General features: G+C 60.8%; 847 protein-coding genes, 13 tRNA genes, 2 other RNA genes and 18 pseudogenes (2 of these 880 cut by a window edge). 442 read left to right on the top strand and 438 right to left on the bottom strand.

The window, feature by feature from the left end; genetic code table 11:
* The 10 genes in view from R1T40_RS08505 to R1T40_RS08460 are tightly spaced (at most 40 nt apart) and all read right to left on the bottom strand, a layout consistent with a single transcriptional unit that may run on beyond the window.
* A protein-coding gene (locus R1T40_RS08505) for a hypothetical protein (RefSeq protein ID WP_317386596.1) crosses the window boundary here: on the bottom strand, positions 1–15 show its 5' portion. It extends 606 nt beyond the left edge of the window; only the first 15 of its 621 coding nucleotides appear in the window; the start codon lies at positions 13–15; its stop codon lies off the left edge, out of view.
* Between the two features lie 40 nt (positions 16–55).
* A complete protein-coding gene (locus tag R1T40_RS08500; protein ID WP_317386595.1) occupies positions 56–490 on the bottom strand; it encodes a hypothetical protein in 435 nt (144 codons plus the stop codon).
* 32 nt (positions 491–522) lie between these two features.
* Positions 523–921: a hypothetical protein gene (locus R1T40_RS08495; RefSeq protein ID WP_317386594.1), complete on the bottom strand. Its 399-nt coding sequence runs from the start codon at positions 919–921 to the stop codon at positions 523–525.
* Entirely contained in the window at positions 918–1328 is a 411-nt protein-coding gene (locus tag R1T40_RS08490; protein ID WP_317386593.1) for an ASCH domain-containing protein, read from the bottom strand. Before R1T40_RS08490 ends, R1T40_RS08495 begins: the two co-directional genes overlap by 4 nt.
* On the bottom strand, positions 1328–1630 hold the full coding sequence (locus R1T40_RS08485; protein ID WP_317386592.1) for a hypothetical protein: 303 nt from the start codon (positions 1628–1630) through the stop codon (positions 1328–1330). The genes R1T40_RS08490 and R1T40_RS08485 overlap by 1 nt, the downstream gene beginning before the upstream one ends.
* Positions 1627–1986: a DNA methyltransferase gene (locus R1T40_RS08480; RefSeq protein ID WP_317386591.1), complete on the bottom strand. Its 360-nt coding sequence runs from the start codon at positions 1984–1986 to the stop codon at positions 1627–1629. The genes R1T40_RS08485 and R1T40_RS08480 overlap by 4 nt, the downstream gene beginning before the upstream one ends.
* Positions 1922–2380: a hypothetical protein gene (locus R1T40_RS08475; RefSeq protein WP_317386590.1), complete on the bottom strand. Its 459-nt coding sequence runs from the start codon at positions 2378–2380 to the stop codon at positions 1922–1924. The genes R1T40_RS08480 and R1T40_RS08475 overlap by 65 nt, the downstream gene beginning before the upstream one ends.
* The gene (locus tag R1T40_RS08470; RefSeq protein WP_317386589.1) at positions 2377–2886 is read right to left on the bottom strand and encodes a DUF1937 family protein; all 510 of its coding nucleotides are present in this window, start codon (positions 2884–2886) and stop codon (positions 2377–2379) included. Before R1T40_RS08470 ends, R1T40_RS08475 begins: the two co-directional genes overlap by 4 nt.
* Positions 2886–3242: a hypothetical protein gene (locus R1T40_RS08465; RefSeq protein ID WP_317386588.1), complete on the bottom strand. Its 357-nt coding sequence runs from the start codon at positions 3240–3242 to the stop codon at positions 2886–2888. Before R1T40_RS08465 ends, R1T40_RS08470 begins: the two co-directional genes overlap by 1 nt.
* Positions 3239–3688 (bottom strand): phage regulatory CII family protein, encoded by a 450-nt coding sequence (locus tag R1T40_RS08460; RefSeq protein ID WP_317386587.1) that lies wholly within the window; start codon positions 3686–3688, stop codon positions 3239–3241. Before R1T40_RS08460 ends, R1T40_RS08465 begins: the two co-directional genes overlap by 4 nt.
* Positions 3689–3800: 112 nt before the next feature.
* Here R1T40_RS08460 and R1T40_RS08455 point away from each other — a divergent pair, with 112 nt between their 5' ends.
* The gene (locus R1T40_RS08455) at positions 3801–4070 is read left to right on the top strand and encodes a hypothetical protein (RefSeq protein WP_317386586.1); all 270 of its coding nucleotides are present in this window, start codon (positions 3801–3803) and stop codon (positions 4068–4070) included.
* A 248-nt stretch (positions 4071–4318) separates the two neighbouring features.
* Here R1T40_RS08455 and R1T40_RS08450 read toward each other — a convergent pair whose 3' ends face one another.
* Complete coding sequence (locus R1T40_RS08450) at positions 4319–4510, bottom strand: hypothetical protein (RefSeq protein WP_317386585.1); 192 nt, start codon at positions 4508–4510, stop codon at positions 4319–4321.
* 134 nt (positions 4511–4644) lie between these two features.
* Here R1T40_RS08450 and R1T40_RS08445 point away from each other — a divergent pair, with 134 nt between their 5' ends.
* From R1T40_RS08445 to R1T40_RS08370, 16 genes are all read left to right on the top strand, one after another.
* Complete coding sequence (locus R1T40_RS08445; RefSeq protein ID WP_317386584.1) at positions 4645–4980, top strand: helix-turn-helix domain-containing protein; 336 nt, start codon at positions 4645–4647, stop codon at positions 4978–4980.
* Positions 4981–5260: 280 nt separating this feature from the next.
* Positions 5261–5536, top strand: coding sequence for a hypothetical protein (locus R1T40_RS08440; protein WP_317386583.1), 276 nt, complete (start codon positions 5261–5263; stop codon positions 5534–5536).
* Between the two features lie 125 nt (positions 5537–5661).
* Positions 5662–6039 (top strand): hypothetical protein, encoded by a 378-nt coding sequence (locus tag R1T40_RS08435; protein WP_317386582.1) that lies wholly within the window; start codon positions 5662–5664, stop codon positions 6037–6039.
* On the top strand, positions 6039–6344 hold the full coding sequence (locus R1T40_RS08430; RefSeq protein WP_317386581.1) for a hypothetical protein: 306 nt from the start codon (positions 6039–6041) through the stop codon (positions 6342–6344). The genes R1T40_RS08435 and R1T40_RS08430 overlap by 1 nt, the downstream gene beginning before the upstream one ends.
* The gene (locus tag R1T40_RS08425; protein WP_317386580.1) at positions 6344–6757 is read left to right on the top strand and encodes a hypothetical protein; all 414 of its coding nucleotides are present in this window, start codon (positions 6344–6346) and stop codon (positions 6755–6757) included. The genes R1T40_RS08430 and R1T40_RS08425 overlap by 1 nt, the downstream gene beginning before the upstream one ends.
* 14 nt (positions 6758–6771) lie before the next feature.
* Complete coding sequence (locus tag R1T40_RS08420) at positions 6772–7095, top strand: hypothetical protein (protein WP_317386579.1); 324 nt, start codon at positions 6772–6774, stop codon at positions 7093–7095.
* Complete coding sequence (locus tag R1T40_RS08415) at positions 7085–7630, top strand: LabA-like NYN domain-containing protein (RefSeq protein WP_317386578.1); 546 nt, start codon at positions 7085–7087, stop codon at positions 7628–7630. The genes R1T40_RS08420 and R1T40_RS08415 overlap by 11 nt, the downstream gene beginning before the upstream one ends.
* Positions 7631–7663: 33 nt before the next feature.
* Complete coding sequence (locus R1T40_RS08410) at positions 7664–8086, top strand: hypothetical protein (RefSeq protein ID WP_317386577.1); 423 nt, start codon at positions 7664–7666, stop codon at positions 8084–8086.
* Between the two features lie 32 nt (positions 8087–8118).
* On the top strand, positions 8119–9111 hold the full coding sequence (locus R1T40_RS08405; protein WP_317386576.1) for a DUF2303 family protein: 993 nt from the start codon (positions 8119–8121) through the stop codon (positions 9109–9111).
* A 69-nt stretch (positions 9112–9180) separates the two neighbouring features.
* On the top strand, positions 9181–9480 hold the full coding sequence (locus R1T40_RS08400; RefSeq protein ID WP_317386575.1) for a hypothetical protein: 300 nt from the start codon (positions 9181–9183) through the stop codon (positions 9478–9480).
* Between the two features lie 18 nt (positions 9481–9498).
* Positions 9499–10116, top strand: a complete 618-nt coding sequence (locus R1T40_RS08395; RefSeq protein ID WP_317386574.1) for a hypothetical protein — start codon at positions 9499–9501, stop codon at positions 10114–10116.
* Between the two features lie 262 nt (positions 10117–10378).
* Complete coding sequence (locus R1T40_RS08390) at positions 10379–10627, top strand: hypothetical protein (RefSeq protein WP_317386573.1); 249 nt, start codon at positions 10379–10381, stop codon at positions 10625–10627.
* The gene (locus R1T40_RS08385) at positions 10627–10953 is read left to right on the top strand and encodes a DUF4031 domain-containing protein (RefSeq protein WP_317386572.1); all 327 of its coding nucleotides are present in this window, start codon (positions 10627–10629) and stop codon (positions 10951–10953) included. The genes R1T40_RS08390 and R1T40_RS08385 overlap by 1 nt, the downstream gene beginning before the upstream one ends.
* Complete coding sequence (locus tag R1T40_RS08380; protein WP_317386571.1) at positions 10889–12004, top strand: phage Gp37/Gp68 family protein; 1116 nt, start codon at positions 10889–10891, stop codon at positions 12002–12004. Before R1T40_RS08385 ends, R1T40_RS08380 begins: the two co-directional genes overlap by 65 nt.
* Complete coding sequence (locus tag R1T40_RS08375; RefSeq protein WP_054462459.1) at positions 11992–12177, top strand: hypothetical protein; 186 nt, start codon at positions 11992–11994, stop codon at positions 12175–12177. The genes R1T40_RS08380 and R1T40_RS08375 overlap by 13 nt, the downstream gene beginning before the upstream one ends.
* Entirely contained in the window at positions 12155–13150 is a 996-nt protein-coding gene (locus tag R1T40_RS08370; protein ID WP_317386570.1) for a tyrosine-type recombinase/integrase, read from the top strand. The genes R1T40_RS08375 and R1T40_RS08370 overlap by 23 nt, the downstream gene beginning before the upstream one ends.
* Before the next feature lie 116 nt (positions 13151–13266).
* Here R1T40_RS08370 and R1T40_RS08365 read toward each other — a convergent pair.
* From R1T40_RS08365 to R1T40_RS08350, 4 genes are all read right to left on the bottom strand, one after another.
* Positions 13267–13340 (bottom strand) — tRNA-Cys (locus R1T40_RS08365).
* A gap of 345 nt (positions 13341–13685) precedes the next feature.
* The gene (locus R1T40_RS08360; protein ID WP_317386569.1) at positions 13686–14231 is read right to left on the bottom strand and encodes a YaeQ family protein; all 546 of its coding nucleotides are present in this window, start codon (positions 14229–14231) and stop codon (positions 13686–13688) included.
* 319 nt (positions 14232–14550) lie between these two features.
* Complete coding sequence (locus tag R1T40_RS08355; protein ID WP_317386568.1) at positions 14551–16263, bottom strand: thiamine pyrophosphate-binding protein; 1713 nt, start codon at positions 16261–16263, stop codon at positions 14551–14553.
* 217 nt (positions 16264–16480) lie between these two features.
* Positions 16481–17224, bottom strand: coding sequence for a CbiX/SirB N-terminal domain-containing protein (locus R1T40_RS08350; RefSeq protein ID WP_317386567.1), 744 nt, complete (start codon positions 17222–17224; stop codon positions 16481–16483).
* Between the two features lie 181 nt (positions 17225–17405).
* On the opposite strand from R1T40_RS08350, the gene R1T40_RS08345 reads away from it, so the two are divergent.
* From R1T40_RS08345 to R1T40_RS08330, 4 genes are all read left to right on the top strand, one after another.
* Positions 17406–17479, top strand: a tRNA-Gly gene (locus R1T40_RS08345).
* Between the two features lie 179 nt (positions 17480–17658).
* Positions 17659–19461, top strand: coding sequence for an ABC transporter transmembrane domain-containing protein (locus tag R1T40_RS08340; protein ID WP_106162895.1), 1803 nt, complete (start codon positions 17659–17661; stop codon positions 19459–19461).
* A gap of 179 nt (positions 19462–19640) precedes the next feature.
* On the top strand, positions 19641–21533 hold the full coding sequence (locus R1T40_RS08335) for an acyl-CoA synthetase (RefSeq protein WP_106162894.1): 1893 nt from the start codon (positions 19641–19643) through the stop codon (positions 21531–21533).
* Positions 21534–21661: 128 nt separating this feature from the next.
* On the top strand, positions 21662–22588 hold the full coding sequence (locus tag R1T40_RS08330) for an alpha/beta hydrolase (protein ID WP_317386566.1): 927 nt from the start codon (positions 21662–21664) through the stop codon (positions 22586–22588).
* A gap of 162 nt (positions 22589–22750) precedes the next feature.
* Here the strand turns inward: R1T40_RS08330 and R1T40_RS08325 are convergent, their stop codons facing one another.
* The 13 genes and pseudogenes from R1T40_RS08325 to R1T40_RS08265 form a co-directional block, all read right to left on the bottom strand.
* Complete coding sequence (locus R1T40_RS08325) at positions 22751–23587, bottom strand: alkaline phosphatase family protein (RefSeq protein WP_106162892.1); 837 nt, start codon at positions 23585–23587, stop codon at positions 22751–22753.
* A gap of 176 nt (positions 23588–23763) precedes the next feature.
* Positions 23764–25401, bottom strand: coding sequence for an ABC transporter ATP-binding protein (locus R1T40_RS08320; RefSeq protein ID WP_106162891.1), 1638 nt, complete (start codon positions 25399–25401; stop codon positions 23764–23766).
* Positions 25398–26213, bottom strand: coding sequence for an ABC transporter permease (locus tag R1T40_RS08315; RefSeq protein ID WP_106162890.1), 816 nt, complete (start codon positions 26211–26213; stop codon positions 25398–25400). Before R1T40_RS08315 ends, R1T40_RS08320 begins: the two co-directional genes overlap by 4 nt.
* 10 nt (positions 26214–26223) lie before the next feature.
* A complete protein-coding gene (locus R1T40_RS08310; RefSeq protein WP_317386565.1) occupies positions 26224–27180 on the bottom strand; it encodes an ABC transporter permease in 957 nt (318 codons plus the stop codon).
* Between the two features lies 1 nt (position 27181).
* Positions 27182–28766 (bottom strand): annotated as a pseudogene (locus tag R1T40_RS08305) (ABC transporter substrate-binding protein).
* 192 nt (positions 28767–28958) lie between these two features.
* A complete protein-coding gene (dtd, locus tag R1T40_RS08300) occupies positions 28959–29429 on the bottom strand; it encodes a D-aminoacyl-tRNA deacylase (protein ID WP_106162887.1) in 471 nt (156 codons plus the stop codon).
* Between the two features lie 21 nt (positions 29430–29450).
* A complete protein-coding gene (locus tag R1T40_RS08295) occupies positions 29451–30131 on the bottom strand; it encodes a nitroreductase (protein ID WP_317386564.1) in 681 nt (226 codons plus the stop codon).
* Between the two features lie 70 nt (positions 30132–30201).
* The gene (locus R1T40_RS08290) at positions 30202–31305 is read right to left on the bottom strand and encodes a TFIIB-type zinc finger domain-containing protein (protein ID WP_317386962.1); all 1104 of its coding nucleotides are present in this window, start codon (positions 31303–31305) and stop codon (positions 30202–30204) included.
* A gap of 113 nt (positions 31306–31418) precedes the next feature.
* Positions 31419–32603, bottom strand: a complete 1185-nt coding sequence (locus R1T40_RS08285; RefSeq protein WP_317386563.1) for an SPFH domain-containing protein — start codon at positions 32601–32603, stop codon at positions 31419–31421.
* 153 nt (positions 32604–32756) lie between these two features.
* Positions 32757–33707 carry a DUF2927 domain-containing protein gene (locus tag R1T40_RS08280; protein WP_317386562.1) on the bottom strand — a complete coding sequence of 317 codons (951 nt, stop codon included), beginning with the start codon at positions 33705–33707 and terminating at the stop codon, positions 32757–32759.
* A gap of 10 nt (positions 33708–33717) precedes the next feature.
* Positions 33718–34908, bottom strand: a complete 1191-nt coding sequence (locus R1T40_RS08275) for a toxic anion resistance protein (RefSeq protein WP_106162882.1) — start codon at positions 34906–34908, stop codon at positions 33718–33720.
* A 21-nt stretch (positions 34909–34929) separates the two neighbouring features.
* On the bottom strand, positions 34930–35844 hold the full coding sequence (locus R1T40_RS08270; protein ID WP_317386561.1) for a 5-bromo-4-chloroindolyl phosphate hydrolysis family protein: 915 nt from the start codon (positions 35842–35844) through the stop codon (positions 34930–34932).
* A gap of 165 nt (positions 35845–36009) precedes the next feature.
* Positions 36010–37200, bottom strand: coding sequence for a pseudouridine synthase (locus tag R1T40_RS08265; protein ID WP_317386560.1), 1191 nt, complete (start codon positions 37198–37200; stop codon positions 36010–36012).
* Positions 37201–37301: 101 nt separating this feature from the next.
* Here R1T40_RS08265 and R1T40_RS08260 point away from each other — a divergent pair, with 101 nt between their 5' ends.
* The 5 genes from R1T40_RS08260 to R1T40_RS08240 all read left to right on the top strand — a co-directional run bounded on the left by R1T40_RS08260 (position 37302) and on the right by R1T40_RS08240 (position 40150).
* Positions 37302–37754: a nucleoside deaminase gene (locus tag R1T40_RS08260; protein ID WP_317386559.1), complete on the top strand. Its 453-nt coding sequence runs from the start codon at positions 37302–37304 to the stop codon at positions 37752–37754.
* Complete coding sequence (locus tag R1T40_RS08255) at positions 37751–38575, top strand: aminoglycoside phosphotransferase family protein (protein WP_317386558.1); 825 nt, start codon at positions 37751–37753, stop codon at positions 38573–38575. Before R1T40_RS08260 ends, R1T40_RS08255 begins: the two co-directional genes overlap by 4 nt.
* An 81-nt stretch (positions 38576–38656) precedes the next feature.
* On the top strand, positions 38657–39229 hold the full coding sequence (locus tag R1T40_RS08250; protein WP_317386557.1) for a TetR/AcrR family transcriptional regulator: 573 nt from the start codon (positions 38657–38659) through the stop codon (positions 39227–39229).
* Between the two features lie 28 nt (positions 39230–39257).
* Positions 39258–39551, top strand: coding sequence for a YciI family protein (locus tag R1T40_RS08245; protein WP_317386556.1), 294 nt, complete (start codon positions 39258–39260; stop codon positions 39549–39551).
* The gene (locus R1T40_RS08240; RefSeq protein ID WP_317386555.1) at positions 39548–40150 is read left to right on the top strand and encodes a DNA-3-methyladenine glycosylase I; all 603 of its coding nucleotides are present in this window, start codon (positions 39548–39550) and stop codon (positions 40148–40150) included. The genes R1T40_RS08245 and R1T40_RS08240 overlap by 4 nt, the downstream gene beginning before the upstream one ends.
* 208 nt (positions 40151–40358) lie before the next feature.
* On the opposite strand, the pseudogene R1T40_RS08235 reads toward R1T40_RS08240, so the two are convergent.
* Both R1T40_RS08235 and R1T40_RS08230 read right to left on the bottom strand, forming a co-directional pair.
* Positions 40359–41529, bottom strand: a pseudogene (locus tag R1T40_RS08235) (M24 family metallopeptidase).
* Positions 41529–42221: a metal-dependent hydrolase gene (locus R1T40_RS08230; RefSeq protein WP_106162873.1), complete on the bottom strand. Its 693-nt coding sequence runs from the start codon at positions 42219–42221 to the stop codon at positions 41529–41531. The pseudogene R1T40_RS08235 and the gene R1T40_RS08230 overlap by 1 nt, the downstream one beginning before the upstream one ends.
* 320 nt (positions 42222–42541) lie before the next feature.
* On the opposite strand from R1T40_RS08230, the gene gatC reads away from it, so the two are divergent.
* From gatC to R1T40_RS08195, 7 genes are all read left to right on the top strand, one after another.
* Positions 42542–42829, top strand: a complete 288-nt coding sequence (gene gatC / locus R1T40_RS08225; protein WP_106162872.1) for an Asp-tRNA(Asn)/Glu-tRNA(Gln) amidotransferase subunit GatC — start codon at positions 42542–42544, stop codon at positions 42827–42829.
* Between the two features lie 3 nt (positions 42830–42832).
* Positions 42833–44320, top strand: coding sequence for an Asp-tRNA(Asn)/Glu-tRNA(Gln) amidotransferase subunit GatA (gene gatA, locus R1T40_RS08220; RefSeq protein WP_317386554.1), 1488 nt, complete (start codon positions 42833–42835; stop codon positions 44318–44320).
* 40 nt (positions 44321–44360) lie between these two features.
* Positions 44361–45122: a hypothetical protein gene (locus R1T40_RS08215; protein ID WP_317386553.1), complete on the top strand. Its 762-nt coding sequence runs from the start codon at positions 44361–44363 to the stop codon at positions 45120–45122.
* Between the two features lie 12 nt (positions 45123–45134).
* Entirely contained in the window at positions 45135–45794 is a 660-nt protein-coding gene (locus R1T40_RS08210) for an N-acetylmuramoyl-L-alanine amidase (protein WP_317386552.1), read from the top strand.
* A 113-nt stretch (positions 45795–45907) separates the two neighbouring features.
* Positions 45908–46338: RNase P RNA component class A (gene rnpB / locus R1T40_RS08205), an RNA gene on the top strand.
* A 158-nt stretch (positions 46339–46496) separates the two neighbouring features.
* Positions 46497–46664 (top strand): 50S ribosomal protein L33, encoded by a 168-nt coding sequence (rpmG, locus tag R1T40_RS08200; protein ID WP_050927593.1) that lies wholly within the window; start codon positions 46497–46499, stop codon positions 46662–46664.
* A gap of 229 nt (positions 46665–46893) precedes the next feature.
* Positions 46894–47019: a hypothetical protein gene (locus R1T40_RS08195; RefSeq protein WP_317386551.1), complete on the top strand. Its 126-nt coding sequence runs from the start codon at positions 46894–46896 to the stop codon at positions 47017–47019.
* An 87-nt stretch (positions 47020–47106) separates the two neighbouring features.
* Here the strand turns inward: R1T40_RS08195 and R1T40_RS08190 are convergent, their stop codons facing one another.
* The 3 genes from R1T40_RS08190 to R1T40_RS08180 form a co-directional block, all read right to left on the bottom strand.
* Positions 47107–47586 carry a GNAT family N-acetyltransferase gene (locus R1T40_RS08190; protein WP_317386550.1) on the bottom strand — a complete coding sequence of 160 codons (480 nt, stop codon included), beginning with the start codon at positions 47584–47586 and terminating at the stop codon, positions 47107–47109.
* A 135-nt stretch (positions 47587–47721) separates the two neighbouring features.
* Positions 47722–48501, bottom strand: a complete 780-nt coding sequence (locus tag R1T40_RS08185; RefSeq protein WP_317386549.1) for a Bax inhibitor-1/YccA family protein — start codon at positions 48499–48501, stop codon at positions 47722–47724.
* A 230-nt stretch (positions 48502–48731) separates the two neighbouring features.
* Positions 48732–48944, bottom strand: a complete 213-nt coding sequence (locus R1T40_RS08180) for a DUF1127 domain-containing protein (protein ID WP_317386548.1) — start codon at positions 48942–48944, stop codon at positions 48732–48734.
* Positions 48945–49069: 125 nt separating this feature from the next.
* Here R1T40_RS08180 and R1T40_RS08175 point away from each other — a divergent pair.
* Positions 49070–49988: pseudogene (locus R1T40_RS08175) on the top strand (LysR family transcriptional regulator).
* On the opposite strand, the gene R1T40_RS08170 reads toward R1T40_RS08175, so the two are convergent.
* Entirely contained in the window at positions 49957–50931 is a 975-nt protein-coding gene (locus R1T40_RS08170) for an NADPH:quinone oxidoreductase family protein (RefSeq protein ID WP_317386547.1), read from the bottom strand. The pseudogene R1T40_RS08175 and the gene R1T40_RS08170 sit on opposite strands and share 32 nt — an antisense overlap.
* Positions 50932–51295: 364 nt before the next feature.
* On the opposite strand from R1T40_RS08170, the gene R1T40_RS08165 reads away from it, so the two are divergent.
* The gene (locus R1T40_RS08165) at positions 51296–51667 is read left to right on the top strand and encodes a helix-turn-helix domain-containing protein (protein ID WP_106162864.1); all 372 of its coding nucleotides are present in this window, start codon (positions 51296–51298) and stop codon (positions 51665–51667) included.
* Positions 51668–51962: 295 nt separating this feature from the next.
* On the top strand, positions 51963–52745 hold the full coding sequence (gene hisN, locus R1T40_RS08160; protein ID WP_317386546.1) for a histidinol-phosphatase: 783 nt from the start codon (positions 51963–51965) through the stop codon (positions 52743–52745).
* An 11-nt stretch (positions 52746–52756) separates the two neighbouring features.
* Here hisN and R1T40_RS08155 read toward each other — a convergent pair whose 3' ends face one another.
* Positions 52757–52981, bottom strand: coding sequence for a hypothetical protein (locus R1T40_RS08155; protein ID WP_106162862.1), 225 nt, complete (start codon positions 52979–52981; stop codon positions 52757–52759).
* Between R1T40_RS08155 and R1T40_RS08150 the strand changes: the two genes are divergently transcribed.
* Positions 52980–54332 (top strand): 8-oxoguanine deaminase, encoded by a 1353-nt coding sequence (locus tag R1T40_RS08150; RefSeq protein WP_317386545.1) that lies wholly within the window; start codon positions 52980–52982, stop codon positions 54330–54332. The genes R1T40_RS08155 and R1T40_RS08150 overlap by 2 nt on opposite strands.
* Before the next feature lie 5 nt (positions 54333–54337).
* Here R1T40_RS08150 and R1T40_RS08145 read toward each other — a convergent pair whose 3' ends face one another.
* Positions 54338–54871: an NADPH-dependent FMN reductase gene (locus R1T40_RS08145; RefSeq protein WP_317386544.1), complete on the bottom strand. Its 534-nt coding sequence runs from the start codon at positions 54869–54871 to the stop codon at positions 54338–54340.
* A gap of 169 nt (positions 54872–55040) precedes the next feature.
* Positions 55041–56330 (bottom strand): guanine deaminase, encoded by a 1290-nt coding sequence (guaD, locus tag R1T40_RS08140; protein WP_317386543.1) that lies wholly within the window; start codon positions 56328–56330, stop codon positions 55041–55043.
* A 137-nt stretch (positions 56331–56467) separates the two neighbouring features.
* Between guaD and mgtE the strand changes: the two genes are divergently transcribed.
* Both mgtE and R1T40_RS08130 read left to right on the top strand, forming a co-directional pair.
* Positions 56468–57856 (top strand): magnesium transporter, encoded by a 1389-nt coding sequence (gene mgtE / locus R1T40_RS08135; RefSeq protein ID WP_317386542.1) that lies wholly within the window; start codon positions 56468–56470, stop codon positions 57854–57856.
* A gap of 20 nt (positions 57857–57876) precedes the next feature.
* Complete coding sequence (locus R1T40_RS08130; protein WP_317386541.1) at positions 57877–58461, top strand: 5-formyltetrahydrofolate cyclo-ligase; 585 nt, start codon at positions 57877–57879, stop codon at positions 58459–58461.
* Between the two features lie 87 nt (positions 58462–58548).
* Here the strand turns inward: R1T40_RS08130 and R1T40_RS08125 are convergent, their stop codons facing one another.
* The gene (locus tag R1T40_RS08125; protein ID WP_106162857.1) at positions 58549–59388 is read right to left on the bottom strand and encodes a 2OG-Fe(II) oxygenase; all 840 of its coding nucleotides are present in this window, start codon (positions 59386–59388) and stop codon (positions 58549–58551) included.
* A gap of 307 nt (positions 59389–59695) precedes the next feature.
* Between R1T40_RS08125 and R1T40_RS08120 the strand changes: the two genes are divergently transcribed.
* From R1T40_RS08120 to R1T40_RS08110, 3 genes are all read left to right on the top strand, one after another.
* A complete protein-coding gene (locus R1T40_RS08120; protein ID WP_106163103.1) occupies positions 59696–60508 on the top strand; it encodes a TIGR00282 family metallophosphoesterase in 813 nt (270 codons plus the stop codon).
* 574 nt (positions 60509–61082) lie between these two features.
* Complete coding sequence (locus R1T40_RS08115; protein ID WP_106162856.1) at positions 61083–62861, top strand: SLC13 family permease; 1779 nt, start codon at positions 61083–61085, stop codon at positions 62859–62861.
* A 128-nt stretch (positions 62862–62989) separates the two neighbouring features.
* The gene (locus R1T40_RS08110; RefSeq protein ID WP_317386540.1) at positions 62990–63454 is read left to right on the top strand and encodes an META domain-containing protein; all 465 of its coding nucleotides are present in this window, start codon (positions 62990–62992) and stop codon (positions 63452–63454) included.
* A 70-nt stretch (positions 63455–63524) separates the two neighbouring features.
* Here R1T40_RS08110 and R1T40_RS08105 read toward each other — a convergent pair whose 3' ends face one another.
* Both R1T40_RS08105 and R1T40_RS08100 read right to left on the bottom strand, forming a co-directional pair.
* Entirely contained in the window at positions 63525–65198 is a 1674-nt protein-coding gene (locus R1T40_RS08105) for an FAD-binding dehydrogenase (RefSeq protein ID WP_317386539.1), read from the bottom strand.
* Positions 65199–65514: 316 nt separating this feature from the next.
* Positions 65515–67290, bottom strand: coding sequence for an SLC13 family permease (locus tag R1T40_RS08100; protein WP_106162854.1), 1776 nt, complete (start codon positions 67288–67290; stop codon positions 65515–65517).
* Positions 67291–67705: 415 nt separating this feature from the next.
* On the opposite strand from R1T40_RS08100, the gene R1T40_RS08095 reads away from it, so the two are divergent.
* Entirely contained in the window at positions 67706–68446 is a 741-nt protein-coding gene (locus R1T40_RS08095; RefSeq protein WP_106162853.1) for a YebC/PmpR family DNA-binding transcriptional regulator, read from the top strand.
* 79 nt (positions 68447–68525) lie between these two features.
* Here R1T40_RS08095 and R1T40_RS08090 read toward each other — a convergent pair whose 3' ends face one another.
* The gene (locus tag R1T40_RS08090; RefSeq protein ID WP_317386538.1) at positions 68526–69326 is read right to left on the bottom strand and encodes a COG3904 family protein; all 801 of its coding nucleotides are present in this window, start codon (positions 69324–69326) and stop codon (positions 68526–68528) included.
* Between the two features lie 125 nt (positions 69327–69451).
* Positions 69452–70342 (bottom strand): LysR family transcriptional regulator ArgP, encoded by an 891-nt coding sequence (locus tag R1T40_RS08085; protein WP_317386537.1) that lies wholly within the window; start codon positions 70340–70342, stop codon positions 69452–69454.
* Positions 70343–70438: 96 nt separating this feature from the next.
* Between R1T40_RS08085 and R1T40_RS08080 the strand changes: the two genes are divergently transcribed.
* Together R1T40_RS08080 and R1T40_RS08075 are read left to right on the top strand one after the other, a co-directional pair.
* Positions 70439–71068 carry a LysE/ArgO family amino acid transporter gene (locus R1T40_RS08080; RefSeq protein ID WP_317386536.1) on the top strand — a complete coding sequence of 210 codons (630 nt, stop codon included), beginning with the start codon at positions 70439–70441 and terminating at the stop codon, positions 71066–71068.
* Positions 71069–71162: 94 nt separating this feature from the next.
* Positions 71163–72104, top strand: a complete 942-nt coding sequence (locus R1T40_RS08075) for a pirin family protein (RefSeq protein ID WP_317386535.1) — start codon at positions 71163–71165, stop codon at positions 72102–72104.
* Here R1T40_RS08075 and R1T40_RS08070 read toward each other — a convergent pair.
* On the bottom strand, positions 72082–73701 hold the full coding sequence (locus R1T40_RS08070) for an ABC-F family ATP-binding cassette domain-containing protein (protein ID WP_317386534.1): 1620 nt from the start codon (positions 73699–73701) through the stop codon (positions 72082–72084). The genes R1T40_RS08075 and R1T40_RS08070 overlap by 23 nt on opposite strands.
* 232 nt (positions 73702–73933) lie before the next feature.
* Between R1T40_RS08070 and R1T40_RS08065 the strand changes: the two genes are divergently transcribed.
* Together R1T40_RS08065 and R1T40_RS08060 are read left to right on the top strand one after the other, a co-directional pair.
* The gene (locus R1T40_RS08065; RefSeq protein ID WP_110684116.1) at positions 73934–74857 is read left to right on the top strand and encodes a DMT family transporter; all 924 of its coding nucleotides are present in this window, start codon (positions 73934–73936) and stop codon (positions 74855–74857) included.
* Between the two features lie 113 nt (positions 74858–74970).
* Positions 74971–75978 carry a DUF1036 domain-containing protein gene (locus R1T40_RS08060; protein ID WP_317386533.1) on the top strand — a complete coding sequence of 336 codons (1008 nt, stop codon included), beginning with the start codon at positions 74971–74973 and terminating at the stop codon, positions 75976–75978.
* Positions 75979–76010: 32 nt separating this feature from the next.
* Here the strand turns inward: R1T40_RS08060 and betI are convergent, their stop codons facing one another.
* Positions 76011–76601, bottom strand: coding sequence for a choline-binding transcriptional repressor BetI (gene betI / locus R1T40_RS08055; RefSeq protein ID WP_106162846.1), 591 nt, complete (start codon positions 76599–76601; stop codon positions 76011–76013).
* A gap of 194 nt (positions 76602–76795) precedes the next feature.
* Between betI and R1T40_RS08050 the strand changes: the two are divergent.
* From R1T40_RS08050 to betA, 3 genes and pseudogenes are all read left to right on the top strand, one after another.
* Positions 76796–78005, top strand: a pseudogene (locus R1T40_RS08050) (BCCT family transporter).
* A 224-nt stretch (positions 78006–78229) separates the two neighbouring features.
* On the top strand, positions 78230–79687 hold the full coding sequence (gene betB / locus R1T40_RS08045) for a betaine-aldehyde dehydrogenase (RefSeq protein ID WP_317386532.1): 1458 nt from the start codon (positions 78230–78232) through the stop codon (positions 79685–79687).
* Positions 79688–79831: 144 nt separating this feature from the next.
* The gene (betA, locus tag R1T40_RS08040) at positions 79832–81487 is read left to right on the top strand and encodes a choline dehydrogenase (protein WP_317386961.1); all 1656 of its coding nucleotides are present in this window, start codon (positions 79832–79834) and stop codon (positions 81485–81487) included.
* A gap of 98 nt (positions 81488–81585) precedes the next feature.
* On the opposite strand, the gene R1T40_RS08035 is transcribed toward betA, so the two are convergent.
* On the bottom strand, positions 81586–81978 hold the full coding sequence (locus tag R1T40_RS08035; RefSeq protein ID WP_317386531.1) for a hypothetical protein: 393 nt from the start codon (positions 81976–81978) through the stop codon (positions 81586–81588).
* Between the two features lie 383 nt (positions 81979–82361).
* Here R1T40_RS08035 and R1T40_RS08030 point away from each other — a divergent pair, with 383 nt between their 5' ends.
* Complete coding sequence (locus R1T40_RS08030; RefSeq protein ID WP_106162843.1) at positions 82362–82601, top strand: YdcH family protein; 240 nt, start codon at positions 82362–82364, stop codon at positions 82599–82601.
* Between the two features lie 57 nt (positions 82602–82658).
* On the opposite strand, the gene R1T40_RS08025 is transcribed toward R1T40_RS08030, so the two are convergent.
* On the bottom strand, positions 82659–84047 hold the full coding sequence (locus tag R1T40_RS08025) for a helix-turn-helix domain-containing protein (protein WP_317386530.1): 1389 nt from the start codon (positions 84045–84047) through the stop codon (positions 82659–82661).
* A 257-nt stretch (positions 84048–84304) separates the two neighbouring features.
* Positions 84305–85498, bottom strand: a complete 1194-nt coding sequence (locus R1T40_RS08020; RefSeq protein WP_317386529.1) for a multidrug effflux MFS transporter — start codon at positions 85496–85498, stop codon at positions 84305–84307.
* A gap of 352 nt (positions 85499–85850) precedes the next feature.
* Between R1T40_RS08020 and R1T40_RS08015 the strand changes: the two genes are divergently transcribed.
* The 8 genes from R1T40_RS08015 to R1T40_RS07980 all read left to right on the top strand — a co-directional run bounded on the left by R1T40_RS08015 (position 85851) and on the right by R1T40_RS07980 (position 92994).
* Positions 85851–87383 carry an acyl-CoA carboxylase subunit beta gene (locus R1T40_RS08015; protein WP_317386528.1) on the top strand — a complete coding sequence of 511 codons (1533 nt, stop codon included), beginning with the start codon at positions 85851–85853 and terminating at the stop codon, positions 87381–87383.
* Positions 87384–87395: 12 nt separating this feature from the next.
* Positions 87396–87743: a hypothetical protein gene (locus R1T40_RS08010; RefSeq protein ID WP_317386527.1), complete on the top strand. Its 348-nt coding sequence runs from the start codon at positions 87396–87398 to the stop codon at positions 87741–87743.
* A gap of 365 nt (positions 87744–88108) precedes the next feature.
* Complete coding sequence (locus tag R1T40_RS08005; protein WP_243394945.1) at positions 88109–88513, top strand: DUF6497 family protein; 405 nt, start codon at positions 88109–88111, stop codon at positions 88511–88513.
* A gap of 214 nt (positions 88514–88727) precedes the next feature.
* Positions 88728–88871 carry a hypothetical protein gene (locus tag R1T40_RS08000; protein WP_165798096.1) on the top strand — a complete coding sequence of 48 codons (144 nt, stop codon included), beginning with the start codon at positions 88728–88730 and terminating at the stop codon, positions 88869–88871.
* A 69-nt stretch (positions 88872–88940) separates the two neighbouring features.
* Entirely contained in the window at positions 88941–89288 is a 348-nt protein-coding gene (locus tag R1T40_RS07995; protein WP_317386526.1) for a hypothetical protein, read from the top strand.
* A 561-nt stretch (positions 89289–89849) separates the two neighbouring features.
* Complete coding sequence (locus R1T40_RS07990) at positions 89850–90053, top strand: hypothetical protein (RefSeq protein WP_106162837.1); 204 nt, start codon at positions 89850–89852, stop codon at positions 90051–90053.
* Positions 90054–90196: 143 nt separating this feature from the next.
* Complete coding sequence (locus R1T40_RS07985) at positions 90197–92230, top strand: acetyl/propionyl/methylcrotonyl-CoA carboxylase subunit alpha (RefSeq protein WP_317386525.1); 2034 nt, start codon at positions 90197–90199, stop codon at positions 92228–92230.
* Between the two features lie 236 nt (positions 92231–92466).
* Positions 92467–92994: a hypothetical protein gene (locus R1T40_RS07980; RefSeq protein ID WP_317386524.1), complete on the top strand. Its 528-nt coding sequence runs from the start codon at positions 92467–92469 to the stop codon at positions 92992–92994.
* Positions 92995–93070: 76 nt separating this feature from the next.
* Here R1T40_RS07980 and R1T40_RS07975 read toward each other — a convergent pair whose 3' ends face one another.
* Entirely contained in the window at positions 93071–93604 is a 534-nt protein-coding gene (locus R1T40_RS07975; protein WP_317386523.1) for a DUF4174 domain-containing protein, read from the bottom strand.
* A gap of 157 nt (positions 93605–93761) precedes the next feature.
* On the opposite strand from R1T40_RS07975, the gene R1T40_RS07970 reads away from it, so the two are divergent.
* Positions 93762–94718 (top strand): hypothetical protein, encoded by a 957-nt coding sequence (locus tag R1T40_RS07970; RefSeq protein WP_317386522.1) that lies wholly within the window; start codon positions 93762–93764, stop codon positions 94716–94718.
* On the top strand, positions 94681–96810 hold the full coding sequence (gene scpA, locus R1T40_RS07965) for a methylmalonyl-CoA mutase (RefSeq protein WP_106162833.1): 2130 nt from the start codon (positions 94681–94683) through the stop codon (positions 96808–96810). Before R1T40_RS07970 ends, scpA begins: the two co-directional genes overlap by 38 nt.
* Before the next feature lie 189 nt (positions 96811–96999).
* Here the strand turns inward: scpA and R1T40_RS07960 are convergent, their stop codons facing one another.
* Positions 97000–97470 (bottom strand): VOC family protein, encoded by a 471-nt coding sequence (locus R1T40_RS07960; RefSeq protein WP_317386521.1) that lies wholly within the window; start codon positions 97468–97470, stop codon positions 97000–97002.
* A gap of 225 nt (positions 97471–97695) precedes the next feature.
* Here R1T40_RS07960 and R1T40_RS07955 point away from each other — a divergent pair, with 225 nt between their 5' ends.
* The 5 genes from R1T40_RS07955 (at position 97696) to R1T40_RS07935 (ending at position 101300) form a co-directional block, all read left to right on the top strand.
* Positions 97696–98307 carry a VOC family protein gene (locus R1T40_RS07955; RefSeq protein ID WP_317386520.1) on the top strand — a complete coding sequence of 204 codons (612 nt, stop codon included), beginning with the start codon at positions 97696–97698 and terminating at the stop codon, positions 98305–98307.
* A 120-nt stretch (positions 98308–98427) separates the two neighbouring features.
* Positions 98428–99135: a molecular chaperone DjiA gene (locus R1T40_RS07950; RefSeq protein WP_106162830.1), complete on the top strand. Its 708-nt coding sequence runs from the start codon at positions 98428–98430 to the stop codon at positions 99133–99135.
* Positions 99116–100126: an endonuclease/exonuclease/phosphatase family protein gene (locus R1T40_RS07945; protein WP_317386519.1), complete on the top strand. Its 1011-nt coding sequence runs from the start codon at positions 99116–99118 to the stop codon at positions 100124–100126. The genes R1T40_RS07950 and R1T40_RS07945 overlap by 20 nt, the downstream gene beginning before the upstream one ends.
* 185 nt (positions 100127–100311) lie before the next feature.
* The gene (locus R1T40_RS07940) at positions 100312–100725 is read left to right on the top strand and encodes a hypothetical protein (protein ID WP_106162828.1); all 414 of its coding nucleotides are present in this window, start codon (positions 100312–100314) and stop codon (positions 100723–100725) included.
* Between the two features lie 128 nt (positions 100726–100853).
* Positions 100854–101300, top strand: a complete 447-nt coding sequence (locus R1T40_RS07935; RefSeq protein WP_317386518.1) for a VOC family protein — start codon at positions 100854–100856, stop codon at positions 101298–101300.
* A gap of 94 nt (positions 101301–101394) precedes the next feature.
* On the opposite strand, the gene R1T40_RS07930 is transcribed toward R1T40_RS07935, so the two are convergent.
* The 4 genes from R1T40_RS07930 to R1T40_RS07915 all read right to left on the bottom strand — a co-directional run bounded on the left by R1T40_RS07930 (position 101395) and on the right by R1T40_RS07915 (position 106884).
* Complete coding sequence (locus tag R1T40_RS07930) at positions 101395–103044, bottom strand: Ppx/GppA family phosphatase (protein WP_317386517.1); 1650 nt, start codon at positions 103042–103044, stop codon at positions 101395–101397.
* Positions 103045–103153: 109 nt separating this feature from the next.
* The gene (locus R1T40_RS07925; protein WP_106162826.1) at positions 103154–103840 is read right to left on the bottom strand and encodes a P-loop NTPase family protein; all 687 of its coding nucleotides are present in this window, start codon (positions 103838–103840) and stop codon (positions 103154–103156) included.
* A gap of 34 nt (positions 103841–103874) precedes the next feature.
* Positions 103875–105017 carry an AI-2E family transporter gene (locus tag R1T40_RS07920; protein WP_317386516.1) on the bottom strand — a complete coding sequence of 381 codons (1143 nt, stop codon included), beginning with the start codon at positions 105015–105017 and terminating at the stop codon, positions 103875–103877.
* A gap of 121 nt (positions 105018–105138) precedes the next feature.
* Positions 105139–106884 (bottom strand): ATP-binding protein, encoded by a 1746-nt coding sequence (locus R1T40_RS07915; protein ID WP_317386515.1) that lies wholly within the window; start codon positions 106882–106884, stop codon positions 105139–105141.
* Positions 106885–107756: 872 nt separating this feature from the next.
* Here R1T40_RS07915 and proS point away from each other — a divergent pair.
* Positions 107757–109112 (top strand): proline--tRNA ligase, encoded by a 1356-nt coding sequence (gene proS / locus R1T40_RS07910; RefSeq protein WP_317386514.1) that lies wholly within the window; start codon positions 107757–107759, stop codon positions 109110–109112.
* A gap of 115 nt (positions 109113–109227) precedes the next feature.
* Entirely contained in the window at positions 109228–110004 is a 777-nt protein-coding gene (locus tag R1T40_RS07905) for a hypothetical protein (protein WP_317386513.1), read from the top strand.
* Positions 110005–110132: 128 nt separating this feature from the next.
* Here R1T40_RS07905 and R1T40_RS07900 read toward each other — a convergent pair whose 3' ends face one another.
* Positions 110133–111404 (bottom strand): calcium-binding protein, encoded by a 1272-nt coding sequence (locus R1T40_RS07900; protein WP_317386512.1) that lies wholly within the window; start codon positions 111402–111404, stop codon positions 110133–110135.
* 441 nt (positions 111405–111845) lie between these two features.
* Between R1T40_RS07900 and R1T40_RS07895 the strand changes: the two genes are divergently transcribed.
* From R1T40_RS07895 to R1T40_RS07885, 3 genes are all read left to right on the top strand, one after another.
* Positions 111846–112358: a DUF2937 family protein gene (locus R1T40_RS07895; RefSeq protein ID WP_317386511.1), complete on the top strand. Its 513-nt coding sequence runs from the start codon at positions 111846–111848 to the stop codon at positions 112356–112358.
* A gap of 88 nt (positions 112359–112446) precedes the next feature.
* Entirely contained in the window at positions 112447–113730 is a 1284-nt protein-coding gene (locus tag R1T40_RS07890) for a lipoprotein-releasing ABC transporter permease subunit (protein ID WP_317386510.1), read from the top strand.
* Complete coding sequence (locus tag R1T40_RS07885) at positions 113723–114406, top strand: ABC transporter ATP-binding protein (protein WP_317386509.1); 684 nt, start codon at positions 113723–113725, stop codon at positions 114404–114406. Before R1T40_RS07890 ends, R1T40_RS07885 begins: the two co-directional genes overlap by 8 nt.
* Positions 114407–114437: 31 nt before the next feature.
* Here R1T40_RS07885 and R1T40_RS07880 read toward each other — a convergent pair whose 3' ends face one another.
* The 6 genes from R1T40_RS07880 to R1T40_RS07855 form a co-directional block, all read right to left on the bottom strand.
* A complete protein-coding gene (locus R1T40_RS07880; protein WP_317386508.1) occupies positions 114438–114875 on the bottom strand; it encodes a DMT family transporter in 438 nt (145 codons plus the stop codon).
* Between the two features lie 130 nt (positions 114876–115005).
* Complete coding sequence (locus R1T40_RS07875) at positions 115006–115689, bottom strand: hypothetical protein (RefSeq protein WP_317386507.1); 684 nt, start codon at positions 115687–115689, stop codon at positions 115006–115008.
* A complete protein-coding gene (locus tag R1T40_RS07870; protein WP_317386506.1) occupies positions 115682–115975 on the bottom strand; it encodes a hypothetical protein in 294 nt (97 codons plus the stop codon). Before R1T40_RS07870 ends, R1T40_RS07875 begins: the two co-directional genes overlap by 8 nt.
* A gap of 945 nt (positions 115976–116920) precedes the next feature.
* Positions 116921–117871, bottom strand: coding sequence for a DUF4238 domain-containing protein (locus R1T40_RS07865; RefSeq protein ID WP_317386505.1), 951 nt, complete (start codon positions 117869–117871; stop codon positions 116921–116923).
* Positions 117868–119826 carry a DNA topoisomerase IV subunit B gene (gene parE, locus R1T40_RS07860; protein ID WP_106162813.1) on the bottom strand — a complete coding sequence of 653 codons (1959 nt, stop codon included), beginning with the start codon at positions 119824–119826 and terminating at the stop codon, positions 117868–117870. Before parE ends, R1T40_RS07865 begins: the two co-directional genes overlap by 4 nt.
* A 126-nt stretch (positions 119827–119952) precedes the next feature.
* Positions 119953–120561, bottom strand: coding sequence for a hypothetical protein (locus R1T40_RS07855; protein WP_317386504.1), 609 nt, complete (start codon positions 120559–120561; stop codon positions 119953–119955).
* Positions 120562–120673: 112 nt separating this feature from the next.
* Here R1T40_RS07855 and R1T40_RS07850 point away from each other — a divergent pair, with 112 nt between their 5' ends.
* The 5 genes from R1T40_RS07850 to R1T40_RS07830 all read left to right on the top strand — a co-directional run bounded on the left by R1T40_RS07850 (position 120674) and on the right by R1T40_RS07830 (position 126155).
* Complete coding sequence (locus R1T40_RS07850) at positions 120674–122089, top strand: pyridoxal phosphate-dependent decarboxylase family protein (RefSeq protein WP_317386503.1); 1416 nt, start codon at positions 120674–120676, stop codon at positions 122087–122089.
* 77 nt (positions 122090–122166) lie between these two features.
* Positions 122167–122775: a peroxidase-related enzyme gene (locus R1T40_RS07845; protein WP_317386502.1), complete on the top strand. Its 609-nt coding sequence runs from the start codon at positions 122167–122169 to the stop codon at positions 122773–122775.
* Between the two features lie 97 nt (positions 122776–122872).
* Positions 122873–123511, top strand: coding sequence for a DUF1007 family protein (locus tag R1T40_RS07840; protein WP_317386501.1), 639 nt, complete (start codon positions 122873–122875; stop codon positions 123509–123511).
* 1 nt (position 123512) lies between these two features.
* Positions 123513–124580 carry a nickel/cobalt transporter gene (locus R1T40_RS07835; protein ID WP_317386500.1) on the top strand — a complete coding sequence of 356 codons (1068 nt, stop codon included), beginning with the start codon at positions 123513–123515 and terminating at the stop codon, positions 124578–124580.
* A gap of 159 nt (positions 124581–124739) precedes the next feature.
* Complete coding sequence (locus R1T40_RS07830) at positions 124740–126155, top strand: MATE family efflux transporter (RefSeq protein WP_317386499.1); 1416 nt, start codon at positions 124740–124742, stop codon at positions 126153–126155.
* Positions 126156–126228: 73 nt separating this feature from the next.
* Here R1T40_RS07830 and R1T40_RS07825 read toward each other — a convergent pair whose 3' ends face one another.
* Together R1T40_RS07825 and R1T40_RS07820 are read right to left on the bottom strand one after the other, a co-directional pair.
* Positions 126229–126645: a hypothetical protein gene (locus tag R1T40_RS07825; RefSeq protein ID WP_317386498.1), complete on the bottom strand. Its 417-nt coding sequence runs from the start codon at positions 126643–126645 to the stop codon at positions 126229–126231.
* 246 nt (positions 126646–126891) lie between these two features.
* Positions 126892–128094: a pyridoxal phosphate-dependent aminotransferase gene (locus R1T40_RS07820; RefSeq protein ID WP_317386497.1), complete on the bottom strand. Its 1203-nt coding sequence runs from the start codon at positions 128092–128094 to the stop codon at positions 126892–126894.
* 84 nt (positions 128095–128178) lie between these two features.
* Between R1T40_RS07820 and R1T40_RS07815 the strand changes: the two genes are divergently transcribed.
* From R1T40_RS07815 to R1T40_RS07805, 3 genes are all read left to right on the top strand, one after another.
* Positions 128179–128580, top strand: coding sequence for a helix-turn-helix domain-containing protein (locus tag R1T40_RS07815; protein WP_317386496.1), 402 nt, complete (start codon positions 128179–128181; stop codon positions 128578–128580).
* Positions 128577–128852: a succinate dehydrogenase assembly factor 2 gene (locus R1T40_RS07810; protein WP_106162804.1), complete on the top strand. Its 276-nt coding sequence runs from the start codon at positions 128577–128579 to the stop codon at positions 128850–128852. Before R1T40_RS07815 ends, R1T40_RS07810 begins: the two co-directional genes overlap by 4 nt.
* A 79-nt stretch (positions 128853–128931) precedes the next feature.
* Positions 128932–129429 carry a MarR family winged helix-turn-helix transcriptional regulator gene (locus R1T40_RS07805; RefSeq protein WP_207796894.1) on the top strand — a complete coding sequence of 166 codons (498 nt, stop codon included), beginning with the start codon at positions 128932–128934 and terminating at the stop codon, positions 129427–129429.
* 980 nt (positions 129430–130409) lie between these two features.
* On the opposite strand, the gene R1T40_RS07800 is transcribed toward R1T40_RS07805, so the two are convergent.
* Positions 130410–130838 carry a VOC family protein gene (locus R1T40_RS07800; protein ID WP_317386495.1) on the bottom strand — a complete coding sequence of 143 codons (429 nt, stop codon included), beginning with the start codon at positions 130836–130838 and terminating at the stop codon, positions 130410–130412.
* 147 nt (positions 130839–130985) lie between these two features.
* Between R1T40_RS07800 and R1T40_RS07795 the strand changes: the two genes are divergently transcribed.
* Entirely contained in the window at positions 130986–131819 is an 834-nt protein-coding gene (locus tag R1T40_RS07795; RefSeq protein WP_317386494.1) for a thymidylate synthase, read from the top strand.
* A gap of 27 nt (positions 131820–131846) precedes the next feature.
* A complete protein-coding gene (locus R1T40_RS07790) occupies positions 131847–132329 on the top strand; it encodes a dihydrofolate reductase (protein ID WP_317386493.1) in 483 nt (160 codons plus the stop codon).
* Positions 132330–132428: 99 nt separating this feature from the next.
* Here R1T40_RS07790 and R1T40_RS07785 read toward each other — a convergent pair whose 3' ends face one another.
* Positions 132429–132635, bottom strand: coding sequence for a cold-shock protein (locus tag R1T40_RS07785; protein WP_106162800.1), 207 nt, complete (start codon positions 132633–132635; stop codon positions 132429–132431).
* A gap of 223 nt (positions 132636–132858) precedes the next feature.
* Between R1T40_RS07785 and R1T40_RS07780 the strand changes: the two genes are divergently transcribed.
* Positions 132859–133176 (top strand): ArsC/Spx/MgsR family protein, encoded by a 318-nt coding sequence (locus R1T40_RS07780; RefSeq protein WP_317386960.1) that lies wholly within the window; start codon positions 132859–132861, stop codon positions 133174–133176.
* Positions 133177–133257: 81 nt separating this feature from the next.
* On the opposite strand, the gene R1T40_RS07775 is transcribed toward R1T40_RS07780, so the two are convergent.
* The 5 genes from R1T40_RS07775 to thrS all read right to left on the bottom strand — a co-directional run bounded on the left by R1T40_RS07775 (position 133258) and on the right by thrS (position 138054).
* The gene (locus R1T40_RS07775; protein WP_317386492.1) at positions 133258–133821 is read right to left on the bottom strand and encodes a DoxX family protein; all 564 of its coding nucleotides are present in this window, start codon (positions 133819–133821) and stop codon (positions 133258–133260) included.
* A gap of 8 nt (positions 133822–133829) precedes the next feature.
* Positions 133830–134576 carry a DNA-binding domain-containing protein gene (locus tag R1T40_RS07770; protein WP_317386491.1) on the bottom strand — a complete coding sequence of 249 codons (747 nt, stop codon included), beginning with the start codon at positions 134574–134576 and terminating at the stop codon, positions 133830–133832.
* Entirely contained in the window at positions 134576–135448 is an 873-nt protein-coding gene (gene bufB / locus R1T40_RS07765) for an MNIO family bufferin maturase (RefSeq protein ID WP_317386490.1), read from the bottom strand. Before bufB ends, R1T40_RS07770 begins: the two co-directional genes overlap by 1 nt.
* Before the next feature lie 133 nt (positions 135449–135581).
* Positions 135582–135887 carry a BufA1 family periplasmic bufferin-type metallophore gene (locus R1T40_RS07760; RefSeq protein WP_106162796.1) on the bottom strand — a complete coding sequence of 102 codons (306 nt, stop codon included), beginning with the start codon at positions 135885–135887 and terminating at the stop codon, positions 135582–135584.
* A 220-nt stretch (positions 135888–136107) separates the two neighbouring features.
* Positions 136108–138054, bottom strand: coding sequence for a threonine--tRNA ligase (thrS, locus tag R1T40_RS07755; RefSeq protein WP_317386489.1), 1947 nt, complete (start codon positions 138052–138054; stop codon positions 136108–136110).
* 247 nt (positions 138055–138301) lie between these two features.
* On the opposite strand from thrS, the gene R1T40_RS07750 reads away from it, so the two are divergent.
* The 3 genes from R1T40_RS07750 (at position 138302) to R1T40_RS07740 (ending at position 140577) form a co-directional block, all read left to right on the top strand.
* Complete coding sequence (locus R1T40_RS07750; protein ID WP_317386488.1) at positions 138302–139048, top strand: alpha/beta hydrolase; 747 nt, start codon at positions 138302–138304, stop codon at positions 139046–139048.
* A gap of 99 nt (positions 139049–139147) precedes the next feature.
* Positions 139148–139573 carry a VOC family protein gene (locus R1T40_RS07745; protein ID WP_317386487.1) on the top strand — a complete coding sequence of 142 codons (426 nt, stop codon included), beginning with the start codon at positions 139148–139150 and terminating at the stop codon, positions 139571–139573.
* A gap of 122 nt (positions 139574–139695) precedes the next feature.
* Entirely contained in the window at positions 139696–140577 is an 882-nt protein-coding gene (locus tag R1T40_RS07740; protein WP_317386486.1) for an alpha/beta fold hydrolase, read from the top strand.
* Between the two features lie 233 nt (positions 140578–140810).
* Here the strand turns inward: R1T40_RS07740 and R1T40_RS07735 are convergent, their stop codons facing one another.
* Together R1T40_RS07735 and phaZ are read right to left on the bottom strand one after the other, a co-directional pair.
* On the bottom strand, positions 140811–141389 hold the full coding sequence (locus tag R1T40_RS07735; protein WP_317386485.1) for a DUF6151 family protein: 579 nt from the start codon (positions 141387–141389) through the stop codon (positions 140811–140813).
* Between the two features lie 14 nt (positions 141390–141403).
* Complete coding sequence (gene phaZ / locus R1T40_RS07730) at positions 141404–142681, bottom strand: polyhydroxyalkanoate depolymerase (protein ID WP_106162790.1); 1278 nt, start codon at positions 142679–142681, stop codon at positions 141404–141406.
* Positions 142682–142829: 148 nt separating this feature from the next.
* Between phaZ and R1T40_RS07725 the strand changes: the two genes are divergently transcribed.
* The 3 genes from R1T40_RS07725 (at position 142830) to phaR (ending at position 146407) form a co-directional block, all read left to right on the top strand.
* A complete protein-coding gene (locus R1T40_RS07725; RefSeq protein WP_317386484.1) occupies positions 142830–144647 on the top strand; it encodes a PHA/PHB synthase family protein in 1818 nt (605 codons plus the stop codon).
* A gap of 314 nt (positions 144648–144961) precedes the next feature.
* Positions 144962–145408, top strand: a complete 447-nt coding sequence (locus R1T40_RS07720; RefSeq protein WP_106162788.1) for a phasin family protein — start codon at positions 144962–144964, stop codon at positions 145406–145408.
* A 447-nt stretch (positions 145409–145855) separates the two neighbouring features.
* Positions 145856–146407 carry a polyhydroxyalkanoate synthesis repressor PhaR gene (gene phaR, locus R1T40_RS07715; protein ID WP_106162787.1) on the top strand — a complete coding sequence of 184 codons (552 nt, stop codon included), beginning with the start codon at positions 145856–145858 and terminating at the stop codon, positions 146405–146407.
* A gap of 282 nt (positions 146408–146689) precedes the next feature.
* Here phaR and R1T40_RS07710 read toward each other — a convergent pair whose 3' ends face one another.
* From R1T40_RS07710 to R1T40_RS07645, 14 genes are all read right to left on the bottom strand, one after another.
* A complete protein-coding gene (locus R1T40_RS07710) occupies positions 146690–147928 on the bottom strand; it encodes a DegT/DnrJ/EryC1/StrS family aminotransferase (RefSeq protein ID WP_317386483.1) in 1239 nt (412 codons plus the stop codon).
* A 288-nt stretch (positions 147929–148216) separates the two neighbouring features.
* The gene (locus tag R1T40_RS07705; RefSeq protein ID WP_317386959.1) at positions 148217–149527 is read right to left on the bottom strand and encodes an NAD(P)/FAD-dependent oxidoreductase; all 1311 of its coding nucleotides are present in this window, start codon (positions 149525–149527) and stop codon (positions 148217–148219) included.
* Positions 149528–149642: 115 nt separating this feature from the next.
* The gene (locus R1T40_RS07700; protein WP_317386482.1) at positions 149643–151010 is read right to left on the bottom strand and encodes a glutamine synthetase family protein; all 1368 of its coding nucleotides are present in this window, start codon (positions 151008–151010) and stop codon (positions 149643–149645) included.
* Positions 151007–151690: a type 1 glutamine amidotransferase gene (locus R1T40_RS07695; protein ID WP_317386481.1), complete on the bottom strand. Its 684-nt coding sequence runs from the start codon at positions 151688–151690 to the stop codon at positions 151007–151009. Before R1T40_RS07695 ends, R1T40_RS07700 begins: the two co-directional genes overlap by 4 nt.
* Positions 151691–151746: 56 nt before the next feature.
* The gene (locus tag R1T40_RS07690; RefSeq protein WP_106162782.1) at positions 151747–153066 is read right to left on the bottom strand and encodes a glutamine synthetase family protein; all 1320 of its coding nucleotides are present in this window, start codon (positions 153064–153066) and stop codon (positions 151747–151749) included.
* Positions 153067–153279: 213 nt separating this feature from the next.
* Positions 153280–154086: an ABC transporter permease gene (locus tag R1T40_RS07685; RefSeq protein WP_106162781.1), complete on the bottom strand. Its 807-nt coding sequence runs from the start codon at positions 154084–154086 to the stop codon at positions 153280–153282.
* On the bottom strand, positions 154083–154988 hold the full coding sequence (locus tag R1T40_RS07680) for an ABC transporter permease (RefSeq protein ID WP_317386958.1): 906 nt from the start codon (positions 154986–154988) through the stop codon (positions 154083–154085). Before R1T40_RS07680 ends, R1T40_RS07685 begins: the two co-directional genes overlap by 4 nt.
* 112 nt (positions 154989–155100) lie before the next feature.
* Positions 155101–155808, bottom strand: a complete 708-nt coding sequence (locus R1T40_RS07675) for a transporter substrate-binding domain-containing protein (RefSeq protein WP_106162780.1) — start codon at positions 155806–155808, stop codon at positions 155101–155103.
* Between the two features lie 37 nt (positions 155809–155845).
* Positions 155846–156625 (bottom strand): ABC transporter ATP-binding protein, encoded by a 780-nt coding sequence (locus R1T40_RS07670; protein ID WP_317386480.1) that lies wholly within the window; start codon positions 156623–156625, stop codon positions 155846–155848.
* A 195-nt stretch (positions 156626–156820) separates the two neighbouring features.
* Positions 156821–157591 (bottom strand): phosphate/phosphite/phosphonate ABC transporter substrate-binding protein, encoded by a 771-nt coding sequence (locus R1T40_RS07665; protein WP_317386479.1) that lies wholly within the window; start codon positions 157589–157591, stop codon positions 156821–156823.
* Positions 157588–158028, bottom strand: coding sequence for a tellurite resistance TerB family protein (locus R1T40_RS07660; protein WP_165798095.1), 441 nt, complete (start codon positions 158026–158028; stop codon positions 157588–157590). The genes R1T40_RS07665 and R1T40_RS07660 overlap by 4 nt, the downstream gene beginning before the upstream one ends.
* Complete coding sequence (locus R1T40_RS07655) at positions 158028–158498, bottom strand: tellurite resistance TerB family protein (protein WP_106162776.1); 471 nt, start codon at positions 158496–158498, stop codon at positions 158028–158030. Before R1T40_RS07655 ends, R1T40_RS07660 begins: the two co-directional genes overlap by 1 nt.
* Positions 158499–158520: 22 nt before the next feature.
* Positions 158521–158814: a DUF1330 domain-containing protein gene (locus R1T40_RS07650; RefSeq protein ID WP_106162775.1), complete on the bottom strand. Its 294-nt coding sequence runs from the start codon at positions 158812–158814 to the stop codon at positions 158521–158523.
* 216 nt (positions 158815–159030) lie between these two features.
* Positions 159031–162132: a valine--tRNA ligase gene (locus R1T40_RS07645; protein ID WP_317386478.1), complete on the bottom strand. Its 3102-nt coding sequence runs from the start codon at positions 162130–162132 to the stop codon at positions 159031–159033.
* Positions 162133–162665: 533 nt separating this feature from the next.
* On the opposite strand from R1T40_RS07645, the gene R1T40_RS07640 reads away from it, so the two are divergent.
* Both R1T40_RS07640 and R1T40_RS07635 read left to right on the top strand, forming a co-directional pair.
* The gene (locus tag R1T40_RS07640; protein ID WP_317386477.1) at positions 162666–164975 is read left to right on the top strand and encodes a xanthine dehydrogenase family protein molybdopterin-binding subunit; all 2310 of its coding nucleotides are present in this window, start codon (positions 162666–162668) and stop codon (positions 164973–164975) included.
* Entirely contained in the window at positions 164953–166038 is a 1086-nt protein-coding gene (locus R1T40_RS07635; RefSeq protein ID WP_317386476.1) for a DUF2235 domain-containing protein, read from the top strand. The genes R1T40_RS07640 and R1T40_RS07635 overlap by 23 nt, the downstream gene beginning before the upstream one ends.
* A 7-nt stretch (positions 166039–166045) precedes the next feature.
* Here the strand turns inward: R1T40_RS07635 and R1T40_RS07630 are convergent, their stop codons facing one another.
* The 3 genes from R1T40_RS07630 to metF form a co-directional block, all read right to left on the bottom strand.
* Positions 166046–166672, bottom strand: coding sequence for a GNAT family N-acetyltransferase (locus R1T40_RS07630; RefSeq protein ID WP_394805037.1), 627 nt, complete (start codon positions 166670–166672; stop codon positions 166046–166048).
* A gap of 118 nt (positions 166673–166790) precedes the next feature.
* On the bottom strand, positions 166791–167273 hold the full coding sequence (locus R1T40_RS07625) for a PaaI family thioesterase (protein ID WP_106162770.1): 483 nt from the start codon (positions 167271–167273) through the stop codon (positions 166791–166793).
* Between the two features lie 58 nt (positions 167274–167331).
* A complete protein-coding gene (metF, locus tag R1T40_RS07620; RefSeq protein WP_317386474.1) occupies positions 167332–168201 on the bottom strand; it encodes a methylenetetrahydrofolate reductase [NAD(P)H] in 870 nt (289 codons plus the stop codon).
* A 166-nt stretch (positions 168202–168367) separates the two neighbouring features.
* On the opposite strand from metF, the gene R1T40_RS07615 reads away from it, so the two are divergent.
* Positions 168368–169273: a LysR family transcriptional regulator gene (locus tag R1T40_RS07615; RefSeq protein ID WP_317386473.1), complete on the top strand. Its 906-nt coding sequence runs from the start codon at positions 168368–168370 to the stop codon at positions 169271–169273.
* Positions 169274–169365: 92 nt separating this feature from the next.
* On the opposite strand, the gene R1T40_RS07610 is transcribed toward R1T40_RS07615, so the two are convergent.
* Positions 169366–170388, bottom strand: a complete 1023-nt coding sequence (locus R1T40_RS07610) for an NADP-dependent oxidoreductase (protein ID WP_317386472.1) — start codon at positions 170386–170388, stop codon at positions 169366–169368.
* 217 nt (positions 170389–170605) lie between these two features.
* Here R1T40_RS07610 and R1T40_RS07605 point away from each other — a divergent pair, with 217 nt between their 5' ends.
* The gene (locus R1T40_RS07605) at positions 170606–171391 is read left to right on the top strand and encodes an inositol monophosphatase family protein (protein WP_106162766.1); all 786 of its coding nucleotides are present in this window, start codon (positions 170606–170608) and stop codon (positions 171389–171391) included.
* A gap of 147 nt (positions 171392–171538) precedes the next feature.
* Here R1T40_RS07605 and R1T40_RS07600 read toward each other — a convergent pair whose 3' ends face one another.
* The 4 genes from R1T40_RS07600 to putA all read right to left on the bottom strand — a co-directional run bounded on the left by R1T40_RS07600 (position 171539) and on the right by putA (position 176859).
* A complete protein-coding gene (locus tag R1T40_RS07600) occupies positions 171539–171835 on the bottom strand; it encodes an antibiotic biosynthesis monooxygenase family protein (protein WP_106162765.1) in 297 nt (98 codons plus the stop codon).
* A 170-nt stretch (positions 171836–172005) separates the two neighbouring features.
* Positions 172006–172383, bottom strand: a complete 378-nt coding sequence (locus R1T40_RS07595; RefSeq protein WP_317386471.1) for a GFA family protein — start codon at positions 172381–172383, stop codon at positions 172006–172008.
* 11 nt (positions 172384–172394) lie between these two features.
* Complete coding sequence (locus tag R1T40_RS07590) at positions 172395–173165, bottom strand: rhomboid family intramembrane serine protease (RefSeq protein WP_106163092.1); 771 nt, start codon at positions 173163–173165, stop codon at positions 172395–172397.
* Between the two features lie 286 nt (positions 173166–173451).
* Complete coding sequence (gene putA, locus R1T40_RS07585; protein ID WP_317386470.1) at positions 173452–176859, bottom strand: bifunctional proline dehydrogenase/L-glutamate gamma-semialdehyde dehydrogenase PutA; 3408 nt, start codon at positions 176857–176859, stop codon at positions 173452–173454.
* Positions 176860–176971: 112 nt separating this feature from the next.
* Between putA and R1T40_RS07580 the strand changes: the two genes are divergently transcribed.
* The 6 genes from R1T40_RS07580 (at position 176972) to R1T40_RS07555 (ending at position 182095) form a co-directional block, all read left to right on the top strand.
* Positions 176972–177448: an Lrp/AsnC family transcriptional regulator gene (locus tag R1T40_RS07580; protein ID WP_106162762.1), complete on the top strand. Its 477-nt coding sequence runs from the start codon at positions 176972–176974 to the stop codon at positions 177446–177448.
* A 78-nt stretch (positions 177449–177526) separates the two neighbouring features.
* Positions 177527–178096 (top strand): tetratricopeptide repeat protein, encoded by a 570-nt coding sequence (locus R1T40_RS07575; RefSeq protein ID WP_317386957.1) that lies wholly within the window; start codon positions 177527–177529, stop codon positions 178094–178096.
* 98 nt (positions 178097–178194) lie between these two features.
* Positions 178195–178278 (top strand) — tRNA-Leu (locus R1T40_RS07570).
* An 812-nt stretch (positions 178279–179090) separates the two neighbouring features.
* On the top strand, positions 179091–180428 hold the full coding sequence (locus tag R1T40_RS07565) for a DNA cytosine methyltransferase (RefSeq protein ID WP_106164864.1): 1338 nt from the start codon (positions 179091–179093) through the stop codon (positions 180426–180428).
* The gene (locus R1T40_RS07560; RefSeq protein WP_317386469.1) at positions 180421–181215 is read left to right on the top strand and encodes an endonuclease; all 795 of its coding nucleotides are present in this window, start codon (positions 180421–180423) and stop codon (positions 181213–181215) included. Before R1T40_RS07565 ends, R1T40_RS07560 begins: the two co-directional genes overlap by 8 nt.
* 4 nt (positions 181216–181219) lie before the next feature.
* Positions 181220–182095, top strand: a complete 876-nt coding sequence (locus R1T40_RS07555; protein WP_317386468.1) for a DNA adenine methylase — start codon at positions 181220–181222, stop codon at positions 182093–182095.
* An 80-nt stretch (positions 182096–182175) separates the two neighbouring features.
* Here R1T40_RS07555 and R1T40_RS07550 read toward each other — a convergent pair whose 3' ends face one another.
* Positions 182176–182934, bottom strand: coding sequence for an alpha/beta fold hydrolase (locus tag R1T40_RS07550; RefSeq protein WP_317386467.1), 759 nt, complete (start codon positions 182932–182934; stop codon positions 182176–182178).
* A 127-nt stretch (positions 182935–183061) separates the two neighbouring features.
* Between R1T40_RS07550 and R1T40_RS07545 the strand changes: the two genes are divergently transcribed.
* A complete protein-coding gene (locus R1T40_RS07545; RefSeq protein WP_317386466.1) occupies positions 183062–183427 on the top strand; it encodes a hypothetical protein in 366 nt (121 codons plus the stop codon).
* On the opposite strand, the gene R1T40_RS07540 is transcribed toward R1T40_RS07545, so the two are convergent.
* Complete coding sequence (locus R1T40_RS07540; RefSeq protein WP_317386465.1) at positions 183381–184298, bottom strand: DUF817 domain-containing protein; 918 nt, start codon at positions 184296–184298, stop codon at positions 183381–183383. The two genes, R1T40_RS07545 and R1T40_RS07540, sit on opposite strands and share 47 nt — an antisense overlap.
* 184 nt (positions 184299–184482) lie before the next feature.
* Here R1T40_RS07540 and R1T40_RS07535 point away from each other — a divergent pair, with 184 nt between their 5' ends.
* The 3 genes from R1T40_RS07535 (at position 184483) to R1T40_RS07525 (ending at position 186230) form a co-directional block, all read left to right on the top strand.
* A complete protein-coding gene (locus tag R1T40_RS07535) occupies positions 184483–185079 on the top strand; it encodes a TetR/AcrR family transcriptional regulator (protein ID WP_106164838.1) in 597 nt (198 codons plus the stop codon).
* A gap of 97 nt (positions 185080–185176) precedes the next feature.
* On the top strand, positions 185177–185851 hold the full coding sequence (locus R1T40_RS07530) for a PspA/IM30 family protein (protein WP_317386464.1): 675 nt from the start codon (positions 185177–185179) through the stop codon (positions 185849–185851).
* A 91-nt stretch (positions 185852–185942) separates the two neighbouring features.
* On the top strand, positions 185943–186230 hold the full coding sequence (locus R1T40_RS07525) for a hypothetical protein (protein WP_106164863.1): 288 nt from the start codon (positions 185943–185945) through the stop codon (positions 186228–186230).
* Between the two features lie 124 nt (positions 186231–186354).
* On the opposite strand, the gene glyA is transcribed toward R1T40_RS07525, so the two are convergent.
* Positions 186355–187650: a serine hydroxymethyltransferase gene (glyA, locus tag R1T40_RS07520; protein WP_317386463.1), complete on the bottom strand. Its 1296-nt coding sequence runs from the start codon at positions 187648–187650 to the stop codon at positions 186355–186357.
* A gap of 175 nt (positions 187651–187825) precedes the next feature.
* Here glyA and R1T40_RS07515 point away from each other — a divergent pair, with 175 nt between their 5' ends.
* Entirely contained in the window at positions 187826–188581 is a 756-nt protein-coding gene (locus R1T40_RS07515) for an NAD kinase (protein ID WP_317386462.1), read from the top strand.
* 144 nt (positions 188582–188725) lie between these two features.
* Here the strand turns inward: R1T40_RS07515 and R1T40_RS07510 are convergent, their stop codons facing one another.
* Positions 188726–190159, bottom strand: coding sequence for an amidase family protein (locus tag R1T40_RS07510; protein ID WP_317386461.1), 1434 nt, complete (start codon positions 190157–190159; stop codon positions 188726–188728).
* 151 nt (positions 190160–190310) lie between these two features.
* On the opposite strand from R1T40_RS07510, the gene R1T40_RS07505 reads away from it, so the two are divergent.
* Both R1T40_RS07505 and R1T40_RS07500 read left to right on the top strand, forming a co-directional pair.
* Complete coding sequence (locus tag R1T40_RS07505) at positions 190311–190856, top strand: hypothetical protein (protein WP_317386460.1); 546 nt, start codon at positions 190311–190313, stop codon at positions 190854–190856.
* Between the two features lie 125 nt (positions 190857–190981).
* On the top strand, positions 190982–191179 hold the full coding sequence (locus tag R1T40_RS07500; protein WP_106164832.1) for a CsbD family protein: 198 nt from the start codon (positions 190982–190984) through the stop codon (positions 191177–191179).
* Positions 191180–191256: 77 nt separating this feature from the next.
* Here R1T40_RS07500 and prpE read toward each other — a convergent pair whose 3' ends face one another.
* Both prpE and R1T40_RS07490 read right to left on the bottom strand, forming a co-directional pair.
* Positions 191257–193146: a propionate-CoA ligase PrpE gene (prpE, locus tag R1T40_RS07495; RefSeq protein WP_317386459.1), complete on the bottom strand. Its 1890-nt coding sequence runs from the start codon at positions 193144–193146 to the stop codon at positions 191257–191259.
* A 374-nt stretch (positions 193147–193520) separates the two neighbouring features.
* Complete coding sequence (locus R1T40_RS07490) at positions 193521–195800, bottom strand: NADP-dependent malic enzyme (protein WP_317386458.1); 2280 nt, start codon at positions 195798–195800, stop codon at positions 193521–193523.
* 310 nt (positions 195801–196110) lie between these two features.
* On the opposite strand from R1T40_RS07490, the gene R1T40_RS07485 reads away from it, so the two are divergent.
* From R1T40_RS07485 to R1T40_RS07465, 5 genes are all read left to right on the top strand, one after another.
* The gene (locus R1T40_RS07485) at positions 196111–196530 is read left to right on the top strand and encodes a cytidine deaminase (RefSeq protein WP_317386457.1); all 420 of its coding nucleotides are present in this window, start codon (positions 196111–196113) and stop codon (positions 196528–196530) included.
* 4 nt (positions 196531–196534) lie between these two features.
* The gene (locus R1T40_RS07480; protein ID WP_317386456.1) at positions 196535–197839 is read left to right on the top strand and encodes a thymidine phosphorylase; all 1305 of its coding nucleotides are present in this window, start codon (positions 196535–196537) and stop codon (positions 197837–197839) included.
* Complete coding sequence (locus tag R1T40_RS07475; RefSeq protein WP_317386956.1) at positions 197839–199050, top strand: phosphopentomutase; 1212 nt, start codon at positions 197839–197841, stop codon at positions 199048–199050. Before R1T40_RS07480 ends, R1T40_RS07475 begins: the two co-directional genes overlap by 1 nt.
* A gap of 86 nt (positions 199051–199136) precedes the next feature.
* Entirely contained in the window at positions 199137–199769 is a 633-nt protein-coding gene (upp, locus tag R1T40_RS07470; protein WP_106164827.1) for a uracil phosphoribosyltransferase, read from the top strand.
* A 183-nt stretch (positions 199770–199952) separates the two neighbouring features.
* Positions 199953–201191 (top strand): SPOR domain-containing protein, encoded by a 1239-nt coding sequence (locus tag R1T40_RS07465; protein ID WP_317386455.1) that lies wholly within the window; start codon positions 199953–199955, stop codon positions 201189–201191.
* 130 nt (positions 201192–201321) lie between these two features.
* Here the strand turns inward: R1T40_RS07465 and R1T40_RS07460 are convergent, their stop codons facing one another.
* Positions 201322–202332: a hypothetical protein gene (locus tag R1T40_RS07460; RefSeq protein ID WP_317386454.1), complete on the bottom strand. Its 1011-nt coding sequence runs from the start codon at positions 202330–202332 to the stop codon at positions 201322–201324.
* Positions 202333–202446: 114 nt separating this feature from the next.
* The gene (locus R1T40_RS07455) at positions 202447–204075 is read right to left on the bottom strand and encodes an AMP-binding protein (RefSeq protein WP_317386453.1); all 1629 of its coding nucleotides are present in this window, start codon (positions 204073–204075) and stop codon (positions 202447–202449) included.
* A 164-nt stretch (positions 204076–204239) separates the two neighbouring features.
* On the opposite strand from R1T40_RS07455, the gene R1T40_RS07450 reads away from it, so the two are divergent.
* Both R1T40_RS07450 and R1T40_RS07445 read left to right on the top strand, forming a co-directional pair.
* Positions 204240–204905 carry a sulfotransferase family 2 domain-containing protein gene (locus R1T40_RS07450; RefSeq protein ID WP_317386452.1) on the top strand — a complete coding sequence of 222 codons (666 nt, stop codon included), beginning with the start codon at positions 204240–204242 and terminating at the stop codon, positions 204903–204905.
* Between the two features lie 127 nt (positions 204906–205032).
* Positions 205033–205725, top strand: a complete 693-nt coding sequence (locus R1T40_RS07445; RefSeq protein WP_317386451.1) for a Hint domain-containing protein — start codon at positions 205033–205035, stop codon at positions 205723–205725.
* 63 nt (positions 205726–205788) lie between these two features.
* On the opposite strand, the gene R1T40_RS07440 is transcribed toward R1T40_RS07445, so the two are convergent.
* The 11 genes from R1T40_RS07440 to R1T40_RS07390 form a co-directional block, all read right to left on the bottom strand.
* Complete coding sequence (locus R1T40_RS07440) at positions 205789–206334, bottom strand: AAA family ATPase (RefSeq protein ID WP_317386450.1); 546 nt, start codon at positions 206332–206334, stop codon at positions 205789–205791.
* A 189-nt stretch (positions 206335–206523) separates the two neighbouring features.
* Positions 206524–208725, bottom strand: coding sequence for a 3-hydroxyacyl-CoA dehydrogenase NAD-binding domain-containing protein (locus tag R1T40_RS07435; RefSeq protein WP_317386449.1), 2202 nt, complete (start codon positions 208723–208725; stop codon positions 206524–206526).
* Entirely contained in the window at positions 208722–209207 is a 486-nt protein-coding gene (locus R1T40_RS07430; protein ID WP_317386448.1) for a cupin domain-containing protein, read from the bottom strand. The genes R1T40_RS07435 and R1T40_RS07430 overlap by 4 nt, the downstream gene beginning before the upstream one ends.
* On the bottom strand, positions 209207–210418 hold the full coding sequence (locus R1T40_RS07425; protein ID WP_317386447.1) for an acetyl-CoA C-acetyltransferase: 1212 nt from the start codon (positions 210416–210418) through the stop codon (positions 209207–209209). The genes R1T40_RS07430 and R1T40_RS07425 overlap by 1 nt, the downstream gene beginning before the upstream one ends.
* A 10-nt stretch (positions 210419–210428) precedes the next feature.
* Positions 210429–211061, bottom strand: a complete 633-nt coding sequence (locus R1T40_RS07420; protein ID WP_317386446.1) for a glutathione S-transferase family protein — start codon at positions 211059–211061, stop codon at positions 210429–210431.
* Between the two features lie 285 nt (positions 211062–211346).
* Positions 211347–212510: an acyl-CoA dehydrogenase family protein gene (locus R1T40_RS07415; protein WP_317386445.1), complete on the bottom strand. Its 1164-nt coding sequence runs from the start codon at positions 212508–212510 to the stop codon at positions 211347–211349.
* Between the two features lie 44 nt (positions 212511–212554).
* Positions 212555–212767, bottom strand: a complete 213-nt coding sequence (locus R1T40_RS07410; RefSeq protein ID WP_317386444.1) for a hypothetical protein — start codon at positions 212765–212767, stop codon at positions 212555–212557.
* Between the two features lie 93 nt (positions 212768–212860).
* Positions 212861–214642: an acyl-CoA dehydrogenase C-terminal domain-containing protein gene (locus tag R1T40_RS07405; RefSeq protein ID WP_317386443.1), complete on the bottom strand. Its 1782-nt coding sequence runs from the start codon at positions 214640–214642 to the stop codon at positions 212861–212863.
* A gap of 65 nt (positions 214643–214707) precedes the next feature.
* Positions 214708–215109 carry a MerR family transcriptional regulator gene (locus R1T40_RS07400; protein ID WP_106164814.1) on the bottom strand — a complete coding sequence of 134 codons (402 nt, stop codon included), beginning with the start codon at positions 215107–215109 and terminating at the stop codon, positions 214708–214710.
* Between the two features lie 355 nt (positions 215110–215464).
* Positions 215465–215629, bottom strand: coding sequence for a hypothetical protein (locus tag R1T40_RS07395; RefSeq protein WP_317386442.1), 165 nt, complete (start codon positions 215627–215629; stop codon positions 215465–215467).
* Positions 215630–215828: 199 nt separating this feature from the next.
* Positions 215829–216200, bottom strand: a complete 372-nt coding sequence (locus R1T40_RS07390) for a MerR family transcriptional regulator (RefSeq protein WP_317386441.1) — start codon at positions 216198–216200, stop codon at positions 215829–215831.
* 124 nt (positions 216201–216324) lie between these two features.
* Here R1T40_RS07390 and R1T40_RS07385 point away from each other — a divergent pair, with 124 nt between their 5' ends.
* Genes R1T40_RS07385 through R1T40_RS07375 form a run of 3 tightly spaced genes read left to right on the top strand, consistent with a single transcriptional unit; the run spans position 216325 to position 218606 of the window.
* Positions 216325–216747, top strand: a complete 423-nt coding sequence (locus R1T40_RS07385; protein WP_317386440.1) for a PaaI family thioesterase — start codon at positions 216325–216327, stop codon at positions 216745–216747.
* Positions 216744–217262, top strand: a complete 519-nt coding sequence (locus R1T40_RS07380; protein WP_317386439.1) for a PaaI family thioesterase — start codon at positions 216744–216746, stop codon at positions 217260–217262. The genes R1T40_RS07385 and R1T40_RS07380 overlap by 4 nt, the downstream gene beginning before the upstream one ends.
* A gap of 18 nt (positions 217263–217280) precedes the next feature.
* Complete coding sequence (locus tag R1T40_RS07375; RefSeq protein WP_317386438.1) at positions 217281–218606, top strand: MATE family efflux transporter; 1326 nt, start codon at positions 217281–217283, stop codon at positions 218604–218606.
* A 200-nt stretch (positions 218607–218806) separates the two neighbouring features.
* Here the strand turns inward: R1T40_RS07375 and R1T40_RS07370 are convergent, their stop codons facing one another.
* Both R1T40_RS07370 and R1T40_RS07365 read right to left on the bottom strand, forming a co-directional pair.
* A complete protein-coding gene (locus tag R1T40_RS07370; RefSeq protein WP_317386437.1) occupies positions 218807–219865 on the bottom strand; it encodes a quinone-dependent dihydroorotate dehydrogenase in 1059 nt (352 codons plus the stop codon).
* A gap of 33 nt (positions 219866–219898) precedes the next feature.
* Entirely contained in the window at positions 219899–220237 is a 339-nt protein-coding gene (locus tag R1T40_RS07365; protein WP_106164807.1) for a DUF952 domain-containing protein, read from the bottom strand.
* A 188-nt stretch (positions 220238–220425) separates the two neighbouring features.
* On the opposite strand from R1T40_RS07365, the pseudogene R1T40_RS07360 reads away from it, so the two are divergent.
* Positions 220426–222008 (top strand): annotated as a pseudogene (locus R1T40_RS07360) (bifunctional metallophosphatase/5'-nucleotidase).
* 81 nt (positions 222009–222089) lie between these two features.
* Here R1T40_RS07360 and R1T40_RS07355 read toward each other — a convergent pair.
* The gene (locus tag R1T40_RS07355) at positions 222090–222563 is read right to left on the bottom strand and encodes a GNAT family N-acetyltransferase (protein WP_317386436.1); all 474 of its coding nucleotides are present in this window, start codon (positions 222561–222563) and stop codon (positions 222090–222092) included.
* A gap of 192 nt (positions 222564–222755) precedes the next feature.
* Here R1T40_RS07355 and R1T40_RS07350 point away from each other — a divergent pair, with 192 nt between their 5' ends.
* Positions 222756–223058: a DnaJ family domain-containing protein gene (locus R1T40_RS07350; RefSeq protein ID WP_317386435.1), complete on the top strand. Its 303-nt coding sequence runs from the start codon at positions 222756–222758 to the stop codon at positions 223056–223058.
* A 99-nt stretch (positions 223059–223157) separates the two neighbouring features.
* Here R1T40_RS07350 and R1T40_RS07345 read toward each other — a convergent pair whose 3' ends face one another.
* Positions 223158–223631 (bottom strand): MarR family winged helix-turn-helix transcriptional regulator, encoded by a 474-nt coding sequence (locus tag R1T40_RS07345; RefSeq protein WP_317386434.1) that lies wholly within the window; start codon positions 223629–223631, stop codon positions 223158–223160.
* A 119-nt stretch (positions 223632–223750) separates the two neighbouring features.
* Between R1T40_RS07345 and mnmH the strand changes: the two genes are divergently transcribed.
* Entirely contained in the window at positions 223751–224809 is a 1059-nt protein-coding gene (gene mnmH, locus R1T40_RS07340; protein ID WP_317386433.1) for a tRNA 2-selenouridine(34) synthase MnmH, read from the top strand.
* Positions 224810–224951: 142 nt separating this feature from the next.
* Here the strand turns inward: mnmH and selD are convergent, their stop codons facing one another.
* From selD to R1T40_RS07305, 7 genes are read right to left on the bottom strand one after another with little or no spacing between them, the layout of a single operon-like run.
* A complete protein-coding gene (gene selD / locus R1T40_RS07335) occupies positions 224952–227114 on the bottom strand; it encodes a selenide, water dikinase SelD (protein ID WP_317386432.1) in 2163 nt (720 codons plus the stop codon).
* A 42-nt stretch (positions 227115–227156) separates the two neighbouring features.
* The gene (locus tag R1T40_RS07330; protein WP_317386431.1) at positions 227157–227537 is read right to left on the bottom strand and encodes a Na+/H+ antiporter subunit G; all 381 of its coding nucleotides are present in this window, start codon (positions 227535–227537) and stop codon (positions 227157–227159) included.
* 10 nt (positions 227538–227547) lie between these two features.
* The gene (locus R1T40_RS07325) at positions 227548–227817 is read right to left on the bottom strand and encodes a K+/H+ antiporter subunit F (RefSeq protein ID WP_317386430.1); all 270 of its coding nucleotides are present in this window, start codon (positions 227815–227817) and stop codon (positions 227548–227550) included.
* A complete protein-coding gene (locus tag R1T40_RS07320; protein ID WP_317386429.1) occupies positions 227814–228311 on the bottom strand; it encodes a Na+/H+ antiporter subunit E in 498 nt (165 codons plus the stop codon). The genes R1T40_RS07325 and R1T40_RS07320 overlap by 4 nt, the downstream gene beginning before the upstream one ends.
* A complete protein-coding gene (locus R1T40_RS07315) occupies positions 228311–229957 on the bottom strand; it encodes a monovalent cation/H+ antiporter subunit D (RefSeq protein ID WP_317386428.1) in 1647 nt (548 codons plus the stop codon). The genes R1T40_RS07320 and R1T40_RS07315 overlap by 1 nt, the downstream gene beginning before the upstream one ends.
* Positions 229954–230307: a Na+/H+ antiporter subunit C gene (locus R1T40_RS07310; protein ID WP_106164796.1), complete on the bottom strand. Its 354-nt coding sequence runs from the start codon at positions 230305–230307 to the stop codon at positions 229954–229956. Before R1T40_RS07310 ends, R1T40_RS07315 begins: the two co-directional genes overlap by 4 nt.
* A 4-nt stretch (positions 230308–230311) precedes the next feature.
* Complete coding sequence (locus R1T40_RS07305) at positions 230312–233173, bottom strand: monovalent cation/H+ antiporter subunit A (RefSeq protein WP_317386427.1); 2862 nt, start codon at positions 233171–233173, stop codon at positions 230312–230314.
* 294 nt (positions 233174–233467) lie between these two features.
* Here R1T40_RS07305 and R1T40_RS07300 point away from each other — a divergent pair, with 294 nt between their 5' ends.
* Together R1T40_RS07300 and R1T40_RS07295 are read left to right on the top strand one after the other, a co-directional pair.
* Positions 233468–233941: a rhodanese-like domain-containing protein gene (locus R1T40_RS07300; protein WP_317386426.1), complete on the top strand. Its 474-nt coding sequence runs from the start codon at positions 233468–233470 to the stop codon at positions 233939–233941.
* Positions 233938–234786, top strand: a complete 849-nt coding sequence (locus tag R1T40_RS07295; RefSeq protein WP_317386425.1) for an alpha/beta hydrolase family esterase — start codon at positions 233938–233940, stop codon at positions 234784–234786. Before R1T40_RS07300 ends, R1T40_RS07295 begins: the two co-directional genes overlap by 4 nt.
* A 73-nt stretch (positions 234787–234859) precedes the next feature.
* On the opposite strand, the gene mdoH is transcribed toward R1T40_RS07295, so the two are convergent.
* From mdoH to R1T40_RS07255, 8 genes and pseudogenes are all read right to left on the bottom strand, one after another.
* A complete protein-coding gene (mdoH, locus tag R1T40_RS07290) occupies positions 234860–236737 on the bottom strand; it encodes a glucans biosynthesis glucosyltransferase MdoH (RefSeq protein WP_317386424.1) in 1878 nt (625 codons plus the stop codon).
* A pseudogene (locus R1T40_RS07285) lies at positions 236738–238265 on the bottom strand (glucan biosynthesis protein).
* The gene (locus tag R1T40_RS07280) at positions 238262–239536 is read right to left on the bottom strand and encodes an OpgC family protein (protein WP_317386423.1); all 1275 of its coding nucleotides are present in this window, start codon (positions 239534–239536) and stop codon (positions 238262–238264) included. The pseudogene R1T40_RS07285 and the gene R1T40_RS07280 overlap by 4 nt, the downstream one beginning before the upstream one ends.
* A gap of 22 nt (positions 239537–239558) precedes the next feature.
* Positions 239559–240923, bottom strand: a complete 1365-nt coding sequence (locus R1T40_RS07275) for a tetratricopeptide repeat protein (protein WP_317386422.1) — start codon at positions 240921–240923, stop codon at positions 239559–239561.
* A 264-nt stretch (positions 240924–241187) separates the two neighbouring features.
* On the bottom strand, positions 241188–242375 hold the full coding sequence (locus tag R1T40_RS07270) for a CaiB/BaiF CoA transferase family protein (RefSeq protein WP_317386421.1): 1188 nt from the start codon (positions 242373–242375) through the stop codon (positions 241188–241190).
* Positions 242359–243972 carry a thiamine pyrophosphate-binding protein gene (locus R1T40_RS07265; protein WP_317386420.1) on the bottom strand — a complete coding sequence of 538 codons (1614 nt, stop codon included), beginning with the start codon at positions 243970–243972 and terminating at the stop codon, positions 242359–242361. The genes R1T40_RS07270 and R1T40_RS07265 overlap by 17 nt, the downstream gene beginning before the upstream one ends.
* 33 nt (positions 243973–244005) lie before the next feature.
* Entirely contained in the window at positions 244006–244512 is a 507-nt protein-coding gene (locus R1T40_RS07260; protein WP_106164787.1) for a DUF302 domain-containing protein, read from the bottom strand.
* Between the two features lie 131 nt (positions 244513–244643).
* Positions 244644–245651: a GlxA family transcriptional regulator gene (locus R1T40_RS07255; RefSeq protein WP_317386419.1), complete on the bottom strand. Its 1008-nt coding sequence runs from the start codon at positions 245649–245651 to the stop codon at positions 244644–244646.
* Between the two features lie 287 nt (positions 245652–245938).
* Between R1T40_RS07255 and R1T40_RS07250 the strand changes: the two genes are divergently transcribed.
* The 8 genes from R1T40_RS07250 to R1T40_RS07215 all read left to right on the top strand — a co-directional run bounded on the left by R1T40_RS07250 (position 245939) and on the right by R1T40_RS07215 (position 251177).
* A complete protein-coding gene (locus R1T40_RS07250) occupies positions 245939–246571 on the top strand; it encodes an ATP-dependent Clp protease proteolytic subunit (RefSeq protein WP_106164785.1) in 633 nt (210 codons plus the stop codon).
* Between the two features lie 153 nt (positions 246572–246724).
* A complete protein-coding gene (gene clpX, locus R1T40_RS07245; RefSeq protein WP_106164784.1) occupies positions 246725–247990 on the top strand; it encodes an ATP-dependent Clp protease ATP-binding subunit ClpX in 1266 nt (421 codons plus the stop codon).
* 130 nt (positions 247991–248120) lie between these two features.
* A complete protein-coding gene (locus tag R1T40_RS07240) occupies positions 248121–248831 on the top strand; it encodes a dienelactone hydrolase family protein (RefSeq protein WP_317386418.1) in 711 nt (236 codons plus the stop codon).
* A gap of 109 nt (positions 248832–248940) precedes the next feature.
* Complete coding sequence (locus tag R1T40_RS07235) at positions 248941–249306, top strand: RidA family protein (RefSeq protein WP_317386417.1); 366 nt, start codon at positions 248941–248943, stop codon at positions 249304–249306.
* 10 nt (positions 249307–249316) lie between these two features.
* A complete protein-coding gene (locus R1T40_RS07230; protein ID WP_317386416.1) occupies positions 249317–249715 on the top strand; it encodes a glyoxalase superfamily protein in 399 nt (132 codons plus the stop codon).
* A 113-nt stretch (positions 249716–249828) separates the two neighbouring features.
* Positions 249829–250215, top strand: coding sequence for an NADH:ubiquinone oxidoreductase subunit NDUFA12 (locus R1T40_RS07225; protein ID WP_317386415.1), 387 nt, complete (start codon positions 249829–249831; stop codon positions 250213–250215).
* 69 nt (positions 250216–250284) lie between these two features.
* Positions 250285–250740: an outer membrane lipid asymmetry maintenance protein MlaD gene (gene mlaD / locus R1T40_RS07220; protein ID WP_317386414.1), complete on the top strand. Its 456-nt coding sequence runs from the start codon at positions 250285–250287 to the stop codon at positions 250738–250740.
* Positions 250740–251177: a DUF2155 domain-containing protein gene (locus tag R1T40_RS07215; protein WP_317386413.1), complete on the top strand. Its 438-nt coding sequence runs from the start codon at positions 250740–250742 to the stop codon at positions 251175–251177. Before mlaD ends, R1T40_RS07215 begins: the two co-directional genes overlap by 1 nt.
* Here the strand turns inward: R1T40_RS07215 and aat are convergent.
* From aat to R1T40_RS07170, 9 genes are all read right to left on the bottom strand, one after another.
* Entirely contained in the window at positions 251141–251773 is a 633-nt protein-coding gene (aat, locus tag R1T40_RS07210; RefSeq protein WP_317386412.1) for a leucyl/phenylalanyl-tRNA--protein transferase, read from the bottom strand. The two genes, R1T40_RS07215 and aat, sit on opposite strands and share 37 nt — an antisense overlap.
* A 72-nt stretch (positions 251774–251845) precedes the next feature.
* On the bottom strand, positions 251846–253189 hold the full coding sequence (gene accC, locus R1T40_RS07205) for an acetyl-CoA carboxylase biotin carboxylase subunit (RefSeq protein WP_317386411.1): 1344 nt from the start codon (positions 253187–253189) through the stop codon (positions 251846–251848).
* A 9-nt stretch (positions 253190–253198) separates the two neighbouring features.
* A complete protein-coding gene (gene accB, locus R1T40_RS07200) occupies positions 253199–253693 on the bottom strand; it encodes an acetyl-CoA carboxylase biotin carboxyl carrier protein (protein WP_317386410.1) in 495 nt (164 codons plus the stop codon).
* Between the two features lie 173 nt (positions 253694–253866).
* On the bottom strand, positions 253867–254403 hold the full coding sequence (locus R1T40_RS07195) for a PAS and helix-turn-helix domain-containing protein (protein WP_317386409.1): 537 nt from the start codon (positions 254401–254403) through the stop codon (positions 253867–253869).
* A 159-nt stretch (positions 254404–254562) separates the two neighbouring features.
* Entirely contained in the window at positions 254563–255318 is a 756-nt protein-coding gene (locus R1T40_RS07190) for an ABC transporter ATP-binding protein (RefSeq protein WP_106164773.1), read from the bottom strand.
* A 15-nt stretch (positions 255319–255333) separates the two neighbouring features.
* Positions 255334–256089 carry an ABC transporter ATP-binding protein gene (locus R1T40_RS07185; RefSeq protein WP_106164772.1) on the bottom strand — a complete coding sequence of 252 codons (756 nt, stop codon included), beginning with the start codon at positions 256087–256089 and terminating at the stop codon, positions 255334–255336.
* Between the two features lie 12 nt (positions 256090–256101).
* A complete protein-coding gene (locus tag R1T40_RS07180) occupies positions 256102–257301 on the bottom strand; it encodes a branched-chain amino acid ABC transporter permease (protein WP_106164771.1) in 1200 nt (399 codons plus the stop codon).
* 4 nt (positions 257302–257305) lie between these two features.
* Positions 257306–258328, bottom strand: coding sequence for a branched-chain amino acid ABC transporter permease (locus tag R1T40_RS07175; RefSeq protein ID WP_106164770.1), 1023 nt, complete (start codon positions 258326–258328; stop codon positions 257306–257308).
* A gap of 158 nt (positions 258329–258486) precedes the next feature.
* The gene (locus R1T40_RS07170) at positions 258487–259833 is read right to left on the bottom strand and encodes a substrate-binding protein (protein WP_317386408.1); all 1347 of its coding nucleotides are present in this window, start codon (positions 259831–259833) and stop codon (positions 258487–258489) included.
* A 237-nt stretch (positions 259834–260070) separates the two neighbouring features.
* Between R1T40_RS07170 and R1T40_RS07165 the strand changes: the two genes are divergently transcribed.
* The 5 genes from R1T40_RS07165 (at position 260071) to R1T40_RS07145 (ending at position 266353) form a co-directional block, all read left to right on the top strand.
* On the top strand, positions 260071–261402 hold the full coding sequence (locus tag R1T40_RS07165; protein WP_317386407.1) for a helix-turn-helix domain-containing protein: 1332 nt from the start codon (positions 260071–260073) through the stop codon (positions 261400–261402).
* Positions 261403–261498: 96 nt separating this feature from the next.
* Complete coding sequence (locus R1T40_RS07160; protein WP_106164767.1) at positions 261499–261912, top strand: response regulator transcription factor; 414 nt, start codon at positions 261499–261501, stop codon at positions 261910–261912.
* Between the two features lie 10 nt (positions 261913–261922).
* Positions 261923–262324 carry a hypothetical protein gene (locus R1T40_RS07155; protein WP_317386406.1) on the top strand — a complete coding sequence of 134 codons (402 nt, stop codon included), beginning with the start codon at positions 261923–261925 and terminating at the stop codon, positions 262322–262324.
* The gene (locus tag R1T40_RS07150) at positions 262321–265011 is read left to right on the top strand and encodes an ATP-binding protein (protein ID WP_317386405.1); all 2691 of its coding nucleotides are present in this window, start codon (positions 262321–262323) and stop codon (positions 265009–265011) included. The genes R1T40_RS07155 and R1T40_RS07150 overlap by 4 nt, the downstream gene beginning before the upstream one ends.
* A 76-nt stretch (positions 265012–265087) precedes the next feature.
* Entirely contained in the window at positions 265088–266353 is a 1266-nt protein-coding gene (locus R1T40_RS07145; protein WP_317386404.1) for a FliM/FliN family flagellar motor C-terminal domain-containing protein, read from the top strand.
* A 139-nt stretch (positions 266354–266492) separates the two neighbouring features.
* Here the strand turns inward: R1T40_RS07145 and R1T40_RS07140 are convergent, their stop codons facing one another.
* Positions 266493–266915, bottom strand: coding sequence for a TIGR01244 family sulfur transferase (locus R1T40_RS07140; RefSeq protein WP_317386403.1), 423 nt, complete (start codon positions 266913–266915; stop codon positions 266493–266495).
* 571 nt (positions 266916–267486) lie between these two features.
* On the opposite strand from R1T40_RS07140, the gene R1T40_RS07135 reads away from it, so the two are divergent.
* Positions 267487–267702 carry a hypothetical protein gene (locus R1T40_RS07135; RefSeq protein WP_317386402.1) on the top strand — a complete coding sequence of 72 codons (216 nt, stop codon included), beginning with the start codon at positions 267487–267489 and terminating at the stop codon, positions 267700–267702.
* A 72-nt stretch (positions 267703–267774) separates the two neighbouring features.
* Here the strand turns inward: R1T40_RS07135 and R1T40_RS07130 are convergent, their stop codons facing one another.
* Positions 267775–267990 (bottom strand): hypothetical protein, encoded by a 216-nt coding sequence (locus R1T40_RS07130; RefSeq protein ID WP_317386401.1) that lies wholly within the window; start codon positions 267988–267990, stop codon positions 267775–267777.
* Between the two features lie 207 nt (positions 267991–268197).
* On the opposite strand from R1T40_RS07130, the gene R1T40_RS07125 reads away from it, so the two are divergent.
* From R1T40_RS07125 to preA, 3 genes are all read left to right on the top strand, one after another.
* Positions 268198–268464, top strand: coding sequence for a DUF2312 domain-containing protein (locus R1T40_RS07125; protein WP_106164760.1), 267 nt, complete (start codon positions 268198–268200; stop codon positions 268462–268464).
* 284 nt (positions 268465–268748) lie between these two features.
* Positions 268749–270083 (top strand): NAD(P)-dependent oxidoreductase, encoded by a 1335-nt coding sequence (locus tag R1T40_RS07120; RefSeq protein ID WP_317386400.1) that lies wholly within the window; start codon positions 268749–268751, stop codon positions 270081–270083.
* A gap of 64 nt (positions 270084–270147) precedes the next feature.
* Positions 270148–271452 carry an NAD-dependent dihydropyrimidine dehydrogenase subunit PreA gene (gene preA, locus R1T40_RS07115; protein WP_317386399.1) on the top strand — a complete coding sequence of 435 codons (1305 nt, stop codon included), beginning with the start codon at positions 270148–270150 and terminating at the stop codon, positions 271450–271452.
* A 198-nt stretch (positions 271453–271650) separates the two neighbouring features.
* Here preA and R1T40_RS07110 read toward each other — a convergent pair whose 3' ends face one another.
* The gene (locus R1T40_RS07110) at positions 271651–272289 is read right to left on the bottom strand and encodes a TetR family transcriptional regulator C-terminal domain-containing protein (protein ID WP_317386398.1); all 639 of its coding nucleotides are present in this window, start codon (positions 272287–272289) and stop codon (positions 271651–271653) included.
* 281 nt (positions 272290–272570) lie between these two features.
* Here R1T40_RS07110 and R1T40_RS07105 point away from each other — a divergent pair, with 281 nt between their 5' ends.
* From R1T40_RS07105 to R1T40_RS07075, 7 genes are all read left to right on the top strand, one after another.
* The gene (locus tag R1T40_RS07105; protein WP_317386397.1) at positions 272571–273821 is read left to right on the top strand and encodes a Zn-dependent hydrolase; all 1251 of its coding nucleotides are present in this window, start codon (positions 272571–272573) and stop codon (positions 273819–273821) included.
* A 138-nt stretch (positions 273822–273959) separates the two neighbouring features.
* Positions 273960–275414 carry a dihydropyrimidinase gene (hydA, locus tag R1T40_RS07100; protein WP_317386396.1) on the top strand — a complete coding sequence of 485 codons (1455 nt, stop codon included), beginning with the start codon at positions 273960–273962 and terminating at the stop codon, positions 275412–275414.
* A 52-nt stretch (positions 275415–275466) separates the two neighbouring features.
* A complete protein-coding gene (locus R1T40_RS07095; RefSeq protein WP_317386395.1) occupies positions 275467–276294 on the top strand; it encodes an ABC transporter ATP-binding protein in 828 nt (275 codons plus the stop codon).
* A 24-nt stretch (positions 276295–276318) separates the two neighbouring features.
* Positions 276319–277236: an ABC transporter permease gene (locus R1T40_RS07090; protein WP_317386394.1), complete on the top strand. Its 918-nt coding sequence runs from the start codon at positions 276319–276321 to the stop codon at positions 277234–277236.
* 82 nt (positions 277237–277318) lie between these two features.
* Entirely contained in the window at positions 277319–278167 is an 849-nt protein-coding gene (locus tag R1T40_RS07085; protein ID WP_106164752.1) for an ABC transporter permease, read from the top strand.
* Positions 278168–278366: 199 nt separating this feature from the next.
* Positions 278367–279353: an ABC transporter substrate-binding protein gene (locus R1T40_RS07080; protein WP_317386393.1), complete on the top strand. Its 987-nt coding sequence runs from the start codon at positions 278367–278369 to the stop codon at positions 279351–279353.
* A gap of 171 nt (positions 279354–279524) precedes the next feature.
* On the top strand, positions 279525–280220 hold the full coding sequence (locus tag R1T40_RS07075) for a 4Fe-4S dicluster domain-containing protein (protein WP_317386392.1): 696 nt from the start codon (positions 279525–279527) through the stop codon (positions 280218–280220).
* 10 nt (positions 280221–280230) lie between these two features.
* On the opposite strand, the gene R1T40_RS07070 is transcribed toward R1T40_RS07075, so the two are convergent.
* The 4 genes from R1T40_RS07070 to R1T40_RS07055 form a co-directional block, all read right to left on the bottom strand.
* Entirely contained in the window at positions 280231–280731 is a 501-nt protein-coding gene (locus tag R1T40_RS07070) for a flavin reductase family protein (protein ID WP_317386391.1), read from the bottom strand.
* A gap of 153 nt (positions 280732–280884) precedes the next feature.
* On the bottom strand, positions 280885–281568 hold the full coding sequence (locus tag R1T40_RS07065; protein ID WP_106164859.1) for an adenylate kinase: 684 nt from the start codon (positions 281566–281568) through the stop codon (positions 280885–280887).
* 5 nt (positions 281569–281573) lie between these two features.
* Positions 281574–283532, bottom strand: a complete 1959-nt coding sequence (gene acs / locus R1T40_RS07060) for an acetate--CoA ligase (protein WP_317386390.1) — start codon at positions 283530–283532, stop codon at positions 281574–281576.
* A gap of 806 nt (positions 283533–284338) precedes the next feature.
* The gene (locus R1T40_RS07055; RefSeq protein ID WP_394805036.1) at positions 284339–285715 is read right to left on the bottom strand and encodes a methyl-accepting chemotaxis protein; all 1377 of its coding nucleotides are present in this window, start codon (positions 285713–285715) and stop codon (positions 284339–284341) included.
* A 318-nt stretch (positions 285716–286033) separates the two neighbouring features.
* Between R1T40_RS07055 and R1T40_RS07050 the strand changes: the two genes are divergently transcribed.
* Positions 286034–287836 carry a diguanylate cyclase gene (locus R1T40_RS07050; protein WP_317386388.1) on the top strand — a complete coding sequence of 601 codons (1803 nt, stop codon included), beginning with the start codon at positions 286034–286036 and terminating at the stop codon, positions 287834–287836.
* A 13-nt stretch (positions 287837–287849) separates the two neighbouring features.
* On the opposite strand, the gene R1T40_RS07045 is transcribed toward R1T40_RS07050, so the two are convergent.
* Both R1T40_RS07045 and R1T40_RS07040 read right to left on the bottom strand, forming a co-directional pair.
* A complete protein-coding gene (locus R1T40_RS07045; protein WP_317386387.1) occupies positions 287850–288470 on the bottom strand; it encodes an exopolysaccharide biosynthesis protein in 621 nt (206 codons plus the stop codon).
* Positions 288471–288707: 237 nt separating this feature from the next.
* Complete coding sequence (locus R1T40_RS07040) at positions 288708–290273, bottom strand: O-linked N-acetylglucosamine transferase, SPINDLY family protein (protein ID WP_317386386.1); 1566 nt, start codon at positions 290271–290273, stop codon at positions 288708–288710.
* A gap of 493 nt (positions 290274–290766) precedes the next feature.
* Between R1T40_RS07040 and R1T40_RS07035 the strand changes: the two genes are divergently transcribed.
* Positions 290767–291873 carry a Hint domain-containing protein gene (locus tag R1T40_RS07035; RefSeq protein WP_317386385.1) on the top strand — a complete coding sequence of 369 codons (1107 nt, stop codon included), beginning with the start codon at positions 290767–290769 and terminating at the stop codon, positions 291871–291873.
* Positions 291874–292175: 302 nt separating this feature from the next.
* On the opposite strand, the gene R1T40_RS07030 is transcribed toward R1T40_RS07035, so the two are convergent.
* Positions 292176–294176 carry a bifunctional metallophosphatase/5'-nucleotidase gene (locus tag R1T40_RS07030; RefSeq protein ID WP_317386384.1) on the bottom strand — a complete coding sequence of 667 codons (2001 nt, stop codon included), beginning with the start codon at positions 294174–294176 and terminating at the stop codon, positions 292176–292178.
* Between the two features lie 442 nt (positions 294177–294618).
* Between R1T40_RS07030 and dusA the strand changes: the two genes are divergently transcribed.
* Together dusA and R1T40_RS07020 are read left to right on the top strand one after the other, a co-directional pair.
* A complete protein-coding gene (gene dusA, locus R1T40_RS07025) occupies positions 294619–295629 on the top strand; it encodes a tRNA dihydrouridine(20/20a) synthase DusA (protein ID WP_317386383.1) in 1011 nt (336 codons plus the stop codon).
* A 5-nt stretch (positions 295630–295634) separates the two neighbouring features.
* The gene (locus R1T40_RS07020; protein WP_317386955.1) at positions 295635–296429 is read left to right on the top strand and encodes a hypothetical protein; all 795 of its coding nucleotides are present in this window, start codon (positions 295635–295637) and stop codon (positions 296427–296429) included.
* Positions 296430–296619: 190 nt separating this feature from the next.
* On the opposite strand, the gene R1T40_RS07015 is transcribed toward R1T40_RS07020, so the two are convergent.
* Genes R1T40_RS07015 through ccmI form a run of 3 tightly spaced genes read right to left on the bottom strand, consistent with a single transcriptional unit; the run spans position 296620 to position 298580 of the window.
* Positions 296620–296853: a DUF1289 domain-containing protein gene (locus R1T40_RS07015; protein ID WP_317386382.1), complete on the bottom strand. Its 234-nt coding sequence runs from the start codon at positions 296851–296853 to the stop codon at positions 296620–296622.
* 3 nt (positions 296854–296856) lie between these two features.
* Positions 296857–297330, bottom strand: coding sequence for a Holliday junction resolvase RuvX (gene ruvX, locus R1T40_RS07010; protein ID WP_317386381.1), 474 nt, complete (start codon positions 297328–297330; stop codon positions 296857–296859).
* Positions 297327–298580 (bottom strand): c-type cytochrome biogenesis protein CcmI, encoded by a 1254-nt coding sequence (gene ccmI, locus R1T40_RS07005; RefSeq protein WP_317386380.1) that lies wholly within the window; start codon positions 298578–298580, stop codon positions 297327–297329. The genes ruvX and ccmI overlap by 4 nt, the downstream gene beginning before the upstream one ends.
* 243 nt (positions 298581–298823) lie before the next feature.
* Between ccmI and R1T40_RS07000 the strand changes: the two genes are divergently transcribed.
* The 9 genes from R1T40_RS07000 to R1T40_RS06960 all read left to right on the top strand — a co-directional run bounded on the left by R1T40_RS07000 (position 298824) and on the right by R1T40_RS06960 (position 306624).
* Complete coding sequence (locus tag R1T40_RS07000) at positions 298824–300068, top strand: sarcosine oxidase subunit beta family protein (RefSeq protein ID WP_106165313.1); 1245 nt, start codon at positions 298824–298826, stop codon at positions 300066–300068.
* A 109-nt stretch (positions 300069–300177) separates the two neighbouring features.
* Entirely contained in the window at positions 300178–300369 is a 192-nt protein-coding gene (locus R1T40_RS06995) for a hypothetical protein (RefSeq protein ID WP_106165301.1), read from the top strand.
* 201 nt (positions 300370–300570) lie between these two features.
* Positions 300571–300903 carry a sarcosine oxidase subunit delta gene (locus tag R1T40_RS06990; protein WP_106165300.1) on the top strand — a complete coding sequence of 111 codons (333 nt, stop codon included), beginning with the start codon at positions 300571–300573 and terminating at the stop codon, positions 300901–300903.
* Positions 300904–300976: 73 nt separating this feature from the next.
* The gene (locus R1T40_RS06985) at positions 300977–304012 is read left to right on the top strand and encodes a sarcosine oxidase subunit alpha family protein (RefSeq protein WP_317386379.1); all 3036 of its coding nucleotides are present in this window, start codon (positions 300977–300979) and stop codon (positions 304010–304012) included.
* Entirely contained in the window at positions 304005–304574 is a 570-nt protein-coding gene (locus R1T40_RS06980; protein ID WP_317386378.1) for a sarcosine oxidase subunit gamma, read from the top strand. Before R1T40_RS06985 ends, R1T40_RS06980 begins: the two co-directional genes overlap by 8 nt.
* A 110-nt stretch (positions 304575–304684) precedes the next feature.
* Positions 304685–305095 carry a hypothetical protein gene (locus R1T40_RS06975; RefSeq protein ID WP_317386377.1) on the top strand — a complete coding sequence of 137 codons (411 nt, stop codon included), beginning with the start codon at positions 304685–304687 and terminating at the stop codon, positions 305093–305095.
* A gap of 115 nt (positions 305096–305210) precedes the next feature.
* Positions 305211–305810: a superoxide dismutase gene (locus R1T40_RS06970; RefSeq protein ID WP_317386376.1), complete on the top strand. Its 600-nt coding sequence runs from the start codon at positions 305211–305213 to the stop codon at positions 305808–305810.
* A 158-nt stretch (positions 305811–305968) separates the two neighbouring features.
* Complete coding sequence (locus R1T40_RS06965; RefSeq protein ID WP_106165295.1) at positions 305969–306169, top strand: hypothetical protein; 201 nt, start codon at positions 305969–305971, stop codon at positions 306167–306169.
* A complete protein-coding gene (locus tag R1T40_RS06960) occupies positions 306169–306624 on the top strand; it encodes a host attachment family protein (protein WP_106165294.1) in 456 nt (151 codons plus the stop codon). Before R1T40_RS06965 ends, R1T40_RS06960 begins: the two co-directional genes overlap by 1 nt.
* A gap of 158 nt (positions 306625–306782) precedes the next feature.
* On the opposite strand, the gene R1T40_RS06955 is transcribed toward R1T40_RS06960, so the two are convergent.
* A complete protein-coding gene (locus R1T40_RS06955) occupies positions 306783–307322 on the bottom strand; it encodes an LOG family protein (protein ID WP_106165293.1) in 540 nt (179 codons plus the stop codon).
* Between the two features lie 151 nt (positions 307323–307473).
* Here R1T40_RS06955 and R1T40_RS06950 point away from each other — a divergent pair, with 151 nt between their 5' ends.
* The 4 genes from R1T40_RS06950 (at position 307474) to R1T40_RS06935 (ending at position 312826) form a co-directional block, all read left to right on the top strand.
* Positions 307474–309399, top strand: coding sequence for a LysM peptidoglycan-binding domain-containing protein (locus tag R1T40_RS06950; protein WP_317386375.1), 1926 nt, complete (start codon positions 307474–307476; stop codon positions 309397–309399).
* A gap of 102 nt (positions 309400–309501) precedes the next feature.
* Entirely contained in the window at positions 309502–311310 is a 1809-nt protein-coding gene (locus R1T40_RS06945; protein WP_317386374.1) for an ABCB family ABC transporter ATP-binding protein/permease, read from the top strand.
* 454 nt (positions 311311–311764) lie between these two features.
* Positions 311765–312013 (top strand): EF-hand domain-containing protein, encoded by a 249-nt coding sequence (locus R1T40_RS06940; RefSeq protein ID WP_106165290.1) that lies wholly within the window; start codon positions 311765–311767, stop codon positions 312011–312013.
* 570 nt (positions 312014–312583) lie between these two features.
* Complete coding sequence (locus R1T40_RS06935) at positions 312584–312826, top strand: hypothetical protein (RefSeq protein WP_106165289.1); 243 nt, start codon at positions 312584–312586, stop codon at positions 312824–312826.
* A gap of 173 nt (positions 312827–312999) precedes the next feature.
* Here R1T40_RS06935 and R1T40_RS06930 read toward each other — a convergent pair whose 3' ends face one another.
* Together R1T40_RS06930 and R1T40_RS06925 are read right to left on the bottom strand one after the other, a co-directional pair.
* Positions 313000–316830: an efflux RND transporter permease subunit gene (locus R1T40_RS06930; protein ID WP_317386373.1), complete on the bottom strand. Its 3831-nt coding sequence runs from the start codon at positions 316828–316830 to the stop codon at positions 313000–313002.
* Entirely contained in the window at positions 316827–318077 is a 1251-nt protein-coding gene (locus R1T40_RS06925) for an efflux RND transporter periplasmic adaptor subunit (protein ID WP_106165287.1), read from the bottom strand. The genes R1T40_RS06930 and R1T40_RS06925 overlap by 4 nt, the downstream gene beginning before the upstream one ends.
* A 359-nt stretch (positions 318078–318436) precedes the next feature.
* Here R1T40_RS06925 and R1T40_RS06920 point away from each other — a divergent pair, with 359 nt between their 5' ends.
* The 6 genes from R1T40_RS06920 (at position 318437) to R1T40_RS06895 (ending at position 324803) form a co-directional block, all read left to right on the top strand.
* A complete protein-coding gene (locus tag R1T40_RS06920) occupies positions 318437–319105 on the top strand; it encodes a hypothetical protein (RefSeq protein WP_106165286.1) in 669 nt (222 codons plus the stop codon).
* A gap of 69 nt (positions 319106–319174) precedes the next feature.
* Positions 319175–320497, top strand: coding sequence for a PQQ-like beta-propeller repeat protein (locus R1T40_RS06915; protein WP_317386372.1), 1323 nt, complete (start codon positions 319175–319177; stop codon positions 320495–320497).
* Between the two features lie 224 nt (positions 320498–320721).
* Complete coding sequence (der, locus tag R1T40_RS06910; protein ID WP_317386371.1) at positions 320722–322200, top strand: ribosome biogenesis GTPase Der; 1479 nt, start codon at positions 320722–320724, stop codon at positions 322198–322200.
* A gap of 42 nt (positions 322201–322242) precedes the next feature.
* Positions 322243–322893 carry a MarC family protein gene (locus R1T40_RS06905; RefSeq protein WP_317386370.1) on the top strand — a complete coding sequence of 217 codons (651 nt, stop codon included), beginning with the start codon at positions 322243–322245 and terminating at the stop codon, positions 322891–322893.
* A 188-nt stretch (positions 322894–323081) separates the two neighbouring features.
* Entirely contained in the window at positions 323082–324035 is a 954-nt protein-coding gene (locus R1T40_RS06900) for a fatty acid desaturase (RefSeq protein WP_317386369.1), read from the top strand.
* 99 nt (positions 324036–324134) lie between these two features.
* Positions 324135–324803: a helix-hairpin-helix domain-containing protein gene (locus R1T40_RS06895; protein WP_317386368.1), complete on the top strand. Its 669-nt coding sequence runs from the start codon at positions 324135–324137 to the stop codon at positions 324801–324803.
* A gap of 112 nt (positions 324804–324915) precedes the next feature.
* Here the strand turns inward: R1T40_RS06895 and serS are convergent, their stop codons facing one another.
* Positions 324916–326208 (bottom strand): serine--tRNA ligase, encoded by a 1293-nt coding sequence (serS, locus tag R1T40_RS06890; protein WP_317386367.1) that lies wholly within the window; start codon positions 326206–326208, stop codon positions 324916–324918.
* 258 nt (positions 326209–326466) lie between these two features.
* Here serS and yajC point away from each other — a divergent pair, with 258 nt between their 5' ends.
* From yajC to R1T40_RS06845, 9 genes are all read left to right on the top strand, one after another.
* Positions 326467–326751: a preprotein translocase subunit YajC gene (gene yajC / locus R1T40_RS06885; protein ID WP_106165281.1), complete on the top strand. Its 285-nt coding sequence runs from the start codon at positions 326467–326469 to the stop codon at positions 326749–326751.
* Between the two features lie 34 nt (positions 326752–326785).
* Positions 326786–328450 (top strand): protein translocase subunit SecD, encoded by a 1665-nt coding sequence (secD, locus tag R1T40_RS06880; RefSeq protein WP_317386366.1) that lies wholly within the window; start codon positions 326786–326788, stop codon positions 328448–328450.
* Between the two features lie 4 nt (positions 328451–328454).
* Positions 328455–329423, top strand: coding sequence for a protein translocase subunit SecF (gene secF / locus R1T40_RS06875; protein ID WP_106165279.1), 969 nt, complete (start codon positions 328455–328457; stop codon positions 329421–329423).
* 237 nt (positions 329424–329660) lie between these two features.
* Complete coding sequence (locus R1T40_RS06870) at positions 329661–330014, top strand: Mth938-like domain-containing protein (RefSeq protein ID WP_317386365.1); 354 nt, start codon at positions 329661–329663, stop codon at positions 330012–330014.
* An 87-nt stretch (positions 330015–330101) separates the two neighbouring features.
* Positions 330102–330713, top strand: coding sequence for a heme ABC exporter ATP-binding protein CcmA (ccmA, locus tag R1T40_RS06865; RefSeq protein ID WP_317386364.1), 612 nt, complete (start codon positions 330102–330104; stop codon positions 330711–330713).
* A complete protein-coding gene (gene ccmB, locus R1T40_RS06860) occupies positions 330710–331366 on the top strand; it encodes a heme exporter protein CcmB (RefSeq protein WP_106165276.1) in 657 nt (218 codons plus the stop codon). The genes ccmA and ccmB overlap by 4 nt, the downstream gene beginning before the upstream one ends.
* 45 nt (positions 331367–331411) lie before the next feature.
* Positions 331412–332146, top strand: a complete 735-nt coding sequence (locus tag R1T40_RS06855; protein WP_317386363.1) for a heme ABC transporter permease — start codon at positions 331412–331414, stop codon at positions 332144–332146.
* Positions 332139–332294, top strand: a complete 156-nt coding sequence (gene ccmD / locus R1T40_RS06850; protein WP_317386362.1) for a heme exporter protein CcmD — start codon at positions 332139–332141, stop codon at positions 332292–332294. Before R1T40_RS06855 ends, ccmD begins: the two co-directional genes overlap by 8 nt.
* Positions 332287–332823 carry a DsbE family thiol:disulfide interchange protein gene (locus R1T40_RS06845; protein ID WP_317386361.1) on the top strand — a complete coding sequence of 179 codons (537 nt, stop codon included), beginning with the start codon at positions 332287–332289 and terminating at the stop codon, positions 332821–332823. The genes ccmD and R1T40_RS06845 overlap by 8 nt, the downstream gene beginning before the upstream one ends.
* Positions 332824–332838: 15 nt before the next feature.
* Here the strand turns inward: R1T40_RS06845 and R1T40_RS06840 are convergent, their stop codons facing one another.
* Positions 332839–333210 (bottom strand): winged helix-turn-helix transcriptional regulator, encoded by a 372-nt coding sequence (locus tag R1T40_RS06840; protein ID WP_317386360.1) that lies wholly within the window; start codon positions 333208–333210, stop codon positions 332839–332841.
* 105 nt (positions 333211–333315) lie between these two features.
* On the opposite strand from R1T40_RS06840, the gene R1T40_RS06835 reads away from it, so the two are divergent.
* Positions 333316–333933 (top strand): NAD(P)-dependent oxidoreductase, encoded by a 618-nt coding sequence (locus tag R1T40_RS06835; protein WP_317386359.1) that lies wholly within the window; start codon positions 333316–333318, stop codon positions 333931–333933.
* A gap of 6 nt (positions 333934–333939) precedes the next feature.
* On the opposite strand, the gene R1T40_RS06830 is transcribed toward R1T40_RS06835, so the two are convergent.
* The 3 genes from R1T40_RS06830 to acnA all read right to left on the bottom strand — a co-directional run bounded on the left by R1T40_RS06830 (position 333940) and on the right by acnA (position 337999).
* Positions 333940–334644 (bottom strand): SDR family NAD(P)-dependent oxidoreductase, encoded by a 705-nt coding sequence (locus tag R1T40_RS06830; protein ID WP_317386358.1) that lies wholly within the window; start codon positions 334642–334644, stop codon positions 333940–333942.
* Positions 334645–334762: 118 nt separating this feature from the next.
* Entirely contained in the window at positions 334763–335113 is a 351-nt protein-coding gene (locus R1T40_RS06825) for a hypothetical protein (RefSeq protein ID WP_317386357.1), read from the bottom strand.
* A gap of 138 nt (positions 335114–335251) precedes the next feature.
* Entirely contained in the window at positions 335252–337999 is a 2748-nt protein-coding gene (gene acnA, locus R1T40_RS06820) for an aconitate hydratase AcnA (RefSeq protein ID WP_317386356.1), read from the bottom strand.
* Between the two features lie 218 nt (positions 338000–338217).
* Between acnA and R1T40_RS06815 the strand changes: the two genes are divergently transcribed.
* Positions 338218–338925, top strand: a complete 708-nt coding sequence (locus R1T40_RS06815; protein WP_317386355.1) for a DUF1223 domain-containing protein — start codon at positions 338218–338220, stop codon at positions 338923–338925.
* A 5-nt stretch (positions 338926–338930) separates the two neighbouring features.
* Here the strand turns inward: R1T40_RS06815 and R1T40_RS06810 are convergent, their stop codons facing one another.
* The 5 genes from R1T40_RS06810 to R1T40_RS06790 form a co-directional block, all read right to left on the bottom strand.
* A complete protein-coding gene (locus tag R1T40_RS06810; RefSeq protein WP_317386354.1) occupies positions 338931–339854 on the bottom strand; it encodes a lysophospholipid acyltransferase family protein in 924 nt (307 codons plus the stop codon).
* 152 nt (positions 339855–340006) lie between these two features.
* Positions 340007–341113 carry a flagellar motor switch protein FliG gene (locus R1T40_RS06805; protein ID WP_106165266.1) on the bottom strand — a complete coding sequence of 369 codons (1107 nt, stop codon included), beginning with the start codon at positions 341111–341113 and terminating at the stop codon, positions 340007–340009.
* 78 nt (positions 341114–341191) lie between these two features.
* Positions 341192–341737, bottom strand: a complete 546-nt coding sequence (locus R1T40_RS06800) for a tetratricopeptide repeat protein (RefSeq protein ID WP_317386353.1) — start codon at positions 341735–341737, stop codon at positions 341192–341194.
* Positions 341738–341876: 139 nt separating this feature from the next.
* Positions 341877–343181, bottom strand: a complete 1305-nt coding sequence (purB, locus tag R1T40_RS06795) for an adenylosuccinate lyase (RefSeq protein WP_317386352.1) — start codon at positions 343179–343181, stop codon at positions 341877–341879.
* A 108-nt stretch (positions 343182–343289) separates the two neighbouring features.
* Entirely contained in the window at positions 343290–344552 is a 1263-nt protein-coding gene (locus tag R1T40_RS06790; protein ID WP_317386351.1) for a bifunctional alpha/beta hydrolase/OsmC family protein, read from the bottom strand.
* Between the two features lie 114 nt (positions 344553–344666).
* Here R1T40_RS06790 and R1T40_RS06785 point away from each other — a divergent pair, with 114 nt between their 5' ends.
* Together R1T40_RS06785 and R1T40_RS06780 are read left to right on the top strand one after the other, a co-directional pair.
* Positions 344667–345227 carry an NUDIX hydrolase gene (locus R1T40_RS06785; RefSeq protein ID WP_317386350.1) on the top strand — a complete coding sequence of 187 codons (561 nt, stop codon included), beginning with the start codon at positions 344667–344669 and terminating at the stop codon, positions 345225–345227.
* Positions 345224–346132 (top strand): endonuclease/exonuclease/phosphatase family protein, encoded by a 909-nt coding sequence (locus R1T40_RS06780; RefSeq protein ID WP_317386349.1) that lies wholly within the window; start codon positions 345224–345226, stop codon positions 346130–346132. Before R1T40_RS06785 ends, R1T40_RS06780 begins: the two co-directional genes overlap by 4 nt.
* Positions 346133–346186: 54 nt before the next feature.
* Here R1T40_RS06780 and dddP read toward each other — a convergent pair whose 3' ends face one another.
* Positions 346187–347530 (bottom strand): dimethylsulfonioproprionate lyase DddP, encoded by a 1344-nt coding sequence (dddP, locus tag R1T40_RS06775; RefSeq protein ID WP_317386348.1) that lies wholly within the window; start codon positions 347528–347530, stop codon positions 346187–346189.
* A 180-nt stretch (positions 347531–347710) separates the two neighbouring features.
* Here dddP and R1T40_RS06770 point away from each other — a divergent pair, with 180 nt between their 5' ends.
* Positions 347711–348481 (top strand): heme-dependent oxidative N-demethylase family protein, encoded by a 771-nt coding sequence (locus R1T40_RS06770; protein WP_317386347.1) that lies wholly within the window; start codon positions 347711–347713, stop codon positions 348479–348481.
* Between the two features lie 51 nt (positions 348482–348532).
* Here R1T40_RS06770 and R1T40_RS06765 read toward each other — a convergent pair whose 3' ends face one another.
* The 3 genes from R1T40_RS06765 to R1T40_RS06755 all read right to left on the bottom strand — a co-directional run bounded on the left by R1T40_RS06765 (position 348533) and on the right by R1T40_RS06755 (position 351961).
* Positions 348533–349510 (bottom strand): hypothetical protein, encoded by a 978-nt coding sequence (locus R1T40_RS06765; protein WP_317386346.1) that lies wholly within the window; start codon positions 349508–349510, stop codon positions 348533–348535.
* 289 nt (positions 349511–349799) lie between these two features.
* Positions 349800–350612 (bottom strand): lytic murein transglycosylase, encoded by an 813-nt coding sequence (locus tag R1T40_RS06760; protein WP_317386345.1) that lies wholly within the window; start codon positions 350610–350612, stop codon positions 349800–349802.
* An 86-nt stretch (positions 350613–350698) separates the two neighbouring features.
* Complete coding sequence (locus tag R1T40_RS06755; RefSeq protein ID WP_317386344.1) at positions 350699–351961, bottom strand: Hsp70 family protein; 1263 nt, start codon at positions 351959–351961, stop codon at positions 350699–350701.
* 166 nt (positions 351962–352127) lie between these two features.
* Between R1T40_RS06755 and R1T40_RS06750 the strand changes: the two genes are divergently transcribed.
* Entirely contained in the window at positions 352128–352574 is a 447-nt protein-coding gene (locus R1T40_RS06750; protein ID WP_317386343.1) for a hypothetical protein, read from the top strand.
* 116 nt (positions 352575–352690) lie between these two features.
* Here R1T40_RS06750 and glnA read toward each other — a convergent pair whose 3' ends face one another.
* Entirely contained in the window at positions 352691–354097 is a 1407-nt protein-coding gene (glnA, locus tag R1T40_RS06745) for a type I glutamate--ammonia ligase (protein WP_106165256.1), read from the bottom strand.
* Positions 354098–354165: 68 nt separating this feature from the next.
* Complete coding sequence (locus tag R1T40_RS06740; RefSeq protein ID WP_106165255.1) at positions 354166–354504, bottom strand: P-II family nitrogen regulator; 339 nt, start codon at positions 354502–354504, stop codon at positions 354166–354168.
* A 169-nt stretch (positions 354505–354673) separates the two neighbouring features.
* Here R1T40_RS06740 and R1T40_RS06735 point away from each other — a divergent pair, with 169 nt between their 5' ends.
* Positions 354674–356287: an NAD(P)H-hydrate dehydratase gene (locus R1T40_RS06735; RefSeq protein ID WP_317386342.1), complete on the top strand. Its 1614-nt coding sequence runs from the start codon at positions 354674–354676 to the stop codon at positions 356285–356287.
* A gap of 291 nt (positions 356288–356578) precedes the next feature.
* A tRNA-Leu gene (locus R1T40_RS06730) sits at positions 356579–356662 on the top strand.
* Positions 356663–356960: 298 nt separating this feature from the next.
* On the opposite strand, the gene R1T40_RS06725 is transcribed toward R1T40_RS06730, so the two are convergent.
* On the bottom strand, positions 356961–359072 hold the full coding sequence (locus tag R1T40_RS06725; RefSeq protein WP_317386341.1) for a methyl-accepting chemotaxis protein: 2112 nt from the start codon (positions 359070–359072) through the stop codon (positions 356961–356963).
* A gap of 480 nt (positions 359073–359552) precedes the next feature.
* Between R1T40_RS06725 and R1T40_RS06720 the strand changes: the two genes are divergently transcribed.
* The 5 genes from R1T40_RS06720 (at position 359553) to R1T40_RS06700 (ending at position 366134) form a co-directional block, all read left to right on the top strand.
* Positions 359553–360539 (top strand): TAXI family TRAP transporter solute-binding subunit, encoded by a 987-nt coding sequence (locus R1T40_RS06720; protein WP_317386340.1) that lies wholly within the window; start codon positions 359553–359555, stop codon positions 360537–360539.
* Positions 360536–361006, top strand: coding sequence for a DUF1850 domain-containing protein (locus R1T40_RS06715; RefSeq protein WP_317386339.1), 471 nt, complete (start codon positions 360536–360538; stop codon positions 361004–361006). Before R1T40_RS06720 ends, R1T40_RS06715 begins: the two co-directional genes overlap by 4 nt.
* Positions 361006–363018 (top strand): TRAP transporter permease, encoded by a 2013-nt coding sequence (locus R1T40_RS06710; RefSeq protein ID WP_317386338.1) that lies wholly within the window; start codon positions 361006–361008, stop codon positions 363016–363018. Before R1T40_RS06715 ends, R1T40_RS06710 begins: the two co-directional genes overlap by 1 nt.
* Positions 363019–363087: 69 nt before the next feature.
* Positions 363088–364818, top strand: a complete 1731-nt coding sequence (locus tag R1T40_RS06705; RefSeq protein WP_317386337.1) for a sensor histidine kinase — start codon at positions 363088–363090, stop codon at positions 364816–364818.
* A complete protein-coding gene (locus R1T40_RS06700) occupies positions 364815–366134 on the top strand; it encodes a sigma-54-dependent transcriptional regulator (RefSeq protein WP_317386336.1) in 1320 nt (439 codons plus the stop codon). Before R1T40_RS06705 ends, R1T40_RS06700 begins: the two co-directional genes overlap by 4 nt.
* A 94-nt stretch (positions 366135–366228) precedes the next feature.
* Here R1T40_RS06700 and R1T40_RS06695 read toward each other — a convergent pair whose 3' ends face one another.
* Positions 366229–366450 carry a DUF2798 domain-containing protein gene (locus tag R1T40_RS06695; protein ID WP_317386335.1) on the bottom strand — a complete coding sequence of 74 codons (222 nt, stop codon included), beginning with the start codon at positions 366448–366450 and terminating at the stop codon, positions 366229–366231.
* Positions 366451–366452: 2 nt separating this feature from the next.
* Entirely contained in the window at positions 366453–366773 is a 321-nt protein-coding gene (locus R1T40_RS06690) for a putative quinol monooxygenase (protein ID WP_317386334.1), read from the bottom strand.
* 105 nt (positions 366774–366878) lie between these two features.
* Here R1T40_RS06690 and R1T40_RS06685 point away from each other — a divergent pair, with 105 nt between their 5' ends.
* The 3 genes from R1T40_RS06685 to R1T40_RS06675 all read left to right on the top strand — a co-directional run bounded on the left by R1T40_RS06685 (position 366879) and on the right by R1T40_RS06675 (position 373545).
* On the top strand, positions 366879–367793 hold the full coding sequence (locus R1T40_RS06685) for a LysR family transcriptional regulator (protein ID WP_317386333.1): 915 nt from the start codon (positions 366879–366881) through the stop codon (positions 367791–367793).
* A 250-nt stretch (positions 367794–368043) separates the two neighbouring features.
* Positions 368044–370833, top strand: a complete 2790-nt coding sequence (locus R1T40_RS06680) for a bifunctional aconitate hydratase 2/2-methylisocitrate dehydratase (protein WP_317386332.1) — start codon at positions 368044–368046, stop codon at positions 370831–370833.
* A 294-nt stretch (positions 370834–371127) separates the two neighbouring features.
* Positions 371128–373545, top strand: coding sequence for a methyl-accepting chemotaxis protein (locus tag R1T40_RS06675; RefSeq protein WP_317386331.1), 2418 nt, complete (start codon positions 371128–371130; stop codon positions 373543–373545).
* 456 nt (positions 373546–374001) lie between these two features.
* On the opposite strand, the gene R1T40_RS06670 is transcribed toward R1T40_RS06675, so the two are convergent.
* On the bottom strand, positions 374002–374769 hold the full coding sequence (locus R1T40_RS06670; RefSeq protein ID WP_317386330.1) for a substrate-binding periplasmic protein: 768 nt from the start codon (positions 374767–374769) through the stop codon (positions 374002–374004).
* A gap of 390 nt (positions 374770–375159) precedes the next feature.
* Between R1T40_RS06670 and R1T40_RS06665 the strand changes: the two genes are divergently transcribed.
* The 3 genes from R1T40_RS06665 to R1T40_RS06655 all read left to right on the top strand — a co-directional run bounded on the left by R1T40_RS06665 (position 375160) and on the right by R1T40_RS06655 (position 379277).
* Positions 375160–376278 (top strand): porin, encoded by a 1119-nt coding sequence (locus tag R1T40_RS06665; protein ID WP_317386329.1) that lies wholly within the window; start codon positions 375160–375162, stop codon positions 376276–376278.
* A gap of 305 nt (positions 376279–376583) precedes the next feature.
* Positions 376584–377915, top strand: coding sequence for a trigger factor (gene tig / locus R1T40_RS06660; protein ID WP_317386954.1), 1332 nt, complete (start codon positions 376584–376586; stop codon positions 377913–377915).
* 318 nt (positions 377916–378233) lie between these two features.
* The gene (locus R1T40_RS06655) at positions 378234–379277 is read left to right on the top strand and encodes a GGDEF domain-containing protein (RefSeq protein ID WP_317386328.1); all 1044 of its coding nucleotides are present in this window, start codon (positions 378234–378236) and stop codon (positions 379275–379277) included.
* Positions 379278–379334: 57 nt separating this feature from the next.
* On the opposite strand, the gene R1T40_RS06650 is transcribed toward R1T40_RS06655, so the two are convergent.
* Positions 379335–381293, bottom strand: coding sequence for a bifunctional 2',3'-cyclic-nucleotide 2'-phosphodiesterase/3'-nucleotidase (locus R1T40_RS06650; protein ID WP_317386327.1), 1959 nt, complete (start codon positions 381291–381293; stop codon positions 379335–379337).
* 148 nt (positions 381294–381441) lie between these two features.
* The gene (locus R1T40_RS06645) at positions 381442–381909 is read right to left on the bottom strand and encodes a lytic transglycosylase domain-containing protein (RefSeq protein WP_106163504.1); all 468 of its coding nucleotides are present in this window, start codon (positions 381907–381909) and stop codon (positions 381442–381444) included.
* A 450-nt stretch (positions 381910–382359) separates the two neighbouring features.
* Between R1T40_RS06645 and R1T40_RS06640 the strand changes: the two genes are divergently transcribed.
* Both R1T40_RS06640 and R1T40_RS06635 read left to right on the top strand, forming a co-directional pair.
* Entirely contained in the window at positions 382360–383205 is an 846-nt protein-coding gene (locus R1T40_RS06640; protein WP_317386326.1) for a flagellin N-terminal helical domain-containing protein, read from the top strand.
* A 304-nt stretch (positions 383206–383509) separates the two neighbouring features.
* Positions 383510–384361, top strand: a complete 852-nt coding sequence (locus R1T40_RS06635; protein WP_317386325.1) for a flagellin N-terminal helical domain-containing protein — start codon at positions 383510–383512, stop codon at positions 384359–384361.
* Positions 384362–384465: 104 nt separating this feature from the next.
* On the opposite strand, the gene rplI is transcribed toward R1T40_RS06635, so the two are convergent.
* The 3 genes from rplI to rpsF are packed head-to-tail and all read right to left on the bottom strand — an operon-like array spanning position 384466 to position 385712.
* Positions 384466–385089, bottom strand: coding sequence for a 50S ribosomal protein L9 (rplI, locus tag R1T40_RS06630; RefSeq protein ID WP_106163507.1), 624 nt, complete (start codon positions 385087–385089; stop codon positions 384466–384468).
* 13 nt (positions 385090–385102) lie between these two features.
* The gene (gene rpsR / locus R1T40_RS06625) at positions 385103–385330 is read right to left on the bottom strand and encodes a 30S ribosomal protein S18 (RefSeq protein WP_005982441.1); all 228 of its coding nucleotides are present in this window, start codon (positions 385328–385330) and stop codon (positions 385103–385105) included.
* A 28-nt stretch (positions 385331–385358) separates the two neighbouring features.
* On the bottom strand, positions 385359–385712 hold the full coding sequence (rpsF, locus tag R1T40_RS06620) for a 30S ribosomal protein S6 (RefSeq protein ID WP_106163508.1): 354 nt from the start codon (positions 385710–385712) through the stop codon (positions 385359–385361).
* A gap of 318 nt (positions 385713–386030) precedes the next feature.
* On the opposite strand from rpsF, the gene R1T40_RS06615 reads away from it, so the two are divergent.
* The 4 genes from R1T40_RS06615 (at position 386031) to R1T40_RS06600 (ending at position 389294) form a co-directional block, all read left to right on the top strand.
* Entirely contained in the window at positions 386031–386564 is a 534-nt protein-coding gene (locus R1T40_RS06615) for a hypothetical protein (protein ID WP_317386324.1), read from the top strand.
* A gap of 255 nt (positions 386565–386819) precedes the next feature.
* Entirely contained in the window at positions 386820–387395 is a 576-nt protein-coding gene (locus tag R1T40_RS06610) for a YceI family protein (RefSeq protein WP_317386323.1), read from the top strand.
* 159 nt (positions 387396–387554) lie between these two features.
* Entirely contained in the window at positions 387555–388340 is a 786-nt protein-coding gene (locus R1T40_RS06605) for a carbohydrate ABC transporter permease (protein ID WP_317386322.1), read from the top strand.
* Positions 388341–388508: 168 nt separating this feature from the next.
* Entirely contained in the window at positions 388509–389294 is a 786-nt protein-coding gene (locus R1T40_RS06600; RefSeq protein WP_317386321.1) for a type 2 periplasmic-binding domain-containing protein, read from the top strand.
* A 91-nt stretch (positions 389295–389385) separates the two neighbouring features.
* Here the strand turns inward: R1T40_RS06600 and R1T40_RS06595 are convergent, their stop codons facing one another.
* Positions 389386–390618 (bottom strand): cytochrome b/b6 domain-containing protein, encoded by a 1233-nt coding sequence (locus R1T40_RS06595; RefSeq protein ID WP_317386320.1) that lies wholly within the window; start codon positions 390616–390618, stop codon positions 389386–389388.
* Between the two features lie 248 nt (positions 390619–390866).
* Between R1T40_RS06595 and fabD the strand changes: the two genes are divergently transcribed.
* The 24 genes from fabD (at position 390867) to R1T40_RS06475 (ending at position 411776) form a co-directional block, all read left to right on the top strand.
* Entirely contained in the window at positions 390867–391802 is a 936-nt protein-coding gene (gene fabD, locus R1T40_RS06590) for an ACP S-malonyltransferase (protein WP_317386319.1), read from the top strand.
* A 20-nt stretch (positions 391803–391822) separates the two neighbouring features.
* A complete protein-coding gene (gene fabG, locus R1T40_RS06585) occupies positions 391823–392560 on the top strand; it encodes a 3-oxoacyl-[acyl-carrier-protein] reductase (RefSeq protein ID WP_317386318.1) in 738 nt (245 codons plus the stop codon).
* A gap of 382 nt (positions 392561–392942) precedes the next feature.
* Complete coding sequence (locus tag R1T40_RS06580; RefSeq protein ID WP_005645147.1) at positions 392943–393176, top strand: acyl carrier protein; 234 nt, start codon at positions 392943–392945, stop codon at positions 393174–393176.
* 183 nt (positions 393177–393359) lie between these two features.
* Entirely contained in the window at positions 393360–394103 is a 744-nt protein-coding gene (locus R1T40_RS06575; RefSeq protein ID WP_317386317.1) for a 1-(5-phosphoribosyl)-5-[(5-phosphoribosylamino)methylideneamino]imidazole-4-carboxamide isomerase, read from the top strand.
* Between the two features lie 480 nt (positions 394104–394583).
* Complete coding sequence (fabF, locus tag R1T40_RS06570; RefSeq protein WP_106163516.1) at positions 394584–395852, top strand: beta-ketoacyl-ACP synthase II; 1269 nt, start codon at positions 394584–394586, stop codon at positions 395850–395852.
* A gap of 1 nt (position 395853) precedes the next feature.
* Positions 395854–397008, top strand: coding sequence for an endolytic transglycosylase MltG (mltG, locus tag R1T40_RS06565; RefSeq protein ID WP_106163517.1), 1155 nt, complete (start codon positions 395854–395856; stop codon positions 397006–397008).
* A 317-nt stretch (positions 397009–397325) separates the two neighbouring features.
* Complete coding sequence (locus R1T40_RS06560; protein WP_317386316.1) at positions 397326–397679, top strand: ubiquitin family protein; 354 nt, start codon at positions 397326–397328, stop codon at positions 397677–397679.
* Positions 397606–398949 carry a DNA-packaging protein gene (locus R1T40_RS06555; protein ID WP_455569310.1) on the top strand — a complete coding sequence of 448 codons (1344 nt, stop codon included), beginning with the start codon at positions 397606–397608 and terminating at the stop codon, positions 398947–398949. Before R1T40_RS06560 ends, R1T40_RS06555 begins: the two co-directional genes overlap by 74 nt.
* Positions 398950–399148: 199 nt before the next feature.
* Entirely contained in the window at positions 399149–400354 is a 1206-nt protein-coding gene (locus R1T40_RS06550; protein ID WP_317386315.1) for a phage portal protein, read from the top strand.
* Positions 400347–400571, top strand: coding sequence for a GTA head formation protein, RCAP_rcc01685 family (locus tag R1T40_RS06545; protein WP_106163521.1), 225 nt, complete (start codon positions 400347–400349; stop codon positions 400569–400571). The genes R1T40_RS06550 and R1T40_RS06545 overlap by 8 nt, the downstream gene beginning before the upstream one ends.
* 35 nt (positions 400572–400606) lie before the next feature.
* A complete protein-coding gene (locus tag R1T40_RS06540) occupies positions 400607–401179 on the top strand; it encodes an HK97 family phage prohead protease (protein ID WP_317386314.1) in 573 nt (190 codons plus the stop codon).
* Positions 401180–401199: 20 nt separating this feature from the next.
* The gene (locus R1T40_RS06535; RefSeq protein WP_317386313.1) at positions 401200–402396 is read left to right on the top strand and encodes a phage major capsid protein; all 1197 of its coding nucleotides are present in this window, start codon (positions 401200–401202) and stop codon (positions 402394–402396) included.
* A 175-nt stretch (positions 402397–402571) separates the two neighbouring features.
* Positions 402572–403174, top strand: coding sequence for a head-tail connector protein (locus R1T40_RS06530; RefSeq protein WP_317386312.1), 603 nt, complete (start codon positions 402572–402574; stop codon positions 403172–403174).
* On the top strand, positions 403171–403509 hold the full coding sequence (locus tag R1T40_RS06525) for a head-tail adaptor protein (protein WP_046002126.1): 339 nt from the start codon (positions 403171–403173) through the stop codon (positions 403507–403509). Before R1T40_RS06530 ends, R1T40_RS06525 begins: the two co-directional genes overlap by 4 nt.
* A complete protein-coding gene (locus tag R1T40_RS06520) occupies positions 403506–403913 on the top strand; it encodes a DUF3168 domain-containing protein (protein WP_317386311.1) in 408 nt (135 codons plus the stop codon). Before R1T40_RS06525 ends, R1T40_RS06520 begins: the two co-directional genes overlap by 4 nt.
* Positions 403914–403948: 35 nt before the next feature.
* Complete coding sequence (locus R1T40_RS06515) at positions 403949–404362, top strand: phage major tail protein, TP901-1 family (RefSeq protein WP_317386310.1); 414 nt, start codon at positions 403949–403951, stop codon at positions 404360–404362.
* A 3-nt stretch (positions 404363–404365) separates the two neighbouring features.
* Positions 404366–404689: a gene transfer agent family protein gene (locus tag R1T40_RS06510; RefSeq protein WP_317386309.1), complete on the top strand. Its 324-nt coding sequence runs from the start codon at positions 404366–404368 to the stop codon at positions 404687–404689.
* Entirely contained in the window at positions 404686–404901 is a 216-nt protein-coding gene (locus R1T40_RS06505; RefSeq protein WP_317386308.1) for a rcc01693 family protein, read from the top strand. Before R1T40_RS06510 ends, R1T40_RS06505 begins: the two co-directional genes overlap by 4 nt.
* Positions 404902–404904: 3 nt before the next feature.
* Positions 404905–405564, top strand: coding sequence for a phage tail tape measure protein (locus R1T40_RS06500; RefSeq protein ID WP_317386307.1), 660 nt, complete (start codon positions 404905–404907; stop codon positions 405562–405564).
* A gap of 13 nt (positions 405565–405577) precedes the next feature.
* The gene (locus R1T40_RS06495) at positions 405578–406210 is read left to right on the top strand and encodes a DUF2460 domain-containing protein (RefSeq protein ID WP_317386306.1); all 633 of its coding nucleotides are present in this window, start codon (positions 405578–405580) and stop codon (positions 406208–406210) included.
* Positions 406210–407088 carry a DUF2163 domain-containing protein gene (locus R1T40_RS06490; RefSeq protein ID WP_317386305.1) on the top strand — a complete coding sequence of 293 codons (879 nt, stop codon included), beginning with the start codon at positions 406210–406212 and terminating at the stop codon, positions 407086–407088. The genes R1T40_RS06495 and R1T40_RS06490 overlap by 1 nt, the downstream gene beginning before the upstream one ends.
* Positions 407085–407513 (top strand): NlpC/P60 family protein, encoded by a 429-nt coding sequence (locus R1T40_RS06485; protein ID WP_317386304.1) that lies wholly within the window; start codon positions 407085–407087, stop codon positions 407511–407513. The genes R1T40_RS06490 and R1T40_RS06485 overlap by 4 nt, the downstream gene beginning before the upstream one ends.
* A 58-nt stretch (positions 407514–407571) precedes the next feature.
* Complete coding sequence (locus R1T40_RS06480; protein WP_317386303.1) at positions 407572–411492, top strand: baseplate multidomain protein megatron; 3921 nt, start codon at positions 407572–407574, stop codon at positions 411490–411492.
* Positions 411492–411776, top strand: a complete 285-nt coding sequence (locus R1T40_RS06475; RefSeq protein ID WP_317386302.1) for a DUF7742 family protein — start codon at positions 411492–411494, stop codon at positions 411774–411776. The genes R1T40_RS06480 and R1T40_RS06475 overlap by 1 nt, the downstream gene beginning before the upstream one ends.
* A gap of 88 nt (positions 411777–411864) precedes the next feature.
* On the opposite strand, the gene R1T40_RS06470 is transcribed toward R1T40_RS06475, so the two are convergent.
* A complete protein-coding gene (locus tag R1T40_RS06470; protein WP_106163534.1) occupies positions 411865–412071 on the bottom strand; it encodes a cold-shock protein in 207 nt (68 codons plus the stop codon).
* Between the two features lie 360 nt (positions 412072–412431).
* Between R1T40_RS06470 and cysE the strand changes: the two genes are divergently transcribed.
* Positions 412432–413238 (top strand): serine O-acetyltransferase, encoded by an 807-nt coding sequence (cysE, locus tag R1T40_RS06465; protein WP_106163535.1) that lies wholly within the window; start codon positions 412432–412434, stop codon positions 413236–413238.
* Between the two features lie 154 nt (positions 413239–413392).
* Here cysE and R1T40_RS06460 read toward each other — a convergent pair whose 3' ends face one another.
* From R1T40_RS06460 to R1T40_RS06430, 7 genes are all read right to left on the bottom strand, one after another.
* On the bottom strand, positions 413393–414910 hold the full coding sequence (locus R1T40_RS06460; RefSeq protein ID WP_317386301.1) for a class I SAM-dependent methyltransferase: 1518 nt from the start codon (positions 414908–414910) through the stop codon (positions 413393–413395).
* Positions 414911–415240: 330 nt separating this feature from the next.
* Positions 415241–416566 carry a pyruvate dehydrogenase complex dihydrolipoamide acetyltransferase gene (locus tag R1T40_RS06455; protein ID WP_317386300.1) on the bottom strand — a complete coding sequence of 442 codons (1326 nt, stop codon included), beginning with the start codon at positions 416564–416566 and terminating at the stop codon, positions 415241–415243.
* Positions 416567–416578: 12 nt separating this feature from the next.
* On the bottom strand, positions 416579–417955 hold the full coding sequence (locus tag R1T40_RS06450; RefSeq protein WP_317386299.1) for a pyruvate dehydrogenase complex E1 component subunit beta: 1377 nt from the start codon (positions 417953–417955) through the stop codon (positions 416579–416581).
* A 17-nt stretch (positions 417956–417972) separates the two neighbouring features.
* Positions 417973–418986 (bottom strand): pyruvate dehydrogenase (acetyl-transferring) E1 component subunit alpha, encoded by a 1014-nt coding sequence (gene pdhA, locus R1T40_RS06445; protein ID WP_317386298.1) that lies wholly within the window; start codon positions 418984–418986, stop codon positions 417973–417975.
* Positions 418987–419261: 275 nt separating this feature from the next.
* Positions 419262–419561, bottom strand: a complete 300-nt coding sequence (locus R1T40_RS06440; protein WP_106163540.1) for an FtsB family cell division protein — start codon at positions 419559–419561, stop codon at positions 419262–419264.
* Between the two features lie 327 nt (positions 419562–419888).
* Positions 419889–421667 (bottom strand): methyl-accepting chemotaxis protein, encoded by a 1779-nt coding sequence (locus R1T40_RS06435; protein WP_317386297.1) that lies wholly within the window; start codon positions 421665–421667, stop codon positions 419889–419891.
* A 233-nt stretch (positions 421668–421900) separates the two neighbouring features.
* Complete coding sequence (locus R1T40_RS06430; RefSeq protein ID WP_317386296.1) at positions 421901–423091, bottom strand: phosphoglycerate kinase; 1191 nt, start codon at positions 423089–423091, stop codon at positions 421901–421903.
* A 212-nt stretch (positions 423092–423303) separates the two neighbouring features.
* Between R1T40_RS06430 and R1T40_RS06425 the strand changes: the two genes are divergently transcribed.
* Positions 423304–423810 carry a peptidylprolyl isomerase gene (locus R1T40_RS06425; RefSeq protein ID WP_106163543.1) on the top strand — a complete coding sequence of 169 codons (507 nt, stop codon included), beginning with the start codon at positions 423304–423306 and terminating at the stop codon, positions 423808–423810.
* On the top strand, positions 423803–424351 hold the full coding sequence (locus R1T40_RS06420; protein ID WP_317386295.1) for a peptidylprolyl isomerase: 549 nt from the start codon (positions 423803–423805) through the stop codon (positions 424349–424351). The genes R1T40_RS06425 and R1T40_RS06420 overlap by 8 nt, the downstream gene beginning before the upstream one ends.
* A 212-nt stretch (positions 424352–424563) precedes the next feature.
* Here the strand turns inward: R1T40_RS06420 and R1T40_RS06415 are convergent, their stop codons facing one another.
* The 4 genes from R1T40_RS06415 to R1T40_RS06400 form a co-directional block, all read right to left on the bottom strand.
* Positions 424564–425106 carry a bactofilin family protein gene (locus tag R1T40_RS06415; protein WP_317386294.1) on the bottom strand — a complete coding sequence of 181 codons (543 nt, stop codon included), beginning with the start codon at positions 425104–425106 and terminating at the stop codon, positions 424564–424566.
* The gene (locus R1T40_RS06410) at positions 425096–426427 is read right to left on the bottom strand and encodes a DUF5930 domain-containing protein (protein ID WP_317386293.1); all 1332 of its coding nucleotides are present in this window, start codon (positions 426425–426427) and stop codon (positions 425096–425098) included. Before R1T40_RS06410 ends, R1T40_RS06415 begins: the two co-directional genes overlap by 11 nt.
* 230 nt (positions 426428–426657) lie before the next feature.
* The gene (locus tag R1T40_RS06405) at positions 426658–427500 is read right to left on the bottom strand and encodes a ferritin-like domain-containing protein (RefSeq protein ID WP_106163547.1); all 843 of its coding nucleotides are present in this window, start codon (positions 427498–427500) and stop codon (positions 426658–426660) included.
* A gap of 429 nt (positions 427501–427929) precedes the next feature.
* Entirely contained in the window at positions 427930–428391 is a 462-nt protein-coding gene (locus R1T40_RS06400) for a peroxiredoxin (protein WP_317386292.1), read from the bottom strand.
* A gap of 61 nt (positions 428392–428452) precedes the next feature.
* Between R1T40_RS06400 and R1T40_RS06395 the strand changes: the two genes are divergently transcribed.
* The 4 genes from R1T40_RS06395 (at position 428453) to R1T40_RS06380 (ending at position 435269) form a co-directional block, all read left to right on the top strand.
* A complete protein-coding gene (locus R1T40_RS06395; RefSeq protein ID WP_317386291.1) occupies positions 428453–431875 on the top strand; it encodes a YhdP family protein in 3423 nt (1140 codons plus the stop codon).
* 70 nt (positions 431876–431945) lie between these two features.
* Complete coding sequence (gene queA, locus R1T40_RS06390) at positions 431946–432995, top strand: tRNA preQ1(34) S-adenosylmethionine ribosyltransferase-isomerase QueA (RefSeq protein ID WP_317386290.1); 1050 nt, start codon at positions 431946–431948, stop codon at positions 432993–432995.
* A gap of 271 nt (positions 432996–433266) precedes the next feature.
* Positions 433267–434541: an MFS transporter gene (locus R1T40_RS06385; RefSeq protein WP_106163551.1), complete on the top strand. Its 1275-nt coding sequence runs from the start codon at positions 433267–433269 to the stop codon at positions 434539–434541.
* Between the two features lie 149 nt (positions 434542–434690).
* Positions 434691–435269 (top strand): DUF924 family protein, encoded by a 579-nt coding sequence (locus tag R1T40_RS06380; RefSeq protein ID WP_317386289.1) that lies wholly within the window; start codon positions 434691–434693, stop codon positions 435267–435269.
* Positions 435270–435383: 114 nt separating this feature from the next.
* Here the strand turns inward: R1T40_RS06380 and R1T40_RS06375 are convergent, their stop codons facing one another.
* A complete protein-coding gene (locus tag R1T40_RS06375; protein WP_317386288.1) occupies positions 435384–435842 on the bottom strand; it encodes a pyridoxamine 5'-phosphate oxidase family protein in 459 nt (152 codons plus the stop codon).
* Positions 435843–436141: 299 nt separating this feature from the next.
* Between R1T40_RS06375 and lpdA the strand changes: the two genes are divergently transcribed.
* The 3 genes from lpdA to uvrA all read left to right on the top strand — a co-directional run bounded on the left by lpdA (position 436142) and on the right by uvrA (position 441862).
* Positions 436142–437536, top strand: coding sequence for a dihydrolipoyl dehydrogenase (gene lpdA / locus R1T40_RS06370; RefSeq protein ID WP_317386287.1), 1395 nt, complete (start codon positions 436142–436144; stop codon positions 437534–437536).
* A gap of 156 nt (positions 437537–437692) precedes the next feature.
* Positions 437693–438877 carry an MFS transporter gene (locus R1T40_RS06365; protein WP_317386286.1) on the top strand — a complete coding sequence of 395 codons (1185 nt, stop codon included), beginning with the start codon at positions 437693–437695 and terminating at the stop codon, positions 438875–438877.
* Between the two features lie 93 nt (positions 438878–438970).
* Complete coding sequence (gene uvrA / locus R1T40_RS06360; protein WP_317386285.1) at positions 438971–441862, top strand: excinuclease ABC subunit UvrA; 2892 nt, start codon at positions 438971–438973, stop codon at positions 441860–441862.
* Positions 441863–441956: 94 nt separating this feature from the next.
* Here uvrA and R1T40_RS06355 read toward each other — a convergent pair whose 3' ends face one another.
* Complete coding sequence (locus R1T40_RS06355; RefSeq protein WP_317386284.1) at positions 441957–442406, bottom strand: excinuclease ABC subunit A; 450 nt, start codon at positions 442404–442406, stop codon at positions 441957–441959.
* Positions 442407–442535: 129 nt separating this feature from the next.
* Here R1T40_RS06355 and R1T40_RS06350 point away from each other — a divergent pair, with 129 nt between their 5' ends.
* Positions 442536–443297, top strand: coding sequence for a helix-turn-helix domain-containing protein (locus R1T40_RS06350; protein ID WP_317386283.1), 762 nt, complete (start codon positions 442536–442538; stop codon positions 443295–443297).
* Here the strand turns inward: R1T40_RS06350 and mmsB are convergent.
* The 3 genes from mmsB to R1T40_RS06335 are packed head-to-tail and all read right to left on the bottom strand — an operon-like array spanning position 443294 to position 446383.
* Positions 443294–444166 (bottom strand): 3-hydroxyisobutyrate dehydrogenase, encoded by an 873-nt coding sequence (gene mmsB / locus R1T40_RS06345; RefSeq protein WP_317386282.1) that lies wholly within the window; start codon positions 444164–444166, stop codon positions 443294–443296. The two genes, R1T40_RS06350 and mmsB, sit on opposite strands and share 4 nt — an antisense overlap.
* A 4-nt stretch (positions 444167–444170) precedes the next feature.
* Positions 444171–445211, bottom strand: a complete 1041-nt coding sequence (locus R1T40_RS06340; protein WP_317386281.1) for an enoyl-CoA hydratase/isomerase family protein — start codon at positions 445209–445211, stop codon at positions 444171–444173.
* A 26-nt stretch (positions 445212–445237) separates the two neighbouring features.
* A complete protein-coding gene (locus R1T40_RS06335) occupies positions 445238–446383 on the bottom strand; it encodes an acyl-CoA dehydrogenase family protein (RefSeq protein WP_317386280.1) in 1146 nt (381 codons plus the stop codon).
* 293 nt (positions 446384–446676) lie between these two features.
* Between R1T40_RS06335 and R1T40_RS06330 the strand changes: the two genes are divergently transcribed.
* Positions 446677–448527 carry an O-linked N-acetylglucosamine transferase, SPINDLY family protein gene (locus R1T40_RS06330; RefSeq protein WP_317386279.1) on the top strand — a complete coding sequence of 617 codons (1851 nt, stop codon included), beginning with the start codon at positions 446677–446679 and terminating at the stop codon, positions 448525–448527.
* Positions 448528–448615: 88 nt separating this feature from the next.
* Here R1T40_RS06330 and R1T40_RS06325 read toward each other — a convergent pair whose 3' ends face one another.
* Both R1T40_RS06325 and R1T40_RS06320 read right to left on the bottom strand, forming a co-directional pair.
* Positions 448616–449233, bottom strand: a complete 618-nt coding sequence (locus tag R1T40_RS06325; RefSeq protein ID WP_106163561.1) for a L,D-transpeptidase — start codon at positions 449231–449233, stop codon at positions 448616–448618.
* 229 nt (positions 449234–449462) lie between these two features.
* Complete coding sequence (locus tag R1T40_RS06320; protein ID WP_317386278.1) at positions 449463–450962, bottom strand: CoA-acylating methylmalonate-semialdehyde dehydrogenase; 1500 nt, start codon at positions 450960–450962, stop codon at positions 449463–449465.
* A 155-nt stretch (positions 450963–451117) separates the two neighbouring features.
* Here R1T40_RS06320 and R1T40_RS06315 point away from each other — a divergent pair, with 155 nt between their 5' ends.
* The 3 genes from R1T40_RS06315 (at position 451118) to coaD (ending at position 453115) form a co-directional block, all read left to right on the top strand.
* Positions 451118–452014 carry a LysR family transcriptional regulator gene (locus R1T40_RS06315; protein ID WP_106163563.1) on the top strand — a complete coding sequence of 299 codons (897 nt, stop codon included), beginning with the start codon at positions 451118–451120 and terminating at the stop codon, positions 452012–452014.
* A 54-nt stretch (positions 452015–452068) separates the two neighbouring features.
* Positions 452069–452503, top strand: coding sequence for a CBS domain-containing protein (locus R1T40_RS06310; protein WP_106163729.1), 435 nt, complete (start codon positions 452069–452071; stop codon positions 452501–452503).
* A gap of 117 nt (positions 452504–452620) precedes the next feature.
* Entirely contained in the window at positions 452621–453115 is a 495-nt protein-coding gene (coaD, locus tag R1T40_RS06305) for a pantetheine-phosphate adenylyltransferase (protein ID WP_106163564.1), read from the top strand.
* A gap of 129 nt (positions 453116–453244) precedes the next feature.
* Here coaD and R1T40_RS06300 read toward each other — a convergent pair whose 3' ends face one another.
* Positions 453245–453388 (bottom strand): hypothetical protein, encoded by a 144-nt coding sequence (locus R1T40_RS06300; protein WP_165798116.1) that lies wholly within the window; start codon positions 453386–453388, stop codon positions 453245–453247.
* A gap of 101 nt (positions 453389–453489) precedes the next feature.
* Complete coding sequence (gene gap / locus R1T40_RS06295) at positions 453490–454491, bottom strand: type I glyceraldehyde-3-phosphate dehydrogenase (protein ID WP_106163565.1); 1002 nt, start codon at positions 454489–454491, stop codon at positions 453490–453492.
* A gap of 256 nt (positions 454492–454747) precedes the next feature.
* Here gap and R1T40_RS06290 point away from each other — a divergent pair, with 256 nt between their 5' ends.
* Positions 454748–455698 (top strand): DUF808 domain-containing protein, encoded by a 951-nt coding sequence (locus R1T40_RS06290; RefSeq protein WP_317386277.1) that lies wholly within the window; start codon positions 454748–454750, stop codon positions 455696–455698.
* 122 nt (positions 455699–455820) lie between these two features.
* Here the strand turns inward: R1T40_RS06290 and tkt are convergent, their stop codons facing one another.
* A complete protein-coding gene (gene tkt, locus R1T40_RS06285; protein WP_317386276.1) occupies positions 455821–457842 on the bottom strand; it encodes a transketolase in 2022 nt (673 codons plus the stop codon).
* Between the two features lie 324 nt (positions 457843–458166).
* Between tkt and R1T40_RS06280 the strand changes: the two genes are divergently transcribed.
* The gene (locus R1T40_RS06280) at positions 458167–459093 is read left to right on the top strand and encodes a coiled-coil domain-containing protein (RefSeq protein ID WP_317386275.1); all 927 of its coding nucleotides are present in this window, start codon (positions 458167–458169) and stop codon (positions 459091–459093) included.
* Positions 459093–459503: pseudogene (locus tag R1T40_RS06275) on the top strand (cell division protein ZapA); the annotation flags it as partial. The gene R1T40_RS06280 and the pseudogene R1T40_RS06275, both read left to right, overlap by 1 nt.
* A 227-nt stretch (positions 459504–459730) precedes the next feature.
* On the opposite strand, the gene grxD reads toward R1T40_RS06275, so the two are convergent.
* The 5 genes from grxD to R1T40_RS06250 form a co-directional block, all read right to left on the bottom strand.
* Positions 459731–460093 carry a Grx4 family monothiol glutaredoxin gene (gene grxD / locus R1T40_RS06270; protein WP_106163570.1) on the bottom strand — a complete coding sequence of 121 codons (363 nt, stop codon included), beginning with the start codon at positions 460091–460093 and terminating at the stop codon, positions 459731–459733.
* A gap of 35 nt (positions 460094–460128) precedes the next feature.
* On the bottom strand, positions 460129–460377 hold the full coding sequence (locus R1T40_RS06265) for a hypothetical protein (RefSeq protein WP_317386274.1): 249 nt from the start codon (positions 460375–460377) through the stop codon (positions 460129–460131).
* A complete protein-coding gene (locus R1T40_RS06260) occupies positions 460374–460610 on the bottom strand; it encodes a BolA/IbaG family iron-sulfur metabolism protein (protein ID WP_317386273.1) in 237 nt (78 codons plus the stop codon). The genes R1T40_RS06265 and R1T40_RS06260 overlap by 4 nt, the downstream gene beginning before the upstream one ends.
* A 295-nt stretch (positions 460611–460905) precedes the next feature.
* Positions 460906–463071, bottom strand: a complete 2166-nt coding sequence (purL, locus tag R1T40_RS06255) for a phosphoribosylformylglycinamidine synthase subunit PurL (protein WP_317386272.1) — start codon at positions 463069–463071, stop codon at positions 460906–460908.
* A gap of 485 nt (positions 463072–463556) precedes the next feature.
* The gene (locus tag R1T40_RS06250) at positions 463557–464462 is read right to left on the bottom strand and encodes a LysR family transcriptional regulator (RefSeq protein ID WP_317386271.1); all 906 of its coding nucleotides are present in this window, start codon (positions 464460–464462) and stop codon (positions 463557–463559) included.
* Positions 464463–464612: 150 nt separating this feature from the next.
* On the opposite strand from R1T40_RS06250, the gene R1T40_RS06245 reads away from it, so the two are divergent.
* From R1T40_RS06245 to R1T40_RS06195, 11 genes are all read left to right on the top strand, one after another.
* Complete coding sequence (locus R1T40_RS06245) at positions 464613–468050, top strand: indolepyruvate ferredoxin oxidoreductase family protein (protein WP_317386270.1); 3438 nt, start codon at positions 464613–464615, stop codon at positions 468048–468050.
* A 139-nt stretch (positions 468051–468189) separates the two neighbouring features.
* Complete coding sequence (locus R1T40_RS06240; protein WP_317386269.1) at positions 468190–469068, top strand: lysophospholipid acyltransferase family protein; 879 nt, start codon at positions 468190–468192, stop codon at positions 469066–469068.
* A gap of 27 nt (positions 469069–469095) precedes the next feature.
* A complete protein-coding gene (murI, locus tag R1T40_RS06235; RefSeq protein ID WP_317386268.1) occupies positions 469096–469905 on the top strand; it encodes a glutamate racemase in 810 nt (269 codons plus the stop codon).
* An 86-nt stretch (positions 469906–469991) separates the two neighbouring features.
* Entirely contained in the window at positions 469992–471020 is a 1029-nt protein-coding gene (gene argC / locus R1T40_RS06230) for an N-acetyl-gamma-glutamyl-phosphate reductase (protein WP_317386267.1), read from the top strand.
* A gap of 13 nt (positions 471021–471033) precedes the next feature.
* The gene (gene ccmE / locus R1T40_RS06225; RefSeq protein WP_106163577.1) at positions 471034–471477 is read left to right on the top strand and encodes a cytochrome c maturation protein CcmE; all 444 of its coding nucleotides are present in this window, start codon (positions 471034–471036) and stop codon (positions 471475–471477) included.
* A gap of 88 nt (positions 471478–471565) precedes the next feature.
* Positions 471566–472174, top strand: coding sequence for a holin-associated N-acetylmuramidase (locus R1T40_RS06220; protein WP_317386266.1), 609 nt, complete (start codon positions 471566–471568; stop codon positions 472172–472174).
* Between the two features lie 9 nt (positions 472175–472183).
* Complete coding sequence (locus tag R1T40_RS06215; protein ID WP_317386265.1) at positions 472184–472723, top strand: holin family protein; 540 nt, start codon at positions 472184–472186, stop codon at positions 472721–472723.
* A 76-nt stretch (positions 472724–472799) separates the two neighbouring features.
* A complete protein-coding gene (locus R1T40_RS06210; RefSeq protein WP_317386264.1) occupies positions 472800–474764 on the top strand; it encodes a heme lyase CcmF/NrfE family subunit in 1965 nt (654 codons plus the stop codon).
* Complete coding sequence (locus tag R1T40_RS06205) at positions 474761–475228, top strand: cytochrome c-type biogenesis protein (protein WP_317386263.1); 468 nt, start codon at positions 474761–474763, stop codon at positions 475226–475228. Before R1T40_RS06210 ends, R1T40_RS06205 begins: the two co-directional genes overlap by 4 nt.
* A gap of 165 nt (positions 475229–475393) precedes the next feature.
* Positions 475394–475963 (top strand): DUF2087 domain-containing protein, encoded by a 570-nt coding sequence (locus tag R1T40_RS06200; protein ID WP_317386262.1) that lies wholly within the window; start codon positions 475394–475396, stop codon positions 475961–475963.
* A gap of 72 nt (positions 475964–476035) precedes the next feature.
* A complete protein-coding gene (locus R1T40_RS06195; protein ID WP_317386261.1) occupies positions 476036–476815 on the top strand; it encodes an enoyl-CoA hydratase-related protein in 780 nt (259 codons plus the stop codon).
* Positions 476816–476900: 85 nt separating this feature from the next.
* Here R1T40_RS06195 and R1T40_RS06190 read toward each other — a convergent pair whose 3' ends face one another.
* The 3 genes from R1T40_RS06190 to gltX form a co-directional block, all read right to left on the bottom strand.
* The gene (locus R1T40_RS06190) at positions 476901–477965 is read right to left on the bottom strand and encodes a calcium-binding protein (protein WP_317386260.1); all 1065 of its coding nucleotides are present in this window, start codon (positions 477963–477965) and stop codon (positions 476901–476903) included.
* A 276-nt stretch (positions 477966–478241) separates the two neighbouring features.
* Entirely contained in the window at positions 478242–479537 is a 1296-nt protein-coding gene (gene gltA, locus R1T40_RS06185) for a citrate synthase (RefSeq protein ID WP_106163584.1), read from the bottom strand.
* 139 nt (positions 479538–479676) lie between these two features.
* The gene (gene gltX / locus R1T40_RS06180) at positions 479677–481077 is read right to left on the bottom strand and encodes a glutamate--tRNA ligase (RefSeq protein ID WP_317386259.1); all 1401 of its coding nucleotides are present in this window, start codon (positions 481075–481077) and stop codon (positions 479677–479679) included.
* 79 nt (positions 481078–481156) lie between these two features.
* Between gltX and R1T40_RS06175 the strand changes: the two genes are divergently transcribed.
* Positions 481157–483187, top strand: a complete 2031-nt coding sequence (locus R1T40_RS06175) for a ComEC/Rec2 family competence protein (RefSeq protein ID WP_317386258.1) — start codon at positions 481157–481159, stop codon at positions 483185–483187.
* A gap of 100 nt (positions 483188–483287) precedes the next feature.
* Here the strand turns inward: R1T40_RS06175 and lexA are convergent, their stop codons facing one another.
* The 7 genes from lexA to R1T40_RS06140 form a co-directional block, all read right to left on the bottom strand.
* Positions 483288–483986: a transcriptional repressor LexA gene (gene lexA, locus R1T40_RS06170; protein WP_317386257.1), complete on the bottom strand. Its 699-nt coding sequence runs from the start codon at positions 483984–483986 to the stop codon at positions 483288–483290.
* 137 nt (positions 483987–484123) lie between these two features.
* Complete coding sequence (locus tag R1T40_RS06165) at positions 484124–485296, bottom strand: molybdopterin molybdotransferase MoeA (RefSeq protein ID WP_317386256.1); 1173 nt, start codon at positions 485294–485296, stop codon at positions 484124–484126.
* Between the two features lie 2 nt (positions 485297–485298).
* Positions 485299–485769: a cyclic pyranopterin monophosphate synthase MoaC gene (gene moaC / locus R1T40_RS06160; RefSeq protein WP_317386255.1), complete on the bottom strand. Its 471-nt coding sequence runs from the start codon at positions 485767–485769 to the stop codon at positions 485299–485301.
* A gap of 12 nt (positions 485770–485781) precedes the next feature.
* Positions 485782–486591, bottom strand: coding sequence for an indole-3-glycerol phosphate synthase TrpC (gene trpC, locus R1T40_RS06155; RefSeq protein WP_317386254.1), 810 nt, complete (start codon positions 486589–486591; stop codon positions 485782–485784).
* The gene (locus tag R1T40_RS06150; protein ID WP_317386253.1) at positions 486584–487288 is read right to left on the bottom strand and encodes a uracil-DNA glycosylase; all 705 of its coding nucleotides are present in this window, start codon (positions 487286–487288) and stop codon (positions 486584–486586) included. Before R1T40_RS06150 ends, trpC begins: the two co-directional genes overlap by 8 nt.
* The gene (gene trpD / locus R1T40_RS06145; RefSeq protein ID WP_317386252.1) at positions 487288–488310 is read right to left on the bottom strand and encodes an anthranilate phosphoribosyltransferase; all 1023 of its coding nucleotides are present in this window, start codon (positions 488308–488310) and stop codon (positions 487288–487290) included. The genes R1T40_RS06150 and trpD overlap by 1 nt, the downstream gene beginning before the upstream one ends.
* Positions 488307–488888: an anthranilate synthase component II gene (locus R1T40_RS06140; RefSeq protein WP_317386251.1), complete on the bottom strand. Its 582-nt coding sequence runs from the start codon at positions 488886–488888 to the stop codon at positions 488307–488309. The genes trpD and R1T40_RS06140 overlap by 4 nt, the downstream gene beginning before the upstream one ends.
* Before the next feature lie 194 nt (positions 488889–489082).
* Between R1T40_RS06140 and R1T40_RS06135 the strand changes: the two genes are divergently transcribed.
* Positions 489083–490594: a divergent polysaccharide deacetylase family protein gene (locus R1T40_RS06135; protein WP_317386250.1), complete on the top strand. Its 1512-nt coding sequence runs from the start codon at positions 489083–489085 to the stop codon at positions 490592–490594.
* Between the two features lie 84 nt (positions 490595–490678).
* Here the strand turns inward: R1T40_RS06135 and trpE are convergent, their stop codons facing one another.
* The 5 genes from trpE to fabI form a co-directional block, all read right to left on the bottom strand.
* Positions 490679–492190, bottom strand: coding sequence for an anthranilate synthase component I (gene trpE, locus R1T40_RS06130; RefSeq protein ID WP_317386249.1), 1512 nt, complete (start codon positions 492188–492190; stop codon positions 490679–490681).
* A 26-nt stretch (positions 492191–492216) separates the two neighbouring features.
* Positions 492217–494052 carry a peptidylprolyl isomerase gene (locus R1T40_RS06125; protein WP_317386248.1) on the bottom strand — a complete coding sequence of 612 codons (1836 nt, stop codon included), beginning with the start codon at positions 494050–494052 and terminating at the stop codon, positions 492217–492219.
* 181 nt (positions 494053–494233) lie between these two features.
* Positions 494234–495409 carry an aminotransferase gene (locus R1T40_RS06120; RefSeq protein ID WP_317386247.1) on the bottom strand — a complete coding sequence of 392 codons (1176 nt, stop codon included), beginning with the start codon at positions 495407–495409 and terminating at the stop codon, positions 494234–494236.
* A gap of 154 nt (positions 495410–495563) precedes the next feature.
* Entirely contained in the window at positions 495564–496094 is a 531-nt protein-coding gene (gene gpt, locus R1T40_RS06115) for a xanthine phosphoribosyltransferase (RefSeq protein WP_106163597.1), read from the bottom strand.
* Positions 496095–496100: 6 nt separating this feature from the next.
* Entirely contained in the window at positions 496101–496907 is an 807-nt protein-coding gene (fabI, locus tag R1T40_RS06110) for an enoyl-ACP reductase FabI (RefSeq protein WP_106163598.1), read from the bottom strand.
* Between the two features lie 140 nt (positions 496908–497047).
* On the opposite strand from fabI, the pseudogene pdxH reads away from it, so the two are divergent.
* The 9 genes and pseudogenes from pdxH to R1T40_RS06065 all read left to right on the top strand — a co-directional run.
* A pseudogene (pdxH, locus tag R1T40_RS06105) lies at positions 497048–497659 on the top strand (pyridoxamine 5'-phosphate oxidase); the annotation flags it as partial.
* Positions 497660–497786: 127 nt separating this feature from the next.
* On the top strand, positions 497787–498329 hold the full coding sequence (locus R1T40_RS06100; protein ID WP_317386246.1) for a cold-shock protein: 543 nt from the start codon (positions 497787–497789) through the stop codon (positions 498327–498329).
* Positions 498330–498803 (top strand): DUF192 domain-containing protein, encoded by a 474-nt coding sequence (locus R1T40_RS06095; protein ID WP_317386245.1) that lies wholly within the window; start codon positions 498330–498332, stop codon positions 498801–498803.
* 43 nt (positions 498804–498846) lie between these two features.
* Positions 498847–498923, top strand: a tRNA-Pro gene (locus R1T40_RS06090).
* An 823-nt stretch (positions 498924–499746) separates the two neighbouring features.
* Positions 499747–503400, top strand: a complete 3654-nt coding sequence (locus tag R1T40_RS06085) for a vitamin B12-dependent ribonucleotide reductase (RefSeq protein ID WP_317386244.1) — start codon at positions 499747–499749, stop codon at positions 503398–503400.
* 561 nt (positions 503401–503961) lie between these two features.
* Positions 503962–504513, top strand: a complete 552-nt coding sequence (locus R1T40_RS06080; RefSeq protein ID WP_317386243.1) for a hypothetical protein — start codon at positions 503962–503964, stop codon at positions 504511–504513.
* A gap of 250 nt (positions 504514–504763) precedes the next feature.
* Positions 504764–506137, top strand: a complete 1374-nt coding sequence (gene cysS, locus R1T40_RS06075) for a cysteine--tRNA ligase (RefSeq protein WP_317386242.1) — start codon at positions 504764–504766, stop codon at positions 506135–506137.
* Entirely contained in the window at positions 506134–507762 is a 1629-nt protein-coding gene (gene cimA, locus R1T40_RS06070; RefSeq protein ID WP_317386241.1) for a citramalate synthase, read from the top strand. Before cysS ends, cimA begins: the two co-directional genes overlap by 4 nt.
* Positions 507752–508528, top strand: coding sequence for a squalene/phytoene synthase family protein (locus R1T40_RS06065; RefSeq protein WP_317386240.1), 777 nt, complete (start codon positions 507752–507754; stop codon positions 508526–508528). Before cimA ends, R1T40_RS06065 begins: the two co-directional genes overlap by 11 nt.
* 23 nt (positions 508529–508551) lie before the next feature.
* Here the strand turns inward: R1T40_RS06065 and R1T40_RS06060 are convergent, their stop codons facing one another.
* Positions 508552–509775, bottom strand: a complete 1224-nt coding sequence (locus R1T40_RS06060; RefSeq protein WP_106163733.1) for an MFS transporter — start codon at positions 509773–509775, stop codon at positions 508552–508554.
* Between the two features lie 78 nt (positions 509776–509853).
* Between R1T40_RS06060 and R1T40_RS06055 the strand changes: the two genes are divergently transcribed.
* Positions 509854–510486 (top strand): DNA-3-methyladenine glycosylase family protein, encoded by a 633-nt coding sequence (locus R1T40_RS06055; protein WP_317386952.1) that lies wholly within the window; start codon positions 509854–509856, stop codon positions 510484–510486.
* Positions 510483–511148, top strand: a complete 666-nt coding sequence (locus tag R1T40_RS06050) for an alpha/beta hydrolase (protein ID WP_317386239.1) — start codon at positions 510483–510485, stop codon at positions 511146–511148. The genes R1T40_RS06055 and R1T40_RS06050 overlap by 4 nt, the downstream gene beginning before the upstream one ends.
* Before the next feature lie 2 nt (positions 511149–511150).
* Here the strand turns inward: R1T40_RS06050 and R1T40_RS06045 are convergent, their stop codons facing one another.
* On the bottom strand, positions 511151–511834 hold the full coding sequence (locus R1T40_RS06045; protein WP_317386238.1) for a pseudouridine synthase: 684 nt from the start codon (positions 511832–511834) through the stop codon (positions 511151–511153).
* Positions 511835–512092: 258 nt separating this feature from the next.
* Here R1T40_RS06045 and R1T40_RS06040 point away from each other — a divergent pair, with 258 nt between their 5' ends.
* Entirely contained in the window at positions 512093–512677 is a 585-nt protein-coding gene (locus tag R1T40_RS06040; RefSeq protein ID WP_317386237.1) for an HNH endonuclease, read from the top strand.
* Positions 512678–512734: 57 nt separating this feature from the next.
* On the opposite strand, the gene R1T40_RS06035 is transcribed toward R1T40_RS06040, so the two are convergent.
* The 3 genes from R1T40_RS06035 to rocF are packed head-to-tail and all read right to left on the bottom strand — an operon-like array spanning position 512735 to position 515633.
* Entirely contained in the window at positions 512735–513781 is a 1047-nt protein-coding gene (locus tag R1T40_RS06035; RefSeq protein ID WP_317386236.1) for an ornithine cyclodeaminase, read from the bottom strand.
* Positions 513778–514707: a citrulline utilization hydrolase CtlX gene (ctlX, locus tag R1T40_RS06030; RefSeq protein ID WP_317386235.1), complete on the bottom strand. Its 930-nt coding sequence runs from the start codon at positions 514705–514707 to the stop codon at positions 513778–513780. Before ctlX ends, R1T40_RS06035 begins: the two co-directional genes overlap by 4 nt.
* Positions 514704–515633, bottom strand: a complete 930-nt coding sequence (gene rocF, locus R1T40_RS06025) for an arginase (RefSeq protein WP_106163613.1) — start codon at positions 515631–515633, stop codon at positions 514704–514706. The genes ctlX and rocF overlap by 4 nt, the downstream gene beginning before the upstream one ends.
* Positions 515634–515742: 109 nt before the next feature.
* Between rocF and R1T40_RS06020 the strand changes: the two genes are divergently transcribed.
* Complete coding sequence (locus R1T40_RS06020) at positions 515743–516174, top strand: Lrp/AsnC family transcriptional regulator (protein ID WP_317386234.1); 432 nt, start codon at positions 515743–515745, stop codon at positions 516172–516174.
* 3 nt (positions 516175–516177) lie between these two features.
* Here the strand turns inward: R1T40_RS06020 and R1T40_RS06015 are convergent, their stop codons facing one another.
* Together R1T40_RS06015 and R1T40_RS06010 are read right to left on the bottom strand one after the other, a co-directional pair.
* On the bottom strand, positions 516178–516642 hold the full coding sequence (locus R1T40_RS06015) for a disulfide bond formation protein B (RefSeq protein WP_317386233.1): 465 nt from the start codon (positions 516640–516642) through the stop codon (positions 516178–516180).
* Positions 516639–517217 carry a YqaA family protein gene (locus R1T40_RS06010; protein ID WP_317386232.1) on the bottom strand — a complete coding sequence of 193 codons (579 nt, stop codon included), beginning with the start codon at positions 517215–517217 and terminating at the stop codon, positions 516639–516641. Before R1T40_RS06010 ends, R1T40_RS06015 begins: the two co-directional genes overlap by 4 nt.
* Before the next feature lie 167 nt (positions 517218–517384).
* Between R1T40_RS06010 and R1T40_RS06005 the strand changes: the two genes are divergently transcribed.
* A tRNA-Leu gene (locus R1T40_RS06005) sits at positions 517385–517470 on the top strand.
* A gap of 364 nt (positions 517471–517834) precedes the next feature.
* Complete coding sequence (locus tag R1T40_RS06000) at positions 517835–518587, top strand: hypothetical protein (RefSeq protein ID WP_317386231.1); 753 nt, start codon at positions 517835–517837, stop codon at positions 518585–518587.
* 2 nt (positions 518588–518589) lie between these two features.
* Here the strand turns inward: R1T40_RS06000 and R1T40_RS05995 are convergent, their stop codons facing one another.
* From R1T40_RS05995 to R1T40_RS05970, 6 genes are all read right to left on the bottom strand, one after another.
* Complete coding sequence (locus tag R1T40_RS05995) at positions 518590–519342, bottom strand: hypothetical protein (RefSeq protein WP_317386230.1); 753 nt, start codon at positions 519340–519342, stop codon at positions 518590–518592.
* A 194-nt stretch (positions 519343–519536) separates the two neighbouring features.
* Positions 519537–519854 (bottom strand): hypothetical protein, encoded by a 318-nt coding sequence (locus R1T40_RS05990; protein WP_106163618.1) that lies wholly within the window; start codon positions 519852–519854, stop codon positions 519537–519539.
* A gap of 268 nt (positions 519855–520122) precedes the next feature.
* On the bottom strand, positions 520123–521172 hold the full coding sequence (ugpC, locus tag R1T40_RS05985) for a sn-glycerol-3-phosphate ABC transporter ATP-binding protein UgpC (protein WP_317386229.1): 1050 nt from the start codon (positions 521170–521172) through the stop codon (positions 520123–520125).
* Between the two features lie 12 nt (positions 521173–521184).
* On the bottom strand, positions 521185–522093 hold the full coding sequence (locus R1T40_RS05980; protein WP_106163620.1) for an ABC transporter permease subunit: 909 nt from the start codon (positions 522091–522093) through the stop codon (positions 521185–521187).
* Between the two features lie 13 nt (positions 522094–522106).
* Positions 522107–522988, bottom strand: coding sequence for an ABC transporter permease subunit (locus R1T40_RS05975; protein WP_106163621.1), 882 nt, complete (start codon positions 522986–522988; stop codon positions 522107–522109).
* A 78-nt stretch (positions 522989–523066) separates the two neighbouring features.
* Positions 523067–524374, bottom strand: coding sequence for an extracellular solute-binding protein (locus tag R1T40_RS05970; RefSeq protein ID WP_106163735.1), 1308 nt, complete (start codon positions 524372–524374; stop codon positions 523067–523069).
* A gap of 358 nt (positions 524375–524732) precedes the next feature.
* Between R1T40_RS05970 and R1T40_RS05965 the strand changes: the two genes are divergently transcribed.
* Positions 524733–525719, top strand: coding sequence for a TAXI family TRAP transporter solute-binding subunit (locus tag R1T40_RS05965; RefSeq protein WP_317386228.1), 987 nt, complete (start codon positions 524733–524735; stop codon positions 525717–525719).
* Here R1T40_RS05965 and R1T40_RS05960 read toward each other — a convergent pair.
* The 3 genes from R1T40_RS05960 to R1T40_RS05950 are packed head-to-tail and all read right to left on the bottom strand — an operon-like array spanning position 525716 to position 529831.
* Positions 525716–526777 (bottom strand): lipocalin-like domain-containing protein, encoded by a 1062-nt coding sequence (locus tag R1T40_RS05960; protein WP_317386227.1) that lies wholly within the window; start codon positions 526775–526777, stop codon positions 525716–525718. The genes R1T40_RS05965 and R1T40_RS05960 overlap by 4 nt on opposite strands.
* Positions 526767–529172, bottom strand: coding sequence for an ABC transporter permease (locus tag R1T40_RS05955; RefSeq protein ID WP_317386226.1), 2406 nt, complete (start codon positions 529170–529172; stop codon positions 526767–526769). Before R1T40_RS05955 ends, R1T40_RS05960 begins: the two co-directional genes overlap by 11 nt.
* Positions 529169–529831 carry an ABC transporter ATP-binding protein gene (locus tag R1T40_RS05950; RefSeq protein WP_317386225.1) on the bottom strand — a complete coding sequence of 221 codons (663 nt, stop codon included), beginning with the start codon at positions 529829–529831 and terminating at the stop codon, positions 529169–529171. The genes R1T40_RS05955 and R1T40_RS05950 overlap by 4 nt, the downstream gene beginning before the upstream one ends.
* 126 nt (positions 529832–529957) lie before the next feature.
* Here R1T40_RS05950 and R1T40_RS05945 point away from each other — a divergent pair, with 126 nt between their 5' ends.
* The 3 genes from R1T40_RS05945 to R1T40_RS05935 all read left to right on the top strand — a co-directional run bounded on the left by R1T40_RS05945 (position 529958) and on the right by R1T40_RS05935 (position 531615).
* Positions 529958–530404, top strand: coding sequence for a potassium channel family protein (locus tag R1T40_RS05945; RefSeq protein ID WP_317386224.1), 447 nt, complete (start codon positions 529958–529960; stop codon positions 530402–530404).
* A gap of 33 nt (positions 530405–530437) precedes the next feature.
* Positions 530438–531301, top strand: coding sequence for a YihY/virulence factor BrkB family protein (locus R1T40_RS05940; protein ID WP_317386223.1), 864 nt, complete (start codon positions 530438–530440; stop codon positions 531299–531301).
* A gap of 113 nt (positions 531302–531414) precedes the next feature.
* A complete protein-coding gene (locus R1T40_RS05935; RefSeq protein WP_106163626.1) occupies positions 531415–531615 on the top strand; it encodes a hypothetical protein in 201 nt (66 codons plus the stop codon).
* 2 nt (positions 531616–531617) lie between these two features.
* Here the strand turns inward: R1T40_RS05935 and R1T40_RS05930 are convergent, their stop codons facing one another.
* Positions 531618–532334 (bottom strand): RlmE family RNA methyltransferase, encoded by a 717-nt coding sequence (locus R1T40_RS05930; protein ID WP_106163627.1) that lies wholly within the window; start codon positions 532332–532334, stop codon positions 531618–531620.
* Between the two features lie 108 nt (positions 532335–532442).
* Positions 532443–533555: a Ppx/GppA phosphatase family protein gene (locus tag R1T40_RS05925; protein ID WP_106163628.1), complete on the bottom strand. Its 1113-nt coding sequence runs from the start codon at positions 533553–533555 to the stop codon at positions 532443–532445.
* A gap of 297 nt (positions 533556–533852) precedes the next feature.
* On the opposite strand from R1T40_RS05925, the gene R1T40_RS05920 reads away from it, so the two are divergent.
* The 3 genes from R1T40_RS05920 to R1T40_RS05910 are packed head-to-tail and all read left to right on the top strand — an operon-like array spanning position 533853 to position 536176.
* Positions 533853–534149, top strand: a complete 297-nt coding sequence (locus R1T40_RS05920; protein ID WP_106163629.1) for a virulence factor — start codon at positions 533853–533855, stop codon at positions 534147–534149.
* A 29-nt stretch (positions 534150–534178) separates the two neighbouring features.
* Complete coding sequence (locus tag R1T40_RS05915) at positions 534179–535111, top strand: methylenetetrahydrofolate reductase (protein WP_106163630.1); 933 nt, start codon at positions 534179–534181, stop codon at positions 535109–535111.
* 3 nt (positions 535112–535114) lie between these two features.
* Entirely contained in the window at positions 535115–536176 is a 1062-nt protein-coding gene (locus tag R1T40_RS05910; protein WP_317386222.1) for a methyltetrahydrofolate cobalamin methyltransferase, read from the top strand.
* A gap of 268 nt (positions 536177–536444) precedes the next feature.
* Here the strand turns inward: R1T40_RS05910 and R1T40_RS05905 are convergent.
* A tRNA-Ser gene (locus R1T40_RS05905) sits at positions 536445–536534 on the bottom strand.
* A gap of 121 nt (positions 536535–536655) precedes the next feature.
* On the opposite strand from R1T40_RS05905, the gene R1T40_RS05900 reads away from it, so the two are divergent.
* The 7 genes from R1T40_RS05900 (at position 536656) to R1T40_RS05870 (ending at position 543071) form a co-directional block, all read left to right on the top strand.
* Positions 536656–537531 carry a DUF2059 domain-containing protein gene (locus R1T40_RS05900; RefSeq protein ID WP_317386221.1) on the top strand — a complete coding sequence of 292 codons (876 nt, stop codon included), beginning with the start codon at positions 536656–536658 and terminating at the stop codon, positions 537529–537531.
* A gap of 235 nt (positions 537532–537766) precedes the next feature.
* On the top strand, positions 537767–538369 hold the full coding sequence (locus R1T40_RS05895; protein ID WP_106163633.1) for a 50S ribosomal protein L21: 603 nt from the start codon (positions 537767–537769) through the stop codon (positions 538367–538369).
* A 12-nt stretch (positions 538370–538381) separates the two neighbouring features.
* On the top strand, positions 538382–538651 hold the full coding sequence (gene rpmA / locus R1T40_RS05890; protein ID WP_106163634.1) for a 50S ribosomal protein L27: 270 nt from the start codon (positions 538382–538384) through the stop codon (positions 538649–538651).
* 210 nt (positions 538652–538861) lie between these two features.
* Positions 538862–539398, top strand: a complete 537-nt coding sequence (locus tag R1T40_RS05885; protein ID WP_106163635.1) for a GNAT family N-acetyltransferase — start codon at positions 538862–538864, stop codon at positions 539396–539398.
* 174 nt (positions 539399–539572) lie between these two features.
* The gene (gene obgE / locus R1T40_RS05880; protein WP_317386220.1) at positions 539573–540619 is read left to right on the top strand and encodes a GTPase ObgE; all 1047 of its coding nucleotides are present in this window, start codon (positions 539573–539575) and stop codon (positions 540617–540619) included.
* Positions 540607–541713, top strand: a complete 1107-nt coding sequence (gene proB, locus R1T40_RS05875; RefSeq protein WP_317386219.1) for a glutamate 5-kinase — start codon at positions 540607–540609, stop codon at positions 541711–541713. Before obgE ends, proB begins: the two co-directional genes overlap by 13 nt.
* 92 nt (positions 541714–541805) lie before the next feature.
* The gene (locus tag R1T40_RS05870) at positions 541806–543071 is read left to right on the top strand and encodes a glutamate-5-semialdehyde dehydrogenase (RefSeq protein WP_317386218.1); all 1266 of its coding nucleotides are present in this window, start codon (positions 541806–541808) and stop codon (positions 543069–543071) included.
* Between the two features lie 74 nt (positions 543072–543145).
* Here R1T40_RS05870 and R1T40_RS05865 read toward each other — a convergent pair whose 3' ends face one another.
* A complete protein-coding gene (locus R1T40_RS05865) occupies positions 543146–543742 on the bottom strand; it encodes a histidine phosphotransferase family protein (RefSeq protein WP_317386217.1) in 597 nt (198 codons plus the stop codon).
* 29 nt (positions 543743–543771) lie between these two features.
* Here R1T40_RS05865 and R1T40_RS05860 point away from each other — a divergent pair, with 29 nt between their 5' ends.
* The 5 genes from R1T40_RS05860 to tsf all read left to right on the top strand — a co-directional run bounded on the left by R1T40_RS05860 (position 543772) and on the right by tsf (position 547559).
* Complete coding sequence (locus tag R1T40_RS05860; protein ID WP_106163640.1) at positions 543772–543954, top strand: DUF3553 domain-containing protein; 183 nt, start codon at positions 543772–543774, stop codon at positions 543952–543954.
* A gap of 108 nt (positions 543955–544062) precedes the next feature.
* Positions 544063–544824, top strand: a complete 762-nt coding sequence (locus R1T40_RS05855; RefSeq protein ID WP_106163641.1) for a GNAT family N-acetyltransferase — start codon at positions 544063–544065, stop codon at positions 544822–544824.
* Positions 544821–545666, top strand: a complete 846-nt coding sequence (locus R1T40_RS05850) for a lysophospholipid acyltransferase family protein (protein WP_317386216.1) — start codon at positions 544821–544823, stop codon at positions 545664–545666. The genes R1T40_RS05855 and R1T40_RS05850 overlap by 4 nt, the downstream gene beginning before the upstream one ends.
* Before the next feature lie 169 nt (positions 545667–545835).
* Positions 545836–546603, top strand: a complete 768-nt coding sequence (rpsB, locus tag R1T40_RS05845; protein ID WP_106163643.1) for a 30S ribosomal protein S2 — start codon at positions 545836–545838, stop codon at positions 546601–546603.
* Positions 546604–546683: 80 nt separating this feature from the next.
* Positions 546684–547559, top strand: a complete 876-nt coding sequence (tsf, locus tag R1T40_RS05840) for a translation elongation factor Ts (RefSeq protein ID WP_317386215.1) — start codon at positions 546684–546686, stop codon at positions 547557–547559.
* A gap of 413 nt (positions 547560–547972) precedes the next feature.
* Here tsf and R1T40_RS05835 read toward each other — a convergent pair whose 3' ends face one another.
* Both R1T40_RS05835 and aroQ read right to left on the bottom strand, forming a co-directional pair.
* Positions 547973–548728: a LuxR family transcriptional regulator gene (locus tag R1T40_RS05835; protein ID WP_106163645.1), complete on the bottom strand. Its 756-nt coding sequence runs from the start codon at positions 548726–548728 to the stop codon at positions 547973–547975.
* Positions 548725–549174 carry a type II 3-dehydroquinate dehydratase gene (aroQ, locus tag R1T40_RS05830; RefSeq protein WP_317386214.1) on the bottom strand — a complete coding sequence of 150 codons (450 nt, stop codon included), beginning with the start codon at positions 549172–549174 and terminating at the stop codon, positions 548725–548727. Before aroQ ends, R1T40_RS05835 begins: the two co-directional genes overlap by 4 nt.
* Before the next feature lie 564 nt (positions 549175–549738).
* Between aroQ and R1T40_RS05825 the strand changes: the two genes are divergently transcribed.
* The 3 genes from R1T40_RS05825 (at position 549739) to R1T40_RS05815 (ending at position 551885) form a co-directional block, all read left to right on the top strand.
* Positions 549739–550776 (top strand): phosphotransferase family protein, encoded by a 1038-nt coding sequence (locus R1T40_RS05825; protein WP_317386213.1) that lies wholly within the window; start codon positions 549739–549741, stop codon positions 550774–550776.
* 138 nt (positions 550777–550914) lie between these two features.
* Positions 550915–551616 (top strand): enoyl-CoA hydratase/isomerase family protein, encoded by a 702-nt coding sequence (locus tag R1T40_RS05820; protein ID WP_317386212.1) that lies wholly within the window; start codon positions 550915–550917, stop codon positions 551614–551616.
* An 80-nt stretch (positions 551617–551696) separates the two neighbouring features.
* Complete coding sequence (locus R1T40_RS05815) at positions 551697–551885, top strand: hypothetical protein (RefSeq protein ID WP_106163649.1); 189 nt, start codon at positions 551697–551699, stop codon at positions 551883–551885.
* Positions 551886–552114: 229 nt separating this feature from the next.
* Here the strand turns inward: R1T40_RS05815 and R1T40_RS05810 are convergent.
* Together R1T40_RS05810 and R1T40_RS05805 are read right to left on the bottom strand one after the other, a co-directional pair.
* Positions 552115–552191, bottom strand: a tRNA-Arg gene (locus tag R1T40_RS05810).
* 189 nt (positions 552192–552380) lie between these two features.
* Positions 552381–552947 carry a YcbK family protein gene (locus tag R1T40_RS05805; RefSeq protein WP_106163650.1) on the bottom strand — a complete coding sequence of 189 codons (567 nt, stop codon included), beginning with the start codon at positions 552945–552947 and terminating at the stop codon, positions 552381–552383.
* 360 nt (positions 552948–553307) lie between these two features.
* Here R1T40_RS05805 and R1T40_RS05800 point away from each other — a divergent pair, with 360 nt between their 5' ends.
* Genes R1T40_RS05800 through R1T40_RS05785 form a run of 4 tightly spaced genes read left to right on the top strand, consistent with a single transcriptional unit; the run spans position 553308 to position 557595 of the window.
* A complete protein-coding gene (locus R1T40_RS05800) occupies positions 553308–554930 on the top strand; it encodes a L,D-transpeptidase family protein (protein ID WP_317386211.1) in 1623 nt (540 codons plus the stop codon).
* 37 nt (positions 554931–554967) lie between these two features.
* Complete coding sequence (gene lpxD / locus R1T40_RS05795; RefSeq protein WP_317386210.1) at positions 554968–556041, top strand: UDP-3-O-(3-hydroxymyristoyl)glucosamine N-acyltransferase; 1074 nt, start codon at positions 554968–554970, stop codon at positions 556039–556041.
* A gap of 50 nt (positions 556042–556091) precedes the next feature.
* Positions 556092–556352: an acyl carrier protein gene (locus tag R1T40_RS05790; protein WP_317386209.1), complete on the top strand. Its 261-nt coding sequence runs from the start codon at positions 556092–556094 to the stop codon at positions 556350–556352.
* Positions 556353–556386: 34 nt separating this feature from the next.
* Positions 556387–557595 (top strand): beta-ketoacyl-[acyl-carrier-protein] synthase family protein, encoded by a 1209-nt coding sequence (locus R1T40_RS05785; RefSeq protein WP_317386208.1) that lies wholly within the window; start codon positions 556387–556389, stop codon positions 557593–557595.
* A gap of 75 nt (positions 557596–557670) precedes the next feature.
* Here the strand turns inward: R1T40_RS05785 and R1T40_RS05780 are convergent, their stop codons facing one another.
* Positions 557671–558318 carry an invasion associated locus B family protein gene (locus tag R1T40_RS05780; protein ID WP_106163655.1) on the bottom strand — a complete coding sequence of 216 codons (648 nt, stop codon included), beginning with the start codon at positions 558316–558318 and terminating at the stop codon, positions 557671–557673.
* A gap of 518 nt (positions 558319–558836) precedes the next feature.
* Between R1T40_RS05780 and R1T40_RS05775 the strand changes: the two genes are divergently transcribed.
* On the top strand, positions 558837–560381 hold the full coding sequence (locus tag R1T40_RS05775; RefSeq protein WP_317386207.1) for a helicase HerA-like domain-containing protein: 1545 nt from the start codon (positions 558837–558839) through the stop codon (positions 560379–560381).
* Between the two features lie 57 nt (positions 560382–560438).
* On the opposite strand, the gene R1T40_RS05770 is transcribed toward R1T40_RS05775, so the two are convergent.
* The 5 genes from R1T40_RS05770 to R1T40_RS05750 all read right to left on the bottom strand — a co-directional run bounded on the left by R1T40_RS05770 (position 560439) and on the right by R1T40_RS05750 (position 565577).
* Positions 560439–561764: a branched-chain amino acid ABC transporter permease gene (locus R1T40_RS05770; RefSeq protein ID WP_317386206.1), complete on the bottom strand. Its 1326-nt coding sequence runs from the start codon at positions 561762–561764 to the stop codon at positions 560439–560441.
* Positions 561761–562771 (bottom strand): branched-chain amino acid ABC transporter permease, encoded by a 1011-nt coding sequence (locus R1T40_RS05765; RefSeq protein ID WP_106163658.1) that lies wholly within the window; start codon positions 562769–562771, stop codon positions 561761–561763. Before R1T40_RS05765 ends, R1T40_RS05770 begins: the two co-directional genes overlap by 4 nt.
* 3 nt (positions 562772–562774) lie before the next feature.
* Entirely contained in the window at positions 562775–563488 is a 714-nt protein-coding gene (locus R1T40_RS05760; RefSeq protein WP_106163659.1) for an ABC transporter ATP-binding protein, read from the bottom strand.
* Positions 563485–564276 carry an ABC transporter ATP-binding protein gene (locus R1T40_RS05755; protein ID WP_317386205.1) on the bottom strand — a complete coding sequence of 264 codons (792 nt, stop codon included), beginning with the start codon at positions 564274–564276 and terminating at the stop codon, positions 563485–563487. The genes R1T40_RS05760 and R1T40_RS05755 overlap by 4 nt, the downstream gene beginning before the upstream one ends.
* Before the next feature lie 107 nt (positions 564277–564383).
* A complete protein-coding gene (locus tag R1T40_RS05750) occupies positions 564384–565577 on the bottom strand; it encodes an ABC transporter substrate-binding protein (RefSeq protein ID WP_106163661.1) in 1194 nt (397 codons plus the stop codon).
* A gap of 139 nt (positions 565578–565716) precedes the next feature.
* Between R1T40_RS05750 and R1T40_RS05745 the strand changes: the two genes are divergently transcribed.
* On the top strand, positions 565717–566823 hold the full coding sequence (locus R1T40_RS05745) for a PQQ-dependent sugar dehydrogenase (RefSeq protein ID WP_317386204.1): 1107 nt from the start codon (positions 565717–565719) through the stop codon (positions 566821–566823).
* Positions 566824–566826: 3 nt separating this feature from the next.
* Here the strand turns inward: R1T40_RS05745 and R1T40_RS05740 are convergent, their stop codons facing one another.
* Complete coding sequence (locus R1T40_RS05740) at positions 566827–567831, bottom strand: GlxA family transcriptional regulator (protein ID WP_317386203.1); 1005 nt, start codon at positions 567829–567831, stop codon at positions 566827–566829.
* 199 nt (positions 567832–568030) lie between these two features.
* Between R1T40_RS05740 and R1T40_RS05735 the strand changes: the two genes are divergently transcribed.
* The gene (locus R1T40_RS05735) at positions 568031–569401 is read left to right on the top strand and encodes a class II 3-deoxy-7-phosphoheptulonate synthase (protein ID WP_317386202.1); all 1371 of its coding nucleotides are present in this window, start codon (positions 568031–568033) and stop codon (positions 569399–569401) included.
* 206 nt (positions 569402–569607) lie between these two features.
* On the opposite strand, the gene R1T40_RS05730 is transcribed toward R1T40_RS05735, so the two are convergent.
* A complete protein-coding gene (locus R1T40_RS05730; RefSeq protein ID WP_317386951.1) occupies positions 569608–570561 on the bottom strand; it encodes a PAS domain-containing protein in 954 nt (317 codons plus the stop codon).
* A 240-nt stretch (positions 570562–570801) separates the two neighbouring features.
* On the opposite strand from R1T40_RS05730, the gene R1T40_RS05725 reads away from it, so the two are divergent.
* From R1T40_RS05725 to phoB, 11 genes are all read left to right on the top strand, one after another.
* The gene (locus tag R1T40_RS05725) at positions 570802–571698 is read left to right on the top strand and encodes a YicC/YloC family endoribonuclease (RefSeq protein ID WP_317386201.1); all 897 of its coding nucleotides are present in this window, start codon (positions 570802–570804) and stop codon (positions 571696–571698) included.
* Positions 571699–571713: 15 nt separating this feature from the next.
* The gene (gmk, locus tag R1T40_RS05720; RefSeq protein WP_317386200.1) at positions 571714–572367 is read left to right on the top strand and encodes a guanylate kinase; all 654 of its coding nucleotides are present in this window, start codon (positions 571714–571716) and stop codon (positions 572365–572367) included.
* On the top strand, positions 572364–572885 hold the full coding sequence (locus R1T40_RS05715; protein ID WP_317386199.1) for a gamma carbonic anhydrase family protein: 522 nt from the start codon (positions 572364–572366) through the stop codon (positions 572883–572885). Before gmk ends, R1T40_RS05715 begins: the two co-directional genes overlap by 4 nt.
* A 26-nt stretch (positions 572886–572911) precedes the next feature.
* Entirely contained in the window at positions 572912–574069 is a 1158-nt protein-coding gene (locus R1T40_RS05710) for a trans-sulfuration enzyme family protein (RefSeq protein ID WP_317386950.1), read from the top strand.
* A gap of 54 nt (positions 574070–574123) precedes the next feature.
* On the top strand, positions 574124–575164 hold the full coding sequence (locus R1T40_RS05705; protein ID WP_317386198.1) for a sensor histidine kinase: 1041 nt from the start codon (positions 574124–574126) through the stop codon (positions 575162–575164).
* Between the two features lie 313 nt (positions 575165–575477).
* Positions 575478–576518 (top strand): substrate-binding domain-containing protein, encoded by a 1041-nt coding sequence (locus tag R1T40_RS05700; protein WP_317386197.1) that lies wholly within the window; start codon positions 575478–575480, stop codon positions 576516–576518.
* Positions 576519–576612: 94 nt separating this feature from the next.
* A complete protein-coding gene (gene pstC / locus R1T40_RS05695) occupies positions 576613–578085 on the top strand; it encodes a phosphate ABC transporter permease subunit PstC (RefSeq protein ID WP_106163739.1) in 1473 nt (490 codons plus the stop codon).
* Entirely contained in the window at positions 578082–579410 is a 1329-nt protein-coding gene (gene pstA, locus R1T40_RS05690; protein WP_317386196.1) for a phosphate ABC transporter permease PstA, read from the top strand. Before pstC ends, pstA begins: the two co-directional genes overlap by 4 nt.
* A gap of 14 nt (positions 579411–579424) precedes the next feature.
* Positions 579425–580222, top strand: a complete 798-nt coding sequence (pstB, locus tag R1T40_RS05685) for a phosphate ABC transporter ATP-binding protein PstB (protein ID WP_317386195.1) — start codon at positions 579425–579427, stop codon at positions 580220–580222.
* Between the two features lie 17 nt (positions 580223–580239).
* Positions 580240–580950, top strand: coding sequence for a phosphate signaling complex protein PhoU (gene phoU, locus R1T40_RS05680; protein ID WP_106163673.1), 711 nt, complete (start codon positions 580240–580242; stop codon positions 580948–580950).
* A 3-nt stretch (positions 580951–580953) separates the two neighbouring features.
* Positions 580954–581643 carry a phosphate regulon transcriptional regulator PhoB gene (gene phoB, locus R1T40_RS05675; protein WP_106163674.1) on the top strand — a complete coding sequence of 230 codons (690 nt, stop codon included), beginning with the start codon at positions 580954–580956 and terminating at the stop codon, positions 581641–581643.
* 53 nt (positions 581644–581696) lie between these two features.
* Here the strand turns inward: phoB and R1T40_RS05670 are convergent, their stop codons facing one another.
* Positions 581697–582608: a LysR family transcriptional regulator gene (locus R1T40_RS05670; RefSeq protein WP_317386194.1), complete on the bottom strand. Its 912-nt coding sequence runs from the start codon at positions 582606–582608 to the stop codon at positions 581697–581699.
* Between the two features lie 97 nt (positions 582609–582705).
* On the opposite strand from R1T40_RS05670, the gene R1T40_RS05665 reads away from it, so the two are divergent.
* The 4 genes from R1T40_RS05665 to R1T40_RS05650 all read left to right on the top strand — a co-directional run bounded on the left by R1T40_RS05665 (position 582706) and on the right by R1T40_RS05650 (position 588845).
* The gene (locus R1T40_RS05665; RefSeq protein WP_207796913.1) at positions 582706–583929 is read left to right on the top strand and encodes an acyl-CoA dehydrogenase; all 1224 of its coding nucleotides are present in this window, start codon (positions 582706–582708) and stop codon (positions 583927–583929) included.
* An 804-nt stretch (positions 583930–584733) separates the two neighbouring features.
* A complete protein-coding gene (locus tag R1T40_RS05660; RefSeq protein ID WP_317386193.1) occupies positions 584734–585702 on the top strand; it encodes a TAXI family TRAP transporter solute-binding subunit in 969 nt (322 codons plus the stop codon).
* Between the two features lie 111 nt (positions 585703–585813).
* Positions 585814–588414, top strand: coding sequence for a TRAP transporter permease (locus R1T40_RS05655; protein ID WP_317386192.1), 2601 nt, complete (start codon positions 585814–585816; stop codon positions 588412–588414).
* On the top strand, positions 588414–588845 hold the full coding sequence (locus tag R1T40_RS05650; RefSeq protein WP_317386191.1) for a universal stress protein: 432 nt from the start codon (positions 588414–588416) through the stop codon (positions 588843–588845). The genes R1T40_RS05655 and R1T40_RS05650 overlap by 1 nt, the downstream gene beginning before the upstream one ends.
* 170 nt (positions 588846–589015) lie before the next feature.
* On the opposite strand, the gene R1T40_RS05645 is transcribed toward R1T40_RS05650, so the two are convergent.
* From R1T40_RS05645 to iscR, 10 genes are all read right to left on the bottom strand, one after another.
* The gene (locus tag R1T40_RS05645) at positions 589016–590236 is read right to left on the bottom strand and encodes a cysteine desulfurase (protein ID WP_317386190.1); all 1221 of its coding nucleotides are present in this window, start codon (positions 590234–590236) and stop codon (positions 589016–589018) included.
* A complete protein-coding gene (locus R1T40_RS05640) occupies positions 590229–590807 on the bottom strand; it encodes a YIP1 family protein (RefSeq protein WP_317386189.1) in 579 nt (192 codons plus the stop codon). Before R1T40_RS05640 ends, R1T40_RS05645 begins: the two co-directional genes overlap by 8 nt.
* The gene (locus R1T40_RS05635; RefSeq protein ID WP_317386188.1) at positions 590807–591292 is read right to left on the bottom strand and encodes a YIP1 family protein; all 486 of its coding nucleotides are present in this window, start codon (positions 591290–591292) and stop codon (positions 590807–590809) included. The genes R1T40_RS05640 and R1T40_RS05635 overlap by 1 nt, the downstream gene beginning before the upstream one ends.
* An 8-nt stretch (positions 591293–591300) precedes the next feature.
* Complete coding sequence (locus R1T40_RS05630; protein WP_317386187.1) at positions 591301–592581, bottom strand: SufB/SufD family protein; 1281 nt, start codon at positions 592579–592581, stop codon at positions 591301–591303.
* Positions 592581–593336: a Fe-S cluster assembly ATPase SufC gene (sufC, locus tag R1T40_RS05625; protein ID WP_317386186.1), complete on the bottom strand. Its 756-nt coding sequence runs from the start codon at positions 593334–593336 to the stop codon at positions 592581–592583. The genes R1T40_RS05630 and sufC overlap by 1 nt, the downstream gene beginning before the upstream one ends.
* A gap of 61 nt (positions 593337–593397) precedes the next feature.
* The gene (locus tag R1T40_RS05620; protein ID WP_317386185.1) at positions 593398–594162 is read right to left on the bottom strand and encodes an FkbM family methyltransferase; all 765 of its coding nucleotides are present in this window, start codon (positions 594160–594162) and stop codon (positions 593398–593400) included.
* A 20-nt stretch (positions 594163–594182) separates the two neighbouring features.
* Complete coding sequence (locus R1T40_RS05615) at positions 594183–594497, bottom strand: heavy metal-binding domain-containing protein (RefSeq protein WP_106163699.1); 315 nt, start codon at positions 594495–594497, stop codon at positions 594183–594185.
* A gap of 38 nt (positions 594498–594535) precedes the next feature.
* Positions 594536–596056: a Fe-S cluster assembly protein SufB gene (gene sufB, locus R1T40_RS05610; protein ID WP_317386184.1), complete on the bottom strand. Its 1521-nt coding sequence runs from the start codon at positions 596054–596056 to the stop codon at positions 594536–594538.
* Between the two features lie 15 nt (positions 596057–596071).
* Complete coding sequence (locus tag R1T40_RS05605) at positions 596072–597115, bottom strand: cysteine desulfurase family protein (RefSeq protein ID WP_317386183.1); 1044 nt, start codon at positions 597113–597115, stop codon at positions 596072–596074.
* A gap of 71 nt (positions 597116–597186) precedes the next feature.
* Positions 597187–597645, bottom strand: coding sequence for a Fe-S cluster assembly transcriptional regulator IscR (gene iscR / locus R1T40_RS05600; protein WP_106163742.1), 459 nt, complete (start codon positions 597643–597645; stop codon positions 597187–597189).
* Between the two features lie 187 nt (positions 597646–597832).
* Between iscR and R1T40_RS05595 the strand changes: the two genes are divergently transcribed.
* The 5 genes from R1T40_RS05595 (at position 597833) to typA (ending at position 602280) form a co-directional block, all read left to right on the top strand.
* On the top strand, positions 597833–598486 hold the full coding sequence (locus tag R1T40_RS05595; protein ID WP_106163702.1) for an alpha/beta hydrolase: 654 nt from the start codon (positions 597833–597835) through the stop codon (positions 598484–598486).
* On the top strand, positions 598486–598734 hold the full coding sequence (locus R1T40_RS05590; protein WP_106163703.1) for a hypothetical protein: 249 nt from the start codon (positions 598486–598488) through the stop codon (positions 598732–598734). Before R1T40_RS05595 ends, R1T40_RS05590 begins: the two co-directional genes overlap by 1 nt.
* Positions 598731–599897 carry an HD domain-containing protein gene (locus R1T40_RS05585; RefSeq protein ID WP_317386182.1) on the top strand — a complete coding sequence of 389 codons (1167 nt, stop codon included), beginning with the start codon at positions 598731–598733 and terminating at the stop codon, positions 599895–599897. The genes R1T40_RS05590 and R1T40_RS05585 overlap by 4 nt, the downstream gene beginning before the upstream one ends.
* Positions 599898–600003: 106 nt before the next feature.
* Positions 600004–600333: a DMT family transporter gene (locus tag R1T40_RS05580; RefSeq protein ID WP_106163705.1), complete on the top strand. Its 330-nt coding sequence runs from the start codon at positions 600004–600006 to the stop codon at positions 600331–600333.
* A 126-nt stretch (positions 600334–600459) separates the two neighbouring features.
* Positions 600460–602280: a translational GTPase TypA gene (gene typA / locus R1T40_RS05575; protein ID WP_106163706.1), complete on the top strand. Its 1821-nt coding sequence runs from the start codon at positions 600460–600462 to the stop codon at positions 602278–602280.
* A 57-nt stretch (positions 602281–602337) separates the two neighbouring features.
* Here typA and R1T40_RS05570 read toward each other — a convergent pair whose 3' ends face one another.
* The 6 genes from R1T40_RS05570 to recA form a co-directional block, all read right to left on the bottom strand.
* Complete coding sequence (locus tag R1T40_RS05570) at positions 602338–603114, bottom strand: class II glutamine amidotransferase (protein WP_317386181.1); 777 nt, start codon at positions 603112–603114, stop codon at positions 602338–602340.
* Between the two features lie 120 nt (positions 603115–603234).
* A complete protein-coding gene (locus tag R1T40_RS05565; protein WP_106163708.1) occupies positions 603235–603522 on the bottom strand; it encodes a DUF1330 domain-containing protein in 288 nt (95 codons plus the stop codon).
* A gap of 5 nt (positions 603523–603527) precedes the next feature.
* Positions 603528–606179, bottom strand: a complete 2652-nt coding sequence (gene alaS / locus R1T40_RS05560; RefSeq protein ID WP_317386180.1) for an alanine--tRNA ligase — start codon at positions 606177–606179, stop codon at positions 603528–603530.
* A 121-nt stretch (positions 606180–606300) separates the two neighbouring features.
* Positions 606301–606846, bottom strand: coding sequence for an MOSC domain-containing protein (locus R1T40_RS05555; protein WP_317386179.1), 546 nt, complete (start codon positions 606844–606846; stop codon positions 606301–606303).
* A gap of 74 nt (positions 606847–606920) precedes the next feature.
* Positions 606921–607802 carry a bifunctional helix-turn-helix transcriptional regulator/GNAT family N-acetyltransferase gene (locus R1T40_RS05550; RefSeq protein WP_317386178.1) on the bottom strand — a complete coding sequence of 294 codons (882 nt, stop codon included), beginning with the start codon at positions 607800–607802 and terminating at the stop codon, positions 606921–606923.
* 114 nt (positions 607803–607916) lie between these two features.
* Positions 607917–608993, bottom strand: coding sequence for a recombinase RecA (gene recA / locus R1T40_RS05545; protein ID WP_106163710.1), 1077 nt, complete (start codon positions 608991–608993; stop codon positions 607917–607919).
* A 195-nt stretch (positions 608994–609188) separates the two neighbouring features.
* Between recA and R1T40_RS05540 the strand changes: the two genes are divergently transcribed.
* Complete coding sequence (locus R1T40_RS05540; RefSeq protein WP_317386177.1) at positions 609189–609785, top strand: sulfotransferase family protein; 597 nt, start codon at positions 609189–609191, stop codon at positions 609783–609785.
* Here R1T40_RS05540 and R1T40_RS05535 read toward each other — a convergent pair.
* From R1T40_RS05535 to guaB, 3 genes and pseudogenes are all read right to left on the bottom strand, one after another.
* Positions 609775–612096 (bottom strand): annotated as a pseudogene (locus R1T40_RS05535) (ATP-binding response regulator). The gene R1T40_RS05540 and the pseudogene R1T40_RS05535 overlap by 11 nt on opposite strands.
* Before the next feature lie 96 nt (positions 612097–612192).
* Positions 612193–613368: an RsmB/NOP family class I SAM-dependent RNA methyltransferase gene (locus R1T40_RS05530; RefSeq protein ID WP_317386176.1), complete on the bottom strand. Its 1176-nt coding sequence runs from the start codon at positions 613366–613368 to the stop codon at positions 612193–612195.
* A gap of 39 nt (positions 613369–613407) precedes the next feature.
* On the bottom strand, positions 613408–614856 hold the full coding sequence (gene guaB / locus R1T40_RS05525; RefSeq protein ID WP_106163714.1) for an IMP dehydrogenase: 1449 nt from the start codon (positions 614854–614856) through the stop codon (positions 613408–613410).
* Positions 614857–615044: 188 nt separating this feature from the next.
* Here guaB and R1T40_RS05520 point away from each other — a divergent pair, with 188 nt between their 5' ends.
* The 5 genes and pseudogenes from R1T40_RS05520 to R1T40_RS05500 all read left to right on the top strand — a co-directional run bounded on the left by R1T40_RS05520 (position 615045) and on the right by R1T40_RS05500 (position 621812).
* Positions 615045–616193 carry a CaiB/BaiF CoA transferase family protein gene (locus tag R1T40_RS05520; RefSeq protein ID WP_317386175.1) on the top strand — a complete coding sequence of 383 codons (1149 nt, stop codon included), beginning with the start codon at positions 615045–615047 and terminating at the stop codon, positions 616191–616193.
* Positions 616194–616315: 122 nt separating this feature from the next.
* Positions 616316–618362 (top strand): annotated as a pseudogene (locus R1T40_RS05515) (ASKHA domain-containing protein).
* 67 nt (positions 618363–618429) lie between these two features.
* A tRNA-Gly gene (locus tag R1T40_RS05510) sits at positions 618430–618503 on the top strand.
* Between the two features lie 740 nt (positions 618504–619243).
* A complete protein-coding gene (locus R1T40_RS05505) occupies positions 619244–619951 on the top strand; it encodes a DUF6998 domain-containing protein (RefSeq protein ID WP_317386174.1) in 708 nt (235 codons plus the stop codon).
* Positions 619952–620309: 358 nt separating this feature from the next.
* Positions 620310–621812, top strand: a complete 1503-nt coding sequence (locus R1T40_RS05500; RefSeq protein WP_317386173.1) for an LA2681 family HEPN domain-containing protein — start codon at positions 620310–620312, stop codon at positions 621810–621812.
* A gap of 275 nt (positions 621813–622087) precedes the next feature.
* Here the strand turns inward: R1T40_RS05500 and R1T40_RS05495 are convergent, their stop codons facing one another.
* The 26 genes from R1T40_RS05495 to R1T40_RS05370 all read right to left on the bottom strand — a co-directional run bounded on the left by R1T40_RS05495 (position 622088) and on the right by R1T40_RS05370 (position 646841).
* Positions 622088–623503 carry a DUF4365 domain-containing protein gene (locus R1T40_RS05495; protein ID WP_317386172.1) on the bottom strand — a complete coding sequence of 472 codons (1416 nt, stop codon included), beginning with the start codon at positions 623501–623503 and terminating at the stop codon, positions 622088–622090.
* A 624-nt stretch (positions 623504–624127) separates the two neighbouring features.
* Positions 624128–624424, bottom strand: coding sequence for a hypothetical protein (locus tag R1T40_RS05490; protein WP_317386171.1), 297 nt, complete (start codon positions 624422–624424; stop codon positions 624128–624130).
* Complete coding sequence (locus R1T40_RS05485) at positions 624414–625520, bottom strand: restriction endonuclease (protein WP_317386170.1); 1107 nt, start codon at positions 625518–625520, stop codon at positions 624414–624416. Before R1T40_RS05485 ends, R1T40_RS05490 begins: the two co-directional genes overlap by 11 nt.
* A 744-nt stretch (positions 625521–626264) precedes the next feature.
* Positions 626265–627212 carry an IS110 family RNA-guided transposase gene (locus R1T40_RS05480; protein WP_317386169.1) on the bottom strand — a complete coding sequence of 316 codons (948 nt, stop codon included), beginning with the start codon at positions 627210–627212 and terminating at the stop codon, positions 626265–626267.
* Between the two features lie 155 nt (positions 627213–627367).
* A complete protein-coding gene (locus R1T40_RS05475) occupies positions 627368–627913 on the bottom strand; it encodes a hypothetical protein (RefSeq protein ID WP_317386168.1) in 546 nt (181 codons plus the stop codon).
* A gap of 749 nt (positions 627914–628662) precedes the next feature.
* A complete protein-coding gene (locus tag R1T40_RS05470) occupies positions 628663–629010 on the bottom strand; it encodes a hypothetical protein (RefSeq protein WP_317386167.1) in 348 nt (115 codons plus the stop codon).
* 45 nt (positions 629011–629055) lie between these two features.
* Complete coding sequence (locus tag R1T40_RS05465) at positions 629056–629832, bottom strand: peptidoglycan-binding protein (RefSeq protein ID WP_317386166.1); 777 nt, start codon at positions 629830–629832, stop codon at positions 629056–629058.
* Positions 629833–629904: 72 nt separating this feature from the next.
* Positions 629905–630231, bottom strand: coding sequence for a hypothetical protein (locus R1T40_RS05460; RefSeq protein ID WP_106163722.1), 327 nt, complete (start codon positions 630229–630231; stop codon positions 629905–629907).
* 9 nt (positions 630232–630240) lie between these two features.
* Positions 630241–630648, bottom strand: coding sequence for a DUF4376 domain-containing protein (locus R1T40_RS05455; protein WP_317386165.1), 408 nt, complete (start codon positions 630646–630648; stop codon positions 630241–630243).
* Positions 630645–630980 carry a hypothetical protein gene (locus R1T40_RS05450; RefSeq protein ID WP_317386164.1) on the bottom strand — a complete coding sequence of 112 codons (336 nt, stop codon included), beginning with the start codon at positions 630978–630980 and terminating at the stop codon, positions 630645–630647. Before R1T40_RS05450 ends, R1T40_RS05455 begins: the two co-directional genes overlap by 4 nt.
* A 14-nt stretch (positions 630981–630994) precedes the next feature.
* Positions 630995–632038 (bottom strand): hypothetical protein, encoded by a 1044-nt coding sequence (locus R1T40_RS05445; RefSeq protein WP_317386163.1) that lies wholly within the window; start codon positions 632036–632038, stop codon positions 630995–630997.
* An 88-nt stretch (positions 632039–632126) separates the two neighbouring features.
* The gene (locus R1T40_RS05440) at positions 632127–633032 is read right to left on the bottom strand and encodes a hypothetical protein (RefSeq protein ID WP_317386162.1); all 906 of its coding nucleotides are present in this window, start codon (positions 633030–633032) and stop codon (positions 632127–632129) included.
* Positions 633032–637834, bottom strand: a complete 4803-nt coding sequence (locus R1T40_RS05435; protein ID WP_317386161.1) for a phage tail tape measure protein — start codon at positions 637832–637834, stop codon at positions 633032–633034. The genes R1T40_RS05440 and R1T40_RS05435 overlap by 1 nt, the downstream gene beginning before the upstream one ends.
* A complete protein-coding gene (locus R1T40_RS05430) occupies positions 637835–638083 on the bottom strand; it encodes a hypothetical protein (RefSeq protein ID WP_317386160.1) in 249 nt (82 codons plus the stop codon).
* 68 nt (positions 638084–638151) lie between these two features.
* On the bottom strand, positions 638152–638508 hold the full coding sequence (locus R1T40_RS05425; protein WP_317386159.1) for a hypothetical protein: 357 nt from the start codon (positions 638506–638508) through the stop codon (positions 638152–638154).
* A 3-nt stretch (positions 638509–638511) separates the two neighbouring features.
* Positions 638512–638955, bottom strand: coding sequence for a phage tail protein (locus R1T40_RS05420; RefSeq protein WP_106164118.1), 444 nt, complete (start codon positions 638953–638955; stop codon positions 638512–638514).
* Between the two features lie 47 nt (positions 638956–639002).
* Positions 639003–639365, bottom strand: coding sequence for a tail completion protein gp17 (gp17, locus tag R1T40_RS05415; RefSeq protein WP_317386158.1), 363 nt, complete (start codon positions 639363–639365; stop codon positions 639003–639005).
* Positions 639362–639841 (bottom strand): HK97 gp10 family phage protein, encoded by a 480-nt coding sequence (locus R1T40_RS05410; protein ID WP_317386157.1) that lies wholly within the window; start codon positions 639839–639841, stop codon positions 639362–639364. The genes gp17 and R1T40_RS05410 overlap by 4 nt, the downstream gene beginning before the upstream one ends.
* Positions 639841–640179, bottom strand: a complete 339-nt coding sequence (locus tag R1T40_RS05405) for a head-tail adaptor protein (RefSeq protein ID WP_317386156.1) — start codon at positions 640177–640179, stop codon at positions 639841–639843. Before R1T40_RS05405 ends, R1T40_RS05410 begins: the two co-directional genes overlap by 1 nt.
* Positions 640179–640751, bottom strand: a complete 573-nt coding sequence (locus R1T40_RS05400; protein WP_317386155.1) for a head-tail connector protein — start codon at positions 640749–640751, stop codon at positions 640179–640181. Before R1T40_RS05400 ends, R1T40_RS05405 begins: the two co-directional genes overlap by 1 nt.
* 3 nt (positions 640752–640754) lie before the next feature.
* On the bottom strand, positions 640755–642038 hold the full coding sequence (locus R1T40_RS05395) for a phage major capsid protein (protein WP_317386154.1): 1284 nt from the start codon (positions 642036–642038) through the stop codon (positions 640755–640757).
* A gap of 68 nt (positions 642039–642106) precedes the next feature.
* Positions 642107–642700, bottom strand: a complete 594-nt coding sequence (locus tag R1T40_RS05390; RefSeq protein ID WP_317386153.1) for an HK97 family phage prohead protease — start codon at positions 642698–642700, stop codon at positions 642107–642109.
* 11 nt (positions 642701–642711) lie between these two features.
* The gene (locus R1T40_RS05385) at positions 642712–644025 is read right to left on the bottom strand and encodes a phage portal protein (RefSeq protein WP_317386949.1); all 1314 of its coding nucleotides are present in this window, start codon (positions 644023–644025) and stop codon (positions 642712–642714) included.
* Positions 644025–645860, bottom strand: a complete 1836-nt coding sequence (locus R1T40_RS05380; RefSeq protein WP_317386152.1) for a terminase large subunit — start codon at positions 645858–645860, stop codon at positions 644025–644027. The genes R1T40_RS05385 and R1T40_RS05380 overlap by 1 nt, the downstream gene beginning before the upstream one ends.
* Positions 645857–646336 carry a P27 family phage terminase small subunit gene (locus R1T40_RS05375; RefSeq protein WP_317386151.1) on the bottom strand — a complete coding sequence of 160 codons (480 nt, stop codon included), beginning with the start codon at positions 646334–646336 and terminating at the stop codon, positions 645857–645859. The genes R1T40_RS05380 and R1T40_RS05375 overlap by 4 nt, the downstream gene beginning before the upstream one ends.
* A gap of 142 nt (positions 646337–646478) precedes the next feature.
* Positions 646479–646841: an HNH endonuclease signature motif containing protein gene (locus R1T40_RS05370; RefSeq protein ID WP_317386150.1), complete on the bottom strand. Its 363-nt coding sequence runs from the start codon at positions 646839–646841 to the stop codon at positions 646479–646481.
* 376 nt (positions 646842–647217) lie between these two features.
* Between R1T40_RS05370 and R1T40_RS05365 the strand changes: the two genes are divergently transcribed.
* Together R1T40_RS05365 and R1T40_RS05360 are read left to right on the top strand one after the other, a co-directional pair.
* Positions 647218–648009 carry a hypothetical protein gene (locus R1T40_RS05365; protein WP_317386149.1) on the top strand — a complete coding sequence of 264 codons (792 nt, stop codon included), beginning with the start codon at positions 647218–647220 and terminating at the stop codon, positions 648007–648009.
* Positions 648006–648578, top strand: coding sequence for a hypothetical protein (locus R1T40_RS05360; RefSeq protein WP_317386148.1), 573 nt, complete (start codon positions 648006–648008; stop codon positions 648576–648578). The genes R1T40_RS05365 and R1T40_RS05360 overlap by 4 nt, the downstream gene beginning before the upstream one ends.
* A gap of 160 nt (positions 648579–648738) precedes the next feature.
* On the opposite strand, the gene R1T40_RS05355 is transcribed toward R1T40_RS05360, so the two are convergent.
* The 5 genes from R1T40_RS05355 to R1T40_RS05335 all read right to left on the bottom strand — a co-directional run bounded on the left by R1T40_RS05355 (position 648739) and on the right by R1T40_RS05335 (position 651461).
* Complete coding sequence (locus R1T40_RS05355) at positions 648739–649476, bottom strand: hypothetical protein (RefSeq protein WP_317386147.1); 738 nt, start codon at positions 649474–649476, stop codon at positions 648739–648741.
* Positions 649473–650057, bottom strand: coding sequence for a hypothetical protein (locus R1T40_RS05350; RefSeq protein WP_317386146.1), 585 nt, complete (start codon positions 650055–650057; stop codon positions 649473–649475). The genes R1T40_RS05355 and R1T40_RS05350 overlap by 4 nt, the downstream gene beginning before the upstream one ends.
* Positions 650058–650236: 179 nt before the next feature.
* Positions 650237–650875, bottom strand: a complete 639-nt coding sequence (locus R1T40_RS05345; protein WP_317386145.1) for a hypothetical protein — start codon at positions 650873–650875, stop codon at positions 650237–650239.
* A complete protein-coding gene (locus R1T40_RS05340; RefSeq protein WP_317386144.1) occupies positions 650875–651141 on the bottom strand; it encodes a hypothetical protein in 267 nt (88 codons plus the stop codon). The genes R1T40_RS05345 and R1T40_RS05340 overlap by 1 nt, the downstream gene beginning before the upstream one ends.
* A complete protein-coding gene (locus R1T40_RS05335; protein ID WP_317386143.1) occupies positions 651138–651461 on the bottom strand; it encodes a hypothetical protein in 324 nt (107 codons plus the stop codon). Before R1T40_RS05335 ends, R1T40_RS05340 begins: the two co-directional genes overlap by 4 nt.
* Positions 651462–651662: 201 nt before the next feature.
* Between R1T40_RS05335 and R1T40_RS05330 the strand changes: the two genes are divergently transcribed.
* The 7 genes from R1T40_RS05330 to R1T40_RS05305 all read left to right on the top strand — a co-directional run bounded on the left by R1T40_RS05330 (position 651663) and on the right by R1T40_RS05305 (position 656193).
* A complete protein-coding gene (locus tag R1T40_RS05330) occupies positions 651663–652379 on the top strand; it encodes an XRE family transcriptional regulator (RefSeq protein ID WP_317386142.1) in 717 nt (238 codons plus the stop codon).
* Between the two features lie 159 nt (positions 652380–652538).
* Complete coding sequence (locus R1T40_RS05325; RefSeq protein ID WP_317386141.1) at positions 652539–652820, top strand: hypothetical protein; 282 nt, start codon at positions 652539–652541, stop codon at positions 652818–652820.
* Positions 652821–653153: 333 nt separating this feature from the next.
* Positions 653154–653543 (top strand): hypothetical protein, encoded by a 390-nt coding sequence (locus R1T40_RS05320; RefSeq protein ID WP_317386140.1) that lies wholly within the window; start codon positions 653154–653156, stop codon positions 653541–653543.
* On the top strand, positions 653536–654276 hold the full coding sequence (locus R1T40_RS05315) for a hypothetical protein (RefSeq protein ID WP_317386139.1): 741 nt from the start codon (positions 653536–653538) through the stop codon (positions 654274–654276). Before R1T40_RS05320 ends, R1T40_RS05315 begins: the two co-directional genes overlap by 8 nt.
* The gene (locus R1T40_RS22275) at positions 654273–654575 is read left to right on the top strand and encodes a helix-turn-helix domain-containing protein (RefSeq protein ID WP_394805018.1); all 303 of its coding nucleotides are present in this window, start codon (positions 654273–654275) and stop codon (positions 654573–654575) included. The genes R1T40_RS05315 and R1T40_RS22275 overlap by 4 nt, the downstream gene beginning before the upstream one ends.
* Positions 654494–655507, top strand: coding sequence for a tyrosine-type recombinase/integrase (locus tag R1T40_RS05310; protein ID WP_394805035.1), 1014 nt, complete (start codon positions 654494–654496; stop codon positions 655505–655507). Before R1T40_RS22275 ends, R1T40_RS05310 begins: the two co-directional genes overlap by 82 nt.
* A gap of 287 nt (positions 655508–655794) precedes the next feature.
* Positions 655795–656193 (top strand): acyl-CoA thioesterase, encoded by a 399-nt coding sequence (locus tag R1T40_RS05305; protein WP_317386137.1) that lies wholly within the window; start codon positions 655795–655797, stop codon positions 656191–656193.
* A gap of 24 nt (positions 656194–656217) precedes the next feature.
* On the opposite strand, the gene pgl is transcribed toward R1T40_RS05305, so the two are convergent.
* On the bottom strand, positions 656218–656889 hold the full coding sequence (pgl, locus tag R1T40_RS05300) for a 6-phosphogluconolactonase (RefSeq protein WP_317386136.1): 672 nt from the start codon (positions 656887–656889) through the stop codon (positions 656218–656220).
* A gap of 119 nt (positions 656890–657008) precedes the next feature.
* Complete coding sequence (locus R1T40_RS05295) at positions 657009–657278, bottom strand: usg protein (RefSeq protein WP_317386135.1); 270 nt, start codon at positions 657276–657278, stop codon at positions 657009–657011.
* Between the two features lie 191 nt (positions 657279–657469).
* Here R1T40_RS05295 and gyrA point away from each other — a divergent pair, with 191 nt between their 5' ends.
* Together gyrA and R1T40_RS05285 are read left to right on the top strand one after the other, a co-directional pair.
* Entirely contained in the window at positions 657470–660208 is a 2739-nt protein-coding gene (gene gyrA / locus R1T40_RS05290; RefSeq protein ID WP_207796926.1) for a DNA gyrase subunit A, read from the top strand.
* A gap of 129 nt (positions 660209–660337) precedes the next feature.
* Complete coding sequence (locus R1T40_RS05285) at positions 660338–660688, top strand: DUF6614 family protein (protein ID WP_106164092.1); 351 nt, start codon at positions 660338–660340, stop codon at positions 660686–660688.
* A 52-nt stretch (positions 660689–660740) separates the two neighbouring features.
* Here R1T40_RS05285 and R1T40_RS05280 read toward each other — a convergent pair whose 3' ends face one another.
* The 3 genes from R1T40_RS05280 to R1T40_RS05270 form a co-directional block, all read right to left on the bottom strand.
* Complete coding sequence (locus tag R1T40_RS05280; RefSeq protein ID WP_317386134.1) at positions 660741–662210, bottom strand: carboxypeptidase M32; 1470 nt, start codon at positions 662208–662210, stop codon at positions 660741–660743.
* A gap of 4 nt (positions 662211–662214) precedes the next feature.
* A complete protein-coding gene (gene ctaA, locus R1T40_RS05275) occupies positions 662215–663360 on the bottom strand; it encodes a heme A synthase (RefSeq protein WP_317386133.1) in 1146 nt (381 codons plus the stop codon).
* Between the two features lie 63 nt (positions 663361–663423).
* Entirely contained in the window at positions 663424–664173 is a 750-nt protein-coding gene (locus R1T40_RS05270; protein WP_317386132.1) for an RNA methyltransferase, read from the bottom strand.
* Positions 664174–664328: 155 nt separating this feature from the next.
* On the opposite strand from R1T40_RS05270, the gene R1T40_RS05265 reads away from it, so the two are divergent.
* From R1T40_RS05265 to R1T40_RS05250, 4 genes are all read left to right on the top strand, one after another.
* On the top strand, positions 664329–664961 hold the full coding sequence (locus tag R1T40_RS05265; protein WP_317386131.1) for a thiamine phosphate synthase: 633 nt from the start codon (positions 664329–664331) through the stop codon (positions 664959–664961).
* Positions 664962–665286: 325 nt separating this feature from the next.
* A complete protein-coding gene (locus R1T40_RS05260) occupies positions 665287–666195 on the top strand; it encodes a PfkB family carbohydrate kinase (protein WP_317386130.1) in 909 nt (302 codons plus the stop codon).
* A complete protein-coding gene (locus tag R1T40_RS05255; RefSeq protein ID WP_317386129.1) occupies positions 666192–667100 on the top strand; it encodes a pseudouridine-5'-phosphate glycosidase in 909 nt (302 codons plus the stop codon). Before R1T40_RS05260 ends, R1T40_RS05255 begins: the two co-directional genes overlap by 4 nt.
* Before the next feature lie 86 nt (positions 667101–667186).
* Positions 667187–667885 carry a DUF502 domain-containing protein gene (locus R1T40_RS05250; RefSeq protein ID WP_106164085.1) on the top strand — a complete coding sequence of 233 codons (699 nt, stop codon included), beginning with the start codon at positions 667187–667189 and terminating at the stop codon, positions 667883–667885.
* 10 nt (positions 667886–667895) lie between these two features.
* Here the strand turns inward: R1T40_RS05250 and R1T40_RS05245 are convergent, their stop codons facing one another.
* Both R1T40_RS05245 and R1T40_RS05240 read right to left on the bottom strand, forming a co-directional pair.
* Entirely contained in the window at positions 667896–668924 is a 1029-nt protein-coding gene (locus R1T40_RS05245) for a patatin-like phospholipase family protein (RefSeq protein ID WP_317386128.1), read from the bottom strand.
* A 70-nt stretch (positions 668925–668994) separates the two neighbouring features.
* Positions 668995–669768 carry a 3-hydroxybutyrate dehydrogenase gene (locus tag R1T40_RS05240; RefSeq protein WP_317386127.1) on the bottom strand — a complete coding sequence of 258 codons (774 nt, stop codon included), beginning with the start codon at positions 669766–669768 and terminating at the stop codon, positions 668995–668997.
* 349 nt (positions 669769–670117) lie between these two features.
* Here R1T40_RS05240 and R1T40_RS05235 point away from each other — a divergent pair, with 349 nt between their 5' ends.
* Together R1T40_RS05235 and R1T40_RS05230 are read left to right on the top strand one after the other, a co-directional pair.
* Positions 670118–671944: an extracellular solute-binding protein gene (locus tag R1T40_RS05235; protein ID WP_317386126.1), complete on the top strand. Its 1827-nt coding sequence runs from the start codon at positions 670118–670120 to the stop codon at positions 671942–671944.
* A 247-nt stretch (positions 671945–672191) separates the two neighbouring features.
* Positions 672192–672410 carry a hypothetical protein gene (locus R1T40_RS05230; RefSeq protein ID WP_106164081.1) on the top strand — a complete coding sequence of 73 codons (219 nt, stop codon included), beginning with the start codon at positions 672192–672194 and terminating at the stop codon, positions 672408–672410.
* 33 nt (positions 672411–672443) lie between these two features.
* On the opposite strand, the gene R1T40_RS05225 is transcribed toward R1T40_RS05230, so the two are convergent.
* The gene (locus R1T40_RS05225) at positions 672444–673067 is read right to left on the bottom strand and encodes a helix-turn-helix domain-containing protein (protein ID WP_106164080.1); all 624 of its coding nucleotides are present in this window, start codon (positions 673065–673067) and stop codon (positions 672444–672446) included.
* 374 nt (positions 673068–673441) lie between these two features.
* Here R1T40_RS05225 and R1T40_RS05220 point away from each other — a divergent pair, with 374 nt between their 5' ends.
* A complete protein-coding gene (locus R1T40_RS05220) occupies positions 673442–674143 on the top strand; it encodes a DsbA family oxidoreductase (RefSeq protein WP_317386125.1) in 702 nt (233 codons plus the stop codon).
* A 193-nt stretch (positions 674144–674336) separates the two neighbouring features.
* Positions 674337–675560, top strand: coding sequence for a multidrug effflux MFS transporter (locus R1T40_RS05215; protein WP_317386124.1), 1224 nt, complete (start codon positions 674337–674339; stop codon positions 675558–675560).
* A gap of 62 nt (positions 675561–675622) precedes the next feature.
* Here R1T40_RS05215 and mfd read toward each other — a convergent pair whose 3' ends face one another.
* Together mfd and R1T40_RS05205 are read right to left on the bottom strand one after the other, a co-directional pair.
* A complete protein-coding gene (mfd, locus tag R1T40_RS05210) occupies positions 675623–679078 on the bottom strand; it encodes a transcription-repair coupling factor (RefSeq protein WP_317386123.1) in 3456 nt (1151 codons plus the stop codon).
* A 31-nt stretch (positions 679079–679109) separates the two neighbouring features.
* Entirely contained in the window at positions 679110–679631 is a 522-nt protein-coding gene (locus R1T40_RS05205) for a component of SufBCD complex (protein ID WP_317386122.1), read from the bottom strand.
* A 180-nt stretch (positions 679632–679811) separates the two neighbouring features.
* Here R1T40_RS05205 and hemB point away from each other — a divergent pair, with 180 nt between their 5' ends.
* Both hemB and R1T40_RS05195 read left to right on the top strand, forming a co-directional pair.
* Positions 679812–680810, top strand: a complete 999-nt coding sequence (gene hemB / locus R1T40_RS05200) for a porphobilinogen synthase (RefSeq protein ID WP_317386121.1) — start codon at positions 679812–679814, stop codon at positions 680808–680810.
* 134 nt (positions 680811–680944) lie between these two features.
* The gene (locus tag R1T40_RS05195) at positions 680945–681517 is read left to right on the top strand and encodes a lipid-binding SYLF domain-containing protein (RefSeq protein ID WP_317386120.1); all 573 of its coding nucleotides are present in this window, start codon (positions 680945–680947) and stop codon (positions 681515–681517) included.
* 83 nt (positions 681518–681600) lie between these two features.
* Here the strand turns inward: R1T40_RS05195 and R1T40_RS05190 are convergent, their stop codons facing one another.
* Entirely contained in the window at positions 681601–682473 is an 873-nt protein-coding gene (locus tag R1T40_RS05190; protein WP_317386119.1) for an NAD(P)-dependent oxidoreductase, read from the bottom strand.
* Positions 682474–682587: 114 nt separating this feature from the next.
* On the opposite strand from R1T40_RS05190, the gene R1T40_RS05185 reads away from it, so the two are divergent.
* Positions 682588–685059, top strand: a complete 2472-nt coding sequence (locus R1T40_RS05185; protein WP_317386118.1) for a penicillin acylase family protein — start codon at positions 682588–682590, stop codon at positions 685057–685059.
* A 22-nt stretch (positions 685060–685081) separates the two neighbouring features.
* Here the strand turns inward: R1T40_RS05185 and hflX are convergent, their stop codons facing one another.
* From hflX to dusB, 9 genes and pseudogenes are all read right to left on the bottom strand, one after another.
* Positions 685082–686353, bottom strand: coding sequence for a GTPase HflX (hflX, locus tag R1T40_RS05180; RefSeq protein ID WP_106164072.1), 1272 nt, complete (start codon positions 686351–686353; stop codon positions 685082–685084).
* Positions 686353–686592 (bottom strand): RNA chaperone Hfq, encoded by a 240-nt coding sequence (gene hfq, locus R1T40_RS05175; RefSeq protein WP_317386117.1) that lies wholly within the window; start codon positions 686590–686592, stop codon positions 686353–686355. The genes hflX and hfq overlap by 1 nt, the downstream gene beginning before the upstream one ends.
* A gap of 132 nt (positions 686593–686724) precedes the next feature.
* Entirely contained in the window at positions 686725–688263 is a 1539-nt protein-coding gene (locus R1T40_RS05170) for a TrkH family potassium uptake protein (protein WP_317386116.1), read from the bottom strand.
* Position 688264: 1 nt separating this feature from the next.
* Positions 688265–689641 (bottom strand): Trk system potassium transporter TrkA, encoded by a 1377-nt coding sequence (trkA, locus tag R1T40_RS05165; protein WP_317386115.1) that lies wholly within the window; start codon positions 689639–689641, stop codon positions 688265–688267.
* 102 nt (positions 689642–689743) lie between these two features.
* Positions 689744–691168 carry a nitrogen assimilation response regulator NtrX gene (gene ntrX, locus R1T40_RS05160; RefSeq protein WP_317386114.1) on the bottom strand — a complete coding sequence of 475 codons (1425 nt, stop codon included), beginning with the start codon at positions 691166–691168 and terminating at the stop codon, positions 689744–689746.
* Positions 691165–693444, bottom strand: coding sequence for a sensor histidine kinase NtrY-like (locus tag R1T40_RS05155; RefSeq protein ID WP_317386113.1), 2280 nt, complete (start codon positions 693442–693444; stop codon positions 691165–691167). Before R1T40_RS05155 ends, ntrX begins: the two co-directional genes overlap by 4 nt.
* Before the next feature lie 100 nt (positions 693445–693544).
* A pseudogene (locus R1T40_RS05150) lies at positions 693545–694925 on the bottom strand (response regulator).
* Positions 694926–694943: 18 nt separating this feature from the next.
* Entirely contained in the window at positions 694944–696029 is a 1086-nt protein-coding gene (locus tag R1T40_RS05145) for a two-component system sensor histidine kinase NtrB (protein WP_317386112.1), read from the bottom strand.
* The gene (gene dusB / locus R1T40_RS05140) at positions 696026–697012 is read right to left on the bottom strand and encodes a tRNA dihydrouridine synthase DusB (RefSeq protein ID WP_317386111.1); all 987 of its coding nucleotides are present in this window, start codon (positions 697010–697012) and stop codon (positions 696026–696028) included. Before dusB ends, R1T40_RS05145 begins: the two co-directional genes overlap by 4 nt.
* 195 nt (positions 697013–697207) lie before the next feature.
* On the opposite strand from dusB, the gene R1T40_RS05135 reads away from it, so the two are divergent.
* From R1T40_RS05135 to R1T40_RS05125, 3 genes are read left to right on the top strand one after another with little or no spacing between them, the layout of a single operon-like run.
* Positions 697208–698356, top strand: coding sequence for a bifunctional 2-C-methyl-D-erythritol 4-phosphate cytidylyltransferase/2-C-methyl-D-erythritol 2,4-cyclodiphosphate synthase (locus tag R1T40_RS05135; RefSeq protein ID WP_317386110.1), 1149 nt, complete (start codon positions 697208–697210; stop codon positions 698354–698356).
* Complete coding sequence (locus tag R1T40_RS05130) at positions 698353–698850, top strand: phosphatidylglycerophosphatase A family protein (RefSeq protein WP_317386109.1); 498 nt, start codon at positions 698353–698355, stop codon at positions 698848–698850. Before R1T40_RS05135 ends, R1T40_RS05130 begins: the two co-directional genes overlap by 4 nt.
* Positions 698851–698852: 2 nt before the next feature.
* Positions 698853–699332: a CinA family protein gene (locus R1T40_RS05125; protein ID WP_317386948.1), complete on the top strand. Its 480-nt coding sequence runs from the start codon at positions 698853–698855 to the stop codon at positions 699330–699332.
* A 35-nt stretch (positions 699333–699367) separates the two neighbouring features.
* Here R1T40_RS05125 and R1T40_RS05120 read toward each other — a convergent pair whose 3' ends face one another.
* Positions 699368–699814, bottom strand: a complete 447-nt coding sequence (locus R1T40_RS05120; RefSeq protein WP_106164061.1) for a type II toxin-antitoxin system RatA family toxin — start codon at positions 699812–699814, stop codon at positions 699368–699370.
* 74 nt (positions 699815–699888) lie between these two features.
* Here R1T40_RS05120 and hpt point away from each other — a divergent pair, with 74 nt between their 5' ends.
* On the top strand, positions 699889–700425 hold the full coding sequence (gene hpt / locus R1T40_RS05115) for a hypoxanthine phosphoribosyltransferase (RefSeq protein WP_106164060.1): 537 nt from the start codon (positions 699889–699891) through the stop codon (positions 700423–700425).
* A 141-nt stretch (positions 700426–700566) separates the two neighbouring features.
* Complete coding sequence (locus R1T40_RS05110) at positions 700567–700893, top strand: RcnB family protein (RefSeq protein WP_317386108.1); 327 nt, start codon at positions 700567–700569, stop codon at positions 700891–700893.
* 3 nt (positions 700894–700896) lie between these two features.
* On the opposite strand, the gene R1T40_RS05105 is transcribed toward R1T40_RS05110, so the two are convergent.
* From R1T40_RS05105 to R1T40_RS05090, 4 genes are all read right to left on the bottom strand, one after another.
* Positions 700897–702039, bottom strand: coding sequence for an amidohydrolase (locus R1T40_RS05105; protein ID WP_317386107.1), 1143 nt, complete (start codon positions 702037–702039; stop codon positions 700897–700899).
* A complete protein-coding gene (gene lipA / locus R1T40_RS05100; RefSeq protein WP_106164057.1) occupies positions 702036–702989 on the bottom strand; it encodes a lipoyl synthase in 954 nt (317 codons plus the stop codon). The genes R1T40_RS05105 and lipA overlap by 4 nt, the downstream gene beginning before the upstream one ends.
* A gap of 168 nt (positions 702990–703157) precedes the next feature.
* Positions 703158–703346: a hypothetical protein gene (locus R1T40_RS05095; RefSeq protein ID WP_317386106.1), complete on the bottom strand. Its 189-nt coding sequence runs from the start codon at positions 703344–703346 to the stop codon at positions 703158–703160.
* Positions 703346–704386, bottom strand: a complete 1041-nt coding sequence (locus tag R1T40_RS05090) for a DUF6456 domain-containing protein (RefSeq protein ID WP_317386105.1) — start codon at positions 704384–704386, stop codon at positions 703346–703348. The genes R1T40_RS05095 and R1T40_RS05090 overlap by 1 nt, the downstream gene beginning before the upstream one ends.
* Before the next feature lie 240 nt (positions 704387–704626).
* Here R1T40_RS05090 and R1T40_RS05085 point away from each other — a divergent pair, with 240 nt between their 5' ends.
* A complete protein-coding gene (locus R1T40_RS05085; protein WP_317386104.1) occupies positions 704627–704938 on the top strand; it encodes a DUF6477 family protein in 312 nt (103 codons plus the stop codon).
* A gap of 54 nt (positions 704939–704992) precedes the next feature.
* Here R1T40_RS05085 and R1T40_RS05080 read toward each other — a convergent pair whose 3' ends face one another.
* Positions 704993–706537, bottom strand: coding sequence for a trimethylamine methyltransferase family protein (locus R1T40_RS05080; protein ID WP_317386103.1), 1545 nt, complete (start codon positions 706535–706537; stop codon positions 704993–704995).
* A 247-nt stretch (positions 706538–706784) separates the two neighbouring features.
* Here R1T40_RS05080 and guaA point away from each other — a divergent pair, with 247 nt between their 5' ends.
* The 9 genes from guaA (at position 706785) to R1T40_RS05035 (ending at position 716228) form a co-directional block, all read left to right on the top strand.
* On the top strand, positions 706785–708347 hold the full coding sequence (gene guaA, locus R1T40_RS05075; protein ID WP_106164053.1) for a glutamine-hydrolyzing GMP synthase: 1563 nt from the start codon (positions 706785–706787) through the stop codon (positions 708345–708347).
* Positions 708348–708686: 339 nt separating this feature from the next.
* Positions 708687–709487: a hypothetical protein gene (locus R1T40_RS05070; protein ID WP_317386102.1), complete on the top strand. Its 801-nt coding sequence runs from the start codon at positions 708687–708689 to the stop codon at positions 709485–709487.
* Between the two features lie 61 nt (positions 709488–709548).
* On the top strand, positions 709549–710442 hold the full coding sequence (locus R1T40_RS05065) for a DMT family transporter (RefSeq protein ID WP_317386101.1): 894 nt from the start codon (positions 709549–709551) through the stop codon (positions 710440–710442).
* Between the two features lie 131 nt (positions 710443–710573).
* A complete protein-coding gene (locus R1T40_RS05060; protein WP_317386100.1) occupies positions 710574–711677 on the top strand; it encodes an OmpP1/FadL family transporter in 1104 nt (367 codons plus the stop codon).
* 173 nt (positions 711678–711850) lie between these two features.
* Positions 711851–712714, top strand: a complete 864-nt coding sequence (locus tag R1T40_RS05055; protein WP_106164050.1) for an ATPase — start codon at positions 711851–711853, stop codon at positions 712712–712714.
* A gap of 60 nt (positions 712715–712774) precedes the next feature.
* Entirely contained in the window at positions 712775–713713 is a 939-nt protein-coding gene (gene metA / locus R1T40_RS05050; RefSeq protein WP_106164049.1) for a homoserine O-acetyltransferase MetA, read from the top strand.
* 9 nt (positions 713714–713722) lie between these two features.
* Positions 713723–714688: an alpha/beta fold hydrolase gene (locus tag R1T40_RS05045; protein ID WP_317386099.1), complete on the top strand. Its 966-nt coding sequence runs from the start codon at positions 713723–713725 to the stop codon at positions 714686–714688.
* A gap of 60 nt (positions 714689–714748) precedes the next feature.
* Positions 714749–715618 carry a polyphosphate kinase 2 gene (gene ppk2 / locus R1T40_RS05040; protein WP_317386098.1) on the top strand — a complete coding sequence of 290 codons (870 nt, stop codon included), beginning with the start codon at positions 714749–714751 and terminating at the stop codon, positions 715616–715618.
* Positions 715611–716228, top strand: coding sequence for a TetR/AcrR family transcriptional regulator (locus tag R1T40_RS05035; protein ID WP_106164046.1), 618 nt, complete (start codon positions 715611–715613; stop codon positions 716226–716228). The genes ppk2 and R1T40_RS05035 overlap by 8 nt, the downstream gene beginning before the upstream one ends.
* A 200-nt stretch (positions 716229–716428) precedes the next feature.
* On the opposite strand, the gene R1T40_RS05030 is transcribed toward R1T40_RS05035, so the two are convergent.
* The 4 genes from R1T40_RS05030 to R1T40_RS05015 all read right to left on the bottom strand — a co-directional run bounded on the left by R1T40_RS05030 (position 716429) and on the right by R1T40_RS05015 (position 720109).
* Entirely contained in the window at positions 716429–717205 is a 777-nt protein-coding gene (locus R1T40_RS05030) for a class I SAM-dependent methyltransferase (RefSeq protein ID WP_317386097.1), read from the bottom strand.
* A 366-nt stretch (positions 717206–717571) separates the two neighbouring features.
* The gene (gene rpsI / locus R1T40_RS05025) at positions 717572–718057 is read right to left on the bottom strand and encodes a 30S ribosomal protein S9 (RefSeq protein ID WP_106164128.1); all 486 of its coding nucleotides are present in this window, start codon (positions 718055–718057) and stop codon (positions 717572–717574) included.
* Positions 718058–718062: 5 nt separating this feature from the next.
* The gene (gene rplM, locus R1T40_RS05020) at positions 718063–718521 is read right to left on the bottom strand and encodes a 50S ribosomal protein L13 (protein WP_106164044.1); all 459 of its coding nucleotides are present in this window, start codon (positions 718519–718521) and stop codon (positions 718063–718065) included.
* A gap of 172 nt (positions 718522–718693) precedes the next feature.
* Complete coding sequence (locus R1T40_RS05015) at positions 718694–720109, bottom strand: aminotransferase-like domain-containing protein (RefSeq protein WP_106164043.1); 1416 nt, start codon at positions 720107–720109, stop codon at positions 718694–718696.
* Positions 720110–720201: 92 nt separating this feature from the next.
* On the opposite strand from R1T40_RS05015, the gene R1T40_RS05010 reads away from it, so the two are divergent.
* From R1T40_RS05010 to speE, 3 genes are all read left to right on the top strand, one after another.
* Positions 720202–720432, top strand: a complete 231-nt coding sequence (locus R1T40_RS05010) for a DUF1127 domain-containing protein (RefSeq protein ID WP_317386096.1) — start codon at positions 720202–720204, stop codon at positions 720430–720432.
* Positions 720433–720648: 216 nt separating this feature from the next.
* Complete coding sequence (gene speD, locus R1T40_RS05005; RefSeq protein WP_317386095.1) at positions 720649–721155, top strand: adenosylmethionine decarboxylase; 507 nt, start codon at positions 720649–720651, stop codon at positions 721153–721155.
* On the top strand, positions 721152–722006 hold the full coding sequence (gene speE / locus R1T40_RS05000) for a polyamine aminopropyltransferase (protein WP_317386094.1): 855 nt from the start codon (positions 721152–721154) through the stop codon (positions 722004–722006). The genes speD and speE overlap by 4 nt, the downstream gene beginning before the upstream one ends.
* Before the next feature lie 51 nt (positions 722007–722057).
* Here speE and R1T40_RS04995 read toward each other — a convergent pair whose 3' ends face one another.
* Positions 722058–722480 (bottom strand): PaaI family thioesterase, encoded by a 423-nt coding sequence (locus tag R1T40_RS04995; RefSeq protein WP_106164039.1) that lies wholly within the window; start codon positions 722478–722480, stop codon positions 722058–722060.
* A 402-nt stretch (positions 722481–722882) separates the two neighbouring features.
* On the opposite strand from R1T40_RS04995, the gene trmFO reads away from it, so the two are divergent.
* Both trmFO and gluQRS read left to right on the top strand, forming a co-directional pair.
* Positions 722883–724223, top strand: coding sequence for a methylenetetrahydrofolate--tRNA-(uracil(54)-C(5))-methyltransferase (FADH(2)-oxidizing) TrmFO (trmFO, locus tag R1T40_RS04990; RefSeq protein ID WP_317386093.1), 1341 nt, complete (start codon positions 722883–722885; stop codon positions 724221–724223).
* Positions 724224–724409: 186 nt separating this feature from the next.
* The gene (gluQRS, locus tag R1T40_RS04980; RefSeq protein ID WP_317386092.1) at positions 724410–725267 is read left to right on the top strand and encodes a tRNA glutamyl-Q(34) synthetase GluQRS; all 858 of its coding nucleotides are present in this window, start codon (positions 724410–724412) and stop codon (positions 725265–725267) included.
* Positions 725268–725272: 5 nt separating this feature from the next.
* Here gluQRS and hisI read toward each other — a convergent pair whose 3' ends face one another.
* Positions 725273–725662 carry a phosphoribosyl-AMP cyclohydrolase gene (hisI, locus tag R1T40_RS04975; protein ID WP_317386091.1) on the bottom strand — a complete coding sequence of 130 codons (390 nt, stop codon included), beginning with the start codon at positions 725660–725662 and terminating at the stop codon, positions 725273–725275.
* Positions 725663–725721: 59 nt separating this feature from the next.
* Here hisI and R1T40_RS04970 point away from each other — a divergent pair, with 59 nt between their 5' ends.
* The gene (locus tag R1T40_RS04970) at positions 725722–726174 is read left to right on the top strand and encodes an iron-sulfur cluster assembly scaffold protein (RefSeq protein ID WP_106164035.1); all 453 of its coding nucleotides are present in this window, start codon (positions 725722–725724) and stop codon (positions 726172–726174) included.
* A 277-nt stretch (positions 726175–726451) separates the two neighbouring features.
* On the opposite strand, the gene R1T40_RS04965 is transcribed toward R1T40_RS04970, so the two are convergent.
* The 5 genes from R1T40_RS04965 to sciP form a co-directional block, all read right to left on the bottom strand.
* Entirely contained in the window at positions 726452–726574 is a 123-nt protein-coding gene (locus tag R1T40_RS04965) for a hypothetical protein (protein ID WP_279327911.1), read from the bottom strand.
* A 146-nt stretch (positions 726575–726720) separates the two neighbouring features.
* Positions 726721–728811, bottom strand: coding sequence for an ATP-dependent DNA helicase RecG (recG, locus tag R1T40_RS04960; protein WP_317386090.1), 2091 nt, complete (start codon positions 728809–728811; stop codon positions 726721–726723).
* Between the two features lie 13 nt (positions 728812–728824).
* Positions 728825–731038: an NAD-dependent DNA ligase LigA gene (ligA, locus tag R1T40_RS04955; protein WP_317386947.1), complete on the bottom strand. Its 2214-nt coding sequence runs from the start codon at positions 731036–731038 to the stop codon at positions 728825–728827.
* 176 nt (positions 731039–731214) lie between these two features.
* Entirely contained in the window at positions 731215–731934 is a 720-nt protein-coding gene (gene ctrA / locus R1T40_RS04950; protein ID WP_106164032.1) for a response regulator transcription factor CtrA, read from the bottom strand.
* A gap of 125 nt (positions 731935–732059) precedes the next feature.
* A complete protein-coding gene (gene sciP / locus R1T40_RS04945; protein WP_106164127.1) occupies positions 732060–732338 on the bottom strand; it encodes a CtrA inhibitor SciP in 279 nt (92 codons plus the stop codon).
* A gap of 157 nt (positions 732339–732495) precedes the next feature.
* Here sciP and mnmA point away from each other — a divergent pair, with 157 nt between their 5' ends.
* Positions 732496–733641 carry a tRNA 2-thiouridine(34) synthase MnmA gene (gene mnmA, locus R1T40_RS04940; RefSeq protein WP_317386089.1) on the top strand — a complete coding sequence of 382 codons (1146 nt, stop codon included), beginning with the start codon at positions 732496–732498 and terminating at the stop codon, positions 733639–733641.
* A gap of 81 nt (positions 733642–733722) precedes the next feature.
* Here the strand turns inward: mnmA and lpxB are convergent, their stop codons facing one another.
* The 13 genes from lpxB to pyrH all read right to left on the bottom strand — a co-directional run bounded on the left by lpxB (position 733723) and on the right by pyrH (position 746117).
* Positions 733723–734886, bottom strand: a complete 1164-nt coding sequence (gene lpxB, locus R1T40_RS04935) for a lipid-A-disaccharide synthase (protein WP_317386088.1) — start codon at positions 734884–734886, stop codon at positions 733723–733725.
* Between the two features lie 4 nt (positions 734887–734890).
* Complete coding sequence (locus R1T40_RS04930) at positions 734891–735679, bottom strand: LpxI family protein (protein WP_317386087.1); 789 nt, start codon at positions 735677–735679, stop codon at positions 734891–734893.
* Positions 735680–735693: 14 nt separating this feature from the next.
* A complete protein-coding gene (gene lpxA, locus R1T40_RS04925; protein WP_106164028.1) occupies positions 735694–736479 on the bottom strand; it encodes an acyl-ACP--UDP-N-acetylglucosamine O-acyltransferase in 786 nt (261 codons plus the stop codon).
* Positions 736479–736961 (bottom strand): 3-hydroxyacyl-ACP dehydratase FabZ, encoded by a 483-nt coding sequence (fabZ, locus tag R1T40_RS04920; RefSeq protein WP_317386086.1) that lies wholly within the window; start codon positions 736959–736961, stop codon positions 736479–736481. The genes lpxA and fabZ overlap by 1 nt, the downstream gene beginning before the upstream one ends.
* Positions 736962–737024: 63 nt before the next feature.
* Positions 737025–737606: an OmpH family outer membrane protein gene (locus R1T40_RS04915; RefSeq protein ID WP_317386946.1), complete on the bottom strand. Its 582-nt coding sequence runs from the start codon at positions 737604–737606 to the stop codon at positions 737025–737027.
* Between the two features lie 49 nt (positions 737607–737655).
* A complete protein-coding gene (gene bamA, locus R1T40_RS04910; protein ID WP_317386085.1) occupies positions 737656–739992 on the bottom strand; it encodes an outer membrane protein assembly factor BamA in 2337 nt (778 codons plus the stop codon).
* 209 nt (positions 739993–740201) lie between these two features.
* The gene (locus R1T40_RS04905; protein ID WP_317386084.1) at positions 740202–740330 is read right to left on the bottom strand and encodes a hypothetical protein; all 129 of its coding nucleotides are present in this window, start codon (positions 740328–740330) and stop codon (positions 740202–740204) included.
* Between the two features lie 145 nt (positions 740331–740475).
* A complete protein-coding gene (gene rseP / locus R1T40_RS04900) occupies positions 740476–741828 on the bottom strand; it encodes an RIP metalloprotease RseP (RefSeq protein WP_317386083.1) in 1353 nt (450 codons plus the stop codon).
* Positions 741829–741832: 4 nt separating this feature from the next.
* On the bottom strand, positions 741833–743005 hold the full coding sequence (gene dxr, locus R1T40_RS04895; protein WP_317386082.1) for a 1-deoxy-D-xylulose-5-phosphate reductoisomerase: 1173 nt from the start codon (positions 743003–743005) through the stop codon (positions 741833–741835).
* A 48-nt stretch (positions 743006–743053) separates the two neighbouring features.
* Complete coding sequence (locus R1T40_RS04890) at positions 743054–743851, bottom strand: phosphatidate cytidylyltransferase (RefSeq protein ID WP_317386081.1); 798 nt, start codon at positions 743849–743851, stop codon at positions 743054–743056.
* On the bottom strand, positions 743848–744618 hold the full coding sequence (locus R1T40_RS04885; protein WP_207796924.1) for an isoprenyl transferase: 771 nt from the start codon (positions 744616–744618) through the stop codon (positions 743848–743850). Before R1T40_RS04885 ends, R1T40_RS04890 begins: the two co-directional genes overlap by 4 nt.
* A 9-nt stretch (positions 744619–744627) precedes the next feature.
* Positions 744628–745191, bottom strand: a complete 564-nt coding sequence (frr, locus tag R1T40_RS04880) for a ribosome recycling factor (RefSeq protein ID WP_106164021.1) — start codon at positions 745189–745191, stop codon at positions 744628–744630.
* 176 nt (positions 745192–745367) lie between these two features.
* Positions 745368–746117: a UMP kinase gene (gene pyrH, locus R1T40_RS04875; RefSeq protein WP_106164020.1), complete on the bottom strand. Its 750-nt coding sequence runs from the start codon at positions 746115–746117 to the stop codon at positions 745368–745370.
* 142 nt (positions 746118–746259) lie between these two features.
* On the opposite strand from pyrH, the gene miaA reads away from it, so the two are divergent.
* From miaA to R1T40_RS04845, 6 genes are all read left to right on the top strand, one after another.
* Positions 746260–747123 (top strand): tRNA (adenosine(37)-N6)-dimethylallyltransferase MiaA, encoded by an 864-nt coding sequence (gene miaA, locus R1T40_RS04870; RefSeq protein ID WP_317386080.1) that lies wholly within the window; start codon positions 746260–746262, stop codon positions 747121–747123.
* A 134-nt stretch (positions 747124–747257) separates the two neighbouring features.
* Positions 747258–748088, top strand: coding sequence for a helix-turn-helix transcriptional regulator (locus R1T40_RS04865; RefSeq protein WP_317386079.1), 831 nt, complete (start codon positions 747258–747260; stop codon positions 748086–748088).
* A gap of 250 nt (positions 748089–748338) precedes the next feature.
* The gene (locus R1T40_RS04860; RefSeq protein ID WP_106164017.1) at positions 748339–750003 is read left to right on the top strand and encodes an ABC transporter substrate-binding protein; all 1665 of its coding nucleotides are present in this window, start codon (positions 748339–748341) and stop codon (positions 750001–750003) included.
* 159 nt (positions 750004–750162) lie between these two features.
* Entirely contained in the window at positions 750163–751215 is a 1053-nt protein-coding gene (locus R1T40_RS04855) for an ABC transporter permease (RefSeq protein ID WP_106164016.1), read from the top strand.
* A gap of 15 nt (positions 751216–751230) precedes the next feature.
* The gene (locus tag R1T40_RS04850) at positions 751231–752667 is read left to right on the top strand and encodes an ABC transporter permease (RefSeq protein ID WP_317386078.1); all 1437 of its coding nucleotides are present in this window, start codon (positions 751231–751233) and stop codon (positions 752665–752667) included.
* 95 nt (positions 752668–752762) lie between these two features.
* A complete protein-coding gene (locus tag R1T40_RS04845) occupies positions 752763–754850 on the top strand; it encodes an ABC transporter ATP-binding protein (protein WP_317386077.1) in 2088 nt (695 codons plus the stop codon).
* A gap of 145 nt (positions 754851–754995) precedes the next feature.
* On the opposite strand, the gene R1T40_RS04840 is transcribed toward R1T40_RS04845, so the two are convergent.
* The 4 genes from R1T40_RS04840 to R1T40_RS04825 form a co-directional block, all read right to left on the bottom strand.
* Positions 754996–756411, bottom strand: coding sequence for a tetratricopeptide repeat-containing sulfotransferase family protein (locus R1T40_RS04840; RefSeq protein WP_317386076.1), 1416 nt, complete (start codon positions 756409–756411; stop codon positions 754996–754998).
* 128 nt (positions 756412–756539) lie between these two features.
* A complete protein-coding gene (locus tag R1T40_RS04835; RefSeq protein ID WP_317386075.1) occupies positions 756540–757685 on the bottom strand; it encodes a cytochrome-c peroxidase in 1146 nt (381 codons plus the stop codon).
* A 151-nt stretch (positions 757686–757836) separates the two neighbouring features.
* On the bottom strand, positions 757837–758211 hold the full coding sequence (locus R1T40_RS04830) for a hypothetical protein (protein WP_317386074.1): 375 nt from the start codon (positions 758209–758211) through the stop codon (positions 757837–757839).
* A 139-nt stretch (positions 758212–758350) separates the two neighbouring features.
* Positions 758351–758926 (bottom strand): lytic transglycosylase domain-containing protein, encoded by a 576-nt coding sequence (locus R1T40_RS04825; protein ID WP_106164011.1) that lies wholly within the window; start codon positions 758924–758926, stop codon positions 758351–758353.
* A 258-nt stretch (positions 758927–759184) separates the two neighbouring features.
* Between R1T40_RS04825 and ssb the strand changes: the two genes are divergently transcribed.
* Entirely contained in the window at positions 759185–759715 is a 531-nt protein-coding gene (ssb, locus tag R1T40_RS04820; RefSeq protein WP_106164009.1) for a single-stranded DNA-binding protein, read from the top strand.
* A gap of 137 nt (positions 759716–759852) precedes the next feature.
* On the opposite strand, the gene aroB is transcribed toward ssb, so the two are convergent.
* Positions 759853–760968 (bottom strand): 3-dehydroquinate synthase, encoded by a 1116-nt coding sequence (gene aroB, locus R1T40_RS04815; RefSeq protein WP_317386073.1) that lies wholly within the window; start codon positions 760966–760968, stop codon positions 759853–759855.
* On the bottom strand, positions 760968–761558 hold the full coding sequence (locus R1T40_RS04810) for a shikimate kinase (RefSeq protein ID WP_317386072.1): 591 nt from the start codon (positions 761556–761558) through the stop codon (positions 760968–760970). The genes aroB and R1T40_RS04810 overlap by 1 nt, the downstream gene beginning before the upstream one ends.
* Positions 761559–761641: 83 nt before the next feature.
* On the opposite strand from R1T40_RS04810, the gene R1T40_RS04805 reads away from it, so the two are divergent.
* The 6 genes from R1T40_RS04805 (at position 761642) to R1T40_RS04780 (ending at position 769226) form a co-directional block, all read left to right on the top strand.
* Positions 761642–761791 carry a hypothetical protein gene (locus tag R1T40_RS04805; protein WP_165798130.1) on the top strand — a complete coding sequence of 50 codons (150 nt, stop codon included), beginning with the start codon at positions 761642–761644 and terminating at the stop codon, positions 761789–761791.
* Complete coding sequence (locus R1T40_RS04800; protein ID WP_317386071.1) at positions 761781–763310, top strand: hypothetical protein; 1530 nt, start codon at positions 761781–761783, stop codon at positions 763308–763310. The genes R1T40_RS04805 and R1T40_RS04800 overlap by 11 nt, the downstream gene beginning before the upstream one ends.
* Before the next feature lie 6 nt (positions 763311–763316).
* Positions 763317–764270: a tyrosine recombinase gene (locus R1T40_RS04795; RefSeq protein WP_317386070.1), complete on the top strand. Its 954-nt coding sequence runs from the start codon at positions 763317–763319 to the stop codon at positions 764268–764270.
* A 124-nt stretch (positions 764271–764394) separates the two neighbouring features.
* Positions 764395–765708, top strand: a complete 1314-nt coding sequence (locus R1T40_RS04790) for an HlyC/CorC family transporter (RefSeq protein WP_106164004.1) — start codon at positions 764395–764397, stop codon at positions 765706–765708.
* Between the two features lie 263 nt (positions 765709–765971).
* Positions 765972–768386, top strand: coding sequence for a GcvT family protein (locus R1T40_RS04785; protein WP_317386069.1), 2415 nt, complete (start codon positions 765972–765974; stop codon positions 768384–768386).
* 234 nt (positions 768387–768620) lie between these two features.
* Positions 768621–769226 (top strand): nucleotidyltransferase family protein, encoded by a 606-nt coding sequence (locus R1T40_RS04780; protein ID WP_317386068.1) that lies wholly within the window; start codon positions 768621–768623, stop codon positions 769224–769226.
* Between the two features lie 19 nt (positions 769227–769245).
* Here R1T40_RS04780 and R1T40_RS04775 read toward each other — a convergent pair whose 3' ends face one another.
* From R1T40_RS04775 to R1T40_RS04765, 3 genes are all read right to left on the bottom strand, one after another.
* Positions 769246–769923 carry a Hint domain-containing protein gene (locus R1T40_RS04775; RefSeq protein WP_394805017.1) on the bottom strand — a complete coding sequence of 226 codons (678 nt, stop codon included), beginning with the start codon at positions 769921–769923 and terminating at the stop codon, positions 769246–769248.
* A gap of 552 nt (positions 769924–770475) precedes the next feature.
* Positions 770476–770658, bottom strand: a complete 183-nt coding sequence (locus R1T40_RS04770; protein ID WP_317386067.1) for a Clp protease/crotonase-like domain-containing protein — start codon at positions 770656–770658, stop codon at positions 770476–770478.
* 103 nt (positions 770659–770761) lie between these two features.
* Positions 770762–771499, bottom strand: coding sequence for an inositol monophosphatase family protein (locus tag R1T40_RS04765; RefSeq protein WP_317386066.1), 738 nt, complete (start codon positions 771497–771499; stop codon positions 770762–770764).
* Between the two features lie 306 nt (positions 771500–771805).
* Between R1T40_RS04765 and R1T40_RS04760 the strand changes: the two genes are divergently transcribed.
* A complete protein-coding gene (locus tag R1T40_RS04760; protein WP_317386065.1) occupies positions 771806–772294 on the top strand; it encodes a hypothetical protein in 489 nt (162 codons plus the stop codon).
* Positions 772295–772498: 204 nt separating this feature from the next.
* Here R1T40_RS04760 and R1T40_RS04755 read toward each other — a convergent pair whose 3' ends face one another.
* The 14 genes from R1T40_RS04755 to R1T40_RS04690 form a co-directional block, all read right to left on the bottom strand.
* Positions 772499–774283: a TRAP transporter permease gene (locus R1T40_RS04755; protein ID WP_317386064.1), complete on the bottom strand. Its 1785-nt coding sequence runs from the start codon at positions 774281–774283 to the stop codon at positions 772499–772501.
* Between the two features lie 68 nt (positions 774284–774351).
* Positions 774352–775305, bottom strand: coding sequence for a TAXI family TRAP transporter solute-binding subunit (locus R1T40_RS04750; protein ID WP_317386945.1), 954 nt, complete (start codon positions 775303–775305; stop codon positions 774352–774354).
* Between the two features lie 597 nt (positions 775306–775902).
* Positions 775903–776484, bottom strand: a complete 582-nt coding sequence (locus R1T40_RS04745) for a hemerythrin domain-containing protein (RefSeq protein ID WP_317386063.1) — start codon at positions 776482–776484, stop codon at positions 775903–775905.
* Positions 776485–776729: 245 nt separating this feature from the next.
* Positions 776730–777134 carry a hypothetical protein gene (locus tag R1T40_RS04740; RefSeq protein WP_317386062.1) on the bottom strand — a complete coding sequence of 135 codons (405 nt, stop codon included), beginning with the start codon at positions 777132–777134 and terminating at the stop codon, positions 776730–776732.
* A 328-nt stretch (positions 777135–777462) separates the two neighbouring features.
* Positions 777463–777552, bottom strand: a tRNA-Ser gene (locus tag R1T40_RS04735).
* A 251-nt stretch (positions 777553–777803) separates the two neighbouring features.
* The gene (locus R1T40_RS04730; RefSeq protein WP_317386061.1) at positions 777804–780347 is read right to left on the bottom strand and encodes a DUF3772 domain-containing protein; all 2544 of its coding nucleotides are present in this window, start codon (positions 780345–780347) and stop codon (positions 777804–777806) included.
* Between the two features lie 5 nt (positions 780348–780352).
* Positions 780353–781387: a cysteine synthase A gene (locus tag R1T40_RS04725; RefSeq protein WP_317386060.1), complete on the bottom strand. Its 1035-nt coding sequence runs from the start codon at positions 781385–781387 to the stop codon at positions 780353–780355.
* Positions 781388–781699: 312 nt separating this feature from the next.
* Entirely contained in the window at positions 781700–782140 is a 441-nt protein-coding gene (locus tag R1T40_RS04720) for a TrgA family protein (protein WP_317386059.1), read from the bottom strand.
* Positions 782141–782277: 137 nt separating this feature from the next.
* Positions 782278–783702 (bottom strand): cryptochrome/photolyase family protein, encoded by a 1425-nt coding sequence (locus R1T40_RS04715; protein ID WP_317386058.1) that lies wholly within the window; start codon positions 783700–783702, stop codon positions 782278–782280.
* A gap of 30 nt (positions 783703–783732) precedes the next feature.
* Positions 783733–784950 (bottom strand): aminotransferase class V-fold PLP-dependent enzyme, encoded by a 1218-nt coding sequence (locus R1T40_RS04710; RefSeq protein ID WP_317386057.1) that lies wholly within the window; start codon positions 784948–784950, stop codon positions 783733–783735.
* Positions 784951–785106: 156 nt separating this feature from the next.
* Entirely contained in the window at positions 785107–786102 is a 996-nt protein-coding gene (acuI, locus tag R1T40_RS04705; protein ID WP_317386056.1) for an acryloyl-CoA reductase, read from the bottom strand.
* 14 nt (positions 786103–786116) lie between these two features.
* Positions 786117–787232, bottom strand: coding sequence for a dimethylsulfoniopropionate demethylase (locus tag R1T40_RS04700; protein WP_317386055.1), 1116 nt, complete (start codon positions 787230–787232; stop codon positions 786117–786119).
* A 69-nt stretch (positions 787233–787301) separates the two neighbouring features.
* On the bottom strand, positions 787302–787961 hold the full coding sequence (locus tag R1T40_RS04695) for a DUF1326 domain-containing protein (protein WP_106164120.1): 660 nt from the start codon (positions 787959–787961) through the stop codon (positions 787302–787304).
* Positions 787962–787995: 34 nt separating this feature from the next.
* Entirely contained in the window at positions 787996–788769 is a 774-nt protein-coding gene (locus tag R1T40_RS04690; protein ID WP_317386054.1) for a DUF2182 domain-containing protein, read from the bottom strand.
* 124 nt (positions 788770–788893) lie between these two features.
* On the opposite strand from R1T40_RS04690, the gene R1T40_RS04685 reads away from it, so the two are divergent.
* The 5 genes from R1T40_RS04685 to R1T40_RS04665 all read left to right on the top strand — a co-directional run bounded on the left by R1T40_RS04685 (position 788894) and on the right by R1T40_RS04665 (position 792748).
* Positions 788894–789625, top strand: a complete 732-nt coding sequence (locus R1T40_RS04685) for a FadR/GntR family transcriptional regulator (RefSeq protein WP_106163978.1) — start codon at positions 788894–788896, stop codon at positions 789623–789625.
* Between the two features lie 58 nt (positions 789626–789683).
* Positions 789684–790060, top strand: a transfer-messenger RNA (tmRNA) gene (ssrA, locus tag R1T40_RS04680).
* 204 nt (positions 790061–790264) lie between these two features.
* A complete protein-coding gene (locus R1T40_RS04675) occupies positions 790265–790699 on the top strand; it encodes an ester cyclase (RefSeq protein WP_317386053.1) in 435 nt (144 codons plus the stop codon).
* A 160-nt stretch (positions 790700–790859) separates the two neighbouring features.
* Positions 790860–792146 carry a chromate efflux transporter gene (gene chrA / locus R1T40_RS04670; protein ID WP_317386052.1) on the top strand — a complete coding sequence of 429 codons (1287 nt, stop codon included), beginning with the start codon at positions 790860–790862 and terminating at the stop codon, positions 792144–792146.
* A 116-nt stretch (positions 792147–792262) separates the two neighbouring features.
* Positions 792263–792748 (top strand): SspB family protein, encoded by a 486-nt coding sequence (locus R1T40_RS04665; protein ID WP_106163975.1) that lies wholly within the window; start codon positions 792263–792265, stop codon positions 792746–792748.
* Positions 792749–792847: 99 nt separating this feature from the next.
* Here R1T40_RS04665 and R1T40_RS04660 read toward each other — a convergent pair whose 3' ends face one another.
* Positions 792848–793399, bottom strand: coding sequence for a hypothetical protein (locus tag R1T40_RS04660; RefSeq protein ID WP_317386051.1), 552 nt, complete (start codon positions 793397–793399; stop codon positions 792848–792850).
* Between the two features lie 278 nt (positions 793400–793677).
* On the opposite strand from R1T40_RS04660, the gene fumC reads away from it, so the two are divergent.
* From fumC to R1T40_RS04645, 3 genes are read left to right on the top strand one after another with little or no spacing between them, the layout of a single operon-like run.
* Positions 793678–795075, top strand: a complete 1398-nt coding sequence (gene fumC, locus R1T40_RS04655) for a class II fumarate hydratase (RefSeq protein ID WP_317386050.1) — start codon at positions 793678–793680, stop codon at positions 795073–795075.
* Complete coding sequence (locus R1T40_RS04650) at positions 795075–795260, top strand: DUF4169 family protein (protein ID WP_106163972.1); 186 nt, start codon at positions 795075–795077, stop codon at positions 795258–795260. The genes fumC and R1T40_RS04650 overlap by 1 nt, the downstream gene beginning before the upstream one ends.
* A gap of 41 nt (positions 795261–795301) precedes the next feature.
* Positions 795302–795532 (top strand): ribbon-helix-helix domain-containing protein, encoded by a 231-nt coding sequence (locus R1T40_RS04645; protein ID WP_317386944.1) that lies wholly within the window; start codon positions 795302–795304, stop codon positions 795530–795532.
* A 6-nt stretch (positions 795533–795538) separates the two neighbouring features.
* Here R1T40_RS04645 and R1T40_RS04640 read toward each other — a convergent pair whose 3' ends face one another.
* From R1T40_RS04640 to R1T40_RS04630, 3 genes are all read right to left on the bottom strand, one after another.
* The gene (locus R1T40_RS04640; RefSeq protein ID WP_317386049.1) at positions 795539–796897 is read right to left on the bottom strand and encodes a cytochrome P450; all 1359 of its coding nucleotides are present in this window, start codon (positions 796895–796897) and stop codon (positions 795539–795541) included.
* Positions 796894–798141, bottom strand: a complete 1248-nt coding sequence (locus tag R1T40_RS04635) for a hypothetical protein (RefSeq protein WP_317386048.1) — start codon at positions 798139–798141, stop codon at positions 796894–796896. Before R1T40_RS04635 ends, R1T40_RS04640 begins: the two co-directional genes overlap by 4 nt.
* 80 nt (positions 798142–798221) lie before the next feature.
* Positions 798222–798974 (bottom strand): cytochrome c biogenesis CcdA family protein, encoded by a 753-nt coding sequence (locus R1T40_RS04630; RefSeq protein WP_106163968.1) that lies wholly within the window; start codon positions 798972–798974, stop codon positions 798222–798224.
* A gap of 94 nt (positions 798975–799068) precedes the next feature.
* Between R1T40_RS04630 and R1T40_RS04625 the strand changes: the two genes are divergently transcribed.
* Positions 799069–799305 carry a sulfurtransferase TusA family protein gene (locus tag R1T40_RS04625; protein ID WP_317386047.1) on the top strand — a complete coding sequence of 79 codons (237 nt, stop codon included), beginning with the start codon at positions 799069–799071 and terminating at the stop codon, positions 799303–799305.
* A 75-nt stretch (positions 799306–799380) separates the two neighbouring features.
* On the opposite strand, the gene R1T40_RS04620 is transcribed toward R1T40_RS04625, so the two are convergent.
* The 7 genes from R1T40_RS04620 to purC all read right to left on the bottom strand — a co-directional run bounded on the left by R1T40_RS04620 (position 799381) and on the right by purC (position 808484).
* Positions 799381–802218, bottom strand: coding sequence for an Rne/Rng family ribonuclease (locus R1T40_RS04620; protein ID WP_317386046.1), 2838 nt, complete (start codon positions 802216–802218; stop codon positions 799381–799383).
* Between the two features lie 592 nt (positions 802219–802810).
* On the bottom strand, positions 802811–803500 hold the full coding sequence (locus tag R1T40_RS04615) for an HAD family hydrolase (protein ID WP_317386045.1): 690 nt from the start codon (positions 803498–803500) through the stop codon (positions 802811–802813).
* A gap of 16 nt (positions 803501–803516) precedes the next feature.
* Positions 803517–804854 carry a sigma-54-dependent transcriptional regulator gene (locus tag R1T40_RS04610; RefSeq protein WP_106163964.1) on the bottom strand — a complete coding sequence of 446 codons (1338 nt, stop codon included), beginning with the start codon at positions 804852–804854 and terminating at the stop codon, positions 803517–803519.
* Positions 804855–804878: 24 nt separating this feature from the next.
* Entirely contained in the window at positions 804879–806681 is a 1803-nt protein-coding gene (locus tag R1T40_RS04605; protein ID WP_317386044.1) for a sensor histidine kinase, read from the bottom strand.
* 36 nt (positions 806682–806717) lie between these two features.
* Positions 806718–807386, bottom strand: a complete 669-nt coding sequence (gene purQ, locus R1T40_RS04600; protein WP_106163962.1) for a phosphoribosylformylglycinamidine synthase subunit PurQ — start codon at positions 807384–807386, stop codon at positions 806718–806720.
* Complete coding sequence (gene purS, locus R1T40_RS04595) at positions 807386–807616, bottom strand: phosphoribosylformylglycinamidine synthase subunit PurS (protein WP_005607046.1); 231 nt, start codon at positions 807614–807616, stop codon at positions 807386–807388. The genes purQ and purS overlap by 1 nt, the downstream gene beginning before the upstream one ends.
* A 106-nt stretch (positions 807617–807722) precedes the next feature.
* The gene (purC, locus tag R1T40_RS04590) at positions 807723–808484 is read right to left on the bottom strand and encodes a phosphoribosylaminoimidazolesuccinocarboxamide synthase (RefSeq protein ID WP_106163960.1); all 762 of its coding nucleotides are present in this window, start codon (positions 808482–808484) and stop codon (positions 807723–807725) included.
* Between the two features lie 439 nt (positions 808485–808923).
* Between purC and R1T40_RS04585 the strand changes: the two genes are divergently transcribed.
* The 3 genes from R1T40_RS04585 to bmt all read left to right on the top strand — a co-directional run bounded on the left by R1T40_RS04585 (position 808924) and on the right by bmt (position 812351).
* Positions 808924–809241, top strand: coding sequence for a DUF1476 domain-containing protein (locus tag R1T40_RS04585; protein ID WP_317386043.1), 318 nt, complete (start codon positions 808924–808926; stop codon positions 809239–809241).
* Positions 809242–809355: 114 nt separating this feature from the next.
* Complete coding sequence (locus tag R1T40_RS04580) at positions 809356–811263, top strand: phosphatidylglycerol lysyltransferase domain-containing protein (protein ID WP_317386042.1); 1908 nt, start codon at positions 809356–809358, stop codon at positions 811261–811263.
* 65 nt (positions 811264–811328) lie between these two features.
* Positions 811329–812351, top strand: a complete 1023-nt coding sequence (gene bmt, locus R1T40_RS04575; protein WP_317386041.1) for a betaine--homocysteine S-methyltransferase — start codon at positions 811329–811331, stop codon at positions 812349–812351.
* Positions 812352–812433: 82 nt separating this feature from the next.
* Here bmt and R1T40_RS04570 read toward each other — a convergent pair whose 3' ends face one another.
* Positions 812434–813516: a PA0069 family radical SAM protein gene (locus R1T40_RS04570; protein WP_317386040.1), complete on the bottom strand. Its 1083-nt coding sequence runs from the start codon at positions 813514–813516 to the stop codon at positions 812434–812436.
* Positions 813517–813734: 218 nt separating this feature from the next.
* Here R1T40_RS04570 and R1T40_RS04565 point away from each other — a divergent pair, with 218 nt between their 5' ends.
* Together R1T40_RS04565 and R1T40_RS04560 are read left to right on the top strand one after the other, a co-directional pair.
* Positions 813735–814433: a corrinoid protein gene (locus tag R1T40_RS04565; protein ID WP_106163956.1), complete on the top strand. Its 699-nt coding sequence runs from the start codon at positions 813735–813737 to the stop codon at positions 814431–814433.
* A gap of 1 nt (position 814434) precedes the next feature.
* Complete coding sequence (locus R1T40_RS04560) at positions 814435–815175, top strand: DUF1638 domain-containing protein (RefSeq protein WP_317386039.1); 741 nt, start codon at positions 814435–814437, stop codon at positions 815173–815175.
* Positions 815176–815235: 60 nt separating this feature from the next.
* Here R1T40_RS04560 and R1T40_RS04555 read toward each other — a convergent pair whose 3' ends face one another.
* Positions 815236–815646, bottom strand: a complete 411-nt coding sequence (locus R1T40_RS04555; protein ID WP_317386038.1) for a SufE family protein — start codon at positions 815644–815646, stop codon at positions 815236–815238.
* Between the two features lie 133 nt (positions 815647–815779).
* Between R1T40_RS04555 and R1T40_RS04550 the strand changes: the two genes are divergently transcribed.
* A complete protein-coding gene (locus R1T40_RS04550; RefSeq protein ID WP_317386037.1) occupies positions 815780–816295 on the top strand; it encodes a hypothetical protein in 516 nt (171 codons plus the stop codon).
* An 80-nt stretch (positions 816296–816375) separates the two neighbouring features.
* Here the strand turns inward: R1T40_RS04550 and rnd are convergent, their stop codons facing one another.
* The 4 genes from rnd to rmmL all read right to left on the bottom strand — a co-directional run bounded on the left by rnd (position 816376) and on the right by rmmL (position 820402).
* Positions 816376–817533 carry a ribonuclease D gene (gene rnd / locus R1T40_RS04545; RefSeq protein WP_106163952.1) on the bottom strand — a complete coding sequence of 386 codons (1158 nt, stop codon included), beginning with the start codon at positions 817531–817533 and terminating at the stop codon, positions 816376–816378.
* 102 nt (positions 817534–817635) lie between these two features.
* On the bottom strand, positions 817636–818241 hold the full coding sequence (gene purN / locus R1T40_RS04540) for a phosphoribosylglycinamide formyltransferase (protein WP_317386036.1): 606 nt from the start codon (positions 818239–818241) through the stop codon (positions 817636–817638).
* On the bottom strand, positions 818238–819284 hold the full coding sequence (purM, locus tag R1T40_RS04535; protein ID WP_317386035.1) for a phosphoribosylformylglycinamidine cyclo-ligase: 1047 nt from the start codon (positions 819282–819284) through the stop codon (positions 818238–818240). Before purM ends, purN begins: the two co-directional genes overlap by 4 nt.
* 149 nt (positions 819285–819433) lie before the next feature.
* On the bottom strand, positions 819434–820402 hold the full coding sequence (gene rmmL / locus R1T40_RS04530; RefSeq protein ID WP_317386034.1) for a quorum-quenching N-acyl-homoserine lactonase RmmL: 969 nt from the start codon (positions 820400–820402) through the stop codon (positions 819434–819436).
* 121 nt (positions 820403–820523) lie between these two features.
* Here rmmL and R1T40_RS04525 point away from each other — a divergent pair, with 121 nt between their 5' ends.
* Entirely contained in the window at positions 820524–821453 is a 930-nt protein-coding gene (locus tag R1T40_RS04525; protein ID WP_317386033.1) for a LysR family transcriptional regulator, read from the top strand.
* A gap of 155 nt (positions 821454–821608) precedes the next feature.
* Positions 821609–821684: transfer RNA gene (locus tag R1T40_RS04520), tRNA-Ile, on the top strand.
* 76 nt (positions 821685–821760) lie between these two features.
* On the opposite strand, the gene R1T40_RS04515 is transcribed toward R1T40_RS04520, so the two are convergent.
* A complete protein-coding gene (locus R1T40_RS04515; RefSeq protein ID WP_317386032.1) occupies positions 821761–823089 on the bottom strand; it encodes an ATP-binding protein in 1329 nt (442 codons plus the stop codon).
* A gap of 57 nt (positions 823090–823146) precedes the next feature.
* Here R1T40_RS04515 and R1T40_RS04510 point away from each other — a divergent pair, with 57 nt between their 5' ends.
* Positions 823147–824070, top strand: coding sequence for an MBL fold metallo-hydrolase (locus tag R1T40_RS04510; RefSeq protein WP_317386031.1), 924 nt, complete (start codon positions 823147–823149; stop codon positions 824068–824070).
* A 67-nt stretch (positions 824071–824137) separates the two neighbouring features.
* A tRNA-Asn gene (locus R1T40_RS04505) sits at positions 824138–824212 on the top strand.
* A gap of 326 nt (positions 824213–824538) precedes the next feature.
* Here R1T40_RS04505 and R1T40_RS04500 read toward each other — a convergent pair.
* The 3 genes from R1T40_RS04500 to R1T40_RS04490 all read right to left on the bottom strand — a co-directional run bounded on the left by R1T40_RS04500 (position 824539) and on the right by R1T40_RS04490 (position 827616).
* Positions 824539–825498 carry an NAD(P)-dependent oxidoreductase gene (locus R1T40_RS04500; protein WP_317386030.1) on the bottom strand — a complete coding sequence of 320 codons (960 nt, stop codon included), beginning with the start codon at positions 825496–825498 and terminating at the stop codon, positions 824539–824541.
* Between the two features lie 198 nt (positions 825499–825696).
* Positions 825697–826842: a TauD/TfdA family dioxygenase gene (locus tag R1T40_RS04495; RefSeq protein ID WP_317386029.1), complete on the bottom strand. Its 1146-nt coding sequence runs from the start codon at positions 826840–826842 to the stop codon at positions 825697–825699.
* Between the two features lie 21 nt (positions 826843–826863).
* Entirely contained in the window at positions 826864–827616 is a 753-nt protein-coding gene (locus R1T40_RS04490; protein ID WP_317386028.1) for a class II aldolase and adducin N-terminal domain-containing protein, read from the bottom strand.
* Positions 827617–827781: 165 nt separating this feature from the next.
* On the opposite strand from R1T40_RS04490, the gene R1T40_RS04485 reads away from it, so the two are divergent.
* Positions 827782–828669: a LysR family transcriptional regulator gene (locus R1T40_RS04485; RefSeq protein ID WP_317386027.1), complete on the top strand. Its 888-nt coding sequence runs from the start codon at positions 827782–827784 to the stop codon at positions 828667–828669.
* Positions 828670–828920: 251 nt separating this feature from the next.
* Here R1T40_RS04485 and R1T40_RS04480 read toward each other — a convergent pair.
* The 3 genes and pseudogenes from R1T40_RS04480 to R1T40_RS04470 all read right to left on the bottom strand — a co-directional run.
* Positions 828921–829484, bottom strand: a pseudogene (locus tag R1T40_RS04480) (hypothetical protein).
* A gap of 197 nt (positions 829485–829681) precedes the next feature.
* Positions 829682–831508 carry a methyl-accepting chemotaxis protein gene (locus tag R1T40_RS04475; RefSeq protein WP_317386026.1) on the bottom strand — a complete coding sequence of 609 codons (1827 nt, stop codon included), beginning with the start codon at positions 831506–831508 and terminating at the stop codon, positions 829682–829684.
* 343 nt (positions 831509–831851) lie between these two features.
* Positions 831852–832142, bottom strand: a pseudogene (locus tag R1T40_RS04470) (integrase core domain-containing protein); the annotation flags it as partial.
* A 465-nt stretch (positions 832143–832607) separates the two neighbouring features.
* On the opposite strand from R1T40_RS04470, the gene R1T40_RS04465 reads away from it, so the two are divergent.
* The 5 genes and pseudogenes from R1T40_RS04465 (at position 832608) to R1T40_RS04450 (ending at position 836971) form a co-directional block, all read left to right on the top strand.
* Positions 832608–832682, top strand: a tRNA-Asn gene (locus R1T40_RS04465).
* Positions 832683–832806: 124 nt separating this feature from the next.
* On the top strand, positions 832807–834672 hold the full coding sequence (locus R1T40_RS04460; protein ID WP_317386025.1) for a site-specific integrase: 1866 nt from the start codon (positions 832807–832809) through the stop codon (positions 834670–834672).
* An 853-nt stretch (positions 834673–835525) separates the two neighbouring features.
* Positions 835526–835819 (top strand): hypothetical protein, encoded by a 294-nt coding sequence (locus R1T40_RS04455; RefSeq protein ID WP_317386024.1) that lies wholly within the window; start codon positions 835526–835528, stop codon positions 835817–835819.
* A pseudogene (locus R1T40_RS22270) lies at positions 835819–836163 on the top strand (relaxase/mobilization nuclease domain-containing protein); the annotation flags it as partial. The gene R1T40_RS04455 and the pseudogene R1T40_RS22270, both read left to right, overlap by 1 nt.
* 472 nt (positions 836164–836635) lie before the next feature.
* Positions 836636–836971, top strand: a complete 336-nt coding sequence (locus R1T40_RS04450; RefSeq protein WP_317386023.1) for a hypothetical protein — start codon at positions 836636–836638, stop codon at positions 836969–836971.
* A 679-nt stretch (positions 836972–837650) separates the two neighbouring features.
* On the opposite strand, the gene R1T40_RS04445 is transcribed toward R1T40_RS04450, so the two are convergent.
* Entirely contained in the window at positions 837651–838256 is a 606-nt protein-coding gene (locus R1T40_RS04445; protein ID WP_317386022.1) for a hypothetical protein, read from the bottom strand.
* A gap of 546 nt (positions 838257–838802) precedes the next feature.
* Between R1T40_RS04445 and R1T40_RS22265 the strand changes: the two are divergent.
* The 3 genes and pseudogenes from R1T40_RS22265 to R1T40_RS04430 form a co-directional block, all read left to right on the top strand.
* A pseudogene (locus tag R1T40_RS22265) lies at positions 838803–838901 on the top strand (DDE-type integrase/transposase/recombinase); the annotation flags it as partial.
* A pseudogene (locus R1T40_RS04435) lies at positions 838895–839419 on the top strand (transposase); the annotation flags it as partial. The pseudogenes R1T40_RS22265 and R1T40_RS04435, both read left to right, overlap by 7 nt.
* 220 nt (positions 839420–839639) lie before the next feature.
* Entirely contained in the window at positions 839640–839786 is a 147-nt protein-coding gene (locus tag R1T40_RS04430) for a hypothetical protein (RefSeq protein WP_317386021.1), read from the top strand.
* A 24-nt stretch (positions 839787–839810) separates the two neighbouring features.
* Here the strand turns inward: R1T40_RS04430 and R1T40_RS04425 are convergent, their stop codons facing one another.
* Positions 839811–842687: a hypothetical protein gene (locus R1T40_RS04425; RefSeq protein WP_317386020.1), complete on the bottom strand. Its 2877-nt coding sequence runs from the start codon at positions 842685–842687 to the stop codon at positions 839811–839813.
* Positions 842688–842709: 22 nt separating this feature from the next.
* Between R1T40_RS04425 and R1T40_RS04420 the strand changes: the two genes are divergently transcribed.
* Positions 842710–843393 carry a hypothetical protein gene (locus R1T40_RS04420; protein WP_317386019.1) on the top strand — a complete coding sequence of 228 codons (684 nt, stop codon included), beginning with the start codon at positions 842710–842712 and terminating at the stop codon, positions 843391–843393.
* 2409 nt (positions 843394–845802) lie between these two features.
* On the opposite strand, the gene R1T40_RS04415 is transcribed toward R1T40_RS04420, so the two are convergent.
* Positions 845803–846951, bottom strand: a complete 1149-nt coding sequence (locus R1T40_RS04415; RefSeq protein WP_317386018.1) for a P-loop NTPase family protein — start codon at positions 846949–846951, stop codon at positions 845803–845805.
* Positions 846952–847402: 451 nt separating this feature from the next.
* Between R1T40_RS04415 and R1T40_RS22260 the strand changes: the two genes are divergently transcribed.
* Complete coding sequence (locus R1T40_RS22260; RefSeq protein ID WP_394805016.1) at positions 847403–848179, top strand: TIR domain-containing protein; 777 nt, start codon at positions 847403–847405, stop codon at positions 848177–848179.
* Positions 848180–848392: 213 nt separating this feature from the next.
* Here the strand turns inward: R1T40_RS22260 and R1T40_RS04405 are convergent, their stop codons facing one another.
* The 4 genes from R1T40_RS04405 to R1T40_RS04390 are packed head-to-tail and all read right to left on the bottom strand — an operon-like array spanning position 848393 to position 851344.
* On the bottom strand, positions 848393–849088 hold the full coding sequence (locus R1T40_RS04405) for a uracil-DNA glycosylase (RefSeq protein ID WP_317386017.1): 696 nt from the start codon (positions 849086–849088) through the stop codon (positions 848393–848395).
* Between the two features lie 5 nt (positions 849089–849093).
* Positions 849094–850236: a nucleoside triphosphate pyrophosphohydrolase family protein gene (locus tag R1T40_RS04400; RefSeq protein WP_317386016.1), complete on the bottom strand. Its 1143-nt coding sequence runs from the start codon at positions 850234–850236 to the stop codon at positions 849094–849096.
* Entirely contained in the window at positions 850233–850850 is a 618-nt protein-coding gene (locus tag R1T40_RS04395; protein ID WP_317386943.1) for an Nmad2 family putative nucleotide modification protein, read from the bottom strand. Before R1T40_RS04395 ends, R1T40_RS04400 begins: the two co-directional genes overlap by 4 nt.
* A gap of 20 nt (positions 850851–850870) precedes the next feature.
* Entirely contained in the window at positions 850871–851344 is a 474-nt protein-coding gene (locus R1T40_RS04390) for a TIR domain-containing protein (RefSeq protein ID WP_317386015.1), read from the bottom strand.
* A 106-nt stretch (positions 851345–851450) separates the two neighbouring features.
* Here R1T40_RS04390 and R1T40_RS04385 point away from each other — a divergent pair, with 106 nt between their 5' ends.
* The 3 genes from R1T40_RS04385 (at position 851451) to R1T40_RS04375 (ending at position 856423) form a co-directional block, all read left to right on the top strand.
* Positions 851451–852704 (top strand): hypothetical protein, encoded by a 1254-nt coding sequence (locus R1T40_RS04385; protein WP_317386014.1) that lies wholly within the window; start codon positions 851451–851453, stop codon positions 852702–852704.
* Between the two features lie 2 nt (positions 852705–852706).
* On the top strand, positions 852707–853582 hold the full coding sequence (locus R1T40_RS04380) for a hypothetical protein (RefSeq protein WP_317386013.1): 876 nt from the start codon (positions 852707–852709) through the stop codon (positions 853580–853582).
* 777 nt (positions 853583–854359) lie between these two features.
* Positions 854360–856423: a J domain-containing protein gene (locus tag R1T40_RS04375; RefSeq protein WP_317386012.1), complete on the top strand. Its 2064-nt coding sequence runs from the start codon at positions 854360–854362 to the stop codon at positions 856421–856423.
* Between the two features lie 411 nt (positions 856424–856834).
* On the opposite strand, the pseudogene R1T40_RS04370 reads toward R1T40_RS04375, so the two are convergent.
* Positions 856835–857035: pseudogene (locus R1T40_RS04370) on the bottom strand (phage integrase N-terminal SAM-like domain-containing protein); the annotation flags it as partial.
* 283 nt (positions 857036–857318) lie between these two features.
* Complete coding sequence (locus R1T40_RS04365; RefSeq protein WP_227431651.1) at positions 857319–857504, bottom strand: ribbon-helix-helix protein, CopG family; 186 nt, start codon at positions 857502–857504, stop codon at positions 857319–857321.
* A 121-nt stretch (positions 857505–857625) separates the two neighbouring features.
* Here R1T40_RS04365 and R1T40_RS04360 point away from each other — a divergent pair, with 121 nt between their 5' ends.
* The 3 genes from R1T40_RS04360 (at position 857626) to R1T40_RS04350 (ending at position 861725) form a co-directional block, all read left to right on the top strand.
* Positions 857626–858147, top strand: a complete 522-nt coding sequence (locus R1T40_RS04360) for a hypothetical protein (protein WP_317386011.1) — start codon at positions 857626–857628, stop codon at positions 858145–858147.
* 295 nt (positions 858148–858442) lie between these two features.
* Positions 858443–859255, top strand: a complete 813-nt coding sequence (locus R1T40_RS04355) for a GIY-YIG nuclease family protein (RefSeq protein WP_317386010.1) — start codon at positions 858443–858445, stop codon at positions 859253–859255.
* A gap of 238 nt (positions 859256–859493) precedes the next feature.
* On the top strand, positions 859494–861725 hold the full coding sequence (locus R1T40_RS04350; RefSeq protein ID WP_317386009.1) for an AAA family ATPase: 2232 nt from the start codon (positions 859494–859496) through the stop codon (positions 861723–861725).
* Between the two features lie 284 nt (positions 861726–862009).
* Here the strand turns inward: R1T40_RS04350 and R1T40_RS04345 are convergent, their stop codons facing one another.
* Positions 862010–864490, bottom strand: coding sequence for a hybrid sensor histidine kinase/response regulator (locus R1T40_RS04345; protein WP_317386008.1), 2481 nt, complete (start codon positions 864488–864490; stop codon positions 862010–862012).
* Positions 864491–864555: 65 nt separating this feature from the next.
* The gene (locus R1T40_RS04340; RefSeq protein ID WP_317386942.1) at positions 864556–865029 is read right to left on the bottom strand and encodes an oxidoreductase; all 474 of its coding nucleotides are present in this window, start codon (positions 865027–865029) and stop codon (positions 864556–864558) included.
* A gap of 345 nt (positions 865030–865374) precedes the next feature.
* Between R1T40_RS04340 and R1T40_RS04335 the strand changes: the two genes are divergently transcribed.
* Positions 865375–865989 (top strand): response regulator, encoded by a 615-nt coding sequence (locus tag R1T40_RS04335; RefSeq protein WP_106164591.1) that lies wholly within the window; start codon positions 865375–865377, stop codon positions 865987–865989.
* Between the two features lie 326 nt (positions 865990–866315).
* Here R1T40_RS04335 and R1T40_RS04330 read toward each other — a convergent pair whose 3' ends face one another.
* Complete coding sequence (locus R1T40_RS04330; protein WP_317386007.1) at positions 866316–867608, bottom strand: glycosyltransferase family protein; 1293 nt, start codon at positions 867606–867608, stop codon at positions 866316–866318.
* A 346-nt stretch (positions 867609–867954) separates the two neighbouring features.
* Between R1T40_RS04330 and R1T40_RS04325 the strand changes: the two genes are divergently transcribed.
* On the top strand, positions 867955–868290 hold the full coding sequence (locus R1T40_RS04325) for a TfoX/Sxy family protein (protein ID WP_317386006.1): 336 nt from the start codon (positions 867955–867957) through the stop codon (positions 868288–868290).
* 114 nt (positions 868291–868404) lie between these two features.
* On the opposite strand, the gene ndk is transcribed toward R1T40_RS04325, so the two are convergent.
* The 3 genes from ndk to R1T40_RS04310 form a co-directional block, all read right to left on the bottom strand.
* Positions 868405–868827, bottom strand: a complete 423-nt coding sequence (gene ndk / locus R1T40_RS04320) for a nucleoside-diphosphate kinase (RefSeq protein WP_106164589.1) — start codon at positions 868825–868827, stop codon at positions 868405–868407.
* Between the two features lie 156 nt (positions 868828–868983).
* Positions 868984–870204 carry a multidrug effflux MFS transporter gene (locus R1T40_RS04315; protein WP_317386005.1) on the bottom strand — a complete coding sequence of 407 codons (1221 nt, stop codon included), beginning with the start codon at positions 870202–870204 and terminating at the stop codon, positions 868984–868986.
* Between the two features lie 154 nt (positions 870205–870358).
* Positions 870359–871948 (bottom strand): phospholipase effector Tle1 domain-containing protein, encoded by a 1590-nt coding sequence (locus tag R1T40_RS04310; protein WP_317386004.1) that lies wholly within the window; start codon positions 871946–871948, stop codon positions 870359–870361.
* A gap of 183 nt (positions 871949–872131) precedes the next feature.
* Here R1T40_RS04310 and R1T40_RS04305 point away from each other — a divergent pair.
* From R1T40_RS04305 to R1T40_RS04295, 3 genes and pseudogenes are all read left to right on the top strand, one after another.
* Positions 872132–873992 (top strand): annotated as a pseudogene (locus tag R1T40_RS04305) (ABC-F family ATP-binding cassette domain-containing protein).
* Entirely contained in the window at positions 873917–874615 is a 699-nt protein-coding gene (locus tag R1T40_RS04300) for a MarC family protein (protein ID WP_317386003.1), read from the top strand. The pseudogene R1T40_RS04305 and the gene R1T40_RS04300 overlap by 76 nt, the downstream one beginning before the upstream one ends.
* Before the next feature lie 50 nt (positions 874616–874665).
* Positions 874666–875247 carry a retropepsin-like aspartic protease family protein gene (locus R1T40_RS04295; RefSeq protein WP_317386002.1) on the top strand — a complete coding sequence of 194 codons (582 nt, stop codon included), beginning with the start codon at positions 874666–874668 and terminating at the stop codon, positions 875245–875247.
* A gap of 78 nt (positions 875248–875325) precedes the next feature.
* Here the strand turns inward: R1T40_RS04295 and R1T40_RS04290 are convergent, their stop codons facing one another.
* Both R1T40_RS04290 and R1T40_RS04285 read right to left on the bottom strand, forming a co-directional pair.
* The gene (locus tag R1T40_RS04290) at positions 875326–875790 is read right to left on the bottom strand and encodes a DNA polymerase III subunit chi (RefSeq protein WP_317386001.1); all 465 of its coding nucleotides are present in this window, start codon (positions 875788–875790) and stop codon (positions 875326–875328) included.
* Positions 875791–875798: 8 nt separating this feature from the next.
* Entirely contained in the window at positions 875799–877271 is a 1473-nt protein-coding gene (locus R1T40_RS04285; protein WP_317386000.1) for a leucyl aminopeptidase, read from the bottom strand.
* A gap of 224 nt (positions 877272–877495) precedes the next feature.
* Between R1T40_RS04285 and lptF the strand changes: the two genes are divergently transcribed.
* From lptF to rsmA, 6 genes are all read left to right on the top strand, one after another.
* On the top strand, positions 877496–878629 hold the full coding sequence (gene lptF, locus R1T40_RS04280; protein ID WP_317385999.1) for an LPS export ABC transporter permease LptF: 1134 nt from the start codon (positions 877496–877498) through the stop codon (positions 878627–878629).
* A complete protein-coding gene (gene lptG / locus R1T40_RS04275; protein ID WP_317385998.1) occupies positions 878626–879732 on the top strand; it encodes an LPS export ABC transporter permease LptG in 1107 nt (368 codons plus the stop codon). The genes lptF and lptG overlap by 4 nt, the downstream gene beginning before the upstream one ends.
* Entirely contained in the window at positions 879716–881914 is a 2199-nt protein-coding gene (locus R1T40_RS04270; RefSeq protein WP_317385997.1) for an LPS-assembly protein LptD, read from the top strand. The genes lptG and R1T40_RS04270 overlap by 17 nt, the downstream gene beginning before the upstream one ends.
* Complete coding sequence (locus tag R1T40_RS04265; protein ID WP_317385996.1) at positions 881899–883176, top strand: peptidylprolyl isomerase; 1278 nt, start codon at positions 881899–881901, stop codon at positions 883174–883176. The genes R1T40_RS04270 and R1T40_RS04265 overlap by 16 nt, the downstream gene beginning before the upstream one ends.
* Positions 883173–884153 (top strand): 4-hydroxythreonine-4-phosphate dehydrogenase PdxA, encoded by a 981-nt coding sequence (pdxA, locus tag R1T40_RS04260; RefSeq protein WP_317385995.1) that lies wholly within the window; start codon positions 883173–883175, stop codon positions 884151–884153. Before R1T40_RS04265 ends, pdxA begins: the two co-directional genes overlap by 4 nt.
* A gap of 143 nt (positions 884154–884296) precedes the next feature.
* A complete protein-coding gene (rsmA, locus tag R1T40_RS04255) occupies positions 884297–885142 on the top strand; it encodes a 16S rRNA (adenine(1518)-N(6)/adenine(1519)-N(6))-dimethyltransferase RsmA (RefSeq protein WP_317385994.1) in 846 nt (281 codons plus the stop codon).
* 101 nt (positions 885143–885243) lie between these two features.
* On the opposite strand, the gene R1T40_RS04250 is transcribed toward rsmA, so the two are convergent.
* The 3 genes from R1T40_RS04250 to prfA all read right to left on the bottom strand — a co-directional run bounded on the left by R1T40_RS04250 (position 885244) and on the right by prfA (position 888029).
* Positions 885244–885912 carry a DUF4167 domain-containing protein gene (locus R1T40_RS04250; RefSeq protein WP_106164576.1) on the bottom strand — a complete coding sequence of 223 codons (669 nt, stop codon included), beginning with the start codon at positions 885910–885912 and terminating at the stop codon, positions 885244–885246.
* A 231-nt stretch (positions 885913–886143) separates the two neighbouring features.
* A complete protein-coding gene (gene prmC, locus R1T40_RS04245) occupies positions 886144–886980 on the bottom strand; it encodes a peptide chain release factor N(5)-glutamine methyltransferase (RefSeq protein ID WP_317385993.1) in 837 nt (278 codons plus the stop codon).
* Complete coding sequence (prfA, locus tag R1T40_RS04240) at positions 886977–888029, bottom strand: peptide chain release factor 1 (protein WP_317385992.1); 1053 nt, start codon at positions 888027–888029, stop codon at positions 886977–886979. The genes prmC and prfA overlap by 4 nt, the downstream gene beginning before the upstream one ends.
* A gap of 72 nt (positions 888030–888101) precedes the next feature.
* On the opposite strand from prfA, the gene R1T40_RS04235 reads away from it, so the two are divergent.
* Entirely contained in the window at positions 888102–888410 is a 309-nt protein-coding gene (locus tag R1T40_RS04235) for a hypothetical protein (RefSeq protein ID WP_317385991.1), read from the top strand.
* Between the two features lie 99 nt (positions 888411–888509).
* Here the strand turns inward: R1T40_RS04235 and speB (R1T40_RS04230) are convergent, their stop codons facing one another.
* The 3 genes from speB (R1T40_RS04230) to R1T40_RS04220 form a co-directional block, all read right to left on the bottom strand.
* Positions 888510–889457: an agmatinase gene (gene speB, locus R1T40_RS04230; RefSeq protein ID WP_317385990.1), complete on the bottom strand. Its 948-nt coding sequence runs from the start codon at positions 889455–889457 to the stop codon at positions 888510–888512.
* Entirely contained in the window at positions 889454–890419 is a 966-nt protein-coding gene (speB, locus tag R1T40_RS04225) for an agmatinase (RefSeq protein ID WP_317385989.1), read from the bottom strand. The genes speB (R1T40_RS04230) and speB (R1T40_RS04225) overlap by 4 nt, the downstream gene beginning before the upstream one ends.
* Before the next feature lie 90 nt (positions 890420–890509).
* Entirely contained in the window at positions 890510–891673 is a 1164-nt protein-coding gene (locus tag R1T40_RS04220) for a M20 aminoacylase family protein (RefSeq protein ID WP_106164570.1), read from the bottom strand.
* A 63-nt stretch (positions 891674–891736) separates the two neighbouring features.
* Between R1T40_RS04220 and mazG the strand changes: the two genes are divergently transcribed.
* Positions 891737–892564 carry a nucleoside triphosphate pyrophosphohydrolase gene (mazG, locus tag R1T40_RS04215; RefSeq protein ID WP_317385988.1) on the top strand — a complete coding sequence of 276 codons (828 nt, stop codon included), beginning with the start codon at positions 891737–891739 and terminating at the stop codon, positions 892562–892564.
* 27 nt (positions 892565–892591) lie between these two features.
* Here mazG and R1T40_RS04210 read toward each other — a convergent pair whose 3' ends face one another.
* Positions 892592–893035: a hypothetical protein gene (locus tag R1T40_RS04210; RefSeq protein ID WP_317385987.1), complete on the bottom strand. Its 444-nt coding sequence runs from the start codon at positions 893033–893035 to the stop codon at positions 892592–892594.
* Positions 893036–893116: 81 nt separating this feature from the next.
* Between R1T40_RS04210 and R1T40_RS04205 the strand changes: the two genes are divergently transcribed.
* The 3 genes from R1T40_RS04205 to R1T40_RS04195 all read left to right on the top strand — a co-directional run bounded on the left by R1T40_RS04205 (position 893117) and on the right by R1T40_RS04195 (position 894991).
* On the top strand, positions 893117–893455 hold the full coding sequence (locus R1T40_RS04205) for a hypothetical protein (protein WP_317385986.1): 339 nt from the start codon (positions 893117–893119) through the stop codon (positions 893453–893455).
* Between the two features lie 148 nt (positions 893456–893603).
* Complete coding sequence (locus tag R1T40_RS04200; RefSeq protein ID WP_317385985.1) at positions 893604–894545, top strand: nucleoside hydrolase; 942 nt, start codon at positions 893604–893606, stop codon at positions 894543–894545.
* On the top strand, positions 894542–894991 hold the full coding sequence (locus R1T40_RS04195) for a GNAT family N-acetyltransferase (protein WP_317385984.1): 450 nt from the start codon (positions 894542–894544) through the stop codon (positions 894989–894991). The genes R1T40_RS04200 and R1T40_RS04195 overlap by 4 nt, the downstream gene beginning before the upstream one ends.
* 50 nt (positions 894992–895041) lie before the next feature.
* On the opposite strand, the gene R1T40_RS04190 is transcribed toward R1T40_RS04195, so the two are convergent.
* The 3 genes from R1T40_RS04190 to eno form a co-directional block, all read right to left on the bottom strand.
* On the bottom strand, positions 895042–895452 hold the full coding sequence (locus R1T40_RS04190) for a hypothetical protein (RefSeq protein WP_317385983.1): 411 nt from the start codon (positions 895450–895452) through the stop codon (positions 895042–895044).
* A 304-nt stretch (positions 895453–895756) separates the two neighbouring features.
* Positions 895757–896356: a GNAT family N-acetyltransferase gene (locus R1T40_RS04185; RefSeq protein WP_317385982.1), complete on the bottom strand. Its 600-nt coding sequence runs from the start codon at positions 896354–896356 to the stop codon at positions 895757–895759.
* Positions 896357–896491: 135 nt separating this feature from the next.
* Positions 896492–897769 carry a phosphopyruvate hydratase gene (eno, locus tag R1T40_RS04180; protein ID WP_317385981.1) on the bottom strand — a complete coding sequence of 426 codons (1278 nt, stop codon included), beginning with the start codon at positions 897767–897769 and terminating at the stop codon, positions 896492–896494.
* 246 nt (positions 897770–898015) lie between these two features.
* Here eno and R1T40_RS04175 point away from each other — a divergent pair, with 246 nt between their 5' ends.
* The gene (locus R1T40_RS04175) at positions 898016–899254 is read left to right on the top strand and encodes an MFS transporter (RefSeq protein WP_317385980.1); all 1239 of its coding nucleotides are present in this window, start codon (positions 898016–898018) and stop codon (positions 899252–899254) included.
* Between the two features lie 2 nt (positions 899255–899256).
* Here R1T40_RS04175 and R1T40_RS04170 read toward each other — a convergent pair whose 3' ends face one another.
* Positions 899257–900150 carry a DMT family transporter gene (locus tag R1T40_RS04170; RefSeq protein WP_317385979.1) on the bottom strand — a complete coding sequence of 298 codons (894 nt, stop codon included), beginning with the start codon at positions 900148–900150 and terminating at the stop codon, positions 899257–899259.
* A 143-nt stretch (positions 900151–900293) separates the two neighbouring features.
* Positions 900294–900710: a Fur family transcriptional regulator gene (locus R1T40_RS04165; RefSeq protein WP_317385978.1), complete on the bottom strand. Its 417-nt coding sequence runs from the start codon at positions 900708–900710 to the stop codon at positions 900294–900296.
* 429 nt (positions 900711–901139) lie between these two features.
* On the opposite strand from R1T40_RS04165, the gene R1T40_RS04160 reads away from it, so the two are divergent.
* Complete coding sequence (locus tag R1T40_RS04160; protein ID WP_317385977.1) at positions 901140–902474, top strand: DEAD/DEAH box helicase; 1335 nt, start codon at positions 901140–901142, stop codon at positions 902472–902474.
* 198 nt (positions 902475–902672) lie between these two features.
* On the opposite strand, the gene R1T40_RS04155 is transcribed toward R1T40_RS04160, so the two are convergent.
* Complete coding sequence (locus R1T40_RS04155; protein WP_317385976.1) at positions 902673–904091, bottom strand: protein adenylyltransferase SelO; 1419 nt, start codon at positions 904089–904091, stop codon at positions 902673–902675.
* Between the two features lie 67 nt (positions 904092–904158).
* Between R1T40_RS04155 and R1T40_RS04150 the strand changes: the two genes are divergently transcribed.
* Positions 904159–904596 (top strand): cupin domain-containing protein, encoded by a 438-nt coding sequence (locus R1T40_RS04150; protein ID WP_317385975.1) that lies wholly within the window; start codon positions 904159–904161, stop codon positions 904594–904596.
* A 76-nt stretch (positions 904597–904672) separates the two neighbouring features.
* Here the strand turns inward: R1T40_RS04150 and R1T40_RS04145 are convergent, their stop codons facing one another.
* Positions 904673–905800, bottom strand: coding sequence for an anhydro-N-acetylmuramic acid kinase (locus tag R1T40_RS04145; protein WP_317385974.1), 1128 nt, complete (start codon positions 905798–905800; stop codon positions 904673–904675).
* A 142-nt stretch (positions 905801–905942) separates the two neighbouring features.
* On the opposite strand from R1T40_RS04145, the gene tyrS reads away from it, so the two are divergent.
* The 3 genes from tyrS (at position 905943) to R1T40_RS04130 (ending at position 909305) form a co-directional block, all read left to right on the top strand.
* Complete coding sequence (gene tyrS, locus R1T40_RS04140) at positions 905943–907196, top strand: tyrosine--tRNA ligase (protein ID WP_317385973.1); 1254 nt, start codon at positions 905943–905945, stop codon at positions 907194–907196.
* 349 nt (positions 907197–907545) lie between these two features.
* Positions 907546–908469, top strand: coding sequence for a GNAT family N-acetyltransferase (locus R1T40_RS04135; RefSeq protein ID WP_317385972.1), 924 nt, complete (start codon positions 907546–907548; stop codon positions 908467–908469).
* An 80-nt stretch (positions 908470–908549) separates the two neighbouring features.
* Positions 908550–909305, top strand: a complete 756-nt coding sequence (locus R1T40_RS04130) for an SDR family NAD(P)-dependent oxidoreductase (RefSeq protein WP_317385971.1) — start codon at positions 908550–908552, stop codon at positions 909303–909305.
* A gap of 176 nt (positions 909306–909481) precedes the next feature.
* Here the strand turns inward: R1T40_RS04130 and R1T40_RS04125 are convergent, their stop codons facing one another.
* From R1T40_RS04125 to R1T40_RS04115, 3 genes are all read right to left on the bottom strand, one after another.
* Complete coding sequence (locus tag R1T40_RS04125; RefSeq protein ID WP_317385970.1) at positions 909482–911293, bottom strand: ABC-F family ATP-binding cassette domain-containing protein; 1812 nt, start codon at positions 911291–911293, stop codon at positions 909482–909484.
* Positions 911294–911439: 146 nt separating this feature from the next.
* Positions 911440–912216 carry a GNAT family N-acetyltransferase gene (locus R1T40_RS04120; protein ID WP_317385969.1) on the bottom strand — a complete coding sequence of 259 codons (777 nt, stop codon included), beginning with the start codon at positions 912214–912216 and terminating at the stop codon, positions 911440–911442.
* 141 nt (positions 912217–912357) lie between these two features.
* A protein-coding gene (locus R1T40_RS04115) for an outer membrane protein assembly factor BamE (protein ID WP_106164554.1) crosses the window boundary here: on the bottom strand, positions 912358–912371 show its end. Its footprint extends 457 nt past the window's final position; 14 of the gene's 471 nt are visible here — the last part of the coding sequence; the start codon falls outside the window, past its right edge; its stop codon occupies positions 912358–912360.

The raw sequence follows: 912371 nt of genomic DNA, 5'->3' as shown, positions 1-912371 counted from the left end.
CACAGGGCTGTTCATTGGACCGCCCCCTGCACAGAAGTAGTGTTGAATGCCGCTGTCAGCCCGGCGCGCGCCCCGCATCCGGCGGTGAGCCGCGTTTCCGGTCTACAGTTCCACGCTGGCGCAGCTTGCTGGCCTTCACGGCCTCTTCCAGACCTTCCAACAACAGCGGGTGCGTCAGCCGAACCTCTTCGCCGCACTGGATTTCTACCCAGCCGTGCAGCGGGTTGATTTTGCGCTGCAAAAGAGTTCGCCATTCGTCCGGCTGCATCCGCAGGTACAAGGCATGCAGATCCGTGTTCAACGGCAGCGTTGCGGGCGGGCACATCTCCATCGCCTTGGCCATCAGGTTGAATGCAGCGCCCTGTACATCCATGTCGGCCAGCACCCCAAATTCGCCTTGCAAATGCCGCCGAAAATAGACCGGGAACCACTGGATGTGGTTCCATCGGAGATTCAGCGGATAGGGATACTGCAATACATCGCTTCGCATGTGTGCATGAAAATCGCGATTGGATCAAAAAATCAACCTGCATAATACTTCCCCTGTTTGGACGCGCGGGCCATGCGGTCGCGATACCATTCCGACTGCAGCCGGGTGACATAGTTGCGACCGGCGCGGGACAGTGCCCGCAGCGCTGCGTCTTCTTTTTCGTATTTCCCCATGCGCCATGCCAGCAGGGCGGGCGCGGCTTTCTGACCGATGCGGCGCATTTCGGCTTCATCCATCTTGCGGCAAGTTTCGCAGCAGTAGCGCTGCCAGCTGCGCGATGGCGCGAAGACGCGCGAACACATCGGGTTCAGACAAACGCCCGGCGCGACCAGCGGAAAATCCGCCAATTCGTGATGCGCCGTGACGTGAAAGGGTTCCAAATCAAAATGCGCCGCCGGTGCATTCGCAAGGCGTGGTGCCGGAAGGGTCACGGTGCGGACCCTTCTTCTGTGGTGCTTTCTGCGACGAAAATTGCGGCGGCGAAATCCCACCGGATTTGGGTAAAACCGACTGCCGGAAGGCCATAGCGGTTGTCGAACCAAGCTTGCATATTGCCTGCGCTGGCGAAGCCTTCGATGCCCGCCAGTTTTTCCATGTTCGCCCCCGTACAGCCCACACCGTCGATGTCAGCGCCCCAATGATGAATTTCGATGGGCTTTGAATAGATGCACGGCACCCGGAGCAGCAGGCGGCAGGATTGAGTGCGCATGCCAACATACTGCTGTAGTTCATCGCCAGCGACCGCATGACGGCGCTTGCCATTCGGACGGATGGTGGACAGCTTCCGGCCCAAGAGGATGTCAGGCTCGAACTCTTGCTGGAAGTTATAGGCGACCATCACCGCACCCCGCAGTCGAATGCATAGGGCTGCGTAGACAGGCCGTATTCTTCCAGCAGCCTGTCGATGCACGGGATGACCCGCAGCCGGTGCCAGCGCTGTTCCACCGCCCGGCGGTCGCGCATCAGGCCCACTGCGATGCGATCAAAGGAAATGCCCTTGTCCCGCGACGTGACCAGCTGGTGGTCATCACGCGGCGACCAGCGGGGATGAAAGATGGATTCCAGTCGCTTCGCTGCACGCGCCTTCACCTCTGCCTTGGAGGGTGTGCGCCGGGTCCTGCCTGTGCCGCCAGTCGTCATTGCCGTGCCTCATGGTTTTCTTCTGAAGTCTGCAGCCCCGCCGCCACGGTCTTGCGCACGCGGCTTTCGGCAATTGCGAAATATTCGGGGTTCTTTTCGATCCCGACCGCGCGTCGGCCTGCCTGCGCCGCTGCCACCAGCGCTGCGCCCGAACCCATCATCGGGTCCAGAACGGTATCGCCCTGATTTGTGGAATTCCGGATGTAGTGGTCACACAGCGCCACCGGTTTTTCGGTGGGGTGCGCAGTCTCCCTCTTGGCGTTCAGCGTGAACAGCTGCTTTGACCCGCAGTCATTGATGCCCTTCTGATCTGCGCGGCCTTTCCACATGTAAATCGTGAATTCGAGGTTCTTCATGTACCAGCGGTTCCGAGTTCGCCCGCACCTTGTCCCAGACCAGCAGGTTGTGGAATTTCCACCCCGCTCCCTCAAACGCCAGCCCGGCGCGGAACAGGTTCTTGTCATTGGTCATGATGTAGGCGTCGGCATCCGGCTTGCAGGCCCGGAAGAACGGCCCGCCGAGTTCTTCCCAATCGGGAACTTCCATCAGCAGACCGTCATTTTGATAGTTGGTTTGGGCAAAGATGCCGCCCATCGACTGATGCGCATTGCCGCCGGATGTCAGTGAATAGGCCACATCGCAGAACAGGAAGTCCGCGATGCCTTCCAGTTCCGGAAGAACATCCCGGCAGTCGCCCAGGATCAAGCGGCATTTGCCGATGGTCACGTCTTTCAGGATGGCACGGGTCATGCGGCACCCCCGAATTCCGACCCTTCGGCCACCAGATACACCGGCACATTGTGCAACAGCGCCCAGCAGGCTTCGCGCCAGACGCCGCGCGACACATCCCAGCCATCCATCGCCGGGATGACCACGGCACCGCAGGCCGACAGCATTGGCTGACACCAGCGCGACCAGAACGCATCATCCAGCGGGTCCAAATGACCTTCGACATCCGCATGACAGATGGCGCATGACATCACGATAGGCGAAACGACCGTGACACCCTCAATGGCGAAAGACCGCGACCAGCGGGCGCTACGGACCTCGATGTCAAACGAAAGGCCGCGATCCCACTGCAGGTCATCGTTCAGCACAGCCTTGGTGTAGGGCGTGGCCAGATAGGCCATCCGGCCACCGACGCGGCGCACTACTTCCATGAACGGGCAGTCCACGTGCAACAGGATGTTGCCGGGATAGCTGGCCTTCAGCCAAGGCCAATCGGGCTGTCGCGGGAAATCAAAATCAAGGCCCATCAGGCACCCCCGCACAGGGCAGCATGCAAGTCGGGCCAGCGGGTGCGGGACAGCGGGAGGAGGTGCCGCCCCGCACCACTGGCAGCGCCGGAAATCGCGGCACTACCCCCAGAGCCAGCCCCGCCAGTGGCAGGACCGACCGCGCCTTGCGCCTGTTTGGCGTGGCCGACCAACTGGCCCACCACGCGCTTTGTCACCGATTGCACGGCAGACCGGTGACCGGAGACCGTCAGAAAATCGGGATGATTGCGGAACGCATCGACCACGGCCCCTTCGACCAAACGCCAAAGCCGCCCATGGTCGCGATGCTTCAGGACGGCGGGATGGCGGGCAGTGGGGCGGCGCAGCGTGGTCATGCTGCACCCCCGTTCCCCATCGACCTTTCCAGCCGCGCCCGCGCTTGGCGCAGGGCGAACATAGCTTCATCGACTTCCTTGATGGCCTGCGCACATTCATCGGCGCAGGTCGATTGCTCTGCCGCCAGAATGGCTGAAATCGCTTCGCCGCTTTCCTTGGCGATGCTGGACCCGTCCTGCAGCAAGCTACCGCCTTCGGACACCGGGCGGTTTTCCAGCCGCCGCGCCATCATGCGGGTGACGGGGTAGCGGCCAGCCGCATCTTCCAGCGCAATGACATCTGCCACCGTCCAGTCCAGATTGCCGCTAACCTTTTTGCTGACCGTGCCCTTACTGGCACCGCCGCCCCACCGGGCGTTGAAGGTTTCGGCCACCGCGTCATAGCAGCCAAACCAGTCCACAAGGGACTTCATGTTCGCGCGAACGATTTTGCGGAAGTCAGGCATGGGAGGCTTCCTTCTGCACAGCCTCTACGCTAACGCTGGTGCCGGATTTTAAAGCGATCATTCGTCGGCTCACGCCGCAGCAACGTGCTTTTCGGAGAAGGGGAAAAAGCCCATGAACTGGGATACTCATTTCGTGCAATTCAGAACCCGTCACGGCACTTGGAGCATCGACCGCATCGACCGCATCGACCGCATCGGCGGCTGGTACCGTGTGTTTTTTGAAAAGGAAAACCTTGGCCACTACGCATCCCCGTTTGTTGCACTGGACGAACTGACAGGAGGTAGCTGCGAATGGCCCGGCGTCTTGGACCCTTCGGAATGCGGTATCTCAGACGACTTTGAAGACTGGACGGCTGTACCCAAGCGCCCAGCCCGTCGATAGTACGCCATAGTCTCGCAAAGGGCCTGATAGCATTTCGGCTGCAGCAGCAACTCCAGCACAGTCCCGTCTTCACAGTCGAACAGGATCTTATCCCGCGTGGTACCCCGCCACGTCACTTGCAGTGACTGGCGCGGAGCGCTCACCCTCTTGCCTGCGACTTCCTCAACCACGGGAAACCTCGTTTCCTGTGCACGCGCGGGAAAGCGGTGCAGGGTGAAGCCATGAAACGCAAAGCACCCATCCCCGCATCAGCTGGCCCTCTTCATCGGTTCGCCAGCATCGCCACCGGCAGGTTTTATGAAATTGAACAGTTCATCAGGGCATTCGATGCTGTCAGTGCGGCAAAGCTTCTTCACCACCGCATACCACTTGGCAGGAAAGACGCCGGACACTGCGGCGTTGCTGATGGTGGTCACGCCAACGCCAAGGCTGTCTGCCATGCGCTTCCGACCAAGTTTATCACAGACTTCTGATGTGTTTGTCATGATATCAAGTGATAATCCATAAATTATGGACTGTCCACATCCATCTCGACCCCGGTTCATTTTTTCTGGACAAAGCGTAGAACTAAGCCATGGACATTGAACGCAAAGAACACCTCGCCCACCGTGGCGACATGGGCGTGAAAGCAAGCGCTATTCGCGTGAAGGCGGCGCGGTACTCGAGCGGCTTCGAGAAGCAGCATGAATTCGCCCGCGCCTGCGGAATCTCAAAGACTTCTTACAATAATATCGAGAAAGGACTTCAGTTTCCGAACAGGGACGTGATGAAATACTTGTACCGCGCGCACCGGATTGACTTTAACTTTATTATTAACGGCGATTTCGCCCAACTTCCCGCTGATGTTCAGCAGAACCTTTTCGACGCGCTCGAACGCGCAAATAGTGAATGGGATCAAACACAAGGTTAAGGTTCACGCCGAACCAGTTTGCAACCCTTGCCAATCTGTAAGCGAGCGGTTTTCGCATCTAGCCCTCCATAGTTAGAACATTGAGGGAACAGGCGCGCGGCGCAACTGAAAAACTCCGCGCCGATTGTCCCCGACCGGCGTTCGCCACAGGCACAACCGGGGCACCCGCAACCAACCGTCCCACCATCGGCTCAGCTGGAAATAGATAAAGCGATATGAGACAATGCCTTACGGTCGCGGATGCGGCACCAAAACGACAGGAGCGATAATGACGGGAAACATGGTAATCATTGCGATGGTCAGCGCGATCATCTTGGCGGCTATCGGGATGCGAATTGCGGGTGGCGAACCTTGGAAAGGCGCAGTTCTGGCCGTGGCCTTTATCATCGGCAGCATTGGCGCAAGCGTTGTCGCTCAAAGCCTCGTTCTGGCGTTCATTGCAGGTGCGGTGGTCGCATCCATCGTCGCAGGGGCGATGAAGGTTCCGACGAAGCAATCCGCCAATGCCTTGCTTGGATGTATTATCGGCCACCTTGTCCCCCTTGTCCTTATGTAACGCACATCAGACCCCACCGCCCGGCGCACCCCTTGATCTGGTGTAAATCCATATAATTTGGATTTTTTTCTTGCAAGTCCATTTTTATTGGATAGTTTGCCTTCATCAAACCGATGGAGGCAACCATGCTTGCAACAGAAGTCCAGCCGCTTGTCGGCGATGATCTGTTGGCCGAACTGGCCAGCCCCGACTATCACCAGCAATGCGGAGAGTTCGACGCGGAAACCCGCGCGATGCTGGCAGTCGCCTTGCCCGAAATCTGCAGTGAGTTGCTGCGCTGGCGGCAGACCGCCGCGAACCGCCCCTTTGCCTTGGCGCTGGCCCTGCGGTCAGCAGCCATTGAAGCCCGGCTGACCGATGCCCGCCGCGCCATCCGTGCCCCGGACCCGATTCACCCCCGCGCCCTGACCGCTGCCTGCGAAACCCTGCTTCGCCATTCGGCCGACGCCGCTGAACGTGCCGCCGCATCCGATGCGCTAGCGCAGATGCAGGAGGCCGCGTGATGGACGTCCTGCACCACCGCCTTCCAGCCTTCCTGATGAACTTGGAATGCCTTGATGTCCAAGGACAGCAGGACGCCTTTGTGAATGAGGTGATGGAAACCTTCGGGCGCTTCGATCCACCTGCAGGCGACCGCACCCATCAGTGGGAAGTGGAGTTGCACGGTATCAGCGCCAACGGTGCGACCATCGAAGAGGCGATGGCCATTTGGAAGCGCTCGGCCCGCCAGACCTGCAAACTGGACGGCAGCGAAGATGACGGGTTCATCACGGCGCACCCAGCCCTGAAACAGATTGGGGCCGCGTGATGACGATGCACACACGCCCCACACCCTTGCCGTATGAAACCGGCACCACTGCCGGGGGCGGACTGCTCGCTGCTCTCGGCTCTTTTTTCCGCCGGTTTCGCAAAGGCACCGCAGGCGGCACGGTCCAGCCCATGCGCCCGCAGTCGCTGTTTCCCGATCAGCAATGGCTGGTGACCCACATGCGTCCAAATGGCGACGTGGCCACCGAAGCCGTTCTAATAAACGGCGGCAACCTGCAGGCCGACATCGACACGCTGGCGCGGCTGGCGCTGCGCCACCAGCGCGGCACCGACTGCGCCACCATCATCCGTATCAGCATCGACTACCGCGCCACTCCGGCGCGGATCGAACTGCTCGACCGCATCACCCGCGACTACAACGCCCGCCGCCGCTTCGAAGCGGAATGCGGCTGATTTCAGGAGGCACCATGAGCGAACAAATTCATTTTCCGACCGAAGCTGCAGCGCAGACCGCGCTGAAAAAAACCGGCTTCAGCCTTGGCACCAGCCAGCGCGATGACCCGCGCGGCATCATGCATGGTGACTTTTGCATCATGAAATGGCGCAACCTTGACGCCAAGGACAAAGAAGACCTGCACGGGGCGCATGTCCGCAAATTTCGCGATGGCCCCGTGACGATCACCCTGAAGCCGAATTGCCCGTCACGCGCGGCAACTGCCCTACGCCGCGCGGCAGCTGAAGCCGTGGCCGCGCAACCCACCGACCACGAAAGGATTGCCCGTGTTCTATAAAGACGAAAATTTGGCCCTGTTCATCGACGGCCCCAATTTCTATTCCACTGCCCGCGCGTTGAATTTTGACGTGGACTATAAGCGCCTGCTGGAAGCCTTTCAGACCAAGGGGCGGTTGCTGCGGGCAAGCTACTTCACCCCGCTGGCCGACACCGATGACCACGTGGCCATCCGCCCGCTGGTGGACTGGATGCAGTACAACGGCTGGAATGTGGTGACCAAGCCCGCGAAGGTCTTTGAAGGCGAAGACGGGCGCAAGCGTATCAAGGGCAACACCGACATCGAAATGACGGTGGAAGTGATGAAGCTGGCACCGGCCATTGCCCATGCGGTGCTGTTCACCGGCAACCGCGACTTCGCCCCGCTGGTCGGCTTCCTTCAGGAACGCGGCACGCGGGTGACCGTGGTGTCCAGCATCCGCACGCAACCCCCGATGGTTGCCGATGACCTGCGCCGCGCAGCTGACGCTTTCGTGGAACTGGACACCCTGCGCGATGCCATCGCCCGCAAAGCCCGCGACGGCGCAGCAGCCTAACGATCCCCAAACCCTGAAAGGAGTGCGACCTTGATGACCAAGCGCAAAGAACCGCCCGCAGCGCCCACTGCGGACCCACATGACCCCTACAAGATGCGGACGCTCGAACAGATTCTGATGCTGTTTGATGGCGGCGACTTCATGGGTGAAGTCATGTCCGGGCACCAGAATCTGATGCAGGACTTGCTGGAACACAACGCCGAACACGGCCCCAAGGGCTGCAACGGAACCATGACCCTGCAGCTGTCCTACGCGGTCGGCAATTCTGGCGATGTCGGCATGGGTGCAACCGTCAGCTTCAAGGCCCCGAAAAAGCCGCCATCCAGCGCGGGCGCATACATCAACGATGCAGGGGAATTGACCCTCTACAGCCCGATGATGAAGCGGATGCACCAGCCTGTGCGCGACGTCGAGGCCTTCGACCCCGTGACCGGCGAAATCCGCGACGCAGACTGACCCTTCACTGACCACAATAGAGGAACACGACAGTGACAAACGAAACCAACCTTGCGACCATGGAAAATCCCGCCGTCACCATGCGAGATATGATGGAGAAGCTGGGCCACCACGATGAAATCGAAACGCCTGAAGGCTTGGACCTAACCAAGCCGCATCTGGTGACGGTGCCCTCACACCGGAAGATCGAAGACCTCACGGCCAAGCATCTGGCGGCGGCGGAACACCTGAAACCGACCCGCCGCAAAGGCACTGCACGCTTTGACGACCTGCAAAGCCTTATCGACTGGACCAACCGAAACAAGGGCGAAACATCTGTTCTGTTCGCCAAACCCGACCTGCAGGCACCGACCATCACTTGCGTTGCAGACTACCACGCCGGTGGCGCTGCAGACCCTCTGAACCCGGACGGGGACCCTTCCGCCCGCCACTGCCACCACCGGGCAATCTATGACTTCCCGCTGTCCGAAGAATGGAAAGCATGGACCGCCATTTCCGGCGAACCGATGCTGAAGGACGAACTGGGCGAGTTCATTGAAGCCAATGCCAAAGACATCATGGACCCGACGCCGGCCATCATTGCCGGTAAAGAAGGCGATAAAAATCAGACGTGGGAAAACCGCCTGATTCAGACCGCGCAGCAGATCGAAGGGCGCTATGGCCAGCTGACCCAGCTGTTACAGATGTCGCGCCAGTTTCAGGTTTATGAAACCAGCGACCTGAAGGTGGTCAGCAATCGCGACACCGGCGAAAGCGAAATCCAGTTCCTGAACGAACACAAAGGGCCTGATGGCCAGCCACTGAAGATCCCGAACCTAATTATCATCGCGATCCCGGTCTTCATGGGCGGCGCGGCGTACCGCATGCCGGTGCGGTTCCGCTACCGCAAGGCGGGCAGCACCGTCCGCTTCATCCTGTCCGTCTACAACCCGGAAAAAGCATTTGAAGCCGCCTTCAAGGAAGCCGTCGAAGAGGCGACCGAACAGACCGGCCTACCGACCTTCCGTGGCACACCGGAAGCCTGATGCCTGATTTCTCTTTCTGGCCCTTGGAGACAGGGGTCAGCGACGGAAACCAACGCCCCGGAGGATCTGATGAACCCCATGACCGAACCACCGCGCGATGCGACCCGCGTGCCACGCCCGCTCAATGAATGGCACGAAGATCACGGCGACGTGGTCTGGTGGTGCTGGGGGTGGGATGGCGAACGGTGGCTGGATGAGACGCCATATGTCGGATCACCACTGGACACGGGGCAGACGGTCGAGGTGCACACGGACCGCGAGAAGGGCGAAGCGCCAGCCGCCCGCATCTTCGTCGGCGGCTGGCCCGGATACCACACCCACTGGACGCCGCTGCCTGCGCAGCCCCACGCGCCAGACCAGCCCATCTAACCCCGAAAGGAAAATCAAATGAGCCTAGAAGCTTGGGGTGATGAGAACCCAGACGACGCCCACTATGATAGCTGGTCAGATGCCGCCTCTGAGGCGGGCTGGATTGATCCAGACGATCTTTCGCAAGCGTCTCTCGACATCATTCAAGAGCGCGACCGCCAGCAACATGAAGAAGGCTGGACACCAGAGCATGACGACAGTCACGCGCCGGGGTCGATGTCGCGAGCGGCAGCTTGCTACGCCTTCGCGACCTTCCATGACGCCCACTATCGTGATGATGGGACGCCAGTGGGCTGGCCTTGGGAAGCCACATGGTGGAAGCCGAAAGACGCCCGATCAAACCTCATTCGCGCAGCCGCGCTAATCACAGCTGAAATTGAGCGCATCGACCGCGCAGCAGCATGCCAAAAAACAACTCAGGCAACTACAGAATTTGATTTGGCACTTGACGAATTCACAGAGGAATTCGTGAAGGAACTGGTTCGCCTTGGGGGTGAAACCTTCGCGGACGGGTCAAGCGTAGAGGATTATGCCCGCGAAATCGCGCCGAGCTACTATGCCGAAAAATTCCAGCGCGAAGACGGGCCAGAGGCATGCGCCGAAGCCGACTTCGATTGCTGGGAGCGCGTCGGCTAAAGGCGAGGATTGCTCATGCCCATCTACCCCAACAAACCCGAACCCTTCAGGTGCGCAATCTGCAGAAAGGCACGGCCTGCGCGCTGGCAGTCTCCACAGCATCAAGACCGGCCCCCGCTATGCTGGGGCTGCGAACAGGAATTTGGTACCGGCCAATATGGCGACACCAACCCCGACCGCCGCACAATCAAGCAAATCAGCGCCCTGATTTGCGCACTCGAAATTGACGCCCACAGAATTCAGATTGGAGAGGGACCGCTTTATGGCTGAACGTGACTATGTTTCCACGCCTGCATCCGACGAACTGAATTTGAAGGACACCATCCTTGGGCTGTCACGTGATTTGCAGGACTTGCGGGCGGGCAAAATCAGCCCCACCGAAGCGCACGCCCGTGCGGCGGTCGCCAAGCAAATCTGGAATGGAGCACGGATTTACCAGCAGGCCATCAAAACCATGATGGGCAATGCCAAGCCGGTGCAGGAAACCGACAAGCCGAAACAGGTGCCCTGATGGCCGTCTATGTCGATGCACCCCGTCACCGTGTCGGTCGGATGGTCATGTGTCACATGCTGGCCGACAGCATGGAAGAACTGCTGGTGATGGCCGACCGGATTGGTGTGGCCCGCAAGTGGTTCCAGCCCGCCAGCCATCCACACTTCGACATCTGCAAAGCGATGCGGGCCAAGGCGGTCGCCGCCGGGGCCATCGAAGTGGACCGCCGCCAGCTGGTCGATGTGATGAAGCGATACCGCAGCAAGTGGTTCGCAGACCTTGACGAACGCGCCGCAGTCGAAGCGGCGAAAGCCGCCTGCGCGAAAGGACAAGCCCATGGTTGAACAGTCGAAAATCGAATGGACAGACCACACGTTCAACCCATGGGAAGGATGCCAGAAAGTCGCCCCAGAATGCGACCACTGCTATGCCGAAAATCGTGACCAGCGGTTCACCGGCGGCATCCATTGGGGTCCAAAGGCCCCACGGCGCAGGACCAGTGCACAGAACTGGAACAAGCCGCGCCGGTGGAACGCGCAGGCCGAAGCCTTCCATGCCACCCATGGGCGGCGACAGCGGGTTTTCTGCGCATCGCTTGCCGATGTCTTCGACAATGCAGTGGACACCAGCTGGCGCGATGATCTTTGGGCGCTCATTCGGGAATGCAACCAGATGGATTGGCTGATGCTGACCAAGCGCCCACAGAACATCGCGAAGATGTTGCCGCCGGATTGGGGTAATGGCTGGCCCCACGTATGGCTTGGCACCAGCGCTGGGACACAGAAAACGGCAGATCAGAACATTCCGCATCTTCTGTCAGTTCCAGCACGCATGCGCTTCCTATCCTGCGAACCGATGCTTGGCGCGATGAAGCTTCCGCGCGTCGATTTCCACTGCGACCTTTGCGGCGGGACAGGTATTTTGGCCAGATTTCCAAAAGGCAAATGCCATCACTGCAACGGCAAGGGATATATTCCCGCAATTAGTACCGATCCCAAATTTGGAACGCCGTCGACTCCAATGCGGTCAATTGATTGGGTCATATGCGGAGGAGAGAGTGGCCCGAACGCTCGCCCGATGCACCCCGATTGGGCACGAGACCTACGCACCCAGTGCACCACAGCAGGTGTCGCATTCTTCTTCAAACAATGGGGGAACTGGACCGCCGAAATCGACCGCGACAAAGATGACCCGGACTGGCGTGCGAACTATTCAAAAGCCAACCGCGACGGATGGGCCATCCTGAACGCTGAAGGCGGCACAGGGTTTCACGGCGACCGCGTGCACCTGATGAAGCGGGTGACAAAGGAAGCCGCCGGGCGATCACTGGACGGGCAGCAGTGGAACGAGGTGCCGCGCGGCCCGCTGGAAGGGGACGCGCCATGCCAGCCATGACCGCCGAAAAGAAAGCCCTGAACTACCTGAAAGCGTTCGAGGCCGAAGGGCGGGTTGTCAAGCGCGTGGTGATCGAGGGAAAACGAATCGAGTTAGAATTAGAAACGGAACCGGAAAATCTTTCGGAGTTTGACAAAGTGGATATGCGATATGACAAAGCGGGAGCTTCCTAAATTCATATACCGACAACGCAATGGGCTATATTTTCAACGGCGCGGCTGGCCTTCGCAAAAGATCAAATCGGACTTCGGAACCCCTGAATTTTGGGCCGAATATGCCACCATCCTGAAGGGTGAAGAACAGCCCAAAGTCCTGCGCCGCAGCTTTTCCGCGCTTATTCGCAGCTACCATAAGTCGCCGCGCTATCGGAATTTGAAGCCGCGCACGGCGATGGATTATGACAAATACACCGCCTTCATTGACGAACGGTTTGGGCCGCTGAACCCAGCCAACCTGCAGCGCAAGGATGTTATCCGCCTGCGCGACCAGAACGCCGAAAAGCCGTATTTCGCGAACTATGCGGTGAAGGTCCTCCGCATCCTGATGGAACACTGCATCGACGTTGGGTGGCGCACCGACAACCCCGCCAAGGGGGTGTCGCTGCTGAAGGTGGACACTGACCCACGCCTGCCGTGGCCGCAAAGCCTGATAGACGACTTCCGCGAAGCCGCGCCCCTTGGCACGCGCGAACGCTTGCTGATGGAATTGTGCCTTGGGTCCGGTCAGCGCATCGGTGACGTGCTGGAAATGCGGTGGGGCGACATCCAGGACGGGGGAATCACGGTCAAACAGAACAAGACCGGGAAACGGCTTTGGGTGCCCATCGTGCCCGCGCTTCAGGAAGCGCTGGACGCGGCACCGCGCCGGTCGCTGTTCATGCTGACGAACCACCGTGCGACCAATCGCTGGTCATATCGCGGCGCTTCGCAGGCCATTCGGAAGATCAGGGAAGACATCGGGGCGCTGGAATTCGACATTCACAGCTGGCGCTACAACGCGGCATGCGAACTGGTCGAAGCGGGATGCAATGACGAACTGGTGGCCGCAGTCACCGGGCAAAGCCCCAAGATGGTCGCACACTACACCCAGCAAATCCGTCAGCGCGTGCGGGCAATCGAAGCCCAAAGCCGCCGGAAAAAGCCATGACACCACGCTCTGTTTTTGGTTCGCAAAACGAACAGAACAAAAACAGAATGTTTAGACATTTGCTTAGACGCGATTTCAAGATAAAGCGAAAAATCCGCTAAGTGCTTGAAATTAAATGGAGGCGAGTACCGGAATCGAACCGGTGTACACGGATTTGCAATCCGCTGCGTCACCACTCCGCCAACTCGCCTAAGCCGCTGTGGTTGCGACTAGTTAGGTGATTCCGAGAGGAAGCGCAAGAGGCCTAGCGCACTGTTTGCCATACATTCCCTCGCAGCAAAGAGGGGTCGTTAAGCGCCCAGCGACGTTGGGCCTGTAGCCATCCCGTGACGGGCGGGACATGTGTCCGCTTCAGTTCCTCGACACCGCGACAGACCACACGCTCACAGCGCGCCGCCGTGCTCAAGAACACGGTGAAGCGACCTTACACGCCTCTCTGCAGGCACGGCGATCATTGCGACGCAGTGCAGACCGGCGCGCTGTCGAGCGTGGCGCGCAGCTTGGGTGGTTTGATCTGTCGGTGAGCGCAGCGAACCTAGGCTGCGCCTTTCCATGTGACGGGGGTCAGATAGACGAGGCTTTCATCGCAGCTGACCATGACTTCACCATCCTGAATATTGACCTGCAGCTTCATCGACCGGCTGGCCAGCTCTGCCAGTGCAGCGGTGTCGGCCTCCGAAAGATTGATGACGTGCAGGTTATCGAAACGGGTGGTGCCGTTCTTGACCTTGTCCCACCACACTTCGGCTGTCCGGCCGCCGTAGGGGTAGACAATCACACTCGACGCCTTGCTGCAGGATTGCCGCATGACCTTCTCGCTGGGCAGCCCAAGCGCCACCCACAGATCGATTTCACCGCTCAGGCTTTTTTGCCAGATGTCGGGCTCGTCATCCGTGGACAACCCTTTGGTCAGTTCCAAATGCTCATGTGCATTCAGAGCAAAGGCGACAAGGCGGATCATCAATCGCTCATCGGTCTCCGAGGGATGCTTGGCCACCGTCAGTTTATGGGTCTCGTAATAGTGGCGATCCATGTCAGAGACCGACAACTCTATTTTGTAGATGGTGGCATTTTGCGCCATGATTTTTCTCAATACGTTCTGAAATCGGGCTGCGTACCCCGGAGTGCGCTGCGTATCCCGTCCGGCCCTCTATGGGAAGCCGATATCACGGTGGTAGTCGACAAAGCATGCGGAACTGTGGCGAGAGGGGCCGGCTGCGTTTAGTGGTGCGGATAAAGAGGGAGCTGCTTGGGGAGACTCAATTTATCCTGCCGAAGGAAATTCTGGTCCTGCGTGGTGTCGCTGCTCAGCCTAGGGGGCGAATACGGCGCACATGACGCGGCACGGCGTGCCACGTCATGCGAGTGTTCAAAGTCAAGCAGGGCATTCAGCCGGATGCTTACCCAGCTGATTTTGCTTCACCTTCTGCACGCACGGCAGACAGAGACTGGTTCGGCGTCAGGGCCTCAGGGTCGACGACGATCTCGATCAGATAGCCGCCCTTTGAACTCCGCGCCCGCTCCAGCGCGGCTGGGAAGCCGTCGGTGGACAAGACCCGCTCTCCGGCAATGCCGAACGCGGCGGCATAGGCGACAAAATCCGGGTTCACCAGCTGCGTTGCCATCACCTTGCCCGGATGGTGGCGCTCCTGATGCATGCGGATTGTGCCATACATGCCGTTGTTGACCACCACATAGATCACGTCGGCGCCGTGCTGGGCGGCGGTCGCCATCTCCTGCGAGGTCATCATGAAACAGCCGTCCCCGGCCATCGCCACCACTGTCCGCTCCGGGTGCTGCAGCTTGGCCGCCACCGCCGCCGGCACCCCGTAGCCCATGGAGCCGCTGGTGGGGGCAAGCTGGGTGCGATAGGCGCGGTGCTGATGGAAGCGATGCAGCCAGACCGTGTAGTTGCCCGCGCCATTGGTGTAGATCGTGTCCTGGGGCAAGGCCTCGCTCATGTGGCGCACCACTTGCCCCATGTTCACATCCCCCGGCACATCGGTCGGCGTCTGGAAGGCCAGGTAGTCGGCCCGCTGCGCCTGTCGCCAATCGGACCAGACATCTGCTCCATCCGGACCGGTGATGGCGTCCGCGGCATCAAAGAACAGCTCGGGATCGGATTGGATCGAAAGGTCTGGCTGGTAGACCTGGCCGAGCTCTTCCGCGCCGGGATGCACGTGCACGAACGTCATCTGCGGATGCGGAATATCGATCAGCTCGTAGCCCTGTGTGGTCATCTCGCCCAGCCGCGGACCCACCGCGATCAGCAGATCAACCTCTTCGCGCAACCGCTTGCGAAGGTTGGGAACCGGGGCAATACCGACCGCTCCGACGAAATTGTCGTGCCCGTTGTCGACGTAGTCCTGACTGCGAAAGGACGTGGTGACGGGAAGGCCCAGTCGCTCCGCAAAGGCCAGCGCCTTGTCAGCACAGCTTTTGCTCCAGGACGGGCCGCCCACCATCAACATCGGTCGCTTTGCTTCAGCGATCATGGCTTGCAGGGACGCGATGTCCTGTGCGTGTGGCGCGGGCCGGGGCCGGGGTGTCGGGCGCAGATCCTGTGCATGGACCTCATCGGTCAACATGTCCTCGGGCAGGGCCAGCACCACGGGGCCGGGTCGCCCCGATTGCGCGATTTTCCACGCGCGGGCCATGTATTCCGGAATGCGCGCCGCATCATCAATCTGGGCCACCCATTTGGCCATTTCGCCAAACATGCGACGATAGTCGATCTCCTGAAACGCCTCGCGGTCCATCATGTCGCGGCCGACCTGACCGATCAGCAGGATCATAGGCGTCGAATCCTGAAACGCGGTGTGCACCCCGTTGGAGGCATTAGTGGCCCCCGGACCGCGCGTCACCGCACAGATGCCGGGGCGCCCGGTCAGCTTGCCATAGGCATCTGCCATGTTGGAAGCACCGGATTCGTGGCGGCAGGTCACGACATTGATCGCGTCCTGATGGGCATGGAGCCCGTCGAGCAACTCCAGGTAGCTTTCTCCGGGGACGCAATAGATCGTGTCCGCTCCCAGGATCTGCAACTGGTCCGCAAGAAGTCTGCCACCGCTGCGAAGGGGGGTGGCGTTGGGCTGTGCTCTGTCGCTGGACATCTGTTGGTCTTCCTCTCCTGATCGCGGCGATCATATCCAAAGCGCGCTCGAGGCAAAGGCCTAGTCCTTGAGAAAACGACAAATTCACGGCTGGTCAGTCAAATTGACGCAAAGCCTTGGTCGCGCCCGTCAAAGCCCGCGGGCGGTCCGGCAGCACAGGCACGATGTTCGAGGATTTTCATCACGGCACAGACCGCGCGGCCGCGCGTCGGCCGGTTCAGGGCAGTTCGGTGTCCGTTTTTGCGGGGGACGCCGACAGCTCCGCCGTCTCAGCCCGGCAAATGGCCTGTGCAATCAATGCAGGCACGCCGGGCAATGCGCCGAGAACCGGCAGAAGGTCGCCTTTGAACTCCGCCTGTGCCAGCGCCTCCGGGATGTCATGCCGGACATGCGCCCCGGATTGCGCAAAAAACGGCAGGCAGAGGGATCGCGGCCCAAGCGGGCGCGCTGCGGCGTCGACAAAGGGCGCCTGTTCCACAAATCCTGTCGTCAGTCTCAATCCGGGGAGGGAAGGGCGCAGGGTTGCCGCGAATGTTTCTGCCGCTTCGGCCGCTTTTGGGCCACGGGCAGAGCCATGGGCCGCAAGCAGTACATCGGTGTCGGTGACGTCCCAGCCGCGGGTTGCGATCGCGTCTTGCAGCGCAGTCACCGTGAGCGCGGGCAATGCAGGATCAAGTCCGAAGGGCGTGGCCATACGATAGCGCCAGCCCGCCAGACGTTTGGGCAGCACCTTGCCGGTGAACCAGCCGCGCGCCATGAAGAACGGATAGATCACCGCACCGTCCTCTGGCATTGCGGCCTCCAGAAACCCTTTGGACGACAGCGTGGCAGAGCGCACCTCCCAGCCCGGCAGGTGATCCTGCACCGCGGCGGCAACTGCGGCGAGATGGATCTCCGGCGGGGGCGGGGCGGAGGGCTGACCATGCGAGGTCAGAATGGCGATGCGCGGATGTGCTGTCATAGGCTCCGTGGGAAAGGCGTTGGCGTCAGAGGTCTGAACCTAGGGCGGGCGGCAGCCGCAGGGAAGGGGCAAGTGCGGGTCTCTTGTCCTGGCGAAACATGTGTCATGCCATCTGTCGCAGAAAATCTCCGCATAAGTGGTTGACGGCAAAAAGTCCTTCACATAGACCACACGATACGAAGCGGGTATGGTGAAATGGTATCATAAGAGCCTTCCAAGCTTAAGGTGCGGGTTCGATTCCCGCTACCCGCTCCAAATTCTCTCCCCACTTGCTAAATCATCGTGGTTTCAAATGGTTGTCGCGCGCTCCTGCGGCGATTGTTCCCACTGTGCGACCCAATGCAGCCTTGACCTGCCTGTGAGGCAAGGCCATGACACGAGGCGGCAATGGCGCAATGCGCGCCAGACTTCAGGCGGCGAGCAAAGGAGCGCTCATGGCACGACGTGCGGTGAAAACCCAAGGCGGCAACGAAGAGCGTGAAGGCTCCCGCAAGATCGGGGTGCTGAAGGCACTCTGGCCGTTCATGCGCCCCTACAAGACCATGATCTTCGCGGCACTGGCGGCCCTGACCCTGACTGCGGGCGTCTCTCTGTCGCTGCCGCTGGCGGTGCGCCGGGTGGTGGACAATTTCCGCATCACCGATGCCGCGCTGCTGAACCAGTATTTCACCGCCGCGATGGTGATGGCGGCATTGCTCGCGGTTGGCACCGGTCTGCGCTACGCGTTGGTCACCAAGCTGGGCGAGCGGGTGGTGGCCGATATCCGCAAGGCGGTGTTTGATCGCATCATCGGCATGAGCCCGGCCTTCTTTGAGCGGATCATGACCGGCGAGGTGCTGAGCCGGATCACCACGGATACCACTCTGATCCAGTCGGTGCTGGGCTCTTCTGCCTCGGTCGCGCTGCGCAACCTGCTGATCTTTCTCGGTGGTCTCGTTCTGATGCTGCTGACCTCGGCGAAACTGACGGCGCTTGTTTTGCTGATCGTGCCTGCGGTGATCGTACCCATTCTGGTGCTTGGACGACGTCTTCGGGTGATCTCGAAGGAGAATCAGGACTGGATTGCGGCCTCCTCCGGCAACGCGGGCGAGGCGCTGAGTGCAGTGCAGACCGTGCAGGCCTTCACCCACGAAGACATGAGCCGTGCGCATTTCTCGGATATGACCGAGACCGCATATGACGTGTCGCGCCGGCGTATCCAGACCCGCGCCTGGCTGACGGTGATCGTGATCTTCCTGGTGTTCTCTGGCGTGGTAGGCGTGCTGTGGATCGGCGCCAACGATGTGCGCTTTGGCGACATGACCGAAGGCGCGCTGGTGCAATTCGTGATCTATGCCGTGATGGTGGCAGGCTCTGTCGCGGCGCTGTCGGAAATCTGGAGCGAGCTGCAACGCGCCGCAGGGGCGACGGAGCGTCTGGTAGAGCTATTGCAGGCCGAGGACAGCGTGACGGACCCCGCAGCCGCACAGGTGCTGGCCGAGCCGGTGCGCGGCGAGCTGACCTTTGACAACGTGTCCTTCACCTATCCGTCGCGTCCCGACACCTCTGCACTGGATCAGGTGCAGCTGACCATTCAGCCCGGCGAAACCGTGGCCTTTGTTGGTCCTTCGGGGGCGGGCAAGACCACGATCATCCAGATGATCCAGCGGTTCTATGATCCGCAGTCCGGCGAGGTGCGCCTGGACGGCGTGCCGCTGACGGCGCTTTCGCGCGGTGAGTTCCGGCGTCATATTGCCATGGTGCCTCAGGATCCGATCATCTTTGCCGCCACCGCGCGCGAGAATATCCGTTTCGGCCGTCCGGACGCCAGCGATGCCGAAGTTGAGGCCGCCGCAGAGGCCGCGGCCGCGCATGACTTCATCATGAAACTGCCCGAGGGCTATGACGCCTATGTGGGTGAGCGTGGCGTGATGTTGTCGGGTGGGCAGAAACAGCGGATCGCGATCGCACGTGCCATCCTGCGCGACGCACCGGTCTTGTTGCTTGACGAGGCGACCTCGGCACTGGACGCCGAGAGCGAAGGTCTGGTGCAGGCCGCCTTTGAGGATCTGAGCCGTGACCGCACCACCATCGTGGTGGCGCATCGCTTGGCGACCGTGAAGAAGGCGGATCGCATTGTGGTGATGGATCAGGGACAGATCGTGGCGGTGGGCACCCACGACAGCCTTGTGGCCGAAGGAGGGCTCTATGCCCGTCTCGCGCGGTTGCAGTTCACCGATGGTCAGGCCGTGGCCTGAGCCCGGATTTGCCTGCGCGCCGTCTCCCTGACAACGCGCGCAGGCATGAAATTGCGCAGCGTCATATCTGAACTTCCTTTACGTGAACCTCGTGTCTTGCTTGCACGGCCAAGGTATTCCAATCATCGTGGCCCTGAGGAACAATCAAGATCCGTGGGACGGGCTAGGGGAGGAAGAACATGGCTTTTGCAACGACCGCGGATGTCGCGGCGATCGAACAGGAATGTGCCTGGGCGGATCGCGACGTCCCCAAGACGCTATATGGTCTGCTGTCGCGCACTGCGGGCAACTTTCCAAACAACCGTGCCGTCAGCTACCAGATCTTTTCCGGTCCGACCGACAAGGCAGAAACGCTGACGTGGTCCGAGTTGAAAGACAAGACCACGCAGGCGGCCAATCTGTTCCGGTCCCTGGGCGTGGGCGAAAAGGACGTGGTCGCCTACGTGCTGCCCAATGCCAACGAGACGCTGATCACCATGCTGGGCGGCGCGGTGGCAGGGATCGTGAACCCGATCAACCCGCTGCTGGAACCAGAGCAGATCGCGTCCATTCTGCGCGAGACCGGCGCCAAGGTTGTGGTGACGCTCAAGGGCTTTCCCAAGACCGACGTGCCGCAGAAAGTGGCCGAGGCGGTGGCCCATGCGCCCAGTGTCAAGACCGTGCTGGAGGTGGATCTCAACCGCTATCTGACGCCGCCGAAATCCTGGATCGTGCCGCTGATCCGGCCCAAGGTGAACAAGGCCCACGCCCATGCGGACTACAAGTGTTTTCGCAAGGAAATGGCCAAGCAACCGACCGAGCTGACCTTCCCTGACAGCGACGGCGACCGGGTGGCCTGCTACTTCCACACCGGCGGCACAACCGGCATGCCGAAAGTCGCACAGCACACCTATCAGGGCATGATCTACAATGGCTGGCTTGGGCACACGCTGCTGTTTACCGAGGAGGACAACATCATGTGTCCTCTGCCGCTGTTCCATGTCTTTGCCTGCCATGTGATCGTCATGGCCGCTGTCGCGTCTGGCGCGCATGTGGTGTTTCCGACGCCGCAGGGATATCGCGGGGATGGGGTTTTCGACAATTTCTGGAAGCTCTGCGAGCGCTGGAAGATCACCTTTATCATCACGGTCCCCACGGCGATCTCTGCCAAGATGCAGCGCCCGGTGGACGCGGATGTCTCTACCATCAAGACCGCGTTCTCCGGCTCGGCCCCGCTGCCGCTGGAATTGTTCCGCCGCTTTGAAAAGGCCACCGGGGTCACGCTGGTTGAGGGCTATGGCCTGACCGAGGCCACCTGCCTCGTCTCCTGCAACCCGGTAGAGGGCGAGAAGAAGGTCGGCTCCATCGGCATTCCATTCCCCTATGCCGACGTGAAAATCATCAAGGGCACGCCCGAGGGGCTGAAGGAATGCGGCACTGACGAAATCGGCGAGATCTGCGTCTATACGCCGGGTGTGTTCCCCGGCCATACCTACACGGAGACCGACAAGAACATCGATCTCTACTATCAGGACAAATACCTGCGGACCGGGGACTTGGGGCGCGTGGATCCGGACGGCTATCTCTGGATCACGGGCCGGGCGAAGGATCTGATTATTCGCGGCGGCCACAACATTGACCCGGCGGAGATCGAAGAAGCCCTGCTTGGCCATGATGCGGTGGCCTTTGCCGGTGCGATCGGCCAGCCGGATGCCCATTCGGGCGAGCTGCCCTGCGCCTTTGTCGAGCTGGTCGATGGGGCCTCCGTCACCGAAGAAGAGCTTCTGGCGCATTGCAAACGCCATATTCACGAACGGGCGGCGATCCCAAAGCATATGACCATTCTGCCGGAGCTGCCCAAAACCGCTGTCGGTAAGGTCTTCAAGCCGGATCTGCGCCGTCACGCGATCATTCGCGTCTATGACGCGGCGCTGGAGAAGGCAGGGTTGGACGCGCGCGTGACCTCTGTCATCGATGACAAGAAGCGCGGGCTGGTGGCTCAGGTCACATTGCACGGCAGTGGCCCCGAGGACGTCGGTAACGTGCTGTCTGCCTTCACCCGGCCCTGGGACGAAGCCAAGCCCGCTGCCTGACATCTGCGATCACGCCGTATCACTGGAAAAGCACGCCACCTTTGGTGTGCTTTTTCCATTTTACCGTTTCCAACCCGGACTTGCGGTCCTAGGCTCGACGTGACTGAGGACGCCGATGGGTGGACACTATGGATTATGAAAAGCAAATTGACGAAGAAACCTGGGCCTTTATCCGGGAGACGGGTCGTCATTACCCCGAAGACACCGTGGATCTGAGCATCGACGAACAACGCGCGGTCTACAACAAGATGGCCGCGGCCTTTCGCAAACCGCGTTCCGAGGTGGTCGAGGTCACCGAGAAGACGGTCGAGACGGTTTCGGTGCGCATCTACGAGGCCGGAGATCCCACCCGTACGGTGATGTACTGTCATGGCGGCGGCTTTGTCGTCGGTGATCTCAACAGCCATGATGATGTGTGCTCCGAAATTTGCGAGCAGACCGGCTACCGTGTGGTGGCCGTGGACTATCGGCTTGCACCTGAAAACGAGCACCCGGCGCAGTTCGACGACGCCTGGACGGTGCTGCAATGGATCGCCACGACATATGACGGGGGCGTGGTTCTTGCAGGTGACAGCGCGGGCGGGACGCTCAGTGCCTCAGTGGCACATCACGCGCGTGGTCGCGTTGATGCGGTCTTGGGCCAGGTGCTGATCTATCCGGGGCTTGGCGGTGAACACACTCTGCCCTCCTACAACGAACATGCTCACGCGCCGATGCTGACGCTGGAGGATGTCAAATTCTATGCAGACGTGCGCAGCGGCGGCACACCGGTCAGCAATGACCCCACCTATGCGCCGTTACAGGACAGCGATTTTGCAGGACTGCCGCCGACGGTGATGTTCTCTGCCGATTGCGATCCGCTGCGCGATGATTGCCGCGCCTATCGCGATGCCATCCACGCGGCGGGCGGGGTCGCGGAATGGATGAATGAGACGGGTCTGGTGCATGGATATCTACGCGCCCGTCACAGCGTGGGCCGTGCGCGCGACAGTTTCGAACGTATCGTGCTGGCGATTGAGGGGCTGGGACAAGAAATCTGGCCCTACGACGAGTGACCTCAGACGAAGAGTGACCTCAGCGAGGGGGGCCAGCTCTTGACCTGATAGCGATGTGGACCGGGGCGAGGACGTGTCGCGCAGGTGACCGCGTGACGTTGAGCGGATCGGGCTTGCCCGTATGAATAGGCCGCCGCGGAGACGCGGCGGCCTATTGTTTCCTCAGCGCAAGAATGCCCCGGCTTTCATGCTGTCTGCAACCGGCGCGCCAAGGCGGTTCAGGATCGTCGGCGCCAGCTGCCGCTGGTCGATCACGTCGTCCTGCGCCGGCCCCTCAGCCTCGCCAAAGTAATAAAGCGCGGTTTCCTGTTGCAGCGGGTGGTGTCCGCCGTGGTGGCCTCGGTCGTCCTGGCCATGGTCGGCCGTCACGATCACCTCATAGCCCATGGCACGCCAGCGCGGAATGAAGGGGGCCAGCATTTCGTCCATCACGAAACAGGCTTTGTCCATCTCGGCGCTTTCGTGAAAGAACCGGTGCCCCATGCTGTCCAGCGTGCAGGTGTGCAGCATGCCGTAGTTGAGATCGAAGCGACCGCAGAGGTTGGTCAGCGTCGCAAAGAGATCCACATCCGAGGGGGTCATCTGATTGTCGTGGCCGTAACCGGTCATGGAGTGAAACCGGCCATGGTTGATGGTGGCGCTTTCGGGTTCGTCATACTCGATGTCGCGCACGTAATCGAAGGGCGAGCGGTTGAAGAACTCTGACCAGAAGCTGTGCGCCACCGCCCCCGTCGTGCCGCCGCCCTTGCGGACCTGCGAGAACACATCGTCCTCCTTCAGGCGGAACACATTGCCGTTGCCGGTGCAGCCATGCACCTGCGGCGAAACGCCTGTGTGGATCGAGGCGTAGCAGCTGGCCGAGATCGACGGCAGCACGGCGCGGTGTTTCCAGACGCGCGCCTCGCCCGACTGCACCCAGCCTTCGAGGTTGCCGAACAGGCGGCGGAAATTGCGGTAGGGCACGCCATCAAGGATGATGAGCAGGAGTTTGCGGTCCATGTGAGAGGTCCTGGGCTGGGGGTGGTCTGTTGGTGCTCAGGACAGCGCCTGAGCTTAGGTTGGGCGTGAAGCGCCCTCACTGGGGGGAGGGCGCTGTCCGGCCTTGCGGCCGAACAGGGCTTTTGTTGTCTTGCGCCCGCATCGAGCGGACGCTGCCGGTTGGCAGGAGGCGGGCATCAGTTGCCCGCGCTCTCCATCTTGCGATTGGCGATGACCTCTTCCAGCCAGCCCAGCTTCATCTCCGGCACGGAGCTGAGCAGGAGGTCGGTGTAGTCATCAAACGGCGGGCTCAGCACCTCCGTCTTGCCGCCGTAGCGCTGCACCTTGCCCTTGTACATCACCGCGATGTTGTCGGAGATCGCCTTCACCGTCGCCAGGTCGTGGGTGATGAACAGATAGGCCACATCCTCGATCTTTTGCAGGTTGAGCAAGAGTTTCAGGATGCCGTCCGCCACCAGCGGATCCAGCGCCGAGGTGACCTCGTCGCAGATGATCACCTTGGGCTTGGCCGCCAACGCGCGGGCAATGCAGACACGCTGCTTCTGACCGCCCGACAGCTCTGCCGGGTAGCGGTCGATGAAACCGTCGCCAAGCTCAATCTCATCCAGCAGCTCCTGGATCCGCTTGCGCTTTTCCGCGCCGCGCAGACCGAAGTAAAACTCCAGCGGCCGACCGATGATGGTGCCCACGGTCTGACGCGGGTTCATCGCCACATCCGCCATCTGGTAGATCATCTGCAATTCGCGCAGATCCTCGCGGGTGCGGTTCTTGAAGTCCGGCGACAGGGTGCGACCGGCAAATTGGATATCGCCTTCGCGTGGGGGCAATAGCCCGGTGATCACCCGCGCCAGCGTCGATTTGCCGGAGCCGGATTCACCGACCACCGCCAGCGTCTGGCCGGGGTAGAGGTCGACGTTGACGTTGTGCAGCACATCGAACTTGGTGCCGGAATAGCGCGCGGTGACATTGCGCGCCGACAGCACCGGCTCCTCGGTGGGGGCCTTTTCCTCGTGATCGATGGAGCGCACCGAGACCAGCGCCTGGGTGTACTCCTCCTGCGGCTCATTGATGATCTGGTTGACGGGGCCGTATTCCACGGTCTCGCCCTGACGCAGCACCATGATGTCATCGGAGACCTGTGCCACCACCGCGAGGTCGTGGGTGATATAGAGCGCCGCCACCCCGGTGTCGCGGATCGCTTCCTTGATCGCCATCAGCACGTCGATCTGGGTGGTCACATCCAGCGCCGTTGTGGGCTCGTCAAAGACCACCAGATCGGGTTCGGGGCAGAGCGCCAGCGCGGTCATGCAGCGCTGCAGCTGACCACCGGAGACCTGGTGCGGATAGCGCTCACCGATGTTGTCCGGATCGGGCAGGCCCAGCTTGTCAAACAGCGCCCGCGCCCGGGCCTCGGCATTCTTGCGAGAGAATTTACCCTGCTCGACCGCAGCTTCGACCACCTGTTCCATGATGGGTTTGGCCGGGTTGAAGGAGGCGGCGGCGGATTGCGATACATAGGTCACCTCGCCACCGCGCAGCTTGCGGATATCGCTGAGTTTGGACTGCAGGATATCGCGGCCGTTGACCCAGACTTCGCCGCCGGTGATCTTCACGCCGCCACGGCCATAGGCCATGGAGGACAGACCGATGGTGGACTTGCCGGCGCCGGATTCCCCGATCAACCCGAGCACCTTGCCCGGCATCAGGTCAAAGCTGACTCCATGCACGATCTCGATATCATGGGGCTTTTCGCCCGGCGGGTAGACCGTGGCGCCGATTTTCAGGTCGCGGACCTTCAGAAGTGGTTCGCTCATCCGCGGCCTCCTTTCAGCGATGTGGTTCGGTTCAGGACCCAATCGGCCACCAGGTTCACCGAGATCGCGAGGGTCGCGATGGCGAAGGCGGGGATCAGGGCGGCGGGAATGCCATAGACGATGCCGTCCTTGTTTTCCTTCACGATACCGCCCCAGTCAGCTTCGGGCGGTTGCACGCCAAGGCCGAGGAACGACAGGGTGGAGACAAACAGCACCATGAAGATGAAGCGCAAGCCCATCTCGGCCACCAGCGGCGAGAGGGCGTTGGGCAGGATCTCGCGAAAGATGATCCAGACCGTGCGCTCACCGCGCAGGCGGGCAGCTTCTACAAAGTCCATCACCTCGATGTCCACGGCGACCGCGCGGGCCAGTCGGAACACGCGGGTGGAGTCCAGAAGACCCATGACGAGGATCAGCATCGGCACGGTGACAGGTGTCACCGACAGCACCACCAGTGCAAAGATCAGCGTCGGGATCGACATGATCAGATCGACGAAACGCGACAGCGTCTGATCCACCCAGCCACCTGCCACCGCGGCAAAGATGCCGAGGATGGAGCCGGTGGTGAAGGAGATGATGGTCGCCACGGTGGCGATGAAGATGGTGGTCCGGCCGCCATAGATCATGCGGCTGAGGAGGTCGCGACCGATGTTGTCGGTGCCCAGCAGATAGTCGGCGCTGGAGGGCTCCCAGACATCGCCGACCACTTCGGCCATACCATAGGGCGCGAGCAGGGGCGCAAAGATCGCGCCGAGGAAATAGAGGGCCGTGAAAAACAGGCCGATGAGGGCGGATACGGGTATATTTTTCATGTCCGTGTCCTTACTTCGGGTGCCGCAGGCGCGGGTTCGACAGGATCGAGACGATATCGGCAACCATGTTGAGCCCGATGTAGACGGCGGCAAAGATCAGACCACAGGCCTGCACCACCGGCACGTCGCGTTTCGACACGTGATCGACCAGATATTGCCCCATGCCCGGGTAGACGAAGACCACTTCGATCACCACGACGCCGACAACCAGATAGGCGAGGTTCAGCATCACCACATTCACGATCGGAGCGATCGAGTTGGGGAACGCGTGACGCCAGATCACCTTGAAGGTCGAAAGCCCTTTCAGTTCAGCGGTCTCAATATAGGCGGACTGCATCACGTTCAGGATCGCCGCACGGGTCATGCGCATCATGTGGGCAAGCACCACAAGCGTCAGCACCGCAACGGGCAGGGCGATGGAATTGAGCTTCTGCCACAGGCTCATGCTGTCGTTGATCATGGCGACAGAGGGAAACCAGCGCAGTTTCACGGCGACCAGATACATCAGGACGTAGCCGATCAGGAATTCAGGGATGGAGATCGACGCCAGCGTGACGCCGGAGATCAGCTTGTCCGGCCAGCGGTCCTTGTAGCGCACCGACAGAAGGCCGAGAAAAATCGCCAGCGGTACGGCGATCAGCGCGGCCCAGAAGGCGAGGAACAGCGTGTTCGACAGGCGTGATCCGATGGCGGATGTGATGTCCTGCCCAGAGGTCAGAGCAGTGCCAAGGTCTCCCTGCAGGGCGCCAAAAAACCATTGGAAGTAGCGGGTGACAGGCGGATCGTTCAGGCCCAATTCAGCGCGCAAATTCTCCAGCGCCTCGGGCGTTGCGGACTGTCCGAGGATGGACTGGGCGACATCGCCTGGAAGGATCATGGTGCCGGCAAAGATCAGCACGGAGATCATCAACAGGAGAATGAGACTCAGCGCAATGCGCTGAGTCAGTAGTTTTAGGACAGGGTGCATATCAGGCTTTGACCCACATTTTCAGCGGGGCATATGCGTTCATCAGGGCGTGGCCTTTCACGCCGTCAACCCAGCCGTCTACCTTGTCGGATGTGGCATCGACGAAGTCGTTGAACATCGGGCAGATCAAGCCGCCTTCGTTGCGCACCATGTCGGACATGTCCGCATACATCTGCGTCCGCTTGGCATTGTCCAGCTCGCCGCGCGCGGCGATCAGCATCTGGTCGAACTGCTCGTTGTTGAAACGGGTGTCGTTCCAGTCTGCCGTGGACAGATAGGCGGTGGTGAACATCTGGTCCTGAGTTCGGACGGCCACCCCAGTAGGAGGTGCAGAAGGGCTGCTTGTTCCAGACTTCGGACCAGTAGCCATCATTCGGCTCGCGCTTGATTTCAAGCTCGATACCGGCTGCCGCCAGCGATTGCTGGAACAGAGCCGCCGCATCCGGCGCACCCGGGAAGGAGTTGTCGGAGGTCCGCAGAAGAATGGAGCCGTCATAGCCCGACTTCTTCATGTGGAACTTCGCCTTGTCCGGGTCATATGTGCGCTGCTCGGCCGCGGTGAACAGCGGGTAGGAGGCGTTGATGGGGCTGTCGTTGCCGACGGAGCCAAAGCCGTTGAGGATCTTGTCGACCAGTTCCTCACGGTTGATGCCGTATTTCAGCGCCATCCGAACGTCGTTGTTGGCAAAGGGATCCGTGTCGCAATGAGCGATGAACACATAGTGGCCCGGACCTGCGGTGGAATGCACGGTGATGTTGGGCGCGCGGTCCACCAGTTTGGCGGTGCGGGGCGGCACACGGTCGATCATATCCACCTGACCGGCCTGCAGCGCGGCGACGCGCGCGGTGTTGTCGTTGATGACCACGTATTCGATGGTTTCCGCGTTGCCCAGATCGCCCCAGTAGTTGGGGTTTTTCTCGGCCACGAAACGCACGCCCATGTCGACGGCCTTCATCACGTAGGCGCCGGTGCCGATCGCTGCGGCTGGGTCGTCCTTGCCGCCATTGGGCTGGATCACAAGGTGGTAGTCGGTCAGCAGATAGGGCAGGTCGGCGTTCGGGCTGTCGAGTTCGAACACCACGTTGTCGCCGTCAGCCGATACTTTGGTGATCGACCGCATGATGCCAAGCGCGCCGGATTTTGTGTCTTCGCCGGAGTGGCGCTCCATGGTGGCAACCACGTCTTCTGCGGTCACGGCTTTGCCATTGGAGAAGGTGATGCCGGAGCGGATCTTGAAGGTCCAGGTCTTGGCGTCGGCAGATGCTTCGAAACTCTCTGCAACCATTCCGTCCAGACCGCCGTCTTCGGCCAGTTCGACCAACGGCTCGCCCCAGAGGCGGATCACCGAAAGCGCAACCTGATTGGTGGCCAGCGCCGGATCCATACTGTCGGTGGTGGAGCCACCCTGCAGGCCGACACGCAGCGTGCCACCGGCCTGAGGACCGGCCGCCTTTGCAGCGGATGCCAGCAGCGTGTTTGCACCCAATGCGGTGACACCCAGCGCCGCGGCGCGGCCGAGGAATTCGCGTCGGCCCATACGGCCCAGAGCGGCTTCCTGTGCGAGGTGTTTGAGATAATCGTTCATGCGTTGTCTCCCTATCGAGGTTACGAGTAGGCCCCGGTTTTTTCTTGAATGGTGGTACAAGATTTGCCGATTTGGCACACTGGGGCAAGGAATAATGCCAGAAAATTGCGTCGGACTTGCTGGGAGTGCCGGGATAACCGGCCCTTGAGAGCTCCCATCATGGCCTGCAAATGCTCTGGCTGAGCGGGGGTGTTACCCCGGTCTTGCGGACTTGTTAGGACGATCATCGGTGTCCAGCCAGACTGTAACAGGACCGTCGTTTACAAGTGAAACTTTCATGTCAGCTCCAAATGCACCGGTCGCAACGGGCAGGCCCGTAGCCCGCATTTTGTCGCAAAAACAATGATAAAGCTCTTCTCCTTTTGCTGGTGGCGCGGCTTTGGAAAAACCGGGCCTTGTGCCGCTGCGGGTGTCTGCGGCCAGCGTGAACTGGCTGACGACCAGCACTGAGCCACCGACATCCGCAACCGAGCGGTTCATCTTGCCCGCGTCATCGCGAAAGATGCGCAGGCGTGAAATCTTGTGCACCAAATGTTCGGCCTCGGCCTCGCTATCGCCCTGCATCGCGCAGATCAGGACCAGTATTCCGGGGCCGATCTCGCCGATGGTGGCAGAGTCGACGGTGACGCTTGCCGCGCTCACACGTTGCAACAGGGCGCGCATGGCTGTCCTTCCTGCGGCGGTTCAGGCGCCGCGCCAATCGGTGAAGTCTTCGATTGCGGCCCGAGTGGTGCGAAACCCGTTGGCGGGATGGTCCGGATCCTCGTAGCCGAAGCTGATCGCACAGAGGATCAGCCGATCCTCCGGTATATCATAGAGCTGGCGCAGCAGCGGCGCATGGGACGCGACGGCGGCTTGCGGGATCGTTGCGACCCCCAGTGCCTGCGCCGCAAGGGTAAAAGCGGCGACAAAACCGCCGCAATCCATTGCGCCATAGGAGCCCAGTTCAGCCGGGCTCGACAGGATCGCGCAATGGGGGGCACCAAAGAGGGAGAAGTTCTCCATCATCTGTCGCGCGGCCCCCTCCCGGTCGCCCTTTTGCACGCCGACCGCCTCATAAAGCGCCCAGCCGCAGGCGCGTCTGCGGGCCTGATAGGCGCCGGAATACCGCGTGGGAAAGGCAAGGTCAGGTTCATGGTCACCGGCAGTGGCAGCCTCGGTCAGAGCCGTGCGCAGCCGGTCGGTCTCCGCGCCGCTGGTAATCGTGAGCCCCCAGGGTTGAGCGTTGCACCAGGAAGGCACTTTGCAAGCGGCGTCCAAGATCTGGGTGATCACCGCGCGGGGGACTGGATCGGGCCTGAACCCGCGGCAGCTATGCCGCGTGCTTAGCAGCTGGTCTAACTCGCTCAAAGCGCTGTTGGACAATGTATCGTCTCCCCGGAATTTGGCGCGAACATGCAGGGGGAGTCGCGAAAAGGCAAGCAGGTGTCGGAATTTAACTCTGTGACGCGAGGTAGGCCACGCCAGCCGCCACGATCAAACCCAGCACAACGGCGCCTGCGATCTTCCATGCGGAATAGGGGCGTTCGCCCTGCACCCGGCCCGACTGCCCGTTCACCACAAAGCGATAGCTTTGACCGCGGTATTTATAGGCTGCCATCCAGACCGGCAGCAGCACATGTTTGAACGTCACCGCGCTCACATCGGTATCGACCGAGCTGATGCGCTGGCGGTCGCCGCCGATATCGAACTTGATGTCGCGTTCGATCACCCGGTCCATTTTCCGGCTGGCATCGGCAAAGCCGGGCTCAAGGTCGATGGTATAGGCCTCAGCCCGGAACCCGGCCAAATATTTGGGCTGATAGGGGGCAAGCTGCGACAGATCCCAAGGCTCCAGCCCTTCGGTATATTTGCGCGGCAGGCTTTTGGAGGCGAGCACCAATACGTCGTCAAAGAACCGCTGCACGCGCCCACGGACATTGGACCAGCGCACGCGAATTTCGGTGCGCACCTGCGGTTTGCCGTCGACCATGACGGTGCGGCTGACGGTATATTCCGTGCCGCGCTGGCCGGTGTATTGGCTGTGGGTCTGGGCGTCATAGGTCCAGTAGGGGACGTAGATCCCATCCATCTTGCGCCCTTTACGGGCATATTCCTTGAGGCCATTTGGCGCAAACCACAGCCCGCCCAGCCAGTCTTCCATCGCCGTGTGCGCGGCGCGTTCGTCGAACTGAAAGGGCAGGACACCCTTGGGTTTGATGTGACGGTTCTCGCCGGTGTCCGCCACCACGGGAGTGGCGCAGAAGGGGCATTCCAGCGCATGCACCGAGGGGTCAAACTCCACCTGCGCGGCACAATTGGGGCAGGAGGAAACGCGGGTCACTTCCATCTCGGCGGCAGGAAGCTGTTCGCGCAACGCAGATAGGAAATCTAGCTCCTTCAGGGCGCTGCCGCCCCATGGGCTCTCTGTCAGGTCTTTCTGGTGGCCACAGTGATCACAGATCAACGCGCCTTCTGCTGGCGCAAAGCGATAATCGGCACCGCATTGTTCACAAGGAAAGCGGTGCGTTTCCTCTGCTTCCTGGGGGGCTGTGTCCATTGCGGGCGGGGGCGGCGGTGTCTGGGTCACGGCGATGGGGCTCTTTGAACACGGTCAGGGCAAAAATGGCCGGGCACCAAAGCGCCCGGCCAGAATAGGGATCGGCGAGTGGGTCAGCTGCCAGCAGGCGGCGGAGGCGGCGGGGGCAGGATGGTGAAGAGCTGCGCCAGCTCAGTCACGTCGCCTGCGCGCATCCAACCGTCTTGTCCCGGGGTCCAGACATGGGTGTCACGTGTCAGCTGGCCTTCCTGCGCCATGCGCCCCATGCGCGCCTTGGAGAATGGCCCGGAGGTTTTGCCATTTTCAGCAGTATGCCAGACATGCTCCACCGGCGGGGGCGGCGGGGCCATCGGGGCGGCCTGCGCTGGCGCCTGCGAGGCAGCGGGTGCGGGCCGTGTGCCCCAGGGGCCGGTGGTCTGACCCGCTGCTGCCGGGGACTGCGCCTGGTGCAAGGTCTGACCCATCTGCTGTGCCATCGCCATGCCCATTCCCATGCCAAGGCCCGCGCCCATACCGCTGTTGGGGGTCTTGGCGGCGGCTTCCATGGCTTCGGCGGCCTTGAACTGCGTATAGCGGCCCAGGTCGCCGATGATGCCCATCTGGGTGCGCTTGTCCATCGCCTGCTCCACCGCCGGCGGCAGCGAGATATTTTCCACATAAAGCTCCGGGATGGCGAGGCCGTATTCCGCCACGACGGGGCCAATCTCGGCCGCCACCAGCTTGCCCAGGTCGGCGGTGTTGGCCGCCATGTCCAGCACCGGGATGCCCGATCCTGCAATGGCGCGCGAGAACTCCTGCACGATGATATTGCGGATCTGATAGGAGATCTCGTCCATGGTGAACTGACCATCGGTGCCGACGATCTCGGTCAGGAAACGCGCCGGATCAACCACCCGCACCGAGTAGCTGCCAAAGGCGCGCAGGCGGACCGGGCCAAACTCCGGGTCGCGGCACATGATCGGGTTCTTGGTGCCCCATTTGAGGTCATTGAACCGCGTTGTCGCGACAAAGTAGATCTCGGATTTGAACGGCGACTGAAAGCCGTGGTCCCAGTGCTGCAGCGTCGTCATCACCGGCATATTGTTGGTCTCAAGCATGTAAAGACCGGGCGTGAACACATCCGCCAGCTGGCCTTCATGCACAAAGACCGCCGCCTGACCCTCGCGCACCGTCAGCTTGGCGCCGTATTTGATCGCATGGCCTTCGCGTTCAAACCGCATGACCATGGTGTCGCGGGTGTCATCGGTCCAATGGATGACGTCGATGAATTCGCCTTTGAGAAAATCGAAAATGCCCACGCTGTGTCCTCCCACGGCTGTTTCCCAAGATGTAGCAACCCCGTTGCCTCGAAACCAGAGGGCAGGGCGTGGAACTTGCGATTCTGCCGGAGACATGGCGCTTTTCCCCGCAACCGTATGGTGTACTTGCCGAGGGGGTGCAGGGATGGCGTCCTATAGAGACAGGTCGCCCATGATCTCTTGGGCGATACGCGCGACGGTCGGTCGGGCTTCATCCGCGCTCATGGCCACGCGCAGACGGGAATCATACAGGATCTGCAGCAGTTTCTCGTCGTGGCTGGTCAGGCGGGCGAATTCGTCATCATCGTTGAAGATGGAGGGCCGCGCCCTGGGGCTGTCGTTGCGCAGGCCAAGGCCTTGCGCGATTTCTTCGTGAATGCAACTGTCGCGCATCAGCTCAGATTGCTCGGCCCGGATCAGCGCAACCCCGCGGGAGTAATTCAGCGGGTCGCGCTGCGGGCCGCCTGCAAAGACCAGGCAGTAGAACTTGCGCGGCGGGGTCGCAAACAGGGCGACGTCACTGGCCGAAAGATTGGGCAGGAGCTGTCGTACCTTGCTTTCAACATAGTCAGCGTCATCAATGCCTGCAAAGATCACGGTGAAATTGCCGCTGGCGCCGACCGTGACGGGATGCCCGGTTATGCGCGCGAGACGGGCGGCATATGCAGCAAGTGTGGCGCGATCCCGTTTGGCCTGCGCCGCGGACACCGAGGGGCCAAAGACCGGCACCAGACGCACCGGTTGCTCCCAACGCCCCAGGCCCCCGGCACCGCCATCAGAGGCCGTGGCGTATTCATCGTAAAACGCAAGGGTTTCAAAGTTTTCCGCCAGGTCCTCGGCGTCATACGGCGTTTCCGGCCCGCCGCCATCTGTGCGCAATAACCCGCGGGTCAGCAGATCCTGTTCAAGATCAGCGTAGTACTTCGTCAGGGCCTGTGCCTCGACCGACGGGGTGTAGATCGGTTTTTCCGGCCGTGGCGTTGGGCGCGGCGTGTCCTTGGGGCCGGGCGCAAGCGCCAGACACCCGCTGAGCACGACAGACGCGCCCAGCGACAGAACCGCGCCAAGGCGGCGGTTCCGGGTCTTTTTGTGTCGAGGCGTCACGCGCCCATGCTCACTTTGGCACGGCGGTGCCGGCATTGTCGCCGACACCATCCTTGCGCGCCTTGGCGGAGGCCAGCGTGTCGCGCAGTTCGGTTTCCATCTTCTTCAGCTCGGTCTCTGCCTCGGCGCGCTTGCGCTTGCCCTCGTCGGCGATCTGAAGGCTTTCCTCGATGGTGCCGATCAAATCCGCATTGGCCTGTTTTACGGCCTCGATGTCAAACACGCCGCGTTCCATTTCCTGCCGGATCACCTTGTTGCTTTCGCGCAGGTTGGAGGCATTGGCAGTCAGCAGCTCGTTGGTCAGGTTGTTGGCGTCGCGCACCGCATGCGCCGCCTCGGCGGAGCGCTGGATGGTGACCGCCTGCGCCAGCTGGGTTTCCCACAGCGGCACGGTATTCACGAGGGTGGAATTGATCTTGGTCACCAGCGACTTGTCGTTTTCCTGCACCAGGCGGATCGAGGGCAGCGACTGCATGGTGACCTGACGGGTCAGCTTGAGGTCATGCACCCGGCGCTCCAGATCGTCGCGGGCCGCACGCAGATCGCGCAGCTCCTGCGCCTTGATGACCTTGTCGTCTTCTGGCGCCGCCTCGACGGCAGCCTCCTTTTCGGGAATGTCTGTGGCGTCTAGCTCTGCCAGCTTTGCCTCACCGGCGGCAATATAAAGCGCCAGCTCGTCGTAGAAGTTCAGCGTCTTCTCATAGAGCACATCAAGGGATTTGATGTCCTTCAGCAGCGTGTGCTCATGGCCCAGGAGATTGTCGGTGATCCGGTCGATCTGGCCCTGAATGGTCTCGTATTTGGCGGTGAACTTGGCAAAGGGTGCGGCCCGGCCCAGCAGCCGTTCCCAGAAGGTGGGCTTGCGGCGCACATCCAGTTCGGAGACCGAAAACCCCCGGATGGTGGTGACGATATCGCGCAGGGAATCGCCGGCGGGGCCGACATCCTTGTTGCGTACATCCGTCAGCATCGCTTGGCTGATCTGCTGCAATTCGCCCTGTGCGGCAGAGCCGAAGGAGATGATCGAATTGGTGTCACCCATGTCGATCTCGCCGATGCGGCGACGGATCGCGGTGGTGGTCTCCGGGTCTGCGGCCTCCAGCGTGGCCAGCTCGCCCTTGGGCTCAGCCAGGGCAACCTCGGTCACTTCCTTCACCAATGTTTCGGCTTCGACGGCTTTTTTCTGAATGGTCTCGGACATGGGCCAGGCCTTTCTGTCAGGTTAAGAGGGGCGGTCCATCTGGACGCCTTCGCGCTCCAGCCGGGCGCGCAATACATCAATTTCAATCGTCAGGTCGCCACGGTCCTCCAGCAGGAGTTTTTCGGTCCGGGCGGCAAAATTCTGTTCCAGATCGTCAAGCAGCGCCAGATAGTCGGCGCGGGCCTGTGCGTCGCCACTGCGCGCAAAGATATCGGCAAACTTGATGGACGCGTCGCGGGCCCCCATGAGGTAGACGGTCAGATACTTGCGCGCGGCGGTCAGATCGCGCGGGTCTTCCTCCACCGTGCGGCAGAGGTCACGGGCCACCGCCTGAAACTGGTCCACGCGCAGCTCGACCTGACGATCCTTGGCACGCAGAACGGCATCCTTCATCGCGGCCAGATGGGTTTCGGCCTCATCCACCACGCGGGCCACGCGGGAACTTTGGAATTCGTCCACCCCCGCGACGCCCTTGTCGCTGAGCGGGTCAACACCGAAGGCGGCGAAATGCAGCCCGCTACAGGCCAGCCCATAGAGCGCAGCTGTGATCACGCCAGGCTCGCTGGCCCAGGCACCGACCGCGCCGCCGAGACCACATAGAAGCGCGGCGAGGATTTTGCGGGGAAGGGCGGGGCGACGCGCCACCTTGCGCGCAGCATAGGCGGCTTCGGCCTTCAGCCCTTCGCGCAGCATCACAGCGGAGCCGACCCAGAGACCTGCGCCGATCAGTCCGATCACCAGGGCCGAGGCACCGGCGCCAAGGGAGAACAGCATCAGAACAGCAGCAGGTACGAACATCAGGTTGGCGCGCAGGCCCACGGGGTTCACCTGTGCGTTTGCCATCATCCGGGAGGAGCTTGAGGTGCTACCGTCCGGACGGCTGCCGGAGGGGTCGTTGCCCGAGGGGCTGAATTTGCCACCAAAACGCTGTGCCATGTGTCTAGACCCCAACGATCCAGCCGGTCCCGATGCCCAGCATCAGGATCAGCAACGCGACATAGGCGATGGATTTCACCGTTTTGGCCCCCAGACTTTCCTCAACGCATTGAAACCTAGGAGATCTCAGGCCCGCGTACTAGGGGGAAGTCCGCTCAAGGGCGCTCAACCTTGCGGTTTTTTGCCAAAACGCCCTGATTTGCCACTTGGTTTGCCGCTGGGTCTACCGCCTGTGGCGGGGCCGGACTTTCCGGGACGTGTGGCGCTGCTGGAGGTTTTGCTGCCAAAGGTCTTGCCACGGCCCATGCTCGCGCCGCCATCCTTGCCACCGCCGCCCTTGCCCGTGGGCTTGCCTGCCGGGGCCTTGCCCGCTGGGCGACCCTCAGACCTGCCACCGGGCTGGTCAGGGCGACCCTGCGGTTTGCCGGGGGCATTGCGTGGCCCGCGCGAGGGGCGCTGCGGTTTCTTTTTCGCTTCGCCATCCCCTTCGGGCGCTGGCAGGCCAAGCTGGTCACGGACAACCCGCGACCGCAGCTCTTCGACTTCGCCTTCTTTCAGCGTGCCAAGTTGGAAAGGACCGTAGGACACACGCAAAAGCCGGTTGACCGGATATCCCACCTCATCCATCGCACGACGGATTTCGCGGTTCTTGCCCTCGCGCAGACCGATCGTGAGCCAGGCATTGGCGCCCTGCTGGCGATCAAGGGTCACGGTCATCGGCTGGAACCGTTCGCCGTCGATCACCACGCCCTTGCGCAGGATCTCGAACTCATGGTCCTGAGGGCGGCCATTGATGCGCACCCGGTAGCGGCGCAGCCAGCCGGTGGAGGGCAGCTCCAGCTGGCGTTTGACGCCGCCGTCGTTTGTCAGCAGCAACAGCCCCTCGGAATTGATGTCGAGCCGTCCGACGGTCATCACCCGGGGCAGATCCTCGGGCAGTTCGTCGAAGATCGTGCGACGGCCCTTTTCGTCCGAGTTGCTGGTCACCAGCCCGGTGGGTTTGTAATAGAGCCACAGGCGCGGGGCCTCGGCCTCGGGCAGGGGCTTGCCATCCACGACGATACGGTCGTTGTCGGTCACATTCAGCGCCGGGCTGTCGATCACTTTGCCGTTCACCGCCACGCGGCCCTCGGCGATCATCCGCTCTGCCTCGCGACGGGAGGCAACGCCAGCACGGGACAGCACCTTGGCGATACGGCCGCCTTCGGACGCGGGTTGTGCGCTGGCCGACGCATCACCCTGCGGGCCTTGCGGCGCGCGCGGCTTTGCCGACGGTTTGGCCTTTGGCCGGGAGCCGGGCGCGGCACCGGTGGCTGCGCGATGCTTGGAAGGGGCGGATGGGGTTTTCTTGCTCATGGCGCTGCCATAGCCTATTCGCGAGACCTGCGAAAGCACCCATTGCAGGGTAAGGCTGCCCCGGATCTCGGCGGCATCGGCGACAAAGGAGCACCACAGGGATGGAGTTTCGATCCTTCATGGCAGAAGCGCTGATTGAGGCGCGCGCCGCCGCCGCGCGCGGCGAGGTGCCGGTGGGCGCGGTGCTGGTAGGCCCCTCGGGCGAGGTGGTCGCGCGGGCTGGCAATCGCACACGGGAACTCAACGACCCCACTGCCCATGCAGAGGTTCTGGTGATCCGCGCGGGGTGTGCGGCATTGGGGAGTGAGCGGCTCCTGGGGCACGATCTCTACGTGACGCTGGAGCCTTGTGCGATGTGCGCGGCTGCCATCGCCGCCGCCCGTGTGGCGCGCGTCTATTACGGCGCGTCCGACCCGAAATCCGGCGGTGTGGCCCATGGCGCTTGCGTGTTCGACCATCCGCAGGCCCATCACGCGCCGGAGGTCTATGACGGCTTTTCCGCGACACAATCTGAGGCGCTGTTGCGGGACTTCTTCGCGAAACGGCGCGGATGAGCCTGCCACCGACAGACCTGTTGCAGCGCTTTGGCGTGAGCGCGCCCGAGCTGGTTGCAGAGACCGCGCGTGCGAAGGTCTGGCGCGTACGCCGGGGGTCGGGCGCATGGGCGGCGCTGAAGTACTATCCCGCCGGTCATATGGGGAATGAGGCAAGCGGCCTTGACTATCTCGAACGCTGCGAGGGCGCGGTAGCCGTGCGGGTTTTCGAGCGCAGTGCAGATGCGGTTCTGATGGAGTGGCTTGAGGGGCCATCATTGGGGGATCTGGCGCGTGCGAAGGGGGCAGAGGCGGCGGATCATGGGGTGACTGACGTGGCCGCTCGATTGTGTGCCACCCGCATCTCAGGCGCCGGATTGCTGCCAGTATCAACGGTCATGTCGCCCCTGCGCGACGCCAGTTTCACCTCGCCCGAAGCGCAAGACGCGCAGGGGGTTGCGCGGGCCTGTCTGGATCAGTTGCAATGCGGTGTGGGGGTGGACGTCGCCCTGCACGGCGATCTGCACCACGACAACATCATCCAAACGGCTCAGGGCTTGCGGGCCTTTGACGCCAAGGGGTTGGTGGGGCCGCGCGCCTATGAGTTGGCCAATGCGTTTCGTCATCCGCGTGGATGTCGCGCCCATGCCGCAGACCCGCAGGTGATCCGGCGTCGCGCGATGATGTGGGGGCGTGTGGCGGGCTGCACTGCGCGGGAGCAACTCCATTGGGCAATTGCGAAGCTGCTATTGTCGATGCTCTGGTCCGGGCAAGAAGCCCTGGATGACCGTATGCTCTTGCGGCACATGCTCCGCGTTGCGAAATCGGGCTTGCAGATCTAGGTCAAGTGACCTAAATATGAGTTAGGGCAATTGACCTAATCGTCAAACCTGCTCGGGTTTCACACGTGGATGGAGAGACCAATGACCCGCACGAGAGATCGAATTGTCAGTCAGGCGGATGTGCTGTTTTACGAGCGCGGGTTTGAGGCCACGTCCTTGGCCGATATTGCCGGAGGGCTGGGCCTGTCGCGCGGGAATTTCTACTATCATTTCAAGACCAAGGATGAGATTTTGAATGCGGTCATAGACCTGCGCTTGTCTCGCACGGCGGCGATGTTGACGGCGTGGGAAGCAGAGAGCGACACGCCGCTTGCGCGCATCACCTGTTTCATCCGCATCCTGATCCGCAATCGCGCCAAGATCATGTCCTGGGGCTGCCCGGTGGGCACATTGGTCAGCGAGTTGTCAAAGCTCGAACATGCCGCACAAGGTCGCGCGGCGGAGCTGTTCACCCTCTTCATCGACTGGCTCGCAACGCAATTTCGCAGCGCTGGTATTGAGCAAGATGCGAAGGCACTGGCCACCCATCTGATGGGGCGCAGTCAGGGCGTTGCGGCGCTGGCGCAGGCCTTTGGTGACGAGGCGCTGATCGAGGCAGAGGTTGCGCAGATGACAGATTGGGTCGAGCAGCAAATTGCGACGCAGGCCCCGTAGTCCATTCAAAACAGGAGAGAGGGTCGCGATGTTTGTGATCTATTTGAAATTCACTGCAGAAAAGGCGCACGCCGCGCAGGTCATGGAGGCGCATAAGGCGTGGCTGGCGCAGGGGTTTTCCGACGGCGTTTTCCTCGTGGCCGGGTCACTGGAAGAGGGGCAGGGCGGGGCGATCCTTGCATCGGGAGAGGACCGTAGAGCGTTAGAGGCCCGGGTCGCCGCAGACCCCTTTGTGGTTGAAGGAGTTGTCGTGGCGGAGATTACCGGGTTCACGCCCGCCCGCACCGATGCGCGGCTTCAATTCCTGAAGGTGGCCGCATGAGCCGGATTGTCACCGGCGCGGACGGACGTGACCGCTGCGCATGGTCGGCCTCCGCGCCGGAGTTCGACGCCTATCACGATTCGGAGTGGGGTTTTCCGGTGGGCGAGGATCGGCGGCTGTTTGAAAAGATCTGTCTGGAAAGTTTCCAGTCCGGCCTGAGCTGGCGCACCATCCTGTCAAAGCGCGAGAACTTTCGCGTGGCCTTTGATGGCTTCGATTATCACGCGATGGCGGGCTACGGGCCGGAGAGGGTTGCGGCCTTGTTGCAGGACGCAGGTATCATCCGTCATCGCGGGAAGATCGAAGCGGTCATCAACAACGCCGCACTGGCAATCGAGATTGAAGCGCGCGAAGGCTCTCTGGCTGCGTTTTTCTGGCGCTATGAGGTCAAGACACCGCCAGAGCCGCAGACGGTCTCTACCTGTCCCGAGTTGGTGGCGTTGTCGAAGGAATTGAAAAAGCGTGGCTGGAAATTCGTCGGACCGACCACCTGCTTTGCCTTCATGCAGGCGATGGGGTTGGTCAATGACCATGCCGAAGGCTGTTTTTGCCGCCCGTTGGCGGCTCAGGCGCGTCGAGCGTTCACAGTCCCGGTCTGACTTTCGGAGCTGTCCCGACTGACTTTTGATTTGATGGCAGATGTCTTGTCTGAGCTGTTTCGCTTTGGGCTGTGCCCAAAGCGATCGGCGCCGCGCGCCCGAAGGGCGCGCGGCGCTCGGCCCAACGGAAGGTGTGGTTTTTAATAAACCATGCCGACGGGCGGGAGCTCCCCCGCCCGGCAGTGTGGTACGCGATTGACCTGCGGTGTTACTTCACCACGATTTCGCGCGGCACATCCACCAGCGGCTCGCCGCCGTTGGGAGTCACAACAAAGGTCTCGGTGATCGCCATGCCCCAATCCGGTGTCCACAGGCCCGGCATCAGGTGGAAGGTCATGTTCTCCTCCAGCTTGGTGGTATCACCGGGGCGCAGCGACATGGTGCGCTCGCCCCAGTCCGGCGGGTAGCTGAGACCCACCGGGTAGCCGGTGCGGTTGCCCTTGATATAGCCCGCGCGGCCAAAGCTCTCGTAGACGCAGGCGGCGACTTCCTCGCAGGTCACACCCGGCTTGGCGACGGCGAAGGTGTCCTCGATCGCCTGCAGGATTGCCTTTTCACCACGGCGGATGTCCTCGGGCGGGCTGCCGAGGAACAGCGTGCGGCTGATCGGGCAGTGGTAGCGGCGCACACAGCCGGAGATCTCGAAATACGTCGCCTCGCCGGGGGCCAAGGGGCGGTCGTTCCACGTGATGTGGGAGGCGGAGGCCTCAATCCCCGAGGGCGCAATGGGTGAAATCGCCGGATAGTCCCCGGCCAGGAGCGGCAGGCCTTCGATGCCGGCGGCCTGCACCCGCGCGACCAGCGCGTTCTTTGCGATGCCCTCGTTGAAGGAGGCACGCAGCACCCCGTGCATATGCGCCGAGAGCTTGCCTGCGGCCTCCATCAGCTGCAGCTCCTGCTCGCTCTTGACCGCGCGTTGCCAGTTCACCAGGCCGGTGGCATCGGCCAGGGCGTCGCGACCAAGGGCGGTTTCAAGGATCTCATGGCTGCGGGCGGAGTAATAATAGTTGTCCATCTCCACCCCGATGGCCTCGGTCCAGCCGAAGTCGCGCAGCAGCTCCACCAGCGAGTTCGAACGGATGGTGGTCCGGGTGCTGCACATGCTCTTCGGGCCAGTCGAACAGGTGATCGGCCTCCAGCCAGGTGGTCAGCGCGGCGCCCGGCTTGTCCTGGGTGCGGCCCCACCACATCGGCATGCCGGTCTCATGCAGAATCACCGCCTGCGGAACATAGAAGCTCCAGCCGTCATAGCCGGTGAGCCAGGCCATATTGGAGGGATCGCAGATCACCAGTGTTTTAAAGCCCTGCGCGGCCATGGCGCGGCGGGTCTTTTCCAGTCTGCGGGCGTATTCGGTGGTGGTAAAATCGTTGGCTGGCATTAGAACTCGATTTCTTTCAGAACCTGTGGCTCGATGACGTTGACGCCGGGAAGCCCGTCAATCAAGTCCTGTGCGCTCTGTTCCAGTAATGGAAAAGTGCGATAGTGGCATGGAATGACCGTTTTGAAGGCAAAATAGCGCTTTGCGGCATAGGCGGCGGCCTTCATGTCCATGGTGAAATGACCGCCAGCGGACAGAATGCCGATGTCGGGCCGGTAGTAATCCCCCATCCAGTCCATGTCGGCCATGATGTCGGTATCGCCCGAGACATAGATCATATGCCCCTCGGCCTGGATCATATACCCAACCTCGCTGCCGGCGGTGCGCAGCCCGTCGCGGGTGGAAAACGTGTTGGAATGCGAGGCCGGCACCATGGAGACGCGGGTGTCGCCAACCTCGACCGTGCCGCCCTTGTTAAAGCCGAGGGTCTCTACGCCCTCGGTCTCGCCCCAAAACCCCATCAGGTCGTATTGGCCGATGATCGGCACGGAGAGATGCTTGGCCAGACCGAGCACATCCGCAACATGGTCAAAATGCGCATGGGTCAGCAAGATGTGGGTGGTGCCAGCTGTCGCAGCCTCGTGCTGGTGGTCCTCCAGCATCGGGTTGCCAGTCAGCCAAGGGTCGATGAGGATCGTGGTGTCGCCGGTTTGCAGGCGGAAGCCGCCATGACCAAGCCAGATCAGTTTCATATGCGCTCTCCCTGTGGGTGGTTCATGCAGGATGCCTTTTTTGCGACCCTATCAGGGGTTTCGGAAAAATCCATTGATCTAACGCGCAAGATTGAGTGCCGGTCAAACACGTCCGGTGCAGCAAGATCCTGTGGTTCAGGGCGTGGCGCGCGCGGCGCGGTCTTTACGAGAGGCTTCTCGACTGCGGCGACCCGGACCAAGCCAGCAAGCGCCCTGGCGCAGCACTTCATTTGGCCTTTGGGCGGAGAAATCCCAAGGCAGGCTTGCGGCGCGCAGGCGCGGGCGGTAAATGCGGGGGCAACACGAGATGAGGGTTATTGATGTCGATTGACCAAAGCACAGCCGCGAAGGTGGCCAAACTGGCCCGGATCAAGGTCGAGGAGGACGCTCTGCCCGCGCTGGCAGAGGAGTTCAACACGATCCTCGGATTCATCGAGCAACTGAACGAAGTGGATGTCGAAGGCGTCGAGCCGATGACCTCGGTGACCCCGCAGCGCCTCGCGCGCCGCGTCGACGAGGTTACCGACGGCAACCAGCAGGACAAGGTGCTGGCCAATGCCCCCGATGCCCGCGAAGGCTTTTTCGCCGTGCCCAAGGTTGTGGAGTAAGACATGTCTGACCTGAACAAACTGGGCCTTGCAGAGGCCCGCGATCTGCTGCGCAAGGGCGAGACCACCTCTGTCGAGCTGACTGAGAGCTGCCTCAAGGCCATCGACGCGGCAAATGCCCTCAACGCTTTTGTGCACAAGACGCCTGAGATCGCACTGGAACGCGCCAAGGCGGCGGATGCGCGCATCAAAGAGGGCGACGCGCCCGCGATGTGCGGCCTGCCGATCGGCATCAAGGATCTGTTCTGCACCAAGGGCGTGGACAGCCAGGCGGCTTCGAACATCCTCAAGGGCTTCAAGCCGGAGTATGAATCCACCGTCTCGCAAAAGCTGCAGGACGCCGGATCGGTGATGCTCGGCAAGCTGAACATGGATGAATTTGCCATGGGGTCGTCTAACGAGACCTCCGCCTATGGCAATGCGATCAGCCCTTGGCGGCGCGGCGCGGATGAGACCGCGATCACCCCCGGCGGCTCCTCCGGTGGCTCCGCCTCTGCGGTGGCGGCTGACCTGTGCCTTGCGGCGACCGGCACCGACACGGGCGGTTCGATCCGTCAGCCTGCGGCTTTCACTGGCACCGTCGGCATCAAACCCACTTACGGGCGTTGCTCGCGCTGGGGCATTGTCGCCTTTGCCTCCTCGCTGGATCAGGCCGGCCCGATGACCAAATCGGTGCGCGACGCGGCGATCATGCTGGAGGCCATGTGTGGCCATGACGCGAAGGATTCGACCTCCGCAGACCTCGCGGTGCCGAACTTCGAGGCGATGCTGACTGGCGACATCAAGGGCAAGAAGATCGGCATCCCGCGCGAATACCGCATGGACGGCATGCCTGCCGAAATCGCCAAGCTCTGGGATGATGGCACGGAGATGCTGAAGGCGGCGGGTGCGGAGATCGTCGACATCTCCCTGCCGCATACGAAATACGCGCTGCCGGCTTACTACGTGATTGCCCCGGCAGAGGCGTCGTCGAACCTGGCGCGCTACGACGGGGTTCGCTTCGGCCACCGTGCCAGCCTCGACGTCGGCGACGGCATCACCGAGATGTATGAGAAGACCCGCGCCGAGGGCTTTGGCTCCGAAGTGCAGCGCCGTGTCATGGTCGGCACCTATGTGCTGTCGGCAGGCTTTTACGATGCCTATTACAACCGCGCCCGCAAGGTCCGTACCCTGATCAAGAAAGACTTCGAGGATGTCTTTGCCGCCGGTGTCGACGCGATCCTGACTCCGGCGACCCCCTCCGCGGCCTTTGGCCTGGGCGAGATGAACGACGCCGATCCGGTCAAGATGTACCTGAATGATGTCTTCACCGTCACCGTGAACCTCGCCGGCCTGCCCGGCATCTCGGTGCCGACCGGGCTGGATGCACAGGGACTGCCGTTGGGTCTGCAGCTCATCGGCAAACCTTGGGACGAGGGCGATCTGCTGAACACTGCCTATGCGCTGGAGCAATCGGCGGGCTTTGTGGCCAAACCGGCGCAGTGGTGGTAAGACAAACGGCAAAGCAAAACTGAGCAGACAGGTGAGACCTATGCGAGTTCTGGGAACCATGGTGGCGGTGAGCGTGATTGCGCTCGCAGCCTGCAGCCCGCAAGTGCCCGACAGCGCCGCAGGGATCGGGGATGACACGAGCCCCTTCAATGCGCCGCCCGCGGTCGAGCCGGGGCAGACACTGAACGGCGACCCGCTGGTGTCTCCCACGCGCCTGTCTGACGAGAACGCCTCCAACACCGCCAACTGGCAAGATCCACGCCCCTCTGGCGCCGTCTCTGCGGGCAATGACGACATTGCCCGCGAAGCTGCCGCTGCGATCAGCGCATCCGGTCAGAATTCGGGCCGGGCACCGCTTGAGGCCAGCCCGTCCAACCCGGCGCCTGCACTTGTTGGTAATCCGACGATTTCGGATGAAAACAACTTTGAAGCGGTGGCTTCCCGGCAGACCATCGAAAGCGATGCGGAGCGGCTTGCCCGGCAGCGCGCGCAATATGAAGTTGTCACGCCTACAGCGGTGCCGGACCGTCCACAGGATCTGTCGCCGAACATCGTGCGCTATGCCCTGTCGACCTCGAACCCCCGGGGGCAGCGCATCTACAGCCGCACCGGCCTCAATCTGCAAGCCCGGTCCCAGCGTCATTGCGCCGAATACGCTTCGCCAGATCTGGCGCAAACAGCCTTCCTTGAGCTGGGAGGGCCGAAACGGGACCGCAAGGCATTGGATCCCGATGGCGACGGCTATGCCTGCGGCTGGGATCCGGCCCCCTATCGTGCCGCCGTGCGCGCTCAGAGCCAGTAAGGGCCCTGCTTCTTGACCGGCTGTGCGCCTCTCTGGCACCCGAGCCCCAACTTCGGGCCGCGGCGCAACGGTCTGCGTCCGCAGCTGATCGTATTGCACTACACCGCGATGGCCAGCGCAGAGGCGGCATTGAGCCGACTGTGTGATCCCGCGCATGAGGTCTCGGCGCATTATCTGATTGGCAGTGATGGGACCCTTTGGCAGATGGTGCGTGAAGATATGCGCGCTTGGCATGCCGGGGCTGGCGAGTGGATGGGTCACACAGACATCAATTCGCGCTCGATCGGGATCGAGCTGGACAATCGCGGCGATCACCCGTTCCCAGACCCGCAGATGCAGCGCCTGGAGGCGCTGCTGCCGCGCATCATGACGCGGTGGAGTATCGCGCCAGAGGGGGTGATCGGTCACTCCGACATGGCGCCTGGCCGCAAATGTGATCCGGGGCCGCGCTTCGACTGGCAGCGGCTTGCGACCCTCGGGTTTGCGCGGCCCGCCCGCCGGTCAAATGCCGCCACCGCCGCCACGCCGCAGAGTTTTCGCAAGGCCGCGCGGGCCTGCGGGTTCACCGCCGAGGTTGACGATGCCACGCTTCTTGAAGCCGTTCGTCTGCGCTATCGGCCCTGGGGGGAGGGGCCATTGTGCCCCGACGACCTCACTCCACTCCTGGATTGATTTCACCTTTTCACAAATACGTTGGGGTGAATGCGCATCAGCGCAGAGGGGCAACGCCCCTCACCTCCGTGCCACCTTGACGCACCGCCCACGCAGGCGTAGGCAGACCGCGCGCAGAGAGCCGGATGGCCGCGTTGGGGCGCAAGCCCCCGCGAGGAAAGTCCGGACTCCCTGAGACGACGGTGCCGGGTAACGCCCGGGCAGGGCAACCTGACGGAAAGCGCCACAGAAATGAAACCGCCTCGCCAAACCGGAGGTTCGCCGAAGGGGACGTTGCGGGGTAAGGATGAAACGGTGGGGTAAGAGCCCACCGCGCCGCTGGCAACAGGGGTGGCACGGCAAGCCCCACCGGGAGCAATGCCAAATAGGGCCTCCGCGCGGGCCGGTCGGGGCAACCCGATACCGCCGCTAGGGATGTTTCACCCGAGAGAGGCCGGGTTGGCAGCTACAGGCGTCCGGCAACGGGCGTCGCAGAAGAATGGTCATCGAACCTTGTCCTTCGGGGCAGGGGGAACAAGATCCGGCTTACAGGCTCTCTGCGCAAATCATAGTGGTCGGCCCGCAAGGACCGCCATTTCAACGGGCAGCACATTTATCCCGGCGAATCCTATTGACACTCGCCACGACAAGGGTAAAACCGCACGCTCATATAGGAATTAGACCCGAGAGGCCCCCTGCCTTTTCGGACGCAGGAGAAGCACAATGGCGAAGCCGACCACCATCAAAATCCGCCTGAACTCGACCGCGGGCACGGGCCACTTCTACGTGACCAAGAAGAACGCACGCACCATGACCGAAAAAATGTCCGTACGTAAGTACGACCCGGTCGCGCGCAAGCACGTCGAGTACAAAGAAGGCAAAATCAAGTAAGGCTTTCGGGATCAGACAAGATCTTTTGATTTGAAAAGGGTCACGCATATCGCGTGGCCCTTTTTTCTGTGGACCCTGCAAAAAGGGCCACGCCACGCGTGCTCAGGTCTGTCGTAGTTTTCTAAAATGCGCGACGAGCTGCCATTTGACGCCGCCGCGCTCACACATTCCAACCACATTCTCCCTGCAGAAAAGACCTCTGAGTGGTGTGTTGATCGGGGTGTTTGATATGAAAAAAGTATTGGGACTATCGGCGCTCATTCTTTTGCTTCCTGCGGTGGCCGTGGTGAAAGAGAGGGACGACACCGCCGAGGTGATGGGACCGCCCTCACAGATCGTCGTAGAGCTGCTCTGAGGGCATATCCCGAGCTCTCTGGCCTCTTCTCCACACCGGCGAGCCAGAGGACGTGACAGCACGGCCCGCGCATGTCACGCATCGCTATCAGCCCTCGAGGCGCCATTCCGCAACGGTTGTGACCGGTTGCAGCCCCATGCTCTGCATCAGCCCGGCTGACGCGGTGTTGAACGGCGCATAGGTCACGCCGATCACCGTTGCCCCATCGGCGAGCGCGCGGCGTTTCATCTCCGCCATCAGGGTCTTGCCGACACCGATGCGACGGAACGGTTTTGCGACGGCGATGTGGTGCACCATGGCGCGTCGTTCTGCGGCGCGGACGGGCAGCGCGGCGCGATCCTCAACCTCGTAGATCAGATAGCCCATCACCGCGTTCTGCGGGCTGAGCGCCACCAGAGCGACAGTCTGCGGCTGTGCCAGCCACTCCTGCAGCCAGAGCGTCAGCGCATCGGGTGCGGGGTCTGCGGGATAGCGGGCGGGCTGATGCGCGACATGTATCGCGTGCAAGTCTTGCAGGAGCGGGACAAGGCGCGGGGCCTCATGTGGATCAAGTGGTGAAATCCTCATGTGATAATCCTCATTTCTGATGTCGGTTCAAATGGCTGTCGCAAAATGGGTTTGGCGAACAAAAGGGATAGGCGAACAAAAAAGGGGCGGATCTGAAAGATCCGCCCCGGCTGTCATATGGTATGGGAGAGTGCGTTATTCGCGGTTCCCAAACAGCTGGAGCAAGAACATGAACATGTTGATGAAGTCCAGATAGAGGCTCAGAGCGCCCATGATCGCGGACTTGGCCAGCCACTCCTGGTCACCGGCATGTACCATCTGCAGATAGTCGTTCTTGATACGCTGGGTGTCATAAGCGGTCAGACCGGCAAAGATCAGAACGCCAAGCACCGAAATCGCAAACGCCATGGCCGAGGAGGCCAGGAACATGTTCACGATGGACGCGGCGATCAGGCCGATCACACCCATGATCAGGAAGGAGCCCATGCCGGAGAGGTCTTTCTTCGTGGTGTAACCCACCAGAGACAGACCCGCAAAAGCGACGGAGGTGATCAGGAAGACCTGAGCGATGCTCTCGCCGGTGAAGACCACGAAGATCGAGGAGATCGACAAGCCCATCAGCGCGGCAAATGCGTAGAATACCAGCTGCACGCCGGACGCGGGCAGGCGTTTCGCTGCGGCACCAAAGCCGAAGAAAATAAACGCCAGCGGCGCGAACATGATCACCCACTTCAGCGGCGAAGCGTAGATCGCGTAGCCAAAGTTGGTCAGGTAGTTGTCACCGCTCAGCTGAGCGACCGCGTTGGCCGGATCAGAGGTGACCGCGAGGCCCGCGATCGCCCAAGCGGCGAGGAACGTGATGAGCGTGCCCACGGACATCGTGCTGTAGACTTTGTTCATGTGGGCGCGAAGCCCTGCGTCGATCTCGGCGGTACGTGCGCCGGCAGCAGACCGAATGCTGTCAAACTGTGCCATATGTCATGGTCTCCGTCTAGAATTCTCCCTCAGAGCACATCCGCGACGCGGACCTGCCTGTTGTGCCAAATATTGGCCTTTGGGCCCTCATGTTCAAGGGGTTCCGGACTGCAAACCAACGAAAAGCGACGCGACAAAGACATGTTTTTTAGCGGAACCGGCACGGCAGGTGATGGCAGGCCGGTTCCAATGGTTTTTTCGGCAATATCAGAGAGATCACTGTGGCGACCTCAACCCTGCCAGTGATGGGGCGCATCCCATGGCTTGCGACGGACTTCGGCGTCAACTTCTGACCGGCTGAGGCCGATGTCCTTCAGCTGGGTGTCGGACAGTGACGCCAGGGCGCGGCGCTGCCGACGAAGCGCAACGACAGCGTGAAGGCGCGCAAGCAGTGAGGGGCGGTTGCGGGGGAGTGGGGTGCTTTGGGATATGCTGCAGGTCATGATGGGCTCCATAGTATCGTTTGTGATGAGTGAGCTTTCTTGCATCACTTCTGTTGATATATAGAGGCGAATAAGTGTATTCTCAAAACGAATGATTTTGAAGTAACCCATCAAGAGGTGTGATGATGCGAAATCTGGACATAACCACGCTGCGCTCGTTTGTGGCCGTCGCCGACACGGGCGGCGTGACACGCGCCGCCTCCTTTTTGCATCTGACGCAATCGGCGGTGTCCATGCAGCTCAAGCGGCTGGAAGAGATGCTGGGCGAGGAGTTGCTGGACCGCAGCGGGCGCAGTATCGGCCTGACCGCAGCCGGAGAGCAGCTCTTGGGGTTTGCGCGCAAGATGCTCAGCCTCAATGACGAGATCATTTCCCGCCTGACGGATCAGGCGTTCGAGGGCGAGGTGACGCTTGGGGTGCCGCATGACGTGGTGCATCCGGTGATCCCGATGGTCTTGCAACGCTTTAACGCACAGTTTCCGCGGGTGAAGGTGAACCTTTGCACCTCTCACACCCGGGGCCTGAGGACGGATTTTGACCTCGGGCGGTTCGACCTGATCGTCACGACCGAAAGCGTGGCCGGGGCCGGTGGTGAGACCATCCACCAGATGCCGCTGCGCTGGATCGGGGCCCTCAATGGGCAGACCTGGCGTCAGCGCCCGTTGCGCATTGGGTTTTGCCGCAACTGCATCTTCCGCGGGCTGGCCACCGCGGCGCTCGACGATGCGGGCATCCGTTGGGAAATGGCCGTCGACAGCGAGTTCGGATCGCACGGTGGAGGCCACCATCAGCGCGGATCTGGCGGTGGGCGTGCTGCTGGAAGGCACCCAGCCCGCGCATCAGCAAGCGATCGACCACGGCGGCGCCCTGCCATCGCTGCCGGGGCAGCACATCAACCTCTATGGGGCAGAGCGGGCGCGTGCCCAATACGTTGAGCACCTGGCCGGGTTGATCCGGCAGGGGTTTGCCGGGCTGTCCCAACCCGGCCTGCGTATGGTCGGCACCGAGGTCGTCAGCCCGTCGTCTCAGGTCGGGGTTGCATGATCACCTTGCCCGTGGCTTTGCGGTTGCGGATCAACTCCAGTCCCTGTGCGGTCTCGCTCAGGGGCAGGCGGTGGCTGATGTGCGGGGTGATCCGCCCCTCGGCCAGCCAGCGCATCAGCTTGTCAAAGGTTTCGCGCCCCAGCTCCGGGCGCAGGCTCACCAATCCGCCGAGGTAGAAGCCGATCACGGTGAGGTTCTTGACCAGCAGGTGATTGGCCGGGATCTGCGGCACCTCGCCACCGGCAAAGCCGATCGGCAGCAGCCGCCCGCCTGGATTGGTGGCCCGGAACGCCGCCTTCCAGGTCTCGCCTCCGACGGCATCATAGACCACATCTGCGCCACCCAGCGCCTTCACGCGCAGGCGTAGATCCTCGGAGGCGTCAATAAGGTGATCTGCGCCTGCAGCTTTTGCCACTGCGAGCTTCTCCTCACCGCGTGCCTGCGCGATGACCGTCGCCCCCAGATGTTTCCCGATCTCGACTGCCGTCAACCCGACGCCTCCAGCGGCGCCGGTCACCAGCAGCGTCTCGCCCTTCTGCAGCCGGGCCTGCTGTTCCAGCGCCAGCAGGCTGGTGCCATAGGCGATCAAGGATGCCGCCGCCGCGTCGTAGCCCACCGACGCGGGCAGGGGGACCGCCCGCGCCGCATCGAAGACGCCGAACTCGGCCAGACCACCCTGGCCCCCAAAAACTGCGACCCGATCTCCGATTTGGAATTCCGAAATGTCATCGCCCACTGCGGTGACCCGCCCTGCGCATTCCAGGCCCGGAGTGAAGGGCAGGGGCGGTGTATCCTGATAGCGCCCCTCCACCATCAGAAGATCGGCGAAGTTGAGCGCACATGCATGGATTTCCAAACCGATCTGACCGGGGCCAGGAGCGGGGGTGTCAATTTCCATCAGATTTCCGCAGGACCCCTGTTTTCCTATACGAAAGGATAGCATAGATGTTTTACTCCCTGATTCTTGCGCTAGCGATTCGGCATTGATGCAAGCGCATATACAACGATTTACAGCCTCGCTATTTATGGCGGGTGGCTGGAAACCGTATTTGCGGTATTAACCATTCTAAATTTTGATGCATAAAATCATATATTTGCTTGGCCCGGCCCGTTGCGCGCGTGTTGCTTTACTTGAATTCAACCACGAAGAGCGTACACTTTCCACATAACTGAACCTCTGACTCTAACCAAAAGATACCGATGACGGTTTGTGCGCCATCGGCCTGCGGGTCCGGAAATAGAATTGTGGGCCTTGTGAAGGCTGCACCGCCAGCATTCTGGGCTACCGTAACTGGGAGATACTTTAAATGGCACATCCCGTCGACACTCACGTTGGCAAACGCATTCGACATCGCCGCTGGCTGATTGGAATGACGCAGCAGCAATTGGCTGAAAAAGTTGGAATTAAATTTCAACAGATCCAGAAGTACGAAACCGGCGCGAACCGCGTCAGCGCGTCGCGGCTCTGGGACATTTCTGATGCGCTCGGCGTGAACGTCAGTTTCTTTTTCGAAGGGCTGCAGGATGAGGACAAGGCCGTCGCTGAAAAGGCGCGTGTGCCTGCGGACCTCATGGGCGACAAAGAAGCGCTTGATCTGGTGCGGTCCTACTATGCCATTCCGGAAAACCAGCGCCGCCGTCTTTTTGAACTGGCGCGTGTTCTGAGCGACGTCGCCTGACAAAAACTAGATATGTTGGACGTGTCTGTTCCGAACATATTCGCTTTACACATCCGCATACCCGAGGAGGCCGCAATTGCGGCCTCCTTTTCGTTGGGATGTATCCATCGTTTCATCACGGCGATGTGTTTTCATCGCTTTGCAGCATCGCTCTGTGCCTTCCGTTGGGCGGATTGGCGGAATTGCATTCGTTTTTTCTGCAATGGGTTTGCCTCGGGCTTTTCTCTTGAAAGCATCCGCGCGCCATGGCACCCGCAGGACACCGCTATCTTTTGATTTGACCGGGACCCTTGCCATGACGATGTCTGACCTCGACGTTGCGCGACAGCTTGCCGATGCGGCGCGCGCTGTCATCCTGCCGCATTTCCGCAATGCCAATACGACCGCTGACAACAAGCTGCATGACGGCTTCGACCCTGTCACCATTGCAGACCGCGCCGCAGAGGAGGCGATGCGCTCTGTCTTGGGCGACCTGCGCCCGGAGGATGGCATTCTCGGCGAGGAATTTGCCCCGAAATCGGGAACAAGCGGGCGTACCTGGGTGCTGGACCCGATCGACGGCACCCGCGGTTTCATCAGCGGCACGCCGACATGGGGGGTGTTGATCGCCCTGTCGGATGGGGATGGTCCGATGTTGGGCATTGTCGATCAGCCCTACATCGGTGAGCGTTTCGAAGGCACTCGTGACCACGCCCAGGTCGTTGGCCCGCATGGCACCCGACCGCTGGTCACGCGCCGCACGGACAGTCTTGCGGATGCGATCCTGTTCACCACCTTTCCCGAGGTTGGCACCGAGGCCGACCGCGCCGGGTTTGAGCGGGTGGCACGTGAGGTCAAGCTGACCCGCTATGGCATGGATTGCTATGCCTATGCGCTGCTGGCGGCGGGCACGGTGGATCTGGTGATCGAGGCCGGGCTCAACGCCTATGACATTCAGGCCCCCATCGCGGTGATCGAGGCGGCAGGGGGGATCGTCACCAATTGGGAAGGCGACCCCGTGCACAACGGCGGTCGCGCGCTTGCGGCGGCCAACCCGCAGATTCACGCCGCCGCTCTGGCTTTGCTCAAGGCGGGCTGACCGGAACAGCATCAGACAAAGCGCGCCGCGATCCTGTTCCGGTCCAGTGCCCATGATGCGGCCATGTCAGGGTTGATTTTCAGGATTTCGGCAAAACGCTTATGCGGGTTGCCGAACTTGCCCCATCGCGGCAGCGGTTGTACCAATAGGGGCGCGCCGAGTCCTTTGCCCCTGTTCTGTCGGCGCATCATCACCTCCACACACCGAAACGGGCGATAGATGGAGCGTGAAATCATGTCTGCTTTTTTGATCAAGAACGTTGAAACCCTGCTCACCATGGATGACGCACGGCGGGTGCTGAAATCCGTCGATATCCGGGTTCGCGACGGGGTGATTGCCGAAATCGGCACCGGGCTTCGAGGCGAGGAACCTGTGGTGGAGGCCCGCGGCACGGTGGTCACCCCGGGGCTCGTCAACACCCATCACCACCTCTACCAGAACCTGACCCGCGCGGTGCCGGGCGGCCAGGATGCGCTGCTGTTCGGTTGGCTCCAGACGCTCTACCCGATCTGGGCGCGCATGGGGCCTGCGCATCTGCAGGTCTCCACCCAGCTGGGGCTGGCAGAGCTGGCACTCTCGGGCTGCAGCCTGACCTCGGATCACCTCTACCTCTTTCCCAACGGTGGACGGTTGGACGATACCATCCATGCCGCCGCCGAGGTGGGGCTGCGCTTTCATCCCACCCGCGGCGCCATGAGCATCGGCGAAAGCGATGGCGGCCTGCCGCCCGACAGCCTGGTGGAGCGCGAAGCGGACATCCTCGACGACATGATCCGGGTGGTGGACGCCTTTCACGATGCGAGTGAAGGCTCCATGTGCCGGGTTGGCCTCGCGCCCTGTTCGCCGTTCTCGGTCAGCCGCGAGCTGATGCGCGACACGGCGGTTCTGGCCCGCGACAAGGGGGTGATGCTGCACACCCATCTGGCGGAGAATGGCGAGGATGTCGCCTATAGCGAGGCGCAGTTCGGCTGCCGCCCGGGTCAATACGCCGAGGATCTGGGCTGGACCGGCGAGGACGTCTGGCACGCCCATTGCGTGAAACTCGACGGGCAGGAGATTGATCTCTTTGCCAGAACCCGTACCGGCGTGGCCCATTGCCCCTGCTCGAACTGTCGCCTCGGCAGCGGCATCGCGCCGGTGCGTCAGATGCGTGATGCCGGCGTCAAGGTCGGCCTCGGGGTCGACGGTTCCGCCAGCAACGACATCGCAAACATGTGGGAAGAGACCCGTCAGGCCATGCTCCTGCAGCGGGTCGCCAATGGCGCCGATGCGATGTCCGCCTACGAGGCGCTGGAGATGGCCACACGCGGTGGCGCCGACGTGCTGGGGCGGGTGGATTGTGGCCGCATCGCGGTTGGCAAACGCGCCGATCTGGCGATCTGGGATGTCTCCGGTCTGGCCTCCAGCGGCAGCTGGGATCCAGCGGCGCTGGTGCTGGCCGGGCCACGCCAGGTGCGCGACCTGTTCGTCGAGGGGCGTCAGGTGGTCCGCGACGGCGCCGTCACCACGCTGGACCTGCCGGGGGTGATCCGCCGCCATGGCGAGATGACCCGCGCGCTGGCCAACGGAGAGGCCAACGGCGGCTAGCCGTCTCAGGCGGATGTGCAGCGGCTGCGAAACAACTCCAGATACTCCGCGACCGCCGCGCGCATCTCATCTGCCCGCATCTGCGTCACGATCTCTTCCGGGCTGCGCTTCAGCAGGTCTAGGCGCAGAAACGGCTCCGCCATGAAGCCGCTGCTCACCGTTGACAGCACCCGGCGCAATTGCGCCAGCATCTCATCGCCCCGATGCGAGCCATGCATCAGGGCGATGGGTTTGGCGATGATCTCCTCGCGCGACACCAGCCAGTCGATGGCGTTCTTCAGCCCGCCGGGCAGGGCGTGCACATATTCCGGACTGGCGAGGATCAGCCCGTCCGCCTCGGCGATCTGATCGGCAAACGCCTGCACCGCGGCGGGCAGCGGCGCGGCCTCCAGATCCGGAGAGAACACCGGCAAGCCCGCGAGCCCTGCAAAGACGGAGATATCGAAAGCGGGCGGCGCAACCTCTGCCACCGCCCGCAACAGCGCGGTATTGCTGGAGGCCTGCCGGGCGCTGCCGGAAATCGCCAAGAGTTTCATCATCTTGCTCTTTCTGCGTCGCTTGGGGGTGCCCTCAAAGGGGCAAACCCCGGATGCCTACGTCTTTTGACCGCAGATATCCCGGGGGTGAGGCCCGTCAGGGCCGAGGGGGCAGCGCCCCCTGCAGGCTCGGGCCCCTTGGGGCCTGAGCCACCGGACATCCACGCCGCACTCACACCACCTTGCGACCGGCAATGCGCACCTCCGATATGGCACGGTCATCGCCCATCATCACGGTGGCAAACAGCGCCTCCCAGAGGTCATCTGCCCGCGCCACCCGCTGAGCGATCGCCGGGGTGGATGCCAGGTCGAGCACCACGAGATCCGCCTCCATGTCGACCGCGAGGTTGCCGACCTTGTCCTGCAGCCGCAGCGCGCTGGCCGAGCCTTGGGTGGCCAGCCACAGCAATTGCGCCGCATGCAGGGGCGTGCCGCGCAGCTGCGCCACCTCATAGGCGGCAGCCATGGTGCGCAGCATCGAGAAACTCGACCCGCCGCCGGTATCGGTGGCCAGCCCGATCCGCTGTCCCTCCGCCATCAGGCCGTGCAGATCAAACAGGCCTGAGCCGATGAAGGTGTTGGAGGTCGGGCAATGCACCAGGCTTGCACCGCTTTCGCGCAGCCGGTCGCGCTCGCGCGGCTGCAGGTGGATGGCATGGCCAAACACCGCCCCTTCGCCCAACAGGCCAAAGCCCTCGTAGGTGTCGAGATAATCGCGCGCCTGCGGGAACAGCCCGCGCACCCATTCGATCTCGTCCAGCTGCTCGCTCAGATGGGTCTGCATCAGGCAGCTCGGGTGCGCCGCCCAGAGTGCGCCAAGCGCCTCCAGCTGTTCCGGCGTCGAGGTGGGCGAGAACCGTGGCGTGATCGCATATGTCAGCCGGTCGACCCCGTGCCAGCGCGCGATCAGCGCGGCACTCTCGTCATGGGCCGTTTGGGGCGTGTCGCGCAGGCCCTCGGGCGCGTTGCGATCCATGCAGGTCTTGCCCGCCACCACGCGCTGGCCGCGTGTCTGAGCGGCGGCAAAAAGCGCCTCGACGCTTTCGGGGTGGATGGTGCAGTAGCTGGCGACCGTGGTGGTGCCACAGGCGGTGGTCAGGTCCAGATAGCGCGCCGCGATCTCTGCCGCATAGCCCGCATCGCCAAACCGCATCTCCTCGGGAAAGGTATAGGTGTTCAGCCAGTCGATCAGCCGCTTGCCCCAGCTGGCGATAATCGCGGTCTGCGGATAATGCACATGCGCGTCGACAAACCCGGGCAGGATCACCTTGTCCCCATGGTCCAGCAACTGCGCCCCCGGCAGCGCCTTCACCAGCGCCGCCCTGGTGCCAAGCGCCACGATTCGACCACCGCGCAGGGCAATGGCCTCATGCTCCTGCACCGCGGCCTCCGGTCCGGTCTCGGAAAAGGGAGAGGCCACAAAGGACAGCACCCGGCCCAGAAGAATGAGATCTTGTTCCATCGACGCATCACACCTGTTGTAAAATCATGCAGACACAGGATAGGCCTCCCACAGCCGAGGGTAAATCGCTGACGAACCGTTGCGTTCTCCCGGCACCTTCCTTTAGGCAGATGGTTCAGAAAACCGGAGGGCTGCGGATGACCACAGGCGAGGACACCCCCGACGTCGAAGCCACGGGCGAGGACGCCTACGAGCTGGACCGCAAACGGGTCGCGCAGATCCTCTTTGCGCTCGATCGGGATGAGCGCGAAACGCTCGTCGAGCTGATGGAGCCGCTGCACCCGGCCGACATCGCCGACCTTCTGGAACAGATCAATGCCTTTGACCGGGGGCGGTTGATCCGCCTCTATGACAAGGAATTCGACGGCGACATCCTGTCGGAACTGGACGAGTCGATCCGCGAAGAGGTCATCGCCGCGCTGACACCACAGGTGCTGGCGGATGCGGTGCGCGACCTCGACAGCGATGATGTGGTCGACCTGCTCGAGGACCTCGAGGAGCCGCAGCAGGAAGCCATCCTTGACGCGCTGGAAGACAGCGACCGGGTCGCGGTGGAACAATCGCTGGCCTACCCGGAGAACTCCGCCGGCCGTTTGATGCAGCGCGAGGTGGTCACCGCCCCCGAACACTGGAGCGTCGGTCAGGTCATCGACCACATGCGCGAGGCCGAGGAGCTGCCGGAACAGTTCTACCACGTGGTGATCGTCGACCCGCGCATGCACCCCGTAGGGCAGGTGACGCTGGGTCGGCTGATGAGCTCGCGCCGGACCCTGCCGTTGCTGGAGATCATGGAGGAGACCTTTCAGGTCATCCCCGCAGATCAGGACGAGGAAGACGTCGCCTATGCCTTCAATCAGTATCACCTGATTTCCGCCCCGGTGGTGGATGGCGACGGTCGACTGGTCGGCGCCATCACCATCGACGACGCCATGGTGGTGCTGGACGAGGAACACGAAGAAGACATCCTGCGCCTTGCCGGTGTCGGCGACGGCAGCCTGTCGGACAAGGTGTCGGAAACCACCAAGCAGCGCTTTCCCTGGTTGGCGGTGAACTTGGTGACGGCGATCTTCGCCTCACTGGTGATCGCCCAGTTCGAGGCCACCATCGCGCAGTTTGTGGCGCTGGCCGTGCTGATGCCGATCGTCGCCTCCATGGGCGGCAACGCAGGCACCCAGTCGCTGACGGTGGCGGTGCGCTCACTTGCCACGCGCGACCTGACCGGCGCCAACGTCTGGCGGGTGATCCGGCGCGAGGTGCTGGTGGGGCTGATCAACGGCGTCATCTTTGCCGTCGTCATGGGCATCATCGGCGTGATCTGGTTCGGCACGCCCATGTTGGGCGTCGTCATCGGTGCCGCAATGGTGATCAACCTTGTCGTGGCGGGGCTCGCAGGCACGGTGATCCCGGTTATTCTGGATCGTATCGGCGTCGATCCGGCGCTGGCCTCCGGCGCCTTTGTGACCACGGTGACGGATGTGGTTGGCTTCTTTGCCTTCCTCGGTCTTGCCGGAGCGATATTGCTGTAACAGGTCGGCAGGAGCAGGACATGAGCGAGACGGATCAGGACGCCAGCGCATTGGCAGCGATCAAGGCGGCGGCGCGCAAGGCGGCCTTCGTGCGCCGCAAGGGCGCGTTTGAGGCGCAGCATCCAGGCGCGGCAGGCCATCTGGCTGAGGTGCTGGCCGGCTATCGCGGCGTGCCGCTGGCCGGTTACATGGCGATCCGCACCGAGATCGACCCGCTCGCGGTGATGGCCGAAGCCGCCGCCCATGGCCCCGTAGGCGTGCCGGTCATTCAAGGCGCGGGCTTGGCCTTGGAGTTCAGCCGCTGGCACCCCGAGGGCGCGCTGCGCGACGGACCCTTTGGTGCCAAGGTGCCGGAGGTGGACGATTATTTCGATCCCGAGATCCTGATCGTGCCGCTGGTGGCCTTTGATGCTGCGGGCAACCGTCTGGGCTATGGCGGCGGCTTTTACGACCGCACGCTGGAACGGCTGCGCAGCCGTCGTGCCACGCTGGCCATCGGTTTTGCCTTTGACGCGCAGGAGGCCGAGCAGCTGCCGTTGGAGCCCACCGACCAGCCGCTCGACATGATCGTGACCGAAAGCCGGATCCTGGATTTCAAACGCTAGGAACACCCCGTACGGACCCGAACGGGCCGCCAGCCGGTGCATATATGTTCGGCGCCGTCAGCGGTCCGTGTCGGCAGCCCCGAGAGATCAGAACCCCAGCTTCTCCAGCCGCCACGCCAGTTTGCGGTGGATCACCGGCGGCAGAAGATCCTGCAGCAGCTCGCGCCGTGCCACCTGCCGGTCACGCTGGTCCTTGCTGCCGGGGCGGGGCTTGAACAGGGTGGTGTGGCTTTTGCGGGTGCTGTCCCAAGTCGCGGTATAGTAATACAGCGCGATCGACATGCGCGGTTCGCCATCGGGGTGGTTCACCGGCTCCGGGTTGCCGTGCCAGCTGTCGGAGGAGGTGGAGAACATGCACATCCGGTTGAACTCCGGCACGTAACTGCCGAGCTTGTTGGACATATTCTCATCCCAGACCTCGAAGGAGCCGCCATACTCCGCGCGCCAATCCTTGTTGAGATAGATCAGCATATTGACCCGTCGTTCGAGGTTCAGCCCGGCGTGGTGGTTGAAATCCGCATGGATGTCCAGATGGCCGCCATTGGCCACCACATGCACGCCGCCACCGGCGAAATAGGGATCGGGGATCAGCCCCTTGATGCCGGTCAGCTCTTCCACAAACGCCAGCACGGGACGCGAATTCAGCGCGTAGAACAGCTGTCGGGTGTACATCGGCAGGCGCTCCGGCACATAGGAGGTCTTCAGCCGTTCCTGCGGGCGGTCATAGCTGTTCTCCGCCTCCGGCAGCTGTTTCAGCTCCTCGCGCACGCGCTCCAGGATCTCCGGGTCGAGAAAACCGTCGTAGCCACCGTAGTTGAAGGGGCCGCGCGATTGGTATTCCGGCGCCAGCGCAGTGGCCGCAGAACGGGCATCCTTGGTGGACATCAAAAGCGTGTCGGGGTCGAGGCTCAGAATCGGTGTGGACATGATAAAACTCTCGCAAACGGCGGATGCAAAGGGGCGGCAGGCGGATCTGCTCTTGCTAAGGCTCGTCGCCTCGGCTCCATCTCGCAACCAATTTATCTAAAAACTGTAATTTTTGCAGGGTGAACCGGATAAAGCTCGCGGCAATCTCCTATGGCATGCAGGATTGTTTGCCGCATCGCAACAGTTTCCATGCAAGGGCGCGCGCGTCGAGGGGCAGGACTGCGCCACCGGTTGAGAGCCGTGGTGCAACATCGCAGCGGCAGCTTTGGCTCTTGTGGCGCATCGCGACAGCGCCTATTCGGGGACTATGCGAATTCTGTTTCTTGGCGATGTCATGGGCCGCGCGGGACGTGCGGCGATTTCCGAAAACCTGCCGCGTCTGCGCGACGACTGGCGGCTCGATTTTGTCGTGGTGAATGGCGAGAACGCCTCCAACGGCATGGGGCTGTCGGGCGAACACGCCAAGCTGCTGTTTGATGCGGGGGCCGATTGCGTGACGCTGGGCGACCATGCCTTCGATCAGAAGGACATGCTGCAGTATATCGAACAGGACAGTCGGATCGTGCGGCCTTTGAACTTTGCCAAGGGGGCACCGGGGCGCGGGCACCGGCTGTTCACGGCGCGTGGCGGCCAGAAGGTTCTGGTGCTGCAGGCGCTGGGGCAGGTGTTCATGAAACGCGCCTTTGACGATCCCTTTGGCGCTGTGGAAGGCGTGCTGAAATCGCACCCGCGCGGGGGCTTGGCACAGGCGATCATCGTCGACATGCATTGCGAAGCCACCTCGGAGAAGATGGCCATGGGGCATTTCTGCAATGGCAAGGCCTCGCTGGTGGTGGGGACCCACACCCATGTGCCGACCGGCGATGCGCAGATCCTCGAGGGCGGTACCGCCTATCTGAGCGATGCGGGCATGTGTGGCGACTACAATTCGGTGATCGGCATGGACAAGGCGGAGCCAATGCGTCGCTTCCTGACCGGCATGCCCAAGGGGCGGTTTACACCGGCCTCGGGCGAGGCGACCTTGTCCGGCGTCTATGTGGAAACCGATGATCGTACCGGGGCTGCCAAACGCATCGAAATGGTGCGCCAGGGCGGTTTGCTGCAACAGGCGGCGCCCTGAGGCAGAGGGATCTGTTTCGCCTCTCCTGAGACGATGACTGCCCGATCTTTTCAAAGCAAGTTCGCCATTGGAAAGGGTGTGCCCTGCGCACTTCGTTCGCGTTGCTGAAGATTGCCTAGTCGCTGTCTCACCTGTGTTTAGTCCGGGTCACGCAACGCCCGACGCGGGGCGCGAAATGAGTATTGGCCGGACCGGTGGCACCCTCCGGGCCGGGGGCTCCCGCCCGTCGTCATGTTTTTTGACAAAAACCCTCCTCCCGTTGGGCCGGGCACCGCACGCAAGCGTGCGGTGCCCGGCCCAACCGAGACCGTTTCTCTGGCGCAGGCCAGAGCAGCGTGTCTTGGGCGGGAGCATCCCCGCCAGTTGGTCCGGGGCAGCAGGTCGCGAAACCTTTGCCGACGCTCGGCGACCAGCAGCGCGTGTCGCATCCGCGACGTCTGCGTTGATCATACTGCGTTTACTGCATTTTTGCTGCGACAATCGCTTGCTGTGCGACGCGGGATCGGTGAAACTGACCGCCAGCTGACACGCCCTCGCGGAGTGCGGCGGGATAACCCTGGCATAGTGGATCTACATGTTTCTCTTTCAATCGGGTGACACATCGAGCGCCATTCTTGCGCTGTTGATCGTTCTTGCGATGTTCGTGGCGTTCCTGCGCGAATCCTATCCGACCGAGGTGGTCGCCATCTGTGGCGTGTCTGTTATGCTTGTCACCGGCGTGCTGCCGTATAGCGAAGCACTGCCGGTCCTTGCCAACCCGGCGCCTTGGACCATCGCCGCGATGTTCGTGATCATGGGGGCGATGGTGCGCACGGGTGCGTTGAATGCCTTTACGGCTGTGGCGCGCAAAAAGGCCGAGGTCAGCCCGAGACTCGCCGTCGCCCTGCTGATGGGGTTCGTGGTGATTGCCTCTGCCTTTGTGTCCAACACGCCGGTTGTTGTCGTGATGATTCCGGTGTTCATCCAGATCTCGCGCACGCTCAATGTGTCGGCCTCCAAGATGCTGATCCCATTGTCCTATGCCGCTGTGCTTGGCGGGACGCTGACGCTGATTGGGACCTCGACCAACCTGCTGGTGGATGGTGTCGCGCGCGCGCAGGGGCTGGAGCCGTTCTCGATCTTCGAAGTGACCCCGCTGGGGATCGTGGTTGTGATCTGGGGCATGCTCTACCTGCGCTTCATCGCCCCACATCTTCTGCCGGAGCGCGACAATCTGGCGATGATGCTGTCGGATCGTTCCAAGATGAAATTCTTCACCGAGGCGGTGATCCCCCCGGACAGCAACCTGATCGGGCGCGAAGTGACCGGCGTTCAGCTGTTCAAACGCCCCGGTGTGCGTTTGATCGACGTGATCCGTGGCGATGACTCGCTGCGCCGCAACCTCGAAGGCGTGCAGTTGCAGGTGGGGGATCGGGTGGTCCTGCGCACCAAGATGACCGAACTGCTCAGCCTGCAAAGCAACAAGGAGCTGAAGCGCGTCGATCAGGTCTCCGCAGTGGAGACCAAGACCGTCGAAGTCTTGATTACGCCCGGCTGTCGTCTGGTTGGCCGCAGCCTTGGCGCAATGCGTTTGCGGCGGCGCTACGGCGTCTATGTGCTGGCAGTGCACCGGCGCAATCAAAACATCGGCGTGCAGCTGGATGATCTCGTCGTGCGCGTCGGTGACACGCTGCTGCTGGAGGGGGCCCCTGGCGACATTCAGCGGCTCGCGGCGGAAACCGACATGGCTGACGTCTCGCAGCCCACGCAACGTGCCTATCGCCGCAGTCATGCGCCGGTCGCTGTGGCCGCGATGGTCGGCATCGTGATTGGCGCGGCCTTCGGGCTTGCGCCGATCTTCATGCTGTCGATCCTTGCTGTGGCGCTGGTGCTGGTCACCCGTTGCATCGATGCGGACGAGGCCTTCTCGTTTATCGACGGGCGCTTGTTGGCCTTGATCTTCTCCATGCTGGCCATCGGTGCGGCACTGGAAAGTTCTGGCGCGGTGCAGCTGATCGTGACGGCAATCGGGCCCTCGCTTGCAGACCTGCCGCCATTCTTCCTTGTCTGGGCGGTCTATCTTCTGACGTCCGTGCTGACCGAGCTGGTCTCCAATAACGCGGTCGCCGTTGTTGTCACGCCGATCGCGGTGGGGTTGGCGCAGTCTATGGGGCTCGATCCCCGCCCGCTGGTGATTGCGGTGATGATCGCGGCGTCAGCTGCCTTCGCGACACCGATCGGCTATCAGACCAACATGCTGGTCTATGGGCCCGGCGGCTACAAGTTCTCGGACTTCCTGCGCGTTGGCATCCCGTTGAACCTGTCCATGGGGCTGCTGGCCTCGGCGGTGATCCCGCTCCTGTGGCCGCTCTGACGGGGATCAATTGGCAGCAACTGCGCGTCTTTCCGCGCATCGCTGCGTCGCGCCCAACGGCGCCTCTTGTGGTGGCCTGATTGCAGTCCCACATTTGATAAGTGAATTAGAAATTGGGAATGGGACCCATGCAAACAACCCGACGCGCATTTATCGCAGCAATTATGATTTCGGCGTCCGCCATTGTCATCGGGGTGCAGACACGTGCCACCGAAGTGGGCCACTCTGCGCTCACCGAGACGGACTGGACCCTGAGCCAGATCGAGGGCGCCGAACCGCTGGAGGGACGTGGTCTTGATCTCAGCTTTGCCGAGGATGGACAGTTCGGAACCAGCGCTGGCTGCAACCGGTTCATGGGCGAGGCGGAGATCGACGGCGAGGCGATTAGCTTCCCGGACAAGATCGCGGGCACCATGATGGCCTGTCCGGAAGGGCTGGCGGAGCAGGAGGAAACAGTGCTGGCGCTGCTGGCCCGGGTGACCTCCTACCAGATCGAGCCGACGGCGCTGATCCTGCTGGATGAGGAGGGCACCGAGCTGCTGCGCTACAGCCGCGACGCCGAGGAAGAGAGCTTGCTGGAGACCGGCGGCTGACCTATCCGGACTGCGCGCGCCTATCGAGAGCATGCTTGGCCTGTCAGTGATGCTGCCCGGATGCGGTGGCTCAGGCGATCTTGTTCGAGCGTCCCGCCTGTCGGCCTGAAAACAGGCACCCGCCCAGAAAAGTGCCTTCCAGTGCGTTGTAGCCGTGATAGCCGCCGCCACCAAAGCCGGCGGCTTCTCCCACCGCAAACAGGCCGGGCAGGGGCTGGCCATCTGCGCCCACCATCTGACTGTCGAGGTTGGTTTGCAGCCCGCCCAGCGTTTTGCGCGTCAGGATGTTGAGCCGCACGGCGATCAGCGGTCCGTTTGCGCGGTCCAGAATGCGATGCGGCTTGGCGGTGCGAATAAGCCTGTCACCGCGGTAGTTGCGCGCCGCATGTATCGCCTGGATCTGCCGGTCCTTGGCAAAGGGATTGTCGACCTGCGCATCCCGCGCCTCGATCTGGGCGCGCATATGGGCTTCGTCCACCGCAACATCGCCAATATCGTTCATGCCCCGGATCAGTTCCGACAGCGTGTCGGCGACCACAAAATCGGCGCCATGTTTCTTGAAGGCCTCCACCGGCCCTGGTGCCTGTCCGCGCGACAGCAGGCGGGCGCGCAGCACCTCGCCCCATTTGCCGGAGGTCAGGTCCGGGTTCTGTTCAGAACCGGACAGGGCGAATTCCTTCTCGATGATCTTCTGACTGAGGATGAACCAGCTGTAGTCCTGTCCGGTGGCGAGGATCGCCTTCAGGGTGCCCAGCGTGTCGAACCCCGGCAGCGCCGGGTCGGGCAGGCGGCTGCCATGAGCGTCGAACCACAGCGACGAGGGGCCGGGCAGGATGCGGATGCCGTGGTTGGGCCAGATCGGATCCCAGTTGCGCAGGCCCTCGCAGTAATGCCACATGCGGTCGTTGTTGATGATATGGCCACCCGCGGTCTGCGCCACCTTCAGCATGCGCCCGTCGACGTGGAAGGGCACGCCAGAGACCATGCGGTTTGGCGCGGGGCCCAGACGCTCCACCGGCCAGTTGGCACGCACCATCTCCAGATTGCCGCCAATGCCACCCGAAGCCACGATTAGCGAAGGGGCATAGACCTCGAACTCACCGACCTCCTGGCGGCTGGTCTGAGCGCCGATCGGGCTGGCGTCCTTGGCGAGGATTTCTCCCGACACCCCCTTGATGAGGCCGCCCTGCTGGATGACGTGGCTGACCTGATGGCGAAAGCGTGCCTCAATGCGCCCAGCCGCGATATGCGCCTCGACCCGTTGGGCGAAGGGCGCAACCACGCCCGGCCCGGTGCCCCAGGTGACGTGAAACCGCGGCACCGAATTGCCATGCCCCTCGGCGCGGCCATCGCCGCGCTCGGCCCAGCCGACGACCGGAAACCAGCGCAGGCCCAACCCGTGGAGCCACTGGCGCATGTCGCCTGCGGCAAACTCCAGATAGGACTTGGCCCATTGGCGCGGAAAGTAATCCTCGTCGCGGTCGAATTGCGCGCTGCCGGCCCAGTCACGCCGTGCCAGATCGAGGCTGTCGCGAATACCCATGCGGCGCTGTTCCGGCGTGTCGACCATGAACAGCCCGCCAAGGCTCCAATGCGCCTGCCCACCGAGGAAATGCGGCGGTTCCTGCTCCAGCAGGATCACCCGCTTTCCGCGGTCGGCCAGCTCGTTTGCCGCCACCAGCCCGGCCAGCCCGGCGCCAGTCACGATGACATCTGCGCTGTTGTCTCTCTGCGCGGCGGCCATGGCGTTCCTCCCCGGTTCGCGGTGTTCTTCTGTCTGAGCCTAGGCGCAAGGGGGCGCGCCGCGCAATCCTTGCGTGTGGCGCTGCCGTGAGGGCAGGTGCCGCGGCGCGGTAGTGCCGAGCCTCTCGTCCGTGCGACATGAAAGGTCAGCGCCACAGAGGTGTTGCGCCGCACCCTGTGCGTCGCGAGGGGGCGGGGGCCGCGCCTTCGGCGCGGCCCCCGCCCGGCCCAACGCTTTTGATGGTGGCTCTGCCGCAGGCAAAAGGGGCGGGAGCACCCCCGCAGTATTCAGCTGTGCGGCTGTGTCAACGACCGGTCTAAAGCGGCCAGAACAGCAGGATCGCGGGGATCGAGACGGTGATCACCAGGATCTCCAGCGGCAGCCCCATGCGCCAGTAATCGCCAAATCGATAGCCGCCAGGGCCCAGAACAAGCGTGTTGTTCTTGTGCCCGATCGGAGTAAGGAAAGCCGCCGAGGCCGCCACCGCCACCGCCATCAGGAATGGATCGGGCGAGACATCCAGCGCATTGGCCATCGAAATCCCAACCGGCGCCGCCACGATCGCCGTGGCGGTGTTGTTCAGCACATCCGAGAGGGTCATGGTCACCACCATCAGCACCGTCAGGATCGCCCAGGCGGGTAGCCCCTGGGTCAGATCGACCAGCGCCGTAGCGAGCAATTCTGTGCCGCCGGACTTTTCCAGCGCCTGCCCCAGCGGGATCATCGAGCCCAGCAACACAATCACCGGCCATTCCACATGGTCGTAGATCTCCGCCACCGGCAGGATCTTCAGCAGCACGTAGCTGATCGCCACCAACCCCAAGGCGATCGGCAGATACACCAACCCGAAAGAGGCCGCCGTCACCGCCGCCGCGAAGAGACCGATCGCCCACCAGGTCTTGTCATTGGCCGTCACCGACAGGCCTCGTGCGGCCAGCGGCAAACAGCCCAGCCAGTCGGCCACTTCGGTGCCGCGATCACGCGGGCAGAGGATCAGCAGGATATCACCGGGAGCGACTTCGGTCTGGCGCAGATGCTTCTTCAGCCGCTGGCCCTGTCGCGCGATGCCCAGCAGCACCGCGCTCTGCCGCCAGGCCAGCCCCACCGCCTGCGCACTGCGCCCGGCAATGCGGGAATGTTCGGGCACCACCACCTCGATCAGCTCCAGCCCGTCGCCCGCCGCCTTCAGTTTCTCCTCGCGCGCAGCATCGGAGAAGTCGAGCTTGAGGGTCGAGCGGAACTCGTCCAGCGCCTCCGGCGTGGCCTCCAGCACGATGGTGTCGCCGGCCTGCAGGATCGCCCCCGCCGAGCGACCATACCGCCGCTGGCCGCTCCGCATGAGCCCGAGAATGGCCACATCGGCCTTCTCTGCCTCCGGGTCCAGACCGCCCAGCCGCTGGCCGATCAGCTCCGACTCTTCCGGCACCGTCAGCTCCGCCACGTAAGGAGAAAGCTGGCTCTCCGTCGCGCCTGCCGCGCCGGAGCGGTCCGGGATCAGCCGCCAGCCCACAAGGGCGACAAAGGCCAGACCGGCCGCGGCAGCTGCAAGGCCCACGGGGGCGAAATCGAACATCTTGAACGGTTCGCCCAGCGTGTCATGGCGGATACTGGCGATGATGATGTTGGGGGGCGTGCCGATCAGCGTCGCCATGCCGCCAAGGATGGTGGCAAAGGACAGGGGCATCAGGCTTTGGCCCGGCGCGCGCCCCGCCTTGCGCGCAGTCTGGATGTCCACCGGCATCAGCAGCGCCAGGGCCGCCACATTGTTCATGAAGGCCGACAGCACCGCGCCGACGCTGCCCATCATGACAATATGTGCCCCCAGCGAACGGCTCTGATCCACCAGGGTGCGGGTGATCAGATGCACCGCCCCGGATTTCACCAACCCGGCAGAGACGATCAGCACCAGCGCCACAACCAATGTGGCCGGATGACCAAAGCCCGCGAAGGCGTCCTTGGTTTCCACCAGCCCCAGCACCACGGCCACCATGAGCGCGCCAAAGGCCACCAGATCATAGCGGAATTTTCCCCAGAGGAGCAGGCCGAATACGGCGGCAAAGAGGCTGAAAAGCAGGGTTTGGTCCAATGTCATCGTTGGCTCCGGGGTTTTTAGTAGGCATCACCTCAGCACCTTCGGCAATGCTCTGGTATTACAGCTGTGAACAATCAGTCGAGGAAAATCAATTGGCTACGTGGGGTTCATGTTCTAGGGGCGTACTCGTGGACCGGATGGGTCGCTATGTTTATGCGCTCATTGATCCACGCAAGAACGAGATGTTCTACATCGGTTTCGGCATAGGAAGACCAGGTCTCGGGCTATGTTGCCGTGGAACAGGTTCTTGAGGAGGTGCGCTCCGCAAGAAATGCAGAATGCCATACACACTCTGTACCGGATGTGACGCGTTCGAACCCTCCTCGTGGCAAAGAAAAACAGCCCCGGCTTGAATGCCTGCACGCTCCGGGGCTATATGAGCGCCAGTTTCTGAAATCAAAACATAGGATGCACCATGGCAGGCCATTCCAAATGGGCGAACATCCAGCACCGTAAAGGTCGCCAGGATGCTGCGCGATCCAAGCTGTTCTCCAAACTCTCCAAGGAAATCACCGTCGCCGCCAAGATGGGCGACCCGGATCCGGAAAAGAACCCGCGCCTGCGTCTGGCCGTCAAGGAGGCCAAGTCGAACTCCGTGCCCAAGGACGTGATCGACCGCGCCATCAAGAAGGCCACCGGCGGTGACGCGGAGACCTATGACGAGATCCGCTATGAGGGCTATGGTCCCAGCGGCGTCGCGGTAATCGTGGAGACGATGACCGACAACAAGAACCGCACCGCCTCCACCGTGCGCTCGACCTTCTCCAAGAACGGCGGCAATCTGGGCGAGACCGGCTCTGTCGGCTTCATGTTCGAACGCAAGGGCGAGGTCGCCTATCCCGCCGAAGTTGGCGATGCGGACACGGTGATGATGGCGGCGATCGAGGCCGGCGCCGAGGATGTGGAAAGTTCCGAGGACGGTCACATCGTCTATTGTGCGGACACCGATCTGAACGACGTGTCCAATGCGCTGGAGGCCGAGCTGGGCGAGAGCGACAGCACCAAGCTGATCTGGAAGCCCACCACCACCACCGAGCTGGACCTGGAAGGCATGCAAAAGCTGATGCGGCTGGTGGATGCGCTGGAAGACGACGACGACGTGCAGCGGGTCACCACCAACTTCGAGGCCTCCGACGAGGTGATGGCGCAGCTCTGAGCGGCCCCTGACAAAGTAACCCGAGAACGGCCTCGCCCATCTGGCGGGGCCGTTTGTCGTTTGGGGCGTTTGGGATCGTCTAGTCGCGGAGCCAGCCGGCGGCTCTGAGCACGCTCAGGTCCGGAAACCACATGTCCTGTGCCGGGGTGTCATACATGCGCGCGACAAACATCGGGGCGATCCCATGAGACAGGAAAAACGCGCGATCCTTGTCCTGTGCCGCCTCGATATCATAGCCGGGCAGATGCACCACCGTCGCAAACCCGTAGCCATGAAATCCAAGCCGCGCATCTGGGGCGAGGCTGCGGCGCTGTCCGGCTGCGAACAACAATGTGCAGGCCGAGGTGCAGTCCCCCTCCACGTAAGTGTCTAGCCCTGCCGCAGAGATCACCTGAGCCGTGCCACGGGCCTCGAAGACATGGCCGCCGGGGCTGGTCAATGACATGCGGCGCAGGTTCGGATGTGCCACAAGAAGGCCCGTGAGCCGTGCTTTCAGCCCATAGGTGATTTCGCCCTCAAACCGCAGTTCGATGCCGTCTGAAGCGACCTCCAGCACATAAAGCTGCTCTCTCTCGCGCCGCATCTGCTGGTCGAATGTTTCTTCCACGGGCGGGCGCGTTGCGATCAGAACCAGATCCCACCACAGCGTTGCCGAGGCGAGCAGAGCCAGAAAACAGGCGAAATACCCGCCCCAGCTTGCCACCATTGCGCCGGTGTCGCGGATATGGGCGTCGGCGCTGTGATGGTAACGTGTGATCTGCCATATCAGCACGAGCGCATCACTGGCGATCACCGCAGAGGCCAGCGTCAGCGGCATGTCAGCCAGGTGGGTCAAACCCCAAAGCATCGCAATCACCAGCGCACGCGGCATCGCCAGCATGAGCCAGAAGGTCCACCCGAACGACCGGGGCGATGAAAGAAGGGCGCGCCGCATGCAACCAGCCTAGCACTGTCCGGCGCGCGCTCGCTAGCGGCAGGTGAGCGGCCGGTGGGTTGCGTGCTCGCCTAGGCGTCTACAGGCGTCAGCGTCCTCGCCGCCGCACGGCGCGCGGCTTGGGTGATGTCGCGCAGGGCGGGGGCCATGATCCGGCTCACCTGCCAGTAGAGCGGCGTACCAAGCGTGCTGCCCGGCACCAGTTCCACCAGATCCCCGCGCTCCAGATAGGGGCGGGCCAGTTGCACCGGGTTCATGCCCCAGCCGAGGCCCGCAGTCGCTGCATCCAGAAAGGCCTGTGTCGACGACAGGTAATGGGCGGGCGGCACGACATCCGGGGTCACATGGGTCGCCAGCCAGCGGTGCTGCAGGCGATCCTTGGTGTTGAAGATCATGCAAGGCGCGCGTCCTGCGGCCTCCGGCGTCAGCCCGTCTGCGAACCAGCGCGCCATGAAGGCGGGGCTGGCGGTGGCCACATAGTCCAGCTGCCCAAGCGCAAAGGCATCGCAGCCCGCCACCGGGCGTGCCTCGGCGGTCACGGCGGCAGAGACCTCGCCGCGGCGCAACCATTCGGTGCTATGGTCCTGATCGTCGATCACCAGTTCGAACAGCACATCGCCCGCCGCCACCATGGCCTCGACAAACCAGGTGGCAAGGCTGTCGGCGTTCACCGCAACCTTGAGCCGGGCGGGCGTGCTGGTGGTGTCCAGCGACAGATCCCGGCTCAGCCTTTGCTCCAGCAGGGCGACATCTTCGGCATGTTTGGCGATGCGCAGGCCGGTTTCGGTGCCAGTGCAGGGGCTGGTGCGGTTCACCAGCGGTGTGCCGATGCGATCCTCCAGCGCCTTGATCCGCTGCGAGACGGCCGAGGGCGTCACCCCAAGCAATGCGGCAGCTGCGTCAAAGCTGCCAAGATGGAGGACCGCCGACAACGCGGCCAGTTGAGGGGGATCAAATCTCATTAGTTGTGCTTAATCCAGATGAGTATCTTTAATTGGATTACCGAAATGCATCGGGGTAGTCAAAGTGACATTGACCCAGAAAGAAAGAGCCACGCCATGTTTTCGCCCCTCGCTGCTGTCGATGCCTTGCCGACCCTGATGGCGGGCTTTGGCCTCGCCTTCAGCCTGATCCTGGCCATCGGGGCGCAGAACGCCTTTGTGCTGCGGCAAGGTATCCGGGGCCAGCATGTGCTGCCGGTCGTGCTGACCTGCGCTGTGTCGGACGCCGTGCTGATCACCGCCGGGGTGGCCGGATTTGGCAGGCTCACCACTGCGCTGCCGTGGTTTGAGACCGTGATGCTGATCGGCGGTATTCTGTTTCTGACGTGGTATGGGCTGCGCGCTCTCAGGGCGGCCTGGACGGGCGGTGCCGCGCTCAGAACCGAAGGGCAGGGCGCCCAGATGGCGCTCTGGCCCGCAGTTCTGACCTGCCTGGCGTTCACGTGGCTCAACCCGCATGTCTATCTGGATACGGTGGTCCTGCTCGGGGCGATCTCGGCGCAATATACGCCGGCGTGGATTTTTGGCCTTGGGGCGGTCACCGCGTCCTTCGTGTTCTTTTTCACGCTAGGCTATGGCGCGCGGCTCCTGGCGCCGGTCTTTGTCCGACCGCGCGCGTGGCAGGTGCTGGATGCGCTGATTGGCGTGGTGATGCTGGCGCTGGCGCTGAAACTCGCCCTGATGTGAGGCCGCGCGCAGGGCCTGTGCAGAACCAACAGGCTGTCAGACGGTCTCGCATGGTCTATCTTAAAAGGCAGAGTTGCGAGGAAAGGACAGGCCCATGAGCTGGAACCCGACACTGGAACCAAAATGCCCCGATGCGGGCAGCCTCGACAGTATCGAGACGCTGATCATTCCCCGTGCCCGCGATATCGGTGGGTTTGAGGTCCGCCGCGCCTTGCCCGCGCCGCGCCGCCAGATGGTGGGGCCGTTCATCTTCTTCGACCAGATGGGCCCGGCAGAGTTCCTCACCGGCGGCGGCATCGACGTGCGCCCGCATCCCCACATCGGCCTTGGCACCGTGACCTATCTCTATCAGGGCGAGTTTGAGCACCGCGACAGCCTCGGCACCCATCAGATGATCCATCCGGGCGCGGTCAACTGGATGGTGGCCGGCAAGGGCGTCACCCACTCCGAACGCACCTCGGAAGCCACCCGCAAGGGCCAAAGCAGCCTCTTTGGTATCCAGACATGGATCGCCCTGCCCGAAGACAAGGAAGACATGGCGCCGGTGTTTGAACACCACGGCAAGGAGGCGCTGCCGTACCTGACGGGTGAGGGCAAGGAGGTGCGGTTGATCCTCGGCACCGCCTGGGGAGAAACCGCGCCCGTTACCATGCAGTCAGAAGCCTTCTATGCGGACGTGATCCTTGAGGCCGGGGCCAAGCTGCCGATGCCCGACAATCATGAGGACCGCGGGCTTTATATCACGCAGGGTGCGGTAGAGGTGGCGGGCCAGACCTTTGAGACCGGCCAGATGATGGTGTTTCGCCCCGGCGATGCCATCACCGTCACCGCCGGGCCGGAGGGCGCGCGGCTGATGGCGCTGGGCGGCGAGACCATGGGCGGCCCCCGCCATATCTGGTGGAACTTCGTCGCCTCCTCGAAAGAAAAGATCGAAGAGGCGAAACAGGCCTGGGCGCGCGGCGATTTTGCCAATAATCCGCGCTTTCATCTGCCGCCGGGGGATGACAGCGAATTCATTCCGTTGCCAGACCGCTGAGGCCCTTGTCCGAAAGCGAAATGCGGCGGGTCAGGTTGATGCGCTCCAGAAACGGCTGGTCGTGGCTCACCACGATCAGCGCCCCGGTGTAAGCCCGCAATCCGGCCTCCAGCGCCTCAGTCGCGTCCAGATCAAGATGGTTCGTGGGCTCGTCCAACACCAACAGCTGCGGCGGTGAGGGCCGTCCCAAAGTGCAAGCCAACCCCGCCCGCAGCCGCTGTCCACTGCTGAGGGCCCCGGCCTTGCGGTCGCCGTCGCCCGCCCGGAAGCGAAACCGGGCCAGCGCCGCGCGGGCGTCGGTTGCGGTGGCCTCCGGGTTCAGGCGGTGGTAATTTTCCGCCAATGTCTGATCCTGCGCCAGAAGGCTGACGTGTTGATCCAGCAGCACCGGATCCACGGTCAAGGCGATGTCTCCCGCAGTTGGTACCAACTGGCCAAGGATCACCGACAGCACTGTCGACTTGCCACAGCCGTTGGGACCGGTGAGGGCGATCCGCTCCGGGCCGGTGATCTCCAGCGACACGTCCCGCAGGACCGGCGCGGCCTCGGCATATCCCGCCGTCACATTCGCCATTTGCAGCACCCGTCGCGTGGCCGACAGGCCGGTGTCGGCGATCTCCATCCGGATAGGCTCCAGCACCTCGATCCGCGCCCGGGCCTCCGTCAGCGCGTCCTCGGCAGTCGCAAGACGGTCTTCATGCAGCCGCGCCGCTGCCCCTTTGGAGGCCTCGGCCCGTTCCTTTGCCTTGTCGAGCAACATCTTGGGCTGACTGCCAGAGGCCCGCGCGGCCTTGCCCGCCTTGTCGCGCCGTGCCTTGCGCTCTGTCGCCTCTTGCACCCGACGACCGAGCTGCTTGCGGGTTTTCTCGGCCTCCGCCAGATCATGATGCGCCGCCGCCAGGGCCGCCTCCCGCTCGATCCTGAAACTGCTGTAGGGACCGGTGTAGCGCGTCGCGCCAAGCGCGGTCAGTTCGACAATGGCGTCCATCTCCTCGAGGATATCGCGGTCATGGCTGACCACCAGCGCGGTCCCGCGCCAGGTCCGAAGGATGTCACGCACCGCCGCGCGCCCCTCGATATCGAGCGTATTTGTCGGCTCGTCCAGCAACAGGATGTCGGGGGACTGAAACAGCAATGCCGCCAGCGCGGCGCGCGTGCGCTGGCCACCGGACAGGCCGGCCAGCGTGGCCTCCGGCGCAATCTGCAAGCCGCAGGTCGCAAGGGCGGTCGCCATGCGGGCGGGCAGGGTCCAGTCGGCCTCGGCTAGATCCATGGTGGTGGCCGTGCCTGCTTCCGCCCGGTTCAGCAGGTCCAGATGCGGGGCGACGCCAAACAGCTCTGCCAGACTCAGCGTCTCATCAGAGGCCACGTCCTGTTGCATCCACCCCAATGACCCGGTGGTGATGACCCGCCCCGACGCGGGGGGCAGCCGCCCTGCGATCAGGCGCAGCAGGGTCGTCTTGCCGGTGCCATTGCGACCGACAATCCCGGTACGTCCGGGGCCAAATGAGAGGGAAAGATCGTCGAAAAGCGGCCGGGCGTCAGGCGCGGACCAGCAGAGGCTTTCGAGAATGACGGAGGCGGAGGGAGACGGCATGATAAAGAACCACGTGCAGCGACACAAAAAGGGCGAGTGCGGCAAGGGTCTGGATCATGGATGCGGTCTTCCTCTGTTACCTATCCCTCAAACATAGAGAGCCTGGAGCCAATGGCAAGGGGGCGACCGGGTAGGGCGGGCCGCTTGTACCCGTGACGCGGACGTAAAAGGGGTACAATATTTCACAAGTGAAGGGTTGTCTTGCCCCGGCAATGGGTGTCTGTTTTGCGCCATGACCGATGCAACGACCCTGACAAGCGAGCCGACCTCCAACCCTCTGCGTGGTGTCTTCTGGATGCTGGTGACGGGGCTCAACTTCGTGGCGGTGACGGCGCTTGTGAAATACATGGGGCCGCGCATCCCGCCAGCCGAGAGCGCCTTTCTCCGCTACCTCCTGGGGCTGGTGTTCCTGATCCCGATGATCGGCTCGCTCAGGGCGGTGAACTGGACGCGGCAATTGCACGGGCTTTTTGCGATGCGGGGCGCGGTGCATGCGCTTGGGGTCATAATGTGGTTCTTTGCCATGACGCGCATCCCATTGGCCGAGGTCACGGCGATGAATTACCTCTCGCCGGTCTATGTCACGCTGGGGGCCGCGCTCTTCATGGGCGAAAAACTGGCGTTTCGCCGCATCGCGGCCATCGCGGTGGCGCTGCTGGGCGTGGTGGTGATCCTGCGCCCCGGCTTTCGCGAGGTCTCGCCGGGCCATTTGGCGATGCTGGTCACCGGATTTGCCTTCGGCCTGTCCTATCTCCTGGCTAAAACCATGGTCGGGCGGACAAATCCCACCGTGGTGGTGGCGATGCTGTCGCTTTGGGTGACTCTTGGCCTCGCGCCCTTTGCGCTGATGAATTGGGTCACGCCGACACTGGCGGAGCTGGGTCTGCTGTTCTTGGTCGCCTGTTTTGCAACCGCCGGCCACTACACCATGACGCTGGCCTTTGCCGCCGCGCCCCTGACGGTCACGCAGCCGGTGACCTTCCTACAGCTGATCTGGGCGACGCTTCTCGGGGCGCTGGCTTTTGGCGAAGGGGTCGATGCCTGGGTGGTTCTGGGCGGCACCATGATCCTCGCGGCCGTCACCTTCATCACCTGGCGTGAGGCGATGCTGAAGCGGCGCACGGTCACGCCAGCGCCATATGCGATGAAATCCTGACCGGGCGAGGTCTGGCCAATTCGGAATTTTGAAATATTTTGCGCTCCGCCTGTCGTCAGGGCGTTACACTTGTGTGATACGCCTGACTGCGGAAATACGAAGTCAGTGGTGCCATGCTTCATCATCTCTTGAGACGGCTACTCTGGCTGGTGCCCGCTCTGGCGGTGTCTTCCGGCGCGCAAGCGGCATTGGATGTTTGCAACGACACCGCTGCCAGTCACAACGTCGCCATCGGCTATGAGAGTGAGCAGGGCTGGATCTCGGAAGGGTGGTGGCAAGTGCCCGCAGATGGCTGTGCGCGCGTCGTCTCCGGCGATTTGCCGCGCCGCTTCTATTACCTCCGGGTTGAGACCGAAGGCTGGGGGTTTCTCGACGACAAACTGGGATTTTGCGTTGATGACAAGGCCTTTGCCATTGCGGACGACGACAATTGCGCCCGGCGGGGATATCGGCAGGAAGAGTTCGCCCGCATCGACACGGGACCGGACACACCAGATTTCACATATGCCCTGAGCGCCAACCTGAAACGCGATTTCCTCAACTCCGCCCCAGGTGCTGCATCATCGCAGCTCAGGCATATCGCTGTGTTTCAGGGCTGTTTGCGCGAAGTGGACCCCTACGTGAGTTTCTGCACCTTCATCGGCGAAGGGCGGCGTTTCGTGGTCTATGATGACGGTCGGACACCAGATGCGCTGCTGCAGCAGATGCATTCGCTCCCGCAGGGGCGCAGCGTCGCGCTGACCGGGCAGCGTGAAGATGTGTTTGATACCACGTCGGAATTGATCCTCAGCAACATCGAAGTGCTGCCGATGGACCGCTTTGATCGTCTGTTGGCACGGCTGCAGGGCCGCTGGCAATCGGTCGATGACCCCAATGACAGCTTCCGCGTGACCGGCGCAGAGCGCGTGAACACCTATGCCGGTGCGGAAACATCAGTGGAGTATATCTCGATCCAGACGCAATGCGCCGGCAGTAAAGACGAACAGGGGATGTATCTGTTCACCTGGGACCGCAATGCCGGGACCAGCCTGTGCTATCGCATTGCACAGGCGTCCGACGAACAGCTGTCGCTGGTCTATCTGCCGATCGGGACCCAGCTGACCTATCGACGCGAGAGTTGAGGGGGGGGCAGGGGCCTGCGCCGGGTGGCGGTTCAGGCGACCAGCTCTCGAGAGGTGACCAGATCCACCACCCGATGCGCGGCGCGGCGGGCGCTGGCGCTGTCGAGTGGGTCGTCCGACTGCGCCGCCTGAAGCCAGACACCATCCATATAGCTTTGCAGCGCCAGGCGTGCGGTTTCGATCTGGTCGGCGGGGACAAGCTGGCTCAGCTCGGCCACAAAGTGGCTCCGCACCCGCGAGCGGTTGATGCGGTGCAGGCGGGCCAGTTTTGACGAATAGGGCGCGCTGGCCCAGAACTGCATCCAGATGCTGCATTGCGGCACAGTAAAGAGCGAATCTGAGAAGTTCGCATCCATCAACGCATAGAGCCGTTCGTGTGGCGATTCGGCCTGTCCGTAGCCCGCCACCATGGCGTAGCGCAGCTTGCGCAACAGATGCCGCATGGTGGCCTCCATCAGCCCTTCCTTGGAGCCGAAGTAATAGCTGATCGAAGCGGCGGAGGTGCCAGCTTCTTGTGCGATTTCCGCCATTGTTACAGTGCCATAACCCCGTTTGTGAACGGTGACGATGGTGGCTTCAATCAGTTCTTCGTTGCGGATGTCGCGGATGCGTTTTCGTGCCATGAAATAAGAGTGCGTCAGCCCGGATGAGTGTTCAAAAATTGGCGTCCAAAAACCAAAACTTGAATGACCATTCAAAATTTGGTTAGGTTATGCAGACCCTGATTATCACGATCACGGTCTCCAACAACAATAACATCGCCCCGCCGGGACGCCAGTGTGTGTTCCTGCGACCAATTCACTGGGAGGTGAAATTCATGACCTATTTGATCTCAGCAGGTATTCTTCTGGCGTTCGCGCTGGTGGCATTCTGCGTCATCAAGTGGTGGAACCTGGAGGTGGTCGGCGTCACTCCCGTGCCGCTGTTCACGTTCATCGCAATCCTGTTTACATCCGGTCTCGACGTGGGGCTGATCATGTTCCCGCTGGCCTGGGACTTCCCGCTTTATGCGGATGTGGAAAACAATCCCGCCTATGGGTTCACCAACCCGCTGGCGCTGGAGTTCGGTTTCTGGGGCTTCCTGATCTGGGGCTTCTACTTCCTGACCACCTTCTATTTCTGCGTCATCGAACCGCGGGTGAAGTTCTTCGAGATCCCGGTGGTCAAGTGGATCAACAACATCGTCATCATCGGCACCTGTGCCTTCACCGGCGCATTGTTCCTGATCTATCTGCCCTATTACGCCACCTTCATGGGCGACGGCGAGACGGTGATCCCGGCCTTCTATGTCATCACCTTCCTGGTGATCCTGTTTGCCGCCTTCTCCTCGACCGACATCAAATACGTGCGCATCCTGTCGCTGGGCTCCACCGGCCTGTTCATGGTGCTGATCCTGGGCATGTGGGCCTATTCCGGCATGGGTCTGGGTGAGTTTGCGGGCACCGCCGGCAACATCGGCGGCTACTTCTCCAATATCCACAAGTTCGTGCTGCCGCTCACCGATTACCATGAATTCTACCTGTTCTGGTGGTTCGCCTGGTCGATCATGATCGGTCAGTTCACCTCGCGCTTTGTCGGCGGTCTGAAGACCTGGCAGGTGCTGGCCGCGCTGCTGATCTTCCCGTCGATCCCGCTCGGCGTGTGGTTCTCGGTGCTGTACTACTACCACCTGAACGAGATCCCGACGACGCTGTTCATCAATGTCTCGATGATGGTTGTGGGCGTTGTCTTTGTGATCAACTCGTTTGAACTCGCTGATCCGCCTCTATACCGACAACCTGAACCTCACCACCAAACGCTTTGGCAAGCTGCCCTATGTTCTGGGCAACGCGGTTGTGCTCTTTGCGCTGACCGTCGCCTTCCAGAGCCAGTGGCTGCAAATCCAGTGGATCGGTGCCGTGGTGATCGGGCTCTACGTGAGCTGCCTGATCTACATCTTCGCGGTCAAGCGCAACGAGGTCATGGCCATCGAGGCCAGCCCGGATGAGAACGATCTCGATTTCTCCAAGATCGAAGCCGTGCACTAAGACGCACCTCGGTGTCGCCCTGCCTGTGCCCGCAGGCCGGGCGGCACCACCCCGGGTCCGCTACCGACCCATGCACGATCGACGCCTCCTGCGCCCATCCTGCATGTGCCGGTCCCCGAAAAACCGCACAGCTTCGTGTTCCGCATCTGCGGGCACGAAGAATCCCACACCTTCCCGCGCCCTGCGGGACACCACGCTGACCTGAGAAGGAAAGAGGCGAGACCATGACACATCCGGCCCAGCCCAAAGCCAGCCATTTCATCAATGGCGAATATATCGAAGACACCTCCGGCACCCCGATCCCGGTGATCTATGCCGCCACTGGCGAAGAGATCGCCCGCGTGTATGCTGCCACCCCCGCCATCGTCGATCAGGCGCTGGCGTCTGCGCAGGCGGCACAGAAGATCTGGGCGAAGATGTCCGGCACCGAGCGTGGCCGGGTGCTGCGCCGCGCCGCCGACATCATGCGCGAGCGCAACCATGATCTGTCGGTGCTGGAGACCTATGACACTGGCAAGCCGTTGCAGGAAACTCTGGTGGCAGACGCCACCTCGGGCGCTGATGCGCTGGAGTATTTCGGTGGTCTGGCGGCAAGCCTGACGGGCGAACATATCCAGCTGGGCGAGGATTGGGTCTATACCATCCGCGAACCTCTGGGGCTCTGCGTCGGCATCGGCGCCTGGAACTACCCGACGCAGATCGCTTGCTGGAAAGGCGCGCCTGCATTGGCCTGTGGCAACTCGATGGTGTTCAAACCCTCCGAGACCACGCCGCTCTGCGCGCTGAAAGTGGCTGAGATCCTGATCGAGGCCGGTGCGCCTGCGGGGCTGTACAACGTCATTCAGGGCATGGGCGAAGTGGGCGCTTCTCTGGTCACCGATCCGCGCGTCGACAAGGTCTCGCTCACCGGCTCCGTGCCCACCGGAAAGAAAGTCTATGCCGCCGCCGCCGAAGGCATGAAGCATGTGACCATGGAACTGGGCGGTAAATCCCCGATGCTGGTGTTTGAGGACGCCGACATCGAAAGCGCCATCTCCGGCGCGATCAACGGCAACTTCTACTCCTCCGGTCAGGTCTGCTCCAACGGCACCCGCGTCTTTGTGCACAAGGACATCAAGGAGAAATTCCTCGCCCGTCTGGCCGAGCGCACAGCGACCGCCAAGCTGGGCGACCCGATGGATGAAGAGGTGAACTTCGGCCCGATGGTGACCGAAAACCAGATGAACATCGTGCTGGGCTATATCGAGAAGGGCAAGGCAGAGGGCGCACGGCTGATCTGCGGCGGTGCGCGCGCCGAGATGGACGGCTACTACGTGCAGCCCACCGTCTTTGCCGATGTCACCGACGATATGACCATCGCCCGCGAGGAGATCTTTGGCCCCGTCATGTGTGTGCTCGACTTCGAAACCGAAGAAGAGGCGATCACGCGCGCCAATGACACCGAGTTTGGCCTGTCCGCCGGTGTCTTCACCAAGGACTTCACCCGCGCCCACAGGGTGATCGGTCAGTTGGAAGCGGGCAGCTGCTTCATCAATTCCTACAATGACGCGCCGGTCGAGGCGCCGTTTGGCGGCGTGAAGGCCTCTGGCGTGGGGCGTGAAAACTCCAAGGAGGCGATCAAGCACTTCAGCCAGGTGAAGTCGGTCTATGTGCGCATGGGCGATTGCGAAGCAGCCTTCTGAGGTCTGCACCTAAACGATAGGGCGCGTCCTTTTGGGCGACGCCCACCCACCCACCCCGTCGCCCAAAAGGACGCGCGGGACCAGAGAAGCTATGCCTTTTGGTCAGCCCCGACGGGTCGGCCCTGTGACAGGAGAATGGACGCGATGAACGCGGATTACGTGATTGTTGGGGCCGGCAGCGCAGGCTGCGCCATGGCTTACCGTCTGAGCGAGGCGGGGAAATCGGTGCTGGTGATCGAACATGGCGGCACCGATGCAGGCCCGTTCATCCAGATGCCGGGCGCCTTGAGCTACCCGATGAACATGGCGATGTATGACTGGGGCTACAAATCCCAACCCGAGCCGCATCTGGGCGGGCGCGAGTTGGTCACCCCGCGCGGCAAGGTCGTCGGCGGGTCGTCCTCGATCAACGGCATGGTTTATGTGCGCGGCCACGCCGGCGACTACAACCACTGGGCCGAAAGCGGCGCGACAGGCTGGTCCTATGCCGACGTGCTGCCCTATTTCAAACGCATGGAGACCTGGGACGACCGCGGCCATGGCGGCGATCCCGACTGGCGCGGCAAAGATGGCCCGCTGCATGTCACTCGCGGCCCGCGCGACAACCCGCTGCATGATGCCTTTGTGAAGGCCGGGCAGCAGGCGGGCTATCCGGTCACCAAGGATTACAACGGCGAGCAGCAAGAAGGCTTTGGCCCGATGGAGATGACGGTCTACAAGGGTCGCCGCTGGTCCGCCGCCAACGCCTATCTGAAGCCTGCCCTGAAACGCGACAATTGCACCATGATCCGCGCGCTGGCCCGCAAGGTGGTGATCGAAGACGGCCGCGCCGTTGGTGTCGAGGTCGAGCGCGGTGGCCAGATCGAGGTGATCCGTGCGGGTGCTGAGGTGATCCTCGCAGCCTCCTCGCTCAACTCGCCGAAACTCCTGATGCTGTCGGGCATTGGTCCCGCCGCGCATTTGGCAGAACACGGGATCGAGGTGATCGCAGATCGCCCCGGCGTTGGGCAAAACCTGCAGGACCACCTGGAGTTCTACTTCCAGTTCGCCTCCAAGCTGCCGATCACGCTCTATAAATACTGGAACCTCTTCGGCAAGGCGCTGGTCGGCGCGCAGTGGCTCTTTACCAAAACCGGGCTGGGGGCCTCCAATCAGTTCGAAAGTGCGGCCTTCATCCGTTCCGACAAGGGTATCGACTACCCGGACATTCAGTATCACTTCTTGCCCATCGCAGTGCGCTACGACGGTCAGGTTGCTGCTGAGGGGCACGGGTTCCAGGCCCATGTCGGCCCGATGCGCTCCGCCTCGCGCGGTGAGGTCACGCTGGCCAGCGCCGATCCCAACGCTGCGCCAAAAATCCTGTTCAACTACATGTCGACCGAGCAGGACTGGATCGATTTCCGCAAATGCGTGCGCCTGACGCGTGAGGTCTTTGCCCAGGATGCGATGAAGCCCTACCTCAAGCATGAGATCCAGCCCGGCACCGACCTGCAAACCGATGAGGAGATCGACGGTTTCCTGCGCGAACATGTCGAAAGCGCCTATCACCCCTGCGGCACCTGCAAGATGGGCGCGGTGGACGACCCGATGGCGGTGGTCGACCCGGAATGCCGGGTGATCGGCGTCGAGGGGCTGCGGGTGGCGGATAGTTCGATCTTCCCGCGCATCACCAATGGCAACCTCAACGGTCCCTCGATCATGACCGGCGAGAAAGCCTCCGATCATATCCTGGGGCGCCGTCTGCCGTCCTCAAATGCAGAGCCTTGGTTCAATCCGGATTGGGAGACCTCGCAGCGCTGAGCCCTGCACTGTCAGTCACGCCTAGCCGCCCCCTGCATCCGCAGTGGGGCGGTTTTTTATGGACGTGTCTGAAAGTCCTGTTGGTCGAAAAGCGAGATTTAGTTGCCGTTGGGCGAAATGGCCCGAAGCTCTGTTACGACCCCTCTTGCCACGATCTGGCCCCCTTCATAGCAATTGAATTTTAGACCAACCGATATCCGTTTCTGGTGGTAGCACACCATTTCTCTCACCAGGATGTGCATCCGAGCCTTGTATGTTCCTACAAGCGGGATGCCCTTCTGCATAGGTGTGCCTTCGGTATCCAGAAAATTTGGCCAAATCATGTAGATTTCTGCATCCAGATAGCGCTCTCGCTCTAGAGGATTGTCCTCTGCATAGCCGAAATCCCAGCGAATGTAGTTGTGTGGAGGCGCCCGGCGCCCTCGCTGCTCTTCGGTAAGGATCGTAATCTCAGCTTCGAAGTCAGGCTCGGTCAAATACAGGTCGGTCATGGAAGAAATGGGTCGCATAATCAGAGCCAGCGAACAACGCTTTATGGCAGTGAAGGGCTCAAAGCAGACCAGCCTGATTTGAAGGCTGTCTTTATTCCTCTCCCTATGCCCGATCAGACAGCTGCTCCGTGTCGGAGTGGGGTGGAGCAGGTGAGCAGTTCCTCACACGGTTCTAAACCTCTGCCACCCTACGGCACACAATGTTGCAGCGCTTCAAATCGGGCGCAGGTGCGGCACCTTGACTTGAGGGCCGGATATCGCGGCGATGCCGGCCGCACGTCATTCGGGGGTTTTGAATTCCTCCAAAACTTGATCCCGGTCAAAGTGTGCCTGCGAGTCATCTTCTAAGCTCTTGTCAAACAACACAGACAAGGAGCGAACAGATGTCGCATACCCCGCATGAACTGGCCGAGGAATTCCCCGAAAAAGCCGCGCTGATCAGCGATCTGAAGCAGTCGGACGCTCATTTTGCAAAGCTGGCGGATGAATACCACGACGTGAACCGCGCCGTGCACCGCGCCGAAACCAATGTGGAGCCGGTCTCGGAGCAGGCCGAGAGCGAGCTGCGCAAGACACGCGCGACGCTCAAGGATGAGATCTGGGGTATCCTGTCCAAGGCCTGAGGGCCGAGGCAGCGGTGAACCACGACGGGCCGCAGCAAATCTGCGGCCCGTTTTGCGTCAATTCACCCGGTAGGGCAGCACGCTGCGTTCATTGGTGTCCACCGTGAGGCGGCGTTCCAGTGGTGGCACCGAGCGTTGATGGCAGTGCTGGCGCTCGCAGATGCGGCAGGAAATCCCGATCGGCTCAAACGCCGAGGCCTGCGTCACATCCAGCCCGTCTGCAAAGACCAGCGCATCCGCGTGGCTCACCTCGCAGCCCAGCGAGATCGCATAGCGCCGCACCGGTGCCCCGAAAGATCCGCCCGGTTTCGACACATCCCGCGCCAGCGAGATATAGCGCACCCCGTCCGGCGTCTCGGCCAGTTGCCGCAGGAAGCGGCCCGGTGTCTCAAAGGCACGGTGCACGTTCCACAAGGGGCAGGCACCACCAAAACGTGCAAATTGCAGCCGGGTGGCAGAGTGGCGCTTGGTGATGGTGCCGGCCTGATCGACGCGCACAAAAAAGAACGGGATGCCCTTTGCGCCCGGGCGCTGCAGGGTCGACAGCCGATGCGCCACCTGCTCGATCGAGGCGCCAAAGCGGATCGCTAACAGCTCCAGATCGTGACGGCAGGCCTGTGCAGCCTCAAGGAAGCGGGTGTAGGGCATCAGCGCCGCACCGGCGAAATAGTTGGCAAGACCGATCTTTGCAATCGACCGGGCTTCTTCGGTCTGGAACTTTGCAAAATCCAGCGTTGCATCCAGCAGGTCGCCGTAGCGCAGGAGCGCCAGCTGCAACAGCATCTGGAACAGTCGGGTCTGCGGCGCGGAGCGATGCGACAGCGCCAGCACCTTGGTTTCCGGATCATAGGCACGCAGGCCTTCCATGTCGCGCAGGGTCAGGGTGACGCCCATCTCCTGCAGGGCGGTTTCGGCGTTGAGGCGGGTGTCGCCGCTGCCCGAAAACCGCTCGGCCGCGCGGTCGACCGCGTCGATGTAATTGTCGCAATAGTGAAAGAAATCGCGCACCTCCTCCCAGGGGCTGGCCTGAATGCGCGCATCCTCGCGCCCCAAGGCTTCGTCCAGCGACGCAAGCCGCTCGTGGGTCTGGCGATAGGCGCGGTGCAGGCTGAGAAAGGCGCGCGCCAGTGCTGGCGCGTTGGAGGCAGTAAGGCGCAGATCCGCCAGCGGCGGCACGTCCTCGGCAAAGACCGGATCGGCCATGGCCTCGCGCATGTCGGAGATCAGCCGCTCGCTGTCCCCGGATGACAGCTCCGTCACATCCAGCCCGAACTCCTGCGCCAGCGCCAGCACCACGGTGGTGGAGACGGGGCGGTTGTTGTTCTCCATCTGGTTCAGATAAGGCAGGGACACGCCGAGCTTGGCGGCGAAATCCTTCTGGGTGAGGGCGAGGCGGGTGCGCATTTCGCGCAGCTTCGCCCCGGCATAGAGCTTTTGGGTGGCCATGCGGCATGCCTTTGCAAATAGGATCCGCTAAAACTGTAGAAGTGCAAAGTCGGGCTGGCAAGTCGTGGAATGTCGCCAGCGTCTGCGTTGCGTCTGACGCGAGGCTCCCGCCTGCGACGCCCAGCTTTAAAAAGCTGACGTTGCAGTTGGGCCGAGCGCGTCGCGCGCCCCGAATGGGGCGCGCGACGCGCGGGTCGCTTCGGGCGCAGCCCGAAGCGAAACACCAGCCTTCGGCGTGGCGTTAGGCCGGAAAAGGCTTAGACCGTGAGGCCAAGCTGACGTTCTCGTTTTATCACGTAAAGGATGGCGATCAGCCCGAAGATACTGCTGGCAAACATGATTTCCAGCAGTGGTGAGGCATTGGAGCCCGGCGCCAACAGCCAGCTTGCGGCCGCCGACAGCGCAGCCCCGGCGCCAATCATGATCGCCGAAGACAGACCCGCCGCCGTGCCCGCCAAGTGCGGGCGGACGCTGATGGCGCCGGTGGTGCCATTGGGGATCGCCATGCCGTTGCCAAGGCCGACAAAACACATCAGGCCAAAGAAGCTCCACACCGTGTCCCAGCCGACCAGGGTGATTGTCAGCGACAATCCGACCCCGAAGATGTTCACGATCGCGCCCCAGAATACCATGGCGTTGATCCCGACGCGCTCCGAATACCGGCCTGACAGGAAATTGCCCATGAAATAGCCGAGGGCCGGCGCAGAGAGGTAGAAGCCCAGTTCGGCACTGTTGAGCCCGTAGACTTCGCTGCCCACAAACGGGCTGCCACCGAGGTAGGCAAAGAAGCTGCCCGCCGACAGGCCTGAAGCCAGCGAATAGCCCCAGAACCGCGGCGAGCGCAGCAGCTCCGGGTATTCGCGGAACTGTTGCAGCAGTGTCTTGCCGCTCTTGGTTGCGGTCTCGCCAAAATCGGCGTGAAAAATCGCGAGTGTTGCGACGCCGCTGGCAAACAGCAGCCAAAAGCTGGAGTGCCAGCCAAAGGCCTGATCCAGAACCCCGCCAAGCGCCGGACCGATCATCGGAACCACGGTCATTCCCATGGTGACATAGCCGATCATGCTGGCCGCCTTGGGGCCATCGTGCATGTCGCGAATGGCGGCCCGGCTCAGCACCATGCAGGTGGCCACCACCGCCTGCGCCATGCGGAACGCGAGAAAGATGGGCGCCGTGGGCGAGAAGATGCAGCCCAGCGTCGCCAGAAGAAACAGGATCAGCGACGCCATCAACACCGGCCTGCGACCCATCTTGTCCGAAATCGGGCCGATGAAGATCTGCACCACGGTACTCGACGCGAGGTAGAGCGGCACGGAGAGCGCGATCATGCGATACTCGACCCCGAAATATGCTGCCATGCTGGGAAGTGAGGGCTGAAAGATGTTCATGCCAAGTGCGGACAGGCCGGTGAGCAGGATCAGCGTCCAGATGGTCGGGGGCGTGGTGCGGGTCACTATACGTCTCGGTTTAGTTTGCGTGTTAATCGTCTAGTCCGGCGCTTCGTTAAAGTCCAACAAAGCTGCCGGTGTGGTACAATTTTGCCGAGTGGCGACACCCGTTGGCCAAAGGCCTCGCGGGTCGTGGGCGCCGGAGCCACATTGCATCTTCCATAGATGCGGCGCCGAGGATCGATTTCCACAGCTGGTTTGCGAATTTGCTGCTTTGCACTCGGGGTATGCATTGCATTTGCAAATTTGCGATATTTGCCTTGGGCTGATGCTGGCTGCGCGTTAGGGTCGCCGATAACGAACCCGGTTCAAAATACGTTCGAAACATTGGGCCCAAACTGATCAGGGGGCATTTGCCATGAAGGATATCCTTGCCGAACTCGAAGAGCGCCGCGAAGACGCGCGCCTTGGCGGCGGACAGAAACGCATCGATGCACAGCATGCCCGCGGCAAGCTGACCGCGCGCGAACGCATCGAACTGCTGCTGGACGAGGACAGCTTTGAAGAGTTCGACATGTTCATCAGCCATCGCTGTACCGATTTCGGCATGGAGAACAACAAACCTGCAGGCGACGGCGTGATCACCGGCTGGGGCACCATCAATGGCCGTCAGGTCTATGTGTTCTCTCAGGATTTCACGGTGCTGGGTGGCTCGGTCTCCGCGACACATGCGCAGAAGATCTGCAAGATCCAGGACATGGCGATCCAGAACGGCGCGCCGATCATCGGTCTCAACGATTCTGGTGGTGCGCGCATTCAGGAAGGCGTCGATGCGCTCGCCGGCTATGCCGAGATCTTCCAGCGCAACATCATGGCCTCCGGCGTTATCCCGCAGATTTCCGTCATTATGGGGCCTTGTGCGGGCGGCGCGGTCTACAGTCCCGCAATGACCGACTTCATCTTTATGGTGAAGGACACATCCTATATGTTCGTGACCGGCCCGGACGTGGTGAAGACCGTCACCAACGAACAGGTCACCGCCGAGGAACTGGGCGGCGCGTCCACCCATACCAAGAAATCCTCCGTCGCCGATGGCGCTTTTGAAAACGATGTCGAGGCCCTGGCCGAGGTGCGCCGTCTGGTGGACTTCCTGCCCGCCAACAATCGCGAGAAATCTCCGGTGCGCCCGTTCTTCGATGATCCGGCCCGGATCGAGGACAGCCTTGATACGCTGATCCCGGAGAACGCCAACACGCCGTATGATATGAAGGAACTGATCACGAAGGTCGCCGATGAGGGTGATTTCTACGAGATCCAGGAAGACTTCGCCAAGAACATCATCACCGGCTTTGTGCGCCTTGAGGGGCGGACCGTGGGCGTGGTGGCAAACCAGCCGATGGTGCTGGCCGGCTGTCTGGACATCGACAGCTCACGCAAGGCCGCGCGGTTCGTGCGGTTTTGCGATGCGTTTGAAATCCCGATCCTGACCTTTGTCGATGTGCCGGGCTTCCTGCCGGGCACCTCCCAGGAGTTCGGCGGCGTCATCAAGCACGGCGCCAAGCTGCTGTTTGCCTACGGTGAGGCGACGGTGCCCAAGGTTACGGTGATCACCCGCAAGGCCTATGGCGGCGCCTATGACGTGATGGCCTCCAAGCATTTGCGCGGCGATTTCAACTACGCCTGGCCGACGGCAGAGATCGCGGTGATGGGCGCCAAGGGCGCGACCGAGATCATCCACCGCGCCGACCTGAAGGATGCGGAGAAGATCGCAGCGCATACTGCGGATTATGAGGACCGTTTCGCCAATCCCTTTGTGGCGGCAGAGCGCGGCTTTATCGACGAGGTGATCCAGCCGAAATCGACCCGCCGCCGGGTGGCGCGCGCCTTTGCCTCTCTGCGCAACAAGAAGCTGCAGAACCCGTGGAAGAAACACGACAACATCCCGCTTTGATCCCGGATCCCCATGGCACCTCGCTGGCACATATCCCGCGCTGAGGGGGAGCTGACGCTCTCCCGACAGCTGCCCGCCCGGTTTGACGTGGTGGCCACCACCACTCTCCCTGTGGGTGATCCCATGCGGCTGGCACATCAGATCCGTCAGGACATGTGGCGGGCGCTGCAGCGGGTGCGGGGGTTCTCTCCAGTGGTGCGGCTGACCCGGCAGGGCGAGGTGATTCGCGTTGAGGCGGGCGGGCGAGTCGTGGCCCCGGTGGCGCCGGGTCTGGCGTCGGAGATCGGGGCGGTTTTGGCGTGCCCGGCGCGGCGCGCCCGTTGGGTGGCTCAGGCGCAGCGCTCCGGGAGGACGCTTTGATGGCGCTAGAACAGCGCAATAATAGGGGAATGTTCGGGCAAATTGCATCCGGGGTGACGCAATTGCGCCTGTATGCCGCCCGCATGTTCCCAAACAGATCGCAGGTTGGGCGGGATCACATGGTTTTGCACAAATTTGTAACAGGGTTTAACTCAGAGGCCGAATCGGTTGCATGCTCTGCCACAGCCGAATTGAGTTTAGCGCGCGCCCTAGGCGCAGCGCCCGCAGCCCCGGCAGGAGGAGCCCGATCTGATTGGGGTCGGGGCTGCGGCAAATTTGGATCTTTCCCACAATTTCCAGCACAAGCAGTGGTTGAAGTTACGCCCGTCAGTCGGCGCTCTGCGCCTGTGCAACACCTGTGTGCCGTGGCTGTTTCATGCGTCGCGCTGGTGCTCGGCAGCGGCGCGGACGCCGCATCGGGGCAGGGCGAGGCACCGGCTGCCAGCGCAATCACAGTTCCCTCTGGCCAGCCTGTGACCCTCTCCGAGGTGCTGCTGGACACGGCGCCCGGTGCGCTCTGGGCGCGGTTTCGCTTTGTCGCGCCGCAGATTGCGGAGCAGACCACGCAGGAGGCCAGCGCCACTGATATTGATTTCCTCTGTGCCAAGCTGGCCGTGCCATACCTGACACACCACGCGCTGGCGCCGGACCGCGTGGTGATTTCACTGGCGGATCGCGATCTGCCCTTTGGCAGCACCGCACCCGAAGCGACGCAGTTCTTCGAGACCTACCGCGTTGATGATGGTGTTTGCGTCTGGGAGGGGTTCTGATGCTGCTGCCAGAGACACCACATCGGCATTTTTCTGCGATTTTCGCGCCACAGCCCGCTGGAGACGCGGAATTTTCATATAACCTTGAAACCAATGCCGCTATGCTGCGCGCAGGACGCAAAAATGCGCCTCGGTCGGGTGGGTTTTCCGCTAGGCTGACAGAGGTACGGGCACGCGCCCGTGCAGGTTTCATCAATGATCTTAGGAGACTGACATGTCCAAGAGCATCAAACTTCTCACTCTCGCCGGTCTCGTGGCCGCCGTTTCCGCATGCGCAGGCCAGCGCGAAGAAGAATTCGTCGTGGTCGAGCCCGAGCCGATCTCGCAAGAACCGGTCTACACCGGCAAATACAAGTAATCACTTCAGGGGTCCGGCCCTGTGGCCGGACCTTTCCGACCTGCGGGGTGCCGGACCGGAGGCACACCCATGCTAAAACATCGCGGCTTTCCGGGCCGTCTTCCGGGCACAGATTTCCAATATATCATCCGCCGCCCCAATCCCAAGGGCGTCACACCGATCACCAAGCGCGAGCGGTATCGTGATCGCAGGCCTGCGGACAAGCGGGCCGATGCCGGTTTCATGAAAGCGCTGTGGGAATGCTTCGGCGACCAGCCGTTTGAGCGCGGCAATCTCGACGCAGGGCGGCTGAGTTGGCTGTTCGGGCGCGAGGTGGTGGCCGTGGATGACCCCTTCGATCCTGAAAGCTACGACTCGCTGCTGGTGATTGACGTCGAAGTGGCGCGCAGGTCCTTTCCCGAGGCCTTTGAGGGCTGATCGTATGCGGGATATGCGCCATATCGCCCGAATGCCCCTCTTGTTGCAGCAAAAAGCTGCGCATTCAGAGGTATGTCCGGGCCTGATCGGCGCATTCCCGCTCTCACATTTGGAAAGTGCGCGGCCTGCTGCCCAAAAAATCCATACGCTTACGATTTGGTTTTCAGGCCTGCAGATGGCTGTAGGGTCAAATCAGCCGTCACAGCCATTTCGTCCCTTCTGGTTGCTGTTCTGGCCCCAAAACCTGACTGGGCAGCTGTGTGCATCCCCGCGCCAGCTGCCCATTTTTGGTCCCCACTCTCTCTCCCTGTTTGCCGCGGTTCGCAGTCTGCCTGCGCCGCGAAAAACCCTGACGGGGCAGGGCGGTAGCGCTTCTGTTCAACTCGACATCGACCCTAAGGGCGGCTGTCGGCGCAGATGGGCGAAACCTTGCCATTTGCGCCAGTTTCACGGGCGATCCGTCGCCCATCGCAACGCTATGCATGGAACATATCTGGACGCTCCGCGTTGTCCGGGCAAAGTGAGACGCAATCTAGCAGTCCCTCCCAAAGGAGCATTTCGATGCGCAAATCTATCATTGCCGCCCTCATTGCAGGCACCACGGCCCTTGCCGCATGCGGCGACACCACTGGCGAACAGGCGCTCTATGGCGCGGGTGCAGGTGCGGCCGGTGCCGCGCTGCTCAACGGCAGTCTGGTCACCGGTGCCGCCGTTGGCGTCGCAGGCAACCTCATCTACTGTCAGGAAAATCCGGGCCGCTGCTAAGGGCGCCCGGGGTGCGGAGCTGATCCGCGTCCCCCTGACCGTTTTCCACGACGCTGGCACGCCGCCGCCACGGATGATCTCCGTGCGCGGCGGTTTTGCGTGCGCGCGTCCGACATCTCAACACCGACCACAAGGGACAGCCCATGTTTGACAAGATCCTGATCGCCAACCGGGGGGAAATCGCCTGCCGCGTCATCAAGACCGCGCGCAAGATGGGCATCCAGACGGTCGCGATCTTTTCCGATGCCGACCGCCAGGCGCTGCATGTGCAGATGGCGGATGAGGCGGTGCATGTGGGGCCGGCGCCGGCCAACCAATCCTATATCGTCATCGACAAGGTGATGGAGGCGATCCGGGCCTCCGGCGCGCAGGCGGTGCATCCGGGCTATGGCTTCCTGTCGGAAAACTCCAAATTCGCCGAGGCGCTCTCGGCCGAGGGCGTTGCCTTTGTCGGCCCGCCGGTGGGCGCGATCGAGAAGATGGGTGACAAGATCACCTCGAAGAAGATCGCTCAGGAGGCCGGTGTCTCCACCGTGCCCGGCTACATGGGGCTGATCGAGGACGCGGACGAGGCGGTGAAGATCTCCGGCGAGATCGGCTATCCGGTGATGCTCAAGGCCTCCGCCGGGGGCGGCGGCAAGGGCATGCGCATCGCCTGGAATGACGAAGAGGCCCGCGAAGGCTTCCAGTCCTCAAAGAACGAGGCTGCTAGCTCCTTTGGCGACGACCGGATCTTCATCGAGAAATTCGTCACCCAGCCGCGCCATATTGAGATCCAGGTGCTCTGCGATGCGCATGGCAACGGCGTCTATCTGGGCGAGCGTGAATGTTCGATCCAGCGCCGCAACCAAAAGGTTGTCGAAGAAGCGCCCAGCCCCTTTCTCGATGAAGAGACCCGCCGCGCCATGGGCGAACAGGCGGTCTCGCTGGCCAAGGCGGTGGGCTATGCCTCGGCCGGGACGGTGGAATTCATCGTTGATGGTGAGCGGAATTTCTACTTCCTTGAAATGAACACGCGCCTGCAGGTGGAACACCCGGTGACCGAGCTGATCACCGGCGTCGATCTGGTCGAGCAGATGATCCTCGTCGCGGCAGGCAAGGAGCTGTCGATCACTCAGGATGACGTCAAACTCACCGGCTGGGCGATCGAGAACCGGCTTTATGCCGAGGATCCCTATCGCAACTTCCTGCCCTCGATCGGCCGTCTGACCCGCTACCGCCCGCCAGCGGAAACCGCCGCATATACCCCCGGCGTGGCGCCGGGCGAGGCGGGCCCCGTGGTCGTTCGCAATGACACCGGCGTCTACGAAGGCGGCGAGATTTCAATGTATTACGACCCTATGATTGCTAAGCTCTGCACCTGGGCGCCGACCCGGGAGGCGGCGATCGAGGCGATGCGCATCGCGCTCGACAGTTTCGAGGTCGAGGGCATCGGGCACAACCTGCCGTTCTTGGCAGCGGTGATGGATCATCCAAAGTTCATCTCCGGCGACATCACCACCGCCTTCATCGCCGAGGAATATCCCGACGGCTTTAGCGGGGTGGAGCTGCCCGAGGGCGATCTGCGCCGCATCGCCGCCTCCTGTGCCGCCATGCATCGCATCGCCGAGATCCGCCGCACCCAGGTGTCGGGCCGGATGGACAACCACGAACGCCGTGTCGGAAACCATTGGGTGGTGGATCTGCAGGGGCAGACCTTCAAGACTCATGTCGCCGCCGATCCCGAAGGCGCCACGGTGACCTTCGAGGAGGACGGCGCTGCCATCCGCGTGACCTCCGACTGGACGCCGGGCGACCTGCTGGCGCATGTGGAGACCGATGGCGCGCCGCTGGTGCTCAAGGTCGACAAGATCACCCAAGGGTTCCGCGTACGCAGCCGTGGGGCAGAGCTGAAGGTGCATGTGCGCCGTCCTCGTCAGGCGGAACTGGCCGCCTTGATGCCGGAGAAGCTGCCGCCCGACACCTCCAAGATGCTGCTGTGCCCGATGCCGGGTCTGGTGGTGAAAATCGACGTCGAAGTGGGGCAGGAGGTGCAGGAAGGCCAGCCGCTCTGCACGATCGAGGCGATGAAGATGGAAAACATCCTGCGTGCCGAGAAGCAATCCGTGGTCTCCAAGATCAACGCCGCCGCCGGTGACAGCCTTGCCGTCGACGACGTGATCATCGAATTCGAATGATCTGATGACCCCGCGCGCCCGGATATTCCCTGATCCAACCCGGTGGCCGCACGGCCCCGGCAGGGCGTACGCGCGCGGGTCAAAAATACCGCAAAATCCTGCGCTTGCGCGGGGTGTGTTAAGGCTTTCTGAACGCCCGCGCCATAGGGTTGGCACATCCAGCTTGCCGGGTCGCTCTGCGCCCCGGTCTCAAGTGCGCGCCAAAGTTTCTGAAGGTCTTGCCCGTGGTCCTACCTATGTCCTTGCCCCGTTCCAGTCGCCTTATGCGTGCCACTGTTTTGGCTCTGCTGAGTGCCGCGCTGATTGCGGCCTGCAGCCTCGACCAGGAGGAGAAGGTGCGCGCGCAGGTGGAAGACTGGGTCAAGCTGGGCGAGACGCATTATTTCTTTTCCCGCGTGAACTGCACCGCCGCATTGTTCGAGGTGAAGGCCACCCGCATCAGCTCCATGGTGAAAAAGGTCCGCGATGTCGAAACCGGCATGCGTATGATCACCGAGGGCACCGCGGTTGCATTCGAGATCGACGGCATGTCACCCACCGTGGTCACCGAGCAGATCATGACCCGCGATCTGCCGCAGGGCATCGGGGTTCTGTCTTCGGGCACCAGCGGCAAGGACTGCATGGCAGTAGAGATGGAAGAGGCTTATTTCAACGCGCTTCTGGACCCGACTTCGGTGCTGATCTTCGAGCCGGAAGAGAAGTTCATGGCCGTCTTCGACCGGCGCAACCGGCGCCTGTTCTACTCGCGCGGCCGCACCTCCTAACGGATCACGCCCACGGATGGCAGGTTCGGCAGGGTTGGTCGGGCCGCTACGGTTGGCAGGGCAGGGCGCGCAGCGCTCACCCGCCCCGTCGGTCTTCGACTTCGCGCTGCCGCATCGGCATCTTGTCGATGGTGCGGCTCAACTCCCGCACGCTCCATGGTAGCGGTTTGCGCAGCTTCACGCCGCCATCCTTGCCGATCAGCACCAGCATGAACCCGCGTGGCCGCAGCTTCTTGCGCAGGGCGGATTTGGCGTCCGGATCGGTGTCGACAAACACCAGAACATCGCGGGTCATCAGGGCCGGGATGTCCTGCAGGAATTCGTCGATCTGCTCCTGGTACCGCGGATCTGCCGGGCTGTCGGCAAAGACCACCACCGGGCGGTGGGTCCACCGGTATTCGCCGATCTCCACCTCATACCCGTCGCGGATCTCGAAGGCGGGCGCTGCCTCTTCTGCGGTCAGATCGACCGGGGAGGCATCATCGCTCAGGCCCGCCACCGAGGGAGCAGGCGGCTGCGGGCTTTCCTGTGCGGCCAGAACGGCAGGCGCGAGGGCCAGCGGCAGGGTGGCAACTGTGGCAAGCAGGGCCAGTGTATTCAATTTGTTCATACGCTCTCCTATGAGCATAAATATATGTGGTCCAAGCTTAAAAGCGACCTCTGAAACCGTGGAAGACACAAAAAAATCATCTTCTGTTAAGCGCGATGGAACACCTGACGCGCCATGCTGTCTCCGATGCCCCCCGCTGGCGCAAGGAGAACCTGCGATGAAAGTCATTCTGCATATCGGTGCGCACCGCTGCGCAACGCGCAATTTTCAGAACTACATGACCCGGAAAGGCGATCAGCTGTCGCAATACGGCATTGCCATGATGGGACCGGACCGCACGCGCAAGGGGTTGCTGCACGGCATCCAACCCGGCGCATTGTCGGTGACGGGCCGCGACCCTGTGACACGTGCCAAGGGGCGTATTGCGCTGCAGCTTTGCGCATTGCGTGACGCCGGGACCGCATCGCTGGTGGTGTCGGATGCCAATATGATGGGCAAGCTGGAACAGAACCTCTCTCTCGGGCAGCTGTATCCCGGTGCGGGGGAGCATCTGTCGCGCCTGGACCATGCCTTCGGCGGCGCGGTCACCGATGTGATGCTGAACATCCGCAGTCCCGAAAGCTATTGGGCCTCCGCCATGGCCGTGCGCCTGGAACAGTCCTTGCGGATGTCCAATGCCCGTACGCTGGAACGCATCGCCGAGGCGACGCGCAGCTGGCGCGACGTCATTCATGACATCTATTGCGCCATGCCGGGGGCCCGCATCAGGGTCTTTGCGCATGAAGTCTTTGCCAGCCAGCCCGAGGCGCAACTTTCTGCGGTGACCGGTGTGAATTGTCCCGCTGTACGGGGGCGATTCCGGCTTAATTCCAGCTCCAGATTGCCGGAGCTGCGCGCCGATCTGCCGGAGCGTTTTGCCCGGCTGCTGCCTGAGGGCGATGGGCGCTGGATGCCGTTTTCCGAGGCTGAAACCGCCAGCCTGCGGGAGAGTTACTACGACGATATGATGTGGCTGGTCGGCGGTGCCGACGGGCTCGCAGAACTGGTTGAAGATCCGAACAAATCGGACGTCAAACCCGACAATAACACTGCGGCGGACCACATGCCGCAGGACGATCTGACAAGAGGACCATTGCATGACCCAGACACCGGAAGACTGGCGGGCGCTGGCTGAAAAAGAGCTGCGCGGCCGTGCGTTGGAGGATCTCACCTGGCAGACCCTCGAAGGCATCGACGTAAAACCGATCTATACCGCCGAGGATACCGCAGACCTCGGCCATATGGGTACCTTGCCGGGCTTTGGCCCCTTCACCCGCGGCGTCAAGGCGACCATGTACGCCGGTCGCCCCTGGACCATCCGCCAATACGCCGGTTTCTCCACCGCCGAGGATTCCAACGCCTTCTACCGCCGCAACCTCGCCGCCGGTCAGCAGGGCGTCTCCGTCGCCTTTGATCTGGCCACCCACCGCGGCTATGACAGCGATCATGAACGGGTCATGGGCGATGTGGGCAAGGCCGGTGTCGCCATCGACAGTGTCGAGGATATGAAGATCCTGTTTGACGGCATCCCGCTGGATCAGGTCTCGGTCTCGATGACCATGAATGGCGCGGTGATCCCGATCCTGGCAAGCTTCATCGTTGCGGGCGAAGAGCAGGGCCATGACAAGTCCCAGCTGTCGGGGACCATCCAGAACGACATCCTCAAGGAGTTCATGGTCCGCAACACCTATATTTATCCGCCGGAACCCTCGATGCGGATCATCTCCGACATCATCGAATATACCTCGGACGGGATGCCGAAATTCAACTCGATCTCGATCTCCGGCTACCACATGCAGGAGGCCGGCGCGAACCTGGTGCAGGAGCTGGCCTATACGCTCGCGGACGGGCGCGAATACGTCAAAGCCGCCATTGAGGCCGGCATGGACGTGGACAAATTCGCTGGACGACTGTCGTTCTTCTTTGCCATCGGCATGAATTTCTTCATGGAATCCGCCAAGCTGCGCGCGGCCCGCACCCTGTGGCACCGGGTGATGACCGAATTTGGCGCTGAGAGCGACCGCTCCAAGATGCTGCGCACCCATTGCCAGACCTCCGGCGTGAGCCTGCAGGAGCAGGACCCCTACAACAACGTCATCCGCACCGCTTATGAGGCGATGAGCGCTGTTCTGGGCGGCACGCAAAGTCTGCACACCAATGCGCTGGACGAGGCGATCGCCTTGCCGACCGATTTCTCTGCACGAATTGCGCGTAATACGCAGTTGATTTTGCAGGAAGAAACCGGTGTCACCAATGTGGTCGACCCGCTGGCGGGCAGCTATTATGTCGAAAGCCTCACCGCCGAGCTGGTCGATAAGGCCTGGGCGATGATGCAGGAAGTGGAAGAGATGGGCGGCATGACCAAGGCCGTCGCCTCCGGCATGCCGAAACTGCGCATCGAGGAAACCGCCGCCCGCCGTCAGGCGATGATCGACCGCGGCGAAGAGGTGATCGTCGGCGTCAACAAGTACCGCAAGGACAAGGAAGACCCGATCGACATCCTCGATGTGGACAACGTCAAGGTGCGCGATAGCCAGATCAAGCGGCTCGAGAGCATCCGTGCCAGCCGCGACACGGAGGCTTGCGAGGCGGCGCTGGGTGAACTGACCCGCCGCGCGCGTGAGGGTGGCAACCTGCTCGAGGCCGCGGTCGAAGCCGCCCGTGCCCGGGCCTCTGTTGGGGAGATCAGCATGGCTATGGAAAAGGAATTCGGTCGCCATCGCGCCGAAGTGAAGACCCTCGCCGGAGTTTATGGCGCTGCTTACGAGGGCGACGAGGGTTTTGCCGCGATCCAGAAGTCGATCGAGGACTTCGCCGAAGAAGAGGGGCGCCGCCCACGTCTTCTGGTGGTCAAGATGGGCCAGGACGGGCATGATCGTGGCGCCAAGGTCATCGCCACCGCCTTTGCCGACATCGGGTTTGATGTCGACGTCGGGCCGCTGTTCCAGACCCCAGCGGAAGCGGCGCAGGATGCGATCGACAACGATGTGCATGTGATCGGCATCTCGTCCCAGGCGGCAGGTCACAAGACGCTGGCGCCGCAACTGATCGCCGAGCTGAAGGCGCAGGGTGCCGAGGATATTATCGTGATCTGCGGCGGGGTGATCCCGCAGCAGGACTACGACTTCCTGACCAAGGTTGGCGTCAAGGCGATCTTTGGTCCCGGCACCAATATCCCGACGGCTGCTCAGGATATTCTGGAACTGATCCGCGCGGCGCGTGGCTGAGGTCTGAAGCTATCCGGTGGCAGCCGACCCTCAATGAGGGTCGGCTGCGCGCGTTTCCCCATCTGGGGCAACGCGCCACGCCCAACGGGCGTGGTGGCATGTATCATGCCACCGGGACGGGCGGGAGCCCGCCCGTCGTTTTCCACGATGCCGTGTGCCCTATGATGATGGCTTCAGCTGATGATGGCTTCAGCGGTTCTGCCAGTCCGAGTAGCTGCGCACACCGAATGCCGCATCGGGCGCCTCATCGAGCATATTCAGCATCTCGATAGAGTGGCCATCCGGATCCTTGAAATAGATCGACACCGCTGGCATCCATCCCAGCACCACCGGCTCCTGCACCGGTTCGCCTGTGAACCCCAGCGGCGTGATCCCGCGTTTCGCGAGCGTCTGGCAGCTGTGCAGCACCGCCGACCGGGTAGCCCGAAACGCGAAATGCAGCTGCAATCCCATCGGTGCGCTGCCGACCTCCCAAAGCCCCAGCATGCCGGTCTCCTTCGGTCCGACCCAGAGAAAGGCGACCTTGCGCTCCGGCAGTCGGCGCGCCAGCGTCAGGCCCAGTTTATTGGTGTAAAAGTCCAGCGCCCGATCTAGGTCGCGGACTGTCAGGTGAGTTTCATACAGGCCAAGTAAATCGTCGGGCGACCAGTCTGAGTGCATTTTCTGTCTCCGGGTTGTCTGGTGGGGAATGCCCCGCGACTCGCACTGTAATTGCTCAAGTTAACTTGAGATCAAGCAGATATGCCCCGATGTTTCGACCCTCTGGACACAGGCACCGCAGGCATGGGGTTTTCTTCTGAGGCTAGGGCGTTACGCTATGCAACAGCCCGGAAAGTTTGGGTAAATGACTGAGCGAAACACGCGCGGCTGCCAAAGGATACGCATATGGAACTTGATCACTTCGCCGTTGCCGGGGACACGCTTGAGGAGGCCACCGCGCATGTGGAGCAGGCGCTAGGTGTGCCGCTGCAGCCCGGTGGGCAGCATCAGGTGTTCGGTACCCATAACGCGTTGCTTGGCCTGGAGGGCGGGCTGTATCTGGAGGCGATCGCCATTGACCCCGATGCCACGCCAGAGCGCAGCCCACGCTGGTTCGACCTTGACCGGTTTAGTGGTCCGCCTCGGATCGGCAACTGGATCTGCCGCTGCGATGATCTCGACGCCACGCTGGCCACGTTGGCCGCGCAGGAGGTGGATGCCGGTCAGCCGGTGTCGCTGACACGCGGCGATCTCAGCTGGCAGATGGCGGTGCCCGAAACCGGGATTCTGCCCTTTGACAATTGCTGTCCTGCGTTGATGCAATGGCAGGGGCCGCATCCGGCCACGCGGCTGACCCAGCAGGGCTGCGGCCTCCGGCGCCTTATAATCTGCCACCCGGAGGCGGACGCGCTGCGTGCCATGCTGGCGCTCCCAGATGCGCGTGTCGTGTTTGAGGCGGGACCGGCTGACATCCGCGCTGAGATCGACACACCGCATGGGGTGCGAACACTTGCATGACGGGTGTGCGCGGACGGGCCGCCGGGCCAATGGCGCGATCCTGTGCGATCGTGGAAAATTCTCCGTGAGGAGGGACATGCCCCGCCTGACACCGGCGCCGATCGCAGGTAAACTGTCCTCATGTCACTTTGGACTCGCATAACCGAAGCGCTCTCCGCGCTCGCCAATGGCGAAAGCCTGAGCCAGGTTTTCGACCGCTTGCGCACGCCGCCGGAACGCTCGGTGGCCTTTACCATTGCGGTGATTGCCTTGGGGGCAAAGATGGCCAAGGCGGACGGGCAGGTGACCCGCGACGAGGTTGCCGCGTTTCGGGATGTGTTCCAGATTGCAGCCGAGGATGAGGTGCAGGCCGCACGGGTGTTCAACCTCGCGCGACAGGACATTGCAGGCTACGATGATTATGCCCGCCGCATCGGGGCGATGTTTGCCGATGACCCTGGAACCCTCTGCGATTTGATGGAGGGCTTGTTTCATATCGCCATTGCCGATGGCTTTTATCACCCGAATGAAAATGCGTTTCTTGAGGATGTGAGCCGGATCTTCGGGCAGTCAGACGCGCAGTTTCGGTCATTGCGGGCGCGGTTTGTCGAGGGCGCGCCGCGTGATCCCCATGATGTGCTTGGCGTGCAGCCCGGCACACCGCTGGAGGAGATCCGGCGCATCTGGCGACGGCTGGTGCGCGACAATCATCCGGATGCGATGATCGCCCGCGGTGTCCCGCCCGAGGCGATCCGACTGGCAGAGAAACGCATGGCCGATATCAACCGCGCCTGGGACGATATCAGCGGCACGGCGCAGGCCCGAGATCATGCGCCTGAGCACGTATAACATCGAATGGTTCGCCAACCTCTTTGATGACGCGGACGGGCTGCGGCTTGATGAGGGGCCATCGGGACGGCACGGCATCAGCCGCAGGACGCAGGCCGACGCGATTGCATCTGTGCTGCGGGCGATCAATGCGGATGGCATCGTCGTGGTGGAGGCCCCCAATAGCGGAAAGCGCCAGAACACACTGCGGGCGTTGGAGAATTTTGCCAATTGGGCCGGGTTGCGCACCCGTGACGTGGTGATGGGCTTTGCCAATGACACCCAGCAGGAGATCGCCTTCCTCTATGATGCAGCGGTGCTGGAGGCGGTCCATGCACCAGTCTCCTCGCCCCAGGCGCCGCGCTTTGACGGCAGTTTTGAGATCGACCTCGATGTGGATGCGAGGGCGGATCTGGTGCGCTTTTCCAAACCGCCGATGGAGCTGCAGATCACCCCGCGCGCAGGCCTGCCCTTTCGCCTGATCGGCGCGCATCTGAAATCCAAGGCTCCGCATGGCGCACGGACGCCCGAGGATGCCCGCGCGATTTCCATCACCAACCGGCGCAAGCAGCTGGCACAGGCAGTCTGGCTGCGGGCGCGGATCGAGGATCATCTGCAGGCAGGTGTGCCGCTGGTGCTGATGGGCGATCTTAACGATGGTCCCGGCTTGGATGTCTACGAGGCTCTGTTTGGCCGCTCTTCGGTGGAAATCATCATGGGGGCCGAGCTGGTGGACCCCCATGCCCGCCAGTTACTGCGGCCCAATCGGCAGGGGCTCCCTACATCAGCCCGTTTCTATAACCATCTGGATAAGCGATATTTTCAGGCGCTTCTGGACTACGCAATGGTGTCGCCGGAGCTGATGTCGTTTGATCCGCAATGGCGCATCTGGCACCCGTTTGAGGATGCCGGCTGCTATGGCACGCCGGATCTCTGCCAGGCCCTGCTGGCGGCTTCGGACCACTTTCCCGTCACGCTAGATCTGGACCTCACCCGTCCGTCGGGCGGGTGACTGCGCGGGCCTGCGCCGCCGTGTCTGATACACAGTCGCGCAGCCAATCCAGTAGCGTATTTCGTATGGATGCGCGCTGGTGGACGTGAGCCAAGGTGCGGCAAGAGATTGCCATATGCCCGTGACGGAGGGGACCGCGCCACGCGACCTCTATACCTGTTACACAGGCGCGCTATACTTCGGGTATGACACATGCTCTCTCGTTCTCTTCGCTGCGCCGATTGCCCCGCGTTCTGGGGTTGGCGCTGATGTTGCCCGCACTGCCGGTGCTCGCGCAGGATCAAACCACCCCAGATAGCGATGGCGCGCCGTCGCTAATGGAGCGCGGGGCGGAGCTGTTCTTCGAGGGTCTGCGCCGCGAGATGGAGCCAACCCTGGAGGAGGCAGCGCGTCTCTTTGCCGAAATCGGCCCCTCCATGCGCAGTTTCCTGACCGAGATGGGTCCGGCGCTGGCGGAGATTGCCGATCAGGTGGAGGACTGGAGCGTCTACGAGATGCCGGAGATCCTGCCCAACGGCGACATCATCATCCGTCGCAAGGAGCCGCTGCCGGAGGGGGAGGCGCCAAAGGCGGATGAAGACGGCAGTATCGAATTGTAAGGCGTGCGCCAATGCGTCGGCCAGTGAGGTCGTGAGGTGAGGCGTCGCGAGAGGCGGATGCGCTGATCGCCCATAGCAACGCAACAGGCGCGTCGGACTGATTGATCACGTGGAGCGAAACGCCAAACATGATTGCCTATGTCACAGTTGGTGCGGATGACATCGCACGTGCAAAACGGTTTTATTCGGCGATCCTGCCGGCTCTGGGCTATACGCTGAAAGAGGAGGGTGCTGAGGGGTTGAGCTACGCGCTGCCCGTTGCGCCGGGGCAGTCTGCGGTCTTGCCGGATTTCTACGTGAAGCCGACATTCGACGGGGGTCCGGCCTCGGCTGGCAATGGCTGCATGGTCGCATTCGAGGCGCGTACTCAACAGCAGGTCCGCGAGCTTCACGCCGCCGCATGTCTTGCGGGTGGTGGCTCCGCGGGCCAGCCGGGCTTTCGCGCCTCTTACGGGGCTCACTTCTATGTCGGCTACCTTCGCGACCCGCAAGGCAACAAGATCGCCATTTTCTCCTGCGATCCGAATGAGCCGGGACGGGACGACCCGCACGCTGGCGGCACCGCCGCGTCGTAATGGCGCGAAGGGTCGGTATGCCCCGGTTTGCGCGCTGAACTGGCACCACATCCGAAGATGCCCAATCGCAAGGGACCTGGTCCGGGGAGCTTGATTACTCCCGCGAGTCCTTTTGCAGCAGCGCGCCGCGCTTGCCTTCGACAGTGACGCGCACCTCAGCCTCCAGTGCATTGACCAGTGACATCAGCCGCGATTGCGCCACCTCGCCAAAGAGCGGCGCGCTGGCGGCGGGCAATTCCACATGCAGGATGCGTTTGCGCGGCTGCCAGCGCAGGCTGCCGATGTCCTGATCCTCGCCCACCATCAGCATGGCGCCAAAGCGCATGGCCTTGCCGAGGATCTCTGCCTCTTTCTGCTTTTCCGGGGCCAGCAGATCATAGAGATGCTCGAAATGGGTGCCCTGACGCTTGTTGCGATAGCGATGCAGCAGCGCCATGCCGAGAAAGATCCGTTCGGAGTGTTTCAGCCCGCCCAGATTGGCGCGGGTGGCATTGTCGAAACAGACTTCGGCGCGGTAATCGGGATGCGCGCGCCAGCTGACATCATGCAGCACGCAGGCCGCCTTCACCAATCGCAACTTGGCATAAGGCGCGCCGGAAAACAGGGGTTTCACGAACGTATAGAGCGTCTTGCCAAAGCCCGGAACCCGCGCGTCCTTCGCCTCGGCAAAGCGCGCCGCCTCGATCAGCGGGTCGCGCTGGCGCAGACGCTCGGGCATCTGTTCATAGAGCAGCCCCTCGCGGATACCATAGCTCGAAATCGCGATGTCCTTGGGGCGGAAGGTCTTCACCAGCCGGGCCAGCACATCCACCGCATAAGGAACCAAGGCCATCCGCGCCGAGGAAATGCCGCAGTCGCTGCGGATCTTGTCGAGGTCGTTCTTTTCGATGAATTTCGCGGTTTCGCGCACGTCCTTGGCGGTCATGCGGTATTCATGCTGCACCGTCAGCGGGTAGTTGCGCCGCAACATGTCGACGCGGGCGATGGCCCGCCAGCTTCCGCCGACCAGGAACAGCCGGTCGCGCTGATCGCCCATCTGGTCACGCAGCCCGGTCATCACCTCATCGATGTGTTTCTTGCGCCCGCGCCGTCCGCCCGTGATGTCCTTCAGTTTCAGCGGGCCGAGGTTGGAGGTTACGCATTTGCCGACCTCGCCGTCATGGATCTCCGCCAGCTCCATCGAGGAGCCGCCGATGTCGCAGATCAGACCATAGGCGCCGGGCCAGCCCAAGAGCACACCCTGCGCTGACAGCCGCGCCTCTTCGGCGCCGGTGATGACCCGGATGCGCAGGCCGGTGGCGGCCTCCACCTCGGCGCAGAATTCCGGCCCGTCGCTGGCGTCGCGCACCGCTGCGGTGGCCACCACGGTCAGCGGGTAGGGCAGCAACCCGTCCGCCAGCATCTGAAAGCGCTGCAGCGCCGCCAGCGCGCGGGCGCGGCCCTTCGGGTTCAGCTTGCCGGTTTCCGACAGGCCCGCGCCGAGGCCGCACATGATCTTTTCATTGTAGAAATAGGCCGGGCTGCGGGCGGCGCCGTCAAACACCACCAGACGCACCGAGTTCGAGCCCACATCGACCACGCCGACTCGCTTTAGTGCGCGCGCGTCCGGGTCGTCAAACAGCGGTCGGCCATAGGGGCCCCAGTCCTCGCCCTGTGCATCGGGCTGCGGGGCCTCGGGACTGTCCAGCCCGGCGGATGTGATGTCCGAGGCGGCGTGTGTCGGGGCGTCAGACTGGATTGTCATGCAGACTCCGGGGCGTTTTGGCTGTGGGAAGGATGGTCTATCAGGGCGATCAGGTCAATTCGGCAGCGGCGGGATCCGGGGCGCAGGCGATATCCTGTCACGGGGCGTTTCATCCGTCTTCACGCTCTCGGTCGTTGGCCATCATGCGGATGGCCAGGGCGCGGCTCAGGGTGCGCTGCTCCGCCAGCGCCAGCCGGTCGAGCTGATCCACCACCGCCTGTGCGGCGGCAAAGCTGCGGTCCATACGCCCCACCAGATAGGGGATCACGTCAGGCTTCGGGGTGATTTGACGGTCGTTGAACAGTTTGGCCAGAACCACCGCCAGCAGTGCGTCATCCGGTGCATCCATCGCGGCATGGGTGGCGGCCTGCACCCGGCTTTGCAGATCGGCAAGGCCAAGGCCCCAGAGGTTCGGCGCCGGGCGTCCGGTCAGCATCAGACGATGGCCATGGGTCAGCACCATGTTGTGCAGGTGAAACAGCGCCTTCTGAGCCAGCGCGTCCTCGGCGATCTCCGGCACGTCCTCGATGGCGACGGGGCCGCTTGCCAGCATGGGAACATCGGCTTCGGTCAGTGTCTGCGCGGGCACCACGCGGGCGCCGCTTTCCTTGGCCCACACATGGGCAAGGTGGGTCTTGCCGGATCCCTTCGGCCCGCTCAGCACCAGTTTGCCCGAGGGCCAGGCAAAGGCGGGGTCGATCAGCGCCACGGCCATCGCGTTCGATGGCGCCACGAAGAAATCATCCCGCCCCAGCGCCGGTTTCGCCGGGAGATCAAAGCTCAGCTGTTCGGACATCGTCAGTCTGCTTGTTCTGTGCCTGGTGTCTGGATCAAATGTCGGAGCGCGGCTCGTCCACGGAAAGGGTCGCAGCATCCCGATGGCTTTGGCCCTGATAAAGTCGACTGTCGAGATACTGCTCCACGGCAAAACGTGCAACCACCCCGATGACCGCCGCCACCGGCACCGCGATCAGCATGCCGACAAAGCCGAACAGCGCACCAAAGACCGACAGCGCCAGCAGGAGCCACACCGGGTGCAGCCCGACGGAATTGCCGACCAGTTTCGGGGTCAGGAAATTGCCCTCGACCATCTGGCCGATCATGAAGATGCCCGCGACCAGCGCGATGCGGATCCAGTCGGTGCCCTGGCGGATCATCTCGCCATCGGCGCCTTCAAGCGCGCCCCAGAACTGGAACAGCGCCAGACCGATCGCCAGCACGCCACCGATGATCGCCCCGAGGTAGGGGATGAAGGTCACCAGACCTGCGACGAACCCCACCGCAAGGCCAAAGTTCAGCCCCACCAGCATCAGCGCCACCGCGTAATAGGTGCCGAGAATCACGCAGACCATGCCCATGCCGCGAACGAAGGAGGACAGGACGTTGTCGATGTCGCGCGCCAGGCGGCGCACCACCGGTGCGTGATCGCGGGGCAGCAAGGCGTCGATGCGCGCGACCATCCGGTCCCAGTCCACCAGCAGGTAGACCGATACCACCGGCACGATCACGATCAGCACCACAACGTTCAACAGGGACAGGGCCGAGCCGACAAAGGTTTGCAACAGCCCCATGCTCTTGTCCTGCAGGATTGACCACAGCCCTGCGAGCGCCTCGCGCACGCGGCTGTTTTCCTCGAACAGATCCGGGAAGCGGTCCTGGGCAAAGTCGCGCAGATTGGACAAGGCCTGAGGCAGGGTTTGCACCAGATCGATCATCTGGTTCGCCAGCATGGGCACGATGAGCAGCAGCATGATCAGGAAAATCAGAACCGCAGCCACAGTGATCACCGCGGTTGCGCCTTCCCGGCTCAGCCCGGCGCGCTCCAGCCGGTCGGCGAGGGGGTCGATCATATATGCGATTGCGCCACCAAGGATGAAGGGCAGCAGCACATTGCCGAGCGCCCACATCACCACGGCGAAGAGGACTGCGGCAACGCCCCAGTATTTCAATTGCTTGCGCGCGGGCAGTGCCATGATCCGGCATCCTCGTTCTGGCTGTTCTCCGATGCCTATGTGATCGCCCATGGCACATGCAGTTGCAAGAGAGAGTTACGCCGATCCGAGTGCACAGGATGCTGCTGCGCGGCGGCCTGTGTCATTCCGCAACGTAGCGGTTGGTCAGAGAGCGCCCGGGGACGGGGATGTCCTTCATGAGTGGGGCCAGGACCCGGATCAGATCAGACTGGCGCAGTGGTTTGCCAAGCCAGGCGTCAAACCCCGCATCGAAATAGGCCGTGACCTGTTCGCGTCGGGTGTTTCCGGTCACCGCCACACAGAGCGCCGCATGTGCAAGATGGCGAGGGTGGGCGCGCAATTTGCGCACCACTTCAATGCCGTTGTGACCGGGCATGTGAATATCCAGCAAGATCACGTCATAGCGGTTGGTCACCGCGCGCGCAAAGGCATCCCCGCCGTCAAAGGCCTTGTCGACGCTGGCGCCGAGGTTCTCCAGCATCCTTTGCAGGACCATCCGGTTGCTGGGGCTGTCATCTGCGATCAGAATACGCTTGCCCTGAAGGGGCTCTGCGGGAGGTGTGCGCATGTCATCGCAGTCATACAACGCTGGCGTGGCATGCGCGGTGTGCGGCTGGGCCTGGGTCACAGGCAGCGGCAGTCGCATACGGAATGTGGTGCCCTCGCCGGGCGTGCTTTCAGCTCGGATGCGCCCGTCCATCAGCGCCACCATCTGCTGTACGATCGTCATGCCGAGACCCGTGCCGCCCCGTTCGCGCGCAACGCTGGCATCCGCCTGGATGAAGGGTTGGAACAATTGATCCAGCTGTTCCGGCGCAATGCCGCAGCCACTGTCACGCAGGGTGATGAACAATGCCTCCGGCGTTCCACGCAGGCAGAGGTTGACCCCTCCATGATCGGTGAACTTGATCGCATTGCTCAGTAGATTGCCGAGGATCTGGCTTAGTCGAAATGCATCACCGTAGCGCAGTTCCTGCACTTCGATGCCGGCAAAACTGTGGCTGAGGTCGATGCCCTTGTCGCGGGCCTGCGCCGAAAACAGCTGGATCGCGTCATCCACCACTTCACGCAGGTCAAAGGGCGCGGAGGCGAGTTCCAGCTTTCCCGCGTCGATCTTGGCGATGTCGAGGGCGTCGCTCAGCAGGCGTTGCAGGCTCTGTGCGGAGCGGCTGACGGTGCGCAGCAGCTCTGTCTGATCCTTCTGCATTTGCGTCGGTCCCAACCCGTTGCGCATCAGCAGGTCGACGGAGCCGATGATCCCGTTCAGCGGTGTGCGGATCTCGTGGCTCATATGCGCCAGAAAGGTCTTGCGGGCGTCGGCTTCCCGCAGGGCGTCAGCCTGCGCCTCCTGAGCCGTGTCGCGCGCGCGCCGGAGGGCGATCATGTCGTCAACACTGCGCGCGAGCTGCCGAATGGTCTCCAGATCCTCTTCGCTCCAGCGTCGCGGCACCGTGTCGATGACGCAGAGCGCCCCGATGGGGGTACCATCCGGCAGATGGATTGGAGCGCCAAGATAGGCGACCAAGCCCAGATCCACCACCGCCGCATTGTCTCTCAGCTCAGCATCGCTGCGGCTGTCTTCGATCACCAGCGGTTGGTTGGTGGCCTGCACATACTGGCAGAAGGAGTAGGACAGTGAGGTCTGGCGCAGTTCGACCGCCAGCTTGGGAAGGCCGATGCAGCTCTTGAAAAATTGCCGGTCAAGGCTGGGCTGCACCACCGAAAACAATGCGGTGGGGGCCTTCAGAACCCGGGCTGCCAAAGCGGTGAGATTGTCGAAACCAGCGTCGTATTCATCTTCCACCAATCCAAGTTCGCGCAGTTGCACATCATAGGAGTCGGGGGTGAAATTGGCAGCTTGGTTCATCAACAACACATCTTTTAAACTAAACAAGGACTGGCCTGAAATTCGGCGGCAGAAAACCTATAGTGCCGAAATTCCATTCGTTGAATACGCGCATTCGGCGACAATGTGTCAAAAAACTGCGTCGAATTAAAACTATTTCTGTCGGGCACGCGCCACATCTCGCAACGAGGTCGAAACAGGTGCGATCAAAAACACTGACGGGCCCGTTGCTTACACAGTTTGCGGTTGGACGTCGACGCAAAATCTCCTGTGCGGTGGCTGTGAACCGATCCGGGGCTGCAACCGGTTGGGCTGTGGAGTGCGCGCTGTTTCGTGCCGGATCGAAGGGGCGCGCAGCGGGGGCAAGGGGGAATCGCTTTGGCGTTTCGAAGGTCGCGAATACAGCCTGCTAAGGGTTTAGTAGTCCGACTGCCGTGCAGGGCATGTCAGGGCCGCTCCCCTGCAGACGGATCGACCTGCATGCTGCGATGTCCAATCTTGCAGCGAGGCCAAGCGCAGACGGCAGATCATTCGCTTCGTTGGGCATGTCACGACACCGGGCTGTGCTGATGTCGAATGGGCGGAGGCTTTGCACGGTTTGACCGATTCACACGGGCAGAGGTATTCAATTGTCTTCGGGCCAGTATCGCTGGCCAATTGTGATCGGCCAATTTTCACTGGGCAATTGTGGCAGGTGTGATGCGCCGCATATCGGCTTTGCGTGAAGGCGAGTAATAAAATTACCTTTGCGTGCATTGGGTCATTGGGAGGGCGGTGTGTGATCCGGTTTGTGGATGAGCGCGGGCGCCAGATCCTGCAGGCATCTCAACTCTTGTCCACGCGGGTTCCAGCCACTACACCGGGCAAAACACCTCTCACCGCATGGAGCCATTATGCGCCTGTCCCGCTATTTCCTGCCTGTCCTCAAGGAAACCCCCTCCGAGGCCCAGGTCGTCAGCCACCGTTACATGCTGCGCGCCGGCATGATCAAACAGTCCGCGGCGGGGATCTACACCTGGCTGCCGCTGGGCTATCGCGTGCTGAAGAAGATCGAAGGCATCGTGCACGAAGAGCAGATGCGCGCAGGCCATATCCCGATGCTGATGCCCACGATCCAGTCCGCCGACCTCTGGCGCGAGTCCGGGCGCTATGACGCCTACGGCGAGGAAATGCTGCGCATTCGGGACCGCCACGACCGCGACATGCTGTTCACCCCCACCGCCGAGGAGCTGATCACCGATGTCTTCCGCGCCAATGTGTCCAGCTACAAGGACCTGCCGCTGACGATGTATCAGATCCAGTGGAAGTTCCGCGATGAGATCCGGCCGCGCTTTGGCGTGATGCGGGGGCGTGAATTCTACATGAAGGACGGCTACAACTTCGACCTCTCCAAGGAGGCGGCGCTGCACGCCTACAACCGCCATCTGGTCACCTACCTGCGCACCTACGAGCGCATGGGCCTGCAGGCGATCCCGATGCGTGCCGATGGTGGCCCGATTGGTGGCGACTACACCCATGAGTTCCTGGTGCTGGCCGACACCGGCGAATCCGAGGTCTTCTATGACAGCGAGATCACCGATCTGAAATTCGGCGACCGCGAGATCAACTATGATGACGTGGCGGAGTGCCAGGCGGTGCTGGAGGAGTTCACCTCTCGTTATGCCCGCACCGACGAGACCCACGAAGAGACCCTGTTCAACGAGGTCCCGGAGGATCGTCGCCGCGTCGCACGCGGCATCGAGGTCGGCCAGATCTTCTACTTCGGCACCAAATACTCCGAGGCGCTGGGCGCCACCGTGCAGACCGCCGAGGGCGACAGCGTGCCGGTGCACATGGGCTCTCACGGGATTGGCGTCTCGCGTCTTCTCGGCGCCATCATCGAGGCCAGCCACGACGACAAGGGCATCATCTGGCCCGAAGGCGTGACGCCCTTCCACTGCGGGATCGTGAACCTCAAGCAGGGCGACGATGAGGCCGACGCGGCCTGCGAGCAGCTCTATGCTGCCCTCACCGGCATTGGTCTGGAGCCGCTCTATGATGATCGCAAGGAACGGGCAGGCGGCAAGTTTGCCACCATGGATCTGATCGGTCTGCCATGGCGCATCACCGTCGGCCCGCGCGGCCTGAAGAACGGTGTGGTCGAACTGACCTCGCGTCGCAGCGGCGAAAGCGAAGAGATGAGCCCGGAAGAGGCAGTGAAAAAGATCGCCGCGATCTACGCCAACCACCCCACGCCGCGCGGCTTCTGAAGCCACCGGCACATACAGAATTGAGAACCCCGCCCGACAGACTCGTTGGGCGGGGTTTTTCTGCGCCGAATGTTATGTAACAGTCTGGCCAGATTTCAGTTCGGATATTACCACGATGCAACTTTCACTTGATGATCCGCTTTGGGACCATTTGCCTGGCGCTTACGGCGTGGAGGATGTGCGGGGACCTCTTTGTAGCCTCCTGGAGCAATGGGACCCGGAGCTGTGCAACACGTTGCTGTGGGATCGCCTGTATCATCAGGAATCGCTCTACCCGGCCACTTGGGCGGCACTGCCGTGGCTCTGGCAGATCGCAGGTCGCTATGAGGATGCGGTGGCACCGCTCTTTGATTTTTTCGCCCATCTTCTCGCCTTGGCCAAACGTGCGCCTGCAAGCTACTGCGCCTACGAAGGATTGCCGCTCTCGGGGGCGGATCTGGATCATTGGCATGTCTCGATTCCACCCGCGATGATCCCGCCTGCGGATGCGCTGTTTGAGGCGCTGGTGGTTTGGATCGAACCATGGGCCGTGCAGGTTTGTCGTGCGTTGAACACGTTGATCGAGGGCGCAGATCGCGCGCAGGCTGCCCACTACTTGCGCGGGATTATCGCTTGGGCGCATCCCGAGCATGAGAGTTTTGAGCGGGCACTCGGGTTTCTATCCGATGGCTGGTCGATCAAAGAGATGCTCGAAACCTTGGAGGCAGATGAGGATGTCCCGTTTCACATGAGCGCGCGCGAATTCAGTTTTGCATCGCAGGAGGCCGCGCGTCTGCAAGAGCTGTGCCCGGACTTGGCCAGAGACCTCCGCGCGTTGGTTGATGCAGTCCGTGCGGACAACCCTGCGACACCTACGCAGCCGCATCCAGATCAGATGTCTTTGTTTGAGTGATACGCGCAACGCCGGTGAAGGGCGCGCAGCCCGATGCGCGAGTGCGCCCACTGGGTACCTACCAATACTCATGTCTTCCGGGGGGTATCTGAAGGCGCGGCAACCGTGGCCTCTGTCAGATCCGAACGTCAGACCCTCAGATCGACACCAGTGGCGTCTGCCGCCGGGATTTGCAGCGCTACAGGATCATCGCCGCGGGCATTGGCGAGGGAAATCTCTCCCGCCTGATCAATCCCGCTCAGGGTGAGGCTGCCGCCATCGGCATAGCGCAGGAGCAGTTTGTCGCCTTCGCGGGTGATGCTGGTGGGCGCGGCAGAGGCGATGGTCAGGTTTGCCCCAGGTGCCAGCATGGCAATATCATCGCCGTCCCCATCGTTGCGCGACAGGGTGACGGTGCCACCGCCATTGCGCACTTCGATCATGTCATTGCCACGTCCACCGCTCACTGTGACGGCCTCGGTTGCGGAGATGCGGATCAGGTCGTCGCCCTCACCACCATCCACAGAGCCCCGCGCGGCCGTGACATCAATCGCATCGGCCCCGTCGCCGCCGCTGATGCGCTCGGCAATTGTCGCGTGTAAGCTGATGATATCATTGCCTGCACCTGCATTGATGCCCTGCGCATAATCGGCTGAGATCCGCAGCCCGTCGTTCCCGTCCCCGGCGGAGACACTGTAGAGGTTATCCGCATCAATGCGGAGGCTGTCATCGCCGCCACCGGTGCTGATGGCCCCCGCAGTTTCGGCCTGAATGGTCAGCCTGTCATCGTTGGCAAAGGTTTGCGTGCTCATCCAGGTTTTGGAGCCTTCCGTGTCGGCAACCGTGACGGCAATGGTGGGCGTGGCATCGGTGCTGACGTCAAAGACCTGCGCGCCGCTGAGGGAGACCACATCGGCCCCGTCGCCGGTCTTGACGCCAAAGATCATACCCTCGGTTTCCACCGAGACCTCATCCGCGCCTGCGGTGCCCACCGCATCCGGCATGGCGAATTTGGCGCTCAGGAAGGTGTCATCCGTCGCGTCACCGCCCACGATCGACATCAGGATCGTGTCCGCCATCGTGTCACCGGTGCTGACTTGCCCGAGGAACTGCATGGCGACAGTGGTGGCGTAATCTGCGTGGTCGGGATCCTCGTTCCGCAGTTTGGCGATGGCGACGCGCATGTCCGCGGCCTGCTGGCGGTAGCGTTGGGCGGTGAGGTTGATATCGCCGACGCCCATGCCTTCCTTGACGGTGATGCCATCCTCTGCCCGCATCTGATATTCGGTGTGCATGGCCGCCTGGCCGCGTTTGCCTGCCTGTTCGACCTCATCGGCATCCTTGAGGGTGCGTTTGTTGCTGGCCATATCCTGAAAAATCTGTGCGATCCGGGGGTCTTGGCCCGGCAAAATAGCTGTCATGATATCAATCTCCTCATGGCGCGATCCATGCGGCAAAGGTCTAAATCCACCTATGGGAGAATGGCTGCTGATAGTTTACCAAAGGGTTGCATTTCATACCGATTGTCTGGTGCGCCTGCGGTTTTTGCGCTGTTTTTTGCAGATCGCTCCGTATCGGTGCGTGCTGTCAGGGCTCCCGTCCGTCTTGCGGGCATGAAACATGCCCTGATCCGGTTGGGCCCTGTGGGTTGGGGGGGGCGCCGGGCCAGAGGCCCGGCGCCCCCCCCAACGCCTTTTCGGCGTTTTGCGACTGCAAAACACCAAAAGGGGGCGGGAGCGCCCCCCTTTCCCCTTCACAGGGGAGGGTTGCGCGGGTTTGATAGCGCGCTCATGCTGAGGGGTGCACCCGGCGGGCGCATGGGGGCACCTGTGCGGCGACGGGCGGAGAGAAGGACAACGAACATGATCACGCGGATGGTGTCTCTGCTGGGCGGTCTGGGCGCGGGCGTTGGTCTGTCGCAGTTCCCGGCCTATGCGCAGGCCTATCTGCAGCGGCTCGGCGGCCATGTGGATGCGTTGCGCCGCACGGTGGCAGAGTTTGACGCGGATGCAGCGGCCCTTGGCCTCGAACGGCAGGCGGCGCTGGTGCAACTGGCGCAGGGTGGCGAGATGGGAGCGCAGCGAGCCGAGACCATGGCCGCCACCATCGACCGATATGCGCGTCTGTCCTCCGATCTGCATGAGCTGGCGGCGATGGCCCCGGTGGAGCGGGCGCTGCATCTGGGGCGTTTTGCCGAAACAGAGATCGCCAGCGCCACGCTCAGCGCCTTTGAACCCGCGGTTCCGGTGTCTCTTGACGCGATGCTGCTGGCGGGTGCTGGGGCGCTTCTGGGAGGCGGTCTGCTCTGGGCGGTGTTGCGCGGGCTCCGGCGTGTCTTTGCCCGCCGCGCGCGCCGCCACGACCGGCTTGCTTGACCGTGCCCGCGTGCGCCCCTAGGGTCTGCGCGACGCGCGCTCCCGACGGTCGGAGCCGGATCTGCACCACATAAGGAAGACAGCCTAAATGGCCGCACCCGCGCCTTTTTCCCGTTTCGAATGGATGATCGCCTGGCGCTATCTGCGCGCCCGCCGCAGCGAGGGCGGTGTCTCGGTGATGACCTGGATCTCACTCATCGGCATCACGCTGGCGGTCTTTGCGCTGATTGCCACGCTCGCGGTGCGGTCGGGGTTCCGGTCGGAATTCGTCGGCACCATTCTTGGCGCCAATGCCCATGCCACCGTCTATGCGCATGGCGAGGTCACGGCAGCCGGCACGCTGGACCGGCGCATTACCGATTTTGCCGCGCTGGCGGATGCAGTGGGCGAGGTGCCCGGAGTGTTGCAGGCGGCGCCCCTGATCAAGGGCCAGGTGATGGCCAGCCGCGGGGATCGCAATGCCGGGGTGCAGGTCTATGGCATCCACGCCGCAGATCTCGCCGAGATCCCGGGTGTTGCGCAGAGCGAAGAATCCTATGGCGATCTTGGTCGCTTTGACGAGGGGATTGCGATCGGTTCCGGTGTGGCGCGCAGCTTGGGGCTGAGCATTGGCGACAAGGTCAAGCTGATCTCTCCCAACGGGGTCAAAACCGCCTTTGGCACCTCGCCACGCGTCAACGCCTATGAGGTGGTCTATGTCTTCACCGCCGGGCGCTATGACATCGACAACACCCGCGCCTATCTGCCCTTTGCCGAGGCGCAGAGCTATTTCAACCGCGAAGGGGCGGCGGATGAGATCGAGGTGATGGTCGCCGACCCCGAGGCCGTCGATCAGTATATCCTGCCGCTGCTGCAGGCCGCGGGGCAGAGCTATGGCGTCTGGAGCTGGCGCGACAGTTCAGGGGGCTTTCTGCGGGCGCTGGAGGTCGAGGACAACGTGATGTTCGTGATCCTGTCGATCCTGGTTCTGATCGCGACGATGAACATCGTTTCCGGCCTCATCATGCTGGTGAAGAACAAGGGCCGCGACATCGGTATCCTGCGCACCATCGGCCTCAGCGAAGGGTCGGTCATGCGGGTGTTCTTCATCTGTGGCTCGATCACCGGGGTGATCGGCACGCTGCTGGGGGTGATCCTTGGCTGCCTGTTCGCGATCTATATCGATCCGATTTTCTCCTTTGTGAACTATGCGATGGGCGGCGAAGTCTGGGATCCCTCGATCCGCGGCATCTATGCGCTGCCTGCGGAGTTGCAGATGGGCGATGTGCTGTCGGCGGTGGGCCTGTCGCTGGGCCTGTCCTTTGTCGTGACCATATTTCCGGCCCGTCGTGCGGCGCGGATGAACCCGGTGGAGGCACTGCGCTATGAGTGAGATCACATTGCAGATCGACGGGCTGACCAAGACTTATCTGCCCGGCACCCCGGGCGAGGTGCAGGTGCTGCGCGGCGCGGATCTGACCCTGCGCGCGGGCGAAGTGGTGGCGCTTGTGGCGCCTTCGGGGGCGGGCAAGTCAACGCTGTTGCAGATCGCAGGCCTGCTGGATGTGGCCGATGCGGGCACCGTCGAGATCGGCGGGCAGGACATGGCGGGCGCCAGTGATCGCAAGCGCACGCGGGTGCGGCGGCAGGATGTGGGGTTTGTCTACCAGTTCCACCACCTGCTGCCGGAGTTCACGGCGCTGGAAAACCTCGTGCTGCCACAGCTGGCCAATGGCGTCTCCCAACGCGCGGCAGAGGCGGGCGGCGCCGAGCTGTTGGCGCTTGTGGGACTGTCGGACCGCGCCGCGCATCGACCGGCAGCGCTTTCCGGGGGCGAGCAACAGCGGGTGGCGGTCTGCCGGGCGCTGGCCAACAGCCCGCGTATCCTGCTGGCGGATGAGCCGACCGGGAACCTTGATCCGGCGACCTCGGATCAGGTGTTTGATGTGCTGATGCGGCTGGTATCTGAGACCGGCCTGTCGGCACTGATCGCCACCCATAACCTGGAGCTGGCGGCGCGTATGGACCGGGTGCTGCGGCTGGAAGAGGGCGTGCTGCGCGCGGGGTGATGCACGCTGATTTCAGCAGGCAAAGCGGGGGTCAGGCGGCGATCTGGGTGATCCAGACGCCGGCGGCCATCACCGAAATACCCAGCGCCCGCATCCATGTCAGCGGGCTGATCTGTGCGCCAAAGAGGCCAAAATGGTCGATGGCGGCGGCGGACAACAGCTGCCCCAACAGCACGAAGAACACCGCGTTGCCAACCCCGAAATGGGGCGCCACATGGGTGATGGAGAGCACGTAGAAGGCCACCAGAATCCCACCCAGCAGCAGGTGTTTCGGGGCCACCACAACCTGTGTCAGGGTTTTGGGCCCCACCAGCATGTAGAATGCGATCGCCGCGACAAAGGCCACCGCAAAAAGCACCACGCAGGCCGCGCCCGGGGCGCCGAGGAACTGCCCCAATCGCGCGTTGAGCGCAGCCAGCACCGGAATGCCGATCCCGGCCGCCAGCATGATCAGCGCATACTGGGTCATTTCGCTTGTCCTCCCCATGATCGCTCCACCTGCGATTGCGTGTCGGGGCAGAATGCGGCGCTGGCAAACAGGGGGCAAGCGCTATCCGTGCGCCCGCGTATTTCTACGCAACGCTCCTCTGGGCCGGGGATCAATCGCAGATCTTGTCGAGTTTGGCACCCTTCCAGGGCAACAGCACGTCGCTTTCGCGGCTGTGCGGCAGGTCGGAGACGGGCATCACCTCGGCGAGCATCTCATGCAGGCGTTGGGTGCGCGGGGCCTTGGGGGCGAGGGCGCGGCAGCAGACGTATTCCTCCACGATGGTGCCCTGCTGTTCGTAGCCATAGGCGAGGAACTCTGCCGGGCCATCTAGGTCAAACAGATAAGGATCGGGCGAGGCGCTATGTTCGCCAAGCGCCTTCAGCGGGGTGTAGCCGGTGAGGGCGCGATTCTGCCATTGCCAGACATGGGTGGCCTCATGCGCCAGGAGCATCGCCTCCACCAGATGCAGCGTTTGCGGATAGTCGGGCGTGTAGTCCGGGGCAAACCATTCGCGGGTGAAGAAGATGCGGTTGAACAGCGCCACCGCAGCGGGAGAGGCGGTGACCAGCTCGCCGGCGGGGCGCGGTGGCAGGATGCGCTCGCGGCAGGTGGTGCGGGGGCGTTGCGGGCGGCGGAAGGTGACCGCGCGCAGTGGCGCGCCCTCGACCAGACGCAGGCGGGCATAATCCAGACTGTCGCCATGGATGGTGCCGAGGAACAAGCGTTCCCGCTCGGTCGGGCTGCGGCCGCAGGCGGCCAGCAGGATCAGAATGAGGAGGAGCGCCCTAGACACTGAACGCCCGCACCCGGCTGCCCCTGGGAAGCGACTGGTCCGATTGCGCCGCCCAGCTGGCGCAGGCGTCCGGCCGCATCTGCATCGGCTCTTTTATGGCGGCGGGCGTATCAGTGACTTGTCGGTCGCAACCCGCGTTGACGGCACAGAGGGAGACCACTGGCGGCCAGCGGTCCTTGGGCCGGGCGGCGATCTGCGACATGGGCTGTGCCCGTCTGCCCTTGAGCGCGGCGGGGTCGCAATGGCGGGCGACCGGGATGGCAAAGATCTCGTCGAAATGGCGCATGGGTGGCGTCCTCAGCCGGGCAGGTCGAATATGGGGTCTCTTCGGGCAAGCTTAGCGCGTGCGGGGGCGTAGCTCCACGATGGATTCGCCCAGCCGCAACTGCAGCAGCTGGGCGGTGAGGTGATGAAGGCCAGACGTGCAGATGCCCTTCTCCGCCCTCTGTCTGGCGGGAAGGTGAGGCGCGGTGGCCTGCTGGGATCAATCTGTTTTGTCACTGCCTTACAAGGCGTTGTGGCAAAGAGCGTGATAAATGGCGGCGCCGCCACGAGGGTTTGAAGTCCCCGGGGAGGCGGAGAGATGGCGCAGGTTTCCCCGCGTCTGGCCGGATCCCCTGCACCCGATGAAGGGGTGGTCTCTGGGGCCCTGTTCTCCGGTTGGGCGGCGGGATGTCAGCCCGCGCCCGATGTCGCGACGCCGTTGAGTATGGCATGCGGGGGTAAAGGGCGCGCGTGCTGGCCGTGCGCCGGGGGTGCAACGCCGGTGGCCGCGGCGCTTGGGGCGTTCGGGGAGCCTCCGGCGGGGATATTTGAGAGAAGATGAATGTGAGGGCTGGGCGGTCGGAGATCTGCGCGCGCAGCCGTGTGCGCCGATGCGCAGCGCTTGTCGGAGTTTCCCTTTGGGCGTGGCGCGCAGCGGCACGGCCCGCGCTTGATTGGGCTCCGCCCGTTGCGACCTGAAACTGTCCCCCGGACAGTTTCCAGGACCGTCTCAGCTCCCCCCCCCCCGGGGAGTTCGAACCGGTTCGCGCTGCGGCAATCGCTCTGGGGGAGCGTTTGAGGTTCGGACGGGCGGAGCCCCTCGCATCGAACATTGCAATTCGAAGTGCAGCACCTGCAGGATTTCACTTGGGACGTGGGGCGTAGCCGCACGGCCCGCGCCTGACCTTCCCCCCGGGAAGGCGCTTCACGCCTCCCCAAGGTCAGGCGCGGGCGTTGTGTTGCGGGATTACTTCCAGTGTTCGGAAGTTACATATAAAGCGGCTTTCGCCAACTGATTGTACATCTCAAGCAAAGTGGAAACACTAGCAGTTTTCTTGGCAATAGACGACATGGTTCTTTTTAAACTCGTCTCGGAAGGAGCGACAATACTTCGCTCCGCATTTATGGCGCTTACAGCGTTCAGCCGTTTTACCAATGCGATAGAATTAGAAATCTGACTAGGCCTATCGTTCATTAACTTGTCAAGAGGCGGGCGTTCAGTGTCGCCGAATAGAAGGATGTCTTTCGCCATTGGAAAGAAACACAGAACTCTTGACCCTTCAAATGGCAACCCGGTCTGTACTTTTCCGTTTTGTCTCTTGACCGAAAAATATATCACTGGATTGTCGGAGGTTACCAATGGCATGGGAGAACAGAGGCGTATAGGTCTGTACCAAAGTCCCTTTAGCGCGTTACTCACTCCATCCACAATGTGTTTGGTAGAATGTAGTCCAATTTTTGTCTTCGCATCTGCATCACCTGCTCGTGCTCGCCGAAGAAGTTCGATTCCTACATTCTCTACCTGCAATACCTTCAGAAGGCGCTCGTCGTCAGGAGTGAGCTGTAGTAGCAAATCGGTCATGAATCTTCGAACTAATGGAGAACGTGCCGCTTGAAATTGCATGAAGGCGATAGCATAGCCTATTCGCTCGCTAGTCTGGAAACCTGATCGAAATTGGGTGATGATTTGGGCGTATTCAGTTTCCAGCGTTGAAAAGAACGTTTCCATCGACGCCTTGTCAAAGCTGCCATCCGGCAAAAGTGCGGTGTTGAAGCCTGTACGTACAGTGGAGTTTTTGGGTTGAGTGGGGAATTGCTTCCCCTCCTCTTTGTCATGAACCCAGACGCACTTGCCTTCTGCAATAAATTGTTTTTGGTAGGTTTCCGCTAAAATGTGATGGCGATCAGGAACGCTCAAACATCCAGCTCCTCCACGAACTTGGCGTTTTCCTGAATATACTGGTAGCGCAGTTCGGGTTTCTTGCCCATCAGACGCTCGACCAGATCGCCGGTCTCGCCGGGTTCGTCCTCGTCGATGGTGACCCGGATCAATTTCCGGGTCTTGGGGTCCATGGTGGTCTCTTTCAGGTCCTTGGCGTCCATCTCGCCGAGACCCTTGAAGCGGCTGACGTCGATCTTGCCCTTGCCGCCGAGGCCTTTCTCCAGCCACATGTCGCGCTCAGCCTCGTCGAGGCAATAGACGCGCTTGGCGCCTTGGGTCAGGCGGAACAGGGGCGGGCAGGCCAGATAGAGGTGGCCGCCGTCGATCAGCGGGCGCATCTGGGTGAAGAAGAAGGTCATCAACAGGGACGCAATATGGGCGCCGTCGACATCCGCATCGGTCATGATGATGATCTTGTCATAGCGTAGGTCATCGAGGCTGAACTTGGTGCCCAAGCCAACGCCAAGCGCTTCGCACAGATCGCGGATCTCGGCGTTTGAGGTCAGCTTGCCGGAGGCGGCGCCCAGCACGTTGAGGATCTTGCCCTTCAGCGGCAGCAGCGCCTGATATTCGCGGTAGCGTGCGCCCTTGCCGGAGCCCCCCGCAGAGTCGCCCTCGACGATGAACAGCTCGGTGCCGGAGCGGTCCTTGGAGGTGCAATCGGTGAGCTTGCCGGGCAGGCGCAGCTTCTTGGTGGCCGATTTGCGCTGGGTCTCCTTCTCCTGCTTGCGGCGCAGGCGTTCCTCGGCCCGCAGCACCAGGAAATCGAGGATGGCACCGGCGGATTTGGTGTCGGCGGCGAGCCAGTTGTCGAAGTGATCGCGCACCGAGTTTTCCACCATCTTGGCGGCGATCTCGGTGGAGAGGCGATCCTTGGTCTGGCCGACAAAGGCCGGATCGGCGATGAAGCAGGAGACCAGCGCGCAGCCGCCCGCCATCAGATCCTCGCGGGTGATGCTGGCGGCCTTCTTGTTGCCGACCAGCTCGCCATAAGCCTTGATGCCCTTGAGCATTGCGGCCCAGAAGCCGGCGACATGGGTGCCGCCTTCGGGGGTGGGGACGGTGTTACAGTAGGACTGGGTGAAGCCATCCCGCGAGGGGGTCCAGTTGATCGCCCATTCCACGTAGCCGGGCGCGTTGAACTTCTCGCGGAACTCCACCTTTCCGGCGAAGGGCGCGTCGGCGTAGACGGAGGATTTGCCCAGCACCTCGGTCAGATAGTCCTTGAGACCGCCGGGGAAGTGGAAGGTGGCCTCGGTCGGGGTTTCACCGTCGTCGATGGCGGATTTCCAGCGGATCTCGACGCCGGAGAACAGATAGGCCTTGGAGCGCACCAGGGTGAACAGGCGCTTGGGTTTGAAGCGATGCGAGCCGAAGATCTGCTCGTCGGCGTGGAAGGTCACTGTGGTGCCGCGCCGGTTGGGGGCGGCGCCGATCTTTTCCACCGGCCCCTGCGGTACACCGCGCGAGAACCGCTGTTCAAAGAGTTCCTTGTTCTTGGCGACCTGCACCACCAGCAGATCCGACAGGGCGTTGACCACCGAGGAGCCGACCCCGTGCAGACCGCCGGAGGTCTGATAGGCCTTGCCGGAGAATTTGCCGCCCGCGTGCAGGGTACAGAGGATCACTTCCAGCGCCGACTTGTCCGGGAACTTCGGGTGCGGATCGATCGGGATGCCGCGGCCATTGTCGCGCACGGTGAGCGAGTAGTCGGCGTTCAGTTCCACCTCGATGCGGTTGGCGTGACCGGCGACGGCCTCGTCCATGGAGTTGTCGAGGATTTCCGCCACCATATGGTGCAGCGCCCGTTCGTCGGTGCCGCCGATATACATGCCGGGGCGTTGACGCACGGGTTCCAGGCCTTCGAGGACTTCGATGGAGGAGGCGTCATAGGTGTCGGACGAGGACGGGCTCAGGAGATCGTCGGCCATATGCGGATCACTGCTCTTATCGTTGGGTTTGGTTGGTGGCTATTATGGCGTATGTGATCGGGCGGGGGAAGGGGCGTGACGCGCCTGTGGATAAGGCTGCATCCCGCGTGTCGACGCCCCGCCCGGTCAGCGTTTGGCGGCGGCCGTACGGGTGGCCTGCCGTAGATCCTGCGCAACAGCTGTGGGGGTGAGGGTAAAGACTTCCTGCCCACCGTAACTGCCGTGCGCAACCAGAAAGAAGCCGGAGATCCGCTGAACCCAACGCCCCACGCCGCCGCTGGAGGATGGGGGGATTTGGACGTCGGCGCCCGGTATGGTCTGATCCAGGGCCAAGTCTAAGGCGAACATGACCGCGGAGGGCTGCTGTGCGCCGGTCCCTGTGGTGCAGGTGTGGTTCGGCTCGAGAGACCAGAACACGTAGGAGCTCGCGTCCGGGGCCGCGCTCATACCAGCGGGCGGATCCGTGTCGCAGGCCGGTGTGCGGCGTGGTGACAGCTCGTTGACGTAGACGGAGAGGTCCAGAAAGACCGGGTTGTTTCCCTGCTGGGCCAGAAAATCACGCAGCGCGGTGTTGTCGCCGTCGCCGAGCTGGCTGGCATCGGTGCTGGCGGTGCCGTCGAAATAGGCCAATGTCGGCGTCGGACTGAGCCGATCCCAAAAGTAGCCGATGCCGGTTGCAATGCCCAAGAGCGCCGCCACCAGAGCGGTGATACGCTCGACGCGTCCAATGGCCACGATCAAACCTCCCTTTGCCGATTTTGGGTGCAGCCCGAGTTGACCCTGCGCGGGGGGCTGCTCAATGTGCTGTTCAAACAGTCGCAGCTTAGCAAACGGGGGACATAGGTCCATGGAAAAGAACGGTATATTGGACCCCGACGACTGGGGCGCGTTTCGCGTGGAGGCGCGGCGGATGCTGGATGCGGCGATCAGCCAGATGCAGGTGGCGCGCGACCGGCCCTGGCAGCCGGTGCCAGAGGATCTGGAGGCGCGCTATGCCATCGGGCAGGCGGATCAGGGCGACTTGGTGGCGCGGCTGGTCGAGGAGGTGCTGCCGCATCATGGCGGCAATATCCATCCGCGGTTCTGGGGCTGGGTGCAGGGCACCGGGCTGGCCTCTGATCTGATCGCGGGCATGGCGGCGGCGGCGGTGAATGCCAATTGCGGCGGTCGCGACCATGGCGCCAACCGGATGGAACGCGCGGTGATCGACTGGACGCGGCAGGCCATGGGCTTTGCCGAGGGCGCAAGCGGCGTTTTCACCTCCGGCACGTCGCAGGCCACGGTGCTGGCGTTTCAGGCGGCGCGGGTGCGGGCGGTGCCGGATCTGCGGCAGTCGGGGCAGGGGGATCGGCGACTGACGGCCTATGCGGGGGCAGGCGTGCACAATGCCACGCTGAAGGCGCTGGAGCTGCTGGGAATTGGATCGCAGAACCTGCGCCGGGTGCCGCTGCGCGACGGGCAAATGGATCCGCAGGCGCTGCGGGCCATGCTGGCCGAGGATCGGGCGGCGGGCGCGATGCCGTTCCTGATCGTGGGCACGGCGGGATCGGTGGACCTCGGGCTGTTTGACGACCTCAATGCGCTGGCGGATCTGGCGGCTGCCGAGGGGCTTTGGCTGCATGTGGATGGGGCCTTTGGTGCCTGGACCCGGCTGGCGGAGCCGCCGTGGCGGGGATTGAGTGATGGTATCGTACGGGCCGACAGTTTGGCGTTGGATTTTCACAAATGGATGTATGTGGGCTATGACTGCGGGTTGGTGCTGATGCGGGACGCGGCCGCGCACCGGGCGGCCTTTGCGGCGCGCCCGTCCTATCTGGCGGGGGCCGAGGCGGGGCTTGCCGGGGGCGAGCCATGGTTCTGCGACTACGGTATCGACCTCAGCCGGGGCAATCGCGCGATCAAGGTCTGGTGCGCGCTGGAGATGTTTGGCGCGGCGGCCTTTGCAGCGGCAATCACCGACAATTGCAGGCAGGCGGCGCAGATGGCCGCGCAGGTAGAGGCGCGGGACGGCTTTGCGTTGATGCATCCGGTGGTGTCGAACATCTGCGTCTTTACCGCCGCGGCCGAAGAGACACCGGAGCGCCAGTCACAGATCAACACGCAGATCGCCATGGCGCTGCAGCTGACCGGGAGCGCGGTCTTTTCCACCACGGATGTGGCGGGAACCACCTGTTTGCGCGCCGCGATCACCAATCACCGGACGCGGGACGAGGATATCACCGCCGCGCTGGATGCGGTGCAGGAGATGCGGTTGCGGGTCTGACCTGCCGCGCGACCGGGAGGCTTTGCTTTGCGCGGGCGGCGGGGTAGCGTGCCTGCATTATATGCTGGAGGTGACGAATGGCCTGGATTGAGACCGTTGCATTTGAAAAGGCGACCGGAAAACTGCGCAAGCTCTATGACCGGGTGGTGGGGCCGGATGGCAATGTCGACAACATCATGATGGCGCATTCCCTGCGTCCGCATTCCATGGAAGGGCATATGGCGCTCTACAAGAATGTGCTGCACCACAGCGGCAATGCGCTGCCCAAGTGGTTTCTCGAAGTGCTGGGGGTCTGGGTGTCGGCTCTCAACGGCTGTGACTATTGCGTGGAGCATCATTTTGCGGGCTTGCAGCGGTTGCTGCAGGATGATGCGCGTGCCGATGCGATCCGCTCTGCCATTGCAGCGCGTGACATTGACAGCCTGCCGCTGCGGGATGCGGATAAGGCCGCGCTGGTCTATGCGCAAAAGCTGACAGAGCGTCCGGCAGAGATGGTCCAGGCTGATATCTGGCCCCTGCGGGACAATGGGCTGTCTGATGGCGAAATCCTGGAGATCAATCAGGTGGTGGCCTATTTCGCCTATGCCAATCGCACGGTGCTGGGGTTGGGCTGCTCGACGCAGGGCGATGTGCTGGGGCTGAGCCCGGGCAACAGCGCCGATCCGCAGGACTGGGGCCATCGGTGAGCCGCGGGCCGGGTGCCGGGCGGAAACCGGCGCAGGATGCGCGCGTGATCTTCAAACCCGCTTGAGCCCTATGGGTGCCTTCAGTAGATGTTATAACATGATCAAGAAATTTGCCCTCTGTATTGCCCTGCTCGCGCCTGCGCCGCTTCTGGCGCATCCGCATATCTTTGTGGACACCGGGCTGAAGCTGGAGGTGAACGCCGCCGGAGAGCTGACCGCGGTGGAGGTCACCTGGGCCTATGATGATTTCTATTCGCTGCTGATCTTCGAGGATCTGCTGCTCGACAGTGATTTTGACGGCGCGCTGACGCCGCAGGAGCTGGAGCGGCTGAAAGGCTTTGACATGAACTGGAGCGAGGGGTTCGAGGGCGACCTTTACCTGACCGCCGGGGCGCGTGCTTTGGCGCTGGGCGACCCCGTCCACCTGAGCACCGAGGTGGAGCGTGGCATCATCACCACCCGCCACCGGCGCGAATTGATCGGCGAGACGCCTGTCGCGGCTGGTGGGGTGACGGTGAAACCCTATGATCCGACCTATTACACGGCCTACGACCTGAGCCGCGGGGTGGAGGTGACCGGACCCTGTACCGCCTCGGTCACGCCGCCGGATCTGGACCGGGCCTATACGCTGGTCGAAGAACTTCTCTATGCGATGCCGACGGAGCAGGCCGAGGATGCCTATCCGGAGGTCGGTGCGGCCTTTGCCGCCACCGTCTCGCTGGCGTGTGAGGGCTGAGATGGCGCGGCATTTGCTGACGATCCTTGGCAGCACGCTGCTGCTGGTTGTGCTGCTGGGCGCGGTCTGGCTCTGGGGTTTTGGCGGCGCGGAGCCGTTGCTGCGTGCGGCGGCCGAGGCGCAGCGGGAGGCCCAGAATGCCATGGCGCAGGGGCTGCGGGCGCTGAAGGGCGGCCAGCCCGGTGCCTGGTGGAGCCTGATGGGCGTCTGTTTCGCCTATGGGTTCTTTCACGCAGCCGGTCCGGGGCATGGCAAGCTGGTGATCGGCGGCTACGGGCTGGGGCGGGCCGTCACCCTGTGGCGCCTGTCTGGTCTGGCGGTTGCGTCCTCCCTGGCCCAGGCGGCAAGCGCGGTGATCCTGGTGCTGGCCGGTGTCTGGCTGTTTGACTGGGGGCGGGAGCGGCTGACCGCCACGGCGGAGGATCTGCTGGCGCCAGTCTCCTACGGGTTGATGGCGCTGCTTGGACTGTATCTGCTGCTGCGCGGTCTGCGCAGGGCGCTTCGGCTGCGGGCAACAGGCGGGCGGCATCATCACGCCGACCATGGCCATGTGGCGCCGGGGCATGGCGCCACGGCTGAGGCAGGTCACACGCATCACCAGACCCATCGCCAATCTAACGACCATCCATCCCATGACCCTCACACGGATGATGGCCATGGTGATGCGGATCATCACCATCATGGACTGGGCGCAGTCTGTGCCAGCTGTGGTCATCGCCACGGACCGACGTTGGAGGAGGCCGCAAATCTCTCCTCCTGGCGGGAAGCCGTGGCGATCATCCTCAGCATCGCGGCACGTCCCTGCACGGGCGCAGTGTTCCTGCTGTTGCTGACCTGGCGGCTGGATGTGCTGTCGGCAGGGGTGGCGGGGACATTCGCGATGGGGGTGGGCACGGCCTGTGTGACCCTTTGTGTTGCGCTTGTTGCGGCGGGCGTGCGCGGTGGCGTTCTGGCGCGGGTGCTGGGGCAGGAGGGGACCGGCGGCGCGCGTCTGGCCGCCGCGCTGGAGGTCTGTGCCGGTGGGCTGGTTCTGGTGCTGTGCCTGCAGCTTCTGATGCGTAGTATGTGACGTAGCGTTACACAGCGCATTGGCCGGAGAGGCCGCTATAGGCGGGCTCTCGCCGTTTTCCAACTGCCTATTCCTTGTGCAATTGTATCGGTACGAAAACCTGACTTGTCGATACATCAAACCCGGCCTAAGGGCTTGTGCCACAAGGAGGCCGATCAGATGGCAAATACACCCCCGGTACAGATGAGCTATGGCGGACATGTCCGCGCATTGTCGATCCTTGGCCTGCCGCTGATCGGTGGTCACATCGCGCAGTTTGCCATCGGTCTGACCGATACGGTGATGCTGGGGTGGTATGGTGTTGCCGAGCTGGCCGCTGTGACGCTGGCGCAGTCATTCTTTTTCGTGTGGTTCATCCTGGGTGCCGGGTTTGCCTTTGCGGTGATGCCGATGGTGGCCTCGGCGGCCGCTCGGGATGACCATCGCCGCATTCGCCGCTCCACCCGCATGGGGCTGTGGCTGTCGGTGGTCTATGGCGCGCTGTCGACGCCCCTGATGTGGTATTCCGAGGCGATCCTGCTGGCGGCCGGACAGGAGCCCCAGGTGGCGGCGGATGCCGGAACCTACCTGCGGATTGCAGGCTGGGGGATCTTCCCGGCGCTTCTGGTGATGGTGCTGAAATCCTACCTCGCCGGGCTGGAGCGCACGCAGGTGGTGCTGTGGATCACGGTGATGGCTGCGGTGGTCAATGCGGTCGTGAACTATGTGCTGATCTTTGGACACCTCGGCCTGCCCGAGATGGGCCTGCAAGGCGCTGCGCTGGCCTCCTTGGCGACGCAAAGCGTGTCTTTGCTGGCGGTGGTGGGCTACGCGCTGTGGCGCCTGCCGGAGCATGACCTGCTGCGCAACCTGCAGCGTCCCGACTGGGAAATGATGCGCGAGATCGTGCGTCACGGCCTGCCCATCGGTCTGACCACCCTGTGCGAGGTGAGCCTGTTCTCGGCCTCTGCGCTGATGATGGGCTGGCTGGGCACGGTGCCGCTGGCGGCGCATGGGATCGCGGTTTCGGTTGCGGGCCTGACGTTCATGGCGCATCTGGGGCTGTCCAATGCAGCCACCATTCGGGTCGGCAACGCGCTGGGGCGCAGCGACAAGGTGCATATGGTGCGCGGTGCGCTGGTGGTGACGATGGCGTCGCTGCTGATCGCGGTGGCAACGGTGCTGGTGTTCTTTCTTGCTCCGGAGCCGTTGATCCTGCTGTTCCTTGACCCGGACGATCCGCAAAAGCCCGAGATCCTGGCAATCGGTGTCACGCTTCTGGCAATGGCCGGTCTGTTCCAGCTGATGGACGGGATGCAGGCGATCGCGCTGGGGCTGTTGCGCGGCTTGCTGGATACCGGCGTGCCAATGGTGATGGCGGTTCTGAGCTACTGGGCGGTCGGGGTGCCGACCTCCTATATCCTCGGCTTCCGGTTCGAGATGGGCGGCGTCGGTGTCTGGATCGGTCTGATCCTCGGCCTGAGCACCGCGGGCGTTCTGCTGCTGTTGCGGTTCTGGGTGCATGCGCTGAAGCATATGAACATGACACCGCCCGGCGATCTGCCCCCGGACATGACGGCCGGTCCTGCCGCCTGAGGTGGCAGCGGCCCGATTTTCCTATCTCAGGGCAGGGGGCAGCCGTCGGACCTGACGCAGTGCTGTGACGCGCTCAGCTGTCCTGCCCGTGGTTCTGTGACAGACGGTCGGCTTTTTTGCGTACCAATGTGCTCCGCAGGTCATGCATCGCGAGCAAAAGCCCATCGGTGACCTGCGCCAGCTGATCGTCGCTGGCGCGGGACTGCGCCCATTGTGCCGTCAGGTTCAGGTGATCCACGGTGCGCAGGATGTCGTCGACCTCACGATCCGCGAGCAAGGCTTTGCGCTCTTCCATCCACGCCCGGATGGCAGTGAGATCATCCGCGCTCAGCACCCTGTCGCCATGGGGTTTGATGTCGCCTTTCTTCAGGTTGACCACCGCGATCTGGTTCATCGCAAGCCGCTGGTTGCGGTCTTCGGTGTCGACGCGAAACACCAAGGCGCCATTCTCGCGCACTCGGAAATAGTAGTCTGGTAGGGCGATGCTCATGGAGGAACCTGAAAATACCTGCAATTTTTGAAATCTATCAGGCTGATACGGCGAAGCAAGAGGCGGCGCGATGTTGCGTCAATCTAACCCTGCCAATCACCCGGAGCTGACGGGCTATGGTGGGGCATCCCTGCGGATGGGGTCCTCTGGCGATCCCGAGATCCGTTGCAAGATGCCAAAACGGGGCGCCGCGCTGCTACACGACGCCCCGGTCATTCCTGCACGAGTCCTTGGGTCCCGCGCGGCTTAGCGCAGCGACGCGCAGAAACGCTGGATGCGGGTGCAGGCTTCTTTGAGCGCCTCATCCGAGGTGGCGTAGCTGACGCGGAAGTTCGGCGACAGGCCAAAGGCTGCGCCAAAGACCACCGCCACATCCGCCTCTTCCAGAAGCGCGGTGGCAAAACTCTCGTCATCGACTACCTTGGTGCCGGCGGGCGTGGTCTTGCCGATCAACCCGGCGATCGACGGGTAGACGTAGAAGGCCCCCTCCGGCACCGGGCAGGTCAGCCCGTCGATCTCCGACAGCATCGACACCACGAGATTGCGGCGGCGTACGAAGATCTCGTTATTGGCAGCGAGGAAATCCTGCGGGCCGGTCAGCGCCTCAAGCGCGGCATATTGGCTGACCGAACAGGGGTTCGACGTGGACTGCGACTGCACCTTGCGCATGGCGGCGATCAGCGGCTCGGGGCCGGCGGCATAGCCGATGCGCCAGCCGGTCATCGCATAGGCCTTGGAGACGCCATTGCAGGTCAGCGTGCGGTCATAGAGGGCGGGTTCAACCTGGGCCGGGGTGGCAAATTCAAAACCGTCATAGGCGAGATGTTCGTACATATCATCCGTCATCACCCAGACATGCGGGTGGCGCAGCAGCACATCCGTCAGCGCCTTGAGTTCGCTGCGCGAATAGCCCGCGCCGGTGGGGTTGGACGGCGAGTTGAAGATAAACCATTTGGTCTTGTCGGTGATCGCCGCTTCCAGTTGCTCCGGCGTCAGCTTGAAGTTGGTCTCCAGGCTGGCCTCCACCGCGACCGGCGTGCCCCCCGCAAGCAGCACCATGTCGGGGTAGCTGACCCAATAGGGCGCCGGGATGATCACCTCGTCGCCGGGATTGAGCGTCGCCGTCAGCGCATTATACAGCGTCTGCTTGCCGCCGGAGTTCACCGTGACCTGCGCGGGCGTGTAGTCGAGATCATTGTCGCGCTTGAACTTTTCGCAGATCGCCTGCTTCAGCTCCGGGATGCCGTCGACTGCGGTGTATTTGGTCTTGCCCTCGGCGATGGCGCGCACGGCGGCGTCCTTGATGGACTGCGGCGTGTCGAAATCGGGCTCGCCCGCACCCAGGCCGATCACGTCGCGCCCCGCCGCCTTCAGCTCGCGGGCCTTGTTGGTGACCGCGATGGTCGGCGAAGGCTTCACGCGGGAAAGTGTCGCAGATAGAAAGGACATGTCGGACCTCGGTTTGAATGTCATCTTTAAACCTCATAAGATGAGGCCAAACGGCAATCAAGTCATCCACGAAGGAGAGACCACATGACCGACACCACGACGGACTGGTACGGCCCTGACGCAGCAACGTTTGGTGATCGCGTGGCCGCGGCCCGGGAAAGCTCCGGCATGTCCCAGGGACAGCTGGCCCGCCGCATGGGGGTGAAGAAATCCACCCTTGCGGGCTGGGAGCAGGATCTGTCCGAGCCGCGGGCCAACAAGCTGTCGATGCTTTCGGGGCTCTTGAATGTCTCCATGAGCTGGTTGCTGACCGGCGAAGGCGATGACCTGTCTGGTCCGACAGAGGACTCGCTGGGCGAGGACATTTCCGCGATCGCACGCGAATTGCGCAGCCTGCGCGAAGATCTGCGGTCGCAGGCCGAACGGGCGGGGCGTCTGGAAAAGTCCCTGCGTCGTCTGGTGGCATCCCAGGAGCCTGCGGAATGATCGAAGCCGAAGCAGGCCAGGAAACGCGGGAGGTCCGCATCAAGCGGCTCTCCATGCGGTCCATGCGCCGTGGGATCAAGGAGATGGACATTCTCCTCTCCGGGTATGCGGCGGCGAATCTGGCTCAGATGAGCGATGAGGGTTTGACGCTCTATGATCGGCTTTTGCGGGAAAATGACCAAGATCTTTACCAATGGGTAACAGGTCAGGTCGCCGCGCCGGAGCCGTTTCACGCTCTGATCGATGAAATCTCGAGAACATACGAAAAATAAAAGAGAAATCCAGTTTAACGCATTTTCAGGAAATTGCCGTCATATTCGACGAGAAGCAATTTCGACTCGGAGATGCTGCATGAGTATGGAACGACCAATCAACCAGCTGGATCGGAAAGGATTCATGACTGGTTACCTGGATGCACTTGCACTGGTGGAGCGTCTGCACCGCCTGCTGCTAGATGTAGTCAAGGATGAGTTTGAACGCGTGGGTGTCCTTGACATCAACGCGGTGCAAGCTCTGTTGCTGTTCAACATTGGCGACAATGAGGTGACAGCCGGGGAACTGAAAAGCCGCGGCTATTATCAGGGCAGTAACGTAAGTTACAATCTGAAGAAGCTGGTGGAGATGGGCTATATGCACCATCAGCGCTGCGAAATCGACCGTCGGTCGGTCCGTGTGCGCCTGACCCCCCGCGGCCGGGAAATCCGCGACATTGTTGCGTCGCTGTTCTCTCGTCACGCTGAGGGCCTGGAGACCAAAGGCGTGATCAGCGCCGAAGGGATCGAGGATATCACCGTCTCTCTCAAGCGTATGGAGCGGTACTGGTCAGACCAAATTCGCTACATCTATTAAGAACCGTTTTTCGGGCCCAAGGTCCGTGGAGCATAAAGACAGGAATTGCACGACGTTCGCCTTTTTTGCCTCCTTCGGCTGTGCCGGAGATCACCAGTCAAATTTGCCGACCCAGCAAAACTGTCAACCCTGTCCAAGCCACCGCAATGCGCGGTCAGGATGATGAGACCGGGGTGGTTGCAGAAGCAACCAAGGCACTGCCGACGCCGGAAAATTCGGCAATCTGTTAGTAGAGTGTACGTAACACGTTGCATCCCATTGGTTCGGGCATGCTGCGACGGTGACCCCATGGGCCACCCGACCAGTTGCGACCTGCGGATGTAAGATCCATGTTGCGGCGCGCGCCTGTCCTTCCTTAGCAGGAGGCACGTGACGTTTGGGTGATCGACCACGGATCGCTGGTCCTGATTGCTTGCCCGCATGTGCATGATGGCTCTCACCCAGCCCGGTCCAGGTATTGACCTGCGCCGGGCTGGATGTCGTGTGACCGTCCGGTCTGGCGAGAGCGCGGCCCTGTCCGGTGCCGATTGCTGGAAGCTGCAAGAGCGCATTGGCTGGCGGGGGCGCGTTGCGTTTCGGTGGCGGTGGCCGTGCGATGCTGCGACGGGCCTTTGATATATCGTCAAATCAGAAGGTGATGGACCGCATCGTCATGACGCCCTTATTCATAGAACGCTCCCTTGGCTTTCGCGACCATGAGGCCTGCGCTGCAACGGGCTGTCTTGCTGAAATAGTGCTCCGCATGGTCCGATCCGCGCTGTATGAGCAGCTTGGTCATGCGGACCTACGCAAGTCTATTCCGGGCGGGCCGTATTTTTTCAACGGTATCACCGGCGCTCCGACTGATGGGAGTGGCGGTCGCAATATTCAGGGTTGTCAAAGGGATAAGGTGCCAGAAGCCGCTCCCGCGACCGGTCCGGGCGCGGGCGTGGCAGGGCATCAAGGGCAAGTCTCACATGACAGGTGTCATATGATGAGGCTTACCAATGGCCGGTGTTTTCCATGCTGGCCCATGGCTCTGCAGCGTCAAGCGCGTCACCGGCCTGCAGCAGCTCGATGGAGATATTGTCGGGTGACCGCACAAAGGCCATGCGCCCATCGCGCGGCGGGCGATTGATGGTGACGCCATTGTCCATCAGGTGCTGGCAGGTCTCGTAGATATTGTCGACTTCATAGGCGAGATGGCCAAAGTGACGGCTGTCAGAGGGCAGCTCGTCGTCGCCGTCCCAGTTCCAGGTCAGCTCGATCGGGGCTTCGTCCTGACCGGGAGGCGCGAGAAAGATCAATGAGAACCGGCCGCCCTCACTGTCATGGCGGCGGATCTCTTGCAGGCCCAGAAGCGCATAGAACGCCATGGATTTGTCCAGATCCTTCACGCGGACCATCGTGTGCAGATACTTGAGCGGCATGGGAATGTCCTTTTTCAGTTACCGAAACAATTCGGCGTCGCAGGTCAACCTAAGCTCGGTGGCGGGAATGTCGAGAGGGGCAGAGCAAAGCGCTTGGATCTCGGGGTTTGGCGCGGTATCACCGACCGGCAATCAGGAGGTTTTCCCATGCAGCAGTACCACGATGCCTTGCAGCATATCCTCGACCACGGGGTGGAAACCAGTGACCGCACCGGCACCGGCACGCTGTCCTGTTTCGGGATGCAGCAGCGCTACGATCTGGCGGATGGGTTTCCGTTGGTGACCACGAAAAAGCTGCATCTGCGCTCGATCATCCATGAGCTGCTTTGGTTCCTGTCCGGCGATACCAACATCAAGTATCTAAAGGATAATGGTGTCTCAATCTGGAACGAATGGGCGGATGAGAACGGCGACCTCGGCCCCGTCTATGGCCACCAGTGGCGCAGATTCCCGCGGCTGGAGCTGGCCGAGGGCACGCTGGGGGATGAGCCGCTTTATCGTGCGGGCACTGTCGATCAGATTGCGGATCTGGTGAAGATGATCGAGACCAGCCCCGACAGTCGCCGCCTGATTGTCAGCGCCTGGAACCCGGGTGACGTGCCGGAGATGGCGCTACCGCCCTGTCATACTCTGTGGCAAGTGCGGGTGCTGGGCGGCAAGCTGCATCTGCAGTTGTACCAACGCTCGGCGGACATGTTCCTTGGCGTGCCGTTCAACATCGCATCCTACGCGTTGTTGTTACAGATGCTGGCCCATGTGACTGGATATGAGGCTGGGACCTTCGTGCATACGATGGGGGACGCGCATATTTATTCGAACCACATGGAGCAGGTGCAATTGCAGCTGTCGCGCCAGCCCAAGGTTCTGCCGAAGCTGCGGATCGCGCGGAACGTGACGTCGATCTTTGACTTCAAATACGAGGATTTCGAGGTCGTCGGCTATGACCCGGATCCCACCATCAAAGCGCCCGTTGCGGTTTGACCGCTGGGGGCAAGGACAGGCTTTCCCATGATCACACTCATCGTCGCGCGGGCCCGCAATGGCGCCATCGGCAAGGACAACGACATTCCCTGGCACGCGCCGGAGGACCTGAAGGCGTTTCAGCGTGAGACCTCTGGCGGGGCCATTATCATGGGCCGCAATACCTGGGACTCTCTGCCGTTCAAGCCGTTGAAAAATCGCCTGAATATTGTCGTATCGTCGAACCCCGACGCGGCAGAGACCGTGGTCTCCTCGATCACGGAGGCGGTAGCACTGGCGCGGAGTGAGGGCTATGCGCGGATTTACGGGATCGGTGGTGCCGGGATCTACAAGGGGATGCTGGAGATGGCGGACCGTTTGATGATCACCGAGGTTGATCTGGACATCGCGGAGGCTGATGCCTATTTCCCGGCCTTTGACGATACGGCCTGGCGGGTGGCGGCAAAAATTCCGCTCAGAGATGACGCGCCGGGCTGTGTGCTGACGGAGTACCTGCGGACCCCTGTCTGACGATCGGCACTGATGGTATTTTGATTTTTGAAAGAGTCGCGGCTGCGCCCAAGCCACACACAAGCAGTTCGGGCGCAGCGGTGATTTTGGGGGAAGGGCTCAGAGCAGGCGAATATCGCCGGCCATTTCGCGGCCATCTCGGCCTTCGCTCAGCTCATATCCCACTTTTTGGTTGTCAGCCAGGCCGGTCAGGCCAGAGCGTTCGACGGCGGAAATATGGACAAACACGTCCTTGCCGCCCTCTTCGGGTTCAATAAAACCATAGCCCTTGGTGGTGTTGAACCATTTCACGGTGCCAGTTGGCATGTCCCGTGTCTCCTTCTTACTTGCACTTCACTTTGAGCATGCTCAAAGTACCTTTCGTCCACGCGTGCCGGAGCCGATGGATGGTGTCCGGAACACGATAACCGAAGCCCTTTAATTCAAAAGAGCCAGTTTGAGTGTGGCACGCAGTTTCGAAAAATCAAAGAAAATCGGTGGGGCTCTACCATAAATTGTGTGAAACTTTCATATGCAAGGGGAAGCAGTCGTGAAGCTATATGGGTTGAAGACATGTGATACGTGCCGCAAGGCGCTGAAATCATTGCCGGATGCGGTGTTTGTCGATGTGCGGAAAGACGGTGTTCCAGAGGTGGTTATTGAGCGGGCATATGCTCAATTTCCGGATAAATTCCTCAACACACGTTCAACCACATGGCGAAGTTTGAGTGAAGATGAGCGGGCGCGCCCGCCGCTGGAGCTGGTCAAAGAGCATCCAAGCCTGATGAAACGACCGCTGATCGAGACGGGCGATCAGCTCTATCTCGGCTGGACCGCGGATGTAAAATCGGCGCTTGGCGTGGCCTGAAGATACGCGCTTGATTGAGTGAAAACGGCGCGCGAGGCATGATCCTCGCGCGCCGTCATTTTACGGGGGAACGGTGATGGCTCAGGCGCTGGCATCGTCCTGGCGCCGCCGCAGCAGGGCGTCCACCGAGAGCGCGCCGGCGCCCTTGACCACCAGCACCACCAGGACAAAGACCCAGAGCAGGCGCTGGTCCATGATGGTGCTGTCGGAGGCGCGGTCGAACCAGGCGCCAAGCGTCTTGGCATCGGTGGCGCCGTGGCCGTAGACGTCCGTGAGCGATTGCATCACCACAAAGCCGATCATGCCCAGCGAAGCGAGACGGGTGGCAAAGCCGATGACGATCAGCAGCGGCAGGATGAATTCGGCGTAGGTGCCCGCCATGACGACGGCCCAGTGAAAGACACCAAGCTGCGAGACGTCATAGCCCGCGGCCTCCAGCTGTTTCGGGAAAATCTGGCTGTAGGCGCCGATCGAGGGCGAGAGCACGCCGAAGAGGCCATCGCCCAGTTTGGTGAGGCCGGAGTTCCAGTAGTAGATCAGCAGCACGGCGGCAAAGGTGAAGCGGGCAAACAGCGGCATCAGCCAATTGCCCGCGCGCTCGATCAGGTCGAATGCGGCGTTATGCAGAGAAATCAGGGCGTTCATGCGAAGTCCTATTGCGAGAGGTCGGTGAGGGCCAAGCCCTCGATCAGAAGCGCCAGCGGGGCGCTGAGGTCAAAATCGGGAAAATCACTTGTGACGGCCTCGGTCGCGCTGCCGAGGGTCTCGCCTGCCTGAAGCCTGGCAATCCAGTCCGCACCGCCCGGGGGCAAAGGCTGCGGAATGGGGTCGAATTCGGGTCGGGTAATCAGCACATCCTCGGCGCGGGCAATGGGCTTGGGCGCGTCGGGATGGGTGTTGTAGGCCCAGATGGCGTGGATCGGCCAGGGCGAGCGCAGCACGGCCATCGCGGGCGCGAAGCTGAGGCGGCTGGCCATCAGTTCGTCGGGCGGCAGGGTGCCGAGGTGCAGCGTGTCGAGGGGCGGTGCATCGGCGGCGTGGTAGCTGCAGCGCAGGGCCAGTTCCAGCCGTGCGACATCGCCGAGATAGCCGAGGTGAGAGAGCTGTTCGAGGCCCTCCAGAAAGTCGGGAAAGCCCTCACCATAGTGCATCATCAGGGGCGTGGTCGGCGGCTGGGCGCGCAGATAGAGGGCGGCGAGCCCGTCCATATTTTCCGGCCCCAGCAGCTTTGTGATGACGGGGAAGCCCTGATGCAGTGCTTCGGTCAGGGAGACGGCGACATTGTTGCGATAGACGCTGAAGCGCCGCCCGGCGGGCTGATCGGCGCCATCCAGCAGCCCCTCGGGCACCGGCAGGCGTGCGTCCAGAATGGCGCGTGTGAACTGGTCCTCGCGCGACATCAGGCGGCCAGTTTCACGGCGTTCAGCGCGGCGGCGGCGCGGGCGGCCTCAGCCTCCAGCACGGGCCAGTCGGGCACATCGGTGTCCCATTCCACCAGCGTCGGTTTGGGGCCGGAGCGGGCCAGCGTGTAGTCCAGCAGCGCCCAGACCGGGTCCACCACCGCGGCCCCGTGGCTGTCGATCAAGAGCGGAGCGCCGTGGTCATCCTCGTCCTCGTCATGGCCGCCAAGATGAATTTCCCCCACTAAATCAAGCGGGTAGTCGTCGATGTAATCCTGCGGGCGATAGCCGAGGTTGGTGGCGGAAACAAAGACATTGTTGACGTCCAGCAGCAATCCGCAGCCGGTGCGTTTGGCAATCTCGTGCAGAAAGGCGGGTTCCTCCCAGGTGCTCTCGGCAAAGGCGAGGTAGCTGGAGGGGTTTTCCAGCAACATCTGGCGACCCAGCAGGCCCTGCACCTGATCGATGTGATCGCTGACACGGGCCAGCGTAGCGTTGGTATAGGGCAGCGGCAGCAGGTCGTTGTAGAAATGGCTGTCGTGGGTGGACCACGCGAGATGTTCGGAAAAGCTCGCGGGGTTCAGCCAATCCGTGAGGTGCTTGAGGCGGGCGAGGTGATCTGGATCCAGCGGGCTTGCGCCGCCGATCGACAGGCCGACGCCATGCACCGAAATGGCGAAGCGTTGCGACAGATGGCGCAGCTGCGCCAGCGGGCGGCCGCCATCGCCCATGTAGTTCTCGGCGTGGATTTCCAGCCATTCGACCGATCCGGCATCCTCCAGAATATGCTGGAAATGCTGCGGCTTGTAGCCGACGCCGGGCGCATGTGGCAGCGCGTCTGGACGCGGGGAACAGTCGGGGCGGGTGAGCATGGCGCATCTCTTTCTGGATCAGGCTGAATCAGGCGGAGAACAGGAGAGCCGGCGGGCCTTGGCCGGGAGAAACGGGCGCGCCGAGTTGTGCGCGCCCGTTGTATGCGTCGGACGTGATGTCCGGGCTTGGGCCTTAGGCCGGCAGGTCGCGTTCCAGCGGCTCCAGCGCGCCGGAGCGGTCGGTGCCATCGGCCATTGCCGGCAGGTCCATCTCGGTGCAGGTGCCCTTGTCCACCAGGGTCCAGGCGTTGCCCTGGTAGTCCACGGTGGAGGTGCCGGCGCAGGTGGTGCCGGGACCGGCGGCGCAGTCGTTCTGGCCTGCAAGGGAAACGCCGTAGCATTTTTCCTTGGCCTGCGCCGAGGCGTGGGTGGTGGTGACGGCGGTCAGAGCTGCGGCAACGGCGCCGGCAACGGCGAGGGTTTTCTTGGTGGTCGACATACGCGTGTCCTCCTGAAGTGATGAGCGTCGTCTTTGGTGACAGGGCTACCTTAACCGGGGAGGGTTGCGAAAATAAACTCACGAGGCCGTGCCTCACGTCCGCGTCAGTCAATGTCAGAGAGGCGTTGCCCGCAAGCCGCTGTTTTTGCGATATTTCGGCCTGTTGTAACAAAACGGCCCCCAAGTGGGGGCCGTTCGTTTCAGTTTCAGAGGGGAATTATTACAGAAGATCCGGCGGCGTCGCAGCGCGCGACAGCTCTTCTGTAACATTTGCCAGGCTTTCCACCTTGGTCTGCTTTTCGCCCAGACGCCGCACCGAAACGCTGCGCTCCTCGACCTCGCGGTGACCGACGGCGAGAATGACCGGCACCTTGCCCACGGAGTGTTCGCGGACCTTGTAGTTGATCTTCTCGTTGCGGATGTCAGCCTCGGCCCGCACACCGGCGGCGCGCAGGGTTTCGACCACCTCGTTGACGTAGTCATCCGCCTCGGAGGTGATGGAGGCCACCACCACCTGACGCGGCGCCAGCCAGAAGGGCAGCTTGCCGGCGTGTTCCTCGATCAGGATGCCGATGAAACGTTCAAACGAGCCCAATGTGGCGCGGTGCAGCATGAAGGGGCGGTGCTTGCTGCCGTCTTGACCGATGAAATTCGCATCCAGACGTTCCGGCAGGTTGGGGTCCACCTGCAGAGTGCCGCATTGCCAGTTGCGGCCGATGGCGTCGGTCAGGGTGAATTCCAGCTTCGGGCCATAAAAGGCGCCTTCGCCTTCCAGCAGCTCATACTCGTAGCCGGCGGCCTTGCAGGCATCCCCCAGCGCCTTTTCCACCAGATCCCAGCTCTCGTCGCTGCCGATGCGCTTTTCGGGGCGGGTCGACAGTTTGATGGTCCAGTCGTGAAAGCCGAGATCGGCATAGACCTTGGACAGGAAGGCGATGAATTTTGCGGTCTCGGATTCGATCTGATCCTCGGCGCAGAAGATATGCCCATCGTCCTGGGTAAAGCCGCGCACCCGCATGATGCCATGCAGCGCGCCCGAGGGTTCGTAGCGCGCGCAGGAGCCGAACTCCGCCATGCGCAGGGGCAGGTCGCGGTAGGATTTCAGACCCTGGTTGAAGACCTGAACGTGGCAGGGGCAGTTCATTGGCTTCAGCGCGTTCACCGCCTTTTCACGGGCGTGGTCCTCGTCGACCTCAACGATGAACATGTTTTCCTGGTATTTGTCCCAGTGGCCCGAGGCCTCCCAGAGCTTGCGGTCGACCACCTGCGGGGTGTTGACCTCGACATAGCCGTCGCGGTCCTGCATCCGGCGCATGTAGTCCTGCAAGGTGGTGTAGATTTTCCAGCCGTTGGGGTGCCAGAAGATCTGACCCGGGGCCTCTTCCTGCATGTGGAACAGGTTCATCTCGCGGCCCAGCTTGCGGTGGTCGCGCTTGGCGGCCTCTTCCAGCATGGTCAGATGGGCCTTGAGCTTCTCCTTGCCGGTGAAGGCGACGCCGTAGATGCGCTGCAGCATGGCGCGGTCGCTGTCGCCGCGCCAGTAGGCACCCGCGATCGACATCAGCTTGAACGCATCGCCCGGCACCTGGCCGGTGTGCTGCAGGTGCGGACCCCGGCAGAGATCCTGCCAGTCGCCGTGCCAGTACATGCGCAGCGGCTCGTCGCCGGGAATGGCGTCGATCAGCTCGACCTTATAGGGCTCGTTGTTGTCGGTATAATACTGCACCGCCTTTGCGCGGTCCCAGACCTCGGTGGTCACCGGCTCGCGCTTGTTGATGATCTCTTTCATCTTCTTTTCGATGGTGCCGAGATCTTCGGGGGTGAAGGGCTCCTTGCGGTCGAAATCGTAATACCAGCCGTTCTCGATCACCGGGCCGATGGTGACCTTGGTGTCGGGCCAGATCTCCTGCACGGCGCGCGCCATGATATGGGCGAGGTCGTGGCGGATGAGCTCGTTGGCCTGAGCCTCGTCCTTCATGGTGTGAAGGGCGATCACGGCGTCGGCAGTGATCGGCCACTGGAGGTCCCAGTGCTGACCGTCCACGGTGGCGGAGATGGCCTTCTTGGCAAGCGAGGTGGAGATGTCGGCGGCGACCTCGGCAGGGGTGATGCCTGCGTCATAGGACCGTGCGTTGCCATCGGGGAATGTAAGGGAGACTTGGGCCATTATCTTGGCTCTCCTCGTCGGTTTGGCGCCCACTGAACGCCCGGTTGCGGGTTATATGTGTGAGAGCTGTTTGGCGGAGGGGGGCGGTGAGGTCAAGGTAGCGGGTGCAAAAAGGCGGGTGCTGTGGGCGAGGGGCGCTGCCCCTCGCGCTCCCCGAGGTATTTTGAAAAAGATGAAGGGGGCGGATTTGGCGAATCTCACCACCCATGGCATGTGAGGACGCATGAAGAATTTTGGGAGACAGCCGATGGCGCCGCAATATCTGGAAACCGCCCAAGGGCGACGCATTGCCTATCACAAGACCGACGGGCAGGGGCCCTGCGTGGTGTTCCTCGGTGGTTTGAAGTCCGACATGGAGGGCACCAAGGCGCTGTTTCTGGAAGACTGGGCCAAGGCGCGCGGGCAGGCGTTTTTGCGCTTTGACTACTCGGGGCATGGCGAGAGTTCCGGCAGGTTTGAGGACGGGTGCATCGGTGACTGGCACGAGGACACGCTGGCGGCTGTGGATCAGCTGACACAGAGTGAGATCGTACCGGTGGGGTCGTCCATGGGTGGGTGGCAGGCGCTGTTGCTGGCGAAGGCGCGGGCTGGGCGGATCAAAGGCATGGTGACTATCGCCGCCGCGCCGGATTTCACCGAAGATGGCTATTGGGCGAATTTCACCGATGCGCAAAAGGACGAGCTGAACACGCGCGGGCGGGTCGAATTGCCGAGTGACTACATGGAGCCCTATGTGGTCACCAAACGGATGATTGAGGATGGCCGCACGCGGTTGGTGCTGCGCGATGCGCTGGCGTTGCCTTTCCCGGTGCGCTGCCTGCAGGGCACCGACGACTCGGCGGTATCGACCGCGACCGCGCTGCGGCTGTTGGAGCATGCAACCTGTGAGGATATGCGGCTGGAACTGGTGAAAGACGCCGATCACCGGTTCTCGGACGAAGCCTGTTTGCGGTTGATTGCAGAGGCTGTCGCAGAGGTGTGCGCGCAAGGATGACGTGGGCCCGTTGATGGGTGTTCACATTTTGTTCCGAATTGTGTAAGCTCTGACAATACGCATCTTTTGGGGTGATATTTTTATGGTGAGGATTTTGAGATGGACCAGAGAGTGAGCCTGATCACGTTGGGTGTGCCGGATGTGGAGGCATCGGCACGGTTTTACGAGGCGCTGGGATGGACGCGGGCGGAGAGCCCCGATGGGGTGATCGCATTTGATCTGATCTCGCAAACCATCGGATTATACCCGCTGGACAAGCTGGCAGAGGATATGAACCTGCCGGTGGAGGCGCTCGGGACCGGGGCGATGACGTTAAGCTGCAATGTGCGCACCGAAGGCGAGGTGGCCCCGTTGATGGCGCGTGCGCGGGACGCGGGGGCCGAAATCCTGCGCGAGGCAGGGGCGGTGTTCTGGGGCGGCACCATTGGGTATTTTCGCGCTCCGGATGGGCACGTCTGGGAGATTGCGCATAATCCGTATTCGCCGCTCGCACCGGATGGGGCGTTTCGCTGGAACGGGTATTGAGGAAGTCACACATTCTTAACCAATTTTACGCAAAGTAAAAAAGTCCTTGCTGCCCCGCACTTTGGGACATGTAGTGAACCCAAGCGCCACTTATAGGCGCGCAGGAAAACGGGCAGATACAGATGAATGAACCAGCGGAGCTGTCGGGGCACCCTGTGGTGGTGGTGCCGGGATTCATGAGTGATGGTCGGATCTGGGAGCCGCAGATCCGATTGCTTTCACGATACGACGTGCCGGTCACCGTCGCACCGGTGCTGAGCGCGGATCGGGTCGAGGATGTGGCCGCCTCTCTGCTGGCTCACCTGCCTGCGAAATTTACCGTTATTGGCGCCGGACTTGGCGGGTCCATCGCGATGTCGATGCTTGAGGTTGCGCCGGATCGTATTGCCGGGATCGGGTTGATCGCATCAAGCCCGCTGTCGGAAACCCCGGCAAAGGCGGCCGAGCGGGAACCCTGGATCATCCGCGCACGGTCCGGGCGATTGCGGGCGGTGATGCAGGATGTCTTTCCCGCGGCCAGTCTGGCCCCGAGCCCGCTGCGCAGTCAGATCATGGGGCAGATCGCCGATATGGCGGAAGACCTTGGACCCGACATCTTTGTTGCACAGAGTCGGATGTTGCAACGACGGATCGACCAGCAAGCGACATTGATGCGGGCAGAGCAGCCCGGGCTGGTGATCTGCGGGGTGCATGACCAGATCATTCCGGTGAAGCGGCAGATGTTCACCGCCGAATTGATGAAGAACACCCGGATGGAAATGATCGAGGATGCCGGGCATCTTCCGTTGATGGAACAGCCAGATCGTATCTCTGCGATCCTGCACAGCTGGATCGTTGGAGACGGAGCTGCGCGTGAGAGCGCTGCCCCGTCGGAACATGAACCGCTTTGGGTCAGCCGACGGTCGCGCCGTAATTTCCAGCCGTCACCTGTGGCCTCGCAAGTGATAGAGCCCGTGCCAGAAGAGATTTTGCAGCTGACGCCAGCGCTGCGGGCGAGCGCCTGATATCGCGCATGATGCGGTGACACACGGACGGCGGCTCCCCTGTGGGCAGCCTACCTGCCGAGCGGGTCAGGTCTCGCGGGCCTTTGGTCAAACGGGAAGACGCCCCTAACGACACCGCCAGCTGATGATGCGCGCGCCGCGACGATTGAGTGATGTGCAGGCAGTCTAGGTTGGGGGAGGCGTTGCACCCCTTGCCACCCCTTGCCGAGCACAGGCAAGGCAGGGTCGCGAAGCTATTCCCCTGCGGTGAGGGCGCGCCGTTCGGATTTGGTCAGGATCAGCGGCTCCGCCTTCGGTGCGCCGCTGTCTATGTCAAACAGCGGCGTCTGCCGCCAGCGACCGGACGCCCAAGCAGAGATCATGCGACTGGCAAGTTTCATGGTCATACGTGCCGCGCCTTCGTGTTTGGGCGGTTTGCCCGGCTGCGGGATGAAGGCCTGCGCGATCACCTTGCCGAGCTGGTCGGGGTCATCAAAAAGGGCGGATCGCACCGCGATGAACGGCAACTTTGGTTTGCCAAGGCTGTTGAACAGTGGCGTGCCGCAGCAGCCCGCATACCAACGCAAAAGACCCTTGGGGGATAGTTTCAGCAGCCGCAGATGCTCTGCACCCTGGTCGATGGTCACCATGTCAGGGTTGAGTTGCAGCAGGTCGACGCCGGTGCCATTGGGGTCCGGACAGCCATGATACAGCTCCACCGCGCGGCAGTCCGCGCAGTGGCAGAGGATACGTGTGCCCTGTTTGACCGACGTCGGCTCGACATGGCCGCAGAGGCTGCCGCAGGCGCAGGCAAAGCGAAGGGGCGCTGACATCACGGTTCTCCGGCCTATTGTGCAGCCTGGGCGGGTTTGGCGGCCGCCTTGCGCGCAGGTTTGCGGGCATTTGCGTCCATGAATTCAATCACCAGCGGGCGGATGTTGTTGCGCCAGGAACGGCCCGCAAAAATGCCGTAGTGGCCAGCGTCAGGCTCGACATGGCTGGCCTTTTTGCTGTCAGGCAGGCCGGTGCAGAGATCCAGCGCGGCGATGCATTGGCCAGGCGCGGAGATGTCGTCCTTTGCGCCTTCGACGGTTTTGACCGCCACATCGGTGATCTTGCCGATGTCGACCTTATGACCATCCACCACAAATTCGTTCTTGGCGATTTCGCGGTTCTTGAAAACCCGCTCGACGGTGGAGAGGTAGAACTCGGCCGGCATGTCCATGACCGCGAGATATTCGTCGTAGAACCGGTTGTGGGCATCGTGGTCCGTGGCGTCGCCTTGGCTGACCCGCATGATCTGCTCGGAGAAGGCCTTGGAGTGGCGGTCCATATTCATCGACATGAAAGACGACAGCTGCAACAGGCCGGGATAGACCGCGCGGCCCACGCCCTTGTATTTGAAACCGACGCGCTGGATCATGGTCTGTTCAAGCTGGCCCATGGTGACGCGATGACCAAAATCTGTTACATCTGTCGGAGTCGCGTCCGGGTCCACCGGGCCACCGATCAGGGTCAGGGACGTGGGCTGGGCCTTGGGCTCCATCTCGGCGAGATAGGCAGTGGCCGCCAGCGTCAGGGGGGCAGGTTGGCAGACCGCAACCACATGGGTGTCAGGGCCAAGCTCGCGCATGAAATCAACGAGGTAGAGGGTGTAATCTTCCACGTCGAACTTGCCGGCAGAGACCGGAATGTCGCGGGCGTTGTGCCAGTCCGTCACATAAACTTCGCAGTTTTCAATGAGGCTTTTGACCGTGGAGCGCAGGAGGGTGGCGTAATGGCCGGACATCGGCGCAACAACCAGAACCTTGCGGGGTTGTTCGGGGCGGTCAGTGACCCGGAAGTGGATCAGGTCGCCAAACGGCTTTTCAACAACCGTGTCGACCTCGACCAGGTGATCCTTGCCATCGTTCAGCGTGGTGACATGGATACCCCAGTCGGGTTTGGCCACCATGCGTTTGAAACTGCGTTCGGTGACCTCGCCCCAACCAGCCAGCCAGCTCAGCATCGGGTTGGGCAGGGCGGCGAAGGCCGGATAGGAGGCCATGGACTGCGCCGTCGCGCCCAGCCACTGGTTCGTGTTCCGAACCGTCTCCATCAGGTCGTAGGACATCATGTAGCGCATACGCGTCTCCTTGGCGGTGCTTTTCGTGCCGCGGTTTGAGCCCGAGTGTGCCGGATCATTCCGGCGGATTCGGACCTTGGGTCGCTTTGCCGTAGAATGGCAGGGCAAGTATTCTGCACAGCAGAAAGATTAAGAGGGTTTCCTTAAGATGACAACAACCGACAAGGCTATTGAAGCAACCTCCGCGGAACAGATTGACCAGCTTAAGGAAAATCTTGAACGCGTGGAGCAGCTGTCCAAGCGCCTGATAGAGGTAATGGCGCATAAGAAGACCCATAACCCCGGATTGGACGCTCCGAATCAAGAGCTTTTCGCACGTGCAGCATCGTCCTATTGGGCCGCGATGGCACAAAACCCCTCTCGACTGCTGGAACAGCAGGTGCAGTTTTGGGGCAAGTCGGTCGAGAATTTTGCCGAAGCACAGAAAGCCATGGCTGGCGCCCTGAAAGGCGCACCCGAAGAAGCTGATGTGCCCCGCCCGGCAGATCGCCGCTTTGCCAATCCGATGTGGGAGAACAATCCCTATTTCAGATTTGTGCGCGATCAGTATCTGACCAATGCCGAGACGATCCGCACCGCCGTCGAGGAGGTCGAGGATCTGGACCGGGTGGACCGGCAGCGGCTGAGCTATTTTTCTGATCAGATCATCAATATGATGGCGCCGACGAATTTCCTCGCGACGAACCCGGATGCGCTGGAAAAGGCACTGGAGACGGACGGCCAGTCGCTGATTGACGGGCTGGAGAACCTGGTTGCGGATCTGGAGGCCAACGATGGCGAGCTGATCGTGCGGCTGGCGGATGACACGGCCTTTGAAATCGGTCGCAATATCGCCACCAGCCCCGGCGACGTGGTGTTCCGCAATCGGATGATGGAGCTCATTCACTATCGGCCGACGACAGAGACCGTGCATGAGACGCCGATCGTGCTGTTTCCACCATGGATCAACAAGTTCTACATCCTCGACCTCAAGGAAAAGAACAGCCTGATCAAGTGGATTACCGACCAGGGCTATAGCCTGTTTGTCGTCTCCTGGGTCAATCCGAATGAGGATTATGCGGATATTGGCATGGAGGACTACGTCGAGGACGGGTTCCTGAAGGCGATCCAGGTGGTCAAGGAGATCTGCGGCACCAAACAGGTCAATGCGGTGGGCTATTGCATTGCCGGCACGACGCTGAGCCTGACCCTGTCCCTGATGAAGAAGCGCGGTGACAAGTCGGTGAAATCCGCGACGTTCTTTACCGCGCTGACGGATTTTTCCGATCAGGGGGATTTTACCCCCTTCCTTCAGAACGACTTTGTAGATGCGATCGAGGAGGAGATCGGTGACGACGGGATCATGCCACACTACATCATGGCGCGGACCTTCTCTTATCTGCGGGCCAATGATCTGGTCTACGGCCCGGCGATCCGCAGCTACATGATGGGCGAAACCCCTCCTGCCTTCGATCTGCTCTATTGGAACGGGGACGGGGCCAATCTGCCGGGCCGGATGGCGGTGCAGTACCTGCGCGGGCTGTGTCAGGGCAACAAGTTCGCGGAGGGCGGGTTTGAGCTGTTTGGCGAGACGCTGCACTTGCGCGACGTGGATGTGCCGTTGATGTCGATCACCTGCGAGACCGACCACATTGCCGCCTGGAAGCAATGCTATCGCGGCGTGCAGCAGATGGGATCGCGCTCCAAGACCTTTGTTGTCAGCCAGTCGGGCCATATCGCTGGGATCGTGAACCCGGTCAGCCGCAACAAATACGGCCATTATGTCAACGACGACCTGAAAGCGGACGCGGACGAATGGATGGCGGGCGCGCGCTTTACCGAAGGGTCCTGGTGGCCGCGCTGGGGCAGCTGGCTGAAGACGCGATCCGGCAAGCAGGTCCCCGCCCGGGTGCCGGGGGCGCATGCGTCCTATCCGGCCTTGGACGCCGCACCGGGCCAATATGTGCGCGCCAAAGCAAGGTCGTGAGGGGGGGCGGAATGTACAGCACATCTGCTGGGCCGAGGTGGTCGAAAAGCTGATTGCCTGACGTCGCTCTCTCTGGCGTGTCTATAGAGGCCCGCGCCGCAGGATACCGAGGGCGCGCGCTACGGATGCGCTGGAGACCTGTGCCTCAATGCGCATCGCTAACGTAAAACTAAGATGAAATTTCTGCAACGCAGCAAATTTTGCTTGAAATGCTGCACTGCGGCATGCATATTGATCTCAACAGCGGGGCGGTTCCCGCTAGGACCCTCCTGATCGGACGCGTTCCGAAGGATCGTAATAAAGGAATGAGTACCATGGCTAAGACCCAAGATTTTTCCGCGATGATGAAAGACATGATGGCTTCCTTCCCGGTTGACACCTCCGCGATGGAAGACTTCTTCAAGAACACTGCCGCTCTGAACGAGAAGCTCTCCTCCGTTGCGCTGGACGCGGCCGAGAAAAACGCCGAGATCTCCAGCAAGTGGACCAAAGACACTCTGGCGAAGATGAGCGATATCTCCAAGGCGAAAGCCGATCCGGCCGACTACGCCAAATCGGCAACCGATTTTGCATCTTCTTCCGCTGAAGTTGCAGCCGAGAACATGGCAGCCTTCGCCGAAGTTGCCAAAAAGGTTCAGATGGACACCGTCGAGCTGATGATGTCGGCTGGCAAGGACATGTCTGAAGAGGCATCTGCTGCTGTGAAGAAGGCCACTGAAGAGGTCTCCACCGCTGCCAAGAAAGCCGCTGCCGCGAAATAATCGCCAGCGAGAACGTCCGGGGGCCCGTTCAGCTCTCCTCCCAACCAACGGGACCCCGAAGAAAAGGGCAGGCTGCGCGCCTGCCCTTTTTTGTGTCTGAGAGCCTGGCAATCAGTGTTGGGCACAAGGGGCTCTTCCGGGGCCGATGAGGCACGCGGTATGGCTGGCCCCCTCGAAAGCGGTGCATCGGGACCGGTCCGACGGATCTTCGCTTGTGATGATGGAGGCCTTCGGTGAGCCTGGGGACGGGTTGCGGACCTTCAAAGTGAGACAACAGCGGCATTCACAGAGAGTCTGTGTCCTCTAAAGAGTGCGTTGCACTTGATCCGCCTCCAGCGGTGAAAGGGGGGTGTTCTCAGCAGCATCTCCTTTTGCTTTCAGTGCTTTCTTTTTATGACAGCCTCGCCTAGGGTTTTTGCAACGCGCACATTTCCCGGGGAGAAGAGAATGGCGGAACAGGATAAGCCTCTGCTCATTAAACGCTATGCCAGCCGCAGGCTCTACAATACCGAGACCAGCGATTACGTGACGCTGGAAGATGTCGCAGGTTTTATCCGGGACGGGCGCGAGGTGCAGATCCTTGACCTGAAAACGGGGGATGACCTCACCCGCCAGTATCTGTTGCAGATCATTGCCGAGCATGAGAGCCGCGGCGAAAACGTGTTGCCGGTGAATGTGCTCAACGACCTGGTGCGCAGCTATATGGTGCCGGGTGGCGGTGTGATGCCGCAGTTTCTGCAGGCGTCTTTCGATATGCTGCGCGACAGCCAGTCGAAGATGATGGAGAATATGACGGCGATCAATCCGATGGCGCAGATGCCCGGCTTCGAGGCCATGAAAACCCAGCAGGAGGCGTTCTTGAAGGCGATGACCGGCGGAATGAGTGGCGGCTGGACTGGCGGCGGCGAGGATAATGATAGCGGTGAGAGCGAAGACGATTTGAACACCATCAAGCGCCAGCTCGCGGAGCTGCAGGAAAAACTCTCAAAGCTGAGTTGAGGGCGCCTGTTTCTTAACTGAAGCTGTAGAAAGCCCCGGTTTGCCGGGGCTTTTTTTTGCGCAATGCTCGCGACCCGGCCCAAGGGGCGGCCTGACATCTTTGATGTCAGGCGCGACGCGCGGGAGCGCTCCCGCCCACCGGCACCGCATCAAAGATGCAGTACCGCCAGTTGGGCCGGGCGCCGCGCTGACGCGCGGCGGCGATGGGCGCGGGAGATGGTGGACATGAAGAAGGGCGCGTTCGGACGCGCCCTTCACAAAGTCAGTGTGTTGCCCCGTCGATCAGGCGGCTTCGCGTGCCATGACCTCCTCGACCGAGGCCAGCAGGATATCCGCGATCACATCCAGTTCTGCCTGTGTCAGACGCACCGGCAGGCGCACATCGCAGGCCTGCATCAGCATGGCGCGGGTTTCCGGCAGCTCTGGCAGATCCTTGAGGAATTGCCAGTTCCAGAACGCCCGGGCGTTGTCGGTGGAACGACCAAAGATCTGCACCTTCATCCCCTTGTCCGCCGTAGCCTGCGCAAAATCTGCGATCTGCGTATCAGTCATGCCGACCAGATTGAACTGGATCGAATCCGGCGCGCGACGTTCGGGCGCCAGCGGTGCGGGTACGTGGAAATTGGCATGGGCGTTCAGCTTTGCAGCCACATAATCGTGGTTCTTCAGCCCATCGGCAACGCGGCGGGCAAGCTCAGGGATCTGCGGGCGGATCACCACGGCAGAGAGGTTGCTCATGCGCAGGTTATACAGTGGCAGCAGGTTCTGCCAGCGCCCGAAGGCCTCGGCCAGCGCGGTGCCATTGTCGCCACGCGCCGGTTTGTGTTTCTGCCAGTTGTGTTCATAGGCGCCGGACATGATTACCGCGCGGGCCACGAGATCGGCGTCATCGGTCACCAGAATGCCACCTTCGCCAGCGTTCAGCATCTTGTAGGACTGGAAGGAGAAACAGCCGACATGGCCGATAGTGCCGATGTTGCGCCCGTGCCAGGTGGTGCCCAGCGAATGGGCCGCATCCTCCACCACGGGGATGTCACGCGCATCGCACAACGCCATGATCGCATCCATGTCGGAGGTATGCCCGCGCATGTGCGAAATGATCACGGCAGAAATGTCCTGATCCAGCTTCGCGGCAAAGTCGTCCATGTTGATGCGGTAGTTCTCACCCACCTCGCAGAGCACCGGCACGCAGTCCGCATGCACCACTGAGGAGGGCACAGCGGCAAAGGTAAAGCCGGGGATCAACACACGGGCATCACGGGGCAGATCCAGCGCCTTCAGCGACAGGAACAGCGCCGCGGAACAGGACGAGACCGCCAGCGCATATTTGCTGCCCAGAAGTGCGGCAAACTCCGTCTCCAGCAAGGACACCGGCGCATCCTCTGGTGCGGTGTAGCGAAACAGGTCGCCCGATTGCATCAAGGCCTCGATCGCCTCGCGCGCAGCCTCGGGGATGGGTTCACCCTGATGCACATTCGGAACTTGGACGTTCGGGACCTGGGAATTGGGGGTCTGGCTCATATTTCAAAATCCTGAATTTACCTTTTCAGAAATATAAAACAATGACGTCGAGATGCCAAGGATTCCCCTGTGCTCAGGCACTTGCGGGGTGCAAATTTCACGAAATTGTTGCCTTGGGGCAGGGATGTCGCGCCCGAAACTTGGCCAAAGGAGCGATGTGGCGCGCGGCGACAGCACCGGAGATTCGCTGTCTTCAGCTCTGCTTCATTTCAGGTGAATGGGGGCGTGACCCGTCTTCATCTTTACAAAAATACCTCGGGGGTCCGGGGGCAGCGCCCCCGGCCGAGATCAGAGGCCGAGCCGATCGCGCAGGGAAAACCAGGTCATCGCCAGCGCCAGCAGCGGCGTGCGCATCTTGGGCCCACCCGGGAAAGGGGCGGTGGGAATGCGCGCCATGGTGTTGAACCCGTCGCTTTGGCCGGCGATGGCCTCGGCCATCAGACGGCCCGCATGGGTGGCGGTGCCGACGCCATGGCCAGAATAACCCGAGGCCGACAGGATACGCGGCGAGACCCGCGCCAGATAGGGCAGGCGTTTCATGGTGATAGCCAGAGTGCCGCCCCAGGCGTAGTCGATCTTCACGTCGCGAAGATGCGGAAAGATCTCGGTCATCGGCTGGCGCACCTTGGCGGCGACATCGCTGGGAAAACGATAGCCATAGCTCTCGCCACCGCCGAACAGCAGCCGCTTGTCATGGCTGAGCCGGAAGTAGTTGACCACGAACTTACTGTCGGCGACCGCCACGTCGCGGGCCAGCACCCGGGCGGCGTCATCGCCCAGCGGTTCAGTGGCGGCGACAAAATTGTTGATCGGCATGACCCGCGCAGCAACCTGATCGTTCAGCCCGCCGAGATAGCCGTTGCAGGCCAGGATCAGATGGTCGGCGCGCACCGTGCCCTCGCCGGTGCGGATCTCCACCTGTGGGCCATCCTCGATGGCAAAGACCTCACTGCGCTCATAAATCTGCACCCCGGCTGCGGCGGCAGCGCGCGCCAGACCAAGCGCGTAGTTCAGCGGATGCAGATGCCCGGCGCCGTGATCCAGCACGCCGCCAACATAGGCCGGCGAGGGGCACATGGCCTGGCATGCCTCCTGATCGAGGATCTCGATCTGGTCATACCCATAAGCGTCCTGCAGGTGACGGCCATAGTCATGCAGATGCCGCACCTCGCGGGCGCTGTCGGCGGTCCAGGCTACGCCGGGTTTCAGATGACAGTCAATATCATGCTTGGCGATCAACCCCTTGACCAGGTCCTTGGCCTCTTCGCCCAGGGTCCAGAGCTTGGTGGCATCCTCACGTCCCACCATGCGCTCCAGCACCTCTTGGTCCTGACGCTGGCCGGAGCCCAGCTGGCCACCATTGCGCCCGGAGGCGCCAAAGCCTACCCGTTGCGCATCCAGCAGCACCACCTTGCGGCCCGCTTCGGCCAGATGCAGCGCTGCCGACAGGCCGGTGTAGCCCGCGCCCACAATGCAGACATCCGCCCGTACGCCCCCCGACAGCGAAGGATAATGCACCCCCGGCGTCGCGGTGGCGGCATACCAGCTTTCGGGATATTTGCCGGGGCGGTCATTTGCGTGCAACAGGTTCAGCGCCATCGGGTCGGCCTCATGGGTCTGCCACCCCTGAGGTTCAAACGCAGGGGGCTGGTCTTTCAACTTCTCATAAATATCCATTGGCGCCACGCCCAGGACGGGGCGCGGCGCCAATGGATCAGACGTTCAGCAGCAGATGCTCGCGCTCCCATGGCGAGATAACCTGCAGGAACTCCTCGTATTCAGCCCGTTTCACGCAGCTGTAAACGCGGGCAAAGTCGGGGCCAAGCACCTCGTGCAGCGCCTTGGCCTCGTCAAAAAGATCCAGCGCCTGGCCCATCACCTGGGGAATGTCGCCATCGCCCTCATAGGCATCGCCCTTGAACTGGCGGGTGGGGCGGCGCTCTTCCATTAGGCCGAGATAGCCGCAGGCCAGCGACACCGCGATGCCGAGGTAGGGGTTGCAGTCCATCCCTGCGATGCGGTTTTCCACCCGACGCGCCGCCGGTCCCGACAGCGGGATGCGGATGCCGGTGGTGCGGTTGTCGCGCGCCCATTCCAGGTTGATCGGCGCGGCGTGGTCCTTCACATAACGGCGATAGGAGTTCACATAGGGCGCCATCACCGCGAGACCTGCGGGCAGATAGGTCTGCAGACCGGCGATGAAATGATAGAAAGCATCCGTCTCGCCACCCTGTGGACCGGAGAAGATATTCTCGCCGCTTTCCATGTCGATGATCGAGTGGTGGATGTGCATCGCCGAACCCGGCTCATCTGCGATCGGCTTGGCCATGAAGGTGGCAAAGCAATCGTGGCGCAGCGCCGCCTCGCGGATCAGCCGCTTGAAGTAGAACACCTCATCCGCCAGCTTCACCGGGTCGCCATGGCGCAGGTTGATTTCCAGCTGACCGGCGCCGCCTTCCTGGGTGATGCCGTCGATCTCGAAGCCCTGCGCCTCGGCAAAGTCATAGATGTCGTCAATCACCGGGCCGAATTCATCCACGGCCGTCATGGAATAGGCCTGACGGGCGGCGGCAGGGCGACCAGAGCGGCCCATCATCGGTTCGATGTCGCGGGCAGGGTCGACGTTGCGGGCCACCAGAAAGAACTCCATCTCCGGCGCTACCACAGGTTTCCAACCCTGCGCGTGATAGAGGTCGACGACACGTTTCAGCACGTTGCGCGGGCTGAAGGGCACCGGCTTGTCGTCGCGGTCGTAGGCATCATGGATCACCTGAAGGGTCCAATCGCCGGTCCAGGGGGCGGCCGTGGCTGTGGACATGTCGGGCTTCAGCGTCATGTCCTTTTCGATCCAGCCATCTTCATCCGCCGCATCGGCCCAGTCGCCGGTGATGGTCTGGTAGAAGATGCTGTCGGGCAGGTGGAAATAATCCTGCTTGGCAAATTTCGACGCTGGCACCGCCTTGCCTCGGGCGATGCCCGGAAGGTCCGAGATAACGCATTCAACCTCGTCGAGACGACGGCCCTCCAGATAGGTCTTTGCGGCTTCGGGCAGATTTTCCTGCCAGCGCGTCGGGCTCGTCATCGGGTCCTCACTTTCTTGAAGAAGTCGGCAATCTCATTGGCTATTTGCGTTGAGTCGGTGGCGCGGTCGAGGGTCTCTGACGCGGCCTGAAGCTGAGCGTCGGGGACCACGCCCTTGCCGCGGGTCCGCAACAGACCATAGACAAAGGCATTCTGAAATTCGGGGTGCGGCTGCGCGGTCCAGATGTGATCGCCATAGGCCAGAAAGGCATTGGCGCAGAAATCACTCTGACCGATCACGCGGGCCTCTGCGGGTTTGTCCACCACCTGATCCTGGTGCCAGGCATTCAGCTGCACCGGCGCGCCGTGCAGGCGGTATTCGGTATGGCCGACGCTCCAGCCGCCATCGTATTTCACCACTTTGCCCCCAAGGGCCTGCGCGATGATCTGATGGCCAAAGCAAATGCCGACCAGCGGCATCTTGCGGGCGTGGATCTGGCGGATCAGATCCTCCAGCGGCGGGATCCAGTCGTGGTCCTCATAGGCGCCGAATTTGGAGCCGGTGATCAGCCAGCCGTCGGCGGCCTCGGCCGTATCCGGGAAGACCCCGTCAAGCACCGGATAGGTCTCGAAGCTGAACCCATGCCCCGCAAGCAGCGCGCGGAACATTTCGTCATAATTGCCGGAGGCGGGTTTCAGCTCTTCTGGGGCGTGGCCGGTTTGCAGGATGCCGATCTTCATAAGTCACCAAATATGATCAAAACTGGAGGTTCGCACATCGAACCCATTCTCCGCGGTCATACGGCTTCGAGCCACGAGAGCCAATGGCCCTCTGCCGGCTTCTCTGCAAAGCCCGCAAGCTCCTGGCGTTTTGTCATCACCAGATTGCGGATGGCCATCGGCGGCAGGATGCGCGCGATGAGGGGGCTGTTCTCGAACAGGTCGATGGCCTCGGCCCAGCTGCCAGCAAGCTGCGGCAGGCCTTCGATCTCGTAGATATTGCCCTCTGAGGGGGGCGGGGGCGTGGACCCGTCCTCCATGCCGATGAGCGCCGCGCCAAGGACGGTGGCGAGCATCAGATAAGGGTTGATGTCGCCGCCAGAGACCCGGTGTTCGATCCGGCGGGCCTTGTGGCTGCCGCCGGGAATGCGGATCGCGGCGGTACGGTTTTCATAGGCCCAGGCGGCGGAGGTGGGCGCATGGGCGCCGGGCACCAGCCGTTCATAGGAGTTCCCATGCGGGGCGAAGACCAGCGTGCTGTCGCGCATGGCGTTGATGCAGCCTGCCACCGCCGCATGCAAGGCGGGCGTGCCCTCGGGGCCGCCATTGTCAAAGATGTTGGTGCCATCGGTGTCGCAGACGGAGAAATGCACATGCATGCCGTTGCCGGCTTCCTCGGCATACGGTTTCGCCATGAAGGTGGCGGCAAAGCCGTGTTTGCGCGCAACCCCTTTGACCAGCGCCTTAAAGAGCCATGTATCATCGGCGGCGCGCATGGCGTCCTGATGGGTCAGGTTGATCTCGAACTGACCCAGACCGGCCTCGGAAATTGCATCCTGGGCCGGGATGCCCATGGCCTCGGCACCATCATAAAGATCGGTAAAGAAGTCGTCATAGGCGTCCAGCTCGGCAATCGACAGCACCGATTGCTGGTCCAGAGCGCGACCGGTCAGCGGATCAATGGGCGGCAGCGGCTGGCTGCCTGCGTCGTCGATCAGGATGAACTCCAGCTCGGTGGCGGCGGCCACGGTCCAGCCCTTCTCGGTATAGCGGTCGAGCACATGAGCCAGCACCTGACGCGGGTCGCCGAAGAACGGGCGGCCATCTTCATGCACCATCTTCATCGGCACCAGCGCCGAGGGGGTGGCGAGCCAGGGCATCGGCACGGCGCCGCGTTTGGTGGGCAGCAGAATGCCATCGGCGTCGCCGGTTTCAAACACCAGCGGGCTGTCTTCTATGTCACGGCCCCAGATGTCGACGTTGAGAACCGAAAACGGCATGCGGGCGGAGCCTTCACCCAGCTTGTCGGCCATGCCGACGGGGAGGCGTTTGCCGCGCATTTGCCCGTTGAGGTCACAGGCGGCGATACGAATTGTTCTGAGCGCAGAGAAGTCCATGCGCGTGCTCCTTGTCTTGTTGCCCCTACATTGGCGTGACCAATCGAAGCTGGCAAGCAAATTTGATCAAAAAAATTCCTCAAGGCAGAAGGTGCCGTATTCTTTTGCGACATTTCCGGGTCGCAAGCCCGGGAGCGAGGCTGCGGCCACAAAACAACAAAGGCTCCCGAAGGAGCCTTTGTCGCACAGGAGCCGTGTTAGCCCAGATGTGGTTCAGCGGATCATCTGTGGCTTGAAGCGAACTTTGGTGCGCCGCTCTTGCGGGAGATGCCGGTTCAGCCGGGTGTTGATCGCCCCGAAGACGGCGATGATCACCAGCGTCAGCAGGATGAAGTAGAAGGCGAGAATCGGGTAGGGGACAAAGGGGTTGAACGTCTTGTCCGCGAAATAGTTCGCGTAATAGAGCGCGTCGCCTTTTTGCCGCCAGGCGGGAAAGCCCGAAAAATACACCAGCGTGGTGGCGTGAAAGAGGAAGATGGCCTCGTTCGTGTAGGCGGGCCAGGCGAGCCGCATCATGGTGGGCCAGATCACCCGGCGAAAGCGGTGCCAGCCGGACAGCCCATAGGCATCCGCGGCCTCGATATCGCCCTTGGGGATCGAGCGCAGCGCACCGTAGAAGATCTCTGCCGAATAGGCGGAGGTGTTGAGAAACAGCACGATCAACGCCCCGAGCCACGCCGCCGAGAGCGGGTCAAAGATCGGCGACACGCTCTTGAGTGACAGGAACAGGAAGTAGGCAAAGAAGAACTGGATGAACAGCGGCGAGCCGCGGAACACGAAGATGAACCCGTTGGCGGGGCTGCGCAGCCAGCGCCGCGGCGAGTTCTTTGCCATCGCAAGCGCGTTGGCAAAGAAGAACCCGGTGACGATCGCGATCACGCCGAAGTAGACGTTCCAGATCAGTCCGGAGCCGATCAGCACGAATTGTTCACATAGGGTGAAGTCGCTGCGCGGCAGCAGGCGTTCGCCATAACCGAGCGACCGAAAGGCATAGGCTTGTAGCGTCTCAAAGCAGCTCATGTCGTGGCCTCCGCAGCCGTGCCGGGTTCCTTGCGCTGTGCCTCTCCGGCCAGCGTGGCCTGACCTTTGGACAGGCGGCGCGAGATCCGTGCCAGTACAAGTTCAGAGACCTTGGTGAAAGCGAGGTAGAAGATCAGCAGCGCCAGGAAATACCACATGCGCCAGTCGCCGTGCGGGAAGTCGGTGAACCGTTCGGTCTTGGATCCGCCGAGTTCGCGGGCCCAGTAAACGATGTCTTCGACACCCAACAGGAACAGAAGCGGCGTGGCCTTGATCAGCACCATCCACAGGTTCGACAGGCCGGGCAGGGCATAGACCCACATCTGCGGCACCAGCACCCGCCAGAACGACTGGCGCGGTGACATGCCGTAGGCCTCGGCGGTTTCGATCTGGGCCCGGGGGACCGCACGCATCGCACCAAACAGGACATTCGCGGCGAAGGCGCCAAAGACGATGGCAAAGGTCAGGACCGCGAGGCCGAAGCCATAGGCCTCATGCACCCATTGGGGGGAATCGTTCAGCGGCATCTTTGCGATCTGGCAGACCACAAAATCATTGCCCTGTCGGATCGGTTCATCCCAGTCAGAGCATTTCACCTTGTGACGCAGCCATTCGATGCCCTGATCGAGCGCAATGACGAAAAACAGGAAGAAGGCGATATCGGGCACACCGCGCACGATGGCGATGTAGCCTTTGCCGAATATGGCCAAGGGGGCAATGCGCGAGCGTGCGGCGCTGGCGCCAAAGAACCCGAAGGCCAGCGCCAGTGGCGCAGTGATCGCCAGAAGCAGCAACACGGTCCCGAAAGACAGGTAAAAGCCCATGTGCTTGCCGGTGGTCAGATAACAGCTCAGCCATTGGAAACCCTCCAGGATGGCCGGATCGGAGCAATAGGAAAAAATGGCGGGCCTCGTTTTCTGGCGCGGGATCGCACGCAAGCGCAGCAGGGTGCGCGGGGAAAAGTGGAAAGGGGGCCAATGCCCCCCTTCCGTGTTTCAGTCTGGGGTCAGCGGATCAGAACTGACCTTCGATTTCCCATTTTTCGAGCATGTCGTTCAGGGAACCGTCTTCTTTCATGGAGGCGATCGCGGCGTTGAATTTGCCACGCATCTCGTCGTCGGACTGACGGAAGGCCATGCCGATACCGCCGCCGAGGTAGACGTCGCCGAGGAACACCAGATCACTGGATTCGACGATCGGCGCCAGGAAGTCCTTGTCGGCCATGACCACGTCCGTCTCGCCGGAGTTCACCGCCGCGATGGTTTCATCGGGGGTCGGGAATTCCACCAGGGTTGCGCCGGATTCGGCGACATGTGCGGCCTGGATGGTGCCTGCCTGAGCCGCAACGACGCTGGAGGTCACGTCGACACCTTCGGACAGCGCCGCATAGGCGGAGGGCGATGGCTGGGTGTAGCCTTCGGTGAAGGCAACAACTTCCTTGCGCTCGTCGGTGATCGACATGCCTGCGATGATGGCGTCATAGTTGCCGGACAGCAGGTTCGGGATGATCGAATCCCAGTCGTTGGTGACCCACTCGCAGGTCAGCTCGGCGCGCTTGCACAGCTCGTCACCCAGCTCGCGCTCGAACCCGTCAACTTCGCCAGCATCATTGATGAAGTTGTAGGGAGGGTAGGCGCCCTCGGTGCCGAGGCGAACGGTATCGGCCAGGGCAAATGTTGCGGAGAGAGCCAGCGCGGCAGAGCCGAGAAGCAGAGATTTCATGGTGTTACTCCCGTTATTGTGTTGGTCTGGTTTTTGGTTATTGGTCCTGTCGCGTCGACGACAGGAACGCCCGCAGCCGTTCACTGCGAGTGTTTCCGAAGATCTCGTCCGGGCAACCTTCTTCCTCGATCAGCCCCTTGTGCAGGAACACGATGTGATCGGAGACATCGGCGGCCATGCGCATATCGTGGGTCACGATCAGCATGGTACGGCCTTCGCTGGCGAGATCCTTGATGACCTTGACCACCTCCTGCTCCAGTTCAGGATCGAGGGCGGAGGTGGGTTCGTCGAACAACAGCGCCTCGGGCTCCATGCAGAGCGCGCGAGCGATGGCGGCGCGCTGTTGCTGGCCGCCCGAAAGCTGCGCCGGAAAGGCGTCGCATTTGTCGCCGATGCCGACCTGATCGAGGTATTTCCGGGCAGAGGCCTCAACCTCGTCGCGGTCGCGTTTCAGCACTGTCAGCGGTGCTTCCATGACGTTCTGGAGAATGGTCATGTGAGACCACAGGTTGAACTGCTGGAAGACCATCGAAAGGTTGGTTCGGATGCGCAGCACCTGCTTGGCATCGGCCGGCTGACGGGACAGGCCCGCGCCACGCCAGCTGATGGGCTCGCTCTTGAACAGAATATCGCCCTGCTGGCTGTCTTCCAGAAGGTTGCAGCAGCGCAGCAGTGTGGACTTTCCAGAGCCTGAAGAGCCGATCAGAGACACCACATCGCCTCTTTTGGCGGTGATATCCACCCCTTTGATGACTTCCAAGTCGCCGTAGGATTTATGCAATCCGCGGATTTCGAGTACAGGGGTGTCGTCGGTCAATGTGATCTCGTCCGGCTATTGTGCAAGGTGACCCTATTGGACCAACTTTTTGGGCGAATGCAATGCGCAATGGGGCAAACACGCCCGTCAAAACGCCAATTCCGCTGCGGAAACTGCCAGAAGGGGCAATGCTCCTGAAAATGCTCCGGAAACGGGGACTGTGCGCGCAGGTCCGGGCGGTGTTGCAGGGCAGCTTCAGCGTGCGCGCGCCAGACGGTCCATCAGCAAGGTCGGCCCGGGCGGGGTGGGAATGGCGAGATAGTCGCTGGGCGTCATCGCCAAGATTTTCTTCAGGTGCAGCGTCTCGCGATGGCCCGTGTCCAGGGTCTCCAGCGCGGCTTGCATGGCGGCCAGAATCGCGGCGGCGTCCTCGCTCAGCGCAGTGATGAAGGGCAGCGCCGGGGTGGGCTCCGTGCGTTCGAGTTCACACAGTTGCGCGATGAGGTCAGGCTCGTAGCTCTGCAGCATCTGAAAGGTGAGCGCATCAATGCAGGCGAAATCGGCCTTGCCGGTTGCGACCGCCTCGGCAGAGGCGCGATGGCTGCCGGTTTCCAGCAGCTCGCCGGGCAGGATATCCTCGGAGCGCATCCGCATCATGGCGGCGGCCCAGCCGGATTGCGACAGCGGGTCGTTATAGGCAAACCGGCTGCCGCCGAATTTGGACAGGCGGATGCCGCTTTGATCGGCGCGGGCAACAAGGACGCTGTTGTAGTGGCCCTCGGGACAGCCGGGCAAGCCGTAATCCGGGGTGCCGACAAGCTCCACATCACCATAGAGGCGCGCGCGATAGGGCAGGCCGCAGGTCTGTGCCAGCAGCAGGTCCGGCGAACGCCAGGCCTGCCAGAGATCCATGTCACGGGTCAGATGGTCCGGACCACGGCCAAGCGCGGCACGGATCGCCTGCCAGAAGGCATCATTGGCCGCCTTTGTCTCGGGGCGGTCATACATCGGCAACAAAGCAATCATGCGCGGGCCTCTGCCCGTTTGCGCGCCATGGCGCTGTCGACGTCGTTCACACCCAGAAGGTTGGCCGCCAGCCGGATCAGCGCGTCTTCGCCATCGTCTCGTTTGCCGTCCGCCAGTGCGACTTGCCAGAGGGCTTCGACCACGCCGGTCCGGTCCTCATAGGGCACGGCCTCCTTGATCGCGCGGGTGAAGCGCACGGTGTCCGGGGCTGCGGCCTCCAGGCCCTCGCCCTGTTCGCGCAGGATCTGCGTGGCGCCGGTATCCAGCGCAAAGCGGGTGCGCAGGATGCGGTCGATGCGATCCCGCTCCACATCCGAATAGACGTTATCCGAGCGCGCCAGACGCACCAGTAGCGCCGTCAGCGCCAGACGAGCCTCTTCATCCGGCAGGATCGCGGGGGCCGGGGCCAGCAATTTGTCCAGAAATTCCTTGAACATCACACGTCCTCCCGGTCTGTCGGTTCTGTCGCCAGTTTTGCGCGCGCCTTGTCGCGTGCGCGTTTGTTGTCCATCACGGAAAGCCCCATGGCCTTGCAGGCGTCCTGCACGATCTGGACCTCGCCCTCGTGTTCGCGGCGGTCCGCCAGCACCACTTCCCACAGCGCATCGAGTGCGGCGAGGCGCTCTTCCAGCCCGGTAGTTTCACGGATCAGGCGACCAAATGTGTCGGTTTCCGGAGCGGCGGCGTGCAATTTCTCGCAGGTGGCGCGCACTTTGGCCGCCTCGATCGCGTTATGCTCATAAAGCCGGGCAAGAATGCGGTCGATCAGGCTGATTTCTTCCAGCACATAGGCCCGATCTGACTGGGCGATGCGCACCAGAAGCGCCCCGAGGGCGAGTTCTGCATCCGGGTCCGGCAGGCTTTGGCTCTGCGAGGGGCGGAAGGCCTGAAACAGCTTCTTCAGCATGAAAAAATCCTCTCCCGCGGGCTCAACCGTTGTAGCCTTCGATGATTTCCATATCCCCGGTTGATACCGGATCGCGCAGGGATTTCGCATCCTGATACGCGACACTATCATAGCAGGCCTTGGCCGTTGCGAAATCCTTGAACTCGATCACCACAGTGCGGGACCGCATCTGACCTTCGCGCACCTCCTTCGGGCCACCACGGACCAGAAAGCGCGCGCCGTAGTCGGCAAAGGGAATTGCGTTGGCTGCAACATACTCCTTGTAGCGCTCCATGTCGTCAATATCGACATGCGCAACCCAATACCCCTTGGTCATGTAGTTCCCTCACCCTTCTGCGGACCGGTGACCGGCCTCTGTCATTTCGTAGTCCAAGCTGTACCAGATCACAGGCTTTGGCAATCACCACCTATAGGCGATTGTTGATAATTTCACGGGGAAAGCCCGTGTATGCGCATCCGTCAAGCTGCTCTGTTGCAACAAAAAACGCCCAAGCATGACCTCGGGCGTTTTTCATTCAGTTTTTGCGATAGATCAGCCGATCTCTGCAAGACGCGCCAGCGCCTCTTTGACCTTCTGTTCCTCTTCCTCGCGCATGGCGAGGTTTTCGCGCGCTTCGGCCACCACCTCATCGGGGGCGGAGGCGGCGAACTTGGGATTGTTCAGCCGACCGCGCAGGCCACCCAGCTCCTTGGCCAGCTTGCCGAGGTTCTTTTCCTGACGGGCCTTTTCGGCGGCCACATCGATGATGTCGGCCAGCGGCAGCGCGAAGGAGGCGCCCGGAACCGGGATCGAGATGCAGCCCTTGGGCAGCGTTTCGGTCCGGGTCAGGCTTTCGATACGCGCCTTGTTCATGATGAGCGCCCCGTTGCGGTCCCAGAACCCCTGACTGGTGGCGTCCATTTCTGTCACCAGCATCGGCACGATGGAGCCCGAGGGCACGTTGAGCTGAGCGCGGGCGGAGCGGACATTGCCGATCACCGCGATGACCCAGTTCATTTCCGCTTCGGCCTCTGCATCCACCAGATCGGCCGCCGTATAGGTTGGCCAGGTCGCGTGGGCGAGCATCTTCGACGCCTCACCTGTCTTGGTGCCGCGACCCTCGGTGACGTTCCACAGCTCTTCGGTCACGAAGGGCATGATCGGGTGCATCAGGATCAATGCCTGGTCAATGGCCCAGGCAAAGGTGGCGCGGGTCTCTTCCTTGGCCGCTACGTCCTCGCCCTGGAACACCGGTTTGGTGAATTCCAGATAACGGTCGCAGAAGGTGTTCCAGAAGGTGGAGTAAAGCGCATTGGCCGCGTCATTGAAGCGGAAGCTTTCAAAGCCCGCATCGACCTCTTCGCGCAATTTGGCGATCTCGCCGATGATCCAGCGGTTGAGGGGCAGGGTGGCCTTGGGCGGCGTTGCGTCGCGGGTGACCGAGAAGGCGTCAATCTGGCTCTCGCCATAAGAGCAAGCCTGCCAGATCTTGGTGACGAAGTTGCGATAGCCCTCGATCCGCTTCATGTCCAGCTTCAGAACGCCGCCCAGCGAGGCCATCGCCGCATTGGTGAATTGCATGGCGTCGGCGCCGTATTCTTTGATGATCTCCAACGGGTCGATGACGTTGCCGGTGGATTTCGACATCTTCTTGCCCTTGGCGTCGCGCACGAGGCCATGCAGGTAGACGGTGTCGAAGGGGATGCGGTCCTGCACGGGCAGGTTTTCGTCCAGAACGGCGAGTTGCATCATCATCATCCGGGCGACCCAGAAGAACAGGATGTCCTGACCGGTGATCAGCGTGGAGGTCGGGAAATACTTCGAGGTCTCCTCGGTCCATTCCGGCCAGCCCAGCGTGCCGATCGGCCAAAGACCGGAAGAGAACCAGGTATCAAGCACATCCGGTTCGCGCCACATCGGCACCTGCATCGGGCCGGCAAAGCTCTGGATGGTGCCCTCGGTGCGCACATCCATCAACTTGCGCTGCTCGGCAAGAATATCGGCGGCCTCGTGCTGGTCCGCAACAATGCGGAATTCGGTGCCCTCGGCGGATTGCAGACGGGCCTTTTCCAGTGCTTCGGCTTCGGTGGCAGCACAGATCGGGTACCAGTCATCCTCGCCGGGGATGTACCAGACCGGGATCTGGTGGCCCCACCAGAGCTGACGCGAGATGCACCAGGGCTCGATGTTTTCCAGCCAGTGGAAATAGGTCTTCTCGCCGGATTCCGGCAGGATTTTCACGTCGCCATTGCGCACCGCGTCGAGCGCCGGGCCGACGACCTTTTCCGCATCCACAAACCACTGGTCGGTCAGCATCGGCTCGATCACCACCTTGGAACGGTCGCCAAAGGGCTGCATGATCGGCTTGTTCTCGACCATGGGCAGGGTCTCGGTGGCCTCGCTCTCGTTGCCGTCGGCGTCCTTCACTGTGCGGGTGACGGTCTGCATGACGGCGAGGCCTTCGTCGGTGATTTCCTGCACCACCAGTTTGCGCGCCTCGAACCGGTCAAGGCCGCGCAGGTGGTCGGGCACCAGGTTGATGGCGTCGACATCGTTTTCGGTGAAGGCGGCGCCCTTGGCGTGATCTTGGGCCTTTGCCGCATCTTCGGCATAGGGTGCGCCGTCGGCGCGCATCGCGCCTTTCATGTCCATCAGGCGATACATCGGGATGCCGCCACGCTTGGCGACCTGATAGTCGTTGAAGTCATGCGCGCCGGTGATCTTCACAGCACCCGAGCCAAAGTCCTTGTCCGGGTATTCATCGGTGATGATCGGGATCTGGCGGCGGTGTTCCTTGGGACCGACCGGGATCTCCACCAGCTTACCAACGATAGGCGCGTAACGCTCGTCCGAGGGGTGCACGGCAACCGCGCCGTCGCCGAGCATGGTCTCGGGCCGGGTGGTGGCGATGGAGATGTAGTCGCGCTCTTCTTCGAGGGTGACGTTGCCGTCTTCGTCCTTCTCGACGTAGGTATAGGTCGCGCCGCCCGCCAGCGGATATTTGAAGTGCCACATGTGGCCGGCGACTTCGATGTTTTCCACCTCAAGGTCGGAGATCGCGGTCTCGAAATGCGGATCCCAGTTCACCAGCCGCTTGCCACGGTAGATGAGGCCCTTGTTGTACATCTCGACAAAGACTTTGATCACCGCGTCATGGAAGTTCGGCGAGTTCTCATGCCCGGTGCGGGTATCACCGGCAGCGCCCGCCATGGTGAAGGCGGTGCGGTCAAAATCGCAGGATGCGCCGAGGCGTTTGAGCTGGTTGATGATGGTGCCGCCAGAGGTCTCTTTCCATTCCCAGACTTTCTCCAGGAATTTCTCGCGGCCCATCTCGGCGCGGGAGGGCTGCTGGGTTGCCGCCAGCTCACGCTCCACCACCATCTGCGTCGCAATGCCAGCGTGGTCGGTGCCGGGCTGCCAGAGCGTGTCGAACCCCTGCATGCGTTTCCAGCGGATCAGGATGTCCTGCAGCGTGTTATTGAACGCATGGCCCATGTGCAGAACGCCGGTGACGTTCGGGGGCGGGATCATGATGCAATAGGTGGAGGCGCCGGGCTTTGCGTTGGCGCCTGCGGTAAAGCAGCCGGCCTTTTCCCAGGCGTCGAAGAGACGGCTTTCCGCCTCTGCTGCGTTGAAGGTCTTTTTCATTGCCATGTCTGATGCCCCGTCCGTCACGTCTTTGATCTCATGTAGCGGGACTGGCCCGCGTTGAAACCTCCAATAGCGAATGCGGGTGCAAAGGGAAAGTGTCGAACCGATCCGGAAAAAATCCACAGGAGAGGGTCAAGAGGGGCGGTCTGATAACCGGCTATTAAGTCTTATTTGAAATAAAGATGAGCAAGGGCCGCAGCCCACCCCACCCACACCCCCCAAACTGCGGCCTGAACCAATCAAGAACCCGGCCTTAGTGCCCGGTCAGGTCTGACGCGCATCCCGCGAACCTGGCCGGGCACACGAGGTCGGGTTTTCCTTTGATCTGGAAGGGCTCGTAGGTGGGGGAATTGCCACCGACCTCCACGCCTTGACGACCGGGGCGTGTATGATCGGAGCCTATGGCAGCTGCGCGGGGCAGCGGTTCTCCGCCCTTCGACGAAATTCCTTCACCTGTTCAGCGCTATCACTGGACAAGCGCGGCAGGCGCATTAGGCTCCGCGACAGCAGATCGCAGGCACAGAGGAAGCAGTCTCATGAACCAACGCGTCGAGAAATTCGGGAAAAGCCAGCCGCTCGCGCGGGTTGAGGATCAGCGCCTGTTGACCGGGCAGGGACGCTATATCGAGGATACGATGCCGCAGGGGGCGCTGCGGGCGTTCGTGTTCCGCAGCCCGGTGGCGCATGGCGAGATCACCACGCTCAACGTAGATGACGCGCGCGAGGCCGATGGTGTCCATCTGGTGATCACGCAGGCGGACCTGGTCGAAGCCGGGATCGAGGCCAGTCTGGACGGGGCGTTGGTCAAGAACATCGATGGCAGCAAAGGGGCGGCCCCCGAACGCCCGGTGCTGGCCGGACGCCGTGTGCGATATGTCGGAGAGCCTGTCGCCGTGGTCATTGCCGAGACCATGGAGCAGGCCCGCGACGCGGCCGAATTGATCGAATTCGACTACGATGATCTCGACGTGAAAATGGACCTCGCGTCAGGCGGCCCTCAGATCCATCCCGAAGCACCGGACAATCGGGCCTTCAACTGGGGGCTGGGCGACAAGGACGCAACGGACGCCGCCTTTGCCGATGCCGCACATCGGGTGAGCCTGCAGGTGGCGGACAACCGGATCATCGTGAACGCGATGGAGCCGCGCGGCTGTCATGCCAGCTGGGCGGACGGGCGGTTGCATTTCCACTTCGGTGGGCAGGGCGTCTGGGGCATGAAGGAGCAATTGGTCAAGAAACTGCACTTGGCCGAAGACGCCGTGCATGTGGTGACACCTGATGTGGGGGGCGGCTTTGGCATGAAGGCGATGCCCTATCCAGAGTATTTCGCCGTGGCCCATGCGACCCGGGTGCTGGAGCGTCCGGTGGGCTGGATGTCGGACCGTACCGAAGCGATGCTCAGCGACAATGGCGGCCGTGATCTGACCTCGCTGGCGGAGCTGGCCTTTGACGCGGATCTGAAGATCACCGCCTACCGGGTGCATACGCAGTGCAACCTTGGTGCGTATAACTCCCACTTCGGGCAACCGATCCAGACACAGCTGTTTTCCCGGGTCTTGGCCGGGGTTTACGACATCCAGACCGCCTGGCTGGAGGTGGACGGCATCTATACCAATACCACGCAGGTCGACGCCTATCGCGGCGCGGGCCGTCCCGAGGCGATCTATGTGCTCGAGCGGGTGATGGACCGCGCGGCGCGCGAGCTGGGCGTCGATCCGATTGAGCTGCGGCGCAAGAATTTCATCGCCCCGCAAAAGTTCCCTTACAAATCCGTCACCGATGAAACCTATGACGTGGGCGACTTCAATCTGGTGCTGGACCGGCTGGTGAAAGAGGCGGATCTGGCCGGGTTCGAGGCGCGGCGCGCGCGGGATGCGGCAGAGGGGCGTTACCGGGGCGCGGGCCTTTGTTACTATATCGAAAGTATTTTGGGTGATCCTTCAGAGACCGCAGACGTCGAATTCCTGGAGGACGGACGGGTGAACATCTACGTGGGCACGCAAAGCAACGGACAAGGGCACGAGACTGTCTTTGCCAAGTTCCTTGCGGACCAGACCGGCATCCCCGTCAGTGAGATCAACGTTATTCAGGGCGACAGTGATCGCATTGCCAAAGGCGGCGGCACCGGGGGATCCCGGTCTGTCACCACACAGGCCAATGCGACACTGGCAACGGTCGACAAGATGGTTGCCGCCTTTACCCCCTTTCTTGCGGAAGAAATGGGGGTCGATGAGGAGGCCGTGGAATTTGACGGTGAGACGTTCCGCGCGCCCGGATCAAACCTGACGCCAACGGTGCTGGAAACGGCTGATCTGGCACGCGAAAAGGGGCGTGTTGACCTGCTGCGCCATCAGGCGGAGGCGTCTCTGCCCGGGCGCTCCTTTCCCAATGGTGCGCACCTCGCGGAGGTCGTGATCGACCGTGATACCGGACAATCGCGCGTGGACCGCTATACGGTGGTCGATGACTTTGGTAATCTGATCAACCCGATGCTCGCCGAAGGTCAGGTTCACGGTGGTGTCGCGCAGGGGCTTGGGCAGGCGATGCTTGAACATGTGGTCTATGACGCCGAGGGGCAATTGCTCACGGCAACCTTCATGGACTACGCCATGCCCCGCGCGGGAGATATGCCCTGGGTCGGCTTCACGTCTGAACCGGTGCCCTCGACCCAGAACCCGATGGGCATGAAGGGCTGCGGCGAGGCTGGCACTGTCGGTGCGCTGGCGGCGGTGGCGAATGCGGTGCAGGACGCGCTCTGGGATCAGGGCATCCGGCAGGTGGACATGCCGTTCACGCCGGTCAAACTATGGGAGTTGATCACGGATGTTTCTCAAGCGGCTGAGTAAATCAGTTCTGGGATTGTTCGGGCGGCCAAGGCTGCTGTCCGCGCAATCCTCGGAAACCGTCACACGCGGACCGCAATGTCATGTGATCATCCTGGACGGCACCATGTCGACGTTGGAGCCCGGTCATGAAACCCACGCGGGCATGGCCTATCGCCTGTGCAAGGAGATGGGCCCCCAGGTGTCGGTCTACTATGAGGCTGGCGTGCAGTGGACCGCATGGAACAAGACTGTCGATGTGATGATCGGGCGCGGCATCAATCGCAAGATCCGCCGCGCCTATGGCTATCTCGCGTCGCGCTATCGTCCGGGCGACAGGATCTACCTTCTGGGGTATTCGCGCGGCGCGTATGCGGCGCGATCACTGGCGGGGATGCTGGGGGCGGTTGGGCTTGTGACTAGCGAACATGCCACGGTGCGCCACATCCGCACCGCCTATCGCCATTATCAACTGGCCAGCGGCAGTGATGTGCGGCAGGCATTCCGCAGCGCCTATTGCCACCCCTCGGTCGAGGTGGAAATGGTCGGAGCCTGGGACACGGTCAAGGCGCTGGGCCTCAGGTTGCCGCTGTTTTGGCGATGGTCACAGGTGCATCATGCCTTTCACGACCACAAGCTGAGCCAACATGTGAAAGCCGGGTTTCAGGCATTGGCACTTGACGAGACGCGCGAGGTCTACGCGCCGGTCTTGTGGGAGACATCGCCCGACTACGAGGGGCAGTTGGAGCAGGTCTGGTTTCGCGGTGCGCATGGGGATGTGGGCGGTCAACTGGGCGGGTTTGAAGACGCACGCCCGCTGGCCAATATCTCTCTGGTGTGGATGCTGGAGCGGGCTGAAATGTGTGGATTGCCCTTGCCGCGCGACTGGCGGATGCGGTTTCCGGTCGACCCGGACGCGCCCTCCGTTGGAACCTGGTCGGGGTGGGGGAAGATCTTTCTCATGCGCCGCCACCGGAAGGTCGGATTGGACCGGAGCGAGAAAATTCACCCCAGTGTCCATGCCACCGGAAAAGATCAGAAGTCAGCAAATTGGCTGAGTTTGTTCATGCGTCGAACGCCGCATTGACCGTATCTTACGTGCCGGGATGATCACTTAGCGTTCTGGACATTTCCGTTGCGCTGGAAAATCCAAAGACCGGAGCGAAGATGCCAAGTGACTGGACATTCTGGGCGACGAACCCTTCGCGCTCGTACAGCGCGCGGGCGCGTGTGTTGGTGTCAATCACGTCCAGCCGGACCCGCTCCAGCCCGGATGTTTCGGCGTGATCCACAATCGCCTGCAATAGCGCGGTTCCGACGCCAAGGCCGCGGGCTTCAGGGGCGACGAAAATCCCGTCCATCAGAAGGGTTCCCGGCTCGCATTCGCGCTCCAGGGAGCTGACCAGCATTGCACGCCAAGCCGCGCCGAACGTGCCATAGACCTCCGCGAGATCCGCGAACGTGCCGCCGATGAAGCTGCCGTGCGGGGATTTGAACCCGGCCACGCCGAGAAACCTGCCGTTGGATGAGATCGCACTGATGGCGTGATCGGGCGCGATCACTTGTTCGAAAAAGGCCACGGCCTTTTCCTGTGGACCCAGCGGATAGCGGAGCTTGCGGGAAAAAGCCTGCCAGTAGCCGCGCGCGGCGCTGGCGCGATGTTCCGCCCTCAGGCCCGGTTCGATCACAATCCTGGCGGCGTCCTGGCCCAAGTTTTCCATCATCCCTCCCTGCATTGTGAGGGATATGGTTTTTCCAGGCCCACCATTCAATTTTCAGTCTGAGCTTTTATGATGCCACCAATAAGCACGAGCCGCAAAAGTGGCGGCCCTCAGCGCGTTATGGCGCGAGCTTCATCACGATGCAGGTGGTCGATCCGGTGGCATAAAGCTTGTCATCCTCCACGCCCCGGATCTCGCCGTGGGCGATCCCGGTGGAGCGGCCGACGTGGTCGATCTCGCCCCAGCAGTCCACGGTCATGCCCAGCGGGATCGGACGCAGAATGTTGATCTTGTATTCCAGCGTTGTGTAGACCGAGCCCTTCGGCACCCGGGTCATCACCGCACAGGCCATGGCGCTGTCCAGCAAGGTGCCGTACCAACCCCCGTGGACCGTGCCCATAGGGTTGGTGACATTGAATTCCGGGGTGCCGCGAAACACCACGCGACCGGCGGTCACGCTCGTCAAATGGTAGCCCATGGTCTCGCCGATGGGCGGGCCGGGCAGGCGGCCCTCGAGGATGCCGGTCATGAAGTCGAGGCCAGAGATCGTAGCGATCTCGGCCATCGGCATCAGATCATTTGGGGATGTTGCAACCGCCATGGCGTCCTCCTGTCAGCGTTGCGCGCAGGCTAGGAGGACGCCGGGGCGTCAACAAGTCTTACGCAACGTTCTCGAGGCGCACCTTCGAGGTCACGCCAAGCGCGTGGCAGACATCGCGGGTCAGTTCGGGACGGTTGAGCGTGTAGAAATGCAGCTTCTTGACGCCGCCCTCCAGCAACTCGGTGCAGAGCTCGCTGCACAATGCGGTCGCCAGGAGGTCACAGCGATCATCGCGCGCGGCCTTCTCGAACGCCTCGTCGAGCCAGGCCGGGATCGTGGTACCACAGGCCTCGGCAAAGCGGCGCACGCCTTTCCAGTTCTCAATGGGCAGAATGCCCGGCGTGATGCGATCCGTGTCGAGACCCGCCTTGGCGCAGGCATCGCGAAAGCGAAAGAAGCTCTCGGGCTCAAAGAAGAACTGGGTCAGCGCCTCATCCGCGCCTGCATCAAGCTTGCGCTTCAGCCACTCCACATTGGCCTGCTGGCTGGCGGCCTCCGGGTGGCTTTCCGGGTAGGCGCCGACGCGCAGGTTGAATTTTCCCTTCGCAGCCAATGCCTCGATCAGTTCAACAGAGGAGCCAAACCCATCCCTCGTGGGCGTGAAGCGGCCCTGTTCTTTGGGCGGGTCGCCCCGCAGGGCGACGATGTCGGTGATCCCTGCCTCGGCATATTGGTCTGCAATATCAAGCGTTTCCTGACGGGTCGCGGACACGCAGGTCAAATGCGCGGCAACCTTGAGGCCGGAGTTTTTGTGCAGCGTGGTCACCGCGTCGCGGGTGAGTTCACGGGTGGTGCCGCCCGCGCCATAGGTGACGGAGACGAACCGCGGTGCCAGCGGTGCCAGCGATTGAACCGTGTCCCAGAGCCGGAAGGAGGCCTCCAGGTTCTTGGGCGGGAAGAATTCAAAGGAAATCTCGGGCGTGGTCACTGTCACTGTCTCCTCGGGGGCCGGTGGGGCCGAAAATGGGCGTTCTGCGCACGGGGTGTCGCATTGCGGCTGGTAAGCGTCGCAAGTCGTTTGACCCCTTGTCACACGAGAGCTAAGAGTGAAGCAAATTCATATTTCTCAAGAACAACATGAGGTGAACCACAGGATGCATATCGAATTCCGTCACCTTCGCACGATCAAGGCGATCCACGAGGCGGGTGGCATGGCGCGTGCGGCCGATCAGCTGAACATCACCCAGAGCGCGCTGAGCCACCAGATCAAGGGTCTGGAGGAGCAAACCGGGGTGGAGCTGTTCCAGCGGCGCTCCAAGCCGATGAAACTGTCAGCGGCCGGCATGCGTTTGTTGCGGCTGGCAGAGCAGATCCTGCCGCAAATCGAGGCGGCACAGGCGGAATTTGCGGCCCTGCGCGAAGGCGAGGCCGGGCGGTTGCATATCGCCATCGAATGCCACGCCTGTTTTGAGTGGCTGTTTCCGGTACTGGAGTCCTTCCGCAAGAGCTGGGGCGATGTGGATGTGGACATCCGGCCCGGTCTGGCGTTCGAGGCGATGCCGGCCCTGAAGCGTGAGGAGGTAGACCTGGTGGTCTCCTCCGATCCCGAGGAAATGCCGGGCGTCACCTTCATCGAACTGTTCGACTATAGCCCGGTCTTCGTCGCCTCGGCGCAGCATCCGCTGGCGAAGAAGCCTTTTGTGGAGGCCGAGGATTTTCGTGGCCAGACACTGATCACCTACCCGGTGGAGCGCACCCGGCTGGACATCTTCAGTCAGCTTTTGATCCCGGCGGGGGTGGAACCTGCGGGCATCCGCAAGGTCGAGCTGACGGCAGTGATCCTGCTGCTGGTGGCGTCAAACCGCGGGGTGTCGGTGCTGCCGGACTGGGTGGTGCGCGAGGTGAAATATTCCTCCGATTACGTCACACGCCCCCTGACCGAGGCGGGGATCACACGTCGTCTTTATGCCGCTATCCGAACAGAGGATGAGGCAAAGCCCTACATGCAGGAGCTGATCCGTCTGGCGCGTGTTGAGGCACGCAAGCTGCAGACCCAATGATCGGCGCGCGTTGCGCGGGTCCGATCCGTCAGGATCGGAAGCCGCTCAGGGCGGAGTGGTCTGTATTGGACGACAGACTAGCAGTCCGGGGGTCAGGCGAGTTTGACCACCTGCTTGCCGGTGTTGCCGCCCTTCAGCATTGACATGAAGGCAGTAGGCGCATTCTCCAGCCCCTCAGCCACGTCTTCCATAAACTTCACCTGACCAGAGGCCACCATCGGGCCGACCTCCTGCAGGAAGGCGGGGTATTGGTCAAAGTGATTGGCGATAATGAAGCCATTGATCGACAGATGCTTCACCAGCACCGTGCGCCAGATCCCCGGCCCGCTGAGTTGCGTGTCCGCAGCGCCATCATACCAGGCGATCATGCCGCACAGCGGGATGCGGCCAAAGCGGTTCATCAGGGGCAGGACCGCTTCCAACACCTTGCCGCCGACATTTTCAAAGTAGATATCAATCCCGTCCGGGCAGATCTCGGTGAGGGCCGCCTGCAGCTCCTGCGCCGTGTCATAGGCGCGGTGGTCAAGGCAGGCATCAAAGCCGAACGTCCTGGTCGCCAGGGCGCATTTCTCGCCGCCCCCCGCAATGCCGACGACGCGCAGCCCGGCGGCCTTGGCCAGCTGTCCCACCATGGAGCCGACGGGGCCGGTGGCCGCTGCCACGACCAATGTCTCGCCCGCCTTGGGGCGGCCATGGACGGTCAAGCCATGCCACCCGGTAAACCCCGGCATGCCCAGGGCACCCAGTGCCAGCGAGGTCGGCGTCAGGGAAGCGTCGAGTTTTTGCAGCTCATCACCGGGCACAGCCGCATGTGACGCCCAGCCGAACATGCCCAGGACCTTGTCTCCCGGCGTCAGATCGGGATGGTTCGAGATCAGCACTTCGCCCACCGCGCCGCCTTCCATCTGCGCGCCGACCGCGACAGGGGCCGCATAGGATTTGGCATCGTCCATCCGCCCGCGCATATAGGGGTCGAGGGACATATACTCCGCTTTTACAAGAACTTCGCCCTTGCCCGGTGTCGGGATGTCCAGGCTCTCAAGGCGAAAGTTCTCAGGGGTGGGCGCGCCATTGGGGCGGCTGGCGAGTACGATCCGTTGCATCTGCTCGGTCATGTTGGGTGTCCTCCTATCGAGATGAATGGGGCAGGTGGGCTGCATCCGGTTTGCATAAACTGAACTAGTCAGTTTAGTTGAGGGCGACAACCCCCTCTCAGTTTACCACGAGGTCGACAGATCCCGATGGGGGCAGGTTTCGCCCTTGGCAAGCGGGCGCGAGGCGTGTATGGGCACCCTTTGACCGACATCTCCCCCCGCAAGGACAGCTCGTACAATGATTGGTAGCGCAAATCTCAACGTGATGATCAAGGCCGCTCGCAAGGCAGGCCGCTCCCTGGTGAAAGATTTCCGCGAGGTCGAAAACCTGCAGGTCTCTACCAAAGGGGCCGGGGATTTCGTGAGCCGCGCCGATATCGCCGCCGAGAAGATCCTGAAAGATGAGCTGATGGGCGCGCGCCCGACCTATGGCTGGTTGGCCGAAGAAGGCGGCGAAGAACCCGGCGAGGATCCGACCCGTCGCTGGATCGTCGACCCGCTGGACGGCACCACCAACTTCCTGCACGGTCTGCCCCATTGGGCGGTGTCCATTGCGTTGGAACACAAGGGCAAGATCGTTGCGGGCGTGGTTTATGACGCGGCCAAGGACGAGATGTTCTTTGCCGAAAAGGGCGCAGGCGCCTGGATGAACGAAACCCGCATGCGTGTCTCTGCACGTCACCGCATGATCGAGTCGATCTTTGCCACCGGGTTGCCGTTCGCCGGTCGTGCCGACCTGCCGGAAACCCTGAAAGATCTGGCGCGTTTGATGCCGGCCTGTGCCGGTGTGCGTCGCTGGGGGGCTGCCGCCCTCGACATGGCCTATGTGGCGGCCGGACGGTATGAGGGCTACTGGGAACGTCGCCTGAACGCCTGGGACGTTGCCGCAGGGATCATTATCGTCAAGGAAGCAGGCGGTCTGTGCGAAGGGCTCGACCCCGAGGCCTCCATCATCGAGAGCGGGAATGTGATCTGCTCCAACGAGCCTATCTTTGAAAACTTTGCCAAGGTTATCCGGGGCTGATCGAGCCCGGGACATACGCATCGGTTTCGGGGGGAGACCCCGGTGCCGTCCAAATGATCTGATCTGACACCCCGGCGGCGCTCCTGCCTCGGGGTGTTTTTTGTTTCGGACGATCATGGCGACCGGGGCATTTGCCTCAGATCCGGCTCAGGCTTCGATGAACTCGTAATGTTTGATCGATCTGAACTGGACGAGATCTGCCTCGGCCGGGTCGATATGCGGGCTGTCGTAATCCTCGCCGACAAAGTCCTTGAGCGCATCGAGGCTCTCCCAGACCATGACAAGGCTGAAGTCCCGCGGACTGTCGTTGCGTGCGGCTCCGGGGAACACCGAGATGACGCCCTTGGTGGCTTTCATCATGGGGATCGCGGTGCGGTGAAAGAATTCGGCAAACTCGCCTTCCTTCCCCGGATGGGTGATAACTTGAAAAATGCGCATGATCATGGCGAGGCCTCCCTGAAGTGAACGGGCGTCCTGACGTATGTCTGCCTCTGCGTTTCTACGGCTTGTCAGCTAAGGTAGCATAAAAGCCGGCTGTGGTCGCCATCTGACGCAAGTGTTCGGGCGGCATCATTCAGTGGGCATGGATGGATGGGGGCGCTCGGAACCTGAGCCTAGCGGTCGGCTGGGTGGTTGACGCCGTCGGTCCAGGGAATGTCGCCAAAGCTGTCGGCATGGGTGCGCGGGTTGCCGCCCTCGATACAGCCGAGGTTGACGCCGCATTGTGCCGGGTCAGAGCGCCGTTGGTGATAGACATAGATGCCGCAGATCTTGCAGAAATAGTGCTTTGCGGTGTGGCTGCCCCATGTGTAGCAGCTGAGCGCCTCGCTCCCGCGCAGCACCTTGAGGCTCTGCGTGAGGGCGGTCACCGCAGGTGCGCCGCGGCGCAGGCAGAAGGAACAGTCGCACCGGCTGGCGGAGGTCAGCCCGTCCGGGAAGTCGGCGCTGATTTCAACGGCCCCGCAATGGCAGGTGGCGTGGCGGGTTTCCATATCCGTCTCCTTCACTTGCCCCAGGGGCCGGGGCGGCGGGCTGGGGTGTGGCGCGGGATGCGTGGAATGCGGCTGGTGCTGTAGGTCGTTTCCGGGTGCGGCGGCTGACCGTCTGTGCGGGTCCAGAACCTTGGGCCGCCTCGCTTGATCCAGAGCGGCACAGTCAGCGCCAGCCCGATGAAGAAGCCCCCCGCATGGGCCCAATATGCGACGCCGCCCAGATTGGGATCGGCGTTGAGGCCACCGAGGAACTGCATGCCAAGCCAGAGACCCAGCATGATGAAGGCGGGCACGGGAATGATGCGGAAGAAAATGATCAGGATGATCAGGATATCCACCCGCGCCTTCGGGAACATCAAGAGGTAGCCGCCCATGACACCGGCGATGGCACCGGAGGCTCCCACCAGCGGCACCAGTGACTGCGGGGCCGACACCACATGGGCCAGTGTCGCGCCGACACCAGACAGCAGGTAGAACAGAAGGAAGGGCAGGTGGCCCATCTCGTCCTCCATATTGTCGCCGAAGATCCACAGGAACAGCATATTGCCCGCCAGATGCAGGATGCCACCGTGGATGAACATTGACGTCACCAGCGTCAGCGGCGCCTCTCCCATCATGATCTCTCGCGGGACCGTGGCAAAGGCGCTGTAAAAGAGCGCGAGGCTGCGATCTGTCGAAAAACTGGTGGAGTACCACAGATACCCAAGGATGTTGGCCGCCATCAGAAGATAAACGACATAGGGCGTGCGGCCGGATGGGTTGTGATCGCGCAGTGGAAACATGCGCAGACGCTGGGCCGTGGCCGGGCCGAGGTCAAGGCCATTGGCGTGATTTGCCACCGGCCTTGAGTGATTTTTGGCCGGGGGCGCTCCCGTCCCATGGGCAGGCGGCAAAGCCACCCACGCATGCGTTGGGCCGGGCGGGGGCCGCGCCAAAGGCGCGGCCCCCGCCCCCCCGCGATGCGCGCAGCGCAACCCCTCTCTCGGAAGAGCAATTCAAAGAAACGCCGCCCCGTCTCGGAAGGAAACGGAGCGGCGCGTTGGTGTTGATCGCGTCAGATGTCGCGCGTCAGGCGTTGCCGCCGAGGAGTGCTGCATTGCCCCCGGCCGCAGTGGTGTCGACGCAGACGTGGCGTTCGGCCAGCACGCGGGCGCGATCCGGGGTGCCCGGGATCAGTGGCAGGATCGGGCCGTCGCGCTTCGACAGGGCCTGCTCGATCTCGCGGCCCGTTGCCTCATCGCCCCACCACAGCACACCGGCGATGCCGCCGAGATGTTGCAGGCGATGCAGATCCACCATGTCGTCTGCCTCCAGCGCGGTGCCGCCAAGTGCGATGACTTGCTTGGCCTGCTCTGCGGCGGCGGCTTTGCCGGGGCCCATACACAACAGCGGCGCGCGGGCGGAGACTGTCAAACGGTTGGACTCACCGGTGGGGCCGGGCAGGGACGTGGTGACAGGGGCGCGGGCCTCGCCGGTCTCGCCGGGGAGTTCCGCCATGGTGCCGTCCCATGCCTCGGTGCTCTGCTGGCGGTCCGGGGCGCAGAAGCGCGCGAGGTAGTGGGGGCCGCCCGCCTTGGGACCGGTGCCCGACAGACCTTCGCCGCCAAACGGCTGGCTGCCTACGATGGCGCCGATCTGGTTGCGGTTCACATAGATGTTGCCAGCGTGGATGCGATCGCAGACATGCTGCACCCGGTCGTCGATGCGGGTCTGCAGACCGAAGGTCAGCCCGTAGCCAGTGGCATTGATGGCGTCGATCACATCGTCCAGCTGGCGCGACTTGAAGGTCGCCACATGCAGCACCGGGCCAAAGATCTCCTCCTGCAGGTCACTGATGCCGTCGATCTGGATCAGCGTCGGGCCGACGAACGTGCCGCCCTGCGGCGCCTGCATCTCCTTCAGCACCCGACCTTCGCTGCGGGCCTGGTCGATATGAGCGAGGATCTTGGCACGCGAGCCCTCGTCGATCACCGGGCCGCTGTCGATGGACAGAGCCCAGGGATCGCCGAGATCCAGCACTTCCATCGCGCCCTTGAGCATGGTCAGCACGCCCTCGGCCACGTCTTCCTGCAGGTAGAGGCAGCGCAGGGCGGAGCAGCGCTGGCCTGCCGACTGAAACGCGCTTTCGATCACCGCCTGCACGGCCTGTTCGGGCAAGGCGGTGGAATCCACGATCATCGCGTTAAGGCCACCGGTTTCCGCAATCAGCGGCGTGCCGGGGGCGCAATTGTCGGCCATCGCCGCGCGGATGCGCATGGCGGTGGCGGTGGAGCCGGTGAAGGCGACGCCGCCCACACGCGCATCGCCGGTGATCGCCGCGCCGACCTTGGAGCCACGTCCGGGCAGGAATTGCAGCACCTCGCGCGGCACGCCGGCCTCATGCATCAGCTCGACTGCGCGGAAGGCCACCAGCGGGGTCTGATCGGCTGGTTTGGCCAGCACCGCATTGCCGGTCGCCAGTGCGGCCGACACTTGACCGGTGAAGATCGCCAACGGGAAGTTCCACGGCGAAATGCAGGTGAAGATGCCCGCAGGAGCGGCATCGGGGATGCGGGCGGCGTAGTAGCGCAGGAAGTCTACCGCCTCGCGCAGCTCTGCCACCGCGTCCATCTGCGTCTTGCCAGCCTCGCGCGCGAGCAGGGCGAACAGCTCGCCATAGTTGGCCTCATAGAGGTCAGCGGCTTTGTTGAGTGCGGCGGCGCGCATCTCTGCCGGGGCGTCCCAGGTGGAGGCGGAGGCCAGGGCCAGCTCCACATCCTCGGCGCTGGATTGCGCCACGGAGCCGATCTCGCTCAGATCGCTGGGGTTGGTGACGGCCACACGGGTCTCCGGCATGGCCTCGCCCGCGATCAACGGCACTGCGTCCCATGTGGCGCTGCGGAAGGGCGCGCGGGCCTCGTCGATGGCCGAAAGGGTGGGCGCATGGCGCAGGTCAAACCCCTTGGAGTTGATACGCTCCGGCTGGAACAGGTTCGGGCCGGTGGGGATGTCGGTGCTCAGGTCGTCGATCTGAAGGAAGGGATCGGCGGCGACCTCTTGCGGTGGCACATCCTCATCGACGATCTGGTTCACGAAGGAGGAGTTGGCGCCGTTTTCCAGCAGACGCCGCACCAGATAGGCCAGCAGGTCGCGGTGCGCCCCAACCGGTGCATAGATGCGGCAGCGGGTGTTGTTCTTGTCCATCACCTTCTGGTGCAGGGTTTCACCCATGCCGTGCAAGCGCTGGAATTCATAGGCCTGACCGTCCTCTGCCATGTGCAGGATCGCGGCGACGGTATGGGCGTTGTGGGTGGCGAACTGCGGATAGATCCGGTCCGTGCGCGCCAGCAGCTTGCGCGCGTTGGCGATGTAGGACACATCCGTGAGCGCCTTGGAGGTGAAGACCGGGAAACCATCCATGCCCTCGACCTGCGCGCGCTTGATCTCGGTGTCCCAATAGGCGCCCTTCACCAGACGCACCATGAAGCGACGGTCGTATTTTTCGGCCATCTCGTAGAGGGCGTCGATGGCCAGCCCGGTGCGCGGACCATAGGCCTGCACCACCACGCCAAAGCCATCCCAGCCATGGAGCGCGGGATCGGAGATCACCTCCTCGATCACCTCGAGCGAGATTGACAGGCGGTCGGCTTCCTCGGCGTCGATGTTGAGGCCCATTTTTGCCGCCTTGGCCAGCAGCGCCAGGGCCTTCAGGCGAGGCACCAGCTGTTGCTTGACCGAGGCTTCCTTGGCGATCTCGTAGCGCGGGTGCAGCGCCGAGAGTTTCACTGAAATGCCGGGGTTTTCGCGGATGTCGCTGCTGGTGCAGGCGCTGGCAATGGCCGAGATGGCGCGGGAATAGGCAAGGTGATAGCGCGAGGCATCCGCCTCGGTGCGCGCGGCCTCACCCAGCATGTCGTAGGAATAGGTGTAGCCCTTGGCTTCCATGTTGGAGGCGCGTTTCATGGCGCTTTCGATGGTCTCACCCAGCACGAACTGGCGGCCCATTTCCTTCATAGCGCGGCCCACGGCGGTGCGGATCACCGGCTCACCCAGACGTTTGATGGCACCGCGCAGGGCGCCGACGGGGCTTTTTTCCTCGTCCAGCACGCGACCGGTCAGCATCAGGGCCCAGGTGGAGGCATTGACCAGCGAGGAGGTCGATTTGCCCATGTGCTTGCCCCAGTCGGAGGGCGCGATCTTGTCTTCGATCAGGGCGTCGATGGTATCCGCATCCGGCACCCGCAGCAGCGCCTCAGCCAGGCACATCAAGGCAATGCCTTCGTCGGTCGACAGGCCATATTCGGCCAGGAAGACCTCCATCAGCCCGGGCGAGGAATGGCCGCGGATGTCCGTCACCAGCTGGGTGGCGGAGGCACAGATGGCAGAGCGGTCGGCCTCGGACAGCGCGGCCTGGGCCACCAGCGCATCGCGCATGCGGGCCTGATCTGCATAGGTGCCGGCATCGATCCGGTCGCGCAACAAGATGGTAGATGTCATGTCTTTTCCCCAATCTCAGAGATTTTGACCCTTGTATCGCGTTCATACTGGTCATTTCTCCCGTTTGTGTCGATAATGCGGATCAAACGCGTCTATTTGCGGAGGCTTTTTGATGCAATCGCGCTTCCCCGGTCTCGACCGGTTTGATCAATCGATTCTACGTGAGCTGAGCCACAACGGCCGCAGCTCCATTTCCGATCTAGCGCGTGCAATCGGTCTGTCGAAGTCGCCCACCCAGGCCCGCCTGAAGCGGCTGGAGGCGGAGGGTATCATTCAAGGCTATCGCGCGATGATCGACCCGATCCGGCTGGGGCTCGATCACATCGCCTTTGTCGAGGTGAAGCTGACCGACACCCGCGAGGCGGCCTTGGCGGCATTCAACGCCGCCGTCGTACAGGTGGCCGAGATCGAGGAAGTTCATATGCTGGCATCGCATTTCGACTACCTGCTGAAGGTGCGCTGCCGCTCGATGTCGGATTTCCGCGCGGTGTTGGGCGAGCGGATTTCCTCGCTGCCGCATGTGTCCTCGACCTCCACCTACATGTCGATGCAGACGGTCAAGGACGACGGGGGTCTGGGGCCGATCTAGGCACGAGGGCTATCGAGCAGGCGCCAGCACACGCGATTGTAACTTGTCCGCAGCGGAATTTGGCGCACCATTATGGGTATGTTGCTCCGTGTCGTGATCCCCGCCGTCGTGTCCCTGTCATTTCTTGCCGGGGGCAGTTGGGCAGAGTGTCCCAGCGCGCCGGATCACGCGGCGCGGATCAATGAGGTGCTGGAGCAGGTGCAGGCCGCCGACAGCGAGCGCGAGGCAAAGCGCATCGCCAATCAGCTCTGGACCTTCTGGGCGGATGCGCCGGACGCTCAGGCGCAGGAGATCTTGGATCGCGGCATGACCCGGCGCTCGGCCTTTGATTTCCTCGGCGCGATGTCCGATTTCGACCGGCTGATTGACTACTGCCCCGACTATGCGGAGGGCTACAATCAGCGCGCCTTCGTGCACTATCTGCGCCGGGACTTCGCCGCTGCGCTTGAAGATCTGGATCGCGCCTTAGCACTGTCGCCGCGCCATGTGGCGGCGATGAGCGGGCGTGCCTTGTCGTTGCTGGGCCTCGCGCGACCGGATGAGGCACGCAGTACCCTGCAGGAGGCTCTGCGGCTGAATCCCTGGCTGTCCGAACGCCACCTGCTTGGCCCCGGTGCGCCTTTGGCAGCGGATGAGATCGAGTTGTAACGACGTCTGTCGTGTGAGAGATGAAACCTCAAGCCTCTGAAAATCCTGTTGAACACAGCCGCCCGCGCGGGTAGAGCTTGACGCTGAGGTCCAGCCGCGCGGGCGTGGTGGAATGGTAGACACAGGGGACTTAAAATCCCCAGGCTTTAGCCGTGCGGGTTCGAGTCCCGCCGCCCGTACCACTTTGAAAATGCTGGAGAGTTTCACATCAACGCCTTGAGCTCTGCTTTGGCATTGATTGTACCTGCTCAGGTAGACCGCCTCACTTAACATGGAGGCCCATCAGCTATTTGTGACTGACCTGCTCCCGACGGTTCAGTTCAGGACTGGAGAGGCGTTCAATTCTGGGTTCGCAACCGCAGCTGTGACTACGCTACGGAGAAACCGGCTTGTGTCGTGGAAATGAAACGCCTGACTGTGTCCAGCCCGGCTTGTTCCTGCGCGTCTAGGACGCCCTGCACCTGGCTACGGGTTTGGCGGGCATGATCCAAATCGTCGAGCCCATATGCAACGCCAACCCGACCAAGCGGATGTGACGCGACCCATTCACTCCGATCTCGAAAGAAGCCGGGGACAATGACGCTCGTGCAGCCGCAGAAGTGACCACACCTGAAGAGCTAACCCCGCTCGATGGCATCGGTGACCCAGCGCAGTTCCTGTCCGACGAATGAGGGACGGTTGAAAGGGACTTTGTTCGAAGTCACGGCCAGCACAGCCTTTCCAGTTAGAAGCTCCGGCGCTCACTATAGTCATCACGCCACTGGATCTAAAGCTGAAATGACGGCGTTCGTCGCAATGCCCGGGACGTGAGAGCTGCCCGAAACTGCCATCATCGTCCGCGCCGCCGCTCCTGCGGACTTGGCGTTATTTCTGTCGGCTCTGAGACGTTCTGGCATTCGATCTGCAGCTTGTGTAAGAGGTACAGACGCGATCGACATCGCGTCTCTCCCATGCTAGAATATGAGAATCAAACGTGAACGAAGGGCGCCGAAAGTTGAGACCGATCGCAGTCGAATTGTTTGCGGGCGCAGGTGGCCTTAGCCTCGGGTTCGAGCAGGCGGGGTTTGACGTCCGGGCCGCGGTGGAAATCGACCCGGTGCATTGCGCCGTTCACAAGTTCAACTTCCCCCATACGGCGGTTCTTGCACGCTCGGTCGAGGGGCTGAGCGGCGAGCAGATCCGCGCGGCGGCAGGCCTGGGCGATGCGGAAATCGACTGTGTCTCCGGCGGCGCGCCCTGTCAGGGGTTCTCGATGATCGGCAAGCGGGTGCTGGACGATCCGCGCAACCGGCTGGCGATGGATTTCCTGCGCATTGTCAAGGAATTGGACGCCAAGTCCTTTGTGTTCGAGAACGTCAAGGGGCTGACGGTGGGCAAGCACAAGCAGTTCCTTGAGGAGCTGGTGGCTGCCTTTGATGCGGCTGGATATGTCTGTCGCACGCCGTGGAAGGTGCTGAACGCCGCCCATTTCGGCACGCCGCAATCGCGTGAGCGACTGATCCTGATGGGGGTCAAGAAAGGCCTGCCGCTGCCCGAATACCCCGCGCCGCAGACCAATATCAGCGGCAAGCCCAAGACCTTCGAAGGGCTGCCTGACGGGCCCAGCTGCCGCGAGGCGCTGGGGGATCTGCCAGATGCGGAACGCTTTGACGCGCTGCTGGACAGCGATGCCACGCGCGGTGTGCGGTTTGGCAAACCGTCGGACTACGCAGCCGAGCTGCGCGGGCTGACCAATGATGCCTGGCACCACGGCTATATCCGCGACTGGCAGCCCTCGCTTCTGACGTCGAGCGCGCGGACCGGCCACACCGAGATCACCCGCCGTCGCTTTGGCGAAACTGCTGAGGGCGCGGTGGAGCCGATCAGCCGCTTCTTCAAGCTCGCCCGGGGCGGTGTCTCCAACACGTTGCGGGCGGGCACGGATGGCGCGCGCGGTGCCTTCACCAGCCCGCGGCCAATCCACTACAAATACGACCGCTGCGTCACCGTGCGCGAGATGGCGCGGCTGCACGGGTTCCCCGACTGGTTCCGCTTCAACGCCACCAAATGGCATGGTGCGCGTCAGATCGGCAATTCGGTGCCCCCGCCGCTGGCCCGCGCCGTGGCGGCTCAGATGATGGCAGCACTTGGCTATCAGCCCGAACGCCCGGAGGGTACGCTGGCGCTGGGGGATCCCAAGCTGCTGCAGTTCGACCTGACCCGCGCCGCTGCCCATTTCGAGGTGGACGCCATGCCCGCGCGCCGGGACCGCAAGAGCGGCGCGACCAAGCGGCGGCAGGCGGATATCGAGCTGGAACGCGCAGAGACCGCGCCCAAGACCGCCAATGGCTAGGCAGCAGAACCGCTACAGCGCCCTGATCGAGAAGATCTTTGTTGAACGTTACAGCGAAGGCGCGACCGAGTTTGGCTTCACCCGCGAGGAGCTGGAGCAGGCCGCACAGGAGCTGGCGATCAAACTGCCCAAGAACCTCGGTGATGTGCTCTATTCCTTTCGCTTTCGCAACGTGCTGCCCGAGGCCATCGTGGCCACCCAGCCCGAGGGGCGCGAATGGGTGATCGAACTGGCTGGGCGGGCGGTCTATAAATTCAGCCTGGTGAAGATCAACCGCATCCTGCCGCAGCAGGATCTGGAGGTCATCGACATCCCCGATGCCACCCCCGCCATCATCCGCGCCTATGCGCTGGATGACGAGCAGGCGCTGCTGGCGGTGGTGCGCTACAACCGGCTGATCGACACGTTTCTGGGCCTCACCACCTACAGTCTGCAGAACCACCTGCGCACCACGGTGAAGGGCATGGGCCAGATCGAGATCGACGAGCTGTATATCGGCCTCGACCGGTACGGCTGCCATACCATCATTCCGGTGCAGGCCAAGGGCGGCAAGGATCAGATCGGCATCGTGCAGGTCAGTCAGGACATCCGCTATGCCGACGCCAAGTTTCCCGGCATGCGCTGCCGTGCGATCGCCGCGCAGTTCATGGATGACAGCATCGTGGCGCTGTTCGAACTGGTGGTGCAGGGCGATGAGATCCAGGTGCTCCAGGAGCGTCACTATCGCCTCGTGGCCGCCAATGCGCTGAGCTACACGCGGCGGATCGCCTATCGGGACGAGGTCTGAGGGGATGGACGCGCTGTTGCCCGTGGCGGGCGAGGCACCGGCTCCTCCGTTCAAGACCCAGCTGTTGAAATGGGTCGGCAACAAGCAACGCTTTGCCCATGAGATCGTCGCCCATCTGCCCAAGGATTATGGCACCTATTTCGAACCCTTTCTGGGCGCGGGCGGTGTGATGGCCAACTTGCGGCCCATCCACGCAGTGGGCTCCGACATCTACCCGCCGCTGGTTGAGATCTGGCAGGCGTTGCAGGATGACCCCGAGTTGCTGAACCATTGGTATCAGGCGCGCTATGAGGCCTTCATGGCGGGCGACCGTGTGGCGGTCTACGAGGCAATCAAGGCGCGCTACAACGCGGCGCCCAATGGGGCGGATTTCCTGTTTTTGTGCCGGGCCTGCTACGGCGGCGTGGTGCGGTTTCGCCGCAAGGATGGCTATATGTCGACGCCCTGCGGCAGCCACCCGGTGATGAAGCCGCATAAGTTTGCTGAGCGGGTCGACATGTGGCGCACCCGGATGGCGGGCGCGCGGTTTGCCTGTCTGGATTATCGCGCCGCCATGGCACAGGCGCGAGCAGGGGATGTGGTCTATTGCGACCCGCCCTATGCGCATTCGCAGACCATTCTGTATGGCGCGCAGGCGTTCCGGCTGGAGGAGCTGTTCGCCAGCATCGCCGCCTGCAAGGCGCGCGGGGTGCGGGTGGCCATGTCGATCGACGGCACCAAGAAATCCGGCGATGTCTATTGTGACATCGAGATCCCGCACGGGCTGTTTCAGCGCGAGATCCTCGTCAATATGGGGCAATCCATGCTGAAGCGGTTCCAGATGGGTGGCCAGCGGATGCAGACAGAGGCGGTCCGGGATCGGTTGTTGTTGACCTACTGACCGCCGCTTCCTCTAAGCCAAAAAATCCTGTGAGAGGCCCGTGGGGGCCGGGGGCAGAGCCCCACATACATGCGCTGCTGTCAGGCGTTCAGAAACGCGCGCACCGTGGCCTCGAATTCGCGCGGCTTTTCCGCGTGCAGCCAATGGCCCGCGCCGGGGATCTTGGCAAAGCGCGCCTTGGGGAACAACGCCTTGATCTGCGGGCGATACTGGGCCTGCACATAATCGGAGTTGGCCCCGGTCAGGAACAGCGCTGCTCCGTCCCAATGGGTTTCAACCTCCGGAAACGACAGGATATGCGACATCTCGCGCTCCAGTGTGTCGAGGTTCAATCGCCAGCGTTTGTTCTCCACATCCAGCGATTGGGTGAAAAAGCTCTGCAACATGGCATCGACGCCGGCCTCTGCCAGTTGCTCCTGTGCATCGGACCGGCGGCTCACCCGCGCGAGGTCGACGCTGCGCATGGCGGTGATGAAATGCGCCTGTGTGTGCTCATAGCTCACCGGGGCAATATCGGCGACCAGCAGCCTGTTCACCGCGTCCGGGTGGGTGAGCGCCAGCATCATCGCCGCCTTGCCACCCATTGAGTGCCCCACCACATCCATGCGCCCGCCATGGGCGGCGATCACCTCGGCCAGATCCTCGGCCAGATCGGCATAGCTGTGGGTCTGGGTCTGCGGACTGTTGCCGTGGTTGCGCATATCCACCGCAATCACCTGCCGCTCATCAGACAGGCGCTTTGCAATCACGCCCCAGTTGCGCCCGGAGCCATAGAGGCCATGGGCAATCAGCAGGGGTGGTTGGTCGGTCGGGTGGCCATGTATGATCGTGTTCAGCATAGGGCGGTGATAGCCGCAACCCGCCCGACTGTCAGCCCCCAACCTTGCGCGTACGCGGCATTGAGATCCACAGCCGCGGTGGGTATGGTCCAGCTTGTTACACGCGCAGCCTGAGGATCCCCGCGCCATGAGCGAGACGTTACAGAGTGAGCTGGACCAGATCCAAACGCTGTTGGAAAAACGACTGAAACTCTCCGGCGAGCTGGCGGACAGCCTGCGCCGCGCCCGGCGTCACCTGCCGCACCGGATGCGCCGGGCGGCGGATGATCTGGTGGCAGCGGAGGCAAGCTTTGCCCATCCGCGCATCGCTGCAACGCTGGATCAGGACGGTCTGCTCCGAAAAGCGCGGCGGCTTCGGGCCTATCTGGCAGAGCTGGACCTGAAGGACCGGCGCAAGGGGCGGCTGCTGGATATCGCGGCCACTGTCGGCTTTGCGCTGATCTGTGTCATTGCACTTCTGGTGGTGGTGTTGCGCTGGCGGGGCTTTGTCTGACATCGGTTGGCGTGACCGGTCGGTAAGGCGTGTGTGAGAGCGCATCGCGCACCACCAATGTCACAGTGACAAAACTCACATAAAGCAGAAGATACCAGCTGCCCATCTTGGCGATACTGACCCATTGGTCGCTGTCCTGACCGGCATAAAGCCAGGTGCGGGTGCGGGTGCCGACGTTTTCCGCCACCCAGAGGAAGAAGCTGGACAGGAAGGCCGCCAGCGGCAGCGGCATCCAATAGGCTTGTCCGCCGATATAGAACCAGATCCGGGTGCGGATGAAGATCACCACCGTGGCGACAAACAGCGCCAGCCGGATATCCGGCAGGAAATGGTGGCTGAAGAAATTCACATAGATCGCAACCGCGAGGCAGGTGGCCAACCATAGCGGCGGGTAGGGAGCAAAGCGCATGTCGAACAGGCGGATCACCCGCGCCATGTAGGAGCCAACGGAGGCATACATGAAGCCGGAAAACAGCGGCACACCCCAGAGTTTCGCCAGACCGTCGCCGGGATAGGCCCAGCTGCCCGCATCAACCTTGAAGATCTCCATCACCGTGCCGGTGAGATGGAACAGCAGGATCACCCGCACCTCGCGCCAGCTTTCCATGCCGGCGGCCAGAAACAGCACCTGCAGCCCCAGCGCATAGAGCAACAGCGCATCATAGCGCGCCAGCGCCCAATCCGGCTGCCAGATGCGATCCGAAATCAGCAGTCCACCAAGGAGCAGAATGCCGAATATCGCTGCCCAGCCCTGTTTCAGAGTGAACATCACGAATTCCGCCACCGCAAAGGGCAGGCGGGCGCGCATCCAATCGCCGAGGGTGCGTTCAAGGCGGCGGGTGCGGTTCGGGTTTTGGTCAGTCTGGATCATGCGGGGCAAATGACGAGAAAACCGCGCCAAAGTCCATCCTGATTGTACTCGCTGACTTTGTCTGCCCTGACAGAGTGTTGCCGCCGAGACAGGGTGCAGCCCCAGATGCAATGCCGAGGTTTGCATCTCGCGCCTGAGCGGGTTTATAGGTGCATGAACATGGTTCAAGAATTGGCGGGCAAGCATGACGACAAAAGCAGAGCAACGCAGAGCGGATCTGCGCGACAAACTGGTTGTTGCGGCGGAAGCGCGTATTCGGGAGACGGGGGTTACGGCATTGCGCGCACGCGATCTGGCCAAGGATGCGGGCTGTGCGGTGGGGGCAATCTACAACGCGTTCGATGACATGACCGCGCTTGTGATGGCGGTGAACGGTCGCACGTTTCAGCGGTTGGGGGCGGTGGTCGAAGCGTCCATAACCGCATCGAGGGGCGCGTCTGCCACGGATCGGTTGATCCTGATGAGTGAGGCCTATCTGGATTTTGCAAGTGACAATAGTCGCCTGTGGCGCGCCCTGTTCGATCTGGAATTGCCTGCGGATGGCGCGGTGCCGGTCTGGTACCGCACGGCGCTGGATCGGCTGTTCCAGCATATCGCGGGCCCGGTGGCGGAGTTGTTCCCTGATCAGCCACCAGAAGAGCAGGCCCTGACGGTGCGGGCGTTGTTTTCTTCTGTTCATGGAATTGTGCTCCTCGGGCTTGAAAACCGGATCTCCGGTGTGCCGCCACAGGACATCCGACGGATGATCGCATTGGTTCTGTCACGGTTGATGGTCAGGTAATCCATACCTTTTGAACATTGTTCAAAAAATATCTTGAACGACGTTCATGACTTTGCTACCTCACTTGTGAACGATGTTCACGAATGGAGGAGCGATCATGTTCTCAACTTTCAAGACCCTGATGACGGGCGCAAATCGCAGAGCAGAGGCGCAGGTCCGCCAGCAGTATTCGATCGAGCTGATCGAGGAGAAAATTGCCCAGGCCACCGATGACCTGAAATCGGCAAAGTCGACGCTGGTGAGCCTGATCCAGAAAGAACGGGCCGAGCAGCGCCAGATTGCAACCTTGGATACGCGGATTGCGGATCTGACGGCGCGGGCACGTGCGGCCCTGACAGAGGGGCGCGAGGATCTGGCCGAAGCCGCTGCCGCAGCGATTGCCGAAATGGAGAATGAGCGCAGCCTGCGTCAGGACACGCGGTCACGTCTGGAGGCGCGTATCATGCGCCTGCGTCAATCGGTGGAGACGGCGCATCGTCGTCTGATTGATCTGAGGCAGGGCGCGATCTCGGCCCGCGCCGTCAAGGGCGAGCACCGCGCTCAGGCGAGCCTTGGCCGGTCGCTGAACCGCCAGCCCATGGATGAAGCGGCTGAGCTGATCCAAGAGGTCCTGGGCCAGGAAGACCCCTTCGAGGCCTCGGAAATTCTGGGCGAGATTGAAACCGGTCTCGCGCCGCACTCGGTGGCGGATCAATTGGCGGATGCGGGGTTTGGCACACCGCTCAAGAGCACGGCAACAGATGTGCTGAGCCGCCTGAAGACCGAACGCTGATCCCGACATGCGAGGGCAGAACTGCCCTGAGACGAAAATCCGTGAGCACCAGGCTCCGCAGATAATCTATTTGGAAATGAAGGATAAAACCATGTTTGACGCACGCAATGAGAACGCCCTGATCACCAACCTCAACATCATCGGCGTCGTGGTCGCCTATGGCATGCTGGGCATTTCGCTCTGGCTGTCGACCGAGGTGCCGCTGGCGACCAAAGGATATTGGGGCATGGGCATCCTGCTGCTGACGCTGAGCCTGATCAACGTGGTGAAATACCGCTTTGATATCCGTCAGAGCTCGGATCGGATCCGCCGCATCGAAGAGGTCCGCAACGAGCGCATGCTGGAAGAGGCGTTGAAGGAACCATCTTCCGAGAGCTGATGCGACAAACGGGGGGCAGGGAACGCCTGCTCCTTTTGTCAGTCGCCACAGATAGAAACAGTAAAACCGCCGCGTCCGAGACGCGGCGGTTTATGTGTTCATGGTCGCTCAAAGGTGATCAAACTCAGTGGTTCGGGTAGAGCGGGAAGCGCGCGCAGAGGGCTGCGACCTTGCCACGCACGGTTTCCTCGACTGCCGCGTTGCCGTCTTCGCCATTGGCGGCCAGACCATCGACCACTTCGACGATCAGGCGGGCAATCTCGCGGAACTCGTCCTCACCAAAACCACGGGTGGTGCCCGCTGGGGTACCCAGACGAATGCCGGAGGTCACAGTGGGCTTTTCCGGGTCAAACGGGATGCCGTTCTTGTTGGTGGTGATATGCGCGCGGCCCAGAGCCTTGTCGACGATGTTGCCGGTCACGCCCTTGGGACGCAGATCGACCAGCATCACATGGGTGTCGGTGCCACCAGTGACGATGTCCAGACCGCCCTTGATCAGCTCGTCCGACAGGGCCACCGCATTGGCACGCACCTGCTTCTGGTAGGATTTGAACTCGGGCTTCAGCGCTTCGCCAAAGGCGGCGGCCTTGCCGGCGATCACATGCATCAACGGGCCACCCTGGATGCCCGGGAAGATGGCGGAGTTGAACTTCTTCGCCAGATCCGGGTTGTTGGTGACGATCATGCCGCCACGCGGACCGCGCAGGGTCTTGTGGGTGGTGGTGGTGGCCACATCCGCATGCGGGAAGGGCGAGGGGTGCTCGCCCGCGGCCACGAGACCGGCGAAGTGGGCCATGTCGACCATCAGCCAGGCGCCGACGCTGTCGGCCACGGCGCGGAACTTGGCAAAGTCGATCTGGCGCGGAATGGCGGAGCCGCCGGCGATGATCAGCTTGGGCTGGTGCTCGGTGGCCAGCGCCTGCAGCTGGTCATAGTCGATCAGGTTGTCGTCTTCGCGCACACCGTAGTGGACCGCGTTGAACCATTTGCCGGACTGGTTTGGCGCCGCACCATGGGTCAGGTGACCGCCGGAGGCAAGATCCATGCCGAGGATGGTGTCACCTGGCTGCAGCAGTGCCTGGAACACGCCCTGGTTCGCCTGGCTGCCGGAGTTCGGCTGCACATTGGCGAATTCGCAGTTGAACAGCTGCTTGGCGCGGTCGATGGCGAGGTTTTCTGCCACGTCCACATGCTGGCAGCCACCGTAGTAGCGGCGGCCCGGGTAGCCTTCGGCGTATTTGTTGGTCAGCACGGAACCCTGTGCTTCCATAACGGCGGCGGAGACGATGTTCTCCGAGGCGATCAGCTCGATCTCGTCGCGCTGACGGCCAAGCTCGTCGGTGATTGCGCCGAACAGCTCCGGGTCACGCTCGGAAAGGCTCTGGGTGAAGAAACCGGTGTCACGGGGGGTCTCAGTCATGCTGGCTCCGTCTGGTTGGGGGTGGTCTTTGCGAGATTTCCTATCGGAAACTTCACGGATCTGAAAGACTGTAAAGCGACGAAACGGGTCAGCTGAACGGCAAGTCTGGTCATCGGGGAAAACCTGTGCTTGTTTCGGAACCGTTTGGACCCTTCCGGAAACAGGATCACGTTCCATGAGAATCGCATTTCTGGCCAGTACGGCCCCGCTGGCGCAAACCGCGCGTGGCGTATTGGTCAGTCGCTACGGCAGCGTCGAGATGAGCGAGGCAGATGTGATCGTGGCGCTTGGCGGCGACGGGTTCATGCTGCACACCCTGCGCGAGACGGTGGATCTGAACGTGCCGATCTATGGCATGAACCGTGGCACCGTCGGCTTTTTGATGAACAGCTATGGTGAGGGCGATCTGATGGAGCGTCTGGCCGACGCGCAGGAAGAGACGATCCACCCGCTTCGCATGCATGCAAGGGATCGGAACGGGCAGATGCATGAAGCGATGGCAATCAACGAGGTATCGCTGCTGCGTCAGGGGCCGCAGGCGGCCAAGCTGCAGATCTCGGTGGATGGGCGGCAACGGATGGCGGAGCTGGTCTGCGACGGGGCGCTGGTGTCCACGCCGGCGGGCTCCACCGCCTATAATTTCTCTGCCCATGGTCCGATCCTGCCGATCGGGGCGGATGTGCTGGCGCTGACCGCAATCGCGGCGTTCCGGCCGCGGCGCTGGCGCGGGGCGCTATTGCCCAGCGGGGCAACTGTGCGGTTCGACGTGATCGACGCGGCAAAGCGGCCGGTGATGGCGGAGGCAAATTCGGTGTCGTTCAAGGATATCGACTGGGTGGAGATCCAGAGCGAGCGCAGCATCGGCCACAAGATTCTGTTCGATCCCGGCCACGGGCTGGAGGAACGGTTGATCTCTGAGCAGTTCAACTAACCCCTGACCCCAGCGGACGCGCTGACGCGCGACAGGGTGAGCCCCGTGCCCGAGGGGCACAGGGCCGTTGCCTCCCGGCGGGAGGTATTTCAAAAAAGATGAAACGGTGCCGCGGGGACCATGAGACGGCCCCAATGGTAGAGCTCAGACCTGTGCGGCCATGTGGTCCCAAAGGGGAGCTGCCATCTGGCCGAGACGGTCCTCGATGGCGATGGCGGCATCCACGGCCATGTCCTCGCGCCAGCGTTGCGCCACGATCTGCACGTTGATCGGCTGCGGCCCCTTGGGCAATTGCGCCAGGCGGGAGGGCACGCAGGCGGCGGGCAGCCCCATGTAGTTCATCGCGTAGGAATAGACCGCGCAGCCCAGCACGTCATGGGCGCCTTCGACCCCTTCGCGGTCCCGGTCTGGCGCAAAGAAGGGCTGTGGCAGGAACGGCGTCAGCACCAGCGGGTAATCCGCCATGAACAGCGCCCATTGACGGGCGTAGTGGCTGCGCTTGGCGTACATCTTCAGCAGCTCGTCACCCTGATAGGGCGGGAACTCCTGAAAATAGGTGTCGAACATGGTGCGGATGACGTCTGAGCCGACGGCATCCAGATCCGGCTTCATTAGCGCGTGTATCTCACCCATCAAGGCGCGGTAGCCGGTGCGTCCGGCCTCGAACACATTGGGGGGCTCGATCTCTTCGACGATGTAGCCCGCATCGGTGAGGGCGTCGCGGGCCGAGAGCAATGCGGCCTCGACCTCCGGGTGCAGGTCATAGCCGTGCGGGTTGCGGGTGAAGGCGACCTTTGTCGGGCCTGAGACACTGGGACCCTGCCAGGGCACCGGTGCGTGAAACGGGTCGCGCACGTCCGGTGCGATCATTGCGGGCATGGCCAGATGCAGGTCACGGGCGGAGCGGGTCATCAGGCCCTGCACGCTCATCAACTGGGCCAGCAGCCCGCGTTCTGCCGTCTGGGAGGGGTTCCAAGCCGGCACGCGGCCGAGGCCGGGCTTCACCGTCACCGCGCCATTGGCGGCGGCGGGAAAACGCAGTGAGCCGCCAATGTCGTTGCCATGGGCCAGCGGGCCGATGCCGGCCATGACCGCAGCCCCGCCGCCACCGGAGGAGCCACCGGGCGAGATATGCCGCCCCCAGGGATTATGCGTCCGCCCGTAGAGCGGATTGTCGGTGTCGGCGCGAAAGGAGAATTCCGGTGTGTTGGTGCGCCCGATTACCACTGCGCCTGCGCGTTCGAGGTTCTGCACCACCGGCGCGTCGTCCGGGGCAATCAGGTCCTTGAGTGCGGGAATGCCGTTGGAGGTGGCATGGCCGGTCTGGTCCACGTTGATCTTGATGGTCACCGGCACGCCATGCAGCGGGCCACGCAGATGTGCTGGGGTGCCGTCGAGAGCCTCTGCGCGGGCCAGGGCTTCGTCCCGGAGATCCTCCACCACGGCGTTCAGGGCTGGGTTCACTGCATCCAGACGGGCGATGGCGTTCTGCACGGCGGCTGTGGGCGTGATGTCACCGGCTGTGGTCAGGGTGGACAATTCGGTTGCGCTCAGGCGCCAAAGGTCTTGATTTGACATGTTAACAATCTCCTTGATCGAGAGACTAGTGCGCGTCCTCTGGGCTGGGAAGGGCCAATCCTGTTAAGGATATGTTCAGGCCGGTCACAACAGTGTCGTGCCAGTGCAGGAGGGAGATCCTGCGTCCTTTGATACGAGAGATCATAATCAGATGATGAAGACTATTCGGTGCGCTTTGCTGGCCACCGCCGGTGTGTGGGTCAGCTCGATGGGGCACGCACAGGGATTCGTGTCTGTCCTGCAAGTGATGGATGACATGATCGACACGCCCTATGAATGCGCCGACTACGACCCGGTGACGGACAGCTGTTCCGGCGTGTCGCTGATGTATTCGGAGGAGGGCATCATCTACAATGCCGCGTGGTTTGCGCTTCCCGATGCAACTGGTGACCCTTGGGTGTTCGAGGCTTTTTCTGAGTATGAGTTCCTGTTCGGCTGGGGATGCCCGCCGAGCCAGGGGCAGGGCGCGGGCATTAGCTACAAGTCGGGTGGAACCCCTGAGTTGGGCGCGCAATACGCAGAGCAGATCGAGGCGCAGGTCGCGGCGAGCTTTGACCCGTTTGCGCCTTGTGCGGGTTACTACCCGGCAGGACCACGCCAGTATGTGGTCGAGTTTCGCCATCGCAACGGAGAGTTGGCAGACCAGGCCAGCATCAGGGTGCAGTTTTTCGCGGAGCCAAAAAACGTGCGCCCCTGAGAGATACGGGCGCGCGGTCGTCAGAAAATTTGGAACAATCCCGGTGCATCCACGTTGTCAGGTCAAGCAGCACGCATCGCAGTTTATGCAGTGTGAGCGAAGCTAAACAGACAGGAGTATTGACGATGAACTGGGATATTATCGAAGGCAAATGGAAGCAGCTCAAAGGCTCCGCACAGAACCAGTGGGGCAAGCTGACTGAAGATGAGATCGATCAGGTGGCCGGCAATCGTGAAAAGCTGGTGGGTCTGGTTCAGGAGCGTTACGGCGTGGCCAAGGACGAAGCTGAACGTCAGGTCGATGATTTCGCGGCGCGTCAGTGACTATTTGCCGTAGAGCAAGCGGCATTCGATGAAGCAAAGCGGTCCCCGTCGGGGGCCGCTTTGTCGTCTTTACGGGGTCACTTCGCGTAGCCGAGCGCCCTCAGAGCGACGGTGATCTCCTCCAGAACCGCCGGATCGTCGATGGTGGCCGGTTGTTTCCACTCCGTGCCATCGGCGATCGAGACCATGGTGCCGCGCAGGATCTTGCCCGAACGCGTCTTGGGCAGTCGGTCCACCACACAGGAGAGCTTGAAAGCGGCGACCGGGCCGATCTTGTCGCGCACCAGCTTGACGACTTCGGCGTTGATCTCCGCATGACTGCGGCTGCATCCGGCATTCAGGCAGAGAAAGCCAAGCGGCACCTGACCCTTCAGGCTATCCGCCACACCGATGACGGCGCATTCCGCGACATCGGGGTGGCCCGACAGTACCTCCTCCATCGCGCCAGTAGACAGACGGTGTCCGGCGACATTGATGACATCATCGGTGCGCGCCATGATGTAGAGGTAGCCGTCCTCGTCCATCATCCCTGCATCGCCGGTCTCGTAGTAACCGGGGAAGGTGGTGAGATAGCTTTTGCGGAAGCGATCCTCGGCATTCCACAGGTTTGGCAGCGTGCCCGGGGGCAGGGGGAGTTTGATGGCAATGGCGCCCAGTTCGCCCGCAGGCATCGGGTGGCCACCTTCATCGAGGATCTGAACGTCATAGCCCGGCATCGGCACTGCGGGAGAGCCCAGTTTCACCGGCAGTGTCTCGATCCCCAATGGGTTTGCGGCAATCGGCCAGCCGGTCTCTGTCTGCCACCAGTGGTCGATCACCGGCACCTTCAGTTGATCCTGCGCCCAGGTGATCGTGTCGGGATCGGCCCGTTCGCCCGCCAGATAGACCTGACCAAGACAGGAAAGATCATATTTCGCCACGTATTCGCCCTTGGAGTCCTCGCGTTTGACGGCGCGAAAGGCGGTGGGGGCGGTGAAGAAGGTCTTGACCTTATGTTCCGAGATGATCCGCCAGAAGGTGCCCGCATCGGGCGTGCCGATAGGCTTGCCCTCAAACACGATGGTGGTGTTGCCATGGATCAGCGGCGCATAGGCAATATAGCTGTGACCCACCACCCAGCCCACATCGGAGGCGGCCCAGAACACGTCCCCGGGATCGACGTTGAAGATGTTCTTCATTGTCCAGTTCAGCGCCACCAGCTGGCCGGCGGTATGGCGGATCACCCCCTTGGGCTGCCCAGTCGTGCCAGAGGTATAGAGGATATAGGAGGGGTGGTTGCCTTCTACCGGCACGCAATCTGCAGGCTCCACGCCATACTGGAACCCGTGCCAGTTCACGTCACGCCCCTCGATCAGCTCTGCCACTTCCTGTTCGCGCTGGAAGATGACGCAGAAGTCGGGCTTGTGGCTGGCCTGTTCGATGGCGCCGTCCAGCAGAGGCTTGTAATGCACCGTACGCCCCGGTTCGATGCCGCAGGAGGCGGCGATGATCGCCTTGGGGGTGGCGTCATCAATACGCACCGCCAGTTCATTGGACGCAAAGCCCCCAAAGACCACGGAATGTACCGCGCCAATGCGGGCGCAGGCCAGCATCGCTTCGATGGCCTCGGGGATCATCGGCATGTAGATGATGACGCGGTCGCCTTTCTCGATCCCCTTCGCCCGCAGCGCCCCGGCCAGCGTCGCCACCCGGTTGCGCAATTCCACATAGGAGATCTCGCGTTTTGTGTGGGTGACGGGGCTGTCGTAGATGATCGCGGTCTGCTCACCGCGCCCGGCCTCCACATGGCGGTCAACGGCGTTGTAGCAGGTGTTTACCTTGGCGTCGGCGAACCATTCATAAAGCCCGTCGCCAAGATCGCTCAGCGCCCGCGTCGGAGCCTGGTCCCAGCTGATGGCCGTGGCGGCCTCCATCCAGAACCCTTCCGGGTCAGCCTTCCAATGTGCATACACCTCAGAATAGGTCATGGGGATCCTCCTCACTGTCTCCTCTTGCGACAGAGCCTAGGCGCAAGGCTCAAACCCTCGCAAGCGCGCTGGGCGACCCTGCGTCAGATCGGATCAGATTTGTGGATGAATTTGCCAATTCGGATTGCAAAGTTTGCAAACCATGACATAGCCGACATTTCGGTGAAGAAAATTCTGAAGTCTGCAAAGTTGCAAAGCTAACTCTTGCAGATATTGCGCAGACAGCTGCGACTCAGTTTGCGCAAACAGTCAGCGCAGGGGTGGTAGGATGAGGCTATGCCCACCTCAGAGGCTGGCATCCGACGACCCCCAATCCGGACAAAGGCGGGCGCAGATTGCGGCCCGCCTTTGCTGTCTGCTTTGCGCGCTGGGCGTCAGCCGTAGTGGGCTACGGGCGTGCCTGCGATGGCAGCCATGTTCAGCAATCCGCGCGCGGTGATCGAAGGCGAAACGATATGAGCGCGGTTGCCCATGCCCATCAGGATCGGACCGACCTCCAGCCCGCCGGAGCGCATCTTCAGGATGTTGCGCACGCCGGATGCGGCATCCGCATGGGCAAAGACCAGTACATTCGCGGCTCCCTCAAGGCGGGAGTTGGGGAAGATCCGTTCGCGAAGCTCCGGGTCGAGCGCGGTGTCGATGTTCATCTCGCCCTCGTAGACAAAGTCCCGGCGCTTGTCGTCGAGGATTTCCAGTGCGGCGCGCAGACGCGCTCCGGTATCGCATGGAATGTTGCCGAACTGGCTTTGTGAACATAGTGCGATCTGCGGTGTCAGGCCAAAGCGGCGCACATGGCGGGCGGCGCCGATCACGGTCTCGGCAATTTCTTCCGGGGTGGGTTCAATGCGCACCTGCGTGTCCGCGATGAACAGGGGCCCATCTTCGAGGATCATCATCGACAGCGCGCCATGGGGGGCATAGGTGCCGCCGCCGAGGATCTGTTGCACGTAGTTCAGGTGCCAGCGATACTCGCCGAAGGTGCCGCAGATCAGGCTGTCCGCTTCGCCGCGATGTACCATGATGGCACCGATGGCGGTGGTGTTGGTGCGCAGGATCGCCTTCGCGAGATCCGGCGTGACCCCCTGGCGCTCCATGATGCGGTGATAGCTGGACCAGTAGTCGCGGTAGCGCGGGTCGTTTTCCGGGTTCACGATCTGCACGTCCTGACCGGGGCGGATCGACAGGCCCAGCCGTTCGGCGCGGCTCTCGATCACCTCGGGACGACCGATCAGGATCGGGGTCTCGGTGGTTTCACGCAGGATTTCCTGAGCCGCACGCAGCACCCGTTCATCCTCGCCCTCGGCAAAGACGATGCGACGGGCCGCGGCGCGGGCGGCCTCGAACACCGGCTTCATCAGGAGGGCGGATTTGAACACGCTCTGGTTCAGCTTGGCGCGATAGGCCCCGAGGTCGTCTATCGGACGTTTCGCCACGCCGCTCTTCATGGCCGCGCTGGCCACGGCAGAGGACACCACAGCCACCAGACGCGGGTCGAAGGGTTTCGGGATCAGGTAGTCGGCGCCGAACGTCAGCTGTTCGCCCTTATAGGCGGCAGCGGCCTCGGCCGAGGTGGTGGTGCGCGCCAGCTCCGCGATGCCGTCGACGCAGGCGATCTGCATTTCGTCGTTGATCTCCGTCGCGCCGACATCGAGCGCGCCGCGGAAGATGAACGGAAAACACAGGACGTTGTTGACCTGATTGGGAAAATCGCTGCGCCCGGTGGCGATGATCGCATCCGGTGCCACCTTACGTGCCGCGTCGGGCATGATTTCCGGCGTCGGATTGGCCAGCGCAAAGATGATCGGACGGCGCGCCATCTTGGCGACCATCTCGGGCTTCAGCACATTGGGGCCGGAGAGGCCGAGGAACAGATCCGCGCCGTCGATCACCTCGTCCAGGGTGCGCTTGTCCGAGGCCTGCGCAAAGGCGGCCTTATGCGGGTTCATGTCCTCTTCGCGGCCCTCGTAGACCAGACCGTGGATGTCGCAGAGCCAGATGTTCTCGCGCTTCACCCCCAGTTTCAGCAGCATGTTGAGGCAGGCAATCCCCGCCGCGCCACCGCCGGTGGACACAATCTTGATGTCCTCGAAGGCCTTGTTCGCCACGTGCAGCGCGTTGGTGGCCGCGGCGCCGACGACAATGGCGGTGCCATGCTGGTCGTCGTGAAAGACCGGGATGTTCATCCGCTCACGGCAGAGCTTTTCGACGATGAAACAATCCGGCGCCTTGATGTCTTCAAGGTTGATCGCACCAAAGGTCGGCTCCAGCGCGCAGACGATATCGGCCAGCTTTTCCGGATCGCTCTCGTTCACCTCGATATCGAAGCAGTCGATATTGGCGAAGTTCTTGAACAGGACCGCCTTGCCTTCCATCACCGGCTTGGAGGCGAGCGCGCCGATATTGCCGAGGCCGAGCACGGCGGAGCCATTGGAGACCACCGCAACCAAATTGCCACGGGCGGTGAAGCGCGCGGCGTTGACCTCGTCTTCCTTGATCTCGAGGCAGGCTTCGGCGACGCCGGGCGAATAGGCGCGGGCGAGGTCATTGCCGGTGGCCAGCGGCTTTGTGGCGCGGATTTCCAGTTTACCGGGGCGCGGGAACTCGTGGTAGCGAAGGGCCGCGTCGCGCAGGGATTCCGATGTCTTGTCGGGCATGAATAAGCGCTCCTGATGGTGATAGTTTAGCGTTAAACTATTTTTTCATCGAGGGGAACCGCGTTTTGTCGCACGATCTCCTCTCGGCGGAATATGCACATCTGACATCATCACATCGCACCAGACAAGCCGCAGGCGGGCAGACCTCACCAAACCGCAGAACCGGATGGATCGCACATCAGGCGCAGAGATCGCGTTTGACCATCCGATCAAAACCGGCAAAGACTGGCGGTGAACAGGAACACTACGGCCCAACCGGCTTTGGATCCCATGCGGATGCCGCGCCGGGGGCTCAGGATGGAGTACTCCCATGCCCGCATCTGATGCACCCTCCGGCCCGTCGCTGCGCGCTCCGGCCGCCGCCGTGCGTGAAAACGCCCATGCGCCCTATTCCAACTTCAAGGTGGGCGCGGCCATCCGGGCGACCTCCGGCAGCGTTTATGTCGGCTGCAATGTCGAGAATGTCGCCTATCCCGAGGGCACCTGCGCAGAAGCGGGCGCCATTGCCGCAATGGTCGCTTCTGGTGAGACCGAACTGGCGGAGGTCTATGTGATTGCAGATTGCCCGAGCCCGGTCCCGCCCTGTGGTGGCTGCCGTCAGAAGCTGAAGGAATTCGGGGCGGCGGATGTCGCCGTGACGCTGGCAACCACGGATGGGGTCGAGATGAAGACCACCATCGGCGATCTGCTGCCCGGTGCCTTTGACGCGGGCCACATGGAGCGGAGCTGACATTATGGATGCGCGTGCGGTCATTGCGAAGTTGCGACAAAAGCAGGTGCCGTCCGCCGAGGACCTGACGTGGTTTGCCCAAGGGCTGGCTGGTGGCGAGGTCTCTGATGCACAGGCCGGTGCCTTTGCCATGGCGGTCTGTCTCAACGGCCTGCCGCCCGCCGCGCGTAGCGCCCTGACGCTGGCGATGCGGGACAGCGGCGACGTGCTGACCTGGGATCTGCCGGGGCCGGTGGTGGACAAGCATTCCACCGGCGGCGTGGGCGATTGTGTCTCTCTGCTGCTGGCGCCGGCGCTGGCGGAATGCGGCGCGTATGTGCCGATGATCTCCGGGCGCGGGCTGGGCCATACCGGCGGCACGCTGGACAAGCTGGAGGCCATTCCCGGCCTTAGCACGCAGGTCTCGCAGGACCGGCTGAGCAGCATCGTGGGCGAGGTGGGCTGTGCCATCGTCGGTGCAACGGCGCGGATCGCACCGGCGGACAAGCGGCTTTATGCGGTGCGGGATGTGACCGCGACGGTCGAGAGCCTCGACCTCATCACCGCCTCGATCCTGTCGAAGAAACTGGCGGCCAGCCCGCAGGCCCTGGTGCTGGACGTGAAGATCGGCTCCGGCGCGTTTATGAAAACGTTGGAGGAGGCTCGCGCGTTGGCAACTTCGCTGGTTGAGACGGCCAATGCCGCCGGCTGCCCGACACAGGCGCTGATCACCGATATGAACCAGCCGCTGGTGCCCGCATTGGGCAATGCGTTGGAAGTCGCTGAGGTGATGCGGGCGCTGACGGGGCAGGCGGCAGGGCCGATCCTCGACATCACAGTGGCCTTGGGCGGCGGGCTGCTGGTTCAGGCGGGGCTGGCGGAGAGTATTGCTGATGGCGAGGCGCAGATTACGGCTGTTCTGGCGGATGGTCGGGCTGCGGACCGCTTTGCCCGCATGGTTGCGGCGCAGGGCGGGCCGATAGACTTTGCTGATACTTGGGAGACGATCCTGCCCAAAGCGCCGGTGATCCTTGAGGTGACAGCCGAGAGTGCCGGCCATGTTGCCGCAATCAACGGCGAGGCGCTTGGCCTTGCGGTGGTGCGGCTGGGCGGCGGGCGCATGGTGGAGAGCGACAGGGTGGACCCGGCGGTGGGGATTTCTGATCTTGTGCCGCTGGGGGCCAAACTGGCCAAGGGCGATGTGATCGCGCGGGTGCATGCCGCCCACATGGACGCCGCGCAAGAGGCGACGTTGGCCTTGCGGGCGGAGGTGAGCATAGCGCCTGCTGCCCCCGAGTTGCCGCCGCTGGTGCATGAAAGGATCACATGATGGCGCGTTCTTTTCTGGTGGTCATGGACTCCGTGGGGATCGGCGGCGCGCCGGATGCGTCGAGTTATTTCAATAAGGACCTGCCGGACCTCGGCGCCAATACGCTGGCCCATATTGCCCAAGCCTGCGCCGAAGGACGGGCCGAGGAGGACCGCAGCGGGCCGTTGCATATGCCGACGCTGGACGCGCTGGGGCTGGGGGCGGCGTTGCGGCTGGCGTCATCGCAGCCGGTGCCGGGGTTGGACGCTGCGCCGCAGGGGCTCTGGGGCGCGGCTTCTGAGGTGAGTGCGGGCAAGGACACGCCTTCGGGGCATTGGGAACTTGCCGGGCTGCCGGTGCCCTGGGACTGGACCTATTTTCCGGACCAGGGCGATGCTTTTGACGCCGCACTGGTCGCTCATGTGGCGCACGCGGCGGGCACCGACGGTATCCTCGGCAATTGTCATGCCTCCGGCACCACCATCATCGGCGAGCTGGGCGCGGAGCATATGCGGAGCGGTCTGCCGATCTGCTACACCTCCGCCGACAGCGTGTTCCAGATCGCCGCGCATGAGGAGAGCTTTGGCCTCGACCGGTTGTTGACGCTTTGCCGTGATGTGGCGCCGTATCTGCATGCAATGAAAGTGGGGCGGGTGATTGCACGCCCCTTCGTAGGCAGCCCGGAAGAGGGATTCACCCGCACCACGAACCGGCGTGACTATGCCATCATTCCGCCTGCGCCGATCCTCACCGATTGGGTGCAGCAGAGCGGCGGACGTGTGCATGGGATCGGCAAGATCGGTGACATCTTCTCCATGCAAGGCATTGATACGCTGAAGAAAGGCACGGATGCTGAGCTGATGGGGCATCTGGCAGAAGCGGTGCGGAGCGCCGAGGACGGCAGCCTGACATTTGCCAATTTTGTCGAATTCGACAGCCTTTATGGCCATCGCCGCGACATCTCCGGTTATGCCCGCGCGCTGGAGTGGTTCGACGGTGAGATCGCGCGCGTCATCAAACGCTTGCGCCCGGGTGATCTGATGGTCCTGACCGCCGATCACGGCAATGACCCCAGCTGGCCCGGCACGGACCACACCCGCGAACAGGTGCCGGTGCTGATCGCAGGCGCGGGCGCAGGCTCGATTGGTTCGGTGCGGTTTGCGGATGTGGCGGCCTCGGTCGCGGCGCATCTCGGCGTGGCCGCACAGGGGCCGGGGCGGTCGTTTCTGTAACTGCCGTGCAGCCATGCGCGGCAAAAGCGCTTTTGTTCACAATCGCGCTGTCTTAAGACAGCGAAAAGCAAAATGGAGTGTGCCTGATGAGTGACCACCTGACAGTTGTTGACCACCCGCTGGTGCAGCACAAGCTGACGATCATGCGTGACAAGGCCACGTCCACCTCGGAATTCCGCCAGCTCCTGCGCGAGTTGACCCAGCTCCTGGCCTATGAGGTCACCCGCGAGCTGCCGCTGACCACCACCACCATTGAAACCCCGATGGAGGATATGGAAGCACCGATCCTCGCGGGCAAGAAGCTGGCACTTGTGTCGATCCTGCGCGCAGGCAACGGCATGCTGGACGGTGTGCTTGAGCTGGTGCCGTCGGCGCGTGTCGGCTTTGTCGGCATGTACCGCGACGAAGAGACGATGCAGCCGGTGCAATACTACTTCAAGGTGCCGCAGCAGATCTCCGACCGGATGGTGATTGCAGTGGATCCGATGCTGGCGACCGGCAACTCCTCGGTGGCGGCGATCGACCTGCTGAAGGAGGCAGGTGCCAACAATATCCGTTTCCTGTGCCTGCTGGCCTCGCCCGAAGGGGTGGCGCGCATGAAAGAAGCGCATCCGGATGTCAAAATCATCACAGCATCGCTGGATCGTGGCTTGAATGAAAAGGGCTATATCATGCCCGGTCTCGGGGACGCTGGCGACCGCATGTTCGGCACCAAGTAAACCTGCATATCGCCCGACAGCAGTGCTGTCACTTCATGCAAAGCGCCGTTCCGCCCCTCCTGTCGGGCTGAGCGGCGACAATCTGGCGACGATTGGCCGAAACACCCGATATTGTTGCGGGCATTACCTTTACTCACACCGGAAACTCAGTCATCTTGGGCCCATATGTTGTGGGGTGGGGCCATGAAAATCACTATAGTTACGGCAGTGTCCATCATCTTGGCAGGTGGGTTTACAGGCGGTGTCGAAGCGCAAATTTCGTCACGCACCGCCGAGCCTGCGGAGTTCCCCCCGGCAAGCTATCAGGGGCGGCAATATGTCGACAGCCGGGGCTGTATCTTCATTCGCGCCGGAGTCGACGGCAATATTGCCTGGATCCCGCGGGTAAACCGGGCACGTCAGCAGCTCTGCGGGGCGGAGCCGACCAAGGTCGCGGGCACGTCGAGCCAGAAGCCCGCAGGGCCGCAACCGGACCTCATCACGCTTGCACCCGAAGCGGAGAGCCGCGCGGCCGCGCCGGTCCGCACGGCCACCCCGACATCGGCCAGCAATCCCCCGGTTGCCGCTGTCAAACCCCAACGCACACCCGAGATGACCTCAGCCGGTCAGGCAGAGGCCACTCTTGCTCCAGCACGTCCTGTACGACGCGCGCCGCAGCCGGTCGCTGCCGCTCCGGCCCCGGTTGCGCCGACAACGGTACCGGTTGCCACTTCGCGCGTGCGCACTTCTGACAACCCCTTGGCTCAGATCACGCCCAATACCCGCATTCTGCCCGTGCATGTTTACCTGGAGCGGCGCAAGAGCGAGGACCTGCAGGTGCCCGAGGGCTATCGCGTAGCCTGGGAAGATGATCGCCTGAATATTCATCGTGCGGAACAGACCATCCGACCAACGGTCTTGAGTGATCGTGCGGTTGTCCCTGAAGGCTACGCACCTGCGGACCGGGCCGACAATCGCATGAACCGCCTGCGTGGCGTGCGCACGCCGCAAGGTGATGCACAGATGGCGCAGGTCTGGAGCGACAGCCTGCCGCGCCGCCCGGTCGAAAGGGCGCTGAACAAGACCCCATTCGTGCTGTGGGATGCGAAGGCGAAATACGGGATCGTGCCGCCGCGTCGCGGTGGGGCTGTGGTGACGCGGTTGTCCACGCGCTCCGCGCCTGACGCGGTGCTGCCGGACACATCTTCGGTCCAAGCGGCGCCACGGTACGTTCGCGCCGCGACGCTGGCGGATCCGGCACAGGCCCGCGCGGTGGCGCGTGATCTTGCGGCGGCAACTGGACTGCAGATGCGGCTGGGCTCTGTGACGCGCAATGGGCAGACGCTCAAGGTGGTGCTGGCTGGCCCATTCACTGCCGGCGCCGAACAAGCGCTGCAGCGCATCCGGGCCGCCGGGTTCAGCGGTGCACGGCTCAGCAAGTAGCTGTTTGGTCGTGTGACGGTGAGATGAAGAACCGAGAGTGAAATGAGGGGCCGGGCAATTGCCCGGTCTTTTCAATTTACCCGGTCTCTTTTGTTCGCGTAGGTGCAGAGGGCCTGCTTAGTCCGCTGGATCAGCCGCAGATATTCTGCAGCTGCACCCAGTCGCGATCATTCAGAACCGGCGCCAGTTCACGTCCCGCCATCGGGTCTGCCTCGATCAGGCTGACGGTGCTTTCGCCGGTGACATCACGGGCATAGGCATAGGGCGTGGAGGGGATCGCGGCGCGGGCAAATTCGGCCAGCAGGGCTTCGGTCTCCACATCTGGGCGTGGTGAGGACAGCATGGTTTCGGAATAGCGATCCAGCGTATCGCGCCTGATTTCGCCGGTGGTCAGCAGGCGGAAGGTGGCGCCGATGCCGCCAATATCAAGAATATCTGCCATTGGATCGCGTTCATCGGCGCGCACATGTTCAACCAGAACTGCGCCTGCTGCGACAGCAGGATCCTCGTAGTCCTCGAAATAGGATCGGTGCATCAACACGATTCCCCCCGGCAGGGTCAGGCTCTCCGCAATGCCGGAACGCAGCACGGCAACCCGGCGTACACCGGTGCGTTCCGCGAGTTTCTTCAGGATCGGATCGGCTTCGGGGGTGGAGCAGGCCTGGCCGGAGACCCGTTCGATCCGCCCCAAAAGTGCCTGACCAATTGCCTTTCGGTGGACCTCGGACACTGCGGCCAGCGTCTGTGTCCGCATGGTCTGAGGCAGGCCAAAAGCCAAGAGGGCCAACGCACAGGCCACCACGCCGATGCCACCAAAGACGCGCAGCCGACCGGGGCGAGGGCGGGCGCGGCTGATTGCGTTTTGCACGGTTTCGATGGCCTCGCGCATGGTGCTTTCATCCTCGGCCAACTCAAGCGTTTCGCCGGGATCGCCATCGGGATGATAGAGTGCTGGGAATTCACCGGGATTGGCCCGTTCCACCGCAGCCAAAGACCAATGCGCCAGCGGGCGGTCCCGCATGTCGGTGATGGTGAGCGTGGCGTTCCCGAGCGAGACGATTACATCACGTCGCTGGTCTTCTGGCGACGGGCGCCAGATTCCGACCGCCTCAAGCCGCTGAAATTCACGGAGTACCGTCATGAACCGGGTATGCCTGCTCCTGTTGTTCTATGGTTGTTTTAGCATGCAAGGGATGTCGGCAGCAAACCGCTTTGCCACCGAAACCCCCGGCTTGTGGATCTTTTTTCCCTGATGTCAGAAGGTCTTGAAGCGCTTGCGCAGTTCGAACTTCTGGATTTTGCCGGTGGAGGTCTTGGGCAGCTCTTCGAAAATCACCGCCTTGGGGGCCTTGAACCCCGCAAGCGTGCGTCGCGCAAAGTCGATCAATCCGGCCTCATCCACCGTCGCGCCCTCCTTCAATTCCACAAAGGCGCAGGGAACCTCGCCCCATTTCTCGTCCGGCTTGGCGACCACGGCGGCCAGGTTCACATCCGGATGCGCCATCAAGACGCCCTCGATCTCGACCGATGAGATATTCTCGCCCCCAGAGATGATGATGTCCTTGGCGCGGTCGGCGATCTGAATATAGCCATCGGGATGTTGGACCGCGATGTCGCCCGAGTGGAAATACCCCCCGGCAAAGGCCTCTGCGGTGGCCTCTGGGTTCTTCAGATATCCTTTCATGACCGAGTTGCCGCGCATCACGATTTCACCCTGCGCTGTTCCGTCCTTGGCAACCTGTGCAAGGGTGTCGTCCAGAACCGTCACCTCCTCCATCATCGGAAAGGCAACACCCTGTCGTGCCTTGACGGCGGCGCGCCCTGTGGTGTCGAGCATATTCCACTCCGCGCCTTTCCACAGGCATTCGGTGACATGACCATAGGTCTCGGTCAGCCCGTAGACCTGCGTGACGTGAAAGCCGAGCGCCTCTATTTTAGTCAGGGTGGCCGGGGCTGGGGGCGCGCCTGCGGTGAAGACCTCCACCGTATGATCAAAGGCGCGCCGGTCCTGTGGCTTGGCATTGACGAGCATGTTCAGAACAATGGGCGCGCCACCAAAATGGCTGACACCCTCATCGGCGATGGCGTCATAGATCGCAGCCGCCGTGATATTGCGGCAGCAGACCACCGTGCCGCCCAGCACCGGCATCATCCAGGTGTGATTCCAACCGTTGCAGTGAAACAGCGGCACGATGGTCAGATAGACGGGCCGCATCTGCAGCCGCCATGAGATCACCGTGCCCATGGTCATCAGATAGGCGCCGCGGTGGTGACAGACGACGCCTTTGGGCCGCCCGGTGGTGCCGGAGGTGTAATTGAGGGCAAGGCTCTCCCATTCGTCTTCGGGCATGATCCAGTCGAACGCAGGCGGGGCCTCTGCCAGCAGATCTTCATAGGTCACATGGCGTCCGCTGGCGCTGATCCGCGCTTCGGCATCGGGCACCTCGATCAGGATCGGGCCGTCTCCCTCCATCTGCGCCTTGGCTGCCTCTGCGAGCGCCAGAACCTCGCTGTCGACCAGAGCCACCTTTGCGCCACCGTGGTCAAAGATATAGGCGACCGTGTCCACATCGAGCCGGATGTTTATGGTGTTCAGAACCGCGCCGCAGGCAGGCACGCCGAAATGCGCCTCTGCTTGCGCCGGGATGTTGGGCAGCAATGTCGCGACCACATCGCCCGGCTTCACCCCCATGCCAGCCAACGCTGCGGCCAGTCGGGTGCATCTGTCGTAATACGCGCTGTAGCTATGTCGAACCCCACCATAGATCACAGCCGTGTCCTGCGCAAAAACATGCGCCGCGCGCTGCAGGTGCGACAAGGGCGTCAGTGGCACATAGTTTGCCGCCGTCCGCTCCAGACCCGTTTCATCCGCCAGCCAACCCATGTGTCCTCCTCCTCTGTCGTGCCGGAGTTCTTCCCCTTGAGGCGGAATATTGCGCTGGAGATCCCGAAATTGAAAGAGATCGAATGCTTCGAGGAGGAAAATCTCGATCAAGAGCGCCGACCCCTCGTGTTTCCTCAGCAGGCCGAATGAGTTAGCCTCTGCGCATGATCCTTTCGCGCGGCCGCAGCTACGTCTTTATCCATATTCCCAAGACCGGTGGCACCGCATTGGCGCTGGCGCTGGAGGATCGCGCTATGGCCGGGGATGAGATGCTGGGTGACACGCCCAAAGCGATAAAGCGTCGGCGCCGCCTACAGGGAAGCACCACGCGAGGGCGGTTGTGGAAGCATTCCACCCTGTCCGACATCGAAGGATTGGCCAGCGCTGAAGAGTTGCGACAGATGTTTGCCTTCACGCTGGTACGCAATCCGTGGGACCGGATGGTGAGCTTGTATCACTGGTTACAAGCGCAGAGCTTTGACAACCCGATGGTGCCGCTGGCCAGGACGCGCGCGTTTTCGGACTTTGTGACTGATCCCTTGGTGATGCGCGCACTGTCCGCCCAGCCCGCGCCTGCGTATATGCGCCAATCTGATGGGCGGGAGCATTGCAGCCTCTATATACGTCTCGAACATTTCGCGTCTGACGCGCAGCCATTGTTCGACCATTTGGGATTCGCGCTCGATTTGCCCGTTATCAATGAGTCGCACCGAGACCGCGACTGGCGTGTTTACTATGATTCACCGGCCGTTTCTGCCGTAAGGACGTGCTGCGCTACCGAAATCGAACGATTTGAATACTCTTTTAACGATTACACCCTATCCCTTTGAGTGAGAGCGGCTCCCTAAGAGACCGCGCCCAGGCCCGACCGGTTTGCTATAACGAATTCACGGAACGGCGATTGGAGCTTCGAGCCCCAGAGGACCGAAGCAACTTAGAAGTCGAAAGGACAGGAACATGCTGGATTGGTTTGCAAAACGGAATGCCTCCCCGATGGCAGAAGCGTTCACCACTGAATATCCGATGGTGGCGACCGGGCATGCAGGTTTTCTGGCCGGTACCATGGTTGCCACGGCAGCGGGTTGGCGCCCGGTTGACGCGCTCAGCTCCGGTGACGAAGTCCTGACCTTTGACCACGGCATGCGCCCGATCAAATCCATTGAACGCCGCACGCTGGTTCTGGGCGACACCGCCTCCGCTCAGGAAATGGCGCCGGTCTACATCCCGCGTGACGCACTGGGCAACCGCAACCCCCTTTGGGTCAAGCCGGAGCAGGGCGTTGTGATTGAACATGACTTGCTCGAAGATGCGCTTGGTGATCCGTTTGCAGTTGTTCCGGCTTGCGCTCTCGAAGGATATCGCGGCATCACCCGCGCCCCGCAGCAGGTGACCATGGAAACCGTGGTGCTGAGCTTTGATGAGGACGAGGTGGTCTACATCGAAGCGGGTGTACTGGCCTTCTGCCCGGCACAGCATGACCTGATGCACTACTGCGTGACGAAACAGGCCGATGAGCTCTACAGCATTCTCTCCGCGACCGAGGCACGTGAACTGGTCATCGACATGATCACCGAGGACAGCTTCTGGACCCCCGGCGCAATGGCCGGAAACGGCGGCACCGGAGAGCCGCAATACGCCGCTTTCGCCTGATCTCCACACTCTCTCACAGACGCCCTCCAGAAAGAATGACCTGCTTCTTCCCCCCGGAGCAGGTCATTCTGCGTTTGAAAGGTGCGACAGGACAAAGCTGACGCGCTGCGCAACACTGTCAAAGGGCAGGGGGATCAATTCATATCCAAGCGCGCGGTAGACGTCTTCCATGGCGCATAGTGTCGCCCGTGCTTCGTCCCTGCCTTGTGTACGCTCTTCATCCTGTTCGAAGATCTCGTCCCAGAACGGGGCGACGAACACCCTTCTGTTGTATCGGAACCGTTGGGCTGCCTGCGCCATATGCGTCGGCACGGGCAGATCACAGAGGCGCAGGTAGCCAAGACTGTCGGGAATGCCACGATCCATCATCACAGGGCCCGGCATGGCGCTTGCCTCGTGGTAGGAGCGCAGATCCCACGACAGCATCATTTCGGCAAAGAGGCTGCGATCCTCCCAAGGCAGGGCCTGCCCGCCGATCAAGCTTTGATCGCGTATGATGGCGCGTCCGGCTTCCGGCATACATGTGACCCCGCGCTGTGCCAGTGCTTCGAGCAATGTCGTTTTGCCTGATCCGGGACCGCCGGTCACGGCAAACAGTTGGTCGGACATGACCTACCTCTTGAATTCTGATCGGGGGGAAACACCGCTACCACGGCAGGTGCTAGACCAGACTAGCACAACATCGTGGCCCTGTCCTTCAGCTTCTCTCAAATATCTCGGAGCGCGAGGCAGCGCCTCGCATTAAAAAAGGCCGCCCCGAAGGGGCGACCTTGTGGTGGTGCCTCGATGGATACCGCCTCAGGCAGCCTCGTCCTCGGCGGGGGCAAAGCGGCCATAGAAGGTCTGGCCCTTCTCGGCCATCTCCCGCAAGAGCGGCGGGCAGGCAAAACGGTCGCCGTAAGCCTCTGCCAGCTGGTCGCAGCGTTCGGCCGCATAGGGCGTGCCGATGATATCGAGCCAGGAGAGCGGACCGCCGGACCAAGGCGCAAAGCCCCAGGCGAGGATCGCGCCAACGTCGCCTTCGCGGATGTCCATCAGCACGTTCTCTTCCAGAGCACGCACCGCTTCCAGAACCTGCGCGAACATCAGCCGTTCCTGCACCTCGATCAGATCTGGCTGCTCCGACGCCTGCGGGTACTTGTCCGCAAGGCCGGTCCAGTATTCCACCCGCTTGCCCTTCTCATCATAGTCGAAGAAGCCCGCGTTGGCCTTGCGGCCCAGTCGGCCCTGCTCCTCCATCCAGAAGATCAGATCATCCGCGGGGCTTTCGGGATAGGCATCGCCCATCGCCGCCTTGGTCGCCCGTGCGATCTTGGCACCGAGATCGACCGACGTCTCATCGGTCAGCTGCACTGGCCCCACCGGGAAGCCCAGCTGGCGCGCAGCATTGTCGATCAGCACCGGCGACACGCCTTCGGTGATCATCCGCAGACCTTCGTTCAGATAGGGGATGATGCAGCGGTTGCAGTAGAAGAACCGCGCGTCATTGACCACGATCGGCGTCTTGCGGATCTGGCGCACATAGTCCAGCGCCTTGGCCACCGCGCGGTCGCCGGTCTTCTCGCCCTTGATGATCTCCACCAGGAACATCTTCTCGACGGGAGAGAAGAAGTGGATGCCGATGAACTGCTCAGGCCGGACCGAGGCTTCTGCCAGGCTGGTGATCGGCAGGGTGGAGGTGTTGGAGGCAAAGATGCAGTCATCGGGGATGATCGCCTCGACCTTCTTGGTCATCTCGGCCTTCACGCTTGGGTCCTCGAACACCGCTTCGATGATCAGGTCACAGCCCTTGAGGTGCTCCAGATCCGGCGTCGCGGTGATCTGCCCCAGCAGAGCCTCTTTCTTCTCCGCCGTCGCCTTGCCGCGCTTGATGCCCTGATCCATGTAGTTGGCGGCATAGGCCTTGCCCTTGTCGGCAGCCTCCTGGTCGCGGTCGATCAAAACGACGTCCATGCCGGCCTGCGCCGAGACCAGCGCGATGCCGGCCCCCATCATGCCCGCGCCCAGAACGCCGATCTTCTTCACGGTCTGATCATCGATGCCCTTGGGCCGCACCGCGCCTTTTTCCAGCGCCTGCTTGTTGATGAACAGGGATCGGATCATCGCCGAGGAGGATGGGTTCATCAGAACATGGGTGAACCAGCGCGCCTCGATGCGCAGGGCGGTGTCGAAATCGACCAGAGCGCCCTCATAGACCGCCGACAACAGCGCCTTGGCCGCCGGGAAGGCGCCTTGGGTCTTGCCATGTACCATCGCGGAGGCGCCGACATAGTTCATGAAACCGGCCGGGTGATAGGGCGCGCCGCCGGGCATCTTGTAACCCTTGGCGTCCCAGGGTTTGACGATGTCCGCGGGCTTGGCGTTCAGCACCCATTGCCGCGCGGCCTCCAGCGGATGGGCGGCAACCTCATCCACAAGGCTGGCAGATTTCGCCTTCTTGGGGTCCAGCATCTTGCCTTCCAGCAGCACCGGTGCGGCGTTCACAGCACCAACCATCTTTGAATAGCGGATGGTTCCGCCGCCGCCGGGGAAGATACCAAGCAGGATTTCCGGCAGGCCGATCTTGGCTTTCGGATTGTCGGTCATGCTGCGGTAGTGGCAGGCCAATGCGATCTCGGTGCCGATGCCCGCACAAGTGCCATTGATGGCGCAGGCAATCGGCTTGCCGCCCTTGTTGGTCTTGGCCTCCATCCCGGCGCGTTCCAGTTTGCGCAGGATGCGGTGGCCGTTCATGGTGAAGTCGAACAGGCCTTGGGCAGCGTTCTCACCGGATTCTTCGCGGATAGAGGCCAGCACGTTCAGATCCATGCCGCCGGCAAAGTCTTTCTTGCCCGAGGTGATCACCACGCCCTTGACCGCGTCATCCGCCAGCGCGCGGTCGATGAACTCCTCTACCAGACCAAAGGCCTCGCGGGTGAGGACGTTCATGGACTTGTCCACCGCGTCCCAGGTGATGATGGCGATGCCATCGGCGTCTACGTCATATGTGAAATCGCTCATGTGTCGTCTCCGATCTGGTCAGCCGTCAGCGGGCTGCCGTCTTTACGGGTGAAGGTGAAGGCGCCGTTTGCAACCTTCACCATCATGTCGAGGTCGCTGTAGAAGGCCGTCTCGCTCTCGGTGCGGGTGCCGATGACAAGAAAGGAGGCCAGCGCATCGCTCTTGTTGATAAGGTGGTGGCCGTTTGCATCGCCTTTCGGGAAGGCGGCGCAATCGCCAGGGTTCATTTCATGTTCGCCCGCGTCATCCACCAGCACCAGCGCACCGGCGGTGACCATCACGAACTCGTCCTGCTCCATGTGGTAGTGGCGCAGGGAGGACAGCGCGCCGGGTTCCAGATGCACGAGGTTGACGCCAAACTGGCTGATCCCTGCGGCATCGCCCAGACGCTGTGACGTGCGCCCCTCCACGCTCTCGGCCAACTTGCCGGGATAGGTGGAGCCGCCCGTCGTGGCGATCTGTGACAGGTCGAGCTTGGGCATCAGACGCGCTCGATGATGGTGGCGGCCCCCATGCCGGAGGCGATGCAGAGCGTCGCGAGACCGCATTCCTTGTCTTGGCGTTCCAGCTCGTCCAGGAGCGTGCCGATGATGATCGCACCGGTGGCGCCGAGCGGGTGACCCATGGCGATGGAGCCGCCGTTGGGGTTCACAAGCCCCGGGTCCACGTCAAAGGCCTGCATGAAGCGCAGCACCACCGAGGCAAAGGCCTCGTTGACCTCAAACAGATCCAGATCGGAGATCTTCATACCGGTCTCGGCGAGGATCTTTTCGGTCACCGGCACCGGGCCGGTCAGCATGATGGTGGGATCTGTGCCGATCTTGGCGGTGGCCCGGATGCGCGCGCGCGGCTTCAGCCCATGGCGTTCGCCGAATTCCTTGTTGCCGATCAACACGGCAGCCGCGCCGTCCACGATGCCGGAGGAGTTGCCGGCGTGGTGAATGTGGTTGATCTTCTCCAGATGCGGGTATTTGAGTTTTGCCACCGCATCAAACCCGGGCATCACTTCGCCCATCATCTGGAAGGATGCGTTGAGCGCGCCAAGCGCCTGCATGTCGGTGCCGGGACGCATGTATTCATCGTGATCGAGGATCGGCAAGCCGTTCTGGTCCCGTACGGTGATGATGGACTTGGCAAAACGGTTGTCGTCCCATGCGGCCTTGGCGCGGCGTTGGGATTCCACCGCAAAGGCATCCGCCTGATCGCGGCTGAAGCCATACTCAGTGGCGATGATGTCCGCCGAGATCCCCTGCGGTACGAAATAGCTGTCCATGGCAAGCGTCGGGTCCACGGCGATCGCCGCCCCGTCGGAGCCCATGGCCACACGCCCCATCATCTCCACGCCACCGGCGATATAGGCCTGACCTGCGCCGCCCTTGACCTGGTTCGCGGCCAGGTTCACGGCCTCCATGCCAGACGCGCAGAAGCGGTTGATGGCGAGGCCCGGGATGGACTCGTCAAGGTCCGAGGCCAGCACGGCAGAGCGCGCCAGGCAGCCGCCCTGTTCCATCACCTGGGTGACATTGCCCCAGATCACATCCTCGACCGCATGGCCTTCGAGGCTATTGCGCTCTTTCAGTGCATTGAGGGTGAGGGCGGACAGCCGCACAGAGGTCACCTCGTGCAAAGCGCCGTCCTTGCGGCCCTTGCCGCGCGGGGTGCGGACGGTGTCGTAGATGTAAGCTTCGGTCATATTGGTCTCCTCAAGCTCGATCCGACGGGTTGCCGGGCATCAGATCATAGGGGTGTTTCCAGCCAGGCAGCGCAGAGATGCGCGATAGCCAGGCGTCAATATTGGGGTGCTCTTCGCGGTCAAAGCCGAAGGGCTCCGGATAGTAGAGATAACTGCAGCAGGTGAGGTCGGCGTTGGTCACTGCGTCCCCCACGATCCAGTCGCGGCTTTCCAGATGTTTCTCCAAAACCGCATAGGTGGCTTTTAAGCGTCCTTGCAGGAAGGCGATCACCTCGGCGGGGCGCTTCTCCTGGGGGAGAAAATTCATCAAAAATCGGCAAAGCCCTGCATTGGAGGACAGCTTGTGATTGTCCCACAGCTGCCACCGCAGGATCTCGCGCTTCTGCTCCGGGGTGTTGCCGCCAAATTTTCCGTATGTGTCCGAAAGATACTGCTGGATCACGCCGGATTGGCTGAGCGTCACTTCGCCGTCCACAAGCACAGGGCATTCGCCCATCTCATTGATGTCACTGCGGAACTCTGCGCCGCGGGTCGTGCCGCTGAAGAAGTCCACAAACACCGGCTCCCAGTCGAGCCCTGCCAGTTCAAGCGCGAGAGCGGCCTTGTAGGAATGGCCGGATTCGCCAAAACAATGGAGTTTCATGTCAGACCGCCCCTCCCAGTGGCGATGTCGCGGCGGGGGTTTCACACCCCCGCACCCCCGTGAGGTATTTGGAAAAAGGTGAAGACCTTTGAGGGCCTGTTAACCAAGAAGGCAGCAATATGGCGATGCGGTACAGGCTGAGGAGCCGATGACTGCAAAAGGTGAAGGCGCGCTTGCCCATTAGGCGGAGAGCCCGGGGGCGGGCGCGCCCCATGACTTCATCTTTTCTCAAATACCTCCGCCGGAGGCTCCCGTCAGATCCGTCAAGGCAAAGCGTCAAATCTGTCACATCGACCTCGCAATCAGCTCTTTCATGATCTCATTGGTGCCGCCATAGATCCGTTGCACACGTGCATCCGCCCACATCTCGGCCACGGCGTATTCCTGCATGAATCCGTATCCTCCGTGCAGTTGCACACATTCGTCGAGCACTTCTCCTTGGGTATCGGTAATCCAGTATTTCGCCATTGCGGCTTTCTCGACGCTCAACTCTCCACGTAGGTGTTCCACCATGCATTCATCAAGGAAGGCGCGGGCAACCTTACTCTTGGTCAAGCATTCGGCGAGCTTGAAGCGGGTGTTCTGGAATTGGGTCAGCGGGCCGCCAAAGGCCTCGCGTTCCTTGCAATAGGCGATGGTGCGCTCGACCGCGCCCTGCATCGCACCAACCGCCCCGCAGGCAATGATCAGCCGCTCCTGTGGCAGCTGCTGCATCATCTGGTAAAAGCCCTGGCCCTCACTGCCGCCCAGGATGTTCTCTGGCGGGATGGCGATGTCGTCAAAGAACAGCTCCGAGGTATCGGCGGCATGAAGTCCCACCTTGTCCAGATTGCGACCACGGGTAAAGCCCTCGGCACCATCCGTTTCCAAGGCCACAAGGGAGACCCCCTTGGACCCCAGCGCGGGGTCGGTCTTGGAGGCGACGAGGATCAGGTTGGCGTGCTGGCCGTTGGTGATGAAGGTTTTCTGCCCCGACAGCCGGTAGACATTGCCATCGCGCACGGCCCTGGTCTTGATCGCCTGCACGTCGGACCCGGTGGAGGGTTCTGTCATCGCCAGCGCACCCACCAGCTCGCCCGAAATCATTTTGGGCAGCCAACGCTGTTTTTGCTCTTCGGTGCCATAGGACAGGATATAATGCGCCACGATGCCGGAGTGGATGCCATGGCCCCAGCTGGCCAGATTGGCGCGGCTCGCCTCTATCAGGATCGCGGCCTCATGTCCGAAATCACCGCCGACGCCGCCGTATTCTTCCGGGATGGAGGGGCAGAGCAGGCCCAGCTCACCGGCCTCGGCCCAGGTGGTCCGATCCATTTCGCCCTGTTTGCGCCAGCGCTCGAACTTCGGTGCCCATTCGTTGGTGATGAAGCTCTGTGTCATGTCGGCAAGCATCTTGTGCTCGTCGCTCATCCATGCGGATGAGGTCCGGAAATCCAGCTCTGCGCTCATCTCTCTCCCCTTTGACGCCCTGGTTCAGGATTCGGGTCCTGGCGTCAGCGTTTTCGATCCTCCAGCTCGGCGTTGAACAGCCGCATGCGGTGGGTCAGATTATCCTCATTGATCACGCTGTCGAAATTCTCGAACAGAAAGGACAGCGCCTCTCCCTCGTCCAGTCCGGCCTCATGGGCAAAGCGCTTGAGCCTGCGAAATCCGTCCTCGGTCATGGCGACGGGAAAGCGGCGGGTCAGGCGAAAACGTTTGGGCATATTCGGATCCTCTCTTTTCCAAATGCGCCCCGGCTGCAGAAGGGACCGGATGCGCCCTGAAGGGCACATCCGCTGTCATGTCGCAGATCGCGATCAGAACTGCGCGGCGTCGAGCGCCATCACCGTGTCGGCGCCGGTCTCGATGCGGGCAAGGTGCAGTTTGGTCGCGGGCAGCTGACGTGCCATGTAGTAGCGGCCGGTGGCGAGCTTTGTCTCGTAGAACGCCGCGTCAGAGGCCCCGGCGTCAAGCGCCGATTTGGCCGCCTTGCCCATCATCGCCCACATCAAGCCGAGGCAGACGTGGCCGAACATGTGCATGAAGTCGTTGGAACCTGCGAGCGCGTGGTTGGGATTCTTCATGCCGTTTTGCATGAAATACATTCCCGCCGCCTGCAAATCCTTCGATGCCGCTTTCAGGGGTTCGATGAAGTCCTTTGCGTAATCTTCGGAAAGTTCGGCGTTTTCCTTGCAGAACCCTTTGACGAGATCAAAGAAAGCCATCACATGCTTGCCGCCGTCTTGCGCCAGCTTGCGACCCACCAGATCCAGCGCCTGCACGCCGTTTGCGCCCTCATAGATCATCGCGATGCGGGCGTCGCGGGTGTATTGCGACATGCCCCATTCCTCGATGTAGCCATGGCCGCCATAGACCTGCTGCGCCTTCACGGTCATGTCGTAACCTTGGTCGGTCAGGAACCCCTTGATGACCGGAGTCATCAGCGAGATCAGGCCGTCGGCATCCTTGTCCTCGCCGCGGTGGGCCTTGTCGATCAGCGTGGCGCCCCACAGCAGGAATGCGCGTGCGCCTTCGGCAAAGCTTTTCTGATCCATCAGGCTGCGGCGGATGTCCGGGTGCACGATCAGCGGATCGGCGGGGCCGTCGGGATTTTTTGCACCGGTCACATCACGGCCCTGCAGGCGGTCCTTGGCGTAGTCCACCGCGTTTTGATAGGCGGCCTCGGCCTGCGCCACACCCTGCATGCCGACGCCCAGACGGGCCTCGTTCATCATGGTGAACATGGCGCGCATGCCCTTATGCATGTCACCGAGCAGCCAGCCTTTGGCGCCGTCGTAGTTCATGACGCAGGTGGAGTTGCCGTGGATGCCCATCTTCTCTTCGATGTTGCCGACCGAGACACCGTTGCGTTCGCCAACGGAGCCGTCCTCTTTCACCAGGAATTTCGGCACGATGAACAGCGAAACGCCCTTGATGCCCTCGGGGCCGCCCGGGATCTTGGCCAGCACCAGATGGATCACGTTGTCGGACATGTCGTGGTCGCCGGCGGAGATGAAGATCTTCTGGCCGGAGATCGCGTAGGAGCCATCGTCCTGCGGCTCTGCCTTGGTACGCATCAGCCCGAGGTCGGTGCCGCAATGGGGCTCCGTCAGGTTCATGGTGCCGGTCCATTCGCAGGAGACCATTTTGGGCAGATATTTGTCCTTCTGCTCATCGGTGCCATGCACCAAGATCGCCGAGGCCGCGCCATGGGTCAGGCCCTGATACATGGTGAAGGCCTGGTTGGCCGCGGAGAAGAACTCACCCACGGCGGTGCCCATTACATAGGGCATGTTCTGACCACCGTATTGCTCCGGCATGTCGAGACCGGGCCAGCCGCCTTCCTTTACTTGCTCGAAGGCGGCCTTAAAGCCGGTCGGGGTGTAGACCACACCGTTTTCCAGTCGGCAGCCTTCGGTGTCGCCCACCACGTTCAGCGGGTGCAGCACGTCACGGGCGATCTTGCCTGCTTCTTCCAGCACGGCGCCGGTGAAGTCGCGTTCCAGTTCGTCGTAGCCGGGGATGCCCGACTCCTTGATGTTCAGCACGTCATGCAGGACAAATTGTGTGTCCTTGGTGGGGGCGGTATAGCTCGGCATCGCGGTCCTCGTTGGTTGGAGTGGTGCGGTTTGCGGATTCAATCAGGCGGGCAGGGCGGTGAGGGCTACTCGGCCGCCTTGGCGTTTGTTTTCATCGAGGCGATGACTTTCTCGCCCCATTTCAGCTGATCCTTCAGGTCATCAATTGCCTCGGTCAGCTCGTCGCGCTGGCGTTCCATGTCGGCCAGACGGTCCTGGGCAATGTCATAGGTGCGGCTCAGCTGCGTCAGTTGCTGGTCACCCATGTGATAGAGGTCCAGAAGTTGGCGGATTTCTTCGAGGCTAAAGCCAAATCGCTTGCCACGCAGGATGAGTTTCAGCCGCGCCCGGTCGCGTTTGGTGAACAAGCGTTTTTGCCCGTCCCGGACCGGGAACAGCAATTCCTTGGCTTCGTAAAATCGCAACGTGCGCGGAGTCACTCCGAACTCGTCACACATATCGCGAATGGATTTGGTGTCTTCAGTCATGGGGGCGTCACTCAGATGTTGCTTTACGTTGGCGTCGTCTGCGTAAACCTTGGCGGCTCTTGTCGAGAGTTACAACATGAACTTGACGTTTACGTAACTTCGACGCCGCGTCACTTCAAAGGGTGACGTGGTGGCAGGGCGGTTTGACGTGACGTCGTGAACCGAAAGGGCAGGAAATTGCTGGAGCTCCCCGGCGCAACGACCGGAAAACAAGCGTAAAATAAGGGGTTTTCTGTGCAGGTCAGGGCTTTGTAGTGCCCGTTGGCGTGACGGGTCTCTCTGCACTGGAAATTCTGGTGTGACTGTCAGCGAAGTCGAAAGAGCGGGTCCACACGGCCTCTCACTCTGTTGTAAATCACTGGTTGGTTCGGGCCTTTGTCAGCGACGAACCGTCTTCGAAACGCTCCAATCTTTCGCGGGCGACGCGGATGAATGCCTCCACGATGCCGAGATCAATGTCGTTGCCAAAGGAGTTGAGTTCTGAGTGCATTGGGGCCATCGCAGCGAGATATGTCCGCAAATACATCTCCGTATTCGTCGATCAGCTCTACTGACAAACAATTGCCTTGGACGTTTCCGGCGACTTGCCAGCGAAAGTCCTTCATAGATGTTTCATGGCTGAAAGGTCCAAGCGTGCATCACGACTAGGGAGCGACCGCAGTTGAGATACTGGCACCGATCCAAAACCCAGGCCGGGTCTTGCGCCTCACAAGAGCAAATCAGCCATCCAGCAGGTTCAGGGTCACCTTGCGCAGGTCGGTCAGCTCTTCCATCGCCTCGTCGATCTGCTGGCGCTGATGTTCCAGCTCCTTCAGTTGGTGGTCGGCCATTTCGATGAAGGCACGGTTCTGGGCCGCGTCGCCTTCCTTGTCATAGATCAGGAGCCACTGGCGGATCTCTTCCAGCTGGAAGCCGAACTTGCGCCCGCGCAGGATCAGCTTCATCCGCGCCACATCGCGGGGCCCATAGAAGCGGGACCGCCCCTGCCGCTCTGGTTGCAGCAGTTCGATGTATTCGTAATAGCGCAGGGTGCGCGGAGTCACTTCGAACTCGGCGCACATCTCCTTGAATGACAGTTTTGTTTCGGTCATCCACGTCCTCCCTTGTGGGGCAACCTAAGGAAGTGAACCGAGCGGTGCAACTGGGAGTTTTGCAAGCCTTGCGCTTTGGAGAGCGGGACCTGATAAATGAGGCAACAGCGACAAGGAGCTCCCCATGGCAGACAAGACGCAACTGGCGCGCCAGTTCATCGAGGCGATCCCGCATTCGCGTGCGCTGGGAATGGAGCTGACAGAGATCGGCGAGGGGCGCGCGGTGATCGTGATGCCCTATGACAAGAAGCTGATCGGGGATCCGGACACCGGTGTGATCCATGGCGGCGCGGTCTCGGCGCTGATGGACACCTGCTGTGGTGCGGCGGTGATGAGCCACCCGAGCGCGCCCTCCAGCACCGCCACCATCGACCTGCGCATCGACTATATGCGCGGCGCAACGCCGGGTCAGACCATCACCACCACCGCCACCTGTCACCACGTGACCCGCAATGTTGCCTTTGTGCGCGCGGTGGCGACGGATGAGCAGAGCGAGACACCCGTGGCCACCGCCTCCGGCGCTTTCACAGTGGAGTTGAAATCATGAGCCGCCCGCGTCCTGAACCCGTGCAGGTGATCAAGCAACGCCGTGATGCGGCCCTTGCGGCGCTGGTGGAGTTGGTGCCTTACATCGGCTTTCTTGGCATCACCTTCGAGCGCCGCGGCGATGAGCTGACCTCGACCATGCATTTCCACGACAATCTGATTGGCAACCCGATGCTGCCGGCGATTTACGGCGGGGCCACGGCAGCGTTTCTCGAGGTGACCTCGGTGATCACCCTGCAGTGGTTCCACCTCTGGCCACAGTTCGAAAGCGGTGATCTGGATGTGGAAACGATGGCGGCGGGGCAGATGCCGCGCCTGCCCAAGACCATTGATTTCACGGTGGATTACCTGCGCTCCGGCCTGCCGCGTGATTCCTACGCGCGCGCCACCGTGAACCGCTCCGGACGGCGCTATGCCTCGGTGCATGTGGCGGCTTGGCAGGACCACAAGGACAAGCTGTTTGCCCAGGCGACCGGGCATTTCCTGATGCCGCAGGAGCGCCCCTCCGAGGGCTGATCACGAAGGACCAATTTCATGTCGGAGGCCTCCGGACCGATCACCCACAGCCGGGTGTTGAAAATCGCGCTGCCCATCGTTCTGTCCAATGCAACCGTGCCGATCCTGGGTGCGGTGGATACGGGCGTGGTGGGACAGCTGGGCGAGGCGGCCCCAATCGGCGCCGTTGGCATCGGCGCGGTGATCCTGTCGACCATCTACTGGGTGTTCGGTTTTCTGCGCATGGGCACCACCGGTCTGGCGGCACAGGCGCGCGGCGCCGGAGATGAGGCCGAGACCGGCGCGCTGCTGATGCGGGGGCTGATCCTTGCAGGCGGCGCGGGTCTGTTCTTTATCCTGGCGCAGGTGGCGGTGTTCTGGGGGGCATTCGCGCTGGCGCCCGCCAGTGCCGAGGTGGAGGGCCTGGCGCGGCAATATCTGCAGATCCGCATCTGGGGCGCGCCTGCGACCATCGGGCTATATGCCGTGACGGGCTGGCTGATCGCGATCGAGCGCACGCGTGGGGTCTTCCTGCTGCAGATCTGGATGAACGGGCTCAATATCGCGCTGGACCTGTGGTTCGTGCTGGGGCTCGGCTGGGGCGTCGAAGGGGTCGCCATCGCGACGCTGATCGCCGAGTGGACGGGGCTGGCCTTTGGCCTCTGGCTGTGCAGATCGGCCTTTGCGGGCGACCAGTGGTACGATTGGGCGCGGATTTTCGACCGTGCGCGGCTGAAGCGGATGATGCAGGTCAATGGCGACATCATGGTGCGGTCGGTGCTGCTGACGCTGTCGTTCACAACCTTCCTGTTCCTTGGCGCGGATCTGGGCGATGTGACCTTGGCGTCCAATCAGGTGCTGATCCAGTTTATCGAGATCACCGCCTTTGCATTGGATGGGTTCGCCTTCAGCGCCGAAGCGCTGGTGGGCGGGGCTGTGGGCGCGCGGGATCCTGTGCGCCTGCGCCGGGCAGCGCTTGTGTCGTCCCACTGGGGTGTGTGCTTCGCGGTGGCTCTGGCGCTGGCCTTCTGGTGCGGCGGACCTGCGCTGATCGATCTGATGGCCACGGCGCCGGAGGTGCGTGAAACTGCGCGGAGCTATCTGATCTGGGTGGCACTGGCACCGCTGATCAGCGTGGCAAGCTACATGTTCGACGGCATCTACATCGGTGCCACCTGGACCCGCGACATGCGGATCGCGATGATCCAGGCGGTGGGGATCTATGTGATCGCGCTTGTGGTCTGTGTGCCGGTGCTGGGAAATCACGGACTGTGGCTGGCGCTGATGGTGCTGAACCTCGCCCGCGCGGCGACGCTGGCGGCCCGCTACCCTCGGCTGGAGGCGTCGATTTCGCCTGCGGGATGAATTGCTGAGCTGACGCTTTGCGAGGCGCCTGATAGCAAACGGAGATTTGCTATCGCAAATCACTGGTGAGGTTTTGCGCTTTGCTTTGCAAATCGCCGGGGGCAGGCCGCGCCTTTGGCGCGGCCTGCTGGGCCCAACGGGAAGGGGGGCTTTTTAAAGCATCCCTGACGGGCGGGAGCGCCCCTGGCTGCCGTGGATGACTAGAGCCAAGTCGCGCGATCTGTGCCGACGGCTTGCGCGACGCTCTCATGTCCGTCGCGCGCCAGAAGCGCATCAAGGCCATTGGCTATCTCTGCTGCAAGTGACAGACCGCCATAGACCAGCGCGGTATAAAACTGCACCGCTGATGCACCCGCGCGGATCTTGGCATAGGCGTCTTCAGCCGAGGAAATTCCGCCCACACCGATGATCGGCACGGCACCGTCAAGCCGGAAGGAGAGCTGTGCCAGCACCCGGGTGGATTTTTCAAACAATGGTGCGCCGGAGAGCCCGCCCATTTCATCGCACTGCGCGCTTTTCAGACCGTCGCGGGCAAGCGTCGTATTGGTTGCAATCACCGCATCAATCCCGCTTTCGCGCGCGACATCAGCGATATCGTCAAGACCTGCCTCATCCAGGTCGGGTGCAATTTTGAGGAACACCGGGATTGGGCGGTCCAGGCCCTCTCGTGCCTCCATGACCCCTGCCAATAGCGCAGAAAGGGCAGCTTTGCCCTGCAGATCACGCAGCTTTTCGGTGTTGGGAGAGGAGACATTGACGGTGGCAAAGTCCAGATGCGCGCCGCAATGGCTCAGGACGCGGGCAAAGTCCTGCGCGCGGTCATCGCTGTCTTTGTTGGCGCCGAGGTTGAGGCCGATCACACCATCCTTGGGTCGCTGAGCAAGGCGTGCGCCAACCGCCTCCATGCCCTCGTTGTTAAAGCCGAAACGATTGATCGCCGCGCGATCTTCGCTCAGGCGAAACAGGCGCGGTTTGGGATTGCCCGGTTGAGGGCGCGGGGTTGCGGCCCCCACCTCAATAAACCCGAAACCGGCCTGCGTCAGCGCGCTGAGCGCCTCGGCGTTCTTGTCAAACCCTGCGGCCAGCCCGACCGGATTGGGCAGGCTCAGACCGGCAATTTCTGTCTTCAGGCGCGGCGATGTCACCGGGCCGGGGCAGGGCGTGAGACCGGATTTCAGGGCCTTGATGGACAGCCCATGCGCGGTTTCGGGATCAAGGCGATGCATCACGGCCAGCGCCAGTTTTTCGGACAGCTTCATCGGCCGTGCCTCCTTTGTTGCGCGTCGGCGCGCTCAGACCATTTCTGCGGGAAAACGGTGAACACCTTCAACCAGCGGCAGCGGTTTGGCCCAGATCAGTTCCGCATGTTGCAGCCGGCGATAGAGATGCGGGAACAGTGCGCCACCGCGTGACGGCTCCCATTTGAGCGCATCGCCCATCTGATCCGCCTCAAAAGCCAGAAGCCACAGCCCCTCGGCATCCGCGAAATGCTTGGCTGCGGTTTCTGCCGCCTGCGGGGCGGTCGAGAAGTGGATAAAGCCGTCCGCAAGGTCCACGGGCGCGCCATCGGTTTCACCGGCGGCCTCAAAGGCGCGCCATTCGTCGTCACGGAAAATCTTGTAAATCAGCATGGCCACCTCATGCCCTCAGACGCCCCCTTTGCGCAAGAGTGCTTGTGCGAAGGGCAGCGCAAAGTTTCCCCTGCGTCTACATCGCGGTGTCACGTAAGTTTGTTTTTGACTGTTTGGGCAAAGATCACGAATACTGAGACCATAACAACCGCCGGTAGAGGTGGCATAACAAGGTGAGGGTTTATCCTATGATTTCACGTTTACTGACGTCGGCAGCAGCGCTGGGTCTGACCGCGGGCATGGCCGCAGCGGACTATAAGCTGACCATTCTGCACACCAACGACATTCACAGCCGCATCGAGTCGATCAACAAGTATGATTCCACCTGCGGCGCAGACGATGAGGCCGAGGGCAAGTGCTTTGGCGGCATCGCGCGCGTGAAGGCCAAGGTGGACGAGATGCGCGGTGCGCTGGAAGGTCAGAACGTCGTTCTGCTGGATGCAGGCGATCCGTTTCAGGGGTCGCTCTTCTACACCACCTACAAAGGCGCGGCTGAGGCTGAGTTCATGGAAGACATCGGCTACGATGTGATGGCCGTTGGCAATCATGAATTCGACGATGGCCCGGCTGGGCTTGAGAAATTCGTCGACACCGTGTCCTTTCCGGTGATCTCAGGCAATCTTGACCTGACCTCCGAGCCGCTCTTGAAGGGCAAGGTCGGCAATCATGTGGTGCTTGAGGTCGGAGGCGAGAAGATCGGCATCATCTCCGCACTTGCGACCGATACGGTCGAGACCTCCTCGCCAGGGCCGAATGTTGTGTTTCAGGATGAAATCGACAGCTTGGCCGCCGATGTCGAAGCGCTGCAAGCGGAAGGTGTGAACAAGATCATCGCGCTGACCCATGTGGGGCTCGCCAAGGATATGGAGATTGCCGAGCAGGTTCCGGGGCTGGATCTGGTGGTGGGCGGCCATTCGCACACGCTGCTGTCCAACACCTCTGATCGCGCCGCTGGTCCGTACCCCACCATGGTTGGCGACGTGCCGGTGGTGCAGGCCTATGCCTATTCCAAATACCTCGGTGAGTTGACCGTGACCTTTGACGATGAGGGCAATGTCGTCTCAGCAGAGGGTGAGCCGATCCTTCTGGATGCATCGGTGACACCGGATGCGGAGATGACGGCACGCATCAAGGAAATGGGCGCGCCGATCGAGGAAATGAAAACCCGGATCGTTGCGGAAACCAAGGATATCGTTGATGGCTCGCGCGATGTCTGCCGTGCAGGTGAATGCTCCATGGGCAATCTGGTTGCCGATGCGATGCTTGCGCGGGTGAAAGATCAAGGCGTGAGCATGGCAATTCAGAATGGCGGCGGTCTGCGCTCCTCCATCGACGCGGGCGAAGTCACCATGGGCGAAGTCTTGAGCGTGCTGCCGTTCCAGAACACACTGTCTACCTTTGAGGTCTCCGGTCAGGCGATGATCGACGCGCTGGAAAACGGTGTTGGTCAGATCGAAGAGGGCGCGGGTCGCTTCCCGCAAGTTGCCGGGATGAAATTCGCCTTTGATGCGTCCAAAGAGCCGGGCGCGCGTATCTCTGAGGTAATGGTCATGGACGGAGAAGTTCTTGGGTCGCGATTGATCCTGCCAAAACCTACGGCGTGGTGTCCAACAACTACGTGCGCAACGGTGGCGACGGCTACAAGATGTTCGCAGGCGACGACAAGAACGCCTACGACTACGGCCCCGACCTGGCCGATGTGGTTGCCGAATACCTCGCCGAAGTCGGCCCCTACAGCGCCTATACCGATGGCCGCATCACCAAGAAATAAGCCCGTCTAACAGTGCGTTTTCAGCCCCCGTCGGAGAGATCCGGCGGGGGTTTTGATTGACCGCGGCGCGGGGCGAAGCCGTCACTCGGTTTCTAGCCGAAATTTAAGGAATGTTTCACCGTCATACTCCTGCTCAGCGACGAACACGGCTCCAAGCCGGTCGAGCGCACCGAGGTTCCGACGCGACGGAGGCAGGAGAAACGTCACAAAAGGAATGCGTTCGTCGGTACGGGCGAAGTCGAGTGCTTGCTTTGTAATGCGCGCGCCAAGCCCGAAGGATTGTGGCGTGAGAACCAAGCCGAAATCCCACTCGTCCCCTTCCTTCTGAAATCCCCCCCATCCAACATATGTCTTACCCGACAGTATGGCCCAATGGCCGAGCCCATCACGGCTCCAGCATTCTTCCTTTGCTGCGACAAATTTGGCCACGGCGGACTTGTCCCACTTGAATGTCAGGAGAGGCATGTGCTCGGCGACGCGTGGGTCGGACATGTGAGCAATGATCTCGTCGGGTTCTATGTCAGGTAGGCGGGCGAAGGTGATTTGATGTTTCATTTTGGTCGCTGTGAATGTTGATCGAGGTAACGTAGTGGATATGCAGTTATCACAACACATTCGGTTGCATGGATGACAGAGACGTGACTGTGCATCGCATGTCGCCGAACGGCTCCTTACCGTGGGACCTCCACGTGAGGGTGCCTTGGGTATGGCGTTGCCTGCCGGCGGTCCTCCGTCTATCTTGCCACTATGGACCATCCGCTGATCGACCTTATCAATGCCCGGATTGAAGCTGCTGAGCGGGACGGGGCCTTCGACAACCTTGACGGGGCAGGCAAACCGCTGCCGCAGTGCGAGGACCCCGAGAACGCGGTGATGAACCGGATCATGAAAGAGAATGGAGCGGTTCCGGAAGTGGTCTCCCTGAGCCGAGAATTGGCACGCCTGCGAGAAGAGCTGCGCGACACCGGGGATCGCAGCAAACGTCGTCAGATCATTGCGGATATGTCCATGATGGAGGCGCGGATCGAAATTGCGCGCAAGCGCGGTTGATAAGAATATCTGCCCGGAGGTCGGGCGATCACGTGACGAAAAATGCGACATCAATGGACGTGCGGCGCAAACTTTTGAACGCCGGCCTGTGATGCGACGTCAGCTTGGGCGATCCGCATCATAAGGAGCGCCGCGTGCGTCCACATCCGTCGCCTTGGTCAGGAGCCGCACCAACGCCTCACGCTCTTCTGGCGTCAGGTTAGACAGGATCTCCGGCTGGATGGCCTCCACATTGGGACGGGCTGCGGCAAACAGGGACTGTCCCCGTTCCGTCAGGCGCAGGCGGCGGGCGCGGCGGTCCTCGGGGCAGATGTCACGCTGCACGAGCTGCTTGATTTCCAGCCGCTCCACGACCTTGCCCAGAGTTGCCCTGTCATATCCGATCAATCCGGAGAGGGTCGCCTGATCTATGCCGGGCCTTGCATCCAGTGCGGCGATCGCGGTGTATTGCACTGGCGTCAGATCGAGCCCGGCGGCGCTCATGACTGCCGCAAACCGCGCCACCGAGATCTGATGCAGGCGCCGGATCAGCGTGGCAGGCAGGGTGGCGATTTCCAATTCGGGATCGGGCATCTGAGTGTTCCGTTCGCGGCTCTGGGTCGGGTCCCTATCTCGGCAAAATCAGTCGGGTGGCGGCCTCAGTCCGGCGAATTTCTGTTTTGTTGCCCCGGCTGTGAGAGTAGAGATGGGGCATGGCTCTGACCTTTCAAACACTTTCCGATTTTCTTGCGCATGGGCACGACACCGTGATCGATGTGCGCAGCCCTGCTGAATATGCCGAGGACCATGTGCCCGGCGCCATCAACCTGCCTGTGCTGGACAATGATGAACGCGCCGAGGTCGGCACGATATATGTGCAGGAGAGTTCCTTTCGCGCGCGCAAGATTGGTGCTGCGATGGTGTTTCGCAACGCGGCCAACCACATAGAGCACAGTCTGAGCGCCTATGAGGGGGGATGGCGTCCTCTGGTCTATTGCTGGCGCGGTGGGCAGCGATCCGGCAGTTTTACCTGGATGCTGAGCCAGATTGGCTGGCGCGCCGAGGTGGTTCAGGGCGGCTATCAGAGTTATCGCCGGTTGGTGCATGCGGCCCTCTATGAGACATCACTGCCGCATCAGTTGGTGCTGCTGGACGGGCTGACCGGGACCGCCAAGACCGAGATCTTGCAGGCGGTTGAACGCCTTGGCGGACAGGTGCTCGATCTGGAGGGATTGGCGCGTCATCGGGGCTCTCTGCTTGGTGCGCGGCCCGGTGGGCAACCCAGCCAGAAACGGTTCGAGAGCTATATCGCCTGCGCTTTTGCAGGCATGGACCCGACGCGTCCGGTTCTTGTGGAAGCGGAGGCCAGCAAAATCGGCGCCCGCATCCTGCCACCCAGCCTGTGGGAGGCGATGAAGACCGCGCCCCGCATAGATGTGGAGGCCCCGTTTGAGGCCCGCTGCGACTATCTGGTCGAGGCCTATGACGACATCCTCTCGGATGCGGAACGTTTGCGGGCGCAGCTCGATCCGTTGCGGACGCACCGCTCTCATGCGGTTGTGGATGGTTGGATCTCGCTGATCGAGGCCGGGGATAAACGGGGGCTGACGGCGCGGCTGATGGCTGACCACTATGATCCCGCCTATCGCAAGGCACGCGCGCGCTATGAAGTGGACGGGCTGGGGCGTCTGTCGCTAAAGGGGCTCGCACCGCAGGATCGGCTTGCTGCTGCAGAGCAGATCATGACTCTTCTGCAGAGGTTTGCCCGCTAGGGGCAGGGTCGATTGACCCTGAGCCACCGGTGTGTCGGTTTTCTGTCTGACGATGAGACTCCTTTGAGGGGGCATGGTGTGTTCTACATCTTTGACGTCCGTCAGGGGAAAGACTTATCAAACCGCACCCTGGCTTGCGCCGTCATCGCAGAACGATCCCTTCGCCCGCACCACGCATGACGCCGATCCCAGCCGCGCAATAGCCGTGGTTTCGCAATTGGTCCAAGAGCTGCTCTGATTGATCCGAGGGCACTGCGGCCAGCAACCCGCCTGAGGTTTGCGGGTCGAACAGCAGCGCGCGTGCGCCGGCAGTGCCAATGCCGGGCAACAAGGCGGCGTTGTCGTCGAATATGGTTGAACGCACCCCGGCCTCTGCCAATTCCGGGGCGCCGCACATCGTGGGGATCGCGTCAAAGCGGATTTCGGCCCCCAGATGAGAGGCCTCGCACATTCCCTGCAGATGCCCCAGCAGGCCAAAGCCGGTCACATCGGTCATGGCATGGGCCTGTGCACACAATACCTCGGCGGCCTTGCGTTGGCTCTGACACATCAGGTCAAGCGCGTCGGCAACCCAGCGCCCCCGCGCCTGACCTGTCATTTCTGCGGCAAGAATAGTTCCGGTTCCCAGTGGCTTGGTCAGGATCAGGTGATCCCCCTCCTGCGCGCCTGCCAGTGTGAGTGGGGCGGAAGCGCATAGACCGGTGATGGTAAAGCCAAGCGTCAGCTCCTCACCGAGCGAGGTATGTCCACCGACAATGGCCGCGCCCGCGAATGTCATCTCCTGATCCGCGGCACTCATGATCTCGCCGAGAAGACGCTCCTGCAGGTCCGGTGTCTGGCGCGGCAGGATCAGGGTGACAGTCGCCGCTTGCGGGCGGGCGCCCATGGCCCAGATGTCGTTCAGCGCGTGCTGCGCGGTGATGCGGGTCATGGTCATCGGATCTTCGGTGAAGGCGCGTAGGTGATCGGTACTGATCACCTGGATCGCCCCCCCGGTCTGCAGCTGCGCCGCGTCATCGCCGGGCAGGGGAGTCACGTCGGCTCTTGCTGCGCCCGTATAGCTGCCAAGCCCCCGGTTCAGGCTGTCGCGTCCGACCTTTGAGCCACAACCGCCACACATCGGTTTTGCACCGAGCGCCTCCTCCAGTCCCGACGCGCGAAGGCGGGGTAAAGGGGGCGGTGCCATGACCGGCAGATCGTCGAATTTCGCCATGAACTTTCGGTCGATGTGATCCTTCCACCGCCACAGCAATGCGCCGGAAAAACTGCGCCCGTTGCGATCCGCGAGCGCTGTCTTGCCGCCCATGGAGATCAGTTTCAGGTAGTCTTTTTGCGGATGATAGTCTTTCAGGGGGCCACCGCTCAGCATGGCTCTGAGGTTGTGAAAGAGAATGGGCGCCTGTCGCACCGCGTAAACCCCGGCCTTTGGGCGCGGCGTCCGGGCCATATGGGCGCAATCGCCGGCGGCAAAGACATGAGCGTCAGAGGTTTGCAGGTTTGTATCCACCACAAGCGCGCCATCGTGTTGTTCGAGGCCGGAGGAGCCAAGCCAGCCATAGGCACGCGCACCGGCGGCCCCGACTGTGAAATCGCTGAGAAGGACATGGCCGTCCTCAAGGTGGATTTCGCCCTCCGTCAGCCGATCAATCCTGGTCTGCTCCAGCAAGGTGACGCCATGGGTTTCAAGTGCGGCGCGCAGGCGGGACCGGCTTTGCTCTCCCAACGCGGACAGGGCCGTATCGCTGTCGATCAGCGTGGCCTGCGTCAGGCGATTGTGCTGGCGCAGCGCGTGAGACATGGCGAGGATCAGCTCCGCCCCGGCGACACCTCCACCGATGCAGGCGATACGTGCGGCAGAACTGTCGGCGCGAAATGCCTCCCATGCGGAAGCTAACATGCCGAGTGGTTTTGCGGGGATGGCGTGATCGGCGAAACCGGGCAGATCGGGCATCGCAGAGGTGATGCCGATGTCGATGGAGGCGACATCATACGCGATCTCGGGCCGTCCCGGGACCGCGATACGCTTGGTGGCCGGGTCGATCTGTTCGGCAGCGCCAAGGATCAGGCGCGCGCCGGCAAAGCGCGCCAGTTTCACAAGGTCGATATCCAGCGCCTCGCGCGTGTAGTGCCCGGCCACGAAGCCCGGCAACATGCCGGAGTAGGGGGCGGTTGGGCCGGGATTGATGAGAGTGAGGCGCACGCCCGGCAGGGGATTCATTCCCCACATCCGCAGCAGAAGCGCATGGGTGTGCCCGCCTCCCACAAGGACCAGATCGCGGGTCAGCGGAAGGCGGGAACTGTGCATTGTATCGGCCTCATTGTCGCATGCGACCGTCAGAGAGGCCGCTCAGGCCCCGGTCTGTTCAGACGCCGGGTGGTGCTCGGGCTTGTTATGCGTCGCCCAGAGCTTGCATGTGCCGGGTGTCGGCAGATCCTTGGGCTTTGTCTGCTGGTTGATAAACACCTTGGCAAGGAAATTTGCCGTGACCGGAGCGGAGACCAGCAGAAACAGGGTGATCAGCAGCTCATGCGCCGACACGCGCCCCTCGTAGGCCCAGGCATGCAGCATGGAGCCGAGCAGCACGCCACCGACCCCAAGTGTGGTGGCCTTGGTGGGCGCATGCATGCGCGACATCGGGTCGTTGAGCTTCAGCAGGCCGAAGGAGCCCACAAAGCCAAAAAGGCCCCCCACGATGATGAAACCGGTGATGAGAAGGTCGATGATCATTTTTGTCTCCTCACTCGATGATGTTGCCGCGCAGCAGGAAGCGCGCATAGGCCACGGTTGAGATGAAGCCGAGCATTGCCATGATCAGCGAAGCCTCAAAGAAGATTTCCGAGCTCAGGAAGACGCCAAACAACACCACCAAGGCGATGGAATTGATGAACATGGTATCCAGCGCGAGGATTTGGTCGGTGATTTCCGAGCCTGTGACCACCTTCCAGAGGTTCATCAGCATTGCGACGGCGAAACACCCGAAGGCGAAGATATAGGCATATTCGATCATTCGAAAATCTCCTTCAGGCGGGTTTCATAGCGGGATTTGATGTCATCTCTGACGGCCGCCGTATCCGGTGCGTGCAGGCAGTGGACCAGCAGGTAGTGCCCATCAGCCGAAATGTCCGCCGTGAGCGTTCCGGGCGTCATGGTGATGGTGCCGCCGAGTATCGCGATGGCCTCTGGTGTGCGGATGTCCAGCGGCACTTCGACCCAAGCAGGCTGTCGCTTGCTGTTGGGCATGAAGAGAATGATGCGAGCCACGATGATGTTGGCGACCACGATGTCCCAGAACACCAAGAGCACATACCCTGCCAGCCGCAGCGGGCTCTTTAGCTTGGGGCGGTTGGGCCAGTAGGGCTGTGTCACGAATGGAATAAGCAGCCCGAGAAAGAAGCCAAACAACAGCGAGTTCAGGGAAAAACGGTTGACCAGCAGCTGCCAGATCACCGTCAGCAACAGTGTCAGCAGCGGGTGCGGAAGAAGGCGATTCAAGATCCTCATCAGTTGCTCTCCTCGGCGGCGGCTTCACTCGCGCTGTCTTGCCCGGCATTATAGTCCGCGGCCTCGTCGGGGTCAGGGTCGGAAACAGGGCGGTCGCGGTTGGCCAGTACCGTCTCAATATAGGCCTGTGGCGCAAAGAGGTCGTTTGCAGTGGCGCTGGTGTAGCGCATCATCGGCCCGGCAAAGAGGGTCAGGGCAACTAGCCCGGCCAGCAACCCGAAGGTCGCGACAAACGGCAGCGCAGGTGTAGGTGCCGTTCGCGCTCCGTCACCGCCCTGGCGGTGTTCCACCTCGATCTCTGGCTCTGCCATGCTGTCATCGCGCGGCAGGCCGTGGCTTTTCCAGAAGATCATCGTGCCTGCGCGGGCAAAGCCCATGATGGTAATGAGCGAACTGGTAAGGATCACGGCCCAGACCCAGACCGCCAGCGTATTGTCGCGTGCCGCGTCCAGGATCAGCAGCTTGCCCAGGAAACCGGACAGCGGAGGCATGCCAGCGGTGGCGATTGCTGCGATGAAGAACAGGACCGAAATCAGCCCGCTCTGCGCCATCACCGGTTTTGGCGCGATGTCGTCCCCCTGACGCTGACGGACCATATCAGCCACCAGAAACAGCGCTGCCGCAGCCAGTGTCGAGTGTACGGTGTAGTAGAGGGCGGCTGCGGTGGCCTCGGGCGTGAACAGCGCGATTGCGGTCAGGAGCGTGCCGACCGAGGTGATCGCGCCAAAGGACATCAGGCGACCGATCTCTTTTGAGCCCAGAACGCCAATGGCGCCGATGGCGACGGTCAGCAGCGCGGCGGGCAGCAGCCAGCTGTCCACCAACCCTTCGACCACTGCCACATCGGGGCCAAAGACCAGCGTATAGATGCGCAGGATGGAATAGGCGCCCACCTTGGTCATGATCGCAAACAGCGCCGCCACCGGGGCAGGCGCGTTGGCGTAGGAAGCGGGCAACCAGAAGTGCAGCGGCAACAGCGACGCTTTGATCGCAAAGACCAGTAGGAGCATGATCGCGCCGACGCGGATCAATGCGGTGTCCTCGGCCGGGAGTTCCGCAACACGCACCGCAAGATCGGCCAGGTTGAGCGTGCCAGTCACCCCGTAGATCGTGCCAAGCGCAAACAGGAACAGAGTGGAGCCAAGGAGGTTGAACACCACATATTGCACGCCCGCCTGAAAGCGCCGCGCGCCGCCGCCGTGGATCATCAGACCATAGGAGGCGATCAACAACACCTCGAAGAACACGAACAGGTTGAACGCATCCCCGGTCAGGAAGGCGCCGATGATGCCCATCAGCTGAAACAGGAACAGCGGATGGAAATTGGCGCCGCGCTCGTCCCATTTGCTGCCCACCGCATAGAGGTTTACCGCCAGCGCGAGAACCGTGGTGAGCAGAACCATCATCGCCGAGAGACGGTCCAGCACCAGTACGATGCCAAAGGGCGCTTGCCAGTCGCCCAGCTCGTAGACCTGCACTGTTCCGTCGGCGGCCTGTACGGCCAGCGCCATCGCGATCGCGACCAGCAGCACGTTACTGGCCAGCGAGAATATGCGCTGCAGATCAATGTGGTAGCGCAATGCCATGATGATGAATGGTGCCACCAGCGCAGGCAGCACGATGGGCGCAATCAGAAGGTGGTTCATGCGTCCTCTCCCTGCGCAGGCGCAGTGTCGTCCATGTTGATATTGTCGTTGCGGGCGCTGAGGTAGGCCCCGAGGGCCACCATCACCACCACGGCGGTCATGCCGAAGGAAATCACGATCGCCGTCAGCACCAGCGCTTGCGGCAGCGGATCACTATAGGCCACATCGGCGTATTTGTTGAGGATCGGCGGCGCATTGCTCGCCAATCGCCCGGAGGCAAAGAGAAATACATTCACTGCATAGGACAGCAGCGAGGTGCCGAGGATCACCGGGAACGTGCGGCGACGCAGCACCAGATAGATCCCCGCAGCGGTGAGCAGGCCGACGGCTGAAGCAACGAGAAATTCCATGCTCTCAGGCCTCCTTCATGTCTTGTTCCGCGTCGTCGCGGGCAGGGTTGATGTCCATGGCATGTTCGGATGCAGAGCCTGGCTGCCATGCAAAGCGCGAGAGGCTTTCCAGCGCCAGCAGGACAGCGCCCACGACGGCGAGGAACACGCCAAGGTCGAACAATGCGGCTGTGGCGACCTCGAATTCATTCAACGGCGGGAGGTGCACATAGCCAAAGGCGGAGGTCAGGAACGGCTGGCCGTTGAACCAGGCGCCAATCCCCGTGGCGGCTGCGATCAGCACGCCTGAGCCGATGATGCCGTGATAGGGGAAGCGTTGTCGCTCCGTCGCCCAGCCAAAGCCGGATGCCATGTACTGCATGATGACGGCAATGGCCGCGATCAGACCGGCGATGAAGCCACCACCCGGCAGATTGTGCCCGCGGAAGAAGATGTAGGCCGCAACCATCAAAGCCACGGGCATCATCATCCGCGTCACCACGACCATCATACCCGGATGACTGTCGCCCGCCTGCTCGATGTCGGGTTTGCGGTTCAGCAGATAGGCCCGGACGCGCGTGGACAGAACAGCCTCGGTCAGCGCAAAGATGACCAGCGCCGCGATGCCCAGCACGATGATCTCGCCAAAGGTGTCAAAGCCACGGAAATCCACGAGGATTACGTTCACCATATTGGTGCCGCCACCGCCCTTGTAGGAGTTTTCGACGTGAAAGCCGGAGATGGACGGGAAGGCAAAATCCCGCAGCAGCATCGCGTAGATCAGGCCGCCGACGCCGACGCCCCCGATGATCGCAATCACGCCGTCACGCATCCGGGTCAGGACCGGGGTTTCGACCGGCGTGTCCTTGGGCAGGAAGTTCAGTGCCAGCAGCATCAGGATTATCGTCACCACTTCGACCGAGATCTGCGTCAGGGCAAGATCCGGTGCCGAGAGATAGTTGAACGACAGCGACACGATCAGGCCGACGATACCGATCAGGATCAGCGCGATGAACCGGCGACGGTGGAACAACACGATGCAGGCGGCCGCCACGATGAGGCAAAGCCAAGCAACGATGGGCAAGGCACCTGCCTCCTGTAGCGCACGGGTGGGTGCGCCCAAAAGGCCGGTTGAAAAGGCATAGATACTGAGGGCCGCGGTGAAGCTGATCATGATAGCGCCGTAGCGGGTCAGCGAGCCGTCATGCAGCCGGGCCGTGATGCCCTGCATTAAACGGGTGGCTGCGCCAACGATCGCATCAAAGATCTCCTTGGCCTCCGGGCGGGGCAGGGCGGTCCAGACCCGCTCCAGCGGGCGGTGCAGGGCCAGCAGCACAAGACCGCCGACAATGGCGATGATCGACATGTAAAGCGCAGGCGTGACCCCATGCCAGAGTTTCAGCGAGTAATAGGGAAGTTTTTCTCCGCCGATGACGGCACTTGCGGAGGCGGCAACCAGTGGGCCGACCAGCTTGGCCGAGAACAGGCCGATCAGAACCACCAGTGTCACCAGCAAAGCGGGCGATGCCCACATGCCGAACCCCGGATCATGGGGTTTCGCTGGATAGTCGTCACGTTTGGGGCCGAGAAACACATGCGCGATATAACGAAAGGAGTAGGCCGCCGAGAACATCGCCGCGATGGTTGCGAGGATCGACATGGCCAGCGGGCTTTGCATCCAGCTGGTGTGCGAAATCTCCTCCAGCATCATTTCCTTTGAAAGGAACCCGTTGAGCGGCGGAATGCCCGCCATCGACAGCGACGCCAGAGTGGCAATCACGAAGGTGACAGGCATCAGATGACGCAGCCCGCCAAGGCGCTTGATATCCCGCGTGTGCGCTTCGTGATCGACGATGCCCGCAGACATGAAGAGCGCGGCCTTGAAGGTGGCGTGGTTGATGATGTGGAACACCGCGACCACAGCCGCCAGCTTGGTGCCCATGCCCAGAAGCATGGTGATCAGGCCCAGATGCGAGACGGTAGAGAACGCCAGGAGCGCCTTGAGATCATCCTTGAACAACGCGATCACGGCACCAAGCACCATGGTGATCAGGCCCGTGGTGGCGACGATGTAGAACCACTCCGGCGTGCCTGCCAGAACGGGCCACAGGCGCGCCATCAGGAACAGGCCTGCCTTCACCATCGTGGCGGAATGCAGATAGGCCGAAACCGGCGTCGGCGCGGCCATCGCATGCGGCAACCAGAAGTGAAACGGGAATTGCGCCGATTTGGTGAAGGCCCCGATCAGGATCAGGATCAATGCAGGAAGATAGAGATCCGACGACTGGATCGCGTCCTTGTTCTGCAGGATGACGCTGATGTCATAGCTGCCGGCGATATTGCCGAGGATCAGCATGCCACCGATCATGGCCAGCCCGCCCATGCCGGTCACCGTCAGTGCCATGCGCGCGCCCTGACGGCCTTCTGGCAGGTGCTTCCAATAGCCGATCAGCAGGAAGGACGACAGCGATGTCAGCTCCCAGAAGATCAACAAAAGCAGGATGTTGTCGGACAGAACGATCCCAACCATCGCGCCCTGGAACAGCAGCAAATAGGTATAGAATTGCCCCATCGGATCCTCTCGCGACAGGTAGAAGCGCGCATAAAGGATGATGAGCAGCCCGATTCCGAGGATCATGGTGGCAAACAGAAAACCCAGCCCGTCGAGAAAGAAATTCGCATGCAGCCCCAGCGCGGGCAGCCATTCGAGGCCGACCTGCACTGTCTCTCCTCGCAGAATGGCAGGGGCGTGCAGCATAAGGCCGATAAAGGCGAGGCCCGTCGCAAGCCCGGCAGATGAGGCCGAGGCATTGCGACCGGCACGGATCAGAAGCGCGGGAAACAGCGCGCCGAGGAATGGCAGGGCCGCTATCAAGAAAAGGGACACGTCATACTCTCCAGGTCGGGCATTTGTTTTATTTTTCGGGCAACAGGCCCTTAGCTGCTATTTGCGTAAGGAAATTTCCAGTGGTGTTCCAGAAAATCCGCTCTGAAAGTGGACTGTTTCGGATCGGAAACAGCTAAATGTGACATTGGGCCGCATGTTTTCTGCCGCCGCCGCTGGTTGCGGCGATGCAGCATTGCGATGACGCGATCTTGATCAGCTCGTCACCGCGCGGATCGCGCGCAATCATGACGTTCATGCTAGGAGAGGGATGAGGCCACGTCTACGGATAGAACCATGGAAAAAATCGGACATGTGACCAGTTTCAACCGCAGGGGCCTGATGCTGGGCGCGGTGGCTGTTGCGGGCAGCGGCGGCGCCTGGTGGTGGCTCTACCGATATACGCCGCCTCATGAGGGCGGTCTGCTGTCGGTGCAACAGGCGCATGCCAAAGCCTCGATGGAGGATATTCTGCTCTTGGATATCCGCACCCCGACGGAATGGCGCCGCACTGGCGTGCCGGAGGGCGCCGTTCCACTCGATATGCGGCGTGCCGATTTCACCGAAGCGCTGACCACGCTGATGCAGGGGGACAATACGCGCCCGGTTGCTCTGATCTGTGCAGGTGGCGTGCGGTCCGCGCGGCTGAGTAAACGTCTGATCGCGGCAGGGTTCACCACGATCATCGATGTGCCCGAAGGCATGTTTGGGTCTGCTGCGGGGCCGGGCTGGCTCAATTCAAACCTGCCGGTGCGCGCATGGAACGGATGACACACTCTGCTGCGATCACCTCCCTCGCGCTTGCGCTGATCATGGCGGCGCCTGCGGCCCATGCGATATGCGGCACGGCAGAGGGCGCCTGCACGTTGCCTGACGGTAGCTATGAACTCGTCCTGCCGTCGGACGGGCAAGGCGCGGTGCCCGCGGTGATGTTCCTGCACGGCCACGGCGGCTCTGCGCGGGGCGTTCTGAGTATGCGCGGTGTGATTTCAGCACTGACAGACCGGGGCTACGCAGTGATCGCGCCCAATGGTGCGCGCCGTGCCGAGGATGGACCGCGGAGTTGGTCGTTTTTGCCCACATTTGGTGGACGTGATGACTTCGACTTTCTACCTGCGGTGCTTGCGGATGCAGGGGAGCGGTTCAATATCGATGCCGAACACTCTGTTCTCGCAGGTTTTTCATCGGGCGCCTTTATGGTGAACTATCTGGCCTGCGAGAGGCCAGACAGCTTTGCGGCGTATCTTCCGGTCTCGGGTGGGTTCTGGCGGCAGCAGCCTGAGGACTGTGCGGGGCCTGTACGGCTCTACCAAAGTCACGGCTGGACCGATGGCGTTGTGCCTCTGGAGGGGCGGATCCTCGGCGGTGGACGCTTTATCCAAGGCGATATCTGGGCCGGGCTGGAGCTGTGGCGCGAGACGCTCGGCTGCGCCACCCATGCGCCGGATCGCATGTGGCAGGAGGGCGAGCTGATGCTGCGCAGCTGGAGCTGTCACGCGGAAGCAGATCTCACCTTTGAGCTGTTCCCGGGTGGGCACATGATTCCGCAGGGCTGGGCGGACAGGGCGATCAACTGGCTGGAAGCCAGCGAACTCGACGCCGAACATACCGACTAGTCTCAGCTTGGATCTTTCGGAGGTCCCGATGGATGCGGGGGCAGGCCGCCCCCGCGTCTTTATCAGGTCAGCGTCACTCGACGGCCTGCACAGGCGCATCGGGACCGTGCAGGTTTTTCCGCAGCAGGCCGCGATAATGCCGTGCAGCGCGATTGATGCGTGGCTCATGCAGCCCTTCGGCGGTGCTCATCCAACGACGCGGAAGGCGCAGGCTGGATAGGGCCGACAACGGGACCGCCAGCACCAGCGACAGCGCGATCGGTGCGAGCCAGAGCGAAACCAAACCCGTCGCAACGCCAATCCACAGCGTCACACCACTGATGGTCTCCAGCGCATGACATTTGAACAGCGTCGCGAGGCTGTAGTGCCCGCCCGCGCGTGCCTGCGGCGACCAGCCCTTTTGCAGACCAAAGACGGTGCGCAGCACGGCGATCATCTGCTGAACCATCAGGATCGGCGCATAGAGGATCGCCAGTAGGATTTCCGTCAGCATCGACAGCAGGAACCGCCCGATGCCACCGTAGTCCGAAATCCGCCGCCCGGTCAGCGGCAGCGCAGCGACGGACAGGATTTTGGGCGCAAGCAGCATGGCGTAGATCAGGATGATCACGGCGACATGACGCGGCTCACTCATGTCGGGCCAGTTTGGCCGAAGCGGGTTCTTCTCCGAGAAGTAGGTGATGACCGAGGCGCCTTCGTCATGACCGATCACGGCCCAGATCACCAGAAGAGCAAACCACACAGGCGCCATGAGATAGCCGATCGCCCCATGAGCGAGGTGGAACCGCGACATGGCGTGAAAGCCGGTGGCGTTGAGAATGCGCAGATGCTGCAGGTTGCCCTGGCACCAGCGACGGTCCCGCTGGATGTGATCAACAAGGGTTGCAGGCGTTTCCTCGTAGGAGCCGCGAATGCGCGGCAGGAACCGCACCCGCCAGCCTGCGCGGCGCAGAAGCCCTGCTTCGACAAAGTCGTGGCTCATGATGATCGAGGTGCCACCGGTGAGTGTCGGCAGTTCCGGCAGGCCAGCGCAGGCGGCAAAGGCGCGGGTGCGGATGATGGCGTTATGCCCCCAGTAGTTGCCTTCATGCCCGGTCCAGCGCGCCAACCCTTCGGCCAGAGCAAGACCATAGACGCCATTTGCAAACTGCTGCATGCGGCCAAAAACGGATTGTGCACCAATGAGTTGCGGGAAACTCTGAATGAGGCCGGCGGCGGGATCACGTGACAGCGCATCCGTAAGGCGCACGATGGCACGGCCTGTCATCAGGCTGTCTGCATCCAGCACCAGCATTGCCTCGTAATCGCCGCCCCAGCGGGTTACCCAGTCGTGGATATTGCCAACTTTGCGGGCGGTGTTCTTTTCGCGACGCCGGTAGTAGAGGCTGATGCCCTCCGGCAATTCGTCCCGCAGGGCGCGGACACTCTGTTCTTCCTGCGCGGCGATCTCTGCATCGCGGGTGTCGGACAGAATGAACATGTCGTACTGGTGCGCCCCGCTGATCGCGCGCAGTTCCTCCAGCATCGAGCGGGCATTGCCGAGCACGTACCACGGCACCTCGTTATAGACCGGCACCAGCAGGGCAACCCGCATCGGCTTGCGCGGACCACGGGTTGGCGTCGGGCGGGTCTGGGACAGGCTGTAGAGCCCAAGAAGCACGGTGGAGACCGTGAAGGTGATCCAGAAGAAGTTGAACGCGATCAGCGTCAACAGAACCCACTCCAGCATGGTTGTGCCATCAGCGGCAAACCAGCCTTGCATGACCCAGCCGAGGGCCACTGTGGCAGCCATCGCGGGCGAAAACGCCAGGATGCGCCACAGGGCAACGCCGGGCTGACCCTCACCGGTGGCCGGCGCTTTGACGTCGTGAAACTCGGTCCCGAAGTCCTGCGCCGGCATTGCCAGCGGGGTCTCCGGAGGGATCAGGGGAGTGGGAGGGAAGTCACGCATTTAAACAGTCCACCTATAAAGCCAGACTTCGGAGGCCGCAGCGCCATCTTTCCGAAGTTGGGCGCGCAGCTCAACATGAGTTCTGATCGCCCGGATCGAAGGAAAACGCCAGCCGCATGCCGCCGGTTTCCGGATTGCGTTGGAGAATGCCGTCGCGGGTCTCCAGATTGGGAGAGGACACATGGATGGTGAAAGCATCCGGGTCCGCCTCGAACAGCGGGTGCGCCTCAAAATCAATGACCATCAGACGGCCCGGGTCGCCGAAGATCTTTGCGCCCGACGCGGTATTTATGACGCGCGGCAGGTCCGGTACCGGCTCCTCGCCCCAGGTCAGCCGATACTCCAGATCGACGCGCGTGCCTTCGGCATAGGGTTCGTCCGGACGCCAATAGGCCACGATATTGTCGTAGATCTCTTTGTCGGCGGGGATCTCCACCAGTGTCACGGCCCCTTTGCCCCAGTCGCCCTTGGGCTCGACCCAGAGCGAGGGGCGCCGATGGTAGAAGGCCTCGAGATCCGCAAACTCCGACAGTTTGCGCGCCCGTTGCATCAGGCCGAAGCCCATCGGGTTTTCATCCACGAAACTCGATACCTGCAGCCGGGTCGGGTTGGCCAGTGGCCGCCAGATGACCTCGCCATGGCCGTTCTTCAGCAACAGGCCATCGCTGTCGTGTACCGCCGGGCGGAAGTCGTCAAAGCGCTGGTGGTTGGTGCCATCAAAGAGGAACATCGACGTGAGCGGCGCAAGGCCAGCGTGGGTCAGGTCCTTGCGGGCAAACAACGTCGCCTCGACATCCATCACACAGGGGTTGCCGGGCGTGATGTCAAAGCGATAGGCGCCGGTGACCGAGGGACTGTCCATCAGTGCATGAACGATCATGTTCTCCTGTAGCGGGCCGGGGGCCTCGAGCCAGAAGCTGACGAATTCGGGGAACTCTTCGCCCTCCGGGTCGGCCGTCTTCAGCGCCAGACCACGGGCTGAGAGCCCGTAATTGTTGCCATTGGCGATGGCGCGGAAGTAACTCGCGCCTTGGAAAACGCAGAATTCGGTTTTCTTGCCCGGATGGTTTTCGTCATCCAGATCCGTACGCAGGCGGAAACCGGAATAGCCAAGCGCGCCTTCCTTGGACAATTTGGGCGAAATTTCGGGGTGCTTGTTGAACCGGTCCATATCGAAAGGCACGCTTGTGCTTATGCCGTCGACAACGGAGTGGATCAGGACCGGGCGCTCAAAATACAGACCGGGCAGAAAGAAATCGACATTGTAGCTTCGATCCGTGCCGGCCCAGAGCGCCTTGTCCACATCAAACTGGATCGAGCGATACTGGTCGTAGGACATCGCCAGCCAGTCATCGGGGACTGAGCTGCGCGCGCTGTATGGGCGCTCCGCGAGGGCCTTGGCCCGTGCGATCACATCGGCACGGGAAAACTTCTCTGTTCCGGCAGTCGCCTGGACAGCGGGTGCGACAGCGATCAGCGACAGGGCGGATGCGGTTTGCAGGAAGGAACGACGGCTCAGTTTGCTCATCGTTTGCGTCTCCACGGTTGGGATTTGAACCAGGCCGCGCCGTAGGCGCAGCCGATGATAAGGGCAAAACCGGCAAGGTTTGCGGCAGCGGTCACGGTGATGCTGCGATCCGTCTGATCGAGCACGGCTCCGATGAAGCGGGCCAGCGCCATAGAGGCGACAAACACCGCGAGGCTCTGCTGACCGACTTTGGTAATCAGGGTAATGACAGTGGCCCAGATGCGCGACATCACGGAGGTGCCGCGCGCCACAAGGTTCTGGCCATTTTCACCGGCAACGAGCCACGCCAGATAGGCCAGCGACAAGAAGTGCATGTAGCGCAGCAGACCGAAGTCGGTCTTCTCGCGCCATTCGTCGGTGATGCGCCAGGCGGGGCGGATGGTCTCGCCCAGATCTGGAGCGGCTGCATTGAGCCAGCTGAACACCTTCCAGGAACCGAACGGCATGGAGAAGACCAGGAACGCCACGGCCAGCACCGCAAGTGTGCGACTGACAGGCGGTTTTGGCAGCCAGCCCGACATGAAGGCAAAGCCGGTGAAGAACAGAAGCTGCCAGCCGAAGGGGTTGAAGAACCACTCGCGCTCGGACCAGGGTTCGGCCGGCAGGGACAGGCCATCGGGGCCCATGCCGATCATATAGGGGTTCGCAAGCAACCACAGTGCGATGCACAGGCAGGCCACGGCCCAGCGTCCGGCTTTGCGCACGCCCATGACGGCAGGCATCAAGGCCAGCACCACCAGATACATTGGCAGGATGTCAAAGTAGTTCGGCACATAGGTCAGGGTGAAAATCCCGACGATCTGTTGCGTCGTGTTGGAGAAGAACCGGTGCAGGTTCAGCGACCCGATGTAGCTCTTGTCAAAGCCGCCATAAAGATCAAGCGCGGCCATCGACATGGCAAGAAAGAAGAACAAGCCGATATGGGCCCAGAACACCTGCCAGCAGCGATAGGCGACGCGGGCGGTGCCCATCCACCAGCCATTGCGGGCGAAGGAGCCGCCAAAGGCGATCGCCGAGGCCATGCCCGAGCAGAAGACAAAGATCTCTGTGGCGTCCGAGAACCCGAAACGGGCCGGTATCCAGCTGCCCCAGCGGTTGCCGGGGATATGCGCGCTCAGGATGATGAACATCGCAATGCCGCGGTAGAAATCCAGGCGCGGGTCGCGGGGGCGCGACGCCACCGCAGTCTCCGGCGGGGCACTCATCGCATTGGCGGCGGCGCGGGACGCGCTCCCCTTATCAGGCGCCGGAAAGGGCGCGACTTCTGCCATCAGTTTTCAATCTCCTAAAGGATCACTCCGCTGGAACGCTTTGGGTGCTGCCCTTGTTCCGGGCGGATGCGATCAAAGCGCGACGGGCAATCGCGTAATTGTCTTCGGCGCCACCGCGTTTTGCCTGACGGTCATCAAGAATGGCTTCCACATGCGCCCAGTTTCCGGCCCGCAGACCGGCGTCTATGGTCATTCTCTCAAAGACGTCCCTCTGAGCGTGGCTGCCACCTGCAAGTTGCAACGAATCCCGAGACTTAGCGAGGCGATCAAAGGCTGTTCGGTAGTCACCTTCACCAAAAGCCTCAAGCCCTGTTGCAACTGTCGCGCCCGGGTCGGCCATTCTTTGCGCGGTTTCGGTTGTTCCGGACACCCCGTCGGCGTGGATCCGCTCGACCAGACGGGTTGTTGCTGATTTTCGGTCTCCGCCCACCAGCGCCAGAAGGTAGTGCAGATCGGCGAAGATCAGGCTGCCGTCCTCAGTGCGCTCCGCGCAGAGATCCGCCAATTCGTCCCAGCGGTTGCCGACATTGATCCCATCCAGTTCCAGACGCATCAGCAGGGATGTGGCGTTGGAGATATCGCGGTAGTCGTCGGTCTTGTCCTTGCGCACCTCGTCATCATAAAGCCGCATCACCGCGTCGACCTGCCCGAGATCGAGATGCATCAGCGCCTTGTGCCACCAGACGTGGTAGCGGAAGTTGTTGCAATGCGCCCAGGCCTGTTCGCGCCCGTCAAACCAGTCGAGCCCGGCCTTGGCGTTGCCGGTCATCTCATGCACATGGGCGACCGCATGCAGGCCCCAGGCATCATCCGGCGCAGTCCACAGGGCCTGGCGCCCGGTGATCTCCGCGCGGTCGTATTCGCCGGTCTCCTCCAGCGTGAAGGCGTGACAGCCGAGCAGATAGCCATGACCGGCGTGTTCCGTGGTATAGGCGGGCAGAACCCGTTCGATCGAGGCCCGCATGCCGCGTGCGTCACCAAGGATGAAGCGGATGCCGTGGCTGAGTTTCATCGCCAGCGTATCGCAAGGGTAAAGGGTCAGGACCTCTTCCATGCAGGCAACGGCGCGCGAGGGTTTGCCGCCAAGCCAGGCCTCCAGCGCATCAATGTACTTGCGTTCACGCGGCAGGGCGCCCTCATAGGCGGATTTTGCGATCGCATGCGCCTCATGCGCAATTGGGACCAGTTCAGAGCGACCCAGCATCAGCAGCGAGATCCCCCGAATGGCCTGTCCCAGTGCAAAATCAGGGGCGGCCTTCAGCAATGCGCCCAGATGATCGGCCGTGCTTGCGGCATGGGCAAGCACGCCAAGTTGAAGGCCGTTCCATGCATCGAGCGCATGCGCGTCCGTCAGACTGCAATCCTGTCCGAATATATCCTGGGTCATGGGCGGGTCACTTTCGCGCGCTTGAGAAAAAAACTTGTGTTGAAAACGATGCTAGCGGAGCGCTATTGGCCGCGCGCCCCCCACTCGCGCTTTGGTGAAGGCGCGTGTGGCTGTGCGCGGTTTTGTGTCACTGTCGTCAGAGCAAATGAGCAAAAAACGGCGCAAAAGCGGGATGCTATGCCGTTTGACGCAGCATATGACAGCCCAAACGGCGGGGGCTGTAACATTGCGGGGCGGGCAAAGGCCGCAACACGTCTGTTGATGTCAGTCGTCCTTGAAGGGCGTATCGGACGAGAGAATCTCGTCACTGTCTGCGCCGCACTTAGGCGGGCTTTTACGGTATGTCACCGGCGTGCGCGAGAACTTCAGAGGATTGCCCAAAAGGCGCAGCGGCGTGTCACCGGAGTGCATGGTCACAACCATCTCGCGCGCGTCGACCTGATCGGTCTCAAACACCTGGTCGAGGGTCTTCACAGGCCCGACAGGGACCTTGGCGGCCTCCATGCCGTCGATCACCTGCTGGGTGCTGAAGCGTCGCAAGGCGGGCTTCAGGATCTCGTTGAGCGCGTCGCGGTGCTCCAGCCGTGCCGGGTTGGTGGCAAAACGGTCATCCTCCGCCAGCCCCTCAAGCGACAGAAACGCCATGAAACGGCGGAACTGGCTGTCGTTGCCCACCGCAAGGATCACGTGGCCGTCGGAGGTCTCATAGGTGCCATAGGGCATGATCGAGGGGTGTTCATTGCCACGCCGCAGCGGCTTTTGCCCGGTGTTGAGATAGCTGACGCCCTCGTTGATCAGCCAGGCGATCTGCGCGTCAACCAGCGACAGCTCGACCTGCTGGCCCTCATCCGTAAGATCCCGGTGCCGTAGCGCCGAGAGGATGCCGATGGTCGCATACATGCCGCACATCACATCCGCGACGCCGACGCCCACCTTCATCGGCGCGCCGTCAGGCTCGCCGGTCAGGGACATCATGCCGCCATATCCCTGCGCCATCAGGTCATAGCCGGGTTTTTCGCGATTGGGTCCGGTCTGGCCGTATCCCGATATGGAGGCATAGACCAGCCGCGGGCAGCTCTCGCGCAGGCTGGCGTAATCCAGACCGTATTTGGCAAGCCCGCCGGGTTTGAAATTCTCGACCAGAACGTCTGCCTGCTGCGCCAGGTAGCGGATGATCGCCTGTCCCTCGGCGTGGGCAATATCCAGCGCCAGCGAGCGTTTGTTGCGATTGGCGGCCATGAAATAGGGCGTGAGATCAGCACCTTCGGCGACGCTCTTGCCCCATTGGCGGGTGTCGTCACCCCCCGTCGACGGGTTTTCCACCTTGATCACATCCGCGCCGAGGTCGCCCAGCAACTGGGTTGCGGTGGGACCTGCCAGAATGCGCGTAAGGTCGAGAACCTTGACCCCCTTGAGGGCGCCATGGGGCAACAAGTCAGATCCGGCCATCATAGCCCTCCCGGTCGATTTCCGCGGCGATCACGGTGAATGTGTCCGCCTGCATGGCCGCATCGAGCGCTGCGGTCAACTCTGCGCGGTTGCGCACGCGATGGCCCTGACCGCCAAAGGCGCGCCCGATGGCGGCAAAGTCGTGGTGGCCAAAATCTACGGCCGCGTTGGGCAGCTGACGCTGGCGCTGCTTCAGTTCGATCAGGGCGAGGGAGGCATCGACAAAGACCACGAAGATCGGCGCAAGCCCCATCTCGGCGGCGGTGGCCAGCTCTCCTGCGACCATCAGGAACCCCGCATCGCCGGAAAAGCTGACAACCGTGCGGTCGGGCTGCGCCAGTTTGCGACCCATCGCCAGCGGCACGGCGCAGCCCATGGTGCAGAGGCCGGAGGATTGCACCAGCTGGCGCGGTGAGCGGCATTTCCACATCTGGCTGAGCAGAATGCGATGGGCGCCGCTGTCTGCCGTCAGCAGGGTGTCGCGGGGCAGGGTTTCCATGCATTGGGCGATAACGCCTGCGGGGCCCCAATCGTCGGTGTGCGGGAAGGCGTCGGCCAGCGCGGATTGCGTCTTGGCAATCTCTCTGCCCGGCCAGAGGGGGGGAGCGGGCGGCGCCACGGCCAATGCGGCCAGCGTTGCGGGCAGATCTGCGATCAGCGGCAGGCTGGCCTGATGCATGTAGTGGCTGTTGGCCTCCGGCGTGATGTCGATGACCCGGGTGTGGCGCGGATCCCAGGCGTCACGCCATCCGGTGCGCATCTCGATCGGGTCATAGCCGATGCAGAGGATCAGGTCGGCGGCCTCCAGCAGCGGCAGCAGGTGACTGTCCGCACGCGGCGACAATCCGGCCCCGCCGAGGCAGAGCGGATGGTCTTCGGGCAGGATGCCCTTGGCCTTGTAGGTGGTGACAAAGGGGATCTGGCGGGCCTCAAGGAAAGACTTTGTGGCCTCCGCGCCGCCGGGCAGCAGCGCATCAAGGCCGATCACTGCCAACGGGCGGGTGGCCTCTGCCAGCCAGCCATGCGCCTGCGCCAATGTCGCACCGGCAGGCGCGGTAGCACCGGCAGGCGCGCCGCGGGGGCGGCGTTCGGTTGCAGGCGTTTCTGCCACCGTGATCGGCACGTCGATATGCACCGGCCCCTGGCGGGCCTCCGTGGCAATGGTAACGGCCTTATCGGCGATCACCTCGGCGGCGGCGGCGTCGAGACGAAAGCTGGCCTTGGTGATCGGGGCAAAGACCGCCTGCTGGTCCAGCACCTGATGGGTGTAGGTCTGCGCCTCCTCCGCATCGACGCAGCCGGTCAGCACCAGCATCGGCACCCGGTCCTGATGGGCGTTGGCCACCACGTTGACCCCGTTCAGGGCGCCGGGGCCGATCGTGGCCACAAGGATCGCCGGAGCGCCATCGGCGTGATGCACCCCTTCGCCCATAAAACCGGCGCAGTTTTCGTGTTTGGCGAGGTGGAAGGTGATACCGGCCCGTGTGAGTGCATCAACGAGGGTCAGTACCTCGCCGCCGGGCATGCCAAAGGCGTGGCGGCAGCCCGCCTCATAGAGGCGACGGGCGAGAACATCGGCGGCGCGGAGGGATTGGGTCATCGGAGGAAACATCTCGCGTTGGAATCAGATGGGTCAGTCGCGCAGGGCGGCGGTGGCAATGGCGCCGAAGACGCCATCTAGCTGCTCTGCGACGGCGGCCAGTTTCTCGCCAGCCTCAGGCACATAGGGTGCAAACACATGGCTTGGTGTCTTGTAGGAGAGGGTGGCGGTGCCGTCATCCCCTTCGGTGACATAAAAGCGGATTGGCGCCTCGATCATGGCGGCGGTGGAGAGGTCAAGGATCTGCACCGCGTAGTCATTGGCAAAGACTCCCACGACGCGATTGCCGGGAATGGTTATGCCACGGGCGGCAGCGGCATCGGTGGGGCCGGCCTCCGTCACCACGCCCATATTATGGTCGCGCACAGCCGCTTTCAAATCCGCAAGCAGGGTGGGGTAATCCTTGATGCTGGCGTGCACCGCCCAGCCCTCGCGTGGCTGAAGATCCGCGCCCTGCTCAGAGGCGTGCAATGGGGCGGCCAGAACAAAGGCGGCAATCGCCCCGGCGGCAAGACGGGCAGAGAGTGACTGTGTGACCATGGCGACGGCTCCTGGCTGGCTACGAGACTGGACCGGGTGTACGCGCAACCGGGTTGAAATACTCGTCACATTTCAGTGCGTTTGCCGTCAGGTCTGGGGCGCGCGTGCCTCGGGAACGGTGCCAAAGGGACTCAGGCCCAGCCCTTGCGGAAGAAATGCGGGCTGGCGCCGAACTTGCGCTTGAACTGGCGCGAGAAATGCGTCGCGGAGTTGAAGCCGGAGGCCAGCGCGATTTCGGTCACCGACATCGAGGTCTCGTTCATCAGCGCAAAGGCATGGCTGAGGCGCATGTCGGAGTAGACATGCATCGGGCTCTGATCGAGATAACGCGAGAACAGCCGTTCCAGCTGCCTGCGCGAGATATCAAGCCGGGTGCATAGCGCGCCGATCGACAGCGGCTCCTCAAGCGATTCCTGCATCAGTTGCAGCGCGCTCAGCAGGCGCTGGTTGCGGCTGCCGATGGCGACCGCGTAGTTCGATTTCTGCGGCGCCGCGCCCGAGGTCGAGCGCACATGCAGACACATGTCGGCGACGATGATGGCGAGTTGCTTGCCGTGACGCTCCTCGATCAGGGTCAGCATCATGTCTGTGGCCGCGCTGCCGCCGCCGCAGGTCATCAGGCTGCCGGTGACCTCGTAGATATTGGGCGAGGGCTTCAGATGCTCGAACCGCTCGACGAACCCGGGCTGATTTTCCCAATGCAGTGTAAACGGCTGGTTCTTGATCAACCCGGCCTGCGCCAAGGCAAAGGCGCCGGTGCAGATGCCGCCCAGCTTGCGGCCGAAGCGATGTTCGCGCCGAAGCCAGTTGAGGGTGATATCGCCCGCCGCATCCTGAGGCTCCACCCCGGCGCAGACAAAGCCCATCCCATCCGAGGGCAAGGCGCCGAGCGCCATGTCCGGGGTCACCATCATCCCGTTGGAACAGCGCAGCGGTGCGCCGTCCTCGGTCATGATGTACCAGCGGTAAAGCTTTGTATTGGTGACCTGATTGGCAATCCGCAACGGTTCGATCGCCGCGGCGACGGGCAGCATTGTCGCCTTGGGCAACAGCAGGAAATAGAAATCCTGTGGCTCTCCGATGTGCGGGATCGAGAGCGTGGCGGCAGCGCCTTTTTGAACAAAACTGTCGTCGGACACGGGCGTTTCCATGCTGGCTAAGGGTGCGGGCGCAGGACCATGCGTGTTCGGCGCTCTTATACCAGCTATCCCCGTGGCAGGGATATGTGCCCGGATATTGCGACCTCGGTGCGGTGAATAACGACACCGGAGACCGTCCGCTTGAGGCATCGGCCTGATGATTTGCAGGATCACGCTGCCGCTAAAATGCGGGTGCACCTCTTGCAGCCCATTTTTCGCAGCACTAAGACTTGGGTAATCCTTCGTCGGGTATGGTGCTCGACAAGATCCCAAGACAGGCAGGTCCAATGATTGATCCAACAGAAACCTACATGAACACTCTTGTGCCGATGGTCGTTGAACAGACCAGCCGGGGCGAGCGGGCATATGATATTTTCTCGCGCCTGTTGAAGGAGCGTATCATCTTCCTCAACGGTCCGGTGCACGACGGTATGTCCTCGCTGATCGTGGCGCAGTTGCTGCACCTTGAGGCGGAGAACCCGTCCAAGGAAATCTCCATGTATATCAACAGCCCCGGCGGTGTCGTGACCTCTGGCCTGTCGATTTATGACACCATGCAGTACATCAAGCCGAAGGTGTCGACCCTGGTGATCGGTCAGGCGGCCTCCATGGGCTCCCTGCTGCTGACCGCAGGTGAGGCCGGCATGCGGTTCTCGCTGCCCAACTCCCGCGTGATGGTGCACCAGCCCTCTGGTGGCTATCAGGGGCAGGCGACGGACATCATGATTCACGCCGAGGAGACGCAGAAGCTGAAGCGCCGCCTCAACGAAATCTATGTGAAACACACCGGTCAGGACTACGAGACCATTGAAAAGGCGCTGGAACGCGACAATTTCATGGCACCAGAGCAGGCCAAGGAATTTGGTCTGATCGACGAAATCGTCGAGAACCGTGCGAAGGGTGACGACGAAGAGAGCTGATCCGGCGACTATGCCGGCTTTGTGTTCCCTGTGCACTTGTGTGTGTCAGGGAGCACAATTTGACATTGTGGCCGGTTGGGAGCTGTCCTAAGCTGGTTGGAAATCGGGGCATACTGACACGCGCTGGCCCCGAGGCGGATGGAAAGGTAGACCATGGCGACGAACTCGAGCGGCGACAGCAAGAACACGCTTTACTGTAGTTTCTGCGGCAAGAGCCAGCATGAGGTACGCAAGCTGATTGCGGGACCGACGGTGTTCATCTGTGATGAATGCGTCGAGCTGTGCATGGATATCATCCGCGAGGAGACCAAGGCCTCCGGCATGAAGGCCACCGATGGCGTGCCGACGCCAAAGGATATCTGCGAGGTTCTGGATGATTACGTGATCGGTCAGGCGACGGCAAAGCGTGTGCTGTCGGTGGCGGTGCACAATCATTACAAGCGCCTGAACCACGCCCAGAAGGCCGGGAATGACATTGAGCTTGCGAAATCCAACATCCTGCTGATTGGCCCCACCGGCTGCGGCAAGACCTTGTTGGCGCAGACTTTGGCGCGCATCCTCGATGTGCCCTTCACCATGGCAGATGCCACGACTCTGACCGAGGCTGGCTATGTCGGGGAGGATGTGGAGAACATCATCCTCAAACTGTTGCAAGCGTCCGAATATAACGTCGAGAAAGCGCAGCGCGGCATCGTCTATATCGACGAAGTCGACAAGATCACCCGCAAGTCCGAAAACCCTTCGATCACCCGCGATGTGTCGGGCGAGGGCGTGCAGCAGGCATTGCTGAAGCTGATGGAAGGCACCGTGGCCTCCGTGCCGCCGCAGGGTGGCCGCAAGCATCCGCAGCAGGAATTCCTGCAGGTGGACACCACCAACATCCTGTTCATCTGCGGTGGTGCATTTGCCGGTCTCGACCGGATCATCAAACAGCGCGGCAAGGGCTCTGCCATGGGCTTTGGCGCTGATGTGCGCGACGAAAGCGAAGCGGGCATTGGTGAAACCTTCCGCGATCTCGAACCTGAGGATCTGCTGAAATTCGGCCTGATTCCGGAATTCGTCGGTCGTCTGCCGGTTCTGGCGACGCTCGAAGATCTTGACGAGGACGCGCTGATTACCATCCTGACCAAACCGAAGAACGCTCTGGTCAAACAGTATCAGCGCCTGTTCGAGCTGGAAGAGACCGAGCTGGACTTCACCGATGAAGCACTGTCCGCGATCTCCAAGAAGGCGATCGAACGCAAGACTGGCGCGCGAGGGCTGCGATCGATCCTTGAGGACATTCTGCTGAACACCATGTTCGAACTGCCCGGCATGGAGAGCGTGACCAAGGTTGTCGTGAATGAGGAAGCCGTCACCTCCGATGCGCAGCCCCTGATGATCCACGCGGATGAAAAGGAATCGGCCACCGCCGGATGATCTCTGTTGGTGTCGAAATGAAATGAACGGGGTCGGTGTCAGCAGGACACCGGCCCTTTTTTCTGGGTGGTCCCGCGGCAGCACGGGTCGCGGGACGCGCGGGCGGAACTGATTTGTTTCGGAGGCATAAATGCAAAGCCAGACCTTTTCCTATAGTGACGGTACGGATGAGTTTATCGGCCATCTGGTCTGGGACGAAACGCAACGGGGCCCGGCGCCCTGCGTGCTGATCGCACCGGCCTTTGGCGGGCTCAGTGATTTTGAGCGGGCGCGGGCCGCCGAACTGGCGGCGCTTGGCTATGTGGCGCTGACGGTGGACTATTACGGAAATGGGCTCCGGGTGGAGACGCCCGAGGACGCCAGAGCGCAAATGGCGGCAGTCACCTCAGATCGCCGCGTGTTGGCCCGACGAATGCGCGCTGCGGTCGACGCTGCACGGGACCTGCCGCAGGTGGATGCAGATCGGATTGCGGCCATGGGCTACTGTCTCGGTGGCAAGGCCGTGCTCGATCTGGCGCGCACGGGAGCCGATATTCGGGCCTGCATTCCACTGCATGGTGTCTATGACGCGCCGAATTTCAACAACAAACCGTTTAAGGCCTCAGTTTTGGTGCTGCACGGTTGGGATGATCCTTTGGCTCCGCCTGATGCGCTGCGGGCGCTGGCAGAGGAGCTTAGTCAGTATTGTACAGACTGGCAGGTGCTTGGATTTGGCAGCACGGGACATGCCTTCACAAACCCAAAAGCCCAAGATCGGGCAGGCGGCATGATGTTCAATGAGCGCTCATCAAAGCGGGCCTGGACAGCACTGATCGGCTTTCTTCAGTCCACGCTGGCCTGACCGTGTCTGTGCATAGCAGGATTGTTTAGATTGCAATTCTGCCCCCCCGCGTGATCGCCTACAAAATTGGGAGCAAGACACTGACTGTGCAGACAGAGAAGGATCCCTCATGACCATCAGACGCATTTCCTCCGGCGGTGAATTCGAAGACAAGATCGGATACTGCAGGGCCGTGGTCGCAGGGGGCTTTGTTCATGTGGCTGGCACAGTGGGGCAGGGCGATGATGTGATCTCTCAGTGCCGGTCTGCGCTTGAGACGATCCGGAGTGCATTGCAACAGGCTGGTGCCAGTTTTGCGGATGTGGTGCGGGTTAACTATTACCTGCCGGATGCCGCCGAGTTCGAACCCTGCTGGCCTTTGTTGAAGGACGCCTTTGGGGATCACCCACCGGCTGCGACAATGATCGAGTGCAATCTGATTGCGCCGCAATTTCGAATCGAGATCGAAGTCACCGCGCTGGCGCCGTCGGCCTGAGGCGCATCAGATGACAGACAAGGCGTCCACCGACATCCGCCCCGCTATCCCAGTGATCCGCATCTTTGATCTGGAGAAGGCCCAGCAGTTCTATCTCGATTATCTCGGGTTTTCCGTCGATTGGGAACATCGCCACGAAGAGGATTTCCCCACCTATATGCAGATTTCTCGGTCCGGATGCGTGCTGCATCTGAGCGAACACCACGGGGATGCGACGCCGGGCTCAACCTGCTTTGTGCCCATCACGGGCGCCATGGCCCTGCATCAGGAATTGGGCGATCGGCGTTATCGCAACATCAAACCGGCGCTTGAGGCTATGCCATGGGGGCTGCAAATCACCGTGACCGATCCCTTTGGAAATCGTTTACGGTTTTGTGAATATCGCGGCGAACAGGCCTCAACCTCCTAAGCGATTGCGTTAAAACTGCCAATTCCCGCCTGCGTCTTCACCACGGGGGCGCGAACCACTGGACCTCGGACGCAGAATGCGCCATATCGGGAACGAGATTTTCGGAGGGACCGATGGGAATCCTGAATACGCTTTTGCAGGCCGTGACCTGGTGGAACGGCGCCACCCTGAACACCATGATCTACACCCGCCGCAAGGGGGTGAAGGTTGGAGAGGACGGTCAGGGCAATGTGTTCTACCGCAACGCTGATGACAGTCGCCGCTGGGTGATTTTCAATGGCGAGGCCGAAGCCTCCCGTGTCGACGCGGATTGGCACGGCTGGCTGCACCGCACCTTCAACGAGGTGCCCAGTGAAAAGCCGCTGCAGCACAAGCCGTGGGAAAAGCCGCATCAGGAAAACCTGACCGGTACTATGCTGGCCTATGCGCCTGCAGGCTCGATCCGGGCTGGCGGCGTTCCGAAAGAGCGCAGCGACTACGAGGCCTGGAGCCCCGAATAAAGCAATTTTCTGGGCCATCAGAGATCAACCTGATGACCCGTTTCGATCTGGCCAAAAGGCAGGTTTTGAATGACCCATTCCACGACCGAAGTTCTGACCGGCGGCCTTGTGCTGGTGGTTGCTGCGGGCTTCGCTTTCTATGCGGCGCAGGCGGCGGGCCTGTCCCGCGGCGGTGAAAACTATCCGCTCACCGCGTCGTTCCGTTCCCTTGAAGGTGTCAGCGTCGGCACGGACGTCCGGCTGGCTGGTGTCAAGATCGGCACGGTGACCGGTGTGGAGCTGAACGCAGAAACGTTTCGCGCCGATACGACGTTTTCGGTAAGTAAAGACATCATGATCCCTGACGACAGCGCCATCGTGATCGCGTCCGAAGGCCTGCTGGGCGGCAACTTCGTGGAAGTCATGCCCGGAGGGTCGCCGTTCAATTTTGAATCCGGTGACGAGATCGTGGACACCCAAGGGGCGGTGAGCCTGATTTCACTTCTGGTGAAGTTCGTATCCGGCAGCGGCGGCGACAACTCGTGATGTTTCGACTAACGACAGTTTTGTTTGGTCTCGCCTGCGCCACAACTGTGGCCGCTCAGTCCATCTCTATCGAAGAATTGGCCCCTGCGCCGACCGAGCCTCTGGTGCCCGAGAAACGCGAAACGGTGGAGCGGGTCGAGGCGGAAAAAGGCAATATTGTCAGCTTGCGTGGCCTCGACAAAGTCAACGGCAAGAGCGTTGATGTCGAGCTGCAAACCGGCAGTTCCGCAGAGGTCTTTGGATTGCTGGTGACGCTGAAAGAGTGTCGCTATCCAACCGAGAACCCCTCTGGCGATGCTTACGCCTATCTGAGCATCCGGGATCGTCAGGACGGCAAAGTATTCTTTGATGGTTGGATGATCGCGTCAAGCCCGGCGCTGAATGCGCTGGACCATCGCCGTTACGACGTTTGGGTCCTGCGCTGCAAGAGCAGCTGAGGGTCAGGGATTTCTGGTGACAGGAAATCCCCGGATTGTGGCAAGGCCTCTGCCAATATTCTGCGATAGCGTGCGCGAGCGATCTCCCGCCCGCCGAGTGAGGCAAGGTGCGGCGTAATGAACTGGGTGTCACACAGGATGTAGCCGCCGGCGTTCAGGCGGTCCACCAGATAGGCCAGGGCGATCTTTGAGGCATCGGTTCGGCGCGAGAACATGCTCTCGCCAAAGAACGCCGCCCCCAGCGACACGCCGTAGACACCCCCAATCAGCTCTGCATCCTGCCAGACCTCCAGCGAATGGGCGAAGCCCATGTCGTGCAATTCCGCATATCGATCAAAGATTTCGTCGTTGATCCAGGTCTCTTCCCGATCTGCGCAGCCCGTCACGACCCCGGCAAAATCGGTATTGATCGCAATCTCATAGCCACCTCGCCGAATGCGCTTGGCGAGCGAGCGAGAGATGCGAAACCCATCCAGCGGCAGGATGCCACGACGCTTGGGGTCGACCCAGAATACGTCGGGGTCGTCGCGGCTCTCCGCCATGGGAAAGACGCCGCTGGCATAGGCATGCAATAGGAGATCTGCGCTCAGCGTCATAAGTTGGAGTCTAACACAATGAAAAAAAGGGGCGGCAGAAACTCTGCCACCCCTGTCGTCATCAAGTCTGGTTCACAGGTTGGCGTCGAGCCATTTTTCCAGCCAGTGAATATTGTAATCACCGGTCTGGACGTCCTTTTCCTGCAGCAGCGCGTGGAACAGCGGCACGGTGGTGTCAACGCCATCCACGATCAGCTCGCCCAGAGAGCGGCTGAGACGCGCCAGCGCCTCGTCCCGGTCGCGGCCATGCACGATCAGCTTGCCGATCAGGCTGTCGTAGTAGGGCGGGATCGAATAGCCGTCATAGAGCGCCGAATCCATCCGCACGCCCAGACCGCCCGGCGCGTGGAACGCGGTGATCTTGCCCGGGCAGGGCGAGAAGTTCGGCAGTTTCTCGGCGTTGATGCGCACCTCGATGGCGTGACCGTTGATCTGCAGATCGTCTTGCGAGAACGACAGTTTCTGACCGGAGGCCACCAGGATTTGCTCGCGCACCAGGTCCTGACCAAAGATCGCTTCGGTCACCGGGTGTTCCACCTGCAGACGGGTGTTCATCTCGATGAAGTAGAACTCGCCGTCCTCATAAAGGAACTCGACGGTGCCTGCGCCGGAATAGCCCATCTTGCCGATGGCATTGGCGCAGATTTCGCCGATGCGGGCGCGTTCCTCGGCGGTGATGGAGGGGCCGGGGGCTTCCTCGAACACCTTCTGGTGGCGCCGCTGCAAGGAGCAGTCGCGCTCGCCCAGATGCACGCCGCCGCCCTGACCGTCGCCAAAGACCTGGATCTCGATGTGGCGCGGCTTCTGGAGATATTTCTCCATGTAGACTTCGTCGTTGCCAAACGCCGCCTTGGATTCGGAGCGCGCGGTCTGGAAGGCCTGCACCAGATCGGCGGCGGTCTCGGCCACCTTCATACCACGGCCACCACCACCGGCGGTCGCCTTGATGATCACCGGGTAGCCCATGTCGGCGGCGACCTTCTTGGCGGTCTCCACGTCCGGCACGCCGCCATCAGAGCCGGGCACGCAGGGGATGCCAAGCGCCTTGGCTGTGTCCTTGGCGGTGATCTTGTCGCCCATCTGGCGGATATGTTCCGCCGAGGGGCCGATGAAGGTGATGCCGTGATCTTCGACGATCTGCACGAAATTGGCGTTCTCGGACAGGAAGCCATAGCCTGGGTGGATCGCCTGAGCGCCGGAAATCTCGCAGGCGGAGATGATGGCGGGGATCGACAGGTAGCTCTGGGCGCCGGAGGGCGGGCCGATGCAGATCAACTCGTCAGCCATACGCACGTGCATTGCATCGGCATCGGCGGTGGAGTGCACGGCCACGGACTGGATGCCCATCTCGCGGCAGGCGCGGATCACGCGAAGCGCGATCTCACCCCGGTTGGCAATCAGGATTTTGTCAAACATGGCTGCGCCTTACTCGACGATCACAAGCGGGGAACCGAATTCCACCGCAGCACCATCCTCAACCAGGATGCGCTTCACGGTGCCGGATTTGGGCGCCGGAATGTGGTTCATGGTTTTCATCGCTTCGACGATCAGCAGCGTGTCGCCCTCGCTGACCTGCTGGCCAACGCTGATGAAGCCGGACGCGCCCGGCTCTGGGGACAGATAGGCGGTGCCCACCATCGGCGAGGTTACGGCACCGGGGTGGCTGGCCGGATCCTCGGCAGGTGTGGCTGCGGCGGCCGGGGCGGCTGCGGCAGGTGCTGCTGCGGCCATCGGGGCCGGGGCTGCCATCTGCATCGGCGCAACCGGTGCGGCGGGGAATTGACGGGAAACGCGGACGTTCAGGCTGTCATCCTCGGCATAGTCGCGCTTCACCTGTAGTTCGGTCAGGTCGTTCTCGCGCAAAAGCTCTGCCAGAGCCTTGATGAATGCCACATCTGCTTCATGAGATTTATTTGTCATTTTGTTCCTCGGCAGGGTCCTGTCTGGCCCCGAACGGTTCCGGGGCGGGAATTTGCGGCCTTATAGGCCATAGCTGACCATAAGGAAAGTGTACTCAGTCAGGGCACAGGATGGGGATGAAACCGGCGGTTTACAATGGTTTTTGCAGGGGAATGTTCCGCCGCAGACCTCGCCTACAGGGGCATGCCGCTGAGTTTTGCCACCAGCTCGGGCAGCTTGCGTGCTCCAAATTTGTCCAGCAGCCGCGCCCGGTGAGTCTCTACCGTCCGGTAGGAGAGGTCGAGTTTCAGTCCGATCTCCTTGGCCGAGAGCCCTCGGCAGGTCAGAATGGCCACCTCACGCTCACGCGGGGTCAGGCTGACCACCGGGCGTTCCTCGGACAGGTCGGCAAAGGACCACACCCCGGTCAGGAAGGGCTGGCTGATGCTGGTGGAGCGGCCCCGGACACGGCACCAAAAGAGCGCGCCGGAGGTGCGTCGCATGATGCGCTCATCATTGTAGACCCCGCTTTGCGCCTCGGGCAGCTGCAGGATCTCTCCGATGCGTTGATAGTCCTCGGCGCTGGGGTAGAGGGCTGCAATCGGCAGCTCGCACAGCTCTGCCGGGCTGCCACCGAAGGTTTCCGCAAATTGGAGGTTGCAGCGCTTGATGACGCGATGCTCAAGCAGGGCCAGACCAACGGGGGCGAATTCAAATGCGGGATCAGACATGGTCTTTGTCTTATGCCGAACGCACCGCCCTGGGAAAGGGCGCAGGCCCCGGAGGTCGCAAAAAATGACCGGGGCAAAAGATGACCGGGCGCTGAAACAGGCCCGGTCGATAAGGTGCGCCCGGCTGTCCAAGACCGTGCGACGGGGAGGAGAGGGGGCTCAGATCGCGAGATATTCCGAACGCAGCTCTTCGTTTTCCAACACCTCTGCCGCGGTGCCGTCAAAGACAATGCCGCCAGTGTCCAGGATCACTGCGCGATCCGCGAGTTGCAGTGCACGCACGGCGTTTTGTTCAACGATGACCGTGGTCATGCCCTGTTCCTTGATGTGGATGAGGGTCTTTTCGATCTCATCCACAATCACCGGGGCAAGGCCTTCATAAGGTTCGTCCAGCAGCAGAACCTTGATGTCGCGGGCCAGGGCACGGGCAATCGCCAGCATTTGCTGTTCGCCGCCTGAAAGTGTCACACCCTCTTGTTTGCGGCGTTCGCCAAGACGCGGGAACAGCTCATAGAGCCGCTCGATGGACCAACCGATGGGCGGGGCAATCTGCGCAAGTTGCAGGTTTTCCTCGACGGTAAGGCCGGCGATGATGCGGCGATCTTCTGGCACCAGACCAAGGCCTGCTGCAGCGGCCTCATGGCTTGCCATCAGGTGCAGCGGCTGGTGGTCGAGCCAGATCTCGCCCCGTGTCACCATGGGCGATCCAGTGCGGGCGATCGACCGCAAGGTCGAGGTCTTGCCCGCGCCGTTGCGGCCCAGCAGCGCCAGAATTTCGCCCTCGTGGACATTGAAGTTGATGCCCTGCACGATATAGCTCTCGCCATAATAGGCATGCACATCCCAGATCGACAGGAAGGCAGGGGCGGTGGCCGCCTGATTGGCGCCTTTCGAGAAATCAGGTTTGACGTTCATATCTCTGTCCCCTTGTTACGCGGTTTCGCCGAGGTAGGCTTCGCGGACCTTTGGATTGCCACGAATATTCTCTGGGTTGTCCTCCACCAGCGGGGTGCCTTGGGCCAATACGGTGATCCGGTTGGCGAGGCTGAACACCACATGCATGTCGTGTTCGATAATGGCGATAGTGATGTCACGCTGGTCGGAAATCTGCTTCAGCAGGTCGATGGTGTTGTTGGTGTCGGCCCGCGCCATGCCGGCGGTGGGCTCGTCCAGCAGCAGCAGGCGCGGCTCCTGGCTGAGGCACATGCCAATTTCCAACCGCCGCTTGTCACCGCGCGACAGCGAAGCGGCATGCATGTGCCGCTTGTCGGCCATGTTCATCTCCACCAGCATATGCTCGGCCTTGTCGATGATGTCCCGCTGCCCCATGACGGACGCGATCGCGTTCAACTCGAACGCGCCATCCCGCTTGGCCAGACAGGGGATCATCATGTTTTCCAGCACCGTCAGATCGCCAAAGATCTCGGGCGTCTGGAACACGCGAGAGATCCCCATCTGGTTGATCTCGTAGGGTGCGCGCCCCAGCACGGACTGGCCATCGAACATCACTGATCCGGTGTCGGGGATCAGCTTGCCCACCAGACAGTTCAGCAGGGTGGATTTACCGGCCCCATTGGGGCCGATGATGGCGTGAACGGAGTTCTCCTTGACGGAGAGGTTCACATCCGAGAGCGCCTGCAGGCCACCAAAGCGTTTGCCGACGTTTTTGACTTCGAGAATGCTCATTGATTTCTCTCCTTATTCCGCCGGGTGGGTTTCGTTCTGACGGGCGTCAGACTTCTTGCGCCCTCTGATCCAGTTGCCGATGCGCTGTCCGCCTTCGACCAGACCGCCTGGCAGGTAGATCACCACCAGCATGAACAGGATGCCCAGGGTCAGGTGCCAGCCCTTGCCGATGAACGGGTAGATGATGAAGACGATGAAATCCTCAAGCCCATCCGGCAGGAAGCTGAACCAGCTGTGCAGAACGTTGCTGTTGATCTTGGAGAAGATGTTCTCAAAGTATTTGATGAAGCCCGCGCCCAGCACTGGCCCGATCAAGGTGCCTGCACCGCCAAGGATGGTCATCAGAACCACTTCACCAGAGGCGGTCCACTGCATCCGCTCCGCGCCCGCAAGCGGGTCCATCGACGCCATCAGCCCACCGGCAAGCCCCGCATACATGCCGGAGATCACGAAGGCCGCCAGCGTGTAGGGTTTGGAGTTGAGGCCGGTATAGTTCATCCGCTGCTGGTTCGATTTCACTGCCCGCAGCATCATGCCGAAGGGTGAGCGGAAAATGCGGATCGACAGGTAGAAGGCCGCGATCAGCACCAGCGCGCAGAGGTAGTAGCCCATGTTGAACTGGAACGCCCAGGGGCCCACCGCCATCTCATAGGTGCCGCGCATCTCCAGACCAAAGAAGTTGGTCACCGGGATCGAACCATCCGCCGTGGATGTCTGGCCCAGCACCCGCGGGTCATCCAGTGTCAGCTGCAGGCCAGTCTCACCATTGGTGATCGGCGTCAGCACCGAATAGGCGAGGCTGAAGGACATCTGCGCAAAGGCCAGCGTCAGGATCGAGAAGTAGATGCCGGATCGACGCAGGCTCACGTAGCCGATCACCAGGGCAAACAGGCCCGCGATGATGACGCTGAGGATGATCGCCGGCAGCACGTTCATGCTCAGGAGCTTGAACATCCAGACCGCCGAGTAGGAGCCCACCCCGAGAAAGGCCGCATGACCGAAGGAGAGGTAGCCTGTAAGCCCGAAGAGGATGTTGAAGCCGATGGCGAAGATCCCGAAGATCACGAAGCGCTGCATCAGGTCCGGGTAGCCGGCGTTGAACTGTGCCAGCCCGCTGTCGGTCGGGAACGGGTTCAGGATGAAGGGTGCAAAGATCGCGAGGCAAGCCACAATCAGAAGCAGGGTTGTGTCTCTTTTATCAAGTCCGAACATTGGGTTAGTCCTCCATCACGCCTTTGCGCCCCATCAAGCCACGTGGGCGGACCAACAAGATGATGATGGCGACGAGGTAGATGATGATCTGGTTGATGCCGGGGATCAGGTTGATGGCCCATTCCATCGAGGCAAAGCTTTCGAGAATGCCGAGCAAAAAGCCCGCAAGGACGGCGCCGGGCAGGGAGCCCATGCCGCCCACAACGACCACAACGAAGGACAGCACGAGGAAGTCCATGCCCATGTGGTAGTTGGGCGAATTGATCGGCGTGTACATGACGCCCGCCAGCCCTGCCACCGCGGCGGCGATGCCGAACATGATGGTGAAGCGACGGTCGATGTTGATGCCGAGGAGCCCCACTGTTTCGCGGTCGGCCATGCCGGCGCGCACCACCATGCCGAAGGTGGTGAACTGCAGGAAGGCAAAGACGCCGCCGATGATGAGACAGGCAAAGCAGAAGTAGACGATGCGCCAGACCGGATAGATCAGGTCCATGCCGATCACCGCGCCGAGGTTGGCAACACCGTTCAGCGCATCGGGCGCGGGCGTTGGGATCGGGTTGGCACCGTAGAAATACTTGATGACTTCCTGCAGCACGATAGCCAGGCCAAAGGTCACCAGGATCTGGTCCGCATGGGGGCGCTTGTAGAAATGCTTGATCAGCCCGCGCTCCATGATGAAGCCGACGGCCACCATGATCGGGATCGCAAAGAGAATCGCCAGTGGCACCGACCAGTCGATGATCGCACCACCGAACTCTGGGCCGAACCAGCTTTCCACATAAGGGGTTTTCACTTTCAGCGGGTTGCCGAGAAAGTCGGTCTTGTCGGGATCCACGGTCTCGTAGCTGAGGCTGAAGATCTTCTGCAGCGTCACCGCGCAGAAGGCCCCGATCATGAACAGCGCCCCATGGGCGAAGTTCACGACACCAAGAGTGCCGAAGATGAGTGTCAGGCCCAATGCGATCAGCGCATAGGCAGAGCCCTTGTCGAGCCCGTTTAGGATTTGCAGAAGGAATGCGTCCATGATCCCCACCTTCCGGTTCGTCTGGGTGGCTGGTTTCGGAGTGCAGCAGCAGGTCACGCCCGATGGCCATCGGGGCGCGTTTCAGGTGGACCTCAGCTGTGCGGGAGAGGGGTGGTCAGGCGCGTGTGCCGCGCCCGACCTGTGCTGTGTGCTCTCGCTTAGGAGCCCGGGTTGCAGGACCCAAGCTGGCCGCCTGCGAACATCGGGTGATCCGCTGCGTATTCGACCTGCGCCCGTGGCGTGACTTCGACGACCTCAAGAAGGTCGAACTCGGATGTCGGGTTCTCTTTCCCGCGCACCACAAGAACGTCCTTGAAGCACTGGTGGTCGTCGCCGCGATAGAGCGTCTTGCCGTTGCCCATGCCGTCGAATTCGAAATCCTCGAGTGCTTCGGCCACCGCGCAGGGGTTGAACGACCCGGCACGCTGCACGGCATCCGCATAAAGCAGCGTCTGCACGTAGCAGGTATGCGCCGCCTGAGAGGGCGGGAAGCCATATTTGGTGCCGAAGGAGCGCACAAACGCCTTGGAGCCTTCGTCCTGCAGCGACCAGTGCCAGTTGGTGGAGCCGTGAATGCCCTTCACGTTTTCGCCCGCACCCTTGGCCATCAGACGGGAGTAGAGCGGCACGACGATCTCGAAGTTCTTGCCGTTCACTTCCTTCTCGCGCAGGCCGAACTGCACCGCGTTGGTCAGCGAGTTCACCATGTTGCCGCCGTAGTGGTTCAGCACCAGCACGTCCGCACCGGAGTTCAGCACCGGCGCGATATAAGAGGAGAAGTCGGTCGCAGCGAGCGGGGTCTTCACCGTGTTGACGGTCTCCCAACCCAGCGCTTCGGTGGCGGCCTTGATGGATTCTTCCTGCGTCCAGCCCCAGGTATAGTCGGCGGTCAGGTGATAGGCCTTGCGGTCATCGCCATAGAGGTTCTTCAGCACCGGAGCCAGCGCAGCGCCGGACATGTAGGCGTTGAAGAAGTGACGGAAACCGTTGGCTTTCTTGTCCTTGCCGGTGGTGTCGTTGGAGTGGGTGAGACCCGCCATGAAGATGACGCCCGCCTCCTGGCACAGGCCCTGAACCGCAACCGCAACGCCGGAGGACGACCCGCCGGTGATCATGATGGCGCCGTCTTTTTCGATCATCGACTTCGCAGAGGCGCGCGCCGCATCAGATTTGGTCTGGGTGTCGCCGGTGACGTATTCCACCTTCTTGCCCAGGATGCCGCTGCCTTCCAGCGCCTTGGAGGTGAAGGTGTTCAGCATACCGCCGTCGCCTTCGCCGTTCAGGTGCTCGACCGCCAGCTGGTAGGCGCGCAGCTCGTCGGCGCCCTCATCCGCATAGGGACCGGTCTGCGGCACGTTGAAGCCGAGGGTGACGCTTCCGCCGGTTGGATCATTGGTGAAGGCCGAGGCGCTCTGCGCGGTGAAAATCGTCGGCAGCGCCAGCCCGGCGCTTGTCACGGCACCGGTTCTGAGCAAGCCACGACGGCTTAGGTCTGTCTTGGACATTTGGTTTCCTCCCTGGAATAAAAAGGAGAGGCGCGACTCCTCACTTTCGCGCGTCTCCTCGCATCATTGTGCAAAATGAGTATGGGCGCGTATTGTAAATCATCGCAATAAAACCCTTGTTTTGTGGGGTTTTTCTGTAAAGAAATGTACAGAGGCACCCTGTTTGCGGTAAATTTTCTTATTCTGCGACGCAGAAAGCCTTTGAAAATCCGACGTTTTGCTGGAGGAGGTATCGCCATGGCAGGAGACAGTCTGACCGGCAGCCGCATTCGTGAGCGGCGCCTGATGCTGGGGCTGCGTCAGGCTGATCTGGCACGGGATGTGGGGATCTCCGCCTCATACCTAAATCTGATCGAGCACAACCGCCGCAGAATTGGTGGCAAGCTGCTGGTGACGCTGGCGAATGTGCTGGGCGTTGAGCCGTCGATCCTGACCGATGGTGTCGAGGCGACCTTGGTGGCCTCCCTGCGAGAGGCAGCCGCGGAGGCGCGCACGCCGGCAGTGGAAATAGATCGGGTCGACGAATTTGCCGGCCGCTTTCCCGGTTGGGCGGAAGTGCTGGCTGAAACGCACGGCCGCATTGGCGCGCTGGAACGCACGGTGCGCAGTCTTTCGGATCGGCTGACTCATGATCCGCATCTGGCGGCGTCATTGCACGAGGTCCTGTCCACCGCTGCGGCCATCCGCTCCACCGCGGGCATTCTGGCAGAGCCGGGTGAACTCGAAGCCGAGTGGCGCGACCGATTTCACCGAAACCTGGACGAAGATGCGCAGCGGCTGGCCGACAGCAGCCGGGCGCTTGTGCGGTTTCTGGACGACAGCGATCAGGGGGTGGAGCGCCGTGGAATTCCACAGGAGGAAGTCGAGGCGTTCTTTACCGCGCGGGGGTTCTATTTTGCAGAGCTGGAGGCGGGCGAGCGCAGCGCGCAGCAGATTGCGGATGCGGCGTCCGAACTGGACAGCCGTGCCGCCCGCAAACTCGCGGCAGCAGCGCTGGCGGATTACGAGACGGATGCCCGCGAAATGCCGCTGGCCATCTTGCAGGAAGCGCTAGGGCGCTGTGGCGTCGCACCGGATGTTCTGGCGCGGGAGTTTGGCGTCGATCTGCATCGCATGCTGCGCCGTCTCGCGGTGATCCCGGAAGAGGTCTTGGGACGCCCCGCTGGTCTGGTGATCTGTGACGCCTCCGGCTCGATCCTGTTTCGCAAGCCGGTCGCAGGCTTTTCACTGCCACGGTTTGGGGCGTCCTGCCCGTTGTGGCCGCTGTTCACGGCGCTGTCGCAGCCGGGCAGGCCAATCCGACGGCGCGTTCACCAGCAGGGTCGGGCCGCGCGTGACAGCGCGTGCTTTGCGATCTCCTGGACGGCAGAGCCCCCGATCTTTGACCATGACCCAGTCTTGCGGGCGGCAATGCTGATCCTGCCGTCGCAGCTCCCCGATGAGCCTGTGCCGGAAGACTCGCGCCCCGTGGGGGCCAGCTGTCGCATCTGTGTGCGTCGTGGGTGCGCCGCGCGTCGTGAACCGTCGATCCTGCGGGATGCGGACGGGGCGGAACATGCGCAGATGTAACTGCCGGGTGACAGATGCTTTGGTTCTATGCAAAGATCGCCCCGCACCCGGAGGAACCGGCAAACGGCGCGGTGCATGGGGAGGACATGAGGGACTATGGCTGGACGAGTCGTTCTGATCGAAGACGAAGCCAATATCGCAGAGGCGATCCGCTTCCTGCTCTCACGCGAGGGCTGGCAGGTGAAGGTACATGCAGACGGCAGCGATGCGCTGGCGGTGATCGAGGCCGAGGCGCCCGATCTGGTCATTCTCGACCTTATGCTGCCTGGTAAGAGCGGTATGGAAATTATCCGCGAAATCAGAGAGGTGGAGGCGATGGCTCATCTGCCTGTTCTGATGTTGACCGCACGCGGTCAGCTCAAGGATCGTGAAATGGCGGAACGCGCTGGCGTCACCCGCTTCATGACCAAGCCGTTTTCTAACACGGAAGTGTTGACCGCGGTGCGCGACCTGAACGCTCAGGCGCAGCAAGGAATGCCCTCCGTGTCGTCCATATGCGACGCAGGCTGAGCTGCGCGCGATGATACGCTCCGATGGCGCAGGCGGGAAGGACGAGCTGCGTGCCCCCTTTGTCGAACGGCGTACCTATCGTCGACGACGCCTGATGGATATCTCGCGCCTTGCGCCCTTCATCGGGGCTCTGCTGTTTCTGGTGCCGTTGTTGTGGGCACGGCGAGAGCTTGGCCCGTCAGCTGATGTGGCGCCGGATAGCCAGTCGGGCAGCAGCATGTCCTCTGGGATGATTTATGTCTTTTCTGTCTGGATCGGACTGATCCTGTTTTCGTTTGGCTTTTCCATCGCGGTGCGTCGCTGGGCGGTGCATTGGACAGGCAAGGGCGCTCCGACAGAAACCGTAGATGTGCTGACAGAACGCCTGCCGGATGCGGAGGCAGATCGCTCCTCCTCGGAGACGAAGGCATGACCTCACTGAACCTTCTGGCGATGGTCAGTATCGGGTATGTGACCCTCTTGTTCATGGTGGCATTCTGGGCTGATCGGCAGGCTCTCAGGGGGCGCAGCGCGCGCTTCATGCGATCACCGCTGATCTATACGCTCTCATTGTCGATCTATTGCACTGCCTGGACATTCTACGGCGCGGTTGGATATGCGGCACGGTCGGGGATGGAGTATATCACCATCTACCTTGGCCCGACGCTGGTGATGATCGGCTGGTGGTGGGGGCTGCGCAAACTGGTGCGCGTGGGGCGCAGCCAGCGGATCAGCTCGATTGCGGATCTGCTGTCGGCGCGCTACGGCAAATCCAACGTCTTGGCCATCGGGGTGACCGTGCTCGCGGTGATCGCCGTTACACCTTACATCGCGCTGCAATTGCAATCGATCACCCTGTCGGTGGCGATCTTCGCCGAGGCGGATCCAACCCGGAGCCACAACGAAAGCGGCACGGTGTTCTGGATTGCCACCGGGCTGGCGTTTTTTGCGATTCTGTTCGGAACCCGCAATCTCAATGCGAATGAGCGCCACCACGGCGTGGTCATGGCCGTCGCACTAGAGGCGGTGGTGAAGCTGATTGCACTGGTTGCGGTCGGCATCTTTGTCGTCTGGGGGCTGGCCGGGGGCGTGGAACAGGTGCTGGATCGCGTAGACCAATCGCCTATCGGCGGTTGGCAGGTCGATGGCGGGCGATGGACCGCGATCACGTTTCTGGCGGCGTCTGCCTTCGTCTGCCTGCCGCGCATGTTTCAGGTCATGGTGGTGGAGAATGAGGACGAGCGACATCTGCGCGTCGCCGCCTGGGCCTTTCCCACCTACCTGCTGCTGATCTCGATCTTTGTGGTGCCGATTGCGGCTCTCGGGCTGGAGCTATTGCCGGAGGGGGCTAATCCGGATCTCTTCGTGCTGACGCTGCCGCTGTCGCAAGGGCAGAACGGGCTGGCGATGCTGTCGTTCCTCGGCGGGTTTTCCTCGGCAACGTCGATGGTGATCGTCGCCGCCATGAGCCTGTCGACCATGGTGTCAAACCACATCGTCATGCCGATCTGGCTGCGCACCACCGGAGCCTTTGGTGGTGCGTCGGTGTCGGGGGATGTGCGCTCCGTGGTGCTTTTTGCGCGCCGCTTCTCGATCGCTGCCATCATGGGGCTGGGCTATGCCTACTACCAGATTTCCGGCGGAGGCGCCGCATTGGCCGCCATTGGCCTGATATCGTTCTCCGGTATTTCGCAAATCCTGCCTGCGCTTGTGGGCGGGTTGTTCTGGCGCGGTGCCACCCGGTCCGGGGCGCTGGCGGGGCTGTTCATCGGCTTCACGGTCTGGGGATATACGCTTCTGTTGCCGGAGGTTGCAGGCGGGGTGTTCTCGGCCGAGACGCTGATGCAGGGACCGTTTGGCCTGCATTGGCTTCGACCGCAGGCCCTGTTTGGAATCGAGGGGCTGGACCCGATCGTGCATTGCGTCCTCTGGTCCATGAGCCTGAATATCGCCGCCTATGCGATTGTTTCCGTTTGCAGTTTTCCAAGCCCGATGGAGCGCCTGCAGGGTGCGCAATTCGTACATGTCTTTGATCATTCCGCAGGACCCGGCGGTTGGACCGGCTCAGTTGCCCAGAGCGAGGACCTGATGATCATGTCGCAACGCATCCTGGGTCCGGACGAGGCGCAGGTGTTTTTTCAGGCGGCATTGAAACGTCAGGGAGGACCCGGGCCTCTGCCGGAGCCGACTCCGATTTTCCTGGAACAATTGGAGCGCGAGCTGAGCGCCTCGATCGGGGCGGCCGCAGCCCATGCGATGATCGGTCAGATCGTCAGCGGGGCGGCGGTGTCGGTTGAAGATCTGTTGGCTGTGGCGGACGAGTTGGCGCAGCTTCTGGAGTATTCAAGTCGGCTGGAGATGCAGTCTCAGGAACTGTCGCGCACTGCGCGGCAGCTGCGTGAGACCAACCAGAAGTTGACGCAGCTTTCGGAGCAGAAAGACGTCTTTCTCAGTCAGGTCAGCCATGAATTGCGCACGCCCATGACCTCCGTCCGGGCGTTCTCAGAGATCTTGCGGGACGAGCCGGGGTTGAATGCACAGGAGCAGCATAAATACGCGTCGATCATCCATGACGAGGCTCTGCGTCTGACGCGGCTGCTTAACGATCTGCTTGATCTCAGTGTATTGGAGAGCGGTGAGGTGACGCTTAATGTGTCTCACCGTCATCTGTCGGATATTCTCGACCATGCCGTCGCATCCGCATTGGCCGGGGCAGATGGGCCCCTGCGCGTCACGCGGGATCGCAAAGCGGAGGCGATGGAGATGGAAACGGATGTGGACCGGCTGTCGCAGGTCTTTATCAATCTCATTGCGAATGCTCAGAAATATTGCACAGCCGTTGCACCAGAGTTACAAATTTCCGTTTCCAATATGAACGGGCAGGTTCATGTCGATTTTTGTGACAATGGCGTGGGCATCCCGGCAGATTTCCACGAGATGATTTTTGAAAAATTCTCGCGGGCGACGCCGGAACGTGCTGGTGGGGCGGGGCTTGGCCTGGCGATTTGCAAGGAGATCATGCGCCGTCTTGGAGGCGATATTAGCTTTCAACCAGCGCTTGCGGGGGCGGCGTTTCGTGTAACTTTTCCAATTCAGATGAAAATAGAAGAAATCCGCTGAATTCTGTAAAGGTCTTGGTAACCAGCTCTGGGCTAAAACCAGTTTCATACGGGTGTGGAAGGCTCAGGTTCATTTTATGACTGACAAGGATCAAAGCGAGGATGGCAAGCGCGCGGTCGGGGGACTGGCGCGAAAACTTGCGGCCTCAAAAGAGGGCACAGCAGGAACAGGCGGCTCGATCACGCTGAAGGCGTTGCGCAGGTCTGTTGCGCGTGCAGCGGAGGACCTGTGTGAACTGCCCATGGCGGTGATTGCAGCGCGCCAGACCAACCGCGTGCCAGAGGATCTCAGTGGACTTCTGTCCGACAAGCATTTGCTGGTGGTGCTGGATTGTCCGGAAGGGCGCATCGGCGCGGCCACATTCGACGCGGCGGCCGTGACCGCGTTGATTCAACAGCAGACCATGGGCACCGTGCTTGGCATGTACGGTGACGAGCGAAATTATACGCCCACGGATGCCGCCATGGTGGCGGAGTTCCTTGAAAAAATGTTCTCCAAGGTCACGGCCTTGCTTGAGGAGCAGACCGATCTGCGCATCTTCGAGGGCTATCGCTTTGGCGCTCAGGTCGAGGATGTGCGCACGCTGGTCCTTGGGATGGAAGCTGATGACTATCGCGTTATCAACCTCAATGTGGATCTGGCGACCGGCAAGATGCAGGGCGAGATCTGCTTGGTGCTGCCGGAACCGTCGGTCGAGGAATATGACGAATCCAATTCGGTGAGCGGGCCGCGCCTTGGCTCCAGCGTCGGCTCAATGCGCGCAGAGCTTTCGGCCGTCCTGTGCAAGAAGCGTATTCCACTGCGCCAGTTCTCTGGCCTCAAGGCTGGCGATTTGCTGCCGCTGGATCAGGCCTATCTCTATGAGACTGATCTGATCGCGATCAACGGTCAGCACATTGCGAAGGGACGCCTCGGTCAGATCAACGGCGCTAGGGCCGTGCGTCTCAATGAGCAGCGCACCCGGATGGTTCCCAGCAACGAAGGTGTCTTCTCTGACGGCATTGGCCAGGGCGCAGCGCCCGCGCTCGAAGACAATACATTGGACCTGTCGATTGCGGCACAGGGGCTGCAAGAGCCGGGCGATGGCCTCGGCGATGATTTTGGCGGCATGATGGGCAACGATTTCGGCGGAGACCTCGGGGGAGGCCTGGGCGGCGACCTCGGTGGCAATCTCGACGGCGGGCTCGATGCGGGCGATATGCCGATGGGTGATTTTGCTGGCATGGGGGAGCTGCCGGAACTGCCGATGAACGATCTCGGGGATTTCAACGCAGATGATGCCGCAGCAGAGATTTCGGAACTTGCGGGCCTCAATCACGAGCTGCCTGAAACCGGCACTTAAGGTCGACGAGGCGCAAATGGCGCGAAACGCGTCTGAGCAACCAGCTATGAGCAACGCGTGGTGTGTTCTATCGAAAATGGCCCGGCATGTCATGCGCGGGCCATATGCAATGTGACTTTATCGAGCGTTGGAAACAGCCTCAGCCCTGTAGCGCTTCCAGAGTTGGGCGCAAACCAGACAGGTCATAGCCCGCTTTCTGCGTTGTCGACATTATCTCGTCCACCGACACGTCGGACGCTTGGCCCAGGGCCCAGATCACAGAGCAACGTGTCCCGGAGGCACAATAGGCCAGTACCGGACCGTCGGCATTTTCAAAATAGGCACGTTGCTGAGCGACGTTCTCTGGGGTCATCGTTTGATGTGTCAGGGGCAGGACATGAAAGGTCAGACCGGCGCTTTCCACAGCAGTACGAATCGTATCCGCCTGATGGCTCGGCGGAACCTCCGCATCAGGGCGGTTGCAGATCACGGTCGTGAAACCGGCTGCGGCAATGGCGGGAACATCCTCCACGGAGATCTGCGGAGTAACCGAATAGCGGGGCGTAAGCGTGCGTGCATCCATGGCGTTTGTTTACGCGTTTGCCGCGTGCTGGTCCAGAACGAAGCACAGGCGCGCTCCCGGCACAGCCGTGCCGACGCGCACCCAGCGACAGAGCCCGTGCAAAGGTGAGGCGGCTGCAACCTCTCTGGACATGAGACAGTACCGCAACGTTTTGGCGCTGCGTTCGCGTCGACGTCCCGCGAGGGCGCGCCGCCAGCACAGGAATGGCGGGGCTGATCCGGAATTTTCTGGTTCCCGATCACCTGAGAAGGGTGCTGCACTGCAACAAAATCGACCGAGAAAATAAATGTGGTTCTGGTTGTCGAGCTCCTATGCGATACACACGTAAGAGTTGAGTTAACGCTAGCTATCGCAGTATTTCATTTGCGTGTGCAGAAATCAAAGCTCGTCCTCGCTGCAGTGCGGCATGCCTTATTTTTAGACTTTTTCTGCAGGCCTGCGTCAGTTTAGGGAATTGCGCTCGCCTGACATTGCGGCAACTCTGGATTGATGTAGACTGTTGCAATGCGGCGACGCGCCAGAGACTGCCTCGGGGCCAGTGATGCCGTTGTGTAGGGGAGGAGAGTAACGAATGACCACGGAGCAACTGATTGAACGTGCCTGCCAGCTTGAGAAGGAGATCCGCATCGCGCCGGAACAGGCTCGATTGGACCTGCAGCCAGAGTTTGCGCAGGTCTTGAAGCGGATCAAGGACACCGGAGTTTCGGTGCCCGCACATCTGCGCCGCACGGAGCAGGTTCTCAATGACGAAATCGTCGAAAGCCAGTTCGACAATATGCCGATCTGAAACGCGACATTGAAGAACGCCGGTTGCGCCTGGGTCGGTGTCGCAACCGGTCAGAAGCCTGATCCGGGGCGATCAGCTCAGGAACAGGCCGACCATGACCAGCATCAGACCCAGCACCGACAGCAGCAACGCACCGAGGTTCTTCGGTAGAACCGATTGCAACACGGCGCGCAGCTCCTCGTCGTCGAGCCCTTTGCGCTTTGCGCGCACGACGCTCAGCACGCACCATGCAAGCCCCAGCATGCCCAGGATCGACAGGGCGCCGCCGGCCCAAACCAGATATTCCATTTCCGCCTACCTCTTGTCTCAAGCGTCCGACGCAGCGAAGCGCGCGCGGGCCGTACCGGTGGATTAGCGCCTACAAGAGTGGTCGCCGCACTGCAAGCGCGAGGGCGGTTAACTCCAGTCTTGCGGGGCGGGGGAGGGCGCTGTATCCCTCTGCCTCAACCGGTGACAAGCCGGACCAGTTGAGGCAAATTGCACGAGGGCCATCACATGGACATCACCGAAGACGAAAAGAGCGAAAACTACCGCGTGACCGCAGGCGAGCTGCGTCAGTTCGTGGAACGGTTCGAGCGGTTGGACGAAGAGAAAAAAGCGATCGCCGAGCAGCAGAAAGAGGTCATGGCCGAAGCCAAGGGGCGCGGGTATGACGTCAAGGTTCTGCGCAAGATCATCGCTCTGCGCAAGCGTGACGAGAACGACATTGCCGAAGAAGAGGCGGTGCTGGAAATGTACAAAGAAGCGCTCGGCATGCACTAACGCGGCCTGCGCCACACAGCTGTTTGAACGGGGATCTGGGGGGACTCAGGTCCCCGTTTTGCGTTTGACGATCTGGTGACGTGCTATCACGCGCATCTGCCACCGATTTCATCACTTACGCCTTCTTCAACTGGAACAGTGGGTTACGGGCTGCTGTTTGTGCGTTTTATGAAGAAAATACAGCAATCCAAAATTTTACCAGTTGATAAAAAATCAGCCTGTGGCACTCTGATTCCAACAACAAGAGAAAAAACGAACACCCAACACCAATAGGGAGATACCCAATGGCGAGTAGCCACCAGGCATCCGGGATTCACGCCGCGCGCTTGTCCGCGGCAGAGATTGCCGACAACTTCGGGGATCTTCATGCGCCCTTTGACGCGCATGAGGCCACGGTCGCGGCGGATCGTTGCTATTTCTGTTTCGATGCGCCTTGCATGACCGCGTGCCCCACCTCGATCGACATTCCCCAGTTCATCCGTGAAATTCAGGGTGGGCATGCTGAAAGCGCGGCCAAAACAATTCTGAACCAGAACATCCTTGGTGGCATGTGTGCCCGGGTTTGCCCGACAGAGACTCTCTGCGAAGAGGTCTGCGTGCGCGAAGTGGCCGAAGGCAAGCCGGTCGAAATCGGTCGCCTGCAGCGCTATGCCACCGATCTGTTGATGGAGCAGGACGTGCATCCATTCACCCGCGCCGCCAGCACCGGCAAGAAGATCGCTGTTGTGGGCGCAGGCCCGGCAGGACTGGCCGCGGCGCATCGTCTGGCGATGAAGGGCCATGACGTGGTGGTCTATGAGGCGAAGTCCAAGGCTGGTGGCCTCAACGAATTTGGTATCGCCGCCTATAAATCCACCAATGACTTTGCCGCGCGCGAGGTCGATTGGCTGCTGCAGATCGGCGGCATTTCGATCGAATATGACAAGGGTTTTGGCAAGGGGCTGACCCTCGAAGGGCTGAAGGCCGACCATGACGCGGTGTTCCTGTCGATCGGTCTCGCCGGCGTCAACGCGCTGCGCACCGAGGGTGAGGACAAGGAAGGCGTGCGGGACGCAGTGTCCTTCATTGAGGATCTGCGCCAGGCGGATGATCTGACCGAATTGTCGGTGGGCCGCAACGTGGTGGTGATCGGCGGCGGCATGACCGCGGTGGACGCGGCGGTGCAGTCGAAACTGCTGGGCGCGGAAAACGTCACCATCGCGTATCGCCGGGATCGCGGTGCCATGGGCGCCAGCCGGTTCGAACAGGATCTCGCCGCTTCCAAGGGCGTTAAGCTGATGTTCAACGTGATGCCAAAGGCTATCCACGGCAATGGCGCATCCGCTGAGATCGAGCTGGAATACACTGAGGTTGTCGACGGACGCGTGAAAGGCACCGGCGAGACCACTCGTCTGGCCGCCGATCAGGTGTTCAAGGCGATCGGGCAAACGCTGGAGGGCGCGCCGCAAGGCATCGACGTCACTGGCGGCAAGATCGCGGTCTCCGAGACAGGCCGCACGTCCGTCGCCGGGGTCTGGGCCGGGGGCGATTGTACCTCGGGCGGAGAAGACCTCACCGTGACCGCCGTTGCCGAGGGCCGCGACGCGGCCGAAGACATCCATACCAGCCTGATGGGCTGAAGCCGCTGTGTGCCGCCCTGCGCCGCAGGGCAGGCTGCACAGTTAGCAAATAGGGAGAGATCAAATGGCTGATCTTACGACAGATTTCCTCGGCATCAAATCGCCGAACCCGTTCTGGCTGGCCTCCGCGCCGCCCACCGACAAGGAATACAACGTCCGTCGCGCCTTTGAGGCCGGCTGGGGTGGTGTGGTCTGGAAAACGCTCGGCGCCGAAGGCCCGCCGGTGGTCAACGTCAACGGCCCGCGCTACGGCGCGATCTGGGGCGCCGACCGACGGCTCTTGGGGCTCAACAATATCGAGCTGATCACCGACCGTCCGCTGCAGGTGAACCTCGATGAGATGACCCGCGTGAAGAAGGACTACCCGGACCGTGCGCTGATTGCCTCTATCATGGTGCCCTGCGAGGAGGCCGCGTGGAAGGCGATCCTGCCGCGTGTGGCAGAGACCGGCTGCGACGGGATCGAGCTGAACTTCGGCTGTCCGCATGGCATGGCTGAACGCGGCATGGGGTCCGCCGTGGGGCAGGTGCCGGAATACATCCAGATGGTCACCGAATGGTGCAAGAAATATTACGGCAAGCCGGTGATCGTGAAGCTGACGCCTAATATCGCCGACATCCGCCACCCGGCGCGCGCCGCACATGCGGGCAATGCCGATGCTGTGTCGCTGATCAACACCATCAACTCGATCACTTCGGTCAATCTGGATGCGATGTCGCCAGAGCCGATGATTGGTGGCAAGGGCACCCATGGCGGTTATTGCGGCCCGGCTGTCAAGCCGATCGCCATGAACATGGTGGCCGAGATCGCGCGTGATCCGCAGACCGCTGGCCTGCCAATCTCTGCCATCGGTGGCGTGACCACCTGGCGCGACGCGGCGGAGTTCATCGCGCTGGGGGCCGGCAACGTGCAGGTCTGCACCGCTGCCATGACCTATGGCTTCAAGGTTGTGGAAGAGATGATTTCCGGCCTGTCCAACTGGATGGACGAGAAAGGCTACACCTCGATCGAGGACTTCCGCGGCATGGCTGTGCCGAACGTCACCGACTGGCAGTATCTCGACCTGAACTACGTCACCAAGGCCCGGATCAGTCAGGACGATTGCATCAAATGCGGTCGCTGCTTTGCGGCCTGCGAGGATACCTCGCACCAGGCGATCGCCATGTCTGAGGACCGGACCTTTACCGTGAAGGACGATGAATGCGTGGCCTGTAACCTCTGCGTCAATGTCTGCCCGGTTGAGAACTGCATCACCATGGAAGAGATCGCAGTCGGCGCGGTGGATGAGCGCACGGGGCAGGTGGTGTCCGGCGAGTATGGCAACTGGACGGCGCATCCGAACAACCCTGCGGCAACTGCTGCGGAGTAAGGGCGTCGCGCCCTTGGGCGCCGCGTGAAATTACGGAGGGTGTTGGCGTTGTATACGTCTGACAATAGGACGATACGCCAGCACCCAGATCAGATGCCAGCCAGACCAGACGTCAAACTGGGCAAAAGGCGCAGAGCGCACGGTGAAATGGCATCAGAGAATGGCGATTTTCAGGCCGACAAAGCCCGCAAAATCTGGCTAGGCGTCACCCAAAATCGCCGGTGAGGTCGTCGGGGTCAGCATACGGCGATAGAGCGTATCCAGGAAGGCGCCTGCCTCTGCAAACGGATCTTCTGGCGTCATCAAGGCCTGCACCTGCACCTCGAAATCCGCATAGTGCTGGGTCAGGGACCAGATGGAAAACAGCAGGTGACGGGGATGCACGCGTGCGATCCGCCCCGCATCCATCCAGGCCGCAAAAATCGTCTCTGTTTCATCCACCAGCGCGCGCAGATCCGTCGACAGCGCATCGATCATCCGCGGCGCACCTTGCACGATTTCGTTGGCAAAGAGACGGCTTTCGCGCGGCATGTCCTGGCTCATCTGCAGTTTGCGCGTCACGTAAGCCAGAATTTCGTCAAGCGGCTCCCCCTGCGGGTCAATCTCCCTCAAGGGTGCCAGCCAAGTATCTAATAACTCCGACAAAAGTTCGGTGAAAATTGCTTCTTTCGAGGGGAAGTAATAGAGCAGATTGGGCTTTGACAGCCCGGCGGCAGTGGCGATCTGGTCGACCGTGGCGCCGCGAAACCCATGTTGGGAGAACACGTCGAGCGCCGCTTCGATGATCGTGGCGCGGTTGCGTTTCTGGATCCGGGTGGGGCTGCGGTCTCTGGGCATGTCGGGCCGGGTCTCTCTTTTCATATGATCACCGGCAAACTCGCCCGGTTTTCACGCATTTGTCCAGCAGCGCGAATGTAAAACATCACGAAAGGCGCGCTAATTCTTGACTGAGTGTCATCTGCTGTTAGCGTGAGTTTGACCAGATGGTCAAATGTCAGACCGAAAGGCCCGATAATTCCACTGGACGAGACATAAGCCACTGACCCAGGCTGCACCAGCCACAATAAACCCGTTCCGCGAGATGAGAATGGGGCAGACGACAGGGAAGGAAGCGTAAAATGACGACGCTTGGACAGAATCTGAAAATCGACGGCGACCGGCTGTGGGACAGCCTGATGGAGATGGCCAAGATCGGCCCCGGCATCGCGGGCGGCAACAATCGCCAGACGCTGACGGACGAGGACGCCGAGGGCCGCGCCCTGTTCCAATCCTGGTGCGAGGCCGCGGGCATGACCATGGGGCTGGACACGATGGGCAACATGTTTGCCACCCGGGCGGGCGAGGATCCTGACGCGCTGCCGGTCTACATGGGCTCGCATCTCGACACCCAGCCGACGGGCGGCAAATACGATGGTGTGCTTGGCGTGCTTGGCGGGCTGGAAGTGATCCGCACCATGAACGACCTTGGTGTGAAGACCAAACACCCCATCGTGGTCACCAACTGGACCAATGAGGAGGGCACCCGCTTTGCCCCCGCCATGCTGGCCTCCGGGGTCTTTGCTGGCAAGCACACCCAGGACTGGGCCTACGGGCGCGAAGATGCCGAGGGAAAAAGCTTTGGCGCGGAGCTGAAGCGCATCGGTTGGGTAGGTGATGAGGCGGTCGGCGCGCGCAAGATGCATGCGATGTTCGAGCTGCACATCGAGCAAGGGCCGATTCTCGAAGCTGAGAAGAAGGACATTGGCGTCGTGACCCACGGGCAGGGGCTCTGGTGGTTGCAATGCACGGTGACCGGCAAGGACGCGCACACGGGTTCGACCCCGATGAATATGCGGGTGAACGCGGGCCTTGGCATGGCGCGGATGACAGAGGCGGCGCATGAGATCGCCATGGCGCATCAACCACATGCGGTGGGGGCGGTCGGGCATTGCGACGTCTATCCGAACTCTCGCAACGTGATCCCCGGCAAGGTGGTGTTCACCGTCGACTTCCGCACCCCGGACCTGGAAAAACTGACCTCCATGCGGTCGCAATTCGAGGCCAAGGCTGCCGAGATCGCCGAAGAGCTGGGCCTCGGGCTGGAGATCGAGCCGGTGGGGCATTTTGATCCTGTCACCTTTGATCCCGGTTGTGTCTCTGCGGTGCGCAATGCCGCCGAACGTCTGGGCTACAGCCATATGGATATCGTGTCGGGCGCTGGCCATGATGCCTGCTGGATCAACGATGTGGCGCCGACGGCGATGATCATGTGCCCCTGTGTCGATGGGCTCAGCCACAATGAGGCCGAGGATATCTCGCAGGAATGGGCGGCAGCGGGCACCGATGTGATGCTGCATGCGGTGCTGGAGACGGCAGAGATCGTCGCCTGACCGCACAGGAACAAGGGGGCGCTGCCCCCGCCGCGCCTTTTGCGGGCGCGCCTCCCCCGGGGTATTCAGAGCCACAAGAAGCCGGCCCGGGGATGTCAGACAACAGCGCGACAGGCGCTGGACCACAGGGAGATAACAATGACCAAAGTCATCAAGAACGGCACCATCGTGACCGCGGATCTGACCTATAAGGCGGATGTGCTGGTCGAGGGCGGAACCATCACCGAAATCGGCCCGGATCTGAAGGGCGACGAGGTGCTGGACGCCACCGGTTGCTACGTGATGCCGGGCGGGATTGATCCGCATACCCATCTGGAGATGCCCTTCATGGGCACCTATTCCACCGATGATTTCGAAAGCGGCACCCGCGCAGGGCTGGCGGGCGGCACCACTATGGTGGTGGATTTCGCACTGCCGCAGCCGGGCGAGAGCCTGCTGGACGCGCTGAAACGCTGGGACAATAAATCCACACGAGCGAACTGCGACTATTCCTTCCATATGGCGGTCACCTGGTGGGGTGAGCAGGTCTTTGACGAGATGAAGACCGTGATCGAGACGCGCGGCATCAACACATTCAAGCATTTTATGGCCTACAAGGGCGCCTTGATGGTGAACGACGATGAGCTCTATTCGTCCTTCCAGCGCCTGTCGGAACTGGGCGGCATTGCCATGGTGCATGCTGAAAACGGCGATGTGGTCGCCGAACTCAGCGCGAAACTCTTGGCGCAGGGCAACACCGGCCCCGAGGCGCACGCCTATTCCCGCCCGCCACAGGTGGAGGGCGAGGCCACCAACCGTGCCATCATGATCGCCGATATGGCGGGCGTGCCGCTCTATGTGGTGCACACCTCCTGTGAGGACAGCCACGAGGCCATCCGCCGTGCGCGCATGCAAGGCAAACGGGTCTGGGGCGAGCCGCTGATCCAGCATCTGACGCTGGATGAGAGCGAGTATTTCAACGCCGACTGGGATCACGCCGCGCGCCGGGTGATGTCGCCGCCGTTCCGTAACAAGCAGCATCAGGACAGCCTCTGGGCTGGTCTGCAGTCCGGATCCTTGTCGGTGGTGGCCACGGATCACTGTGCATTCTCGACCGAGCAGAAACGCTATGGCGTGGGGGATTTCACCAAGATCCCCAATGGCACCGGCGGGCTTGAGGACCGTATGCCGATGCTCTGGACCCATGGGGTTGAGACCGGGCGTCTGACGCCAAATGAATTTGTCGCGGTGACCTCGACCAATATCGCCAAGATCTTGAACTGCTACCCGAAAAAGGGCGCGGTGCTCGTCGGCGCCGATGCGGATCTGGTGGTCTGGGACCCGAAGAAGACCAAAACGATCTCGGCGGCGTCGCAGCAATCTGCTATTGATTACAACGTCTTCGAGGGCAAGGAGGTCAAGGGCCTGCCACGCTATACGCTGACACGCGGCCAGGTCGCGGTGATGGATGGCGAGATCAAGACCCAGGAAGGTCACGGCAAGTTCGTTGAACGCGCGCCCAACACCACGGTCAACACCGCCCTGTCCACTTGGAAGGACCTGACCGCACCGCGCCCCGTCGAACGCAGCGGCATTCCCGCCACCGGCGTCTAAGCGCAATATAGCGGGGGCCTCGGGTCCCCGTTTGTCTGACCAAGGCTATGAAATGAATATGCAAATGACCTCCCAGGTAGACAGCGCCTCCGACGCCGCCCAGGCCGGCCCCGTGATCGAAGCCCGTGATCTGAACCTTGTGTTCGGATCCGGCGAGACGTCGGTGCATGCGTTGAAAGACATCAATCTCAATATCAACAAGGGGGAGTTCGTCTCCTTCATCGGCCCGTCGGGCTGTGGCAAGACCACATTCCTGCGATGCGTGGCGGCGCTGGAAACCCCGACGGGGGGCAGCCTGTCGGTGAACGGCATGACACCGGAGCAGGCCCGCCAGAGCCGCGCCTATGGCTATGTGTTCCAGGCGGCGGGGCTGTATCCGTGGCGGACCATCGCTAAGAACATCAAGCTACCACTTGAAATCATGGGATATTCCAGGGCCGAACAAGACCAGCGTGTGGCCGAGGTGCTGGAGCTGGTAGAGCTTGCGGGCTTCGGCGGCAAGTTTCCCTGGCAGCTGTCGGGGGGCATGCAACAGCGGGCGTCGATCGCCCGCGCACTTGCGTTCGATGCGGATCTGTTGCTGATGGACGAACCCTTCGGGGCACTTGATGAAATCGTGCGCGACCACCTCAACGAGCAGCTGTTGAAGCTCTGGGCGCGGACGAACAAGACCATCGGCTTTGTCACACACTCAATCCCCGAGGCGGTCTATCTGTCGACCAAGATCGTGGTGATGTCGCCGCGTCCGGGCCGCATCCATGAGGTGATCGAAAGCACATTGCCCAGGGAACGTCCGCTGGATATCCGCGATACGCCAGAGTTCATCGAGATCGCCCATCGTGTTCGTGAAGGTCTGCGCGCGGGGCATGGCCATGACTGACCGAAACATCCGGGAGGTGCGCGCATGAAGACCGTTGTAGCCGTCCTCACCGTTGTCGCCGCCATTGTCGGCCTGTGGTATCTCGCCTGCGTTCCGATGAACATCAAAGGTGTGCTGGACGCCGCCGAGCGCGCCGGGGAGCAGGTCGAACCGGCCACCGCCAGAGAGCGCCGGGAGGCTTCCGCCCTTGGTCTGGTGGCGCAGAACAGCTTTGCCATTGATCGCGTCTGGTCGGTGGATCGACCGCGCTTGCCCGCTCCACATCAGGTGGTGGTGGAGCTGTGGCAGACCACCGTGATGAAGAAGATCACCTCCAAACGCAGCCTGATCTACCACGCGCAGGTGACGCTGTCGGCGACCCTCTTGGGGTTTGCCATCGGCACAGGGCTGGGCATTCTCTTGGCCGTGGGCATCGTGCACTCAAGGGTGATGGACATGTCGGTGATGCCCTGGGCCATCGTCAGTCAGACCATCCCGATCATCGCGCTGGCGCCGATGATCATCGTGGTGCTCTATTCCATCGGCGTCCAGGGGCTGTTGCCCAAGGCGATCATCGCCGCCTATCTGAGCTTTTTCCCGGTGGTGGTGGGCATGGTGAAGGGGCTGCGCAGTCCTGATCACATGCAGCTCGACCTGATGAAGACCTATTTCGCCTCCGGCAATCAAGTGTTCTGGAAACTGCGGCTGCCGTCCTCGATGCCCTATCTCTTTACCTCGCTGAAAATCGGCATCGCGGCGTCGCTGGTCGGCGCGATCGTGGGGGAATTGCCCACCGGTGCCGTGGCGGGGCTTGGCGCGCGCTTGCTGGCGGGTAGCTACTACGGGCAGACCGTACAGATTTGGTCGGCGCTGTTTGCTGCCGCGATTCTGGCGGCCTTGCTGGTTGCGCTGCTGGGGCTGATTGAGCGTGTCTTGCTTGGACGCATGGGGGTGAAGGCATGATGACTGTTGCAAAAACGGGCGCGGCCCCCACAGCGCAGGTGCAGCCTCCTTTGTGTGTTAGACAGAAAAAAGGGGCGCAGTGATGGAATTGGTGTTTCTTGCGTTTCTCGTCTGGTGTGCGGGCTGGTGGATCAATGCACGTCTGGCCAATGGACCGCGCGCTGATACGCGGGCCGTCGGCCTTTTGGTGCCGGTGATCTTTGGCCTCACCATACTGCTGGTGTGGGAGCTGCTGGTGCGCGGATTGGACGTTCCGCTGGTGATCCTGCCCGCACCCACGCTGATCGCGGTGCGGTTTGCGGACAGCCTGTCGATCCTGTGGCAGGACTTTGCCCAGACGATCCTGAAAGGCGCGCTTGGCGGCTATGTCATCGGCTGTAGCGCGGCCTTTGTGACCGCCATTCTGGTGGATCGCAGCGATTTCCTGCGTCGCGGCCTGTTGCCTGTCGGCAATTTCGTGGCGGCCCTGCCCATCGTTGGCACCGCGCCGATTCTGGTGATGTGGTTCGGGTTTGACTGGCACTCCAAGGCCGCCGTGGTTGTGGTCATGGTGTTCTTCCCAATGCTGGTGAACACTGTGGCGGGGCTGCGCGAAGCCTCCGAGATGCAGCGCGACCTGATGCACACCTATGCGGCCTCCTACTGGCAGAGCTTGTTGAAACTGCGCTTGCCTGCCGCTTTGCCGTTCGTGTTCAACGGGTTGAAGATTTCCACCACACTGGCGCTTGTCGGCGCGATCGTGGCAGAGTTCTTCGGCTCGCCCACTGTCGGTATGGGCTTTCGCATTTCCACCTCGGTCGGTCAGCTGGCGCTGGACATGGTCTGGGCCGAGATCGTGGTGGCGGCCCTGGCCGGGTCACTGTTCTACGGCCTGATTGCGGCGCTGGAGAAGGCATTGACCTTCTGGCACCCGTCGCAACGCGGGGCGTGAATTCTGCGCCTCCGCGTTTTGCGGGGGCGCATTCAAATTTGCGCACAAGCATCTGGAAAAGAGGGATAAATTCCCCGATCAGGCTGTGCTCAATACCTGCGCATTTTTAGGTTTTCCTGCGGTCTTGACGCGAAAAACCTTTGATCGAAGCACCCGTTTCGCGCAGGCTTTCACTATAATCAACAGGGAGTTCCAACATATGAAACAAGTGCTCACAGCCGCCGCCATGGCACTGATGGCCGCCTCTGGCGCCCAAGCCGCGGATGAGGTCAAACTGCAACTCAAATGGGTCACGCAGGCCCAATTCGCTGGCTATTACGTGGCCCTCGACAAAGGGTTCTACGGCGAGGAAGACCTCGACGTGACCATCCTGCCGGGTGGACCTGACATTGCACCAACACAGGTGATCGCAGGCGGTGGTGCCGATGTCACCGTGGAATGGATGCCAGCCGCGCTGGCGGCGCGCGAAAAGGGTCTGCCGCTGGTCAATATCGCCCAGCCGTTCAAATCCTCCGGCATGATGCTGACCTGCTGGAAAGACACGGGCATTTCGGAACCCGCCGACCTTGCCGACCGCACCCTTGGTGTCTGGTTCTTCGGCAATGAATTTCCGTTCATGAGCTGGATGGGCAAGCTGGGGATCTCGACAGAGGGCAAGGGGCCCGAGGGCGTCGAGGTGCTGAAACAGGGCTTCAACGTTGACCCGCTGCTGCAGCGTCAGGCCGATTGCATTTCCACCATGACCTATAATGAATACTGGCAGGTGATCGACGCCGGTGTGGCCGAGGATGAGCTGGTCACCTTCAAATATGAGGATCAGGGCGTCGCGACGCTGGAAGACGGGCTTTATGTACTTGAGGAGAACCTCGAGGATCCGGAGTTCGTCGGGAAGATGGAGCGGTTTGTGCGGGCTTCGATGAAGGGCTGGAAATACGCGGAAGAGAATCCTGATGAGGCGGCCGACATTGTGCTCGACAACGATGCGTCCGGCGCGCAGACGGAAGTCCACCAGAAGCGCATGATGCGCGAAGTGGCCAAGCTGACCTCCGGCAGCAATGGTGCGCTTGATGCGGCGGATTATGAACGCACGGTGGAGACCCTGCTGACCGGCGGCTCCGATCCGGTGATCACCAAGACGCCTGAAGGGGCATGGACCCATGCAATCTCTGATGCAGCACTCAATTAAGGTCTGAACTTTCGTTGAGACGAGGGCTCCCGAGTGAGGGGGCGAGCGCGCCCATCAGCATTTGCGGGTGGGCGCCGTCAATTCTAAGAAAAAGTAACTTTCTGTTAAGGGTCTAGGCGCTTCAATTGATGTGTGCGGGGCATCTGCCGCCCCGCGTTCTGGGGGGATAGAATGTCCCATTTAACAAGTAGTTTGTGTTTCTGCGGCGCGGCGACGTCTGCGGGTGATCGCCGCTCCGCATCATTGGAGCGCGCCTGTCTTGAGGCGCGGCTCAGCAGTCAGTTGGGGGGCGGGGCTCAGGCGCTGGTGCTTTACTTCAATGTCCCCATGCCCCGGCATCCGCCGAACCTTCGGCGCGGGGCCTACGCGGTCACGAATGTCTCTGTCTGCACACGCGCATGTCTGTCATCAGAAGATGTCTTGGACGCGCTTGCACATGGGTTCCAGAAGGTGTTCCTGGAACTGTCTCCGGATATCAGATTGATACATCATCAGTTGAAACTCGTCGAAGATCTGGCGGTCTGTCCTGGCCTGAAGGGTGCGGTTGCGCTGTTTCACTCGGACTCCGCACTGGGGAGCTTGCTTGACGACGTGGATGCCATTGTCGGTCACATCGGGCCAAGCAATCCGGGGCTGGCGCCTGCCGCTGCGCCGGAGGCACAGGGATGTGTCAGTATAACCCAAGGGTGTACCCTGTGCGGCCAATGTGAGTGGGCCTGTCCGACCGGAGCGATTCACCTTGGTGAGGAGGGTCAGACACTCGAAATCCGGGACAACCAATGCACGGGCTGCGGTCTGTGCGCCTCAGCCTGCCCGGAGCGCGTGTTGGCCATTCAGCCGCTTGCGCCGGTAAGGCGGCGGGCCTGACGGTCTTTGCCTAGTCGGTAAAACGGCCGTATTTGCCTTGGTGAAAAACCAATCCAGCGCCAAGATCGCCGCGCTGGCTGACCCGCAGGACCTCCCCGACCAGGATCGTATGATCGCCTCCGGGGTGGGCCGCATGGTGACTGCAATCAAGGCGCACCAGAGCCTGCGCCAGCGCTGGCACGCCTTCGGGGCTTTGGACCCAGTCATGGGTGTCGAACACTTCGCCATTGCGGGCAAAATGCAGCGCCGTGTCTATATCGCGCTCTGCCATGACATGGATCGAGAAATGCGTTGCGTCGACAAATGGATCGTGGCGTTTAGACTGCAGGGCTGGGCACCACAGAACCAGGGGCGGCGTCAGCGAGACGGAGGTGAAGCTGTTGGCGGTGATGGCCAAAGGACCACGTTTGGTCTCGGTGGTAACGACGACGACGCCAGTGGCAAAACAGCCGAGTGCGGCACGCATCTCAGTGAGCGTATCAGGGCCGGGCGTGAAGCTGGTTTGGGTCATGTGTCGTGAAATCCGTCTATCGTGCTCTGTGCCAAGTCGGGCGCCTGCGCGCGTTGCGCTCTTATTTCAATGACCGGCACAAGATGCAAAAGAAAAGACCCCGGTCCAGAACCGGGATCTTTCAATCAGAGCAGTCTGTCTCGTTTGATCGGGTCAGTCGATGACAGACTGAACGACCGAGGACATCTCGCTGGCAACCTTGTCGATATCGGCCATGGCGTTGATCGATGTCAGAACGCCAGCCTCGTCGTAGTAGCTGATCAGCGGCGCGGTTTGCGCGTGATACGCTTCCAGTCGACTGGCCACCGTCTCGGCCCGGTCGTCGGCGCGGCGGGTCAGCTCGGTGCAGCCACATTTGGCGCAGCTGCCATCCGCCAGCGGTGGCTTGAAGGTGTCGTGATAGCCTTCGCCGCAGCCAGAACAGGTGGAGCGCCCCGAAATTCGGTCGACCATGGCGCTGTCATCGACCTTCAGGCTGATCGCGGCGTTGATGCGCTGGCCAGTGGAGGCCAGCAGATCGTCCAGCGCCTTGGCCTGCACCGTGGTGCGCGGGAAACCGTCGAGGATGACGCCGTTGCGGCAGTCCTCCTCCGCCATGCGGTCGTTCAGGATCGCGATCACGATCTCGTCCGAGACCAGATCGCCCGCGTCCATCACCGCCTTGGCCTGCTTGCCGGCGGGGGTGCCGGCGGCCACCGCGGCGCGCAGCAGGTCGCCGGTGGAGAGCTGCACAAGACCGAACCGGTCCTGCAGCATCCGCGCCTGGGTGCCCTTGCCTGCGCCGGGCGGGCCGAGCAGGATCAAGACCGCGGGGCGGGTCATCACGTCTACACTCATGTTGGTCATCCCTTCGCCGTGCGGTTTGCAATCAGATCATCGACCACCGAAGGATCGGCCAGTGTCGAGGTATCGCCGAGGCTGCCGAAATCATTCTCGGCGATCTTGCGCAGAATCCGGCGCATGATCTTGCCGGAGCGGGTCTTGGGCAGGCCCGGCGCCCATTGGATCACATCGGGCGAGGCGATCGGACCGATTTCAGTGCGCACCCACTGACGCAGCTCCTTGACCAGCTCGTCCGAGGGCTCGCGGTCATTCATCAGCGTCACATAGCAGTAGATGCCCTGGCCCTTGATCTCATGCGGGTAGCCCACCACGGCGGCCTCAGCCACGGCGGCATGCGCCACCAGCGCGCTTTCGACCTCGGCGGTGCCCATGCGGTGACCGGAGACGTTGATCACATCATCGACGCGACCGGTGATCCAGTAATCGCCATCCGCGTCGCGGCGGCAGCCGTCGCCGGTGAAGTAATAGCCCTTGTAGTCGGAGAAATAAGTCTTCTCAAAGCGCTCGTGATCGCCCCAGACCGTGCGCATCTGACCGGGCCAGCTGGATTTGATGCAGAGCACGCCCTCGACATCATTGCCTTCGATCTCCGCGCCCGATTGCGGGTCAAGCACCACTGGCTCGATGCCGAAGAACGGCTTCATCGCAGACCCCGGCTTGGTCGCATGGGCGCCCGGCAGCGGCGTCATCAGGTGGCCGCCGGTTTCGGTCTGCCACCAGGTGTCGACGATGGGGCATTTACCCTTGCCGACCACGTCATTGTACCAGTTCCAGGCCTCCGGGTTGATCGGCTCGCCCACCGTGCCCAGAACCTTGAGGTCGGAGAGGTCGTATTTCTCCACGAATTCAGGACCCTGACCCATTAACGCGCGGATCGCGGTGGGGGCGGTATAGAACTGGTTGACCTTGTGTTTCTCGCAGACAGCCCAGAACCGGCCCGCATCGGGGTAGGTGGGGACGCCCTCGAACATCAGCGTCGTGGCGCCATTGGCCAGCGGGCCGTAGACGATGTAGCTATGGCCGGTGACCCAGCCCACATCCGCAGTACACCAGTAGATGTCGCCGTCGTGATAGTCGAAGGTCACCTCATGGGTCAGCGCCGCATAAGTCAGATAGCCGCCGGTGGTATGCACCACGCCCTTGGGCTGCCCCGTGGAGCCGGAGGTGTAGAGAATGAACAGCGGATCCTCGGCATTCATTTCGGCGGGCTTGTTGTAGTCGTTCGCCTCCAGCGCCATCTCGTTGTAGTCGTAATCGCGCCCGTCGACCCAAGTGGTCTGACCGCCGGTGCGCTTCACAACGAGGCATTTCACGCTTTCCTTGCAATGCAGCAGCGCCGCATCGGCGTTGGATTTCAGCGGTGTCTTGCGACCACCGCGCGGCGCCTCATCGGCGGTGATGAGCACCTTGGCGTCACATCCGTTCACCCGCGCTGACAGCGCATCCGGAGAGAAGCCGGCAAACACGATGGAGTGGATCGCACCAATGCGGGCGCAGGCCAGCATGGCATAAGCGGCCTCCGGGATCATCGGCAGGTAGATCACCACGCGGTCACCTTTGCGTACGCCCATACTCTCCAGGATGTTGGCCATCCGGCAGGTCTTCAGGTGCAGCTCTTTGTAGGAGATATGCTTGGCCGCTTCGTTCGGGTCATCTGGCTCCCAGATGATTGCGGTCTGCTCAGCGCGCGTGTCCAGATGGCGATCAATGCAGTTGGCAGCAACGTTCAGCGTGCCATCTTCGAACCATTTGATGTCAACGTTGCCAAAGTCGTAGGAGACATTCTTGACCTTGCTGAACGGTTTGATCCAGGTGATCCGTTCGGCCTGTTCGGCCCAGAACTTATCCGGATCTTCCAGCGATTGCGCATACCGCGCGTCATACTTGGCCGCATCCACATGGGCGTTCTTCACGATGTCCTCAGACGGCGGGTACACAGCGCTCTCGGGCGTGGTCATGGAATGTCCTCCCTCCAATATTCTCTTGCGCGTGATCTCCACATGGAAGCGCGCAAAGAGTCAAACGATCTCCAACCTCGGGCGTGATAATAAGCAAAGTTGAAAAGATGTGAATAAACATCGCGAAAATAAGGGCTTGCTTGTAAATCAATTTCCGATGGCAGGGGCTGAGTTGTAAATCAAAGCACGAATTTGACGATTTTTACATGAGAAGACGCGCTTTTACTGTCAATTTCATACCCTGTAACGCATGAAAACTGCGCCGTAGTTTGCAGCGCGCATCGGTGTTTCGAGGTGTGATGTGCCGGGCTTCGTCTATGCCGTATGGGCGCGATGGCCGGTATCTCGGGACTTTTCACATTCATCGGCTGTGGTGGATTTCGTCATCGCACTCAGATAGCCGCATGGCCGCGCAGTGTGAGCGCCCTCTATGGCGAGGCAGGAACGAAACGCTCGTAGGTGTCCGGATTACCCGCTTGGGTGAAGCCATGCTTTGGAAAAATGGTCGTGTCGATAGCGGTGATGCCATGGAGAATTAATTTAAAATAAATGGTTAGCTGGCGAACTTCCTCTGATCCGTAAACCTGAAGCTCGTTCGCACACAGGGTTTGGGATTCTGCCTGAGTGCCCGATCTAGCGCCCAATGGGGGGCCAAGAGTACTGCCGTGATAGGATACGCGCATGCTACGCGGCTGTTGGTGGTGGCGCAGGCAGATGAAACCCGGCAGCATACTGTCCCGCCCGACCAATAACCGGCGGGGCAGGCGGGACGAGGGGGAAACGACGCCGAGACGACGTCGTTGCGATCAGGTCCCTGTGCGCAGCTCAGGTGCCGGCGCTGTTTGGCTCTCTCCCGTAGATGGGGCTTCGGCAACTACAACGCCTTCTTCCGTCACAAACTTTGCCATCTGCCGTGACATTTCCTTGGCATCGCTGGCCAGTGTCTGGCTAGCGGCAGTGGTCTGTTCCACCATGGCCGCATTGTGTTGTGTGACTTCGTCAAGGTGACCGATGCCGGTGTTGATTTCGGCCAAAGTGATGGACTGCTCTTCGGTTCCGCGCGCGATGTCACTTACATTTTCAGAGATCGAATTGACGCTGGTTACGATTTCTTCGAGTTCGGTTCCGGTGCGACCAACGAGGGTTACGCCCTCGGACACATGTTGCGCACTTTGATCGATCAGCCCTTTGATTTCTCCAGCCGCGTCAGCCGAGCGCAGCGCAAGACCGCGCACTTCGGAGGCCACGACGGCAAACCCACGACCGGCCTCTCCTGCGCGAGCGGCCTCGACGCCCGCGTTGAGCGCCAGGAGGTTGGTCTGAAATGCGATGTCATCGATGACGGAGATGATCTTGGAAATGCTCTGCGACGAGGTTTCGATCTTCGACATGGCTTCGACGGCGTCGCGCACAACTTGGCCGCTCTTTTCGGCAGTGTTGCGCGCGTTTTGAACGTTGCCCTCGACCTCCTTGGCGCCATCTGCGGCAGATCGCACGGTCGCCGTCAGCTCTTCGATGGCTGCGGCGGTCTGTTCCAGCGTTGCAGCCTGGTTTTCCGTGCGTTGCGACAGCTCGGAGGAGGACTCGTTCATTTGCCCGGCAGTGCGTTCCACGCCGTGTGCCACATCGCCGACGGTCCTGATCGCATTTTGCAGGGCGTCCACGGCCTCGTTATAGGCGCTCGACAGTCTGCCGATATCTTCCAATTCAGATGGAGCGCAGCGATGGGTCAGGTTGCCATCGCGCAGCTGTTCGAGCGCGGATGCGATGCCGAGGATCTCCATGCGGCGCTTGGTAATGTCGTTGGCAATCTTGATGATACGCTCAACCTTGCCATCTTCGGCGATGATAGGGGCATATGTTGCCATGATCCAGACAACCTTTCCCCCCTTGCCAAGTCGTGGAAACTGATCCGTTTGCGGAATCCCGTCCGCCAGATCTTGCCACATTTGGCGGTATCGGTCGGATTTGACGAAACTAGGGTAGACAAACATGCTGTGATGCTTGCCCTGAACCTCGTCCAGTGAATATCCCATTGCTTCGAGAAAGTTATCATTCGCTCGAATGATGGTACCGTCGGTCTCAAACTCGATAACGGCTTGTGTCCGTTCAATCATCTCGCGCAACTTACGGTCATCATTCTGACTGGATTGGGCGGTTTCTCGGGACTTTCGCAAAAACATGTACATGTACCACTTCGTCAGTGTCTACGTCCGAAAACGGACTGGCGTGTGACTCTGGGTAACAAAAAGATCCTAACAGATCCCTTCTGCGCGAGCGTCTAAAACGCGCTGGTTTCGATAAATCGAAACGCATCAGGGGTCGCTCTTCCGGTCCGGCAGGAGATTTCACTGCTTGGAGTGCCTGGTTCGGATGTGAAACGTGGTGGCGGGGTGGCGTTCAAACCACAACACATTCCAATTGTTCGAAAATAGCCGATTTCCAATTGTACCAGTGCATGTGCTCTGCAAGGTGGTAGCGGCAAATCTGGACAAAACCGCATGAAGATCAGCACGATAACGAACTGGGCCTATGGTGTAACCGTGGTTCTCACGGCGGTTTCGGGTATCGCATTTATCGCGGCCGCCGATAGTGCGCGCGAGGAACGCCGCGCGGTTAGCGTACATCTTGCTCTGAATGAGCTGGGTGAGGAGCTGGCAATCGGCGCCGAGCTGCGCACCGATGAGGCACGTCTTTATGTCATGCGCGGTGATCTCGCCCATTTGCAGGCTTTTGACGATGCGAACACGGTAGAGCACCAGCTTGAAGCGACTGCAAGAGCGGCTGCATCGCTGGGGGCGACGGAAGAGGAACAGGCGTTTCTAAAGCGGATCAACACCGATGTGGATGCGCTGGAAGACATGGAGCTGGAGGCGATCAAGGCCTATCGGGCGGGCGATGCTGCAACCGCGCAAGAGATCCTATTCGGGGCTGAACATTATCGCGACCACGTCAAGCTGATCGACGATGTGCGACAGTTTCGCAGTATGGTGCGATCTCGTACCGATCAGGATCTGATCGCTGCGCAAGCGCGCAGCAACTTGTTCGGCCTTGCGGCTCGGATCATGCTGTCCTTCACCGCGGCGGTGTTTCTCGCTGTGCTCTATTTTGTTCTGCGGCGTCGGGTGTCACTGCCGCTGTCGCGCATGACCGGCATTGTCAAACGTCTCGCCAGTCAGGATTTCGCGGTCGAGGTTCCCTTGGACGGACGTCGGGACGAGATCGGCGAGTTGAATTCGGCGATCCATATCTTCCGCGAGAACGGGCTGGAGCGGGAGCGTCTGGATGCGGAGCGGCGTCGGGATATCAAGATCAAGGATTTGATCTTGCAGATGATGCACCGGCTGCAGGCCTGCCAGTCCCTGTCGGAAATGGCGCGCGTGCTTGCATGTTATGCGCCGCAGATGTTTCCGGAGCTCTCTGGCGGCATCTTTCTACGAGATGACGAGACCGGTGCATTGCAATGTGTCGCGCGTTGGCAGAGCGACCTGTCGCCATCGCAGGAGTTCGAAACCGAGGCATGCTGGGGGCTGCGCCGGGGACGTACCCATGGCAGTAACTTTGACGAGGGCGAGGATATGCGTTGCGCCCACCTTGGCGCGGGCAAGGCCGCAGCCTTGTGCATTCCGCTCTCCGCACAGGGTGATACGGTGGGATTGCTGAGCTTCGACGCCCGTGGGGGCGACGCCAAGATGATCCGGGACGATCAGCTGTATCTGGAGCTGATCGCGGAGAATATCGCTCTGACGGCGGTGAACTTGAAACTGCGCGATCAGATGACGCAGCTGGTGGAGCGGGATCCGCTCACCGGGTTGCTCAACCGGCGCTCCCTTGATGCAGCGCTCATTCGATACGCGACAGGGCGGTTGATGGCGCCGTTGGCCTGCTTGATGCTCGATATCGACTGGTTCAAACGCTTCAATGACGAGTTCGGTCATGATGCCGGTGATGCGGTGATGCAGTCTTTTTCCGGCATCCTGGCCCGCATCACAGAGGGGCATGGCACCTGCTATCGCTTTGGGGGCGAAGAGTTTGTGGTCCTTCTGCCGGGCTACGACGCAGAGCGTTCGCATCAGTTGGCAGAGGATGTTCGCCAGAGCGTGGCAAGCACCTCCTTTTCCTTCCGGGGGCAGCATATTGACGGGATCACCGTTTCCATTGGACTTGCGATTGCAAACGCAGGCGATAGCACAGAGACGCTGCGTGCCCGCGCGGATGCCGCATTGCTGCGGGCCAAGGCGGCGGGCCGCAATCGGGTCGAGGTCAGTGCAGCAGATGGGGTGGAGAACGAACAGCCGCGGTGAGACCCGGTCTGGTCTAGTGGATCAGCGCGTCGGCGCCCGCAGCAAGCGAGGTCAGGATCACCACCGTGAGCAGGACTGAGGCCGCTCCGAGGAGCAGACCGAGCATGGCAACCAAGCCATCACGCTCAACCAGCCCGACGCCAAATACGAACAGCGCGATCGCCGGAAACCACCCGCTCAGCGGCACCGGGATGAACAGCGCAAAGGCAATCAGGAACAGCAGCAGTCCAAGAGGGCGATCATACCGCCGGGCAAAAAGCATCGTTACGCGCGGGGTCAGGATCCGTTCGATCCGCCGGGTAATGGGACGCAGACGTAACACCGTGTGGCGCATCTTGCTCTGGTCCAGACGCAGCCGGGCGAGCGGGCCGGGCAGGCTAACATATCGGTAGCCAAGCATCATCTGCCCGGTGGTCACCAGAAGGGGCAGCGCGGTGATCAGCGTGGAACCGGGGGGGAGCGGGAGTAGCGTCAGCAATGAAAACACCACGATCGCCCAGCCAAATGATCGCTCCCCAAGGCCAGAGAGAAGGCTTCCGAGGGTGAGCGCGCCGGTCTGATGCTGGCTGCGAAGCGTGCGCAGTATGGGCAACGATAAGGACGGCCGATGTCGTATCCCGTCCTTGCGTCGCATCGAATCCCTCGCTTCTTTGTCCCCCCGATATCGTCTTTTGATCGCCTGTTTTCAATCACCTAACGTCGCTGAGCGCATTTTAGCCCAAGACAACCAAGGCACCGATCGCGGTCAGTGCAACAGATGCGGCGTCCACTCCACCGCCTCTGCCTTGGCGGAGGACGCATCTCTAGAACGCTCCGATCACCTCAGACCGGTCTCTGGCGCGTATGCGTTTTATACCGCGCCGGGCCGTCGTTAGGCCGGACTGTTCGATGCGCCCCGCAGGTAGGCCCCGGCCAAAAGGTCCTCGTAATCTCTGGTCCAGGTATTCGTATCGAACAGTGCGCAAGAGTTGCGGTTCCGCCGGATGGTGTGTTTCAGCGCGTTGATCTCGTGAGGTGAGACGGCCAGCCGAACAGCCTGGTCGACATAGCCTTCGAGAGAGTTCGTCGACAATTCCGGAACTCCGGCGGCCGAGAGAATACTCGTCGCAACACGCGCAGAGAACTGACGCCCGCACAGCGTGAGCAGGGGAACCCCGGCCCAGAGCGCGTCGGACGCGGTTGTGTGGGCGTTATAGGCAAAACAATCGAGGCAGAGATCAACCTGCGCCAGACGTTCGATATGCGCCGTCTGCGTCATTATTCCGCAAGGCAAGATCCGTGATGGATCGATCTCGTGACGGCGTGCCTGCCGGGCAAGCTCGACCGAAAGGTCATGCGCGCCGGTATAAAACAGAAGGACGGCGTCAGGCACTTGCCGCAGGATGTTCATCCAGACCCCAAATTCCCGTGGTCCGACCTTATGCGGGTGGTTGAAATTCGCAAAAATGAACTTGTCTTCCGGCAGGTCGTATTTTGCCCGCAGATTGTCCGCCTCGGGCACAGGGCGCGTATTGTCATTGGGCTGATAGCATATGGGCATGCGAAGGATCTGCTCGTTGTAATACCTCTCCTCCGCCGCCGGTATGGTAATAGGATCGGCAATCATGAAGTCGATTTCACGGATGGCTGTTGTGCCCGGAAAGCCCAGGAACGACACTTGCATCGGGGCGATGCGATGTTCGAAAAGGACGGGGCGACAGTCGGTCGTCAGCCCCTTGAGGTCGACCGCTATGTTGAGTTGATCTGACCTCGCCAGCGCAACCGCCCCGGCATCGTCGATCTGTGAGATGTCGTGATAGATATCGGCAAAATCGCGTATCAGCGTGTGATAGCGGCTCTGTGGTTGCGGGAGGAAATCATAAACATAGAACTCAAACCGCGTCCGATCATGTGCTTTGAGCATCCCGGCAATCAGATGCATGGTCGCATGTTCGCAAAAGTCGGAAGAGAAATAGCCGATCCGCAGTTTGCCGGGCGGGGCCTTTGGCACATGGTCCGTGCTCCGCGCAACCGCTGCACTGGGTTGCGAGTGAGCTTGCTGCACCTCTGGATCGTCGATGAACGACAGTAGCATCAGTGGATCGATCAGGCGTCCGCTCTTCAGCGCGGTGCGGATGCCCTGGTCTTCCTGCGCCTCATCCGTCCAGCGCAGAAAACGACGGCGCAGTCGAAGCGCCCAGGGCAATGCAAGCGGGCAGTTCGGATCAATCGCAAGCGCGCGTTCCAGCAAATCGAGCGCCGCGGCATCCTTGCCGGCGTCATGCAGGCGAAGGCCAAGAGCCGCCAGGAAAACAGGGTGATCGCCTGCGATATCAGCGGCCTGTTGCTGGGCCTGCAGGGCGTCTTCGACGCGATCGGGCAAACGCGACAGGATTTCAGAAAGGTAATGATAGCTGAGAGCTGTTTCACCTTCTTCGGCAAGAGACCGTTGCATCATCCCCTCCGCACGCAAAAACGCGCCCCCCCGCAAAAGAGCAACGGCCTGTTCATATAGGGGACGAGAGGTGCCTCGCGAGAAAGGGACAGTCATTCAATGAAACCCTTGGGTTTGACGTTAGCCGTGGCTGTGTGATGGGGCGGTCGAGCGCCTCCTCCTGAGGGGGTGTGGTTGGTTCGGCTAGAGTGCCATATGTGTCTTGGGTATGACGGCAAAGGATTAAAAAACGCATAGCGGGCAGGGGGCGAGGATCGACAATTTGGCGTGTATTGCCGCGATCACGATGTCGTTGGCAGCGCGCCGTGCCCGAGCGCAAGCCCCAAGTTTTCCCCGCGAGTACCGCGACTTGCTTTGTGAGTTGCACGGTTGGCACCCTCGCCGAATATGTGTGAGTTTGAGGGTGAAAGTGACAAATCTTTAAATTATAGTTAAAGACAGCAGTCAAAAACCCCGACCGATCCACGGTTGCCCCTAGCGCGTGAACGCATTCAATATGGCGATTTATTACAACTACACTCAGACGATCTTCGGCACGCAAAGCGCCGTGAACGGATCCGGGTTTACCTATAATGTTGCGCCGCCTCGGGGGGCTATCTGGAGTTATTCCGGCAGCACCACCTCGCATGTTGTCCGCGAAGAAGATGACAACGCGATCAATTACAACGGCGACCCGACAAACGAGACGGTCTCTCCAAGCCAGGTGATTGGCCAGCCCGGACAGCAGACCACAAATATCGGTGGCACCGAACGGCATGCCATCATGGATTATGTGTTCGAGGTCAGCGACGGGACGAACGTCTATCAGATCGGCGTTGTTGATGTTGACCTGAACAATGATGCGGATCTCAATGATGCGGGGGAGGATGGCTATTACCTCGTCTTTATCGGCGATATGCCGCCCCCGGACACGCCGCTCAGAAGCCTGGGTATCGATAGCAACAGCGACGCCTATTCCCATGCCAGCGTTGGTGGGGTTCTGGTCTGTTTCGCGGCGGGCACGCTGATCGAGACGCACATGGGCCAGACCGCGGTAGAGCGCCTCAAAGCGGGCGATCTGGTGATGACCCGCGACGCCGGACTACAGAAGATCCGCTGGATCGGTTCCCGCACGGTAAGCGCGGCGGCACTTGTTGCGGACCCGAAACTCTACCCGATCCGGATCAAAGCGGGCGCCCTTGGCAATGATACCCCGTCCCGTGATCTTCTGGTGTCACCGCAACACCGGGTGCTTGTGCGGTCCAAGATCGCGCAGCGCATGTTTGGCACCAACGAGGTTCTGGCGGCGGCGAAACAGCTCTTGGAAGCCAAGGGCATCGACGTTGCAACGGATGTCAGTGATGTCACATATTACCACTTCACCTTCGACACGCATCAGATTGTCACCTCGAACGGGGCCCAGACAGAGTCGCTCTACCTTGGGCCGATGGCGGTTCAAGGCATCAGTGCCGAGGCGCGGGAGGAGATATTTTCGATCTTTCCGCAACTGCGCGCACGGTCCGGTTTTTGCGCCCCCGACGGCGCACGTCTCTTACTGAATGGCCGTCAGGCCCGTTCTCTCGCCGCGCGTCATGTCAAGAACAACAAGGCGCTCGTTTTATAGACCGGAAAACGGGGCAGGGCGCCGAAATAGCACCTGTATGGCCCCGCCCGTGATGCTGCAGCTGATGAGTGCGTAGTGTGCAGCATCCGGTCGCCGACGTTGGGCGCTGAAAACTGCTTAACGACAGTCCGTTCTGAAGTGCCTGCGCGGTCTGGCAGGTTTTTTTTGGGACACAAACATCCTGTGTTCTGATCGTTATTGACTGGAAGGCTGTGGACTGAACGCTGCCACTGCGCCAGGCAGAAAAACCCTGGCCGGAGCATCTGGCCAGGGTTTCGATGTCCTTGGGTGACATTGGACGGTCAGGCGACGGTCAGACGTCCGTCCAGCGTGGCTGCGTCGGCGCTGATCCCACCGTCCTGACGGATCTGAGCGATGATTTCATTGCGATAGACCAGACCGCTTTCCTCATACTCCAGACCACGCAGGTCCATGCCCTGGATCTGACCGGGCACCCCTGCGCCGATGGCCTTGCCATTCCAGGCCTCGGAGAACCCGCCAAGCCGAACGTAGCTGTTGAAGGCCACCCGGAACTGGCGTTCGGACATGCTGTCGAGCGGCTGACCGTGCAGGGTGATGTCCTCGGCACGGGCGTCCGCCACCGCGTCGCCCAGCACGAGACGATAGCGCAAGCCGTCAGAGAAATGCAGGAAGCCACGCGAGATGAAACCGCTGAAATCGAGGGCATCAGCCTCCTCGGGGCGCACAATCCGCTTGGCGTTGGATTGCAGCATGTCGTGGATCTGCGCGCCGGTCATGGTGGCGATATGCACCTGATCGGCATAGGGCATCACATCATACCAATCGCCAAAGGACAGCGGTCCCTGCGCCACACCGGACAGGATCGCGGTGGCGTTGAACAGGGCCAGGTCGACTGTGCCATTGGCAAAACCGGCCGAGCGTTTCACCAGTGCGTCGTTCATGAAGTTCAGCAGCGCATTTTCCCCGACATAGCGTTCCGCTTCGACGGTGGCGGTGCTGACGGCGTCGCCTGCGGTGACGGTGCCGATGGCCTCGGCCAGCTTGCTTTGCAGTGCCAGACGCAGCGGCGCGACATGGGCCTCTTCAAATGCGGCGTCGTAGTCGTCCTCTTTCTCGAAAGTATCGAACTTCGGGTCATCGGCAGCGACCCGATCATCGCGGGACTTGATCGGATGCAGGCCGACATGAGTAAACCAGCCCGTGCGGCCCTGGTCCGCAGCCAGCGACATTGTGATTTCGCCCAGATACTTGCCGTTTGCCTCGGCCTGCGTCATCAGCACACCATCGATGACGTTGTCGGGGTTCAGGCCTTCGGCGTTCAGGCGGGTGTGAGAATGCCCCCCGATCAGGACCACCGGCTTGTCCGTCAGCGGACCTGCTGCGGCGGCGATGTCGAAATCGCCCTCTCCGATCATGCGGTCCGCACCCGCCTTGCCCGAGCGGCTCTGGCCGGTGCCATAGCCGCAGTGGGACAGGATCACCACCACATCGCAGACCTGCGACAGCGCGGGGAGGACATTGCGGACGGCCTCGACCGGGCTTGCGACGCCCATGTCGGGGTCATCTGGCTGACCGATGCGGGTGTCGACCTGAGTGGTCAGCCCGATAAAGCCGATACGCATGCCCTTCACTTCCGCCACCGCTGCAGAGGTGTAGTCGCGGTCACGCGCGATATGCGCGGAGCTGTGGACATTGGCCGACAGCAGCGGGAAACGGGCATCCTTTTCGATGCCGAGGCGCAGCATTTCTGCACCGCGATCAAATTCATGGTTTCCGAGAACCGCAACATCGACACCTGCGGCCGAGTTCACGCGGTAGCCCGCATCCGCGACGAATTCCTCGGGCTCCCAGCCCAGCAGCTCGTCAAAGACCGAACCAGTATGATCGTCGCCGCCGCCCAGCAACAGCACGACCTCGTTCTCGGCGGCAGCAGCGCGGGTCTCCTGCATACGACGCACGATCTGGGACATGCGGTGCGTGTCACCGCGCTTGTCGTGCATATCGGTGATGTGGTTGTGCATATCATTGAAATGCATCAGCCGCAGCACGCGCCGCGCACCAGACTCCATCGTCGGCGCGGGCACGGGGTTGCCGCTTTCCGTCACGATCTTGCGGATCGGGCCGGCAAGCGGGTCGCCGTGCAACAGGAACAGACGTTCTATCGCGCCATGAGGGTTGGGTGCCGCCGGCACCATCAGCAGCTCGCCCGCTGCCGCCTGCGCATTGGCGCGAAAGGCGATGATCGAGGAGAATGCGGCAAGGCCTGCTGCACTGGAGGTGAGAAACGCGCGGCGCGACAGGGCGGAATTGGCTTTGGGCACGAATTTTGTCCTTTTGGTAAAAGTGTCAGCCGCGTCTCTAACTTCGATGTTCAAAGGATATGTGACAGAGCCATGTCGTCCTTGTGAACTTATTGATATTGCTACGGAAATATGGGTGTTGATCTGTCTGGAGAGTACTTTTGCGTTTCTACGCATGACCGTGAGCATTCTCGACAAGCGCTCTGATGTTTTGGGATCTCGATTTTATCAATTGCTCGGCATGTCGTTTCTTGTCGAAAGTACGGTTCTCCCGGTCGCGCTCTCCCTTTCGTACAATGTCAATTTGTGCCAGATAGGCCTTCGAGCCATCGGCTCTCACAGGTTCAACGACTGGCATGTCCCAAACTCTCCCCGAACAATTCCCATCATTTCTAGGTGGACGCGCCAGAACGTGCAAAAATGTGCAATAATCGGCTAGTTTGACGGTCAAGGAAATCTTACGATGAGCAAGGAAATCGCAGGAAAATCAGGACTTTGGCGGTCTGCGCAGTTGTCGGTGGCGCCTATGATGGATTGGACCACGCGAGAATGCCGTTATCTGCATCGGCTGATGTCGAAGGAGACGCTGCTCTATACCGAGATGGTGACCGCGCCGGCCTTGGTGCGCGGCGGGGCCTTACATCTGTTGGACCATGATCCCCGCGAACATCCGGTGGCGCTGCAGCTGGGCGGGTCCGATCCGACAGAGCTGGCCGAGGCGGCGCGTCTGGGGGCCGAGGCGGGCTATGACGAGATCAACCTCAACTGCGGCTGCCCCAGCGACCGGGTGCAATCCGGTGCCTTTGGCGCGGTGCTGATGCAGTCGCCGGAGCTGGTGGCTGATTGCATGGCCGCGATGGCCGAGGCGGTGGATGTCGAGGTGACGGTGAAATGCCGCATCGGCGTGGACGATCAGACGCCGGAAGAGATCCTGCCGGGGTTCCTGGAACAGATCCGCGCTGCAGGCGTGTCCCGGGTCACCATCCACGCCCGCAAGGCCTGGCTGCAGGGGCTCTCGCCCAAGGAAAACCGCGACGTCCCGCCGCTGGATTATGAGCTGGTGCATCGGATGAAGGCGGCGTTTCCGGACATGCATATCTCCATCAATGGCGGCATCGCCACGCTGGCGGAGGCCGAGGCGCATCTGGCGCGCGGACTGGACGGGGTGATGATCGGGCGGGCGGCCTATCACCAGCCTGCGGATGTGCTCTGCGCTGCTGATCCAAGGATTTTTGGCAGTGGAGAGGCCAGCGATCCGGTGGAGGTGGTGCAGCAGATGCTGCCGTATATCGAGCGCGAGATGCAGAAGGGGGCTCGCTTGCATCAGGTGACCCGTCACATGCTGGGCCTGTTTGCGGGTCGTCCGGGCGCGCGGCAATGGCGGCGCCACCTCTCAGAAGGGGTCAGTCAGAAAGGCGCGGGGCCGGAACTTGTTGAAGAGGCCCTGGGCCTTGTTGTGGCGCGGGCGGCGTGAAAGCCATGGGGCTCGATCACTACCGTGCAAAGGGCTGGCTGCGGTTCCCGGCGGACGCGGGCACGATGGCCTGGTCGGAGCACGCCCGCGTGCTGGCGCAGGACGCGGTGGCGGATCCGGCGCATGCCGCCTGGCTCGATTGCGAGGGCACCTGGTTCATCGGCGTTGATGCGCTGCCCAATGATCCCGCCGGACAACTGGCGGACGGGCCACCCCTGCAAGGTCCCGCCATCGATTTCATCACCCGCCAGATCGGCCCGCTGGGCGCACTGCACCGTGCGCAGCTTTCGGTGATCTACCCCGGCTATCCGCGACCACGACAGGGCGAGAGCACGGCGGCCTTTGGCTATCGTCGCAACCGGGATGCGGCGCATGTGGATGGGGTCAAGATGTTCGGCAGTGATCGTCGTCGTCGGGTCGAGGAGCCGCACGCTTGGGTGCTGGGCCTGCCGTTGAACGCCACCAGCCCGGACGCCGCACCCTTGGTGGTCTGGGAGGGGAGCCACGAGATCATGCGCGCGGCCTTTGCCGCCGCCTTTGCTGGCGTTGCGCCCGAAGATTGGCACGCGGTGGATGTCACCGACAGCTATACCGCCGCAAGGCGTGAGGTCTTCGAAACCTGCCCACGCGTCACCGTGCATGCGCAGCCCGGTGAGGCGTATTTGATGCACCGTCTGTGTTTGCACGGGGTTGCGCCCTGGGGGGACGACGCGACTGCGCCGGCGGGCGAGGGGCGCATGATCGCCTATTTTCGCCCGGAACTGGCGGATTGGCAGACCCGCTGGCTGACAGATCCGTGACGTTCGCCAGATAAGTCAGCCACGTTGACCCATTGTTTCGCGCGCGAAACAATGGGTCAATACACGTTCCGCATGATTTTCAAGGTGTTAGCAGGGCGTTCGCACGCTGGGCAACGGCGCGACCCCGGATCAAACTGCCGTTTCGTGACGCGGTTTTTTCACAAGAAGCGGGATGTTCCGCCAGCCTGTGTCAGTCGCGCTTCATCCGCGCGGCCCGACCGCCACGGCGACCCTTTGGGACGGCAGATCGGGAGGGCAGCTCGGCGATGATCTCGGCGCGTTCGTGATGGCTCAGCTTTGACCAGCGGGTGATTTCGTCGATGGAGCGCGCGCAGCCGGTGCACAGCCGCGTGTCCGGGTGGACCACACACAGCTTGATGCAGGGGCTCTCGATCTCGTCACGTTGCCAGACGTCGTCAGTCATGCGTCAACCGTTTCTCATGTGGCTCAGCCTGTCCAGGGCTCCCTGCAGGATATACGAGGCCGCCACATGGTCGATCACCTCTGCGCGACGTTTGCGCGACGTATCCGCCTCCAGCAGCGCCCGTTCGGCGGCCACTGTGGACAGACGCTCGTCCCAGAAGCTGATCGGCAGCTCTGTCACCCGTGACAGATTGCGGGCAAAGGCGCGGGTGGACTGGCAGCGCGGCCCTTCGGAGCCATCCATGTTGCGCGGCAGCCCCAGCACGATGGCGCCGATCTCGCGCCCGGCGATGATCTCCAGCAGGCGGTTGCTGTCGAGGGTGAACTTCTTGCGCCGGATGGTCTCCAGCGGCGTCGCCACCGCACCAATCCGGTCGGAGACCGCAACCCCGATGGTTTTTTCGCCGAAATCCAGCCCCACTAGGGCCGACAGGGGCGGCAGGGCGGCGGCGAACTCTGAAAAATCGTCATAAATCATTGGTTTGCCTCGACCTGATCCATCGCGGATTTCAGGATCTCCAGAGCGGGATCATTTTCCGCAAATTGCTGTTCTGCTTCGGCGTAGATCTCACGCGCCTGCTCCAACCGACCCAGTACCCCGAGGGCGGTGATCAACCTGGCCCACTCCGGAGGGCTGCCGCCGTCGCTGGCCAGACGGGCGGCAAGGCCGGAGACCATGCCTTCGATCATCTGCTGGCGCTCTTCGGCGGTCATATCCTGCATGGCAGCCATCTGCTCGGCACTCGGGCCGGGCAGGGCGGGGGTGTTGCCGGGTCCCGTGGCCTCACCGGGGGGGATCGGGCTGTAGTCGACCCCGGCAAGCGCTGCCATCTCCGGGATCTGAGCTTGGATCGCGCGGATCCATGGCGCGCCTGCGGGGCCTTGTTTCAGCGTTTCGGCCCAGATTTGATAGCCGCGATCCGGACGTCCGTTCTGCCCCATCATAAGACCGAAGTAATAGCGCGCGCGCCCGTCCTCCGGGGTCTCGGACAGAGCCTGCAACAACAGGTCTTCGGTCTCGGGCGAGACATAGCCACCGGCGGCCATCACCTGCAGCTCAGCCTGATCGACCAGATCCTGTGGGGCGGGGGCGTCGGGTTGCAGCGCGTTATAGCGCGCCTTTGCCTCATAGGCGGCGGTGAAGTTCCCAAGCCGGGCCTCGTGCTGCGCCAGAAGTGCCTGACCGCGGGCATCATCGGGGCGATCCGCGGTGGCCTTGCGCAGTTCGACCACCAGCTGACGATAGTTTGGATCGATCTCGGCCGCTGGGGCCTCAGGCTGGCGGGCCTCTGCTTCGGACTGGCTGGGGCGTGTCTCTGCGCGCTGTTCGGCGAGCGCCATGCGACGGTCAAGGCCGTAGTCGCCATAGCCGGGCGCACCGTACCACCAATAGAGGCCAGCGGTGCCAAGCGCGATCACCGCCACCATCAGGACGGCAGCGACGCGGCTTGGTCCATTAGGTTGGTCCTGACCAGTCTCTGCGGCCTGAACCTGTGCATCTGCCGCCAGAATGCGGCGCGAGATTTCCGTGCGCAGACGATCCGCATCCTCGGCGCCGACGACGCCTCTGGCGACATCGCGATCCAGATCCTTCAGCTGCTGGCGATAGACGCGCAGATCATAAGCAGCGGCGGGTTCCCCCGATCCGTTCTTGTTGCGCAGCAACACCAGCGCCAGCATGCCTGCCATCGTCAGTGTCACCAGCCCGGTCAAAATCCAAAATATCATCGTCTCTCCGCCGTTTGCTCTCATGTATAGGCGGAGGGCTGCGGAAAAAAGCCCTATCGGTGCGACGCGCTGTCCCGCTTCTGAGATATATGTCAGCTTCGACGGAGACCATACATCGGGGCCCCTTCCGACACTCCAATGAGAGCGATGTCGCAAACCTGACGAAACGCGACGATTAACGGCGCGGGGGCGGAGCGGATCCCGGTCATATCTGGGACCAGACACGAAGCATTGGATTCGCTCATGAAACGCTATTCAGCCTTTGCAGTGGCGCGGGAAGGTCTGCGCTACCACACCGGGTGGGAACGGGCCTGGCGCTCGCCCGCGCCGAAACGGCACTATGATGTGATCATCGTGGGCGCCGGCGGCCATGGCCTGGCCACCGCCTACTACCTGGGCAAGAACTTCGGCATCACCAATGTTGCGGTGATCGAGAAGGGCTGGCTTGGCGGCGGCAACACCGGTCGCAACACCACGATCATCCGCTCGAACTACCTGCAGGATCCCTCTGCCGCGATCTATGAAAAATCGCGCAGCTTGTATGAGACCCTGAGCCAGGATTTCAACTACAACATCATGTTCTCGCCGCGCGGTGTGATCATGCTGGCCCAGACCGAGCATGAGGTGCGCGGCTACAAGCGCACCGCCCACGCCAATGCACTGCAGGGCGTGCCGACCGAGTGGATTTCGCCGGCGCGGGTCAAGGAGCTGGTGCCGATCATCAACCTCGAAGGGCCGCGCTATCCGGTTCTGGGTGGGCTGTGGCAGGAGCGTGGCGGCACCGCCCGTCACGACGCAGTAGCCTGGGGCTATGCGCGGGCCTGCTCTGACATGGGCATGGACATTATCCAGCAATGCGAAGTCACCAATGTGCGCACCGAAAACGGTCGTGTTGTTGGCGTCGACACCAGCAAGGGCGCGATCGATTGCGACAAGCTGGGCATGGTGGTGGCGGGCAACTGCTCTGTCCTGTCCGAGATGGCGGGCTTCCGTCTGCCGGTGGAAAGCGTGGCCTTGCAGGCGCTGGTGTCCGAGCCGATCAAACCCTGCATGGATGTGGTCGTGATGGCCAACACCGTGCACGGCTACATGTCGCAATCCGACAAGGGCGAGATGGTCATTGGCGGCGGCACCGACGGCTACAACAACTACACCCAGCGCGGCTCCTTCCATCATATCGAGGAAACCGTACGCGCGCTGGTAGAGACCTTCCCGATGGTCAGCCGCCTGAAGATGCTGCGCCAATGGGGCGGTATCGTGGATGTGACCGGCGACCGCTCACCGCTGATTTCCAAGACCCCGGTCCAGAACTGCTTTGTCAACGCGGGCTGGGGCACCGGCGGCTTCAAGGCGATCCCCGGCTCCGGTTGGGCGATGGCAGAGTTGATGGCGACCGGGCATTCCCCGCTGGCGGAGGAATTCTCCATGACGCGCTTCAGGGAAGGCAAATTCATCGACGAAAGCGTCGCGGCCGGGGTGGCGCACTGATGCAGCGCCTTGGTTCACAGACTGAAAGTGTTTCTTGGCTTGCTGCCGGGAACTTCTGCGCGGGTTCGGGCGTTAAAGCCGCGAACACAATATCGCGCAGGAGAAACACATGTCAGATCAAACGCAGAACTCGTCCGGCTCCGGCAATGGCGCACTTGCCTTCATCCTTGGCGGTGTCGTTGTCGCACTCGCTGTGCTTGGCTGGTTCGTCCTTGGCGGTGGAAACCCGATGGACGAGCCCGATGTCAGCATCGAGCTGCCCGGCGGTGGAGCCATCGAAGGCGACATCGAAGGCAATTGACGATCAGGGGCACGCCGCCTCTGATGGTGGCGTGTCCCATGTTTGCGACACGCGTCTTGCCCCACGTGTGACTTTCGCTGCGGCGCCGACCTCAGGTGGCGCGCCACATTGGGCTGCTCCCCGAACATCTCATCCCGCGACACTGCCCGCCATCGCTGCGGGGCAGGGCGCTGCTGTAACTCTTTCGACGGAGCACGCACAATGCTGATCCTTGAATGTCCCTATTGCGGTGTCAAAGCCGAAGAAACCGAATTGCATGGCGGTGGCGAAGCGCATCTGAAACGCTTTGGTCCCGGCTCCTCGGATGATGAATTCCACGACTACCTGTTCATGAAGGAAAACCCGCGCGGGGTGCACCTGGAACGCTGGCGTCACGTCAATGGCTGCGGCAAGTGGTTCCACGCTGCCCGCTGCACCCAGACGCTCGAGGTCTTTGCCACCTACAGCGCTCAGACCACCGAGCCGCCGCAGGAGGTCAAGGACAAGATCTCCGCCAAGCGTCCGGGCTGGACCTGGCGCGAATTCGAAGGTTGATCGCCATGTTTCATCTTTTCCCAAATACCTCCGCCGGAGGCTCCCAGACCTCCTGCCGCGAAAGGGTCGCACTATGAGCACGCGTCTCGCCAAACAGGGTCGGCTGATCGACCGCTCCAAACAGATCGAGTTCTCCTTCAACGGCAAGAAGCTCAAGGGCTTTGCCGGGGACACGCTTGCCTCTGCGCTTCTCGCCAATGACCAGATGCTGGTCGGTCGCTCGTTCAAGTACCACCGTCCGCGTGGCCTCGTCGCCGCAGGCTCCGAAGAGCCGAACGCGCTGGTGGGCCTCGGGGTCGGCGACCGCTTCGAGCCGAACCAGCGCGCCACCACCACTGAGCTGTTCTCGGGTCTCGCGGCCCAGTCGCAGAACCACTGGCCGAGCCTCGAATATGACGTGGGTGAGCTGAATTCGAAGTTCTTCTCCCGCTTCCTGACCGCCGGCTTCTACTACAAGATGTTCATCCACCCGCGCCCCTTCTGGAAGCATGTGTATGAGCCCTTTATTCGCCAGTCCGCTGGTCTGGGCAAGGCGCCCGACAAGGAGCTGAAGGACGCCGACACCTACGAGCACTTCTACTATTTCTGCGACGTGCTGGTGATCGGGGGCGGTGTTGCCGGTCTGCAGGCGGCCAAAACTGCCGCAGCATCCGGCGCCAAGGTTCTGGTTCTGGAGGAAAAATCCAACTGGGGTGGGCGCACGCCGGTCGACGGCGGCACCATCGAGGGCCTTGAGGCCGACGCTTGGGTTGCCAAGACCGTCGCTGAACTGGATGCGATGGACAATGTCACCCTGCGCACCCGGACCATGGGCGCTGGTGTCTATGACCACGGCTATATCCTCGGCTACGAGCGTCTGACCGACCACGCGCCGGGTCAGGGTGGCCCGCGTCACCGCCTGTGGCGCATCCGCGCGACGCAAACCGTGACCGCAACCGGTGCCATCGAACGTCCGCTGTCCTTTGCGGGCAACGATGTGCCGGGCGTGATGCTGGCGGCCTCGATGCGCGACTACGTGGTGAACTGGGGCGTGACCCCGGGCCAGAAGGTCGTCGTCGCCACCAACAACGACGATGCCTACCGCACCGCCATCTCCCTGCATGAGGCCGGCGTCGAGGTCGTGCGCGTGTTGGATACCCGCGAAAGCGGCGGTGGCGATCTGGCCGACAAGGTCCGCGCCCTTGGCATTCGCGTTGAGTGTGGCCGGGCGATCGCCAAGGTCAAGGACGGCAAACGCGTCACCAAGGTTGCCATCTGCGCCCAGAACGGCGAGGGCGGTGCCCGCGAGGAGATCGAGGCCGATGCGGTTGCGATGTCCGGTGGTTGGTCGCCGGTGGTGCATCTGTGGTCCCATTGCGGCGGCAAGCTGACCTGGGATGATGCCCAGGCGCATTTCCGCCCCGACCCCGAGCGCGCCCCCACCGGCCATGACGGCAAGCCCTTCGTGGTGACGGCAGGCTGTGCCTCCGGTCCGCTGGGTCTGTCGGAGGTGATGCAGGATGCGGCCGCTGCCGGTGCGCGTGCTGCCGAGGCCTCTGGCCGTCCGGCAACGAAGCCGGCCGAGGTTGCCACCTCCGAGCTGGTCGAGGCGCCGATGGAAGCGGTCTGGCTGATGCCTGCCAAAGCCGACATCAAGCTGCGCATGAAGACCTGGCTCGACTATCAGAACGACGTCAAGGTCTCCGACGTGCAACTGGCCGCGCGCGAAGGCTATGAAAGCGTCGAGCACACCAAGCGCTATACCACGCTTGGCATGGCGACCGATCAGGGGAAACTCTCCAATATCAACGGTCTGGCAATCCTTGCGGACACGCTGGGGGCGGAGATCCCGCAGGTTGGCACCACCACGTTCCGTCCGCCCTATCACCCGATTTCCATGGGTGCGATCGGAGGCGAGGCGCGTGGCGACATCTTCCAGCCGCTGCGCAAGACGCCGATGTATGACTGGCACGACAGCAACGGCGCCCATTGGGAGCCGGTCGGCCACTGGCGCCGCCCCTATGCCTATCTGCGCTCCGGCGAAAGCGTCCATGATGCGGTCAATCGCGAGGTCAAGAACACCCGCGACAACCTCGGCCTGCTGGATGCGTCGACCCTGGGCAAGCTCATTGTCAAAGGACCGGACGCGGGCAAGTTCCTCGACATGCTCTACACCAACATGATGAGCACGCTGAAGATCGGCAAATGTCGCTATGGTTTGATGTGTTCCGAGAACGGCTTTCTCGATGATGACGGCGTGGTTGCGCGCATCGACGAGGACACCTGGCTCTGCCACACTACCACCGGCGGTGCGGATCGCATCCACGCCCATATGGAGGAATGGCTGCAAACCGAATGGTGGGACTGGAAAGTCTATGTGACCAACGCCACCGAGCAACTGGCACAGGTTGCCGTGGTCGGCCCCAACGCCCGCAAGGTGCTGGAAAAGCTGAACGCGCAGGCGGGCGGCGGCATGGATCTGTCGAAAGAGGCGCTGGCCTTCATGGAGTGGAAGGACGGCGAGATCGGCGGCTTCACGGCACGCGCCTATCGCATCTCCTTCTCGGGTGAGCTGTCCTACGAGATCGCGGTCGCGGCCTCGGAAGGTCAGGCGTTCTGGAACGCGCTGGTCGAGGCGGGCAAGGAATTTGGCGTCATGCCCTATGGCACCGAATGCCTGCACATCCTGCGCGCCGAGAAGGGCTTCATCATGATCGGCGACGAGACAGATGGCACCGTGATCCCGCAGGATCTCGGCCTGCATTGGGCGCTGTCGAAGAAGAAAGAGGACTACCTGGGCAAACGTGCACAAGCGCGCAGCCACATGGCCGATCCGGATCGCTGGCAACTGGTGGGTCTGGAAACCGTCGACGGCTCCGTGCTGCCGGATGGGGCCTATGCGGTGGGCAATGGCACCAACGCCAATGGTCAGAAGAACACCATTGGCCGGGTGACCTCCACCTACTACTCCGCCACGGTCGATCGCGGTATCGCGATGGGTCTGGTGAAACATGGTCCCAAGCGCATGGGCGAGGTCCTCGACTTCCCCGGCACCGACGGCAAAATCTACAAAGCCAAGATCGTAGAGCCGATCTTTTACGACAAGGACGGGGAAAAGCAGAATGTCTAACGCTGTAAGCGCCCTGGGCGGCGCAAGCTTCGCCGGTCTGGCCAAGGTCACGGACACTGGTCTCGGCGGCATGATCACCCTGCGCGGCGATCTCGCCTCGGCCAAGGTTCAGGCGGCGGTCAAGGCCGCCACCGGAGCCGCGGTGCCCGATACCCGCAGGATCGTCTTTGGCGATGCGGGTGCGGCGGCCTGGATGTCGCCGGACGAGCTGTTGCTGCTGGTGGAGTATGAGCGCGTCGATGCGGTTGTGGCCAAGCTGGGCGAGGATCTGGCCGGTGAACACCATATGGCGGTGAACGTCTCCGATGCGCGGGCCTGTTTCGCGGTCAGCGGCGAGGCCGCCCGCGAGGTGATCGCCAAGGTCGCGCCTGTGGATCTGGACGACGGCCAGTTCGAGGCCGGCACGTTCCGCCGCACCCGGTTTGCGCAGATCGCCGGCGCTTTCTGGCTGGACGACGCGGGTACGTTCCACATCGTCTGCTTCCGCTCGGTGGCCGGCTACATGTACAACCTGCTCTGTGCTGCCGCACATCCGCAGTCCAAGGTGGGCGTCTACGCCTGACGTCGGACCTCAGACGCCAATTGGCAACAATTCGGAAAATCACAATGCGGTCCCTTGCGGGGCCGCATTTCGTTTGTGAATAGAAGGCGAGAAGGTATTAAGGAGGCACCATGTTTTTCAAATCGTTCACGTTTTCCATGGCCGTCGCACTTGCAGCGATGTCCTCTGCGGCGGTTGCACAAACCTATGATTGCACATTCAATGATGGGCATCGGCGCAATGTCATCCCGTCGCAAGTCGTTGTGGAGCTGGCAGCTGACGGGCAGTCGGCGCAGGTGATCGATAGCGTCAGTCATCATCACAAAATTGCGCCGGTGGCAGCGAAATTCGTCAAGAACACCAATAAGCGCCTGCGTGTGCGCTGGTCGCTTAAGGATGTCATCAGCAGCTCCGGCCAGAAGGCGACGCTGAATTTCTCGCTCACGCATCAGAAGGGCAACGGCAAAGCCTTTCTCAACATGGATATTCCGGGATATGGCAATACCGAGTCCGGCAACGGGCGCTGCGCGTTGCGGAAGTGAGTGTACTTAGAGTCTCTGGCATCCCTGCGATTTTCCGCTTGCGCGGGCTTGACCAAACCGGGGCGGGGCCGCATGTATCCCTCAGGAACGCAACATTAAATGACAGGGGGCCAAAATGGCTTTTGAACTTCCCGATCTTCCCTATGCACATGATGCGCTGGCGTCCAAGGGCATGTCCGCCGAGACGCTGGAATACCACCACGACCTGCACCACAAGGCCTATGTCGACAACGGCAACAAGCTGATCGCCGGCACCGAGTGGGAGGGCAAGTCCCTCGAAGACATCATCACCGGCACCTACAACAAGGACGCCGTGGCGCAGAATGGCATCTTCAACAACATCTCCCAGCTGTGGAACCACAACCAGTTCTGGGAAATGATGGGCCCGAACGGCAGCGCGCTGCCGGGTGAGCTGGAGAAGGCACTGGTCGAGAGCTTCGGCTCCGTCGACAAGTTCAAGGAAGAGTTCTCCGCCGCAGGCGCCGGTCAGTTCGGCTCCGGCTGGGCTTGGCTGGTCAAGGACACCGATGGTGGCCTGAAAGTCACCAAGACCGAAAACGGCGTCAACCCGCTGTGCTTCGGCCAGACCGCACTTCTGGGCTGCGATGTGTGGGAACACTCCTACTACATCGACTTCCGCAACAAGCGCCCGGCCTACCTGTCGAACTTCCTCGACAACCTGGTGAACTGGGAAAACGTCGCCTCCCGCCTGTAAATTCCGGCGCAACGGCAAACGTATCAACAGGCCCCGTCCGGCATCGGACGGGGCCTTTTGCTGTCTCGCCGCCAGACTATGCACGCAGGTTTCCGGTGGAACATTCCGCGCACGCTCCGCGTTTTCCAATTGAATGAAGCCAAGTATGGAGGACTGAGATGGCAGAGCGTGTGCGATCAAAGGACGGACATCAGGAAACCAAGGATATTCTCGGTGCCGACGGGAGCGTGTCCCATGGTGGGCGCAATGGCGGACGTTTGGCGCGCGAAGTCGCCAGCGAAGACGAAGAGAAACGTGCCAAGGAGCGGCCTGCAGGCGCCACCCGCGTGACCAAGTCAAATGAGCAGGAGGACCAGTGATGAGCGCTTTAGACCAAGGGACTTATGTATTGGTGGCCGACAGCGAGAAGGCCTTGCTGCTGGAGAACATCACCGATGGTCAGGATCCGCATTTCGAGGTGCGCAAGAAGGAGGAACAGGACAACCCCTCCGATCAGGCGCAATCCGCCAATCGTCCGGGTCGCATGCAGGACACGGGCGTCGGCCAACGCTCAGCGCTGGATGACACGGACTGGCACGAACTGGCAAAGGAACGCTTTGCCGATGACATCGCAGAGCTGCTTTATGCCCGTGCCCACAAGGGCAAGCTGGGGCCGGTGGTTCTGGTGGCGTCGCCGCAGGTGCTCGGCGATCTGCGCCCGAAGCTGCACAAGGAAGTCAACGCGTTGATCGCGGGCGAGATACCAAAGACCCTGACCAATCATCCGCTGGATGAGATCGAGCAGATCGTGAAGCGGGAGTTGGCCGCATCCTGAGTGCCTGTCCGGTGGAAATCAGGATATAAAAAAGAAGACGTGGCGCATTTCCGTGCCGCGTCTTTTTCCGTTTTCTGCGATTGGCGCAGGCCAAATCCGGCGGACTGTCGCGTGGCCGCGTTGTTTGCTTTGTCCGAGGCGCGCCGATCTGTGCCGCCTCAGGTCAGGGCGGCAATCGCCTCTTCGGGGGTCTGCGCCCAGAGAATGCAACTTGCGTGATCTGCCCCCGCAAAGTCCTGTTGCACCACATGATCCATCAACGCACGCAACGGATCCCAGTAGCCGTCGGTGTTGAGGATCACGATGGGCTTGTTGTGCAGACCCAGCTGGCGCCAGGTGATGGCCTCGAACAACTCATCCAGTGACCCCATGCCGCCGGGCAAAAGCAACACGGCGTCCGCGTTGTAGAGCATGACCTTTTTGCGTTCATGCATGGTTTCCGTCACCACATAGGTGGTGAGATCGCGCTTGCCGACCTCGCGTTTGACCAGATGCTCGGGGATCACGCCGAAGGTCTCGCCACCTGCAGCCTGCGCTGCGCGCGCAACGGTGCCCATCAGCCCGACGTCACCGGCCCCGTAGACCAGTCGCAGGCCAGCATTGGCCAACCCCATGCCCAATGTCTGTGCCGCGGCTTCATAGCTTGGATTTTTTCCCATGCGGGAGCCGCAATAGACGCAGACGGATGTGACAGCCATGGCGCACCTTTTTCATTTTCAACGGAATTTCGGACGAGTGCAGAGAAACATCGTGCTTTGACCCGTCATAGCGGTATTGCTAGGTTTGCTCAACCGAGTGGTCGGCAACAAGGCCACCGGTGCAAAGGGATGCAAGGGAATACATCGCAACATGACGAAATCAAGCGGGATAGGCGCAGGCGCCGGGGTGGCCATCGGCACGGTGGCGACAGTCGTCGTAGTGTGCGGTGGGTTTTTTCTGGCGCGGGGCGGTATGTTGGGCGACGGGGCGCAGAGCTTTGTCGCGCGTCAACTGGTATCGCTGGGCCTCGCGGTGCCACCTGCGCCGATGATGCCGGCGCCTTCTGCGCAGGAGACGGATCCGGCGCAGGCCTCCTCGGTGGCGCCTGAAACCGCCGTGCCGGACGAACGTGACCCCGGCTTTGTTCTGGCCCCGCCGAAATTGGAAGTGGCCCGGTTTGACATGGACGGATCCGGCATCGTCGCGGCCTCCGCGCAGGCAGGGGTCGAGGTGCAGGTGCTGCTTGACGGGCAGGTGCTGGACAGCCAGACCGTGCCCGCGGCGGGGGAGTTCGTGTCATTCGTCACCATCACCTCCAGTAGCGAGCCGCGCGTCTTGTCTCTGCTGGCCCGGTTCCAGGGTCAAGAGATGGCGTCTGAGGACAACTTTATTCTCGCGCCTGTTCAATTGCGCACGGCTGAGGCGGATGACGCGTGGTTGCCGCTGGAGCGCGACAGCAGCTCCCGGTCGGAGGTTGCAGCGCCCGAAGACGCAGGACCGGAGGAGGTGGCCTCTGATACATCTGCGCAGGATGCGACATCACCCGGCCCGACGGAATCCGATGTTGCGAGACCGATGGTCCCTGATGATGCCACTCAGGTGGCATCTGATGAAAGCGGTGCGGTTGCGTCTGAAGACACAGGGACCGAGTTTGCGGCGTCTGAAGCGACCTCGCCCCAAACGGATGCGCCCGACGTGGTTGTGGCTGATGTCGCAGCGTCTGACGGTGTTGCCCCAGAAACGGTCGCCGCTGACCCCGTCGCACCCGAACAGGTGGTGGCCGATGTGGTTGCGCGTGCTCAGGACGAACCGCAGGACGAACCTTCGGAGGTGTCTGTTGCCGAGACCGGTTCAGATGCGGACAACGCGACCGCGTCGCTGAGTGCTGAAGCAGATGCGTCGGAGAGCGACAGCGCAGAGGCCGCGCAATCGGTTCGGGCAGAGACCGAAACAGCGCCTGATCCTGCCGCAGGGCCAGAGGTGGTTTCCGATGAGACCCAGCGCCCCGCAGCAGGTGATACACGCGCGCAGCTCGCGACGCCTCCTGCAGCAGAGGCTGCAAGCGATGGGCTAGCAGAGGTCGTGGGATCGGCGGAGCCAGCGCGGCCTCCTGTCGTCGCGACCGATGATGCAGGCTCGCAGCCGTCGCGTGAACAGGCCAGGGTTTCCGAGCCGCAGGCCACATCCGAAGACACCACTGTTGAGGCCGACGGGGAGACAGCGCCTCAACCTGACGTGGCCGTAACGGTATTGCGTGCAGGCAAGGACGGCGTATCCTTGGTGCAGCCCGCAACGCCCGTCGCGCCGGAGCTGGTGAACAAGGTGGCATTGGACACCATCAGCTATACCGAGACGGGCGATGTGCAATTGGCCGGACGGGCACAACCCGAGGCGCTGGTGCGGGTCTATCTCGACAACAGCCCGGTGACGGATATCGCAACCGCAAGTGACGGCCGCTGGTCCACGGCGCTGACCTCGGTGGCGCCAGGGATCTACACGCTGCGCCTTGACGAGATCAGCCTGGCCGACGGCAGTGTCAGCAGTCGTCTCGAAACGCCGTTCAAGCGTGAGGCACCTGAGGTCTTGCAGCCCGCGCTTGAGGCGGGATCGAGCCCGGATGCGTCAGCTCCGGCCATCCAGGTGGTGACCGTGCAGGAAGGGGACAGCCTCTGGGCGATCTCGCAGGAACGCTACGGCAGCGGTTTTCTCTATGTGCGGGTGTTCGAGGCCAACAAGTCCGATATTCGCGATCCGGACCTGATCTATCCCGGGCAGATCTTCACTCTGCCGAAGTAACAGCTTACATAGACTGGAATGTGGGCGCGCTCCCAAATGGGGGCGCGTTTGTCATGTCTGGATTCGACCCAGGATCGACAGAGCCAAGAACAAGGAAGCCCGATGCCCCCGATGGACGATCCCACCGCCGCCGACGAACGCCGCTCCGGCCTGCGTACCCTGCGCAAGGTCTGGCCCTATGTCTGGCCGAAGACCGAGCGGGCGATCCGGGTGCGCGTCGTGCTGGCGCTGCTGGTCTTGGTCGGCGCCAAGGGCATCGCCGTGCTCACGCCCGTGTTCTACAAGGGTGCGGTGGATGCGCTGGCCGATGAAGGCGTGCCGCTCTTGGCGCTGGGGGCCGTGGGGCTGACGGTGGCCTATGGCATGGCGCGGGTGATGAATGCGGGCTTTCAACAGCTGCGCGACGTGATCTTTGCGCCGGTGACGCAGCGGGCGCTGCGACGGCTGGCGCTGTCGACCTTCCGGCATATTCACGCCATGTCCATGCGCTATCACATCACCCGCAAGACCGGCGGCCTGAGCCGCATTATCGAGCGCGGTGTGAAGGGCGTAGAGTTCCTTTTGCGCTTTCTGGTGCTGTCGATCGGGCCACTGATGCTCGAGCTGACGCTGGTCGCAGTGGTGCTCGCCTTGTGGTTCGACGTTTGGTATCTGGTGGCGGTTGCGGTGACCGTCGGGCTTTATGTCTGGTTCACTTTTGCGGTGACCGAATGGCGCGTGAAGCTGCGCCGGGAGATGAACCGGCAGGACACGGACGCCAACCAGAAGGCGATCGACAGTCTGCTAAACTACGAGACGGTGAAATACTTCGGCGCCGAGGACCGTGAGGCGGCGCGCTATGACGTTGCCATGAAGGGCTATGCGGCGGCGGCGCTCAAGACCGCCTATTCGCTGGCCGCGCTGAACTTCGGCCAGACGGTGATCATCACCACCGGGCTGATCACCGTGATGGTAATGGCGGTAATCGGGGTTGATAGCGGCCAGATGACCGTCGGCGATTTTGTCATGGTCAACGCCTATATGATCCAAATCACCGGGCCGCTGGGCTTTCTCGGCACGGTTTACCGCGAGATCCGCCAAAGCCTGGTCGACATGGGAGAGATGTTCGACCTGCTGGAGCAGCCGCCGGATGTGCAGGATGCCACGGAGGCGCGCGATCTGCAGATCACCGGCGGCGAGATCCGCCTGCAGGACGTGCGCTTTGGCTATGACACCGAGCGCGAAATCCTGAAGGGTGTGTCGCTCTCGGTTGGGGCAGGGCAGACCGTGGCCATTGTCGGCTCCACCGGATCGGGAAAATCCACCATCGGGCGGTTGCTGTTCCGCTTTTATGATGTCACCGGCGGCGCGCTGACCATCGACGGGCAGGATGTGCGCAACGTGACCCAAAAGAGCCTGCACAGTGCCATCGGCGTGGTGCCGCAGGACACCGTACTGTTCAACGACAGCATTCGCTACAATATCGCCTATGGCCGTGAGGGCGCGACGGAGGAAGAGATCATCGCCGCCGCGCGGGATGCGCAGATCCATGATTTCATCGCGCAATTGCCCGAGGGGTATGACACCCAGGTTGGTGAACGCGGGCTGAAGCTCTCGGGCGGTGAAAAACAGCGGGTGGGCATTGCGCGCACATTGCTGAAGAACCCGCCGATCCTGCTGTTGGACGAGGCCACATCGGCGCTGGATTCCGACACCGAGCAGGAGATCAAGGGCGCCTTGGCGCGGGCCGGGCAGGGGCGCACGGTGATCACCATCGCCCATCGCCTGTCCACCATCGCCGAGGCCGACCGGATTGTGGTGCTGGAACAGGGCGAGATTGCCGAGACTGGCACCCATGACGAGCTGGTGTCGCAGGGCGGGCGCTATGCCTATCTCTGGCAGCGACAGCAGGCCGATCAGGACGTCGCCTGATCCCCGGCGGCGCTTGTTGAACAGCTCCGGACGTTGGTGGCTTACGCCCTGACCGCCGGAGGCTGGAAGAATCACAACACCCCAACGCGCGATGCATCGAAGATAACCGGTGCATCGCGCGTATTCTCTAGTGCCGGCGGCTCGGTATGGGGCAGGCCAAGGCAAACTGCGAAACAGCGCTTTGTTCCCGCAAAAGATGCAGATCCCAATTCGGCACCCGTTTTGCGCGGGGCTCCGCCAGAACGCCCTGTCTGCGGCGGCGGGGAAATGTCCACGTGGTTGGAGCGCGCATTAAGTCGCCGGTGTGAAAGAGAAAATCAGGCCGATCATCGCCCGAATTCGCCCCGTTGTCGGGGCCCACTGGCAGCGGGCAGATCGGCTCTCTACCTTCATTCTTGTCACGAGGCGCAGATGTGCCGAGCGACACATACAAACAAACGAGTGGAGTATAACGATGAAGACTTTTGCCCTGACCGCCGCCGCTATCGCAACTCTGGCCGCTGCACCGGCTATGGCCAGCAACTTTGCCGCAGAAGTCGATGCAGATGGCAGTGGCGCCCTGTCGCTGGAAGAGCTGCAAGTCGCCTACCCGGCACTGACCGAAGACACATTTGCGCAGATCGATGTGGATGCAAGCGGTGAGGCCGACATGGAGGAGATCGCCGCCGCTCAGGACGCAGGGCTTCTTCTCAAGAACGGCTGATCCAGCCTCATGATGGGGCGGGCCATCTCCTTTGGTCCGCCCCGGTTTCGGGTGGTGCGTCGTGCGACGGGTCTGCATGTGTTTTGGTGCGGGCCACCCGCTGTTTATTGTGCCGTCATGGTCGTGATCTGGCCTACGGGCTCTTCCCTGGATCCGATGTCCACATCTTTCCCCAAAGATGTGGCTGGCCACCCCCGAGACGACGCGCACAATCAGAAGAGACCTCGTCCTTGCGGCGGGGTCTTTTTTGTTCGAGGGCTCCACGGATGGGTGGGACAGAGGTTCCGGGCCCTGAATTGGTCCGGGTCTGCATGCGAAAAACCTATGTTTTTCATGTGGATGTCGAGCCAACTTGCGGTGATGTTCCATCACGCCCTCGTGAGGGCGGCCGATCTGTCAGATCTGTGCGGAGTCTTGCTGTCCGCAGAACGCCTGACCAGCAGGGAGGCGCTCAGAGGTCGCGGATCAGGTCGCGAGGGCTGGAGATCGGCAGCGCCCTTCTTACGTTCTGTGGTGTCACGAGGGGGCATCCCCTCAAATTCACGAGTAAGACCTCTAAAGGAGGACATTATGAAATCCATCGTATTGACCACCGCCGCCGTTGCCGCCCTGTTCGCAGCACCTGCCGTCGCCGAAGTAGAGCAGGCGGGCGCGCTGACCTACAAGGAGCTGAAGCAGGAGTATCCTACTCTGACCAAGAAGACCTTTGAGATGGTTGATGTGAACAAGGACGGTGTCGCCGATATGGAAGAGATCGACCAGGCTGAGCAATCCGATGTTCTGGAAGCACAGAGCATGATGGACAAGAGCTGACCTGAAGTCCTGACGTGTCGGGATCAATCGTGATCCCGATGCCAGTCAGCCAGCGCGTCAGAATAGGGACGCGTCAGGACTTTGTTATCACGCAGAAAAAAGCCCCCTCCTGAGTATTCGGGAGGGGGCTTTCCTATGTTCTGATGGGCTGCAGTGGCCCAAGGGACGGGATGTTATTCCGCGGCCCTAAGAGGGGACGGCCCGGTGGAGGGTTGCGAGCCTGCTGTGCTGTCGGTCTCATCCTCGGCGTCTTGTCTCGGACTGTCGTCCTGCGGGGCTGCGGGATGTGGCTCCGCCGTCCAGTCGATTTCGGTCGAGGGCAGCCGACGGGCCTTGCGGGCAAGCTCGCTGTCCTGTGCCACCTGACTGGTGCTGCCACCGGTGATCCGTGCCGTGATCCGTTTCATCCAGCTCATATAGGTGGAGAGCCAGACCCGGAGCGCCAGCAGAGATGGGGTGACAACCAGTGTCAGCACGGTGGCCACACCCAGGCCAAAGACCACCGCTGTTGCCAGCTGTTTCCACCACAGCGCAGTCGGGCTGTTGATGGAATATCCGCCGTCGATGAAGTCGAGGCTGATGCCGAACATCATCGGCGCCAGACCCGCCATCGTGGTGATGGTGGTCAGCAACACGGGCCGGATGCGCGCCTCCGCGGTCCGGATGATCGCCTCAAGCCGAGGCATGTGCTGGCTGAATTCCTGATAGGTATCAATGAGAACAATGTTGTTGTTCACCACGATCCCCGCCAGTGCCACGATCCCTGTGCCGGTCATGATGATCGAGAAGGGCTGCTGCATCACCATCATGCCGATCAGCACCCCGGTGGTGGAGAGAACCACCGCCAGCAGCACCAGCACGGAATTGTAAAAGCTGTTAAACTGCGCCAGCAGGATCACGAACATCAACCCCAGCGCCCCGGCAAAGGCTTTCATCAGGAAGGCACCGGATTCTGCCTGTTCTTCCTGATCGCCCGTCCACTCCCAGTCGATGGAGGAGTCAAAGGGCGAGGTTTCCAGCCATTTGGTTAGCTCGGCAATACGCTCGTTGGCATTGATCAATACGGTCTCGGTTTCGCCGGTGGCGAGCGCTGCGCGCAGCTCATTTGCCGAGGTGGCCCCGGTGAGGGTCTTGATCTCCGCGACAGCGCCGCCGGGCAGGGTGATGGCCTGATCCGAGGCGGTCTGCCCTTCGGTCAGCTGCTTCACGATGGCAAGCGATCGCGCCTCGCCGCTTTCCTGTGGCATGAGGATCTGGCTCAGGCCCGGTTCCACATCCGCCTTCACGTCGTAATAGCGCTGCTGCTCAATGCGGGAGATGGTGGCAAGCTTCGGCACAGGTTTACGCGAGACGAAGTTCGACAGGGGCACCAGACCTTCATCGGTGCGCAGCTTCAGCGTATCGAGAGTGGACAGCACCCGCTGCTGCTCGGGCAGACGCAGGCGGATGTCGATTTCCTCATCCGAGCTGTCCACCCGCATGGTGTCGAGCAGAATGCCCCGCGTCACCAGCTGTACCATCGCGCCCACTGTGGCCACATCGGCGCCATAGCGACCGGCCTTGGCCACATCCACGTCGATTTCCCAATCGATCCCCGGCAGGGGTAGGCTGTCCTCGATCAGGGTCAGGCCCGGCGTGTCCTCGAAACGGGTGCGGGCCATGTTGGTGGCGGCACGCAGCGGCTCCCACTCATCGCCCTTGATGCGCAGATGCAGCGGCTTGCCGGAGGCGGGGCCCCCTTCAAGCGCTTTGATCTCCACTTCAAATCCGGGGAGCGTCGCGACCATGCCTGACAGCTCGTCCAGCACGGTGTTGCCGTCAAAGGCGTCGGCGGTGACCTCGCGCTCGAACAAGCCGCCGAACACCGGCTCGCTTTTGGTTGGGCGATCTTCCCATGGGATGATTTCGAACTGAACCTGACCGATGGTATCGGGTGGGGTGCTGGCGCCAGAGGCATCTGTATTCAGTCCACCTTCGCCGGCAAAGGAGAAGACGTTGATCACCGCAGGATGCTGCATGATCATCTGTTCGGTGTCGCGCACCATCGCGTCTTTTTCACTCAGCGAGATATTACCGCGGGCGCGAACATAGGCGGTGGCCTGCTCCGGTTCGCTTTCGACAAAGAATTCAACGCCATGGTTGTTGGTCTGGAACAGGCCAAAGACGGTCATGATGCCAAAGCCGACAACCGCCAGCGTGACCACCGGCATCACCGGGTTGCCGACGATCAGCTTGATCACCCAGCCAAAACCACCGAGGCGATGGCCCGCGACCACACGGCGCTGGCGATGCTGCAGCTCTGCGGCGCCGAGGGTCACAGAGGCGGCGACGGCAGAGGCCAGGAAGATCACCACCCCCAGCAGGGTGGCAGCGGTGCCCGTTCCGCCTGGGATCAGATAACCGGGGTTCAGCAGTTGCATGGCACCTGCAAACATGCCCCAGATTGCCACCGGCACCAGCGCGGCGCGCATCACCCATGGCAGGGTGCGACGCAGAGCGTCGGAGGCATTGCCGAAGGTCCGGCTCATCCGGCCTGTCACGCCGCCCATGACGGGCAGGTAGATCAGCGCCACAACCAAGGATGCGGACAGAACGAAGATCAGCGTCACCGGCAGCATGCCCATGAATTCACCTGGAACGCCGGGCCAGAACAGCATTGGCAGGAAGGCACAGAGCGTCGTCGCTGTGGAGGAGACCACCGGCCAGAACATGCGCTGTGCGGCCTCGACGTAGGCGTGCATCGGGCCGGTGCCTTCGGAGATCCGCTTGTCGGCATATTCGACCACCACGATCGCGCCATCCACCAGCATGCCGACAGCGAGGATGAGGCCGAACATCACGATGTTGGAGACCGAAATCCCCATCAGGGCGAGAAAGGCAAAACACAGCAGGAAGGAGGTCGGGATCGCGAACCCCACCAGCAGAGCAGCGCGGCTGCCAAGAGCGGCGAGCACCACGATCATGACCAGCGCCACCGCGGTCAATACCGAGCCTTCGAGCTGGCTGACCATAGATCCGACAACACGGCTCTGGTCGTTGGAGGTGCCGAGTGTCACCGCGGTCTGCAGCTCCGGCGGCCATTTTTTCTGGGACTCTGCAAGCGTGGCTTTGACCTGCTCGACCGTATCGATGAGGTTGAAGCCCTTGCGCTTTACCACCTGCAGGGCAAACGTGTCGCTGCCGTTGAACCGGGCGGTGCCCTGACGGTCCTCGAAGGTGAAGTTGATTTCGGCCAGTTCGCCCAGCGTCACGACGCGGTCGCCGTTGGTCTTGACCGGCAGGCCGTAGATATCCTCAACGCTGTCAAAGGAGGACGGGATCTTGACCGAGAAGGTGCCCTGGTTGCTTTCGACTTCGCCGGCGGCAATCAGCTGGTTGTTGTTCTGGACCACATTGATCAGCTCAACAGCGGTGACATTGTAGGATTCCAGCCGCAGCGGGTCGATCAGCACCTCGACCATCTCATCGCGGTTGCCGGCGATGCCTGCTTCGAGCACGGAATCAAGGGCTTCGATGTCGTCCTGCAAGTCCTTGGCAAGCCGCGCCATTGTGCGTTCCGGCACCGGGCCGGACATGTTTACGATGACGATCGGAAACTCGGAAAAGTTGATCTCGTGGATCGCGTATTTCTCTGCTCCTTCGGGAAAGGCAGCTTCGGCGGAATCCATGGCATCACGCACGTCGGCCATAACGGCGGTCTTGTCCCAGCCGAAATCGAATTCCAGCGCCACACCGGCATAGCCTTCGGCGGCGGTCGCCGACATCTTGTCGAGCCCGTCAAGATCCCCCAGCTCGGTTTCCATCACCTTGACCAGCAGGGTCTCGGAATCCTCGGCAGAGATGCCGGGGAAGGAGACTGAGATGAACAGGGCGGGGATTTCGATGTCTGGCTCACCCTCCTTGGGCAGGCTGACATAGGCAAAGCCACCCACCAGCAGCGAAATGGCGATGAAGGCCATCACCATCCGTGCGCGGTCTGCAGCCCAATTGACGAGGCCGATCATTCGCTCATCTCCCGATAGCTGGGTTTCAGGGCAACCCCTTCGGTGACAAAATCCTGTCCCACGATAATGACATCCGCCTCTTCGGGCAGGCCATCAAGCCAGACACCCGCCGCTTCGTCCCGCAGCAGGCGGACAGGTACAAACCCGGCGGTGCTGTCGGCACGTACCACGCGCACGCCCAATTGCCCCTCGTTGTTCAGCGTCAGTGCAGACTGCGGCAGGCGGTGCGCCTTTGTGCCTTCGGCTGCGATGACGATCTCGGCGGTCTGTCCATCGCGGATTTTCAGGTCCGGGTTCGGAACGGTGATTTCCACCTCGAAGGTGCGGGTGGCCTCATCCGCCGACCGGCTGATGAAGGATACCGTGCCCGTCACCTCTTGCCCAGCGGCAAGGCGTGCACCGGCCTTTGAGCCAAGCGTAACGTGGTCGATGGCATTCTCCGGCACGTAGCCAACCAGTTTGATCGTATCCAGCTGTATCACTGTCGCGCAGAGGCTGCCCGGTTGCAGCAGGCTGCCGATCTCTGCGGTGTCGGATTCAAGGATACCATTGAACGGCGCATGCAGTACCAGACGGTCCATTTCCTTTTCTGCAGAGGCCACAGCGGCGACCGCGGATTCAATGCCTGCCCGGGTCGATTCAAGCCCACCTTCGGCGGAGGCGATGGCTGCCTGCGCGGTGCTCTCGGCGGCCTTGGCGGATGCCAGCCGGGTTTCGGAGGCGTATCCCCCTTCGGAGAGTTTCTGAGCCGCAGTCAGGTTGATGCGCGCTTCTTCCAGCACAGCATGGGCTTCCTTCAGCCGGGCCTCGGCCTCTGGCATCTTGGCGCGCGCTTCCAGCAATCTCGCGCGGGCCTCCAGCAGCGACGCCGGTCGTGTTCCCGGGTCCAGCTCGCAGAGCACCTCATCCTTCTTGATCGACGCGCCTTTGCGCAGGGGCTCGGAGATCACGGTAGAGGTGGTCTCCGCCATGACGTTGACTTCGCGTATGGCCCGAGTCTGGCCGCGCAGCACAACCGCATTGTCAATGGCGCGGGCCTGGCTGTGCACAGCCACCACGGCCACGCGCACGCCGGCATCCTCGGCCTCTGCCAGTTGCGACTGATCGTCCGAGGCCTCTGCCGCGTCGGCTTCGATCTCCGTGGTGTCCTCGCCGCGGGCGAAAGCCAGCAGGCTGTCGCGCTCCATGACCACGGCATAAAGGCCAGCAGTCACGACCAGGGCGGTCAGAGGGGGGATGATGCGCATTGTAAAAGTCGACTCCAAATTGAACACTTTTTGTTGATACTACCTTGTTCCGTCGCGTCACACTGTGATGCAGGTCACAGGCGGCAAAATTTATCCGGCACCGGTGGCGAAGGAATAGGCCGCCAAGGAACGTAGGTTTTCTCGCGCGTAACAAAATGCCTCAGGTTGCTCTTGTCACGCAAAATGCGTCGCAGAGGTAAAGATTCTCATCGTTTGGGGGCCGCTTTGCGCGGAATTGGAGCATTTTGTGCCGAAGTGGACGGGACTTGGCTTGTCTGAACGGGCAGGCTATGACACATCGGCAAGAGATAATGCCGCCCCATCGTGGGTGCGCGGACACGAGGGACAAGGGCCGTTTCATGAGCGATACCGACAGTTTCATCAACGAGGTGACAGAAGAGGTCCGCCGTGATCGCCTGTTCCTGATGCTCAAGCGCTATGGCTGGATCGGTGCTGTGGTGGTTGTCCTGATCGTTGGCGGTGCCGCCTGGCGCGAGTACAGCCAGGCGCAGGCGCGCAGTGAAGCGCAGGCCGTGGGGGACGCGATGACGACGGCGCTGGCCGCCGACGACTCGTCCACCCGGGCCGAGGAGCTGGCAGCGATCACATCCGACAGCCTTGGCGCGCAAGCAGTGGTGGACATGGCTGAAGCCGCCGCTTTGGCCGATGCCGGAGATGTCGCAGGGGCTGCGACTATTCTCGATGGCATCGCGACCACGGCGGACCTGCCGCAGGTCTACCGCGACATTGCCGCCTTTAAGTCGGTCACCCTGCAAGCGGATACGCTACCCGCTGAAGAGCGCCGTCTGCGTCTCGACACACTTGCTGCCGCTGGCGGCTCCCTGCAGTATCTGGCGGCCGAGCAATTGGCGCTTTTGGATATTGAAGCGGGCGATACCGATGCTGCTCTTGCGCGTCTTAACGAGATTGCTGCGTCGGCCGGTGTGTCCCGGGACTTGCAAGAGCGCGTCTCTCAAGTGATTGTGGCCCTTGGTGGATCGCCTGAGGCGGACGCACAGGAAGGCTGAGATCTGCGACAAGCAGATCCGCGAAGAAGACCAGTGGTATGACCCATGAATAACGACAGGGGCAGGGTAATGACGGCAAGTCCAGGCGGTTTCGGCCTCCGTGCAAGTGTGATGGCAACGGCGATTGCGGCCCTGCTTTTGGGGTGCTCCGAGCCGGAGGAAATTCTGCGCGGTGCGCGGGAGGACATTCACGGCGGTCAGGGCGGTGACGTCCAGAACCGCGCGGTTGCCATTTCGTTGCCCCGTGCGGTGACCAATGGCGCCTGGACGCAAAGTCCGGGCCAGCCGACCACGCGAACCACGCATGCAGCCCTGTCCGCGGCACCCGCGCCGATCTGGTCCACCAATATCGGTGAAGGCGACAGCCGCAAGCAGCGTATCACCGCTGCGCCTGTTGTTGGGGGCGGACGCATCTATACGCTTGATGCATCATCCCAGGTCTCGGCGGTTTCGCCCGCTGGTGCGGTCCTGTGGCAGAGCTCCATCCTGCCGGGCGCGGATGACGATGGCGACGCCACTGGCGGTGGCATCGCCTATGCGAACGGGGTGGTCTATATCTCCTCCGGGTTCGGGGTATTGACGGCGCTGGATGCCAAGACCGGGAACCAGGTCTGGCGCCAGGAGCTGGAGGCAACCGGCTCTGGCAACCCGACGATTCGTGATGGTCTGCTGTATCTGGTGGCCGGGGATGACACCGGCTGGGTGGTGGATACCAAGGATGGCCGGATCGCGTGGCAGCTGCGGGCGAGCCCTAGTGCCTCGAATATTCTGGGCGCCCCTGCGCCGGTGGTCGGCTCTGAGATCTCGGTCTTTGCCTTCGGGTCCGGGGATCTGGTCGGCAGCTTCCGCCGCGGCGGGTTCCAGCGCTGGATCGCCTCGGTTTCCGGTGCGCGCACGGGCAGTGCCATTTCGCAGATCAGTGACGTGACCGGCGCACCGTTCATGGACGGCAATCGGGTCTATGTCGGCAATCACTCTGGCCGGACGGCCGCGTTTGACGTCAAGTCGGGCGAGCGGCTGTGGACCGCGTTTGAGGGAACCTTTGGTCCGGTCTGGGTTGCCGGTGGCAGCGTGTTCCTGGTCAATGACCGCAGCCGCCTGATGCGCCTTGGCGCAAATGACGGCAAAACCATCTGGTCGGTGGATCTGCCGGGCTATCTCAAGGACAAACCGCGCAAACGGGCCGAGATCGTGGCCCACCATGGCCCCATCCTTGCCGGTGGGCAGCTGGTGGTCGCGTCCAACGACGGGCTGTTGCGGTTCTTCAATCCCGTTGATGGCAGCCTCGTGCGAACGGTCGAGGTCAAGGGCGGTGCGACGACAGAACCGGTGGTGGCAAACGGCACGCTTTATGTGGTGACCCGCGACGGAAACCTCGCAGCGTTTCGCTGACAGGCAGCGAGCTGTGCTGATTTCAGATCGTCGCTGCTGACTGCCTCAGCTTTGGCCAGAGGCATATCGCGGCACGACACGTGAGGCTGGAGACGCGCTGATGTGCTCCGTCGTGGGACGGGCTGGCATTGCCGTGATGTCGGGCGCCTCGCGTTATTATTTACTGGCGCGCGCATCAAGGATACGGTATGCGCGCGGTTCACAATCTCGGAAAGTTCGGTTCCATGTCCTTTACGCTCGCCATCGTGGGGCGCCCCAATGTGGGCAAATCCACATTGTTCAACCGTCTCGTCGGCAAGAAACTGGCGCTGGTCGACGACCAGCCCGGTGTCACGCGCGACCTGCGCGAGGGCGCAGCGCGGCTGGGCGATCTGCGGTTCACGGTGATCGACAGTGCCGGGCTTGAGGACGCCACCGACAACAGCCTCGAGGGGCGCATGCGTCGCCTGACCGAGCGCGCTGTCGAGATGGCCGATGTCTGCCTCTTCATGATCGACGCGCGCACCGGGGTGACACCGACGGATGAGCTGTTTGCCGAAATCCTGCGCAAGAAATCCGCGCATGTGATCCTGGCGGCCAACAAATCCGAAGGCTCTGCCGCCGACGCCGGTGTGATTGAGGCTTACGGGCTTGGTCTGGGCGAGCCGATCCGCCTGTCGGGTGAACATGGCGAGGGGCTGAACGATCTTTACTCCGAGCTGCGTCCGGTCTCCGACAAGTTCGAGGAACTGGCCGCTGAGACCGCTCCGATCACCGATGTGGTGCTCGACGAGGACGAGGATTCCGAGTTCAACGCGGGCGAGGAAATCGCCGCAACGCCCATTCCTACAATGGAAAAACCGCTGCAAGTGGCCGTCGTCGGTCGCCCCAATGCGGGCAAGTCCACCCTGATCAACAAGATCCTCGGTGAGGATCGTCTGCTGACCGGCCCCGAGGCCGGTATCACCCGCGATGCCATCAGCCTCAAGATCGACTGGGCCGGCACACCGATGCGGATCTTTGACACCGCCGGTATGCGCAAGAAGGCCAAGGTGCAGGAAAAGTTGGAAAAGCTTTCCGTCTCCGACGGGCTGCGGGCGGTGAAATTTGCCGAGGTCGTCGTTGTCCTGCTCGACGCGGCGATCCCGTTTGAACAGCAGGATCTGCGCATTGCCGATCTGGCCGAGCGCGAAGGCCGCGCCGTGGTTGTCGCGGTGAACAAATGGGACATCGAGGACGAGAAGCAGGAAAAGCTGAAGGCGCTCAAGGAAGCCTTCGACCGCCTGCTGCCGCAGCTGCGCGGGGCGCCGCTGATTACCGTGTCTGCCAAGACGGGCCGGGGCCTCGACCGGCTGCATGATGCCATCATGAAGGCCCATGACGTCTGGAACCGGCGCATTCCCACGGCGGCGCTGAACCGCTGGCTTTCGGGCATGCTGGAGCAGCACCCGCCGCCCGCACCGCAGGGCAAGCGCATCAAGCTGCGCTACATGACCCAGGCCAAGACCCGGCCACCGGGCTTTGTGGTGATGTGCTCGCATCCCGACAAGATGCCAGCAAGCTACAACCGCTATCTGGTCAACGGGCTGCGCGAGGATTTCGACATGCCTGGCACGCCGATCCGGTTGACGCTGCGCGGGCAGGGCGACAAGAACCCCTACAAGGGCAAGAAAAAGTCGACGCCATCGCGCTTGCGCAAACACCTCGACGGTCGCAAAAGCTGATCCCGGCTGGCGCGGTCCACTGCTGACAGGAGATCGCACCTCATGAGCTGGCCTTTCGCGTTTCAGGACCTGCTCCGTGAATTCATCACGCTCTTTGTGGTGATCGACCCGGTCGGGACCATCCCGGTGTTTCTGTTTGCCACGGCAGCAGTGCCGCAACGCTTGCATCGGTCCTTTGCTCTGCGGGCGGTATTGGTCTCGGCGCTGGTGCTTGGGCTGTTTCTGGTGCTCGGGCAGATCATTCTGGAAGGCATTGGTCTGCGTCTTGGCGCGTTCCAGATCGCCGGCGGGATCATCTTGTTCCTCTTTGCCCTCAGCATGATCTTTGGCGAAACCAAGGCCGCAAGCGAGATCAAGGAAGCCGAGACCGAAGATCTCTCCGGGGCGGTCTTCCCGCTGGCGATCCCGTCGATCGCGTCGCCGGGAGCGATCTTGGCGGTGGTGATCTTGACCGACAATCACTCCACCGGGATCGTGGAGCAGACGATGACCGCCGTGGTCCTGCTTTTTGTGCTTGTGATTACATTTTTGCTGCTGTTGCTGGCCAGCAAGATCCAGAAGCTGATTGGCCAGACCGGGGTCAGCGTTGTCAGCCGGGTCATGGGGCTTATTCTGGCGACCGTTGCGGTGGACAGTGTGCTGCAGGGGCTGGAGCAGATGGGGGTTCTGGCGCTGTCCAACGCGCCGATCTGATCACCCTTGGATCCCGGGATGCGGCAGCTGACCGGCAAACGCCTGCTCGGTGCCCCGCGCTTTGACATGTTTCCTTTTCGCTTGCCTCTTGTCATAGGAGGTACGCATATTAACTGACAGAGAGTGCAATATTATCCGCACCGCGCGCCGTCATATGCGCGTTACGCAGCGTATTTATGGGGTCAGATATGGATCTGAGAGCATACACACGCCAGTATACAGACAAAGACAACCGGCTTGCCGCGTTGAGCTATTTTGGAACTTTTGCCGTTTATTTCACGGCCTTGTATCTGGCTATTCATTTTTCCCATCTGTGGTTTGTCGTGTGGCCAGCGGGCGTTGTCTTCGCCTTCAGCGCCGTGCGGCTTTATGTGCTGCAGCACGACACTGGCCACCATTCTCTGTTTGAAACTCGGGCCCAGAACGAATGGGCTGGCCACGGGTTGTCGCCGTTCACCTTTGCGCCGTTTGAGGTGATGAAGCAGAACCACAATCTGCATCACGCCAATGTCGGCAACCTGGAGCATCGCGAGACTGGCGAAATTCACACCATGACGGTTTCGGAATGGCGTGACGCCGGATTTTGGACGCGTCTGCAATATCGGCTTTATCGCAACCCGTTTGTGCTGGTGCCGCTTGGTGCCGCCTTCACATATTTCATCCGCTATCGCTGGCCGAAAAACACGCTGGAATTCGGCGTTGTCCCGGTGGTTCTGCACAACCTGTCGATCATTCTCTTGCTCTATGCGCTCTACCTGATCGCGGGGAGTGAAGGGGTTTTGATCTGGTTCGGCTTCTCGTTTCTGGGCGGGATGATTGGTGTGTTTCTGGTCTATCTGCAGCATAACTTTGAGGACACCTACTGGGACCGTCGCCCGGATCTTGACCCTCGGGATGCGGCCTTGCAGGGGTCCTCCTGTCTGGATTTCGGCTGGTTTTTCGATTTTGCCGTGGCGAATATCACCCTGCACGACATCCACCATTTCAACGCTCGCATTCCCAGCTATCGGCTGCGGGCGTGTCACTACAACCTGCCAGACGACATGGCGCCGCACCGGGTCAAGTTTGGCGAGGCAATCCGCGCACTTGGCCTGAAACTATGGGACGAAGACCAAAAGCGTTTGGTGCCTTTTCCCGCGTGAGCCATGGTTGCAGCCTGCGAGAGGTTGGACATAGATCAAAAACAGATGCTAACCTTCCTGCACGACAGGATTTAGGTTTTTTGGAGGTAGAACAGACGCATGACCCCGATTTTAAAGCTCCCCGGTGTGGGGCCCGCGCTGGCGAAAGCGCTGCAGGACCACGGTGTTCGCTCGGTCGAAGATCTTGCAGCGAAACCTGAGGCGGAGTTGGCGCAGGTGCCAGGATTAGGGGTTAGTCGCGTGGCGCGTCTGAAATCTGCCGCGACGGAGTTGGCGGGGAGCGGTGGCACGACACCTGCCGCGCGACGCACTGCCAAACCTGCCGGAAAGGCTGCGCCAGCGGTGCGCAAGCCGCGTCAGGTCAGCCCCGCCAAGACCAAGCCGGCGACGATCGAAGCGGCCAAAGGTGCCGCGACACGTGCGGCTCAGGCGGTGAAATCCGGTGCGGATACCGTTGATGCCCAGACGCGCGAGGGCGTTGACCGTGCGGTTGCCGCTGCCGAAGCCGCACGTCTGGCCGCCGAGGAGAAGGCCGCCAAGGCCGAGGCCAAGGCTGAGAAGGCTGCCAAGAAGGCCAAGGCGCTGATGGCCGAATTTGCGGCAGCCAAGGAAAAGGCGAAGTCCAAGGCCAAGAAGGAAAAAGGCAAGGCCAAGTCCGAGATCACCAAGGAAAAAGCCAAAGCGAAGAAGATCCTTTCGGAAAAATCCGGTGACAAGAAGAAAAAGAAGGACAAAGACAAGGGCAAGAAAAAGAAGAAGGACAAATAGGCGTCCGTTTCCAAACTTTTGTCGATAAAAAAACCGGCGCTCATGTGGCGCCGGTTTTCGTTTGTCCGATACTGCTCGGCCCCCGCATGGTGGAGGGGCAGCAGCGCTGGTGTCAGCTCAGAACACCATCGGCGGTGAGGGTCAGCTTGCCGTTCAGATAGGGCGCAAGCGCATCGGGCAGTGTGACGGAGCCATCCGCCTGTTGACCGTTCTCCAGCACCGCGATCAGGCAACGACCCACAGCGAGGCCAGAGCCGTTCAGCGTGTGCACAAACTCCGGCTTGCCACCATCGGCGGGTTTGAAGCGGGCGTTCATGCGCCGAGCCTGGAAATCACCTGTGGTGGAGACCGAAGAGATCTCGCGATAGGTTTCCTGACCCGGCACCCAGGCCTCGATGTCAAAGGTGCGGCGAGCGCCAAACCCGATGTCGCCGGTGCAGAGCACCACGGTGCGATAAGGGATGCCGAGTTTTTCCAGAATGCCCTCGGCGCAGCCCAGCATACGCTTTTGTTCGTCGTCGGATTTTTCCGGATGCACGATCGACACCATCTCGACCTTCTCGAACTGGTGCTGGCGCAGCATGCCGGATGTGTCCTTGCCCGCCGAGCCTGCTTCGGAGCGGAAGCACAGCGTGTGGGAGGTGTAGCGAATAGGCAGCGCGCCTTCCTCAATCACATCACCGGCCACCGAATAGGTCAGCGGCACTTCGGAGGTAGGCACCAGCCACCAGCCATTGGTGGTCTGGTAGCTGTCTTCGCCAAATTTCGGCAGCTTATCAGTGCCATACATGGCCTCGTCACGGACCAATACCGGCGAGTTGATCTCGGTGAGACCGTTCTCATCCACATGGGTGTCGATCATGAATTGCGCCAGCGCCCGGTGAATGCGCGCCACGGCGCCTTTCAGCACCACGAAACGCGAACCGGAGATTTTGGCAGCCGTCTCGAAATCCATCGCCTTGGCGACACCCGCGATCTCGAAATGCTCTTTGGGCGCGAAATCGAACTGCGGCAAATCACCCCATTTTTTAACTTCGACGTTGTCATCCTCATCCGCGCCGTCGGGCACATCCGCGGCCGGGCTGTTGGGAATGCGCGCCAGCATGTCGGTCAGCTTGGCGTCCAGCTCCTTGGCTTCGGCCTGCACGGTGGCGACTTCTGCTTTCTTGTCGGCAACCTCTGCACGCAGGCGTTCAAACTCGGCCTCATCGCCCTTGGCCTTGGCGGCACCGATGGCTTTGGCGGCCTTGTTCTGGTCGGCCTGTGCGGTTTCTGCCGCCAGGATCTTGGCGCGGCGGGCCTCGTCCAGCTCCAGCACCTGAGACGACAGGGCAGACTCTCCACGACGCGCCAGGGCGGCGTCGAAGGCGGCCGGGTTCTCGCGGATTGCACGGATGTCATGCATGGGTCTGCTCCTGTCATGCGGATTGAATCAATGCTGACAGCTATGCCCGAGCGGCGGGCGAAGGGGAAGAGGGCAGGGCCGTCATCCGGGGATGTTCCCGCGCGGATTGTGGCAATCGGGCCGGAACGGCGCCCTGGCCTCGTGAAACCGGTATGGATCGCGTCTGCCGCGCCTTGCAAAGCCTTAATGCACCGCATAGGTTCCCCGCAAAATCCGGGCGCTAACACAGGGCCCCCTTACAGACAGAAGGAACACCCCATGGAAGGTGGCGCAATCGCCCAATTTATCCCGCTGATCCTGATTTTTGCGATCATGTACTTCCTGCTCATCCGTCCGCAGCAGAAGAAAATGAAGCAACATCAGAGCATGGTCGAGGCCCTGCGCCGTGGTGACCAGGTCGTGACCCAGGGTGGCATGATCGGCAAGGTCGCCAAGGTTAAGGAAGACGGCGAAGTTGAAGTCGAGATCGCCGAAGGCGTCAAAGTGCGCGTGGTGAAATCCACCATCGCTCAGGTTCTGAACAAGACCGAGCCCGCATCCTGAGCCTCGCCTCTTACGTTTCTGAAAAGGCAGGGTAATGCTGCAAATTGATACCTGGAAGAGGGTGCTCATCTGGCTGGTTTGCGTTGCCGGCCTTTTGCTCGCCCTGCCCAACGCGTTCTACACCCGTGTGGAACAGTCAAACGATGCCTATGCCGAGATAGCCGTTCAGGGCGAAACGCCCGAGCGTCTGGCAGTGGCAGAACAATGGCCAGAGTGGATGCCCTCCGGTCTGGTGAACCTCGGTCTCGACCTGCGCGGCGGTGCGCATCTGCTTGCCGAAGTGCGGGTCTCGGACGTCTATGCCGCACGCATGGACGGTCTCTGGCCCGAGGTGCGCAACACCCTGCGGGAGGAGCGCGGCAGTGTCGGGACCTTCCGCCGGGTTCCGGAGGCGCCAGCGGATCAGATTCGTCTGCGCCTGTCGGATGAAAGCGGCATGACCCGCGCGCTGGAACTGGTGCGGGGGCTGGCCAACCCGGTGACCTCGCTCACCGGTGCCGGTGCCACGGATATCACGGTCAGCGGGCAGGGTGACATGATCACCATTGCGCTGTCGGATGAAGAAAAGCTGGCCTCTGATGATCGTACCGTGCGTCAGTCGCTGGAAATCATCCGCCGCCGGATTGACGAGGTTGGCACGCGCGAGCCAACGATCCAGCGTCAGGGCAGTGACCGTATTCTGATCCAGGTGCCGGGGATCGGCTCTGCGGCAGAACTCAAAGAGATCATCGGCACCACGGCTCAGTTGACCTTCAACCCGGTGGTCAGCCGCGGCTCGGATGCCGAGGAAAACCCCGGCATTGGCAACAAGCTCATTCCGTCTCTGGATGAGCCGGGCACATTCTACACCGTGGAATCCGCGCCTGTCGTCACCGGCGAAGAGCTGGTGGACGCGCAGCCGGCCTTTGACCAGAACGGTCAGCCTGCGGTGAATTTCCGGTTCAACACGGCCGGTGCGCGCAAGTTCGGCGATTATACCGCCCAGAACATCGGCGCGCCCTTTGCCATCGTGCTGGATGATGAGGTAATTTCCGCTCCGGTGATCCGTTCGCATATCCCCGGCGGCTCCGGTATCATCACCGGCAATTTCAGCGTCGAGGAAAGTACCAATCTCGCCGTTCTTCTGCGTGCGGGCGCATTGCCTGCGGAGCTTCAGTTCCTGGAAGAGCGCACCATCGGTCCAGAGTTGGGTCAGGACAGCATCGACGCAGGCAAGGTGGCCACGGTTGTCGCCTTTGTCGGGGTGCTGGTCTTCATGATGCTGAGCTATGGGATGTTTGGTTTCTTCGCCAATATCGCATTGATCCTGAACATCGCCCTGATCTTTGGCGCGCTCAGCCTCATTGGCGGCACACTGACCCTGCCGGGTATCGCGGGCATCGTCTTGACGGTCGGCATGGCAGTAGACGCCAACGTGCTGATCTTTGAGCGCATCCGCGAGGAGCTGAAAGCCGGGCGTGGTCCGGCCAAAGCCATCGACGAGGGCTACTCCAAGGCGCTCTCGGCAATCGTGGACGCCAATATCACCACCTTCATCACCGCCGTGATCCTCTTTGCCATGGGCTCAGGCCCGGTGCGCGGCTTTGCCATCACCCTTGGGCTCGGTATCATGACCTCGGTCTTCACCGCGATTTTCGTCACCCGACTGATTATCGTGATGTGGTTCGAACGTCGCCGCCCCAAAACCATCGAGGTGTAATGAGATGCGGTTGAAACTCGTACCTGAAGGAACTTCCTTCGATTTCTTCAAGCGCTGGAAGCTCTGGCTGGGGATATCGGCGCTGATGGTCGTCATTGGCTTTGCGTCCTTTGCGCTGCAGGGGCTGAACTTCGGCATCGACTTCCGGGGCGGCACCACCATCCGCACGGAGGCGGAGCAGGATCTGGATATCGGCACCTATCGTGATGCCATTGCGCCGCTTGGGCTCGGGGACATCACAATCACCGAGGTGTTCGATCCGACCTTCGAAGACGATCAGCACGTTGCGATGATTCGGATCGAGGCCCAACAGGATGGTGAAGCCCTGTCGAGCCAGGTGATCGCCGATGTCCAGGCTGTGCTGGATGAGGTGGCGCCAGGGATCAAATTCATCTCCGTGGAAAGCGTCGGCCCGAAGGTGTCCGGTGAGCTGGTGCAGACAGCGTTTCTGGCGGTTGCGCTGGCGATCGGGGCCGTGCTGATCTACATCTGGCTGCGCTTTGAGTGGCAGTTTGCACTCGGTGCCGTGGCGGCGCTGGTGCATGATGTCATTCTGACCATCGGGGTGTTCTCCGAACTGCAGATCAAGTTCGACCTCGCCATCATCGCGGCGTTGCTGACGATCGTTGGCTACTCGCTGAACGACACCGTGGTGGTGTTTGACCGGGTGCGGGAAAACCTGCGCCGGTACAAGCAAAAGCCGCTGTCGGAGGTTCTGAACATCTCCATCAACGAGACGCTGAGCCGGACGGTGATGACCTCGGTCACCACGCTGCTGGCACTGATCTCGCTTTACGTGCTGGGTGGCGATGTGATCCGGGGCTTTGTCTTCGCGATGATCTGGGGCGTTGTGATCGGCACCTATTCGTCGATCTTCGTGGCCTCCACTATCCTGCTTTGGCTGGGTGTCAAACGGGATTGGTCCAAGCCCGACAACACAACGGGCAATCAGTTTGCCAAAATCGACGCCTGATTTTCGGCGATAACAGACTTGAAGCAGCCGCGGTAACATGCCGCGGCTGTTTTGCGTTCAGGGGGGCTACATCAGGCCCTCATATTCGATGCGGGTGACCTACAGCGCGACCAGACTGGCTTCATCTTTTCAAAAATATCTCGGAGCGCGAGGCAGAGCCTCGCATGTCCACTTGCCGGTTTCAGCATTTCAACTTGCGTGGTATTCACCAGTGCAATCGTCAGGAAGGAGAGTGTCATGCGCCTCAACGAAGTGGTTTATTCCGATGCCGTTCCGGTCGACGGCTATGGGCCGGGCTTCTTTCGTGTCGGTGGTGACCTCCACGAAGGGGCCATTCTCACCGGTGCGACGGGCACCCGCACATGGGGCGGCTATGCCGACACCGCGCCCCTGTTGGCGCTGGCTGGCGATGTCGATGTGCTGTTTGTGGGGACCGGGGCTGAGATCGCCCATATTCCGGCTGATCTGCGCGCGGAGCTGGAGCAGGCCGGGCTGGGCGTCGAGGTGATGAATTCGCCGGCCGCCTGCCGCACCTACAATGTGCTCCTGTCCGAAGGCCGCCGCATCGCGCTGGCCGCACTGCCAGTTTGATCTGGCGCAAGGCAAACCATGTGAAGATCTGCTTTTCATGCATGATAGCAATAGATTAGGCCATGGGTGCTATGCTGCGGGGCGCATATGATTGACGTCAGGGATCTGAGCGTGAGCCGGGCAGGTTTTCCGGTGCTTGAAGGCGTGCAGTTTGCGCTGCCTGCAGCAACGGCGCTTGTGCTGCGCGGTCCTAACGGGATCGGCAAGACGACCTTGTTGCGCACGTTGGCCGGACTTCAGCCCCCGCTTGCCGGAGAGATCCTCGGCGACCCGGACGATATTGCCTATGCGGCCCATGCGGATGGTCTGAAACTGACGCTGACGGTTGAGGAAAACCTGACATTCTGGGCGCGGGTGTTCGGCGCCCACGACATTGAGCCGGCGATCAAGGCCTTTAACCTGGCGGCGCTCCGGACACGAGCCGCAGGTAGCCTGTCCGCCGGGCAGAAACGTCGCCTGTCGCTGGCGCGGTTGATGGTCACCGGGCGGCGGCTCTGGATCCTCGATGAGCCGACAGTGAGCCTTGATGCCGCCTCGGTGCAGCTGTTCGCTGCCACCATCCGCGCTCATCTCAACTCCGGTGGTGCGGCGATCATGGCGACCCATATCGACCTCGGCATCGAGGGGCGGGTTTTGGACCTGACACCGTTCAAGGCAAAGCTGCCGGCGCTGGATGCGGATGACGGGGGCTTCCTGTGAGCGCGCTGTTGCTGCGGGACCTGCGGCTGGCGTTTCGCGCCGGGGGCGGCTTCGGGCTGGGGCTTGCGTTCTTTCTGATCGTGACCGTGATGGTGCCGTTCTCGGTGGGTCCGAACTCCGCCACGCTTGCGGTGATTGCGCCCGGCGTGTTGTGGCTGGGTGCGCTGTTGGCGTGCCTTCTGTCGCTGGACCGGCTGCTGGCGCTGGACTGGGAGGATGGATCTCTCGACCTGCTGGCCACCGCGCCCCTGCCGCTTGAGGCTGTCTTGAGCGTGAAATCGCTGGCGCATTGGCTCACCACCGGATTGCCGCTGGTGCTGGCGGCGCCGGTGCTGGGGGTGCTGTTGAACCTGCCCGCAGGCGGCTATCTCTGGATCACGCTTTCGCTGTTGATCGGGACGCCTGCGCTGTCGGTGATTGGCACCTTTGGTGCTGCTTTGACCGTGGGGCTGAAGCGCGGTGGCCTCCTGCTGTCGCTGCTGGTGATGCCGCTTTACGTGCCGACACTGATTTTTGGCGCTGAGGCCGCCCGACGCGGCGCGGCAGGGATGGCGGTGGAGACACCGCTCCTGATGCTGGGCGGGATCACGCTTGGTGCCATCGCGCTTTTACCCTTTGCCTCCGCTGCTGTGCTGCGCGTCAATTTGCGCTAGCAGCAGGAGATTGTGATGACCCGAAACAAGAGCTAGAAGGCCAGCATGTCGATCTGGGAATACGCCAATCCGAAGAAATTCCTGCACACCAGCGAGCGTGTGCTGCCGTCCCTTTGGGTGGCCTCTGCCGCGTTGATTGTCGGCGGGCTGATCTGGGGGTTCTTCTTCACGCCGGATGATTACCGACAGGGCTCCACCGTCAAGATCATCTACCTGCATGTGCCGGCCGCGCTGATGGCGATCAATGCCTGGTTCATGATGCTGCTGGCCTCACTGATCTGGGTCATCCGTCGGCACCATGTTAGCGCGCTGGCCGCCAAAGCAGCCGCCCCTGTAGGGATCATCATGACCCTGATCGCGCTGATCACCGGCGCGATCTGGGGGCAACCGATGTGGGGCACCTGGTGGGCCTGGGACCCGCGGCTGACCTCCTTTCTGGTGCTGTTCCTGTTCTACCTCGGCTACATTGCGCTCTGGGAAGCGATCGACAATCCGGACACCGCGGCTGACCTGACCTCGATCCTTTGCCTCGTGGGCTCTGTTTTTGCGGTGCTGTCGCGCTATGCGGTGAATTTCTGGAATCAGGGGCTGCATCAGGGCGCGTCGCTGTCGCTCGACAAGGAAGAGAATGTCGCGGATGTCTTTGCCTTTCCGCTCTACACATGCATGGCGGGGTTCATTCTGTTTTTCATCGCATTGGTGCTCTACCGGACCGGAACGGAAATCCGCGCCCGCCGGATGAAGACGCTGATCGCGCGGGAAAGGATGTCAGATGCCTGATCTTGGAAAATACGCTGACACGGTGTTGTCCGCCTATGCCGCATCGCTGCTGCTGCTGGCGCTGTTGCTTGTCGTGACCCTGTGGCGCGGTGCCCGGGTCCGTTCAGAGCTGAAGTCTGTCGAAAAGAGGATACGTGGCAATGGCTAAGATCTCGCCCATGATGGCGCTTCCGGTGGTTGTCTTTGCGGGTTTTGTCGGACTGGCGTTTGTTGGCATGGGCCGCGAGGACCCGGAGAACCTGCCATCCGCGCGGGAGGGCAAGGCCGCCCCGGCAGTGGCGCTGAGCGACTTTCCCGGCAAGGAGAGCTTTGCCAATGAGACCCTGCGCGATGGCGAGGTTAAGCTGGTCAACTACTGGGCCAGCTGGTGCGGCCCATGTCGCGCCGAACACCCGAGCCTCACGGCGCTCTCTGAGGAGGGCGTGGCGATATACGGGGTGAATTACAAGGACCAGCTGGGCAATGCGCAAAGCTTCCTCGAGGAGCTTGGTGATCCCTATGCGGGCGTCGGACGGGACGAGAACGGGCGCATGGCGCTCGACTGGGGTCTCTACGGCGTGCCGGAAACCTATGTGATTGATGGCGAGGGCACCATTGTGCTGCGCTTTGCCGGACCGATTACGGCGAAAGTGCTGGAACAGACTATCCGACCGGCGATGGAAAAGGCGGCGGAGTAGGCGCCGCTGATCCCGTCAGGAGGCGATGGGCTCTTTCGCGTCGTAGGCGGCGCGGGAGGTGCGAATTCCCGGCTGATGTGTCTCCGCCCAATGCGCCAGATGGCTAATTGCGCCGTGTAGTGAGGCCCCCCGTTCGGTCAGGCTGTATTCCACCTGCGGCGGCGAGGTGTCCAGCACCTGACGAGACACCAGCCCATCACGTTCGAGATTGCGCAGGGTCACCGAGAGCATGCGCTGAGAGATTGCTTCAATGACGCGGCGCAAGGCATTGAAGCGGCAGGGGCCTTTTGACAGCTCCATGATCACCAGCACCGACCAGGCATCGCCAATGCGATCCAGAACATCCCGGATGGCGCAGTCGTATTCCAAGGCGCGTCGGCGTCCCATGGCGGTTCCTTTCAGGTAACTATGTGCTCAAAACATGCGTATTCCGGGCGCGGTTCTCTGCCCTTAGGTAGTTCCTATCAGTAACTATCAAGTTGGAGACATCAAATGAAGCTATTTGTTCTGGGCGGCACCGGCATGATCGGCAGCCGGATCGTAGCAGAGGCCCTGTCGCGTGGTCATGAGCTGACCATCGGCAGTCGCAGCCCCGAGGTCGCAGTGCTCGACGGGGTGCAGTCCGTTAAGCTGGACGTCAGCGATACGGCGGCACTCGCAGCGCAGGCCGAAGCGGCGGATGTCACCATCACCGCGGTCAGCCCGCGCAGCACCGGCGACGCGATCGCCGAATCCAACGCCTATGCCGAAGCCCTGATCGCTGGACTGGGCGGGAACCGGGTGGTCATCGTGGGCGGCGCGGGGTCGCTGAACCTGCCGGATGGAAGCCCGGTGGCGGATGTCGTGCCAGAGGCCTACCGCGCGGAGGCACAGGGCATGCGGCAGGCGTTCGAGAAGATCGCCGCAAGTGACCTCGATTTCACCGTGGTGGCACCGGCTGGATTGATCGAACCCGGTGAGCGGACAGGTAAGTTCCGTCTTGGCGGCCGGGAATTGATGACGGATGAGGCGGGCAACAGCCGGATCTCTGCCGAAGACTATGCCGTGGCGCTGATGGATGAGGTGGAGACCCCGACCCATAGTCGCGAGATCTTTCACGCGGCCTATTGATCCGGTTCAGAGCCGGTAGCCTCCGGTCACCGGCAGCACTGCGCCGGTGATGAAGCTGGCATTGTCAGAGGCCAGAAAATACACCGCCTTGGCGATGTCCTCCGGGGTTCCGGGGCGACCCAGGGCGGTGTCCTTCACGAAGGTCTCGGTCAGTTCGTCTGGGCGGGGCGCTTCGGGCACGTTGATCGCGCCAGGTGCCACCGCGTTCACGCGAATGCCCTCTGGTCCCAGTTCCTTGGCCATCGCGCGGGTCCAGAGGTTCAGCGCCGCCTTGCTGGCACCATAGCTGGCCGCATCCCGGGGCGGCAGATCGGCGTTTATCGACGAGATGTTGACGATACTGGCGCCAGGCCTCAGATGGGGCAGGGCGGCGGCGAGGATGGCTTGTGGCACGATGGTATTCAGCTCGAACACCCGGCGATGGGCCGCGGCGTCGAATTTCTCTTTCGGGGTCGATTGCACCAGTCCGGCGTTGTTGACGATCACATCCAACCGGCCAAATTTTTCGATCACCTGCGCGACCAGATCCGCGGCGCTTTCGTCCTGCAGCAGGTCACATGGGATGGAAACCACATTGGTCTGTGCCTCCAGATCATCGGATGGCGGTGTATTCAAATACGAGCGCAGGACATTGTGATCGTTGGAGAATTGCACCGAAATGGCACGGCCGAGGCCATAAGTGCCTCCGGTAACTAGGACGGTTTTGGTCATCAGGGTCTCCCACGCTGAAAGATGCAGCGGCTGCACCATGATGCCACTCAAGCGCGGGCAGGCAGAAATGACAAGACCACCCGCCGCGACGGAGGTCGTCAGGGGCTGACGCGGCCGCTCAACAGCTGATCTGTCGGCGTTCCAGCTCTGTCTCAACCGGAAACTGGCCGATCACACCTGTGTCGATGGTCTCATAGATGCGCGTATCAATCTCGCGCCGCATGTAGGTGGACTGAAACTCCAGAAGCTCGTCCCCTGAAATCACGTGATCGAGATATGCCTCAAAGATTTCCCGATTTTCCCACAAGCTTACGGATTTGATTTCGCCATGCTCCGGCGAAGCATAAAGGCGGGTTTCATAGCATCCCTTGCGGAGACCCTTGTCATCCTTCGACAGGGCGGTCGCAAGGTTCAGAACTTCTTCAAATCGGGCATGGAGCGGATAATACTTGGTGATAACAGCAATCATTCTGACGCCTCGTTAGGTCCTTACGGCAGATGGATCATGCGTATCACACGGGGTGTTATGCTTGTGTTACCATCTTGTAGTCGCAATAAAAAAGGGCGGCACACTGTGCCGCCCGCGCCATTGTCGAACCGGTCACGATCAGCTTTTCGCGAGCTTGCGCAGCACATAATGCAGCACGCCACCGTTTTCGATGTACTCGATCTCCGGGGCCGTATCGATGCGACATTTCAGGGTGATGGTCTTGCTGCTGCCATCGGGATAGGTGATGGCGCAGTCGACCTCCTGCAGCGGCGTGACGCTCTCAAGACCCTTGATGTCCACGATCTCATCGCCGGTGAGTTTCAGTGACTTGCGGGAGTCGCCGCCAGTGAACTCAAACGGAATGACGCCCATCCCCACGAGGTTGGAGCGGTGGATGCGCTCGAAGCTCTCGGCAATCACTGCCTTGACGCCCAGGAGCGCAGTGCCTTTGGCCGCCCAGTCGCGCGAAGACCCGGCGCCATATTGCTCGCCACCGAAGACAACCAGCGGGGTGCCGGCCTCCTGATGCGCCATGGACGCCTCATAAACCGAGGTCTGCTGACCATCGGGGCCTTTGGTATAGCCGCCTTCAACGCCGTCCAGCATCTCGTTCTTGATGCGGATATTGGCGAACGTGCCGCGCATCATGATCTCGTGGTTGCCACGACGCGACCCGTAGGAGTTGAACTCCCGCGGCTGCACCTGACGGTCGAGCAGGTATTTACCCGCGGGTGTGGTGGTCGCGAAGGACCCCGCCGGAGAGATGTGGTCGGTGGTGACCATATCGCCAAGGATCAGGAGCGTCTTGGCGCCCACAACGTCCTGAATGGTGCCCGGCTCCGCGCCCATGTTCTGGAAATAGGGCGGGTTCTGGATATAGGTCGAGGCTGCGGGCCAGTCGTAAGTTTCCGCTTCGGTGGTTTCCACGCCCTGCCATTTTTCGTCGCCCTTGAAGACGTCGGCATATTTGGACTGGAACGCCTCGCGGGTGACTGTGGCCTCGACCAGATCGGCGATTTCTTTCTGGGTCGGCCAGATGTCCTTCAGGTAGACGTCATTGCCATCCTTGTCCTGTCCCAGCGGGTCGTTGGTCAGATCGACATTCATGTCGCCAGCCAGCGCATAGGCCACCACGAGCGGCGGTGAGGCTAGGTAGTTGGCGCGCACGTCCGGGCTGATCCGGCCTTCGAAGTTGCGGTTGCCGGACAGGACCGATGCCGCCACCAGATCGCCCTCGGAAATGGCGTCGGAGAACTCCTGCTGGATCGGGCCGGAGTTGCCGATGCAGGTGGTACAGCCATAGCCCACGAGGTTGAAACCGATCGCGTCCAGATGCTCCTGCAGGCCCGCGGCCTCCAGATAATGCGACACCACCTGAGAGCCGGGCGCGAGCGAGGTCTTGACCCAAGGTTTACTGTCGAGACCGAGTTCATGCGCCTTTTTCGCCACCAGACCGGCACCGATCATCACATAGGGGTTCGATGTGTTGGTGCAGGAGGTGATCGAGGCAATCACAACGGAGCCGTCGCGCAGCTCGAACTCCTCGCCCTTCACGGGGTGGGATTTACGCGGATCGACAGGTGCCGTCGGCGCTGGCCCCTCGGAGGCCATGTCGGCTGCATCAGAGGACGCATCAACACCACGGTAGTCGGATACCACCTTCTTGAACGCGGGCGCGGCGATGTCGAGCGCCAGATAATCTTGAGGGCGTTTCGGGCCGGAAATCGCCGGTACGATGGTGCCCATGTCGAGCGTCATCGTGTCGGTGTAGATCGGCGCGTAGTTTTCGTCGCGCCAGAACCCGTTTTCCTTGGCATAGGCCTCCACCAGAGCAAGGCGAGCTTCATCGCGGCCGGTGTTGCGCAGGTAGCGGATGGTCTCCCCGTCGATCGGGAAGAAGCCGCAGGTGGCGCCATACTCCGGCGCCATGTTGGCAATGGTCGCACGGTCGGCCAGCGGCAAACGATCCAGTCCAGAGCCGTAGAATTCGACAAATTTGCCAACAACGCCCTTGGCGCGCAGCATCTCGACGACCTTCAGCACGAGGTCGGTGCCGGTGGTGCCTTCCATCATCTCGCCTGTCAGCTCAAAGCCCACGACTTCGGGGATCAGCATGGAGATCGGCTGGCCGAGCATCGCGGCCTCAGCCTCGATACCACCAACGCCCCAGCCCAGAACGGAGGCGCCATTGACCATGGTGGTGTGGCTGTCTGTGCCCACCAGTGTGTCAGGATAGGCGACTTCCTCGCCGTTCTGGTCCACGTCGGACCAGACGGTCTGGGCAAGATATTCCAGGTTCACCTGGTGGCAAATGCCGGTGCCCGGTGGCACGACGCGGAAGTTGTTGAACGCGCCCTGACCCCATTTCAGGAACTGGTAGCGTTCCATGTTGCGTTCGTACTCACGGTCCACATTCATCTGGAAGGCACGCGGGTTGCCGAACTCATCAATCATCACGGAGTGGTCGATCACCAGATCGACGGGCACCAGCGGGTTGATCTTGTTGGCGTCACCGCCAAGGTTCTTGATGCCGTCGCGCATGGCGGCAAGGTCGACCACGGCAGGCACGCCGGTGAAGTCCTGCATCAGCACGCGGGCCGGGCGGTAGGCGATCTCACGCGGGTTCTTGCCGCCATTCTTGGCCCATTCGCCAAAAGCCTTGATGTCATCCGTGGAGACGGAAAACCCGTCGTCCTCGAACCGCAGCAGGTTTTCCAGCACGACCTTGAGCGCCGCGGGGAGCTTGGTAAAATCCCCAAGCCCGGCTTCGGTGGCTGCTGGTATCGAGTAATAGGCAATCGACGTGCCGTTCACGCTGAGCGTCTTGCGTGTCTTGGCTGTGTCCTGTCCGACGGTGATAGGCATGGTGGCCTCCCTCATAAATGACAAATAGGGACTTCGCTGCAGATTGTCTGCCTCATGCAGACCTGTCGTTCAATAGAAGAAACATCGCATGACGCAGAATTGTATGCAATGGTACACAAGTATGCATTATTTCCTGTCACACCTCTCAAGAATGATTGATTGGCCATTGAGGCAGGCGGAGCGTACATCCGTAAGCCTAACAACCTGACAGGCGACTCATGCGGTTTATTTCGCTTTCCTCTCTGATTTTTTCGGCGATCTGCGCCGTCTCTGGTCCGGCAACGGCGGAGCCTTCCCCTGTGGTGGTAGAACTCTTTACCTCGCAAGGTTGTTCCTCATGTCCTCCGGCGGATGAACTGCTGAAGCGGCTTGCCACCCGTGAGGATGTGCTGCCCTTGGCCTATCACGTTGATTATTGGGACTATATTGGCTGGGCAGACGCTTTTGCCGATCCGGCCCATACGGTGCGCCAGCGCGGATATGCGCAGGTGGGTGGGCGCAACATGATCTATACCCCCCAGATGATCATCATGGGGCGCGAGGATGTGGTCGGCGCCGATGCGATGCAGCTGTCAGAGGTGCTGGGCACATATGCCGGTCACAAGCCGAAGGTGAACCTTTCGGTTCTGGTTCGGGGGGAGCAAATCTCGATCAAAGTGCCGAAACAGCCTGAGCGGCGCGGTGATGTTTTGCGGGTTCAGCTGGTAAGGTACATGCCGCTTCGCCGCGTCGATATCAAACGCGGGGAACTTGCGGGCAATACGCTGGATTACGCCAATGTGGTTGAAAGCGTGCAGGTTCTGGCCGATTGGGACGGCGCTGACCCACTCGATCTGTCTGTCGAGCTGCCTGATGATCTGCCGGCTGCGGTATTGGTGCAGCAATGGCCGTTTGGACCTATCCTCGCCGCCGCCCGCGCGGAGTAGCGGGTCTACGCACTGTCCGGATGGTCGGGGTGCGGGGTGTCATGCATGGGTTTCCAGCGCCGGTGGACCCAGAACCACTGTCCCATATTCGCGCGCACCATACGCTCCAGATCATCGCAGACCGCCTGCGTCATCGTCACCGGATCTGAGTGCGGAATCTCGTCGGCGACCACTACCTCGAAATCAATCCCATTGTCGCCGCGCAGGCCGTAGATCGGAATGAAGGCGGCGTTGTATTTCAATGCCAGCTCCGCGGGCACTGTCGAGGTGAGAGCCGGGCGCCCGAAGAACGGCAAATACTGCCCTCCAATTGCGTGCATATCCGCGACAATAGCGATGTTTCCGCCCGCTTTCAGATGGCGCACCATCTCGACCATGCCACGTTTTCCCTGCTCGAACATGGGCTTTCCGGTGGCGGAAATCGCTTTGACGTAGTGGTCGTTGAAATAGGGGTTTGCCATGCGCCGATAGAGCGACCCCATGTTGAACCCCATCTGGACCAGCTTGGACCGTGCGGCGTCGTAATTGCCGAAATGCCCCGTGACGAGCACCACCGGACGCCCCTCTGCGCGCGCGGCCTCCAGCGCCTTCAGGCCGGGGCCATTGATGGGGGCCGCCTTGGCGCGGGCCCAGAAGGGCGCGCCAGCGTACAGTTCTGCAAGCGTGCGTCCGACATTGTCGGCGACCTGATGGCACAGCGCGTCGACCTCGCTCTCGGTCAGGTCCGGACGTGTATAATGAAGGTTGCGGCGCACCCGCTTGTGAAACCCGGCGAGGGGGGCAACCTTGCGCAGGGTCCAGCCCATCGCGGGCACGCGCCAGCGATATGGGATCAGTTTCAACCCGCCGATCAGCCCACGCAGGAACAGATTTCCGACAAAGTAATTTGCGCGCTGTGAAAAGGTCAGCTCCGAGTGGGCGACGGGCATGGGGGATTGTGCTCCTGCTTGCGATACCGCAACGCCCGATCATAGAGGGCGCCGCTGCCTTGCACAAGAAACCGCCACGAAGAAACCCGCGCCGGTGTGGCACGGGTTTGTTTTGTGTCAGGTCATGATGGCGTGATCGACGCGCGGCGGTGCTAGTCTTCTTCTTCCTCGTCAGACTTCAGCTCGATGTCGCCGTTGACCACCATTTCACGCAGCATATTGACGATAATACCGTAGGCAGCCTCGCCATCGGCCCGTTTGATACGACCAAGTTGATTTGCTTCTTCACGCAGGTTGTTGGCCATGCGGCTGGACATGTTGTCCAACAGGAAGGTGACCGACGCCACATCGTCCTCATCCGTGGCAAAGGCGATGGCGGTGGTGATGTCCTGCGGGCCCAAGGCGCGGACTAGTTTCGGCACATCCACCGGTTCCAGTTTCTGCGCGATCAGCGCAAAGGTGAAGATCGACTTGCGCACATCCGTGGCGAACTCCTGGTCCTCCTCATCGAGCGCGGTCAGAACCTCCTCGCGTTTCGCTGCTGCGGATTGCGTCAGGATGGCCCCGACACGTTGGCCTGGCGTTTTGTCAAAGGCGACCTGCGGGCGCGCTTCGATCTGTGAGGCGAGCGACAGTCCGATGCGATCCACCGTGTCCGGTGTAACGCTGCTTGTCTGGCTCACCGCATAGGTGATGCGACGTGCAATCGGACCTGGCAAATGCTGCAACATCTCTGCCGCCTTGGCGGTGTCGATCTTGGACAGCAACACAGCTGCGACTTCGGTGCTTTCGGCCTTGGCCAGTTCGGCCAGTTCCTCGGGCGGCAGCTTGCGCAGCCGATCCCAGGGATCGCCGAATTGGCGCACACCCGCTTCCTTTCGCAAACGGCTGTGCGTGTGCCGGCTGATCTTGCCCTCCATGGCGCTCAACGCACCTGCGAGGCCATTGGGGAAGGACAGCCCGATATTCTCGAGCTGTTCTGCAAATTCGGCCGCGACTGCGTCCAACGTCTGGCGATCCACCAGGCGCATCTTACCCATTTGCTGAGTAAGTTCGAGTTGCAGATCGTCTGGCAACTCTTCAAGGGGGACATCGGCGCCTTCGTTCAAAAGAAGACGAACGACAATAGCCGCTTTGGCTTTCCCACTAAGCTGGGGAGCCCCCCCCATGAGGGATGGTGCGGGCGCCGGTGACGAAAAATCGCCAAGTCCGTCGCCCAGTGGCGCCATAGGAAGCGCTAGAGCTGATGATTGTTCCATTCTTGAACCTTGACCCGAAAAGATTCTCTTTCTGTCAGGAAGCAAGATATGCCTTCAGCAGTAAAGAAAGCCTGAAGTTTAGTAGTTAACGGTCACACCCGTCTGAATTGCCTGACGCAGCGAGGCTTCGGCCCATGTTCCGTCACCGCCGCGCGCCCTGATTTCCTTCCACTGAGCCAGTGCCTGCGCATATTCTCCAGTTTCAACAAAGCCTTGCGCCATATAGCTCCGCGCGAGGATATTGTCGGGATCTTGCGCGATCGCATGGGTGTAATAGTCTTTCGCCTCGGATGAGTGACCGAGTTTGCGGTGGGTGAACCCCCAATAGGTCAGGACGCGGCTATCCGTCTGATCCGGGTGGGCGGCAAGCACGGCCTGCGCATCCTCGAAGCGCTCCAGATAGGCCAGCTCGCGCGCGGTCTGCAGCAGTTGCTCGTCGCTCAGGGATGATTCTTCAGGCTTCACGCATTTCTGCGCATCTTCATCCCAGACGCGTTTGCCCCAGCATTTTTTGGTGGTGTCCGATGGGGTCGGCGGCGTGGTCGTGTCGCCGCCAGCGGCAAAACCGGCCATTGGCATGGTGAAGGGCAGGGCAATGGCAAGTGCGAGGGACGTGAAACGCATGAAGATCTCCTATCTGTTGTTGCTCAAACTACGCTGAAAGCGCGGTGAACGGCCAAAACAAGTCATCACGAAGCTGTGAGGCGAAAAGAAAAACCCCGCCGGCGAGGGCGGGGTTTGATCTGTGTGCGCGAGGGCGTGCTTATTCGCCGAACACCCGCTGGAAGATCGTGTCGACATGTTTGGTGTGGTAGCCCATGTCGAATTTCTCGTTGACGCCATCCTCGCCCAGCGCGGCAACCACATCGGCGTCGGCCAGCAGCAGTTCGCGGAAATCGAGGCGCTCTTCCCAGACCTTCAGCGCGTTGCGCTGCACCATGGAATAGGCATCCTCGCGGCTGACACCGGCCTGCGTCAGCGCCAGAAGCACCCGCTGCGACATCACCAGACCCGGGAATTTGTTCATGTTGTCCAGCATGTTCTGCGGGAACACCAGCATCTTGTCGATGACACCCGCCAGACGGTGCAGGGCGAAATCAAGCGTCACGGTGGCGTCGGGGCCGATGCCGCGCTCGACGGAGGAGTGCGAAATGTCACGCTCGTGCCAGAGGGCGACGTTCTCCATCGCCGGGATCACAGACATGCGCACCAGACGCGCCAGACCAGTGAGGTTCTCGGTCAGCACCGGGTTCTTCTTGTGCGGCATCGCCGAGGAGCCCTTTTGCCCCATGGAGAAGAATTCCGCGCCTTCCAGCACTTCGGTGCGCTGCATGTGACGGATCTCGGTCGCAACGTTTTCGATCGACGAGGCGATCACGCCGAGGGTGGCAAAGAACATCGCATGACGGTCGCGCGGGATCACCTGGGTGGAGATCGGCTCCGGGTTCAGGCCAAGCTGTTCGCAGACATGTTCCTCGACCGAGGGGTCGATATTGGCGAATGTGCCCACGGCGCCGGAAATCGCACCGGTGGCGATTTCCTCGCGGGCGGCAACGAGGCGGGCGCGGTTGCGGTCCATCTCGGCGTAAAAACGCGCGAAGGTCAGGCCCATGGTGGTGGGTTCTGCGTGAATGCCGTGACTGCGGCCAACGCGCACGGTGTCCTTATGCTCCAGCGCGCGTTTCTTCAGCGCCGCCAGCAGCTTATCCATGCCAACCAGCAGCAGGTCGGCGGCACGGGTCAGCTGTACGTTGAAACAGGTGTCCAGCACATCGGAGGAGGTCATGCCCTGATGGACAAAGCGCGCTTCGTCGCTGCCCACATGTTCAGCCAGATGGGTCAGGAAGGCGATGACGTCATGTTTGGTGACAGCTTCGATCTCGTCGATGCGGGCGACGTCGAATTCCACATCCTTGGCTTTCCAGACCGCTTCGGCGTTTTCGCGCGGGATCACACCAAGGTTCGCCATGGCGTCGCAGGCATGTGCCTCGATCTCGTACCAGATGCGGAATTTGGTCTCGGGGGACCAGATGGCAACCATGTCGGGGCGGGCATAGCGAGGGATCATGGGCGGCGGCACCTTTTGTCGTCAGTGGATGAGATGCCGCTCTCATAGACGAGCCATGCCCCGGCGGCAAGCGTGGCGCCGCATCGTGTCTGCTGCCGGGGCGGGCTGCTAGTCGGCTGTGGTGGGACCGTCGGGTCGGAACAGCGCCTCTGAGGGCGCGCTTTCCAGTCGGGTCTCCACATGTGAGCTTTGCTCCAGCGTCCTATGCACGGGGCATTTGTCGGCAATTTCCAACAGCTTGTCGCGCTGCTCCGGTGTCAGATCTCCGCTCAGGTGGATGACACGCATGAAGCGATCAATCTTGGCCGGCCCCGAGGGGATGGCGTCTTGCGCGTGAACCTTGTCGTGGCATACCTCGACACTGATGTTGTCCAGCAGCCAGCCCTTGCGGCGGGCATACATGCGCAGGGTCATCGAGGTGCAGGCCCCTAGACCCGCAGCAACGAACCCGTAGGGCGACAAACCGCGATTTGTGCCGCCATAGGCTTCTGGTTCGTCGGCATAGACATGGTGATAGGGGCCGTTTTGGACGTCCTGCAGGAAACCCTCCGGATCGGCTTCGGTGACGCGAATGACCCCCTCCGGCGCGCCGGGCGGCGGGCCGGGTGGTTTCATATCCACATAGCGTGTGGCCCAGGTCGCGATCACATCCGCCGCATATTCCGCGTCACAGGCATCGGTGATCAGGTGATCGGCATCGTCCAGCGTGACAAAGCTCTTGGGGTGGCGCGCGGCCTGAAAGATCTCGGCGGCATTGTCGATGCTGACGGTGGCATCGCGGGGCGCATGCATCACCAGCAGGGCGGCCTTCAGATCTGCCACAGCCTCACCCAGTTCCGTCTGGCGAATGTCGTCGACAAACTCCTTGCCGATCACAAAGGGGCGCCCCCCAAGGCTGACTTCTGCCTGACCGTCGCGCTGGATCGCCTCCAGCGCGTGATCGAAATGATGTGCCACATGGCTGGGATCAAAGGGCGCGCCGAGCGTCACCACGCTTTTGACCGATGGGATGCCCGCACGCGCGCGCAGGACCGCCGCTCCGCCCAGCGAGTGACCGATCAGCATGTCGGGCGCCATATTGCGTCCGGCCAGATAGCGCGCGGCTGCAATCAGATCCGCAACATTGGAGCTGAAACTGGTGTTGGCGAACTCGCCCTCGGAATGTCCCAGCCCGGTAAAGTCGAACCTGAGCACCGCGATGCCCATGGCGGCCAGACGCGCGGCAATCCGCCGGGCGGCGGGGATATCCTTGGAACAGGTGAAGCAATGGGCAAAAAGGGCGGTGGCCAGCACCGGACCGTCGGGCAAGTCGAGACGGGCGGAGAGGTCATGTCCGGCGTGACCGGAAAATGTGATGCGTTCAGTGGGCATTGGCAGTGCTTTCGGGGCTTGGCTTTGGGGTGTCGGCCTTTCTAAGGTGCGCCGAGGCCCGCGGTACGGCAAGGCGGCTGTCACAACCGTCACGGGAAGGTGAAGGAGCGTCACATGGGCGAGCATCAGAATTCAGACCACGCGCTTGCCGGCATCGGGCAGTTTGCGCCTCTGGACGCCCGCGACACGGACATGTGGTCACGCCTTGTGATGTTCTGCCGCCAAGAGCCGCGGGCGTTCGGGCGTGACCCGCTGACCAGTCATGTCACCGCATCGGCCTTTGTGCTGTCGCCGGACCTGTCGTCGGTGTTGCTGACCCATCATGCCAAGCTCGACCGTTGGCTACAGCTTGGTGGGCATTGTGATGGCATTCAAGACGCGTGCTTCACCGCCACGAAGGAAGCCTATGAGGAAAGTGGCCTGTCGCGCATCCGACTGCTGACTTCGGAGGTCTTTGATGTCGATGTGCATGATATCCCGGCCTCCACCAAGGAGCCTACGCATCTGCATTATGACGTTCGTTATCTGTTTGTGGCAGAGGCGGGCGAGCCTATTGCCAGCAAAGAATCCCATGCGCTGGCGTGGGTCCCGCTGGATCAGTTGGCATCAGAGGCGGACAGCGTGGCCGTTGTGGCGCGCAAATGGCCGCTCTGGCGGGAGCGGTTGGGACTGTGAGCCGCGTATTGAACCTGTGCCGCGCCGTGTTTTGGGCGCTCTTGATCCTCAGCATCCTGGCCTTGGCGGGCAGTTTTCTGGGGATGGTGCACCCTTTGGGGGATAGCCTGTCGGTCTTTCGTGTGCCCTTTGCGGGTCTTGCGATGATCTGCGCCTTTATCCTGCGCCATGATGCACGCGCGGCGTTGATGGGGGCGGCGGCGACGGTTGTGATGATGGTCAATTGGCTGGGGCATCTGCCAGACGAGGCAAGTGGCACCCCACCGCCCTTGACGCTGTATCAGAAAAACATGCTCTGGCGGAACGCGGGCAATGACAGCCTGACGCAGGCCATTCGTGACGCGCGCGCGGATATTGTCACGCTCGAAGAAATCTCTCGTTTCAATCTGCCGATCCTGAAGACCCTGCAGCCGGACTATCCGGTGCAGCAGTATTGCCCATTCCGCAAGGTCGGAGGCGTTGCGGTTCTGGCGCGCGGGGTCACCGCGACCGACAGGCTTGACTGCGCAGAGGATCTTGGGCTGGCCGCGATGGAGGTGGAGGGGCCGACAGGGCGGTTCTGGGTGGCGGCCCTGCATCTGCCCTGGCCTTGGCCGCACGAGCAAGCCGATCATGTAGAGCGGGTGGTGAAGCGCCTGGAGAGCCTTGAGGGACCGGTGATCCTCGCCGGAGATTTCAACGCTGTGGGCTGGTCTGATGCGGTGGCACAGATCGGCGCGGCCGGCGGCATGGCGCGGGTCGGGCCCTATGCGGCGACCTTTGATTTGCCGCTGGTCAATTACCCCATCGGCATCGACCATGTGCTGGCGCCGGGCGGCGAGGGCGTGATCGAGGTGTTGCCGAAACTCGCCTCCGATCACCACGGGGTTTTGGCGCGCCTGCCTTGGCCACGCCCGGCGGATTGATCCGCCGAAGACGCAAGATATAGGCCGCCCCGTCCCCTGGTCAGCGCCGTTGTTCTAGGCCTGACCCATCAAGGCCGGATCAAACGGGTAGGTGGTCAGGTTCTCGTAGCCATCCTCGGTGATCAGAACCTGATCCTCCAGCTTGATGGAAAAGTCGCCGCCGACCTCGCCCACCAGCGCCTCCACGCACAAGACCATGCCCGGCTCCAGCGGATAGTCAAAGGCACCGGCGACCGCATGATCGGGATAGGCCACCAGAGGCCACTCGTCACATAGGCCCACGCCATGCATCAGACAGCCGTATTTCTGCGCCTGATATTTCGCGTCCAACACATGAGACCCTGCGGTCAGCTCCGGGACCATCACTCCGGGTTTCAGCATCTCCATATTCGTCATTATGTGCTCATGGGCGTGTTGCATGGCATAGATCATGTCGGGACGTGGCTTTTGATCGCCGATCCACCAGCTGCGGGAGATATCGACGCAAATACCGTAGCTGCCCACCAGATCGGTATCGAAAGAGATGATCTCGTTGCGCTGAGTGATCCGGGGCCCACATTCCTGAAACCAGGGGTTGGAGCGCGGACCGGAGGCCAGCAGCCGGGTCTCGATCCATTCGCCACCCCGGCGGATGTTCTCCGCGTGTAGCACCGCCCAGATGTCATCCTCGGAGGTTTTGCCATCGCCGACGTTAAGGCGGGCGAAGTCCTCCATCGCCTTGACCGCGGTCTCGCAGGCATGTGAGGCGCAGCGCATGGCAAGGATCTCGTCCACACCCTTGATGGCGCGGGCTTTTTCGGTGAGTTCCTCGCCTTCCATGATCTCGAACCCTTGTGCCTCAAGCGCACGCAGCCCGTGCAGCATGATCTTGTCCACCGCCAGACGCATATTGCCGCCGCCGTGTTCCCCGATCAGTTGGCGGACCTCATTCGACAGCGCATCCGCCGCCACATCCACCTTGTCGCCGCGGTCAAAATAGAACAGATCCGCGCCCGAGCGCTGTTCGCGCACGAGAGGGTTGAAGGTCGAAAGAAACGGCGAGTTTTTGTAGTCCCAGATCACCATGTAACCATCAGCGCACAGAAGCAGCGCCCTGAACGGGTTGTGGGTGTTCCACAGCTGCATGTTTGTGCTGTCGGTGGCGTAGCGAATGTTCAGCGGATCGAACATCAACAGACCGCCGTAGCCCCGGTCCACGATGGCTTGCGTCAGCCGCTGCCAGCGGTAGTGGCGCATCGCCTCGAGGCTGGGCAGCTCCAGCCCCGCCGCCGTCCATTCGCCAAAGGCCAGTTGGGTCGGGCCGATCTCGATCCGGTCATTGTCGTTCGGCGTGCCGTCGCCAAGGGCTGCGCCGCGGCTGGGGTCGATCTTTCGGCGATCACGGAAATGCTCGTTCATCTTGTCCTCCCTGGCTCATGGTCAGAGCCTGAAGTCCAGCGCGCGCCTTGGCCTTGCTAAATGCGACCCAGAACATGTCCGTTTTGGAAGATTTGATGTGAATCCCAGCGCATATCACGACGTTGCAGAAGGAAACTGTACAGTCGTGCAGACTTTCCACCGGGGTGCTATGGCTAGTCCATGACAGAGATTCTCCAGACCTCCATCCCCTATAATCCGCTGGCGCCACGGCCCTTGCCGGGCATCCAGCCACTGCCGGCCGAGGATTGGCTGCGCTTTGACGACGGTTTTGCGGCGCAGCTCGGCGAGCGGGAGCGATTGTTGCGCGATCATCGGGATGCGGTGTTGGCGATGGATGATGCTGCAGAGCCTGCCGCGCAGGAGCTGCTCGATCAGGTGCTGGCGGTCCGCTATGGCGCGCAAGCGAACGCCAGCCACGTTACCCGGCCTGATGGTGTGACAGTTGCCATTGATCGCAGCGTCCCGATGGAGACGTTGGGGCGGATTGCGCAACAGGATTTCTGCATCCTCGAGAAGCCCGAGGCGAGCGATGAACACGTATTGACCGCGGCCATTCTGTGCTTTCCTGCAAGCTGGACGCTGGCGCAGAAGTTCATGAAACCCTTGCTGGCGATCCATACCCCGGTCGCGGACTATGATGAAGGCATTGCCCGACGTGTGCAGCGGTTGTTTGACGGGGTGCAGGCGGGGCGGCCGCTCTGGCGGTTCAATGCGCTCTGGTATGCGGATCCGAGCCTGCATCAGCCGCGCCGGGAAGAAGACCCCCGCGCCACATCGACACCGGAGACGCAGCACTACATGCGCAGTGAGCTGCAGTCGATCTATCGGTTGCCCCGGACGCGCGCCGTGATCTTCTCGATCCACACGACGGTTCTGACGCGGGCGGATGTGCTTGCGCAATGGGCGTCAGAGGCTGACCTTGAGGCTTAAATCGAAGGGAAATCAACCTGTTGCGAGATGTTTGTGACCCATTCCCTCAAATCAGAGCAATGCAGCGTAGACTAGGCCTGAGGATTGCAGGAACATAAGCAATGCCAGAACGCCCAGCATCTGGACACTGAACCGCATGTCGCCGCCGCGCGCCAGGTTTACCGCCGCAGCGGTGATGCCGAGCGGCAGAGACAGCATCGCCATGATGGCGGTCAGGACCCAGGCCGACATGGTGCCTGCATTGCATCCTCCAAGGGAAACAACGCCGGTGACCTTGCGATACGCGGAGAGGATCTCCGATGGTGTCTTGCCCGCACGCCGTTCGATGACGCGATCACATTCTGTGGTCAATGTGCCAAAGGTGTCCTCGACGGAGGCAAAACGCGGTGTCTTTGCGGGGACCCGCGTGATCGTCTCCACCTGCGCGCCACCGGACCGTGCGGCGTAGCTGTCGAAAGCCTTGATTGTCGCCGCCAGTTCAGCCTGCTCTGGGGCTACGGCGTCAACGGGCACGGCGCCCGCCGCGTCAACGGGAACTTGAATATCCTGCGCGACGATATCACGAGCCGATGATGGGCCCTCCGCGTACGATGAGCCGAACGCAGACAGGAACGCCGCCCGATCCAGCATGACGCCTGTCTCCAGCCATTCCACAGTTGTGGCGTTTAGCTCTGTCAGCAGCGCCTGCATTGACCGTGCGAGCAACATTTCGGTCAGTTCCTGATCGGTCTGCTCTGGGAACCGTGGTGTGAAGGTGATGTCGAGATGGCTGCGGCAGGGCGCGCCGTCACTTTGGCGCATCGGGGCCGGGCTGCGGCGGTGGCGCAAGGAGACGATGTAGTGATCGCAATCCAAATTGACCCGGTGGGCGCGTTTGGCATGAAAGCGATCCACCTCATGCCCAAATTCTTCCAACGTCTGAACCACCAGAACCGAGGCTTTGGACAGGGCGGCGTCATCCCGCTCTGCAAACCCCAGTTTGCCCCGATAGTTCGAAGCCGACATATTCTGTGTTGTTTGATCCAGCACCGTGAAATCCTCCATCGGTTGTCTTCTCCGACAAGTGTAGGATCTGAAAACGCGGAAAATTGGGCGGATTACACAGATTTTCCCCGCGACATGCAGGCGAGGAGAGAAACGGCGCCATTCTAAAGAATTTGATTTAAATGCAAGGTGTTGCGCCGGTTTCTGCCACGGAGTGTCGCCGGAATGCGGCAAAAACTGGACCGGTCACAGCCACATTGATGCCCAAGCCCTTACAATCTTGCGACCGACCTGTTGATTGTTCTTAACGCGCCGGTGTTATCGCGCTGGTGCTTCAGTTGCCGTCGATTTGACGGCCCATGATCGCCAGAGATTGCTGGTAGACAGTCGCAGCGTTCCATTGCTTCAGAACACGATAGTTGCGCTCGCCCGGCTGATAGCCGCGGCCGGGTTTCCAGCCTTTCTTGCGCAGGAAGTAAGCGGTGGAGGCCAGCGCGTCACCCATGTCGTAGAAATCCACGCGACCATCACGGTTCCAGTCCTGACCGTATTCCAGCGCGTTTCCCGGCAGGAATTGAGTGTGGCCCAACTCCCCATGTTTGGCCCCACGTGTCGCCGTGCTGATTGCGCCCTGATCCACCAGTTTCAACGCGCCGATGGCGTGGGGTTCAAAGAACTCCGAGCGGCGGCAATCATAGGTCAGCGTCACGATGGAGGAGACCACCTGACTGTTCCCCATGTAATTGCCAAATGCGGTTTCCATGCCGTGGATGGCGATCAGCAGACCTGCTGGCACGCCGTATTTCTTCTCCAGCGCGGCAAAAAACTCGGCGTTGCGCGCCTTGTGCTTTTTGCCTTGCGCAACGATCGTGGTTGCGCCGCGAACCTGCATGAATTTCTCAAGACTGTATTTGAAGCTCTTCTGGTTGCGGTCGGCGGCGATGGTGCCGGTTGCATATCGCGACTGCGCCAGCGCGTTCAGCCCCGCCTGACGGACCCCGGCGCGTTGGGCGGTGCGGGCGAAATCGGCCTTCCAGGCCTCAAACCCGGCTGCCGTGTTGCCGCAGGTGGCGCCCATGCCGGCAACCGGCATTGCAACGGAAAGAGTGGCAGCAAGGCCAAGGGCGGCAAGGCGGGAAACAAGCATGGAAAACCTCAGGACTGTGCAGATGTCTTGGCGCAGCTTACGCGGGCAGCTTCGGGGGTTCACGCTTTTTCTACGGGGAAACCACCTCAGAAGGCGGCATCCCGCGCAGCCAACGCCAGGCCGTCCGCCACGGCAGTCATCGCACGGTCAGTCTCTATCTCCGCGTTGGGGCAGAGGGTTTGCATGCTGTCGCGCACTGATGACAGCAGCGCAGAGCCGCCAACCATCACGCAGCGGGTGACATCGCGCGGCGTGACCCCGGCAAGCCGCAGGGTCTCGGCAGCCTCGGCCTGAATGTTCTGCACCATCTCTGCCAGCGTCTGATCCAGCGCCTTGCGGGGCAGGGCGGCAGACAGGCCGCGTTCCACGATCCGCAGGTCAATCTGTGCGGCGTCGCCATCTGCGCTGTTGGCGCGAATTTTGCCCGCCTCGGCGGCAAAGGCCAGGTCATGGCCCAGTTCATCCTCAAGCACCTGAACAAGCCGGTTGAGACCGGTGGGATCTTCGGCGTTACGCGCCAGATCCTGCGCGGCGCGACGGGTGTCCGGCCCATAGAGAAAGGGGATCATCTGCCAGGTGGCGAGATCGTTGAACATCCGGCTGGGCGCGGGCAGGCTGCCGCCGCCAAAACTGTTACGGATCAGGGCGCCACGTCCAAGATGGGGCATCACATGATCAATGCTGATCTGGCGATCAAAGTCGGTCCCCCCGAGGCGCAGACCATGGCTGGCCAGAATGCGGGTGCCGCCCGTCGCATCCTGTTCAAAACAGGTAAAGTCCGAAGTACCGCCGCCAATATCGACCACGAGCCCGACGCCAGGGTGCGGGCGGGCAGAGCGCAGCGCGGCTTCGGGTTCGTAGAGGAATTGGACATCCTCGAAGCCCGCCTTTTTGTAGCAGCCCCGCAGGTCCTCTTCGGCCTTGGCGTTGCGCACCTCGTCCTTGGAGTGAAACTTGACCGGCCGACCGGAGAGCGCATGGGTGAACTCCATCCGTGTGGCGGTTTCCGCACGGGTTTTCACCTCGCGCAGGAAATGCGCGATGACATCGGTGAAATCCATCATCTGGCCACCAAGACGGCGCTTTTCATACAAGAGCGGCGTGCCCAGCAGGCTTTTGAGTGCCCGCATGAACCGTCCCTCGTCGCCATCGATCAGCGCGCGGGTGGCGCTGCGTCCGATGCGCATCTTCTTGCTGTCGCTGTCAAAGAAGACGGCCGTGGGCAGAGTGGTCTCGCCCGGTTCCAGTTCCACCAGCCAGGGCCGACCTGCCACTGTCAGACCCGCAGCGGAATTCGAGGTGCCAAAGTCGATGCCAAGCGTGGTGGGGGACATAGCAGGGGAGGTCATTTGTGCGGGCTCCTGTCGGGCGCTGGAACGCGCTTTCCTATGGGAGACGGCATAGGGCTTCAAGAGGAGAACAACGAATTGGATTTAGGTCGGTTGCATCGGAGGGTTCAAGCTCTTGCTCTAGGGGAGTGCGCACGTAAGATGCCACCCATACAGGAGAAATGTCATGACTACAAAACCGGCCAAACGCTTTTTACCGATCGCATGCTGCGTGATGCTTGCGGCCTGCGGCGGGGTGCCTGCCAGCAATCAACTGCAATTCGATAGTGATGGGAGTGGCCGGTTCAGTGGCAGCGCAGGTTCCGACTGGACACCTCAGGAAATCGAAACAGAGATTTCCGATCTTGAATGTGGCGATGGCGCAATTGTGGACTTCGAAGTCAGGAGATCACGCTCGTCGCCCGATTACATGATTTTTTCAGGGCGCTGCGCCGCAGGTGCAGTGCCAGCTGCGAGTAGTCTGCAGAACCAACTTGCGTCCAGACCGCCGGGGGCTGCGGGTGCAGTGCCTGTCCAAAATATGCCTGCCCAAAATGTGACCTCCGGACCTGTGCCGGTCACCACGGCAGGAAACAGTGCCGGCTGGGATGGATCGACCCCATTCGTGGACTGACCCGGATTGCGCCCCTCTGCGTTGCGCGTCTTGCGGGCGCCCCATGCCGGTCCGACAGCATAGAAAAAGGGCGCCCAGATGAGGCGCCCTTTCCAATTCAGCCCAATCTCTAGAGATCAGCAGCTGTAGTACATCTGGTATTCCACCGGGTGCGGCGTGTGTTCGTAGGTTTCCACCTCTTCCATCTTGAGGGCGATGTAGCCTTCAATCTGGTCTTTGGTGAACACGTCGCCCTGCAGCAGGAAGTCGTGATCCGATGCCAGCGATTCCAGCGCTTCGCGCAGGGAGCCACAGACAGTCGGGATGCCGGCCAGTTCCTCTGCGGGCAGGTCGTAGAGGTTCTTGTCCATGGCTTCGCCCGGATCGATCTTGTTCTTGATGCCGTCAAGGCCGGCCATCAGGAGCGCTGCAAACGCCAGGTAGGGGTTGGCCGCCGGATCGGGGAAGCGAGCCTCGACGCGCTTTGCCTTCGGGGATTCGGTCCACGGGATCCGCACGCAGCCGGAGCGGTTGCGGGCAGAGTAGGCGCGCAGAACGGGGGCCTCGAAGCCCGGGATCAGACGCTTGTAGGAGTTGGTGGACGGGTTGGTGAAGGCATTGAGGGTCTTGGCGTGCTTCAGGATGCCGCCGATGAACCACAGGGCTTCGCTCGACAGATCCGCGTATTTGTCACCTGCAAAGAGCGGCTTGCCGTCTTTCCAGATCGACATGTTCACATGCATACCGGTGCCGTTGTCGCCGGCGATCGGCTTGGGCATGAATGTTGCGGATTTGCCGTAGGCGTGGGCCACATTGTGGATCACGTATTTGTATTTCTGCAGCTCGTCGGCCTGTTTGGTCAGGCTGTCGAAGATCAGACCCAGCTCGTGCTGGCAGGACGCAACCTCGTGGTGGTGCTTGTCCACTTTCATGCCCAGACGCTTCATGGTGGAGAGCATCTCGGAACGCAGGTCCTGCGCTTCGTCGATCGGGTTCACCGGGAAGTAGCCGCCCTTGACGCCGGGACGGTGGCCCATGTTGCCGGTCTCGAATTCCGCATCGGAGTTCCAGGAGGCATCGGTCGCATCGACCTCATAGGACACCTTGTTGATGGTGTTGGAGAACCGCACATCATCAAACAGGAAGAATTCCGCTTCCGGGCCCATGTAAGCCACATCACCGATGCCGGAGGACTTCAGATAGGCTTCGGCTTTTTCGGCGGTGCCGCGCGGGTCGCGATCATAGGCTTCACCGGTGTCAGGCTCGACCACGGAGCAGTGAATGCAGATGGTCTTTTCCGCATAGAAGGGATCCACATAGGCAGACTCGGTCGCCGGGATCAGCTTCATGTCGGAGGCTTCGATGGATTTCCAGCCCGCGATGGAGGAGCCGTCGAACATGAAGCCTTCTTCGAGGAAGTCTTCGTCGATCTGGTCCGACATCAGGGTGACGTGCTGCAGCTTGCCGCGCGGGTCGGTGAAACGGATGTCGACGTATTCCGCCTCTTCATCCTTGATCAGCTTGAGAACTGCTTCCTTGCTCATTTGAAGTACTTCCTCCGTCAGAAAACTTATGTATTTCGGGTGTTCAGTAGTGTCGGCGTCGCGTGCCGTTACAGGGCGTCGGACCCGGCTTCGCCGGTCCGGATGCGGATGGCCTGCTCGATCGGGCTGACAAAAATCTTGCCGTCGCCGATCTTGTCGGTCTTTGCTGCGGCAACGATGGCCTCGATCGCGGCGTCGACCTGATCGTCGTCCAGCACCACTTCGATCTTCACCTTGGGCAGAAAGTCCACGACATATTCCGCACCGCGGTAGAGTTCGGTGTGACCCTTCTGGCGACCAAAGCCCTTGACCTCGATGACAGAGAGACCTTGCACGCCGACGTCCTGCAGCGCTTCCTTCACCTCGTCCAGCTTGAACGGCTTGATGATGGCTTCGATCTTTTTCATGTCTGAGCTCCTCGCAACCTTGTCGAAGATGGTCAGATCATTTTCAACTGAGCGCCACAATGTGTAAGCGGGCGCAACTGCTGCAGGAATGTGCAGAAATCAGACGTTGTGATGAAAATTTAATCTGAGAGATTAAAAAATGTGCAGTTGTGAAATCTGAGGGCTTGTGATGACTGAATTACTGACGGCGACACAGATGCGAGTGATCGAAAAAGCAGCCATCGACGGCGGCGAGGTCACTGGTCTGGAGTTGATGGAGCGCGCAGGCGCAGCCGTGGTCGAGGCGATCTTTGAGGAATGGCCCCAGCTGGGCGCTGGGATGCTGCCGGATGGGGGCTCTGCCCCCCGGCCTGCGGCCGCCCCCCGAGGTATTTCTGAAAAGCTGAAGCGGGCAGTGGTTCTTTGTGGTCCGGGCAACAATGGCGGCGACGGGTTTGTGGTCGCACGATTGTTAAATGAGCGCGGCTGGGCGGTGGAAGTGTTCCTTTACGGGGATGCTGCTAAAATGCCGACAGATGCGCACACCAACTACTTACGCTGGAGTGCGATGGGGGCTGTTTCTCCTTTGGCGTCCTCAACGATTGAAGAGAGGCGGGTCTCGCAGCAGGCGGATCTGTTGATAGATGCCCTGTTTGGCATTGGGCTGACCCGGCCGGTGGAGTTGCCGTTGGTTGCACTGACAGCGGATCCAGCGATTGGGGAGACCCATAAGACGGTAGCGATTGATCTGCCTTCGGGGGTGTGCAGCGACAGCGGAAAGGAGCTTGGCGAGGAAGGTCGGGGGATCTGGGCGGATCTTACGGTGACATTCCACGCGCCAAAGCGTGGCCATGCTCTGGCGGACGGACCAGCGCGATGTGGCAGGCTGTTGGTCAAGTCTATTGGTTTGGATTCGCGCGCTGATCTTGGGTCGATGTCGCCTCCGGTGTTGATGGCGGCCCCCGAGGTGGCCTCGCTGGCGAAGGGGCAGGGGGCACATAAATTCACTTACGGTCATGCACTGGTCTTATCCGGTGGGGCAGGGCGCACTGGCGCAGCACGGCTGGCAGCGCGTGGAGCGCTGCGTGTCGGAGCGGGCCTGGTCACGCTTGGTGTGCCACCGTCAGCGCAGATGGAGGTCGCCTGTCAGATCACAGCTGTCATGCTGAAATGCGTCGGGGGAGCGGATGTGCTCGCCGAAATCCTTCAGGATGAGCGGATCAATGCGCTGTGCCTTGGCCCCGGATTGGGGCAGCAGCGGGCACGGGACCTGGTTCCTGTTGCCTTGGCGGCGAAGCGTGCCACGATTCTGGATGCCGATGCGCTCTCGGCATTTGCCGATGACCCGCGGCAGTTGTTCGACCTTCTGCACACGCAATGCGTGCTGACACCTCACGCTGGAGAGTTTGCCCGGTTGTTCCCCGACATTGCGGATCGCTTGGCGGCCCCGGCATCACAGGGCCCCGCTTTCTCAAAGGTTGATGCCACGCGCGAGGCGGCCAGACGTGCGGGATGTAGCGTGTTGTTCAAGGGAGCAGACACGGTGATCGCTGATCCGACAGGCCTGTGCTCGGTTCATGCTGCCGTCTATGCTCGATCAGCGCCTTGGCTCGCAACCGCCGGATCCGGCGATGTTCTGGCTGGTTTCATCACCGGGTTGCTGGCCCGCGGATTGGGTCCTCATGACGCAGCCGCTACAGCTGCCTGGTTGCATGTGGAATGCGCGCTGACGTTTGGTGCGGGTCTCATTGCGGAGGATCTGCCAGAGGAGCTGCCCAAGGTCCTGGCGCGTCGCAGTAGTTAGAGCCGTGTCTACCGTTCCTCATTGAAGCGATGGGTGCGAAAGCACTGGCAGCTTGTCGGGACAGAGGGTGGCAGAACGCCTGCAACGGTCATGCTTAGAGGTGCTAGCCTCGATCAAGAAGACCTCGTTCGTTCCGTTGGAAATAGGTACGAGCCAAGCCATGCCTTTGTGCGCAATCGCCTTTCACTCGACATCGCGATGATTTTTGATGGTTGCGAGGCGAATTTCTCTCGCATCCCCCAAAAAGCTCTGATATCGAACGACCTCGCGGCAGGCTGGTCTTGCTGCAGTGCGGGTGTGGCGGAATTGGTAGACGCACCAGATTTAGGTTCTGGCGCCTTTGGCGTGGGGGTTCGAGTCCCTTCACCCGCACCATTTTGGCTTTCAGTCATAGAGCGAACTTACGGCGCATGATTCCTGTGTACGAAGAGTGGCCTCTTCGATGAGTTTGCAACTTTCTCGATCTGTACAGTTTTGGTCGCTTGTCCGTTGAATGCATATTCTCCGGGCTTCGGAAGCAGTGAGGGCCAGCCACAGCCATTGCTGAATAGGGGGAAGCTTCACGTCTCAGCTCTGCTCGACCGGTCAGGCCAAAACTACGCCTCGCTTTGCGGGTCGCGAAGCGCAGAGGGGCCGCCTGCTGTGCGATGTTTCGACACGACTGCGTTGACGCCTATGCAACCTCACTCATGGGGGACTGAGTGTGACTGGAGCGCAATTCAAACCGTGCGATCATTTCCTCAAGGTGAGAGGCATCCGTACTGAGGGTGTGGCTGGTGGAATTGGACTGTTGGACCATGGCGGCGTTTTCCTGGGTCGCGGCGTCCAGGTGGGAAACGCCGGTATTGATTTCGGCAAGGCCGATCGCTTGCTCTTGCGCACTTTCCGCAATGTCCTTGACCAACTGTGAAATGTTCTCGACGCGCGAGAGAATGGATTCCAGAGCCGTACCGGATTGATTGACCAAGCCGACACCCGCCTCAACATGAGAGGAACTCTCTTGGATGTGCGTCTTGATTTCCTTGGCCGCTTCAGCCGAGCGCAGCGCCAACGACCGAACCTCCGATGCCACGACCGCAAACCCGCGGCCTGCTTCTCCGGCGCGTGCGGCCTCGACACCTGCGTTGAGAGCCAGGAGGTTGGTTTGGAAAGCAATATCGTCAATCACGCCGATGATCTGTGAAATTTGGTGGGAAGACTGTTCGATTGATGCCATGGCGGCGACGGCCTGCTTCACGACGGTCCCGTTTTCCGTTGCTTCGATCTGAGCATCAGATGTGGTTTCCTCGGCTGTTCTCGCTCCGTCAGCTGCAGAGCGAACACTTGCGGTCAACTGTTCCAGCGCCGCTGCAGTTTCTTCGAGAGTGGCTGCCTGGCCTTCGGTGCGTCGCGACAAGTCATCAGATCCAGACCGAATGTCGTCGGAGCTCTGATGAATGCGCTTGGATGTCTGCATGATTTCAGACAACGCGTCATTCAGGCGCGCACTGGCAGCATTGAAATCAATCCGCAAGCTTTCGTATTCGCTTGGAAAATTCTGGTCGAAAGAAACGGTCAGCTCGCCCTTGGAAAGACGCGAGAGACCGTCCTTCAGCTCTGCAACCACGAAATCCTGCTCTTCTTTTCGTGCCAGTTGCTCTGCTTCCAGGTCGAGTGCGTGACGTCGCATGGACATGGTTTCTTGCTTGAACTTGTAAATTGCATGGGCGAGGCGACTCAGTTCGTCTTTACCTTCGATATCCTTAATGAAGACGTCATACTCACCGCTTGCAAATCCATTGACCACGCTCGCAAGATACTTGATGCGTCGGATCATTCCTTCAAATGCGATCAGGGAAAAAACCAGAACTCCCAATCCGACCGCAATCCCTGCGACTAAGTGGAGAAGATATTTCCGCTCAGCTTTTGCTGAGACCTGTGCGGACAGATCGTAGGCGCGTTGCCCCATTTGGACTTCTTCATCTCGCAAAAGATCGATCCAAGATGTCGATATGTTGAACCACTCGCTCGGCGTCAGGGAGAAATCACCGGTTTCCATCCCACTGGCAACAGCCTCTCGGGCGGATTGAATGCGCTGGTACGGAGCCATCTCTGAAAGACCTGTGTACCAATCCTCCGCATCGAGAAGGAGGTTGGCTTCTCGAAGGTACGCAATTTGCACCGCGCGCCGCGACACATAATTTTCGTAAATGTCGAAATCAAAGCCAGCGGACAGACCGGATGCGCCCATTGCACGCTCCAGGCCAGCGCTTTCCTTGGCACCAGCGATCAGGTTCTTCACCTCGAGAAGTTTGACAATCGTGGTTTCGGTATGTTCACCGATCGCCGGGCGAGACAGGTCGAGCGTAACTTCAATCAACGCCGTGTAGACTTTCGCCATTTCAACAGGGGGGAGGCCCAGCGTGTCGACAGTGTTTCGTGTGCCCTCAAGAGCGGCGAGTCGCTCCGAGAATGCCTCGTAAGTACGTGGCTGGGTTTCTCCAAGGTGTTGCGCACGATCTCCGACTGCCGCGATACTCGCGTTGGTCTCGTCCCGTTGCGCCGTCAGCTCAGCTTGGAACCGGTTGCCCTTTGAACTGAGGAAGCCAGCGGAGTAGCCACGCTCCTTTTGAAGGTTGTGGATCAACTGGCTCAACGCGACGCCGTGACCGATCTGGGCCGTCGTGGACCTGGCTTCGGTCGCTATGGCGTCAAGGCCTTTGACGTCATCGTACAGCATATATGCCGCGAAGGCAGAAAGCGGTGCGATCACAAGGACCATCAGCAGGCGAAGTCGGAGTTTCATTAAACATCTCCCTTGAACAAAAACACGGCAACCAGATCGTCAAACAAAAAAACGGAGCGCTTAGGGAAACTCGCTCGAAAAGATGAATATTTTCTTTTTGTTTCGAGAGGGTTCATTTGGCGCTTGGAGATATTGTGCGAACAAATTTCAAATTAATGGATTTCAATCTTTTTAAATTACCTCTTCTGGCAATTTGTGTTGACCTGGCGTGCTGTCGAAAAATGACTTCTTTTTACGTTTTTCACGTCAATTTATTTTTGGTTTTACGTGGCTCTGCCGTGCAAGTCCGAGTGGTGCGCTTGAGTAGACGCACGGTACGCGGTATGGCAGAATTCTGCGCGCGCCATGGCGAGTGATTGCCAAGGAAGTCGTCTGCCGCGGCAAAAAGCAGTGCACATTCATTCGCTATTCTGAAAGTTTGAGCACATCGCGGGAGGAACGCGGGACGAACTTATAATTTTCCTGTCTTGGGAGGACAGCATGTTTAATACACTTCTTCGCGGGCCCAAGGGCCTGATCGGATCGGCTGCGCTGGTCGCATTGAGCCTGGGCACACCGGCCCTTGCGCAAGAGCAGCTCTCGATCGCCACCGGCGGCACCGGCGGCGTCTACTACCCCATGGGCGGTGGTCTGGCCGAGATCATCAACGGCCATGTCGACGGCTACTCCGCCACCGCCGAGGTCACAGGCGCGTCGGTCGAGAATATGGGCCTGATCGCAACCGGTGATGCGGATTTCGCAATTGGTCTGGCGGACACCGTGGCGCAGGCGCACAGCGGCACAGGTCGTTTTGATGGCCAGCAGCTGTCGATGGTGCGTGGCGTGGCCTCGCTCTATGCGAATATGGTGCATATTGTAGCACTCGAAGGCAGCGGCATCACCGCGCTGGAAGATCTGCGTGGCAAACGCGTGTCCATTGGTGCGCCGGGCTCCGGCACCGAGGTCAACACCTCCGCTATCCTCGAAGCCAACGGCATCACCTATGACGACATCGAAGAGCAGCGTCTGAACTTCAACGAAACAGCCGACGCGCTGGCCAATGGCGATATCGATGCGGGCTTCCTGTCCGTCGGTGCGCCGACCTCGTCGATCCTGAACCTCTCCACCACGCAGGACATCGTATTGATCGCCCTGACAGAGGACGAGCTGGCTGCCGCACTTGACGCAAATGCGACATTTGCCAAGACCACGCTGGTTGGCGGCACCTATACGGGTGTGGACGAAGACCTCACCGTGCTGGGCATTCCCAACGTGCTGACCGTATCGTCGGAAACTCCGGATGATCTGGTCTATGCGGTGACGAGCGCGATGTTCGGCAACATCAAAGAGTTGCAGGCTGTGCACCCGGCAGCGAAGCAGACCACCGTTGAGTTCACGCTCGACGCGACACCGGTTCCGCTGCACCCCGGCGCGATCCGCTACTTCGAGGAAATCGGCGCCGAAGTTCCGGACCGCCTGCGTCCGTGACCGGCAGACTAGGTGGAGGAGGGCTTCTGGCTCTCCTCCTGTGCGTCGCGTCGCCTGCGTCCGCCGACGTGCTTGTTGCCACGCGGCCCAATGACGAGCAGATCGCCCGGTTTTCGGTGCCCGAGGGCAGTGAGTGGTGCGTAAAGTGGCACCACTCGGTCAAAGGGTTCGAAGTCTCGGATTGCTACGAGAACCGCGGGGGCCAGATGGTCCTCGTATGGTCACATCTGCCGGACTTCGCGGCGGGGCTGGATCATATTCCCGGGCGCGGACGACAGGTGTCGGACGGGCAGGGTGGCTATTTCATACTCGATATCGACGAGCCGGTGCCCGGCAACACCTATGTGTTGCGCCCGGGGGCGGGGCCGGTCGATCACCGGCTGCAGGTGGGCGACAAGGTCGTTTCCCTGTCTGCTGTGGCACCGCGCGAGCGGGTGCGGATTACCCTGAGAGGGAAGACTGACTGATGACAACAGACACCGACATCACCCCTGTTCCACCACCGCAACCGCGCCTTCTGTTGCGGGCGATTGCCGTGATCGGGATCGCGCTTTCACTGTTCCAGCTGTATGCGGCGGGGGTGCAGCCACTGGGCCTGTTTTTCCAGCGGCCCATCCACCTGGGCTTTATTCTGGTGCTCTGTTTCCTGATCTACCCGGTCTTCGGCCGGGATCAACCGCGCGGTCTGTTGGGCTGGGCGATCGACGGGCCGCTGATCCTGTGTGGTATCGCGGTCGGGGCCTGGGTGCCCATGAATATCGATATCATCGCCAACCAGATCTTTCCGCGCCAGATTGATGTCTGGATGGGGGTCCTGACCCTCTTTGTCGTGCTGGAGGGCGCACGCCGTTCCGTCGGACTTGGCATGACGATCATCGGGGCCTTCTTTCTGGCCTATGCCTTTGCGGGCTCCCGCGGGGAGTTGCCGTTTCTGTCGGACTGGATGCCCGGCATTCTGAACCACCGCGGCTACCCGCTGGAACGGGTTGCCAGTCAGATGACGCTGGGTGCCGAGGGGATCTTTGGCATCCCGCTTGGTGTTGCGGCGACTTTTGTCTTTGTTTTTGTGCTGTTCGGGGCCTTTCTTGAGGTCACAGGTGCAGGCAAGTTCTTCATTGATCTCGCCTATGCTGCGACAGGGCGACAGCGTGGCGGTCCGGCCAAGGCTGCAGTTATCGCAAGCGCCGGCATGGGGTCGATCAGCGGATCGGCCATCGCCAATGTGGTCACCACGGGCGCGTTCACCATTCCGCTGATGAAAAAGCTGGGCTATCGGCCCGCACAGGCCGGCGGCATCGAGGCCGCGGCATCGACCGGCGGCCAGATCATGCCACCCTTGATGGGGGCGGGCGCGTTCTTGATGTCGGAGTTCACGCGGGTGCCTTACGTGGACATCGTGCTGGTGTCGATTTTCCCGGCAGTGCTCTATTTCGGCGTGGTGTACCTGCTGGTGCATATTGCGGCCATCAAGCAGGGCATGACGGGGCTGAGCGCCACTGATCTGCCGCGCACGCGCAAGGTTCTGGCCGAAGGCTGGCATTTCCTGCTGCCACTTGTGGCCTTGGTGGCCCTGCTGGTGGCGGGATATTCGCCAATGCGTGTGGGCTTTTATGCCATCCTGTCGATCATGGCGGCAGCAGCGGCGCGGGCGCTTTGGAATTTCGCAGCCTCGGGACCCAGCATGGCGCGGTTCGTTGCCATGTGTCGCAAAGGCGTAGAGCTAACGCTGGAGGCGTTGGAACTTGGCGCACGCAACGCGGTTGCGGTGTCGATGGCCTGCGCCGTGGCCGGGATCATTGTAGGTGTCGTTGGTTTGACCGGCTTGGGCCTGAAATTCTCGGCCATGATGATCGCGTTTTCCGGCGGCAACCTGTTGCTCGCGCTGCTGCTGGTGATCATTGCATCGCTCATCCTGGGGATGGGGCTTCCGGTGACCGCCGCCTATATCGTGCTTATCATCCTTGTTGGCCCTGCCCTGACCGAGGAGTTCGGGGTGCCGGTTCTGATCGCGCACCTGGTGGTCTTCTGGTATTCGCAGGACAGCAACGTGACGCCGCCTGTGGCTTTGGCCGGGTTCGCCGGGGCCGCCATCGCGGGGTCAAAGCCCATGGAAACCAGCGTTCAGGCGTGGAAATACGCCAAAGGGCTGTATCTGATCCCGCTGTTCATGGTGTTCAACGAGGAAATCATCATCGGTGGCCCGCTGCCGCTGGTGCTGTGGAGCGGGGCGATTGCCATACTCGGGCTGGTGGCATTTGCCGCGGTGCTCGAGGCCTTCTTGTGGCGGCCAATGCAGCTTTGGATGCGGGTGCTGCTGATGCCCGGCATTGTCGCCTTGTTCTGGCCTGAGCTGATGGTCGAAATCGCCGGTGCGGCTCTTGTTGTGGCACTGCTGGCGCTGAACTGGATGCAGTCGCGTCGGGATCGGGAGACTGGACAGGATGGGACCGTCGGCCAGTCTGATCTCAGCCATCCGTGATGGTATGAAGCTCCGTGATGACGTCGCCCGCGCAAACGCCATCTTCATGACAGGCGTCAGGTCATGAAGATGGCGCGCCCTCTGATGCTGGCGGGGCTGTCGGCCCTGCTGGTCTGGTTCATTGCGCAAACCCTTGCGGTGAACACGGCGCGGCGGGAGCTGGATCAAACGCTATTACTGACCACCCGCGCGGTGGAGGCAGAGGTGGAGCGTTTGCGCGCTCTGCCTGCTGTCGTTGGTGAAGACGCCCGTATCCGCGACGCGCTTGCGGGCGATGGGCCTTTGCAGGACGCCAATACCTATCTTGAGGCGGTTGCGGCGCATGTCGGGGCGGAGGAATTGTTTCTGATCAACGCCGAAGGCGACACGATTGCGGCGTCGAACTGGAACACGGACGGCAGCTACATCGGGCAAAATTATGCCTTCCGACCTTATTTTCAGGACGCCATCACAGAGGGCCAGGGGCAATTTTACGCCATTGGTGTCACGACCGGTATTCCGGGGTATTTCCTCGCCGCACGTGTCGAGGTCGGCGGTGCCGAGGGCGTCGTGGCTGTGAAACAGGATCTTTCCATCCTTCAGGACACATGGCGCGCGGCAGAGGCGGACATCGCCCTTGCGGATGAACATGGCGTCGTATTCCTGTCTGCACGCCCGGATTGGCAATATCGCCCGCTTGTGAAGCTGACGCCGGACGCTCTGGCACAGCTTGTTACTACGCGCGCCTACGAAGGGGTCGGGCTGGGCGAAACCGCGCCTTTGTTGACGGAGCCGCCGGTCGGCGGTGATGCGCGGGGCCGGAACTGGATCGCGCGGATCGGAGCGGTTCCGGCAACCGGCGGGCAGGTGGTCGCGATCCGTCCCTTGGGGGCGCTGCAGTTGATGGCCTTCGGGTGGGCAGTGCTGGCCGCGCTGGCGGCGCTTGCGGTTGCGGCAACCGTCAAGGCGCTTGAACAACGTCGCCAGATCACCGCCTTGCGCCTGTCGCAATCGGAAAAGATGGAAGCCATGGTTGTTGCGCGCACCGCGGATCTTGCCCGTGAGGTCGATGCACGCAGACAGGCCGAAGCTGACCTGCGCGCCACACAAGAGGCGCTGATCCATGCGGAGAAAATGGCCGCCATGGGCCGCATGTCCGCCGCGATCGTCCATGAGATCAGCCAGCCCCTTGCCGCGATGGAGGCAACATTGTCCGCAGCCGAAATGGGCATGAAGCCCCCGGATGCTGCGACGGTCACCCGGATCGGCAAGGCGCGCGACATGATCCGTCGGATGCAACGCACCACCAAACACCTCAAGAGCTTCGCCCGGAAAGAAAACGCCGAACTCAGCCTGATAGATCTGCGCACGCCGTTGAAATCGGCGCTTGATCTGGTTCTGCCCCGGGCCAAGGTGGTTGGTGTCACGCCCGATATTCAGGTGCCGGAGGGCAAAGTGCCGGTCATGGCGGGAGCCGTCCGGGTCGAACAGGTGATCGCAAACCTGCTGTTGAACGCGCTTGATGCCATCGAGGCCAAACCGGACTCGTCGGTGACCGTAACGCTGACGACCGAAGGTGATCAGGCCCTCATAGAGGTCTGCGACACTGGGGTCGGGATTTCGGAACAGGACCTGCCGCGGGTGACGGATCCGTTCTTCTCGACCAAGCTGACAGGCGAGGGTCTGGGACTTGGCCTTGCGATCTGCAAGGCGATCCTGACTGATTTTCGCGGAACACTGGATATCTGGTCAGCGCCAGAGCAAGGCACGCGGGTCACCATCGCCCTGCCGATTGCCGAGAAGAAGGAAGAGACACGATGACAGCCTGCATTCACATTGTGGACGATGATGCAGATCATCTGTCGGCGCTGTGCGATTTGGTGGCAACTGCGGGCTATGAGGTCCATGGGTTCGAGGCTGCAGAGGCGGTCCTGGCCGCCTTGACGGATCCGCCCAATATGGTGATCAGCGATCTGCGCATGCCGGGCATGGACGGGATGGGGTTGCTCAAGGCGCTGCGCGAACAGACCTTGGCTGTTCCGGTCATTCTGTTGACGGGTCACGGCGATGTCGCACATGCGGTCGAGGCGATCCGCGCAGGTGCTGAGGATTTTCTGGAAAAACCCTATGATTCCGCACATTTGCTGTCCGTCATTCAACGCGCGCTGAATGCCCAGGCCGCCCGCAACGAGGTGGTGCGTCTTCAGCAGGTCCTGGCCGAACGGGATCGGGTTAGCATTCTGGGCAAATCACGCGCGATGGCCAGCTTTCGAGATCGCATCGCAGCGCTGGCCTCAGTTGATCTGGACGTGGTCATTACGGGCGACACCGGGACAGGCAAGGAGCTGGCCGCGCGCGCGATCCATGCTGGCAGTGCGCGTGCAGAGCAGCCGTTCATCGCGATGAACTGTGCGGCCGTTCCGGACGCGATGGCCGAAACCATCCTGTTTGGACATAGCGAAGGGGCCTTCGCCCATGATGTGAATGGTCGAGCTGGCAAGTTGGAAGCCGCTGACGGCGGTACGCTGATGCTGGATGAGGTCGAAACCATGTCGCCGGCCATTCAGGCAAAGCTGCTGCGTGTCCTGCAGGAGCGTATGGTTGAACGCATCGGTGACACCACGCCACGTCCGCTCAATATCCGTGTCATCGCGACGACGAAAACGCCATTGCGCCAGCTCGATGCGTTCCGCTCTGATCTCTATTTCAGGCTGGCGGGGGTCGAGCTTGCGGCGCCGACCTTGCGCGAAGCGGGGGAGGATATTCCCCTGATCTTTTCTCACTATGCCCAACTTGCGGCCCGCCGCTACGGGCGTCCTGACCCCGAATTGCCATGGCAGGCACAGCAAAAGCTCAAGCGTTTGGGCTGGCCCGGCAATATCCGTGAGCTGAAGGCCTGCGCCGAAGCCTATGCCCTTGGATTGTTTGAGATACCGCAGGGCGCCGGGGCGTCACCCGGTCCGCTGACACTGGCGGATCGTGTGGCGGAATTTGAGGCGCGTGAGATTGCGGCGGTGCTGGACGCGCATGCCGGCAACACCCTTCGCGCGGCTGAAACACTTGGGCTTCCGCGCCGCACGCTCAACGACAAGATGCGCCGGTACGGAGTGTCCTCGGAGCCTGCGCATAAAGAGTGACAGAAGGCTTGCGTCCGGCACTCCGGCGCGTCGGGTTTGAGCAGGCGCGTGACATCCTGCCCAAACCCGACGCGCCGGAGCGAAGCCAGTCCCGTCAGGAGTGCCACCCACCGGCCAGCCGTTGGCTCAGCCGCAGGATCGGAGGTCCCGCCACAAAGGCGACCCCAGCGGCAGCGGGCCAGGCCAACGCGAAGGCCCGGGCCCAATTGCCAAGGAAATCGGATGACCACCCGAGGTTGATCAGGGTGACCCATAGGGTCATCAGGCTGCACAGCACCAGCGACATCAGTGCTGCGAACAGGATGCGCTGCAACATGCTCAGTCTCCGGACGCGGGCGTGGGCGCGGGATCACCGCTGACGTCGGTGAGTTTTTCGATGTAGCAGACCCGCGTCATGCCGGTGGCGAGCACCGCCTTGGTGTGCTCATACTCAAAATGCCGCGCCAACGCGTCGGGGCCTGTCCAGCATTCCCACAGGGTAAAGCGCTGCGGATCCTCGATATTCTGGCGCACCTCGAAGAAGATGCAGCCGGGCTCATCGCGCGTGGTTTCAGCCAAGCCCGCCAGCATACTTGCAGCGGCTTGCGGATCGGTTCCCGGGGTCAGCTCAAGACCGGCGCTTACATAATAACGGCTCATTTCGTCACTCCTTGTGGTTGGAAGTCTCTTCAGAGTGAGGTTTGGCATTGTTCAAAAGTGAAATATATTGTCAATTACAGAAGTCTAAATTCCGGATTTGAAATCATGCTCGATGATGTCGCCTTGTTTGTTCATATCGTTCAGGCCAATGGTTTGGCGGCGGCTGGGCTGCGTCTGAACATTCCGGCGGCGACGGTGACCCGTCGCCTGCGTCGGCTGGAGGACGCGCTGGGTGTGCAGCTCATCCATCGGTCGGCGCGCAGTTTCGCGCTGACCCCTCAGGGCAGCGTTTACTATCAGGAGCTGGGTGCGCAGATCGCCCAGATTGAGCGCACGCTTCAGGGGCTGGACGATGATCAGCGCAAAATGGCGGGGAGCCTGACCGTGGCCGCGCCAACCAATATGTCGCTTCATGTGCTTGAGCCTATGTGGGCGGATTTTGTGGCGCAGTATCCTGATATTCAGCTGGATCTCAGGCTATCCAATTCCCGTGTCGATCTTGTGGAGATCGGTGCGGACCTCGCGTTGCGTGCCGGGCCGCAACCGGATTCGGCGCTGTTTCAAAAGCGCCTCGGCACGGCGCGGACCATCATTGCTGCCTCACCTGAATATCTGGCCAAGGCAGGAACGCCGATGGCGCCACAGGATCTGGCGGACCATCGCATTATCGGTGTGAAGGTGCTGCCCTCGTGGGAGCTGACCTGTCTGCAGACCGATGCGCGCACGACCTTGCGATTGACGGCGGCAACGGCGGTGGACGACATCGGGCTGGCGGCCCGGCTGGCCACGCGGGGGCAGGGGATGACGCTGATACCAGTGTCCGAGATTATCGAGGAAATCCGGTCTGGCGCGCTGATGCATGTGCTGCCGGAGTGGCGCGGACAGAACCGGGCCATCTATGCCGTCTGGCCAACTGGACGTCTGCTCAGCGCGCGGGCCCGTTGCTTTCTCGACTTTATGGCAGAGTATATCGCGGCCGATCCCTGCCTGCAGGGAGAGGTGCCGGTTGCGTTGCCGTAATGAGCAAGCAGGTGCTTCATGCAGCGGACGCACTGCATTTTTGTATCTGTCGGGCACAGAACCCGATAGGATGTCGACAGCCTATTCCGCTTGGCGCCGACGGTGAGAGGCTTCACCTTGTCGGGCGGGAACATCTTGCAACGTGAACACCACTGGTATACTGCCGCATACAGCAAGCTTGACGCGGCTCGCCAAGAGTGTTTGCGAACCCGTTTCAAGCTTCTTCTTACATTAAATCGTCGGGACCGTCATGAGCTTGTACACAGACTACCTAGAAGAGATCGAAACGCGTAAGAGCGAAGGGCTGCACCCCAAGCCCATCGACGATGGCGCGCTGGTCGCAGAGCTGATTTCTCAGATCAAAGAGGTCGGCAACCCGCACCGCGAAGACTCGCTCAAGTTCTTCATCTACAACACGCTGCCAGGCACCACGAGTGCGGCGGGCGTGAAGGCGGCGTTCCTGAAGGAGATTATCCTCGGCGAGGCTGAAGTGGCGGAAATCACGCCGGAATTCGCGTTTGAGCTGCTGTCGCACATGAAGGGCGGTCCCTCCGTTGAGGTTCTTCTGGATCTCGCACTGGGGCAGGATGCCGATGTGGCAGCGCAGGCGGCAGAGGTTCTGAAAACCCAGGTCTTCCTTTATGAGGCGGACATGGAGCGTCTGGAGGCAGCCCATAAGGCTGGAAATCCAGTCGCCAAGGACGTGCTGCAAAGCTACGCAAAAGCCGAGTTCTTCACCAAGCTCCCCGACATCGACGACGAGATCAAGGTCGTGACCTACATCGCCGCCGAAGGCGATATTTCGACGGACCTTCTGTCCCCCGGCAATCAGGCGCACTCGCGTTCGGACCGTGAACTGCACGGTAAATGCATGATTTCCGAGGCCGCGCAAAAGGAAATCGAGGCGCTGAAGTTGCAGCATCCCGACAAGCGCGTGATGCTGATCGCCGAAAAAGGCACCATGGGCGTCGGCTCCTCGCGGATGTCGGGCGTGAACAACGTGGCGCTCTGGACTGGCAAGCAGGCCAGCCCCTATGTGCCCTTCGTGAACTACGCCCCCGTGGTTGCAGGCACCAATGGCATCTCGCCGATCTTCCTCACCACCGTGGGTGTGACCGGTGGCATTGGTCTCGACCTCAAGAACTGGGTCAAGAAGGTCGACAGCGACGGCAAGGCGATCCTCAACAATGACGGCAACCCGGTGCTTGAGCAGAAATACTCGGTTGAGACCGGCACCGTGCTGAAGATCGACACCAAGACCAAGATGCTCTTGGACGAAGACGGCAAGGAACTGGTGGATGTCTCCTCCGCGTTCACGCCGCAGAAGGTCGAGTTCATGAAAGCGGGCAGCTCTTATGCTGTGGTCTTTGGCAAGAAGCTGCAGACATTTGCGGCCGAAACCCTCGGCATCGAGGTTCCGCTGGTCTTTGCTCCGGCCAAGGAAGTCAGCCATGAGGGCCAAGGCCTGACTGCGGTTGAGAAGATCTTCAACCGCAACGCGGTGGGCAGCACGCCGGGCAAGACCCTGCATGCGGGCTCTGACGTGCGGGTAAAGGTCAATATCGTCGGCTCGCAAGACACCACCGGCCTGATGACCTCGCAGGAACTGGAGGCCATGGCGGCCACCGTGATCTCGCCCACCGTTGATGGTGCCTATCAGTCCGGCTGTCACACCGCCTCGGTCTGGGACAAGAAGGCACAGGCCAACATTCCGCGCCTGATGAACTTCATGAACACCTTCGGCCTGATCACCGCGCGTGATCCCAAAGGCGAATATCACGCGATGACCGACGTGATCCACAAGGTGCTGAACGATATCACCGTGGACGACTGGGCGATCATCATCGGCGGCAACTCCCATACCCGCATGTCCAAGGGCGTGGCCTTTGGCGCCAACTCCGGCACCGTGGCACTGGCTCTGGCCACCGGCGAGGCGACCATGCCGATCCCTAAATCGGTCAAGGTGACCTTCACCGGCACCATGCAGGATCACATGGATTTCCGTGATGTCGTGCATGCCACGCAGGCCCAGATGCTGAAGCAATTCGGCGACAACGTGTTCCAGGGCCGGATCATCGAAGTGCACATCGGCACCTTGCTGGCGGATCAGGCCTTTACGTTCACCGACTGGACCGCGGAGATGAAGGCGAAGGCCTCCATCTGTATTTCGCAGGACGATACGTTGATTGAATCGCTCGAGATCGCCAAGAGCCGCATTCAGATCATGATCGACAAAGGCATGGAAAACGCCGCCGGCACGCTTCAGGGTCTGATCGACAAGGCCGATCAGCGTATCGCGGAGATCAAATCCGGTGAAAAACCGGCGCTGTCGCCCGATGACACCGCGAAGTATTTTGCGGAGGTTGTGGTTGATCTCGATGTGATCGACGAGCCGATGATCGCCGACCCGGATGTCAACAACGAGGATGTCTCCAAGCGCTACACCCATGACACCATCCGTCCGGTGTCTTACTACGGCGCGCAGAAAAAGGTCGATCTCGGCTTTGTCGGCTCCTGCATGGTGCACAAGGGCGATATGAAGATCGTCGCCCAGATGCTCAAGAACCTTGAGAAAGACCAGGGCAAGGTAGAGTTCAAGGCGCCATTGGTGGTCGCGGCTCCAACCTACAATATCGTCGACGAGCTTAAGGAAGAGGGCGACTGGGCGATCCTGCAGAAATACTCGGGTTTTGAGTTCGATGATCTGTTCCCCAAGGGCGAGGCGCGGACCGAGTACGAGAACATCCTGTATCTGGAGCGTCCGGGCTGTAACCTCTGCATGGGCAATCAGGAAAAGGCAGCCAAGGGCGATACCGTTCTGGCGACCTCCACACGCCTGTTCCAGGGCCGTGTGGTTGAGGATGCGGCCGAGAAGAAGGGCAAGTCCCTGCTGGCCTCGACACCAGTGGTGGTCTTGTCCGCCATTCTTGGCCGGACGCCCAGCATCGAGGAGTATAAGGCAGCGATCGAAGGGATCGACCTGACTAAATTCGCCCCGCCGCTGGAAAAGCCGGCTGGCGCTCGCTCCGCTCACTTCTGATAACCTGACCGAAGGGGCGGGCACGCTCTCGTCCCTTTTTCGAGCAGGTTTGAGCTCTGACAAAACCACAAGGCGCGCTCTATCAAGGGCGCGCTTTTTTTATTTGCGGATCAACTGACCGGACGTGGAATTTTTGCACGCGACAATGCCACGTAAAGACACCGATATTCTGCCGTTAAATGGCTGGAAACCATATAATTCACGAAGTCTAAAGGCCTTGTCGACTAATTTTTCATCAGAAGTTTGGCGTGCCGCTCATTTTGTTTCGGGCGGATTGGTAACGAGGATCCGAGAATGTTTCGTTTGAGTAATCTCAAGCTTGGCTTGAAACTGCCTATTATGATCGCACTGCCCGTAGTGATAATTGTTCTTGCGTCGGGGGCATTGCAGCTGTCGCAGATGTCGCAGGCAGTCGATGAAGAACACAAGGCGACATACGAGGGCTTTGTGCAGGGACGTAAGCGCGCGCTGGAATGGTGGCTGAACGAGGTGCAGGGCGAAGTGGTAGCGCTGCGGTCCAGCTTCGCAATTCAGACAGCGGTGACCGAATTTTCGCAGGCCTGGAAGGCGGTCGATGGCGATCCGCAAGCACAGCTGCGCCAATCCTACATCGTCGACAATCCGCACCCGGTGGGAGAGAAGGACGTCCTGGAAAATGCCGGGGACGGGTCCGGATGGTCCGCAGTCCACCAGCGCCATCACGGCGGGCTGCGGGCGTTCCTGCAATCTCGTGGATATTACGATCTGTTCCTCTTCGATATGGACGGGAATCTGATCTATTCGGTGTTCAAGGAAGACGATTTTGGTCTGAACTTTGAGACTGGGAAATACAAGGACTCCGGTCTCGGAGAGGTGTTCCGGGAGGGGCGCTCACTGGCCGAGGGGGCATTCTACATGACGTCTCTTGCGCCTTATGCACCAAGTGCCGGCGCGCAGGCCATGTTCATGTCGACGCCGATCTTTGTTGACGGGCAGCAGGCTGGCGTTCTGGCTGTGCAGTTTCCGCTCGACGGGATCATGCGCATCCTGTCTCAGTCCGAACAGATGGGCCAGACCGGTTTCATTTACCTGGTCGATCAGAACGGCATGTCGTTAACGGAATCGCCGCATGAAGGCGGGTTTTCTGCCTATGATGTACTGCCGGAGCGTGAACAGATCCGCGCGGCTCTCGCAGGGGAGCATCAGTATTTTGATCCGGCGATCGGGGTTGGCGGGCATGACGTGATTTCTGTCGCTGATAGCGTGACCATACCAAACGGAGAACGGTGGGGACTGGTCTATGAAATTGACCGGTCAGAGGCGATGGCGGTTGTCAATAAGGCGACGACCAACGCGTTGATCGAACTGGCGGTCACCAGTCTTCTGGTGGTACTGGCGTCTTGGCTCGCAGTGCGCGGCGTTGTCAAACGTCTGGAGCGGCTCGCCGGTCACGTGGAAGAGCTGGCAGATGAAAACTACAACGAGGAAATCACAGGACGGAGCATCGGCGATGAGGTTGGATTTATCTCCAAGACCCTGTCCAATCTTCAGGTTCGGCTGCAGGAAGGTGCTGCCGCTAAGGAGCGCGAAAAGGAGATTCAGGAAGGCAATGCAATGGTGGTGCGTACGCTTAGCAACGCCTTGATGAACCTTGCAAAAGGCGACTTCCGCAACAAGGTGCTGAAGTTCTTCCCGGTTGAACACAAGAAGCTTCGTTACAGCATCAACGATGCGATGACGGAGCTGAGTACGGTGATTGAATCTGTGCGTGAAACGGCGGAGAGCATTGCTCAAGGCGCGATAGAAGTCAGCTCTTCTGCCGATGATCTGTCGTCGCGCACGGAAAGCCAGGCCGCAACGCTGGAGCAAACGGCTGCGGCTCTGGAGCAGGTCACCTCGAGTGTGAAATCGGCCAATGACAACGTTCTCAATGTTGAGCATACGGTCACGCAAGCGCGTGGAATGGCCGAGGAGAGCGGAACCATTGTGAAAGAGACGATCGACGCGATGAACGGGATCGAAGAGTCATCTCAGAAGATCAGCAACATCATCAGCGTTATCGATGACATTTCTTTCCAGACCAACCTCTTGGCGTTGAATGCCGGTGTCGAGGCCGCCCGTGCGGGAGAGGCGGGACGTGGCTTTGCCGTGGTGGCATCGGAGGTGCGCGGCCTGGCGCAGAGGTCCTCCGAGGCCGCGCTTGAAATTAAGGCACTGATCGAAACCAGTGGCCATCAGGTTGGTCGCGGTGTGCAGATGGTTGACAAGACGGGCAACGCGCTGACCCAGATCGTTGATCAAGTGAAGCATATCTCGGTCCTGATCAACGAGATTGCACAATCCTCTCAGGAACAATCCACGGCACTTACTGAAATCAACATTGGTATGTCGCAGCTTGATCAGGTGACGCAGAGCAATGCCGCAATGGTCGAGGAAAATACCGCTGCCGCCCACATGTTACGGTCGGATTCGGATCGCCTTGCGCAATTTGTGGGCCGCTTTCAGACCCAAAACCAGCGCGGTGAGGGCGAGGCGTCGCAAGGCACCGTGGCCGTGGATGCCACTGCGACCGAGATTGCGCCGCCAGACCAAATCGCGGCACCGATCAGCCATGCGGAATCGGAGCCGAAAGCCAACGATGAGGACACCGGCGGGCAGGCGCAAGTGGCGTCCGACCCCACTTCGGACGTACAGCCCGCAAAGCGTGCCAACGAGCGGTGGGCTGATTTCTAAGCCCATCGCCAGATGATACCGCGCAGTATGTCGGTCGGGGCACCGACCGACAGTGACTGGCGGGAAAGTATTGGTGGCGGAGCAGGAAGGGTTGTGCAGCTTCGCGATTTTGATACTGGGTCGACACCGGGGCTATGCCACGCCTTCGCTTCCGATTGCGCGAGCCGACTGTGAAAGTGAGCTTGCCAGATCACCACTTAGGCGGCTGCATGCAGCTTGTCTCAGATGGCCGACACGAATGTGCAAGTCCTCCCTGTGGCAGGTCTGCGAGCGAGGAAGGCTGAGACGGGCCTGCAAGGGACATGCGATTTCCGGCGCCAACCTGGCTTGAATTAGAGGTGACAGTGCGCAGCGCCCCGGATTTGCTGCGACATGCGTTTGGTTTCCGGGAGATGGACACAGGAGCGGGCGACGCGGTGCAAGACCACGTCGCCCGTAGCAAGTGCTGAAGAAGGTTCAGTTGGACGGGATGCCGGAGGCTGCGTTCAGCTCCGTCTTCACGGCCTCCAGTTCGCCGGAGGCCTCAAGCGCGTCATAGGCGGCCTGAAGCCTGGCGGCGAGGTCTGCGCCGCCGTCCATTTCAGACGAAATCTGCAGATATCCCAATGCCTCGGCAACGGGCAGTTCTGTTGCCGCGAATTGTGCCACTTCGTCTGACGTAAAGCTCTGGTTCAGGAGATCCCAGCCCACCAACTCGTTGATGATAAAGGCGTCGATGCGCCCCTTCTGAAGCTTCTTGAAGTTGGACAGATCATTGGACGCGGTCTGCACCACATAGGTGCCCGCCTCGCCCAGTGCCCAGAACTCCTCGGTATAGGGATAACCCAGCGTGGCGCCGAATGTGGTTCCCGCCAGATCGTTCAGTGTCTGCCATTCGGGCAACGGGTCGTCCTTACGGTAGAAGAACACGATGCGACCGGTGGAAACCGGGCCGACCTCGATCAAGCCGCTCTGATCCGCGAGATCGTTCCAATAGCTCGCGCCATGCATCTGGCCGTTGCGGGTCAGTTCCAGACCTCGGTTCCAGGGCATGTATTCAAACGTGATCTCGACGTCAGCGTCGGCGGCCAGACGGGCCACCAGACCGTTGACCACGCCATCGTTGGGCAGTGCTGCGCCGGTCATCGGGGCGTATTCGCCCGTTGCGATGCGCACGGGGTCTGCCATCAGCGGCGTGGTCACTGCCGTCAACGCGAGGGCGACGGCACTCAATGTGTGTTTCATGATCGTTTTGCTCCGAGGTGGATGAGATGCACGAAATTGTCCAACGAGAGTGCTAATCAACAATTGCCGACCTCAGATGGTTTTGCGTTTTTTACGTTGGATTTGATTCTAGGCGGCGTGTATCGGCGATGCAGGGTTGCGCTGAGCGACTAGCAGTATGTTGAAAAATGCAAAGTTCCGGGGTTGAAATCTGCCTTTTGAATTCCGTGTCAGGCCGCATGTCAGGCGAAAAACTGCCTTAATTACAGTGCTCTCCAGAAAGTGAACCGAACGGTTCATGCGGCGGTCTTTTCAAGTCCTGTTCGCGAAATTCTTACATGTTATCTCGGATCCCAGTCGGGTCCGGGGATGGAGGATGGCCGGCTGACACTTACTTAGGAAACTCATATCATGAGCACCAAATCCCTTGCGGTGGGCTCCAGCACGCTTGCGCTGACAGCCCTCCTTGCGGCGCCCGCGTTTGCCGGCCCCACCTACACATCCGACAACGGTGGTTCCTTCCGCTGGTACGGTCAGCTCAACCTAGCCTATCAAGGCTATGATGATGGCGGTGAGGACTACAATCGCCTGGTCGACAACGGGAACTCCGGCTCTCGTGTCGGGTTCTGGCTGGAACAGCCCTTTGGCGAGAACACACTGAAGTTCCGTTTCGAGACATCCTTGTCGCTGCGCGCGTCTGACGGTGTGAACCAGAACGATCAGGGTGATATCACCGATTGGACGCGGAGCGACCTGCGTCATGTCGATCTGCAATGGCACACTCCGCGCTATGGTACCTTCTCCATCGGTCAGGGCTCCATGGCCGCTGACGGTGCAACTGGCATCGATCTGTCCGGTACCGGCGTCGCGGCTAACACATCCGTTGCAGATGCAGCGGGCGGGTATTTCCTGCGGGATGCGGGCGGCAACCTGACCGGGATCGAAATCGGCGATGTCTTTGCGACCTTTGACGGCTCCCGCCGGGGCCGTGTGCGCTATAACTCGCCAGACTTTGCCGGGTTCACCGTCTCCGCGTCATATGGTGAGGATATCCTGACCAAAGATGCCGACACCGAGCAGTATGACATCGCCTTGAACTATGAGAACGAAGATCTGGGTGACTTCACCGTTGCGGGTGCTCTGGCTGTGAGCTGGACCGACAAGGGCGGCGCGGACACCCGTGACACTATCGCCTCTGCTGCGGTTCTGCACGAGCCGACAGGCCTGTCGCTGAGTGCGGCGTCGGGTGATCGGGACACCGGTGGCAACTATGGCTATGTCAAGCTGGGGTACACTGCGAACCTGATCTCCGTCGGTGCGACATCCTTCTCCGTCGATTATTATGACGGCTCGGATCTGGTGTCGGTCAACGACAGCGCCAAATCCTTTGGCGTCGCGGCGGTGCAGAAGTTTGAACGTCAGAACCTTGAGGCCTATGTCGCGTACCGCGAGTACTCCTATGATGACAGCTCCGCCACCAACTACCAGGACGGCTCCGCCATTCTGGCGGGTGCACGCTGGAAGTTCTGATCGGATCATGCCATTGACGGTGATCTAAATTCGGGTGACCGGACCGGGCGAGGGGCTTCCTACCTCGTGCACCGATCCCGGTGCGGTCTCTCGCATGATGCTGCGCCCTCCGGTTCCTCCGGGGGGCGTTTGCACATCCGGGCCAGCTTGGCCCCATAAAAACCGGGGAAACCGCCGGTTTGGGCCGCTTCCGGCGCGGATCAGGCCTTATGCCCCTTGCACCGCGCGGCGCTGGCCAATAGAAGGCCTCAAATTGTCTGGGGGCGGAGCCTGCGCGCGCGCCCCAAATCTCTATGGGGAATATGATGCAGGTCACAGAAACTCTGAACGAAGGTCTGAAGCGCGGCTACGCGATCACCATTCCGGCCACCGAGCTGGAAGAGAAGGTCAACGTGAAACTGGCCGAGGCGCAGCCCGAGATCGAGATGAAAGGCTTCCGCAAGGGCAAGGTCCCGATGCCGCTTCTGAAGAAGCAGTTCGGTCCGCGCCTCATGGGCGAAGTCATGCAGGAAGCTGTCGATGGTGCGATGAACAAGCACTTCGAAGACTCCGGTGACCGTCCGGCGATGCAGCCCGACGTCAAGATGACCAACGAAGACTGGAAAGAGGGCGACGACGTCAACGTCGAGATGTCCTATGAAGCGCTGCCCGAGATCCCCGAAGTGGACGTCTCCGGTGTTGCACTGGAAAAGCTGGTCGTGAAGGCCGAAGACGAAGCCGTCACCGAAGCGCTGGAAAACCTGGCGTCCTCCGCACAGGACTTCGAGGCCCGTGAAGAGGGTGCTGCGTCCGAGGATGGCGATCAGGTTGTCATCGACTTTGTCGGCAAGGTCGACGGCGAAGCGTTCGAAGGCGGTTCCGCCGAGGATTACCCGCTGACGCTGGGCTCCAACTCCTTCATCCCCGGCTTCGAAGAGCAGCTGGTCGGTGTGAAGACCGGTGACGAAAAAGATGTGACCGTGACCTTCCCCGAAGAATATGGCGCAGAGCACCTCGCGGGCAAAGAAGCCGTGTTCTCCTGCACCGTCAAGGAAGTCAAAGCCCCGAAAGCGGCCGAGATCAATGACGAGCTGGCGACCAAATTCGGTGCCGAAGATCTGAACCAGCTGAAGGGTCAGATCGCTGAGCGTCTGGAAGCAGAATATGCCGGTGCCGCACGTCAGGTGATGAAGCGCGCCGCGCTCGACGCGCTGGCTGATCTGGTGTCCTTCGACCTGCCGCCGAGCCTGGTTGAGGCCGAAGCCAAGCAGATCGCACACCAGCTGTGGCACGAGGAAAACCCGGACGTGCAGGGCCACGATCACCCGGAAATCGAAGCCACCGACGAGCACAACAGCCTCGCCGAGCGCCGCGTGCGTCTGGGCCTGCTGCTGGCCGAAATGGGTCAGAAAGCCGAAGTCGAAGTGACCGAGCAGGAAATGACCCAGGCGATCATGCAGCAAGCACGCCAGTATCCGGGTCAGGAACGCCAGTTCTTTGAATTCATCCAGCAGAACGCACAGATGCAGCAGCAACTGCGCGCGCCGATCTTCGAAGACAAGGTCATCGACCTGGTGTTCGAACAGGCGCAGGTCTCCGAGAAAGAGATCTCCAAAGAAGAGCTGCAAAAAGCTGTTGAGGCGCTCGAAGAAGAGTAATTTCTTCCGATGTGACTTATTCAAAGGCCGTCCTTCTGGGGCGGCCTTTTTTGTTGCCGCGCGTGGCCTCTTGAAGGTCAACGCATGAAGAGGCTGAGCGGTGGGGCGTTGCCCATGCCAAGGTGCCTGCTGCAGTCGACGTCAGAGCGGGGGCGGCGATGAATACTCGCGCCAGACGGCTGGAAGGGCACGATTTTCTGTAGGTGAGTTTGGCTTTGTCAAATCTACCTGCAGGTGTTCTGTCGCGCCGAAAGCCGATAAAACACTCCGCCCGCGCCAGTTTGCGGGGAACTGAGTGGCTATTTTCCCTCGATTCCGGTGATTTATGGGCTTTTCTTTACACGCGAAAAGTTCATTAACTTTGAAATCTTGAATATACGCGGGCAATCCGGCACACTATCGGAGTATTGGGACAAGTTCATGTCGGTCAGAAAGGTCCACTCACCGGTAAACCTATATCTCGGCGTCATAGTGGCACTGATATGCGCCGTCATGGTGGCGCTGAATGTAAGTGTTGGGGCCTATGCTTTGGCCACGATCCTAATGGTGGTTTTACTGACCCTGCTTGCCGATCTCTACGCTTTGATGCGCGCGCGACGCTTGCCGGTGCGGGTTGAAATGGTTCTGGTCCTTGTCGGGATTGCGATTCTCGTCGCGATTTGCCAGTTCGGCGCCGAGGCGGCGTTCTATGCCTTTCCTGTCGTGGTCGGGGCATTTCTTGTGCGGCAGGGGTGCTTCCCGCTGTTGTTTTCCAGTGTGTTTTTGGTGGCGGTTGTGCCGGTGATTGGCCTGTGTGCTGCCGACTGGCAGATCGCGATCCGGCTGGGACTGGCCTTGCTGCTTTGTCTGGGGTTCTTGTGGTTTGCCGCGCAACGCATTGCCGAAGCGCAGAGCCGTCTCGAAACCAGCGTCATCCAGGATCCGCTGACCGGATGCTTCAATCGCCGCCATCTGGCCCGGCTGTCGGAGGCGGAAGATCTGTCCGCCGCGTCGCTGATCCTCTTCGATCTCGATTACTTCAAGAGTGTGAATGACACCTTTGGCCATCCCACGGGGGATTTTGTGCTCCGGGCCGTGACAACCCTGGTGCGTCAACAGCTGGACAAGGGGGACCTGTTGTTTCGCATCGGCGGTGAGGAGTTCCTGGTGCTGCGGCTCAAGCCCGAGGAAGGCACCACCCGTGCCCTTGCAGAGCAGTGCCGGCAGCGGCTTGAAGCCTCGCGTATATTGGCGACCCGTCGGATCACCGCGACGTTCAGCTGTGCGGATTTCGCGGGCCGTTCTCAGATTGAACCGGTTCTAGGCCAGGCGGACGCCGGATTGCTGCAAGCCAAGCGGGCAGGGCGCAATCGCGTCGTCTGATGCGTCGGGCCGCCCCTGCGTCAACAGGAACGGCCGGTTTCGTGTGTAAGGCTTCGGTCAGAGCGCGATCTTGAACCGGGCAAACCCGTCCGGACCATCCCCGGCCGGAGTGATTGTCACGCCCGGCACGTTGGCGGCATAGTCAGCGGCTTTGGGGCCGGTATCAAACAGAATCGAGGTGTCGGGCAGCGGCGCAAAGCTCCAGTTGCCGTCTGCCTTGGGGCTGATGGTGCCCTGTTCCACGATGTAGCGCACGATCACGTCACGGTTGGTGTCCGGTCCCTCGAATATGATGGTATCGCCCATGGCGCCGGGGAAGCTGCCACCACCGCTGGCGCGGTAGTTGTTGGTGGCGATGATGAAGGTCTCTGCGGGATCAATCGGCGCGCCATTGAACTGCAGGTTCACGATGCGGTTGGTGTCGGGATTGATCACGTCGCCCTTGGCGGAGAACATCGGCGGCTGGCTCAGGTCGATCTGATAGGTTACCCCATCGATCACATCAAAGTTGTAGCTCGGGAACTCAGGGTTCAGCAGCAGCTGATCCGCCGTGCCGGGCTCAACCTGGTTGAACATGCCCGCCGAGCGCTCCAGCCAGTCCTTGACCTGCTGGCCGGTGACCTTCACCGCGCGCACGGTGTTGGGATAGAGGTAGAGATCGGCGACATTCTTGATCGCCACATCACCAACGGGGACATCGGTGTAATACTCCGGCCCGCCACGTCCGCCAGCCTTGAAGGGCGCCGCTGCGGAGAGGATCGGCAGGCCCTCATGTTCGGTGCCCTTGAGCATCTGTTCGATGTACCAGGTCTGCGCGATGGACACGATCTGCACCGACGGATCATCCGCCACCAGGGCAAAATAGCTGTGCAGTGGTGCATCGGTTTTCCCCACCGCGCGGCGCACATAGGCCAGCGTCGCGTCGTGATCCGCCTGCACCGCGTCAAGCACGCTCTGGTCGCTTTCCACAAGCGCGGTGACGCTGCGGTCCTCGTTGCGCTTTGAAATCGGCCGCGCTTCGGAGGCATGCCCCACCACGCGCCAGCCCTTGCCGTCGCGTTCCAGCATCAGGTCGATCAGGCCCATATGGCTGCCCCAATAGCCGCCCATCACGGCGGGTGTGCCGTGGATGGTGCCCTTGTCGGCATCAACGCCTGCAAAATCCGCATAGGTGGAGGAGGGGAACACCAGATGGCTGTGTCCGGTCATGATCGCGTCAATGCCCTCGACCGCCGCCAGCGGAACAGAGGCGTTCTCCATCCCCTCGCTCAGATCAGCAGAGCCGATGCCGGAATGTGACAGCGCGATGATGATATCTGCGCCTTTTTCTTTCATCTCTGGCACATAGGCGCGGGCGCAGTCGACGATGTCGCGCGCCTGCACGTTGCCTTCCAGATGCTTGCGGTCCCAGTTCATCACCTGCGGCGGCACAAAGCCGATGATGCCGATCTTGATCGGATGGGTCTTGCCCGCACCATCCGTCAACTCGCGATCAAGCAGCACGTAGGGCGGCAGCAAGGTTTCGTCCTCGCGCGGGGAGGCGCCGGTCTTTTTGGCGATATTGGCGCAGACCACCGGGAACCCGGCGCCAGCCAGCGATTTCATCAGAAAGGAGATGCCGTAGTTGAATTCATGATTGCCCAGCGTCGAGGCATCAAAGCCTACGGTGTTCATCGCGGTGATGACCGGATGCTGGTCGCCCTCCTTCATGCCCCGTTCATAGGCAATGTAGTCGCCCATCGGGTTGCCCTGCAGGAAGTCGCCGTTGTCCACGAGCAGCGAATTGGTGGCTTCGGCGCGGATGTCACCGATCAGCGACGCGGTTCGGGCAAGGCCCACGGTGTCCACCGGCTTGTCGCCGTAATAATCATAAGGAAACACATGCACATGCAGGTCGGTTGTCTCCATCAATCGCAAATGGACCTGGCCAGCGGCGGCCTGGGCGGAAAACGGATGCAATGCGATGAGGCCGGCACTGCCAGCAAGAAAGGACCGACGATCAAGGTGAAGCGGCATGGTCTACTCCTTCAAATGAAATTGGCCCCGAGATCGGGGCGTCAGGCAATGACGTAGCCAAAACATGTGACACTTGTATTTCAACAGGCCAGAATTTGACTATCCGGTCAAATGATTTGGACGCATCCCGCAGAGCGTGCCGCAAGTCTCAGCGCAGCCCGGTTTCCTCCAGCATGCCGCGCCGCTTGGCTTCGTAATAGTACCCGCGGGAGTAATGCTTCACCGCATTGTCGTGGCTGCCATCTGAAATCATCCACGCCCCGCGCAGGTAGCGCACGGCGAATTTCAGATTGGTGTCTGCATCCAGAAGATCCTTGGGCTTGCCCTTGAATCCCATTGATCGTGCGGTTGCGGGCAGGATTTGCAACAGGCCGTAGTAGGGGGAGTTTGTTGCCCAGGGGCGATGGGTGCTCTCACGCACGGCCAGTCTGTGAACGAGGCTGCGGGGCACCTCATAGTGATCTGCCCAATAGTTGATCTTTTTACGCAGCTCCGGTGTCTCGTTCGGGTAAAGGGGTGGATTATAAGCGCGCGTGACCGGTTCGGTCTTGGCGCATCCAGCCACGGAGCTGAGGGAAAAGGCCGCCAAAGTCCAAAGCAGATGTCGACGGTGCATGGGGCTGTCTCGCAATAATTTCTCTGACGGTAGATTACCGGTCTCGTCCATGGTCGCAATCCCCGAGTTTCCTGCGAGGCGAAGCCTTGCCGATCAGGTCGGAGGGCACTGGCTGACTGACCTTTCCTGCCGAGGTGACTGCAGGTCGGCGATATGCATAGCCTGTGGCAAGCGGTTGAGTTTTAAGAAAATATCGGCAGAAATTATGGTTGTTTATTGGGGCTTAGGACCTCATTCAACTATCTTAAATTTTAGGATTGAAATCCTGCGCCGTTAAGGTGTCGGTAAGGTGTTTAATGGCAATGTTACGGTGCATCTGGAGACAGGTGGCGCTGGCGCCGCAAGGCTTAAAGCAGGTTTAGGACGGGACCACTCGCCCCCGTGTAACGGGATAACCTGAATAAGGGACAGATATAAAAATCACTGTCCTGCCATATTACAAGGTGCTCTATGTCCAGCATTCTGACCAACAACGGCGCAATGGTTGCGCTGCAAACTCTCAAATCCGTCAACGACGACCTCGGCAAAACCCAGACCAGCATCTCCACTGGTAAAGAGGTGGGCACAGCCAAAGACAACTCCGCTGTGTGGGCAATCTCCAAAACCATGGATTCCGACATTGCAGGTTTTGAAGCGATCGAGGAAGGTCTCGCTGTCGGCGAAGCCACCGTTGCCGTCGCCTCCGCTGGTGCCGAGCAGATCGTGGAAAAACTGACCGAGATGAAAGAGCTGATCGTCTCCGCCCAGTCTGAAAACGTTGACCACGGCAAGATTCAGACCGATATCGACTCCAAGGTTGAGCAGGTCGAATCCATTATCAACGCAGCTCAGTTCAACGGTGCAAACCTGTTGAAAGATCTAGTTGACGGGACTGAGTCCTCGCTGGGTGTTCTGGCCTCCCTCGACCGTGTTGGCGCTGGCGGTACAGTGACTGCTGTCGAGATTGAAATCGACGCTGTAGGCTTTGAATCCAGCCTGGATCTGACAAATGACCTGACGACGATCACCGACACGGCCACTGCGGCAAGCGCATTGGGTGAGATCGAAACCTTCCTGCAGACCGCCATCACCGGCGCTGCGGCTCTGGGTGCGGATGCGGCTCGCATCGAAGATCAGTCCGAGTTTGTGGGCAATCTGGTGGATTCCATGACGATGGGTGTCTCCACCATGACGGACACCAACATGGAAGAAGCCTCTGCCCGCCTGTCCGCGTTGCAGACCCAGCAGGATCTGGCCACTCAGTCGCTGACCATCGCGAACGAAGCACCAAGCTCGCTGCTGCAGCTCTTCCGCTAAGGCGCTGAGCTTTCCGGCTAAAATAGACCGTCGGCCCTTTAGCGGGGCCGGCGGCTTTGCTGTGTGATGTGCGAGGCGCATGACAGATTGGTGCAGGCAAATCGTAAAGATCAGGCAAACACGGGCAGGCTGCGTTAATCAATTGGTAAGCAATTGTGGATAAAATAGTGTCGCATCTTGCAAATATTGCAGGGCGGCGCCGAAATCCCTTTGGAGCGGCAGTGTCCAAACGGACGCGTGGCGATCTTTGAAACGAGGTCTGCACCTGCGGGACGAAAGTTGTCCCACAAGATGGAACCCAGTTATGTCCAGCATTTTGACGAATTTCGGGGCTATGACAGCCCTGCGCACTTTGAAGGCCATCAATGGTAATCTGATGGATGTTCAAACCTCCATTTCCACCGGAAAACGGATTGGCGAGGCGAAGGACAATTCCGCTGTCTGGGCCATCGCCAAAACAATGGAATCCGATATTTCGGGGTTCCGCTCCATCGAAGACGGGCTTGCACTTGGCGAAGCAACGGTCGCCGTCGCCTCTGCCGGGGCGGAGCAGATCGTCGATAAACTGACCGAAATCAAAGAGCTGATCGTCTCCGGTCAATCCGAGAACGTGGATCACGATACCATTCAGCAGGATATCGCCTCCAAGGTCGAGCAGGTCCAGGCGATCATTTCCGCTGCGCAATTCAATGGTGCCAACCTGCTGGCGAGTGATGTCGACGGGTCCGGTGCGACGTCGGTCGGCGTTCTGGCCTCGTTGAACCGGGTGGGAGCGGGCGGAGCGGTGACGACCGAGGAAATCGTTGTCAATTCGGTGAATTTTGAATCCAACCTCGATCTGGCGTCGAACCTCACCAGTATCACTGACACCACGTCTGCGGCCACCGCCCTGTCTGAAATCGAGGGGTTCTTGCAGACCGCAATCACCGGCGCCGCTGCGCTTGGCTCTTCGTCGGCACGGCTTGAGGATCAGGCTGATTTTGTGGGGCGACTGGCAGACTCGATGCAGCAGGGCGTTTCGGTGATGACCGATACCAACATGGAAGAGGCCTCGGCACGGCTCGCGGCCCTGAAAACTCAGCAAGAGCTGGCCATTCAGTCGCTCACCATCGCCAATCAGGCGCCGCGCCTGTTGCTGCAGTTGTTCCAGCGATAACAGACTGGGGCATCCCGCGACTGCCGGGATGCGTCATGAACATGAAAAAGGGCCGCCCGATCTGGGCGGCCCTTCTGTGTCTTTTCACTGTCCGATCTCGTGGATCAGGCGTTGGTGTCGTCTTCTTCGGAAGCTGCTGCTGCCGGTGCGTCGCCTTCGTCGTCTTCGGAAGCTGCGCCACCGATGTCGTCGAACAGTTCAGAGATTTCATACTCTGCTGCGGCTTCTTCTTCAGCGGCCAGTTCCTGGATGGACTTGCCGGAGGCTTGCAGTTCCGCTTCCTCGGGGGAGCGCGCAACGTTCAGCTCGACGGTCACCATGACCTCGGGGTGCAGGTGCACTTCTGCAATGTGCAGGCCCAGGGTCTTGATCGGCTCACGGATGATGACCTGCTTGCGGTCGACCGAGAAGCCTTCTTCGGTTGCAACGTCAGACGCGTCACGGGTGGTGACGGAGCCGTAGAGGTTGCCGCCATCGGAAGCGGAGCGAATCACGACGAACTGCTGACCGGCCAGCTTTTCACCCAGAGCTTCTGCTTCTTTCTTGGTCTCCAGGTTGCGCGCTTCAAGCTGCGCTTTCCGGGCTTCGAAAGAGGCGATGTTGCTCTCGGATGCGGTCTGAGCCTTGCCTTGCGGCAGCAGGTAGTTGCGCGCGAAGCCGGGTTTGACGTCGACGACGTCGCCCATCTGGCCAAGCTTTGCAACGCGTTCAAGAAGGATAACTTGCATGGATCAGGTCTCCTTACTTCACAGCGTAGGGCAGAAGGGCGAGGAAGCGGGCGCGCTTGATAGCACGGGCCAGCTCACGCTGCTTCTTTGCCGAAACGGCGGTGATACGGCTGGGAACGATTTTGCCGCGCTCAGAGATGTAGCGCTGCAGAAGACGGGTGTCTTTGTAATCGATCTTCGGCGCATTGTCGCCCGAGAAGGGGCAGACTTTGCGGCGGCGGAAAAACGGTTTGGCTGCCATGGTTTAGCGTCCTTTTCTCAAGCTAAGATCAGCGGCGCTCGCGACGGTTGTCGCGTTCGTCACGTTTCTGCATCTGGACCGAAGGTCCTTCGGCGTGCTCGTCGACCTTGATGGTCAGGACGCGCATCACGTCGTCATGCAGGCGCATCAGGCGTTCCATTTCCTGAACTGCAGATGCCGGAGCATCGGAGCGCAGGAAGGCATAGTGGCCCTTGCGGTTTTTGTTGATCTTGTAGGCCATCGTCTTGACGCCCCAGTACTCGTTGTCGACCAGCTTACCGCCATTGTCGGACAGCACAGCACCGAAGTGTTCGATGAGGCCTTCAGCTTGCGAGTTGGACAGGTCCTGACGCGCAATCATGACATGCTCATAGAGTGGCATGCGAACTCCTGTTTGTGTCTGGGCGCATTTCATAGGCAGGGCATAATCGCCTTCCGTTGCCCCACCACGAGAGTCTGCGCGGATCAAAGTGATACGGAAGGAGGCCTCGCTTTAGACGGCTTTCCTCAAAAGCGCAACCCACCGCAGTGCGTCTGTGAGGGATAGACGCAGGAGAAGGTAAACAGCCCGGGCCAAGTGTTTCCCAATGCGTGCCACACTCCAGCCCCATTCCCGCAAGAATAACGTGGTTAACAAAACGTTAACAATGCCTGGAGGGCCTGACCGAAGGCGCCTGGACCAACTGAGGATGTGACTGACATGACCGCGATCAATCAGAACTTTGCCGATTTCTCCCATGGCGCGCGTCCAGTGCAACCCTCGCTGGGGCGGGGTGCGGCGCAATCCCAGGTCAACATTCGTCCCGGCGGGTCGGTGTCCGCCATGCTGTTGCGTCTGCTCGGCGGTTGCATGGTTTTGGCTTCCATCGGTATCTGGCTCGCGCCAGAGGCCGGTGCCGACCCGCAGCTGGCATTGGTGCGCATGGGCATTACGGTCTTCTTGATGTTCCTTGGTCTGTGCCTGCTGCTGCAGCGTGAGACCGCCGATCAGCCGGAATTTCAGTTCGATGCGCGGCGCGGCGAGATGCGGATCGAAGAGATCCGCGCCGACGGTCGGCCCGTTGTCGTGATGCGCCGCAGCTATCGCTCTTTGGGGGCTGCGCGTTTCAGCGACAAAACTCTGCAAATCATCGAGACCAATGGCACGATTTTGCTCGAATTGCCGCTGGAAGGACGCGCGACCCGCAGGCTGTTGATGTCGCAGATCCGCCCGCATCTGCCTATTCTCGATTGATCAACAGCATCTGGGGGCGACAGAGGCAGGCAACCTCCTGAACTCTGACCCACGGCGCCTGACATTCACGTGAACAGCGGCCAATCCGGGGGGATTTGTCGCGTTCGCGTGTGTAGGTGTGCAAGCACTGTGAAAAGAACCGCAGGGTCGGGTGTTCATATACCAACACCCGATGTTGGGTTTTGCGGACTAGCTGACGCCAACCGCATGGCCGACATTATGACCATGAAAACCACGACTTTGGAGTCCAAGCCCATGAAAAAGATCCTTCTTGCTGCTGCGCTGATCGGTACTGCCGCGACCTCTGCTTTCGCCGCACCAGAGAAATACACTCTGGACTCGAGCCACAGCCAGATCCTGTTCAACTACAACCACCTCGGCTTTTCGACCACCTACGGCATGTTCTCCGGCTTTGAGGGCGAGATCATGTTCGACCAGGAAGACCCTGCGAACTCCTCCGTCACCGTATCCATGCCGGCAAACTCCATGCTGACCGGGTGGGAAGCACGCTTCAACCACTTCATGTCCGATGATTTCTTTGGTGCCACCGATGATGAGATGGTCACCTTCACCTCCACCGGCATCGAAGTGACCGGCGACGACACCGCCCTGATCACCGGCGATCTGACCCTGAATGGTGTGACCAAGTCGGTCGTTCTCGACGCCAAGCTGAACCAGGCGGGTGAGCACCCGATGGCGAAGAAACCATGGGCAGGCTTTGACGCAACCACCACATTGGTGCGGTCCGAGTATGAGCTGGGCCAGTTTGCCCCCTACGTCAGCGATGAGGTCGAAGTGCATATCTCCGTCGAGGCGATGAAGGCCGAATAAGCCGCGCCTGCGCCTTCAAGACGATTGAGAGTGCCACCGGTGCCAGCGCGCGCCGGTGGCATTTTTGTATGCCGCGCAATCCTTTGATTGACATCAACGAACGCTGCAGAGCATCTGGCCCGCAGGACTTCCCCTTGGAAATATCTGTCAGGTCTGCCCATGCCGCGTTCTCTTGCCAAGGTCACTGACCACCTGATCCTGATCCTCGGCTGCGTCGTGATGGTCGGGCCGGTTGCGCTGCTGGTGGTGGATCTGCTGTCTGCTCCGAACCTCTGGCCGCAGTTCCAGACCCTGTTTGGAGCCGATGGGGTGCTTGGGTATGATGTCAGCCTCTGGCGCATGCTGGGCAATTCTGTGCTGCTTGCGCTTGGAGTGGCGACCTTGGCCTGCACCCTGTCCCTGCTGGCGGGGTTTGCGCTGGTGTTCTTTCCGCTGCCGGGGCGGGAGTGGATCTTTGGCCTGATGTTGCTGGCGATGTTCTTTCCGATTGAGACACGCATCCTGCCGAGCTTTGCGGTGGTGCATCAGCTGGGGCTGCTGAACAGTCATGCCGGGATGGTGCTGCCCATCGTTGCCAGTGGCTTTGGCGTGCTGGTGTTCCGCCAGTTTCTGCGACAGGTGCCCAAGGAGTTGATCGAGGCCGCACGTCTGGACGGGGCCCACCCGATGCGCTGTCTGCGGGATATTATTCTGCCGATCTCTGCTCCGATGATTGCGGCGCTGTTTGCGATCTTCTTTGTGCTGGGCTGGAACCAATATGTCTGGCCGTTGATGCTGTCGACCACCCGGCAGGACATGGTGACGGTCGTCAGCGGCGTTGTGCGCGCCGGGCCAGATGCGGTGCAGGGGCAGGCGCTGGCGCTTCTGGCGATGCTGCCGCCGGGGCTGGTGATCCTGCTGTCCCAACGCTGGTTGATGCGCGGATTGACCAGCGGTATCCACTGATCTCGCCCCGGCGACAGGTCGCGGTCGGATCCTGCGGATGCGTGGCATTTTGCGAAAAACTAACTCTTTTCATGCGCATTTTGCTGAGGCGCAATTAAACCATCGTTAGCCCATGTCGTGAAACGTGAACGCGCATCCCTTCCGTGCCAGCCGTTCAGGAGCCAGCCCATGTCTAACCCCTCTCGTGTAGTCGCCGTCCTTGCCCTTGCCCTCACCACCCAGCTGCCCGCCATGGCCAGCGCCGAGGATCTGACCATCCTTGCCGGGGACCTGCCACCGATGTTCAACGCCGATGGCACCGGACGCGAAGCGGAGGTCATCACGACGGTGATGGAGCGCTGCGGGCATAGCGTGACCTTTGAGATCCAGCCGTTCACCCGCCATTGGAAGACCTATGCCAATGGCAAGGGCGACGGAGTTGCCACTGTCCCGCTCGGCATGCCGCTGGACGGTCACCAGAGCGAGGTCTACATCCAGTATCAGAACGGCGTGTCATCCCTGACCGAGGCCGGCGCCTCCTATGCGGATCTCGGCGCGCTTTCGGGACAGTCGGTCATCGCTTTCATGGGCGCGTCTGAGATTCTGCCGGGGCTGAAGGACGCGGTGCCCAGCTTCAAGAGCTACAAGGAAGTCGCGGATCAGATCGGCCAGAGCCGGATGATCTTTGGCAAGCGCGTGAACGCGGTGATCGGTGACGGCATGATCTTTGCCGAATACAATCGCCAGCTGCGCGACCAGGCCGACGACCTGATGTTCGATCCCAATCAGGGCGTGACATTTCAGGCGATCTTTGCGCCCTCCGATTATGGCATGAATTTCCGCTCCGAGGCGCTGACGGCGGATTTCAACCGCTGCTACAGCGAGGCCAGCGCCGATGGCACCATTGATGCGATCAACAAGAAATGGGCGGATCAGTATCGCGATACGCTGGGGACACAGTACCTCGGTCACTGATCTCGCAGCGCGGACGTGAACCTGCAGACATGAAAAAAGCCGCCGCGCCTGATCCCGGGCGCGGCGGCTTTGTTGTATCCCAGCAGGACGGTCACTCGGCGCGGGTTGCGGTCAGCTCCACCGTGATATCAACGCCAAAACCCAGCGTGCCTTCGTCCTGCGTGCCGGTGCCGACGTTGAAGTCCAGCCGGTTGACTTCGGTGCGACCGCTCATGGTGGCCGTGTCGCCTTCGATCTCGAGCGTGAAGGGCAGGGTGGTGGGCACCGATTGGTCGCGGATGGTGAGCGTGCCTTGCGCCTCGTAGCTTGTGCCCTCGATCTGCACGATGTCGGCCGCAAACACCGCGGATGGGTAGGCTTCCGCATCGAAGTAGTCAGCCCCCATGGCCTGATCCGTGACAGATCCCAGCGTCAGAGACGGAATGGCGATCGTCACCTCCACATCACCGGCAGGGCCGGGCGCGTCGGGCTCGGCGAAGGTGATATTGGCGATCCAGTCTGCAAAGCTCCCGCTCACGGCGCTGCCCATCTGCACGACCTCGATGCCGAGGGTGCCGCTTTGGACCGCCCAGCCAGAGCCGTCGGCGGTCTGACTTGCGACCGGCGCGGCAGGTTCCGCGGCGCTGTGTGAGCGTACAAACAGCGCCGTGCTGCCGCCAATCACCATGGTCCACACCAGCACAGCGGTGACAAAGGGCAGAACCGAGTGCGTCTGCGCCGGGGGCTCCGGCATGGCGCGCTCTCCGGGCAGCATCCGCAGAAGGGTGCTGTCCTTGTCGATCACATGGTGTTTCAGCGCTCCGGCCACATGGGCGAGGATCGACGCCCCCAGCAGCAGCATGGCATAATAATGTATGCTGGCGAACATCTCCGACAGCAGCTCGGATTTCGGTACCATCGGCAGGTTCTGCCCGAACGGCCACCAGATCGGGGCAAACCCGTCCGTCGCGGCGTGGTGGATCCAGCCTGACAGCGGCACGATCACCATCGCACAATAGAGCACCCAATGCGCGGTCTCTGCCGCCCAGGCCTCCAGCTTGCGATCCGGGTGCAGGAGGCGCGGTTTCTCCTGGGTGATTGCCCACAGAATGCGCAGCAGCGCCGTGAAGAACACCGTGACGCCAATGGTCTTATGCAGGGAAAATAGCAGTTTGGCGCGATCTATCGTGGCTTGGGAGCCGTCGAACTCCGGGCCCTGAATCGTATGGGCGAGAGAGTTGGCGAAATACCCAAGGGGAAAGGCGGTGAGGATCAGCAAGGCAGTCAGCCAGTGAAAGCTCTTGCTGACAGAGCCGTAACTCTGGTGGGTGTTGAGACGGGACATGGGACATCGGTCCTTACTGGGGCTAGCGTTGGTTCCAACCTAGCAACACACGGGGCGGGCGCAATCATCAGTAGTATTCGCTCATGCACAGGTGATCTGCGCCCGTGAGTCCACGAGCGCGTCCACGTGTGCGGCTGGCGCTGTTGAATTGTCCACAGCCGCGTGGATTTCACCGAACCCAATGCTTGTGTGCCCGTTCCGCCCCGTTTAAACCAACGCAGAAGACAGTTTTTTGAATGAGGACAGCCATGTCGATCGCTTTCGTATTCCCCGGACAGGGCGCACAGACCATCGGAATGGGACAGGCGCTGGCCGAGGCCTATCCGGCTGCCAAAGCCGTTTTTGACGAGGTGGACGACGCCCTGGGCGAACGTCTGAGCACGCTGATCTGGGAGGGCGAGATCGAAGCCCTGACCCTGACTCAGAACGCGCAGCCCGCACTGATGGCCACCTCCATGGCCGCGATGCGCGCGCTGGAGGCTGAGGGTGTTTCCATCGACAAGGCAAGTTTTGTGGCCGGTCACAGCTTGGGCGAATATTCCGCCTTGGCGGCCGCCGGTTCGCTCAGCATTGCCGACACGGCCCGCCTTCTACGCACCCGTGGCCAGGCCATGCAAAGCGCCGTTCCAGTGGGCGTTGGCGCCATGGCGGCGCTCTTGGGTTTGGACTTTGAGACGGTGAAAGCCGTCGCCGCCGAGGCCGCCGCCGAGGGCGAGGTGGTGCAGGCCGCCAACGACAATGATCCCACGCAGGTGGTGGTCTCCGGTCACAAGGCCGCAGTGGAGCGCGCCGCCGAGATCGCCAAGGAGAAAGGCGCCAAACGCGCAGTGATGCTGCCGGTCTCAGCACCGTTCCACTGCGCCCTGATGCAGCCCGCCGCCGATGTGATGGCCGAAGCGCTTGCGGGCGTTGAAATCAAGGCGCCTGCGGTGCCGCTCATCGCCAATGTGCGCGCCGATGCGGTCACTGATCCCGACACCATCCGCCAGCTTCTGGTGGAGCAGGTCACCGGATCCGTGCGCTGGCGCGAGAGCGTGCAGGCGATGGCCGCCAAGGGCGTCACCGAGTTCTGGGAGATCGGCGCGGGCAAGGCGCTGTCTGGCATGGTCCGTAAGATCGACCGCGCCCTCGTATCAAAACAGTTTGGCACCGACGCCGACGTCAAAGCCGTGACCGGCGCATAATCCATAAGGAAGAGACAGATATGTTTGATCTGACAGGTAAGAACGCGCTGATCACAGGCGCATCGGGTGGCATCGGTGGCGACATTGCGCGCGCTCTCCACGCAGCGGGTGCGACTGTTGCGCTGTCCGGCACCCGGCCCGACCCGCTGCACGCCCTCGCCGAGGAGCTTGGCGAACGGGCGCATGTGGTGACCTGCAACCTCTCCGATGCCGAGGCGGTTGAGGCATTGCCGAAACAGGCCGCCGAGGTGATGGGCTCTGTTGATATCCTGGTGAACAATGCCGGTATCACCAAGGACAACCTGTTCATGCGGATGAAAGACGAGGAATGGCAGAGCGTGCTGGACGTGAACCTCACCGCCACCATGCGTCTGTGCCGCGGCGTGTTGCGCGGCATGATGAAGGCGCGCTGGGGCCGCATCGTCAACATCTCCTCCATCGTCGGGGCCACCGGAAATCCGGGGCAGGGCAACTATGCCGCCGCCAAGGCGGGCATGGTCGGCATGTCGAAATCGCTGGCCTATGAGGTGGCTAACCGCGGCATCACCGTGAACGCCGTGGCGCCGGGCTTTATCGCGACCGCGATGACCGAAAAGTTGAATGACACGCAGAAGGACGCGATCCTGACGCAAATCCCCGCCGGCCGGATGGGAGATTCGAAAGAAATCGCCGCCGCCGTGCTGTATCTGGCTTCTGCAGAGGCCGCCTATGTGACCGGCACAACGCTGCATGTGAACGGTGGCATGGCGATGATCTGATCCGATCCGCGTTGACCTTTGGGAAAGCCGTGTGGGGAACCGCGCGGCTTTTCCCATTCTTTCAGTAGCTTGAGTGATCAAGCTCCGCTAACCTAGATCACGCGCCCGCTTATGCTGCGGCGCAGAATGCGAGGTCGTCCGCGCGGCCATTTCCAGGGCGAAATGCTGCGCCTGCAACGGCGCTTTACGGGTTGGAAATGATTTGCGTTGGCTTGCGTCTGTGCTATAGGCCCCCCATCTTCGTGTTGGCTGGCACCTTGCTTAGCCATCACGCCCCCGTTTCCGGATGGGGACCCCACCGCCCGCTTGGGCAAAACCAACCCTCCCGAGTGGGTAAGGGCAGAACCGGGCATCATGCCCTGATAAAAAACGAGGAATAGACATGAGCGACGTCGCAGATCGCGTGAAAAAGATCGTTGTAGAGCACCTGGGTGTTGAAGAAGACAAGGTGACCGAGAGCGCCTCCTTCATCGACGACCTGGGCGCAGACAGCCTCGACACCGTTGAGCTGGTCATGGCGTTCGAAGAAGAGTTCGGCATCGAGATTCCGGACGACGCGGCCGAGACCATCCAGACCTTCGGCGACGCAGTGAAGTTCATCTCCGAAGCGTCCTGATCGGACTCTTCCGCGAGACCTCACGAATTCGTGATTGAAGAGGCGGCGCTTTCCTGCGGGGAAGCGCCGCTTTTTGTTTGCTGAGCCTTTGCCGCGCGGTTGAGCGCGCGCGTTCCGCATCGAAAATCAGCCATCTTGTGCTATACTCATGATCATTATGAAAATGATCGGAGATGACATCACATGATGATTTACCCCACAATGGAGTTGCTGGACGGTCGCTGCGTGACCCTCGACAAGGGGAACCTGGATGCGCCGATGGTCTGGCATGTCGATCCCGTGGAGACGGCGAAGGGATTTGCCGAAGCCGGGGCGCAGTGGATGCATCTGACCGACTTCAACGCCTTGCAGGGCGACGACAGCAATGCGGCGCTGGTGGAGGAGATCATCCGAACCGCTGGGATCCCGGTGCAGCTGGGCGGCGGCATCCGCTCGCGAGAGCGTGCCGAATACTGGATCGACAAGGGGGCAGGCCGTGTGGTGATCGGGACCATGGCCGCCTATGACCCTGCCGCCGCGTCCGAACTGGCCAAATACCACCCGGACCAGATCGTGCTGGCCGTGGATATCTGGCAGGGGCAGGTGATGACCGAAGGCTGGCGCAAGTCCGGCGCATGGACGCCGGAGGCCTTTATTGCCGCCTTCGAGAATACGCCCTTCGCGGGCATCGTGGTCACCGATATCGACAGCGACATGAGCGATCTGGAAGGCCAGCTTGGTCAGGTCTCCGCCCTTGCGGGCCTGGCAAAATCGCCGGTGATCGCCAGTGGCGTGGTGCGCAGCGTCGATGATATCTCACGGCTCAAGTATCTGCAGACCATCTCTGGTGCACTAGTCGGGCGGGCCTTGTTCAACAAGACCATCACCGTCGCCGAGGCCCTGGCCGCCGCACAGCCGACTGCGGAGCCGGTGGCAGAGTTCCTCTGACCGCACTGTGCCGATCTGGCGGTGACGCGGGGCCGTAGAGTTCTGGGCCATGCGGTCCTGTGGCGGCTTCATGCCGTCAATGATGCTGATCTTGTGCCGTTCATGACACCAAGGCCCCGCCAATTCTCCCCGGACATGCGCCTGTGCGAGCCCGGACGAGGACTGATGGGATGGTTTCGTCAAAACGACGGCATTTCTGGATGAGGGGCTGTTTGTGAACGAACACAGGCCGTAGGGAATTTCTGTTCCTACGGCCTGCTTTGCTTAAAGAGCCTCATATGGGGGATCCCCGGTTCTTTGCTGCGTCCAAGCTCCAGTATTGCGCATCAGCGTTACCAAAGCCTTACAGGCGGTCGAACGCTCACGGTGAATTAACATAAAACTGATCGAACCGCCCCAGCGTCTTCCCGCTCTTGCACCTTTTGGCCATTCCAAGGTAATTGGATGGACGAATTGCTGAAGTGCTAAGGAGAGCAAGGAATGCGTCGAGTTGTTGTTACCGGACTGGGCCTGGTGACCCCCCTGGCATCCGGGGTCGAGGAAACCTGGGCGCGGCTTCTGGACGGGCAGTCCGGCGCCGGTCCGATCACCCTGTTTGATGCGCAGGAAAGCGGTGTTGCCACGACCTACGCTTGCGAAGTTCCGCGCGGCGATGGCACCGACGGCAGCTTTAATCCTGACGACTGGGTGGTGAAGAAAGATCAGAAAAAGATCGATGACTTCATCCTCTACGGCATTGCCGCGGCTGAGATGGCCGTGAAAGATGCCGACTGGACACCCGAGGACGAGGAAAGCCTCCTGCGCACCGGCGTGATGATCGGCTCCGGCATCGGTGGCCTGTCGTCGATCGCCGACACTGCTGTGATGATCAAGGAAAAGGGTCCGCGCCGCGTGTCGCCGTTCTTCATTCCCGGCGCGCTGATCAACCTGATCTCCGGCCAGGTCTCCATCCGTCACGGCTTCAAGGGTCCGAACCACTCCGTGGTGACGGCATGCTCGACCGGCGCCCATGCCATTGGTGACGCGTCCCGCCTGATCAAATCCGGCGATGCGGACGTGATGATCGCAGGCGGCGCCGAGGCAGCGATCTGCGAGATCGGCATCGCGGGCTTCAACGCCTGCAAGGCGCTGTCGACAAAGTATGCCGATGACCCGACCAAGGCCTCGCGCCCCTATGATGCGGACCGCGACGGGTTCGTGATGGGCGAGGGAGCCGGCATCGTGGTGTTGGAAGAATACGAACACGCCAAGGCACGCGGTGCTAAGATCTATGGCGAAGTTCTGGGCTATGGTCTGTCCGGCGATGCCTATCACATCACCGCGCCGTCCGAGAACGGCGAAGGCGGCGAACGCTCCATGCGGGCAGCCCTTGCCAATGCCGGTCTGACGGCTGCGGACATCGACTATATCAACGCCCATGGCACCTCCACCATGGCGGACACCATCGAGCTGGGCGCGGTTGAGCGCCTGCTGGGCGATCACGCGGGCAAGGCGACCATGTCCTCGACCAAATCCGCCACCGGCCACCTCTTGGGTGCTGCGGGCGCGATCGAGGCGATCTTCTCCATCCTCGCCATCCGCGATCAGGTGGCACCGCCGACCATCAACCTTGATACGCCTGCAGTGGAAACTCCGGTGGATCTGGCCCCGAATGCAAAACGCGAACGCGAGATCAACGTGGCGCTGTCGAACTCCTTCGGCTTTGGCGGCACCAATGCTTCGGTGATCTTCGGGAAAGTGAGCGACTGATATGTGGCGCAGCCTGGCCTCGAATATGCTGACGATCCTGATCGTCGGCCTGTTCCTCTTCGCGGGCGTGATCCTGTGGGGTAAGAATGAATACTCCTCCGAGGGTCCGCTGTCGGAGGCAATCTGCTTTCAGGTGCCGAGCGGGACCAATATGTCCCGTGTCAGCCGAAAGCTGGAAGAAGATGGCGCCGTCAGCAGCAGCTCGATCTTCCGTATTGGTGTGAAATACTCCGACAAGGCGCAGGATCTGAAGGCTGGCAGCTATCTGGTCGAACCCGGCGCGTCGATGGAGAGCATCATTGACACCATCACGCGCGGCGGTGCTTCCACCTGCGGCACAGAAATCGTTTACCGCGTCGGTGTCACCCGCGTGCTGGCCGAGGTGCGCGAGCTGGATCCGGCGACGAATTCATTCGTTGAACGTGCGGAGTTCGTGCCCGGCGTTGATGAAACCCCTGCGGTCTACACCGAGAAAAAAGCCGAGGCCGACACCCGTTATCGGATCGCGCTGGCCGAAGGTGTGACCAGCTGGCAGGTGGTTGAATCGCTCAAAGCCATGGATGTCCTGGAAGGCGACCCCGGCCGTCGTCCCGCCGAGGGCAGCCTGGCGCCGGACAGCTACGAGGTCCGTCCCGGAACCTCGCGCGAGGCTGTTCTGACCGAGATGAAGGACCGTCAGGACAAGCGTATCGCCGATGCCTGGGAGGCGCGCAGCTCTGATGCCGCGGTGGAAAGCCCCGAGGAAATGCTGATCCTGGCCTCGATCATCGAAAAGGAAACCGCGGTGGCGGACGAACGTGGCGTGGTGGCATCTGTCTTCACCAACCGTCTCAATCGCGGCATGCGCCTGCAGACCGACCCGACGGTGATCTATGGTGTCACCAAGGGCGAAGGCGTGCTGGGCCGGGGCCTGCGCCAGAGCGAGCTGCGCGGTGTCACCCCCTGGAACACCTATGTGATCGAAGGACTGCCGCCGACACCGATCGCCAATCCGGGCCTGGAGAGCCTGGTGGCTGCGGTGAACCCGGAGCAGACCGACTATGTGTTCTTTGTCGCCGATGGTACCGGTGGACACGCCTTTGCGGAGACGCTGGAAGAGCACAATCGCAACGTGGCCAAGTGGCGCCAGATCGAAGCTGAGCGCAACAACAACTGATACGACATGAGGGGGGCGCGGCCCCCCTCTTGCTGTCTGCGGCACATCTCTCTGCCCCGCCGAGACCCCCTGTCGAACGACCGGGACGGGCTGCTGCCTTTTTCCTCTCCTTCCAGTTTTCTGAGACGCGAGGCTTCGCCGTGCCGGACCGCCGTTGCCTCTGCGAACGGTTCGGTCAACGCATGTTCATCTGCGGCCTGTAAAACTATGTCAGGCAGCTGGAAAATGTGACGACGCGGACCGGGCCCCTCGATGGGGCCGTACTCCGCGCCTCCCGTTTCTCCCATCGGTTTGTTTCGACACGAGGCAGCCCCCTCATGACACCACAAACCCCAGAAGAGCTGGTCGAGATCAGCTCTGACCTTCTGCGCTCTCTCCACGACAGTCTCCGGCGTGCGCGTCGGATCAGCGAGGCATATCTCGCCCAGTTCGAGGCCGAACAGGACATCAACCCCGACACCGCGCAGTTGAAACCACAGATTGCCAAACTTGATGGCCTGATCCGTGACATCCAGAAAGTGGAGAAAACCCTTGTTGATCGCAAAGATGCCCCTGGTGCCGCCCGCATGGTGGCGTTCGACCTCTGTGCCGCCCGCGATGAGATCGAGCGCCGCTTGGCTGGCCTCCGTGCCGCACTTCATGACGCAGATGTGGCTGGAGGAGATGGATGAACACACCTTGGCGGCGATGCCTTATGTGTTTGATCTCTGGGCGCTGCCGCATCAATGCGCGCCTGTTGGCGAGTGGCGCGCCTGGGTGATCCTCGGCGGACGCGGTGCGGGCAAGACCCGCGCCGGTGCGGAATGGGTGCGGTCCGAGGTTGAGGGGGCAGAGCCCTTTGGCACCGGTCGTGCGTGCCGGGTTGCACTGGTGGGCGAGACCTACGATCAGGTGCGCGACGTGATGATCCATGGCGACAGCGGCATCCTTGCTTGCTCGCCGCCGGACCGCTGTCCGGAGTGGCGTGCGGGTGAACGTAGGCTGGTCTGGCCCAACGGGGCCACCGCGCAGGCGTTTTCGGCCTCTGACCCCGAGGCGCTGCGCGGGCCGCAGTTTGATGCCGCCTGGGTGGACGAGTTGGCGAAATGGCGCCGCGCTCAGGATGCCTGGGACATGCTGCAGTTCGCCCTGCGTTTGGGCACGGCCCCACGCGTCTGTGTGACCACCACACCGCGCAATGTGCCGCTGCTGAAACAGCTGCTTCAGAGCCCCTCGACCGTCACCACCCATGCGCCCACCGAGGCGAACCGCGCCAATCTCGCGTCGAGCTTCCTTGCGGAAGTGCGGGCGCGTTATGCGGGTTCGCGTCTGGCGCGGCAGGAACTGGACGGTGTGATGCTGGCCGATGTGGATGGCGCACTCTGGACTTCCGCGATGCTGGAGCAGCTCCAACGCCGTGACAGGCCTCCGCTCGACCGGATTGTGGTGGCCGTTGATCCTTCGGTGAGCGCGCACAAAGGCTCGGATGCCTGCGGCATCATTGTCGCTGGGGCGCAGACGCAGGGGCCGATCTCCGAGTGGCGCGCCTATGTGCTGGCCGATCACACGGTCCAGGGGCTGGGACCAGCCGGTTGGGCGCGCGCCGCCATTGCCGCGCGGGATGCCTACCGGGCCGACCGGCTGGTGGCGGAGGTCAATCAGGGCGGTGCGCTGGTGGGGTCTGTCTTGCGGCAGGTTGACCCTTTGGTGCCCTTCACCCCCGTTCACGCCAGCACCGGCAAGGCCGCGCGTGCCGAACCCGTGGCAGCGCTCTATGAGCAAGGTCGCGTGCATCATGCACCGGGCCTGCAAGAGCTGGAGGAGCAGATGTGCCTGATGACGGCGCAGGGCTATCGCGGCGATGGCTCACCCGACCGTGTGGATGCGCTGGTCTGGGCGCTGCATGCGCTGATTATCGGCCCGGCAGAGCAGCATCGCTGCCCCAAGATCCGCCGTCTCTAGGGCACGCGCTATCCCAAATCGAACCTGTGAAACGCCCGCCTCGCGCGGGCGTTTTGCTTTTCTATCAGTGGCTTGACGCAAGGTGTTGCGCCCCCAGCGCGCGCCCTGCTGGCGGGATGTTCAACCCTCTGTGGCAGTTTGTTTTCCAACACGACGGGCATCGGCCCAAACGACAACCGGAACGGCAAAGGAGTGCACCATGGTCTTTGACCTGCAGCGACGCAAGACGGGGCGAGTGGATCAGACGGCGGCTGCGGCCCCGTCGCAAAAGGCCAGCGCTGCGGCGCGGGTGCTGCCCATGGGCAATGGCACGCAGGCCGCCTGGGGGCCGCGCGACACGGTCTCTCTGACCCGTGCAGGGTTTCTGGGCAACCCGGTTGGCCACCGCGCGGTGAAACTCATCGCCGAGGCGGCCGCCGCGCTGCCTTTGGTGCTCCAGAGCACGGAAGCACGTTATGACAGCCACCCGCTGCTCTCGCTGCTGTCGCGCCCCAATGCGGCGCAGGCACGGGCAGAGATGCTGGAAGCGCTCTATGCCAACCTGCTCCTGTCGGGCAATGCCTATATCGAGGCGGTCGCCGCTGATGAGGGCTGGCCGGTGGAACTGCACATCCTGCGCCCGGATCGGATGCGGGTGGTGCCGGGGGGTGATGGCTGGCCGATGGGCTATGACTATACTGTCGGCGGCAAGGCGCATCGCTTTGCGATCGACCCCGCGCGCCCGGCGATCTGCCACCTCAAGAGCTTTCATCCGCTGGACGATCACTACGGGCTGGCGCCGCTGCAGGCCGCCGCCACCGCGGTCGAGGTGCATGGCGCCGCCGCACGTTGGTCAAAATCGCTGTTGGACAATGCTGCGCAACCCTCCGGCGCGCTGGTCTGGACCGGATCGGACGGGCTTGGGCAGATGGGCGACGACCAGTTCCGGCGCCTCTCCGAGGAGATCGAGGCCAATTTCCAGGGCGCGCGCAATGCCGGACGGCCGATGGTGCTGGAGGGCGGTCTGGATTGGAAGCAGATGGGGTTCAGCCCCTCGGATATGGAATTCCACCGTACCAAGGACGGCGCCGCGCGCGAGATTGCGCAGGCCTTCGGGGTGCCGCCGATGCTCCTCGGGATTCCGGGCGATGCCACCTATGCCAACTATCAGGAGGCCAACCGGGCGTTCTATCGCCTGACGGTGTTGCCCTTGGCGATGCGGGTGGCGGCGAAACTCTCTGACTGGCTGATGCGCTTTGGCGGAGAAGTTCTGGAGCTGATACCGGACCTCGATCAGGTACAGGCCCTCAGCACCGAACGCGAGGCGCAGTGGCGGCGCGTCACCCAAGCGAATTTCCTGACGGAGTCTGAGAAGCGCCAGATGCTGGGCCTGCCGCCGCGCAGCGTGGAGGGGCCGGATGACTGACTACCCGTTGCCGCCCTTTGACTGTGCCCCAAGCCAGCGACTGAATGCCCATGAACGCGTGAGCGAAATCCGTCAGGACGCATTGAACCGTCGTCTGGATCGGATGGAACGGATGATGGAGCGGCTGGAAAAACGGCTCTGGATCACCGTCTACGGCGTCGCTGCCGTGATCCTTGCGCAGGCCTTTCAGGGCTTTTTGTCGGTGCAGTTACCCTGAGCGATAATCAAGACATTTCAGAAAGGTAGAGCGTGATGCTGACAGATCATGAGCCCCGGCTCGAGACCAAATTCGCCCGCTTTGGCGAGGCGCTGTCCCTAAGCGCCGGAGAGGTGATCGAAGGCTATGCGAGCCTCTTTGGTGCCCCCGATCAGGGCAAGGATATCGTCACCCGTGGCGCCTATGCGGCCTCACTCGCGGCGCATCAGGCGCGCGGCAGCAAGGTCAAGATGCTCTGGCAGCATGACCCGAGCCACCCCATCGGCGTCTGGGATGAGATCCTTGAGGACGACACCGGCCTGCGCGTCAAAGGACGTATCCTTACGGAAACCCAGAAAGGCGCAGAGGCCGCCGCCCTTGTGCGCGCCGGGGCCATCGAGGGGCTGTCGATCGGCTATCGCACCGTGAAGGCGACCCGCGACAAGGAAGGCCACCGGCGGTTGGAGGAACTGCAACTCTGGGAGGTGTCGCTGGTGACCTTCCCGATGCTGCCCTCGGCCCGACTGTCGCGGCTTGCCCGGCGCGAGGCGGAGGCGGCGAAATCCGACGCCTCCGATGCGGGCCTGCGCGCCCTCGCTGACGCCCTGCGCGCGGCCACCAGACCCTAACCCCCGAAAGAGGACCAGAGATGACAGATCATCCATTCACGGGCCACGCGCCCGAGGATGCGGCGACCCCGCCGCAGAATGTGGCCACGGAAGTGAAACAGGCTGTTTCGCAATTCGTGCAGTATTTCAAGGGGTTCCAAGACGACGTGACCGAGAAACTCAAACAGACGGAAGAGCGTATGACCATGTTGGATCGTAAAACCCAAACCGCGGCCCGGCCGCATCTGGCGGCGGCGGAGGTCGATGGCGCGCCGCATCAAAAGGCCATGCAGGCCTATCTGCGCCATGGCGACGAGGAGGGCTTTCGCGGCCTCGACATGGGCACCAAGGCCTTGTCGACGGCTGTGAATTCCGATGGCGGTTTCCTCGTCGACCCGCAGACCTCGGATGTGGTGAAATCGGTGCTGCAATCCACCGCCTCGATCCGTGCGGTGGCCTCGGTGGTCAATGTGGAGGCGACGTCTTTTGACGTGCTGATCGACCATTCCGACGTGGGCGCGGGTTGGGCCACTGAGACTGGCTCGGTCACGGAAACCGGCACGCCCTCCATTGATCGCATCGTGATCCCGCTGCACGAGCTTTCGGCCCTGCCCAAGGCCTCGCAACGGCTCTTGGATGACAGCGCCTTTGACATCGAAGGATGGCTGGCGGGGCGCATCGCCGACAAATTCGCCCGCGCCGAGGCGCAGAGCTTTATTTCGGGCGATGGGATCGACAAACCCACCGGCATCCTGACCCATCCCACGGTGGACAATGACAGCTGGAGCTGGGGCAATATCGGCTATGTGGCCACCGGCAGCGACGGCGATATCGGCTCGGCGGATGCGATCATCGACCTGGTCTATGCGCTGGACGCGCGCTACCGCGCCGGTGCGAGTTTTGTGATGAACTCCAAAACCGCCGGCCTGATCCGCAAGCTGAAGGACGCCGATGGCCGCTTCCTGTGGTCCGATGGTCTTGCGGCGGGTGAGCCTGCACGGCTGATGGGCTATCCGGTGTTGGTGGCCGAGGACATGCCGGATGTGGCCTCTGACAGCCTCTCGATTGCCTTTGGCGACTTTGCCGCCGGCTACACCATTGCCGAACGACCGGACCTGCGCGTCCTGCGCGACCCGTTCTCCGCCAAGCCGCATGTGCTGTTTTACGCCACCAAGCGCGTGGGCGGCGATGTGAGCGACTTTGCCGCGATCAAGCTGATGAAATTCGGGCTGAGCTAAGCGCTTAGGCCCGGATGACGGGGCCGGCAGCCCGGCTCCGTCGGCGGGTGCGTGCCTCATGGGTTTGTCGTCCAGCTGCTCCCTCCGTCCGAGCGGCAGACCCGGTGCGCACCCGTCCAAGGGACGGCGCGGCAGAGACCGCGTGAGGGAGATAGATTTTCAGCGGAGAGAGCCGATGATTTTGCACGAACTGACCCCGCTGCCCGACAGCATTTTGCCGCTCGCGGCGTTCAAGGCGCATCTGCGTCTGGGCACCGGCTTTGGCGAAGAGGCGTTGCAGGACGCGGTGCTTCTGGCCTTCTTGCGCGCCAGCCTCGCGGCGATCGAGGCGCGCACCAACAAGGCGCTCTTGACGCGCGACTATGAGTGGCGGCTGAACGAATGGCCCCGCGTGGTGGAGCTGCCGGTGGCGCCGGTTTCAAACGTCTCGCAGGTGGCGCTGGTGGATCAGACCGGCGCGGAGACGGAGGTGCCCGTGGCGGCCTATGCGCTGGCGCCCGACGCCCATGCTCCGCGCCTGACGCCGCGCGCGGCGGTCTGGCCAATGATGCCCTCGGGGGGCGGCGCGGTGATCCGCTTTACTGCCGGGATGGCCGCCACATGGGACGCGCTGCCCGCTGATCTCGCACAAGCAGTGATGCTGCTGGCGGCGCATTATTACGAGTACCGCGATGACACCTCGCTGCATGCGGGCTGCATGCCCTTTGGCGTGGCGAGCCTCTTGGACCGGCACCGCATGCCACGCCTGAGCCTGTCCCGGAGCGAGGTGCACTCATGAGCGCGCCGCGACTGAACCGCCCACTGCGGCTGGAGGATCCGCAAGCGACCAGCGATGGCGCCGGAGGATTTGACATCACCTGGGTTGAGCTGGGCCAGCACTGGGCCGAGGTCGACGCGCTGACGGGCCGCGAGAGTGGCCGACGTGGCACCTCCGTCTCGCTGCAGCGTTACCGGATCACCCTGCGCGCCGCCCCGGTGGGATCTCCCGCGCGCCCCAAACCGGACCAGCGGTTTCGCGAAGGCAGCCGCATCTACAAGATCGACGCCGTGGCCGAGCGCGACATGGACGGGCGTTACCTCATTTGTTTCGCAACAGAGGAGCTGGCCACATGACCTATGCGCTGTCTCACGGCCTGCAAACCGCCGTCTACCAGCACCTGATCAGCGATGCCACGCTGGCGGCAGAGGTGGGCACGGCGATCTACGACATGCTGCCTGCGGGCACGCTGCCGGGGATCTATGTGACCCTCGGCGCTGAGAGCGTGCGGGACCGATCCGATGTCACAGGCGGCGGCGCGCTGCATCGCTTTACCGTGACCGTGGTCGCCAATGCGGCCGGGTTCAGCGCAGCCAAACGGGCGGCAGCGGCAGTGTCGGATGCGCTGGTGGATGCGCCGCTGACCCTCGCACGCGGGCATCTGGTGGGGCTGTGGTTCGACCGCGCCAACGCCAAACGGCTGAGCAACGGGGATCGCTCCATTGCGCTGCGGTTTTCCGCGCGGCTCGAAAACTCCTGACTGAAATTCAACGCATTAGAGGAAGGACCTCACCCATGAGTGCTCAAAACGGCAAGGATCTCCTGATCAAGGTGGACATGACCGGCACCGGCAGTTTCACCACCATCGCAGGCCTGCGTGCCACCCGTATCAGTTTCAACGCCGAGAGCGTCGATGTGACCAGCCTCGACAGTGCGGGCGGCTGGCGTGAGCTGTTGGGCGGTGCGGGCGTGCGGTCGGCAAACCTCTCCGGCTCGGGCGTGTTTCGCGATGCCAACACCGACGAGCGCGCGCGGCAGCTGTTTTTTGACGGCGAGACACCAGCTTTCCAGGTGGTGATCCCGGATTTCGGCACCATCGAAGGGCCGTTTCAGGTCACCGCACTGGAGTACGCGGGCAGCCACAATGGCGAAGCCACCTATGAGCTGTCGCTGGCCTCCGCCGGTGCGCTGACCTTTACGGCGGTGTGAGCCATGGCCAACCCCTACAGAGGCGAAGTGACGCTGGTGCTCAATGGCCGGCCGCAGGTGCTGAAACTGACACTGGGCACGCTGGCGGGACTGGAGGCGGAGCTGGGCGAGGGTGACTTGATCTCCCTGGTGCAACGGTTTGAAACCGGGCGGTTTTCCTCGCGCGATATGCTGGCGCTCCTGGCGGCTGGGCTGCGTGGTGGCGGGTCTGAGATTAGCCGCGAAAATCTGGCGCAGGCCGAGATTGAGGGCGGCGTGATGCAGGCCACCAAGGTTGCGGCGCAATTGCTGGCGCTGAGTTTCGCGCTGCCCTCGGGGGATGCATGAGCCGTGCGGCAATGCTGGACTGGCCGGCCTTGATGCGGGCCGGGATGCTGGGGCTGCGGCTGACCCCGCGTGAGTTCTGGCAACTGACCCCGGCAGAGCTGCGGCTGATGCTGAACCTTGATGCCAGCACACCGCCCATGGACCGCGACCGCCTGAGCCATCTGATGACGCAGTTCCCGGATCAGATCAACGACGTGAACCAACCGGAGTAACCCATGGCAAACACGACAGATTCCGACTTTGAATCCCAGGCGGGGCCGCTGGAGGACAGCCTTGGCGATGCGGCCGGGATGGCGGCGCAATTCACCGCCGAGATGGACCGGGTGCGCGCGGCCTTTGCGGCGACCCAAGCCGATGCGGCGGATTTTGAAACCGGCCTGAGCCGGGGGCTGCGGCGCGCGATGAAGGATCTGGTGGTGGATGGCGACAGTCTGAGCGATGCGCTGGAAAGCCTCGCCAAGACGATGATCAACACCACCTTCAACTCCGCCATGCGCCCGGTGACGGATCACCTCGGCGGGCTGATGAGCGACGGGATCGGCGCGCTGGTCGGGGGCATCCTGCCCTTTGCCGACGGCGCGGCCTTCAGTCAGGGCAAGGTCACGCCTTTTGCACGCGGTGGCGTGGTGTCCTCGCCGACGCATTTCCCGATGCGCGGCGGGCTGGGGCTGATGGGCGAAGCAGGGCCAGAGGCGATCCTGCCGCTGGCGCGCGGCCATGACGGCAGCCTCGGGGTGAAGACGCAAGGCGGCGGCACATCTCCGACCGTGGTGATGAATGTCACCACCCCCGATGTGGCCGGGTTTCAGCGTTCGCGTGGGCAGATTGCAGCCCAGATGAGCCGCATGCTCGCACGCGGAAACCGCAATAGGTAAGGAGAGTAAGTCAATGATTTTTCACGAAGTTCGTTTCCCGGGGACGCTCTCTTTCGGCTCTGTTGGCGGGCCGGAGCGGCGCACGGATGTGGTGACGCTGGCCAATGGCCATGAGGAACGTAACACCCCATGGGCCCATGCAAGGCGGCGTTATGATGCGGGGCTGGGCCTGCGCGGTCTTGAGGATATTGCCGCGCTGATTGCCTTTTTCGAGGCCCGTCAGGGCCAGCTCCATGGGTTTCGCTGGAAGGACTGGACCGACTATGCGTCATCGCTGCCGGGTCAGGATGTGACGTTTGAGGACCAGCTGATTGCCACCGGCGATGGCGACACCAACAGGTTTCAGCTGGCCAAACGCTACCGCTCCGGCCCGCATGAATACCTGCGTCCGATCAGCAAACCTGTGGCGGGCACCGTGCGCCTTGGGATCGACAATGAGGCGCTGGTGGAGGGCGTGGATTATGACCTCGACCTGACCACGGGCGAGGTGACGCTGGCCTATGCGCCGGAAATTGGCCGTGAAATCCGCGCCGGGTTTGAGTTTGATGTGCCGGTCCGCTTTGACACAGATCGCATCCAGACCTCCGTGGCGTCGTTTCAGGCGGGCGAGGCCCCGAATGTGCCAGTGGTGGAGGTGCGGGTGTGATGGATCGCGAGGGCTTAAACACGCATCTCAAATCCGGGGCCACCACGGTGTGCCGCGCCTGGGCCGTCAATCGCGCCGATGGCGTGACGCTGGGGTTCACCGATCATGACCGGGATCTGAGCTTTGACGGCGTGACATTCCGCGCCGGAAGCGGCCTCACGGCGCGCAGCCTGATGCAGAGCACCGGGCTTGCGGTCGACAACAGCGAAGCACTCGGCGCACTCAGCTCCGATGCGGTGCGCGAGGCGGATATTGAATCCGGGCGCTATGATGGGGCCGAGGTGCGGGCCTGGCTGGTGAACTGGGCCGACACCACCCAGCGCGCCTTGCAGTTTCGCGGCTCCCTGGGCGAGATCCGCCGCGCAGGTGGCGCGTTTGAGGCTGAATTACGTGGCCTGACCGAAGGGTTGAACCAGCCGCTGGGGCGGGTGTTTCAGACGCCCTGTAGCGCGGTTCTGGGGGATGCGGCGTGTAGATTCGACCTCAACACTGCTGGTTATGTCACTGAGGTATCAGTGGAAAACATCGACGAGGGGCAGCATTTCCTTTGGGACGTGCTTGATGGGTTTGCGCCAGAGTGGTTCACCGGCGGGCGGCTCACGGTGCTGAGCGGCGCAGGCGCCGGTCTGTGGGCGCCGATCCGGTCGGACAGCATGAGCGAGCGCCGTGAAATCGCCCTCTGGCAGCCGATCCGCGCCGATATTGAGCTCGGTGACCGGGTGCGTCTGACCGCAGGCTGTGACAAGCGCATGAGCACCTGTCGGTTGAAGTTCGACAATCTGGTGAACTATCAGGGCTTTCCCGACATCCCCGGCGAGGACTGGATGGTGGCGGTGCCCAAACGCAATGGTCAGAACACCGGCGGCAGTCGCCGATGAGCCGCGACATCAACACAGAGGCGCTATCTGTGGCGCGGCACTGGCTTGGCACGCCCTATCGGCATCAGGGGGCCACGCGGGGCGCGGGTTGCGATTGTCTCGGGCTGATCCGGGGCATTTGGCGCAGCCTTTATGGTAGCGAACCCGAATCCGTGCCGCCCTATACCCGCGACTGGGCCGAACGCGGCACCGAGGAGCGTCTGTGGCGGGCAGCGCTGCGGCATATGCAGCCCGTCCAACACGCCGCACCGGGTCAAGTGATCCTGTTTCGCATGCATGGGGGGGCTGTGGCCAAACACCTTGGCCTGCAAAGCAGCGCGTCCCGTTTCATCCATGCCTACAGCGGTCATGGCGTGGTCGAGAGCGCGCTGACGCCCGCATGGCAGCGGCGCATCGTGGCGCGCTTTGCCTTTCCCGCAGAGTGAGCGAGCGGGCCGCGGCCCGGACTTTCTCCACCCCAACGATCCCTGAGGAGGACATATCATGGCGACATTGGTACTGGCAGCGGCAGGCTCCGCCGCGGGCGGGGCGATCGGTGGCTCTGTGGCGGGCCTGTCGACCGCGATCATTGGCCGTGCGGTTGGTGCAACCCTGGGCCGGGTCATTGACGAGCGCCTGTTGGGCAGTGGCAGTGCTGCGGTGGAAACCAGCAAGGTCGACCGCTTTCGCATCACCACCGGCAGCGATGGTGAGCCGATGGCGCAGGTCTTTGGGCGTGTGCGGCTGGGCGGGCAGGTGATCTGGGCGACAGAGTTTGTCGAGACCGCATCCACCACCTCCTCGGGCGGCAAGGGCTCTGCCCCCAAACGCACCACCACCAGCTATTCCTACAGCCTGTCTATGGCGGTAGCGATCTGCGCGGGCGAGATCAGCCGGGTGTCGCGGGTCTGGGCCGATGGCGAGGAGGTCGCACTAAGCGATCTCAATATGACCGTCTACCGGGGCAGCAAGGACCAACAGCCCGACCCCCTGATGGAGGCGGTGGAGGGCGCGGGCCAGGTGCCTGCCTATCGGGGCACCGCCTATGTGGTGTTTGAAAACCTCGATCTGGAGCGGTTCGGCAACCGGGTGCCGCAGTTCTCCTTTGAGGTGCTGCGCGCGGAACAGCCCTCGGGCGAGACCTACGACCAGGATCTGGCCCAGATCGTGCCCGGCGTGGCGCTGATCCCCGGCACGGGCGAATACAGTCTGGCCAGCCAACCGGTCTATATGCAGCACGGGCCGGGCGCGCAGAAAGTCGCCAATATCAATCAGGTCTCGGGTGAGACAGATCTGGTAGCCTCGGTCGATGCACTCTCTGAGGAGCTGCCGGAGGCCGAGGCGGTGTCCATGGTGGTGTGCTGGTTTGGCGACGATCTGCGCTGTGGTGACTGTACCCTAGCGCCGAAGGTGGAACAAAAGCTCGCTGATGGCTCGATGCCGTGGCAGGTGGCGGGGCTCAACCGGGCCAGTGCGGAAGAGGTCATCAAGGACGCGGGCGCAGCCGTTTATGGCGGCACCCCGGCGGATCAGGCGGTGGTGCAGGGCATCCAGCACCTGAACGCCCAAGGCAAGCGGGTGATGTTCTACCCGTTCATCCTGATGGAGCAGCAGGCGGGCAATGATTTGCCGGACCCTCATGGAACTGCGAACCCCCAGCCAGTGCTGCCGTGGCGTGGGCGGATCACCCTTTCAAAGGCGCCGGGGCTGGCGGGTAGTCCGGATGGCACAGGCGTGGCGGATGCGGAGGTCGCTAGCTTTCTCGGCACCGCACAGGCCAGCGATTTCACCATCTCGGGCGCGCAGGTGAGCTATCACGGCCCCAATGAGTGGAGCTTTCGCCGCTTTATTCTGCATTACGCAGCACTTTGTGCAGCGGCTGGCGGCGTCGAGGCGTTCTGCATCGGCTCGGAACTGCGCGGGTTGACGCAGATCCGGGGCGCGAGCGGCTTTCCTTTTGTCGAAGGCTTGAAGGATCTGGTGACCGAGGTGCGCGCGCTCTTGGGACCGGAGGTCAAACTGGGCTATGCGGCGGATTGGTCGGAGTATTTCGGCTATCAGACGCCGGAGGGCGACCATCTGTTTCACCTCGATCCGCTGTGGTCCGACCCGCAGATCGATTTTATCGGCATCGACAATTACATGCCGCTCAGCGACTGGCGCGAGGGGGAGGATCATCTCGATGCTCAGGAGTGGCCTGCGATCTATGATCTCGGCTACCTCAAGGCCAATATCGAGGGCGGTGAGGGCTATGACTGGTATTACCATTCGTCCGAGGCCGAGGCGGCGCAGATCCGCACGCCGATCACGGATGGTGCTTATGATGAGCCGTGGATCTACCGCAACAAGGACATGCGCAGCTGGTGGTCGCTGCCGCATCACGACCGGATTGGCGGGGTGCGGTCCGAGACCGCGACCGATTGGGTGCCGCAATCCAAACCGATCTGGTTCACGGAACTGGGCTGTGCGGCCATCGACAAGGGCACCAATGAGCCGAACAAATTCCTTGATCCGAAAAGCTCCGAGTCGCAATTGCCGCGTGCCTCTAATGGCTTGCGCGATGATCTGATCCAGCAGCAATATCTGCGCGCGCAGCTGACATACTGGCAGGAGGCGGCGCATAACCCGATCTCAAACGAATACGGCGGCGCGATGGTGGACCTGAGCCACGCCTATGTCTGGGCATGGGATGCGCGGCCCTTTCCGGCCTTTCCCAACCGGGTGGAGGTCTGGGACGATGGTGAGAACTATGCTCGCGGGCACTGGCTCAACGGGCGCGCGGGGCAGCGCACGCTGGCCTCTGTGGTGACGGAGATCTGCCGGGAGGCGGGCGTGACGGAGATCGACGTAAGCCAGCTCTGCGGCGTTGTGCGCGGCTATGCGGTCTATGACGTGGCAGAGGCGCGCAGCGCCTTGCAGCCCTTGATGCTGCGCCACGGGTTTGACGCGATCGAGCGTGATGGCACGCTGATCTTTCGCCTGCGCGACGGGTTGAACGCATTGGATCTGGAGACGGATGCGCTGGCAGTGCTGCCAGAGATGGACGGCGATCAGGAACAAAGCCGCATGCCCGAGGCAGAGCTGATGGGCCGGGTGCGCCTGCGCTTTGTCGAATGGGGCGGCAGCCACGACACCGTGGCCGAAGAAGCGGTGCTGCCGGATGAGGCCACCCATGCGGTGAGCCAGAACGACCTGCCCATGGCTTTGACCCGTGCCGAGGGGCGGCAGGTGGTGCAGCGCTGGCTGGCGGAGGCACGAATTTCGCGCGACACCGCACGCTTTGCCCTGCCGCCCTCGCGCGCGCTGGACGTGGCGGCGGGCGATGTGGTGCGCCTGCCGGGGCAGGACGGTGAGGGCGCGGCGCGCTACCGCGTGGATCGTGTTGAGCAGGCCGAGGCGCAGATCCTAGAGGCTGTGCGCATTGAACCCGTCGTCTATCAGCCGCTGGCCACGCCTGAGGATCTGCCGCGCAATGATGCCTTTGCCGCGCCGGTGCCGGTGCTGCCGCTGTTCCTCGACCTGCCCTTGATGCGCGGGGATGAGGTGCCGCATGCACCGCATGTCTGTGCAACGGCGCGGGACTGGCCGGGCGCGGTTGCCCTCTATGGTGCTGACCTTGGCGGGGAGTTTGCATTGGAAGAGCTGATGCCCGCCCGCGCCACCGTGGGGCTGACCAGAACGGAATTGCTGGCGGGGCCAATCGGGCGATGGGACAGGGGCGCTGATCTCGAGGTGGAGCTGATCGCTGGCACACTGGACAGTCAGGAGCGCCTTGCGGTGCTGGGCGGTGCCAATCGGCTGGCGATCGGCGATGGCAGCCCGGAGAACTGGGAGGTGATCCAGTTTTCCGAGGCTGAGCTGATCGCGCCCAACCGCTATCTGATCCGCAACCGCCTGCGCGGCCAATACGGCAGCGACGGGGTGATGCCGGTGGCCTGGCCGGTGGGGTCTTATGTGGTGCTTATGGATGCGGCGGTGGAGCAGCTGGATCTTGCCATCTCCCAGCGTCGGGTTGCGCGCGACTATCGCTTTGGCCCCGCACGGCGGGCCTATGATGACCCGTCTTATGTGGCGCTTTCGGCGGCCTTTGATGGCGCGGGCCTGCGCCCCTATGCGCCGGTGCATTTGCGTACGCCGGATAGTCTGGGCAATGACATGGCGTTCCACTGGATCCGCCGCACCCGGATCGAGGGCGACAGCTGGGACATGGAGGAGGTGCCCTTGGGCGAGGAGAGCGAGCGCTACCGTGTACAAGTGCTCTCGGGCACGACGGTCCTGCGGGATGCGCGTGTCTCGACCCCGGCGTGGGTCTATGCGGCGGCGATGCAGATCAGCGATGGCGCCAGCCCCGGCGATGTGGTGCAGGTGGCGCAGATCTCCGCCCGCTATGGCGCCGGGCCGGTGGCGGAGTGGATCCTCGGCTGATGCAGCAACCAGTGCTCTGGGAAGATATTCGCAGCCTTGCGCGGGCGCTTCTGGCCCATCCGGAGCCCCGGCGTGCGGCGCTGTGTCGGCAAATCCTGCAGGGCGCGGCACGGGCAAGACGTCAGGCGCAGGCCACCGGCCGCTGTCATCCGCGCTGGGGCGATGGATCTCTGGACCGGGCGGCGCGCTGCTATCCGTTGGCGCCAGAGCCCTTTCCGGGGGACCGGGACTATGCCCATTGCCTGCGCGTGGCATTGGCTGCTGCAGCCCGCGCGCGAAAATGAGAACGCCCCGGCACCATATGGTAGCCGGGGCGTTCAAATGTCGGTTCAGCAGAGGCGGATCAGCTGAAGAGCACGATCCGCTGGGTGCTTAGGCCAGTTCCAGATTGGTGGCGGATTCGCGACCGTCGCGACCTGCCTCGATCTCGAACGTCACTGCCTGGCCATCGGCCAGACCGGTCAGACCGGAGCGCTCTACTGCGGAGATGTGTACGAATACGTCGCTGGAGCGGCCATCAACTTCGATGAAACCAAAACCTTTGGTGGAGTTGAACCACTTGACGGTACCGTTTGCCATTTTAAAAGTTCCTTTTTGTCTTTGTCGCCCGCGAACGTGCGGCGACCCGGCAGCTTAACGTCGAAAGCTGGTCGGGTAGACAGAACTTCGATAGGATAAGGTTGCTCGGGTATTTTGCCGCAAATCTTGATACATGACAAGTGGGATTCTTCGACATTTTCGATGAGTTTGCGGTGTAAGCGCATGTGGACACAAGGTAATTTTCACGCCCGTGTTACATTACGCTTGCTGATCGATGCCATCAAGGGATTGCGCTTTGCAAGCGAGGCCTTAGATCATTAAGTTGAGCCTCGAGGTGCCGGAATAAGCTGGTGCCCCTCCCGGAGCGCGCGGAGACGCCGCGCAAGAAGGACCAAGCCTATGTTGGATACGCACAAGGCCGTCAGGCAGATCGACCCTGTTTGGGGCCGGATCACCGAGGAAGCCGAGACTGCGGTTGCAGAACAGCCGCTGATGGGTGGGCTGATCCACGCCTGTATTTTGCACCACAAGACGCTGGACAAGGCGTTGAGTTATCGGATCGCGGCCAAGCTCTGTTCCAACGAAATGTCCATGGTGATCCTGCGCGAGGTGGTCGATGGCGCCTATGAGGCCGAGCCGGCATTGGTCGAGGCGGCGCGCGCTGACCTGATGGCGGTCTATGACCGTGATCCGGCCTGCCACCGGCTGTTGCAACCGATCCTCTATTTCAAGGGCTATCAGGCAGTGCAGGCCTATCGTGTCGGCCACTGGCTGTGGCAGCAGGGGGATTGGGATCTGGCCTATTTCTTCCAGATGCGGATCTCGGAAATTTTTGGAGTCGACATCCATCCCGCCGCCCGGATCGGCAAGGGCATCATGATCGACCACGCCCATTCCATCGTCATTGGCGAGACCGCCGTGGTGGGCGACAATGTCTCCATGCTGCATTCGGTGACGCTGGGCGGGACCGGCAAGGAAGAAGAGGACCGTCACCCCAAGATCGAGGATGGCGTTCTGATCGGCGCCGGGGCCAAGGTTCTGGGCAATATCCGCATCGGCCATTGTTCGCGCATTGCCGCAGGGTCGGTGGTGTTGCAAGAGGTGCCACCTTGCAAGACTGTGGCCGGGGTGCCGGCCAAGATCGTCGGCGAGGCTGGATGCGACCAACCCTCCGTCAGCATGAACCAGGTCTTGGCGGGCAAGTAAGCGCCGTCGTGCCACCGTCACCATTGGATGCGGTGCTTTCTGAAATCAGGAAAGGCAGGGCATGTTGCCCTGCCTTTTTCCATTTATCTTATGTTGGTTGATCCGATGAACCGCATGTGCCCGGGGTAGAGACCCGCCGGACGCGGGAGCGGAACTAGCGCGCGCTGGCGATTTCGACAGTGCGTTTTTCCTTCTCGGTCAGCAGTTGCTTTTCGAGGATCACGAACATCGAGTCCACGGCGCGCGGTGTACGCAGCAGCTCTTCTTGTTCCATCCCTTTTTGAAGCAGTTTCTGACCCACAGGATTGAGATTGAAGTCCAGTTTTCGCACGTGAAAACGGGCCTCTTTCCAGCCGAGGTACCAATGCCAGCTGGTGTAATACAGCCAGCTGTTTTCATTGAATGCGCGAACATGAGTGGGATCCTGCCAAGCCCCGTATGACAGGTCATAGGGTACCAGGATGTTGAACTTCCCGCCAACTTTCAGAAGGTTAAGGCAGTTCGTCATGGCGCTGACGAGATCCGGGATATGTTCGATTACATCGTTGCAGATGATTTCATCGAACATCTCGCGCTGGATTTCGACCTCGCCGAACCGGTCGGTCTGATGAGTGGTGCCAATCAGATTTTTGTCAGCAAGATCGGCGCAAACGTCCGGCTTCCAATAGTCCAGAATGTCGAGGTTGAGGCAATTTTCACGATGGTTCTTGCCGCTGCCGATGTTCAGGCTGGTCGGAACGCTCTGTGACGCGGACAGGATGCTGTTCTCGGGTTGGTCGGATATCGTATCAGGCGTGGTATGTTGCATCGGGATTTGATCCTTGTCTGCGAGAGTGGATTTCAAAATGTCACATTCTTTTGTTGCACTGAACACGTCGTAGGCGGACTGTTCCAATGCGCATCGGGCGTCGTCATCTTGGAGCAAAGCCAGGCAGGCCTCGGTGATTTCGTCATATTCGACGAGCTTGAGCGCACCTTTGAGCTCAGACGTTATCTCTGTTGTGGGACCGCATTCGCTGACGACCGCTTTCTTGTTTGCCAGCAGGTAAGAGACGCGGGCGATTTCGAAGATCTTGGTGTCGAAATAGTGAATGTTCACAATAATCTTGGCGCGCGCGATATAGGCATCGCGCGTGGCACCATAGGCGTCCATTAGCGGGACGACATTGACGCCCCGGGATCGTAAATCGAGCAGGGCTTTTTGTCGGCGTTCATTGAACGACCCGTAGAACAGAACGTCGATATCCTGTTCAGCAGGCTTTTCGATCCGATTGAGCTGTTCGACAAACCCAAGCGGCACCAAGCGTGGCTCATATCGGCAGCCCAGGGACTGTAGATATTTGATGTTGCGGAGGCTGTAATCCCAGACCTGATAGGTTTGCAACAGGGCGCGAAACGCGGGCGTCACCCATATACTATCATCGCTGAGCTGCTCAAAATTATAGATGATAGTGTCACCTGGCAGCGGGCCGATATCAGTATGGCTAAGCAAATTCGCGCCTAGAATGATGTTACGCGCCGCCGGTGCAATCCTGTTGGAAAGTTTGACTGGCAGATCAAGCTCCTCAAGGCCATGTTGAAGAGTTTCCGCAATTTCGTTGAACGACGCAGAATGCTTGTATCCTGCCGGCTGTACGATGACGATATTGTAGCTGACCGGGGCCTGCGTCATGGGGTTGTTCACCTATTTAGACTTTCTGTCTCTGCCCCTAGCGATATCGGTGAAGGCTTAAAATTTCTTCTACATTTGTCTGAAAGTTGTCGGATCGCGCTCTCGACTGAGAGGTAACAGTGGAGCGGGGGAACGATCCTGGTTTTAACGCCTGCGTTCTGCGGCGTCCGCCGCGTAGATCGCGTGCAGGTCGCCACAATGGCGGCGGCGCGGAGTAGACTTGGATGCTGGTGCGAGATCCGAGTGATGCCAGCACAGAATCCACATAAAAACGAGGCCGAGCATTTCTGCCCGGCCTCGTCAAAATACATCTCGAAGTGATGCAGCCGGTCAGGCCAGCATCACCATCGGGTTTTCCAGATTGTCGACGATCGCCTTCAACAGATCCGCGCCAAGTGCGCCGTCGATGACGCGGTGATCGACCGACATGGTGACGCTCATCGCGGTGGCCACGGTCAACTCGCCATCGGCGCCGACAACCGGCTTTTTGACGCCGGAACCGACGGCCAGAATGCCCGCATGCGGCGGGTTCACGATGGCGTCGAAATTGTCGATACCGAACATTCCGAGGTTGGAGATCGCAAAGGCGCCGCCCTGGTATTCATGCGGCGCGAGTTTGCGGTCGCGGGCACGTTTGGCCAAATCCTTCATCTCCGCCGAAAGCGCCGACAGGGATTTCATGTCGGAATCCTGCAGGACCGGCGTGAACAGACCGCCCTCAATTGCGACCGCAACGGCCACATCGGAGGCTTTCATCTTGAGGACGCGATCCCCAGCCCAGACAGCATTGGCATCGGGAACCGACTGCAGCGCCAGCGCTACCGCCTTGATGATGAAGTCATTGACCGAGAGCTTCACCCCGCGCGGCTCCAGCTGCTTGTTGAGCTGGGAGCGGAACTTCAGCAGCGCGTCGAGCTGGATGTCGCGGCGCAGGTAGAAATGCGGGATGGTCTGCTTGGCCTCGGTGAGACGCGCGGCAATGGTTTTGCGCATCCCGTCGAGCTTGACCTCCTCAAACTCGCGACCTTCGTACATTTTGGCCACCGCATCGGCGGAGGGGCCAGCAGGTGCAGCAGCAGCCGGAGCTGCGGCGGGCGCGGCGGTCTTTGCCTCTGCCTTGGGTGCGGCAGTGGCGTTTTCCACATCGACCTTGATGATGCGACCACGCGGGCCGGAGCCCTTGATGGAGGCAAGATCCAGACCCTTGTCGGCCGCGATGCGACGCGCCAAGGGCGAGGCAAAGATGCGCGAGCCATCCGCCGCAGCGGGTGCTGCCGGGGCAGGGGTTGCGCTAGCGGCGGCGGGGGCTGCGGCTGCGTCGGAGCCTCCTTCGGCGGCCGCCTCCTGAGCCGCGTCAGCGGCGGGGGCCGCTTCCGGTTTTGCCGCCGATGTGTCGATATCATCGGCGCTTTCACCGTCCTCCAGCAGGACCGCGATGGGGGTGTTGACCTTCACCCCCTCGGAGCCCTCAGCAATGAGGATCTTGCCGACGACACCTTCGTCCACGGCTTCGAACTCCATCGTCGCCTTGTCGGTCTCGATCTCGGCAATCAGGTCGCCGGAGGAGACAGTGTCGCCCTCCTTGACCAGCCATTTTGCCAGCGTGCCTTCCTCCATGGTGGGAGAGAGGGCGGGCATGAGAATTTCAGTGGGCATCCTTGCTCTCCTTTAGCGGTAGGTCACTTGCTTCACCGCTTCGATCACCTCGTCGGTAGTGATCAGCGCGTGTTTTTCAAGGTTGGCGGCATAGGGCATTGGGACGTCCTTGCCGGTGCAGGTGATGATCGGTGCGTCGAGATAGTCAAACGCCTGCTGCATCACCTCGGAGGCGATATAGCCGCCGACGGAACCCTGCGGGAAGCCTTCCTCGACGGTGACCAGACGGTTGGTCTTCATCACCGATTTGATCACTGCGGGCAGGTCCATCGGGCGCAGGGTGCGCAGGTCGATGACCTCGGCGTTGATGCCATCCTCGGCCAGCTTTTCCGCCGCTTCGAGCGCGTAGGTCATGCCGATGCCGAAGGAGACGATGGTGACATCATCGCCTTTGCGCCAGATCTTCGCCTTACCAAACGGTACGGTGAAATCATCCAGCTTCGGCACGTCGAAGGACTTGCCGTACATGATCTCGTTTTCGAGGAAGATCACCGGGTTGGGGTCGCGGATCGCCGATTTCAGCAGGCCCTTGGCGTCGGCGGCAGAGTAGGGCATCGCCACCTTGAGGCCGGGGATCTGCATGTACCATGCGGCATAGCACTGCGAGTGCTGCGCGCCGACGCGGGCGGCGGCACCATTGGGGCCACGGAACACCATAGGGGCGCCCATCTGACCGCCGGACATATAAAGCGTCTTGGCGGCGGAGTTGATGATGTGGTCGATCGCCTGCATGGCGAAGTTGAAGGTCATGAACTCCACGATGGGACGCAGGCCACCAAAGGCGGCACCGGTGGCGATGCCGGCAAAGCCGTGCTCGGTGATCGGCGTATCGATCACGCGCTTGGAGCCGAACTCGTCCAGCAAGCCTTGGGTGATCTTGTAAGCGCCTTCGTATTCGGCGACTTCCTCCCCCATGACAAAGACGTCTTCGCTGCCACGCATCTCTTCGGCCATGGCGTCGCGCAGGGCTTCGCGGACCGTGGTGGAGACCATTTCGGTGCCCTCGGGGTAGTCGGGGCTTTCGTCCACCTCGGGCGCGCTGGGGGCAGCGGCCTTGGCCGGGGCTTTTTCAGCCTCTGCCGCGGCGGCTTCCGGGGCGGAGGTGTCTGCGGCAGGGGCTGCGGCGACCGCATCCTCGACGCTTTCGCCCTCTTCGACGAGAATGGCGATGGGGGTGTTCACTTTCACGCCCTCGGTGCCCTCGTCGATCAGGATCTTGCCGACGGTGCCCTCATCCACGGCTTCGAACTCCATGGTGGCCTTGTCGGTTTCGATCTCGGCGAGGATATCGCCGGAATTTACGGTATCGCCCTCTTTGACCAGCCATTTGGCCAGCGTGCCTTCCTCCATGGTCGGCGACAGGGCGGGCATCAGAATTTCAGTTGCCATAGTCTTGGTCTCTCCCCTCAGGCGCTTTTCTGCGGCACGTCGGCGGCATAGATGTCTGTCCAAAGCTCGTCGAGCGCGGGCTCCGGGCTTTCCTTGGCGAAATCGGCGGACTTGCTTACGATGTCCTTGATCTCCTTGTCGATCGCCTTGAGATCCTCCTCCGAGGCATGCTTGCCAGTCAGCAGCATCTCGCGGATCTGTTCGATCGGATCGCGTTCCTCGCGCATTTTCTGCACCTCTTCGCGGGTGCGGTACTTTGCGGGGTCGGACATGGAGTGGCCGCGGTAGCGGTAGGTCTTCACCTCGAGGATGTAGGGGCCTTTGCCTGCGCGACAGTGGGCGACGGCGCGTTCGCCGGCCTCTTTCACCGCCAGCACATTCATGCCGTCGACTTCCTCGCCCGCGATGCCGTAGGCCTCGCCGCGCTTCCACAGCGCAGGCGACTTGGTCGAGCGCTGAACGGAGGTGCCCATGGCGTATTGGTTGTTCTCGATCACAAAGACCACTGGCAGATCCCAGAGCTGGGCCATGTTGTAGGTCTCGTAGACCTGACCCTGGTTCGCCGCGCCATCACCAAAATAGGTAAAGGTCACGCGGTCATTGCCCTTGTACTTGTCGGAGAATGCCAGGCCGGCGCCGAGCGGCACCTGCGCGCCGACGATGCCGTGGCCACCATAGAAATGCTTCTCTTTCGAGAACATGTGCATGGAGCCGCCCTTGCCCTTGGAATAGCCGCCCTCGCGACCGGTCAATTCGGCCATGACGCCGTTCGGGTCCATGCCACAGGCGAGCATATGGCCGTGGTCGCGGTAGGATGTGACGCGCTTGTCGCCGTCCTCGGCTGCGGCCTCAAGGCCAACAACAACCGCTTCCTGACCGATGTAAAGGTGACAGAAGCCCCCGATCAGGCCCATGCCGTAAAGCTGACCTGCTTTTTCCTCGAATTGCCGGATCAACAGCATCTCGCGGTAGTATTTGGTCAGTTCTTCGGCGGAAACATTTGATTTCTGAGCGCTTTTTCTTGCGGCCATAACGGCTGGCTCCCCCTAAAGTTTAGGTAGTTTAACACTAAACTATCTCATAAAGCATTTTGGACAGGCATGCGAGGAATAATCTAGCGCAATTGCATTTCGAGCATGGAGTTGCCGGAAAAAGCCGCGTGAGATCAGAGGGCTGACAGCATTTTCCATGCCGCAAACGGATACTGAAACCCCAACAAATGCGGCATTTTCCGACGAAACGCAGGGTGACAGGATGAGGCTGACGTCTTGCGATGGGTAAATCAAGCCCCGTCGCGCGGCAGCGTTCAGTCGACGATGATTTCGTCGGCGCGCACGAGGCCGAGAATGGAGCGGGACTGTTCGTCGAGCAGATCAAGATCAAGGTAGTCATCGGACAGGCGACGGGTGAGGTTTTCCATCCGCGCGATGTCGTGTTCAAGGCGCTCCAGATCTTTTGACAAACCGTCCGCTTCGGCCTGAAGCTCGACACGACGGAACAGACCGAAATCCCCCTGCACGGCGGCGAAGGTGAAATAGGCGCTCAGCAAGAATGCCGCGGCAAAGAACAGCAGGGTGCCGAGAGATGGGGTCGATTTTCGCGTCACGGTGGAGCTGCCTGTAGAAGAATAATGTGCTCGGTCGCGCCAGTTTGTCCGGCGTCTGTCTTTCGTATGCCACAGGAGAGCTGCGCTGTGAATTCCCAAAAGGAGAACGGGCACGGAGTGTCGCAAAGTCGGGACAGTCTGGTGTATTTCGGGCGCATATCAGGCGGGTACAGGCGGCCAGGGGTTCATAGATGGGGCAGTCGGCCGATCAAGCACGGTGTCGTCGACACGCGCGGCCGGGGCACTGATGGCCCCGACCGCGCTTTTTAGGACAGAGATTGCGTCTCGGCCGCTATCGTATGGCGACCGCGTAGATCCCGCTTGTCGTCAGGCGGCGGATTGCGTGTCGGTGAAGTCGTCAAGCGTCGCAGAGGCTCCGCCGGTGAACCCCTCCAGCAGGTTTGTGAGGCGGCTCGCCTGCATGCGCATCTCCTGGCTGGCGCCGTAGGTTTCCTGCACCATTGCGGCGTTTTCCTGTGTCACCTTGTCCAGCTGTGCCACGCCGATGTTGATCTCCTTGATGCCGGCGGCCTGCTCGCCCGAGGAGCTGGCGATAGCGGATACCATGCCGGAGACATTCGTGACGCTTTCGACGATCTGGGTAAGGGTCTCGGCCGTGGCCTGAACCAGGCGCTCTCCCTCTTCGACCTGACTGGAGCTGTCCTGGACCAACTGCTTGATCTCGCTTGCAGATTGAGCGGCTTTCATCGCCAGTCCGCGCACCTCGGAGGCGACAACGGCAAAGCCGCGCCCCGCTTCGCCTGCACGGGCCGCCTCGACGCCGGCATTCAGGGCCAACAGGCTGGTCTGAAAGGCGATGTCGTCGATGGAGGTGATGATCTGGGTGATGTTGGCGGAGGACTCGGAGATCGAGGCCATCGCCTGACGGGCCTTTTGCATCACTTCGCCGCCCTGTTCCGCGCGGCGGCGACCTTCTTCGACCTCGCGGTCCGCCGCCTGCGCCTGAGCGGCACTGGACTGGACCGAAGCAGACATCTCTTCGAGTGCAGCGGCGGATTCCTCCAGCGTCGCGGCCTGGGTTTCAGCGCGCTGGGACATCTGATCGGACATGCGCTCCATCTCGCGGGCGTTCTCTTCGACCACGGTGGAGCTTTGGTTCAGCTGTGCCACCAGATCTGCCAGAGAGACGGACAGCGCGTTGAAATCATCGCAGAGCGCGGTGTAGCTGGCACCCAGATCCGACCAATGACCGCTGGGGATCTGCTGGTCAAGCTCGCCGCTTTTGAGGCCGCTCATGGCTGCGCCAAGGACGTTGAACAGCTCCACTCGACGGGCGTTTTCCTCTTGGTTCTGCCGCTCCAGCGTATCCGCTTCAGAGAGCTGCGTGCGCAGGTCCTGCAGGTTCCGGGCGATCGTGCCCAGCTCGTCACCGCGGTCCGTGCCGGTGATCTCTGCGTCATAGTCCTGCTGCGCCAGTGCATCGATGGTTTTTGCGGCATCCGCCACCGGGCGAGAGAGTTTGCGGCCAAAGACAAAGGCCACGGCGATCGCGATCAGCGTTGCCGCGACGCTGCTGAAGATCTGGATCATCTGACTGATGGAAATCAACTGGTCAACCTGACCCCGAACGGCGGTGCTTTTCTCGCCCAGTTTGTCCTGAAGCCCGTCGATAATGTCGCGCAACTGGCCCACGGCTGGGATGACGTTGTCGAATACCAGTTCCAGACGCGCGTCGCCCGCGGTGCGTTCGACCTGCTCCAAGGTGACTTCGATGGCGTCGAGTTTGGGGGAGAGTTCAAGCAACGCCTTGTGAGCGGCGGGGTCGCGGGCCGCCACCACGCTTGTGCTGAGGAAATTGGCGTCGGCCTTTGCGATTTCGTCGCGGACCTCGACGATATTGCCGCGCAATTCGTTCAGCCCCTCCGGCATGCCGACAGTATAGGACAGCAGGTCACCGATGCCCTGTTCGATGTCTTCCTTGATCGCGTCCGTGCTTTTGAGTTGTGTGCTGACGGCGCGGTAATGATAGGTCGCCTGGGTCATTCGCTGATTTGTCATCCAGGATACCGACGCGAGCGCGAGGATCATGATGATAAAAATGCTGGCGAAAATGAAAATCTGAGTGCGGAGTGAAAAGTTGCTCATGCCTAACTGCCTGACGTATTCATGTGGGCGTGAGTGCCCACCAATTGAGCAAACCTTACGTCAAGCATCGTAAAGAAACCGTTTGCGATAGGCTTATGTTTGCATGATCTCAATCGCGCAGCGTGGAAAATTTCTTCAAATTTTCAATGATTTCCGCCGCGCGGGTGGCGCGGCGGAAGCGAGGTATCAAGATGGAGCAGAGGGTCAGCCTGAGGGCATTTTGCCTGCAGGTTTCACCCTTCCAGCGCGGCGACGCCGGGCAGGGTCTTGCCCTCCATCCATTCCAGGAAGGCACCGCCAGCAGTGGAGATATAGCTGAACGCCTCCGCCGCACCGGCCTGATTGAGGGCGGCCACGGTGTCGCCGCCACCGGCAACCGAGATCAATGTGCCCGCCTTGGTGCAGTCGGCCGCCTTTTGCGCAGCGGTATTGGTGGCCATGTCAAACGGCGCGATCTCAAAGGCGCCAAGCGGGCCATTCCAGATCAGGGTCTTGCTGTCGGCCAGGACTGTGGCGATGGCGGCAACCGAGGCGGGGCCCGCATCAAGGATCATCGCATCGGCAGGGCAGGCATCGGCGGGCACGGTCTCATTCGCGGCTCCGGCCTTGAATTCTCGCGCCACAACAACATCCGACGGCAGCAGGATGGTGCAGCCTGCCGCCTCGGCCTTGGTCATGATCTCGCGGGCGGTGTCGGCCATGTCGTGTTCGCACAGCGATTTGCCCACATCGATGCCCTGTGCGGCCAGAAACGTATTGGCCATGCCGCCGCCGATCACCAGCGTGTCGACCTTGGCCACCAGATTGCCGAGGAGGTCGAGCTTGGTAGACACCTTGGCGCCGCCCACCACGGCGGTGACCGGACGGTCTGGCGTCGACAGCGCCCCTTCGAGCGCTTGCAGCTCGGTCGCCATCAGACGGCCTGCACAGGCGGGCAGCAACCGGGCCAGCGCCTCGGTCGAGGCATGGGCGCGGTGTGCGGCGGAAAACGCGTCATTGCAGAAGATATCGCCCAGCTTTGCCATCTCAGCCGCCAAGTCGGCGTCGTTCTTTTCCTCGCCGGCGTGAAAGCGGGTGTTTTCCAGCAGCAGGATCTGGCCCGGTTGCAGGGCGGCGACGGCAGCTTCGGCAGCAGGACCACGGCAATCGGCGACAAAGACCACCGGCGCGCCAAAGGCGGATTCCAGTGCAGGCACCAGCGGCTGCAGCGACATCTCCGCCACGACCTGCCCCTTGGGGCGACCAAAATGCGCCAGCAGCACCGGCTTGGCGCCTTTGGCCAGCAGATCGGAGAGGGTCGGAACCAGCCGCTGGATGCGGGTGTCATCGGTGACGCGGCCACCCTCCATCGGCACGTTGATGTCGACGCGGGTCAGAACGACCTTGTCCTGCAGATCCATGTCATCGAGTGTCTTCCAGCTCATGTCCGGCTCCCTTCGGAATATGGCGCGCATGCGGAGGAGCGCATGGCAGAAATTCGGTTCTGGCGCTTGTGTCCTGTGTTTTGGGATCTCAGTCAATGCCCCGATCATCGCCCGGTTCCCGCCGAGGTGATTGACAGTGTGCATTGCGCCCTTGGCAAGACCGGGCATCGACTTTAGGTATTCCGGCAATACGAAAATGACAGGAGGGCCTCATGGCCGAGATCAAGGATCCCGAGAACACCATCATCGTTGAGCTGAAGGACGGCAATGTCGTCATCGAGCTTCTGGCCGATGTGGCACCGAAACATGCCGAGCGCATGAAGGAACTGGCGCGCGCCGGCGAATATGACAACGTGGCCTTTCACCGGGTGATCGACGGCTTCATGGCGCAGACGGGCGACGTGGCCCATGGCGACATGGAAGACGGGTTCAACATCGGTCGCGCGGGCACCGGTGGCTCCGACCTGCCGGATCTGCCGGCGGAATTCTCCAAACTGCCGCATGACCGGGGTACCCTGGGCGCGGCGCGGTCGTCGAACCCGAACTCCGCCAACTCGCAGTTCTTCATCAACTTCAAGGACAACCACTTCCTGAACGGTCAGTACACCGTCTATGGCCGTGTCGTTGAGGGCATGGAACATGTGGATGCGATCACCCGGGGCGAGCCGCCTGCGAACCCGGACCGCATGATCTCGGTCAAGGTGGCAGCGGATGCTTAAGCGTCTGACCGCACTGGCGCTGCTGGTCTCCGCGCCCGCCTTTGCCTCCGGCCTAGAAATCCAGGTTGAGGGCGAGGCCAATGGCACCATCGTCATCGACCTCTTGGAAGATGTGGCGCCGCAGCATGTGGAGCAGATCACCGCGCTGGCCAATGACGGCCAGTATGACGGTGTGGTGTTCCACCGGGTGATCGACGGTTTCATGGCGCAGACCGGCGACGTGGAAAATGGCCGTCTCGGCTCTGACATGCGTCTCGCGGGCACCGGCGGCTCCGACCGCCCGGATCTGCCTGCCGAATTCTCCGACCTGCCGTTTGATCGCGGCGTGGTGGGCATGGCGCGCTCGCAGAACCCCGACAGCGGCAATTCGCAGTTCTTCATCATGTTTGATCAGGGGCATTTCCTGAACGGTCAATATACCGTTGTGGGCCGTGTGACCGAGGGCATGGATGTGGTCGACGCCATTAAGCGCGGCGCGCCGCGCTCCGGTGCGATCACCGGCAAGCCGGACGTGATGACCAAGGTCACCGTGACCGAGTAAGGCGCGCGCCCATTCCTGAGACAGAACGCCCCGCAGTCTGATGCTGCGGGGCGTTTTTTGTTGTCTGCCTTGAGAGCGGCGTCGTGGGGCAACGCGCCAGGACAGTGTGAGCAAAAAGAAAAAGGCGCCGGACTGCTCCGACGCCTTCGCTATACGTTGTGGTCACAGAAAGGGTCTGCAACGTCAGGCCCGCAGGCCTGATGCCGGTGATCTCAGCCTTCGGCCTTGGCCGGAACAACAGTTGCTGCCGCATGCGCCGGAGCCTTCTGAGCCGCCTTGCCGGGGCTGAGCGGGTCGTCCTGACGCTGCACGGAGCCTTCGAAATGGGCGCCGGACTCGATCGCGATGGTCTTGTGGATGATGTCACCCTCGACCCGCGCGGTGGAGGTCAGGCGGACCTTGAGGCCACGGACGCGACCCACGATGCGACCGTTGATGACCACGTCATCGGCGGTGATCTCACCCTTTATCGTCGCGGATTCGCCGATGGTCAGCAGATGCGCGCGGATGTCGCCCTCGACAGTGCCTTCGACCTGGATGTCACCGGTGGTCTTGACGTTGCCGGTGATGTGCAGGTCCGAGCTGAGCAGCGACGCCGGCGGCTTTGCCTTGGGCGCAGCAGGCTTGCTGTATTCGCTGGCACCTGTGGATGCGCTGCTCGAAGAGGAAGAGGACGCCGGGCTGGAGGCCGGGGTCGCCGTGGGGGTCTCGGCTTGTTTTGGGCCGGGCTCGTTGATTTTGCTCTTAGAAAACATTTCTCGCAGCCTTGATATAGATCATGGGGTTTACGGGTTTGCCATTGACCCTGACCTCGTAATGGAGGTGGGTCCCGGTGGACCGTCCGGTGGTACCCATATCAGCAATATGATCTCCGCGCGAGACCCTTTGACCGGCCTTTACGCGGAGGTTGGAGTTATGGGCATATCTGGTTTCGATGCCAAAGGCATGCTGGATCTTGACGAGGCGGCCATAGCCCGACTGCCAACCCGCATGGGTGACGACGCCATCAGCGGTGGCAAAGATGTCCGTGCCGGTGCCGCCAGCAAAATCCGACCCTTTGTGCAGACGCCGCCCGCCGGTCTTTGGATCGCGGCGATAGCCGAAGCCGGAGCTCTGGCGCACTTGGTTGAGGTTGACCGGGACCGAGAAGGGTGCCTGTTCCGCAGCGATGCGGTAGAGGTTCAGCTGGCTCATCTGATTGAGCAGGGCATTGGCGCGAATTTCGTCCGGGCTTGCCTCTTCGCCGCGGGTCGACAGCGACAGCGGCTCCAGCGGGCCGCCTTCGCCACTATAACCCCGGCGCACCTGCTCCAGGATCCGATCCGGTGGCAGGCCAGCGGCGGAGAACATCTTGTTCAGGGGATCGACCGAAATCGCCATCGCCTCTTCAAGCTGGCGGAAAATCTGGTCGTTGCGCTGCGCATTCAGGCGCAGTTCCAGTTCAAGATCATCGCGTTGGTTGAGGGCGGATTGTGCGTCGCTCTCGATCTGATCGCGCTCTTCTGCGGTTTCTGCCAGGGCCGCGGTCAGAAACTCAAGCTGCGCGGGTGCGGTGGCCGCGAGGACTTCCTCGGGGCTGTCGGGGGCCGTCTGTTCGCGCAGGTCGAGCACCGTGCGTTTCAGGATCTCGCGTTCCTTGATGGTTTCGCGCAGGTTGGCCTGAATCACGTCGATGCCGGTTTCCAGCTCGCGGCGGCGGGTTTCGGAGGCCAGCAGTTCGGATTGCATGGTGGAGATCTGCTGCAGCGCGGAGTTGAACCGTTCCTGCGCGGCCAACGCCTCTTCGGCGCGGCGATCACGTTCGGTGGACAGCGCGTTCAGACGCTCCTGATAGACCTGTTGATCGCGCCGGGCCTGATCGCGAAAATTGCCGGACCCGATGCTGTCCATCAGCACGATCGCGGTTGCCACGATGGCCCAGGACACAAACAGGGCCAGTCCGGCGACGGTGACAAGCTGGGTTTCCGAGCTCAGACGGATGAACCGCGTGTCGCTGTCTGATTTCAGGAAAACCCGACGTTCGGGAAAACGACGTTCCAGAAACGCGTGAATCCGTAGGTACAAACCGCCTCGCAAGTCTCGATATCCTTGTTCCGTCCCCTGACCACATTCTTAATGCCCTGTGGGTGTGGACAAATGCAGCCTTGGCGGAATGGAATAGCCAGACTGTGGCCATTCGGCAACCCTGTTCCAAAGAGTTTACGAAGAAGTTCCGGCATTCCTTGGTCTTAGGCAGAAAGCTGCCGATATGTGCCGGTTTGCCCAGCGGTAATGCTCTGGGGGCAGGCTGCGATCTTGCAAGGCGCTCAGCGCGCGTAAGCGGGGGCCTCGCCATCCGCGAGCGGCCAGTAGAAATCCGGCGGCAGCCCGGCATCGGCGCGTTTTTCCTCGTTGAAGGGCGGCTTCAATGCGCCATGAAAGTAGGTCTGCACGAGGGTGTGGAATTCGGCCTTGGGGTCAAGGTTGTCGCGTCCGCAGAGAAAGTTGAACCATTTGGCGCCATAGGCCACATGGCCGACCTCCTCGGCATAGATTTCCTCCAGTGCATCAATCGCCTGCTGCATCCCCGCCTTGCGAAAGATCGCGATCATGCCCGGGGTGACATCCAGACCGCGGGCCTCCAGCACCATCGGCACCACGGCGAGGCGGCCCATCAGGTCGTCCTTCGTATCCTCGGCGGCGCGCCACATGCCGGCATGGGCGGGCAGGGCGCCGTAGTGGCTGTCGAGGCTCTCAAGGCAGTCGCACATCAGGTTGAAATGCTTGGATTCCTCATCTGCGGATTTCACCCAGTCATCATAGAACCCCAGCGGCATCGGGACATGAGTGAAACGGGCGATGATGTCCCAGTGCAGATCAACCGCGTTGAGTTCGATATGCGCCACCGCATGCAGCAACGCGATGCGTCCCTGCGGCGAGCCGGGTTTGCGTTTCGGTACCTCACGCGGGTGCAGCAGCGCCGGCTGGTCCGGGCGGGCGGGATGCAGCGGCGGCGCGGCGCTGCCGATCGCGATCTCGGGCGCCTTGCCAGCGCGGGCCGCCCGCCACGCTGCGGCATGCGCACGAGACAGGGCGGTCTTGGCGCGCCCATCGGCGCAATTGAGCACTTCGGTCGCCATCTGGGCGAGGGTGGGGCGGCTTTGGGTCATGGGTCCGTCAGTCTGGCTTTGAGGTCGTGGCAGGGTGTGGCTGGCGCATGTGGTGCGGTGGGTGGGTGGATCAGAGCTCACCGGAGCGAAAACGCTCCGGCACTGCGCCTCATCTGATCTGTCCCCTGCCATCGCAAAGTCTGACCTGCAAGGAAAATAGCCGTCCCCCGCCCACAGGGTGTGGCCCCTCGGCGATTTTTCTTGCAGCGCATCCAGGGCGGTGACGTCACAGGGGCAATTGAGGTGCGGTTCCGGAGCGAAACGCCTGGTCACGGCGCAGGCGGTCCTGTGAGGTTTTGCGCTTTGCTGCGCAAATCGCGGGAGGGCGGGGCCGCGCCTGCGGCGCGGCCCCGCCCGGCCCAACGCTTTTAGAGGTGGCTTTGCCGCATCTTAAAAAGGGGCGGGAGCCTGTCGTTTTGTGCGATCGGGTCAGAGAGCTTTGACCGCCTCCAGGACCTCTTCGACATGGCCGGGGACTTTGACCTTGCGCCAGATGCGGGCAATCTTCCCATCGCGGTCGATCACAAACGTCGACCGTTCGATGCCCATGCTTTTGCGACCATACATGTTCTTTTCCACCCAGACGCCATAATCCTCGCACATGGTGCTTTCGGCATCGGAGAGCAGCGGCACGGTGAGCCCATGTTTTGCGACGAATTTATCGTGTTTCGCCACCGTATCCCGCGAGACACCGAATACAGCCGCCCCCGCTTCGGCAAAGGCTTGCAGATGTTCGGAAAATCCGATGGATTCCTTGGTGCAACCCGGCGTATCATCGCGAGGATAGAAAAACAGAACAACGACCTGACCCTTCAGGTCCGAGAGGGATATTTCGCCGCCGCCATCGCGCGGAAGAGTGAACGCAGGGGCAAGGTCAGAGGGTTCGAGCATGTTTTGGGTCTCCAGACGTTTTCGCGCAAGTTTTCTTGCTGGTGCGAGCCATACATAGATCATGTCAGGCGAAGAAAAAGCACAGATCGTCACGCCGCCGCAGGAAGACCTGCCGCAATTCGTGGCGCCTGCGGATCAGAAACCCACATGGCGGCGTCGGGCCATGCGCCGGACCTGGAAGATCCTTGTGTGGGTCTCGGCAGTTGCGGCTGTGCTGGCGGTGGCGGTGTTTGTCCTGTTGGACAAGCGGCTGGGCGCGCCTGATTGGCTGCGCGCGGAAGCAGAGCAGCGTCTCGAGGCGCAGCTGGGCGGGCTGGAGATCGAATTCGGCGAGATCGAACTGGTGGTGCACAGCGGCTGGCGGCCGCGGCTGTCGTTGCGTGATGTGACGCTTTTCTATCCAGACGGAAGTCCGGCGGCGCATTTGGAAGATGCGCAGGCGGCGCTGGCCATGCGTCCGTTGCTGCGCGGCCAGATCCGGCCAAAGACGATTTCCCTGTCCGGCCTCTTTGCGACCTTGCAACGGGAAAGTGATGGCGCGGTCGCGCTGAGCTTCTCGGACGGCGCGGCGCCATTCCGGCAGGCTCGGAACCTGCCGCAGTTGATCGAGGCCTGGGACCGCCAGCTTGAACTGCCGATCCTGTCGGCCCTGACGCGCGTCGAGACCCAGGCGGTTACCCTGAGCTATATTGACCGGCGCATTGATCGTGCCTGGACGCTGGACGGTGGGACGATCCTGCTGTCGCGCGCGGGCGACAGTGTGGAGATCGAGGCCGGGTTCTCGGTGCTGAGCGGGCGCGAATATGCGAGCACGGTCGAGGCCACCTATCGCTCAGACATTGGCAATACCGCCGCAGAATTTGCCGTGGTGGTGGATCAGGTGCCTAGCTCGGACGTGGCCAGCCAAAGCCCCGCTTTCGGGTGGCTTGATGTCTTGCGCGCGCCGATCTCCGGTGCCTTGCAAGGGGCCGTGGACAGCAAGGGCATCTTGTTGCCATTGACCGCGAGTTTGGAGATCGGCAGCGGCGTGATCCAGCCAAACGAGGCTCTGAAACCCGTGCCGCTGCAGTCTGCGCAGAGTTTCTTTACCTTCGATCCGGCCACGCAGGAGCTGGAGTTCTCCCGCCTCTCGGTCGACAGCGGCTGGGTCAGTGGTCAGATGGAGGGGCGCGCAGAGCTGGTAGGGGTGCGCGACGGGCGCCTGACGGAGTTGGTCGGCCAGCTGCGATTTACCGATCTGAAGCTGAACCCGCTGCGGCTTTATCCCGAGCCGTTGACGTTCTCCGGGGTGCGCGTCGATTTCCTGATGGAGCTGGCGCCATTCCGGTTGCGTCTCGGCGAAATGCTGGTTCAGCAAGGCGACACCGACCTTCTGTTGCACGGGGAGGTCCGGGCCGGAGACAAAGGCTGGAACTACGATGTTCAGGGGGCGGCAGACCATCTGGATGTCGCGGTCGTCAAGGAAATGTGGCCCCCCTCGGCGCCCCCCAAACCCCGCGCCTGGTTCACTGAGAACGTGTTGACCGGCGACATTCAAAATGCGCAGTTTGCGTTGCGTGGACGGGATGCGGAGAAGCCCTTTGTCGCGCTGGACCTCGGGTTCGAGAACGGCAGCGTCAGGTTCAACAAATTCTACCCCAATCTTGAAGATGCCGCAGGGCAGCTCAGCATCTATGGCAAGCGTCTGGTGGTTACGGCCACCCGTGGTGCGGTGACGGCCCGACAGGGGGGCGCCATGGATATGGCCGGCTCCTCTTTCATCATTCCCGACATGTCGCAAAAAGGGGACAGCAGTCTTGGGATTTTGCGGGCGCAGGCGGATGGGCCAGCGCTGGCGGTGCTGTCGTTGCTCAATCGCGCACCCTTAAGCATTTTGGACAATGTAGGGCTTCCGGTCGAGCTGGGTCAGGGCGCGGTTTCGGTGACGGCGACCGCTGCGATGCCGCTGAAGAAGAAGCTCGATGTGAAGGAAGTGGACTATCACTACGCCGGACAGCTGCGGGATGTGAGCAGCTCGGTCCTGGTGCCGGGGTTTGAGATCGCATCGGACCAGCTGTCGATCTCTGGCGACAACAGCCATGTGATGGTGTCGGGACCGGGGCAGTTCGCCGGAGTGCCGATCCGGGCGCGCTGGCGTCAGGGGCTGCGGCCCGGCAATCCGCCGGATGGCACCATCGAGGGTGAGATCGAACTGTCGCCGCGCACCATAGAGGCCCTGAAGATCGGCCTGCCGGATGGATTGGTCAGGGGAACGGGCAGCGCAACGATCAAGGCGGTTCTGCCACCGGGCAAGCCGGTGCAGCTGAGCGTTCAAAGTGATCTGCAAGGGGTCGGCCTGCGGTTGCCGGAGCTGGCCTGGAGCAAGCCGGAACGCACAACCGGCACGCTGTCGTTCAACACGGTGCTGACCGGAACGCCCTCTGTCGAGAACCTGGTGCTTGAGGCCAGCGGCCTGCGGGCGCAGGGGCGTGTGACGGTAAAACCCACCGGCGGCTTGGACACCGCGCAGTTCTCTAATGTCTCGCTTGGCAATTGGCTGCAGGGCCCGGTGACCTTGACCGGGCGCGGCGATGCGACGCCCGCGCTGGCGATGACGGGCGGGGTGATTGATCTGCGCACCGCCCCGTTCAGCAGTCGAGAGAGCGGGCAGAGCGGCGGCGGTGGCGGCAGCAATACGCCGATCTCGCTGGCGATCGACAGATTGCAGGTTACCGACGAGATTGCACTGACCCGGTTCGAGGGTCGGTTTGACACGCTTGGCGGGTTCAACGGCGCCTTTACCGGCAACCTTGGCTCACTGACGCCGGTTGAGGGTGTGGTGGTGCCGCAGGCTGGCGGGCTTGCCATGCGCGTCCGGTCGCAGGATGCGGGCGGGGTGTTTCGTGCCGCTGAGGTGGTGCGCCACGGGTATGGCGGATCGTTCGAGATGACGCTGATCCCGGCGCAGACGGCGGGGGAATACAACGGGCAGGTGCGGGTCAGTAATATCCGCATCAAGCGCGCCCCGGCGATTGCGGCCCTGATCAATTCGCTCAGTCTGGTTGGGCTGTTCGACGAGCTGTCGGGGCAGGGGATCCTGTTCACCAGCGTTGAGGCGGATTTCCGGCTTGGATCGCGTTACCTGACGCTGAACAGTTCGTCCGCGGTGGGCCCGTCGATCGGCCTGTCGCTGGACGGGGTCTATGATCTGACCACCAGCCGCATGAACATGCGTGGGGTGTTGTCGCCGATCTACCTTGTGAACGCGATCGGCAGCGTGATGACCCGCAAAGGCGAGGGGGTGTTTGGCTTTTCCTTCACATTGACGGGCCACGCGGATGACCCCAAGGTTTCGGTCAATCCGCTCTCGGGGCTAGCACCGGGTTTCCTGCGCGAAATTTTCCGCGGTGCGCAGCCGACGGCCCCCGGCGAAGAGCCAGAAACACCTCGCAAATCCGCACAAGAGCAACGCGAGGAGCGGCAGCAGCGGCGGGACAATCGCTAGGCCATAAAAACTGAGATGTGACGACTGTGGGCCATGGACTTTCCTCTGGGCGCGCAGTATCGCGCGCCACATGAAACTCAGCGATTTTGACTTTGACCTGCCCGATGATCTGATTGCGACGCGGCCCGCCGTGCCGCGATCCTCCGCGCGTCTGCTGGTGGCGGAGCAGGACCAGATCACCGATGCCCGTGTGACCGATCTGTTACAATGGCTGCAGCCGGGCGACCGCCTGGTTTTGAATGACACCCGCGTCATCCCGGCGCGTCTCAGCGGTCAGCGTCATCGCGACTCGGCGCAAGGCGCTGTGTCGGCGCGGATCGAGGTGACCTTGCTGGAGCCGCAGGCCGATGGCTGCTGGGGCGCTTTGTTGAAACCGCTCAAGAAGATCAAGGTCGGTGAGACGGTGGTGTTCAGCGATCAGCTGTCGGCAGAGCTTGTCGAGGTGGTCGAGGGACAGGGACGTCTGCGCTTCAACCTTGCGGGCGATGATTTCGACGCGGCGCTGGCCGAGGCGGGGGCAATGCCGTTGCCGCCCTATATCGCCGCCAAACGTCCGGCAGATGAGCAGGACAAGACCGATTATCAGACCGTCTGGGCACGCAGCACCGGCGCCGTCGCGGCGCCCACGGCGAGCCTGCATTTCGACGAGGCACTGCTGGCGGCGCTCGCTGCAAAGGGCGTTGAGTTCACCTATGTCACGCTGCATGTGGGCGCCGGTACGTTCCTGCCGGTCAAGGTCGAGGACGTGACGAGCCACAAGATGCATGCCGAATGGGGGCAGGTGACGGTGCAGGCCGCGGCGGAGATCGCCGCCACCAAGGCGGCTGGCCAGCGGGTGATCCCGGTGGGCACCACAGCGCTGCGCCTGATTGAAAGTGCTGCGCGCGACAGCGGCGCGATTGCACCTTGGGAGGGTGAGACGGATATCTTCATCTATCCCGGTTTCACCTTCCGGGTGGCGGATGCGCTGATGACCAATTTCCACCTGCCGAAATCAACCTTGATGATGCTGGTCTCGGCCCTGATGGGACAAGAGCGCATGCGCCGGGTCTATGATCACGCGGTGGCGGAGCGCTATCGGTTTTTCTCCTACGGAGATGCCTCTCTGCTGATTCCCTGAGCATCATCCCAGTCATGCGGTGGCGATCCCATAGGCTGAGGGGTTGACCGTTAACGTTACTGTGGGAAGGTCGCGCAGGAACACGTCCGAGTCGGAAACGCCGGGCTATTGCGCCGAGAAACAGACGATACCTTGACCCTTGCGAGCGCCCACGGCGTTTTTTGCATTTACACACTGCCCCAAACCGGCCGCGCGCCAGGGGTTCATGAAACTCTCCTCGTTCGGTCTAAACCGGCGGGCTCCTGACAAAGATTGAAGGAGACGAAACGACATGTTGCAAGTTCTGTCGAGTGCCTGGGCGCTTCTAATGGGGGTCGGGCTACTGATGCTGGGCAACGGTCTTCAGGGCACGCTCTTGGGTGTGCGTGGGGGGATCGAAGGCTATTCCACGCTGACCATGTCGCTGGTCATGTCCACCTATTTTGTCGGACTGCTGCTGGGCTCCTGGGTGTCGCCGGGCATGATCCGACGCGTGGGCCATGTGCGGGTCTTTGCGGCACTGGCCTCGCTGATCTCGGCTGTGATGGTGATCTATCCGGCCGTGCCGAACCCAGTCGTCTGGATGCTGGGCCGTCTGATCGTTGGTTTCTGCTTCTCCGGGGTGTACGTCACGGCGGAAAGCTGGCTCAACAATGCCGCCGACAATGAAAACCGCGGCAAGGCGCTGTCGCTCTACATGATCGTGATGACGCTGGGGCTGGTGGCCGCACAGGGGTTCATCCTGATCGGTGACCCGGCGGGCTATCTGCCCTTCGTGATCGCCTCTATTGCGGTTTCGATCTCCTTTGCGCCGATTCTGCTGTCGATTTCACCGACGCCGGCCTTTGACACCGCAAAGCGGATGACCCTGAAGGAGCTGATGAAGGCGTCACCTCTGGGCTGCGTCGGCATGTTCCTGATTGGCGGCGTGTTCTCGGCGCAGTTTGGTATGTCGGCGGTGTACGCGACCGAAGCCGGGATGAAGCTGCATCAGGTCTCGCTGTTTGCCGCAAGTTTCTATGTCGGCGCCTTGTTTATGCAGTTCCCGCTGGGCTTTCTTTCGGATCGGATGGATCGGCGTCTGCTGATCATGTTTGTCGCCGGAACGGCGAGTGTGACGTCGGTGCTGGCGATGCTCCTTGGGGGCTCGTTCGTGCTGCTGCTGGTCTCGGCCTTTGTCATCGGTGGGCTGATCAATCCGCTCTATTCCTTGCTGCTGGCGCATACCAACGACTTTCTGGATCATGACGACATGGCCTCGGCCTCTGGCGGGTTGATCTTTATCAACGGGCTTGGTGCTTGTGGCGGTCCGGTCATCATCGGTTGGCTGATGTCGGACTCCGTCGCTGGCCCGAATGGGTTCTTCCTGTTCATGGCGGTCCTACTGGGCATTCTGGTGGTCTACGCCGGATATCGCGCCACGCAGCGTGCAACCATTCCCGTGGATGAGACCGGTGTCATGCCTGCCATGAGCCCGTCCTCCACGTCGGTCGCGGTGGAACTGGCACAGGAATATGCCATCGAGACAGAGTTGGAAGAGCAAGAAAACGCCGCTTCTCCAAACTGATAGCGCAATCACGCACAGGAAACGGTCATCTCATCACAAAAGTGACTGAGGTGGCCGTTTTTGTAACCTAACGTCACTTGTGCTCGCCCCCTGAATCAGGCTCATCTTGGAAGTGTTACGTTAATTTTATAGCCGGTGGAGAAAGACCAATGGCAGGCCCTGAACAGATACTGGAATTTTGGCTCGATCACGTCGGCGAGCAAGGCTGGTATCGGCAAGACGATGCGCTGGACGCAGAGATCCGCGCACGGTTCGAGGACACATGGAAACAGGCTTGCGAGGGCAGCTACTCGCTCTGGCTGACCTATCCCAGCGGTGTACTGGCCTATATCATCCTGATGGATCAGTTCCCGCGCAATATGTTCCGCGGTCAGGGGCGTGCCTTTGCGTCGGATCAGGCGGCGCTGTCTGCGGCCAAGGCAGCCGTGGATCGCAAATGGGACCTGAAGATCGACGAGCCTGCACGGCAGTTCTTCTATCTGCCGATGATGCATTCCGAGAGCCTGTGCGATCAGGAACGCTGCGTGCGCCTGATCCATGAGCGGCTCGATAAGACCGGCGCGCAGAACTTGCTGCACGCGCGGGCGCACCGCGAGGTGATCCGCCTGTTTGGCCGTTTTCCCTATCGCAACGAGGCGCTCAGCCGCCACAGCACCGCGCCGGAACTGGATTACGTCAGCGCCGGTGGATATGGCTCCACGGTGCGGGAGTTGCAGGCCATCGCCTGAACCGGTCTCTATCGAGAGAGTGCAAAAGGCCCCGTCGGTTTGGCGGGGCCTTTGTGTGTCATGTTGTCGCCAAACACCGCCCGTTGCGAGATGGCTTTGCCGCGAGGCTTTTCTTCAGTCCGACGGCGGGCGCACCCCATAGAGGCGGCAGGCATCGGCGCGCAGATCGGCTTCGCTCCTGTCGGGTCTCACCAGATAGCTGGGTGCTAGAATGCGGGAGCTGCGTTCGATGCGGACCGAGATGACATGGCGGATTCGAAAGGCGTCGCCCGTCATCGCCAAGAGCGGAGCCGCCAGCTGCGAAAATTCAGGATCATCGGGAGCGATGATCTCCGCGTGACCTTCCAGTTTTCGACCACGCTGCAGAAACACGTCGATCAGGCTGACGCAGACTGCCGGGTTGGCGCGGATGTTCCTGACGCTGCGAGCAGAGGCGATATCGGCGATCACCAGCTGGGTTTCGCCGGTCTGAGCATAGATTTCCTTGGGCGACACATTGGGTCTGTTCTGCGCATCCGAGGTGGCAAGCCAGCAAAGGACGGCGTGTTCGGTTTCCGTGAAGTCAGTGCTCATGCCTGGGGTCCTGCCTTGTCTGCCTGGAGGTTTTTGACTCGGGTCGAGCCTAGGCCACACCAGCTCTTGCACTAAGGACGCCGTGCGACGCCCATCGGGAGCAATGCGGCGGCGAGAGGGCTCCGCCTCCGAGAGAGGTGATTTTCCTGTTGCCCGACATCCCCGGCTTGTTAGGGTCGAGGCCAGTTCGAGCAATAATCTGCAGCCTGTCGGTGAGGTGGGTCTTCGGTTGTTGCAGCGCAATGGAAATTAGTTTAACGGTAAACTAGTTTTTGGATCTTTGTTCATGAGGGAACACAATGGCCGCAGCATCCTATGACGTGATCGTAATCGGCGCAGGCCCCGGTGGCTATGTCGCCGCAATCCGGGCCGCGCAGCTCGGTCTGAAGACCTGCGTTGTCGAGCGCGAGCACCTTGGAGGCATCTGTCTGAACTGGGGCTGCATCCCGACCAAGGCGCTGTTGCGCTCGTCGGAAGTGTTCCACCTGATGGAGCGCGCGAAGGACTTCGGCCTCAAGGCTGAAAACATCGGCTATGACCTCGGCGCGGTGGTCAAACGCTCGCGCGGCGTGGCCAAGCAGCTCTCGGCGGGCGTCAAAGGTCTGCTGAAGAAGCACAAGATCGACGTGGTCATGGGCGCGGCGACAATCCCTGCCAAGGGCAAGGTGTCCGTCAAAACCGACAAGGGCACCGAGGAGCTGACGGGCAAGAATATCATCGTCGCCACCGGTGCGCGGGCGCGGGAACTGCCGGGGCTGGAGGCTGATGGCGATCTGGTCTGGACCTATAAGCATGCGCTCGACCCCAAACGCATGCCGAAAAAGCTGCTGGTCATCGGGTCCGGCGCGATTGGCATCGAATTTGCTAGCTTCTACAACACCTTGGGGTCGGATACGACCGTGGTTGAGGTGATGGATCGCGTCTTGCCGGTGGAGGACGAGGAAATCTCGAAATTCGCCAAGAAGGCGTTCGAGAAACAAGGCATGAAGATCATGCAAAAGGCGATGGTCAAGAAGCTCGATCGCGCCTCCGGCAAGGTCACCGCTCATATCGAAGTCGGCGGCAAGGTCGAGAAACACGAGTTTGACACGGTAATTTCCGCCGTCGGCATCGTCGGCAACACCGAAGGCCTCGGGCTTGAGGAACTGGGCGTCAAGATCGACCGCACCCATGTCATCACCGATGAATACTGCCGCACCGGCATCGACGGCGTCTATGCCATTGGTGACATCGCCGGCGCGCCGTGGCTTGCGCATAAGGCCTCTCATGAGGGCGTGATGGTGGCCGAACTGATCGCTGGCAAACATGCCCATCCGGTGAAACCAGAAAGCATCGCGGGCTGCACCTATTGCCAGCCGCAGGTGGCCTCGGTCGGCTACACAGAAGCCAAGGCCAAGGAGCTGGGCTACGAGATCAAGGTCGGCCGCTTTCCCTTCATCGGCAACGGCAAAGCCATTGCCTTGGGCGAGCCGGAGGGTCTGATCAAGACCATCTTTGACGAGAAAACCGGCGAGCTGTTGGGTGCGCATATGGTCGGCGCGGAAGTCACCGAGCTGATCCAGGGCTATGTGGTTGGTCGCCAGCTGGAGACCACCGAAGAGGACCTGATGAATACCGTCTTCCCGCATCCGACCCTGTCGGAGATGATGCATGAAAGTGTGCTGGATGCCTTTGACCGGGTGATCCACCTCTGATCTGCTCATCTTGGGATGTTTTCAAAGGCCGGGTGTTTCGCCCGGCCTTTTTTGGTGCGGTTTGTGTGGGTACAAAATAGCTGCCATGTTGTCTGGCGTCCCGGGGGACGCAGGCATAGGGTGGCGGCTGATTTTCAGTAGTATGAGAGCAGTCGGATGCAGCAGCAGGAGCGTGGGACAAACTGGGTCATGGTGCTGCTGATCTGGGCGGCGGGCCTGGGGGCTGCGGCGCAATACGGCAAGATCGCGGTGATCTTTGACCGGCTGCCCGCGCTCTATCCCGGTGTTGGCGCGGCGATGGGCTGGACCGTGTCGCTGGTCGGAGTGCTGGGGATCGTCTTTGGCGTGGTGGCGGGGCTGTTTGTCTCGGCCTTTGGGTATCGGCGCACACTGGTCTGCGCGCTGGCGCTTGGCGCGGTGATGTCGGCCCTGCAGGCGCTGCATCTGCCCTTCGGCCTGTTCTTGCTAACGCGGGTGGTGGAGGGGATCTCGCATCTCGGCGTGGTGGTGGCCGCACCGACACTGATGGCGATCCTGGCAAGCGGCCCGGCGCGCGGATTGGCGCTGACGATCTGGAGCACCTTTTTTGGTGTGGCCTTTGCGATCCTGAGCTGGGCCGGGCTGCCGCTGGTTGATGCCTATGGCGTGCTGGCGCTGTTTGGCGTGCATGCGGCGATCATGGCTGTGCTTGCGGTGATCCTGCATGTGGCGTTGCGCGATGTGCCGGTGCCGGCCCGCTCGCGCTGTCCGGATCTCGCCGCCTTGCCCGCCCTGCATCTGAGCATCTACCGGTCTCCCTACAAACTCGCCCCGGCGGCGGGGTGGCTGTTCTACACCTGCTGTTTTGTGGCGGTGCTGACGGTGCTGCCGCCTTTTTTCGACGAGAGCATCCGCCCACATGTGATGGGGGCGATGCCGCTGGTGTCCATTGCGGTGTCGATGACAATCGGCGCACTGCTGCTGCGGCAGATGCCCGGTGTGACGGTGGTGCAGATGGGCTTCCTGATTGGTGTGGCGTCGATCCTGTGGCTTTGGGCGATACCGGGGCATTGGCTGGCCTGCATGGCGCTGGCGGCGGGGTTCGGGCTGGTGCAGGGCGCAAGCTTTGCCGCGGTGCCGCAGCTCAATGACATCGCCGCCGCGCAATCAGAGGCCAATGGCGCCATGGCGCAGGCGGGCAATCTGGGCAATGCCATCGGCACGCCGCTGTTTGTTGCGGTGATTGCATTTGGGGGCTATGGCGCATTGATGCTGACGGTGGCACTGCTGCTTTTGTGTGGCGCGGTGGTGCATCAAGGCCTTGCATTCAAGCGCCGCCGCTGGGCCGCTGACAGTTTCTGACAGCACATCTGACGCCGTTCCCTGTCTGTTCCGCATTTTCTCTTGGAGACTCGCGACTGCTCACCTATGTGTAATGCAAAGTTTGGGGGCGATATGGCTGAGTTGAAGAATATCGAGGTGCGCGGCGCGCGCGAGCACAATCTCAAGAACATCGACGTGGACATTCCGCGTGATGAATTGGTGGTGATTACCGGCCTGTCGGGATCGGGCAAGTCGAGCCTTGCCTTTGATACCATCTATGCCGAGGGGCAGCGGCGTTACGTTGAATCTCTCAGCGCCTATGCGCGCCAATTCCTGGATATGATGGAAAAGCCGGATGTGGATCATATCTCGGGCCTGAGTCCGGCGATCTCCATCGAGCAGAAGACCACATCTAAAAACCCGCGCTCCACCGTCGGCACGGTGACGGAGATCTACGACTATCTGCGTCTGTTGTTTGCGCGCGCGGGCACGCCCTATAGCCCCGCCACCGGCCAGCCGATCGAGGCGCAGCAGGTGCAGGATATGGTCGACCGGATCATGACGCTGGAGGAGGGCACCCGCGGCTATCTGCTAGCGCCCATCGTGCGCGACCGGAAGGGCGAGTATCGCAAGGAAATGCTCGAACTCCGGAAGCAGGGTTTTCAGCGGGTGAAGGTGGATGGTGAGTTCCATGACCTCGACACGCCGCCGACATTGGACAAGAAATACCGGCACGACATCGACGTGGTTGTCGACCGTCTGGTGGTGAAGGAAGGGCTGGAGACCCGGTTGGCGGACTCTCTGCGCACCGCATTGGATCTGGCTGATGGGATCGCCATTCTGGAGACCGCCCCGCGTGAGGGCGACCCGGAGCGGATCACCTTCTCTGAGAATTTTGCCTGCCCCGTCAGTGGTTTCACCATCCCGGAGATCGAGCCGCGGCTGTTTTCCTTCAACGCGCCCTTCGGGGCCTGCCCGCATTGCGATGGCCTTGGTGTGGAGCTGTTCTTTGACGAGCGTCTGGTGGTGCCGGATCAGGGGCTGAAGATCTATGACGGTGCGCTGGCGCCCTGGCGCAAGGGCAAATCGCCCTATTTCCTGCAAACCATCGAGGCGATCGCCAACCACTATGAGTTCGACAAGAACACGCCGTGGAAGGATCTGCCCGCGCATGTGAAACAGGTGTTCCTGCATGGCTCCGGCGATGAGGAAATCGCCTTTCGCTATGACGAAGGCGGCCGCGTCTACAATGTGACCCGCGTTTTTGAAGGCGTGATCCCCAATATGGAACGCCGCTACCGCGAGACGGATTCCAACTGGGTGCGCGAGGAGTTCGAGCGGTATCAGAACAACCGCGATTGCGGCCATTGCGGCGGTTATCGTCTGCGTGAAGAGGCGCTGGCGGTGAAGATCGGCCCTGCAGGAGGCGCGGCAGAGGATCGTCTGCACGTGGGGCAGGTGGTGGAGAAATCCATCCGCGAGGCGCTGGCCTGGATCGAAGAGGTGCCGAGCCACCTCACCGCGCAAAAGCAGGAGATCGCCCGCGCCATCGTCAAGGAAATCCGCGAGCGTCTCGGGTTCCTCAACAATGTGGGGTTGGAGTATCTGACCCTCAGCCGCAACGCAGGCACGCTCTCGGGCGGGGAAAGCCAGCGGATCCGTCTGGCCAGCCAGATCGGCTCCGGTTTGACCGGGGTGCTTTATGTGCTGGACGAACCGTCCATTGGTCTGCACCAGCGCGACAATGACCGGCTGATCACCACGCTCAAGAACCTGCGCGATCAGGGCAATACGGTGATCGTGGTGGAACATGACGAGGATATGATCCGTCAGGCCGATTACGTCTTTGACATCGGCCCCGGTGCCGGTGTGCATGGCGGGCAGGTGGTGAGCCACGGCACGCCCGCCGCGGTCGAGGGCGATGCGGGCTCGGTGACCGGGCAGTATCTGGCCGGAACGCGCGAGATTGAGGTGCCTGCCACACGGCGCAAGGGCAACAAGAAGAAGATCAAGGTGGTGAAGGCCACCGGCAACAACCTGAAAAACGTCACCGCCGAATTCCCGCTGGGCAAATTTGTCTGCGTCACCGGCGTGTCGGGCGGCGGCAAGTCGACCCTGACCATTGAGACGCTGTTCAAAACCGCTTCCATGCGCCTCAACGGGGCGCGCCAGACGCCTGCACCTTGCGAGACGATCAAGGGGCTGGAGCATCTGGACAAGGTGATCGACATCGACCAGCGCCCTATCGGGCGTACCCCAAGATCCAACCCCGCGACCTATACCGGCGCCTTTACCCCGATCCGTGACTGGTTTGCTGGTCTGCCGGAGGCCAAGACGCGCGGGTATAAACCGGGGCGGTTCTCCTTCAACGTCAAGGGCGGGCGCTGCGAGGCCTGTCAGGGGGACGGGGTCTTGAAGGTCGAGATGCACTTCTTGCCCGACGTCTATGTCACCTGCGAGACCTGTCAGGGCGCGCGCTACAACCGCGAGACGCTTGAGATCAAGTTCAAGGGCAAGAGCATTGCCGATGTGCTTGATATGACTGTGGAAGACGCGCAGGAATTCTTTGCTGCCGTGCCGACGATCCGCGACAAGATGGACGCGCTGATGCGGGTGGGGCTTGGCTATATCAAGGTCGGCCAGCAGGCCACGACGCTCTCGGGCGGTGAGGCGCAGCGGGTGAAACTGTCAAAGGAACTGGCGAAGCGCTCCACTGGACGGACGCTCTATATTCTCGACGAGCCGACCACGGGTCTTCATTTCGAGGATGTTCGCAAGCTGTTGGAAGTGTTGCATGAACTTGTCGAACAGGGCAATTCCGTGGTGGTGATTGAGCACAACCTCGATGTGATCAAAACCGCTGACTGGCTGATTGATATCGGTCCCGAGGGCGGCGATGGTGGTGGTGAGATCGTCGCCACCGGCACGCCGGAAAAGGTGGCGGAAGAGCCGCGCAGCCACACCGGATATTACCTGAAGCCAATGCTTGCCGCCAAGGCGCGCAAGAAGGTTGCCGCGGAGTGATGAAGCCGGGGCGAGGGGATCTTGCACCCCTCGCCCTGTGCCTCGTCCTGTGGTGCCTGCTGCGCTGCACGTGACCACGGACGCGACCATAGGCCTATTCGGTGCGGATCTGGTGGTCCCCGGATGGTGCGGTGCGCGCCAGCAGCAGCGGGATCAGGAACAAGGCAAGGAAGCCGGTGTTCATCACCACATTAAACGGAGCGCCGGACAGGACAGAACCCAGGCTGTCCGGCACATACCACGCCAGTAAGGTTGGCAGCAGGATGCGGCGGGCCAGCGCTGGATCTTGTGGGTATATCAGCGTGGTGACTTGCCAGACCGCCACAGCAAGGCCGATCAGCACACCGCCTGATATCGCCAGCATAAGTTGCGTCACCTCGTGATCGACGTCCTGCGCGCCGTCAAAGGGCAGGAACGCGATGTCGACAAAAGCAAGCGCGGCAGGTTTGATCTGCGTGTGCGGCGCCAGCATCAGGGCAAGGCCGAATAGCGCGGTTCCGATCGCGGCGATACGCAGCACGTGCGTTGCAAGATCATGTCTCATGGCGTTCTTTCTCTCATTTTGAGGCTCGTGTGGAACATGAACGGGCAGGGGCGCTGCTTCAATTACGTCGCAGGTAAGTGTATGGCCGTGTCCAAGGCTAGGTGGCCGTGAATGAAGGGCAGGGCTGATATGGGTGATTTCAGCGATCGGTTGAGGGAATGGCGGCAGCTGCGTCGGATGAGCCAGCTCGATCTCGCGCTCGCGGCAGAGGTTTCGGCTCGACATGTCTCATTCCTCGAAACCGGGCGGGCGCAGCCCAGCCGCGACATGGTATTGCGTCTGAGCACGGAGTTGAGACTGCCACAGGTGGAGATCAATGGCCTGTTGTCAGCCGCCGGGTTTGCGCCCGCCTATGGCGCGCGCCGTCTCACGAAGGCCGACCTGGCGCCGGTGCGGGAGGCGGTCGATTGGATGCTGGAGCGTCATGCCCCCTATCCGGCGATGGCGCTGGATCGGCACTGGCGGGTGCTGGCGCTGAATGCGCCGCTGCAGCGGCTGATGGGGCCCGTGGGGCTGGGCGTCGAGGACAGTCTGCTTGAGGCGCTGCTGCACAATGACAGCCTGCGCTGCAATATCGTCAACCTTTCAGAGGTGGAACGGTTGATCCTGCAGCGGTTGCGCAGTGAACTGTCGCACTTCGGGCGGGACGATGTGATCGAGCGCCATATGCAATGTCTGAAAAACCGTGGTGCGCAGGCGACGGATGGGGCGCCGACACCGCCGATGATCCCGACCCGGTATCGGATCGCAGGTCAGGTGCTGTCGTTCTTCTCGGCGATGTCACAGTTTGGTACAGTCGAGGATATCGCCCTGTCGGAGCTGCGGATCGAGTGCATGTTTCCGGCGGATGAGGCCACGCGGGTGGCGCTCATCCAGTTGGGGGCGTCTTAGCCGCGGCCGCGTTTCTCAAGCCGGGGCAGCATGGCGGAGAAATCCTTGCCCTTGCCGTCCTCATTGTCGACGAACTGGGTATAGAGCGCTTCGGCCAGCTGACCCATCGGGGTATCAGCATCGGCGCTGCCTGCAGCTTGTTGTGACAGACGCAGATCCTTCAGCATCAGATCGGCGGCAAACCCCGGCTGGTAGCCATTGTCCGCAGGCGATTGCGGACCCACACCGGGGGCCGGGCAATAGGCGTTCATCGACCAGCTGTAGCCCGAGGAGGTCGAGACCACATCGAACATTTTCTGCCGGTCAAGGCCAAGTTTGTCGGCCAGTGCAAAGGCCTCGCAGGTGGCGATCATTGTGACGCCGAGGATCATGTTGTTACAGATCTTTGCGGCCTGACCGGCACCGGCCTCGCCGCAATGCACGGCCTTTTGGCCCATGATGTCAAACAGTGGCGCAGCCTTGGCAAAGGCCTCGGTCGAGCCGCCCGCCATGAAGGTCAAGGTGCCGCCCGCCGCGCCACCAATGCCGCCGGAGACGGGGGCATCGACAGACAGAAGACCGGCCGCTGCTGCCTGATCGGCCACGGCGCGCGCGCTGTCCACATCCACGGTGGAGCAGTCGACGAAGGCCGCGCCCGCGCTCATGGCGGGGACAATCTCGGAGGCGACATGACGCAGGATGTCGCCATTGGGCAGCATGGTGATGACCACATCTGCGCCCGTTGCGGCCTCGGCGGCACTCTTGGCCATGGTGACACCTTCGATGGCGACATCCGCCATATCAAAGCCCGTCACGTCATGGCCTGCCTTGGCAAGGTTCGCCGCCATCGGGCCGCCCATGTTGCCAAGTCCGATAAATCCGATTTTCATGTGTTCAGTCCTCCTCAAAACTCAGCGCGTCTCGCCCGAGCGGCTGGAGCATCTGGCTCACCGCGACGGCAGGCACAGGGCCGTCAGCGTATTGCCACTTGGGCGATTTATCCTTGTCGATGATCAGCGCCCGCACCCCTTCCAGGAGGTCGCCTTTCTCCATCGCACGATAGGTGAAACGATATTCCAGATCCAAGGCGCTGCGCATGGTCGTGGTGGTTGCGCGCAGACGGTGGATCATCTCCACTGTGGTGGCAAACGACAGCGGCGAGCCGCGCGAGAGCGCCTTGAGGCAACCTGCGGCAAACTCATCATCGCGTGACTTGAGCACGGTCAGGATATCGGCCGAGGTCTCACCTGCGAATGTGGCGTCAATGTCCGCCTGCATCGCTTTTAGCGCGCTGTCTGGCGCTTGCTGTGCGGCGGCCTCAAGGGCGGCGACATCGCCGGTTTCAGCGAGCGTTGCGATCAGTGCGGGCCAGTGATCCTCGGGGATGTAGAGGTCGGCAAACCCCGCATAGACCGCATCGCCCGCAGTCATCCGATGGCCGGTGGTGCCCAGATATTCGCCCAGTCGCCCCGGTGCCAATGACAACAGCAGTGAGCCGCCCACGTCGGGCACGAGGCCGATGCCACATTCCGGCATCGAGAGCTGGGAGCTGTTGCCAACGACGCGGTGGGTGCCGTGACAGCCGATGCCGACGCCGCCGCCCATGGTGAACCCCTGAAGGAAGCTCACCACCGGTTTTGGATACTCGAAGATGCGGGCGTTCATGCGGTATTCGTCGCGCCAGAAGGTGCGACCATAGGTAAAGTCGCCCTTGGTGCCGGTCTCATAGAGTTCGGCAATATCGCCGCCCGCGCAAAAGGCCTTGTCTCCGGCGGCGTCAAACACCACCAACGCCACGTTGTCGTCCTTGGCCCAGTCCTTGAGCGCGGCGTCAATCGCAAGACACATGTCATAAGACAGTGCGTTCAGGGCCTTTTCGCGGGTCAGGGTGATCCGGCCCGCGCGGCCTTCGATACGGATGTGGATGTCGCTCATGGCGTGCGGCCTCCTGTTGGGCGTAATTAGTGGTTTTCTGCCAGCATATGGCGGGCAACGATCACGCGCATGATTTCATTTGTGCCTTCAAGGATCTGGTGCACACGCAGGTCCCGCACCAGTTTTTCGATGCCGTAATCCGCGAGATAGCCGTAGCCACCGTGCAATTGCAGGCACTGATCCACAACGTTCGACCCGGTTTCGGTGACGAATTTCTTCGCCATGGCGCAGAACTTGGAGGCATCAGGTTCGCCCTGATCGAGCTTCCATGCCGCCTGGCGCAGGAAGGTGCGGGCGGCCTGCAATTCGATTTCCATATCCGCAAGGCGGAATTGCAGCCCCTGGAATTGGTCGATGGATGTGCCGAAGGCCTTGCGCTCTGCCATATATTTCAGCGTGTTGGTCAGACCGGTTTGCGCCGCCCCCAGCGAGCAGGCGGCGATGTTCAAACGCCCACCATCGAGACCCTTCATGGCATATTTGAACCCGTGACCCTCTTCCCCCACGAGGTTGCCGGCAGGCACGCGACAGTCGTCAAACTGCACCTGCGCGGTCGGCTGGCTCTTCCAGCCCATCTTGTCTTCAAGGCCGCCAAAGGACAGACCCGGTGTGCCATCCTCGACATAGACGGTGGAGATCCCTTTGGGGCCATCTTCGCCGGTGCGCACCATGCAGACATAAGCGTCGGAGTAGCCGCCGCCGGAGATGAACGCCTTGGTGCCGTTGAGGACATAGCCCTCATCATCGCGCGTGGCGCGGGTCTTGAGCGAGGCGGCATCGGAACCGGAGCCCGGCTCTGTCAGGCAGTAGCTCAGCACCGTGTTGAGGCTCATGACATCGGGCATCACGCGGGCTTTGAGTTCATCGCTGGCGAACATATCAAGCATCTTGGCGCACATGTTGTGGATCGACAGAAACGCCGCCACGGAGGGGCAGGCCATCGACAGCGCCTCGAACACCAGAGTTGCATCAAGGCGCGACAGGCCGGAGCCGCCCGATTCTTCGCTGACGTAAAGGGATCCAAACCCCAGCTCGCCGACTTTGGGCCACAGATCTTTGGGGATGGTGCCCTCTGCTTCCCACTGGCGGGCAAATGGCGCGATTTGTTCCTGCCCGAAGCCATACGCCATATCGAAAATGGCCGTCTGCTCTTCTGTCATTGCGAAGTCCATGGGCTCTCCTCCCCCGTATCATGAGCGGCCGCGGAGCGGGCCACAAGAATTGAACAACTGTTTATTTATTACGCCTCTCAGGGCCACACTTCAACATGCGGAACTGCAAGATGGTCCTGCACTGGTGCCGAGAACTGCATCATTTGAGGGGGAGCCGTCATAATTTTTCCACGAATTCGCGTCGGATTTGAGGGAAATTTTAAGACCTCGCCGTCACTACTTTGGACCAAAGGCACTAGTGTTTCCGTCAGGGGCAAGTGCAAATCAGTAGTCTGAGAAGGAGCGTGGTCCTCGTGTCGCAGCCCAATCAAACCAGCAAGCTCGCCGTGATGCGGGATACAAAGCCGCAGTTTCCAGAGTTCGAGAAATTCGCCACATCCGTCACGTCGCAGGAGCGCGCGAAATTTGCCTATGAGATGAAACACGGGCTACGTGCCAATCAGGCCAAGGGCGAACAGACAAAAGAAACCGTTCAGAAGCTCCTGAAAAAGGCGCGAGCGGAGATGATGAAGCATGAAGCCAAGAGCGCGGAAGCAGTGTTGCGGCAGGCCATCTCGTTGGAGCCGGATAACGCGACTGCGCATGCACTTCTTTGCGAACTGCTGATGAAGGATTCCGCCCGTCTGCTCGAAGCTTTGGCAAGTATCCTGAGAGCAGTAAAGCTTGAGCCGAAGGAGAGCGGCCATTACGCTTTGGTGGGTACGCTCTTGATGCTAATGCAAAAGTCCGAGGAGGCGATCGATTATTTTGAGATCGCGGTGAAGTTCGATCCCAAGAATTACATCGCGCTGGCGCGGATGATGCACCTCAAGGCCCACCACCTGCGTTGGGACGATTTCGACAAGATACCGACCTATCTCAAGCAGTTTAACAAGGGCGGCATCCTATCTGATCCCTTTGCATTCCTGTCGTTGTGCGATGACGGTGACTTCCAGAAGCATCGCTCGATTTCCATGGTACGGGCCAAGCATACCAACCCGGTCAAGGCGCCGATATTCACCGGTCAGCGAGCGGAGGGGCAAAAGATCCGTATCGGATACTTCTCCAATGATTTTTACAATCATGCGACCATGCAGCTGATGCTGGGGCTGTTGGAAACCCATGACCGCAGTCGGTTCGAGCTCTATCTATATGACTACGGGTCCAAACTGTGTGATCTTGCACATGAACGCGCGCGCAAGAGTGCTGATGTGTTCCGAGATGTCCGCCACATGGCCACAGACGAACTGGTGGAGCAGGCAACCCGGGACGAGCTGGATATTGCAGTGGATCTCAAGGGCTTTACCGAAGGTGGTCGCCTCGACATGTTCAACAGTCGCGTTGCACCGGTCCAAGTGTCCTATCTCGGCTATCCCGGCACAACGGGATTGAAGTCGATGGACTACATGGTGGCCGACCGCATCACCATTCCATCGACCCTGCGCAAGCACTACACCGAAAACATCCTGTATATGCCGCATTGCTATCAGCCCAATGACGAGGAGCGCTATATCGCCCAGGTCGATGATACGCGCGCCAGTCACGGTCTGCCGGAAGATGGCTTTGTGTTTTCCTCCTTCAATAGCCCCTACAAGGTCACCCCGCGCGAGTTTGATATCTGGATGAAGCTCATGAAAGAGGTGCCGGATAGCGTCCTGTGGTTCTATTGCGGAAAAGGCGAGATCACGGAACCGCTGCGCAGAGAGGCCGAACGGCGTGGCGTTGACGGACACCGGATCATTCCCGCCCGGCGCGTCATGCCGGATGTTCATCTTGCCCGACTAAAACATGCCGATCTGTTTCTGGATACGTTCAATGTCAACGCCCATACCACGGCCAGCGATGCGCTCTGGGCCGGGCTGCCGGTGGTCACAAAGACCGGCGAGCAATTTGCCGCCCGTGTGGCAGGCAGTATCCTGACGGCCGCCGGGCTGGAGGATCTGGTCACCACGACAGAGAAAAAATATCACGATGTGGCGCTGCGCGTGGCGCAGGATCCGGACTATCTGGCCGACATCCGCGCCCGTCTGGCGGCATCCCACAGCGATGCGCCGCTGTTTGATACCAAGGGCTATACACGGGATTTCGAACGGCTGCTCGAAAAGGCCTTTCAAAACTACATCGACGGCAACCGGCCCAAGACCATGGGGATTTCCGCCGCCTGACCCTCATGAGATCAGAGCCGATGAACGCACACAGCCGCGTTCGAAACCCGGGCGCGGCTGCTCTGTTCTTGCGCGGCGAAATATCGGCTTAGAGCAGGCGAACCTGGGTGCCGATTTTCACCATCGGATAGAGTTTTTCCACATGCTGATTGTAAAGCCCGATACAGCCTGACGAACTCTGCCGGCCAATCTTGCGGGTGTCATGGGTGCCGTGGACCAGATAGGCGGGCCAGTCGAGATACATCGCGCGGGTGCCGAGCGGATTGCCGGGCACGCCGCCTTCGATCCGCCGGGGCAACGTGGGATCGCGCTCGCGCATATTGGCGGTCGGCGTCCAGCTCGGCTCCTCCCGCTTGCGCACGATCTTGGAATAGCCCCGGCGTGTCAGTTCCTCGCTCATCGGGACAGAAGAGGGGAACAGGAAATAACTCTCGCCATCACCGCCCCAGTAATGCAGGGCGCGACTCTCGATATCGGCCAGCAGGCAGCCCACACCCAGTGTTTCAAAGTGATCTTGCCAGCGCTGTTGCTGGAAGGAGGACACGTTGCGCTGCACCGGGATCTTTTCACGAATTGCAGGCTCCGAGGCCGGGAAGGCATCACCGGATTGCGCACGCAGCAATCCTGGTGTTGCTAATGTTGCTGCCGCGCCGCTCATCAACGCGCGGCGGGACAGAGTAAAACGGGATTTGGTGAAGTCGGACATTGGCCCATCCTCATTGGTTTTAATTGCTCGATCTCTTCGCGGGACCATATGAGCGCGCGCAGGGCAAGGCCAGTGGCTGTCGACCCAACGCAGGGTGACATTTGCGTGAGCCGACGGAGCGCGGCTCAGGTGGCATGAACTTGCCGATGCGTCGAACACAAAAAGGCCGCCCGACAATGTCGGACGGCCTGAGCTGAAACCCTAGCTGAGCTGAAGCCCGAACTGGGGATCAGTCCATCGCTTTGAAGTTGAACTCGCCACCTTCTTTGATGCCGGAGAACCAGCGCGCGGTAACGGTCTTGGTGCGGGTATAGAACCGGAAGGCATCCGGGCCATACTGGTTCAGGTCGCCAAAGGCCGATTTCTTCCAGCCGCCGAAGGTGTGGTAGCTGAGCGGCACCGGGATCGGGAAGTTGATGCCGACCATGCCCACATTGACGCGGTTGGCAAAGTCACGCGCGGTGTCACCATCTGCGGTGTAGATCGCGGTGCCGTTGCCGTAGGCATTGTCCTTCACGAGGTTCAGCGCATCCTCGTAGTTGTCCATGCGGACAGTTGTCAGAACCGGACCAAAAATCTCTTCCTGGTAGATGTCCATCTCGGATGTGACATCATCGAACAGGGTCGGGCCGACGAAATAGCCGTTCTCATACCCCTGCAGGGTCAGTCCGCGACCATCGGTCACCAGCTTGGCACCCTGCTCGACGCCGCTGTCGATCAGACCTTCGATACGGGCCTTGGCTTGGGCCGTGATGACGGGGCCGTAATCGACATCTTCGCCAGCGGTATAGGGGCCGACTTTCAGCTTTTCGATACGCGGCAGCAGGCGTTCGATCAGGCCATCGGCGGTTTCCTTGCCGACGGGAACCGCAACGGAGATCGCCATGCAGCGTTCGCCAGCGGCGCCGAACCCGGCACCCACCAGGGCGTCAGCCGCCTTGTCGAGGTCCGCATCGGGCATGATCAGCATGTGGTTCTTGGCACCGCCAAAGCACTGCGCACGCTTGCCGTTGGTTGCGGCGCGGCCATAGATATACTGTGCGATCGGGGTGGAGCCGACAAAGCCCACCGCCTGAATGGTCTCGTTGTCGAGGATCGCGTCCACGGCTTCCTTGTCGCCATTCACAACCTGCAGCACGCCATCGGGCAGGCCGGCTTCTTTCAGCAGCTCCGCCAGATAAAGCGATGTGGAGGGGACGCGCTCGGAGGGCTTCAGGATCATCGCATTGCCGCAGGACAGCGCCGGCGCCATTTTCCACAGCGGGATCATCGCGGGGAAGTTGAATGGCGTAATGCCCGCAACGACGCCCAGAGGCTGGCGCATGGAGTAGAGGTCAATGCCCGGTCCGCCGCTGTCGGTGAATTCACCCTTCAGCATGTTGGGCGCGCCCATGCAGACTTCAACCACCTCAAGGCCACGCTGCACGTCACCGCGTGCGTCGGGCAGGGTCTTGCCGTGCTCACGGGCGACCAGCTCTGCCAGCGTGTCCATGTGTTCGTTGATGAGTTGGCCGAACTTCATCATCACGCGGGCGCGTTTCTGCGGGTTGGTGGATGCCCAGCCGACCTGGGCCTCAGCGGCTTTGGCGATCACGGCATCCATCTCGGCTTTGGTTGCGAGCGGCACCTGCGCCTGCACTTCGCCAGTGGCAGGGTTCAGAACATCGGCAAAGCGGCCGGAGGTCCCGGCGACTTTCTCGCCGTTCACGTAGTGGGTCAGTTCCTGCATGTGCAGTCCTCCTCTGAATTTCGAGTCCCGCGTATCCTAGGATTGCAAAAACGAAGGTAAAAGGGGAAAGGCTTCAAATAGGTTTTGCATTAACGCAAATGGTTAAGGTAGGTTTACCTTGGCAGAATGCAAAAACGACTGGAGGATCCCGTCAGATGGAACCCCAATGGGACGACATGAAAGTGTTCCTGGCTGTGGCACGGGAGAGCTCGCTCTCTGGGGCAGGGCGCGTGTTGAAGATGGACCCCGCCACGGTCGGGCGACGGGTTGCCCGGTTTGAAACCGCGCTGAAGACGTCGCTGTTTGTGAAATCACCGCAGGGCTATGCGCTGAGCGCGGCCGGGGATCGCCTGCTGGGCCATGCCGAGAGCGCAGAACTGGCCATGCGCGCCGGGGAAGAGGCGCTGACCGGCCCAAGCGATACGCTATCCGGGCAGATCCGCATCGGCGCGCCGGATGGTTGCGCCAACTACATCCTGCCGCAGGTCTGTGCGGCAATCTCTAAGGACAATCCGGATCTGGACATCCAGATTGTGGCGCTGCCGCGGGTGATCAACCTGTCCCGCCGTGAAGCGGATATGGCCGTGACGGTCAGCGCCCCCACGGCTGGGAAGCTGTTGGTGCAGAAGGTGACCGACTATCGCCTGCATCTTGCGGCCTCACGCTACTACTTGCGGGACAATGAGCCGATCGAGAAACTCGACCACCTGCGGCACCATCGCATGATTGGCTACATCCCTGACATGATCTTTGACCGCGAGCTGGACTATCTGACGGACCTCGGTGTCGAGCGGGTGTCGCTCGCGTCCAATTCGGTCTCGGTGCAGATCAAGATGCTCGCCGAAGGAAGTGCAGTTGGTGTGGTGCATGATTTTGCGCTGCCCGCACATCGCGCCTTGCGCAAGGTGCTGAAAGATGAGTTCAGCCTGACGCGCAGTTTCTATCTGGTGCGCCATCAGGGGGATCAGCGCAGCGAACGGCTGAACCGATTTGCCGAGGCACTGTCAAAGGGGGTTCGCGTTGAGGTCGAGCGGCTGGAAGGCTTGACTTGATCGGATCTTGCGGCAAACCTTGAGGGAGTGAAGTTTTATTTCTGGGTGCGCAAAATGCTCGTAAAGTCGATTATGAAATCCAAGGAGATTGCCGAGGTCGTCACGATCGGGCCTGAGGCGACGATCGAGGCTGCCGCGCAGCTCCTGTCAAAGCATGGCATCGGTACGGTGGTGGTCTCGTCGGACCAGACAACACCACTGGGCATTCTGTCAGAGCGGGATATTGTGCGGCAGCTGGCCAAGTCGGGCTCTGTATGCCTTCAGCACAAGGTCGAAGACTATATGACCCGAGAGGTTGTCACCTGTGTGCAGGACAGCAATGCCGAAGATGCGCTGGCGAAGATGACCGAGGGGCGGTTCCGCCACATGCCGGTGGTCGAAAACGGCGTGTTGATCGGCATCATTTCCCTAGGCGATGTGGTGAAGGCGCAGTTGACCGAAGTGGCGATGGAAAAATCCGCCCTAGAAGGCATGATCATGGGCCATTGATCACCGGTGCGACCGGGTGCGCCGCGACGTGAGGAAGATTAAGTATTACCACGTACTTGCAATGCGCGACGCAACATGGTTGCGTGCGCTCAAATTTTACGCAAGCAGGAGGGGCCCATGCGCATCGGCTTGTATCCCGGAACTTTTGACCCGATCACGCTCGGGCATGTGGACATCATTCGCCGGGCGGCCATGCTGGTGGATCGTCTGGTCATTGGCGTCGCCATCAATCGTGACAAGGGTCCGCTGTTCGACCTCGATGAGCGGGTCGCGATGATCGAGGCGGAATGCGCCAAGCTGACAGAGCAGACCGGCACAGAGATCGTGGCGCATCCGTTCGAGAACCTGCTGATCGATTGCGCCCGCGATGTCGGCGCTCAGGTCATCGTTCGCGGACTGCGTGCGGTTGCGGATTTCGAATATGAATATCAGATGGTCGGCATGAACCGGTCTCTGGATGACAGCATCGAAACCGTGTTCCTCATGGCCGAAGCCCGCCACCAGGCGATCGCAAGCAAGCTGGTGAAGGAAATCGCGCGGCTGGGCGGTGACGTCAGCAAATTCGTGACACCGCTGGTCAATGACAATCTGCGAAAACGGCTGGGCAGCTGATGCGTCCGCTGTGATCCGGCCTGGGTGAAGATCGCCCCGATCCGCGCCCGCACATCTGATTGAAATGACACCCGACCGGAGACCCCGCGTCGGGTGTTTGCATGTCCGGGATCGCGAAAGCCCCTCAGATCAACGCCAAAAGGCCATCCACTCGATCAGCAAGAACAGCTTCTTGCCCAGGAACAACAGGTGTTCCGTTCCGAAAAGGGCAACATCAATGGCGAGTGCAGACAACAGGCACAGGCCGAGAGCGAGGGCAATGGTATTGGTCATCGAGGGATGCTCGCATAAAAACGCCCGGTCAGATATGCCTGACCGGGCGCAAAATCTCAACCCAAAGAGGGGCGGTGGTTAACCGGGCAGCACAATGGCCCTTAGTTCAACCGGCCCATCGCGGTGGCCACGTCGGCCATACGCACCGAGAAGCCCCATTCGTTGTCGTACCACGCCAGCACCCGCACCATGCGACCGTCGACCACACGGGTCTGATCCGGCGCGAAGATGGAGCTTTCTTCGGTGTGGTTGAAGTCGGTGGAGACCAGCGGTGCCGGCTCATAGCCCAGAACGCGCGACATCGGGCCTTTGGAGGCTTCTTCCATGGCGGCGTTCACCTCGGCAACGCTTACCTCGCGACCAGCGCGAAAGGTAAGGTCCACGGCCGACACATTCGGCGTCGGCACCCGGATTGCGGAACCGTCAAGGCGGCCCTTGAGGTTCGGCAGCACTTCACCCAGCGCCTTGGCCGCACCGGTGGAGGTCGGGATCATCGACATTGCTGCGGCGCGGGCGCGGTAGAGATCGTCATGGCGACGGTCCAGCGTCGGCTGATCGCCGGTATAGGCATGGATCGTGGTCATGATGCCATGTTCGATGCCAAAGGCCTCGTCCAGAACTTTTGCCAGCGGCGCCAGGCAGTTGGTGGTGCAGGAGCCGTTGGAGACCATTTTGTCGCTGGTCAGCAGGTCCTCGTCGTTGACGCCGTAAACCACCGTGCGATCAACATTCGTACCCGGCGCAGAGAGCAACACCTTGCCCGCGCCGCGCTCGAGGTGCTTCTTCGCCTTCAGCCCATCGTTGAACTTGCCGGTGCATTCCAGCACGACATCGCAGCCTTCCCAGTCCAGCGTGTCCATGTCGTAGGTGGAGAACACCTGCATGTCGCCGCGGCCGAGGTTCAGGCGTCCCTCGCTGAAATCGACCTGGCCGGGGAAACGGCCATGCACGCTGTCATATTTGATGAGATGTGCTGCAGTCTCGATTGGGCCGGTCGCGTTGACCTTGATGACTTCGATATCATTGCGGAAGCTGCCCGCGATATGCGCCAATGTGCAGCGGCCAATGCGCCCAAAACCGTTGATTCCAACTTTGATGGTCATCTCTGTCGTCTCCACAAAAAGCCTGTCTTAGGGGCAGCCTATAGACGTCATTAACCTCCGAAAAAAGCGAAAACTACAGTAAACACAGACTGTTAGCGCAAAACGTTGATGGTTGCGTTAACAGGTTTCGGGCGTTGGCGGTAACTGTTGGGGCCGGCTCGCGGGGAAAATGCTGCAAAGCGGCACGCTTGAACGGGAACCCTTTGGCGCGCTAGGTGTTCTGTCAGGAAATAGCATGCACTCAAAGAGGTGGCACATGAGCGGTCTTCTGGCCTTGTTGGACGATGTAGCGGCGATCGCCAAAGTTGCCGCCGCCTCGGTGGATGATGTGGCGACGCAATCGATGAAGGCGGGCTCCAAGGCGGCTGGCATCGTTATCGACGATGCTGCCGTGACGCCGAAATACGTGACCGGCTTCCAGCCCGCGCGTGAATTGCCAATGATCTGGCGCATCGCGCGCGGCTCTTTCATCAACAAGCTGGTGTTCCTGCTGCCGATCGCATTGCTGATGTCGCAGTTTGCGCCCTGGCTGGTGCCGCCATTGCTGATCCTCGGAGGCTGTTATCTGTGCTTTGAGGGGGCAGAGAAGATCGCGCATGTGCTGATGCCCCATGATGCTCACTCCGGCGGGCCGGATGGCAGCCACGACGTGGGCGATCCGACCCATCTGGAGGAGCAGAAGGTCAAGGGGGCGATCAAGACTGATTTCATTCTTTCGGCAGAAATCATGACCATTTCGCTGGCCACAATCGAGAGCGATGTGCTGTGGATTCAGGCCGCGACCCTTGCGGTGGTGGGCATCATGATCACCATCGTGGTCTATGGCGTCGTCGCGATCATCGTGAAGATGGATGACGTCGGCCTGTGGCTGACCGAGGTCGGTCGCACTGGCGTCACCCGCTCGCTTGGGCGCGGTATCGTCGCCTTCATGCCGTGGTTCCTGAAGCTGCTGTCGGTCGTCGGCACCATCGCCATGCTCTGGGTCGGCGGCTCCATCATCGTGCATTCCGCCCATCAGATGGGCTGGCACTGGCCAGAGGAAACCATCTACGCCTTCGCCAAAGGCGTCGCGCAGGGCGACGGTCTGGTAGAGTGGCTGGTCAAGGCGGTGATCGATGGCATCCTCGGGTTTGTGATCGGCCTCTTGCTGATCCCTCTGGCGACCAAGGTGATCGCGCCGCTGTTTGGGGCCAAAGCCGCCCACTGAACACGATCACGCCGCAAGACGAAAGAAAGGGCGCCTCGAATTTCGGGCGCCCTTCATCTTTTCAAAAATACCTCGGGGGAGACCCGGAAGGGTCGGGGGCAGCGCCCCCAATCCCGCGTGACTTAGCCCAAGAGCTCTTGGACCTTGGCAACTGTGCCCTCGGCAGTGATGCCGAATTTCTCGAACAGCTCGCCCGCCGGAGCGGAGGCGCCAAAGCCCTCCATGCCGACAAAGCCCGCTTTCTTCTCTTGGCCACGTTCGCCCAGCAGCAGGCGATCCCAGCCGCCATCCCGCACGGCAGCCTCGATCGCCACACGCACCGGGCCTGCAGGCAGAACCTTGCGACGGTAGCTCTCGTCCTGCGCGTGGAACAGCTCCATACAAGGAACGGACACAACGCGGGTGCCGATGCCTTTGGCTTCCAGAAGATCCTTGGCTGCCATCGCAGTGGACACCTCGGACCCGGAGGCCATCAGGATCACCTGACGCTTGCTCTCGGCCTCGGCCAGCACATAAGCGCCTTTCTCGGTGAGGTTCGACAGCTTGTGTTCGGTGCGCACGGTGGGCAGGCCCTGACGGGTCAGGGCGATCACCGACGGCGTCTCTTTCGAGGTCAGCGCGATTTCCCAGGCTTCCGCCGTCTCCACCGCATCCGCCGGACGGAACGTGTAGGTGTTCGGGGTTGCACGGCAGATCGCGAGATGCTCGACCGGCTGGTGGGTCGGGCCATCTTCGCCCACACCGATGGAGTCATGGGTCATGACAAACACGGTGGGGATCTTCGACAGTGCGGCCAGACGCATCGCCGGGCGGGCATAATCGGTGAAGCAGAAGAAGGTGCCGCCATAGGGGCGAATGCCACCGTGCAGCGCCATGCCGTTCATCGCCGCGGCCATGCCGTGCTCGCGAATACCCCAATAGACATAACGACCCTTGCGGTTGTCGGTGTCGAACATGCCCAGATCGCCGGTCTTGGTGTTGTTGGATCCGGTAAGGTCCGCCGAGCCACCAATGGTTTCAGGCATGATCGGGTTGATCACTTCCAGCGCCATCTCAGATGCCTTGCGGGTCGCGACCTTGGGTTGCGATTCAGAGACCTGCTTTTTCAGTGCCTTGATGGTGGCGGAGAGTTTCTTGGGGGCTTCCAGCGCAAAGATACGGTTGAACCGATCCTGTTTTTGCTGCGACAGCTCCGCAAAGCGACCTTCCCATTCCGCACGCGCGTCTGCGCCGCGTTTGCCGATCTCTTCCCACTGGGATTTGATCTCGGCAGGCACCTGATACGCGCCACCGGTCCAGCCATAGGCGTCCTTGGCAGCTTTGAGCTGATCCGCATCGGTCAGCGCGCCGTGACCCTTGGAGGTGTCCTGTGCCGCGTGACCCAGAGCAATATGGGTCTTGCAGGCAATCATCGACGGTTTCTTGGTCTTCTTGGCGGCCTCGATCGCGGCGTCGATCTGCACCGGATCATGGCCGTCGATTTCCTGCACATGCCAGCCGGAGGCCTTGAAACGCTGCACCTGGTTGGTGCGGTCCGACAGGTCCAGCTGACCGTCGATCGTGATGTTGTTGTTGTCCCAGAACACCACCAGCTTGCCCAGCTGATGACGCCCGGCAAGGCCCAGGGCCTCCTGGCTGATGCCTTCCATCAGGCAGCCGTCGCCGGCGATGACATAGGTGTGGTGATCCACAACCTTCTTACCATATTGCGCGCGCAGCATTTCCTCGGCCATGGCAAAGCCGACGGCGTTGGAAATCCCCTGACCCAGCGGGCCAGTGGTGACCTCAACGGCGTCCAACAGGAAGTTTTCCGGGTGGCCTGCAGTCAGCGCGCCGGACTGGCGGAAGTTCTTGATCTGATCCAGCGTGACCTGCGCATCGCCCATGAGATAGAGCAGCGAATAGATCAGCATGGAACCGTGGCCCGCCGACAGAATGAACCGATCCCGGTCGGCCCATTTGGGGGCGGAGACGTCGAACTTCATGTGCTTTTCAAACAGCACGGTTGCAACGTCGGCCATGCCGATCGGCATGCCGGAGTGACCGGAGTTCGCACCCGCAACCGCATCCAGCGTCAGGGCGCGAATGGCGGCGGCTTTGTTCCAATGATCGGGGTTTTCAGAGCGCAGGGCTGTCAGATCCACTGAACTGTTCCTCTTTGGGTTCGCAGGGTTTGTCGCTGGATAGCAGCTAAGGGCCAAAGATCAAGCGCTGAGGGCTTGTTTTGCGGGGGGGCGCATGATCTCGCGCGTGCAAGTGCTTGAAAGCAATGGGGGGGTGTTTTACCCCATCATGCGATAAGCTGACGGCAGCTGATGGTTTCTGCGTTGATTCGTACCCCTGTCCAAGTGCCGGGGGCCATGACTGCAACAAGAAGCATCGTGAAAAACGGCGAAAGACCGGCTGTGGACCGATGGTGGCGACAGGCTCTGTCAGAGGTTCAGACGGGACGAGGCAAAGAGGAACGCATGGAGCAGTTACAAGACTTGCAGGGCCGCATCCAGACTGCGTTGCACCGTATATATGGCGGTGTCGCGGCGCTGGAGCAAAAGCACGCAAACCGGCCTGTGCCGACGTTGGAAGATCTGGACATGCAAAAGCATGCCGAGCTGCTGGCCGACCTCGATGATGAGAAAATGGCCAATGCGCAGCTTGAGGAACGTCTGAAGCTGTTGCATGCCCGGCTTGAGGATATGGAGAAGAAGGTCGCCGCCGTGGATGGCGCCGAGGATCTGATCGCCCTTCATTCCGAGCTTGAGTTGTTGCGCAATGCGTCAGGTAACTCGGTCGAAACAGAGGCCCTTAAAGCGGAAGTGGCGCGCCTGAAGCAGGATCTGGAAGCCGCGCGTAATCAGGCTGCCAGTGAACGCGAAACGCTCGAGGATGATCTGAGCGAAGCGACCGCACAGAACGAACAGTTGCAAGCCCAGCTGGAAGAGCTGTCGGCCATGCCCGGGGCCACATCCGACGCGGGTGCGGAAGACGATGCAGGTGCGGCTGATCCGGCCGAGCTGGAGACAGAGCTAAACGCGCTCCGGGTTGAGCGGGACGAATTGCGCGCCCGCGCCGAGGCCGCAGAGGCCACCGCCACGGAAGCTGATCCGGTGGACGAGGGCGTGAGCGCCGAGCTGGACCAGCGATTGAGCGAGCTTGATGGCGAGCTGCAAGGCCTGCGTGCCAGCAACGACCAGCTGCGCCAGTCCAATGCCGCCCTGCGCGCTGCCAATGCCGAGGGCGTTGGCGACACATCGCTGATCAATTCTGGCCTCGAGGCCGAGGTCGAGGGGCTGAAGGCAGCACGCGCCACCGATCAGGCCGAAGTCAACGCGGTCCTGGCTCGGCTGGAACCGCTTCTGGCCACGGCCCCCAATCTGCCCGAAGGAGAGGAAGCCTGATGCCTGAAGTGACCATTCACATCGGAGGCCGCGATTTCGAGGTATCCTGCCAGGAAGGCGAACAGAGCTTTTTGCAGATGGCTGCAGGGATGCTGGACGACGAGGCTCAGGTGCTGTCGGACCAGATCGGACGCATGCCCGAGGCGCGTATGCTGCTGATGGCCGGTCTGATGCTCGCGGACAAGACGGCTGCCGTGGAGGACCGCATCAAGGAAGTCGAAGCCACATTGGCAGAAAAGGATGCCGAAATCGCCCGCAAGGAGGCTGAGATGGAGGAGCTGCGCAATGCGCCGCCGCCAGAGCCGGAGCAGGTCGAGGTGCCCGTAGTGCCGCCCCAGGTGGCAGAGACCTTGGCCGAGCTTGCAGCCCGCGCCGAGGCATTGGCTGCCGAGATCGAAGAGAAGGCGGCGCCGGATGATGATGATGACGAAGACGAAGAAGGAGTTGCTGTTGCGGATGAAGGCCCTGCCGCGGATGAGCATTTAGACGAGGCCGCTCCGCATCTGTCCGAACAGCTCTGAGTTCTGCCAGACCGGCGAGAGTATCTCGCCTTTGAATATGAATAAGCCCGCCAGACCAAAAGGTCGGCGGGCTTAGTGTTTTTGCAGCGCATATTGCCCGGTGGCGGGCGATTGGCTCAGCCGTTGGCTTCGCGGATCTTGTCAGAGGCGTCCTTGTCGAAGCTGATGCCGTTCTGTTCGAACATGCCATCCAACTCACCAGAGAGGGTCATCTCGGTGATGATGTCACAGCCGCCGACAAATTCGCCTTTCACATACAGCTGCGGGATAGTCGGCCAGTCGGAATATTCCTTGATACCGGAGCGAATGTCCTCGTCAGCCAGCACGTTCACGTCGGTGTAGTCGACACCGATGTAGTTCAGCACGCCCGCAACACGGGAGGAGAAGCCGCACTGCGGCATTTCCTTGGTACCCTTCATGTAGAGCACAACGTCATTGGCTTTTACGGTGTCTTCGATACGGGTCTTTGCGTCGGTCATGATTGTGGTCCTTTGTCGTGGCGCCGGGAGCGCGATTACCGCGATAGTGTCCGGCTGATCGATCTGTTGTAGGTATCCGCCTTCTGGTTGGCGCGATGTACGTGTTTTACCGCCTCGAGGTCGGTGGCTTCCATGCCAAGCGGCAGGTCGGGAGAACCCTTGGAGCGGGAGACTGGTTGACTGTCTGCCAATCGGCGTGGCCGTTTGGATCGCCACTTTGCCTCCGCCAGGATGGCGCTGGCAACAACGGCAAGACTGACCAATATCCAGCCCGCCCAACTCATTCCGGTGCTTTGGTGGTCAGGGCGAGGGCGTGCAGATCTCCGTCGGGCCCGTCCATCTTGCCTTTGAGCGCGGCATAGACGGCACGTTGCTGTTGCACGCGGTTCTTGCCACGAAAGCTCTCGTCGACAACCATGGCGGACATGTGAACGCCATCGCTGCCGCCCACCTGGATTTCAGCATCCGGGAAGGTTTCGCGCAGGAGAGTTTCGATTTCATGGGCCTGCATTGGCATAGGGCGCATCCTTGCTGTGGTGTTCTTTCGGCAAAATGTAGGGCTGCTGTGCGGGGGACGCAAGCAACTCTACCGTGATTGTAAGGTCTGATTTCGTTTGACGCTTGAGGTCGATCATCCAAACAGGTTCAGGGCGTGCTCCCGCCTGCTTATGGACCGGCCCCGAAGGGGCCTGCCCAACACAGTTGGGCCCGGCACCGCGCGGGCGCGGTGCCGGGCCCAAGGCCGCCAAGGGGGCTTTGCCAAAGGCAAAAGGCACCTGCGGGCGCGGGAGCACCCCCCTTATGAGACTGCGTTACGCGACGGCCTCGGCAAAGCTGGACCGGAACACCTGGCTCAATTCCTCAAGCGAGGCCTCGGAGCCACCGATTTTCACCGCGTCACCGGTAAATTTTCCAACCGTTTCCAGATGAACGCCGGACTGTCCGGCGGCGATCATCAGCGCCTCGGCCTGATCGAAGTTGCAGGCCACAAGATAGCGCGCCTGATCCTCGCCAAACAGGGTCGGCGTGTCGGCAGCGTCGATCTGAACGCCGACGCCGGCCGCCTCGGCCATCTCGAAGGCCGCCAGCACCAGCCCGCCATCGCTGATATCCGTGCAGGCTTTGATGAAGTCGCGATTGTTGCGGATGAATTCGCCGTTGCGCTTTTCCAGATCCAGATCCACCGCAGGCGCATCGCCATCTTCGCGGTTGAAGACCTCATGCAGCAGCGCCGATTGGCCGAGATGGCCGGCTGTCTCTCCGACCAGCAGCAGCACGTGTCCGTCGCGGACCTCGCCCAGGATCGGCTCCTCATCGGCGGCGATCAGGCCGACGGCGCCGATGGTGGGCGTCGGCAGGATCGCCTGACCGTCGGTCTCGTTATAAAGAGAGACATTGCCGGAAACGATCGGCATATCCAGCGCCGAGACGGCCTCGCCGATGCCTTTCAGCGCGCCGACAAATTGACCCATGATCTCGGGCTTTTCGGGGTTGCCGAAGTTCAGGTTGTCGGTGGTCGCCAAGGGCTTGGCTCCCACGGCGCAGAGGTTGCGATAGGCTTCGGCCACCGCCTGCTTGCCGCCCTCGACCGGGTTCGCCTTGACGTAGCGCGGGGTCACGTCAGAGGTGAAGGCCAGCTTCTTGTTGGTGCCATGCACGCGCACAACGCCGCCACCCAGTCCGGGACGACGGGCGGTGTCGCCCATTACGGTGGTGTCATATTGCTCATAGACCCACTGTTTTCCGGCATAATTGGGCGAGGAAATCAGCGCTTTCAGCCCGTCGATCGGGTCGATGGTCGGCACATCCGCATCGGTCAGCGCCTCGGGGGCCTCGATCTCGATCCAGGGGCGGTCATATTCCGGCGCCGAGGAGGAGAGCTTTGACAGCGGCAGATCCGCCTTGACCTCACCATTGTGCAGAATCAGGAAGCGGTCCTCGGCAATGGTTTCGCCGACGATGGCAAAATCCAGATCCCATTTCTCGAACACTGCCTTGGCTTCGGCCTCAAGCTCGGGCTTCAGCACCATCAGCATGCGTTCCTGGGATTCCGACAGCATCATCTCGTAGGCTGTCATGCCCTCTTCGCGCTGGGGCACATCCTCGAGGTTCAGCTTGACGCCAAGCCCGCCCTTGTCGCCCATTTCCACAGCCGAGCAGGTCAGGCCCGCGGCGCCCATGTCCTGAATGGAGATCACAGCACCGGTCTGCATCAGCTCCAGCGTCGCCTCCATCAGGCGTTTCTCGGTAAAAGGATCGCCAACCTGCACGGTGGGGCGCTTTTCCTCGATGGTGTCGTCGAATTCCGCCGATGCCATGGTCGCACCGCCAACGCCATCACGTCCGGTCTTGGCGCCGAGGTAGACCACGGGCATGCCCACACCAGAGGCGGCGGAGTAGAAGATCATGTCGGTCTTCACCAGACCGGCGGCAAAGGCGTTCACGAGGCAATTGCCGTTGTAAGCCGGGTGGAAGCGCACTTCGCCGCCGACGCAAGGCACACCGAAACAGTTGCCGTAGCCGCCAACGCCCTCAACCACGCCATTCACCAGCTGGCGCGTCTTGTGATGCGCCGGCTCGCCAAAGGACAGCGAGTTCATCGAGGCGATCGGGCGCGCGCCCATGGTGAAGACGTCACGCAAAATGCCGCCAACACCAGTGGCGGCACCTTGATAGGGCTCGATGTAGGAGGGGTGGTTGTGGCTTTCCATCTTGAAGACGACCGCGTCGCCATCACCGATGTCCACGATACCGGCGTTCTCGCCGGGGCCGCAGATCACCTGAGGGCCGGAGGTCGGCAGGGTGCGCAGCCATTTCTTTGAGGATTTGTAGGAGCAATGCTCGTTCCACATGGCGGAGAAAATGCCGAGCTCGGTAAAAGTCGGCTCCCGGCCCATGATCTCGAGTATCAGATCGTACTCATCGGCATTCAGTCCGTGGCTTTCGATCACTTCAGGCGTAATGGCTGGTTCCTGCATGGCGCTTAGATGGCCCCCCGGGTCGCTTCAGTTGACGGCCTTTTAAAGCAAGGCTGGGGGCGGGGAAAGGGGGCATGATAGGCGATGCGACGCGTCCTGAAACTGCCCGGAAAATGGGCGTGACGGAGGCAGCGTGCCTGAATGCAGGGCGAGGCGCGTGATTTCTCGGGGCTGTGCGGTGCGTCCGCTACGCATTGCCGGGTATCTATTGTAACTCTAATGCACTACATACGCAGAATGCTGAATGCGGCATGTTTGTCTCGGGCCCAGAGCACTGGGGCAGACAAGGCAGGCATTGCGCCAAAAAAAAGGCCGAGCACTAAGCTCGGCCGTAGTCCAACAGGGAGGTATGAAGTGCGGCGTGTGCCGCGTCTTCATGAGGGTCATTTAGGGTGCCCGCTTCGCTGTCGCAAGTGTTTTGGAACACAAGTTAAATCAAGCCCGCCATGCGCCATGTGCATAGCTCGCATCAGTATGCGATAACTCTATATTTTTCCGAGTTCTTTCATGTGCTTACGGTGCGTGATGATCTCGTCCTGAACGAAGTCGCGGAAGGCAGAAACCCGCTGTGAGTGACGCAATTCCTCTGGGTAGGCGAGATAGACCGGAACACCGTTGCCATCTTCGTTCGGCAAAACCTGAACCAGATCCGGGAAATCCTCTGTCACATAGTCCGGCAGCACGCCGATCCCCAGATCCTGCAGCACACCCTGAAGCACGCCGAAATAGTTGTTTACCGTCAGCATCGACTTTGGATTATGGGTCATCAGCTTTTGCACCATCACCGCAGCGGACCCCACTTGGGCGGACCGCAGGCTCTGACAGATCAAACGGTGGTCACAGATTTCCTCGATGGTCTCGGGCCAGCTGAATTTGTCGATATAGCCGCGCGACGCATAAAGACGCATCTGCACGGTCATCAACCGCTTGCGGATCAGGTCGGCCTGGCTCGGCTCCTTCATGCGGATGGCGACATCGGCCTCGCGCATCGGCAGGTCGAGCACACGCTCTTCCAGCATCAGGTCGATCTTCAGATTGGGGTACTGCTCATAAAGTTTGGCCAGCCGGGGCGCGAGCCAGAGCGTCCCAAAGCCGGTGGTGGTGGTCACCCGCAATTCGCCGAACACGCCTTCCTCGCTGTCGCGAATCCGGGCCGATGCGGTTTCGAGTTGTTTGGCCATCGTCTTGGTGGCGTCAAACAGCAGTTCACCTTGTTCTGTGAGGATCAATCCACGCGCATGACGGTGGAAGAGCGTGGCGTTCAGGCTCTCCTCCAGTCCCCGAATTTGCCGTGAAACGGCCGATTGAGACAGGTTTAGCCGATCACCGGCGTGGGTCAGACTGCCCGCATCCGCAACCGCGTGAAAGATCCTTAGCTTGTCCCAATCCATTGTTTTTACTCTTTCTGCCTCTTTCTGCCAAACTACATGATGAACAGTATAAGATTCAAACCTTACCGGAGGCTGACACGGATTCTTTAAGAAACGGCTATACAGGTCAGCATTTATGACCTATTATTGGATCCAAAATGCAAGCAAGTCATGGTTGAGGAGGACCGGATGAGCACGCAAAAGATCTCGCTCAATGACCGTTATGATCTCGAAAAGTCGCCCATTCTGCTGAATGGCACGCAGGCGCTTGTGCGTCTGATGCTGATGCAGAAGGCGCGCGACGTGGCCGCCGGGCTGAACACGGCAGGGCTGGTCACCGGCTATCGCGGCTCGCCGCTCGGCGCTGTCGACATGCAGATGAAGCGGGCGGAGAAACTGCTGACGCAGTCCGACGTGACATTCCAATACGGTCTCAACGAGGATCTCGCCGTCACCGCGCTCTGGGGGGCGCAGCAGGCTGAGATTCGCGATGAGGGCAAATACGACGGGGTATTTGGCCTGTGGTATGGCAAGGGCCCGGGCGTTGATCGCTCCGGCGATGCGCTACGCCATGCCAATATGGCCGGCTCTTCAAAACACGGCGGGGTTTTGGTCGCCATGGGCGATGACCACACCGGCGAAAGCTCCACCGTGCTGCATCAGTCGGAATGGTCCTTGCTGGATTGTTACCTGCCGATCGTCAGCCCGGCAGGGGTGCAGGAAATCCTTGACTACGGCATCTATGGCTATGCTTTGTCCCGGTTTTCCGGTCTCTGGGTTGGCCTGAAGACGATGAAAGACACCATCGAGGTGACCTCGGTGGTGGACGGAGATCCCGACCGGGTGCAAGTGTCGGCGCCGCAGTTCGACATGCCGGCAGATGGTCTGAACATCCGTCTCGACGATGACCGTTTCCGCCAGGAAGACCGCATCATCGACTACAAACGTTTTGCCGCCGAGGCATTCAGCCATGCCAACAAGATGGACAAGCGCGTCTGGGGCAAGCCTGGCGCCAAGATCGGCTTTGTTGCGGCGGGTAAGAACTGGCTGGATCTGGTTCACGCGCTAAGCCTTTTGAATATCGATGAAAACATGGCTGATCGCCTTGGCATCACCACCTATAAGGTGGGCCAGACCTGGCCGATGGACATGAAAGGATTCAATGAGTGGGCCGAAGGGCTCGACCTGATCGTGGTGGTCGAAGAAAAGCGCAAGCTGATCGAGATCCAGATCAAGGAAGCGATCTTTGATGATCGGCGCGGGCGTCGTGTCTACGGCTGGTACAAGGGCGGCGCGGGCACCATGCACCGCGAGGAGCTGTTCCCGACAAAATATGCGCTCGACCCGATCATGATTGCCGAAAAACTGGGCAATATCCTGATCGAAGAAGGCCGTGACACCGAGGCGATCCGCGCCGGTCTTGCCTCGCTCGACGATGCCAAACGGGCCGACAATGCCGAGGAAATCGCCGCGCGGCTGCCGTATTTCTGCTCCGGCTGCCCGCATAACTCCTCCACCAAGCTGCCGGATGGCTCACGGGCCTATGCCGGGATCGGCTGTCACTTCATGGTGCAGTGGATGGACCGCGAAACCGTTGGCTTTACCCATATGGGCGGTGAAGGTGCGAACTGGATTGGCGAAGCGCCGTTCTCCAAAAGAAATCATGTATTTCAGAACCTTGGCGACGGAACTTACAACCACTCCGGGGTGATGGCGATCCGCGCGGCGCTCGCCGAAGGCACCAATATCACCTATAAGATCCTCTATAATGACGCCGTGGCAATGACCGGTGGCCAGCAGGCCGAAGGCGGCCTCACTGCGCCGCAGATCGCCCATGAGCTGACCGCCATGGGGGTGAAGACCATTGCCGTGGTCTATGACCAGAAGGAAGGCGTGGACGCCAGCCAGTTCCCCGCCGGCATGCGGATGCATGAGCGGGCCGAACTGATGAAGGTCCAGCGCGAGTTCGAGGAAGTGGGCGGCGTCTCCGCCATTATCTACATCCAGACCTGCGCGGCCGAAAAACGCCGCCGCCGCAAGAAGGGCCTGTTCCCGGACCCGGACCAGCGCGTGTTCATCAACTCTGATGTCTGCGAGGGCTGCGGCGATTGCGGCGTGCAGTCGAACTGTGTGTCGATCGTACCGAAAGAGACCGAACTGGGCCGCAAGCGCGCCATCGACCAGTCCAGCTGCAATAAGGATTTCTCTTGCGTCAACGGGTTTTGCCCGTCGTTCCTCAGCGTTGAGGGCGCTAAGATCAAGAAGAGCGCAACCGCCAGTCTGGAGCTGCCGGAGCTGCCCGACCCGCAACTGCCCGCGATCAACGGCACCCATAACGTGGTGATCACCGGCGTTGGCGGCACCGGCGTTGTGACCATCGGCGCGGTGCTGGCACAGGCCGCCCAGATCGATGGCAAGGGCGCTGGCATGATGGAAATGGCAGGCCTCGCTCAAAAGGGCGGCGCGGTGCATATCCATTGCCGCATTGCCGAGCGGCCCTCCGACATCAGCGCCATCCGCGTCGCCACCGGCGAGGCGCACGCGCTGATCGGCGGCGATCTGGTGGTGAGCGCGGGGGCCAAGACCCTCGGTCTGACCTCCACCGGGCGCACGGGCGCGGTGGTGAACAGCCATGAGATCATCACGGGAGAGTTTACCCGGAATACCGATTTTGCTTTGCCAAGCGATAGGTTGCAGGTCGCACTTCAGGCGCGGATGCGCGACCGGGTCGACCTGTTTGACGCCTCAGAGCTGGCGCGCATCAGCATGGGGGATTCGATCTTTTCCAACATGATGGTCTTTGGCGCGGCCTGGCAGCGAGGGTTGATCCCGGTGTCCTATGAGGCGCTGAAACAGGCGATCGAGCTGAATGGAGCTGCGGTCGAGAAGAACCTGCGCGCTTTCGATATCGGCCGCTGGGCGGTGCTGTACCCGCAAGACGCGGCGAAACTCTTGGAGCCGAGCGTGGTGGCGCTGCCGCAATCGCTGGACGACAAGATCGCCTATCGCCGCGCACAGCTGGTCGACTATCAAGGCGAGCGTTTGGCAAAGCGCTATGAGAAGTTGGTGGCGGGTGTCTCCGATCCGCGGCTCAAGGAAGCAGTGGCGAAAGGCTATCACAAGCTCTTGTCCTACAAGGATGAATATGAGGTTGCGCGCCTGCTGCTGAGCAGCCGGGAAAAGGCTGAGGCGGAATTTGACGGCGATCTGAAGATCTCCTTCAACCTCGCGCCGCCGTTGCTGGGCGGCAAGGATGCCAATGGGCGTCCGAAAAAGCGCAAGTTCGGCCCCGGCACGGAGCGGCTGTTCCGTCTTCTGGCCAAGCTGAAAGGTCTGCGTGGCACGCCGCTGGACGTCTTTGGCTACACCGCCGAACGCAAGATGGAGCGGGCGCTGATCAAACAGTATGAATCCGACATGAAGACCTGGCTGCCGCAGGCGGAGAGCGTCGACATGGATGCGCTGGTTGCCCTGGCGGAGTTGCCCCTGCAGATCCGCGGCTTTGGTCCGGTGAAGATGCAGAGCGAAACGCAGGCGGCCAAGCGTCGCGAGGAGCTGCTGATCGCCCTGAAGCAGGGCACAACGCCGCTGAAGGCTGCAGCGGAATAGTGGCCTACAGGCCACTGTGGCTATGGCACACGTCATGAAGCTGTTACCAAGCCTATGCAATATGCGCGCCCGGCCTTAGGTGGTCGGGCGCCTGTCATGCAGGTGTTATATCCCTTGTCTTTACGGAGACCTCAAAGACATGCTTGAGCGTCGGCACATCGCTCGTGATATCTCCTACTCCCATTCTGCGGAAACGCGGCCGGGACGCATCATGATCCGCCTGATGGAAAACACCACCGGCCGCCTGCGTCTGATCAAGCGGGCCAAGGGCTATGATTCCGAGGTCGCCTCGGGGCGCAGCTTCTGGGATGTGATCGTGGAACGCTACGGGCTGACGCTCGACGTGACCGGCGGCAGCCTCGACAATATCCCGCAGGACAAGCCGGTGATCCTGATCGCCAATCACCCCTACGGCATCCTAGACGGGCTGATGATGGGGCATATCCTGTCGCGCAGCCGCGGCGATTTCCGCATGCTGGCACATCAGGTGTTTCGCAAGGCGGAGGATCTGAACAAGGTGATCCTGCCGATCGATTTTGCCGAAACAAAAGAGGCGATGAAGGTCAATCTGCAGACCCGCAAGGACGCGCTGGAGTATCTGGGGCAGGGTGGCGCGATCGGGATCTTTCCGGGCGGCACGGTCTCGACCGCGTCTAAACCGTTTGCGCATCCGATGGATCCGGGTTGGCGGGGATTTACCGCGCGGATGGTGGCGAAATCCGATGCGGTTGTGGTGCCGTTGTATTTCGACGGGCATACCTCGCGCCTGTTCCAGATCGCCTCGCATTTGCATTACACCCTGCGCATGGGGTTGCTGATCAAGGAGTTCCGCAAACGCGTCGACACGCCCGTGCGGGTGGTGATCGGCGATCCCATCGGGCGGGACGTACTGGACCCGCTGGCCAAGGACTCCAAAGCAATGATGGATTTCCTGCGCAAAGCCACGTATGAGCTGTCTCCGACACCGCTCAAATCCTATGACTACGGGTTTGAGTTCGAAGACAAACACAGGGCCTGAACGGCCCTCGCTGAGAGGCAGTGTGGCATGGCAGTTGGCATTTTTGATTCCGGCCTCGGCGGGTTGACGGTTCTGGACGCGGTGCAGAAACGTCTGCCGGACGTCGATTTCTTGTACTACGGCGACAATTCGCACGCGCCTTACGGTGTGCGCGATGCGGAAGACATCTACCAGCTGACCAGCGCTGCGGTGCATGACATGTGGAATCGCGGCTGCAATCTGGTGATCCTCGCCTGCAACACCGCCTCGGCCGCAGCCCTGCGCCGGATGCAGGAGGCGGGTGTGCCCGAGGGCAAGCGCGTGCTCGGCGTGTTTGTGCCGCTAATCGAGGCGCTGACCGAACGCCAGTGGGGCGACAATTCGCCGCCGCGCGAGGTCGCGGTGCAGCATGTCGCACTGTTTGCAACCCCGGCCACCGTCGCCAGCCGTGCCTTTCAGCGCGAGTTGGCCTTCCGGGCGATCGGCGTTGACGTGGAGGCGCAGGCCTGTGGCGGCGTGGTCGATGCCATCGAAGAAGGCGACATGATCCTGGCCGAGGCACTGGTCAAGAGCCACGTCGACGCGCTGCAGCGCAAGATGCCGAAACCCGAGGCCGCGATCCTCGGCTGCACCCATTACCCGCTGATGGAGGCGATCTTTCAGGAGGCGCTTGGCGCGGATGTGCAGGTGTTCAGCCAGGGTCGCCTAGTGGCCGACAGCCTTGCGCATTATCTTGAACGGCGCCCCGACATGGTCGGCGGTGGAGAGGCCGGCTATGTGACCACGGGCGATGCCGCACGGGTCAGCAGCCGGGCCACCCAGTTCCTGCGACGAGAAATCACTTTTGCAGCGGCCTGAGTGCTCTTAACCTCACGCCCAACCTGATTTTCGGTCTGCACGAGATGCAGACACCCCCTGACACATATAAAATTCGAGGTCTCGACATGACCCATTCCGTCGCAATTCTTGGCGCATCCGGCTACACCGGCGCCGAACTGATCCGGCTGATTTCCCAGCACCCATCCATCGAGATTGCCGCCCTCGGCGCTGAGCGCAAGGCCGGGATGAAGATGGCGGATGTCTTCCCGCATCTGCGTCATCTTTCCCTTCCAACCCTCTGTAAGATCGAGGAAATCGACTTCTCCAAGATCAACCTGTGTTTCTGCGCGCTGCCGCATAAGACCAGCCAAGAGGTGATCGCCAAGCTGCCAGCGGATCTGAAGATCGTTGACCTGTCGGCGGATTTCCGGCTGCGCGATCCGGATGCCTATCAGCAATGGTACGGCAACCCGCATGCGGCTCTGGCCCAGCAAGAAGAAGCGGTCTACGGCCTCACGGAGTTCTACCGCGACCAGATCAAGGACGCGCGGCTTGTGGCAGGGACGGGCTGCAACGCCGCCACCGGGCAGTTCGCGCTGCGGCCGCTGATTTCTGCCGGCGTCATCGACCTTGATGAGATCATCATCGACATGAAATGCGCGGTATCCGGCGCCGGGCGGGCGCTCAAGGAAAACCTGCTGCATGCAGAGTTGAGCGAGGGCTGCAACGCCTATGCGATCGGCGGCACCCACCGGCATCAGGGCGAGTTCGAGCAGGAATTCTCCGCTCTGGCGGGGCGGCCCGTGCAGATCCAGTTCACTCCGCATCTGATCCCCGCCAACCGGGGCATTCTGGCCACCACCTACGTCAAGGGGGATGCGGAAGCGATCTATCAGACCTTTGCCAAGGCCTATGCGGATGAGCCTTTCGTGGAGCTGCTGCCCTTTGGTCAGGCGCCCTCGACCCATCACGTACGCGGCTCCAACTTCGTGCATATCGGTGTGACCGCAGACCGGATTTCGGGTCGTGCCATCGTCATCGCGGCGCTGGATAACCTGACAAAAGGTAGCAGCGGTCAGGCCTTGCAGAATGCCAACCTGATGTTAGGTGAACAGGAAACAGCCGGGCTGATGATGGCGCCGCTGTTCCCTTGAACAAGAGGTCCAGATGAAGTCCCTGAAAAAGCAGCGGCGAATCCAGGTCATAGCGCTTGCGACTGTCGCATTGGTGGGGTCCACCGTGTTGATCGGCTATGCGATGCGCGATGGGATCAATTACTTCCGCTCGCCGAGCCAAGTGATGGATGAGCCACCGCAGCCGACCGAGACATTCCGCATTGGTGGTCTGGTCGAGGAAGGGACGCTGACCAGAGGCCAGGGAGAGGCAGTGCTGTTTTCAGTAACCGATGGAGGTGCCAGCGTGCCGGTGACATTCACCGGCGTGTTGCCGGATCTGTTTGAGGAAAACCAGGGCATGGTGGGCACCGGGCGCTACGTTGATGGTGTCTTTCAAGCCTCTGAAATCCTTGCCAAACATGATGAGACCTACATGCCCAAAGAGGTCGTGGATGCGCTCAAGGCGCAGGGGGTCTATCAAGGCGACGACAGCTGAGTGTTGCGTCGTCGCCGTACGCTCCGCGCACCGGATCTCAAACCCTCATAGCTAGTGTCTCTACCAAACCATTGGTGGAGACCCCGGCATGGATGTGGCCCAAATTGCCCGAGAAATCGTCGCCCGCGAAGGCGGTTATGTGAATGATCCCGATGATCCGGGCGGGGCGACCAATCATGGCGTGACCATTCACACCCTGCGACGGCTTGGCCTGGATCTGACCGGCGACGGACAGATTGACACGCGTGACGTCAAAGCGGTGGAGCCAAGCGAGGCAGAAGCGATTTTCCTGCGCGAGTATTTTCGTCGCCCGCGCCTGCATCTGCTGCCCGAACCACTACAGGCCGGCGTGTTTGATATGCATGTCAATGCGGGCGCAAACGCGGTGCGCATCCTTCAGCGGCTCTTGTGCGACATGGGATATGACGTTGCGGTCGACGGGGCGATGGGACCGCAAACCGCCAAGGCGACACAGACAGCAGGGCGCATCAACATGGAGGCGCTGGTCAACGCCTACGGGATCGCCCGGCGCAACTACTACTTCGACCTTGCCGACCGTCGCCCGCGCAGTCGCAAATATGCCCGCACGCGGGCGGGCGGCAAGGGCGGCTGGATACGCCGTGCCGAGGAATTCATCGCCCCGCGCTACCACCTGAGCACGGAAGAGTTTCAATCCCGCACGGCCAACTGGCGCTGAGGAGGTTTCATGTTGTCAACGCTTTGGGAGATGCTCTTTGGCAATCGCCGCAATGTGATCCGCGAGACAGTCGAGGTGTTTCGCGAAAACAGCGAACAGGCCGCCGTGCGCGCCCATGACCTTCAGGGCGCCGCATTGGCACAATTCGCGGCGGAATTTTCGGGCACGCACAAGAGCGGCTTTGATCGGTTTATCGACGGGGTGAACCGGCTGCCACGCCCGATGCTGGCGCTCGGCACGCTGGGGCTGATGGTCGCGGCGATGGTAGACCCGCTGTGGTTCGCCGCACGCATGCAGGGCATCGCCTTGGTGCCGGAACCTCTGTGGTGGCTTCTGGGGATCGTCGTGTCATTCTATTTCGGAGCACGCAGCCAGGCAAAAACGCAGGCCTTTCAAGAAGGCATCGCGCGCAGCCTCGCGCGGGTGCCACAGGCGGTTCACAACATCGAACAGCTTGGAGATGTCGCGCGAGGATCTGCAAATACGAAGGAAAACCAAAGCCATAGCAATCCGGCCCTGGCCGAATGGCATCAAGAGCGCGACGCGTGAACCGCATCTGCCTGCGGCGGCGGGACGCGGGCAAATGTGATTGGCGTGGGCGGGCGTCGCGGATATAGAAACAGGTATGATTACAGAACTTGGTCACTTCGCCCTCATCCTCGCCTTCATGATCGCCATCGTGCAGACGGTCGTGCCCCTGATCGGTGCGCATAAACGCTGGCCCGGATGGATGGCGGTGGCGGAACCCGCTGCACAGGCACAGTTCCTGTTCACCGCCTTTTCCTTTGGTGCGCTGACCTGGGCCTTTGTGACCTCGGATTTCTCGGTGCGGTTGGTGACGCTCAACAGCCACTCCGCCAAGCCGATGCTCTACAAGATCTCCGGTACATGGGGGAACCACGAAGGCTCCATGCTGCTCTGGGTGCTGATCGTCAGCCTGTTTGGCGCTGCGGCCTCGATCTGGGGCGGCGGGCTGCCGCCAACGCTCAAGGCGCGGGTGCTGAGTGTGCAGGCCTCCATCGGTGTGGCCTTTTTCGGGTTTATCTTGTTTACCTCCAACCCCTTCCTGCGGCTTGGAAATCCGCCGTTTGACGGGCAGGATCTCAACCCGCTGTTGCAGGATCCCGGTCTCGCGTTTCACCCGCCGTTTCTCTACCTCGGCTATGTTGGCCTCTCGATGGCGTTCTCCTTTGCGGTTGCCGCCCTGATCGAGGGCCGCGTGGATGCCGCGTGGGGCCGTTGGGTGCGGCCCTGGACCCTGGCGGCCTGGATCTTCCTGACCATCGGCATCGCGCTCGGGTCCTGGTGGGCCTATTACGAACTTGGCTGGGGCGGTTTCTGGTTCTGGGACCCGGTGGAGAATGCCTCCTTCATGCCGTGGCTGCTGTCCGCCGCGTTGCTGCATTCGGCTATCGTGGTGGAAAAGCGCGAGAGCCTTAAAAGCTGGACCATCCTGCTAGCGATCCTCGCCTTTGGCTTCTCGCTGATCGGCACGTTCATCGTGCGCTCTGGCTTGCTGACCTCGGTGCATGCGTTCGCCAATGATCCAGAACGCGGCGTGGTGATTCTGGCGATCATGGCATTCTTTACCGGCGGTGCATTGGCGCTGTTTGCGCAGCGTGCACAGGCGATGGAGGCCAAGGGCGTGTTCTCCATGGTCAGCCGGGAAAGCGCGCTGGTGGCCAACAACCTGTTGCTTGCAGTGAGCTGCTTCGTGGTCTTTGTCGGCACCCTCTGGCCGGTTGTGGCCGAGATGGCCTTTGACCGGAAACTGTCGGTTGGGGCGCCGTTCTTCAACGCCGCCTTCCCGCCCTTCATGGTGGCGCTCGGTCTGTTGCTGCCGGTGGGCTCAGTATTGCCGTGGAAGCGCGCGAAATTTGGCAAGACGCTCTGGAGGCTGCGTTATGCGGCGGCTCTGTCGCTGGCGCTTGCGGGGCTGATCTGGGCGATGCAGGCCGACAAGAGCCTGCTGGGGCCGGTGGGGGCCTTGTTGGGTGCCTGGATCGTCAGCGGGGCCGCGATGGATCTGTGGCAGCGCGCCGGACGATCAGACAAGCTGGCACGCTTGATGCGGCTGCCACGGGCTGACTGGGGCAAATCAGTTGCACATGCGGGCATGGGCGTGACGATCTTTGCGATCGCGGGTCTGACCGCCTGGCAGACCGAGGACATCCGGGTGGCCAACCTCAACGAGCCCTTCGATGTCGGCCCTTACCAGATGGTGCTGACCGATGTGGAGGAGGGGCGCGGCCCCAACTACTTTACCACAATGGGCGTGGTCGAGGTGACCCGCAACGGTCGTGACATCGCAACCCTTCGCCCGGAAAAGCGCGTCTACCCGGTGGCGCAGATGCCCACCACCGAGGCGGCAATCGATTACCGCTTCACCCGTGATCTCTACGTGGTGATCGGCGATGCGCAGGCGGGCGGTGGCTTTACCATGCGCACCTATATCAAGCCCTTTGCCAACTGGATCTGGGGCGGCTGCCTGCTGATGGCGCTTGGCGGCCTGCTGAGCCTTTCGGACCGCCGTTTCCGCGTTGCCGCCGGGGCGAAGAAGCCCACCGCACAGGGGGTGCCGGCAGAATGATCCGCATGTTCAAGGCCGTGATGGCGGTGATGCTGCTGTCGATGACGCCCGCGCTTGCGGTGCAGCCGGACGAGGTGCTGGAGGATCCGGTGCTGGAAGAACGGGCGCGCGACCTCTCCAAGGGGCTGCGTTGCCTGGTCTGTCGCAATGAGAACATCGACGAGTCCAACGCCGATCTAGCCCGTGATCTGCGGCTGCTGGTGCGCGAGCGACTTGTTGCGGGCGACAGCAATGATGAGGCGATGGATTTCATCGTGGATCGCTACGGTGAATATGTGCTGCTGAAACCGACCACCCGCGGGGCCAATTGGCTGCTGTGGGCCGCGGGGCCGATGATGCTGGTGCTGGCCCTGGCGGTGGCGCTGATGTATCTGCGCAAACGCTCTGTTGCGGGTGGTGCGCCGGAAGACCGTGGGCTGAGCGAGACCGAGCAGGCGCGGCTGAAGGAAATTCTCGACGAGTGAGTGCGCCCGTGTGCGTGCGCGTGATGGATTGCCGGGATCTGCGGGATTTGCTAAGCAGGCTTTGGTCTGCAGTTCACCAAGGCTCCGCCACGCGCTAAACCTGCGAGTTTTTTGACGTCATTGGACTCCCAATCGGGGTGCCTCTGGACAAGGGCGGACATCCGCATGGCGCAGGCCATGTCAGGCATCCTGAAAACGGAGGACATGATGTCCAAGGATGTGATCCGTCTGACCATTCCCGATGTGTCGGGTTTTGCCAAACAGCTGCGTGCCAACCTTCCCGAAAGCCCCGGCCATGTGGAAATGCTGAACCATGTGGCGCGCGCGGCGGGCTACCGCAATTTTCAACAGCTGCGCAGCCAGAACCCGCCCGGCCCGGAAATCGACCGCAAGCGTATCGAACGCGCGGCACGCTATTTCGACGAGCGCGGACGCTGGCAGAGCTGGCCGACCAAACGCGGCGTGCGCGAGCTGTGCCTCTGGGTGATCTGGGCGCGACTGCCCGCGCGCCAGAGCTGGACCGAGCGCGAAATCAGCGCCCTGATCGACAAGGAAACCCTGTTTCGGGACGCGGCTCAGGTTCGTCGCAGCCTGGTCGAGATGCAGCTTTTGACCCGTGATCGCGACGGCTCCAACTATGCCAGGGTGGAGGTGGCGATGGATCCGCATGGGCTGGCGCTGATGTCCGATCTTGCGGAACGCCGGAAACCGCAGGAAAATCCCGATATTGCCTGACGCGGCGTTTGTCTTTTCGACCCCGGATGCTTAGGTCAACATGCGTATAAATCGAACAGGGACATTTCACGCATGGACTACCGCGACATCCAGTATTCTCTCGACAACGGGCTGGCGACCGTCACGTTGAACCGCCCGCAGAGCATGAATGCGCTGACCAGCCAGATGCGGGCGGAAATCACCCATGCGATGAAGGCCGCCGCCACCGAAGCGCGGGCGGTGGTGCTCACTGGGGCGGGCAGCGCGTTCTGTACCGGCCAAGACCTCAAGGACGCGTCCTCCAGTGGCAGCCAGATTGATCTGGAGCGGACCCTGCGCGATGAATATACCCCGATGCTGGAGGCGATCTACGATTGCCCCGTGCCGACGATTTCGGCGGTAAACGGACCGGCTGCGGGGGCAGGGGCCAACCTTGCGCTGGCGGCGGATGTGGTGATTGCCACGGAGAGCGCCTACTTCCTGCAGGCCTTTGCCAAGATCGGTCTGATGCCGGATGCGGGGGGCAGCTGGTTCCTGCCGCGTCAAATGGGGCTGGCCAAGGCGATGGGCGCGGCCTTGTTTGCCGACAAGATCTCGGCCCGTCAGGCGAGCGATTGGGGCATGATCTGGGAAGCGATCCCGGATGAGGAGTTTGAAGCCCATTGGCAAGCGCGCGCCACCTATCTGGCCACCGGCCCCTCAATGGCCTTTGGCGCCATTAAGCAGGCGCTGCGTCAGTCGACGGGCAACAGCCTGCCGGATCAGTTGTCGCTGGAGGCGCATCTTCAAGGGGAGCTGGGCCGTAGTCGTGACTTTATGGAAGGCGTCACCGCTTTTGTTGAAAAGCGCAAACCGGATTTCGAAGGGCGCTGATCGCGCGCATAACTGCAGGCCACTAAAAAAGCCGCTCCAACCGGGGCGGCTTTTTTCATTCTAAGCACATATGGTGCTCGTGCGATCAGGCCGCCGTGCTCTGACGCAGGATCAGGTGGCTTTCGGGATCAAAACCGTCACCGACATTCTCAAGATAGGCCACGACCTCGCCATTGGCGGTGACTTCCACATCGGTGGTGCCATCGGAGTTGAGCACGGTGTCATGTGCCAATTCGGGCGCGACATCGCCGGCGTAGCGATAGAGCATCACGTCTTCATCCACGTTGAAGTCGTTGATGGTCGCGCGGTCTCCGGCCTCCAGCCAGTAGCCGACCTCGAAGCGGTCATCCCCGTCGCCGCCGGTCAGTTCGTCACCGGCACCACCAATCAGCCGATCATCGCCGTCGCCGCCAATCAGCACATCGCGGTTTCCATCATCCACGATGCGATAGCTTTGATCGCCGACGGTATTGACGCGCTCGCCCTCAAGGAAGTCCTGGCGCAAGGTGATCGGGGAGGAACGGCTGGGGTCAAGCTCAGTTGTGCCGCCATTCAGAAGGTCGTTGCCCGCGCCACCGTCCAGCGTATCGGATCCGATACCACCATGCAGCCCGTCGCTGCCGTAGCCGCCATTCAGGCTGTCGTCGCCCGCATCACCCTGCAGGTAATCCTGGCCAAGGCTGCCGTTCATGACATCGTCATCGTCGCCGCCCATCATGACGTCCAGACCGCTGCCGCCGGTCATCCGGTCATTGCCAGCGCCGCCTTCCTGGATGTCAGCGCCGGCACCGCCCGAGATGAAGTCGTCACCGGAGCCACCATACATGTCATCGGTTCCGTCGTTGCCGTAAAGGTCGTCCGACCCTTCGTTGCCCCAAAGCGCATCTGCGCCGGCGTCACCGTTGATTGTATCGTCGCCCGCGCCACCAAACCCTCTGTCATCGCCGTCACCAAGCGAGATCTGGTCTGCACCGTCCGTCCCGAACATGAGGTCAGTGTCGTCCGTGCCGAGCAACGCGGTGTTGACGTCCACTTTTTCAACGGGATCATCACCGGTGCCAACCTCGTCGTTGTTTCCATCATCATCGCCGTCAAACGCGACGAAGGCGCCAACAACTGCCAGCGATCCAATCAATGCCATCAGCAACATTGTACTACCTCATGAGTACGATTGAGGCACCAAGCCAAAATCGAAATACGGAATTGAGTCCGTGTCGTGGACCCTCAAATTTACGATCTGTTTACTGCAAAAAACCAAAAAAGGGTCAATTTAATGCTTCATTTAGGAAAACTCAAAGTTTCCGTTTTCACAACAATGGCGACTGACCGGTTTTTGCGGCGACCATTTTAGCTGGAACAGGGGGCAGCACAGAAAAACCCCGCCCGGAAAGCCGGACGGGGTCTTGGTAAATCAAAGGAACCGAACTTAGCGGTTTTCGATATCCACGTAATTGCGCGGCGTTTCACCCAGATAGAGCTGACGCGGACGGCCGATCTTGTTCTGAGGGTCGCCGATCATTTCTTTCCACTGGGAGATCCAGCCGACGGTGCGCGACAGCGCAAAGATCGGCGTGAACATGGAGGTCGGGAAGCCCATCGCCTCGAGGATGATACCCGAGTAGAAGTCGACGTTCGGGAACAGCTTCTTCTCAATGAAGTAAGGGTCGTTCAGCGCGGTGCGCTCCAGCTCCTTGGCGACCTGCAGGAGCGGATTGTCTTCGACACCCAGCAGTTCGAGAACCTCATCGGCGGATTGCTTCAGCACCTTGGCGCGCGGGTCGGTGTTCTTGTAGACGCGGTGACCAAAGCCCATCAGACGGAACGGATCGTTCTTGTCCTTGGCGCGTTCGATATACTCCGGAATATTCTCGACCGAACCAATTTCCTTGAGCATTTCCAGGCAGGCCTGGTTGGCGCCACCGTGTGCAGGACCCCAGAGGCAGGCGATGCCAGCTGCGATACAGGCGAACGGGTTGGCCCCGGACGAGGAGGCCAGACGCACGGTCGAGGTCGATGCGTTCTGTTCGTGGTCCGCATGCAGGGTGAAGATCCGGTCCATGGCACGGGCGAGGATCGGGTCGACATTGTAGTCTTCCGCCGGAACCGAGAAGCACATGTGCAGGAAGTTCGCCGCGTAATCCAGATCGTTGCGCGGATACACAAACGGCTGACCGATGGAGTATTTATAGGCCATCGCTGCAATGGTGGGCAGCTTGGCGATCAGGCGAATTGCCGCGACCTCACGCTGCCACGGATCTGCGATGTCGGTGGAGTCGTGGTAGAAGGCGGACATTGCACCAACCACGCCAACCATAGTCGCCATCGGATGCGCATCACGGCGGAAGCCGCGGAAGAAGTTGTGCATCTGCTCGTGGACCATGGTGTGACGGGTCACACGGGTTTCAAAATCCTCAAGCTGGGTCGCGGTCGGCAACTCACCGTAGAGCAGCAGGTAGCAGACCTCCAGATAGTGGGATTTCCCCGCCAGCTGGTCGATCGGATAGCCACGATGCAGCAGCACGCCTTCGTTGCCGTCGATATAGGTGATCGTGCTGTCACAGCTCGCCGTGGAGGTGAAGCCCGGGTCATAGGTGAAGACGCCCGCCTGAGCGTAGAGTTTGCGGATGTCCAGAACATCGGGCCCCGCCGTCGGCGAGAAGATGGGAAGCTCGTAAGTCTCACCATTCAGGCTGAGCTGGGCAGTTTTCTGTGTGTCGGTCATAGATGTCCCTTCCTGTTACAGGCGCAGAGAGGGCGGGTGGCCCGTCCCGCGCAGCGGGGCGCCCGCACCGATTATAGTGCAGGCGAAGTCCTATCCGAACGGGCTTACCCAGATCTTAACGTCAGATCCCAGCGGGCAATCAGCCTGTTACGTCCTTGAGCCGGGCCAGAGTTTCATCCCGGCCCAGGCAAATCATCATATCGAAGACCGAAGGCGTTACCGCGCGGCCTGCAAGCACAGCCCGAAGGGGGCCAGCCAATTTGCCAAACTTCGTATCTTTGGCCGCGGCAAATTCATTCAGGGCGGCCTCAAGTTCGTCTCGCGTCCAGCTAGCATTTTGCAGATGCGGCGTCAATTCAGTCAGTATACCAAGGGATACAGGATCAAGTGCTTTTTCCGCCTTTGCATCCCGCTCCAATGGGCGTGAAGCAAGCACAAAATGCGCTTTTTCAAGGAGTTCAGGGAAGGTCTTCGCCCGGTCCTTGAGGCAGTGCATGGCTGCTTCGAGCCCGCGTGACTGTACGTCACTCAGAGCGGGCTGATCGGCAGCCGCAAGATAGGCTTCGATTTCCTGCCGCAACGCAGCATCATCAGCAATTGCAATATGTTGGCCGCAAAGGCTCTCCAATTTCTTGGTGTCAAATCGGGCCGGGCTTTTGCCGATTCCACTGAGGTCAAACCATTCTTTGGCCTGTGCATCGGTAAAGAACTCGTCATCCCCATGGGACCAGCCAAGACGCGCCAGGTAGTTGCGCATGCCCGCCGCCGGGTAGCCCATCGCCTGGTATTCCTGCGCCCCGAGCGCCCCGTGACGCTTCGACAATTTTTTACCATCCGGTCCATGAATGAGCGGAATATGTGCCCAGACCGGCACGTCCCACCCCATCGCCTGATAGATCATCATCTGGCGCGCCGCATTATTGAGGTGATCGTCACCCCGGATCACATGGGTCACGCCCATGTCGTGATCGTCCACAACCACCGCCAGCATATAGACAGGCGAGCCATCGGAGCGCAGCAGGATCATGTCGTCCAGTTGCGTATTTTTGATGGTCACATCGCCCTGCACCTCGTCCCGGATCACGGTGTCGCCATCACGCGGTGCCTTGATGCGGATGACATAGGGTGCGTCAGGATGCTCAGACGCGGGCCTATCACGCCACGGGGACTGAAACAGGGTCGATTTGCCTTCGGCCTTTGCGGCATCGCGAAAGGCGGCGATTTCTTCCTGCGTGGAGAAACACTTGTAGGCTTTGCCCTCGGTCAGCAGTTGATTGGCCACCTCCGCATGACGTGCGGCACCCTCAAACTGGCTCACCACTTCGCCGTCGTGATCCAGGCCCAGCCAAGCCATGCCCTGCAGAATGGCGGCGGTGGCTTCGGGTGTGGAGCGTGCCCGGTCGGTGTCTTCGATCCGCAGCAGGAACTTGCCGCCACGGCCCCGGGCATAGAGCCAGTTGAACAGCGCGGTGCGCGCGCCGCCGATGTGCAGAAAGCCGGTGGGAGAGGGGGCGAAGCGGGTGACGACCGGTTGGGACATGTGGGGCATTTACCTTTTGGAAACCTTGGAGGGCCTACGTTTGTCGCCTGTGTACCGAGCCAGAAGGCAGGGAGCAAGCGTGCGCATCCTGAGCGCCCTAGATGCAGTGTTGCAGGCCCAGAGGGGGCATTTGTTCCCTTGGGTTCCGGTGTTCTTTGGTCTTGGCATCGGGCTGTATTTTATCGCCCCGGCAGAACCTGATCTTCGACAGTATGGCATTGTTCTTCTCGGGTGTGGCCTGCTCATCTGGCCAGCGCGGCGGGGCGACGGTTTTGGTTTGCTGGCTGCCGCCTTGATCCTGGTGGGGCTTGGGTTCAGCTACATGGGCGGACGGGCGCATCAGATTGGCGCGCCGGTTCTGACGTTTCGATACTATGGCGCGGTTGAGGGGCAGGTGGTCGCGGTCGATCGCTCTGCCTCGGATGCGGTGCGGATCACGCTGCGACATGTGCGGCTGGATGATGTCTCCCCGGCACGTACCCCGGCGCGGGTCCGGGTCTCCCTGATGCAAGGTACGGCGCCGGCCCCCGGGGACTGGGTCATGACGACGGCGCATTTATCCCCGCCGCAAGGGCCTGCGGAACCCGGTGGATTTGATTTTCGTCGCCATGCTTGGTTTTTGCAGCTCGGCGCTGTCGGATATACTCGCGTGCCGGTTCTGCGCACGCAGAGGCCGGAGGCGTTACCCATCGCAACGCTGCGCACACAGGTGTCTGAGTGGGTGCGCATTGCCATGCCCGACCGGACCGGCGGTGTCGGTGCGGCGCTGATCACTGGTGATCGAGCCCATGTGCCGCGTGCTGTCACGGATGCGTTGCGCGCCAGCAATCTGGCGCATCTGCTCGCAATATCCGGCCTTCATATGGGACTGTTCGCCGGAGTGATCTTTGCCAGTCTGCGCCGCGCCTTTGCATTGTCGCCGATCATCGCACTCCGTTGGCCAATCAAGAAAATCGCAGCTTTTTTTGCGTTGGTGGCGAGTTTTGGCTATTTGCTGCTGTCGGGTGCGAATATCGCGACCGAGCGGGCTTTTCTCATGGTCGCCGTCATGTTGGTCGCAGTGGTACTGGACCGGCGCGCCATTTCGGTACGGGCCGTGGCACTGGCAGCGATTCTGGTGCTCTTGCGTCGACCAGAGAGCCTGTTGAGCGCCGGGTTTCAGATGAGTTTCTCGGCAACATTGGCGCTTGTCGTGGTGTTCCGGGGAGTGCAACCGCTCTTTGCGGCGGGACGCGGCGGCTCATGGACGACCTTATGGCGCTGGTGTGCGGGGTTGGTGCTGTCCTCGCTTGTTGCGGGACTGGCAACTGCGCCCTTTGGCGCGGCGCATTTCAACATGGTCTCGCACTATGGCTTGATTGCGAATTTGGCAGCGGTGCCGTTCATGGGCGCAGTGGTGGTGCCCGGCGCGGTTCTTGCAATCTGCCTCGCGCCCATCGGGGCAAGCGGCGTTGGGTTCTGGATCATGTCGCAAGGGATCGGCTGGATCCTCACTGTGGCCGAAACAGTCGCACGATGGCCGGGCGCACGTGGCTATGTTGTGGCGCCGGATGACTGGATCCTTCCGGTTCTGATCTCAGGCGCATTGCTGGTCCTGCTGTGGCAAGGACGGCTTCGCTGGCTGGGCGTGGTGCCAGTCTGCATTGCGCTGCTGGCCTGGCCGCAGTCGCAACGCCCGCAGGTGCTGATCGCTGCGGATGGCGGCCTGATCGGAGTGATGACACAGGACGGCCGTGCCCTGTCGCGTGCGCGCGGCAAGAGCTTTGTCGCCGGGATATGGCTGGAGAATGATGGCGATGGCGTCGATCAGGAACGCGCCTTTGCGCGCGGGCAGGGTGAAAGCTCGGCACGCGTTCAGACGCTGGAATGGCAGGGGCGTCGGTTTATCCATGTGATCGGCAATACAGGGTTGGCTCAGCTTAAGGCGACCTGTCTACGAGAGGAAGTCATCGTGCTGACAGTTGCGGCTGATCGGCCCGATGGTGGCTGCGACTGGCTCACTCCGGCCCAGCTACGCGCGAGCGGCAGCATTGCCTATTTCGACGGCGGGAAAATGATTGCCGCGCATCAACGATCGCCACGTCTGTGGTCGCCGCATCGGACTAAGTGAGAGGACATGCCGAACCAAAGGGGCCCGCAACGCAAAAGGCCCCGATCAAATCGGAGCCATTGCTTGCCTAAGACCGCACCGCACAAGCGGCCCGAGATACTCAGTAAGTGCGGATCAGTCCAACGAGACGCCCCTGCACCTTCACCTGATCTTCAGCATAGGTTTGCGTTGGATAAGCGGGGTTGGCTGCCTGAAGCTCGATCATGCGACCGCTGCGCACGTAGCGTTTGAGCGTGGCTTCATGCCCTTCGACAAGCGCCACAACGATATCGCCGTTATCGGCCGCTGCGGTTTCATGAATAACCACCACGTCACCGTCATTGATGCCCGCATCAATCATCGAATCGCCACGCACTTCGAGTGCAAAATGCTCACCCGAGCTGGACAGCATCCCGTTGGGGACCGCCACATGCGCGGAGGCTTGGCTGATCGCCTCGATCGGTACCCCGGCAGCGATACGACCCATGACCGCGAGCTCGGTGGCGCCGGTATTCGGGGCGGGTTTCAACTCCGGTTCTGGCGCAGAGTCCGGCTTGCCGCCAGAGATCACTTGCGGTGCAAAACTGTCCTGACCGCCGCCGAGACTGTCGGGCAGGCGGATCACCTCAATCGCGCGGGCACGGTGGGCAAGGCGGCGAATAAAGCCGCGTTCCTCCAGCGCCGTGATCAGGCGGTGGATACCGGACTTGGAGCGCAAATCCAGCGCTACTTTCATTTCATCAAAGCTGGGCGGGACGCCGTCCTTTTGCAGACGCTTATGAATGAACTCCAAAAGCTGAAGCTGTTTTTTCGTCAGCATGGCTGGCCTCTCTGCACGATACCTTTAGTCATGTTCTATTCATGTTCTCGTTTTGTGTCAACGGGTCGGATCATAAGGGGAACATAAAAAGCCCTGGCAAGTCTTGCCGCCAACAGGATTTTCGCCGGAGTGCTCCCTTAGAGGGGCAGGTATTCCACGTGGTCCGCGATGTTGCGCGCGGGGTCATGAGGCGGGCGCACGATCAGTGCTTCGGCCTGCGCCAGAACCGACAAGAGCGAACTGTCCTGGCTGTCAAAGGCCTGCAATCCCTGATCGGTCCAGGTCGCACGCATATAATGCTGGCGTGGTCCATTGGCGGGGAGTGCCACCGCAAGCGACGCTTGCGCGCGTGCCTCTTCTGCAGTCGACAGGCCGAGCATGGCCTGCAGCATCGATACCACGAAGACCCGACCGCAGATCATCGCCGAGACTGGATTGCCCGGCAGGCCCACCATGGCGCCTGTGCCAAAACGACCGGCCATCAGCGGTTTGCCGGGGCGCATGGCCACCTTGTAGAAAGCGCGCTGCAACCCGAGGCTTTCGGCAACGCCCGCCACCAGATCGTGATCACCCACCGAGGCCCCGCCGATGGTCACCACCAGATCCGCATCCGCCGCAAGACCAAAGGCGGTGCGCAGCGAGGCGTCGGTGTCGCGGGCGATCGGCAGCATACGGACCTCCGCGCCGTGCTCTTCGAACATCGCCTTCAGGCCGAAGGTATTGGAGACAATGATCTGATCCGGACCGGGAATTTCTCCGGGCATGACCAGCTCATCCCCGGTGGACATCAGTGCCACTACGGGACGGCGGCGCACAGGGACTTCGGCTATGTTCATGGCCGCAAGAAGCGCGATATCCGCAGGGCGCAGGCGGCGCGGGGCGTCGACCGTCTGACCTGCGCGAAAGTCGCGGCCCTGATCGCGGATATTGGCGCTATCGCCCGGATCGTAGCTGATCGTGATGAGGTCGCCCTTGCGTACTACATCCTCTTGAATGACCACAAAATCGGCGCCGTCCGGCACCGGCGCGCCGGTAAAGATCCGCACCGCTTGCCCAGCACCGACACGGCCCTCAAAACCATGCCCGGCCGCAGCCTCGCCAATCACCTTGAACATCGCGTGCAGCTCAACTTCGGCGGCGTTCACGGCATAGCCATCCATGGCGGAGGCATCAAAGGGCGGCTGATCACGACGGGCAGTGACAGGCTCTGCCAGCACCCGGCCCGCCGCCTGCGCCAATGGAATAGTTTCAACCTCGACGGGAGAGACCAGATCAAGCAGGGCGGCGCGGGCCTCGGCGACGGAGATCATGATCAGGCCTCGTAGCGGCCGGACTTGCCGCCGTCCTTCAGCAGAACGCGGATGCCGCCGATTTCCATGGCCTTGTCGACGGCCTTGGTCATGTCATAGACCGTGAGGCAGGCGGTGGAGACCGCTGTTAGCGCCTCCATCTCGACGCCGGTTTGGCCGGTGGTCTTGACCGTCCCTTCGACACGTACACCGGGCAGATCAGGGTCGAGTGTCAACTCGACCGTGACTTTGGTGATGGGCAACGGGTGACAGAGCGGGATCAGCTCGGAGGTCTTCTTGGCCCCCATGATGCCAGCGAGCCGCGCAACCGACAAGACATCGCCCTTCTTGGCGCGCCCTTCCGCAATGATATCAAAGGTCTCGCGCGACATCTTGATGTGACCCTCGGCCACAGCGATGCGTGCGGTCACATCCTTGTCGGAGACATCCACCATATGGGCGTCGCCCTTCTGGTCAAAATGTGTGAGCGACATGGGCAGGCCTCCTCAGACGCCGGGAACAAGCGGGTTGGCGAGCAGCGCTCGGGTGGCGGCGGTCACATCGTCCTGACGCATCAGGCTCTCGCCAATCAGGAAACTGCGCGCACCATAGCGGGCCATATCGGAGAGATCCTCGGGCGTGTTCAGACCGCTCTCGCAGACGATCGCCCGCTCAGGCGGAACCAGACGCGACAGGTGGCGGGTGGTGTCCAGCGAGGTCTCAAAGGTGTTGAGATTGCGGTTGTTGATGCCCATCAGCCGCGATTTCAGATGGCTCGCCCGGTTCAACTCGTCCTCATTGTGGACCTCCAGCAGCACATCCATGTCCCATTCGATGGCACAGGCTTCCAGCTCTGCGGCCTGCTCGTCCGAGACGGAGGCGAGAATGATCAGGATGCAATCGGCACCAAGCGCGCGGGCCTCGGCGACCTGATAGGTGTCATACATGAAATCCTTGCGCAGGCAGGGCAGATCACAGGCGGCGCGGGCCTCGACAAGGAATTCCTTGGCACCCTGAAAACTCGGCGTGTCGGTGAGCACAGACAGACAGGTGGCACCGCCATCGGCATAGGCCTGCGCAAGGGTGGCAGGATCGAAATCAGCGCGGATCAAACCCTTGGAGGGGCTGGCTTTTTTGATCTCGGCAATCAGACCGTAGCCCTCGTGTGTGGCCTGCTGCAGACGGTCGGCAAAGCCGCGCACGGGATCGGCTGCACGCGCCTCTGCCTCAACCTCCGCAAGCGGTTTGGCCGCCTTGTCGGCAGCGATCTCTTCGAGCTTATAGGCTTTGATCTTGTCCAGAATGGTCTCAGACATCAGCGGGGCTCCCTGAATAGGTCCGTGGGGCTGTCCACGAGATGGGCGGCTCGCCGCGGGCGGAGAGCCAGTCATTGATCCGTGTAAACGGACGCGATCCAAAAAAGCCGCGCCGCGCCGACAGGGGCGAAGGATGGGCCGTCTTCAGGATCAGGTGATCGCCGGGACGGATGTGTTTTTCAAGCGCCTGCGCCTGGTTGCCCCACAGGACATAGGCCGTCGGGCGGCGAGAGCTATGATCGAGCACCTGATGCGCAAGCGCCTGCCAGCCCAGTTTCTTATGGCCATTGGCATCACCCGCAGGCACCGACAGCACCGTATTGAGCAGGAGCACGCCTTGTTCGGCCCATGGGCGCAGATCGCCGGTCTCAGGGCAGCTGCCGATGTCGTCGCGCATCTCCTGAAAGATATTGCGCAAGGATCGGGGCAGGGGTGTCACATCCGGTTCAACCGAGAATGACAGCCCATGGGCGTGCCCCGGTGTGGGATAGGGGTCCTGGCCGAGGATTATCACGCGGGTGGCCTCTGGCGAGGTCAGATCCAGCGCCGCAAAGCGCTGGTGTGCAGGCGGTAGGATCTCACGCGCCTCAGCTGCGAGCTGTGCTTCGATCTCAGGCCAGTGTGTGTCAAAGAACGGCAGTTCCGCCCAGCCCCCGACGGCGGGTCGGGGGGCTGTGTGGAGGTCTCGCGCGGCCATTAGCTGGCCTCCGAGGTGATCCGTGCAACCGCCGTGACCTTACCAAGGGCCGCACCGCTGTCGATGCTTTCGGCGGCGCGCTCGGCCCCTTCCTTGAGCGAGGACACGGTGCCCGCCACCACCTGCGCGGCGGCGGAGTTCAACAGCACGGCGTCGCGATAGGCGGAGGGTTCGCCGTTCAAAAGCGCGCGAAACGCCTCGGCATTCTCGGTAGGGGTGCCGCCCACGATCGCCTCAAAGGGATGTTCGGGCAGGCCCGCTTCTTCCGGGCGGACCTCGAATTCGGAAATGCTGCCGTCTTCATTGAGGCCTGCCACCCAGCTGACGCCGGTGATGGTCAGCTCGTCGGTGCCGTCTGAGCCGTGCACGAGCCATGCTTTCTCCGAGCCGAGCTGTTGCAGGGTTTCCGCCATCGGGCGGATCAGGTCGCGGTTGAACGCTCCGGTCAGTTGGCGTTTGACATCCGCCGGATTGGTCAGGGGGCCGAGGATGTTGAAGATCGTCCGCGTGCCAAGTTCCTGACGGGTGGGCATCACATGGGCAATCGCCGGGTGATGCATCGGCGCCATCATGAAGCAGATGCCCGCTTCTTTCAGTGATTTTTCAACCACTTTTGGGCCGACCATGACCTTAATGCCCATCTCGGTCAACGCATCTGCTGCACCGGATTTGGACGACAGGTTGCGATTGCCGTGTTTGGCCACAGGCACGCCGGTGCCCGCCACCACGAAGGCCGTCGCGGTCGAGATATTGAGCGTGCCCTTGCCATCACCGCCGGTGCCGACAATGTCCATCGCCCCTGCAGGCGCGGTGACCTTGTTGCATTTGGCGCGCATCACGGCGGCAGCGGCGGCATATTCATCCACCGTCTCGCCCCGGGTGCGCAGGGCCATCAGAAGGCCGCCGATCTGACTTGGGGTGGCTTCGCCATTGAACAGCGCGGCAAAGGCGGTTTCGGCTTCGGTACGGGTCAGGGCGCGATCTGCGGCCAGACCGATCAGAGGTTTCAGCGCATCACTCATGCCGGGACCTTCATCTCATTCAGGAAGTTCTGCAGGAGCGCATGCCCATGCTCGGAGGCGATGGATTCCGGGTGGAACTGAACGCCGTGGATGGGCAGCTCTTTGTGCTGCAGGCCCATGATGGTGCCGTCTTCCAGCTCTGCGGTGATCTCCAGACACTCCGGAAAGCTCTCGCGCTCCACCACCAGCGAGTGATAGCGGGTGGCATCGAACGGCGAAGGCAGCCCCTTGAAGAGGCCCTTGTCGGTGTGATGCATCTTGCCCATCTTGCCATGCACGATCTCATGACAACGCACCACCTTGCCGCCAAAGGACTGACCGATGGTCTGATGACCAAGGCAGACGCCCAACAGCGGCGTGCGGGTCTCGGCGGCCGCTTCGGTGAGCGCAAGGCAGATGCCCGCCTGATCGGGGTCGCAGGGGCCGGGGCTCAGCAGGATGCCGGCGGGCTTCATCGCCATGGCTTGCTGCACATCCAACGCGTCGTTTCGCCAGACCTCGATCTCGGCGCCCAGCTCGCCAAGATAATGCACAAGGTTGTAGGTGAAGGAGTTGTAGTTGTCGATTAGCAGCAACATCTTGGGACGCTCTTTTATGGGTGGCGGGCGGGGGCCGCGCCGCAGTATAGTGTGACGGACCATACATGTTCAGGGATGCGCGGCAGCGTCAAGGGCACATCCGGATTGCCAGGTGGCATGAGGGGCAGATGTTCAGCGTTCAGGCGTCTCACAGAAGGTCAGACCACGGGCACAGGACAGAGGGCGAAACAGGCATGCGAGGATTTCTGGGAGGCGTAAGCGTGGGGGCGCTGGTCGCGGTTGCAGGGGCGGCGGTGTGGTCGTTGTCGAGACCATTGCCGCAGGTGGTGCATGTCTCGGATCAGACACCGGAAACGATCCTTGCCAAACGGGTCGAACCCACGCCGCCACAGGACACCCCCGGCAGTGATGCGGATCTGGTCGAGACCGCGCCCGAGGCGCCGGCTCAGGATGCGGGCCTGCTCGATGATGCGCCGGACCAAATCGACACGCAGTCCGCAGCGCGCCCCGAGGTGACGGTTCCAGACGAGGACGCGGCACAGATCAGCCCTGATGAGGGCGCGGGGACAACGCCGGATGTCCAGGTCGCATCTGATGCATCCGTGGAGACCACGCCCGGTGGCGATGGGTTGGACACGCCGACGGCGGATGTGTCGCCCGATGTGGTCGAGGACAGCGCGCAGCCACCCGCCCCAACACCCACTGAGGAGCCCGTGCTTGCGGCTCCCGATGTGGAGCTTGATGTTCCTGCTGTGGACGGCGCCTCCGGCAACAGTGAGGCACCGCTTCAGCTTGACGAGGCAGCGATCCAGCCGCCCACGATCAACGCGGCACCAGAAATCACCGCGCCGCCCAGCGTGATGACACCGCAGCCAACGCCCACACCGCAGGTCGGCAGCGACGACAGTGCCTCCGAGGACGAAGACCTTGACCTCAGCATTTCAGAGCTGCCGCAGGCCGGAACCGACACAGCCGAGGACGAAGGCCCCAGCATTGGCACCCGCGTCCTGCCGCTGACCGAGCGGGACGCGGCGCAGGAATTTGCAACGGCTGATCAGGAGCCGCCGTTCCGGCGCAATGCGGAACCGGCTGATCCCGCACCGGGATTGCCGCTGATGTCCATCATCCTGATTGAGGAAGAGGGTGCAGTGGGTGCCGAGGCCCTGGAAGCCTTTCCCTATCCGCTGACCTTTGCCATCGATCCCAGCGATCCGCAGGCCGAGGACCGCATGGCCGCCCGGCGCGCCGCAGGGTTTGAGGTGCTTGTATTGGCGGATCTGTCCCGTGATGCGACTCCGCAGGACGCCGAAGTTGCCCTCTCGGTCTGGTTTGATCGCCTGCCCGAAGTGGTTGGTGTGCTGGAAGGCAACGACGGCGGTGTACAGGGCAACCGGCCACTTGCCGATCAGGTGGCCACCATCGCCGCCGATCTCGGATATGGGTTGGTGCTGCAGGACAACGGTCTGAACACGGTGCAGAAGATGGCGCTGCGCGATGGGAACCCTGCCGGTGTCGTGTTCCGCGACTTTGACGGCGCAGGGCAGGATCCGCGCGCCATGCGCAGGTTCCTCGATCAGGCCGCGTTCCGGTCCGGACAGGAAGGCGCGGTGATCATGCTGGGCCGACTGAAACCCGACACTATCTCTGCTCTGTTGATCTGGGGGCTGCAGGACCGCGCCAGCAGGGTCGAGCTGGTGCCCGTGTCCACCAGCCTGAAACGCCTTCTGGACCCGATCTCGCAGTAATCAGCACCTGCTATTCATGATAAAACAAAAAGCGCTCCGCGGAGATTTCCGGGAGCGCTTTTTTGTTTGGAATGCCTAATCAGATCAGCGATTGCCGTTGCCGGTGAAGCGTGCCGCATCGGCAGCCGCGCGCCTGATCGCATTGGATTTATGCACGGTCTCCATATACTCAGAGTCCGGGTCGCTGTCGTAGACCACACCGCCGCCTGCCTGAATATAAAGCTTCTGGTCCTGCACGATCGCAGTGCGCAGGGCGATACACATATCCATGTCGCCCCCGGCACTGAAATAGCCGACACCGCCGCCATATATGCCGCGCTTTTCCGGTTCCAGCTCGTCGATGATCTCCATCGCGCGCACCTTCGGCGCACCGGAGACCGTGCCCGCTGGCATGCCGGCGAAAAACGCATCCAGCGCGTCTTTGTCTTCGTGCAACTCGCCGACAACATTGGAGACAATATGCATCACGTGGCTGTAACGCTCGATGATGAACTCTTCGGTGGGGCGCACTGTGCCGATCTTGGCGACGCGGCCCACGTCATTGCGGCCCAGATCCAAGAGCATCAGATGCTCGGCCAGCTCTTTCTTGTCAGCCAGCAGATCCTGTTCCAGCGCCTTGTCTTCTTCGGGGGTGGCGCCGCGCGGACGGGTGCCTGCGATGGGGCGAATGGTGACCTCATCGCCAAAGACCCGCACGAGGATCTCGGGGCTGGCGCCGATCACCTGGAAACCGCCGAAGTTGAAGTAGAACATGAACGGCGAGGGGTTGGTGCGCCGGAGCGAGCGATAAAGCGCAAAGGGTGGCTGCGGGAAATCCTGCGTCCAGCGCTGCGCGGGCACCACCTGAAAGATGTCTCCGGCGCGGATGTAGTCCTTGGCCTTCTCCACGGCGGCCATATAGCCGTCCTTGGTGAAATTCGACACCGGCGGGCCGACTTCCAGCGCCTCGCCCAGATCACGGGTTTCGGCGGGCATGGCGCGTTCCAGATCGCGCACCGCATCCATTACCCGTTCGGCGGCCTGCGCATAGGCTGCGCGCGCCGATTGCCCGTCGCTGACCCACGCGGGAGAGACCACAGTGACCTCGCCCTTGACCCCGTCCAGAACCGCCACCGCAGAGGGGCGGATCATCACCGCATCCGGCAGGCCAAGCGGGTCGGGATTCACATTGGGCAGATGCTCCACATGGCGGATCATGTCATAGCCCAGATAGCCAAACAGCCCTGCGGCTGCCTGCGGCAGATCATCCGGCAGGTCGATCCGGCTTTCGGCCAGAAGCGCGCGCAAAGTGTCGAGCGGATTGCCCGTCAGGGGGGCAAACCCCTCCGGGTCAAACCGGGCTGCCCGGTTCAGCTCTGCCTGTTCACCCCGCGCACGCCAGATCAGGTCCGGCTTCATGCCGATTATGGAATAGCGCCCGCGCACCTCACCGCCAGTCACCGATTCCAGCATGAAGGCATCCTTCTGCGCGCCGGTGAGTTTCAGCATCAGAGACACGGGCGTATCCAGATCGGCTGCAAGCCGCGTGTAGACCACCTGGTTTTCGCCCGCCTCATAGGCTTTGGCGAATGTGTCGAAGTCGGGGATCAGAGCCATGAGAGCATGCGCCTCGAACTTAGGAGTTACTGGAAAGTGGCGTGAACTGCATTCACCGCCTGTTGGTTGACCTGCGGACGTGCGCGGGTCTGAACCGCCTGCATGTAGATCTGGAAGATCTCGTTCGACAGGGACTGATCGAGCTGTTCGCTCAGCGCCTGTGTCAGGAACTGCATGTCGTCGCTGTCGTCCGGCGGCAGCGTGTCGTCGAGGCGTACAACAACCGTACCCTCCGCATCGGACACCACGCGGACTTCGCCAACTTCCATTTCGAAGACCTCGTTCATCAGGTCAACCGGGGTCTGGTCGAGATAGGCAGTCCGTGTCAGGCCGGTTTGCTCGGTGACGTCGCGATCTTCCGGGAACTGGCCGTCATTGGCTTCGACCACCGCTTTCAGCTCATCTGCCTCTGCCTTCAGCGCCTTGGCAACACGATCTGCCTTGAACGCCTCGGTCACGGCTGGACGGGCGCTGTCGAACGGTTCGGGACGCGGATCCAACACCTCGTCAAGACGCAGCGCAAAGACACTGCCATCATCGAGGTAATCAACAGTTGGAAAATCCTCGACGCTGACCGCCTCGGCTGCGGTGCGGAAGGTGTCATAGGCGGCAATGCCATCGGTGGTATCGGCGGTCCAGTCGATGCGACCCACGGCCAGACCGTGCTCTTCCGCGGCCAGTTCTTCAAGCGTGGCACCGCTGGCCAGAAGATCATCAATGCCTTCGGCGCGCGACTCGATCACCCGGCGGGCACGGTCAAGCGCCAGCTCTTCGCGCAGAGCGGGCAGCGCGTCCTCAAAACTGGTGAAGCTTGCTTCCAGCAGGCCGTTCACACGGTAGAGCGCGGGGCCAAGATCGGAGGGCAGCGGCCCGGCCACGTCGCCCATCTCAACCGCGAACACCGCTTCGCCGGCGGCACCAAGGTCGTCCTGTGCCACGTCGCCCATGTCGATGTCGGACAGGCTCAGGCCGCGATCCTGCACCAGTGTCTCAAAGGTTGTTCCGCCAACGTCCAGCTGCGCTTTGGCCGTGTCTGCGGCGTCCTGATCGGCAAAGACCAGACGCTCAACCAGGCGACGCTCCGGGACATTGAACTCCGCGTCGCGTTCCTCATAAAGCGCGCGCAGGGCGGTCTCGTCCACTTCGACCTCGTCGACCAGAGCATCGGGGCGCAGGGCCACATAGGTGATGACTTTGGTCTCGGGCAGGGTGAAGGCGTCGATGTTGGCCTCGTAATAGGCACGCAGCTCGTCCTCGGTCGGTTCGACCGCCGTCAGGACCGCATCCTCTGCCGAAAGCCGCACATAGGCAAAGCTGCGGCGCGCTCCGATATAATCGGTCAGCGTTTCGCCCAGTGCCGCAGGCATGCGCGTGCCGCCGACGATGGCCCCTTGCAGCAACGTACGGGCGGTCTCGGCACGCATGTCCTCTTCAAACTCGGGCTCGGAGAGGCCGGCGTTTTCAAGCGCAAAGCGATAGTTGTCACGGCTGAACGCACCGTCAGAACCCTGGAACGCCTGAATCTGGGTGATTTCCTTCAGCAAGGTCTCATCCCCGACGGAAATCCCGAGCGTTTGCATCTCGTTGTCCAAAGCGGCGGATGCGACAAGGCCCGAAAGCACACCGCGATCCACGCCCATGGAAATCAGCTGCGACAGCGGTACCGATTGGCCGGACTGAGCCTGAATGGCGCGTTGTTCCTGCTGCAGCGCACGGGCGTAGTCGTCAACGCTGACGTCGGTCTCGCCCACGGTGGCCAGCGTGCGCGTGGTGCCGGACACGTTGATCGCGCCAAAGCCGGCAAGCCCCACGAACAACAGACCCATGAGGATCCAAACGAAGGTCTTGGAAAGGTGTTTCATGCCTGCGGCCCTTTATGTCGTCTTTTGGTGGCGCGCCGCAGCGTTGAAGCCGGGCGGCCAAATTGCGCCGACTGGGTCGGCGGTCTCCTGTTGCTGCCCTGAATACGCGTCTGCCCCGGCAGGGGCAAGCATAGAGGGCAACGCGCACATGGGGATGCACGGGGATGTCAGTCCGCGTCTGTCATCCGTCGAAATTTGCGAGGCGCGAGAGCATGTCCGCAATGCCGGCACGGTCGACATTTGCAAAGGCAATGCGGAACTGGCGGTGGCCTTCGGGCGCCTCGGTGGGGGTGAACATGGTGCCGGGGAGCAGCAGCATCCCGGCCTCGCGCAGAAGCCTCTGCGCAAGAACATCGGAACTCTCCTCATAGGGATGCGCCACATAGGCGAAATAGGCGCCAAGGCCGAGAAGTTGCCAGCCCTTCGCCGCCAGAGGGGCAAAGCCGTCCTGAATTGCGGCGCGACGATCCAGGATTTCGGCTCGCTCCCCCGCCAGCCACTGGTCGAGATTGTCGATGCCCCATTTTGCCCCGATCTGCCCCAGCTGTGCCGGGCAGATGGTGACGGTGTCGAGGAATTTCTCCATTTCGGACAGGCGATCAGGACCGGCGGCGATGGCGCCAACGCGATGCCCCGTGAGGCGATACGCCTTGGAGAAGGAATAGAGGTGGACAAGGGTTTCCTGCCAGTCTTCGCGCTGCAGCAGGCGATGCGGTGCGCCGTCGCGGCTGTCGAAATCGCGATAGGTTTCATCAACGATCAGGGTCAGCCCATGACGCTGCGCGAGGTCGAAGAACGCATCCAATAGCGCTGCCGGATATTCAACGCCGCAGGGGTTGTTTGGAGTGACCAAGGCGATGGCGCGGGTGCGATCCGTAATCAGCGCGTCCGCCTGTGCGACCTCCGGCAGCATCCCCTCGCCGACAGGTAGGGGCAGGGTCGTGATCCCCTGCATGTCCAGCCACATCTTGTGATTGAAGTACCACGGCGTCGGCAGAATCACCGCGTCCCCCTCGGCACAGAGGCTCTGGATCGTGGCGGCAAAGGCCTGATTGCAGCCTGAGGTGATGGCGATATTGGATGCGGCAATCGGAGCGTCGTAATGACGGCTCATCTGATCCGCCAGCGCCGCGCGCAGATCCTCATTCCCAAGCACCGGACCGTATAGATGCGCACTGGTCTGGTTCAGAACAGCCTCTGCCATCGCCTGTCGCAGCCCTTCGGGCGGTGCGTCTGCAGGGGCGGCCTGACTGAGGTTCAACAAGGGCTGATCGTCAGCAAAGGTCACACCCGCGAGCCACCGGCGCGATTCCACGATCGGAGAGACGAAGGTGGCTTGGGTTCGGGCGGTCTTCATCGGCAGCTTCCTGTTTTGGTCATGGCGTCGAGGCGCAGGCGGCATTAGGGCGATTTCAACTCCCGGACGCAAGAGGTTGAAAGCAGACGCAGAACAGAAAAAAGGCGCACCGGGCAGGGCGCGCCTTTTGAAACTCTCAACTTGGTCACGAGGATCAGTCGGTGCCGCGATAGGGTTCGACATATTGCAGCGCCATGTCCCACGGAAAGAAAATCCATGTATCCTGGCTGACGCCGGTGATGAACGTGTCCACCTGCGGCTCACCCTGAGGTTTGGCGTAGACAGTCGCCAGATGGGCCTTCGGATAGAGGTCACGCACCAGTTCGAGCGTTTTGCCGGAATCAACAAGATCATCGACAATCAGAATTCCGGTGCCGTCGCCCATCATATCGGCATCCGGGCTTTTCAGCACTTCGGCCTCGCGCCGCTGATCGGCCTTGCCGCCGCCAGAGTGATAGGATTTCACGCTGATTGTATCGACAGTGCGAATGTCCAGCTCACGCGCGACGATCATTGCGGGGGCCATGCCGCCCCGGGTGATCGCCACAACGGCGCGCCAGTGACCCTCGTCGGGCCCGAGCCCGTCCAGACGCCACGCCAGCGCGCGGCTGTCGCGATGGATCTGGTCCCATGAGATGTGAAACCCCTTCTCATGGGGCAGGCGGTTCGGGTCCTTGGTGGTCATCTGGGATTAGCCTTTCTCGATATCCGGTGCGTCCACGGCCTTCATGCCGACCACGTGATAGCCCGCATCCACGTGCAGGTTCTCGCCAGTCACGCCGGAGGCCAGATCCGACAGAAGATAAAGCGCGGATTTACCCACGTCATCAGTGGTCACGTTGCGACGCAGGGGCGAATTGTACTCGTTCCACTTCATGATGTAGCGGAAATCACCAATGCCGGAGGCGGCGAGTGTCTTGATCGGGCCGGCAGAGATCGCGTTGACGCGGATGCCGTCCTTGCCCAGATCCTCCGCCAGGTATTTGACCGATGCCTCCAGCGCCGCCTTGGCCACGCCCATCACATTATAATGTGGCATCACCTGTTCGGCGCCATAATATGTCAGCGTCAGCATGGAGCCACCCGCATCCATCATCTTCTCCGCGCGCTTGGCAACGGCGGTGAAGGAATAAACCGAGATGTCCATGGTCATCTGGAAGTTCGCGCGGCTGGTGTCGACATAGCGGCCGCGCAGCTCGCTCTTGTCGGAAAAGCCGATCGCGTGGACGATGAAATCCAGCTTGCCCCATTTTTCCTCAAGCGCGGCGAACAGCGCATCGATCGAGGCTTCGTCGCCAACATCGCAGGGCAGCACGATATCGCTGCCCAGTTGCTCCGCGAGCGGGCCGACACGCTTCTTGAGCGCATCCCCCTGGTAGGAGAACGCAAGCTCCGCCCCGGCCTCGGCGCAGGCTTTTGCAATGCCCCACGCGATGGATTTATCGTTGGCCAGGCCCATAATCAGGCCACGTTTTCCGGCCATCAGTTGACTAGACATGCAGGTTCTCCGCCTGTGATCAGTATAATAGAATGTCCTTTAGCCCGCTGCGACACTTGCATCAAGGGTGTACACCGATGCCCAGTCTTTCAATCGGGCACAAAGGTCACTAAGGTCCGCCTCAACAAGCAAGGACAAGGTACAGAATGTCGGACCGAGAAGGACTGTTCGCGGGAGATGACCCGTTCGAAATCGCGCGCCAGTGGCTGACGGAAGCTGAGGCCACGGAACCCAATGACCCCAATGCCATCGCGCTGGCGACCGTGGATGCTTCCGGCATGCCCAATAGCCGCATGGTATTGCTGAAGGAAATTGAAAACGCCGCCTTCGTTTTCTATACCAACTACGAGAGCGCAAAGGCCCAGGAACTTGACGCCAGCGGCACGGCATCCTTCGTGATGCATTGGAAATCGCTGCGCCGGCAAATCCGGGTCCGCGGCCATATCGAGCGCGAAGACGGACCGCAGGCGGATGCCTATTTCGAATCCCGCTCCCTGAAGAGCCGTCTTGGGGCCTGGGCCTCCCAGCAATCCCGGCCTCTGTCGTCCAGAAATGCACTGCTGGCCGAGGTCGCCAAGGTGACAGCGACCAAGGGCACGAATCCCAAACGTCCCCATTTCTGGGGAGGGTACCGCCTGATGCCGATCGAAATCGAATTCTGGGCAGATGGTGCGTTCAGGCTGCATGACCGCTTTGTCTGGCGGCGGGGAAGTGCAGAGGATGATTGGACAATTACGCGCCTTAGCCCGTAGGTTCACGCTACGTCACATTTTCTTATATCCAACATTTTCCGACTATTTTGCTCTTGAAACTTCATGCGAAAATCGCGCAGTTAGGCGAGCAACACGGAAATAACAAACGAACCGGTGGAATTCGCAAATGGCCGAAGACTTGAGCAGTTTGCAGCATGTCCGTGGACTAGTGAAGTGGTTTGACCCTGCAAAAGGCTATGGATTTATCGTCTGTCCTGACGATGGTCCGGACATCCTTTTGCATGTAAATGTCCTGCGCAATTTCGGTCAGAGCTCCATCGCGGATGGGGCCGGGATCGAGGTTGTCACCCATCGCACCGATCGCGGTGTGCAAGCGGTCGAGGTGATTGCGATCACGCCGCCGGAGCGCGAGGACACACCTGTCCTCAGCGACCTTGCAGAGATGAACGCGGACGAAATCAGCAGCACGCCGCTGGAGCCTGCGCGTGTTAAATGGTTCGACAAGGCCAAGGGCTTTGGCTTTGCCAACATATTCGGCCGCGATGAGGATGTTTTCCTGCACGTCGAGGTTCTGCGTCAGTCCGGCCTGTCAGATGTACAATCCGGCGAGGCGCTGGCGATGCGCGTCATAGACGGCAAACGCGGTCACATGGCCGTGGAAGTCCTGGCTTGGGAGGCCGCCATGGGCGACCCGGAGCATAGCATCTAAATGCGCAAGGCGGTGGCGACATATCTCGGCGCCGCCCTGGTATGGCTGGCAGCCACAAGCGCCAGCGCCACCTGCGCGCGCGATCATGTCGACCTGCGCGGTCCGTGGGGGCAGGCGCGGTTTTCCGTAGAAATCGCTGATACACCGGACAGCCGGGCAACGGGGCTGATGCATCGCGCTGAAATGCCCGCGCGTTCCGGTATGTTGTTCGTCTATGACCGACCGCAGCGCGTGGCGTTCTGGATGAAGAACACCCTGATCCCGCTCGACATGGTTTTTGTTGGCGCGGATGGTGTCGTGAGTAGGATCCATGAGAATGCTGTGCCGGGCGATCTGACCTCCATTTTCGGTGGAGATCAGGTGTTTGTGGTGCTCGAAGTCAACGCTGGCATCGTCGAGTCCTATGGCATCTCCGTCGGCAGCGAGATGCGGCATGAAGTTTTTTCGCCTGAAACTGCAAAATGGTCCTGTTAGGGCTTTTCAATCCCAAACTTCACAGCTAGGAAGACGCACGGTCCGGGGCGTGGCGCAGTCTGGTAGCGCACCTGTTTTGGGTACAGGGGGTCGTGAGTTCGAATCTCGCCGCCCCGACCACTTCTTCCTCTCTTGTAAGAAACCCCTGTCCCTTGGTTCACGAAAGTGAACCGAGCCGCCTCCGGGGGAGAGCGCGCCTCGCACGCACCCCTAGGGTCTGGCCGTGTCTAAAGGCAGGGTGACGGTTCATCACCAGAATCGAAAGAATCACACCAAGGCTTGCGGACGCATCGTCACGCTACGGGCACATCTGGTATTTACCTTTCGTTTAGAAGTTGACGCGACAGAGCATCAAATTCGCGTGCTGGACGCGTGATGAACGCACGAAAAATTTGCGATCTGCGGCCACCGGCTGACAAGCGTTGCAAAAGGACCGCAACTTGTCGGCGTAGCCGAATATGAGGCGTGGCATGCGGGTTTCCGGAGCCGCCGAAACCCGTCGCGGCATTCAGGTGGATGACCTCGTTACAGCAACCCCCTCGCAATGCGTGAGTTTTCAGCTTTCGTTAACCAAACGGTCAAGCGGGGATTGCGGCAGCCGGGGATGTGGATGAATCATATCGCAGTGGCGACCCTCCAAACCGTTAAACTGGTCAACTCAATTGTGCCCCGTAAAATTTGAATTTTCACGTTGACCACCTTGGGTGACTTACGCGACATTGTATGTGCCGCTAGGGGGCGCCACTAAATCTTGATGTGATTGAGCAGCCGCTCCCATCCGCAGTGCTAAGTGTAAAACCGTTAAATTCAGACCAGCACATGGTCTGCGCGCGTTGGAACAGCCGACGCCGCCCGAGAGGTTTTCTCTGCGCATCGCGTGGCATTTGATGCAGGCGTAACAGCGCCGAAACCGCAAGCCGGACTATTTGGGACAGGTGTAACCATGAAGATCGAACGTCGTTTCACAGAAGCAGGGCAGGATGCTTACGCGTCTTTGGATTTCATCGGGGCGACGTCCGAAATCCGCAATCCGGATGGCTCCATCGTGTTCCGTCTCGAGGGCATCGAAGTGCCCGCGTCCTGGAGCCAGGTGGCCAGCGATGTCATTGCACAGAAGTACTTCCGCAAGGCCGGTGTCCCGTCCCGCCTGAAGAAGGTTCGCGAGAAAGGCGTGCCGGAATTCCTGTGGCGCTCGGTTCCGGCGGATGACGACGTTGAGATGGGCGGCGAGACCTCTTCCAAACAGGTGTTTGATCGTCTGGCCGGCGCCTGGACCTATTGGGGCTGGAAGGGCGGCTATTTCACCACCGAGGAGGACGCCCGCGCCTATTTCGACGAGATGCGCCACATGCTGGCAAGCCAACGCGCTGCGCCCAACAGCCCGCAGTGGTTCAACACCGGCTTGCACTGGGCCTATGGCATCGACGGCCCGGCACAGGGGCACCATTATGTCGACTACAAGACCGGCAAGCTGACCAAATCCGACAGCGCGTATGAGCATCCGCAACCGCATGCCTGCTTCATCCAGTCCGTCTCGGACGATCTGGTGCAAGATGGTGGCATCATGGATCTCTGGGTGCGCGAGGCGCGCCTGTTCAAATATGGCTCCGGTACCGGCACCAACTTTAGCCACCTGCGCGCCGAGGGCGAAACGCTCTCTGGCGGTGGCAAGTCCTCGGGCCTCATGGGATTTCTAAAGATCGGAGACCGGGCCGCCGGCGCGATCAAATCAGGCGGCACAACCCGTCGAGCAGCGAAGATGGTGATCGTGGACGCCGATCACCCCGATATCGAACAGTTCATCGACTGGAAGGTGATTGAGGAACAAAAAGTCGCCTCCATCGTGGCCGGTTCGAAAATGCACGAGAAGATGCTGAACGGCATCTTTGCAGCCCTCCGGAGCTGGGACGGTCTGGCAGAGGACGCCTATGATCCTGCCGAGAACACGGCCCTGAAGCAAGCGATCCGCGAAGCCAAGAAGGTCGCGATTCCGGAGACTTACATCAAACGCGTGCTGGATTACGCCCGTCAGGGCTATGACAGTATCGAGTTCCCGACCTACGACACCGACTGGGACTTCGAGGCCTATTCCTCGGTCTCCGGTCAGAACTCCAACAACTCCATCCGGGTCACCAATGCATTCCTGCATGCGGTTGAAAAGGATGCCGATTGGGAGTTGATCAACCGGACCGACGGACGTGTCGCGCGGACCGTGAAGGCGCGCGATCTGTGGGAGAAGGTTGGCCATGCCGCCTGGGCCTGCGCCGATCCGGGCATCCAGTTCCACGACACCGTCAACGAGTGGCACACCTGCCCCGAAGATGGTGAGATCCGCGGCTCGAACCCCTGTTCGGAGTATATGTTCCTCGACGACACCGCCTGCAACCTGGCGTCGCTGAACCTGCTGACCTTCTATCAGGGCGGCGTGTTTCAGGCCGAGGATTTCATGCATGCCAGCCGTCTGTGGACGCTGACGCTGGAAATCTCGGTGATGATGGCGCAGTTCCCGTCCAAGGAAATCGCGCAGCTGTCCTATGACTTCCGCACCCTGGGTCTGGGCTATGCCAACATCGGCGGGCTGTTGATGAACATGGGCTACAGCTATGACAGCGACGAGGGGCGCGCACTCTGCGGTTCGCTCACCGCGATCATGACCGGCGTGGCCTATGCGACCTCGGCCGAGATCGCATCCGAACTGGGGCCGTTCCCGAGCTACGCGCGCAACGCCGATCACATGCTGCGGGTGATGCGCAACCACCGCACCGCCGCCTACGGTGCCACCGAGGGCTATGACAAGCTCACCGTGAAGCCGGTGCCGCTGGACCTGCAAAACTGCCCCGATGCACGGCTTACGGAACTGGCGATGAGCGCCTGGGACGAGGCGGTGTCCCTGGGTGAGAAACACGGCTATCGCAACGCGCAATCGACCGTGATCGCGCCCACTGGCACCATCGGTCTGGTGATGGACTGCGACACCACCGGGATCGAGCCGGACTTTGCATTGGTGAAGTTCAAGAAACTCGCAGGCGGCGGCTATTTCAAGATCATCAACCGCTCGGTGCCCTCGGCGCTGGAAGGGCTCGGCTATTCCTCCGCGCAGATCGAAGAGATCGTGTCTTATGCGGTCGGCCATGGCTCCATTGGCAACGCGCCGGGGATCAATCACACCTCGCTGACCGGACATGGCTTTGGCCCCAATGAGCTGGCAAAGGTCGACGCCGCGCTGGAAAGCGCCTTCGACATCCGGTTCGTGTTCAACCAATGGACCCTGGGCGAAGAGTTCTGCACCGGTGTCCTCGGCATCCCGGCGGACAAGCTGAACGATGCGGCCTTTGATCTGTTGCGCCATCTGGGCTTTACCAAGGCGGACATCGACGCGGCCAACGATCATGTCTGCGGCACCATGACCCTGGAGGGCGCGCCCCACCTCAAGGAAGAGCATTACTCGATCTTCGATTGTGCCAACCCTTGCGGCAAAAAAGGCAAGCGCTATCTGGGCGTTGACAGCCACATTAAGATGATGGCCGCCGCACAGAGCTTTATCTCAGGTGCGATCTCCAAGACCATCAACATGCCCAATGACGCCACCATCGAGGATTGTCAAAAGGCCTATGAGCTGAGCTGGTCGCTCGGCGTGAAGGCCAATGCGCTCTATCGTGATGGGTCCAAACTGAGCCAGCCGTTGGCCGCGGCATTGGTGGAAGATGACGACGAGGCCGCCGAGATCCTGGAGAGCGGATCGGTGCCGGAAAAGGCGGCGACGCTCGCCGAGAAGATCGTCGAGAAAGTTGTCATCAAGGAAATCATGAAGTCGCATCGCACCAAGATGCCGCAGCGCCGCAAGGGCTATACGCAGAAGGCGGTTGTTGGCGGGCACAAGGTCTATCTGCGCACCGGCGAGTATGAGGACGGCAACCTTGGCGAGATCTTCATCGACATGCACAAGGAAGGCGCGGGCTTCCGGGCGATGATGAACAACTTCGCCATCGCCGTGTCGGTCGGGCTGCAATACGGGGTGCCGCTGGAGGAGTTTGTCGACGCCTTCACCTTCACCAAATTCGAACCCGCCGGCATGGTGCAGGGCAACGACTCGATCAAGAACGCCACCTCGATCCTCGACTATGTGTTCCGCGAACTGGCGGTGAGCTACCTCGACCGCACCGATCTGGCGCATGTGAAGCCCGAGGGCGCAAGTTTTGATGATCTGGGCCGGGGCGAAGCGGAAGAAGGGGTCTCCAACCTCTCTGAGCTGAGCGATGGCGCGGCCTCAAAATCGCTGGAGGTGCTTAAACAGATTTCTTCCAGCGGCTATCTGCGCAAACGCCTGCCGCAGGAGCTGGTGGTGCTGCAGGGTGGCCAGACCAGCATCGCGGTGACCGCGCTTGACGGCAGCAAGGATCCGGTTTCGGCACTGCAGACCTTGGTGCCGGAAACCTCCGAAGCGCCAGCGATGGCGGGCGGCATGGATGCACGCACCAAGGCCAGGATGCAGGGTTATGAGGGCGATCCTTGCGGCGACTGTGGCAACTACACGCTGGTGCGCAACGGCACCTGCATGAAATGCAACACCTGCGGCTCAACCTCGGGCTGCAGCTGACGAAATCTCCCGGCGCGACCTGCGCCGGGGCTGCGAACCGCATCCGAAGGCACACCACCTTGGGCGATGCGTAGGGGAGTGAGAGGCCCGGTTGGGCGTCACATCCCCGACGAAACAGGAAGCGGCGTTCCAAGCGCCCTTTCGCATGGATCAAAGGCACCTGATCCGGGCCTTTGACACCTGTCTGGGGTGGGTGCGCTCACTCCATACGCCGAGAAGGACCAGGCAAGAAAAAAATCACCGGGCGGTCAACGAAAAGAGCCTGATCGGCGAACCTGACCTCCTCTGTTTCAGAGGGGGTCTTTTTGTGTGTTGTCATGTGCTTACAGGGGGGGGATGTCGCGTTGGGTGCTGGTGACTGGACTGGTGTCCGGGGGAGAGAGGCTCAGAGCGCAGCAAGTGGTCTGAGCGTTAAATTGTTCTCGCCAACGCGTAACTTGAACGAAGTGTTAAGCATAATGGACGACTGTGTTGATGGGGGGACGCAGTCGTCTTCTGCATCCCACTCGCATTGACAACACTCCCGCAAAACGCCGGCGCTGCCAGATGAAAGGCACTCCCATGATGTCCCTCCCGCTCTTGATCTCGCCGCTCTGCTCGATCCGGTCTGGGCTGGCGTTTGGGTTCGGCGTCGGAGCGCTTGTTCTGTCTGTCAGCGCGCCTTGGGCAGGAGAGGTGGAGCATGATTGGTCAGGTCGTTTTCTTGGCTCGATCGCCGTACCGCCACATATGGCGCTGCAGCCACCAACGGCGCTTATGGAGAGCCGCGATATGCCGTCCACAGCTGCCGAGCCGCGCGCTTTCCCGCAGGATCAGGCAAGCGGCACGCCGGGCGGTGGCTCGAATCTGTGGCAGGGCGGCGCACGGCGTTCGCCAGCAGTGGAGAGACAGGTCCACACCACGCCGCCCTTCCGCAGCGGATTGCAAATTGTTCAGCCGAGGATCGGAGCTGCCGCACTGGCGCCGGGTGCACTGGGGCTTGGGTGGGGCGTGGAAGTGTCGTCGCAGGTCTACCTGCGGGGCAGCGTGTTTGGACGTGAGGATGGCGAGGGCGGCTATTCGCTGTCACCGGAGAACCGGCAGCTCGCCCTCACGGCGTCGTTCCGTTTTTGAGCCGCGCGCCGGTAACGCATCTCCTTGCTTCGCAGAAATGCTTGGCGGATCGCGCTGGCTGTGCTACGCCCACTCTCATGGCACGATTTGAAACCCTGATTACCATCTGTATTGCCTGCTGATTTTCAGCGGGCTGGTTTCTGTCGTTCCCTTCCATATGACAAGTTGCTAAGCCCGCGCTGCGCGCAGCGCTGTGAGGGAGCCGCATCCCGCCGTGCTGCTGGGCCGACTTGTTGTCGAAGGAGCTGACATGACGACGATCAAACTGCACAACACCAAGAGCCGGTCGAAAGAGGCCTTTGCGCCGATCGATCCCCAGAACGTGCGAATGTATGTCTGCGGCCCGACCGTTTATGACCGGGCCCATCTCGGCAATGCGCGGCCCGTGGTTGTGTTCGACGTGCTGTTCCGGCTGTTGCGCCATGTCTACGGCGCGGATCACGTGACCTATGCGCGCAACTTCACCGACGTGGATGACAAGATCAACGCCCGCGCCGCCGAAAGTGGCCGCGAGATCGGCGAGATCACCGCCGAGACCACCCAGTGGTTCCTCGACGACATGGGCGCGCTTGGCGCATTGGAGCCGACGCATATGCCGCGCGCGACGCAGTATATCCCGCAGATGGTTGCGATGATTGCGGATCTGATCGCGCGGGGGCATGCCTATGCTGCCGAAGGCCATGTCCTGTTTGCGGTGGACTCCTGGCGCGAGGGGTATGGTCAGCTTTCGGGCCGGTCGGTCGATGACATGATCGCGGGCGCGCGGGTGGAAGTGGCGCCTTACAAGAAGAACCCGATGGATTTTGTGCTGTGGAAGCCTTCGAGCGCGGACCAACCGGGCTGGGAGAGCCCCTGGGGGCGAGGGCGTCCGGGCTGGCATATCGAATGCTCGGCGATGAGCCATGATTTGCTGGGTGACAGTTTTGACATTCACGGTGGCGGCAATGATCTGATGTTCCCGCATCATGAGAACGAGATCGCCCAAAGCTGCTGCGCCAATCCGAAAGGCGAGTTCGCGCGCTACTGGTTGCACAATGAGATGCTGCAGGTCGAGGGCAAGAAGATGTCCAAATCCTTGGGCAATTTCTTTACCGTGCGCGATTTGCTGGACAAGGGCGTGCCGGGTGAGGTGGTGCGGTTTGTGTTCCTGCAGACCCATTATCGCAAGCCGATGGACTGGACCGAGAAGAAGGCCGCGGAGGCCGAGGCGACGTTGCGCAAGTGGCGGGCACTGACGGCGGGCATCGAGCCCACCGCCAGCGCTGCTGCCGCGGTCGTTGACGCGCTGGCGGATGATCTCAATACCGCTGGCGTCATTGCTGAGATGCACAAGCTGGCAGCTGCGGGCGACGCCGCCGGTTTGCTGGCGGCGGGGCAGTTGCTGGGGCTTTTGAGCGAAGACATGGGCGCATGGGCCAAAGGGCCTGTTGTCGATCTCTCTGCGCATGAGGCACAGCTGTTTGCGGCACGCCAAGCGGCGATGGAAACCAAGGACTTTGCTGAGGTGGATCGCCTCAAGGCCGCCTATACCGAGGCGGGGCTGGAAGTGCGCATGTCAAAAACCGGTGTGGAACTTGTGCCCGGCACAGGGTTTGACGCCGCAAAGCTGGAGGCTCTCGCGTGACAGAACGGCTCTACCTCTATGACACCACCCTGCGTGATGGGCAGCAGACGCAGGGTGTGCAGTTCTCCACCTCGGAAAAAAAGCAGATCGCCCAGGCGCTTGACGACCTAGGTGTTGACTATATCGAAGGCGGCTGGCCCGGAGCCAACCCCACCGACAGCGCCTTTTTCGACGAGGCGCCGGACACGCGGGCGACGCTGACGGCCTTTGGCATGACCAAGCGGGCAGGGCGCTCGGCTGCAAATGACGATGTGCTGGCAGCAGTAATGAACGCGGGCACCAAGAGCGTCTGTCTGGTGGGCAAGTCGCATGACTACCACGTGACCACGGCGCTTGGTATTTCGTTGGAGGAGAACCTCGACAATATCGCCCAGTCGGTGACGCATATCGTGGCGCAGGGGCGTGAGGCGTTGTTTGATGCCGAGCATTTCTTTGACGGCTACAAGGCCAATCCAGGCTATGCGCTGGCGGCCTGTCGGGCAGCGTTGGAAGCGGGCGCACGCTGGGTTGTTCTGTGCGACACCAATGGCGGCACCCTGCCGCACGAGGTCCACCGCATCGTATCCGAGGTGATCGCTGCGGGGCTGCCGGGCGACCATTTGGGCATTCACACCCATAACGACACAGAAAACGCGGTTGGCTGTTCGCTGGCGGCGGTGGATGCGGGCGTGCGCCAGATCCAAGGCACGCTCAACGGTCTGGGTGAGCGCTGCGGCAATGCCAATCTCACCACCTTGATCCCGACGCTGTTGCTGAAAGAGCCATACGCCAGCACCTATGAGACCGGTGTGCCGCAGGGGGCGCTGGCGCGGCTGACGACGGTAAGCCGGATGCTGGACGAGATCCTCAACCGGGTGCCGCAGAAACAGGCGGCCTATGTGGGGGCCTCGGCCTTTGCACATAAGGCGGGTCTGCATGCGAGTGCGATCCTCAAAGATCCCTCGACCTATGAACATATTGAGCCTGCGGTGGTCGGCAACAGCCGCATCATCCCGATGTCCAATCAGGCCGGGCAATCGAACCTGCGCCGCCGTCTGGCTGAGGCAGGGATCGAGGTCGAAAAGGGCGACCCCGCGCTGGGGCGCATTCTGGAGCGCGTGAAGGAGCGTGAAACCGAAGGCTATTCCTACGACACCGCGCAGGCCTCGTTCGAGCTGCTGGCGCGGGATGAGCTGGGCCAGATGCCGCAGTTCTTTGAGGTCAAGCGCTACAAGGTCACCGTGGAGCGGCGCAAAAACAAATACGACCGCATGGTCAGCCTGTCGGAGGCCGTCGTGGTGGTCAAGGTCGACGGAGAAAAGCTGCTGTCCGTCAGCGAATCCCTCGATGAGACCGGCAGCGACCGTGGCCCGGTGAACGCGCTGGCCAAGGCGCTGCGCAAGGATTTGGGGCGCTATTCCAAGGTGTTGGACGACATGCGGCTGGTCGACTTCAAGGTGCGGATCACCCAGGGCGGCACTGAGGCTGTGACCCGCGTCATCATCGACAGCGAAGACGGCAAAGGGCGGCGCTGGTCGACGGTTGGCGTCAGTCCGAACATATTGGATGCGTCTTTCGACGCGCTGCTCGATGCGATGAACTGGAAGCTTCTGCGCGATGCGGCCGAGGTGGTGGATGCAGTTTGACGATGATCTGATCGCCTGCGCCGAAGCGGTTCAGAAAGGCGATCCGGATCGCTTTATGGCCGCTATGGCCGCACCGGTTGAGGCGCGGCCGCTGCTGTTTGCGCTCTATGCCTTTAACATCGAGATGTCGCGCGCGCCCTGGGCCAGTCAGGAGAGCATGATTGCCGAGATGCGTGTGCAATGGTGGCGCGATGTCGGGGCGGAGATTGCATCCGGTGGGCAGGTGCGCCGGCATTATGTTTCGACACCGCTGGCGCGGCTGGTCAACCACGAGGCGGCGCAGGTCATTGATGCGATGGCGGAGGCGCGGCGCTGGGATATCTACCGCGATCCGTTCGAGGATGAGGCGGCGTTTGACGCATATATCCACGCCACCGCGGGCGGCCTGATGTGGATGGCGGCTGCCTCGCTGGGGAAGGCCGAAGAGCGCGTGGTGCGCGACTACGCCTATGCGGCGGGGCTTGCGGCCTATCTGCGCGCCATTCCTGAGCTGGAGGCGCAGAAACGCGTGCCCTTGTTGGATGGCACGACTGCCGGGATTGTCCGTCTGGCCGAGCGTGGATTGGACCGGCTTGCCGCCGCCAGACAGGATCGGCGGGCAATCTCCGCCGCGGCAAGCGCAGCCTTGCTGCCCGGTTGGCAAGCGGAAGCCCTACTGAAGCAGGTTCGAGCGGAGCCGGAGCGGGTGGGCGCAGGCGCGCTTGGTGTCAGTGAGTTTCGCAGACGGGTGTCCTTAATGTGGCAGGCCGGCACCGGGCGCTGGTAACACGCCCCCGGTGCAAACTGCGATCAGGCGGTGGCGGATTTGGGTTTGAGCACCAACCAGATCAACGCGCCACCCGCCAGCACCAGGAAGGGCGCCATCGCCATGTTGACGGCGGCCCAGCCCTCGACCGGGTTGCCGCCAGAGCAGTTCATCAACCCGCCAGAGGCCACAGAGGCGACGGTCACGCCACCAAACACCATCAGGTCGTTGAGACCCTGCATGCGACCGCGCTCATGGGCCTCATGTGCGCCCGCCAGCATAGTGGTCGCGCCGATAAAGCCGAAGTTCCAGCCCACACCCAGCAGGATCAGCGCGATGAAGAAATTGCCCAGCTCGACCCCTTGCAACGCAACCGCACCGGCGCCCGCAAGGATCACCAGCCCGGCGCCCACGATCTTCTCAACGCCGAACCGTGCAATCAAGTGGCCGGTAAAGAAGGACGGCACATACATCGCCAAAACATGCCAGGTCACGACGTCCGCCGCCGTGTTCTGACTGAAACCGCAACCGACCACGGCGAGCGGTGTGGAGGTCATCACCAGGTTCATCAACGCGTAAGAGACCATGGCACAGATCACCGCCACGGCGATCGTCGGCGTTTTCAGCAGTTCCAACCGGCTGCGCCCTGCAGGGGCGTCTTCCTTGGGGGCTTCGGGGCGAGGAATGCGGAGGAAAGCAAAGAGCCCAACGCCCAGCACATTCACCGCGATCACCGCCATATAGGTTCCGAGGAAGGGAATGACGAAGGCATCGCTGGTGGCTTTCACCAGTTGCGGGCCGACGATGGCGGACAACAGACCGCCGGCCATGACGTAGGAGATCGCCTTGGGACGGAAGCTGTCTGACGCAGTGTCGGCGGCGGCAAAGCGGTAAAATCCCTGCGCACTCATATAGATACCGGTGAGAGCGCTGCCCACGAGGAACACCGGGAAGGACCCGAGGTAGAGACCGTAGCCGCCAATCAAGCCACCCAGCGCACCGCCCGTGGCACCAATGGCAAACCCGGCGCGGCGCCCGAAGCGCTGCATGATCGCCGAGATCGGCGTGGCCGAGAGCATCGAGCCTGCAACGATCAGCGAAATCGGCAGCGTCGCAAGACAGGGGTTGGTCGCAAGCGATTGACCAGCCAGACCGCCGACGATGAAAATCATCGGCATCTGCGCGCCCAGAAAGGCCTGTGCGAGCACAAGAATCAGGACATTGCGCTTTGCAATATGGTCGTCGGGGGCAGGAGCGGTCATAGTCATGGCAATTGCGTAGCCCTGAACAGGTGAAGGAACAAGCAGCGTGATATGCACCAATACAATTTTGGCGAGACCCTCCATATGACGGTTGGTCGCATTATCGAAACACCCGCTTGCGTGGCTGAGGGGGCCGCATGGCTGGCAGCGCGGGATCCGCGCCTTGCGCAGGCGCTTTCGGTGACGGGGCCATTGCCGCTCAGACGTAAGCCCGATGGGTTTGCGCAGCTTCTGAGCGCCATTGTCAGCCAGCAGGTCTCAGTGGCGTCGGCCAATGCGATCTGGAACCGCCTGCGGGATGCAAAGCTCACGGGCCCGCGCAAGATCCTCTGGGCAACGGATGACGATCTGCGTGCCGTCGGCCTCAGCCGCCAGAAGATCCGATACGCCCGCGCACTGGCGGAGGCACGCATTGATTTCAATGCGTTACGCGGCATCCCTACAGCGGATGTGATCGCAGAGCTGACGCAAGTGTCGGGCATTGGTGTCTGGACAGCAGAGATTTACGCGATGTTCTCCCTGGGACGTGCGGATGTCTTTGCGCCGGGTGATCTGGCCCTGCAGGAAAGCGCGCGGCTGTTGTTTGATCTGCCCGAACGCCCGAAGGAACGTGCCCTGCGAGACATGGCCGACGCGTGGTCGCCGTGGCGATCGGTTGCGGCGCGCTTACTCTGGGCCTATTACCATGTGGCAAAGGACAGGGAAGGGATCCGATGACACGCGTTTTGACTGCCGGCCGCAAAGAGCCGCTCTCTGGTGACACACGTTCTGCGGTGGTATTTCTGCATGGCTATGGCGCCAATGGGGCGGATCTCCTCGGGCTCGCCGACCCGCTGGCCGAACATTTGCCGGACACATTGTTTGTCGCCCCCGATGCGCCCGAGGCCTGCGCCGGGGCACCGATGGGGTTTCAGTGGTTCCCGATCCCGTGGATCGACGGCTCCTCGGAAGAAGAATCCATGCGCGGCATGTCGGCAGCAGTGGATGACCTCAACGCCTTTCTCGATGCCTTCATGGTCGACGAGGATTTGCTGCCAGAACAGGTTGTGCTGCTGGGCTTCTCGCAAGGCACGATGATGGCGCTGCATGTGGCACCGCGCCGCGAAGATCCGGTGGCGGGTCTCGTGGCGTTCTCCGGTCGCCTGCTGTCGCCGGACACCTTCAGCGATGAGGTCGTCAGCCGGATGCCGGTGCTTCTGGTGCATGGCGATGAGGATGACGTGGTGCCGCCGCAATCACTGCCACAGGCAGCTGAGGCATTGCAGGAAGCAGGCTTTCAGGATGTGTTTGCCCATGTGATGAAGGGCACCGGTCATGGGATCGCGCCCGATGGGCTGAGCGTGGCCTTGGCCTTCATGCGCGACAAGTTGAGCCTCTGACCCTATCGCGTTGATTTTGATCGTGGTTTGCGGCGCTTTGAGGGAGGCCTTGAAGCGCCGTTTTCCGTATCTCGTGGCTCTGGCTTTCGGCGCGGTGGTTTTTGCGAGGGCTTTGGCGGGCCCGGAACGCGCGGCGGATCCAGGTCATCCCATGTGCCCTGTGCCAGCCCGTCCAGGGTCCAGGCGCCGATCGCATAGCGGATCAGCCGCAAGGTCGGGTATCCGACAGCTGCGGTCATGCGGCGGACTTGTCGGTTCTTGCCCTCGGTGATTTTCAACTCCAGCCAGGAGGTGGGTACGGATTTGCGCTCCCGGATCGGCGGGGTACGGGCCCAGAGCCCCGGCGGTTCGCTTATCAGACGCGCTTTGGCAGGGCGGGTCATTCCATCCTTTAGTTCAACACCTTGGCGGAGGCATTTGATGTCGTCGTCCGACGGATGTCCTTCGACCTGAACCCAATAGGTCTTCTCCATCTTGTGCTTCGGATCGCTGATCCAAGCCTGCAGCCGACCCGTGTCGGTCAGCAACATCAACCCCTCGCTGTCGCGATCCAGCCGTCCCGCGGGATAGACACCGGGACACTCTATATAGGCGCTTAGCGTCGGGCGGGCGGCGCCTTCAGTGCCGCGATCGGTGAATTGCGGCAGAACATCAAAGGGCTTGTTGAAGCGGATCAATCGGGTCATGGGCGTGGTCCTACGCCGCACAGCAGAGCCGCGCAAGCATGCGGTGCCGCGACCGGTAGATGCCGCTTTGCGGAATGACGGATTTTTGGGCTGTGGATAACTGTCACGCACCTGTAACGGAATCATCTTATTCCACGCGATATCTGGTGTATCGTTGGGGCTTGTCAGGTCCCCGCCACGATATATAGTCAAACATATGCTGGGGCGGGTTCCCCGCTCTGGTGCCGTATCGAGGCAAGCAGGGCGAGGAAGACGTTGATGGACGGAGACTTCAGGACAGAATTCGTAAGGGAGCCAGGCGCTCTGAAGCAGCATCCGGCGTTGGTGCTCAATGCGGATTATCGTCCTTTGTCATACTATCCTCTGTCACTCTGGCCGTGGCAGGATGCCGTGAAAGCCGCCTGGCTGGATCGGGTCGCCATCGTGGCCGAGTATGACGAGGTCGTGCGCAGTCCGAGTACCGAGATCCGAATACCTTCGGTTGTTGTGCTCAAGGACTATGTAAAACCCCAAAAGCGCGTGGCCTTCACGCGCTTTAATTTATTCTTGAGGGATGAATTTCACTGCCAGTACTGCGGCGCAAGGGGCGATCTGACCTTTGACCATGTGGTGCCGCGCGCCGCCGGTGGGGTCACCAGTTGGGAGAATGTGGTCGCGGCCTGTTCGCGCTGCAATCTGAAGAAGGGGTCAAAGTCGCTGCATCGCGCCGGCATGTCCCTGCGCAAACCGCCGCGCCGTCCGGGCGCGGAGGAGCTGCGCAACACGGGCCGCAAGTTCCCGCCCGGGTATCTGCATGAAAGCTGGATGGACTATCTGTATTGGGACAGCGAGCTGGAAGCTTGATCCCGCTGTTTTGAAACACAAAGCGCGCCCCGAAAGGCGCGCTTTGTCATGCGTGCGTCAGATCTTGGCGCGCTGCACCATGCCAAAGAGATCACGCGGATCATCCGGGTCGGCCAGCATGTCGAGATCGATGAAATAATCCGTTCCCTTGATGCGGTCGCGGATGTAGCGCAGGGCGGAGAAGTCCTCGATCGCAAAGCCGACGCTGTCAAACAGGGTGATCTGACGGTCGCCGGTGCGGCCCGGCTTGGTGCCGGAAATCACTTCCCACAGTTCGGTGACAGCAAAATCCTCGGGCATCTGTTGGATCTCGCCTTCGACGCGGGTCTGGGGCGGGTACTCCACAAATACGTCCGAGCGGCTGAGGATACCGGCAGCCAGCTCTGTCTTGCCCGGGCAGTCGCCGCCGATGGCGTTGATATGCACGCCGCTGCCGACCATGTTGTCGCTGAGGATGGTGGCGCATTGCTTGTCGGCGGTGCAGGTGGTGAGGATCTGCGCCCCCTCGATGGCCTGTTCCGGCGTGCTGCAGATCGTGACATCAACGCCCAGACCGGAGAGGTTTTGCGCGCATTTCTCGCTGGCCTTGGGGTCGGTGTCATACAGGCGCACAGCCTTGAGGCCGAGGATCGCCTTCATCGCGAGGGTCTGGAATTCGGATTGCGCACCATTGCCGATCATCGCCATGGTATCCGAGCCCTTGGGCGCCAAGTGTTTGGCCACCATCGCCGAGGTCGCCGCAGTGCGCAGCGCGGTGAGGATGGTCATCTCCGTAAAGAGCACCGGATAGCCGGTGTAGACATCCGCCAAAAGACCAAATGCGGTCACGGTCTGGAGCCCCTCGGAGGTGTTCTTCGGGTGACCGTTGACGTATTTGAAGCCATAGGCCTCACCATCAGAGGTTGGCATCAGCTCGATCACGCCCACATCGGAATGGCTGGCCACACGGGGGGTCTTGTCGAACAGTTCCCAGCGTTTGAAGTCGGCCTCGATATAGTCGGCAAGATCGCGCAGCATATCCTCGATGCCTACATGATGAATGAGACGCATCATGTTGTCGACGCTGACAAAAGGAACAAGGGCCTTGTCGGAGGGTTGGGTCATTTCGATGTCCTTTCGCGGGGGCTGAGGTGGATGCCGGCCAGCATGCAGCGCACCGAACCACCGGCCGTTTCAAGTGTTGGGATGGAGAGCGGCAGCAACTCTGCCGAGCGTTCGATCACCGCACGCTGCTCGGGGCGCAGCGCCTCCATGGCGCGCGCTGACAGGGCCAGCAGGCGACGGTGGCCGGTCAGTTCCAGCGTATTGCCGAGGAATTCTGCGATCTGCTCCGGGGTCAGGTCGATGACGCTGCGCCCGCTTTCCTCCAGCCGCCGGGTGACTTCGGCCCGACGGGAGGGGTCGGGGATCATTTGCAGACAGATCAGCGCGTAGTCGGTGCCGATGCCCATCAGAACATTGGTGTGGTAGACATCGCGGCCTTCGGCGTCCTTGGCCTCGAACACCATAGGTTCAAAGTTGAAATGGGTGCAGAAACGTTCCAGCAGCACCGGATCGGCGCGGTTGGATTTCACCGTGTAGGCAATGCGCCCGATGTGGTCGAGCACCATGGCGCCGGTGCCTTCTAGCGCCAGATCATCCTGCTCCAACCCGGAATAGTCGATCACGTCTTGCACGCGGTAGTCGCGTTTCAGCATCTCGATCACGTCCCAGCGCCGCTCCTTACGCCGGTTGCCGGCAAACATCGGATAGACCGCCACATGACCGCCGGCGTGTGTGGAAAACCAATTGTTCGGAAACACCGAATCCGGTGTCTCCTGTCCAGCATCATCAAAGACATGCACGGTGACGCCCGCCGTGCGCAGGGCCGCAACTGCAGCGTCGAACTCTGCCAGAGCCCTGGCTGCGATACTGTCCGCGCTCGCGTCCGAGAGGGTCTGGAACGCATTGTCGTCGCGGGTTTCCGGGTTCGAGGTGAAGTGATGCGGGCGGACCATGACCACCGCCGCTGGGGCCTGAAGTGTCGTCATGTATTGTAGCTCCGTGTCGGGCGATCAAATACGCGACGGCCCATTGCAGAGGCACAGAGGTCCACCATCAGATGCGCGGTTCGGCCGCGCTCGTCCAGGAAGGGGTTCAGCTCCACCAGATCCATCGAGGTCATCAGGCCGCTGTCATGCAGGATTTCGCAGACCAGATGCCCTTCGCGCACGGTGGCGCCGCCGGGGACAGTGGTGCCGACGGCGGGCGCGACGGAAGGATCAAGGAAATCCACGTCGAGCGAGACATGCAACATGCCGTTCTGCGCCGCGACCTTGTCCAGAAATGCGGTCAGCGGGCGGGCTATGCCGTTCTCGTCGATATCGCGCATGTCATGGCGTTGAATGCCGACCTGCTCCATCGCCTCGCGTTCAGCCGTATCGACGGAGCGCAGTCCGATCATGCAGACGTTTTCTGGTGGCACCGGATGCGGCACTGGCGGAAACCCATCGAACTGCGCCTGATTGGTGAAGTAGCGCACCGGGCAGCCGTGCAGATTGCCCGAGTCGCTGCTGTCGAGTGAATGATAGTCGCTATGTGCATCCAGCCAGAGCACAAACAAAGGGCGGCCTTCACTCGCAGCATGATTGGCAACACCGCGCACGGTGCCCAGGGCCAGCGCGTGATCGCCGCCGAGAAAGATCGGCAGGCCGCGCGCCATGGCGGCCTCGGCGGCCTCCGACAGGCTCTCGGTCCAGGCGCGGGTCAGGTTCGGCTCGTGCAGCGGGCCGGTGCCGTCATCGGGCGCATGCGGGGCAGGGGTGACGTTGCCGATATCCTCGACCGTGTGGTCAAGGCTCTCCAACGCGGCGGCGAGACCAGCGGTGCGATAGGCATCCGGCCCCATCAGACAGCCGGTGCGACGCTTGCCGCTGTCGACGGGCGCGCCTACGAGAATACAGTGGCGAGAAGACATGCAGGATCTCCTTGATTTGTGTTGCCCTTGATATTTCTCCGATTTGAGGTGGAAAACAGAGGGCAAATTGCTCATAAGGAGAAGAGATAGCACAAAACGGAGGCGCCTTATGGACAAAACGGATGAGCGACTAATCTCGGCACTGCGCCATGATGCACGTGCTTCACTCTCCGATCTGGCCATGCAGCTGGAACTGTCGCGCACCACGGTGCGCACCCGGATCGAGCGGCTTCAGTCGCGGGGCGACATCCTCGGGTTCACCGTGGTGCTGAAGGAAGATGTGCTACGAGATCCCGTGCGCGGCCTGATGATGATCGGCATCGAAGGCCGCGGCACGTCGCGTATCACGCGGCAGCTGCAGGGGCTGCCGGAGGTGCGCGCGATCCACACCACCAACGGGCGTTGGGATCTGATCGTGGAGCTGGGCACCGCCACGCTGGAAACGCTCGACGAGGCGCTGGCCAAGATCCGCATGTTCGACGGGGTGGTGTCCAGCGAGACCAATCTGCTCCTGGCCACCAAGAAGGACAGCCGCGCCTAAGCCTCAGCGGGTGTGACGGGCGGCGGCGAACCAGAGCGCGGCCAGCCCCAGCGAGATCACAGCGTTCCAACCCGCCATCGACAGGCCCAGCATTTCCCAAGGGATATCATCGCAACGCACCAGCGGCGCCGACATGATCTGGCTCATCAGATCATCGGCGCTGAGCCCGTCGATCGCACCGGAGGTGCAGGTGGTCGGACCTTCCCACCAGCCCTGTTCGACACCGGCATGAAAGGCACCGATGGCAGATGTCGCCAGTGCCGCCAGCGCTCCGAGATAGGGCAGGACCGCGCCGGGGATCAGTATCGCCAGAACACCTATGCCGACGGCTGCCCCATGGGGATAGCGCTGCCAGATGCACATCTTGCAGGGCGCAAGCTCGCCAATGTACTGAAACCCGAACGCGCCCAAAAGTAGCGCAGCGGAGCCGCCAGCGGCGAGCAGAATGAGAAAACGACTGAAGGTCATAGATACCTCAAGGCAAAGAAGCCGCCGAAGAGCAGCAGGCAGAAAACGGTGAACACTAGGCCAAGGCGCTTTTCAATGAAGTTGCGCACCGGCGCGCCGAATTGCCACAGCAACCCCGCCACGAGAAAGAACCGAAGCGCCCGCGCGAGGATTGAGGTCGCCACAAACGTCAGGATCGGCATGCCGGTCCACCCGGACATGATGGTAATGACCTTGTAGGGAAACGGCGTCACACCTGCGATCAGCACCGCCCAGAAGCCGAAGTCATTGAAACGGGTATTGAACTCGGCCATCTTGTCAGCCTTGCCCATCGCCTCCAGCACTGGCTGACCGACGCTGTCGTAGAAAAAGGCACCGATGGCATAGCCCAGGAGCCCGCCAGCAACCGAGGCCACCAGCGCAACCAAGGCAATCAGCCAAGCGCGAGATGGACGCGCCAAAATCATCGGGATCATCAGCACGTCTGGCGGGATCGGAAACACCGAACTTTCGATGAATGCGACTGCCGCCAACCACCAGAGCGCGCGCGGATGGTCAGCCAACGCCATGGTCCGATCATAAAGTGGGCGCAACATTTGAAAGAGCAAAACCTTGTTGGTTGAAGTCAGGGCCGACGTCGCACGCGGTCGCCAAAGCGTCAACTCAACAGTTTGCGACATGTGAGAAAACCATCAGATTTATGGCGCTACGATCAAATTTGCCTCTGGACCTCAATAAAAAGTGGCGATAGGAAACGTCACATGCCCAAGTGGCGGAATGGTAGACGCAGGGGATTCAAAATCCCCCGACTTAACGGTCGTGCCGGTTCGAGTCCGGCCTTGGGTACCACCTTGATTTTTCAAGGTTCTCCGTGAAGATGACGAGTAAAGTTAGCCTTTTTGGCTCCTCGTGTGTTTATCCCCTTTGTTCACGCATTCTGCTCAAACCTCGCGCGCGTGCCGCAGCCTGTTCCCACGGTTGATCTATGACGCGGCAGTCTGCCGCTTTAGCATCTCTCCGGTCTTGAGCGAGGGGCTCCGCCGACAGTGGAAGTGTGCGTGCTCAGGCACGATGTGTTTCCCGCTGCATTTGATCTGCGAAAATCGCAACATTTGATCGTCTAGGCATTGCTGTACTCGCAATTTTAGTACCGATAAACGCCGCCGCTCAGGGGGTAGGGATAGTTTTTAAGTTGCGATATGGAACGGTGTTCATGATTGATGCTTGCGTAAGGCGAGCAGAAAGAAACACAAAATGCCTGAGGTGTATATTGCAAGAGCACAATCTATTAACGCTATCACATAACTGCCTTGCGGGCTTGTCTGCAAGCTCAGTTGAATTGCTGCCAGTTCCATCAATTATTGATTTCGAACGTAGAATGGCGGCTCTTGGGAAGCCACCAAACCACCCGATGATGTCTCCGAAATGGCATGACATGAGCCCTGTTGATAGCTTTGCGATCATGTTCGAGGTAGACGGACAGGAGATCGGAGGCGTCGCCGCGCGGTGTCTGGATCTGGGTGAGGATGCGCTCGCAAAGCACTGGCAAGAAACGTATTCCAGAATGTACACGAACGGCGAAACATCACCTGTCTCGGGGTTTTCGGGGGCTGCAAGTCGAGAAATCCGGGGAAGGGTCGTTTACCTGGGCGAGCTGTTCCTGGCAGAGGGCTGGCGGAAAGGCGTGGTGGATTGGCGCTTGGTGTTCCACTATTTGTTCGCCCTGTCATACCTGAAATGGCGCTCCGACTGGATCTATGGGTTTGTGCGCCAACAAGATGTTATGAGAGGCAAGGCCAGTCGATACGGATTTACGCGGCAATACGTGGGACCGCAAACTTGGACAAAATGCGTAGAGCGGCGCAGCAGTCAGGAATATCTTGTTGCAATCTCCCGTCAGGACCTGTTCGACGCGGCAGCTTTCTATTCTGCCTCACCCGAAGATCTAAGGTCGCCCGCCATTTGAGCTCAAACGGGAAAGCAGTATGACAGTACAAACTTGTCTCCGCTCGGTGCAACCACAGGTAGCTGTAGTCGAAAATATTCTACATGTATTGATTTGGCGTCATGAGGTGTCGTTATGCGAGCCGAGATTGGCGCCGAGAGGGCGGGGCGTCCGCTGTCAGAGACTTCCCGATAGCTAGAAATCAACCGCTCTTGCGACTCTCGATCAAAGGTTCTGACCAGTTGAAGGAGCGCGTCAGCGGAGTTTGTTCCCAGCATCTGCGCGGCAAGGCTGCGGGCGCCGACCTTCGCAGGTGTTACGATTTTATCTCCGGTCTCCGGTGCTTTGATGATATCAAAGCGGTCGGCCAGCATATCGTGACCAATCAGGCAGCCCCTTTGATCGTGCCACCACTGCAAAAGTAGCGGCAAAGTCGAATTTGATGCAGCTGTGGCTTCGTGTCCATATTTTTGCAACCGATTGTGAGCCACGCGAAAAACATCTGATAGAACCTTGGATGCTTGCTGGTTTACCTGTTCGGAGTAACAGGAGTCCGATGACAGGGAAATCGCCCCTTCCTCTTCGAGCAGCTCGTGGATCGGAACGCGGAGTTCTCTCGCCAAGGCCATCACGGTGAAGGCGCCGGGGTCACGTCCGGGCTTCAGCGTGTTGTACCAGGAACGATCCTTGTTGATCGCTCTGCAAATTTCGGCGATCGACCTTGGATCTTCGGCGATAAGTTGTCGCCATTTGGCGACCAGCCCCTCTGTCAGCATTCACATCCTTTGAATATCTTCAACAATTTTGAGTTGTAGTTGACGATGTCGCGCGGTGTCAACACAGTCATCTGGCACTGAAGCGTGTTGCTAGATCTTTTGGACTTTGTACAGGATGCATGACTGCAAAACGACACAGAACGATGTCATTGAAAAACAACTGACTTCTGAGCTGAGCGCTGCGGTCTTTGTTTTTATTCTTCTGGAGGATGAGCGCCCGGACTTTGAGAGAGAAGGCCTTTTGCAGATCTTATCAAAAAATCCTGCTCTTCCGGTCTTAATTGAGACCATATGTCCAGGAGCGATCGGCGTCGATCTTCTTCGAACTTCACCCCCTGAGCCTGAAAATACTTGAACAGCTTTGGCGCTTCATCTGCCTGAACCCGCCGTGTGCCGTTGAGAATCTTAGCAAGTTTATCGGTAGAAATGCCTGTGACACTCGACATTCTTGCCTGCTCACCGCGTTCTCCCGTTAGGCGCTCTCGAATCCATTTTCTGTTTATCTCGTCCATGGGCCCTCTTATGCGATATCACGTCTTCTTTCCTTATATCGTATATCGCAATCATCTGACTCTCTAAAGTTGCGATTATCGCATTGTTGGTTGTTATATTGATGCTCGGGCCAACGGTGCTCAATTGCCGCCAGAGGCACCTCGGCCTGATGGCTGTCGCGGTTGAATTCGACGCGCAGCCCCGATGGCCCGTCTCCGAATAGTCTTGGATCGTACAGCAGATGGGCCGGAGTGTCATATCCGGCCCATTCCTTTTAGGTCATCGATCTCAGATACGGCTGCCGCGCTCTGGGTGGAAAAAATGCACGCGATCCCGGGGCAGAGTGATGGACTGCGGGCCTGTTGCGGCCTGCTCATCCTTGCCTACGCTGAGCGAGAAGGGCTGCCCGCCCAATGTGCCATGCAGCAGGCGATGAGCGCCCAGTTCCTCGACAATCTCGACGTGCAGCACAACGGACCCATCACCGCCAAGGCGAACATCCTCGGGGCGGTAGCCAACCAGAACGGTTTCCAGCGCTACGGCTGGCGGGTCGAGCGGCAGCACGGTTTCCTCATTGAGCTGCAGTCGGCCTGCCGTGATCTGCGCGGTCATCAGGTTCATCGGCGGTGCACCCATGAAGCCTGCCACAAAGGTCGAAGCAGGCTGTTCGTAGATCTCGGTCGGGGTTCCAACCTGTTCGACCCGGCCGGCATTCAGGACGATGATACGGTCGGCCATGGTCATCGCCTCGACCTGATCATGGGTCACGTAGACCGAGGTCACCCCGAGGCGCTGCTGCAACGCCCGGATCTCAATCCGCATCTGGTTGCGCAGTTTCGCATCGAGATTTGACAGTGGTTCATCGAACAGGAACAGCTCCGGATCCCGCACGATGGCACGGCCCATGGCAACACGCTGACGCTGACCACCTGAAAGCTGGCTCGGACGGCGCTCCAGATACTCACCGAGGTTCAGAATACGTGCGGCCTCCTGCACTTTTGCATCGATCTCCGTCTTTGAAGCGCCGCGGTTCTTCAGGCCGTAGCCCATGTTTTTTGCCACGGACATATGCGGATAGAGCGCGTAGTTCTGGAACACCATGGCGATATTGCGATCCGCGGGGTCCTTGTCGTTGACCACATTGGCGCCGATCATCAGCTCCCCATCGGTGATATCCTCCAGACCGGCAATCATGCGCAGCAGCGTGGACTTGCCACAGCCGGAGGGCCCGACAAGGACGACAAGTTCACCGTCAGGGATTTTGATCGAGCAGGGGTGAACGGCCTGATGGCCGTTGGGATAGGTTTTGCGAACTTGGTTCAGGGTGACCTGTGCCATTGGTTTCATTCCTTATTTATCGGATTCCGTCAGGCCCTTGACGAACCAGCTCTGGAAGAAGATGACGATGGCTACGGGCGGGATCATTGCGATCAAAGACAACGCCAGCGCCTTGCCGTATTCGGGGATCATTGCGCCTGTCTGGCCCAGGACCTGCACGATCTGTTTGATGCCGCGCACCAGGGTGAACATGCTTTCGTCCGTGGTGATCAGGGTGGGCCAAAGATACTGGTTCCAGCCATAGACAAACATGATGATGAAGATCGCCGCGATCATGGTCTTGCTTAGAGGCACCAGAATATCGATGAAGAATTTCACTGGTCCCGCGCCATCGATACGGGCGGCCTCTACCAATTCTTCGGGGATTGAGCGGAAGAACTGGCGAAAGAAGAAGGTGCCGGTGGCCGAGGCGATCAGCGGAACAATCAGCCCGGTGTAGGTATTGGCGAGCCCGAGGCTCTGGATCGCCTCGTATGACGGCAAAATACGCACCTCCAACGGCAGCAGCAGCGTGGTGAAGATGATCCAGAAGGCGAAGGTCGCAAACCGCAGGCGAAAGTAGACGATCGCATAGGCGGCCATCATCGAGATCGCGATCTTGCCAATGGCAAAGCCGAAGCCAAGGATCAACGAGTTGATCAGCATCTTGGTGCCGGTAATCGATTTGCTGAAACCGGAGGCTTCGAACATTGCCGCCTCGAAGTTCTCCAGCATCTTGCCCTCAAGGCCGACCTGAAGGCCGTTCTTGACGATATCAACGTCTTCGAAACTGGTGGTCATCAGCACCAGAGCAACCGGAAAGACCATGAACAGCGCGCCGGCGATCAGTACCGCGTGATCTACGATATGGCGCAGCTTGATGGGCTTGCGTGGGCGTGGGGCCGTCGGGGAGAGGGCGCCGGTGTGGGTCATGTCAGCCATTGTCGTCTCCCTCTCAGGTATAATGGATCCGGCGTTCGATAAGCCGGAACTGAAACACGGTGAGCGCCAGAACGAGGATCATCAGGATCACCGATTGCGCGGAAGAGCCGCCCAGATCATTGCCGCGGAACCCATCGACAAAGACCTTGTAGACCAGTGTCACCGGGTTGTTGCCGGGCTCGGACCGCACCAGCGTGTCGATGATGCCGAAGGTGTCAAACAGCGCATAGGTGATGTTGATGATCAGCAGGAAGAAGGCGGTCGGCGCGAGCAGCGGAAAGGTCACATCCCAGAACCGACCGGAGGCAGAGCGGTTGTCGATCAGGGCCGCCTCGCGCACCGATTTGGGGATCGATTGCAGGCCGGAGAGGAAGAAGATGAAATTGACCGGGATCTGCTTCCACACCGCAACGATCACCATGGCGGTGGCGGTGGAGTTGTAATCCGCACCCAGGCGGAAGTCCCAGCCGAAGAACTGGAACATCTCGGTCAGCGGGCCGTTGCGTTGGTCGAAGAACATCAGCCCGAGAAAACCGGCGACCGGCGGCGCGATGGCATAGACCCACATCAGCAGCGTGCGATAGGATTTCGCGCCCTTGATGACCGCATCCGCCTTCACCGCCAGCAGCAACGCCAGCGCCAGAGAGAAGAATGTGACAAGCGCCGTGTAGATCAGAGTGAAGCGCGCCACCTTGGCGTATTCGATATTGGTCATCAGGTCGGTGTAGTTCTCGACCCCCACGAAGGTGGATCCGAACCCGAAGGGATCCTGAAGGTAGAAAGATGACTGAACTGCCCAGGCAGCCGGCCAGTAGAAGAAGATCGCGATGATCATCAACTGAGGCAGCAGCAGCGCAACGGGCAGCCAGACAGTGGTAAATCCGGCACGTTTCATGAGGGGTATTCCATGGGCAAAAAAGAATGAGGGCAATCCACGCGATCAACGTGGATTGCCCCGAAGGTTGGAGAGTGCTTAGCCTTGGGTCTTGGCGAAGCGGGCCAGCAGGTCGTTGGCCTCGTTCTCGATGTTGCTAAAGGCGTCCTCGACCGAGGTTTCACCGGACAGGATACGGCCGTATTCGCGGTTCATCACGTCACGGATCTGCACGTAGAAGCCCATGCGATAGCCTTTGGTGTTGTCGCCACCGGGAAGGGACAGCTGCTGGATGCCGACTTCGGCAGCCGGGAAACGGTCATAGTGGCCGTCTTCCTTGGCCAACTCATAGGCGGCTTCGGTGATCGGCACATAGCCGGTTTCCTGGTGCCAGAAATACTGAACCTCGGGGGAGGTCAGATACTTGAAGAACTCTGCCGCAGCTTCGTTTTCTTCGGCGTCATGACCGGACATTGCAAACAGCGACGCGCCACCGATGAAGGTCTGCTTAGGCTCGCTGGTCACACCTTCCCAATAGGGCAGCACAGTGGCGGAGAATTCAAAGCCGAGATCCTTGGACATCAACCCGCCGAAGGAGCCGGAAGAGCCGAGCCAGATTGCGACATCACCGTCCTCGAAGGGCTGCTGGTTGTCGCCCCAGCCGGTGCCATACCATTCAAACAGGCCATTTTCCTTCCACTCGGTCAGAGCGGTGAAATGGGCCTTGATGGCGTCATTGTTGACCAAGATCTTGGTGTCTTCGGCGCCGTCATAGCCGTTGTTGTTGGTGGCAAACGGCAGGTTGTGACGGCTATGGAAGTTCTCGGTAAAGATCCAGGGCAGGTGCGACTGCGACAGCGCGATGTAGCCTGCGTCCTTCAGGGCAGGCGCGGTCACGGTCTGGAACTCTTCCCAGGTCTTTGGTGCGGAGACGCCAGCTTTTTCCAGCGCATCAACGTTGAAATACATGATCGGCGAGGAGGAGTTGAACGGCATGCCGATCATCTTGCCATCGCTGTCGGCGTAGAAGTAGCGCACGCCGGAGATGTAGTCGTTGATGTCGAAGTCGACGCCATTGTCGGTCAGCAGATCCTGCACCGGGATGGTCGCGCCCTTGGCACCGATCACGGTTGCGGCGCCGGCATCGAATACCTGCATGATGTTGGGCTGTTCACCGGCGCGGAAGGCGGCGATACCTGCGGTCAGGGTCTCTTCATAGGAGCCTTTGAACACAGGTGTGATCTGGTAGTCATCCTGAGACGCGTTGAAATCCTCGGCGATCTGGTTGACCGTCTCGCCCAGCTGGCCGCCCATTGCGTGCCAGAGCGTGATTTCGGTTTCGGCGAAGGCCGCGGTGGCCGAGATGGCAACAGCGGCATTCATCGCTGCAATTTTCCAAAATGTCATCGACATCTCCAAGTCTGTGCCCCGTGAACGGAGCTTGTTTTGGTGTTCAAACATCGAGAAGCTGGCAGCATTCCAGAAAAGAGAATGTTGCAGCATCGCACTCGTTTTCGCCGGTTCAGCCAATGGCGCACGTGCGAGCGTTTTGGCTCGAATGCGGCGCCGGAGTTGATTCCGGAGATACGAGTGCTCAGCTACAAGTCTTCATTAACGCTTTTATGACGGGCGCTAACATCGCGTCGCGTCAGTGCTGGAGTGAAGGCGCACACTGGCGGGGCGAATTAAACATGGCGCACCAATAGCATTGACAGAATTTGACACATTTGAAAGTTTGCGCGCGAAGATCGGGGTGGGGGACGGCATGAATGTGATCGGCAAGGCGACGGCGCTGCTGGCGGCAATGGTCATCGCGACTGCTGGCAGCATCCCGCAACATGCGCATGCCGAGGATTACATCACGATCGGAACCGGGTCTGTTTCGGGGCTGTATTATCCTTTGGGAACAGCGATTTGCCGTCAACTCAACAAGGATCGCCCGCGCCATGGCATTCGGTGCACCGCGGAGGTGAGCAATGGCTCGGTCGCCAATCTACAGGCCTTGCGGGATGGGCGCGTGGATTTTGCGATCGTGCAATCGGACTGGCAGGCCTTGGCCTATGAGGGGACGCCGTCGCTGTGGCGTGGCCTTCCATTTTCCGACATGCGCGCGGTATTTTCCATGCACGAGGAAATATTCACCGTTGTAGCGCGCGCGGATGCAGGGATCAGCACCTTTTCCGATTTGCGTGGAATGCGAGTCAATATCGGCAATCCCGGGTCCGGTCAGCGGGCGACAATGCTGGCTTTGATGAATTCACTCGGCTGGACCTTCGATAGTTTTTCCGAAGTTTATGAGCTTTCTGCCGCACAGCAATCCGCCGGTCTGTGCGCGGGTGAATTTGATGCAATGGTATTTGCCGTTGGTCATCCGTCCGCTTCTGTCGAGGAGGCGACGACGGCTTGTGATTCCGTGCTGATTCCATTGGACGAGCCGGAAATTCGTGCGGTGATTGCCGGGAACAATCTATTCAACTTCACGCAAATTCCCGCAAATCTCTATCGTGGAAATCCGCTGCCGGTAAAGTCGTTCGGCTTTGCGGCGACGTTGGTCACCACGCGGCAACAACGTCTGAAGGTCGTGCATGAACTGGTCCGGTCGGTATTTTCCGAGCTGGACATGTTGCGCCGTGCCCATCCTGCGTTCTATCAGCTAAAGGCCCCGGCAATGGTGGGGGAGTACCAGGCTGCACCACATCACAGAGCGGCGCGCGCCTTCTACCGTGCCGAGGAACTGCTGCCGCGGAACTAATCACCGTAGCCGGTCATTTCGAGATAACCGGTCCCATCATGGCTGCCGGTGACCCGCACAGGCCCTTCCCAATAGGAAAACGTCGTCCCCATCCAGGCTTGCGGGTTGAGCGCCTCCACCGTGACAGACAGGTCGCGGGCGGGCAGGGAGACGCGCCACGCGGTCGGGATGTCACGCCCGCCCACATCCGACCACCGCTGCGGTACCGCTGCAAACTGGCCGGGCGCCAGTGGCTCTGCTTCGCCCTCTGCTGAAATCCAGGTGCCGGAGGTGAAATCCCCACGTGCGCCGCGCAGGACAAATCCCATGAGTTTCGTATCGTCATCAAAACGCAGGGAAAACCAATCCCAGCCATCCTGATCAGGGGCCAGCGGCTGGCTCGACCATTCGCGGTCCAGCCAGGCATCCCCGGTCACCTCGACCGGGCCGTCCGGCAGCGTCACTGTTCCGGTCACGGAATAGGCAGGCTGAGCATAGTAGAAGCTGGCCTGACCATCCGCTGATTTCACCGAATACCCTTGCTCACCATGCAGGACCAGTGGGCCATGCGCGTTGAGTTGCAGATCGTAAGAGAATGCATCCGCACGCGCCTTCAGCCGGAGGCGATCCAATGTTGCGTCTGTCGAGGACATTTCCCAATCGTCGATCCAGGCAGAAAAGGGGGCCGTGCGTGCACCCGCCTGACCAATGCCCCCGCGTGCGATCCGCTCGGCAAAGAGATGATCGTCTTCGGTTGTCACCGCGGCGTGCCCCATCCAGATCTGCGGGTTTTGCCAGCCCTCTGCGTTGTCGGGCGCAAGTGCGGAACGAAACAAGGTCCATTGGATGCCCAAATCCTCGCCAGAATTGGTGCGCAGGTTCGACGTCAGATACCACCATTCGATACGGTAGTCTGGGTGCGCCGCATGATCCGCTGGAAAGGACAAAGTGCCATTCGGGCTGGGCACGGCAAACCCCTCGGCCTCACTGCCAAGGTTGGCATAGCCCTGCGCCACAGCGAGGGTTGGCAGGGACAAAAGCGCGACGAGCGTGCGCAGCAGATTGGATCTATCTGTCACCGGCAAATACTCCCAGCAAAGTGGCAGGGGACAGCCGTAGCAACCTGACGACCGGCACCAATGCGGCAAGCGCGGCCGCCACGCCGGTGAGCAGAAACAGCCGCCCCCAGTCGGATGGAAACAGGAACATCGGCAAGCGCCATCCAAAGGCCTCCAGATTGATGATATTGAGCAGCACCCATGCCAGAAACAGACCAAGCGGGAGGGCGAGCAGGAATGTCAGCACGGCAAAGCTCAGGCTGCGCAGCAGTTCGAATTGCGCCAACTGGCGGCGTGTGACACCCATCGCCCAGACCGGCGCCAGCTGCGGTAGCCGCCGGTTCCATTGGCTGAGGAAGCTGGTCAACATTGCAAACCCCGCAACAGCCAGTGTCAGGATATTCAGCGCGCCGGTCACCACGAAGGTCCGGTCAAAAATGCCGATGGAGGCCGACCGCACGGTATTCTTCTCCACCACCGCACGGGCGGGCAGGTTGAGGTCGCGCCGCAGGGACCGTGCAAGCGCGCCTAGGCTGACGCCGGGTGGAGAGACCAGCCCGATCTGCGTGACCGCGATCTGGCTGGCCCTGTCTTGCAGAGTGGCAAGGGCAACAGTGGCCTGTCCGTCCGGGTTGCCGTAGTCGGAATAGATCCCGGCAATTCTGGCGGTCCATGTTGGGGTGAGCGCCACCTCATCACCGATGCGCAGCGTCTCTCGATGGGCGAGTTGTTCATTGATCAGCACTTGGCCCTGCTCATAGACGCGGTGCCAGGATTTCCCATCCCCGCGCACCATTGGCCAATTGTCGCGATAGAGGGGATCATCCACGACGCCGTAAATCCGCAGTGGAGCCGTTGCCGTCCGGCTGTCACTGCGAAATTGTGGCAACGCCCGTGCACCATTGCGATCTGCCCAGTTCAGAACCCGCTCTGCTTGCTTAGGTGTTTCGACTTGCACATATATCTCGGCCGCCAGCCTTTGATCGATCCATTCGACAAACGTCAGTCTGAAACTGGACACCATCGTGCCGACCCCGATGTTGGTGGCAACCGCGAGTAGCAGCGCCATCAGCGACAGCGACAGGCCCGGCAGCTGCAGGCGACTGTCTGCCACCATCCAGCGCAGCAATGGGGCGCGTGTCAGGCGCAAGAGGCCGCTGCTCAAGCCATAGAAAACCAGCGGCAACAGCAAAGCCGCACCCAGCATCAGTCCCGCAAGGAACATGAAGCCACCCAACAGGCCCTGCACCAGATTGAGCGCAGCCCAGCCTGTGGCGATCAGCAAAACTGAGGCGGCCCCGCACATGGCATATGTCCGCCCCGCGCTACGCGTCACCGCGGCGTCGGACAAATTGCGTGTCATCCGGCGCAGCGCGATGAAGGCCTGCAAGCTGGCGATACAGGTGCCGAGTACAGCCATCGCCAGGCCGGACAGAACCCAAGACAGGCGCAGCGTCAGGCTGCCCTCGACCGGCGCGCCGTATAGACCACGCAGCGTGGCGCTGACGTCTGGCAACAACAGCGCCGCAAGCCCGTAGCCGATCACCAGGCCTACCGCCCCCGCCAGAAGCGCAAGGAGGATCAATTCCAGAAAAAGCGCCTGCATCAACGTGGCCCCCGATACCCCAAGGCACCGCAATGTGCGAATACTGCCACGTCGCTGCTCGACGCTGAGGGTGACGCTGCCCTGAACGATGAACAGACCCACGCAAAACGACAGCAGACCAAAAGCAGTCAGGTTCAGGTGAAAGCTGCGCGTCAGGCGTTCCGGGTCTGCCATGGCACTGTCGGAAGAGGCATTCTGCTGCAATTCGGGCACGATCTGATCGAGCGGCGGCAGGCCTGCCGGTTGATCCGGCAAAATCACAATGCGAGAGAGGCGCCCTACATCGTCCAGCAGACGTTCTGCCAGGGAAATGTCGGTCAACACAACGCCCGGTGGCAGCTGCTCCATTGGCAGCAGATGATAGGATCCATCGAGATCGGGCAGGGTCTCTGGATGCGCGAACAGCACACCCGGCGGACGCAGAAGTGCGAGCAGATCCAGATCGTTGTCTTCGGCGGCGCGCGACATTTCAGGCGCTCCGGGGTAGCTCAGCGGATCGACCCCCAGCACTGTCACAGCCTCTGACCCGCTTTGCCATTGGCCTTCCAGAACCGGGCTCACTTGCCAACCGGCACGCCGCAGCCGCACATAGTGATCCAGTGAGATCGCCCCCTCAGGCGCGGTCAAAACCGGCAAGTCTCTGGCGCCGAGTTCATCAACCGCGCGGGCGTAGGAGGCACGCGCTTCCGTATTTATCGCCTGGACCGCAGACCAAAGCGCAGTCGCCAGCGCCAGCCCGGCCAGCAGCAACACCAGTTGCAATGGCGCACGCTGCCAATGGCGCAGGAAACTGTGCAGGGTCACGATCATCCGGCTGCCGCCTCAACCCGGCCACCGCTCAGATGAAGGTGTCGCGCGCATCGCGCCGCGATGTCACGCGAATGCGTGACGAGAAACAGCGCGCTTCCTGCCTCCGAGACCAGCTCCAGCATCAGCCGCAGCACCTCGGCACTGGCGGTTTCATCGAGGTTCCCGGTCGGCTCATCCGCCAGCAACAGATCCGGGCGGACCGCCAGCGCGCGTCCGATCGCCACCCTTTGCTGCTGACCGCCGGAAATCTGCTCGGGGTAGCGATCCGTGAGATCCGACAGTCCAAGACGATCACTCAGCTCTTTGGTCCAATCGGGATCGTAGCGTTTGCCCAGACGGGCATGTAGCGCCAGATTTTCCGCGACGGTGAGGGCAGGGACCAGATTGAACTGCTGGAAGACCAAGGCGATCCGCCGTCGTCTCAGGTCCGAGGCGGCCTTGTCGGACAGACCGGTGATGTCATTGCCATCAAACATGATGCGTCCGCCGTCCGGCCGATCCAATGCGGCCAGCATGTGCAGCAGCGTGCTCTTTCCAGATCCGCTGTCTCCGGTGAGGGCCACACTCTCTCCACGCGCCAGATCAAAGGACGCGCCGCGCAGGACATTCCTATTCTGTCCCGGATAACACCGGGTCAGACCGTCAACCGACAAAAGCATGAGGACGCCCCTTGAACCAAGATCTTGTCTTATGGATGTAATGCAGACGTTGCATGTTCAAGCCCCAATTTCTAAGTTGCGACAACGCATACGCCTCTGGACCGAGCGGAAAGTGAATACCCTGTCATGACATTGATCCAGCAGATTTTTTGGGGAAGCTTGTTCCTTGGCCTTTGTCTGGTTCTCGAAACCATCATGCTGTTGTGGTGTGGAGATACCCTGCGCCGCCACAAGGCGCGTTTCGGTCAGCGACGCGGCAACATGCAGCAGCTTGTCACGCTGCTCATTTCCATCGGGTTTGTGGTTGGGGCGCACACGGCACAGATCTGGATCTGGTCCGCGGCTCTGATCCTAAAGGCGCAGACATTCGAAACATGGAACGCTGCCGTTTATTTTTCCATCGCCACCTACACAACGCTTGGCTACGGCGACATTGTGCTTGATGCTGAGCATCGGATCTTTGCCTCTTTCGCCGCCATGACCGGGATGCTGGCGTTTGGCATAAGCACCGCGTTTCTGGTCGCCGTCATGCGACCTGGGCGGTCAGACAGTCCCTTTCGAAGCCACACATAAGTCTCTTCTCAATTCAACGCTCAGGAGTTCAACATGGCAGCAGGACGGCGATCTATGCAGGCCTTTAAGATCCTGCGCCGCGCGGTGGCGCGGTTCAACAACAAGAACGCCTGGGTGTTGAGCAGCCATATTGCCATGTCGATGATGATGGCACTGTTCCCCTTTGTCCTGTTCACAGTCGCCCTTAGCGGTGCGATCGCCAGTCTGTTTTCGCATAGGGTGGTCGTCGGGGACGTGGTGGATCTCGTCTTTGGCAGCTGGCCACCATCCGTGGCAGAGCCAATCACCCGCGAGGTCTATGCGGTGTTGGAAACCTCTGGCACCGGCTTGATGACGCTCGGCGGGGTATTTGCGCTCTACTTTGCCTCCAATGGTGTCGATGCGATCAGGGTATCGTTGCTGCGCGCCTATGGTCAGGACGAGACGCGGCCGTTCTGGAAACACCGGCTGATTTCGCTCGGGCTGGTTGTCATGGGCGGGGCAGGGCTGCTGCTCGCGGCAGTGTTCGAGCTGTTCCTGCCGTTGGGAGCCCGTTTTGTGGCACGGTTCTTTCCCGATCTCGACTTTCTTCGCGGCTGGGAGAATGGCACCAACGGGTTGGTGGTTGCCGTGGTGCCGGTTGCGGCGGTGTTTCTCTATCACCTCGTCTTGCTGCCACGCCGCGCGTCGTTGCTTCATATCATGCCCGGAGCGGTTTTCACGTTGCTTCTGTGGTGGGGGGCAGGCGCCGGATTTGCGCTCTATGTGTCCAGCTTCGCCAGCTACTCTGCCACCTATGCCGGCTTGGCCGGGGCCATGGCCGCGCTGATCTTCCTCTACCTGAATGCCGCGATCCTGATCCTTGGCGCGGAGATCAATGGCGTTCTGCAAACCGACCGATACGCCGACAAGAGATGACGCCAACTCCGTGACAATTGTCCGCAAGCACGCCGGTTTCGCCCCATTTCGACCACGGCTGCGTCGCGGTTCGCCATCATGCCTTGGTGGTGCGATTGAAACGGGGCGTGGTTATGAAAAAGACATCATCAGAACAGGGCCGCCAGAAGCTGCTGAAGCTGGCGCGGCTCTCCGCCTGCCCGGCGGGGCAGGCGCTGCGCAATGAAACGTCGTCCCAGCGGGCGTCCAAATCCGAAACACAGGCAATCAACAGCTTGAAAGATCAGGCGATCCGCTCGTTGCGCAAGCCGGGCTTTCGCTTCATGCCGCGCTGAGATCAGCCGCGAAATCCGGTGGCGACGACAAATTTCTCAGAGCTGTCTGCACGCGATGAGGGGGGCTTTACGTTCGCGACCGCCTTGAACTTCTGTTTCAGAAGCTTTTGCAAGTCTCCCTCGGCACCACCGGCCAGAACCTTCGCCACAAAGGTGCCGCCCTCGGTCAATACGTCAAAGGCGAAATAGGCAGCGGTTTCACACAGCGACATAATGCGCAGGTGGTCCGTCTGTTTGTGACCAGAGCTGGAGGCGGCCATGTCGGACATGACCACATCGGCCTTGCCGCCAAGCCATTCCTTGACCTGATCGTCTGCACCCTCATCCATGAAATCGAGCTGATGGAATTCTGCGCCTGCAAGGGGTTCAAGCTCCTGCAGGTCGATGCCGACGATGCGCCCGACCGCCTTGCCGGATTTCTCTCCCAGCGCATTCACGCGGGGCACCGCCACCTGCGCCCAGCCACCGGGGGCGCAGCCAAGGTCCACAACCAGCGCACCGGGCACAAGAAAGCGGTACTTGTCGTCGAGCTCCATGATCTTGAACGCCGCACGTCCACGATAGCCTTCGATCTGCGCACGTTTCACATAAGGGTCGTTCAATTGCCGTTGCAGCCAGCGGGTCGAGCTGAGCCTACGTCCACGCGCAGTCTTGACCTTCACGGTCAGATCGCGCTGCCCGCGGCCAGACGTGTTCTTTCCAGTCGGTTTCTTCGCCATCAACTCAGCCTCCAAAGGATGGGTGCAGATAACGGTTCGCGCGCCGGGGATCAAGTACGGTGCGGGGCCTTTGCCAGTGTCAATACAGACCAAGGGGCTACAAAGCGTTCAGAAAGGGCCGTCTTCCAGAACGCCATCGGCGCTCATTTGGGCATAGAGCAGCCCCTCGCGCAAACCTCGATCTGCAACCGACAATCGGTCCGTCGGCCAGCAGCGCAGCAACGCCTGCAAAATTGCGGCACCGGACATGATCAGCGCCTGCCGGTCCTCCCCAAGGCGGGGATCCCGGCGACGGCCTTGCGGGCCAAGCTCCAGGTAGCTGCGGATCACCTTGTCGATCTGATCCGACGTCATGCGCAGCCCGTCAACCTTCGTCCGGTCATAGCGTTTGAGGCCAAGATGCGAGGCTGCGACCGTGGTGACGGTGCCTGAGGTCCCGACAATCTGGAACCCTTCACGGGCCTGCTCATCCTTATAGGGGGCAAAATCAGCGAGGTTTTCCTCGAAAAACCAGCTCATCAACGCGAACCGGGCCGCGTCATCTTCTACATCGTTGAATTGATCCCTGAGCGTGGCCACACCAAGGGGCACTGAAATCCAGTCCACCACCTTGGCCGCCGGAAAGGGGCTGTCCGACGTGTGGAACCCTGCATGCAACCGCATGATGGCAGAAGGACGATCCCGGCGCGCGATGGAGGAAATGTCGATCCATACCAATTCGGTCGAGCCACCGCCGATATCCACCACCAAGAGCTGTTCGGTCTTGGTTGAGACCAGCGGAGCGCAGGAGATCACCGCCAGACGCGCCTCTTCCTCTGGCTGGATGATATCCATGGACAGGCCAGTTTCGCGTTTGATCTGACGCATGAAGTCGCGCCCGTTCTTGGCACGGCGACAGGCCTCTGTCGCGACAAGTCGCATGCGCTTTACGCGGTTGCGAGAGATTTTCTGCTGACAGATGCGCAGCGCCTGAATGGTGCGCGCCATGGACGAGCGCGACAAACGCCCAGTCTTCTCCAGGCCGGAGCCAAGCTGCACCGACTTCGAGAAACTGTCGACCACATGAAAGCCGCTGCCCTTTGGCTGGGCAATCAGCATCCTGCAGCTATTCGTACCAAGATCCAGCGCCGCATAGAGCGCATCCGGATCCGGCCGGGCTGGTACAGGGGTTTCTACCGCTTTGGGAAACGCTCCTGTACCTTTGGAACGCCTGGGCGCCATGATTCACGCCCTCCGATTATCGTGTTACCCTAACAGTACGTTCGCAGTGACAACTCTGCAAGGGACTGTGAAACGGCGCGCTGTTGAAATCGTGAAGAAAACGGCAACCGCAGCGCGGGCGTGTTCACAATTTTGTTGAGAATTTTTAAGCGGCCAAGCGGTGTTCCGTGTTCTGATGGAACTCGTTTAGAAGTGGAAAGGTCGCTGATCCCACCTTTGTTGTCGAAATCCGACGTACCTGGCGACCTGCGGCGGATTAGAAACACGGTACGACAGGCGTATCGGAAAGGAACGGCAATGCCAGACGTCACCATCGTATATTGGCGCGACATCCCGGCTCAGGTCATCGTGGGCAAGGGACGACGCGGCGCGAAACGTCAGCTCGAGGAACGGTTCGAGCAGGCCATTGATCGCGCGGCCATGAAGGTGAACGCCAAGGACAGCGATGCCTACCTTGCGGAATGGCGCAAGGCCAAACCTTTCAGTGTGGAGGGGGAGCCCGGCGATGTTGCCGAGGCCGAAGCCGCCCGTCTGGAGCAGGACTACGATCAGGACCGCCTGAAGGACCTGATCGCGAACGACGGCTGGGCATGACAGCCCTTACTTCACTATGGGAGGCCGCCATGGCTTTGCTGAACTTCAAGAAACGCGCATCCGAGACCGAATTCACCGTCAACCCGCAGGTCGAAAGCTTCCTGCAGGACTATTCGATCGAGGTCATGCCGCGCACCGCACAGAAGGTCGAGGATTTCCGCGAGCTGCTGCCCGCCGGAACGCGCGTCTATATCGCCCATATCGAAGGCACCCCGATCGAGGAAATGGTCGCGACCGCCAAACGCCTGAACGACGACGGCTTCCCGGTGATGCCGCATTTCCCGGCACGGATCATCAAGGATGAGGCCACTCTGGCCGACTGGATCGCGCGCTACCAGGGCGAGGCGGACGTCAAGCAGGCGCTGATGCTGGCGGGCGGCGTGGCGACACCGCATGGTGATTTCGACAGCTCCATGCAGCTGCTGGAAACCGGCCTCTTTGACAAGGCGGGCTTTACCAACCTGCATGTGGCGGGCCACCCGGAAGGCAATAAGGACATCGACCCCGATGGCTCGATGAAAAACGTCTCCGAAGCGCTGTCCTGGAAACAGAAATTCTCCGAGCGCACGGATGCCAAGATGGCGCTGGCGACGCAGTTCGCCTTTGAAGCCAAGCCAATCATCGCTTGGGCCAATGGCCTGAAAGACGCGGGCATCGATCTGCCGATCCACATCGGCATCGCCGGTCCCGCCAAGCTGCAAACTCTGATCAAATTCGCCATCGCTTGTGGCGTCGGCCCGTCGCTGAAAGTGCTGCAAAAACGCGCGATGGATGTCACCAAGCTGATGCTGCCCTACGAGCCCACCGAGGTGCTGACCGAGCTGGCAGCCTACAAGGCGGCGAACCCGGATTTCAACATCACCAACGTGCATTTCTTCCCCCTGGGCGGCATCAAGACCAATGCCACCTGGGCCATCAACAATGGCGGCGAGTCCACGCAGCCTGTCAAACAGCAAGGATAATCAATGACCCGTACTGTCGTAGAATCTAAGTCAAAAACCGCCATTCTGGGCTTTGACCAGCCGTTCTGCGTGATCGGTGAGCGGATCAATCCCACCGGCCGCAAGAAGCTGGCTGCGGAGCTGGAAGCAGGCGATTTCTCCACCGTGGAGAAAGACGCGCTCGCACAGGTGATGGCGGGGGCCAACATCCTCGATATCAACGCGGGCGTGGTCTACAATTCCAACCCGAACCCCAATGAGACCGAGCCGCCGCTGATGACCAAGATCATCGAGCTGGTGCAGGGTCTGACCGACACGCCGCTGTGCATCGACTCCTCTGTTCCCGCCGCGCTTGAGGCCGGTCTTCAGGCCGCCGAAGGCCGTCCGCTGCTGAACTCCGTCACCGGCGAAGAAGAACGTCTGGAACACGTGCTGCCGCTGGTGAAGAAGTACAATGTTCCTGTGGTGGCAATCTCCAACGACGACACCGGCATTTCCGAGGATCCCGAAGTCCGCTTTGAAGTGGCCCGCAAGATCGTGCAGCGCGCCGCTGACTTTGGCATTCCCGCGCATGACATCGTGGTTGACCCATTGGTGATGCCGATCGGCGCGATGGCGACCGCGGGCCAGCAGGTGTTTGCCCTGGTGCGCAAACTGCGTGAAGAGCTCGGCGTGAACACCACCTGCGGCGCTTCCAACGTATCCTTCGGCCTGCCGAACCGTCACGGCATCAACAACGCCTTCCTGCCGATGGCCATGGGCGCGGGCATGACGTCTGCGATCATGAACCCGGTCGCGCTGCCTGTGAACCAGAAGGCGATCGCCGAGAAAAAGGAACAGGTTGCAGCTGCTGGCATCATCCTGCCCGAGGACATCGATGACGAGACCTTTGTGACCCTGTTCGGCCTCGGCTCCACCAAGCCGCGTGCGGGCAAGGAGATGGAGGCGATCCGTGCTGCCAACCTGCTGACCAACAACGACCCGCATGGTGGCGACTGGATCAAGTTCAACAAGGCCCCAGTCAAAGAGGGCGAGGAAGTCCGTGGTCGTGGTGGTCGCGGTGGCGGTCGTCGCCGTCGCGCCTGATCCGCAGCCTTTGAGATATGCAAAAAGCCGGGTGTCAAACCCGGCTTTTTCTATTGTGGTTCATTGTCGCGTTGTGGAGACCGCCGCGCGTTCCAGATTTTGCAAACAAGGCAGTGCGATCAATGCAGCGGAGCAAATCGCGACGCGCGAAACATTAAAGTCGTCGCGCGTAGGATGTAGGTCGAGTTATCTGCTGATACATGTCTGTGACGTGCCCGCACGCTATCCAGTGAAGCTGACAACTCACTTTGAATATCGTGGGGAATAATGGCGGAGAGACAGGGATTCGAACCCTGGGAACCCGTGAAGGCTCAACGGTTTTCGAGACCGCCCCGTTCGACCACTCCGGCACCTCTCCGCGGGGGGTGTGAGGGCGTTTAAAGGTGATTTTCACCACGTGCAAGGGGCGAAATCACAGTTACTTCAAGAAAGTGGGATTTTGTTTTGCGCCGGCGAAGCAAGCACCTACATTCTCCACTATGATCATCACTCGCACAGCGTTCCGCCGCCCCGCCACCCGTGTCGCGCCTCTCTTGCGCAGTCTCTGCGCGCTTGCCGCGTGCCTCGTTCTCTTTCTGCCCAATCCGGCGCGCGCTGTGGAGCGGGATCAGATCAAAGCCTTCCTCGAGGTGACCGGATTTGACGTCGCGCTCGAGAGCATTGCCCAATCCGCCAGCGATGCACCGGCGATGCTGGGTGCGGATGCTGGCGACTTCGGTCTCGAGTGGGAGCGCCTAACAGAGGAGGTCTTTGCTCCGGATCTGATGCAGACGATGGCGCTGGATATACTTGAGGACACGCTGTCCTCGGAGGCGCTGTTCCACGCAGCGGAATTCTACGCCTCGGATCTCGGTCAGCGGCTGGTCGTCGCGGAGAATGCATCCCATCAAAATCAGGACGCCACCGCCGCGCGTGAGGCGGGTGAGCAGCTGATCAGCGACTTGGTGGAGAGCAGTGACCCGCGAGTCGCCCTCTATCGGGACATGAACACTGCGATTGGGGGCACTGATACGGCTATCCGGGCGGTGCAGGAAATCCAGTTCCGCTTTCTGATGGCAGCCTCGGCAGCGGGTGTGATTGACATGCGGATCGATGCGGATGGGTTGCGCGCGCTGATGAAGGCACAGGAAGGCGAGATGCGCCGCAGCATGGCCGCGTCCAGCCTTGCGAACTCTGCTTATACCTATAGGGACTTTTCGGCCGACGAGGTCGCAGCCTACGTCGATGCGCTGGAGGACCCGTTGATGCAGGAGGTCTATGAGCTTCTCAATGCGATCCAATATGAGATTCAGGCCAATCGCTTTGAAGAACTGGCCCACCGCATGCGGGAGCTGCAACCGGTTCAGGATCTCTGACCAAAGGCCGGGCAGGGCGGCTGCCCCCTTTTTACGTATGCGCTGTGGATAACGGGTTGACTTAGGGCTGCATCAAGGTCAAAAGCCCGCATCCCGGCCCGGAGTCTCCGCGCCGGGGTTTATTGTCATACCGCCCCGATCAAGGGGCGCGCTGTTCGAGGTGAGAGGGCACGGCCCTGTCGCAAACACCCCGAAAGGGGGACCGAAGGACGCGGTGAGAAAAGGAAAGACTGAAATGTTCGCAGTCCTGAAGACTGGCGGCAAGCAGTACAAAGTTCAGGCGGGCGATATGCTCCGCGTGGAAAAATTGTCTGCAGACGCTGGCGAAACCGTACAATTCAATGACGTTCTGATGATCGGTGGCGACAGCCCCGTTGTCGGCGCTCCGCTCGTGTCCGGCGCTGCCGTTCAGGCGGAAGTGGTCGATCAGATCAAGGGTGACAAGGTCATCAACTTCGTCAAACGTCGTCGTAAGCACTCCTCCAAGCGGACTGTCGGTCACCGTCAGAAGCTGACCCTGGTCAAGATCACCGAGATCCTGGCCTCTGGTGCGGATGCCTCCGGCGTCAAAGCGGCAACTGGCAAAGGCGACGCAGCTCCGGCTGCCAAAGCGCCCAAAGCCAAGGCTGCCAAAGCTGCTGCGCCCGCAGCCGCTGGTTCCGACGACTTGACCCAGCTGACCGGTGTTGGTCCCGCTGCTGCCACGAAGTTGCAGGCCGCTGGCCTCACCACCTTCGCTCAGATCGCAGCCTTGTCCGAAGACGACATTGCTGGTATCGAGGCCGTCAAGATCAAACCCGAGTGGGTTGAGCAGGCCAAAGAGCTGGCTCAAGGCTAAGGAGAGACAAGAATGGCACATAAAAAAGCAGGCGGTTCGTCCCGTAACGGTCGCGACTCCGCAGGTCGCCGTCTTGGCGTGAAACTGTATGGTGGTCAGTCGGCCATCTCCGGTAACATCATCGTGCGTCAGCGCGGTACCAAGTTTTGGCCGGGCGAAGGCGTTGGCATCGGCAAAGATCACACCATCTTTGCAATCGCCAACGGCAACGTGACCTTCCACAAAGGCCTCAAGGGCCGCACCTTTATTTCGGTTCTCCCGGCGGCGGAGGCCGCTGAGTAAGCCGAACCTAAGGGTAGTAAAAACTTCAGGGGGATCGGTTATACGACCGGTCCCTCTTTTCGTTTTTGATGGGAATTTTCAAAGCTGCGAGAGACCTGAGGCACGGCCTGCCTTGTTTCTTGAACCGGCGCGTCCCATTTCATCGGCAACGGGATGGAGGAGCAAGTCCTTGTTCTGCCGATATTATGAGTATTTAGGAGGATCGAGGTCATGGATTTGGATCAACTGGATCAACAGGCCATAATCAACGCAGATCGGTTCGACCTGCGCCCCCTGCGTCCGTCGGATGCCGGGTTGATTGCCTATTATGCAGGGGACGCGCGGGTTGCCAAGATGACCGCTCCGATCCCGCACCCCTATCCGCCTGGCGCTGCCGAAGCCTATGTGAAGCGCGCGATGGAAGCGGAGAAGGGGGAATTCACCTGGGCCATTGACGGCACCAAGGATGACAACGCCGAGCTGATGGGGGTGATCTCCCTGAAATCCATGGATCGCAACCAGTCGGAGGTTGGCTATTGGGTGGCGCCGCCATTCTGGAACACCGGCTTGGCGTCGATGGCTGTTCAGTTGCTGGTGGAAACCAATCCCCTGGGCGATGCCGCCATGTTCGCAAGCGTGTTTCAAGATAATCCTGCCTCGGCACGGGTTCTGACCCATTGCGGGTTTGAGTATCTGGGCGATGCGGAGGATTTCTCCGTTGCGCGCGATGCAAACGTGCCGACCTGGACCTACAGCCGCAAGCTGTAAGGCCAAAAGACCCAGATCAACGCGGGCGCGTCAGGCGGCGGGCTCGCGTGTTTGATCCATGGCCTGACCCGCGCGAGGCGCGCCACAGCCATGCACAGACATCAATAGACGCAGGGTTGAGCCATCCCCTGAATTCAAGTATTGGCGATCCAGCTCTAACACTGAGGCCCACTCATGAAATTCCTCGATCTGGCAAAGGTCTACATTCGCTCCGGCGCCGGCGGGAACGGATGCATCAGCTTCCGACGCGAGAAGTATATCGAATACGGCGGTCCCGATGGCGGTGATGGCGGCAAAGGCGGTTCGGTCTGGGTTGAGGTCGTGGATGGCCTGAACACCCTGATTGATTTCCGCTATCAACAGCACTTTTTTGCCAAGAACGGCCAGTCGGGCATGGGGCGTCAGCGCTCCGGCAAGGACGGCGAAGACATTGTCTTGCGGGTGCCTGTGGGGACCGAGGTCCTTGATGAAGATGAAGAAACCGTTCTGGCGGATCTGACCGAGATCGGCGAGCGCTTCCTGCTTGCGAAGGGTGGTAACGGCGGTTTTGGCAACCTGCACTTCAAGTCCTCCACCAACCAGGCGCCGCGACGTGCAAATTCCGGCCAGGATTGCGTTGAACGCACCATCTGGCTGCGGCTGAAACTGATCGCCGATGCAGGTCTGCTGGGACTGCCGAATGCCGGCAAGTCGACCTTCCTGTCGTCGACCTCAAACGCGCGGCCGAAGATTGCCGATTATCCCTTTACCACCCTGCACCCGAACCTGGGCGTGGTGGGGATTGATAATACCGAATTTGTGATGGCCGATATTCCCGGCCTGATCGAAGGCGCGCATGAGGGTCGCGGCATTGGCGACCGGTTCCTCGGCCATGTGGAACGCTGCGCCGTGCTGCTGCATCTGGTTGATGGCACCTCGGAGACGGTGGCCGAAGATTACCGCACCATCATCAATGAGCTGGAGGCCTATGGCGGCGAACTGGCCGACAAGCCCCGCGTGACCGCGCTCAACAAGATCGACGCGCTGGATGACGAGGAACGTGCCGAAGCCCGTGCTGCACTCGAAGCAGAGGTTGGCGCGCCGGTGATGATGATGTCCAGCGTCAGCCGCGAAGGTCTGGATGGTGTGCTGCGCGCAGTCCGCTCCCAGATCGACGATGACCGCCTGCGGATCAAACAGGCGGAGGCATCTGAGGAGGAGGACTCCCCTTGGCAGCCCTGACCACGGCCCGCCGCGTCGTCATCAAGGTCGGCTCGGCGCTTCTGGTTGACCGCAACAGCGGCGCCCTGCGTCAGGACTGGCTCCTGACGCTGGCCGAGGACGTGGCACGATTGAAAGCGCAGGGCAAGGATGTGATCCTGGTCTCTTCCGGCTCCATCGCGCTGGGGCGTGGCGTGCTTGGACTGCCATCTGCGGAGCTGCCGCTGGAACAATCCCAGGCCGCCGCCGCCGTCGGGCAAATCCGCCTGGCCCGCGCATATGAGGAAGCCCTTGCCCCGCATGGGATCACCACGGCGCAGGTGCTGGTCACGCTGGAGGACAGCGAGAACCGCCGCCGCTACCTCAATTCCCGCGCCACGCTGGAGACGCTGATCGGCCTTGGCGCGGTGCCCATTGTCAATGAAAACGACACCATCGCCACCGATGAGATCCGTTACGGCGACAATGACCGGCTGGCAGCGCAGGTTGCGGTGACAGTGGAGGCTGATGTCTTGATCCTTCTGTCGGATGTGGACGGGTTCTACAGCGCCAATCCCGCGCTTGATGCGGGTGCCAAACGCTTTGACCGGATCGACACCATCACGCCCGAGATCGAGGCGATGGCGGGCGACGGGGTCTCGGGCCTGTCCAAGGGCGGCATGATCACCAAACTGCTGGCGGCCAAGATGGCAACCGCTGCGGGCTGTGCCATGGCGATCACCGAAGGGTCGGTGATGTCGCCGGTGCGTGCCCTGGAAGAGGGCGCGCGTTCGACGTGGTTCACCGCACAGGGCGACCCGCAGGTGGCCCGCAAACGCTGGATTGCCGCGATGAAAACCCGTGGTGTGATCACCATCGACGAAGGCGCGGCGACCGCGCTGGCCAATGGAAACAGTTTATTGCCCGCAGGGGTGCGTCATGTGGAGGGCGATTTTGGCCGCGGGGAACCGCTGGCCATCCTCGGCCCAGACGGGCGCAAACTGGGGCAGGGGCTGAGCCGCTATACAGCGGAAGAAGCCCGGGCCATTCAAGGGCACCGCTCTGCGGAAATCGAGGACATCCTCGGCTACGCCGGACGCGCGGCCCTGATCCACCGGGATGACATGACCCTTTGATCCTGTCATTCTAAGGACAGCGAGAATTTTCTCCGGCGCATGACGTGGCGGAGAAACTCGAACCCCGCCTGGGAAAGAAAAGGGCATATGACATGAAAGATCTCGACAACATCCCCGCGCTGATGGCGGAGATCGGCACGCGTGCGAAACTGGCGGCACAACATCTCGCTACCGCAAGCGCCGCGCAGAAGGAACAGGCGCTGAACGCCGCCGCAGAGGCCGTCTGGGCCGCGCGCGCCGATATCATAGCGGCCAACGCCCGGGACCTGGAGTTTGGCCGCGACAAGGGGCTGTCCGCGGCGATGATGGACCGGCTGATGCTGGACGAGGCGCGTATTCAGGGCATCGTTGATGGACTTCGGGCCGTGGCTGCACAGGAGGATCCGGTTGGTGCCGTCCTAGAGGAATGGACCCAACCCACGGGCCTGCGCATTCAACGGGTGCGCACACCGCTTGGCGTCATCGGCGTGATCTACGAGAGCCGCCCGAACGTGACGGCAGATGCGGGTGCGCTCTGCCTCAAATCCGGCAATGCGGTGATCCTGCGCGGTGGCTCCGAGAGCCTGCATTCGGCGCAGGCGATCCATTCCTGCCTTGTCACAGGTCTGCGCACGGCGGGTCTGCCGGAAGACGCGGTGCAGCTGGTGCCGACCCGGGATCGCGCGGCGGTGCAGGAACTGCTGACCATGACTGATCATGTGGACGTGATCGTACCGCGTGGCGGCAAGGGGCTGGTCGGGCTGGTGCAGCGCGAAGCCCGCGTGCCGGTCTTTGCCCACCTCGAGGGCATCGTGCATATCTACATCGATAAACACGCGGATCGCAAAAAGGCCATCGACGTGGTCCTGAACGCCAAGACCCGCCGGACCGGTATCTGCGGCGCGGCTGAATGCCTGCTGATCCATCAGGATGTGGCAGAGAGCATCGGCAAGGACGTGCTGGACCTGCTGGCGATGGGCGGGGTGGAAATCCACGCCGAGGAAGGACTGCCCGGTCCCGATGATATGCAGATCGCCACGGCAGAGGATTGGGGCAAGGAATACCTGGATGCGATTATCGCCGCCAAGAAGGTTGCCGACATCGACGCGGCCATCGCTCATATTCGCACCCATCACTCGGCCCATACCGATTGCATCATCACCGAGGATGACGCGGCGGTGGCGCAGTTCTTTACCGAGCTTGATAGCGCGATCCTGATGCACAACGCCTCAACCCAGTTCGCCGATGGTGGCGAGTTCGGCATGGGGGCAGAGATCGGCATTGCCACCGGCAAGATGCATGCGCGCGGTCCGGTGGGGGCTGCGCAGCTCACCAGCTTCAAATACCTTGTGCGCGGTGACGGTACAGTTCGTACCTAAAGCCAAGAAAATACGCCGAAACCAAAAAACGCCGCTGGAGTTCAGCGGCGTTTCTTATTGTATCGGCAAGGGCTTCAGAAGCTGATCGAAATCTTCTCAAGGCTCTGATTGAATGACAATTGCTTGTCTGCTTCGCGCGCCGCAGCCGGCAACAGAGCGAACTGCACGAGAGCGGGGGTAATCTCCACCTCGGCAGCGTCGGTTGTGAGGCTGGCCCACAGGTTTTCGTCAACATTGATTTTGCGACCTTCTCCGGTCACGGTCCAGCCATCCGTGCTGCGAAGGATCTGGATTGTGCCGCCATAGGGCAGGGCGCTTTCCAGGCACAGACCAGCGAGAAACGCCATCCGCACATCACGCCGTGCTGCAGCCTCCTGCGAGGACCAGTTGTAGTTGATACGCGCGCCTTTGCTGACATCGCCGAGCACGCTTGCGATCTCCATGCGGCCCAGTTCCTGCTCACCGGCAGCACCGAAGGCGACGCGAAAAAACCGAATGCGAGCATTGGCATTGTTGACGCTGTCGGAGATCAGCTCCAGTTCCGGCCCCTCGAGCGAATTGGACATGCCTAAAAGCTCCAGACCGTTGTTGATCGCCCCAACCGGGCTGATCAGATCGTGACAGATCCGTGAACCTACCAATGCGGCCAAATTGGCGCTATCTACACCCATAACATTCCTCCAATAGGGCCATTCAAAACATGAACGACCTGAATACCATCTTCGCACCCGGCATGTTTGCCCGACACCCCGACCACCCGGAATGGGGGCTGGGGCAGGTGCAGTCAAACGTGGGCGGCAAGATTACTGTCAACTTTCCCGACCAGGGCAAGGTCGTTTTCGATGGCGCGCGCATTGCCCTTGTTCCAGTCTTTGATCCGTAAAAACGGTTTATGAAACGTTAACCAAACGCATACAAGTGTGCATATATCTTGCGCGCGAATATGCCTATGCGCTATTTGCCCGCCAAAAAGTAAGGATAAAGCAGAGCCATGCAGGACGGCGCGCCAGAGTTTTCCGTGAGAATTGCCGAAACTGAGCAGGACCTGCGAGCCGCGCAGGCCCTACGCTACGAGGTCTTCGTGCGTGAGTTGGGCGGCAGTGGTGCGATGGTGGACCATGAGGCCGGATTGGAGCGGGACAAGTTTGACCCGTACTTCGACCATATGCTTGTCAGTGATGACCGCTTGGGCGAAGTGGTGGGAGTTTACCGCCTGCTGCGCAGCGATCAGGCGCAAAAGCTGGGTCAGTTCTACTCCGAAGATGAATACGATCTGTCGGCATTGCGCAGCTCCGGGCGCAAACTTCTTGAGCTGGGCCGATCCTGTCTGCATGCCGAGTATCGCGGCGGTATGGCGATGTTTCACCTCTGGAACGGGCTGGCCGCTTATGTCGCGGATCACCAGATCGACGTTCTGTTCGGGGTTGCCTCTTTTCACGGCACCGATCCGCAGGCCTTGGCGCAACCCTTGTCGCTGCTGCATGCCAATCACCTGGCGCCCGAAGATTTGCGCGTACGTTCAAGAGCCTACCAGCCGATGAACCTGGTGGACGGGGATCAGATTGATCGCCGCGCTGCGATGGTGGACACACCCGCGCTGATCAAGGCCTACTTGCGGCTCGGTGGATTTGTGGGGGATGGGGCCTATGTGGATCACGCGTTCAACACCACTGACGTCTGCCTGATCCTCGACACTGCGCGGATGAATGAACGTCAAAGCCGCCTCTATACGCGCGGGACCGCCGCTGAATGACCGTCAGCTGGAAGAGTGAGACACCGCCGGAACAGGTTCGGATTACGCCGATGGGATGGCTGCGGGTCGGTCTGCGTGGCACCGCGTTGGCGATACTGGTCTTTGGTTGCCTGTTGCTCTTGCTATTGGTGCGTCTGATTGAACGTCCCATTTGTGGGGTGCAGCGGCCGGTCACGCCCTTCATCACGATGTTTGTCTGCCGCAATGCATTTCGCATCCTGAGCTTGCGCTTTGACACCAAGGGCGCGCGGATGCATCACCCCGGTATCATTGTCGCGAACCATACGTCATGGCTCGATATTTTTGCCCTCAACGCACGCAAACGGATCTATTTCGTGTCCAAGTCCGAAGTGGCGGCATGGCCCGGAATTGGCTGGCTGGCGCGCGCCACCGGCACGGTGTTCATCGAACGTGATCGCAAGAAATCCAACGAGCAGAAGGCGCTGTTCGCACAGCGTCTGAAAGCAGGGCATAAGTTGCTGTTCTTCCCGGAAGGCACCTCAACCGACGGTCTGCGGGTGCTGCCGTTCAAGACGACACTGTTTGCTTCACTGTTTGAGCCAGAGTTGCGCGATATCCTGTATGTGCAACCGGTTTCGGTGGTGTTTCATGCCCCAACGGACGCCGAGCGCCGGTATTACGGCTGGTGGGGGGATATGGATTTTGGCAACCACCTGCTGAAGGTGCTCGCGACCCAGCCGCAGGGCAGGGTGGAGCTGACCTACCACGCCCCTGTTGCGGTGCAGGCGTTTCAGGATCGCAAGGCGCTTGCCGCATATTGCGAGGCGACGGTGCGCAAGGGGCACATGCAAATGCGCAAGCAGCTGCCGGAACAGCGCTGAGACGTTGGTTTTGCGCTTGCGCACCTGGCCAAGCTGGCTTATACGCGCGCCATCGAACCCACAAGCGGGGTTTGGCCTGATCGGGGGAGACATCCCTGACAGACCGCCGGTTGGCCGCGAAAGCGTCTGAACCCCCGCTGAGGATAAAACCGGAAAAGGATAGAATAGCATGGCTCTTCCCGAGTTCTCCATGCGTCAGCTGCTGGAAGCTGGCGTACACTTTGGTCACCAGACGCAGCGTTGGAACCCCCGTATGGGTCCGTTCATCTACGGCGCGCGCAACGGCATCCACATTATGGACCTGACGCAGACTGTTCCGATGCTGGACCAGGCACTGACCGCGATTCGTGACACCGTTGCCAAAGGCGGCCGCGTTCTCTTCGTTGGCACCAAGCGTCAGGCCGCAGCGCCGATCGCCGAAGCTGCTGAGAAATCCGCACAGTACTACATGAACCACCGCTGGCTCGGCGGCACGCTGACCAACTGGAAAACCGTTTCCCAGTCGATCAACCGCCTGAAGGAAATCGATGAGCGTATGGCAGCCGGCGCCGACGGCCTGACCAAGAAAGAGCGCCTGCACATGGAGCGTGACCTGGAGAAGCTGCAAGCCTCTCTCGGCGGTATCCGCGACATGGGCGGTGTTCCTGACCTGCTCTTCGTCATCGACGTCAAAAAAGAAGCACTGGCCATCGCCGAAGCCAACAAACTGGGTATCCCGGTTGTGGCCATCGTCGACACCAACTGCTCCCCCGATGGCGTAGACTACATCATTCCGGGCAACGACGACGCGGCCCGCGCGATCACGCTTTACTGCGATCTGGTTGCTCGTGCAGCTCTGGACGGCATGACCGCTCAGATGGGCGCTGCCGGTGTTGACCTCGGCGCACTGGAAGAAGCACCGGTCGAGGAAGCGGTGGCAGAAGAAGCCAGCGCCTAACCCGACAGCGTGTCATCGATTTGACATGTGGGGCAGGTTAGACCTGCCCCAAACCGCATTTGACTTGAGGAGAGGCCAAGATGGCAATCACTGCAGCAATGGTGAAAGAACTGCGCGAATCCACCGGCGCAGGCATGATGGACGCGAAGAAAGCACTGGTCGAAAACGACGGCGACATGGAAGCCGCTGTTGACTGGCTGCGCACCAAGGGCCTTGCCAAAGCGGCCAAGAAATCCGGCCGTACCGCCGCAGAAGGCCTGGTGGCCGTGGTCGTCGACGGTGGCACCGGTGTTGCTGTCGAGGTGAACTCCGAAACCGACTTCGTTGCGAAAAACGCCGATTTCCAGGCCATGGTGTCTGGCATTGCCAAAGCTGCCCTGACTGTGTCCACGGTTGAAGAACTGGCAGACGCGGATCTGGACGGCAAAACTGTCGCCACTACCGTGACCGACAAGATCGCCACCATCGGCGAGAACATGGCGCTGCGCCGGATGGCGAAGCTGGAAGGTGAAACCGTCGTGTCCTACGTGCACAATGCGGCCACCGACGGCATGGGCAAAATCGGCGTTCTGGTTGCACTGACCGGCGGCGACGAGGCGATCGGCAAGCAGGTTGCGATGCATATCGCAGCTGTGAACCCGGCGGCTCTGTCCGAGGCAGACATGGATCCGGCGATCGTCGAAAAAGAGCGTCAGGTTCAGATCGACATCGCGCGCGAATCCGGCAAGCCGGAGCAGGTCATCGAGAAGATGATCGACGGTCGCATGAAGAAATTTGTTGCTGAATCCACCCTGCTGAACCAGCAGTTCGTGGTGAACCCGGACCTGACCGTGGAAGCGGCAGCGAAGGAAGCAGGCGCGACCATCACCGGCTTTGTTCGTGTGGAAGTTGGCGAAGGCATCGAAGTCGAGAAAGAAGACTTCGCAGCTGAGGTGGCCAAAGCCGCAAAAGGCTAAGCCTAGGCCGCAGCATTGAGCTGATTTGACCCCGGTGCGCGTGTCGCGCCGGGGTTTTTCTATGTGCTGTGCTATTGATGGCCTTCTGCCGGAACGCTGACAGCGGCTCGAAATGACAGCCGACCGAAGCGCGCGCTATCAAGTACCTGATCTGAGATGAAATGGGAGGGAGTGGTCTCCGGCTGTTGACGCGGAAGAATACACGCCAACAACCAGACAGGTCAGAGAGCCTTGAAATAGCAAGGTTCGTTTCCCGAAGTCCCTAGGCTAAGCCACCACTCACGGAACAGTTGTATAGTGCCGCATAAACACCCGTAGGTGAAGTGCTGTTTTCCTTACCTTGTGAAAGGCTTATCGCATGAAATATTCGCCAAACCGTCATCAGTCCGTTTCAATGGTCGACAGCCGCGCGCTTAGTATTCGATCGCGTACATCTGATTGTGTAGTGCTGCCTTCAGGATCGCCTGAGCAGTCGTTTCGACCGACAGGGCTTCCCGCGCAAGACGCAGGTGCTTTTCGATGGTCGCGGTCGTCAGCCCCATCAACAACGCGATGTCCTGGGTCGTCTTCCCATCACCCACCCACTGCAAAACTTCGCGTTGGCGCCGCGTCAACCCACGATTGGGGGCGTTATAGGGCAGGGTGAGGATCTTCAGATGGGCGACATTGTTCATCAACACGATGTCCTGCCCATGCTCGGCCCAGATCTGATCCACGTCCGCCTGACGCAATTCGCGGCGCGCTGCCAGGGCGATGGCGCCCTTGAAGCGATCCGTCGCGGAGTTGAAGCTGATGGTGTAGCCCGCATGCACGCCCATCTTCTGGTTGAAATCGTGAACCGCCTGCGCCTTGCAATCAAGACGTCCTTGCGCGGCCAACTCATGCGCAATCCCCCAGCTGGCAAAGCCTTCGTTTTGCAGTGCCCAGGTCAGCATCGGTGCGTGAGAGTAGAGGCCATCGCCCAAAAATCCGCTCAGGTATTCGGGGCTGTGGTTCGATAGGACGACGAAGTCATCAGGGTCGCCGAGAGACGTCTTTGTCTTGAAAAGAGTATAGCCATAGATCAACCGATCAAATCCGAACCGGCTCATCTGACGGACGTGGCCATGCCACAGCTCTTCGATCGAATTGCACTGCGTGACGTAGTGAAGATATTCGGACGTGATCATGGATCTTGTTTGCCCGAACAGTGCTGAACAAGCGCATCCAAGGCCAACAGATAGCCGAACGACCCAAAACCACAGATCTGCCCGATCACCGCCTTGGAGATATAGGAGGTCTGCCGGAAGGCTTCACGCGCGTGAATATTCGACAGATGCACCTCGATCGTGGGCAGCTCAACCGAGTAGATCGCGTCCATCAATGCAACGGACGTATGGGTATAAGCGCCCGCATTGAGGATGATCCCGGCGTGCGTCCCTTTGGCTGCATGGATCTGATCCAGCAACGCGCCCTCATGGTTTGATTGAAAGCAGCTGACCTCAACCCCGAGTGTGGTGCCGTGGCGTCGGCAACGATCCTCGATCATCTCCAACGTCTCGGACCCATAGACCTCCGGTTGACGGGTCCCAAGCAGGTTCAGGTTCGGGCCGTTGAGGATCAATACGCGCGTCATTTTCTGTCCTTTCAGGGCATCGACCAGTATCAGCGTGATCGCCCTTCGTGTTCTTCTTTACCCGTTGATCGTAGCTCCTGCGAACACAGGCACAACGAACGCATTCTGCACTTCTGCTCCAGACCGCGAACCGGTTGAAGGCGTTAGAAACATGCTAATGTTTTTCATAAAATGCCATGCTGGCAAAGGAAGAGCCAGTTTCACGAATATTTTGATCCACTCAAACGCGAAAGTCGAGGGGGAAATACGCGCGAAAGGCTGTCAGTCATGAGGCATCTGCACGGGGGCACCTCGTATCCTGACAGAGGGTGTGATCTGGTATGACGTGACGTCGCCATTCCACCCCCTACGTTGTACCGGGGCCGTCCGGCTGACATCCTCGTCATCAGAGGTTCGCCGCGAGCGTCAGGGTCCAGCAGGGGATCATCGGGGATCGGGGAGCTCTCATTGAGCAGAATACCATCGCAGCCAACCCTGCACTTGTGCCGTGCAACGCCGTGGCGACTTAAGAGTTTCTTTTGTTTATGGTCACTTGCAAGTGACAGTTGATGCAGGAGTTTTCGCATGAGTACCTCCACGGCGCAGCTCGACACTGAAGCAGTCGCACGCTTTGTCTCGGGAAGATTGCCGGGGTTCACAGAGGCTGTGACTGCGCAAAAATTTGCAATGGGGCAGTCGAATCCGACCTACCTCTTGCAGGCCGCTGCCCACAGATATGTTCTGCGGCGCAAGCCTTTGGGAACGCTTTTGAAATCAGCACATGCTGTGGACCGGGAGTTCCGCGTCCTCTCAGCGCTGCGCGGGACTGCGGTTCCAGTTCCGACCGTGCATCTCCTGTGTGAAGACGAGGACATTATTGGCTCTGTCTTCTACATCATGGATCATGTCGAGGGCAGGACGTTCGGCGAACCCCGGCTGCTTGAATTGCCCAGAGCTGACAGAGCTGCAACGCTGGACGAGATGAATCGCGTTCTTGCAGAATTGCATATGATCGATGTGGGTGATGTCGGGCTTTCTGATTATGGGCCACCTGGCAATTATTTCGCGCGGCAGTTGGCCCGCTGGTCCAAGCAGTACCACAGCTCGCAGACTGTTCGCATCGATGCGATGAACACGCTGATCAGAGAACTGGAAGCCACTCTGCCAGAAGATGATGGTCAGCGAACGCTGGTACACGGGGATTTTCGGATCGACAATATGATCTTCAGCCCGGACGGGCGGCAGTGCCGCGCCCTGCTTGATTGGGAGCTTTCTACGCTCGGCCATCCCTATGCGGATCTCGCCGGTGTGATCATGCAGTGGCAAATGCCGCCCGGCAGCGAGGGCCGTGGGCTTGCCGGCGTGGATCGTGCCGCTGAGGGGCTGGTCACTGACACGGCCTTCGTTCAGGCGTACTGCGACCGGCGGGGCCTGACGGGAATTCCCGATTTTGGTTTCTATCTCGCGTTCAGTTTCTTTCGCATGGGGGCGATCCTGCAAGGGGTTTTGAAACGCGCTATGGACGGTAATGCGTCCAATCCAGAACAGGCGCAGAAGCTTGGCAGTTATGTTCCGCAGTTCGCGCGCGCCGGGCTGGATGCGCTCGAGAAACCGGATCTTTAGGGCCGCAAACCCATACAATTGAACGCGTCTTCCCCTGCGTTGGTAACACATTGGCAAACCTCAAGGTCCAGAGTCGGACGTGGTGGGCGTACAGTTTTTTTCTGCATACGCCGTTAAATCGGGAATTTTGGGGGCAATATGGAACGCGACGAATGGCTCAACCGCCGGCTACATGGTGATGGGGTGGTTGAACTGCAGCTTGGACACGCACCGGAAAACCAGCTAACACAGGATTTTCTGAGAGATTTCACATTTCAAATCAAAGAAATGTCCGTCGATCCTGATGTGAAATCAGTCCTCCTCAGCAGCCCGTTCAAGGATTTCTCAACCGGCGTTGCACCTGATGCGAGTGCGGTTGGGGCGGATCTGAACGCGGCCTTTCTTGCACTTTACGCATGTCCGAAACCGGTGGTGATCGCCTCTGTCGGTCTCTGCTCCGGCGCCGGCATGTTCTTTGTTCTTGCCAGCGATGTGCGTGTCGCGCACGCGCGTGCAGGTTTCGAGATGACTGAGGTTCAGCTTGGCTCCGAATATCCGATTGCGCTTATGGAGATTGCGCGGGCGTCGCTGGACAGCAACACGCAAAGGCGCCTGATGTTGACGGGGCAACGTCTCGGTCCGATTGCGGCGCGCAATGCCCAAATCATCGAAGTGATCGCTGACGATTTGGAGGACCTGCACGGCTATGCACTGAAGGAGGCACGTAAACTCGCGGCTCTGCCTGCAGAGGCTTTCGCGCGGATCAAATTTGAATTGCGTGCTGGCACGATCAATCGGATCGAAGATCTCTTGGACGCAACGCTATCGCAGGATCAGACCACACCGCGCATGGCGGGCTGACACGGGGATACGACACTTGGCGCCGCCGCTCTGCCGTTGTAGGGAAACGGAAACAAATGGGCTGCAAGAGGCGAGGGACCATGAAGGGAAACAAGATCGAAGTGAGCCGCACGGACGATGGAAAAATCCTCGTCAACAAGGGCACATGGACCGATGTTTTCCCCGAGGACCAGCGAGAGCCCTGGGCGCAGTGGTATGAACAGATGCATACGCACTACGCCTACGAAGGCTATGCAGACATGGCAAAGGCCTTGCGCGCATTGACGTAGCACAGATCGTGCCCAAGGCGCTCGTGTGTCAGCCTTTACACCGCAAAGGGATCACGTCGGGCTGCATCACCCTTCGCGGCGCTGTTTCAGTTTGACCTGCGACTTTGAGAATGTAGCCGACCGCAGTCTGTCAGCGCTGCATGGAACGTATCGCGCGCAAGACTAACAGTATCCAGCCAAAAGGTAGTAAAGGCTGCGCCCTTCGAAAACCGTCAATGTTTTGATGTAATGGCGCACCTGAGAGGATTCGAACCTCTGGCCTCTGCCTTCGGAGGGCAGCGCTCTATCCAGCTGAGCTACAGGTGCGTCTGTGAGGGCGGATATACGCGGATGTCGAAAAGTCTGCAATGAAAAAAACGCGTTATCCGCGAATTCGTTACGCTCATCTCTACGACAACAAGCCGGCCTGAATACGCGGCGCACACGCCAAAACGACAAACGGCGCGCTGTAAGATGACAGCGCGCGATCCCGATACAGGACAACAGTCTTGACGTTCAGCCGCGCCACGTGCGGACAACGCCGCAATCCATATGCACGAAATTGGAGCCGTAGTAGCGACCAACGCCGCCTGCTTTGCACGCCTGAGCAGCCTGCGCCATCTGACCAACAGAGCGCGAGGCAAGACGCAGATCGGCGGCCTGACCCGACATGTGCAGCGATTTCTTGGCCACACCGCGTGACCGGCTGCGAAGCATCGCGTTGGTTTGCGGGCTTCTATAACCAGACAGCAGGAGGTAGGGCTCGTTGACCTCGAGGAGGTTCAGAGACGCTGACATGATGTCAATCGTGCGCAGATCGATCGACTTGACCTGATCGGTCCGCCAATCGCGCATGAAGTGATTAACTTCCTTGACGGCATCTTTGATATACTTGCCATCAATCCAGTAGATCATATCCAAACGCTCGCCTGTACGGCCTGAATACATGCGAATTCTACGGATGTCGCCGCCTCCGCGAAGGAAGCCGGCGGCCTGAGAGTATGTTGGGGCTGCTGCGACTGTTGTGGCCGCAAATGCCTTCAAGAGTGCTCGACGGGAAAACCCGGTATTTTTTTCTGCCATTGTGATGAGCGTTGTCCCATACGCTTTTGTGGTCACAGGTCCCGATATTTCGGGTACCTTTTCGCGCCTTTGTTGCGCAGCTGTTGTATGGCACAGCAGGAATCAGCTGCCAACAAATGAATGGCGGGCCATCCGAATGTGGTGTTTTTTCGGCAGAAACTTGCGCAACAGGGGAGGTGAGAGGTCATTTTCCCCCTCATCGCATGGAACAATTCGCGGTTATTGGGGCCTGACGGCATCATCGCCACACCTTCGGTACGCCTGATGCAAATGTGAGTGGACTTGCAAGGGGCCCGTTTACCTACACTCGGATAACGTCTATCCGCACCTCTTGCGTTGTATCTTGGAGTTTATTGAAAGATGTCGCTGGCCTGCGCACCAAAGTTCTCTTCCCTCATCACCGGTGGCCTTCTGGCTGCAGTGCTGGGCGCCTCTGTATTCTTCGCCGATGACGCGGCTGCGTCGTCCACGGGGTTCCGTCAGGCCGTGGCAGAAATGGCTTGGGAGGATGAGGCTGTTGCCTCTTTCTACCGCGAGACCGGCTATGCGCCGCTTTGGACTGCGGACACGCCCGAAGCCAAAGCGCGGCGACAGGCCTTTATGCAGGCGCTGGAAGAGGCCTCAATGCATGGGCTTCCGGATATGTCGCTCCGCGCCTCCGAACTGGTGGCGCAAATGCGAAATGTTCGCTCGACCCGCGATTTGGGCGCGGTCGAAGTGGCCCTGAGCCGGGCGCTGGTCGACTATGCAACCGACCTGCAAACCGGTCTGGTGAATACGCCCTCCTCGATCGACGAAGGGATCGTCCGGAACAAGCATAAGGTAGACGCCACAGGGTTCCTGAGCGGTATATCGAGCGAGCGCCCTTATGCGTTTCTGCAAAACCTTGTGCCGGCCTCGCCCCAATACCGTGCGCTGATGCGTGAGAAGATGCGGCTTGAGGCCCTTCTTAGCGCCGGTGGCTGGGGGGCAATCGTCCCCGTCCGCAAGATGGAGCCCGGCGACACTGGCCCCACAGTGATTGCCCTGCGCAATCGGCTCGTTGCCATGGGGTATATGAATCCCACGGCGACGCGCAGCTATGACCTCGCGCTTGAGGATGCGGTGCGCCGTTTTCAGGATGAACACGGGCTTGCGGTAGACGGCGTCGCGGGTGAGGGCACCCTGAATGAGATCAATCGCCCGGTGACGGATCGTATCAAATCTGTGCTGGTGGCGATGGAGCGGGAGCGTTGGCTGACCCCGGATCGCGGCGAACGCCATATTCTGGTGAACCAGACCGATTTTACAGCCAAGATCATCGACGACGGCGAGATCACATTCGAAACACGGTCCGTCATTGGCAGCAATCGCAGTGATCGCCGCACGCCAGAATTCTCCGACGTGATGGATCACATGGTGATCAATCCAAGCTGGTATGTGCCGCGTTCGATCATCACCAAGGAATATCTGCCGAAGCTGAAAAACAACCCCAACGCCCACAGCTACATCGAGATCACCGATAACCGCGGGCGGGTTGTGAATCGCAACAACGTGGATTTCAGCCAGTTCACCGCGCGCAGCTTTCCGTTCGCGATGCGGCAACCGCCGAGCAGCCGCAACGCGCTTGGCCTAGTCAAGTTCATGTTCCCGAACAAATACAACATCTACCTGCACGACACGCCTCAAAAGAGCCTGTTCGGGCGCGAAGTGCGCGCCTTCTCGCATGGCTGCATCCGCTTGCAGAAACCGTTCGAGTTCGCCTATGCGCTTCTGGCACGGCAATCCGACACGCCGAAGCAGTACTTCCACCAGGTGCTGAACAGCGGCAAGGAGACCAAGGTCACGCTTGAGACCAAGGTGCCCGTGCACATGATCTATCGCACCGCCTTTGTGTCTGAAGATGGGCGCGCAGAATTCCGCCGTGACATCTATGGTCGTGACGCCAAGATCTGGTCCGCGATGGAGCGGGCAGGGGTGGCGCTTCCCGGCGTTCAGGGCTAAGTCTCGGGCCAGGATCCGCTTTTGGAGGAATGGCCCGATGTACACCGTTCGTGAGATCGCCGATGCCCTTGGGGCCGAGGCCGCTGGTGCAGTTGATCTGACCATCACCGAAGCCGCAGAGCCACAGGACGCCGGTCCTGATGCGCTCGCCATGGCGATGTCACCCAAATACGCCGAGGCGCTGTCTGCAGGCACAGCCCGCGTTGCACTCGTCTGGGAGGGGGCCGACTGGCAAGGCATGGGGCTGGACGCCGCGATCTTTGTCGTCCGTCCGCGCCTCGCCATGGGCGGTGTCACGCGTATGCTCGACCCTGGGCAGCGCGAAACGCCAGGCATTCATCCCTCCGCGGTCATCGACCCGACCGCCGTGATCGAACAAAATGTCACCATCGGCCCGCTTGCGGTGGTCGGCCCCAACGCCGTCATCGGCGCAGGGAGCCTGATCGGCGCGCATTGTTTCATCGGTGCGGATGTGACCATCGGCGTGGACGCCAACCTTCGTGAAATGGTCTCGATCGGGGCTCGGGTCACCATTGGGGACCGGTTTCGTGCGCAGCCCGGGGCGCGTGTGGCCGCGGATGGCTTTTCCTATGTGACGGCCGAAACCTCTGGCGTCGAGAACGCACGCAAGACCATGGGCGACCAGGGCGAAACAGAGACACAACCTTGGCTCCGCATACATTCACTTGGGTCTGTAAGGATCGGAAATGACGTTGAAATTGGCGCTAACTGCACGATCGACAACGGCACGATCCGAGACACGGTGATCGGCAATGGTACCAAGCTCGACAACCAGGTGCACATCGGCCACAACTGCCGCATCGGTGATGATTGCCTGCTCTGCGGACAGACGGGTCTGTCCGGGTCGGTCGACGTCGGCAACAATGTCGTGCTGGGTGGCCAATGCGGCGTCGCTGACAACCTCTTTATCGGCGACCGGGTGATTGCCGGCGGCGGCACCAAGATCCTGTCGAATGTGCCCGCGGGCCGTGTCGTGATGGGCTACCCTGCCGTGAAGATGGACACCCATACGGAAATGTACAAAGCACAGCGCCGGCTGCCACGGCTGATGCGCGATCTCGACGCATTGAAAAAGGCTGTTTTCAAATAACCTTTCAGTCAGTAAACCTCAGGCAATCTCATCTCCCGCAGGAGCCGCTCATGAGCACGCAGGATAAGGTCATCGCAATCATCGCTGAGCAGGCGGTATTGGAGCCCTCGGATGTAACCCTCGACGGCACGCTGGAAGATCTCGGCATCGACAGCCTTGGCCTCGTTGAAAGCATCTTTGCGATCGAAGAAGAATTCGACATTACCATCCCCTTCAACGCCAACGAGCCTGAGCGGAGCGATTTCGATATCTCGAATGTCGCCGCCATCATCGCCGGGATCGACAAACTGGTCGCCGAAAAGAACGGCTGATCGCACTGGGTGTCATCGGACAAGAGGACTTGCCATGAAACGCGTTGTGATCACCGGCGCCGGAACCATCAATGCGCTCGGACATACGGTTGCCAAAACCATGGAATCCATGCGTGAAGGCCGATGTGGCATTGGCGACCTGGATTTTCGTGACGTTGATCGGCTTGCCATCAAGATTGGCGGTCAGGTCCGCGATTTCGAGGCAGAAGGCCGCTTCAACCGGCAACAGATGGTGCTCTATGATCGCTTTACCCAGTTCACGCTGGTTGCAGCGGGTGAGGCGATCCGTCAATCGGGCCTCGAGTTCACCGGCGAGTTGGCCGCGAAATCAGGCGTGGTTCTTGGCACCGCCGGGGGTGGAGTTTCCACTTGGGATGACAACTATCGTTCCGTCTACGAAGACGGAAAGAACCGGGTTCATCCCTTTGTTGTCCCCAAGCTGATGAACAACGCGGCGGCCAGCCACGTGTCCATGGAATATAACCTCAAAGGGCCCAGCTTTACGGTCTCGACCGCCTGTGCGTCGTCCAACCATGCCATGGCGCAGGCTTTCCAGATGGTCCGCAGCGGCATGAGCCCCGCGATGGTGACCGGCGGGTCGGAATCGATGCTCTGTTTTGGCGGGGTGAAGGCCTGGGAAGGGCTACGCGTCATGTCGAAGGACGCCTGCCGCCCGTTCAGCGCAAATCGCAACGGCATGGTTCAGGGCGAAGGCGCCGGGGTCTTTGTGTTCGAGGAATACGAACATGCGAAGGCCCGCGGGGCAGAAATCCTCTGCGAAATCGTCGGCTACGCCATGAGCTCTGACGCCGCCGATATCGTGATGCCCAGCAAACAGGGCGCCGCGCGTGCAATCTCCGGCGCGCTGAAGGACGCGCAGATCAATGCGCAGGACGTGGGCTATATCAACGCCCATGGCACTGGCACCGCGGCCAATGACAAGACTGAATGCGCCGCCGTGGCCGATGTGTTTGGCCCGCATGCCGACAATCTGATGATCTCCTCGACGAAATCAATGCATGGCCATCTGATCGGCGGCACCGGTGCGGTGGAGCTGCTGGCCTGCATCATGGCGTTGCGCGACGGCGTTATCGCCCCGACCATCGGCTATGAAGAGCCCGATCCGGAATGCGCGCTTGATGTGGTCCCCAACGAGGCGCGGGAAGCAACGATCGATGTTGCGCTCTCCAATGCGTTTGCCTTTGGGGGATTGAACGCTGTCCTGGCGCTGAAGCGAGTCTGACCCTCTACTCGGAACAAAAAACGCCCGCCTGAGGTTTGATCCTCGGGCGGGCGTTTTTGTTTCAGGAACCAGTTCTTACTGCTTCACGACATCCACGGCATTGAAGCCCGCGGTGAAGCCCTTCAGCGACATCGGCACAGAGACCGTGGTTTCCGGCGAAGGAGCAGGGCGCAGGCTGAAGACCGCTTCGCTGCCTTGTTTGAACGCATTGATATCTGCTTCTGTCAGGCCAATCTGTGCGACACAGCCGGCTTTATTGCAGAAGGAGAAGTTGTAGCGCTTGCCCGGCGCACCATCCACAGAGACGGTCAGACCTGCCGGCAGCAGGGTTTCCAGCGGAGCGATCACAGTCGCGCCAGCCACCGCCTGGCCGCCACCGGACGTGTCGATGCGGAACAGTGAGACTTCTGCCACGGGGCCGCCTTCTTCGTCGACAAGAACCTGGAGCAGCGAGCAAGGATCTTCATCCGACTGGGTGTTGACGCAAGCCAGATCCCAATCTCCGAATTTCTCCTTTGAGTACCGCTGCCCGACGCGCAGCGCCGCATCGGCGGGTGTGCCAAGATCCAGCAGCTGGTCTGCATTCGGCGCGGGCGCTTCTGCATCTTGCTCTGCAGTTTCTGCAGTCTGATCGGTTGTGTCCTGATCCGTCGTCTCTTGCGCCACCAGCGGCGACGCCGCGAGGAGGAGGGCAAGGGAGACCGAGCTGAGGGATTTCAACATGAATGCCTCTTTTGTTTGAATCTATCTTCGCCATTTAACATGGCATCCTGCAAGTGTCAGGGGAATAACAGCAGTAAATGGGGCAAATGACTGATTTCCGCCGATGTTCTACAGCTTGGATACTCAATCAACCATCCAACAGACAGCGCTGACAAGCCAGACATCGAAAAAGGGGGCCGAAGCCCCCTTTTACGTAGATATCTCCCCGTCGGACTGGCCGACTTAGTTATTGTTCAGAACGTTACGAGCGAAAATCGTATCGGTCAACATCCAATAGAAAAAAAATGATATTACAGCCAAAGCACCCTTTTGGCGGTGTTCTACTATGGAATTATGACAGATTGTGTCGCACCCTCGCGTCGAGACAAAAAAAGGCCGTGCACTAAGGCACGGCCAGTCTGACAGGGAGGAAGTGTCCGTTGATCCAACCGCATTCGAACCATCGGACCTCTTAACGCTGGCAGACAAAGGTTAACAATGTATTTGGGTGAATACGCGCCTTGAGGAGTTCAGCAGGCATGCCAAAGGAAGTTTTCATCGGCGGAGGGGGCGAAAGCTATGCAACGCCACAGTACCTCAGCCTAAAGTATGCCAATCGGCATGGGCTGATTGCCGGTGCGACGGGAACCGGTAAAACGGTTACACTTCAGATCCTTGCAGAGAGTTTCTCGAGCGAAGGCGTGCCGGTAATCCTGGCGGATGTCAAAGGAGATCTCTCCGGTTTGGCAAAATCTGGCAGTGCGGATGCCGCGCTGCACGACCCCTTCGTTAAAAGAGCGAAAAAAATAGGATTTACCTCGTTTGACTACCATTCGGTGCCTGTCACCTTCTGGGATCTCTTCGGAGACCAGGGGCATCCGGTGCGCACAACCGTCGCTGAAATGGGGCCGCTGCTGCTGTCACGCTTGCTGGAATTAAGCGAAGCGCAAGAGGGTATTCTGAACATTGCCTTCCGTCTGGCCGACGAACAAGGGCTGCCGCTGCTGGATCTCAAGGACCTGCAAGCCTTGCTGGTTTGGGTCGGTGAGAACCGCGATAGCCTGTCGTTGCGATATGGTAATGTCTCTACCGCTTCGATCGGGGCGATCCAACGTCGGCTGCTGGTTCTGGAAAACCAGGGCGGGGCAAGCATGTTCGGGGAACCGGCGCTGGACCTCCAGGATCTGATGCGATGTGATGATCTTGGGCGAGGTATGGTTAACGTGCTTGCCGCCGACAAGCTCATGGCCTCGCCCAAACTCTATGCAACGTTCCTGCTGTGGTTGCTGAGCGAACTGTTCGAGACGTTGCCAGAGGTCGGAGATCCGGACAAACCAAAGCTGGTGTTCTTCTTTGATGAGGCGCATCTATTGTTCGACGACGCGCCTAAGGCTCTGATCGACAAGGTTGAACAGGTGGCGCGCCTCATCCGCTCCAAAGGCGTCGGCGTGTATTTCGTCACCCAATCCCCGGATGACATTCCTGAGGACATCCTTGGTCAGCTCGGCAATCGGGTCCAGCATGCGCTGCGTGCATTCACCGCCCGAGATCGAAAAAAACTGAAACTGGCGGCGGAAACATACCGCGAAAACCCCAGATTCTCGACCGAGGGCGCCATCCGCGATGTGGGCGTGGGCGAGGCGGTCACCTCAATGCTGGAAAAAAAGGCCGTTCCGGGCGTGGTCGAGCGCACGTTGATCCGGCCGCCCTCCAGCCAGTTGGGCCCCATCACACCATCGGAACGCACGGCGGTGATGCAGGCCTCGGTCATGGCGGGCAAGTATGATGCGAGTGTTGACCGTGAGTCCGCATATGAGATTTTGAAGGCCCGCGCCGAAACAGCGGCACGCGAGGCGGCTGCGGCGGAAGAACAGGCAGAGACTGCTCCGGACCCGATGGTGCGAGAATTCAGCGCCGCCCGTCGCTACAGCGGCAGCCGGGTTGGACGGTCCACATCGCGCCGCATCGGGGGCGCAGATACTATCGCCTCAGCCATGTCAGAAGCAGTGATCAAGGAGCTGAAAGGCACAACCGGACGGCGCATCGTGCGCGGCATCCTTGGCGGGTTGTTCAAGGGGCGCTGACCGGGCGCGAGCACGCGGAAAACGGAAAACGCCGCCCACAGAGGGCGGCGTTTTTTGTTACTTTTCAGGGATCAAACCGCGTGGGCTAAACCTGAGAACCAGGAGCAATATCAAGCCCATCGTAAACAGTCGCATATGCGCCGCGCTTTCCAGAAGATGGGCGCGAAGCGCGCTGTCTTCGGCCATGCCAGAGGTGATCATTTCGATCACCAGAACGCCAAGCGGCTCGACCTTGATCCACAGGAACCAGACCAGAAGCCCGCCCAGTACCGCGCCAAAGTTGTTGCCCGAACCACCAACAATCACCATGACCCAGATCAGGAAGGTGAACCGCAGGGGGTTATAGGTGCCCGGCGTCAGCTGACTGTCGAGCGTGGTCATCATCGCGCCCGCCACACCACATATGGCAGACCCGAGAATGAAGATCTGCAGGTGACGGCGGGTGACGTGCTTACCCATTGCGTTTGCGGCCACCTCGTTGTCGCGGATCGCACGCATCATCCGGCCCCATGGGCTCTTGAGCGCCATTTGCGCCATCCACAGCAGCACCAGCAGAACGATCGCGAAGAGAGCCGAATACCCCAGTTTCACATAGATCGTTGACGCGGTGGTTGCATCGAGACCCCAGGACGCCGCCTTTTCAACAAAGGCCGGATCACCTTGCAAATCGACCTCGTAGGGCAGTGGGCGGGGCAGGCCGACCACATTCTTGACGCCACGGGACAACCAGTCCTCGTTCTTGAGAACTGCAATGATGATCTCTGCAATCCCCAGCGTGGCAATCGCGAGGTAGTCAGAGCGCAGTCCCAGCGCTGTTTTTCCGATCAGCCAGGCGACGCCCGCCGCCAGCAGACCGCCCAAGGGCCAGGCCATCAGAACCGGCAGCCCAAGACCGCCAATATTGCCTTCAAGAGCGGCGTTGATCCCCTCGACGGCCTCAACCCCCGGATCAAGAACCGCACGGTAGATCACAAAGCCGACAATCAGGATGGCCAGCATGGCCGCGGTGCGTGCCAGCCCGGCGGTCATTTTCTGGTAGGCAAGGATCGCAAGGCCGATGGTCGCGGCGCCAAGCACCAGAGCCATCAGGATCTGCTGGCCGCCCGCCTCCCAGGCGCCCGGCGTGGGTGACATGGAGGTGAGGACCACGGCAAGCCCGCCGAGCGCAGTGAAGCCCATGATGCCGACATTGAACAGACCGGCGAAGCCCCATTGCAGGTTCACCCCAAGCGCCATGATCGCGGAGATCAGACCCATATTGAGGATCGTCAGCGATGAATTCCACGAGCCGGAGAAAACACCAAAGGCAGTGGTCGTCCCTTCCAGCACCAGCAGCAGGCCGACGCCGACGAACAGAAGCGTATGTTTCAAAGTATCGCTCATACTGCTTTCCCCTTGAAGATACCTGTGGGTTTGAACAGCAGCACGATGACAAGGATCGCGAAGGACACCGCGAATTTATAATCGGTGCTCAGGAGCTGCGCGAGCCCGTCCGGCGCCAGGCTTTCGGGCAGGATGTACCCGCCGACCTTTTTCCAGGCGTAGGTGATCATGACCTCGCTCATGGCGATGACAAAACCGCCGGCGATCGCGCCGAGCGGGCTGCCAAGACCCCCAACGATGGCCGCCGCAAAGATCGGCAGGAGCAACTGGAAGTAAGTGAACGGTTTGAAAGACTTATCAAGCCCGTAAAGCGTGCCTGCGATCGTCGCCAGTGCCGCCACGATCAGCCATGTGATGATCACCACACGCTCCGGATTGATGCCTGACAGCAGCGCCAGATCTTCGTTGTCGGAGTAGGCGCGCATGGATTTACCGGTACGGGTCTTGTTCAGGAACCAGAACAGCAGCGCCACCACGATGATTGCAGTGATGACCGTAATGCCTTGTGAAGTCTTGATCGCAAGCCCCTCATCGAGGCCGGTCATATTCTTGAACGCCCGGGCCTTGATGATGAAACGCTCGCCATCGCCGAACCGCTGATCGCCGGGGCCGATGATAAAGCGCACGAGCCCGTTCATCATGAACATCACCCCAAGCGAGACCATAACGAACACCACGGGCTTGGCCTTTTGCTCGCGATAGAATTTGAACACGGCCCGGTCCGTGACCACCACAAGCGCCATGGTGAAAACAATCCCGATGGGCAGGGCGAGCAGCGCCGTCGGCAGGGGCCCCGCAGAGATCCCCCAGGACTGAAACAGCCAGGTGAACAGGATCGTGACCATGGTCCCAAATGCCATGGTGTCCCCATGGGCAAAGTTGGAGAACCGCAAAATCCCGTAGATCAGCGTCACCCCGAGCGCGCCAAGCGCCAGTTGGCTGCCATAGGCGATGCCGGGAATGAGCACGAAGTTTGAAAGCGCCACGAAGGCGTTGAGGAAATCCATCTCTTAGCCTCCCAGAAAAGATTTGCGCACTTCGGGATCGGCCAGAAGCTCTTGCCCGGTGCCGGTATAGGCGTTTGCACCTTGCACCAGAACATAGCCTTTGTCCGCAATTTCAAGCGCTTGCTTGGCGTTCTGTTCCACCATCAAGATCGGCAAACCAGTGCGCGCGACCTCGATGATACGGTCGAACAGTTCGTCCATCACGATGGGTGAGACACCCGCCGTGGGCTCATCGAGCATCAGAACCTTGGGCTTGGTCATCAGCGCGCGGCCCACGGCTACCTGCTGACGTTGACCACCTGACAGCTCGCCCGCTGCCTGATAGCGCTTGTCCTTCAAGATCGGAAACAGGTGATAGACCTGCTCCATCGTGTCGGAGAAATCATCGGTGCGGATGAACGCGCCCATCTCCAGATTCTCTTCCACCGTCATCGAGGTGAAAATATTGCTGGTCTGCGGCACAAACCCCATGCCCTTGACCACACGTTCCTGCGGGCTGAGGTGAGTGATATCCTCGCCCGCGAGCCGAACCGCGCCGGAGCGCACATTCAACATGCCAAAGACAGCCTTCATGCCGGTGGATTTACCAGCGCCATTGGGCCCAACGATGACGGCGATTTCGCCGGAGTTCACCGCGATGGTGCAGTCATGCAGGATGTCCGGCCCCTTGCCGTAGCCTCCCGTCATGCTGTCGCCGATCAGAAAGGGTTCGCTCATGCGTCCGCCCCCTGCAATTTATCTTTATTTTTCAAACCAGTGCCCAGGTACGCTTCGATCACCTGCTCGTTGGCCTTGATCTCGTCCAGGGTGCCTTGGGCCAGTTTCTTGCCCTCCGCCATGACGATCACCGGATCACACAGGCGGTCGATGAATTCCATATCATGCTCGATCACCACGAAGGTGTAGCCGCGTTCTTCGTTGAGGCGCTTGATCGCATCGGCGATGGTATACAGCAGCGTCCGGTTCACGCCTGCGCCCACCTCGTCAAGAAAGACGATCTTGGCGTCGACCATCATGGTGCGGCCCAGTTCCAGCAGCTTTTTCTGACCGCCGGAAATCTCGCCCGCCTTCAGGTCCGCGATATGGCTGATGGTGAGGAACTCCAGAACTTCATCCGCCTTGGCCCGCAGGGCGCGTTCCTCATCCGCGATGCGCTTGCGGCCAAACCAGGTGTTCCACAGCGTCTCACCCGACTGATCGCCGGGAACCATCATCAGGTTCTCGCGGCAGGTCATCGAGGAAAATTCATGCGCGATCTGGAAGGTGCGCAGCAATCCCTTGTGGAACAGCTCATGTGGCGGCAAGCCCGTGATGTCCTCGCCATCCATCAGGACCCGGCCTGAGGTTGGCGGCAATACACCTGCCACAACATTGAAAAGAGTGGTTTTTCCGGCGCCGTTTGGCCCGATCAAACCGGTAATGGAGCCCTTTGCAATCTCCAGCGAAGCGCCGTCAACCGCATGGAACCCGCCGAAGTGCTTATGCAAATCCTCGACGACGATCATGTCATTTTTCCCCTGCCGTCAGTTACTGCGGCCCTATTATTTGGAACAGCCCGAGGCGCATATGGCTCCCGGGCTGATCAGATTTCTATATCGCGACAAGATCCGACTTAGCGGAACTTGACCGTCGTGTTCTTGCCGTCCTGCACTTCGATCTCACGGTAGGAGCCTGCGCTCTCACCGGGGCCGATGAGGTTGACGCCAGTGGCGCCCTCATAGTCGATCTCGCCGCCATTGGCGAGGATCTCAAGCGCCTTACCCAGTTCGCCGGGGTTGATTTTCTCGCCCGGTGCATTGGCAACTTCGGTGATCTTGGACACGTAATCCTTTGGATCCACAGAGCCGGAGGCCTGCATGGCCAGCAGGAAAAGTGCAGCCGCATCATAGCTTTCGGGCGAGTAGGCAGAGGTTCCGTCGAACCCGGCTTCATTCGCCATCTCGGCAAAGATCTCTGCGCCTTCGCTGTCGGAGCCGGCGATCTGACCAAACGAGCCATTCAGGTCCGAGCCGATGTTTTCGGGCAGCGAATCACCGATCATGCCATCGGGCAGACCAAAGGTATCGAATGCACCGGTATCGAGTGCGCTCTGGATGATGCCCAGACCACCTTGGTCGAGATACCCGGCAACAACCAGGATATCGCCACCCGCAGATGCCAGTGCCGCCACTTCGGCAGAATAGTCGCCTTTGCCGTCTTCGTGCGAGGTCACGATCGTGACGTCACCACCACCGGCCTCAAACGCGGCTTGGATCGAATCCGCCAGGCCCTTGCCGTAGTCGTTGTTGGTGTAGGTGATGGCGATGCTGTCGACATCACGATCCGCGAGAATCGACGCCATGATCTCGCCCTGACGCGCGTCAGACGGGGTGGTGCGGAAGAACAGGCCGTTGTCCTCCATCGCGGTCAGACCCGGCGAGCTGGCAGACGGCGAAATCATCACCATGCCGTTTGGAATGGCGACGTTCTGCAGGATCGCGCCCGTCACGCCGGAGCAGTCGCCACCGACGATGCCGTTGGCGCCATCCGCGATCAGTTTTTCTGCGTTGGCAGTGGCCAGACCATTGTCGATGCAGCCTGTTTCGGCGCGCAGCGGGGTTACTTTGGCAGCATCCAGCAGCTTGCCAGATTCGGTGACTTCAGCCATCGCCAGCTCGGCACCAGCCGCCATGGTCGGTGCCAGGGACTCGATCGGACCAGTGAAACCAAACAGAACGCCAAGCTTAACTTCTTTGGCGTGGCCATCGGCAAACGCGGTGCCGGCGCTCAGCGCAATGGCCGCCGTCGCAGTCAGCAGTTTTTTCATTTGAAAACTCCCTTGTTGGAACAATGTTGTTCGTCAGGAACCCTATGCAAGCCCCGCAGGAAAGGGAAGAGCGATCAGACCCGCTTTTTTCTGCCCTCACATGTGGGCGCTAACACCCGCCTTTCAAAGGAGAAAGCCGATGTTTCGATGTCTCGCCTTGATCATCACTCTTGCCCTTGGCGCCGGGGTGCTTGCACCTTTCGGCGCACGCGCGATGGAAAGCAGTCAGGGAACGTTACGCGTTCAAAAGATCGCCGATGGCTTCAACGTCCCCTGGGGGTTCACCTTCCTTCCGAAGGGCGGCGTCCTTCTGACGGAACGCAACGGCGCGCTGTGGTATGTCAAGGAGGGGAGCAAACAGCAGGTCCGTGGCGCGCCTCAGGTTGCCGCAGATGGGCAAGGCGGTCTTTTGGATGTCGTTGCTGCACGCGATTTCGCCCAGAGCCGACGCGTCTACTTTACCTTCGCAAAATCACAGGGGCGAGGAGCGGGAACCGCGGTCGCCGTCGGAACACTCAGCAATGACCTTTCAGAAGTCACTGACTTGAAAGTGATATTTGAGGCACGAGCCGGAGCCCGCGGAGGGCGACATTTCGGGTCGCGGCTGGTTGAAGCGAAAGACGGCAGCCTGTTTGTGACGCTGGGGGAGCGCGGTGATCGCCCCAGCGCACAGGATCTGTCGCGCGAGCAGGGGTCCATCATACGGATCCTGCCCGACGGTCGCATTCCGGGCGACAACCCGTTTGTGAACGTTGAAGGCGCGCGCCCGGCGATCTGGTCCTATGGCCATCGTAATCCCCAGGGCTTGGCAATGGACGATCGCGGACAGCTCTGGGGCGTCGAGCACGGGGCAAAAGGTGGCGACGAGGTCAACCTGATCGAGAGAGGACAGAATTACGGCTGGCCCGTGATTTCCTATGGGCGGCATTACTCGGGTCGCAAGATCGGCGAGGGGTCTGAGAAGCCGGGACTGAAGCAGCCGGAATGGTATTGGGATCCCTCCATCGCGCCCTCCGGCATGATGATCTACTCGGGCGCCCTCTGGCCGCAATGGCGTGGTGATATCTTTGTTGGATCTTTGAAGTTCGATTACATTTCAAGGCTCTCTGGGTCGAATCTGCAAGAGGCCGAGAAGTTGAAAGCGCCGCAGACCGGCCGCGTCCGCGACCTGCGAGAGGCCCCGGACGGGTCGATATGGTTTATCTCGGAGTATGAGGGCGCCCTCTACCGGATCACCCCGGAATGACGCTCAGGTGACCTGACGCGCGCCCTTGCTGCCACGCTCACGATAGGGCGTGGTATCGTAATGGGCGCGATAGCATTTGGAGAAATGCGACGGTGAGGCAAAGCCACAGGCCAGCGCGACGTTGATCACGCTCATATCGGTTTGCATCAACAGGTTGCGCGCTTTCTGCAGACGCAGTTCCATGTAATAGCGTTTGGGGCTGCGGTTGAGATAACGGCGGAACAATCGCTCCAGCTGGCGGGTCGACATGCCGACATCCTCGGCGAGGATGGACGGGCTGATCGGTTCCTCGATGTGTTTCTCCATCATCTGGATTACCATCGACAACTTGGGATGACGCACCCCGATGCGGGTCGGAATGGAGAGGCGCTGCACGTCCTGATCGGTCCGGATAGAGGAATAGATCAGCTGATCCGCCACCATGTTGGCCAGTTCCTCACCGTGATCTTCGGCGATGATCTTCAGCATCAAGTCGATGGAAGAGGTGCCGCCAGCGGTCGACATACGGTTGCCATCAATGACGAAGACCGACTTCGTCAGATCGACCTCCTCAAACTCTTCGGCAAAACTGTCGGAGTTCTCCCAATGTATGGTCGCACGCTTGCCGTCCAGCAGGCCGGCCTTGGCCAGCGTGTAGGAGGCCGTGCAGAGCCCAGCGATGGTCAGCCCCTTGCGGGACTCGCGCCGCAACCAGGACAGGACCCGCTTTGTGGTGGCTTTTTGCACCTCGATGCCACCGCAGAGCATGATCGTGTCATCACGTTGCAGCTCATTCAGATCAGATTCGACCTGAAAGACCGTTCCAGCAGAGCAGGTTACGGTGTCCCCGCCTTCGCCTAGGACGTTCCAGGAATATAACTCCTGACCAGCCATGCGATTGGCGATCCGAAGCGATTCCATCGCAGCGGAAAAACACAGGAGCGTGAACTGATCCAGAAGAACAAACGTAAACCGGCGATGTTTGCCATCTGAAGTCAGTTCAGGTGGCGCCTCTGGCTTGGCTTGCATGGCTCGGGTCCTTACAAAACGGGTCTTCATTGACGGTGCTGGGAAAGCCGCGCGACGTAACGTCGCGAATTCAAAAACCTGCTCACAGGATAGCACCGGGGTCAAGACGTGGAAATTCTAAACTGGCCACTGTTAGCGCTCTTCTATATACGCTTCTTTCGTAAAACCGGGTTCCAAAGTTATTTTCGGAGTATGAGCCATGAGCGATTGGCAAAAAACGAACTGGCGCAACAAGCCGCGAGTCCAGATGCCGGACTATCTGGATCAGGACGCGCTGCACTCCGTCGAAGCGCAATTGGGGAAATATCCGCCGCTGGTTTTTGCCGGTGAAGCGCGCCGCCTGAAGTCCCAGCTTGGGGCAGCGGGACGCGGCGAGGCCTTCCTGCTTCAGGGCGGTGACTGCGCCGAGAGCTTTGAGCAATTCAGCGCCGATGGCATTCGCGACACCTTCAAGGTGATGTTGCAGATGGCCATGGTGCTGACCTACGGCGCCAAGGTGCCGGTGGTGAAAGTTGGGCGCATGGCCGGGCAATTCGCCAAGCCGCGTTCCGCCCCAACCGAGACCATCGACGGTGTTGAGCTGCCGAGCTATCGCGGTGACATCATCAACGAGCTGGCCTTTACGTCCGACGCGCGCATTCCGGATCCGAAGAAGATGCTGCAGGCCTATACTCAGGCCGCGGCGACGCTGAACCTGATCCGCGCCTTCTCCACCGGCGGTTACGCAGATGTGCATCAGGTGCACGCCTGGACGCTTGGCTTTACCGAAGGTGAAAAGGCCGAGGCCTATCGCGACATGGCGAACCGGATCACCGACACGCTGGACTTCATGAAGGCGGCAGGCGTCACCAAGGACACTGCACATACGCTGCAGACGGTGGAATTCTACACCAGCCATGAAGGGCTGCTACTGGAATATGAAGAGGCCCTGACCCGTCTTGATTCGACCTCCGGCAAATGGCTGGCAGGCTCCGGTCACATGATCTGGATCGGCGACCGCACCCGCCAGCCGGACGGCGCGCATGTGGAATTCTGCAGCGGTGTACTGAACCCGATCGGTCTGAAATGTGGTCCGACCACCACCTCCGACGATCTCAAGGTCCTGATGCAGAAGCTCAACCCGGAGAACGAGGAGGGCAAGCTGACCCTGATCGCGCGCTTCGGTGCCGGCAAGGCGGGTGAGCACCTGCCGCGTCTGGTGCAGGCGGTCAAGGAAGAGGGCGCCAAGGTGACCTGGGTCTGCGATCCGATGCATGGCAACACCATCAAATCCGCCACGGGCTACAAGACACGGCCCTTCGATTCTGTACTGCGCGAAGTGCGCGACTTCTTCGGAGTACACCAGGCCGAGGGCACCATCCCCGGTGGTGTGCATTTCGAGATGACCGGCCAGGACGTCACCGAATGCACCGGCGGGGTGCGGGACGTGACCGAGGAAAACCTCAGTGATCGCTATCACACCGCTTGTGACCCGCGCCTCAACGCGGATCAGTCGCTGGAGCTGGCCTTCCTCGTCGCCGAGGAACTGTCGCGCCTGCGGACACCGGGCGAAAGCCGCGCTGCGATATAAGAACCGATTTATCGTTGCATTGACGGCCCGCATGGAGATGCGGGCCGTTTTTTTTGTGGGGATTACCGACGCCGCAAGGCCAGACAATCGACAAAAAAAGAACGCCCGGAACACATTCTGTGTCCGGGCGTCAATGCTTCAACGTCTATGTCCAGTAGGTTGAAACTTATACGTATTAGTCGCGATTTTGACTAGAATTTTAGCAATCAGTCCCGCGAAACCACCAGACGCAGATGTGATGCGTCTTTGCGCAGCTTGCCACCGCGCGGCGGCCGGGATACCAGTTTTTCCACCTCGGTTGTCGATACCGTCTCCAGCGTCACGGAGCTGGTGGTTTCGGTATCATTTCTGACCGGGGTGCGTGTCGATTTCAACGCCTCGTCATTCTCACGGCGTGCCCGATCCAGAAGTGATCTCGCCTCATCCATCAAGCTGGTGGACTTGCGTTCAAAGGACGTGCGCGGCTCAGAAAAGCCCGTCGTCTCGGACGTCTTGCCGGTCGAGAGGTCGCGCCGTGGACGGTCTTGCAGACCTGGCTCGGATACGCGCGGGGTCGCCTTGAATTCAGGCTTGTCCAGTGCGTCACCCGAAGCCTTGCCGACTTTGCGAACGTCATAGCTTTCGACGCTGAAGCGCTGCGACACACGGCTTGCGGCACCTTCGGACACCAGAACGCCCAGCGCCCGGCTGACATCGCCAAGATCGCTGCGTAGCGGTAGCAGTATCATACGCGCTGTGCGGCTGCCCCGCATGCGGGTTGCTTCGGTCTTCAGGTCGAATTCCAGAATGGAGGGGTCTTCGAACATATGCTCCAGAGCGGCGCTGATGGTCTTGCGTGCTTCTACTGTGAAGAAGGCCGTTAGCGGCATGCCACGCACTTCCATCCCGGCGAGTTCATTGACGCGCTGGCCGGCCAGACGGAACCGGGCGATTCCCGGAGCGACCCGTTCCAGAATAAAAGTCTGGCTCAGGATGTTTTCCAGCCCACGCGGATCAACCTGTGAGCGGCTGGGAATCTCATCGCCTCGACGCAGTGCGGTCCAGTATGCCTCAGCCTGACGCAGCGGCGACACGTTAGAGCGTGCGCGAAAGCGATCCATTGCTACCACCTTGTCCAACCCCGTCTTCTTGTCTGCGCCGTCGTGACCGCGAAAAATCATTTTCATGTCCTCTGCATCCGGTTTCGACATCGAACCCTGGCAAGAGACCCATGCCCAAGGGTTAACGTCAAATTGGTTACCTTGGAGTTAACATGACACAATATAGCTAAAGTTTGGACCAATAGTTTAATCAATGGTTAACACTTTAGGATAGCGCCCCTCCGCCTTCGCGCTTTCTGCTATGCGGCTGGCATTGACCCGGTGCCCTGCACCTGTATTCAGGATCAAGGAGGGACATAGATGACATTGCATTCCATGACAGGCTTTGCATCCGGGCAGGGCGCACAGGACGGGTACACTTGGATCTGGGATATCAGATCGGTCAACGCCAAGGGACTGGACCTGCGCGCACGGGTGCCGGATTGGCTTGAAGGTCTTGAAAATGAACTGAAAAAGCGCGCATCCAAGAGGCTTGGCCGTGGCAATGTGTCGATCAATCTGCGTCTGAGCCGAGCCGAGGACGGCAAGGGACAGATGCAGATCAACACCGCCGCATTGGAGAACGCCCTTGCATCCGTCCGCGCGACGCAAGCACAGGCCGAGCAGGTCGGTTTGGTGCTCGCACCCGTTCGCGCAACGGATATCCTTCAGATGCGTGGCGTGTTGGAGCAGGCCTCCGCCGAGCAAAATACCGAACATTTGGTAAAGATGCTCCTATCCGAATTCGACTCACTTCTGAATGACTTTGTTAACATGCGCGTGGCCGAGGGCGCCGCACTGTTTCAGGTGCTCACAGATCAGCTGTCCCGTATTGAAACCCTCTGCAACCAGGCCGCCCAGCGCGCTGCGGATCGTCAGCTGCAGATTGAGGACGCGCTGAAAGCGAACCTTGCCCGTGTGATTCAGAACAGTGAAGGCGCGGATCCGGATCGTGTCGCGCAGGAGCTGGCGCTGATCGCGGTGAAGTCGGATGTGACAGAGGAGCTGGACCGGCTCGCGGCCCATGTCACTGCCGCGCGCGCTCTGCTCGACACGGGAGGCCTGATCGGGCGAAAGCTGGACTTCCTGATGCAGGAGTTCAACCGAGAGGCCAACACGCTGTGTTCAAAAGCGCAGAACGCGGCCTTGACCGAAGTGGGTTTGGAACTCAAAACCGTGATCGACCAGATGCGCGAGCAAGTCCAGAACATAGAATAAGGAGCGACCCCTCTCATGGCACAGAAACAGGCACAGCGGCGGGGCCTTCTCATCATCCTGTCGTCGCCCTCCGGCGCGGGCAAATCGACATTGGCAAAGCGGCTACGGGCCTGGGACAGCGACATCAGCTTTTCCGTCTCTGCCACCACGCGCAAACCGCGCCCCGGCGAGGTGGACGGGCAGGATTACCATTTCGTCTCGGTCGACTTGTTCAAACATGACGTGGCCGATGGCGAGATGCTGGAGCACGCGCATGTGTTCGGCAATTTCTACGGCTCGCCCAAAGGGCCGGTGCAGCACGCCATCAACGACGGTCAGGACGTGCTGTTTGATATCGACTGGCAGGGCGCGCAGCAGATCACCAACTCCGATCTCGGCAAGCACACGCTGTCGATTTTCCTGCTGCCGCCCTCGATCACCGAGCTGCGGCGCCGGCTGGAAAACCGGGCGCAGGACGATGACGAGACCATCCAGCGCCGGATGCAGAAAAGCTGGGACGAGATTTCGCACTGGGGGTCTTATGACCATGTGCTGATCAACGAGGATCTCGACGAGACCGAAGAGAACCTCAAGACGATCATCAAGGCCACACGTCTGCGCCGCCTGCAGCAACCATCGCTGATCGACCACGCGCGCACCCTGCAACAGGAATTCGAGGAGCTGTCATGACCCTTTATGCCCTTGGAGCCCACAAGCCGCAGATCCACCCCGACACCTGGGTTGCCCCTGATGCCAACCTGATCGGGCAGGTGGTACTGGAGGAGGGGGCCTCGGTCTGGTTCGGCGTCACCATCCGCGCCGATCACGAGGAAATCCGCGTTGGCCGTGGCTCCAACGTGCAGGAAAACGTGGTTATGCATATTGATGCGGGCTACCCCCTCAGCATTGGTGAGAACTGCACCATTGGTCACAAGGTCATGCTGCATGGCTGCACCATTGGCGAAAACTCCCTAATCGGCATGGGGGCCACCATTCTCAACGGTGCCAAGATCGGTAAGAACTGTTTGATAGGCGCGGGCGCCCTGATCACGGAGAACAAGGAAATTCCTGATAATTCTCTGGTCATGGGCGCACCAGGCAAAGTGGTGCGCGAAGTGGACGCCGCCCTCGTCGCCAAGCTGGCCGACAGCGCCCTGCATTATCAGGAGAACATGCGCCGCTTCAAAGCGGAGCTGAAGGAGATTTGACCGTGAAGAATTCCCGCCCCTCCGTCATGCGTCCGCATGGTCTGCCCGAGAGCGCCAGCCATCCCGTGGTCACCCCGCTCAGTCCCTCTGTTGTCTATGCATCCGAGACCCCGGATGCGCTGGACGATCAGTACGAGGGCCGCGTACACGGTTATACCTACTCACGTGAGGGGCACCCAAACGCCGATGTGATCGCGCGCCGTCTTGATGATATGGAGGGGGCATCGGGTGGTGTGGTGACCGGTTCCGGCATGGCGGCGGTCTCTGCCGTTCTGATGGGGCTGTTGCAGACAGGCGAGCACGTCATCGGCGGCGATCAGCTATATGGCCGCTCCCTGCGATTGATGAAGGAAGACCTGCCGCGTCTCGGCATCGCGACGACATTGGCCGACCCCGGCGATGTGGAGGCCATCCGCGCGGCCATCCGTCCCGAGACCAAGCTCATCTTGGTGGAGGCTGTGTCCAACCCGACGCTGGCGGTGGCGGATATCGACGGGATTGCCGCGCTGTGCCGCGAACACGGTCTGCTGCTGGTCGTCGACAATACCTTTACCACGCCGCGCGGGTTCAAGCCGTTCGACCATGGTGCCGACATCGTGATCCATTCGGTGACCAAGCTGCTGGCGGGGCATTCCGACGTGATGCTGGGCTATGTGGTCGCCAAGGATGCCGCACTCAATGACCGGATGCGGGTGTTTTCCGTCACCACCGGCATGACACCAAGCCCCTTTGACTGCTGGCTGGCGGAGCGCGGTTTGCTGTCGTTTGACCTGCGCTTTGACCGTGCCGAAGCCACGGCCGCCCGTCTGGCCGACCACATTGCAGGGCTGCCGGGTGTCAAGCGCGTGCTGTATCCGACGCGTCACGACCACCCCGATCACGGGCGTGCAGAAACGCTGCTGAAGGGCAGGGGCTGTAACATGGTCAGCTTCGAGCTGGACGGCGGGCGCGACGCCGCCAATGCCTTCACCCGTGCCGCGGAGGGGCTGTCCTTCGCGCCGACGCTGGGGGATGTGGGCACCACGCTGTCGCACCCCGCCTCCTCGTCACATCGGGCGCTGTCGCCTGAGAACCGCGCTGAGCTGGGTTTGCACGAGGGGTTCTTTCGCGTTTCGGTCGGGCTGGAGGATCCAGACACGCTCTGCCGCATCTTCGAAGACGCGATCACGGCTGCCACGTCATAGTTACATTTCCCGGCTAAACAGATCGCCACGACGAAAACAACGAGGCAGAGTCTCATGTCGCAAGAGTTAATCGACGGTCTGCTGGCCGCGATACCGATGCCAGCCGTCTTGGTCGACCAGACCGAGCGGTTCATCGCGGCCAATGTCGAGGGTATAACGCTTCTGGGTCCGCAGATCGTCGGGCGGCACTTTGCCACGATCCTACGTCAACCGGGCGTCACCACGGCGATCGAGACCTGCCTTTTGGACCGCCAGCCACGCACCGCGCGCCACCTGTCCAACGATGGCGCACAGGACACGACTTTCGAGGTCACTCTGCGGTATGTTTCTGGCGTCGGCGCGGTCAAAGGCGGTGCTGTATTGGTCTGTTTTGCAGATATCACCGACCGGGAAACCGTTGGCCAGATGCGCCGGGACTTTGTGGCCAACGTCAGCCATGAGCTGCGCACGCCGCTGACCGCGCTCATGGGGTTTATCGAAACCCTGCGCGGGGCTGCACGCGATGACCCCAACGCCCGGGATCGGTTTCTCGGCATCATGGAAGGCGAGGCCAGCCGCATGAACCGGTTGGTGGGGGATCTGCTGTCCCTGAACCGGGTGGAGAGCGAGGAACGCGTGCGCCCCAAGGAGCGCATCGATCTGGTGGAGCATTTGAAGTCCACCATCAAGTCCCTCGAACCGCTTGCCGCATCCGGCGGGACGTCCCTGACGCTGGAGGCGCCGGACACGCCGGTGGACATTCCGGCGGACGCCGATCAAATTCAGCAGGTCTTCACCAACCTGATCGAAAACGGTTTGAAATACGGCGGCGAAAACGTCTCCGTGACCCTGACCGTGCTGGAACGCGACCCGGCGCTGCGATGCCCGGCTGTGCGGGTGCAGGTCATTGATGACGGCCCCGGCATCAACCCGGTGCATCTGCCCCGTCTCACTGAACGCTTTTATCGCGCTGACAACCACAGATCACGAGAGCTGGGTGGCACGGGGCTTGGCTTGGCGATCGTGAAACACATCATCAACAGGCACCGTGGCCGGTTGCGGGTGGAAAGCGATCTTGGAAAGGGTGCGACCTTCACGGTCATCCTGCCGCAATAACAGCGTCACACACGCGCGAATCTGACCCCAAACGAAGCCTTTCAGGCCCATCTGCGTCGCATCACCGGGCGTAATCTGGGGCTTGTGTGACAGCCGATTAATCTTTGCATCGTCGCATTCCCCGAGGCGTGCCCTACGTGCGGCGCGGCAAATCCCTATTTCTCGTGAGTATTTCGATTTTTTTTCAGGGCAGGGCCCGGGTCGTCATGTAACTGTTACATAGCTGTCACAAAAGCCACACCTGAGCCTTCTAGGAGGGGCTCAAGATCATCTTGGGGGTGATCGTAAATTTCTTAAACTCATGGAGACGTAGATGTCCTTTGTGAAACTGACCGCATCCACCCTGGCAATCGCAGCTGTATCGGCCACCGCAGCCGCTGCGCGTGACCAGGTGCAGGTCGCTGGCTCCTCCACCGTTCTGCCATATGCTTCGATCGTTGCAGAAGTGTTCGGTGAAAACACCGATTTCCCGACCCCGGTCGTTGAATCCGGTGGCTCCTCCGCTGGCCTGAAGCGCTTCTGCGAAGGTGTTGGCGAAAACACCATCGACGTCGCCAACGCGTCGCGCCAAATTCGCGAAAAAGAGATCAAGGCCTGCGCCGAAGCTGGCGTGACCGACATCATCGAAGTCCGCATCGGCTATGACGGCATCGTGTTTGCTTCCCAGCAGTCCGGTCCCGAGTTCTCCGCTTTTGAACCGTCCGACATCTACAACGCCATCGGCGCACAGGTGATGAAAGACGGCGCATTGGTTGAAAACAGCTTCAACTCCTGGGCCGAGTTCAACGCGGATCTGCCCGACGCAGAAATCGCGATGTTCATCCCCGGCACCAAGCACGGCACCCGCGAAGTCTTCGAAGACAAGGTCCTGTTGAAGGGCTGTGAAGCAACCGGCGCCATGCAGGCGATGCTCGACGGCGGCATGGACGAAGATGCAGCAGAAGATGCCTGCCTCGACGTACGCCAGGACGGCAAGTCCGTGGACATCGACGGTGACTACACCGAGACCCTGGCGCGTATCGACGCCAACACCAGCGGCATCGGCGTGTTCGGTCTGGCGTTCTACGAGAACAACACCGACAAGCTGAAAGTAGCGACCATGTCCGACGTGGCTCCGTCCACCGAGACCATCTCCACCGGTGAATACCCCGTGTCCCGCCCGCTGTTCTTCTACGTGAAGAAAGCCCACATCGGCGTGATCCCCGGCCTGCAGGAATACGCTCAGTTCTTCGTGGCTGACGAGATCGCTGGCCCGTCCGGCCCGTTGGCCAACTACGGCCTGGTGGCTGACCCGGAACTGGCAAAGACCCAAGAAGCTGTCGCCAATGCGACCACCATGGGCTCCGGCAGCTGATTTCAGCAGCTGACTGACGACCGGGGCGGTGTTTAACGCCGCCCCGGATCCCTTTCTGGATCTATTCAAAGACAACATGACCTCGGGGGTTACGATGCCGTTATTCTGGCTGATCTTGATCGTGCTCGTGATCGCGGCGGTGGGCTATATGCTCGGCCGGTCGCGGGCGCTGGCCAACGCGGGAGGCGACAGCAGAGAGCTGCATTCGCTGCCGTCCTACTACGGCTGGAACGTGGCGCTCAAAGCCATGGTGCCGACATTCGTCCTGTTGATCGTCTGGCTCCTGGTGCAGCCGCTCTATGTTAACTCAGTCATCTCGGGCATGATCCCTGCGAACGTGATCGACGATGGCTCATCGCGTGGGCTGGTCATGGCAGAGGTCCGCCGCGCCGCAAACGGTCTCGACAACGCGGTGGCGCAGGGCGTGATGGACGAGGAGTTTGCCCGCAACGCCCGCGCGGATTTCACCGATGTGTCCCAAGTGCTCAAGGATGCCGGCCAGATCGTGACCACGGAGGTCACACAGCCGGTTCTGCGCGCAGCCCAGCGCTACCGGATCGTGAACGCGACCGGCTACCAGATCATGTCGATTGTTGCAGTGGTGCTGGCGCTGGCCGGAACGCTGTTTGCCCTGCGCGAGACGCGCGCCCTGTTTCGCGCCCGTAATGTGGTTGAACTCGGCATTCACGCCCTGCTGGTCGGCGCGGCCTCGATCGCTGTTCTCACCACCGTCGGTATCCTGTTGTCGCTGGTCTTCAACACATGGGAATTCTTCAAGCTCTATCCGGCCTCCGATTTCTTCTTCGGTCTAAACTGGGCGCCGAGCTTTTCCGGTCGTGGCGGCTCTTCTGATCTGGGCGTGCTGCCGCTCCTGTGGGGGACCTTCTACATTTCCATCGTGGCGCTTGCAGTGGCGGTTCCGATCGGGCTTTTTGCTGCGATCTACCTGTCCGAATACGCCAGCCCGCGGATCCGGTCGATCGCCAAGCCGCTGCTGGAGATCCTCGCCGGCATCCCGACCATCGTCTATGGTCTCTTTGCGCTGCTGACCGTGGGGCCGCTTCTGCTGAAGGTCTTTGGCAACGAGGGGCTGGGCTGGATGCAAGCCGGCACAGCGGTGATGACTGCGGGGTTGGTGATGGGCATCATGCTCATACCCTTTGTTTCTTCACTGTCGGACGACATCATCAATGCCGTGCCGCAGGCGATGCGCGATGGGTCCTATGGCCTGGGTGCAACCCAGTCGGAAACCATCCGCCAGGTGGTTATCCCAGCAGCACTTCCGGGCATCGTCGGCGCCATTCTGCTGGCCGCCTCGCGTGCCATTGGCGAAACCATGATCGTGGTGCTTGGGGCAGGCGCCGCGGCCCGGCTCAGTCTCAACCCGTTTGAAGCGATGACCACGGTAACGGCCAAGATTGTCAGCCAGCTGACAGGTGACGCCGATTTTGCCAGCCCCGAAGCCCTCGTCGCCTTCGCGCTCGGCATGACACTCTTTGTGCTGACCCTGTGCCTCAACATCATCGCCCTCTACATTGTCCGTAAATACCGGGAGCAGTACGAATGACCGATGCCAGCATGGACACCCCGCCCCCTGCGCGCGCCAGGTCGCTGCGCCAAGCCGACGCCAACACCCGACGCCGCAACGCCGCTGAAAAGCGCTTTCGGGCCTACGGGATGGTGGCGATCCTCACCGGCCTGTTTTTCCTGACAGTGCTCTTCGTGTCGATCATCCGCTCGGGCGCTCCGGCCTTCACCCGTACCGTGGTCAATGTCGAATTCACCCTGACCCAAGACCAGATGGACGCCGCCGAGAGCGAACTGTTCAAGACCAAGGCCTATTCCAACCTCTTCATCGCTGCCCTGCAGGGCAAACTTGAAGAGCGCGGCATGTCGGTCGACTTTGACGAAGCCGCGATCGAGCGGCTGCTCGGCAAGGTCGGCGGCACTCTGCGCGCGCACTACAAGGAATTTCCTGACGATGTGGGCAAGCCGGTTCCCTTCGAGCTGGCCGCCTCCAGTCGCGTCGATGGCTACTACAAGGGCCGCGTGAACCGCGAGACCCTGCAGGACAGCCGGTTCCTGCAGCTCAGCGATCTGGATCTGGTGGATGCGCTGGAAGAGGCTCAGATCATCAAGCAGGCCTTCAGCTGGACCTTCATCACTGGCGCCGACTCCGGCGTGGACAACCCGGGCGGGGCCGGTATCGGCGCAGCCGTTGTGGGCTCCTTCTTCATGATGTTGGTGGTTCTGGTGCTGTCGCTGCCCATCGGCGTGGCCGCGTCCATCTACCTGGAGGAATTCGCACCGCAGAACCGGTTCACCGACCTGATCGAGGTGAACATCTCCAATCTCGCGGCGGTTCCGTCGATCGTGTTTGGTATCCTTGGCCTCGCGGTGTTCATCCAGTTCATGCATCTGCCGCAATCCGCGCCGCTGGTCGGTGGCCTCGTGCTGTCGCTGATGACGCTGCCGACCATCATCATTTCCACCCGTGCCTCGCTAAAGGCGGTACCACCCTCGATCCGGGACGCGGCCTTGGGAGTCGGGGCATCCAAGATGCAGGCCGTATTCCATCATGTACTGCCGCTGGCGGCACCGGGCATCCTGACCGGCACCATCATCGGTCTGGCACAGGCGCTGGGGGAAACCGCACCGCTGTTGCTGATCGGCATGGTCGGCTTTGTCGCGCGGGGCTATCCGGATGGGTTCGTCGCAGGCTTCACCGAGCCGAACTCGGCAATGCCGGCGCAGATCTACACTTGGGCGGCCCGCGCTGATGCGAGCTTTTACGAAAAGGCCTGGGGCGGCATCATCATCCTGTTGGCGTTCCTCCTGACCATGAATATCATCGCAATCATCCTGCGCCGTCGCTTCGAGCGCCGCTGGTAAGGGGAGCATCTCAAATGAACGATATGACAGTAGTGGATAGTACCGTGGAAGCCCAACGCACCAAGATGGCCGCTCAGAACGTCAATGTTTACTACGGCGACACCCACGCCATCAAAGACGTCAATGTGGAGATCGAAGACAAGACCGTCACGGCCTTCATCGGCCCGTCCGGTTGTGGCAAGTCGACCTTCCTGCGGTGCCTCAACCGCATGAACGACACGATCGACATTTGCCGGGTCACCGGGGACATCCTGCTTGAGGGCGAGGATATCTATGACAAGCGTGTCGATCCGGTGCAGCTGCGGGCACAGGTGGGCATGGTGTTTCAAAAGCCGAACCCGTTTCCAAAATCGATCTACGACAATGTGGCCTATGGTCCCCGCATCCACGGTCTTGCCAAGAACAAGGCCGACCTGGACGAAATCGTCGAGAGATCCCTGCGCCGCGGTGCCATCTGGGACGAGGTGAAGGACCGTCTGCAGTCCCCCGGCACCGGCCTTTCGGGCGGTCAGCAGCAGCGTCTGTGCATCGCCCGCGCAGTGGCCACTGAGCCAGAGGTCCTGTTGATGGACGAACCCTGCTCGGCCCTGGACCCGATCGCCACCGCACAGGTCGAGGAGCTGATCGACGAGCTGCGCGAAAGCTACTCTGTCGTGATCGTGACGCACTCCATGCAGCAGGCCGCTCGGGTGAGCCAGAAAACCGCCTTCTTCCACCTTGGCAACCTCGTGGAATTCGGTCCGACCGGTCAGATCTTTACCAACCCCGAAGATCCTCGCACCGAAAGCTACATCACCGGCCGCATAGGCTAAGGTAGAGAGACAGTCTGATGGAAGAGCAACACATTGCATCCGCATTTGATCGGGACCTCGAGGCAATCCAGGCCCGGATCATGAAAATGGGTGGCCTCGTGGAGGCCGCTATCATGGAAGCCGCCCGCGCATTGGAAACCCGCGACGAGGAGCTTGCGGCGAAGGTCGTTAAGGAAGACGCCGCGATCGATGGCCTTGAAGAACTGATCAACGAAGATGCCGCACGGGTGATCGCAATCCGCGCCCCGGCCGCAGTTGACCTGCGCGTCGTCCTCAGCGTGATGAAGATCTCCGGTCACCTCGAGCGGATCGGCGACTATGCCAAGAACATGGCCAAGCGTACCAGCGTTCTCGCCCAGAGCCCGGCCGTTGCAGACAGCGCCGCAGCCCTGCGCCGCATGGCCCGCGAAGTCGAACTGATGCTGAAGGATGCGCTGGACAGCTACATCCAGCGCGATCACGAACTGGCCCGCGATGTCATCGACCGCGATCGCGACGTCGACCAGATGTACAACGCGCTGTTCCGCGAGTTCCTAACCCACATGATGGAAGATCCGCGCAACATCACGTCCTGCATGCACCTGCATTTCATTGCCAAGAACGTTGAACGCATGGGCGACCATGTCACTGCAATGGCGGAGCAGGTCGTGTATTTGGTGACCGGCAACAAGCCGGAAGAAGAACGTACGAAGGCCGATACCACTTCGGTGTCGACCCAGGAGGTCTAAGATATGGCAGCCGATCAGCCCACTGTACTGGTCGTCGAGGACGAACTGGCCCAGCGTGAAGTGCTGGCCTATAATCTGGAGGCCGACGGCTTCCGGGTCATCAAGGCAGAAAACGGTGAAGAAGCATTGCTCCTCGTGGACGAGGACATGCCCGATATCATCGTATTGGACTGGATGATGCCCAATCTGACGGGTATCGAGGTTTGCCGCCGTTTGAAATCGCGCACTGAAACCCGTGGCATTCCCATCATCATGCTGTCAGCCCGGTCAGAGGAAGTGGACAAGGTCCGCGGACTTGAGACCGGTGCCGATGACTATGTGGTCAAACCCTATTCGGTCATCGAGCTGATGGCACGGGTCCGCACGCAGCTGCGCCGGGTGCGTCCTGCGACGGTTGGTATGCGACTGGAGTTCGACGACATCATTCTGGATTCGGAAACCCACAAAGTCAGCCGCGCCGAACATGCCCTGAAGCTGGGCCCGACCGAATTCCGCTTGCTGTCCACGTTCATGGAAAAGCCGGGTCGGGTCTGGAGCCGTGAGCAACTGCTTGATCGTGTGTGGGGACGAGACATCTATGTCGACACACGTACGGTCGACGTTCACATCGGACGGCTGCGTAAGGCACTGACACAGCACGGCGGTCAGGACCCGGTGCGCACGGTCCGCGGCGCCGGATACGCGCTTGGGTGAATACTCACCTGTAAGAGTTTGATACGGCTCCGGTTTTTCCGGGGCCGCTGTCGTTAGCGGGGCAGGGGATCTTCTGGTTGTGCCTGCCCGGACAGCCATTCACGAAACTGCATCAAACCCGCGTTCCGCGCCTTTGACCTTGGCCACACCAGATAATAGGCGCCGCCAATATCCTCGGCCTGGTGATGAAGAGACATCAGCCGCCCGGTCGCCAGATCCTGCTCCACCAGATAATCCGGCATCAACGCCACACCAAGCCCATGTAGTGCGGCCTGATTGATGGTGGAGAATTGATCATAGGTCGTGCCTGTCAAATTGCCGTCCACTGGCACGGCTTGGCGCGCGAACCAGTCCGCCCAGGCTTTGGGTCGCGTCTGGATATGCAGAAGCGGCAACTCCAGTAAATCCGCCGGTTTCTTGACCTGTGTCCGTCCCAACAAACCCGGCGCACAGACTGGTAGAAGTTGCTCTTGTTTGAGAAGGAGTGCATCGGTTCCAGGCCAATCCGCATGTCCAAAATGTATTGCTGCATCAAACGCTTCGGATGCAAAGTTGAATGGGCCAAGCCGCGTCGACATATTGATCGTCACATCTGGGTACCGGCGCGAGAATTCTGGCAAACGCGGCATCAACCATCGCATTCCAAAGGCAGGCAGGATGGCGAGATTCAAACTGCCCGCGAGCGGAGCAGACTGCAATTTCAACGTCGCCTGTGCAACGCGGTCAAGCGCCTGGCGGATGTCATCCGCATAGGCAGAGGCCTCGGGTGTCAACGACAGAGCCTTGCCATCACGCAGGATCAGCTCCACCCCGATTTGTCGTTCCAACGCCTGCAGTTGCCGACTGACGGCACCCTGTGTCAGAGCCAATTCACCCGCCGCAGCAGAGGCGCTGCCAAGGCGATCAAGCGCCTCAAGCGCGCGGAGTGAAGCAATCGAAGGCAGAAATCGTCGAGGGACTGTCATGTATGATCTTTTGTCATAGGTACTTTCCAAAGTCTCGCTGTTTTTCGCCCTCCGGAGAGCTTAACCTCTCGGCAACATATATCCGAGGAGGCTCCCCATGCTGGACGACAAACCGACCCTGCGCGCCAAAGACGCGCCCGATCTAGGCCGCTTCAACTGGGAGGATCCGCTGCGGCTCTCCGACCAGCTCAGCGAAGATGAGCGCATGATTGAAGCGTCCGCCCGCGCCTATGCACAGGAAAAACTGCAAAGCCGCGTGACCGAGGCCTATCAGACCGAACACACCGATCCCGAGATCTTTCGCGAGATGGGCGAGATGGGCCTACTGGGCACCACTATTCCTGAAGAATACGGCGGCCTTGGTGGCGGTTACGTGTCCTATGGTCTGGTCGCGCGTGAAGTGGAGCGTGTCGACAGCGGCTATCGCTCCATGATGTCGGTGCAAAGCTCTTTGGTCATGTACCCGATCTACGCCTATGGCAGCGAAGAGCAGCGCCAGAAATATCTGCCCAAATTGTCCTCGGGCGAGTGGATTGGCTGCTTTGGCCTTACCGAACCGGACGCTGGCTCCGATCCGGCCGGCATGAAAACCCGCGCCGAGAAGACCGCTGATGGCTACAAGCTCACCGGGTCCAAGATGTGGATCTCCAATTCGCCGATCGCGGATGTCTTTGTGGTCTGGGCCAAATCCGAAGCCCATGGCGGCAAGATCCGGGGATTTGTTCTGGAAAAGGGCACCAAGGGGCTCTCCGCACCGAAGATCGAAAAGAAGATGTCGCTGCGCGCATCGATCACCGGCGAGATCGTGATGGATGGTGTGGAAGTTGGCGAAGATGCCTTGCTGCCGCATGTCGAAGGCCTGAAGGGCCCGTTCGGCTGTCTCAATCGCGCACGCTATGGCATCAGCTGGGGCGTCATGGGCGCCGCAGAGGCATGCTGGCACGCGGCCCGTCAATATGGCCTGGACCGGCAGCAATTTGGTCGCCCGCTGGCCAATACGCAGCTGTTCCAGCTGAAGCTCGCAAATATGCAAACCGAGATCGCGCTTGGGCTGCAGGCGTCGCTGCGTGTCGGGCGCCTGATGGACGAAGCCAATGCTGCGCCAGAGATGATTTCGATCGTCAAACGCAACAACTGCGGCAAGGCGCTTGAGATTGCCCGTCACGCGCGTGACATGCATGGCGGCAACGGGATCAGCCTGGAGTTCCAGGTCATCCGTCACATGATGAACCTAGAGACGGTGAACACTTACGAGGGGACGCATGACGTGCATGCATTGATCCTGGGGCGTGCGCAAACCGGCCTGCAGGCGTTCTTTTAATCGTTAACGTCCATCAAAAGTGCAAATCGGGGCTTGCAGAAATGCAAGCCCCTTTGTTTTGCGGGGATTGGCCGTTGTTGACGCTCCGATCGTCACGCGGAAACAGGCCATGGCTGTTCTAAATTATGAAGGCAGGTATGAACGAGACAGACCGAGCGCACTGAACATCGGGTGACGCTTGGTAACCTTCGTTAAGATTGGCAGCCCAATCTTGCAAATACGCAATACTGAAGAGGTCATTAGTAGCGTAAGAGCGCATTCATGCAGACATTGGAGAGCTCGTCGCACAATCAAGGCGTACCGAAATTTATGCAAATCTACTACTCGTCGTCACGGGAAAAACAGCCAGTATTTAGTTAAAACACTTTGCTCAATTGAAGCGCCCATCACGCTCAGCCAGGCCTGCCGCCTGTAAAATTGCAAGACAGAGCCCCACACCATGAGACGAGAGCGTCTTCTTACGACTTACTGCAAGATGCGTGACAGGTAAGACGGTGAACTGTCTCTTGCGGACTTTACGCCAGAAGAAACTCTGCTAGCATCGCCCTGAGCACTCAAGACATTTGCTGCTTGTAAGGCGCGGTGGCTATCGCTGAAAAATCGTATTTCATCGCTGATTGGCTTTAGAGGGGCAGGGGGTTGAGATCAGACATCCCCCTGAGATACCCCACTTGGACGACGTCATTTTCAGGCGGCCACACGAAACGCTCGTATTGTTGTGACTGCAAAAATAACTTGTGGAAGCAACGCCCGCATATTATCGGCACCGCGACCGATTTTGGTTTAAAATCAGGGAGAGAACTCATGGTCCTCAAACAAACACTTCTTGCATCTGCTGCTACTTTTGCACTCGGTTTTGCCGGTGCAGCTTCGGCTGAGCAGCAGTTCATCACCATCGGCACCGGTGGCGTGACCGGCGTTTATTATCCGACGGGCGGCGCGATCTGTCGTCTGGTGAACAAGGATCGCAAGGAACACGGCATTCGCTGCTCCGTGGAATCCACCGGCGGCTCCGTCTACAACACCCGCACCATTCGCCAGGGTGAGCTGGAATTCGGCGTGGTTCAGTCCGACGTGCAGAAAGCTGGCCTCGACGGCACTGGCGCATTTGAGAATGATGGCGCGTTTGAAGGCCTGCGGGCATTGTTCTCCGTACACCCGGAGCCGATGCACCTGATGGCGCGCGCGGATGCAGAGATCGCATCTGTCGACGACCTGAAGGGCAAGAAAGTCAACATCGCGAACCCCGGCTCCGGCACCCGCGTTCTGGCCGACACCCTGATGCAGTACTCCGGCCTGAGCAAGGATGACTTCGCACTGGCCGCAGAGCTGAAATCCTCCGAACAAGCCGCAGCGCTCTGCGACGGCAAGATCGACGCCACCATCTGGGCCTCCGGTCTGCCAAATGGTTCGAGCCAGGAAGCAACCTCCTCCTGTGACGTGAAGATCGTCCCGCTGGCAGGTGAAAACATTGACACTCTGCTTGCTGAGAACTCCCCGTACGCGGCCGCAACCATTCCCGGTGGCATGTACCCAGGCAACGACGAGGACATCCCGTCCTGGGGTCCCAAAGCAACCTTCGTGACCTCTTCGGACGTGTCCGACGACGTGGTCTATGCCGTTGTCAGCGCCGTGTTCGAGAACTTTGAAGACTTCAAAAAGCTGCACCCAGCCTTCGCCCGCCTGTCGGAAGAAGAGATGGTCAGCGATGCACTGTCCGCCGACATTCACCCCGGCGCCATGAAGTACTACAAAGAGCGCGGCTGGAAGTGATCCGATCACCTCTGACGTAAAACACCAAAGGCTTTCGTCCCTGTGCGCAGGGGCGGAAGCCATTTTCGTTTAAGAATGAACAAGAGTAACAACAAACCGGGTGGGGACAAGATGACAGATAACCAGAGCGCCGCGGCTCAAGAAGACCGCACGCTTGATGATTTTGTAGCCGACAGCGACACCGGCGGTCGCTTGCCGCAGGACGCACTGGGGCGCAACGCGCTGTGGTACCTGCCGCTCGTCTGGTCCCTGTATCAACTGTGGATCGCGTCGCCCTTGCCATTCATCCTCGGGGTCGGGGTGTGGAATGACACCCAAACCCGAGCGATCCACCTGGGCTTTGCGGTTCTTCTGGCCTTTGTTGCCTTTCCGGGCCTGAAAACCAGTCCGCGACACCACATTCCGATCCCGACCTGGATTGTCGGCGGGATCGGTGCGCTTTGCGCGTCCTATCTGTTCTATGCTTACGCGGGCGTTGCCGAACGCACAGGCGCGCCAAACCAGACCGACGTGATCGTCTCGGTGATCGGTCTTGTGCTGCTGCTCGAAGCGGCACGGCGCAGCCTTGGTTTCCCATTGATGGGCGTGGCGCTGTTCTTCCTCGCCTATGTGTTCTTTGGATCTTCTTCCTGGCTGCCGGAAGTGGTGCAGTGGAAAGGCGCCTCGATCAACAAGGCGATGAGCCACATGTGGCTGACAACCGAGGGCGTCTTTGGTGTCGCGCTTGGCGTCTCTTCGGGTTTTGTCTTTCTTTTCGTACTCTTCGGCGCGCTTCTTAATCAGGCCGGGGCAGGGAACTACTTTCTGAAACTGGCCTTTGCCGCGCTGGGTCACCTGCGTGGCGGCCCTGCGAAGGCAGCAGTCATTGGCTCTGCGGCAACCGGTCTGATCTCCGGATCGTCGATCGCCAATGTGGTCACCACGGGTACGTTTACCATCCCGCTGATGAAACGCGTGGGCTTTCCCGCGACCAAGGCAGGTGCGATCGAGGTCTCCTCGTCGATCAACGGCGTGCTGACCCCGCCTGTGATGGGCGCGGTTGCGTTCCTGATGACCGAATATGTCGGTATTCCTTACGTTGAAGTGGTGAAAACCGCGATCATCCCGGCGGCGATTTCCTATATTGCACTGGTTTATATCGTGCACCTCGAAGCGCTGAAAATGGGCATGAAGGGCACCAGCCGCATGCACCCGGTGAAGTTCTTCCTCGGCGCCATCTTCACCATCGCGACCTCCATCGTGATTGGTGGCGGGACGCTTTGGCTCTGTGGAGTGCTGGTCAACACGCTGCAAGGGATAGCGGGTGATTCCAGCATATGGCTGATCGTTGTCATCATGGCGGCGCTCTATGTGCTGGCGCTGAAGGTCGCAGCATCTCATGAGGATCTCGAACTCAGCATTGAATCCATGCAGGATCTTCCGCCCGCGCGCGAGATCTTCAAAACCGGCATTCATTACATCATGCCAATCCTGCTGCTGATGTATCTTTTGATGATCGAGCGTAAATCGCCTGGGCTTTCCGCGTTCTGGTCATCTGTCGCAATGCTGGTGATCCTGGCAACGCAGAACCCGATCAAGGCGATGTTCCGCGGTCAGGATCATGCGGTTTCCGAATTCAAACAAGGGGTTGCGGACATTTTCGAAGGTCTGATCATCGGTGCGCGCAACATGATCGGTCTGGCCTGTGCCATGGGTGTGGCCGGCATTATCGTTGGCGCCGTGACCCTGACGGGGATCGGGCAGGTGATGGCGGAGTTTGTCGAATTCCTCTCTGGCGGAAGCGTCATGCTGATGCTGATCTTTGTTGCGCTGATCTCGATCGTGCTGGGTATGGGGCTGCCGACGACGGCAAACTACATTGTGGTCAGCTCGCTGATGGCGGGGGTCGTGGTGGAGCTTGGAGCGCAGAATGGTCTGATCGTACCGCTGATCGCGGTCCATATGTTTGTGTTCTACTTCGGCATCATGGCGGATGTAACTCCTCCGGTCGGACTGGCGAGTTTCGCGGCTGCCGCGATTTCCAAGGGCGACCCGCTGCGCACCGGTTTCCAGGCGTTTTTCTACTCGATCCGGACGGCGCTGCTTCCGTTCCTGTTCATCTTCAACACCGACCTGCTGTTGATTGATGTCGGGCCCATACAGGCTGTCTTTGTCTTCCTGGTTGCGATGGTGGCAATGCTGCTGTTCGCGGCATCGACGATGAACTATTTCATCGTGAAATCAAGGATTTGGGAAAGTGCGCTTCTGCTATTGGTGGCGTTTACATTGTTCCGTCCGGGATTCTTCCTTGACCAGATCCAGCCGGCGTTTGAAACGCGCCCTGGCACCGCGGTTTACCAAATGGCGGAACGAGTTGAGGATGGTGGAACCCTGCGTGTCCGTCTGATGGGCGAGAGCCTGGAGGGCGACATGGTCGATGCTCGTTTCCTGTTGCCGCTGGGTGATCAAGGCGAAGATGGGCAAACGCGTCTCTATGACGGCGCGGGCATCGAGTTCCGCGAAGAAGGTGATAAGATCTTCGTCGACAGTCTGAACTTTGGTGGTCCAGCAGAACAGCTGGGCATCGATTTCGATTGGGAACTGATTGAGATGGAAGTCGAAGCCGACAGAATGCCCAAGGAAGTCTTCTACCTCCCGGCGTTCCTGATCCTCGGGTTCGTCGCGTTCCTGCAGTTGGGCCGGAAGCGCAAGCAAGAAGAAGGAGTGGCCTGATGACCAAACATGTACTCTGTGCCGTCGACCTCACGCATATGGATGCCGAAAAGGCGTTGCTGAATCGTGCTGCGGAACTGGCGACGTTCTACGGAGCCACGCTCAGCGTGGTCACCGTGGTGCCGGATTATGGTATGAGTATCGTCGGATCCTTCTTCAAGGACGGTACCATGAAGGAAGCGGTCAAAGAGGCGGATCGTCAACTTCATGACTTTGTAAAAGCGAACGTGCCGGACATGAAAGGTGTCCAGCACATCGTTGAAGTTGGAGCGAATGTCTACGAAATGATCCTCGACGCAATCAAGCGTTCCGAGGCCGACCTCGTGGTCATGGGCGCACATAAACCGGAACTGATGGACAGGTTGCAGGGGCCGAATTCGGCGCGCGTGGCCAGATATGCCAAATGTTCCGTTCTGATCGTCCGGGACTGACTGCTCAAGCTGGTGACAAAAAAACGCGCTCCAATCCGGGGCGCGTTTTTCATGTTGATATGGGCGCTGGGTACCGGGTGAATTATGATCCTACGCACATCATATAATCAGTATTATGTAAAATATGAAGCTCTATGGGCGCTACACTCCGTTGCGCCCATAGCGTGATCTCAGGCAAACAATTCATGTGCGAGTTCAAGCGCTTCTACGAGACGGTCAACCTCCGCACGTGTGTTGTACATGCCGAAGGATGCTCGGCACGTGGCCGTTACACCAAGATGGTCCATCAGCGGGCCAGCGCAGTGATGCCCGGCACGCACCGCGACGCCTTTCTTGTCGAGAATAGTTGAAATGTCATGCGCATGCGCGGCGCCTTCGAGTGTGAAACTGAAAATCGCAGCTTTACCAGGCGCATGCCCCTGAACGTTCAACCAGTTCAGACCGGCGAACCTATCTGACGCGTAGCCACGAAGGTCTGCTTCATGCGCAGCGATTTCAGCCATGCCGACGCCCATCATATAGTCCAGGGCCACGCCAAGGCCGATTGTCTGGACAATACCAGGTGTGCCAGCCTCAAACTTCATCGGTGGATCGTTGTAGAGCACGCGATCTTTGGAAACTTCCTTGATCATATCGCCGCCACCAATGAACGGACGCATCTCCGCCATCCTTTCAGGACGGATATAGATGGCGCCGGACCCAGATGGCCCGTACAACTTGTGCCCGGTGATCGCGTAGAAATCGCAACCAAGGTCCTGCACATCTACCGGCATGTGAACTGCCGCCTGAGAGCCATCCACCAGGACCGGCACGCCTTTCTCATGTGCGGCTGCACTGATGGATTTCACATCAACAACGGTCCCCAAGACATTGGAACAATGCGTGACAGCAACCAGCTTGGTCTTAGGGCCAATGGCATCAATCACTTTTTGCGGGTCTAGACTGCCGTCGGCCTCAGTATCCACCCATTTCAGAACAACTCCCTGACGCTCGCGCAGGAAATGCCAGGGCACGATATTGCCGTGATGCTCCATCACCGACAGGACAATCTCATCTCCCGCCTCTAGCTGCGGCATGGCCCAGCCATAAGCCACAAGATTGATGCCTTCTGTGGTGCCGGAATTCAGAACGATATGGTCTTCATGACCCGCGTTCAAAAACCGTGCGATAGTACCGCGCACACCTTCATACTTTTCGGTCGCGAGGTTGGAAAGATAGTGTAAGCCACGGTGAACATTCGCATATTCCTCAGAGTATGCTTTTGTGATTGCATCAATCACCACCTGCGGCTTCTGTGCAGACGCTCCATTGTCCAAGTAGGTCAACGGTTTACCGTTCACCTCGCGCGAGAGGATCGGGAAATCCGAGCGGATTTTTTCGACATCATACATTGGACGTCTCCAGGATAGTGGGAACAAAGAGCCCCATCAGGAACAGAACGGCGACCATGGCCCCGAGACCGGCCATGAAAATCACTCCGAGGGATTTCCCCAAGGAGTTCAGACCAAAGCCCACGTTGGTAAAATGTGCAAGCACATAGATACCGTAGACGGCCGCAACCAGGTTCAGGATGGCGGCCAAGGGTGCCATCACAAATACCATAATGATTGCAATGAATTGGATGGCTATATTAACAAAGCGCAGCCAAACCAAAAGGCTGAAGATTGGCATGAAGCGTGCCTGCCCGCCAAGGCGATTGCCCACAACCAGCGAGCCGACAGAATACGCAAGCTGCAAGGCGACCAAAAACATTCCGAACATCACGGGGCTGAGGTTTGGGAACAATGCGTTTGAAGGCATGCCCAACAGAAACCCCTGCAGCGCATAGAGAAAAACGCTCAGCACGACGTTCAAGGCAAACCCGGTCCAAATCACATCGTTTTCAAACTGATGAGACAGGATTTTGTCAGCCGCCGCGGCGGGATCAGTGATAGTTTCGATGGCCAGGCTTTTGAAATCCATCACGTATTGCCCCAATAGGCCTCAATGAGACCCGAAACCCAGAACCAGAAGAACACCATGACCCAGAGACCGCCAACCGCATTCAATGCCGGGCCTGTGCCAATGAAACCTGCAACCAGCCCATTGAGCAGCAGCACCGGCGTCGCGGCGAGGAAAGCCCAGAACAGGACCAGGCGCGACTGGTACCCATCGCCCTGCCCGCCCATCGCGCGCACAATCAGATGCGAGATCATGGCAAGCGCATAAAGCCCCAGCGGCGCGATAAAGACGATGCCCAACAGCGCACCGCCAAGCAGCATGTTCAGCTCTTGACCGTTCAGATGCGCCTCACGTGCAAGCCTTGGCATTTGCGCGATGAACATCAATACGCAAGCACCCATGAGAAAAGCCAAAAGTCGATCTTCACGAGGCCCCATTGCGAGGAGCCGCGCAATCACCTTGCGCGGCCCCCGATAGGTTGCCGTGATATCTGTCGTCACAGCCATCCCAGACCTCAGCTCCGACGCGCGAGCCAGCCGTAAAGGCGGTCGTTGATGCTGGCGGCGATGTCTGGGCTGTCGATTTCCTCAACCGCTTCGGCCAGGAATGCGAGCGTCATCAGATCGGTCGCCTCCGCTTCGGGAACACCGCGCGAGCGCAGATAGAACAGACCTTCCTCGTCGATGGCGCCAGAAGTTGACCCGTGCGAGCAGGCCACGTCGTCGGCGTAGATCTCAAGCTCAGGCTTGGCAAGGAACTGGCTGTCGTCATCCAGAAGCAGGGACTGAGAAATCTGATATCCATCAGTCTTTTGCGCGCCGGCCTTCACCAGGATTTTCCCTTGGAAGACCCCGATCGCACCGTTGCGCAGAACCTTCTTGAACACCTGACGGCTTTCACAATTCACTGCGTCATGGGTGATAAAGACCGTGTCATCGTGGTGGAAATTGCCATCACCAACGCAGGCGCCTGCGATATGCGCAACCGCGTCATCGCCGAGAAACTCGACAATCGCCTCGTTGCGGGTCAGCACACCATTTACGGTCAGCGTGAAGCTCTTGAACACGGATTCACGGCCCAGCCGCGCAAACATATGCGTCGCAGCGCGGCGTTCGTGATCCCTGCCCTGCGCCCGGACCAGATGCAACGTACCTGTATCGGCAACGTCGATCTCCATCGCTGTATTGAAGCGTGACGCAGCCGGACCGTTTTCCAGAACCGTTGCCTCCGCGCCGTTTTCCACCTTGATCACATGATGCAGCATCGCGTCAGAGCTGTCGCTCTCGTGGCGATACACAAGATTGATCGGTTTGGACGGCTTGCCCGTGACATGGATGACCACGCCATCCGCGGCAAACGCGGTGTTCAGCGCTGCCAGCGGCCGTTCAACAGGGGACTGACCTCGGGCTTCCAGAACGCCAAAAATCTCCTTGGCCCAATGAATGTCCTTGCCTTCGATATCGGCGAGACGCTCGATGCTCACGCCTTCGAGGGTCAGATCATCAGAAGCCGCGGCATCGAACACACCATCGACAAAAACGATTTTCAGACGATCAAACTGATCGAACATCGGTGCTTCATCACTGTCGAGCACCGCGGCCTTCGGGGCCTCAGCAGACGTCAGCGTATCCGGGCGCGTGTACTTCCAGTACTCGTCACGGCGATCCGGCAATCCCATGGTCTGAACGCGGGACAGCGCGGCGCGACGGGCGGCAGCCAGACAGCCGCTTTCGTTCATGGACAGAGACGCAAGCCGCGCTTCGGTCGTAGTTTGTTTCAGTTCGGGAAGTGCCATTACGCCACCTCGGCAAGAATGTCTGCGTAACCGTTGTTTTCCACTTCAAGCGCGAGCTCGGGGCCGCCGGTTTTGATGATACGACCATCGGCCATGATGTGCACGACATCCGGTTTGATGTGATCCAGAAGACGCTGATAGTGCGTGATCACCAGGAAACCACGCCCCTCGTCGCGCAGCGCATTGACGCCATCAGCAACCAGTTTCATTGCGTCCACGTCGAGGCCGGAGTCGGTCTCGTCAAGGATGCACATCTTCGGCTCCAGCATCGCCATCTGCAGGATTTCGTTACGCTTTTTCTCACCACCGGAGAAACCGACATTAACCGGACGCTTCAGCATTTCCGCGTCGATCTTCAGCTCCTTGGCTTTCTCGCGCACATGCTTGAGGAAATCGGAGGCCGAGAGTTCCTCCTCGCCGCGGGCCTTGCGCTGCGCGTTCACCGCGGTGCGCAGGAAGGTCATGTTACCAACTCCCGGGATTTCGACAGGATACTGGAATGCGAGGAACACACCAAGCGCGGCACGCTCTTCCGGTTCCAGCTCCAGCAGTTCTTCGTCGAGAAGAGACGCGGACCCTTCGGTCACCTCATAGCCATCCTTGCCCGACAGAACATAGGACAGCGTCGATTTACCAGAGCCGTTCGGCCCCATGATCGCATGGACCTTGCCCGCTTCAACGGTCAGGTTGACACCCTTGAGGATCTGCTTGTCTTCTTCTTCAAGCTTTACGTGTAGGTTTTTGATTTCGAGCATATTTTTCGCCTTTTCTTCTTACCGCCGGAGGCACTGCTCCGGGCCGCGTGTTCGAGTACCGTCAGCCTTCCGCATCCGTTGGGAGCGGTTTGATGACGTAATTCTTGTTCCTGTTATAACGCTGCAGCGTGTCGACAACCCCGTAGCCCATCTGCGCGATCAAGGCGTGAAAATCGTCGTCATTCTCGCGGTCCACCTCGACAAGCAAGGCAGGCTGACAGCGTCTGATCGTGTCGCGCAGGCCGGAAAGAACTTGTATTTCCATGCCTTCCACGTCGATCTTGATGAAGTTTGGCTGATCACCTTCCAACGCCAAATCGCCTGTGGTGATCTCGATATCCCCTTCGTCTGGCAACATCTTTGCCGCGCCTAGATTCCGATCTCGCGCCTCCATGCCGAAGCCCGCGCTTGGCGCGGCGCCTAGGCCTTTTCCGAGGTGGCTCAGGTCATATTTGGCAACGAGCCCGTTGGCAGAGATATTCGCGAGAAGAAGTTTCAGCGCCTTCGGGTTTGGCTCAAACGGGATGACCCGCGCCGCAGACAGAAATGCCGCGGCAAAAAGCCCGTGATTGCCAATATTGGCACCAATATCCACGAACGTCCCACCGAAAGGAAAGAGCGCTTTTATAACAGAGAGCTCTTCCTCTTCATAAAAGTGCCCCTCGCGATGGGACCGCTGGATCGGATCACGCTTCATGTCCACGGAAAACACCATCCGCCGACCGAAGATCTCACTGGTGTAGAGATCCACATCCGAGAAGCCTACCGACTGTCCTGATGACAGCCGCGCAATGAACTCAGGAAGATGGTGTGAGGCAAACAGCACAGATCTTTCTCCGCTTTCACTCAGCCGATTACTACCGCGGTGCCGCTGGCCGAGACCATCAGCATCGACTGACCAACAACCTCATAATCGAGATCGACGCCCACAACCGCGTTTGCACCAACTGCGCGGGCACGCTCCTCCAGCTCGCTTAGCGCAGTGTCCCGCGCATCCTGCAGCTTGCTTTCATAAGCGCCGGAGCGGCCCCCAACGATGTCGGTGATCGAAGCAAAGACGTCCCGGACCACATTCGCACCCATGATCGCCTCGCCCACGACGATGCCTTTGTATTCAGCGATCTGATAGCCCTCAACAGAGCCGGTGGTTGTCACGATCATGGATTTGTCTCCGTTCTGTCCTTGCCAAGGCCCGCTCATCAGCCAACCGAACCCTCAAGGGAAATCGCAACCAGTTGTTGTGCTTCCATCGCGAATTCCATCGGCAGCGCCTGAAGCACGTCCTTGCAGAAGCCGTTCACCACGAGAGCGACTGCCTCTTCTTCATCCATGCCGCGCTGGCGGCAGTAGAACAGCTGATCATCGTCGACCTTGGACGTGGTCGCCTCGTGCTCAACGCGCGAAGAATTATTCTTCACTTCAATGTAAGGCACTGTATGCGCACCACATTTGTCACCGATCAGCAAGCTGTCGCATTGGGTATAGTTGCGTGAATCCTTCGCCTTCGGATGCATCGAGACCAGGCCCCGATAGGTGTTCTGCGCCTTGCCGGCGGAGATCCCCTTGGAGACGATCCGGCTCTTGGTGTTTTTACCAAGGTGAACCATCTTGGTGCCCGTATCGGCCTGCTGCATGTTGTTGGTGATGGCGATAGAGTAGAACTCGCCCTGGCTCTCGTCACCGCGCAGGATGCAGGAGGGGTATTTCCAGGTCACGGCAGAGCCGGTTTCAACCTGCGTCCACATCACCTTCGACCGATCACCCCGGCAATCGGCGCGTTTGGTCACGAAGTTGTAGATGCCGCCTTTGCCGTTCTCATCACCCGGATACCAGTTCTGAACGGTGGAATATTTCACCTCGGCGTCTTCTTCGATGATGATCTCGACCACCGCAGCATGCAGCTGTGCGACGTCGCGCTGTGGTGCAGTGCAGCCTTCCAAGTAGCTGACATAGCTGCCTTTATCGGCGATGATCAATGTGCGTTCGAACTGGCCCGTGTTTTCCGCGTTGATGCGGAAATAGGTGCTGAGTTCCATCGGGCAGCGCACGCCCGGCGGCACATAGACGAACGACCCATCGGAGAACACGGCAGAGTTCAGCGTAGCGTAGAAGTTGTCCGACACCGGCACCACGGACCCGAGGTACTTCTTCACCAGCTCGGGATGTTCGCGGATGGCTTCCGAGATCGAACAGAAAATCACGCCTGCTTTTTTCAGTTCCGCCTGAAAGGTCGTGCCCACGGAAACAGAGTCGAACACCGCGTCCACGGCAACCTTGCGGCCTTCGCTGGGAGCGTCTTCAGCGCCCTCAACCCCGGCAAGAATCATTTGTTCTTTCAGTGGGATGCCGAGCTTTTCGTACGTAGCCAGAAGCTTGGGATCGACCTCATCCAGGGACGCTGGTTTGACTTCCATGCTCTTTGGGCGCGCATAGTAGTACTGATCCTGAAAGTCGATCTCGGGATAGTCCACCATCGCCCAGTTCGGCTCTTTCAAGCCGGCCCACCGCTCAAAGGCCTGAAGGCGCCATTCGGTCATCCACTCCGGCTCTTCGTTCTTTTCAGAAATCAGGCGCACGATATCGGTGTTCAAGCCCTTCGGGGCATAGTCCATCTCGATATCGGTGTCCCAACCGTATTTGTAGGTGCTGACCTCACGAACCGCGTCCACGGTATCCTGATCAACGCCTTCCTTAGCTTCGAATTGGTCCAGAGCGGCCATCTTCTTCTCCTGCACTCACGCCGAGCGGGCGCGATGTTTCTTCTGCTTGGCGCACCACGCTTCTGCAAAGCGTAGCACATCCGTTTCAGTCGTCTCCGGCCCGAGCGATACGCGGATCGCGCTCTGGGCCGTCGCCTCATCAAATCCCATTGCGGTCAGAACCGCGCTGGCGCGCACCTTGCCACTGGAACAGGCACTGCCCGCGCTGATCGCGAACCCCGCCAGATCCATCTGCATGACCTGTGTCTCGCCCTTCCATCCAGGGGTGGCGAAACAAGAGGTATTGGGCAAGCGACGCGCATCCTTGCCCATCAAAATAGTGTCTGGGCACGAAGCCTCAACAGCGTTTTCTAGAATATTTCTAAATTCTGCAACCCGATCCCAAACGCCATTGTCCAGATCCCGTGCCGCCGCTTCAGCTGCGGCTCCGAACCCTGCAATTCCAATGACATTTTCCGTTCCGGAACGACGCCCCATCTCCTGGCCTCCGCCGCGGATCTGTGCGGCAAGTTCGGTCCCGCGCTTTAGGACAACCGCTCCAATTCCCTTTGGGCCGCCAAGCTTGTGTGCTGAAATCAGCGCCATGGTCGCGCCCATCCAGTTAAAAGCAACAGGCAGCTTGCCAAAGGCCTGCGTTGCATCGGTGACGGCAAGCCCCTCGGGCAGGGTCTGAATTATTCCGGTTTCAGAGTTGGCAAGTTGCAAACAGGACTTCGCCGCCTCCTCCACCTCAACCGTACCATCAGGAGCAACAGACAAATCCTCTCTCACCCAAGCTCTTACAGCATCGTGCTCAAGTGCGGATCCATGCAGATCGCGGCCGGACAACGCCAGCGCGGCTCCTTCGGTCGAGCCCGAGGTGAACACCACATCCGCACCATCGGCACCAAATGCAGCCGTGATCTGAGCCCGCGCCCGCTCAACCACCGCCTTGGCCGCGCGGCCCTCGGCGTGGACGGAGGATGGGTTGCCGCAAACATCCATCGCCGCAATCATCGCATCCCGCGCTTCTGGGCGCAGCAGCGAGGTGGCGTTGTGATCAAGATAAATGCGAGTCATGGAGTCATATTTTCTATTACTGCGCTGAACTTGGCCGCGAAACATCCAAACAGGATGCGGCGAAATCGGCGTTATTCGTCTACGACGGCAAACAGGTTGGGAACCGCCGGACAGGGCGCGAGATCATTTTCGATCACATCCGAGAGACGGGTTTGGTGCAAGAACACATAGACATGGGCGCTGAGCCCCTCCCACAAGCGATTGGTCAGAGATTGCGCGCGACTGCCGCAGGATCCGCCTGAAACGCCGGCGCCCTTATGCATGGCATCAACGGTTTCGTCGACGGCGGCCAGAATTTCGACCACGCGAATCTCGGATGCCGGCTTGGCGAGACGATAACCGCCGCCCGGCCCGCGCACGGACGCCACCAGGCCCGCCCGACGCAGCTTGACAAACAGCTGTTCCAGATAAGGCAGCGACACGTCTTGCCGCTTGGAAATATCGGCGAGAACCACCAGGCCCTCTGCCGGCTGCAATGCGATATCAGCCAACGCGACCATCGCATACCGACCCTTTGTAGAAAGCTTCATCTGCTTACCCTTTTGCCGAAAAAGCAGCAAATGATTGACGATACCCCTGTCAATGCGTATCTCAGCTTGACAAGGTGCCGGTCTTCACCTGCGCCTCTTTAGAATAGTTCTAAGGTGCCAGAGAAAATTCGTCAAGTATTTGTCCCCGGCCCCTCGCCAAAAAAAGCAGAGTAGGATCCACCCACCCATGCCTGAGGTCATTTTCCCCGGACCCGAAGGACGCCTGGAAGGCCGTTATCACCCGCAAAAGGAAAAGGACGCGCCGATCGCGATCGTGTTGCATCCCCATCCGCAATTTGGCGGGACCATGAACAATAAGGTGGTCTATAACCTCCATTATGCGTTCTACAACATGGGCTTTACCGTGCTGCGGTTCAATTTCCGTGGTGTCGGGCGGTCGCAAGGTGAGTACGATCAGGGCGTGGGCGAACTGTCCGACGCGGCCTCCGCACTCGATTACCTGCAGTCCATGAACAACAACTCCAAGCATTGCTGGGTTGCAGGCTTCTCCTTTGGCGCCTGGATTGGCATGCAACTGTTGATGCGTCGTCCGGAAATCACCGGCTTCATCTCGGTTGCCCCGCCAGCCAACATGTATGATTTCTCCTTCCTTGCGCCCTGCCCGTCATCCGGCTTGATCATCAACGGCTCTGCGGATCGCGTGGCTCCGCCCGCGGACACCGTCAACCTTGTGAACAAGCTGCACGAGCAGAAGGGGATCACCGTCACCCACAATGAGATCGAAGGGGCTGACCACTTCTTCCAGGAACCGCATCTGGACACCATGATCGGCAACGTGTCGGACTATGTGAAGCAGCGCCTGACCGAGAACACGCGCTGATGTCGACCCTGGACACACTGGCTGCAAAGCTGGCGGAGGACACCCTCAAGGTCCAGGATGCGTTGGGCGAGGACCGGATGTATATGGAGGTCGCCCAGGTTTTGGGGGCGGCCTCCCAATCGCTGGAAGAAGCATTTCTGACCGAAGTTCGTATTCGGTTGGCGGAGCGCAAAGCGCGCGATTTTATCAATTCAAAGCTCGAGACTGCCAAGGCAGCCCTCGAAGCAAAGGCAAAAAAACTTCTATGACCAGCGACCTGCAGCAGCAATTCGAGTTCCTCTCTGAAATCGAAAGGCTGCGCCAGGTGGATCGCCAGACTTTGCTGCTGGACGGCAGTCGCCAGGAGAACTCGGCTGAGCATTCCTGGCATCTGGCGCTCTATGCGCTGGTTTTTGCGCCCTATGCGCCCCCAGGCGTGTCGATACCACGTGTCATCCAGATGCTGCTCCTGCACGACATCGTGGAAATCGATGTTGGGGATCATCCAATTGACGAGCCCACGAACTGGACCGCGGTTGCAGAGGCCGAGGATCGTGCCCAGAAGAGGATCTTTGACCTGCTGCCAGATGTGCAGGGACAGGCATTGCAGGCCTTGTGGCAAGAGTTTGAAGCGGCTGAAACGGTTGATGCGCGCTTTGCAAAAGCATTGGACTACTGCCAACCAATCTTTCAAACGCTTTGCGCCGTGTCGCCTCCTGTAGATCACATGCGCGTTGTGAAAGAAAACCTCACCACCGGGCGCGCTACAACCCTGAAAGACCGCTTTCCCGAAGCCTTTAGCGCGGCAAATACGCTTCTCGCCGGGCAGGAGATCGAAGACGAAGCCTTTGCAGCCCGCCTCGCGTTTCTGTCCGAAGCCGATCGCCTCAAGACGATCCTGCGCGCCTCGCGCATTGCGGCGGGCACCCGGTTTGAGAACTCCGCCGAACACAGCTGGCACATCATGCTCTACGGGTGGGTCTTGGCGGATCACAGCGCAGCCGACATCCAGGCGCACCGTGTCCTGACCATGCTCCTGCTGCACGACCTGGTGGAGATAGACGCGGGCGATGTGCCGATCCACTCAAAGCTTGATGCCGACACCTTGGCCCGTATCGAGGCCGAAGAACTGGCCGCGGCACAGCGCCTCTTTGGCTTGCTGCCAGAAGCGCAGGGCGAACAGTATCTGAAGATCTGGCAGGAGTTCGAGGCTTCGCAGAGCCCGGACGCGATCTACGCCAAATCCATCGACAGGGTGCAGCCGGTGCTGCTGAACATTGCCACAGGCGGCGGCAGCTGGATCGAGTATGACGTCACCCTGCCCCAGATCGACGCCCGCGTCGGTGCAAAGGTCGCCCGGGGCGCGCCGAAGGTCTGGGATCATGTGCGCGCGCGTCTGCTGCCCTGGTTCACGGAACACGGCAGGCTCTGAACCGAAGATCCTGCATTTCCCCCCTTGCATAATGCCGGATGACGAGATTTGACGAGCATGTCGCCCCACCTCAGGCTTGGCGGCAGGTTCGTCAAAAGGACACCACATGCATTATCTCTACCTGATGGCCGCTGTGCTGGCCGAAACCATCGGAACAACCGCGCTTCAGGCCAGCCAGCAATTCACCCGGCTGTTGCCATCCGTGATCGTCGTGGTCGCCTATGCTGCATCTTTCTTTCTGATGAGCCTGACGCTGAAATACATGCCGGTGGGCATTGTCTATGCGATCTGGTCGGGGCTTGGCATCGTGCTGATCGCCGCCATCGGGTTTATCGTATTTGGTCAACGCATTGATCTGCCTGCAATCGCCGGCATGGTGATGATCATCGCGGGCATTCTGGTGATCCACCTGTTTTCGTCCAGCTCAAGCCACTGACCCACGCTCAGGGCTCCCTCCTGATGCGGCAGCGCAGCGACAGTTGCCAGCCTGTCCTGCTTTTGCACTAGCCATTCGGGCTTTATCACGGTATGCGCGCCGCAACCCCAATTAAAGGCATAACTCATGGACCTGCGCAATATTGCGATCATCGCGCACGTCGACCATGGTAAAACAACCCTGGTCGATGAGCTACTGAAACAATCCGGCGCGTTCCGCGAAAACCAAGCCGTGGCAGAACGTGCCATGGATTCCAACGATCTGGAACGCGAACGCGGTATCACCATTCTGGCGAAAGCCACCTCGGTTGAATGGAACGGCACCCGCATCAACATCGTCGACACCCCCGGCCACGCCGACTTTGGCGGCGAAGTTGAACGTATTCTGTCGATGGTAGACGGTGTTGTGCTGCTGGTGGATGCGGCAGAAGGTCCGATGCCACAAACCAAATTCGTCACCTCCAAGGCGCTGGCCCTCGGCCTGCGTCCGATCGTGGTGCTGAACAAGGTCGACAAGCCCGACGCGGAACCCGATCGCGCGCTGGACGAATGTTTCGACCTGTTTGCCAACCTTGGCGCCGATGACGACCAACTCGACTTTCCCGCCATGTATGCCTCTGGCCGCTCCGGCTGGGCCGACATGGAACTGGACGGCCCGCGAGAGGATCTCTCCGCGCTGTTCGATCTGGTTGTGAAGCACGTCCCCGCACCCAAGCAGATCGCCCATAAGGAAGAGCCGTTCCGCATGCTGGCGACCACCCTCGGCGCCGACCCGTTCATGGGCCGCATCCTGACCGGTCGCGTCGAAAGCGGCACGCTCAAGGTTGGCGAGAGCCTCAAGGCGCTGACCCGTGATGGCGAGCTGATCGAGAACTTCCGCGCCACCAAGATCCTGGCCTTCCGCGGCCTGTCCCAACAGCCGATCGACCTGGCCGAAGCCGGGGACATCGTCACCGTCGCCGGCATGGCCAAGGCAACCGTGGCTGACTCGCTGGTCGATACCTCGGTGACCGAGGCCCTGCCCGCCCAGCCGATCGATCCGCCCACCATCACCGTGACCTTCGGCATCAACGACAGCCCGCTGGCTGGTCGCGACGGCAAGAAGGTCCAATCGCGCGTGATCCGGGATCGCCTCATGAAAGAGGCAGAGCTGAACGTGGCCATCCAGGTCACCGACACCCCCGGCGGCGAAGCCTTCGAGGTTGCTGGTCGTGGCGAACTGCAGATGGGCGTTCTGATCGAGAACATGCGCCGTGAAGGGTTCGAGCTGTCGATCTCCCGTCCGCAGGTGCTGTTCACCGAGGAAAACGGCCAGCGCATGGAGCCCGTCGAGGAAGCCACCATCGACGTGGATGACGAATACTCCGGCGTTGTGATCGAAAAGCTGACCGGCAACCGCAAGGGTGAACTGGTTGAAATGAAACCCGCAGGCGCCGGCAAGACTCGCATCATTGCCCATGTGCCGTCGCGCGGTTTGATCGGCTATCACGGCGAATTCCTGACCGACACCCGCGGCACCGGCGTGCTGAACCGCGTATTCCACGGCTGGACCGCGCACAAGGGCTCGATCCCGGGCCGTCGCGCTGGCGTTCTGATCTCCATGGAGAACGGCCAGTCCGTCGCCTACGCTCTGTGGAACCTCGAAGAGCGTGGCAAGATGTTTATCGGCGCTCAGGCCGACATCTACCAGGGCATGATCATCGGCGAACACAGCCGTGAGAACGACCTGGAAGTGAACCCGCTGAAGGGCAAGAAGCTGACCAACGTGCGGGCCTCCGGCACCGACGATGCGGTCCGGCTGACCACCCCGATCACGCTGTCGCTGGAAGAGGCCATCGCCTACATCAACGACGACGAGCTGGTGGAAGTCACCCCAACCTCCGTGCGTCTGCGCAAACGCTACCTCGACCCGCATGAGCGCAAGCGGATGGCAAAGTCCAACAACTGATAAATGCAAAAAGGCCCGGTCAACCAAGACCGGGCCTTTTCATTTGTGCAAGTTGCCTCAGGTTTGCGGAACAAAATCCTGGATCACGGCCTCATCCGCCGTGTAGCGACAGATGGATCCCGCGGGCACCGCTTCCCAGCATTCGCCCTTGTGCAGCGGTTCCGACACCACAAGACGTCCGGTGCCATCGGCGGTCCGGCTGCTGTAAACCGTCGGCGCCAGATGGTCGGAGGCATATCGCACCGCATAGAGCGCCTGACCACAGCTGAAGGCCGCGCCGATGCGCATATGCGGTGTATGGCCGAACTCGCGACTGAGGGCTTCCATCTTGCCCACCGCGCGCTCCATCGCGCCCTTTGGATCCTCGAACAACCCTTCCGAGATCGCGATCAGGAACAGCGCCTCGCTGTCGGTGGCGCCCTTGCGGGCCCCGTAGAGGTCATCCGGGATCATCATATCGGCGCGACGGCGAAAATTCTCGAACCCGCCAACCTGACCGTTGTGCATGAAGGACCAGCAGCCATGGGTGAACGGGTGACAATTGTTGCGGCTGGTTGCAGTGCCGGTGGAGGCGCGCACATGCGCCAGAAACAGGCCGGAGCGTACCTGATGGGTGATCGACCGCAGGTTGGGATCGGACCAGGCCGGATGCGTGTCGCGATAAAGCCCCGGCTCCTCGCGGCTGTCATACCAGGCAATGCCAAACCCGTCGGCATTGGTCTGGGTCTTGCACTCAAAGGCATGCACCGACTGCGCCACCAGGGATTGCTCCGGCTTGCTTACAACTTCGTCCAGATGGACAGGGGTGCCGATATAGGCGGCCCAACGACACATGATGTTCTCCTCGTCTCGTCGGCGCACCCTGAGTGCCCGACGTCGAGGCGCTGTTAAGCACAAAAAAGGGCCACGCGAAACGCGCAGCCCAATCTTCCGCTTTGCACAGTTTTTCTGTGCTCAGGCGTCGGTTTCCACCACCATCAGCTCCCGCTCGGAGGCGTCGCGCGCATGGCTCAGCGCTTCCTGATATTCGGGGCTGTTGTAGCAATCGACCGCCGCATCCACGCTGGCGAATTTCGCCACCACATTGCGGGGGCGTTCCTTGCCTTCCAGCTGAACAAAACGGCCCCCACGGGCGATGAATTCGCCGCCGTGCTTGGCGATCGCCGGGCCGGCCAGTTCGGCATATTTGCCGTAGGCCTCGGCGTCGGTCACGGTCACATGTGCAATCCAAAGTGCGGGCATGGTTGTTATCCTTCCAAAAGAGTTTCGGCTGCCTTGATAGCTGCCTCGGCACCGGCGAAGTCCTTGCCGCCGCCCTGCGCCATGTCCGGTCGGCCACCGCCGCCCTTGCCGCCAACAGCCGGAACGGCCGCTTTCAGGACGTCCACGGCGGACACCTCGCCGGTCAGATCATCTGTCACGCCCGCCGCCACGGCGACCTTGCCGTCGTCCTCGGCAATCAGCAGGATCACACCAGAGCCGATCTTCTGCTTATGCGCATCAATCAACCCGCGCAAATCTTTGCCGGACACACCCTGCAGCGCCTGACCGAGGAAGGTCTTGCCGCCAATCTCCTTGGTCTCCGCGCCGCCATCCGCGCCGCCGCCCATGGCGATCTGCTGCTTCAGGTTTGCAATTTCGTTCTGCAGTGCGCGCCGCTCATCCATCATCGCCTTGAGGCGGTCCATGACGTCCGCAGGCTGCGCCTTCATCACCCCAGCCACTTCTGCCATGCGGTTGGCTTCCTGCTCGAGGTAGCGATAGGCGGCAGCGCCGGTCAGCGCCTCAATCCGGCGCACGCCCGCAGAGGACGCACTGTCGCCAAGGATCACAAAGGTGCCGATGTCACCGGTCTGCTTCACATGCGTGCCGCCGCAGAGTTCGATGGAGTAAGTATCGCCATCCTGCCCCTTGCCAGTGGCCGCCTTGCCCATCGAGACCACGCGCACCTCTTCGCCGTATTTCTCGCCAAACAACGCCTGCGCCCCAAGCGCGCGCGCGTCATCAGGGGTCATGATGCGGGTGCTGACGGTTGAGTTTTGACGAATGAAATCATTCACTTCCGTAGAGATCTTCGACAAGTCCTCGGCGCTCACCGCCTTGTTGTGGCTGAAATCGAACCGCAGGCGGTCGGCAGCATTGAGCGAGCCCTTCTGCGCCACATGTTCGCCAAGCGCATTGCGCAGGGCTTCGTGCAGCAGGTGGGTGGCAGAGTGGTTGGCACGGATCTGGCCACGACGCGTGTGGTCCACTTCCATCGCGGCACCTTCGCCCACGGCAATCTCGCCCTCGGTGATCTCCGCGATATGCAGGAACAGGCCTTCGACTTTCTTGGTGTCGGTGATGCGCGCCGCGCCACCTTCGACGGTCAGCACGCCGCTGTCGCCCACCTGACCACCGCTTTCGCCGTAAAATGGTGTCTGGTTCAGAACGATCTGAACGCTGTCGCCCTTCACGGCCTTGTCGAGCTTGCCGCCATCACGCACCAGCGCAACGATCTGGCCTTCGGCTTTTTCGGTTTCATAGCCGAGGAACTCGGTGGTTCCCTCAGCATCAACGATATCAAAATAGACCTTCACATCTGCCGCGTCACCAAGGCCGATGCCACCGGCGCGGGACTGCTCTTTCTGCGCCTTCATCGCGGCGTCAAAGCCGTCGGTGTCGACCTCGACCCCCTTGGCGCGCAGGGCGTCCTGGGTCAGGTCCAGCGGGAACCCAAATGTGTCGTAGAGCTTGAACGCCGTCTCGCCGGGCAGGATGTCGCCTTGGTCGAGATCGCCGGATGCATCGTCCAGAAGCTTAAGGCCGCGATCCAAGGTCTTGAGAAAGCGGGTTTCTTCCTGCTCGAACGTCTCCTCGATCAGGGCTTGGCCCTGACCCAGCTCAGGATAGGCGGCACCCATCTGGCTGACCAACGCCGGCACCAGCTTGTGCATCACCGGATCGGACGCGCCCAGCAAGGAGGCATGACGCATGGCGCGACGCATGATGCGACGCAGCACGTAGCCACGGCCTTCGTTCGAGGGCAAAACACCTTCGGCAATCAGGAAGGAACAGGAGCGCAGGTGGTCGGCGATGACGCGATGATGCACGTTCTGATCGCCAAAGGGCTCGCTATTGGTCGCGGTTGCAGAGGCCTCGATCAGGTATTTGAACAGATCGGTCTCATAGTTGTCATGGGTGCCCTGCAGCAGCGCTGCGATGCGCTCCAGCCCCATGCCGGTGTCGATCGACTGCATGTCGAGATCAACCATGGAGCCATCCGCAAACCGTTCATTCTGCATGAATACGAGGTTCCAGATCTCGATGAACCGGTCGCCGTCCTCTTCCGCAGAGCCCGGAGGGCCGCCCCAGATATGATCGCCGTGATCGTAGAAAATCTCGGTGCAGGGACCGCAGGGACCGGTATCGCCCATCTGCCAGAAGTTGTCAGAGGTGGCGATGCGGATGATGCGATCCTCGGGCACGCCGACCTTTTTCCAGATCTCGAACGCCTCGTCATCGGTGTGATAGACCGTGGCGTAAAGCTTGTCCTTCGGGATGTCGAATTCGCCGGTAATCAGCTCCCAGGCGAAGGGGATCGCCTCGGGTTTGAAATAATCGCCAAAGGAGAAATTCCCCAGCATTTCAAAGAAGGTGTGGTGGCGCGCTGTATAGCCGACATTGTCGAGGTCATTGTGCTTGCCGCCAGCGCGGACACATTTCTGCGCCGAGGTCGCGCGCACATAATCGCGTTTGTCCACCCCGGTGAAGCAGTTCTTGAACTGCACCATGCCGGAGTTGGTGAACATCAGCGTGGGATCGTTGCGCGGCACCAGCGGGCTGGAATCCACAACCTCATGGCCCTGCTTGGCAAAATAGTTCAGGAAGGTCGACCGGATGTCGTTCAAGCTGGGCATGTCAACGCGGCTCTCTAGATGTGATTGGAACAGTCCAAAGCGGTGTATCGCGCCCATGCAGGGCTGTCCACCGCCCAAAGCAAACGTGCTCCAATCGCTTTTTCAAAAGGGCTTTGTCATCTCAGATTTTGATCAAAACATCCCCGTTGGCGATGCGTCCGCCCTGCTCTACCGAACACAGGATACCCCGCAAACGGGCCGTCCGGAATTCGGGACGGTTAACCCAGGCACGCGCGTCAGCCCCATATCGTGCCTGCCACTTCACGCAGCCATCATTGAATATGTCGGAAACCTTCAGTACCGCACTGCCGGCCTGTAACAGCTGCCCCGGCGGCAGGTTGCCTTCGGTCAAATCCATATCCACGACGAAGGTATCGCCTGGGTGCGGTGTATTTTCACGCTCTCTCCAAACCAGATCCAGCACTCGCTTTGACAGAATGCAAATCTGGATACCCGGATGACCAGATCCGTCTTGTCGCGTCAGCCATGGACGTGTGCCCCAACGCTCTCCGGGAATGCCCTGCTCTGGCGTCACATCAACCGCATCCACAAAGCGCCGTTGATTGTAGCCGGGACGCAAGCAGAGCATCGTAATCTCTGCCTGGTCTTTGGGCGCGGCCTGCACTTCAGGCGTCGCCGCCATCAACTGTTCAAGCGTCGGGACCATGATGCCTCCATATGCAAAGCTGCAACGCATACAGTGCTGACACAGGATAAGAAGCTATGTCTACGCAAAACACTTCAGAGCATCTTTTCAAAGAAATGGTCGGCATCGGGGTTATCATTATATCGGGCGATTTCCCGATAGCCGAGCGCATGATAGAGGGAAACCGCCTCTTGCAAATGCCGACTGGTGTCGAGCCGCACGCTGGCGTAGCCCAGCTCCCGCGCCTCGTCCTCTAGGGATCGCATCATGTCTCGTGACACACCCTGCCCGCGCCAGGCGGGATTGACCCAGACCCGTTTGACCTCCGCACAGTTCTGGTCGATGGGTCGCAAGCCCCCACTGGCGATGGCCATGTTGTCCTGAACTGCCAACAGGAACACGCCCCGCGGCGGCAAGAAGTCCTGCCTCTCTGCCTCACCCATCTCGGGCACAGCAAAACTGCGACCAAAGCGGTCAGACAGCTCGCTGGTATATTCCGCCATGGCATAGGTCACGTCCGGCTCTGTCGGCACAGCCCGGCGGATCCGTGGCTGTCTGGACCCGAATGTGGCGCTGACCAGATCGATCGCCGCCAGAAGCTCCTTTCGTTTCCGACTGCGGCCTAGAAGCTCCTGTGCGTGCTGATCCGAAAGTGCCTCATAGGCGTCGAACTCCCTATGTCCCGCATCCGTCAGCGTGACACGTTTCTGTCGCGCATCCTCGGTTTGTGAAGGCGCCGCGACCACCAGCTCCTCGGCCTCAAGCACGCGCAAATGCCGGCTGAGAAGCCCCGAATCTAGCCCGAGATACGACCTCAGGTCGCGGAGTTCCTCTTTGCCTTGCCCGATCGCCTGCAACACCCGGGCCAGACCAAGAGGTCGCCCCCGTCCGAGAAACGATTGATCCATCGCCCCCAATTCAGATGTGACCACCCGGTTGAAGCGACGAAGACGGCGGATTTCACTTTCAGAGATCATACTATAGGAATCCTTGGTCAGAATAATTACCTGACTTATGTCAGGTAATTATTCATCGCAAGAAAAAACCGGCCCGTAACAGGCCGGTTTTCAATCTCAAGCTTGTGACGCTACTCAGTCCGACGCCAAGACATCATCGTCTTCACCGCCACCCGGAGGCATATCGAAATCCAAACCGTGTGCGCCACGGATTTTATCTTCAATCTCCAGCGTTATACGCTTGTGATCGCGCAGATACTGCTTGGCGTTTTCGCGCCCCTGTCCGATCCGCTCATCTCCATAAGAGAACCACGCGCCGGATTTATTTACCACACCGGCAGCAACGCCAAGATCCAACAGCTCGCCCATCTTGGAGATGCCCTCGCCATACATGATATCGAATTCGACCTGCTTGAACGGCGGTGCCACCTTGTTTTTCACCACCTTCACGCGGGTCGCATTGCCAACCACCTCGTCGCGATCCTTGATCGAACCGATGCGACGAATATCGAGACGCACGGAGGAGTAGAACTTCAGCGCATTGCCGCCGGTGGTGGTTTCGGGCGAGCCGAACATCACACCGATTTTCATGCGGATCTGGTTGATGAAGATTACCATGCATCTGGAGCGACTGATGGAGCCGGTAAGCTTGCGCATTGCCTGGCTCATCAGACGGGCCTGCACGCCGACGCTGCTATCGCCCATGTCGCCCTCAAGCTCGGACTTCGGGGTCAGCGCGGCCACCGAGTCGACGACCACCATATTGACCGCGCCGGAGCGTACCAGCGTATCGGTAATCTCCAACGCCTGCTCACCGGTGTCGGGCTGTGAGATCAGCAACTCATCCAGATCTACACCCAGTTTGCGAGCATATTGCGGATCCAGCGCGTGTTCCGCGTCCACAAAGGCGCAGACACCGCCCTTTTTCTGCTGCTCGGCAATGCAATGCAGCGTGAGCGTGGTCTTGCCCGAGCTTTCCGGGCCGTAGATCTCGATGATCCGACCCATCGGCAGGCCACCAATGCCAAGCGCGATATCCAGCCCCAGAGAGCCGGTCGAACTGGCCTCGATCTCCTGCAGAGCTGTGCCGTCGCCGAGTTTCATGATCGAGCCCTTGCCGAACTGCCGTTCGATTTGGGCGAGCGCGCTGTCCAAGGCTTTCTGCTTGTCGCCGCTCTTCTTGTCGTCCTTCATGGTCAATAGATCCGCCATAGTACCCGTATCCTTCTCTATGTGTCACACCCGGAGGCGGACGACAATCACTGCTTTGTTCTCCTCTTGTTCCTTATGGGGTCAAAACGAGAACATTACAAGACAAATTCACGTCTCTCCACGGGACTGGCAACGCGGTTAAAGATTGGTTTACAACTTGAGAGCAGTTTGAATTATTGCCGGGACTTTAACGTCATGATGGTCTTTTACGGAGCCAAGCTTGTGCTCTTGTCGGTGCCCAAAACCGGCTCAACAGCGTTGCAATCCGCCCTTCGACCGCACGCAGACATGGTGATCTCAGACCCGCCGGAGCTGAAGCATTCGCCGCTCTATCGCTACAATCGTTGGGTGCGCCCGATGTTTGAAAAGGTATGTGGTGCCGAGTTGGAGGTGGTGGCCATCATGCGCGAGCCGGTCGACTGGCTTGGCAGTTGGTACCGATTCCGACAGCGGCCGCATCTGAACGGGCGACCGACATCGACCCGAGAGATCAGCTTTGACAGGTTTGTCGACGACTATTGTCGCGGCAAGCGGCCAGCGCATGCAGAGGTGGGCAGCCAGGCGAAGTTCCTTGAGGCACAGCCGAATGGCTGCCGCGTTAGCCATCTGTTTGCATATGAGACACTCGCCCCGTTTCATGCCTTCCTGCGGGATCGCACGGGGGTGGATTATGAAACCAGATCAGAGAATGTCAGCCCCGCGGGTGACCTGACCCTACGGGCGGCAACGCGAAAGAAGCTGGAGCGCAAACACCCGGAGGAATTTGCGCTCTATGCCTCAATCAACCCGTGATTTCGCCCAGTTGGGACTGGACCGTCTCGGTCAGTTGGCTAAGCGAGAATGGCTTGGCCAGGAACACGGAATTGGGAACGTCCGGTTCCGCATCGCCAAAGGCCCCTTCGGAGTAGCCGGACACAAACACCACCTTGGTTCCAGGGCGTTCCTGTAGCGCCTTGCGCACCCAGGTGGGGCCATCCATGCCCGGCATGATCACATCGGTGACAAAGACATCGACGCTGAGATTCGGGTCTTCAAGCGTGTCCAGCGCCTCTTCGGCGGACTCGGCCTCAAGCACTGTGTACCCCCGCATGCGCAGCGCGCGAGAGGCAAAGGCACGGACCGGCGCCTCATCTTCCACCAGAAGCACCACGCCCTCGCCATGCTGGGCGGCTGCGACCTTGGTCTTGATGCTCACTTCCGGCTCGCTGTCCTCACTGGCCGCATCGCTGCGAAACACCGGGAAATACAGCATGAACTTGGTGCCCTGGTTCAACGTCGAGTCAACGAAGATAAACCCACCGGTCTGCTTTATGATGCCATAGGCGGTAGACAGGCCAAGGCCAGTGCCCTCTCCGGTGCGCTTGGTGGTGTAGAACGGCTCGAACACCTTTTGCAGCTTGTCCGGTGAAATCCCCGTGCCCTCGTCGCTGACCTGAATGGTCACCCACTCGCCAGGCGGCACCACCGCGCGATCCCGTTCCAGTGCCGTATCGAGCACAACCACCTCGGTTTCCACACGGATTTCGCCCCCCTGCGGCATCGCATCGCGCGCGTTCACCACGAGGTTCATCAGCACCTGCTCCAACTGCCGTTTGTCGGCGCGGATGGAGCGCATGACCGGATCGTGACTGAGCGTCAGAGAGACCTTTTCGCCCACCAATCAATTCAGCAGATGCGTCAGGTCCGAGAGGGTTTCGCGCACATCCAGCACTTCGGGCTGCAGGGTTTGCTTGCGTGAGAAGGCCAGAAGCTGGCTCACCAGCGCGGCGGCGCGATTGGCGTTCTCGTGGATCTGGATCAGATCACCATAGTCCTGATCGCCTTGGTCGTGACGCAGCAGTAGCAGATCGCAATGACCCGAAATTGCCGTCAGCAGATTGTTGAAGTCATGCGCCACACCACCTGCAAGTTGACCGATGGCCTGCATTTTCTGGCTCTGCGCAAATTGTGCTTCCAGTGTTTTCAGTTCCGTCGCATCGTTCAGCACGGCCATCAGAAGGGGTTCGCCCTCCTCAATGACCCGGGTGAGCGTCACCTGAACAAAAACTTCCTTGTCATCGCGCGACACCCGCAAAAATTCGGACTTGTGCGGAGCCAGCCCCTTTGCGGTTTCCTGCAGCCAATCATTCATCGGCCGGCCGAGACCTTCCATCAGCTGCCCCAGTTGAACGCCTTCGGCCTGTTCGATCCCCAGAAGCCGCATCGCCATGCGGTTCACCGACAGGACCTCGCCGCCGGGACGCACTTTCAGCAGCGGCACCGGCAGGCTCTCGAAACCGGTGTGCGGCCCACTGTCCTCCACGGCGGCTTTCATGAAGTAAAGCTCACTACGTCCCTGCCCGCGCCCGTGTTCGCTGACGAGCACCTCAACCGCGCCGGACTTGGTCATGATCGTATTAAGGCGCCCCGGGATCACCGGCAGCGATGTAAACAGGCGTTCGGTGGACTTGACGCGCTCCCCGATCAGGCTGCGCGCCGCCTCATTCATGAACAGCACCGCACCTGTGCGCCCGACAGAGATCATCGGCACCGGATTGGTATCCGCAGTGCGCCCAGCGGGACGTTCGCCCAGATCCTCAACGCGCCACAGGAAACTACCATTGGCCATTTCATGCACGGACAGGCGCAGGTGCCCCCGCCGTGTCACGATATCCTCGCGCCCCGATCCTTCGAGCTTGGCCCGGCTCTGTAGGCGGAACAAAACCGCCGAGGGGTTGGCAAGGACGGACCGAAGCGTGCCTGAGATTGTCTCGCTCTCCGTGCCCTCAAACCGCTTCATCGCTGCGGTGTTGCAGGCGTGGATCAGCCCCTCATCATCCGTGACAAAGCTGGGCGAGGCGTCCTTGTCGATGAAGCCCGACAACAGCTCGCTCGCCATCGCGCGGGCGCCTTGCCGCATACGTGTCTGTACGAAGATCAATGCGGCGACACCACCCAACGTCAGCCCAACCGCGACAAGCGCACGTCCGATCCAATCGGGAAGCGGCAGAATCCAAGGCAGAACAACAAACAGCAGCGACAGAACAAACGTCGCAACGAGGCGGGCTTGTTCGGGTGTCTCTACCTTCAGGTTTGGTACAATTGAAGTCGCGCGACCGATCATTTCGGCTCCGTTAACAGTCTTCGTGCCGCACTATCGTGCCAACCATGGTTAAGGCGGAGTTAATCTCAGTGAGGAACGACAAAACTTTCCAATAGATTAATGCTTTCCAGGTCTCCGGAACATCGAGACGTAAAAGCCGTCGGTACCAGTATGAACATGCCATGCGTGTTCGCTCAAGTGCTCCCACTCCGGATGCCGGTCCAGAAACGCCCGGGTTTGATTTCCGTTTTCCACATCCAACATTGAACAGGTGGCAAATGCGAGCACGCCTCCGGCTGCCACCAATGGAGCTGCGGCATCCAGAATATCACCCTGCACCGCAACGACGTCGTCGAGTGCGTCCTGTGTCAGACGCCATTTCCCTTCGGGATCACGACGCCAGGACCCGGACCCACTGCAAGGGGCATCACAGAGAACCAGATCGAACGGCGCGTACTGTGCCAGCTCTTCTGTTGTCATGCAGGGAAGTGAAACACCGGCGCGTTCTGCGCGCTCGGGTACGTCCTTCATCCGGCGTGGGTCCGCATCGTGAGCATAAATCTGCGCGTCCACGCGCCCGGCCATGGCCAAGGCCTTGCCACCGCCACCCGCACAGAAATCCAGAACCCGCTGTCCGTCATGCAATGGCAAGGCATCCACGACCGCCTGACTTGCGGCGTCTTGCAATTCTACAAAGCCTTGCAGGTAGCTTTCGGAATTCTTAACGCGCCGCGCACCGTCGGTCACAGTCAAGGCACTCGGGGACACGGCCTGCGGCTCGGCGATGATACCGCCCTCTGCCAGACGCTTGATCGCAGCGTCACGATCTCCCTTGCGCAGGTTCACACGCAGATGCACCGGCGCACGTGACCGCAAGGCCTGCGCGGCCTCCAGCGCCTGATCGCCAAGACTGCGTTCAAACAGCGGCCATAGCCATTCCGGCAGGTCATTTTCCTCGGCGACGCTTTCAAACGCACGCGGACTGACCTGCTCCGCCTCATCAAGCGGCTTTGGCGCATGACCTTCTCCGTGGAAGAGGTCCGCGGGATCCAGCCCCTCGGCCCGCAGCGCACCGATCATTAGTCCACGCCCCGTCAGAGCTCCGCCCAAAGCAGCATGGGAGCGCTGACAACGCAGCGCCTGAAAAACATGATCACGGACCGCCAAACGGTCCTTGGAGCCCGCGTAGCGACTGCGCCGGCCCCAATTCGTCAGAGCCTTCTCCGCAGCCTCACCGGCGAGGATCTCGTCAAGGATTTCAGTCGCCGCCTGCACGCGGGCCCCGGGGGTCATATGCGCCCCCGCAGGATTTCAACGCGCACCGCGTCAGCCTTAGCCAATCCGGTAGTTGGGCGATTCACGGGTGATCTGGACGTCATGAACATGGCTCTCCTTGAGGCCCGCACCGGTGATGCGGACGAATTCACAGTTCTTGCGCATGTCATCAACGGTTGCACAACCGGTATACCCCATGGCGGCACGCAAACCGCCGACGAGCTGGTGGATCACCGCGCCTGCAGACCCTTTGTAGGGAACCTGACCCTCGATGCCCTCGGGAACCAGTTTGTCGCTGGCGGCATCCTTCTGGAAATAGCGATCCGCAGATCCACGCGCCATGGCTCCCATGGAGCCCATGCCGCGATAGGATTTGAACGAGCGCCCTTGATAGAGGATGACTTCGCCCGGGCTTTCGTCAGTCCCGGCAATCATGGAACCAACCATGGCACAGGATGCACCAGCGGCAATTGCCTTGGCAAAATCACCTGAGAACTTGATGCCACCGTCGGCAATCACCGGGGTCTCGCCTGCCGCCGCGGCACAATCCATGACAGCCGTCAGCTGCGGAACACCCACACCTGCAACCATGCGGGTGGTGCAAATGGAGCCTGGGCCGATGCCGACCTTCACCGCATCCGCTCCGGCATCAATCAGGGCCTTGGTTGCCGCCGCGGTCGCGACATTGCCCGCGATGACCTGAACGCTGCTCGACAGCGCTTTGATCCGCTTCACGGCTTCAATCACACCTTCGGAGTGACCATGGGCCGTATCCACAACCACCACGTCAACGCCTGCGTCAATCAGCGCTTCGGAGCGTTCGAACCCGCTATCGCCGACAGAGCTGGCTGCCGCCACGCGCAGGCGACCAAGGTCATCCTTGCACGCCGTCGGGTTCAGAACCGCCTGTTCGGTATCTTTGAGGGTCAGCAACCCGGTGAGCTTTCCGTCCTGATCGGTCACCAGCAGTTTTTCGATCCGGCGCGCTTTCATAAGGGACTTGGCTTCTTCGCGCTCTGCGGGTTCGCGCAGCATTGCCAGATTGTCCGAGGTCATCATAACCGACACCGGCGTATTGTCATCGGACGCAAAGCGCATGTCGCGATTGGTGACGATCCCGACCACACGGCCGCTGTCGTCCACCACCGGGAACCCCGTCACGCGATACCGCTCCTGCAACGCCTTGGCGTCGGCAAGAGTCTGATTTGCCTGCAATGTGATGGGGTTGTAGACGATACCGCTTTCGAACCGCTTCACGCGTCGCACCTGCTGTGCCTGCTCTTCCACATCCAGGTTTTTGTGGATCACACCCATGCCGCCGGACTGCGCCATAGAAATCGCCATACGTGACTCTGTCACCGTATCCATCGCGGAACTCAGAAGTGGGATATTGAGCGAGATTGAGCGGGTCACCCGCGTGCGTGTATCCGCCATATTTGGCAGGACACTGGATGCGGCCGGAACCAGCAAAACATCGTCAAAGGTAAGGGCCTCACGAATCTGCATCTGTCTTCCCCATGCATAACACCGTTTGGCGGTGACCCTATGGCACAGTTCATCAACATGGGAAAGAGGCGCTGATCGTTTTTCGCCGCATCGCGGCGCACCAGTTGGGGTTTTTCTGACCGAGGTCAAAGAGCTGTTGCAATCCTATCCTATAGCCAGAAAGTGAAAACAAACGCCTGGAGAACAACATGACCGGCCCTCTTGATGGAATAACGATCCTCGATCTGACGCATGTGCTCGCTGGTCCATATGCCTCTATGACGCTGGCCGACCTCGGCGCGCGTGTCATCAAGGTCGAGCGCCCGGGCACCGGAGACGACACACGAAGCTTCCCGCCATTCAAAGATGGCGCAAGCGCGTATTTTGCCACCATCAATCACGGCAAGGAAAGCATCGCGCTTGACCTGAAAGATGTCGAAGATCGTACTGTTTTCGAAGAACTTTTATCTCGATCTGATATCATACTGGAGAACTATCGCCCTGGCGTTATGGAGCGGCTTGGTTACGGCTGGACAGATTTAAGCCTGAGGTATCCGAAGCTGATCTACGGGGCCGTCTCCGGGTTTGGCCACAGCGGCCCCGACAGCCAGCGCCCTGCGTATGATATGGTGGTCCAGGCGCGCGGCGGCGTCATGTCGATCACGGGCGAGCGGGATCGGGAACCCGTGCGCGTCGGCGCCTCCATCGGAGATATCGCGGCAGGCATGTTTCTCGCACAGGGTGTCCTTGCCGCGCTCTTGCAACGCCAGCAGACCGGCAAGGGGCAAAAGATCGACATCGCCATGCTCGACTGTCAGCTCGCCATGCTGGAACACGCGATCGCCCTCACCTCCGTGACCGGTGAAGCGCCGCGCCCCTGTGGCGCACGGCATCCGTCGATCACACCGTTTGAGACGTTTCACGCAGAGGATGGGTTATTCGTCATCGCGGCTGGCAACGACGTCCTTTTTGCGCGTCTCTGTGAAGCATTACAGTTGCCGCTGGCAACTGATCCGCGCTTTGAAACCAACCAAGCGAGATGCGAAAATGCTCGCCTTCTCAAGCGATTAATCGAGGCTGTTACACTGGGCCACAACATGCGCCACTGGATCGAGCTGCTCACCGAAGCGGGTATTCCCACCGGGCCGATCCAGAACGTCGCCGAGGTGTTGCAGGATCCGCAGATATTGGCGCGCAACATGGTCGTTGATGTCCTCGACCGCGCTGGGCATCCAGCTTATGTCGCCGCAGGAAACCCTATCAAAATGAGTACATTGGCGGACCCAACCACACGCGGCCCTGCCCCGACACTCGACGAACACCGGCAGGCGATACTGGATTGGCTGGCCCAAGGCTGACATGAGTTTGGAATTTACTGCGAACATGCCGCCCATGAGCCAAAATATGACGGTGATTGCCTTTCGCTTTGCAATAACTGGCCTATGCTTCGCTTAAATTGCGGAACATAAGGGTTTGAGGCATGTCAGACGATCCCCTCGTTGTGTTTACACCATCCGGTAAGCGCGGCCGTTTTCCTGTCGGCACACCGGTGCTTACCGCGGCACGTCAGCTCGGGGTCGATCTAGAACTCGGTCTGCGGCGGTCGGGGGATATGCTCTAAATGCCAGATCACCCCGTCCTATGGCGAGTTCTCCAAACATGGCGTCACGGTCGCCGATGACGCGCTTTCAGAATGGAACAAGGTCGAACAGCGCTACCAGGACAAACGCGGGCTGATCGACGGGCGGCGTCTGGGCTGCCAGGCCAAGATCGAAAAGAACGTTGTGATTGACGTGCCACCTGAAAGCCAAGTTCACAAACAGGTGGTGCGCAAACGGGCCGAGGTCCGGGATATCGTGATGAACCCGTCCATCCGCATGTTCTATGTGGAGGTAGAAGAGCCGAACATGCACAAGCCTTCCGGTGATCTGGAACGGCTGTGTGAGGCACTGGAAAACCAGTGGGATGTCAAAGGCGTAAAGACCGATCTTCACATTCTGCGACAGTTGCAGCCGGCATTGCGCAAAGGCGCTTGGAAAGTCACGGTTGCAGTGCATCTGGGCAATGAAAGCCAACCGCCCCGTATCATGCATGTCTGGCCCGGGTATTATGAGGGCACTGTATATGGGCTTGCGGTGGATCTTGGCTCTACCACGATCGCGGCGCATTTGTGTGACCTCAAAAGCGGGGAAGTTCTGGCCTCCTCCGGCATCATGAACCCGCAAATCCGCTTTGGCGAAGATCTGATGAGCCGCGTGTCCTATGCCATGATGAACAAGGGCGGCGATCTGGAAATGACCCGCATCGTGCGCGAGGGCATGAACGCATTGTTCGCGCAGATTGCGGAAGAGGCGCAGATCGACCAATCGCTGATCATGGATGCGGTGTTCGTCTGCAACCCGGTCATGCACCACCTCTTCCTCGGCATCGATCCGTTCGAGCTGGGTCAGGCCCCCTTTGCGCTGGCAACGTCAAACGCACTTGCACTGGAAGCCAGCGATCTGGATCTGAAACTACACCCTGCGGCCAGGATCTATCTTCTGCCCTGCATTGCGGGCCATGTTGGCGCCGATGCCGCGGCGGTGGCTTTGTCCGAGGCGCCGGACAAATCAGAGGATCTGGTGCTCATCGTCGACGTTGGAACAAACGCCGAGATCCTATTGGGGAACAAGGAAAAAGTCCTGGCTTGCTCTTCTCCGACCGGGCCTGCCTTCGAGGGTGCTCAGATTTCCTCGGGACAACGCGCTGCACCCGGCGCGATCGAGCATGTTGAAATCAATCCCGAGACCAAGGAGCCGCGTTTTCGCGTCATTGGGTCGGAGCTCTGGTCTGATGAGGATGGGTTTGAAGAAAGTATCGCAAGTACCGGAATTTCCGGCATTTGTGGCTCCGGCATCATTGAGGTGATCGCAGAGATGCGGATCGCTGGGTTGCTGGATGCAACCGGCCTGATCGGGTCCGCCGCGCAAACCGGAAGCGCCCGCTGCGTGCCTGAGGGGCGCACCAACGCCTACCTGCTCTGGGACGGCAGCGCGGATGGTGGACCACGCATCACCGTCACCAACCCTGACATCCGCGCCATTCAGATGGCCAAGGCCGCGCTTTATTCCGGCGCCCGTTTGCTGATGGACAAGATTGGCGTCGACACGGTTGATCGTGTGGTTCTGGCGGGTGCCTTTGGCGCACATATCTCCGCCAAACACGCAATGGTCCTCGGGATGATCCCGGACTGTCAGCTGGACAAGGTCACAAGCGCTGGCAACGCCGCCGGAACCGGGGCACGTATTGCCCTGCTCAACACCACTGCACGTGCTGACATCGAGGCGACGGTCCATCAGATCGAAAAGATCGAAACCGCCGTAGAGCCTCGTTTTCAGGAGCATTTTGTCAACGCCTCAGCAATACCGAACTCCTCCGACCCGTTCCCGATCCTTGGCACGCTACTGACCCTTCCGGACGTCAGCTTTAATGTGGGTGGTGGTGACGGAGATGGATCAGGTGGCCGGCGTCGACGGCGACGGGGCTGACCGCAGAAATCAGCGGCGGCGCTCTTGACGACCTCAGCGCCGCCGCATAAAGCTCTGCATCAAGAGCGCGGGTATGATGTAATGGTAGCCTGTCAGCTTCCCAAGCTGAACGCGCGGGTTCGATTCCCGCTACCCGCTCCAAAAGATCCTAAGTAAAACTCCAAAATATGAGACACTTACGTGCCGAACCTCACTGAAGCACGGCATGCTTCGTGGCCTTGGAATGGGAAAAATAGGGAACAAAATGGAAGCTTCGGGAGTCTAAGTCCCGAAGTAATTCCCGAAGATATCTGCGCAATGGCGACCTAAGTGAGGGCCTCAATTTCTGGCATCGGATTGGATTGTGCGAAGCACCTCGGACCGTACCATTTCGCGCGCCTCTTCCATCGTGTTCACACGACCATGTGTAGCAGGCAGGCACCATGTCGCCCAAGTCCAAGGTAGGGCACCGTTGAAGGTGTGTTCTTCAAACCTGATACGCCCAACACCTTTTCCTCGGTATCGAATGACCCAATCGTCAGGCTCCCAGGTGCCGCCAATTATGCATCGTCTCATTGTCCACATAGGGTGTGGAACATATAAAGAACATACCGTGGGTCAAGACTCAAAATATAGCCAACTCGGCGGGTCACTCAATTCCCCTCGTGTTGCCGCACGATGACTGCTGTCAGCCCAATCACGACATTCATGCGAGGTGCAGCAAAGGCATGCTGCAATCACGAACGTTTTTCGGAGAGCGGACCTTCGAACTGTTCAGATGACCAAGGTGATGCTGCGCCTGCCAACCTTGGTCAGTAAACGAGGGCAAGTTGACCTTGTGACCGAAAAAAGTTCATGGATATTCTCAACGATTCGATGAACAATTGCCGGTATGGAAAATTATGTCTCAAACGCTTTCACAAACCCAAATAATTCGTTCACTTGGACAGGCTCTTGAGTGGTTTGAAAAAGAAATCGGTTGGGGCGTCCCTCCAGGTGAGTTGGGCCACTTGACGGGCAGGATCGGAGAACTTTACGCGGCAATGGTGACGCGGGGGCAAATGGCCTTGGCCACAAACCAACGTGGCTACGATGTCGTGTCACTTGAGGGAGAATACATTTCGGTCAAAACGGTCACCAGTTCGAATCATGTAAAGTTTCGTGCCAGCACTTTCGAAATTGTGCAGCGCGTGATTATCCTCCGACTGGTGGTTGAAGATGATTCAGTTTCTATTGAAGAAATACTTGACTGCCCCGCAGAGGAAATCCGCAAGAGAGGTGTAAACGGAGATGGTACATATACTGTACCTATCAGCGGCTGGCGGGCGGAAGAAAGTACAGAGCAGGCGCTTAACACAGGACGCCAACGTTTATCTGTTCCAGAGCTCAAACGACTTAAAGAGACCGGAAGTGCAAGTTTCAAATCTCACCGGATAGTTCAGTATGAGAACGGTTCTATTTTGGTGGAGACAGATGGGATGGTTCAGGAAGTGACAAAGCCAATTCTTCGGGACATTGCCAAGCAAGTTGGGGTCGAGATCCTGAATGGATCTGGGAACATGAAGAATACTCGTTCACTTGGCGCAGATATAATTAAAAGTCTATCATAAATTCATGGTGCCGGTCCGCCAGGAAACGCTAGCGGCCTATTACGCGTGCAACGCTAGTTTAGGTCTCATGTGCGGATGACGGCAACCAGCCCAATCAGGTCATTCATGCAAGGAGCGGCATGCGTCATACTGCATGCGCGAACGGTTCCCGGGAGCGGACCTTCGAACTGCTCTTATGGCCAGGGCGACGCTGCGCTTGGCACAGATATGAGCAATGCGCAGATTGCGACCTTTGCAAAGTGTGAGCTGTTTCCGACAGCGGCCATTCGTGTAGAATGCGGCGAAAGCCAAATGCGAGCCCTTTGTGCCTAAGTCCGTTATCCTACAAGTCACAAAGTCACTTCAGAGCAGATTGCATATGAAATATTATGAGACCTTGGAAGATTTCGGCATGAACAACTACGCAGATATCGGATTGGCTATCGATCTAGCCGCAGATGCCGGAGACCTTCCGAAACTCAATGAGTCGGTTTGCGCGATTGACGCATTGCTCGGCCAGGAGGGGCAGAACAAGGCCGTTTTGTTTTATTTTCGAGCCAATGCCTATTCGGCTCTTCGAACGACTGATCCCGAGTTTCAAGGGCGCCAGTTCGATTGGAAACAACCGGAACTGACCAACGAAATCATTTCTCTTCGAGAAGCAATCCGCTCTTCAGAGTTCGCGGACTTGGATATCGTTCGGCGTTGTCAGGTACTGACAAATTTGGGCAATGCTCTCGATGCCGTTGGCCGACCGATTGATGCACTCGCCGCTTGGGACGAAGCGCTCCAGATTGAACCCAAATTTGCAATGGCCCTAGCGAACCGTGCCATCGGGCTATCTGGTTACAGTGCAGCATTCTACGATCCAGGACATCAATGCGTTTTCTTGGCCGGGGCTGCGAAAGGTTTTGAATTTGCCCTTGCAACCGATGCCATATGGGACAGTGAATATCCCGACTCCGTGCAAGAACAGCTTGAAGCGAAGCATCAGCATGTCCGTGCATACTTGGCGGTGAACTGTGATCTGGATGGCTTTGATCCAGACAAGTATGAACTCGGTGACACGTCTGACGCGCGAGCTTTCAACTGTTGGCGTTTGCAGCATCGCTTGTTCCTAAATCCGCTGAATGACATCGGGGCGCACAGCATCGCCGCACAAGATGTGTTTCATCTGCCCAATCACACTTACGGCTTAGACGATCCCGTGATTTTTCCAAGATACTTTGACCTTCTGAAACAGGAGTATGTCGCTGCATGCACCTTGCTGTTCGAAGGGCTGGAGGGAGACCGGGCTTACGCGGCTGACCAAACCTTGTTGGGGTTCGAGCACGCTGACTATGCTATCAACACGGTGCAAACAGAGAAGCAAAAGGCCGCGTTTCGCATGGCGTATTCGCTGCTCGATAAATGTGCTGTATTCATCAACGACTACTTCAAACTGGGCCATGATCCCCGCAGTCTGAGCACTTCGTTCAGAAACGTCTGGTATTGCGGAAGAGGAGCCAAGCGTGTTCTTCACCCAAACCTACCAATCAAGAATTGGCGTTTGCGCGGTCTCTATTCGCTGTCATTGGACTTGTACGAAAATGACTTCCGAGAGACTGCGTCACCTTTGGCACATCAGGCTTGCGACGTCCGCAATGCGGCAGAACACCGGTTTGTGTCCGTACACGAGATGTTGTTGCACACCGGTGACATCGGAGCCTGCTTGGCACTGAGCGCCTCTGACTTGGAAAGCCAAGCTCTGCGCATGTTGCGCTTGGCTCGATCAGCGATCATCGGCTTGTCGCTGGCGGTTCAGCATCAAGAGAAACACTTGAAAGAAAAAGCGTCAGACTTGGTGATGCCGATCCTCGCCATTCCGAAGGACCCTCGCTGACACGTGGCATCGCAGTCATCGGCCTTTGCTTTTGCCAAAAGCGACAGCACACTGTTTCCGTGGTGGCAATGGCGGGTTCCCCTTCTCCTTAGCCGCGTGTGTCCGCTTTTGCTTACCTCGTCGTTCCGCACCATGTCCGCTCAGGGCTGCCTGCGGTCTCTTACGTCAGCGACGGTAGCCGTCCAGGCGGGTGATCAACCCGCTGCTCGGCCGCAAGTCCGGTGTGAGCCCGATTTTCCAGATGCTGCTCGGCGCACAAATGTTTTGTCCACATTTCAGTGGCCTGATTTGGCTGTAATGCCGACGTCAAGAATTTCTCCATTGACAAGTTTTCGGATAGGAACGCCGGGCAAGGGCGGCTCATGCGCAGAAATCGTACCAACCCCTGACATGATCGAAATCATCTCATCGTGGAAACCGACCTGATCCCCATTCGACTTCTGTGCCAGATCATCAATATGGAATGGTTTTTTGTCATCGTACCAGTCCTCGAGCCAAGCAACTAGAGGTGTACAAGGATGGTCAAGGTAGCGGAGAAGGATCTGATCCTTCGGAATATTGCCAATCGTTCGGTCAAGATACTCTGTCATCTCGTTGAAGTACATGATCTGTGATGCTCGAACTTGTGTTGAACCTTCATTCTCTCCTCTCGCAAAGTGTTGGATCTCATAGTAATCGAGATATTGATTGAAACGGATTGCAAAGACATCCGTATAGGGACCAAAAGCCTCCATACCTTTACTTTCATCGAAGTTCGCGTAGACTTCAATCTGCACAGCCGGGATAAGGCTAAGCGTAAAGTACTGGTTGTCGTGCACGTCGGCGTGCTCGCGCGTACGAAGAAAATCCACCAGAGCTCGACCGTTGGTCGTTAGTGGTGCGATGAAAGTTGGTTGCTCCATCTTTCGGTAGAGGGAGTCGTTAATGTCGTCGATATCGATCTTTGCAATGCCATGGTCGGTCAACAGGCGGATATACTTCACTATGAACGGGTAGATATCGCCCCTAGAGAGCGTGTATGCGATAGACGTATCCTTGCCACGACTAACAACCTGTTTCCGAATGCGCTGAAGCAGAATGCTCGCATGAAACTGAACCTTGCTGCAAAGTCCCCAAAGCCCTCCGACGAATAGATCAAGCGCACTAATCGTCACAGCTGCTGCGCCATGACCGACCGTGATGGTGGATGCGGCCATCTCATTTGAGAGCAAGGTCAAGCGGTCCGCATCATAAACTTCTAGGGCAAACAATGTGACAAGATAACTCGCGAACGCTTTATCGACCTTGTTTGATTTGGATATGACGATATGGGTACTTGAAGAAGCCTGGCCCTCATCGTCGGGCACGTAGTTTGTAACGTGGTGCCAATAGACTTCGTCATCTTCCGGATGGTAAACGAACAAAAACAGGTGAATTGACATTTGCAGCCAATATTCAAGGTCCGCAGGTCTAGCATAGAACTTGAATTGATCCGGTCGATCAGCATTGACATAGCTCATCCCGGATTTCACCTGCGCACCGACGATCTTGCCCGTAGGAAAATCTCCAAGGCACACTTCTATCGTCCCATCGACGCCGACATCTTCTTGAAGTAAGTCACGCCAAATTAGGTCATGATCGTTACATGCTTTTTCAACGGCGAGTAGTCCTGCTTTCTCGGCAGCCGCCGAACTCGATCTTCTTTTGGGCAATGGTAGTCTCCCGCCTGCGCTAGGATCAGATAGATGGCCAAACTTAGAGCAACGCTGTCATCGGTGATAGCGGCAATTTCTTGGCAACTGGTTTCCGAGAGCTGTCATTGGAGTGGCGGCAGCGAAAGAGCGCTTCGTCCCGCACCACTGCCCTTCAACCCCAGAATTTCGCCGCGCCTCTCATCAATGACCGCTTTTCACGCGGCTTCGCAGCGGTCGCAGGCTGTGTTCGTAGGACGAAAGACGGACTTTGCAAAGTACACAAACTGCGCGTTGCTGACATCCGTGCTATATGCAGCATGAGGTGGCTCTCCAACAGGAGCGGCGGGAAGCAGTCATCCGCTGCGGCTGCAAAGACGCCTGGCTAAAAGTGAAAATAGCGGACATTTCATGCTCACCTGATTTTGTCCCATTGCACAATACGAGACTCAAATTTCTTTTCACTTGCTCAATTCGTGGCAACAGCAAGAGAAAAGAGATTTTGGCAGCGAAACCGTTTAATGAGGCGCATTTTCGCGGACTTTGGGGGCGTTCAAACCAAACTCACTTCTCGTGACCAGATCACAGGTTTGGCGCAGAAAGTCAAGAACTACAAATAAACCAAATCAGAGCCTCCAGCACGGCTCAATCGTCTAATTCTAGCGCGACTTCTTCCATAACTTCGGTCACCTCATTTTGTGTTTCGGTCAGTGACTGTAAAGCTTGCCTTTCCCAGCGACGAATATCTGCCTGAGCTCGTTTAATCTCTTTCTTGATTTCTTTGGACACCTTTTGTTGGCCAACAATAAGAGATTCAACAGTTTCCTGCTCTATTTCAGAAAACGCTTTGATTGCCGCAATTAAATATTCGGCGGTTCCAATCCCGGGTCTCGACGCCGGTACGGAGGTGGTTCCCTCTCCAATGGTGGTTTCAGTGCTCATCTTCACTTTCCTTTGGTTCTGGTGGTTTTCGCTGAATAAAGTCGCGGTTCTGCAGATGTACTGTAGTTTCCCTTCTAAAAGGAGCGCCAACAGGGGGCGTTGATTTCGCCCTTTCAGCTTCAAGTCTACCACCGGTCTCTAGCCGATCGCGGCGCACCTTCGAACGTTCGGGTTTCGGCTCCTTCGGGGCCTGAGTTCTACATAAAGATTCTAGATACTTAGATTTCTTTAGGCTAGTCTGATATTCATTCAGAATTTCCTTCTCCTTGCTTGAAACGGGGCCACGAGAGTCGTTTCGCAGTCCCAATAAATCGGCAAGTTTTGGCAAGTCCGCGACGTCAACCAAGAGTACTTTGTTTTTTTGTGCTAGCTGTCTGGCGGATCGAGTATACCCACTCTTCCCTACCACTACCGCTGAATCGCCATCAAAAAAGGTTCGCGCCGCGTCCACTTCCTGTACAGCTTTGTTGCCGACGGTGCCGTTGTACAGCTTGCATTGAATTATGCATTTGTGGCTATCAAAAATCGCAACGACGTCTGATCCTTGGTCTCCGCTACCTTGTGTAGCTTGTGCCACCCAGCCATGCTGGTTGAGAACTTCGGCAGTCCAATGCTCAAATTCAAATGGATCCTCAGGTATCGAGTCTATGCACACCCCTTCAATCTCTGTGTTCTCGGCAGTGGAATAGACTGCTGCGACAACATACTGGTAAAATTGCGGAAGTTGCAGAATGTCTTCTGAGACGTCCAGTTCGGGCAAGAGCACATTCTCAAAAAAATATCGAATTGCCTTATCGAATGCTTCAAGCCGGAGTTCGCCGTACTCCCCATAGTAGACCTTCTGACGATAAAGCCGTGCTAACGCCTCCTTGTGTCGATTAGCTACTTCAAGAACCTGTCTCTGAGCTTCCTCCGCGAGTTGTTCACCTCGTCGTCTCGAAGAGATCTTCCAGCCGATAATTAACGCGACCGTTCCCCCAACAATAGCGATTGTTGTAAGGTCGCCCTCAAGTATCTTTTGGCCAACAAATATTGGAACGCCAACAACAATGCCTAAGATAATTAGCCCGAATTCACCTCCGCCACGTCTTGCCACTTGGTTAAACCTGTCCCACTTCTGTGCAATGCGAATACTGTCAAAGCTTTGACCGCTCGCTTCACATTTTTCAACTGGAAATGACCGGAAATCGTTTTGCGAGTAGCTTAACCACCATTCCCCAAGAGGACTACCTTCTGAAGAGCCGAGAATGTGAAGTCTGTGACTTCGCGAATGTCGCCTCTGGGCCGAGAACCCAAACCTGATGAACACAGTTTATCGTGCAAGCATAGGTTTCGGCAGTCGCGTTCAGCTAAATGCTGTCCAGAGGCTGGCACAAGCTGCAACCAGTCCTGTGAGTGCAGCAACTAGTGCGAACCACCCAGTTGCAGTTTGGTACCAAGCCTTCGATGCGGCGTCGGCAATCCGTTTGAGTTCTTCGTTTTGTTCTCTCGCTCGTCCATCTGCGGGCGAACTATGCGGCGGTCGCATCATTGGAATTCATCTTTCGATCAGAGTGCAGATAACGAAAGTTGAATCATTCAGTGTGATTTGGCAATGTCTTGTGTGGATGGCTCCCGCATAGCAAGTCGTAAATGATCTCGTGTACCTTTTCAGAAGCGGTCTTGTGTCCGGCCTGTTTGCGCGGTTCACACCGCTGGCCCTGATGGGATCCGCAGATCAGGTTCCTATCTGCTTTGCGGGCAATTGCGCCCGGGTCATTCGGCGGAGCGTCCTGATCGTTGCGGCTGAAGTGTACACCATCACATCGTCGGTCTTGCTATCTCACTGTTTCTGTACGTCTCAAGCTGTGTGCGGGCGGTAGGGTTCGTTCCTGGTCAGCACCGCCCACATGATCCGTGCCGTCTTGTTCGCCATGGCGACGGTCGCGAGCCGGGCCGGCTTTCTCTGCAACAGCTTCGTCAGCCAGGGATCTGCACGCTCGGGATGATTGGTGACCTGCCGCACACGCGATGTCATGCCGACGACGATAAGCTGGCGCAGGTACCGATCGCCCATCTTCGTGATCTTTCCCAGCCGCTCCTTGCCACCGCTGGAGTGGTTGCGCGGTGTCAGACCAAGCCACGCCACAAATTCCCGCCCACTCTTGAACTGGTGACCCGACCCGATCGTAGCGGCGACGGCCGAGGCGGTCACCGGTCCGACGCCGGGAATGGTCTGCAGAAGTTGCGCCTGGCGGCTGAGAACTCGCAGAACGTCTTGGGCGAGCTCGGGTAGCCCGGTCTGCTTGCCCTCGATGATCCCTTTCGCAAAATCGATGGCCCGCGCGACGCCCCGAGCGATGGTGATCCCGAACTCCGCGGCCAGGCTTCGGAGCATGTTGATCAACTGGGTGCGCTGTCGAACCACGAAGTCTCGTGCGCGATGCAAAGAGAGAAGCGCTTGCTGGTCCTTCGACTTAATCTCGACAAACCGCATCGTCGGTCGCGTCACGGCCTCGCAAATGGCTTCTGCATCGACCGCGTCGGACTTGCCCCGCTTCACGTAGGGTTTGACGTACATCGGTGGCATCAGCCGGACAGTATGGCCGAGCTTCGTAAGCTCACGGCCCCAGTGATGGCTCGATGCGCAAGCCTCGATGCCGATGAGGCAGGGCGCTAGTCGCTCGAAGAACGCCAGCACCTGCGCCCGCCGCAAAGGCCGATTGAAGGCAACTTCTCCGGTCTCGGTAACTCCGTGGACATGGAAGATGTTCTTGGCCAGGTCGAGGCCTACAGTGGTAACTTGCATGGGGTGGTTCCTCTCAATTGCAGATTCTGACACCTGCAGTATGGCGCATTGCGACGCCGGGAGCGGGAGCCATCCACCCCATCTGCTTTTGGGACGCTGCGACGCAGCGATGGCTAGCCTCATGAATGTCCACAATGGGCCGGACACAACATCTCCTATCCCAGGGAGGCAACCAGCGACCTCAAGCGCTTGAGTTGACGAAAAAGGCGTCTTGCCCACGCCAATAGCATCAGGCCTCCAAAAAATATGCAGATGGATGCCAGGAACGTGTCTTGTCGATAAGGAGGAGCAATAAAGGGCAGCGCACACCCGAAGAAAAGTAGGTTAAGCCCTGTAGCTCGGAGTAACCTTTGCTCGAAGTCAGATCTGAAAATCCGTCGGTATATGTCCTCTTTTTCAAGCCCTTGATTTCGAAATTTCATAATCAGATCAAAACTCGGGACGCTGAAAAGCTTGGTAGACTCCAGGGTAGACTTAACAAGCGATCCAAGAGCATCAACTGCCGCACCCAAAGAGTAGCAGATCGCGACAAAAACAATGCCAACCGGAGCTATAGCAGCATCCAATTTCAAGATGGTTTCAATCGAAGAGGAGGCTGTTGCTTCCAGGGGCGGGCAAAATAAAACTCCAAGAACAATGAGGGCCTGAACGCCAATGAAGAGAAGTTCAATCTGCAGAGAGGATGTTTTTAGCTTATCCAAATTTGCGCCCAAATCTAAATTTAATTCACTCTAACCTGCCCAGATTTTTCGTTCGATGCTGGACTGACGCCTGCGTAATCGGCTTCTCGGCCTGCTGCAAGAGTGTGATACCACGACGTGTGAACCGCCCCAAGCTTACTGGCGTCCTATTTCTGGGTTTTTTCGCGGCCTTCCGTTCTGCTTCCAGTGCTGCATACATGTTGGTCGCAACTTCGAGTGGTGGGATATTCGCGATGACTGACGTCTGTCAGCCCTCAAATGCTGTATACTGGCTCGGAGGACCGGTTTGCGGAAGCTGCGCTGCAGCGAAAGCCACCCTCATGTATGACGCCTTAGCCCCGCCTCTCCTCCGTTCCGCCCGCTATCGGCTCAAGTGCCGAAGGCCCCGCGCTATATGGCAGGGCCCTCGTCGCGTGGGTGTATGAAGTCCACGCATAGTCCGGGAGGGTATAAGTCCCGTAGCTTCAGCTTGCACGCCGCAACCTTTTGGCACCAGTTAATAAACCGCAAACAAAAACAGACAGCGATACAGACTGGCCCGGCAATCAGTGAGGATCAGTCAGGTCCGCGCCTTCGCAACGGGTTCCTGTTTTCGAAGGAAACCCCAGCCGTTGCAGGCGCAGCATTCATGTACCACGCCGCTCCGGCTGGTCTCCTTCCCATGCCCATGGCAAGCCGGACAGACCTTCGCCGAGGCGCTGCAACCCCGCCGGCTGAGCGAAGGCGGGGTGGCAGCGGGTGTCGACCGCTTAGTCAATGTATCGCTGGATGAGACCAGCCAACTTGCTGCGCGCGAGGTTCGACAGAACGCTGTCGTCTGGCCCGAGGCGCAGGATGGCGTCGGGCACAGACCTTTTGGCATGCTCCACGGCCTCGCGGATCAGAACCTCCGCCGCTTCATTCGGCCCCCGCTCAACACCGGCGCGAATGCCGCTCATCAGGGCACTGTGCAGCGCCTCGCGGTGGCGGGCCTCGATATCGAGCCCCCAGCGCTGTTTGGCCGTATGGGCGGCGCTTCCGATGAGAGCGGTCAGAAGCACACTCAGGCCGCTGAGCGCGACAGGCAGCAACTCCTGGAGAATATCATTCAGGTTCATGGGTTGGTCCTTTTCAGTTTGAGAGATGAGAATGCCGATCCCCGATCAAAATCGGAGAAAGGCCAGGAAACGCCGCAGCCAGCTGACGCGCGGTGCAGGCGATTTGGGTTTGGGAGAGACATCGATTGGCGGCAGCTGGCGCAGCGCCTGGTGCAGTGCGGCGCGGGTCTTTGGTCCGCTCACCCCGTCCACCGTCAGCCGCGCCGCACGCTGGAAGGCCCGCACATCTGTTGGGCCATGACCGAGCAGAACCAGCTGCGCCCTTTGGGTCCAGTCCCGCCGCTGAGCGTAGTGGTTGTATCCGCCGTTCACCTTGTAGGTGATGCGCTTCACGTCACCCTGATCGGCGAGCGCATTGAGGCCACGGGTGGTCCAGTACCAGAGCGCCACCAACCCCTCCCACGGATCGGTCAACACCGCATCCGGGTCCGCCTCAAAGTCGGGTGCGGTGTGGTCGATCCCACGCGCCCAAGCGGTGAAGGCGCGATAATTCCACCGCCCGGTGATCTGGATGGGACCGCGCCCGCGCAGCAGATACCCATCGCCATCCCGCTCCGGCGTATTGCCGAGATCCGTGCGGATGTCATATCGCGCCTGCGCAGGCGTCGGCCCCCATAGCTCGCGGTCAAAGCGGAACGCCCCGCTTTCCACCAGCACCTGCCCCAGAAGGCAGGCAACCCTGTGCCGCCGCTTCAGGCCAACGTCGCTGCCGTAGGCATTCAGCGCCTTCAGGAACGACACCGCGTTGTCTGCCTGCGTGCTGCCTTTCGGGATCTTTCCGGTGATTTTCTGCAGGGTGTCAAATGTCAGGATTTGCATCATGCTGCCTCCAAAGAAAAAGCCCCGCTCAAGGCATGCTTGGCGAGGTGTGAACGGTTTGATTTTTTGCGGGGTTTAGCGGATCGGCAGGCGCTCCATGCGCTCCAGCCGGTTGTCGATCTTGTTGAGGGTGGAGAGGATCAGCGACAGGCGCTCATCCTGACGGGCGAGGCTTGTTTCATTTGCGCGCACACGCCCGGTCAACGCGGTCTGCCGCGCCTCTGATGCAGTCAGGTCGACCCGCAGCCCGTTGATGGTTTGGGCAAGGCTTTCGGTTTCTCCGCGCAGTGTCGCGACCTGCAAACCGACCCAGAGCCCCGCGCCCACCAGCCCACAGGCGACGGTCCAGGCAAGCGACTTGTTCAACGTGATGCCGCGGTCGCTGTTTTCGATCATGGTCATGTCCTGTCCTCAGTTTGCCAGCGCCGCGCCGAACGCCGCAGCCACGTCAAAGCCCGCCGGATCACCCGCCGCTTCGATCTGCGCGGCCACTGTGGCCTCGGCGGCAAAGCAGGCCTGAATGTGCTGCACCACGGCTTGCGCCGCCGCCTCGACCTGCGGCTTGGTCAGCTCGACAAAGCCGGTGGGTGTTTTCCACGCCAATGGCGCGCTGATCATGCCCTGCTGCAAGGCACTGACCGCACCGGAGAGCGACAGCCGCGTCGCCTCATCGCCCGGCACTTGCAAGCCACCCGGCAGCACCACGCCTGCCACGGAACACTGCCAGCGAATGTCGGCGAGCTTTGCCAGCGCCTTGGCCCGGTCCTGTTCGATGCGCGCGGTAGCGGTGACCACTTTGGAAAAGTCGATATTGCTCATGCTGCACCTTCGGATTCATCAGTTGGGGCCTGCGCCACCTCATAGGGCGGCAGCGGTACTGGCCCGTCGCCGGCCAGTGTCACTGGCTGCGGAAAGCGGGTTTCCACTGGCGCGTCCGCACCATGGGGCAGGATCAGGGTCAGGTGGAGCGTGCCGCTTTCGCGGGTGACATCCGAGGCCAACCAGGCGCAGGTCACCGCCTCGCGGGGCAGCACGTCGCCCTCGGACAATGCGGTGAAGTCGAACGCCTCGCCGTTGAGGGTCAGCACATCGCCCTGCCGGGTTGCGTTCAGCGCCGTGTCGCAGCGCGTTGGAGTGAATGAGATTTGCATGCTGTGATGCTCCTTTAGAACCAGCGGCCAATCGCCGTTAAAACCACGTCGCCACAATTGGCCGACACAAAGGGTGAGACTGCGCCCATCCGCACGCTCCACTGAGAGGTATTGGAACTCACCGCGTGTATGATCCCGTTTGGAAACAAGTCGCCGCTGATGCTTGCACCGACCTCAGAACCTAGCGCGAAGGACGCAGGCAATCCAAAAGAGTAGGTAACTGTGCGATGGAGGCCGCCTTGTTCAGACGAAGAGGAGCGCGACCCAAGACCAACGTATCTCGTGCAGAGCTGCGTGCCATCGGCAAAGCGTACATACTCGCCGTTTGCATTGCTGCCGCGCTCGATCACCGCGCCCGTGGGCGTGCCGCCGCTTTCGGAGACCATGCCAAGAAGGTTGCCCTGGCCGTAATGAGCGGACCACGCGCCCCATACGCCACCTTGTTTCTGGCGCAGGCAAGAGAAGTTGGCCGCAAATGCGATCTGGGTTGTTTCGCTGTGAGGATCAGCGGCTGCACGGCGTATCTGCAACAGGTTAAAAGCAGCAAGGCCCGGTGGTAGTGTGCCAGTGGAACCACCCCGGACACGATACAATCCACTTGGCATCGAACCGGCATCGTCAATATCGCCGATAAATTCGATCATTGAGCTACCCAGCCCAAACGCGCCCACTTTCATCAGAAGATCGGCGGTTGGATCCGTCAGGCTGGCCTGCACCGCCGCGCCGGAGGCACGACCGGTGCTGTCGAACTCGATAGCCTCCTGATTACCTGCCATCAGCGCCAGCCGGGAACTGCCCGCAGCATTGCCGATGGTGGTCTTGTTGCCCTCGGTCTGCACATAGAAGTTCGACGCCACGCCGTCGCGGAACCTGGCCAGCACGCCGGGCGCGCCCAGCACCTCCAGATCGGTGAACTTCGCCGCTTCCGGATGGGTCAGCCCCACGGAGACGCCATTGATCGCGCCCTCGATGGCGGTGACGTTGTTTTCAAGGAAGTCGATGAAGGCCAGCAGCTCATTGCGATGGGTGACCGCGAAGTGCTGGAACAGCGCATACATCTTGGCGTCAAAATCCGCCTCCGGCGTACTGCGTTTGGGGATTGGGGGAAACGGCGAGAACCCGGGAATGCTCATGAGGGAGTGTCTCCTATTTGAGGGTTTTGATGATCAGGGGGAAGACGGACTCGCCGGCCACATCGATGGGCTGGCTGTGGTCATCCACAAACCCCAGCCCCTCGATGCCGTAACCCGGCCCGTCGCCCGAGAGATAAAAAGCGGTCGCAAGCCCATCCACTTCGGCCACGATATCCATCACCCGCTGCGCCTGATGGGTGGGCACCAGCAGCGACAGATCGACCTTGCGGGTGGAGCCGCGCTTCACCAGGATCTCATTGCCGAAGTCGTCATAGCCTTTGCGGCTGTGACTGACGAAGCGCACGCTGGGCAGGTTCAGCACCCGGCCCAGCAGGTTGTTGCGCCCCAGCACGATATGGCCCACCTCGGCCACACCACCGGGGGCATCGATGGTGATGTCGATCCGGTGCCCGAGATAGCCCGGAAAGCCGTTCACCACCTTCTGACGGGCATAGACCACGCTGCCAAAGAACCAAGTATAGGCGCTGACCACATGGCCCGCGTCCACCATGGCAAAGCGCTGGTCATAGATCCGCGCGCCCCCATCCCAGACCTCGATCCGCACGCTGCCGGCGGTGAGCCCAAACAGCGCAATCGCATCGCAGTCCTGCGCCGGCACGATCGAATAGGTGATCCGATCCGCCTGCCGGGCGGTGTTGGAGCGGTTCTGGTCAAAGGCCCGCCAGCGGTTGGTCACGCTCAGCTCCAGCCAGGTGCTGCCATCATCCAGCGTCGGATCCTGCCCGGCGTTGCTGTCGATCACGCTTTCATAGATCCGATGCGTGTCCGTGGAGATCACCCGCGCGCCGGCCTCATAGGTCTCGGTCGCGCTCCAGTCGGGGTGATCGTCCTCCGGCACATTGGTGGCAACGAGCTCGGCCTCGGTGACGGCCATCGGGGAGAGGATGTTGAAGTCCATCAGCGCCGCTCCCCCGGCAGACCCGCCTCATCCCAGCCATCGAGATGACTGGCAATCCGGTCCACCAGCATGCGCACCACCTGCCCCTGCGCCACCACATGGCGGGTCAGATCTTCCACCCCCTTGGCCAGCGGGCGATTGTCGAGCATCGCCACCGACTCCGCGTGGCTGTGAATGCGCGAGGGGCCGGTGGTCTCGATTTCCCAGCCCCGCTCGCCAACAATCCGCGCGCCGCCCTGATGGGCGCCGCCCCGGGCAAAGGCTGGAATGCCGCCGAGATCCCGGATCTGCGCCCTGAGCTGCTCGGCCTGCGCCGCATTTTGGCCATAGCGCCGATTATAAGCGCCGATCTGTGCCTCCAGCCCCTCTGCCCCCCGAAAGGCCGCACGGAACCCGGCCAGATCTGCCCCTGCCCCATAGGTCAGATAATCCGCATCATAGAGAATGCGGCCAGACACATCCGAGAGCCGCAGCTCCGCATCCCGCCCGCCGCTGCGGGTCAGGCTGACACCAGTCTGGCGTTCCAGTGCCTCGATCTGGCTGACGATCCCTGCCGCCTCACTGCGATCTGACAGGCCAGCGGCCAGCCCCTGACCTTGTGCCTGCAGGCTGGCCAGCTGGATCTGCGTCTCACGCGACACCCGATCCGCATCAACCGCCGCACGCAGCTCCCCCAACATGCCTCGCAACCGCTCCATGGGCTCGACCAACTGGCCCGTGCGATCAACGAGATCGCCAAAGACATCATCCGCCTCCAGCACCACGCCGCCACCAAAGGTCAGCCGGCCACTGCCATTGCCATCACCAATCAGCCCGGCAATCTCGGTGAGCTGCGCCACGGTCTCCGCCCCGCTGCCGGTGAGCGCCACATTGATGCGCCGTGACAGGTTTGCCGAGCGGGTCAGCACCAGAGCGCGGGTGTCGGGGTCGAGATCCCGGCCCAGATCCAGACGCAGGCTGCGACGCACGTCTGCCGCCGTGGTCAAGGCCAGCCTGCGGGTGGCCTCATCGAGATCCGCCCCCAGCACCAGATCCAGCGTTGCCACATGCTGAGACAGGGCATGGGTGGCAATCCAGCGATCCGCCGCGCTCAGATCATCGCGCCGGAGGATAAAGTCCAGCGTGGTGCGAATGCCGGTGTCAGCCTGTTCCACCAGGTCCCGCAGCCAGACCGGGGCGTTGTCATCCAGCGTCACCGCCACATCCAGCGCCCCCACCAGATCGTCATAGCTGAAGGCCTCGGCAGACTCGATGGCGTCCTGCAGGGCCGAGAGTGAGCTCTCAAAGGCCGACACCGTGCCATCCCAATCCGCCGCCAGCGCCTGCACCCCCTCGCTCAGCTCCGCCACCTGGTCACCGGTCAGGCTTTCCAGCTGCAGGAAGTGGCCCAGCGAGGTCAGCACATCGATCTGCTGCTGATAGAGACCGGCCAGCACCTCATCATTGCCCGCCTCCAGATCCGCGATCCCGGCAGCACGGGCCATGCGCGCCTGCACCTCGGCGGCAATCCGGCGATACTCCAGATCAGATCCCGCCTGGTCCCGGGCCGTGCGCAGATAGGCCCGCGCCAGATCCGGCAGGCCTGCCGCCGCCTCGGCATCTCCCGCCTCGACACCTGCAAAGGCCGCATCAAGGCGGGCCCGCTGCACCGCCTCCGACTGGCTGCGGCTGGCCGCACTCAGCTCGGTGTTGACCAGGTCCGACACGAAGCCGCGCAGACTGTCCGCCGTGCGCCGCCACTCCTCTGCGGCGGCGCGGGCCGCGCTGATCATGTCGCGGGCGGCATCGATCTGAACGCCGATCTCGCCGCCAACCTCATCCGCGAGGCCCGCCAGCTCCGCCGTGAAGGCGCCAACCTGCGGCAGCACCTCATTCATCGCCCCCGAGAGGCGCAGCAGCTCTGCATAGAGGCTCTGCCCGCCCTCGGTGGTCAGATCGAGGCTTTCGACCATCTGGCGGAAGCCATCGCGCGAGGTCGGCATGGCAATGCCGAGGCTTTCGAACTCATCCCGCAGGCGGCGCAGAACGGCCTCGCTCTGCTCTGCCTCGGTATAAAAGCCAGCGAAGTAGGAGGTGACCGAGGCGGAGAGCTGATCCGCGCCGCCAAAGGCCTCGACCAGATCAGAGGCCAGATCGGCCCCGGCCAGCGAGACATCAAAGGCGGCACGGCCCAGAAGATCCATGGCGTCATTGACCGCCACCAGGCTGCCCGACAGGCGCGCCAGCGTCTCCGAGGCACTCTCCCCGCTGCGGGTGAACGCATCGGTGCCCAGGATCAGATCCGCCATCTGATTGGAGGCCGCAGCCATGTGATCCGCGATGTCCTGCTGGATCTGTTCCTGCGTCCGCCCCGAGGTCATCACCGAGAGCGTGTAGCCCTCGAAGTCCGCCAAAGCGTCAGAGCCAAGCCCCAGCGCATCCGACATCGACAACAGCCCGGTGGTGATCCCAGCCACCTGCTGATCCAGCGCCGCATCCAGCCCGCCATCGAGAGCGCGATGGACGTTCTTGTCACTGCGGAACCAGCCGCCCTTGTAGAAGTCACGGGAATAGCCATCAAAGCCGTCCGCCCCCACCGTGCCCTCCAGCGCGGAGAAGGCGAACTTGCGGCTGAAGGCCTTCTTCAGAAGTGCTGCACCGCCAAGCACAATGCCAAGCGCCGGGAGTGCCGCGCCGATGGCGCCCAGACCGCCGGACGCGCCGGAGAGCAAACCCCCGAGGTTGGCAAAGCTCGATCCCAGCCCGCCACCGGAGAGCACCCCGCCAAGGCCAGATCCCAGCCCGCCGAGGATACCACCGCCGCCACCCAACAGCCCGCTTGCCCCCTGCCCCAGAATGCCCGACAGCAGACCGCCGCCGCCCCCGGCACCACCGCCAAAAAGCCCACCTGCGGCACTGGCTGCTGAGCCTACCCCCGAGAGCGACAGCCCCAGGGCGATGCGGATCTGGCTCTTGGCAAAGCTGGCCGCAAGATCCGCGAGACCCCGCTTGGCCGCGTCTTTGATCCCGTCCCACATGCTGCGGAAGTTGCGCAGACCACCTGCGATCCAATCGCCAAATGAGCGCGCCACGCCATCCACGGCAGAGGACAGCGGCCCGCTCATCTCCTGCCCCAGATCCTCTGCCGCCTCGGTGGTTTTGGACAGCCCCCCGGCCACGCCACCGCCGGATCCGTCATCCAGCGTCTCGCCAAGACCATCCAGAGAGCTGGCAAGCGCATCTGCGCTGTCGTCGCCCTCGGACAGCTCAGAAGTGGCGCTGTCCATCTGACCGGACAACCGCTCCATCGCCGCCCCGGCCTGTTTGAACCCCTCCTTGAGCTTGCCGCCGGCTTCCTTGCGCAGCCGGATCATCCGACCCTCCAGCGTGCTGGCGGCAAGATCCAGCTCCATCACCTTGTCGATGGCTCCGTCAGAGGCGTCGCGCAGGCGTTGCTGCACATCCGACAGCGCCGGAATGCCATGCATCCCCTCCGACAGCGTCCACAGGAAGGTGCCCCAGCTCAGGGACAGATCCTGCACCATGCGGGTGAACCCCGCCTGCACCCGCGCCCAGATCGCCGCAAGCGCCGGGCCAATCGCGGTGGCGCTGGTCTGGATCCCCTGCCAGACGCCCGCTGCAAGATCGCCAAGCGCGCGCAGCGCCGCGCCCCAGCCGCCGGTGGCCACCACCAGCTGATGGAACTTCATCGCCAGGTAGCCAGCCCCCACCACCAGCGCCCCAATGCCGGTGGCAATCACCGCCCCGCGCAAAAGCAACAGCCCGCGCTGCAGGCCCTTCATGGCAAGGCTGGTCACTGCCGCCTTGGTCGAGGTGGCCCCAAGTGCCACTTCCAGCGCAATGGCCGACTTTGCCGCCGCCGCAAAGCGCAAGGGCGCCAGCGCCACGGTCGAGATCACCCCCGCCATCGCCACACCCAGCGGCGCGGCCACCTTCAGCACCAACCCCAGCGCCAGCGCTGCAGGCCCCACCGTGCCGACAATCAAGGCGCTGGTGGCGAGGAACCGTTTGGTGCCATCCGACAGACCGTTGAACCAGGTCGCCACATCCGCCACCCGGTCGCTCAGCCCCTGCAGCGCCGGCGCCAGCGCGACGGTCACCTGGTTGGCCAGACCCCGGCCCGCAAGGCTCATCCGCGACAGCGCGTCATTGGTCAGCTCGATCTGATCCGCATCCACCTCGGAGATTGCCACGCCAAAGCGGTTCACATCCTGCGCCGCCGTGCGCAGTGCGGCGCCATCCACGCGGGTGAAGATCAGGCCCGCCCGACTGCCAAACAGCTCTGATGCCACCGCCGCGCGCTCCGCCTCCGGCACATACTCCGCCAGGGCGCCCTGGATCTGTTCCAGCCGCTGATCAAGCGGCAGCGCCTGCAACGCGGCGGCACTCAGGTGCAGCCGGTCCAGCGCCTTGGCCGCCGCCCCCGTGCCGCCCGCCGCCTGGCTCAGGCGTTTGGTCAGCTGGATCGTGGCCTGCTGCACCTCGCCCATCGAAACACCGGAGAGATCCGCTGCCCGCTCCAGCACCTGCATCGAGGTGACAGTGGTGCCCAGCGATTGCGCCATCTTGGCCTGCGCATCCACGATTTGCAGGCTGGAGCGCACCGCCATGGTGGCGGCAGCCGCCATCGGCACGGTCAGGCCAAGCGCCATGCGCCGCCCCGACCGTTCCATCCGCCCGGCCAGCCGCACCATGCGGCGCTCCACCGTGCCCATGGTGGCCTTGGCCCGCTTGGCGCCCGTCTCAAAGGCGGCGGAATCCATGGAGAGCACGCCCCGCAGCGCGCCAATAACTGCCGACATCTACGGCCCCTTTTTACTCTCGAAGTGCATGTTCATCAGACCGGCACGCAACTGTTCCAGCTCCTGCGCAGGGTCGGTTTTGCCCCGGCCCTTGCGGCCCGCGGCTTTGGTAAAATCCGGCATCTTCCTGGGATTGTGGAACGCGTGACTGACCAGCACGCCAAGCTCCTGGTTCAGCACCCGGCGCGCCTCCACTTGCGCATCCTTGGCCCGGATCCGCGCACGGGTGATGAGGTCGTATTCCTTCAAGGTGACCGCCTCAAAGCGCTCGTGGTGCAAGCCCAGCTCACACCACGACGCAAACAGCGCGCTCCAGTCTACGCCCCCGCCGGGGGGCTGGCCTTTCCCGCTGTCTTCTCCCCGTCGCCCTTGTCCGAGGGCGGCGGGAAGGCCTTAGCGATGGCGTCGCCCACAAACGGCACCACCTGGCGCGCACCACCGGCGGCATCGACCAAGGCAATCGCCTCCTCGCGCGCAACCCCGGCGCCATTGTCGAGCCCCGCCGACAGCGCCGAGACCAGCAGGCGCACGCCGCCCTTGCCCTGGATCAGATCATCCAGCAGCACATCAAAGGCCTTGCCGTTGTTATCCTCTTCAAAGCGCATCAGCGCGCCGGTGGTGAAGCGCAATTTATGGGTCGTTCTGCCCTGCTTCAGTGTTGCCGCTGCAATCATCCCTTAGCTCCCTTTGGTCCAGCTGATGAGCCCGGTGGGGCGCAGTTTGAGATCCGTCATCAGATCTCCCTCATGGTCGACCGAGGGCACCGAGGGGTTCACGAAGGCCTTGTAGGCAAAGACATCCCCCGTGGTGGCCTGACCCTCCATCATGGGCAGCTTCACCCGGAAGAACACCGGCTTGCCGGAGGCCTTGTAGCCGGCGGCCAACTCGTAAAGCGCGGCGGAATAAAAGCAGCTGAGCGTCAGCTCGCTGGTATCGGTGAGGCCCACGCCCCATTCGCGCGACCGACCGGGGCTGTCGAGCGAGGTGCGATCCCGGTATTCCGGGTTCTCCTCGGGGATCCCCACCGTCTTGCAGCCCTTGATGACGACAAACGTCGCCTCTTCTCCATCCGGGGACCATTCAATGTCCGCCAGATCGCCTGCGATGACATTCTCTGCCATGGCTCGTCCTTTCATACTGTTTGGGAAGTGCCGGTTTCCCGGCCAGATCAGGCGCGGTAGCGCACCTGCACATCCAGCATTTGCAGCCGGATCACATCGCCGCCGGTCTCCTGTGTGGAATCCCGCCGGGAGAGTTCTTTGATGCGGATCACCGATCCGCCGCGATAGTCGGTGAGTGTGGTGGAGACCTCGCGCCCCAAGCTCAGCAGCGCGCCATACGTCTTGGCCGCAACATTCACCTGCACCCGCGCGGTCTCAAGATCCGCGCGCCCCTTGAGCGAGTAGCGCGTCACCGTGGAGATCCGCTGCAGGGTGATCCGGGGAAAGCCCACATCCCTGTCAAACGCGCCCCAGACCACCGGCGCCCCGAGAGTCTTCAACAGATCCTTCAGCTCCCGTTCCATGCTCATCTGCCTGCCCGCGCCGCCTTGCGCCGGGCGCGCTCCACCGCCCGCTCGATCTCGCCCCAGACCTCGCGTTTGAGCGTGGCGAGCATCTGCGCCTGATTGGCGTCCCAGGCCGGGCGCAGGAACGGACGCGCTGCCATCCGCCCCGTGCTGCGCCCGGTGGAGGATTGGACCCGGATCCCGGTGCCAAACTCATAGAGATGGGCATGGGGTTCACCGTCGCCTGCCGCATCAACCGGGCCGACATAGAGCACCACCTTGCTGCGCCCCCGGTCCTGGCGCGACTCACGTTTTTGCCGCGCGGTCAGTTTGGAGGTCACCGCAACCGTAAAGGGCGAGGCCGCGTCTGCCATCTGCGCCACCGGCTTGAGGCTCTTCTTCATGGCGCGGCGCATCACCCCCTTGGCGGTGCCACGCGGCAGGGCGGCCAGCGCGCGCTCGATGTCGCCCGCGCCCTCGATCTTCATCTTGACGCTCATCAGGCGACCTCCGGGATCTTCCAGGCGGTGATCTCGATCTCTCCTTTAAAGCCGCGCTGTTTGAGGCCGGTGATCTGCCAATCCGCGCCGTCAAAGCGCAGCCGATGCGCGCCGGTGATCTGCACCATCGGCCCCGACCACAGCACCCGGAACCGCGCATCGCTGCGCTGTTCCACCGCCGCCGCCCGGAGCCGCTCGCCATCGCTGACCGGCTCATAAGCCGCCCAGCGATAAAACAGCACGTCCCAGCCGATAATGGCCTCTTCGCCCGCATCATTCTCGGCGCGCCGTGCCTTGAGAAAGAGAATGCGGCGATCCCGTTCGGTGACCTCTGCCATCACCGCCACCAGCTTTTGAAGGGCGCGATCAGCCGCGCGATCGACAGCGGCACCTCCGCCGGCGTGCCCTCGAACACCACCGGCTCGCGCGCCTGGTAGAGATGGGCCGCAAACAGCAGGATGGCATGGCAGATCGGCTTGGGCACATCAGCCGCCGCACCAAAGCCGGTCTGGTAGCGCACCCTGAGCGGCAGCGCGCAGCGACCCGGGCGCGGCCAGCTGCGGGCACGGACATAGAACCGCCCGCCCAGCTCAAACAGCTCCGGAGTTGCCACCTCTTCCCAGATCCCCGCCGGAGTGAAGACCTCGATCTGCTCCACCGCAGTCACCGGCCCGAGGATCAGCTCAACCGAGCCACCTGCGCCGGGCACATGGGGGTAGCTCTGCTGCCATTGCTGGCGGACCAGCGCGAGGCCCAGCTCACCATCATCGCCATCAAACTGCGCCACTGCCACATCCAGGCACTGTTGCAGGTGGCCATCCTCTTCGCCCTCTTCCAGCCGCAGATGCGCGCGCAGTTGGGCGAGCTCCACCGGCGGCTCCGCCGGTGGGACAAGACGATCCATCGCCATGGATCAGGCCGCTTTCATCTGCAGGACTTTGATGGCCTTGGTCTGCGCCGGCGCGCCGTCAATGCGATGCACGCCCATGATGCCGAGGTTGGGGAAGAACTTCTCGCGCGCCACGCCCAGCAGCGGATTGCCCACTTTGCGCACGTAATATTCCGAGAAGTCACCGTAGGCGATGGGCTTGGTGCCGGCGCCGATCTGCGCCATCGCCTGGTTGAACGACACGGGCCGCCCATTGAGCGTGGCCGGCACCCCCTTGGTGACATCGCCATCGGACCAGAGATAGCGCCCATTGCCGTCCTTGAGCTTACGCAGCGCCTTCACCGACTGGTCATGCATCTGGTAGCGCACCTTGGGACCGCCGCGATAGGCCGGGTCAACGGAGTGCTCCAGATCAAAGATCTCATCAAAGGTGATGGCATCCGTGGCGGTGGCAACATGGCCCACCGGCGCTCCGGTGACAAAGCCCAGCGGTTGGTTGTTGCCGCTGCCGGTGGTCAGCCAGGCATTGCCCTTGCGCCCGATGCGCTCCCCGATCAGCTTGCCGAGCAGCGGCTCAAATCCAAAGGCGGAATCCTGTGCCAGCTCAAAGGACCATTTGATCCAAGGCGTCACCAGCGCATAGGCCAGCAATGTGGTCTTGCCCAGGATGATGTCGCCGCTGTCATCATCAACACCCTCATCGCCCTCGGCATGGGGTTTGGCCTCCTCTGCCGTGTCATCCACCGTCGGCAGATCAAACGGCGCGCCATTGGCCAGGTTGATCTCGGTGGCAATCTGACCATCCATCATCGGGCCATGGGCTGCGGCGGCGACATTGATGAAGCCCGCAAGCGTGGTGGGCACCAGAAAGCCGCCCTGCGCCCCGGTTCCCGAGGTCTGCGTGCGCACTTCCCGCGCGCCACCCCGCAGGGCCGCCCGTGCCTCGCGATCCATCTCCGACAGATCCGCACCATTGGCCAGGTACTGGCGGAACGCCTCGCGATATTCCTCGCTCACATCCCCCTCGGGCTGGTGGCGGCTTTCGTCCTGGCCGGGGCGGTTCTGTTCCCGCTGGGCGCGCTCTTCCTGCTCGCGGCGCTCTTCAGCCTCCCGCTGGGCGGTCGCGGCGCGCTCCTCGCGATCCGCATCGCGCACCAGCCCGTCATACTGATCCATCAGCGTGTCAAACTTGTCATTGGCCGCGCGGGCCTCTTCCGCCGGCGTCTTGTCGGTGATCCCGTCGCGCAGGCTGGTGGCCTCGGTCAGGACGGTTTGCGCCTGTTCGCGCAGTTCTTTGATCTTGCTCATAATACCCTCATGGATGTGATCTTTTTGCGCTTGCCCAAGGCGCGGGACAGGGCAATGACCGGCGCCCCTCAGCGCAGGCCAGACAGACGCCCGCGCATCTGCATGCGGCGGCGACACAGCTGCGCGCCCCCGCCCAAGGCTGCCGCCTTCGAGCGCAGGCCGATCTCGGTGCCCTGGTAGGCGGGGTCGGTCACAATCGAGACATCAAAGAGCCGCACCGAGCCAATCGAGCGCAGCGGGTGATCGCCGCTCTCGTCCCAGGTCTCTTTCTCCGCAATGAAGGCAAAGCTCATCTTGGAGAGATCACCGCGCCGCATCTTCGGCAGGATCCGCTGCACGTCCGGGTCCTGCGGATCCAGCTCGGTTTCCACCCGCAGGCCCCGCTGATCCTGCGCCAGCATCAACGTGCCTGAACTGGTGCGCGCCAGCGGCAGGCCCTCGTGGTCGATCAGGAAGGTGACATCGTCGCGCCGGTCCAGCGCCGCGCTGAAGGCGCCGGCCTCCACCACCTCTTCCCAGCCCCAGCGATCCAGCGGGCCGATGGCGGTGCGCTCGCCAAACACCGCCGCATAGCCGGTCACGGCCAGCGCTTGTCCTGTGTCTTCGCGCAGCTCTATTGGCGCGACGGCGCAGTAACGCACCTCGCGTGTGGGGTCGCTCATCTGAGCCTCCGTCAGTTTGTGTGGGTGGTCTCGTCCCCGCCGTCCTGGTCGTCAGGGTCGTCGGTGGTGGTGTCGTCTGTTGGTGCGGCCGCCGCCTGCGCCGCCGCGCCCTTGGCAAAAGCCTTGCCGGCCAGTTCAATCGGCACGGTTGCGCCCTGCACCAGAAGCACATCGCCCCCGGACAGAGGCGCGCGGTTTTCCAGTGCGCGGCCCTCGTTTGGTGTCATCAAGCCGTTTTGGATCGCCTTCACAATCGCCTCGATCCGGGTCTTGAAGTCGCCCCGCATGATCCCGTCGAGGTTCAGCTTCACATAGCGTTTGGAGCCGCGCCCGAAGATCTTCAGCGTCAGCTCCTGCTCGAACTTCTTCACCCAGCGGCGCAGCGTGTGTTTGACCAGGTGAAGATCCTGATGCTCGATATTGTTGTAATTGCCCTTGCTCAGCTCCTGCAGGAACACCGGCGGCAGCTGATAGATCCGCGCCACCTGCCCCACCGCAAACACCTGCACCGAGGTCAGCTGCATCTTGTCCGGATCATCGCCAAGCCGCTTCAGCTCATGCCCCGCCGGCAGCGGCAGCACCGGCTTGCTTTCATCCGCCGCCCGCCGCGTCACCTTCATCAAATCCGCCGCCGCCCGCATCATCTCCTTGGCCGCCTGGAACGGGCCGGTGAGAATATAGGGCGGCACGCCATTCTTGCCGAAGACCGTCAGCGCATAGCGATTGGCATTGAGCCCCTGCCGGATGGCGCTGGCGCAGGTCATCACCGGATTGTGGCAACCCACATGGTCCGGTTTGAGCAGAAAGGCGATGTCGATCACATCCCGGCCCGGATAGGTCTTCACCCGCCCCGAGGGCTCCCGGTAGTCATAGAACAGACGCCCGCGATCCTTGCGCACGGTGGTGCGGTGATACTCCATCGGAAACAGGTTGATCACCCGGCCCTGGCCATTGCGCTCGATGTAGGTATAGGCGCGACCCGGGCCAAAGACCTCGGCAAAGAAGGTCTCCCGCCAGCTGAAGGAGGTGGTGCTGTCATTCACCGCCGCACTCAGCACATCCGCCACCCCGCCCGTGATCTTCTTGTCGCCGCCCTCATCGCCCGTGGCCTCAAAGACCTCGATGGGCAGACCGGCCATGGCTGCCGACAAGAAGTTGATCGCCGCCCAGATCCCCGGCAGCGACAGCGCTTCGCGCATAGTCACGCCCTCGCCCACCGCGCCGGTCAGCATCTCGGCGATCATCCCCTCGCCGCTGTCCACCACCTCGGCGCGCTGTTCCGGCTGGTCTGCGCTCTCGGCCCCCGCGCGACGGCGCCATCCCATCAATCCCACAGCACATCCTCCAGAGAATAATCCTCATCGCCCCAGGGCGACTGTTCCGTTCCGCCGCGCTCCCGGCACAGTGCAATCCCCGCCGACATCGCCAGCGAGACCATGCCGTCGATGCGACCATGGGCCTTTTCCTTGTCAAACATCCGATGCCCGGTGCGGTTCTCCGCGTAAGTCACCGAGGCCGCCATACTGTCCAGCATCGGGTTCTGCGCCACCATCTGGCGCCCGTCGTAGATGGCGTTCTCCAGCTTGTTGATGGAATCCGGCATCCACAGGTAGATCTCGACCTCCTGCCCCGGGTTGGTTGGATCCGGTACCTTGTCCAGCACCCGTTTCTGGAAGCCCTGCGGATGCACCTCCGTCGGCAGCACCAGCCCCTTTTCCGTCAGACTGTCCTTCAGGCGTTCCAGCCCGTATTGATCGCAGGCAATCACCTCGGGCTGATAGCGCGAGGTCAGATCCGCCAGCGCATCGGCCAGCCAGGGGTATTTGAGCCGATCCCCCGGCACCGCCTCGATGAAGCCCTGCTGCACCCAGAGATCATAGGGCGCCTGATCCCGCGCCGACCGCTCCATCAGCGTGCCCTCCGGCGTCCAGAACCAGGTCTTTGAGACCAGACGCTCGGCGTCCTTGGTGGCATCCAGCACCCATGTGAGTGTCAGCGCCGAGAAGTCGCGCACCTGGCTCAGATCCAGACCGCCAAAACAGGGATAGCCCTGCGCGGTCAGCTCTTCGGGATCCACCTCACCATGACAGGCCACCCAGGCCTCGCGCCGGATCGCTGCCGTCACCGATTGCGTCCACTGGCAAAAGTGCAGCCGCGCAATCCCGTTGCGCTTGCCCGGCATCATCTTGGCCTGGCTCACCACCTTGGTGAGGTATTCCTCATCAATGGTCACCCCCAAGAGCGGGTTCACCTTCACCCAGCAGCTGGGATCATTCTCCCAGTCATCGCCTTCATCCAAAGAGCATATGAACGCGAATGTGCTGTCATCGTCGACCGCGCCGGTGACGACATTGACGCCATGCTGATGCTCTTCCCAGCAGATCGATTTCTTGTCGGTGCCGGAATTGGTCGCCATGCACAACAGCGGCTGTTTGCGGAACTTGAAGCCCCGTTCCAGCATGTCGATCACATCCCGGTTGGGATGCTCATGCACCTCATCGGTGAGCGCACAATGCGGACGCGGGCCGGATTGCGCTTTCTCTGCCGAGAGTGGTTTGAACTTGCGCTTGTCGCCACCGCGCCCGCGATAGGTCATCTGCCAGACGGGGTTTTCCCCCTGCTGCTGCACCGTCCGCTTCAGCACCGGCGATTGATCCACCATCGCCACCGCATCCTGGAACAGGATCCCCGCCTGGTCTTTCTTGGCCGCCGCCGCATAGATCTCGGCGCGCGGCTCATTATCGGCCACCATCATGTACAGGCCGATGCCGCCCAGCATGGGCGACTTGCCGTTGCCCTTGCCTTCCTCATCGTAAAACCGCGTGAACCGCCTGAGCCACGCCCCGTGTCGGGCGCTGTAGTGCTTCCAGCCAAAGAGCGAGCCAATCCGGAACGCCTGGCTGGGGTGCAGCTCAAAGGGCCGCCCCTCGAACTGCCCGCCGTTGAGCCGCAGCACCTCCGGAAAAAACCGGATCGCCCGCAGCGCCGCCGGCAGATCCCATTTGAGCCCGCGCTTGGGGCCCTCGATCAGGTCGCGCAGGTGCCGATCCGCCGCCGCCCGCACATAAGGACCGGCCACAACCTCGCCCGCCTGCACCGCTTGCGCCCAGGCTGTCACTGGATCCTCGCTTTCAGAGGTCCGCGCATGTGTCGCGCTCACGTCAGGTAGCTCTCGGGTCCATTGGGATCAGGAAAGCTGAACCCCATCTGCCCCGCCCCCGACAGGCCCCGCTCCGCCGCCGGCGTCATGCCGAAGTCATTGGCCAGCCCGCGGATCTGGCGGAAGGTCTCGTTGAGCTGCGCCACCTCGGGCCGCGCCTTGATCTGGACCCCGTTGCGCGTCTCGCTTTCATAGGTCTCGCCGGTGTCTTCCAGCTCCAGTGTCAGCCGCTCATGGCGCACCACCGCCGCACAGAGCTGGCGGAACATGAACACATTGGACGGCTTCAGGCGATCCACGGTTGGATGGCACAGCGGCAGCGCCAGCCGGTCAAAGGTCCAGCGCAGCTCGCCCGTCAGACCCTCGGGCCGGATCTCTTCCAGGCGCATCCGCGCCCGCTCTTCCAGATTGTGAAGCGGCGCGCCCTCTTCCGCGAGAGCAACAACCTTTTCCTCTGTCGGTCTGCGCCCTCGCATATCCCGGTCAACTCCTTGTTCATGTGGCTTTTTCTATTCAATTTCCACTTCGCGCAGAAAAAGGCTCCCCCTCCGGTTGCCACCGCATCCGGAATTCCTTCAGACCCTCCCCCCGGGGTGGATGAGCAGCCGCCCCGCCGCGTCAGCGGTTGGCGGGATGCTGTGGATCCACCGGCCAGCCATCCGCGCCGCGCTCTTGTGAGTACCCGCGCGCCTCCAGCCGTTGTTTGTTCTGATCATGGTCATCCGGGCACAGCGTCTGCAGATTGCCTGGATCCAGAAACAGCGCCTGATCGCCCCGGTGTGGGATCACATGATCCACCACCAGGCGGCAGCGCTTTGGGTTCTGCTGGCGCGTGCCGGAGGCCGTCAGCGTGCCGTCATTGACGATCCCCCGACGCAGGCACGCCCGGCACAGCGGCTCCCGCGCCAGATGCTCAGGCCGCAGCCGACGTCGCCACGCCGACAGGTTGTACAAATGGTGATACTCGCTCCGTGCCGTCATACCATACCCCCGGAACGCAAAAGCGCCCGCCGGTTTCCCGTGGGCGCATTTAGTGATGATGCATATCTACTGCCATAACGGTGAGGTTGGCGTCAAGGGGGATCTACGGTTTCGTCTATTCTCCAATCCACCCTCAAAAGATCACCCTTCTGTGCCAGCATTTCTATGCGAAGAGAGGGCGGCGATAGGGCGCTTACCGAAGCCTTCGAGGTTGCCGACGAAGCAAAGGTTCACAAAAAGAGATGAGTTCTCCTCGGAAAACGCTAGCAGCAACAACGCAAAGAACCACACGACTTCAGCTTAACCTACTGACAAGAAACGGAACACTCATTCAATCGACAGAACTTCAGTTGTGAAGTCGTGGTTGAAGCAAGCCTTGAAAAAGGTACTGCAACTGCGCAAAATCATCGCCAGCAAGGCATACATAGGAGCTGCAATGAAGCTGCGGGAGTCTTTTTTAAAGGTGGCTGTCTTTCAGAGATGGCTAACCGGGGGTGCAGCCATAGGACTGCTTCTGTTGGTGCTTGATAAGGCTTGGGACCAGAAAATCAGCCGTGAACAAGCTGCACTACAAATGAAGCAAATGAACGAACGGCAAAAAATAGAAGAGGAAAGGGAGTTAAGAAGAAATGAGTTAGAAAAGCGCTTGCACGAAGAAAGACTTCAAGCATTACGAAGGCAAGAGCAAATAGTTGCGAGCCTCCTGCACGAATCAAGCCCTGTCAGTCAGCAAGGTAGCTTTAACACTCCCGAAGAAACTCCGAATGATATCAATAGCTCCACTCCCCAGTTAAATGTAGCGAACCAGCCCTTACCAGAAACAGAAGAGGGGAGCACAATCAATAAACCCAAATCAAATCCTCCCCAATCACCTGCCTCCCAAGATGACGCCATATCCATATCAATCAAAGGAATATTCGAGGGGGAAAAAATAGACATTTGCGGATATAAAAACTTCTCAGTTAAATCACTTGATGATGGAACAAGGTTCGAAATCGCGACTGAAGACAGAAAAATGCCGAACCGAAAATTCACTGGTTGGCATAGAGTAGTTCCATCCCAAACCTTAACTCAGATCGCACCGCTATGCAGTATTTCCATTACATCAGAAGTGGTCGCCGGGAACCAAATAATATACTTTGAAATAGTAGAAGGATCTAACACATGATAAAGTTAACTGCATTACTATTTTTCATATCATTTTCTGGATATGCGTCAGCTTGCGAACAGTACAACTCGATCCCGATGGAAGAGTTGAAAGAATACAGAGATAAACTTACAGAAGCTGGAGCCGATCCTTTTGACCGCTTGTTCGCATTCGAAAAGCTAGTCTGTTCGGACAAACCTACAATTAGAAGTTTCGCAATTGAGGCTGGAATGAAGACAGCTAGCGATGACATCATTCGGCACGAGATCTTATTGCAAGCAATACTCCAAAGAAAGCAGATTGTTGTAGAGCTAATTTCCACAAATGCGAACAAGAATCAGAAGAAGTACATCGATAGAATGGGTGGTGCACTGCTGGTGACTGTAAGAGGAAAATTCCCAGAAGAAGGATGCGTTTCTTGGACCAACGAGGACAAGTGCGAGGGGTGGTTCTTACATATCTCTGGAGGCAAAGCTACTCTAAACGGTAATGGTTATGATGGTTTTTTTGAACTATCAGAGACAGGGAAGCTCCTTGGCTATGTGCGATATAGTGGAGTACGAATCCCTGCGAAGATCCCTCTGAACTAGCGTTAGCAATTGTGTCTTTATTCATGGTGAAGGCTACCTCTGGGCTGCCTTCACATCTATGCTCCACCACGAGTTCATTCAATTCAAAACAAGTATGTTATCAACGACATCAACGTCAGAACGTGGGGCAGAAACGGCGTCAAACTCAAAGGCATCTCAGTTATCTCATCCTCACAATCCGCTCAAGCAACTCTGCCAAGGTCAGCCCAACAGCCCCAACCGTTTGCCCCCAAACACTCCAACCATGCGCCCGCAGGACCGCGCTAATCGGCTTGTCCTCCAGGCACACCATATCCACCAGCCTCCGATCCGTGATGTTCACGCGTGAGCCGCGCTTGGACGGGCGGATCTTGCGCACCGCCATGGCCGTACTGGTGCCGATGCGCCTGCGGATCCGCTCGATCTCTTCGCGATCTCGCAGCACCGCATCGACGAAACTGCCACTACCGCCACCGCTGCTGCGGAGTGCCTCGACCGATGAGCACCGGACGCCAGCACAAGCGTGGCGCTCCACCAGATCCCGATAGTACCGCCCCGCCGCTACCTGCTCGCGGGTGAAGGGCGCGGGCTTACCGTTGCTGGCCGCCTTGGCCGTCATCACGTCGAACACATCCGCGCGCTGCATTGCCGACCGGCCACGATAGCCCGAGGGTCGCGCGACCCAGTCGTCTTCGCCATCAGGGAACAGGCTCATCGGCTGGAACACACGAATCGCACCGCGGGCCGGTGCCTCGGGGATCGCATCGCCGCAGACCTCGGGCACATAACCCCGCGCTTTCACTGCCTCGACGCGAACAGTTTCAGCCTGCAGGCGCAGCTGGCGTGCCGCCATGAACTTTGCCACCGGCGTCAGATCCGCCACGCCATCAGATGCCACGATCACAACATTCTCGCTCATGCTGCTGCACCTCGCTGCGCCTGGTCTGTGATCTCCCGGCATTTCTGCAGCGCTTCAGACCGGTGGACTCGAAAGCTCTCATCTTCGAGTGACAACCGATCCCCACGCCCTAGGCGCATCTCGATATCCGCCATCCGGCGCACAGCCCCATCCGCTTCATTTCGGATCTGGGTGACGGTGTAACGCCCCGGCCATTCCCGCGCCCCACGCAGATAGCGCAGCAGCTCCGGAGCCCAGCCCCCAGCCAGCGCCTCTTGCCCAAGGGCGTGCCCAAAAACCTTCAGCATCAGCGGCGACGGCCCACTCTCCGGCGGTTGGATCGCCCGCGCCTTGTTCAGGATCTTCAACCCAATCGGAAACCGATCCTTGTCCCGACCGCCGGGATGAGCCTCCACCCAATCCCGCAACACCGCGAGGCTGCCCGGGGTCAGATACGCCAGTTTCTGGCGCAGCTCGCTGAGCATCACCGCAAACTGCGCCTTGGTAAGGGTCGAGGGCCGCGCTAGCCCCAGCGCCTCCAGCGGCGTGATCAGCATGTCTTGCACCCGCTTCTCTCCGGCGGCCTGTTGTTGCTCATCCATCTCTGCACCTCTTTTCTCAGCAAATCCGAGTTATCCACAGCCACCGAACCCGAACGGTCCCGCGACTGTCCTTCTGTTTTGTTATGTCTCTGTCTCTGTCCCTGTCGTGCAGGACAGTCTCAGACTGTCCGAGACTGTCTTGAACTGTCCGCCGGACAGTCTTGGACACTGTCGGACAGTTATCGGACGGAGCCGGAGCGCGCCTGGCCGAGGTCGAACATATGCGTCGACCAGGACCGCATGGCGCGCTCGATCCAGCTGGCGTTGCGGTACTCGCAGCCCTCCTGGACCAGCCATTCGTCCATCCAGCGAATGGCCGCGTCATTCTTCGCCAACTCGGCGTGATAGCCGGCCACCGTCATGCGCAAGCGCTGCAACCGCTTGGCGGCATTGGCCGCTTCATGCTTGGCGCGATTGTCTTCCTTGCGCGACAGCGCCTCGGTCAGCGACCTGAGCACCATTGGATGCATCAGCCGCACCTCGCCGCCCTCGCAGATGCAGGGCGTCCACTTGTGCAACGGGCCGTAATCCAGCTTGCACAGCGACCGAAAGTGACCCGGATCGACCAGCAGCAGCTTCGCCAGCGTTTCCAGATCCTGCGGCACCGTGCCCACCGGCGTCTGGTCATAGGCGATATTGATCAGGTCGAAATAGAGCGCCCGGCATTCCGGCGTGCCCTTCAGCCGCATGTCCGAGTTCAGCCAGCGCCGCCGCTCCCAGGCCATGAAGTAGTGGCTGTCGAGCCGGTCCTCGATGCCCAGAGGATATTCCGGCAGCTCCTCGGTCGAGACAGGCTGCAATCCAACGGCGCTCAGCATCACGCTGCCTCACCAAACAAAGACGACAGCTCATCATCGATTGCATCGAACAGCTGCGGGCAATTGTCGACGGCATGACTGCGCGCCATCTTGCGATAGCGTCCAGACCAACCGCGATAGCGGCAGATCTGGGAACAGGTCCGCGTTGAAGCGCCGGTGAACGTGGCCATATCCGCCAAGGTGCATTCCCCGGCCCTGTCCTCGATCAGCCACCAGATCTGAAACGCGATCCGCTCGATACGGGGTGAGGTGATCTGCGCCATCATGCTGCCCTCGCCAGTTGATCCTGGAAGAACGCCGACGCGCCAGGATCGGTCAGGATCATCAGCAAGGCGGTATGGCTGGCCGGCGCGGTCACAGCACCCCACCAGTTCAGCGCGGTCTGGAACGACACATCACAGAATAGCGCCACCTCGCGCGGGCTATGAAACCGCGCGTGGAAGTAGGCCGACCAAAGGTCAGGCGCGCTGATCTTTAGCGCGTATGGATCCAACGGATTTGACCAAGACGCTTGGTCGGCTGACGTGCCAGGCTGGTCGCATGGCACATCATTGTTCACGATCAGGGTTAGACGCGGTCGGCTCATGCGGCTGCCCTTTCATTCGGTGGCGGATTGTCAGCCATGTATTTTCGCAACCTCTCAGCAACGGAGAGCGTGCAGCTTTTTCCATCCTTCAGGCGGCGATAGAGCCGACTGTTTCCAACCGCGCGACTTGTGACAGTGGCTGGCGCTACGCGCCTTTCAGCCGCGTAGCACTCGATTTCAGAAATAAGCTGAGCATTCATCATGCGACCATATAGGGACTATAATCCCCACACATCAAGGGACAATCATCTCCTATCGGCAAAAGAATTGCGGGACTATTGTCTCCATATGCCTTTATCATTCAGAGAAGCGCTCAATGGAGCCATGTCAGCATCTGGGCTTTCGATGCGAAAACTGGCTGAGAAGGCTGGCGTTTCGTATGAGCAGCTGAAGAAGATCAACCAAGGCAAAACCCAAAGCACCAACGCAGAAGATGCGCTCCGCATAGCTGCCGCGCTTGGCATATCGCTTGAAAGCTTTATGGCAGGAGAATTCGAAGGAACACCAACCATCGCCATTGCAGGCAAGGTAGGCGCCGGTGCCTCCGTCCCTGTATTTGATGCATACGCAAAGGGCGACGGACCACAGGTAGCTTGCCCGCCAGGGCTTTCACCTAGCGGAGTTGTGGCCGTTGAGGTCGAAGGTGATAGTATGGAACCTGTATATTCGGCAGGTGACCTACTTTTCTACTCGCGAAATGGGCACGATAGCGTGCCTAGCGATGTCATCGGACACAGATGCGTATGTGAAGACGAAGAAGGCATGGGGTGGGTAAAGCAGGTGAAAGCCGGAGATGAGCCCGGCCTCTTCCACCTGATCAGTTTGAACCCAGGCGCGAACAACATTTGGAACACTCGACTAAAGTGGGCCGCTCGCGTCCGCCTGCATTGGCCTTCGGACCTCGCAAAGCGGCTGTGAACGCCCCCCCTAACCAAATTCTCGTAGTGACCGAATCTCTCTTCGAGCAATCAGAGGACGTTCGCCCTGCGCACCACTGGGGATATTTTTCCCCATTGCACCATTGACAGGGACTATTATCCCCTACTATCAATCTCCCATCAACCGATGGAGGATTGAATGCAAGACAGACTTGAAGCCGTGCTGCGTGACGCTCAGCAAATCGCTGGCTCTCCCGAGGATCATCTCGATAGCCCGCACCTATTCACCACCGCATGGGCCACGCTGAAAGCCGCGCGCGGCCAAGGCTTTGACCCGGCGCGCCTGCGGGCTGCACACCTGATCGAGCGCCCTGCGCCAATGCCCGAACCAACCGAACAAGTCTTGGAGCGCGTCGGCCACAAGGTGCGCCGCGTCATGGCGGACCGCCAGATCAGCCCGCACGACCCCCATGCGGCGTAAGGCGAGGCGCACCCGCAATGACAAACCCTATCTCTCAAGGTTCCGCGCCCATAGCGGACAAACTCCAAGGGCGCCGCCCTTGCCCGAATAACGAACACCCGCGCCGCGCTGGAGGATTGCGCGCCAATGGGGTTCCCGAGGTTTCGCACCCGTCTTGCGGTGCGGATCAGGCGCGGGCGGCTCAATCCTCCAAATTGCCCACCGCCCGCGCACCACAACGTCCCCGATCACGCGGCCTGAAACTGGCCCGTGACGAACTGGCCGGAGCTTCGGATTCGGCCCTTTTTCTTCAGTACGAGGGCAATTACTTCGCCCAAGCCTGTGGAGCCCTTGATGCCACGTCCGATTTCTGAAACCAGCTTCCCGTCCGGGGCGCGCGCCAATTCCACCACTCACGCATCCACCAAAGAGCGCGCGCCCATGCCGTCAGTGACCGCAGACTTGACCGGAGCAAACCTCCGCAACTCGCCAGCACAACTGGCCGGCATCCTTTGCAATGATCCGCAGTTCCAGAAGTTTGCCGCCATCCGAAGTGGCCTTCCCAATCAGCAGTTTAACGCCAGCGCTGCCGCTGAGTACCTGCGCACGGTCTGCAGCATCATCACGCGCCGCGACCTCGACTTGCGCGGTGAAGCTTTCAATAAATTCAATGCGCTGAGCACTGACTTTGATGCGTGGCGCGGACGGATCGCGGCACCGCGGGAAGGCTATCGCAATGGCTAAAGCTCTGGTTGCCTGCGAAACCAGCGGCATCATGCGCCGCGCCCTGGCAGCGTTGGGGCATGATGCCTGGTCCTGTGACCTTGCCCCCGCAGAAGACCGATCCAACCGCCACATCATCTGCGACGTGCGGGATGGCATATTGCACGAGGGCTGGGATCTGCTCGCGGTGATGCACCCTCCCTGCACCCGCCTCTGCAGATCCGGGCGGCGCTGGATGTCGGGGCCGGGAAAGTGGACCCATCCGAAGAAGCTGCCTAAGGGGCGGTCCTGGGCGGAACTGAAGGCTGAGTTCGAGCTTGGCGTGGACATCTTCACGGCCTGCTGGCACGCGCCCATTCCCTGCCGCGCTATCGAGAACCCGACAATGAACGACCTCGCCCGCGATCGCATGCCTGCTGATCTGCCTGCGCCCGATATCGTCCAGCCCTTCCTTTTCGGCGATCCCGCCTACAAGGCAACCGGCTGGTATCTCGATGGGCTTTCACCGCTGCGGGAGACGAACCGCCTGCCAGAGCCGGAACGACTGTCCGCGGAATGGAAGCGCTGGAACCGTGTGCATCGCATGCCACCCAGTCAGGAGCGTGCCCGCCTCCGCAGCCGATCATTCCAAGGCATGATGAACGCCGCCGCCCGCCAGTGGGGCGATGAAGCAGACAGGCGCCGCGCCCTCGCCAATCACCCTGTCTGCCTGACAGCTAAAATCACGCGCGAAACGTTGGAGAAACAGTCGTGACTGTACCGCTACTTAACTCCAAAGAAGCCGCCGAAGCCCTTGGTGTTTGTGAAAAAACATTGCGGGAGTGTCGGCTGCTCGGGCTACGATACGTTCAGGTCACGCGTGGTGCGATCAGATACCGGCGCGACGACCTTGAATCCTATATTGAGGAAAGGACTGTGGAGGCATGCCGTTCAGATCGAAGAACAGCAAATACTACCACTACGACTTCCAGATCAGGGGTCGTAGATTTTATGGATCGTGCGGAACGGAAGACTTCGAAGAAGCCAAAGCGGTTGAATCGCAGGCCAGAGTAGAGGCGAAGACCGCACCGCAAACAATTGGAAAATTTACGCTTTCTGAAGCTCTAGGCACGTACTGGACCGACATTTGCGAGAAGCAATCCAGTGCGAGAACCGCGGAAAGCCAGGCTAAGAAGATCCTTGAGATCATTCCAGGATCAACGCGCATTGATCGCCTGACCAATCAGGACATCATGCGCTTTGTCCGTACCCGTCGTGCAGAGGTCAGCAATGCCACGGTAAACCGGCACCTCCAATTCCTTGCGCGCGCGTTGCGCCACATGGAGAACTTCTACGGTGCCAATCCTGCAGACCTGCAGTTCAAGGCGGCTACAACAAAGGAGCCAAAAGAACGGATCAGAGAGCTCACTTATGGGGAGCAGGATCGTCTCTTTAAATACCTGAGAAGCGATCTCCAACCTCTTGTGAAGTTTGCACTTATGACCGGAGCCAGACAAGCTACGATGCTCGGGTTGTGCTGGAGCGACATCAAGCATGAGAAGAGCCGGATCAATTTCCGCCTAAAGGGCGGTGGGGAGCTCAAGTTCCCAATGAACGGTGAGATCCGCGCTCTGCTTTCTGTGCTACCTAAATCAATGCAGGTCGAGCACAGAAGATTTGTGTTTACCTACATCACCGACGACGAGAGAAATCCGGAGCGTCGACGGATCAGGCAGAACAGTCATCTGTTCGACGATTTCAGGGCCGCCCTGGAAAAGGCAGAGATCGAGGACTTCCGCTTCCATGATCTGCGTCACACCTTCGCGACGCGGATGCTTCGCGCCACCGGCAACCTGAAGCTGGTAAGCAGGCTATTGGGTCACACCAGCATTGAAACGACTATGCGATACGCTCACGTCCTCGACACCGATTTGGCTGACGCGATGAACGATTTCAGCATGTTTCAAATCGCCGAGTCCCGAAGTTTCTCCCGAAGCTCTCAATGACGTTGAATGTTATCAGAGACTTAGTGCGTACAACCTACGGCTTCCCAAGCTGAACGCGCGGGTTCGATTCCCGCTACCCGCTCCAGTTTCCTGCTTATTTTTCTGGCTTTTCAGTCGCTCGCGCGTCTCTTTTACAGTCATTGACGGCGTGTCATAGGTTCAGGATAAATCTATTGCACCTTCAGCAGCATGGGCTTACCTCCTGCCCTATGGATTTACGATTTCTCACCCCGCTTCGCCCAGAAGAACAACTCGCTCAAGGCCTGCCCGAAGCAGCCCCAATGGCGATGGCCGACAGAGTACGGTTCTCGGAGATCGACATCCTCCAGCATGTGAACAACAAGGCCTACCTCGACTGGTTCGAAGCCCTGCGCGTTCACTACTACAACACCCATTTCCGTCATCACTTTCGCGGTGAAGGCGAGCCACGGCATGTGGTGCGCAATGCCGATATTCACTACGTAAAGGAAATGGTGCTGGGTGAGACTTACCTGACCACCGCGCGCGTCCTGTCGTTTCGACGCACCTCATATACGATGGAACAACAGATCTGGTCTGGAGATCTACGTGCGCGGATGGTCGGTGTCATGGTCTTTCGCACCGCAGATGGCAGCGCAGGCCATCCGATCCCGGACAGCCTGCGACAGCAATTCGTTGAACTGGATGGTGCGACAGAGGAAAGCTAACTTCTGCCTGCACTCACATGGACCTTACATGGCCCAATGCACCTGACACTCCGACAGCACGGACTGGATCGGAGCCTCTTCCGGCGGCAATGTCAGGGCGCGATCCAACGCCTCACGCTTTTCTTCGCCGAAAATCACCAGATGCTTGGCCATTGCGCTATCCAGGACATGGGCGGTCAGCGAAATACGTGCTTCAGGCTGGCTATCGGGGCGCATAACGGCCACTTCGGGGGCGTCCGGTGACAACGCCTCGCGCAAGCCGCTCACGCCTGGGAAAAGCGAAGCGGTGTGCATGTCTGCCCCCATGCCCAGCAAGGCCACAGCGAGGCTGCACTGGTCACGGACCTTCTCTGACAGCGGCCCAACAGCTGCATCAGGGTCGACCCCCTCCATATAGAACGGAAGAAAGCTCGCGTCTGCCGCACGGTTGGTCAACAAACGGTTGCGGATCAAACGCGCATTGGAGCGCTCACTGTCTTCGGGGACCCACCGCTCGTCCGACGCCATGACACAAACGTTTTTCCAATCCAGCTCCGCCGCGCAGAGATCGTCAAAAATCGGTCCAGGTGTCGTGCCACCCGCGACGGCGATCGCTGCCCGACCATTGCGAAGAAGGTGGTTCTTTAAATCGCCCGCGATCCGGTTCGCGACGGAAATAGACAGCATTTCTCTGTCCGGGTATTCGTTGAAATTCATGGCCTTGCTCCTCAAACTTGAGGCTCCGCCCATAAGCGGAGCCTGTCGTTGAGCGAACTGTGTCACAGGTTGGCCAGCGGGCCAAGACCGCAGGATGGATCGCTTCTCGACCGACGCTGTTAGTTGAGGTGAAATTCACCAACAACATGTCGCCACTCGCCGCTGGACATCATTTTCCGATGCGAGAACCGCACATGACGCAACGGGCCCTCGATCTCTTCCTTCCAGAAATCTATGAAAGACAGCAGTCGCGGATGATCCGGTGCAAGATCGTAGTCCTGCCAAACAAAGGTGTTCAACACATGGGCAAAATCCGGCATGTGGTAGGTGAACTCGGCCGTGGTCAGGCCATATCCCTTGAGCATCAATTCGGTTTCAGATGGGTCCATTTGGGGCCTCCATTGACTGATCGATAAGACCACCCTAATCGGGGCAGGTAAATTTTCATATAAATCAGATTGTTAGCAGATATACGCAGTGGCTGCCAGCATATCCCAAGTAGCTTGCTTGCACGTCATATGCGCAGTCTGATAAGGTGTCTCCACAACATATAGATCCAAATGAGAAGCGGGCAGCCAACGTGAGCGATACGCCGGAAACTCCTGAAAATCCTGATGAAAACCTGCCGGTACGCCCGTCGTATGACGGACCGACCGTTTCCATCGAATCCGAGATGCGCACGTCGTACCTCGATTATGCGATGTCGGTTATTGTCAGCCGTGCCATCCCGGACTTGCGGGATGGACTGAAGCCGGTTCACCGCCGGATCCTCTATGCCATGCATGAGACCGGCAACACGCATGAGAAGTCTTATCGCAAATCCGCGCGACCGGTTGGCGATGTGATGGGTAAGTACCACCCGCACGGCGATAGCGCGATCTATGACGCATTGGTGCGGATGGCGCAGGACTTTTCCATGTCGCTGCCACTGCTGGATGGTCAGGGCAACTTCGGCTCCATGGACGGCGACAACCCGGCGGCCATGCGGTATACCGAAGTCCGGATGGATAAGCCCGCGGCCTTCATGCTGGCGGATATCGAAAAAGAAACGGTCGACTTCCAGGACAACTACGACGGCAAGGACAAGGAACCGACGGTGCTACCGGCACGGTTCCCGAACATGCTGGTCAATGGCGCCGGTGGTATTGCGGTCGGCATGGCCACCAACATTCCGCCGCACAATCTCGGCGAAGTCATCAACGCGACACTGGCGCTGATTGAAGATCCTGACCTTACGTCTGAACAGCTGATCGACTATGTGCCTGGGCCGGATTTTCCGACCGGGGCCGTGATGCTGGGCCGCTCAGGCGCGCGCAAGGCCTATCTCGAAGGGCGCGGCAGCGTGGTCATTCGCGCGAAAACCCGCGTCGAAGAGATCAGGAAAGATCGCTACGCCATTGTTGTAGACGAGATTCCCTATCAGGTGAACAAGGCCTCGATGATCGAGAAGATCGCCGAGCAAGTCCGCGAGAAACGCATCGAAGGTGTTTCCCACGTTCAGGATGAATCTGACCGTAACGGTGTGCGTGTGGTGGTCGAGCTGAAGCGCGACGCCACTGCCGAAGTGGTGCTGAACCAGCTTTTCCGGTTCACCCCGATGCAGACCTCCTTTGGCTGCAACATGCTGGCCCTGAACGGCGGGCGCCCGGAACAGCTCACGCTGCGCAAATTCCTCACATCTTTCATCGACTTCCGCGAGGATGTTGTTGCACGGCGCACCGCCTTCAACCTGCGCAAGGCGCGCGAGCGGAGCCATGTGCTCTGCGGTCTGGCCGTTGCCGTTTCCAATGTTGACGAGGTGGTCGCGACCATCCGCTCTTCTGCAGATGCGGCGGAAGCACGGCACAAGTTGATGACGCGCCGTTGGCCGGCTATGGAAATCGCCCCCTACATCCGTCTGATCGACGATCCGACCCACACGATGAACGAGGACGGCACCTATAACCTGTCCGAAGTTCAGGCCCGAGCAATTCTGGAACTCCGCCTTCAGCGCCTGACCCAACTCGGCGTCAAAGAAGTGACGGATGAACTTGAAGAGCTGGCCGGAAAGATCAAGGAATACTTGGAAATCCTCTCTTCTCGCGAACGCATCATGGGCATCATTGCCGATGAGCTGACCGAAGTCAGAGAAAACTTCGCCGTCCCCCGTCGCACCGAGATTGTCGACTGGTCCGGCGATATGGAAGACGAGGACCTGATCGAGCGTGAGGACATGGTGGTGACCGTGACCTCTGGTGGCTACATCAAACGCACGCCGCTGGCCGATTTCCGCGCGCAGAAACGTGGTGGCAAGGGACTGTCGGGCATGCAGACCAAGGAAGAGGACGTGGTCACCACACTCTTCGTGGCAAATACCCATACGCAGCTTCTGTTCTTCACCACCGATGGCATGGTCTACAAGCTAAAGACCTGGCGCCTGCCGCAAGGCGGACGGACCTCCAAGGGTAAAGCGATCATCAACATCCTGCCCATTCCTCAGGGCGTGTCGATCGCCGCGATCATGCCTGTTGATCGTGCCGAGGAAGACTGGAACGATCTGCAAATCATGTTCGCGACATCTGCGGGAACTGTGCGCCGTAACCGTCTGTCAGATTTCACGAATGTCATGCGCAACGGCAAGATCGCGATGAAGTTTGAGGACGACAACGCGGGCACCAAGCTGATCAATGCACGCATCTGTTCCGAAGATGACGACATCATGCTGGTGACCAACACCGGCCGTGCCATCCGCTTCCCGACAACAGAGGTGCGCGTGTTCAACTCCCGCAATTCTGTGGGTGTGCGCGGCATCAGGCTGGGCGACGGGGACGAGGTTGTCTCCATGTCGGTGATCCGTCATTCCAAATACACGCCGGAGCAGCGCACCGCCTATCTGAAGATGCGCCGCGCCATGGCTGGTCTGACGGATGAAGATGCCTCCGACGAGGATGCGGTCGAAGATCCGAACTTCTCGACCGAGCTGTTTGCGGAGATGTCTGCAGCCGAGAACCTGATTCTCACGATCACTGCAGGAGGCGCCGGTAAGTTGTCCTCCAGCCACGATTATCCTGTCCGCGGACGCGGCGGCATGGGCGTGACTGCGATGGACAAGGCGATGCGCGGCGGCGCGCTGCTGGCGTCCTTCCCGGTTGAGCTCGACGACCAGATCATGCTGGCCACCTCCAAGGGGCAATCGATCCGGGTGCCGGTGGATGGGATATCGTTCCGCTCCCGCTCTGCTGGCGGCGTCAGGATCTTCAACACCGGCAAAGGCGAAGAAGTTGTTTCCGTGGCCTGGATTGCGGACAACGGCGACGAAGAAGAAGCCGTGGAAGAATAACATCTTACCGGAATAAGTTCTAAAGAACGCCGCTCCAACATGGGGCGGCGTTTTCCGTTTACGCTTCGCTCATGTTTTGGGCGTAAACTTGACCGTGATTTCCGCAATTTGAGTCGGGAGAAGCGGCGCATGAATCTCTACCATTGTCAGATCGACCTTCAACATGAAGCCAAGGCACTGGCGTTTGCCAGCGCTGTGGAACAGTGGATGGAGTACCTAAAGGGGCGAAATGCGATCACCGGCTGGCGCCTATTGCGTCGCAAGCTGAACCTTGCCAATGACACCTGCAAGGATTTCCTGCTGGAGATCGAGTTCGAAAACATGACGCAGCTCGACCAGGCGTTTCGTATTCTGGGGGAGCACGATGAAGAGGTTGCGCGCCTCTACGCCAATGTCAGCGTCCTGATCGCTCAGTCTCACTTTGGTCTTTATCGACCGTTTCCGGACCCCGAACGCGCAGAGCGTATGGCATTGATCTGAGAACCCCGAGCCAATACCCGGGGTTCACCCTCAATTCATATGTAGCTGGAATTCAAAGATTATAGATCTCTGAGAACTTCGCCTCGAGATAGGCCATAAGGGGTTCATGGGTCGGCGCCGCGCCAGCTGCATGGATGATCGTGTCCTGCGGCTCACGCAGCCCGCCGAACTGCTGGAGCTTTTCACGCAACCAGCCTGTCGCCGCAACAGTATCGCCCTGTGCGAGTTGTGCATCCAGATCAGTCACATCCTGACGTAGGGCTTCATGCAGGCAGCCTGCATAGACGTTGCCCAAAGAATAAGTCGGGAAATAGCCAAACAGGCCAACGGACCAGTGCACATCCTGCAGGCATCCGTTCGAGGGCTTGTCGACCGGATAGCCAAAGTCGGCAAGGAAGCGATCATTCCAGGCCGCCTCCAGATCCTGAACCTCCAGATCGCCCGACATCAAGGCCCGCTCCAGATCGAACCGCAGCATGATATGCAGGTTATACTGCAACTCGTCCGCCTCGGTCCGAATATAGCCGTTTTGCACACGGTTCACTGCCGCATAGAACGCCTCTGCCGAGGAAATACCAATATGACCAAAGGCTTCGCGCATTTCCTTGAACAACCATCCGGTAAAGGCACGGCTGCGACCCAGCTGGTTTTCGTAGATCCGGCTCTGGCTTTCATGCACCCCCATGGACACACCGCGGCCTAGCGCGGTCAGCAGATGCTCGCGGCCGATGTTCTGCTCATAGGCCCCGTGCCCGACCTCATGAATGGTGGAGTAGATGCAGTTGAACGGATCCTGCGGATTGGTGCGCGTGGTGATCCGCACGTCCAGACCGCTGCCGGAACTGAACGGATGCACGGCCTTGTCCACGCGACCATGGCTCATGTCGTAACCAAAAGTCTTGGCGATCTTGCGAGCCAGCTTCATCTGCGTGTTTTCATCAAAGCTGCCGGACACACCATCAGGCGTCGGCTTCTCCAGAACCCGGGCGCGAAGATCAACCAGGCCGGGGCGCATGGCATCAAAGATTTTCGCGATATCTTCTGAGGTTGTGCCCTGTTCGTAATCCGCAACCATGGCGTCGTATAGGTTGCCACCAGCGGCCAGCGCCTGACCTTCCTGGCGCTTCAGGGCCACGACCTCTTCCAGTACGGGTAGAAACGCGGCCACATCCTCGTCCGCGCGGGCCTGGGCCCATTTGCCCTGCGCTTCGGAAGTCACGCGGGCGATCCTGCTGGCCAAATCTCCGGGCACCTTTACCGCACGCTCGAAGGCGCGACGGATTTCACGCAGCTGCGCGGCTCCGGTCTCATCAGGTGCCTTGGCAGTCTCCAGCCATTCCGCAACCCGCGGATCTGAACGACGTGCATGCAACACAGCCTCGATCGCCGCCATTTCCTCACCGCGTTGCGGTGCAGCACCGCGCGGCATCATGGTTTCCTGATCCCAGCCAAGCCTGCCTGCAATCTGGCCAAGTGCTTGAGTTTCGCGTTCAAATGCAATCAGTTCGTCAAAAGAACTCATGTGATCAATGCCCTTTTATTGAAGTTGAAATCGGATACGCAGCCAGGAAACGGGCACGCAGGATCAGCACCCAGGCCAGCACGGCCACGATCTGATGCACAATGGCGATCTCCACTGGCGCCGCGGTCAGCACTGTCACGATACCGATCACGACCTGCAAGCTCAGCACCGCAAAGACAGCATTAAAGGCAAAGCGCGTCGCAGCATGGGCACTGCGGCGTCCCCGCATCCATACAACCACAGCAAAGGCAAACAGAAGATAGCCAGTCACCCGGTGAACAAACTGTACCAACCCCGGGTTTTCAAAGAAGTTCTTCCACAGAGGTTCGATCATGAAGGGGTTCGGCGGTAGGATTTGCCCTCCCATCAGAGGCCAATCGGTGTAGGAGCGTCCAGCGTCAATTCCGGCCACCAGCGCACCGATCAAGATCTGCAGAAAGGCAAAGTGCATCAACCCTGTGCCCATGCCAAACAGCTTGGCCTCTTTCAGGCGCCGTGCCTGCATCAAATCGCGCTCCTCACGTCCCAGCATGAACATGAACCACGCAAGATATCCCAAAATGACAAACGCCAGACCCAGGTGCGTTGCAAGCCGATAGGATGCGACGGCAGTCATGCCTTCGCCCTGGGTTACGCCGGAGGCGACCATCCACCAGCCGATTGCTCCCTGAACGCCTCCAAGGAGACCGGGCAACAACAATCGCCCTGTCCAGCCGGTTGGAATGCTGCGCGTGGCCAGGAAGCCAAGAAAGCCGACCGCCCAGACGAGGCCGATAAAACGACCGAGTTGACGGTGGCCCCATTCCCACCAGTAGATCTCTTTGAAATCAGACAGGTCCATCCATTTGTTCATCAGGTGATACTGGTCGATCTGCTGATATTTCTCGAACTCAGATTGCCAGTCTGCCTCGGTCATCGGTGGCAGCGCGCCGGTCACGGGGCGCCATTCGGTGATGGACAGGCCAGAGTCCGTCAGGCGTGTCAGCCCGCCCACGGCGATCATCGCGACCACCAAGGCAAAGAGCACCGCGAGCCAGACCCGGATCGCACCACGCGCACCGCGGCGCCGCCGATCCAGACCGCCCGGCGTCGGTGTCGGCTGCTGTTTCCGGTCAGAGGAAACGTCTTCAAAAATCGTGCGATTGCTCATCTTGGCCTCACATCTTCATCTGGCAGGACGCTAGGGTCTGAGGGTGGAAAGGTCCAGACGGAGTTAGTCCGGACCGTGGTTCTTCCAACGGACCATCTGTCGCATCACGCCGTGTAGCATCTGCACATCGGCGCGTGTCAGGCGCATGCGGCTCCAGAGGTTGCGAAAGACGGTCTTCATCCCGGGCGCTTTTTCCGGTGGGAAGAAATAGCCGGCCTCAGTCAGGCGATCCTCGTAGTGCTTCACCAGCGCTTCGACCTCCTGCCCCGTTGCCCAGTCCGATTTGCCGATCTCAAACGTCTCATCCGGTACGCTGTCCTGCTGGCGGCGCCACTCATAGGCGGAGAGCAACACGCATTGCGCCAGGTTCAAAGACGCAAACTCCGGGTTCACAGGCACGGTGATGATGGCGTTTGCCTTGGCGATGTCGTCGTTTTCCAGCCCGGCCCGTTCCGGCCCGAAGAGCACCGCAACTTTCTCTCCCTGCGCAAGGAGTTCGGAGGCTTTCTTCATCGCACCTTCGGGACTGAAGACCGGCTTTGTCAGCTCACGCTGGCGCGCCGTGGTGGCAAAGACATAGGTGCAGTCGGCAAGCGCCTCGGGCAGGTCCTGCGCCAGCTGCGCCTCGTCCAGCAGCCGCCCGGCACCGGAGGCCATGGCCACCGCCTTTGGGTTCGGCCAGCCGTCGCGGGGGGCCACGATGCGCATCCGGTCCAATCCGAAGTTCCACATGGCCCGCGCGGCCCCGCCGATGTTCTCGCCCATTTGCGGGCGCACAAGCACGAAGTGAGGTTGAGGGCGGTCTGTGGGCATCTGCGAACTCCGGGAAAATCGGCTCTGCCATACTGGCTGCGCCGTGCTGGGGCAAGCCTTCGCCCCCTAAAAACAACGGCTCAGGCCCCCGTGATCCTTGCGTTGCGCGCTATTTCCGGTAAATACCCGCCAATCATGCCAACAGGAGCCTGACAATGGACAGCGCAGAGCAGACACCGGAGCAGCCGCAGATTTACCTGGTTACGCCGCCCAGTTTCGAGTTGGGACAATTTCCCGGCCAGCTCGCCCGTGTGCTGGATGAGATCGAAGTCGCCTGCGTGCGCCTCGACCTGGTCAGCCGCGACGAGGACACGCTGAGCCGCGCCGCAGATGCGCTGCGCGAAGTGACCCATGCCCGCGATATTGCGCTGGTGATATCCGATCACCAAATTCTTGCAGAGCGTCTCGGTCTCGATGGTGTGCATCTAACGGATTCCTCGAAATCCGTGCGCAGCGCGCGCAAGGCCCTCGGCACAGAAGCCATTGTCGGCTGTTTCTGCGGCGCCTCTCAGCATGAGGGCATCACCGCTGGCGAAGCGGGCGCTGACTATGTCTGTTTTGGCCCCGTCGGCACGTCCGGGCTTGGTGATGGTGCCATTGCCGAGACTGGCCTGTTTCAGTGGTGGTCAGAGATGATCGAAGTGCCGGTGGTTGCCGAAGGTGGGCTCAGTGCCGATGTGGTGCGCGAGATATCTCCCTTCACGGATTTTTTCGCGGTTGGCGAAGAGATCTGGCGTGAGGACGACGCAGTTGCCGCCATGAAGGCGCTGCAAGCTGCTATGAAATAAGCAAAAACCGGGCTTGGTCATGGTTGGCCACGCCCGCCCCTTTACCGCAGAGTAAAGGGGCGCTCTAAAAACCAGCATCCGGTCAGCGCGCAAGGAAACCACCGCGTGCGATGCGATGCCGATGCCACCAAGACCCATCGCACACACGCCGCAGGACGCGCACAGATGCCCGTGACGCAAGGTCACAGTTATCTCTTAGATTCCGCGGGTTTCGCTCCCTTAGCTGACGAAACAGAGCCGCTTCGGCGGACCTGCCGCGCCGCGCCGTCATTTGCTGTGCCGGAATAGGCTTGCGAGAGGCCGCGAAAGGCGGCAAGAGATCGTCATGACTGATTTCACTGATCGTTCCAAACCTGACATCCTTTGCGTCGGCTCGGTCCTTTGGGACATCATCGGCCGCAGCACTATGGAAATGCAACGTGGCTCTGACATGCCGGGGCGCATTACGCGTCTTCCGGGCGGTGTCGCCATGAATATCGCCATGACCCTGGCGCGTTTCGGCATGAGACCCGCCGTGTTGAGCGCCATCGGGCGCGATCCCGAAGGTGATGAGCTGATTACGGCCTGTGGGCATCTCGGCCTCATCACCGACTACCTCTACCGGTCTGAGGATTTGCCGACGGATCGCTACATGGCGGTCGAAGGTGCCAACGGCTTGATCGCCGCCATCGCCGATGCGCATTCGCTCGAGGCAGCTGGCGACAAAATTCTGCGCCCCCTGATCGATGGCCCCCTGGGTACGGAAGCAGCACCGTTCATCGGTCCCATCGCGCTAGATGGGAACCTGAAACTGGCGCTGCTCGACGATATTGCGACCCATCCCGCATTCGCCGGTGCGGATCTGCGTGTTGCACCCGCCTCGCCGGGCAAGGCTGAGCGTCTGCGCCCGTTCCTGACCCATGGGTGCGGCACGCTCTATGTGAACTTGGAGGAGGCCGGACTGCTGTGCCAGACCACCTTTACCGACAGTAAGACAGCCGCCGATGTGTTGCTCTCTCGCGGCGCCGCCCGCGTGTTGGTGACCGACGGCGGACAATCCGCCACAGAAGCCGACGCCAGTGGCGCCCGCACCCAGGTCCCGCCACGGGTCACCGTGGCGCGTGTGACCGGTGCCGGCGACACCTTCATGGCCGCTCATATCGCCGCAAAGTCCCGGGGCGAGGATCGTGACACCGCTCTCGCATCCGCTCTGCGCGCAGCCGCAACCTACGTATCAGGAGAACCTCCCCTGTGATCAATATCACCTATTCCGCCGAAGTCGAAACAGCCCGCGCCGAAGGTAAGCCCATTGTGGCGCTGGAAAGCACCATTATCACGCACGGCATGCCCTATCCGCAGAATGTCGAAGTCGCCGCACAGGTCGAGGACGACATCCGCGCCGCCGGTGCGGTCCCAGCTACGACCGCTGTCATCGACGGCACTCTGCATGTCGGCCTGGAAGCTGATACGCTGCAGTCACTCGGGCTGGCCGAAGGTGTCGCAAAGCTCTCGCGGGCTGATTTCGCCGCATGTCTTGCCACCGGAGGCACCGGCGCAACCACCGTTGCCGCAACGATGATCGCCGCACGCCTTGCCGGCATTTCCGTATTTGCCACCGGCGGTATCGGCGGTGTTCACAAGGGCGCGGAAACCAGCTTTGACATTTCAGCGGATCTGCTTGAACTGGCGCAGTCACCCGTCACCGTTGTGGCAGCAGGCCCCAAGGCCATTCTCGATGTTCCCAAAACGCTTGAAGTGCTTGAAACACAAGGTGTTCCCGTCATCACCTATGGCCAAGACAGCTTTCCAGCCTTTTGGTCCGCGACCTCTGACCTGACAGCGCCACTGCGCATGGACAGTGCTGCAGATATTGCCCGGGCGCATGTGCTGCGCGGCGCCATGGACATTCCGGGCGGCCAACTGGTGGCAAACCCTATCCCGACAGACGCGCAAATCCCGGCGGAAGTCTTGGCGCCTATCATTGCGCAAGCGCAAAGCGAAGCGGATGCTCAGGGCGTCGTGGGCAAGGACGTGACCCCCTTCCTGCTGCAGCGGATCTTTGAACTGACCGATGGCCGCTCGCTGGAGGCCAATATCGCGCTGGTTCGCAACAATGCACGGCTGGCCGCAGAGATTGCCAAAGAATTGGTCAAGCTCTGAGACAATCGAAACCGGCCGCGTGCGAATCCATTGTAGCGGGGGGCAACAGTCCCTAACTTGCATGCAAGCCAATTAGATAGCAGACAATGAACACGCCATTCGACGACCCCCCGCCTCCGCCGCGCCGCCCCGGGCTGTTTGCCCGGTTGCAGTCCTCGTTTCTGACTGGTCTTGTTGTCATCGCCCCCATCGGGCTGACAATCTGGCTGTTGTGGTCGGTGATGGGATGGGTCGACGGGGTCGTCCTGCCGTTGGTTCCAAGCACCTTCCAACCGGAGCAATACGTCGGCATCAACCTGCGTGGCGTCGGCATGATCATTTTTCTGCTGTTCACCATCGTGGTCGGCTGGGTTGCCAAGGGCATCATCGGCCGATCCATGCTTGGGTATGGCGAGCGCCTCGTGGCGCGTATGCCGGTGGTTCGCTCCATCTATTCCGGGATCAAGCAGATCTCGGAGACCGTCTTTGCCCAGACAGAACGCAGCTTTGAAAAGGCCTGCATGATCCAGTATCCGCGTCGCGGCATCTGGGCGATCGGGTTCATTTCGACCACCGCCAAGGGCGAGATCCTGAAACACGCCGAGACAAGCGGTCGCCTGGTCAGCGTGTTTGTCCCCACCACGCCAAACCCGACATCCGGGTTCCTGCTATATTTCCCGGAGGAAGATGTCATCGAGCTGGACATGTCTGTCGAGGACGCAGCGAAACTGGTGATTTCGGCTGGACTGGTATATCCCAACGGCAAAGATCCTATAGAGGCGTTGGAGGAGGAAACCTCCGCGTAACGGCACCCTCTTAGCCAAACATCGCAGCGAGGTCCGCGCTCTGGCGGTTCCCCAGATCTTGGCGATGAGCATCCAGAAACCCTTCCGCCGCGTCTCTGCCTGCCTGTTTCAGCATATGCAGGACCTGCGGGATCGGTATCAGCTTCGTGGTCACCGAAAGCCGCGTCATCAGATCATCGTCCGAGATCATGTGCACGAGCACCCGCTTCATGCGGCCACTGTCCATCGTGCCCTCCGATATCAGCCGCTGCACGAAGGAAATGGCGCGCAATTCCCGCAAGAGCGAGGAATTGAAGCTGATCTCATTCACCCGGTTCTGAATATCATGCGCGGTTTTGGGAACCTCTTCGCGCACAAGCGGATTGATGTTTACGACGATCAGGTCATCCGGAAGATCACTGCGAAACAGTGGGAACAACGCCGGGTTGCCGGTATAGCCACCATCCCAATAGGCTTCAGAGGCGCCAGTTTCCGGGTTCGGAATCTCTATGGCCTGAAACAGATTTGGCAAACACGCCGAGGCCAGAATGGCATCTGTCGACACATCCCCGCCCGAAAACACCCGCACCTTGCCGGTTTGCACACAGGTCGCGCAGATGTAGAGATCGGGTCCGGCATCCGCACAGACCTCGCCAAAATCAAATTGCTCCACCACGGGGCGGAGCGGGTTTTGGTAAAATGGACCATATGAATAAGGAGAGATGGCCTGACTTATCGCCTCCATCGGCGAAAACGGTGCCATGACCTTCAACACGTTGAGCAGCGGGTTGGCGTCAAAACCGGCGATCCAGTTTGCCATGCGCATGTCTCCGACGGCCCCCATGCGCGCCCAAAGCCGGTCCAGCGAAACTTTCGCCCCGTCCCGCCCATCGCGTGCCATTCCCGCCTTAAAGGCAGCACCGTTCAGAGCGCCAGCCGAGGTGCCGGTGATCGCCGCGATTTCGATTTCCTCGTCTTCGAGCAAGCGATCAAGGACCCCCCACGTGAACGCACCATGCGCGCCGCCGCCCTGCAGGGCCAGGTTGATGCGTTTTACCATTTTGAAATCCAATACTTACGGAGTTTGAGTAGCCGGAGCAGGCCCCGGCTACGTGGTCAAGAATTGCAGCTCAGAGCGCGGTCCAGCCCCCATCCACACTGATCGTGGTGCCGGTGATCTGCTTGGCAGCGTCGGAACACAGAAAGTTCACGGTGCCACCCAGCTGTTCAACTGTCGCAAATTCACGCGACGGCTGACGCTCCAGCATCACCTTCTTGATCACCTCGTCGCGGTCCATGTTGTATTTTTCCATGGTATCCGGGATCTGCGCCTCTACGAGCGGCGTCAGAACATAGCCCGGGCAAACCGCGTTACAGGTGATCGGCTCTTCGGCCGTTTCCAGTCCAACCGCCTTTGTCATACCAACGATGCCGTGTTTGGCGGCGACATAGGCCGTTTTATATGGCGAAGCGGTCAGGCCATGCGCGGAGGCGATATTGACCACCCTGCCCCAACCGGCCTCGCGCATCTTGGGCAAGGCTGCAGCGGTGGTATGAAAGGCGGAGGTCAGGTTGATGGCAATGATCGCATCCCATTTTTCGGTCGGGAATTCATCGATCGGTGCCACATGCTGGATGCCAGCATTGTTCACCAGGATGTCACACCGCCCGGCCTGCTCGATCAGCGCACGGCACTCTTCCGCCTTTGACATGTCGGCCTTGATGTAGCGTACGTCGACACCAAACTCCTCGGTCATTTCCGCTGCCAGCGCGTGATCCTCGCTCGTGTCGGTAAAGGAGTTCAGCACGACATTGGCGCCGGCGCGCGCCAGCTCCCGCGCGACGCCCAGTCCGATCCCTGAATTGGATCCGGTTACAATCGCGGTTTTACCTGTGACGGACATGTTCGTTCCCCTGAGATCGTGGATGGTTTCCGCCAGCAGCTTTGCATGCTGCAGTCGCGAAATAAATCTCCAATCGAAGGGAAATATCTCGTCCCTCAACCATCTGCAGACATGAGGCGATCAGGCTGCTCCCGTATCAAGCAAGTACGATCCGAGACAAAAAAAACGCCGGCGCGAAGCCGGCGTTAAGTTATTGAGGCAGGTTTCATACAGGCAAGAAACCTATCGAGCAGTGACACTGTTATAAGCAATTTCCGGCCTTGGTCCAAGCTAAAAGTTTGAACTCCCTGTAGCGGCGGGATAGCGTTCAGCCATATGAAAATAAGGGCAGCGCAGGATTGTTCTCAAAATGAGACCATTATTTTTCTCACGTCTACGATCCGCAGCAGGTGGAATCGCACTTCTTACAAGCGCAAGTCTCGCGTCGGCAGAATCAGCCCATGGCATAGCTATGTATGGCGCACCAGCGCTTCCTCAGGGTTTTGAGGCGCTTCCGTATGTAAATCCGGAAGCCCCCAAAGGCGGGACTGTCGTGTTTGGCAATCTTGGCGGGTTCGACTCGCTGAATCCGTTCATTCAGAAAGGCAATCCGCCCTGGCAAATGCGGTTTTGGGCTTACGAAAGCCTGATGGGTCGGTCTTATGATGAGCCCTTCACGCTTTATGGGCTGTTGGCCGAATCGATTGAAACTGCAGAGGACCGATCGTGGGTCGAATTTACCCTGCGCGAGGAGGCTGAATTCTCCGACGGCAGCCCGGTCACGGTCGAGGATGTGATCTGGTCCTATGAGACGCTCGGCACCGAGGGCAACCTGCGCTATCGGGGGTTCTGGGCCAAGGTCGACAAGATCGAGCAAACCGGCCCACGCAGCTTGCGCCTGACCTTCAACGTCGAGGATCGAGAACTTGCGCTGATTGCGGGCCTGCGTCCGATATTGAAAAAAGCGCAATGGGACGGCAAATCCTTTGCCGATGCCTCCCCCAGCGAGGTCCCGATCGGGTCTTCACCCTATGTGGTCAGCACGTTCGAGCTTGGCCGCTCGGTGACCTTTGATCGCAACCCCGACTATTGGGGCAAGGATCTGCCGCTGCGCCAGGGCACCAATAACTTCGACACGATGCAGTTGGAGTTCTTCGGCGATCAGACGGTTCTCTTCGAGGCCTTCAAAGCCGGAGACCTCTCGGCCGTGCGCGAATTCAATGCCGCAAAGTGGGACACGGACTATAACTTCACGCGGGTGCAGGACGGCGCGGTGATCAAGACCGAGATCCCGAACCAGAAGCCTTCCGGGATGACCGGGCTGGTCATGAATATGCGCCGTGCGCCATTCGACGACTGGCGGGTTCGCCAAGCGCTGATCGAGGCGTTCAATTATGAATCCATCAACGACACGCTGACCGGCGGCCGCCTGCCCCGCATCACGTCCTATTTCTCCAATTCCTATCTCTCCATGCAACCGGGCCCTGCCACCGGCCGGGTCTCCGAACTGCTGGCGCCCTTCGCCGATGACCTGCCGCCCGGCACGATGGACGGCTATCAACTGCCAGTCAGCGATGGCACCGCAAGCAACCGCAAGAACCTGCGGCGCGCGCGCAAACTGCTACAGGATGCTGGCTGGACCGTCGACAATGGCGTTCTGCAGAATGAGAGTGGCGAGCAACTGGAACTGAAGGTTCTGCTGCAACACGGCAACCTGGGTGAAGCAGAGATGCAAAAGGCCGTCGATATCTACGCCGCCGCGCTGGAACGCCTTGGCATTAAACTCACCACCGATCTGGTAGACGGTGCGCAATATGTAGAACGGCAGAGCAATTACGAGTTCGATCTGACCTTCTTTCGCCGCGCCCTGTCCCTCAGCCCTGGCAATGAACAGATGCTCTACTGGGGCAGCGAAGGCGCTGATCTGCCCGGGTCTCGCAACCTGATGGGGATGAACAGTCCCGCGGCTGAGGCCATGATCCAGCATATGCTGACCACCGATTCTGCTGAGGAGTTCATCTCAGCAACACGGGCACTGGATCGCATCCTGACCGCAGGTCGCTACGTCATCCCGATCTGGCAATACACCAAGAGCCGCATCGCGCATGACGCCAATCTACGCTTTCCTCTGCGGATGCCGATCTATGGTGACGGCTACTACTACATGCCCGAAGTCTGGTGGCACGCCGAAGAATAAGAACCATGGAACCGGCCGCTCAGGCCGGTTTTTTTGCATTTCAGCAGTCACTTAACTGCGCATCCCCGCGGCGTGGCGCATCACGCGAAGACAACATGCCGTGCAGCGTGCCGCCCTCGCATGTGCTTGTGTCCGGCAGCTCATCGCCGAAAATCACAAAAGCTTTAAGTTTCGCTGACAGATTTGTATTTTCTTGCTACATTGACGCCTAGGATTTCGGATTGTGTCCCTAGATGCGAGTGTTCCGATGACAAACTGGACTGACTTCGACTTGACGCGGAGCCTGCCGCGTTTGCAGCAGCGATTTCCCGACCTTGTCGTCGACAGTCGGCTAAGCGCGGTCACGCAGGCGGACGAGCTGATTGAAGTTCTCGCTTCCGCACAAGGTATATCGATGACAGAAGCCCGCGAAGAGATGCGGGATTTTCTTTATCTGGAAAGCCTCAGGGCGGAGCTGACAGCTTGATAGCAGGCGTTTCGGTCTCCCGAACATCGCCCATCAGACCAGGGATGTCACCCACAGGATCGTTGCGTCATCAGAGCTGGTCGAAACCACGTTATGCCCCATGGCGCCGTCATAATAGGCGCTGTCACCACGCCGCATCTCGATGGGTTCGTAAAACTCGGTAAACAGCTTTACGACGCCGGTCAGCACATACATGAACTCTTCCCCGTCATGGCGCACCCAGCCGTCAAATTCGTCAAGCGCCCTTGCCCGCACCCGCGCGCGATACGGCAGCATATTCTTGCGTGTCAGCCCATCCGCCAGAAGTTCATGTTCGTAGGTCGCCGTTGCATGGGCAGATCCCTCGCCGAATTTGGTCACGATCATACGCCCGTTGACCTGATCGCGTTGCGGCGGAGTGAACAGCTGCGGCACCGAAATCTGCAGTCCCACCGCGAGTTTCTTCAACGCCTCGTAGGTTGGCGACATCTGACCGTTTTCGATCTTGGACAACGTGGACCGCGCAAGCCCGGCCTGACTGGCCGCATGCTCCAATGTCCAGTCGCGCTGTTTGCGCAGCTCCCGGACCCGCGCCCCCAGATCAAGAGGTTCAGGGTCGCTCTGGTCGCCGTTGGCATGAGCAATCGAGATCAGTTTCTTCGGGTCGCGTTCTACCATGCACGTCCTATAGAACCGCCTTGGGACCCTTGCAACGCTGACTTGCTCAAATGTCGCTCGCAGGATAGGCATTTCATACTGAATACGCGCGGTTTCGGGATGTCACCACACGAGATTGAAAGAGCCATTGCATTTCAGGATCGACGATCACCATTCGTCGCCTCTGACGTCGAGATCAAGCCGGGGGTGCGCATTCTTATCGGCCTCCTCATAGGTCGCAATGATGTGACCGAAACTGATCTTCGGGCTTTTGCAGATCAGGCGCTCGCAGAGTACAAGAGCCCGAACGCCTGTAAACGACTGGCAGAGGTCCCACCAATCCCGACCGGAAACGCCTCTGCCGCGCCCTGCCCGACCTGTTCAAGGACCAGACCATGACCCAGCCGCTCCCGCATGTGAAACTCGACATCCTTTCCGATCCGATCTGTCCCTGGTGCTATATTGGCAAGACGTTGCTGGATCAGGCACTGGCCGCGCAGCCGGATCATCCGTTCGTGATAGAGTGGCATCCGTTTCAGCTGAACCCGGACATGCCGGCCGGCGGGATGGACCGACGTGAATACCTCGAAGCGAAATTCGGGGGGAAAGACAACGCGGTAAAGGTCTATGCTCAGATCGCAGATCATGCGGCGGAGGCCGGTGTCGAGATCAACTTTGAGGCCATGCAACGCACGCCAAACACCGTAGATGCGCATCGGTTGATCCATTGGGCAGGTCTCGAGTCAAAACAATCTCCCGTGGTTGACGCCCTGTTTCAGGCATATTTTGTCGAGGGGCTGGATATCGGAGATCACGCCGTGCTCTGTGATGTGGCCGAGCGTGCAGGAATGGAACGCGCCGTCGTCGCGAAACTGTTGAGTGGCGACAGCGACATCGAGGATATCCAGTCGCGTGATGCACATTCGCGCGAGGTGGGCGTCAATTCCGTCCCGACCTTCATCATCGCCAATCAGCATGTGGTCCCGGGTGCACAACAACCAGAGCTATGGACCCAAGTCATAGCCGATATTCGCTCACAACTCAGCGCGAACACCGACACGGCTGAAACCGACAATGAAAGCGGTACAATCCACTGATTTAGAAAGGTAATTCACGCATCCAACCGTTTTCAGGTTGCGGATTTGAGACTGGAGCGCACATAACCATGTGCGCTCATTTAACAGTTGAACCACTTTTCCGGCTCCAAAATCCATGTTAGCGCCATTTGGCCGGTGTCCGAACCCGGGGCGATGCTCGTCTCCCGTTCATGTCACCGGGAGAGGTTTACACATGATAAAAACACGCAAATCCCCACTATCGCAGGGTGAATTTATCGCCATGATTGCGATGATGTTTGCGACGATCGCATTCTCGATCGATGCAATGCTGCCCGCCCTGCCGGACATCGGCGCCACGCTGAGCCCGGATGACACCAACCGCGCGCAGTTGATCGTCACCTCCTTTGTATTGGGCATGGGCTGTGGCACGTTTTTCACCGGACCCTTGTCGGACGCTTTTGGCCGCAAGCCGGTCATTTTTGTCGGCTCCAGCCTGTATTGCCTCGGCGCTCTTGCGGCCTATTTCAGCCAATCGCTTGAAACCATCCTGATCTCTCGCGTGCTGATGGGTCTGGGTGCAGCTGCACCACGAGTTGTTGCCATCGCCATCGTACGCGATCTCTATGTCGGTCGGGATATGGCGCGGATCATGTCGCTTGTGATGATGATCTTCACGCTGGTCCCCGCCTTCGCGCCTCTGTTGGGCACTGGCATTATTGCGGTCTCTGACTGGCGCGGTATTTTTGCGGCCTTCGCCATCTTCTCCGTGATTACCGTGGTGTGGATGGGCTTTCGCTTGGTTGAGCCCTTGAAGAAAGAAGACCGTCGCCCCTTGCGGCTGCCACAAATGCTGGCAGCCCTGCGTGAAATGGTGAACCACCCGACGGTCCGTCTGTCGATCTTGGCGCAGACCTTCTGCATGGCAATGCTCTTCACCATCATTGTCATGGTGCAGCCCGCCTATGACGAGGTCTTTGACCGCGCTGAGAGTTTCCCGGTCTGGTTCATGATCGTGGCGCTGATGGCTGGAACGGCCAGTTTCCTCAACGCCTCATTGGTGGGTCGTGTCGGCATGCGTCGCATGGTCACCTGGGCGCTTGGAGTGCAGATCATCGGCAGCAGTGCCATGTTCGTGACGACCCAATTTACCATCGCGGATCCGATGAGCTTTTACATCTTTGTCGCCTGGCAGACGAGCGTGTTCTTCATGGTGGGCCTGACTTTGGGCAACCTGAACGCGATCGCCATGGAACCGATGGGCCATATCGCCGGCATGGCGGCGTCAGTGATGGGCGCAATCTCAACCGTTGCGGCCGCCTTCATCGCGGCTCCGGTTGGCCTGCTGTTCGACGGAACCATTGTGCCGATGGTGGGGGGCGTGCTGACAGCTGCGGTCCTTGCCTTTGTCACCATGCTCCGGATGGGCCGGGTCGAGGCAATGACCGCCGCCGCCTGAGGCGACACCGCATAACATCACAAGTCAAAGCCCTCTCAAGTTACCTTGAGAGGGCTTTTCTTTTAGCTGTTCTTGGCTTTCTTTTTCGCGGCGACGACCTTTTCAGCAAGATCGCGCGCAATGGCAAAGGCGCCTTTGATCTTGTCGCTGTCCTTGCGCCAATCGCGCCGGACAACAATCTTGTTGTCCTTCACCTTCGCAAGCCCATCCTGTGCCTGGATGAATTCAACCAGACCTTGGGGCGAGGCAAACTTGTCGTTGTGGAACTGGATCGTTGCGCCTTTGGGGCCACCGTCCAGTTTGGAAATCCCAGCTTTCTTGCACATCGCCTTGATCCGAACAACAAGCATCAAGGTATTGACCTCTTTGGGCAATTTACCAAACCTGTCAATCAGCTCCGCTGCAAACCCCTCCAGTTCGACCTTGCTGGTCAGCGAGGACAGACGGCGATACAGCCCCAGACGCACATCAAGATCGGGCACATAGGCCTCTGGGATCAACACAGGCACACCAAGGTTGATCTGCGGCGCCCACTGCTCATCGCCCTCGACAAGCCCTTCAACCTCGCCGGATTTGATCTTGGCAATCGCCTCCTCCAGCATCGACTGGTAGAGCTCATACCCCACATCCCGCATCTGACCGGACTGTTCTTCGCCCAGCAGATTGCCCGCGCCCCGGATATCCAGATCCTGCGACGCAAGAGTAAATCCTGCACCGAGTGTATCCAATGAGCCAAGCACCCGCAGCCGTTTCTCGGCGGTATCCGTCAGGCGCTGACGTGGTTTCGTGGTGAGATAGGCATAGGCCCGCGTTTTGGACCGTCCGACCCGGCCCCTTATCTGATAGAGCTGTGCCAGACCGAACATATCCGCGCGGTGCACCACCATGGTATTCGCGGTCGGAATGTCGAGACCCGACTCGACGATCGTCGTGGCCAGCAGGACATCGTATTTACCGTCGTAGAAGGCATTCATGCGGTCATCCAGCTCACCCGCCGCCATCTGTCCATTGGCGACAACATAGGTCAGCTCGGGCAGCTGTTCCTGCAGGAAGGCCTCGATCTCCGGCAGATCTGAAATGCGCGGCACCACGTAAAAGCTCTGCCCGCCCCGGTAATGTTCACGCAGCAAGGCCTCGCGGACGGTCACGGCGTCGAACTCGGTCACATAGGTACGGATCGACAGGCGGTCCACCGGCGGGGTTCCAATGATCGAAAGATCACGGACACCTGTGAGGCTCAATTGCAGGGTCCGCGGAATGGGGGTCGCGGTCAGAGTGAGAACATGAATGTCGGTGCGCAACTGCTTGAGCCGTTCTTTGTGCGCGACACCAAAGTGCTGTTCTTCATCAATGATCAGCAGGCCGAGGTTCTGAAAGCGAATGCTCTTGGCCAGCAGCGCATGGGTGCCCACCACAATGTCCACCGTGCCCTTGGTCAGCCCCTCGCGGGTCTGGCTGGCTTCCTTCGCTGAAACAAAGCGCGACAACTGCCTGACTTCCAAGGGAAAACCACGGAACCTCTCTTTGAATCCTGCTGCGTGCTGGCGCGCCAGAAGCGTGGTCGGTGCGACAATGGCCACCTGCAGCCCCGACATCGCCGCGACAAAGGCCGCGCGCATCGCAACCTCGGTCTTGCCAAAGCCCACATCGCCACAGATCAGGCGATCCATCGGCTGTCCCGAATGCAGATCCCCCATCACGTCCTCGATCGCGCGCAACTGGTCGTCGGTTTCCTGATAGGGGAAGCGCGCAGAGAACTCCTCCCACGCGTGCGGTGGTGGGTCCATCGCAGGCGCCTTGCGCAACGCACGCTCTGCGGCGATGCGGATCAGCCGATCCGCCATCTCTCGGATACGTTCCTTCAGGCGTGCCTTTTTCGCCTGCCAGGCACCGCCGCCCAGCTTGTCGAGAAGACCATCGTCATGGCCATATTTGGACAGCAGCTCGATATTCTCGACCGGCAGATAGAGCTTTGATTGCTCGGCATATTCCAGCAGCAAGCATTCATGAGCCGCCCCGGCCGCAGTCACGACCTCCAGCCCGATGTAGCGCCCGATCCCGTGGTCCACATGCACCACCAGATCCCCCGGCGACAGAGATTGCGCTTCGGTCAGGAAGTTCTCGGCCTTGCGGCGTTTCTTCGGCTTACGGATCAGCCGGTCACCCAGCACGTCCTGTTCCGAGATCACCGTCATATCCGGCGCCTCGAACCCATGCTCCAGCGCCCAGACCGCCAGATGCAGCCCCGATTTGCCAATGCGCGTGCCGTCCAGAACCGGGATGGTCTCCGCAAGGCCTTCGTCTTCGATCAACCCGCTCAGCCGCTCCCGCGCGCCTTCGGAGTAGGACGCGACAACGACTGGCCCCTGGGCAAGCTTCGCCTGAATATGACTGGCCAATGCGCCAAACAGGCTGATACTTTCCTGCTGGCGCTCAGGGGCGAAATTGCGCCCAATACGCCCCCCGGCATCAACCACGCCAGGGCCGGAGGCCTGTGGCAGGGGATGAAACTGAACAGCGCGGTGCTGCGCGATCTGGTTTTCCCATGCGTCATCGTCGAGATACAGAAGCTGCGGTGGCGTTGGTTTGTAAACCGAGTCCATCCGCCCCTTGGCATTCATGGCGATCTTGCGGGTCTCATATTGATCCGCGATGCTGTCCCAGCGGGCGACTCGCGCCGGTGTCAGCTGATCATCCAGCGTGACAATGGCCCCCGGCATATAGTCAAACAAGGTCTCCAGCCGCTCGTGAAAAAACGGCAACCAGTGCTCGATCCCCTGATGCTTGCGCCCGGCGCTAACCGCCTCATAGAGCGGATCATCATTGCCCGCCGCGCCGAACTCGATCCGGTAATTCTGCCGGAACCGGGTGACAGCCGCCTCGTCGAGGATCACCTCGGACACCGGTGCCAGCTCGACCATATCCAGCTTTTCCGTCGTGCGCTGGGTTGCGGGGTCAAATCGGCGCGCACCATCCAGAACATCACCAAAGAAATCCAGGCGCACCGGTCCGCTGACGCCCGGCGGGAAGATATCAATGATGCCGCCGCGAATGGCATAATCGCCAGGCTCCATCACCGTCGGACTTTGGGTAAACCCCATACGAACCAGAAACTTACGAAGCGCAAATTCATCGACCCGACTGTCGACGCGGGCCTTGAACGCCGCCTCTCTCAGTACCTCACGCGCGGGAATTCTCTGCGTTGCCGCGTTCAGGGTCGTCAGCAGGATGAACTGTCGGGGCATGCCATGAACCAGCGCCGCCAAGGTGGCCATCCGCGCGGCGGAGATATCTGCATTTGGCGACACCCGGTCATATGGCAGGCAATCCCATCCGGGGAACACGACAACCGGCACATCAGGCGCGAAGAAGCGCAGCGCCGACCTCATGGCCTCCATCCGCTTGTCATCGCGCGCAATGTGCAGAACCGGCGCCGCGCTGCGCTCCATCTCGCGCAGCACCAAACGGGCATCAAAGCCCTCGGGGGCGCCGCCCATGACGACAGATTGTTGGGTCATGAGGTTTCCCTTTTTCACGTTCTACCTCCGCTCAACCGAGCACTCCGATGGTCAGATTCTGATACATGCCCCAGATCCCGGTGACAAAAATCGACACGACCCCCACCAGCTGAATAGAGATCCGGGTGCGTGTCAGGCGCCGACGCAATGCCTCATCGTCATGAGGCGCTTTCAGGATCCGCGCAGCGCGCAGATTGATGAGCGCAACGATGTTCATCGGCAAAAGCATCAACACCACGGCCTGAGCAAACTCGACACCGTAAATGAAGCCCAGCATCAACAACGAGGTGGTCACGAAGAATGCGAAGGCCGTCATCAGAAATCCTGAAACATCAGATATATACAAAAGACGGTTCACCTGGATACGCACGGCATCCTGCAGGTCTTGCGCGGTTTGCCCACCAATGCGCGCGGCGCGTCCGACCATGTCATAGGGCACCCCAAGCACCCAATGGCTGGCAGAAGACCACAAGACCGCAAGCGCGATCCAATACCACAGGTTGGAGAAGGACCGGAGGTCGATCAACTCGACGATGAGACTAAACAGATCCAAGGTTGGTCCATTTCCTGATGTAGTGTCATATAGATGCGCACAGACGCGGCACCCGCCCTGTATCCATTGCCCGGCCTGCGGACACAAGTGCTGCTGCGGCAGAAATGCGCAGCTACAGCACTTGTGAAACACCGTTGTTCCATGTCACCCATAGGCACCGGATTTTTACAAGAGACCGAGATGCCTCCCATCATTGCCTCCTTTCCCACCGCCCGTCCCCGTCGTCTTCGCGCCTCCGCAGCGCTACGCAACCTCACGCGGGAGCACGAGCTGTCGGTCAATGATCTGATCTGGCCCGTCTTTGTGCGCGACGGCGAAGGCATAGAGGAGCCCGTGCCCTCCATGCCCGGCGTAGTGCGGCGCTCCGTTGACAAAGTTGTGGAGGCCGCAGTTGAGGCGCATGCCTTGGGCATCCCGGCGATCTGCCTGTTTCCCTATACTGACTCCGCACTGAAGACCGAGGATTGCGCTGAAGCCTGGAACCCGGACAACCTGTGCAACCGGGCCATTCGTGGCATCAAGGCCGCGGTTCCGGACCTCGCCGTAATGACCGATGTGGCACTGGACCCTTACAACATCAACGGCCACGATGGTTTTGTTATAGATGGTGAAATCCGCAATGATGAAACGGTGGCGGCACTGGTGAAGATGACTGTCGCGCAGGCTGAGGCCGGCGCCGACATCATCGGGCCCTCCGATATGATGGATGGCCGTATTGGCGCAATGCGGAGCGCATTGGAAACCAATGGATTTCAGAATGTTACGATCCTGTCTTACTCCGCAAAATATGCCTCGGGTTTCTATGGTCCGTTCCGCGATGCGGTGGGTGCATCCGGTGCGCTGACCGGCGACAAGAAGACCTACCAGATGGATCCCGGCAATGTGGACGAGGCGATGCGCATGATCGCGCGGGACCTGCAGGAGGGCGCCGATATGGTCATGGTCAAGCCCGGGTTGCCCTATCTGGACATCTGCAACCGAGTGAAAAGAGACTTCGCCGTGCCGACATTTGCCTATCAGGTGTCTGGCGAATACGCGATGATCCAGGCCGCAGCGCTCAATGGCTGGATTGATGGCGAAAAGGTCATGCTTGAAAGCCTGATGGCGTTTCGCCGTGCGGGCTGTGACGGGGTCCTGACCTATTTTGCACCGCAAGTGGCCCGGTTGCTGAACGGCTGATCGACCAAGCGTGTTCACAAGAGCGGGAACCTGCCCAATGACATTCGCTTCGAGATGACAGGCGGGCAGAATGCGCTTATAATCTCGCGCAACAAGATGCAGAAAGCATCGCAACAACTTGCAGGTACAATGAAATGAGCAGAGATAATACCAAGCTATCCCGCCGCGCCTTTACCACGGCAGGTCTTGCCTCTCTCGGCGTGACCGCGGCCTGTGGCAACGGAATTGGCAATACCAACAACGTGAAGATTGACGCGCGCGTCAACACCACCTTGAACCAGATGTACAACCGCTACCCCGGTACCCGTGATCTGGCGGAGAAATCGGCAGGGATGCTGGTCATTCCGCTCGTGACCGAAGCGGGGTTCATCTTTGGCGGTGCCTACGGTCGCGGGGCTTTGCGCATCAATGGTGCCACAGTTGACTACTACGCCGCGATCAAGGGCAACGCGGGGCTGCAAATTGGCGCGCAGCAATATGCGCATGTCCTGTTCTTCATGACCGACGCGGCGCTTGCCCGTTTCCGTCGCTCCTCCGGCTGGACCGCTGGCGCGGATCTGGAATATGTCGTCAAGGATGAAGGCAACGCCCTGACCGCAGACACCAATACATTGACCGCGCCTGTTATCGCTGCGGTCTTCGGTCAAGCCGGGTTGCGCATCGGCGCGACTTTGGAAGGGTCCAAATACACTCGCATCATCCCCTGACCCGCGATCTTCCTTTTAGATCAAAACGATAAAAGCCTCCCCGCATGTGGGAGGCTTTTCATTTTTCAGGCCTTATTGGGCAGTTACCCCATCGCGCGAAGGCGTTTAATCAGCGCCGAAGTATCCCAACGCCCGCCGCCAAGTTTCTGCACATCCTTGTAGAACTGATCCACCAGCGCCGTGACTGGGAGGCTGGCCTCAATGTCGTCCGCCGCATCGAGACAGATGCCCAGATCCTTGCGCATCCAATCAACGGCAAATCCATGATCGAAGTGGTCATCCAGCATTGTCTCGTAGCGATTGGCCATCTGCCAGCTACCGGCCGCGCCTTGGCTGATCACCTCCACGACTGCGCGCCCATCCAGACCGGCCTTCTCCGCAAAATGCAGCGCCTCGCTCAGCCCTTGGACAAGTCCTGCGATGGCGATCTGATTACACATCTTGGTCATTTGGCCCGCACCGCTTTCGCCAATGCGTCGGCAGATACGTGAATAGGCATCCATGATCGGAGCTGCGGCCTCAAAATGGCTGGCATCCCCACCGCACATGATGGACAGGGCGCCGTTTTCCGCGCCGGCCTGGCCACCGGAAATTGGCGCATCGACAAACCCGATATTCACAACCTGCGCGGCGGCATAAAGCTCCTCCGTCACCTGAGCAGACACCGTGGTGTGATCCACAAAGATACTGCCGGCTGTCATTCCGGCAAATGCACCATCATCGCCCAGGCAAACGGATCTCAGATCATCGTCATTTCCGACGCAAGACATCACGAAATCCGCACCCTCGGCAGCCTCGCGCGGCGTCAGCGCAAAAGCGCCGCCATTGACGGAGGCCCAAGCCTCAGCCTTTGCAGTCGTGCGGTTATAAACCGTAACGCTATAGCCCGCCTTTTGCAGGTGTGCGGCCATAGGATACCCCATGACCCCCAGCCCCAGGAACGCAACTTTTGTCATGTCCTTTCCCCTCGTTCTGTCTTCGCCTATGTTGGCGCCAACCGTAGCAGCAGCAATCCAAAGCGCAATGCGGCATGGCAACAAACATCGAGATACCAAGGGAATAGACAACGAATGGCACGCCTCTTCCGCTGGCTCCTACGCCTGACTGCCGGTACAATTCTGCTCGGCGTCGCAGCCGCACTGCTGGTCTATTTTCTCGCGGCTCAATCGTTGCCCGACTACAATAAGGAAATCGCCCTGCCCGGCCCCACGGCTCCGGTGGAAATTGTGCGCGACAATGCCAATGTTCCGCATATTTTTGGAAGCTTCGGCGCTTCGGATGAGGATGTGTTCTTTGGTCTTGGCTATGCGCATGCGCAGGACCGACTGTGGCAAATGGCTGTCATGCGCCGCACCGCACAGGGACGCCTGTCAGAGGTATTTGGCGTACGTACCGTCAAAACCGACAGCTTCCTGCGTCGGCTCGATCTCTACGGGACGGCGCGCCGCTCCGTTTCGGCACAAAGCCCCGAGGCCCTGAGCGCGCTCAAGGCCTACGCCGCTGGAGTCAATGCGCGCTTGCAGGAGATCAACGAAGACGCGCTTGGCCGTGGGGCGCCAGAGATGTTTCTGTTCAACATGCCGATCGCGCCGTGGCAACCCGCAGACAGCATCGCAATGATGAAGTTGATGGCGCTGCAATTGTCGTCTCAGCTGCAAGAGGAAATCCTGCGGGCCCAAACCTCTATCGCCCTCGATGATCCCGCTCGGCTCTCTGACATCCTTCCCGATGTTCCAGGAGCGGGAACTGCGACTTTGCCGGAATACACCAGCCTCTTTCCCGAGCTTAACGGCCTCACGTTGCAGGAACCGCAGGTCGCGGCCCTGATGCCCGTTGCCCCACGCGGGTTGGGCGGTGCCTCCAACGCCTGGGCCGCGGCGCCCAGCCGGTCCGCGTCCGGCGGAACGCTTCTGGCCAATGACCCTCACCTCAACCTGACCGCTCCGGGCGCTTGGTATTTGGCCCGTCTGGAACTGGGGACCGGCGGGGTCATCGGTGGCACCATCCCTGGCATCCCCGCAGTTCTGACTGGGCGGACGCAACAAATGGGCTGGGGGCTGACTTCTTCCTACCTCGATGATCAGGACTTGTTCATTGAGAAGATCAATCCCGACAACGCACAGGAATACCTGTCCCCCAACGGCTACAAGGACTTTGTCACCCGTCCATCGATCGTGCAGATCAAGGGAAGCGCGCCGCTGACGTTGACCCTGCGCTGGACGGAAAACGGCCCTGTGCTCCCCGGCTCTCTGTTCGACCTCGCATCGATCACCCCACCCGGTCATGTTGTCAGCCTTGGCTGGACAGCATTGTCGGAAACCGACACCTCGCTCACCGCCGCGCTGGAGCTGATGAGGGCCAATAGCATCGAGCAAGCGATTGCTGCGGGTGAACAATTTATTGCTCCGTCACAGAACCTGACGCTCGTGGACAGCGATGGCATCGCGCTCAAGACCATTGGCGCAATGCCGGAGCGTGATCTGCGCAACCAAAGTCAGGGTCGGTTGCCAAACCAGGGCTGGCGCCGGGAAAACAGGTGGCAAGGGCGGCTGCCCTATGCCGCGAACCCGGAGTTCATTGATCCCCGCGGTGGCATTCTCGGAAACACCAACAACAAGCTGGTGGAACGGCCATTCCCCAATCACGTCTCGTATAATTGGGGTGACACTCAGCGGATCAATCGCTGGCGTCGCCTGATGCAGGCCCGTGAAGTCCACACCCGCGACAGCTTTATCGAGGCGCAGCTCGATGCCGTCTCATATAGCGCACAAACTCTCCTGCCACTGATCGGTGCGGATCTTTGGTACGCCGAAGAAGCCGCGCCGGAGGGCACGCGCGAACGTCAGCGACACATCGCCTTGTCGCTGCTGGCAGAGTGGAATGGCGAGATGAATGAGCATTTGCCAGAACCGCTCATCTACGCCAGCTGGGTCAGGGCGTTGCAAAAACGACTGATCGAAGATGATCTCGGGCCGCTTTCTGATGCGTTTTCCCGTGTAGACCCCTTGTTCTTGGAACGTGTGTTCCGCGATGTCGATGGTGCCAGTGCTTGGTGCAACGTGCAACAAAGCGCACCAACAGAGACATGCACGGATATGGCCCGGCGGGCTCTCGATGATGCACTGGTCTATATCAGCGAGAAATACGGCAGTCGGCTGGAAACCCTGCGATGGGGCGATGCACATCAAGCAACACAAGATCATGAGATTCTCGGCGACGTGCCCCTGTTGCGTCATTTTGTGAATATTCGCCAGTCCACCAGCGGTGGCGACAACACGCTACAGCGCGGCTTGACCTCTGGGCAGGAACCAGAGCCGTTCAATAATGTACACGCAGCAGGCTATCGCGGGGTCTATGATTTCGCGGACCCTGACAGCTCTGTTTTCATCATCGCTACGGGCCAGTCCGGACATTTCCTGTCGCGCTACTATGACGACATGGCTCAGTTCTGGCGCCGTGGCGAATATATACCGATGTCATTGGATGAAAATCTGGCACGCGCGGCCGCCGTGGGCATCACCCGCATCCTGCCAAGGCAGTAGAGCGAATAAATACGCAGCGCTTTCAAAGCGCTGCGTATTGCGCCTTCTGTTTGTCGGTCCAGCGCACGGTGATTTCGAAACCGGCTTCAGTCTGGTCTTCGGACAACACAACATCCTGCTTGAAGAGCCAAGCCCGCTGCCTACCTTGAGAAAACGCAAGACTAAGAGTCTCTGTATGCCGCGCGCCCTGCAATTTGATCGCAATGTCATCCAGCAAGGCGGGCAGACCTTCGCCTGTGATCGCAGAAATCGCGTAAAGCTCTTCGCTGCGCTCGGCACGTTTCCGGCATGCATCGGCCTCTTCTTCAGAGAGGCGGTCAATTTTGTTCCAGACCTCAATCATCGGCCGATCTTCATCGACACCCAGAGAGTTGAGGATCTGCCGAACATCTTCGGCCTGATTTTCGGTCTCATCGTGGCTGATGTCACGCACGTGCAGAATGACGTCTGCGGCAAGTACTTCTTCAAGCGTTGCCCGGAATGAAGCAACCAATTCAGTTGGAAGATCGGAGATAAACCCGACGGTGTCCGACAGGATCACTTCCGGTCCATCTGGGAGTTCCACCCGTCGCATCGTGGGGTCAAGCGTGGCAAAGAGCATGTCTTTCGCCATCACATCAGCGCCCGTCAAGCGATTGAAAACTGTGGATTTACCGGCGTTGGTATAGCCCACCAGAGCCACAATCGGATAAGGAACCTTCGCCCGTGCCGCGCGATGCAATGTCCGGGTTTTCACCACCTTGTCGAGCTGGCGGCGCAAGCGGACCAGCTGCTCGTCAATGGCGCGCCGGTCGGCCTCGATCTGCGTTTCGCCGGGACCGCCGACAAAACCAAGTCCACCACGCTGACGTTCCAGGTGGGTCCAAGCTCTCACCAATCGCGTACGCTGATAGTTCAGCGCCGCCATTTCCACCTGCAGCACGCCCTCACGGGTGCGCGCGCGATCCGAGAAAATCTCCAGGATCAGACCGGTCCGGTCCAAAATCTTGACCTTCCAGGCCTTTTCCAGATTGCGCTGCTGCACGGGGCTGACCGGGCCGTCGACCAGCACCAATTCCACGTCTGAGGCTAGAAATATCGCCTTCAGCTCTTCGATTTTGCCGGAGCCAAACAGCATGCCGGCATGCGCCTTGGGAAGGCCTACGACGGTCGACCCGACCACATCAAGGTCGGGCAAGGCGGCCGCAAGCGCGACACCTTCTTCCAGCGCCGGAACCGCGTCACGGCGTGTTCTGTCGGATTTGATATCCGGATGCAGAACCCAGGCGCGGGTCCGCTTCCTGTCGTGCTCCATCAATTAAAGTCTTCACCCTCGTAGAGACTGATCGGCTGAGCCGGCATGATGGTGGAGATCGCATGTTTGTACACGAGCTGCGACTGGCCATCACGGCGCAGCAAAACACAGAAGTTATCGAACCAAGTGATCACGCCCTGCAGTTTAACGCCATTGATCAGAAAGATTGTGACCGGAACTTTTGTTTTGCGAACGTGGTTCAGGAATGCGTCCTGAAGATTCTGTCTGTCCGAAGCCATTTGTTTATTATCTCGCCTTTTTTCTTGTTACGCGCTGCGGCCCAACGCGTCCCTTGTGCAGAGTATGGACGCAGATTTCGAGGGTTTCCACCCGAAAAACGTCACTTTTCTACGTGGGTTAAGTGGTTTCTGTCAGTTGCGCCACAGATTTGGCGACAAAAGCGCGATAATGGCAAGTGTTTCCAGACGCCCCAGAACCATGGCAAAACACAAGATCAGTTTTACAGGCGCCTCCATCAGACCCAACTCGATCGGGAATTGCCCGGCCGCTTCGATCAAAGGACCGGTTGTCGACAGTCCTGCCACAGCAAGAATCATAGCTTGTTCAAAGGGAACCCCAAATGCGGAGAGCGCCACGCAGATCAGTGCCAGCGAAAGCGCGAACAGCATGAAAAAGATCCAGGCCACAAAGGCCCCATTGCTTTGCAGACGACGGTTCCCGCGCCCTTCGCCACTGACAGAGGAAGGCAGGACAAGCCGCTCCATCTCTCGCAACCCATTGAGATAAAGCGCATAAACCCTCAACAGCTTCACCCCGCCCGCCGTGGTCGCAACGCCACCGCCCATGACTGCAAGTCCCAGAAGGATCATCCCGGGCGTCTCCAGCCCCGACCATTCCTGCGCACTGAACCAATAGGCGCTTTCAAACCCCGTGGTGGTCAAAAAGGACGTGACCGTGAAAAGGGCGCCCCAGAAGGACGCCAGCCCCATCATGAGATCATCGGAGGTATTGACCTCTAGTGACGCGATCCAATGGCGCAGAAACAGCAAAGTGGGCACGCCGATGATAATCAGCATACCGGTGCGAAACTCCGGGTCCTTGTCGAGCCGCCCATGACCAACGGCAACGGTATCGCTGGAAAATGTCAGGCGCGACAGGGCAAACAGCAAGAAGAGGAGCATCACCATCTCACCAGCCACGCCAGCCTGCGCCGCGCCGATACCGCCCACCGGCGACACGCCAGAGGTTGCCATGATCGACATCGCATGGCTGACGGCAACCAGGCCAGTCTCGCCGCACAATACCAGCAGAACCGCCAGTGCCAGCGTCAGACCGATATACACCGGCGCCAGCGCCTTGGTCACGAGGATCAGCTTGCGCCGCGGATCGGGGCGCTGGTTTTCACGCAAAATCGCGTCACTGCGCCCAGGTTCGGCCCGGGTGGTCACCTCAAAGCCGCCCAGCGACAGCGGTGCAAGCACCGCGGATGCAGCGATCCACATGAACATCCCGCCCATCCAGGCCACCAGCGCCCGCCACAGATGAACTGATTGCGGCACTCGTCCTGGTTGGTCATAGACATCGGCCCCTGTCGTTGTCAGAGAGCTGACCATGTCAAAGTACGCATTGAGGTAGCTTGTGTTCTGCAAAGCATCCTGCAGGGGAATCGCCAGGTACAGCGGCAAAAACACAAAGGTTGCCAGCAGCGTCATCAGCTGCCCGGGCATCCCGTAGCGTGGAACACGGTTGGCAACCGATAGCGCGATGAAGGTCACGAACGTCAGACCAACAATCCCGGAATAAAAGAAACTCTGAGAGGTCTGATGGTCGTCGACCAACACCGCATGGATTGCTGGGATCCACATGGCGATCGCAAAGATGCCCCAGATCAGCAGCAGCAATGGCAGACGCAGGATGCCACGGACCTGAGAGCGAGGACGGCGCGGCATCCTAGAAGTAATCGATCGAGACCTGCATCAGGCGCTCGACCTCCCGCACATCTGCAGCCATGGCGAAGAGCGCGATGGTATCGCCCGCCTCGATCCTCAGTCCACCTCTAGGCCGCACGACCTCGCCATTCTTGGACACCGCTCCAACCAAAACCCCCTCGGGGAAATCGATGTCGCGAATGGCCTGCCCGGCCATGGGCGAGGTGGACAGTACCTCGGTTTCGATCACTTCGGCCTCGGCATCGCCAATGGAATAGACTTGCCGGATGCGCCCATAGCGGATGTGACGCAGGATCGAACTGACGGTCGTGGCGCGCGGGTTGATATGGGCATCAATGCCGAGATGCGGCAGCAGCGGCAGCAAGGTCGGATCATTGATCAGCGCAATGGCAAAGGGGCAGCCTTCGGTTTTCGCCCGCACTGCGGCCAGCATATTGGTCTTATCATCATCGGTCACCGCCAACATCGCATCGGCCTTGTCGATGCCAGCCTCGATCATCAGGCCGCGATCCAGGCCATCACCGTTCAACACGATGGTCCGCTCCAGCTCTTCTGCAGCCCTTTCAGCGTGTTTACGGCTTTTCTCAATCACCTTGACGCGAGTGCGGCCGGGGCGTTCTTCCAAAGCCTTGGCGACCTCCAACCCGACATTACCGCCGCCGACGATTACAACGCGCTCCTGACGTTTCTCCGTTTTACCAAAGACTTCCATCGTGCGGCTAACGTCATCAGAATGGCAAAACACATAGGCTGCGTCGCCCACAAACAGTTGATCGCCCGGCTCTGGCGCAAACAAGGTGCCCTCACGCCGCACGCCCACAACGATTGCACGCAACGTCGAGAACAGCTCGGTCAGCTGCCGCAGCGGCGTGTTCACCACCGGGCAGTCTTCGTCGACATGAATGCCCAGCAGCTGAGCACGCCCGTCCATGAAGACTTCGGTATCAAAGGCCGCAGGTGCGCGCAGACGCTGCATTGCAGCAGCAGCCACCTCGCGCTCGGGGCTGATCACCACATCAATGGGCAAATGATTGCGTCGGTAGAGATCAGAGTAGATGGCGTTCAGATAGCTTTTGGCGCGCAACCGCGCGATCTTGCGCTGTATCGAAAACACCGAATGGGCCACCTGACAGGTGACCATATTCACCTCGTCCGAATGGGTGGCGGCGATGATCATGTCCGCGTCACGTGCCCCCGCGCGATCAAGCACATCCGGGTATGAGGCAAAGCCCGCAATCCCTTGAACATCAAGCGTATCTGTCGCACGGCGCACCAAATCCGGATTGTTGTCCACAACGGTGACATCGTTGTGCTCACCCGACAGGTGACGCGCGATCTGCCAACCGACCTGCCCGGCACCACAGATAATAACCTTCATCGATACGCTCTCCGGGCACTGAAATGCATTGTTTGCATGACAGATGGCTCTGTGATGGTCAATTCAATTGTCCCGGCCGCGGCGGGCCGGGTTCAGCTCTGTTCAGACGGTGATTTCAGGCGTCTCGCCTTCTTCATTCTCGACCCGCGCGATGCGTGTGCCAGCCTTGTTGGAGGTGACAACGCCCAGCGATTTCAGCTTTCGGTGCAACGCCGAACGCTCCATCCCCACAAAAGAGGCCGTCCGGCTGATGTTGCCGCCAAATCGGTTGATCTGGGTCAGCAGGTATTCACGTTCGAAGGCTTCTCGCGCTTCACGCAGAGGCAGCGTCGCCAATGCTCCCGACAGCACAACGCGGCCTTCGGTCTCCACCTTTTCTTCCTCGCTCGGCAGGTCCTTGGCCTGAATCGGATCGCAGGTTTCTCCAAGGATCAGAACCCGTTCGACCAAATTTTTCAGCTGACGAACATTGCCGGGCCAGGTCATGGTCTGCATCAGGGCAACCGCATCTTCGCTGACCTCGCGCAAGGGCAAGCCCTGCGTCTGATTGAAACCTTCGATGAAGTAGTCGGCCAACAGCGGAATATCTTCGCGCCGATCCGACAGCGCCGGGACGCTGATCGGCACGACGTTCAACCGATGGTACAGCTCTTGCCGGAAGGTCCCCTCTACAATCTCCTTTTCGAGATCCCGATTGGTCGCAGAAATGACGCGCAGGTCGACCTTGACCTTATCGGCGCCACCAACCCGGATGAATTGCTGGTCCACCAGAACCCGCAGGATTTTGGATTGCGTGCCAAGCGGCATATCCGCGACCTCATCAAAGAACACGACGCCGCCGTCCGCCTGCTCCAACAGGCCCGGTTCAATTCCGCGCTCACTGCTTTCACGACCAAACAGCACGTCCTCCATCCGTTCCGGCTCGATGCTGGCGCAATTCACCGTGATGAAGGGAGCGCTGGAACGGTTTGAATTTGTGTGGATATATCGCGCCGCGACCTCCTTGCCGCTGCCTGCGGGGCCAGACAACATGACGCGCCCGTTGGACTTTGTCACCCGATCAAGCTGACCGATCAACGCACGAAACGCGGGTGATGTCCCCACCATATCCGTTGCGCCGCCGTCCTTGCGACGCAGATCGGTGTTTTCGCGCCGCAACCGAGAGGTCTCCATCGCGCGCCGTATCACCACCATAAGCTGGTCGATGTTGAAGGGCTTTTCGATGAAATCATAGGCCCCCTGCTTGATCGCCGCGACCGCGATCTCGATGTTGCCATGACCGGAAATGATCACGACCGGGACCTCCGGAAAATCACGCTTCACGGTTTTGAGGATGTCGATCCCATCCATCTGGCTGTCCTTGAGCCAGATATCGAGGATCAGCAGCGACGGCGGCGTGTCCTCGAATGCGGCCATGCACTCATCAGAATTGGCTGCTTTGCGGGTTGCGTAGCCTTCATCCTCAAGGATGTCCGAAACCAGTTCCCGGATGTCACGTTCATCGTCAACAATCAGAATATCACTCATGTCAGCCCTGCTACTACGGTTTGTTTCTGGACAACAGTGTCCGGCGAGAGGGCCGGAAGGCGGATCACCGCCATGGCGCCCCGATGGCTCATCCCGTCAAAGAGCGGTGCGTCTTCCAACGCCAATGTGCCACCATGTTCTTCGATAATTTTCTTCACGATCGGCAGACCAAGTCCGGTGCCTTCGTCACGCGTCGTGACATAGGGCTCGAACAGCCGAGCTCGATCCGCAGGCAAGCCGATGCCATTGTCCGCAATGGTGATGAGATGCCCTGCGCTCCCCGTCTTCACCGTCACGCGGATTTCCGGAGCGTATCCATCAGCCGCGCCTTTTTTCTTCAGACTTTCCGTCGCTTCGCCGGCGTTCTTGATCAGGTTGGTCAAGGCCTGACCAATCATTGTCGCATCCACATCCACTTGCATGGGCTGATCCGGCAAATCCGAGCGGATTTTCAAATTCGGCTGCCCCGCCTGCTGGAGCAAGACCGCCTCCTGAACCAGCTTGCCGAGGTCCTCCTCGTGGCGATCAGGCTCGGGCATGCGGGCAAACTTGGAAAATTCATCAACGATGCGGCGTAGGTCGTTGGTTTGACGAACAATGACATCCGTCATCGACTGCAGTTGATCGCTGTGTTCTTCGCCCAGCTTTGGTGCGAACTTTCGCTTGATACGCTCCGCGCTCAGCTGGATCGGAGTCAGTGGGTTCTTGATTTCATGTGCGATGCGGCGCGCCACATCGCCCCAAGCGGCCATGCGTTGCGCGCTGACCAAATCAGTCACATCATCAAATGCGACCACATACCCCTCAAGGTTGTCATCCTCCGCATGACGGCGCGCCATCCGGACAAGCAGGTTTTCCAGACGCCCCTGGCGGGTTACCTTGATCTCGCCCTGCGCGATCCCCGCACCGTTGCCGACAAGGTTTTCAAACAATGGCCCAAACTCGGGTATCGCAACCGAGAGAGCCAGAGATTTCTGGTCTTCCTTCCAGTCCAGCAGACGCTTTGCTGAGGTGTTCACGAAGGTGACGCAGCCCTTTGAATCGAGCCCGACAACACCGGATGTGACGGAGGACAGCACCGAATCAAACAAGCGGCGGCGCCGTTCGATTTGCCGGGTATTCTGCAGCAACGCCTCGCGCTGTGCCTGAAGTTGTTGCGTCATCTGGTTGAAATAGCGACTCAACTGCGCAATCTCGTCATCGCCCTGTTCCTCGGCAACCTGAACCCCCAGATCGCCTTCACCCACGCGTTGCGCCGCTACCGTAAGCCGCCCGACGGGACGTGACAGACGTTCGGCAAACCACATGCCCAGCCACATGGCAGCAAGGATCAGGATCACAGCAAAACCCAAGTACAACAACCCGAACTCGAACAGCACGCGCCCTCTTTCACTCTCGAGCTGTTGGTAAAGATGCGCAGTCTGCTGTGTCTCATCCAGCAGGTTCAACAGCTCTCCATCGACCTCACGGCTGACATAGAGGTAACGATCCACAAAGGCGTTCAAACGGACAAGAGCGCGGAACTCGTTGTTGTCCCAATCCTGGATGATGTGCAGACCTTCAGTTTCGACGGCGGCGATGTCCGCATCCGTGGGCATCTCAAAATCAAATTCATATGATCGTTCACCGCGTGTCTGGATCGTACCGGTACTGTTGATCACATAGGCCTCTTGCAGGCCCCGCTGAATCTGCAGCTGCCCTTGCGAAAGAAATTGCCGTAACTGCCCGTCGCTCATGAAAAAATCATTTGATCGACTGCGGTCCAAAAACCGCGCCAAAGCAATCGCATCCTGTTCAAGATCCTGGCGCTGCTGGCGTTCATAGGCCTCGGCGGCCTTTACGGAATTTGCGATCACATCCCGGACACGTTCCGAAAACCAGCCCTCAAGCCCCACGTTCACCGTCAAGACTGCAAAGACCGCGACTGTCACCGTCGGCACAAGCGCCAAAAATGCAAAAGCCCCGATCAACCGCAAGTGAAGGCGCGAGCCCGCCGACTTCACCCGGCGCGCCGCAATAAGGCGCCCAATCTGGCTCAGAACAAGCGCAGTGATCGAAAGCACATAAACGAGGTCGGCTAACAGAATCAGGCGCAAGGCGGGCGAACTGGCGCTTTGGCCCAATGGACCAATCACAAGAAAGGTGAGCAACGCCATCGCCGGCCCGAGAAACACCAACCCAAGCGTGATGATGTTGCGCGCCCTGCGCGACTTTCGCCAGCGATCCAAGGCTGAAAGCCACAGATACGCCGAGCGGATATGTGACATCTGTGCCACCGCCTGCCCCCAAGTTGATGTTGAGCGTTTGCCGCTCACCACTTGATTTCGCGATCCCCCATTTGCCGTCTGGCGATAGGGCAACGCTTCTGTGGCGATATTACATCAGTTTGCGGCGGCGTGTCACCTCAATATCGAGGTCCGTGATCTTCTTGCGCAGCGTGTTCCGGTTAATTCCAAGTAAATCCGCGCATTTTGCCTGATTTCCACCGGTCGCAGACAGCGCGATTTCGATCAGCGGCGTCTCTATCTCTCGAAGCAAACGGGCATATAGTCCGGGCGGCGGCAGCATATCCCCGTGAAGGTCGAAGTACCTCTGCAGATGTCTGGCCACGGCATCAGAGAGCTTTTCATTGCTGGCGCCACCTCCCATGACCGGCTCCACACCAGTGGTCTGCGGCCCCAGCGCTGCGGCGACCTCCGATTTCCCAATCATTTCACTGCGTGCCGTAAGCGCAAGACGTTTCACAGTATTTTCAAGTTGGCGGACATTCCCAGGCCAAGCATAGTGGCGAAGAATATCTCGGGCATCATCACTGATGGCCCGCCGGGACGCACCTTCGCTCTCCGCACGCAGAAGGAAATGTTCGCATAACAGCGCAATATCCTCGACCCGCTCCCGCAAGGCCGGCACCGGCAGCTCCGTACCGCAGATCCGGTAGTAAAGATCCTGACGCAGCGCCCCGCCTTCCAGCTGATCAGCAAGATCCTGCTGAACTCGTCGTGGCAATAAACCTCGGGGCATGGTCTCCGGGGGCATCCATCATCCGCACAAGGCGCGCCTGCGCCTCATCCGCAAGATCAGCCAACTCGTCGATGAGCAGCGTGCCCCCCTTGACTTGCCCCAACAGGCGCGACGGCCCTTCCAGCTCAATCAGGTCAGAGGCTTCTGCGACCACAAAGGGCAAAGTGCGACGGTCAGAGAAATCGTGAATAGCTCTTGCAATCAGTGACTTACCTGTGCCGCTTTCACCAGTTATCAGCAGTGGCATATCCGTATTCATCACCCGCGCGATAAGCCGATACAGGCTTTGCATGACCTCAGTCCGCCCCACCAGAGGCAACTCGTCCGGCCGCTCCTCGGGTACGTTCACTTCGCTGGTGTTCTGGGCCGTGCGCTTCTCCGACAATGCCTTGGCCGTCCGCTTCATCAGCTCCGGCAGATCGAAGGGTTTGGGCAGATAATCATAGGCCTCGGCTTCCGCCGCCTTGATCGCCGTCATGATCGTGTTCTGCGCCGAAATCACAATGACCGGCAGCCCGGGCCGATCCTGCGCAATCTTTGGCAGCATCTCCAGGCCATTTCCGTCCGGCATCATCACGTCAGAGATCACCACGTCTCCCTTGCCCTCAGCCACCCAGCGCATCAGCGTCGTCAGCGAAGAGGTCGCATGCACCTTGCAGCCCGCGCGCGTGAGCGCCTGAGTGAGAACGGTGCGGATCGTGCGGTCGTCATCTACAACAAGAACGGTGCCGTCCATGTCATTGTGCTCCTTGCGTTAATTCGGCTCCCGAGGAACCCGAGAGAGTGATAGTCGAACGGTCGTTTTCCCCGGTTCAGAACGAACGGAAATCCAGCCGTTGTGGTCAGCGATAATCTTGCTGACGAGGGCGAGCCCCAGACCGGTTCCGTTCTCTTTGCCAGAGACGAAGGGCTCGAAGATATCGTCGCGGATGTTGTCCGGAAGACCTGGCCCATCATCGGTGATCTCGATCTGCAAGGGCAGCAACTTGCCCTGTCCGTCACTGCGGCGCAGACGGAAGGAATGCTCGTAGAAGGTGCGCACGGTGATGGTTCCGCCCTTGGTGCCAGCGGCTTCTGACGCGTTCTTCAACAAATTGAGCACCACTTGCAGCAACTGATCCGGGTCTCCCCAGGCCAGCGGAAGCGACGGGTCGTATTTTTCGACAATCTTCATATGTGCGCCAAACCCCAGCAGCGCCGACCGGCGGGCCCGATCCAGCACGTCATGCAGGTTCACCGGTCGAAAATCGGGGTCTGACAGGTTTCCGAATTGCTCAACCTGCTCCAACAACTTCACGATGCGGCGGCTTTCGCTGACAATAAGATCTGTTAATTCAAGGTCTTCCGGCGACAGGTTCATACTCACGAGCTGTGCTGCACCCGTGATACCGGCAAGAGGGTTCTTGATTTCATGCGCCAGCATCTCTGCCATGCCAATGGCCGATTGCGCTGCAGATTTGGCGGAGTGGTTCTGCGTCAAACGCCCTGCCAGCTCTCGGGGCGACAGCATCAGCAGCATGTAGCCCTCATGTCCCTGCAACGGGGCAATCTGAACCGCGCATTGTAGCGGAGAACGTTCGCGCGCGCCGACATCGACGTCATTCACAAACAGCGGCGTGCCCTGCGCCCGCGCCTTTTCAAACGCCTCCTCGATTGACGAGTCTATGGTGATCTTTTGCCAAACATTCTTTCCAATCAGCGACTTGCGCGACGCGTTTGTGAAGCCCTCGGCGGAAGAGTTCACATCGGCGATCATGTTGCACTCATCGACCAGAAAGGCCGGAACCGGCAGTGACGCCCAGATGGCGCAGTCAGAGGAATGCGGACCAGCGGAGCTCATGCCGCACTCTCCTGTTGGTGTCTCTGCAATGCGTCTGGCAGCAGGCGCAGGACATCTGCCGCGGTCCGTGCCGTCAGCACCTCCCGACGCAACGGAGCAGGCGTGCCGACTTCATCCATATACCAGCCCAGATGCTTGCGCGCGACGCGCAGACCAAGATCACCGCCGTAAAACTCCAGCATTGCCTCGTAGTGCCCTGAAACCATGTCGATAAGCACTGATCCCGACGGGATATCAGGCGCTCCCAAATCCCAGAGGTCATGTGCGACCTGTGCCAACAACCAGGGCTTGCCCTGAGCACCGCGTCCAATCATCACGCCATCCGCGCCAGAGGCGTCCAGCGCAGCGCGGGCATCAGAGGCACCGAGAATATCGCCATTTGCCAACAGCGGCACGGTGACCGCCTTGCGCACATCTGCGATGGCAGCCCAGTTTGCGCGCCCCTTATAGAACTGGCATCGGGTACGGCCATGAATGGTGACCATCTGCACGCCCGCCTCTTGCGCGCGGCGCGCGACATCTGCGGCGTTCAGGCAGTCATCGTCCCAGCCCAGGCGGGTTTTCAACGTCACCGGCACGTCGACCGCCTCGACCACGGCTTCGATCAGGCTAAGCGCATGGTCCGGCGTTTTCAGCAACGCAGACCCGGAATAGCCATTGGTCACCTTCTTGGCCGGGCAGCCCATATTGATGTCGATCATCCGCGCGCCCCGGTCCGCCACCTGACGCGCGGCCTCTGCCATCCAATAGGCTTCGCGTCCGGCAATCTGTACCGCGGTGTTCTCGACGTCCGCGCTCAGCTCAGCGCGCTCCCGTACCCCTGGTTTGGCCTGTACCATTTCCTGGCTTGCGACCATCTCGCTCACCACCAGCCCCGCACCGAAGGACCGGACGAGGTCGCGAAACGGGCGATCCGTGATGCCGGCCATCGGGGCCAGCGCAACAGGAGGGTCGAGATCTGTGGGTCCGACTGAGAAGGACAACTGCTTAATCCTTGTGCATATGAGAGTTTCTTAGCTTGAAACTGAGCTATGCTCCATTCCAAGACGCCAATCCAGCCCACCTTCCGATAGGTAATGCCTATTTTTTAAGCAATTCAACCCGGAGCGTTGCCAGTTTATCCGCCGCACCGTAAACACGCCCACAGATTGCCCGAATACAAGGATGCGGTCCCCATCATGACCACCGCCGTTTTGATTGTTGCAGCCGGAACCGGCACCCGCGCAGGTGGCGGTGTGGCAAAGCAATGGCGCCCGCTTGCCGGCAAGCGGGTGATCGATTGGACCATCGCGGCCTTTCAAGAGGCGAGTGTCGACCTCATCATGGTGGTGCGCGATCCAGACAACCCCGACGCCGCGCAAGCCCTCGCTAAGCATAAGGATATTTTGCTCGCTAAGGGCGGCGTTGACCGGTCAACATCTGTTCGCAATGGGCTGATCGCACTTGATAAAATGAACGTCGACAAAGTGCTGATCCACGATGCCGCGCGCCCCTGCGTGCCCGCGCACCTCATCACGGAGGTGCTGTGCGCATTGGACACTGCGCCCGCCGCCGCACCGGGGCTGGCAGTCACCGATGCGCTTTGGACCGGAACAGCGCATGAAGTGACCGGCACTCAGGATCGCAGCAACCTCTACGCCGCGCAGACCCCGCAAGCGTTTCATTTTGACGCGATCCTGTCGGCGCATCTTGCGCTGGACGGGCCAGCGGCAGATGATGTGGAGGTTGCGCGCAAGGCCGGTCTCTCGGTGCGCATAACTCAAGGCGACATCAACAACATCAAGATCACCCGGCCCGAGGATTTTGCCCGCGCCGAGAACATTCTGAGGAGCAGCATGGACAGCATTCCGGATATCAGGCTGGGCAATGGCTACGATGTGCATCGGTTTGGCCCTGGCGACCAGGTAACCCTTTGTGGGATCGAGGTGCCACATGACCGCGGCTTGCAAGGGCATTCCGATGCGGATGTGGGCATGCATGCGGTGACGGATGCGCTCTACGGGGCGATGGCAGAAGGCGATATTGGTCGCCATTTCCCGCCCAGCGACCCGCAGTGGAAAGGCGCCGCATCCGAGATATTCTTGCGTCATGCGGTCGATCTTGCGCTCTCCAAGGGCTTCAGGATCAGCAATGTGGACTGCACGCTGGTCTGCGAATTCCCGAAAATCGGCCCCCATGCCGAGGAAATGCGCAGCCGCATGGCTGAAATTATGAATATGGATCGAGACCGGGTCTCGGTGAAAGCCACCACATCCGAGCGGCTGGGCTTCACCGGACGTGGCGAGGGGATTGCGGCGCTTGCCACCGCAACGCTGGTGCGCGCATGACACTTGCACAACTTCTTGGAACCTGTTGTGGAGTCGGGCATATCCGCCCTGCCCCCGGCACCTGGGGCTCGCTTGTCGCCCTGCCTTTGACCTATGCGCTGCACATGGTTGGCGGCTTTCCGTTGCTGGCTGTCGTGACCGTCATCGCGATCATCATCGGCCTTTGGGCTGCGACCGAGATGACACGTGGTCAGGAAGATCTGGACCCGTCGGAATTCGTATTGGACGAGCTTGCCGGGCAGATGCTGGCGCTATGGGCAATCTCGCTGCCTGCGTGGCTACATGGCCTTGATATCACAGATCTCTGGCCCGGCTGGGTCGCGGGCTTCCTGCTGTTTCGCCTCTTTGACATCTGGAAACCGGGCCCGGTTGGTTGGGCCGACCGCAAGAAAGGCCCCTTTGGCGTGATGATGGACGATGTGATCGCCGGGGGTATGGCCGGTATCGGCATCGCACTACTGGCTGGGTTCTCTCATGGGGTTCTGGGGTTATGAGCATTGATATCAGTGCCTTGCTGGATCTAGCTGAATCTCAGCGCGCCACCATCGCCACAGCCGAAAGCTGCACTGGCGGCATGATTGCCGCCGCACTCACGGATATTACCGGCTCATCTTCGGTGGTGGATCGGGGCTTTGTCACCTACTCCAACGCCGCAAAGATGCAGATGCTTGGCGTAAGTGCTGAAACACTCAAGGATTTCGGCGCAGTGAGCGAGGAAACTGCGCGTGAGATGGCGGATGGCGCCCTCCGCGCCGCGGGCACCACGCTTGCGGTCTCGGTCACGGGCATCGCAGGTCCAGGTGGATCGGAACATAAACCAGAGGGGCGCGTCTGCTTTGGCCTTGCGCAGAACGGTGTGCAGACGGAAACGGAACTGGTCGATTTTGGTGCGCTGGGTCGAGACAAGGTGCGCCTTGCCAGCCGTGATCATGCGCTTGCACTGCTGCAGCGCGCATTGGAGCGCGGCGACGCCTGAATGCGCCCCAAAGCCCTTATTAGAGCCTGATATCCTCAGCCATAAAGCTCGGCCGCGCGACGCTCAAACGCCCGCACAATCCGCTGCATGGCCTCGTTGAACACGACGCCGATGATCCCCTGCAGCACGGCGTTCTTGAATTCAAAATCGACGAAGAAAGCCACATCACAACCGCCATCGTCGCGATCTGCAAAAGCCCAGTTGGACTTCATGTAGCGAAACGGTCCATCCAGATATTCCGTGTCGATCTTGTGCTCATCTGGATGCAGCACAACCCGACTGCCAAAGCGTTCACGGAACACCTTGAAGGAAATCACCAGATCCGCTTCCATAACCTCTGAGGCACCCTGTGGTGTCCGACTGCGAATACGCGCAGCAGCGCACCACGGCAGGAATTTCGGGTACGATCCTACGTCCGCCACCAGATCGTACATCTGCTGGGCGCTATAGGGCATCGGGCGGGTTTCAGAATGTGTTGGCATCGCAAGTCAATTCGTCTTCTGTACAGGTGGCGCGTGGTGTCCTATGAACGCGTGCGAAATTCAAGGGGGCAAGCATGTCAGAGCGACCATATGTCATTGATGTAATGATTTCGGCCAAGGCCATCGCTGCACGAATCGAAGAACTTTGTGGCGATATCACCGCAGAATTTGGCGACACCGACAAGTTGGTGGTCGTGGGGCTCTTGCGCGGCAGCTTTGTATTCATCGCCGATCTGGTGCGAGAGCTGGACCTGCCGATCGAGGTGGATTTCCTGGAGGCCTCGTCCTACGGAGACGGCATGGAAAGCAGCCGAGAGGTGCGTATCCTCAAGGACTTGCGCGGCGCAATTGAAGGGCGCGACGTGCTGGTTGTCGAAGATATCGTCGACACCGGACACACGCTGAATCACGTAATTTCGCTGTTGAACAGCCGCAAGCCCGCCCGGCTCAAATCCATCGCTCTGCTGGACAAGCCCTCCCGCCGCGAAGTGGATTTCCGCTCGGACTGGATCGGCTTTGAGATCCCGGATGAATTTGTCGTGGGCTATGGCATCGATTTTGCTCAACGCAATCGCAACCTGCCGCACATTGGTAAGGTGCGCTTCACCTGATACAGCGCCCACTCCTGAACCGGCACAAGCGCAAGCCTGCCGGTTTGCCCGGTGAGCACGGCAGGAACTGGCGCATGCGAATTGGCAATTCGCGGCATCTGCGCCATGTCTAGGCGACATCGCAGATCAAAGGAGCGCGTCATGACGATGCCCAAACTGACCGCCGGCCTCATGGCCGCTGCCGTTGCCCTCGCCCCCATGTCCGCGCTGGCCGGCCCACCGAAATGGGCCCCCGGCCACAAGAATAGCGCCGCCCATTTTGCCCCCGGCCAGATCAAGAAACGGCACGCTCATGACAGGCATCTCTCCGGTGACTGGACAAATGTTGACGATTATCAGCGCTGGGGTCTGGAACCACCATCTGCAGGACATCGCTATGTGCGCAAGAACGGTGAAATTCTCGAAGTGGTGAAAGATACGCTCGCCATCGTCGGCGCGGTTGCCGTTGTGGACGCTCTGCTCGACTGAGGCTCAGCCGATCAGAGTGTGGATCGCGCGTAGAAAAATGCCGGTCCCCGTGGAGATCAGCGCATCTGGAAAGTCATAGTCCGGATTGTGTAGCTGCGGCTGGTCCTCCCCCGCGCCGAGCCAGAACATCGCACTTTGGGCCGACTTTCCGAATTGCCCGAAATCCTCAGAGAAGGCCTGCGGCGTGTCGGTCATCGTGATCGGAACGCTTTCAGCGTTGCAGGCCGTCTCCAACAGGGCCACAGCATTGGATGCGTTTGTGCAGGCCTCAAACACATCATGGTAGGTAATGTGGTAGGTCAGACCCTGTGCCTCAGCACAGACGGCAACGTGATGAGAAACCGCATCAACCAGCGTATCCATCCGCGTGTCAGTGACTGTACGAAGTGTCACCCACAATTCTGCAAAACCAGGCGAAACGCCAAAGGTCTTCTCTCCCAATTCTGCGTGCGTAACAGTGGTTAGCGCGTAGTTTTCATCCAATTGGCCGCCGGATCCCAGCGCCGAGAGTTGCCCCATCAACGCCGCCAATGCGGTGGCTGGGGACAGGCCATCTTGCGGTGCGGCAGCGTGGGAGGTCCGCCCGGTCAGACGAATACGCGCCCCGCGCGAGGCACAATTGGCCGCCGATCTTGGCAGCGACACATGCCCCAACGCCAGTCCCGGCAGGTTATGCAGCGACAGCACGATATCGGGCGCGATTTCACCGAACTCCGGGGCCGCGCGATAGGCGATCGCCCCCTCGCCCGTTTCCTCTGCAGGCTGGAATATCAGCACCACACGTCCCGTCTCCGGGCGTTGCCGTGAAAGCGCAGCCGCGACACCCAGAACCATGACCATGTGACCATCATGTCCGCAAAGATGTCCCTTGCCCGGGACTTGCGAGGCATAACTCAGGTTGGTTTCCTCAGGGATGGGCAAAGCATCCAACTCGCACCGGATGCCGATGGTCTGTCCCGGCGCGCGGCCGTCAAATACCGCAGCAAGTCCCGTGCCGCCCAGCCCTGTCAGGATTTGGTCAGCACCAAGATCGCGCAGCTCGTCTTCGATCCGTTGCGCGGTGGCATGCTCTGCGCCCGAGATTTCGGGCGCAGCGTGCAAGTCATGTCGGAGCGCAATCAGACGCTCCAGATCCTGCGGCGTCATGCGATGCCGAGCTTGGCATTCCGTGCCGCACGTAGCTGCGCAAAATCATCCCCCGCATGGTAGGACGACCGTGTCAGAGGCGTTGCAGAAACCATCAGGAAGCCCTTGCCGTAGGCGGATTTTTCATAGCTCTTGAACTCGTCCGGCGTGACAAAACGATCCACGGCGTGGTGCTTTGGCGTAGGCTGCAGATATTGTCCGATGGTCAGAAAATCCACATCCGCCGAGCGCATGTCGTCCATCACCTGCTTGACCGCCATTTCGTCTTCGCCAAGTCCAACCATGATGCCGGATTTGGTAAAGATGCTGGGATCAATCTCCTTCACGCGCTGCAACAGTCGCAGCGAATGGAAATAGCGCGCGCCCGCCCGCACCTCGGGATAAAGCCCAGGCACGGTTTCAAGGTTGTGGTTGAACACGTCCGGCTTTGCTTCAACAACGGTTTCCAAGGCACTGGGATCACACCGCAAGAAATCAGGTGTCAGGATTTCAATTGTGGTGCTGGGCGAGCGGTGGCGTACCGCACGAATGGTCTGGGCAAAATGCGCGGCACCGCCATCGTCCACGTCATCGCGGTCCACCGAGGTGATGACCACATGGTTCAGCCCCAACTTGGCCACCGCATGAGCAACCCGCCCGGGTTCAAAGGCGTCCAGCTCCTCTGGTGGCTTGCCGGTTGCAATATTGCAGAAGGAACAGGCCCGCGTGCAAACCTCGCCCATGATCATCATGGTGGCGTGGCCTTGGCTCCAGCATTCCCCCACATTCGGGCAACCGGCTTCTTCGCAGACGGTGACGAGATTGTTCTCGCGCATGATCTTGTGAGTCTCAGCATACCCCTTGCCGCCCGGCGCCTTGACGCGGATCCAGCTTGGCTTCTTTGGCTGAGCATTGTCGGGACGGTGCGCCTTTTCCGGGTGGCGCTGCTCCGGGATCTTCAGATCTCGCACAGGATCTTCCTTGTGACTACGAAAGTTATTGCAGCGTAACATAGCAGCGCTGGCAGACCACGACCAGTGCTGCATACCTGGGATGTGCTGCCAGCAAGGTGTTTGGTTGACCAAACGGCCTATGATCGGCGCATCCAGCGCTTTCGTGACGGTTGAGTTGCGGAGTTTTCATAACGCGACCTCTTCACCTTTGGCAAGTTTTTCACAGGCACCAGAGGGCAAAGGCGAATTCGCTTTCGCGCCATATTTCGCGAATAGGAAAGCGCGCCGCGCCTGCACGCCGGTTTGAATAGACCCAAGCCCCTCATGATCTACGTCGGCTAATTTGTGTTTTCGTGCATAGATTGTGAGACGCATTAACCAATCATCTGATTTTGCGGCGGCAACGAAATGTAATGCTGGTGCAGCTGCTCCAGCGCAATCCGCAGCACGATCTTTCCTGAGCGAGCAGACCATCCCAGGTCACGTTCGGCCGCCTCAAGCCCCTCAAGGTTACAGCAGCACCGCAACGCGATGTCGCTCAGGCCGGGCCCGAGAGCATAGAGAGCAGAACTGGCGCGTTTGAATGCCTCGCGCGCGGGACCGTCGAAATCCTGTGGCTTGCGATCACAGAATGTCTCGCCGAACGCCGCATGTTCGCGGGCAATATGCTGCCCGATTTGCGCCAGTTCAAAATCCTCTCGCAACCGCTCGCCTGCTCTGACCATTTCCGGAGACAGGAAGGGCTTGCCACCGCGGTCAGACAGACGGGACAGGGTTTGAAGCGGCGTTTCCTGAAGCCCGTAGCGCGCCCGGCGCGCCGCCGCCTGACCGCGCGCCGGGAAGGTTGCCACAATACCAGAGACGCCGGATTGTGTGGTGGTCTCCTGACGCATGCGCCGGTGGCTCTCTGTTCGCGCCATCAACATGGCCAACGCGCTGCGCCCATCCTTGGTCAGACGATAGCGATGGACCCGGCCCGACGCGAAGCAGCTGATCCAGTCCTGAAGCGCCAGCACCTCGGCGATGCCGCGATCTACAACCGTCTTGTGAACCTCTGCGCCTGCGTCCCGCAGAACAATCGCCTTTGGCATGTCGCGCCCTACCGCCAACACCGCCCCTTTTTGCGCCAAAAGAGTCAAACATCGCGCCGCATCTTCCTGACAGTAATACTCTTTTTGACTTGCGCCCTTTCGCGGTGCTGCGGCATTATAGAACGTGTCAGACAACCCCTGAAGGGCGCCGTCAATCAGCGGGTCTTCTCGCATGTGTTCCAGGCGGCGGATCTGGCGCATAACGGTTGATGGGTGACACTCCCCCGCGCGCGCCAGTTCGCGGATCGAAACTTGCGCCATTGTATGTTCAAGATATCGAAAGACCTCAGAAGACACCCAATCCGGCAGATTCAAACTGGTCATGTCATGCATAACTGACCCCCAATTATGTCCAGGCCCCTGATCACCCAAAGGTACAGCCGACCAAAATCTGGCTGCATCACGCCCCCAACCCTGAACGATTGATTTTTGACAGATCCAAATCCTGCCACAGATTATCAAAGCTATTGGAAATGGACCGTTCGCTCACCCCGGGCTTTCCGCAACACCCGCTAGAGTTGAGTATTATTCCCCTCGTTGTTCACAGGTTCATAGGGGAATGCCATGCAGGATCTTGCCACACGTCTTTCCAGCCTCGTCCGCCCACGGCTGCTGGCGCGCGCCGCGCGGATCGGAGCGGATGAGTATTCGCGCGGCCGGGACCTCAAACGCCTGCTCGGGGCTTCTGCCCCACATCAGCAGGGTGCCATCCTCATGCGTTTGCTGGACATCGAGTCGGCGCAGGAGGTTGCCCGACGTGCCCGCAACCCGGGCTACTCGATCGTCCGGCATGTCGACATCCTGATCGCGCTTGCAGCCGAAAGCCGCCTGTACCTGGCATCCCGTGCCACCACGCAAAAAGCCGTGCCGCAATAAAAAACGGCGCCTCAAAGGGCGCCGTTCTTGATGATCTATACTGAAGGCCCTGAATTACATGAAGGAATCCGGCATCGAGGCTTTCTTCTCGGCCACATAGGCAACAAGAGCCTCACGGATCGCCGGGTCGAGTTCGGGCTGCTTGTAGGTCGCCAACAGATGCTCCACACGGGAGGTTGCCAGCTTGTACGTGTCGCGCGCGCCTTCTTCTTCCCATTGTTCAAAGGGTTTGTAATCCAGAACATCGGATTTCCAGAACGCCGTCTTGAAGTTGGCCTGCGTGTGCTCACAGCCAAGGTAGTGGCCACCGGGGCCGACCTCGCGGATGGCATCCATCCCCTGACCGTTTTCATCCATATAGATGCCTTTGGCCAGGCCATGCAGCGCGCCGAGCTGATCCGCATCCATAACGAATTTCTCGAAGTCCGCGACCAGACCACCCTCGAGCCAACCGCAGGAGTGCAGCATGAAGTTCACCCCAGCCAGCAGACCCATGTTCAGAGAGTTTGCAGTCTCATAGGCGGCTTGCGCATCCGGCAGTTTGGAGCCGCAGAAGGAGCCAGCAGAGCGGAACGGCAGCTTCAGACGCCGGGCAAGCTGACCCGCGCCATAGGTGATCATGGAGGCTTCGGGCGTGCCAAATGTCGGCGCACCGGAGTTCATGTCGATCGAAGACACAAACGCGCCAAAGATCACGGGAGCACCGGGCCGGATCAGCTGACTGTAGGCCACACCGGCCAGAACTTCGGCCAGAACCTGCGTCAGGGTGCCCGCGATGGTCACCGGCGCCATGGCACCACCGACGATGAAGGGCGAGATGATGCAGGCCTGATTGTTCTGCGCATAGACCTCCAGCGCGCACATCATCACTTCGTCGAATGTCATCGGCGAGTTGATGTTGATCAGCGAGGTGGTGACGGTGTTGTTCTGAACGAATTCCTTGCCGAACAGGATGCCGCACATATCGACGGTGTCCTGCGCTCGGCTTGGCTCGGTCACAGACCCCATGAAGGGTTTGTCCGACAGCTCCATATGCGCCATCAGCATGTCGAGGTGACGTTTGTTCACCGGCACATCGGTTGGCTCGCAAACGGTCCCGCCGGAGTGGTGCAGCCATTTCGACATGTAGCCCAGCTTCACGAACTTCTGGAAATCCTCCAGCGTCGCGTAACGGCGCCCCCCATTGGCATCGCGCACGAAGGGCGGGCCGTAGATCGGGGCCAGCACCAGGTTATTGCCACCGATCACCACGGATTTATTCGGATCCCGCGCATGCTGAGTGAACTCGCTGGGGGCCGTCTCACAGAGTTTCCGGGCCAGGCCACGCGGAATGCGGACCCGCTCTCCCTGCACATCGGCGCCAGCCTCACGCCAGCGCTCCAACGCGACGGGGTTGTCAACGAAATTGACGCCGACCTCCTCGAGGATGGTCTCGGCGTTGGCTTCGATGATTTCAAGCGCCTCGTCGTTCAGCACCTCGTAGTTCGGAATATTCCGTTCGATGTACTTTGCTGTCTCGATCTTGACGCTCGTCCGTTCCGCGCGACGGGCGGCGCCTCCGCCACCTCGGCTGCGGCGACGTGGTGCTGCATCTGTCATCGTTATACCTCACGACAGTATGAATTCTGTTCAGTCTGAATATCGGAGACACGCCGGGCGTCGCCGAAGGATAACGGCTATTCTCGCATAAATGCGACATCCGGGACTGGATTTTGCGGCCTGATTGGCTTTTTTACGAATTCCCCTGCCCCTGGTCGCGCAGCGCAATCTTTAAAGGGGCCGAAAACCGCCAGCGGAGGCCATCTGGCCTCTTGCCAGACGCCACGCCACCCCCTAAGAGCCAAGCATGACCGAGACAGCCCATGACCGCCTTCTAATCATAGACTTCGGCAGCCAGGTGACGCAGCTTATCGCGCGCCGTCTGCGCGAGTTGAACGTCTATTGCGAAATCCACCCCTACCAGAAAGTCACGATGGACTTTGTGCGTGAGTTCGCGCCGAAGGCCGTGATCTTCTCCGGTGGCCCAGACAGCGTGACGCGCGAAGGATCCCCTCGCGCGCCGCAGGAAATCTTTGACTACGGCGTGCCGATCCTCGGCATCTGCTATGGTCAACAGGTGATGATGCACCAGCTCGGCGGCACCGTTTTGTCGGGCCACGGCACCGCGGAATTTGGCCGGGCCTATGTGACACCGACCGAAGAGCGTATTGAGATGCTGGGGGGCTGGTTCCTCGATCAGACCGAACAGGTCTGGATGAGCCACGGCGACCATGTCTCTGAAATCGCACCAGGTTTCAAGGTTTACGGCACGTCGCCCCATGCGCCCTTCGCGATCACCGCGGATCTGGAGCGCAACTTCTATGCGGTGCAGTTCCACCCCGAGGTACACCACACCCCGAACGGCAAGACGTTGTATGAAAACTTCGTACGTCTGGCCGGGTTTGCCGGCGACTGGACCATGGGTGCCTACCGCGAGCAGATGGTCGAGAAGATCCGCGACGAGGTGGGCGATAAAAACGTGATCTGCGCCCTCTCCGGCGGTGTCGACAGCTCTGTCGCGGCAGCGCTGATCCACGAGGCGATCGGCGATCAGCTGACCTGCGTGTTTGTAGACCATGGGCTGTTGCGCAAGAACGAGGCCGAGGAAGTGGTCGGCATGTTCCGCGATCACATGAACCTGCAGGTGATCCATGCGGATGAAACCGAGCTGTTCCTCGGTGAACTCGACGGCCAGTCCGATCCGGAAACCAAGCGCAAGATCATCGGCAAGCTGTTCATCGACGTGTTCCAGAAATACGCCGATCAGATCGATGGCGCCGAGTTCCTCGCACAGGGCACGCTTTATCCCGATGTGATCGAGAGCGTTTCCTTCTCTGGCGGCCCGTCTGTGACGATCAAGTCGCACCATAATGTTGGCGGCCTGCCCGAGAAAATGGGTCTGAAGCTGGTGGAACCCCTGCGCGAGCTGTTCAAGGACGAGGTCCGCGCCTTGGGTCGCGAACTTGGCCTGCCCGACAGCTTTATCGGCCGTCACCCCTTCCCCGGACCCGGTCTGGCGATCCGTTGCCCCGGCGAGATTACCCGCGACAAGCTGGAGATCCTGCGCGAGGCGGATGCGATCTACATCGACCAGATCCGCAAGCACGGTCTCTATGATGAAATCTGGCAAGCCTTTGTGGCGATCCTGCCCGTGCGCACGGTTGGCGTGATGGGCGATGGTCGCACCTATGACTACGCCTGTGCGCTGCGCGCGGTGACCTCGGTGGATGGGATGACGGCGGATTACTATCCGTTCAGCCATGAATTTCTCGGAGAGACCGCGACGCGGATCATCAATGAGGTCAAGGGCATCAACAGATGCACCTACGACATAACGTCAAAGCCGCCAGGCACCATCGAGTGGGAATAACCCTCTTCGAACAAACAAAAACCCCGGCCCCGCAAGGTGCCGGGGTTTTTTGCTGCCATTTTGTATTTCTTTGTCTGAAATCTTGCGCCGGAAACTCAGCGTTAACTCGGCTTTTTTATGTTGGCTTTGACCCGCAGCTCTCTGCATTCGCGTAAAAAAACGAAAGGCCTTACAAGACCACATGCGCGCCGCGGAGTTTCGCGACGCAGGCCTCTAGGGCACAGCCATGCCGGGAACAGCGATCATGCCCGTCGCCGCAGGCTGTCACACCCAAACCGACGCCATCGCCGCACGCGATCCACTCAAATCCGCAACTTGACAGACACAAGGAGCGCCACGATGCCCCAAATCTATTTTTCTCTCACCGCAGGCAGATCCGGATCGGGCTGGCTGGCCAAGTTCCTAAGCGCCAATCTAGATGTCAACGCGATCCACGAACCCATCGCGATTGAGGATTTTGGCACCCGCATGCCAGAGGTTCGCCAATTGCGCAGCTTCAACACCTATGGGTCCAATAAAGAAATACAGGCCTTCTGGCAGCACAAGCTCGACGCGCTCCCTCAGGATATCAACTATGCGGAAACCAATCATACGCTGGGAAAATGCGGCCTGATCGAAGCCTTGGCGCACCATCCGCGCAATAGCGATGCGACCGTGATTGTACTGCGTCGCGATCTGGCCCGCCAATGCGCCAGCTACGTCAATCGCCATGACTTCATTCTCATAAGCACACTGTGGCAATGGTTTCTGGCGCCGGACTACCCCAATCGCATCGTCAATGCAGAGCCGTTTCTAAAAATGGGCCAGTTGGGCGCCGCGATCTGGTATGCGCTGGAGATGGAGTGTCGGCAAACCTACTACGAGCGCTGCTATGGGGACCGCATCCGCTTTGTGAATGCCCAGCTTGAAGACGTGACACAACCCGCAGGCGCCAAGCAGCTGCTTACGGATCTGGGTGTAGACCGTACACCGATCCTGCCCCCAAAAACGAACGCAAACTCTGTCGCGTCCTCGGATGAACTGGTGGAAAAGATCGACGCCGTGATCCGTACCTCTCAGTTTGATCCCGAAAGCCTGGTGAGCCAGTATATCGCGCTGCGCGGTTCTCTCGACATGGCAGAACGGCGTGCTGCGGCCTGATCGGGCTTGACCCCGACAGCTTTTACCCCCCATCTGCTCCACGCAGCAATCAGGGGGCATCATGCGGGACAGTATCGCCGAACCAAATACGGCACGCGACGCCATCTTGTTGCGCGCCGCCCTCTGGATGGGCGGTGCCATCCTGTCCTTTTCGGCCATGGCCATCGCGGGCCGTGAGGCAAGCCTGTCTCTGGATACCTTCGAGATCATGATGTACCGCAGTCTTGTCGGGGTTCTGGTGGTATCGGCCATGATCACGGTGCTGCGACGCTGGCCGCAGGTCAGTACCACAATGCTAAAGCAGCATGGCCTGCGGAATATGGCACATTTCACTGGCCAGAACCTTTGGTTCTACGCGGTCTCCGTGATCCCACTTGCGCAGGTCTTTGCGCTTGAATTCACCTCGCCGATCTGGGTGATCCTGCTTGCACCGCTCTTGCTGGGCGAAAAGCTCACGCGGATGCGCGGGCTCGCAGTCTGCCTCGGGTTCATCGGCATCCTGATCGTGGCCCGCCCGAGCCCCTCGACCTTTAATATCGGTCTGGCCTGCGCCGCCGGGTCTGCGGTGTTCTTCGCCCTGACAAATATCGCGACAAAACGGCTGACCCGAACTGAGAGCATCTGGTCGATCATGTTCTGGCTCACCGTCATGCAATTGGTTCTTGGCGTGATCTTTGCAGGCTGGGACATGGATATCACCCTGCCCGATGCGCAGAGCCTGCCCTTTTTGCTGATCATCGGCTGTGCGGGCCTGAGCGCGCATTTTTGCATCACCAATGCGCTGTCTCTTGCGCCTGCCGCTCTGGTTGTGCCGATCGACTTCGCCCGCCTGCCCTTCATCGCGCTGCTGGGCTGGCTGATTTATGGCGAGTCGGTCGAGATCTGGCTGTTTGTGGGTGCGTCACTTATTCTCGCCGGAAATTTCATCAATATTGTATCCTCCCGGCAACAGTAGCTTGGACGCCATGGGCCACTGACGCAAACTGCCGCTCCGTCAACATTGCCTGAACTGACACAAACCCCTTAGGGTGAGTGAGGACCGCTGAGTGAAATATAATTTCGCCATGCGCTTGAGGGAGGATACTAATGAAACATTACATCGCGGCATCCGTTGCAACGACGCTGTTGGCATCAACGGCGATGGCAAGTGGTCTTGACCGCACCGGCCAGCCCATCGGCGTCATCTTCGAGGAAGGCAACTACGCAGAGTTTTCCTTTGCCACGACGTCTGCAGATGTCTCCGGCAACGACCGCACCTCACTGAACCCGCTGGGTTCGGCGACCGGTGACGTTGGCGAAAGCTTCAACATGTTCGGCGGCGCCTACAAGACTGACATTACAGATGAGCTGTCGCTGGCAATCATCTATGATCAACCTTGGGGTGTGGACGTCAACTACCCCGTCGGTGGATCAGCCCTTCTGGGTGGCACCATGGCGCGGGCAGATTCCAACGCGATCACCGCACTGCTGCGCTACAAGTTGAATGATCGCTTCAGCGTTCATGGCGGTCTGCGCTATCAAGAGATTGACGGCGAGATCAATCTTGCCGGTGCAGCCTACGGCGCGCTCCCCGGCGGAACCTACAACGTGAAGGTCAACCGCGATGGCGCGTTTGGCTGGGTCGCAGGTGTCGCTTATGAGATCCCGGAAATTGCGCTGCGCGCCGCATTGACCTACAACTCCGAGATCACCCATGATTTCGAAACCAACGAAAGCTACAGCCCGACAGTCGCAACCTCGACAGAGACCAAGACTCCGCAGTCAGTGAACCTCGATTTCCAGACCGGCGTCGCCAAGGACACCGTCGCATTTGCGAACGTCCGCTGGGCAGAACACAGCGTCACCGACCTGATGCCGACGGTTCTGGGGCGTGATCTGATCGATCTGGACAACTCCTTCACCTATACCGTCGGTGTGGGCCGCCGCTTCAATGACAATTGGTCCGCATCGCTTGCCTATATCTACGAGGATGCGGATGGCGACAATCTGGTGTCGCCGCTGGCCCCGACGCAAGGCATGGAAGCGATCCGTCTCGGCGTGCAGTATAAGACCGAAAAGATGAAAATCGCAGCCGGTCTGCGCTACACCAAACTCGGTGACGCGATTGCATCACCTGGTGGAAATCCGGTGACCAACTTCAATGACAACGAAGCTCTCAGCCTCGGTGTAAAGGTCGGCTTCTACTTCTGATCGCGTAGGATTGGACTGTAAAACCAAGCCCCGCCCAATGTGGCGGGGCTTTTGCATATGAAGTGTCGTGTTCATCGGACGCCACGCATACCTCCATCACACCAAGCACAATTGACCTCTCGCCCCGGCCTGTCTAGCAAGGCTCCACAGACCGCGAAAAAGGCAGCAGTTTCATGCTTTACTCCTCAGCACAGGCTTGGCGCGATGCGCCGTCCAAACGGGTTCTCTTCTTTGGCATGTCCGGCCTCGGAAAGACCTATGTCAGCAATGTGCTGCGCGGGTCCGGCCAGTGGTTTCACTATTCCGCCGACTATCGCATCGGCACCCGCTACATGGGTGAATACATAGCCGACAATGCCAAGGCCGAGGCGATGAAAGTGCCCTTCCTGCGGGATCTTCTGCTGACGGATTCCATCGATATCTCCTCGAACATCACATTCGAGAACCTGAGCGCGGTCACCGCCTATCTCGGTGTTCCGGGCGATCCGACAAAGGGCGGGTTGCCCATTGCCGAGTATCACACCCGCCAGGACCAATTCCGCCGGGCTGAGATTGATGCGCTGCTGGACACGGGCTACTTTATCAACCGATCCGAACGGATCTATGGGTACCCGCATTTCATCTGCGATTCCGGTGGCTCGATCTGCGAATGGGTCGATGCCAACGATCCGGACGATCCGTTGCTCAAGAACCTGAGCGAGCACACGCTCCTGGTCTGGATCAAGGGCACCGACGCCCATACGCAAGAACTGATCCGCCGCTTTGACCGAGCTCCGAAACCGATGGCCTATCAACCCGCGTTCCTGACCCGCGTTTGGGAGGAATATCTGAGCGAAAACAATCTCTCCGACGTTGATGTTGATCCACATGCCTTCCTGCGCTGGACCTATGCGCAGGCACTCGCCCATCGCCAGCCGCGCTACGAAGCCATGGCGGAGAACTGGGGCGTGACCGTCACTGCCGATCAGATTTCTCAGGTGGAATCAAATTCCGATTTCGAGGAGTTGATTTCATCTGCTCTTGAGGCTCGAACGTAACAGACTTACCTAAACACTCCACAGTGCCGCCTCTTCGGCACATTCTCCAAAGGACCTGACATGCCTATCAAGATCCCCGCTGACCTGCCCGCCTACTCCGTCCTTTCGGACGAGGGCGTCATGGTCATGTCGCCGGATCACGCGGCCCGTCAGGACATCCGCCCGATCAAGATCGGGCTCCTGAACCTGATGCCGAAGAAAATCCAGACGGAAAACCAGTTTGCCCGTCTGATCGCCGCAACGCCTTTGCAGATCGAGCTGTCGCTGATCCGCATGACAGAGCATCAGACCAAGAACACCGCCGCCGCGCATATGGAGGAATTCTATCGCCCCTTTCAGGAGGTGAAGGATCAGAAATTCGACGGGCTGATCATCACCGGCGCTCCGATCGAGCATCTGCCTTTTGAGGATGTCACCTACTGGCAGGAACTCTGCGAGGTCTTTGACTGGACGCAAACCAATGTGCATTCCACGTTTGGGGTGTGCTGGGGCGGCATGGCGATGATCAACTATTTCCACGGCGTGCAGAAACACATGCTGGAGAAAAAGGCCTTTGGCTGCTTCCGGCACCAGAACCTGCAACCGACCTCGCCTTATCTGCGTGGGTTTTCGGATGACTTCGTGATCCCGGTGTCGCGCTGGACCGAAATGAGCCAGGCGGAAATCGACGCAGCGCCGCGTCTGACGACGCTTCTTGGCAGCGACGATGTCGGCCCCTGCCTGATCGAGGATAAGGACCACCGCGCCCTCTACATCTTCAACCATTTTGAATACGACAGTGACACGCTGAAGCAGGAATATGATCGCGACGTGGAAAGCGGAACCGCGATCAATGTTCCGCTCAACTACTATCCCGATGACGACCCAAGCCGCAAACCGCTGAACCGTTGGCGCAGCCATGCGCAACTGCTCTATAGCAACTGGGTGTCGGAGCTTTACCAGACCACGCCTTTCGACGTGGAACGCATCGGTCTGGAAACAACCGACCTGCGGGCCTGATCGGTGCGCATGGCTCCTCTCGCTCTTCTACTGCTGGCGCTTGGCCTCGGGGCCGGTTGCGCGATGCTGTCCTCCCGCGTCACAACGCGGGAGGAAAACGCCATGGCGGCGCATCCGCCGCAAGGGCAGTTTCTCGACGTTGATGGACATAAGGTCCATGTGGTTGAGCTCGGCCAACCTCGCGGCAGCGCGCCGGATCTTGTGCTGATCCATGGGTCCAATGGCAGCACCCGCGACATGACGTTTCGCCTGTCCCCGGCGCTGGAAGATGCCTACCACATCCTGATCTTCGACCGCCCCGGTCTGGGGTACTCCGATCCGGTGTCAGCACGCGGTACAAGCATCCAGACACAGGCGCGCGTCTTGAAGGAGGCAAGTGCCCAGCTTGGGGTGACCCGGCCGCTGGTGCTTGGTCAGAGCTACGGCGGCGCAGTCGCGCTGGCCTGGGCGACACAATTCCCCGACCAAACGGCTGCGGTGATCAATGTTTCCGGTGTCTCTCACCCGTGGGACTCAGACCTTTCACCGTTCTACAAAGTCACCTCCTCGCGACTTGGCAGCGCATTGGTCGTGCCACTGCTGACGGCCTTTGTGCCAAAGAGCTATGTGCGCAATTCGCTGGCAGAGGTCTTTGCCCCACAAGAGGTTCCCGAAGGCTTTGCCGAGCACTTCGGACTGGAAATGAGCCTGCGCCGCTCTTCCTTGCGGGCCAATGCCAAGCAACGCGCCAATCTGCTATCCGAGATCGAAACCATGGCGCCGCTCTACCCCGATCTGGCGATGCCGATCGAGATCGTGCATGGCACGGCCGACACCACTGTGGGGATTTCCATTCACGCAGAACGGCTTGTGGCAGATACCTCAACCGCACGCCTCACCCCGCTGGATGGGGTTGGACACATGCCGCACCAGACCCATACGCAATCCGTTGTGGACGCGGTGCACCGCGCGGCGGCGCGGGCGAACTTGCGTTAAGCGCGTTAACATTGAAGAGTATCGCTTCAGACACTGTGGGCGAGAAAGGACGGATGCGACATGACTTTGCCGTTTGACGGGGCGATCAGCCAGTACTTCGAAAACGACGCACCCAAGGACATCCGCAAGGCCATCAAGACCGGCCATAAGGATGATATCCTGAACCCGACATACCCCTACGATGAAGAGATCGCCAAGCAGGACTACAAAGATACTTACGAAGCCCTGCAAATCGAGCTGGTGAAGCTGCAAGCCTGGGTCAAATCCTCAGGCCAACGCATTGCCATCGTATTCGAAGGTCGCGACGCCGCGGGCAAGGGCGGCACGATCAAACGCTTCCGCGAGAACCTAAACCCGCGTGGGGCGCGTGTCGTGGCCCTGTCCAAACCGACAGAAACCGAAGCGACGCAATGGTACTTCCAGCGCTACATCACCCAGCTGCCCGCAGGCGGCGAGATCGTCTTTTTTGATCGCAGCTGGTACAATCGCGGCGTTGTCGAGAAAGTGTTCGACTTCTGCAGCGATGCGGAGCGGGAGCATTTCTTCACGCAAGTCACAGAATTTGAGAAAATGCTGGTGGATGAAGGCATTCACCTCATCAAGCTCTGGCTGAATGTCGGGCGCGCCGAGCAGCTGCGCCGTTTTCTGGCCCGCGAACATGACCCACTGAAACAATGGAAACTCAGCTGGATCGACGTCGAAGGCCTGAAACGCTGGGACGCCTACTCCAAGGCGATCCGCGAAACTCTGTACCGCAGCCAGAGTGCCCATGCGCCTTGGACCATCGTGCGCTCCGACGACAAGAAACGTGCCCGGCTGGAAGCCATACGCCACGTTCTGCTGGCGATTGACTATGACAACAAGGATCTTGAGGCCCTCGGCGCCCCCGATACCCAGATTTGTGGCGGCCCGGACATTTGGGATGCCTAAACGCGGCTATCATCACGGCAATTTGCGTCAGGCGCTGGTCGAGGCTGCCCTGCGCCTGATCGAAATCAAGGGCCCGACCGGTTTTACGCTATCCGAGGCGGCCAAGCAGGCGGGCGTCACACCCGCAGCCGTCTATCGCCACTTTGAGGGGCGCGAGGATCTGATCGCCGAGGCCGCGCGGCAGGGCTTTCTGATGTTCGCCGACCTGATGCAGCACGCCTATGACAAGTATCAGCCTTCCGCCCTCGCCGCGTTTGAGGCGACAGGGCGCGCCTACCTGGCTTTTGCGCGCAAACATCCCGGCCATTACATCGCGATGTTTGAAAGCGGTATTTCTGCAAATCGCACCCCGGAATTGGCCGATGCCGCCAACCGCGCGCGCGGGGTTCTGGAACGGGCTGCGGCTGAGCTGAGCCAACATATTCCGGCGGAAAAACGCCCGCCCGCGTCTATGTTCTCAGCCCATATCATGGCGATGAGCCACGGCGTGGTTGAACTGTTCGCACGAAACGCGCCCGGCACCGCCTCCCCCTATGCACCCGAAGACCTGCTGGAAACAGGAATTGGCGTGTATCTGAGGGGACTCGGCCTGATCGATCCTGACGACTAAAACCAACTTCCCCAGGAGGCCTGAGAGGCAGTGCCCTGCGGCACGTCACCCCTCGATAGACACATCACGCGAGCACGGGCTTTGGAAAAATCACGGCCCTCACGAGGTTCGCGTCTTGCGCTTCACTCCTGCAAACCGCAAGCGACACCACCACTCGCGCGTCAAGATAATGACGCGACTTTTCGGCAGAGCGCTGTCCGCTATGCCTTCAGAGCGACAACTTCCATGCAGACCCGGTAGCGTTGACTGATCCCGTATCTGACCGCATCGAAACCACATTCTTTCAGCAAAGAGAAAAGCCGCGTTCTGCTAAAGTTATGGTAGTGCTCAAGCTCGCCCCAAAATGGGTTTGCGTTATTGTTGGTCAGCAATTTCCAGATGATATTTTCCGTGTTTGGCATTGAAATTAAGAGGCAGCCTCCCTCTTCCATGTTAGAATGAAGGGAACTCAGCACCTCTTTCGGGTACGGAATGTGCTCAAGCACGTCCATCATGCTTACAACTGACAATTTATTCTTGAACTCAATATCCTGAACAAAGTCACAATAGGCTTCGAAACCCAAGCTTTTCATCGCGCTTACATTGTCTTCCCTCAAATCAACACCGATTGGATGGAAGCCGTATTCTTCTGCGGTAAACAGCAGAGACCCATTCCCAAAGCCGACATCGAGCCAAGCCCCAGCAGACTTGTATGGAAGCACTTTTTCAATCATCATCGATGATACGCTTCTCTGCTCCTCGAGCTTATGTCCAACTTTTTGATGATCATTCGTGTTTCTGAAAACAACCGACAATGCCTCGTCTGTGAAATAGCCATCAACAAATTGATGTTTGCATGTCTCACAATCCATCCATTGCATCACCGGCGGGACAACTGGATCATAGAGCGGGTGCTTGCTGCAATTACCTGTCGCCGACTTGACAATATGCTTTGATTCACACAGCGGGCATTTTTCGTAGGGTATTCTTACCTGCACAATTCCTCCAGTTTTCCGTCAGTACTATAACGCCGCTCAATTTCAGCGTTTTTGACAATCAACGACCAGAACTCAAGTACCATCCATGCTGGCAGCACTCATTCGACGTTGCTGCGCGAAGCAAACAACAAGACAAATTTCGCCTAATTGCGTTGAAAACAGGTTAAGTCTTCGCGTGTTGCGCTGCGGAAGGCCGGCAGAATGTCCGTGCTGCTCAACAAATGAGGAAACGTACGCGGCGAACTTGAGCTCTAGCCGAGGTTTGTGCAACAGCCCTCACGCAATGCGGATTGGAGTTTTCCCATGAAAAAAGGGCTGCGAATGACGCAACCCTTTGTTTTGTATCGTAGGTTCGACGGGTCGAACTTAGCGCTTGGAGAACTGGAACGAACGACGCGCTTTGCGGCGACCGAACTTCTTACGCTCAACAACACGGCTGTCGCGGGTCAGGAATCCTGCGGCTTTCAGTGCGCCACGCAGCGCGGGGTCATAAAGCTGCAGTGCTTTGGAGATCCCGTGCTTGACCGCGCCGGCCTGACCGGAGAGGCCACCGCCCTTGACGGTTGCATAGACGTCGAACTGGTCTTCAACACCGGCCACGGTGAACGGTTGACGCAGGATCATCTGCAGAACCGGACGGGCGAAGTATTTGTTCAGCTCGAGACCGTTGACCTGAACCTTGCCAGAACCCGGCTTGATCCAGACGCGGGCAACAGCGTCTTTACGCTTGCCGGTGGCATAGGCACGGCCAAGTTCGTCACGAACGGGTTCGCGCGGTGCCAGTTCTTCGGCTGCGGTTTCGACGCCTGCGACGGCGCCAAGCTCTTCGAGAGTTGTGATCTGATCAGCCATCGTCATTAGCTCCGGGTGTTTTTCTTGTTCATGGATTTGACATCCAGAACTTCGGGGCTCTGGGCTTCATGCGGGTGCTCGGCACTTGCATAGATGCGCAGGTTGGTCATCTGCTGGCGGGACAGGCGGTTGCCCGGCAGCATACGCTTGACGGCCTGGAAGACCACGCGCTCGGGGTGTGCACCCTCGAGGATCTGCTGTTTGGTGCGGGATTTGATGCCGCCCGGGTGGCCAGTGTGCCAGTAGAAGTGCTCGTCGCGCTTCTTGCCGGTCATCTGGATCTTGTCAGCGTTGATGACGATCACGTTGTCACCCATGTCCATGTGGGGGGTGAACGACGGTTTATGCTTGCCGCGCAGGCGAGTGGCAATGATCGATGCGAGACGGCCCAGCACCACGCCTTCGGCGTCGATGATGATCCACTTCTTCTCGATATCTGCCGGGGTAGCAGAGAAGGTTTTCATGTCAGGTCAGTCCTGTTTGTCGTGACAATGGGGCCGCGGACGACTCCATCTGAATTCGATAGACGGGGTTTACGGTGGCGTCACAAAACAGTCAACACAGGCAAACGACATTAAAATGTTTAAAAACAACACACTACAAATTAGGTACTATAGTACCCCAAAGAAATCCGACCTAGACGCTGATTTGCTCCGGTGGATTGTCCAGCAGCATGCGCAACCGCAGCATCGCGTCCTCGAACCGGGCCAGTGTGACATGCCCATTGATGGCAATGCGTACCGCGTTTGGCGCCCGGCCGTCGCGCAGTGCGAACTCATCCGCCGAGCGCAATTGCACCCCCTGCGCCTCTGCCGCGCGGGTAAAGGCCCCTGCCCGCCAGCCGGACGGCAATCGCAACCACAGGAACGGCACCTGCGCGTCCCAGGTCAGCTCAAACGCGCCAAGTGCGTTGACCGCCACCCGCACATAATCCGCCATTTCCTCGCGGACGGTCTGAACAAGCTTCTTGCTGCGCGGATCTGCCAGTAGGATGCGTGTCACCTCTGCGAGAGGCTGCGCCAGACCGAAGTACCCGTATTCGGCCACCCGACGCAGGTCCGCCGATTTTCCAACCGGTGCGATGGCGAAACCAACCCGCAACGCGGGCGTCAGTGATTTCGAAATAGATGTGACGTGCCAACTGAGATCCGGCGCCAGCGCCCGATAGGTCGGTGCCCGCGCCTCTCCCATCCGGTAGCAATCGTCCTCGATCACTTGTACCTCATGCCGGCGCAGCACCGACAGGATTTCCTTCCGACGTTCAAGCGGCGTAAACGTGCCGGTCGGATTGTGCACTTCCGGACTGGTACAAAGCACCGATGCACCGGATTTCTTGATCGCGGCTTCCAGAGCCTCCGGCACGACGCCATGTTCGTCGATGGCCACCCCCACAACCTTTGCGCGCAGAATTTCCGCCGCGCGGCGAAACCCCGCGTAAGACAGATCTTCGACCAGGATCGTTGGATTGCTGTCCTTCAGGATCGCCTGCAGCACCGTCATGACCGCGTTCTGCCCGCCATGGGTCAGCACGATGTCACGCTCCCCCAAGGGGCCAAGCGGTGTGTCGGACAACCAGTCCACCACCGCCTGCCGCACCGGTTGATAGGCGTCACGTGTCGGATAATTCAGCAGCGCCAGACGGTCACAATCAGCGGCCTTGCGCAACGCCTCGCGGATCAGCTTGACCTGACCGACATCCACCAGCCTGGGGCTGAACAGGCTGACGTGATTGGGGTTTGCTCCCTCCAGCAGGTGCAATTGACGCGACCAGACATCGTCCATGACCACGGTTTCGCGCTCAGCGACAAAGGTGCCCCGGCCCACTTCGGCCTGCAACAGCCCTTCATCTGTGAGAATTGTATAGGCCCGCGCCACGGTCCCGGGCGTGATATTCAACTGATAGGCCAATTCCCGTACTGGGGGAAGTTTTGCCCCCACCTGCAATGTACCACTTTCGATTGCCAACCGTATCGTATCGGCCACGCGTTTGTACTTTGGACCCGGCCGCTCTGCCAGCGACCCAGTCAAGGTGGAGGGCCAAATTGTACCCATAACAATCTCCGATTAGACAATCCGCGCCGCTCTTTGTACGCCTTACATGCCAGTACATTCAAATTGCATCAATACAAAATGTGAGACTGACCATGACAAATGTGACAGAACACCCGACACACCTTTCCTATCTGACCAATCGTGCGGCGCTGCCGATGATTGCAGAGGTGGCCATTGGTTTTGCGGTTCTGGCCACAAAATGGTCGGTCCGCAGGCGCAGCCGTCGTCAGTTGAGCCGACTTACTCAGCAGCAATTGCGTGACATCGGCCTGCAACGCGAGGACGCCATGCGCGAAGGAACTCTTCCGTTCTGGAGACCCTGATCCCCGGGGCACAGAACCAACTGGCAGGCCGGAGCTCGTCTCCGGCCTTTTTTTGTGAGCGATACCGGTCAGCGTTCATAAATTTTTACCTTGATCGAATCTCTCCGCCCTCCTATCTGCGCCTGACTTTCGGTACCGATCCCAACCCTGAACTCTTATTCGGGGGGGCGCTAAGGACCGTCTGGATTGTCATCTACTGGAACGAAGGGGCGTGTCATGACCGACGCCAACCTCTTCCAACTGGGGATCGGTCTGGAGACAGGCGCCCATGAGGAAGATACCGCCAGCGGTGTACCCACCGCTATTGTGAACTCTTTGGTCGACGCCGACCGCGAGGATCACTTCATTCGCCGCGACGGCAAGGTTTTTGCCGGCACGCATCTGATCATCGAAGTGATGAAAGGCACCGGTCTGGACTGTCAGACCCGGATCGAGGACGCCTTTCGCAAGATGGTCGATGTCTGCGGCGCAACCCTGCTGCATATCCACACGCATAAGTTCTCGCCGCAGGGCGTATCCGGCGTGGCCGTGCTCGCCGAGAGTCATATCTCCGTGCACACATGGCCGGAAATTGGCTACGGCGCGTTCGACGTCTTTATGTGCGGCGATGCCGAGCCCTGGAAGGCCGTCGACGTGCTGAAATCTGCCTTCGAGACCAATATGGTCGAGGTGCGCGAACTGCTGCGCGGAGAGGAAATCGTTGCCAAGGAGGTCGCCGCATGACGGATGAGGTCTGGAACACCGAACGGCTACACGATCATTTTGCCCAATCCCTGCGGGTGAGCGAGATGTATTATGACAGCAAGACCGAGCATCAGCGGCTCAAGGTTTTTCAGAACGGCACCTTCGGGCGCATTCTGACGCTGGACGACGTTGTTCAGACCACCGAGGGCGACAATTTCATCTATCATGAAATGCTGACCCATGTGCCGATCCTGGCGCATGGGGCCGCCAAACGCGTGCTGATCATCGGCGGCGGCGATGGCGGGATTGCGCGCGAGGTGCTAAAGCACGCCTCGGTCGAGCATGTCACCATGGTGGAAATCGACGCCGGTGTTGTCGACTTTTCAAAGGAATACCTGCCGATGCTGAGCCAGGGCGCCTTTGACGATGCCCGGCTCAATCTGGTGATCAATGATGGCGCGGTCTTCATGAAGGAGACCGAGGACAAGTTCGACGTCATCATCGTCGATTCCACGGATCCGATCGGCCCCGGCGAAGTGTTATTCACCGACACCTTCTATGGCCACGCCGCGCGCGCCCTGACCGAGGACGGCATCATCGTGACCCAGAACGGCGTGCCCTTCATGCAGGGCGACGAGCTGACCAATACGATGCGGGCCTTTCAGGCGCTGTTTGCCGATGCGACCTGCTATCTTGCCACCATCCCGACCTATGTGGGCGGGCCGATGGCGCTGGGTTGGGGCAGTCACTCGACCAAGGCCCGCGCGGTTGATCTCGCCACGCTGGAGAGCCGGTTTACTGCGGCTGGCCTCACGCCGGACTATTATACGCCAGAGGTGCACAAGGCCGCCTTTGCCCTACCCGGCTATGTGAAAAAGCTCATTCCTTAGAACGACCTGAGCCATGACATTAAAGCGCCCTCGGAGAGATCCGCGGGCGCTTTATCGTTTTGGCGGTATCGAATAGGTCATGGTGGAACGCGCCACAGGTTCGGCCTTGCCTTCGGAAAACAGCAGCACATCCCCCACCGCCAGAGTACGCCCCAGCTTCAAAAGCCGCGCCTGGCCCAGCAGATCGCGACCGCCCTCCGGCTTGCGCATAAAATCGAACGAGGCATTGGTCGTCACGGCCAGCGCCTCGCCGCCCAAATGCGCCAGCACCAGCGCATAAACCGCGACATCCGCCAGCGCGAACATCGACGGGCCCGACACCGTGCCCCCGGGACGCAGATGCCGCTCCTGCACATTCAGCCGCATGGTGATCTCACCCGGGCGCAGTGCATCAACGCTGAACTCGCCGTTGATCTGCGGAAACACCTCCTCCAGATAAGTCATCAGTTGCGGTGTCTCAAAAACCAGCTGCATCCGCGCGTCTCCCCTCTGTCTTCTCGTCACTGTGCACGCAGCGGGCCTCCTCACAAGCGGATTTGCTTAGAACGCCACGGCACTCAGAGCGTCGGGCTGGCCGTCAGGGCGCCGCAAAGAACGCTTTTTCCTAAAATTTTCGGAAAATTCAGCCTTTGTTTACGAACTGCGATTTATTGTTTCCGTGTTGAGGCTTCTAATGAAGGCAAGAAAGTGGCAAGAGTTGGGCAAGCCAACGCGCTTGCCGCAATTTGGGCCGCTGCTTCGGACCGTCCCTCCTACCGGATCTCTCACCCGGATATGACGTCCACGAAGCTGCGGCCCTAATTATTTCTGCTTGCGCGCGTCGAACACCAACAGCTGATATTGCGCCCGCAGGTAAGCTGCCCTATTTGCCATCCCATGACACAAGAGCTTCACATCGTCGGCGGCGGAATGGCCGGATCCGAGGCTGCCTGGCAGGCGGCGCACATGGGCATCAACGTGGTGATCCACGAGATGCGTCCCAAGGTCGAAACCTTTGCCCATCAGACAGGCAACCTGGGCGAGATGGTCTGTTCCAACTCCTTCCGCTCGGATGATGACGAACAGAACGCCGTCGGGCTGTTGCATTGGGAAATGCGCGCGGCCAATGGTCTGATCATGGCCACGGCAGAGGAACACCGCCTGCCCGCTGGTGGCGCGCTGGCCGTGGACCGCGATCCCTTTGCCGAAACCGTGACCGCAAAGCTCAAAGCCCTGCCCAATGTGCGCGTCTCTTACGACGAAATCACCGAGCTGCCCGCGGAAGGCCACTGGATCTTTGCCACCGGCCCGCTGACCTCACCCGCGCTCGGAGAGGCCATCCAGCAAGAGACCGGTGCCGAGCGCCTGGCTTTCTTTGATGCCATTGCGCCGATCATCTACGCAGAGAGCATCGACATGTCGAAGGCCTGGATGCAATCGCGCTATGACAAGGGCGAGACCGAGGAAGAGCGCACCGCCTACCTCAACTGCCCGATGGACAAGGACCAATACGAGGCCTTCATCGACGCGCTGCTGGCCGCCGACAAGACCGAGTTCCATGAAGGCGAGACCGCCGGGTATTTTGACGGCTGCCTGCCGATCGAGGTGATGGCTGAACGCGGTCGAGAGACCCTGCGCCATGGCCCGATGAAGCCCGTGGGCCTGACCAATCCGCATCAGCCGGAGATCAAGGCACATGCGGTTGTACAGCTGCGTCGCGACAATGCACTGGGGACTCTGTTCAATATCGTCGGCTTCCAGACCAAGATGAAATACGGCGCGCAAGCGGATGTTTTCCGGATGATTCCCGGCTTGGAGAACGCCAGTTTTGCGCGTCTTGGTGGCATCCACCGTAATACATTCCTGAACTCCCCGACGTTGCTCGATCACGAGATGCGCCTGAAGTCCAAACCAAATATCCGCTTTGCCGGTCAGGTGACCGGGGTCGAGGGCTATGTGGAAAGCGCCGCTATGGGGCTGCTCGCCGGGCGTCTCGCTGCGGCGGAAATCCTCGGCCAAGAAGTGCCGCAGGTGCCGCAGGACAGCGCCATGGGCGCGCTGATCCACCACATCACAGGTGGCGCCGAGGCCAAGACCTTTCAGCCGATGAATGTGAACTTCGGCCTGTTTCGCCCCGTGGACGGATTGAAAGGCGGGCGTCGCGGCCGCAAGGATCGCTACAAGGCCTATACCGACCGCGCCAAAGCCGCGTGGCAGGACTGGCTCAACACCTTTTGATAGACGACCTCATGGTCCCGGCATTGCACCGAGTTCGCTGCGCGACCACGCGCTTGCGGACCCGAGCGGCATCGGCGCAATGAACGAATGGCTTGATTGACGCGCGGCGCAGTTGCTATTCAAGGAATACGGCCCGTGCCTGCCGGGGCCAAACTTGAACGCCTACGTCTATGTGATTGAGAAATCGTGACATTCACAACCCGCTTCGCCCCATCCCCAACCGGGCCACTCCATCTGGGGCATGCTTATTCCGCCCTCTTGGCGGCTGACTTGGCGGCGCGGCACGACGGGCGTTTCCTGCTTCGGATCGAGGATATCGACCAGTCCCGCGCGCGCATCGCGTGGGAACAACAGATCTATGAAGATCTGTCCTGGCTCGGTCTCAGCTGGTCGCACCCCGTGATGCGGCAGTCTGATCGTTTGCCGCGGTATCGCGCGGCGCTAACCCAGCTCTCCGCGCTTGGTGTCACCTATCCTTGCCGCTGCAACCGCGCCGATATCGAGGCCGCCGCCGGTGCGCCACAGGAAGGCGTGCCGCAATTTGGTCCCGACGGGCGGATCTATCCGGGCCGCTGCCGTGATCGCAGCATGTCCGACGCCAGTCCGGACGGCGTGATCCGGCTCAATATGAAGGCCGCGTTGAAGCACCTGCCAAAACTTAAATTTACCGAAACATCAGAAGAGCTTGGAGGGCAAATCTCACTTGACCCAGAGCATCTGGTCACTGCCGTCGGCGACATCATTCTGGTGCGCCGCAACATGGGCAGTTCCTATCACTTGTCAGTGGTGGTGGATGATGCGGACCAAGCAATCACAGATGTTGTGCGCGGCGCCGATCTGTTTGAAAGCACCCAGATCCATGTGGTTCTGCAGGCGCTGCTGAACCTGCCTGTGCCGCGCTATCACCATCATCGCCTGATCCGCGACGACGCGGGCAAACGCCTGGCAAAACGCGACGATGCCCGCGCTATTGCCAAGTATCGCGAGGATGGCGCCAGCCCGCAGGACATTCACGCCCGTCTTGGGCTGACACCAAAACCCTAGCCTTCTCAGGCCATTGGCGTCATGATCTCAACCTCATCCCCATCCCGTACGGCGGTGTAGAAACAGCTGCGGCGGTTGGTGTGGCACGCCGGTCCGGTCTGGCGGACAAGCGCCAGCAATGCATCACGATCACAGTCCACCCGCAGCTCCACCAGTTCCTGCACATGGCCGGAGCTCTCGCCCTTGATCCAGAATGATTGGCGCGACCGCGACCAATAGGTGACACGGCCGGTCTCAAGCGTTTTTGCCACGCTCTCCGCATTCATCCAGGCCATCATCAGAATCTCGCCGCTCTCGACATCCTGTGCGATGCACGGCAGCAGGCCGGCCTCATTAAATGTCAGTGTTTCGGGCGAAAATTTCAGCGGATCTTGCATGTCAAAAACCTTTTGCATCTCAGGGGCGCGACCCTATGTATGGGGAACACGGCCTTAGGGAAACCCAGGAACTGCACATGTCCGGCGAAACCGACCTGATCAAGCTTTATTCGACCAAGATCCTCGCCCTGGCGGCAGAGATCCCGCATCAGGGGCGGCTGGATGATCCCGATGCCACGGTCAAACGCCGCTCTCCGCTGTGTGGCTCAACCGTGACGGTGGATGTGGCGCTCGACGATGGCAAGATTGCGCGCTTTGCCCAGGACGTCAAAGCCTGCGCGCTGGGACAGGCTGCTGCGTCCGTGGTTGGTCAGGCCATCATCGGCCGCAGCCGGGATGAGGTCGAAACCGCCCGCGATCAGCTGAAAGCCATGCTCACCGAGACCGGCCCTGCCCCCGAGGCACCCTTTGAAGGGCTGGAGGTGCTGATCCCGGCGCGAGAGTTCAAGAACCGCCATGCCTCGATCATGCTGGCACTCGAGGCCACGCTTGAGGCGATGCAAACGGCGCAGAAGGCCAACTGCGCCTGATTTCAGCCTGCGGTTTTTGCTCCCTCCGAAGCTGAAACTGCAATTGCGCCATCCTGATCATCTGTCCGAGACAAAAAAACCGCCGCACATCCGGGCAGATGGCGGCGGCAAGTCATAGCGCCTTCATGCGGGACCCGGGACACACCAAACACCGGAGTTCACACTCTGGTGCGGACCGAACAGGCAGTCGGTCCTTGCAAGACTTGAGGCTGGTGCGCCCGGCATGAAAGCACAGGCAAAAACAGAGAAATAGCTACAAAAACAAGAAAGGCGTGGTTCAGATCAGACCAGGCAGGTGAAGCCCGACAACCAACATCACAACCAGCGACGCGGCCCCCAGAGCATCCTGCAACAGGGTAGACTGGGAATTGCGCAATGCGGATTTGAACTGTGTGACCATCTGGAAACCTCCTCGACCTCTGTCTGCGTTCACGACGCCTTTGTTGCTCCTTTGTTCCCATTTCACGCGAGTCGTGTAAAGAACTTTTTGAGAACATTTGCGAACAAAGTGGAACACACAAGAGAACAAGTCGCTGATGGCAGGAATTAACCCACGGAAATCAGGCGGATAGCTTCATCCTGCCGCAACAGCCACAGCAGGGTCCGCGCCGCACGTCCCCGGTCGCTGGTCAGATCCGGGTCCGAGGTCATCAGGGCACGGGCATCGCTCTGGGCGACCGCCATCAGATCCGCCTGCCGCTCCAGATCCGCAATGCGGAACCTCGGCAAACCAGATTGAGCAGTGCCGATGACATCCCCCGCCCCGCGCATCTGCAAATCGGTTTCGGCGATGACAAATCCGTCCTCGCTCTCGCGCAGGACCTCCAACCGTTTGCGTCCGCCCTCGGTGAGCGGCGGCTGATACATCAAAAGACATGTGGACTCGGCTGTGCCACGGCCCACACGGCCGCGCAGCTGGTGCAATTGCGCCAAGCCAAAGATCTCGGCCCGCTCGATCACCATGATGGAGGCATTGGGCACGTTGACACCGACCTCAATCACAGTGGTTGCGACCAGAACCCGCGTGCGGCCCTCCTGAAAGGCCGCCATGGCGGCATCCTTTTCCGCCGGAGGCATCTGCCCATGCACCAGCCCCACCACATCCTCGCCCAGCACCGCGCGCAGGTGTTTGAACCGCTCATCCGCTGCGGTCAGATCCATCACCTCGGATTCCTCGACCAAGGGGCAGACCCAGTAACACTGCCGCCCCTCGGCAATGGCGCGGCGTAAGTGATCGACCACCTCGGACATGCGTTCGGTGCTCAGGATCGCGGTCTTGATCGGTTTGCGCCCCGGCGGTTTCTCGTCGAGGATGGAAACTTCCATATCGCCGTATTGGGTCAACGCCAGCGAGCGCGGGATCGGCGTTGCGGTCATCACCAGCACATCGGCGCGCTTGCCCTTCTCCGCCAGCTCCATCCGTTGCCGCACGCCAAAGCGGTGTTGTTCGTCAACGACCACCAGCCTCAGATCGGCAAAACCGACATCCTGCTGGAACACCGCATGGGTTCCCACCAGGATCTGAATGTCGCCGCGTTGCAAGGCCTCGACCTTGGCGCGGCGGTCCTTGCCCTTGTCCCGTCCCGTGAGGATTTCCAGCACCACACCGGCGGCATTGGCAAGCGGCTGCAACCCCTCAAGATGTTGACGCGCAAGGATTTCCGTCGGCGCCATCATCACGCCTTGCCCGCCTGCCTCGACCGCAACCAGAAGCGCCATGAAGGCCACCAGTGTCTTGCCCGCTCCCACATCGCCCTGCAGCAACCGGTTCATGCGCCGGGCGGAGGCCATATCTGCCGTGATTTCCTCGATGGCGCGCCCCTGTGCGCCTGTGGGCCGGTAGGGCAGCGCCGAGAGCACCTTGCTTTGCAGTTTCCCGGTGGGGACGGAGCTCCGCCCCGGCTGCTCCCGCTCCACGGAGCGGGCGATCGCCAGCGTCAATTGATGCGCAAACAGCTCGTCATAGGCCAGGCGCGCCCGGGCGGGGGCAACCGGTTCAAGGTCCTCCGCGCCACCCGGCGTATGCGCCGCAGCGACCGCTACGTGCCAGTCCTCCCAGCCCTGTTTCGCCTTGTAGCCGCCATCCATCCATTCCGGCAGCTCCGGCATGCGCGACATGGCGCTCTGAACCGCCTTGAACATGGTCTTCTGGGTGATGCCATGGGTCAGCGGATAGACCGGTTCAAAATCCGGAATCTCCCCCGCCTCCTCCACGGGCAGCATGTGGTCCGGGTGGACCATCTGCGCCATGCCGTCGAACAGTTCCAGCTTGCCAGAGACCACGCGGCGCGACCCTTCCGGCAGTTGCGCCGTCAGATACCGGCTTCGGCCATGGAAAAACACCAGCTGAAACTCGGTGTCCTGATCCGTCACGTCGATCCGATAGGCACCCCCCTTGTTGCGCGCGGGGCGGTGACGACCAACCGTTACCTCGACCGTGGCCGTGGTCGGCAGCTCCAGCCCCCGGATGCTGTCACGCCGCCGTCGATCCACCACGCTATAGGGCAAAGTGTACAGCAGGTCGCGTGGTGCGGAGACCCGCAGCTGTGCAAAATGTTCAGCCGTTTTGGGACCGACACCTTGCAATGTCTCCAATTCCGCGAATAGGGGGAACAGCTGTTCCGGACGACCGCTCATGTTCTGCTCACGCCTACCCGATCAGTTCCAGCCATTCGTCCTCGTCCAGCGTCTGGATGCCGAGGTCCTTGGCTTTGGCCGCCTTGGAACCCGCCCCCGGTCCCGCCACGAGGATATCGGTTTTCTTGGATACCGAACCGGAGACCTTCGCCCCCAACGCTTCGGCCCGTGCCTTGGCCTCGGCCCGGGTCATCTTTTCCAGAGAACCGGTGAATACCACGGTCTTGCCCGCCACCGGGCTGTCTTCCGCCGGGGCATCGGGTTCGATGATATCGAGATGCGCCACCAGACGATCAAAGGCCGCGCGCTCCTCCGGGTTGGCAAAGGCATCAGACAACGACAGCGCGACCGTGGGGCCAAGCCCGTCTACGCTGATCAGATCATCCCAGGCGGCTTGCGAATCCGGCGCAACCGCGCAGGCCGCGATGGCCGCATTGCGGGCATCAGTGATCTTGGCGCGGCGCTCTGCCGCCTGGGCCTCCTGCCGCTCCACGAGCTCCGCCTCATCCGCTGCACGATGGGCCAGGGCCGCTGGGCGCGCCAAATCAGCGGCCTCGACCAGCGCCTGCCAGGTGCGGAAATGCAGCGCGACATCCTTGGCGGCAACCTCACCGACGTGGCGAATACCAAGGCCAAAGATCAGCCGCGCAAATTCAATCCGGCGTTTGTCATTGATCGCCGCAAACAGAGCGGTGGCAGATTTCTCGCCCCAGCCTTCCCGGTTCTTCAGTTGCTGCAGGCCATTGCCATAATTCTCTTGCAACTCAAAGATGTCTGCGGGTTCTTTCACCCACTCATCTGTATGAAATTGCTCCACCTGCTTGGCGCCCAGCCCCTCGATGTCGAAGGCTGCACGAGAGACGAAGTGCTTGAGTTTTTCCACGGCTTGTGCCGGGCAGATCACACCGCCACTGCATCTACGGACCGCATCACCTTCCTCGCGCACCGCAGGACTGCCGCAGCGCGGGCATGTGGTCGGGAACACATACGGCTCCGTTCCCTCTGGCCTGCGAGTCAAATCCACATCGGCCACTTTCGGAATCACATCACCGGCACGATAGATCTGCACCCAATCGCCGATACGGATGTCCTTGCCCTCGCGGATCTGCGCGCCCTTGGAGTCCAGACCAATGATGTAGTCTTCATTGTGTAGCGTCGCATTGGAGACCACGACCCCGCCCACCGTGACCGGCTGCAACCGCGCCACGGGGCTAAGGGCACCAGTACGCCCAACCTGAATGTCGATCCCCTCCAGCCGGGTCCAGGCGAGCTCTGCCGGAAACTTGTGCGCGATGGCCCAGCGGGGTGTGGTGGAACGAAAGCCGAGCCGCTCCTGCAGGGCCAGATCATCGACCTTGTAGACAACACCATCGATGTCATAGCCAAGATCGGCGCGCTGTTCCTCGATGGCGTGATAGTGCAGCAGAAGCTCAGCAATGCTGTCGCAGCGGCGGGTCAGCGGGTTTGTCTGGAACCCAAGCGCCTCGAACCGTGCGATGGCCTCACTTTGCGTTGTCGCAAGAGGTTCCGACAGTTCACCCCAGCTATAGGCAAAGAACCGCAAGGGCCGCGCGCGGGTGATCTCTGCATCCAGCTGGCGCAATGACCCGGCAGCAGCGTTGCGCGGATTGGCAAAGATCTTGCCGCCGGTTTCCGTGTGCCGGGCGTTCAAAGCCTCAAAATCCGCGTGGCTCATATAGACCTCGCCGCGCACCTCCAGCACCTCTGGCGCGCCGGAGATCTGATGCGGAATATCGGCGATGGTGCGCGCGTTCTCGGTCACGTTTTCACCCACCGCACCGTCGCCGCGCGTGGCTGCCTGCACCAGCTGCCCCTGCTCGTAGCGCAGGGAGAGGGACAGGCCATCAATCTTGGGCTCCGCCGTAAATGCCAGAGGGGCCTCCGCGCTCAGCCCGAGATAGCGGCGCAGACCAGCGGCAAAATCCTCAACATCCTGATCTTCAAAGGCATTCCCCAAAGACATCATCCGCACGGAGTGGGTGATCTTACCAAAACCGGAGGCTGCGGGCGCGCCAACCGCATCAACGCGCGTGCCCTCGGCCGCTAACTCCGGAAACGCGTCGGCCAATGCCAGATAGCGGCGTTTCAGTTGATCGTACTCGGCATCCGACAACGTCGGTGCGTCCTTTTGGTGATACGCGACATCCGCAGCCTCGATCTGCGTTTGCAGCGCCTCGAATTCCACACGCGCGTCGGCCGCATCCATCGACCGGGGATCCTGATCTGTCATACTGGCAACGCCCCTCGGATATTTGTCTTGCCTTGGTGATAGTCGCCGTTCCCCGAGAGGTCCAGTGCCCGAAGTCACACGAAAAAACTCCGCCGGGATGCTCAGCCCGGCGGAGTTTTAGAAACTGTTGTGCGTTAAGTGCCTTGTCGTACTCAGGCGCCGATCGCGATCCTCGGACCACCGGTGGACAGATCCTCTTGCGGATCGCGCAGCACATAGCCGCGTCCCCAGACGGTTTCGATATAATTCTCGCCGTCTGTCGCCGTGCTGAGCTTCTTGCGCAGTTTGCAGATGAACACGTCGATGATCTTCAGTTCAGGCTCATCCATACCGCCATAGAGATGGTTCAGGAACATCTCCTTGGTGAGGGTCGTGCCCTTGCGCAGCGACAAAAGCTCCAACATCTGGTATTCCTTACCAGTGAGATGGACAGATTTGCCTTCCACGTCCACGGTCTTGGCATCAAGGTTAACGGAGATCTTTCCGGTCTTGATAATGGACTGAGAATGCCCTTTCGAGCGGCGGATAATCGCGTGGATCCGCGCAACCAATTCCTCGCGATGGAACGGTTTGGTCAGATAATCATCCGCGCCAAAGCCAAAGCCCTTGATCTTGTTTTCCGTGTCGTCCGCGCCGGAGAGGATCAGGATCGGGGTCTCAATGCGCGACAAGCGCAGCTGACGCAGAACCTCATGACCGTTCATGTCTGGCAGGCCCAGATCCAGCAGGATCAGGTCATAGTCGTATAGCTTTGCCAGATCGATGCCCTCTTCGCCGAGGTCAGTCGTGTAAACATTTAGGTTTGCATGAGTCAGCATCAGCTCGATGCTTTTCGCTGTCGTGGGATCATCCTCGACCAGAAGAATGCGCATATTGGGTCTCCGCCTGTACTCTGTTGTCCTCAGGTTGCGTTAACCTTGCTGGGAAAAGGTTAATGTCCCGTTACCATGATGGTTAATTTCCGCAAAACCTTAAAGTTAACACGACGGTTTGCGACTCAGGGGTCACGATACTCCTTCAGTCGGGTGGTTTTCAGGGCCTCTTCCCCGTGGTCTGCAACCGCAGCAACCCAGCTTCGGAATTCATCCTCGCTTAGATTGTAAAGACGTAGTGCTTCGGTCTGGGGAATCAATCCGTACAAAACCCCGCGCACGACCGCAGCCTTGCGCGATGCCACCCAGCGTTTTGTGGTTTGAGGCGGCAAGTCCGCCCGTGTCATGACCGTGCCGTCCGGCAATGTGACCGCACGGGGGCCATCAACTTTCTTCAAAAACATCGCTATGCCCTTACTAGGATGCGTATTCTGCTTATATGTGCAAAATGGCGGGCAGCTCTTAACGATGAGTGAAATGCGCCCCTTGAGAATACGTAGCATTTTCATATATTCTTCGATGCTTTCCCGATCCGCACCCGAACCCCTTAAGGAGCACATCATGGCACTGGACAACGAGACCCCAGTGAACTCGCTAGGTTTTGCAAAATCGCCCGCGGACACCCGCGTCGTTGTCGCCATGTCAGGCGGTGTCGACAGCTCCGTGGTGGCGGCCTACCTGTCCGAACAGGGCTATGATGTGGTCGGTGTGACGCTACAGCTTTATGATCACGGGGCAGCGCTGGCCAAGAAAGGCGCCTGCTGCGCAGGAATCGATATTCACGACGCTCGCCGCGTGGCGGAGGAACGTGGCTTTCCGCATTACGTGCTCGATTATGAGAACATTTTTAAGGATGCAGTGATCGACGAGTTCGCCGACAGCTATCTGGCCGGCGCCACGCCGGTGCCCTGCATCCGCTGCAATGAGCGCGTGAAGTTCAAGGATCTGTTGGAAACCGCCAAGGATCTGGAGGCCGACTGCATGGCCACCGGTCACTATATCCAGCGCAAGACGGGCGCCAACGGGCCGGAGCTGCATTCCGCCGCGGATGCCAACCGGGATCAGAGCTATTTCCTTTTCTCCACCACGCCGGAGCAGCTGGATTTCCTGCGCTTTCCGCTGGGACACCTGCCCTCCAAGGACGCCACCCGCGAGATGGCGGCGCAATACGGTCTTTCGGTGGCCGATAAGCCGGACAGCCAGGACATCTGCTTTGTGCCCAATGGCGACTATGCCTCGGTGATCGAGAAACTGCGCCCCGGCGCGGCGGAGCCGGGACAGATCGTGCATGCGGATGGTCGTGTATTGGGCGAGCACAATGGCGTCATCCACTACACTATCGGCCAGCGCCGCGGTCTGGGCATCGGCGGCTTGAGTGAACCGCTTTATGTGGTGAAGCTGGATGTGGACCAAAAGCAGGTCATCGTTGGCCCCAAGGAGATGCTGGCCACGCGCCGCGTGCCAGTGCGCGAGATCAACTGGCTGGGCGATGAGCCCTTCACAAGTCGCGACGAATGGCATCTGAGCGTCAAGGTCAGGTCGACCCGCCCACCGCGCGATGCGATCCTGCGTCCGATCTCGGACACCGAGGCGGAGGTGGAACTCTTCGCCGCCGAGGAAGGCATTTCGCCCGGTCAGGCCTGCGTGTTCTATGATCCCAACGGCAGCCGCATCTTTGGTGGTGGCTGGATTTGGCGCGGCGCCTGAAGCCCCTGTTCACGCCCGCGATCCACGTCGCGGGCGGATCGAACGCGCGGGAGTTCACCTGATAGTGGCGCGTGACGCGGCTTAGCCCGGCAGCCGGTCCAGCACAGCACGGGCGGCCCGCACACCGGGCGCATCGCCGCCTTCACCGACCCTCTGCATCGTGAGGCGCATGGCATCGAACTGCGCCTCAGGCGCCGCAAACACGGCGTCCAGCTGGGTGGCGATCTTATCGGCTGTGCAATCGGGGCCGAGGCATTCCGGCACCACGCGCGTCTCACTGACCAGATTGACCAGCGTCACCGTGTCGATCAGCGCCATGCGCTTCATGATCTGCCAGGTCAGCCAGTTGAACCGATAGGCGATAACCATCGGCGTGCGGGCCGCCGCCAGTTCCAGCGAAACCGTGCCCGAGGCCGCTAGCGCCAACCCTGCAGTGGCAAAGGCGGCGCGTTTGTGGGCGGCAAACTCCGCTGTGGTATATGCTGCAGGGTCCAGCACGAGGCAGCCCGCAGGCCAATCGGCAAGTTTTTCACGCACCAAGGGCGCCACATGGGCCGCCGCAGGCACCACAATTCTATGGTCCGGGTGGGAGGCGTGAAACTGCTGCAAGGCAGTGCCAAATACATCCGCCAACCGCCCCACCTCGGAGCGGCGCGACCCCGGCAGGGCCAGCAGCACCGGCGCATCGCCGAGATCATGCGCGGCGCGAAAATCCGCGATCTCCGCTTCAGTCGCCTTTGGCTCCGCCACCACCGGATGGCCGACAAAATCGCACTCCATCCCGGCGGCTTCCATATAGGGCGGCTCGAACGGCAGCAGGGCCAGCACATGGTCGATGACCTTCGCCATCTTCGCCGCGCGCCCCGGACGCCAGGCCCAGACGGAAGGCGCAACGTAATGCACGGTGCGGATGTCGCTTGCGTCTTTCACCAGCTTTGCAACGCGCAGGGAAAAATCCGGGCTGTCGATGGAGATCATCACATCCGGCCGCAGTGCGACCACCGCATCGGCGGTCTCCTGAATGCGACGTTTGAGGTCGAAATACTTCGGCAGCACCTCGGCGATGCCCATGACGGAGAGTTCTTCCATCGGGAACTGCGAGCGGAGCCCCTCGGCCTGCATCTGGCTGCCGCCGACGCCTTCAAATGTCACCCCCGGCGCCAGCTCCTTAAGCCCGCGCATGAGCGCCGCGCCCAACCTGTCGCCAGAGGGTTCCCCGGCGAGGATGAACACCCTCAGGCTCATACGATCAGACCTGCCGCAGCCAGAGGAACATGCCCCGGCGGTCACAGGCAGCAATCACTTCCTCGCGGTCGAGAACGATGACGCCTTCCGCCTCCAGAACGATACCGTTGAGGCCCGCCATGGCAGCCCCCTCCACCGTCGCCGGGCCGATGGTCGGCAAATCAGCGCGGCGGTCTTGCCCGGCCTTCGGGGCCTTGTAGAACAAACCACCCTGCCCGTCCGGTCGCGTCGCGAGGCTGGCCAGCATCCAGTCGGTGCCAAACAGCGTCTCGATGGCGATGGCCTGGCCGGCACGCACCGCGCAGGCCTGTCCGATATCAGCGGCGCTGAGACCAAAGGCAATCACCGAGGCACGCTCGGCGTCGGCCTTGTCGATTTCGCCGGGCTTGACCTGAGTGGGGACGCCTTCGTCCATCAGCAGGTCCGGCGCGATCTCATGCGCGCCCTTCACGGCAAAGCCGCTCTCTTCGAGGATGGCGATCACCGCCCGCAGCGCGCCATCGTCACCGGCAGCTATCGCCGCCTGCAGCACCGGCACCAGCGGCAGGGTTGCCGCATCTATCGCCGATGGGTCGATCTGGGGCCGCGTCACCGCGCCCGCAAGGCAGATCTCCGTGACGTTTTCCGCCTTCAACTGTTCCAGAAAACTGCCCAACTGTTCGAGGCGAAAGGTGATCTCTGCCTCCACCGTGTCAGGTTCCGATCCCGCCATGGCGCAGACCAGAGGGCGCTCCGGCAGACGTGCAATCAGTTCCGCGGGCAATGCCCCGCGACCGGCAATCAGTGCAATCATGGTTGGTGCCTCTCTCAGCCGCCGGGGGTCAGGAAATGACGGTCGCTCTCACCGGTGATGAAGGCGACGATTTCCTGCACATATTCGCTGTCGTTCTCTTCGCCCAGGCGGCGGGCGCGCTCGGAGAAGGTGCCCTCGCCCTGCGCCAGCATCTGGAACGCGGCGCGCAGCGCGGTGATATCCGCCCGGTTGACGCCCCGGCGTTTCAGCCCCACAAGGTTCAGACCGTCCAGCTCGCCGCGCGAGGCCTGAACAAGCCCGTAGGGAATGACATCATTGGTCACCATGGTGACCGCGCCGATGATGGCGCCGCGTCCGATCCGCACAAATTGATGGATACCGGACAGACCGCCGATGATCACGTCGTCTTCAAGCACGCAATGGCCCGCCACCGCAGCGGAGTTCACCACGATCACCCGGTCGCCGACCTGCGCGTCATGGGCGATGTGACAGCCTGCCATGAACAGCCCGTCATCCCCGATCCGGGTCACGCCGCCGCCGCCATCGGTGCCGGCGTTCACGGTCACATGCTCGCGGAAGCGGTTCCGCTTGCCGATCACGGTGCGGCATTTCTCGCCCTTGAACTTCAAATCCTGCGGGATCTCACCCAACACCGAGAAGGAGAACACCACGGTGTCCTCGCCGATTTCGGTGTCGCCGGTGATCACCACATGGGACTTCAGAACCACGCGGTCGCCCAGTACCACCTCAGCGCCGACGATGCAGAAGGGGCCGATTTCACAGCCTTCGCCGACAGTGGCACCATCCTCGATAATGGCGCTGGGGTGGATAGTGGTCATCAGCCGTCCTTTCCGTCGCGGTCAACCATGGCGGTGAACTCGGCTTCGGCAGCCAGCTCACCCTCGACGGTCGCCCGACCCGAGAATTTGAAGATCTTGCCGCCGGGCTTGCCGCGCAGGGTTTCCACGTGCATTTCCAGCACATCACCGGGTACAACCTTGCGGCGGAATTTGCATTTGTCGATGTTCATGAAATAGATCAGCATATCGCTGCCGATCAGATCCATCCCCACGCCCAGCATCACACCGGAGGTCTGTGCCATCGCCTCGACGATGGTGACACCTGGCATAATCGGCGTTCCCGGGAAGTGGCCCTGGAAATGCGGTTCGTTCATCGTGACGTTCTTGATGCCGCGCGCTGACTGATACCCGTCGATATCGACAACCTTGTCCACCAGCAGGAACGGATAGCGATGCGGCAGGATCTGTTGGATCAGGCCGATGTCGGCGCTCTTGAGGTCGGGATTTGCGTCAGCACTCATGGGTCAGCTTCCATTGGTTTTTTCAGATATTTGTCCTAGCAAGCCTGCCCGAACGGGGCAAGCTTAGGGCGGGTTGGCCCCGGTGGCCTCCGCGTCGTCCCCTTCGCCAAGGATAGCGTCGACACGCGCGATCGCCAGGTCTGTCACGTCGATGGCCTCCGCGCTGAGCAGCACACTGGATTGCTCCAGAATGGCCGCTGCGCCGGTTTCCGTCATGATCTGTTCCAGAATGGGGATAGAGGTTTCGCGGAATTCACGTCGTGCCTCTTCGCGCGACGTCGTGATCTCCAGAAACTTGGCCTCCTGGGTCCGACGGGTCTCCTGCACCTTCTCATCAAAGGCTTTCGCCAACGCACGAAAGGCATCAGGGTCGGTGGTGGACCGGCGTTCTGTCAGGTCCAGTTCTTCGGCGCGCAGTTCGGCTTCAATCCGGCGGTTTTCGGCCATCAGCACCGCGCTTTGACCTTCCATCTCACGCGCGATGCGCTGGCCATACGCACTTTCGGAGAACAACCGATCAGAGTGGATGGTCAACAACAAACTGCTTGGAATGCCGAGGTTCTGTTCCGGAGAAAAGCCACCAAGTCCAATGCCGGGCGTCAAACTCTGCGCCGATGCCCCGACGGAAAAGGACAGCCCGGCCATAAGCCCGGCTGCCCAGAACATTCGAACTACGAGGGTCCGTCGCAAGGTGTCAGAACCGTGCCTGAATGGTCAGGTCGAAATTCCGCTCTTTGTCGAACTCTTCCTTGGACAGCGCCTTGGAGAAGTTGAACCGGAGCGGACCCAGACCAGTTGTCCACAACAGCGAGAACCCGACCACATGACGGAACGATCCACCGCGCCCAACGACATTGCTACCGGCTGCGGCGTTCGAGTCATCCAGCCCCCAGAGGTTGCCAACGTCATAGAACAGACCACCACGGATCCCAAGCTCTTCAGGCAGACCCAAGGGGAACTCTGCATCGAATCGTGCAACAGCGTAGAGGTTGCCCCCAAGCGCATCGTCATAGCTTCCAGACATATCCCGAGGGCCAATCCCGCCCGGCTCAAAGCCACGCAGCGTGTCCGATGACAGCAGGAAACGGTCGATGGTCCGGCTCTTGTTGTCGCCAAGCCAACCGAGATATCCGGTCTCAACGGTGGCACGCAGGGTGATTTCTTCGTTGAACACCAATTTCTGCGCGACAATCTTGCTGGTCGCACGGATATACTCGTTATCCCCGCCGAGGCCGGCATAGTCGAGGCCACTTTCGATCAAGAAGCCCGCTGTCGGGTTCAACCCGGTGCGGCGGCTATCATAGGTAAACGTCGCACCGATAGAGCTGGTGGTGCGTTTGCCTTCAGCGATGTCAGCTCGCAGCACCGGACCCGCCCGATCATTGCCGTTGCTATCGAGGCCACGCGATTTCATCTCGTCGAGGTCAAGCGCATAGCGCAGCTGCAGCGACGTCGTATCACTGGCATCAAAGGTAATCGAGGGGCGGAAGATCACAGAGGATGTGTCGTATTCCGAGTAGCTGGATTCCGTTTCGCTCAGACCCAGATCAATGGCGAATTGCAGATCCCGGCCCAAAAGCTTCGGCTCTACAAACCGCAACTTATACTCTTCGGTATCCTGCGCTGTGGAAATATTGAATGACAGCTGCTGACCGCGACCAAGGAAGTTGTTTTCGGAAATCCCGATCGCGACCCCGATACCATCATCCACCGAGTAGGACCCGCCCAGCGTGAACGACCCGGTAGGCTGCTCTTCAACGTCGACATCCACGATGACATCATTCGGTGTGCTGCCTTGCCGCACGTCCACTTCGGATTGAGCAAAGAACCCAAGCGCGCGGATGCGCTCCGCACTGTTGCGGATCTCACGTTGATTGAGCGGATCGCCCTCGACGATTTTGAACTGACGACGGATCACCCGGTCAAGCGTGGTTGTATTGCCCTCAATGTCGATGCGTTCAACAAAGATCCGTGGGCCTCGCACCATCGCGAACTCCACATCCAGCGTCAGGTCGCGGTCATTGCGGGTGACGCGCGGCTCGACCCGCAGGAAGTCGATCCCTTGGCGCACGGCCAATTGCTCCAGCGTTTCGATGGCATTCTCGATCACCAGAGGAGAGTATGTCACCCCACGCTTCAGGCGCAGCTGGCTGCGATAGACATCCGGATCGGCATTGGCAAACTCGCTGGTCACGGTGATGTCGCCGAACTCGAACTTTTGCCCTTCGGTCACGTCCACAACGAGGAAGGCCGCATCGCGTTCCTTCGTCACCTCAGCGTTGACGCTGTTGACCTGGAAATCGACATAACCACGCGACCGGTAGAAATCGGTCAGCACCTGACGGTCAAACTGGATCCGGTCTTCGATCAGCGTGTCGCGGTTGATCAGAGCACGCAGGAATGTCGCCTGCTTGGTCTCCAGAACCCGACGCAAACGCCGGTCGGAGAAGGCGCGGTTGCCCACCAAGGAGACGCGCTCCACCTCGACGGTATCGCCTTCGGAAATCTCGAACACCAGGTCGACGCGGTTGTCGTTCCGGCGGATGATGCGCGGCGTCACTCTGGAGGCCAAACGCCCCTGAGCGCGGTACAGGTCAGCGATCGCTCCGGCGTCCCGCTCTGCCTGATCGGCGCTGAACACACGACGCGGCGAGGATTCAATCACCTCGGACAGCGCATCGTCTTTCAGGCGCTTGTTGCCTTCGAAATTGATCCGGCTGATGGTCGGATATTCCACCACCTTGATAACCAGGGTGTTGCCGCGGGGGACAAGCTCCACCGCCTCGAACAGACCACTGTCAAACACGCCTCGATAGGCATCATTCAAGGCACCGGCGCTGACCGTTTCGCCGCGACCAAGGCCCGTATAGGCAACGATGGTCGAGCTTTGTATTCGCTGGTTGCCTTCGACACGAACATTCGTGAACCGATAGTCCTGAGCCTGCAGGGACATTGGCGCCAAGCCAATCCCGAAGGCAAGTACCGCGGAAAGTGCGGTGGACCCGAGAAAACCTTTATTAGAAACGGACATTTCACTCTCCCGGCGCGCATCACGGGCAGATGCCGCGTTTTTCCCCCAGATCATCAGTTTAAACCCAATTATTATAGCAGCTTGAAAAGTGCGTACCGGGTTTACACGCGGTTGTCAAAAACAAGAAAAGCAGCGGGGCGACGACCGCTGCTTTTCTCACACAAGGAGGCCATGTAAGCCCCGGAAAATATGTCGCGTTTCCTACCGTCTCAAAAAACAGAGGCGATCCACGTTCCAACCGCCATCGCAGCGGTGATGGCCCCGATAAACAAGACCCGGTCTGCATTGAGGCGGGCCAACAGGCCAAGCCCGGCACAGGACTGCTGTAGCGTTTGCATGATTGCTCCCCATCGCTCAATCCTCCGACCCGCGGGCCGGAATCACTCACTCACGGTCCAATGATAGTTCGGATTTGTGGCAAGATCGGGGCAGCAAAGGGGCAGATGCGCCATGCAAAGCCCCTATGCCTGATCATTTGCGCGCTCAGCAGAACAGCAGATCGTTGCTGACGGAGAACAACATCAACCCAAGGATCATGGTCAGCCCGATCATCATCAGAACCTGCATGGCCCGGTCATTGGGCGTGCGGCCCGTGATGGCCTCATAGGCGAAGAACACCAGATGTCCGCCGTCTAGCACCGGCACCGGAAACAGGTTCAAGAGGCCAATCCCCGTAGACAGTGCCGCGATGAGCCAGATGAAGTTCACCGCCCCTTGGCTCGCCAACGTGCCCGACATCTCGGCGATGGCAACCGGGCCGGAGAGGTTGCAGGTGCTGATCTGACCAGTGATCATATGCTTCAACCCGGACAGAGATTGCTCGATCATGCGCCAGACCTGAGCCGCCCCCTGCCCGACCGCCAACCAAGGCGACACGGATTCGCGGGCCGGTTCAAACGCCAGCCCGCCGGCAATGCCGATACGCCAATTGGTCTGAAAACCACCGTCTGCCGTTGGCTCGTCCGTGCGGCGCGGGCTAAGGATCAGCTCCCGCGTCTCACCTGCGTTCCAGACCGTGAGAGACAGCGGTGCGCCTTCCCCCTCCTCGACCCGTTCCTTCAGTTGAGAGAACGCGAAGATTTCCCCGTCATCCACGGCGACAATAACGTCGCCTTCGCGCAGACCTGCATCAGATGCGGCACTGCGTGGGGCCACACCGGTCACGATGCTCGGCATCAGATAAGGGCCGCGCGCCACCATCTCGTTGCCATCACGCGCCACGCGATAATCCAGTATCTTTTCAACCGGCACGCTGCCCTCAAACGCGCGCCATGCCACACCGTCCGAAAAATCCGGCGTCTCGATACCAGCCACCGCCAGGATTTCGTCTCCGGGCTCAAGCGTATAGCCCTCTACCGAAAGATCCTTGATCGACCCGACGGCCAGCGGTTCCTGCATCTGACCTCGGCTGAGGTTCACGCCGGTAAAGATGACAATCGCCAGAATGAAGTTAAAGATCGGCCCTGCCGCCACTGTCGCAGCCCGCGCCCAGAGCGGGGCACCATGCATGGTCTTGCGCAGCAATTCCGGATCGGTCTCGGCTGCGGAAATCGCCCCCGCATCCTTGCCCGAGGCGGCATCCGCATCCCCGAGGAACTTCACAAACCCGCCAAGTGGGAACGCGGCCAACTGCCAGCGGGTGCCACGTTTGTCGACACGGCTGGCCAGCACCGGACCAAAGCCAAGTGAGAACACCTCCGGATGGATGCCGCACCAACGCCCGACGATGTAATGGCCATATTCGTGCACGGCCACAATGATCGAAAGCACCACGACGAAACTGCCGACCGTGTAGAGGAACCCGCCCAGTTGCGAGACCAGAGATACTGCGTCCAAAACTCTATCCTGTTCGTTGCGTCACAACCTGATCCACCGCATCACGCGACAAACCATCAACTCGGGTGACGTTTTCAAGTGTCATTGAGGCGTCAATAAGACCCGGCTCGGCCTCCAGCGACGCCAATACCTGCTCAGTTATGTCGGCCATGTCCAGAAAGCCAATGTGACCCGCGATAAAGTGATCAAGCGCGCGTTCTTTGGCGCCATTGAAGGCCGCACCGCACAGACCACCGCGCCGCATCACCTCCTGCGCCAGACGCAGCGCCGGATACCGCGCCAGATCCGGCGCGCGAAACTCCAGCTGGCCGATGGAGGCCAGATCCAGCCGGGCCACGGGAAGCGCGCGGCGCTCAGGCCAATGCAGCGCATACCCGATGGCATGCCGCATGTCGGGGGCACCAAGATGGCTCATTAAGGCGCCATCTCGGAAACCGACCAGCGCATGCACCAGTGATTGCGGATGCACCAGCACCTCGATCTGCTCAGGTGCCACGCCAAAGAACTCTCGCGTTTCAATGACTTCCAGCGCCTTGTTGAACATGGATGCACTGTCCACGGTGATCCGCTGCCCCATGTCCCAATTGGGGTGGGACGACGCCTGCGCTAAAGTCGCGGTCCTCAAATCTGCAAGCGGCCAGTCTCGGAATGCGCCACCGGAAGCGGTGATGATGATCCGCTCGACCTCGTCGATCCGCTCGCCGACAAGCGCCTGAAACACTGCGGAATGCTCGCTGTCGACGGGAAGGATACGGGCACCGTGCGCTTCTGCGGTTTTCATCAACAGCCGTCCGGCGCACACCAGTGATTCCTTGTTGGCGAGCGCCAGCGTGCTGCCCTGTTCCAGCGCCCGTAGCCCCGGTGCAAGCCCCGCCGCCCCGACGATCGCCGACATGATCCAGTCGGCGGGACGGCTTGCGGCCTCCACCAGCGCATCTGCGCCGGCCGCCGCTTCGACATCACTGCCTGCAAGCGCTGCGCGCAGCTCTGGCAACCGGTGGTCGTGCGCGGTAATGGCAACTTCGGCGCGTAGCTCAATAGCATCGCGCGCAAGCTGCGCAATATTGTGCCCGCCGCTCAGTGCCACGATGTCATAGGCCTCGGGATCACGTCGGATCAGATCAATGGTGTTCTGCCCGATGGAGCCGGTTGCCCCGAAAATAGATATTTTTCGCATCAGAAACTCGTTTTTCATCCGTCCAACGCGCTGGACGCGATCAGGGGGTCACCCCCAGGTGATGGCGATCAGGAAACACAGGGCGCCCGCGCCCAGCATACCGTCAAAGCGGTCAAACACGCCGCCATGCCCCGGAATGAGCTGACTGGAGTTTTTGACGTTCAAACGTCGCTTCAGCGCGCTTTCGGCGATATCGCCGGCCTGGCTCGCCATGGCAACAAGGGCGGAGATCCAGGTGAGGTTTGCAGGCAGTCCCGCCAGAAGCGCAAACAGCAGCCCGACCACCGCAGCAGCGGCCCAGCCCCCCGCTGTACCGGACCATGTTTTCTTAGGGCTGACGGCAGGCCAGAACTTGCGCCCGCCAAAATGCTTGCCAACGAAGTATCCCGCAACATCCGTCGCAACCACCACGCAGATGAGCCAGAAGGTCCAGCTGACACCGTAAGCCTCTCGCAGCCAGATCAGGCCAAACCCGCCAAACAGCACCCACCCTGCCATTGTCAGAAAGGACCGACGCTGGCGTTCGAGTATCCAGGCGCCAAACACCAGCGGAAAGGCCAGGACAAGAGGCGTCACCACAAGCGGCAGAAAGGAGGACACGAACACTGTCAGCGCGGCAACCGCCCCGCAACCGATGGCGGAGAGCGACAGGTCAGCGTCGTACATCCGCAGCATTTCCCAGAACACTGCCCCAACAGCAACAGAGACGAAGACCGCAAAGGCCACGCCACCAAAATGGATGGATGCGCCCCCCAAGCCAAGCAACACTATGGCAGAGAGCGTGCGTGCGCCGAGATCGGACCAGCGCCCCGCCTTGGGACCTGGCGAAGAGCCATGAGCACTCATGTCTTGACCGCGCCGAACCGACGGTCCCGACGGCCATAGCTGCTGCACAACCGCCCCAGTTCCTCGGCAGTGAAATCGGGCCAGAGCGTATCGATGAACTCATACTCGGCATAGGCAGACTGCCACAGCAGGAAATTCGAGATCCGCGCCTCGCCCGAGGTCCGGATCACCAAATCGGGGTCCGGCAGTACATGGGTGTCAAGGTAGCGCGGCAGGGTTTCCTGATCCACGCTTTCGGGATCCAGCTTGCCGCTCGCCACATCCTGTGCCAGCCTTTTGGTGGCGCGGGCGACCTCGTCGCGTCCACCGTAGTTCAGGGCGATGGTCAGATGCGTGCCATCGTTGCCCGCCGTCTCTCGTTCCAGCGCATCCATCAGCTGGATCAGCTTGGCATCGAGTTTGACCCGGTCACCAATAAACCGCACCCTGACATTCTTGGCGGCCAGCGCTTTCATCTCCTTGGAGATATAGCGGCGAAACAGGCTCATGAGGCCCGCGACCTCCACCTGTGTGCGTTTCCAGTTCTCGGTCGAGAAGGCAAATATCGTCAGGTACTTGACGCCAAGGCCCGGGCAGCACTCGACCACCTCGCGCACCCGTCGGGCGCCTGCGTGGTGGCCGAACAACCGTGGCCGCCCGCGCATCTGCGCCCAACGGCCATTGCCGTCCATGATGATCGCCACATGCCTCGGGCCGCCACCGGAGCCCGGTGACGCTGTGTCTGTTCCGGCCTTGGCCGGGGCTCCGCGGTTCGTCCCGAGTGACATAATGGCTGATCAGACCTGCATGATTTCGGCTTGTTTGGTTTCCAACGCGTCGTCGATGACCTTGATCATCTTGTCGGTCAGTTCCTGCACCTCGGCCTCCCAGAACTTCTGGTCATCCTCGGACATACCGTCGGCTTTGGCTTTCTTGATCTGGTCCATGCCGTCGCGGCGCACGTTGCGGATCGACACACGGGCGTGTTCGGTATACTGGCCCGCCACCTTGGTCAGTTCACGGCGACGTTCCTCGTTCAGCTCCGGAATCGGCAGCATGATGATGGTGCCATTGAGCTGCGGATTGATGCCAAGCCCGCTTTCGCGGATCGCTTTTTCCACCTTGTTGACCAGGCCCTTGTCCCAGACGTTGATGGTGACCATGCGAGGCTCCGGCACGTTCACGGTGCCCACCTGGTTGATCGGTGTCATCGAGCCATAGGCATCCACCATCACCGGTTCCAGCATGGAACCAGAGGCGCGCCCGGTCCGCAAAGATGCAAATTCGGTTTTCAGGTTGGCCAGGGCACCGTCCATGCGGCGCTTCAGATCGTCGGTGTCGAGTTCGAAGTTTTCAGACATGCTGCTCTCCCCTTGCTTGAGGCGGTCTTGAGGACGGCTATTACGCCATCATATGTGTATTGTATAGCGATCTCAGTGGGTAAATACCCGCGAAACCGGCAGTTGAACGCAATTTTGCAGGCAGAACGCGCATCGCAACACCGACCCGCGCCCTGTCCCAAAGCCCCTCACGCGGTTCAGCCGTGAACCTTGGTATAGGTGCCTTCTCCGGCCAGAACGCCGCGAAACCCGCCCGGTTCATCAAGGCTAAAGACGATCAGCGGCAGGCTGTTGTCCCGCGCCAGTGCGATTGCCGAGGCATCCATGACCTTGAGCCGTTTGGCGAGCACATCATCATAGCTGATGCTGTCGTAGCGTTTGGCTTCAGGGTTGGTCTTGGGGTCCATGTCGTAGACACCATCAACACCGTTCTTGCCCATGAAGATGGCTTCGCAGTTCATCTCGTTGGCACGCAGCGTCGCGGCGGTGTCGGTGGTGAAATAGGGATTGCCCGTGCCTGCGGCAAAGATGCAGACCCGCTTTTTCTCCAGGTGGCGCACGGCACGGCGGCGAATGTAGGGTTCTGCAACCTCATCCATCCGAATGGCCGAGATGACACGGGTGAAGACACCTTCATCCTCCAGCGCCGACTGCATCCCCAGCGCGTTCATCACGGTGGCCAGCATTCCCATGTAGTCTGCAGTGGTACGCTCCATCCCCTGCGCCGACCCAGACAGGCCGCGGAAGATGTTGCCGCCGCCGATGACCATGCAGATCTCGACGCCGAGATCATGCACGGACTTCACTTCCTGGGCGATTCTGCGCACGGTTGGCGGATGCAGGCCGAAACCCTGCGTCCCCATGAGGGCCTCGCCGGAAATCTTCAACATCACACGGTTATAGCCTGCGGCCGTCGAGACGTCCGGTTGATCTGAGCTCTGGGGCATGTTGCGCTCCGCAATATGTCGGGGTTAAATCTCGCGGCAAAATGAAGCAAAAGCGGCCAAGGATCAATCCGAACGGCCGGATTATTGCCGATCCGGCCTCAGGCGGCCCTGCCCCGAACCAATTCTGTAGCGGAAGACATTGATGGACCTAGATAAAATCTCCAGCGAATTACCTGTGCTGATTGCCGGTCCCACCGCATCGGGCAAATCCGCACTGGCGCTTGAGATCGCCGAACGGGATGGCGGGGTGATCATCAATGCGGATGCCAGTCAGATCTACGACTGTTGGCGCGTGGTGACCGCACGCCCGTCGCCGGCGGACGAATCCCGGGCGCCGCACATGCTATATGGCCATCTGGCCTATGATGCTCCCTACTCTGCCGGACATTGGCTCCGTGAGGTGGCCCCGCTCCTAACGGGTCCCAAGCGCCCCATTATCGTCGGGGGGACCGGTCTTTACTTTCTCGCGCTGACCGAAGGACTGGCGGAGATCCCCGCCACCCCACCGCAGATCCGCACCGAAGGGGATCGCCTCAGCCTTGAGGACCTGAGCAAGGACCTGGACCCGAGGACCGCTGACCGCATCGACATGCAAAACCGCGCCCGTGTGCAGCGGGCTTGGGAAGTGTTGCGGGCCACGGGCCGTCCTCTCGCCGACTGGCAGGATGATACGCCGCCGCCCCTGCTGCCGCGTACCGCCTGCACCGGACTGGTGATGGAGACCGACAAGGAGTGGCTCGAAGCACGCATCCGTCGCCGTTTTGCCCAGATGCTCGATCAGGGGGCGCTGGATGAAGCGCGCGCGATGCTGGAGCGCTACGATCCGGCGCTTCCCTCCTGCAAGGCGATCGGCGTGCCGGAGCTGATGGCCTATCTGTCTGGCACGCTCAGCCTGTCGGAGGCCGAGGAGCAGGCCTCGATCGCCACCCGGCAATACGCCAAACGGCAGCGCAGTTGGTTTCGGTCACGAATGTCGAAATGGGCAAAAATCACCCCTGAATTGTAAAAACGGGTCTAAAATCCCACAAAACGGACGGCCACCGCCGGAATGCCGGTAAACCTTGCAATAAAATTGATCGAATCATCGGCGCGAGTCACTGTCGTCTGATCAGCTACGCAAAAAGTACAGTCAGCTCCGCCATGCCTTTTGACCCAAACGCCTCTGGACCACTGGACGTCAGCCCTCTGCTACGGCTTCTGTCCGGCGGCGCATGGCAGATCGAACTGGCGCATGAGCGCGACTGCCACCTGCTGGTGTGGGTCACACGCGGTCAGGGGCGTGCATTGCTGGATGGACACTGTCGCGGTTTCGGATCGCACACGGTGCTTTGTATACCCGCTCGCACCTTGTTCTCTCTCGAAATTGGTCGTCAGAGCTTTGGTCAGGTGTTGCGCATCGACGAGACCATGCCCTGCGGGTTGCCCGAAACGCCAATGCAGATCCGCATAAATGACATGCAAGAGCAAGCGCGCCTTACTGCGTTTTTCGACGCGATGCTGCGCGAACAGCAGCTTGATGACGATCATGCCGCACGCGCGATTTGCAGCTACGCAGATCTTGTCGGCATCCAGCTGCAGCGGCTCTGGGCGAAGGCGCCCGAAAACAACAGGGCGCATGCTGCACGTCGTCTGTGCCGAGCGTTCTGCGCCCGGCTGGCTCAGGATGCCGAAGGGGCCTTCAACATGGCCGGACATGCGGCCGAGCTTGACGTGACGCCAACGCATCTGACCCGCGTCTGCCGACAGGAAACCGGCAAGACCGCTGCGGCGCTGTTGACGGAACGCCAATTGCACGCCGCACGTAGTTTGCTGATCCGGACCACATTGCCAATGCGCGACATTGCACAGAGTTTGGGCTTTGGGAGCGCTGCATATTTCACGCGCTTCATCACTCAGCACACCGGCGAAACGCCAAGCGCCCTGCGCAAGCTTGCGCGGAAGGACCCCGGCCCTCAGGCCATGCGTCACTGAAATCTCGCCGCTTAACCCGCGTGCTGTACAGTCCTGTCGATTTCACAAAAACGACGTAGAAAATGTCGCATTTTTGCTCTTGAGTGCCGATACTGTGCATTGACCTCATGGCTCAACTGATGCCGTATAGAGGGGTTGGAGAAACATTGTGACAATTCAAACACCTCAGCACGACACAGCATTGCCGGCGCATGGGGGCCACACTCGCGCGGACGCCCGCCCAACACATGTCTAGAACAGGGAGACATCGATGACCACCACCACACTCAAGAGCTCGACCACCCATTGGGCGGCAGAGATGCACGCGCAGGAACTTAAGTCTGGCAAGCTGTCCCGGCGTGAATTCCTGACCCGTGCCACCGCTCTGGGCGTCTCGGCTGTAGCCGCATATGGGATGATCGGCCTGACCGCCCCGGCGCGCGCTGCGGGCGACATGCAGGAAGGCGGCACCATCCGGGTGCAGATGAACGTCCGCGGCCTGAAGGATCCGCGCACCTATGACTGGTCCGAAATCGGCAACGAGAGCCGCGGCACGCTGGAATATCTGGTCGAGTACAACAACGACGGCTCTTTCACCCCGATGCTGTTGGAAAGCTGGGAAGTCAACGACAGCGCCGATGAATACACCCTGAATGTCCGCAAGGGCGTGAAGTGGAACAACGGCGATGACTTCACCGCCGAGGACGTCGCGCGCAACATCGCCGGATGGTGCGATAAGGGCATGGAAGGCAACTCCATGGCCGGTCGTTTCGGCACCCTGATCGACCCCGACACCAACCAAGCGATCGAGGGCGCAATCGAGGTGGTCGACAGCCACACCGTGAAGCTGAAGCTGCCGAACTCCGACATCTCGATCATTCCGGGCATGGCGGACTACCCGGCGGCGATCACCCATGCCAGCTTTAGCGCGGATGATGCACAGAACGCGGTCGGCACCGGCCCCTATCTGATCTCCGAACTCGAGGTCGGCGTAAAATGCACCCTGACCCGCAACGAGGATCACACCTGGTGGGGCGAAGAGGTCTTTGGTCGTCCCGCATTGGACAGCATCGAATACATCGACTTCGGCACCGACCCGTCCTCTTGGCTCTCCGCGCTGGAAGCGGAAGAAGTGGACATGCTCTACGAATCCGTTGGTGAATTCATCGACGTGATGGACTCGCTGGGTTTTGTGAAGTCCGAAGTTGTGACCATGTCCACCATCGTGATCCGTCCCAACCAGCTGGCCGAGATCGATGGCAAGAAGCCCTATGCCGATCAGCGCGTGCGCAAGGCCTTGCAGATGGCGATCGACAATGATGTCTGCCTGGAACTGGGCTATGGCAACCGCGGTGTTGTCGCCGAACACCACCATGTCGGCCCGGCGCACCCAGAATATGCTGAACTGCCCAAGCAGGAAGTCGATGTCGAAGGCGCCCGCGCCCTGATGGAAGAAGCCGGCATGATGGATTTCGAGCACGAGATCATCTCCATCGACGACGACTGGCGCAAGAACACCACCGACGCCGTGGCCGCGCAGCTGCGCGACGCGGGTTTCAAGGTGAAGCGCACTGTTCTGCCCGGCTCCACCTTCTGGAACGACTGGACCAAGTATCCGTTCAGCTCCACCAACTGGAACCACCGTCCGCTTGGCGTGCAGATCTGGGCTCTGGCCTACCGCTCCGGCGAGGCCTGGAACGAGTTCGGCTGGGCCAACGAAGAGTTCGACGCGCTTCTGGCCGATGCGTTGGCGATTGCCGATGTCGACAAGCGTCGCGAAGTCGTCGCCAAGGCCGAAAAGTTGATCCAGGACGAAGGCGTGACCATTCAGCCTTACTGGAAATCGCTGTTCCGCCACATGCGCGAAGGCGTCACCGGTGCGGACATGCACATCTCCTACGAGCATCACCACTACAAATGGGGCTGGGCGGCCTGATCTCTGATCGGCCACATCCTCTTGGCTTGCCCCCGACCTCTGTGCCGGGGGCGGCCAGCTATCAACGATAAGACCAAACAATAAGACGGCCCCCCGATCCGGAAGACCCAGTTCCGGCACGCATCAGGGCCAGCTGACCGCCAGTCTGCAGGGGATCAAATGGGACTATTCATATTACGTCGTTCAGGCGTGATGATCATTACGGCGTTGTGCCTGACGTTCATCGTGTTCTTTCTGACAAATCTCTATCCAAACCTTGAAAAGCTCGCCAAGACCGAAGGCAACTTCCGCATGTCGGACGAGGCCGTCGCAAGCTGGCTGGAGAAAAATGGCTATGCGCAACCTGTTGTCGTGAAGTACGGCCAATGGCTTGGCGTCATGCCCGGATGGACCCGCACAGCTGACGGTGAGGTCACCGGACGATGTATTGATGGCACCGCAACACCGGACGAGGCCGCCACCGCACCACGTTATTGTGGCATCATCCAGGGTGACTGGGGGTATTCCACTCGTTTCAAGACAGGTGTCGGTGACATCATCGAAACCAGGCTCGGCAACACTGGTTACCTGATGATGTGGGTGCTGATCCTGATGGTTCCCTCGGCGCTGATCATTGGCGTTCTTGCGGGCATGCGCGAAGGCTCTGCCACTGACCGGTCGCTGTCGACGCTCTCGATCATGACCACCGCAACGCCGGAATATGTCTCCGGGGTGATTTTCATCGCGGTCTTTGCCTCCTCCACCGTGGGGCTGAAATGGTTCAAGGGCACCGCAACGGCGGCGATGGAGAATCCCACGTTCGAGAACTTCTTCCTGCCGGTGCTGACAATCGCGCTCTACGGCATGGGCTACATCGCGCGGATGACCCGGGCCTCGATGACCGAGGTGATGACAGCCCAATACATCCGCACCGCACGGCTGAAGGGCGTGAGCTTTCCCAACATCGTTCTGAAACACGCCCTGCGCAATGCGCTGATCGCCCCCTTCACCGTCATTATGCTGCAATTTCCCTGGCTGCTGAACGGCGTGGTGATTGTGGAAAGCCTGTTTAACTACAAGGGCTTTGGCTGGGCGCTGGTCGAGGCCGCAAGCAACAATGACATCGAGCTGCTGCTCGCCGTCTCTGTTGTTTCCGTCGTGGTGGTTCTGCTGACGCAGCTGATTTCCGATATCGGCTATGTGTTCCTGAACCCACGTATTCGTATCTCATAAGGCAGGAGGCATTTCATGGATCCCTTGACCTGGACTGGCGCTCTTGCCTTCCTGAACCCGATCTACCAGATCACGCTAGTGCTGCTGGTCGCAGCGCTGGCAATCTGGATCATCACATCCGTCATCAGTGCCGGCACCCGGCAGGTGGCCAACGCCGATGGCTCCTTCACCCTCGCGGGCAATCCGCAAGCGATGGCGAACCTCGGCGTCAAACTTACCTTTCTGGTGGTCGCCATCCTGTCCCTTGCCTATTTGCTGTTCGGACTGATCCTGGGCACAAGCGCGGGGATCGTCGGTGCCATGTCGCGGCAGATGCTGCCCACATGGACTGCGCTGGTGGTGCTTTTCGCCCTTTCGATCACCTTCAAGCGGCGGCTTGGCCTTTATGGCAAACTCTTCGACAGCCCCATCGGGATGATCGGCTTTGGACTGGTGATGTTCTGGGTGTTCACCGGCATCTTTGGCGCCATGGACCTGATCGCCACCCATGATCCGCTGGGACAGGCCTCGGGTATGAAGAACAAGGTGCCCGGCACGCCCCTGCGCGGAGCCGAAGAAGGCGAATATGCCTGGTACCTGCTCGGCGGCGACAACCTGGCACGCGACGTGTTCTCTCGCATGGTCAAGGGCGCCTGGGAGGTGCTGAAATACGCCCCGCTCGCCACGCTTTTTGCCTTCATGGTAGGGATCACACTCGGTCTGCCGGCGGGCTATTACGGCGGTCGCCTCGACACGCTGCTGTCTTTTCTCGCCAACCTCATCCTCGCATTCCCGGTGATCCTGCTGTTCTACCTGCTGGTGACACCCGAGATCGTGGCAACGGGGTTGCCGCAGTTCATGGCCGTGGTGCTCTTTGCCTTCCCGATGGTGTTCTGCGGCGTGCTGATCCACTCGCGGTTCCGCACCCAGCCCGGCAAGGATTACATGTGGCTGGCGATCGTACTGGTACCGATCTTCCTGCTGTACATGTCGTTGATCAATGAAAATGGCAGCAAGATCGACTTCTGGCCGCTCGACTTCTTTGACATTCCCGGCGGTGTGCTGGTGGTGTTTGTCTCGGTGGTCTTCGTGAACTCGCCCACCGTGTTCCGGATTGTCCGGGGGCTCGCCATGGACATCAAGACACGCGACTATGTAGCGGCCGCGCAGACCCGCGGCGAGCGCGCCTGGTACATCATGTTGTGGGAGATCCTGCCCAACGTGCGCGGCCCGCTGATCGTCGATTTCTGCCTGCGCATCGGCTACACCACGATCCTGTTGGGTACGCTCGGCTTTTTCGGCCTCGGCCTGCCGCCGGAAAGCCCGGACTGGGGGTCGACCATCAATGATGGGCGCAAGCTGTTGTCGATCTACCTGCATCCGGCCCTGCCGCCCGCCGTGGCGCTGATGAGCCTGGTGCTGGGGCTGAACCTGCTGGCCGATGGACTGCGCGAAGAAAGCCTCAAGGACTGAGACAATCATAGCCGGGGGCGCTGCCCCCGGACCCCGAGATATATTGGGCCAAAAGAAGCACGTGAGACTTCGACCGGCCCACCAGGGAGACCAAGATGAGCAAACTTGCAGAGTATGACGGTCCGATCCTCGAGATTGACAAGCTGTCGATCTCCTTCTTCACCCGCCTGCGTGAAATTCCCGCCGTGATGGATTTCTCTGTCGCCGTGCAACCCGGAGAGGCGGTGGGTCTGGTCGGCGAATCCGGCTGCGGCAAATCCACCGTAGCGCTGGGCGTGATGCAGGATCTGGGCAAGAACGGACGCGTGGTTGGTGGCTCGATCAAGTTCAAGGGCCGTGATCTGTCGGAGATGAGTACGGAAGAGCTGCGCGACGTGCGGGGCAATGAGATCGCGATGATCTACCAGGAGCCCATGGCCTCCCTGAACCCGGCGATGAAGATCGGCAAACAGCTGATGGAAGTGCCGATGATCCACGAAGGCCTGAGCGAGAAAGACGCCCATGCCCGGGCGCTTGAGGTCGTGACAGATGTGAAATTGCCTGACCCCAAGCGGATGCTGAACTCCTATCCGCATCAGCTCTCGGGTGGTCAGCAGCAACGTATCGTCATCGCCATGGCCTTGATGTCGAAACCGTCGTTGCTGATCCTCGACGAGCCGACCACAGCGCTTGACGTGACCGTGGAGGCCTCCGTGGTCGAACTGGTCAAGGATCTGGGCAAGAAATACGGCACATCGATGCTGTTCATCTCGCATAACCTCGGCCTGGTGCTGGAGACCTGCGACCGGATTTGCGTGATGTATTCCGGCGAGGCGGTGGAGCGTGGCTCGATCGAGGATGTGTTCGATGACATGCGTCACCCCTACACGCAGGCGCTGTTCCGCTCGATCCCGCTGCCCGGTGCCGACAAGAACGCGCGCCCCTTGGTGGCTATTCCCGGCAATTTCCCCCTGCCCCATGAACGCCCCACAGGCTGCAACTTCGGTCCACGCTGCGATTACTTCGAGGCCGGGCGCTGTGATGCAGGTGACATTCTGATGGAGCCGGTACCCGACAACGAACGCCACCACACCCGCTGTCTGAAGTTTCAGGAAATCGACTGGAACGCCCCCATCGACGTGGGTGAACAAAAGGCCAAGACCGAGCCGGGCCGGGTCGTTCTGAAGATGGACAACCTCAAGAAATACTACGAGGTGGCCGCCAACGCGCTGTTTGGTGGTGGTGCCAAGAAAGTGGTCAAGGCCAATGAGACCCTGAGCTTTGAGGCCCGCGAATCCGAGACCCTTGCCATCGTCGGCGAGTCAGGCTGTGGCAAATCAACGTTCGCCAAGGTGCTGATGGGGCTGGAGACGGCCACCGAAGGCGAGATCCTGTTGGACAATCACAACATCGAACAGATCCCGATCCAGAACCGTGATGCCAGCACCATTGCCGACGTGCAGATGGTGTTCCAGAACCCGTTTGACACGCTGAATCCGTCGATGAGCGTCGGCCGTCAGATCATTCGGGCGCTGGAGATCTTTGGCATCGGCGACAGCGATGGCGCGCGCAAACAGCGCATGCTTGAACTGCTGGATCTGGTAAAACTGCCCCGCGCCTTTGCAGATCGCATGCCGCGGCAGCTGTCTGGCGGTCAGAAACAGCGGGTGGGCATCGCCCGCGCCTTTGCCGGTGGCGCACGCATCGTGGTGGCGGATGAGCCCGTCTCGGCGCTCGATGTGTCCGTGCAGGCGGCGGTGACCGATCTGCTGATGGAAATCCAGCGCAATGAGAAGACCACACTCTTGTTCATTTCCCATGATCTGTCGATCGTGCGCTACCTGTCGGACCGGGTGATGGTGATGTACCTCGGCCATGTGGTCGAGCTGGGCGATACCGATCAGGTATTCTCGCCCCCCTATCATCCCTATACCGAAGCCTTGCTGTCGGCGGTTCCGATTGCCGACACCTCGATCGAGAAAACGCATATCGTGCTGGAGGGGGACATTCCTTCGGCTATGGACCCGCCGTCAGGTTGTCCGTTCCAGACTCGTTGTCGCTGGAAGTCTCAGGTTCCGAACGGGCTCTGTGACAAGGAGGTGCCGCCGATCCGCACGCTGGCGGGCGGGCATCAGATCAAATGTCACCTCAGCGACGATATCCTCGAGAGCATGGAGCCCGTCATCAAGATTGCAGCCGAATAATGTCTCGAACGCCGCGGCGACGCGGCGCAGGCAACTGAGATTCGAAACAAAAGGCCTCACCCAGATCGGGTGAGGCCTTTCGATATGGCCGATCCGCATCGGATCATGCGCGGGGATTCTTCCGCCACGCATGGTCCTGAGCCGTTCAGCGCAGGGTTGCGTCAAAGCTTTCCCAAGCTTCAACCCAACGTTCACCGCCGAGCGCATCGAGCACAGGCTGAAGGTGCTCCTCATAGGCGTGCCATTGACCTTGCGTATCCGGCGACAGTTCTTCCTGACCAAGCTTTTTGCCAATGGTATCAAGGTCACAGAGCGCGACAGGCGACAGGCACGCTTCCTTGAAATCAAGACCTGCATGTTCCAGCAGCGTGCTGATCTGCGCTTTCGAGTCCTCGACCAGCGCGGCGTAGGACTGCATGCGCATCGCATCACCAAGCGTTGCCGCATAGTTGGTGGCAGACGCATAAACCGTCCGCATCACATTGGCGATCCACTCCGGACGCGAGGCCAGCGCGTTGCCGTTCAGCACGTTCGAGGCGATATTGGCCAGTGCCGTATCCATCGGATGACGCGACATGAAGATGAACTTTGCCTCCGGGAACAGGAACTGTGCCAGCGCAAACTCAAGACAGCCCAGCGGATGCGCATCCACTATCGTCTTGCCACCGGCAACCTGACCACCCAGAGCACGCTCCAGGTAATACTGGCGGAAGATGTCGATTTCTTCTGCGCTCAGCTGGTCCATCCAGTCCCAGTAGTTGCACGGGCGGTTCGTTTTCGCCAGATGCATGCGAATGGCACCATGGGTGCGCGACATCGCAGAGTTCTCGCCAACGCTGAACACGCCCGGGTGCTTTGCCAGGATACGCTCTACCAGACCGGTGCCGGCCATCGGCATACCGCCAACAAAGACGAATTTCGGCAGCATCGAGCCATCCTCAGAGGGCGGGCGCGGCTCGAACATTTGCTCCTGTTCGGCGACCATTTCGTCAAAGATCGCCGGTGCAAACGGACCTGCCACTTCCTGACGGGCCGACTGGAACAGCGTGAACGCAACGTCCGCCTCGCCAGAGGCATGCGCGATCTGGGCCAGCGCGTTATGGATCAGGGCACGGTGGTTGCTGTCCAGATCGTCACGTTCGGACAGCGCCAGCATTCTCTGTGCATAAAGGCTGTCGACAGAGAAAGTCTCAATCCCATTGAGGGCCGTCAGAGCGGGCACCGAATTGGGGTTGCGTTTGAGGACCTCCTCAAAGGCCTGCGTCGCGCCCGACAGGTCTCCCTTGCTTTGGAGCATGAGGCCCAGCTTGCCCCAGGCCGCCGCATCCTCGGGGTAGCTTTCGACCACATGGCGCATGACCTTGATCGCATTGTCATAGTCGCGCATCTCGAAAAAGCAGTCTGCGGTACGTTCCAGCAGGCCAAGATCCAGCTCACCAGATTGTACAAAGGGCAGCATCACGCTGAGAGAGCGCGCAAATTTGCCCGTGGCCATAAGGCCGTCGACGGTTGCGAATGCCTCGGTCAAGGCATCGGGAGTGTGGCTGTTTTCTACCAGCATGTGTTGTTCGCCCTTCTGTAACGATGGGCTGAATGTGCGTCAGAGAAGTGAATCAGCGGTAAAGCACTTGGTTCGAATTTGTGGCTTTTTCTTGGAATTTAACGCGGCACTGCCACATAGGCTGCCGATCAGTCTTCGAGCAGTGGCTCGTAGCGTGCATCAGTCAGCGTCTCGAGGAAGGCAACAAGCGCATCTATCCGACGGTCATCCAATGCGGGCCCATGGGTCAGCTCTTCGGTCGACAGGGTTTCGGGCACCGGTGTTGCCCCCCAGCGGGCTCCGGTTTCCGGATTGGTTTGCGCGGCCTCCGCCTTGCTGTTGTACTTATTATAGAACGCAACGACGGTCCGCAGATCCTGAAACACCCCATTGTGCATATATGGACCGGTCACTGCGACATTGCGCAGGGTCGGTGTCTTGAACTTGCCGCGCTGCGCCGGATCGTCGACCAGCGGATTGTCCAGCAATCCATTGTCTACCCAATCCGCGTCTACGCCGTTTTCCTCACGGCCCGGCAGGTTCGCCGGCACGCCGATATTGTGATACTTGAAGTCCGTAAACGGCTCGGCCGGGTCGATGGCGCTACGGCGCAGCTGGTGGCATTGATTGCAATTGGTGAATTGCTGCGAAAAGAACAACAGCCGCCCCAGCTCTTCGGTCTGGGTCAGCTCGACCTCGCCGCGCAGATAGCGGTCATACTTGCTGTCAAAGGGCTGGAACGCTTCGCTGCTCTCAAACGCGGCGAGCGCTTCCGTCAGGGCCTCAAACCCCGCATCGACATCGGTGGCGATATCCACGTCATAAAGGGCGCGGAAAGCGGTCACATAGTCCTCATGCTCGGCCAGCCGGGCAATGGCATCCGCTTCACGCGCCAGCCCCAGCTCGATCGGGTTCAGAATTGGCCCCCCGGCCTGCGCCGCGAGATCCGACGCACGCCCGTCCCAGAACTGGCCACCGACCCATTCGCCGTCAGCGTTCTGATGAAAGGCAGGCGACAGGATCGCATAGGCCGCCGTGGGGGCGTGGCGCGCACCGAGCGACAGGCCATCATCGCCGCGCGAAAACGCCCCCTCCGCGTCACGACGCGGGTCAGCAAAACCCGCATTGGGCTCGTGGCAGCTGGCACAGGACTGGGTGCGGTTCAGCGACAAGTCGGTTTCGAAGAACAAGGCCTCGCCAAGCGCTTCTGGCGTGGCATAGGGCTGCGCCGCCACCGGGGCGGTGGCAAGAAGCAGACAGGCCGCAGGACGGACGACAAAGCGCGAAACCATCATTGATATTCTCCGGGTTCTTCACCCACCGCCTAGCGCAGTCACCACGCAATTTCCAGATGCAGAAAGGACGCAGCCCTGTTCTGGACCACGCCCTTTCCTCTCTCCCACAGTCCCACCCGCGGGTATTCTTCTTGCAGCAGATCGCTGATCGTCAGACCAGGAAAACCACCAGCAAGGTCAACAGGTTGATTGAGCCAAATTGCAGAATCTCTGGCCGTGTTCTGGCCCGCCATGCGCCCCAGAACGCCACCGTCAGTGTTCCGGCAAACCCAGCCAGTGCCAATGCGGCGATCACGGCGCCAATCGTCCCGGTGCCCGGCCCCCACGGCGCAGTCTCCAGGGCGATCCCCTTCAGCAACACGCCGATCAGGGCGCCACAGGCCACACCCCAAAGCGTCGGCCCGATCTCGCGCCGCATCCCGCGGCCGTGGTAGTCTAGGATCTGATCCACCAGCTCAGGACGGGGCTGTGCGCCGGGTTCCCAGCCCATGCGCGCCACCTGTCCTTCAAACGTCTTCCCACTCACTTTTACGTCCCTCCGTGTTGAGAGAGAAATTCACGTCTGATTAAGGCAGATTAATGACCCGTTAACGAAGGTGGCGGGGCAAATGGTTAACGGCGGCTGGAAGTCGCCGCTGGCAGTGGCCGAACCGGCGGAAACCGGCTCAACTGCCGAGAATCTTGCGCACGTAGTTCTGAGTTTCCTTGTAGGGCGGCACCCCGCCATGCCGTTTCACCGCGTCGGGACCGGCATTATAGGCCGCAAGTGCCAGTCGCCAGGACCCGAACTTGCGATATTGCTGCGCCAGATAGCGCGCACCGCCGCGCAAATTCTCCGCCGGAATCAGCGGATCGACCCCAAGCAGCCGCGCGGTCTGCGGCATCAGCTGCGCAAGACCCAGAGCGCCCTTGTGAGATTCGGCCCCCGGGTTCCAGTTGCTCTCCTGCTGTACCAGACGCAGGAACAAATCTTCCGGAACACCGTGATCACGTGCGGCGCTGCGGGCCACTTCAAGGTATTCGCCACGGTAGCTGCCGCTGTAGATTGGCAGCACATCATCCTTCAGGCTGTCGGGCTTCAACCGCTCCGAACCACGGTACTGGCTGGCGCCACGGGTATCGAGGAAGTTGGTCTGCGCCGCAAACATCTTGCGCTTGGTCTTGCTCTTGAACAGATCAGCGGCCACCGCTTGCGTGGCGAAGACGGACAGGATCAGGGCAGCAGTCGAAATGCGTCGCATGGGATGTTTCGAGAACTCGTTAATTTTTGCTGTGAGCAATATAGCCAACTTTTGGCCAAATGGAAGATATCCACATCTTACTGCCCTGTCAGGCGCAATTTGCAGGCGCTCCGGGCGCTCCAGACGCGCTCCTGCCCTTTCATCGCGCGAATAGGGTCGTTACTCTTGCCGGCAGGCAACGGACGGGATTCGACTTCCCGTTCAGGCGACCCGTCGCAATCGCTCTTGAACAGATAAGAAACAAAGGACAGGACCCTCATGGCTGGATCCCTGAACAAAGTAATGCTCATCGGCAATCTTGGCCGCGATCCGGAAGTGCGCAGCTTCCAGAATGGCGGCAAGGTGTGCAACCTCCGCATCGCGACCTCGGAGACCTGGAAAGACCGCAACACCGGCGAGCGCCGCGAAAAGACCGAATGGCACTCTGTTGCCATTTTCAGCGAAGGCCTCGTGCGCGTGTGTGAGCAATATCTGCGCAAGGGCTCCAAAGTCTTCGTGGAAGGCCAGCTGCAAACCCGCAAGTGGCAGGACCAGAACGGCCAGGACCGCTATTCGACCGAGATTGTTCTGCAGGGCATCGGCGGCACGCTGACCATGCTCGACGGTCGCGGTGAAGGCGGCGGCGGTGGTGGTGGCGGCAGCTTTGGCGGCGGTGGCGGCGGCCAGGGCGGCGGCGACTATGGTGGCGGCGGTGGCGGCTACGGTGGTGGCGGCAACCAGGGCGGCGGCTTTGGCGGCGGTCAGGGTGGCCCCTCGCAAAACATCGACGACGACGAAATCCCATTCTGAGGTCAGCCCTCAGCGCGCAAAGCAAAAACACCCGGAGCGAACCGCTCCGGGTGTTTTGTTGTCATCATTCGGTTGCATGACCGGCGCGCCTCAGCCGCCTTCGCCACAAGAGGAGCTTTGGCCGTCCCCGCTGCGTTTTAGGCGCGCTGACGCAATGCATCCTGCAGCACCGCGAGAACTTTGTCCTCGGGCACATCGGACGTCACAAAGGCGTCGCCAATGCCGCGGGCAAGGATGAACCGCAGCTGACCATCCACGACCTTCTTGTCTTGCCCCATCACCTCAACCAGCTCTTCGGCAGTGGGCAGATCGCCGGGGATATCCGCCAGATCGGTCTTCATACCCATCGCCTTAAGATGCGCACGCACCCGGCTGGGGTCTTCCTGGCTGCACAGTCCCAGACGGGCGGACAGCTCAAACGCCAGCGCGCATCCGATCGCCACACCCTCGCCATGCATCAGCCGATCACTGTAGCCGGTCGCCGCCTCCAGCGCGTGGCAGAACGTGTGACCGAGGTTCAACAGCGCACGGTCCCCCTGCTCGGTCTCATCACGCACCACGATATCGGCCTTCATCTGAACGGATCGCGCCACCGCCTCGACCCGCAGCGCCATGTCACCTTCGGCCATGGCGGGCGCATTGGCCTCCAACCAGTCGAAAAACTCCGCATCGCCCAGCAGGCCGTATTTCACCACCTCGCCATAACCGGCGAGGAAATCGCGCTTGGTCAGCGTGCCGAGGATCGCGGTATCGGCCAGCACCATCGCCGGCTGATGGAACGCACCGATCAGGTTCTTGCCCTGCGGCGCGTTGATGCCGGTCTTGCCACCCACCGAACTGTCCACCTGCGCCAGCAGGGAGGTCGGGATCTGCACAAAACGCACGCCCCGGCGCAACACCGCGGCCGCAAAGCCCGCCAGATCACCGATCACGCCACCGCCAAAGGCGATCACGATGTCACCGCGTTCGACCTTCTTCTCAAGCAGCCACTCCACCGCACGGGAGAATTGCGGCCAGCCTTTGGTGGCCTCGCCCGGCGGCAAGGCCAGCGCCTCCATCTCGATGCCTTCGGCAGCCAACCCGGCGCGCAAAGCCTCAAGATGCAGTGCCGCGACGGTCTCATCGGTCAGCACTGCAACCTTTGGACGTGTCAGCAGGGGCGCCAAACGCTTGCCAACCTCGGCCACCAGATCGGGGCCGATCACCACGTCATAGGCGCGGGTGTCCAAAGGTACGTGAACGATCTTTTCCATCAGTCAAACTCCAGCACATCGGGGCGCGCCTTCAAGGCCTCCAGCACCCGGCTCACCATATTGTCGATCGAGACCTGCCCATCCGAACTCACCGTCAGATCCGCCTGTGCATAGATCGGCACGCGCGCATGATAGAGGTCAGAGAGCGTCTGATACGGGTCCGCCGAGCGCAGCAAGGGCCGCGTGTCGCGCCCCTTCACCCGCTTCCACAGCACATCCAGATCCGCCTGCAAACAGATCGAGACACCGGATTCGGACATGACCCGCCGATTTCGCTCCGCCAGAAAGGCACCGCCGCCGGTGGACAACACGCCGCATTCTTCCTGCAAAAGCCGGGAGATGACCTGATATTCCTTCTCGCGAAAGAACGGTTCACCATCGCGGGCAAAGATTTCCGGGATCGACATGTTGGCGGCAAATTCGATTTCGTGATCACTGTCGAGGAAGGGCACGTCAAGCCGTGCAGCCAGCGCCCGCCCGACCGCGGTCTTTCCGGCTCCCATCATCCCGACCAGCACGATGGTCTTCTTCAACTTTCCCGGCGCGCAACTTTCTGCCGTCGCATCGGTGATTTGGTCTTTTTCGCTCATTCTTCAGTGAATGACGTGATATTGGCAAAAAGGCCATATATAAAACTCTCAAAACAGACAAAGAAGCAGGCACCGGGACACCCATGGCACGTTTGGTAAAATACTTGGCTTTCCTCCTCATTTTGGCGGCAATCGGGCTGGTGGCATACGCCTATGTAGGCCCTTGGTTTGGTGCAGATTTTTCGGCTCCGTCAGAAGAAGTGCGCAAACCCGTGGTGCTCAATGCCGACTAAAACTGCCGCATTGGTCCTTGGCGGTCTTCTGCTGACGACATCTCCGGTTTTGGCACGCGATCCGCTGACCGCAATTGACTGGCTGAAAGCTGCTCCTCCGGTGGCCAATATTCCGCCGACGCTCTTGCAGGAACCCCCGGTCGCGCAAAGCGCGCATGGCCCCGACATCACCGTCACCCCGCTGGAGCGGTTGCTGCCGCCCATTGGGCTGGTGCCGGAATCGCGCACCGGACTTCCGGCAACCCTGTGGCAAGGCAGCCCACCGGAACAGCTGGCGACGCTGATCCGGGAGGTTCCGGTCTCCGACCTGCCCGCGATGCAATCGCTGCTGATGACACTGCTTCTGACCGAAGCGCGCCCGCCCTTTCGCGACGACGACCAGATCCTGCTTGCACGCCTCGACCGGCTGCGTGAGATCGGCGCCACGGACCCGGCTCAGGCGCTGGTGCAGGAGGCAGGTCCGACCGAGAATGCGCAAAGGTTCGACCGTTGGTTCGATGTAACGCTGCTGAACGGCGATGAGGAGCGCAGCTGCGCCGCGCTCACGGCGGATCCCTATCTGATGCAGGACTATGCAGCGCGCATCTTCTGCGCCGCCCGTCGCGGGGACTGGCCCACTGCTGCGCTGATGCTGGAAACGGCCCATGCGCTGGCTTTGCTCGGCAAGACACAGATTGCCTTGCTGGACCGCTTCCTCAATCCGGACCTCTATGAGGGCATGCCGCCGCTGCCGTCGCCTTCCGCCCCGACGCCGCTCGAATTTCGCATGTTCGAGGCGATCGGAGAGCCGATGCCAACACGGTCCCTGCCCCGCGCCTTTGCCAGCGCGGATCTGCGCGACATCGCCGGATGGAAGGCCCAGCTTGAGGCCGCAGAACGCCTGACCCGCAGCCGGGCGATGAACCCGAACCAGTTGCTGGGACTGTTCACCGCGCGTCGTCCGGCCGCCTCTGGCGGTATCTGGGACCGGGTCGCCGCCGTGCAGCGGTTTGACACTGCCCTGTCCACCGGCAGCGCCGACGCGGTGCGAAAGACGCTGCCGGCCTTCTGGGCCGCCGCTCAGGCTGCAGGGCTGGAAATGGCGATGGCCGATCTCTTTGCGCCGCGATTGGCAGGAATCAAACTGGACGGCAAGGCCGCCATGATCGCCTGGCGCCTGCGCCTGCTTTCTGCGGATTATGAAACAGCCGCAGCCACGCCCCCCAATGACAGCCGGCACAGCCGCTTCCTTGCCTCTCTGGCCGAAGGGCAGCCGGCGGCGGAGCTCGCCAACACGTCGCAGGAACAGGCCATCGCCACCGGCTTTGCCCCTGACAGCACGCTGCCCGCGGCACAGAAACTGCTGCTCGACCAGGGCCGTCTTGGCGAGGCCATCCTTGTGACGATGAAAAGCTTCTCGCATGGGGCCGACGGCAATCTGGAGGCTGCGACCCAGTCTCTGGCCGCGTTCCGCCATATGGGGCTTGAGGACACGGCACGCCGTGCCGCGCTCCAACTCCTGCTTCTACCGCGCGGGTGACAACAGATGCGCGCACCAGACGATGACGTCCAATGGATTTCCACTTTCTTGGATGCTCAGGCCGCCGAGTTGGGCGCGGCGCGCAATACGCTGCTCGCCTACGGGCGCGATCTGCGCAATCTGGCGCAATGGATGGCCGGGCAAGGTCTGAATTTCAGCCGAATGCAGCAAGGCGACGTGGAGTCCTACCTGATCTCCTGCGACGCCGAAGGGTTGAGCCGCGCCACCCGCGCCCGGCGCCTCTCTGCGGTCAAGCAGATCTATCGCTTTGCCTTTGAAGAAGGCTGGCGCGAGGACAATCCCGCGTTGCAGATCAAAGGCCCGGGCCGCGCCAAATCCCTGCCCAAGACCCTTGAGATCGCGGAGGTCGACCTGCTTTTGCAAGCGGCCCGTGTGACCGGGCGCACAGAGGCCGACCGGTTGCGCAACACCTGCCTGATGGAGCTGCTCTACGCCACAGGTATGCGGGTGAGTGAGCTGGTCTCGCTGCCGGTGTCGGCCGCGCGCGGCGATCCCAACATGCTGCTGATTCTGGGCAAGGGCGGCAAGGAGCGCATGGTGCCCCTGTCACCACCGGCGCGCGCGGCCCTGGCTGTCTGGCTCAGCACCCGCGACGGGATCGAGGACAAACGCGAAACCAAAGGCCACAAACCCTCTCGTTTCCTGTTCCCCTCGCGGAGTAAGGACGGGCATCTGACGCGGCATCGCTTCTACCTTCTAATCAAGGAATTGGCAGTGGCCGGTGGCGTATCACCTGAAAAAGTGACCCCGCACACCCTGCGCCATGCCTTTGCGACACACCTCTTGGCCAATGGTGCGGATTTGCGTGCGATTCAGGCACTTCTGGGCCATGCGGATATTGCAACGACAGAGATCTACACCCATGTTCTCGATGCCCGACTGGCAGAACTGGTGCATCAACACCATCCGCTCGCACAGAAAGCGTCGGACGCGGACTGACGGGTGCCGAGCCCTCACACCGGCGCTCCCGGCGCAGGCAAAAGCCGGTTTCGACCCCAGACTGCTTGATCCAACGTCGCTTGCACAGCATAACCATCAAAAATGAAGGACCCTCAGGACCCCAATGGACAGCGCAACTTCCGTACTCGACAGCTCATTCTGGATCACCTCCGGCGGCATTGTGCTGCTGCTGATCTTGTCCGGTTTTTTCTCCGGTTCCGAAACTGCACTCACCGCCGCCTCACGCGGCAAGCTGCGCAGTCAGGCTGACAAGGGCGCGCGCGGAGCACAACGCGCGCTGCAGATAACCGAAGACAGCGAGCGACTGATCGGGTCTGTCCTCCTAGGCAACAACCTTGTCAACATCCTGGCGGCCTCTCTGGCGACCGCCCTGTTCACCAAAATCTTCGGTGAGAGTGGCGTCGCGTTGGCAACCATCGTGATGACAATGCTTGTTCTGGTCTTTGCCGAGGTTCTGCCAAAGACCTACGCCATCACAAACTCCGAAAAGGCCGCCGCAGCCGTGGCGCCGGTCATTGGTACCTTGGTGACGATCCTAGCACCGATCGTCGGTGCGGTACGCCTGCTTGTGCGCGGTGTGCTGCGCGTCTTCGGGGTGCAGATCGACCCGGACAGCCACATCATGGCGGTGCGCGAAGAAATCGTCGGTGCGCTGCAGATCGGCCACTCCGAAGGTGTGGTGGAAAAGGAAGACCGCGATCGTATCCTTGGCGCGCTGGATCTCTCCGACCGCCTGGTTGAGGAAATCATGCTACATCGCTCTAAAATCGAAATGATCGATGCGGAGGCCGACCCCGAGGCCATTCTGGAACAATGCCTGACCTCCTCACACACCCGTCTGCCGCTGTTTCGCACCAATCAGGAGAACATCATCGGCGTGGTCCATGCGAAGGATCTGCTGCGCAAGATGTATGCCAAGATCGGCGGTCCGGATGGCGACGCCTCCGCACTGCGTGACTTCAACATCACCGAAGTCAGCAAGCCGCCATATTTCGTGCCAGAGACCACCACGCTTGACGATCAGATGCGCCAATTCCTGCGCATGCGCACTCATTTTGCGCTGGTGGTGGATGAATATGGCTCCCTGCAAGGGCTGATCACCCTCGAAGACATTCTCGAGGAGATCGTCGGCGAGATCACCGATGAATTCGACCCTGCCGAACAGAGCTTCGCCCGCAAAACGGGGGATGGCAATTTCATCGTCGAAGGCGCCACCACTATCCGGGACCTCAATCGGGCCATGGAATGGAACCTGCCCGACGAAGAGGCCAACACCGTTGCAGGCCTTGTGATCCACGAGGCGCAGATGATCCCGACAGTGGGTCAGGTGTTTTCCTTTCATGGCTTCCGTTTCGAAGTCACCGCGCGTGAAGGCAACCGCGTCACGGGTCTGAAAATTCGTCCCCTGAACAGCTGATATCTGTCCGTCATCCAAAACCCGCGAAAGAGGGGTTTCGCTTTGGGCTTTGCCCGAAGCGACCAGCGCGGCGCGCGCCCCTGCGGGGCACGCGCCGCGCTCCGCCCAACCGGAGGGCCAGTCCCGTTGGGGCTGGACAAGCGGGCGGGAGATCACCCGGTTTGCATCCCACCTCCGACATCCCCTGTCGCATTTTGACTGGACTACTGGGCACAAGTGTCCAGAATGATGCCAATCGCGAACCTGACAGGGAGACAGACTTCATGAAAACCACCACCCGTGTGGCCGTCATCGGCGGCGGCGTCGTCGGCTGCTCCGTCCTCTACCACCTGACCAAGCTCGGCTGGTCCGACGTGATGCTGATTGAACGCTCCGAGTTGACCTCCGGTTCCACTTGGCATGCAGCCGGGGGCTTTCACACCCTGAACGGCGACACCAACATGGCCGCCCTTCAGGGCTATACCATCAAGCTCTACAAGGAGCTGGAAGAGATCACCGGCATGTCCTGCGGGCTGCACCATGTCGGCGGCGTCACCCTTGCAGACAACAAGGAACGCCTCGACATGCTGAAGGCGGAGCGCGCCAAACATCGCTTCATGGGACTTGAGACAGAGATCGTAAGTCCCGAAGAAATCAAGAAAATCGCCCCTGTCACCAATGTCGGCGGCATCATCGGCGGGCTCTACGATCCGCTGGATGGCCACCTCGATCCCTCCGGCACCACCCACGCCTACGCCAAGGCCGCACGCATGGGCGGCGCCACCATCGAGACCCATTGCAAGGTGATCGAGACCAACCAGCGCCCCGACGGAAGCTGGGATGTGGTCACCGACAAGGGCACCATTCACGCCGAGCATATCGTCAATGCCGGCGGTCTCTGGGCCCGCGAAGTGGGCGCGATGGCGGGGATCTACTTTCCGCTGCACCCGATGGAGCACCAATACATCGTCACCGACGAGGTGCCGATGATTGCCGAGATTATCGACGGCGGCGGCGAGCATCCGCATGTGATGGACCCGGCGGGCGAAAGCTACTTGCGACAGGAAGGCCGCGGCCTCTGCATCGGGTTTTACGAACAGCCCTGCCGGCCCTGGGCGGTCGATGGCACGCCTTGGGATTTTGGCCACGAACTTCTGCCAGACGACTTTGACAAGATCGAAGAAAGCATTGAATTTGCTTACAAACGTTTCCCAGCCTTGGCCGAGGCCGGTGTCAAATCAGTGATCCACGGCCCCTTCACCTTTGCCCCCGATGGCAACCCGCTGGTGGGCCCCGTGCCCGGCGTGCGTAACTACTGGTCGGCCTGTGCCGTGATGGCGGGATTCTCTCAAGGCGGTGGCGTCGGGCTGATGCTGGCGCAGTGGATGGTCGAGGGCGAATGCGAACGCGACACAGCCGCCATGGATGTCGCCCGCTATGGCAACTGGATCACCCCGGGCTATACCCGCCCGAAGGTGGTCGAGAACTATCAGAAACGCTTCTCCATCGCCTATCCGAACGAGGAGCTTCCCGCCGCACGGCCTTTCCGCACCACGCCGATGTACGACATCTTTGATGGCTTGGGCGCCGTCTGGGGCCACTACTACGGCATGGAGATCCCGAACTACTTTGCCGCCGAAGGAGAAGAGCGATACGAGATCCCCTCCTTCCGGCGCTCCAACGCCTTCGAGGCCACCGCACGCGAAGTGAAGACCGTCCGCGAAGCCGTTGGCATCAATGAGATTCACAACTTTGGCAAATACCGTGTCAAAGGCGCCGGTGCCCGCGCCTGGCTGGATCGCATCATGGCGGGCCGGGTGCCAAAACAGGGTCGGCTCAGCCTGACGCCGATGCTCTCGCCCAAGGGACGCCTGATCGGGGATTTCACCATTTCCTGCCTCGGCGAGGAGGACTTCCAGCTCACCGCATCCTATGGCGCGCAGGCCTATCACATGCGCTGGTTCCTGCAGAACCTGGACGAGGGCGTGACCATCGAAAACGTCTCGGATCAGGTCAACGGCTTCCAGATCGCTGGCCCCCGCGCCAAGGACGTGCTCGCCGCCGTCACCCGCGATGCCGTAGACCTGAAGTTCCTCGATGTGCGCCGCATGACCATTGGCAAGGTGGATTGCGTCGTGCAACGGGTCAGCTACACGGGCGATCTTGGCTATGAAATCTATTGCGACCTGCCGAGCCAGCGATCCCTGTGGGACACGCTCTGGGGCGAGGGCCAAACCCACGGCATGAAACCCTTCGGCATGCGCGCCATGATGTCGCTGCGGCTGGACAAGTTCTTCGGCTCCTGGCTGTCGGAATTCTCGCCCGACTACACGGCGGCGGAAACCGGGTTGGATCGCTTTATCTCCTTCGAGAAACCAGTTGATTTCATTGGACGATCCGCTGCAGAGGCTGAGCGGGACGCTGGTGCCGCACGCAAGCTCTGCGCCTTTGAGGTCGAGGCAGAGGACGCTGATGTGGTGGCCTATGAGCCAATCTGGCTCGACAGCGCCGTGGTGGGGTTCTGCACCTCGGGTGGCTACAGCCACCATGCGCAGAAATCCATCGCGCTGGGGTTTGTCCCCGTTGAGCGCGCAACCGACGGGCTGCAGGTCGAGATCGAGATCCTCGGCCAGAAACAGGCCGCCCGGCTGATCACCGAGCCGCTGTTTGACACCGATGGCGCCCGTATGCGCGGTTGAAACCACAAAACAGGTCAACAGGACTGACCTGTCTCGCCCCCTGTTGCCGGACCACCGCACGCGCTCCCCCGTGGCGCGTGCAACTTTATGGTCACTCTCCCTGCCCCAATGTTTCGCGTGCGAAACAATAGGTCATAAAGGCTGACCAACCCCCTTGGCATCCCGCTTCATCTTTTCCAAAATACCTCCGCCGGAGGCTCCCACCGGCGCCGCTCAGCACAAGGTGCGCGATACATGCCTCACGCTCTCACCATTCTCCTCCTCGCCGCCGGAGCCTCCTCCCGGATGCAGGGTGGTGACAAGCTGCTGGAAACGGTCGCCGGCCAGCCGCTCCTGTCTCATCTGCTGCAGCAGGCGCAGGCGACCGGTTTTGACGTCCGGGTGACGGTCCCTGCCCTAACCCATCCGCGCGCCGCGCTGATTGACCCGGCTCAGTGCATTCCAGTGCCTGACGCGGCCGAGGGCATGGGCGCCTCCATTCGCACAGGGATCAGGGCGCTGCCCGCAATGATCGACGGTGTGATGATTCTGCCTGCTGACATGCCAGAGCTGACAACGGCGGACCTCCGGCAGCTTGCACGCCACTTCACCGGGCCAGACGGACCAATCCTGCGTGCAACGGGTCAGGATAACTCAGGCGCCCCCCGCCCCGGTCACCCGGTGCTGTTCCCGCGTCGTTGCTTCTACGCATTACAAACCCTGAAGGGCGACGAAGGGGCGCGCCGCGCGCTGCTAGGTGAAACCGTGACGGAGATCACGCTGCCCGGGCAACATGCGCTCATTGATCTGGACACGCCGGACGCCTGGTCTACCTGGCGCGCTGGCAGGACACAGACATAACCAGGGGGCATGCCGTAGCTCAGTGCAACAGCATCTTGGCTTCGCGCTTCCTCAGGGTCTTGCGGGCGGAGGGATAGGCCTCTTGACCTTCAGCATGTCGCAGGTCGGGAAACAGCTCGAATATCTCGTTGCGCTGCGCATTGTCCAATCCGCGCAGCGACTGGTCACCGGGCTGAAAACTCTCGGTCCATGCGCCATCCGACAGGACAACTTCATGCTGCGTGAACATGAAATGAATATAGGTCACCGCGGTGGTCTCAACCGCATCAATACCGATCAGGCCCGTCAGGTGCTTTGCGGCGACCAGAACCTCGCGGTCCTCGAAATAAAGCGCGGTCTTGTCGTTGGCCACCAATACCCGGTGGTTTGGACTGACCATCATGTCGCGCTCGGGCAGACCGTTGCCAAGCGCGCCTTGTCGGATCAGGATCGGCTGCAGATAGGAGGCCCGCGCCAGCCCCTCTCGCCCCATCGCGTTGTGGCCAATCCAGCGGATCTGCTGGATGCCGTTGTCGCGGGTGATAACTCGGTCGCCGACTTGCAAATTCTCGACCAATCGCTCTCCACGCGGTGTTGCAATCAACGTGCCAGGGGTAAAGCAGGGCGAGATCCGCGCCTGTTCTCGGTCCCTATCGCGCCAGTTGATCCCGGTGCATGGCGCGGTCTCTGGATCTCGGGTATCTGAATCTCTGGCCATGCCGCGCTCTCCTTCGATCTCGCCGAACACTCGACGATCTATCCCTCGCGACACTGAGATCACCTCCGAGCCGCATCATGGTGGAGGTCAGGGATAACGAGGCCGCCCCCGCACACATAGTCTAAAAGACAGTTAAAATTGCGCATAGACCTCGCACCCAATGGCCAACCGCCCGATAGCGTCCCGCGGAGCAATCTATTGTTTCGACATTTGCGCACGCGCACCCGTGATGCTTGCCCGACAGATCACGTAAATTTGGCTCAAATTCACATCAAACTATCCAAATGCCCGTTTTGACATTGTCGATTGTTTCCACAGGCGAAACCCCGCGACGTAATGGCGGTTTTACGCTGAGGTCGCAGTGCCCATTTGTCTCATCAGCGCATTGTTGGCTCGGAGCGGACAAACATAGGGGGCAACTTGCGTTTGTTTCGCTCTGTCAGCGAACCAGATGTCGAATCATCACGGTATTTTGCACGGTATTGCGAATCACACGTGGTGATGGCGGGGATACAAAGCCGAAACGAGCAACAATAGCCGCCTCTTAGCGCGTCACTTGCCCGTCCACTCCTGCATCTCGTATTTGGCGACAAACGCCCTGATGCCCGCCTCGGCATCCCACGCCATCACTTCCCCGACATAGGATTCGTCCAGTGACATCTGCGCCTGCACATAGAATGCCGCCTTGCCGATCTTGACCGCTGCGGGGGATGTATCGGCAGTCCTGCGCGCCAAGAGGCGCTGCCATCAGCCGAGACCAAAGGCCTGTATCACCTCATTCCGCATACGCGCGCCCGTGGAGACCGTCAGCCGTCCCTCAGAGATCGCCGGAGCGTAGTCACGCCCGTCGACCAGCTGCGCATGGCCGCCGGCCTCCAGCACCGCCAGAACACCGGCGGCGTGATCCCAGCAATTCAGAACTCTCATTCTGCACAAAATCCGCGTTGCCCTGCGCCATCATTCGGTATTCATGGCAGGAGCAAAACAACGAGTTGACCCGCCGCGCGCGGATCATGCCCTGGGCCAAACGGGGTTGCTCGTCCTGCGGGAACACGTAATGCGGCAAGAACCCGGTCGCCTCGGCAAAGGGGCGCTCTGGTGCGACCTGCAATCGCTCTGGCGTGCGGCCTGGCGCTGCGAACCACGCGCCGCCGCCAAGGCTTGCCTGCACCCAGTCATCCATCACCGGATCATAGAGCAACCCGAACACGGTCTGCCCCCGCACCACCACCGACAGGATCACACCAAAGACCGCCAGGCCATTGGCAAAATTCCAGGTGCCATCAATGGGATCGAGGATCACAGCAACTTCGGCGTCCGGCAGCCGTGCCAGCACCGACGCATCCTTGCTGACCGCCTCCTCGCCGATGACCACTGCGCCGGGCAGGATCTCAGCCACGGCGCGGGTCATATGCACTTCGGCGGCCACATCGGCGACGGTAACGAGATCGATGGCGGAGGATTTAGCGGTGATCGCCCCGGCTGAAAGGTTACGAAAGCGAGGCATGATCTCCGCCCGCGCCGCCGCCCGCACCATGGTGATGAGGGCCTCTTCGATATCCTGATCCAGCCGCATGTGCATCCGCTCCCTGTCCGCGTCTCCCGACGGTCTTAGCCGGTTGCGGAGGGAACTTCACGCGAAAGTCGCCACTGGTTTCATGACGTTTTGACGACAGCGCACCAACATGGCCGCGCAGCACAGAAAATCGCGCAGGCGAGAGGCTTCGCTTATCGCCTGCGCGATTTCAGACCTGCTTGATGCGCCGTTGGATGATATCCTGGACCGCTTGGAAGCTGGAAATTCCGCTGGATTCGATCACCGAGAATTGGTTTTGCGCCTCGGGCCTTTGACGCGACGAACACAGAAGCACGAGACATTCTATTGATCTCGACCGAAACGGGATGCCGTCAGTCCGAAGTTCACGACCTCCCTGCCAGTGCCTTTGTGCTCGATCATCCAGTCCGGCACCTGCAACTGGCTTTTGAGCAAGGGGAAAACCGCAGAGAGATCAAGAACAGCGCATCCGTGTGCCTGGTTCCTCTGGTTGGTGTCACACTTGCAGCTGCCAAGCGCCATGCGGATGAATTTCCGCGACATCGAGGCAAAAACAACTATTCAGGCACCATGACCACTTACCTGCGAAGCAATGACCTGCTGTCCTCTGTTCAGCACATGATCGGTGGTGTGCGCCACACCTGGGAAAGTCGGATATTGGATGTGACTAAGCGAATGGACGTCGGCAGAGAAATGATGGGGCATAGCGTCAAGGTGATCCGCGGCTCTCCGGATCATGGCGACGCGATGGACTTGGCTCAGAGGCAGGAGCTTGCTTTAAGTCTCATGATGCCAGTGCCCGATCACTGGGCGTAAGCCATATGTGTGGGGGCATGCATTCCCATCACCGCAAGAAGCGCGTTACAACTGATCGCCATGGCGCGAAGGACCGCTTGGAGCCCAGAACTGCGGCTGCTGCGGCTCGATCAAACGACAGCTTTCAAGAAATTGCCTACTTGCCGTTTCAGCTTTGACTGAACCGAAACCACGAAAGCGTGAAGCCCCGCCAAGGCAATGACTTCAGATATAGATACCAGAGAAGATCACCGCCAACCCGGCACCGACCAGCACCGCTGTCTTGAAAATCTTACGTGCACTAATCAGACCGTAGGATACGAGGGCCAACCCGAAAGCGAGCCGCAGCATTGCTATGATCGCGAGTGCAGGATTTTGAGCCAGTCGGATTATATCAGGGTTAGCGATCATACCCAGAGGTATGAGATAGAGCCCGACGCCAAGAGCCATCGCAGTCAGGGCGACTTTCAACCAATTCTCCCCGATCATGCCAGCAGCGATAAATACCGCACCGCAGACGGGTGGCGTAATCGTCGATAGCAAAGCGAACCAGAAGACGAAAAGATGTGCCTGCAAGGGTTCCAGCCCCAGTTGGATCAGTGCTGGACCCGCAACAGAAACGCAAATGACGTAGGCTGCGGTCGTTGGCACCTCCATCCCAAGCAGGAGGCATGCGAGCGCGGTCAGAAGCAGTGACGGCCAAAGCAGGCCACCCGATCCTTCGAGGATAAGGGAGGTGATCTTGACGCCAAGGCCCGTGATCGCAAGCACACCGATGATGATCGAAGCGCACAGAATTATGGCTGCAATCATTGATACTTGTCTGGCGGCACTCATCACCGCGCTCTGAAACCTCTCGGCAATCTGAGCGGGGCGAAAATCGAAGTCTGCATTGAAGAAGAGCAGCGACGCCCCGGCAACGATTGCAAGTGCTGCAGCATATTGCGGCGTGAACCCAGCCCCGAACATGGCCCAAAGCAGAACCGAGAACGGCACAAGGAAAAACAGCGAGGTGATGACGACGTCGCGCCCAGTTGGTTGGTCTGCCTCGTCCACCCCCTTGAGGTCGAAGCGCGTGGCGTAGGCGTTTATACCGACCCACACGGCGAAAAAGTAAAGCACCGCGGGTAGGACTGCCGCCGCCATGATCGACGTATAGGGCACACCCGTCAGTTCGACCATGACGAAGGCACCCGCGCCCATCAGAGGCGGCATAACTTGTCCACCAGAGGAGGCAACTGCCTCGACTGCGGCGGCAAGGCGCTTGGGGTAGCCGAGTTTGGTCATCGCAGGCAGGGTGATCGCCCCAGTAGAGGCGACATTGGCCGAAGCCGAACCCGAGATCGACCCGAAGAGGGCCGAGGAGATCACGGAGACCTTCGCCCCTCCTCCCTTCAGACGCCCGGCTGCCGCGCCGGCCACGTTCATGAAACCTTGGCCGGCCTCGCCCGCATTAAGAACCGCGCCAAAGATCACGAAGATTGCCACAACGCCAACCGAGACACCGGTGAGCGACCCAAAGATGCCCCCCTCTGCAATCGTCATTGTGCCAAGGAAGCTAGCGATCGGGGTGCCGGAATGGCCGAACTGACCCGGGATGTGTTGACCGAAAAGACCGTAGAGCAACGCTGCTGCGGCAACCAGCGGCAACGGCCAGCCGATCGCACGGCGGGCCGCTTCCAGTGTCACCACCAGTAGCGTGACTGCGATTGCGATTTGCGTATTGCTTTCGAGAAAACCGTATTGATCTCCCAGCCGATCATGGTTGATCGCGATCCATATCGCTGCGGCCATGCCCATAGCGGCCAGCACCGTGCCGCTGATCGTGGCCCAACGACTCTTATTTCCCAGCATAAACACGAAGGGCAGGATGAACGCCATATGCAGCGGGCGGCTGACCAGATTGGGAACGAGCCCCGAGAAGATCAGTGCAAGATGATAGGTCACCAGAGCAGCCGCCAGGACCAGCCAAAGGGCCGCACCAATCCGGCCATTCGAAATATTAGGCATCAACGGTCTCTTAGATTAAAGGAACACAGGTCGGGCGCGATGCCCGTCCTGCAAAAGACGCCCGCGCATTACATATGCGCGTCGCTTAGGTCGATACCTGCTTCCTGGTAATAGCGCACGGCACCGGGATGGATCTTGCTGGTGATGTTGCTCAGCATTGCTGGATTCACACCGTTCCACCAACGCGATGTTTCGCCGAGCTTTGCCTTGTTCTCCCAGTAGGTCTTGGTCAGCGCGTAAGCGGTGTCGTCGTCCATCTTCGTGGTCGTGAAGGCCACAACGGGAAGCGATGTCGTATTGATATCAGCCTCTTGACCGGCGTAGGTACCGGCAGGGATAGTCAGTTTGGTGCGCTTGGTCTCGGCGATTTGCGCGTCGGTCATGGACAGCACCGTAACTGAGCTTGAGGCCGCTGCCTCGATCACATTGGGTGCAGGATAGGAGCCTGCGGTTACAAAGCCGTCGATCTGGCCGTTCTTCAGCGCGGAAACCGCGTTGGAAAGCTCGACGTCCGCGATCTCGACGCTCTCGGCCACGCCGAAGAGCCCGAGATATTTCTCCCCCTCTCTGGCTCCGAAGGAACCTTTGCCAAGCAGGATCGTCTGATCGTCCAGATCAGCAATGTCGGTCACACCGCTCCCGGCAGACATAACGAAATGCATGGTCAGCGACGGGATCGGGAAAAGTGCGCGAATGTCTTCGAAGGCGGGATCGCCCTTGCCCTCGAACATCGCCTTGCCACCTTGGGCAAGGCCGACGAGCGCGGGCGGGGTGGTAAAGACATAGTCACCGCCGCGTGCGCGCACCTCCATCACGTTCTGGACAGAACCCTGGCTTTCCTCAATGGTTACAGAGATGTCGCCAGCAGCCTTCATGGCTTCGGCCAGTTCGACGCCCATCTGGTAATAGGACGAGCCGGTTTTCGCCGACTTGTAGGTCACGCGGGTCTCGGCCGACGCGGTAGTGATGGCGACAGATGTAAGAACGATTGCCGCAACCGCTGTTTTCAGTATCGTTTTCATCTGGTTTCCTCCCAAAAATATTTCGCTGATCAATTAAGCCCAAATTCTTCACACACACAACCTGCCTGACAACTGCGCCAACGAGCATGTTGAAACGCTGATTTCCTAAAACCGGGCATTGGCGACACCGCGGCGAACAGCAGCAAAGTCCTTCACCGCCAACCTTTTACCTTTCGAAAATGCTGCGCCTTGGACGAATTGCCGGTTTGGCGAAGCTGCACTGCAGCGCCGGTCACCTAGGCGAGTGACTGCGAAGGGCCTGAACCGCAGAAAGCTCCTCAGCAAGACTGAGTTATCTTGCCGAGACTTGATCCCGGCCACCCCACTGGCCTGCATTGTTAGCTTCTGCTTCGTGATCAAAGGTCCGAGAAGCGCAGCAAGCTGCTGCTGCAAAGTTGCGAACCGTGTTTGCCCTTCGAAACCTGAGCGTCCCGTTGATGCCTTTCATCGCTGGCACCCAGCGCTGCGGTGCGGCCCGTCATTGCTACCCTACATACTGCATGAGGCATTTTTGACCGTTGAGCGGCTGCAGCGCGGATGAACCCGCTCCGAAACTGCATTTACTTCAGACGATGCACAGCTGTTCCGGATCCGGATTCAAATCGACCCGAGGTAATATCCGATGGCCTCAGCCAATTCCGTCTCCTCATAGCCAAAATGGGAGCGTATGACCTCCTCAAGTTTTCGGTACGTGGTGGCGGCATGAACGAAGTTCGCCTCTTTCGGATCTTCCATTAGCGCGTCCGCAGCGCGACCGAGACGGATGATCAACTCGTGGACCACCTCGTGCTCTGACAGCAGCTTGGCGACGACCTCTCGAAACATCCCTCCACCAGCCGCCTCGATCCGAGGGAACATATCGGAACCTTCAATGTCGTGGTGGAACTTGAGCACTTGGCACTCGCGTCCGCAAAGGTTTCCGAAGGCCCGTAAATTCTCCGCCATATCGAGTGAAAGTACGATCTGCCTCAGGTTCTCGGGCGGAGCGTCTCCCGCTTCAATCCGCGCCAACACCGCTCCAATTTGGGCCATCTCCATCAGATAGTGACGGTGGATGGCCGCCAGCTGTCGACCTTGGCGGCGGTGCATGTCTGTTGCTGCCGGAACCTTCGGCGCTTTGGGCCGCGAGGACTCGTCAATTGTGAGGTCATCCAGCGAATGTGTTGAGAGGTCATTCATGCTTGGTATGAAAACCTCTGCTTTCCCCAAGTCAAGAGCGTCGACCTTGCGAATTAGGCGACCGCCTTCCCGATGCAAGATACATCGGCCCATTGCTGCCGTCTAAGTATCACTTGCTGGATAACCGCCTTTCGGCGGGCGCACAGTGTCTATGCTAAGCTCCGCCGAGGATCAGGCGATGCAAATTGCGGCCATCACTTGTTCTACTTAATCGCCTTTGGGAAAGGGGCTGGGCGACCAGGCTACTATTTAGTCAGGACAACGAGAAACTTGCTTTGTGTTTCTTTTGAAGCGGTTTGAATAAACATGCGACCGCTGGTCCCGTCATCTATGAGCGAACGAGACAGTAATTGCTGCTGACTGAGGTTCTCAACCGCCTTTGCAAAACCATTTGCGATAGTGTCGGCGAGCCCAGCCGCTTCTCGGCGCTTAGCCACTGCGTTCGTCCAATCGTTTTCGCCAGCGGCAACCAAGCGCGATATCGCATCTGGGTTCAGCTGATCCAGACACCTGAGAGTGTCATCCATGTAGCGGGCCGCGTATTCGTCCGCGTGTTCCATATCCTCTGATACGAAAAGCGCCCGCAATTCGGCGTCCTCGCAAAGCCACGTTGCCGAGCTAAGGATCCAGATCAGATCTGACCGCTCCATTGAAAGGCACCCCAAACGCCGCCCGGGTTTGCGCGGCAATCCTGAGCAATGCGCCTACCGCGTGTTCGATCTCCGTTGGCATGGATATCGTTCGCAACGCGCTTTTAGGTTTTGGCGGAGTTCGCAGTCAGGATATTGAAATATAACGAAAAACGGCACCGAACCGGAACGGACGAGGTTCGCCCGAACTGAGTTCTGGGGCCATTCTGAACCCAGCTTCGGCCAAGCGGCGCGTCTATGAGGTTCGGTCGGTTTCCGCCCCCCCCTACGACAACACGCAAAAATCCGTGCCCGTCAGGGCGGTGTCACTGGTTAGCAATGGGGGTAATGGCGGAGAGACAGGGATTCGAACCCTGGAGACGGTCTCCCGCCTACACACTTTCCAGGCGTGCGCCTTCGACCACTCGGCCACCTCTCCGTGGAGGCGACTTTTGATGCATTACGGAGGGGATTGCAATAGGCTTTCTGACAAAAAGTTCAGTTTTTTTGCGCTCACCCAGTTTTCTTCTAACCATCTGTGAACATGCAGTGAATCAAGCGCTTGCCGATGCCCGCCGAGAGGACAAGAGCCCCAATGGCGCCCGCCCCTGCGCCAAATACGAAACGCCGCCACAGGAGGCTTCTGCAGCGGCCTTTTGGGTGGTTTAGACCGAAAGAGGCAGGTCTGCCTTAGCGGTCGGCATCGCCTTCTGCACCATCCTCGACCGAAACATCCGCGAGATCCGGCTTTATCGGGGTCTTCTCGCGTGGGGGCGGACTTGGCGACGCCCCGGTTGGCTCTGCGGGCGCAGTGTCTGATGGGCCCGTCTCGCCCTTCAGGGCCTCGGGGTTGCGAATCCAGATATCACGCTGTGCGAACGGAATTTCGATGCCTTCTTCGACGAAACGCTTGGCGATCTCGTAGTTCATGTCCGATTTCACCGACAACACCCAATTCACATCCCGCAGGATGGCGCGGATCTCGAAATCGAGGCTGTCGGCACCAAAGCCCTGGAACACCACAGCAGGCGCAGGGTTCATCAGCACCATCGGGTGCGACTTGGCGACCTCCATCAGAATTTGCTCGATCCTGCGCGGATCGGTGCCATAGGCCACGCCAACCGGCACGATCACCCGGCCCACGGTATTGCCGCGGGTGTAATTGGTGACGGTGCCGGAAATAAGGTCGGAGTTCGGCACAATCACATCGGTGCGGTCGAAGGTCTCAATCCGGGTCGAACGCACAGAGATATCGCGCACGTAGCCCATCAGACCGCCAACCTCGATCCAATCCCCTTTGGAGACCGGACGCTCGATCAACAGAATAATCCCGGAGACGAAGTTCGACACGATGGTCTGCAGGCCAAAGCCGATGCCGACCGACAGCGCACCGGCGACGATTGCCAGCGACGACAGATCAAGACCAGCCGTGGACACCGCAATCAATGCCGCGAGAAAAATGCCGATATAGCCAACGCCAGAGACGATCGCATTCTGCCCGCCGGGGTCGATCTTGGTCTTGGGCAGCAACGAGGACCGCAAGCTGCCTTGCAACAGACGCGTCAGGACATAGCCACAGGCAAAGATCACCACGAAGGTCAGGAAGATCGTCGGTGAGATCTTGGTATCACCGATGTCGAAGCCTTCGAGGAAGCGCGACCAGAGCTCTGTCAGATCCGATGTGCGCGCGCCCCAGATCAGGGCAAAGAACGGCAGCGACAGGAGCGCCAGAACAAAGCCGGTCATCACCGAAAAAAGCGAGTCCTCTGCCCCCTGACTGTTGCGCGTCAGCCAGTCATAGATGTCGGACAAAAACCGCTGCAACACCATGAGCGTCGTGACCAGCGCGAGTGTCAGGATAACAGGATAGATGATGGCAATCGCTGCATTGATATAGCCAATCGCCCCCAGCACAGGCGCGATGAGTGCGAGACAAAACACCAGACGGCGCAGCAGCGACATCGCACGGCTTGCGCCCACGGCGATGGCGCCCTCGTCATCCTCCTCGCCGATTTCAGTGTCCTCATCGCGACGCTGACGAACCCGGATACGATTCATCCGCACCAGCAACAGCGAGGCCAGCAGGATCAAAGGCCAGCTCAGGACAGCATAGGTGCCGTCATCGAAATTCTCGATCGTGTCCAGGCGGCCCAGTATCAGCTGCATAACCAGCACAAGCGCCAGCGAGACCAGCAGCACCCTGACCTGTCGTTGAGCGCGAGGTTCGAATGGGATCAGCTCGTTGGTGAGCTGATAGACATAGAGCCGCTCGCCGAGCCAATGGGAGGCAAACAGAATGAGCGACCATAACGGCGCATCGTCCAACAACAACGTCCCGCGCACGCCCAGAACGCCTGAAATATCTATCGCCCGCACCAGAAGCACCGTGCCCAAATAAGGCAGCAGGACCTGCAAAAGCGATACGATGAAGCGCCACACACCCGTGCCCCGCCAGCCCAACTCTCGCAGATATGCACCCGCTTTCTTGGCCCAGTGACGCCCCCGGCCCAGTAGCAGCACGGCACCTGCGAGCAGCAGCAGCAAGACCGGCAGGCGCGACCGGATGGTTTCACGGGTGGTGGCCTGAGCCATCAGATCCGCCGTTTCATGCCAGAACGCGCCCAGAACCTTGGTCGCGTCCAAAACCGCGGCGGGCCAGTTTTCTGGATTGAGTGGCATCGGCACCCGCTCCAGAAGCGTGCGTGTCGCGCGCTCCCGGATCAGCTTGTCAATCTCGGTAATAAGTCCCTGAGCACGGCTGTAGCCGAGATCCGCAAGCACCTGCGGCGCTGTCACTGTCGCGAGCTGACTTTGCAGCTCGTCACGCAGCTTCGCAATGTTCTCCGGCTCGCTCTTGCCCTCCTCCGGGACTGGACCCAGCGCTTCGATCTGGGCACGCAGGGTCTTGAGGCGGTCCCCATTCTGGTTGCCCGCATCCAAGAACTGCTGACGATACCCCGTCAGTTCGACCCGCAGCGCCTCCAGCGCGCCATTGGAGGCGCGCTTGGCGTCAAGAACGCGTTCGGCCCGGTCAGCAGTGCGCTGCCAGGATTCGTAATACTCACCCAGGGCGCCGGAGGCCGCATCCTGAGCAAGATCGCGGGCCTCCGTAAGGCCCGCGCTACTCTCTGCAGTTTGGGTCGCAGAAACGGTCTGCGACAGTGCCGCCAGCGGCAGCAGCAGGCAGGTCAGCGACAGCAGACCGACCTGGATGAGTTTCTTCAAGTCGGTCATTGAGATCAGCTGTCCTCGAACACGCCGGGTATGGAGGCCGGGCTATGTTTCATCCAGTCCGGAACCGGCAGGCCCTTTTCCTTCAGGAAATCCGGGTTGAACAGTTTCGACTGGTAGCGCGTGCCGTAATCGCAAAGCACGGTGACGATGGTATGGCCCGGCCCCATGTCCTTGGCCAGACGCACGGCCCCGGCGATGTTGATGCCCGAAGATCCGCCCAGTACCAGTCCTTCTTCGTGCAGCAGGTCGAAAACGTAAGGCAGCGCCTCGGCGTCGGGGATCTGATAGTTGAAGTCAGGCTTGAGACCTTCCAGATTCTTGGTGATCCGCCCCTGCCCGATTCCTTCGGTGATGGAGGATCCTTCAGACGCCAGCTCTCCGGTGGTGTAGAAGGAATAGAGCGCGGCACCGTTTGGATCCGCAAGACCGATCTTCACCCCCTTGGGCTGCAGCGCCTCGGCGATACCGGCCAAGGTGCCACCAGAGCCAACGGCGCAGATGAAGCCATCGACCTTACCGCCCGTCTGCTCCCAGATCTCCGGCCCTGTGGTTTCCACATGGGCCTGACGGTTGGCCACGTTGTCGAACTGATTGGCCCAGATCGCACCATTTGGTTCGGTTTTGGCAAGCTCAGCCGCAAGACGCTCCGAATAGCGAACATAGTTGTTCGGATTCTTATACGGCGCGGCAGGCACCTGGACCAGTTGCGCCCCGGCAAGACGCAGCATGTCCTTCTTTTCTTCGGACTGGGTTTCCGGGATCACGATCACCGTCTTGAAGCCCATGGAGGCCCCAACCAGCGCCAGACCGATGCCGGTGTTGCCTGCGGTGCCTTCGACAATTGTGCCTCCAGGCTTCAAATCGCCCCGGGCAATCGCATCCTTGATGATATAGAGCGCCGCGCGATCCTTGACGGATTGGCCGGGGTTCAAGAACTCCGCCTTGCCAAGAATTTCGCAGCCGGTCTCTTCGCTGACTTTGTTCAGACGGATCAGAGGGGTATGGCCGACCGCATCGGCCAGATCGCGTGCAATGCGCATGGAGGTCCCTTTCGCTCGTTCCCTTTTGATGTAGCCGGGGCCAAGCACGATCACAAGGGCGCGCAAGGCTCAGCGCAGGTCTGGCACGTGGTGTCAGCCGAATTCAGCGCGAAGACGGTCCCTGTGACGCGCCAGCCAGAGCGCTGCTGTCACCAAAGGCCTGTCCTGAAAGGTACGGTCGTCTACCTGCGTCATCGATTCTTGGAACGAGATGACTTTACTGCATATGTCGCCCGACCGAAGCACCGCTGACCGCCGAACAGCTCCTGCACATAGACATCTGTCGTGCGGGATGACCCTGATCTACAGCCATTATTTCCAGCGTTTATTGGCAGTTTCAGTCACCAGTCCAACAACCACACCACCAAGCACAAATGTCACCAGAACGTTTGGGACCGCCATGATGAAAAAATACTCCAGAGCGATCGTAAAAATCGCAGCCAACGCCTCGAATGGACCGTCGTAGATATGCCGATTGGCAAGACGGAACATCTCTACGGCGCCTTGCAGGACCAGCGCCAGAAGCACCAGAACCGCGGTGCCCGTAAGACCGTTGTTGATGCCGGGCACCAGACCGCGCCCGGCACGCGGGCCGATAACGCGCCAGCCGACAACAAGCGCCAAGCCCATGTTCACATGCGTGAAATAACCAAAGTCAGTATCATCGGGCATCAGCGGCATGATTTGCCCCGACAGGACAAAAGCCAGGGCGGCAAGGGCAAATGCCGCCACCAGGCGGGCTGCAGTGGGCATCGTGTATTTGTTCCTGCGAAGCTGCTTGATCGAGGCCCACGGTAGGCCCAGGGTCTTCACAAATCCAGTGGCAACACGGGTTTTCTCTGGACGGGTGGCCTCAATCCCTCATCTAGGAGACATCGTCCGGACGACGGTCATCCTGTGTCTCGGCTGTCCTTATAGGCCTCCAACGCGCGCTCACGCCCGCGCTTGAGGTCGATCACAGGCTCGGGGCGCTTCATGTCGGGGTCCAGCTCCCAACTGCGCGGGATCGCGTCGTAGAAATCAAGCGCCGTGCGCGGGCAATCAGACTGCCCCTCCGCAATCCAATTGCGCACATATCGCCCCTTGGGGTCGAACTTCACCAACTGACCATCGGGATTGAAAATGCGAAAGAAGGGTGCCGCATCGGGGCCAGAGCCCGCAACCCATTGCCACCCCATCGCATTGGAGGCTGGATCCCAGTCAACCAGACAGTCCTCAAACCATTGCATGCCGTGCTTCCAGTGGATCATCAGATGCTTGGTCAGGAAACTCGCCACGATCATCCGGGCGCGATTGTGCATCTTGCCGGTGACATAGAGTTCACGCATCGCCGCATCGACGAAATCATATCCGGTTCGCCCCTGCTGCCAGCGCAACAAGGCTTCGCCCGGATCTTCCTGCCAGGGGAACCCGTCCCATTCCTCGCGCCAGTTGCGGGTCAGGATCTGTGGAGAGTGATACATCAGATGATAGGCAAACTCGCGCCAGACCACCTCCTTGAGGAAATGCTCCGCGCCCTGTTTGCCATTCGCCATGGCGCGCGCGCCCAAGTGCCACATGCGGTGCGGGCTGATCTCGCCCCAGGCCAGATTCTCCGAGAGTTCCGAGGTGGCCGCCCGCGCCGGGAAATCCCGGTCCGTCTTGTAGCTGGCCACGCGGTCGTCGAGGAAATCGTCCAGCTGTTCGAGCGCCGCGTCTTCGCCCACCCGGCAATAGGGCGCTACGACGTCCGCTCCGCGGCGCATGGCGGCGCCCATGGAGTAGTCGGCCAGCCGGTCGGTTTTGGGCCAATCCTCGGGTTTGGCCAGGCGTGCGGGCGCGTCGATCAGATCATCAACGCCGCGGTCGCGGACCGATTTCCAAAACGGCGTGTAGACCTTGTACATGCCGCCCTCTTTGGTCGCCACGGTCCAAGGCTCGAACATCAGACGGCCGCCAGTGGATTTTACCGTGATATCATCGGCTTTGAGCTGCTCCTTGATCTCTGAATTGCGTTTGATCGCCTCCGGGTCATAAAGCCGGGACCAGACGACCTGATCGGCGCCGCTTTCTGCGATCACGTCGCGCAACACATCAAGCGCCTTGCCCCGGCGCAGGGTCAGGCGACTGCCGCGCCCTTCCAGCGCCTTGGCGAACCGCTCCAACCCAAGGCCAAGCCGGAACTTGGGCGCTGCTCCCAACCCTTCGTCCTGCGGGTCGTGGATGTAGAGCGGGATGATCGGCGCACCCGTCTCCAATGCGGCGCTCAGGGCCGGGTTGTCGCGCAGGCGCAGGTCGCGCCGGATCCACCAGATCACCGGTCGGGTGTCAGCCATGGTCAGTCATATCCCTTGATCGTCCGAACGTTACAGGATGCGATCTAGGGCCTCGATCAGCCCTGTCACCTCCGACTCGCTGGTATAATGGGTGAAACTCAGCCGCAGCACGCCCTGCGCGGGGTCGACCCCCATCGCAGACAGGGCGCGCACGGCGTAGAAATCGCTCGCACCGGCCATGATGCCATGTTCGGACAACTGCCGTGCCACCGGTTCAGCGCTGCGCCCTAGGGCCAATGTGACGGTCGGAGCGCGCTCCTGCGCAACCGAGGGGCCAAGCAGGCGCAGGTCATTGCGATCCTTCACCGCGTCGAGCAACGGCTGAAGCAGTGCAATTTCACGCTCGCGCATCAGGTCATGCACGAAGGTTCCAATTGCCGCGCCCCGAAGGTCGGATGCACCATGGTGATCTGCCAATGCCTCGAAGTAGTCCGCTATGCCGGCGCAGGCGGCGACCTGCGCATGATCCGGACCTGCGGGCGTGAAACGTTTGTAAGGAACATCGCCATTAAAATAGTGCCCCTGGTTGGGCAGGATCTCGGCCAGTGCCGGATTGATGACCATAATGCCCTGATGCGGCCCATAGGTCTTATAGGCGGAAAACAGGTAGATATCCGGACCAAGCTCACCCAAATTCGGCAGGCCGTGCGGTGCGTAGGACACGCCATCGACGCAGACAAAGGCGCCGGCGGCATGGGCCAATGCGGTGATTTCGGTCACCGGGTTGATCTCGCCCACCACGTTGGAGCAATGCGGGAAACAGACCAGCCGCACGCTTTCATCCAACAGCGGCTCTAGCGCGTTCGGGTCGAGGTGGCCGGTGGCCGGGTCGATCTGCCACTCCACGACCTCGATCCCCGCCTCCGCCAATCGACGCCAGGGGCCGGAATTTGCTTCGTGATCCTGATTCGTGACGATGATCTTCTCGCCCGGTTGCAGGAACTGCCGAAAGGCCTGCGCCAAGACATAGGTGTTCTGGGTCGTCGAGGGGCCAAAGCTTACATCCTTGGCACGCACACCAAGCAGCGCGCCAAGCCGATTGCGCGCCTCATCCATCTCTGCCCCTGCCGCTTCGGATGCGGCGTAGGGGGCGTAGGGCTGAACCTTGTGCTGCGTATAAAAGCGCATCAATCTGTCGATCACCTGACGACAGGTGTAGGACCCGCCTGCGTTCTCGAAAAACGCCTGCCCTTGCAGCGAGGGTTCCACGAAGGCCGGAAACTGATTTCGGACAAAGTCGATATCCATGGCGTCTCTCGTCTCTATTCCAGAATGTTCGCGACAGAGAGTGCAAGTTCACGCCATAAGATCAAGCCTAGAAACGAAGAATTGCGACGCTTTAACCCGACGCAACGCGCGCCCCGGCCCGTGGGCCGAGGTAAGATCCGTGTCCCTGTGGGCGGGTCAGCCGTTCACATCGACAACCACGCGACCCTTGACCTGACCGGCGAGGATATCCGCGCCCAGTTTTGGCAGATCGGACAATGTTGCCGGCTGCACCATGGCCTCCAGCTTGTCCATAGGCAGGTCGGTTGCAATGCGTTGCCAGGCGCGCTGACGGTTCTCGAACGGCTGCATCACAGAATTGATGCCCAGCAGGTTCACGCCACGCAGCAGGAAGGGGATCACCGTGGCGGGCAGTGCCGCCCCCCCGGCAAGGCCCACGGCGGCGACCGATGCGCCGTATTTCATCTGCCCGAGCACTCGCGCCAGCATGTCACCGCCAACCGCATCGACGCAGCCCGCCCAGTTCTCGCTTTCAAGCGGACGCTTGACGGTCTCGTTGAGCTCATTGCGCGGTACGATCTGGGTGGCGCCGAGGCTCTTGAGATAGTCACTCGTCTCCGGACGGCCCGTCACGGCGGCAACCTCATAGCCCAGATGGCCAAGGATCGCGGTAGCAACCGAGCCGACGCCACCGGCAGCCCCCGTCACCAGCACCGGGCCCTGCCCCGGCTTCAGCCCGTGATCTTCCAGTGCCATCACGGCAAGCATGGCGGTGAAACCAGCAGTGCCCACGGCCATGGCCTCACGCGCATCCAGCCCATCGGGCAGCGGCACCAGCCAGTCGGCCTTCACGCGCGCCTTTTGCGCATAGCCGCCCCAATGGGCCTCGCCCACGCGCCAGCCGGTCAGCACCACCTTGTCGCCCGACTTGTAGCGATCATCCGAAGATGCCTCCACGGTGCCAGCAAAATCGATCCCCGGCACATGGGGATAATTGCGCACCAAGCCGCCGCCCTTGGCGCTGAGGCAGAGGCCGTCCTTGTAGTTCACGGTGGAATAGTCGACCGCAACAGTGACCTCGCCGTCGGGCAACTGATCCTCGTTCAGCTCTTCAATGGCCGCAGAGGCCTTGCCGCTGTCTGCGTCTTTCGTCATCACCAGTGCTTTGAACATGTTGATCTCTCCCGTTAATTCCAGAATGTCTCATGGACGGTCGCATCGCGCATGCCGTCCGGTGTCTCGACCTCGACGCGAGAGCCCGCGTCCCAATGGGTCATCTTCACCATGCCGATCGCGACATTGGTGGCGTGATCCGGCGACCAAGTGGCCGAGGACACCCGTCCCACCCGGCGACCATTGGCATAGAGCGGCCAGAACCGGTCACAGGGCGGCACCGCCTCGCCACTGATGGCGATGGGGCGAATCTGCTGCACCGGGCCTTCCTTGGCGACCCGCAACAGGGCGTCACGGCCGATACAGCCGATCGCCGTATGGGTGTTGCAGAAGCGGCCCAGCCCGCATTCATGCGGCGTGTTGTCGTCGGTCATGTCGTTGCCATAGCTCAAGAGACCACTCTCGATCCGCTCGATCAGGTTGGGGCAGCCCGCCCGCACTTCCAGATCGGCGCCCGCCTCGAACAGGCGGGACCAGAGCGCCATCCCGATATCGCCGCCCTCCACGTAGATCTCGAACCCACCCTGCTTGGAATATCCCGAGCGCGCCACCACCATGTCGCGGCCCTCGAACTGGTAGACACCAAAGCGAAAGAAACGGATTGCGCGCACGGTCTCGCCAAAGACCCGGGCCATCAGATCCTCGGCCTTGGGTCCCTGAATGGCCAGCGGCGAAACATCCGGTTCATCCACCAGCACATCCAGCCGCCAGCCGTTGGCGACGCCCTTGACCCAATAGAGAAGATCACTGTCGGCAATGGAAATCCACCAGCGGTCCTCGGCCAGCTTGACCGCGACCGGATCGTTCAGCATGCCGCCGGTCTCATCCACGATGGGTACATAGTAACACTGACCGGGCATCATGCCGCGCAGATCCCGCGGGGTGAGCATCTGCATCAGACGCCCTGCATCGGGGCCACGCAGCTCCACCTGACGTTCGCAGGATACGTCCCAGACCTGCACATGCCGTTTGAGGTGGTGATAATCCGCCTCGACACTGTCGAACACCGTCGGCAGCAGCATGTGATTATAGACCGTGTAGCCTTTCACGCCTGCCGCCTCGACCCCGTCGGAAAACGGGGTGCGGCGCAGGCGGCGGGACAGGGAGATATTGGGTTGAATAACGGCCATGGCGATCCCTTTCATGGCACGAGTGTTGGGATGAGCGGCGCGCCAGTCTGGCCGCCGCCCGGTGTCACCTTAACGTGGACCTTTCCAGTCGATCTGGCAGATCTCGGCAGAGCGGCCGTCAAAGTCCCAAACCCGGCCAAAGGCACGTACCCGGCCCTTGGTGGCGGTGGCGACGGTGATGTCGGGGCCCATCCAGTATTCGGTATTGGTGACCACGATGTCCTGCTCGCTGTCGGCGCCGCCCACCGGCACCACTTCGCCGTGGATCTGCTTGCCGACGATCAGCCGGCGGGTCTTGCCCTCGGTCTCGAACGTCACGGGCGCGCGTTCCGCACCGAGGAATTCGCTCACCAGCACCTTGAACAAGCCGGTGGTGCCCCGCGCCTTGCCGGAGAAAATATCGATCAACCCGTCATAGGCGTCCTCGCTGGCGCGGTCGTCGATATAGGCCGCCGCCTTCCAGTTGCCGCGCGCCATCAGGCCGGGGATCTCCAGGATCAGCCCGACGTTGAGACCCGACAGATCCGTGTCGCCAAAATGCCCCTCGTCGATGCGCACCCCGGCCCAGGCCTGGCAATAGCCCTCGGTGGGGGCATGTTTGCCCAGCGACACCACGCAGGGGCAAAAAACGGTGCAATTGCAGTTCAGAATCAACTCGCCCTTGATCGCCCAGGGTGGGATCTCCTGCCCTGTCTTCTTCGGCGCGGCTGCGCCCTGTTCTGCGGTCATCACCTGATCGCTCGCCATGATGTGTCTCCTCCCTCTAAAATGTTGTCACGATGACCCAAGTGCCGGACAGCAGCAGCAACGCCCCCATGGGGCGGGTCAGCCAGCGTCCGATCTCGGGCAGTTTTTCCAGAACCATGAACAGGGTTGCCAGCCCCATGAAGGCGAGGTTCATCACCCCGCCGACGAACGCCAGCAGCATCAGCGCCCAACAGCAGCCAAGGCACACCGCGCCGAGCCGCAGCCCGTTGCGCAGGGGGCCCTCCTCCCAATGCTGCATGAAAAACACCAGCGGGCGGCGGCATTTGGACAGGCAGGCCTCCTTCAGCTGCGTGAACTGATAGGCGCCTGCGACCAGCAACAGGCCACCGGACAGGATCCCAGAGCGGCTGTCGCCAAACACACTAACCAGATCCGCCCGCAGCAGCAGCATTTGCATTCCCGCCGCCAGCAGCGAAAAGCCGACCCACACAGCAAGATAGCCAAAGACCAGATCGCCAAACCGCGTGCCCTCCGCCGTTTGGCCGAGGTCGTCATAGGTGGCAAAGGCCGGCAGCGCCGTGGGGGCCATCATCGCGGCCGACATCAGCACCCACATCAGCACCATCTTTGCCGCGCCTGCCGCATCCGGCGTCATGGTGCAGAGCTGCAGCCAGAACTCCGCGCCGTAGATCGCGCCCGCTGCACGCAGATCGCTCGGCACCGACATGGCAAAAAGCGCAGCCCAAGCCAGCAGTATGCCCCCGAACAACATCAGCCAATGCAGGCCGGTCATCTGGCGAATGCTTTGTGTCAGGCGCGCCTTCAGCATGGTGTTTTCACGGGCCTCCCCCTATCGATGCGAGTCGAATTACCTTGTGAATCAAATGTCAGACTTTTAAATGTCTGACAAATGATTTTTCCACCGACCCCATCTGACGTGAGGGCACAACGCGATGAAGATCGACCCCAACAGCACCGCGGATCTTTCTGCGCAGATCGCCGGCGCCATCCGGGATGCGATCATCTCCGGCGATCTGATCGTGGATGAACGGCTACCTTCGGAGGCGGAGCTGGCCGAACAGTTCCAGGTCTCCCGCGCCACGGTGCGCGAAGGGTTAAAACGGCTGGCGGCGCAGTCCCTGATCCGCACCCAGCGCGGCGCCACCGGTGGGGCCTTTGTCAATCGCCTCAGCTTCGAAGACGCCTACAGCCAGCAGATCACCACCTCGACGCTGCTGCTGAGTATGAACGCGGTCAGTTTTGATACCGCCTGCGAGGCCCGTTACGCGCTGGAACGCGCCTGTGCGCCCCTGTCTGCTGCGCGCCGCAGTGCCGACCAGCTGGCCACCATGCGCGCCGAGATTTTTCGCCAAGGCCAGCCGGGCCTGACCGATGAGGCCTTCTGCGCCTCCGACGTTGCCTTTCACCGGGCCCTGGTGGACGGCGCCCATAACCCGGTGCTGTCCTATCAGCTGGCCGGGTCGGTGGAGGCAATGCAGCCCTTGATGAACATGATCACCTTCACCGCACGTGACCGCGCCACCATTCTGGCACTGCACGCGCGCATCGCCGATGCCATCGAGGCTGGTGCGGGCGAAGACGCCGTCACAGGGCTTACAGCACTTGAGGAAGAAACCCGAAAACTGGCCGCCGATGTGTTTGCACGACGCGCCACAAAGCGCTGAACCTCTTTATCTTTCGCACAGCACGCCGGACAGAGACCGCACAATCGCGCGTCATTTCCCCCTTTAACTCCGTCCCCACCTCGCCTATATTCATTCTGTTCCTTCGGGAACTATGGACATAAACGCGCTCGTAATAAACGGATCGGACCCGGGGGCGGTACCCGGCGGCTCCACCAACCTACCACTGGCTGCATCCTTCGTTTGGGGATAGCGATCAGGACTGTGGGGCCGAAATAGGATCGACGGACGTCTAAAGGGGTTAGCTTTGTCTCGGCTGTCTGCCACCGTTACCGGCGAAAACAGTACAATTGCAAACGACAATCGTGCTCCGGTTGCTCTGGCTGCGTAAGCAGTTCGAGTTGAACCGAACTTAAGTCCTTGTGCCTAGCAGCGTAAGGCGGGGTTCGCAGGTACCTGGCAACAGAAACCTGCACTTCATACCCTCTGACATTGAGAATACGAAATCTGATTTTACGTTGGATAGCTTCAAATCTCGACAATTTGGTCGGGAATTTTATGTCCTATGGTCGAGATTTCACGCTATACTTACGGAATATCGACAGTTCGCTCTCGACTTTTCCGGGCGCAGACCTGTAGGAGGCGCCTTCCGCAATTGTCAGTTTATGAAATGCACCGAAAATGAAAAACAGCGCGCTGCTGCACCACTGGTTCGAAGAGGTCTGGAACAAGGATAACCTCGCCGTCATCGACGAGCTTCTTGACCCAGATGTCGTGTTCAACGGATCTTTGGATTCCGTTGTTTCGCCTGGCGTGGACTACAAGGAAGTGGTGACGGCGATGAAGGCGCTGCTGGATCAGGCACATGTCACCATCACTCACAGTATGGACGAAGGTGATCTCGCGATGGTGCGGGTCAGGGTCAATGGCGTAGGCCACAGTCATGCTCAGAAACTTGACTTTACGGGGCATGTGACCGTCCGGGTGCGCGACGGCCGTTTTATCGAATTCTACACTGATTTCGACTACTTGCGGATGTTCGAACAGCTGGGCCAGCTGCCCACGGACTCCCTGCCCGTCTGCATGACCGGCGAGCGCCTGACCTGGGTCGAATGAGGCCGCTCCGGTAATCCGGACCTCGACCCCGTTTGGATACCTGCGTGCGAGAACATCCTTGTCGCATTGATATTTTTTGTTGTGCGTCCGCTGCCATAGCGCTGGTGAGCGTGCTCCGCTCTGCTACAAGGGCGAGACTCGAAATGACCTGAGCGGTGTCATGACGCAAACTTCTCCCCCCTCGCATCTCGCGCCTTCATGGGGCGTTCTGTTTCAGTGTTTTGGTCTGATCGGCCTCCTGAGCTTCGGGGGACCAGCGGCGCAGATCGCGCTGATGCACCGGGAACTGGTCGACAGACACCGTTGGCTGAGTGAAGAGAAATTCCTCCGCGGCCTGTCCTTTTGCATGTTGCTGCCAGGCCCCGAAGCCATGCAGCTTGCCACATATGCGGGCTGGCGGTTGCGCGGTATCCGCGGCGGCCTGCTGGCGGGCAGCCTGTTTGTGCTGCCCGGGGCGTTCGTCATTGCAGCACTGGTCTGGCTCTACGTGACCTTCGGCACGCTGCCGACGGTTCAGGCGGCGTTTCTCGGGATCAAGGCAGCGGTGGTCGTCATCGTAATGCAGGCTCTCTGGCGGATTTCCCGCAAGGCGCTCCACTCCACAGGCGCCTGGCTGCTGGCGCTGGGCGGGTTCCTTGCAATCTTTGCATTCAACCTGCCGTTTCCACTGGTTGTGCTTGGCGCCGCGCTGATCGGTTTGACAAGGGTTCCGGAAGCCGAGCACAGCGCGCCGCCCGCACACGCGGTTCCGGCACATCACTGGCGCACCATCGTCATCTGGACCGCGCTGTGGCTGCTGCCGCTCTTGGGGCTGAGCCTGATCGGCGCCGAGTTCCTGGCCACGATCGGCTGGTTCTTTGCGAAACTGGCCGTGGTGACCTTTGGCGGGGCCTATGCGGTTCTGGCCTATATGACACAGACCGTGGTCAGCACCCATGGCTGGATCAGCACCGGCCAGATGATCGATGCGCTGGGGCTGGCAGAGACCACACCCGGACCGCTGGTGCTGGTGACACAATTTGTCGCCATGCTCGCGGGCGTCCAGACAGGCGGCGCGCTTCTGGGCCTGGCCGCCGGTATTGTGGCGCTCTGGGCGACATTTGCGCCGTGTTTCCTGTGGATTTTTGCCACTGCTCCTTACGTGGAGCGTTTGACCCACCAGCCGCGCCTGCGCGGAGCGTTGCAGGCGATCACCGCAGCTGTTGCGGGGATGATGCTCAACCTCTCGGTCTGGTTCCTGCTGCATCTGCTGTTCAGTCGTCAGACAGAGCTCCAGTTTGGTCCGCTTTCGCTGGCCGTTCCAGCTGTCGACAGCATAGAGGTGCGGGCCCTGGCCCTGACGGTATTGGCGCCCTTGGTTGCCTTCGCCCTGCGGGGACGCATCTTGTGGTTGCTCGCGGTAATGGCATGTCTCGGGCTGATTGCCGATGGCTTCACGCTTGGCTAAAGACTGCCAGCTTGGCTTGCAATGCCCTCAAAATAGGTCCAAAACTGGAGAGGAACGGGTGTGATGCCGGGGCGGCGCTGCCGTGGCCATACCTGCCAATAACAAAAGGTGAGACGATGTCCCGTCAGATCGACTATGGAAACCTGATGCATCGTGCCATGCGTGGCCTGATCCGCAATGTCCTAGACGATGTTGCTGCGAATGGCTTGCCGGGGGCTCATCACTTCTTCATCACGTTCGACACATCACATCCGGACGCGGAACTGGCCGACTGGCTGTCCGACCGCTACCCGGGTGAAATGACAGTGGTTGTGCAACACTGGTTCGACAATCTCGACGTGACCGACGAAGGGTTTGCGATCACGCTGAACTTTGGTGACGCGCCGGAGCCACTGTATATTCCCTATGACGCGATCAAGACATTTGTCGATCCGTCTGTCGAATTTGGTTTGCGGTTCGAAAGCACCAGCGAGGACGACGACGAGGATCTGCCCCCGTTGGAGATCGCAGGCGAACTGCCTGATGAGCAGGAGGAAAGTGACGACACATCCGACGCCAAGAAGGATGCGGATGTGGTGTCCCTCGACAGCTTTCGCAAGTAAGCACGATAAACAGTTAAAAAAAAGCGGCGCTGCGGATCTTTCCACAGCGCCGTTTTTTTATATGTGCAGCACTGCGCGTTTCACCCGCGCGGCGTTCGCTCAGTCGCGGGTGAGAAAGCTCGACACCTTGCGCGACGGCATCCCGTTCCGGTGGAGTGAGAAGTCGAGCTCCAATCCGCCGTCGGCCAGGGTCCGGTCATACTGCTGCATGAGGTAATCCCCGTTTTCAGCAACATAGAGCGAGAACACCGTCAGGGTCTTGTCGATCACTCGCGCCCAGACGAAGGGCTCCCCCTTCATCGCATTCATCTGGACGGTATGACCAAAGACGTTGGTCTTCATGGCTGCAGCGAACACCCCATTCCGCTCAGTGGGCTGGAATTCGATCTTGTAGGTCTTGGTCTTCTCTTCGCCACTCGCCCGCTGGATCGCGGTGCTCCACTGCACTTCGAAGCCCTTTCTGGTTTCACGAATGGCCACACTCATGTCCCGTTGTTCAACCGAGCCATCGAGCTGCTCGACCTGTGCGGTGCCGGAGTATTCTCCGACGAAGCGGCGCAATGTATCGCTGGCAAACGCGGGCTGAATTGCAAGCAGAAGGGCGCTCAGCCCGACGAAGCACCATAGGGTCACACGTCTGATGTCAGGCATGGTCCGGGTTTGGCTGATCACAGTCCTGCGCATATCTGGGGTTCGAGCTCCTGTTGAGGGGGCGGTCTGGCGACTCTCTTTCAGTGTAATCTATGCATCTAACCCAAACTGGCAATGGCACTTGCGGATTTGGGGCAGTATACCATCGCCCGAGGCCCGTAGCGATCCACGCTGATCGCGCAAGACATTTGCGTCCGACGGCAAGCACGGGTAAACGGCATACATCAGTATACCACCTATTGATCCAGGTGGCCGAACCAGCGACGGAGACAGACACAATGTCGAACACCCGCACCGAAACCGACAGCTTTGGCCCGCTTGAGGTCCCTTCCGATAAATATTGGGGGGCACAGACTCAGCGTTCGATCATGAATTTCCCGATTGGGTGGGAAAAACAGCCCGTCGCCATCGTGCGCGCACTCGGCGTGATCAAGCAGGCCTGCGCCATGGCCAACAAGGCCTCCGGCAAGCTCGACGCCAAGATCGGCGATGCCGTTATTCAGGCTGCAGGTGAGGTGATCGAGGGCAAGTTCGACGATAACTTCCCGCTGGTAGTGTGGCAGACTGGTTCCGGCACCCAGTCCAACATGAACTCCAACGAGGTGATCGCCAACCGTGCGATCGAGATCCTCGGCGGCGTGATCGGCTCCAAGGATCCGGTGCACCCGAACGACCACTGCAACATGGGTCAGTCCTCCAACGACACCTTCCCCACCGCGATGCATATCGCCACCGCAATGTCCGTGCGTGACGTGCTGGTGCCAGGCCTGACCAAACTGGCCGAAGGGCTGGAGGCCAAGGCGGAAGAGTTCAAGGACATCATCAAGATCGGCCGCACCCATACGCAGGACGCCACGCCGCTGACACTGGGTCAGGAATTTGGCGGCTACGCGCATCAGATCCGTCAGGGTCTGGCGCGGGTCGAGGCGGCAATGCCCGGCATCTATGAGCTGGCGCAGGGCGGCACCGCCGTCGGCACCGGCCTCAACACCGTTGAGGGCTGGGGCGAGGAAGTCGCTGCAAACATGGCCGAAATCACCGGCCTGCCCTTCGTGACCGCGCCGAACAAGTTCGAGGCACTGGCCGCCCATGACGCCATGGTGTTCCTCTCCGGCGCGCTCGCGACCATCGCTGGCAGCTGCTACAAGATCGCCAACGACATCCGGTTCCTAGGCTCCGGCCCGCGCTCTGGTCTGGGCGAGTTGGTGCTGCCCGAAAACGAGCCCGGCTCCTCGATCATGCCGGGCAAGGTGAATCCGACCCAAGCCGAGGCGCTGACGCAGGTGGCCGCACACGTCATGGGCAATGACGCCGCGATCAAATTTGCAGGCTCGCAGGGTCACTTTGAACTCAACGTCTACAACCCGATGATGTCCTACAACCTGCTGCAATCCATCCAGCTTCTGGGTGACGCCGCGGACAGCTTCACCGAGCGGATGCTGAACGGCATCAAGGCCAACGAGCCGCGCATCGAAAAACTGATGACGGAGAGCCTGATGCTAGTGACCGCACTGGCGCCGACCATCGGTTACGACAACGCCACCAAGGTGGCGAAGACCGCGCATAAGAACGGCACCACGCTGAAGGAAGAGGCAATCGCGCTTGGCTTTGTGGACGAAGAGACCTTTGAGAAGGTCGTTCGTCCCGAACAGATGATCGGCCCGAAAGCGAAGTGATGGGAAAACCGGTCAATCTGAACCGGTTTCGGAAACAAAAAGCGCGGGCCGAGAAAAAGGCCCGCGCGGATCAGAACGTTGTCAAATATGGTCGGACCAAGACCGAAAAGGCCCGCGACAAGGCCGATGAGGCACGCGACAAAACCCTCATTGACCAGCACAAACTGGACCATGGAGACGAGTGACACGCCATGAAGCGTCGCCAACGCAGAGAAAACCCGCCCCGATGATTGGCGAGCGCCCGCAAAAACGCTCTCTGACCCTGCGCGGGCATCGGACCTCGGTGTCGCTGGAAGATGCATTCTGGGCGGAGTTTAGACGTCTCGCCGCAGATCAGGACCGTGCGATCAATGAGCTGGCAGCCGAGATCGACGAAGAGCGTGGCACCGATTGCGGACTGGCCTCGGCAATCCGGCTCTATGTGTTGCAGGCGCTGAAGGCCGAAGCCGCGCGCTGAGCCACATCAGCGCTCCGTCAATCGCAGCCAGATCCCGTTTTTCGACCTTACTGTCAGATGCGCCACCGGCTGCGGATCGTGGCCTTCGAGCCGCTCGACCCGATAGCGACGCAGCAAGTGGGCGAGGATCAACACGCCCTCAACCATGGCAAACCCGGCCCCGGTACAAACCCGCGAACCGGCAGAGAACGGCATATAGGCGCTGCGGGCACAGGTCTTGCCGGCCTCTGTCTGCCAGCGCGCGGGGTCAAATTCGTCCGGACGTTCCCACAACCGCTCATGGCGATGCAGATGCCAGGGGCTGAGCACCATCTGTGCGCCCTTGGGGATGTCACGATCACGAAAGCGCTCGGGACATGTGGCTTCGCGCACCATCATCGGAACCGGCGGATAAAGCCGCAGTGTTTCGCGGAACACGTCGCGGGTGATCCGCAGACGCGCGATGGCGGCGAACTCCTCGGTGCCGTGTTCTAGGGCCTCCGCCGCGACCTTCTCCTGCCAGTCTGGATAAAGCGCCATCAGATAGAGCGCCCAGCCAAGCGCCGAGGCGCTGGTCTCATGCCCCGCAAGAAAGAAAATCGCCACCTGATCGACCATCTCCTCGGTATCGAACCCTGCGCCTGTCTTCGGATCAACTGTGGTCATGATCTTGGTGGCCAGATCCTGCGGTGCGGTGCCGGCGGCGATCTCCGCCATGCGGGCCTCGGTCAGGCTGGCGATCAGGCTGCGGATATGGGCTGCATTGGCGCGGGTGCCCTTGGGATAGAGGCGCGGCATCCAGCGCGGCAGCGGCACAAAGGCCGCAAGGTTCAGGATCGGCTGCGCCTGCTGATAGGCGCGAAAGCGGGCAAAGACCTCCGTCGCGACCTGATGTTCGATGGGTATCGAGAACAGGGTGCGGAAAATCACATCCGCCGCGATATGCGAGGTCTCGGCCTCGATCTCCAGCGGGGTGCCATCTGCTTTATGCGCCAGCCGCGCCACCCCGGCTTCGGCTGCGGCCAGCATGGCGGGAAATGTCTCCTTCAGCCGCCCCCCTTCAAAAGCCGGGTCAATGATGCGGCGCTGGCGTTTCCAGGTCTCGCCATTGGTCAGAAAGACGGAATTGCCCAGAAGCGGCCGCAGCCCCTCGCCCACCCGGTTTGATTTGGGAAAATCATCCGCGCGCTCTTTGAGTATGACATCCAGAAGATCCGGCTGGTTCACCAGATAGGAGCGGAAAAACGGCGTGCGGAACTCTGCCATCCAGGCCCGATAGAGCCGCTTCGGCTGGGCCGAGAGGATATCGGCGCGAAACAGCTTCAGGTAACGCCAAAGCGAGACCTTGTCAGGCCGGGCCAGGGGTTTGGGCGGGCGCAGATTCATCGCGGATCCATCGAGCGGAAGCGGTTCACCGGACGCGCCAGCCGGGAGCGGGAATGCGCCCTGTTCTGTAGCCTGTCGCCGAGGGTCTGCGGCCCGGCGGTGATGCGGAAATAGTCATAGTCCTTCGGGTGGTCAAAGGCGCAGAGATACTGGAAATGCAGCCGGAAATAACGCCGCTTCAACGCCTGCCAGCGCGCGGCGCTGAGGGTCTGGGTGAAGGCAGCGGAAAACACGATGGGCCAGCGCTGATCCTTTGGGGCAACGCCGGTGACCCCAACGGGATCACAGAGCGCAAAGGCACAGCCATCGCCGGGCGCGGTGACGTCATACCACGGGATCTGGCCCTGCACCGACATCTCTCGCAGGTCGCGGCGCAGGCGGGTGGCGCGCGGCAGGAAGGACACCATCGGCACCACCTGCCCGAGGCTGAGAAAGCTGAGGCTGGGGCGCTCTGCGGGCAGCCCCTCGTGCAGCAGATCCGCCAGCACCGACACGCCGATATGGGCGCCGGAGGAATGACCGACCACCAGAACCTCATCGACATTGTTGTCCTCCAGAGCGGCGCGAATGGCCGCCCGGAACACCTGCATACGCGCCTCCAACTCCGGTGGGTTCTGCCCGCGCAGGACGGCAGAATAGGCGTAGTCATGCATCAGGTAGTAGACAAACAGCTTGTTGTCTCGGGCCTTGAACCCGCGCAGAAGCGCCACCGCCGCCCCTGCCCCGGCCAGCATCTGCGCGATCCAGATCAGCGGCGCAGGCAGCGGCAGATGCCCCGACAACGCGCCGACACCCCAGGCCACAATCCATCCCAAAAGCGCTGCCAGCAAAGCCTGCACCAAGAGGATCACCACCGGATAGAGCGCCGCAATCACCGGCCCCTTGCGCAGCCGCATCAGCCGCCACAGCGCGCCGGAGGCGATGTAGGTCCAAGCGGTGCGCATAAGCTGCAGATAGGTCGCGGCAATGGAGCTGTTCATGCTGTGCTTGACAATATCGGACCAGACCAGCACCTCCACATCGGTCTCCACCTGCGCGCCTTCGATCTCGGCCGAGACATGCCAGCCGTAAGCGCCCTTGGTGGTCTTCGGAGTGAGGGTCAGCGCGTAGCCCGACAGCTGCGCCTGCTCCGCCCCCTCACTGCGATAGAGTTCGCGGTAGCGGCGGGGGTGGAACGGGTCGTAGCCCGGAATATAGAACACCCGGCGGCTGCGCACCGTTGATGTCGTGGCGTTGCTGCTCATGCCCGATATGTGGCCCCGATCAATGCTGATCAGAGCCTAGCGCAGCTTTGCGGCAAGCGTAAGAGTATGATTTCCGGCGATTAGCCGAGGGTCGCCAGCGCCGGGAAGGTTTCCAGCAGCCAGAAGGAGAAGCTGGTGAACAGGCCAGTGACCAGCATGATGCCGACGATCAGCAACAGTCCCCCCATGACCTTCTCGATCAGCCCCATGTGCCGCTTGATCCGGTTCATCAGCGCCATGGAGCGGGTGAGGAAGATCGCCGCCAGCAGGAAAGGCACACCAAGCCCCAGCGCATAGACGCCAAGTAGGATGGTCCCCCGGCTGACAGAGGCCTCAGAGGCGGCTAGCGACAGGATTGCGCCCAGCTGCGGGCCAATGCAAGGCGTCCAGCCAAAGGCGAAGGCAAGCCCAAGCACATAGGCACCAAGGACGGAACCACCCGCATCTCCGGTCTCCATCCGCGCCTCGCGGTCCAGCAGCGGAATGCGGAACACCGACAGGAAATGCAGACCAAAGACAATCACCACGAGGCCGGAAGCCTTGGCGAACAGCTCCTGATTCTGCAGCACAAAGGCGCCAAAGGCCGAGGCGGTGAAGCCCAGCAGCAGGAACACCGTCGACAGCCCCATCACAAAGAACATCGCTGCCAGGATCGCCTTGCGCCGGGCGGCGGCAGTGCCCTGGATCTCGCCAATGGTCACCCCGCTCATATAGGCCAGATAGGGCGGCACGATCGGCAGCACACACGGGCTCAGAAAGCTGATGATGCCCCCGACAAGGGCAACGAACATGGCGGGCAGAAGGCTCGCGTCGATGATCTCGATTCCAAACATATCGCCTACTTAGTCGAAGCCTCTGACGCCGTCACCTGCACGGGATGTCACATCCTTGTGGACAGGCTGTAACACGCGGCTTATTTCGGACCACATGACAGATTTTGACGCCACGCTGGACGCCATCGGCCTCCTCTGCCCCCTCCCCGTCCTCAAGGCCCGCAAGCGGCTGGAACCTCTGCCCGACGGCGGTGTGCTGCGCATTCTAGCCGATGATCCGGCAGCCATTATCGATGTGCCGCATTTCTGTGCCGAGGCCGGACATGGCTTTATCGGGATGGAAGAAGATGGCGCGCATCAGGTCTATCTGATCCGCAAGGGCGCGCGCTAATCTCAGAAATGTGAACTGAAAGCAAAAAAGGCGGCCCTGCTTGGAGCCGCCTTTTTCAATGTCGTCGTGTCAGCCTCAGCTGCCGGCAGACCACCAGCCACGGCGCTTGGGTTTTTGCGACTGGGCAGGTTCTGGCTGCGCCGCGACCGGCTCCGGCTTTGTCTCGGCTACGGTTGGTGCAGCAGCAACCGGTGCGTCCTCGGCTTGCGGTGCCGCCGGGGCGGGCTGCGCCTCTGACGTGACCTCGGGTGCCGTTGCCTGCTCCGCCGGTGCCTCTTGCGTCGGTACTTCCGAAGCGGTTGGCTCGGGCGCTTTTTGCGGCTCTGGCGCGGGTGTTGGCTCAGGTGCTGTCGCGGGCGCTGCCGCAACGGGTGCATCCTGTGCTTCGACCTCGGCTGCAACTTCAGGCGCGGCAGCAACGCTCGGCGTCACCTCGGTTGCGGCGGCGGGTGCCTCTGCGCGATCAGCTTCAGCGGTCGCAGGGGCATCAGCGGCTACGGGTTGATCCGCCTCGGCCTCCACTTTCTTGCGTGTGCGGCTGCGTGTCCGGGTGCGGGTCCGCTTTTTCTTCGGTTCCGCATCGGCCTCGGGCTCACCATCGGCAGCAGGATCAGCAGTCGTGTTGGCCTCGTCCTGCGCGTTGGCCTCTTTGGCCGCCTCAGACGTGTCACCGTTCGCAGAGCTGTTCTCACCGCTCTCATGACCGTTCTCACCATTGCCGGATTTTTTCCGACGACGACGCCGACGCTTCCGCTTGGGTTTGGCTTCGCCTTCGCTCTCTTCGGACCGAGCCTCGGATTCGACCTCAGCCTCGACCGGCGCAGGCGCAACCTCGACCTCTTCCTCCGGCTCTTCAATCGCGTCGATCTGATCCATGATGGACGCATCGACTGACACGACGGGGCTGGACACCACCGGAATGGCGCGCGAGGCGGTCTTGAACTTCTCAAGCGTGAAATCAGGGCTGACCAGCGTCACGTCCCCTTCGATCCGAACCGACAGACCGTAGCGGGCCTCGATCTGGGCGATATGCTCGCGCTTCTGGTTCATCAGGTAGTTGGCGATGTCCACAGGGCATTTCACCAGCACTTCACGGGATCGACGGCGGGTGCCCTCTTCCTCGATCTGACGCAGGATCGACAGCGCCATGGAGTCGTCGGAGCGGATAAGACCGGTGCCATGGCAATGCGGGCAAGGCGCCGTCGTTGCCTCGATCATGCCGGGACGCAGACGCTGGCGCGACATTTCCATCAGACCAAAGCCCGAGATACGACCCACCTGAATACGGGCGCGATCAGTCTTCAGCTTGTCTTTCATACGCTTTTCGACGGCGGCGTTGTTCTTGCGCTCGTCCATGTCGATGAAGTCGATGACGATCAGACCGGCAAGGTCGCGCAGACGCAGCTGACGTGCCACCTCTTCGGCGGCCTCAAGGTTGGTCTTGAGCGCGGTATCCTCGATCGAAGCCTCTTTTGTGGCCCGGCCGGAGTTCACGTCGATCGCCACCAGCGCCTCGGTCACACCGATCACGATGTAGCCGCCGGATTTCAGCTGCACGGTCGGGTTGAACATGCCGCCAAGGTAGGTTTCGACCTGATAGCGTGCAAACAGCGGCATCTGATCCTGGTAGTTTTTCACATTCTTGGCGTGGGACGGCATGATCATTTTCATGAAGTCCTTGGCGATACGGTAGCCGCGTTCGCCTTCCACCAGAACCTCGTCGATCTCGCGGTTGTAAAGATCGCGGATCGAGCGTTTGATCAGGTCGCCCTCTTCATAGATCTTGGCCGGCGCGATGGATTTCAACGTCAGCTCGCGGATCTGCTCCCACATGCGCTGCAGGTATTCATAGTCTCGCTTGATCTCCGCCTTGGTGCGCTTGGCTCCGGCGGTGCGCACGATCAGGCCCGCGCCCTTGGGCACGTCCAGCTCGGCAGCGATCTCTTTCAGCTTCTTGCGGTCGACGGCGTTGGTGATCTTGCGAGAGATGCCACCGCCACGCGCGGTATTGGGCATCAGGACGCAGTAGCGACCGGCCAGCGACAGATATGTGGTCAGCGCCGCGCCTTTGTTGCCGCGCTCTTCCTTGACGACCTGAACCAGAAGAACCTGACGGACCTTGATGACTTCCTGGATCTTGTAGCGCTTGGGACGCGGCTTGCGCGGCGGGCGGATGTCTTCGTGATCATCATCATCGGCAACCGACTCGATGCTGTCATCCTTGTCAGCGGCATTTGCAGACTTGGATGTGTCTTCGGATTTGTCGTCCGCAGCGTCATCGCCTTCGACATCATCTGCATCCTCAGCGGATGCAACATCCGACGCCAGATCACCGTCGTCGGAGGCATCCGTCGCGGCTGTGTCTTGCTGAGGCTCTTCGACCGGGGTCTCTGCCACGGTTTCCATCGGCGATGTCGCCTCTGGTACATCCGTCAGATCAACCTGCTCATCAGTGAGGTCGATGGTCTCCATTCCGGAGATTTCACCGTTGGACGCCGCGGGCTCGCGGGTTTCCACCACATCTGTCGTCTTCGACCGTTCCGCGCGGGTCTTGCTGCGCGACCGGGAGCGTTTCTTCGGCTTCGGTTCGTCGTCCTCTTCGTCGCGGGCGCGCAGAGCCTCGGCGTAAGCGCGTTCCTCTTCCATCAGAGCTTCACGATCCGCAACGGGGATCTGATAATAATCCGGGTGGATTTCCGAAAAGGCAAGGAAACCATGGCGATTGCCGCCATAGTCCACAAAAGCCGCCTGCAGCGATGGTTCGACGCGGGTTACTTTTGCGAGGTAGATATTGCCAGCAAGCTGGCGTTTGTTTTCAGATTCAAAGTCGAACTCCTCAACTTTGTTTCCATCCACCACCACGACGCGGGTTTCTTCCGCGTGGGTGGCGTCGATCAGCATTTTCTTCGCCATTAGTCCTTAGATTGCACCATGCCAGCACAGGCCGCCACCGGTCGGGATGCACGGGTCCAGAGACGATTGCCCCTGCCCTTGCATCAGGTCCGGGTGGACGCACATGTTGTGGGTGGTGTCTTGTCAGGGCGATTTTCGACTGCGTCGCGGACCATGTGGTGCACAAAGGGGATTTCCGGCATAAGAGCGGAAAACCTGCTTTTGTACTCAATAGTCTCGCGCGCGTCATCGCGGTTCTTCTCCGACAGGTGGGGCTATCCCGATCCCTGCCCGTTATTTCCTCTTCGACCTGGCCGGTTTCGGCCTCATCAAAGCAGGCACTCTTCTGCCTCGCAAAGTGCGAGACGAACTGGTCTGTCATTCTGCCCCGGCGTTGGCCGGTCGGACAGGAGGACAAAAAATTTCATGTATGAACGCCAACAGATGCAGCGTTCGTTCATTTAGCATAAGGCCTGTGGATAGGTAATGACAATGGTCATTCTGCGCCGGACCGCTGCAAACACGATTTTACGATCTAGCTGCAAATTTCCAAGGCAAGGTTAACGAATGTCGCTGAATGACGTTCAACACTCATGACATCTATTATTTTGCGTCAAACTGATGGCGCAGACGCCCGGCACCGCTGCTGGAAATGCCCCTGCGCATGCGTCACCGCGTCTTGCAACGTGCTGGCGAATGCCTGACCCAATTGCGGAAAGGGACGACCGGGTGGTCGCAGATCAGGGATCTGCACCGCAAAGCACCCTGCAGTGGCAGCGGCGGTCAGCCCGTGGTCGCTGTCTTCGAAGGCGGCGCAAAGCTTGGGGTCGAAACCGAACCGGGCCGCAGCCTCCAGATAGGGTGCCGGATCGGGCTTGGTCGCACTCACCTCATCACCGCCGAGTACAAAACTGAAATGCGCCAGCAACCCCGCGCGCTCCAGATGATGCCGTGCCCGGGCGCCGTCGGTGGAGGTCACAACTGCCATCTGCACGCCCTGCCCGCTCAACCCAGCCAGAGTATCCGCAACGGTTGGTTTGATCGGCACACCATCCGCCAGCCTCCGCTCGCAACTGCGCTCCCAGTGAGCAGAAATCGCTTCGAGGTCGGCCTCCGGTCCGCAGAACTCCGTCATGAGATGCTGGCTACGCCGGGCCGTCAGCCCGACAAGCGTGGTGAAAAAGGCCCGCATCTCTGCCGCGTCCCGCTGCACCAGCGGCGCACAGTCGAGAAACCCCTCCATGGTCAGCCGCTCCGTATCCAGAAGCAGTCCATCCATGTCAAAAAGATATGCGGCAGGCATGCGGGCCGTCCTCTTGTCAGCCCAGATAATCGGAGCGCTGCAGGCCGTATTTGGCCATCTTCTCGTTCAGCGTCCGACGGGGCAGGCACAGCTCATCCATCACCGACGCGATGGAGCCCTTGTGACGGCGCATGGTATTGTCGATGAGCATGCGTTCGAACGCTTCGACATATTCCTTGAGCGGCTTGCCCTCTGTGGTCATCACCGGCTGCATATCCTCGTGGTCACTCATCAACAGCGACGCGATCGTGCCGGAGCCGCGACGCGATTGCAGCACCGCACGTTCCGCCACATTGATCAGCTGACGCACGTTGCCCGGCCAGGGCGCCTGCAGAAGCTGTGCAGCTTCCTGAGCGGTCACCTGTGGCGCGTCACACCCATATTCTTCGGAGAACTGTTCACTGAGACGGGTGAAAAGCGTCAGGATATCCTCGCCGCGCTGGCGCAGCGGCGGCACTGTGATCCGCAGCGCGGCCAACCGGTAAAACAGATCGGCGCGCAGCACATCTTCTGACGTCTTGCCAGCTTCTTGCAGGTTGGAGATCGCGATGATGCGCGTTTCGCCCGGAATGCCTTGCTCATTGATGAAGCTCAGGAGCTTTGCCTGCAGCGGCTCGCTCAGCGCCTCCACATCCTCAAGTACCAGCGTACCGCCACGCGCTTCTTCCACCGCGGGCAGCATGCTGTCGTCAGGTTGCATCGGGCCAAACAGCCGCTTGGCCAACGCCTCTTCTTCAAGCGCCGCACAGGACACGAGAACAAATTTCTTGCCCGCCCGGCTGCCGACAGCGTGCAGCGCGTGGGCCACAAGCGTCTTGCCTGTGCCGGTTTCGCCGTCGATCAAAACGTGGCCGTCCGCCTGGCCGAGATCAAGGATATCCTCGCGCAGTCGGTCCATCACAGGGCTGGTGCCGATCAGCTTCTTCATGATCTGGCCGCCATCGGACAGTTCACGGCGCAGCGCGCGGGTGTCCAGCGTCAGGCGACGCGCACCTGTAGCGCGCTTGGCCAGTTCCGACATGCGGTCCGGGTTGAACGGTTTTTCCAGAAAGTCGAAAGCGCCGACACGCATCGCCTCAACCGCCATCGGCACATCCCCGTGGCCAGTAATCATGATCACCGGCAAGGAGCTGTCGGATCCCATCAGCTTTTTCAGGAATTGCATCCCGTCCATGCCCGGCATCTTGATGTCGGAAATCACGATCCCCGGATAATCCGGCCCGAGGGTCTTCAGCGCATCCTCCGCGCTGGCAAAAGTCTCGGTGTCATAACCGGACAATGCCAGCCATTGGCTGATCGACTGACGCATGTCCTGCTCGTCATCCACAATCGCAATTTTCATGGCCTGTGCCATAAGTTGCCCTCCACGTCGTGCCGCCTACTCAGCGGCCTCGATGCCGTCCACAAGGATCGGCAGTTGCATTTCAAACACCGCACCGCCCGCCTCTGCGTTGCGGGCCGTGAGGCGACCGCCTAGGTCGTTCACGATCCCCGAGGAGATAGCAAGCCCCAGACCAACCCCGTCACCGGGCTGCTTGGTGGTATAGAACGGCTCAAACAGACTGTCGAAATTCTGAATGCCATCGCCATTGTCCCGAACCGTGAGCGTCGCGGTCTCTCCGGCGGCGAGCAGAATCTCCACCTCCGGTTCCTCAACGGATTTGGTGGCATCCAGCGCATTGCGCAAGAGGTTCACCATAACCTGTTCCAATCTCATACGGTCTGCCATGACATAGACCGGTTCGTCCGGAAGTATACGGGTGATCTTCACATGCCGCTGGCGCAGTTGCGGCTCCATCATCGACAGGCTGGAGGCCAGCGCATCGCCCATGTTTACTGGGCTAAAGGCGTCACCGCCCTTGCGAGCGTAGGATTTCAACTGCCGTGTGATCGCGCCCATGCGCTCGATCAGGTCATCAATGCGGCCAAAGGAGGACAGCGCCTCTTCCGGGCGGTTGCGCTGCAGCAGCAACCGTGCCCCCGCGAGATAGGTCTTCATCGCGGCCAGAGGCTGGTTCAACTCGTGGCTGACGGCGGCGGACATCTCGCCCAAGGCGGCCAGTTTCGAGCTCTGCGCGAGGCTCTGTTCGGCCACCGCGAGGGTCTCTTGCACGCGTTCCCGTTCGGCGATTTCCCGCTGTAGGCGGGTGTTCAACACGCGAAGCTCCGCCGACTCGCGCTGGAACAATGCCATCCTCAGCGCCGTCTTGCGGCTCAGCGCATAGAAGGCCAGCGCCAGAAGGATCGCGAAGCCCATGATTTCGAGCGCAATCACTGCGTTGACCTGCTCGCGGATCGAATCATAGGTGGTGTAGGACATCATCCGCCAGCCCTGAAACGGCACGCGGGTCTCCAGTCGCATCACCGCCTCGCCCTGCAGGTAGACATCGGTCGGCAGTGCGGTCCAATCCGCAGTGGCGCGAATGGCGCGCTGAATGGCGCCCTCAGGGGTCTGTTCCTTCAGTGCCTCGGCCTCGGAGAGCCCGCGCCAGCGCGCCTCTGTTGCCAGCACCACGGTGCCAGTGCTGTCAGCCACCATGACGGCGTCGGAAATCCCGGCCCAGGCACGTTCAAACTTCTGCAGATCCACCTCGACCATGATGACGCCGAGTGTCCCGCTGCTGTCCACCAGCCGCCGGGAGTAGGTGAACTGATACCCTCGCACCTCGCGGGGGATGACCGAAAACACAGTGGAATTGGACCGGATGGCCTCCACGAAATAGGGTGCGTTGCGGTAGGTTTCTCCCAGCCGAATACGGTCCGTCGCCGCCACCGTGCGCCCGTCGCGGTCCATCAACGTGATCGAGGCGGCGCCGATTTCGTCAACGAAAGATATCAGACGTTGGGTGGAGAGAGAGAAATCCTGGCTCTGTAGCGCAGAGATCAGCGCCTGATCCCGTGACAGCAGCTGCGGGACGATGGCGTGCCGGCGCAACTCACTCACAAGATTGCCTGAATAGAGCGCGAGACGCAGCTCAGCTCGGTTTCGGGTGGTTTCGGTAAAGCTGTGGGTCAGCGTCGTGTTGGTGAACCAGACAGTTGCTCCGGCAACAGCCATAAACACCACCAGCGCGATGCGCACTCGCCACGAAATCGTCCGGGAGCGCAAAGTGCGGGACTTGCTCTGGCGCGCGCGGGGCGCGGACGGCTTGGCGCCGGAGGTCTCCTCAGGGGCTGTCATGCTGCAACAGTAGGTTTACCGCCCCTGAGGCTCAAGTCAGGCGTCCGTCAGCAGGCCGGACAATGCGCGGAACATTGCCGTGCCATCAGTGCCGCCATGGCCTTCATCCGCTGCCCGCTCCGGGTGCGGCATCATGCCAAGAACGCGACGGTTTTCCGACAGGATGCCCGCGATATCGTCAATCGAACCATTGGGGTTGTCGACATAGGTAAAGGCAATGCGATCCTGATCTTTCAGCGCCTGCACGGTGGCGTCATCGGCGTAGTAATTGCCGTCGTGATGGGCGATCGGCACTCCGATCACGTCCCCGGCGTTGTAGCCCTGCGTGAAGGCACTGTCAGAGGTTGCGACGGCCAGATCGACGGTTTTGCAAATGTACTTCAGACCTGCGTTCCGCAGCAGCGCCCCCGGCAGCACGCCGGTTTCAGTCAGAATCTGAAAGCCGTTGCAGACACCCAGCGCATAGCCGCCCCGCTCGGCGTGGTCGACCACGGCCTTGCAGATCGGCGATTGTGCCGCAATGGCGCCGCAGCGCAGGTAGTCACCATAGGAGAAACCACCGGGAACGCCGACGATGTCGACACCCTCGGGCAGCTGGCTGTCCTTGTGCCAGACCATGGAAACGTCAAAACCGGCCTGTTCAAAGGCCACGGCCAGATCACGATCACAGTTGGATCCGGGGAAGACGACGACTGCGGCCTTCATCACTGGATCTCGACGCTGTAGGATTCGATCACGGTGTTGGCGAGCAGCTTTTCGCACATCTCGGTCACATCCGCCTCGGTGGCGCCCTCGGCCAGCTCCAGGTCGATCACCTTGCCCTGACGCACGCCTTCGACCTTATCAAAGCCAAGCGCGCCAAGCGCGTGACGCACGGCCTCTCCTTGCGGATCGAGAACTCCGTTCTTCAGCATCACATGCACCCGTGCCTTCATCGCGTCTTTCCTCAAGTTCCTGCGGGCGGGAGCGAAAGCGCCCTGCCCTGTTGCGCTATTGAAAAACCCGCAAGACCGACTGAGCAGACCTTGCGGGCGAAATCTCTTAGTTCACCAGCTGAGGCTTGCCCGGCGCTGGTGGGTTGTTCGGCATCACGCCCAGACGGCGGGCCACCTCGGTATAGGCGTCGGTCAGGCTGCCCAGATCGCGACGGAACACGTCCTTGTCGAGCTTCTGACCCGTCTTGATGTCCCACAGGCGGCAGCTGTCAGGGCTGATCTCGTCGGCGATAACAAGACGCTGGAAATCTCCGTCGTAAACGCGGCCGATCTCGATTTTGAAGTCTACCAGACGGATGCCCACGGCCAGCATCACGCCGGACATGAAATCATTGACCCGCAGCGCCAGGCTCAGGATGTCGTCCATGTCCTGCTGGCTGGCCCAGCCAAAGGCGGCGATATGCTCTTCGGTGACCAGCGGGTCGCCAAGGTCGTCGTCCTTGTAGCAATATTCCACGATCGGGCGCGGCAATTGCGTGCCCTCGTCGATGCCCAGGCGTTTGCTCAGGCTGCCGGCGGCATAGTTGCGCACGATGATTTCCAGCGGGATGATCTCGCAGGAGCGCACCAGCTGCTCGCGCATGTTCAGCCGTTTCAGGAAATGCGTCGGCACGCCGATCTGACCCAGACCCAGCATGAAGAATTCGCTCAGGATGTTGTTCAGGACACCCTTGCCCTCGATCACGTCGTGCTTTTCGGCATTGAAGGCCGTGGCGTCGTCCTTGAAGTATTGGACGATCGTACCCGGTTCGGGCCCTTCATAAAGAGTCTTTGCCTTGCCTTCGTAAATCTTTTTGCGCCGCGCCATGGAGAGCCTTTCGGTATGGACCACCGGGAATCTGCCCCGATCCGTAGCGTTCTCTTAGTGCAAGGGGGCACGTCCCGCAAGCGCGCCGCCAGTCGTGATCGGATTACCTGCCTAGACGGGCTCCTCCCCGAGCAGGACGCGAACGTCAAATATACGCAATTCAGCAGGGCTGGCCAAATTTGCAGCCATTCTCTCCCTTTGCGTTGACGCTTTCTTCAAGAACGCAGGCTACGCTGACTTCAACCAGATACGGATGTCTGCGGATGTCCGGCCTCCCGTGGTGGGACTCGGGGCTGCGGTTCCAGTGCACAGAATGGCACGCCGCACTCCTTGCCTAGTTGTGAAAGCGGTCCTGACCGCTGATGTGGTAGACTGGCATACGGGGCCAGACACCGTTCAGCATCGGCCCCGGCATCGCTCACTGTGGGAAGGACCGAAAATGACAACCTTTGACGACCGAGAGAAGGCGTTCGAGAACAAATTTGCGCATGATGCCGAACTGAAGTTCAAGGCTGAAGCGCGCCGCAACAAGTTGCTAGGCCTCTGGGCCGCGGGTTTGTTGGGGCACCGGGATGAAGCGGCAGAAGCCTATGCCCAAACCGTCATCATCGCCGATCTGGAAGAACCTGGAGAGGAAGATGTTCTGGAAAAGCTGACCCGCGACCTTGAGGGCAAGGTTGATCGTGGCGCGATCCGGGAGAAGATGACGGCGCTCATGCTGCAGGTGGCGGAAGAAGTCTCCCCTACGGTTCCCTGACCCCGACGGACCCGCCCCAGAACACGGCACAGGGCATGTCCGTCTGACCCTGACCCGACAGATATCACGGTGGTACGCGACCGGCGATGTCTGCTCATCTGGCGGACGCTTGACATGACTTCACGCACCTCGCGCAAACAGACCTTTGCAAACCTCCTGCGCGTGATTGCGCCGCTTGGCATCATGGTGGCCTGCCTGGTAACGCTGGCGGGCCACGCGGATCTACCGGGCCTGCCGGAACTGATAACGCTGGTGCGGCAGGTTCCGCTGCCCAATTGGATTGGCGCGTTCGGAGCGACTGTGCTCAGCTTCTGGGCACTTGGACGGTATGATGCTGTCGCCCACCGGCATCTGCGCACCAACTTTGACGCTCCGGTGGCACGGCGCGCTGGCATGGCCTCGATCGCGTTTTCTCAGGCTGTCGGGTTTGGCTTGCTGTCGGGGTCCTTCGCCCGCTGGCGTTTGCTTTCGCCCTTGTCCCCGTTGCAGTCAGCTCAGCTGACTGCCTTTGTCGGGATCACCTTCATGACCGCATTGTCGGTGATCTGCGGACTGTCGCTGCTGTTGATCGCGCCATCCCTGGCGCTGCGCGGGCTGGGTCTTGGCATACTGATAGTTGCGACCCTTGCCTGCGCATTGTGCTTCCTGCACCCGGAATGGCGGCTACGTGGACTAAGACTGCGCCCGCCGTCCCTACAAGCAATCCTCGCCCTTATGCTCTGGACGCTAATGGATGTCGGCTTTGCCGGGATCGCGCTTTGGTTCTTGCTGCCCTCGGGGCATGGGATCGAACTGGCCGCGCTGCTGCCTGCCTATTTTCTGGCGCTGGGGCTGGCAATAATCTCGTCCTCTCCCGGTGGCGCCGGCCCGCTGGAGCTGGCCATGCTGGCGCTGCTGCCGGGCGCGGAGCCTGCGGCGCTGGTTGCTGGATTGCTGGCCTTCCGCCTCGTCTATTATGCCATACCTGCGGCGCTCGCGGGGGCGCTGTTGCTTTGGCCTTCGCTGATGCGGCAAGGCCTGGCGGCTGAGCCAGAAGACGAGGAAGACTTGCTTGGCTCAGACGTCCGGCCTGCCGCCAGCCAGCCCTTTGACCGCCCGCAGGCGGAAACCGGGGTGATCTTGCAGAACGGCGGTCACGTCATGGCCTTTGGCCTCAATCAGGTGGCCATGCTGGACACGCCGCAGATCTCGGCCGTGTTGTTTGACCCGATCAGCGGGCGCAGGCCTGAAATCCCCGATGCGCTCAACCGCCATGCCCGCGCGCGCAATGCAGCCGCCTGCCTCTATAAATGCAGCGCGCGACTGGCAATCGCCGCCCGCCAACAAGGGTGGAAGGTGCTGCGCATTGCACAGGATGCCATTCTTGACCCATCAGAGTTCTCTGACAAAGGATCTTCCTTTCGCCAACTGAGACGCAAGCTCCGCAACGCTGAAAAGGCAGGCCTGCGGGTCGAACCTGCATGGAGCACCCTGCCCCTGCACGATATGGCCGAGGTTGATCACGCCTGGACCCGGCAACATGGCTGCGCACGTGGAACCACCATGGGACAGTTCGAACCCGGGTATGTGGCGATCCAGATGACGTTTCTGGCGTGGCAGGAGGAACGTCTGATCGGGTTCATCACCTTTCACCGCGCGGCGGACGAGTGGTGTCTCGACCTGATGCGCCAACTGCCGGGGGCGCCGGATGGCACCTGTCATGCCCTGCTGCGCGCCGCCATTGAAACGGCCAGAGATGCCGGTGTCACGCGTTTGTCGCTTGCCGCCGTGCCCGATCACAGGTTTGCACACCGTTTCGACCGGGGCCTGCGGCAGTTCAAATCCTGCTTCGCCCCCAGCTGGCAACCCCGCTACATTGCGGCACCAACCTGGCCGCAATTGGCTCTCGCGCTGGCGGAGATGATCCGACTCGTCCATCGCCCGGCGCGACCGGAGATCGAGATGCCGCAGCCGGACATGACCATGCGCGCACCTCATGTAGAACTTGACGAAAATGCAGTTGCGGGAAAACGCTCTGCGTGACAGATGAACCCATCCTGCAGAGGGCATGTGGCCCCTCGGCACTGACCTGGTAAGTGGATACCAAGATGAGCAATAGTTTCCTCGACCTCATGGAGAGCCGTGATGTGCTGCTGGCCGACGGGGCAACCGGCACCAACCTGTTCAACATGGGCCTGCAGTCCGGCGACGCGCCAGAGCTGTGGAACACCGATGAGCCGGAAAAGATCAAAGCGCTCTACAAGGGCTCTGTTGATGCGGGCAGTGATTTGTTCCTCACCAACAGTTTTGGCGGCACGGCCGCGCGTCTGAAACTGCATGATGCCCAGGGCCGGGTGCGTGAACTGAACCGCGTGGCCGCCGAGCTGGGCCGTGAGGTCGCCGACACCGCTGAGCGCAAAATCGCCGTTGCCGGGTCTGTGGGCCCCACTGGCGAGATCATGCAGCCCGTGGGCGAGATGAGCCATGCGCTGGCGGTAGAGATGTTCCACGAACAGGCCGACGCGCTGAAAGAAGGCGGCGTTGATGTGCTCTGGCTGGAGACGATCTCCGCGCCGGAGGAATTTGCCGCCGCCGCAGAGGCCTTCAAACTGGCCGACATGCCCTGGTGTGGCACCATGAGCTTTGACACCGCCGGGCGCACCATGATGGGGGTGACCTCCGCCGATCTGGCCAAGCTGGTCGAAGGCTACGAACAGCCGCCGCTGGCCTTTGGCGCCAACTGCGGCACCGGCGCGTCGGACATCCTGCGTACCGTTCTGGGCTTTGCCGCGCAGGGCACGGAGCGTCCGATCATCTCGAAGGGGAACGCGGGCATTCCGAAATACGTCGATGGCCACATCCACTATGACGGCACGCCAGAACTGATGGGCGAATACGCCGTGCTGGCGCGGGATTCTGGTGCCAAGATCATCGGCGGCTGCTGCGGCACCATGCCGGACCATCTGCGCAAGATGCGCGAGGCGCTCGACACGCGGCCCCGCGGCGAACGTCCGACGTTGGAGCGGATCGTCGAGGTGCTGGGCCCCTTCACCTCTGCCAATGATGGCACCGAAGAGGGCGCAAACGATGGCAGCGAGCGGCGAAACCGCCGTGGTCGCCGGCGCAGCTGATCCAACCGAATTTCGAACTCCCGAAAGGGTCGGACGCAAGTCCGGCCCTTATTTCTTGCCTGCCTGACCCACCAAAGCGGATCTAGCCAAACAGGCTGAGCTGGTCGCCCGCCTGTGCCGGTTTGGCAAAGAGATCACTCCGCAGCGGCTCCGCCCTTTCAGCCAACCCCAGCCGGGCACAGGCCAGTTTGAACCGGCGCGCAATCACCTCGGCATATTCGCCCTCGCCCCGCATGCGCTGCCCCCAACGCGGATCATAGTCACGGCCGCCATGCATCTCGCGCAGGCGGGCCATTACCTTCTCCGCCCGACCGGGCTCATGTTCCTGAAGCCAGTCCTGCCACAGCCCCGACACCTCGCGCGGAAGGCGCAGCATGATCCAGCTGGCCGCATCCGCCCCGGCCTCTACCCCGGCAGCGAGCAACGCCTCCAGCTCGTGATCCGTCAGCCCCGGCACCAGGGGTGACGTCATGATCCGCACCGGAATGCCGGCATCACTCAACCGTTTGATCGTCGCCAAACGGCGCGCGGGCACCGGCACCCGCGGCTCCATCCGGCGCGACAGATCTGCATCCAGCGTGGTGACAGAGACGCCAACCCGGACCAGCCCGCGGGCGGCCATGTCGGACAGGATGTCGATATCACGCTCGATCAAAGTACCCTTGGTGACAATGGCCACCGGGTGATTGAACTCCCGCAGCACCTCCAGACAGGCGCGCATGATGCCGTGATCGCGCTCGCAAGGTTGATAGGGATCGGTGTTGGTGCCGATCGCCAGGGTCGCGACCTTGTAGCTGCGGGCAGACAGTTCCTTGCGCAGCACCTCCGGCGCGTTCGGCCGCGCCACAAGCCGAGTTTCGAAATCAAGCCCGGGTGAGAGCCCGAGATAGGCATGGCTGGGTCGCGCGAAACAATAGATGCAGCCGTGTTCGCACCCCCGATAGGGATTGATCGAGCGGTCGAATGGCAGATCCGGCGAGCGGTTGTAGGAGATCAGGCTGCGGGCCATCTCGCAGCGAATCTCTGTCGCAACGGAGGTCACAGCCTCCTCCTGATGCCAGCCGTCGTCGACCTCTTCGCGCCCCAGATCGAAGCGTCCTGCCGCATTGCTGAGCGCAGCGCGCGATTTGCGACGTTTGAGATTTTGGGAACCATTGTCGTGCATAATGTCGATATGGCACACGAACCAGAACAAATAAAGAACAAACAAGGATAAGCGAACAAAATCATGCAAAACCGCCCCTAGAATCGCATCGCTTTCATCGGTTTGGTCGGTTCGAAACGCACCAGTGTCGCAATCGAAACAGTGCAGATCGTCGCATCTGTCACAAAACAATAAAGAACGGCCAAACCGGGCGCGCCCGTCAGCTAAGGAATGCAGATATGTCGGAAGAAGAAGACATCATCCTCTCGGAACTCGATGACGAGGAACTGGTCCAACAGATGTATGACGACCTCTATGACGGTCTCAAGGAAGAGATCGAAGAGTCGGTAAATATCCTTCTGTCGCGCGGCTGGGCGCCCTACAAGATCCTCACCGAAGCACTCGTGGGCGGCATGACCATCGTGGGCGCCGACTTCCGCGATGGTATCTTGTTTGTGCCTGAAGTGCTGCTGGCCGCCAACGCCATGAAGGGCGGCATGTTCATCCTGAAGCCGCTGCTGGCAGAGACCGGCGCGCCGCGCATGGGTTCCATGGTGATCGGCACGGTGAAAGGCGACATTCACGACATCGGCAAGAACCTCGTTTCCATGATGATGGAAGGCGCCGGGTTCGAGGTGGTCGACATCGGCATCAACAACCCGGTGGAAAACTACCTTGAGGCGCTTGAAGAACACCAGCCAGACATCCTCGGCATGTCCGCCCTGCTGACCACCACCATGCCCTATATGAAAGTCGTCATCGACACGATGATCGAACAGGGCAAGCGCGATGATTACATTGTGCTGGTCGGTGGCGCGCCGCTGAACGAGGAGTTCGGCAAGGCCATTGGTGCCGACGCCTATTGCCGCGATGCGGCCGTTGCCGTGGAAACCGCCAAGGAATACGTGGCGCGCAAGCACAACGCTATGACCGCCTGATATGGCTGCCGCGTCCCAGCGACGCGGCCGGGCGGCCCGGCTCACGCAGCGGGCCGCCCTTCCCTTGCCCCGTGGCAAGACCCTGGATGCGCATAGCCTGTCGGAAGACGGCCTGGCCGCACCAGAACGCAAGACTGGACGCATCCTGCTGATCGCCTGTGGCGCGCTCGCGCGTGAGATCCTGGATATCAAGGCGCTCAACGGTCTCGATCACATGGATCTGACCTGCCTGCCGGCCAAGCTGCACCTCTACCCCGATCAGATCGTCACCCATGTGGAGGCCGCGGTAGAAACCCATCGTGCGGTCTATGACCAGATCTACGTGGTCTATGCCGATTGCGGCACCGGCGGCCTGCTGGAACAGAAATGCGCCGAACTGGGCGTGGAGATGGTCCCCGGCCCGCATTGCTATGCGTTCTTCGAAGGCAATGCGCAGTTTGCAGAGCGCACAGAGGCAGGCGAGATCACTGCCTTCTACCTGACCGATTTCCTGGTGAAACAGTTCGACGCCTTTATCTGGCGCCCGATGGGCCTCGACAAGAACCCCGAGCTGCGTGACATGATCTTCGGAAACTACACGACGCTGGTCTATCAGTCACAGGTCACCGACCCGCAGCTTGTGGAGAAAGCCCGCGTCTGCGCCGTCCGCATGGGGCTGGCGTTTCAGCATCGCCACACCGGATACGGCGATCTGCAGAGCACGCTCACCAGCTGGGCGGCACAGCGATCTACTTCTGATTAAAATACTGTGGCAGGCATCACAGACGCCCTGCCAAAGAAGCAGCAATGGCAACCAGGGCAATCAGACCTGCGCGGCGGCGGTTTCGCGAATACGCTCGATCATCGCGCGCAGCCCATTGGACCGCTGCGCGGAAAGATGATCGTTCAGGCCAAGGCGCTCCATCTCGGCGCGCGCATCAACCGCAAGAACCTCAGCCATGGTAAGCCCGTTGTAGAGCTTGCGCAGCAGCGCGATCAGCCCCTTCACGATCATCGCATCGCTATCACCATCGAAGTAGAACTTTCCATCGCTGATCTGCGGATGCAGCCAGACCTGACTGGCACAGCCGTCCACCTTGGTTGCGGGCACTTTCAGCGCATCCTCCAGCGGTGGCATCGCCTTGCCCTGCTCGATCACATGGCGATAGCGGTCTTCCCAATCCTCAAAAAACTCGAAGTCATCGACGATTTCCTCAAAGGCGGCGCTGGCCATGGCAATCCTCATCTCGCTGTGCAGGGGCAACAGATCGGACCTAGGCCAGCATCGAAGGGTTTTCAACCGCTTTTCAACGCCGCTTCAATCGGGTAGTCACATTTGCAAGTAACTCTCACTGCGGCAGGTATTCATGCGTATTACTCTCGGCGCCCTCTTGATTAGCACATTGGCCCTGTCGTCCTGCGGCGGCTGGCGTGACTCCCGCGTCAACCCGACAAACTGGTTCGGCAACTCTCGCGAGGCCCCGGTTGAGACCGACGAAAACCTCAACCCCCTGATTCCACAGGAAGAGGAAAGAGTGAACCTGCTCGGGCGCGGCGATGATGAAGAGGTCGACAACAGCCTGCTGATCGCGGTGATCAAGGACATGCGGATCGAGCGCACCTCGGTTGGTGCAATCCTCACGGTAGAAGGTGAAGCCGCCCGCAATGGCGCCTATGACGCGCAGCTGGTCCCTAGCATCACTCAGGAACCGGGGCGGCTGGAATATACCTTCCGGGTGAACTACCCCAAGAACGCCACCTATCGTGGCACGCCAGCGACCCGCACCATTCGCGCCGCTGTCAGCCTGTCGAACCAGGATCTTGCAGGCGTGCGTGTCCTGCGGGTGATCGGTAAGGAAAACGCCCGCGAAACCCGGCGCTGACAGAGCTGAGCCCTGAACAATTCGATACAAAAAACGCGCCTCACTGGGCGCGTTTTTTGTGATTTAAAGTGAGACGAGCGTCAGATATTGACGACTTTGACCATCTGTCCCTTGGCAGCCAAGGCGATTTCACCGTTGCAAAGGCGAAGCGCATCTGCACCAAACACTTCATGCCGCCATCCCTGAAGCGCCGGAACGTCCCGCTCTCCCGCGGCGATCGCATCAAGGTCCGAGGAGGGGGCAATCAGCTTTGCCGCGACACCGGACGCCTCGGTCTTGGCCTTCAGCAGAACGCGCAACAAATCTGCCAATGCTCCGTTGATCTGCATCTTCTCGCGCGACCGATCCGGTTGCGGCATCTCGTCCTGCGGGCAGTTCACGCCGCGCGCCACGGCCTTCAGAATGCCCTCGGCAATCGCTCCCTTGCGGGCCTCACGCAACAACAGACGAGAGCCGCTCAGGTCAGACCCTGAACTGGGCTTCGTCGAGGCCAGCTCGACCAGCGCATCATCCTTGTAGACCCGGTTGCGCGGCACGTTGTTGCTCTGCGCATATTCTTCGCGGAAGGCTGCCAGTTCGCGCACCACAGCCAGGAACCGACCGGAGTTGGTGCGGGTCTTGACCCGGCGCCACGCCTCTCTGGGCTGTACGTTATAGGTGGCCGGATCGGTCAGCACCTGCAGCTCTTCTGCAACCCAATGGCTGCGCCCCGTCTTGTCCAGCTCCTTGCGCAGGTGCTCGTAGATCTGGCGCAAATGGGTAACATCCGCGAGCGCATAGGTCTTTTGCGCATCGCTGAGCGGACGGCGCGACCAATCGGTAAAGCGCGAGGTCTTGTCCAGACCCTGCTTGCAGATCTTGCGCACCAGAGTTTCATAGCCCACCTGCTCACCAAAGCCGCAGACCATGGCCGCGACCTGAGTGTCAAACAGCGGCTTTGGAAACACCTGCGCATCGACCCAGAAAATCTCCAGATCCTGACGCGCCGCGTGAAACACCTTGACCACATTCTCATTGCGGAACAGGTCGTAGAGCGGCTCCAGCGACAATTCTGCAGATAGCGGATCCACCAGAACGGCATCTGTTTCACCATCACCCGCAAAGGCGATCTGCAGCAGACAGAGTTTAGAATAATAGGTCCGTTCGCGCAGGAACTCGGTATCCACCGTCACGTAAGGATGCTTCGCGGCCTCTTCACAAAAGGCTCGCAGTTCGTCGGTGGTTGTAAGAGTTTTCATCAATAGCGTCTTTTTTAGGGTTTCTACCGCTCGGGCACCCCGTTGATACGACGACGATGCACCGGTTGCAAACACCTGTCTGCGACAAGACACCGTGCCGTGTCAGCTCAGCCGCAACATCGCGTGTTCCCCGCGCAAATAGCGCGCCAGAACTGCGGGATAGAGACGGTGTTCCTGGACCAGAACACGGGCCGCCAGATCCTCCGGCGTATCGCCTGGCAACACCGGAACTTCCGCCTGTCCCAACAGGGGACCATCGTCTAGACGCGGCGTGACCTCATGCACGGTGCAGCCGTGACGGTCATCGCCAGCCTCCAACGCACGGGCATGGGTATGAAGCCCTTTGTATTTTGGCAGCAGAGAGGGATGGATATTGAGCATCCGACCCTCGAACTGGCTGACAAAGCCGGCGGTCAGAACACGCATGAAGCCAGCCAGGCAAACCACATCGGCGCCCGCGTTCAGGATCGGCTTGACCAGCTCCGCCTCGAACGCGGCCCGATCCTTACCAAAGGGGCGGTGGTCAACCACAGCTGTGGCCACGCCCCGCTCTGCCGCCTTGGTCAGACCACCGGCATCCGCATTGTTCGATAGCACCAGACAAGGCCGGCCGGGGTGGCCGGGATCATTCAGCATGCTGTCGACGAGGGTCACCATGTTGGAGCCCCCGCCGGAAATCAGAATGGCGACGGTCTTTTTGTCGCTCACAGCAGCCCGCCTGTATAGCGCACGCCCTCTTCCGCGGTCACGGTGCCCAGACGGGAAACGCGCTCGCTCTCTCCCGCCAGTAGCTCAGTCAGCGCTTCTGCTCGGTCCGCCTTGACGACGAGGATCATGCCGATGCCGCAGTTGAAGGTCTTCAGCATCTCGGATTCTTCGATGCCGCCCGTTTCCGCAAGCCACTTGAAGACATCGGGAAGCTCCCACGCACCGAGATCGATGTCGGCACCAAGCCCCTCAGGCAGGACGCGCGGCAAATTCTCGGTCAGGCCACCGCCGGTGATATGCGCCAAGGCATTCACGCCACCAGCACGCACCGCGGAGAGTGATTGTTTGACATACAGCCGCGTCGGGGCCAGCAGCGCCTCGCCCAACTTGCCCTCGCCAAACGGGCTGTCCGCGTCCCAGCCAAGGCCGGAGTATTTCACGATCTGGCGCACCAGCGAGTAACCGTTGGAATGCACCCCGTCGGAGCCAAGACCAAGCAGCACATCGCCTGCTTCGACACCAACTGGCAGCGCGCTGCCGCGCTCCATCGCGCCGACGGCAAAGCCTGCCAGATCGAAATCACCCTTGGGGTACATGCCCGGCATCTCGGCGGTCTCGCCGCCAATCAACGCACAGCCTGACCGCACGCAGCCCTCTGCGATGCCTTCGATGATTCGCGCCGCAACATCTGTTTCCAGCTTGCCGGTTGCAAAATAGTCGAGGAAGAACAGCGGCTCCGCGCCCTGACACACCAGATCATTGACGCACATGGCAACAAGGTCGATGCCGACGCCGTCCACATGGCCGGTGTCGATGGCGATGCGCAACTTGGTGCCCACCCCGTCGGTGGCGCCCACAAGGATCGGATCCTCGTATCCGGCGGCCTTGAGATCGAACAGCGCGCCAAATCCACCCAGACCGCTCATCACTCCGGGACGGTTGGTCCGTTTTGCAGCCGGTTTGATCCGGTCCACAAGTTCGTTGCCCGCATCAATGTCCACCCCTGCATCCGCATAGGTCAACCCGTTCTTGCCGCTGGTCATCGCTTGGCTCCTTCGCAATGGTTGACGAGCATTTAGCCTATAGGGCGGGTGAAGGAAACTAGGGAATGCACCCCTCCCCCTGCACAAATCTGCACAATGGGAGGGGTATTTGATCGATCACTGCAAACTACAGCGATCAGGACGTCGGATCAGAGCCCGAACTGCCACGGCGCCTGATGGAAGGCATAGGCCGCACCATCCCGCACCACCCGCCCCAAACCGGGGAAATCCAGATGCATGCCTGTCACCAGAAGCTGGTCGGCCGCAGCCCGATCAAACATCGCCTTGCGGGTCTGGGCCGCCAACGGCTGATCGGTGTCAAAGGGAATGGTCCAGTCCGGATTGGCGAACTGCAATGCGGTGCTGTGAACCACATCGCCCCAGATCAGCAATTGTTCGTCACCCGCGTCCAGCATGAAGCCGCTGTGCCCCGGCGTGTGCCCCGGCAACGGCATGGCGGTAAAGCCGGGCGCAACCTCGACCTCGCCCGTGAACGGCTTTTTCCGGTCCGCATAGGGTGCCACCGCATCGCGTGCCATCTGGAAGAACCCACGGCTGCCCTCGTCGACCGATGCCATGATCGCATCATCGTACCAAAAGTCCCATTCGGTCTCGGCGACCACCAGCTCTGCATTGGGGAAGGCAGCACTGCCGTCCGCTGCGAGCAGACCGCCGGCATGGTCAGGATGCATATGGGTCAGCAGGATCGTCGAGATATCGCCGGCACCGACTCCGGTCGCTGCCAACGCCGCCATCAGACCACCGAGATCCGGGCCCATCAGCTGTGCTGTGCCTGTATCGACCAGCGTATATTTTCCGCCGCGCTCGACCAGATAGCCGTTCACCGGGATCTCCAGCCCTTGAGCGCCTTCGCGATAGAAGCTGCCCTCCAGGGTCTCTTGCGCACGCGCCGCATCATATCCGGTGAACATCGTGGCCGGCACCGGAAGATGACCGTCAAGCAACGCCGTGATCGTGGCATCCCCCAAGCCGAACTGATGCAAGACAGGCGCCGGTCCGGCTGGAGCGGCCTGCGCCATTGTGGAAAGCGTCGGCAGCGCCAGCGATGCGGTGCCAACACCAAGGGTTTTCAACAACGTTCGGCGAGAAAAAGTCATAAGTGGCTCCGATATCCTGATTGGCGCTGATTGCGCATGATTGGGAAATAGGCGTTTTTACTGGTGCCCCACAGCCAGCATCATCTAATAGGGGATATTAGCATCTCTGATAGGGAAATTCATGGATCGTTTGTCGCTTCTGGAAACGCTGATTGTGGCCCTCGACGAAGGCAGCCTGAACCGGGCCGCGCAACGCCGTGACATGACGCAATCCGCCATCAGCCAGCAGATCAAGCAGCTGGAAAGCCTGATCGGTCATCAGCTGCTGCACCGCACAGCACAAGGGGTGCGGGCGACGCGATCCGGCGAGCTGATCTATGCTCACGCCCAAGGGTTGCTGAGCGGATTTGACCGGATGACTGCCGAGCTTGATCAGCTGAACGACAGTTTTTCCGGTGACTTCCGGGTGAGTGTGAACAGTTTCCTCGGGCGCCATTTGATCGGTCCGATGCTGCTCGACCTGGATCGGGATCATGACGACCTGAACATCATTGTCCGCGTTGAGGACCGGCTGGTGGACGTGGTGCGAGAGAATTACGACCTTGCCATCCGCACCGGACGGCTTGGAGAGACAGATGGCGTTGGCCGTCGCATTGCCACAATGGAAACCGTCTTGCTGGCGACACCCGCCTATCTGGACAGCATGGGCAGGCCCGAGCACCCGGAAGATCTGAAGCGTCTCAAATTCATCCAGCACCATGAAGAACAGACCAAAGGGTTCTTTCCGCTGACCCGCGACGGCACCGAAGTCCTTGCGCCGGTTCGCGTCGGCTTTACCGCCGATGACCCGGATCTGATCCAGCATGCGGTTACGAACGGGGCGGGCTATTCCAGGGTGCCGCTGTTCTTTGTTCAGGACATGCTGGCCGAGGGAGTGTTTGAGCAAGTTCTGCCCGGTTGGTCGGCGCCGCAAAAGGACATTTTTGCCGTCTACCCGTCGCGCCATGGTGTCGACAGGCGTCGGGATCTGGTGATCGACGGGATCGTTGCGCGCCTCGACGACATCCACCGCAAGGGCCCTGCCCCGCACCTCCATGCCGTCACCGGATAGCCCCGCATACGACACAAGCGCGCGACCTGCCCCCTGGACCCAAGGACGGCGCGGACAGAGTGCCGGCGGGCCTGAGTGCAGAAGCGCAAGTGCGGCAAATTTCTTGCACGGGACGGATTGCGAGGCCTGTGGAACAACTCTATAAACCAGCCTGTGGGAGATTAGCTCAGCGGTTAGAGCAGAGCGCTCATAACGCTTTGGTCCAGAGTTCGAATCTCTGATCTCCCACCACCGCTCCTTCCAGTGTCATCCGGCATTCATGCGTTGCGCCCTGCGACACAACTGGCCACTGTCTGAGGTGGCGCGATCAAAGCGCGATCACGATGTCCGCCTGCAGTCCGCCCAGCTCTTCGCTAGTGCCCAGACGCAGCGTTCCACCATGGGCGCGCGCGATATCCGCCACGATTGCCAGACCGAGCCCCACACCTGTGCCACGATCCTGATTGCGAGAAGGATCGAGCCGGGTAAAGGGGCGAATTGCGTCACCGCGCAGCTCGGCAGGGATACCGGGACCATCGTCCTCCACCCGGATGCGCAGGGATTTCTGCAGAACAGCCACCGAGATCCGCGCCCGCGTGCCGTAGCGCACAGCGTTAGAGATCAGGTTGTCCACCGCCCTGCGCACAGCAGCCGCGCGCAGGGGGATCATACGATTTCCCACAGCCTCGACCAGATGCACGGTCTTTCCCTGCCGGGTCCAGCTTTGCACCGCTTCCTCAACCAGCGCGCAGGGATCGGTTTCTTCCATAGCACTGGTCGTCACCCCGCGTGAGAAGTCGAGGAAGGCGTCCACCATATCCTCCATCTCCTTCACGTCCTGCAGCATTGGCTCTGCCTCCTCCTCATCCAGCATGGCAAGACTGAGCTTCAGCCGGGTCAGAGGAGTCCGCAGATCATGGCTGACCCCGGACAGCATCAGCGTCCGCTGCTCGATTTGCCGATCAATCCGCGCCCGCATGTCGATGAAAGCCGCGCCCGCGGCCCGCACCTCGGTGGCGCCGCGCGGTTGATAGGGGATCATACGGCCCACACCAAAGGCCTGCGCCGCATCGGCCAGCCGCTTGATGGGGCGCAGCTGGTTACGCATATATGCCATTGCGATAATCACCAGCATGAACCCAAAGACCGCCATGGTGACGATCAACTGGTGCGGCGCGGCGGCCGTCACGCGGCGCCGGCTGAATTCAAGCTCCACCATTCCAAGGTCGCTCTCCATGACCATGCGGACCGGCCGCGACCGCGGCAGCTGGATCGACTGGAACCGGGGCAAGCCGATAGTGAAGGCCTCCCGCACGACCCGGCCCGAGAAATCCTCAAATGGGATTTCATCACCCGGCACTGCCTCCGTCGGGTCCAGAAACCGCAGCCCGACATTCAGCGGCGCCAGCACTGGCGTCAGGCGCGTCAACGCCTCTTCCTGCGTCGCTGAGAGCTGGATCTGATCCTCTATCAGCAGGAACTCCCGCACCATGGTCTGCGACATCTGCTTTGTAATGTCCTCAAGATCGCGCCGGATAAAGGCGAAGGACACCACGAGCTGCAACACCACCACTGGCATCAGCAGGATCAGTGCAGCACGGCCATAAATCCCCGTAGGAAGCTTGGGCATATAGTGTTTGAGACGAAAGAGCTTCATGACTAAGCCTAGAGCAGAGCAGATAAGACAGAACAGCGCCCCTCGAGGAGGAACGTCATGAGCAGATCGCAAGCCAAAGATGGGTTCAACCCAAAACCCGGTTTACCAGAAACAATCGCTCCGGGTGTTACCCGCATTCTTGCCCCCAATCCCTCGCCGATGACGTTCCGAGGCACCAATACCTACCTGATTGGCGAAGACGCTCTGGCCGTGATTGACCCGGGCCCCGCCTCAGAGGCGCATCTCTCGGCGATCCTCTCCGCCTGCGGGCCGCGACGGCGCATTTCGCATATCCTGGTGACGCACAGCCATCTGGATCACTCCCCCCTCGCGGCACAGCTGCGTGCCAAGACTGGAGCGCCTGTTTTCGCCTTTGGCACCGCGGATGCGGGACGCAGTGCGATCATGCAGGATCTGGCCGCGCGCGGGCTGGCAGGCGGCGGTGAAGGGATAGATCAGGCCTTTGACTGCGACCACCGCCTTGCTGACGGCGCGATGCTGACAGGGCCGGACTGGCAATTGGAGGCGATCCACACCCCGGGTCACATCGGCAATCACCTGTGTTTTGCGCTTGGTGACATCCTGTTCTCGGGCGACCATGTCATGGGCTGGGCCAGCTCTCTGGTGTCGCCACCGGACGGAGATCTGACGGATTTCATGTTGTCCTGCCACAAACTACAACAGCGAGAGTGGTCGCAATTCCTGCCGGGGCACGGAGCGCCAATTCTCGATCCACATGACCGCCTCGACTGGCTCATCACCCATCGCCGACAACGCGAGACCGCCATCCTTGACCGGTTGCGCGAGGCCCCCTGCACGGCTGCCGACCTCACCCTTGCGATCTACACTGACACGCCGGCTGCTTTGCTTCCTGCAGCCGAACGCAATGTGCTTTCTCATCTGGTGGATCTTACACAGCGCGGCGCGGTCCACCCGATCAACGAACTGTCCGAAACAGCAACCTTCGCCATCAAAAGTTGATTTTTTTATCTTGGGGACGTTTTCGCTCTGGACGCCCGAAAACGTCCCCGTTATACGAGCGCCACACTCCGGCGTAGCTCAGCGGTAGAGCAGTTGACTGTTAATCAATTGGTCGTAGGTTCGATCCCTACCGCCGGAGCCAATTCCCACACAAGGCATTGGAAATAGTTTAATCATTGGATCGAGGATCCAATGATAGCGGTCTCGATGCGTGTAGATTCACCACAGAAATTGATGACAGCATCCACAGCAGTGGCATTGCCGCCGAGGTGGATCACCATCATGAAACCGTCCCCGAAACAGGCCAAACCCTACTCCAATCGCCAGTGAACTTGAACCAGCGTCCCCAGCGCTATCACGTCCACGGCCGGATGATTGAGGGACGCCGGTCGTGATCGCTTCGCTGTCAATTCCTGCAGGACGATCAATATCCGACGCCTCAGAGTACCGGACTGGCCGAGATTGTATCTAATCAGCTCGACGGGGTACCACTTCGTAGCCGCTCTCTTCCGGCTCATCGTCGACCAGCTCTGACGGAAAGCCATCTGCCAGCACCGACAGGCCTGTGGCTTCCTCAAGGCGACGGATGATATCGTCTGTATTTGCGCGCTCTCCATAGCGCTCTTGGCCATCCTTCATGATGTCGATGATCATTGGCGACAACTCCAACGGCACGTTGTTGCGCGCGGCAATGGTCTGGAACAGGCCGATATCCTTGAGGATTAGGTCGAGTGTGAAATTCACATCACGCGCGCCATTGAGAATCAGCTGACTTTCCGTTTCGTGTACAAAGCTGGTGCCCGAAGAAATTTTAATGGCTTCATAGGTAGTTGCAAGATCCATGCCCGCCGCCTTCATGGTGACCAAGGCCTCGCAGCACGTCAAAAGATTGGCCGTTGCCAGATAGTTAGTCATCACTTTCAGGGTAGACGCTGTGCCCAGCGGCCCCGTGTGCAATACCCGGCGGCCCAGCGTGGTGGTCAGTGGCAGAACCCTTTCAAAGGTCTCGCGATCACCGCCGACGAAGATCGAAATATTGCCGGTTGCCGCACGATGGCAACCGCCGGAAACTGGACACTCCGCCGGCAAGGCCCCTTTGGCACGCACAAGTTCACCGATCCGCTTTACCTCGGCCTCATCGGTCGTGGACATTTCCATCCAAACTTTCCCTGCGGAAAGGCCAAACAGAATGCCATCGTGCCCTTCCATAACATCCGAACAGGCCTTGGGCGATGGCAGACAGGTTATCACCACGTCGCACAGCTCTGCCATCTGTTTAGGCGTGTCGGCCCAGGCGGCACCCTTGGCGATGAAATCCTGCGCAGCTTGCCGGTCGAGGTCATGCACGACCGTATCAAATCCGTTTCTTATCAGGCTGCCAGCCAACTTGCCGCCAACATTTCCGAGGCCGATAAACCCTACTTTCATGATTATCTCCAGTTGCTTACCCCGGGGGGCGCCCTAGGACATCCGGCGTGGTGAAATGCGCTGCTGTCGTTCACGCGCAACAGAAGCTTTCGATATGCGAGGATGTGGTCAAGACCCGGGAACGCAGATCCAGGTCGCAGAATATCACGTTTCGCGGCCCCGCCGGCGGGTTGCCGACCGAGCCCGAAGGTAACGCTGTCAAGCGCTTTGTCGGCTCGCCTCGCTGAAGGTCCGGCCCGAATACCCTTGTTTCGCCAATACGCGATAGGTTGATCGCAGCGCGCCGCGATCCGTATAGCAGCCGCGCAGATGACGTTTGCCGCTGTCTGCAACATAACCCTCGCGGCCATGTACAATGCGGTGATTGTCGAAAATCACGCAATTTCCCGCCTCAGAGCGGAAGCGTACCAGAAAACGGTCTTCCTGCATCATCTTCAGAAACTTGATAAATGCTGGATAGTAGCTGTCTAGAAGGTCCTGCGGCAGATCCATGGCGTCCTGCAAGTGCTGAGAAATGGTGACACCGGTCACACGCCCATCGGCATCGGTCTCGATCACGCGCTGATGGGCGCGGTAGTCCCAGTTGTCGTGACGATAGAAAAACGGGATCTTATTGTCAGCCAGCAGGCGGAAGGACTCGGGATCTTCCTCACGCAGTGCTTCTGCCACGGCGGCGCCGTCGAGAAAAAGCGAAAGCCCCCCCTCCACAGTATTTTCAATGCAATGCAGGAATTGTACGCCCGGTGCGGCCTCTTCTCCGGGAAGATCAGTGTGCATTTCCAACGGCCCGGCGGTAAACGCCAAATTGGTGGGTTCGATTTCGACACGCACGTCAAAGAACAGCCCTTCGGCCGATGGTGTGATTGAACCGATCATCTCTACAAGGCGCGGCAGACTGTCATCATCGCCGGCCATGTCGGTCACGATGGCAATCCCATCCTCAATAAGCGCATGCGTCAGCTGCGCGCGGGCATCCGGGTCACTCAGCACTGCATGTTGTGGCACACGGGCAAAATGTGGCGCTTGGTCCGAGTACCACAGCTTGGGCGAGATACCTGCAGGGTCTTCCGTGCGCCCTCTTGTCGCGAAACTTTCCAACAATGCCAGCGGGATATGGCTAACTTGATTTTCGGTCTTCCAGTCGATCACAAGTGCGTCGTTCTCCAAACGCGCACTGAGCGGGCGTGGAAGGTCAGGCAGAGACGCCACGTCGAAGATCCGTTCCCGTGTCTGGCTGTCGATGCAACTGGGGCATGCGTCGCGCAGCCAGCAGTAGTTGAAATATACCTCTCCTGAAGAAAGGGGCACGGTCAAACCGGAAGTGCTTAGGTCGATTTGGGTCATGATTTTGCTCTATAGTCAGGGTCAGGTGGCGTAGTCGGAATTTTCGTGATCGAGAATCGAGCGGATCGCGTCGAGATGCGCCTCCGCTTGCCCGGGATAGTCTTCCAACTCCTTAGCGGTCTTTTCGGCGATCTCCGGCGGGATCAGGCGCAGCGGCTGCCCTGTCTGCAAGGCCCGGATATATGTCTCGGCTGCACGTTCAAAATAGTAGAGCCGGTTGAATGCATCGCCGACGCTGTCACCCAGGACCAAAACACCGTGATTGCCCATCACCATTACCTTCTTGGAAGGATCCGTCAGCATCGCAGCACAGCGCTCGCCCTCATCCTCAAAGGCCAGACCACCAAACTGATCATCGATCACGACACGGTTGTAGAACGTCGCCGTATTCTGATCGATCGGTGACAATCTGCTGTCCGCCAGCGAGGCCAGAACGGTCGAAAAGATTGAATGCGCATGCATCACACAGCGCGCATGTGGACAGCGCCGATGGATCGACCCGTGCAGCCCCCAAGCGGTTGCATCTGGTGCATCAGGTCGATTCAAAACATCAGGATCGTTTGCATCCAACTCCAACAGCTCGGACGCGCGGATGCGAGAGAAATGCGCCTGGTTGGGATTGATCAGGAACTGCGAGCCATCTGCGTTGACGGCAAGGCTGAAATGGTTGGCGACCGCCTCGTGCATATTCAACCGCGCGGTCCACCGAAAGGCAGCGGCAAGTTCGATGCGCTCCTGCCAGTGGCTCAAATTTTGCATGGTATCCAAACTCATATCGACTCCTCCGCGACCCTGGGCATGGCGCCCGGGGCATTTCTGGTTGTCTTTGACGTGCTGGAAGGCATGCAAAGATGACGAATTATAGAAGATATGCAGCAAGTCGCGACTTGCGTAAAATGATTAAAGATAGCATCTATACCAAAAATATTTTGGTGATAGATGTCCTCACGTTTGCCCAATCTGGTCTGGCTCAGAACCTTTGAAACAGCTGCTCGCCTGCAAAATTTTACACTGGCAGGCAAAGAGTTGGGGCTGACACAGACGGCGGTCAGCCTGCATATCAGATCGCTCGAAGCCGCGCTGAAGCGCCAATTGTTCGTCCGCCAGGCCAGGCACCTCCAACTCACCTCCGAGGGAGAGGCATATTTGCTCTCAGTGAGCCAGGCACTGGGGGATATTCGTGCCGCGACAACCAATTTATTTGGCGTCGAGGAGCAACAACTGATTACCGTGCGCGCGCCAATCTCAACTGCGGCGCTATGGCTCGCCAAACACCTACCTGATTTCAAAACCGAGTATCCCAATATCACCGTCCGGCTGGTATCCACCATCTGGGCCAGTTCCGCGGTCGACGAAGACATCGATGTCGATTTGCGATTGGGACGAAGCGATGAGTATGATGGCCCAAGCGAAGTTATCTCATCCGAGACGGTGACCGCGGTTGCGAGCCTTCAACGCCTTGGCAAGATACGCGATGCAAGGGATCTCGAGGACCAGCCCCGCATTTCCATTCTTGGATATGACGATTGCTGGACGCGTTGTTTCGCTGCCGCCGGCCTCAAGCAACCGACATCGGTACCCGCGTATTCGGTTGATACCAGCATGGCGGCGCTTGCGCTCGTTTCGGCAAACGCCGGATGCGCGGCGATCCTGACACGTTTTGCCAGACAGGCGACCCTAGCGCACCATCAAATCGGCATGATCGGTGACCCGGTTCCATTCTCGCACGTTCACTACATCGCCAGACCCAAAACTCGGAGGCAACAAAAACCGGAAAGTCGCCTCTTCGAGGACTGGCTAAAACGTCGGTTTTCCGCTGAACCGTAGTCAAATCCGGCCTTTTCACATGTTTAATGTGGGTATTTCGCCGATCAACGCTACGCCCTTCTCGCGCAAAGCACATGCTTTCAATCCGCTTGGAGTTCTCCCCCGACGACATAGGCTGGCATCCGGAAGCGCCCGGCGATTGAGAACATGGCGACAGCTCCACGGGCCGTGGGCGAACCACCGAACAAATCCGCGCGGCGGAACTGAACAAGCCGGACCTGTCGCGTATTTCTGCCGTTCCACGTGCTCGTTCAAGCCACTTTCCATTCGAAGACGACTGGGCATTTCCAGCCCGATGCCGAGTGCCATCGGTGTGGATTGCAAAAGCCGTTGATGGATTCAAAGATCGCCATCTCGGCCTGTCGTCGGGTGTCGATGATGGTCGTCAGATCAGCTCAGCCTTAGTTGTTTTGACTGACGTCTCAACGGCCGCATTGTCATAACGATTACCTTTGCCATTCATCGAAACCCGTAAGCCATGTTGGGGCAGGATCATCGGGTCGCCGTGCGAAGAGTACTGGCTACCGCGATCACGGTGGAAGATGCATCCGTTGGGAAGCGCCGGAAAGGGATAGCCATATCCCTTTCCTCCTTGAAGGCACAGGTCTCGCGCCGGAGCCGTTCGTTCTCCCGTGCATGCTCGCGATCCTCGGACGATACCACATCTGTGCCGCGGTGCGCGGTCACCCACTTGTTCCGCGTCGAAAACCAAACGCAACGCCCAGATCGTCTGCAACCTGACGCCGTATAAGACCGCAGGTCAGCGCAGTTCGCACCGTATCCTTGCGGAATTCATCGTTTCTTCCCATGTCGATATCTCGTCTCCTTTGCTGCACGTTGTGCCATCAAAGGAGCGACACCAAACCGCCACAGCTGCGCTCAAGGTTCGGTGCCGCCAAACAAGCTAGTACGGTTCAAACGCAAAATCCCGGCCCAATTGAGGGCCAGGATACAGATATGAAAGTGATAGACTTTTAGCTCAGTTTCAGTGCAGACCTTGATAGGAAGAACTTTAGAAGTCGTCCCAGATCTTGGCCGCTGCGTTGCCATTGTCGGCAACGACCACTGCCTTGGTCGGCTCTGGAGTGTAGTCCCAATCGTCGCCATGAGCAGAGGGGGCAGAGACGCTCTGCTCTTCGGCTGCTGGCGCAATGGACTGCACATTTCGGGTGCCCGAGCCGAGTTTGAAGTGAGCCACCATTTCAGCAAGGTTTGTTGCGTTGGCCTTCAGCATGTGGCTTGCAGCCGTCGCTTCCTCAACCATTGCGGCGTTCTGCTGAGTGACTTGATCCAGCTCAACCATGCCTCCATTGATATCGCCGAGACCTGCAGACTGTTCACTGGCGCCTTGGGCGATATCGGAAATCAGGCCCGAAATCTGTGTCACGCGTTCCACAATATTATGAAGCGCTTCGCCGGCCTTGCCAACCAGATCGACACCACGCTCCACTTGCTTGGAGCTGTCACCGATCAATGTTTTGATCTCCATTGCAGCGCCAGAGGACCGTTGCGCCAGCGCGCGCACTTCGGATGCAACAACGGCAAAGCCTCGACCAGCTTCTCCCGCTCGAGCGGCCTCAACACCAGCATTCAAAGCAAGCAGGTTGGTCTGGAATGCAATGTCGTCAATCACTCCGATGATCTGCGAAATGTGGCTCGAAGATTGTTCAATCTCGGTCATCGCGGACACCGCGCTGTTAACAACCGTTCCGCTATTAACCGCTTCAGCCTTGGCCTCTTCCATGGTGTTAGAAACACTTCCGGCACCTTCTGCAGCCTGACGCACAGAGGCGGTCAGTTCATCAAGCGCAGCAGCGGTCTCTTCCAGTGTTGCAGCTTGGCTTTCGGTCCGACGCGCCAAGTCATCAGAAGCAGAACTGATCTCAGTCGATCCGTTTTGAATACTATCTGCCGCATCGACAACCGCTGACACCGTGTCGAATAGACGACTTACAAGCGCGTTGAAGTCTTGACGGAGCTTCTCGTAGTCATCCGGGAAGTCCTCGTCGATCTTGACCGTCAGATCACCAGTCGACAGATTGTCAAGCGCGCCACCCAGTACCGTGACAACATGTTTTTGAGCCGCGTCCTGCTTGCGCTTTTCCTCTTCCATGCGTTGCTGCTCGGCCGTTGTATCGCGAAAATCGACAAGCGCTTTGCCAAGAGCGCCGATTTCATCACGGCGATTTGCTTCCGGAATCTCGCGAGAGGTATCTCCATGCTGCAATGCATCGATATGGGTGATCACATCACTGATGGGGCGCGATACTGCGACAGCAATCATGTAGAAAATCACCGAAAACGCAGCAAATATGCCGAAGCCCAAACCAGCGGCCACGGTATTCGCATGCAAGATCTGTTCGTTGATGATCGAAGTATCGAGCGCCCAAACCATGTTTCCTGCTTCCTCACCCTCAAACAGGAGTGGGGTCCGGAAATATGTAAAGTCACCATCTTCCATGCGGAATTCTTCGGCCTCGAGAAGAGCGTCCGCTTTCGCGGCCCACTCCTCCAGCATCTCGTCGCCCTTGAAGGCCTCCGCGAGCACATCACCGCTGCTCACGACACGCGCAAAGACGAAGGTCTCACGATCAGAGAGCGATGCGAGCGTGGTATTCGCCAGCTCTCCATTATAGTTCCAGGCAGCAGTTGCCAGGGGGGCGGCGATGTAGGTTTCCGTGAGCTCAACCTGCTCCTCAAACGCGGTATGCAGCGCAGTGGACAGACGTTGAGCCCAGAACGTGGTGATCACGCCAATCATCATCAGCAGGCCAGCCATCCCAGGAAGCAGGATCTTTCGTTTTACTGGCATGTTCCGGAACCAAGACTTTAAGAACATGGTGACTCTCCAATTCGTTTGGAACAAACATCACCCAATTCGATTTCTTTTCCGTTAAACTGAGGTGACTCTGGCGGACAAAAGCCGATCAGACCGCAAACCTACCGAAGTTTCTGCAAACGTACTTTCCAATATGCTAATGTCCCCCAGCGCCACTTATAGCTGTTCTAGCCTGCGGTTTTATTCGGGGGGCCTTTCTCAGGCTTGGCAGGATGCACCAACGGACAAGCGCGTCACGTGATCGCCGCGACAGCGCACGCCTTGTAGCTACAACGACGAGCATGGATGGAGTAGATGGCGCCCGCTTTCGGCATCGTGATCTGCCATACTGCCGATCCCTTATTCATAACGAGAGTCTGCAGGTTCGATTTGGGTATTCGGGTTCGTCGTCTGGTGCAATCGCGCCGGGCGCGGAGCCATCAAATTGCACAAGCATCCGGCGCGCTTGCTGCGGTGTCTGGTTGACCAGACATGAATGCGGCCGGACCGTATTGTAGTCGTAGCGACAGAGGGTCAGCTTTCGCCGTGCCTCGTCCAAGCTGTCGAAGATCTCCTCGTTGATGAGAAGCTCATCGCGAGGGCTGCCGTTAATCGGCTCGATGAACGCGTTCTGCTCCGGTTTGTCGGGCTCGATGTCCAGATGAGGGCATTGAGTTCCCGAGCAACCCGTGCGCCGGCCCTTTGTTCGCACCTGAGCACCTGCGAGCGCGAGGCATGGATTGCGACCAAAGTGACTGCGAAAATCATCAAGGCGCGCAGCAAAGCTGCGATTCAGACGCCGTATACATGGCCGCAATCGACCAAAAGCCAAAACCGATCACTCAACACTTGCCCAGCGTGCGCCATCCGTAAGAGATCCGAGGGCTGTCCCGAATGGTCACAAGCTTCGTTCGTAGGCTGAGCAAGAATTTAAGCCCCCCAATCCGCTGACCTCCTTGATGCTTTCAAAAATGTAGAGGTCCAACCATTCTTGCCGGACCGCATCCGTTGTCAAAGCACTGAGCCTAAGGCGCACCGAGTATTGCCGACCTCGGAAAACAAAACCATCAAAATTTCCGCTGGACGCGCTCACATGACATCGTTATACGAGCGCTCACACTCCGGCGTAGCTCAGCGGTAGAGCAGTTGACTGTTAATCAATTGGTCGTAGGTTCGATCCCTACCGCCGGAGCCAATTCGCCACCTAAGTTCTTGATAATCAAGGAATAGGCTGAATTTGGCAAATACAGTGCCACACAGCACTGTAGCACAAGTTCCTGCAATGCGGGTCGCTCGTCTCCAAGCCTGGAGGCCGCATCTTGGCAACCACCCCTTACCTCCTGCAACGCGGCTCCACCTGGAGTTGGCGTCGGCGCGTGCCTGAGTTTTCCACAAAAACCCGACATTGGCAGCTGTCTCTGCGCACCACGGACCGGTCGATCGCGTGTATCATCGCACGCAGATTGAACTACGAGTGCGACCGGATGCTGGATGCAATCACCGATAAAAAGCTGACCCCCGCCCAGGCCAAGGCCTGGCTGACCTCGGTTGTGCGCAGCGAGCTTGACCGCATCGAGCGCCAGCGCATGATCAGCCGGATGGACCCGGTGGGCTTATCCGAGGAAGACCAGCGTCTCGATTGGGCGACGGCGCGCGCCTGGTCTCACCTGGCGAGCAAGGGACTGCATCCGGAGCTTTCTGCTCAGGACCGACGTGCCGTACTTAACGAGGGTTCGAACGAGGCGGACATCGCGTCTCTGGAGACCATGCTTGGCGTTCTGTCGCGCGATGTGCTGTCCGAAGCAGGCGTCAACAAGATGCTTCGCGCCGCCCGGGACAGCATTCATACGGCAACAGGCGAGACCTTGAACCCTGCGGCCGAGACGGTTCTCTGTCTACGGCAACTGCTGCTGGCCGGAAAGGCCGCGGCTTGGTCCGCATCTGAAAGTCGAGAAGATCCGAGCCTTGAACAAGCACGCGCCCTTGCGCGGGAAATCCTCGACGGCGCGCCTGCCGAGAACACCCAACCCCGAGAGCCCCTTCACATCTCCGGGGAAACCACACTGATCGAAGCACCTGTCCCGCCTCAAATCCCTACCCAAAGGCCCGCATTCAGTTTCGATCCGGACATTGTCGCACTCGTTGAGCGCATCAATGCTGAAAGGGATCGCGATCATATCAAGGAAGACACCAGAAAGCAGCTTGCATCACAGGCGCGTCTCTTCATCAAGGCCACGGGCATCACCGACGTACGAGAAATCACGCAGGGCCATCTCAAGTTCTACAAGTCGGTCCTGCAACGCCTTCCGACGAGCTACGGGAAAAGCCCGAAGGACGCGGAGAGAACTATCGATGAGCTTCTGGCACGCGCCGAGGATCTTCCCGAAAAGAAGGTCGGCCTCTCGCCCCGAACGATCAACGGCCACCTGGACCGGTTCAAGCTCATCTTCCAGTTCGCCAAGAGCGAAAGCATCCCGATTTCCAACACGATCGAACTCGGCCTGCTCCGCGTCCGAGAGGAAAAGCGCAACCGCGACAAGCGCGAAGCTTTTACCTTGCCGGAACTTCAGCAGGTCTTCCGACATCCGATCTGGACTGGGTGTAGGTCAACGTCGCGGCGACATGAGCGCGGCAACATCATAAAGGCGGATGGACTCTACTGGGGGCCGATCCTGGCTGGCTACAGCGGCGCCCGGCGGGAAGAGGTTCTCGGACTGGAACCCCGTGATGTCGTGTCCGTCGACGGCATTCCCTGCTACCACATCCGGGACAACATGCACCGCGGGGTCAAGACCTTCAGCTCGGAGCGCCTGGTTCCCATTCACGAGCACCTGATGGAGCTGGGCTTTCTCAGACATGTTGAAGAGATGCGTCAGCGTGGCGCCTCGGCCCTCTTCCCCGAGTTGATCGCGACAAATGAGAGCCAGTCCTTCGGAGACAAGATCTATTACAACTGGGCGAAGGCGCTGGTGCTGCAGCTGGACGGCAACCCGAAGGAGCTCTGCTTCCACTCGTTCCGCCATTATGCCATCGCCCACCTGAAGGAGTTGCCCGAGGTCAGCGAGAAGCAGCGCCGTGACCTTGTCGGACACAGCGGCGGTGACGTGCATGACGAGCAATATGATGTCGCCACGTCGATGACCGTGATGAGTGGCGTGGTCGCGAAGCTGCCGCGATTGTTCTGACGCGCTGCGAAATCAATGCCTGGCGCGCCTGCCGAACATGATGACGAATGGCGCGGATGGTCACATCAAGTTCAGAAAATCATTTTCGACATATCGAATGCTTCGGCTCGTGATTGCCCGCCCGAGGGCCCTCCCCCTGCCAACATGCAGAGACTGTCCCAGGAGGAGAAGCAGAGGGTCCGGGTGAAGCTGGCTCAGGCCGAACGCAAGGCATATGCGCTGCTTGGATCCAGAAAAGACAGTCTAGTGAAGATCTCGAACGACCTGGTGCAATGCCGGGAGATGAACGCCAAGGCTCTGGCGCAGTGGTTTGGCGATAGGCCGTCCTGCATGGCAACTCATTCGCCGGCGGGCAGCGCACTACAGTTCTAGCGGAGAGGCATGTACCGATCCCTAGTAACTCTCAGCTGTGCTGAACACCGCAAAGTTTACCCTGTCAAACCGGCCCTCGAAAATCCGTAATTTCGAGGGCTGGTTTTTCTGATAGCAACGTTTCTGCCGCGATAGCCGTCGCCGAGCGACACCTCACGGCGCATATAATTTTTCAAGAAGAGATTTATCAGGAGAACAGGCGTAGTTTTCCACATAGTTCGCAGAGGCGACGGGAATTTAAGCTCTCACAGCGTCATCGCAGCTGCTAACATGAGCACATGACAGCAACCGCCACACCACACCCTGATGATCCCCCACGACACACGCGGCCGCGCCCGCACGACACAAACCAAAGCGGGCCCTCCTTCTTTAGGTTCTGACGCGCGCGACGCTCAGCCCATCCGATAAACATCCATGTCCACAGCCAGTCGGCCGAAACGCAGGTTCTCTGCGAACGGAGAAGATCACCCTGATGAGTAACATGCCTGACCATATCAACGCATCGGAACACCGCACGATAGTTGCCAAGGTGCGCCTTACTGTAGCTGAGGCCCGGGAACTCGACCGTCGGATCAAGGTCGCAGGCGGAGGAACCCGGGCACGGTATCTGCGTGAAGCCGCTTTGAAAAATCAATGCGGTGAAGACTTGGCGGAGTTGGTTGGGCGCATCGGCCTTGCCCTCAATCAGCTTGATCACACCTCCGGACAACGCCTCGGTCATATTGCCCGACAGATTGACGAGATCATTTTCCTGATACGTCGGGAGGATCGCTGATGCGCGCATACACTGTTCGCCACGACACCGCAAAGTTCATTGATGGCTATGACCTGCGTGATGGCTCGGAGCTGATCGGCGGCACCGTCCTCGGGACCGGGCGCCATGATTTGCGCCAACGGTTCGAGCGTATCTCAGCTGGTGCGAGTTACCTGCATATCACGCTGTCTCTGCCTGAAGGGGTCCAGGCAAGCCGTACCCAGTGGCACATGATCGCGACCTTCCAGTTGCAGCTGATGGGTATCGATCCACTCAGAACCGCTTGGATCGCCGTGCGCCACCGCGACGGAAATTGTGACCACATCCATATCGCCGTGTCGCGCCGGTCCTTCAGCGGCGGGATGCTGACCCCGCATTTGTCCAGCGGACGTACCGAGCGCAATCACATCGCGATGGCCGCGCGCCTCGGCCTGCCTCAACCGGACTATTTCAACCCTGCGATCCCGACGCTGTCCCCGCCTGTCCCCATGCGGCGCCTACGCGACCCGCGCGCGGCGAAACTGGCAGCAGATCTCGCGCGTGCTATCCGCCAGGACTGGCCGCGCGATGTGGACGAGTTCGACGCAGCCCTCGCACGTGCCGATCCCCCGATCAAACGACACGTTAGCCTGAACCGTCACGGCTGCGCATCCTGGATTCTCGAGCAGGAGGGTTCATCGCACCGTGGCGGGGCACTCGGGCCCGCTTACGAGCCGCGCCACATCAAGGCCCGACTTGCGCTCTGCGCTGCCCTCGATCGCACCCGTCTGGCTTTAGAACTCATGCGCTGCCTGGCTGCGCTCACCCCTTATCATGCGACAATGAAAGGCCTTCTCGATGCCCACCAAACCCGACACGCTGACCTTGCCCAACGAGGTCGAAATTCTACTCGCAGCACTCAGCACGACAGACAACAAGGTGAGCCAGCTCCTGCCGCTTCTGGCCCTTCTGCAGACCGAAACCGGCGACCGTTCGGAATTGGGCGAAGCACTCCTGAATGCGCTGCGCCTGATCCAGAGCGAGCTCCACGCGTTCCAGATCCTTCGTCAGGACCTCGAGGCGCAGATCGGCACCCTGACCGAAGAGATGAAGGACCTTCGAAGCGAGATCCGAGACAGCGCATTGATGATCCGAGAGATGCACGACGCCCTGATGGTGCCGCTGGAGGCCTGACCTGGGGCTGCTGGCTCGGAAACCTTCTGCGCCTGCTGCGACGTCACCTCCGGGACTGGAACTGGACCCGCATACCTGGGCACGCGATCCAAGTGCGCTTTGCGGATCAGAGCGAGGTGCTGTGCGCCCCCCGTGAATTCACAGAGTCGGTTCCCGGAAGCGAGGCGGACCGCTTCCTGAGCCTGGCTTCATCCCACAGCCAAGAAGCCACGGCTGTCCCGGAATACCCTGCGCCCGAAATCTAACCTATCCCTCTGGACCTCCAACCCTGAACCATGATCATCGACCCGCGCATAAACAGGCCCTCGACTTGGAATTCCGGGGACGACCTCAGCCGTCTGCAAGCGGCACCGCAGGTCGTGGCCCTGTTGCTGTTGGATGATCCGGTTTACGCGCCACTTTTTGAGCGGCTTGAGAATGAAATCCGCCAGGAAGAGGATACCCTTGCCAACGGGGCGCAAGCCCGCGCCCGCGCACTACTTGCCCGCAGTGCCACAGGGCTTAAAACGAAAACGGCGCGAGGCGGGATGCCACGTCGTTCAGCGAACCACCCTGACCATAACGCACACTACGCCGGATCCTGTCCAATGATCGGAGGCCACCTCACAGAACCTCCAACGGCTCGGGCTGAAGGAAGACGCTGAGCGTACGAAAAGCTCAGCGCCCCTTCGTGACGATATTAGGCGATTGCCTTTTCGAACGCGTCCTCGATCATTCCGTATGCGACCCCGACAACTTTAAACTTGCGGGTATCAGCGGCCTCCTGTGCAGCGATGACGGCGGCTTCGAACTCTTCGAGAGTCATATCAGGGCGGTGGAGAGCGAAGAGCTCGTCCTCGGTCCAGAAGTCTTCAGTGTCCATGAGTTCTACCGAAGCATCCTGCCATTCTCCGCTCTCGATGAAGTTCTCGAACAACATGGTCAGCTCATCCACGCCGTCTTCCGCATCCTGGGTCAGATGCCGGATGAAGACTCCGTTGCCCTCGTCGAAGATGAACTCGCTGTGGAGATTGATGCCTACGCAGAGAGCTTCGACTTCCCGAGCGAAGGCTTCCACCCGGGGGATGTCGACCACGAAGGCTACGCCGGGCGCATCGCTCTGAATGATATAGCGCAGCTGGAGAACGCGGGGCGCCTGATAAACACCGCAAACATGCTCGGACGTAAAAAACTCGATCCGCGGGAGCGACGAATGCCTATCGACGTTAAGCGTCACCAAGGCAGAAAAGTCATACCCTTCGACAAGCTCGTGTTTGGTAACATTGGTAATTTCGCTATGTGCCATTTTCTTTCCCTTCGGCTGTTAAAAAGAAAGCAAAACAGGGCGCATGATTATGCGCTGTACTGTTTCACAATCAACGCCTCAGCCTTTTTTGACTAAAGCTAACAGCCGCTCAGATGGCGGCGAACATGCCAAGCCGCGCAATCGACGGCAGGCGCAGCGTTTTCAGCTGCTAGACAACAGCGTAGGCGTAATTCCCTGGCGATTCAAGCTTCGAATTTCTTGTCTGACCGCCGCGCCTAACACCCGCGCTGCCTGCTCTGTGACGGCTTTGTCAGGTTGCAGGCCGCCCGATCGCTGGATAGCGAAGGGCTATGTTGAATCTATCCGACCCGTCCCGCATCAAGGGTCCCGACTTCCGCGCGCCGTGATCGGCTACGCCGTCTAGGCATATTTGTTGCCAGCCTCCGGATCGTCGAAGACCAGCTCTCTTCCAGCGGGATCCCCGTTTCCTACGAGACCGTGCGGGACCGGGTCGCGCGCTTCTGTCGGCAGTTTGCCGCCCGGATCCGTCGCGCACGCCCTGGTCTGGTGGGCAAATAGGTCGTGATTTCGATCAAGGGACAGAAGCACTGGCTCTGGCGGGCGGTCGATACCAATGGCGACGTGCTGGATATCCTGCTCCAGTCGCGTCGGAACACGAGCGCAAGATCGCGCCCCACATTCCCGCATTCGACAAGTCAGGGCGCAATGACGGAACATGGACCCGCGCCGACTTTGAATGGGATGCGGAGAACGACCAATACATTTGCCCTGAGGGGCACGAGTTGAAGCAGTTCCGCCGGAACTACTCCGATCCGAACCGCAGGCCAACCGGCAAGGGCACAGCCCGCTATCGGGCGCTGAAAGAGGTCTGTCAGGCCTGTCCATCCAAGGCAAAGTGCTGCCCGAAAGCGGATGCCCGCAAGATCACCCGCGAGGAATATGAAGATTCCCGCCAGGTCGCGCGGGATATCGCGAAGACCGACCAATACGTCATCTCGATGAAGCTACGGAAGAAGGTCGAGATGCTCTTCGCCCATCTCGAGCGGATCCTCGGCCTCAACCGGCTCTGATTGCGCGGACCGTGCGGTGCCAATGACGAATTTCTCCTCGCTGCCACCGCCCAGAACCTCCGCGAGCTGGCCAAGCCCCTTCCTGCACCGCAGAAACCGAGAAAAACCTGACAGGAAAGGCGCTCGCGCTCCAATCTGGGCGCAGCATTCTACGCCAGCGAACGGGTGTTTTTCCACGGAATGGGCGTATCTCGTTGAAAAACTCGCGCTTGCAGCAGGAATCTGAGCAGGTCGTGAAAGCGGACATGGCCTATCTGCGGCGAATCCAGCTGTGAGGTTTTAAACATCGCTATTGTTGATGGAGAAACTCTGAAGGCAGAGGAGACCGGCCATGAAACGCTACGTTGGAATTGATGTCGCCCAAAAGGAATTTGCCCTTTGCATTGTGGATGATGCGGGCAGCTCACAAGGTTTTGTCAGCGCGGGTAAACCCGGCGCCGTTGAGCTTGCTCAAAGTCAATGCTCTAAGCCGTCCTAACGCAGTCAGTTCAATCAGACTACTTCATTTCATAACGGACACCTCTGATCTGACCAGATCATTATAGGCCTCAAGGATCGCTTGGCTATCCTTTGCATTGAACCGGGCGAACAACTCTGCAGCCTTTTGTCCCCGGATCAAGGTATCTCTGGCCTTTTGGTCTGCGCCGATGCTGTTCAGAAATGCCGCGTAGTACCAGCAGACTAGCGCGCGGTCGCTATCGAAGTCCCAATCGGCCAACACGCCTCGATCCAGTTTGATTTCAGCACTGCAAAAGCTCTTTTCTGCCGCGGTATTATCCCCGAGATGCCATTCCGCGCGCGCCTTTGCGACCAGAAGTTGGGCTAAAGTTTGCGCGGCCGATGAATTCTCGACTTGCAGCAATTCCTTACCTTCATCGAGTCCGGTCTGTGAAGTTTCCAGAGCGCTTTGGCTTTCCCCCAACTCCAATGCACAATTCGCTAAGAAAAGCCGGCTACGCATCAGCCAAATCACCGGCATGATATCTGAGCGATTTGATTGAGCATAGGACAGGATAAACTCGATCAATCCGGGAAGAGCTTGCAATGCTTCCTGTGCCACAGGCCTCGGAGGAAGCTGCTCAGCAAATGGAGTCGTCCAAGTAACTGAGGCGAGGCTTTTGCGGTGGAATTTCAAGATACCGCAAAGGCATGCATTGTAGTTAATGTCGGGCGTATTCTGTTCCTCGGCGAGGGCCCGCATGAGTTGCTCGTGCTCGGCAAAACCCACACGTGCGGCGGCGGGCCCGTCGGTCGCCTGGGTCACCGTCGCGAGGTGATAGACGGCAAGGGCCAGATTCTTCCGCGCCTCCGGAGTGTTCTGTTCCTCGGCGAGGGCCCGCATGAGCCGCTCGTGCTCGGCAAAACCCGCACGTGCTGCGGCGGGCCCGTCGGTCGCCTGGGTCACGGTGGCGAGGGCATAGACGGCGTTGGCCAGATTCGTCCGCGCCTCCGGGGTGTTCTGTTTCTCGGCGAGGGCCCGCATGAGCTGCTCGTGCTCGGCAAAACCCGCACGTGCCGCGGCGGGCCCGTCGGTCGCCTGGGTCACCGTCGCGAGGTGATAGACGGCAAAGGCCAGATTCTTCCGCGCCTCCGGAGTGTTCTGTTCCTCGGCAAGGGCCCGCATGAGCTGCTCGTTCTCGGCAAAACCCGCACGTGCGGCGGCGGGCCCGTCGAGCGCCTGGGTCACGGCGGCGAGGTGATAGACGGCGTTGGCCAGATCCGTCCGCGCCTCCGGAGTGTTCTGTTCCTTGGCGAGGGCCCGCATGAGTTGCTCGTGCTCGGCAAAACCCGCACGTGCCGCGGTGGGCCCGTCGGTCGCCTGGGTTGCCGTCGCGAGGGCATAGACGGCAAGGGCCAGATTCATCCGCGCCTCCGGAGTGTTCTGTTCCTCGGCGAGGGCCCGCATGAGCTGCTCGTGCTCGGCAAAACCCGCACGTGCCGCGGCGGGCCCGTCGAGCGCTTGGGTCACGGTGGCGAGGTGATAGACGGCAAGGGCTAAATTCTTCCGCGCCTCCGGAGTGTTCTGTTCCTCGGCGAGGGCCCGCATGAGCTGCTCGTGCTCGGCAAAACCCGCACGTGCCGCGGCGGGCCCGTCGGTCGCCTGGGTTACCGTCGCGAGGTGATAGACGGCGGTTGCCAGATTCGTCCGCGCCTCCGGAGTGTTCTGTTCCTCGGCGAGGGCCCGCATGAGCTGCTCGTGCTCGGCAAAACCCGCACGTGCCGCGGCGGGCCCGTCGAGCGCTTCGGTCACGGTGGCGAGGTGATAGACGGCAAAGGCCAAATTCTTCCGCGCCTCCGGAGTGTTTTGTTCCTCGGCGAGGGCCCGCATGAGCTGCTCGTGCTCGGCAACACCCGCACGTGCCGCGGTGGGCCCGTCGGTCGCCTGGGTCACCTTCGCGAGGGCATAGACGGCGGTTGCCAAATTCTTCCGCGCCTCCGGAGTGTTCTGTGCCTCGGCAAGGGCCCGCATGAGTTGCTCGGCCTTGGCAAAACCCACACGTGCGGCGGCGGGCCCATCGGTCGCCAGGGTCACGGCGGCGAGGTGATAGACGGCGTTGGCCAGATTCTTCCGCGCCTCCGGAGTGTGCTGTTCCTCGGCCAGCGCCCGCATGAGTTGCTCGGCCTTGGTAAAACCCACACGTGCCGCGGCGGGCCCGTCGAGCGCTTCGGTCACGGTGGCGAGGTGATAGACGGCGTTGGCCAGATGCTTCCGCGCCTCCGGAGTGTTCTGTTCCTCGGCGAGGGCCCGCATGAGCTGCTCGTGCTCGGCAAAACCCACACGTGCGGCGGCGGGCCCGGCGGTCGCCTGGGTCACGGTGGCGAGGAGATAGACGGCGGCTGCCAGATTCGCCCGCGCCTCCAGAGTGTTCTGTTCCTTGGCCAGCGCGCGCATGAGCTGCTCGACCTCGGCAAAACCCGCACGTGCCGCGGTGGGCCCGTCGGTCGCCTGGGTCACGGCGGCGAGGTGATAGACGGCGTTGGCCAGATTCATCCGCGCCTCCGGAGTGTTCTGTTCCTCGGCGAGGGCCCGCATGAGCTGCTCGTGCTCGGCAAAACCCGCACGTGCCGCGGCGGGCCCGTCGGTCACCTGGGTTACCGTCGCGAGGGCATAGACGGCGGTTGCCAGATTCATCCGCGCCTCCGGGGTGTTCTGTTCCTCGGCCAGCGCGCGCATGAGCTGCTCGACCTCGGCAAAACCCGCACGTGCCGCGGCGGGCCCGTCGGTCGCCTGGGTTCCCGTCGCGAGGCCATAGACGGCAAGGGCCAGATTCATCCGCGCCTCCGGAGTGTTCTGTTCTTCGGCGAGGGCCCGCATGAGCTGCTCGACCTCGGCAAAACCCGCACGTGCTGCGGCGGGCCCGTCGGTCGCCTGGGTCACGGTGGCGAGGGCATAGACGGCGTTGGCTGAGATTCTTCCGCGCCTCCGGAGTGTTCTGTTCCTCGGCGAGGGCCCGCATGAGCTGCTCGTGCTCGGCAAAACCCGCACGTGCCGCGGCGGGCCCGTCGAGCGCTTCGGTCACGGTGGCGAGGTGATAGACGGCAAAGGCCAAATTCTTCCACGCCTCCGGAGTGTTTTGTTCCTCGGCGAGGGCCCGCATGAGCTGCTCGTGCTCGGCAACACCCGCACGTGCCGCGGTGGGCCCGTCGGTCGCCTGGGTCACTGTCGCGAGGGCATAGACGGCGGTTGCCAGATTCTTCCGCGCCTCCGGGGTGTTCTGTTCCTCGGCCAGCGCCCGCATGAGCTGCTCGTTCTCGGCAAAACCCGCACGTGCGGCGGCGGGCCCATCGGTCGCCTGGGTTACCGTCGCGAGGGCATAGACGGCGTTGGCCAGATTCATCCGCGCCTCCGGAGTGTTCTGTTCCTCGGCCAGCGCCCGCATGAGCTGCTCGTTCTCGGCAAAACCCGCACGTGCGGCGGCGGGCCCGTCGGTCGCCTGGGTTACCCTCGCGAGGTCATAAACGGCGTTGGCCAGATGCTCCATCGTCTTTTGTGTGGCATGGTCTATGCTCAGCGCGCGGAATACCTCCTCGGCCTCTCGGTAGTCTTGCAATGCCCTTTGAGGCCCGCTGGCTGTCCAGTTTAAGTCGCCCAAAAGTTGCTTGGCAAAACCGAAGTCCCTTCTTGCTTCAAAGTCAGAGGCACCGCCTATCCGACCCGACACACAGGCTATAAAGTCCTCATAGAGCTGCCAATACTCATCCCTCAATCCGCTGACATTGAAAACAGCACTTACAATCGCTCGAAGTTCGGATGCTTCGATTGCAGATAAGCTTTTTCGGACTTGAGGTAAGAGCCGCTTCGCAATGCTTCCAGCCAACTGGACTTCCCCGCGGTCTGCCAACCTCTTCAGAAGAACTTCGGCGGCGCTGAATGCGGCTCTAGGATCGGATTCGATCAGAGATATTAGGATCTCGAGATCGATATCCGCAGCACTGTCGAGCTCATCTTTCAAACTCGCAACGACTGCTGCAAACAGTTCATCCGCCTCATCCTCATCAATGTGGTTCCCGAGATCTTCCTTAGCCGCCTCCTGATAGGCCCTGAGACGAAACTCCCCGACATCCCGGAAGCCCTCGCTGTAGCGCTTTCCATCTCGAACCGTCTCGAGAACCTCAACGAATCCAGAAGGATCTTCGCCTTCTGCAAGGCCCTCTTCGTGATCTTCGAAACGAGCAGAACTTGCTATGTCTTTCGCGATCCGCGCCGAAAACGTGATGCCCTGGATGCTTGCGATTGAGAGTGCTCGGCGCACATGACTTGGCGTATCTGTGAACCTGTCCATGACAAGGTCCGCGAAACTCATCTGATAGACTTTCTCCTCACCTCTTTTGGATAGGGCGGCCGATTGATCGCGACCCTCGAATAGCTTCTGGTTGCGGTCCAAGTACATCAATATCTCGTCCAGAAACCTAGGATTTCCATCGGCCTGACCTACAAGAGTTTTGGTCTGTTCTTTTGCAAGACCAGGAAAGCCTACATGTAGTAACTCTTCGATCTCGGTTGCCCGTCCCAAGAAGATCGTTTGATCGCCCTCGTTTTCCCTGACCCACATCCCGGGCGCCGTCTCACCCACGACACTACTCCGCCACTCCCTTTCCCAACAGGTGATCAAGAGCAACAACGGCCAATTTTCCTTGCGTGCGACGTCGACTAGAGTGTTCACCAGAGCCTCTGCGCCAGGGTCTTGATCGACCCACTGGGCGTCATCCAGCAAGACCACAAGTGGAATCGAGTCCATTCCGTCTGGTGGCGTCTTAACAACCCGCCGAAGATCCTCTATGATCGTCTGTGTCAGCTGGTCGTCTTTTTGGCGTGCGACTGCTCCCGGGTCTACGTCGCGGTCGCTGATCATGGAGTGTTCGCGACTTAGGTCATATACTGACTTGGATGTTTCTAGTGCCGTCTTGGCAACGCCCAAGAGCCCGAACGACAATACGCCTCCGACCAAATCAACGCCGACCGAGAGAGCATTCTTGGCACCAGTTTTGACTGCCTGGTCCCTGACTTGTTTCCGGTCGAACTCTTTTTTGTGCCGTTCGAGATGTGGGGCGAGCAAACCGACTGCCGGCCAAACCGCGCCCGAAACAATTTCGTTTCTTGAACCAGGATCAGGTATTCTAAGACCCCACCAGAAGTAGGGCGGTGGCTTTCCGTTCGCGCCGCAACTTCCCGGATCCGGATTTACAGTCAAGTTGTTCTCAACTCGCTCAAGAATATCCGGCCAATACCCCTCTTCGCCAGCGGGCTCGCAATAGACAGACAGCCAGTTATAGAACTCTTGGGCAAGCCGCGTTTTCCCAAATCCGCTCTCTGCAACAATCCCGACTACTTGCGGCCGACCCCCACTGGCCGCAAGGTAGGCTTGCTGAAGCTTTTCCAGCTCCTGTTCCCGTCCGACAAAAAGGTGAGACCAACGCATACATCATTCCCTATTTGAACTGTCCGTGGCTTTCGGAGTGCAACTTGGGCAAAGCTTGGCCTTTTGCGTTTCAGAGTCAATCTGATAAGCACAGCTTGAACTCCCCGGTCAATGGAGCCCAGGGAGAATTCTCCGAAGGCCAACCCAGAGGATGTTCGCCAGCAAATGAGAAGCACCTCTTGATCTGCAAGAGGCCTGAACAGAGGCGATTTTGGGCTTCAGGATGCAAAAAAGTGAGTTCAAGGACAGGATATGCATTTAAAGGTCTGGTCGACGATAGTTTCGCATGCCCAGCGAATGGCCGGAAAGCGGGCTCCGACTGCAGTATCTGAACCGCGCTTCCAAGGTCGATGGTGAAGGTTTTCTGATGCGGGTCGCGGCGCGAGGTTGGCGTCTTGGTGGGCGGACGACCCGCGTTGGGAAACCTCCCAAGTTCGAAGCCGCGAGGGTCTTGGTGATACTATGGTGAAAGTGTGCTGGCGGTCGGTGCAATGGCAAACCTGAAGAGCATCGAACTCAAGTGTCGCAGGTTGCGGGGACACTCCCCGCAACCTCCAATCTAGGAGTCGTTATTCATTCGAAATCTTTGTCAGCCCTTTGGCTGGCGTAGGCATTTAGCATCATTTTCGTGTACTCGACGGTGCTTTCGGTGTGTTCACCCAACCCGGGCCAAGCAAAGGGCAAGTCCCGCAGACATAGATGTTGATCAACATTTATCCCGAGATGTGCGGCAACCGCGAGCGCAGAAATAGGTTCCTTGTTCTCCGGCCAAAGGTCTTCATCGAAGGTGATAGATAGATCGTTGTCATCATGAACAAAGATATCGGCGAATAATGCCCCCAAGCGCTCGCTTACATTCGAGGCATCCTCAACGAGAGCGCTTCGTATCAATAAAGTCACCTTTTCTGTATCGAGCTTCAGTTTCGGCCGTGTATCCACAACATCGACCACCAGCTCGGGCCTCCCTTGCTTCTCTTTGTCAGAAAATGGCTTTGGCTGTGCATCATGCTCTTCAAGCCACCAAGGGCTTTCGAAAATATTGAGCGGAGACGCGTCACAACGTGGGCAATGCCAAAGACTCCTGGCAATCTGTTCGCCAGTTATCGAAGTGTCACAATGCAAGCAGAACCACTTATCTGACTCAGCTCCGTTTAAGGGATGACGGACGAGACCGTCTTTGTCTGGCTTTGTAGAACGTCTTGGCCAATCTGATGCTATTCCGGCACGAACCTGTTCCGCTCGTTTGATCGCGATGCCGAGTGCTTCTTGCTGAAATGCGGCTTCATAAACTGGAGCCTCGTGCTCAATCTGTTTTGCGATCTCTAGACGTGGCTCCGCATTTGGAGCTTCAGGCACGTACAGGTGCCAACCCGTCCCATGCATATGAACGTCGCCCATTGAAGCTGAGATAGAGTATTCGTGCCCATCAATAGTGCCGTGTTGAACATCTGTCTCGAAGACTGAGTCTCCAATAAATGACCCAGATCGAGGCCCACCAGCTTCATCGCCGGGCAACGCTTCGACGAGCAAGCTTTCAACGGCAGAGACATGCTCCTTCGTTGGGGTCCATCCGGCTCTATGTGCCTTAGTAACGTCGTTCCAGTGTGAAAAGCCCAGTACTTCGGCAACCGCATCACGCGCTTTATGGAGAGGTACCTGTTGAGCTCGCGCGTAGCGCTTGGACAGTTCCTTCAGCTTTCTAAGATAGTAAGTCGGTTTCATGATCCATATCCGAACTGGATCCGAAAAGGTGCCCGCTGCTTATCGGAACCTGCCAGCGGCATGGCATCCAAGAAGAATGAAGTCGCGTTGCATTGCTTCGCATGGCGGACACACCGGCCTACGCGCTAGGCCAAGAACATAGTCGCCCGCTGGACCGAAAAGGTCAAGCGGCCCAAACCTGCCTTTCATCACCGTTCAAGATGTAGCGCAGGCAGCCGATGACGCAAAGCGCCTTGTCGAAGCTGCCCATCAAGTTTGCCCGTACTCCGGCGGAGCCGATCCGTCCAGGCAAAGGACGTGAACTGCGATCCCTGATCGGTATTCATGATCTCGGGCGGGCCGAACTTGTGGATGGGATAGCAGAACGGTGAAGGCTCTCTGAACGAAAACATCAAGTCGTTGATCGAGATGGAAGCTTAGCCGGTGCGTTCCTTGTTCAACCCAGTTCTGAATGTTGTGGTTGCAGCCCAATCACGACATTCGTTCTGCTCTTGCATCCGGTGGCACTGCCTACTGGCAGGGCGGAGAGCTGTCATTCTCCGCACGTGCAAGCATTCTCGCGGCCCACAATCGGAGCGGACATTCAAACGAGCCAAGAAAACCAGATTTCTTGAAGATTCGGGAAACACAAAAAGCGGAGAGCGTGTTAGCTTGCCCGCATGTAAGACTATTGTGTGAGGTCGATATGGCAGCCGTTCGCCGAAAGTGTTTTATCTCTTACCACCATGCTGATCAACGTGAAGTCGATCAATTCATTCGGGACTTCGATCACGAGGCAGATACCTTCATCGCTCGCGGCCTCGGCAACGAAATGCCTGGTGAGGTCGTTCAAAGCGCCGACACAGATTACGTCATGCGTCGCATCCGTGAGCTCTATCTCTCCAACTCGACCGTTACGCTACTAATGCTTGGCAGGTGTACGTGGGCGCGACGCTATGTCGATTGGGAGCTTCAGGCATCACTTCGTCAGGGAGAAACGAGAAGCCCCAACGGATTGCTCGGGATCAAACTTCCAAGCTACCCCGAGCAAGGTGGGTACTTTCCAAAGCGCTTTAACGACAACTTGCGCGGAGAAGGGCAAGCGGACTGCTACGCTCGGCACATGAGATATCCGGATTCTACGCAATCCCTTGTAAACGCAATAGAATCTTCTTTCCAAAGGCGGCGGACTCATGCGCACCTAATTGTGAATCCACGCGAGAGGATACACAATAACAGGCAGTGCTGATGGCCAAGTGAATTCGACATTCAAACAGCTTCGTGGGTCGCAGTGAACGGCAGGAGTGACGGGCCGCTCCGCAGTATCGCGCATTGGGTCGAAAAGCGCACAGGGCCAGACAGGCGCGTCCCCAGCTTTGGCGGCATGGGTGGGACGTGAAAGCTCGCTGCGCGTGAACCAACAATGGGCCTCGAACTTAAAAGCGGACGTACGAGATAAAGGCTACCGTGAGTTGATGTTTGCTCCCGGAATATGGCCAAACAAATCCGGTTCGCTCTCGGCGATTTGCGTAGCATAGAGTGACTGCATCGTAGCCAGGAACTCGGTCTGCCCGCCATAGCTGGGGTGCCTTGCCTTGTAGACAAAATCCTCGGCAAAGACGCGGGACAGGACGTTGTAGGCATCGTTGCCGATGGCGATGATCCGCTTCGGTTGCAGATATTCAACCATCTTGATCAAAACCCCGGCTCCCGCCCTGCGCTCTGTGGCGTTGTGGGCTCGGTTGGAGAACGGATCGCCCTCGATGAAGGGGTGAAGGGGAAAGACATTCCAGAGGAAGACCGGCACGTTGACCCGCAGCAGGACATCCCAGATTGCGGTGGCGGTCCTTTCGGCGACAGGCTTGCCGTAGGTTGGACGCTGCACATCCAGCCCCCAACGCTCCAAATGATCGGCAAAATGCACATCATCTGTCAGCGCCAGACCGGTTCGCCGGCCTCCGCGATATCCGAGGTCACGCCCGACCCAGATCGCATCCAGTTCGGCGTCGGCAGCACGATCCAGCATTTCTGCAAGGTAATGCCGTCTTAGCTCCGGTGCATCTTTCGCATCATAGACAGGGCACCGCTCGAAATAAGGATTAAAGGTGTTTTCGAACCGAATGTCTTCCAGCGTTCTGAAAATTTCTTGTGTACTCATTATACTTACTTTCCGGCGGGTTTGTAGCGCAGCGTGCGTTCATCGCGATTGCCGACAATGATGCCGCCATTATTCCTACGCACTTCACGAAACACCTTGTAGCCTTGCAAGATCGCATACTCCCACAGGTGAAGAGGACAGGCTTCAACTTCGTAGCCGCGCACAAAATTGCGCACGGCCTTGAGCAAATCGAAGGACACCGTCTTTTGGTCCTCGAAGAAGTTCACAGATTTGGCATAGGAAAAGATGTAGGCTGACAGCCCTTCATCGATGACAATGGCCCGTCCGCTGTCCTGAGCCTCATCGACGTGTTTCTTGCTTTTTCGCTTATGCTTGATCAGCGCCCTGAATGTTGGCGACCAGTGCAGGATCGCCGCATTGGCAAAATGGAAGACATCGTGAAACCGATATCCGTCCTCATCGGAAATATTGTCCGATAGCGGGTCACCGATAAAAACGCCGTTCCACCGAAGATAGCTTCGGCTATTAGCCCGCTGCGAAATCTCGATCTCGAATTGACGCGGCAGTTGTTCCTCGACGGGAAAGCCGGAATCAAAATCCGGCAGATCATCGGAATTCGGTGCAATGAAGCGACCGCAGGCTTTGGCCATGTTGCTGCTCAAGACGGTAGAGAACGAAACATGGGCGGCTTGCACGGCCTCGATGTAGACCCGGACAAAGTCGAGCACCTGATCCTTGGCCGTATCGGCAGTAACGTCGAGGCTCAGAAGTTTGGCCGCCTGCTCGCCCAACCGCAGCAGAACAAAGTCTAGCGGTGCGATGTCTTTGGCGGTCATGATCCGGGCTACCGGATGCGCAGGATCGGCGTTGGCCGCGATGCTGACTGCGTAGCCTTTCCCGTCGAGAACCCGTGCAAACATATCCGAGAGCTTCACGTCCAGACGCCTGCACAGCGCGGCGACGTACCAGAGCGTATCGCCGAGTTCTTCTTCGACATCACGTCGAAAACCCGTGAACGCTCCCTTCTCCCGGTGAAGCTTCTTCGACGTGCTCATCACGCTGCCGACTTCGCCAAACAGGCCCAGCAAGATCGGCGTGACTTCCAAGTCTTCAAAGCGGTCCGTGGCTGCGATGGCTTGCTCGTAGTCGGACAGCAGAACATGCGGACTGACTGGTGATCCGCTCATTGTGCTGCTCTCTTTCTCGCGGCTTCCACCATGTCGAACGGCCGACCCTGATATCCCCGGAGGCCAAGCTCATCGAACCAAGTCTCGAACATATTTATCGCTCCGACATCTGTTACTTTGTGTTCGCCAATACCTGAGTGAATGAGGCCTGCTGATTTCAGTTGGTCTGGGAGCTCGGGACCTTCTGCCCCAAAGTAAACAAATTTCTGCGAAACAAGAACGCGGTCAACTGACGTATCTTTCGTAGTGTGATCTGCACGCTGGGTTCCATCTTGGTTGCTATGGTAGGAATTCAGCTGAAGCCAACCTTCACCATCTGGGCAGTAGATGTTGTCGCCGCAAGACATGCGATAGCTTCCGAAGAGATTAGGTTTTTTCTTGGAAAATCGTGGGTCGTGCCAGTATTCCGAGAATGTCAGAGATTCTTCGACACACATAGCGTGAACCAAGAATCCACCGCGGCGGACTCCTTTCCTGTCACTCCCGGTTCCGATAATCCAATCTCCGACCGAAGCGTGCTTCCTGATCTTTGGCTTACAAGTTGCCAACGTGCAGAATCCATTGAAGGGATTTGGAGCAAACCCGCTGTCATAGGCGACCACGTAACTATACATTTTTGGCAATCTGGCCCTCACTAACACGGATGTCGGCGAATAGGCCGGGGCTCGCACGGCGTGCCGTCCGGTGCTTCAAACTGCTCATAATTCCCATTCACAGCGTCAATAATCTTGTCTGCGTTCCATCCGACAACCGCATGGCCGTATTCGTCGAGCGCTTCGGGAACCTCGCATCCGTTGGCTCCGCGCTCCCACACGCCGACAATGGTTTTGTCCTGCTTGTGCGCGCGCTCGATCTCCCAGTTCACCCATTCGCTATTCTTGGTTTCCGGCGAGATATAGACGATCATCGTGCTGGCCCAATCGATGCGGGGCGCAAGTATTTCGGATTTGATGTAGTCCGGCGACTTCGCATTGTTCGGACGATCCGAATTAATCGAACTGTCACGCACATCCATGCCCCTGTTCTTGAGCAGATTTTTAAGGTCGGTCAGGCCTTTGTCGTCTTTGTGGACGTGGCTGATGAATACATTTTTGGTCTTGTTGCTCATCGGTGTTATCCTTTCAGCTTGACCGTATACGGTATCTTTTCTTGCAGAATGCACTATATATGCACAAAATGCGAGCCCGGATTGTCCCGCAACCGAAAGGAGTTTGATGCTACCGCCCATCCTTGAAATCTTCGTGCTCTGGCACCCTGGCGACCAGCGGGGCGCAGACTTCGCCGAAACGATCTTCGATCACTTCATGAAGGGGTCTACCTTCTCCGGTGTGATAGGCGGCGGCGTGCAGGTATCCTTGCGAAGCGCGGGATGGGAGGGTCCAGGCACCGCACCCAGACCGGTCTACGCCGAAGGCCGGGCCGCGCCGAACGGTATCAGACCCGCGAGCTTCGTAGCTGTCGTTCCTTTGCTCGGCACTGAAATGGCCGCGTGCGTCGAGGACGTGAACACACAGTGGCATGCATATGTGAATGCGATCCGGGATTTGCAGCAAGAATCGCCCGACCGTGTCGGGGTGTTCCCCTACGCATTGGATGCAGGCGCTACGCACGGGACGAACCTTCAGGATATTCTGGGTAACTTCCAGTTCGTCGCGGCGGGCAATCCTGAACGGAACGGTGAAGACGTCAAGAGCATGCTTTGCCGTGACCTGACGCAAGGGCTCGCCCAGTTGGTATCCCCTGATGAAATGGATCGATTGACGGCATTCATAAGCCACACGAAGCGGCACAGCCAGGAAGAAGGCGAAGATGTCGATGCTCTGGTCGATCTGGTGCGGGAAGTAATCCGCAACACGCGCCTGAACGATTTTTTTGATGCCAATGACCTGCAACCGGGTACCGATTGGGATCAGGAATTGCGCGACAAGTCCGGCACAAGCGCGATGCTCGCGCTGCGTACCGACCTGTATTCCAGCCGGGAATGGTGTCAACGCGAGGTGGTTATCGCCAAGACGCATGGCATGCCGGTGATCATGATGGACGCTATCGGTGTTGGTGAGGAACGCGGCTCTTTCCTGATGGACCATGTGCCCCGGATTGCGGTCAGGAGAGCGGACGGGCGCTGGCAACGGCAGGACGTCTATCGCGCCCTCAATCTCTTGGTCGATGAATGTTTAAAGCGCGCGCTGTGGATGCACCAGAAAGACCTTGCTCATGAACGTCCTGAACTCGATGTTGCATGGTGGGCACCGCATGCGCCCGAACCGCTGACCTTGTCGCGCTGGATCGACGCCTATCTGGCGCAGAACGGCGACGACGACAGTGACGATACTGTCCGGATTCTGCATCCCGATCCGCCGCTGGGCCCCGAAGAGCGGGATGTGTTGACGAATTATGCGCGAACAACCCGCCTTGGGCGAGAGATTGATATCATGACCCCGCGCCAGCTTGCCACAAGAGGGGGGTAGCAATGGTCGCAGAACAGCAAAGGACCGACCTGCTCCCAGCGGATGCGTTGCACGGCAAGCAGCTTGGCTTGTCCGTATCTGACAGCCCCGATCTTGACCGGCTGGGACTTCTGAATACCCATTTTCGGATGACGCTCGGAGAGTTGGCCCGCACAGTGATCATCGCAGGCGGTTCGCTATATTATGGCGGACATCTTCAACCCGGCGGCATCACGAGTTTCCTTATCGAAGAGTTGCAACGCTACGGGCGGCGCGACCGTCCTCTAAAAGTTTGCCTAGCCTGGACGGTTCATCGGGCGATGACGCAGGATCAGATTGCGGAACAAAAGGATCTCCTGGGGCTGTTCGGCGAGATACATTTTCTGTCGCCTGACGGCGACAGGCTCGACGGCTCGGTCGATGAACCGGCGATTGAGGACCCGCCAGCCGACGAGCGCAGCCGCTCTCTGACGGGCTTGCGGACCTACATGACGATTAACACAAGTGCGCGCATAGTCATTGGCGGCAAACGCGCCGGATTCCAGGGCGTCATGCCGGGCATCTTTGAAGAGGTCCTGTTTGCGCTCGAACGCAGGCAGCCACTGTATCTGGCCGGAGGGTTTGGCGGCGCGGCACTGGATGTCATTCGAAAATTACGTCCCGACTACGCGAAATGGTTTCCTTCGACGCACGATGCGCCTGCGCCAGACGAACGGCTTCTCAAAGGCCTTGAGCGGATCGAAGAAACCGTCGCGGCTGCGAAGTGGAACGGCTTCGAAAACGGTTTGAATGAGGACGAGAACCGTCTGCTGGCCGCATCCTACCGGCCGAGCGAGATAGCTGCGCTCGTCGGCAAGGGTATGGGGCGCTTGTTGCTGGCGTTGGAAGGCAAAGATTAGTTCAGTGGCATCCATCGTGACGAGCGACGTGGGAAGGTTGTTGCTTGCAAATGAAGGCGACAAACGGCGGCGTTGAAATTAGGAAGGCGCTGATCGCAGCATTTCCAGTCCGGCTTCTTGTCTCGCCACTGAAATACTACACCAAGATGCGCTTTCGAAGCGGATTTGGAACGACAAGTCCGCGGGCAGCTGCGGCGTGAAGGAGCTACTGAAGTTCATTCTCTGTGGGGGCCGGAGGCCCGACTGCCGGAACGGCTTTGGACTGCCGTTCATGACCCGAAGTGGAAAATCGAGGGCATGGGGGTTAGCGCAATGGGAGAGCTTGTCGGTTGGGCTTTGCCCGATCGTTTCCCGCCTAGGAACGGACGGACGTCGAAGTCACTTAAACCGTTGAGCTATGACGTCCAAGTTCATGTCGGATAAGCCGTCGGGCGCTCAACTGCTTCAGGTTCCGCGCCCATTCGTGAACGGCTGCTTCTAAGAAGCTGCGCAGCAGCATCAGTCCGTGTCGCCAAAGTCCGGAGTGGGCCGGTTCGTTGGTCTGGCGGCCTCACTTTGGCCTCAAGCGCGTCGCAGTGCCCCAGCTCGGCATGGAACTCAAAGCGATCTGTCGCAACGAAGCTTGAGCCTTCGTTTAATTGATGCGGGAGATTGACAGGCCGAGTGAAGGACGCCCCTATCACCATATTTAAACAAGGCAGGTGGGGCATCGTGTTTGGTATTTTCAGGAAGATGTTCGGGGGAAAAAACGCTGCAGGGCGGAACAAGGATCTTCCTGTGATTAGCGAGGCGGTCGGCTCTGGCGATGATGGCGCGGACAGTGAGCGCCGCAGCCGTTTTGAGGACTTTGAACGGGAAACGAGGGAGCGCCTTGAGGCACAATCCCATGAAATGCCGGGGCAGGCTTACTTCAGCCAATTACAGGCCCTGCAAGAAAGTATATCGGATCGCAGGTACATGGACGCGGCAACCGCGGCGCGGAAGAGCCTGCCGCTCATTCGCAAGTGGCTCGAGGATCCCAGAGGCAACGGCAAGAGGCTCAGCCTGAGCATGCCCGCGCTCACTCAAGGCGGCACCATGCTGGCCATCACCGGTGACCGGAAGGGACTGGCGATGCTGCATGATCTGGTATCGGAATTCGATCATCTCGAGGAATACCGCGCCGATGCCGAAAAGCATCTTGCCGCCATCGACCTCTTCGACGCCATTCGCAAGGCCGTCGCAGCGAAGCCTGGCATCTTGCAGAACAAGATGAAGTCGGAGGTGGGCGCCGAGGATGGCCGCCTTGTCAGCAACCTGATCTCGTGGCTGGAGAAGGCTGGCGAGATCACCCGCGCCAAGAACGGAAAGACCTACGCGCTCTACGTAGATGGCGTCGAGATGAGTGCCAAGGACGCTTCGGCAATCTACACCGAGCCGCCGCGTCCTGGGTCTCATCAGGCCAGATCCAAGCCGGGCAAGCCCATCGAACTCAACCTCGACAAGCTGACCTTGTTGCCGCTGCCACCATCCCCGGAGGCCTGGAGCAGCCAGCTTACGCTGCCTGCGACCTCTGAAACATTCGAGGATGCCGAAGGCGTTTGGCGTGAACTTACTGTAGAGGCGATCGCACCCGCGGATCGCCCGGACCCTGCATTCCGGAAACACTTCACCACGCGCGGCGGTGTCCTTTCCTTTGATGATCTTGCAAAGTCCGAGGCAAGTCTCGGTGCGCCGGGTGCAGTGATGTTCACCTCCGAGCAGGACGGCACCCCTATGATCGAACGACTGGAGCGTCCGATCTATGCACTCGATATCCATCCCGAGGGCAAGGGCTTTGCGACACGGTCGAAAACGAATATCCTGACCGTCTATCGTGAGGACCTGAAAGTCGATTTCGAGACAGACCTTTCCGCCACGCCCGAAGTCGCAGCAGGGCGCCGCCGTCTCGATCTTGACGTGGAAGGTGGTTTCCTTTGGGGTGAACCCCACTTGGCGCTCAACTGCATCGCGCTCAGCCCTAGCCGGGACCGCTATCTTTACACGCATGTGGATGAAGCGTGGTGTATCGACCGGGACGGAAAACCTCTCTGGGGCGTTCGCATGCCCGAGCGTCCTGTAGAGACCTATCATCAGACCTTCGAAGTGGGCGGCATACGCGGGCATACGGGAACCGCTGCGGAAATCGAGGAGGCACTCGAAAAGCTTGAGCTTGCGCTACCGGTAACGCCGGATGAGATCCGACAGAAATACCGCAAGCTGGTGCGTCAGCTGCACCCGGACCTCAATCCAGGCAACGAGGAGAGGATGAAGGCGGTCAACGCGGCTTACGAGACGCTGACCGGGGCCAGCCACGATGATCTGCAGGGTAAGGGAAATGCCGAGGACTTGCTGACGTTCTCCGCCACCGTGACGTTCATGACCGGCGGCGGTCCTGACCGCCTTCAGGCTGCGGCCTTCTCGGGGCGCGGCGACTCGGTGTTGCTGGGAACCTCCCAGGGGCGGGTCCTGCGCATTGATGCTTCCGGCAAGCCGATCGCTCTATACGATGTGGGCAGCGCGCCGATCCGGGTCCTGGAGACGGATCGCTACCTCTACATTCAGACATTCACACGGCTTTACGTGCTTGAAGGAGACCGCCTAGTGGGGCTGCAGGACTGCACGACCAAGTGCGACTTGCTGGTCGACGAAGGCTTGGTCTTGCTAGTCGAGAATAAGGGCGTGCGGGTGCTAACGGAGGCGGGCCGACTGCTGGGCGTTGCGCTAACCAAGGCACCGATCCGCCGGGCTGGGATCGAGGATGGCGCGCTTGTCGTCGAAACGCGAACTCATCGCGGCCGGTTCAGCGGTCTCATTGCGTAGCACGTGAGCGATGCAGCTGTTCCGCTTGCGCCGCATCGCCGCCGGTCGAACCACAGCGAGCAGCACCTTTAGGGACCGGCAGGAACGCCCTGCATTGCTGAGGTTGGCTTGCCGGACCACGCTACACAGTGTCACCAATGACCGGTCTAGGGACGTTGCAGCGCAGCATTCGCCAACCTGGTGAACGGCAGCAATGGGCCGGGTGTCTCGTGAAGGGCGACCACAGTTTGCAGTTTTGCAGCGTCCGCTTCCTGCGCTTCGCTGACATTCGTGCGAGGCGCAGCATTCGGTAAAGTGGGCTCTTCGCCGGCTTTCGCCTCGATTCGCATGAATGGCCGCTGTCGATTTTGGGTCAGAAATGCTTGACGCGACCGAGTTGTTCCCTCAGGTTTTGGTTGCGTATTGGATCAAAGGTGTCACCCCGGCGTCTGTCATGTGGAGCTGATACGCGCGCAGTTCCTCCGGTGTCGCGGTATCAGGTGAATGACCAAGGAAGGCGGCGAAATCCTTGATCGCCCGAATGTGAGCTTTCTGGGCTTTGTCGCCCATGCCGCGGATGCGCATGTCTTCGATCATCCGCTCGCGCAGCGGGCTTGTTCTCTCCTCTGTCATGGGAACCTCCTGTCTGATGATTGAGAAGGCCTCAATCGTCAGACAGGTCGCAAAGATCGCAAAATGCGCGCCGATTTGGTCAGATCACCACGTCAACCAAAGGCACCAATGCCGCGCAGCGGCTTAGTCCATGGGCCGGGTGCGTCGTCTGACACAGGGTGATGCTACCGCCTGACAGCTCCACTGCCTGGGCGCAGCCACCATCTAGGTGCGCCAACGTGACCGTGTTTAATCTGCATCGCGCCGGCAACAGGTTCGCCCCCTTTGATCCGAAATCCGAGCGCTACCCTGCAGTTTTGTTCTCTCCCCGAGCCGCGAGCCACTCCTCCATCACGCGCCTGACAACCTCTGGTCGCGATGGAAGGTCTTCTTGTTCGCGACGATAATCATCGATCGCCTTGAGCATGTCTTGCTCCATGCGGATCGTAACAGGGGCAGTGTCGCGCGTCGGACGTCCCATTTTAGCCATGCGAATCTCCTTCAAGAAACTACTTGACTAAATGACATTGAAAAACTAAATTGTCAAGTGTGACGGGGACTCTCACCTCCCCATCACACTCTAACCACAACCGATCATTGGGAGATCGACCATGGCTGACAACTGCCTTACCACGCGCTTTGGCGCGGATGAACCCGTGTACTTCCTTCATTCCCCTGTCTCGGGCCACTTCTCGCACCTGCTCGCGGCCTTGGCCGCTGCGATCGAGGCTGAGCGTGACATTGAGAACGGCCTCTGGTCCGATCCGGGTTTCGATCACTGGCTGAAGGCGGCGGAACTCGGCTGGGAACGTGCCACCGGTCTCTGCTGCTCCGTCATCGGCGCGCCAGCCACCCGCCCGAGCGATGTCCCCCTGCAGCGCTTTGCACGCCACCTCCACTGGACGCTCGGCTCCGAGACCGCTGCTGAACTCCGGACCGCACAGCAGGTCGTTGCGGGTCACCTGGATCTTTTCTCCTGGAAAGGAAGGGACCCCGAGGCGCTGCGCGTCGCGCAGATGCTCGCGCGGGGTCGGCAGCAGTTCGATGAGGTCTGCATGCTCGACATGCTGAACCCGGCTGACACTGCGGCCTCCCTGGAGGATTGCTTCGATTACGAGCCCTTCGCCGCCTGACCTCAACAAACATCGTCCCGGCACCCTGATGCCCTGTCCCGGAACGGGTCAGGGCTCAAACAAACGTGCCCGCGTTCTCAGCCGACATATTCTCGGAGGTCCAGCAATGTCTCATCCCTCACATTTCTCGCTCAAAACCGCACCCGTTCGCCCGCATATCTACATCGGCGCGTCCCGGAATAAGCTCTACCTGCCGCGCGGCTCCCGGAAGCTCTCTGCGGAAGGCTGGTCCCGCACCTATGCCGGACCGATCAAAACGGAGTGGGACGCAATCGCCCGGTCCAAGGGCTTTGACTTGACAGCAAGGATCCGGGACAAGTCCCACGTTGTCTTGCGATGCCACACCTGCGGCGCCTTGACGGCGCAGAAGATCTTCACCTTGCGCACCGCCCAGCCAGCTTGTGCGAGTTGCAGGCATCGCGCCATCCTGGCAATGGCGCACAAGGCAGGCTTGGAATTTCAGGGCTACGACCCGGACTATCATAAAATCGGCATCTACCGCGCGCCATGCGGCCACACCGTGCGCCGACAGTTCGGGCAGATCGAACGCATCGCAAACGGCCATTGCAAGCTGCGTTGCGAGACCTGTCATTCCGGGAAAGAAGCCGAGGAAGCAGCAGACCGGGGGTGGCAGCTGATGGGAAGCGATCCGGCGGGCAACCCGAACTACCGCATCTATCAGCACGGCTGTGGGCACAGTCAACGGGTTGCCAGAACCAACATGCAGAGCGGCCGCTTTCAATGCACCGCATGCGGCGAGGGCTGGGCCACCGCGCCAAGCCACCTCTATGCCATTCGTCTGGAGCTTCCAACGGGACTGAAAGTGGTGAAGCTCGGCTTCTCGCGTGACCCGGAGTTGCGGCTGCGCCACCAACTCCTGCTTCAACCCGGAATCCAGGCAGAGCTTCTGCGAACTGTTCCGCAGCCGACCGGCCACGCAGCACTGTGTCAGGAGAAGGCTCTCCACCGCGCGCTGAAGACGTCTCATCCGGACGCGATCATTCCACATGAGCACTTTCGGGACTGGCTGGCGGTCAAGACCGAGATCTACGGGATCGAGGTCGCGTCGGTCATCCTGAAGCACCTGGACGACATCCGAAAGAAATAGCGACCCAAGCGTGGCCCGGTTCCGGAACAGTCCTGTCTGGATCCGGAGCCGCCACAATGGCCCGGCCCGTTTGCCCGTAAGCGTAACCCGCACGCCACAGTGTGCGGTACGCCCTGACCTGGGCCGTAACGCCCACATACCGGACAGCGCCACCTCATCTTCCCTGAACCTTTCCACGCCCCCTTCCGGATCGCGGCCCCAACCCGGGCGTCCTGATCCGTACAGTACGGAGCTGACAATGACCCAATCTTCCCCCCAATCCCCCCTTCCAAAGAAAAATGGCGCGAAGCGCCCGCAGTGGTGGGGCTTTGCCCGCGACTGCATCGCGCGCCTGCGCGCAACCGAAGCTGACATCTTCGATCTCGAACGGCGTGCCACGGCCGGCGATACCGCCGCAGTTGACACTTTGATGCAGTACGAAGGCGGCGACAGCCCGAAGCCGCCTTCGCGCCGCGCGGCCTCCGGGATGGAGTCCGCCGCCGAGGCCATGGGCCGCGTCAGCAGCGCACCTCATCTGCCGCAGGACGAGTGGGAAGCGATCGTGGCAGGCGGCGGCGATCCCTTCGCCACCGCTCAGGACGGCAGCACCCGCTCCGCCATCCCGCTTCCCCTCCGCGACGTGATCCTTCTGGCGCGCCTCGCCGCAACCTTCCGGACTACGGAGGGCTGGGAGGCGGTTCTGCAACCTGGCGCGGTCACGATGGTTGTCGGCCTCGAACCCACCCTCTCCCTCGGCAAGTTGCTGACGGCCGCCATGCTGCCGAATGGCTGGGCAATCCAGAGCCGAGCGCCAAGGTCCGCGCCGCATCCGGTGCTCCAGGTGCCTGACCGTACAGTCTCGGAAAAGGAACTGGAGCGCTTGCTCCACCATCCGGCGCCTATCCTGCTACCGGTCGCGAAGCAGGAACACCTGCCAACTCTCGTCGGCACCGGCGAGACAGGCGCGCGCATTCTGACCCTGAAGAAGCTGAATGCGGATATCCTGCTCTTCGCTTTAAGTGTCAACCACAGCGCGACCGGACGGATCGATGTGGACAGCGTGAGGGCAATCTTGCCCGACGACGAGAGCCTGGCCAGTTTGGAGGCGGGACATCTGGCTATGGCGTGCCGCGCGCCGACAGCTCGAGAGGTGGCAGAACGGATCTCGGTGATGACCAGGAAGGCGCCTACCGGCGAAGTCGCGCGGGTGCGCTCTGGCCCCGCCATCATCGACGGCACCACACCCGCGCACCACGCTGTCCGGAACGTTCTGGAGGATCTCAATACCTGGCAAGCTGGCGAATTGGACTGGAGCGAGATGTCGCGCTCGCTCTTGATCCATGGCGTGCCGGGGACTGGCAAGACCTACCTTGCCCGACAGCTGTCCGAGGCCGCTGGTGTCGCCTTGGTCGAGGGCAGCTTTGCCGACTGGCAGGCTGCCGGACATCTTGGACATATGCTTGCCGCTATGACCAAATGCTTCGACGAGGCGGTCGCGAAAGTGCCCTGCGTCCTGTTTATCGATGAAGTCGACTCGGTCGGATCGCGGTTTGGCGGCGATCAGCATGGGATGAGCTATCGGGTGCAAGTCGTGAACGGCTTCCTTCAGCAGATCGACCGGCTGGCACGCACCCCGGGCGTGATCCTGATCGGTGCATGCAACCAGCCGGGCAGACTTGATCCTGCGATCACGCGCCCTGGCCGCTTTGACCAGATCCTGCGGATGCCACTTCCGTCGCTTGCAGATATCAGGCTGATCTTGCGCAAAAAGCTGGCGGATACGATGCCGGACAACGAGATCGACAGCCTGGCCCGCGCCGCCACGGGCAAGACCCCCGCCGAACTCGACGCCGCATTACGTGCTGCCACCGCGGACGCGCGGCGGCAACGGCTGCCCATGTCATCCGATCTGCTGCGCCGACACCTCGGGATCGATCGGCCCAACCCGGAACTGCTCCGCCGTATCGCCGTCCACGAAGCGGGTCACGCGCTTGCCGCCGAGCTTCTGGTCCCGCAATCTGTCGTGAAGCTCAGCCTCTCTGACCGCGACGGTCGGACCGAACGCCGTTCGACCTTCGTCGAACTGACAGTTCAGGAGATCGAGAACGAACTCCTGATCCTGATGGCCGGTCGCGCGGCCGAGCGGCTGGTTCTGGGCACGATCTCCGGCGGCGCAGGTGGAGACAGTGAGAGCGATCTTGCTCTTGCGACTGGGCTAGTCCTGCAAATGGACCGAGAGCTGGGCCTTGGCCGCAATGGCGATGGCTGGCTGGGGCCTGCCGACATGCACAACCTGACCGAGGAGGAGAAGCAGAGGGTGCGGGCGAAGCTGGGTCAGGCCATGAACCATGCTGCGAAACTCCTCACGCCACACATCGACCAGCTGGATGAAGTGGCAGCCGCGCTCATCGACGTCCGCGAGCTCCACGGCGCGGCAATGAGGCGGCTGATCGCCGAACCGGGGCGAGAACCGCCACGTAGACCTAGCTAACCTCCAGCAACCGCTTGGCCCATCCGACCAAACTCGGTACCCTTCCCCTGTGCTACAATTGTAGCACATCGACGTAACACAGACAGCGACCCGCGCAGCGCAAATACCTGCGTTTTCAAAGCCTTAGAACATGGTTGAATTTTGCTCCGCGCCCTACCGCCGGAGCCAAATTGCGGTCTAGACCTGTTTCAGAGGGTCCTGGAAATGCAAATGGCAAACTTGATCTCCAATCTTGGCGTGTTGAACTAGCTTAGACGCAGTATGCTATGTTGCACTGATAGGGATTACACGTCCGCCTGATGCCCTGCCCCAATGTAATGCCTAAGCATACCATCAGCAGATCGCCAGGCTGTGCGCAATCCGCAGAGCTCAGGCACAACGTTGGTGTTAGCCTCTTCGAGTTGCAGCATAGAGGCACGCAATTCCAATAGACCCAGTACAGCAGCGGAACCTGCGAGCCGGTGGGCTTCTTGGCGGTGGCGCTCGGTCAACTCTTCGCTTTGCTCCAACTGTTCGCTCAGCTTTCGAACATCACTGCAAAACTCAACTAGGAAATGCTTCGCTTTATCGGGTCCAATTGCATTTACAAACTGTTCGATGTCAGAATCATCAGAATGCGCCGGCACAGGCGGGGCGGCTTTCGTCGCATCGAGGTCTCCTCTCCCATGCCGTGCTATAGTGCCCGCAAGTGCATCCCGGTCGATCGGTTTGGTCAGAACCTCGGCAAAACCCGCGTTGAGAATGCGTGAATGGTCATCCTCGGCTGCATGCGCTGTCAAAGCCACGATATTGGTGTCATCGGCAAGATGCTCCTCTCTTGCACGGCGCAACACCTCCATGCCGTCGATGTCGGGCATGCTAATATCAGTAATGACAAGATCGAAGGTCTCGGTTCGAAGTGCCTTGATCCCGTCTTCGCCACCGCTCATCGAGGTGACATCATGGCCAAAATCGCCCAGCATTTTCTCCAGAAGAAGACGATTGATATCATTGTCTTCTATGATCAATAGCTTCTGCCCCGAGCGCGACTGCTCATGCCCGATCCGCTGTGGACACTGTTGCAGATCCGATGGGGGCAGCGGAACAGCGAAGGTGAACAAGCTGCCCTCGCCCGGTTCGCTCTCGCAGGTGATCTCTCCCCCCATCGTTCGCACCAGACGCTGCGAAATAGCGAGGCCGAGGCCGGTTCCTTCGCTTCCCCGCTTGTAGCTCGGATCCAGCATGATGAACTCGTCGAATATCCGTTCCAGATCGTCCGCAGCGATCCCTTGGCCGGTATCGGCAACACTGAACTCGATCATCTCCCCGGAGGTGCGCATTACATCCACCGATACCGCACCATCGCGCGTGAACTTCAACGCATTGCCGATCAAATTCAGCAAGACCTGCTGCACATAACGACTGCGCCCCAAAACACAATCTGTCGCCCCAAGGCTACAGAACACGCTGAGTTCATTGCCATTCTTGGCCGCCGCAGCTTGCAAACTATCGCAGGTACTGGCAACAAGCTCGGCCAAATCAAACGGCGCGACCGCCTCGGGTTCGGCCCCGGCTTCCAACCGCGACAATTCCAGAACGTCATTGACGTGATGCAGCAAAAGCTCTCCGGAAACCCGCATCGCCTGCAGGAACTTTCTCTGCTCCGGCGACGGGGTCAGGTCATCCAAAATATCCAGCGAGCCCAGAATGCCCGTAAGGGGAGTGCGCATTTCGTGGCTCATGACCGTTAGCAGCTTGTCTTTTGCCTTCTCCCCCGCCAGCGCATCATCTCGGGCGCGACGCAAATCCTCTTCCGCACGCAAGCGGCGCGAAATATCGCGGACGTAACTCACCAGCACCTCGTTTCCGTTGGAGCGGCTCATTGTCAGGGACACTTCAACAGGAAGGGTTTCACCGGATTTACGCCGGGCCGTCATCCGGATACGGCCATCGGTCTCTCGCAGCTCACTAGGCAGTTGCTTGTCAGTGAACATCTCAGACTTCACAGGCACCAGATCTTCGAACGGCAACCCGATGGCCTCTTGTGCCGAATAGTCGAAAATTTCCTCTGCCGCGCCGTTGAAGGCCGTGATCCGCCCCGCCTCATCCGCCATCAGAATGGCATCGAGTGAGGAGGTCACCATGGCCTCCGTCCGGGCTGCTTCACGCGCCTGCAGTGCGGCCAATTTCTGCCCCCGCCGGAACAACAGCAGGATCATCAGAGCGGTCAGAGTGAGCGCGGCGGTCAGCGTAATGACGACGATCGCGAGGTTCAGGAAGAGATCATGCAGCTGCACGCGTTCATCCCCGGCGGTCTCTGCCTGCAGCGCGACGCCGATCAGCGCGAGGTCACGCACGTCATTGCCATCGGCCACCACCATCTCGCGCAGCTCATCCAAACTGCTCAGCAGCGTCTCATCGGAGGCGTCGATCAACCCGGCTTGCGCCTTCATACCGCGATGCAGGCGCTCCAGAGATAGTTCGCCTTCCTTGTTGTCACGTATGCCAGAGTAAAAAGCGCTCTCACGGAAGGTGGCAATTCGGCTGTAATAGATGTCGAACTGTCGTCGCAGCCTCACCAGGTCATCGGCATCGTTGGTTTGCATCGCTGCCAACCGGTATTTCAGGTAGTCCACCTCCGCCTGCGACAGGGTCCACTGCAGGTTGTCCGTCGCCGCCGAGGACAATGCTTCTATCCGGGATTGCACATCTTTGCCCAGCCTAACGGCTTGTACCGCCAGCAGTATAAGAACCACGGCGGCACCAGTGAAAAGCCAACGATGCATCTGCGGTATCTTGAGGCGCTGCAAGAGCCGGATACCTCCTGAATGTTAGCCCCCAAAAAGGCCGGTTATTTCACTGTTATCCTGTTCAGCTGCCAGATGCTGCGCGAATAGACCTCTTCGGTGCGAAACTCTGCACCGCTGTCATAGGGATAGATGATCCAGAGTGGCCCCTTGTCTCGCAAAGACATTCTTTCGCCATTTCGCATGTAAGCAACGATGGGTCCACCCGCGCGCACATCTGACATCGGGATCTCAACGGCGTAGTCATTGACGGCGGCCGCTTCCAGCGTGCCTTCAGCGACGTCAACATGGGACAGCAACCGATCCAACGACACCCCGACAAACCTCTGCTCACCGTCGCTCCAGATCGTGGAGGTCACAACCTCACGCTCCCCCAGATCGCGCAGGTCGCGGATCGTGAATTCATGAACGTCTTCTCCTGCACGAACCGTGAGCAGAATGTCCTGCTCGCTGGCGATCACGGGCAGGGAAAATGCAAGGGTGAACAAGGCCACCACTGCGGCAAGAAGGCGTTTCATCATGTGTCTCCAATATTCGCTTTTCCCGTGTTCGGGCTTGTCAGGATACTGGCATATCCAAACCAATACGGCATGAACGCCTGTGTATAGTCTGCTAGACTTTCGTATAAGATCGGTAAACTCAGCTCCCGAAAATGTGGCTTTCGTCGCCGCATTGGCACGCTCTTTCAGCACACGCCAATGCGATTCCTGCCAAAATGAGGGCTCGGCAAAGATTTGCGGCGAACAATCCTACCGTGCGACACAAGCAATCCACTGCAAAATAATCCGGCAAAAGTTGATGGATTGGAAAGGTTTGCCCCTGTAGGGTTGTCTAGGAACAGTGAAAACAGGTTAAACGGCGACATGCGCATTCTACTTGCAGATGATCATGACATGGTGCGTGATACCATTTCCGCATATCTCACCTCGGAAGGCGGAGCAGAGATTACGGCCACAACGGATTTGCACCGAGCCATGCAAGAGCTTGAAGATCAGGGGCCATTCGATCTCGTCCTGCTCGACTATAATATGCCGGGAATGAACGGCCTCGACGGTCTGCAACGTGCCCTGAAAGCAAACGGCGGTCGTGGCGTCGCCATCCTGTCGGGCAGCGCCCCGACCCGTACGGCGCAGGATGCATTGGACGCAGGTGCCATCGGCTTCATCCCCAAGACAATGGGCGCTCAATCCCTGCTGAACGCTGTTCGATTCATGAGCGCCGGCGAGATTTACGTGCCCGTCGAACTGATGCGAGAAGAGGCCTCTGCCCCTGCACACCCGCTGCTTGCCCAACTCAGCCCGCGCGAAATCGAGGTTCTAAGTGGCCTGTGCCAAGGCCAATCCAACAAGGAAATCGCCCGCGATCTGAATTTGCAGGAAGTCACCATCAAGCTGCATGTGCGCACCCTGTGCCGCAAACTGGATGCCAAGAACCGCACCCAGGCCGCGATGACGGCAAAGGAAGCTGGCCTGTTCTAAGGACCGCGCCTGTCGGGGTCCAATCGCCCGCCGCACGCGGATCATCCTGCCAAGGTGGTTCGATTTGTCAGGGTGGCTGCATAGCGAGCAAAGAAATGGTCGGAGTGTGTAAAGCCTCTCCACCTCAGGCTTCAGGCCCGCAGTTTCCATTCGGATTGAGAGGCAGTTGACCTCCTGCGCCGCCACAAGACCCGCCTCCCCAGATCCCGTCACGTCGATGCTTCACCGTGCTACTGGCTACGGCTGGGCCAAACCATCGCACAAAAAGACGCCCCGCGTGGGCGCGCGGGACGTCAAAGTGCCGGTGTTGCTTGAATGGAGGGGGGTTATGCAACTCCGGCGGGGGACACAGAAAGCTTCATGGAATGGTCGCTCGGCGCGCTCAGCGCCGAAATCTGCAGTTGCACAAGGTGCAATGTAGCTGAGCCGGGATTTTCGATCATGCGTGTGCGCCCGGCGGGAATACGCGCGCTCTGGCTCTCCCAGACAAGCTTGACATGCCCGCCCAGCGTGATCAGAGCCGCCCCCTGCACGACGATCCAATGCTCTGCGGATCCTGCCCCTGCGCTCAGCTCCACCTGAGCACCCGGCTGCACCGTCAAGCGTTGCAGGGTGAAACCCGGCCCCATGGCAAGCGTTTCGTGACGCCCCCATTCATGCTCGGATGCGCGGGACATCAGCGCATCGTCCTCGGAGGCGTTGGCGAGGCTTTTGTAGACGGACATCATTTCTGCGGTGTGAGAATGCTCCCCTGCCTGCTCCTGCGCCAAATCCGTGTCCCAGGCTGACATCTCGCGGTCTGCCACCGCATCCCGGTCCCAATCGCTCAACTCAGTCCAGGAAGTATCCATCTGGATCGCCGAGACATGCTCCAATTTCTGCCCCACGGCGCGCTCGAAGCTCACGCATTTGACGCGCTGATAGCTACTGTTGTCGAGGTAGATGGCCCGACCCGCTGTGGCGGCCCGCAACAGGGCATTCTTGACCGGGAGAAACAGACGGCTCGCGTGGCGCTTGAAGGCTGCAATCAGCACATCCACCCGCGCAATGTAGATACCAAGTCCCCAGAGCTGGTGATTGCCCTGCAACAGATGAGACAAGGTCGTCTGCCGCCCGGAGGCCAAGAGTTGGCTGACGGAAACCGGGGCGGTGTCACGCGGCTGGTCTGCGATCTCCATCACGCCGAAACCGGGATAGGCCCGTCCGGTGCGATGCCCCAGCATCACCACTTCTCCGCGCTGTGCTGCCGGGATTGCCTGGCACAGAGCTGTATCAAGTGCCTTTTGATCCTCAAGGTTTGCTGAGGCCGGGGCCACGACCACAATCGCATCAGGCTCATGCCGCAGGGAGAGAACCGCACTCAGCAACGCCGCTGCCGGTTTGTGGGTGTCCGGCTGCAGGATGATCCGGGCGTGATTGGATTGTGCCTCGACCAGAGGTCCGCAATCCTGCGTCGCGACGACCAACGGAGATGCAAAGACTTCCCCCGTCAAATGCGCGACAACCTGTTCAAAGCGGCTGGGAATTCCGGGAGAGCGTTCAAAGTGCATCGGACCTTCCCCCGCCTGACGGTCACTGGACGGATGCACGCTACCGGCAAGAATGATGGGATGCAGCATTGGAACCTCTTTTGCTTGGTATTCCGATGTGTACAAACGTATGCCATCTGTCATTGCGCCGTCCCCTATCCATCGGTCTCCGTGCCTCTTGCAAAAGGATAGGACGCAGCCTTTGGGATAGGTGCAGCCCCACCGAGGGTCACAAATTGATTGAATTTCTTTCTATCATTTCTCCTCCGGCAGGGGTCTAACATGCGTTAACCATAAAGCGCGCCAAATGACTGGAATCATTAACCAAGATTCACCAGCACGGATGGAACACAGTACGACTCACCACAGGCCTTCAGTGTCGCCAGCCATATCGTTTGGGGCTGACGCAGAGCGCTAATCAGATTAGAACTCGGCCATGACCACTCCCGTCTCTTCCATCCGAAACCTCGGCCCGGCCTATGAGGTCGCCTGCGCCCGCGCTGGCATCCACTCCGCCGAGGCGCTGCACGCCCTCGGAGCGGACGCGGCCTATGGCAAGCTGCTGAAATCAGGCAGCAAGCCGCATTTCATCGGGTATTACGTCCTGGTTATGGCTTTGCAGGGACGCCCCTGGAACGATTGCAAGGGCGAGGAGAAGAAAGCGCTGCGCAAGCGGTTTGATGCGATCAAGGCGTCTTGTTTTGACAACGAACGCTCTGCGCTGGAGTCCATTCTAGATGAAATCGGTGTGATCGAGCGGCGCCCGGACTGAGTGCCGCAATGCGCAACGAAAAAGCCGCCGCGTGTGAAACGCGACGGCTCTTCAATCTCAGAATGGTTAAGCGAAGAACGCGCCCCATCCATCAATTTTTCACAAGCGGAGGGCTTAGCCCACCAGCTCGAGACCGGCGAAGAAATAGGCGATTTCCACGGCTGCGGTTTCCGGCGCGTCGGACCCGTGCACGGAGTTCTCACCAACAGATTCCGCGAATTCGGCACGGATGGTGCCGGGCGCTGCGTCTGCCGGGTTGGTTGCGCCCATGATTTCGCGGTTTTTCGCGATGGCACCTTCACCTTCGAGAACCTGCACAACCACCGGAGCGGAGCACATGAAGTCGCACAGTTCGTCGTAGAAGGGACGCTCTGCGTGCACTTCGTAGAACTTGCCAGCTTGTGCTTTGGTCATTTGGATGCGTTTTTGCGCAACAATGCGCAGGCCAGCTTCTTCGAACTTGGCGTTGATCGCGCCAGTCAGGTTGCGGCGGGTTGCATCGGGCTTGATGATCGAAAAGGTGCGTTCCAGTGCCATCAGGCGATCTCCTTCGTGGAATTCACATGTCAATTGGGTGTCGCGGCGCCGGGTCTTGGCCTGCCGCAACGATCTGGCGCCGGGTAGCACGGCTGGTGGCGCATGGGAAGGGGCTTGTGGCCCGCACCAGAGCAAAACACGCCCGCCCTGCGCGGCTCAGGGTTTTGCCGGTTCCAGCGGATCCGCGCTGTCGACGATCTGGACGTAGACGGCGGAGATCAGCGCAAGGACGCTTGCCGTCAGCATGATACCCAGCACCACAAACGGTGCGGTGTCCGGCTGGACCAGCAGCCCCGTCGCGGTGGTCAGCGCTGCGCCCAGCGCAACGGTCATCGCGCCCGACAGCCCCGCCGCACTGCCTGCGAGATCCGGGCGCACCGACATCAGGCCCGCACTGGCATTGGCGATGGTCAGCCCGTTGCCAAGTCCGACACAGATCGCAGAGCCGAAAAAGACCCATTCGCTGCCCTGCCCGCCCCAGAACAGGCCAAGGCCCAGCGCCGGACCCACACAGGAGATCACCCGCCCGATCAGGATAAGCGTCAACAGTCGCACCCGTTGCGCCAATCGTCCGGTAATGAAATTCCCCACCATGAAGCCGCAGGTGATGATACCGATGCCCAGTCCCACCATGGCCGGGCTCAGATCAAACCAGGCGGCAGCGACCATCGGCGCCCCGGTCACAAAGGAATAAAATCCCCCGATGGAAAATGCGACGCAGGCAGAGTAGCCCCAGAACCGACGCGAGGAGAACAATCCCGGATAAAGCCGCATCTGTGCCCGGAAGGTGGCAGAGCGGGAGGTGTTGGTCTCTCCCATGTCCCCCCAGGTCAGCAGCAGCACGATCACGCCCAGCGCGGTATAAAGCCAGAACCCGGAGCGCCAGCCGAACGCCATGTCGAGCGCGCCGCCAATCATCGGACCGGTCATCGGGGCCAGCGCCATAATCATGGCCATGTAACCGAGTTTGCTTGCGGCCTCACTTGGCGGATACATATCCCGGATCACCGCGCGCGAAATCACCTGTCCGCTGATGATCGCCCCCTGTAGCAGACGGAACCCGAGAAACACCCAGATGTTGCTCGCCAGTGCGCAGCCAATGGAGGCCACAACAAACAGCGCACAGCAAATCAGCATGATCCGGCGGCGACCATAGAGGTCGGATAGAGGCCCCATCAGGATCTGGAGAACGGCGGAGATCGCGAGATAGCCTGCCACCGAGAGGTTGGCGAGGCCATAGTCCGCATCAAAGGCAGCCGCGATCCCCGGCAGTGAGGGCAGAAACATATTCAGCGACAACACCGAAAGTGCCGTGCCAAAGATCAGCGTCATCAAGGAGGGCGGCGTCTGTGCGGGGCGCAATATCGTGACAGTCATTCCAATTCCCGGCCAGACAGAGCCGTGACACAAGTCGCGACGGCGTTCACAGCAAATCTACATCTCTCAATCTGGGTGCAGTGAACCCCGTCCTCTGGCGGGATACAAGCAAATAGCCTGCTTACGAACAACCTGCAGGGCCTCCCCAGAGCCATCACGGCCTGCGTGCGATCTCCACCCGCAGCGTGCCTGCGTTGTTGCGATACATCACCCAGGCGTCATTGGCATAAAGATGGAGATAGCCACTCTCCTGCGCGGTAAAGGACATCTCTCGTCCCAGCACGTGGACCTCGTGATCCTCTACGCCGCTGCCATATTCACTGGCGCCCTGCCCGTTTGCGATCACGCCGATCAGCGCAAACCAGGGCGCGCCCTCCACACGCCGGGTAAAGGGCACATCCGCCTTCTGCAGCCGCTTGATCCGCCGCAGGGCGGCGCGCAGCGCCTCCGGCAGTGTCGCAAGCCAATAGGCCAGCTTGCCCAGATACACCCCCGCCCGGGCCCCATCAGCAGTGGCAGGGATCGACGCGTCCAGCCACTCTCCCTCGGCCCTGACGTCGTATGTGACACCGCGTTCCAGATAGAGCCCGGTCGCAGTCCAGCGTGGCCGGGCACTCACCCACGTCGTGTGGCGGGCACCGGGCGCCAGCACATGCGTAGGCCAGTAGCTGCGCTCCCCCGGTGGCGGTGTGCGATGACGCGCGATCACCGACGGGTCAAAGCAGGTGCGGCTGATCCGGTCTGCAATACTGGACGCATCATCCAACAGCTCCGGCACGGCGCGCGGTCGCGTCGGGCGAAAGCGAAACCACCCCAGATAGGATGTATGGCGCAGGGCGAAGGCATCCGGGGTCAACTGTCCCGGTGCAATCTCGCGTATCCCCAGACCATTGGCCTGTGCTTCCCGTATCATCCACTCCAGCGTCAGGTCCCCAAGGCGACAATCGGCATATCCGCCCCCCACGTCACCATGCACGCCGGGAAACCAGCGTTGCTGCACATCCTGCCCCGCGCCCCATTTGGTCCAGAGCGTCGGTGTGAAGTCCTTGCGCCGTTCGTCCATGGCCAGCGCCTGTCGGGCGCAACTGACATTGCCACCCAATTCAGTATCGCGGAACCCATGCTTGCGCGGATCCCCGAGGATCAGCCGCAACAGCCCCTTGTCGTCCGGAATACCCAGCGCGCCAACAGTGTCCCATACCCCGACAAAGCGGAACCCGACCTGCGCCGGGTCATGGAACTTCACCACTCCTGTGGGGCGATCCTGCAGCAAGGCCTCCTGCAGCGCCGTCTTGCCCGCACCAGCCTTGCGCGACTGGTATCGCTCCATCAGACGTTTCACCACCTGCCAGGGGTCTTCATACGGCGACAGGTGATCCGGTCGCAGATCCGCCAGCCCGACGTTGGACACCATCCCGGCGAGACTGCGCACCGCATAGGCCCCTCGGCTGAACCCGAACAGAAAAACTTCGTCCCCCGGTGCGTAGGTTTCGGCCAGGAACTTGTAGGCGCTCATGATGTCATCTTCGAGCCGCAGACCAATGGCTCCGCCCAATGCGCGACGAAAGACACCGCCCGACGTGCCAACACCCGTGCGGTAGTATGCGATCTGCTCAACACCCTGGCCATCATGCGCCGCCACCAGCGAATGCAGCTTTGCCACATTGGTCGGCGTTGGCATTCCGTCGTTGTGCTGATCCGCGGTGTTCCACGTCCCGTCACAACAGATAATCAATCTGCGCATGTCAAAATCCCCCGGCCCCGATGAACCTCTGTCCCGCGACGCGTGATCCGCCCCAGAGACACCTGCAAATAAAACCAAGCCTATCACGCGCGCGGCACAGACCAAGGGCTCTGGTAGAGTGTTCGCACCCTACCCTGCGGATAGTCATTGACCCCCTTCGCGGGTTTCGACATGAGAGAGCCCATGCTCAGGATTGACAACATAACCTATTCCGTCGAAGGCCGCCCTCTGATCGAGGAGGCCTCCGCCACCATTCCCACCGGCCACAAGGTCGGCGTCGTCGGCCGCAACGGCACCGGCAAATCCACCCTCTTCCGCCTGATCCGCGGCGAATTGGTGCTGGAGTCCGGTTCCGTCTCCATGCCGACACAGGCCCGCATCGGCGGTGTCGCGCAGGAGGTGCCCTCCTCTTCGACCTCACTGATCGACACGGTGCTGGCGGCAGACACCGAACGCGCCGCGCTGATGACGGCGTCGGAGACCGAGACCGACGGCACCCGGATTGCCGAGATCCAGACCCGTCTGGCCGATATCGACGCCTGGTCCGCCGAGGCGCGCGCCGCCTCGATCCTCAAGGGTCTTGGGTTTGACAACGAAGACCAGCAACGCCCCTGTTCGGATTTCTCCGGCGGTTGGCGCATGCGCGTGGCCCTGGCGGCCGTGCTGTTCGCGCAGCCCGACTTCCTGCTGTTGGACGAACCGACCAACTACCTCGACCTCGAAGGCGCGCTGTGGCTGGAAAGCTATATCGCCCGCTACCCGCATACGGTGTTGATCGTGTCGCACGACCGCGGTCTGCTCAATCGGGCGGTGGGGGCAATCCTGCATCTGGAGGATCGCAAGCTGACGCTCTATCAGGGCCCTTACGATACCTTTGCGGAAACCCGCGCCGCGCGGATCCTTGCCGCGCAATCCGAGGCCCGCAAACAAGACACCCGCCGCGCCCACCTGCAAAGCTTTGTTGATCGTTTCCGCGCCAAGGCCTCCAAGGCGAAACAAGCCCAGTCGCGTCTGAAGATGATCGAGAAGATGAAACCGATCTCGACACCGCAGGAGGCCGCCCTGCGCGCTTTCACCTTCCCGGAGCCGGAAGAGATGTCGCCCCCCATCATCCAGATCGAGGGTGGTGTCACCGGCTATGGCGAGACCGAGGTGCTGAACCGGCTCGATCTGCGCATCGACCAGGACGACCGCATCGCGCTGCTGGGCAAGAACGGTCAGGGCAAATCCACCCTGTCGAAACTGCTATCGGACCGGCTGCCCCTGATGGCGGGCAAGATGGTGCGCTCGTCCAAGCTGCGCATCGGTTATTTCGCCCAGCATCAGGTGGACGAGCTGTATGTGGACGAGACCCCCATCGATCACCTGCGTCGCCTGCGCCCGCATGAGGCCCCCGGCAAATGGCGCACCCGTCTGGCTGGCTTCGGTCTGCTTGCAGCACAGGTCGAAACCCCGGTTGGCAAATTGTCCGGTGGTCAAAAGGCCCGCCTCAGCCTGCTTCTGGCGACGCTGGACGCCCCCCATATGCTGATCCTCGACGAGCCGACCAACCACCTCGACATCGAAAGCCGCGAGGCGCTGGTCGAGGCGCTGACCGCCTATAGCGGCGCGGTCATTCTGGTCAGCCACGACATGCATTTGCTGAGCATGGTGGCAGATCGGCTCTGGCTGGTGTCCGGCGGCACCGTGGCGCCCTATGACGGCGATCTCGACAGCTATCGCGAGATGCTGCTGATGCGCGACAAGCCCGCGCGCAAAGCCGATACCAAAGCCGCGTCGAAGCCGAAACCCAAACGCGCCAGCCGCGATCAGATCCTTGCCCTGCGCAATGAGGTCCGCAAGGCCGAGGCCCGCATCGAGAAACTGACCGAGATGCAGGACAAGCTTGACGAGAAGCTCGCCGATCCGGAGCTCTACGAGTTCGAGCCGCGCCGGGGACCGGGCGGTCTGGCAGAAGAAACACGCCGAATGCATGGACGCGCTGGATCGGGCCGAAGCCCTGTGGATGAAGGCGCTGGAAAAACTGGAGGTGGCAGAGGCCTGATGCTCGATACCGCTTTTCTCATCACATCGTTTGTGACGCTCTTCGTCATCATCGACCCGATCGGTCTGATGCCGGTGTTCCTGGCCCTGACCCAGGGTATGAGTTCAAAGCAGCGCCGGGCGATCGCCATCCGCGCCTCGGTGACGGGCATCGGTATTCTTGCGGTTTTTGCGCTCTTTGGCGAAAGCGTGCTCGGGTTCATCGGCATCTCCATGGCTGCATTCCGGGTCGCCGGGGGTATCCTGTTGTTCCTGACCGCGCTCGACATGCTGTTCGAACGCCGAACTGCACGTCGGCAGCATCAGGGGGACGAGATCGCACCGGAAGATGACCCTTCGGTCTTTCCCATGGCGATCCCGCTGATCGCCGGTCCCGGTTCCATCGCAACCGTGATCCTGCTGACCGGTCAGCACCCGGGCATCGAAGGCTTTGCCTCCGTCATGGCCATTGTGGTCGCTGTGATCGCCTTGATGCTGCTGATGTTTGCCATTTCCGGGATGGTCGAGCGCGTCCTCGGCCCCGTTGGGATCAACGTTGCGACCCGGCTGCTGGGCATGCTGCTAGCGGCATTGTCGGTGCAGTTTGTTCTTGAAGGTCTGAGCGCTTTTGGCTTTGCCAACTAGACAAGCCTCTCTGGGATACCTACCTCCCTACTCATGGAGGAGTGAACACGATGACGTCTGACGATATGGGCCAAATGATCTATCTGGTGGTGCTCCTGGCCGCCGTTGGGTCATGGGTGTTTGTCCAGAACCGGCAATCTCTGGGCAAGACCGCGCAGCAGCTGGCGATCTGGGCATTGATTTTTCTCGGCGTCATTGCCGCCTATGGGCTATGGAGTGACATCCGGTCGACCGTCGCGCCGCAACAGGCCGTCATGTCGGATGGTGGCCAGATCAGCGTGCCCCGGTCGCGCGACGGGCACTATTACCTGACGCTGCAGATCAACGAACAGCCGGTGAACTTTCTTGTCGACACCGGTGCCAGCGAAATGGTCCTCAATGCCGAGTCGGCAGCTCGCGTGGGTATTGAGACCGAAGACCTTGCCTATCTGGGCCGTGCCATGACCGCCAATGGCGAAGTCCGCACCGCACGCATCAAACTGGACAGCGTCGGTCTGGGCGGCATCGTGGATCGCAATGTCTCCGCCTGGGTCAACGAAGGGGCGCTTGAACAATCGCTGCTGGGGATGGGGTATCTACAGCGGTTTTCCGGCTTGGAAATTCGCAACAACGAGCTTCTGCTCACCCGTTGACAGCATCCCCCCTGCCGGGGCTGCGCACTTGTTCGGCCTGCTGTCATCGGGCACGGGTCGCCAACATGGCCATGCTGCTCAGCCGCCGCTTTCGGCCTTCTTCTCCCAGCGCCCGCTTTCCTCGGACCAATACTGCGCCGCGCATCCCGCCGCGGTCAGCGCTTTCCACTGGCCACGTGCATGCTGCACCGCCTCCGGATCGGTGCCGTCAAACAGGATGCAGACCCGCTCCAGCGCGGTCACCTCGTCTGGCGCAACATCCGCGCCATCAACGCACATGACGCAGGTCGCGCCATTCGACACCTCGGCAGAGGTCGTCAACAGGATCGGTTGCAGCGCATCATGGGGGCCACCCGCCAGCCCGTGCGGCAGGAAACTTGCGTCCCCTGCCTGCCAGAGCGTGTCATCGAGCCAAGAAAGCCGGTCCGGGTCACGCCCACGCACCGCAATGCGCCAGCCTGCGCCACGCGCCTTGTCCAGCAGAACCGGCAAGGTGTCCTGCAATGGCCTGCGCGTCAGGTGGTAGAAATAAGCGGCCCCCATTTTCGCTCTCACTCCGCCTCGAAATGATCCTGCACGAGGCGGCTCAACGCCAGGACGCCCCAGCCCGTTGCCCCCTTGGGCGCATAGGCGGTGTTGGACTTGACCGAGGCCACGCCCGCAATGTCCAGATGGATCCAAGGCGTGCCGTCCTGAATGAAGCGCTGCAGGAACTGCGCAGCCGTGATCGAGCCTGCAGGGCGACCTCCGACGTTTTTCAGATCCGCAACGCGGGACTTCAGCTGATCGTCATAGGCCTGGCCAAGAGGCATGCGCCACGCCCCTTCGTCCTCGGCATCCGCCGCCTTCAGGAAGGCCTTGCACAGGGTATCATCGTTGGAGAAAACGCCTGCGTTTTCATGGCCCAGGCCAATGATGATCGCACCGGTGAGGGTTGCGAGATCAATGATACCGGCTGGTTTGAACCGTTCCTGCGCGTACCAGAGCACATCGCAGAGCACCATGCGCCCTTCGGCATCGGTATTGATGATCTCCACCGTGTCGCCCTTCATCGACTTGATGACGTCGCCGGGACGAATGGCCGTGCTCGACGGCATATTCTCCACCAGCCCGACCAGGCCCACCACATTCGCCTTTGCCTTGCGCAGAGCAAGGGCGCGCATGGTGCCGGCAACAACGCCTGCGCCGCCCATGTCCATGGTCATGTCTTCCATACCGGCGGCAGGCTTCAGCGAAATGCCGCCCGTATCAAAGACCACACCCTTGCCGACGAGCGCCAGCGGAGCGGCGTCCTTGTCGCCACCGTTCCACTTCATCACCACGACCTTTGACGGGCTCGCGGAGCCCTGACCAACAGCCAGCAACATCCGCATGCCGAGTGCGTCCAGCGCGGCCTCGTCCAGCACTTCGACCTCCAGCCCAAGGGAGGTCATCTCCTCAAGCCGGTTGGCAAATTCAGTGGTTGTCAGCACATTGGCGGGCTCATTCACCAGATCCCGGGTCATATGCACGCCCTCGGCCACCGCCAGCAGCGGTGCAAAGGCAGCCTCGATCTCCTCGGGCTTGTTGTGGCCGATAGTGATCGTGCCCGCAGCATCCGCCTCAGCGGATTTATGAGCATCAAAGCTATAGCTGCGCAGGGCCAGCCCCAGCGCCAGATCCGCCGCACGGGACATGTTGCCTGTTTTCACCGTCAGCGGTTTGCGGCCGCGTGCCTCGGCCAGCTTGGCCCCGGCCTTGCGCGCCTCGGTCACCGTAAGGCGGCGGGGCAGGACCAATACGTGCAGCGCCTCGACCGCCAGCCCTGCGGGCCAAGCAAGCGTGATGACCTGTCCGGTCTTGGCCTTTGAGAATTCGTCCGAGGCGATCAGACGCGCCACGGCGCCCTTGGACAGCCGATTGGCGCTGCGGGCCGCCTGATCCATGGTTCCCTCGGGCGTCACCACGATCGCAAGATGGCCTTCGACATCGGCGAGGGCTTTGGGATCATAGGTGGAAAAACGGATCGGGGTAAGCGCGCTCATTCAGGTCTCCTGTAGATCATCAGTTCCTGCCACCGCGCCAAACCCGCGCCGCAGCTTTCGCAATACAGGTAGCGGCTGCCCGGCGCGAATACCAGAGCAGCCGTCGGTTGAAGACGCCGCTTCGCCGATCTGACATCCTGCGGGGAAGATTGCAGTTTTCCCGACCGTTTAATTCCTCTAAGGTCCAAAAAATAATCCGAGCGCAAGATCTATGGGGGGATCGGGTGTCACGCTACGACAGATATGTGCTGTCGCAATACCTATTGTTCTTTGGCTTCTTTGCCTTAATTCTGGTGGCCGTATTCTGGATCAACCGGGCGGTAAGCCTGTTTGACTGGCTGATCGGTGACGGTCAAAGCGTTCTGGCGTTCCTTGAGATCTCCGCGCTGAGCCTGCCGAATCTGGTGCGAATGGTCCTGCCGCTGGCCGCATTTGCTGCCACGGTTTGGGTGACCAACAGGCTCAATTCAGAGAGCGAACTGACGGTATTGCGTGCAACAGGCTCCAGCCCTTGGCAATTGGCGCGTCCCGCCATGGCCTTTGGCGTGATCGGTGCGTTGATGATGTCCGCGCTCAGTCTTTTCCTGCTGCCGGCCTCCCTCGCCCAAATGGATTTGCGCGAGGCCGAGCTTGCGCGAAGTGTCAGCGCTAAACTCCTGAAACCCGGGAGCTTTCTTCACCCGACAGATGGTGTCACCTTCTTTATTGGCAGCATTGACGACCAGGGGACGCTCAACAATGTCTTCCTCAACGACCAACGCAGTTCGGATGTTGAAGTCACCTATACCAGTGACAAGGCCTATCTGGTGCGCGACGGTGACGAAGCGCATCTGATCCTTGTCGATGGGCTTGCCCAACGTCAGGAAATTGGCAGCGACCGCCTCTCGACCACTGCGTTTGCGGATTTTTCACAACCGCTTGGGGCCGTTTCGCCGGTTCCGGCCGACGCGCCGCGCCCATTGCGCAATATTCCAACGCTGGACCTGCTGCAGGACCGCGACGGGATCACTCAGGCGGATGGTCATGCCGCCGGAGCGCAGGCAGAGGAGCTGCACCTGCGGTTCGCCCGCGCGACTGTGACCCTTGCTGTGGTGATGATTGCTGTGTCCACCCTGATGCTCGGAGGGTTCAGCCGGTTTGGCATCTGGAAGCAGTTGCTGGGCGCCTTCTGTCTGCTGATTCTGATCGAGGGGCTGCGTGGCGTGGTCTCTGATCCGGTGCTCGACAATGCCGCCATGTGGCCGATTGTCTATCTGCCATCGGCGCTTGGGCTGCTGATCGCCGTGCTGTTTCTGCATCTGGCCAGTCGACCTCAGGCATTTTCGCGCCAGCGCTTTCGCCGGGAGACGGCCATATGATCCTCGACCTCTATTATGCCAAGCGCTTCCTACAGTGGTTCCTGGTCATCACCGCCGTCTTGATGAGCCTGGTGATGCTGATCGACCTCAGCGAACAATTTCGGCGTTTTGACGCTCAGGACCTCGGGTTTGGCCAACTGCTGGTGCTAACGTGGCTGAACGCCCCGGCCGCACTGAGCGAATTTCTCCCGCTGATCATGATCCTGACCACCATCGTGCTGTTTGTCGGCATGGCACGCAGCAGCGAGCTGGTCGTGACACGCGCCATTGGCCGGTCCGGCATCCGGGCCCTGCTGCCGCCGGTTGTGGTGGCCCTGATCATTGGCGCTTTGGCGGTCAGCACCCTCAATCCCATCGTGGCCGCGACCGCCAACAGGTACAAGGCGCTGGCCGAGAGCTATCGCCAGCCGGGCGCAGCCGCTGCGGTGTCTCTCACCGGTGAAGGCCTCTGGCTGCGCCAGGGCGGGCAGAACGGCCAGTCGGTGATCCATGCGGGCAATTATCGCGGCGATGCGGACAAGCTGTTCCTCTATGACGTGTCAATTCTGACCTATGCCCCGGAGGGGGGACCCACACGGCGCACGATCGCCAAGGAAGCCTGGCTTGACGGCGAAGATTGGGTTCTGCGCGACGCCAAGGTCTGGCAGCTGGTTGTTGGCGTAAATCCGGAACGCGGCGCAAGACAGTATGACGAGCTGCGCTTGCCGACAAATCTGACAAATGAACGGATCCGCGACACGCTCGGCTTTGCAGAGGGTATTTCGATCTATGATCTGCCGCATACCGTGACCGCACTGCAAGAGGCCGGGTTTTCGACCACCCGGTTCCGTGTCTGGCTGCAAGTCGAACTGGCCCGGCCGCTGTTTCTGGTGGCGATGGTGATGGTTGGCGCGGCGTTTACCATGCGCCATACACGCCTTGGCGGGACCGGCGTCGCCGTTTTGACCTCAGTTCTGCTGGGGTTTGCCCTTTACTTCGTCCATAACTTCGCACGAATCCTCGGCGAAAATGGACAGATTCCTGTTCTGCTGGCCGCCTGGGCGCCGCCGGTGGCTTCAATACTCCTGACGATGGGATTGCTCCTGCATGCCGAAGACGGTTAATTTCAAGAACTGGAAGCGAGGAGCGCTGCTGAGCACTGTGGTTCCCCTGTGGCTGGGCCTCTCGGCCATCAGCGCAGCCTCCCAGACGGCTGTGCCGCAAGGCGAAAGCATTGACACCCCGGCCATGCTGGTTGCGGACAGGGTTTTTGTATCGCCTGACCGCAAACTGGTGGCGGAAGGCAACGTCGAGGCCTTTCAGGGTGATGTGCGCCTGCAGGCCAGACGCATCACCTATGACCGCCAAACAGGTCTGTTGAAGATGGAAGGCCCGATCCGCATCGACCAGAGCGGATCAATTACTGTCCTCGCGACAGCAGCGGAATTGGACAGTGGATTGCGCAACGGCATTCTGCGCGGTGCCCGCATGGTCTTTGACCAACAGGTGCAACTCGCTGCCCTGCAGATGACGCGCGTCGAAGGACGCTACTCACAGCTGTACAAGACCGCTGTCACGTCCTGCGATGTGTGCAGCGATGGCAGTGCGCCGCTCTGGCAGATCCGGGCAGAGCGGATCACCCATGACCAGACGGAACGCCAGCTTTACTTTGAAGGGGCGCAATTGCTGATCAAGGACGTTCCGGTGTTCTATTTTCCGGCACTGCGTCTGCCCGACCCGACACTGGAACGTGCGGACGGATTTCTAACGCCTTCGCTGTTCAGCTCTTCCAACCTCGGCGTAGGTCTCAAACTGCCGTATTTCGTCACCATCGGTCCCGACAAGGATCTGACCATCACGCCGTATCTGGCTGGCAAGACGACAACCCTGGAACTGCGGTATCGGCAGGCCTTCCGCACAGGCAACATCGAGATTTCCGGCGCCTTCAGCCGCGATGACATTCAACCCGATGACGGGCGCGGTTTCCTGTCTGCAGCGGGCCGGTTCGATATCTGGCGTGACTTCAAGCTTGAATTTGACCTCAACACCGTCTCCGACGACGCCTATCTCGCCGACTATGATATTTCCGACACTGACCGCATACGCTCGGAACTGAGCATCAGCAGGGTGCGGCGCGATCAGCTCATTCAGGGGAATATCTACAACTACAAGACACTTCGGGACACAGAGAACCAGGATTTCATTCCCTCGACCATCCTGACCGGCACCTTCGAACACCGACTGTTTCCCAAGCATATCGGCGGTGAGGTTCGACTAAAGTTGAACGCCACTCAGTTCACCCGCAAATCCTCGCTTGATGCCACCGCGACGGATCCCAACGGTCGCGACGTGACGCGGGTGTCGGCGGACGTGATCTGGTTGCGCAGTTGGATTTTGCCTTATGGCGTCGAAACCAACTGGACCGTTGGTCTGGGGCTGGACAGCTTTGCGCTTTCAGACGATGGCGCATTTGACAATGACGCCACGCGCGTGACCCCCAAAACTGCGCTGACGTTCCGCCGGCCCATGACCCGGCAAACGGCCTCCGGCGCGGTTCAGGTTCTAGAGCCGATCCTTCAGGTCGGCTGGACCGACGTGAACGGCGACGACACCCCGAATGAAGCCAGCAATATTTCCGAATACGATCAGGGCAACCTGCTGGCGCTGTCGCGCTTTCCTGAGACGGACGCGCGCGAAGACGGCAAGACGCTGATCTACGGGGTGAACTTTTCCCATTTCGACACGTCGGGTTGGTATGCCACCGGCACGATCGCGCAAATTCGCCGGGACGAGGCGCAGCCTGGCTTTACGCTCTCGTCTGGTCTCGATGGTCAGAACTCCAACCTTCTGGTCGCCGGGCAGATTGGCTTGCGCAACAACCTGACCCTGACCGCCCGAAGCATTTTTGATGAGGAATGGTCGGTGTCCAAGGCCGAATTCCGCGGCGACCTCAATCGCGACCGGGTGTCTCTTGCTGGCAGCTATCTCTGGCTGCAGGCTGATCCTGCCGAGAACAGAGCGCAGGAGACCTCAGAGCTGTGGTTTGATGGATCTTACGCGCTGAACCAGACCTGGCGTGCCGGAGCGAACATGCGCTACGACATAACCGATGGCCGCGCCACACGCGCAGGTCTCGGCCTGAGCTACCGAAACGAATGTGTCACCCTCGACCTCTCGGTCAGCCGGCGCTATACCAGCACGACAAGTGTTGAGCCTTCGACCGATTTCGGATTTACACTATCGCTCAACGGGTTCTCCGTGAAGAGCGGCAACACAACGAGCAGGCGATCATGCAGCAAGACCTAAATTTCCGCCAGGCCTCCCTGGCCCTGATCAACTGGACCCGCAAGGCCGCCTGTGTCGGTGGACTGGCTCTGACTGTTCTGATCACCTCACCAGCATCTGATGCAGAAGCGCAGGGTTTGTTCTCTCCCGTCATCACCGTGAACGAGGATGTGATCACCGGCTACGAACTGCAGCAACGCGCCCTTTTCCTGAATGTGCTGGGGTCCGTGCAGGGCGACCCGATGACCGTTGCGCGCAATGACCTGATCGAGGACCGGCTGAAGCGGCAGGTGATGTCCGAAGTTGGCCTCACCCTGAGCGAAGAGGAAATCACCGAAGGCATGCGCGAACTGGCGCAGCGCACCAATCTGACGCTGGAACAGTTCCTCCAGAGCCTGAAACAGGCCGGCGTCGATCCGGAAACCGTGCGCGACTTCACATCCGCCGGGATCGGCTGGCGCGAATACGTACGGGGCCGGTTCTCTGCACAGGCGCGCCCGACCGACACTGAAATCGACCGCGCCATGGGCAACTCGGGCTCAGGAAGCGTGCAGGTGCTTCTGTCGGAAGTCATCATGCCGATCAACGAGAATAACGCCGCGCAGGTTCAGGAACTCGCCATCCAGATTTCCGAGCTGAAGAACCCCGAGGCCTTTGCGGCCTCTGCGGCGCAATTCTCCGCCTCCGACAGTCGTGTAGACGGTGGGCGCTTGCCTTGGATGCCGCTCAGCCGTCTGCCCAGCCAACTGCAAGAAGTTGTGCTCAGCCTGGAGCCGGGCCAAATCACCCAGCCGCTGCCGATGCAGGGGGCCATCGCGATCTTTCGGATGCGCGGACTGCGCGAAGTTGACGGACGCAGCGCGAGCTTTGCGGCCATTGACTATGCGACCTACCGCATTCCCGGCGGTCGCAGCGCTGAGGCGCTCGCCCGCGCCGCCGAATTGCGTGACACGGTCGACACCTGCGATGATCTTTATGGTGTGAACAAGGACAAGGACCCTGCCCTGCTCTTCCGCGGCAGCCTGGCCCCGTCAGAAATCCCGCAGGATATCGCGCTGGAACTGTCCAAGATGGATCCAAACGAATCTTCGGCGGCGGTGACGCGCGACAACGGTCAGACCTTGTTGTTCACCATGCTGTGCGGCCGCACCAGCGACGTCGTTGCAGCGCAAGAAAACGGGCGTGCATCTGTAGCGAACGCTCTGGTTCAGCAACGACTGAACAGCCTCGCCGAGAGCTTGATCGAGCAACTGAAAGCCAACGCCCGGATCGAAGGGCTATGACCCAGGCGCCGCAGGTGATTGCACTTTCCTGCGGCGAACCGGGTGGCATCGGCCCCGAGATTGCCGTTGCCGCCTGGCAGCGCCTGCGTCAGGACTGTCCGTTCGTCTGGATTGGCGATCCACGCCATTTGCCGAAAGGCACCCCGACGCAAGTCGTTCAGCACCCCGCCGAAGCCACAGAGATCTGTGCAGATGCCTTTCCGGTCATGCCCTTGCAGTTCGCCGGGGACAACACCCCCGGCACCGCAGATTCGCGCAATGCCGCAGGTGTAATCCAGTCCATCGAGACCGCGGTCGCCCTGGTCACCAGCGGACAAGCATCCGCCGTTTGCACCGCTCCGATCCACAAAAAAGCGCTGATCGACGGCGCCGGGTTCGCCTACCCCGGTCATACCGAATTCCTCGCGGCCCTGGCCGGAGTTGACCGCGTGGTGATGATGCTCGCCAGTCAGCAGCTGCGCGTTGTTCCCGCCACCATCCATATTGCCCTGTCAGAGGTGCCCACGGCGCTGACACCAAGCCTGCTGCGCGAGGTGATTACCCTGACCGAACAGGGGCTGCGTCAACAGTTTGGCATCCCCGCTCCACGGATCGCACTCACCGGCCTCAACCCGCATGCGGGCGAAGGCGGGGCCATGGGCCATGAAGAGCTGGACTGGATCGCCGATCTGATCGGCGAGATGCGCACCGAGGGCCTCTCCCTGACCGGACCACATCCGGCTGATACGCTGTTCCATGCCGCGGCCCGCAAGACATATGACGCCGCCATCGCCATGTACCACGATCAGGCCCTGATCCCGATCAAGACACTGGACTTCGACAAAGGCGTGAATGTCACCCTCGGGCTGCCGTTCATTCGCACGTCGCCGGACCATGGCACCGCATTTGATATCGCCGGTCAGGGACGCGCCAATCCCTCCAGCCTGATCGAGGCGCTGCGCCTTGCGCAGACCATGGCCGCCGCCCGCAACGCGTGACCGTTGGGCGCTTTCCTGACGACGATATTCCGGCGACGCGCACGGTCATTTCAGTCTGAGCCCGGCCTTCGAGAGGACGGCATGATGTTTTGTCGCAAGAAGCCGCTTTCCAGTTGCCTGCGACCGCCTTATGAACATGCATCATGAGCGCCATCGACAATCTCCCCCCGCTGCGCGAGGTCATCGCGACCCACCAGCTCTCGGCCCGCAAATCGCTGGGTCAGAACTTTCTCCTCGACCTGAACCTGACCGCCAAGATCGCGCGGCAGGCAGGCGATCTGACCGGCTGTGACGTCCTCGAGATCGGTCCCGGTCCGGGCGGCCTGACACGTGGACTTCTGAGCGAGGGCGCGCGTCGGGTGCTCGCCATTGAAAAGGACCAGCGCTGCCTGCCCGCGCTGGAGGAGATTGCCGCGGCCTACCCCGGTCAGTTGCAGGTCATCAACGGCGATGCGCTGGAAGTGGATCCGCTGGCGCATCTCACGCCGCCCATCCGGGTCGCGGCCAACCTGCCCTATAACGTCGGGACGGAGCTTCTGGTGCGCTGGCTGACACCAAAGGAATGGCCGCCGTTCTGGCAAAGCCTGACGTTGATGTTCCAGCGTGAGGTGGCCGAACGCATCGTGGCAAAACCGGGTTCAAAAGCATATGGGCGGCTTGCGCTGCTTGCGCAGTGGCGCGCAGAGGCGCGTATCGCAGTGTCTCTGCCGCCAGAGGCCTTCACCCCGCCGCCCAAGGTCTCCAGCGCCGTGGTGCATCTGACCGCCCTGCCGGAGCCGCGCTTTCCCGCCGATGCCGCCATCCTCAGCCGCGTTGTGGCTGCCGCATTCAACCAGCGCCGCAAGATGTTGCGCGCCTCGCTCAAGGGCATATCGCCCCAGATCGAGGATCACCTGAATGCAGCTGGCATCCCCCCGACAGAACGGGCGGAACAAGTCAGCCTGGAAGGGTTCTGCGCCCTCGCCCGCAGCCTCGCACAAAGCAGCTGAGCAAGACGCGCCCAACCGCGCGCCCCTCAAGTATACAGACAAAAGAGCCCCCGGTTGCAATTGCGACCGGGGGCTCTTTCAATTCACAATCACAGGCGCGCTTATTCAGCGGCTTCCTGCGATTCATCTGACTTGGGTTTGGGCTTTGCACGGCTGCGCTTTGGCTTTGGCTTGGCCTCTGCGTCCGCCTGCGGCTGGGCATCCCCACCTGCATCAGCTGCTTTGGGCGCAGCTGGTTTGCGGCTTCGGGGCTTGCGCGCCGGTGGTTTTTTCGCGGCAGGGGTGCCATCCGCGTCGGATGTCGCGCCTTCCGGCGTCTCCACCAAACCGCTGTCGCCCTGTGCAGGCTGAACTGCAGCGTCGCGCGGATCCTGAATGTCAGGCTGCGGCCCTTCACCAGACGTCTCGGCGGCGTCGGCAGCTTCGCGTTCCTGGCGCTCCAGACGCTCCGCCCGCTCACGATCCCGCTCAGCTTGACGCTCGCGGTTCTGGCGCTCCTGCTCCTCGCGCTTGGCATCGATCTCGCGCTGCGCCTCATTCAGCATGCGCAGATAGTGCTCTGCGTGTTGCTGAAAATTCTCGGTCGCAACACGATCGTTGCCCAGCTGCGCATCACGGGCAAGCTGGTTGTATTTGTCGATTATTTGTTGCGGCGTTCCGCGAACCTTACCTTCGGGCCCATTGCTGTCGAACACGCGGTTCACAACACTTGCACCATTCGGGCGGTTCCGGTTCGACTTTGAACGCGAACGTGATTTGGACGATCTCATATGCCTAACGTCAGCCTTGATTCTAATTGTCGAAGACCTCGTATCGCGCGTTCTGCGCAAGGGCCTGCGAACTTTTTTGGGCTTGGCGTCGCCGAGAGGCCTACTTGGGTCCTCTTGCAACAGCGACACTTTGAGTAACCACTTTCCGACATGACAAACAAGGGGTCTGAGGCGGAAATTTTACTCTTTTTGCTCTCAACACTCAAAATATGGCGTATTTCGCCGGAAATGTCACGACTTTCTGCCCAGTACGACGCGATCTCGCCCGTCGAGATCCTGCAGGACAACAACATCGATCAGGCCTGCAACGCGCATCATTTCGGCCACATCGGCCGCTTGGGTTGGGCCGATTTCCACCATCACCCGCCCTGTTCGAGCAAGATGCGGCATCACACCAGCACAAATGCTGCGATAGGCGCTCAGCCCGTCTGCGCCATCGGTCAACGCCATCTTTGGTTCATGGTCCCGCACCTCTGTCGCCAAGCCGTCCATTTCGTCCAGTGCGATGTAAGGCGGGTTGGAGACGATCAGATCGAATTGCCCATCCACCTTGGAAAACCAGTCGGAACAGCGAATATCCGCCCGCCCCTCCACCCGGTGCAGCACCGCATTGGCGCTGGCCTGCAGACAGGCTGCCTCGCTCAGGTCCACGCCAAGGCCGATGGCGCCCTGCTGTTCGGCCAGCAGCGTCACCAGGATGCAGCCCGAGCCAATCCCAAGGTCAAGTACCCGCTCGAACGGTTCAGCCAGCGCCGCCTCGATCAGCGTTTCGGTCTCCGGACGCGGGTCCAGCACATCCGCCGAAACCTTGAAGCGGCGCCCGTAGAAATCCCGCTCACCGATCAGATGCGAAACAGGCACCCGGATCGCGCGCAGGGAAATCAGCTGGTCGTAGCGCTCGGCAATCTCATGCGACAGCTCCTCCGGGGCGATCAGCGTCACCCGCGCCGCCTCGATCCGTGCCGCGTGGGCCAATAGCACCCGCGCATCCCGCGCCGGATCATCCACCCCGGCGGCCCGCAGACGTGCGGTGGCGGCGACCATGGCCTGTGCGGCGGTGGTGCTCATTGGCCCATCTCCGCCAGGAGCTTGGCCTGATGTTCCGAAATCAGCGCGTCGATGGTCTCATCCAAATCGCCGCCCATGATCTGCTCCAGCTTGTAGAGCGTCAGGTTGATGCGGTGATCCGACATGCGACCTTGCGGAAAATTATAAGTGCGGATGCGCTCAGAGCGATCGCCGGAGCCCACCTGACTGGCCCGATCCGCCGAGCGTTCGCTGTCGATGCGCTGGCGTTCCAGATCAAACAGCCGCGTCTTCAGAACCTGCATGGCGATCTCGCGGTTGCGGTGCTGGGATTTCTCCGAGCTGGTCACCACCAGCCCCGTCGGCACATGGGTGATCCGCACCGCAGAGTCGGTGGTGTTCACATGCTGCCCACCGGCGCCCGAGGCGCGCATGGTGTCGATGCGCAGGTCATTGGCGTCGATCTTGATGTCCACATCCTCGGCTTCCGGCAGCACTGCGACCGTGGCGGCAGAGGTATGAATGCGCCCGCCGCTCTCCGTCACCGGCACCCGCTGCACGCGGTGCACGCCACTCTCATACTTCAGCCGTGCAAAAACGCCGGTGCCGTTGATCCGCGCCACCAGTTCCTTGAGACCGCCCAGCTCCGAGACCTGCTCCTCGATCACCTCGACCTTCCAGCCCTGCGTCTCGGCATAGCGGCTGTACATCCGGTAGAGGTCGCCGGCAAACAGCGCCGCCTCATCGCCACCGGTGCCCGGGCGGATCTCGATGATCGCGGCCCTTGTATCGGCCTCGTCCTTGGGTAGCAGAGCCAGTTGCAGGTCGTGTTCCGCCTCCGGCAGGGCCGCCTTCAACGCGGGGATCTCCTCCTCGGCCAGCGCCTTCATATCCGGGTCGGCCAGCATCTCCTGGGCGTCGGCGAGGTCACCCAGAAGCTGGCGATAGGCGCTGATCTGCTCCGCCACTGGACGCAAATCGGAGTACTCCTTGGCCAGCTTGGCGATATCGCCCCCGGCCCCATCGGCCATTGCGGCCTCAAGGTACTGGTAGCGTTGCAGGATCTGTTCCAGCCGGTCTTCGGGGATCATCTTTGCTCGGGTCTCGCTGTTGGATGCGCCTCTTGTTTTGGCGCGGGGCTTCACATGTGATAGGCTAGAGCCATGAAACATGCCAGTGGTCTTGTCCGGTTCGCACGTCTCGCAGCACTTGCGGGGCCGGTGCTTTGGGGCAGTGCTGCAGGTGCCGATGTCACCGGGCCGGGCGGCAAGACCATCGATTGCTATTGCACCGACAAGCAGGGCGGCCGCATCGAGCTGGGTGAAACCATCTGCCTGCAGGTCGACGGGCGAATGTTCATGGCGCAGTGCCAGATGTCGCTCAATGTGCCGATGTGGCGCGAGGTCGAGGACGGCTGCCTCTCTGCCGCCAACAGCCACACGCCCCTCCCCGCAGAGCTGCCGCGTCTCTAGCGCGGGGATCGCCGGGCGCAGCCCGGCGCCCGGCCCAACGGGAGCGGATCTGCCGCGCTGATCCGGCGACGGGCGGGAGAGCCCCCGCCCATCCCGCGATTACTCCGACGAGCGTCCCGGCAGGATGCACAGCAGCTCATAGATCAGATTTGCCGCAACCAGCGCGGTATTGCCCGACGGATCATAGGGCGGCGAGACCTCCACCAGGTCACAGCCCACCACATTCAGCCCCTTGAAGGCCCGGATCAGCTCCAACGCCTGCATGCTGGTCAGCCCGCCGATCTCCGGCGTGCCGGTGCCGGGGGCAAAGGCCGGATCAAGGCTGTCGATGTCATAGGAGATATAGACCGGACGCGCGCCGATATCACGGCGGATCTCCGCCCCCATATTGTGCAACGAGCGGTTCCACAGCTCCGAGGCCGGGAAATGCTGAAAGCCCCAGCCCTGCGGTTCCTTGAAATCATCCGGCCCGTAGCCGGTGCCGCGCAGGCCGATCTGATAGACCTTGTCGGCCTCCAGAAGCCCTTCCTCATAGGCGCGGCGAAACACCGTGCCATGGGTCTCCTTCTCGCCGAACATCTCGTCATTGACGTCCGCATGCGCATCCACATGGATCACCGAAACCGGCCCGTGCTTGCGGGCGATCGCGCGCAGGATCGGCAGGGTGATCGAGTGGTCGCCCCCCATCGCCACCGGCATCACCCCGGCACTCAGGATGGCATCATAGCTGTCCTCGATGATGCGCAGGCTTTCCGGCAGGTTAAAGGTGTTGATCGCCAGATCGCCGATATCAGCGATGTTGAGGTGATCGAACGGCGCAGCACCTGTGGTCATGTTGTAGGGGCGGATCATGGCGCTCTCGGCGCGGATCTGCTTGGGACCAAACCGGGTGCCCGACCGCCAGGAGGTGCCGATGTCCATCGGAACCCCCAGCACTGCCACGTCCAGCCCCTCAAGCGAGGTCGCCTGCGGCAGCCGCATATAGGTGCCCGGACCGGAAAACCGCGCCAAATCGTTGCCGCTGATGGGTTGATTGAACTCGCTCATCGCTCTGTCATCCTCCAGCCCAGAAGGCAGATAATACTCATGGCCACATGAGCGCCCGCGATCGCGGTGGCGCCGGTGGTGTCAAACGGCGGAGAAACCTCGACGATATCGCCGCCCACAATGTTGATGCCGCGCAGGCCCTTCAGGATCGCCTCCGCCTGCGCCGTGGTCAGACCGCCCCAGACCGGCGTGCCGGTGCCCGGCGCATAGGCCGGATCAAGACAGTCAATGTCAAAGGTCAGATAGACCGGCCGATCCCCCAGCACCTCGCGGATACGACGCACGGTCTCGACCGGGCCGATCTCATGCACGGTGGGCGCGTCGATGGTCGGCACGCCGAGATTGTCCTCATTGGTGGTGCGAATGCCCACCTGCACCGAGGTCGCGGGATCAATGATGCCGGATTTCACCGCCTTGTAGAACATGGTGCCATGATCGACGCGGCTGAAATCATCATCGGCCCAGGTGTCGCTGTGGGCATCGAAATGCAACAGCGAGATCGGCCCGTATTTCTCGGCATAGGCCTTGAGGATCGGAAAGCTAACGTAGTGGTCGCCACCAATCGCCACCGAAGCCGTGTCCGTCGCCAGAATGCCCCGGATATGATCGGTCAGCCTGTCGGGAAACGCCGGCACATCGGCATAGTCAAAGGCCAAGTCGCCATAATCCACGATCGCCAGCTCGCTGGCCGGGCAGATGTCCCAGCCATAAGGCGCATCCGGGCTTTGTAGCGCCGAGGCCTCGCGCACCGCGCGCGGGCCCAGCCGGGTGCCGGGCCGGTTGGTCACCGCCTGATCGAAGGGGATGCCGGTAACGGCGATATCCGCGTGGCTTAGATCCTTGGTGTAGCGGCGTCGCAAAAAGGACGTCGCCCCGCCAAAAGTGTTCTCAAAGCTCAGGCCCTTCAGGTCCTCGCGGGTGAAGGCCTGATCGACCTGTGTCTTCGCGTCTTCCAACGCCATGTCGGACTGCTCCCTCTTCTCGGGTTATGGCCCACGTCCTAGCGAATGCGGGCGGGCTTGTCATCCGAAAGCCCGCGCCGCGCCGCCACTTCACGCCAGCGGCTGTGCTTTCTCCACAAGACGGGCAAAGAACGACGCCCCGATCGGGGCCACCTCATCGTTGAAGTCATACTCCGGATGATGCAGCCCGGCGGTGTCGCCCTGCCCGATGAACAGATAGGCGCCGGGGCGCGCCTGCAGCATGTAGGAGAAATCCTCCGCCCCCATTTCCCGGTCCGCCTCGCCCTCGACATTGGCCGCACCGGCAATCTCGCGCGCCACTTCGGTGGCAAACCCGGCCTTCCCGGCGTCATTGATGGTCGCGGGATAGCCGACCTCATAATCCAGCTCCGCCTCTACGCCATAAGCCACGGCGCAGCCCTTCACGATTTCCTCGAACCGCGCCATCACCATCTTCTGAACCTCTGGATTGAAGGTGCGGATGGTGCCGTTCACATAGGCGGTTTCCGGGATTACATTGTCGACGGTGCCGGTGTGGATCTGGGTCACCGAGATCACCAGATCCTCGGTCGCGTGGTGGTTGCGGCTGACGATGGTCTGGATCGCCTGCGCCATGCCGCAGGCCGCCATCACCGGATCGCGGGTCTCATGTGGCATCGCACCATGACCGCCGCGCCCCTTGATGTTGATGGTGAAGGTATCCACCGCCGCCATCAGCGCCCCCGGCGTGGTCAGGAAATGCCCCACCGGCAGGCCGGGCGAATTGTGCAACGCATAGACCTCAGCGATGTCAAAGCGCTCCATCACGCCTTCCTCGACCATGATTTGCGCGCCACCAATGATCTCTTCGGCGGGCTGGAAAAGGAGCGCCACGCGCCCCTTGAAATTGCGCGTCTCCGCGAGGTATTTCGCGGCCCCCAGCAGCATGGTCGTATGGCCATCGTGGCCGCAGGCATGCATCTTGCCGGGCACGGTGGACTTATACTCCAGATCGCGCACTTCGGTGATCGGTAGTGCGTCCATATCGGCGCGCAAGCCGATGGTCGGCCCCTCGCCCTGCCCGTTGATGATCGCGACAATGCCGTTCTGCGCGATGCCGGAATGGATCTCGTCGACACCAAATGTCTCAAGCATCTCAGCCACATATGCGGCGGTCTTCACGGTATCCAAACCCAGCTCGGGGATCTGGTGAAGATGACGGCGCCACGTCTTCATCTCTTCGCTGTAATCGGCAATGCGGTTCACGACCGGCATGGGGTGGACTCCTGTAAGATAGTCGGGATGATGCAGCTGAACACCAAATAGCGAGCAGGTGCAATGAGCGACGACAAGCTGATCCACGATGAGAGCGCCGGTATCGAACGACTTCTGGAAATCATGCGCCGCCTGCGTGACCCGGAAAGCGGCTGCCCCTGGGATATCGAGCAGAGCTTTGCCAGTATCGCGCCCTACACCATCGAAGAAGCCTATGAGGTCGCCGATGCCATCGAGCGCAAAAAATGGGACGAGCTGAAAGGCGAGCTGGGCGATCTGCTGTTCCAGTCCGTGTTTCACGCACAGATGGCGAATGAGGCGGGATATTTCAATTTTCAGGATGTGGTCACCACCATGTCCAACAAGATGGTGTCGCGCCACCCGCATGTGTTTGGCGATGAAAGCCGTGAGAAATCCGCCGACCAGCAAACCCAGGACTGGGAGACGATCAAGGCCGCCGAACGCGCCGCCAAGGCGGAGACCGGCGCGCTGGATGGCGTGGCGGTGGGCCTGCCCGCCCTGCTGCGCGCCTACAAATTGCAGAAACGCGCCGCGCGGGTGGGGTTTGACTGGCCGTCGGCACAGAATGTGCTGGCCAAGATCGCCGAGGAATCCGCCGAGCTGGTAGAGGCCCGCGAGGAGCTGACCCAAGACGAGGTAGAAGAGGAGTTTGGCGATCTGTTGTTTGTGATGGCCAATCTTGGCCGCCACCTCGGAGTTGAACCCGAAGCCGCCTTGCGTCGCACCAATGCAAAATTCACCCGTCGTTTCAAGGGGGTGGAGGCAGGACTTGCCGCTCGCGGAAAGCGCGCCGAGGACAGTGACCTCGATGAGATGGATGCGCTCTGGAACGAGGTGAAGGCTGAGGAAAAGGCCGGAAGGAAGACTTGACCGCGTCCTACGCCCAGATCCGACCGCCTAAATCAGAACCATGCCCGGCTCTTGCGAAATCCGCTCCAAATCCCTTTCATAACGAATTGAAAACGCTTTATTTTCACGTGAGGTAAACTCCGTCAGACCGAGCGTCTCCCGATCGTGCGCCCAGTCCTTGATCAGCTTGCGGCGCGCCATCCGCGTGAGCTTTTCACCCTTGCGGTGGATCGTCTGCAGTTCAAGCAAGGCCCGGTCCGTCGCAGATGCGTTGAGCGACCGCCTCGGCTCTGACAGTGGGTCGATATCCAGTTGAGGCACCAGATGTTGCAGCAATTCGAGACGTTTGAACCGGTCTTCGTGACGGACCACGACCAAGCGAGAGGGCTGCAGGATATCTCGAATTTCCTGCAATACCTCAACCCAACCGCGGTTCATGGCAAGATAAGCCGCCGCTGCCGCATCAAAATCACTCTCATAGGTTTCTTCCATCCGCTTGCGAATGCAGGATCGGAAGAACGCACCATAGTCCCGCACGACAAACAGAACCGAAACTGCGGGACCTTCCATGGCATGACGCAACGCAGACAGGCGCTGTTTGGAGGCCGGGTGAAATCTGGCCTTCTGAAAATGTACCATGCTGCCCAGAGTGTTTTCCTCCGAAATGATAACCTGCTGATGTGGATCTCTCGCGATCTCTTCATTCAGGTGGCGCCGCGCCGCGTCTGCCCGCTCCTGAACCGCATTTCGGCCATGACGCGGGGCTGGCAGCCGCAGCGCCAACTGCCCGGCCCTGACCCCGTCCCGCGCGGGAAAGGCGATCTGATATCCCTGCTGCCAGAGCGATTCCTGGTTTTCATGCAGGCAGAGCTGAAAAGAACTGCTCCCCGTGCGATGCGCGCCCAGATGTAGATGATATTGCCGTGCCATACTCTCTCACGCCACAGGGAAGGAATTTTCGCGGATATCAGGCGTTTCACCCTTTGTGTCCATGGTCATCAGGTGGACAATCTTTATCCGGGCTGCAAGGGTTTGCCGAACTGACCGAGGAATACCCCGAATGAGCGCGCGTAAAATCATCATCGACACCGACCCCGGACAGGACGACGCCGTCGCCATACTGCTGGCGCTGGGTTCGCCGGAGGAGATCGACCTGCTCGGACTCACCACCGTGGCTGGCAATGTGCCGCTGGCACGCACCCAGACCAATGCCCGCATCACCTGCGAGGTGGCGGGCCGCACGGAAGTAAAAATCCACGCCGGCAGCGATGCCCCTCTGGAGCGCCCACTGGTGACCGCAGAACATGTACACGGGCGCAGCGGGCTTGACGGGCCGGAATTGTTCGACCCCACAATGCCGCTGCAGGACCAGCATGGCGTCGATTTCATAATCGACACATTGCGTGCAGAGGCGCCCGGCACCGTGACGCTCTGCCCTCTGGGCCCGCTGACGAATATCGCTGCCGCCTTCCGCCGCGCCCCCGACATTATCGACCGCGTGATGGAGATCGTCATGATGGGCGGCGCCTATTTCGAGGTCGGCAACATTACCCCGGCGGCGGAGTTCAACATCTACGTCGACCCGGAGGCCGCGCGCGAAGTGTTCGCCTCCGGCGTGACGCTCACCATGATGCCGCTGGATGTGACCCATAAGGCGCTGACCACCCGCGTGCGGGTCGAGGCGTTCCGCAACCTCGGCACGCGGGTTGGCAACTTCACCGCAGAGATGCTTGATTTCTTTGAACGATTTGATGTGGAGAAATACGGCTCCGAAGGGGGGCCGCTACATGACCCCTGCGTCATCGCCTATCTGATCCGTCCGGAGCTGTTCTCTGGTCGCCACGTGAATGTCGAAATAGAAGTGACCTCGCCCCTGACCCTCGGCATGACCGTGGCCGACTGGTGGGGCGTGACCGACCGCGCGCCCAATGCAATGTTCATGAACGAGGTGGACGCAGAAGGTTTCTTTATCCTGCTCACCGAACGGCTGGGTCGGCTATGAGCGCCGCACTGCATCTTGCCCGCCCGGGCGACCTGGAGAAACTACTGACCATGGTGCAGGGGTTTCACGCCGAGGAAGGTATCGACAGCAATGACGCGCAACGCCGTGGCGCGCTGTTGCCGCTGCTCGAAGGCAACCCCTACGGCGCGATCTACCTGATTGGACCTGCTCGGGCCCCCATTGGCTATATCATCGTGACCTTTACCTGGTCGGTGGAGTTCGGCGGGCTCGACGGGATGATCGACGAATTGTTCATCCGGCCCGCCGTGCGCCAGCGCGGCATCGCCAGCGAGGTGCTCCATGCCCTGCCCCGCACGCTCGCAGAGGCCGGTGTGCGGGCGCTGCATCTGGAAGTTGATCGCGAAAACGAGGCCGCGGTCAAACTCTACAACCGCGCACGCTTTCTGGCGCGCGACCGCTACATGCTGATGACCCGCGCACTCTGATCCCGGCGCGGCCTCAGATGCCTGTCTGGCGCATCAGCGCCCTGCCGCCATCAATTCCCGCTGATCAGGCGGGTGCCGCTGGCCGAAGCGATCTGTTCGTCTCCCAACGCAAACAGGATGGAACAGGCACCGTCACAGGCGTGCCCCTGTGCCATCACCATCGCCAACCGGACGCCCTGATCCTGCGCAACGGCCATGATCTCGCCGATCCGTTTGGCCGCCGCTTCATCCCCGCCGGACCCGGCGAGCCAGATGGCGATAGGCGCATAGCGCGGCTCTTCCAACATGGCGGTCTCGAAATGATGCAGGAAAGCGCCGAAGTCGATGGCCTTGACCTCCCCATCCAATCGAAGCCCACCCGGCACGCGGCTCCAGCCTGCTTCTACCTGTGGTGCCTGCAATACCGCCACGCCGATCAGGCTCATCATCAACGCAGCTGACAGAGAATTTACTCGAAACATAACACACCTCCAAAGGTCACGAGGTGTCGCATTTATGTACTTCGCGACCATCCAAGCATGTCATAAAATCGTTACGAAATGTAAATCACACCAAAGTCACTCTTTGACGCCAACCTGCTTCGGCGCCGGGCCTTGCGTTCAATCTCCGCAACATGTCGTAGAACGCGCCGACACCAAAGAGGACGCGCTCTCACGACATAAACATAGTCAGGCGCCCCGATCCGCAGCGCGCTGACCTGCCCCTTCATCTTTTCATAAATATCTCGGGGAGCGCGAGGGGCCGGCCCCTCGCTCCCGCGCTCGATTACCCGCGCAGCAGGGGGATATGCGGCGCGCTCTCCGCGGGCACCAACCCAGTCAGGCGCGGATCATCAGCAACCTCCACCGCGCGACCATAAGGCGCAAAGCCAGACCGGATATAAAACGGCAGCGCCTGCGCACTGTCGAGCGTGCAGGTGTGCACGAAGAATTGCGTAATCCCCCGCGCGAACGCCCGGTCAATGGCGTGTTCCATCAGCCAGCGCCCTACTCCGCCGCCGATCAGCGAGGCGGACAGGCCAAAGAATGACAGTTCACAGTCGCCGTTCTGCATCCATTCAAGCTCCAGCAACCCCAGGTCCGCGCCATCCTTCTGCAACGACCAAACCTCGACCCTGTCCGAACACAGATGTGCCGACAGCGCCGCATCGTCCATCACCAGGCGGGAAAACCACAGGTAATCATCCCCGACCAAGCGATAGAGCTTGCGATACCACTCCACGCTCGGCGCATCATGCAGGGCCAACGTCAAGTCAGGCTGCGCCGTCGTTGCGCGGGGGGCTGGGCGCTCGGTCATCTCCAGATAGGTTACAACAGAGGCGAGCTTTCCGGGTGCCAGGTCCGTAATGCCTTCGGGCAGCGTCATATGCGGGCTCCATAGTGTTCTGTATCTATTTTTCCGCAAGCTAGGCGCTGGCACAAAGCAGAGCAACCCTTTGCCCAAAAACGAAAAACGCCCCGGCGCGAACCGGGGCGTTCAATTTACATCAGATCAGACGGCTCAGCCCTTGAGGATCGAGCGCCCGGCATATTCCGCGATCTCGCCCAGGGTTTCCTCGATGCGGATCAGCTGGTTGTATTTCGCCAGCCGGTCGGAGCGCGCCAGCGAACCGGTCTTGATCTGACCGCAGTTGGTGGCCACCGCGAGGTCGGCAATGGTGGCATCCTCGGTCTCGCCCGAGCGGTGCGACATCACATTGGTATAGCGCGCACGATGGGCCATATCGACCGCCTGCAGGGTCTCGGTCAATGTGCCAATCTGGTTCACTTTCACCAGCATGGAGTTGGCACAGCCGCGTTCGATCCCCTCGGCCAGACGCACCGGGTTGGTGACAAACAGATCGTCGCCGACCAGCTGGACCTTGTCGCCGATCTGGTCGGTCAGTGCCTTCCAGCCGTCCCAGTCATCCTCGGACATGCCGTCCTCGATCGAGATGATCGGGTAATCCGCAACCAATGCTGCCAGATAGGCGGCGTTTTCTTCCGAGGTCAGGGTCTTGCCCTCGCCGGACAGGACGTATTTGCCGTCCTTGTAGTATTCAGTCGCGGCGCAGTCGAGCGCCAGATAGATGTCCTCGCCGGGCTTGTAGCCAGCTTTCTCGATGGACTTCAGAATGAAATCAAGCGCTTCACGGGTGGAGGCGATGTTGGGAGCAAAGCCGCCCTCGTCGCCGATCCCGGTGGACAGGCCCGCTGCTGACAGCTCTTTCTTCAGGGTGTGGAACACCTCGGAGCCCATGCGCACCGCGTCGCGGATGTTCTCCGCAGAGACTGGCATGATCATGAATTCCTGAATGTCGATCGGATTGTCCGCGTGCTCACCGCCGTTGATGATGTTCATCATCGGCACCGGCAGAACCCGTGCGGAAGTGCCGCCGACATAGCGATAGAGCGGCTGGGTGGTGAAATCGGCTGCCGCCTTGGCCACCGCCAGCGACACGCCGAGAATGGCATTGGCGCCCAGACGGCTCTTGTTCTCGGTGCCGTCCAGCTCGATCATCGCGCGGTCGATGGAGACCTGTTCGGTGGCGTCAAAGCCAACCAGCTCATCCGCGATCTCGCCGTTCACGGCCGCCACGGCTTCCAGCACGCCCTTGCCCAGATAGCGGTCCTTGTCACCGTCGCGTTTTTCCACCGCCTCATAGGCACCGGTCGATGCGCCAGATGGCACCGCCGCGCGGCCCATGGTGCCGTCTTCAAGAACGACATCGACTTCGACGGTGGGGTTGCCCCGGCTGTCGAGGATCTCGCGGGCGTGAATGTCGATAATGGTGCTCATCGCAAATGGTCCCTCACTGTGACACGATTTGCCCCCGGTCATAGCAAGCCAGTGTAAAAAGTAAACCGGATGCGTTATCGCTAACGGTCGTTATTCGAGAGGTTTAACCCTAACATCAGGAAATTTTTGCCAGTTCGCCAACCGCCTGCCGTAGGGCGCGGCAAAAATGACGCGAGAGAACCCGTAAGCCCTGCGATGATAGCGCTCACCCTTGCGTCGCATCCTTAACAGGTAAAGCTTACGCGCATGTCTCAGCCCATCCGATTCCACGAATTCCTGCTCAGCAATGCCCCCTATCTCTCAGCGGGCGTACTGCTGACGTTTCTGTCAAGCTTTGGCCAGACCTTCTTCATCTCGGTCTTTGCCGGGCAGATCCAGACCGAGTTCGACCTCAGCCATGCCGGCTGGGGCGGTCTCTATATGGTGGGGACCACCGCCTCGGCCTTGCTGATGGTGGCAGCCGGAGGGCTGTCGGATATCATGCGGGTGCGCCACCTCGGGGCCTTTGTGCTGTGTGGGCTTTCGGCGGCCTGTCTCCTGATGGCGCTGAACCACAGCTACTGGGTCTTGCCGCTGTCGATTTTCGCGCTGCGCTTCTTCGGCCAGGGTATGAGCACCCATCTCGCAGTGGTGGCCATGGCACGCTGGTTTGTGGCCGCACGCGGACGCGCACTGTCGATTGCGGCGCTCGGGGTTGCACTGGGACAGGCCATCCTACCGCTGATCTTTGTGGCGCTGATGACGGCGCTCGACTGGCGCACGCTCTGGCTGATCAGCGCTGCGATCTGTCTCTGCGGGGCGCCGGTGCTGGTGCGGCTGCTCTCGAAGGAACGCACGCCACAATCCACCTCTGATGATGTCAGCAGCACCGGTATGGACCTTCGGCACTGGACCCGCTGGGACGCACTGCGCTCGCCCTTGTTCTGGCTGATGGCCCCGTCGATCCTCGGCCCGGCGGCTTTCACCACTGCATTTTTCTTTCACCAACTGCATTTCGCCACCACCAAAGGCTGGACCCTTTTGGAACTGGTGGCCTATTTCCCGTTCTTCACGGTGATGTCGGTTGTGTCCATGATGTTTTCCGGCTGGGCGCTGGACCGCTGGGGCGCCACGCGGCTGATGCCGCTTTATCAGCTGCCACTGGCTGCAGCCTTTGTGATCTTTGCCACCGTCTCCAGCGGCGTGGGCATGGCTGCAGGTTTCCTCTGCATGGCGGCCTCGGTCGGGGCGCATTCGGTGCTGCCCAGCTCTTTCTGGGCCGAAGTCTACGGCACCCGCAACATTGGCGCGATCAAGGCCTTGGTGATGGCGGTGATGGTCTTTGGCACAGCTGTCGGACCGGGGTTGACCGGGCTTCTGATTGATCTTGGCATCGACTTCGGCGACCAAGGGTATGGTATTGCAGTATATTTCCTACTCACCACCCTCTACATGGTGATCGGCGTCAGCGGCGCACGAAAACGGCTGACACCGGTCGCAGCCTGAGGTCAGGCCGGTTGCGCCGCCATGCGGGCAGAGCGGCGCGCCAAACGCCGCTCGCGCACGAAGGTATAAAGCCCCGTTGCGATGATCAGAGCGGATCCCAGGAGCGTCATCGCATCGGGCCGTTCGGAAAACACGATCGCGCCGCCGATCATGGAAAAGACCAGACGCGAGTAGCGAAACGGCGTGATCACTGCAGCATCGGCGATCCGTGTCGCGGTCACGATGCCATAGTACCCGATGACACCAAAAATGGTTCCGCACAGCAGCATGCCCCATTCAAACGATGTGGGCGATACCACGGGCTGTGACGTGGCCAGCAGCAGAATGCCCCCCGCCACCACCACGGTGCCATAGGCCTGAACACTGACGACCGACGAGGGAATGCTCACATCCATTCGCCGTGTCATCAAATCTCGTGCCGCAACACAGAGAACAGAAATCAGCACCAGCAGCGCGTTGGGTTCAAACCCCTCAAGGCCGGGCCGAATGATAATGAGCACACCGATGAAACCCACGGCGATCGCGCTCCACCGGCGCCAGCCCACCTGCTCGCCCAGAAACAGGGCGGCCCCCATGGTGATCGCCAGCGGCGTCGCCTGAAACACGGCGGCCACCACCGAGATATCGACCAGCGCAAGCGCCGTTGCAAAGCTGACCGCCGCGCCGCCTTCGGCCAGGGCGCGCAAGACAGGTATCAAGCGCCAGGCCGTGCGGTTCCACGGGCTCTGCCGCTGCACCGCCATTGCGACCAAGAACACGACGCTGGCCCCCAATCCGATCAAGATCAGGATCTGCCCGACAGGCAAGTTACCGGAGAGCTGTTTGATGAACAGATCCTCGATGGTGAACCCCACCATGGCCACGAGCAGCAGCACAATACCTTTGACGTTGTCCATGGGGCGTATCCTTTGTGCCAGCGAAGAAGATCGGTTGGTCCCGGCATCGCGCGATGCAATCACTCGGCGCAAGCCAGAAAGCGACGACAACACCGCATAACTTGTGACACACTCCATCACGGGTTGTGATGGATCATCCCCGTTCAGTCGGTTTTCTTGATTGGTACGCCGTAAAGCTCCAGCTTGTGACCCTTGAGACGATAACCGAGCTTCTGTGCGATCCTTTCCTGCAAGGCCTCGATCTCCGGGTCGCAGAACTCGATCACCTGGCCGGTGTTGAGGTCGATCAGATGGTCGTGGTGCTCCCGGTCCGCATCCTCGTATCGGGCACGGCCATCACCAAATTCCAGCCGGTCCAGAATCCCCAATTCTTCAAACAGCTTCACCGTGCGGTAGACCGTCGCCAGCGAGATACCGTTATCGACGGCATTGGCGCGGGCGTGCAGCTCCTCCACATCCGGGTGATCAAGGCTCTCCTGCAGCACCTTGGCGATGGTCCGGCGCGGGCCGGTCATGCGCAGACCATGGGCCTCGCAGCGGGAAATGATCGTATCGGTCATGCCTGTCTCGTCCCTGTCGGTCACAGCGGGGGTCCCTTGCTTGGCGCTTCTTTTTAGCGAATGCAACCCCCGACGAAAACAGGCAAGTTCCGCGCATGCATCATTGACATTTGCGCCCATCACCGCCATTTGCCCTTCAGGCATACCCTCTGCCGCGTGAGCAGAGACCCGCAGCGCTGTCGGAATTTGATCGTTCCGACCTTTCGAATGTCTTCTGGGTTCAGAAGAGATACGGCGCTTCGCAGCGGATCTTCTCGGGGATGCCATGGTTCCAAGATCACGCGTGGGGCTAGTTGCGAGAGATCGGCACAGTGACATGAGGTTGTCTGGGTCTGAGGTCTCCGCCCCACTGATGAACGGGTGCGCAGGTCGAGTGACCGTGCCCCGTGTGGTCCTGTGCGTTTGCACGGGCCACCGAAAGGACTTTGAATGACTGAATTTTCCACCATGGACCTGCCCAAGCACCTGCACACCCGGATCGAAGCCATGGGCTTTCACACTCCGACGCCGATCCAGGCGCGGGCGATCCCGCATGCGCTGAACGGACAGGACGTGCTGGGTCTGGCGCAGACCGGTACCGGCAAGACCGCCGCCTTTGGCGTACCGCTGATCGCCCAGATGCTGGAATATGGCCGCAAGCCTGCTGCCGGTACGGTGCGCGGGCTGATCCTGGCCCCGACCCGCGAGCTGGCCAACCAGATCGCCGAGACCCTGAAGGGTCTGACCGAGGGCAGCCCGCTGAAAACCGGCCTGGTGGTCGGTGGTGTTTCCATCAACCCGCAGATCACCCGCCTGTCGCGCGGCACCGATATCCTCGTCGCAACGCCGGGCCGCCTGCTCGACATCCTCGACCGCAAGGCGCTGGATCTCGGCTCTTGCGATTTCCTGGTGCTGGACGAGGCCGACCAGATGCTGGATCTCGGCTTCATCCACGCCCTGCGCAAGATCGCCTCCCTGCTGCCCGAAAAGCGCCAGACCATGCTGTTCTCGGCCACTATGCCCAAGCAGATGAACGAGATCGCCAACGCCTACCTCAAGAGCCCGGTGCGCATCGAGGTGACCCCTCCCGGCAAGCCTGCCGCCAAAGTCACCCAATCGGTGCATTTCATCGCCAAAGCGGAAAAGCTGGGCCTTCTGAAAGAGCTGCTGACCGCCCATGACGGCGAACGCACGCTGGTCTTTGGCCGCACCAAACATGGCATGGAAAAGCTGATGAAGGTGCTGGACAAGGCCGGCTTCAAGGCCGCAGCCATCCACGGCAACAAAAGCCAGGGCCAGCGCGAACGGGCGCTGAAAGCCTTCAAATCCGGCGAGATCACCGTGCTGGTGGCCACCGATGTGGCGGCGCGCGGGCTGGATATTCCGGATGTGAAATACGTCTACAACTACGAGCTGCCGAATGTGCCGGATGCCTATGTGCACCGCATTGGCCGCACCGCGCGTGCGGGCAAGGAAGGTCAGGCCGTGGCCTTCTGCGCCCCGGATGAGATCGGCGATCTGAAGGCGATCCAGAAAACCATGAGCATCACCATCCCCGTAGCCTCTGGCCGCGCCTGGGAAGAGATGCCCGATCCCGCCGCCAAATCCTCGCGCGGTGGCGGTCGTGGTCGCCCCGGTGGCGGTGGCGGTCGTGGCAAACCCGGTGGCAAGCCGGGCGCCGGGCGTCGTCGCTTTGGCGGTGGTGGTAAATCCGAAGGTCAGGGTGGCGGCGGCGAAGCCCGCGCAGCCGGCGGCGGCGCAGGCCGTCAGCGCCGGAAGTCCTGATCCCTCTCCGATCTGACTACAACTGAACGATAGACCAAGGGGCGGGGGGACACTCCCGCCCCTTTTCTCTGAGCCAAAGGCTCCGACAAAAGCGTTGGGCCGCGCAGGCCGCGCCGAAGGCGCGGCCTGCGCCCCCGGGCGCCGCGGACCGCGGCGCAAATCCTCAAGAGACGGAGCAAGGCAAGATGGCCGGTCGCGTCAGGTGCCGCAGAACGTGGCCTTGACCACTTCATCCTCGGCCGGCGGGTGACGCAGATCGGCAAACTCGGCCTCGTCTGCGAAGGGCATGGCCAGTGCACGCATCACCCGTTCAAACGGCGCAAAATCCCCCGCCACGGCGGCGGCGATCATCTGCTCGATGCGATGGTTGCGCGGGATCAGCACCGGATTGGCCCGCGCCATGGTGTCTTGTGGCGAATCCTCATCCGTCAGCCGCTGTGTCCAGCGCTGCTGCCAGGCCTCAAATTGCTCGGGCGCCAAGAACTGATCTCGCGCACCGCCCGCCATCAAGGCCCTGAAGGTGTTGGTGAAATCCGCCTGCCCGTCGGCCATCAGGCCCAGCAGGTCGGTAATCAATTCCATGTCCCCCTCCTGCGCACTGGTGATGCCGATCTTGGCCCGGAACCGGCGCAGCCAGGCCGCCTCGATCATCTCGGGCATCGCATGCACGATCTCTGTCGCCTCTTCGACCACGGCCTCGGGATCGTCGAACTGCTGGATCAGCGCGGTGGCGAGCTGGGCCAGGTTCCACACCGCGATCTGCGGCTGGTTGGAATAGGCATAGCGCCCCATGCGATCAATGGAGGAAAACACCCGGTTGGGGTGGAACACATCCATGAAGGCACAAGGACCATAGTCGATGGTCTCGCCCGCGATGGAGGAATTGTCGGTGTTCATCACCCCGTGGATGAAGCCGACGCTCATCCAGGCCGCAATCAGCTCCACCTGCGCATCACGCACCGCCCGCAACAGCCCCATCGGTCCTTCAGCCTGCGGATAGTGCCGCGCAATGGCGTATTCCGTCAGCGTTTTCAGCGCCTTGGCATCACCCCGCGCGGCAAAGATCTGAAAGGTGCCGACGCGCAGATGGCTTTTGGCCACCCGGGTCAAAACCGCGCCGGGCAGGCCGCCCTCGCGCCAGACGGTCTCGCCGGTTGCCACTGCAGCCAGCGCCCGCGTCGTCGGAATGCCAAGCGCATGCATCGCTTCGGAGACCACATATTCGCGCAGCACCGGCCCCAGCCAGGCCCGCCCATCGCCGTTGCGCGAATAGGGCGTGGGACCAGAGCCCTTGAGCTGGATATCGCGGCGGATACCATCGCTGCCGACAACTTCGCCCAGCAGCACTGCGCGGCCATCGCCCAACTGCGGGTTATAGTTGCCAAACTGGTGGCCCGCGTAGAGCTGCGCCAGCGGCGCGGCCCCGTCGGGTATCGCATTGCCGCCAAAGATCTCGGCCAGCTCCGCATCTTCCGCGCGCTTCACACCAAGCAGCTCGCCCAGCCCGTCATTGAAGGCCAGCAGACGCGGCGCTTTCACCGGGGTCGGATCTTGCCGGGTGTAGAAGTCGGGCGCCAGTTGCGCATATGTATTGTCAAACGGGATATTCAGGGTCATGCGCCAAACATATGGCGCCGCGCCCGGAATACCACCCGCAATCACGCCAAGACCGGAGCAGAATCGCATGACACAGGACATGAGCGCAGACGAGATCATCCACACCCTCGGGCTGGCACGCCATCCCGAAGGCGGTTGGTATCGCCAAACCTGGATTGAAGACACCCGCGAGGAAACGCGCCGACCCTGTGGCACCTGTATCTATTTCTTGCTGGGCGCGGGCGAGCGCAGTCATTGGCACCGGGTGGATGCCACCGAGATCTGGCTCTATCACGCGGGCGCCCCGCTGGTCCTGTCCCTGTCGGCACACGATGAGGGGCCGGCCACCGACCACATCCTGACCCCGGATCTGCATACCGGCCGTCCGCAGCTGATCGTGCCCAAGGATCACTGGCAGGCCGCGCGCAGCACCGGCGATTGGACGCTGGTCAGCTGCACCGTGTCGCCGGGGTTCGACTTCGCCGGCTTCACCCTCGCCCCGGAAGGCTTTGATATTCCGCGATAACCTTCTTGGCGCCGTCAGAGAGGTTTCGCTTCGGGCACAGCCCGAAGCGACCCGCGCCGCGCAGTGACAATCCGCCTCAACCGGCGCGCATGCTCCAGCCGTCGGGCACCGTCAGGATTCCACCGCCAACACAGGCCCGAACGCCGGTGGTGCGCGGCGCGGAAGTCGCCAGACCACGCGCCACCCGCACAGCCAGATAGGCAAAGGCCTGCGCCTCCAGCATGTCGCCATCCAGCCCCACCGCCTCGACCGGCTCCACCGGGCAATCCAGAGATACCCGCAGCATCTCCATCAACACCGGGTTGTGCCGCCCGCCACCGGTGACCAGCAGCCGTTTGGGCGGCTCCGGACAATGCTCCATACCCTGCGCCACCGCAGCCGCACACATGGCCGTGAGCGTTGCTGTCGCATCGGCATCGCTAAGTTCGCTCACCAGCCCGATCATTTCTGGGAAATCATTTCGATCCAGGGACTTCGGCGGCATTCTTGAGAAATAGGGTTCCGCCAGAAACAGCTCCAGCGCACCGTGTTCGACCGTGCCACCGCTGGCGACCTTGCCGCCCTCGTCCATCTGCAGGCCCAGTCGCGCCTGCAGGAAATCATTGATCGGTGCATTGGCCGGACCGGTATCAAAGGCCAGCAACGCGCCCGCATCCTCTGGGCGTGCCACGCGCGGATCAACATAGGTCAGATTGCCCACGCCGCCGAGGTTCAGGAAACACAACGGCTCCGTCGCGCCGATATACTGCGCGCAGGCATGGTGGAAAAACGGCGCAAGCGGCGCGCCCTCGCCGCCCATGGAGACATCATCAGAGCGAAAATCCCAGACCACGGGCCGTCCTAGCGCCTCGGCCAGAACCGATCCATCGCCCACCTGAAGCGTGCCCTGCAGCCGTGGCGCATGGGCCACCGTCTGGCCGTGAAATCCGATCAGATCCACGTCGAGATGATCGCGCATCAACTCCACATGCGCCGCCTCGACCACCCGCGCCGCTGCCGTCACCGCGTCCCCGCTCCACTGCCCCAGCGCTGCCCGCAACACCGCGCGCTCCTCACTGGAATAGGCGCGATAGCCCACCTCGCCAAAGCCGAAGATCGCCTGCCCGTCGGTCTCCAGCACTGCGACATCCACCCCATCAAGCGACGTTCCGCTCATGGCCCCAAGGGCGCGCACCGGCCCGGACTTGGATATGGCTTTGCCCATCTCTGCACTCTTCCTTGCAAATCCGGGCCGTATCACCCGTTGTCACAGGTATTACACTGTGCATTTTGTCCCGAAAACAGGTTCCAACCCTTCGCGATGCGATTTATACAGCCGCTTGCATATTCAAAAGCCGAGGCATGCTATGACCTACCATCCGAAATCGGACTTCATCGCCATCATGATGGAACGCGGGTTCCTGGCGGACTGCACCGATTATCAGGGTCTCGATGAGGCGCTGGTGAGCGGAACGCAGACGGCATACATCGGCTATGACGCCACCGCGCAATCGCTGCACGTGGGCCATCTTCTCAACATCATGATGCTGCGCTGGCTGCAAAAGACCGGCCACCGCCCGATCACACTGATGGGCGGCGGCACCACCAAGGTGGGCGATCCTTCTTTCCGCTCTGATGAACGGCCGCTGCTTGGCCCCGAACAGATCAACGCCAATATCGCCGGCATGCAGAAGGTGTTCGCCAAATACCTCAGCTACGGCGACGCGCCTTCCGATGCGCAGATGCTCAACAATGCCGAATGGCTCGACGATCTGAACTATCTCGAGTTTCTGCGCGACATCGGCCGGCATTTCTCGGTGAACCGGATGCTGGCCTTTGAAAGCGTGAAATCGCGCCTGGATCGCGAGCAGTCGCTGTCGTTTCTTGAGTTCAACTACATGATTCTGCAGGCCTATGACTTCCTGGAGCTGAACCGCCGCTATGGCTGTGTTCTGCAGATGGGCGGCTCGGACCAATGGGGCAACATCGTCAACGGGATCGACCTGACACGCCGGGTGCTGGAGAATGAGATCTACGGCCTGACCTCACCGCTGCTGACCACCTCTGACGGGCGCAAGATGGGCAAGTCGCAGGGCGGCGCCATCTGGCTCAATGACGAGATGCTGAGCTCTTATGAGTTCTGGCAGTTCTGGCGCAACACCACCGATGCGGACGTGGGCCGGTTCCTGAAGCTCTATACCGAGCTGCCGGTCGATGAATGCGACCGTCTTGGCGCATTGCAGGGATCGGAGATAAACGAGGGCAAGATCATCCTCGCCAATGAGGTGACCACGCTTCTGCACGGGGCCGAGGCCGCCAAGGCTGCCGAAGCCACAGCGCGCGAAGTGTTCGAGAAGGGCGGTGTCGGGGACGACCTGCCGACCCTTTCGCTCTCGGCGGCGGAGCTCGGAGACGGCATGTCTATCGTGCAGCTGATCGTGAAATCCGGCCTGGCCAAGACTGGCAAGGAAGCCAAGCGCCTGATTGCCGAAAACGGTGCCAAGATCGACGACGCACCGCTGACGGACGCCGGGATGATGATCGACGCGGCCGCGCTGGCCTCGCCGATCAAACTCTCCGCCGGCAAGAAGCGCCACGCCTTGGTGCAGCTCGTGGGCTGAAATCTGACAGTCGGGTGAGAGGGGCGCCGTCGCTCTCACCCAACCCTCTCAGGCGAGCCAATTCACGCCGAGCTATCTCCGTGTGTAACCTATTCCGATGTAACAGGCGGGCGCCTTTGGCCAGATCGCTCCCCTGATCCGTGGGCGCCAAGTGTGAGGCCGCGCCTCACAAAACCAAAAATTCGATCACTGTCAGAACAATGAACGTCGGCACAGACAGGGCCGACGCGATCAACAGTGCTGCGCATTTGGTCATCCGCGCGGCCGGAGCTGTCTTGCCAAGGATTTTAACGGGCGTTTTCATGGTGTCATTAACCATGAATTAGGTTTCCATCCTGTTAATGGCTGCATGTTCGATCTTGGCTCCGCAGATGTCATGCCCCGCCCCATACAGCGTTCTCCCCTTGCCCGCACGCTCGCACAATCGTCAGAGTTCACGCGCGCGCTGCGCTGTGCCGGGCAGGACGTGATGGTGCTTGACCGCATGCAGGACATGGTTGTCCTGCGGCGCAGGATCTGGGGCATGCTGATCGCCATGATCAACCGCGCCGATCTGGTTGCGCCTGCCCGTCTGCTGGAGATTCTGCAGGAAGAAGGCCTGCGTCGCACCCCGGTGATCCTGTCGCCAGAACGCCCCGTTTCGGATCTCGCGCGGCTGGGCGCCCTGCCCCTGATGACCCCGGCCAGCGTCGGGCAACTGGACATCCTCCCGTGTCGCGACGCGCAGCGCGCTGGTCTGGAGCAGAAATGGCGCAATCGTCTGGTCCACGCCGAGGGCAGCTCCCTGCGTATCACCCGCCAGAACATGCCTCTCAAATACGATCACTGGCTGCTGCAAGCGGATGCTGCGCAGCAAGTGAAACGCCGCTATCGCTCTTGGCCCGCGGCCCTGACCCTCGCCTATGCCAAAGCCAACCGGGGCTGCGCCAAATTGTTCGAGGCGCATGAGGGGCGTGAAACCGTCGCCGGCATCCTGGTGCTGACTCATGGCGACGGGGCGACCTATCACATCGCCCACAGCTTGGATCGGGGCAGAGCTCTGTCGGCTCATAACCTGCTGATTTGGCAAGCAATGAACTGGCTAGCGGACAAGGGCATCCGGCAGTTGGATCTCGGGGTGCTCAACACCGAAGACGCCAGCGGCCTGGCCCGGTTCAAGCTGGGCACCGGTGCCCGCGTCGAACGGCTCGGCGGCACCTGGGTTTACTGGCCGCCCCTTGGGCGACGTCTGGCGCCACTGGCCGCTCTGGACCGAAAGCTGATGGGGATCTGACAGGGCGGGTCGACACTGGACAGAAACGCTGCGCCATGATTATTTGAACGTATGTTCATTTCATGGGAGGAGCGAGAAAGATGAGACTCGCAACCACACGCGCCGTTGTCACCGGCGGCGCATCCGGCCTTGGCGAGGCCACCGCCCGCCATTTCCGCAATGCAGGTGCTGCCGTCACCATCCTGGATCGCGACACGGATCGCGGCATGAGGATAGCCGACAGCATAGGTGCGCATTTCGCAGAGACGGACGTCACCAGCGAAGAAAGCGTCGAGGCCGCGATTGCGCTGGCACAGGAAAAGATGGGCGGGCTGACCGCAGCGGTGAACTGCGCCGGTATTGCGCATGCGATCAAGACTGTAGGCCGCGACGGCCCGCATCCCCTTGGCGCGTTTCAGAAAACCGTCGACATCAACCTGGTTGGCAGCTTCAACGTCTCGCGTCTGGCCGCAACGGCGATTGCCAAGAACGATCCAGAGCAAGACGGCGCACGCGGCGTCATCATCAACACGGCGTCGATCGCTGCCTTTGACGGTCAAAAAGGTCAGGCGGCCTATGCAGCCTCCAAGGGCGGCATTGTTGGCATGACCCTGCCGATGGCCCGCGATCTGGCGTCCTCCGGCATTCGGGTCATGGCGATCGCACCGGGGATCTTCATGACACCGATGCTTGCGGGACTGCCGGAAGAGGCCCAAGCGCAGCTGGCAGCAGACGTTCCGAATCCCGCACGTCTCGGCGATCCGGAGGAATATGCGCGGCTGGCCGGTTTCATCGTCGAAATGGGATATCTGAACGGCGAAGTCATTCGCCTCGACGGCGCATTGCGAATGCGCTGAGGTCTTGCGCGGGCGGGCCTCTCCCGTCCGCTCTCCGCCATGCATGGTGCCTCAGGTTGTTCCAGACCTTCCTGATCGCAGTGGACCTGATCCGGTTCGGCATGGCGCCGCGCGCGCCCCTACGGGGCGCGCGCGGCGCCGGTCGCTTCGGGCAAAGCCCGAAGCGAAACACCTGTTCAGCCGCCGGCCTTCTCTTCCAGCACCAGCCATTCCTCTTCCGCGGCAGCCAGTTTTTCCTGTCTCTGAACAAGAGCTTCGGTGGCCTTCTGGAACTTGACCGGTTCCCGCGTGAACAACTCGGGATCGGCCATCAGCTGCTCCAGCTTGGCGATCTCCTGTTCCAGCCGGTCAATCTCAGCCGGAAGCGCCTCGAGGCGGTGCTTTTCCTTGAAGCTCAGCAGATCCTTTGACGCCTGGGCCTCCGCCTTTGCCTTCGACTTGGTCGCCTTGGGTTTCTCTGCCTTCTCGACAACCTCCGCCGGCGCTCGCTGCGCGAGGTAGTCGCTCCAGCCACCGGCATAGGCGGTTGCATTGCCCTGCCCTTCCATCGCCACAGTGGTGGTGGCAACACGATCCAGGAAATCCCGGTCGTGGCTCACCAGCAGCACGGTGCCGTCATAGCCGTCCAGCAATTCCTGCAGCAGATCGAGCGTCTCTACGTCCAGATCGTTGGTCGGCTCATCGAGCACCAGCATATTGGAAGATCGAGCCATGAGTTTCGCCAGCAGCAACCGCGCCTTCTCGCCGCCCGACAGGGAGCGGACAGGCGCGCGCACCTGACGCTCGTCGAACAGGAATTCCTTCAGATAGCCGACCACATGTTTGGGCTGGCCCCGCACCATCACCTGATCCGCCTTGCCGGAAATCCCCATCAGCGGATCGGCGGTCAGGTTTTCCCACAGGCTCGCATTGCCATCAAGCTGGTCGCGGGTCTGATCGAACACCGCGACCTCCAGATTGGTGCCGAGCTTCACGCTGCCCTCGTCTGGCGCCTCTTCGCCCAGCAGCATCTTCAGAAGCGTGGTCTTGCCAACGCCATTGGGGCCGACAAAGGCCACCCGTTCCCCGCGCTGCACGGTGAGCGAGAACCCCGACAGGATTTGTTTGTCGCCAAAGCCTTTACTCAGCCCCTCGGCCTCGATCACCTTGCGACCGGATTTTGGTCCCGCCTCAAGATCCATCGCCGCCGCACCCTGCCGTTTGATCTGCCCGGCGCGTTCAGATTTCAGATCCTGCAAGGCGCGCACCCGGCCCATGTTGCGCTTGCGGCGGGCAGAGATGCCCTCCACCGCCCAGCGGCTCTCGGATTTGATCAGCCGGTTGAGCTTGTGACGCTGCATGTCCTCCTCTTCCCAGATCTTGTCGCGCCAGGCCTCGAAATGCTCGAACCCCTTGTCCTGACGGCGCACCTGACCGCGATCCACCCAAAGCGTGGCGCGGGTCAGCGCCCGCAGGAATGCCCGGTCGTGGGAAATCAGCACAAAGGCGGCGCGGGTCGAGGCCAGCTCGCTCTCCAGCCAGGAAATCGCTTCGATATCAAGGTGGTTGGTCGGCTCGTCCAGCAGCATCAACTCCGGTGCTTCGGCCATCAGCTTGGCCAGTGCAGCGCGACGCCGCTCGCCGCCCGAGGCGGTCTCGACCGGCCGCGCGGGGTCAAACTTCAGCCCCTCGCCAGCGCGCTCAACACGGTACAGCTCCCCCGGTTCCAGCTCGGAGGCGGCAAAATCGCCCAACGTGGCAAAGCCCTCCATCTTGGGGTCCTGCTCCATGTAGCCGACGGAATTGCCCGGCGGGATCACGATGGAGCCGGCGTCCGCCTCCACCAGGTCCGCCATGACCTTCATCAGGGTCGATTTACCGGAGCCATTGCGCCCGACAAGCGCCACCCGGTCCCCGGGCTGCACCACGAGATCGAGATCGGAAAAGATCGGATCACCGCCGAAGGTCAGCGAGATACCGGACATCTGCAAAAGAGGAATACGTGCCATGACAGCGAGCTAAACCGCGCCGCAGGCTTCGTCAACGGGCCATGCGCGCTCGCGGGCAACGCGCGGTGCCAGAACCGACGAGCTCAGCAAGAAGCCCGCCTCCCGATGAGAACAATCCGGGCAAGGGAGGGCCGCCCCCGTCCAGCCTATCCCGCCACCGCGCGCAGCAAGCGCTTGCGGGCGGGCGGAATGGCACCAATCTCAAGGCCGGTAAACACATGCAGCGTGTTCATATGCTTGTCGACCACCGCGTGATCGCTCACCCAGCCGCCCATCATCAGATATGTACGCAGCAGCGGCGGCATCCGCAGCATGGCTTTCTTGGCGTCCGGTTTGCGCCGCAGCCTCGCGGCAAAGCGGAAAACATTCGGGGCCTTCACCCGCGGCAACCAGCGTTTCGGCGCAAGGTGGCGATGCTTCAGCATTGCAAAGGCATCGAGATACTCGGCGGTCTCGGTACCAGCAAACGACGAACAGCCAAACAGCATCTGGATGTCCTCCCGGTCCACGAATGCGGTCATCGCCCCCCAAGCGACGCGCAGAATGTCGGGATCGCTCCAGCCCTGATGAATGCAGAATCGCCCCATCTCCACCATGCGGCCCTCGAAGTCCCGGAGGCCGGAGAGGTCATAGAACTGCGCCGAATAGGTGCGCGCGACCTCATGGCCGCCCTCCAGCACCAGCATGCGGAAACAGCAGACCAGCGCTTCGCTGCGGGTGTCCTCCACCAGCACATGGGCGCAGGTGGCGTCAAAGTCGTCCTGATCGATCTCCGCGGTGCGAAAGCACAGGGTGCGCAGGGCTTGAACCGCCGCGATGTCCACCCGGCCCGCCGCAAGCCGTGCACGATACCGGCCTTTCGATAGCAAAGGACCGTTGGCCTCGTCTGTCGGTGAAATGTCGGACCGGGGTGTCGTGGCCATGAACTGCTCGCGTCTGATCTTGACTGCAATCGCGACCGCTCCGCGTCGGGGCGGCGGATTACTTGCATTGCTATCATGACACATGTGAAGCCCGGGTGACGAATCCATCCCCCGAGCTCATAATTTACGCGTGGTGCAGCCTTATTGCTGCAGGA

It is taken from the genome of Tritonibacter scottomollicae, assembly GCF_032924845.1.
GTDB lineage: Bacteria > Pseudomonadota > Alphaproteobacteria > Rhodobacterales > Rhodobacteraceae > Epibacterium > Epibacterium scottomollicae.
This window is presented reverse-complemented; position numbering and strand designations above follow the sequence as displayed.

Bases quoted from the DNA above. Each gene is read 5' to 3' on its own strand.
- R1T40_RS04120 (WP_317385969.1), bottom strand. From the start codon at position 912,216: ATGGCCACGACACCCCGGTCCGACATTTCACCGACAGACGAGGCCAAC.
- R1T40_RS05500 (WP_317386173.1), top strand. From the start codon at position 620,310: ATGAAATATTATGAGACCTTGGAAGATTTCGGCATGAACAACTACGCA.
- R1T40_RS05740 (WP_317386203.1), bottom strand. From the start codon at position 567,831: ATGCAAGCCAAGCCAGAGGCGCCACCTGAACTGACTTCAGATGGCAAA.
- R1T40_RS06195 (WP_317386261.1), top strand. From the start codon at position 476,036: ATGGACTACCGCGACATCCAGTATTCTCTCGACAACGGGCTGGCGACC.
- R1T40_RS07380 (WP_317386439.1), top strand. From the start codon at position 216,744: ATGAGCCGCCCGCGTCCTGAACCCGTGCAGGTGATCAAGCAACGCCGT.
- R1T40_RS05930 (WP_106163627.1), bottom strand. From the start codon at position 532,334: ATGGCGAAGAAACCGACTGGAAAGAACACGTCTGGCCGCGGGCAGCGC.
- alaS (WP_317386180.1), bottom strand. From the start codon at position 606,179: ATGCCCAGCTTGAACGACATCCGGTCGACCTTCCTGAACTATTTTGCC.
- R1T40_RS06450 (WP_317386299.1), bottom strand. From the start codon at position 417,955: ATGGCAACTGAAATTCTGATGCCCGCCCTGTCGCCGACCATGGAGGAA.
- R1T40_RS05395 (WP_317386154.1), bottom strand. From the start codon at position 642,038: ATGAGCAAGATCAAAGAACTGCGCGAACAGGCGCAAACCGTCCTGACC.
- R1T40_RS07660 (WP_165798095.1), bottom strand. From the start codon at position 158,028: ATGTTCAAGGAATTTCTGGACAAATTGCTGGCCCCGGCCCCCGCGATC.
- mdoH (WP_317386424.1), bottom strand. From the start codon at position 236,737: ATGCGTGACTTCCCTCCCACTCCCCTGATCCCTCCGGAGACCCCGCTG.
- R1T40_RS05555 (WP_317386179.1), bottom strand. From the start codon at position 606,846: ATGGTCCCGACGCTTGAACAGTTGATGGCGGCGACGCCTGAAGTGCAG.
- R1T40_RS04265 (WP_317385996.1), top strand. From the start codon at position 881,899: ATGCAGCAAGACCTAAATTTCCGCCAGGCCTCCCTGGCCCTGATCAAC.
- R1T40_RS04780 (WP_317386068.1), top strand. From the start codon at position 768,621: ATGCCTCACGCTCTCACCATTCTCCTCCTCGCCGCCGGAGCCTCCTCC.
- R1T40_RS06455 (WP_317386300.1), bottom strand. From the start codon at position 416,566: ATGCCCACTGAAATTCTCATGCCCGCCCTCTCTCCCACCATGGAGGAA.
- R1T40_RS06495 (WP_317386306.1), top strand. From the start codon at position 405,578: ATGATTTTTCACGAAGTTCGTTTCCCGGGGACGCTCTCTTTCGGCTCT.
- R1T40_RS06085 (WP_317386244.1), top strand. From the start codon at position 499,747: ATGAAGATCGAACGTCGTTTCACAGAAGCAGGGCAGGATGCTTACGCG.
- R1T40_RS05245 (WP_317386128.1), bottom strand. From the start codon at position 668,924: ATGGTAAAACGCATCAACCTGGCCCTGCAGGGCGGCGGCGCGCATGGT.
- R1T40_RS06475 (WP_317386302.1), top strand. From the start codon at position 411,492: ATGCAGCAACCAGTGCTCTGGGAAGATATTCGCAGCCTTGCGCGGGCG.
- R1T40_RS06800 (WP_317386353.1), bottom strand. From the start codon at position 341,737: ATGCGTTTCACGTCCCTCGCACTTGCCATTGCCCTGCCCTTCACCATG.
- R1T40_RS04380 (WP_317386013.1), top strand. From the start codon at position 852,707: ATGGTCGCAGAACAGCAAAGGACCGACCTGCTCCCAGCGGATGCGTTG.
- R1T40_RS04510 (WP_317386031.1), top strand. From the start codon at position 823,147: ATGAGCAGATCGCAAGCCAAAGATGGGTTCAACCCAAAACCCGGTTTA.
- R1T40_RS05540 (WP_317386177.1), top strand. From the start codon at position 609,189: ATGATGGTCTTTTACGGAGCCAAGCTTGTGCTCTTGTCGGTGCCCAAA.
- R1T40_RS04125 (WP_317385970.1), bottom strand. From the start codon at position 911,293: ATGGCACGTATTCCTCTTTTGCAGATGTCCGGTATCTCGCTGACCTTC.
- R1T40_RS05915 (WP_106163630.1), top strand. From the start codon at position 534,179: ATGGCTTTGCTGAACTTCAAGAAACGCGCATCCGAGACCGAATTCACC.
- R1T40_RS07055 (WP_394805036.1), bottom strand. From the start codon at position 285,715: ATGTTTTTGCGAAAGTCCCGAGAAACCGCCCAATCCAGTCAGAATGAT.
- R1T40_RS04890 (WP_317386081.1), bottom strand. From the start codon at position 743,851: ATGAGTGCTCATGGCTCTTCGCCAGGTCCCAAGGCGGGGCGCTGGTCC.
- R1T40_RS06920 (WP_106165286.1), top strand. From the start codon at position 318,437: ATGAGCGATACCGACAGTTTCATCAACGAGGTGACAGAAGAGGTCCGC.
- dusA (WP_317386383.1), top strand. From the start codon at position 294,619: ATGAGCAAGGAAATCGCAGGAAAATCAGGACTTTGGCGGTCTGCGCAG.
- R1T40_RS06670 (WP_317386330.1), bottom strand. From the start codon at position 374,769: ATGAAACACACATTGAGTGCCGTCGCCCTCGCGTTGACGGCAGTGACC.
- R1T40_RS08440 (WP_317386583.1), top strand. From the start codon at position 5,261: ATGGTAATCATTGCGATGGTCAGCGCGATCATCTTGGCGGCTATCGGG.
- R1T40_RS08095 (WP_106162853.1), top strand. From the start codon at position 67,706: ATGGCAGGCCATTCCAAATGGGCGAACATCCAGCACCGTAAAGGTCGC.
- R1T40_RS06515 (WP_317386310.1), top strand. From the start codon at position 403,949: ATGAGTGCTCAAAACGGCAAGGATCTCCTGATCAAGGTGGACATGACC.
- gap (WP_106163565.1), bottom strand. From the start codon at position 454,491: ATGACCATCAAAGTTGGAATCAACGGTTTTGGGCGCATTGGCCGCTGC.
- R1T40_RS04965 (WP_279327911.1), bottom strand. From the start codon at position 726,574: ATGGTCACACAGTTCAAATCCGCATTGCGCAATTCCCAGTCTACCCTG.
- R1T40_RS04695 (WP_106164120.1), bottom strand. From the start codon at position 787,961: ATGACCGCAGAACAGGGCGCAGCCGCGCCGAAGAAGACAGGGCAGGAG.
- R1T40_RS08215 (WP_317386553.1), top strand. From the start codon at position 44,361: ATGCGAGTTCTGGGAACCATGGTGGCGGTGAGCGTGATTGCGCTCGCA.
- R1T40_RS08240 (WP_317386555.1), top strand. From the start codon at position 39,548: ATGAGCCGGATTGTCACCGGCGCGGACGGACGTGACCGCTGCGCATGG.
- aroB (WP_317386073.1), bottom strand. From the start codon at position 760,968: ATGGAAAAGATCGTTCACGTACCTTTGGACACCCGCGCCTATGACGTG.
- R1T40_RS07575 (WP_317386957.1), top strand. From the start codon at position 177,527: ATGTTGCTCCGTGTCGTGATCCCCGCCGTCGTGTCCCTGTCATTTCTT.
- R1T40_RS05420 (WP_106164118.1), bottom strand. From the start codon at position 638,955: ATGGCAGAGAATGTCATCGCAGGCGATCTGGCGGACATTGAATGGTCC.
- R1T40_RS05080 (WP_317386103.1), bottom strand. From the start codon at position 706,537: ATGACAGATGCAGCACCACGTCGCCGCAGCCGAGGTGGCGGAGGCGCC.
- R1T40_RS04785 (WP_317386069.1), top strand. From the start codon at position 765,972: ATGAAAACCACCACCCGTGTGGCCGTCATCGGCGGCGGCGTCGTCGGC.
- R1T40_RS07830 (WP_317386499.1), top strand. From the start codon at position 124,740: ATGGCAAATACACCCCCGGTACAGATGAGCTATGGCGGACATGTCCGC.
- R1T40_RS08290 (WP_317386962.1), bottom strand. From the start codon at position 31,305: ATGGACACAGCCCCCCAGGAAGCAGAGGAAACGCACCGCTTTCCTTGT.
- R1T40_RS04850 (WP_317386078.1), top strand. From the start codon at position 751,231: ATGGATCCCTTGACCTGGACTGGCGCTCTTGCCTTCCTGAACCCGATC.
- R1T40_RS04685 (WP_106163978.1), top strand. From the start codon at position 788,894: ATGAAGATCGACCCCAACAGCACCGCGGATCTTTCTGCGCAGATCGCC.
- R1T40_RS08270 (WP_317386561.1), bottom strand. From the start codon at position 35,844: ATGGCACAGCGTTTTGGTGGCAAATTCAGCCCCTCGGGCAACGACCCC.
- R1T40_RS05085 (WP_317386104.1), top strand. From the start codon at position 704,627: ATGCAGGATCTTGCCACACGTCTTTCCAGCCTCGTCCGCCCACGGCTG.
- R1T40_RS22260 (WP_394805016.1), top strand. From the start codon at position 847,403: ATGTTGTGGTTGCAGCCCAATCACGACATTCGTTCTGCTCTTGCATCC.
- R1T40_RS06830 (WP_317386358.1), bottom strand. From the start codon at position 334,644: ATGACCAAAACCGTCCTAGTTACCGGAGGCACTTATGGCCTCGGCCGT.
- R1T40_RS06420 (WP_317386295.1), top strand. From the start codon at position 423,803: ATGCTTAAGCGTCTGACCGCACTGGCGCTGCTGGTCTCCGCGCCCGCC.
- R1T40_RS06705 (WP_317386337.1), top strand. From the start codon at position 363,088: ATGGCGCGCCCTCTGATGCTGGCGGGGCTGTCGGCCCTGCTGGTCTGG.
- R1T40_RS07940 (WP_106162828.1), top strand. From the start codon at position 100,312: ATGACACATGCTCTCTCGTTCTCTTCGCTGCGCCGATTGCCCCGCGTT.
- R1T40_RS08425 (WP_317386580.1), top strand. From the start codon at position 6,344: ATGACGATGCACACACGCCCCACACCCTTGCCGTATGAAACCGGCACC.
- R1T40_RS07265 (WP_317386420.1), bottom strand. From the start codon at position 243,972: ATGACCCAATCCCTCCGCGCCGCCGATGTTCTCGCCCGTCGCCTCTAT.
- R1T40_RS06165 (WP_317386256.1), bottom strand. From the start codon at position 485,296: ATGATCTCCGTCGCCGAGGCCCGCGCCGCCCTGCTTGATCTGGTCTCT.
- hflX (WP_106164072.1), bottom strand. From the start codon at position 686,353: ATGGAGCACGACAGGAAGCGGACCCGCGCCTGGGTTCTGCATCCGGAT.
- frr (WP_106164021.1), bottom strand. From the start codon at position 745,191: ATGTCTGAAAACTTCGAACTCGACACCGACGATCTGAAGCGCCGCATG.
- R1T40_RS05655 (WP_317386192.1), top strand. From the start codon at position 585,814: ATGACAGATAACCAGAGCGCCGCGGCTCAAGAAGACCGCACGCTTGAT.
- R1T40_RS07300 (WP_317386426.1), top strand. From the start codon at position 233,468: ATGGAAAAAATCGGACATGTGACCAGTTTCAACCGCAGGGGCCTGATG.
- R1T40_RS07525 (WP_106164863.1), top strand. From the start codon at position 185,943: ATGTTTGACGCACGCAATGAGAACGCCCTGATCACCAACCTCAACATC.
- fumC (WP_317386050.1), top strand. From the start codon at position 793,678: ATGTCGAACACCCGCACCGAAACCGACAGCTTTGGCCCGCTTGAGGTC.
- tig (WP_317386954.1), top strand. From the start codon at position 376,584: ATGCAGGTCACAGAAACTCTGAACGAAGGTCTGAAGCGCGGCTACGCG.
- R1T40_RS06190 (WP_317386260.1), bottom strand. From the start codon at position 477,965: ATGTTGCTGATGGCATTGATTGGATCGCTGGCAGTTGTTGGCGCCTTC.
- R1T40_RS07170 (WP_317386408.1), bottom strand. From the start codon at position 259,833: ATGTCCAAGACAGACCTAAGCCGTCGTGGCTTGCTCAGAACCGGTGCC.
- R1T40_RS05370 (WP_317386150.1), bottom strand. From the start codon at position 646,841: ATGACGGCACGGAGCGAGTATCACCATTTGTACAACCTGTCGGCGTGG.
- R1T40_RS05590 (WP_106163703.1), top strand. From the start codon at position 598,486: ATGTCGACCCTGGACACACTGGCTGCAAAGCTGGCGGAGGACACCCTC.
- R1T40_RS06940 (WP_106165290.1), top strand. From the start codon at position 311,765: ATGAAGACTTTTGCCCTGACCGCCGCCGCTATCGCAACTCTGGCCGCT.
- R1T40_RS05145 (WP_317386112.1), bottom strand. From the start codon at position 696,029: ATGAGCTCCGCTGGTCCGCATTCCTCTGACTGCGCCATCTGGGCGTCA.
- R1T40_RS04630 (WP_106163968.1), bottom strand. From the start codon at position 798,974: ATGTTTGGAATCGAGATCATCGACGCGAGCCTTCTGCCCGCCATGTTC.
- R1T40_RS07610 (WP_317386472.1), bottom strand. From the start codon at position 170,388: ATGACCGAGCAGATGCAACGGATCGTACTCGCCAGCCGCCCCAATGGC.
- rplM (WP_106164044.1), bottom strand. From the start codon at position 718,521: ATGAAAACCTTCTCTGCTACCCCGGCAGATATCGAGAAGAAGTGGATC.
- serS (WP_317386367.1), bottom strand. From the start codon at position 326,208: ATGCATGACATCCGTGCAATCCGCGAGAACCCGGCCGCCTTCGACGCC.
- R1T40_RS04715 (WP_317386058.1), bottom strand. From the start codon at position 783,702: ATGGCTGACACCCGACCGGTGATCTGGTGGATCCGGCGCGACCTGCGC.
- R1T40_RS04700 (WP_317386055.1), bottom strand. From the start codon at position 787,232: ATGGCCGTTATTCAACCCAATATCTCCCTGTCCCGCCGCCTGCGCCGC.
- R1T40_RS08250 (WP_317386557.1), top strand. From the start codon at position 38,657: ATGACCCGCACGAGAGATCGAATTGTCAGTCAGGCGGATGTGCTGTTT.
- upp (WP_106164827.1), top strand. From the start codon at position 199,137: ATGAGTGACCACCTGACAGTTGTTGACCACCCGCTGGTGCAGCACAAG.
- R1T40_RS07905 (WP_317386513.1), top strand. From the start codon at position 109,228: ATGCAACTTTCACTTGATGATCCGCTTTGGGACCATTTGCCTGGCGCT.
- R1T40_RS06535 (WP_317386313.1), top strand. From the start codon at position 401,200: ATGACAGATCATCCATTCACGGGCCACGCGCCCGAGGATGCGGCGACC.
- R1T40_RS06050 (WP_317386239.1), top strand. From the start codon at position 510,483: ATGACACGCGTTTTGACTGCCGGCCGCAAAGAGCCGCTCTCTGGTGAC.
- R1T40_RS08015 (WP_317386528.1), top strand. From the start codon at position 85,851: ATGAAGGATATCCTTGCCGAACTCGAAGAGCGCCGCGAAGACGCGCGC.
- obgE (WP_317386220.1), top strand. From the start codon at position 539,573: ATGAAATTCCTCGATCTGGCAAAGGTCTACATTCGCTCCGGCGCCGGC.
- gpt (WP_106163597.1), bottom strand. From the start codon at position 496,094: ATGACCACCAAGGACCCGAACCGCCTGCCCCATGAGAAGGGGTTTCAC.
- R1T40_RS05615 (WP_106163699.1), bottom strand. From the start codon at position 594,497: ATGATCGTGACAACCACCGGCTCTGTTGAGGGCTATCAGATCGCTGAA.
- speE (WP_317386094.1), top strand. From the start codon at position 721,152: ATGACGGATGAGGTCTGGAACACCGAACGGCTACACGATCATTTTGCC.
- R1T40_RS05815 (WP_106163649.1), top strand. From the start codon at position 551,697: ATGAAGGGAAACAAGATCGAAGTGAGCCGCACGGACGATGGAAAAATC.
- R1T40_RS04330 (WP_317386007.1), bottom strand. From the start codon at position 867,608: ATGCTGCATCCCATCATTCTTGCCGGTAGCGTGCATCCGTCCAGTGAC.
- R1T40_RS06080 (WP_317386243.1), top strand. From the start codon at position 503,962: ATGATGTCCCTCCCGCTCTTGATCTCGCCGCTCTGCTCGATCCGGTCT.
- R1T40_RS07035 (WP_317386385.1), top strand. From the start codon at position 290,767: ATGGCGATTTATTACAACTACACTCAGACGATCTTCGGCACGCAAAGC.
- R1T40_RS06400 (WP_317386292.1), bottom strand. From the start codon at position 428,391: ATGCTCGAACCCTCTGACCTTGCCCCTGCGTTCACTCTTCCGCGCGAT.
- R1T40_RS08075 (WP_317386535.1), top strand. From the start codon at position 71,163: ATGAGCTGGAACCCGACACTGGAACCAAAATGCCCCGATGCGGGCAGC.
- lpdA (WP_317386287.1), top strand. From the start codon at position 436,142: ATGGCCGCAGCATCCTATGACGTGATCGTAATCGGCGCAGGCCCCGGT.
- R1T40_RS07845 (WP_317386502.1), top strand. From the start codon at position 122,167: ATGGCCTGGATTGAGACCGTTGCATTTGAAAAGGCGACCGGAAAACTG.
- lpxB (WP_317386088.1), bottom strand. From the start codon at position 734,886: ATGAGCCTGAGGGTGTTCATCCTCGCCGGGGAACCCTCTGGCGACAGG.
- R1T40_RS07110 (WP_317386398.1), bottom strand. From the start codon at position 272,289: ATGCCCAGAGACCGCAGCCCCACCCGGATCCAGAAACGCAACCGCGCC.
- R1T40_RS04835 (WP_317386075.1), bottom strand. From the start codon at position 757,685: ATGATGGTTTCGCGCTTTGTCGTCCGTCCTGCGGCCTGTCTGCTTCTT.
- R1T40_RS06825 (WP_317386357.1), bottom strand. From the start codon at position 335,113: ATGATTGCTGTTATCACCAAGTATTATCCGCTCCATGCCCGATTTGAA.
- R1T40_RS07555 (WP_317386468.1), top strand. From the start codon at position 181,220: ATGGACGCGCTGTTGCCCGTGGCGGGCGAGGCACCGGCTCCTCCGTTC.
- R1T40_RS08370 (WP_317386570.1), top strand. From the start codon at position 12,155: ATGACAAAGCGGGAGCTTCCTAAATTCATATACCGACAACGCAATGGG.
- R1T40_RS05630 (WP_317386187.1), bottom strand. From the start codon at position 592,581: ATGGCACTTCCCGAACTGAAACAAACTACGACCGAAGCGCGGCTTGCG.
- R1T40_RS07625 (WP_106162770.1), bottom strand. From the start codon at position 167,273: ATGGCGGTTGCAACATCCCCAAATGATCTGATGCCGATGGCCGAGATC.
- R1T40_RS07370 (WP_317386437.1), bottom strand. From the start codon at position 219,865: ATGAAGCTGTCCGAAAAACTGGCGCTGGCCGTGATGCATCGCCTTGAT.
- R1T40_RS05035 (WP_106164046.1), top strand. From the start codon at position 715,611: ATGCCTAAACGCGGCTATCATCACGGCAATTTGCGTCAGGCGCTGGTC.
- R1T40_RS04290 (WP_317386001.1), bottom strand. From the start codon at position 875,790: ATGGGGGCCGCTTATTTCTACCACCTGACGCGCAGGCCATTGCAGGAC.
- R1T40_RS04335 (WP_106164591.1), top strand. From the start codon at position 865,375: ATGCGCATTCTACTTGCAGATGATCATGACATGGTGCGTGATACCATT.
- mazG (WP_317385988.1), top strand. From the start codon at position 891,737: ATGAGCGACGACAAGCTGATCCACGATGAGAGCGCCGGTATCGAACGA.
- R1T40_RS06815 (WP_317386355.1), top strand. From the start codon at position 338,218: ATGCGGTTTATTTCGCTTTCCTCTCTGATTTTTTCGGCGATCTGCGCC.
- R1T40_RS06335 (WP_317386280.1), bottom strand. From the start codon at position 446,383: ATGGACTTCGCAATGACAGAAGAGCAGACGGCCATTTTCGATATGGCG.
- R1T40_RS08475 (WP_317386590.1), bottom strand. From the start codon at position 2,380: ATGACCCGTGCCATCCTGAAAGACGTGACCATCGGCAAATGCCGCTTG.
- R1T40_RS04675 (WP_317386053.1), top strand. From the start codon at position 790,265: ATGAAAAACAGCGCGCTGCTGCACCACTGGTTCGAAGAGGTCTGGAAC.
- R1T40_RS06415 (WP_317386294.1), bottom strand. From the start codon at position 425,106: ATGTTTTCTAAGAGCAAAATCAACGAGCCCGGCCCAAAACAAGCCGAG.
- R1T40_RS05335 (WP_317386143.1), bottom strand. From the start codon at position 651,461: ATGAGCCGACCGCGTCTAACCCTGATCGTGAACAATGATGTGCCATGC.
- R1T40_RS04710 (WP_317386057.1), bottom strand. From the start codon at position 784,950: ATGGATATCGACTTTGTCCGAAATCAGTTTCCGGCCTTCGTGGAACCC.
- pyrH (WP_106164020.1), bottom strand. From the start codon at position 746,117: ATGCCCCAGAGCTCAGATCAACCGGACGTCTCGACGGCCGCAGGCTAT.
- hisI (WP_317386091.1), bottom strand. From the start codon at position 725,662: ATGCAAAAGGTTTTTGACATGCAAGATCCGCTGAAATTTTCGCCCGAA.
- R1T40_RS07685 (WP_106162781.1), bottom strand. From the start codon at position 154,086: ATGAGCTGCTTTGAGACGCTACAAGCCTATGCCTTTCGGTCGCTCGGT.
- R1T40_RS05490 (WP_317386171.1), bottom strand. From the start codon at position 624,424: ATGAGCACTGAAACCACCATTGGAGAGGGAACCACCTCCGTACCGGCG.
- R1T40_RS04570 (WP_317386040.1), bottom strand. From the start codon at position 813,516: ATGCACGACAATGGTTCCCAAAATCTCAAACGTCGCAAATCGCGCGCT.
- ccmE (WP_106163577.1), top strand. From the start codon at position 471,034: ATGAAGTCCCTGAAAAAGCAGCGGCGAATCCAGGTCATAGCGCTTGCG.
- R1T40_RS08185 (WP_317386549.1), bottom strand. From the start codon at position 48,501: ATGGCACAGTTTGACAGCATTCGGTCTGCTGCCGGCGCACGTACCGCC.
- purL (WP_317386272.1), bottom strand. From the start codon at position 463,071: ATGCAGGAACCAGCCATTACGCCTGAAGTGATCGAAAGCCACGGACTG.
- betB (WP_317386532.1), top strand. From the start codon at position 78,230: ATGACACATCCGGCCCAGCCCAAAGCCAGCCATTTCATCAATGGCGAA.
- betI (WP_106162846.1), bottom strand. From the start codon at position 76,601: ATGGCACGAAAACGCATCCGCGACATCCGCAACGAAGAACTGATTGAA.
- ntrX (WP_317386114.1), bottom strand. From the start codon at position 691,168: ATGAGTGATATTCTGATTGTTGACGATGAACGTGACATCCGGGAACTG.
- R1T40_RS06315 (WP_106163563.1), top strand. From the start codon at position 451,118: ATGGAACCCCAATGGGACGACATGAAAGTGTTCCTGGCTGTGGCACGG.
- R1T40_RS05975 (WP_106163621.1), bottom strand. From the start codon at position 522,988: ATGAAACGTGCCGGATTTACCACTGTCTGGCTGCCCGTTGCGCTGCTG.
- R1T40_RS05570 (WP_317386181.1), bottom strand. From the start codon at position 603,114: ATGTGTCGTTGGGCCGCCTATATCGGCACCCCTGTCCATCTGGACGAA.
- R1T40_RS06580 (WP_005645147.1), top strand. From the start codon at position 392,943: ATGAGCGACGTCGCAGATCGCGTGAAAAAGATCGTTGTAGAGCACCTG.
- der (WP_317386371.1), top strand. From the start codon at position 320,722: ATGTCCTTTACGCTCGCCATCGTGGGGCGCCCCAATGTGGGCAAATCC.
- R1T40_RS05640 (WP_317386189.1), bottom strand. From the start codon at position 590,807: ATGGATTTCAAAAGCCTGGCCATCGAAACTATCACTGATCCCGCCGCG.
- R1T40_RS07105 (WP_317386397.1), top strand. From the start codon at position 272,571: ATGACGACGCTTGGACAGAATCTGAAAATCGACGGCGACCGGCTGTGG.
- R1T40_RS04765 (WP_317386066.1), bottom strand. From the start codon at position 771,499: ATGCGGCTGGATCAGGATATCGAAGAGGCCCTCATCACCATGGTGCGG.
- R1T40_RS07440 (WP_317386450.1), bottom strand. From the start codon at position 206,334: ATGTCCGACCAACTGTTTGCCGTGACCGGCGGTCCCGGATCAGGCAAA.
- R1T40_RS07630 (WP_394805037.1), bottom strand. From the start codon at position 166,672: ATGGAAAACTTGGGCCAGGACGCCGCCAGGATTGTGATCGAACCGGGC.
- ctrA (WP_106164032.1), bottom strand. From the start codon at position 731,934: ATGCGCATTCTTCTGGTCGAGGATGATCCCACGACAGCGAAAAGCATC.
- R1T40_RS05250 (WP_106164085.1), top strand. From the start codon at position 667,187: ATGAACACGCCATTCGACGACCCCCCGCCTCCGCCGCGCCGCCCCGGG.
- R1T40_RS05725 (WP_317386201.1), top strand. From the start codon at position 570,802: ATGACATTGCATTCCATGACAGGCTTTGCATCCGGGCAGGGCGCACAG.
- selD (WP_317386432.1), bottom strand. From the start codon at position 227,114: ATGCACAGTTCCCGCCTTCCGCTGACCCGCGATCTGGTCCTTGTGGGA.
- R1T40_RS08430 (WP_317386581.1), top strand. From the start codon at position 6,039: ATGGACGTCCTGCACCACCGCCTTCCAGCCTTCCTGATGAACTTGGAA.
- R1T40_RS07580 (WP_106162762.1), top strand. From the start codon at position 176,972: ATGCAATCGCGCTTCCCCGGTCTCGACCGGTTTGATCAATCGATTCTA.
- rocF (WP_106163613.1), bottom strand. From the start codon at position 515,633: ATGTCTTCTCGCCACTGTATTCTCGTAGGCGCGCCCGTCGACAGCGGC.
- R1T40_RS04750 (WP_317386945.1), bottom strand. From the start codon at position 775,305: ATGAAAACGATACTGAAAACAGCGGTTGCGGCAATCGTTCTTACATCT.
- R1T40_RS07750 (WP_317386488.1), top strand. From the start codon at position 138,302: ATGGCGCCGCAATATCTGGAAACCGCCCAAGGGCGACGCATTGCCTAT.
- R1T40_RS04625 (WP_317386047.1), top strand. From the start codon at position 799,069: ATGACAGATTTTGACGCCACGCTGGACGCCATCGGCCTCCTCTGCCCC.
- R1T40_RS07230 (WP_317386416.1), top strand. From the start codon at position 249,317: ATGACAGACAAGGCGTCCACCGACATCCGCCCCGCTATCCCAGTGATC.
- R1T40_RS05340 (WP_317386144.1), bottom strand. From the start codon at position 651,141: ATGATGGCGCAGATCACCTCACCCCGTATCGAGCGGATCGCGTTTCAG.
- R1T40_RS07510 (WP_317386461.1), bottom strand. From the start codon at position 190,159: ATGTCAAATCAAGACCTTTGGCGCCTGAGCGCAACCGAATTGTCCACC.
- R1T40_RS04930 (WP_317386087.1), bottom strand. From the start codon at position 735,679: ATGATTGCACTGATTGCCGGTCGCGGGGCATTGCCCGCGGAACTGATT.
- R1T40_RS05645 (WP_317386190.1), bottom strand. From the start codon at position 590,236: ATGTATGATGTCGAAAAAATCCGCTCGGATTTCCCGATCCTCTCGCGC.
- R1T40_RS07720 (WP_106162788.1), top strand. From the start codon at position 144,962: ATGGCTAAGACCCAAGATTTTTCCGCGATGATGAAAGACATGATGGCT.
- R1T40_RS07145 (WP_317386404.1), top strand. From the start codon at position 265,088: ATGACTGACAAGGATCAAAGCGAGGATGGCAAGCGCGCGGTCGGGGGA.
- R1T40_RS04550 (WP_317386037.1), top strand. From the start codon at position 815,780: ATGCGTATTACTCTCGGCGCCCTCTTGATTAGCACATTGGCCCTGTCG.
- R1T40_RS06095 (WP_317386245.1), top strand. From the start codon at position 498,330: ATGCGCAAGGCGGTGGCGACATATCTCGGCGCCGCCCTGGTATGGCTG.
- R1T40_RS07310 (WP_106164796.1), bottom strand. From the start codon at position 230,307: ATGGAATTTCTCGTTGCTTCAGCCGTCGGCCTGCTCACCGCTGCGGGG.
- hemB (WP_317386121.1), top strand. From the start codon at position 679,812: ATGCCTCCCATCATTGCCTCCTTTCCCACCGCCCGTCCCCGTCGTCTT.
- R1T40_RS07325 (WP_317386430.1), bottom strand. From the start codon at position 227,817: ATGATCGAATATGCCTATATCTTCGCCTTCGGGTGTTTCGCCGTCGCA.
- R1T40_RS08130 (WP_317386541.1), top strand. From the start codon at position 57,877: ATGAGCGAGACGGATCAGGACGCCAGCGCATTGGCAGCGATCAAGGCG.
- R1T40_RS07355 (WP_317386436.1), bottom strand. From the start codon at position 222,563: ATGAAACATCAAATCACCTTCGCCCGCCTACCTGACATAGAACCCGAC.
- fabD (WP_317386319.1), top strand. From the start codon at position 390,867: ATGTCGATCGCTTTCGTATTCCCCGGACAGGGCGCACAGACCATCGGA.
- R1T40_RS05785 (WP_317386208.1), top strand. From the start codon at position 556,387: ATGAAACGCGTTGTGATCACCGGCGCCGGAACCATCAATGCGCTCGGA.
- grxD (WP_106163570.1), bottom strand. From the start codon at position 460,093: ATGACCGACGCAAAGACCCGTATCGAAGACACCGTAAAAGCCAATGAC.
- R1T40_RS06380 (WP_317386289.1), top strand. From the start codon at position 434,691: ATGGCAGGCCCTGAACAGATACTGGAATTTTGGCTCGATCACGTCGGC.
- R1T40_RS04555 (WP_317386038.1), bottom strand. From the start codon at position 815,646: ATGGCCAGCGCCGCCTTTGAGGAAATCGTCGATGACTTCGAGTTTTTT.
- R1T40_RS07920 (WP_317386516.1), bottom strand. From the start codon at position 105,017: ATGGCACTGCCCGCGCGCAAGCAATTGAAATACTGGGGCGTTGCCGCA.
- glyA (WP_317386463.1), bottom strand. From the start codon at position 187,650: ATGACTGAGACCCCCCGTGACACCGGTTTCTTCACCCAGAGCCTTTCC.
- R1T40_RS07125 (WP_106164760.1), top strand. From the start codon at position 268,198: ATGGACATCACCGAAGACGAAAAGAGCGAAAACTACCGCGTGACCGCA.
- R1T40_RS08460 (WP_317386587.1), bottom strand. From the start codon at position 3,688: ATGCCTGACTTCCGCAAAATCGTTCGCGCGAACATGAAGTCCCTTGTG.
- R1T40_RS05550 (WP_317386178.1), bottom strand. From the start codon at position 607,802: ATGATCTCTGAAAGTGAAATCCGCCGTCTTCGTCGCTTCAACCGGGTG.
- R1T40_RS06555 (WP_455569310.1), top strand. From the start codon at position 397,606: ATGAGATCGAGCGCCGCTTGGCTGGCCTCCGTGCCGCACTTCATGACG.
- R1T40_RS07590 (WP_106163092.1), bottom strand. From the start codon at position 173,165: ATGTTTCCACTGCGCGATCACAACCCATCCGGCCGCACGCCCTATGTC.
- R1T40_RS06240 (WP_317386269.1), top strand. From the start codon at position 468,190: ATGCTTGAGCGTCGGCACATCGCTCGTGATATCTCCTACTCCCATTCT.
- R1T40_RS05090 (WP_317386105.1), bottom strand. From the start codon at position 704,386: ATGACCAGTTTGAATCTGCCGGATTGGGTGTCTTCTGAGGTCTTTCGA.
- R1T40_RS06120 (WP_317386247.1), bottom strand. From the start codon at position 495,409: ATGAAGACCGCCCGAACCCAAGCCACCTTCGTCTCTCCGATCGTGGAA.
- purS (WP_005607046.1), bottom strand. From the start codon at position 807,616: ATGAAGGCACGGGTGCATGTGATGCTGAAGAACGGAGTTCTCGATCCG.
- R1T40_RS06965 (WP_106165295.1), top strand. From the start codon at position 305,969: ATGGCAGAGCGTGTGCGATCAAAGGACGGACATCAGGAAACCAAGGAT.
- R1T40_RS05470 (WP_317386167.1), bottom strand. From the start codon at position 629,010: ATGAACCTGAATGATATTCTCCAGGAGTTGCTGCCTGTCGCGCTCAGC.
- R1T40_RS07735 (WP_317386485.1), bottom strand. From the start codon at position 141,389: ATGTCAGCGCCCCTTCGCTTTGCCTGCGCCTGCGGCAGCCTCTGCGGC.
- R1T40_RS05765 (WP_106163658.1), bottom strand. From the start codon at position 562,771: ATGGATTTCCTCAACGCCTTCGTGGCGCTTTCAAACTTCGTGCTCATT.
- R1T40_RS07545 (WP_317386466.1), top strand. From the start codon at position 183,062: ATGAGCGAGACGTTACAGAGTGAGCTGGACCAGATCCAAACGCTGTTG.
- R1T40_RS06150 (WP_317386253.1), bottom strand. From the start codon at position 487,288: ATGGCCGCGCGAGACCTCCACACAGCCCCCCGACCCGCCGTCGGGGGC.
- R1T40_RS06035 (WP_317386236.1), bottom strand. From the start codon at position 513,781: ATGACCCAACCCTCCGACAAGGCCCTTGTTCCTTTTGTCAGCGTCGAC.
- R1T40_RS06505 (WP_317386308.1), top strand. From the start codon at position 404,686: ATGAGCCGTGCGGCAATGCTGGACTGGCCGGCCTTGATGCGGGCCGGG.
- R1T40_RS07870 (WP_317386506.1), bottom strand. From the start codon at position 115,975: ATGCGCCATTTCGACGAGATCTTTGCCATCCCGGTCGCCCGCCATTGC.
- R1T40_RS06055 (WP_317386952.1), top strand. From the start codon at position 509,854: ATGACGGTTGGTCGCATTATCGAAACACCCGCTTGCGTGGCTGAGGGG.
- hpt (WP_106164060.1), top strand. From the start codon at position 699,889: ATGTCAGAGCGACCATATGTCATTGATGTAATGATTTCGGCCAAGGCC.
- R1T40_RS08375 (WP_054462459.1), top strand. From the start codon at position 11,992: ATGCCAGCCATGACCGCCGAAAAGAAAGCCCTGAACTACCTGAAAGCG.
- R1T40_RS07990 (WP_106162837.1), top strand. From the start codon at position 89,850: ATGCGCAAATCTATCATTGCCGCCCTCATTGCAGGCACCACGGCCCTT.
- R1T40_RS08100 (WP_106162854.1), bottom strand. From the start codon at position 67,290: ATGACATTGGACCAAACCCTGCTTTTCAGCCTCTTTGCCGCCGTATTC.
- R1T40_RS07040 (WP_317386386.1), bottom strand. From the start codon at position 290,273: ATGATGCAACGGTCTCTTGCCGAAGAAGGTGAAACAGCTCTCAGCTAT.
- R1T40_RS07825 (WP_317386498.1), bottom strand. From the start codon at position 126,645: ATGAGCATCGCCCTACCAGACTACTATTTCCGAGTGCGCGAGAATGGC.
- R1T40_RS04340 (WP_317386942.1), bottom strand. From the start codon at position 865,029: ATGAAACGCCTTCTTGCCGCAGTGGTGGCCTTGTTCACCCTTGCATTT.
- R1T40_RS06635 (WP_317386325.1), top strand. From the start codon at position 383,510: ATGTCCAGCATTTTGACGAATTTCGGGGCTATGACAGCCCTGCGCACT.
- R1T40_RS07890 (WP_317386510.1), top strand. From the start codon at position 112,447: ATGGCCGCACCCGCGCCTTTTTCCCGTTTCGAATGGATGATCGCCTGG.
- pstA (WP_317386196.1), top strand. From the start codon at position 578,082: ATGACCGATGCCAGCATGGACACCCCGCCCCCTGCGCGCGCCAGGTCG.
- R1T40_RS08145 (WP_317386544.1), bottom strand. From the start codon at position 54,871: ATGATGAAACTCTTGGCGATTTCCGGCAGCGCCCGGCAGGCCTCCAGC.
- R1T40_RS04250 (WP_106164576.1), bottom strand. From the start codon at position 885,912: ATGAGATCGTCCAAATCACGTTCGCGTTCAAAGTCGAACCGGAACCGC.
- rplI (WP_106163507.1), bottom strand. From the start codon at position 385,089: ATGCAAGTTATCCTTCTTGAACGCGTTGCAAAGCTTGGCCAGATGGGC.
- R1T40_RS07850 (WP_317386503.1), top strand. From the start codon at position 120,674: ATGGAAAAGAACGGTATATTGGACCCCGACGACTGGGGCGCGTTTCGC.
- R1T40_RS07000 (WP_106165313.1), top strand. From the start codon at position 298,824: ATGAAACGCTATTCAGCCTTTGCAGTGGCGCGGGAAGGTCTGCGCTAC.
- R1T40_RS07020 (WP_317386955.1), top strand. From the start codon at position 295,635: ATGGGGCTCGATCACTACCGTGCAAAGGGCTGGCTGCGGTTCCCGGCG.
- R1T40_RS08245 (WP_317386556.1), top strand. From the start codon at position 39,258: ATGTTTGTGATCTATTTGAAATTCACTGCAGAAAAGGCGCACGCCGCG.
- R1T40_RS06760 (WP_317386345.1), bottom strand. From the start codon at position 350,612: ATGCTTGTTTCCCGCCTTGCCGCCCTTGGCCTTGCTGCCACTCTTTCC.
- R1T40_RS08085 (WP_317386537.1), bottom strand. From the start codon at position 70,342: ATGAGATTTGATCCCCCTCAACTGGCCGCGTTGTCGGCGGTCCTCCAT.
- R1T40_RS07515 (WP_317386462.1), top strand. From the start codon at position 187,826: ATGAGAATCGCATTTCTGGCCAGTACGGCCCCGCTGGCGCAAACCGCG.
- tyrS (WP_317385973.1), top strand. From the start codon at position 905,943: ATGACCTACCATCCGAAATCGGACTTCATCGCCATCATGATGGAACGC.
- R1T40_RS08110 (WP_317386540.1), top strand. From the start codon at position 62,990: ATGCAAACAACCCGACGCGCATTTATCGCAGCAATTATGATTTCGGCG.
- gatA (WP_317386554.1), top strand. From the start codon at position 42,833: ATGTCTGACCTGAACAAACTGGGCCTTGCAGAGGCCCGCGATCTGCTG.
- R1T40_RS08500 (WP_317386595.1), bottom strand. From the start codon at position 490: ATGCGAAGCGATGTATTGCAGTATCCCTATCCGCTGAATCTCCGATGG.
- R1T40_RS04205 (WP_317385986.1), top strand. From the start codon at position 893,117: ATGACGCAACGCAGACAGGCGCTGTTTGGAGGCCGGGTGAAATCTGGC.
- lptG (WP_317385998.1), top strand. From the start codon at position 878,626: ATGATCCTCGACCTCTATTATGCCAAGCGCTTCCTACAGTGGTTCCTG.
- R1T40_RS04805 (WP_165798130.1), top strand. From the start codon at position 761,642: ATGGCACGTTTGGTAAAATACTTGGCTTTCCTCCTCATTTTGGCGGCA.
- R1T40_RS06340 (WP_317386281.1), bottom strand. From the start codon at position 445,211: ATGAGCGACATCCACATCCGTATCGAAGGCCGCGCGGGCCGGATCACC.
- R1T40_RS05325 (WP_317386141.1), top strand. From the start codon at position 652,539: ATGCAAGACAGACTTGAAGCCGTGCTGCGTGACGCTCAGCAAATCGCT.
- gmk (WP_317386200.1), top strand. From the start codon at position 571,714: ATGGCACAGAAACAGGCACAGCGGCGGGGCCTTCTCATCATCCTGTCG.
- aroQ (WP_317386214.1), bottom strand. From the start codon at position 549,174: ATGACGCGCGTATTGATCCTCAACGGCCCGAACCTGAACCTGCTTGGG.
- R1T40_RS06710 (WP_317386338.1), top strand. From the start codon at position 361,006: ATGACAACAGACACCGACATCACCCCTGTTCCACCACCGCAACCGCGC.
- R1T40_RS07175 (WP_106164770.1), bottom strand. From the start codon at position 258,328: ATGGACGCATTCCTTCTGCAAATCCTAAACGGGCTCGACAAGGGCTCT.
- R1T40_RS06520 (WP_317386311.1), top strand. From the start codon at position 403,506: ATGACCTATGCGCTGTCTCACGGCCTGCAAACCGCCGTCTACCAGCAC.
- R1T40_RS05820 (WP_317386212.1), top strand. From the start codon at position 550,915: ATGGAACGCGACGAATGGCTCAACCGCCGGCTACATGGTGATGGGGTG.
- R1T40_RS07225 (WP_317386415.1), top strand. From the start codon at position 249,829: ATGGGAATCCTGAATACGCTTTTGCAGGCCGTGACCTGGTGGAACGGC.
- R1T40_RS05935 (WP_106163626.1), top strand. From the start codon at position 531,415: ATGAAAAAGACATCATCAGAACAGGGCCGCCAGAAGCTGCTGAAGCTG.
- argC (WP_317386267.1), top strand. From the start codon at position 469,992: ATGACCCATTCCGTCGCAATTCTTGGCGCATCCGGCTACACCGGCGCC.
- R1T40_RS05660 (WP_317386193.1), top strand. From the start codon at position 584,734: ATGGTCCTCAAACAAACACTTCTTGCATCTGCTGCTACTTTTGCACTC.
- R1T40_RS04745 (WP_317386063.1), bottom strand. From the start codon at position 776,484: ATGAATGACCTCTCAACACATTCGCTGGATGACCTCACAATTGACGAG.
- R1T40_RS08455 (WP_317386586.1), top strand. From the start codon at position 3,801: ATGAACTGGGATACTCATTTCGTGCAATTCAGAACCCGTCACGGCACT.
- R1T40_RS07535 (WP_106164838.1), top strand. From the start codon at position 184,483: ATGACGACAAAAGCAGAGCAACGCAGAGCGGATCTGCGCGACAAACTG.
- R1T40_RS06845 (WP_317386361.1), top strand. From the start codon at position 332,287: ATGGCTAAGATCTCGCCCATGATGGCGCTTCCGGTGGTTGTCTTTGCG.
- pdhA (WP_317386298.1), bottom strand. From the start codon at position 418,986: ATGGCCGCAAGAAAAAGCGCTCAGAAATCAAATGTTTCCGCCGAAGAA.
- R1T40_RS07280 (WP_317386423.1), bottom strand. From the start codon at position 239,536: ATGGCAGAAGTCGCGCCCTTTCCGGCGCCTGATAAGGGGAGCGCGTCC.
- mnmA (WP_317386089.1), top strand. From the start codon at position 732,496: ATGGCACTGGACAACGAGACCCCAGTGAACTCGCTAGGTTTTGCAAAA.
- R1T40_RS07240 (WP_317386418.1), top strand. From the start codon at position 248,121: ATGCAAAGCCAGACCTTTTCCTATAGTGACGGTACGGATGAGTTTATC.
- R1T40_RS07385 (WP_317386440.1), top strand. From the start codon at position 216,325: ATGGCAGACAAGACGCAACTGGCGCGCCAGTTCATCGAGGCGATCCCG.
- R1T40_RS07150 (WP_317386405.1), top strand. From the start codon at position 262,321: ATGACCTCACTGAACCTTCTGGCGATGGTCAGTATCGGGTATGTGACC.
- R1T40_RS05945 (WP_317386224.1), top strand. From the start codon at position 529,958: ATGACATTGATCCAGCAGATTTTTTGGGGAAGCTTGTTCCTTGGCCTT.
- R1T40_RS05790 (WP_317386209.1), top strand. From the start codon at position 556,092: ATGAGCACGCAGGATAAGGTCATCGCAATCATCGCTGAGCAGGCGGTA.
- R1T40_RS07155 (WP_317386406.1), top strand. From the start codon at position 261,923: ATGATACGCTCCGATGGCGCAGGCGGGAAGGACGAGCTGCGTGCCCCC.
- pgl (WP_317386136.1), bottom strand. From the start codon at position 656,889: ATGAATTTCAACGAATACCCGGACAGAGAAATGCTGTCTATTTCCGTC.
- R1T40_RS05650 (WP_317386191.1), top strand. From the start codon at position 588,414: ATGACCAAACATGTACTCTGTGCCGTCGACCTCACGCATATGGATGCC.
- R1T40_RS08315 (WP_106162890.1), bottom strand. From the start codon at position 26,213: ATGAAAAATATACCCGTATCCGCCCTCATCGGCCTGTTTTTCACGGCC.
- R1T40_RS05070 (WP_317386102.1), top strand. From the start codon at position 708,687: ATGCCCCAAATCTATTTTTCTCTCACCGCAGGCAGATCCGGATCGGGC.
- R1T40_RS06425 (WP_106163543.1), top strand. From the start codon at position 423,304: ATGGCCGAGATCAAGGATCCCGAGAACACCATCATCGTTGAGCTGAAG.
- R1T40_RS04640 (WP_317386049.1), bottom strand. From the start codon at position 796,897: ATGAATCTGCGCCCGCCCAAACCCCTGGCCCGGCCTGACAAGGTCTCG.
- R1T40_RS06220 (WP_317386266.1), top strand. From the start codon at position 471,566: ATGGATGTGGCCCAAATTGCCCGAGAAATCGTCGCCCGCGAAGGCGGT.
- R1T40_RS07410 (WP_317386444.1), bottom strand. From the start codon at position 212,767: ATGCCCAAACGTTTTCGCCTGACCCGCCGCTTTCCCGTCGCCATGACC.
- rpsB (WP_106163643.1), top strand. From the start codon at position 545,836: ATGGCTCTTCCCGAGTTCTCCATGCGTCAGCTGCTGGAAGCTGGCGTA.
- hisN (WP_317386546.1), top strand. From the start codon at position 51,963: ATGACGATGTCTGACCTCGACGTTGCGCGACAGCTTGCCGATGCGGCG.
- yajC (WP_106165281.1), top strand. From the start codon at position 326,467: ATGGAAGGTGGCGCAATCGCCCAATTTATCCCGCTGATCCTGATTTTT.
- R1T40_RS05965 (WP_317386228.1), top strand. From the start codon at position 524,733: ATGAATGTGATCGGCAAGGCGACGGCGCTGCTGGCGGCAATGGTCATC.
- R1T40_RS06960 (WP_106165294.1), top strand. From the start codon at position 306,169: ATGAGCGCTTTAGACCAAGGGACTTATGTATTGGTGGCCGACAGCGAG.
- R1T40_RS06385 (WP_106163551.1), top strand. From the start codon at position 433,267: ATGTTGCAAGTTCTGTCGAGTGCCTGGGCGCTTCTAATGGGGGTCGGG.
- R1T40_RS06205 (WP_317386263.1), top strand. From the start codon at position 474,761: ATGATCCGCATGTTCAAGGCCGTGATGGCGGTGATGCTGCTGTCGATG.
- R1T40_RS05350 (WP_317386146.1), bottom strand. From the start codon at position 650,057: ATGGATGAGCAACAACAGGCCGCCGGAGAGAAGCGGGTGCAAGACATG.
- R1T40_RS04400 (WP_317386016.1), bottom strand. From the start codon at position 850,236: ATGAGCGGATCACCAGTCAGTCCGCATGTTCTGCTGTCCGACTACGAG.
- R1T40_RS06740 (WP_106165255.1), bottom strand. From the start codon at position 354,504: ATGAAAAAGATCGAAGCCATCATCAAGCCGTTCAAGCTGGACGAGGTG.
- mltG (WP_106163517.1), top strand. From the start codon at position 395,854: ATGTGGCGCAGCCTGGCCTCGAATATGCTGACGATCCTGATCGTCGGC.
- R1T40_RS05865 (WP_317386217.1), bottom strand. From the start codon at position 543,742: ATGGGTGTAGATAGCGCCAATTTGGCCGCATTGGTAGGTTCACGGATC.
- purQ (WP_106163962.1), bottom strand. From the start codon at position 807,386: ATGAAGGCCGCAGTCGTCGTCTTCCCCGGATCCAACTGTGATCGTGAT.
- R1T40_RS08090 (WP_317386538.1), bottom strand. From the start codon at position 69,326: ATGCTGGCGATGCCGCGTGCGCTGGTGATTGCGATGCTTTGGGGTTTG.
- R1T40_RS06135 (WP_317386250.1), top strand. From the start codon at position 489,083: ATGCGAGGATTTCTGGGAGGCGTAAGCGTGGGGGCGCTGGTCGCGGTT.
- R1T40_RS06945 (WP_317386374.1), top strand. From the start codon at position 309,502: ATGCCCCCGATGGACGATCCCACCGCCGCCGACGAACGCCGCTCCGGC.
- R1T40_RS08125 (WP_106162857.1), bottom strand. From the start codon at position 59,388: ATGTCCACACCGATTCTGAGCCTCGACCCCGACACGCTTTTGATGTCC.
- R1T40_RS08330 (WP_317386566.1), top strand. From the start codon at position 21,662: ATGGATTATGAAAAGCAAATTGACGAAGAAACCTGGGCCTTTATCCGG.
- gltX (WP_317386259.1), bottom strand. From the start codon at position 481,077: ATGTCCCAACCGGTCGTCACCCGCTTCGCCCCCTCTCCCACCGGCTTT.
- R1T40_RS07235 (WP_317386417.1), top strand. From the start codon at position 248,941: ATGACCATCAGACGCATTTCCTCCGGCGGTGAATTCGAAGACAAGATC.
- R1T40_RS04165 (WP_317385978.1), bottom strand. From the start codon at position 900,710: ATGACCGATACGATCATTTCCCGCTGCGAGGCCCATGGTCTGCGCATG.
- R1T40_RS06650 (WP_317386327.1), bottom strand. From the start codon at position 381,293: ATGCCGCTTCACCTTGATCGTCGGTCCTTTCTTGCTGGCAGTGCCGGC.
- R1T40_RS06375 (WP_317386288.1), bottom strand. From the start codon at position 435,842: ATGAGCACTGACTTCACGGAAACCGAACACGCCGTCCTTTGCTGGCTT.
- R1T40_RS06610 (WP_317386323.1), top strand. From the start codon at position 386,820: ATGAAAAAGATCCTTCTTGCTGCTGCGCTGATCGGTACTGCCGCGACC.
- R1T40_RS05060 (WP_317386100.1), top strand. From the start codon at position 710,574: ATGAAACATTACATCGCGGCATCCGTTGCAACGACGCTGTTGGCATCA.
- R1T40_RS04810 (WP_317386072.1), bottom strand. From the start codon at position 761,558: ATGAGCGAAAAAGACCAAATCACCGATGCGACGGCAGAAAGTTGCGCG.
- R1T40_RS08195 (WP_317386551.1), top strand. From the start codon at position 46,894: ATGAAAAAAGTATTGGGACTATCGGCGCTCATTCTTTTGCTTCCTGCG.
- trpD (WP_317386252.1), bottom strand. From the start codon at position 488,310: ATGAGTGATGCGCTGAAACCTCTGATCGGTCTGGCCGCAGATCGCGCC.
- R1T40_RS05330 (WP_317386142.1), top strand. From the start codon at position 651,663: ATGCGACCATATAGGGACTATAATCCCCACACATCAAGGGACAATCAT.
- R1T40_RS04325 (WP_317386006.1), top strand. From the start codon at position 867,955: ATGACCACTCCCGTCTCTTCCATCCGAAACCTCGGCCCGGCCTATGAG.
- R1T40_RS08395 (WP_317386574.1), top strand. From the start codon at position 9,499: ATGAGCCTAGAAGCTTGGGGTGATGAGAACCCAGACGACGCCCACTAT.
- R1T40_RS08165 (WP_106162864.1), top strand. From the start codon at position 51,296: ATGGCACATCCCGTCGACACTCACGTTGGCAAACGCATTCGACATCGC.
- R1T40_RS07315 (WP_317386428.1), bottom strand. From the start codon at position 229,957: ATGAACCACCTTCTGATTGCGCCCATCGTGCTGCCTGCGCTGGTGGCA.
- speB (WP_317385990.1), bottom strand. From the start codon at position 889,457: ATGAGCGAGTTCAATCAACCCATCAGCGGCAACGATTTGGCGCGGTTT.
- R1T40_RS07050 (WP_317386388.1), top strand. From the start codon at position 286,034: ATGAAGATCAGCACGATAACGAACTGGGCCTATGGTGTAACCGTGGTT.
- R1T40_RS04720 (WP_317386059.1), bottom strand. From the start codon at position 782,140: ATGCCCACTGCAGCCCGCCTGGTGGCGGCATTTGCCCTTGCCGCCCTG.
- fabZ (WP_317386086.1), bottom strand. From the start codon at position 736,961: ATGAGTGCTGACGCAAATCCCGACCTCAAGAGCGCCGACATCGGCCTG.
- R1T40_RS08230 (WP_106162873.1), bottom strand. From the start codon at position 42,221: ATGAAACTGATCTGGCTTGGTCATGGCGGCTTCCGCCTGCAAACCGGC.
- R1T40_RS06950 (WP_317386375.1), top strand. From the start codon at position 307,474: ATGACGAAATCAAGCGGGATAGGCGCAGGCGCCGGGGTGGCCATCGGC.
- R1T40_RS06990 (WP_106165300.1), top strand. From the start codon at position 300,571: ATGCTGATCCTTGAATGTCCCTATTGCGGTGTCAAAGCCGAAGAAACC.
- R1T40_RS04605 (WP_317386044.1), bottom strand. From the start codon at position 806,681: ATGACAGCCCCTGAGGAGACCTCCGGCGCCAAGCCGTCCGCGCCCCGC.
- R1T40_RS08435 (WP_317386582.1), top strand. From the start codon at position 5,662: ATGCTTGCAACAGAAGTCCAGCCGCTTGTCGGCGATGATCTGTTGGCC.
- R1T40_RS05260 (WP_317386130.1), top strand. From the start codon at position 665,287: ATGACTGATTTCACTGATCGTTCCAAACCTGACATCCTTTGCGTCGGC.
- R1T40_RS05390 (WP_317386153.1), bottom strand. From the start codon at position 642,700: ATGAGCGACCCCACACGCGAGGTGCGTTACTGCGCCGTCGCGCCAATA.
- R1T40_RS05605 (WP_317386183.1), bottom strand. From the start codon at position 597,115: ATGACTCGCATTTATCTTGATCACAACGCCACCTCGCTGCTGCGCCCA.
- R1T40_RS06915 (WP_317386372.1), top strand. From the start codon at position 319,175: ATGACGGCAAGTCCAGGCGGTTTCGGCCTCCGTGCAAGTGTGATGGCA.
- R1T40_RS07070 (WP_317386391.1), bottom strand. From the start codon at position 280,731: ATGACCCAAACCAGCTTCACGCCCGGCCCTGATACGCTCACTGAGATG.
- cysE (WP_106163535.1), top strand. From the start codon at position 412,432: ATGTTGGATACGCACAAGGCCGTCAGGCAGATCGACCCTGTTTGGGGC.
- R1T40_RS06560 (WP_317386316.1), top strand. From the start codon at position 397,326: ATGACACCACAAACCCCAGAAGAGCTGGTCGAGATCAGCTCTGACCTT.
- R1T40_RS06930 (WP_317386373.1), bottom strand. From the start codon at position 316,830: ATGATCGGCCTCGTCAATTGGGCTGCAGACCGCGCACGGATGGTGATG.
- miaA (WP_317386080.1), top strand. From the start codon at position 746,260: ATGGACCTAGATAAAATCTCCAGCGAATTACCTGTGCTGATTGCCGGT.
- R1T40_RS06835 (WP_317386359.1), top strand. From the start codon at position 333,316: ATGAAGCTATTTGTTCTGGGCGGCACCGGCATGATCGGCAGCCGGATC.
- R1T40_RS06870 (WP_317386365.1), top strand. From the start codon at position 329,661: ATGCGCCTCAACGAAGTGGTTTATTCCGATGCCGTTCCGGTCGACGGC.
- R1T40_RS04300 (WP_317386003.1), top strand. From the start codon at position 873,917: ATGCATGGACGCGCTGGATCGGGCCGAAGCCCTGTGGATGAAGGCGCT.
- R1T40_RS08120 (WP_106163103.1), top strand. From the start codon at position 59,696: ATGCGAATTCTGTTTCTTGGCGATGTCATGGGCCGCGCGGGACGTGCG.
- R1T40_RS07935 (WP_317386518.1), top strand. From the start codon at position 100,854: ATGATTGCCTATGTCACAGTTGGTGCGGATGACATCGCACGTGCAAAA.
- R1T40_RS05320 (WP_317386140.1), top strand. From the start codon at position 653,154: ATGCCACGTCCGATTTCTGAAACCAGCTTCCCGTCCGGGGCGCGCGCC.
- typA (WP_106163706.1), top strand. From the start codon at position 600,460: ATGGACCTGCGCAATATTGCGATCATCGCGCACGTCGACCATGGTAAA.
- R1T40_RS07015 (WP_317386382.1), bottom strand. From the start codon at position 296,853: ATGACTGACGACGTCTGGCAACGTGACGAGATCGAGAGCCCCTGCATC.
- R1T40_RS08355 (WP_317386568.1), bottom strand. From the start codon at position 16,263: ATGTCCAGCGACAGAGCACAGCCCAACGCCACCCCCCTTCGCAGCGGT.
- R1T40_RS05465 (WP_317386166.1), bottom strand. From the start codon at position 629,832: ATGATGCAAATCCTGACATTTGACACCCTGCAGAAAATCACCGGAAAG.
- pdxA (WP_317385995.1), top strand. From the start codon at position 883,173: ATGACCCAGGCGCCGCAGGTGATTGCACTTTCCTGCGGCGAACCGGGT.
- lpxD (WP_317386210.1), top strand. From the start codon at position 554,968: ATGTACACCGTTCGTGAGATCGCCGATGCCCTTGGGGCCGAGGCCGCT.
- R1T40_RS04430 (WP_317386021.1), top strand. From the start codon at position 839,640: ATGAAACGCTACGTTGGAATTGATGTCGCCCAAAAGGAATTTGCCCTT.
- rsmA (WP_317385994.1), top strand. From the start codon at position 884,297: ATGAGCGCCATCGACAATCTCCCCCCGCTGCGCGAGGTCATCGCGACC.
- uvrA (WP_317386285.1), top strand. From the start codon at position 438,971: ATGGCTGAGTTGAAGAATATCGAGGTGCGCGGCGCGCGCGAGCACAAT.
- R1T40_RS07045 (WP_317386387.1), bottom strand. From the start codon at position 288,470: ATGCGACGCAAGGACGGGATACGACATCGGCCGTCCTTATCGTTGCCC.
- R1T40_RS04200 (WP_317385985.1), top strand. From the start codon at position 893,604: ATGAGCGCGCGTAAAATCATCATCGACACCGACCCCGGACAGGACGAC.
- R1T40_RS05220 (WP_317386125.1), top strand. From the start codon at position 673,442: ATGACCCAGCCGCTCCCGCATGTGAAACTCGACATCCTTTCCGATCCG.
- R1T40_RS07635 (WP_317386476.1), top strand. From the start codon at position 164,953: ATGTTTCTCAAGCGGCTGAGTAAATCAGTTCTGGGATTGTTCGGGCGG.
- R1T40_RS06975 (WP_317386377.1), top strand. From the start codon at position 304,685: ATGTTTTTCAAATCGTTCACGTTTTCCATGGCCGTCGCACTTGCAGCG.
- R1T40_RS04995 (WP_106164039.1), bottom strand. From the start codon at position 722,480: ATGCAGCTGGTTTTTGAGACACCGCAACTGATGACTTATCTGGAGGAG.
- R1T40_RS05055 (WP_106164050.1), top strand. From the start codon at position 711,851: ATGCTTTACTCCTCAGCACAGGCTTGGCGCGATGCGCCGTCCAAACGG.
- R1T40_RS05885 (WP_106163635.1), top strand. From the start codon at position 538,862: ATGGATTTGGATCAACTGGATCAACAGGCCATAATCAACGCAGATCGG.
- R1T40_RS05010 (WP_317386096.1), top strand. From the start codon at position 720,202: ATGACAAATGTGACAGAACACCCGACACACCTTTCCTATCTGACCAAT.
- sufC (WP_317386186.1), bottom strand. From the start codon at position 593,336: ATGCTCGAAATCAAAAACCTACACGTAAAGCTTGAAGAAGAAGACAAG.
- clpX (WP_106164784.1), top strand. From the start codon at position 246,725: ATGGCGACGAACTCGAGCGGCGACAGCAAGAACACGCTTTACTGTAGT.
- R1T40_RS08255 (WP_317386558.1), top strand. From the start codon at position 37,751: ATGAGCCTGCCACCGACAGACCTGTTGCAGCGCTTTGGCGTGAGCGCG.
- prfA (WP_317385992.1), bottom strand. From the start codon at position 888,029: ATGATCCCCGAAGACCGGCTGGAACAGATCCTGCAACGCTACCAGTAC.
- R1T40_RS08390 (WP_317386573.1), top strand. From the start codon at position 10,379: ATGGCTGAACGTGACTATGTTTCCACGCCTGCATCCGACGAACTGAAT.
- R1T40_RS04610 (WP_106163964.1), bottom strand. From the start codon at position 804,854: ATGGCACAGGCCATGAAAATTGCGATTGTGGATGACGAGCAGGACATG.
- R1T40_RS04310 (WP_317386004.1), bottom strand. From the start codon at position 871,948: ATGCGCAGATTGATTATCTGTTGTGACGGGACGTGGAACACCGCGGAT.
- guaA (WP_106164053.1), top strand. From the start codon at position 706,785: ATGACCGAGACAGCCCATGACCGCCTTCTAATCATAGACTTCGGCAGC.
- R1T40_RS06215 (WP_317386265.1), top strand. From the start codon at position 472,184: ATGTTGTCAACGCTTTGGGAGATGCTCTTTGGCAATCGCCGCAATGTG.
- R1T40_RS05270 (WP_317386132.1), bottom strand. From the start codon at position 664,173: ATGCCCACAGACCGCCCTCAACCTCACTTCGTGCTTGTGCGCCCGCAA.
- R1T40_RS07450 (WP_317386452.1), top strand. From the start codon at position 204,240: ATGATCCTTTCGCGCGGCCGCAGCTACGTCTTTATCCATATTCCCAAG.
- R1T40_RS06430 (WP_317386296.1), bottom strand. From the start codon at position 423,091: ATGAGCTGGAAGACACTCGATGACATGGATCTGCAGGACAAGGTCGTT.
- R1T40_RS05520 (WP_317386175.1), top strand. From the start codon at position 615,045: ATGACCGGCCCTCTTGATGGAATAACGATCCTCGATCTGACGCATGTG.
- lpxA (WP_106164028.1), bottom strand. From the start codon at position 736,479: ATGACCACTATCCACCCCAGCGCCATTATCGAGGATGGTGCCACTGTC.
- R1T40_RS07500 (WP_106164832.1), top strand. From the start codon at position 190,982: ATGAACTGGGATATTATCGAAGGCAAATGGAAGCAGCTCAAAGGCTCC.
- R1T40_RS04860 (WP_106164017.1), top strand. From the start codon at position 748,339: ATGACCACCACCACACTCAAGAGCTCGACCACCCATTGGGCGGCAGAG.
- R1T40_RS08010 (WP_317386527.1), top strand. From the start codon at position 87,396: ATGGCACCTCGCTGGCACATATCCCGCGCTGAGGGGGAGCTGACGCTC.
- R1T40_RS04515 (WP_317386032.1), bottom strand. From the start codon at position 823,089: ATGAAGCTCTTTCGTCTCAAACACTATATGCCCAAGCTTCCTACGGGG.
- R1T40_RS06310 (WP_106163729.1), top strand. From the start codon at position 452,069: ATGCTCGTAAAGTCGATTATGAAATCCAAGGAGATTGCCGAGGTCGTC.
- R1T40_RS04580 (WP_317386042.1), top strand. From the start codon at position 809,356: ATGACTTCACGCACCTCGCGCAAACAGACCTTTGCAAACCTCCTGCGC.
- recG (WP_317386090.1), bottom strand. From the start codon at position 728,811: ATGAGCGGTCGTCCGGAACAGCTGTTCCCCCTATTCGCGGAATTGGAG.
- R1T40_RS06525 (WP_046002126.1), top strand. From the start codon at position 403,171: ATGAGCGCGCCGCGACTGAACCGCCCACTGCGGCTGGAGGATCCGCAA.
- pstB (WP_317386195.1), top strand. From the start codon at position 579,425: ATGAACGATATGACAGTAGTGGATAGTACCGTGGAAGCCCAACGCACC.
- accB (WP_317386410.1), bottom strand. From the start codon at position 253,693: ATGACAAATAAATCTCATGAAGCAGATGTGGCATTCATCAAGGCTCTG.
- R1T40_RS07725 (WP_317386484.1), top strand. From the start codon at position 142,830: ATGACAACAACCGACAAGGCTATTGAAGCAACCTCCGCGGAACAGATT.
- R1T40_RS06700 (WP_317386336.1), top strand. From the start codon at position 364,815: ATGACAGCCTGCATTCACATTGTGGACGATGATGCAGATCATCTGTCG.
- R1T40_RS07090 (WP_317386394.1), top strand. From the start codon at position 276,319: ATGAAGACCGTTGTAGCCGTCCTCACCGTTGTCGCCGCCATTGTCGGC.
- R1T40_RS04295 (WP_317386002.1), top strand. From the start codon at position 874,666: ATGACGTCTGACGATATGGGCCAAATGATCTATCTGGTGGTGCTCCTG.
- R1T40_RS05950 (WP_317386225.1), bottom strand. From the start codon at position 529,831: ATGCTTTTGTCGGTTGACGGTCTGACCCGGTGTTATCCGGGACAGAAT.
- R1T40_RS05375 (WP_317386151.1), bottom strand. From the start codon at position 646,336: ATGCGAGGGCGCAGACCGACAGAGGAAAAGGTTGTTGCTCTCGCGGAA.
- R1T40_RS06365 (WP_317386286.1), top strand. From the start codon at position 437,693: ATGCAGCAGCAGGAGCGTGGGACAAACTGGGTCATGGTGCTGCTGATC.
- R1T40_RS05980 (WP_106163620.1), bottom strand. From the start codon at position 522,093: ATGGCTGACATGACCCACACCGGCGCCCTCTCCCCGACGGCCCCACGC.
- R1T40_RS08470 (WP_317386589.1), bottom strand. From the start codon at position 2,886: ATGGGCCTTGATTTTGATTTCCCGCGACAGCCCGATTGGCCTTGGCTG.
- R1T40_RS07505 (WP_317386460.1), top strand. From the start codon at position 190,311: ATGATGAAGACTATTCGGTGCGCTTTGCTGGCCACCGCCGGTGTGTGG.
- R1T40_RS07375 (WP_317386438.1), top strand. From the start codon at position 217,281: ATGTCGGAGGCCTCCGGACCGATCACCCACAGCCGGGTGTTGAAAATC.
- R1T40_RS08265 (WP_317386560.1), bottom strand. From the start codon at position 37,200: ATGAGCAAGAAAACCCCATCCGCCCCTTCCAAGCATCGCGCAGCCACC.
- R1T40_RS05750 (WP_106163661.1), bottom strand. From the start codon at position 565,577: ATGAAAAAACTGCTGACTGCGACGGCGGCCATTGCGCTGAGCGCCGGC.
- R1T40_RS07950 (WP_106162830.1), top strand. From the start codon at position 98,428: ATGTCACTTTGGACTCGCATAACCGAAGCGCTCTCCGCGCTCGCCAAT.
- R1T40_RS05715 (WP_317386199.1), top strand. From the start codon at position 572,364: ATGACCCTTTATGCCCTTGGAGCCCACAAGCCGCAGATCCACCCCGAC.
- R1T40_RS07815 (WP_317386496.1), top strand. From the start codon at position 128,179: ATGACCGACACCACGACGGACTGGTACGGCCCTGACGCAGCAACGTTT.
- R1T40_RS07320 (WP_317386429.1), bottom strand. From the start codon at position 228,311: ATGAGGATCTTGAATCGCCTTCTTCCGCACCCGCTGCTGACACTGTTG.
- R1T40_RS07425 (WP_317386447.1), bottom strand. From the start codon at position 210,418: ATGACCGAAGCTTACATCTACGACACCGTCCGCACCCCGCGCGGCAAG.
- R1T40_RS04170 (WP_317385979.1), bottom strand. From the start codon at position 900,150: ATGGACAACGTCAAAGGTATTGTGCTGCTGCTCGTGGCCATGGTGGGG.
- R1T40_RS04190 (WP_317385983.1), bottom strand. From the start codon at position 895,452: ATGTTTCGAGTAAATTCTCTGTCAGCTGCGTTGATGATGAGCCTGATC.
- coaD (WP_106163564.1), top strand. From the start codon at position 452,621: ATGCGCATCGGCTTGTATCCCGGAACTTTTGACCCGATCACGCTCGGG.
- R1T40_RS07795 (WP_317386494.1), top strand. From the start codon at position 130,986: ATGCAGCAGTACCACGATGCCTTGCAGCATATCCTCGACCACGGGGTG.
- R1T40_RS08325 (WP_106162892.1), bottom strand. From the start codon at position 23,587: ATGGACCGCAAACTCCTGCTCATCATCCTTGATGGCGTGCCCTACCGC.
- R1T40_RS06575 (WP_317386317.1), top strand. From the start codon at position 393,360: ATGATGATTTACCCCACAATGGAGTTGCTGGACGGTCGCTGCGTGACC.
- R1T40_RS05530 (WP_317386176.1), bottom strand. From the start codon at position 613,368: ATGACCCCCGGGGCCCGCGTGCAGGCGGCGACTGAAATCCTTGACGAG.
- R1T40_RS05065 (WP_317386101.1), top strand. From the start codon at position 709,549: ATGCGGGACAGTATCGCCGAACCAAATACGGCACGCGACGCCATCTTG.
- R1T40_RS05445 (WP_317386163.1), bottom strand. From the start codon at position 632,038: ATGTATGCGCTGTTCCAGCACTTCGCGGTCACCCATCGCAATGAGCTG.
- hydA (WP_317386396.1), top strand. From the start codon at position 273,960: ATGACCAAAGTCATCAAGAACGGCACCATCGTGACCGCGGATCTGACC.
- R1T40_RS06010 (WP_317386232.1), bottom strand. From the start codon at position 517,217: ATGTTGCGCCCACTTTATGATCGGACCATGGCGTTGGCTGACCATCCG.
- phaR (WP_106162787.1), top strand. From the start codon at position 145,856: ATGGCGGAACAGGATAAGCCTCTGCTCATTAAACGCTATGCCAGCCGC.
- R1T40_RS04385 (WP_317386014.1), top strand. From the start codon at position 851,451: ATGCTACCGCCCATCCTTGAAATCTTCGTGCTCTGGCACCCTGGCGAC.
- R1T40_RS07140 (WP_317386403.1), bottom strand. From the start codon at position 266,915: ATGGATGCACGCACGCTTACGCCCCGCTATTCGGTTACTCCGCAGATC.
- R1T40_RS05745 (WP_317386204.1), top strand. From the start codon at position 565,717: ATGTTTCGATGTCTCGCCTTGATCATCACTCTTGCCCTTGGCGCCGGG.
- R1T40_RS08490 (WP_317386593.1), bottom strand. From the start codon at position 1,328: ATGGTCGCCTATAACTTCCAGCAAGAGTTCGAGCCTGACATCCTCTTG.
- thrS (WP_317386489.1), bottom strand. From the start codon at position 138,054: ATGGCCCAAGTCTCCCTTACATTCCCCGATGGCAACGCACGGTCCTAT.
- R1T40_RS07805 (WP_207796894.1), top strand. From the start codon at position 128,932: ATGAGTATGGAACGACCAATCAACCAGCTGGATCGGAAAGGATTCATG.
- glnA (WP_106165256.1), bottom strand. From the start codon at position 354,097: ATGAGCAAGGAAGCAGTTCTCAAGCTGATCAAGGATGAAGAGGCGGAA.
- R1T40_RS04415 (WP_317386018.1), bottom strand. From the start codon at position 846,951: ATGAAACCGACTTACTATCTTAGAAAGCTGAAGGAACTGTCCAAGCGC.
- R1T40_RS04690 (WP_317386054.1), bottom strand. From the start codon at position 788,769: ATGCTGAAGGCGCGCCTGACACAAAGCATTCGCCAGATGACCGGCCTG.
- lexA (WP_317386257.1), bottom strand. From the start codon at position 483,986: ATGCTGACGAAAAAACAGCTTCAGCTTTTGGAGTTCATTCATAAGCGT.
- R1T40_RS04740 (WP_317386062.1), bottom strand. From the start codon at position 777,134: ATGGAGCGGTCAGATCTGATCTGGATCCTTAGCTCGGCAACGTGGCTT.
- fabI (WP_106163598.1), bottom strand. From the start codon at position 496,907: ATGTCTAGTCAACTGATGGCCGGAAAACGTGGCCTGATTATGGGCCTG.
- R1T40_RS08480 (WP_317386591.1), bottom strand. From the start codon at position 1,986: ATGAAGAACCTCGAATTCACGATTTACATGTGGAAAGGCCGCGCAGAT.
- R1T40_RS06000 (WP_317386231.1), top strand. From the start codon at position 517,835: ATGATTGATGCTTGCGTAAGGCGAGCAGAAAGAAACACAAAATGCCTG.
- R1T40_RS05435 (WP_317386161.1), bottom strand. From the start codon at position 637,834: ATGTCGGCAGTTATTGGCGCGCTGCGGGGCGTGCTCTCCATGGATTCC.
- ccmI (WP_317386380.1), bottom strand. From the start codon at position 298,580: ATGATATTTTGGATTTTGACCGGGCTGGTGACACTGACGATGGCAGGC.
- R1T40_RS04315 (WP_317386005.1), bottom strand. From the start codon at position 870,204: ATGACTGTCACGATATTGCGCCCCGCACAGACGCCGCCCTCCTTGATG.
- R1T40_RS07615 (WP_317386473.1), top strand. From the start codon at position 168,368: ATGCATATCGAATTCCGTCACCTTCGCACGATCAAGGCGATCCACGAG.
- R1T40_RS05710 (WP_317386950.1), top strand. From the start codon at position 572,912: ATGCGTCCGCATGGTCTGCCCGAGAGCGCCAGCCATCCCGTGGTCACC.
- R1T40_RS07275 (WP_317386422.1), bottom strand. From the start codon at position 240,923: ATGACCCAGGATATATTCGGACAGGATTGCAGTCTGACGGACGCGCAT.
- R1T40_RS04455 (WP_317386024.1), top strand. From the start codon at position 835,526: ATGCCTGACCATATCAACGCATCGGAACACCGCACGATAGTTGCCAAG.
- R1T40_RS07690 (WP_106162782.1), bottom strand. From the start codon at position 153,066: ATGGACTTCTCTGCGCTCAGAACAATTCGTATCGCCGCCTGTGACCTC.
- R1T40_RS07390 (WP_317386441.1), bottom strand. From the start codon at position 216,200: ATGACCGAAACAAAACTGTCATTCAAGGAGATGTGCGCCGAGTTCGAA.
- R1T40_RS04485 (WP_317386027.1), top strand. From the start codon at position 827,782: ATGTCCTCACGTTTGCCCAATCTGGTCTGGCTCAGAACCTTTGAAACA.
- R1T40_RS07405 (WP_317386443.1), bottom strand. From the start codon at position 214,642: ATGCCGAGCTATACCGCCCCCACCAAGGACACACAATTTGTCCTGCAT.
- R1T40_RS07185 (WP_106164772.1), bottom strand. From the start codon at position 256,089: ATGAGCATTCTCGAAGTCAAAAACGTCGGCAAACGCTTTGGTGGCCTG.
- R1T40_RS08335 (WP_106162894.1), top strand. From the start codon at position 19,641: ATGGCTTTTGCAACGACCGCGGATGTCGCGGCGATCGAACAGGAATGT.
- R1T40_RS07960 (WP_317386521.1), bottom strand. From the start codon at position 97,470: ATGCACTCAGACTGGTCGCCCGACGATTTACTTGGCCTGTATGAAACT.
- R1T40_RS08065 (WP_110684116.1), top strand. From the start codon at position 73,934: ATGACCGATGCAACGACCCTGACAAGCGAGCCGACCTCCAACCCTCTG.
- R1T40_RS06490 (WP_317386305.1), top strand. From the start codon at position 406,210: ATGGATCGCGAGGGCTTAAACACGCATCTCAAATCCGGGGCCACCACG.
- R1T40_RS05345 (WP_317386145.1), bottom strand. From the start codon at position 650,875: ATGCTGAGCGCCGTTGGATTGCAGCCTGTCTCGACCGAGGAGCTGCCG.
- R1T40_RS06735 (WP_317386342.1), top strand. From the start codon at position 354,674: ATGACTGAATTACTGACGGCGACACAGATGCGAGTGATCGAAAAAGCA.
- bamA (WP_317386085.1), bottom strand. From the start codon at position 739,992: ATGTCCGTTTCTAATAAAGGTTTTCTCGGGTCCACCGCACTTTCCGCG.
- mmsB (WP_317386282.1), bottom strand. From the start codon at position 444,166: ATGAAAATCGGATTTATCGGACTTGGCAACATGGGCGGCCCGATGGCG.
- R1T40_RS07645 (WP_317386478.1), bottom strand. From the start codon at position 162,132: ATGGCAATGAAAAAGACCTTCAACGCAGCAGAGGCGGAAAGCCGTCTC.
- R1T40_RS05925 (WP_106163628.1), bottom strand. From the start codon at position 533,555: ATGGCGCCCAGGCGTTCCAAAGGTACAGGAGCGTTTCCCAAAGCGGTA.
- R1T40_RS07475 (WP_317386956.1), top strand. From the start codon at position 197,839: ATGGCGCGTTCTTTTCTGGTGGTCATGGACTCCGTGGGGATCGGCGGC.
- R1T40_RS05585 (WP_317386182.1), top strand. From the start codon at position 598,731: ATGACCAGCGACCTGCAGCAGCAATTCGAGTTCCTCTCTGAAATCGAA.
- R1T40_RS07270 (WP_317386421.1), bottom strand. From the start codon at position 242,375: ATGATGGCCGGATCTGACTTGTTGCCCCATGGCGCCCTCAAGGGGGTC.
- R1T40_RS06675 (WP_317386331.1), top strand. From the start codon at position 371,128: ATGTTTCGTTTGAGTAATCTCAAGCTTGGCTTGAAACTGCCTATTATG.
- R1T40_RS05670 (WP_317386194.1), bottom strand. From the start codon at position 582,608: ATGACAGTCCCTCGACGATTTCTGCCTTCGATTGCTTCACTCCGCGCG.
- R1T40_RS07840 (WP_317386501.1), top strand. From the start codon at position 122,873: ATGATCAAGAAATTTGCCCTCTGTATTGCCCTGCTCGCGCCTGCGCCG.
- R1T40_RS04185 (WP_317385982.1), bottom strand. From the start codon at position 896,356: ATGACGCTGCCCGAAGGCATTACGGACCTGGCACCCGGAAAGCTCGCC.
- ccmA (WP_317386364.1), top strand. From the start codon at position 330,102: ATGATTGACGTCAGGGATCTGAGCGTGAGCCGGGCAGGTTTTCCGGTG.
- R1T40_RS04390 (WP_317386015.1), bottom strand. From the start codon at position 851,344: ATGAGCAACAAGACCAAAAATGTATTCATCAGCCACGTCCACAAAGAC.
- R1T40_RS04150 (WP_317385975.1), top strand. From the start codon at position 904,159: ATGACACAGGACATGAGCGCAGACGAGATCATCCACACCCTCGGGCTG.
- guaD (WP_317386543.1), bottom strand. From the start codon at position 56,330: ATGGAACAAGATCTCATTCTTCTGGGCCGGGTGCTGTCCTTTGTGGCC.
- R1T40_RS07820 (WP_317386497.1), bottom strand. From the start codon at position 128,094: ATGTCCTTTCTATCTGCGACACTTTCCCGCGTGAAGCCTTCGCCGACC.
- R1T40_RS05120 (WP_106164061.1), bottom strand. From the start codon at position 699,814: ATGCCAACACATTCTGAAACCCGCCCGATGCCCTATAGCGCCCAGCAG.
- R1T40_RS04845 (WP_317386077.1), top strand. From the start codon at position 752,763: ATGAGCAAACTTGCAGAGTATGACGGTCCGATCCTCGAGATTGACAAG.
- R1T40_RS05860 (WP_106163640.1), top strand. From the start codon at position 543,772: ATGAACGACCTGAATACCATCTTCGCACCCGGCATGTTTGCCCGACAC.
- putA (WP_317386470.1), bottom strand. From the start codon at position 176,859: ATGACATCTACCATCTTGTTGCGCGACCGGATCGATGCCGGCACCTAT.
- R1T40_RS07095 (WP_317386395.1), top strand. From the start codon at position 275,467: ATGAATATGCAAATGACCTCCCAGGTAGACAGCGCCTCCGACGCCGCC.
- R1T40_RS05505 (WP_317386174.1), top strand. From the start codon at position 619,244: ATGTCTCAAACGCTTTCACAAACCCAAATAATTCGTTCACTTGGACAG.
- gltA (WP_106163584.1), bottom strand. From the start codon at position 479,537: ATGACCGACACACAGAAAACTGCCCAGCTCAGCCTGAATGGTGAGACT.
- R1T40_RS05230 (WP_106164081.1), top strand. From the start codon at position 672,192: ATGACAAACTGGACTGACTTCGACTTGACGCGGAGCCTGCCGCGTTTG.
- phaZ (WP_106162790.1), bottom strand. From the start codon at position 142,681: ATGCGCTACATGATGTCCTACGACCTGATGGAGACGGTTCGGAACACG.
- fabF (WP_106163516.1), top strand. From the start codon at position 394,584: ATGCGTCGAGTTGTTGTTACCGGACTGGGCCTGGTGACCCCCCTGGCA.
- R1T40_RS08190 (WP_317386550.1), bottom strand. From the start codon at position 47,586: ATGAGGATTTCACCACTTGATCCACATGAGGCCCCGCGCCTTGTCCCG.
- R1T40_RS05360 (WP_317386148.1), top strand. From the start codon at position 648,006: ATGATAAAGTTAACTGCATTACTATTTTTCATATCATTTTCTGGATAT.
- betA (WP_317386961.1), top strand. From the start codon at position 79,832: ATGAACGCGGATTACGTGATTGTTGGGGCCGGCAGCGCAGGCTGCGCC.
- R1T40_RS05805 (WP_106163650.1), bottom strand. From the start codon at position 552,947: ATGGCAGAAAAAAATACCGGGTTTTCCCGTCGAGCACTCTTGAAGGCA.
- R1T40_RS06260 (WP_317386273.1), bottom strand. From the start codon at position 460,610: ATGCCAATGCAGGCCCATGAAATCGAAACTCTCCTGCGCGAAACCTTC.
- R1T40_RS04155 (WP_317385976.1), bottom strand. From the start codon at position 904,091: ATGACCCTGAATATCCCGTTTGACAATACATATGCGCAACTGGCGCCC.
- ligA (WP_317386947.1), bottom strand. From the start codon at position 731,038: ATGGATGCGGCCGACGCGCGTGTGGAATTCGAGGCGCTGCAAACGCAG.
- R1T40_RS07880 (WP_317386508.1), bottom strand. From the start codon at position 114,875: ATGACCCAGTATGCGCTGATCATGCTGGCGGCCGGGATCGGCATTCCG.
- R1T40_RS04615 (WP_317386045.1), bottom strand. From the start codon at position 803,500: ATGCCTGCCGCATATCTTTTTGACATGGATGGACTGCTTCTGGATACG.
- R1T40_RS06480 (WP_317386303.1), top strand. From the start codon at position 407,572: ATGGCGACATTGGTACTGGCAGCGGCAGGCTCCGCCGCGGGCGGGGCG.
- R1T40_RS08260 (WP_317386559.1), top strand. From the start codon at position 37,302: ATGGAGTTTCGATCCTTCATGGCAGAAGCGCTGATTGAGGCGCGCGCC.
- R1T40_RS06265 (WP_317386274.1), bottom strand. From the start codon at position 460,377: ATGAGTTGGGCGGGCTGGATATTGGTCAGTCTTGCCGTTGTTGCCAGC.
- dxr (WP_317386082.1), bottom strand. From the start codon at position 743,005: ATGCGAAAAATATCTATTTTCGGGGCAACCGGCTCCATCGGGCAGAAC.
- R1T40_RS07800 (WP_317386495.1), bottom strand. From the start codon at position 130,838: ATGCCGCTCAAGTATCTGCACACGATGGTCCGCGTGAAGGATCTGGAC.
- R1T40_RS04160 (WP_317385977.1), top strand. From the start codon at position 901,140: ATGACTGAATTTTCCACCATGGACCTGCCCAAGCACCTGCACACCCGG.
- R1T40_RS05315 (WP_317386139.1), top strand. From the start codon at position 653,536: ATGGCTAAAGCTCTGGTTGCCTGCGAAACCAGCGGCATCATGCGCCGC.
- R1T40_RS06355 (WP_317386284.1), bottom strand. From the start codon at position 442,406: ATGAGACATGATCTTGCAACGCACGTGCTGCGTATCGCCGCGATCGGA.
- ndk (WP_106164589.1), bottom strand. From the start codon at position 868,827: ATGGCACTGGAACGCACCTTTTCGATCATCAAGCCCGATGCAACCCGC.
- R1T40_RS06720 (WP_317386340.1), top strand. From the start codon at position 359,553: ATGTTTAATACACTTCTTCGCGGGCCCAAGGGCCTGATCGGATCGGCT.
- R1T40_RS05580 (WP_106163705.1), top strand. From the start codon at position 600,004: ATGCATTATCTCTACCTGATGGCCGCTGTGCTGGCCGAAACCATCGGA.
- R1T40_RS04650 (WP_106163972.1), top strand. From the start codon at position 795,075: ATGGGAAAACCGGTCAATCTGAACCGGTTTCGGAAACAAAAAGCGCGG.
- R1T40_RS07530 (WP_317386464.1), top strand. From the start codon at position 185,177: ATGTTCTCAACTTTCAAGACCCTGATGACGGGCGCAAATCGCAGAGCA.
- R1T40_RS05665 (WP_207796913.1), top strand. From the start codon at position 582,706: ATGCTGGACGACAAACCGACCCTGCGCGCCAAAGACGCGCCCGATCTA.
- R1T40_RS08410 (WP_317386577.1), top strand. From the start codon at position 7,664: ATGACCAAGCGCAAAGAACCGCCCGCAGCGCCCACTGCGGACCCACAT.
- R1T40_RS04285 (WP_317386000.1), bottom strand. From the start codon at position 877,271: ATGAGCGCGCTTACCCCGATCCGTTTTTCCACCTATGATCCCAAAGCC.
- R1T40_RS07330 (WP_317386431.1), bottom strand. From the start codon at position 227,537: ATGATCATCGACCTTCTCATCACCGGTTTCATCATCGTGGGGGGCCTT.
- proS (WP_317386514.1), top strand. From the start codon at position 107,757: ATGCGCCTGTCCCGCTATTTCCTGCCTGTCCTCAAGGAAACCCCCTCC.
- R1T40_RS08155 (WP_106162862.1), bottom strand. From the start codon at position 52,981: ATGATTTCACGCTCCATCTATCGCCCGTTTCGGTGTGTGGAGGTGATG.
- R1T40_RS08445 (WP_317386584.1), top strand. From the start codon at position 4,645: ATGGACATTGAACGCAAAGAACACCTCGCCCACCGTGGCGACATGGGC.
- R1T40_RS06685 (WP_317386333.1), top strand. From the start codon at position 366,879: ATGCTCGATGATGTCGCCTTGTTTGTTCATATCGTTCAGGCCAATGGT.
- R1T40_RS07120 (WP_317386400.1), top strand. From the start codon at position 268,749: ATGGCGAGTAGCCACCAGGCATCCGGGATTCACGCCGCGCGCTTGTCC.
- R1T40_RS07420 (WP_317386446.1), bottom strand. From the start codon at position 211,061: ATGAAACTCCATTGTTTTGGCGAATCCGGCCATTCCTACAAGGCCGCT.
- R1T40_RS04755 (WP_317386064.1), bottom strand. From the start codon at position 774,283: ATGCCTAATATTTCGAATGGCCGGATTGGTGCGGCCCTTTGGCTGGTC.
- R1T40_RS06020 (WP_317386234.1), top strand. From the start codon at position 515,743: ATGGACAAAACGGATGAGCGACTAATCTCGGCACTGCGCCATGATGCA.
- R1T40_RS07930 (WP_317386517.1), bottom strand. From the start codon at position 103,044: ATGACAATCCAGTCTGACGCCCCGACACACGCCGCCTCGGACATCACA.
- R1T40_RS07975 (WP_317386523.1), bottom strand. From the start codon at position 93,604: ATGAACAAATTGAATACACTGGCCCTGCTTGCCACAGTTGCCACCCTG.
- R1T40_RS04635 (WP_317386048.1), bottom strand. From the start codon at position 798,141: ATGAGCAGCAACGCCACGACATCAACGGTGCGCAGCCGCCGGGTGTTC.
- R1T40_RS04500 (WP_317386030.1), bottom strand. From the start codon at position 825,498: ATGAAAGTAGGGTTTATCGGCCTCGGAAATGTTGGCGGCAAGTTGGCT.
- rnd (WP_106163952.1), bottom strand. From the start codon at position 817,533: ATGAAAACTCTTACAACCACCGACGAACTGCGAGCCTTTTGTGAAGAG.
- R1T40_RS05920 (WP_106163629.1), top strand. From the start codon at position 533,853: ATGCCAGACGTCACCATCGTATATTGGCGCGACATCCCGGCTCAGGTC.
- R1T40_RS04775 (WP_394805017.1), bottom strand. From the start codon at position 769,923: ATGGCCAGAGATTCAGATACCCGAGATCCAGAGACCGCGCCATGCACC.
- scpA (WP_106162833.1), top strand. From the start codon at position 94,681: ATGACCCAGACACCGGAAGACTGGCGGGCGCTGGCTGAAAAAGAGCTG.
- R1T40_RS07895 (WP_317386511.1), top strand. From the start codon at position 111,846: ATGATCACGCGGATGGTGTCTCTGCTGGGCGGTCTGGGCGCGGGCGTT.
- R1T40_RS06510 (WP_317386309.1), top strand. From the start codon at position 404,366: ATGGCCAACCCCTACAGAGGCGAAGTGACGCTGGTGCTCAATGGCCGG.
- R1T40_RS06045 (WP_317386238.1), bottom strand. From the start codon at position 511,834: ATGACCCGATTGATCCGCTTCAACAAGCCCTTTGATGTTCTGCCGCAA.
- R1T40_RS06805 (WP_106165266.1), bottom strand. From the start codon at position 341,113: ATGGAACAATCATCAGCTCTAGCGCTTCCTATGGCGCCACTGGGCGAC.
- purC (WP_106163960.1), bottom strand. From the start codon at position 808,484: ATGGCGCGGCGCAAAAAGATTTACGAAGGCAAGGCAAAGACTCTTTAT.
- R1T40_RS06540 (WP_317386314.1), top strand. From the start codon at position 400,607: ATGCTGACAGATCATGAGCCCCGGCTCGAGACCAAATTCGCCCGCTTT.
- moaC (WP_317386255.1), bottom strand. From the start codon at position 485,769: ATGTCGCTCACACATTTTGACCAGAAGGGCGACGCCCATATGGTGGAT.
- R1T40_RS07925 (WP_106162826.1), bottom strand. From the start codon at position 103,840: ATGTCCGAACAGCTGAGCTTTGATCTCCCGGCGAAACCGGCGCTGGGG.
- R1T40_RS06065 (WP_317386240.1), top strand. From the start codon at position 507,752: ATGCAGTTTGACGATGATCTGATCGCCTGCGCCGAAGCGGTTCAGAAA.
- R1T40_RS07435 (WP_317386449.1), bottom strand. From the start codon at position 208,725: ATGAGCGATTTCACATATGACGTAGACGCCGATGGCATCGCCATCATC.
- R1T40_RS07215 (WP_317386413.1), top strand. From the start codon at position 250,740: ATGTTTCGACTAACGACAGTTTTGTTTGGTCTCGCCTGCGCCACAACT.
- R1T40_RS07540 (WP_317386465.1), bottom strand. From the start codon at position 184,298: ATGATCCAGACTGACCAAAACCCGAACCGCACCCGCCGCCTTGAACGC.
- R1T40_RS08320 (WP_106162891.1), bottom strand. From the start codon at position 25,401: ATGAGCGAACCACTTCTGAAGGTCCGCGACCTGAAAATCGGCGCCACG.
- secD (WP_317386366.1), top strand. From the start codon at position 326,786: ATGCTGCAAATTGATACCTGGAAGAGGGTGCTCATCTGGCTGGTTTGC.
- R1T40_RS07130 (WP_317386401.1), bottom strand. From the start codon at position 267,990: ATGGAATATCTGGTTTGGGCCGGCGGCGCCCTGTCGATCCTGGGCATG.
- R1T40_RS08385 (WP_317386572.1), top strand. From the start codon at position 10,627: ATGGCCGTCTATGTCGATGCACCCCGTCACCGTGTCGGTCGGATGGTC.
- R1T40_RS06770 (WP_317386347.1), top strand. From the start codon at position 347,711: ATGACAGAGATTCTCCAGACCTCCATCCCCTATAATCCGCTGGCGCCA.
- R1T40_RS04365 (WP_227431651.1), bottom strand. From the start codon at position 857,504: ATGGCTAAAATGGGACGTCCGACGCGCGACACTGCCCCTGTTACGATC.
- R1T40_RS07945 (WP_317386519.1), top strand. From the start codon at position 99,116: ATGCGCCTGAGCACGTATAACATCGAATGGTTCGCCAACCTCTTTGAT.
- R1T40_RS08080 (WP_317386536.1), top strand. From the start codon at position 70,439: ATGTTTTCGCCCCTCGCTGCTGTCGATGCCTTGCCGACCCTGATGGCG.
- R1T40_RS06790 (WP_317386351.1), bottom strand. From the start codon at position 344,552: ATGCCCACTGAACGCATCACATTTTCCGGTCACGCCGGACATGACCTC.
- R1T40_RS05780 (WP_106163655.1), bottom strand. From the start codon at position 558,318: ATGTTGAAATCCCTCAGCTCGGTCTCCCTTGCCCTCCTCCTCGCGGCG.
- R1T40_RS06200 (WP_317386262.1), top strand. From the start codon at position 475,394: ATGGCGCAGGCCATGTCAGGCATCCTGAAAACGGAGGACATGATGTCC.
- metA (WP_106164049.1), top strand. From the start codon at position 712,775: ATGCCTATCAAGATCCCCGCTGACCTGCCCGCCTACTCCGTCCTTTCG.
- R1T40_RS05825 (WP_317386213.1), top strand. From the start codon at position 549,739: ATGAGTACCTCCACGGCGCAGCTCGACACTGAAGCAGTCGCACGCTTT.
- R1T40_RS05855 (WP_106163641.1), top strand. From the start codon at position 544,063: ATGCAGGACGGCGCGCCAGAGTTTTCCGTGAGAATTGCCGAAACTGAG.
- R1T40_RS05225 (WP_106164080.1), bottom strand. From the start codon at position 673,067: ATGGTAGAACGCGACCCGAAGAAACTGATCTCGATTGCTCATGCCAAC.
- R1T40_RS06300 (WP_165798116.1), bottom strand. From the start codon at position 453,388: ATGACCAATACCATTGCCCTCGCTCTCGGCCTGTGCCTGTTGTCTGCA.
- R1T40_RS06485 (WP_317386304.1), top strand. From the start codon at position 407,085: ATGAGCCGCGACATCAACACAGAGGCGCTATCTGTGGCGCGGCACTGG.
- mgtE (WP_317386542.1), top strand. From the start codon at position 56,468: ATGACCACAGGCGAGGACACCCCCGACGTCGAAGCCACGGGCGAGGAC.
- R1T40_RS05425 (WP_317386159.1), bottom strand. From the start codon at position 638,508: ATGATTGCAGCGGCAACACTGAAGCAGGGCAGAACGACCCATAAATTG.
- murI (WP_317386268.1), top strand. From the start codon at position 469,096: ATGGCAGTTGGCATTTTTGATTCCGGCCTCGGCGGGTTGACGGTTCTG.
- R1T40_RS05970 (WP_106163735.1), bottom strand. From the start codon at position 524,374: ATGACATTTTGGAAAATTGCAGCGATGAATGCCGCTGTTGCCATCTCG.
- R1T40_RS08310 (WP_317386565.1), bottom strand. From the start codon at position 27,180: ATGCACCCTGTCCTAAAACTACTGACTCAGCGCATTGCGCTGAGTCTC.
- ruvX (WP_317386381.1), bottom strand. From the start codon at position 297,330: ATGATTTATGACGATTTTTCAGAGTTCGCCGCCGCCCTGCCGCCCCTG.
- R1T40_RS04560 (WP_317386039.1), top strand. From the start codon at position 814,435: ATGGCTGCCGCGTCCCAGCGACGCGGCCGGGCGGCCCGGCTCACGCAG.
- ugpC (WP_317386229.1), bottom strand. From the start codon at position 521,172: ATGGCACAGGTCACCCTGAACCAAGTTCGCAAAACCTATCCCAACGGC.
- R1T40_RS06210 (WP_317386264.1), top strand. From the start codon at position 472,800: ATGATTACAGAACTTGGTCACTTCGCCCTCATCCTCGCCTTCATGATC.
- R1T40_RS07430 (WP_317386448.1), bottom strand. From the start codon at position 209,207: ATGCCCAAGCTCGACCTGTCACAGATCGCCACGACGGGCGGCTCCACC.
- R1T40_RS05755 (WP_317386205.1), bottom strand. From the start codon at position 564,276: ATGATCGTCGTCGAGGATTTGCATAAGCACTTCGGCGGGTTCCATGCG.
- R1T40_RS05440 (WP_317386162.1), bottom strand. From the start codon at position 633,032: ATGGACTTCAACATCCTCTCCCCGATGGCCGTCACCGAGGCCGAGCTC.
- R1T40_RS07995 (WP_317386526.1), top strand. From the start codon at position 88,941: ATGCTAAAACATCGCGGCTTTCCGGGCCGTCTTCCGGGCACAGATTTC.
- R1T40_RS04350 (WP_317386009.1), top strand. From the start codon at position 859,494: ATGACCCAATCTTCCCCCCAATCCCCCCTTCCAAAGAAAAATGGCGCG.
- R1T40_RS06925 (WP_106165287.1), bottom strand. From the start codon at position 318,077: ATGCGCATCATCCCCCCTCTGACCGCCCTGGTCGTGACTGCTGGCCTT.
- R1T40_RS05190 (WP_317386119.1), bottom strand. From the start codon at position 682,473: ATGACAAAAGTTGCGTTCCTGGGGCTGGGGGTCATGGGGTATCCTATG.
- acs (WP_317386390.1), bottom strand. From the start codon at position 283,532: ATGACCACGCCCGAGAGCGCTGTGTACCCGCCGTCTGAGGACATCGTG.
- R1T40_RS06545 (WP_106163521.1), top strand. From the start codon at position 400,347: ATGACTGACTACCCGTTGCCGCCCTTTGACTGTGCCCCAAGCCAGCGA.
- rpsR (WP_005982441.1), bottom strand. From the start codon at position 385,330: ATGGCAGCCAAACCGTTTTTCCGCCGCCGCAAAGTCTGCCCCTTCTCG.
- R1T40_RS07560 (WP_317386469.1), top strand. From the start codon at position 180,421: ATGGCTAGGCAGCAGAACCGCTACAGCGCCCTGATCGAGAAGATCTTT.
- R1T40_RS07775 (WP_317386492.1), bottom strand. From the start codon at position 133,821: ATGAACGCCCTGATTTCTCTGCATAACGCCGCATTCGACCTGATCGAG.
- R1T40_RS06435 (WP_317386297.1), bottom strand. From the start codon at position 421,667: ATGAGCAACTTTTCACTCCGCACTCAGATTTTCATTTTCGCCAGCATT.
- R1T40_RS07195 (WP_317386409.1), bottom strand. From the start codon at position 254,403: ATGTCTGATCCCGCATTTGAATTCGCCCCCGTTGGTCTGGCCCTGCTT.
- gp17 (WP_317386158.1), bottom strand. From the start codon at position 639,365: ATGAGCATGGAACGGGAGCTGAAGGATCTGTTGAAGACTCTCGGGGCG.
- mnmH (WP_317386433.1), top strand. From the start codon at position 223,751: ATGGCTCTGACCTTTCAAACACTTTCCGATTTTCTTGCGCATGGGCAC.
- R1T40_RS06645 (WP_106163504.1), bottom strand. From the start codon at position 381,909: ATGCACCGTCGACATCTGCTTTGGACTTTGGCGGCCTTTTCCCTCAGC.
- prpE (WP_317386459.1), bottom strand. From the start codon at position 193,146: ATGACCTATTCTGAGGTGTATGCACATTGGAAGGCTGACCCGGAAGGG.
- R1T40_RS07665 (WP_317386479.1), bottom strand. From the start codon at position 157,591: ATGATTGCTTTGTTGCCGATGTATGACCGCCCCGAGACAAAGGCGGCC.
- R1T40_RS07900 (WP_317386512.1), bottom strand. From the start codon at position 111,404: ATGACAGCTATTTTGCCGGGCCAAGACCCCCGGATCGCACAGATTTTT.
- R1T40_RS04495 (WP_317386029.1), bottom strand. From the start codon at position 826,842: ATGACCCAAATCGACCTAAGCACTTCCGGTTTGACCGTGCCCCTTTCT.
- R1T40_RS06970 (WP_317386376.1), top strand. From the start codon at position 305,211: ATGGCTTTTGAACTTCCCGATCTTCCCTATGCACATGATGCGCTGGCG.
- R1T40_RS06325 (WP_106163561.1), bottom strand. From the start codon at position 449,233: ATGTCCGACTTCACCAAATCCCGTTTTACTCTGTCCCGCCGCGCGTTG.
- R1T40_RS07915 (WP_317386515.1), bottom strand. From the start codon at position 106,884: ATGAACCAAGCTGCCAATTTCACCCCCGACTCCTATGATGTGCAACTG.
- R1T40_RS07980 (WP_317386524.1), top strand. From the start codon at position 92,467: ATGTCCTTGCCCCGTTCCAGTCGCCTTATGCGTGCCACTGTTTTGGCT.
- R1T40_RS06140 (WP_317386251.1), bottom strand. From the start codon at position 488,888: ATGTTGCTGCTAATCGACAACTACAACTCCTTCACCTACAACCTTGTG.
- R1T40_RS07260 (WP_106164787.1), bottom strand. From the start codon at position 244,512: ATGGTCACACAGTCACTCTCTGCCCGTCTTGCCGCCGGGGCGATTGCC.
- R1T40_RS06605 (WP_317386322.1), top strand. From the start codon at position 387,555: ATGCCGCGTTCTCTTGCCAAGGTCACTGACCACCTGATCCTGATCCTC.
- R1T40_RS04445 (WP_317386022.1), bottom strand. From the start codon at position 838,256: ATGGCACATAGCGAAATTACCAATGTTACCAAACACGAGCTTGTCGAA.
- R1T40_RS07075 (WP_317386392.1), top strand. From the start codon at position 279,525: ATGTCCCATTTAACAAGTAGTTTGTGTTTCTGCGGCGCGGCGACGTCT.
- purB (WP_317386352.1), bottom strand. From the start codon at position 343,181: ATGATCCCTCGCTATGCCCGCCCCGACATGGTTGCCATCTGGTCCCCC.
- R1T40_RS05850 (WP_317386216.1), top strand. From the start codon at position 544,821: ATGACCGTCAGCTGGAAGAGTGAGACACCGCCGGAACAGGTTCGGATT.
- R1T40_RS05565 (WP_106163708.1), bottom strand. From the start codon at position 603,522: ATGCCCGCACTTTGGATTGCACATGTGACCGTGACCGACGCCGAGGCC.
- ctlX (WP_317386235.1), bottom strand. From the start codon at position 514,707: ATGACGACACTTCAGGCCCCAGCGGCGGTGGTCATGGTCCGCCCGCAT.
- R1T40_RS04490 (WP_317386028.1), bottom strand. From the start codon at position 827,616: ATGAGTTTGGATACCATGCAAAATTTGAGCCACTGGCAGGAGCGCATC.
- R1T40_RS07835 (WP_317386500.1), top strand. From the start codon at position 123,513: ATGGCGCGGCATTTGCTGACGATCCTTGGCAGCACGCTGCTGCTGGTT.
- R1T40_RS07165 (WP_317386407.1), top strand. From the start codon at position 260,071: ATGGCAGGAGACAGTCTGACCGGCAGCCGCATTCGTGAGCGGCGCCTG.
- R1T40_RS07785 (WP_106162800.1), bottom strand. From the start codon at position 132,635: ATGCCAACTGGCACCGTGAAATGGTTCAACACCACCAAGGGCTATGGT.
- R1T40_RS07480 (WP_317386456.1), top strand. From the start codon at position 196,535: ATGGATGCGCGTGCGGTCATTGCGAAGTTGCGACAAAAGCAGGTGCCG.
- rmmL (WP_317386034.1), bottom strand. From the start codon at position 820,402: ATGACTTTTTCTCGCCGAACGTTGTTGAAAACCCTTGGTGTTGGCACC.
- R1T40_RS04135 (WP_317385972.1), top strand. From the start codon at position 907,546: ATGTTCGATCTTGGCTCCGCAGATGTCATGCCCCGCCCCATACAGCGT.
- R1T40_RS07650 (WP_106162775.1), bottom strand. From the start codon at position 158,814: ATGACCAAGGGGTATTGGGTTGCGCATGTCGATATTGACGACATGGAG.
- R1T40_RS05305 (WP_317386137.1), top strand. From the start codon at position 655,795: ATGGCCGACAGAGTACGGTTCTCGGAGATCGACATCCTCCAGCATGTG.
- R1T40_RS07160 (WP_106164767.1), top strand. From the start codon at position 261,499: ATGGCTGGACGAGTCGTTCTGATCGAAGACGAAGCCAATATCGCAGAG.
- preA (WP_317386399.1), top strand. From the start codon at position 270,148: ATGGCTGATCTTACGACAGATTTCCTCGGCATCAAATCGCCGAACCCG.
- R1T40_RS06290 (WP_317386277.1), top strand. From the start codon at position 454,748: ATGAGCGGTCTTCTGGCCTTGTTGGACGATGTAGCGGCGATCGCCAAA.
- R1T40_RS05900 (WP_317386221.1), top strand. From the start codon at position 536,656: ATGATCATCACTCGCACAGCGTTCCGCCGCCCCGCCACCCGTGTCGCG.
- R1T40_RS07345 (WP_317386434.1), bottom strand. From the start codon at position 223,631: ATGCCCGATCCCGAATTGGAAATCGCCACCCTGCCTGCCACGCTGATC.
- trpE (WP_317386249.1), bottom strand. From the start codon at position 492,190: ATGGCTCTGATCCCCGACTTCGACACATTCGCCAAAGCCTATGAGGCG.
- R1T40_RS06855 (WP_317386363.1), top strand. From the start codon at position 331,412: ATGTCGATCTGGGAATACGCCAATCCGAAGAAATTCCTGCACACCAGC.
- dtd (WP_106162887.1), bottom strand. From the start codon at position 29,429: ATGCGCGCCCTGTTGCAACGTGTGAGCGCGGCAAGCGTCACCGTCGAC.
- R1T40_RS06785 (WP_317386350.1), top strand. From the start codon at position 344,667: ATGGGCGAGCATCAGAATTCAGACCACGCGCTTGCCGGCATCGGGCAG.
- parE (WP_106162813.1), bottom strand. From the start codon at position 119,826: ATGGCCGACGATCTCCTGAGCCCGTCCTCGTCCGACACCTATGACGCC.
- R1T40_RS08170 (WP_317386547.1), bottom strand. From the start codon at position 50,931: ATGCTATCCTTTCGTATAGGAAAACAGGGGTCCTGCGGAAATCTGATG.
- R1T40_RS06900 (WP_317386369.1), top strand. From the start codon at position 323,082: ATGGATCTGAGAGCATACACACGCCAGTATACAGACAAAGACAACCGG.
- R1T40_RS07770 (WP_317386491.1), bottom strand. From the start codon at position 134,576: ATGTCGCGCGAGGACCAGTTCACACGCGCCATTCTGGACGCACGCCTG.
- R1T40_RS07740 (WP_317386486.1), top strand. From the start codon at position 139,696: ATGAATGAACCAGCGGAGCTGTCGGGGCACCCTGTGGTGGTGGTGCCG.
- R1T40_RS05730 (WP_317386951.1), bottom strand. From the start codon at position 570,561: ATGATTTTTCGCGGTCACGACGGCGCAGACAAGAAGACGGGGTTGGAC.
- speD (WP_317386095.1), top strand. From the start codon at position 720,649: ATGACCGACGCCAACCTCTTCCAACTGGGGATCGGTCTGGAGACAGGC.
- R1T40_RS05385 (WP_317386949.1), bottom strand. From the start codon at position 644,025: ATGGGATGGCGCCGTCGCGCGGGGGCCGAGAGCGCAGACCAGCCGGAA.
- R1T40_RS04175 (WP_317385980.1), top strand. From the start codon at position 898,016: ATGTCTCAGCCCATCCGATTCCACGAATTCCTGCTCAGCAATGCCCCC.
- R1T40_RS05195 (WP_317386120.1), top strand. From the start codon at position 680,945: ATGAGCAGAGATAATACCAAGCTATCCCGCCGCGCCTTTACCACGGCA.
- R1T40_RS07085 (WP_106164752.1), top strand. From the start codon at position 277,319: ATGGAATTGGTGTTTCTTGCGTTTCTCGTCTGGTGTGCGGGCTGGTGG.
- R1T40_RS06905 (WP_317386370.1), top strand. From the start codon at position 322,243: ATGAGCTGGCCTTTCGCGTTTCAGGACCTGCTCCGTGAATTCATCACG.
- R1T40_RS07600 (WP_106162765.1), bottom strand. From the start codon at position 171,835: ATGATCATGCGCATTTTTCAAGTTATCACCCATCCGGGGAAGGAAGGC.
- ccmD (WP_317386362.1), top strand. From the start codon at position 332,139: ATGCCTGATCTTGGAAAATACGCTGACACGGTGTTGTCCGCCTATGCC.
- R1T40_RS04645 (WP_317386944.1), top strand. From the start codon at position 795,302: ATGATTGGCGAGCGCCCGCAAAAACGCTCTCTGACCCTGCGCGGGCAT.
- R1T40_RS06530 (WP_317386312.1), top strand. From the start codon at position 402,572: ATGATTTTGCACGAACTGACCCCGCTGCCCGACAGCATTTTGCCGCTC.
- R1T40_RS05705 (WP_317386198.1), top strand. From the start codon at position 574,124: ATGTCGCAAGAGTTAATCGACGGTCTGCTGGCCGCGATACCGATGCCA.
- R1T40_RS05265 (WP_317386131.1), top strand. From the start codon at position 664,329: ATGGACAGCGCAGAGCAGACACCGGAGCAGCCGCAGATTTACCTGGTT.
- R1T40_RS08060 (WP_317386533.1), top strand. From the start codon at position 74,971: ATGCTTCATCATCTCTTGAGACGGCTACTCTGGCTGGTGCCCGCTCTG.
- R1T40_RS08450 (WP_317386585.1), bottom strand. From the start codon at position 4,510: ATGGCAGACAGCCTTGGCGTTGGCGTGACCACCATCAGCAACGCCGCA.
- gatC (WP_106162872.1), top strand. From the start codon at position 42,542: ATGTCGATTGACCAAAGCACAGCCGCGAAGGTGGCCAAACTGGCCCGG.
- R1T40_RS06350 (WP_317386283.1), top strand. From the start codon at position 442,536: ATGGGTGATTTCAGCGATCGGTTGAGGGAATGGCGGCAGCTGCGTCGG.
- R1T40_RS05870 (WP_317386218.1), top strand. From the start codon at position 541,806: ATGAAAGATCTCGACAACATCCCCGCGCTGATGGCGGAGATCGGCACG.
- R1T40_RS07135 (WP_317386402.1), top strand. From the start codon at position 267,487: ATGACCACGGAGCAACTGATTGAACGTGCCTGCCAGCTTGAGAAGGAG.
- ppk2 (WP_317386098.1), top strand. From the start codon at position 714,749: ATGACTTTGCCGTTTGACGGGGCGATCAGCCAGTACTTCGAAAACGAC.
- R1T40_RS07595 (WP_317386471.1), bottom strand. From the start codon at position 172,383: ATGGAAACCCGCCACGCCACCTGCCATTGCGGGGCCGTTGAAATCAGC.
- R1T40_RS06725 (WP_317386341.1), bottom strand. From the start codon at position 359,072: ATGAAACTCCGACTTCGCCTGCTGATGGTCCTTGTGATCGCACCGCTT.
- R1T40_RS05105 (WP_317386107.1), bottom strand. From the start codon at position 702,039: ATGACGCCGCAGGATCTGGAGCGTCTGATTGCGCTCCGACATGACTTG.
- R1T40_RS05455 (WP_317386165.1), bottom strand. From the start codon at position 630,648: ATGAGCAATATCGACTTTTCCAAAGTGGTCACCGCTACCGCGCGCATC.
- R1T40_RS05410 (WP_317386157.1), bottom strand. From the start codon at position 639,841: ATGAGCGTCAAGATGAAGATCGAGGGCGCGGGCGACATCGAGCGCGCG.
- R1T40_RS05215 (WP_317386124.1), top strand. From the start codon at position 674,337: ATGATAAAAACACGCAAATCCCCACTATCGCAGGGTGAATTTATCGCC.
- R1T40_RS07710 (WP_317386483.1), bottom strand. From the start codon at position 147,928: ATGAGCCAGACCCCCAATTCCCAGGTCCCGAACGTCCAAGTTCCGAAT.
- chrA (WP_317386052.1), top strand. From the start codon at position 790,860: ATGACGCAAACTTCTCCCCCCTCGCATCTCGCGCCTTCATGGGGCGTT.
- R1T40_RS04825 (WP_106164011.1), bottom strand. From the start codon at position 758,926: ATGCGACGCATTTCGACTGCTGCCCTGATCCTGTCCGTCTTCGCCACG.
- mfd (WP_317386123.1), bottom strand. From the start codon at position 679,078: ATGACCCAACAATCTGTCGTCATGGGCGGCGCCCCCGAGGGCTTTGAT.
- pstC (WP_106163739.1), top strand. From the start codon at position 576,613: ATGCCGTTATTCTGGCTGATCTTGATCGTGCTCGTGATCGCGGCGGTG.
- R1T40_RS04795 (WP_317386070.1), top strand. From the start codon at position 763,317: ATGCGCGCACCAGACGATGACGTCCAATGGATTTCCACTTTCTTGGAT.
- R1T40_RS07190 (WP_106164773.1), bottom strand. From the start codon at position 255,318: ATGAACGTCAAACCTGATTTCTCGAAAGGCGCCAATCAGGCGGCCACC.
- phoU (WP_106163673.1), top strand. From the start codon at position 580,240: ATGGAAGAGCAACACATTGCATCCGCATTTGATCGGGACCTCGAGGCA.
- R1T40_RS04235 (WP_317385991.1), top strand. From the start codon at position 888,102: ATGAAACATGCCAGTGGTCTTGTCCGGTTCGCACGTCTCGCAGCACTT.
- R1T40_RS04450 (WP_317386023.1), top strand. From the start codon at position 836,636: ATGCCCACCAAACCCGACACGCTGACCTTGCCCAACGAGGTCGAAATT.
- trmFO (WP_317386093.1), top strand. From the start codon at position 722,883: ATGACACAAGAGCTTCACATCGTCGGCGGCGGAATGGCCGGATCCGAG.
- R1T40_RS07065 (WP_106164859.1), bottom strand. From the start codon at position 281,568: ATGAGTGTAGACGTGATGACCCGCCCCGCGGTCTTGATCCTGCTCGGC.
- R1T40_RS07485 (WP_317386457.1), top strand. From the start codon at position 196,111: ATGCCCGCATCTGATGCACCCTCCGGCCCGTCGCTGCGCGCTCCGGCC.
- R1T40_RS05940 (WP_317386223.1), top strand. From the start codon at position 530,438: ATGGCAGCAGGACGGCGATCTATGCAGGCCTTTAAGATCCTGCGCCGC.
- R1T40_RS04585 (WP_317386043.1), top strand. From the start codon at position 808,924: ATGACAACCTTTGACGACCGAGAGAAGGCGTTCGAGAACAAATTTGCG.
- R1T40_RS08030 (WP_106162843.1), top strand. From the start codon at position 82,362: ATGTCGCATACCCCGCATGAACTGGCCGAGGAATTCCCCGAAAAAGCC.
- R1T40_RS08275 (WP_106162882.1), bottom strand. From the start codon at position 34,908: ATGTCCGAGACCATTCAGAAAAAAGCCGTCGAAGCCGAAACATTGGTG.
- R1T40_RS05110 (WP_317386108.1), top strand. From the start codon at position 700,567: ATGACGATGCCCAAACTGACCGCCGGCCTCATGGCCGCTGCCGTTGCC.
- R1T40_RS06615 (WP_317386324.1), top strand. From the start codon at position 386,031: ATGACCGCGATCAATCAGAACTTTGCCGATTTCTCCCATGGCGCGCGT.
- R1T40_RS07605 (WP_106162766.1), top strand. From the start codon at position 170,606: ATGATTGGTAGCGCAAATCTCAACGTGATGATCAAGGCCGCTCGCAAG.
- R1T40_RS05405 (WP_317386156.1), bottom strand. From the start codon at position 640,179: ATGGCAGAGGTCACCGAACGGGATCGCCGCATTCTCTTTCTCAAGGCA.
- R1T40_RS08420 (WP_317386579.1), top strand. From the start codon at position 6,772: ATGAGCGAACAAATTCATTTTCCGACCGAAGCTGCAGCGCAGACCGCG.
- R1T40_RS08115 (WP_106162856.1), top strand. From the start codon at position 61,083: ATGTTTCTCTTTCAATCGGGTGACACATCGAGCGCCATTCTTGCGCTG.
- R1T40_RS07745 (WP_317386487.1), top strand. From the start codon at position 139,148: ATGGACCAGAGAGTGAGCCTGATCACGTTGGGTGTGCCGGATGTGGAG.
- R1T40_RS05285 (WP_106164092.1), top strand. From the start codon at position 660,338: ATGAATCTCTACCATTGTCAGATCGACCTTCAACATGAAGCCAAGGCA.
- secF (WP_106165279.1), top strand. From the start codon at position 328,455: ATGCGGTTGAAACTCGTACCTGAAGGAACTTCCTTCGATTTCTTCAAG.
- R1T40_RS04620 (WP_317386046.1), bottom strand. From the start codon at position 802,218: ATGGCGAAGAAAATGCTGATCGACGCCACCCACGCGGAAGAAACCCGC.
- speB (WP_317385989.1), bottom strand. From the start codon at position 890,419: ATGGCGTTGGAAGACGCGAAGACACAGGTCGATCAGGCCTTCACCCGC.
- R1T40_RS08150 (WP_317386545.1), top strand. From the start codon at position 52,980: ATGTCTGCTTTTTTGATCAAGAACGTTGAAACCCTGCTCACCATGGAT.
- R1T40_RS08070 (WP_317386534.1), bottom strand. From the start codon at position 73,701: ATGCCGTCTCCCTCCGCCTCCGTCATTCTCGAAAGCCTCTGCTGGTCC.
- R1T40_RS06995 (WP_106165301.1), top strand. From the start codon at position 300,178: ATGTCAGATCAAACGCAGAACTCGTCCGGCTCCGGCAATGGCGCACTT.
- R1T40_RS04565 (WP_106163956.1), top strand. From the start codon at position 813,735: ATGTCGGAAGAAGAAGACATCATCCTCTCGGAACTCGATGACGAGGAA.
- R1T40_RS08485 (WP_317386592.1), bottom strand. From the start codon at position 1,630: ATGACGACTGGCGGCACAGGCAGGACCCGGCGCACACCCTCCAAGGCA.
- R1T40_RS04220 (WP_106164570.1), bottom strand. From the start codon at position 891,673: ATGCCGGTCGTGAACCGCATTGCCGATTACAGCGAAGAGATGAAGACG.
- R1T40_RS05450 (WP_317386164.1), bottom strand. From the start codon at position 630,980: ATGCAAATCTCATTCACTCCAACGCGCTGCGACACGGCGCTGAACGCA.
- R1T40_RS06595 (WP_317386320.1), bottom strand. From the start codon at position 390,618: ATGTCCCGTCTCAACACCCACCAGAGTTACGGCTCTGTCAGCAAGAGC.
- R1T40_RS04855 (WP_106164016.1), top strand. From the start codon at position 750,163: ATGGGACTATTCATATTACGTCGTTCAGGCGTGATGATCATTACGGCG.
- R1T40_RS07655 (WP_106162776.1), bottom strand. From the start codon at position 158,498: ATGCTGAAGAAGCTGTTTCAGGCCTTCCGCCCCTCGCAGAGCCAAAGC.
- R1T40_RS06640 (WP_317386326.1), top strand. From the start codon at position 382,360: ATGTCCAGCATTCTGACCAACAACGGCGCAATGGTTGCGCTGCAAACT.
- R1T40_RS06755 (WP_317386344.1), bottom strand. From the start codon at position 351,961: ATGACCTCCCCTGCTATGTCCCCCACCACGCTTGGCATCGACTTTGGC.
- R1T40_RS04525 (WP_317386033.1), top strand. From the start codon at position 820,524: ATGGATCGTTTGTCGCTTCTGGAAACGCTGATTGTGGCCCTCGACGAA.
- R1T40_RS05015 (WP_106164043.1), bottom strand. From the start codon at position 720,109: ATGGGTACAATTTGGCCCTCCACCTTGACTGGGTCGCTGGCAGAGCGG.
- R1T40_RS07455 (WP_317386453.1), bottom strand. From the start codon at position 204,075: ATGGGTTGGCTGGCGGATGAAACGGGTCTGGAGCGGACGGCGGCAAAC.
- hfq (WP_317386117.1), bottom strand. From the start codon at position 686,592: ATGGCTTCGGACAGACAGAATCTTCAGGACGCATTCCTGAACCACGTT.
- R1T40_RS07460 (WP_317386454.1), bottom strand. From the start codon at position 202,332: ATGACGGTACTCCGTGAATTTCAGCGGCTTGAGGCGGTCGGAATCTGG.
- R1T40_RS08400 (WP_317386575.1), top strand. From the start codon at position 9,181: ATGAACCCCATGACCGAACCACCGCGCGATGCGACCCGCGTGCCACGC.
- tsf (WP_317386215.1), top strand. From the start codon at position 546,684: ATGGCAATCACTGCAGCAATGGTGAAAGAACTGCGCGAATCCACCGGC.
- rpmG (WP_050927593.1), top strand. From the start codon at position 46,497: ATGGCGAAGCCGACCACCATCAAAATCCGCCTGAACTCGACCGCGGGC.
- R1T40_RS06395 (WP_317386291.1), top strand. From the start codon at position 428,453: ATGTCAGGCGAAGAAAAAGCACAGATCGTCACGCCGCCGCAGGAAGAC.
- mlaD (WP_317386414.1), top strand. From the start codon at position 250,285: ATGACCCATTCCACGACCGAAGTTCTGACCGGCGGCCTTGTGCTGGTG.
- R1T40_RS04270 (WP_317385997.1), top strand. From the start codon at position 879,716: ATGCCGAAGACGGTTAATTTCAAGAACTGGAAGCGAGGAGCGCTGCTG.
- R1T40_RS07760 (WP_106162796.1), bottom strand. From the start codon at position 135,887: ATGTCGACCACCAAGAAAACCCTCGCCGTTGCCGGCGCCGTTGCCGCA.
- R1T40_RS06040 (WP_317386237.1), top strand. From the start codon at position 512,093: ATGGACGGAGACTTCAGGACAGAATTCGTAAGGGAGCCAGGCGCTCTG.
- R1T40_RS04665 (WP_106163975.1), top strand. From the start codon at position 792,263: ATGTCCCGTCAGATCGACTATGGAAACCTGATGCATCGTGCCATGCGT.
- R1T40_RS04130 (WP_317385971.1), top strand. From the start codon at position 908,550: ATGAGACTCGCAACCACACGCGCCGTTGTCACCGGCGGCGCATCCGGC.
- R1T40_RS06980 (WP_317386378.1), top strand. From the start codon at position 304,005: ATGTCTAACGCTGTAAGCGCCCTGGGCGGCGCAAGCTTCGCCGGTCTG.
- R1T40_RS07885 (WP_317386509.1), top strand. From the start codon at position 113,723: ATGAGTGAGATCACATTGCAGATCGACGGGCTGACCAAGACTTATCTG.
- R1T40_RS06015 (WP_317386233.1), bottom strand. From the start codon at position 516,642: ATGACCTTCAGTCGTTTTCTCATTCTGCTCGCCGCTGGCGGCTCCGCT.
- eno (WP_317385981.1), bottom strand. From the start codon at position 897,769: ATGAGCACCATTATCGACATTCACGCCCGCGAGATCCTCGACAGCCGG.
- R1T40_RS07365 (WP_106164807.1), bottom strand. From the start codon at position 220,237: ATGCTGATTTACAAGATTTTCCGTGACGACGAATGGCGCGCCTTTGAG.
- R1T40_RS06250 (WP_317386271.1), bottom strand. From the start codon at position 464,462: ATGGATTGGGACAAGCTAAGGATCTTTCACGCGGTTGCGGATGCGGGC.
- R1T40_RS04210 (WP_317385987.1), bottom strand. From the start codon at position 893,035: ATGGAAGAAACCTATGAGAGTGATTTTGATGCGGCAGCGGCGGCTTAT.
- R1T40_RS06405 (WP_106163547.1), bottom strand. From the start codon at position 427,500: ATGACCCAAAGCCGCCCCACCCTCGCCCAGATGGCGACCGAAGTGCTC.
- R1T40_RS05130 (WP_317386109.1), top strand. From the start codon at position 698,353: ATGACACTTGCACAACTTCTTGGAACCTGTTGTGGAGTCGGGCATATC.
- phoB (WP_106163674.1), top strand. From the start codon at position 580,954: ATGGCAGCCGATCAGCCCACTGTACTGGTCGTCGAGGACGAACTGGCC.
- rpsF (WP_106163508.1), bottom strand. From the start codon at position 385,712: ATGCCACTCTATGAGCATGTCATGATTGCGCGTCAGGACCTGTCCAAC.
- sufB (WP_317386184.1), bottom strand. From the start codon at position 596,056: ATGGCCGCTCTGGACCAATTCGAAGCTAAGGAAGGCGTTGATCAGGAT.
- R1T40_RS05280 (WP_317386134.1), bottom strand. From the start codon at position 662,210: ATGAGTTCTTTTGACGAACTGATTGCATTTGAACGCGAAACTCAAGCA.
- R1T40_RS05095 (WP_317386106.1), bottom strand. From the start codon at position 703,346: ATGCGTCTCACAATCTATGCACGAAAACACAAATTAGCCGACGTAGAT.
- purM (WP_317386035.1), bottom strand. From the start codon at position 819,284: ATGACCAGCGGCAAGAACGGGTTGACCTATGCGGATGCAGGGGTGGAC.
- R1T40_RS06840 (WP_317386360.1), bottom strand. From the start codon at position 333,210: ATGGGACGCCGACGCGCCTTGGAATACGACTGCGCCATCCGGGATGTT.
- aat (WP_317386412.1), bottom strand. From the start codon at position 251,773: ATGACGCTGAGCGCAGATCTCCTATTGCATGCCTATGCCAGCGGCGTC.
- R1T40_RS07640 (WP_317386477.1), top strand. From the start codon at position 162,666: ATGAACCAACGCGTCGAGAAATTCGGGAAAAGCCAGCCGCTCGCGCGG.
- R1T40_RS07180 (WP_106164771.1), bottom strand. From the start codon at position 257,301: ATGTTCGGACTTGATAAAAGAGACACAACCCTGCTTCTGATTGTGGCT.
- R1T40_RS06125 (WP_317386248.1), bottom strand. From the start codon at position 494,052: ATGAAACACCTTTCCAAGACCTTCGTTTGGATCCTCATGGGTCTGTTG.
- R1T40_RS06750 (WP_317386343.1), top strand. From the start codon at position 352,128: ATGACTACAAAACCGGCCAAACGCTTTTTACCGATCGCATGCTGCGTG.
- R1T40_RS07695 (WP_317386481.1), bottom strand. From the start codon at position 151,690: ATGAAGATCGGCATCCTGCAAACCGGCCACGCCCCAGAAGAGCTGAAA.
- recA (WP_106163710.1), bottom strand. From the start codon at position 608,993: ATGGCGGATCTATTGACCATGAAGGACGACAAGAAGAGCGGCGACAAG.
- R1T40_RS04725 (WP_317386060.1), bottom strand. From the start codon at position 781,387: ATGCGCATTGCACGCGATCTGGCCGATGCGGTCGGCCATACCCCTCTG.
- R1T40_RS08340 (WP_106162895.1), top strand. From the start codon at position 17,659: ATGGCACGACGTGCGGTGAAAACCCAAGGCGGCAACGAAGAGCGTGAA.
- R1T40_RS07705 (WP_317386959.1), bottom strand. From the start codon at position 149,527: ATGGCGCTGAACCTGTTGCACGCAAATGACCGCCCCGGCAAATATCCC.
- prmC (WP_317385993.1), bottom strand. From the start codon at position 886,980: ATGAGCACCACCGCCGCACAGGCCATGGTCGCCGCCACCGCACGTCTG.
- R1T40_RS05295 (WP_317386135.1), bottom strand. From the start codon at position 657,278: ATGGACCCATCTGAAACCGAATTGATGCTCAAGGGATATGGCCTGACC.
- R1T40_RS04905 (WP_317386084.1), bottom strand. From the start codon at position 740,330: ATGCAAACGCTACAGCAGTCCTGTGCCGGGCTTGGCCTGTTGGCCCGC.
- R1T40_RS07985 (WP_317386525.1), top strand. From the start codon at position 90,197: ATGTTTGACAAGATCCTGATCGCCAACCGGGGGGAAATCGCCTGCCGC.
- R1T40_RS06810 (WP_317386354.1), bottom strand. From the start codon at position 339,854: ATGCCCGTCGCCCACTCGGAGCTGACCTTTTCACAGCGCGCAAATTAC.
- R1T40_RS05955 (WP_317386226.1), bottom strand. From the start codon at position 529,172: ATGATCGTGACCCTGCACAGTTTCCTGCGCCATTGGCAGCGTGCGCCA.
- R1T40_RS05835 (WP_106163645.1), bottom strand. From the start codon at position 548,728: ATGATCACGTCCGAATATCTTCACTACGTCACGCAGTGCAATTCGATC.
- iscR (WP_106163742.1), bottom strand. From the start codon at position 597,645: ATGAAGCTTTCTACAAAGGGTCGGTATGCGATGGTCGCGTTGGCTGAT.
- R1T40_RS06680 (WP_317386332.1), top strand. From the start codon at position 368,044: ATGAGCTTGTACACAGACTACCTAGAAGAGATCGAAACGCGTAAGAGC.
- R1T40_RS07810 (WP_106162804.1), top strand. From the start codon at position 128,577: ATGATCGAAGCCGAAGCAGGCCAGGAAACGCGGGAGGTCCGCATCAAG.
- R1T40_RS05700 (WP_317386197.1), top strand. From the start codon at position 575,478: ATGTCCTTTGTGAAACTGACCGCATCCACCCTGGCAATCGCAGCTGTA.
- dddP (WP_317386348.1), bottom strand. From the start codon at position 347,530: ATGAACGAGCATTTCCGTGATCGCCGAAAGATCGACCCCAGCCGCGGC.
- bufB (WP_317386490.1), bottom strand. From the start codon at position 135,448: ATGCTCACCCGCCCCGACTGTTCCCCGCGTCCAGACGCGCTGCCACAT.
- R1T40_RS07080 (WP_317386393.1), top strand. From the start codon at position 278,367: ATGAAACAAGTGCTCACAGCCGCCGCCATGGCACTGATGGCCGCCTCT.
- ssb (WP_106164009.1), top strand. From the start codon at position 759,185: ATGGCTGGATCCCTGAACAAAGTAATGCTCATCGGCAATCTTGGCCGC.
- trpC (WP_317386254.1), bottom strand. From the start codon at position 486,591: ATGTCTGAGACCATTCTGGACAAGATCAAAGCCTATAAGCTCGAAGAG.
- R1T40_RS05760 (WP_106163659.1), bottom strand. From the start codon at position 563,488: ATGAGCGAACCCTTTCTGATCGGCGACAGCATGACGGGAGGCTACGGC.
- rpsI (WP_106164128.1), bottom strand. From the start codon at position 718,057: ATGGCTGATCAGATCACAACTCTCGAAGAGCTTGGCGCCGTCGCAGGC.
- R1T40_RS08465 (WP_317386588.1), bottom strand. From the start codon at position 3,242: ATGACCACGCTGCGCCGCCCCACTGCCCGCCATCCCGCCGTCCTGAAG.
- R1T40_RS04840 (WP_317386076.1), bottom strand. From the start codon at position 756,411: ATGCTGGTAGAAAACAGCCACACTCCCGATGCCTTGACCGAGGCATTC.
- R1T40_RS08025 (WP_317386530.1), bottom strand. From the start codon at position 84,047: ATGGCCACCCAAAAGCTCTATGCCGGGGCGAAGCTGCGCGAAATGCGC.
- guaB (WP_106163714.1), bottom strand. From the start codon at position 614,856: ATGCAGATTCGTGAGGCCCTTACCTTTGACGATGTTTTGCTGGTTCCG.
- R1T40_RS07790 (WP_317386493.1), top strand. From the start codon at position 131,847: ATGATCACACTCATCGTCGCGCGGGCCCGCAATGGCGCCATCGGCAAG.
- R1T40_RS06550 (WP_317386315.1), top strand. From the start codon at position 399,149: ATGGTCTTTGACCTGCAGCGACGCAAGACGGGGCGAGTGGATCAGACG.
- R1T40_RS07465 (WP_317386455.1), top strand. From the start codon at position 199,953: ATGAAAATCACTATAGTTACGGCAGTGTCCATCATCTTGGCAGGTGGG.
- fabG (WP_317386318.1), top strand. From the start codon at position 391,823: ATGTTTGATCTGACAGGTAAGAACGCGCTGATCACAGGCGCATCGGGT.
- sciP (WP_106164127.1), bottom strand. From the start codon at position 732,338: ATGTTTTTGAAGAAAGTTGATGGCCCCCGTGCGGTCACATTGCCGGAC.
- rpmA (WP_106163634.1), top strand. From the start codon at position 538,382: ATGGCACATAAAAAAGCAGGCGGTTCGTCCCGTAACGGTCGCGACTCC.
- R1T40_RS04885 (WP_207796924.1), bottom strand. From the start codon at position 744,618: ATGTCACTCGGGACGAACCGCGGAGCCCCGGCCAAGGCCGGAACAGAC.
- R1T40_RS06500 (WP_317386307.1), top strand. From the start codon at position 404,905: ATGGCAAACACGACAGATTCCGACTTTGAATCCCAGGCGGGGCCGCTG.
- R1T40_RS07550 (WP_317386467.1), bottom strand. From the start codon at position 182,934: ATGCTGAACACGATCATACATGGCCACCCGACCGACCAACCACCCCTG.
- R1T40_RS04345 (WP_317386008.1), bottom strand. From the start codon at position 864,490: ATGCATCGTTGGCTTTTCACTGGTGCCGCCGTGGTTCTTATACTGCTG.
- bmt (WP_317386041.1), top strand. From the start codon at position 811,329: ATGAGCAATAGTTTCCTCGACCTCATGGAGAGCCGTGATGTGCTGCTG.
- R1T40_RS04865 (WP_317386079.1), top strand. From the start codon at position 747,258: ATGCCTTTTGACCCAAACGCCTCTGGACCACTGGACGTCAGCCCTCTG.
- R1T40_RS05240 (WP_317386127.1), bottom strand. From the start codon at position 669,768: ATGTCCGTCACAGGTAAAACCGCGATTGTAACCGGATCCAATTCAGGG.
- R1T40_RS08180 (WP_317386548.1), bottom strand. From the start codon at position 48,944: ATGACCTGCAGCATATCCCAAAGCACCCCACTCCCCCGCAACCGCCCC.
- R1T40_RS06245 (WP_317386270.1), top strand. From the start codon at position 464,613: ATGGTTGAGGAGGACCGGATGAGCACGCAAAAGATCTCGCTCAATGAC.
- cysS (WP_317386242.1), top strand. From the start codon at position 504,764: ATGACGACGATCAAACTGCACAACACCAAGAGCCGGTCGAAAGAGGCC.
- R1T40_RS05895 (WP_106163633.1), top strand. From the start codon at position 537,767: ATGTTCGCAGTCCTGAAGACTGGCGGCAAGCAGTACAAAGTTCAGGCG.
- R1T40_RS04360 (WP_317386011.1), top strand. From the start codon at position 857,626: ATGGCTGACAACTGCCTTACCACGCGCTTTGGCGCGGATGAACCCGTG.
- acnA (WP_317386356.1), bottom strand. From the start codon at position 337,999: ATGCCTATCACCGTCGGACAGGACACAGCCAAGACACGCAAGACGCTC.
- R1T40_RS04660 (WP_317386051.1), bottom strand. From the start codon at position 793,399: ATGCCTGACATCAGACGTGTGACCCTATGGTGCTTCGTCGGGCTGAGC.
- R1T40_RS07675 (WP_106162780.1), bottom strand. From the start codon at position 155,808: ATGAAATCTCTGCTTCTCGGCTCTGCCGCGCTGGCTCTCTCCGCAACA.
- R1T40_RS06100 (WP_317386246.1), top strand. From the start codon at position 497,787: ATGGCCGAAGACTTGAGCAGTTTGCAGCATGTCCGTGGACTAGTGAAG.
- R1T40_RS04395 (WP_317386943.1), bottom strand. From the start codon at position 850,850: ATGTATAGTTACGTGGTCGCCTATGACAGCGGGTTTGCTCCAAATCCC.
- R1T40_RS05800 (WP_317386211.1), top strand. From the start codon at position 553,308: ATGTCGCTGGCCTGCGCACCAAAGTTCTCTTCCCTCATCACCGGTGGC.
- R1T40_RS05045 (WP_317386099.1), top strand. From the start codon at position 713,723: ATGGCTCCTCTCGCTCTTCTACTGCTGGCGCTTGGCCTCGGGGCCGGT.
- ctaA (WP_317386133.1), bottom strand. From the start codon at position 663,360: ATGAGCAATCGCACGATTTTTGAAGACGTTTCCTCTGACCGGAAACAG.
- R1T40_RS04195 (WP_317385984.1), top strand. From the start codon at position 894,542: ATGAGCGCCGCACTGCATCTTGCCCGCCCGGGCGACCTGGAGAAACTA.
- R1T40_RS04970 (WP_106164035.1), top strand. From the start codon at position 725,722: ATGTCCGGCGAAACCGACCTGATCAAGCTTTATTCGACCAAGATCCTC.
- R1T40_RS05235 (WP_317386126.1), top strand. From the start codon at position 670,118: ATGAGACCATTATTTTTCTCACGTCTACGATCCGCAGCAGGTGGAATC.
- R1T40_RS08350 (WP_317386567.1), bottom strand. From the start codon at position 17,224: ATGACAGCACATCCGCGCATCGCCATTCTGACCTCGCATGGTCAGCCC.
- R1T40_RS06060 (WP_106163733.1), bottom strand. From the start codon at position 509,775: ATGACTATGACCGCTCCTGCCCCCGACGACCATATTGCAAAGCGCAAT.
- R1T40_RS04790 (WP_106164004.1), top strand. From the start codon at position 764,395: ATGGACAGCGCAACTTCCGTACTCGACAGCTCATTCTGGATCACCTCC.
- R1T40_RS07445 (WP_317386451.1), top strand. From the start codon at position 205,033: ATGCTGGATTGGTTTGCAAAACGGAATGCCTCCCCGATGGCAGAAGCG.
- R1T40_RS05595 (WP_106163702.1), top strand. From the start codon at position 597,833: ATGCCTGAGGTCATTTTCCCCGGACCCGAAGGACGCCTGGAAGGCCGT.
- R1T40_RS06460 (WP_317386301.1), bottom strand. From the start codon at position 414,910: ATGACGCAGGCCCCGGTCAGCTACAATATCGTCATCGTACAGCCGGCA.
- R1T40_RS08035 (WP_317386531.1), bottom strand. From the start codon at position 81,978: ATGACCGACCTGTATTTGACCGAGCCTGACTTCGAAGCTGAGATTACG.
- R1T40_RS04800 (WP_317386071.1), top strand. From the start codon at position 761,781: ATGCCGACTAAAACTGCCGCATTGGTCCTTGGCGGTCTTCTGCTGACG.
- R1T40_RS04730 (WP_317386061.1), bottom strand. From the start codon at position 780,347: ATGACCGACTTGAAGAAACTCATCCAGGTCGGTCTGCTGTCGCTGACC.
- R1T40_RS06985 (WP_317386379.1), top strand. From the start codon at position 300,977: ATGAGCACGCGTCTCGCCAAACAGGGTCGGCTGATCGACCGCTCCAAA.
- R1T40_RS08360 (WP_317386569.1), bottom strand. From the start codon at position 14,231: ATGGCGCAAAATGCCACCATCTACAAAATAGAGTTGTCGGTCTCTGAC.
- R1T40_RS06935 (WP_106165289.1), top strand. From the start codon at position 312,584: ATGAAATCCATCGTATTGACCACCGCCGCCGTTGCCGCCCTGTTCGCA.
- R1T40_RS05770 (WP_317386206.1), bottom strand. From the start codon at position 561,764: ATGAGCGATACTTTGAAACATACGCTTCTGTTCGTCGGCGTCGGCCTG.
- R1T40_RS04405 (WP_317386017.1), bottom strand. From the start codon at position 849,088: ATGAGTACACAAGAAATTTTCAGAACGCTGGAAGACATTCGGTTCGAA.
- R1T40_RS06695 (WP_317386335.1), bottom strand. From the start codon at position 366,450: ATGTTGCAGCGCATCCTGTTCGCAGCACTGATGTCGCTGGTGCTGTGC.
- queA (WP_317386290.1), top strand. From the start codon at position 431,946: ATGAAACTCAGCGATTTTGACTTTGACCTGCCCGATGATCTGATTGCG.
- R1T40_RS07415 (WP_317386445.1), bottom strand. From the start codon at position 212,510: ATGAGCGCAGAGCTGGATTTCCGGACCTCATCCGCATGGATGAGCGAC.
- R1T40_RS08000 (WP_165798096.1), top strand. From the start codon at position 88,728: ATGTCCAAGAGCATCAAACTTCTCACTCTCGCCGGTCTCGTGGCCGCC.
- trkA (WP_317386115.1), bottom strand. From the start codon at position 689,641: ATGAAGGTTATTATCTGTGGTGCCGGGCAGGTCGGTTGGCAGATCGCG.
- R1T40_RS05355 (WP_317386147.1), bottom strand. From the start codon at position 649,476: ATGAGCGAGAATGTTGTGATCGTGGCATCTGATGGCGTGGCGGATCTG.
- R1T40_RS05185 (WP_317386118.1), top strand. From the start codon at position 682,588: ATGGCACGCCTCTTCCGCTGGCTCCTACGCCTGACTGCCGGTACAATT.
- R1T40_RS07970 (WP_317386522.1), top strand. From the start codon at position 93,762: ATGAAAGTCATTCTGCATATCGGTGCGCACCGCTGCGCAACGCGCAAT.
- R1T40_RS07400 (WP_106164814.1), bottom strand. From the start codon at position 215,109: ATGACTGAAGACACCAAATCCATTCGCGATATGTGTGACGAGTTCGGA.
- R1T40_RS06895 (WP_317386368.1), top strand. From the start codon at position 324,135: ATGACCCCGATTTTAAAGCTCCCCGGTGTGGGGCCCGCGCTGGCGAAA.
- R1T40_RS06600 (WP_317386321.1), top strand. From the start codon at position 388,509: ATGTCTAACCCCTCTCGTGTAGTCGCCGTCCTTGCCCTTGCCCTCACC.
- R1T40_RS05735 (WP_317386202.1), top strand. From the start codon at position 568,031: ATGAGCGATTGGCAAAAAACGAACTGGCGCAACAAGCCGCGAGTCCAG.
- R1T40_RS04145 (WP_317385974.1), bottom strand. From the start codon at position 905,800: ATGGGCAAAGCCATATCCAAGTCCGGGCCGGTGCGCGCCCTTGGGGCC.
- R1T40_RS05400 (WP_317386155.1), bottom strand. From the start codon at position 640,751: ATGGCGATGGATCGTCTTGTCCCACCGGCGGAGCCGCCGGTGGAGCTC.
- R1T40_RS07490 (WP_317386458.1), bottom strand. From the start codon at position 195,800: ATGCCCGACAAGACATCGGAATCCCTGCGCGACGCGGCCCTTCGCTAC.
- R1T40_RS07700 (WP_317386482.1), bottom strand. From the start codon at position 151,010: ATGACGAGCCCGACGCGCTGGCAGGAAAATCTGCCCGAAGCCGCAAAG.
- R1T40_RS08105 (WP_317386539.1), bottom strand. From the start codon at position 65,198: ATGGCCGCCGCGCAGAGAGACAACAGCGCAGATGTCATCGTGACTGGC.
- R1T40_RS06280 (WP_317386275.1), top strand. From the start codon at position 458,167: ATGGAGCAGTTACAAGACTTGCAGGGCCGCATCCAGACTGCGTTGCAC.
- R1T40_RS05170 (WP_317386116.1), bottom strand. From the start codon at position 688,263: ATGCCGCGCCGTCCTCGCTCTCAGGTCCGTGGCATCCTGCGTCTGCCA.
- R1T40_RS05135 (WP_317386110.1), top strand. From the start codon at position 697,208: ATGACCACCGCCGTTTTGATTGTTGCAGCCGGAACCGGCACCCGCGCA.
- R1T40_RS07295 (WP_317386425.1), top strand. From the start codon at position 233,938: ATGACACACTCTGCTGCGATCACCTCCCTCGCGCTTGCGCTGATCATG.
- R1T40_RS04475 (WP_317386026.1), bottom strand. From the start codon at position 831,508: ATGTTCTTAAAGTCTTGGTTCCGGAACATGCCAGTAAAACGAAAGATC.
- R1T40_RS05990 (WP_106163618.1), bottom strand. From the start codon at position 519,854: ATGGACGAGATAAACAGAAAATGGATTCGAGAGCGCCTAACGGGAGAA.
- R1T40_RS05910 (WP_317386222.1), top strand. From the start codon at position 535,115: ATGACCCGTACTGTCGTAGAATCTAAGTCAAAAACCGCCATTCTGGGC.
- R1T40_RS04915 (WP_317386946.1), bottom strand. From the start codon at position 737,606: ATGGCCGGGCTGTCCTTTTCCGTCGGGGCATCGGCGCAGAGTTTGACG.
- R1T40_RS07350 (WP_317386435.1), top strand. From the start codon at position 222,756: ATGGACCATCCGCTGATCGACCTTATCAATGCCCGGATTGAAGCTGCT.
- R1T40_RS05460 (WP_106163722.1), bottom strand. From the start codon at position 630,231: ATGACCATGATCGAAAACAGCGACCGCGGCATCACGTTGAACAAGTCG.
- R1T40_RS05480 (WP_317386169.1), bottom strand. From the start codon at position 627,212: ATGCAAGTTACCACTGTAGGCCTCGACCTGGCCAAGAACATCTTCCAT.
- R1T40_RS05775 (WP_317386207.1), top strand. From the start codon at position 558,837: ATGCCAAAGGAAGTTTTCATCGGCGGAGGGGGCGAAAGCTATGCAACG.
- R1T40_RS05635 (WP_317386188.1), bottom strand. From the start codon at position 591,292: ATGGCTGTGACGACAGATATCACGGCAACCTATCGGGGGCCGCGCAAG.
- R1T40_RS07250 (WP_106164785.1), top strand. From the start codon at position 245,939: ATGATTGATCCAACAGAAACCTACATGAACACTCTTGTGCCGATGGTC.
- R1T40_RS05995 (WP_317386230.1), bottom strand. From the start codon at position 519,342: ATGCTGACAGAGGGGCTGGTCGCCAAATGGCGACAACTTATCGCCGAA.
- R1T40_RS06955 (WP_106165293.1), bottom strand. From the start codon at position 307,322: ATGGCTGTCACATCCGTCTGCGTCTATTGCGGCTCCCGCATGGGAAAA.
- accC (WP_317386411.1), bottom strand. From the start codon at position 253,189: ATGTTTGACAAAATCCTGATTGCCAACCGGGGTGAGATCGCGCTTCGC.
- acuI (WP_317386056.1), bottom strand. From the start codon at position 786,102: ATGTTCAAAGCACTGGTGATGACGAAAGACGCAGACAGCGGCAAGGCC.
- R1T40_RS06665 (WP_317386329.1), top strand. From the start codon at position 375,160: ATGAGCACCAAATCCCTTGCGGTGGGCTCCAGCACGCTTGCGCTGACA.
- R1T40_RS06470 (WP_106163534.1), bottom strand. From the start codon at position 412,071: ATGGCAAACGGTACCGTCAAGTGGTTCAACTCCACCAAAGGTTTTGGT.
- R1T40_RS07955 (WP_317386520.1), top strand. From the start codon at position 97,696: ATGGAACTTGATCACTTCGCCGTTGCCGGGGACACGCTTGAGGAGGCC.
- R1T40_RS06320 (WP_317386278.1), bottom strand. From the start codon at position 450,962: ATGCAGGAACTGACCCACTACGTGAACGGCGAGAAAGTCGCCGGGACC.
- R1T40_RS06690 (WP_317386334.1), bottom strand. From the start codon at position 366,773: ATGAGCCGTTATTATGTAAGCGCCGGTCTTGAGCTGACCCCGGGAACC.